Annotated in this window: 770 protein-coding genes, 5 tRNA genes and 50 pseudogenes (2 of these 825 only partly in view); 406 read left to right on the top strand and 419 right to left on the bottom strand. The window is 65.0% G+C overall.

Going from position 1 to position 922746, the window contains the following annotated elements; all coding sequences use genetic code 11:
• From HYG77_RS25660 to HYG77_RS25635, 6 genes and pseudogenes are all read left to right on the top strand, one after another.
• Positions 1-913: the 3' portion of an ABC transporter ATP-binding protein gene (locus HYG77_RS25660; protein WP_208961042.1), read on the top strand. It extends 128 nt beyond the left edge of the window; the window shows 913 of its 1041 coding nt (coding positions 129-1041); its start codon lies off the left edge, out of view; the stop codon is at positions 911-913.
• A complete protein-coding gene (locus tag HYG77_RS25655; RefSeq protein ID WP_208961041.1) occupies positions 910-1758 on the top strand; it encodes a crotonase/enoyl-CoA hydratase family protein in 849 nt (282 codons plus the stop codon). The genes HYG77_RS25660 and HYG77_RS25655 overlap by 4 nt, the downstream gene beginning before the upstream one ends.
• Positions 1759-2466: 708 nt before the next feature.
• Positions 2467-3741 (top strand): annotated as a pseudogene (locus HYG77_RS25650) (aldehyde dehydrogenase family protein); the annotation flags it as partial.
• A gap of 75 nt (positions 3742-3816) precedes the next feature.
• Positions 3817-4170: a hypothetical protein gene (locus tag HYG77_RS25645; protein ID WP_208961040.1), complete on the top strand. Its 354-nt coding sequence runs from the start codon at positions 3817-3819 to the stop codon at positions 4168-4170.
• Positions 4171-4607: 437 nt separating this feature from the next.
• Complete coding sequence (locus tag HYG77_RS25640) at positions 4608-7922, top strand: protein kinase (RefSeq protein WP_208961039.1); 3315 nt, start codon at positions 4608-4610, stop codon at positions 7920-7922.
• Positions 7923-8367: 445 nt separating this feature from the next.
• Positions 8368-9192: a DUF2889 domain-containing protein gene (locus HYG77_RS25635; RefSeq protein ID WP_208961038.1), complete on the top strand. Its 825-nt coding sequence runs from the start codon at positions 8368-8370 to the stop codon at positions 9190-9192.
• Positions 9193-9520: 328 nt separating this feature from the next.
• Here the strand turns inward: HYG77_RS25635 and HYG77_RS25630 are convergent, their stop codons facing one another.
• A complete protein-coding gene (locus HYG77_RS25630; protein WP_208961037.1) occupies positions 9521-10288 on the bottom strand; it encodes an SDR family NAD(P)-dependent oxidoreductase in 768 nt (255 codons plus the stop codon).
• Between the two features lie 583 nt (positions 10289-10871).
• Between HYG77_RS25630 and HYG77_RS25625 the strand changes: the two genes are divergently transcribed.
• From HYG77_RS25625 to HYG77_RS25610, 4 genes are all read left to right on the top strand, one after another.
• The gene (locus HYG77_RS25625) at positions 10872-12140 is read left to right on the top strand and encodes a 3,4-dihydroxy-2-butanone-4-phosphate synthase (protein ID WP_208961036.1); all 1269 of its coding nucleotides are present in this window, start codon (positions 10872-10874) and stop codon (positions 12138-12140) included.
• A 44-nt stretch (positions 12141-12184) separates the two neighbouring features.
• A complete protein-coding gene (locus HYG77_RS40745) occupies positions 12185-12475 on the top strand; it encodes a riboflavin kinase (RefSeq protein ID WP_348273569.1) in 291 nt (96 codons plus the stop codon).
• Positions 12465-12692 (top strand): DUF3263 domain-containing protein, encoded by a 228-nt coding sequence (locus tag HYG77_RS25615; protein ID WP_208961034.1) that lies wholly within the window; start codon positions 12465-12467, stop codon positions 12690-12692. Before HYG77_RS40745 ends, HYG77_RS25615 begins: the two co-directional genes overlap by 11 nt.
• Before the next feature lie 156 nt (positions 12693-12848).
• Positions 12849-13574 carry an enoyl-CoA hydratase-related protein gene (locus HYG77_RS25610; protein ID WP_244373165.1) on the top strand — a complete coding sequence of 242 codons (726 nt, stop codon included), beginning with the start codon at positions 12849-12851 and terminating at the stop codon, positions 13572-13574.
• Positions 13575-14183: 609 nt separating this feature from the next.
• On the opposite strand, the gene HYG77_RS25605 is transcribed toward HYG77_RS25610, so the two are convergent.
• The gene (locus HYG77_RS25605) at positions 14184-15467 is read right to left on the bottom strand and encodes a fatty acid--CoA ligase family protein (RefSeq protein ID WP_244373162.1); all 1284 of its coding nucleotides are present in this window, start codon (positions 15465-15467) and stop codon (positions 14184-14186) included.
• Complete coding sequence (locus tag HYG77_RS39945; RefSeq protein ID WP_244373158.1) at positions 15364-15867, bottom strand: class I adenylate-forming enzyme family protein; 504 nt, start codon at positions 15865-15867, stop codon at positions 15364-15366. Before HYG77_RS39945 ends, HYG77_RS25605 begins: the two co-directional genes overlap by 104 nt.
• Positions 15868-16020: 153 nt before the next feature.
• On the opposite strand from HYG77_RS39945, the gene HYG77_RS25600 reads away from it, so the two are divergent.
• From HYG77_RS25600 to HYG77_RS25555, 10 genes are all read left to right on the top strand, one after another.
• Positions 16021-16689 (top strand): TetR/AcrR family transcriptional regulator, encoded by a 669-nt coding sequence (locus HYG77_RS25600; RefSeq protein ID WP_244373154.1) that lies wholly within the window; start codon positions 16021-16023, stop codon positions 16687-16689.
• A 481-nt stretch (positions 16690-17170) separates the two neighbouring features.
• Positions 17171-17671, top strand: a complete 501-nt coding sequence (locus HYG77_RS25595; protein WP_208961032.1) for a hypothetical protein — start codon at positions 17171-17173, stop codon at positions 17669-17671.
• 486 nt (positions 17672-18157) lie between these two features.
• Entirely contained in the window at positions 18158-19453 is a 1296-nt protein-coding gene (locus tag HYG77_RS25590) for a helix-turn-helix domain-containing protein (protein WP_208961031.1), read from the top strand.
• A 553-nt stretch (positions 19454-20006) separates the two neighbouring features.
• Entirely contained in the window at positions 20007-21215 is a 1209-nt protein-coding gene (locus tag HYG77_RS25585) for an FAD-dependent oxidoreductase (protein ID WP_208961030.1), read from the top strand.
• 37 nt (positions 21216-21252) lie between these two features.
• Positions 21253-21573, top strand: a complete 321-nt coding sequence (locus HYG77_RS25580) for a 2Fe-2S iron-sulfur cluster-binding protein (protein WP_208961029.1) — start codon at positions 21253-21255, stop codon at positions 21571-21573.
• Between the two features lie 37 nt (positions 21574-21610).
• Entirely contained in the window at positions 21611-22816 is a 1206-nt protein-coding gene (locus HYG77_RS25575) for a cytochrome P450 (protein WP_208961028.1), read from the top strand.
• 40 nt (positions 22817-22856) lie between these two features.
• The gene (locus tag HYG77_RS25570; RefSeq protein ID WP_208961027.1) at positions 22857-23792 is read left to right on the top strand and encodes a zinc-binding dehydrogenase; all 936 of its coding nucleotides are present in this window, start codon (positions 22857-22859) and stop codon (positions 23790-23792) included.
• 136 nt (positions 23793-23928) lie between these two features.
• Positions 23929-25107 carry an acetyl-CoA C-acetyltransferase gene (locus HYG77_RS25565; RefSeq protein WP_244373150.1) on the top strand — a complete coding sequence of 393 codons (1179 nt, stop codon included), beginning with the start codon at positions 23929-23931 and terminating at the stop codon, positions 25105-25107.
• A 520-nt stretch (positions 25108-25627) separates the two neighbouring features.
• Positions 25628-27091 (top strand): 3,4-dihydroxy-2-butanone-4-phosphate synthase, encoded by a 1464-nt coding sequence (locus HYG77_RS25560; protein WP_208961025.1) that lies wholly within the window; start codon positions 25628-25630, stop codon positions 27089-27091.
• Positions 27092-27459: 368 nt separating this feature from the next.
• Positions 27460-28641: an LLM class flavin-dependent oxidoreductase gene (locus tag HYG77_RS25555; protein WP_244373145.1), complete on the top strand. Its 1182-nt coding sequence runs from the start codon at positions 27460-27462 to the stop codon at positions 28639-28641.
• A 240-nt stretch (positions 28642-28881) separates the two neighbouring features.
• Here the strand turns inward: HYG77_RS25555 and HYG77_RS25550 are convergent, their stop codons facing one another.
• Complete coding sequence (locus HYG77_RS25550; RefSeq protein ID WP_043781524.1) at positions 28882-29997, bottom strand: LLM class flavin-dependent oxidoreductase; 1116 nt, start codon at positions 29995-29997, stop codon at positions 28882-28884.
• A 60-nt stretch (positions 29998-30057) separates the two neighbouring features.
• Positions 30058-30459, bottom strand: coding sequence for a nuclear transport factor 2 family protein (locus HYG77_RS25545; protein WP_208961024.1), 402 nt, complete (start codon positions 30457-30459; stop codon positions 30058-30060).
• 214 nt (positions 30460-30673) lie between these two features.
• Here HYG77_RS25545 and HYG77_RS25540 point away from each other — a divergent pair, with 214 nt between their 5' ends.
• Positions 30674-33367, top strand: a complete 2694-nt coding sequence (locus HYG77_RS25540) for a LuxR C-terminal-related transcriptional regulator (RefSeq protein WP_244461386.1) — start codon at positions 30674-30676, stop codon at positions 33365-33367.
• 25 nt (positions 33368-33392) lie between these two features.
• Here the strand turns inward: HYG77_RS25540 and HYG77_RS25535 are convergent, their stop codons facing one another.
• Together HYG77_RS25535 and HYG77_RS25530 are read right to left on the bottom strand one after the other, a co-directional pair.
• Positions 33393-34061, bottom strand: coding sequence for a carboxymuconolactone decarboxylase family protein (locus HYG77_RS25535; protein WP_208961023.1), 669 nt, complete (start codon positions 34059-34061; stop codon positions 33393-33395).
• Complete coding sequence (locus HYG77_RS25530) at positions 34058-35716, bottom strand: AMP-binding protein (protein WP_208961022.1); 1659 nt, start codon at positions 35714-35716, stop codon at positions 34058-34060. Before HYG77_RS25530 ends, HYG77_RS25535 begins: the two co-directional genes overlap by 4 nt.
• 439 nt (positions 35717-36155) lie before the next feature.
• Here HYG77_RS25530 and HYG77_RS25525 point away from each other — a divergent pair, with 439 nt between their 5' ends.
• Positions 36156-36833: a TetR/AcrR family transcriptional regulator gene (locus HYG77_RS25525; protein WP_244373143.1), complete on the top strand. Its 678-nt coding sequence runs from the start codon at positions 36156-36158 to the stop codon at positions 36831-36833.
• Between the two features lie 56 nt (positions 36834-36889).
• On the opposite strand, the gene HYG77_RS25520 is transcribed toward HYG77_RS25525, so the two are convergent.
• The 4 genes from HYG77_RS25520 to HYG77_RS25505 form a co-directional block, all read right to left on the bottom strand.
• Positions 36890-37666: an enoyl-CoA hydratase-related protein gene (locus HYG77_RS25520; RefSeq protein ID WP_208961021.1), complete on the bottom strand. Its 777-nt coding sequence runs from the start codon at positions 37664-37666 to the stop codon at positions 36890-36892.
• A gap of 16 nt (positions 37667-37682) precedes the next feature.
• Entirely contained in the window at positions 37683-38543 is an 861-nt protein-coding gene (locus tag HYG77_RS25515) for an enoyl-CoA hydratase-related protein (protein WP_009478665.1), read from the bottom strand.
• Entirely contained in the window at positions 38540-39022 is a 483-nt protein-coding gene (locus HYG77_RS25510; RefSeq protein ID WP_009478664.1) for a nuclear transport factor 2 family protein, read from the bottom strand. The genes HYG77_RS25515 and HYG77_RS25510 overlap by 4 nt, the downstream gene beginning before the upstream one ends.
• 165 nt (positions 39023-39187) lie before the next feature.
• Positions 39188-39697 (bottom strand): nuclear transport factor 2 family protein, encoded by a 510-nt coding sequence (locus tag HYG77_RS25505; protein WP_208961020.1) that lies wholly within the window; start codon positions 39695-39697, stop codon positions 39188-39190.
• A gap of 377 nt (positions 39698-40074) precedes the next feature.
• Between HYG77_RS25505 and HYG77_RS25500 the strand changes: the two genes are divergently transcribed.
• The 3 genes from HYG77_RS25500 to HYG77_RS25490 are packed head-to-tail and all read left to right on the top strand — an operon-like array spanning position 40075 to position 44629.
• A complete protein-coding gene (locus HYG77_RS25500) occupies positions 40075-40899 on the top strand; it encodes a mycofactocin-coupled SDR family oxidoreductase (RefSeq protein WP_208961019.1) in 825 nt (274 codons plus the stop codon).
• The gene (locus HYG77_RS25495; protein WP_208961018.1) at positions 40896-41447 is read left to right on the top strand and encodes a flavin reductase family protein; all 552 of its coding nucleotides are present in this window, start codon (positions 40896-40898) and stop codon (positions 41445-41447) included. The genes HYG77_RS25500 and HYG77_RS25495 overlap by 4 nt, the downstream gene beginning before the upstream one ends.
• Positions 41444-44629, top strand: coding sequence for a carboxyl transferase domain-containing protein (locus HYG77_RS25490; protein ID WP_208961017.1), 3186 nt, complete (start codon positions 41444-41446; stop codon positions 44627-44629). Before HYG77_RS25495 ends, HYG77_RS25490 begins: the two co-directional genes overlap by 4 nt.
• Before the next feature lie 981 nt (positions 44630-45610).
• On the opposite strand, the gene HYG77_RS25485 is transcribed toward HYG77_RS25490, so the two are convergent.
• The gene (locus HYG77_RS25485; protein ID WP_244373141.1) at positions 45611-47572 is read right to left on the bottom strand and encodes an NAD(P)/FAD-dependent oxidoreductase; all 1962 of its coding nucleotides are present in this window, start codon (positions 47570-47572) and stop codon (positions 45611-45613) included.
• A gap of 292 nt (positions 47573-47864) precedes the next feature.
• Here HYG77_RS25485 and HYG77_RS25480 point away from each other — a divergent pair, with 292 nt between their 5' ends.
• The 8 genes and pseudogenes from HYG77_RS25480 to HYG77_RS25440 all read left to right on the top strand — a co-directional run bounded on the left by HYG77_RS25480 (position 47865) and on the right by HYG77_RS25440 (position 56654).
• A complete protein-coding gene (locus HYG77_RS25480) occupies positions 47865-49190 on the top strand; it encodes an MFS transporter (RefSeq protein WP_244373139.1) in 1326 nt (441 codons plus the stop codon).
• 48 nt (positions 49191-49238) lie between these two features.
• Positions 49239-49769, top strand: a complete 531-nt coding sequence (locus HYG77_RS25475; RefSeq protein WP_208961015.1) for a nuclear transport factor 2 family protein — start codon at positions 49239-49241, stop codon at positions 49767-49769.
• Positions 49769-50752, top strand: coding sequence for an NADPH:quinone oxidoreductase family protein (locus tag HYG77_RS25470; protein ID WP_208961014.1), 984 nt, complete (start codon positions 49769-49771; stop codon positions 50750-50752). Before HYG77_RS25475 ends, HYG77_RS25470 begins: the two co-directional genes overlap by 1 nt.
• A gap of 66 nt (positions 50753-50818) precedes the next feature.
• The gene (locus HYG77_RS25465; RefSeq protein WP_208961013.1) at positions 50819-51595 is read left to right on the top strand and encodes an SDR family NAD(P)-dependent oxidoreductase; all 777 of its coding nucleotides are present in this window, start codon (positions 50819-50821) and stop codon (positions 51593-51595) included.
• A gap of 455 nt (positions 51596-52050) precedes the next feature.
• On the top strand, positions 52051-52743 hold the full coding sequence (locus HYG77_RS25460; RefSeq protein ID WP_208961012.1) for an alpha/beta hydrolase: 693 nt from the start codon (positions 52051-52053) through the stop codon (positions 52741-52743).
• Between the two features lie 425 nt (positions 52744-53168).
• On the top strand, positions 53169-54362 hold the full coding sequence (locus HYG77_RS25455; protein ID WP_208961011.1) for a flavin reductase: 1194 nt from the start codon (positions 53169-53171) through the stop codon (positions 54360-54362).
• Positions 54363-54794: 432 nt separating this feature from the next.
• Positions 54795-55400, top strand: a pseudogene (locus tag HYG77_RS41005) (TetR/AcrR family transcriptional regulator); the annotation flags it as partial.
• Between the two features lie 456 nt (positions 55401-55856).
• On the top strand, positions 55857-56654 hold the full coding sequence (locus tag HYG77_RS25440; RefSeq protein ID WP_208961010.1) for a class I SAM-dependent methyltransferase: 798 nt from the start codon (positions 55857-55859) through the stop codon (positions 56652-56654).
• Positions 56655-57189: 535 nt separating this feature from the next.
• Here the strand turns inward: HYG77_RS25440 and HYG77_RS39935 are convergent.
• On the bottom strand, positions 57190-57390 hold the full coding sequence (locus HYG77_RS39935) for a hypothetical protein (protein WP_244461413.1): 201 nt from the start codon (positions 57388-57390) through the stop codon (positions 57190-57192).
• Between HYG77_RS39935 and HYG77_RS25435 the strand changes: the two are divergent.
• The 4 genes and pseudogenes from HYG77_RS25435 to HYG77_RS25420 all read left to right on the top strand — a co-directional run bounded on the left by HYG77_RS25435 (position 57298) and on the right by HYG77_RS25420 (position 60454).
• Positions 57298-58319, top strand: a pseudogene (locus HYG77_RS25435) (site-specific integrase). The gene HYG77_RS39935 and the pseudogene HYG77_RS25435 overlap by 93 nt on opposite strands.
• Positions 58316-58645, top strand: coding sequence for a helix-turn-helix transcriptional regulator (locus HYG77_RS25430; RefSeq protein ID WP_208961009.1), 330 nt, complete (start codon positions 58316-58318; stop codon positions 58643-58645). The pseudogene HYG77_RS25435 and the gene HYG77_RS25430 overlap by 4 nt, the downstream one beginning before the upstream one ends.
• Before the next feature lie 76 nt (positions 58646-58721).
• Entirely contained in the window at positions 58722-60203 is a 1482-nt protein-coding gene (locus tag HYG77_RS25425; protein WP_348273568.1) for a recombinase XerD, read from the top strand.
• Positions 60200-60454: a hypothetical protein gene (locus tag HYG77_RS25420; RefSeq protein WP_208961008.1), complete on the top strand. Its 255-nt coding sequence runs from the start codon at positions 60200-60202 to the stop codon at positions 60452-60454. Before HYG77_RS25425 ends, HYG77_RS25420 begins: the two co-directional genes overlap by 4 nt.
• Before the next feature lie 154 nt (positions 60455-60608).
• Here the strand turns inward: HYG77_RS25420 and HYG77_RS25415 are convergent.
• A pseudogene (locus HYG77_RS25415) lies at positions 60609-60847 on the bottom strand (integrase core domain-containing protein); the annotation flags it as partial.
• Between the two features lie 227 nt (positions 60848-61074).
• Between HYG77_RS25415 and HYG77_RS25410 the strand changes: the two are divergent.
• Positions 61075-61764: pseudogene (locus tag HYG77_RS25410) on the top strand (IS6 family transposase); the annotation flags it as partial.
• A gap of 32 nt (positions 61765-61796) precedes the next feature.
• Here HYG77_RS25410 and HYG77_RS25405 read toward each other — a convergent pair.
• The 3 genes and pseudogenes from HYG77_RS25405 to HYG77_RS25395 form a co-directional block, all read right to left on the bottom strand.
• The gene (locus tag HYG77_RS25405) at positions 61797-62300 is read right to left on the bottom strand and encodes a MaoC family dehydratase (RefSeq protein ID WP_208961007.1); all 504 of its coding nucleotides are present in this window, start codon (positions 62298-62300) and stop codon (positions 61797-61799) included.
• On the bottom strand, positions 62297-64297 hold the full coding sequence (locus HYG77_RS25400; protein WP_208963507.1) for an acetyl/propionyl/methylcrotonyl-CoA carboxylase subunit alpha: 2001 nt from the start codon (positions 64295-64297) through the stop codon (positions 62297-62299). Before HYG77_RS25400 ends, HYG77_RS25405 begins: the two co-directional genes overlap by 4 nt.
• 15 nt (positions 64298-64312) lie before the next feature.
• Positions 64313-65867 (bottom strand): annotated as a pseudogene (locus HYG77_RS25395) (carboxyl transferase domain-containing protein).
• A gap of 194 nt (positions 65868-66061) precedes the next feature.
• On the opposite strand from HYG77_RS25395, the gene HYG77_RS25390 reads away from it, so the two are divergent.
• Positions 66062-66352 (top strand): BMC domain-containing protein, encoded by a 291-nt coding sequence (locus tag HYG77_RS25390; RefSeq protein WP_109335712.1) that lies wholly within the window; start codon positions 66062-66064, stop codon positions 66350-66352.
• Positions 66353-66431: 79 nt separating this feature from the next.
• Here HYG77_RS25390 and HYG77_RS25385 read toward each other — a convergent pair whose 3' ends face one another.
• From HYG77_RS25385 to HYG77_RS25375, 3 genes are read right to left on the bottom strand one after another with little or no spacing between them, the layout of a single operon-like run.
• On the bottom strand, positions 66432-67241 hold the full coding sequence (locus tag HYG77_RS25385) for a 5'/3'-nucleotidase SurE (RefSeq protein WP_208961006.1): 810 nt from the start codon (positions 67239-67241) through the stop codon (positions 66432-66434).
• The gene (locus HYG77_RS25380) at positions 67238-68197 is read right to left on the bottom strand and encodes an HAD family hydrolase (protein ID WP_162603347.1); all 960 of its coding nucleotides are present in this window, start codon (positions 68195-68197) and stop codon (positions 67238-67240) included. Before HYG77_RS25380 ends, HYG77_RS25385 begins: the two co-directional genes overlap by 4 nt.
• Positions 68198-68199: 2 nt before the next feature.
• Positions 68200-69195, bottom strand: a complete 996-nt coding sequence (locus HYG77_RS25375) for a hypothetical protein (RefSeq protein WP_208961005.1) — start codon at positions 69193-69195, stop codon at positions 68200-68202.
• Positions 69196-69462: 267 nt separating this feature from the next.
• Between HYG77_RS25375 and HYG77_RS25370 the strand changes: the two genes are divergently transcribed.
• The 8 genes from HYG77_RS25370 to HYG77_RS25335 all read left to right on the top strand — a co-directional run bounded on the left by HYG77_RS25370 (position 69463) and on the right by HYG77_RS25335 (position 77700).
• Positions 69463-69750: a EutN/CcmL family microcompartment protein gene (locus tag HYG77_RS25370; protein WP_109336106.1), complete on the top strand. Its 288-nt coding sequence runs from the start codon at positions 69463-69465 to the stop codon at positions 69748-69750.
• Positions 69751-69821: 71 nt separating this feature from the next.
• Positions 69822-70145, top strand: a complete 324-nt coding sequence (locus tag HYG77_RS25365) for a BMC domain-containing protein (RefSeq protein WP_109335709.1) — start codon at positions 69822-69824, stop codon at positions 70143-70145.
• 70 nt (positions 70146-70215) lie between these two features.
• Entirely contained in the window at positions 70216-71592 is a 1377-nt protein-coding gene (locus tag HYG77_RS25360; RefSeq protein ID WP_109335708.1) for an aldehyde dehydrogenase family protein, read from the top strand.
• Positions 71592-72401 carry an ethanolamine utilization protein EutJ gene (gene eutJ / locus HYG77_RS25355; RefSeq protein WP_208961004.1) on the top strand — a complete coding sequence of 270 codons (810 nt, stop codon included), beginning with the start codon at positions 71592-71594 and terminating at the stop codon, positions 72399-72401. The genes HYG77_RS25360 and eutJ overlap by 1 nt, the downstream gene beginning before the upstream one ends.
• Entirely contained in the window at positions 72398-73033 is a 636-nt protein-coding gene (locus HYG77_RS25350; protein WP_208961003.1) for a hypothetical protein, read from the top strand. The genes eutJ and HYG77_RS25350 overlap by 4 nt, the downstream gene beginning before the upstream one ends.
• Positions 73030-74373 carry a malate dehydrogenase gene (locus HYG77_RS25345; protein ID WP_208961002.1) on the top strand — a complete coding sequence of 448 codons (1344 nt, stop codon included), beginning with the start codon at positions 73030-73032 and terminating at the stop codon, positions 74371-74373. Before HYG77_RS25350 ends, HYG77_RS25345 begins: the two co-directional genes overlap by 4 nt.
• Positions 74370-75407 carry an alcohol dehydrogenase catalytic domain-containing protein gene (locus tag HYG77_RS25340; protein ID WP_109335704.1) on the top strand — a complete coding sequence of 346 codons (1038 nt, stop codon included), beginning with the start codon at positions 74370-74372 and terminating at the stop codon, positions 75405-75407. The genes HYG77_RS25345 and HYG77_RS25340 overlap by 4 nt, the downstream gene beginning before the upstream one ends.
• A 22-nt stretch (positions 75408-75429) precedes the next feature.
• Complete coding sequence (locus HYG77_RS25335; protein WP_208961001.1) at positions 75430-77700, top strand: helix-turn-helix domain-containing protein; 2271 nt, start codon at positions 75430-75432, stop codon at positions 77698-77700.
• A 229-nt stretch (positions 77701-77929) separates the two neighbouring features.
• On the opposite strand, the gene HYG77_RS25330 is transcribed toward HYG77_RS25335, so the two are convergent.
• From HYG77_RS25330 to HYG77_RS40735, 13 genes and pseudogenes are all read right to left on the bottom strand, one after another.
• Positions 77930-80437, bottom strand: coding sequence for a pyruvate, phosphate dikinase (locus HYG77_RS25330; RefSeq protein ID WP_109336103.1), 2508 nt, complete (start codon positions 80435-80437; stop codon positions 77930-77932).
• A gap of 14 nt (positions 80438-80451) precedes the next feature.
• The gene (locus HYG77_RS25325) at positions 80452-81072 is read right to left on the bottom strand and encodes a hypothetical protein (protein ID WP_109335703.1); all 621 of its coding nucleotides are present in this window, start codon (positions 81070-81072) and stop codon (positions 80452-80454) included.
• 81 nt (positions 81073-81153) lie between these two features.
• Positions 81154-82590 (bottom strand): hypothetical protein, encoded by a 1437-nt coding sequence (locus tag HYG77_RS25320; RefSeq protein ID WP_208961000.1) that lies wholly within the window; start codon positions 82588-82590, stop codon positions 81154-81156.
• A gap of 41 nt (positions 82591-82631) precedes the next feature.
• Positions 82632-83048, bottom strand: coding sequence for a PEP-utilizing enzyme (locus HYG77_RS25315; RefSeq protein WP_109336102.1), 417 nt, complete (start codon positions 83046-83048; stop codon positions 82632-82634).
• 128 nt (positions 83049-83176) lie between these two features.
• Entirely contained in the window at positions 83177-84769 is a 1593-nt protein-coding gene (locus HYG77_RS25310) for an AMP-binding protein (protein ID WP_244373129.1), read from the bottom strand.
• Positions 84762-85892 carry an NAD(P)-dependent alcohol dehydrogenase gene (locus HYG77_RS25305; RefSeq protein WP_208960999.1) on the bottom strand — a complete coding sequence of 377 codons (1131 nt, stop codon included), beginning with the start codon at positions 85890-85892 and terminating at the stop codon, positions 84762-84764. The genes HYG77_RS25310 and HYG77_RS25305 overlap by 8 nt, the downstream gene beginning before the upstream one ends.
• A 44-nt stretch (positions 85893-85936) precedes the next feature.
• Entirely contained in the window at positions 85937-87397 is a 1461-nt protein-coding gene (locus HYG77_RS25300) for an aldehyde dehydrogenase family protein (protein WP_204165049.1), read from the bottom strand.
• A 479-nt stretch (positions 87398-87876) separates the two neighbouring features.
• Positions 87877-88368 carry a VOC family protein gene (locus tag HYG77_RS25295; RefSeq protein WP_208960998.1) on the bottom strand — a complete coding sequence of 164 codons (492 nt, stop codon included), beginning with the start codon at positions 88366-88368 and terminating at the stop codon, positions 87877-87879.
• Between the two features lie 317 nt (positions 88369-88685).
• The gene (locus HYG77_RS25285; protein WP_109335699.1) at positions 88686-89627 is read right to left on the bottom strand and encodes an alpha/beta hydrolase; all 942 of its coding nucleotides are present in this window, start codon (positions 89625-89627) and stop codon (positions 88686-88688) included.
• Positions 89628-89828: 201 nt separating this feature from the next.
• The gene (locus HYG77_RS25280; protein WP_244373126.1) at positions 89829-91526 is read right to left on the bottom strand and encodes an NAD(P)/FAD-dependent oxidoreductase; all 1698 of its coding nucleotides are present in this window, start codon (positions 91524-91526) and stop codon (positions 89829-89831) included.
• A gap of 188 nt (positions 91527-91714) precedes the next feature.
• The gene (locus HYG77_RS39930; RefSeq protein WP_244461412.1) at positions 91715-92362 is read right to left on the bottom strand and encodes a hypothetical protein; all 648 of its coding nucleotides are present in this window, start codon (positions 92360-92362) and stop codon (positions 91715-91717) included.
• A gap of 67 nt (positions 92363-92429) precedes the next feature.
• Positions 92430-92531 (bottom strand): annotated as a pseudogene (locus HYG77_RS40740) (hypothetical protein); the annotation flags it as partial.
• A 125-nt stretch (positions 92532-92656) separates the two neighbouring features.
• Positions 92657-92986, bottom strand: coding sequence for a beta-ketoacyl synthase N-terminal-like domain-containing protein (locus HYG77_RS40735; protein ID WP_348273567.1), 330 nt, complete (start codon positions 92984-92986; stop codon positions 92657-92659).
• Positions 92987-93364: 378 nt separating this feature from the next.
• On the opposite strand from HYG77_RS40735, the gene HYG77_RS25270 reads away from it, so the two are divergent.
• The gene (locus HYG77_RS25270) at positions 93365-94291 is read left to right on the top strand and encodes a LysR family transcriptional regulator (RefSeq protein WP_109335697.1); all 927 of its coding nucleotides are present in this window, start codon (positions 93365-93367) and stop codon (positions 94289-94291) included.
• Between the two features lie 164 nt (positions 94292-94455).
• On the opposite strand, the pseudogene HYG77_RS25265 reads toward HYG77_RS25270, so the two are convergent.
• Both HYG77_RS25265 and HYG77_RS25260 read right to left on the bottom strand, forming a co-directional pair.
• Positions 94456-95890 (bottom strand): annotated as a pseudogene (locus tag HYG77_RS25265) (IS1380 family transposase).
• A 673-nt stretch (positions 95891-96563) separates the two neighbouring features.
• Positions 96564-99827 carry a protein kinase gene (locus HYG77_RS25260; RefSeq protein WP_208960997.1) on the bottom strand — a complete coding sequence of 1088 codons (3264 nt, stop codon included), beginning with the start codon at positions 99825-99827 and terminating at the stop codon, positions 96564-96566.
• Between the two features lie 713 nt (positions 99828-100540).
• Between HYG77_RS25260 and HYG77_RS25255 the strand changes: the two genes are divergently transcribed.
• Entirely contained in the window at positions 100541-100768 is a 228-nt protein-coding gene (locus HYG77_RS25255; protein WP_208960996.1) for a hypothetical protein, read from the top strand.
• Between the two features lie 266 nt (positions 100769-101034).
• On the opposite strand, the gene HYG77_RS25250 is transcribed toward HYG77_RS25255, so the two are convergent.
• The 4 genes and pseudogenes from HYG77_RS25250 to HYG77_RS39920 form a co-directional block, all read right to left on the bottom strand.
• Positions 101035-101139: a methionine/alanine import family NSS transporter small subunit gene (locus HYG77_RS25250; RefSeq protein ID WP_109332018.1), complete on the bottom strand. Its 105-nt coding sequence runs from the start codon at positions 101137-101139 to the stop codon at positions 101035-101037.
• Positions 101136-102668: a sodium-dependent transporter gene (locus HYG77_RS25245; RefSeq protein ID WP_208960995.1), complete on the bottom strand. Its 1533-nt coding sequence runs from the start codon at positions 102666-102668 to the stop codon at positions 101136-101138. Before HYG77_RS25245 ends, HYG77_RS25250 begins: the two co-directional genes overlap by 4 nt.
• A gap of 185 nt (positions 102669-102853) precedes the next feature.
• Positions 102854-103204 (bottom strand): hypothetical protein, encoded by a 351-nt coding sequence (locus HYG77_RS39925; protein ID WP_244461411.1) that lies wholly within the window; start codon positions 103202-103204, stop codon positions 102854-102856.
• Positions 103205-103544: 340 nt separating this feature from the next.
• A pseudogene (locus tag HYG77_RS39920) lies at positions 103545-103898 on the bottom strand (BCCT family transporter); the annotation flags it as partial.
• A gap of 41 nt (positions 103899-103939) precedes the next feature.
• Between HYG77_RS39920 and HYG77_RS25235 the strand changes: the two are divergent.
• Both HYG77_RS25235 and HYG77_RS39915 read left to right on the top strand, forming a co-directional pair.
• Positions 103940-104737, top strand: a pseudogene (locus HYG77_RS25235) (diaminobutyrate--2-oxoglutarate transaminase); the annotation flags it as partial.
• Between the two features lie 15 nt (positions 104738-104752).
• Positions 104753-105004 (top strand): zinc-binding dehydrogenase, encoded by a 252-nt coding sequence (locus tag HYG77_RS39915; protein ID WP_280123319.1) that lies wholly within the window; start codon positions 104753-104755, stop codon positions 105002-105004.
• 130 nt (positions 105005-105134) lie between these two features.
• Here the strand turns inward: HYG77_RS39915 and HYG77_RS25230 are convergent, their stop codons facing one another.
• On the bottom strand, positions 105135-105533 hold the full coding sequence (locus HYG77_RS25230; RefSeq protein ID WP_109335259.1) for a RidA family protein: 399 nt from the start codon (positions 105531-105533) through the stop codon (positions 105135-105137).
• Positions 105534-106027: 494 nt separating this feature from the next.
• Between HYG77_RS25230 and HYG77_RS25225 the strand changes: the two genes are divergently transcribed.
• Entirely contained in the window at positions 106028-106477 is a 450-nt protein-coding gene (locus tag HYG77_RS25225; protein ID WP_208960994.1) for a hypothetical protein, read from the top strand.
• A 23-nt stretch (positions 106478-106500) separates the two neighbouring features.
• Here HYG77_RS25225 and HYG77_RS39910 read toward each other — a convergent pair whose 3' ends face one another.
• Complete coding sequence (locus tag HYG77_RS39910; protein ID WP_244373123.1) at positions 106501-106800, bottom strand: hypothetical protein; 300 nt, start codon at positions 106798-106800, stop codon at positions 106501-106503.
• A gap of 379 nt (positions 106801-107179) precedes the next feature.
• Between HYG77_RS39910 and HYG77_RS39905 the strand changes: the two genes are divergently transcribed.
• Together HYG77_RS39905 and HYG77_RS25215 are read left to right on the top strand one after the other, a co-directional pair.
• The gene (locus tag HYG77_RS39905; protein ID WP_244373121.1) at positions 107180-107368 is read left to right on the top strand and encodes a hypothetical protein; all 189 of its coding nucleotides are present in this window, start codon (positions 107180-107182) and stop codon (positions 107366-107368) included.
• Between the two features lie 345 nt (positions 107369-107713).
• The gene (locus tag HYG77_RS25215) at positions 107714-108607 is read left to right on the top strand and encodes a beta-propeller fold lactonase family protein (RefSeq protein WP_208960993.1); all 894 of its coding nucleotides are present in this window, start codon (positions 107714-107716) and stop codon (positions 108605-108607) included.
• A 178-nt stretch (positions 108608-108785) separates the two neighbouring features.
• On the opposite strand, the pseudogene HYG77_RS25210 reads toward HYG77_RS25215, so the two are convergent.
• The 5 genes and pseudogenes from HYG77_RS25210 to HYG77_RS25190 form a co-directional block, all read right to left on the bottom strand.
• Positions 108786-109012 (bottom strand): annotated as a pseudogene (locus HYG77_RS25210) (VWA domain-containing protein).
• Between the two features lie 445 nt (positions 109013-109457).
• Positions 109458-109634, bottom strand: coding sequence for a hypothetical protein (locus tag HYG77_RS25205; protein WP_208960992.1), 177 nt, complete (start codon positions 109632-109634; stop codon positions 109458-109460).
• Positions 109635-109658: 24 nt separating this feature from the next.
• On the bottom strand, positions 109659-110870 hold the full coding sequence (locus tag HYG77_RS25200) for a histone-like nucleoid-structuring protein Lsr2 (RefSeq protein ID WP_208960991.1): 1212 nt from the start codon (positions 110868-110870) through the stop codon (positions 109659-109661).
• A gap of 501 nt (positions 110871-111371) precedes the next feature.
• Positions 111372-111944: an RES domain-containing protein gene (locus HYG77_RS25195; protein WP_244373118.1), complete on the bottom strand. Its 573-nt coding sequence runs from the start codon at positions 111942-111944 to the stop codon at positions 111372-111374.
• Positions 111917-112744, bottom strand: a complete 828-nt coding sequence (locus HYG77_RS25190; protein ID WP_208960990.1) for a hypothetical protein — start codon at positions 112742-112744, stop codon at positions 111917-111919. The genes HYG77_RS25195 and HYG77_RS25190 overlap by 28 nt, the downstream gene beginning before the upstream one ends.
• On the opposite strand from HYG77_RS25190, the gene HYG77_RS25185 reads away from it, so the two are divergent.
• The 12 genes and pseudogenes from HYG77_RS25185 to HYG77_RS25130 form a co-directional block, all read left to right on the top strand.
• Positions 112629-114494 (top strand): aldehyde dehydrogenase family protein, encoded by a 1866-nt coding sequence (locus HYG77_RS25185; RefSeq protein ID WP_280123281.1) that lies wholly within the window; start codon positions 112629-112631, stop codon positions 114492-114494. The genes HYG77_RS25190 and HYG77_RS25185 overlap by 116 nt on opposite strands.
• On the top strand, positions 114491-114901 hold the full coding sequence (gene gvpJ, locus HYG77_RS25180) for a gas vesicle protein GvpJ (protein WP_208960989.1): 411 nt from the start codon (positions 114491-114493) through the stop codon (positions 114899-114901). The genes HYG77_RS25185 and gvpJ overlap by 4 nt, the downstream gene beginning before the upstream one ends.
• Positions 114901-115233 (top strand): annotated as a pseudogene (locus tag HYG77_RS25175) (GvpL/GvpF family gas vesicle protein); the annotation flags it as partial. The gene gvpJ and the pseudogene HYG77_RS25175, both read left to right, overlap by 1 nt.
• Positions 115233-115391: pseudogene (gene gvpO / locus HYG77_RS25170) on the top strand (gas vesicle protein GvpO); the annotation flags it as partial. The pseudogenes HYG77_RS25175 and gvpO, both read left to right, overlap by 1 nt.
• A complete protein-coding gene (locus HYG77_RS25165; RefSeq protein ID WP_208960987.1) occupies positions 115388-115777 on the top strand; it encodes a gas vesicle protein in 390 nt (129 codons plus the stop codon). The pseudogene gvpO and the gene HYG77_RS25165, both read left to right, overlap by 4 nt.
• A gap of 285 nt (positions 115778-116062) precedes the next feature.
• Positions 116063-116905: a hypothetical protein gene (locus HYG77_RS25160; protein WP_244373115.1), complete on the top strand. Its 843-nt coding sequence runs from the start codon at positions 116063-116065 to the stop codon at positions 116903-116905.
• 831 nt (positions 116906-117736) lie between these two features.
• Positions 117737-118222 carry a hypothetical protein gene (locus tag HYG77_RS25155; RefSeq protein ID WP_208960985.1) on the top strand — a complete coding sequence of 162 codons (486 nt, stop codon included), beginning with the start codon at positions 117737-117739 and terminating at the stop codon, positions 118220-118222.
• 145 nt (positions 118223-118367) lie between these two features.
• Positions 118368-119100: pseudogene (locus tag HYG77_RS25150) on the top strand (transposase); the annotation flags it as partial.
• 146 nt (positions 119101-119246) lie between these two features.
• Positions 119247-120299: a site-specific integrase gene (locus tag HYG77_RS25145; RefSeq protein ID WP_208960984.1), complete on the top strand. Its 1053-nt coding sequence runs from the start codon at positions 119247-119249 to the stop codon at positions 120297-120299.
• 2 nt (positions 120300-120301) lie between these two features.
• On the top strand, positions 120302-120619 hold the full coding sequence (locus HYG77_RS25140; RefSeq protein WP_007296740.1) for a helix-turn-helix transcriptional regulator: 318 nt from the start codon (positions 120302-120304) through the stop codon (positions 120617-120619).
• Between the two features lie 2 nt (positions 120620-120621).
• Positions 120622-122232 carry a hypothetical protein gene (locus HYG77_RS25135; protein WP_208960983.1) on the top strand — a complete coding sequence of 537 codons (1611 nt, stop codon included), beginning with the start codon at positions 120622-120624 and terminating at the stop codon, positions 122230-122232.
• A 48-nt stretch (positions 122233-122280) separates the two neighbouring features.
• Positions 122281-122883: pseudogene (locus HYG77_RS25130) on the top strand (transposase); the annotation flags it as partial.
• A gap of 112 nt (positions 122884-122995) precedes the next feature.
• Here HYG77_RS25130 and HYG77_RS39895 read toward each other — a convergent pair.
• Complete coding sequence (locus HYG77_RS39895; RefSeq protein WP_280123280.1) at positions 122996-123457, bottom strand: WhiB family transcriptional regulator; 462 nt, start codon at positions 123455-123457, stop codon at positions 122996-122998.
• 563 nt (positions 123458-124020) lie between these two features.
• Between HYG77_RS39895 and HYG77_RS39890 the strand changes: the two are divergent.
• Positions 124021-124125, top strand: a pseudogene (locus tag HYG77_RS39890) (hypothetical protein); the annotation flags it as partial.
• Between the two features lie 44 nt (positions 124126-124169).
• Here HYG77_RS39890 and HYG77_RS41000 read toward each other — a convergent pair.
• Complete coding sequence (locus HYG77_RS41000) at positions 124170-124265, bottom strand: hypothetical protein (protein ID WP_348273590.1); 96 nt, start codon at positions 124263-124265, stop codon at positions 124170-124172.
• Between the two features lie 50 nt (positions 124266-124315).
• On the opposite strand from HYG77_RS41000, the gene HYG77_RS25110 reads away from it, so the two are divergent.
• The gene (locus HYG77_RS25110) at positions 124316-124594 is read left to right on the top strand and encodes a DUF4352 domain-containing protein (protein ID WP_280123318.1); all 279 of its coding nucleotides are present in this window, start codon (positions 124316-124318) and stop codon (positions 124592-124594) included.
• Between the two features lie 116 nt (positions 124595-124710).
• Positions 124711-125289 (top strand): helix-turn-helix domain-containing protein, encoded by a 579-nt coding sequence (locus tag HYG77_RS25105; RefSeq protein ID WP_208960981.1) that lies wholly within the window; start codon positions 124711-124713, stop codon positions 125287-125289.
• Between the two features lie 268 nt (positions 125290-125557).
• On the opposite strand, the gene HYG77_RS25100 is transcribed toward HYG77_RS25105, so the two are convergent.
• The 5 genes from HYG77_RS25100 to HYG77_RS25080 all read right to left on the bottom strand — a co-directional run bounded on the left by HYG77_RS25100 (position 125558) and on the right by HYG77_RS25080 (position 130996).
• A complete protein-coding gene (locus tag HYG77_RS25100; protein WP_208960980.1) occupies positions 125558-125794 on the bottom strand; it encodes a helix-turn-helix domain-containing protein in 237 nt (78 codons plus the stop codon).
• Between the two features lie 676 nt (positions 125795-126470).
• Complete coding sequence (locus HYG77_RS25095) at positions 126471-128402, bottom strand: FAD-dependent oxidoreductase (protein WP_208960979.1); 1932 nt, start codon at positions 128400-128402, stop codon at positions 126471-126473.
• 61 nt (positions 128403-128463) lie between these two features.
• Complete coding sequence (locus tag HYG77_RS25090) at positions 128464-130035, bottom strand: MFS transporter (protein WP_208960978.1); 1572 nt, start codon at positions 130033-130035, stop codon at positions 128464-128466.
• A 205-nt stretch (positions 130036-130240) separates the two neighbouring features.
• Positions 130241-130618, bottom strand: a complete 378-nt coding sequence (locus HYG77_RS25085; RefSeq protein WP_109332040.1) for a hypothetical protein — start codon at positions 130616-130618, stop codon at positions 130241-130243.
• Between the two features lie 3 nt (positions 130619-130621).
• Positions 130622-130996 (bottom strand): nuclear transport factor 2 family protein, encoded by a 375-nt coding sequence (locus HYG77_RS25080; protein ID WP_109332041.1) that lies wholly within the window; start codon positions 130994-130996, stop codon positions 130622-130624.
• Positions 130997-131090: 94 nt separating this feature from the next.
• Here HYG77_RS25080 and HYG77_RS25075 point away from each other — a divergent pair, with 94 nt between their 5' ends.
• The 14 genes from HYG77_RS25075 (at position 131091) to HYG77_RS25010 (ending at position 144398) form a co-directional block, all read left to right on the top strand.
• Entirely contained in the window at positions 131091-132230 is a 1140-nt protein-coding gene (locus tag HYG77_RS25075; RefSeq protein ID WP_208960977.1) for an acyl-CoA dehydrogenase family protein, read from the top strand.
• 95 nt (positions 132231-132325) lie between these two features.
• Positions 132326-133114, top strand: a complete 789-nt coding sequence (locus HYG77_RS25070; protein ID WP_109335260.1) for an enoyl-CoA hydratase/isomerase family protein — start codon at positions 132326-132328, stop codon at positions 133112-133114.
• Between the two features lie 37 nt (positions 133115-133151).
• Positions 133152-133529, top strand: coding sequence for an OB-fold domain-containing protein (locus tag HYG77_RS25065; RefSeq protein ID WP_109332043.1), 378 nt, complete (start codon positions 133152-133154; stop codon positions 133527-133529).
• Positions 133526-134677 carry a thiolase family protein gene (locus HYG77_RS25060; protein ID WP_109332044.1) on the top strand — a complete coding sequence of 384 codons (1152 nt, stop codon included), beginning with the start codon at positions 133526-133528 and terminating at the stop codon, positions 134675-134677. Before HYG77_RS25065 ends, HYG77_RS25060 begins: the two co-directional genes overlap by 4 nt.
• A 57-nt stretch (positions 134678-134734) precedes the next feature.
• Positions 134735-135943 (top strand): acyl-CoA dehydrogenase family protein, encoded by a 1209-nt coding sequence (locus HYG77_RS25055; protein WP_208960976.1) that lies wholly within the window; start codon positions 134735-134737, stop codon positions 135941-135943.
• Positions 135940-136917 (top strand): phosphotransferase family protein, encoded by a 978-nt coding sequence (locus HYG77_RS25050; protein ID WP_109332047.1) that lies wholly within the window; start codon positions 135940-135942, stop codon positions 136915-136917. The genes HYG77_RS25055 and HYG77_RS25050 overlap by 4 nt, the downstream gene beginning before the upstream one ends.
• A gap of 29 nt (positions 136918-136946) precedes the next feature.
• Entirely contained in the window at positions 136947-138149 is a 1203-nt protein-coding gene (locus HYG77_RS25045) for an acyl-CoA dehydrogenase family protein (RefSeq protein WP_208960975.1), read from the top strand.
• Complete coding sequence (locus HYG77_RS25040) at positions 138146-138904, top strand: glucose 1-dehydrogenase (RefSeq protein ID WP_208960974.1); 759 nt, start codon at positions 138146-138148, stop codon at positions 138902-138904. Before HYG77_RS25045 ends, HYG77_RS25040 begins: the two co-directional genes overlap by 4 nt.
• A 17-nt stretch (positions 138905-138921) precedes the next feature.
• Positions 138922-139710 (top strand): SDR family oxidoreductase, encoded by a 789-nt coding sequence (locus HYG77_RS25035; RefSeq protein WP_208960973.1) that lies wholly within the window; start codon positions 138922-138924, stop codon positions 139708-139710.
• Entirely contained in the window at positions 139710-140759 is a 1050-nt protein-coding gene (locus HYG77_RS25030; protein ID WP_208960972.1) for an alcohol dehydrogenase catalytic domain-containing protein, read from the top strand. The genes HYG77_RS25035 and HYG77_RS25030 overlap by 1 nt, the downstream gene beginning before the upstream one ends.
• Positions 140760-140800: 41 nt before the next feature.
• On the top strand, positions 140801-142318 hold the full coding sequence (locus tag HYG77_RS25025) for a class I adenylate-forming enzyme family protein (protein WP_208960971.1): 1518 nt from the start codon (positions 140801-140803) through the stop codon (positions 142316-142318).
• 40 nt (positions 142319-142358) lie between these two features.
• The gene (locus tag HYG77_RS25020; protein WP_109332053.1) at positions 142359-142982 is read left to right on the top strand and encodes a TetR/AcrR family transcriptional regulator; all 624 of its coding nucleotides are present in this window, start codon (positions 142359-142361) and stop codon (positions 142980-142982) included.
• A gap of 67 nt (positions 142983-143049) precedes the next feature.
• Positions 143050-143385 (top strand): EthD domain-containing protein, encoded by a 336-nt coding sequence (locus HYG77_RS25015; protein ID WP_208960970.1) that lies wholly within the window; start codon positions 143050-143052, stop codon positions 143383-143385.
• A complete protein-coding gene (locus tag HYG77_RS25010) occupies positions 143382-144398 on the top strand; it encodes an MBL fold metallo-hydrolase (RefSeq protein ID WP_109332056.1) in 1017 nt (338 codons plus the stop codon). Before HYG77_RS25015 ends, HYG77_RS25010 begins: the two co-directional genes overlap by 4 nt.
• Before the next feature lie 95 nt (positions 144399-144493).
• Here the strand turns inward: HYG77_RS25010 and HYG77_RS25005 are convergent, their stop codons facing one another.
• The 7 genes from HYG77_RS25005 to HYG77_RS24980 all read right to left on the bottom strand — a co-directional run bounded on the left by HYG77_RS25005 (position 144494) and on the right by HYG77_RS24980 (position 150929).
• Positions 144494-145249, bottom strand: a complete 756-nt coding sequence (locus HYG77_RS25005; RefSeq protein ID WP_208960969.1) for an SDR family oxidoreductase — start codon at positions 145247-145249, stop codon at positions 144494-144496.
• Positions 145250-145277: 28 nt separating this feature from the next.
• Complete coding sequence (locus HYG77_RS25000; protein WP_109332058.1) at positions 145278-146978, bottom strand: iron ABC transporter permease; 1701 nt, start codon at positions 146976-146978, stop codon at positions 145278-145280.
• A complete protein-coding gene (locus tag HYG77_RS24995; protein ID WP_208960968.1) occupies positions 146975-148141 on the bottom strand; it encodes an ABC transporter ATP-binding protein in 1167 nt (388 codons plus the stop codon). Before HYG77_RS24995 ends, HYG77_RS25000 begins: the two co-directional genes overlap by 4 nt.
• On the bottom strand, positions 148138-148926 hold the full coding sequence (locus tag HYG77_RS24990) for an SDR family oxidoreductase (protein ID WP_109332062.1): 789 nt from the start codon (positions 148924-148926) through the stop codon (positions 148138-148140). Before HYG77_RS24990 ends, HYG77_RS24995 begins: the two co-directional genes overlap by 4 nt.
• 32 nt (positions 148927-148958) lie before the next feature.
• Positions 148959-149171, bottom strand: a complete 213-nt coding sequence (locus HYG77_RS24985) for a hypothetical protein (RefSeq protein WP_109332063.1) — start codon at positions 149169-149171, stop codon at positions 148959-148961.
• An 84-nt stretch (positions 149172-149255) separates the two neighbouring features.
• On the bottom strand, positions 149256-149378 hold the full coding sequence (locus tag HYG77_RS40730) for a hypothetical protein (protein ID WP_280123279.1): 123 nt from the start codon (positions 149376-149378) through the stop codon (positions 149256-149258).
• A 228-nt stretch (positions 149379-149606) separates the two neighbouring features.
• Positions 149607-150929: an FAD-dependent oxidoreductase gene (locus HYG77_RS24980; RefSeq protein ID WP_208960967.1), complete on the bottom strand. Its 1323-nt coding sequence runs from the start codon at positions 150927-150929 to the stop codon at positions 149607-149609.
• 362 nt (positions 150930-151291) lie between these two features.
• Between HYG77_RS24980 and HYG77_RS24975 the strand changes: the two genes are divergently transcribed.
• The 8 genes and pseudogenes from HYG77_RS24975 to couM all read left to right on the top strand — a co-directional run.
• Positions 151292-152209 (top strand): extracellular solute-binding protein, encoded by a 918-nt coding sequence (locus HYG77_RS24975; protein ID WP_244373110.1) that lies wholly within the window; start codon positions 151292-151294, stop codon positions 152207-152209.
• Positions 152210-152314: 105 nt separating this feature from the next.
• Complete coding sequence (locus HYG77_RS24970; protein ID WP_208960965.1) at positions 152315-153103, top strand: SDR family NAD(P)-dependent oxidoreductase; 789 nt, start codon at positions 152315-152317, stop codon at positions 153101-153103.
• A gap of 343 nt (positions 153104-153446) precedes the next feature.
• Positions 153447-153845 (top strand): recombinase family protein, encoded by a 399-nt coding sequence (locus HYG77_RS40725; protein ID WP_280123278.1) that lies wholly within the window; start codon positions 153447-153449, stop codon positions 153843-153845.
• A 141-nt stretch (positions 153846-153986) separates the two neighbouring features.
• The gene (locus HYG77_RS24960) at positions 153987-155045 is read left to right on the top strand and encodes an ABC transporter substrate-binding protein (RefSeq protein WP_208960964.1); all 1059 of its coding nucleotides are present in this window, start codon (positions 153987-153989) and stop codon (positions 155043-155045) included.
• A gap of 77 nt (positions 155046-155122) precedes the next feature.
• Complete coding sequence (locus HYG77_RS24955) at positions 155123-156112, top strand: iron chelate uptake ABC transporter family permease subunit (RefSeq protein ID WP_244373107.1); 990 nt, start codon at positions 155123-155125, stop codon at positions 156110-156112.
• Positions 156109-156894 carry an ABC transporter ATP-binding protein gene (locus HYG77_RS24950; protein WP_208960963.1) on the top strand — a complete coding sequence of 262 codons (786 nt, stop codon included), beginning with the start codon at positions 156109-156111 and terminating at the stop codon, positions 156892-156894. The genes HYG77_RS24955 and HYG77_RS24950 overlap by 4 nt, the downstream gene beginning before the upstream one ends.
• A gap of 17 nt (positions 156895-156911) precedes the next feature.
• Complete coding sequence (locus HYG77_RS24945) at positions 156912-158201, top strand: MFS transporter (RefSeq protein ID WP_208960962.1); 1290 nt, start codon at positions 156912-156914, stop codon at positions 158199-158201.
• Between the two features lie 998 nt (positions 158202-159199).
• Positions 159200-159454, top strand: a pseudogene (gene couM / locus HYG77_RS24940) (p-hydroxycinnamoyl-CoA hydratase); the annotation flags it as partial.
• Between the two features lie 592 nt (positions 159455-160046).
• On the opposite strand, the gene HYG77_RS24935 reads toward couM, so the two are convergent.
• A complete protein-coding gene (locus HYG77_RS24935; protein WP_208960961.1) occupies positions 160047-161222 on the bottom strand; it encodes an MFS transporter in 1176 nt (391 codons plus the stop codon).
• 142 nt (positions 161223-161364) lie between these two features.
• Here HYG77_RS24935 and HYG77_RS24930 point away from each other — a divergent pair, with 142 nt between their 5' ends.
• On the top strand, positions 161365-162726 hold the full coding sequence (locus tag HYG77_RS24930) for an amidase (protein ID WP_208960960.1): 1362 nt from the start codon (positions 161365-161367) through the stop codon (positions 162724-162726).
• A gap of 23 nt (positions 162727-162749) precedes the next feature.
• On the opposite strand, the gene HYG77_RS24925 is transcribed toward HYG77_RS24930, so the two are convergent.
• Positions 162750-163937 carry a CoA transferase gene (locus HYG77_RS24925; RefSeq protein WP_208960959.1) on the bottom strand — a complete coding sequence of 396 codons (1188 nt, stop codon included), beginning with the start codon at positions 163935-163937 and terminating at the stop codon, positions 162750-162752.
• A 184-nt stretch (positions 163938-164121) separates the two neighbouring features.
• Here HYG77_RS24925 and HYG77_RS24920 point away from each other — a divergent pair, with 184 nt between their 5' ends.
• Positions 164122-165240: an XdhC family protein gene (locus tag HYG77_RS24920; RefSeq protein WP_208960958.1), complete on the top strand. Its 1119-nt coding sequence runs from the start codon at positions 164122-164124 to the stop codon at positions 165238-165240.
• A gap of 134 nt (positions 165241-165374) precedes the next feature.
• The gene (locus HYG77_RS24915) at positions 165375-165980 is read left to right on the top strand and encodes a hypothetical protein (RefSeq protein ID WP_109332095.1); all 606 of its coding nucleotides are present in this window, start codon (positions 165375-165377) and stop codon (positions 165978-165980) included.
• 18 nt (positions 165981-165998) lie between these two features.
• On the opposite strand, the gene HYG77_RS24910 is transcribed toward HYG77_RS24915, so the two are convergent.
• Positions 165999-166832 carry an NmrA/HSCARG family protein gene (locus tag HYG77_RS24910; protein ID WP_208960957.1) on the bottom strand — a complete coding sequence of 278 codons (834 nt, stop codon included), beginning with the start codon at positions 166830-166832 and terminating at the stop codon, positions 165999-166001.
• 365 nt (positions 166833-167197) lie between these two features.
• On the opposite strand from HYG77_RS24910, the gene HYG77_RS24905 reads away from it, so the two are divergent.
• From HYG77_RS24905 to HYG77_RS24865, 9 genes and pseudogenes are all read left to right on the top strand, one after another.
• On the top strand, positions 167198-168901 hold the full coding sequence (locus tag HYG77_RS24905; RefSeq protein ID WP_208960956.1) for a PucR family transcriptional regulator: 1704 nt from the start codon (positions 167198-167200) through the stop codon (positions 168899-168901).
• Positions 168902-169066: 165 nt separating this feature from the next.
• Complete coding sequence (locus tag HYG77_RS24900) at positions 169067-170494, top strand: solute carrier family 23 protein (RefSeq protein ID WP_208960955.1); 1428 nt, start codon at positions 169067-169069, stop codon at positions 170492-170494.
• A 76-nt stretch (positions 170495-170570) separates the two neighbouring features.
• A pseudogene (locus tag HYG77_RS24895) lies at positions 170571-171481 on the top strand (FAD binding domain-containing protein).
• A 2-nt stretch (positions 171482-171483) separates the two neighbouring features.
• Complete coding sequence (locus HYG77_RS24890) at positions 171484-172128, top strand: (2Fe-2S)-binding protein (RefSeq protein WP_208960954.1); 645 nt, start codon at positions 171484-171486, stop codon at positions 172126-172128.
• Positions 172125-174626, top strand: coding sequence for an aerobic carbon-monoxide dehydrogenase large subunit (cutA, locus tag HYG77_RS24885; RefSeq protein ID WP_208960953.1), 2502 nt, complete (start codon positions 172125-172127; stop codon positions 174624-174626). The genes HYG77_RS24890 and cutA overlap by 4 nt, the downstream gene beginning before the upstream one ends.
• Positions 174623-175278 (top strand): annotated as a pseudogene (locus HYG77_RS24880) (carbon monoxide dehydrogenase subunit G). Before cutA ends, HYG77_RS24880 begins: the two are co-directional and overlap by 4 nt.
• A 180-nt stretch (positions 175279-175458) precedes the next feature.
• Positions 175459-177561, top strand: a complete 2103-nt coding sequence (locus tag HYG77_RS24875; protein WP_208960952.1) for a hydantoinase/oxoprolinase family protein — start codon at positions 175459-175461, stop codon at positions 177559-177561.
• Positions 177558-179507, top strand: coding sequence for a hydantoinase B/oxoprolinase family protein (locus HYG77_RS24870; RefSeq protein ID WP_208960951.1), 1950 nt, complete (start codon positions 177558-177560; stop codon positions 179505-179507). The genes HYG77_RS24875 and HYG77_RS24870 overlap by 4 nt, the downstream gene beginning before the upstream one ends.
• A gap of 4 nt (positions 179508-179511) precedes the next feature.
• A complete protein-coding gene (locus tag HYG77_RS24865; protein WP_208960950.1) occupies positions 179512-180378 on the top strand; it encodes an NmrA family NAD(P)-binding protein in 867 nt (288 codons plus the stop codon).
• 147 nt (positions 180379-180525) lie between these two features.
• Here the strand turns inward: HYG77_RS24865 and HYG77_RS24860 are convergent, their stop codons facing one another.
• Positions 180526-180732, bottom strand: a complete 207-nt coding sequence (locus HYG77_RS24860; protein ID WP_054247269.1) for a hypothetical protein — start codon at positions 180730-180732, stop codon at positions 180526-180528.
• Between the two features lie 636 nt (positions 180733-181368).
• The gene (locus tag HYG77_RS24855; protein ID WP_244373101.1) at positions 181369-182040 is read right to left on the bottom strand and encodes an alpha/beta hydrolase; all 672 of its coding nucleotides are present in this window, start codon (positions 182038-182040) and stop codon (positions 181369-181371) included.
• A 77-nt stretch (positions 182041-182117) separates the two neighbouring features.
• On the opposite strand from HYG77_RS24855, the gene HYG77_RS24850 reads away from it, so the two are divergent.
• Entirely contained in the window at positions 182118-182501 is a 384-nt protein-coding gene (locus HYG77_RS24850) for a MerR family transcriptional regulator (RefSeq protein ID WP_230989917.1), read from the top strand.
• Between the two features lie 121 nt (positions 182502-182622).
• Here the strand turns inward: HYG77_RS24850 and HYG77_RS24845 are convergent, their stop codons facing one another.
• Complete coding sequence (locus HYG77_RS24845; protein ID WP_208960949.1) at positions 182623-183177, bottom strand: TetR/AcrR family transcriptional regulator; 555 nt, start codon at positions 183175-183177, stop codon at positions 182623-182625.
• 131 nt (positions 183178-183308) lie between these two features.
• Between HYG77_RS24845 and HYG77_RS24840 the strand changes: the two genes are divergently transcribed.
• The 3 genes from HYG77_RS24840 (at position 183309) to HYG77_RS24830 (ending at position 186424) form a co-directional block, all read left to right on the top strand.
• Positions 183309-184238 carry an alpha/beta hydrolase gene (locus tag HYG77_RS24840; protein WP_208960948.1) on the top strand — a complete coding sequence of 310 codons (930 nt, stop codon included), beginning with the start codon at positions 183309-183311 and terminating at the stop codon, positions 184236-184238.
• Between the two features lie 903 nt (positions 184239-185141).
• The gene (locus HYG77_RS24835; RefSeq protein ID WP_208960947.1) at positions 185142-185462 is read left to right on the top strand and encodes a hypothetical protein; all 321 of its coding nucleotides are present in this window, start codon (positions 185142-185144) and stop codon (positions 185460-185462) included.
• A gap of 575 nt (positions 185463-186037) precedes the next feature.
• Entirely contained in the window at positions 186038-186424 is a 387-nt protein-coding gene (locus HYG77_RS24830) for a hypothetical protein (protein WP_208960946.1), read from the top strand.
• A 222-nt stretch (positions 186425-186646) separates the two neighbouring features.
• Here HYG77_RS24830 and HYG77_RS24825 read toward each other — a convergent pair whose 3' ends face one another.
• Positions 186647-187387, bottom strand: coding sequence for an SDR family oxidoreductase (locus HYG77_RS24825; protein ID WP_109335264.1), 741 nt, complete (start codon positions 187385-187387; stop codon positions 186647-186649).
• A 115-nt stretch (positions 187388-187502) separates the two neighbouring features.
• On the opposite strand from HYG77_RS24825, the gene HYG77_RS24820 reads away from it, so the two are divergent.
• Together HYG77_RS24820 and HYG77_RS24815 are read left to right on the top strand one after the other, a co-directional pair.
• Positions 187503-188435, top strand: coding sequence for an AraC family transcriptional regulator (locus HYG77_RS24820; RefSeq protein ID WP_208960945.1), 933 nt, complete (start codon positions 187503-187505; stop codon positions 188433-188435).
• Positions 188436-188504: 69 nt separating this feature from the next.
• A pseudogene (locus tag HYG77_RS24815) lies at positions 188505-189510 on the top strand (bile acid:sodium symporter family protein).
• Positions 189511-189517: 7 nt separating this feature from the next.
• Here the strand turns inward: HYG77_RS24815 and HYG77_RS24810 are convergent.
• Together HYG77_RS24810 and HYG77_RS39880 are read right to left on the bottom strand one after the other, a co-directional pair.
• A pseudogene (locus HYG77_RS24810) lies at positions 189518-189697 on the bottom strand (L-cystine ABC transporter ATP-binding protein YecC); the annotation flags it as partial.
• Positions 189698-190033: 336 nt separating this feature from the next.
• Complete coding sequence (locus tag HYG77_RS39880; RefSeq protein ID WP_244373099.1) at positions 190034-190339, bottom strand: hypothetical protein; 306 nt, start codon at positions 190337-190339, stop codon at positions 190034-190036.
• Here HYG77_RS39880 and HYG77_RS40995 point away from each other — a divergent pair.
• Together HYG77_RS40995 and HYG77_RS39870 are read left to right on the top strand one after the other, a co-directional pair.
• Positions 190267-190560 (top strand): DUF6226 family protein, encoded by a 294-nt coding sequence (locus HYG77_RS40995; RefSeq protein ID WP_348273589.1) that lies wholly within the window; start codon positions 190267-190269, stop codon positions 190558-190560. The genes HYG77_RS39880 and HYG77_RS40995 overlap by 73 nt on opposite strands.
• Positions 190560-190877 carry a DUF6226 family protein gene (locus HYG77_RS39870; protein WP_244373097.1) on the top strand — a complete coding sequence of 106 codons (318 nt, stop codon included), beginning with the start codon at positions 190560-190562 and terminating at the stop codon, positions 190875-190877. The genes HYG77_RS40995 and HYG77_RS39870 overlap by 1 nt, the downstream gene beginning before the upstream one ends.
• A gap of 971 nt (positions 190878-191848) precedes the next feature.
• Here HYG77_RS39870 and HYG77_RS24800 read toward each other — a convergent pair.
• From HYG77_RS24800 to HYG77_RS24785, 4 genes are all read right to left on the bottom strand, one after another.
• Positions 191849-192418, bottom strand: coding sequence for a dihydrofolate reductase family protein (locus tag HYG77_RS24800; protein ID WP_109335265.1), 570 nt, complete (start codon positions 192416-192418; stop codon positions 191849-191851).
• A 163-nt stretch (positions 192419-192581) separates the two neighbouring features.
• Entirely contained in the window at positions 192582-193763 is a 1182-nt protein-coding gene (locus tag HYG77_RS24795; RefSeq protein ID WP_208960944.1) for a hemerythrin domain-containing protein, read from the bottom strand.
• Between the two features lie 31 nt (positions 193764-193794).
• A complete protein-coding gene (locus HYG77_RS24790; RefSeq protein ID WP_109332146.1) occupies positions 193795-194454 on the bottom strand; it encodes a helix-turn-helix domain-containing protein in 660 nt (219 codons plus the stop codon).
• Positions 194455-194551: 97 nt separating this feature from the next.
• Positions 194552-195478, bottom strand: a complete 927-nt coding sequence (locus HYG77_RS24785) for a LysR family transcriptional regulator (RefSeq protein WP_208960943.1) — start codon at positions 195476-195478, stop codon at positions 194552-194554.
• A 140-nt stretch (positions 195479-195618) separates the two neighbouring features.
• Between HYG77_RS24785 and HYG77_RS24780 the strand changes: the two genes are divergently transcribed.
• The gene (locus HYG77_RS24780) at positions 195619-197010 is read left to right on the top strand and encodes an SLC13 family permease (protein ID WP_208960942.1); all 1392 of its coding nucleotides are present in this window, start codon (positions 195619-195621) and stop codon (positions 197008-197010) included.
• Between the two features lie 99 nt (positions 197011-197109).
• Positions 197110-198246, top strand: a complete 1137-nt coding sequence (locus HYG77_RS24775) for a PrpF domain-containing protein (RefSeq protein WP_109332150.1) — start codon at positions 197110-197112, stop codon at positions 198244-198246.
• A gap of 88 nt (positions 198247-198334) precedes the next feature.
• Here HYG77_RS24775 and HYG77_RS39865 read toward each other — a convergent pair whose 3' ends face one another.
• The 5 genes from HYG77_RS39865 to HYG77_RS24750 form a co-directional block, all read right to left on the bottom strand.
• The gene (locus HYG77_RS39865; RefSeq protein ID WP_244373095.1) at positions 198335-198499 is read right to left on the bottom strand and encodes a hypothetical protein; all 165 of its coding nucleotides are present in this window, start codon (positions 198497-198499) and stop codon (positions 198335-198337) included.
• Positions 198500-198515: 16 nt separating this feature from the next.
• Entirely contained in the window at positions 198516-199406 is an 891-nt protein-coding gene (locus HYG77_RS24765; RefSeq protein ID WP_208960941.1) for an alpha/beta hydrolase, read from the bottom strand.
• 72 nt (positions 199407-199478) lie between these two features.
• On the bottom strand, positions 199479-200219 hold the full coding sequence (locus HYG77_RS24760; protein WP_208960940.1) for an NAD(P)H-binding protein: 741 nt from the start codon (positions 200217-200219) through the stop codon (positions 199479-199481).
• A gap of 92 nt (positions 200220-200311) precedes the next feature.
• Positions 200312-201337: a MerR family transcriptional regulator gene (locus HYG77_RS24755; protein WP_208960939.1), complete on the bottom strand. Its 1026-nt coding sequence runs from the start codon at positions 201335-201337 to the stop codon at positions 200312-200314.
• Positions 201338-201351: 14 nt separating this feature from the next.
• On the bottom strand, positions 201352-202017 hold the full coding sequence (locus HYG77_RS24750; RefSeq protein ID WP_208960938.1) for a HEAT repeat domain-containing protein: 666 nt from the start codon (positions 202015-202017) through the stop codon (positions 201352-201354).
• Positions 202018-202219: 202 nt separating this feature from the next.
• Here HYG77_RS24750 and HYG77_RS24745 point away from each other — a divergent pair, with 202 nt between their 5' ends.
• Positions 202220-202864, top strand: coding sequence for a dihydrofolate reductase family protein (locus HYG77_RS24745; protein WP_208960937.1), 645 nt, complete (start codon positions 202220-202222; stop codon positions 202862-202864).
• A gap of 14 nt (positions 202865-202878) precedes the next feature.
• On the opposite strand, the gene HYG77_RS24740 is transcribed toward HYG77_RS24745, so the two are convergent.
• On the bottom strand, positions 202879-203949 hold the full coding sequence (locus HYG77_RS24740) for a helix-turn-helix transcriptional regulator (RefSeq protein WP_208960936.1): 1071 nt from the start codon (positions 203947-203949) through the stop codon (positions 202879-202881).
• Between the two features lie 87 nt (positions 203950-204036).
• On the opposite strand from HYG77_RS24740, the gene HYG77_RS24735 reads away from it, so the two are divergent.
• From HYG77_RS24735 to HYG77_RS24725, 3 genes are all read left to right on the top strand, one after another.
• Positions 204037-204501 carry a hypothetical protein gene (locus HYG77_RS24735; protein ID WP_208960935.1) on the top strand — a complete coding sequence of 155 codons (465 nt, stop codon included), beginning with the start codon at positions 204037-204039 and terminating at the stop codon, positions 204499-204501.
• Positions 204498-204902 (top strand): DUF1304 domain-containing protein, encoded by a 405-nt coding sequence (locus HYG77_RS24730; RefSeq protein ID WP_109332199.1) that lies wholly within the window; start codon positions 204498-204500, stop codon positions 204900-204902. Before HYG77_RS24735 ends, HYG77_RS24730 begins: the two co-directional genes overlap by 4 nt.
• Before the next feature lie 80 nt (positions 204903-204982).
• Positions 204983-205849: a PE-PPE domain-containing protein gene (locus HYG77_RS24725; RefSeq protein WP_208960934.1), complete on the top strand. Its 867-nt coding sequence runs from the start codon at positions 204983-204985 to the stop codon at positions 205847-205849.
• Here the strand turns inward: HYG77_RS24725 and HYG77_RS24720 are convergent.
• Positions 205774-205998: a hypothetical protein gene (locus tag HYG77_RS24720; protein WP_208960933.1), complete on the bottom strand. Its 225-nt coding sequence runs from the start codon at positions 205996-205998 to the stop codon at positions 205774-205776. The genes HYG77_RS24725 and HYG77_RS24720 overlap by 76 nt on opposite strands.
• Before the next feature lie 181 nt (positions 205999-206179).
• Between HYG77_RS24720 and HYG77_RS24715 the strand changes: the two genes are divergently transcribed.
• On the top strand, positions 206180-207019 hold the full coding sequence (locus HYG77_RS24715; RefSeq protein WP_109332201.1) for a GAF and ANTAR domain-containing protein: 840 nt from the start codon (positions 206180-206182) through the stop codon (positions 207017-207019).
• Between the two features lie 177 nt (positions 207020-207196).
• Positions 207197-207367 carry a hypothetical protein gene (locus tag HYG77_RS24710; RefSeq protein WP_204164790.1) on the top strand — a complete coding sequence of 57 codons (171 nt, stop codon included), beginning with the start codon at positions 207197-207199 and terminating at the stop codon, positions 207365-207367.
• A 30-nt stretch (positions 207368-207397) separates the two neighbouring features.
• On the opposite strand, the gene HYG77_RS24705 is transcribed toward HYG77_RS24710, so the two are convergent.
• The 4 genes from HYG77_RS24705 to ychF all read right to left on the bottom strand — a co-directional run bounded on the left by HYG77_RS24705 (position 207398) and on the right by ychF (position 210497).
• Positions 207398-208312 carry an exodeoxyribonuclease III gene (locus tag HYG77_RS24705; protein ID WP_208960932.1) on the bottom strand — a complete coding sequence of 305 codons (915 nt, stop codon included), beginning with the start codon at positions 208310-208312 and terminating at the stop codon, positions 207398-207400.
• Between the two features lie 82 nt (positions 208313-208394).
• On the bottom strand, positions 208395-208712 hold the full coding sequence (locus tag HYG77_RS24700) for an XRE family transcriptional regulator (RefSeq protein ID WP_230989920.1): 318 nt from the start codon (positions 208710-208712) through the stop codon (positions 208395-208397).
• A 14-nt stretch (positions 208713-208726) separates the two neighbouring features.
• Positions 208727-209080 carry a type II toxin-antitoxin system RelE/ParE family toxin gene (locus HYG77_RS24695; RefSeq protein WP_208960930.1) on the bottom strand — a complete coding sequence of 118 codons (354 nt, stop codon included), beginning with the start codon at positions 209078-209080 and terminating at the stop codon, positions 208727-208729.
• Positions 209081-209417: 337 nt separating this feature from the next.
• Positions 209418-210497: a redox-regulated ATPase YchF gene (ychF, locus tag HYG77_RS24690; RefSeq protein WP_109332205.1), complete on the bottom strand. Its 1080-nt coding sequence runs from the start codon at positions 210495-210497 to the stop codon at positions 209418-209420.
• 392 nt (positions 210498-210889) lie between these two features.
• On the opposite strand from ychF, the pseudogene HYG77_RS39860 reads away from it, so the two are divergent.
• The 9 genes and pseudogenes from HYG77_RS39860 to HYG77_RS39835 form a co-directional block, all read left to right on the top strand.
• Positions 210890-222556 (top strand): annotated as a pseudogene (locus tag HYG77_RS39860) (amino acid adenylation domain-containing protein); the annotation flags it as partial.
• A gap of 154 nt (positions 222557-222710) precedes the next feature.
• Positions 222711-223019, top strand: a pseudogene (locus HYG77_RS40720) (condensation domain-containing protein); the annotation flags it as partial.
• 124 nt (positions 223020-223143) lie between these two features.
• Positions 223144-225897 (top strand): annotated as a pseudogene (locus tag HYG77_RS39855) (amino acid adenylation domain-containing protein); the annotation flags it as partial.
• A gap of 91 nt (positions 225898-225988) precedes the next feature.
• Positions 225989-226204, top strand: a pseudogene (locus HYG77_RS40715) (condensation domain-containing protein); the annotation flags it as partial.
• Positions 226205-226277: 73 nt separating this feature from the next.
• Positions 226278-230435, top strand: a pseudogene (locus HYG77_RS39850) (amino acid adenylation domain-containing protein); the annotation flags it as partial.
• A 154-nt stretch (positions 230436-230589) separates the two neighbouring features.
• Positions 230590-230898 (top strand): annotated as a pseudogene (locus tag HYG77_RS40710) (condensation domain-containing protein); the annotation flags it as partial.
• Between the two features lie 118 nt (positions 230899-231016).
• Positions 231017-233533: pseudogene (locus tag HYG77_RS39845) on the top strand (amino acid adenylation domain-containing protein); the annotation flags it as partial.
• 145 nt (positions 233534-233678) lie between these two features.
• A pseudogene (locus HYG77_RS39840) lies at positions 233679-234068 on the top strand (condensation domain-containing protein); the annotation flags it as partial.
• Positions 234069-234135: 67 nt separating this feature from the next.
• On the top strand, positions 234136-237630 hold the full coding sequence (locus tag HYG77_RS39835; RefSeq protein WP_244461380.1) for an amino acid adenylation domain-containing protein: 3495 nt from the start codon (positions 234136-234138) through the stop codon (positions 237628-237630).
• Here HYG77_RS39835 and HYG77_RS24680 read toward each other — a convergent pair.
• The 3 genes from HYG77_RS24680 to HYG77_RS24670 form a co-directional block, all read right to left on the bottom strand.
• Complete coding sequence (locus HYG77_RS24680; protein ID WP_208960929.1) at positions 237573-240554, bottom strand: non-ribosomal peptide synthetase; 2982 nt, start codon at positions 240552-240554, stop codon at positions 237573-237575. The two genes, HYG77_RS39835 and HYG77_RS24680, sit on opposite strands and share 58 nt — an antisense overlap.
• Before the next feature lie 84 nt (positions 240555-240638).
• Positions 240639-241469, bottom strand: a complete 831-nt coding sequence (locus HYG77_RS24675; protein WP_208960928.1) for an SDR family oxidoreductase — start codon at positions 241467-241469, stop codon at positions 240639-240641.
• Complete coding sequence (locus tag HYG77_RS24670) at positions 241466-242179, bottom strand: alpha/beta fold hydrolase (RefSeq protein WP_208960927.1); 714 nt, start codon at positions 242177-242179, stop codon at positions 241466-241468. Before HYG77_RS24670 ends, HYG77_RS24675 begins: the two co-directional genes overlap by 4 nt.
• Before the next feature lie 261 nt (positions 242180-242440).
• Between HYG77_RS24670 and HYG77_RS24665 the strand changes: the two genes are divergently transcribed.
• From HYG77_RS24665 to HYG77_RS24655, 3 genes are all read left to right on the top strand, one after another.
• Entirely contained in the window at positions 242441-244744 is a 2304-nt protein-coding gene (locus HYG77_RS24665; protein ID WP_208960926.1) for a carbon starvation CstA family protein, read from the top strand.
• On the top strand, positions 244734-244928 hold the full coding sequence (locus HYG77_RS24660) for a YbdD/YjiX family protein (protein ID WP_109332210.1): 195 nt from the start codon (positions 244734-244736) through the stop codon (positions 244926-244928). Before HYG77_RS24665 ends, HYG77_RS24660 begins: the two co-directional genes overlap by 11 nt.
• Before the next feature lie 131 nt (positions 244929-245059).
• Complete coding sequence (locus HYG77_RS24655) at positions 245060-246301, top strand: AI-2E family transporter (protein WP_208960925.1); 1242 nt, start codon at positions 245060-245062, stop codon at positions 246299-246301.
• A gap of 7 nt (positions 246302-246308) precedes the next feature.
• Here HYG77_RS24655 and HYG77_RS24650 read toward each other — a convergent pair whose 3' ends face one another.
• Entirely contained in the window at positions 246309-249290 is a 2982-nt protein-coding gene (locus HYG77_RS24650; RefSeq protein WP_208960924.1) for an SMC family ATPase, read from the bottom strand.
• Positions 249287-250471, bottom strand: a complete 1185-nt coding sequence (locus tag HYG77_RS24645) for an exonuclease SbcCD subunit D (RefSeq protein WP_208960923.1) — start codon at positions 250469-250471, stop codon at positions 249287-249289. The genes HYG77_RS24650 and HYG77_RS24645 overlap by 4 nt, the downstream gene beginning before the upstream one ends.
• Before the next feature lie 196 nt (positions 250472-250667).
• Here HYG77_RS24645 and HYG77_RS24640 point away from each other — a divergent pair, with 196 nt between their 5' ends.
• Positions 250668-251543 (top strand): DUF6542 domain-containing protein, encoded by an 876-nt coding sequence (locus HYG77_RS24640; RefSeq protein WP_204164791.1) that lies wholly within the window; start codon positions 250668-250670, stop codon positions 251541-251543.
• 21 nt (positions 251544-251564) lie between these two features.
• Here HYG77_RS24640 and HYG77_RS24635 read toward each other — a convergent pair whose 3' ends face one another.
• Positions 251565-252572, bottom strand: a complete 1008-nt coding sequence (locus HYG77_RS24635) for a 4-hydroxy-3-methylbut-2-enyl diphosphate reductase (RefSeq protein ID WP_109332216.1) — start codon at positions 252570-252572, stop codon at positions 251565-251567.
• Positions 252573-252714: 142 nt separating this feature from the next.
• Between HYG77_RS24635 and HYG77_RS24630 the strand changes: the two genes are divergently transcribed.
• The 3 genes from HYG77_RS24630 to HYG77_RS24620 are packed head-to-tail and all read left to right on the top strand — an operon-like array spanning position 252715 to position 254819.
• Positions 252715-253335 (top strand): lipid droplet-associated protein, encoded by a 621-nt coding sequence (locus tag HYG77_RS24630; RefSeq protein ID WP_109335266.1) that lies wholly within the window; start codon positions 252715-252717, stop codon positions 253333-253335.
• The gene (gene xseA, locus HYG77_RS24625; RefSeq protein WP_109332217.1) at positions 253332-254588 is read left to right on the top strand and encodes an exodeoxyribonuclease VII large subunit; all 1257 of its coding nucleotides are present in this window, start codon (positions 253332-253334) and stop codon (positions 254586-254588) included. The genes HYG77_RS24630 and xseA overlap by 4 nt, the downstream gene beginning before the upstream one ends.
• Before the next feature lie 3 nt (positions 254589-254591).
• Positions 254592-254819, top strand: coding sequence for an exodeoxyribonuclease VII small subunit (locus HYG77_RS24620; RefSeq protein WP_109332218.1), 228 nt, complete (start codon positions 254592-254594; stop codon positions 254817-254819).
• A gap of 14 nt (positions 254820-254833) precedes the next feature.
• On the opposite strand, the gene HYG77_RS24615 is transcribed toward HYG77_RS24620, so the two are convergent.
• Positions 254834-255403: a DUF4245 domain-containing protein gene (locus tag HYG77_RS24615; RefSeq protein WP_208960922.1), complete on the bottom strand. Its 570-nt coding sequence runs from the start codon at positions 255401-255403 to the stop codon at positions 254834-254836.
• A gap of 191 nt (positions 255404-255594) precedes the next feature.
• Between HYG77_RS24615 and glpX the strand changes: the two genes are divergently transcribed.
• Together glpX and HYG77_RS24605 are read left to right on the top strand one after the other, a co-directional pair.
• Positions 255595-256635, top strand: coding sequence for a class II fructose-bisphosphatase (glpX, locus tag HYG77_RS24610; RefSeq protein WP_109332220.1), 1041 nt, complete (start codon positions 255595-255597; stop codon positions 256633-256635).
• Between the two features lie 91 nt (positions 256636-256726).
• Positions 256727-258130: a class II fumarate hydratase gene (locus HYG77_RS24605; protein WP_208960921.1), complete on the top strand. Its 1404-nt coding sequence runs from the start codon at positions 256727-256729 to the stop codon at positions 258128-258130.
• Positions 258131-258194: 64 nt separating this feature from the next.
• On the opposite strand, the gene HYG77_RS24600 is transcribed toward HYG77_RS24605, so the two are convergent.
• Complete coding sequence (locus HYG77_RS24600; RefSeq protein ID WP_208960920.1) at positions 258195-259052, bottom strand: acyl-ACP desaturase; 858 nt, start codon at positions 259050-259052, stop codon at positions 258195-258197.
• 166 nt (positions 259053-259218) lie between these two features.
• On the opposite strand from HYG77_RS24600, the gene HYG77_RS24595 reads away from it, so the two are divergent.
• A complete protein-coding gene (locus tag HYG77_RS24595) occupies positions 259219-260823 on the top strand; it encodes a serine hydrolase (RefSeq protein WP_208960919.1) in 1605 nt (534 codons plus the stop codon).
• Between the two features lie 23 nt (positions 260824-260846).
• Positions 260847-261278: a limonene-1,2-epoxide hydrolase family protein gene (locus tag HYG77_RS24590; protein WP_109332224.1), complete on the top strand. Its 432-nt coding sequence runs from the start codon at positions 260847-260849 to the stop codon at positions 261276-261278.
• A gap of 89 nt (positions 261279-261367) precedes the next feature.
• On the opposite strand, the gene HYG77_RS24585 is transcribed toward HYG77_RS24590, so the two are convergent.
• The 3 genes from HYG77_RS24585 to HYG77_RS24575 all read right to left on the bottom strand — a co-directional run bounded on the left by HYG77_RS24585 (position 261368) and on the right by HYG77_RS24575 (position 265631).
• Positions 261368-262735, bottom strand: a complete 1368-nt coding sequence (locus HYG77_RS24585) for a PhoH family protein (RefSeq protein ID WP_109332225.1) — start codon at positions 262733-262735, stop codon at positions 261368-261370.
• A 314-nt stretch (positions 262736-263049) separates the two neighbouring features.
• On the bottom strand, positions 263050-264345 hold the full coding sequence (gene glyA, locus HYG77_RS24580; RefSeq protein WP_109332226.1) for a serine hydroxymethyltransferase: 1296 nt from the start codon (positions 264343-264345) through the stop codon (positions 263050-263052).
• Between the two features lie 80 nt (positions 264346-264425).
• Positions 264426-265631 carry a DUF885 domain-containing protein gene (locus HYG77_RS24575; RefSeq protein ID WP_208960918.1) on the bottom strand — a complete coding sequence of 402 codons (1206 nt, stop codon included), beginning with the start codon at positions 265629-265631 and terminating at the stop codon, positions 264426-264428.
• Positions 265632-265800: 169 nt separating this feature from the next.
• On the opposite strand from HYG77_RS24575, the gene coaA reads away from it, so the two are divergent.
• Positions 265801-266733 (top strand): type I pantothenate kinase, encoded by a 933-nt coding sequence (gene coaA, locus HYG77_RS24570; RefSeq protein WP_109332232.1) that lies wholly within the window; start codon positions 265801-265803, stop codon positions 266731-266733.
• A gap of 12 nt (positions 266734-266745) precedes the next feature.
• On the opposite strand, the gene HYG77_RS24565 is transcribed toward coaA, so the two are convergent.
• A complete protein-coding gene (locus HYG77_RS24565; protein ID WP_208960917.1) occupies positions 266746-267513 on the bottom strand; it encodes an isoprenyl transferase in 768 nt (255 codons plus the stop codon).
• Between the two features lie 161 nt (positions 267514-267674).
• Here HYG77_RS24565 and HYG77_RS24560 point away from each other — a divergent pair, with 161 nt between their 5' ends.
• The gene (locus tag HYG77_RS24560; protein ID WP_109332234.1) at positions 267675-268346 is read left to right on the top strand and encodes a hemolysin III family protein; all 672 of its coding nucleotides are present in this window, start codon (positions 267675-267677) and stop codon (positions 268344-268346) included.
• Here HYG77_RS24560 and HYG77_RS24555 read toward each other — a convergent pair whose 3' ends face one another.
• Genes HYG77_RS24555 through mca form a run of 3 tightly spaced genes read right to left on the bottom strand, consistent with a single transcriptional unit; the run spans position 268347 to position 271575 of the window.
• Entirely contained in the window at positions 268347-270362 is a 2016-nt protein-coding gene (locus HYG77_RS24555; RefSeq protein ID WP_208960916.1) for a thioredoxin domain-containing protein, read from the bottom strand. It abuts the gene before it with no gap.
• Between the two features lie 17 nt (positions 270363-270379).
• Positions 270380-270700 carry a hypothetical protein gene (locus HYG77_RS24550; protein WP_109332236.1) on the bottom strand — a complete coding sequence of 107 codons (321 nt, stop codon included), beginning with the start codon at positions 270698-270700 and terminating at the stop codon, positions 270380-270382.
• Positions 270697-271575 (bottom strand): mycothiol conjugate amidase Mca, encoded by an 879-nt coding sequence (gene mca / locus HYG77_RS24545; RefSeq protein WP_109335268.1) that lies wholly within the window; start codon positions 271573-271575, stop codon positions 270697-270699. The genes HYG77_RS24550 and mca overlap by 4 nt, the downstream gene beginning before the upstream one ends.
• A gap of 193 nt (positions 271576-271768) precedes the next feature.
• Here mca and HYG77_RS24540 point away from each other — a divergent pair, with 193 nt between their 5' ends.
• Both HYG77_RS24540 and greA read left to right on the top strand, forming a co-directional pair.
• A complete protein-coding gene (locus tag HYG77_RS24540) occupies positions 271769-272194 on the top strand; it encodes a DUF4307 domain-containing protein (protein WP_109332242.1) in 426 nt (141 codons plus the stop codon).
• A gap of 227 nt (positions 272195-272421) precedes the next feature.
• On the top strand, positions 272422-272916 hold the full coding sequence (gene greA, locus HYG77_RS24535) for a transcription elongation factor GreA (RefSeq protein WP_005238978.1): 495 nt from the start codon (positions 272422-272424) through the stop codon (positions 272914-272916).
• 73 nt (positions 272917-272989) lie between these two features.
• Here greA and HYG77_RS24530 read toward each other — a convergent pair whose 3' ends face one another.
• The gene (locus HYG77_RS24530) at positions 272990-274354 is read right to left on the bottom strand and encodes a bifunctional lytic transglycosylase/C40 family peptidase (protein ID WP_109332243.1); all 1365 of its coding nucleotides are present in this window, start codon (positions 274352-274354) and stop codon (positions 272990-272992) included.
• 254 nt (positions 274355-274608) lie between these two features.
• Between HYG77_RS24530 and HYG77_RS24525 the strand changes: the two genes are divergently transcribed.
• On the top strand, positions 274609-274800 hold the full coding sequence (locus tag HYG77_RS24525) for a hypothetical protein (protein ID WP_109332244.1): 192 nt from the start codon (positions 274609-274611) through the stop codon (positions 274798-274800).
• Between the two features lie 22 nt (positions 274801-274822).
• On the top strand, positions 274823-275590 hold the full coding sequence (locus HYG77_RS24520) for an FAD:protein FMN transferase (protein ID WP_208960915.1): 768 nt from the start codon (positions 274823-274825) through the stop codon (positions 275588-275590).
• 8 nt (positions 275591-275598) lie between these two features.
• On the opposite strand, the gene ilvA is transcribed toward HYG77_RS24520, so the two are convergent.
• From ilvA to HYG77_RS24500, 4 genes are all read right to left on the bottom strand, one after another.
• Positions 275599-276831, bottom strand: a complete 1233-nt coding sequence (gene ilvA / locus HYG77_RS24515; protein ID WP_208960914.1) for a threonine ammonia-lyase — start codon at positions 276829-276831, stop codon at positions 275599-275601.
• Positions 276832-276903: 72 nt separating this feature from the next.
• A complete protein-coding gene (locus HYG77_RS24510; protein WP_109332247.1) occupies positions 276904-278076 on the bottom strand; it encodes a cystathionine gamma-synthase in 1173 nt (390 codons plus the stop codon).
• A 21-nt stretch (positions 278077-278097) separates the two neighbouring features.
• Complete coding sequence (locus HYG77_RS24505; RefSeq protein WP_204164792.1) at positions 278098-278619, bottom strand: hypothetical protein; 522 nt, start codon at positions 278617-278619, stop codon at positions 278098-278100.
• A 59-nt stretch (positions 278620-278678) separates the two neighbouring features.
• Positions 278679-280064 (bottom strand): cystathionine beta-synthase, encoded by a 1386-nt coding sequence (locus HYG77_RS24500; protein WP_109332248.1) that lies wholly within the window; start codon positions 280062-280064, stop codon positions 278679-278681.
• A gap of 135 nt (positions 280065-280199) precedes the next feature.
• On the opposite strand from HYG77_RS24500, the gene HYG77_RS24495 reads away from it, so the two are divergent.
• Positions 280200-281222 (top strand): SGNH/GDSL hydrolase family protein, encoded by a 1023-nt coding sequence (locus HYG77_RS24495; protein ID WP_208960913.1) that lies wholly within the window; start codon positions 280200-280202, stop codon positions 281220-281222.
• Positions 281223-281330: 108 nt separating this feature from the next.
• Positions 281331-282548, top strand: a complete 1218-nt coding sequence (locus tag HYG77_RS24490; RefSeq protein WP_109332250.1) for an acetyl-CoA C-acetyltransferase — start codon at positions 281331-281333, stop codon at positions 282546-282548.
• A 69-nt stretch (positions 282549-282617) separates the two neighbouring features.
• Here HYG77_RS24490 and HYG77_RS24485 read toward each other — a convergent pair whose 3' ends face one another.
• The 3 genes from HYG77_RS24485 to HYG77_RS24475 form a co-directional block, all read right to left on the bottom strand.
• The gene (locus HYG77_RS24485; protein WP_208960912.1) at positions 282618-283472 is read right to left on the bottom strand and encodes a Bax inhibitor-1/YccA family protein; all 855 of its coding nucleotides are present in this window, start codon (positions 283470-283472) and stop codon (positions 282618-282620) included.
• A gap of 166 nt (positions 283473-283638) precedes the next feature.
• A complete protein-coding gene (locus HYG77_RS24480) occupies positions 283639-284766 on the bottom strand; it encodes a methyltransferase (RefSeq protein ID WP_208960911.1) in 1128 nt (375 codons plus the stop codon).
• A 1-nt stretch (position 284767) separates the two neighbouring features.
• Complete coding sequence (locus HYG77_RS24475) at positions 284768-285475, bottom strand: nitroreductase (RefSeq protein WP_208960910.1); 708 nt, start codon at positions 285473-285475, stop codon at positions 284768-284770.
• A 100-nt stretch (positions 285476-285575) separates the two neighbouring features.
• Here HYG77_RS24475 and HYG77_RS24470 point away from each other — a divergent pair, with 100 nt between their 5' ends.
• The 3 genes from HYG77_RS24470 to HYG77_RS24460 all read left to right on the top strand — a co-directional run bounded on the left by HYG77_RS24470 (position 285576) and on the right by HYG77_RS24460 (position 290546).
• Positions 285576-289073 (top strand): serine/threonine-protein kinase, encoded by a 3498-nt coding sequence (locus tag HYG77_RS24470; protein WP_280123317.1) that lies wholly within the window; start codon positions 285576-285578, stop codon positions 289071-289073.
• 46 nt (positions 289074-289119) lie between these two features.
• Positions 289120-289560: a Fur family transcriptional regulator gene (locus HYG77_RS24465; RefSeq protein WP_208960908.1), complete on the top strand. Its 441-nt coding sequence runs from the start codon at positions 289120-289122 to the stop codon at positions 289558-289560.
• 116 nt (positions 289561-289676) lie between these two features.
• Positions 289677-290546 carry a class II glutamine amidotransferase gene (locus tag HYG77_RS24460; RefSeq protein ID WP_208960907.1) on the top strand — a complete coding sequence of 290 codons (870 nt, stop codon included), beginning with the start codon at positions 289677-289679 and terminating at the stop codon, positions 290544-290546.
• A gap of 11 nt (positions 290547-290557) precedes the next feature.
• Here the strand turns inward: HYG77_RS24460 and HYG77_RS24455 are convergent, their stop codons facing one another.
• Both HYG77_RS24455 and HYG77_RS24450 read right to left on the bottom strand, forming a co-directional pair.
• The gene (locus HYG77_RS24455) at positions 290558-290863 is read right to left on the bottom strand and encodes a hypothetical protein (protein ID WP_109332254.1); all 306 of its coding nucleotides are present in this window, start codon (positions 290861-290863) and stop codon (positions 290558-290560) included.
• A gap of 134 nt (positions 290864-290997) precedes the next feature.
• Positions 290998-291759, bottom strand: a complete 762-nt coding sequence (locus tag HYG77_RS24450; protein ID WP_208960906.1) for a hypothetical protein — start codon at positions 291757-291759, stop codon at positions 290998-291000.
• Between the two features lie 188 nt (positions 291760-291947).
• On the opposite strand from HYG77_RS24450, the gene HYG77_RS24445 reads away from it, so the two are divergent.
• From HYG77_RS24445 to HYG77_RS24435, 3 genes are all read left to right on the top strand, one after another.
• Positions 291948-292385, top strand: coding sequence for a hypothetical protein (locus HYG77_RS24445; protein ID WP_109332257.1), 438 nt, complete (start codon positions 291948-291950; stop codon positions 292383-292385).
• 123 nt (positions 292386-292508) lie between these two features.
• Positions 292509-292880: a hypothetical protein gene (locus HYG77_RS24440; RefSeq protein WP_109335273.1), complete on the top strand. Its 372-nt coding sequence runs from the start codon at positions 292509-292511 to the stop codon at positions 292878-292880.
• Between the two features lie 244 nt (positions 292881-293124).
• Complete coding sequence (locus HYG77_RS24435; protein WP_208960905.1) at positions 293125-294411, top strand: competence/damage-inducible protein A; 1287 nt, start codon at positions 293125-293127, stop codon at positions 294409-294411.
• A 157-nt stretch (positions 294412-294568) separates the two neighbouring features.
• Here HYG77_RS24435 and HYG77_RS24430 read toward each other — a convergent pair.
• The 6 genes from HYG77_RS24430 to HYG77_RS24405 form a co-directional block, all read right to left on the bottom strand.
• Positions 294569-294645 (bottom strand) — tRNA-Leu (locus HYG77_RS24430).
• 50 nt (positions 294646-294695) lie between these two features.
• Positions 294696-295640 carry a Ppx/GppA phosphatase family protein gene (locus tag HYG77_RS24425; RefSeq protein WP_208960904.1) on the bottom strand — a complete coding sequence of 315 codons (945 nt, stop codon included), beginning with the start codon at positions 295638-295640 and terminating at the stop codon, positions 294696-294698.
• Positions 295637-296191: a DUF501 domain-containing protein gene (locus tag HYG77_RS24420; protein WP_109332261.1), complete on the bottom strand. Its 555-nt coding sequence runs from the start codon at positions 296189-296191 to the stop codon at positions 295637-295639. Before HYG77_RS24420 ends, HYG77_RS24425 begins: the two co-directional genes overlap by 4 nt.
• Positions 296188-296913 carry a septum formation initiator family protein gene (locus HYG77_RS24415; protein WP_208960903.1) on the bottom strand — a complete coding sequence of 242 codons (726 nt, stop codon included), beginning with the start codon at positions 296911-296913 and terminating at the stop codon, positions 296188-296190. Before HYG77_RS24415 ends, HYG77_RS24420 begins: the two co-directional genes overlap by 4 nt.
• Before the next feature lie 33 nt (positions 296914-296946).
• Complete coding sequence (gene eno / locus HYG77_RS24410; RefSeq protein ID WP_109332263.1) at positions 296947-298233, bottom strand: phosphopyruvate hydratase; 1287 nt, start codon at positions 298231-298233, stop codon at positions 296947-296949.
• A gap of 185 nt (positions 298234-298418) precedes the next feature.
• A complete protein-coding gene (locus HYG77_RS24405) occupies positions 298419-299192 on the bottom strand; it encodes a lytic transglycosylase domain-containing protein (protein ID WP_204164796.1) in 774 nt (257 codons plus the stop codon).
• A gap of 309 nt (positions 299193-299501) precedes the next feature.
• Between HYG77_RS24405 and HYG77_RS24400 the strand changes: the two genes are divergently transcribed.
• Positions 299502-299693, top strand: a complete 192-nt coding sequence (locus HYG77_RS24400) for a hypothetical protein (protein ID WP_208960902.1) — start codon at positions 299502-299504, stop codon at positions 299691-299693.
• Positions 299694-299710: 17 nt separating this feature from the next.
• On the opposite strand, the gene HYG77_RS24395 is transcribed toward HYG77_RS24400, so the two are convergent.
• From HYG77_RS24395 to HYG77_RS24355, 9 genes are all read right to left on the bottom strand, one after another.
• Positions 299711-300577, bottom strand: a complete 867-nt coding sequence (locus HYG77_RS24395) for a MazG family protein (RefSeq protein ID WP_208960901.1) — start codon at positions 300575-300577, stop codon at positions 299711-299713.
• A gap of 4 nt (positions 300578-300581) precedes the next feature.
• Positions 300582-304232 carry a transcription-repair coupling factor gene (gene mfd, locus HYG77_RS24390; protein WP_208960900.1) on the bottom strand — a complete coding sequence of 1217 codons (3651 nt, stop codon included), beginning with the start codon at positions 304230-304232 and terminating at the stop codon, positions 300582-300584.
• Between the two features lie 144 nt (positions 304233-304376).
• Positions 304377-306221, bottom strand: coding sequence for an EAL domain-containing protein (locus HYG77_RS24385; RefSeq protein WP_109332279.1), 1845 nt, complete (start codon positions 306219-306221; stop codon positions 304377-304379).
• A gap of 11 nt (positions 306222-306232) precedes the next feature.
• Positions 306233-308386 carry an Rv1355c family protein gene (locus HYG77_RS24380; protein WP_208960899.1) on the bottom strand — a complete coding sequence of 718 codons (2154 nt, stop codon included), beginning with the start codon at positions 308384-308386 and terminating at the stop codon, positions 306233-306235.
• The gene (locus HYG77_RS24375) at positions 308383-309153 is read right to left on the bottom strand and encodes a hypothetical protein (RefSeq protein WP_109332283.1); all 771 of its coding nucleotides are present in this window, start codon (positions 309151-309153) and stop codon (positions 308383-308385) included. The genes HYG77_RS24380 and HYG77_RS24375 overlap by 4 nt, the downstream gene beginning before the upstream one ends.
• A 206-nt stretch (positions 309154-309359) precedes the next feature.
• The gene (locus HYG77_RS24370; RefSeq protein WP_109332284.1) at positions 309360-309785 is read right to left on the bottom strand and encodes a hypothetical protein; all 426 of its coding nucleotides are present in this window, start codon (positions 309783-309785) and stop codon (positions 309360-309362) included.
• Positions 309786-309792: 7 nt separating this feature from the next.
• Entirely contained in the window at positions 309793-310245 is a 453-nt protein-coding gene (locus HYG77_RS24365; RefSeq protein WP_109332285.1) for a GyrI-like domain-containing protein, read from the bottom strand.
• Between the two features lie 276 nt (positions 310246-310521).
• Entirely contained in the window at positions 310522-311163 is a 642-nt protein-coding gene (locus HYG77_RS24360) for a ScbR family autoregulator-binding transcription factor (RefSeq protein WP_208960898.1), read from the bottom strand.
• A 114-nt stretch (positions 311164-311277) separates the two neighbouring features.
• Positions 311278-311892, bottom strand: coding sequence for a TetR/AcrR family transcriptional regulator (locus tag HYG77_RS24355; protein WP_230990262.1), 615 nt, complete (start codon positions 311890-311892; stop codon positions 311278-311280).
• A 238-nt stretch (positions 311893-312130) separates the two neighbouring features.
• On the opposite strand from HYG77_RS24355, the gene HYG77_RS24350 reads away from it, so the two are divergent.
• The 6 genes from HYG77_RS24350 (at position 312131) to HYG77_RS24325 (ending at position 317133) form a co-directional block, all read left to right on the top strand.
• Positions 312131-312201 (top strand) — tRNA-Gln (locus HYG77_RS24350).
• 78 nt (positions 312202-312279) lie between these two features.
• Positions 312280-313779, top strand: a complete 1500-nt coding sequence (gene glmU / locus HYG77_RS24345) for a bifunctional UDP-N-acetylglucosamine diphosphorylase/glucosamine-1-phosphate N-acetyltransferase GlmU (RefSeq protein ID WP_208960897.1) — start codon at positions 312280-312282, stop codon at positions 313777-313779.
• Positions 313776-314756 carry a ribose-phosphate diphosphokinase gene (locus HYG77_RS24340; RefSeq protein WP_109332289.1) on the top strand — a complete coding sequence of 327 codons (981 nt, stop codon included), beginning with the start codon at positions 313776-313778 and terminating at the stop codon, positions 314754-314756. Before glmU ends, HYG77_RS24340 begins: the two co-directional genes overlap by 4 nt.
• A gap of 70 nt (positions 314757-314826) precedes the next feature.
• Positions 314827-315462 carry a DUF2461 domain-containing protein gene (locus HYG77_RS24335; protein WP_109332300.1) on the top strand — a complete coding sequence of 212 codons (636 nt, stop codon included), beginning with the start codon at positions 314827-314829 and terminating at the stop codon, positions 315460-315462.
• Positions 315463-315615: 153 nt separating this feature from the next.
• A complete protein-coding gene (locus tag HYG77_RS24330; protein ID WP_204164797.1) occupies positions 315616-316290 on the top strand; it encodes a hypothetical protein in 675 nt (224 codons plus the stop codon).
• A 237-nt stretch (positions 316291-316527) separates the two neighbouring features.
• Complete coding sequence (locus HYG77_RS24325; RefSeq protein WP_208960896.1) at positions 316528-317133, top strand: TetR/AcrR family transcriptional regulator; 606 nt, start codon at positions 316528-316530, stop codon at positions 317131-317133.
• A gap of 344 nt (positions 317134-317477) precedes the next feature.
• On the opposite strand, the gene HYG77_RS39830 is transcribed toward HYG77_RS24325, so the two are convergent.
• The 4 genes from HYG77_RS39830 to HYG77_RS24310 all read right to left on the bottom strand — a co-directional run bounded on the left by HYG77_RS39830 (position 317478) and on the right by HYG77_RS24310 (position 319294).
• Positions 317478-317765: a hypothetical protein gene (locus HYG77_RS39830; protein WP_244373093.1), complete on the bottom strand. Its 288-nt coding sequence runs from the start codon at positions 317763-317765 to the stop codon at positions 317478-317480.
• 11 nt (positions 317766-317776) lie between these two features.
• A complete protein-coding gene (locus HYG77_RS24320) occupies positions 317777-318376 on the bottom strand; it encodes an MBL fold metallo-hydrolase (protein WP_244373092.1) in 600 nt (199 codons plus the stop codon).
• Between the two features lie 76 nt (positions 318377-318452).
• Complete coding sequence (locus HYG77_RS24315; protein ID WP_208960895.1) at positions 318453-318716, bottom strand: acyl-CoA dehydrogenase C-terminal domain-containing protein; 264 nt, start codon at positions 318714-318716, stop codon at positions 318453-318455.
• Positions 318635-319294, bottom strand: a complete 660-nt coding sequence (locus HYG77_RS24310) for an acyl-CoA dehydrogenase family protein (RefSeq protein WP_208960894.1) — start codon at positions 319292-319294, stop codon at positions 318635-318637. Before HYG77_RS24310 ends, HYG77_RS24315 begins: the two co-directional genes overlap by 82 nt.
• 142 nt (positions 319295-319436) lie before the next feature.
• Here HYG77_RS24310 and HYG77_RS24305 point away from each other — a divergent pair, with 142 nt between their 5' ends.
• Entirely contained in the window at positions 319437-319748 is a 312-nt protein-coding gene (locus tag HYG77_RS24305; RefSeq protein ID WP_208960893.1) for a pyrimidine/purine nucleoside phosphorylase, read from the top strand.
• 91 nt (positions 319749-319839) lie between these two features.
• Here the strand turns inward: HYG77_RS24305 and HYG77_RS24300 are convergent, their stop codons facing one another.
• The gene (locus HYG77_RS24300; protein WP_208960892.1) at positions 319840-320361 is read right to left on the bottom strand and encodes a hypothetical protein; all 522 of its coding nucleotides are present in this window, start codon (positions 320359-320361) and stop codon (positions 319840-319842) included.
• A gap of 600 nt (positions 320362-320961) precedes the next feature.
• Here HYG77_RS24300 and HYG77_RS24295 point away from each other — a divergent pair.
• The 3 genes from HYG77_RS24295 to HYG77_RS24285 all read left to right on the top strand — a co-directional run bounded on the left by HYG77_RS24295 (position 320962) and on the right by HYG77_RS24285 (position 323818).
• Positions 320962-322185 carry a cytochrome P450 gene (locus HYG77_RS24295; protein ID WP_208960891.1) on the top strand — a complete coding sequence of 408 codons (1224 nt, stop codon included), beginning with the start codon at positions 320962-320964 and terminating at the stop codon, positions 322183-322185.
• A complete protein-coding gene (locus tag HYG77_RS24290) occupies positions 322182-322769 on the top strand; it encodes a TetR/AcrR family transcriptional regulator (RefSeq protein WP_208960890.1) in 588 nt (195 codons plus the stop codon). The genes HYG77_RS24295 and HYG77_RS24290 overlap by 4 nt, the downstream gene beginning before the upstream one ends.
• A 161-nt stretch (positions 322770-322930) precedes the next feature.
• Entirely contained in the window at positions 322931-323818 is an 888-nt protein-coding gene (locus HYG77_RS24285) for a cyclase family protein (RefSeq protein WP_208960889.1), read from the top strand.
• Positions 323819-323827: 9 nt separating this feature from the next.
• Here the strand turns inward: HYG77_RS24285 and HYG77_RS24280 are convergent, their stop codons facing one another.
• The 5 genes from HYG77_RS24280 to egtA all read right to left on the bottom strand — a co-directional run bounded on the left by HYG77_RS24280 (position 323828) and on the right by egtA (position 329333).
• On the bottom strand, positions 323828-325021 hold the full coding sequence (locus tag HYG77_RS24280; protein ID WP_208960888.1) for a PQQ-dependent sugar dehydrogenase: 1194 nt from the start codon (positions 325019-325021) through the stop codon (positions 323828-323830).
• Between the two features lie 71 nt (positions 325022-325092).
• Positions 325093-326067 carry an L-histidine N(alpha)-methyltransferase gene (gene egtD, locus HYG77_RS24275; RefSeq protein ID WP_109332418.1) on the bottom strand — a complete coding sequence of 325 codons (975 nt, stop codon included), beginning with the start codon at positions 326065-326067 and terminating at the stop codon, positions 325093-325095.
• A complete protein-coding gene (egtC, locus tag HYG77_RS24270; protein ID WP_208960887.1) occupies positions 326067-326810 on the bottom strand; it encodes an ergothioneine biosynthesis protein EgtC in 744 nt (247 codons plus the stop codon). The genes egtD and egtC overlap by 1 nt, the downstream gene beginning before the upstream one ends.
• Before the next feature lies 1 nt (position 326811).
• Entirely contained in the window at positions 326812-328116 is a 1305-nt protein-coding gene (gene egtB, locus HYG77_RS24265) for an ergothioneine biosynthesis protein EgtB (RefSeq protein WP_208960886.1), read from the bottom strand.
• Positions 328116-329333, bottom strand: a complete 1218-nt coding sequence (gene egtA / locus HYG77_RS24260; protein ID WP_208960885.1) for an ergothioneine biosynthesis glutamate--cysteine ligase EgtA — start codon at positions 329331-329333, stop codon at positions 328116-328118. The genes egtB and egtA overlap by 1 nt, the downstream gene beginning before the upstream one ends.
• 145 nt (positions 329334-329478) lie before the next feature.
• Between egtA and HYG77_RS24255 the strand changes: the two genes are divergently transcribed.
• The 3 genes from HYG77_RS24255 (at position 329479) to HYG77_RS24245 (ending at position 332714) form a co-directional block, all read left to right on the top strand.
• Entirely contained in the window at positions 329479-330654 is a 1176-nt protein-coding gene (locus HYG77_RS24255; RefSeq protein WP_208960884.1) for an aminotransferase class V-fold PLP-dependent enzyme, read from the top strand.
• A 66-nt stretch (positions 330655-330720) separates the two neighbouring features.
• Positions 330721-331125, top strand: a complete 405-nt coding sequence (locus tag HYG77_RS24250) for a PPOX class F420-dependent oxidoreductase (protein WP_109332424.1) — start codon at positions 330721-330723, stop codon at positions 331123-331125.
• Between the two features lie 116 nt (positions 331126-331241).
• Positions 331242-332714 (top strand): FAD-dependent oxidoreductase, encoded by a 1473-nt coding sequence (locus tag HYG77_RS24245; RefSeq protein WP_109332425.1) that lies wholly within the window; start codon positions 331242-331244, stop codon positions 332712-332714.
• Here the strand turns inward: HYG77_RS24245 and HYG77_RS24240 are convergent.
• Positions 332711-333937: a GAF domain-containing protein gene (locus tag HYG77_RS24240; protein WP_208960883.1), complete on the bottom strand. Its 1227-nt coding sequence runs from the start codon at positions 333935-333937 to the stop codon at positions 332711-332713. The genes HYG77_RS24245 and HYG77_RS24240 overlap by 4 nt on opposite strands.
• Positions 333938-334226: 289 nt before the next feature.
• Between HYG77_RS24240 and HYG77_RS24235 the strand changes: the two genes are divergently transcribed.
• Positions 334227-334841 (top strand): 50S ribosomal protein L25/general stress protein Ctc, encoded by a 615-nt coding sequence (locus HYG77_RS24235; protein WP_109332428.1) that lies wholly within the window; start codon positions 334227-334229, stop codon positions 334839-334841.
• Between the two features lie 105 nt (positions 334842-334946).
• Positions 334947-335519, top strand: coding sequence for an aminoacyl-tRNA hydrolase (pth, locus tag HYG77_RS24230; protein WP_109332429.1), 573 nt, complete (start codon positions 334947-334949; stop codon positions 335517-335519).
• 250 nt (positions 335520-335769) lie between these two features.
• Here the strand turns inward: pth and HYG77_RS24225 are convergent, their stop codons facing one another.
• From HYG77_RS24225 to HYG77_RS24145, 16 genes are all read right to left on the bottom strand, one after another.
• On the bottom strand, positions 335770-337134 hold the full coding sequence (locus HYG77_RS24225; RefSeq protein WP_244373090.1) for an NtaA/DmoA family FMN-dependent monooxygenase: 1365 nt from the start codon (positions 337132-337134) through the stop codon (positions 335770-335772).
• 86 nt (positions 337135-337220) lie between these two features.
• Positions 337221-338216, bottom strand: coding sequence for an NADP-dependent oxidoreductase (locus tag HYG77_RS24220; protein WP_244461379.1), 996 nt, complete (start codon positions 338214-338216; stop codon positions 337221-337223).
• Positions 338217-338221: 5 nt separating this feature from the next.
• Entirely contained in the window at positions 338222-339856 is a 1635-nt protein-coding gene (locus HYG77_RS24215; protein ID WP_208960880.1) for a long-chain fatty acid--CoA ligase, read from the bottom strand.
• A complete protein-coding gene (locus tag HYG77_RS24210) occupies positions 339853-341052 on the bottom strand; it encodes a flavin reductase (protein ID WP_244373088.1) in 1200 nt (399 codons plus the stop codon). Before HYG77_RS24210 ends, HYG77_RS24215 begins: the two co-directional genes overlap by 4 nt.
• Before the next feature lie 62 nt (positions 341053-341114).
• Complete coding sequence (fabG, locus tag HYG77_RS24205; RefSeq protein WP_208960878.1) at positions 341115-341870, bottom strand: 3-oxoacyl-ACP reductase FabG; 756 nt, start codon at positions 341868-341870, stop codon at positions 341115-341117.
• The gene (locus HYG77_RS24200; protein ID WP_208960877.1) at positions 341867-343603 is read right to left on the bottom strand and encodes a class I adenylate-forming enzyme family protein; all 1737 of its coding nucleotides are present in this window, start codon (positions 343601-343603) and stop codon (positions 341867-341869) included. The genes fabG (HYG77_RS24205) and HYG77_RS24200 overlap by 4 nt, the downstream gene beginning before the upstream one ends.
• Positions 343604-343750: 147 nt before the next feature.
• On the bottom strand, positions 343751-344443 hold the full coding sequence (locus HYG77_RS24195; RefSeq protein WP_208960876.1) for an acetoacetate decarboxylase family protein: 693 nt from the start codon (positions 344441-344443) through the stop codon (positions 343751-343753).
• Positions 344444-344512: 69 nt separating this feature from the next.
• Complete coding sequence (locus HYG77_RS24190) at positions 344513-345694, bottom strand: CaiB/BaiF CoA-transferase family protein (RefSeq protein WP_208960875.1); 1182 nt, start codon at positions 345692-345694, stop codon at positions 344513-344515.
• Positions 345691-346956, bottom strand: a complete 1266-nt coding sequence (locus HYG77_RS24185; protein ID WP_208960874.1) for a CoA transferase — start codon at positions 346954-346956, stop codon at positions 345691-345693. The genes HYG77_RS24190 and HYG77_RS24185 overlap by 4 nt, the downstream gene beginning before the upstream one ends.
• A 1-nt stretch (position 346957) precedes the next feature.
• Positions 346958-347812, bottom strand: a complete 855-nt coding sequence (locus HYG77_RS24180; RefSeq protein ID WP_208960873.1) for an alpha/beta hydrolase — start codon at positions 347810-347812, stop codon at positions 346958-346960.
• Between the two features lie 947 nt (positions 347813-348759).
• Positions 348760-349398, bottom strand: coding sequence for a TetR/AcrR family transcriptional regulator (locus HYG77_RS24175; RefSeq protein ID WP_208960872.1), 639 nt, complete (start codon positions 349396-349398; stop codon positions 348760-348762).
• A gap of 1722 nt (positions 349399-351120) precedes the next feature.
• Positions 351121-351939, bottom strand: coding sequence for a mycofactocin-coupled SDR family oxidoreductase (locus tag HYG77_RS24165; protein WP_208960870.1), 819 nt, complete (start codon positions 351937-351939; stop codon positions 351121-351123).
• An 86-nt stretch (positions 351940-352025) separates the two neighbouring features.
• The gene (locus HYG77_RS24160; protein WP_208960869.1) at positions 352026-352769 is read right to left on the bottom strand and encodes an SDR family oxidoreductase; all 744 of its coding nucleotides are present in this window, start codon (positions 352767-352769) and stop codon (positions 352026-352028) included.
• Positions 352766-353104 carry an NIPSNAP family protein gene (locus HYG77_RS24155; protein WP_208960868.1) on the bottom strand — a complete coding sequence of 113 codons (339 nt, stop codon included), beginning with the start codon at positions 353102-353104 and terminating at the stop codon, positions 352766-352768. Before HYG77_RS24155 ends, HYG77_RS24160 begins: the two co-directional genes overlap by 4 nt.
• A gap of 63 nt (positions 353105-353167) precedes the next feature.
• A complete protein-coding gene (locus HYG77_RS24150; protein WP_208960867.1) occupies positions 353168-353911 on the bottom strand; it encodes an SDR family NAD(P)-dependent oxidoreductase in 744 nt (247 codons plus the stop codon).
• Positions 353912-353951: 40 nt separating this feature from the next.
• On the bottom strand, positions 353952-355580 hold the full coding sequence (locus HYG77_RS24145; protein ID WP_208960866.1) for an NAD(P)/FAD-dependent oxidoreductase: 1629 nt from the start codon (positions 355578-355580) through the stop codon (positions 353952-353954).
• Between the two features lie 336 nt (positions 355581-355916).
• On the opposite strand from HYG77_RS24145, the gene HYG77_RS24140 reads away from it, so the two are divergent.
• From HYG77_RS24140 to HYG77_RS24105, 7 genes and pseudogenes are all read left to right on the top strand, one after another.
• Entirely contained in the window at positions 355917-357101 is a 1185-nt protein-coding gene (locus HYG77_RS24140; protein ID WP_208960865.1) for an acetyl-CoA acetyltransferase, read from the top strand.
• A gap of 412 nt (positions 357102-357513) precedes the next feature.
• Positions 357514-358293 carry an enoyl-CoA hydratase-related protein gene (locus HYG77_RS24130; RefSeq protein ID WP_208960863.1) on the top strand — a complete coding sequence of 260 codons (780 nt, stop codon included), beginning with the start codon at positions 357514-357516 and terminating at the stop codon, positions 358291-358293.
• Between the two features lie 73 nt (positions 358294-358366).
• Positions 358367-358816, top strand: coding sequence for a MaoC family dehydratase (locus HYG77_RS24125; protein ID WP_208960862.1), 450 nt, complete (start codon positions 358367-358369; stop codon positions 358814-358816).
• 63 nt (positions 358817-358879) lie between these two features.
• On the top strand, positions 358880-359995 hold the full coding sequence (locus tag HYG77_RS24120; RefSeq protein WP_208960861.1) for a 3,4-dihydroxy-2-butanone-4-phosphate synthase: 1116 nt from the start codon (positions 358880-358882) through the stop codon (positions 359993-359995).
• 179 nt (positions 359996-360174) lie between these two features.
• Positions 360175-361320: an acyl-CoA dehydrogenase family protein gene (locus HYG77_RS24115; RefSeq protein ID WP_208960860.1), complete on the top strand. Its 1146-nt coding sequence runs from the start codon at positions 360175-360177 to the stop codon at positions 361318-361320.
• 62 nt (positions 361321-361382) lie between these two features.
• A pseudogene (locus HYG77_RS24110) lies at positions 361383-362227 on the top strand (LLM class F420-dependent oxidoreductase).
• Between the two features lie 102 nt (positions 362228-362329).
• A complete protein-coding gene (locus HYG77_RS24105) occupies positions 362330-362497 on the top strand; it encodes a hypothetical protein (RefSeq protein ID WP_244373086.1) in 168 nt (55 codons plus the stop codon).
• A 23-nt stretch (positions 362498-362520) separates the two neighbouring features.
• Here the strand turns inward: HYG77_RS24105 and HYG77_RS24100 are convergent, their stop codons facing one another.
• Positions 362521-364155: a fatty acyl-AMP ligase gene (locus HYG77_RS24100; RefSeq protein WP_208960859.1), complete on the bottom strand. Its 1635-nt coding sequence runs from the start codon at positions 364153-364155 to the stop codon at positions 362521-362523.
• Between the two features lie 219 nt (positions 364156-364374).
• Between HYG77_RS24100 and HYG77_RS24095 the strand changes: the two genes are divergently transcribed.
• Entirely contained in the window at positions 364375-366078 is a 1704-nt protein-coding gene (locus tag HYG77_RS24095) for a peptide chain release factor 3 (protein WP_109332431.1), read from the top strand.
• Positions 366079-366197: 119 nt separating this feature from the next.
• A complete protein-coding gene (locus tag HYG77_RS24090; RefSeq protein ID WP_208960858.1) occupies positions 366198-366695 on the top strand; it encodes a hypothetical protein in 498 nt (165 codons plus the stop codon).
• Between the two features lie 22 nt (positions 366696-366717).
• Here HYG77_RS24090 and HYG77_RS24085 read toward each other — a convergent pair whose 3' ends face one another.
• From HYG77_RS24085 to HYG77_RS24075, 3 genes are read right to left on the bottom strand one after another with little or no spacing between them, the layout of a single operon-like run.
• Complete coding sequence (locus HYG77_RS24085) at positions 366718-367416, bottom strand: pyridoxal 5'-phosphate synthase (protein WP_208960857.1); 699 nt, start codon at positions 367414-367416, stop codon at positions 366718-366720.
• Positions 367417-367443: 27 nt separating this feature from the next.
• A complete protein-coding gene (locus HYG77_RS24080) occupies positions 367444-367836 on the bottom strand; it encodes a VOC family protein (protein ID WP_109335282.1) in 393 nt (130 codons plus the stop codon).
• Between the two features lie 40 nt (positions 367837-367876).
• A complete protein-coding gene (locus tag HYG77_RS24075) occupies positions 367877-368353 on the bottom strand; it encodes a nuclear transport factor 2 family protein (protein ID WP_109332434.1) in 477 nt (158 codons plus the stop codon).
• 303 nt (positions 368354-368656) lie between these two features.
• Between HYG77_RS24075 and HYG77_RS24070 the strand changes: the two genes are divergently transcribed.
• The gene (locus HYG77_RS24070) at positions 368657-369751 is read left to right on the top strand and encodes an IS630 family transposase (RefSeq protein WP_208960856.1); all 1095 of its coding nucleotides are present in this window, start codon (positions 368657-368659) and stop codon (positions 369749-369751) included.
• A 48-nt stretch (positions 369752-369799) separates the two neighbouring features.
• On the top strand, positions 369800-371311 hold the full coding sequence (locus tag HYG77_RS24065; protein WP_208960855.1) for an acetyl-CoA acetyltransferase: 1512 nt from the start codon (positions 369800-369802) through the stop codon (positions 371309-371311).
• Here HYG77_RS24065 and HYG77_RS24060 read toward each other — a convergent pair.
• From HYG77_RS24060 to HYG77_RS24025, 8 genes are all read right to left on the bottom strand, one after another.
• Positions 371308-373092, bottom strand: coding sequence for an ABC-F family ATP-binding cassette domain-containing protein (locus tag HYG77_RS24060; protein WP_208960854.1), 1785 nt, complete (start codon positions 373090-373092; stop codon positions 371308-371310). The genes HYG77_RS24065 and HYG77_RS24060 overlap by 4 nt on opposite strands.
• Positions 373092-374027 (bottom strand): 4-(cytidine 5'-diphospho)-2-C-methyl-D-erythritol kinase, encoded by a 936-nt coding sequence (locus HYG77_RS24055; protein WP_109332437.1) that lies wholly within the window; start codon positions 374025-374027, stop codon positions 373092-373094. The genes HYG77_RS24060 and HYG77_RS24055 overlap by 1 nt, the downstream gene beginning before the upstream one ends.
• Positions 374028-374090: 63 nt before the next feature.
• A complete protein-coding gene (locus HYG77_RS24050; RefSeq protein ID WP_208960853.1) occupies positions 374091-374744 on the bottom strand; it encodes an urease accessory protein UreD in 654 nt (217 codons plus the stop codon).
• Positions 374744-375433 (bottom strand): urease accessory protein UreG, encoded by a 690-nt coding sequence (ureG, locus tag HYG77_RS24045; protein WP_208960852.1) that lies wholly within the window; start codon positions 375431-375433, stop codon positions 374744-374746. Before ureG ends, HYG77_RS24050 begins: the two co-directional genes overlap by 1 nt.
• Positions 375434-375486: 53 nt before the next feature.
• Positions 375487-376119, bottom strand: a complete 633-nt coding sequence (locus HYG77_RS24040; RefSeq protein ID WP_208960851.1) for an urease accessory UreF family protein — start codon at positions 376117-376119, stop codon at positions 375487-375489.
• The gene (locus HYG77_RS24035; RefSeq protein ID WP_208960850.1) at positions 376119-377840 is read right to left on the bottom strand and encodes an urease subunit alpha; all 1722 of its coding nucleotides are present in this window, start codon (positions 377838-377840) and stop codon (positions 376119-376121) included. The genes HYG77_RS24040 and HYG77_RS24035 overlap by 1 nt, the downstream gene beginning before the upstream one ends.
• Entirely contained in the window at positions 377837-378151 is a 315-nt protein-coding gene (locus HYG77_RS24030; protein WP_208960849.1) for an urease subunit beta, read from the bottom strand. The genes HYG77_RS24035 and HYG77_RS24030 overlap by 4 nt, the downstream gene beginning before the upstream one ends.
• 8 nt (positions 378152-378159) lie before the next feature.
• Complete coding sequence (locus HYG77_RS24025; protein WP_109332443.1) at positions 378160-378462, bottom strand: urease subunit gamma; 303 nt, start codon at positions 378460-378462, stop codon at positions 378160-378162.
• Positions 378463-378664: 202 nt separating this feature from the next.
• Between HYG77_RS24025 and HYG77_RS39825 the strand changes: the two are divergent.
• Positions 378665-378814, top strand: a pseudogene (locus HYG77_RS39825) (IclR family transcriptional regulator); the annotation flags it as partial.
• Positions 378815-379047: 233 nt separating this feature from the next.
• Here the strand turns inward: HYG77_RS39825 and HYG77_RS40705 are convergent.
• From HYG77_RS40705 to HYG77_RS23990, 7 genes are all read right to left on the bottom strand, one after another.
• The gene (locus HYG77_RS40705) at positions 379048-379176 is read right to left on the bottom strand and encodes a hypothetical protein (RefSeq protein ID WP_280123277.1); all 129 of its coding nucleotides are present in this window, start codon (positions 379174-379176) and stop codon (positions 379048-379050) included.
• Between the two features lie 235 nt (positions 379177-379411).
• Positions 379412-379900 (bottom strand): ATP-binding protein, encoded by a 489-nt coding sequence (locus HYG77_RS24015; protein ID WP_244373084.1) that lies wholly within the window; start codon positions 379898-379900, stop codon positions 379412-379414.
• A gap of 99 nt (positions 379901-379999) precedes the next feature.
• Positions 380000-381109, bottom strand: a complete 1110-nt coding sequence (locus HYG77_RS24010) for an alcohol dehydrogenase catalytic domain-containing protein (protein WP_208960847.1) — start codon at positions 381107-381109, stop codon at positions 380000-380002.
• A 220-nt stretch (positions 381110-381329) separates the two neighbouring features.
• Complete coding sequence (locus HYG77_RS24005) at positions 381330-382826, bottom strand: 3-oxoacid CoA-transferase (protein WP_208960846.1); 1497 nt, start codon at positions 382824-382826, stop codon at positions 381330-381332.
• Positions 382827-382944: 118 nt separating this feature from the next.
• Positions 382945-384069, bottom strand: a complete 1125-nt coding sequence (locus HYG77_RS24000; RefSeq protein ID WP_244373082.1) for an alpha/beta hydrolase — start codon at positions 384067-384069, stop codon at positions 382945-382947.
• Positions 384062-385255: a cupin domain-containing protein gene (locus HYG77_RS23995; RefSeq protein WP_109332450.1), complete on the bottom strand. Its 1194-nt coding sequence runs from the start codon at positions 385253-385255 to the stop codon at positions 384062-384064. Before HYG77_RS23995 ends, HYG77_RS24000 begins: the two co-directional genes overlap by 8 nt.
• Before the next feature lie 4 nt (positions 385256-385259).
• Entirely contained in the window at positions 385260-385679 is a 420-nt protein-coding gene (locus HYG77_RS23990) for a cupin domain-containing protein (RefSeq protein ID WP_208960844.1), read from the bottom strand.
• A gap of 315 nt (positions 385680-385994) precedes the next feature.
• Here HYG77_RS23990 and HYG77_RS23985 point away from each other — a divergent pair, with 315 nt between their 5' ends.
• Positions 385995-386888 (top strand): LysR family transcriptional regulator, encoded by an 894-nt coding sequence (locus tag HYG77_RS23985; RefSeq protein WP_109332452.1) that lies wholly within the window; start codon positions 385995-385997, stop codon positions 386886-386888.
• Between the two features lie 559 nt (positions 386889-387447).
• Here HYG77_RS23985 and HYG77_RS23980 read toward each other — a convergent pair.
• The 4 genes from HYG77_RS23980 to HYG77_RS23965 are packed head-to-tail and all read right to left on the bottom strand — an operon-like array spanning position 387448 to position 391223.
• Positions 387448-388476: an LLM class flavin-dependent oxidoreductase gene (locus tag HYG77_RS23980; RefSeq protein WP_109332454.1), complete on the bottom strand. Its 1029-nt coding sequence runs from the start codon at positions 388474-388476 to the stop codon at positions 387448-387450.
• Positions 388477-388498: 22 nt separating this feature from the next.
• Positions 388499-389734, bottom strand: coding sequence for an FAD-dependent oxidoreductase (locus HYG77_RS23975; protein ID WP_208960843.1), 1236 nt, complete (start codon positions 389732-389734; stop codon positions 388499-388501).
• Positions 389731-390051 (bottom strand): 2Fe-2S iron-sulfur cluster-binding protein, encoded by a 321-nt coding sequence (locus HYG77_RS23970; protein ID WP_109335284.1) that lies wholly within the window; start codon positions 390049-390051, stop codon positions 389731-389733. Before HYG77_RS23970 ends, HYG77_RS23975 begins: the two co-directional genes overlap by 4 nt.
• 5 nt (positions 390052-390056) lie before the next feature.
• Positions 390057-391223: a cytochrome P450 gene (locus HYG77_RS23965; protein WP_208960842.1), complete on the bottom strand. Its 1167-nt coding sequence runs from the start codon at positions 391221-391223 to the stop codon at positions 390057-390059.
• A 637-nt stretch (positions 391224-391860) separates the two neighbouring features.
• On the opposite strand from HYG77_RS23965, the pseudogene HYG77_RS40990 reads away from it, so the two are divergent.
• From HYG77_RS40990 to HYG77_RS23955, 3 genes and pseudogenes are all read left to right on the top strand, one after another.
• Positions 391861-392238, top strand: a pseudogene (locus HYG77_RS40990) (alpha/beta hydrolase); the annotation flags it as partial.
• A 160-nt stretch (positions 392239-392398) separates the two neighbouring features.
• Positions 392399-393388, top strand: a complete 990-nt coding sequence (locus HYG77_RS23960) for a hypothetical protein (RefSeq protein ID WP_208960841.1) — start codon at positions 392399-392401, stop codon at positions 393386-393388.
• A 150-nt stretch (positions 393389-393538) separates the two neighbouring features.
• Positions 393539-394345 carry an IclR family transcriptional regulator gene (locus HYG77_RS23955; protein WP_109332458.1) on the top strand — a complete coding sequence of 269 codons (807 nt, stop codon included), beginning with the start codon at positions 393539-393541 and terminating at the stop codon, positions 394343-394345.
• A 6-nt stretch (positions 394346-394351) separates the two neighbouring features.
• Here the strand turns inward: HYG77_RS23955 and HYG77_RS23950 are convergent, their stop codons facing one another.
• Positions 394352-395146, bottom strand: a complete 795-nt coding sequence (locus HYG77_RS23950; RefSeq protein WP_109332459.1) for an IclR family transcriptional regulator — start codon at positions 395144-395146, stop codon at positions 394352-394354.
• A 103-nt stretch (positions 395147-395249) separates the two neighbouring features.
• Here HYG77_RS23950 and HYG77_RS23945 point away from each other — a divergent pair, with 103 nt between their 5' ends.
• The 10 genes and pseudogenes from HYG77_RS23945 to HYG77_RS23900 form a co-directional block, all read left to right on the top strand.
• Positions 395250-396047, top strand: coding sequence for a 2-keto-4-pentenoate hydratase (locus HYG77_RS23945; RefSeq protein ID WP_208960840.1), 798 nt, complete (start codon positions 395250-395252; stop codon positions 396045-396047).
• Positions 396044-396850: a fumarylacetoacetate hydrolase family protein gene (locus tag HYG77_RS23940; RefSeq protein WP_208960839.1), complete on the top strand. Its 807-nt coding sequence runs from the start codon at positions 396044-396046 to the stop codon at positions 396848-396850. The genes HYG77_RS23945 and HYG77_RS23940 overlap by 4 nt, the downstream gene beginning before the upstream one ends.
• A 4-nt stretch (positions 396851-396854) precedes the next feature.
• Positions 396855-397052, top strand: a complete 198-nt coding sequence (locus HYG77_RS23935; RefSeq protein ID WP_109332463.1) for a 2-hydroxymuconate tautomerase family protein — start codon at positions 396855-396857, stop codon at positions 397050-397052.
• 126 nt (positions 397053-397178) lie between these two features.
• Positions 397179-398441: an acyl-CoA dehydrogenase family protein gene (locus HYG77_RS23930; protein ID WP_208960838.1), complete on the top strand. Its 1263-nt coding sequence runs from the start codon at positions 397179-397181 to the stop codon at positions 398439-398441.
• Positions 398442-399070: 629 nt separating this feature from the next.
• Entirely contained in the window at positions 399071-399949 is an 879-nt protein-coding gene (locus HYG77_RS23925) for an acetaldehyde dehydrogenase (acetylating) (protein WP_208963501.1), read from the top strand.
• Positions 399946-400986, top strand: a complete 1041-nt coding sequence (gene dmpG, locus HYG77_RS23920; RefSeq protein WP_208960837.1) for a 4-hydroxy-2-oxovalerate aldolase — start codon at positions 399946-399948, stop codon at positions 400984-400986. The genes HYG77_RS23925 and dmpG overlap by 4 nt, the downstream gene beginning before the upstream one ends.
• A 129-nt stretch (positions 400987-401115) precedes the next feature.
• Entirely contained in the window at positions 401116-402585 is a 1470-nt protein-coding gene (locus tag HYG77_RS23915; RefSeq protein WP_109332470.1) for an aldehyde dehydrogenase, read from the top strand.
• An 81-nt stretch (positions 402586-402666) separates the two neighbouring features.
• Positions 402667-403419: an SDR family oxidoreductase gene (locus HYG77_RS23910; RefSeq protein WP_208960836.1), complete on the top strand. Its 753-nt coding sequence runs from the start codon at positions 402667-402669 to the stop codon at positions 403417-403419.
• Between the two features lie 29 nt (positions 403420-403448).
• Entirely contained in the window at positions 403449-403868 is a 420-nt protein-coding gene (locus HYG77_RS23905) for a tautomerase family protein (protein WP_208960835.1), read from the top strand.
• A 123-nt stretch (positions 403869-403991) separates the two neighbouring features.
• Positions 403992-404419 (top strand): annotated as a pseudogene (locus tag HYG77_RS23900) (helix-turn-helix transcriptional regulator); the annotation flags it as partial.
• Positions 404420-404440: 21 nt separating this feature from the next.
• Here the strand turns inward: HYG77_RS23900 and HYG77_RS23895 are convergent.
• From HYG77_RS23895 to HYG77_RS23885, 3 genes are read right to left on the bottom strand one after another with little or no spacing between them, the layout of a single operon-like run.
• Complete coding sequence (locus tag HYG77_RS23895) at positions 404441-404578, bottom strand: hypothetical protein (protein ID WP_208960834.1); 138 nt, start codon at positions 404576-404578, stop codon at positions 404441-404443.
• Between the two features lie 42 nt (positions 404579-404620).
• Complete coding sequence (locus HYG77_RS23890) at positions 404621-405649, bottom strand: 2Fe-2S iron-sulfur cluster-binding protein (RefSeq protein ID WP_208960833.1); 1029 nt, start codon at positions 405647-405649, stop codon at positions 404621-404623.
• A gap of 3 nt (positions 405650-405652) precedes the next feature.
• Positions 405653-406867 carry a cytochrome P450 gene (locus HYG77_RS23885; protein ID WP_208960832.1) on the bottom strand — a complete coding sequence of 405 codons (1215 nt, stop codon included), beginning with the start codon at positions 406865-406867 and terminating at the stop codon, positions 405653-405655.
• 123 nt (positions 406868-406990) lie between these two features.
• Here HYG77_RS23885 and HYG77_RS23880 point away from each other — a divergent pair, with 123 nt between their 5' ends.
• Positions 406991-408010 (top strand): AraC family transcriptional regulator, encoded by a 1020-nt coding sequence (locus HYG77_RS23880; protein ID WP_109332475.1) that lies wholly within the window; start codon positions 406991-406993, stop codon positions 408008-408010.
• A gap of 112 nt (positions 408011-408122) precedes the next feature.
• On the opposite strand, the pseudogene HYG77_RS39820 reads toward HYG77_RS23880, so the two are convergent.
• From HYG77_RS39820 to HYG77_RS39815, 4 genes and pseudogenes are all read right to left on the bottom strand, one after another.
• Positions 408123-408595, bottom strand: a pseudogene (locus HYG77_RS39820) (acyl-CoA dehydrogenase family protein).
• Positions 408596-409238: 643 nt separating this feature from the next.
• Positions 409239-409636 (bottom strand): annotated as a pseudogene (locus tag HYG77_RS23870) (4-oxalocrotonate decarboxylase); the annotation flags it as partial.
• 238 nt (positions 409637-409874) lie between these two features.
• Positions 409875-410690 (bottom strand): IclR family transcriptional regulator, encoded by an 816-nt coding sequence (locus tag HYG77_RS23865; RefSeq protein ID WP_208960831.1) that lies wholly within the window; start codon positions 410688-410690, stop codon positions 409875-409877.
• Between the two features lie 323 nt (positions 410691-411013).
• A complete protein-coding gene (locus HYG77_RS39815; protein ID WP_230989929.1) occupies positions 411014-411148 on the bottom strand; it encodes a DUF3068 domain-containing protein in 135 nt (44 codons plus the stop codon).
• Between the two features lie 825 nt (positions 411149-411973).
• Between HYG77_RS39815 and HYG77_RS23860 the strand changes: the two genes are divergently transcribed.
• The 3 genes from HYG77_RS23860 to HYG77_RS23850 all read left to right on the top strand — a co-directional run bounded on the left by HYG77_RS23860 (position 411974) and on the right by HYG77_RS23850 (position 415662).
• Entirely contained in the window at positions 411974-413059 is a 1086-nt protein-coding gene (locus HYG77_RS23860; RefSeq protein ID WP_109332477.1) for a VOC family protein, read from the top strand.
• A gap of 254 nt (positions 413060-413313) precedes the next feature.
• The gene (locus HYG77_RS23855) at positions 413314-414528 is read left to right on the top strand and encodes a cytochrome P450 (RefSeq protein WP_208960830.1); all 1215 of its coding nucleotides are present in this window, start codon (positions 413314-413316) and stop codon (positions 414526-414528) included.
• Positions 414529-414624: 96 nt separating this feature from the next.
• Complete coding sequence (locus tag HYG77_RS23850) at positions 414625-415662, top strand: 2Fe-2S iron-sulfur cluster-binding protein (protein WP_208960829.1); 1038 nt, start codon at positions 414625-414627, stop codon at positions 415660-415662.
• Positions 415663-415773: 111 nt separating this feature from the next.
• On the opposite strand, the gene HYG77_RS23845 is transcribed toward HYG77_RS23850, so the two are convergent.
• Entirely contained in the window at positions 415774-416772 is a 999-nt protein-coding gene (locus tag HYG77_RS23845) for an AraC family transcriptional regulator (RefSeq protein WP_208960828.1), read from the bottom strand.
• Between the two features lie 162 nt (positions 416773-416934).
• On the opposite strand from HYG77_RS23845, the gene HYG77_RS23840 reads away from it, so the two are divergent.
• From HYG77_RS23840 to HYG77_RS23810, 7 genes are all read left to right on the top strand, one after another.
• Positions 416935-418248: a cytochrome P450 gene (locus tag HYG77_RS23840; protein WP_208960827.1), complete on the top strand. Its 1314-nt coding sequence runs from the start codon at positions 416935-416937 to the stop codon at positions 418246-418248.
• Positions 418249-418282: 34 nt separating this feature from the next.
• Positions 418283-418594, top strand: a complete 312-nt coding sequence (locus HYG77_RS23835; RefSeq protein ID WP_208960826.1) for an EthD family reductase — start codon at positions 418283-418285, stop codon at positions 418592-418594.
• 82 nt (positions 418595-418676) lie between these two features.
• A complete protein-coding gene (locus HYG77_RS23830; RefSeq protein WP_109332483.1) occupies positions 418677-419000 on the top strand; it encodes a 2Fe-2S iron-sulfur cluster-binding protein in 324 nt (107 codons plus the stop codon).
• Complete coding sequence (locus HYG77_RS23825) at positions 418997-420289, top strand: FAD-dependent oxidoreductase (RefSeq protein WP_208960825.1); 1293 nt, start codon at positions 418997-418999, stop codon at positions 420287-420289. The genes HYG77_RS23830 and HYG77_RS23825 overlap by 4 nt, the downstream gene beginning before the upstream one ends.
• On the top strand, positions 420286-420918 hold the full coding sequence (locus HYG77_RS23820; protein WP_208960824.1) for an MBL fold metallo-hydrolase: 633 nt from the start codon (positions 420286-420288) through the stop codon (positions 420916-420918). The genes HYG77_RS23825 and HYG77_RS23820 overlap by 4 nt, the downstream gene beginning before the upstream one ends.
• Positions 420919-420990: 72 nt before the next feature.
• The gene (locus tag HYG77_RS23815) at positions 420991-421224 is read left to right on the top strand and encodes a DUF3263 domain-containing protein (RefSeq protein ID WP_208960823.1); all 234 of its coding nucleotides are present in this window, start codon (positions 420991-420993) and stop codon (positions 421222-421224) included.
• Between the two features lie 214 nt (positions 421225-421438).
• Positions 421439-421696, top strand: coding sequence for a MarR family transcriptional regulator (locus tag HYG77_RS23810; protein WP_208960822.1), 258 nt, complete (start codon positions 421439-421441; stop codon positions 421694-421696).
• 524 nt (positions 421697-422220) lie between these two features.
• Here HYG77_RS23810 and HYG77_RS23805 read toward each other — a convergent pair.
• Entirely contained in the window at positions 422221-423114 is an 894-nt protein-coding gene (locus tag HYG77_RS23805) for a YdcF family protein (protein ID WP_208960821.1), read from the bottom strand.
• 173 nt (positions 423115-423287) lie between these two features.
• Between HYG77_RS23805 and HYG77_RS23800 the strand changes: the two genes are divergently transcribed.
• Both HYG77_RS23800 and HYG77_RS39810 read left to right on the top strand, forming a co-directional pair.
• Positions 423288-424256, top strand: a complete 969-nt coding sequence (locus HYG77_RS23800) for a YafY family protein (protein ID WP_208960820.1) — start codon at positions 423288-423290, stop codon at positions 424254-424256.
• Between the two features lie 304 nt (positions 424257-424560).
• Positions 424561-424788: a hypothetical protein gene (locus HYG77_RS39810; RefSeq protein WP_244373081.1), complete on the top strand. Its 228-nt coding sequence runs from the start codon at positions 424561-424563 to the stop codon at positions 424786-424788.
• 87 nt (positions 424789-424875) lie between these two features.
• On the opposite strand, the gene HYG77_RS23790 is transcribed toward HYG77_RS39810, so the two are convergent.
• The 4 genes from HYG77_RS23790 to HYG77_RS23775 all read right to left on the bottom strand — a co-directional run bounded on the left by HYG77_RS23790 (position 424876) and on the right by HYG77_RS23775 (position 428584).
• Positions 424876-425079, bottom strand: a complete 204-nt coding sequence (locus HYG77_RS23790; RefSeq protein ID WP_109332503.1) for a cold-shock protein — start codon at positions 425077-425079, stop codon at positions 424876-424878.
• Positions 425080-425397: 318 nt separating this feature from the next.
• Positions 425398-426303, bottom strand: a complete 906-nt coding sequence (gene rsmA / locus HYG77_RS23785; RefSeq protein ID WP_208960819.1) for a 16S rRNA (adenine(1518)-N(6)/adenine(1519)-N(6))-dimethyltransferase RsmA — start codon at positions 426301-426303, stop codon at positions 425398-425400.
• 10 nt (positions 426304-426313) lie between these two features.
• Positions 426314-427441 carry a resuscitation-promoting factor gene (locus tag HYG77_RS23780; protein WP_208960818.1) on the bottom strand — a complete coding sequence of 376 codons (1128 nt, stop codon included), beginning with the start codon at positions 427439-427441 and terminating at the stop codon, positions 426314-426316.
• A 27-nt stretch (positions 427442-427468) separates the two neighbouring features.
• On the bottom strand, positions 427469-428584 hold the full coding sequence (locus HYG77_RS23775) for a resuscitation-promoting factor (RefSeq protein ID WP_109332506.1): 1116 nt from the start codon (positions 428582-428584) through the stop codon (positions 427469-427471).
• Between the two features lie 286 nt (positions 428585-428870).
• Between HYG77_RS23775 and HYG77_RS23770 the strand changes: the two genes are divergently transcribed.
• Together HYG77_RS23770 and HYG77_RS23765 are read left to right on the top strand one after the other, a co-directional pair.
• Positions 428871-430316 (top strand): amino acid ABC transporter substrate-binding protein/permease, encoded by a 1446-nt coding sequence (locus tag HYG77_RS23770; RefSeq protein ID WP_208960817.1) that lies wholly within the window; start codon positions 428871-428873, stop codon positions 430314-430316.
• Positions 430313-431077: an amino acid ABC transporter ATP-binding protein gene (locus HYG77_RS23765; protein ID WP_109332513.1), complete on the top strand. Its 765-nt coding sequence runs from the start codon at positions 430313-430315 to the stop codon at positions 431075-431077. The genes HYG77_RS23770 and HYG77_RS23765 overlap by 4 nt, the downstream gene beginning before the upstream one ends.
• Positions 431078-431128: 51 nt before the next feature.
• Here the strand turns inward: HYG77_RS23765 and HYG77_RS23760 are convergent, their stop codons facing one another.
• Both HYG77_RS23760 and HYG77_RS23755 read right to left on the bottom strand, forming a co-directional pair.
• Entirely contained in the window at positions 431129-431569 is a 441-nt protein-coding gene (locus HYG77_RS23760) for a DoxX family protein (RefSeq protein ID WP_109335287.1), read from the bottom strand.
• Between the two features lie 135 nt (positions 431570-431704).
• A complete protein-coding gene (locus HYG77_RS23755) occupies positions 431705-432547 on the bottom strand; it encodes a TatD family hydrolase (RefSeq protein WP_109332514.1) in 843 nt (280 codons plus the stop codon).
• A gap of 123 nt (positions 432548-432670) precedes the next feature.
• Here HYG77_RS23755 and metG point away from each other — a divergent pair, with 123 nt between their 5' ends.
• Both metG and HYG77_RS23745 read left to right on the top strand, forming a co-directional pair.
• Positions 432671-434230: a methionine--tRNA ligase gene (gene metG / locus HYG77_RS23750; protein ID WP_159925044.1), complete on the top strand. Its 1560-nt coding sequence runs from the start codon at positions 432671-432673 to the stop codon at positions 434228-434230.
• A gap of 121 nt (positions 434231-434351) precedes the next feature.
• Positions 434352-435557 carry a DUF2786 domain-containing protein gene (locus HYG77_RS23745; RefSeq protein WP_208960816.1) on the top strand — a complete coding sequence of 402 codons (1206 nt, stop codon included), beginning with the start codon at positions 434352-434354 and terminating at the stop codon, positions 435555-435557.
• 19 nt (positions 435558-435576) lie between these two features.
• Here the strand turns inward: HYG77_RS23745 and rsmI are convergent, their stop codons facing one another.
• Positions 435577-436407, bottom strand: a complete 831-nt coding sequence (rsmI, locus tag HYG77_RS23740; RefSeq protein WP_109332517.1) for a 16S rRNA (cytidine(1402)-2'-O)-methyltransferase — start codon at positions 436405-436407, stop codon at positions 435577-435579.
• A gap of 29 nt (positions 436408-436436) precedes the next feature.
• On the opposite strand from rsmI, the gene HYG77_RS23735 reads away from it, so the two are divergent.
• Positions 436437-437990, top strand: a complete 1554-nt coding sequence (locus tag HYG77_RS23735) for a phospholipid carrier-dependent glycosyltransferase (RefSeq protein WP_208963500.1) — start codon at positions 436437-436439, stop codon at positions 437988-437990.
• Here HYG77_RS23735 and HYG77_RS23730 read toward each other — a convergent pair.
• The 4 genes from HYG77_RS23730 to HYG77_RS23715 all read right to left on the bottom strand — a co-directional run bounded on the left by HYG77_RS23730 (position 437973) and on the right by HYG77_RS23715 (position 441347).
• A complete protein-coding gene (locus tag HYG77_RS23730) occupies positions 437973-439646 on the bottom strand; it encodes a BCCT family transporter (protein ID WP_208960815.1) in 1674 nt (557 codons plus the stop codon). The genes HYG77_RS23735 and HYG77_RS23730 overlap by 18 nt on opposite strands.
• A gap of 85 nt (positions 439647-439731) precedes the next feature.
• On the bottom strand, positions 439732-440163 hold the full coding sequence (locus HYG77_RS23725) for a DoxX family protein (protein WP_208960814.1): 432 nt from the start codon (positions 440161-440163) through the stop codon (positions 439732-439734).
• A 48-nt stretch (positions 440164-440211) separates the two neighbouring features.
• A complete protein-coding gene (locus HYG77_RS23720) occupies positions 440212-440586 on the bottom strand; it encodes a GntR family transcriptional regulator (RefSeq protein ID WP_109332527.1) in 375 nt (124 codons plus the stop codon).
• 77 nt (positions 440587-440663) lie between these two features.
• Positions 440664-441347 (bottom strand): NAD(P)H-binding protein, encoded by a 684-nt coding sequence (locus HYG77_RS23715; RefSeq protein ID WP_208960813.1) that lies wholly within the window; start codon positions 441345-441347, stop codon positions 440664-440666.
• 116 nt (positions 441348-441463) lie between these two features.
• Here HYG77_RS23715 and arsC point away from each other — a divergent pair, with 116 nt between their 5' ends.
• Positions 441464-441820, top strand: a complete 357-nt coding sequence (gene arsC, locus HYG77_RS23710) for an arsenate reductase (glutaredoxin) (protein WP_109332529.1) — start codon at positions 441464-441466, stop codon at positions 441818-441820.
• A 66-nt stretch (positions 441821-441886) separates the two neighbouring features.
• Here the strand turns inward: arsC and arcA are convergent, their stop codons facing one another.
• Entirely contained in the window at positions 441887-443104 is a 1218-nt protein-coding gene (gene arcA / locus HYG77_RS23705; protein WP_208960812.1) for an arginine deiminase, read from the bottom strand.
• Positions 443105-443281: 177 nt separating this feature from the next.
• Between arcA and HYG77_RS23700 the strand changes: the two genes are divergently transcribed.
• Together HYG77_RS23700 and soxR are read left to right on the top strand one after the other, a co-directional pair.
• The gene (locus HYG77_RS23700; protein ID WP_244373079.1) at positions 443282-443731 is read left to right on the top strand and encodes an FABP family protein; all 450 of its coding nucleotides are present in this window, start codon (positions 443282-443284) and stop codon (positions 443729-443731) included.
• A 42-nt stretch (positions 443732-443773) separates the two neighbouring features.
• Positions 443774-444244 carry a redox-sensitive transcriptional activator SoxR gene (soxR, locus tag HYG77_RS23695; protein ID WP_109332532.1) on the top strand — a complete coding sequence of 157 codons (471 nt, stop codon included), beginning with the start codon at positions 443774-443776 and terminating at the stop codon, positions 444242-444244.
• An 8-nt stretch (positions 444245-444252) separates the two neighbouring features.
• On the opposite strand, the gene HYG77_RS23690 is transcribed toward soxR, so the two are convergent.
• Positions 444253-444747: a DUF2505 domain-containing protein gene (locus HYG77_RS23690; protein ID WP_208960811.1), complete on the bottom strand. Its 495-nt coding sequence runs from the start codon at positions 444745-444747 to the stop codon at positions 444253-444255.
• Between the two features lie 174 nt (positions 444748-444921).
• Between HYG77_RS23690 and HYG77_RS23685 the strand changes: the two genes are divergently transcribed.
• The 6 genes from HYG77_RS23685 (at position 444922) to HYG77_RS23660 (ending at position 453195) form a co-directional block, all read left to right on the top strand.
• A complete protein-coding gene (locus HYG77_RS23685; protein WP_208960810.1) occupies positions 444922-446376 on the top strand; it encodes a wax ester/triacylglycerol synthase domain-containing protein in 1455 nt (484 codons plus the stop codon).
• 17 nt (positions 446377-446393) lie between these two features.
• Positions 446394-448649, top strand: coding sequence for a glycerol-3-phosphate 1-O-acyltransferase (locus HYG77_RS23680; protein ID WP_208960809.1), 2256 nt, complete (start codon positions 446394-446396; stop codon positions 448647-448649).
• Complete coding sequence (locus tag HYG77_RS23675; protein WP_208960808.1) at positions 448650-450083, top strand: HAD-IB family hydrolase; 1434 nt, start codon at positions 448650-448652, stop codon at positions 450081-450083. It abuts the gene before it with no gap.
• A gap of 105 nt (positions 450084-450188) precedes the next feature.
• Positions 450189-450593 (top strand): YciI family protein, encoded by a 405-nt coding sequence (locus HYG77_RS23670; protein ID WP_208960807.1) that lies wholly within the window; start codon positions 450189-450191, stop codon positions 450591-450593.
• A 29-nt stretch (positions 450594-450622) separates the two neighbouring features.
• Positions 450623-451081, top strand: coding sequence for a DUF6596 domain-containing protein (locus HYG77_RS23665; protein WP_348273588.1), 459 nt, complete (start codon positions 450623-450625; stop codon positions 451079-451081).
• 80 nt (positions 451082-451161) lie between these two features.
• Positions 451162-453195, top strand: a complete 2034-nt coding sequence (locus HYG77_RS23660; protein ID WP_208960805.1) for an ABC transporter ATP-binding protein — start codon at positions 451162-451164, stop codon at positions 453193-453195.
• Positions 453196-453198: 3 nt separating this feature from the next.
• Here HYG77_RS23660 and HYG77_RS23655 read toward each other — a convergent pair whose 3' ends face one another.
• Positions 453199-454038 (bottom strand): SDR family oxidoreductase, encoded by an 840-nt coding sequence (locus tag HYG77_RS23655; RefSeq protein ID WP_109332569.1) that lies wholly within the window; start codon positions 454036-454038, stop codon positions 453199-453201.
• Between the two features lie 149 nt (positions 454039-454187).
• A complete protein-coding gene (locus HYG77_RS23650) occupies positions 454188-454331 on the bottom strand; it encodes a hypothetical protein (protein WP_201453670.1) in 144 nt (47 codons plus the stop codon).
• Positions 454332-454977: 646 nt separating this feature from the next.
• Between HYG77_RS23650 and HYG77_RS23645 the strand changes: the two genes are divergently transcribed.
• The 3 genes from HYG77_RS23645 (at position 454978) to HYG77_RS23635 (ending at position 457280) form a co-directional block, all read left to right on the top strand.
• The gene (locus HYG77_RS23645) at positions 454978-455394 is read left to right on the top strand and encodes a helix-turn-helix transcriptional regulator (RefSeq protein ID WP_109332570.1); all 417 of its coding nucleotides are present in this window, start codon (positions 454978-454980) and stop codon (positions 455392-455394) included.
• 177 nt (positions 455395-455571) lie between these two features.
• Positions 455572-456990: a glucose-6-phosphate dehydrogenase (NADP(+)) gene (locus HYG77_RS23640; protein ID WP_208960804.1), complete on the top strand. Its 1419-nt coding sequence runs from the start codon at positions 455572-455574 to the stop codon at positions 456988-456990.
• 44 nt (positions 456991-457034) lie between these two features.
• On the top strand, positions 457035-457280 hold the full coding sequence (locus HYG77_RS23635; protein WP_109332579.1) for a DUF2630 family protein: 246 nt from the start codon (positions 457035-457037) through the stop codon (positions 457278-457280).
• A 7-nt stretch (positions 457281-457287) separates the two neighbouring features.
• On the opposite strand, the gene HYG77_RS23630 is transcribed toward HYG77_RS23635, so the two are convergent.
• The 9 genes from HYG77_RS23630 to HYG77_RS23590 all read right to left on the bottom strand — a co-directional run bounded on the left by HYG77_RS23630 (position 457288) and on the right by HYG77_RS23590 (position 464441).
• Positions 457288-458304 carry a hypothetical protein gene (locus tag HYG77_RS23630; protein ID WP_208960803.1) on the bottom strand — a complete coding sequence of 339 codons (1017 nt, stop codon included), beginning with the start codon at positions 458302-458304 and terminating at the stop codon, positions 457288-457290.
• On the bottom strand, positions 458304-458804 hold the full coding sequence (locus tag HYG77_RS23625; RefSeq protein ID WP_109332581.1) for an ImmA/IrrE family metallo-endopeptidase: 501 nt from the start codon (positions 458802-458804) through the stop codon (positions 458304-458306). The genes HYG77_RS23630 and HYG77_RS23625 overlap by 1 nt, the downstream gene beginning before the upstream one ends.
• Before the next feature lie 2 nt (positions 458805-458806).
• Complete coding sequence (locus tag HYG77_RS23620; RefSeq protein WP_244373077.1) at positions 458807-459613, bottom strand: cell surface protein; 807 nt, start codon at positions 459611-459613, stop codon at positions 458807-458809.
• A gap of 232 nt (positions 459614-459845) precedes the next feature.
• Positions 459846-460046, bottom strand: coding sequence for a hypothetical protein (locus HYG77_RS23615; protein ID WP_208960802.1), 201 nt, complete (start codon positions 460044-460046; stop codon positions 459846-459848).
• Between the two features lie 369 nt (positions 460047-460415).
• Positions 460416-460491, bottom strand: a tRNA-Ala gene (locus HYG77_RS23610).
• Between the two features lie 99 nt (positions 460492-460590).
• Positions 460591-461331, bottom strand: a complete 741-nt coding sequence (gene glpR / locus HYG77_RS23605; protein WP_208960801.1) for a gephyrin-like molybdotransferase receptor GlpR — start codon at positions 461329-461331, stop codon at positions 460591-460593.
• A 275-nt stretch (positions 461332-461606) separates the two neighbouring features.
• Positions 461607-462242, bottom strand: coding sequence for a GNAT family protein (locus HYG77_RS23600; RefSeq protein WP_109332585.1), 636 nt, complete (start codon positions 462240-462242; stop codon positions 461607-461609).
• Positions 462239-463498, bottom strand: a complete 1260-nt coding sequence (gene glp / locus HYG77_RS23595; protein WP_109332586.1) for a gephyrin-like molybdotransferase Glp — start codon at positions 463496-463498, stop codon at positions 462239-462241. The genes HYG77_RS23600 and glp overlap by 4 nt, the downstream gene beginning before the upstream one ends.
• Positions 463499-463520: 22 nt before the next feature.
• Entirely contained in the window at positions 463521-464441 is a 921-nt protein-coding gene (locus HYG77_RS23590; protein WP_109332588.1) for a UTP--glucose-1-phosphate uridylyltransferase, read from the bottom strand.
• A gap of 107 nt (positions 464442-464548) precedes the next feature.
• Between HYG77_RS23590 and HYG77_RS23585 the strand changes: the two genes are divergently transcribed.
• The 4 genes from HYG77_RS23585 (at position 464549) to mscL (ending at position 466903) form a co-directional block, all read left to right on the top strand.
• The gene (locus HYG77_RS23585; protein ID WP_208960800.1) at positions 464549-465160 is read left to right on the top strand and encodes a 5-formyltetrahydrofolate cyclo-ligase; all 612 of its coding nucleotides are present in this window, start codon (positions 464549-464551) and stop codon (positions 465158-465160) included.
• Between the two features lie 81 nt (positions 465161-465241).
• Positions 465242-465550, top strand: coding sequence for an FmdB family zinc ribbon protein (locus HYG77_RS23580; protein WP_109332591.1), 309 nt, complete (start codon positions 465242-465244; stop codon positions 465548-465550).
• Between the two features lie 98 nt (positions 465551-465648).
• Positions 465649-466353: an SAF domain-containing protein gene (locus HYG77_RS23575; RefSeq protein WP_109332592.1), complete on the top strand. Its 705-nt coding sequence runs from the start codon at positions 465649-465651 to the stop codon at positions 466351-466353.
• A gap of 82 nt (positions 466354-466435) precedes the next feature.
• Entirely contained in the window at positions 466436-466903 is a 468-nt protein-coding gene (gene mscL / locus HYG77_RS23570; protein ID WP_109332595.1) for a large conductance mechanosensitive channel protein MscL, read from the top strand.
• 75 nt (positions 466904-466978) lie between these two features.
• Here mscL and HYG77_RS23565 read toward each other — a convergent pair whose 3' ends face one another.
• The 12 genes from HYG77_RS23565 to HYG77_RS23510 form a co-directional block, all read right to left on the bottom strand.
• Complete coding sequence (locus HYG77_RS23565) at positions 466979-467680, bottom strand: MspA family porin (protein ID WP_208960799.1); 702 nt, start codon at positions 467678-467680, stop codon at positions 466979-466981.
• A gap of 66 nt (positions 467681-467746) precedes the next feature.
• Positions 467747-468367 carry an MspA family porin gene (locus tag HYG77_RS23560; protein WP_208960798.1) on the bottom strand — a complete coding sequence of 207 codons (621 nt, stop codon included), beginning with the start codon at positions 468365-468367 and terminating at the stop codon, positions 467747-467749.
• Positions 468368-468618: 251 nt separating this feature from the next.
• Positions 468619-469320, bottom strand: a complete 702-nt coding sequence (locus HYG77_RS23555) for an MspA family porin (protein ID WP_208960799.1) — start codon at positions 469318-469320, stop codon at positions 468619-468621.
• Between the two features lie 65 nt (positions 469321-469385).
• Positions 469386-470006, bottom strand: coding sequence for an MspA family porin (locus tag HYG77_RS23550; RefSeq protein ID WP_208960798.1), 621 nt, complete (start codon positions 470004-470006; stop codon positions 469386-469388).
• 804 nt (positions 470007-470810) lie between these two features.
• Positions 470811-471371 carry a MogA/MoaB family molybdenum cofactor biosynthesis protein gene (locus tag HYG77_RS23545; RefSeq protein WP_109335291.1) on the bottom strand — a complete coding sequence of 187 codons (561 nt, stop codon included), beginning with the start codon at positions 471369-471371 and terminating at the stop codon, positions 470811-470813.
• Positions 471371-472801: a trypsin-like peptidase domain-containing protein gene (locus HYG77_RS23540; RefSeq protein ID WP_208960797.1), complete on the bottom strand. Its 1431-nt coding sequence runs from the start codon at positions 472799-472801 to the stop codon at positions 471371-471373. The genes HYG77_RS23545 and HYG77_RS23540 overlap by 1 nt, the downstream gene beginning before the upstream one ends.
• Before the next feature lie 125 nt (positions 472802-472926).
• On the bottom strand, positions 472927-474405 hold the full coding sequence (locus HYG77_RS23535; protein WP_109332602.1) for a HAMP domain-containing sensor histidine kinase: 1479 nt from the start codon (positions 474403-474405) through the stop codon (positions 472927-472929).
• Positions 474405-475091: a response regulator transcription factor gene (locus tag HYG77_RS23530; RefSeq protein ID WP_109335292.1), complete on the bottom strand. Its 687-nt coding sequence runs from the start codon at positions 475089-475091 to the stop codon at positions 474405-474407. The genes HYG77_RS23535 and HYG77_RS23530 overlap by 1 nt, the downstream gene beginning before the upstream one ends.
• 65 nt (positions 475092-475156) lie before the next feature.
• Positions 475157-475765, bottom strand: coding sequence for a trimeric intracellular cation channel family protein (locus HYG77_RS23525; RefSeq protein WP_208960796.1), 609 nt, complete (start codon positions 475763-475765; stop codon positions 475157-475159).
• A gap of 48 nt (positions 475766-475813) precedes the next feature.
• Positions 475814-475987, bottom strand: coding sequence for a 50S ribosomal protein L32 (gene rpmF / locus HYG77_RS23520; RefSeq protein WP_109332604.1), 174 nt, complete (start codon positions 475985-475987; stop codon positions 475814-475816).
• Positions 475988-476048: 61 nt separating this feature from the next.
• Complete coding sequence (locus HYG77_RS23515) at positions 476049-476303, bottom strand: type B 50S ribosomal protein L31 (RefSeq protein WP_208960795.1); 255 nt, start codon at positions 476301-476303, stop codon at positions 476049-476051.
• A complete protein-coding gene (locus HYG77_RS23510) occupies positions 476300-477562 on the bottom strand; it encodes a GTP-binding protein (protein WP_208960794.1) in 1263 nt (420 codons plus the stop codon). The genes HYG77_RS23515 and HYG77_RS23510 overlap by 4 nt, the downstream gene beginning before the upstream one ends.
• Before the next feature lie 109 nt (positions 477563-477671).
• Between HYG77_RS23510 and rpmB the strand changes: the two genes are divergently transcribed.
• From rpmB to rpsR, 4 genes are read left to right on the top strand one after another with little or no spacing between them, the layout of a single operon-like run.
• Entirely contained in the window at positions 477672-477908 is a 237-nt protein-coding gene (gene rpmB / locus HYG77_RS23505; protein ID WP_109332618.1) for a 50S ribosomal protein L28, read from the top strand.
• Positions 477908-478072 carry a 50S ribosomal protein L33 gene (gene rpmG / locus HYG77_RS23500; RefSeq protein WP_109332619.1) on the top strand — a complete coding sequence of 55 codons (165 nt, stop codon included), beginning with the start codon at positions 477908-477910 and terminating at the stop codon, positions 478070-478072. The genes rpmB and rpmG overlap by 1 nt, the downstream gene beginning before the upstream one ends.
• A gap of 12 nt (positions 478073-478084) precedes the next feature.
• Positions 478085-478390, top strand: a complete 306-nt coding sequence (gene rpsN / locus HYG77_RS23495; RefSeq protein WP_109332620.1) for a 30S ribosomal protein S14 — start codon at positions 478085-478087, stop codon at positions 478388-478390.
• Between the two features lie 9 nt (positions 478391-478399).
• Entirely contained in the window at positions 478400-478654 is a 255-nt protein-coding gene (rpsR, locus tag HYG77_RS23490; RefSeq protein ID WP_005238639.1) for a 30S ribosomal protein S18, read from the top strand.
• A 72-nt stretch (positions 478655-478726) separates the two neighbouring features.
• Here rpsR and HYG77_RS23485 read toward each other — a convergent pair whose 3' ends face one another.
• From HYG77_RS23485 to HYG77_RS23475, 3 genes are all read right to left on the bottom strand, one after another.
• Complete coding sequence (locus tag HYG77_RS23485; protein ID WP_208960793.1) at positions 478727-479347, bottom strand: DUF305 domain-containing protein; 621 nt, start codon at positions 479345-479347, stop codon at positions 478727-478729.
• 75 nt (positions 479348-479422) lie between these two features.
• Entirely contained in the window at positions 479423-479821 is a 399-nt protein-coding gene (locus tag HYG77_RS23480; RefSeq protein ID WP_208960792.1) for a DUF6153 family protein, read from the bottom strand.
• Between the two features lie 75 nt (positions 479822-479896).
• A complete protein-coding gene (locus HYG77_RS23475) occupies positions 479897-480943 on the bottom strand; it encodes a serine hydrolase domain-containing protein (protein ID WP_208960791.1) in 1047 nt (348 codons plus the stop codon).
• Positions 480944-481084: 141 nt separating this feature from the next.
• Between HYG77_RS23475 and HYG77_RS23470 the strand changes: the two genes are divergently transcribed.
• The 5 genes from HYG77_RS23470 (at position 481085) to HYG77_RS23450 (ending at position 488399) form a co-directional block, all read left to right on the top strand.
• Positions 481085-482011, top strand: coding sequence for an AEC family transporter (locus HYG77_RS23470; protein ID WP_109332630.1), 927 nt, complete (start codon positions 481085-481087; stop codon positions 482009-482011).
• Between the two features lie 17 nt (positions 482012-482028).
• The gene (locus HYG77_RS23465) at positions 482029-482493 is read left to right on the top strand and encodes a hypothetical protein (RefSeq protein ID WP_109332631.1); all 465 of its coding nucleotides are present in this window, start codon (positions 482029-482031) and stop codon (positions 482491-482493) included.
• Between the two features lie 4 nt (positions 482494-482497).
• Complete coding sequence (locus HYG77_RS23460) at positions 482498-483658, top strand: MFS transporter (RefSeq protein WP_109332632.1); 1161 nt, start codon at positions 482498-482500, stop codon at positions 483656-483658.
• A 149-nt stretch (positions 483659-483807) separates the two neighbouring features.
• Positions 483808-486987, top strand: a complete 3180-nt coding sequence (locus tag HYG77_RS23455; protein ID WP_208960790.1) for an NAD-glutamate dehydrogenase domain-containing protein — start codon at positions 483808-483810, stop codon at positions 486985-486987.
• A gap of 50 nt (positions 486988-487037) precedes the next feature.
• A complete protein-coding gene (locus tag HYG77_RS23450; RefSeq protein ID WP_208960789.1) occupies positions 487038-488399 on the top strand; it encodes an NAD(P)/FAD-dependent oxidoreductase in 1362 nt (453 codons plus the stop codon).
• Positions 488400-488423: 24 nt separating this feature from the next.
• Here the strand turns inward: HYG77_RS23450 and HYG77_RS23445 are convergent, their stop codons facing one another.
• Positions 488424-489950, bottom strand: a complete 1527-nt coding sequence (locus HYG77_RS23445) for a PucR family transcriptional regulator (protein WP_208960788.1) — start codon at positions 489948-489950, stop codon at positions 488424-488426.
• A 325-nt stretch (positions 489951-490275) separates the two neighbouring features.
• On the opposite strand from HYG77_RS23445, the gene HYG77_RS23440 reads away from it, so the two are divergent.
• The 7 genes from HYG77_RS23440 (at position 490276) to HYG77_RS23410 (ending at position 500238) form a co-directional block, all read left to right on the top strand.
• Positions 490276-491502, top strand: a complete 1227-nt coding sequence (locus HYG77_RS23440) for an MFS transporter (RefSeq protein ID WP_348273587.1) — start codon at positions 490276-490278, stop codon at positions 491500-491502.
• 26 nt (positions 491503-491528) lie between these two features.
• The gene (locus HYG77_RS23435; protein ID WP_208960787.1) at positions 491529-493166 is read left to right on the top strand and encodes an amidohydrolase; all 1638 of its coding nucleotides are present in this window, start codon (positions 491529-491531) and stop codon (positions 493164-493166) included.
• Between the two features lie 156 nt (positions 493167-493322).
• A complete protein-coding gene (locus HYG77_RS23430; protein WP_109332638.1) occupies positions 493323-494753 on the top strand; it encodes a gamma-aminobutyraldehyde dehydrogenase in 1431 nt (476 codons plus the stop codon).
• A gap of 52 nt (positions 494754-494805) precedes the next feature.
• Positions 494806-496146 carry a 4-aminobutyrate--2-oxoglutarate transaminase gene (gabT, locus tag HYG77_RS23425; RefSeq protein ID WP_208960786.1) on the top strand — a complete coding sequence of 447 codons (1341 nt, stop codon included), beginning with the start codon at positions 494806-494808 and terminating at the stop codon, positions 496144-496146.
• A gap of 81 nt (positions 496147-496227) precedes the next feature.
• Positions 496228-497682, top strand: coding sequence for an NAD-dependent succinate-semialdehyde dehydrogenase (locus tag HYG77_RS23420; RefSeq protein ID WP_208960785.1), 1455 nt, complete (start codon positions 496228-496230; stop codon positions 497680-497682).
• A 32-nt stretch (positions 497683-497714) separates the two neighbouring features.
• Positions 497715-498608 carry a universal stress protein gene (locus tag HYG77_RS23415; protein WP_208960784.1) on the top strand — a complete coding sequence of 298 codons (894 nt, stop codon included), beginning with the start codon at positions 497715-497717 and terminating at the stop codon, positions 498606-498608.
• A gap of 55 nt (positions 498609-498663) precedes the next feature.
• Positions 498664-500238: an APC family permease gene (locus HYG77_RS23410; RefSeq protein ID WP_109332642.1), complete on the top strand. Its 1575-nt coding sequence runs from the start codon at positions 498664-498666 to the stop codon at positions 500236-500238.
• Here HYG77_RS23410 and HYG77_RS23405 read toward each other — a convergent pair.
• Positions 500165-500809 carry a TetR/AcrR family transcriptional regulator C-terminal domain-containing protein gene (locus HYG77_RS23405; RefSeq protein ID WP_109335296.1) on the bottom strand — a complete coding sequence of 215 codons (645 nt, stop codon included), beginning with the start codon at positions 500807-500809 and terminating at the stop codon, positions 500165-500167. The genes HYG77_RS23410 and HYG77_RS23405 overlap by 74 nt on opposite strands.
• A gap of 164 nt (positions 500810-500973) precedes the next feature.
• Here HYG77_RS23405 and HYG77_RS23400 point away from each other — a divergent pair, with 164 nt between their 5' ends.
• Both HYG77_RS23400 and HYG77_RS23395 read left to right on the top strand, forming a co-directional pair.
• Entirely contained in the window at positions 500974-501963 is a 990-nt protein-coding gene (locus HYG77_RS23400) for a nitrilase-related carbon-nitrogen hydrolase (RefSeq protein WP_208960783.1), read from the top strand.
• Positions 501963-502985, top strand: coding sequence for an agmatine deiminase family protein (locus HYG77_RS23395; RefSeq protein ID WP_208960782.1), 1023 nt, complete (start codon positions 501963-501965; stop codon positions 502983-502985). Before HYG77_RS23400 ends, HYG77_RS23395 begins: the two co-directional genes overlap by 1 nt.
• A 66-nt stretch (positions 502986-503051) precedes the next feature.
• Here the strand turns inward: HYG77_RS23395 and katG are convergent, their stop codons facing one another.
• The 5 genes from katG to HYG77_RS23370 form a co-directional block, all read right to left on the bottom strand.
• The gene (gene katG / locus HYG77_RS23390; RefSeq protein WP_208960781.1) at positions 503052-505310 is read right to left on the bottom strand and encodes a catalase/peroxidase HPI; all 2259 of its coding nucleotides are present in this window, start codon (positions 505308-505310) and stop codon (positions 503052-503054) included.
• 47 nt (positions 505311-505357) lie between these two features.
• A complete protein-coding gene (locus HYG77_RS23385; RefSeq protein WP_109332652.1) occupies positions 505358-505777 on the bottom strand; it encodes a Fur family transcriptional regulator in 420 nt (139 codons plus the stop codon).
• A 252-nt stretch (positions 505778-506029) separates the two neighbouring features.
• Positions 506030-507151, bottom strand: a complete 1122-nt coding sequence (locus HYG77_RS23380; RefSeq protein WP_208960780.1) for an aromatic ring-hydroxylating dioxygenase subunit alpha — start codon at positions 507149-507151, stop codon at positions 506030-506032.
• Between the two features lie 63 nt (positions 507152-507214).
• Positions 507215-508378, bottom strand: coding sequence for an FAD-dependent oxidoreductase (locus HYG77_RS23375; protein WP_208960779.1), 1164 nt, complete (start codon positions 508376-508378; stop codon positions 507215-507217).
• Positions 508375-508737, bottom strand: a complete 363-nt coding sequence (locus HYG77_RS23370) for a bifunctional 3-phenylpropionate/cinnamic acid dioxygenase ferredoxin subunit (protein ID WP_109332655.1) — start codon at positions 508735-508737, stop codon at positions 508375-508377. The genes HYG77_RS23375 and HYG77_RS23370 overlap by 4 nt, the downstream gene beginning before the upstream one ends.
• Before the next feature lie 559 nt (positions 508738-509296).
• Between HYG77_RS23370 and HYG77_RS23365 the strand changes: the two genes are divergently transcribed.
• Positions 509297-510154 carry a bifunctional methylenetetrahydrofolate dehydrogenase/methenyltetrahydrofolate cyclohydrolase gene (locus HYG77_RS23365; RefSeq protein ID WP_109335297.1) on the top strand — a complete coding sequence of 286 codons (858 nt, stop codon included), beginning with the start codon at positions 509297-509299 and terminating at the stop codon, positions 510152-510154.
• A gap of 45 nt (positions 510155-510199) precedes the next feature.
• Here the strand turns inward: HYG77_RS23365 and HYG77_RS23360 are convergent, their stop codons facing one another.
• Positions 510200-511003 carry an IclR family transcriptional regulator gene (locus tag HYG77_RS23360; RefSeq protein WP_208960777.1) on the bottom strand — a complete coding sequence of 268 codons (804 nt, stop codon included), beginning with the start codon at positions 511001-511003 and terminating at the stop codon, positions 510200-510202.
• Positions 511004-511783: 780 nt separating this feature from the next.
• On the opposite strand from HYG77_RS23360, the gene HYG77_RS23355 reads away from it, so the two are divergent.
• Both HYG77_RS23355 and HYG77_RS39805 read left to right on the top strand, forming a co-directional pair.
• Complete coding sequence (locus HYG77_RS23355) at positions 511784-513292, top strand: BCCT family transporter (RefSeq protein WP_109335298.1); 1509 nt, start codon at positions 511784-511786, stop codon at positions 513290-513292.
• 168 nt (positions 513293-513460) lie between these two features.
• Positions 513461-513706, top strand: a pseudogene (locus tag HYG77_RS39805) (WhiB family transcriptional regulator); the annotation flags it as partial.
• Between the two features lie 119 nt (positions 513707-513825).
• Here HYG77_RS39805 and HYG77_RS39800 read toward each other — a convergent pair.
• Positions 513826-513915: pseudogene (locus HYG77_RS39800) on the bottom strand (RidA family protein); the annotation flags it as partial.
• A gap of 245 nt (positions 513916-514160) precedes the next feature.
• Here HYG77_RS39800 and HYG77_RS23345 point away from each other — a divergent pair.
• Complete coding sequence (locus HYG77_RS23345; RefSeq protein ID WP_208960775.1) at positions 514161-516623, top strand: FAD-dependent oxidoreductase; 2463 nt, start codon at positions 514161-514163, stop codon at positions 516621-516623.
• Between the two features lie 110 nt (positions 516624-516733).
• The gene (locus tag HYG77_RS23340) at positions 516734-517375 is read left to right on the top strand and encodes a cyclodeaminase/cyclohydrolase family protein (protein WP_208960774.1); all 642 of its coding nucleotides are present in this window, start codon (positions 516734-516736) and stop codon (positions 517373-517375) included.
• Between the two features lie 60 nt (positions 517376-517435).
• Here HYG77_RS23340 and HYG77_RS23335 read toward each other — a convergent pair whose 3' ends face one another.
• Positions 517436-518110 (bottom strand): GntR family transcriptional regulator, encoded by a 675-nt coding sequence (locus HYG77_RS23335; RefSeq protein ID WP_208960773.1) that lies wholly within the window; start codon positions 518108-518110, stop codon positions 517436-517438.
• 204 nt (positions 518111-518314) lie between these two features.
• Here HYG77_RS23335 and purU point away from each other — a divergent pair, with 204 nt between their 5' ends.
• Positions 518315-519163 (top strand): formyltetrahydrofolate deformylase, encoded by an 849-nt coding sequence (gene purU, locus HYG77_RS23330; RefSeq protein WP_109332680.1) that lies wholly within the window; start codon positions 518315-518317, stop codon positions 519161-519163.
• A gap of 103 nt (positions 519164-519266) precedes the next feature.
• Complete coding sequence (locus tag HYG77_RS23325) at positions 519267-519440, top strand: hypothetical protein (RefSeq protein WP_208960772.1); 174 nt, start codon at positions 519267-519269, stop codon at positions 519438-519440.
• Positions 519441-519631: 191 nt separating this feature from the next.
• Here HYG77_RS23325 and HYG77_RS23320 read toward each other — a convergent pair whose 3' ends face one another.
• On the bottom strand, positions 519632-520303 hold the full coding sequence (locus tag HYG77_RS23320; protein ID WP_109335299.1) for a GntR family transcriptional regulator: 672 nt from the start codon (positions 520301-520303) through the stop codon (positions 519632-519634).
• A 170-nt stretch (positions 520304-520473) separates the two neighbouring features.
• On the opposite strand from HYG77_RS23320, the gene glyA (HYG77_RS23315) reads away from it, so the two are divergent.
• From glyA (HYG77_RS23315) to folP, 6 genes are all read left to right on the top strand, one after another.
• Complete coding sequence (gene glyA, locus HYG77_RS23315; protein WP_208963497.1) at positions 520474-521748, top strand: serine hydroxymethyltransferase; 1275 nt, start codon at positions 520474-520476, stop codon at positions 521746-521748.
• Entirely contained in the window at positions 521748-522983 is a 1236-nt protein-coding gene (locus tag HYG77_RS23310; RefSeq protein WP_208960771.1) for a sarcosine oxidase subunit beta family protein, read from the top strand. Before glyA (HYG77_RS23315) ends, HYG77_RS23310 begins: the two co-directional genes overlap by 1 nt.
• 32 nt (positions 522984-523015) lie before the next feature.
• Entirely contained in the window at positions 523016-523294 is a 279-nt protein-coding gene (locus HYG77_RS23305; protein WP_109332682.1) for a sarcosine oxidase subunit delta, read from the top strand.
• Positions 523291-526155, top strand: a complete 2865-nt coding sequence (locus HYG77_RS23300) for a 2Fe-2S iron-sulfur cluster-binding protein (protein WP_208960770.1) — start codon at positions 523291-523293, stop codon at positions 526153-526155. The genes HYG77_RS23305 and HYG77_RS23300 overlap by 4 nt, the downstream gene beginning before the upstream one ends.
• Positions 526148-526741, top strand: a complete 594-nt coding sequence (locus HYG77_RS23295) for a sarcosine oxidase subunit gamma family protein (RefSeq protein ID WP_109332684.1) — start codon at positions 526148-526150, stop codon at positions 526739-526741. The genes HYG77_RS23300 and HYG77_RS23295 overlap by 8 nt, the downstream gene beginning before the upstream one ends.
• Before the next feature lie 73 nt (positions 526742-526814).
• The gene (folP, locus tag HYG77_RS23290; RefSeq protein WP_208960769.1) at positions 526815-527681 is read left to right on the top strand and encodes a dihydropteroate synthase; all 867 of its coding nucleotides are present in this window, start codon (positions 526815-526817) and stop codon (positions 527679-527681) included.
• Positions 527682-527775: 94 nt separating this feature from the next.
• On the opposite strand, the gene pabB is transcribed toward folP, so the two are convergent.
• Together pabB and HYG77_RS23280 are read right to left on the bottom strand one after the other, a co-directional pair.
• Entirely contained in the window at positions 527776-529866 is a 2091-nt protein-coding gene (gene pabB / locus HYG77_RS23285; protein ID WP_208960768.1) for an aminodeoxychorismate synthase component I, read from the bottom strand.
• Between the two features lie 167 nt (positions 529867-530033).
• Positions 530034-530189 carry a hypothetical protein gene (locus tag HYG77_RS23280; protein ID WP_208960767.1) on the bottom strand — a complete coding sequence of 52 codons (156 nt, stop codon included), beginning with the start codon at positions 530187-530189 and terminating at the stop codon, positions 530034-530036.
• Between the two features lie 183 nt (positions 530190-530372).
• On the opposite strand from HYG77_RS23280, the gene HYG77_RS23275 reads away from it, so the two are divergent.
• From HYG77_RS23275 to HYG77_RS23260, 4 genes are all read left to right on the top strand, one after another.
• Positions 530373-530786 (top strand): glycine cleavage system protein H, encoded by a 414-nt coding sequence (locus HYG77_RS23275; protein ID WP_159924932.1) that lies wholly within the window; start codon positions 530373-530375, stop codon positions 530784-530786.
• A gap of 72 nt (positions 530787-530858) precedes the next feature.
• The gene (locus HYG77_RS23270) at positions 530859-532241 is read left to right on the top strand and encodes an L-serine ammonia-lyase (RefSeq protein WP_109332688.1); all 1383 of its coding nucleotides are present in this window, start codon (positions 530859-530861) and stop codon (positions 532239-532241) included.
• A gap of 96 nt (positions 532242-532337) precedes the next feature.
• Positions 532338-533123: a hypothetical protein gene (locus HYG77_RS23265; RefSeq protein ID WP_208960766.1), complete on the top strand. Its 786-nt coding sequence runs from the start codon at positions 532338-532340 to the stop codon at positions 533121-533123.
• 130 nt (positions 533124-533253) lie between these two features.
• Positions 533254-536733: a serine/threonine-protein kinase gene (locus HYG77_RS23260; protein ID WP_208960765.1), complete on the top strand. Its 3480-nt coding sequence runs from the start codon at positions 533254-533256 to the stop codon at positions 536731-536733.
• Between the two features lie 53 nt (positions 536734-536786).
• Here HYG77_RS23260 and HYG77_RS23255 read toward each other — a convergent pair whose 3' ends face one another.
• From HYG77_RS23255 to HYG77_RS23245, 3 genes are all read right to left on the bottom strand, one after another.
• Entirely contained in the window at positions 536787-538760 is a 1974-nt protein-coding gene (locus HYG77_RS23255) for a VWA domain-containing protein (protein WP_109332690.1), read from the bottom strand.
• Complete coding sequence (locus HYG77_RS23250; RefSeq protein ID WP_109335301.1) at positions 538760-540145, bottom strand: ATP-binding protein; 1386 nt, start codon at positions 540143-540145, stop codon at positions 538760-538762. Before HYG77_RS23250 ends, HYG77_RS23255 begins: the two co-directional genes overlap by 1 nt.
• Before the next feature lie 77 nt (positions 540146-540222).
• Entirely contained in the window at positions 540223-540540 is a 318-nt protein-coding gene (locus HYG77_RS23245; RefSeq protein ID WP_208960764.1) for a hypothetical protein, read from the bottom strand.
• A 239-nt stretch (positions 540541-540779) separates the two neighbouring features.
• Here HYG77_RS23245 and HYG77_RS23240 point away from each other — a divergent pair, with 239 nt between their 5' ends.
• Positions 540780-541748, top strand: coding sequence for an alpha/beta fold hydrolase (locus HYG77_RS23240; RefSeq protein ID WP_109332693.1), 969 nt, complete (start codon positions 540780-540782; stop codon positions 541746-541748).
• Here HYG77_RS23240 and HYG77_RS23235 read toward each other — a convergent pair whose 3' ends face one another.
• Positions 541749-542984 carry an N-acetylmuramoyl-L-alanine amidase gene (locus HYG77_RS23235; protein ID WP_208960763.1) on the bottom strand — a complete coding sequence of 412 codons (1236 nt, stop codon included), beginning with the start codon at positions 542982-542984 and terminating at the stop codon, positions 541749-541751.
• Between the two features lie 483 nt (positions 542985-543467).
• Here HYG77_RS23235 and HYG77_RS23230 point away from each other — a divergent pair, with 483 nt between their 5' ends.
• Positions 543468-543701 (top strand): hypothetical protein, encoded by a 234-nt coding sequence (locus tag HYG77_RS23230; protein ID WP_109332695.1) that lies wholly within the window; start codon positions 543468-543470, stop codon positions 543699-543701.
• A 56-nt stretch (positions 543702-543757) separates the two neighbouring features.
• Here the strand turns inward: HYG77_RS23230 and purH are convergent, their stop codons facing one another.
• From purH to HYG77_RS23210, 4 genes are all read right to left on the bottom strand, one after another.
• Complete coding sequence (purH, locus tag HYG77_RS23225; protein WP_208960762.1) at positions 543758-545314, bottom strand: bifunctional phosphoribosylaminoimidazolecarboxamide formyltransferase/IMP cyclohydrolase; 1557 nt, start codon at positions 545312-545314, stop codon at positions 543758-543760.
• Positions 545307-545990 (bottom strand): phosphoribosylglycinamide formyltransferase, encoded by a 684-nt coding sequence (gene purN / locus HYG77_RS23220; RefSeq protein ID WP_208960761.1) that lies wholly within the window; start codon positions 545988-545990, stop codon positions 545307-545309. Before purN ends, purH begins: the two co-directional genes overlap by 8 nt.
• Positions 545991-546043: 53 nt before the next feature.
• A complete protein-coding gene (locus HYG77_RS23215) occupies positions 546044-547564 on the bottom strand; it encodes a DUF6350 family protein (protein ID WP_208963496.1) in 1521 nt (506 codons plus the stop codon).
• Positions 547565-547678: 114 nt separating this feature from the next.
• Positions 547679-548755: a DUF5336 domain-containing protein gene (locus tag HYG77_RS23210; RefSeq protein WP_208960760.1), complete on the bottom strand. Its 1077-nt coding sequence runs from the start codon at positions 548753-548755 to the stop codon at positions 547679-547681.
• 126 nt (positions 548756-548881) lie between these two features.
• On the opposite strand from HYG77_RS23210, the gene HYG77_RS23205 reads away from it, so the two are divergent.
• Positions 548882-549508, top strand: a complete 627-nt coding sequence (locus tag HYG77_RS23205; protein ID WP_109332699.1) for a YigZ family protein — start codon at positions 548882-548884, stop codon at positions 549506-549508.
• Positions 549509-549567: 59 nt separating this feature from the next.
• On the opposite strand, the gene sucD is transcribed toward HYG77_RS23205, so the two are convergent.
• The 3 genes from sucD to HYG77_RS23190 form a co-directional block, all read right to left on the bottom strand.
• The gene (gene sucD / locus HYG77_RS23200) at positions 549568-550470 is read right to left on the bottom strand and encodes a succinate--CoA ligase subunit alpha (RefSeq protein ID WP_015889388.1); all 903 of its coding nucleotides are present in this window, start codon (positions 550468-550470) and stop codon (positions 549568-549570) included.
• 16 nt (positions 550471-550486) lie between these two features.
• Positions 550487-551656, bottom strand: coding sequence for an ADP-forming succinate--CoA ligase subunit beta (gene sucC, locus HYG77_RS23195; RefSeq protein ID WP_109332700.1), 1170 nt, complete (start codon positions 551654-551656; stop codon positions 550487-550489).
• Between the two features lie 168 nt (positions 551657-551824).
• Positions 551825-553780: a hypothetical protein gene (locus tag HYG77_RS23190; RefSeq protein ID WP_208960759.1), complete on the bottom strand. Its 1956-nt coding sequence runs from the start codon at positions 553778-553780 to the stop codon at positions 551825-551827.
• 232 nt (positions 553781-554012) lie between these two features.
• Here HYG77_RS23190 and HYG77_RS23185 point away from each other — a divergent pair, with 232 nt between their 5' ends.
• The gene (locus HYG77_RS23185; protein ID WP_208960758.1) at positions 554013-555107 is read left to right on the top strand and encodes a M23 family metallopeptidase; all 1095 of its coding nucleotides are present in this window, start codon (positions 554013-554015) and stop codon (positions 555105-555107) included.
• An 80-nt stretch (positions 555108-555187) separates the two neighbouring features.
• Here the strand turns inward: HYG77_RS23185 and pcrA are convergent, their stop codons facing one another.
• On the bottom strand, positions 555188-557671 hold the full coding sequence (pcrA, locus tag HYG77_RS23180) for a DNA helicase PcrA (RefSeq protein ID WP_208960757.1): 2484 nt from the start codon (positions 557669-557671) through the stop codon (positions 555188-555190).
• Between the two features lie 273 nt (positions 557672-557944).
• Between pcrA and HYG77_RS23175 the strand changes: the two genes are divergently transcribed.
• Positions 557945-558241 (top strand): chorismate mutase, encoded by a 297-nt coding sequence (locus HYG77_RS23175; RefSeq protein ID WP_109332711.1) that lies wholly within the window; start codon positions 557945-557947, stop codon positions 558239-558241.
• A 129-nt stretch (positions 558242-558370) separates the two neighbouring features.
• Here the strand turns inward: HYG77_RS23175 and HYG77_RS23170 are convergent, their stop codons facing one another.
• Positions 558371-559825 (bottom strand): NAD-dependent succinate-semialdehyde dehydrogenase, encoded by a 1455-nt coding sequence (locus tag HYG77_RS23170; RefSeq protein ID WP_208960756.1) that lies wholly within the window; start codon positions 559823-559825, stop codon positions 558371-558373.
• Positions 559826-559894: 69 nt separating this feature from the next.
• On the opposite strand from HYG77_RS23170, the gene pgi reads away from it, so the two are divergent.
• Complete coding sequence (pgi, locus tag HYG77_RS23165) at positions 559895-561547, top strand: glucose-6-phosphate isomerase (RefSeq protein ID WP_208960755.1); 1653 nt, start codon at positions 559895-559897, stop codon at positions 561545-561547.
• 20 nt (positions 561548-561567) lie between these two features.
• Here pgi and HYG77_RS23160 read toward each other — a convergent pair whose 3' ends face one another.
• Positions 561568-562347 (bottom strand): FAD:protein FMN transferase, encoded by a 780-nt coding sequence (locus tag HYG77_RS23160; protein WP_208960754.1) that lies wholly within the window; start codon positions 562345-562347, stop codon positions 561568-561570.
• Between the two features lie 104 nt (positions 562348-562451).
• On the opposite strand from HYG77_RS23160, the gene HYG77_RS23155 reads away from it, so the two are divergent.
• Positions 562452-563711, top strand: coding sequence for a hypothetical protein (locus tag HYG77_RS23155; RefSeq protein WP_208960753.1), 1260 nt, complete (start codon positions 562452-562454; stop codon positions 563709-563711).
• An 18-nt stretch (positions 563712-563729) separates the two neighbouring features.
• Here HYG77_RS23155 and HYG77_RS23150 read toward each other — a convergent pair whose 3' ends face one another.
• Both HYG77_RS23150 and HYG77_RS23145 read right to left on the bottom strand, forming a co-directional pair.
• On the bottom strand, positions 563730-565076 hold the full coding sequence (locus HYG77_RS23150) for an NAD(P)/FAD-dependent oxidoreductase (RefSeq protein WP_208960752.1): 1347 nt from the start codon (positions 565074-565076) through the stop codon (positions 563730-563732).
• Between the two features lie 45 nt (positions 565077-565121).
• On the bottom strand, positions 565122-565874 hold the full coding sequence (locus HYG77_RS23145) for an SDR family oxidoreductase (RefSeq protein WP_109335307.1): 753 nt from the start codon (positions 565872-565874) through the stop codon (positions 565122-565124).
• An 85-nt stretch (positions 565875-565959) separates the two neighbouring features.
• Between HYG77_RS23145 and HYG77_RS23140 the strand changes: the two genes are divergently transcribed.
• From HYG77_RS23140 to HYG77_RS23125, 4 genes are all read left to right on the top strand, one after another.
• Entirely contained in the window at positions 565960-567393 is a 1434-nt protein-coding gene (locus HYG77_RS23140) for an NAD(P)/FAD-dependent oxidoreductase (protein WP_208960751.1), read from the top strand.
• Positions 567394-567457: 64 nt separating this feature from the next.
• A complete protein-coding gene (locus HYG77_RS23135; protein ID WP_208960750.1) occupies positions 567458-569020 on the top strand; it encodes a carboxylesterase/lipase family protein in 1563 nt (520 codons plus the stop codon).
• A complete protein-coding gene (locus tag HYG77_RS23130) occupies positions 569017-570486 on the top strand; it encodes a carboxylesterase/lipase family protein (protein WP_109332717.1) in 1470 nt (489 codons plus the stop codon). Before HYG77_RS23135 ends, HYG77_RS23130 begins: the two co-directional genes overlap by 4 nt.
• Positions 570487-570614: 128 nt before the next feature.
• Positions 570615-571526, top strand: coding sequence for an SDR family oxidoreductase (locus tag HYG77_RS23125; RefSeq protein WP_208960749.1), 912 nt, complete (start codon positions 570615-570617; stop codon positions 571524-571526).
• A gap of 11 nt (positions 571527-571537) precedes the next feature.
• Here the strand turns inward: HYG77_RS23125 and HYG77_RS23120 are convergent, their stop codons facing one another.
• Positions 571538-571918 carry a VOC family protein gene (locus HYG77_RS23120; protein ID WP_109332719.1) on the bottom strand — a complete coding sequence of 127 codons (381 nt, stop codon included), beginning with the start codon at positions 571916-571918 and terminating at the stop codon, positions 571538-571540.
• Positions 571919-572062: 144 nt separating this feature from the next.
• Between HYG77_RS23120 and HYG77_RS23115 the strand changes: the two genes are divergently transcribed.
• Positions 572063-573160 carry a CaiB/BaiF CoA-transferase family protein gene (locus HYG77_RS23115; RefSeq protein WP_109332720.1) on the top strand — a complete coding sequence of 366 codons (1098 nt, stop codon included), beginning with the start codon at positions 572063-572065 and terminating at the stop codon, positions 573158-573160.
• Between the two features lie 43 nt (positions 573161-573203).
• Here HYG77_RS23115 and HYG77_RS23110 read toward each other — a convergent pair whose 3' ends face one another.
• On the bottom strand, positions 573204-574688 hold the full coding sequence (locus HYG77_RS23110; RefSeq protein ID WP_208960748.1) for a PLP-dependent aminotransferase family protein: 1485 nt from the start codon (positions 574686-574688) through the stop codon (positions 573204-573206).
• Between the two features lie 62 nt (positions 574689-574750).
• Here HYG77_RS23110 and HYG77_RS23105 point away from each other — a divergent pair, with 62 nt between their 5' ends.
• On the top strand, positions 574751-575011 hold the full coding sequence (locus tag HYG77_RS23105) for a hypothetical protein (RefSeq protein WP_208963590.1): 261 nt from the start codon (positions 574751-574753) through the stop codon (positions 575009-575011).
• Here HYG77_RS23105 and HYG77_RS23100 read toward each other — a convergent pair.
• Entirely contained in the window at positions 574980-576518 is a 1539-nt protein-coding gene (locus HYG77_RS23100) for an alkaline phosphatase D family protein (RefSeq protein WP_244373074.1), read from the bottom strand. The genes HYG77_RS23105 and HYG77_RS23100 overlap by 32 nt on opposite strands.
• 31 nt (positions 576519-576549) lie before the next feature.
• Between HYG77_RS23100 and HYG77_RS23095 the strand changes: the two genes are divergently transcribed.
• Positions 576550-577143, top strand: coding sequence for a methylated-DNA--[protein]-cysteine S-methyltransferase (locus tag HYG77_RS23095; RefSeq protein ID WP_204164811.1), 594 nt, complete (start codon positions 576550-576552; stop codon positions 577141-577143).
• A 77-nt stretch (positions 577144-577220) separates the two neighbouring features.
• On the opposite strand, the gene HYG77_RS23090 is transcribed toward HYG77_RS23095, so the two are convergent.
• Positions 577221-578510, bottom strand: coding sequence for an adenylosuccinate synthase (locus HYG77_RS23090; RefSeq protein WP_109332728.1), 1290 nt, complete (start codon positions 578508-578510; stop codon positions 577221-577223).
• Positions 578511-578738: 228 nt separating this feature from the next.
• Here HYG77_RS23090 and HYG77_RS23085 point away from each other — a divergent pair, with 228 nt between their 5' ends.
• Together HYG77_RS23085 and HYG77_RS23080 are read left to right on the top strand one after the other, a co-directional pair.
• Positions 578739-579392, top strand: a complete 654-nt coding sequence (locus HYG77_RS23085; protein ID WP_109332729.1) for a hypothetical protein — start codon at positions 578739-578741, stop codon at positions 579390-579392.
• On the top strand, positions 579389-580165 hold the full coding sequence (locus HYG77_RS23080) for a site-2 protease family protein (RefSeq protein WP_109332730.1): 777 nt from the start codon (positions 579389-579391) through the stop codon (positions 580163-580165). Before HYG77_RS23085 ends, HYG77_RS23080 begins: the two co-directional genes overlap by 4 nt.
• Positions 580166-580210: 45 nt before the next feature.
• Here the strand turns inward: HYG77_RS23080 and HYG77_RS23075 are convergent, their stop codons facing one another.
• Entirely contained in the window at positions 580211-580714 is a 504-nt protein-coding gene (locus tag HYG77_RS23075) for a helix-turn-helix domain-containing protein (RefSeq protein ID WP_208960746.1), read from the bottom strand.
• A gap of 53 nt (positions 580715-580767) precedes the next feature.
• On the opposite strand from HYG77_RS23075, the gene HYG77_RS23070 reads away from it, so the two are divergent.
• From HYG77_RS23070 to HYG77_RS23060, 3 genes are read left to right on the top strand one after another with little or no spacing between them, the layout of a single operon-like run.
• A complete protein-coding gene (locus HYG77_RS23070) occupies positions 580768-582174 on the top strand; it encodes a DHA2 family efflux MFS transporter permease subunit (protein WP_208960745.1) in 1407 nt (468 codons plus the stop codon).
• Positions 582171-582938 (top strand): thioesterase family protein, encoded by a 768-nt coding sequence (locus tag HYG77_RS23065; RefSeq protein WP_208960744.1) that lies wholly within the window; start codon positions 582171-582173, stop codon positions 582936-582938. Before HYG77_RS23070 ends, HYG77_RS23065 begins: the two co-directional genes overlap by 4 nt.
• A gap of 41 nt (positions 582939-582979) precedes the next feature.
• On the top strand, positions 582980-584149 hold the full coding sequence (locus HYG77_RS23060; protein ID WP_208960743.1) for a thiolase family protein: 1170 nt from the start codon (positions 582980-582982) through the stop codon (positions 584147-584149).
• A gap of 15 nt (positions 584150-584164) precedes the next feature.
• On the opposite strand, the gene HYG77_RS23055 is transcribed toward HYG77_RS23060, so the two are convergent.
• On the bottom strand, positions 584165-585121 hold the full coding sequence (locus HYG77_RS23055; protein WP_208960742.1) for a YafY family protein: 957 nt from the start codon (positions 585119-585121) through the stop codon (positions 584165-584167).
• 63 nt (positions 585122-585184) lie between these two features.
• Here HYG77_RS23055 and HYG77_RS23050 point away from each other — a divergent pair, with 63 nt between their 5' ends.
• Complete coding sequence (locus HYG77_RS23050) at positions 585185-585646, top strand: pyridoxamine 5'-phosphate oxidase family protein (protein ID WP_109332738.1); 462 nt, start codon at positions 585185-585187, stop codon at positions 585644-585646.
• Between the two features lie 4 nt (positions 585647-585650).
• Here HYG77_RS23050 and HYG77_RS23045 read toward each other — a convergent pair whose 3' ends face one another.
• The 4 genes from HYG77_RS23045 to HYG77_RS23030 all read right to left on the bottom strand — a co-directional run bounded on the left by HYG77_RS23045 (position 585651) and on the right by HYG77_RS23030 (position 588895).
• On the bottom strand, positions 585651-586064 hold the full coding sequence (locus HYG77_RS23045; protein WP_208960741.1) for a hypothetical protein: 414 nt from the start codon (positions 586062-586064) through the stop codon (positions 585651-585653).
• 103 nt (positions 586065-586167) lie between these two features.
• Positions 586168-587094, bottom strand: a complete 927-nt coding sequence (locus HYG77_RS23040; protein ID WP_208960740.1) for a cation diffusion facilitator family transporter — start codon at positions 587092-587094, stop codon at positions 586168-586170.
• A gap of 252 nt (positions 587095-587346) precedes the next feature.
• Positions 587347-588414: an FUSC family protein gene (locus HYG77_RS23035; protein ID WP_109335308.1), complete on the bottom strand. Its 1068-nt coding sequence runs from the start codon at positions 588412-588414 to the stop codon at positions 587347-587349.
• Positions 588415-588478: 64 nt separating this feature from the next.
• A complete protein-coding gene (locus tag HYG77_RS23030; RefSeq protein WP_109332741.1) occupies positions 588479-588895 on the bottom strand; it encodes a DUF3151 domain-containing protein in 417 nt (138 codons plus the stop codon).
• A 137-nt stretch (positions 588896-589032) separates the two neighbouring features.
• Between HYG77_RS23030 and HYG77_RS23025 the strand changes: the two genes are divergently transcribed.
• The gene (locus HYG77_RS23025; RefSeq protein ID WP_208960739.1) at positions 589033-590145 is read left to right on the top strand and encodes a transcriptional regulator; all 1113 of its coding nucleotides are present in this window, start codon (positions 589033-589035) and stop codon (positions 590143-590145) included.
• Positions 590146-590203: 58 nt separating this feature from the next.
• On the opposite strand, the gene fbaA is transcribed toward HYG77_RS23025, so the two are convergent.
• Positions 590204-591238: a class II fructose-bisphosphate aldolase gene (gene fbaA / locus HYG77_RS23020; RefSeq protein ID WP_109332743.1), complete on the bottom strand. Its 1035-nt coding sequence runs from the start codon at positions 591236-591238 to the stop codon at positions 590204-590206.
• Between the two features lie 251 nt (positions 591239-591489).
• On the opposite strand from fbaA, the gene HYG77_RS23015 reads away from it, so the two are divergent.
• A complete protein-coding gene (locus HYG77_RS23015) occupies positions 591490-592173 on the top strand; it encodes a VTT domain-containing protein (protein ID WP_230990265.1) in 684 nt (227 codons plus the stop codon).
• A gap of 25 nt (positions 592174-592198) precedes the next feature.
• Complete coding sequence (locus HYG77_RS23010) at positions 592199-592864, top strand: DedA family protein (RefSeq protein ID WP_109332745.1); 666 nt, start codon at positions 592199-592201, stop codon at positions 592862-592864.
• On the opposite strand, the gene HYG77_RS23005 is transcribed toward HYG77_RS23010, so the two are convergent.
• The 5 genes from HYG77_RS23005 to HYG77_RS22985 all read right to left on the bottom strand — a co-directional run bounded on the left by HYG77_RS23005 (position 592861) and on the right by HYG77_RS22985 (position 597965).
• On the bottom strand, positions 592861-593991 hold the full coding sequence (locus HYG77_RS23005; RefSeq protein WP_208960738.1) for a GTP-binding protein: 1131 nt from the start codon (positions 593989-593991) through the stop codon (positions 592861-592863). The genes HYG77_RS23010 and HYG77_RS23005 overlap by 4 nt on opposite strands.
• A gap of 107 nt (positions 593992-594098) precedes the next feature.
• Positions 594099-595454 carry an LLM class flavin-dependent oxidoreductase gene (locus tag HYG77_RS23000; protein ID WP_208960737.1) on the bottom strand — a complete coding sequence of 452 codons (1356 nt, stop codon included), beginning with the start codon at positions 595452-595454 and terminating at the stop codon, positions 594099-594101.
• Positions 595455-595518: 64 nt separating this feature from the next.
• Positions 595519-596634: a glycoside hydrolase family 76 protein gene (locus HYG77_RS22995; RefSeq protein WP_208960736.1), complete on the bottom strand. Its 1116-nt coding sequence runs from the start codon at positions 596632-596634 to the stop codon at positions 595519-595521.
• 34 nt (positions 596635-596668) lie between these two features.
• Complete coding sequence (locus tag HYG77_RS22990) at positions 596669-597367, bottom strand: RNA methyltransferase (RefSeq protein ID WP_208960735.1); 699 nt, start codon at positions 597365-597367, stop codon at positions 596669-596671.
• Between the two features lie 4 nt (positions 597368-597371).
• On the bottom strand, positions 597372-597965 hold the full coding sequence (locus HYG77_RS22985) for a DUF6636 domain-containing protein (protein WP_208960734.1): 594 nt from the start codon (positions 597963-597965) through the stop codon (positions 597372-597374).
• Between the two features lie 101 nt (positions 597966-598066).
• On the opposite strand from HYG77_RS22985, the gene HYG77_RS22980 reads away from it, so the two are divergent.
• Positions 598067-598513 carry a hypothetical protein gene (locus tag HYG77_RS22980; RefSeq protein WP_208960733.1) on the top strand — a complete coding sequence of 149 codons (447 nt, stop codon included), beginning with the start codon at positions 598067-598069 and terminating at the stop codon, positions 598511-598513.
• Here HYG77_RS22980 and HYG77_RS22975 read toward each other — a convergent pair.
• On the bottom strand, positions 598497-599237 hold the full coding sequence (locus HYG77_RS22975; protein ID WP_208960732.1) for a lysoplasmalogenase: 741 nt from the start codon (positions 599235-599237) through the stop codon (positions 598497-598499). The genes HYG77_RS22980 and HYG77_RS22975 overlap by 17 nt on opposite strands.
• 104 nt (positions 599238-599341) lie before the next feature.
• On the opposite strand from HYG77_RS22975, the gene HYG77_RS22970 reads away from it, so the two are divergent.
• The gene (locus tag HYG77_RS22970; protein ID WP_109335310.1) at positions 599342-599983 is read left to right on the top strand and encodes a ScbR family autoregulator-binding transcription factor; all 642 of its coding nucleotides are present in this window, start codon (positions 599342-599344) and stop codon (positions 599981-599983) included.
• A gap of 159 nt (positions 599984-600142) precedes the next feature.
• On the opposite strand, the gene HYG77_RS22965 is transcribed toward HYG77_RS22970, so the two are convergent.
• The 4 genes and pseudogenes from HYG77_RS22965 to HYG77_RS22950 form a co-directional block, all read right to left on the bottom strand.
• A complete protein-coding gene (locus HYG77_RS22965) occupies positions 600143-600610 on the bottom strand; it encodes a hypothetical protein (protein ID WP_244373073.1) in 468 nt (155 codons plus the stop codon).
• A gap of 194 nt (positions 600611-600804) precedes the next feature.
• Positions 600805-601005, bottom strand: a complete 201-nt coding sequence (locus HYG77_RS22960) for a DUF6186 family protein (RefSeq protein WP_109332763.1) — start codon at positions 601003-601005, stop codon at positions 600805-600807.
• Position 601006: 1 nt separating this feature from the next.
• Positions 601007-601468 carry a hypothetical protein gene (locus HYG77_RS22955; protein ID WP_208960731.1) on the bottom strand — a complete coding sequence of 154 codons (462 nt, stop codon included), beginning with the start codon at positions 601466-601468 and terminating at the stop codon, positions 601007-601009.
• Between the two features lie 91 nt (positions 601469-601559).
• A pseudogene (locus tag HYG77_RS22950) lies at positions 601560-602073 on the bottom strand (DUF1992 domain-containing protein).
• Positions 602074-602403: 330 nt separating this feature from the next.
• Here HYG77_RS22950 and HYG77_RS22945 point away from each other — a divergent pair.
• The 3 genes from HYG77_RS22945 to HYG77_RS22935 all read left to right on the top strand — a co-directional run bounded on the left by HYG77_RS22945 (position 602404) and on the right by HYG77_RS22935 (position 605025).
• Positions 602404-602850 carry a DUF4190 domain-containing protein gene (locus HYG77_RS22945; RefSeq protein ID WP_208960730.1) on the top strand — a complete coding sequence of 149 codons (447 nt, stop codon included), beginning with the start codon at positions 602404-602406 and terminating at the stop codon, positions 602848-602850.
• 178 nt (positions 602851-603028) lie between these two features.
• Positions 603029-604573, top strand: coding sequence for an NAD(P)/FAD-dependent oxidoreductase (locus tag HYG77_RS22940; protein WP_208960729.1), 1545 nt, complete (start codon positions 603029-603031; stop codon positions 604571-604573).
• Positions 604570-605025 carry an SRPBCC family protein gene (locus HYG77_RS22935; RefSeq protein ID WP_159924828.1) on the top strand — a complete coding sequence of 152 codons (456 nt, stop codon included), beginning with the start codon at positions 604570-604572 and terminating at the stop codon, positions 605023-605025. Before HYG77_RS22940 ends, HYG77_RS22935 begins: the two co-directional genes overlap by 4 nt.
• 74 nt (positions 605026-605099) lie before the next feature.
• On the opposite strand, the gene HYG77_RS22930 is transcribed toward HYG77_RS22935, so the two are convergent.
• Positions 605100-609011 carry a WD40 repeat domain-containing protein gene (locus HYG77_RS22930; RefSeq protein WP_244373071.1) on the bottom strand — a complete coding sequence of 1304 codons (3912 nt, stop codon included), beginning with the start codon at positions 609009-609011 and terminating at the stop codon, positions 605100-605102.
• Between the two features lie 327 nt (positions 609012-609338).
• Between HYG77_RS22930 and HYG77_RS22925 the strand changes: the two genes are divergently transcribed.
• Both HYG77_RS22925 and HYG77_RS22920 read left to right on the top strand, forming a co-directional pair.
• Positions 609339-609755 carry a hypothetical protein gene (locus HYG77_RS22925; RefSeq protein ID WP_162603275.1) on the top strand — a complete coding sequence of 139 codons (417 nt, stop codon included), beginning with the start codon at positions 609339-609341 and terminating at the stop codon, positions 609753-609755.
• Between the two features lie 5 nt (positions 609756-609760).
• Positions 609761-611161: a condensation domain-containing protein gene (locus HYG77_RS22920; RefSeq protein ID WP_208960728.1), complete on the top strand. Its 1401-nt coding sequence runs from the start codon at positions 609761-609763 to the stop codon at positions 611159-611161.
• Between the two features lie 69 nt (positions 611162-611230).
• Here the strand turns inward: HYG77_RS22920 and pyrE are convergent, their stop codons facing one another.
• The 6 genes from pyrE to HYG77_RS22890 form a co-directional block, all read right to left on the bottom strand.
• Positions 611231-611764 (bottom strand): orotate phosphoribosyltransferase, encoded by a 534-nt coding sequence (gene pyrE, locus HYG77_RS22915; protein ID WP_109332769.1) that lies wholly within the window; start codon positions 611762-611764, stop codon positions 611231-611233.
• A 20-nt stretch (positions 611765-611784) separates the two neighbouring features.
• Positions 611785-612612 (bottom strand): SDR family oxidoreductase, encoded by an 828-nt coding sequence (locus HYG77_RS22910; protein WP_208960727.1) that lies wholly within the window; start codon positions 612610-612612, stop codon positions 611785-611787.
• 67 nt (positions 612613-612679) lie between these two features.
• Positions 612680-613447, bottom strand: coding sequence for a hypothetical protein (locus HYG77_RS22905; protein ID WP_208963493.1), 768 nt, complete (start codon positions 613445-613447; stop codon positions 612680-612682).
• A gap of 95 nt (positions 613448-613542) precedes the next feature.
• Positions 613543-614424, bottom strand: a complete 882-nt coding sequence (locus HYG77_RS22900) for a hypothetical protein (RefSeq protein ID WP_208960726.1) — start codon at positions 614422-614424, stop codon at positions 613543-613545.
• A gap of 172 nt (positions 614425-614596) precedes the next feature.
• Positions 614597-617149, bottom strand: a complete 2553-nt coding sequence (clpB, locus tag HYG77_RS22895; RefSeq protein WP_208960725.1) for an ATP-dependent chaperone ClpB — start codon at positions 617147-617149, stop codon at positions 614597-614599.
• A 148-nt stretch (positions 617150-617297) separates the two neighbouring features.
• Entirely contained in the window at positions 617298-618266 is a 969-nt protein-coding gene (locus tag HYG77_RS22890; RefSeq protein WP_208963492.1) for an alpha/beta hydrolase family protein, read from the bottom strand.
• Between the two features lie 325 nt (positions 618267-618591).
• Between HYG77_RS22890 and HYG77_RS22885 the strand changes: the two genes are divergently transcribed.
• Entirely contained in the window at positions 618592-619743 is a 1152-nt protein-coding gene (locus HYG77_RS22885) for a globin domain-containing protein (protein WP_208963491.1), read from the top strand.
• A 66-nt stretch (positions 619744-619809) separates the two neighbouring features.
• Positions 619810-620562, top strand: coding sequence for an FAD-binding oxidoreductase (locus tag HYG77_RS22880; protein WP_109332778.1), 753 nt, complete (start codon positions 619810-619812; stop codon positions 620560-620562).
• A gap of 10 nt (positions 620563-620572) precedes the next feature.
• Here HYG77_RS22880 and HYG77_RS22875 read toward each other — a convergent pair whose 3' ends face one another.
• Both HYG77_RS22875 and HYG77_RS22870 read right to left on the bottom strand, forming a co-directional pair.
• On the bottom strand, positions 620573-621736 hold the full coding sequence (locus HYG77_RS22875) for a globin domain-containing protein (RefSeq protein ID WP_109332781.1): 1164 nt from the start codon (positions 621734-621736) through the stop codon (positions 620573-620575).
• Positions 621737-621847: 111 nt separating this feature from the next.
• Complete coding sequence (locus HYG77_RS22870; protein ID WP_208960724.1) at positions 621848-623425, bottom strand: AMP-binding protein; 1578 nt, start codon at positions 623423-623425, stop codon at positions 621848-621850.
• Between the two features lie 194 nt (positions 623426-623619).
• Between HYG77_RS22870 and HYG77_RS22865 the strand changes: the two genes are divergently transcribed.
• The 5 genes from HYG77_RS22865 to HYG77_RS22845 all read left to right on the top strand — a co-directional run bounded on the left by HYG77_RS22865 (position 623620) and on the right by HYG77_RS22845 (position 627942).
• Complete coding sequence (locus HYG77_RS22865; protein ID WP_208960723.1) at positions 623620-624093, top strand: CinA family protein; 474 nt, start codon at positions 623620-623622, stop codon at positions 624091-624093.
• An 84-nt stretch (positions 624094-624177) separates the two neighbouring features.
• On the top strand, positions 624178-624585 hold the full coding sequence (locus HYG77_RS22860) for a ChaB family protein (protein WP_208960722.1): 408 nt from the start codon (positions 624178-624180) through the stop codon (positions 624583-624585).
• Positions 624582-625763 carry a zinc-dependent alcohol dehydrogenase gene (locus tag HYG77_RS22855; protein WP_208960721.1) on the top strand — a complete coding sequence of 394 codons (1182 nt, stop codon included), beginning with the start codon at positions 624582-624584 and terminating at the stop codon, positions 625761-625763. The genes HYG77_RS22860 and HYG77_RS22855 overlap by 4 nt, the downstream gene beginning before the upstream one ends.
• A 99-nt stretch (positions 625764-625862) precedes the next feature.
• Positions 625863-627356, top strand: a complete 1494-nt coding sequence (locus tag HYG77_RS22850; RefSeq protein ID WP_208960720.1) for an FAD-dependent oxidoreductase — start codon at positions 625863-625865, stop codon at positions 627354-627356.
• A 22-nt stretch (positions 627357-627378) separates the two neighbouring features.
• Positions 627379-627942, top strand: a complete 564-nt coding sequence (locus tag HYG77_RS22845) for a type 1 glutamine amidotransferase domain-containing protein (RefSeq protein WP_109332788.1) — start codon at positions 627379-627381, stop codon at positions 627940-627942.
• On the opposite strand, the gene HYG77_RS22840 is transcribed toward HYG77_RS22845, so the two are convergent.
• The 3 genes from HYG77_RS22840 to HYG77_RS22830 all read right to left on the bottom strand — a co-directional run bounded on the left by HYG77_RS22840 (position 627943) and on the right by HYG77_RS22830 (position 630322).
• Positions 627943-628419: a DUF4383 domain-containing protein gene (locus HYG77_RS22840; protein ID WP_109332789.1), complete on the bottom strand. Its 477-nt coding sequence runs from the start codon at positions 628417-628419 to the stop codon at positions 627943-627945.
• Positions 628420-628506: 87 nt separating this feature from the next.
• A complete protein-coding gene (locus HYG77_RS22835; RefSeq protein WP_109332791.1) occupies positions 628507-629694 on the bottom strand; it encodes a sensor histidine kinase in 1188 nt (395 codons plus the stop codon).
• 1 nt (position 629695) lies between these two features.
• Positions 629696-630322: a response regulator transcription factor gene (locus HYG77_RS22830; RefSeq protein ID WP_208963490.1), complete on the bottom strand. Its 627-nt coding sequence runs from the start codon at positions 630320-630322 to the stop codon at positions 629696-629698.
• A gap of 263 nt (positions 630323-630585) precedes the next feature.
• Here HYG77_RS22830 and HYG77_RS22825 point away from each other — a divergent pair, with 263 nt between their 5' ends.
• Positions 630586-631062 (top strand): hypothetical protein, encoded by a 477-nt coding sequence (locus HYG77_RS22825; protein WP_109332793.1) that lies wholly within the window; start codon positions 630586-630588, stop codon positions 631060-631062.
• A 58-nt stretch (positions 631063-631120) separates the two neighbouring features.
• A complete protein-coding gene (locus tag HYG77_RS22820; protein ID WP_208960719.1) occupies positions 631121-631267 on the top strand; it encodes a hypothetical protein in 147 nt (48 codons plus the stop codon).
• A 54-nt stretch (positions 631268-631321) separates the two neighbouring features.
• On the opposite strand, the gene HYG77_RS22815 is transcribed toward HYG77_RS22820, so the two are convergent.
• The 4 genes from HYG77_RS22815 to dnaK are packed head-to-tail and all read right to left on the bottom strand — an operon-like array spanning position 631322 to position 635415.
• Positions 631322-631729, bottom strand: coding sequence for a helix-turn-helix domain-containing protein (locus HYG77_RS22815; protein ID WP_109332794.1), 408 nt, complete (start codon positions 631727-631729; stop codon positions 631322-631324).
• Positions 631729-632901, bottom strand: a complete 1173-nt coding sequence (gene dnaJ, locus HYG77_RS22810; protein WP_109332797.1) for a molecular chaperone DnaJ — start codon at positions 632899-632901, stop codon at positions 631729-631731. Before dnaJ (HYG77_RS22810) ends, HYG77_RS22815 begins: the two co-directional genes overlap by 1 nt.
• Before the next feature lie 22 nt (positions 632902-632923).
• Positions 632924-633574: a nucleotide exchange factor GrpE gene (gene grpE / locus HYG77_RS22805; protein WP_109332798.1), complete on the bottom strand. Its 651-nt coding sequence runs from the start codon at positions 633572-633574 to the stop codon at positions 632924-632926.
• Positions 633571-635415, bottom strand: coding sequence for a molecular chaperone DnaK (gene dnaK / locus HYG77_RS22800; protein ID WP_109332799.1), 1845 nt, complete (start codon positions 635413-635415; stop codon positions 633571-633573). The genes grpE and dnaK overlap by 4 nt, the downstream gene beginning before the upstream one ends.
• A 463-nt stretch (positions 635416-635878) precedes the next feature.
• Here dnaK and HYG77_RS22795 point away from each other — a divergent pair, with 463 nt between their 5' ends.
• A complete protein-coding gene (locus HYG77_RS22795) occupies positions 635879-636445 on the top strand; it encodes a hypothetical protein (RefSeq protein ID WP_208960718.1) in 567 nt (188 codons plus the stop codon).
• A 6-nt stretch (positions 636446-636451) separates the two neighbouring features.
• On the opposite strand, the gene HYG77_RS22790 is transcribed toward HYG77_RS22795, so the two are convergent.
• Both HYG77_RS22790 and HYG77_RS22785 read right to left on the bottom strand, forming a co-directional pair.
• Positions 636452-636712, bottom strand: a complete 261-nt coding sequence (locus tag HYG77_RS22790) for a hypothetical protein (RefSeq protein WP_109332813.1) — start codon at positions 636710-636712, stop codon at positions 636452-636454.
• 397 nt (positions 636713-637109) lie between these two features.
• Entirely contained in the window at positions 637110-637373 is a 264-nt protein-coding gene (locus HYG77_RS22785) for a hypothetical protein (RefSeq protein WP_208960717.1), read from the bottom strand.
• Between the two features lie 99 nt (positions 637374-637472).
• On the opposite strand from HYG77_RS22785, the gene HYG77_RS22780 reads away from it, so the two are divergent.
• The 4 genes from HYG77_RS22780 to HYG77_RS22765 all read left to right on the top strand — a co-directional run bounded on the left by HYG77_RS22780 (position 637473) and on the right by HYG77_RS22765 (position 641913).
• On the top strand, positions 637473-638015 hold the full coding sequence (locus tag HYG77_RS22780; RefSeq protein ID WP_208960716.1) for a DinB family protein: 543 nt from the start codon (positions 637473-637475) through the stop codon (positions 638013-638015).
• 111 nt (positions 638016-638126) lie between these two features.
• Entirely contained in the window at positions 638127-639293 is a 1167-nt protein-coding gene (galT, locus tag HYG77_RS22775; protein ID WP_208960715.1) for a galactose-1-phosphate uridylyltransferase, read from the top strand.
• The gene (gene galK / locus HYG77_RS22770) at positions 639290-640483 is read left to right on the top strand and encodes a galactokinase (protein ID WP_208960714.1); all 1194 of its coding nucleotides are present in this window, start codon (positions 639290-639292) and stop codon (positions 640481-640483) included. Before galT ends, galK begins: the two co-directional genes overlap by 4 nt.
• 110 nt (positions 640484-640593) lie before the next feature.
• A complete protein-coding gene (locus tag HYG77_RS22765) occupies positions 640594-641913 on the top strand; it encodes a DUF2252 domain-containing protein (protein ID WP_208960713.1) in 1320 nt (439 codons plus the stop codon).
• Between the two features lie 4 nt (positions 641914-641917).
• On the opposite strand, the gene HYG77_RS22760 is transcribed toward HYG77_RS22765, so the two are convergent.
• From HYG77_RS22760 to HYG77_RS22745, 4 genes are all read right to left on the bottom strand, one after another.
• Positions 641918-643414, bottom strand: coding sequence for a dynamin family protein (locus tag HYG77_RS22760; RefSeq protein ID WP_208960712.1), 1497 nt, complete (start codon positions 643412-643414; stop codon positions 641918-641920).
• Positions 643411-645210, bottom strand: a complete 1800-nt coding sequence (locus HYG77_RS22755; protein WP_109335317.1) for a dynamin family protein — start codon at positions 645208-645210, stop codon at positions 643411-643413. The genes HYG77_RS22760 and HYG77_RS22755 overlap by 4 nt, the downstream gene beginning before the upstream one ends.
• A 297-nt stretch (positions 645211-645507) precedes the next feature.
• Complete coding sequence (locus tag HYG77_RS22750; RefSeq protein ID WP_244373069.1) at positions 645508-649359, bottom strand: hypothetical protein; 3852 nt, start codon at positions 649357-649359, stop codon at positions 645508-645510.
• Entirely contained in the window at positions 649356-649475 is a 120-nt protein-coding gene (locus HYG77_RS22745; RefSeq protein WP_208960711.1) for an IniB N-terminal domain-containing protein, read from the bottom strand. The genes HYG77_RS22750 and HYG77_RS22745 overlap by 4 nt, the downstream gene beginning before the upstream one ends.
• Positions 649476-649837: 362 nt before the next feature.
• On the opposite strand from HYG77_RS22745, the gene HYG77_RS22740 reads away from it, so the two are divergent.
• The 5 genes from HYG77_RS22740 to HYG77_RS22720 all read left to right on the top strand — a co-directional run bounded on the left by HYG77_RS22740 (position 649838) and on the right by HYG77_RS22720 (position 657888).
• Entirely contained in the window at positions 649838-651634 is a 1797-nt protein-coding gene (locus HYG77_RS22740; RefSeq protein ID WP_208960710.1) for an Hsp70 family protein, read from the top strand.
• Positions 651635-651643: 9 nt separating this feature from the next.
• A complete protein-coding gene (locus tag HYG77_RS22735) occupies positions 651644-653605 on the top strand; it encodes a LuxR C-terminal-related transcriptional regulator (RefSeq protein WP_208960709.1) in 1962 nt (653 codons plus the stop codon).
• A 145-nt stretch (positions 653606-653750) separates the two neighbouring features.
• Positions 653751-654893, top strand: coding sequence for a hypothetical protein (locus tag HYG77_RS22730; protein ID WP_208960708.1), 1143 nt, complete (start codon positions 653751-653753; stop codon positions 654891-654893).
• A gap of 112 nt (positions 654894-655005) precedes the next feature.
• Entirely contained in the window at positions 655006-656328 is a 1323-nt protein-coding gene (locus HYG77_RS22725) for a S1 family peptidase (RefSeq protein WP_208960707.1), read from the top strand.
• Positions 656329-656577: 249 nt separating this feature from the next.
• Positions 656578-657888, top strand: coding sequence for a S1 family peptidase (locus tag HYG77_RS22720; RefSeq protein ID WP_208960706.1), 1311 nt, complete (start codon positions 656578-656580; stop codon positions 657886-657888).
• Positions 657889-658022: 134 nt separating this feature from the next.
• Here the strand turns inward: HYG77_RS22720 and HYG77_RS22715 are convergent, their stop codons facing one another.
• From HYG77_RS22715 to HYG77_RS22700, 4 genes are all read right to left on the bottom strand, one after another.
• Positions 658023-658718 (bottom strand): hypothetical protein, encoded by a 696-nt coding sequence (locus HYG77_RS22715; protein ID WP_208960705.1) that lies wholly within the window; start codon positions 658716-658718, stop codon positions 658023-658025.
• Complete coding sequence (locus tag HYG77_RS22710; RefSeq protein WP_208960704.1) at positions 658715-659464, bottom strand: hypothetical protein; 750 nt, start codon at positions 659462-659464, stop codon at positions 658715-658717. Before HYG77_RS22710 ends, HYG77_RS22715 begins: the two co-directional genes overlap by 4 nt.
• Before the next feature lie 170 nt (positions 659465-659634).
• Positions 659635-660318, bottom strand: coding sequence for an ammonium transporter (locus HYG77_RS22705; RefSeq protein WP_208960703.1), 684 nt, complete (start codon positions 660316-660318; stop codon positions 659635-659637).
• A gap of 302 nt (positions 660319-660620) precedes the next feature.
• A complete protein-coding gene (locus tag HYG77_RS22700; protein ID WP_109332856.1) occupies positions 660621-661055 on the bottom strand; it encodes a hypothetical protein in 435 nt (144 codons plus the stop codon).
• Between the two features lie 634 nt (positions 661056-661689).
• Here HYG77_RS22700 and HYG77_RS22695 point away from each other — a divergent pair.
• The 3 genes from HYG77_RS22695 (at position 661690) to HYG77_RS22690 (ending at position 665647) form a co-directional block, all read left to right on the top strand.
• Complete coding sequence (locus HYG77_RS22695) at positions 661690-664929, top strand: (Fe-S)-binding protein (protein WP_208960702.1); 3240 nt, start codon at positions 661690-661692, stop codon at positions 664927-664929.
• A gap of 128 nt (positions 664930-665057) precedes the next feature.
• Complete coding sequence (locus tag HYG77_RS39795) at positions 665058-665297, top strand: hypothetical protein (RefSeq protein WP_109332862.1); 240 nt, start codon at positions 665058-665060, stop codon at positions 665295-665297.
• On the top strand, positions 665294-665647 hold the full coding sequence (locus HYG77_RS22690; protein ID WP_208960701.1) for a hypothetical protein: 354 nt from the start codon (positions 665294-665296) through the stop codon (positions 665645-665647). Before HYG77_RS39795 ends, HYG77_RS22690 begins: the two co-directional genes overlap by 4 nt.
• Before the next feature lie 12 nt (positions 665648-665659).
• Here HYG77_RS22690 and HYG77_RS22685 read toward each other — a convergent pair whose 3' ends face one another.
• Together HYG77_RS22685 and HYG77_RS22680 are read right to left on the bottom strand one after the other, a co-directional pair.
• Positions 665660-667612: a prolyl oligopeptidase family serine peptidase gene (locus HYG77_RS22685; RefSeq protein ID WP_208960700.1), complete on the bottom strand. Its 1953-nt coding sequence runs from the start codon at positions 667610-667612 to the stop codon at positions 665660-665662.
• Between the two features lie 24 nt (positions 667613-667636).
• Complete coding sequence (locus HYG77_RS22680) at positions 667637-669037, bottom strand: carotenoid oxygenase family protein (protein WP_208960699.1); 1401 nt, start codon at positions 669035-669037, stop codon at positions 667637-667639.
• A gap of 163 nt (positions 669038-669200) precedes the next feature.
• Between HYG77_RS22680 and HYG77_RS22675 the strand changes: the two genes are divergently transcribed.
• The 3 genes from HYG77_RS22675 to HYG77_RS22665 are packed head-to-tail and all read left to right on the top strand — an operon-like array spanning position 669201 to position 671648.
• Entirely contained in the window at positions 669201-670463 is a 1263-nt protein-coding gene (locus HYG77_RS22675; RefSeq protein WP_109332866.1) for a pyridoxal phosphate-dependent aminotransferase, read from the top strand.
• Positions 670464-670518: 55 nt separating this feature from the next.
• Positions 670519-671238 carry a helix-turn-helix domain-containing protein gene (locus HYG77_RS22670; RefSeq protein WP_109332867.1) on the top strand — a complete coding sequence of 240 codons (720 nt, stop codon included), beginning with the start codon at positions 670519-670521 and terminating at the stop codon, positions 671236-671238.
• Positions 671235-671648: a hypothetical protein gene (locus HYG77_RS22665; protein ID WP_109332869.1), complete on the top strand. Its 414-nt coding sequence runs from the start codon at positions 671235-671237 to the stop codon at positions 671646-671648. Before HYG77_RS22670 ends, HYG77_RS22665 begins: the two co-directional genes overlap by 4 nt.
• Positions 671649-671664: 16 nt before the next feature.
• Here the strand turns inward: HYG77_RS22665 and HYG77_RS22660 are convergent, their stop codons facing one another.
• Together HYG77_RS22660 and HYG77_RS22655 are read right to left on the bottom strand one after the other, a co-directional pair.
• Positions 671665-672840 carry an MAB_1171c family putative transporter gene (locus HYG77_RS22660; protein WP_109335318.1) on the bottom strand — a complete coding sequence of 392 codons (1176 nt, stop codon included), beginning with the start codon at positions 672838-672840 and terminating at the stop codon, positions 671665-671667.
• Positions 672841-672844: 4 nt separating this feature from the next.
• Entirely contained in the window at positions 672845-673360 is a 516-nt protein-coding gene (locus HYG77_RS22655; RefSeq protein ID WP_208960698.1) for a hypothetical protein, read from the bottom strand.
• A gap of 514 nt (positions 673361-673874) precedes the next feature.
• Here HYG77_RS22655 and HYG77_RS22650 point away from each other — a divergent pair.
• Positions 673875-675209 (top strand): YibE/F family protein, encoded by a 1335-nt coding sequence (locus HYG77_RS22650; RefSeq protein ID WP_208960697.1) that lies wholly within the window; start codon positions 673875-673877, stop codon positions 675207-675209.
• 8 nt (positions 675210-675217) lie between these two features.
• Here the strand turns inward: HYG77_RS22650 and HYG77_RS22645 are convergent, their stop codons facing one another.
• From HYG77_RS22645 to HYG77_RS22630, 4 genes are all read right to left on the bottom strand, one after another.
• A complete protein-coding gene (locus HYG77_RS22645) occupies positions 675218-675442 on the bottom strand; it encodes a hypothetical protein (protein ID WP_208960696.1) in 225 nt (74 codons plus the stop codon).
• Between the two features lie 125 nt (positions 675443-675567).
• Positions 675568-677052, bottom strand: a complete 1485-nt coding sequence (locus HYG77_RS22640; protein ID WP_208960695.1) for an Hsp70 family protein — start codon at positions 677050-677052, stop codon at positions 675568-675570.
• Between the two features lie 125 nt (positions 677053-677177).
• Complete coding sequence (locus HYG77_RS22635) at positions 677178-678137, bottom strand: alpha/beta fold hydrolase (protein ID WP_109332876.1); 960 nt, start codon at positions 678135-678137, stop codon at positions 677178-677180.
• A 31-nt stretch (positions 678138-678168) separates the two neighbouring features.
• The gene (locus tag HYG77_RS22630; RefSeq protein ID WP_208960694.1) at positions 678169-679491 is read right to left on the bottom strand and encodes a UDP-glucose/GDP-mannose dehydrogenase family protein; all 1323 of its coding nucleotides are present in this window, start codon (positions 679489-679491) and stop codon (positions 678169-678171) included.
• 105 nt (positions 679492-679596) lie between these two features.
• On the opposite strand from HYG77_RS22630, the gene HYG77_RS22625 reads away from it, so the two are divergent.
• Positions 679597-680118 carry a protein tyrosine phosphatase gene (locus HYG77_RS22625; RefSeq protein ID WP_208960693.1) on the top strand — a complete coding sequence of 174 codons (522 nt, stop codon included), beginning with the start codon at positions 679597-679599 and terminating at the stop codon, positions 680116-680118.
• 16 nt (positions 680119-680134) lie between these two features.
• Here HYG77_RS22625 and HYG77_RS22620 read toward each other — a convergent pair whose 3' ends face one another.
• Positions 680135-681790, bottom strand: coding sequence for a polysaccharide biosynthesis tyrosine autokinase (locus HYG77_RS22620; RefSeq protein ID WP_208960692.1), 1656 nt, complete (start codon positions 681788-681790; stop codon positions 680135-680137).
• A gap of 109 nt (positions 681791-681899) precedes the next feature.
• Positions 681900-704111: a non-ribosomal peptide synthase/polyketide synthase gene (locus tag HYG77_RS22615; protein ID WP_244373067.1), complete on the bottom strand. Its 22212-nt coding sequence runs from the start codon at positions 704109-704111 to the stop codon at positions 681900-681902.
• Between the two features lie 231 nt (positions 704112-704342).
• Here HYG77_RS22615 and HYG77_RS22610 point away from each other — a divergent pair, with 231 nt between their 5' ends.
• Genes HYG77_RS22610 through HYG77_RS22600 form a run of 3 tightly spaced genes read left to right on the top strand, consistent with a single transcriptional unit; the run spans position 704343 to position 707038 of the window.
• Positions 704343-706208 carry a DUF4012 domain-containing protein gene (locus HYG77_RS22610; protein WP_208960690.1) on the top strand — a complete coding sequence of 622 codons (1866 nt, stop codon included), beginning with the start codon at positions 704343-704345 and terminating at the stop codon, positions 706206-706208.
• A gap of 42 nt (positions 706209-706250) precedes the next feature.
• Positions 706251-706631, top strand: a complete 381-nt coding sequence (locus tag HYG77_RS22605) for a CrcB family protein (RefSeq protein WP_208960689.1) — start codon at positions 706251-706253, stop codon at positions 706629-706631.
• Entirely contained in the window at positions 706628-707038 is a 411-nt protein-coding gene (locus HYG77_RS22600) for a hypothetical protein (protein ID WP_208960688.1), read from the top strand. The genes HYG77_RS22605 and HYG77_RS22600 overlap by 4 nt, the downstream gene beginning before the upstream one ends.
• Here the strand turns inward: HYG77_RS22600 and HYG77_RS22595 are convergent.
• The 5 genes from HYG77_RS22595 to rfbB all read right to left on the bottom strand — a co-directional run bounded on the left by HYG77_RS22595 (position 707035) and on the right by rfbB (position 711596).
• Positions 707035-707592, bottom strand: coding sequence for a YdcF family protein (locus HYG77_RS22595; protein ID WP_244373063.1), 558 nt, complete (start codon positions 707590-707592; stop codon positions 707035-707037). The two genes, HYG77_RS22600 and HYG77_RS22595, sit on opposite strands and share 4 nt — an antisense overlap.
• A gap of 75 nt (positions 707593-707667) precedes the next feature.
• Positions 707668-708993, bottom strand: a complete 1326-nt coding sequence (locus HYG77_RS22590) for a UDP-glucose/GDP-mannose dehydrogenase family protein (RefSeq protein WP_208963488.1) — start codon at positions 708991-708993, stop codon at positions 707668-707670.
• A gap of 79 nt (positions 708994-709072) precedes the next feature.
• Positions 709073-709939, bottom strand: coding sequence for a glucose-1-phosphate thymidylyltransferase RfbA (gene rfbA, locus HYG77_RS22585; protein WP_208960687.1), 867 nt, complete (start codon positions 709937-709939; stop codon positions 709073-709075).
• Positions 709936-710598, bottom strand: a complete 663-nt coding sequence (rfbC, locus tag HYG77_RS22580; RefSeq protein WP_208963487.1) for a dTDP-4-dehydrorhamnose 3,5-epimerase — start codon at positions 710596-710598, stop codon at positions 709936-709938. The genes rfbA and rfbC overlap by 4 nt, the downstream gene beginning before the upstream one ends.
• Before the next feature lie 2 nt (positions 710599-710600).
• Positions 710601-711596: a dTDP-glucose 4,6-dehydratase gene (gene rfbB, locus HYG77_RS22575; RefSeq protein ID WP_208960686.1), complete on the bottom strand. Its 996-nt coding sequence runs from the start codon at positions 711594-711596 to the stop codon at positions 710601-710603.
• A gap of 248 nt (positions 711597-711844) precedes the next feature.
• Between rfbB and HYG77_RS22570 the strand changes: the two genes are divergently transcribed.
• Positions 711845-712945: a glycosyltransferase gene (locus HYG77_RS22570; RefSeq protein ID WP_244373061.1), complete on the top strand. Its 1101-nt coding sequence runs from the start codon at positions 711845-711847 to the stop codon at positions 712943-712945.
• Positions 712946-713041: 96 nt separating this feature from the next.
• Here HYG77_RS22570 and HYG77_RS22565 read toward each other — a convergent pair whose 3' ends face one another.
• From HYG77_RS22565 to HYG77_RS39790, 7 genes are all read right to left on the bottom strand, one after another.
• Positions 713042-713854 carry a glycosyltransferase gene (locus HYG77_RS22565; protein WP_208960684.1) on the bottom strand — a complete coding sequence of 271 codons (813 nt, stop codon included), beginning with the start codon at positions 713852-713854 and terminating at the stop codon, positions 713042-713044.
• Between the two features lie 4 nt (positions 713855-713858).
• Complete coding sequence (locus HYG77_RS22560; RefSeq protein WP_244373059.1) at positions 713859-714587, bottom strand: glycosyltransferase; 729 nt, start codon at positions 714585-714587, stop codon at positions 713859-713861.
• A 388-nt stretch (positions 714588-714975) separates the two neighbouring features.
• Positions 714976-716217: a hypothetical protein gene (locus HYG77_RS22555; protein WP_208960683.1), complete on the bottom strand. Its 1242-nt coding sequence runs from the start codon at positions 716215-716217 to the stop codon at positions 714976-714978.
• Positions 716214-717308 (bottom strand): acyltransferase, encoded by a 1095-nt coding sequence (locus HYG77_RS22550; protein ID WP_208960682.1) that lies wholly within the window; start codon positions 717306-717308, stop codon positions 716214-716216. Before HYG77_RS22550 ends, HYG77_RS22555 begins: the two co-directional genes overlap by 4 nt.
• Positions 717295-718671: an O-antigen ligase family protein gene (locus HYG77_RS22545; protein ID WP_208960681.1), complete on the bottom strand. Its 1377-nt coding sequence runs from the start codon at positions 718669-718671 to the stop codon at positions 717295-717297. The genes HYG77_RS22550 and HYG77_RS22545 overlap by 14 nt, the downstream gene beginning before the upstream one ends.
• Complete coding sequence (locus HYG77_RS22540; protein WP_208960680.1) at positions 718658-720178, bottom strand: sugar transferase; 1521 nt, start codon at positions 720176-720178, stop codon at positions 718658-718660. The genes HYG77_RS22545 and HYG77_RS22540 overlap by 14 nt, the downstream gene beginning before the upstream one ends.
• A gap of 1065 nt (positions 720179-721243) precedes the next feature.
• On the bottom strand, positions 721244-721390 hold the full coding sequence (locus HYG77_RS39790; protein WP_244373057.1) for a hypothetical protein: 147 nt from the start codon (positions 721388-721390) through the stop codon (positions 721244-721246).
• A 666-nt stretch (positions 721391-722056) separates the two neighbouring features.
• Between HYG77_RS39790 and HYG77_RS22530 the strand changes: the two genes are divergently transcribed.
• A complete protein-coding gene (locus HYG77_RS22530; protein ID WP_244373055.1) occupies positions 722057-722560 on the top strand; it encodes a hypothetical protein in 504 nt (167 codons plus the stop codon).
• A gap of 600 nt (positions 722561-723160) precedes the next feature.
• Positions 723161-724348: a TerC family protein gene (locus tag HYG77_RS22525; protein ID WP_208960679.1), complete on the top strand. Its 1188-nt coding sequence runs from the start codon at positions 723161-723163 to the stop codon at positions 724346-724348.
• A 129-nt stretch (positions 724349-724477) separates the two neighbouring features.
• Here the strand turns inward: HYG77_RS22525 and HYG77_RS22520 are convergent, their stop codons facing one another.
• The gene (locus tag HYG77_RS22520; RefSeq protein ID WP_204164815.1) at positions 724478-724921 is read right to left on the bottom strand and encodes an SPW repeat protein; all 444 of its coding nucleotides are present in this window, start codon (positions 724919-724921) and stop codon (positions 724478-724480) included.
• 96 nt (positions 724922-725017) lie between these two features.
• Positions 725018-725374: a hypothetical protein gene (locus tag HYG77_RS22515; protein WP_208960678.1), complete on the bottom strand. Its 357-nt coding sequence runs from the start codon at positions 725372-725374 to the stop codon at positions 725018-725020.
• Positions 725375-725683: 309 nt separating this feature from the next.
• Here HYG77_RS22515 and HYG77_RS22510 point away from each other — a divergent pair, with 309 nt between their 5' ends.
• Positions 725684-726289, top strand: coding sequence for a hypothetical protein (locus HYG77_RS22510; protein ID WP_244373054.1), 606 nt, complete (start codon positions 725684-725686; stop codon positions 726287-726289).
• Between the two features lie 388 nt (positions 726290-726677).
• Here HYG77_RS22510 and HYG77_RS22505 read toward each other — a convergent pair whose 3' ends face one another.
• The gene (locus HYG77_RS22505; RefSeq protein ID WP_244373052.1) at positions 726678-727178 is read right to left on the bottom strand and encodes a chromosome condensation regulator RCC1; all 501 of its coding nucleotides are present in this window, start codon (positions 727176-727178) and stop codon (positions 726678-726680) included.
• Positions 727179-727349: 171 nt separating this feature from the next.
• Between HYG77_RS22505 and HYG77_RS22500 the strand changes: the two genes are divergently transcribed.
• The 6 genes from HYG77_RS22500 (at position 727350) to HYG77_RS22475 (ending at position 737180) form a co-directional block, all read left to right on the top strand.
• The gene (locus HYG77_RS22500; protein ID WP_109332910.1) at positions 727350-728075 is read left to right on the top strand and encodes a beta-phosphoglucomutase family hydrolase; all 726 of its coding nucleotides are present in this window, start codon (positions 727350-727352) and stop codon (positions 728073-728075) included.
• Positions 728076-728077: 2 nt separating this feature from the next.
• The gene (locus HYG77_RS22495) at positions 728078-730420 is read left to right on the top strand and encodes a glycoside hydrolase family 65 protein (RefSeq protein ID WP_208960677.1); all 2343 of its coding nucleotides are present in this window, start codon (positions 728078-728080) and stop codon (positions 730418-730420) included.
• A gap of 167 nt (positions 730421-730587) precedes the next feature.
• Positions 730588-732573, top strand: coding sequence for a hypothetical protein (locus HYG77_RS22490; RefSeq protein ID WP_109332914.1), 1986 nt, complete (start codon positions 730588-730590; stop codon positions 732571-732573).
• Between the two features lie 10 nt (positions 732574-732583).
• Positions 732584-734044, top strand: a complete 1461-nt coding sequence (locus tag HYG77_RS22485; RefSeq protein ID WP_208960676.1) for a hypothetical protein — start codon at positions 732584-732586, stop codon at positions 734042-734044.
• Positions 734038-735546 carry a glycosyltransferase gene (locus HYG77_RS22480; RefSeq protein WP_208960675.1) on the top strand — a complete coding sequence of 503 codons (1509 nt, stop codon included), beginning with the start codon at positions 734038-734040 and terminating at the stop codon, positions 735544-735546. Before HYG77_RS22485 ends, HYG77_RS22480 begins: the two co-directional genes overlap by 7 nt.
• Positions 735543-737180: a glycosyltransferase family 39 protein gene (locus HYG77_RS22475; protein WP_208960674.1), complete on the top strand. Its 1638-nt coding sequence runs from the start codon at positions 735543-735545 to the stop codon at positions 737178-737180. Before HYG77_RS22480 ends, HYG77_RS22475 begins: the two co-directional genes overlap by 4 nt.
• Positions 737181-737185: 5 nt before the next feature.
• On the opposite strand, the gene HYG77_RS22470 is transcribed toward HYG77_RS22475, so the two are convergent.
• Positions 737186-738268, bottom strand: coding sequence for a beta-mannosidase (locus HYG77_RS22470; RefSeq protein WP_208960673.1), 1083 nt, complete (start codon positions 738266-738268; stop codon positions 737186-737188).
• 106 nt (positions 738269-738374) lie between these two features.
• Here HYG77_RS22470 and HYG77_RS22465 point away from each other — a divergent pair, with 106 nt between their 5' ends.
• Positions 738375-739205: a sulfurtransferase gene (locus HYG77_RS22465; RefSeq protein WP_208963482.1), complete on the top strand. Its 831-nt coding sequence runs from the start codon at positions 738375-738377 to the stop codon at positions 739203-739205.
• Positions 739206-739269: 64 nt separating this feature from the next.
• On the opposite strand, the gene HYG77_RS22460 is transcribed toward HYG77_RS22465, so the two are convergent.
• Positions 739270-739491 (bottom strand): hypothetical protein, encoded by a 222-nt coding sequence (locus tag HYG77_RS22460; protein ID WP_208960672.1) that lies wholly within the window; start codon positions 739489-739491, stop codon positions 739270-739272.
• A 1096-nt stretch (positions 739492-740587) separates the two neighbouring features.
• On the opposite strand from HYG77_RS22460, the gene HYG77_RS22455 reads away from it, so the two are divergent.
• From HYG77_RS22455 to HYG77_RS22440, 4 genes are all read left to right on the top strand, one after another.
• Positions 740588-741259, top strand: a complete 672-nt coding sequence (locus HYG77_RS22455; RefSeq protein ID WP_208960671.1) for a M23 family metallopeptidase — start codon at positions 740588-740590, stop codon at positions 741257-741259.
• A gap of 177 nt (positions 741260-741436) precedes the next feature.
• Complete coding sequence (locus tag HYG77_RS22450; RefSeq protein WP_208963589.1) at positions 741437-741613, top strand: hypothetical protein; 177 nt, start codon at positions 741437-741439, stop codon at positions 741611-741613.
• Between the two features lie 203 nt (positions 741614-741816).
• The gene (locus HYG77_RS22445) at positions 741817-742452 is read left to right on the top strand and encodes a DUF1326 domain-containing protein (protein WP_208960670.1); all 636 of its coding nucleotides are present in this window, start codon (positions 741817-741819) and stop codon (positions 742450-742452) included.
• An 86-nt stretch (positions 742453-742538) separates the two neighbouring features.
• Positions 742539-743375, top strand: coding sequence for a DUF2182 domain-containing protein (locus HYG77_RS22440; RefSeq protein WP_208960669.1), 837 nt, complete (start codon positions 742539-742541; stop codon positions 743373-743375).
• Positions 743376-743503: 128 nt separating this feature from the next.
• Here the strand turns inward: HYG77_RS22440 and HYG77_RS22435 are convergent, their stop codons facing one another.
• The gene (locus tag HYG77_RS22435; RefSeq protein WP_208960668.1) at positions 743504-744931 is read right to left on the bottom strand and encodes an MFS transporter; all 1428 of its coding nucleotides are present in this window, start codon (positions 744929-744931) and stop codon (positions 743504-743506) included.
• Between the two features lie 452 nt (positions 744932-745383).
• Between HYG77_RS22435 and HYG77_RS22430 the strand changes: the two genes are divergently transcribed.
• The 5 genes from HYG77_RS22430 to HYG77_RS22410 all read left to right on the top strand — a co-directional run bounded on the left by HYG77_RS22430 (position 745384) and on the right by HYG77_RS22410 (position 749493).
• Entirely contained in the window at positions 745384-745590 is a 207-nt protein-coding gene (locus tag HYG77_RS22430; RefSeq protein ID WP_208960667.1) for a heavy metal-associated domain-containing protein, read from the top strand.
• A gap of 37 nt (positions 745591-745627) precedes the next feature.
• Positions 745628-746575, top strand: a complete 948-nt coding sequence (locus HYG77_RS22425; RefSeq protein WP_208960666.1) for a hypothetical protein — start codon at positions 745628-745630, stop codon at positions 746573-746575.
• Positions 746576-746605: 30 nt separating this feature from the next.
• On the top strand, positions 746606-748864 hold the full coding sequence (locus HYG77_RS22420) for a heavy metal translocating P-type ATPase (RefSeq protein WP_208960665.1): 2259 nt from the start codon (positions 746606-746608) through the stop codon (positions 748862-748864).
• Positions 748865-748960: 96 nt separating this feature from the next.
• Complete coding sequence (locus HYG77_RS22415) at positions 748961-749128, top strand: hypothetical protein (protein ID WP_162603282.1); 168 nt, start codon at positions 748961-748963, stop codon at positions 749126-749128.
• 23 nt (positions 749129-749151) lie between these two features.
• Entirely contained in the window at positions 749152-749493 is a 342-nt protein-coding gene (locus tag HYG77_RS22410; RefSeq protein WP_109335326.1) for a metal-sensitive transcriptional regulator, read from the top strand.
• Positions 749494-749523: 30 nt separating this feature from the next.
• Here HYG77_RS22410 and HYG77_RS22405 read toward each other — a convergent pair whose 3' ends face one another.
• Entirely contained in the window at positions 749524-749847 is a 324-nt protein-coding gene (locus HYG77_RS22405; protein WP_208960664.1) for a metalloregulator ArsR/SmtB family transcription factor, read from the bottom strand.
• A 154-nt stretch (positions 749848-750001) separates the two neighbouring features.
• Here HYG77_RS22405 and HYG77_RS39785 point away from each other — a divergent pair.
• Positions 750002-750113, top strand: a pseudogene (locus tag HYG77_RS39785) (four-helix bundle copper-binding protein); the annotation flags it as partial.
• A 54-nt stretch (positions 750114-750167) separates the two neighbouring features.
• Positions 750168-750884: a DUF305 domain-containing protein gene (locus tag HYG77_RS22400; RefSeq protein ID WP_208960663.1), complete on the top strand. Its 717-nt coding sequence runs from the start codon at positions 750168-750170 to the stop codon at positions 750882-750884.
• A gap of 239 nt (positions 750885-751123) precedes the next feature.
• On the opposite strand, the gene HYG77_RS22395 is transcribed toward HYG77_RS22400, so the two are convergent.
• Complete coding sequence (locus tag HYG77_RS22395) at positions 751124-751300, bottom strand: hypothetical protein (protein WP_162603154.1); 177 nt, start codon at positions 751298-751300, stop codon at positions 751124-751126.
• 111 nt (positions 751301-751411) lie between these two features.
• Between HYG77_RS22395 and HYG77_RS22390 the strand changes: the two genes are divergently transcribed.
• Together HYG77_RS22390 and HYG77_RS22385 are read left to right on the top strand one after the other, a co-directional pair.
• Positions 751412-751921: a MarR family transcriptional regulator gene (locus HYG77_RS22390; protein WP_109332948.1), complete on the top strand. Its 510-nt coding sequence runs from the start codon at positions 751412-751414 to the stop codon at positions 751919-751921.
• A gap of 41 nt (positions 751922-751962) precedes the next feature.
• Positions 751963-753858 (top strand): MDR family MFS transporter, encoded by a 1896-nt coding sequence (locus tag HYG77_RS22385; protein WP_109335327.1) that lies wholly within the window; start codon positions 751963-751965, stop codon positions 753856-753858.
• Positions 753859-753904: 46 nt separating this feature from the next.
• Here HYG77_RS22385 and HYG77_RS22380 read toward each other — a convergent pair whose 3' ends face one another.
• A complete protein-coding gene (locus HYG77_RS22380) occupies positions 753905-755320 on the bottom strand; it encodes an alkaline phosphatase PhoX (RefSeq protein WP_208960662.1) in 1416 nt (471 codons plus the stop codon).
• A 143-nt stretch (positions 755321-755463) separates the two neighbouring features.
• Here HYG77_RS22380 and HYG77_RS22375 point away from each other — a divergent pair, with 143 nt between their 5' ends.
• The 3 genes from HYG77_RS22375 (at position 755464) to HYG77_RS22365 (ending at position 757314) form a co-directional block, all read left to right on the top strand.
• Positions 755464-755781, top strand: coding sequence for a metalloregulator ArsR/SmtB family transcription factor (locus HYG77_RS22375; protein WP_159924660.1), 318 nt, complete (start codon positions 755464-755466; stop codon positions 755779-755781).
• Positions 755778-756272 carry an SRPBCC family protein gene (locus HYG77_RS22370; RefSeq protein WP_109332952.1) on the top strand — a complete coding sequence of 165 codons (495 nt, stop codon included), beginning with the start codon at positions 755778-755780 and terminating at the stop codon, positions 756270-756272. The genes HYG77_RS22375 and HYG77_RS22370 overlap by 4 nt, the downstream gene beginning before the upstream one ends.
• Positions 756273-756333: 61 nt before the next feature.
• Positions 756334-757314 carry a sigma-70 family RNA polymerase sigma factor gene (locus tag HYG77_RS22365; protein ID WP_208960661.1) on the top strand — a complete coding sequence of 327 codons (981 nt, stop codon included), beginning with the start codon at positions 756334-756336 and terminating at the stop codon, positions 757312-757314.
• Between the two features lie 3 nt (positions 757315-757317).
• Here HYG77_RS22365 and HYG77_RS22360 read toward each other — a convergent pair whose 3' ends face one another.
• Together HYG77_RS22360 and HYG77_RS22355 are read right to left on the bottom strand one after the other, a co-directional pair.
• Positions 757318-757722: a VOC family protein gene (locus HYG77_RS22360; protein ID WP_208960660.1), complete on the bottom strand. Its 405-nt coding sequence runs from the start codon at positions 757720-757722 to the stop codon at positions 757318-757320.
• 96 nt (positions 757723-757818) lie between these two features.
• Entirely contained in the window at positions 757819-758490 is a 672-nt protein-coding gene (locus HYG77_RS22355; RefSeq protein WP_208960659.1) for a type 1 glutamine amidotransferase, read from the bottom strand.
• A gap of 324 nt (positions 758491-758814) precedes the next feature.
• On the opposite strand from HYG77_RS22355, the gene HYG77_RS22350 reads away from it, so the two are divergent.
• A complete protein-coding gene (locus tag HYG77_RS22350) occupies positions 758815-760209 on the top strand; it encodes a wax ester/triacylglycerol synthase family O-acyltransferase (RefSeq protein WP_208960658.1) in 1395 nt (464 codons plus the stop codon).
• 358 nt (positions 760210-760567) lie between these two features.
• Here HYG77_RS22350 and HYG77_RS22345 read toward each other — a convergent pair whose 3' ends face one another.
• From HYG77_RS22345 to HYG77_RS22335, 3 genes and pseudogenes are all read right to left on the bottom strand, one after another.
• Positions 760568-761536, bottom strand: a complete 969-nt coding sequence (locus tag HYG77_RS22345; RefSeq protein WP_208960657.1) for a ferritin-like domain-containing protein — start codon at positions 761534-761536, stop codon at positions 760568-760570.
• Positions 761537-761956: 420 nt separating this feature from the next.
• Positions 761957-762344 (bottom strand): annotated as a pseudogene (locus HYG77_RS22340) (phosphoglycerate mutase family protein).
• Positions 762345-762572: 228 nt separating this feature from the next.
• Positions 762573-762785 (bottom strand): hypothetical protein, encoded by a 213-nt coding sequence (locus HYG77_RS22335; protein WP_230989944.1) that lies wholly within the window; start codon positions 762783-762785, stop codon positions 762573-762575.
• A 233-nt stretch (positions 762786-763018) separates the two neighbouring features.
• Between HYG77_RS22335 and HYG77_RS22330 the strand changes: the two genes are divergently transcribed.
• Together HYG77_RS22330 and HYG77_RS22325 are read left to right on the top strand one after the other, a co-directional pair.
• Positions 763019-763447: a hypothetical protein gene (locus HYG77_RS22330; RefSeq protein WP_208960656.1), complete on the top strand. Its 429-nt coding sequence runs from the start codon at positions 763019-763021 to the stop codon at positions 763445-763447.
• A gap of 47 nt (positions 763448-763494) precedes the next feature.
• The gene (locus HYG77_RS22325; protein ID WP_244373050.1) at positions 763495-767979 is read left to right on the top strand and encodes a cation-translocating P-type ATPase; all 4485 of its coding nucleotides are present in this window, start codon (positions 763495-763497) and stop codon (positions 767977-767979) included.
• A gap of 3 nt (positions 767980-767982) precedes the next feature.
• Here HYG77_RS22325 and HYG77_RS39780 read toward each other — a convergent pair whose 3' ends face one another.
• The gene (locus tag HYG77_RS39780) at positions 767983-768111 is read right to left on the bottom strand and encodes an Rv1535 domain-containing protein (protein WP_237184404.1); all 129 of its coding nucleotides are present in this window, start codon (positions 768109-768111) and stop codon (positions 767983-767985) included.
• A gap of 62 nt (positions 768112-768173) precedes the next feature.
• Here HYG77_RS39780 and HYG77_RS22320 point away from each other — a divergent pair, with 62 nt between their 5' ends.
• The 5 genes from HYG77_RS22320 to dnaJ (HYG77_RS22300) all read left to right on the top strand — a co-directional run bounded on the left by HYG77_RS22320 (position 768174) and on the right by dnaJ (HYG77_RS22300) (position 773216).
• Positions 768174-768449 carry a hypothetical protein gene (locus HYG77_RS22320; RefSeq protein ID WP_208960654.1) on the top strand — a complete coding sequence of 92 codons (276 nt, stop codon included), beginning with the start codon at positions 768174-768176 and terminating at the stop codon, positions 768447-768449.
• A gap of 466 nt (positions 768450-768915) precedes the next feature.
• A complete protein-coding gene (locus tag HYG77_RS22315) occupies positions 768916-769590 on the top strand; it encodes a response regulator transcription factor (protein ID WP_208960653.1) in 675 nt (224 codons plus the stop codon).
• 87 nt (positions 769591-769677) lie between these two features.
• Complete coding sequence (locus HYG77_RS39775; RefSeq protein ID WP_244373048.1) at positions 769678-770007, top strand: hypothetical protein; 330 nt, start codon at positions 769678-769680, stop codon at positions 770005-770007.
• A 206-nt stretch (positions 770008-770213) separates the two neighbouring features.
• Entirely contained in the window at positions 770214-771974 is a 1761-nt protein-coding gene (locus HYG77_RS22305) for a metal transporter (RefSeq protein ID WP_244373047.1), read from the top strand.
• A 96-nt stretch (positions 771975-772070) separates the two neighbouring features.
• Complete coding sequence (dnaJ, locus tag HYG77_RS22300; protein WP_208960652.1) at positions 772071-773216, top strand: molecular chaperone DnaJ; 1146 nt, start codon at positions 772071-772073, stop codon at positions 773214-773216.
• A gap of 80 nt (positions 773217-773296) precedes the next feature.
• On the opposite strand, the gene HYG77_RS22295 is transcribed toward dnaJ (HYG77_RS22300), so the two are convergent.
• A complete protein-coding gene (locus tag HYG77_RS22295; RefSeq protein ID WP_109335331.1) occupies positions 773297-773593 on the bottom strand; it encodes a SelT/SelW/SelH family protein in 297 nt (98 codons plus the stop codon).
• Between the two features lie 373 nt (positions 773594-773966).
• On the opposite strand from HYG77_RS22295, the gene HYG77_RS22290 reads away from it, so the two are divergent.
• On the top strand, positions 773967-774143 hold the full coding sequence (locus tag HYG77_RS22290; protein ID WP_162603283.1) for a hypothetical protein: 177 nt from the start codon (positions 773967-773969) through the stop codon (positions 774141-774143).
• 113 nt (positions 774144-774256) lie between these two features.
• On the opposite strand, the gene HYG77_RS22285 is transcribed toward HYG77_RS22290, so the two are convergent.
• The 4 genes from HYG77_RS22285 to HYG77_RS22270 form a co-directional block, all read right to left on the bottom strand.
• Positions 774257-774883, bottom strand: coding sequence for a sigma-70 family RNA polymerase sigma factor (locus tag HYG77_RS22285; RefSeq protein ID WP_109332973.1), 627 nt, complete (start codon positions 774881-774883; stop codon positions 774257-774259).
• Between the two features lie 479 nt (positions 774884-775362).
• Entirely contained in the window at positions 775363-776175 is an 813-nt protein-coding gene (locus HYG77_RS22280) for an ABC transporter permease (RefSeq protein WP_109332975.1), read from the bottom strand.
• A complete protein-coding gene (locus HYG77_RS22275) occupies positions 776172-777101 on the bottom strand; it encodes an ATP-binding cassette domain-containing protein (protein WP_109332977.1) in 930 nt (309 codons plus the stop codon). The genes HYG77_RS22280 and HYG77_RS22275 overlap by 4 nt, the downstream gene beginning before the upstream one ends.
• Before the next feature lie 189 nt (positions 777102-777290).
• On the bottom strand, positions 777291-778622 hold the full coding sequence (locus tag HYG77_RS22270; protein WP_109332979.1) for an NAD(P)-binding domain-containing protein: 1332 nt from the start codon (positions 778620-778622) through the stop codon (positions 777291-777293).
• A gap of 101 nt (positions 778623-778723) precedes the next feature.
• On the opposite strand from HYG77_RS22270, the gene HYG77_RS22265 reads away from it, so the two are divergent.
• Both HYG77_RS22265 and HYG77_RS22260 read left to right on the top strand, forming a co-directional pair.
• Positions 778724-779587, top strand: a complete 864-nt coding sequence (locus HYG77_RS22265; protein ID WP_109332981.1) for a GNAT family N-acetyltransferase — start codon at positions 778724-778726, stop codon at positions 779585-779587.
• A 305-nt stretch (positions 779588-779892) separates the two neighbouring features.
• Positions 779893-780888: a bile acid:sodium symporter gene (locus HYG77_RS22260; protein ID WP_244373045.1), complete on the top strand. Its 996-nt coding sequence runs from the start codon at positions 779893-779895 to the stop codon at positions 780886-780888.
• Positions 780889-780925: 37 nt separating this feature from the next.
• On the opposite strand, the gene HYG77_RS22255 is transcribed toward HYG77_RS22260, so the two are convergent.
• Positions 780926-781627 (bottom strand): cation transporter, encoded by a 702-nt coding sequence (locus HYG77_RS22255; RefSeq protein WP_208960651.1) that lies wholly within the window; start codon positions 781625-781627, stop codon positions 780926-780928.
• Entirely contained in the window at positions 781627-781956 is a 330-nt protein-coding gene (locus HYG77_RS22250) for a metalloregulator ArsR/SmtB family transcription factor (protein WP_204164996.1), read from the bottom strand. The genes HYG77_RS22255 and HYG77_RS22250 overlap by 1 nt, the downstream gene beginning before the upstream one ends.
• Positions 781957-782059: 103 nt before the next feature.
• On the opposite strand from HYG77_RS22250, the gene HYG77_RS22245 reads away from it, so the two are divergent.
• The 6 genes from HYG77_RS22245 to arsA are packed head-to-tail and all read left to right on the top strand — an operon-like array spanning position 782060 to position 786631.
• Positions 782060-782449, top strand: a complete 390-nt coding sequence (locus tag HYG77_RS22245; protein WP_109332985.1) for a metalloregulator ArsR/SmtB family transcription factor — start codon at positions 782060-782062, stop codon at positions 782447-782449.
• Entirely contained in the window at positions 782446-783558 is a 1113-nt protein-coding gene (gene arsB, locus HYG77_RS22240; RefSeq protein ID WP_109335334.1) for an ACR3 family arsenite efflux transporter, read from the top strand. The genes HYG77_RS22245 and arsB overlap by 4 nt, the downstream gene beginning before the upstream one ends.
• Positions 783559-783587: 29 nt before the next feature.
• The gene (locus HYG77_RS22235) at positions 783588-783998 is read left to right on the top strand and encodes an arsenate reductase ArsC (protein WP_109332987.1); all 411 of its coding nucleotides are present in this window, start codon (positions 783588-783590) and stop codon (positions 783996-783998) included.
• 15 nt (positions 783999-784013) lie between these two features.
• Positions 784014-784430 carry a low molecular weight phosphatase family protein gene (locus HYG77_RS22230; protein ID WP_109332989.1) on the top strand — a complete coding sequence of 139 codons (417 nt, stop codon included), beginning with the start codon at positions 784014-784016 and terminating at the stop codon, positions 784428-784430.
• Positions 784431-784450: 20 nt separating this feature from the next.
• Positions 784451-784852, top strand: a complete 402-nt coding sequence (arsD, locus tag HYG77_RS22225; RefSeq protein WP_208960650.1) for an arsenite efflux transporter metallochaperone ArsD — start codon at positions 784451-784453, stop codon at positions 784850-784852.
• Between the two features lie 15 nt (positions 784853-784867).
• A complete protein-coding gene (gene arsA / locus HYG77_RS22220) occupies positions 784868-786631 on the top strand; it encodes an arsenical pump-driving ATPase (RefSeq protein ID WP_208960649.1) in 1764 nt (587 codons plus the stop codon).
• A gap of 40 nt (positions 786632-786671) precedes the next feature.
• On the opposite strand, the gene HYG77_RS22215 is transcribed toward arsA, so the two are convergent.
• Entirely contained in the window at positions 786672-787445 is a 774-nt protein-coding gene (locus HYG77_RS22215; RefSeq protein ID WP_208960648.1) for an alpha/beta hydrolase, read from the bottom strand.
• A 148-nt stretch (positions 787446-787593) separates the two neighbouring features.
• Between HYG77_RS22215 and HYG77_RS22210 the strand changes: the two genes are divergently transcribed.
• The 4 genes from HYG77_RS22210 (at position 787594) to HYG77_RS22195 (ending at position 795120) form a co-directional block, all read left to right on the top strand.
• Entirely contained in the window at positions 787594-788790 is a 1197-nt protein-coding gene (locus HYG77_RS22210) for a Fic family protein (protein ID WP_208960647.1), read from the top strand.
• A 215-nt stretch (positions 788791-789005) separates the two neighbouring features.
• Positions 789006-791876, top strand: coding sequence for a TIR domain-containing protein (locus HYG77_RS22205; RefSeq protein ID WP_208960646.1), 2871 nt, complete (start codon positions 789006-789008; stop codon positions 791874-791876).
• A gap of 39 nt (positions 791877-791915) precedes the next feature.
• On the top strand, positions 791916-792443 hold the full coding sequence (locus HYG77_RS22200; protein WP_208960645.1) for a hypothetical protein: 528 nt from the start codon (positions 791916-791918) through the stop codon (positions 792441-792443).
• Between the two features lie 79 nt (positions 792444-792522).
• Positions 792523-795120 carry a LuxR C-terminal-related transcriptional regulator gene (locus HYG77_RS22195; RefSeq protein ID WP_208960644.1) on the top strand — a complete coding sequence of 866 codons (2598 nt, stop codon included), beginning with the start codon at positions 792523-792525 and terminating at the stop codon, positions 795118-795120.
• On the opposite strand, the gene HYG77_RS22190 is transcribed toward HYG77_RS22195, so the two are convergent.
• The 6 genes from HYG77_RS22190 to HYG77_RS22165 form a co-directional block, all read right to left on the bottom strand.
• The gene (locus HYG77_RS22190; RefSeq protein ID WP_208960643.1) at positions 795117-797684 is read right to left on the bottom strand and encodes a LuxR C-terminal-related transcriptional regulator; all 2568 of its coding nucleotides are present in this window, start codon (positions 797682-797684) and stop codon (positions 795117-795119) included. The genes HYG77_RS22195 and HYG77_RS22190 overlap by 4 nt on opposite strands.
• 78 nt (positions 797685-797762) lie before the next feature.
• Complete coding sequence (locus HYG77_RS22185) at positions 797763-800882, bottom strand: DUF4185 domain-containing protein (RefSeq protein ID WP_208960642.1); 3120 nt, start codon at positions 800880-800882, stop codon at positions 797763-797765.
• 163 nt (positions 800883-801045) lie between these two features.
• A complete protein-coding gene (locus tag HYG77_RS22180) occupies positions 801046-802707 on the bottom strand; it encodes a DNA/RNA non-specific endonuclease (RefSeq protein ID WP_244373043.1) in 1662 nt (553 codons plus the stop codon).
• 447 nt (positions 802708-803154) lie between these two features.
• Complete coding sequence (locus HYG77_RS22175) at positions 803155-806124, bottom strand: CHAT domain-containing protein (RefSeq protein ID WP_208960641.1); 2970 nt, start codon at positions 806122-806124, stop codon at positions 803155-803157.
• A 12-nt stretch (positions 806125-806136) separates the two neighbouring features.
• Entirely contained in the window at positions 806137-807540 is a 1404-nt protein-coding gene (locus HYG77_RS22170; RefSeq protein WP_208960640.1) for a hypothetical protein, read from the bottom strand.
• Positions 807541-807623: 83 nt separating this feature from the next.
• The gene (locus HYG77_RS22165; RefSeq protein ID WP_208960639.1) at positions 807624-810254 is read right to left on the bottom strand and encodes a LuxR C-terminal-related transcriptional regulator; all 2631 of its coding nucleotides are present in this window, start codon (positions 810252-810254) and stop codon (positions 807624-807626) included.
• 108 nt (positions 810255-810362) lie between these two features.
• On the opposite strand from HYG77_RS22165, the pseudogene HYG77_RS22160 reads away from it, so the two are divergent.
• Together HYG77_RS22160 and HYG77_RS39770 are read left to right on the top strand one after the other, a co-directional pair.
• Positions 810363-810551 (top strand): annotated as a pseudogene (locus HYG77_RS22160) (transposase); the annotation flags it as partial.
• A gap of 31 nt (positions 810552-810582) precedes the next feature.
• Positions 810583-810791 (top strand): annotated as a pseudogene (locus HYG77_RS39770) (iron-containing alcohol dehydrogenase); the annotation flags it as partial.
• Positions 810792-811377: 586 nt separating this feature from the next.
• On the opposite strand, the gene HYG77_RS22155 reads toward HYG77_RS39770, so the two are convergent.
• The 10 genes and pseudogenes from HYG77_RS22155 to HYG77_RS22110 form a co-directional block, all read right to left on the bottom strand.
• Complete coding sequence (locus HYG77_RS22155; RefSeq protein WP_208960638.1) at positions 811378-812028, bottom strand: TetR/AcrR family transcriptional regulator; 651 nt, start codon at positions 812026-812028, stop codon at positions 811378-811380.
• A gap of 374 nt (positions 812029-812402) precedes the next feature.
• Positions 812403-812626: pseudogene (locus HYG77_RS22150) on the bottom strand (IS1380 family transposase); the annotation flags it as partial.
• Between the two features lie 497 nt (positions 812627-813123).
• On the bottom strand, positions 813124-813315 hold the full coding sequence (locus HYG77_RS22145) for a ferredoxin (RefSeq protein ID WP_208960637.1): 192 nt from the start codon (positions 813313-813315) through the stop codon (positions 813124-813126).
• Between the two features lie 91 nt (positions 813316-813406).
• Positions 813407-814264 (bottom strand): mycofactocin-coupled SDR family oxidoreductase, encoded by an 858-nt coding sequence (locus tag HYG77_RS22140; protein ID WP_280123276.1) that lies wholly within the window; start codon positions 814262-814264, stop codon positions 813407-813409.
• Between the two features lie 836 nt (positions 814265-815100).
• Entirely contained in the window at positions 815101-815694 is a 594-nt protein-coding gene (locus tag HYG77_RS22135) for a hypothetical protein (protein WP_208960636.1), read from the bottom strand.
• Between the two features lie 669 nt (positions 815695-816363).
• A complete protein-coding gene (locus HYG77_RS22130) occupies positions 816364-816774 on the bottom strand; it encodes a hypothetical protein (protein WP_208960635.1) in 411 nt (136 codons plus the stop codon).
• Positions 816775-816831: 57 nt separating this feature from the next.
• Entirely contained in the window at positions 816832-818250 is a 1419-nt protein-coding gene (locus tag HYG77_RS22125) for an aldehyde dehydrogenase family protein (protein WP_208960634.1), read from the bottom strand.
• A gap of 72 nt (positions 818251-818322) precedes the next feature.
• Positions 818323-819996 carry an AMP-binding protein gene (locus HYG77_RS22120; protein WP_208960633.1) on the bottom strand — a complete coding sequence of 558 codons (1674 nt, stop codon included), beginning with the start codon at positions 819994-819996 and terminating at the stop codon, positions 818323-818325.
• Entirely contained in the window at positions 819993-821216 is a 1224-nt protein-coding gene (locus tag HYG77_RS22115) for a cytochrome P450 (protein WP_244373041.1), read from the bottom strand. Before HYG77_RS22115 ends, HYG77_RS22120 begins: the two co-directional genes overlap by 4 nt.
• Before the next feature lie 85 nt (positions 821217-821301).
• Positions 821302-822990: an FAD-dependent oxidoreductase gene (locus HYG77_RS22110; RefSeq protein ID WP_208960632.1), complete on the bottom strand. Its 1689-nt coding sequence runs from the start codon at positions 822988-822990 to the stop codon at positions 821302-821304.
• An 822-nt stretch (positions 822991-823812) separates the two neighbouring features.
• Here HYG77_RS22110 and HYG77_RS22105 point away from each other — a divergent pair.
• Positions 823813-826452 carry a PEP/pyruvate-binding domain-containing protein gene (locus HYG77_RS22105; protein ID WP_208960631.1) on the top strand — a complete coding sequence of 880 codons (2640 nt, stop codon included), beginning with the start codon at positions 823813-823815 and terminating at the stop codon, positions 826450-826452.
• Between the two features lie 1920 nt (positions 826453-828372).
• On the opposite strand, the gene HYG77_RS39765 is transcribed toward HYG77_RS22105, so the two are convergent.
• Complete coding sequence (locus HYG77_RS39765) at positions 828373-828645, bottom strand: hypothetical protein (RefSeq protein WP_244373039.1); 273 nt, start codon at positions 828643-828645, stop codon at positions 828373-828375.
• 300 nt (positions 828646-828945) lie between these two features.
• Here HYG77_RS39765 and HYG77_RS22095 point away from each other — a divergent pair.
• Positions 828946-829350 (top strand): annotated as a pseudogene (locus tag HYG77_RS22095) (IS3 family transposase); the annotation flags it as partial.
• A gap of 87 nt (positions 829351-829437) precedes the next feature.
• Here HYG77_RS22095 and HYG77_RS22090 read toward each other — a convergent pair.
• The 4 genes from HYG77_RS22090 to HYG77_RS22075 form a co-directional block, all read right to left on the bottom strand.
• Positions 829438-830082, bottom strand: coding sequence for a PaaI family thioesterase (locus HYG77_RS22090; RefSeq protein WP_208960629.1), 645 nt, complete (start codon positions 830080-830082; stop codon positions 829438-829440).
• Between the two features lie 121 nt (positions 830083-830203).
• Positions 830204-830428 carry a hypothetical protein gene (locus HYG77_RS22085; protein WP_208960628.1) on the bottom strand — a complete coding sequence of 75 codons (225 nt, stop codon included), beginning with the start codon at positions 830426-830428 and terminating at the stop codon, positions 830204-830206.
• Between the two features lie 42 nt (positions 830429-830470).
• Positions 830471-831337, bottom strand: a complete 867-nt coding sequence (locus HYG77_RS22080; RefSeq protein ID WP_208960595.1) for an enoyl-CoA hydratase/isomerase family protein — start codon at positions 831335-831337, stop codon at positions 830471-830473.
• Between the two features lie 290 nt (positions 831338-831627).
• Positions 831628-832377 (bottom strand): SDR family oxidoreductase, encoded by a 750-nt coding sequence (locus HYG77_RS22075; protein WP_244373029.1) that lies wholly within the window; start codon positions 832375-832377, stop codon positions 831628-831630.
• Between the two features lie 226 nt (positions 832378-832603).
• On the opposite strand from HYG77_RS22075, the gene HYG77_RS22070 reads away from it, so the two are divergent.
• Positions 832604-833251 carry a TetR family transcriptional regulator gene (locus tag HYG77_RS22070; RefSeq protein WP_208960593.1) on the top strand — a complete coding sequence of 216 codons (648 nt, stop codon included), beginning with the start codon at positions 832604-832606 and terminating at the stop codon, positions 833249-833251.
• Positions 833252-833521: 270 nt separating this feature from the next.
• Here the strand turns inward: HYG77_RS22070 and HYG77_RS22065 are convergent, their stop codons facing one another.
• A complete protein-coding gene (locus tag HYG77_RS22065) occupies positions 833522-834472 on the bottom strand; it encodes an IS110 family transposase (protein WP_244373037.1) in 951 nt (316 codons plus the stop codon).
• Positions 834473-834850: 378 nt separating this feature from the next.
• On the opposite strand from HYG77_RS22065, the gene HYG77_RS22060 reads away from it, so the two are divergent.
• From HYG77_RS22060 to HYG77_RS22035, 6 genes and pseudogenes are all read left to right on the top strand, one after another.
• Entirely contained in the window at positions 834851-835444 is a 594-nt protein-coding gene (locus HYG77_RS22060; protein WP_208960627.1) for a cytochrome c oxidase subunit 3, read from the top strand.
• A gap of 2 nt (positions 835445-835446) precedes the next feature.
• The gene (locus HYG77_RS22055) at positions 835447-835737 is read left to right on the top strand and encodes a cytochrome C oxidase subunit IV family protein (protein ID WP_105417953.1); all 291 of its coding nucleotides are present in this window, start codon (positions 835447-835449) and stop codon (positions 835735-835737) included.
• Positions 835738-835778: 41 nt separating this feature from the next.
• Positions 835779-836546, top strand: a complete 768-nt coding sequence (locus HYG77_RS22050; protein ID WP_105417952.1) for a hypothetical protein — start codon at positions 835779-835781, stop codon at positions 836544-836546.
• A gap of 128 nt (positions 836547-836674) precedes the next feature.
• Positions 836675-837547, top strand: a pseudogene (locus tag HYG77_RS22045) (IS5 family transposase).
• A gap of 56 nt (positions 837548-837603) precedes the next feature.
• Positions 837604-838200, top strand: a complete 597-nt coding sequence (locus HYG77_RS22040; protein WP_105417951.1) for a TetR/AcrR family transcriptional regulator — start codon at positions 837604-837606, stop codon at positions 838198-838200.
• A 419-nt stretch (positions 838201-838619) separates the two neighbouring features.
• Positions 838620-839072: a hypothetical protein gene (locus HYG77_RS22035; RefSeq protein ID WP_208960626.1), complete on the top strand. Its 453-nt coding sequence runs from the start codon at positions 838620-838622 to the stop codon at positions 839070-839072.
• A 430-nt stretch (positions 839073-839502) separates the two neighbouring features.
• Here HYG77_RS22035 and HYG77_RS22030 read toward each other — a convergent pair whose 3' ends face one another.
• The 13 genes and pseudogenes from HYG77_RS22030 to HYG77_RS39760 all read right to left on the bottom strand — a co-directional run.
• Entirely contained in the window at positions 839503-840999 is a 1497-nt protein-coding gene (locus tag HYG77_RS22030; RefSeq protein WP_244373033.1) for a carotenoid oxygenase family protein, read from the bottom strand.
• Between the two features lie 1006 nt (positions 841000-842005).
• On the bottom strand, positions 842006-843175 hold the full coding sequence (locus HYG77_RS22025) for an acyl-CoA dehydrogenase family protein (RefSeq protein ID WP_164065122.1): 1170 nt from the start codon (positions 843173-843175) through the stop codon (positions 842006-842008).
• Positions 843172-844371, bottom strand: coding sequence for an acyl-CoA dehydrogenase family protein (locus HYG77_RS22020; protein ID WP_105417946.1), 1200 nt, complete (start codon positions 844369-844371; stop codon positions 843172-843174). The genes HYG77_RS22025 and HYG77_RS22020 overlap by 4 nt, the downstream gene beginning before the upstream one ends.
• Positions 844372-844901: 530 nt before the next feature.
• Positions 844902-845177 (bottom strand): hypothetical protein, encoded by a 276-nt coding sequence (locus HYG77_RS40985; RefSeq protein WP_348273566.1) that lies wholly within the window; start codon positions 845175-845177, stop codon positions 844902-844904.
• On the bottom strand, positions 845174-846343 hold the full coding sequence (locus HYG77_RS22015) for an AMP-binding protein (protein WP_348273565.1): 1170 nt from the start codon (positions 846341-846343) through the stop codon (positions 845174-845176). Before HYG77_RS22015 ends, HYG77_RS40985 begins: the two co-directional genes overlap by 4 nt.
• A 62-nt stretch (positions 846344-846405) precedes the next feature.
• A complete protein-coding gene (locus HYG77_RS22010) occupies positions 846406-848085 on the bottom strand; it encodes a class I adenylate-forming enzyme family protein (protein WP_208960624.1) in 1680 nt (559 codons plus the stop codon).
• Positions 848086-848301: 216 nt separating this feature from the next.
• A complete protein-coding gene (gene fabG, locus HYG77_RS22005; RefSeq protein ID WP_141471500.1) occupies positions 848302-849081 on the bottom strand; it encodes a 3-oxoacyl-ACP reductase FabG in 780 nt (259 codons plus the stop codon).
• 361 nt (positions 849082-849442) lie between these two features.
• On the bottom strand, positions 849443-850324 hold the full coding sequence (locus HYG77_RS22000; protein ID WP_208960623.1) for an enoyl-CoA hydratase-related protein: 882 nt from the start codon (positions 850322-850324) through the stop codon (positions 849443-849445).
• A gap of 25 nt (positions 850325-850349) precedes the next feature.
• Complete coding sequence (locus HYG77_RS21995; protein ID WP_208960622.1) at positions 850350-851519, bottom strand: thiolase family protein; 1170 nt, start codon at positions 851517-851519, stop codon at positions 850350-850352.
• 81 nt (positions 851520-851600) lie between these two features.
• Entirely contained in the window at positions 851601-852389 is a 789-nt protein-coding gene (locus HYG77_RS21990; RefSeq protein WP_208960621.1) for a crotonase/enoyl-CoA hydratase family protein, read from the bottom strand.
• A 25-nt stretch (positions 852390-852414) separates the two neighbouring features.
• Positions 852415-853566, bottom strand: a complete 1152-nt coding sequence (locus HYG77_RS21985) for an acyl-CoA dehydrogenase family protein (RefSeq protein WP_208960620.1) — start codon at positions 853564-853566, stop codon at positions 852415-852417.
• A gap of 55 nt (positions 853567-853621) precedes the next feature.
• Positions 853622-854386: an SDR family NAD(P)-dependent oxidoreductase gene (locus tag HYG77_RS21980; RefSeq protein WP_208960619.1), complete on the bottom strand. Its 765-nt coding sequence runs from the start codon at positions 854384-854386 to the stop codon at positions 853622-853624.
• Positions 854387-854792: 406 nt separating this feature from the next.
• A pseudogene (locus tag HYG77_RS39760) lies at positions 854793-855100 on the bottom strand (hypothetical protein); the annotation flags it as partial.
• A gap of 256 nt (positions 855101-855356) precedes the next feature.
• Between HYG77_RS39760 and HYG77_RS21975 the strand changes: the two are divergent.
• Positions 855357-855530, top strand: coding sequence for a hypothetical protein (locus HYG77_RS21975; protein WP_208960618.1), 174 nt, complete (start codon positions 855357-855359; stop codon positions 855528-855530).
• Positions 855531-855697: 167 nt separating this feature from the next.
• On the opposite strand, the gene HYG77_RS21970 is transcribed toward HYG77_RS21975, so the two are convergent.
• The gene (locus HYG77_RS21970; RefSeq protein ID WP_208960617.1) at positions 855698-856510 is read right to left on the bottom strand and encodes a hypothetical protein; all 813 of its coding nucleotides are present in this window, start codon (positions 856508-856510) and stop codon (positions 855698-855700) included.
• A gap of 602 nt (positions 856511-857112) precedes the next feature.
• Positions 857113-857634, bottom strand: a pseudogene (locus HYG77_RS21965) (IS701 family transposase); the annotation flags it as partial.
• 203 nt (positions 857635-857837) lie between these two features.
• On the opposite strand from HYG77_RS21965, the pseudogene HYG77_RS21960 reads away from it, so the two are divergent.
• Positions 857838-858913: pseudogene (locus HYG77_RS21960) on the top strand (IS110 family transposase); the annotation flags it as partial.
• On the opposite strand, the pseudogene HYG77_RS21955 reads toward HYG77_RS21960, so the two are convergent.
• The 13 genes and pseudogenes from HYG77_RS21955 to HYG77_RS21895 form a co-directional block, all read right to left on the bottom strand.
• Positions 858888-859107, bottom strand: a pseudogene (locus tag HYG77_RS21955) (transposase); the annotation flags it as partial. The pseudogenes HYG77_RS21960 and HYG77_RS21955 overlap by 26 nt on opposite strands.
• Positions 859108-859528: 421 nt before the next feature.
• Positions 859529-860386 (bottom strand): SDR family oxidoreductase, encoded by an 858-nt coding sequence (locus HYG77_RS21950; protein WP_208960616.1) that lies wholly within the window; start codon positions 860384-860386, stop codon positions 859529-859531.
• 734 nt (positions 860387-861120) lie between these two features.
• Positions 861121-861849, bottom strand: coding sequence for a hypothetical protein (locus HYG77_RS21945; protein ID WP_208960615.1), 729 nt, complete (start codon positions 861847-861849; stop codon positions 861121-861123).
• Positions 861850-861917: 68 nt separating this feature from the next.
• Positions 861918-862883: an MlaD family protein gene (locus HYG77_RS21940; protein ID WP_208960614.1), complete on the bottom strand. Its 966-nt coding sequence runs from the start codon at positions 862881-862883 to the stop codon at positions 861918-861920.
• Entirely contained in the window at positions 862880-863899 is a 1020-nt protein-coding gene (locus tag HYG77_RS21935; RefSeq protein WP_208960613.1) for an MlaD family protein, read from the bottom strand. The genes HYG77_RS21940 and HYG77_RS21935 overlap by 4 nt, the downstream gene beginning before the upstream one ends.
• Entirely contained in the window at positions 863896-864927 is a 1032-nt protein-coding gene (locus HYG77_RS21930) for an MlaD family protein (RefSeq protein ID WP_208960612.1), read from the bottom strand. The genes HYG77_RS21935 and HYG77_RS21930 overlap by 4 nt, the downstream gene beginning before the upstream one ends.
• Before the next feature lies 1 nt (position 864928).
• On the bottom strand, positions 864929-865930 hold the full coding sequence (locus HYG77_RS21925) for an MlaD family protein (protein ID WP_244373031.1): 1002 nt from the start codon (positions 865928-865930) through the stop codon (positions 864929-864931).
• Complete coding sequence (locus HYG77_RS21920) at positions 865927-866940, bottom strand: MCE family protein (protein WP_208960610.1); 1014 nt, start codon at positions 866938-866940, stop codon at positions 865927-865929. The genes HYG77_RS21925 and HYG77_RS21920 overlap by 4 nt, the downstream gene beginning before the upstream one ends.
• Positions 866937-868028 (bottom strand): MlaD family protein, encoded by a 1092-nt coding sequence (locus HYG77_RS21915; protein WP_208960609.1) that lies wholly within the window; start codon positions 868026-868028, stop codon positions 866937-866939. The genes HYG77_RS21920 and HYG77_RS21915 overlap by 4 nt, the downstream gene beginning before the upstream one ends.
• Positions 868029-868032: 4 nt before the next feature.
• Positions 868033-868863: an ABC transporter permease gene (locus HYG77_RS21910; RefSeq protein WP_244461375.1), complete on the bottom strand. Its 831-nt coding sequence runs from the start codon at positions 868861-868863 to the stop codon at positions 868033-868035.
• 43 nt (positions 868864-868906) lie between these two features.
• Positions 868907-869824, bottom strand: a complete 918-nt coding sequence (locus tag HYG77_RS21905) for an ABC transporter permease (RefSeq protein WP_208960607.1) — start codon at positions 869822-869824, stop codon at positions 868907-868909.
• A 362-nt stretch (positions 869825-870186) separates the two neighbouring features.
• The gene (locus tag HYG77_RS21900) at positions 870187-871224 is read right to left on the bottom strand and encodes an ABC transporter ATP-binding protein (protein WP_280123275.1); all 1038 of its coding nucleotides are present in this window, start codon (positions 871222-871224) and stop codon (positions 870187-870189) included.
• A 1983-nt stretch (positions 871225-873207) separates the two neighbouring features.
• Entirely contained in the window at positions 873208-873660 is a 453-nt protein-coding gene (locus HYG77_RS21895; RefSeq protein ID WP_208960605.1) for a MaoC family dehydratase, read from the bottom strand.
• A gap of 1023 nt (positions 873661-874683) precedes the next feature.
• On the opposite strand from HYG77_RS21895, the gene HYG77_RS21890 reads away from it, so the two are divergent.
• On the top strand, positions 874684-875871 hold the full coding sequence (locus HYG77_RS21890) for an FAD-dependent oxidoreductase (protein WP_208960604.1): 1188 nt from the start codon (positions 874684-874686) through the stop codon (positions 875869-875871).
• 62 nt (positions 875872-875933) lie between these two features.
• Here HYG77_RS21890 and HYG77_RS21885 read toward each other — a convergent pair whose 3' ends face one another.
• From HYG77_RS21885 to HYG77_RS21870, 3 genes are all read right to left on the bottom strand, one after another.
• Positions 875934-876332, bottom strand: coding sequence for a transposase (locus tag HYG77_RS21885; protein ID WP_348273586.1), 399 nt, complete (start codon positions 876330-876332; stop codon positions 875934-875936).
• A 669-nt stretch (positions 876333-877001) separates the two neighbouring features.
• A complete protein-coding gene (locus HYG77_RS21875) occupies positions 877002-878198 on the bottom strand; it encodes an acetyl-CoA C-acetyltransferase (RefSeq protein ID WP_208960601.1) in 1197 nt (398 codons plus the stop codon).
• A gap of 55 nt (positions 878199-878253) precedes the next feature.
• On the bottom strand, positions 878254-879423 hold the full coding sequence (locus tag HYG77_RS21870; protein WP_208960600.1) for an acyl-CoA dehydrogenase family protein: 1170 nt from the start codon (positions 879421-879423) through the stop codon (positions 878254-878256).
• 352 nt (positions 879424-879775) lie between these two features.
• Between HYG77_RS21870 and fabG (HYG77_RS21865) the strand changes: the two genes are divergently transcribed.
• Positions 879776-880519, top strand: coding sequence for a 3-oxoacyl-ACP reductase FabG (gene fabG, locus HYG77_RS21865; RefSeq protein ID WP_208960599.1), 744 nt, complete (start codon positions 879776-879778; stop codon positions 880517-880519).
• Positions 880520-880560: 41 nt separating this feature from the next.
• Positions 880561-881430, top strand: a complete 870-nt coding sequence (locus HYG77_RS21860) for a LysR family transcriptional regulator (RefSeq protein ID WP_208960598.1) — start codon at positions 880561-880563, stop codon at positions 881428-881430.
• Here HYG77_RS21860 and HYG77_RS21855 read toward each other — a convergent pair.
• Entirely contained in the window at positions 881370-882263 is an 894-nt protein-coding gene (locus tag HYG77_RS21855; RefSeq protein ID WP_208960597.1) for a LysR family transcriptional regulator, read from the bottom strand. The two genes, HYG77_RS21860 and HYG77_RS21855, sit on opposite strands and share 61 nt — an antisense overlap.
• Positions 882264-882397: 134 nt before the next feature.
• Between HYG77_RS21855 and HYG77_RS21850 the strand changes: the two are divergent.
• A pseudogene (locus HYG77_RS21850) lies at positions 882398-882769 on the top strand (transposase); the annotation flags it as partial.
• A gap of 58 nt (positions 882770-882827) precedes the next feature.
• Here HYG77_RS21850 and HYG77_RS21845 read toward each other — a convergent pair.
• Both HYG77_RS21845 and HYG77_RS21840 read right to left on the bottom strand, forming a co-directional pair.
• The gene (locus tag HYG77_RS21845) at positions 882828-883694 is read right to left on the bottom strand and encodes an enoyl-CoA hydratase/isomerase family protein (protein WP_208960595.1); all 867 of its coding nucleotides are present in this window, start codon (positions 883692-883694) and stop codon (positions 882828-882830) included.
• A gap of 364 nt (positions 883695-884058) precedes the next feature.
• Positions 884059-884808 (bottom strand): SDR family oxidoreductase, encoded by a 750-nt coding sequence (locus HYG77_RS21840; RefSeq protein WP_244373029.1) that lies wholly within the window; start codon positions 884806-884808, stop codon positions 884059-884061.
• Between the two features lie 226 nt (positions 884809-885034).
• Here HYG77_RS21840 and HYG77_RS21835 point away from each other — a divergent pair, with 226 nt between their 5' ends.
• Positions 885035-885682 (top strand): TetR family transcriptional regulator, encoded by a 648-nt coding sequence (locus tag HYG77_RS21835; RefSeq protein WP_208960593.1) that lies wholly within the window; start codon positions 885035-885037, stop codon positions 885680-885682.
• A gap of 579 nt (positions 885683-886261) precedes the next feature.
• The gene (locus tag HYG77_RS21830; RefSeq protein ID WP_162603284.1) at positions 886262-886684 is read left to right on the top strand and encodes a hypothetical protein; all 423 of its coding nucleotides are present in this window, start codon (positions 886262-886264) and stop codon (positions 886682-886684) included.
• Between the two features lie 11 nt (positions 886685-886695).
• Here HYG77_RS21830 and dcd read toward each other — a convergent pair whose 3' ends face one another.
• On the bottom strand, positions 886696-887265 hold the full coding sequence (dcd, locus tag HYG77_RS21825) for a dCTP deaminase (RefSeq protein WP_109333019.1): 570 nt from the start codon (positions 887263-887265) through the stop codon (positions 886696-886698).
• Between the two features lie 17 nt (positions 887266-887282).
• Positions 887283-887930 (bottom strand): TetR/AcrR family transcriptional regulator, encoded by a 648-nt coding sequence (locus HYG77_RS21820; RefSeq protein WP_208960592.1) that lies wholly within the window; start codon positions 887928-887930, stop codon positions 887283-887285.
• 86 nt (positions 887931-888016) lie between these two features.
• On the opposite strand from HYG77_RS21820, the gene HYG77_RS21815 reads away from it, so the two are divergent.
• From HYG77_RS21815 to HYG77_RS21805, 3 genes are all read left to right on the top strand, one after another.
• On the top strand, positions 888017-888841 hold the full coding sequence (locus HYG77_RS21815) for an oxygenase MpaB family protein (RefSeq protein WP_109333023.1): 825 nt from the start codon (positions 888017-888019) through the stop codon (positions 888839-888841).
• Positions 888842-888937: 96 nt separating this feature from the next.
• Positions 888938-889011 (top strand) — tRNA-Gly (locus HYG77_RS21810).
• A 153-nt stretch (positions 889012-889164) separates the two neighbouring features.
• On the top strand, positions 889165-890163 hold the full coding sequence (locus HYG77_RS21805) for a toll/interleukin-1 receptor domain-containing protein (RefSeq protein ID WP_208960591.1): 999 nt from the start codon (positions 889165-889167) through the stop codon (positions 890161-890163).
• 59 nt (positions 890164-890222) lie between these two features.
• Here the strand turns inward: HYG77_RS21805 and HYG77_RS21800 are convergent, their stop codons facing one another.
• A complete protein-coding gene (locus HYG77_RS21800; protein ID WP_208960590.1) occupies positions 890223-890468 on the bottom strand; it encodes a helix-turn-helix transcriptional regulator in 246 nt (81 codons plus the stop codon).
• Between the two features lie 123 nt (positions 890469-890591).
• Between HYG77_RS21800 and HYG77_RS21795 the strand changes: the two genes are divergently transcribed.
• Positions 890592-890900 carry a hypothetical protein gene (locus HYG77_RS21795; protein WP_208960589.1) on the top strand — a complete coding sequence of 103 codons (309 nt, stop codon included), beginning with the start codon at positions 890592-890594 and terminating at the stop codon, positions 890898-890900.
• An 89-nt stretch (positions 890901-890989) separates the two neighbouring features.
• Positions 890990-891490: a hypothetical protein gene (locus HYG77_RS21790; protein ID WP_208960588.1), complete on the top strand. Its 501-nt coding sequence runs from the start codon at positions 890990-890992 to the stop codon at positions 891488-891490.
• Here the strand turns inward: HYG77_RS21790 and HYG77_RS21785 are convergent.
• The 7 genes from HYG77_RS21785 to HYG77_RS21755 form a co-directional block, all read right to left on the bottom strand.
• Entirely contained in the window at positions 891487-892848 is a 1362-nt protein-coding gene (locus HYG77_RS21785) for a site-specific integrase (protein ID WP_208960587.1), read from the bottom strand. The two genes, HYG77_RS21790 and HYG77_RS21785, sit on opposite strands and share 4 nt — an antisense overlap.
• Position 892849: 1 nt before the next feature.
• Positions 892850-893515 carry a recombinase family protein gene (locus tag HYG77_RS21780; protein WP_208960586.1) on the bottom strand — a complete coding sequence of 222 codons (666 nt, stop codon included), beginning with the start codon at positions 893513-893515 and terminating at the stop codon, positions 892850-892852.
• A gap of 1038 nt (positions 893516-894553) precedes the next feature.
• A complete protein-coding gene (locus HYG77_RS21775) occupies positions 894554-896803 on the bottom strand; it encodes an AAA family ATPase (RefSeq protein WP_208960585.1) in 2250 nt (749 codons plus the stop codon).
• 107 nt (positions 896804-896910) lie between these two features.
• A complete protein-coding gene (locus HYG77_RS21770) occupies positions 896911-897615 on the bottom strand; it encodes a hypothetical protein (protein WP_208960584.1) in 705 nt (234 codons plus the stop codon).
• Positions 897612-897920 (bottom strand): hypothetical protein, encoded by a 309-nt coding sequence (locus HYG77_RS21765; RefSeq protein WP_208960583.1) that lies wholly within the window; start codon positions 897918-897920, stop codon positions 897612-897614. Before HYG77_RS21765 ends, HYG77_RS21770 begins: the two co-directional genes overlap by 4 nt.
• Positions 897921-898565: 645 nt before the next feature.
• On the bottom strand, positions 898566-899000 hold the full coding sequence (locus tag HYG77_RS21760) for a hypothetical protein (RefSeq protein ID WP_208960582.1): 435 nt from the start codon (positions 898998-899000) through the stop codon (positions 898566-898568).
• Between the two features lie 453 nt (positions 899001-899453).
• Positions 899454-900590: a hypothetical protein gene (locus HYG77_RS21755; protein ID WP_208960581.1), complete on the bottom strand. Its 1137-nt coding sequence runs from the start codon at positions 900588-900590 to the stop codon at positions 899454-899456.
• Positions 900591-900908: 318 nt separating this feature from the next.
• Here HYG77_RS21755 and HYG77_RS21750 point away from each other — a divergent pair.
• The 4 genes from HYG77_RS21750 (at position 900909) to HYG77_RS21735 (ending at position 904153) form a co-directional block, all read left to right on the top strand.
• Positions 900909-900992: transfer RNA gene (locus HYG77_RS21750), tRNA-Ser, on the top strand.
• A gap of 490 nt (positions 900993-901482) precedes the next feature.
• Positions 901483-902316 carry a phytanoyl-CoA dioxygenase family protein gene (locus tag HYG77_RS21745; RefSeq protein ID WP_208960580.1) on the top strand — a complete coding sequence of 278 codons (834 nt, stop codon included), beginning with the start codon at positions 901483-901485 and terminating at the stop codon, positions 902314-902316.
• A 34-nt stretch (positions 902317-902350) separates the two neighbouring features.
• Positions 902351-902746, top strand: a complete 396-nt coding sequence (locus tag HYG77_RS21740; protein ID WP_109333066.1) for a RidA family protein — start codon at positions 902351-902353, stop codon at positions 902744-902746.
• A 102-nt stretch (positions 902747-902848) separates the two neighbouring features.
• Complete coding sequence (locus HYG77_RS21735) at positions 902849-904153, top strand: FAD-binding oxidoreductase (protein WP_244373027.1); 1305 nt, start codon at positions 902849-902851, stop codon at positions 904151-904153.
• A gap of 74 nt (positions 904154-904227) precedes the next feature.
• Here the strand turns inward: HYG77_RS21735 and HYG77_RS21730 are convergent, their stop codons facing one another.
• Entirely contained in the window at positions 904228-904884 is a 657-nt protein-coding gene (locus HYG77_RS21730; RefSeq protein WP_208960579.1) for a TetR/AcrR family transcriptional regulator, read from the bottom strand.
• A gap of 119 nt (positions 904885-905003) precedes the next feature.
• Between HYG77_RS21730 and HYG77_RS21725 the strand changes: the two genes are divergently transcribed.
• The 4 genes from HYG77_RS21725 to HYG77_RS21710 all read left to right on the top strand — a co-directional run bounded on the left by HYG77_RS21725 (position 905004) and on the right by HYG77_RS21710 (position 910322).
• Positions 905004-905276 carry a hypothetical protein gene (locus tag HYG77_RS21725; RefSeq protein WP_208960578.1) on the top strand — a complete coding sequence of 91 codons (273 nt, stop codon included), beginning with the start codon at positions 905004-905006 and terminating at the stop codon, positions 905274-905276.
• Positions 905277-905308: 32 nt separating this feature from the next.
• Positions 905309-906805 carry an AMP-binding protein gene (locus tag HYG77_RS21720; protein WP_208960577.1) on the top strand — a complete coding sequence of 499 codons (1497 nt, stop codon included), beginning with the start codon at positions 905309-905311 and terminating at the stop codon, positions 906803-906805.
• A gap of 250 nt (positions 906806-907055) precedes the next feature.
• On the top strand, positions 907056-908354 hold the full coding sequence (locus HYG77_RS21715; RefSeq protein WP_244461374.1) for an NAD(P)/FAD-dependent oxidoreductase: 1299 nt from the start codon (positions 907056-907058) through the stop codon (positions 908352-908354).
• 564 nt (positions 908355-908918) lie between these two features.
• A complete protein-coding gene (locus tag HYG77_RS21710) occupies positions 908919-910322 on the top strand; it encodes an MFS transporter (protein WP_208960575.1) in 1404 nt (467 codons plus the stop codon).
• 223 nt (positions 910323-910545) lie between these two features.
• Here the strand turns inward: HYG77_RS21710 and HYG77_RS21705 are convergent, their stop codons facing one another.
• The 3 genes from HYG77_RS21705 to HYG77_RS21695 form a co-directional block, all read right to left on the bottom strand.
• Positions 910546-910962 (bottom strand): acyl-CoA thioesterase, encoded by a 417-nt coding sequence (locus HYG77_RS21705; protein ID WP_208960574.1) that lies wholly within the window; start codon positions 910960-910962, stop codon positions 910546-910548.
• A gap of 770 nt (positions 910963-911732) precedes the next feature.
• On the bottom strand, positions 911733-913109 hold the full coding sequence (locus HYG77_RS21700) for an NAD(P)/FAD-dependent oxidoreductase (protein WP_280123274.1): 1377 nt from the start codon (positions 913107-913109) through the stop codon (positions 911733-911735).
• Between the two features lie 51 nt (positions 913110-913160).
• Positions 913161-914987, bottom strand: a complete 1827-nt coding sequence (locus HYG77_RS21695; protein ID WP_208960573.1) for an acyl-CoA dehydrogenase — start codon at positions 914985-914987, stop codon at positions 913161-913163.
• 232 nt (positions 914988-915219) lie between these two features.
• Between HYG77_RS21695 and HYG77_RS21690 the strand changes: the two genes are divergently transcribed.
• Entirely contained in the window at positions 915220-915843 is a 624-nt protein-coding gene (locus HYG77_RS21690; protein WP_244373025.1) for a TetR/AcrR family transcriptional regulator, read from the top strand.
• Between the two features lie 154 nt (positions 915844-915997).
• Entirely contained in the window at positions 915998-917218 is a 1221-nt protein-coding gene (locus HYG77_RS21685) for a helix-turn-helix domain-containing protein (protein WP_244373023.1), read from the top strand.
• A gap of 65 nt (positions 917219-917283) precedes the next feature.
• Here the strand turns inward: HYG77_RS21685 and HYG77_RS40700 are convergent, their stop codons facing one another.
• The 5 genes from HYG77_RS40700 to HYG77_RS21665 all read right to left on the bottom strand — a co-directional run.
• On the bottom strand, positions 917284-917409 hold the full coding sequence (locus HYG77_RS40700; protein ID WP_280123273.1) for a hypothetical protein: 126 nt from the start codon (positions 917407-917409) through the stop codon (positions 917284-917286).
• Positions 917410-917492: 83 nt separating this feature from the next.
• Positions 917493-918143 carry an NAD(P)-binding domain-containing protein gene (locus HYG77_RS21680; RefSeq protein ID WP_208960572.1) on the bottom strand — a complete coding sequence of 217 codons (651 nt, stop codon included), beginning with the start codon at positions 918141-918143 and terminating at the stop codon, positions 917493-917495.
• 101 nt (positions 918144-918244) lie between these two features.
• Positions 918245-919714 carry an aldehyde dehydrogenase gene (locus HYG77_RS21675; protein ID WP_208960571.1) on the bottom strand — a complete coding sequence of 490 codons (1470 nt, stop codon included), beginning with the start codon at positions 919712-919714 and terminating at the stop codon, positions 918245-918247.
• On the bottom strand, positions 919711-920841 hold the full coding sequence (locus tag HYG77_RS21670; RefSeq protein ID WP_208960570.1) for a Zn-dependent alcohol dehydrogenase: 1131 nt from the start codon (positions 920839-920841) through the stop codon (positions 919711-919713). Before HYG77_RS21670 ends, HYG77_RS21675 begins: the two co-directional genes overlap by 4 nt.
• Positions 920838-922746 carry the 3' portion of an AMP-binding protein gene (locus tag HYG77_RS21665; RefSeq protein ID WP_244373021.1) on the bottom strand. 524 nt of this gene lie beyond the right edge of the window, so 1909 of the gene's 2433 nt are visible here — the last part of the coding sequence; the start codon falls outside the window, past its right edge; the stop codon is at positions 920838-920840. The genes HYG77_RS21670 and HYG77_RS21665 overlap by 4 nt, the downstream gene beginning before the upstream one ends.

The raw sequence follows: 922746 nt of genomic DNA, 5'->3' as shown, positions 1-922746 counted from the left end.
GTCGGTCTTCCTCAAATCGCTGATCGGACTGCTTCGCCCCGAGCAGGGCTCGATCATCATCGATGGCACCGACATCATGGGATGCTCGAGCAAGGAGCTCTACGAGATCCGCAAACTTTTCGGGGTTCTCTTCCAAGACGGCGCATTGTTCGGCTCGATGAACCTCTATGACAACGTGGCATTCGTCCTTCGCGAACACACCCGACTGGGTGAGTCCGAGATCCGACGTAAGGTCATGGAGAAGATCGAGCTCGTCGGGTTGCTCGGCGCGGAGGAGAAACTTCCCGGGGAGATCTCCGGCGGTATGCGCAAGCGCGCCGGACTGGCCAGGGCACTGGTGATGGATCCGCAGATCATTTTGTGCGACGAGCCCGACTCCGGCCTCGACCCCGTCCGAACCTCGTATCTGAGTCAGTTGCTTATCGATATCAACGCCGAGATCGACGCGACGATTCTGATCGTGACACACAACATCTCGGTCGCGCGCACGGTTCCCGACAACATCGGCATGTTGTTTCGCCGGAAGCTTGTGATGTTCGGTCCGCGAGAAGTGCTCCTCACATCCGACGAGCCGGTGGTCGAGCAGTTCCTCAACGGACGGCGAATCGGACCGATCGGGATGAGCGAAGAAAAGGACGACTCCCAGATGCGGGAAGAACAGGCCCTTGTCGACGCCGGCCACCATCACGGCGGCACCGACGAGGTCACCGGCATCGTCCCGCAGCTGCAACCCACACCGGGTCTGCCGTTCCGCAAGGCCGCAGCCCGCCGACAGACCAGGGTGCGGCAGATCCTGCACACCCTGCCGCCCAACGCGCAGGCCGCCATTCTCGACAGCTTCGAGGCGGATGCCGATCCCAACCTCGTCACCCAAGAGATACCCGCCTACGAGTTCGTGCCAGCCCAATCATGAAGTATCTGTGTTTCACCGTCGAAGTCGATCGGGCTGTTGCGCACATCCAACTGAGCAGGCCCGAAGCGCTCAACACCATGATTCCCGAGTTCTGGAGCGAGCTTCCGGCGATCATTGGTGACCTCAGCAACGACGGGAGCATCCGCGCGGCGGTGCTCTCGTCCACGGGGCGGCATTTCACCGCGGGGATGGATTTGTCCGCGTTTGCCGACCACAACGCGACCGTGGCCGACGCCGGGCGCGCCAATCTCGCTCGGCGGCACCGAGTGCGGGCATTCCAGGATGCATTCAGTGCCGTCGAGAAGGCCAGGATGCCGGTGCTCGCTGCGATCCAGGGCGGCTGCATCGGTGGAGGGGTGGATCTCGTAACCGCGTGCGATATGCGCTACGCCTCAGCCGATGCCTTCTTGGTCGTTCAGGAGACGAACATCGGACTGGCTGCCGATGCCGGTGTCCTGCAGCGGTTGCCGAAGCTCATCCCTGACGGAATCGCCCGCGAACTCGTCTACACGGGAACCCGAATGCCCGCATCCCGCGCCTATGAGGTGGGCCTCGTGAACCAGGTGTTCGCGGACCGCGAGACAATGATCGAGGAGGTCACCGCGATCGCACGCGAGATAGCACAAAAGAGCCCACTCGCTGTGTGGGGGTCGAAGTCTGCCCTCGTCTACGCCCGCGACCACAGCACCTTGGACGGGCTCGACCGTATCGCAGATTGGAGTGCGGCGACACTCGCGGGCAACGATATCGCTGAATCGGTGACCGCTCGGGCAGAGCAGCGGCAACCGGCATACCGAGATCTTCCGCGGGTCGATTCATCATCGGGAGGATTCACCGAAGACTGAAAACGTCGACACCTCGAACTTCACCACATCCGTGCGGTCAGAGGCAAGAAGACACCCTCAAGTTGAACAGAATTGAAAGTACGCACATGAAGCAGCAAGTCCGGACGCGGGGCCGGAGACCATCGCGGAGAATATCCGCGCAATCGCCGACGGCCCAGACACGGGAACACAAGCGCACCTACGAAGAGGAACTGGTGGACTTCGCGTGGCGATGGCGACACTGGGATATCCCTCCGGAAGCCGACATCTTCGTCCAGTTCGGGCTCACGCCCACCGAGTTCTATCGGCGACTGATGACGGTACTGACCGGGCCACAACGCGGTTGCGTACCCCTCGCAGTCAGAGAACACCTGCAGAACTTATCGAGATCCCAACTGCACCCGCCCACCACGGATGGTCGTCGCCACGCCGAATAACGGTCATCAGCCGACTGCTCTCCGAGGAATCACCGCACGTAGGTGAGCCCACGTAACGTATGCCAGGACGGCGCCTCAGTGACGAATCCGCTGAGCGCGGTCGCGGAGGTCACGGTTCTGGGCAGGCGCCGGACCAACGAGACAACCCACGATCGCAACAACTGGCCACACCGGTGGACTTGCTCACAGCAACAATCACGCAGCTGTTGGCGAAAATCTATGGAGAACGCATGCCAGAAGAATGGGCGTTTGGGACGACCACCGCCGAACATCGTAGACGGCCGCGGCGCGCGAAGCCTTCCGCGCATGGCGCAAGTGGGATCCGGTCGAGCGTCGTCGAGCCCTGACCAAGTTGGCCGACCTCATGCGGTCGCATGCTGACGAGCTGCACACCGTCCAGGCGCTCGAGAGCGGAATCCCGATCTCGATGGCGGGCGTTCTGGTCGAGAACTCACTGAACTGGACCGACTACGCGGCTAGCGCAGCGGACAAGCTATCCGGTGAGGTCGTCCCCAGCACTCCGGGCGAAATCTTCGATTACACGCTCGTCGAACCGGTCGGAGTGGTGGGCGTCATCATTCCGTGGAACGGTCCAGTGGGTTCACTCGGCATGTGCGCGCTGCCTCCACTCGCCGCTGGCTGCTGCGTCATCATCAAACCCTCGGAACTCGCGCCCTTCAGCGCCAGCCTCTTCGGCAAGCTATGTCAGGAAGCCGGACTTCCGCCCGGCGTCGTGTCGGTGCTGCCTGGGGGCGCCGAGGCGGGACAGGCCCTCGTGGGACATCCCGGGGTGGACATGATCAGTTTCACCGGCGGCACAGCGACCTCCCGCACCATCGCCACCAAGTGCGCCGAAATGGGCAAACGTTGCGTCCTCGAACTCGGTGGAAAGTCCGCCGACCTGGTGTTCTCCGACGCGGATGTCACCAAGGCAGCCCAGGAGGCGCTGGGATGGCTACTGGTCACCAATGGACAGGCCTGCACCTTGGCATCACGGTTCATCGTGCACACCGACATCTACGACCAGTATGTGGAAACCCTGACCGGTTTGATGCAGGGGCTGAAGGTCGGGGACGCAATCGACCCGAACACCGGCATGGGTCCAGTTATCAACGCCCGGGCCGTCGAGCGGATCCTCGGCATGGTCGACCGCGCGCAACAGCAGGGGGCGACGCTCCTGACCGGCGGTACGCGCCTGGATCTTCCCGGTTACATGATCGCTCCCACATTGTTCGGCGATGTCGACAACTCCAGTGAGCTCGCTCAGGACGAAGTCTTCGGCCCAGTGCTGTCCGCGCTTCGATTCGAGGACGAGGACCAGGCCGTCGAGATGGCGAACGCCTCACAGTACGGCTTGGCCGGCTACATACACACCAGCGATCTCAGCAGAGCCCTGCGCGTTGCCGCTGCGCTCGAAACCGGCAACGTGGGAATCAACGGCGGCGTTGCACCTGCCGCCGCCAACGCACCATTCGGCGGTGTCAAGCAAAGCGGACTCGGCCGCCTCGGTGGCATCGCCGGAATCCTCGAATACACCACGGTCAAGAACGTCCAGATTCGGCTGTGATCTATCGTCGCCCGCCCCGCGCCGATCTCGCGGGGCAGGCGACGTCTCGGACAGCCTCCACATCGGCGAGGACAAATGAACGAGAAGCCAGAGAGCCGCAAGTTCTTCAGTGGCATCCTGCTCGTCCAGTTCGGTGAGCACATCTACACGCCGACCAGACCTGTTGGCATCGTGGAGCATCCGGTAGCAAAAAACGCACACCAGACCGGTCAGAACACTGAAGTTTCGCTGGAGTGCTCGGACGGCAGCCGAGTACCGCTGCGGACTTGGCCCGGTGAATCCTTCTACACCTTGAGATCGAGCTCTCAATTCGGACCCGACGACTGTCGAGTGACGCTGCGTGTATTCGCAGAAGCGGATCAGCCGCACGGCAACTACTGGACGTTGCTCGCCCGCGGAGAACTTGCTCACAGCCCATGGGCGTTCTAGTCCCCATACACCCGCTAACCCTCCCACTTTGAGGACCCGCGATTCCCCCGGCGACGAGCTCCTCGGCCAACGAATTCGCCGCTACGGGATCCGGGAGTCGTTGGACGGAGTCGCCGAACTCGACGGTTCTTGCCACCACCCTGCCGGCGTGTCGCAGAGGGGCGATTCTGGATACTGTGACGTCCGTGCGCACTAGAACTGGTTGCGCCGCTCACCATCGCGCCATCGCCCACGCCAATGCATCTCGACGCTGGTTGACGCGCCCAGACGGGGCGGGTATCCGCGTCCTTCCGCGCGAGAAGTCCGTCGCCGCCGACAAGAATCGATATTCTGAAGAGCACAATCTTCTGAGGTGATCGGCATGTTTGCGTCCTCGGCGGCGATACCGCTCGGGTTCTGTTCTCGACGCTGTCGGGAGACGGTGAGAGGACTCTCTTATGGCCGCTGAGGATCCCTTTGAGACTCAGAAAGCAGTGACTCTCGCGGTCGCGGAGGAGCTGAGTGCGGCCGGGTTCGAGGATGCTCACGAAATCGGACGCGGCGGCTTCGGTGTGGTCTACCGCTGCTTGCAGCCATCACTGGACCGCACCGTGGCAGTCAAGATCCTCGAGGGCGATCTGGACGGCGAGAACCAGGCCCGATTCTTCCGAGAACAGCGGGCGATGGGCCGCCTGACCGGTCACCCGAACATTGTTACGGCCCTGCATGTCGGTGTCACCGGCACCGGCCGTCCCTACATCGTGATGCCATATCACCCACAGGACTCCCTCGATGCACGGATTCGCCGTGGTGGCCCGCTGCCGCTGGAGGACGCACTCCGGGTGGGGGTGAAGATCGCGGCGGCGGTGGAGTCCGCGCACCGGGTGGGCATCCTGCACCGGGACGTAAAACCAGCAAACATCTTGCTTACGGACTACGACGAGCCGGCGCTGACCGATTTCGGTATTGCCCACGTTTCCGGCGGCTTCCGGACCGCCACCGGAACGGTAACCGGCTCGCCGGCCTTCACCGCGCCCGAGGTTCTCAGCGGCGAACCCCCCAGCCCCTCCTCGGACGTCTACAGTCTCGGCGCCACAGTGTTCTGTGCCATCACAGGGCATGCGGCGTTCGAGCGCCGCAGCGGTGAGCAGGTAGTAGCCCAGTTCCTGCGTATTACCACCCAGCCGGTCCCGGACCTACGCGAGCAGGGCATCCCGGACGAGGTCAGCGAGGTCATCGAACGTGCAATGTCCGCAGACCCGCAGGCCCGGCCCGCCTCCGCCGCGGGATTCGGTGACCAACTGCGCCGGATCCAACGCGACCATGGGTTTCCGGTCGACGAGATGGCCCTGCCCGGCGACGCCGGCACCACACGCCGCGATGGGGACCCGGTGAGTGCCCGTCCGCATCCTGCGGACACCACGCCGGCTCGGCGCATATCTTCGATGACCGCGGTCCGAGCCTCGGTGGGAGACCCGCCCCTCGGGCTTACCAGTTTCGTTGGTCGCCGAAAGGAGCTGACCGAGGCGAAGAGCATGCTGTCGGCGTCTCGCCTGGTGACGTTGACCGGCATAGGTGGTGTCGGCAAGACACGTCTTGCCTTGAGGGTGGCCGCCGATGTCCGGAAAGGTTTTGCTGACGGGGTGCGGTGGGTCGAGCTCGGCGAGTTGCAGGATGGGTCGCTGGTTGTGGGGATGGTGGCGACCGCGCTCGGCGTGCGGGATCGGTCCGCGCGCCGACTCGACGACGTCGTGGCGGACTTCCTCGCTCCGCAGCACCTGCTGCTCGTACTGGACAACTGCGAGCACGTAGTGGATGCAGTCGCCGCGCTGACCGAGCAGCTGCTGCACACCTGCCCAGAGCTGCGGGTCCTGACCACCAGCCGCGAAGCCCTCGCCGTTGGCGGCGAGGCGGTGCTGCGCGTGCCACCGCTGACGGTCCCCGACCCCGAGCGGACGCCGACCCTGCGCGGGCTTCCTACGTACGACGCGGTGACGTTGTTCGTGGATCGGGCTTGCGCCGCGGTACCGGGATTCGAACTCACCGAGGCCAACCGCGGCGCTGTATCCCTGATCTGCCGACAACTCGACGGTCTGCCCCTGTCGATCGAGTTGGCGGCGGCGCGATTGCGGGCGATGGCGCCCGAGCAGATCCTCGAGCGGCTCACCGACCGGTACACGCTACTCACACGCGGCAATCGCGGAGCACCAACGCGGCAGCAGACGCTGCGACTGTCCATCGACTGGAGTCACGACCTGTGCACGCCGCAGGAACAGCAGCTGTGGGCCCGCCTATCTGTGTTCGCAGGCAGCTTCGAACTGGACGCGGCCGAGGAAATCTGCGCCACGGACCTGGCGGAAGGAGATCTGCTCGATGTGGTGACCTCGCTCGTCGACAAGTCGATCCTGATCCGAGAGGACGCGGGGGCGGTGGTGCGGTTCCGGATGCTCGAGACGCTACGAGACTACGGCCGGGAGAAGTCCGAGCAGTCCGGGGAGCACCCCGTATTGCGCCGGAGCCACCGAGATTGGTACCAGCACTTGGTGTTCCAGGCGGAGGCCGAGTGGATCAGCCCCCGTCAACGGCAGTGGATCGCACGCCTCGAGCGGGAACTACCGAACCTGCGCGAGGCGATGAGATTGTGTCTGTCCTCCGGGCCCGGTGGCGACACCACCGCAGGGCTGCGGATTGCCGCCGCCCTGTTCCAGTTCTGGCTCTCCCGCGGCCTGCTCAGCGAGGGGCGGCATTGGCTCGACCGAGCCCTCGCCCACGGGGCCGGGCCGTCGACCACGGCACGAATCGAAGCGCTGTACGCCGACAGCGTGCTGGCGGACGTACAGGGCGACCTTACGGCGGGCGGCCTCCTAGTTGAGGAGGCGCAGGCCCTGGACGAGCAGCTGGCCGACCCCGTGGTCCACGCGCGCATCGCCCACGCCGACGGACTCCTGGCCCTCTACAGCGGCGATATACCCCGCGCCTGCGCCCGGTTGGAGGAAGCACTCGAGGTGTTCGGCGCACGCAGGAACCTGTCAGACCAGGTCTGGATTCTTTTGATGCTCGGGCTGGCCTACGAGTTGCAGGGGGACGCTCCCCGTGCCATCGCCTGCCATGAGCGAGTGCTGGACACCACCGAAGCTCACGGCGAATCAGTGTTTCGGTCGTACTCACTATGGGCCATGGGGGTGGCGATCTTCCAGCAAGGCGATCGCGGTCGAGCGGGTCAGTTACTGAAGCAATGCCTACGACTGACCCGGCTGCTGGACGAGCCTCTCACTGCGGCCGTGGCCCTAGAGACGCAAGCATGGATCGCTGCCGACGAAGGCAACACGCAACGTGCGGCCGTACTCTTGGCCGCGGCTGAGACACTGGGCCGGTCCGTCGGGAGTTCCTCGGTGCACTTCGATACCCTGCTCCCCCACCATGAGCACAGCGAACGGCAGATCCACCAGGCGCTCGGCGCACAAGCGATTACAGCGGCACAACGGGAGGGTGCGGCCCTGAGCTTCGAGGAAGCCGTTGCCTACGCCTTGGGCGAGCACACACCGCCTATGACGCAGCACGCTGATCACACACCGAACCTGACGAAGCGTGAGCGGCAGGTCGCTGACCTGGTCGCCCAGGGTCTGACCAACAAGGCCATCGCCACCCAACTCGTAATATCCCAACGCACCGCGCAGGGCCACGTGGAACACATCCTCACCAAACTCGGGTTCACCTCACGAGCCCAGATCGCGGCCTGGGTAGCCGAGCACGCTCAGCCGAAGCAGGACTGAGACCATCTGGACATTTCCAACAGTCGACTCTGGCGGACCCACGTTCGTCCCCGTAGGCGTGGGCGGCCAGGTATCCCTCCGACCGACTTCATCTACGCCACTGTTGACTCCGGTGCACTGGATGTGGTCCTCTTGACTGCAGGGGAATCCGCAGGGCGGGATCGCTCTTCGGAGCGGCAGCAAAACATCGCATCGTCACGTCTCGTCGGCTGCCACTCGAACGACCACTTCCGTGTATATGCCTATCCGATGATCGAGCTGCACCCCAGGCATGGTGACAGCGAGAGGAGCGATCGTGTTACCCACAGGGCTTGCGTCCGGCGGTGTCCCGCGCTCACAGAGCCCGAACCGTCCGCCCAACTCGATACGGCGTACGACGAGCATCGACGTCCTCCACCTTCACGACTCGCGCAATCGGTTACAGATCACCTGCCGGGGCCAAGATATGGTCAGCGGCCAAGCTGATGCTGCGACCACGGACGAGATCAACTTTGTGTTGACCGCCGGAAAACACGGCGGTGTCATCGATTCGGTGCACACACCGGTTTCGCCGGCGCTACGCGGCCTGACAGGGACATCGCTCAGACGCGGTTTCCGGAAAGCGGTCGCCGCCGGTCACTACGCCGAATCCGGCTCGCTCGTCGCACAACTTCTCGATGATCTTCCGGTTGTTGTGATGGTTGCCGGCTATTCCACCGCGGTTGAGGGCGCCCCCGTTCGGGAACAGCCGAACCCGGATCGTATAGGCGTATGCATGGGATGGCGACCAGGGGGCACAGTCGATCTTGCATTGATGAAATCGGGCACAATACCGATACGGACGGGGCCGCCGGCACCAGCGCTCGACGCGTTCGATCCATCCGGTTGGCACAGTCTTCCAGAACTGGAGCGCCATGCCGTACGCCGGCTACGTCAACTCGACCTGACTCGCACCAACGGTGCGTTTCTCGCCGAGGCGATGTTCCGAGACAGCCACGTAGACAGCGACGGACACGAGACCGTCATTCACGAATACGACCTGGCTGCACAGATCGAAATGTCCACTCAGGAAATTTCCGCGATCGAGAGTACCCCGAGAGTCCTCCCCTATCGCGAATGCCCGAAAGCAGCGGACTCGACGCGAAGGGTGGTTGGTATGTCGGTATCCAAGGTGCGCCGTGCCGTGCCGACAACCCTTTCCGGCGTGTCCTCCTGCACCCACCTCAATGACTTGATTCGCACGCTAGGCGATGTTCCACACCTCGGACGGCATCTTCCAGATGCTCTCTGACGTGTTCTCATCACACCCACCTTCCAGCAATAGCCCCATCGCGCGCTACCTAGTTTCTTTCGCGTAACGCGGGAAGTCCTCCGCCGAGGGCATGCTTCCACCGGTTGAACCTGGTGCCTCTTTGTCCGTGTCCGCCACGGACATGGCACTGAAGACAGGAACGTGGACGGGTCGGGTGTATGGCCTGAGCCGAAGGCCGCGGGGAGTAGGTCTTTCACTGCGACTTGTCAATCGTTGCCGACGGAGGACGAACCTTCGTCACCGACCGGCCCTCCTCACCGCAGCACGGAACGGAAGCGAATTCAGCAGCAAGGCAACATCATTCACTCTATCGCGGGGCCATGCGAAGCGCACCATCCATACGAATGGTCTCACCATTGAGGTAGTCGTGTTCGACAATCACCTGAGCGAGCTGCGCGTATTCGGCGGGCTGGCCCAGGCGGGAGGGGAACGGGACCCCGGCCTCGAGTCCCTTGCGGTACTCGTCGGTGACGCCGGCGAGCATCGAAGTGTCGATGATGCCGGGGGCGATGGTGTTGACGCGGATGCCGAACTGGGCGAGGTCGCGGGCGGCGGGGACGGTCATGCCGTGCACGCCACCCTTGGACGCGGAGTACGCGATCTGGCCGATCTGGCCCTCGAACGCGGCGACGGACGCGGTGTTGACGATGACGCCGCGCTGCCCGGACTCGTCGACGGTGTCGGTCTTGGAGATGGCGTCGGCGGCCAGTCGCATGACGTTGAACGTGCCGAGCAGGTTGACGGTGATGACCGTGCGGAACAGTTCGAGGTCGTGGGGGCCGTTCTTCGACAGGATGCGGCCCGCCCAGCCGACACCGGCACAGTTGACGACGATGCGCAGCGGCAGGCCCGATTCGACGATCTTCTCGACTGCGGCCTGGACCTCGTCACCGCTGGTGACGTCGGTGGCGAGGAGGGTCACGCCGTCCGGGACGGTGTCGCCGGCGCGCTCGATGGACTGCTGCAGGTCGAGGCCGAAGACGGTGGCTCCGGCGTCGACGAGACGCTTGGCGGTGGCGGCACCGAGGCCCGACGCCGCTCCGGTGACCAGTGCGGCGGTTCCCTGAATATCCACAGTCCGAATTCCTTACGTCGCGGCGACCGCGACGGGCCGCCTCCTGCTGGCGCGCGCTGCCGGTGCGGAAGCACGCGTATAGCCTTCATGCGGTAGATCTGGTGAGCGATATCCGCAAGGGAGATAGCTGATTCGAGCGATGAGCGGGCATCGAACCATCCCCACATGATGCTGAATTCCTCGGCAACCGTTCGAGCGGGTGTCGGCCCCGACCCCGCATGCAGTGGTTCGACGGCGGCGCGAAGCGCGACTCCATCGAGGCACGTGTAGCCGACGTCCTGAGGCTTCGCTGACCTCATGCCCCAAACGGGCGCACACCGACAGTTGCAGCCGCACCACCTCTATCAACGTCGATATTGACTACGCTAACTTAGCGATGCCGAATTCCCTTGTCAACGGCGCCCCATTCCTTCCGATGCCACCAGGTCGCCCAACGGGATCTACGTTGATGTTGACTACGGGCTGGAAACTTGCAATCCTGGCCACAGGAGGACACAGCTGCACTGCTTCGGCAGTGGCACATGCTCCGATTCCACTACCGCTGGCAGCGACAGAATGGACATCCACCGCTATGGCTAGTTCGATGACGCGGGTACAACACAGCCTTTCCGACCTCGCTGCCGGCAGGCCAGTCGTGCTGGTACCCGGCTCGACTGGTGATCCCGATGGCTATCTCCTTCTTGCCGCGGAGACAGCGTCGTCGGCTTCCGTCGCGTTCCTCGTCCAGCACAGCTCCGGTTTCATCTGTGCTGCCGTCACGGGGCGTGACTGCACCCGCCTCGACCTCCCGCCCATGGCGGGGACGGACCGGAAACAATCCGGTAGCTGGTACACGGTGGCGGTCGACGCAATCGAGAACGTCGGTACCGGAATCTCGGCGTCGGATCGAGCGCGGACTCTTCGATTGCTGGCCAGCCCGGCGAGTACGGCCCGCCAGTTCACCCGTCCCGGCCATGTAGTTCCGCAGTGTGCCCGCGAAGATGGTGTACTCGCCCATCCGGGCCCTGCCGAAGTGGTCACCGATCTCAATCGGGCGGCAGGACTTCGGCGGGTGGGTGCATTCGCGGCGTTGGTCTCGCAGAAGGATCCCACCCAGAATGCGTGCGCACACGAGTGTCGACAGTTCGCTGAGGACCACGAACTGAACTGGGTGACCGCTGACGATCTCATTCTCTATCGTCGAGCCGTTGAACTGCATGTGCGTACCACCTTCACGGTCACCCGCGGCGGACCTTTCGGCGATCTCCGCACGTCCGGCTTCCGGAGTGATGTGACCGGGTCCGATTATGTCGCCTACCGAATCGGACGACCGCACACCATCGACGCCCCGCTGGTGCATGTGCACCGAGAGATCAACTTCGCGCCCCACGCAACCCCCGTCGACCAAGGCCTGCAGGATATGTTCACGTTCATTGCCGGCCACGGCGGCGGCGTGGTTATCGTTGAGCGGAACATCAACAATGCCGACTTCTTCACCCTCACCTCAGATGAACGTGCCCGCAAGCGAGTCGGCAGAAATTCCGATATCGCGCAGATCCTCCGCGAAGTGGGTATCACGGCTCCCCGCCTTCTCGCCTCACCGGCGGACCTCCATGTCGCTTTCGGCGATCTCGGGATCGCGGCAGAGGTGGTTCCGGCCCGCGAACCTGCGGCGTCGCTCACGTCGGAATCGACAACTGGAACGGCCTCGACGTCGCTCCGTTCCGTGCGCGGGGTGGTCACGCATGGTGATCAGCGAGGCCGCGAGCTGGGTTTTCCGACTGCCAACCTGTTGGTCGAGGATGGCACCAACTCGGGACTCGTTGACGGAGTGTGGGCTGGCGTTGTGAACTCCCCAACGGAGTGTCTGTGATATCGGCCGTGTCCATCGGGCGACGATCGACGTTCTATGGGCGTGTGGGACCACGCCTAGTCGAGGCGCACCTCCTCGACTTCCAGGAAGATATGTACGGTCTCGAGATCACCGTGCACCTGGACCACTGGATCCGCGGCCAGGCCACTTTCTCGTCGAAAGAAGACTTGATCGCGGCGCTCGACGACGACGTTCGACGAGTCCGCGTACTGGCTCAACCCGGTCGCTCACCGGGACATCGATTCTCCGCGGCGCCCGAAGAAGGCGATGCGACCGACGAGATGCACCCGAACAGAACCTGTCGCGAAGAATCGGAGATCTCTCGTGCTTGCTGACACCACTGACCGCTTCGAACGACAGATGTTGGAATTCGCGCTGCGCTGGCATCGCTTCGGTGGCGGCTCCAGCAGACTCCTCTTCGAGGAGTTCGGTATGGAAGCGCCGGCCTATTTCAGCAGGCTGGCACGCATACTCGAGTCGGACCGGTCTATTACGTGTGTCCAAACCCGCGCAGCGATCCGCAATGTGTGCGCGCTGCGGCTGCAGAAGTGAGAGAACCACCTCCCCGCCCTGAGCACCACGGTGCCCGTCTCGCGGTCCGACGGCGAGTACCCGACCCGGCGGATTGCACAGCAACTCACGAACCCGAAAGGCCATGCTCACATGCCCTCCCACACGAAGTTCGAGCCGCGAGTGCGTGATGGCGTCATGCACGTAGAGATTTCAACGACGAGGAAGGGGGCGTCGCTCGACCTCGATCGCACTTCTGCGGCCGCGCGGGCACTGCGGCGATCAGCGGAGTCGGGCTGGTGCGAGATCGGGGCCGTTCTCATAACCGGATCGGGACCGAACTTCTGTTCGGGTGGCGACGTACATGCCTTCGCCGCGGCGTCCGATCCACGCGCGCTTGTCAAGAGCATGGCCATGGAATTCCACCACTTCATCGAAGTGCTCACGAACGCCCATGTCCCGACCATCGCCGCAGTCCAAGGCTGGGCGGTCGGAGCGGGGATGAGCGTCGCGTGCGCGACTGACATCGTTGTGGGAGGACCGTCGACCAAGTTCAAGCCGGGATACCCGGGTCTCGCGTTCACACCCGATGGTGGACTCACGTGGACGCTCCCACGGATCGTTGGTGAAAGACGCGCACAATCAATTCTCCTGGCCGACAGAACAATCAGGGACGAAGAGGCGCTGCGACTTGGACTGCTCACGGAGTCGGTTGCCGAGAATGACATCAAAGATCACGCCGAGCGCATCGCTGTGATGCTCGCGGCGGGGCCACGCCGTGCCCTGCGAAGATCGAAGGAGCTACTCCGCCGTTCTGGTACGAGCTCGTTGAGTGCCCACCTCGATGCCGAAGCCACGTCCATCGCCGACTGTGCGGATTCTTCAGATGGACGTGCGGCTGTCGCCGCGTTCGTCGACCGTTGATCGACGATCGCCGCCTGTTCGACTGTCCTCTACGGGTCTATCGTCGGTGCCCCGTCACGCAAGCCAGAGTCGTCTCGATGGCTGACAGTATGGGTCGGCGCGGGCGGCCTTCGCGGCCGAGAGGAGCTGGGAAAAATCCGTACCCATCGCCGCAAACGCCTCCGTGACACCGGCCCATGCGCGGTTCGCCACCGACGTGCCGCACGATCAATAGTGACCCATTGTCCCGGTGACGAATAGGGCGGCGCCCGGAGCCATTGTCGCCCATTCAATCACGAACGGAATCCAATGCAGCGCCGGCGAGGCCTTGACGTTCGAAGAGAATTCGGTGCAGCTGCCTACTGGCCTCGAAGGGTAGGGCCTCAGCCCAGATACCATTACCAGAGCCTCGCGGACTCCAGTCTCGCACCGATATCGAGCGCTGTTTTCCGCAACGCCTCGATCCTCAACATCCATCGTCGTACCACGACCGCACGGCAACCGCTTCGGCCTTGCCGACGAGGGAAATGCCTCTGCCACGAGAGCGAAGGCGAGGATGTCGTCGGTGGTGAGCTGGTAGTCGGCAGCGGCGACAGACGTGCTACCGGCCGCGGATTGCGTTGGCAGGTGTCACTGGGGTACATCCACGTCGGTTGTCAGTTCCGCGAGCCGGACCTGCAGTTGGCGCTTGTTGATCTTGGTCGCGGACATCGGCCATTCGTGGGAGTGGAGAAAGTACACCGCGCGCGGGATCCTATAACGGCCGATCCGTCCCTGGCAGAACTCGATCAGCTCCTCCCCTCGGAGGGTGTGACCGGCTCGAGTCTCGACGAATGCCACTGGAACCTCGTCGAGCCGCTCATCGGGACGTCCGATGACAGCGGCGGCCTTTACGGCGGGATGCTCGCAGAGAAAGGCTTCGATCTCGATGGCGGCGACGTTCTCTCCACCTACCTTGAGCATGTCCTTGAGCCTTCCATGGAAGACCAGACAGCCAGCCTCATTTCGGCTGTAGAGGTCGCCGGTGTGGAGCCACCGGCCGTCGTCGATCGCCTCGGCGGTCTTGACCGGATCCTTGTAGTAGCCCTCGGTCACACAGTAGCCGCGCACCAGGATCTCTCCTGGCACATCGAGGGGCTGCTCGGCCCTGGTTTCCGGGTCGATGATGCGTATTTCGATCCCCGGCGCCGGCTTGCCCTGTGATCCTGACCGATCGGCGTCGGTTTCCGACCGCTCACTCAGCGCGTAGATGCCCGCGGTTTCCGTCATCCCGCAGGCAGCGACCAACTCGGCGGCGGGAAACGTTCGCTGGACCTGCTCGATGAGTACGCGTGGGCCGATCAGAAACATGTATCGCAAGGAGTCGAAGTGCCCGGCATCGAACGACGGATGATCCATCAACGCCTGGATCGCGGCAGGGAACCAGGGCCAGGCTGTCGTGGGGCGTTCGCGTGCAATCAGCTCGAGTGCCCGCCCGGGCTCGAAGTAGGTGTCGGTCAGGTACGTGCCACCTGCACCAATGGCCCCCAGCAATGGTGCGAGCGCGGCGATATGGAAGAGCGGCCCAGCACTCCAGCTGATATGACGACCATCGGTCGTCAGCCGCTTCGTGGCACGGTCGACGGGGCCGCGGGTCATCGCCTCATGCGAGAGCATGCAGCCTTTGGGATGTGCCGTCGTGCCGGATGTGTAGAGGATCGCCGCGGTGTCCCGAACGCGGACACACAGCCGCTGGCGATCCACCTCGTCGCAGGTCTGCCCTACGGCCAGGCGGTCTAAGTCCGATCGCCCGATGAAGCCCGCTTCGCCCTCACCCCGGATGAGCACGACGCCTCGCAGCCTCGGGCCTCGGGGCCTCGGGCAGAGCGAGCCGTGACGGAGACGTCGATCCTGCCAGCGATCGGAGAGCGTCATGGATGAGGTCCACGAAGTCGACATACTCATCGGTTCCCGCGAGCGTGAGAAGCACTTTGAGATCCGCATTCGCGACGATGTATGCGAGCTCGGTGGCGTTGTGGCGGGCATTGAGCGGAACCACGATGCTGCCGATCAGAGCGGCACCGAAGAAGCCCTCCACGAATTCGATGCCGTTCGGTGCGAGCAGTCCGACGTGGTCGGCGCGCCGCACGCCGAGTGCGAGCAGGCCCCTGGCAATCCAGATGGCACGGTCGAGGACCTCGACGTAGGTGTGACGGCTTCCCGGAAAGACGATCAGGTCCTGATGAGGATGACGGTGGGCACCGCGGAGCAGAAGGTCTCCGACGGGCGTCACCTCACACCAGTCACCCTTGTACGTCATGGGCCCCACACTCATGCAATCAGTGTGGAACGATAGCAGCGAAACGCGGTTGGTTGCACCGACGCTATGCGACCGAGAACACACTGTCAACGTTGAAGTTGATTACATCAACGTTGATGGAAGTTCGGACGGGGAACGCGTACCATTCCGTAGGTGCCCAGAACCTCAGTGACCACCAGCAGCGGGATGAGTCGGCGTCGGCGTAGCGCACAGAACGAAAGTAGCCCCAATTACCAGGCAAAACGCCGCGAATTGCTGCAGGATGCCGCCATCGTGTTCCAGGAGAAGGGCTATGAAGCCGCGACGTTGAACGACATCGCGGAACGGTTCGGCACCGATCGCGCGTCGATCTACTATTACTTCGCGAGCAAGAAAGAGCTTTTTCAGGCGCTCTTCCACGATGTGGTCAGCGGCGTCCTCGACGAGAACATCAAAGCTGCGGAGGCTGTGCTCGCGCTCGACCTACCCCCCGCCGAGAAACTTCGTCGACTGGTGGAACTCCAGCTACTGTCGTACGAGAACAACTATCCATATGTCTACCTGTACATCCAGGAAGACATGGCAAAGCTCGAGTTCCAGTCGACGCCCTGGGCTAAAGACATGCTCCGGATGACCAGGCGGTTCGAGAAGATCGTCTCCGAATTGCTCGACGAGCTTGTCGCCGAGGGAACCTTCCGCGATGACATCCCCACGCCGCTGATGGCCAAGGCATTGTTTGGGATGATCAACTGGACCCATCGGTGGCTCAAGCCGGGACCGCGCAAGGTCAATGCCAAACAAACCATCGATGCCTTCTGCAGTCTCTTCTTCGAGGGTGCGTTGAAACCCGAGTCGTAGGCCAAACGGCGCACGGGAAGCACCACCTGGACGCGAATCCGACTGCGCTCCAACCCCGCAATGGTCGAGCAGATGCCCCGCCCTGCATCTGAGTGCGCTCCGCGGGCGGGGAGCCCACAACATCCCGTCGGTCCTGGTCCGCTGCGGCGAGAGCATGCAACTCGCCCGTTCGGTGCAGACAAGGGCACGCTGCTGTGCATATTCGCCGACATTGAGCGGCCGAGCCGTGGCGACCTCTCCTCGTCTAAGACGGGCGCGGTCCGGCCTCCCCCACCTGGGCGGCGTCTTCCAGAACGCCGTCGCTACCCCAACCGCACCGGCCGATCTACCGCAGCCTCACGGGTACCGTTGAACCGCGGTTGCGGGACCGCATGGGCAAAGCCGCAGCGCTCGCCGTCTCCGCCGGGGCTCGAACGGCAGGACTCGGAGCATCGACCCAACACGACATCCCAGGCCCACTATCGGCGGCCAGGCGCATCTGATGGCGATCACCTCCTCCGGGTTCCTCGCCACCTCGCGGATGAAGGCCCTCCCACGGTTGCCTCGCCGGCGGAGCGCGCATTGCACCACCTCGCCGGCCCTACTCACGATGAGCCGGCCAACAAACACCGAACTACGCAGTGACGGCACCGGCGAACCCAAAGCGGCGGACCGCGACCAGGGATGGCTCCGCCCACCGCACGGCAACCTCGGTGGTGTGCGGACTACGAGATCGCCGCTGGCGTGTGTAGCGAGAGTGTCGGCGGCACTGTTCTCCTCGACCGGGTGCGGCCCAGTGGCGGAAGGCACGCGGGAGCCGAGGCACGCGCATCCGATGCGGCCGGCGCCGACCAGCGCAGTGGCGGCATTGGAGGCCGCCGGACAACACCCGTCGCACGTGTTCGGCATCCATCCCCGGCCCAGGCAAGCCGATGCGGCGGATGCCATTGGCCACGCAGAAGCGGGTGTATGCCGAGGTCACCGTGTCGCCAACGACGGGTAAATCGTCCTCACTCTGAGGACACCCCATTCGCTCGAACTGTTCCAGCCCGAGCAACGCCCCACTGCATCGGCGTCAGGAGCACCCTTTCGAGGACCTCGGAGGGATGCCGGCCACACCGAAATCAACCCTGACGTTGACGGCGGTGGCCGGAAAAGTCTACAGTGATCCACTGTGGTGCCCGTCACGCCTGGAGAAAGGGAGGTTGGCGATTCCAAAATCGGAGGCAAGGCCACATGCCGGTCTTCGCCATATGCGACTGCAGCAGGTTCACGCCCGACGGTATCGCGCGGCACTGGGCCGAGGCCGGCAGCTTCTTGCAGCATCGACGCAGAACCGCACACCGTTGGCACCGCCGCATCCAGGCTCGATCGACGGTGCGCTTGCCGCACCGCGCTCATCTACACCCGGCGATGAATGACGGCTGACAATGGCCTCACAAGCGACCGACGCCGCACACGCACACCGATTCGGAACGACAGACTAAGGGTGGCGGAATTGCCTGACCGTGCCGAATCCAGCCGACAGGATCATGCTGATTCTCTAGTGAGAGAGGTCGTTTCGTCGATCACGGCCGCTGCTGACGCCCGCCTCACCGAGATTGCTGACACGATCGTCGCGCGTCTGATCAGTGAGATTGAATACTTCGCAATTGATCAAGCGATCCTCGATCAGTTGAATGCCGGCGCAGCCCACAACTTCGCCATCACCATGCAGATCTTGCGGCACGATATTGAAATCGAGCAGGTCGAACCGTCGGCGCCCGCGACCGCGCTAGCTCAACTGCTCGCACAGCGCGACATTCCGATTACAGCTCTCGAGCATGCATACCGGTTGTACCAAGACAGCGTTGTTCGATGGTGTTTGCAGGAGCTCGCTGTTCGTAGCGAAAGCGCAACGGTCACCGCTGGTGCTGCCCTCGAGATTACCAACCTGGTATCCGCCCACGTCAACCTGATCGCCCAACAGTTGTTGTCCACGTACGAATTCGAGCGCGACGCTTGGCGTTCGCGTCGAAGCGCCTCGAGGTCGGCACGGATCAACGACATTCTTGCGAATCGCCCGGTGGAAGTCGAACCGACCGAGAGGATACTGGGATACCACTTCGGCCAACACCACCTCGGCATCATCCTGTGGACCGAGCGCACCAAGAGCCCCGAAGTGGGGTTAGCACATCTCGAATCGGCCGCCACTGCTCTTGCACGCCAGCTGGGCATCAGTGCGCCTCCGCTCTTCGAAGCTCGAGATGCGCACATGGCCCGCGCGTGGGTGCCGCTGGCGGGCGCTGAGACCGTCGACCGCGAGCGTCTGAGCGCGCTCGAGCGCCGTTGGGACAGTCCTGTTTTCGTCAGCATCGGGCAACCTCGCGAAGGTGTCGAGGGGTTCGTGCGTACTCACAACGAAGCCGATCTGGCCAGAGTCGTCGTGCAGGCGTCGGAATCGCCTGGCCAGCGGATCGTGTGCGCTAGCGACCTGGGAGCGGTGACGTTGATGTGCAACGACCTGAGCGCAACCCGGGCATGGGTGGCGGACATCCTGGGTCCGCTCGGCGTCGACGACACCTCCGCCACTCAGCTACGTGCGACACTACGAGAGTTTCTACGGACGGGCGGCAGTTACGCTGCCACCGCTGACGCACTGCACATGCACAAGAACTCTGTCGTCTACCGGCTCAAAAAGATCGAAGACCAGCTCGGGTGCTCCGTACGGGATCACAGGTTGGACCTCGAGAACGCACTGGAACTCGCTTTTTGGCTTGGATCAGCAGTATTGACGCAAGCCTGAACCCGCGCATCAATCGACGGGGTTCTCCGCTGTCCAGATGCGGACTCGGGCGTGCACAGCCGACAGTATGACTACAACCACTTTCGATGCCGACTGTGATTGGGCGCACAGACCAAATCGAGGCCTCATCTGTGTGTCGCGCGACCGGTGCAATCGACAACCTGCACGCCTAGATTGTTAATAGCCCAATAGTTCGACATCGATTCGAGAACTCACCTCGACCGAATCCGCTCCCGAACAGCGAACCACCGAGTACACCAGGATCCTGATTCCACCGTTGAGGGCTCATCGCCGGGCTGCATGAGGTATCCGGTACAGCCCAGATCACTGATGCGAACAACGCACCACTGCGACACCACGAACGCTGAACAGCAATCAACGCACCTGACAAGCGACCAACTGGCGCCCGCGAAAAAAGGAGAGCGTTTCCATTGCCGGAACAACTTCTAACACGCGGTAGCTGCGGCGGAACACCAGCTCCATTCGCCTTCGACGCGCTGGGCGGCGGAGCCGAGGACCTTCGAGGAACCGCTACCGAGATGGAGTGTGACTAGTGACCGACGAAAATCAGACCGCCTTGACGGGGCGACTTGTCGTCGTGGGCGGGGGAACCGCCGGCGCCGAAGTAGCCTTCGCGTCCCGAAGCGGGGGCTGGAGAGGTGAGATCATAGTCCTGAGCGACGAGGCGTACCCGCCGTACCACCGGCCGCCGCTGTCGAAGGACCTGTTGAAGATGGACGCCGTCCTCGCTGATCCGGATCCGCTGAAAGGCGCACCACTATATGCCAAGAAGGATGTCGACCTTCGCTTGGGAACTCGGGTCGACGGCATCGACGCGGATGCCCGAACGCTGAGCCTGAAGGCGAATCAGGCCCTCTCCTACGATCGTCTGGTCCTGGCGGTCGGAGGGCGCGCCCGCGAGCTCCCGCTAATTGCTCAACTCGAAACACAACCCACCAACGTCCACCAGCTTCGCACCCTCGACGACTGCGCACGACTGCGTGCCTGCTTTCACACCGGCCGCGTTTTGATGATCGTGGGGGCAGGCTACATCGGACTGGAAGTGGCCGCAGCCGCAGTGAAGGCCGGCCAGAGAGTAATCCTCCTCGAAGCCGCGCCGCGCGTTCTCGCGAGGGTGACGGCGCCGGTGGTCTCACAGTTCTTCGAACGCGAACACGCCAAACGAGGCGTGGAGATCTTGACCTCCACGACGATCGAGCGCCTGTCGTTCGGCCCCGACGGGCGAGTAAATAGTGTCGCGACGTCCGACGGGTCCGAATACCGTGTCGACAATCTGGTAGTGGGCGTCGGCTTGGAGCCCAATATCGAACTCGCCAGCGATGCCGGTCTGGAGATCGGCAACGGAATCATCGTCGACGATTCGCTGACAACCAGCGACCCGAACATCCTCGCCATAGGGGACTGCGTGGACTTCCACAGTGAATTCTACGACCGCCGCGTGCGAATCGAATCGGTCGCCAACGCTGTGGAACACGCCCGCCGCGCGGCGAACACGTTGACCGGCAGAGGGCCGAAACCCTGGCAGGTTCCCTGGTTTTGGTCCAATCAGTACGAGCACAGCCTCAAGATCGTCGGGCTCTCCACCGGATACGACGAGACGCGGGTCATCGACGACTCCCAGGGCACCTCCTTCGCAGTCGAGTATCTGAGAGAAGGTCGACTCATCGCAGTCGATGCCATCAACCATGCTGCGGCGTTCCAGTCGGGCAAACGGCGAATCGCGGAGACGATTGACGCCTGAGCAATCAAGCATCCGAACCGCCTACGAAAGGACAATCATGCCAACCGTCACCTATATCTGCCCCGACGGGGAATTGGAAGCGGTCGACGTACCGGTAGGAACCTCGATCATGAAAGCCGCTGTATCCCACGGCATCGAATCGATCGTGGGTGACTGCGGGGGGAGCGCATCGTGCGCCACCTGCCATGTGTACGTGGAGAGCCACCACGAAAAGCTGCCCCCCAAGACCGCCAACGAGGACGAAATGCTCGGTGACGCAGCCTCCGAAGTCCTACCCAATAGCCGTCTCGGTTGCCAACTGGTCATGCGCGACGACCTGGCCTCACTCGTCGTTCGTGTCGCCCCCGAACAGTGGTGACCATTAACAACGTTCCCTCCAACCAGAAGGACAAGACATGACCACAAGCATCGAGACCCAAAACCTTCCCAGCAACGTACCGCCAGAACGAGTGGTCGATTTCGACATGTTCGCGCCCGGGGACATCAGTAACGGTCTACAGGCTGCGTGGGCGGGTTTGCAGGACACCGGACACGGCCTCGTATGGACGCCACGCAACGGTGGGCACTGGATCGCGGTGCGCGGCCAGCTCCTCAAAGCGATATTCGAGAACCACGAGACCTTTTCGAGTAAGTGCCCGTTCTTGCCGAAAGAAGCCGGTGAGCAGTACAGCTTCATACCGACCTCCCTCGACCCACCCGAGCACCGTCCGTACCGGAAAGTGCTCAACTCGGCTGTAGGCCCGGCGTCGATCCGCCGCATCGAAGGTGAAATCGAAGGCATCGCGGCCGACTTGATCGACTCGATCGCCGCCGACGGCAAGTGCGACTTCACGAAAGCGTTCGCCGAAATCTTCCCTGTCGAGGTCTTCTTGCGTCTGGTCGACCTACCGAGCTCGGATTCGGCTCGCCTGAAGTTCATCGCAGACCAGATGACGCGACCCGACGGTACGATGACGATGACCGAGGCAACGAACCTATTCTTCGACTACCTCGGGCCCGTCATCAACGAACGACGCGAGAACCCCGGACCGGACGCCATCAGCGCGGTAGTCAAAAGCACCGTCGAGGGGCGGCCACTCACACAGGACGAATGCCTGCGAATCTGTGGGCTGCTTCTGCTTGCAGGACTGGACACTGTCGTCAACTTCCTCAGCTTCATGATGCAACACCTTGCCGAGAACCCCGCCGATCGACAGACGCTCATCGACAATCCGGAACTCATCGACAACGCCGCCGAAGAGTTGCTGCGTCGATACGGCCTGGTCGCCGACGCTCGAATCATCAATGGCGACAGCGAGATGGACGGAGTCAGGTTACTCGACGGCGACATGATCGCCGTGCCGACGATGCTCTTCGGACTCGATCCACAGGTGACAGGGTGCCCCATGGACGTCGACCTGAAGCGAAAGGATCCCGAGCACTTCACTTTCGGCCACGGAGTGCACCACTGTGCGGGCTCCTACCTGGCCCGTAAGGAGATCACAACGACGTTGAAGGAATGGCTCGCTCGTATCCCCGATTTCGAGATCGTTCCCGGAGAGCAGATCGAGCACCGTTCCGGAATCGTCGGTGCCGTTGTCAGCTTGCCGCTGCAGTGGTGAAGTCCCCTACACACATCAACCTCGAAAGGCCTCCCAGAAGATGAAGGCATGGCAATTCACGGCGATAGACGAACCGCTGCACATGGTCGACTTGGCTGACCCGGAGCCCGGACCCACCGACATCATCGTCGACACCAGGGCGGTCGGACTGTGCCACTCGGATATCGGCTTCATGAACGGAACCATCACAGCGCTACTCGGGCACGTACCCATCGTCCTCGGGCACGAGATCGTCGGTACCGTGTCCGCAGTCGGGACTGACGTTACCGAGTTCGTCAAAGGCGACCGCGTCGGGATACCCGCCACTACCGATGGGCCGGGCACCGCACTTAACGGTGGGTACGCTCAAAAAGTCAAGGTCCCTGCCCATCTGCCGGTCAAACTGCCCGAGAGCCTCTCGTTCCGCGATGCCGCGCCAGCTACCTGCTCCGGCCGAACGGCATACAGGGCAGTGCATACCGCTGGGCAGGTCGAATCCGGAATGAAAGTGGGCATCATCGGTTTCGGCGGTCTCGGTTATTTCGGCGTCCAGATCGCACTGGCGGCAGGGGCGACCGTGTTCGTCTCCGAGCTCAACGAGTCTCGATGGCCACTTGCGCGCGAATTGGGTGCGAAGGGGTGTTCGAAGGATATCCGCGATTTCGAGTCCGAGCAATTGGACTTGATCATCGACTTCGCGGGCGCAGACGGAACTCTGGATTCCGCCGTCGATGCCATCCGCCACAGTGGCCGCATCGTCGAGGTCGGCCTGGGGGCGGAGACGTCGTCGGTGTCCATTCCGAACATCACGATGAAGGAAGTCCACATCGTAGGCTCGTCCAACGGAACGAAGGACGAAGCGCGCGCGATACTCGAGCTCGTCGCGGACGGATCGGTTCGTCCCCACACCGAAGAGATCGCGTTCGACGACATTCCCGCAGGCCTGCACCGCTTGGAGCAGGGGAAAACGGACGCGCGACTGATCGCGGTTCTGTAACAGGGACCCGTGGGCCACCCACCGGCCCTCGAACGAATGTGCCGGTGGGTGGCCCGAAGCCGCGATATCGGGCTAATCTACGCTAATGTTGACCACACGGCCGGTTGTAGGTCGAAGGACCTTAGAGGAGACGCACGTGACAGCGACGGTATTGGTAGCGGGGGCTCGTACTCCCATCGGAAAGCTGGGCGGAGCGCTCGCCTCGCTGACTGCCGTCGACCTCGGAGGGCACGCCATCCGCGGCGCCCTGGCGAGGGCCCGCGTCGACGGGGGCGCGGTGGACGCGGTCATCATGGGTAACGTCGTCCAGGCAGGCGTCGGGCCCAACCCGGCACGGCAGGCAGCGACCTCGGCGTCCATTCCACTCACTACCCCCGCGATCACGATCAACAACCTGTGCCTTTCCGGACTACAGGCGATCATCGACGCAGACCGGCTCATCAAGTCCGGTGATGCCGACATCGTTGTCGCAGGGGGCATGGAGTCGATGACGGGCGCCCCCTATCTCGCGCGCGGAGCGCGTCTCGGATATCGTTACGGTGCAGTATCATTCGACGATGCACTGGACCGAGACGCGTTGATCTGCGCGTTCGACGACATCTCGATGGGCGAGGCGACCGACCGCTACGTCCAGGCCACCAACCTCGATCGCGCAGGCCAGGACGCCTTCGCGGCGCGATCGCACGAGCGCGCTGCTGCCGCGACCGAGGACGGCACGTTCGCCGACGAGATCGTTCCCGTGGAGATCGTGTCACGCCGCGGTTCGACGACAGTCACCGCCGACGAGGGCATCCGCGGCAGCACGACTGTGGAGACCCTCGGCAAGCTCCGGCCTGCATTCCTCGAGGACGGCACCATCACTGCCGGTTCGGCATCACAACTGTCCGACGGCGCGGCCGCGGTCGTTCTGATGAGCAAGGCGAAGGCAGAGGAACTCGGTCTCGAATGGCTGGCCGAGCTCGGGACGTCCGCGTTCGTCGCCGGTCCGGACACGTCACTGCTCCCCCAGCCGGCCAACGCAATCACGCGGGCTCTCGAGAAGGACGGCAATCTGAAGGTGGATGATCTCGATCTCGTGGAGATCAACGAGGCTTTCGCCGGCGTCGCACTCGAGTCGGTTCGTCAACTGGGCGTCGACGCCGACAAGGTCAACATCCACGGCGGAGCAATCGCACTCGGGCACCCCGTCGGTATGTCCGGCGCACGGCTCGCGCTGTCACTGGCGTACTCGTTGAAGCGCCGCGGCGGTGGCGTCGGCGCAGCAGCACTGTGCGGCGGCGGCGGCCAGGGGAATGCACTGATCGTCAGACGGTAGAGAAGTCCGAGTGCTCCCACACTCCGATGCATGTCGTGGTGTGCATGGACATCACCGTAGCGCTTCGGTGCGATCCCCGGGTTGTGGTTGCGCTCACCCGGAGATCGCACCGAAGCAGATACACGGACGGTCTTCACTGGTGCACATTTCGTTGCACGAACTTTCAGTCAACGCATGGTGACCGCCATCGGCAACCATGCCCCGGCAACCTCACCGATCACCTCAGCGCCGTGTCCTATTCCCGACACCGGCCAGGCCAGATGTGCACGGACAGAGCCTGGCCCGTCTTCGGGTGAAGTCTCCAACACCGGGGATACGCACCTCCGCTCGCCCACTTTCGGATTATCTGCACCACCGGTCTGCCACTCGTCGGCCATGCACCAGCGGCACATTCTCCTGCACGTTCGCCGTCGGGGTCCCCCAAACTCTCAATGTCCACGTTGATGTTGACAGAAGCGGCTATCTTTGCGACGCTCGTCACAGAGGATTGGCAAACACCCTGGAAGAATCGAGGCCGACGATGGACTGTCCGACCACCCGGGTACAACGTGCCTTGTCTGATCTCAGCGCCGGACGACCAGTCGTGCTGACAGGCACGAATCCGGCCGACGATGCACACCTCGTACTCGCGGCTGAGAAGGCAATGGTCGAGTCGATCGCCTTCATGGTGAGGTTCGGCTCCGGACTGATCTGTGCCGCACTTCCCGGTACCGAATGCGACCGCCTGCAGCTGACCAGAATGGTCGGCGAGGACCGTGACCATTCCGGCATCGAGTACACCGTGAGCGTCGACGCCGTTGGGCCGGGGACCGGCATATCGGCCACGGACCGGGCCCGGACACTACGCATGCTGTCGGACGGCTCCAGCGCCGCCGATGCATTCACCAGGCCAGGACATGTGTTGCCGGTGCGAACGGATCCCGCCGGCGTCCTGTCCCGCCGGGCTGCCGCTGAAGCCGCTGTCGACCTGGCAAGCGTGGCGGGCCTACGACGAGCCGGTACCTTCACCGCATTGGTCTCCGACGATGATCCCACCCGTATCTCCAGCTCCGGGGAGGCACAGCGGTTCGCCGCCGACCACGGTCTGGGCGTTGTCTCCATCGAAGACGTAGTCACCTATCGGCGCATGGCCGAATCGCATCTCCACACACAGTTCATGCTGGTCCGTGAGTCGACACTGGGGCATGTGCATTGCGTCGGATATCGCAGCGATGTCACCGATATCGACTATGTCGCCTATTCTCTCGATTCGTCTCCGGGTGTCGCCACGCCCATCGTCTGCTTGGAAAGCGAGAGCGATCCAGCACCGCATCTGACGCCGGACATCGCCACAACGGCTCTGGCCATGGTCGCTGAACATGGTTATGGCACAGTGATAGTGGCGCGGCGCAGCAACGGCGAGGTGCTGTCGGCCGACGTCAATGCAGACCTGGTCGAGGTCGTGCGCGAGTGCGGATATCGCTCGCCGATTCTACTCAACTTCTCGCCCGAAGCTCGTACCACGATGTGGCATTTCGGAATGAGTATCAGCAGTCAGTCGTTCGGCTCCGCCACGACCGACCCCGACCTTCCCTCACACTACTCGGCGGACGTCGACCGCCAATCCACCCACGTTGTCGGGACGGTGGTGCGTGGAGATCAGCGTGGCCGTGAACTGGGCTTCCGCACTGCAAACCTCGAACTCGAGGATTCGAACTCGATAGCAGACGGAGTGTGGGCCGGTCGCTGCACGTTGCCGGACGGCTCGATCTTTACCGCCGCCATTTCGATCGGCAGGCGACCCACCTTCTACGGGCGGTCGGGCGCCCGACTACTCGAGGCTCACTTACTCGACTTCTCCGGTGACCTCTATGGCCTGACTGTCAATGTGCAGCTGGAGCATTGGGTGCGGGGGCAGGCTGCCTTCGCGTCGAAAGAAGAGCTCATCGCAGCACTCTCTGCCGACGTGGTACGGACCCGATCACTGATGCACCCCTTCGGATGAATCGGCACCATGCCGTCCGTTCCAGCGGAATCGCGAGGCGCGTTGTACAGCACTTTTGCGACCATCGGGCAAAAATCAACGTCAACGTAACAGTTGACAGTGATCGCGATCACCATTACCCTGGAGGATGCGGTGATCGGTCTGTACTTACCGGCAACACGCCGAGGCACGTCGCCGGATGATGGACAGAGCCCGTGTTCGATGCCTTCGCGTTTATCGCCCATCGGGCCGGCGCGAAGCGGCGGATTCGCATGAACGATGCAATCCGCAACGAGTGACTGAACGACTCGGAGCATTTTCTCGCGTCCCGACCGGAAAGCGCTGCACTGTCGACACGACCGAAATCGATACCTCGATGATGACAAAGATTGGGAGATCCAGAAATGGAATGCGGAATTTTTCACACCCCGTACATGCGCCCCGGGCGTAAGGACAAGGAGACGTTCGAGTACTCGTTGCTGCTCGCTGCGGCCGCCGACAAGTTCGGTTATCGCGACTTCATGGTCGGCGAGCACGGCATGCAGGCGTGGGAGAATATTCCCAACCCCGAGTTGCTGATCGTCGCAGCCGCTCAGATCACCGAGCGCATGCGTTTTGCGCCGATGGCGCACATCGTGCCTCTGCACAATCCGTCGACGCTCGCCATCCAGGTCGGGTACACCTCGCAGTTGCTCGAGGACCGCTATTTCCTCGGTGTCGGCGCGGGATCCTGGGAGAACGAGGCGGTACTGCGTGGCCAGCCCGGTGACCTGTCCGAAGCCCACCCTCGATTGATGGAGGGACTCGAGGTGATGGACAAGGTCTGGCGTCAGGAACCCTTCAACTTCGAAGGCAAGTACTACAAGGCCGCACGCCTCGACGGACAGATCGATCCGGGTAGCGTCGCATCGCATGGTGAATTCAAGGTCAAGGACGGCGAGGAGTACCACCTGACCGCAGATCATTCGCCGCACGGCGGCGCAGACGGTCTCGAGATCGCTGTCACTGGTCTGAGCAAGAACTCTCCGTCCCACCGACTCGCCGGTGAACGCGGTTGGACCCCCATCTCCTTCTACGGAGGTTCTGCGCTACTGAGGTCGCAGTGGGATACGTACTCCGAGGCCGTCCGGTCCATCGGTGGAACGCCGCAGGGTGCGAACTTCAAGATCGCCCGCGACGTGTACGTTGCAAAGACCGACGAGGAAGCCAAGGAGCAGGCCAAGAACGGCGCCCTGGGCCATGCGTGGAAGAAGTACCTGATGCCGGTCTACCAGAAGTACCGGATTCTTCAGGGCTTCATCGACGATGCAGACAAGAAGGTCGACATCGACGATGTCGACCTGGACTACCTGGCCGACCACGTCTGGCTGTGCGGCAGCCCCGAAACGGTCATCGCCAAGATCGAGAAGACCTTCGAGCTGGCAGGCTTCCGGTACGGCCAGCTGGCGGTCAACACCCATGACGCTCTCGACGATCCGGCACCGTGGGTGGAGTCACTGCGCCTGTTCGCGACGGAGGTCGTGCCGAACGTGCATGTGGAAGGCACCCACGAGACGGTCGCAGTGAACTGACGTCCTGCCCGGTTCACGTCCCGAGAGGGTCATCGGTGTCCTGGGCACCGGGGTCGGATGGATGCCCGATCGAACTCCTTCGTTTCGCGACGGAGCGTCAATAGGACGTTGCCGCCCGGAATACCCACCGGGGCTAGCTCGTCCGATGTGATGGGCCGTTTCCTGAGACGTAGCGGTGATGAGGGCTGGTGTGCCCTCATCACCGCTACGTTCATTGCGGTCCTTCGTTCGATCCGAGCACTACACCGTCACCGCTGTCGGAAGTGAGATCTTGGGAGCCACTTCCTTCTGGATCATTGCCAGCGAATTGAACCAGGGCGCCGGGTCGTCGGAGTAGTCGTGCGATTCGATCTGCAGCGTGCCCCATCCGCCGCTGGCCTCGAACAACGTATTGATCTTGTCTACCACGGTGTCCGGTGAGCCCACACAGAACACGTTGTCGACAACCCATTCCAGATCGACGTCGGCCCTGTCCGCTCCGGCGTCCTTGATGAACCCGTCCATCATGCCGAAGCGCCACCAGATCGGAATGAGGTAGCGCTCGAAGCAGTATCCGATAGGCCCTTCCATCACAAGCCGCTTCGCCTCCTTGTCCGTGTCGGCGACGAACACCGTCTGGGACACGTGATAGCGCGAACGATCAGCGACGTGCCCATTGGCCTCCGCGGCGGTGGAGTAGATGTCCCAGTGCATCTTCAAGGCGTCCAGCCCGGAGAAGATCGACATCGGTCGGAATCCGCGCTCGCCCGCGAACTTCATCGAGGGCGACTTGGCGCTGAATCCGGTCACGGCGATTTCCGGTGCACCACCCCACGGACTGAGGTCGGCCAGCTTGTGCTGATCGTCGCCCTCGTCGCCGTGCTTCTCTTCCGGGTAGCCGGCGTTCCAGAAACGTCCCTCATAGAAGAAGGGTTCGCGCTTCCAGATCTTCTCCATGATGTCGAGTGACTCACGGACCATCTCGTTGGTGAACTGAGTGTCTTCACCGTTCTTGATGCCATGAATGTACGAAGCGTCCGGATAGGCGCCGGCACCGACGCCGAGGAAGTACCGGCCCTCGAGGATCTGCGACAGCCAGCCCACCATGATCGCGAGCTTCGCCGGATTGTGGTGGGGAAGGATGTGAGCCATCGGCGCAAACTTGATCCGCTCGGTCTGGCGTGCGGCTGCTGCGATGATCAACTCTGGGTTGGGAATATTCTCCCAACGCTGTGAGGCATGCTCGGAGAACATGATCGAGTCGAAGCCGATCTTGTCGGTCTCGATGGCCTGCTGTACGCACCAGTCGAACGTCTGGCGCGCGGTCCGCTCGGGGCGCATGTACGGGTGGACGATGAGTCCTGTTTCCATTGCCATCGTGAACTGCCTTTCTACGAATTTGTGGTCGACTATCCAGTGCTGGTACGAGACCTTTGGTCAGGCATAAAAAATGTCGTATGCGTGCTTGGTGTCCATGTACTCCTTGACCGACAGGATCTTCCCGTCGCGAAACTCGAATAGGAAGTGGTACTGGTTCTGATAGACCTTGCCGTTCTTCAACTTCGCGTACGAGGTGGCCTCGACGGCGACCTTGTCTCCTTGCGCGATCGCCGCAGTCGGAGTGATCTCGAGAGCGCCGTTCTCGTATATGGAAGTGACCCCGCTGAGTAACGCACCGAGACCGTCCTTGTCATAGCTTCCCGACATTCCGTCGATACCCCCGGACACCCAATAGGTCGCCTCAGGGTGGAGCGTGTCGAGGATCTGTTCCACGTCGCCCGTGGAGAAGACCTTTGCGAAGTTATTGGCTGAGGCGATGTTTTGTTCCGGCGTGCTCATGGATGCTCCGTCTGTGCAGCGATCTATTCATCTATGACCTGTATCACTGTGTACTGTCGGCGCCGTGCACGAAACCGTAGTTGCACTCGGTTCACCACTTATCCCGGCGCGGCGTGATTGATGCAGGTCAGGGCGTGCTGCTGTCGGTCATGAAGTGCTCACTAGTTGTCAATGTGCATGTTGTCAGATCTTGACCACGCGCCCCGGCACGGGCATGATCGAACAGTGTCACCCATCACAGATCCCCGTACGCGGACGAAAGAGCACAGTGAACGCTGACGAGTGGCGCGAGATAGTCGAGCTTCGACAATCTGGTGAATCGATCTCGGGCATCGCGACGCGCCTGCAGGTCTCGCGCAACACAGTGCGGCGCGCCCTGAACTTCGAGGCACCCCCGCGGGACCACCGACCACGGTCTGGGTCGTCAGCCGACGCCCTCCGACCCCGCATCGCCGCGGCGCTCGACGTGGATCCGAATATGACAGTGGCACAACTGCATCGGGAACTCGAATGGAGCGGATCGCGAAATACGCTGGCGAGCGCGGTCCGGCGCGTCAAGGAGGAGCGTTCACGAACGACCGGCAGCCGCACATCGAGCATCCGCACGTCCACTGGGACCGATATTCCACTCTTCTCGACAAGTTTCGTCGGTCGCAGCGAAGACCTGGACAAAATCCGGGTACTACTCGGCGACAACCGGTTCGTCACTGTCGCCGGCCCCGGTGGTATCGGCAAGACCAGGCTCGCGGCAGAGGCGGCAGCTACGTACCGTCGGGCATTTTCCGATGGAGTCCGCTTCGTGGAGCTGGCGTCCCTGCGAAGCGAGACTCTGCTCCCCCAGACGATTCTGGACGCCCTGGGGTTCGACGAGCGAGATGCACCGGAACGAAGTGCAACCGAATCGCTCCTCGAATCGATCCGCTACAAGCACCTGTTGCTGGTGCTGGACAATTGCGAGCATCTCGTCAGCGCGTGCGCCGAGTTGATCTCGCTTCTGTTGCGGAACACCGAACATGTGAAGATTTTGGCCACCAGTCGTGAAGTGCTGGCGATTCCCGAAGAGCACGTGCTCGTCCTCGATCCACTGTCCATGACGGACCACCGTGACCCGGACAGGCCGGGTCCGGCCATCGAGTTGTTCGAGAGCCGCGCCTCGGCGGCACTGTCCGGATTCTTCATCACGGATTCGAGCCGGGACGCTGCCCGCCGGGTGTGCACACAACTGGACGGTATGCCGCTGGCCATCGAACTGGCTTGTGCTCGCTTGACCGCGCTGTCCGTAGAAGATCTGGCGGAACGTCTCGACGACCGGCTGGCGTTGTTGACAACGGGTAACCGCGGCGGGCCGAGTAGACATCGAAGTCTGCATGCGACGGTCGAGTGGAGTTACGATCTCTGCACTCCGCAGGAGCAGGTGCTCTGGGCCCGATTGTCCGTATTCTCCGAAGGATTCGACCTCGCCGCGGCCGAAAGTGTCTGTGCCGGAGATCCTGTCGACGCCGCGAGCATCTTGGATACGATCACCGGTCTGATCGGCAAGTCGGTGCTACAGCGCACCACCGGCGAGGGACGGGTCCGGTTCAAGATGCTGGAAACGATTCGGCACTTCGGTGCCGGCAAACTGTCCGATCGCGAGAAGGCCGAGCTACGGGTGGCACACCTGCGTTGGTGCGCTGAACTGGTGCGCACCGCGCGCCGATCATGGACAGGGGCCGAGCAAGAGCGTGTGAGCGCCCGGCTTCGCGAGAACCGCGCCAACTTGCGGTCGGCATTACAGGCTGCGCTGAGCGACCGGAATCACGAGACGCTGCACCTCGCGTCGAGCCTCGTCGCGACCTGGTTCCTGTGGTCGTCGGCATTTTCGGTACGAGAACACCGGACGTGGGTGACTGAGTTCCTCGGTCGCGGCGACATTGCCGAAGATGTCGTAGCAAAGCTCAACGCGACGCTGGGATTGCTGCAGACGATGCAGGGCGAGAGAGTCCAAGCGGCCCGAGCGCTCGCTGCTGCCGCGCAACGCGCACGCGAACTCGGTGACAATGCGACACTGGCATTCGCCCTGCAGACGCAAGGCCTCAACACCTACCTCGGCGGTAATTTCGAGGCCGGCGAACGCCACCTGTCGGACGCGTTGACACTATACGAGCGCCTTCCCGGTATTACCGATCTGATGTGGACGGCCCATATCGAGATGGGAATGCTCTGCAGCTCCCGCGGAGAGACCGAACGCGCTGCCGAGAACTTCGGGTTCGTTTACGCGCAGGCATCGGCTACCGGAGAGAAATGGATGTTGTCGTACGCGGTGTATGGATTGGGATTGGTCGAGCTGGTTCGCGGCCGGCACGACGAGGCCATCACCCACGCAATGAACGCCCTCGCGCTCAACCGTGCCTTCGATGACACAGTCGGAGCAACATTGGTCACCGACCTTCTCGCATGGGCAGAAGCCGCGGCAGGTTCCGGGGAACGCGCCGCCGTACTTCTCGGTGCAGCATCGTCCATGTGGGAATCGTTTGGCATGCAGCTCTACGGATCCCGGCACTGGGTCGAACGGAGGGAGGTGTACGAATCGCGTGCGCGGACCTCGCTCGGAGACGAGCTCTACACGACATCGCGTCGTTGGGGGTCGACACTGTCGATAGCCGAACTCATCGCTTACGCCCTGGATGAGGAGCCCGACGACAACCCGGCGGCATCGCCACATCCGGTGGTCGGACTCTCACCCCGGGAGATGGACATTGCACAATACGTGGCACACGGACTCACCAACAGGGAGATCGCGGACCGGCTCGTCCTGTCCATCAGGACCGTCGAGGGACACGTCGCGCACCTGCTCCGAAAGTTGGGAATCTCTCGCCGCTCCCAAGTGGCAGCCTCACTCGCGGAGAGGAGTGCCCGACTGGAGTGAAACTCTTGGCGCCGCAGCCGTGGTGTCAGCCCACGCCGTGGTGCTCGGGAGCGGCTGCCGAGATGTCAAGAACCTCGCGAATGCTGCGCGCACCAGCACCGAGGTCGAGGGCGTTCTTCAGGTGCAGCAAGAACCCAGGCTTGTATCGGTGGGTTGGAGTGGAATCGGCCGCGAGAGAGATCAATTCCTTGGTCACTGCCCGCAGTGCCCGGCTCTTCCACGGCACCGCACAGTAGTCGAAGAACGCTACGAACGTTTCCGGTGACATCCTCAACAGCGCATCGAAGAAGCCTGGAAGCTCGTCCTCCATGCGCTGCCAGTACGGATCGGTACCGATGTAGCGATCCCACAGGTTCTGCTGTGTCTGATCAAGCGGTGCGGCACCACCACCGCCTCTGCGGCGAAGGGCACTCGACAACTGCCTCGACGACTCGAACAGAGTATGCACACCGAGTCCCGATACCACCGTCAATGCTTCCTGAATCTGTGCAGCGTCGAGGCCCAGATCCAGTGCATCCTCGATGTAACGGGCGGTACCCGCGACATCCATGGTCGTTACTGCCGAGCGCACTGCAATCTGTGTGAGCACACGTGTTTGCTCATCGAGACCGGCTCCGTCCTCCACTCCGTCCAGAATCTCTTCCGCCAAGACACGAAGGTCTCGGATGTCGCATTCGACTGTCGTGGCTCTCATCCGGCTGCGCTCATTGAGTTGGTCGGCGTCGCTAGTTGCGCTTTGAGCCCACGCTTGTTGATCTTCGTCGCCGACATCGGCCACCCTCCGGACTCGACGAAGTGCACTGCGCGCGGGATCTTGTACCGGCCGATTTTGCCTTCACAGTATGTGATCAGCTCTTCCGCTGTGAGCTGGTGACCCTCGCGGACCTCGACGAACGCCACAGGTACTTCGTCGAGCCGCTCGTCTGGCCGGCCGACGACAGCGGCAGTCAGAACGGCCGGATGCGAGCACAGGAAGGACTCGACCTCGATGGCGGCGACGTTTTCGCCACCGACCTTCAGCATGTCCTTGAGCCGTCCGTGGAACACCAGGCACCCCGACTCGTTCCGGCTGTAGAGGTCCCCGGTCCGCAACCAGCCATCCGAATCGATCGTCTCGGCTGTCTTCTCGGGGTCCTTGTAGTAGCCCTCGGTCACGCAATACCCTCGAATCAAGATTTCACCGGGGACTCCCACCGGCTGCTCCGCACCGTCGAATGGATCGACGATACGAATCTCAACGCCCGGAACGGGCTTTCCTTGTGCACTGCTTCGATCCTCGAACGACTCGTCCGGCTCACTGAGTGCATAGATTCCGGTTGTTTCCGTCATTCCGCATGCGGCCATCAGTTCGGCCGCAGGAAAGAGATTCTGAACCTGTTCGATGAGGACACGGGGGCCGATCAGGAACAGGTACCGGATCGAGTCGAACTCGGCCGCGTCGAAGTTCGGGTGCGACATCATCATCTGCATCGGTGCCGGGAACCAGGGCCAGACGCAGGTCGGCCGCTCGGCTTTGATCAGCGCAATGGCGCGTCCAGGTTCGAAGAACGTGTCGGTCAGGAACGTTCCTCCGGCACCGATTGCGCCGATGAGGGGCGCCAGTGCAGCGATATGGAACAGTGGTCCGCCGGCCCAACTGATGTGGCGCTCTCCTGCCGACAAGCGGCCGGTCGCGCGCTCTACCGGGCCACGCGTCATCGATTCGTGGGTGAGCAAGCATCCACGGGGATTGGCAGTCGTCCCCGACGTGTAGAGAATCGCGGCGATGTCTCTCGTCCTCACTCGGCGGCGATGACGATGCACGAGAGTCGCGTCGACGGTCTCTGCTGCCGCATCCAACGCGGCCTTGGACGTGAAACCGGGTCGGTCGGTCCCTTTCAGCAAAACGGCTCGACGCAGGCGCGGTGCTTCGGGAAGATGGAGATCACCTGGCCGCGCAGTGGCCAAGGAGGGAAGTGCTTCGTGCAGCACCTGCACGAAGTCCACGTAGTCGTCGGGACCGGACACCGTCAGCAACGCGGTGATGTCCGCGTTCTCGATGATGTAGCCGAGCTCTTTCGCCTTGTGCCGCGCATTGAGCGGTACGACGACTGCCCCGATCAAGGCCGATCCGAAGAATCCCTCGACGAATTCGATACCGTTCGGCGCGAGGAGCGCGACGTGGTCGCCGGACTGGACTCCCATGGCCAACAGCCCGCGTGCAATCGCGATGGCACGCTCGAGTACCTCGGCGTAGGTGAACCGCTCGCCGGGAAACACAATCAAGTCGCGGTCGGGATGTGCGTGTGCTCCACGCACCAACAGGTCGCCGAGCGGAGTGACGGTGCACCAGTCGCCGAAGTCAGTCATGTCATCCTCAATTGTCGGTCGTCGGCTGAGATTTCGTTTGCCGAATCTGTCTGAATCCGTGGCACAGACTTCGCGTGCTGCGCGCAGAAGGTCATGTTGACGTCAACGCTAAGCGACTCACTTCACCCTGTCAACGTTGGAGTTGATTTAGTCGACGCGAGTTTCGAGGAACTCCCCACTCTTGTTGCGGATGACCCGATGCAAGCGGAAGGCTCTGCGTCGACCGCTACTCCGCAGTGAGATCTCGCCTGCAGTCCGGTCCCGAAAGGTTCGAGACCGACGTGCGGCATTGCCCCGTGGGTCGACCGCCGATCGCAAAAAGTACCGTCTTCGAACGGCTGCCAGTACTCGGAGCTTTTCTCCGCCTGAAGAATTGGACCCGATCGGGAGTCTACGTATATGTTGATCACCCACCTCGATCTGGGCGTATGATCCGACAATGCCTACTTCGACCGCAGCCACCAGTGGCATGAGCCGACGCCGTCGCAGGGCTCAGAACGACAGCGGCCCCAACTATCAGGCCAAACGCCGGGACCTTCTGCGGACCGCAGCCGAAGTTTTCAGGGAAAAGGGCTTCGAAGGGGCAACGCTCCACGACATTGCCGAGCGGTTCGGGACCGACAGAGCGTCGATCTACTACTACTTCGCGAGTAAGAGAGAGCTGTTCCAGGCCCTGTTCCACGACATTCTGGTCGATGTTCTCGATGAGAACATCGCGGTTGCCGAACACATCATTGCCAGCGACGACGATGCGACCGGAAAGCTTCGCCGGCTCGTCGAGCAACAGCTGAACTCTTACGAAGAAAACTATCCCTTCGTCTACCTGTACATCCAGGAGGACATGACGCAGTTGCAGCTGGACGCAACGTCCTGGGGCAAAGAGATGGCCCGTAAGACCAAGCGCTTCGAAACTCTTGTCCTCGACACGCTCCAACAGGGCGTCGAGGAGGGCACACTGCGTACCGAGGTACCGGTGCAGCTGATGGCGAAGTCACTGTTCGGGATGATCAACTGGACACATCGGTGGCTCAAACCCGGCATGCGCAAAGTGGATGCCAAGCAGACCGCCGAGGCCTTCTGCGCGTTGTTCTTCAAGGGTGCGAGAACGAAGAACTGACTGTGCGCTGGGTCAGGAAACGATCACCCGACCCAGCGCACATCACCAAGGTGCTGTCAGCGACCGGTCCATTGGGCTGCACGCTTCTCGGCGAACGCTGCCCTGCCTTCGAGCCGGTCCGCACTGCTCGCGTAGGCCTCGATCGGCTCGTACCGGGTGGCCAGCGCGACCTCGAGCGGCCAACCCGCGCGCGACAGAACGGCGTCCTTCGCGGCCTGAACGGCGAGGGGCGACGCCGAGGCTATTCGGTCCGCCCACGATGTAGCAGTTTCGAGCAGCTTCTCGTACGGTACGACCTCGTTGACGAGTCCGTAACGCTCGGCTTGCTGTGCATCGATGCGCTCGCCGGTGAGAATCAAGGCCATCGCGATGTGATGCGGCAGCTGCCGAATCGCACGGTGCATGATGCCTGCCTCGCCGATGATGCCCACCTTGGTTTCGGGAATACCGAACTGGGCGTTGTCCGCCGCGACGATGATGTCGGCGCACATGGCGAGTTCGAAACCTCCGCCGATCGCGTAGCCCTGAACGGCCGCAATCAGAGGTTTACGAAGAGTGAGCATGGGTCCACCGACGCCGGTGAGTCCACCGCCGAGCGCCATCCTGCGGCCATCGCCTTCCGTCCCTCCACTGACGTTGGCGCCGGCGCAGAAGGCCTTCTCCCCCGTCGCACCGAGCACGGCGACCCAGATGTCGGGATTCGAGTTGATTTCGGTCCATGCCTCGAACAACGCCGAATCCATCTCGGGATCGATGGAGTTCAGTGCTTTGGGGCGATCGAGCGTCACACGTGCGACGTGATTGTCCAGCTCGAACAAGATTCCGCTGCTCACGGTAAGTCCTTCCTCATTACTTCTCTGCCACAGGTTGATTGGTCAGCTCGACGGGTTCGCGATAGGCAGCGATAGCGGCCTTCAGGCCCACCTCGGCCACGAACTTGCGGACCTCGGCCACTGACGGTGACAAATGGAGCAGTGCATCCATTTCCGCACCGCCTTGGGCCGCGGTGCGCACGCCCATTGCTTCCATCGTCTTGTTGATGGACAGCTTCTTGATCCGCAGAATGTCCGACGGCGTGCGAGCCATCCGAGCGGCGAGCGCCTCTACTTCGTCGATCAGGTGTTGCTCGTCGACGGCGTGATTGGCCCAGCCCCACTCGACCGCGGTAGTGCCGTCGATCGAATTACCAGGCACGAACGCCAGTTCCTTGGCCCGCTTGGGGCCGACGAGGGGGGCCCACAGTGGGGCGATGTACCCACCACCGAGCGGTATCGCCGGCTCACCAATCTTCGCGTTGCGTGCCACGAAGGTGAGATCGGTGAACACGCACATCTGGGTGGCTCCCGCGATGCAGTAGCCGTGTACGGCAGCGATCACCGGCTTCGGATGGTCCCAGATCGCGAGGAACCGGTTGACGTTGCGAGCCAAACGCTCCCGGTCGGCCACTGGATCCGGATCCGCTACCACTTTGCCGACCTGACCGATGTCGTAGCCGGCCGAGAAGCCCTTGCCGGCTCCGCGGATTCCGATGACCGGACCTCCGGAGGTGGCCAGCGCGGCCAACGCCGCACTGAACTCATCGAGCAGCTCGTTCGACAGCGAATTGGCCTTGTCCGGTCGGTTCAGGACGATCCAACTGATCGGGCCCCGATGCTCGATCCGAATGTTCTCGAACTGAGCGTCCGGTTTGGTCTCGGCGACCGTTGTCATGCCCGTCCGATCGGAATCTGCTTCTTGACGTGGAAGTCGACGACACCGGACGCCCGCAGCTCCCGCCGAGCGAAGCGCCAGCCGTGCTCGTCGTCGTACACGAAGTCATCGTGGTACTGGCCGAAGAAATAGCCGTCAGCCTTGCCTTCCTTGGTGTACTGATGCCATGCATAGAGGACCGAACGGACCTTGGCCGAGTTCAGATCCTCGGAGAAGTCGACGACGACGTTGGAGACATGATGGCTGGTGGCCGTGAAGAATGTGCCGATGCCGTCGAGCGTCTCGCGGTAGGCGGCGCGTCCTTCGGCGCCGAAGTCCGGTCCGTAGGCGACGTAGCAATCCTCCGTGAAGAGCTCGGCGAGCTGGTCAGGAAGGTTCATGTCCAGGTTGTAGGCGTAGTCGAACAGAACCCGTTCGATCTTTCCCTTCTCGACGAGCTCGGTGAGCTCGCGGGTGGACACCTCGCGGGTGGCAGTCATAAGAATCTCCTTCAATGCGACTTGTATGTATGGTTCGGTTCGATCCAGTGAACTGGATACTCGAGTACGATTTTGTCAACGTTTCCGTAGACTCGCGGAGCCGCCGGACGATGACGGGTAGCTCCCACAGTCGACTGCGTCTCGGGTGCGGAACGCGCCGCGAGGTCAGGCGGTGACGGGATAGTCGGAGGGTGCGGGGTCGGCGCCTGGCCAACGGACCGGCAGCTCCGTGGTCAACGACGATGCGACGTCGTCCCAGGGGCCTACATGGACGGTGCGCATGTTGCGGGAAGCGAATCGCCAGCGGCCATCCACTCGGACGTACTCGTCTTCGTAGCGCACGGCACCGAACACGGTCGTGCCGCCCGTCGCGATTTCGAGGTGCGCACCGACGAGGCCCGTTGCGTGATTGTCGTCGATGAAGTCGACCAGTACGTAGTGAGGCGTGTGGATCGTGGTGCCGAACGCCGTTCGCGCTTGCCGAATCATGTCGGCGATCCCGCTTCCGCCGGTCGCACCGGGGAAACCTCCCGCAGAAAAGGTCCCCTCGGGCGCGAAGGCGTCGGCGATGGCGTCGAAGTCGTCGAAGTCGGACGCCAAAAAGTATCGAACCGCGAGGTCCTGAAGCTCGGCGCGATCTTCGAGCCGTCGCACCCTGGTCTCGATGTCGGTCATCTGCACTCCTTCGGGACGAGCTGGTCGTGCGCATCCGTTGTCGCCCGCACGCGCCGCGATCAACGTCGGTGTAGATCGCTGGTCCGATCATTATGCGCCGTGCCACAGATGTCAACCTCCAATGTCCGTGCACACAGTGTTGCAATCTACGTGGTTGTGGATCAGATCAACGACGCAGTTGACAGAATTGCCGTGTGAAGGCAGGCTTCGAGAGAGCGATGCGCGTCACAGTCGGGTGTGGTAGCCGCCATAGCGAGCTGTGGCACTCGTCGACGGCTATCCGTCGCGGGCGGAGTCGTGAGACGCATTGAATTTCGGGCTGGGTGCCATGTCTCGTCACTGCCCGGACCGGGTCCATTTCGAAAGGGAGATTCCGTATGAGCGGCACGCTAGAAGGCAAGGTTGCATTCATCACCGGCGCGGCCCGTGGGCAGGGCCGCAGCCACGCGGTACGGCTCGCCGAGGAGGGCGCTGACATCATTGCCGTCGATATCTGCCGCTCGATCGACTCGGTGCCGTATTCACTGGCAACGGAGGACGATCTTGCCGAGACGGTCGCGCTCGTGGAAAAACTTGATCGCCGCATCGTTGCCCGAACAGCTGACGTACGCGACAAGAAGGCATTGGCGGCCGCACTCGATGAAGGTGCCACGGAGCTCGGCGGAGTCGACATCGTGGTGGCCAACGCAGGCATCGCCCCGCAGCAGTCGCACGAACCGGATCGCGATGCAGTCTTCGCCGACGTGATCGGCGTCAATCTGGTCGGAGTGTTCAATACCGTCGAGGTCGCGCGGGAACGCATGATTGCGCAAGGGCGTGGTGGGTCGATCGTGATGACGAGTTCGACCGCCGGAATCAAGGCTGTCGGGGGAAGCTCGGGCGCAGGCATCGGTTACACCGCAAGCAAGCACGGGGTGGTGGGCCTGATGCGGCAGTACGCCGTGCTGCTGGCCGAGCACAACATTCGAGTCAACTCGGTACACCCGACCGGGGTGAACACACCGATGGTGGTGGGAAACACCGCGTTGGCAGAGGCATTGGCAGATCCGGCCAACATGGGTAACTCGATCAGCAACTTGCTGCCGATCGAGATCCTCGAACCCGAAGAGATCAGCAATGCCGTCGCCTGGCTGGTATCCGATCAATCCAGATACGTCACCGGTGTGATGCTGCCCGTCGACGCAGGGTTGACGATCAAATGATCGGCACCCAGACCCCGGGAGTGGCCGAGGGATCGTTGGTAGTCGACGACGATCGCGTGATCGACCCAGGACTGTTCCGCAACATCTTGGGTCATTTCCCCACGGGAGTGGTAGCGGTAACAGCAATCGCCGCCGACGGTCAGCCGGTCGGCATGGCCGTAGGATCATTTACCTCCGTCTCGCTGGAACCACCCCTCGTCGCCTTCCTGCCCGACAAGTCGTCGACAACCTTCCCCAAGATCCTTGCGGCGCAGAGATTCTGCGCGAACGTCCTCGGAAACGATCAACGGCACGTGTGCCGAAGTTTGTCCCGCAAAGGCGAAGACAAGTTCGCAGATGTCGACTGGATACCCACCCCGTCGGGAATGCCTCGTATTCTGGGTTCCCTGGCGTGGATCGACTGCGAGATCGACGCCGTGCACCACGCCGGCGACCACTACATCGTCGTGGGACGGGTCCATCATCTCGAACTCGATACACCCGAGTCTCCCTTGATTTTCTTCCAAGGCGGTTACGGCGGCTTCGCCGCCACCGAAACCTCCACATGACGGGGGGGTTGCTCGTCGCCAATCGCGGCGAGGTCGCACTACGCATCATGCGAACTGCGGCCGCACGAGGTCTGCGCACCGTAGCGGTGTACAGCGAGGACGAACCTGATGCGCCGCACGTGATGCGCGCGGACGAATCAATTCCGATTCCCGGAGTCGGACCGGCCGCATATCTGGGCGTGGCGAACATCTGCGGCGCGGCGTTGTCGACGCGGGCAACGATCGTGCACCCCGGCTACGGGTTCCTCAGCGAAAGTGCCGAGCTGGCCGAAGCATGCGCCGCGGCCGGGCTGACTTTCGTGGGCCCGGACGGTCCGACCCTGCGCCTTCTCGGGGACAAGTCCACCACCCGGGCACTGGCCACCCGATGCTCGGTCCCCGTGCTGCCCGCCACATCTGGACCGACTACCAAGGCAGCGGCCCGCGACTTCGCCGAGTCCCTGGGCGCGACCGCGGTCATAGTCAAGGCCGCCGCTGGTGGCGGCGGGCGCGGCATGCGCATAGTCGACGATCTCCGGGAACTCGATCAAGCCATCGACAGGTGCCGTTCCGAAGCCGAACGTAGCTTCGGGATTCCCGATGTCTACGTCGAGGCGTATCTCCCGCGCGCCCGCCATATCGAAGTTCAGGTGGCCGGCGACGGTAGCAATTTCCCCATGCACCTGTTCGACCGGGATTGCACTGGACAGCGTCGCCACCAGAAGATGGTCGAGATCGCGCCGGCGCAGTTCTTACCCGACACCACGCGCGAGGCTCTGTTCACCGCCGCTGTGTCACTCGCCTCCGCAGTATCACTGCGAGGCTTGGCGACGTTCGAGTTCCTGGTCGACGCCGATGACCTCGATCAGTGGTATTTCATCGAGGCCAATCCCCGGTTGCAAGTCGAGCACGGCATCACCGAACAAATCACCGGACTGGACCTGGTGGGTCTGCAGCTCGACCTTGCGCACCACCGGACTCTCCCCGATCTGAACCTCTCCCCCGGCGCCCTCGGTCACCCCCGTGGCATCGCAATCGAGGCCCGGATCACCGGAGGACCCAGACCGGACGGTTCGGACCGACTGAAGGAAGTGCGCTTTCCCACCGGACCGCACCTTCGAGTCGAATCACACATGCAGCCCGGAATGCGGGTCGGCACCGGTTACGATCCATTGCTCGCAAAGGTGATAGTTCATCAGGATGACGGTGACTTCGCCACCGCCGCTACGGAGTTGCATTCGTCCCTCGACGATGTTCGTCTCGATGACCTCGATACCGACATCGCTACACTCCAGTGGTTCGTCGGCAGCGACGCGTTTCGATGCGGTCGAACGACGACACGAACGATCGACGACCACTTGGCGAAGACGGCACCGGCGAGCGAGGCGGCACCGGACGAGGAAACCGTCGACGTTCGGACTCCCGTGACCGGAACCGTCGTCGCGCTGTCGGTGAAATCCGGTTCCACCGTCGACCGCGGCGACGTCCTGGTCACGGTCGAAGCGATGAAGATGGAAACCGACGTACGCTCGCCAGTCTCCGGGTCCGTCACCGCCGTGCATGTGGAGGTCGGGCAGTCGGTATCGGCCCGAACCCTGCTTGCGGCCATTGAGCCGAACGGCCATCAAAACGAGCAAGCGGCAATCATCGACCGCATCGACCTCACAGCCACACGATCCGACCTCGACGACATTATGACTCGACACCGACGAACGCTCGACGAGGCCCGCGTAGCCGCCGTCGAACGTCGGCACGAGCACGGCAAGCGCACCGCGAGGGAGAACCTGCGGGACCTGTTCGATCCCGAACCGTTCCATGAATACGGATCTCTCGTGGTCGCAGCACAACGCCGTCGCAAGCCCCTCGCCGAACTCGAAGACTCCACACCGGCGGACGGTCTCGTCGCGGGCTTTGGGACTGTCGACGGTTATCAAACCGCAGCATTGGCCTACGACTACACCGTGCTGGCTGGGACACAGGGGCTCCAGAGCCACAAGAAGGCTGAGCGGATGTTCGACCTTGCCGGCAGGCGAGGGACCCCCGTCGTCGTGTTCGCCGAAGGCGGCGGCGGCAGGCCAGGCGACACGGACGACATGTCCCGCGCAACACGGATGGATCTGGGAACGTTCGTTGCACTCGGCCGCCTCAACGGAGTAGTGCCGACAGTCGGGATCGCCTCAGGACGATGCTTCGCAGGCAACGCTGCCCTGGTGGGAGCATGCGATGTCGTCATCGCCACCCAAGACTCGACTATCGGTCTCGGCGGTCCGGCGATGATCGAGGGGGGTGGTCTCGGATCCTTCGCTGCGGAGGAGATCGGGCCTGTGTCGGTTCAGGGTCCCAACGGTGTCATCGACGTGCTCGTCGAGGACGAGGCCGAAGCAGTCGCAGTCGCACGACGCTACCTGGGCTATTTCCGCGGGTCTACGACAACGTGGAGGGAACCCGATCAGCGGCAGCTGCGGCACATCGTGCCCGAGCGACGCAGCCGACCCTTCGACATACGCACCATCGTCGACACCATCGCAGATGAAGACTCTGTACTCGAGCTTCGCCGCGACTTCGCACCGGGCATCGTCACTGCGTTGGTTCGGATCGAGGGACGGCCTACCGGTGTCGTCGCCAACGACGGCAGCCGTGCCGGCGGGACTATCGGAAGCGCCGAGGCAGACAAGATGGCGCGCTTCTTGCAACTCTGCGAAGCCTATGCGATACCGATCGTGTCGCTCTGCGACACAGCAGGATTCCTCGTCGGACCCGACGCCGAACGGACGGCATCCGTTCGGCACGTCAGCCGCCTGTTCGTCATTGCACCATCGCTCACGGTGCCGTTCTGCACAGTGATCGTGCGTAAGGCATACGGGCTCGGCGGCCAGGCGATGGCCGGGGGCAGCTTTCGTGTTCCCGACGCAATCGTGGCCTGGCCGACCGGTGAACTCGGTGCGATGGGCCCGGAAGGCGCAGTGAAACTCGGCTTTCGCCGTGAGCTCGATGCCATCGTCGACGACGCCGAACGGGACCAGGCCTATCGAGCTCACCTCGAGCAGTACGAAAAGCAGGGCAAAGCGATCAACGCTGCGTCGGTCTTCGAAATCGACGACGTCATCGATCCGTCCTCGACGAGATCGTGGATCCTCTCGGTGATCAGCACACCACGACCGGACCGCCCGTCCAGCGTGCGCCGTCGGATCGACACCTGGTAGCGCCTCAGTACCGCAACGGCGCTGATCGGAAGTGACCGCGGTTCGATCTCTCAGCCAGTATGACCGGTACCACACGTGCTCGCCGGGGGCATGCCGGAAATTCAGCTGCACGACGGATCGCTGTACCGTCTACGCGATCATGACCTGATCATCGAACGCGACACCCGCTCCACAGCCTCGGTTTCGTGTCGCCAACCCGGGCGGGGGCGAGCCTCGACACGGTCGTGGTGGTGCAGGCGCGTAGGTGCGCACCTGATACTGGTCGAGGCGGTCTTGTTTCTTGGCCTACTGGAAGTCTCGCCACCGCCACCATGACCCGGCGCCAATGGCGGGTGGTTCGAGCGTGATACGCGAAGGTCCGGCCCGAACGCAATATCCGACGTTCCGGTCGGATTCGCCAGCGATCGGCAGGCAAGGAGCTGCCCCGCGGCGGAGGCCAGGCGGTCTGGAACGGGAACTCCCGATCGGTCACGGCGCGCCGGACCCGCCCTGACGTAGGTCGCGAACACCGCCATCTGATGTTCTTCACCTTCCAGGCGCCGCCCGACCATTCGCGCTGGCGCCCCCGACCGAGCCGGTGAGCGGCTCCGGTAATCCGATGTGTCATCATCGATCAACACCCGGTGTGGTCACCGAGGCGTTCTCGACCTAGTCACAGACGCCGTTGACGTCCCAGTTCACTCCGGGGCAGCAACGTTGCATCCCGTCCGTGCTCGCCTCCCGGTCCGCTCGGCCAGCATCCACTCGCCCTGACATTCCAGGGACTGCGGTTACGACCGGACGAATCGACCGGAGAGTCGCTACGAGAATGAATTCAGACCGGCAGCTGCCAAATCAACGACCATCTAATCGGTATCGGCCACCGGTCAAGGAACGCCGCTACCGTATGTGGTCCTTATCCGCGAACAGTGCCCGGGAGTCGTATGCGGCTCCGGGGCACTGTTCGGTCAATCACTCAAGGTCGTGACGGTCTTGCCACGATCACCGTGCTGTGTAGTTCTCCAGGTCGGGGCGTTGCGTCATTTGCCAGTACTCCACGTTCAAGAACGGCATCACGAATACCACCCGCCCGTGTGAGTTTCGGTAGTAGGTCGACATTCCGCGGTGCGTCCAGACCGTACGCGCATGCGTCGAGTCGACGAGTTCGTTGTACTCACGGTTCGCCTCTGGTGTCGCATCGAGGGCTCTGATTCCGTTGCGGAACATTTCGGTGAGAAGGCCTCGGATGTACCGCATCTGCACCTCCATGAAGAACATGAAGCTGCCGCTGCCGGGGAACGAGTTCGGCCCGCCCAGCATGAAGAAGTTTGGGAAATCGGGTACGGACACACCCAAATAGGCCTTGGGGTCGTCGTCGTTCCAGGCCTCGCGGAGCGACAGTCCACCGATTCCGCGCACATCCATCGAGCTGACGAACCGTGCCGCCTCGAATCCGGTAGCCCACACGATCACGTCGACGTCGGTCTGCGTACCCTGATCGTCGACCAATCCCTCTGCCCGTACACCGGCGACCGACCTGTCGATCAGGTTGACGTTGTCCCTGCGCAACGTCGAGTACCACCCGTTGTCGAGCAAAATGCGCTTTCCGAACGGAGGGTAGTCCGGCAGGACCTTGTCGAGCAGGTCTTCCCGGTCACCGACCTGTGCAGTGATGTACCGGGTGAAGTACTCCCGGTGCGCGTCGTTGCGTGCGTTCACCGAACGCTCGGGGTGATCCCATTCCGGATCGACTCGCAACGATTCGATGACCTTGTCACCGAACTGCCAGAACAGTCGAATCCAGTACCAGCTGTGATAGATCGGGCACGTCTGCATGAGCCGTCGCAGCTCCATCGGGATAGGCATCCTGAACTTCTCGAACGGAGCCACCCACTGGGGAGAACGCTGGAAGATCGTCAACTGCGCTACCTGATCGGCAATAGCCGGGGCGATCTGCATCGAACTCGCACCCGTTCCGACGATAGCGACGCGCTTGCCGTCGAGTTCGAGGTTCTCCGGCCAGTCGGCGGAATGGAAGCTGATCCCCTCGAACTTGTCCATACCAGGAACGTTGGGGGTTTTCGGTCGATTCAACACGCCCACGGCGCTGATCACCACATCTGACCGCAACGTCGAGGAAGAACCGTCTGGGTTTCGCACCTCGACAGTCCATTGAGCTGCGTTTTCGTCATAGGTTGCCGATCGCACCTCGGTTCCGTACCGAACACGCTCGCCCGCGCCGAGGTCCTTCAGGACCCGAGCGAAGTAGCCCTGCAGCTCGTTGCGGAGCTCGAAATGTGTAGTCCAGTCATTCTTGGCGAACGAGAACGAGTACAGATGGCTGGGGGTGTCGACACCGGCACCGGGATACGTGTTCTGCCACCAGTTCCCGCCGGCCTCGGGCTGCTTCTCCAGGATGACGTAGTTCACCCCCATGTCTTCGAGCTGCTGAGCGGCGGCGATGCCGGCGACGCCCGTGCCGATGACGATGACCGAGAAGCCCTCGGGGGCCTCGATCGGATCGAGGGCAAGATGCGGTGACTCCGGCGCCGCCCGACGTGCCAACTCGAGCGAGAGCATCGGCCCGTACTCCGCACCGACGGGCTCACCCATGCACACGCTCATCATGCGTACGGTCAGGTCGGGGGACGGTGCCTCGATGGCCGGGCGGACGCCGTTCTGTAGATCGAGGATCGCCGAGACAGCAGCTTCGCGGATCTCGTCTTGCACTGCCTCGTCGAGACCACCGGAGTCGTGATCGCCGAGTCCCTTTCCTCGGGTGGGTCGATAGGGTGCCTCCAGCCACTTCTCGTCCCCGGTGGTTTGGAACACGACCATCAACAGGGAGGGCACGTTTGCGCGCCCGACTGCCGTTCGGACCTCGGCTTCGGTCAATCGGTCTGGATTGAAACCCACCCCGGTTGCACTATCCGGGGCCGGGGACTCACCTTGCACTGTCTTCATTCGATTACCTCTCGCATCGACGTGGCTACCGGAGACCAGCGCTCCTCGCCCAGATCACTCCCACCCTTCAACGCGCGCGTTGATGAGCCGCCCCCTCATCGTGGCAGCAGGCACGCAATATTGTCAACGTCGAAGTTGATTTTTATCGCTCCATCCACGTATGCGTTGACATTCCTCTCCGACGCGGGCAACATTCACGTTGACGTTGATGTGGCTCGAGTCACAACAACCGGTCTTCCCTGCTCATCCACTCGCCGGATGGGTGAAGCACATCCTGAAACGGACGAACCCCATGTCGAACATCACGAGTTCAACCCCAGGTACCGAACTGGTGCTGGATGTCAGCAAGTCACGAAAAGCGCTGGTAGCAGGTTCTCTCGGAAATCTCGTCGAATGGTACGAGTTTGCCATCTACGCCTATATGGCACCGATCATCGCACCGCTGTTCTTTCCCTCCGAGAATCCGACCGCCTCCATCCTCTCGACATTTCTGCTCTTCGCCCTGGCGTTCTTCCTTCGCCCCATCGGCGCACTCATCTTCGGGCGGATGACCGACCGAATCGGACGCAAGCCAGTTCTGGCGCTCATCATCGGACTGATGTCCGTCGCGACAACCTGCATCGGTCTCCTGCCGACGCACGAAGCGATCGGGCTGCTCGCCCCATTGCTTCTGACGCTGTGCCGAATCGCCCAAGGCATCTCCGCGGGCGGCGAGATGGGTGGCGCGGTATCTCTGATGGTGGAGTCCGCACCTGCGAACAAGCGCGGCGTGTACGGGTCCTGGTCCTTCGTGGGAACGACACTGGGATTCGTGCTCGGTGGCGGAGTTGCCACGCTGTTGGCAGTCCTCCTCTCGGACGACGCGATGGCTTCGTGGGGGTGGCGTATCGGATTTCTGCTGGCCGCTCCCATGGGTATCGTCGTGTTGTACCTGAGATTGAAGGTCGATGAGACACCGCACTTCAAACAGGTCAAGGTGGAAACCGAAGCCGGCGACCTCCCCTCCCCGGCAGAAACAGCACGCCGTCCACTGACTTACCTGCTGACCACCCTCGGCGTAGTGGTGGTCTACAACGCAGTCGGAAACACATTCATGGTCGGCATGCCCACCTTCCTGTCCACGAGCTACAACATGTCGTTCGAGCGCTCCTACTTTTTGGCGCTCGTGACTGGACTGATTGCCGGACTGACGATGCCCCTGTTCGGTGCCTTGTCCGACCGAATCGGTCGGCGACCGGTCCTACTTTTCGGATCCGTCGCCGTGGTGGTGCTGTCCTACCCGCTGTACTCCATGCTGAAGTGGGGATTCGGTGGAGGCCTGGTGGCGCTCATCATCGCAGGAATCCTGATCGGCGTCGTGGGAGGACCCATGCCGGCGTTCCTGTCCGAGCGTTTCCGCACCCGCAATCGTGCAACCGGTGTCTCGGTGACTTACGCACTGTCCGTGGCGATCTTCGGCGGCACCGCACCGTACATCATCACATGGTTGGCCTCGGCGACCGGCGACCCCCTCTCCGCCGCCTACTACACCCTCGGTTGCGCGATCATCAGTGTCGTGGCCTTGCTGACAATTCGGGGATCGCAACGCAACCAACACCGCGAAGAACTCGAACTGTGACGCCGTTTCGTCGATCCAACCCGCCCCACGAGTGCAGACAGGTCGGACATGAACGAGGAACTGAAGAACCTGCTGGACAAGCAGGCCATAGCAGAGGTTATCCACCGGTACTGCCGCGGAGTCGACCGGTGTGACGTCGAGCTCCTCGAGTCCGTGTATCACCCGGACTCCTACGACGATCACGGCTACTGGAAAGGAAACGGTCGGGAGTTCGCCGCCTTCGTGGCCGGACGACTGACCGAGGCGAACTCGGCCACGACCCACTCCGTCACCAACACACTCATCGACATACTCGACCACGAGACTGCGCATGCAGAGAGCCAGGTTATGGTCACATTGATCCGGAGAGGGGACGGCCCACCGATCGTCGACCTGATGGGCGCACGTTACCTGGACGTGTTCACCCGCAGACACGGCGTGTGGCGAATTGCCGAGAGGACGGTAGTGCTGGACTGGCACAAGTGTGAACAGTGGCGATCCACCTCCAACCCGCCCATGTCACTCGATGGATTCAAACAGGGAGCCCGCAGCAACGACCCCCTCTACAGCTTCCTCGGCTCGAGAGAATCGAGCCGATAATGCGAGCGGTACTCTGCGAAACACACGGCTCTCCAGAAAACCTCAGAATCGAAGACGTGCCCAGACCCACCCTCGGGAACACGGACGTACGCATCTCCGTCCGCGCTGCAAGCGTCAACTTCCCCGACACCTTGATCATCGAGGGCAAATACCAGGTACAGCCGGAACTTCCCTTCACCCCCGGCTTCGAGGTCGCCGGAGTCATCACCGAAGTCGGCTCAAGCGTCACCGAATACACGGTCGGACAGAAAGTAATGGCCTTGATCGGCGGGGGCTACGGCGGATTCGCCGAGGAGGCCGTCACCGACCAACACACCGCAGAGTTGATCCCCGACGGAATGGACTACACAACCGCAACAGCGTTCTACTCCTGCTACGGAACAAGCTTCCACGCTCTCGTTCAGAGAGGCCGGTTAGGTGCAGGCGAAACCCTGCTCGTACTCGGTGCCGCAGGCGGGATCGGCCTCGCGGCAATCGAGATCGGCAAGGCACTCGGAGCTCGCGTCATAGCGGCAGCCGGCAGCCCAGAAAAGCTCGCAATGGCGAAAGCACACGGCGCCGACGAACTGATCAACTACCGCCAACACGAGCTACGAGGCGCAATCCGTAACGCGACACGAGGGAAAGGCGTCGATGTCTGCATCGACGCCGTCGGCGGGGACGCCTTTCACGCAGCTTCTCGTGAGATGGCGCAAGGGGGACGGCTGCTGGTTGTGGGATTTGCCAGTGGATCGATCCCGAGTGTCGCGGTCAACCTCCTACTGCTGAAGGGCTACTCGGTAGTCGGTGTCTACTGGAACACATTCGTGCAATCGAATCCCGCCGAAAAGGCCCGCAACTCGAAAGAACTCGCGACGCTCTTCGCCGCAGGAAAACTGCAGCCGCTGGTTTCTAACACCTACCCGATGAAGGCTGTCGCCGAAGCGCTGAAGGCTGTCACTACCCGAAAGACGATCGGCAAACTCGTCCTCACCGTTCCCTAACCACACCCGCACGTCCAGATGAGCGATGTTCAGGCTCACACCACACATAGTCGAAGGAAGCAACGGATGCTACTCGAAGGTAAGCGAATTCTGGTGACCGGCGGTGCCCAAGGCATCGGTGCTGCAATAGTCAAGTCCTACGTATCCGAAGGAGCCCAAGTCTACTCCTTCGACCTGAACGAAGAGGACGGATCCACAACCGCGAGAGAAGCCACCGAGACCGGCCCTGGATCCGCCACCTTCAATAAGTTGGACATCACGGACGGACCTGCAACAGACTCACTCTTCCGCAGCGCCGCGCAAGATCTAGGAGGTGTCGACGTCCTCGTAAACATCGCAGGTCTCCAGAGATCCGCCATGGCCGAGGACATCACCGACGAGCTTTTCGACAGTATCTACCGAGTCAACGTGCTCGGCACAATCCATACGAACCAATCAGCCTTCCGGATCATGAAGGATGCAGGCACCGGCGCCATCATCAACTTCGGATCCATGTCCGGTTTCACCGGCGAACTCTCCAATTCGACGTACGGCTCGTCGAAAGGTGCCGTACACACGTGGACCCGGACTGTTGCACGAGAATGGGGGCCGTCGGGAATTCGCGTCAATGCCGTTCTACCCTATGTAAATACGCCAATGTTCGATAAGTACACCAGCTCTCTGGGAGCGGATGAGCTCGCGGCTTACCAAGAACAGCTACGCAAAGATATTCCTCTCGGAGGAACCTTCGGCAACGCAGAGAGAGACCTTGCACCGGTATTGGTTTTCCTGGCAAGCGACGCCTCGCACTTCATCACAGGCCAGCTTCTACCCGTGGACGGCGGATTCGCTTCCGTTCGCTGACTGAATGGTGCGGTCGTGTTGAGGCAATCTCCCTGTAGGATGGAAGATTTCGTGGTCCATCCCACTCAAGAGCGGTCCTCCGGCCGAGCTTGCCACCAGCTGCCGCTCTTGGCGCTGCCTGAGCCAATTCGCACCGCCGCACTTTAATTCGGCGCCGCAAGATCCGCCGGGCGCTGTCGCTTGCCCACTCATCCAGAGGTATTCTCCGGCAAGCTAACGCGAAGGATTGACGGATACGCCGGACACGGCTTAGATCGTCTTCGAGACGTCAAAGCGAAATTCGATTTGCGGAAGTAGCCCTTCACGTCGGCGTGCCCTTGGGTGCTGCAGCGCGAGGCTCGATAGGTTGACCTGCGGGTTGACGTGCCGGGGCACAGCGAACGCCTCGAATACGAGAAAACATCTGCCGGGCGTTGACGCGACTATCCGACGAAGAGCGAACTGAGGTGGGATATATGACCAAGCCCGTACTTCTCGTGCACGGTGCCTTCACCGGATCATGGGTGTGGGACAAAGTGGTTACCGAACTGAAACTACGCGGCATACAGGCAACTACCGTGGATCTTCCGAGCCAGGGTGCGGACGGAACGCTCGAGCGAGATGCCCAGACAGTCCGTGACGCGCTCGAGGTAGTTCATGAGCCGACCGTTTTGGTCGGCCATTCGTATGGCGGTGCCGTGATCACCCGTGCCTCTGCGAACAACGACGGCGTGGCGCATCTCGTCTACGTCTGTGCGGCTCTGCCCCAGGCCGGCGAAGCTGTGAGCGATCTCCTGGGCCGCGACCCGGAGCCACACGATGACCTCGCGGGAGCGCTCGAGCAGCGGGCGGACGGGACCGCCACCTTCAAGCGCGAGGTAGCACGGGAGACCATGTTCAACGACGCCACAGAAGAGCAGCTCGCCCCGGTACTGGACAAGATGGGCCCACACGCCGTCGGCACGCTCGGTGAACCAGCCACTGGACTCGGCTGGCAACAACACCCCGCCACCTACGTGATCACGCTGCAGGACAAGCAGTTCTCGGTCGCCTTGCAGCAGGAGTTCGCGCGCCACGTCGATACTGTCGTCAAGGTGGACGCCGGCCACGGACCGATGTTCACCAAGCCTGCCGAGATCGCCGACGCGATCGCCGCAGCGGCGAACTGAGCCCTACAAGGGACCGGATCGAACCCGGGCCGGCCATCGAGAAGTTACAGCCACGAACTCAACAATTATGTAGACGCACAGCTCACTAGATCCCCGCTCTCCCCGTCCCCCGATTCCGACATCGCGGCACGTCACAGGCGATCCACCAACTGGACGAAGCCACCTCGGGCGTCAACATGTTCGTAGACAATGTTCAACGTTAGAGTTGACAGCGTGTCGCGATAGGTGCAACCATCATGGACAGAGCGACGCACGTCACATGCGCGACCGCGATGTGCTCATGCAGTTCCACCAGAGGCGGACCGAAGTGATCGGGCTGCGCTCTGAGTTCGACGGGAGGCAGGCAGAGCAACGGCCCGAGCCGTACCACCACACACCGACGACGAGCAGGAAACTGCGGCCCCTACGCCGAGAAGGATGACCCGATGACACTCACCGAGACCAACACAGTGATCGACCCGGGGCATTTCCGCACCGTGCTCGGCCACTTCCCGACCGGCGTCGTGGCGATCACCTCGACCGATTCGGCTGGACTACCGATCGGCATGGCCGTCGGCTCCTTCACGTCGGTCTCGCTCGATCCGGCGTTGGTCGCGTTCCTGCCGGACAAAAGCTCTAGTACCTTCCCGAAGATTCGCGAAAGCGGCCGTTTCTGCGTGAACGTGCTCGGTGCCGGCCAGCAGGACATCTGCCGAAGTCTGGCACTGAAGGGTTCTGACAAGTTCGCGTCGATCGACTGGACACCGACACAGCATGGCAATCCGCGTATCCACGACTCCATCGCGTGGATCGACTGCGTGATCGATACAGTCCACGAGGCCGGTGACCATTATCTGGTGATAGGTCGGGTCGCAACACTCGAGGTCGAGGATGCGACCTCACCGCTCATCTTCTTCCAGGGCGGCTACGGCTGTTTCTCCTCGACATCCCTCACCGCCCCCGGCGAGGCTGATCTGCTGCACCCCCTGAGCATCGTCGATCAGGCCCGCCCGGAGATGGACGCGGTCGCCCGCGAGCTGGGTGTCGAATGTTGCGCCTCCGTCGCGATCAGAGACCAACTGGTCCTGGTAGGAAGCAGCATGGCAAGCACTCTCCCCACGTCTCCACACATCCGCCTCGGCCAACGGATGCCCTTCGTACCGCCGCTCGCGCTGCCACTGATGGCGTGGACCGAAGGACGCGAACTCGACAAGTGGATCGGCCGCGGCGGAGAGGCACTCGATCGAGACCTACTCCTGCAAGCAACCACACGCGTTCGTGACCGTGGCTGGTCGCTCGTGCTGCGTAGCGATGCCCAGGTGCGATTCGAAGGCGCTGTTGCGCGGCTTCCACTGACCGGCGCAACGGGGGATCTCGCTGGTGACGTCACCGCAGCCGCCCGCGCACTCAGCCTCGAAGGATATGAACCGGTCGAGATCGACCCTGCTGCCACTTACGATGTCAGGATCATCAGTGCACCGGTATTCGGTAAAGACACGCAACCGGAGCTCCTGCTGAGTCTCTACCAGCTCCCCCATCAATTATCCGGCGCGGCGGTCGAACGGTACCGAGATCGTTTGCTGACCGCCGCCGAGGCTGTCACCGCGAAGCTAGGCGGAAATACACCCCCCACGGCGTAATTCGAATCCGCTAAGGGACCGGTTCCGGCCGAACCTAACCTTAACGAAGAAAGCGATACAGGCCTACTCCTCGCCAACCGTGGCCAGCACTTCAGAACTGGGACTTCGCACCGTCGCGGTCCGCAGTGTCGGACAGGTTCGAAGCAATCCACGTCCGCGCGGCCGGCGAGGCACCCACCACGCGTGCGGCACGAATATCCGCACGATTACGGCGCGCTGGGTGCTGCATTCATGACCACCGTCGTCGCCGGGAAGCCGTGTACACCAGCGGATTCCTCATGCTGGGCGCAACAGTTGGTCTCGGCGCCGTTGCCTCTTTATTATCCCGGCAATGGAGCGAGACAAGACCACGCATCTCGAAGAGACGGCCGAACTGCGACATCCGCAGCTCGCAATAGTCGCCGGAGGCACGCTGATGGGCGACGAATCCGAATGAAACGCGACACCAGCAATCAAGCGAGCGCCAAGGCACTGCGCCGCAACGCCGCCGAGAATCGGCACCGGCTACTCGGCGCGGGAGCGACCGTGTTCACTGCCCGCGGCCCGACGTGGGGGTCGAGGAAGTCACCAGGGTCGCCGGCGTCGGCACTCTCTACCGCCGATTTCCCACCAGAGTCGCCCTGATCAGTGAGCTCGTTCAACAGGTGCTCGACGACTTCGTGGCCCTTGCCCAGGATGCCCTGTGCGCGCCGGAGGGCGAGGGACTGGAGCAGGTCCTCTACGGCAGCGGTGCCATCCTGGCATCGAACCGTGGAAGCTTGTCTCGCATGTGGAACGACGACGAGACCACGATCTTGAGGGACGAGTATCGAAAGATCCTGTTCGAACTCTTGGCGCGTGCCAAGCAGCACGGCCGCATCCGCGAGGATGCCACCGAAGCCGACCTGGATCTCATCTTCTGATCCCTGCGCGGCGTCATCGGAGCGACACGCGGCGTGACCGACAGGCTGGCATCGAATCATGGCAGTCATGATCGCGGGATTGCGGCCCGGCGCGGAGAGACTTGATGCGACACCGATGAGCGCCCAAAATGTCGCACATCATGGACCAAGTGCAGTCTCAATAGGTGCGACGGTTCGAGGCTTGAGCGTCAAATCTTCTCAGCGCACACCAACGCAACGCCATCTGCCAGTCTGACTATCGCGTGACATGCACAAACTGCGTCGCAAAACGGGAGGGCATTTTCACAGAGGGCCCAAAACCCTCGCCGGCCTCGATGAGGCTGCCGTCGAGGTCGTCGTCCAGCTCCACGACCATTTTCCGCGCCACCTGCGAACTCCTTCCGCTCCGGATACAGCCAGGCAGACACTACTGCCCCGGCGACCGAAAGCCACCGGCCTCGTTGTCGCGCAGGAAGACAATCACCATGGATAAGGGCTCGTCGGGGCGGCCAATCAGTGGATGGGCGATGCCGACCGGAGGCTGATTGCCCCGATGTTGGCAACCCTGGCGGAAAAGGGAAGAGGTTTCCTGACACGGCGCTACCGTTATCAGGTGACAGGAATCAATGCCGACCGGCGATGGTCAGAATCCATGCCGGAAGCCTACGAGCAGTACCTCGTGCCGGTCGTCTTCCGGCCCTTCGCCCAGGACCTGACCGCCCGGGCGGCCGCACTCCACCCTCGGCGAATCCTCGAACTCGCGGCGGGCACGGGCGTGTTGACAGCGGACCTGCTCGCAGCAGCACCCTCGGCCGAGGTGACGGCCACCGACCTGAACGAGGCCATGGTCGCGTTCGGGTCGACCCGTGCCCCGGGCGCGGTGTGGCGGCAGGCCGACGCGCAACGGCTGCCGTTCCGAGACGGAAGCTTCGACCTGGTGGTCTGCCAGTTCGGCGTGATGTTTTTTCCCGACCGCATCGAGGCCTTCACCGAGGTCCACCGGGTGCTGGCCCCGAACGGCCGGTTCCTGTTCAACACCTGGGGCCCACTCAGGACGCACGCCTTCGAAGTCGCGCTGCAGGCCGGGCTGGAGCGGGCCTTTCCGGCCGATCCGCCACGGTTCTTCCAGACGGCTCCCCACGGCTACGCCGACCCCGCTGTCGTGGCCGCTGATCTGGCAGCCGCCGGGTTCGCCGTCGAGGACGAGCAGGAGCTGACGCTTCAGGGCCGGGCCCCGTCGACCACCGACCTCGCTACCGGATACCTCAGCGGGACACCGGTGCGCGCGGCCGTTGAAGAGCGCGGCGACGGCCCGGCCATCCGGGCCACCGTCATCGAGGAGATGACGGCCCGGCTGGGCCCGGGGCCGGTCACCGCCCCGATGACGGCGTACGTCTTCCTCGCGGCCTGAACGCAGCACGCGCCCGCCCTGAGGGATGGGCGAGTCGACCTCGACGGGGCGCGTCGGACGGACCCCTGATGCTCATCAACAAACGTTCGCCCTATGACGACCTTGCATAGCCGTTCGTCGGCGGGATGCTTGTTCCGCCAGATGATGTAGCGACGGATCACGCTGCCCTGCTCTTTGTGGCTGGTGTGATGTGCGGCGGCATCCCGTGCGCGCCTCCGACCTCGCACGCACACGCGTGACAGTAGTCGCAGGCATTAAATGCGTTGTCAGGCAATTGCTTTCGTACGCCGGCAACGGATATTATGTCGACTAAAACCCTCCATATTTCATCGGATGCATCATCGGCTTCGCCGGGCAACCGCGGGAACCGTCCGGGTCTGCAGGCCGTCGAGGCTGCGACCTGCGACTTCGCGCTCGAGGATAGGTCGGTCGGTCGGCATGGGTCTCACGATGCCGGTGGCCGGATCCGCGCTCGAGCTTGCCGTGCGGAGCAGGGACGATACCGCTACGATTCATTCGATGAATCATTCGATCATCAGATGAGACGGCATCGGGGGGTTCGGTGGGAGTCGACGACAGTGGCCGGGTGCATCTTGTGGATGCCGTTCCGATGCTGCATCCGGAGGAGCAGACTGTCGCCGAGATGCTGCGGGGATGGCGCAATCAGCAGCTGTGCCGCAATCTCCAGCACGCCACGATCGAGCAACGCGAGCGTTGCGTGCGCCGTTTCCTTCACTCCACCAACGAATACCCCTGGCAGTGGACTCCGGCGATGGCCGACGAGTTCTTCGGGGACTTGCGCTCGATCGGGCACGCGAAGCAGTCCACCGTCCGCAATTACCAGGTGGCGCTGCGCCTGTTCTGTTCGTATGTATCGGATCCACCTACGGGTGGGACCGGGTATGCGAGCAGCGATTCGGCACGCATCCGAGTCAGGTCTTCTTCGACTGGAACACCGCGCACCACGTGCAAGACAACGAGTCGAGGCCGTCCAAGCGTGCCTTCACCAAACCGGAGTTGCAGGCGTTGTTCGACCGCGCGGACGACGAGGTCGCGCGGATAGCGGCGTCCGGACGTAAGGGGTGGCTCCCGGCCTACCGAGACGCCACGATGTTCAAGCTCGCCTACGCCTTCGGGTTGCGGTTCAACGAGATCCGCCACTTGCAGACCGTCGATTTCGCCCGAAACCCGCACGCCCGAGAGTTCGGTCGATATGGCCTGGTTCACATCCGGTATGGCAAGGCCAAGCCCGGTTCGGCACCGAAACGGCGCAGCGTCCTGACTATCTTCGACTGGACCTCCGAGGTCGCCGCGGATTGGCTCGCCAATGGGCAGCGGCACCTCGACGACGGTATCGACATGTTTCCCAGCGAACGCGGGACGCTCGTCGCCGAGAACACTGTGCTGCGACGGTTTCGGCGGTACTGCACTGAACTGAACCTCGAGCCCGGACTCGACCTGCACTCGCTGCGTCGTTCCTACGCCACCCACCTCATCGAGGACGGCTGGGACGCTCTGTTCGTGCAACAGCAGATGGGTCATGACCACGCCGGCAGCACCGCCATCTACACCTGCGTGTCCAGTGACTTCCGTATCCGCATGTTGCGTCGTGCCCTCGACGCGTCGATGGATGCCGCACTCTCCGACGAAGGACGATTTTCATGAAGCGCACCGTTGACTACACCTGGCGGCTGGCCGAACTGATGGCCGCTCGCGGGTTGCACAACAGCACCGATCTGATGCCCTTGCTGCACGAGCGTGGCATCGAACTGTCCCGGCCGCAGGTCTACCGGTTGGTCGCCCAGCGTCCGGAACGTGTTTCGCTGCAGATGGTCGCGGCGCTCTGCGACATCTTCGGCTGCGGAGTTGACGACCTGGTCACCGTGACCGCGACCGACACCCGGCGCAAGCGCGCCGCCTCCACCGCGGACGTGGTCGAGATGAACAAGGCGGCCCGCCCGAGACGGGCCCGCGTGATCACAGATGATTGAGGTGACGCCGCGGTCGACCCGCCGAGGCCGCCCCCGCACCACCGGTGATGCCAGTTGTGATCGATGCGGTCGACAGGTGGGCCGGATCCGCGCCCGCTGGCCCGACGGTGCAATCTGCGGCACCTGCTTCTACGCTGCGATGCGCACCCACGGCTCCTGCACGATCTGCGGGTTGGAGCGGCTGCTACCCGGCCGCCTCGATTCCCACGACGGCCCGATCTGCGGACTGTGCGCCGGCATCACCGACGACCTCGCCTGCTCCCGATGTGGTGTCGAGGCCGAGCACTACCGCCGGAGCCTCTGCGCTCGCTGTGCTCTTCGGGACGACGTCACAGAACTGCTGATCATCGATGCGGCGGATCCCGGCACCATGACCGCTCTTGTGGAGGGGCTGTGCCGTGACGAGCGACCCGAGAGCCTTATCACCTGGATGCGGCCGGCGCAGATGCGAGAGATTCTGCGCAGGTTAGCGGTTGGCGATATCGCGATGAGTCATGAAGGGATCGACGAGCTCGGGCACGGCCTTAGAGTTACCCATCTCCGGGGATTGCTCGAGCATCATGGTCTCCTACCCGAACGCGACGCCTATCTCGCCCGCTTCGAACACTGGCTGCGGGTCAAGTTCGATGCCATCGGCGAGGCCGCCGTGCGGCAACCCGTCGAGCAGTTCGCGACGTGGCACCACCTTCGGCGGATCCGCGCAATCTCGGCCACCGGATCGTCGACGCGCGGTCCGGTCCACGCGGCCAAGCAGGAGATTACCGAGACAATCAAGTTCTTGGACTGGCTCCTCCAAGCACACGGCCGCGTCGCCTCGACATGCAACCAACGCGACGTCGATGAATGGCTGATCGGTGGACCAACCACCCGCCATAACATCCGGACGTTCTTCGTCTGGGCTCTTCGGGCGCGGGTCAACACCACCATCCTGATCAACCACCGCAGCGCCCGCTCCTCCCCCACCATCACCCAGGACCAACGGATCGCCTGGCTGCGCGAACTGCTGACCGGTAACAGCGAATCCCTGCCGTACCGGATCGCCGGCACGTTGCTACTCCTCTACGCTCAACCCATCGCGAGGATCGCATCCCATCGCACCACCGACATCCTCCTGGCGCCAGACGGTCCATATCTTGCCCTCGGCACCCATCCTGCCCCCATTCCGACGCCGTTCGCGGACATGCTCACCGAGCACCTCGCACAACGACCCAACCTGCATGCCGTCCGAGATGGTGACTCGGAGTGGCTCTTTCCCGGCCGCACACCCGGCAGTCACCTACACCCCAACACGATCATGAACCGACTTCGCACCCTCGGTATCGATCTCCTCGGCGCTCGCACCACAGCGATCCGCACATTGGTGTCGGAGGTGCCCGCTCCGATCGTTGCGGACATGCTCGGCTACAGCCAGCAGATCACCCATCTTCACGCCGCCGAGACATCGCAGCCATGGCCACGATATGTGCGCCCGGCGCAGCGCCGTCAAGGCCGTGCCTCACCCAGATCATCAAAATCCACGACCACACCCACGTCACGCGAGCGAAGGAAGAAGCAATGAGCGAACCGACCGGCCGGACCGGCAACCGCACGTACTGGACTCTCCACGACGGTGCCATCGATGTCTCGTGCTACGCCTCCAGGCTGCAGGAGAACCAGTCGAGGGCACAGCTTATGCCTGCTCACGTCGGTATATTCGCCAACGAAGGCGCGCTCGGAAGCCTCACGCCGGCCACCGCGCAACAGTTGGCGGACGCGCTGCACGCGGCGGCCGATGCCGCCGAAGCACCGATCAAGATCCGCGCGGAATAGCTCACCGAGCCGCAACGTTTGCGGATGCGATCCGCTTCGATACGGCTACGACCACTACACCAGCACGAACCCGCTCGACTACCACGAGAGCGCGCACGCCGCGCCGTTGAATCGGCGCAACCTTGAACCGCCCTGAATCGAGTGGAGACTTCGTTCAGGCCACCTCGAGGATCGAGGCGACGGTGGGGCGCTGTCCACGGTAGCGCGTTTCGTAGTCGATCGGCGGGGAGTAGCCGATCGACGAATGGAGTCGGTCCGCGTTGAACCAGCGGACCATTCGGCGGTCTCCCGCTCGACCTCGGCTCGGCCGGACCATGACAAAGTCCGGTTGATCAACTCGGTTTTGTAGAGCCCTATGGTCGATTCCATCAGCGCGTTATCGAGGGCTTGACCGGCTAATCGCGGCCCAGTTTGTGCCGATGGCGGTCGGAATGGTTCATCGTCGGGACGATGGGTTGCGGCGAAGTCTTCGCAGTTGTTCTTCGTGTTTGGCGACGGTGGCGGCCAGGGCTTCGATCACGGTGCGCAGGTGGGCGACCTCGGTCGCGAGGGCATTGTCACGTTAACGAGCTGTCGAGAGTGGCTGGCAGGATGGTGGTCGTAGCCCCGCCGCGCCGTCGTACAAGCGACACCGCTACCTGAGCGAGATCATCGACCACTGCGTTTGGCTGTACTTCCGGTTCACCTTGAGCTTTCGCGACGTCGAGGAAGTGATGCTGCAACGCGGCGTGGTCGTGTCCTACGAGACGATCCGCCGCTGGTGCGCCAAGTTCGGCCAGGACTACGCCAACCGGCTACGTCGCTGCCGTGCCCGCCCCGGCGACAAGTGGTACCTCGACGAGGTGTTCGTGAAGATCAACGGCAAGCAGCACTACTTGTGGCGCGCGGTCGATCAGGACGGCACCGTCCTGGGCGTGCTGGTCCAGTCGCGCCGAAACGCCGAGGCGGCCAAGCGGTTCTTCCGCAAACTGCTCAAGGGACTCGGGTATGTGCCGCGGGTGCTGGTCACCGACAAGCTCGGCAGCTACCAGGTCGCGCACCGCGAGATGATGCCGTCCGTGGAGCATCGCCGATCGAGGTATTTGAACAACCGGGCCGAGCTTTCCCATCAGCCGACCCGGCAGCGGGAGCGGGCGATGCGCGGGTTCAAGTCACCGGCCCACGCCCAACTGTTCCTGTCCGCCTTCGGGGTGATCTGCTCACACTTTCGACCGAGACGGCACCGGCTTCCCGCCGGCGAGGACCGACAGGTGATGGCCGACCGGTTCGCGGTCTGGCGCGAATCCACCGGCAGCGCCACAGCTGCCTGAAACGTCAACCGCGAGGCCGCCGCTGCCTCAATTTACACCGGAACACATTGTGCCACCGAACATTCAAGTTGATGTGACAATGCCATCGCCACCACGTCGCCGTTCTGGTTGCGCCCGGTGTGCTCGAGGGTGACGATGCCCTCGCCGGGCCTGCTCTTCGACTCCCGCTTGTCGGCGATGCGTGTCTCCGCGTACAGCGTGTCGCCGTGGAACAGCGGCTTCGGGAAACTGATCTCCGAGAATCCCAGGTTCGCGACGATGGTCCCCTGCGTGAGTTGCGCCACCGACAAACCGACCAGCGTCGAGAGGGTGAACATCGAGTTTACGAGGCGCTCACCGAACTGGGTGCCCTCGCTGTAGGCGGCATCCAGGTGCAGGGCATGGGTGTTCATCGTCTGGGTGGTGAAGAGGACGTTGTCGGCCTCGGTGACGGTGCGGCCGGGGCGATGCTCGTAGACCGCTCCGAGTTCGAACTCCTCGAACCACAGTCCCCGCTGCACGATTCGCGTGACGTCACTGGCAAGCAGGTCGGTCATGACTCGTTCTCTTTCGTGTCGGTGTGCGGGGTGACTCGTGCGAGCAGCTGGTCGACCATCACCTGGTCACCGGGTGCGACGAGGATGTCGACGACGCCGTCGATGGGTGCGGTGAGCGAGTGCTCCATCTTCATCGCCTCGACGACGACGAGGCTCTGGCCCGCGGTGACGTGGGAGCCCGCTTCGGCGCCGACGGCGATGACGGATCCGGGCATGGGGCTGGTGATCTCGGCCTCGCCGGCATGGACGTCACCTGTGCGGACGCTGAGCTCCTCGACTTCCCGGAGCATCGTCGTGCCCTCGGATCCGGCGAGCCAGATATGCCCGTCGGTCTGGGCGACCCGGTAGGTTTCACGTCTGCCGTCGATCACGACGGACAGGGTGGTTCCGTCGAGGGCCGCCGTCAGGGACAGGGTGTCGCCGTCCTCGACCTGCGCGGTGGCCTCGGACGGACTGCCCGTGATGCGCACGTGGTCGGTACGCGTCGGCGATGCCAGCCGAATACTGGTGGGCGCGGGAACCCCGACCCGCCAACCGCTGGGCACGTCCCACGGATCGGCCTGTGCACGCTCGGGCCAGCGCTGCAACCAGCGGAAAGCGGCCGCGGCGATGAGGGCGGCATCGGTGGCCTCCGCAGCGACGAAGTCCTCGAGCCGGCGGTCGAGCAGACCGGTGTCGAGGTTGCCCGCCACCACGTCGGGATCGGCGAGCAGGAAGCGCGCGAACTCGATGTTGGTCACCACACCGAGCACACCGGTGCCGGCCAGCGCCCGGTCCAGCTTCCGCAGCGCACCGGCGCGGTCGTCGGCGTGCGCGATGACCTTCGCCAGCATCGGGTCGTAGTCGCTGCCCACCACCGTGCCGGGCTGCAGCCCGGAGTCGACGCGGACTCCGGGGCCGGCGGGTTTGATCACGTCGGCGACGAGACCACCGGTCGGCAAGAAGCCTCGGCTCGGGTCCTCGGCGTAGACGCGGGCTTCGATGGCATGTCCGGTGAGGGTGATGTCGTCCTGGGTGAAGCCGAGCGGCTCACCCGCGGCCACCCGCACCTGCCACTCGACCAGGTCCAGGCCGGTGACGAGTTCGGTCACGGGGTGTTCGACCTGAAGCCGGGTGTTCATCTCCATGAAGAAGAACTCGTCCGGCTTGTCGGCGGAGACGATGAATTCGACCGTTCCGGCACCGGAGTAGTCGACACTGCGCGCCGTGTTGCACGCCGCCTCGCCGATCCGGGCCCGGGTCTGCTCGTCCAGCAGGGGCGAGGGCGCCTCCTCGATGACCTTCTGGTGGCGACGCTGCAAACTGCACTCGCGCTCACCGAGATGCACCACGTTGCCATGCCCGTCCGCGAGGATCTGCACCTCGATGTGCCGGGGCCGCAACACGAATCGCTCGAGGAACAGGGTGTCGTCACCGAACGCGGACGCGGCCTCACGCCGTGCACTGCGCAGGGCGTCGGCCAACGCCCCCGGCTCCTCGACCAGACGCATCCCCTTGCCGCCGCCGCCCGCCGACGGCTTGACGAGGACCGGGTAGCCGATCTCGCCCGCGGCGGCGATCAGTTCGTCGTCGGAGAGGCCGGGCCGGGCGATACCCGGTACGACGGGCACGTCGAACTTCGCGACGGCGTTCTTGGCGGTGATCTTGTCGCCCATCACCTCGATCGCGTGAGCGGACGGGCCGAGGAAGGCGATGCCGGCGTCTGCGCAGGCCCCCGCGAACTTGGAGTTCTCCGACAGGAACCCGTAACCGGGATGGATCGCCTGAGCTCCGGTGGTCTGGGCGGCCGCGATCACCTTCTCGATCACCAGGTAGCTCTCCCGGGCGGCGGCCGGGCCGAGCAGGACTGCGGTGTCGGCCTCGCGGACGTGCCGCGCGTCCCGATCCGCCTCGCTGTATACCGCGACCGAGCGGATTCCCATGGCCCGCAGGGTGCGGATTACCCGCACCGCGATCTCACCGCGGTTGGCGACGAGGACGGTATCTATCCGTGTCATGTCAGTCATGTCCGTTCACATCCGGAAAACGCCGTAGGAGACCGGTTCGAGCGGTGCGTTCGCGCACACCGAAAGAGCCAGCCCGAGAACAGTTCTGGTATCGGCGGGATCGATGATGCCGTCGTCCCACAGGCGGGCGGTCGAGTAGTAGGGGTTGCCCTGCGCCTCGTATTGCTCGCGGATCGGCGCCTTGAACGCCTCCTCGTCCTCCGCCGACCACGGGTTGCCCGCACTGTCGAGCTGCTCGCTGCGCACCGTCGAGAGCACCGACGCCGCCTGCTCACCGCCCATCACCGAAATTCGCGCGTTCGGCCACATCCACAGGAAACGCGGGGAGTACGCCCGCCCGCACATCGAGTAGTTGCCCGCCCCGTAGGAGCCGCCGATCACGACGGTGAGCTTGGGAACCCGGGCACAGGCCACCGCGGTCACCATCTTCGCGCCGTGCTTCGCGATACCCCCCGCCTCGTAATCGCGGCCGACCATGAAGCCCGCAATGTTCTGCAGGAACAGCAGCGGAATCCGCCGTTTGTCGCACAGCTCGATGAAGTGAGCACCCTTCATCGCCGACTCGGCGAACAACACCCCGTTGTTCGCGACGATGCCGACGGGATGACCCTCGATGTGCGCGAAGCCGGTGACCAGCGTCTTGCCGTACTCCGCCTTGAACTCCTGGAAGGTCCCGCCGTCGACGATGCGGTCGATGACCTCGTGAACGTCGTACGGGGTGCGCGGGTCGGTCGGGACCACGTCGTACAACTCGGCCTGCGGCGCCGACGCGGGGACGGCACTGATCACATCCCACGCACGTGCGGCGCGCGGGCCGAGCGTGGCGACGATGTTGCGCACGATCCGCAGCGCGTCCTGATCGTCCTCGGCGAGGTCATCGGTCACTCCCGACACCTTCGAGTGCAGGTCTCCGCCGCCGAGCTCTTCCGCGGTGACGACCTCACCGGTCGCGGCCTTCACCAGCGGCGGACCGCCCAGGAAGATCGTGCCCTGGTTCCGGACGATGACCGCCTCGTCGCTCATCGCCGGCACATAAGCGCCGCCCGCCGTGCAGGAGCCCAGGATGCGCGCTCATCGTCGCCTGGTTGTAGAAGATCCGGCCGAAATGCTCCCGATCGGGAAACACCTCGTCCTGCCGGGGCAGGAACGCGCCACCCGAGTCGACGAGATAGATGCACGGCAGCTGGTTCTGCAGTGCGATCTCCTGCGCCCGCAGGTGCTTCTTCACCGTCATCGGGTAATACGTGCCGCCCTTGACCGTGGCGTCGTTGGCCACGATCACGCACTCCCGGCCGGACACCCGACCGATCCCCGCGATCACACCCGCACCGGGGCATTCGTCGTCGTACAACCCATTGGCCGCGAGCGGGGCGATCTCGAGAAAAGGACTCCCCGGGTCGAGCAACGTGTCCACTCGATCACGCGGGAGCAACTTGCCCCGGCTCACATGCCGCTCCCGCGACTTCTCACTACCGCCCAGAGCCGCAACGGCCAGCCTCGACCGCAGCTCGTCCACCAATTTGGTGTGCTCAATCCTGTTGCTCGGGTCATTGCCTAGCATCACGCCTCATCACTTCGCAGATTCAGTTAATGCCTCTTAACCTAATGGTGTTGCTAGTGCATGACCCCTTCTCCCGTAGCGATAATTTGACGCAGGTTATATCCCTGCGGGATAGCGACCACTGCGGTAGCCACCACTAACGTCGGCTCTGGATGTGATGGACATCGCATAACGAACGCGAAGGAGGCCGGCCAATGAGTTTCGGCGCTGTTGGTCTGATTGAAACGGTGGGGCTGGTCGGAGCGATCCAAGCAGCCGACTCGATGGTGAAGGCTGCCAACGTGGAGTTGGTGGGTTACCGCACTCTGCGAAATGGCCAGGTCACGGTCATGGTGCGCGGTGATGTCGGAGCGGTGAAGGCCGCGGTCGACGCGGGCGTCGTTGCCGCCCGCGAAACCGGGGAACTGGCTACCTCGCATGTCATCGCTCGCCCGCACGGTGATACCGAGGACGTGCTGTCGGCCGCGATTCCCCCGGTCAACTGACGCCATACGGGACCACATCGTCGAGGTCCCGTGGCTGTGACAGCCACGGGGATCTCGACGATTACGGTGAATGATGGAACTAGGTGAGCACGCTGTCGACCCACTCGATCGCCGTGTCGCCGTTCCATCGGAGCAGTGACAGCGTGGGGTGACCGCCGCGCACATGCGCGATGTCGGAGCCCTCGACGATGGTGATATCTGGGGACGGCAGGTCCTGTACCGGCAACGCATCGGCGTGCCGATCGAAGGCGGCGATGAACGGCAGCAGGGTTGGTGCCGTGCCGGCGAGCGTCCACGGCGCCGCGACCAGAGGTCGCACTTGCTCACCGGGCAGATTGGGCACGTTGAGGTTGAACACCGATCCGGCATCCGCGCTCATGATGTTCGGCAAGATCGCGTCGACCACGGCCGCGGCGGTGTCCCAGTGACGTGCGGCGCCGACCGCCGCGGGCTGTTCGATCTCGAAGTCCAGGTGCAGCGATGCCGCCAGCGCGGTCACGCCGTGGGCTCCTGCGACCATTGCCGCGCTGGCCGTGCCCGAATGCAGCACCGCTGCACCAAGGTTCGAACCCTCGTTGATACCGGACAGCACGAGGTCGGGCACCGGGCCGAAACGGCCGAGCACGGCAGCGAGTGCGATCATGCCCGGATGCGCCGCCACAGCATAGGCCTCCACTCCAGGTAGACCCGGCAGCCGACGATGGCTTACCTCGATGCGCTCGTCGACCAGGAACATCGTCAGACCGCCGGCGCAACCGCTGGCTTGACGGTGAGGAGCGGCGACCGTGACGTCATACCCCTGCTCGCATGCGGTATGAGCGAGAGCGAGCAACCCTGGCGCGTCGATCCCGTCATCGTTGGTGACCAGTACATGTGGTCGGCGCCTCATGGCATCGCCAACCGCACGGCGAGCAGCAGTTCGTTGTCCGCGGCGGATTCGGTGCCGTTGACCAACGGCTCTGCCCTGGGCGCCGAGACAGAGGTCGCGTGCGGCTGCGAATTTTGTGTCGCCGGCGGCCGGTGCGCAGTGATTCGTGCTTGTAAGGCCTTCGCTCCGGAAGTTCTGCGCTGCACCCGCGCCGGCACCTCCTGCGGCGGCAACGCTACGACCGGTGAAGCCGGGCACGCGCATGTCGACGTCTCGGGAGCATAGGCGAATAGATGCGCCAAAATTTCCTGCGGCCAAATCGCGACGAACTCCGCGCCCGCGGCGAGTAGTTGCTCTTCGGTATGCATGCCCCAGGCGACTCCGACCGCACGGATCCCGGCCCTCACTGCCGCTTCGACATCACCGACCGTGTCGGTGATGATGGCGGTCGCCCCAGCAGGGACCGCACCGCCGGTCGCCGATTCGTCGTAGAACGCCTGGCAGCGCCGACCAGAGCCCTGAGCGGCGTCGTCGAGGAACCGCTCGATGCCCTTGGCCTTGTCGGGTTCGACGTCGCCACCGAACACGTGCCCGAAGCAGTACTCGAGCTTGTTCTTGCGCAGGATTCTGCGGATGACTTCCGTCGAGTTCGACGACAGAACAGCCAGTGTCGCATGTGGCACCAGCGATTTCACGACGTCGACCATGCCGGGGATCATCAGCGGGGCGTAGTCGGCGCCGAGGCTGCGCATGAAGTCCTCCTCGACCACCTGCGCGTGCTCGGCATCTCGGCAGAGACCGCGCAGGGAGACGAAGAAGTTGTTGGCGAACATCTCGTAGAACTGCTCGGGTGTTGTGACACCGAGATGGTGTGCGGCACTGATCTTTTCGAAAACGCGCCAGGATGCCTCTCGGGTCTGGACGAGAGTGCCGTCGAGGTCGAAGATCACAGCCTGGGGCGGCTCTGGTCGGCACACGGTCAGCTGCCGGTCGCGTCTGACGCGCTGTAGATCTTGCACAGCTGCTGGGGGCCGATGAAGTCCTGGATCTCGCCCCACCCGCGTTGTGCTCCCGAACGCCATTCGGCGAGCACGTTGTATCCCACCGTGCCCGGGCCGGCCTGCCAGGGGAAACTCGTCCGCCCGAAGCCTTGGAGCTCGTACACTCGGCCCTCGCTGTCGGTGAGTTCGAGTTCGACGGATTTCGCGAAGAATCCTTCGCGGATCGTGCGGCCGCGGCCTGCGGCCAACCCGTACAGCTCACCCTTGTCGACGACGTAACCGTGTTGGAGGGTCAGTTCGGTGGCGGCGTCGGGGCCACCGGTGGGATCGAAGTCGAAGATTCCGTGGATGGCGAAGTCCTTGGAGAAGTGCGCGTGCAGCCAGCTCATGGTGTGCCCCTGGTGCTCCGAGCGCAGACCCCAGCTGTGGTCCATCGTCGAGATGCAGTCGACGGCGTACTTCTTGCCGCGCAGGTTCACCTCACCCTCGAAGTGGCCCGACTGGTCGAAGTGCCCGGCGTACGCCTCGCCCCACGCAAACACGCCTTCGTCGGCTTGCTTGGCGACGATCGGATCCTGTTTGGGGTCGTGAATGTCGAAGGCGTCGGCGATCGCGGTGTAGCGGAAGGCCAACGAGACGTCGTCACCGTTGTCGAACTCGACGTCCCACACCCGGTTCGGCTCGCGGCAGACCACGTGCAGGCCGTTGTTCAAACGGTAGTCGCGCAGGTTGCGGGGTTCCGGAATCGGAAGGTGGTGCTGGGCGTCCCAGTACTCGGCTTGCCAGGGCGCCTCCACGAACTTCGAGTTCATGGCGATCGTGGAGATCGCGACGCCCGCGTTCGGTCGGAACAGCGCATAGACGCCGACGTTCAGGGTGGCTTCCGGGATGTAGAAGCCGAAGAAGTTCGTCTCCGTCCATGTGGGATCGTCGCTGGTGGGGGTGTGGAAATCGGCGTCGATGTCTTCGATCATCTGACTCTCCTAGGCTCTGGCGGTTGCCGCACGGTGTGATTACCCGACGCGGTCCTCGTCACCGCACACCTTGCCGAAGCCGAGATGCCCCCGCCACATCCTCGTGGGATAACTGCCCGGGCGAGAGCTGTCCCGCAGAGATAACGACCTTGTGGGGTGCGTCACCGTAGCGTCCTCATCGATGCACTCCCGGGTCACAAGGGGGTGAGCGGGAGTGCATCGAACCCCGTTCGTTTTCGGCGACCAGTAGAGAAGGCGGTCCTCACGGTGAGACTTGCACGTGTTGTCGGCCAGGTGGTGTCCACCGCCAAGGTTCCCGAACTGTCGGGAACGACGATTCTGGTCGTCGAGGATATCGCCCCCGAATCAGATGGCGAGAGCGGGCGGTATGCCGCTGTCGACCTCGTCGGTGCAGGGCAGGACGAGGTCGTCCTGGTTGTGTCCGGAAGCGCGGCACGAGTGGACCAGGCCACCACCGGTGTCCCGGTCGACCAGGCGATCGTCGCCATCGCGGACACGATCGTCACTCACGGTGAGGTCACGTATTCGAAATGACCACAGAAACTGACGCAGTGTCCACACCACCCGTCGATTCACCCAGCAAGACCACAAATGGAGGAAAGACCATGGCAACCACTCAGACCACCCTGCCCGCCCGCGGCGCCGGCGCCCTCGGCCTGATCGAGACCAAGGGTCTCGTCGGGGCGATCGAGGCAGCCGACGCCATGGTCAAGGCGGCCAACGTCCAACTGCTCGGGCACCGCGAGATCGGTGGAGGCTTGGTCACCGTGATGGTCCGCGGTGACGTCGGCGCAGTCAAGGCCGCCACCGATGCCGGCGCAGTTGCCGCAGGTAAGGCCGGCGAGGTCGTCTCGGTGCACGTCATCCCGCGCCCGCACGACGAAACCGAGAGTGTGCTGTCGAACCTGACTCAGCCCAAGGGTGCTTGAGAATCGATCTCGCTCGGAGCGCAGCGACCTCTGTCTGCGCTCCGGACCGAGCCATGGAAGGTAGAAGACCGTGACAGCAACGCTTGACGCGGACCTGGCGGCGCTGGTTGATGTTCGCGCGCAGGTTTCCGCCACGAAGAAGGCATTCGACGCGATCGAAGGCGCCGACCAGCAGTGGCTCGACAACATCGTCCGGGCCATGGCGAAGGCGGGTTACGCCGCTTCCGAAGAGCTCGCCCGGATGGCGGTCGACGAGACCGGCTACGGCGTGTACGAGAACAAGATCATCAAGAACCGGTTCAACACCGGTTTCGTGGCGGAGTGGATGCTCGAGCGCCGCGCGGTCGGCGTGCTCTGGGCCGACGAGGAGAACAAGGTCACCGCGGTCGGGTCGCCGATGGGCGTGATCGCTGCGATCATTCCGGTCACCAACCCCACTGCGACCGTGTTGTTCAAGAGCCTGGCCGCGGTCAAGGCGGGAAACGCCGTGGTGCATGCGCCGCACCCGCGGGCGGCGCGATGCTCTGCCCGGGCGGCGGAGATCATGGCGGAGGCGGCGGTGCGTGCCGGTGCCCCGGAGAGTCTGGTTTCCTGCCTGCAGCAGCCCACCCTGGAGGCGACCCGGGAGCTGATGCGGCACGGAGATGTCCGTCTGGTTCTTGCCACGGGCGGTCCCGCCATGGTCGCCGCCGCCTACTCGAGCGGCAAACCGACCATTGCGGTCGGCGCGGGGAACGTCCCGGCGTACGTCGATTCGTCGGTGACCGATCTCGCCGAGACCGCGACGATGATCGTGACCTCGAAGTCCTTCGACAATGGCACCGCCTGTGTCGCCGAGCAATCCGTCGTGGTCGCCACCGCTGTCGCTGACCGGTTCGTCGGGGAACTCTCCCGCGCCGGTGCCGCCTGGTTGACCCCGGACCAGCAGACCGCGTTGACGAAGACTTTGTTCGACGAGCGCGGCGGACTGCGCGCGAACGCGGTGGGTCAGTCCGCGGTCCGGCTGGCCGAGATGTCGGGGTTCACCGTCCCGGCGACGACGAAGGTACTGGCCGCGGAGATGACCGAGGTCGGCGACCACGCACTGCTCTCGCGGGAGATCCTCGGTCCGGTGCTGACCATCTACCGGGAGGCGGATTACCAGGCCGGGTGGCGGCGCTGCCGGGAGATCCTGGCGCTCGGTGGTGAGGGCCATACCGTGGCCGTGCACAGCTCCGATCCGACGGTGGTGGCCAAGTTCGGGGAACTGCCGGCCGGCCGCATCGTCGTCAACACCCCCGCCCTCTTCGGCGGGATGGGGTATTCGACGAACGTCGATCCCTCCTTCCAGATCGGTACCGGAACCTGGAGCGGGTCGATCTGCTCGGACAACGTCACCCCGCTGCACCTGGTGAACATCAAGCGCATCGCTCACGAGGCCCGGCCGTGGCGTGGAGTGTTCGACTGATGTCTTCCGAGAAGATCGCGCAGACACTCGAGGAGGCGCACCAGCGCATCCGTTCTGCCAGAACGGATCACGACGGTGATCTGCGCACCGGAATCGACCTGGGGACCGCTACCTGTGTGATCACCGTGGTCGATGCCGCGGGCCGACCGGTGTGGATCGATTTCGATCGCACCGCCGCCATCCGTGACGGTGTCGTGGTGGACTTCGCCGCAGCGGCTGCCGCGGTACGCAAACTCAAGGCCACCGCCGAGGCCGAACTGGAGATCGAGCTGGTCAATGCGGCCACCGCTTTTCCCCCGTGCATCGGGGAGGCCGACAGCCGGGCCTGCCGGTTCGTCCTCGAGAGTGCAGGCTTCGACGAGGTCACTTTGGTCGACGAGGTCAGCGCGGCCAACAAGACCCTCGAGGTCAACGACGGGGTGGTCATCGACGTCGGTGGCGGCTCAACCGGGGTGGGGGTCTTCGAATCCGGGCAATTGACTGCCCTCGATGACCGGCCCGGCGGGGGACACCACCTGGACCTCATTCTCGCCGGCGCCTTGGGGGTCACCGTCGCCGAAGCCGAGGAATGCAAGCGCGCCGGTTCCGGCGACTACCTCGCCATCCTACGGCCGGGAATCGAGAGGATCGGCTCCTCGATACGGGATCTGACCCGAGGTGCCGAACACCTCGACCTTCATCTCGCCGGGGGCGCTCTGATGCTTCCGGGCGCCGATACGACCATCAGCAAATACCTGGGGCGGCGCGTGCGGGCTTATCCGCACGCGCTGCTCATCACTCCATTGGGAATCGCGAGGTACGCGTCATGACAGGCACAGCCACACTCCGGACATACGCATTCATCGATCGAATGCAGCCGCAGTGTGCGGCGCACGTCGCTGCCACCAGTCCCGGCGACCCGCCGTTGGCTGGCATGTCAGAGTTGTTCGTCGAGATGGCCCCGGGTAATGAGGTATTCCGGGCGGCGGACATCGCATTGAAGTCATCCAGTGTGCGGCCCGCCCTGCAGATCATCGAGCGAGAATTCGGCCTGCTCGAGATCCACTCCGAGCATCAGGCGGATGTCCTGGCGGCCGGCGAGGCTGTGCTCGACGCGCTCGGCATGAAGGAAACCGACCGGATCAAGCCGGTCGTTGCCTCGACCCAGTTCATCACCAACGTGCACGGATACCAGGCGCAGCTGCTCAACAAGTGGCGCAAGGGCACGCTCCTGATGCCGGGGTCGAGCCTGTTCGTCATGGAAGTTTCCCCCGCAGCGTATGTGGCGCTGGCCGCGAACGAAGCGGAAAAGGCCGCCGACATCGATGTCATCGAGATCCGCGCCGTGGGCCGGTTCGGTCGTCTGTTCCTGGCCGGCAGTGAAAGCGAAGTGGCGACCGCCCGCGATGCCGCGGTCGCCGCCCTCGAATCTCTCGAGGGGACTGAGGAGGCCCGGCGATGACCGTCTTCGGCGTCGACGCGGTCGAGTCCGCCGGGACCGGCGAGCTGGTTGTCGGCGCGAAGGACATCATCACCCCGCTGGCACGGGAATTGGCCCGTGAACGCGGCGTGCGAATCGTCGTCGCTACCGCCCGCCCGGCCGCCCCGCTCGCCTCGGCGAACCAAGCCACCCCGGTCGGCTCGGCCACCTCGAACGGGTCGACCCACCCGTCGCCCGCCCCGGTGACACCGGTGTTCACTCGATCCTCGTCGAACGACGCGCACACTCCCCCGGCTCCGCTTCGGCCGCCTGCCCCGGCTCTGTACCGGCGCGGGGCGCCGTTGCATCCCTCCGTAGCACCTGCCGCGCTGCATCAGCCCCGCCCCCGACGCCCCGAGGGCGCAGGCACCGGGAAGTCGGTCAAGCGCGTGGTGGTCGTCGGCGCCGGGCATGTCGGAATGATCACCGCGATGAAGCTCGCCGAGGCGAACATCATCGAGGAGGTCGTCCTCGTCGATATCGCCGAAGGCCTGGCGGCGGGGATCGCGCTGGATCTGACCCATTCGACGGCGCTGCTCGGCTTCGATACCAAGGTCCGTGGGGTGACCAGCCTCGCGGAGGCCGGGTCCGCCGACTATGTGGTCATCACCGCAGGCCGTGCCCGCCAACCCGGGATGAGCCGAACCGATCTGGTGGAGGTGAACGCCGCCATCGTCGGCGGCATCGCCCGCGAGGCGGCCGCGATCTCACCCCAGACGGTGCTGCTGGTGGTCACCAATCCGCTCGACGAGATGACCCACCATGCCTGGCGCGCCTCCGGGCTGCCCGCCGAGCGGGTCATCGGGATGGCCGGGGTGCTCGACAGCTCCCGCTTCCAGGCGTTGACCGGGTTGGCCGCCGACTCCTCCCCTTCGGCAGTGAGCGCGTTGGCATTGGGCAGTCACGGCGACGAGATGGTCATCCCGCTCTCCCAAGCCCGGGTGGGCGGCACCACGATCACCGCCGCGCTGCCGGAGGCGAAGGTCACCGCACTGGTCGACCGGGCCCGCAACTCCGGCGCCGAGATCGTCGGACTACTCAAATCCGGTAGCGCGTTCTTCGCTCCCGGTGCCTCCGCCGCGCGGATGGTCTTGGCCATGGCCACCAATTCCGACGAGATCATCGCCGCAACCGTGCGTGCGCACGGGCAGTACGGCATCGCCGACGGCTACGTCGGCCTGCCCGCCCGGTTGGGGCGCACCGGATTGCGGGAGATCGTCGAGCTGCCGCTGGCGGCGGACGAGCTAGCGGCAGTGCGCACGGCCGCCGCCCGGATCGCGGAACGGGTGGCCGACCTCGAGCGAACATCGGCACCGTCATGAGAGCGGTGGTGTTCGCCGGCGTCGGCGCCGTCGAGGTCTCCAGTGTGTCCGATCCCGTTCTCGTCGATCCGACAGACGCTCTGGTCAAGGTGCATCGGGCGGCGATCTGCGGAACCGATCTGCACACGATCAGCCATCCCGACGGCATGCACCGTGGAGCCGTTCTCGGGCACGAGTTCACCGGCACCGTCGTCGCGGTCGGGTCCGCGGTGCGGACCTTCGCGTCCGGGGATCGCGTCAGCGGCGCCGACTTCACCGCGTGCGGGCACTGCTGGTGGTGCCGTCACGGCAACCACTGGGAGTGTAGTCAGCGCCAATTCTTCGGCACCGGAGAGGCTTTCGGTCCCGCACTAGCGGGCGCGCAAGCAGAGATCGTCCGCGTACCGCACGCCGACGTCGTCCTGCATCCGATCGCGGACGGGGTCTCGGACGAGGCCACCCTGTTCTTCGGGGACGTGCTGGCAACCGGGTACGCGGCGGTACAGCGGTGTGACCTCTCCCCCGGCGACACCGTCGCGGTCATCGGCGGTGGTCCGGTCGGACAGCTGACCAGCCTCGCCGCGCAGGCCTGCGGGGCCGGGCCGGTCGTGTTGGTCGAACCGGTCACCGAGCGGCGAGCGATCGCCCAGGCGCATGGCGCCCTGGTTGCGACCCCGCAGGAGGCTCGCCCTCTCATCGATGCCCTCACCGACGGGCGCGGCGCCGATGCCGTCATCGAGGCCGTCGGCGGCCCCCGCGGACTCGACACCGCGTTCGGGTTGGTCCGCCGCCGCGGAACCGTCGTCTCGGTCGGAGTGCATCAACAATCGACCTGGCCGTTACCGGTGGGACGGGCGTTCGCCGACGAGCTGACGCTGCGCTTCGCGATCGGGAACGCGATCCGCGATCGTGACCAGCTCTCTGGTCTGGTGGCATCCGGGGCGATAGACCCGACCGTCATCATCGACCTGCGAGTCGGCCTCGAGGACTCGCCCGCTGCGTACGAAGCGATGACCGAGCGCCGTACGCTGAAGGCAGTCATCGAGGTGTCCTAGGCACACTACCGACGAGGCGGCAATGGACGACCCGAGCAGATCCCGGCACGGCGGTGGCCCGCAGACTGCGCAGCGCTCTCCGCGGTCACACGAGGCGACCCCGTTCGGCACGATGCCGAACGGAGCATTTCCCGTCGAGCGGCTGTGGGACCTGCTGGCGACCTTGCCGGACACTGCTGCCGCTGCCGCTGAAGCCGTTGTGACCGCGTTCGGCAGCAGCCTTCCGGTCACCGTCTTCCACCGTCATGACCTCGACTGGTCCGTCCTCGCCGGCAGCAAAGCCCGCGCCGACCAGACCGAATTGACCGCCCTCGAATGCGCCGCCGGGCCGCTCATGCCGCGCGCGGCCACGGTGGGCAACGTCGCCGTCGTCGTCGACGCGGCGGTACCGGACGAGATGGTCGCGGCGCACCGCACTCTGCTGGCCCAGCTGTGTGTCTGGATCGACCTGACCGCCCAGGCACATGCCTCCACCGAGGAGTTTGCAGCGCTCGACGACGAGGCCGAGGTCATGCGCACCGTGGCGCACCAGATCCTCAGCGCCCATGACCTCGACCAGGTGCTTCTCAACATCACCACCCAGACCCTGCGCATGTCCGACTCCGACATCTGTGGCGTCTTCCTCCGGGAGGGTGAGGAGCTGCGCATGCGCAGCTGCGCCGGGCACCGAGTGATCGACACCGCGCGGCTGCGCATGAAAAAGGGGCAGGGCGTGGCCGGACAGGTCTTCGAGACCGGCAAGGTCGCCAAGATCGACAGTTACCTTCAGGACGCCACCATCAGCAAGGATTTCATGTCCCTCGCCGAACAGGAAGCGACTCGTTCGGCGCTGGCAGTGCCACTGGTGGTACACGGAGACATGATCGGTGTCCTCGAGGTGTGGCGGCGCCGCTACTCGTCGTTCACCGACCGCGACGTCCGCAGGCTGGTGGCGTTGGCCGACCTCGCGACCATCGCCATCGAGAACGGTCGGCTCTACGACGCCCAACGAGCCACCGTCGACGAACTCGACAACACCCGCATTTCCCTGGAACGTCAACTACGCCTACTCAACCGTTCCTCCACCCTGCAGCATTCGTTGATCGAGATCGTGCTCGCCAACTCCGCCGTCACCAGCTCCGTCGCCCGCACCGTCGGAACCGAGCTGGGCTGCGACGTCGCCATTATCTCCGACACCGGCGAAATCGAAGCCACCTTTCCTCGCACCTTCGATACCGCCGATCTGCTCGACGACGTGGCCGGCCGGAACGGTGCTCTTCCGAAACGTGCGACCAAGCTCGTGGCACGTGACGGCCGCACCATTTGGGCCCACCCGGTCGTGGCCGCCGAAAACCAGTATGGTGCAGTCTGTTTGATCGGCGGCAACGAGGACGCCGAGATCATGGAGGTCGCGTGCGGGCAGGCCGCCATGGTCTGTTCGCTCACCCAACTCCAGCAGCGCGCGGCGAGCGCCGCGCGCGCCGAAGCACTCGACCAGCTGCTGTGGGACCTGGTGGAAGGAACACCGGAACAACGGTCCGCCGCCCGCAGCCGCACCCATCAGATGGGGATCCGGCTCAAGGGTTTTCACCGGGTCTTCTACGGGGTGCTCGAGAACACCGACACCATTGCCGCCCAGGAGGGGTGGACCACCTCCGCCGCGGACGCCCTGCGGCGCAACGTTCTCAACGGTGTTCGCGGCTGCACCACTCCGGCGCCGATGACGTTGACCAGTGTGCGGGGAAACTGGATCGTGGCCCTCGCCCCGATCAAGGACCGCGAGCGTGCCCGTGCCCTACTGGACGAATTGAACAAGGTCACTGCGCGGTGCCACCCGGACCTGCACATCACCTGGGGGGTCAGTTCAGCACGCAGCGACCCGGGGGACTATCCGGCGGCCTTCGGTGAAGCGAAGACGGCGCACGCCGCCTCCCGTCGGCTGGGAACGGTGTCGATGTACGACGAACTCGGGATTGTCCGGCTTCTACTGGGGAGCAGCGACAATCCCGACCTGCAGGGGTTCATCAAAGAGGTGACCGAGCCGCTGCTCCAGTACGACCAGCAGTCCGACGGGTCCCTCCTCAAGACCCTCCGCACCTTCTTCGACGCCAACTGCTCACAGAAGGATGCCGCCGAGCGGCTCTTCGTCCATCCCAAGACCCTCGCCTACCGGCTCGAGCTGATCCGCAAACTCACCAACCTGGATCTATCACAACACTCGGATCGGATGCGCGCCGACCTGGCGCTGCGCTTGTTGCAGGTGACCGAGGCGGTCAGCGACTTGGACGGCCAATCGCACCCGCCATTCGGCTGAGAGTGGTGTGTGGTCCCCCGGTCCGGGTATTCACCACACACCACCCGTCGCCAATTCGATCTGTGGCCCGGTTCTTGTTCTGAACGGCAGGAGCACGACGGGCAGCGCACCGAGACGCTCCACAACTCCCCACCGTCCCGGTCCCGGGTGGTCCTGCGCGCGCAATTGCTCGAGGGTCGCACACGATGACCTGCAACGGGTCACCGTGTACCACCCTCGGACGCCGAGGCTAGTTCCGGCGGTCTCGCTGCCCCAGAGCCAGGATCGACGGCCGCACCTCGTCACCGTCGACGCCGAAGCGGGTGAACCCGCGCTCCTGCAGGGACTGCACCAGTTCCGCCGAGACCGGTCCGCTCAACCGGATCCCCACCCGCAGTGTGGGATCCTGAGCAAGGACCGCCGCTACGGTGTCCACCAGCGCTCCGACCTGATCGTCGATCTCGATGCGAGGATCAACCGTGATCAGACCCCGCCGCAGATACGAATCGAGCGGCTCACTGGTCAGCAGATGCCGCGGCGAGATGCCGGCCACTGCCGCTTGGAGCACCCGCAGTTCGATCCACACGATGTCACTGCGCTCGGCGATGACGTCGATGGAGGCGATACCGCGCGGGCTGGTGAGATAGCCGCCGATCTCCACCCGGCCGGAATCGGCCAGACTGTCCCGCAGCGCGACCAGCGCGGCGATCTCAGCGCCGTCGGCGATCTTGCGGACCGTGAAGTGCACGCGCAGCTCGGAGTCCGCACTGCGCAACGCCGTGGCGATACCCCGCAACTGTGCGGACAAGATCTCCTCGGATCCGAGCGGCAACGCCAGTTCCGGATGCGCGATGAACAACTCGGCAGTGCGTAGCAGCTCGCTGGATTCGTCGGCGTGGAAGTCGATCGCCCGCACCCCGAACTCGGACACGCTCGCACCGGCGAACAGCTTCGAGAACTCGGTGGCCACGGCCGCCTCGAGGGCGGCGCTGGCATCGCTGATCTCGCCCTCGCGCAGCGTGGTGATGATCGAGTCGAGGTGTCCGGTGGTGGCCAGGACATCGTCGATTCCCGCCACCAGTCCCGTCGCCCCGCGTGTGAGCGCCTGACGCGCCTGATCGGGGGTCGTCGCCCGGGCGAACACTTGTGCGCCGGCACGTTTGCGCGCGAGTTCGAGCAGCCCGGAGAGGCGGTCGTCTTCCGCCGCCGGCTCACTGAGCGCGATCTCCCCGGCGATCACCTCACCCGACGATCCATCGAGGGAGACGACGTCGCCGATGGTCAGGGTCTGGCCCGCCACCCGCATGGTGCCCGCTGTGGGATCGATATCCAACGCCCCGCATCCGACGACGCACGTGGTCCCCAGCGCACGGGCCACCACGGCGGCGTGACTGGTCGAACCACCAGTGGCGGTGAGGATGCCGGCTGCGGCGATCATGCCGTGCAGATCCGTCGGGCTGGTCACCGGACGCGCCAGGATGACCGTCTTGCCTTCCTTGACCGCCTGCTGCGCGGCGTCGGAGTCGAAGTAGAGCTCGCCGACCACGTGCCCGGGAGCAGCTCCGACGCCGGTGGCCAGGAGCCGTCCGTCCTCGCGGGCGCGGGCGTAGGCATCGGGGTCGAAGCCGGGGCGCTGAACCTGGCGGATCTGATCGAGGGTCAGGGCCGACAGCGCACCGGAGGTGGTGACGACCTGCTCGGCGAGCAGGTCCGCCGCTATCCGGATCGCGGCCTGGGCGGTACGTTTGGCGCTGCGGACCTGGAGCATGTACAAAATGCCGCGCTCGACGGTGAATTCGATGTCGAGGACGTCACCGCGGCGGCGTTCGAGTTCGGCGCAGGTGGTTTCCAGTTCGGTGTACACGTGCGGAAGCCGGTCGCGCAGCGCGGTCACCGGGTCCGGGGTGCGGATGCCGGCGACAACGTCCTCTCCCTGGCTGGCAGCCAGGAACTCACCGAACAGTCCCGGCTCGCCCGTGACGGGGTTGCGGGTGAACACCACACCGGAGCCGGAGTCCTGGTCGAGGTTGCCGAAGACCATGGACTGCACGACGACCGCGGTTCCGAGGTCGTTCGGGATCTTGTGCACTTCCCGGTATTTCACGGCGCGGCGAGTGTTCCAGGACCGGAATACGGCCTCCACCGCGCCGACGAGCTGGGCTCGGGGGTCGCTGGGAACTTCCTCGTCGAGTTCGTCGCGAACCAGGTTCTGGCAGTGCTCCCACACCCGGTCGTAGACCGGTCCGGGCTGACTGTCGGCATCGACGTCGTCGATCAGCGCGGCGAGATCGTCGCGGTCGGGCGTCTCGAGCGCCCCCATCACGGTTTCGGCGTACATCCCGTGGAACCGGAACAGCACGTCCGCCATGAATCGAGTGTCGCCGGTGACATCGGCCAGCGCGATCGCCGCATCGCGGCCGAGCCCCAGGTTGAGGACGGTATCCATCATCCCCGGCATGGACACCGGTGCACCCGAGCGCACGGACAGCAGCAGCGGGACGGGGCCGCCGCCGAAGGTCTTGCCTGTCGCCTGTTCGAGCTCGCTCAGGCGGCCGTGTATTTCCTCGATCAGGTTCGCCGTCATGGAACCGTGCTCGAGGTAGTCGTGACAGGCCGACGTGGAGATGACGTACCCGCCGGGCACGTTCAACCCTTCCTGGGTCATTTCGACCAGGCCGTATCCCTTGCCGCCGAGAATATTCCGGTCAATTTCACCTGGTTCACTGAACGCGCGGGTCAGTCCAGTCGTAACAGTCACAGAGCTCACCTTGTTCACTCCTTACGTGCGCGACCGAGGGTGCGCAGCAAATCCTCGTGGAATTCGAACCACACGTTATGCACCGAGTCCTTGGTGGGGTCGGAGACAAACGCGATGTCTCCGGCGTCGACCTTGCCCAGGGAACGCTCGAAGCGACCGACATACGTGCGGAAGCGCGCATCCTTTTCGGCGAGGGCCTCGAGCAACCCCTCGAGCCGGGACACCAGGCGCTCGATGGTGGTAATTACTTTCGCGTCGTACGCCGAATCGGTGTGATCGTTGGCGAGTTTGCGCCCGCCCACCTCGATCTGCTGCCAGGAGGACATGGTCCGCAGGAAGCGGGAATTGACCTCCTCGAACTTGTCGGCCACTTGCAGCACCGAGGGATCCTCGCGCAGGGGTCCGTAAATCGCGGCCGCAGAATCGACCAGCACCGGGCCGGACGCGTCGGTGGGCAGGGCCGTCTCACCCATGAGCGCGACCAGATCACCGTCTTCGAGCTCGGTGAAGATCCCTCGCACCTCATCGAGGCTGAGGTCGACGATCTCCGCAACAGCGGCCGCGGACGCCATTTTCTTGAGCGCCACGGCATTGAGAACGTCGTAGAGACGTTTGTCGAGCAGGGTTTGAGTCATGTTGTGTCCCAACGATCGAACGGGGGCGGCCGGTGGCAGGTCCCTACCGGTCCCGCCGCCCCCGGGTCTGGTGAACGGGTTCTACAGCCAGCGATACTTCGACCGGCGCAGATCCGCGCCCTCTCCGAAGGGCAGGTAGCCCTGACCGGAGAAAATCTTCTGCGGAACGACTTCCTGCGCAAATCCGCGCTTGCTGATGTCGTAGTAATAGTTCGACACACGCTGGTCGACTTCCCACAGCTGGTATTCGTCGCACGCCTTCTCGTACGTTCCGGCCTTCCGCAGGTACGGCAGGATCATGTCGACGTAGTAGACGTACTGACCGGCCCAGATCAGGTCCCGGCGGCACATCCGAGAGACCTTCCCGTACATCTTGAGCGTGGCGTCCTGGATCTTGGGCAGCTCCCCGCCCAGGTCGTCGATCGCGATGGACCGCACATCCTTCATCGGCGTGTCCCACTGCTCGCGGGCGAAGACGGCGCCACCGACAATGGCGGGGATGTAGTTCTTCGGCCGGGTGAAGGTGGTGGAAATGTCGTTGACGCGAATTTCCTGCAGCCCCAGAATCTCCGGGTCGATCTCGATCGCGATGGTGTAAGCGTGCGGCAGGCCGGCGTCGTCACACACATCGGACCAGTGGAAGATCGGCTCGTTGACGAACAGATCCCGGAGAATGAGGATGTTGCCGTTGTCCAGTTCGTACGGTCCGGTATCGCCCAGACCGAGCCGGCAGTCCATGTGGTCGAGGAACGCCAGCAGTTCGGCGGCCGCGTTGAAGCGGGTGAAGGAGTCGTGCTTGGGGCTTCCCGGCTCGAGCGTTTCGAGCTGGTTGATGATGCCCGCGAGGAAGTCCGGCTCGTGGATCTGGCAGCGGTAGCGGTCCTGCGAGTTGAGGATGTACCCGTCCTGGCGCTTGCCGTACTCGATCCGCTGCATGAACTTGAGGAGCTCGTTGCTCTCCTCGATGTAGTCATTGGGTCCGATCGCCTCGAGTGCAAGGAGACCGCAGCGGCCCATGCCGAAGCCGACGGCGCCGATCGACCAGTCGTGCACCGCGTTGACCTTGGTGCCGATTTCCCGCCGCGCCGAGGCCCCGATGTCCAGGATGCCCTGGGCGCCGACCTCGTCGGTGGTCATGCGCAGAATTTCCGGCCACCGGTAGAACTGGTGCATGAACGCGAGGATCTCGTATTCCTGGCGCGGGATCATGCCCGAGACGCCCTCGGTGGCACGCATGACCAGCACGTCCCAGATGTTCCAGGCCAGGTAGTTGTTGAGGTCGTTGAGCTCGTCCAGGGTGAATTGGTCGACCAGGACGTCTTCCTTGCTGACCTTCTCGAGAACCTTGCTCTTGGCGCGCTGCTTCTGCACCTTGTCGCCGAGGATGCCGTCGCGCAGCGGCTCCTGGCCGACGAAGTTGCCCTCGAAGACCAGATCCTGAAAGCGCAGACCGTCGTCGTTCGGCTCGTAGCGCTGCTTGTACGTCGAGCGGAGACCGGGTGTCATTTCGAGACTCATGGTGGGTTGTTCCTCTCTGCCCATGGTGTGGTCGGAAACGATCAGCTGACGATGCTGACGCGACCGACCTCGGCGTCATCGCAGTGCAACTGGACGGTCTTGCCGACCAGCGTGTCGGCGATCTCCTCGAAGTGCGCGTCGTCGGTGTTGCCCACGGCGTAGCGGGACTCGCTCGAGGTCAGGTACGCGGTCATCACACAGGGGATCTGGAACTCACGCGAAAGGATGCCGAGGTGGGACTCGGGCGCACCCGACATCGTGATGACGCCGGAAGCACCCATGCTCAATGCCGGGGTCAGGAAGGTCGTCGTGCCACCGCGAACGAGCAGGATGTAGTCCTGCAACTTCCCGGACCGCACGACCTCGATCACGTCCTTGGGCGAGCCCAGGAACTTAACCTCACCCTTCGGGCTCTTCTGCGTCTCGAAGGCATTGAACCCTTCGGCTACAACCTGCATTGGTACTCCTTTGATCAAATCGAGTTTCGTGGCCTCGATCACGTCGAACTTGCTGTGTTGCGTTAATCACAATGCCCGTCATGATGGGACCGCCGTATGGGGGCTGTGGATAGCTTTGTGTGTGCCCGTTATCTCGCGCGGACAATGCCTCGGTCACCGTCGAGTTCCCCAAGCTTGCGGCGCATGAGCTTGCCCGACGAGGTTGTCGGCAGGGCATCGACGAAGACGACCTCGCGTGGTCGTTTGTAGGCGGCCAGCTGACCGCGGCAATGCTCGATGATGTCTTCCGGCTGGAGCTGCGCCTGCGGTGCAGGGACGACATACGCGACGGCGACCTCGCCCTTGACCGGGTCGGGCCGGCCTCCGACAGCGACCAGCGCGACGTCCGGGTGGGCGCCGATGACGCGTTCGATCTCCGCCGGGTACACGTTGTATCCGGCGGTGACGATCATGTCCTTGAGCCGGTCCACGATGAAGAAATGCCCGGTGTGGTCGACGTAGGCGACGTCGCCGGTGTGCAGCCACCCGTCGTCGGTGATCGCCTCCGCAGTGGCGTCCGGGCGACCGTAGTAGCCGAGCGTCACCAGCGGGCCGCGAACGAGTAGCTCACCATGCTCACCGATGGGAACCTCGCCGCTCGTGCCGTCGATCGGGCCGATCCTGACCTCGAGGCCGGGGAGCGCCACTCCGATCGAACCGGGCACCGGGGGTGCGTGGACCGCGTGGGTCGTGCCGAGTCCGGACAGCTCGGTCATCCCCCACAGCTCGAGGACTGGGACGGGTGCCCGCTTCTGCCACCGCGCGAGCAGTTCCGGAGCGAACGTCTGGCCGCCGATGGTGGCGGCTCGCAAGGTGGACAGATCTGCGGTGTCGAAGCCTGGGTCCGCAAGCATCATCGAGTACATCGCGGGCACCCCCTCGAACAGAGTCGCGTGTTCGCCTTCGATCAGGCGCAGCGCCTCACCCGGGGTGAACCGTTCCATCAGGATCACCGTGCCTCCGGCCAGGAACGTGCTGTTGATGGCGACGTTGCCGTAGACGTGTGCGCCCGGCAGGGCGGTGACCACAATGTCGTCGGTGGTGCGGCCGTGCATGGTGGCGGTCAGGGCGCAGTTGAGGAGCACGGATTGTTGGGACTGCATGGCCCCCTTCGGGTGCCCCGTCGTGCCCGAGGTGTAGCCGATGCTGCACAGGTCCTCGGGCTGTGGTCGCGGGCGGGAGTCCAGCGGCTCGCTCACCGCGGCGGCGAGCAAATCGGCGAAGGAAATCGCGCCGGTCACGGAAGCCGAGTCATCCAGGTCACCGAATTGGCACACCGTCTCCAGCGAGGGAACCTCGGCAAGGATGCTCTCGACGGTGGCGGCCTGGGCGCCGCCGGTGAACAGGGCGCCGGACCCGCAGTCGGTGAGGACGAAGGCCAGCTCGGGGCCGGTGAGCATGACATTGACCGGGTTGACGACAGCTCCTGCTTTCAGGATGCCGTGGTAGGCGACAATCCACTCCCAGCTGTTCTGCCCATACAGGGAGCACACCCCGCCGGCGCCGATCGCCCGGGTACGAAGGGCTACGGCGACGGCATCCGACATTCTGTCGAGGTCGCGGTAGGTCAGTCTGGTGTGTCCGACGACGAGGGCGATCTTGTCCGGATGCCGTGCGGCGGCGTAGGGCAGGATCTCGCCCGGCCCCACCGAGGGCTGGGACGCTGCGCTGCGCCTACTCACCGGAATCTCCGTGGACGCCGCGGTCGCCGAAAGTCAGGACCGCTTTGGTGACCTTCCCGTGGTGGACGGCGTCGATCGCCTCGTTGATCTGATCGAACTCGAAGGTGTCGATCAGCTCGGTGAAGGGGAACTTGCCGGCCTGATAGAGGTCGATCATGCGGGTGACGAACTCCTGCGGGATGGCATCGCCCTCGATGACGCCGATCAGACTGCGCCCGAACAGCAGGTGCCCCTGGTCGAAGGAAATCTCGTTCGGGATGCCCTGGAATCCGACGGTGGCACAGACCCCCGGCGACTGCAGACATTCCAGTGCGCTGCGAACGACGTTCGCCAGGCCGATGCAGTCGACCGAATACTGCGCTCCGACACCGCCGGTGATCTCGCGGATCCGGTCGACCACGTCCTCCTCGGCGGAGTTGATGGTGTGGGTGGCACCGAGCTCGGTGGCCTTCGCCAGGCGGGTGGGCTGGATGTCGACGGCGATGATGGTGCCGCAGCCGGCGACCACCGCGCCCAGCAGGGCGGCGAGCCCCACCGATCCGGTCCCGAAGATCGCGATCGACGACCCCTCCTCCGGGTGAAGAGTATTGAGCACCGCCCCGGCGCCCGTCTGGATGCCGCACCCGAGGGGGGCGAGCAACTCGAGCGGCAGATTGCGGGCGACGCGGACGCAGTTCTGCTCGTTGGCCACGGCGTAGGTCGCCCACGCGGACTGTCCGAAGAAGTGTCCGCGTACCTGCTCACCTCCGGAACTGAGGACACTCGAGCCGTCCAGGCGTGCACCGACCAGGTTCAGTGGGACGAAGTCCCGGCAGTGCATCGGAAGTGAACGTGCGCAGTTGCCGCACTCGGCGCAGAAGTTGTACGAGAGCACCACGTGGTCGCCGGGCTCGACGCTGTCGACCGCTGAACCGACCGCGGTGACGACTCCGGATCCCTCGTGACCGAGCACAATCGGGGCCGCGTCGGCCTCCGCGGTCGCGATCACCCCGAGGTCGGTGTGGCAGATACCGGAGCCGACGATCCGCACCAAGACCTCGCGTGGGCGCAACTCGCCGATATCGAGCTCCTCGAGCGACAACGGCTCCTGCGCCGAGCGCAGGACGGCTGCTGTGGTCTTCATAGTTGCACTTTCCTGTTCGAAAGACGGTCAGGGCGCGGATGGTCTTACGAGACCGCGCCGGGGACCTTGTTCAGAGTGATGGTCTGGTGGTTGGTGTATTCGGCGAGTCCGTGCAGGGAGTTCTCGGCGCCGATGCCGGACTGCTTGTGTCCGCCGAAGACCTGATGCGGGGAGTACTGGTGGACTTCGTTGAGCCACACGGTGCCGGCCTCGAGCTGGCGGCCGATCCGATCGATCGCCTCGAGATCCTCACCCCAGACGGTGGCACCCAGGCCCCAGACGGTGTTGTTGGCCCGGGCGATGACATCGCTTTCTTCCCTCCAGCGCAGCAGCGGAAGGATCGGACCGAAGGGTTCCTCGACGACCAGGCGGGAGTCCTCCGGCGGGTTGTCGACGAGGGTGACCGGGACGAACCAGCCGTCGGCGTCCGAGTCGATCTGTCCGCCGAGGGCGAAGGTGTAACCGTTGGCGGTGCAGTCGTCGAAGTACTCCTGCACCTTCTGCAGCTGGGGCAGGTTCTGAATCGGACCCAACTGGGTCTCTGCGTCGGCGCCGTCGCCCACGACCACGGTTCGCGCGTACGCGACCAGCTCATCACGCACGGCCTCGTAGACATCGTCATGGATGTAGATGCGCTTGGCAGCGTTGCAGAACTGGGCATTGTTCTGGAACGCCGCCCAGAAAATTTGGGGGGCGACCTTCGCCGGGTCGACGTCCGGGAGGACGATCGCCGGATCGTTACCGCCGAGCTCGAGAGTGACTCGTTTGAGAGTGCCGGCAGCGGAACGCATTACATGCTTGCCCGTTTCGGTGCTGCCGGTGAACGCGATCTTCGCGATGCCCGGGTGCGCCGTGATCCACTTGCCGAGTTCGTCGTCACCGCTGACCGCACTCAGCACACCTGCGGGAAGCAGATCCTGCACCAGCTCGACGAGCTTGAGGTCACACAGGGGGGTGAAGGGGGACGGCTTGACGATGATGGTGTTCCCGGCCACCAGGGCGGGGGCGATCTTCCAAACCGCCAGCAGGATCGGGAAGTTCCACGGCACGATGGCACCAACTACCCCGAGCGGCGTGTGCCGGCTGATCACCAGACGGTCCGCGGTGTCCTCGAGGACCTCCTCGGGCAAGGACTGCTTCGCGATTTCGCGGAACCATGCGATCGAACCGTAGACCTCCCATTCGGCCATCGGACGCGGCTTGCCCTGCTCGGCAGTCAGCAGTGCCAAGAACTCTTCGGCGTGTGCTTCGAGCCGATCACCGATCGCCGAGACGACGGCCTGGCGTTCGGCGAGCGGTGTGGCCGACCATTCGGGGAACGCGGCCTGAGCGGCTGCGACGGCCTCGTCGAGTTGGTCAGAGCTCGCAACGGGCACGTGGGCAATCACCTCGGTGGTCGCCGGGTTGTACACCGGCGCCGTGTCCTGCACGGTCACCGACCGGCCGCCGATCGTCATCGGGAATTCTGTCGGGAGGGCGAGGACAGGTGCTTCGGTAGACAACATTCATCTCCTTCGGGTGCGCAGCTTCACCGGGTGTGAGGCTGCATCGGACGAGGTGGGCGTACATCCCAAGACCGGTCTCCGAGCGGAACTAGGGATCGGTGTCTTCGTCAGCGAGTGGGGGTGATCACAGTTCTACTGCCCGGACGTGATGAGAGCGTCATCCCCTGGGGAGCAAAACCTGGCATGCTTCTATCTCCCGGGGAACAGCCGCTCGCCGGCAACGGGAGCATCGTGGCTGGTAAATCGCTCAATTCTTTCGGGGTCTGAACCGAATCTGCCCCGAAAGATACTGTCCCCCATGACCTTTCTCGCCCGGTCGTCGACACGACGACCGGGCCAGAGTGGGACGTGCATGGCGACAGGGGCAGGACCACTGAGCCCGGCATGGGGCGAGTCGTACGCCGCATACGTGGGAAGAAGGGGTCGGATGTGTCGCATCCTCAGTCAAGTCCACACCGGTGTGCGCCACGGAATGTCCTTTAGGCGAGGGCTTCCTTCAGGTCGACTAGGTTCTCGCAGATCTGCACCATGTTGCCGTCAGGGTCATAGAAAAGGAACGAGCGTACGATACCTCCTGCCTCCCACACATAGTCAGTCTGCGTCTCGTAGCCTGCGTTCTTGATCTTCTTGAACCAGTCGTCGATGTCGGTGACTTCGAAGCCCAGCTCGGAGATTCCGGTGTGGCCGTACCTGAGCGTCTCCCTCGGCTTGCGCTCGACCGGCGGATTGATCGGCTGCTGAAACTCGAGGAAGGTACCGTCCGCCTCGGGCGGTGTCAGTAGCACCATGCGCGACTTCGCGTCCTTAACCTTGAAGATATCGTCCAAGGTTTGCTGGTCGAAGAACGGGCCCTCCGGGTGGTCCGGAAGAGTCGTATCGACGACAACCTTGAACCCGAGTACATCCCGGTAGAGCTTGAGCGACTCGTCCGCGTCACTGACAAAGACCGCGATGTGGTGGTATTTCATCATGCTTCCTTACCTTTTATGGGTGAGTAGGTCGTTCAACCGCAATGGCGGTTTAGGTGGCTCGAGCCAGTCTGCGGTGGTCTCGATAGTCGCGTCCGCCTGTGCGTCACGACCTGCAGCGACATGTAGATGCGCCGTTGGTCGGGTGCGATCTCGAGCTCGACCTCACCTCCAGCCACACCTGCCCGTGGCCGATCAGACCTCGGCCGCGAGGCGCTCCGCGCATCCCGCGCCGATACCCCGTGCGCTGCCGGTGACGACCGCGACTTTTCCTTCGAGTCTACGCATTTGAATATGTCTTCTTTCGATTAGCTTGTGGTTCAGTTGTCTGCGAAGCGTTTACGGAGCCAGTCGATTGCCTCAGCTAGCATTTCTTTACTTTGGTCCAGAGCTGTCGGGAAACAGAGCATCCCGTGAAATGCACCGTCGTAACGTGTAAGGACGACGTCATTGCCAGCATCCTTCAAGGCTCTGGCGTAGTCCTCACCGTCGTCGAGCAGGGGGTCGAACTCAGCGGTTTGTACGAGCGCGGGCGCCAGATCCGCGAATGAATCTGCCAACAACGGCGAGCAGTAGGGATGCCGTGCTTCGACTCCCTTTCCGACGTAATGGTTGACGAAGTATTCGATGTCCGTGCGCGAGAGCAGCGGCCCCTCAGCATTGGCCAACATGGAGGCAGTCGGTCCGCCCGCGAGCCTGACCATCGGGTAGAAGAGGAGTTGACCGCACAGCCGGGGCCCCCCCTCGTCCCGCGTCCGCTGCGCCGTTACCGCCGAAAGATTGGCGCCTGCACTGTCTCCGCCCACGGCGATGCGTGCGGGGTCGATATTGAGCTGCTGTGCGTTGCCTGCGATCCAGCGAAGAGCCTCCATGCAGTCGTCACTTCCGGCGGGAAACTTTGCCTCAGGCGCTTTGCGGTAATCGACAGCGATCACCACTGCCTCTGCCCGGGCGCTGAGCTCGGTGCAGAGGTTGTTGTTGGCGTCCAGACTTCCGATCACCCAGCCCCCACCATGCAGGTAAAGCAGCGCAGGGAACGGGCCAGGACCGTCAGGGGTGTAGACGCGAACCGCAAGGTCTCCGCCCGGCCCCGGAATTGTGGAGTCGGAGATATCTGCGACGGTAGCGGTCGTGGCCGGCATACTCAGGAGCAGTGCGTCGAAGGCCTGCCGACACTGAACCGGCTCCATCGTGTGGAACGGCTGGGCTCCAGCGTCGGCAAGCGACTGCAGAAACTCGGCGTTCTGAGCTGTAAGGGGCATGATTCCTCCGTGTCTTGCGGACCGGCACCGTTGTGGGCCGGTTTGGGTGTCGTGCTTAGGTCAGCTTCTCGGCACGGTCCTCGTCTCCGCCCGGTTCAGCCTGAGCCCTGCGGGGCGAGTTCCTGTGGCGACCCGGCAGCGATGCTGCTCGCCGACGCGATCCTCGTCGAGCCGTGCCGTCGAATCTGCTACTTGCCTTCGTCAGGCCATCTGCGCTTGTTCGTTCGCGGAGCCGACGCTTGGAGTCGTGCTGAAATCGATGCCCTTGAAGTCGTTGTCGGCGACCTCCTGGCATTGCTGAAAGTATCCGGGAGCGCCACCGAAGAAGAATATGGAGGCGCGCGGTTTGCCCGGAACATTCGCGCCGAAGAAGTAGGATCCCACGTCCTCGTTGGCCAGGACCGTGGCATCCAGCACCGCGTTGCACATCTCTTGCCACTGAGCGCAGGCCTCGGCTGTCGACTCCATCCGGTCGTATCCGTTGTCGCGCATATGCGTGATGAGCCGACCGATCCAGCCGACGGTGTTGTCGACGATCACCGGGATGTTCGCGATCGGCGACTGCGGACCGGAGATCATGAACATGTTCGGGAACCCGTCCACACCGATACCCAAGTAGGTTCTCGGGCCGTCCGCCCATTTCTCGGTGAGCGTCTGCCCGCCGGTGCCGCGCACATCGATACTCGCCAGCGCGCCGGTGCCGGCATCGAAACCGAGCGCGAAGATGATGACGTCGAACTCGTACTCATCGGTGCCCGTACGCATTCCGTGTGGCGTTACCTCCTGGATGGGGTTGTCGCTGACGTCGACGAGGTTGACGTTCTCCCGGTTCATGGTTTCGTAGAAGAAGTGCCCCAGCGGCGGCCGTTTGGAGAACAGCGGGTAGGACGGGCACAGCAGCTCAGCGGTCTCAGGGTCCTGAACGATGGTGCGAATCTTGTTGCGGATGAATTCCGCGGCGGTCTCGTTGGATTCCTCGCTGATGAAAAGGTCATCGAATGTTTCGAAGACGAATCGGAATCCGCCGATCTCCCAGCCGGCCTCGAGAATCTTCTGCGCCTGTTCGGGAGTGACGTCGTCCATGGTGCGCCCAGCAGCGTTCATCGGAAACGCGAACACCTGCTCACGGCACTTCCGGCCGATCTCGCTGTGGTCACGTTGGGCCTCAGCTTGCTGCCCCTCGGAGATCGCGTGATTGCGGCCCGGGATGACGTAGTTCGGGGTGCGCTGAAACACCGTGAGTTGGGCTGCGGTGCTCGCCACCTCCGGGATCACCTGGACTGCGGTCGCCCCGGTCCCGACCACCGCGACTCGTTTGCCGGTGAAGTCCACCGGCTCCTTCGGCCAACGCGATGTCTGGTACCACTGACCAGTGAAAGAGTCCAGTCCAGGGAACGGCGGGTCCAGGGGGGCACTGAGCACACCACTGGCGCTGACGAAGTAGGTGCAGGTGAACGACTGGCCCGCTTCGGTGATGATCGTCCACAGATTCGCTGCCTCGTCGTATACCGCGGAAGTGACCCGAGTGTGGAACTGAATGTCGCGGCGCATGTCGAAACGTTCGGTCACGTACTTCAGGTACCGTTCCACCTCAGCTTGTGCGGGGTAGCGTTCCGACCACACCCAGTCGGTCTTGAGTTCCTCGGAGAAGCTCATGATGTAGGCCCAGGCCTCGGTATCGGTACGTGCGCCGGGGTAGCGGTTCCAGTACCAGGTCCCGCCGACGTCGGAGCCGGCCTCGAGCACCTTGACCGACAGGCCTAACTTGCGCGCCTCGTGCAGCATCCGTAGGCCGCCGAATCCCGCCCCGATCACCACCGTGTCGTAGTGGGTAGGGGCCGTACCGTCGTCGGACGAGGATGTCTCGACAACCGACAGGGAAGTGGTAGACGTGTTCATGAAGTGCGAGCCTTTCTACTGTTAGTGGCATACCAACGTTTGCGCGATGCGAGGTGAGGCGCCTCGAGGAGGATGTGATGGGGTGCGATCTCGTGAAAGCGGCTGTGCAGGAATTTTTTTGGGTTCCGGCAGTTCGTTTCCCTCGTCGCCTCCGGACGTTCCGGATGCCGATTGGTGTGTGTTGAGTCTCACATCGTGAGGGGAGCCGTGGGTAATATTGTTTTGTTATCTCCCGTAGTTGCACCGCCCCTGCGCCGGAATTTGCAATGTGATTGAGTCCAGCGGGTGTTACGCGGCGGCCTGATCCGTCGCAGGTCCAAGGTTGGTCGCCGGCAGGTTTGTTGATCAGACAGTGGTGGGTAGGTCAAAGGATTTCGGCCCGTCGTCCCGATGCCCCGAATAGTGCGTGCGTGTGCTTTTCCCATGATCTGAGGTCGACCTCGGCGGTCGTGAGACGCTTGTTGGTGCGGTCGGGTTAGGGGCGCAGGGCGGGCGATGTCGGCTTGCTCGGTGGTCAGCTTCCGGAGCTCCGAGTCGGCCGGTTTGCCGTCGAGGAGACCGGCGTCGCGTTGCTCGCGCCACTCGCTGATCAGCGACGAGTGCAGGCCCTCACCGCGTAGGTAAGCGCCGCCCTGGATCGTCTCGCAGATCTGCTCGTAGGCGGCCAGGTGCGCGAGTTCGAGGTCCTTCGGGTCGATTCCCTCGCGCTCGCAGGCCTGCGCGATGGTGCGAGCCGGCTGGGTCTGCAGAGTGGAATTGGGGCCCGCGACGACGCCGTGGCGACCGATCTCCGCGATCCAGCTCAGACCAAGCCCCTCGGCCTTCACCTTGCTCATCACCACACCCAGCGGCACCGTCGGAGATCTGTGAGGCGGAGCCGGCGGTGACGATGCCGTCCTTCGAGAACGACGGTCGCAGCGAACCCAGCGACTCGACGGTGGTTCCGGGCGGATGCCCTCGTCGGCAACGAAGACGATCGGATCGCCCGTGCTGCGGAATCGACACCGGCACGCCCTCGTCGACGACGAGGCCGTTCTTCCAGGCCTACGCGGCCCTCTGGTGCGATGCCGTGGTGAAGGTGTCTGCTCCCTCACGGGAGACGAAACGGTCGCCGGAGTTGGCCGACTCGGTCAGGTTGCCCATCGCCTGGTCGGTGAAGATGCCGTGCAGCCGTCGAACGCCATGTGATCGCGCAACGTGACGTCGCCGTACTTGAAGCCGGCGCGGCGTTTCTCGAGCATGTGCTGGGCCTGGCTGATCGACTCCTGGCCACCGGCGACGACGACGTCGAACTCCCCCGCCCGGATGGGCTGGTCTGCCATCGCGATGGCACTGATGCCGGGCAGACACACCTTGTTGATGGTCAGGGCGGGCACGTTCATCGGGATACCCGCGGCCACAGCTGCCTTGCGTGCGGGGATCTGGCCGGCAGCGGCGGTGAGAACCTGGCCCATGATCACGTATTCGACCTAGCTGCGCCGGCCACGGGCGTCGTCGCCACACAGTGGTCGACACCCGGGTGATGCAGGCGCATGCACTGCCGTCCGCTCAATGAACGTGATTCCGGTGCGCGACCCCAGTAAGCAGCACAGAACACACATGACAACTACGAGAACTATTTACTCGCAGGAAGGTCACTTGAAGAACAACCGGCCCGCTGTGTCTATTGCATGGACGCTCTCGATTCTGTGACAGCCCACCACTCCGTATCGAGGACACACTGAAACTGTGCGCCAAAACCGCGACTCGTTGCATGCTCACCAGCTCTGGTGCGCGATCAGCAGATATGAGTACCCTGAGGTCTGAATCGTTCTCATCAGTTGACAGGTAGGTGCGCTATGGACCTGCGCGCGCTTCGGTACTTCATTTTCATTGCTGAAGAAGGTAGCGTTCACGCCGGTGCGAGGCGCGCGATGGTGGCGCAACCGGCTCTCACTGTCGCGCTCAAGAAACTCGAGCGCGAGATCGGCACAGCGTTGTTCGAACGTTCTCACCGCGGCGTCACGCTGACCGCGGCCGGGTCCAATCTCCTGCCTCATGCTCGTTACCTCCTCAAGTACGCCGAGGATGCAAGAACCGAAGTTCAGCTGAGCAGCGGGGAAGCGGTGCTGACCTTCACCGTGGGATGTCTCCTGGGGAGGGTATCTGCTGCCGAGCTGACCGGTCCGATTCTGGATACATTCCAAAGGTTGAACCCCGGTGTGCATGTCCGCGTCCGCGAGTTGAACTTCGCGGATCAGTTCGATTCCGTGCTCGAGGGCATCGTGGACGTTGCGCTTGTTCGTTCGCCTTTCGAGCATCCCGACCTGGCGTTCAAGTCCCTGTTCAGCGATCCCACGGTGCTGGTGACCAGTCCTGACCATCCGCTGGCACGGGAGCCGGAAGTACCGATACAGGTGGTGATGGATGAGCCGGTACTCGAGGTTGTTCGAGCTCCGCGGGTGTGGCGGAACTTTTGGAATCTCAGCGAGCTTGGCAACGGCGAGAACCGATTGGTTCCGACCAACGCGGTGTGTTTGGTCGACTACACCCTGGACGTCCTGCGTCATTCCACTGTAAATCTGATGGGAGAAAGCGGTTGGCGTCTGGGTGGGCTCGGCGAGCCGACCGCATGCGCGATTCGGGTCGTCGACGCACCTCGCAATGTGGCGGGCATCGGTTATCTGCGTGGCAATGACGATCCGTTGGTCGAATCGTTCATCGCTACCGCTACTGCGGTTGCCGAGCAGCTCATTTCGCTTGTTCCCAACGCAACTTTGTCTTGAGTGAGGACATTCCGCTTAACCCGGATGCACCGATTCGCTGGCCTGATCGCTGCGAGTTTCGTTGGGTGGCATGACGGTGTGTGGGCATGGTTGAGTCGCCGATCTCTCGTGTCGGGTTGTTCCACTGAGGCTTTCGCGTCGAGGGCGGGCAGGTGTCGCGGGCGTTAGACGAGGATCGGCTGTGTGCGACCGAAGGTGTTGTCGAACAGGTTGCGCCACGCTGTTTCCCACGGCCAGTTCTGCGGGAGGTGCAGCGTCAACCGTCTCGCCGAGGAGGCGACGCGTGCGGGGACCGAGACAATGGTGCGGCGGAGGGTGCCGGTCGTCGCCCTCGTCAGCTTCGGATCGCCGGTGAGGGTACCGGCGGCGCGGGTGAGGTTGAAGGCCATCACCGCGCAGACCAGCCAAGCGGCGTTCGCGGTAAACCGGCCCGACGGGAGGTGCGCGAGTGCGGAGTTCTTCAGGTCCGCGTGCACCTGCTCGATGACGGCGGGCTGACGGTGGGTTTTGTCGGCGGCGACGGTATCGAGGTCGTCGGGGTCGGTGGTGGTGAAGAACGCGTGGAACCGCCACACGTCGAACAAGGTGCCCTGGCCCTGGTCCTTGGGTGGTCGCAGGTCGGGGATGCGGCGCACCACCAGCCGCCCGGGGATCTGGTGGGCTTCTTCTGCGAGGCGAACGCCGTGAACGGTATCTCGGCGACCTCGGCACGCGAGATCCAGGTATCGGTGTCCTCGTCGTAGACGGCGTCGGTGTACTCGATCGGCGTCCACGCGGACTCGTCGTCGCCGATCGATGCGATCGCCCGTTTGACGGTGGCGGTCAGACGCACGGTCACCGACACACCGGCGCCGACGCGAATCGCGGCCCCGACGGTGGGATGGCCATAGAACGCCGAATCGCCTCGAACCAGCAGCACCGTCGGCGCACCGCCACCGCTCGCCCCGCCGACCTGGGAACACAGCCGGTCGACGGTCACCAGCGCATTGGCGACCATCCGGACGGCCCCACGCGCGGAGCCGCATGCCCCGCGCCGCAATCGCTGGCCGATGATCACCGGCGCAGCGGTCTCCGTGGTGACGGTGGTGATCAGGGCGTTCAACCCGCGGACCCCGGAGTACCCGTAGCCGGAGCCCTGCTTGCCGTGCCCATGCACCTCGATGATCGAATCGTCGATATCGACCAGCACCCGCCCGGTGTCGATACCACCGACCAGGGACGTTCCTTCGGCGAGAGCGCACAGGAACCGTGAGGACACGGCATCGAGCTGGCGAACGTGCCCGAAGCTGAACTGGCGAAGAAACGATCCCAGCGTCGACGGTGCATAGGGGCGGTCGAAGACGGTCCCCATCGCCCCGTGCCGCAGGATCGCTAGGTCGGCGATGCTGTCGGCGCCGGCGACCATCCACCGATCAGGGACCCGATCTTGTAGCCAGCGTTGGCACCTTTGTCGGTCGGCACGCTCAGGTACTGATCGGCGAGGGTGAGCAGGCCGCTCGCCTGGGCCAATGCCATCACCGGGACCAGCCCCGCGGTCGACATCAGATTCGGGTCGTCGAACCTCGCCGCGGCGACGGGCCGGGTGTGAGATAGTTGCATCTGCGAGATGCCCTCCGGTGTGGCGTGAACTGATCCCTAAACAAGACCGATTCTCCCACTACGGCAGGGCATTTCGTCGCTACGACCCGCTCGCCACCCCAACCGAATCGGTGTATCCGGGCTTAAGGGTCGGCGTCAGAAGTTCGCCGGAGGTTGTTACCAGTCGCTGGGGACGACGAGGTAGAGCCGAGCCCACCACAGGCAAAGTCGAGGGCTTCTTGCGAGCTGACGGTTGGCCAGGAAAGGGTCCTGGTACTTGGCAGCGCTGCTGCACGGTAGATGGCGAATCCCCAGGTGCAGGCCCTAACCCACAGCGCAACCGCATCAGCGGCACCACGACCCCGTCGGTGAACACGCTGGTCATGGGCTCGACAGGGTAGGTGATCTACCTGCCGGGTAATGCCCTAACTCGGGCGGACCGTATGCGGGGTTCGGGTCGTCGACGCACCTTGCAATGTGACGGGCATCGGTTACCGGCATGCAATCACGGTCCTTGGTTGAATCCTTTGCTCCTCCCCTACTACTATTGCAGCGCAGCATGTTTCAACTATCTCTAGCGGGCGGGGTTATGCTCTCGCACGCAGGCGGCTGATGTGGGCAGGTTCGAAGCAGGGTCTCGGGGAGCTTGGCGACCGCGGACACCAGTTGATGATCCGGATTTTTAGTCGCGCGCTCAGGGATTCTCCCTGCGTGTTTCGACGACCCATGCCGCGATCTGTGTGCGTGAGGTGAACTCCAACTTGGTCAGAATATGTTCAACGTGGCCTTGCGCGGTGCGTGGGGAGATCACCAACCGTGTGGCGATCTCTTTATTCGTCAGTCCCTCGGCGATCAGGTCTGCGACCTCCCGCTCGCGCTTCGTCAGGCGTGCTGCCGGGGCGGCAAGTGATGATGTCGCAGGAGGCTGCTCACCCAAGGCGTAGGCGATCGCGGCACCGAAACTCAGACCCGCCCCGTACCGCTGGGCGGCGGCGAAAACCTCCTTGTTCAGGGCGTCTCGTGTCGCGTGTTCGCACGCTTGTTGGTACCCGCTCATATTGGGCACTACGACGGTCGGACTGCCTACGGACCGGCTGAGCTTTTCCGAGGCTGCCAGCAGTACGACCGCGCGCCGCGCGTTCTGGTCTTCGGCGGCGATCCATGCCAGCGCCTGCAGGCACATGCTGGCGTTGAGCCGGTCGTTCACCTCGAGGTCCGCTTGCAGTGCCTGTTCGAGTAGTTGGACCGCTCGTTCACGCTCACCGCGCCGCCATACCGCGACCGCCAGCCCCCACAAGCAATACGACCGAAACACCGATTCACCCCGTGCATCGGTGATTGCCAGAACGCGCTCATAGCATTCGATGGCGTGTTCGGTGTCGCCGAGGAATTCGTCGGCGACACCGAGGCCGATGAGCGCTGCGACCTCGACGACATCGTTGCTCCCGGTGTAGGTCTGGACAGCTTTCTCGAGGTGAGCGCGTGCGTCGAGGGGCTGTCCACCGAACAGGGCGGCGTAGCCGACTGCGCTGTCGGTGTGTGCGCGTGTCAACGGGTCGCGTGTCGAAGAGGCAAGCGCCTGTGCATCTTTCATCAGGGCGGCCGCCGCCTGTAGGTCGCCCTGGATTCCAGTCATCATGCTGCCGACGTAGAGTGCCTTGGCGTGATCGACGGTCGGCTGGGCTGGTTGACGGGCGAGGAGCCGGTCGAGCCACCGCCTGCCTTCAGAAAGCAGACCCCGGGAAAGCCAGAACGGGTACAGGGCGGCCACGATCCGGAGCCCGGAGGCTGGGCTCTCGGAGACACAGGATTCCAAGGCGTCCCGAAGATTCGGGTGCTCGCGCACGAGTGTGGTGATCAACGCGAGCTCGCGGGAGCTGATCCATTGCGATTCCGTGTCGAGTACCAGGCGTTCACACCAGTCTCGGTGTCGCTGACGCAGTTCGGCATATTCACCGCTCTCATGCGCTTTTTCTCGGCCGTAATCGCGCACGGTCTCGAGCATGCGGAACCGCATCTCGGCACCGGCCGGCTCCCTCATCAGGATCGACTTGTCGACGAGGTAGGTCACCGTGTCGAGGAGTTCCTGCGCGGGCAGATCTGGGCCGCAGATTTGTTCGGCGGCGTCGAGGTCGAAACTACCGGCGAAGACCGACAGCTGCGACCACAGCCGCTGCTCCGCCGGTGTGCACAGGTCGTAGCTCCAGTCGATGCACATCCGGAGCGTTTGTTGTCTCGACGGCGCATCCCGGCTGCCCTGGGTCAACAGTACGTACCGGTCGGTCAAGCGTTGCAGTATTTGTTCCGGCGTCATTGCCCGCAACCGTGCGGCGGCAAGCTCGATCGGTAACGGGAGCCCGTCCAATCGCTGGCAGATCCGAGCGATCGTGGTCTTGTTCTCCTCGGTGACCTCGAATCCCGGGGCGGCCGCGGTAGCTCCGCGTTCGGCGAACAGGGTGACCGCGTCGTTGCCCGCCATCCCTCGCGGTAGGTCGTCGGGATCCGGGACGCCGAGCGGTGGCACCAGCAGCACTGCTTCCCCGCCGATGCCGAGTGGTTCGCGACTGGTGGCGAGAATCTGCAGCCGTGGGCAGGTGCGAAGCAGGGTCTCGGTGAGCTTGGCGACCGCGGGCACCAGGTGCTCGCAATTGTCCAGTATCAGCAGCTGTTCGCGCCCGGCGAGGAACTCGACGAGCACCTCGGGTATGGGTCGCGCCGATTGGTCACGTAGTCCCAGCGCGTTCGCTACCACACCCGCCAACAGGAACTCGTCACGCAACTCCCCGAGCTCCACCAGGGTGGTGCCATCGGCGAAGTCCCGGCGCACCTTGCCGGCGATACGGAGCGCCAGACGGGTCTTTCCGACCCCACCGGTGCCGGTCAGGGTCAGCAGCCGCGCGTTCGACAACGCGTTCCTCGCCTCGGTCAACTCCGTGTGGCGGTCGACGAAGCTGGTCAACTCCAGCGGGAGTTGACCCCCTCGCCCCGAATCGGCCGACCACGACGGTGTAGGCGACGCACCTTTCCCGGGAGGTGCGTCGGTCGCGGCTCCTGGCTCGGTGGTGTGCAGAGCGATCTCGTCGACCGCGAATCCATGCCGTAATTGGGCTTCGCGCAGATGGTGGCTCAGCTCCGCGGCAGCCGGGCGCGTCTCGGGATCACTGGCCATGGCCTGTTCGATGATTGCGCTGACGTCCTCGGGAACGCCGTGCTCGCGTGGGTTCGGTACCGGCTCGGATGTGATCCGCAGGAACTGTGCCATCAATTGCTCGCCGCTGCGGCGTTCGAACGCGGCATGGCCGGTGAGCGCCGCGAACAGGGTGGCGCCGAGCCCGTACACGTCCGCGGACGTGCTCGGAGGGCGTCCGGCTACGACTTCGGGGGCGATGAACGCCGGTGACCCGGTGACGACCCCGGTGGTCGTCTCGAACCCGCCGGTGATGTGTGCGATGCCGAAATCCGTCAATGCCGGCTCGCCGTAATCGGTGAGCAGTATGTTCGCGGGCTTGATGTCGCGATGGAGGATGCCGACCTTGTGCGCGGCTTCCAGGGCGCCGGCCATCTTCACCCCGAGCCGGAGCACATCGGCCAGCGGAAGCGGGCCGTGGCGCCTGATTCGGGCATCGACGGAGCCCCGGGCACAGTAAGGCATCACGATGAACGGGCGACCGTTGTCGGTCACATCGGCATGGAGAATGTTGACGATGTTGGGATGACCGGTCAACCGGCCCGCCGCCCGCTGCTCTCGCATGAACCGTTCCCGGTTTTCCTGGTCGAGATCCGCGGTCAGGACCTTGACAGCCACCGAACGTTCGAGCGACGCCTGCGTGCACCGGTACACGATCCCGAACCCGCCACGACCGATCTCGACAGCATCCTCGAACCCCGCCGCCGCGAGCTCCGCCGTGACCGCACCGGACACGTCGCGTTGGGTCGCGAATGGATCCACGTTATTCATCGACACATCTCTTCACGGTGCACGTCGAACTGCCCGAAAAACCTCTCGAGCAACACCTAAGAATATCGCCAGGCGATCCCACCCGCGGGTCGGATCCGATACCGGAGCAGGAATCCGGTCGATCATCACCCACCGGTGATGTCGACGGGGCACCCCCTGAGTGAGGACATCGTGAACACTGGGTCCCAGAGTGCGATTTCCCGCCAGCGGCCTCTCAAAAAATTGTAGGTCCCGACGTCGGTCGTCCATGTCGGCGACCTAGGCTTTCCAGCCAGTTGTCGGACCGGGCCTCCCAGCATTCTGTCGGATTCCTCAAGCGTCTGGGCAATAGCAGGTCGGGCATCCGGTCTTGTGACCTGCTGAAACGCGTCTTGTTAGGGCTTCCTACCGACACGGAACTTGGACAACCGACACGGCACCGACACGAAATCTGGAAGACCGACACGGAGACGTGGAACCCACAAAAATCGTGGAACCTACGCGTCTCCATTGGCATCGCTCCGTGTCACTCATGATTTGTGAGCACTAGGGCACGATAATTTCAGTTATCAATTTCAGTTATCGAACCGTCGGGCCCGAAACACACGTCACCGCGTTTTTGCTGTGCAACGTGTCGGTGCACCCCGGTAGCCTGCGTCGGTGACGATCGAACCGGTGAACGAGCCCCTGCGCGGCCGGTAACAGCATCCGCGGGGCCCGCGCTGCGGGAGGAGGTGGCAGCGCGGATCGCCGGCACCATGCAGCGTTCGCGCGCGAAGAACACCCGCCGCTCCCACACCTCGGACTGGGAGCTTTTCGCTCGTGGTGTTTCTCCCACGGGCACGCTGCCCTCCCGGCGCGCCCCGCTGGTGGTGGCGTGGTATCTGCTGCGGTGGCGTCTGATTCTTCTCGGTTGGTATCAGCCACGGGACACCTACACCAAGGCCAGCGATCGAGCCTAAGCGTGAGCGACGCTCTCGCGCCGTGTTCCCGGCTGGCATCCGCCCACAGGGAAGCCTTCGAGCTCCTTGACACGCCCCCACCACTGCGATCTCTGGCTGCCTGATGTACGACAGAGACCTGCAATTGGCATCAACGAAGTCGAATCGCCGTTGCCGAACACGTCGACTGTCAAGTCCCACCTCGTGCGCGTCTTCGGAGAAGCTCGGCGTCAAGTCCCGCACTCGCGACGTCGGCCGGGCGCGCGAGTTGGGCTCGATCTAAGGATCTACTCCTCCTCGGGATTGCGATTGAGGTGTATCAGGCTGAGCACCAGCCCACCCCACACCAGCACGAGGGCAAGCACCATCATCGCGATTGCGGACCCGGTCATAGGTTTTCTCCAGCCTCGGTCGATTCGGTGTGTTCGAGTTCTTCATCGGAACGGCGCCACGGAGTGAACGACAGCAACACGGCGACGACGATGACGAGTGTTTGCGCCAGCCAGCCGAAGATCGTGACCAAGCCGTCGGGAAGGCCGCCGTAACCTTCGCGTACTCTGTCGATGATCTCGCTGATCAGCATGTAGGCCAGCACGACCGGGGTAATGACCCCGATGAACAGGCGCCAGATCACTCCGACCTTGAACGAGGACACCGAGTTGAGGTGGTCCTGCATCTCGGGCAGCCGGCGCAGGGCCCACGTCACCGCGACGATGGCGACCAGTGCCACGCCGACGATGCCGATGTTGTTCGCGAAGTTGTCCACGATGTCGAGGAGGTTCAAACCGGTTGCAGTGGGGAAGAGCAGCAGCGATACCACGGTCGCGGCGCCTCCGACACCGAGAACGGCGGGAACTCGGCCGATCCCGAGCTTGTCCTGCACCGCGGCAACACATACCTGGATGATGCTGATCAGCGAAGTGAAACCCGCGAAGACGAGCGACGCGAAGAACAGGACGCCGAACAACGGTCCACCGGGCATCGAGGAGATGATCGCCGGGAAGGCGATGAAGGCGAGACCTATGCCGCTCTCGACCACCTCGTCCACCGCGACACCCGAAATGTTCGCCATGTAGCCGAGCGTGGCGAATACGCCGATGCCGGCGAGGATCTCGAAGCTGCTGTTCGTGAAGCCGACCACAAGTCCGGAGCCGGTGAGATTCGTCTTGTGCTTGAGGTACGACGAGTAGGTGATCATGATGCCGAACGCCACCGACAGGGAGAAGAAGATCTGACCGTACGCCGCGATCCAAACGCCCGTGTCCATCAGGGCTGACCAGTTCGGCCGGAAGAAGGCATCCAAGCCCGCACCCGCGCCCTCGAGGAACAGTGCGCGCACCACGAGAATGGCGAAGAGAACGATTAGCAGCGGGACGAAGAACCGGGCAGACGCGCCGATCCCCTTCTGCACGCCGAGCGCAAGGATCACGAGCGTGATGATCCAAATCAGGAGAAGCGGAAGGGCGACGCCGGGAACGAAGTCCAGGCCGAACGTCGATTCGCTGTCCTGCTTCAAGAAGTCGGTGGTGAAGAAGGTCGCCGGGTCCTCACCCCATGCTTCGTTGAACGAGAAGAAGAAGTACCGGATCGCCCACGCGATGATCACCGCGTAGTACACGCCGATGACGAAGCAAATGCCCACCTGCCACCAGCCGATGAACTCCGCACGCTTGTGAATCCGCCGGAACGCCAGGGGCGGCGAGCCCCGAAACTTGTGCCCGATGGCGTAGTCGAGGAAGAGCAACGGGATTCCTGCGGTCAGCAGGGCCACCAGGTAGGGAATGATGAAGGCGCCGCCGCCGTTCGTGTAGGCCACGTACGGGAACCGCCAGATGTTGCCGAGGCCGACGGCCGAGCCTATCGCGGCCAGAATGAAGACGGTGCGTCCCGACCAAGCCTCGCGGTTCTGTTCCAGTACCATGCTGCCGTTGCCCTCCGCGGTCGATCGTTGTCGATTGTTCGACCGTATCGGCTGGCGGACTCGAGCAGTGCCGTTCCGGGTTTTGGGACGTCGGTCTCGACATCCCCGGCATCGACTTCGTTTCCCTCGCGCAGGGGTACGGCTACGCCGGCGGCCGTACATTCACCGGAACAGGGTCCGTGCGCTCACGTGGGTTCCTTGTCGGTGGTGTGGTCGGTGACAGTCGGGATCGGGTCTTGACCGTCGCCGGCGTCGATGACCTCGAAGTCGTGGGACCAGTCGGTGACCGGTTCGACGCCGACGGCCGTCGAATCGGCGCCCTTGCTGCCGTGCAGGAACTCGAGTTGACTCTCGTAGTGGTCGAGAACGTTGCCGATGAGCTGTTCCCGCGAGAACCCGGAGACATCGAAGCCGCTGCTGCCATCCGCCGAGAAGACCTCCAGCCGGAAGTACTTCCCCAGTTTCTGTGCGCCGCGGCCGTAGCTGGGGGTGTGGTGTTCGGTGGGATACACCTGATAGTGGAAGGTCCGCTCCAACCTCGAACGGGACGTCGGGGTGGTAGCTGAGGATGCCGCAACTCTCGACGAGCCGTTCCCCGACCGTCGCGCCCACGCCCTGGGCACGCAGTTCGTCGGCGACCTCCCGAAGCGCGGGCCCGACCACTGCCGTCGCGTATCGATCGGTGGCGTGGGCTCCTGGGAAGCGCATGGACCGCTCGATGCGCTGGAGCCCGTACAACTGGGTGCCGCCCGAACTGCGGCTCGACAGCGCCTTCGGCAGCGACAGTCGCGCCGACTCCGCCCAATTCTGTTCCACCTGGAATGCTTTGAACAACCCGAGCATGAGAAACACGACGACGACAGCGAGCGGGAGGCCCATGATGATCGTCGCGTTCTGCAGCGTCGCGATGCCCCCGATCATGAGCATCGCCAAGGTCAACAGTCCGGTGGCGCCTGCCCAGAAGATCCGGACCCAGGCCGGCCCGTCGGATTCGTTGTCCGTGATCCGCGAACTGAAGTGCGACATCACCAGCGCCCCGGAATCGGCGCTGGTGACATAGAACAGCATGCCGGTGAAGGTGGCGATCACCGCGAGGATCGGTGCACCCGGATATTGCTCGAGCAACGTGTAGAAAGCCTGTTCGGGAGCCGACACCGCGGTCTCCCCGAACTCGGCGTTGCCGTCCCGGACGATGTCGATGGCGCTGTTCCCGAAGATCGAGATCCACACGAGGATGAACAGGAAGGGCACCGTCAGCACGCCGACCACGAAACAACCCGATACTCAAATCCGCCCTCGTCGACTATGTCGCACGCGACGGAATCACCCACTCACTCGACACGTACACCGTCGCCAAGCGGGAATTCCTCGAAACGCTCCATCGGGTGGTCCTCGCGCCCCGCAATCTCGACTACAAGGTGCAGTTCCCCGGGCCGACCGGAACGAACGCCGTCGAGGCCGCACTCAAACTGGCACGAAAATGCACCGGCCGCGAAACCATCATCAGCTTCACCAACGCCTTCCACGGAATGACACTGGGTGCGCTGGCGGTGACCGGCAACTCGATGAAACGTGCCGGCGCCGGCGTACCCCTCGTCCATACGACCCCGATGCCGTTCGACCACTACCTGGGTGGGACCGTCGACGACTTCCACTGGCTCGAGCACGCCCTCGAGAATTCCGGAAGTGGGCTGGAGAAGCCCGCAGCGGTGATCGTCGAAACGGTGCAGGGCGAAGGCGGCGTCAATGTCGCACGGCCGCAATGGCTGCGGGCGCTCGCCCAACTTTGCCGCGACCGCGACATCCTGTTGATCGTCGACGATGTGCAGATGGGATGCGGACGAACCGGCCCGTTCTTTTCGTTCGAGGACGCCGGAATCGAACCCGACATAGTCACGCTGTCCAAGTCGATCAGCGGATACGGCCTGCCCATGGCACTGACACTCCTCAAACCGCACCTCGACATCTGGGAACCGGGCGAACACAACGGAACGTTCCGCGGCAACAACCTCGCCTTCGTCACGGCGCGTGCCGCCCTCGAACACTACTGGAACAACGACGGCGTACAGGATGCCACCACTGGCCTGATCAACTGGCCGCTCGGGGCGTGGACGGCCCTGCGCGGCGGAAGGAAAACACGCCCCGGGATGTCAGCCAAGAAGCAGGCAGCACTCGCGTTCGTGAAGGAACTGCTGGAATCCGACGGGCTCCGCATTGTCGTCGACCGCAACTACCCGATGGATCGGATCATCGAAGCGCACCGATATGTCGACCGAGGCCGCAAGGTCGGGAACGTCGCCATCAAGGTCCCCGGCTCGACGCCGCTGGTTGAGTAGTACCGGCACATCATGGCACGGGGTTCGGCTTCCGATTCAGGGATCGACGACCCGCGGCTCGTCGACAACCCGGTTACGGGATTGAGCTGGAGCGGCGCGGATTCGGAAAAATGCCCCAATCAGCGTTCCGCTATTGAAGCGCGGCGATCGCCTCGACTTCGACAAGCTGGTCCGGGTAGCCGAGTACAGCAACGCCGAGCAGTGTGCTGGGCACGTCGTGATCGCCAAAGTGGCGGCTGACGACATCCCACGCCGTCACCAGGTCCGCTCGTGCGTTGCTGGCGACGTAGACGGTCGTCTTGACCACGTCGGGCAGATTGGCACCTGCGGCGTGTAGCGCGGCGCGCAGATTGCGCATCACTTGTTCGGCCTGACCTGCGATGTCCCCAACCGCTACCGTGGCGCCGGCCTCATCGAGTGGGCAGGCACCAGCGGTGAATACAAGCCTGGATGGCTGCTGGGTCCTCGCCGCGTACGCGTAGGGCACGTTGGCCGTCAACGTCGACGATCGAATCAGCTCGACGTGCATGTCGTTGGTCACGGTCACAGTCTCGCAGAGCGAGGGCACCGGCCTCACTTGCCGATCGATGACCGGTCACCGATCCACTTACGGAACGAGGGCACGACTGCCGCCCACATGCGCTGGGACACCACTTCGTCCCGGTGCAGGTTCCACAAATCGACACCATCGCCCAACCTTGCGAACAGTGTCGAGTCCTGTCCGCCGCCACGGCATCCGGATTCTTCATCGCCTGCGTATCGATGGCCGGCTAAGAACATCGGTCGGCCATGACTCAAGGGCGTTGACAATGCCATCTTCAACGCCGGTGAGTAGGTGAGAAGCGTGGACGCAACCGATCCCCCACCGCTGGTCGTCGTGCCACCGGGGAGTGCCGGACGAGAACCAGCCGAGCTCCGAGGCTAGTGAGACGACACAGGACATGCGGTGTCAACAGTTCGAGTCGTTCTCCGGGCAACTGATTGTCGGTAACCCGCGGCCGAGGCGTACTGGGCTGGTGCCAAATGAAACCTGATGAAAATCTACCCGTGCCGGTTCTACCATCGCTGGATTCGTTCGAGCTTGAAGGAACTCCGGACGGCGAGATTATCACTTTCAAGCTCGCTGGCGACGGATCGGTGGGCTGGTCAGCCCGCTTCGTTCAGATGCCGTTCCTTCGAGGAACGGACGGCGCCGTGCACATTTCAGGTTCGTGCATACTGCAGATCGATTTGACCTCAGTGGACTCGAATCAACTCAGCGAGATCCCAGGACAGCCGATACGGATAACGCCAGACGGCAACGCATCGACAGTGGCCGAGGTTCTGAGTTACCCGAGTAGCGACAGTGTCGCGCAGTCCTTCGTGGGAACCCGAAGCCGCACACCCGAGGTCACGGTCGACACATCAATCGACATCCGCATGATCACGGTCGCAATCACTGACGAATTACACCCGCCCGCGGCCGCCCGCTGAGAATCCTCATACTCGATCGATCCTCAGTGGTGTGGTTCTTCGGCCCAGGAAGGATTGCTCCCACTGGTGTCGCACACCCACGTCCAGGAATCGTCGTTGTCGAGGTTGACGGTGTCGGTGAGCCAGTAGGTGTCGTCGGGCGCCCATCCCGCGATGACACTCGCGGGATGGGCGTCGACGGCGATCGCGGTACCCGCCGCGGTGAGGTATCCCGCCACGGTGAGGTGCACGCCCTCGTACTGTTCGGAGAGCCTCGGCCAGTCGGGGATGACCCATTCTGCGCGGTGACCGCGACGGGGAACTGTCTGCACAGCTCTGCGCACGCCTGCGCACCGTCGACCTCGTACACGCGGGCGCTGGCGCTGGCGCTGGCGCTGGCGCTGGCGCTGGCGGGGATGTTCACTCGTCGTGTGATGGCGCGCTGCCATCCCATGCTGTCCTCGACGAACCACAAGCCGGCCGGGGTCCCGTCGAACTGCAACCGGGTCGAACACCGTGTAGGTGGAGTCGACCACCACCAGCCGGACCAGTTCGCCGACGGATCCGCCGGACGATCGCGTTCTGCTCGCACGTCCTCCGCGGCAGTCCGATCACGGTAGTCACGCAGCAGTTCCGCGGTGGTTGAGCAACGGAATCAGTACCGTCCTCGCTCCAACTCACCGACCACTGGTCGGTCGCAGCGGGCGTCGTCCACCACTGCGCATGCGGGGATCGTGCGATGCGCTCGGCGACCCGTCGAAGCTCACCCCGCACAGGCTCGGCGTCGACGAGGAGGTCTTCACCGTCCGGGTCCTGCCAGTAGCGTGCCGCGTCGACCGCGTCGGCGAGGGCCGAACGGAGCGCAACCGCCGTCACCTCGGAAGCGGCACCCGGGACAGGACACCGATCTAGACGCGCCTCTGGTCGAGTGAAGGCACATGTCTGGCGGCTGATCTTAGATCACGACACCAAGCTCGAAAATCGTTGTCGCCCAACGTTCATTCACGCGAATGAATGCCTCGGAACCGACCGACGGAGCCTACCAACCGCCCCGGGGGTTACTACTCACGTCCCGATCACAGACGGACGCTGCCCCGCAGACAGTCTGCAGGGACGCCTACTGAGAACGGAGGTGGTCGACGTCGTCGTACTCACCGGCCCTTCCTGGAGCTTCCGTGAATAGCGCCCGAACCGTACCTTCAGGTCGGTTATGGTCCGTTTGTTCGCGCCAGTAACCGCCGATCCAAAGAGGTACCCATGCCGACCGCTCTGCCGAGAATTCTCCGCAGCACCTCCACCATCCTGACCATGACCGCCGCGACACTCGCCCTCGTGGCCACCACCGCCGGCGCTGCCCCGGTCTACTCCTTCGCGGTCGCTGCGACAACGCCGGTCGGCGCAGCGCCATCGCAGGTAGCCGTCTCCCCCGACGGGGCCGCCGCATACGTCGCCAACGCCCAGAGCAACGACGTCTCCGTCATCGACACTGCCACCAACACCGTCACCGGCACCGTTCCGGTCGGCGAAGGACCTGGCGGGATCACCGTCACCCCCGAGGGGTCATCCGTCTACGTCGTCAACGCGACCAGCAAGACCGTCTCCGTCATCGATACCACCACCAAGACGGTGACCGGCAGTGTCCCCATTACCGGCAGCGCGTCCTTCGGAACCGCCGCCTCCGCCGACGGTGCACACGTCTATGTGCCGACCGGTGATGCGATCTCGGTGATCGACACCGCCACCCACACGATCTCAGCGACGATCCCGGTGGGATCGTTCCCCCTCCTCGCGGCCACCAACTCGACACACCTCTACGTCACCAACGCCGGCGACTACACCGTCTCCGTCATCGACACCGCCACGAACACCGTCGTCGCGACCATCCCGGTCACAGCAGCAGGCCGTCCCGCCGCGGTCACCGCCACCGACCAGGCCGTATACGTCCGCAGCGGCGCCGAGATGTTCGTGATCGATGCCGCCAGCAACACGGTCAGCACAACCTTCCCCGTGAAGGGCACCCTCGGCGGCGCGGCCGTCACCGGCGACGGAAACAAGGCCTACGTCACCAGCTCCAACAACACCGTCACCACGATCACCCGAAGCGGTGACACTCGAGCGTGCACCGGATCGCTCTGCCTGCCGATACCCTGATGCTAACCCGAACAACAATGAGTGAGGGCGGGACTCGATCGAGTTCCGCCCTCACTCATTCCTGGCAGTCGAACCCAGTCGTCGGAAAGCGCCGAGACCCGTAGCCATCGTGAATCATGAGCAGAGCCCGTGGTGGCCGAGGCAGGGTGACGAAGGGACTCTCCAGGCGAGTCTTGGGTCAGCGGAGAACGCAGGCCGTCCGTGCCGCGCGCGGCCAATCCGGACACTCGCTGAGAAGCAACTCGTACAGCGGCCCGTCGCTGAGCGTGTCGACGTTCTCGACCGCAATGAACCCGGCATTGTCGACGAGTCGACCGGTCAGGTGTCGAGCTTCTCGAGTACACCGAAGCTGGACTTGCCGATCCCGCACTGCCAGAACGCCGGCAACGCCGACGCCGTCCGCATCAGGGTCGTGATCTGCGTGCTTTGCATGGAACCCGACGAGGCGGCATCGTTGCGGGCTCTACTAGGCACCGCGGGGAATTACCCTCTCCGCGATCACCTGTTCCCATGCCGACGCATCTTTGAACGAGACGCGAGCAACGCATTTGCGGTCATCATCCGACCTGACCCGCACCGCCCACCACCGTCCCCGCCCACAGGTGGCTCCATCACGATTACCACACCTCCGGGGTGCCGGACGTCCGTCAATCACGTCGGATCGCACGAGATCGTTCGACACTGCTCAGCTCATCGAGACCTCATCGAGCACGGTCATCGGGATGCCGAAGTCCTTACCCTCCGACACACAAAGTCGTCCGCGTATATCGGCGAACATGGCGAGTCCACACTCGAGGTCTGCTGCGGTTCGAATCGCCCACGGCCTCATCCTGCCCTGAGCGGGCGGTCATCAGCGCGCGCCGCTCGACACACACGAGAGGCACCGTAAGTGCGGCGCAGCATCCTGGTCACGGGGAAGGACTTGGCGTTCGAGCAACTCAGCAAGCTCCTCGATGGTGACCTCCACGGTGCCGAACATGGGATCACCCGAGACGGCATACCTCGGCAACAGGAGTCGGTCGGTCACGCTCTCAGCGGACCCCCACCCGTTTCAACCGAGCGGGAGCGGCAACTTTGCCGCAGCGTCATGGAATGCTCGCACAATCGCGGCCGAAATCCGACCGCGGAAGGACACTTTACGGCCCTCCCCGATTGCCCACTCGCGAATCTCCTTGGTCGACGCCTTCGCCGGAGCGGTGTCCGCTCCCGTCACCGGAGCCTTCTTCACGGCCGTCGCTTCCGCAGCCGACTCCACAGCCGCCGACTTCGCGACCGACGTCTTCCTCGCGACCTTCTTCTTCACGGCCGTCGTCTCCGCGGCCGCCGCTTCCGCAGCCGCCGTCTTCGCCCCTGCCGCCTTCGCGCCCGACGTCTTCGCCTGAGCTTTCCTCGCGACCTCCTTCTTCGCGACCGGCGTCTCTGCCGGAGCCTTCCCCGCGACTACCTTCTTCACAGGCGTCTTCTTCGCCGGCACCGCCTCTACCTGGACCTCCTTTGCCTGAGCGTCATGGAAAGCTTGCTCGATCTCGGCCGAAATCCGACCCCGGGGCGACACGTCACGGCCCTCCCCGGTCGCCCACTCACGAATCTCCTTGGTCGTCGCCTTCGCCGGAGCCTTGCTGACCGCCGCCGCGCTCTTCGCCGGAGCCTTCGTCGCGGCTATCTTCTCCGAGGCCGTCGTCTTCGGCGCTGTTGTCTTCGGCGCTGTTGTCTTCGGCGCTGTTGTCTTCGCCGGAGCCTTCTTCGCAGCCACCTTCTTCGCCGCCGGCGCCTTCTTCGCGACTGCCTTCTTCCCGTCCGCCTTCTTCGCGACCGACGATTTCGCGGTTATCTTCCTTGCTGGCGCCGGTTTTGCCTGAGCGTCATGGAAAGCTCGCTCGATCTCGGCCGAAATCCGACCCCGGGGCGACACGTCACGGCCCTCCCCGATCGCCCACTCACGAATCTCCTTGGTCGTCCTCTTCGCCGGAGCCTTCTTCGCAGCCACCTTCTTCGCCGCCGGTGCCTTCTTGGCGACTGCCTTGTCTGCGACCGTCTTCTTCGCGGCCGTCTTCTTCGCGGTCGTCTTCTTCGCGGCCGTCTTCTTCGCGGCCGTCTTCTTTGCTGGCGCCGGTTTTGCCTGAGCGTCATGGAAAGCTCGCTCGATCTCGGCCGAAATCCGACCCCGGGGCGACACGTCACGGCCCTCCCCGATCGCCCACTCACGAATCTCCTTGGTCGTCCTCCTCGCCGAACCTTCGGAACCCCTCGGTGATACCGCCATAGTTTTCTCCTTCTCGCCAGGCAAATCGTCGAACGCACACAGTATCGGCATTTCGGCACTCTCACCGCCAGCGGATCCAAACGGCAACCAATCACACTCGGGCCGCACTGATTTTCGAGGACCCGCGCCCCTCACGCTTTTCGCCCACCAGGACTACACAGAAGACCATCTGTCGACGGTGACGACACCTGCCGAACCATTGTGGCCAACCCGGCCGCGTTTTCTTTCCGTCACGGGAAGGATGAATTCGAATATCTATGCGCCGCAACTATATACGCCGAGCAACAGTCGAGGCGACGGAACCTTCGGGCATGCACCGAATGCCTCGGGACTGCCATGACGCGAAACGCGGACCAGCACAGAATAACGGTTGAAGAGTGTTCGAGCCCTCGACCACGGCCGGGAGACAGCAACACCTAATACCTGACTCTCGCAATGGATATCCGATCCCATCACCAGCATGAACACTGCGTCATGGCGCTGGATGCGAGCACAACCGTGCTATCCGTTTTCGAGACCCGGGCTACGGAAGCCGGGCGCTGCACCCACGTATTTCAGGTGATGGACCTCATCGAGGAACTTGACGACCTCGTCGAAGGTACTCGGGTCGGTCAGCACATCGTGGGATTCGGCGATGGTGAGTGCGGCCGAGTCGAGGGCCCCGCGGTCGATCAGCATCAGGGCGAGTTCGGCGGGGTTGTTGCGGCAGCGGTAGATCACCCCGTCGGTGTGCGGGTCGCCGTCGAGGATCTGATGGCAGGTGGTCCGGGACCAGGTGTAGGCGCCACGGTCACAGCCCACCAGGGTCCCGGACAGGTTCAGCGATCGCAGGTCGCCGTCGAGGAGGGACGCGACGGTGACATCGCGGCCCAGGACCATCCGGGTGTGCGTCTTGCCCGCGAGCCGTTTGTGGCGCACGATCCCCGACCGCGGAATGGGGATATCGCGCAGGATGCCTTCCGCAACGACCCCGGCGAGCGAGAAAGCGACGTACAGGTAGCCGCCGTGGGAGTCGTCGATCGGCTCGAACCGCCCCCTGCAGCGGGTTACCGAGCGTACGGATGCCTTTGACATGAACGAGTTCGGCGGGTACGGGGACCCGGTACCGGAAATCCGGTGCAGTGTGGTGCCCGCGGGGCCCTTCCGGGTCTGCGGGGCCGGCCGTTGTAGCGCTCAGTCACCGGTGTCAGTCCATGCCCATTCTGCTCGGCCACCACCATCAGCTCCACCTCGGTCCCCGTCATCGTGTGCGCGAGCATGCGGTCCACCGGCCGCTGGTCCCCGATCAGCGGGTTCTCGGTGAACCACCAGTCCAGGGTCCCCCACGGGTCCAGGTCGCATTCCATCAGCCGTTTCGCGTGCTCGGCGACCGAGCGGATCTGTTTGCGCACGCGGTCGAATTGGAACAGCGGATACCGGTACTGGTTGCCGACCTTGAGCCCGAGAAGTTGATGAGTCTTCCGTTTGGCGTTGGCCAGGGCCCGATTCACATTCCCGGACGGGGAAAGGATCTCGGACACTTCCGTCGAGGAGATCGTGTCGGCCGACAATGAGAGTGGGGACGCGTAGGCGAGGTTGCCGGTCGCGGTCTCCAGTTCGACCGTGCCACGTCCATACGGATCGGTGCCCGCTGTGAGGGTTGGCACCGGATCGGTGAGACCCCGTTCGGACCGCGATGCCCGGTCACCACCGCCACCCTCGGTGAGGGCGGCGCGGGTGGCACGGGGCAGCCGCCGCAGTTGGATGGTGACCACGTCGGTGTCGCTGGTGTCGAACAGCGCCCGCATCACCACACCACCGGAGTCGGAGAGATCTGCGGCGTCCAATGCGGTGCGGAACGCGTCGGTGAGCCAATCCAGCGCCAGCCCCGTCATCGAGCCGGAGCTCGAAGTCGACCTCGATGCCGCCGCCAACGAACCGGTGGGGGTCGTCTCGATCATTACCCCTTGGAACTTCCCGATCGCGATCCCCGCGTGGAAGATCGCGCCGGTCCTCGCATACGGCAACACCATCGTCTTCAAACCGGCCGAGGCAGTACCGGCCAGCGCCTGGGCCCTGGTCGAGATTCTGCACCGGGCCGGATTGCCGCCCGGCGTGCTGAACCTGGTGATGGGCCGGGGCCGCGATATCGGCGACGTCCTGACCGGATCACCGGACGTGGCCGCGGTATCATTCACCGGCTCGGTGCCCACCGGCGAACGGGTACTCCTGGCCGGTGCCAGCCGCCGGGCACGCGTGCAACTGGAAATGGGCGGCAAGAACCCCCTGGTAGTCGCGGACGACGCCGACCTAGATCTGGCCGTCGATGTCGCGTTGCAGGGCAGCTACGGCTCGACCGGGCAGCGCTGTACGGCCTCATCCCGACTGGTGGTCGTCGACGGCGTACACGACGAGTTCGTCGACAGAGAAACCGCACCGGGCGGCACCGGAGCGTCGGGACCGCTGCAGGATGCGGTGCAGAAGCTGGTCGGCACAGTGGCGGACAAGGCACTCTCGTCGGTCTCCGGCAAGGTGGCGAACGCCTCCGGCAGGCTCACCGACTACGCCGAGGGCGGCGGTGGAAGTCTGCTCGGCGCTGTGACCGGTTCCCAGAAACTGGCGGAGGGAAAGACACCTGGTAAATCCGCGGTGAGCGCGGGCTGGGAGGGCGCCAAGCAGATGGTCAAGGACAAGGCCTCCGACGTCAAGGAGGCCGTCACCGGTGGTGGCGGTAAGGGCGGCGGCAAGGGCAAGAAGCTGAAGTTGACCAATATCGTCGAGACACTCGATGTCGGTGTGCCGGTCCAGCTGGCCTATAACCAATGGACGCAGTTCGCCGACTTCCCGTCCTTCATGAAGAAGGTCGAGCGGGTCGAGCAGGAATCGGACGAGAAGCTCGAGTGGAAGGCGCAGGTTTTCTTGTCGCACCGAACCTGGGAATCGTCGATCATCGAGCAGGTTCCCGATGAGCGGATCGTGTGGCGCTCGAAAGGCGCGAAGGGTTTTGTCGACGGCGCGGTGACGTTCCATGAGGTGACTCCGGACCTGACCCGCATAATTCTGGTTCTCGAGTATCACCCGAAGGGATTCTTCGAAAAGACGGGAAACCTGTGGCGGGCACCGGGACGCCGGGCTCGGCTGGAGTTGAAGCACTTCGGGCGTCATGTCATGACGCAGTCCGTTCTCCATCCCGACGAGGTGCAGGGCTGGCGGGGAGAGATCCGGGACGGGGAGGTGGTTGAGCCCGAGGACGAACAAGCACCTCCGCAGGAGGATGACGAATTCGACGACACCGCTGAGGGTGAGGACGAGAGCGACGAGTCCGAGGACGACGAGGCCGGCGAACTCGACGAGGCCGGTGAGGAGGAGGACGACGAGCTGGAGGACGCAGTCGAGGACGAGCCGGAGGACGTAGCCGAGGACGACGAGGGAACCTCGGAGACCGAGGAACAGGTACCGCCCCCGCCGAGACGACGGGGACGCCCCCGCAAAACCGCGGCCGTCGACGAGGAGCCGGCACCGCCGAGACGACGGGGACGCCCCCGCAAAACCGCGGCCGCCGATGAGGAGCCGGCACCGCCGAGACGACGGGGACGCCCCCGCAAAACCGCGGCCACCAGCTCGAGGGAAGGCAGCGGGCGATGACCTCGGTGCAGCCGGCGGGGAGCGGCGGCGGAGTGAGCGGCGGTCCAAGCTCGAGTAGCCTCGCCGACGTCGTCGACACCATTTTGGACAAGGGCCTCGTCATCGACGCCTACGTGCGGGTCTCGCTGGTCGGGATCGAACTGGTCACGATCGACGCGCGTGTCGTCGTCGCCAGTGTCGACACCTACCTGCGGTTCGCGGAGGCAGTGAACCGGCTCGAGATCGGCAGTGGTGAGCCGGAAGGCCTGACGGATCTGGTGGGGGACGTCACCGAGAGCGGCGCCAAAGCCAAGACCAAGGGTGCGCTCGAATCCGCGGGCGAAAGACTCGGCGACATCCTCGGCGGCGGACAGGAAGAATCTGAGCGCGAACGTGTTACCCGAAAGTCCATCCGCGGGGGCACGTGATGTCCACGAATCCGAACACCGATGCGGCCGAGGAGCCGCGCACCAGCGGTGTCTACGTATACGGCATCGTGCCAGCCGATGTGGAAGCCGAAAAGGACGCGGTCGGCGTCGGTGACGGACCGGTCAGCATCATCAGGCACGGCGAAATCGCCGCGCTCGTGAGCGAGATATCGGTGGACAGGCCGCTCGATAAGCCCGAAGACCTGCAAGCCCATGCGCACCTGCTGGACGGCACGTCTCGGGTGGCACCGGTCCTCCCGCTTCGTTTCGGGGCGGTCATGACCGACGTCGACGCCGTCGAGGAGGAGTTGCTCGCAACACATGCCGACGAGTGAAAGTGGAGGTAGTCGAGGATCGGCGCATCCCGTCGTCGACGGACATACTCGCCATGTATGAGGTCGTGTTGGATCTGGACGGAGAACTATTGTCCTACCGCAGAACCCGCCGCTACATCCGCGGTATCGGCAACAGCGAGCGTGCGCGGTCATGACCATCGCCGGCGCCGGTGCAAGCAACCTTCCGCAGACCTCGGGCAGCGGGCACCAGTCGACGAATCTAGGCGAGATCCTCGAACGGGCCCTCGACAAGGGGCTCGTGATCGCCGGAGACATCCAGGTCAACCTGCGCGACATCGAACTACTGACCATCAAGGTGCGATTGGTCATCGCCTCACTCGAGACCGCGAAAGAGGTAGGCATCAATTGGTGGGAGAACGACCCCTGGCTGACCGGCACGAACAGTACCGTCGAACTCGAGAACCGGAAACTGCGGGAGCGGATCGCCGAACTCGATCCCGACAGGTCGGTTCGCCCGGCCGTCCAATCCTCCGACAAGATCGAGGTGGAGACGAAACGTCAGCCCGATGACCTCGGCTGACAGTGCTGATGTCGAGCAACCTCAGCGGCATCGTGCGCGGAGCACGTCCTGACCCGTTCGAGTCGACTCGGCCTGCGGACTCACCGATAGCGTGCCACCGAGTCTCTGGCGGCGGTGATACCTCCGCAACGGGCTTCCGATGGAGTTTTGCGATTGGGACCGGGGACACGGGGTAGTCACGGTATACGCCTCGCGCGCACCGACGCGCCATAGTTCCACATGCTCTCGACGCCCGACGCAGTGCGTGGCGACAACACACAGCAAGTGGGTACGATCATGAAACTCATGAAAACCAAAACAAAAGTTGAGGTTGCCGCAGCGGTCGGCGCCGGATACCTACTGGGGCGCACACACCAGTTGAAGATGGCAATGAAGATCGCTGGAGCGGGCGGACAGTCCCCCAAGGGACCTGAGAATCTGCTCGCACAGGGATCCGAGTTCCTCGCCTCGTCTCCGGTGATCGCAGAACTCGGCGACTCGGTTCGCGGCGACCTACTCGACACGACGGCCGCCACGGCCGAGGCCACCAGCGAGCACGCAGACTCGTTCCGTGACCGCCTCCGGTCGCGCGGCTCGCACGTCGTGGCCGGCGGCGGGCACCTGGTCACCGGGGTGAAGAGAATCGGCCGTCGCGGGCACGCCAACCCGCGGGACGCCGAGGACTCCACCGTCGACGAGGAACCGGACCACGGAAAAGACGAGGACGGACAATTCGACGCCCCGACGAACGCCGAACCCGTCACGCCTGCGCGGCGGGCGACCCGGGGACGCTCGAGCACGGGAACAACTTCGTCTCACGCGGTCCAAGAAGAACAGCAGCCGAAGCCACGCAAACGGCGCAAACCACGGATCGCGACACCCAGCGACTCGGCGGAGGAGTCCCGGGACGAATCCGCACCGAAAGCACGACCGGACACAACCGCACACAGGAAGGGAAGGGGCAAGGCGCACAAGCCTCCGACGGACGTACGAGACGAGGAGAAACCGCACAACGCGACCACGGGCGAGGACGAAACCCGACCACAGCCGTCCAGTGGCTGGGCACATCTGCGGCGGATGACGCACATCCGCTCGACGATTCGTGAGCAGTCGCCGTCGACCGCAACCACACCGAAAGGTGATCGGTAGCGGAAACGGGATCGGCGTAGCTGCGGAAATCAACCTCATGGGGCGGCAGGCATAGTCGCGCACCCGGGCGCGGGCATGCTCAATCGCCTCACGCGGTCGCATCCGCACGAGAAAGCTGCCCCCGACCATGGTTGGTCACGAGGTTCGAGCGCTTTGCCGGGGCCCGCACCGGCGCGGACGCAGCCAGCGACGAACTCGCCACCAAAAGCCGGATCTCGCTACCGCCCAAGCGCAGGCAACGGCGGCCCGGGAACGAGCCGACTCGCCGCGGCACGCAGCGCCAGCTCGACCGTCTCAGACAACGGACGGAAGTGAGCGTTGACGGGCGTCTACCAATTTCTAGGGCGAGCAGTAACTGACGGTCGCGAACATCCGCTTCGTTAGCTGTTACCGGGTCCAAGCGACAAGGCGAAACGGGCTGAGCGCCGTTCTGCGGTCGCAGGGCCTTTTTGGCCTTGGTCAAAAGCGGCGGGGTCCGCGCTTCTCTGAGTGTCAGGCCAGCCGACCTGGACCGATATCGTGAGTCGGTGGATCCATCACAGACGCGGGCGAAGCGCCAGACGGCGCGCACGACGCGGAGGCGCCGAACCAGTCATTAGGCTCCAGACACGGGAATGTGCCAAATAGTCTGGAAGACAGTCGATCCCACAATGCCGATAAATAGGTTACGTCAACGAGTAAGTTGGTTATTCGCAGGGCTCGGTACCACCGTATACACGCCGCCGTCGGACACCGCCAGGGGGAAAGATTCACCCCTGTGGGGCCTAGCTGTCTCCGGTGACCCGCGGAACACTCATCGGTGACCCGCATATTTCGTCGCAGGAGTAATTCGTGGACCAGCTCTGGCACATCATCCTCGCCTGGATCGCCGCCATGGCGACCTGGATTATCACCACAGTCGCCCTGCTCCTCGTCCTGCCGGACCCCGCGTTCACCCACCCGGCGGCGAGCATCGGCACCATGGTGTGGGCCGTGGCGGTCGGGATCGGTGTCTACCTGCGGCTACACCGGAGCATCCGTGCCGACGACGGCACCGGCACCCACACCCATCCCGAAGCCCGAACCCCCACACCCGGGCACACCCGCCTGGCGCGACGCCGCCGACACCTCCTCCAGTCGATCGGGCTCGGCGCCGCACTCCTGGCCGCCGTCGTCATCGGCTACGGCATCGCCCTCACACAGGGGCACACCCCCGGACTCGGCGATGCCGCCCTCCCCTTGCTGCTTATCTGGTACCTGTGCTGGGCCGCCCACCAAGTCCGCACCATCGACCACTTCCCCACGACCGTGCACCCACCACAACACCGCACCCCTTAAAATCAATCCCTACCGCCCGCAGGGACGGATCTCCGCCGCCGACAACCCCCGCCGCCGCGACGCCGGTGCAACGGGGACTGTCCGGTAATCGGTTGATCTGAGTCTGGCCGACACGCCGAGCTTTGCTTGGCGGAAAGGCGGAATCATGACCGAGACACTCGATCCTATGGATCAGACGAAGATCGATCACCAGAAGTTGGCGCAGCAACTGCTGGCGCAGGCCAAGGCTGACGGCGTGGAACTGGTCGGACCGAACGGACTACTCAACCAACTCACCGCGAACGTGCTCGAGACCGCTCTCGAGGCAGAGATGGAAGAGCACCTCGGCTACGAAAACACCAGGCCGAAGGGAGGAATGGAGGGAATTCCCGCAACGGCAGACGAGCGAAAACGGTGCTGACGGAGATCGGACCGGTCGAAATCCAAGTACCCCGTGATACCGATGCCTCGTTCGATCCCCAGATCGTCAAGAAACGACAGAGACGGCTCACCGGTGTCGACGAAATCATCTTGTCCCTCTCATCGAAAGGCCTCACCACAGGTGAGACCGTCGCCCATTCGATGACGTCTTCCCCCGCAAGCGGGAGGTGCCCCCAGGCGCCTCGGTGTCGAGGGAGACGATCAGCAAGATTCCCCCAAGCACTTCGTGCAGGGAGGTACCCCCACCGACAAAGTCCTCGCGGAGATGGCCGAATGGTCCATCCGGCCCCTGGATCCGGTGTACCCGGTGATCTTCATCGACGAAGGTCCGGGACGGTCAGGTCACCAACCGGCCGATCTTCCCCCGCCGCACGCGGGAGGTACCCCCAGCCGCGATCGGCGTCACCGTGAACGGGGAACGCGACATCCTGGGACTATGGGCCGGTGACGGTGGTGAGGAATATGGAACGCGCACAGGTTCGTTTCCGTAGTTTTGTGCTGCTGCCTGAGGGTTTCCCACTGATTGGCGTGTCGTTGATCTTCGAGGTGGAAGCCCGCGAGTTAAGGTGTTACCGCGAAATGCTAGGTGCGAGGAAGGCGTGCGGTGGGCGACGAGCGATTGCGGGTGATCTCGGGCGACGTCGCACCGATCGTGGCGACGCGAGATCCGCAGTGGTTCCAGGCCGAATGCGTGGAGGCGTTCGTCGCGTCGTGGACCGCGCGTGGATTCGCGGCATCGACGATCGCCAACGACATCGGTGTCCTGGAGCGGATGCTCGCGGGGCTGGGTCGGCCGGTGTGGGAGGTGACCGCCGCCGACGTCGACCGGGTGGTGGGCGAGCTGGCCAACTCGGGTCGAGCGGTATCGACGCGGCGTAACTACCTGCAGGTGTTCAAGGGGTTTCACCGGTTCCTCGAGGTCCGCAAGGCCGCGGAGATCGAGGCAGCATTCGGGGTGCGGCTGGCCTGTCCGCTGGACGAGTTCAACGCCACCCGCCACGTCAGCGACGACTCGCCGGCTGCGGAGGCACCGCCGACACCGGAGCGGGTGGCGGCGTTCTTCGAGGTCCTCAAGCAACGGATCGCGACCGCCCGCAAGTACGGCCCGGCCGCGCGGGACTACGCGTTGTTCCGCACGCTGTACCACGCCGGCCTACGATCCGAGGAGGTCGTGATGCTCGACCGCGGCGACGTCCACTTCGGGCGAGGCACGTTCGGCAAACTGCATGTGCGCTTCGGAAAGGGCGCCAAAGGATCCGGGCCGCGGCCGCGCTGGGTGCCGATGCTGGACGGGCTGGATCTGGTGTTGCGCTGGTATCTCGACGACGTGCGCGGCCGGTTCCCGGACAGCGCGGCGCTGCTGTGCGACGAGTCCGGCGGACGGATGGCCGCGGCCACGATCCGCAACCGGCTGCGGCACCTGATGAGCGTGGAAGGACGGCCCGAAGCGGAGTGGTTCAGCCCGCACGCGATGCGTCGCGCCTGCGCCACCCACAACTACGAGCGCGGCGTGGATCTGGTTGCCATCCAACAACTTCTAGGCCACTGGACGGTCGCGTCGACCATGCGGTACGTGCGCCCGTCGGAAACGTTCATCGAAGACGCCTACCAACGCGCGATCTCGGCGACGCTGACCGAGTTGGCCGGACAGGAGTGAGCATGCAGATCAGGTGGAAACTCCGGATGGCCGCCGCCCACCGCGAGGTCTGGACCGGCACCCAGCTGCAACGGCTGCTCGCCGAGAAGGCCGGATTGGAACTGTCCTCGGCGTCGGTGTCGGCGTTGTTCACCAAACAGCCCAGCCAGCTCAAGCTGTCCACCCTGATCGCGCTGTGCACCGCCTTGGACTGCACACCGAACGACCTGTTCGACATCGATACCACCCCAGTCGCACAACCGATCTCGTCGAACCCGACCAAGGTCGCGGCGAACGACACACAGGCGTCGCGGCGGGGCCGGTCGATGCCGCCGATCTGAGCATGACCCGCCGGATCCGGGACTGCCGCCGCTGCGGCCGCGCGGTCGGCAATCCCGACCGTGACCTGTGTGCACGCTGCCACTGGGCGGCCTCCCACGCCCCGGTCACCCACCCCTGCCCGCGCTGCGGCGTCGACCGGGTCCTGCAGCCGGACACCGGCCGCTGCGTGCGCTGCTCGCGCACCTGCCGACAGTGCCAGGCCCCGGTGTTGTTCGTCGACCGAGACCTGTGCAAGGAATGTCTCCGACGGCAACGGCGAGACGCCGATCGAGCCGACTGCCCGCGCTGCAGCAAACGCCGGATACTGCGACCGGCCACCGGCCTGTGCGGTTCGTGTTCGCATCCGGGCCGGCCACCGAATCCGGACACGGCCTGCGTCGACTGCGGCCGGGTCACCCGACTGACCGGTGCCGGGCGGTGTCGATCCTGTTGGGAACGCTCGCCGCACAGGATCACCGTCCGCGCCGCCAATCTCGCCGAGGCACTGGCTGATCCGCCAAACTGGCTGGGCACCTTCGCCGCCTACCTGGTCGGCCGCCATCACCCCAGCCGCGCGTGCGCCATGCTCACCCGACTCGGCAAGCACCTGACCGACGAGCACCCGACGCATCCGCAGGCACTGCTGGGAGCTGTCGCCGACGACGTGCCGCTCGCGCGGGCCCTGGAAGACTTCCTCACCGCGAGCAAGCTGGCACTGCCGCCCGACCGCGACGAACGCCGCGCCGCCGCCCGCCGCCAGTCCCGCATCGACGCCGTGCCCGCCCCCTTGCGACCGGCGGTGACCGGGTTCGCCGAACACCTTGTCGCCGGCCGCGATCGCGCCCGCCGCGCCGGCACCCGCCCGCGCGGGCACACCACGCTCGAGGCTCGCCTCACCGCGGTGCGTGACTTCGCGCAATTCCTGACCGCGCGCCGCTGCAAGACCGACTGGGCGACCGCCGATGTCGGCGACATCGAAGCGTTCCTGCACGCACATCCCGGCCGACGGGCCTCCTACCTGACCGGACTGCGCCAATTCTGCCGCTACGCGCTGCGCCGACGGTTGCTGCTCATCGACCCCACCGCAGGGGTGCAAGCGCCGCAGACCATGGCATTCAGGGGACCGACGCTTCCCGTCGACCGGCAGCGCGAGTTGTTCCGGCGATGGAGCACCGACCCCGAGGTGCACCCGCACGAGGCGTTCGTCGGGCTGGCCGCCCTACTGCACGGCGCTACCACCCAGGAACTGCAACACCTCACCGACGACGATATCGACCATGAACAGCACCGCATCAGGCTGGGGCGTCGACCGCAGCCTACTCCGTTGGACCCGTGGACCTGGACCGCGCTGCAACGCTGCCTGCAGCACCGTAAGAACTTGGGCAGCAACAACGCCCATGTGCTGATCACTATGCAGACCAAGGCCACCCGCGCGGCCGCCTCCGACTCCTACGTCAAGCAGACCCTGCGCGAGGTCGGTATCCAACCCAGAATCCTGCGCTCCACCCGGCTGGTCGACCTCGTCGGCACGGTCGACGCGAAACTCGTCGCCGCCGCTTACGGCATGACCAGCGAGGCCGTCATCGCCTACCTCTCCGACCACGTCGACTTCGCCCGGCTGCCGAACCCGTGACAGTTCAGGCGCCACCTCGCACACGTTCGCGCGAACGTGTGCGCTTTTGCGAAGTTCTGGCTCGCCGTCCTCACCGAGCTCAAGCATCGAGGTGTCGCCGATGTGTGCATTGTGGTGTGTGACGGACTGCAACGGCCTGCCGGACGCGATCACCGCGGTGTGGGATCGAACGATTGTCCAGACCTGTGTCATTCATCTGCTCCGCAACACGTTTCGGTACGCGTCCCGCAGATACTGGGAGGAGATGTCACGAGATCTACGACCGATCTATACCGCTGCAAACGAGGCTGCAGCGCGGGAGCGGTTCGACGAGTTCACCGGCAAGTGGGGCTCGCGGTATCCGGCGATCATCCGGCTCTGGCAGAACGCCTGGACGGAGTTCATTCCCTTCCTCGACTACCGACGTCGAGATCAGGCGTGTCATCTGCTCGACGGATGTAGTCGAGAGCCTCAATGCCCGGTATTGGCGGGCGATCCGGGCACGCGGGCACTTCCCCGACGGACCAATCGGCTCTCAAGTGTCTGTATCTCGCGACCCGGGCGCTGGACCCGACCGGGAAGGCCAGAGCACGATGGGCAATGAGGTGGAAGCCGGCACTGAACGCATTCGCGATCACGTTCGAGGGCCGGCTCACCCCGAGTGAGAACTAAACCGATGTGCCAGATCCAGATCCACCGAATAACTGATAGTCCCGTGCAACGGGTTGAGTGCCTTCCTGCGGTCACCAGCGTCCGTTTTGGCCTACGTCATATCGGTAATCAACTAGTTTGATGGGCAGCCGTCAACGCGCGTCGGTGGTGGTTGGTGATCCTCGGGCCCGGCGGCAGAAAAGCTCAAGGCATCAAGCTGGCGCGGCGATCCAATGCCATGCCCCTCTCGTTGCCGGCGCCGGATGTGCCGTCTGCGGTCGTTCTCGGACATCCCGCCCCACGTTCCGTACGGTTCGGCAACGGTCAGGGCGTACTCGCGGCATTCGGTGAGCACCGGGCAGTCCTGGCAGACGCGTTTGGCGTGCGCTTCGCGCCGCGCCCGGTCCCGACCACGCTCCCCCTCTGGAGAGAAGAACAACGACGACTCGACGTTCCGGCACGACCCCAGGATGCGCCAATCTCGACGATCACGGTCGACGGGCAGTCCGGTCCGTGGCGTATCTTCACGGCGGGAAGCCGGCACAGTGCTCGGCGCACGAGGGGATATACAAGTCATCGGATCGGTGTCACTCATCTCACTCACGGGTATTTGTGCGGCGGACCTGTCACCGCGGTAATCCTTTCGCAAACAACCTCCTTCACAATCAGTCCGGACGGTCTCTTCAAGTTCAGGTGCCCAGCCACAACCTTCGACGAGCGACGGTGATCATTTGCTCGACCAAGCGGCCGCAGCGGTCCCGGCGCGGTGACGTCGAGATACGCGACCAGTGCCCGACAGAACGCTGCGGCGTCCATCCCGAAATCGGTTCTGATCACCTCGGGAGGGCCGCCGCCGTGGGCGCACCGACGTGGGGCTCGGGCCGAGGTAGAAGTATCGCTCCGGCTGCGCGAGCTCGCGACCTCCTCTAGCGGGGGAGATGGGACATGAAACGGCTCCGAATATGCACATGGAGTGCGCACCTGAGAAGTTTAGAAGTACGGATGAGATGACTTGTGTCCTACTTCGCAACACTGGTTGCTCCATGAAGATGGTGTAGGAAACGGAGTCGGATCTGACCATCGTGTCGTAACCCAATAAAGGCGGCATCGCGTGACTCCTCGTGAGACCTACCAAATTCGCTCGAGGAAGACCACGCGATGGCCTCTGCCCACGTTATCGACCTGCACCAAATCCTGACCGATCGCCTCACCGACGCCAGCCCTGATCTGATGCGGAGTTTGTTGTCCACGTTCATCGACGCGGGCGAGGTCACCACCGAACACGGCCGGGTCGGTGAGCGGGTCGATCACCTTCGACCAGTGCCAGAACTCCACCGCCAGCCGTGGGTGAGAATTAACGGGCTCGGGTAACGTCCGAGGCCGGGCTTGCGCATGAAGTGCACCGGAACACCGACGACGCTCACCTGGCAGTGCTCGTAGGCGTTCCGCCTATCTGTGCACCACCGTGACCATCCGCAACGGCGGGGATACTCAGGCAAATTTCAATGTCTGGGACTGGAAAATGCAGGACCCGAACAGTGCGATTCGGAACTCATCGTTCACCGGAACAGAGAATCAGCTGCACTCGGGCGAAGTGGCGCCGGGGGGATCTGTCACCGGGGATGTCTGCTTCGACAATCCTCAGGGCTCGCCTCCCGGCCAGTTCGTCGTACTCAACGATCCTTCGTTCGTCTTCTCCGCCGATCGAACTGGGTGGATCAATCGACGATGACGCTCCCCTTCTATTCCTATTCCCGTGATTTCTCGAGGGCGACGTCCTGGTGATCACCCGGCTCGACCGGCTCGGACGATCGGTCGGTCCTCGCCGAGTTCCAGCGCGAGCTGATCGTGGCCGAAACCCGCGACGGGCTGGCCGCGGCCCGCGCCCGCAGCAACACGGGCGGCCGGCCCTCGAAGCTCAGCCCGGACCAGATAGAACTCGCTCAACGCCTCAACGCCGCAGGCGAGCACACCGTCGCCCAGATCGCAGACATGCTGAAAGTGCCGCGCACCACGGTCTATGGGCATCTGAACACCCGCCGGACACCGGTCACGCAGGAGAGCGCCGTGGTCGCCGATCCACCCGTCCGCCAGCCTCGGACGTGCCCATCCTGCGGATACGAGCCAACCACTCGCGCCGAGGCAGCGCACCAACGTGCCGACCTCTCGGTGACCTGGCTCCACGCCGACCCCCACCACCGAGGGACGGTCATCAGCCGACACCACTGTCGGCATTGCGAACCCGGGCAACCCGCATTCGACATCGCCTGCAGCGTCTGCGGCGACGGACCCATCCTCGCCGGCGCACTCGCCGAACAAGCGAAGAACGGCACCCTGACCGAGCCCGTTCGACGATGGCTCACAGCAGCGGAATGGACAGTCACCCCGGACCTCTTATGCCCGGGCCACACATACGCCGCGGACTGACCCGGGGCGACCACGAAGACCTACCTGCGCCGGGAAGATTCCCGGCGCGATAATCACCACGCGGATGAGGTGGCGCGCTACTCGGCTACACCCCCAACACCATGAACATCCACGCCACCCGCGCGGCAATCCCGATGGGCAGCTACCCCGCGATCAAGCATCCCAAATGGTAAAGCGTCTCCCCGCCCACGAGATCGACAGAACTGGATAAGTCCCTTATCCAGTCAACTGCTCTGCACCTTTGCCTGACTGCACCTTTCGTTGGACATCAACGCACGCATCGATGTCGGGCTGTCCCCGTCCATCGACGAAAGGCCCGTCGGAACGCTCGCGTATCCGAAAATCCTAGTTCGTTGGACAACACCTCGAGGGGTCGACCATTCCGTAGTGCCTCGAGAGCTAATCCAGTCCTGTGCTCGTCGCGAATGCGGCGAAACGAGTTTCCCTCCGCCGCCAGAAGTCGGCGAAGGTGGGCTTCGCTAACGAACAGTGCCTGCGCGACCATCGCGCAGGAGACAGCCGACGTCCGTGAAGCGCGAATAATGTCCCGAACACGCGAACTGACAGTGCTGGAGCCGATGCCGTCCTCGGCCTCATTTAGACATACCGGCCCCCGGGCCGTGGTGAGATCGCATGCTGGGAAGGCCGCACTGTTCGCCCTGACCCCTACGTGGCGGCTGCGTTCGTCGCACAGCCCTGCATCGATCATCGGTCCTGGTAGCCAGGTCCGGGCCCCAACGACGCGGTGGGGACAAGTGGCATCGACGTCGAGCATGGAGGTGTCGATTCAGTGCATAGCGACTGTGGCATCGGACGCCTTTCCGTGGTGGCAGTACCGCTGTGTTCCGCCAGCGCCGTTGTTCGGCGGGACACCTCGACTACTGGATCTTCCGACGAGGCATCACTCGTGGTCGTGTTCCAACGCATCCTGGCTGGCTGAGGCCATGGCATCCCTCGAGCACCTGCTGATCCGAGCAGTAGCGACGTGGTCCCCTTACCGGGTGAGCAGTGTTGTAGAGCGAAGGTGGGTACTTCCGATGAGCGCCGTCACGACGCCCTTCTGCCTAGAAACGTTGTCCCACCCAGCATGCTTTCGCAGCACTGGCGCATAGTGTCGAACTGCAACTGGCTGACGAGAAATGGGATGGTTGGGCACCAAGGCCCCGATAACCGCGCAGCGCTCAAAGTTCGGCGCCGATCCGGTAACCCTCCGCAATGGCGTGACCGATCCGCCGCGGCGTGATGCAGTCGCCGATGACGCTAACCGTTTCATCAGGCTCGAGCCCAAGGGGCACCGGAACACGCGGTTGGTGCCAGACCACTAGTACCTCATCACACGCGACGTCGCCGGTACCGAAAACAGGACGCAAGAGGAACGGCGTTGCGGAATCGTTTGGGATCACCAGCGAGTGCGCCACCTTGAACTCCACCCCGGCGTCCCCGAGTCGACCGAGCAGCGGTCCCACGCTCTCAGCCGGCACGCGGGAGGCCAGCGCGGTCAGCGGGGTGACAAAGGTGACGTGCCAGCCCTGCTGCGCCAAGGCCTCGGCAGCGCTGTAAGCCGGCCAGAACCCGTCCCCCTCATCGAAGACAACTGCCCGTCTACTTCGTACCTCAGGCAAGCGGCCGAGCAGGACGTCGTCGACGGTCGCTGCGGGCCGTCCGTGCAACCCGCTTGGAAGCTGCGCCGGCCGAGAACCGGTAGCTACGACAATATGGTCCGCTACCGCACGAATTTCGTCGAGGTCGTCCGCGCCGATCCCCGCCGAAAGGTTGACATCGACCTTCAGCCGTCTGAGTTCGCGTTCCAGATAATCGACGATGTCTATCAACGTGGCACGGTGGGGTGAGGCCGCAGCCACTCGAACACTGCCTCCGAGGACGGTGTTCTCCTCGAACAGGGTGACGCGATGTCCACGGCCGGAGGCGACCCGTGCTGCTTCGAGGCCGGCGGGACCGCCCCCGACCACAAATACCTCCTTGGACCGCAGCGGCACGGTACCGACGTTCGGATGCCGGCCACGCCCGACTTCCGCGTTCACGGCGCAGTGCAGATGGGGGTCGAACGCCCGGCAGTCCTGATTGATACCCAGGCAGCCCCTGATCTCGTCCAGCCTGCCGGTCTCCGACTTGACCGGTAGATCAGGATCGGCGATCAGTGCCCGCGCCATTCCGACCATGTCGACATGACCTGATTTGATGGCATGGTCGGCGGTGGCCGCATCCCGAATACGTTGGCCGACAAGAGTCGGCACACCTGTCGCAGCCCGAATCTTCGAGGCCGATGGGATGGCAACCGCATCCTCATTCGTCGAGTCCTTCACATATTTGCCGCGAGTGCCGTGGGTGATACTGAAGTAGTCGATGCCCAGTTCGGTCAGATTCTCCGCTACTCGGACGCACTCGTCGATCCCCATCCCACCGACAATCTCTTCTTCGCCGCTGAGCCGCACTCCCAGGACGAACCCAACCGGCATGACCGACCGCATTGCCTCGATGACCAGCCGTGTGAACCGCATCCGGTTCTCGAATGAGCCACCGAAGTCATCGGTTCGCTGGTTGGTCAACGGCGACATGAACTGAGCGGGAAGATAGCCGTGTGCCGCATGGACTTCGACCCCGTCGGCGCCCGCCTTGACCAGATTCTGCGTCGAGACCCGCCACCCTTCGATGATGTCCTCGATTTCCGCGACGGACAGTTCGTGTGGCGGGTAGGCATCCCGCACAGTTTTGATCGGAGACGGCGCGGAAGGCGGCGCGTCCGACTCTCCACCGATGAATTCTCGTCCGAGGTGACACAATTGCCCCACAAAACGGGCGCCGTGGCGGTGGATCACCGCCACCTTCGCCGACGTCGCAGGCACGAACTCGTCACCGTAGGCCTCGACGAGTTTTCGCGAACGCAGAGTCGTCGTTCGGTGTACAACGGTGGCACCACCGATGATCAGCCCTACGCCGCCTGCGGCAAGACGCTCGAAATGCTCCGTATCCCCGTGAGTGGGAACACCGCGCTCAGCCATACTCGTCCCGGCAGGCAGTGCCACCAGGCGATTCTTGAGGCTGATTCCGCCGACCTCAAAAGGCGAGAATAGATGCGGGAACTCACTTACCATGATTCCTTCTTCCGTTGTGCACTGCCGCGCTGACGACCCCTGATGCACGATGATGGGGAGGTCAGTCGGTCACCAACAAGACCCGCGATGACGGTCTGGACTCGAGCGTGGTCGCCACCCGCTCACGTAGTTGTTTCTCCGGCTGCGTGAGTCGCTCGGTCTCCTGTGAGATGTAGTCGGCCCAATCGCTGAACATGCAGTACTCGACGAAGATGTCCGGGAGTTCGGCAGACTGCGTCACCACGCATCGGAGTGCCCCGAGCCGAAGCCGTGAGTGCTGTACCGTCCGGATGCCGGCCAGGAAATTGGACCGGTTCGCGGGAGCGACCACGTAGGTCGTCTCGATGACCACGCGTCGCTCACCATAGTCACCGAAAGGCGCAGCCGGATTCTCGACCTCTGCAGGATCCGGCACAATGCCCTCGCTGGAAAAGATGCCACGCCGCAATACCCCGCCGGCAGCCACGAACATGAGCACGGCCGCGGTCGCGACGGCAGGAACCAGGCCGACGACATCGGCCAGCACACCCCACAAGATCGCCCCGACCGCCTGACTCCCCTGGAACATCAACATGATGAACGCAATGACACGCGCCTTGATCCACGTCGGCACGACTTTGTGCGCCGCGATCATCCAGGTGCTCTGGACCCCCACCCAGGCTGCGCCGGCGACGACCATCAGTACCAGCATCAAATCGAATCGGGTGATGACTGTCATTCCGCCAAGTGCCAATGCATAGGCGGCCGAACCCAATGCGACATATCGATTCCACGTCATCCGGGCACGCAGTGGCATCAGCGCAATCGTGCCGACGACCGCTCCCACCCCGATGGCGCCCGACATCACACCGAACTCGAAGGTACTGGTGTGCAGACGGTCGTGGGCGACCAGCGGCAGGAGGGCCCAAAGACAGCTCGCGGGTATCCCGAAGATGGTCAACCGGACGAGCAACCGTCGCGTCCATCTGGAGTACCGGATGAAGCGCAAACCGCTCGACACCGCCCGGCCGAGAGGGCGACGTATCGAAGCGCTGCCCGCGGTAGCGGGGACCTGCCGGGCCGCGATCAGCGCGCACCCAGCAAACATCGCACCGGCGGATGAAAACGCCCAGGTGGAGCCCAAGCCGGCAAGGATCGCACCGCCGATCAACGGTCCGATAGCGCGCGCACCGTTGAACACGGCGCCATCGATGGCCGGGACGACGGCCATCATGTCCCTGCTGACGATGTGGGGCAACAGCGCTTGCCAGACGATGGCGACGACCGCAAGTCCCACTCCGGCGACGAAGACGCTGCCCATCAGTACAGCGACACCTACATGACCCAGAAAGTCCAGAACGGCCAGGCCGATCGATGCGGCGAGTAGCACCACCGACGTGACAACCAGGAGCCGACGATGACTGGTGTACTCGACGATTGCGCCGATCGGCACGGCAAAAAGGAAGAACGGCACACTGATTGCGAACTGGACCGCCGATACGGTGGTGGCGGATTCGCCCGCCTCGGTCAGGATCCATTGGGCCGCGAGAACCAGTATCCATATGCCTACGCTGGCACCGAGTTCCAGGAGCAAGAGCAGGCGTAGGCGCCGGATCCGCAAGGGAGCAAAGGACCCCATCTGCGACTCGCCCACGATACCCGCCTCCTCGCTCAATGCAATCCGCCTCGCTTTTGATATCTGGGGCACGTCATCTCGTCGTATTGAGACGAGATGACCTGCACCGCAATCGGACCGGCATCGATTCGTGCGGGGTCGGGTGAAAACGAATATCTTGCCGCAACAACGGTCTCGACGACCGCTACACAATGGACTCCTTCACGGCGCCGACGATGGGCATTCAAGCGAACGCGAGCTCAGGGGTGCGGGCGATGAGGAGCCGGCGCACATTGCCGTTGTCGTCGATTTGAGCAGTCGCGTTGAATGATGCCTCGAATTCACCATCGCGGGTGGTGCGCCCGAGTACCAGTTCAACATCTCCGACCAGCGCGCCTTTGTCGATGTGGTGAACCAAGGTGCTCTTCTCCCGCTGGGCGAGGTACACGATCAGACCGGCACGGTCGCCCACGAATTCTGCTGCCTGGCCACGGCCCTTCGAGAACTGGACCGACATCTCGAAGTCGTCGGAAATCATGGTGAGTACCCGGTCCGGATCGTCGGAATCCATGTACTCGAACCATTGGGCGAGAATCGGGGTCGACAGCGCGGTATCGGTCATGGGTCAGTCTCTTTCGGAGGTCAGGGCGGTTGGCAGTAGCGAGAATTCGGAATCGAAAGACACCTGATAGCGGTCGATCAGACCATCAGGGCCGATGTGCATCACGCCGACGAAGAACCCCGTTGTGACGCCGTCATCGGTGACCGAACCGTGGGCGAACTGCAGATCATCCGCAATCGCAACCCGCTGGATGTGGTGCTTGCGCTCCACCGGGGGACGCCCCTGGAGGTAACCGAGCATGACCTCGCGCCCCTTGCCGTGCTTGATGCCGGTGGGTAGCACCATGGCGAACTCGACGTCCGGTGCCAGCATCGCGACGGCGTTTTCGATGTGCCCGCTGTCGACGGCGGCATAGTATTTCTCGATGTCACAGCTCATGAAATGAACTTAGTTCGGGAAACCCCTTCTTGTCGAGAGTTCGCCAGGTTAGTGTGGCTTCAAACCAAACTGAAGTCACGTCAATTGGAGCGTCATGCCCATCACCACCGCCATTGAGGCGCCCTGGCCTCGCTCGGAACCGTCCACACTGACCCCAGGCGTCGAGCAGACACAGCTTCGCGATGCGATTCGCGGCCTGCTCAACAGATGGAGCGGCATCGAGCAGGTCCGCGCCGCAGCCGAGACCGTGGTCGGTTACTCACCCGACCTCTGGCGACGACTGGTCGAGGACATGTCGATCACCGCGCTCGCCGTACCCGAAGACCGCGGCGGCCTGGGGTACGGCATGGTGGAGTTCGGGATCATCCTCGAGGAATGCGGTCGCAACCTGGTCTGCGAGCCCGTCTACACCTCGGCAGTCGTGGGCATGTCCGCTCTGCTCTCGGCAACCGCCGATGACATCTCCGACCTGCTCTACAACGTCCTCGAGGGCACAACAATTGCCACCGCGACCTCACTGACGCCGGAGACCGACGACGTCCACGCCAGCGAGGCCGGCAACGCGTGGACTCTCACCGGTATGGCGACCCACGTACTCGGTGGCGCCGGCGCCGATGTGGTCATCGTCTCCGCGAACACCACCTCCGGGCGTCGCTTGTTCGCCACGACTGCAGGCGATCACCTTGTGCCGTCCGAACGCGAGGTCATCGACCCGACCAGACGACAAGCGGATTTGACGTTGCGGCAGGCACCCGCGCTCGCACTGACCACCGCGGCCGACCACGAAGAGATCTGCACACAGCTGCGGGATCTCGCGACGCTCGCGCTGGCTTGCGAGAACACCGGCATCGTCGACGCGCTGCTCGAGATGACCGTGCAGTACGTCCAGACCCGGCACCAGTTCGGCCGACCGATCGGATCATTTCAGGCAGTCAAGCATCGCCTCGCCGATGTCCTGATCGAGCTCGAGCGAGCGCGCTCGGCCTGTCGTTACGCCGCAGCCGTCTACGACGAGGACCCAGCCGCCGCCCGCCTGGCCATTGCTGTGGCCGGATCAGTCTGTACAGACGCCGCCATCCACGCGGCCGCCGAAACCGTCCAACTCCATGGTGGTGTCGGCTTCACGTGGGAGCACCCCGCCCACTCCTATTTCCGTCGCGCAATGGGAAACGAAGCTCTACAGGGTGATTCACGGGTGCACCGCGCCCGGATCGCATCCCTTCTCGGAATCTGAACTCAGTTCAGGTCAAGTATTGACGCGGATCACGCTGATGGTCAATACTGAAGTGAATCCAGTTCAATTTCGAAGATCGACAGAAAGGCTCAATGATGATCGACACCGACCACATCCTGTTGGAGAAAGACGGCGACGTCGCCCGCGTCTGGCTGAACCGGCCGCACAAGAAGAACGCCGTCACCCCCGAACTGCTGCACCGTCTCGACGAGATCATCGTCGAGGTCGACAACGACCCGAACCTCAAGGTCCTGGTTCTGCGCGGCGTCAACAACACCTTCTGCTCCGGCTTCGACCTCGACATCCTGCTCTCGGATTACGTCGGCAGCACCAACGCGATGGACGTCGCCGTGCTCTCGGCCAAGGTCTGTGACCGTTTGTACTCGATGAACACCCCGTCGGTGGCAGTCCTCGAAGGTTACGTGACCGCCGGTGGCTTCGAGCTGATGATCTCGTGCGACTTTGCAGTCGCCGCGGACGATGCCAAGATCGGCGACTTCCACATCCGTCGCGCACTGTTCGGTGGAGCCGGCCCCATCTATCGCCTGCCCCGCATGATCGGCATCCGCAAGACCAAGGAGCTGATGCTGACCGGCAAGCTGCTCTCGGGCAAAGAGGCCGACGCCTTCGACCTGATCAACGCCTCGGCTCCCGCCGAAGAGCTCGATCAGCTGGTCGAGGATTTCATCGCACCGCTGGTGGACAAGAGCCCGTTCATGATGAAGCTCACCAAGATGACCATCGACCGCGGCCTCGACGCCGACATCCAGTCGCTCATGGTGATGGAGCACCTCGCAGTGGGCAACGCCCTGCAGTCCGAAGACGGCCGCGAGGGCGTCACTGCATTCCTCGAAAAGCGCGAGCCGAAGTGGGTCGGTCGCTGATCTGTCGGCACTAGATCTTCAACTTGAAGGGACAGACATGGAAGAGTCGTCGGCCGTGGTCCTCCGCGGCAGCAGGTGCTCGCAATGTGGCACCGTTGCATTCCCGGAATCCACGATGTGCAGCAAGTGCGTCACCCCGACCGCGGATCCGCTGACTCTCAGCACGGAGGGTGTTGTGTGGGCCTACACGATCCAACGCTTTGCTCCCAAGTCGCCGCCGTATGTCCCTCCCGCAGAGAGCTTCTCTCCCTATGCAGTGGGCTACGTCGAACTCCCTGAAGGCATCAAGGTCGAGGCAATCCTCGACTGCGATCATTTCGATGAACTGGACCGGGCACCGGTGAGCTTGGTTGCCATCTCACCGGTGCCCCGGTTCGCGGTCGGACGTTTCACCACGCAAGGGGCCTCCCAATGACACAGCCCGTTTCCATCGTCGGCGCCGGACTCTCGAAGTTCGGAAGGCAACCCGGCGTCACCGGACGCGAGATGGCGGTCACCGCAATAAACAATGCGCTCGCCGATGCCGGACTGTCGTGGCCCGATGTGCAAGTCGCATTCGGCGGCAGCGACGGATCCGGTCTGGCCGACACGCTGGTCGCCGAATTAGGATTCACCGGAATACCTTTCACCAATGTCAAGAACGGTTGCGCCACCGGCGGTAGTGCACTGTTCTCCGCGGTCAATGCCGTCCGGGCAGGTGCCGCCGACATCGCACTCGCCGTCGGATTCGACAAACACCCCCGCGGCGCCTTCAACGCCCGTCCGGAAGAGTGGGGCCTGCCCGAAGGTTACGGCGATGCCGGCCTGATGGTCACCACCCAGTTCTTCGGCGCCAAGATCTCGCGTTATATGCGCCTGTACGACATCTCTGCCGATACCTTGGCCCGGGTCGCCGAAAAGGCGTACCGCAACGGCTCTCTCAATCCCAATGCATGGCGGCAGGAACCGATGTCGGCCGAGGCCATCGCCACCGCCGACATGGTCAACGATCCGCTGACGCGTTACATGTTCTGCTCGCCGGGTGAAGGTGCCGCCGCGATCGTGGTTGCCAGCCCCGAGGCGCTCGAGCGCATCGATCGCACACCCATCCATCTGCGAGCGATCAGCCATCGCACCAGGCGCTTCGGTTCATTCGAGGTCTTCAGTCCCGCCATCCAGGGCAGTGGAGAACCGACCAGCGTCAGCGCCGACGCAGCCCGCGCCGCGTTCGAACAGGCCGGTCTGGCACCGTCTGACGTCGACGTGGCCCAGCTACAGGACACCGAGAGCGGCGCCGAGATCATGCACATGGCCGAATGCGGCTTCTGCGAGCCCGGCGAGCAAGAAGAGATGATCGCCCGTGGTGACACCGAGATCGGTGGCTGGATCCCGATCAACACCGACGGCGGATGCATCGCCAACGGTGAACCGATCGGTGCGTCGGGTTTGCGGCAGGTCCACGAGATCGTCACCCAACTGCGTGGTGAGGCTGGCGACCGTCAGGTGCGAGGCACTCCCCAAGTCGGTTTCACACACGTGTACGGCGCACCGGGCATCAGTGCCTGCACCGTTCTGACAGTTTGATTCGGCCGGATCCGACATGACCGCGCCAGCTACGACTAGGGCACAGAGAGTAATTCAGTGACAGCACACACCCTCCCCGATCTCGCCACCTTCACCGATGAGGCAGTCGCATGGCTCCAGAGTGTGGCTCCGCCCCGCACCGAATCGGTCTGGGGCAGTGGTTCCGACTCGGTGGCGGTCTTCGAGAACTGGACCGCTGAGCAGGAGCGGGAGCACACCGATGAGATCTCGCGCTACGAGAAGCTCAAGTTCGACGCCGGATGGGGTGCACTGAATTGGCCGACTGAATACGGGGGCCGCGATTTACCGTTGTCGTACGTGCTCGCCTTCCGGCGGGCCGAAGAAGCCTTCGACATTCCCCGTCGCACCGAGATGTTCTCGGTGACACAGCAATTGGTAGCACCGACTATCGCGCAGTGGGGCACCGAGGACCAGAAGGCCCGTTACGTGCGTGCTCTACTGCGCACCGATCTCATCGCCTGCCAGCTGTTCTCCGAAACCGAGGCCGGCTCCGATCTCGCGGCCGTTCGCACCAAGGCAGTTCAGAAACCCAACGACAGATGGCAAATCGACGGCCACAAGGTCTGGACATCGGGCGCCTCGGTGTCCGATTTCGGTGTCGCGGTCTGCCGCACCGACCCGGCCGCCGCCAAACACGCCGGACTAACCGTCTTCCTGGTCCCGATGGACGCCAGCGGTGTCGCCATCCGACCCATCCGGCAGATGACCGGAGGCAGCTCGTTCAACGAGGTCTACCTCGACACCGTCACGCTCGATGACACCTACCGCCTCGGTCCGGTCGGCAAAGGCTGGCAAGTCGCGCTCACCGTACTTGCGGCCGAACGCCTCGACGGCGGCAATCTGGGCCTGGCCAACGCCGATCAGGCTGTGGCGCTGGCCCAGAACCTCGGTCGTGAACTGAGCGAGATCGAGCGCGACAAGGTCGCCGACCTCGTCACCCGCAGCTACCTGCAGCGTGTCAGCAACATGCGGGTTGCGGGCGCCGTGGTGGCCGGTAACAATCCAGGCCCCGAGGCCTCACTCGGAAAGCTCCTGGCCACCGACACTATGGCCCGCACATCCGAGGTCGCCCGGCTGCTGCTCGGCCGCGACCTCACCGCCGATCCCGGGCGGTGGGGATCCTTCGCCTGGAGTGAGCATGTTCTAGGCGCCCCCGGTTACAAAATCGCCGGCGGCACCGACGAGATCCAGCACAATATCATCGCCGAGCGGGTGCTCGGACTACCGAGGGAGCCGCGACCATGACCGGCCCGAATGTCACAATCAGCTCAGATCTGAAATCCAGGGTTGCACAGCGCCTACAGTCCGAGTGCGGGCTCACCATGACCGATTTCCAGGTGCTGCCCGGCGGACACTCCGGTCTCACCTATCGCGTCAGTACCAGCGGGCCCGACGTGGTTATCAAGGCAGTTCCCGAAGGCCAACGCTCGATCGGCCGGCATGACATGCTGCGGCAGGCCACAATTTTGCAGGCACTCGAGCACACCGACGTTCCCGTACCCCACATCCTCACCGTCGACGAGCAGGAACCCGCGTGGTTCGCGATGGAGTTCGTCGCCGGTGAATCACTGGAACCGGTACTCGACGATCCCCCCGTCGAGCCGACGCTTGCTGCCGCGCGTATGCGTCGTGCTGCCGAAGTGCTCCCGCTCTTGCATGCGGTCGACCTCGCATCGATACCGGGGATCTCCGAACCTCTCTCCCCCGAAAAAGAACTGTCGCGATGGGCGAAGACGCTGGGCGCGGTGCCTCCCGAGCTCGTGGTCGGCGGTGACACACTGCTCGCCCTCCTCGAAGCCGATATACCCGAGCCCATCACCCCCACCCTGGTGCACGGTGACTATCGTCTCGGCAACATCCTGTCCCAGGGCCTCGAATCGGTCGCCCTGATCGACTGGGAGATCTGGAGTACCGGTGATCCACGCGTCGAACTCGGCTGGTTTCTCGTCTTCGCGGACGGCAGCAACTTTCCCGGCGTGGGACGAGAGGTGCCTGGGCTGCCCACCGAAGACGAACTCGTCGCGCTCTACACCGGGGGATCCTCGAATCTGCCCGACCAGAAGTGGTTCAACGCACTGGGTCGGCTGAAGATGGCCGCCATCATGGGCCACAACCTGCGTCGCCATCGCGAGGGTCGCCATCACGACCCAGATCAAGAAAAACTCCCGGCCACGATCAATCGTTTGATCGAGACGGGCACCGCCCTGCTACGTCCGTAGACGAGCACCTTCAAACCGCAGGAGTCATCGTGGATTTCGCCTATTCCCCTCGTACCGAGGAATTGAAGGACAAGCTCGAAACTTTCATGGCCGAGCATGTATACCCCGCCGAGGCGGTGTATGACGCACAGATCGCGGCCAACGAGAATCCGCACGAGCAGCCGCAGATCATGCGCGATCTACAGAACATCGCTCGTGAGCGGGGTCTGTGGAATCTGTTCATGTGTCACGACAACCTGGGTGCTGGACTCACCAACCTCGAGTACGCACCACTGGCCGAGGTCGTCGGCCGGTCGATCATTGGCAACGAGGCCATCAACTGCTCGGCCCCCGACACCGGCAACATGGAGATCTTGGCCATGTTCGGCACCGAAGAGCAGAAGCAGCAGTGGCTCAAACCATTGCTGGACTGCAGCATTCGTTCTGCCTTTGCAATGACCGAGCCCTTCGTCGCCAGCTCGGACGCCACCAACATAACCTCGACCATCATCCGTGACGGCGACGAGTACGTGCTCAACGGCCGGAAGTGGTACACCTCCGGGGTCCTGGACCCGGATTGCAAACTCATCATCTTCATGGGCAAGTCCGATCCGGACGGCCCGACCTACCGTCAGCAGAGCATGATCCTGGTTCCAGCTGACGCACCCGGCATCGAGGTCCTACGCGATCTGCCGATGTTCGGATTCAAAGACCGCCTCGGACACGGCGAGGTTCAGTTCACCGACGTACGGGTGCCGGCTAGCAACATGCTGGGTGCCGAGGGTGACGGCTTCGCCATCGCCCAGGGCCGTCTCGGTCCCGGCCGGATGCACTACGCGATGCGTGCGATCGGGATGGCCGAGCGCGCACTCGACATGATGTGCAAACGCTCGTTGGAGCGCATTGCCTTCGGTGGACCGCTGTCCGACCAGGGTGTCGTCCGTGAATGGATTGCTCGCAGCCGCATCGAGATCGACCAAATTCGTCTCCTCGTCCTCAAGTCGGCCTGGCTGATGGACACCAAGGGCAATGCCGCCGCCCGATCAGAAGTGGCCGCGATCAAAGTCTCCGCGATGGAAGTCGCGCACAACGTGGTCAACCGCGCCGTCCAGACGTACGGCGCAGCAGGGGTCAGCGACGACACCATCCTCGCCCGCCTGCACGCCATCACCCGTGCCCTACAGATCGCCGACGGCCCGAACGAAGTGCACCTGCGGACCATCGCACGCCTGGAAGTGAAGAAGCACAAATGAACACAACAGATTTGACCGGCAAGGTCGCTCTTGTCACCGGCGCCAGCCGGGGCCTCGGTCTGGCCATCTCCCGCGGTCTCCTCGAAGTCGGCGCCACTGTGATCGTCTCGAGTCGCAAGATTGAAGCCTGTGAAAGTGCCGTTGCGGAATTGAATGAATCCGGCCCCGGCACCGCACACTCGTTTGCACTGCACGTCGGCAAGTGGGACAGCATCGAACCTGCCGTCGATTCGATCATCGAGCAGTTCGGAAGCATCGACATCGTCGTCAACAACGCAGGTATCGCACCGTTGGCGGAGAATCTGGCTTCGGTCTCCGAAGAACTGTGGGACAAGACCATCGAAGTCAACCTCAAGGGTCCGTTCCGCTTGATGGCCGTTGCCGGTGACCGCATGGCCGCCGCCGGCGGTGGATCGATCATCAACATCTCGAGCATCGGTGCCGAGCGCCCCAGCCCACCCGAGGCGATGTACGCCGCGGCCAAGAACGGACTCAACGCCCTCACCCGCGCATTCGCACAGGAGTACGGCCCCACCGTCCGTGTGAACTGCGTGATGCCCGGCGGTTTCGCCACCGACATGGCAGAGAACTGGGACGATGAGTTCATCGGCAAGATCGTCGACCGCCTGCCGGCAGGCCGCCTCGGGCTGCCCGCCGAAATTGCCGGAATGGTAACCTACCTGGCCTCTGACGCTGCCGGTTACACCACCGGTGCCATCATCCCTGTTGATGGTGGACGAACCGCGGTCTACTGATGCCGACTGGAGAATTGATGACCAACAACAGCTCCGCACGCGAATCAATGCTCACCGCGATGTTCGGGCTATCCGGCCGTGCCGCGATCGTCACCGGGGCGTCGTCGGGACTCGGGCTCGGCTTTGCCCGCACACTCGCCGGCGCCGGCGCCACGGTCTACGCCGCCGCGCGGAGACTCGACCGGCTCCACGCGCTTGGCGATGAGGTCCCCGGCATCGTTCCCGTGCAGTGCGACATCACCGACGACAGTGATCGCAAGGCCCTGGTCGACGAGTGCTACAACCGCTCCGGCCGCCTCGACATCCTGGTCAACAACGCCGGCAAGCCCGGTCCCCCACAAGCCGAACAGGAGACCGCCGAGGGCTTCAACTCGATCCTCGAGGTCAACCTGGTGGCGGGGTTCCACCTGGCCACATACGCGGCCGGCCGCCTCGCCGAGGGCGAGCAGGCGTCATACATCAACATCTCCTCGGTGATCGGTTTGGTGTCCACCGCCCCGATCGGCGGTGCGAGTTATGCCGCATCAAAGGCAGGCACGCTAGGACTCACCCGCGAACTGGCCGGTCAATGGGGCCGCCGGGGTATCCGTGTGAACGCGGTTGTCCCCGGGTGGTTCGATACCGAGATGACCGACGGCCTCTTCAGCAACGACAAGTCCGCGGGCTGGGTACGCCGGAACACCATGCTCGGCCGTGGCGGCACTGACGGTGAGATCAACGGGGCCGTGCTCTTCCTCGCCTCCGACGCGTCGATCTACGTGACTGGTCAGACACTGGTCGTCGACGGTGGTTGGACCGCGCGCTGATGTTGGCCGTCCAGCTCACAGCATGGGGCGAATCACCTGTTGTTCGCGAGGTCCCCGAACCTGCATTCACCGGCAAACAGCTCCTGATCAAGGTCGGCGCGGCCGGGTTGTGCCGTTCCGATCTCGGTGTCATGGACTCCCCGGTCGGGCGGTTCGATTATCCGCTACCCCTGACCCTCGGCCATGAGGTCGCCGGCATCGTCGTCGACGCCGGACCAGAGGGGAAACGCAGCCTGATCGGTGAATCGGTGGTGGTGCACGGCATCTGGTCCTGCCAGGCTTGCCGGAACTGTCGACGCGGTCGACAGAACTACTGCCTCGAGCTCGTCCCCCGGCAGGGCGGTCGCCTCTCACCGATCGGCAACGGTCTCGGTCATCACGGCGGTCTCGCCGAACTCATGGTGGTCCCGTCTGCCGATGTACTCGTTCCCACCGGCGCCCTGCCTGCCGAACAGGCTGCACCGCTGGCTGACGCCGGACTCACCGCCTATCACGCGATTCGTCTGCACAAAGACCTGATCGACAGTGACACTGTTGCCGTGGTCGTCGGAATAGGCGGACTCGGCCACCTGGCCGTCCAGATCCTGCGGGCGCTCGGTGTCCGCCGGATCGTCGCCGTGGACACCCGCGAGCAGGCTCACGAGCTTGCCATCGGTTCGGGCGCGAAGGCATGCCATCTCACACTTGAGGGGGCTGCACGCGACATCGCGACCCTCGGCGGAGCCGATCTGATCTTCGACTTCGTCGGTGCACCACCGACCATCGGACCCGCACCGGGGCTGCTTGCGCCCGGCGGGCGAATCGTCGTCGTCGGCAGCGCCGGCGGACGACTCACCGTCGGCAAAGACCTCGGTTTCGTCAGCGGCTGGCAGGTCGGTGCCCCGTTCTGGGGCACGACCGACGACCTCCGGGACGTGGTTGCGTTGGCACAAGCCGGCACCTTGCATGCAGAGGTTACGAGATTCGGTTTCTCCGAGGTTCGGGATGCCTACCGACAATTACGTTCGGGCTCGTTCGCCGGGCGCGGAGTCCTTGTTCCCGGCCTCTGAGTTCATCCTTTTACGACCGCGACGATGAAAGAGACAGCGCAGTGAAGCAACTTGCACAGGAGATGGTCGCCCGGGCCGAGTCCGACCCCGATGCGGTTGCCGTCATCGACGAGCTGGGGAGCCACACAATCGGGTCGATTGTCGATGCCGCCCGGACACTCGCCGACCGGATCGCAGGCATCGATGAGGCACCGCCCACCGCGCTCATCCAGGCCGACAACACCTGGCATACCTTGGCCACCGCCGTGGCCGTCGGGTTACGGGGCGGCTTGGTCGCCGTCTTCAGCCCCCACGCCACCCAAGCCGAGTTCGAGTTGGCGCTCGAGGACATCACACCTGACATCGTTGTGGCCGATCCGACCTCACTTTCGCACTGGAGCATCGACTCCGCGCGTTTTCCCGACTCGGAACAGGCGTTCGATACGCTCTTGCTGCGTTCGGCCCCCGGAGGGTTCGGCGACATTGCACGCTGGCAGGGTGGCACTGCGATTGCGATGACATCCGGTTCGACTGGACGCCCCAAGTGCGTTGTACAGTCCGAAGAGGCAATCCGGTACGCATGCCAGAGCACGATCGAGACCGTCGGACTGCAACCGGGTGAAGCGATCGGCGCGTTTGTCCCATTGTCTTCGGTGGCTGCATTCTGTTTCGGCATGTACCTGCCGGCCTACCTCGGTGGAACCCTCGTGGCGATCGGTAAGTGGTCGCCCGCCGGGGCAGTCGACGCGATGGCGAAGAACGGTGTTGCGTGGACGATGCTGGTGCCCACCATGGCACTACAGCTCTCGGTGACCGAGGGCTCCGAAGGCAGGCTCTCGACCGTCCGGGCATTGACGGTGGGCGGTGGCCCGATGAACGAGAGTGCGCTCGAGAAGGCCGAGACAACGCTGGGAACCACATTCCTGCGGGTGTTCGGGATGTCCGAGTGCCTGGGCCACACCACACCAGCACTCGAAGACCCCCCGGCCATCCGCCTCGGCCGCGACGGGCGCCCGTTTCCCGGCACCATCGTGCGGGCCGTGGATTCCGACGGTATCCCGGTACCCACTGGTGAGGTCGGCGACGCCCAGGTGAAGGGTCCGTCGATGTTTGTCGGCTACGCACGTGGCGGCGTCCCGGTCCCGCCGATGCTGACCCAGGACGGGTTCCTGCCCACCGGCGATCTGGTGGAGGTCGGCGACGACGGCACCATCCAGGTGATAGGTCGTAAGAAACAGATCATCATCCGCGGTGGCCGCAACATCGACGTCAACGAGATGGAGTCGGCGATCGCCGGCCTTCCCGGTGTCGTCCAAGTATGTGTGGTCCCTGTTCCCGATGAACTCCTCGGCGAGCGAGCTGCAGCGCTGGTGGTCACCGATTGTGAAGATCTGACCCTCACGCGGGTGACGGAACAGCTTGCTGCGGCCGACTTCCCCAAGTTCAAATGGCCCGAGTACGTATTCACCGTTGACGACCTACCTCAGAACCGGGTGGGTAAGCTGTCACGACCCGATGCGGTGAGCATCGCGTCTGCCCTTGCAACCAAGATTGACCCTAATTCACCTCAGGGCAGGTAGAGTCGGGTACGCGTGTACTTGTCTTATCACAGGGGGAGCCATGAGCACTGAGACCGAGGTTCGCCGGGAAAGCCCGCGGTCCAAGCGCAGTCTCATTCTGTCGGTCGCGATCGATCAATTCGGCAAGGTGGGTTACGAACACACCAAGTGGGCGTCGATCGCCGACGAAGTGGGCATCGGCCAGACCGCGCTCTATCACTACTTCGAGTCCAAGGCACACTGTCTGCTGACCATCATGCGGCTCGAGTTGGCCGAATCGGCCGAACGGTTCACCGCCGCCACAGCCGAGACGTCCGACCCGGTCGAAGCATTACGTGCAGCCGTTGCCGCGTCTCTCGAGGCATCGCCGACCGACGCCTCTCAGCGTCGCATCCTGCAGAACCATATGGATTTGCTGGCCACCAAACGTCAGTCGGTCAAAGAGGAGGCCGAGCGCCTCCGGTCTCGCGAACTCGTCGCCAAGATCGAACAAGATTGGACCGACCTCATCACCCGCGGGATCAAATCCGGCGACTTCGTCGATTCCGACGCGCATCTGCTGGGCCGCCTGGTGCTCGCGCTGATCATCAGTGTCTGGCGCTGGTACCGCCCGGGCGGCAAGATCACGCTCGACGAAATTACCACGCTGATTACCGACGCGGCCTTGCGCGTCGTTCGCGCGTAGGTACCTTGCCGTCTGCGCGCTCTCCTGGCGACCCACTGAAATGAACCGAATTCACTTAGGAGACTCGATGTACAATCTCATTCTCATCGCCGCCCGTCCCACCGACTGGACCCACGAGCAGTTTATGACGTGGTGGCGCGGAGGGCATGCCGAAGTCACCTACCCGCTGCCAGGATTGCTGCGTTGGCAGCACACCGAACTTCTCGAATCCTTCGGCAGTCGATCAGAAGGCTGGGACGGCCTCTCGGTCCTGAGCTTTGCATCACGTGAATGCCTCGACGTCGCGTTGGCGAGCCCGGAATGGCAAGCCGCGGTCGACCATGTCGGAACAATGGGTGGTCGGCGAATGATGTGGTATGGCGACGAGAAAACCATGGTTCCCCTCGTCACCACCGCCGAATGACCTCCGAGTGGGCCGAGGCCGGTGCCCACCGAGTCGCCGAAGGCGTCCACCGAATCCCGCTAGAGATGCCGCAAGATGGCTTGCGCGCGATCAACGTGTATGCATTGGAGACCGACAACGGACTGGCGCTGATCGATGGTGGGTGGCATCGCCCGTCGACCCATCACGAACTTTCCGCGGCGCTCACTCAGATCGGCTATTCACCTGCGGACATCCACGACATCTACGTCACCCACGTACATCGCGACCACTACACGTTTGCGGTGGAATTGCGACGCCGCCACGGATCCCGGATCCACCTCGGACGCGCCGAGGCCCCGGGTATTGCCGCCATTGCGAGGCTGGAGAGCAACGTCCCCGAGAGTTCGATCCGCGAACTCCATCGTGCGGGCGACACCGTCATCGCCGAGCAGGCGCGCCGTAGGGCAATCGCCGAGCCTTTCGCTCCCGACGACTGGGAACAGCCCGACATCTGGCTGTCCCCTGGCCCTGTCGACATCGCCGGTCACTCGTTGATTGCCACCCACACGCCCGGGCACACCAAGGGCCACATGATCTTTCACGATCTCGATCGAGGTGTCTGTTACACCGGCGATCACGTGCTACCGACGATCACACCGTCCATCGGGTTCGAACTCGGCAACTGGGAACTACCCCTGGGGCAGTACCTACGGTCTCTGACACTGATGCTCGATGAGCCCGAACGAGTCATGCTGCCCGCCCACGGTCCGGCCGGCACCCACGTCCACGCGCGCTGCCTGGAACTGCTCGAACACCACGACCACCGCTTGAACCAAACTCGTAATGCTGTTGCACGATTGGGGCCGAGCACCGGTCTGCGAGTCGCTCAGGCCCTTACGTGGACGCGCCGAGAGCGCGTATTCGACGCACTCGATTCTTTCAATCAAATGGTCGCTACCTGCGAGACACTGGCACACCTCGACGTCCTCGTCGACCGCGACCTCCTGTCGGTAGCCACCAAAGACGGCGTGGACGTCTTCAGCATGAGCTGAGGAAGTCGAACACACCACAAACGTCCCCATAGAGGTATCCCTCTCCGGATACCTCTATGGGGACAAATTTTTGCTCTCTCGGGGATGAAGCTCGTTCAATCGGCAGTCCAACCACCATCGACGTAGAGTTCGCATCCGGTCACGAACGTCGAATCGTCGCCCGCGAGGAACGCCACCATCGCGGCTACCTCCGACGCTCGGCCCAGCCGTCCCATCGGGGTGTGCGCAACCATCGCTCGATGACGTTCGGTCCCCTCGAAACGTTCGAGCAGCTGTTTGGTCTCGATGAAGCCTGGATGTACCGAATTTACTCGCACACCCTTGGTGGCCCAGTGCAACGCAGCGTTCTTGGTCATCGTCCGCACCGCACCCTTGGCGGCCGCGTAGGCGAAGCTGTTGCCCAGACCGCCCACCGTACCCAGGATCGAACAGATGTTGACAACGGAGCCACCGCCTGTTCGTTCGATAAGACTGCCGGCGTGCTTCATGCCGAGCCAGGTTCCGGTCTGACTCACCGCAATGACCCGGTTGTAGCGGTCGAGGTCCTCGTCGACGACGGTCTCCAGGCTACCGATCGCTCCGTTGTTCACCACAGCGTCGAGCCGCCCGTAACGCCCCGATACAGCGTCGACCACGCTCTGCCACTGCGACTCCTGTGTGATGTCCAGAGCCAGACCCTGGTGCCGGTCGGGCTGTTCCTGCGCCGACACCAGATTCTCGCACGACTGCGCGTCGACGTCGGTGGCCACCACATGGGCGCCCTCATCGGCCAGGCGTGCGACGATCTCGATCCCGATCCCTCCGGTGGCGCCCGTCACGAGCACCACTTTGTCGCGGAGTCTGGTTTTCATCGAAGTCACTGTCCTGAATCCTTTTCCATCACAACTTACTCAGAACGTTGCGGCCACCAAAGATCATTGCGATCACTACACCTACCGTGGTCACCGCCGTCATCAACAAGGCCATCGCGGCCACCATCGGATACGAGCCGTTCTGCCACATGTCGTAGAGCAGGGTACCCATGACCTGCGTGGTGGATGCGCGGACGAGGAGTGACGCCGCGAACTCGTGGGTGAGCAGGATGAAGATCAGTGCCACAGCACTGAAGATCGTGGGCCGCATGAGCGGCAACATAATTCGAAGAGTCGTCACGAACGGGGAGGCTCCACTGGTCGCGGACGCTTCGGTGTAGGTGTTGCCCAGTGACAACATCGAGGTCATCTGCATCCTAACTGCAAAAGGCAGCATCAGGACCACGTACACCAGGATGATCACCGCTCGGGTGCCATAGAGGATGAACGGCGGCTCGGTGTACACCATCAGGAATCCGACACCGAAGATCACGGCCGGAATACCCATCGGCAGTGCCGTTATCACATCTCCGATCAACCCGAGGATCTTGTATCGACGTCCACGGATCAGCAGGTTCGCGATCACGTAGCCGATGGGGATACAGATCACCACGGCGCCGATGGAGGTCACAATGCTCGTGATGACCGATTCCACTATGGAGTTGGTGCGGAACAGCTCTTTGTAGTTTGCGAGCGTGAACAGGTCCCAGCCCAGCGATCCCGACCAGTACGGCGTCAGTGAGACAATGATCAAACCGATCAATGGCAGTACCAGCGCGAACAGGGAGAAAACCGCGATGGTGACAGCTGCCCAGGTTCCTCGGCCGGTGGGGTTCACGAACGATTTTCCCCCATGGGTGACAAACCGGGACTGATCGCCGAGCAAGCCCTTCTGGATGAGGACGACCGCGAGGCCGAAGATGACCAGTGGTGAACCTGCCGCGGCCGCGGCGGCGAAATCCGACGGCGATTGTGAGACCCGTTCGTACATCTCAGTGGTGAGAACTTTGACTCCACTGTTCTGCCCAAGGATCAGTGGACCGGTGAACTGCCCGAGCCCGAGCAACAGCGCGATACCGCCGCCGTAGATCAGCGACGGGCGGAGGAGCGGGAGAACCACTTTGAAAAAGATACCGATGGTTGACGACCCGCTTATCTGCGCGGCCTCGAGGTGTTCGGAACTGATGTTCTGCATCCCGGAGCTGACGAACAAGTACACGAAGGACGTGAGCCCGAAACCGGTGAGAATAATGATCCACGGCACTGAGTAGACGTCCACGGGCCCGGATTCGAGACTGCTCCACCACGGGAGTTTGCGCAGCAAGACGTTGAGATAACCGGGTCCGGGTGACAGCAGGAACGCCCACCCGACGATGCTTGCGACCGCGGGCATGACGATCGGCAGGATCGGGATCATCTTGAGCCAGCCGAGTCTCGAGGGAAGACGACTTGCAGCATAGGCAAGAAGCGTGCCTAAAACCATGGCGATCACCAGTGACCCGACCGCCAGGGCGGCGGTGGTCCCGAGGGTCTTGGCAATGTCGTATCGGCCGTACTGCGATTTGTAGCCGGCAGCACCGTCCTCGAATGCCAGTATCTGCAGACGGACCATGGGCAGGACAACGAGGTACGCGAGCACCGCGAGCAGGACGATGTAGCCGCTCCGAGCGCGCCAATGTGTCGGGATCGAGAACGATCGTGCGGGTGCCACTGCAGTCATAGTCGTCATGACGCGGTTCCTCCACTGCCTGCCGCGACCAGATCGGGCTCGGCAACTGCCGAACCATTGGGTTCGCCGTAGACCCGCAGGCTGTCGGGCGAGAAGCTGATCACCAACGGCGCACCGGGCGTCATCTGACGCAGCCGCGCTCCGTGTTCGGATGCCTTGGCCCGCAACGCCAACGGCTCGGAACCGGTCTTGACCGAGACGTCGAAGTATCGGCCGGCGTATTCGTAGTCGACAAGTTCGGCGTGAAGGGGAACGTTGCCCACCGGGACATCCTGTAATGACTCATGGAGGAACACATCGTCCGGACGGAAGCGGGCGACTGCGCTGGTGCCCTCGTCGGCCCGGTCGCGCACTACGGCTCCACTGAGATCGATGCCGTCACCTGCGTTGGTCTTCCAGCCTTCGTGGCCACGCTTGAGTTCGAGTCGATTGCCCATCCCGATGAAGGCGGCGACGTATTCGGACGCCGGCATCTCGAAGACATGCTCGGGAGCGTCGTACTGTTCGATCCTGCCAGACTTCATGATTGCCAGACGATCGCCCAGCGCGAAGGCCTCAGCCTGATCATGCGTGACAAAAACGGCTGTGAATCCGATCCTCTGGTGCAGCTGGTGGATCTGCGACCGTACTTGATCGCGGAGACGGGCATCGAGGTTGCTCAACGGTTCGTCGAACAACATCAGGTCCGGTTGGGCGACCAGTCCGCGAGCCACCGCGACGCGCTGCTGCTGACCACCACTGAGCTGGGACGGGTACCGGTCGAGTAGCGCGCCGCAATCGACCATGTCCGCGGCCACTTCCACCGATCCGTCGGAGATCGCTTTCTTGAGTTTGCGGACCTTGAGCGGGTACGTGATGTTGTCGCGGACAGTCATGTGCGGCCACAACGCATAGGACTGGAACACCATCCCGATATTGCGCTTGTGCGCGGGGATATCGATCTTGGTGCTCGCATCGAAGACCGTCTTGTTCCCGAATTCGATCGAACCACCTTGCGGGGTCTCGAGGCCGGCCAGGCAACGTAGGGTCGTGGTCTTGCCGCAACCGCTGGGTCCGAGCAGGACCAGGAACTCGCCTTCCTCGATATCCAGGTCGAGTTCATCGACGACCACATTCGATCCGTAACTCTTGTTCAGACCGGAAACTTTGAATTGGGAGGTCATTTCGAGACGCTTTCTGTGAAGATCTTTGGTGTACGTACACCGGCGGCCTGACCACCGTCGATGATGAGGTCGGTTCCGGTGATGTAGGCACTGTCATCGGTGGCGAGGAAGCGGATCGTCTTGGCCACCTCCTCCGAAGAACCTCGTCGCTGCATCGGGATACTGCGCACGTAGGCGGTGGTGTCGTCCGCCGCGAAGTCCGGCACGGAAGTGATCTCGGTTTCGATGCTCCCTGGACACACCGCGTTGACACGGATCCCGCGGTCGGCCAATTCAAGGGCGGCAACCCTGGTCAGCACCCGAACGCCGGACTTCGCGGCACCGTACGCCCCGAGTTCGGCGGTGGCCAAAACACCCCGCAGGGAGGCCAGGTTGACGATGGATCCGCCGTCGACCATGGCCTCGGCTGCGGCTTTGATCCCGAGGAATGTACCGATCAGGTTGAGGTCGAGCATCTTCCGAAAACCGTCCGGAGATGTCTGTTGGAGTGGAGCCTTGATGGCCGCACCCGCACTGTTGACCAGAACCCCGAGCGCGTGCCCGTTGGCGGCTATCGCCGATGTCGCGGCAGCCCAGTTTTCTTCACTCGTCACGTCGAGATGGAGATAGTGGGCGGCCGGACCCAAGGCATGTGCCCGCGCCTGTCCCGCAGCATCATCGACATCGCCGAGATACACTGTTGCACCCTGTGCGGCAAAGAGTTCGGCGCTTGCGCCACCGATACCACCGGATGCACCGGTCACCAATACGGTGAGTCCACGCAGCGACGTCGCCATGTCATCCATCGTCGTATTACCTTTCGAGTGTTGACCGGTGCTCAGCTCTGGAAGAGATTCGTCCACCTTTGGGGCGTACTGATCAACCTGGTCAAAGCCAGATCGTCGGCCTCGGGCGACGCGATGTCCTTCGCCCCGACACCTGAACCCGGGATCTCGGGGAGGGCTGCGGCGTAGCCGCCGTTCAGTGCGCTCCGGCCTCCGCGGGTCCCCAGGAAGTCCGCGAGCACCTGTGCCGTATTCAGGTGCGGCACGCCCTCGATAGCCTCTGTGAACCGAGGGACCCCAATTGTTGGGGGGCAATGCCCAGTCAACCGGAGCCCCGGCGTTGACCTCGGTCACAAGCGGACAATCCCCTCGACCGCGCTGTTCGACAGGCCCGACGAACCACCACAGACGACGACGCCGGGCGTCGCCATGGTCCTGGCCGCAGCTCCGGCAACCTTGGAAAAGGCCTTCATGTCTGTTTCCCTTCAAACTGAACGTGAGCTCTCGGCCAAGGCAGGAAGCAATCGGCGTGAACCAAACTGAACTGATGTCAGTTTGAAGCTATCGGCCGCAACCTGTGATGTCAATCACGACCAGAAAATTGAAGTGAATTTGTTTCGATTTTTCTGAGTGGTTCACGCGGAGGGCGTGACTGAACCCGCCGCTCATTCCGGGTCTGACAAGGGGGCGGAGACGCCCGGTCAGCGCGCCGTGACAGCTGCGGTCAGCCCGAAAACCAAGGCGGACGCGATCCCGCCGGCATAAGCCCGATGCCAGAGGCCGCCGGCGTCGGAGCCGGCCGCCAGCAATCCGGCGATCGGAGCGCCGTCCGCGCCCAGCACCCGCGCGTGATCATCGATCCGGATGCCATGGAACGGAAAGGTGATGGCCGGAGCAGCCTCGATGAAGTAATACGGCCCCTCCGCCAGCGACGCACGATCACGAGTACGGCCAGGCGAAAGATGATCACCGGCATCGGCGGCGCGATTGAATTCCGCAACTGCCGCAGCGATAGCCTTGCCGTCGTATCCCCATTCCTCAGGTAGGTATTCGAACTCGTCGAGATCTTCGGCCATACCGACCCTTCCACCTCGCCTGTTGGCGAGATCGAACTTGTCGAGAGCGATGGCGCCTTCGACATAGGACGCCAACATCCAGTCGCGATGGACGCGTGCGTCCGCGATCAAGAGTCCACGACTCTCGGGCTGGCCGAGGAGAGCCATAGTGGTCAGATGGTCACCGAGCGTCTCGTCGACGAAGCGTTCGTTGTTCAGGTTGAACAGCAGAGCATGTTCGCTGTAGTAGAGCGACATGTCCACGAAGTCGGAGGGGTCGGCCAGCTCGACACCACTGGGGATCAGGTGCCCGTAGAAGCCCGCATCCTCAGACCCGGTCGAAGCACCCACCGCCGAGGCCAGCCGGTACCCGACACCACAGCTGTTCGGATTCGACCGGAGCTGCATCTTCCCGGCGTCGGGGTGCACGTGCTCGGCAAGAAGTTCTTTGTCGCCCTGGAATCCACCGGTCGCGAGCAACGTGTTGAGCGAGCGGATCTCGCGGACCACACCATCGACGCGCACCGTCGCACCGACGACACCACCGTTCTCCACAAGCAGATCCTCGGTGTCCGCGCGGAGCACAAGTTCTCCCCCGGCGTCGACGACAATCCGCCGGCAGGTGTCGAGATAATGGTTGGTGTCGAACTTGTGACCCTGACCACCGAAATCCAGGATGCGCTGGGCATCGTCGACGTCGATACCCACAGATCGGATCCACTCGATCCCGTGGGCGAAGCGATCGACCAGAGCTCGTTTGAGTGACTCGTCTCCACTTGGGTTCTCGGCGTTCATGATCTCGTACGTCGGCGCGGTCCAGGCATAGCCGGCAAACCGAGCGGATCCGCCGACGTCGCCGCTGACCTCGACCAGGCATACTTTCTTGCCGTTGCGCGCAGAGTTGGCTGCGGCGGTCAGCCCGGCCATACCCGCACCGATAACCAGGAGGTCAAAAGCTCCGCTGGACATGATCTTCCTCACTTCCGGCGGCCGGGTCGGCCGGGTCTGGCGACCCGACCAGCCACCACGATAGGGCCGTGACATGCAGCTTACGGCACTAGAACTGATTTCGGTTCAATTAGATTTTCACGAACCTGGAGACGTGTCAACGAACACCCCGCCAAAAGGAGAGCGTCAGTACACACACCACTTGCGTTGTGTGCTGCATCACTCTATGTTGAACTGAATTGACTTCAGTCCAGGAAGGACCAGACATGAAACACAAGTGCATCCGCGCGGCGGTGACAGCGGCCCTTGCCGCCCTCACGCTGACCGCGTGCGGTAGCAGCTCGTCGGGTACATCCGAGCCGGTTTCGGGTTCCTGGGACGACGTGATCGCCGCGGCGAACGAGGAAGGCAAGGTGACGATCTACTCGACGCAGGCCGCACCGCGCCTGGCGGCACTCGAGGGGGCATTCGAAGCCGCCTATCCGGCGATCGATCTCGAAGTGGTTCGTGGTGTGGACGCCGACCTCCTGTCCAAGATCGACGCCGAAAGCAGGTCCGGCAAAGGCATTGGAGACGTCGCCGTCATCACTGACGTCTCCTGGATGGACGCCAACAACGACACCGACGCTGCGGGCAAGCTGATCGGCCCGAACTTCGACAACCCAGAATACGAGCGCGATACCAGCATCATCGCCGACCGCTTCTTCCTCGAGGGAGCAGTCCTCCTCGGATTCGGCTGGAACACGTCCTTGTTACCGAGCGGCATCTCGACGCCTCAGGATTTCCTGGAGCCGGCACTGAAAGGCAAGATTGGCATCGTGAACCCGGCCACGTCGCCCACCTACCTCGACTACTACTCACACATCGAAAAGTACTACGGCGGACGTGAAGTGCTGGAACAGATTGCAGACCAGAATCCGCGCATCTACCCCAGCAATCAGCCGCTTGCCCAGGCGATCGCCTCCGGCGAGATTTCCGCAGGGCTGATGGCAGACCCGATGCTGCCCAACAAAGAAGCCGGCGCGCCGGTCGAATGGGCTGCCGGCGAGCATATCTGGGGCGCCAAGTGGTACGGGCTCGTACTGGGCACGTCACCCCACCCGAATGCCGCACAAGTCCTCGCCAATTTCATGGTGAGTCAGCCGGGCCAGGCTGCCACCTCTGTTGGGTACAGCTCCGCGCTACCCGACGTCGAAGGATCGTTGGCTCGCGCACAGGAGGTCCCCGACCAGAACGTCGAGGTGACCACTGGCGATGGTGCAGAACGTTACCGCGACGAACTCGAAAAGACCTTCAACTGAAGCCGCGCCCGCTCACCCTCGTGCTGTCACCACCGGCAGCAGCACGCGGGTTCGTGCGTCCTGGACCCGAGCTACCGGGATCTGGATCCAACTGAAAGGCAACAGATGACCGACAATCAGTTCGCAGGAAAGATCGCCGTCGTGACCGGCGCCGGATCCGGCATCGGTGCAGCAACCGCACGAGCGCTCGCCGATCGCGGTGCCCTTGCCGTCTATTTATGCGACGTGGACAAGGACGCAGCCGAGGCTGTAGCCGCCACCATCGACGTGGGACAGGCCATCGGCCTCGACGTCAGCGATTCGGCCGCGGTCGCCACCGCCTTCGAACTCGTCGTAGCGGCCCAGGGCCGGATCGACGTGGTGGTTCATGCCGCGGGCGTCGATGATCCGACGAGCAAGCAACGCATGTACGACGCCGCAGAGAAGGGCGAACCGATCGATATCCTCGCGCACCTCGAGGATGACAACTGGCGGCGAATCATGTCCATCAACCTCGACGGAACATTCTTCGTTCTGCGTGAGGCCGTACGCGCAATGAAACCTGTTGGAAGCGGAGCGATTGTGACGATCGGCTCGTCGTCGGCCTTCGACACACTCATCGGCTACCCGCACTATTCAGCATCCAAAGCCGGGGTCCACGCGCTTAGTCAGTCTGTGGCCAAAGAAGTTGCACCATTCGGGATCCGCGTGAACACCGTCGCTCCCGGTCCGGTTGACACCGGGATGGCCAGCCGCACCCCGGCACATCTACGGGAGGCGATGGCCAAGAGCGGCGCCCGCGGTTACGCAACACCAGAAGAACTCGCCGACAACATCCTGTATCTGGCATCGGACGCTGCAAGCAACGTGGTCGGCGCGGTGCTGTTGAGCAACGGTGGTCGCTTCACGGTCTGAAAACCTACGCGACAGCAACCCACAGCCATATCAGAGACCGTCCGGCTCGCCATTCTCCCATCGAAAGTTTCGCCCATCACGACCGCAACTCGGGTCATCTGTCCGACATAACCGCCCACCGAGACCATTCATGATCGCCGAGGTCGCGTCGCCCGGGCCGGATCTCTGCGGGTCCTGAAAAGAAATGACTCGATGATGAGCCTATTGACCCATGTCAGACCCGTGGCTGGATCGGTGTCTGTGCGCTCGCGCCAGAGAAGGAGCCATGAGCACATTCGCACCGATATCGGTGAAGTTGCCCTCCTTCCGGGGACCGGCTGGGTCTTTCGCGTCAAGATGCGCGTTGAGTCCGCTTCACGACCAGGTGCGAGAGGCAACGGCGCCGCCAGATGTTCCCCTTCGGCACCAGGTCGATGCGCTAGTTCGCGCCGGGGTGGCCGCCGAGAACATCCACGTCGACCATGCGGGCGGAGCGAAAGCGTCATGCCCCCAGCTCGATCTGGCGCTGGCACGGCTACGCGAGGGCGACGTCCTGGTGATCACCCGGCTCGACCGGCTCGGACGATCGGTACTGCACCTGATCACCCTCGGCGCCGAACTCCGTGAGCGCGGCATCGGCCTGAAGGTGCTCGCTCAGCGCCTCTACGACGCAGGTGAGCACACCGTCGCCCAGATCGCGGGCATGCTGAAGGTACGAGACCATGAGAATCTGATAGGACACGTTCGACCGTGGATGCTGTGACTTTCCCTCCAGGTGAACCTTGATGGTACTTAGGTTAGGGTTACATGATATCTTTCACGTTCTTCCTCGTGCGCACCTGCTGATCGCTGTCGCTTCGATCGACGCTCGGGCGGAGTATTGATCCTGGACGAGCAGAGAGTTATGACGATCGTGAAGATTTCCGTGGGCCGAATCGGTCTCGTGGCCGTCACCGCAGTACTGGCCAGTGCGCTGGTCGCGTGTGGACAATCCGAGGCGGTCGACGACACCGGCGCCGCTGCGACCGGGGACGGTAGTACGAATTATCCGCTCGTCCTCGATAACTGCGGCAAGACAGTCACCGTCGACGCGCCGCCGCAGCGGGTGGTGTCGCTGGACCAGGGCTCGACCGAGATCATGCTGTCGCTCGGCCTCGCCGACCGGATGGTGGGTACCGCGTCGTGGACGGATCCGGTACGTGACAACCTCGCCGAAGCCAACGCATCGGTCCCCAGGCTGGCGGACAACGCACCGACGTACGAGGTCGTTCTCGACGCCGACCCCGACTTCGTCACCGCCTCGTTCGGCCGTCACTTCAAGCAGGGCGGTGTCGCGGAGCGCGCCCGGTTCGACGAGACCGGAGTTGAGTCGTACCTCTCGCCCACCGACTGTGAGAACGGGGTGAGTATCAACGGCGGCGGGAAGCGCACCACACCGCTGACCATGGACGCGCTCTACCAGGAAATTCGTGAGCTCGCAGCCGTATTCGATATGAACGAGCGGGGCGCGCGTCTGGTCGACGAACTGCAGGGCCGGGAGGCCGCGGCCATCGCCGGTATCGAGAAGTCGAACGTGTCGATGGCGTTCTGGTTCGCCGACACCAAGAGCCCCTACGCCGCGGGGGGTCTGGGCTCGGCGAACCTGCTCGCCACCACCGTCGGCGCCACGAACGTGTTCTCTGACCTCACCGACGATTGGGCGGCGGTCGGTTGGGAAACCGTTGTGGAACGAAACCCGGAGGTCCTCGTTCTCGGTGACCTGTTGCGCAACCGTTTCCCTGGAGACCTGCTGGCGGACAAGATCGCTTTCCTCGAATCCGATCCGGTAACCCGGAACCTCGACGCGGTGCGCAACCATCGGTACATCGCCCTGCACGGCGCGGAGATGAACCCGTCCATTCGTGCCGTGGACGGCCTCGAGAAGGTCGCCGCCGGCCTCCGCGACGTGAAGGCGCCCTCCTGACCACCACTCTCGGCCGCGCCGACGCCGCAGCCATCGGACCGGTTCGGCGGCACCGGTGGGTCGTCGGGTCGCTGATCGTGGGCGGCGGGATCCTCGCGCTCGCGCTGTCGATCCTGGTCGCCGTCACCTTGGGCCCGGCGGATGTTTCACTGGTCAACGTCCGCGACGTCCTGCTCAACCACCTCGGTCTCGCGGACATCCCGGTGCGGTTGTCGAAGAACGCGATCGTGTGGGAGGAACGTCTACCCCGCGCGTTAGTGGCCGCCGCCTGTGGCGCCGGTCTCGGTCTGTGCGGTGTGATCATGCAGTCGCTGCTCCGGAACCCGCTCGCGGACCCGTTCGTGCTGGGAATCTCGTCGGGTGCGTCGACCGGTGCCGTGATCGTGGGTGTGCTCGGGGTTGGTGGGGCCGCGCTCGGTTTGTCCGGCGGCGCATTCATCGGTTCGCTGGTCGCGTTCGGGTTGGTGCTGCTCCTTGCCCGCCTGTCCGGTGGCAACAATGACCGCATCATCCTGGCAGGAGTCGCGAGTACCCAACTGTTCTCCGCGCTCACGTCCTTCGTCATCTTCGCGTTCGCGGATTCCGACGAAACCCGAGGCGTGATGTTCTGGCTGCTCGGATCCCTCGAGGGCGTCCGCTGGGACGACGTCACGCTGTGCGCGGTGGTCGTCTTCCTCGGCACTGCCGTGTGCCTGCACTTCGCGTACGTCCTCGACGCCTTCTCGTTCGGTGACGATGTGGCGGCCTCCCTCGGCATCTCCGTCGCGAAGGTCCGTCTCCTACTGTTGGTGGTCACGGCGATCATCACCGCTACCCTGGTCAGCGTCGCCGGCGCGATTGGGTTCGTGGGGCTGGTACTCCCGCATGCGGCGCGGTTCCTGGTGGGACCGCGGCACAGCAGGCTGATCCCCGCGACGGCGTTGATGGGCGCCGTCTTCATGGTGTGGGTGGACGCCGTCTCCCGCGTCGCGTTCGCGCCCACCCCGTTGCCGGTGGGTGTCGGCACCGCCCTGGTCGGTGTTCCCGCGTTCATCGTGATCCTGTCCCGTCGGAGGAGAGCACAGTGACCCTGCACGCCGACACCGTCACCTGGAACCGCGGCGGCGCCCTGGTCGTCGACGGGGTCACGGTGACACCCGAACAGGGCGAGACCGTGGGACTGCTTGGTCCCAACGGGTCCGGAAAGTCTTCACTCCTGCGGCTGCTGAACGGTGTCGTCCGACCGACAGCAGGTGTCGTGACCCTCGACGGCAACGACCTCACGACCGTGCGGCGCAAGGACATTGCGCGCGCCGTGGCGGTCGTGAGCCAGCACGCCGACACCGACGTCGACATCACGGTCCGCGACGTCGTGCGCCTCGGACGCATCCCGCACCGCGGAACCTTCGGCGGCGACCCGGCCGCCGACGACGCCGCAGTCGCGGCCGCGCTGGAGCACACCGGCCTCACGTCGAAGGCGGACCGGCTCTGGCACAGACTGTCCGGCGGGGAGAAGCAGCGGGTGCAGATCGCCCGCGCCCTGGCCCAGGAGCCGCGCGAGCTACTGCTGGACGAGCCGACCAATCACCTCGACATCCATCACCAGCTGGAGTTGCTGGCACTCGTCACACGGCTGCCCGTTACCAGTGTGATCGCCCTGCACGACCTCAACCTCGCCGCCATGTTCTGTGACACGGTGATCGTGTTGAAGGAGGGGCGGGTCGTCGCCGGCGGAACGCCCACCGCGGTCTTGACGTCCGAGTTGATCGCCCAGGTGTACAACGTCCGGGCCGAGGTTCTCGTCGACGAGGCGAAGGGACGACTGTCCATTCTGTTCGATCCGGGGGCGATTCCCGTTCCCACGCACTGAGGACCTGGGGTGTTGTCATGCGGGTCGACGATCGGGGTGACGTGACCGCGGGTGCTGATGGACGGCGGACGCGCTGGCGGTGGTCGTTCTTCAACGACCTCCGTCGAGCGACGCCTACCGTCAGGCTGCTCGTCCTCACCCAGTTGACGTTCAACGTCGGCTTCTTCATGGTCTTGCCCTACCTGTCGGTGCACCTGACCAGCAACCTGGGTCTCGGTGCGGCACTGGTCGGCGTCGTACTCGGTGTTCGCACATTCTCACAGCAGGGACTGTTCTTCGTCGGCGGCACCCTCGCCGACAGGTTCGGTATCAAGCCCGTCGTCCTCGTCGGCTGTGTACTGCGCGTCCTGGGATTTTTCGGCTTGGCGGTTGTTGATTCTCTGACCGGAGTGCTGGTGGCGACGGTCCTGGTCGGCTTTGCGGCCGCATTGTTTTCTCCCGCAGTCGAGACCGCGGTCGCCATCGAGGCCGGCAAGAGCGAGCGTCGCGGTGGTCCGCGCCGGGTAGAGACATTCGCCCTTCTCTCGGTATGTAATCAAATTGGCTCTTTCACCGGTCCACTCGTCGGATCGGTGTTGCTGCTGGCCGATTTCCGTATCGCCTGTCTCGTCGCAGCGGTCATCTTCGTCGTCATCATCGCCGCGCACCTGAAATGGCTTCCGAACGAACGGGGTGAGCACCAAGACGAGCCATGGCACGGGGGATGGACAGACGTGGTGCACAACAAACTGTTTGTGCTGTTCGCGATCGCCATGAGCACCCAACTGGTCGCCTACAACCAGCTGTACCTCCTGCTCCCTCTCGAAGTCGAACGGGTATGGGGATCGCAAACGGTACTGGGCTGGTTCTTCGCACTTTCGGCGGTCTTCGTCGTGACGGCGCAGTTGCCGATCACCCGCAGGGTTCAGAAGCGTTCCCCTCGCGTCGTCTTGCCGATCGGGTTCGCAGTGATGGCGGTGTCGTTCCTCGTCCTCGCGGCAACGGCTCCGCTTCGACTGAGCGGTGTCATCGGTCTGATCCCCGTGGCGGTCTTCGTGCTGCTGCTGGCGCTCGGGCAGATGATCGCGATGCCGCAGGCACGCGATTTGGTGCCCCGCTTGGCTGCCGAGCGGAGACTGGGTGCCTATTTCGGATTCATGGCGTCACTCGGTGGCATCGGTGTACTCATCGGCTCGGCCGCGCTCGGGTCGTTGATCGACGCTGTCCCCGAGACCGGCTGGGGTGCAGGAATTCCGTGGCTGGCAGCGGCTGCGTTTCCCATTGCCAGCGGATTGTGTCTGCGGACCGTGCTGGCCAGATTGCAGTGAGCTCGATCCCGTCGTGTTCCCTCGACGGACAAAGCTGCTGGCGAGCTGTCAACGTCGCCTTCGAAGGCCGCCGGCGAGCCGTCGAGCTGGCGTGGTGATCGGCGACGAGTTCTACACCGCAGCACGCACGCACAAGCAGAACTTCGATGCCTCGAACGATTCGTTGATCCGGATGCTGCGGGAGATCGGCTCCGGGATCCGGGGCGCGGCACCGTGGTCGGTAATGGCGTGGGGAGGTGGCCACCGACATCAAAGTTCGGCGGCGCGGCAGGTGTTGCGGGAGAAGAGTCTCCGATACTTCGAGGGGGAACCCACGGCGCCGGTGTACATGTGGCACAGCACGCTCGATGGGCGCTGGTCTAGGTCGCTGCACACTGACCAAAGACCGTGGATCGTTCATGGTCGCTCGACAAGACTCAGCGGCGCGCGGTCGTGCAGTCGTTGGCGAGTGGGTGGCACGTGGGCTGGACCGAACCGTGGGGACGTCGAGAGCCTGACCGAGGTCGATCGACCGGGCCGAGTATCGGCGGCGAGCTCATGCCGCCGACCGGCGTCAGACCGCCGCAACTGCTTGACGTGCCGGCCGCCTGGTCCTGGGAATCGCATTTCTCCGATCACCGCAAGCTGCGCAACCTGCTCGACGAACGCTCAGATCGAGGACAGCCGAGTGGAAGAACCGAAAATACCCCTCCCCCAGTATTTTCACCCTCACCGATAACAGAGATTGTGTCAACTGAACTGCTCCGTATTGCATCAGATGCATCATCCCCGGGCCGTGTGGTCCGGCACCTGAGCAGCGGCACGCACGGGCGCTTCGCAGCACCGCTGCCGGGTCAATGCCGATTTCGCAACCACCCGGTGATCACACCTTGCCTGGGCCGAGAGCGCCTCGGCGGGGCGGCACGGGAATGTGGACGGATCCTCCACATATCGGTTGGGATCGTAGTGAGGTCGTCCATTACTCCTTTTCGCGTGGCGACGTAGCGTTTCCCTCGTCGTCGCTGATCATCCCCATGTGGGACGAGATCCTCACCGTCGACAGCGTCACCATGGCCGTCAACTACGGCCTCAACAAGGTCCGATTCACCAACCCCGTCCCCGCCGAGGGACGCGTCCGCCTGAACGCGACGCTGCAGTCCGTCGAGGAACTACCCAAGGGCGGTGTCCAGGTCACCATCGACGGGAAGATCGAACTCGAAGGCAGCGAGCGCCCCGCGGTAGTCGTCGAGGCCGTGTACCGCTTCTTCGAATGAGCCAAGTCACGAGTCCTTCGCGCTATGCAGGCGCGGGGGTTCGTGACGCCGGTGAAGTCGGGCGGGCCGGGGATCGTGTGGTGGCAGTCGTCCATACTGTTTCCGGTCTTGTGCCGTTGCTTCCCGACAGTCTCTACCGGTGCATCCGAACGAACCCGCGATGTGTCGAGGGGTTATGTCGCACAATCCTTCCCAGGAGACACGGCGGGGTGTGCGGCCCGACTCCGTTCCTTCCGAGGATGCCCTCCCCACCGACACCCGCACATCGATCTACCTTTCACGATCCGTCGGCGACCGTCCAGTCCCGCCAGCCGCACCATTTGTGGGTCCCGCTTCTGCCGCCGGATCGTGTCACGTTCGACTCCGAAAGCGATGCATCCCGAATGCCTGATCACTACATTGGTGGCCTCGGCTTCCTGCGTGCGCGGGGCCGTCTCGGCCAGCACTGGCCGTGGCCGCCGCTGCTCCCGGTGCGGTCGCGGGTCGGTGCGCCACGGCCGCACAATGAGCCGCTGGTGCCCGCGTGCGGCGCGACCGAACGGTAACGCCCTCCTATGTGAGTGGCGAAGCGTGCCCCGGCACGCTTCGCCGCTCACGTGTGGGTGAGGTGCCGGTCCTTCACCTTCCGGCCCACTGCCACGGACAGCAGCATCAGCAGTGCCGCCCCCACGAAGCAGGTGGCGTAGCCGAGGTGCGGGGCGAGGAGTGAGATGACGAACGGGACGGCGAAGCCGATGTAGATCAGGCAGTAGAACACCGCGACGGTCTGCGCGAGTTCGTCTGGCGGTGCCAGTTTTTCGACGGACGCGAGACCGGAACCGAGCAGGATGCCGTAGCAAGATCCGAGGAGGAACGCCGCGACGACGATCGCGGCGACGGACAGCGCACCGCCGGTGTATGCGACCACGGTCGCGGCGCCGAAGCCCAGCACACCGAGGGCGATGCCGACCCGGATCCCTGCGGCGGCGTCGTCCAACTGCGACCACCGTTTGGCCCACGGCTGGATCACCGCCCCGGTGATCAGGGTCAGCGCCGCGACGAGCCCGGTGAACGCCACCGACGTGGAGCGCAGCGACTCGGACACGAGCGGTGGAAGGGTCGCGAACGACACGGTCGCTACACCGAACACCCACGGCGCCCAGGGGGCGATGCCCCACCGGAACTGGGGTGTCGCCAGCACCGACAGAGGTTTGGCGGTGAGGTCGGTCGCCCGGACCCGCACGTCGGGCACCGCCCACACCAACGCCAGGGCACCGAGCATCAACGCGATGTGCACCAGGTACGGGAGCAGCTCGGGGGCGGGGAGCCACTGCGCGATCACTCCGGCGAACAGGGCCCCGCAGCCGAATCCCGCCGACAACGACACGGCGGCGCGGCGTGCACCCGCCCCGGCCGGGGCGGTGGAGCTGAGTTCCTTCATCCAGGCGGTGCCGGCGCCGAACGCCATGCCGGAAGCGAGTCCGGCCAGCACCCGGCCCAGATAGAGCAGGTCGGGGACGGCGGCGCCCGCGATGAGGACGAGGGAGGAGACGATGCCGACGGGAATCATCGGGCGGATCACCGCGCGCCGGCCGAGCCGGTCGGATACGCGCCCGAAGTACAGCAGGGCGGGTACCAGCCCGACGACGTACGACGCGAGCATCGCGGTGAACGAGCCGTTGCCGAGACCGAGATGTTCGCGGTAGACGAGCTGCATCGGGGCGAACTGGTTGGCACCCCAGCTGACCGCGAACAGCGCGGCGGCGAGGCGGACCCAGGGCGGAAACATCACCTGATCCTCCCAGAGCCCGTAGCGCGGCGAAGTATCAACTCTTCACAGCTCGGGCCGCGGATTCCTGTGCACACTGGCCGTGTGCGGCGGGTTCGGCGATGTCTAGCGTCGACCCCTGAGCACGAGCCGAGGAGGACATGTGTGGGGTAACGACGGCAGCTGGGTCGGCTCGGACGCGCAGACGATCGCACGCGCGGTGACGAACCGGGAGGTGTCCGCGAGTCAGGTGCTCGACGAGCACCTGGCGCACATCAAGGCCCGGAACCCGGAACTGAACGCCGTCGTCACCGTCGCCGAGGATCAGTCGATCCGGGCCGCCGACGACCTCGACATCCGGATCGGCCGAGGGGAGGACGTCGGTCCGCTGGCCGGGGTCCCGTTCACCGTGAAGGACCTGATCGCGACCGCGGGTGTCCGGACGACGGCGGGATCGCGCGCGCTCGAGCACAACGTGCCTTCTGTCGACGCGCCCGCGGTGGCCGCGATGAGGGCGGCCGGCGCGATTCTCGTCGGGAAGACGAACACCCCGGAGTTCGGGGCGAGCGGCCTGACGCACAACGATCTCTTCGGGTACACGGTGAATCCCCTCCGACCCGACGGTGTTCCCCGCTCACCCGGTGGGTCGAGCGGCGGCGAGGCGGCGGCGATCGCGTCCGGGATGAGTGTCGTCGGTCTCGGCACCGACTTCGGCGGCTCGGTCCGCTGGCCCGCCCACTGCACGGGTCTGCGGTCCGTGCGCCCGACGATCGGCCGGGTGGACTCCGACGGACAGTATCCAGGCGTCCCGTCGGGCGATCACCTGCTGACCAATCCGGCGACCATGCACGGCACGCTGCAGACGATCGGCCCGATGGCGCGGACACTGGACGACGCGGCGCTCGTGCTGCGGGTGCTCTCGTCGGCGCAGTACCGCTGGACGGACCCGGCTTCGGTGGACCTTCCGCGTCTCGACATCACGTGGGCGCCCGGCGACGGGACCGTCCCGGTGGACACGGAGATTGTCGCGGCCGTGGCCGGCGCCGCCGGACGGCTCGGCGCCCGCCCGTACGAGGGCGGGGCGCTGTCGGAGGGCAACGATCTGTTCGGCAGGTTGCGTGCGGTCGAAACCCACACCGACATCACCGAACTCGGTACCGACTTCGGAACGAACATCGCCACGATGTTGGCCGACGGGCGGGACGTGGACCGGCGCCTGGTCGAGCGACTGTGGGCGCAGCGAGCGGAACTCATCCACCGATTGCTCGGCGAGATGGGCGACGTGCTCGTCCTTCCCGTCGCCTCGATCCCGGCGCCGCCGCTCGGCGAAGAACTGTTCGCCGTCGCTGGGCAGTCGCTCACGTGGGCTCAGGCCCTGGCGAGCTGCCGCGCGATCAGTGTGACGGGTCTGCCGTCCGTCGTCGTTCCGGTGGGAAGCACCCGGTCCGGGTTACCGATCGGCGTGCAGGTCGTCGGTCGCCCGTGGTGCGAGCACGTGGCATTGGCCGTGGCCGCCCGGTTGTGAGGCGACCACGGCCGACGCGCGCGTCAGATCACCCGGTCTCGCCGCAGGCCCTCGATGTCTTCGTCGCTCAGCCCGAATTCACCGAGCACCTCGGCCGTGTCCTGGCCCAGCACCATCGGCGGCGCATTCCGGATGGGCAGGGTCTCGTCGTCCACCCAGAACGGACCCCGGACCAGCGGCACTTCCCCGCCGTCCGGTGTGCCCACCGGCTGCACCATTTTCAGCGCCTGCACCTGCCGGTCGGCGAAGGCCTGATCGATCGTGTGGACGGGACCGCACGGGATGCCCGCCGCGCGAATCGATGTGACCCATTCGGCGGCCGGCCGCACCGACAGCAGTTCGAGAAGTTCCTTGGTGAGCCGATCGCGGTGCGCGAGTCGTGACTGGCCGGTGCGGTATTCGGGCCGGTCGGCGAGGCCGGGGTCCCCGAGAACCTGGCACAGCGACACCCAGTGCCGGTCCGAGCCGGTCGCGATGATGATGGGGAAATCGGCCGTGTCGAACGTGCCGTACGGCGTGATGGTCGGGTGCGTGTTTCCGTTCGGCTCCGCGACGCGTCCGGTGCTCAGGTAGTTCTGCGCCTGGAACGACATGATGGACAGGGCCGATTCGAGCAGCGACGTCTGCACGTGATGACCGGCGCCGTCATTGCCCCGGGACACGAGCGCCGCCGTGATGCCCAGCGCCGCATAGATGCCGGACACAGTGTCGATGATCGGGACGCCGACGCGCATCGGCGTGTGGTCGCCGGCCCCGGTCACCGACATCAGACCCGACATGCCCTGCGCCACCTGATCGAGTCCGGGTGAGAACTGCTCGGGTCCGGTCGGGCCGAAACCGCTGACACTCATGACAATCACCCCGGGGTTGTCCTCGGCGAGCGACTCCTGGTCGAGTCCCATGTCGGCAAGGACGCCGGGACGGAAATTCTCCACGATGACGTCCACGTCGACGGCCATGCGGCGCAGCAGTTTCCGGCCCTGCTCGCTGCGCATGTCGAGCGTGACGGACCGTTTGCCGCGGTTGACGGAGGCGAAGTACAGGCTGTCGCTGCCGTCGAACGGCGGCCACTGCCGGGAACTGTCGCCACCGGAACGGGTCTCGACCTTGATGATGTCGGCGCCGAAATCCGACAGCAGTGCCGTGCACAGCGGACCGGCGAGGGCCCGCGTGAGGTCGAGGACCCGGATCCCGCTGAGCAACTGATTCATGGTGGATCCTCGGTTCTCTGTGTAAGGAAGGGTGACCGTCCGAGAATTGCGGACCCGCCGATCGATAGCGATGGCGAGAATGCACAAGCGGCCGCTGGGGATTTCGGCGCATTGTGTGCCGCGACGGCCGGTCGCCGCCGGTTAGCGTGAGGGTCCCGACGAAGCACCCGAGGAGTACGAGACGATGCGCGACATCCTGACGGGCCTGCAAGCGTGGTTCGATCGTGGCGAGAGCTTCGTCCTCGCCACGGTGGTACGCACCTGGAAGTCGTCTCCACGGGCACCGGGCGCAGCGATGGCCGTGTCGGAATCCGGTGAGGTGCTCGGAAGTGTGTCCGGTGGGTGCGTCGAGAGCGCCCTGTACGAGACGGCGCGGGACGTGCTGTCCGACGGACGGAGCCGGACCGAAGTGTTCTGTGTGGCGGACGACGACGCGATCGGTGTCGGTCTGACGTGCGGCGGCACCATCGAGGTGTTCGTTCAGCGTATCGGGCACAACGACTTCCCGGACTTCGCGAACGTGGCGCGCAGGATCCGCGGCGGTGAGTCGATCGCCGACGTGACGGAGACCGGCGACGGATCACGGACCCGGCGCTGTGTGATCACCGGGGACGGGGTCGCGGGCGACCTCGACCTGCCCGAGACCGATGTCGAGAATGTCCGCCGCCGTCTCGACGCCGGCGAGTCGCTGGTGTATCAGCTGCAGTCCGAGACGGCGTGCATGGTCGAGATCTTCGCGCCCCCACCGCGGATGTACATCTTCGGGGCCATCGACTTCGCGGCGGCCATGTGCACGCTGGGCGCGTTCGCCGGCTACCACGTCACGGTGATCGACGCCCGCGCAGTGTTCGCGACCCGCGCCCGATTCCCGGACGCCGACGACGTCGTCGTGATGTGGCCGCACCGGTTCCTCGAGACCGCGCCGGTCGACCACCGGACGGTCCTCGCGGTGCTCACCCACGACGAGAAATTCGACATCCCACTGCTGGAGCTGGCCCTGCGATCGGACGCCGCGTACATCGGCGCGATGGGCAGCCGGGCCACGCACGAGCGCCGGGTCGCGCTGCTGCGGGAACGGGGGACGACCGCGGCGGAGCTGGCGCGGCTGCATTCCCCGATCGGCCTCGACCTGGGCGCCCGCACTCCCGAGGAGACCGCGGTGTCAATCCTCGCCGAGATGATGAAGACGACCCGGGGCACCACCGGGCTCGAGCTCCAACAGCTGAGCGGTCCGATTCACCGTGATGTCGAAGTCCAGGAGTGCGTAGCCGGCGGGCCACCAGTCGCATCAGGGCGTGGGTAATCGGACGCAGTTTCGGGTAACCGGATGTGGAGCGACGACGCGGGACGTCAAGGCGGTGGAAGGGGCGTCTCCGGCGCCGGTGTGGAACCCCTCAGCGGCGGCACCCCATTCCTTTCACCCGACATAGAGGCCTCATGAACATCATCACCGCACTTCCCCTGGCCATACTGCGCGCGCAGTACACGATCGTGCGCTACCCCCTTCACCTGATCGACGACCAGGTCATCGCACACCTGGCACCCGGAGCACCGGCCCGACGGCTGTACCGGGGCGGCCTCGGCCTGCTCGATTGCGCCGTCGGCACCGTTCTGGGTCACCAGGACCGTGCCCATCGTGGTGCCGACGCCCCACCCAGCATCACCCTGGTCACCGGCACCGCGTCCGACACGGATGACGATCCCAGCGCCTCGGATATCGCTGCCGCCGAGGTCGAGACCGCCTCTCGATCCGCGGCCGTCGAGAACGCCGAGCTGAACGAGAAGGCGGCCCACCAACTCGACACCGATTCGCTCGCCGAGCACTTCGACGACATCGAGGTCCCGCGCCGGCACGAGCACTCCCCGACTACCGACACCGCCGACGCGGCGACCACCACCGTCATAACCCAGCTTGCGGACGCCGCGAGCACCGAACCCGACACGACACTGACCGGTGAGCTGGCCGACCGCGTAGCCGAACTCGCCCGCGCCGACACCCCACCACCGGGCACCCGGACAACCCCGACCGGCAAACGCCACTAATCTGCGGAGATCACGCGGTCACGCCAACTCGGCTGCCCAATCGGCGAAGCTCTGCCACCCCACCTCGGGGTAGAGCCGGCGCAGTTCGCCGATGTTCGCGTCGTACCCGGTGTCGGTAAGGAAGCGGAACATCGCGCGCATGTCCGGCGATGCGATGGCGTCCGCGTCGGACGCATGGGCATGAACCGGCGTGCCCAGTACCTCGCTGAGCACCTCGGCCATCCGACGTGGCGTCGGATCGTCCGACGCCAGGTCGATTCGTGTCCGGGCAAAGCGGTCCGGATCGTCGAACACGAGGGCGACGAACCGACCGAGGTCCCGGCGCGACAACTGCTGCAGCGGGGTGTCGACCGGCAGAGGCAGATCGAGCCGGCCTCGGCGGATGCCGTCGAGGCCACCGAGCAGGTTGTCATAGAAATAGGTCGGCCCGACGATCGTGTACGAGACCGAGGAGTCTCGCAGCAACGACTCGGTCGCAGCCTTCGTGTCGAAATGTGGGACCTCGGTGCTCTTGTCCGCGTCGGCCACCGAAGAAAACACCACGTGGGGAACACCGGAGTCAGTGAACGCGCCGACAAGCGCTGCACCCTGAGCGATCTCCGCCTCCGGGCCGTCCTCGAAAGGCGTTGTCATGGCGAACACGCCCGCGCACCCCTCGACGGCAGACGCGATCGCCGCCTGATCGGTGATATCAGCCACGGCAATGTCGACGCCTCGCAGGCGCAACGCGTCTGAGCGCGAAGAGCTTCGACGGACAAGCGCTCGCACCTCGCGTCCTCGTTCGAGGAGCGCGTCGACGACGGCGCCTCCTTGACCACCCGTTGCTCCGACGACTGCGTACGGCTCATTCATGGGCACAAGACCTCTCCTTCTCGACCGCGCCAGCCTACTCGCAGGCTCCGGCCGGTCACCGCGACGATGGTTGTGATCCGGTCCAGCGGGAAAGCACGCGACCTGCCTGGCTGTGCGGTAGGCGCGCGCCAAATGCCGATCCACGAGTTGCCCTCCGTGTACATAGGTTTCGTGCGCATCTGCGAGGGGTGTACTTGTCGAAATTGCGCACACGGGCCACGTTCTTGCCGGCAGCGATCAGGGTCGAAGTCGACGGCGACGAGTGTGCCGTGTGACCGTCGTTTGACGGGTATTCGGTTTCGACTTAAGGTCACACTTTCGCGCCATCCGGGGCGAGTGTCGTATCAGGTGGGCAGGGTGTTGCAGTGACGACGAGGGATGTCGGTGGTTCTGCTCCCGGGTTCCGCGCAGCCGCCGACACCGGCGACGGGCCTGGTCCTGGCGTTGCGCCGCAACCGTTCGCCGAGGTGCTGATGTCGGATCTCCTCGTCTCCCCGACCCTGGTCGCCGGCGCGACCGGCACCTCGCGTGAGGTGTCGAACGTCGCCGTGATGGCGGTGCCGGACATCGGACCGTGGCTCCGGACCGGACAGTTGCTGCTCACCACGTCGGCGGTTCTCGGCCGGCTGGTCGAGCCGATCGACGCGTTTCTTGCCCGGCTCGACAGGCGGGGCGTCTCCGGGCTCGCCGTCCGTCTCGACGACCCCGCCGCGGCGCTGCCGGCCGAGATGTCCTATGCTGCCGACGAACTCGGGCTTCCCGTCGTCGTGGTCGCGGACCTGTACTCGCAGGCACACCCGCTGGCGGGTGCGCTCGCGGAGTTGTCGGCCCGGCAGGTCGACGCCGTGTTCGAGGCCGACCGGTTGCGGAGAGTACTCGTGGACGTCGTGATGGCAGGCGGTGGATTCACCGAACTCGCCGTCTCCGTCCACGGTGAACTGGGCGGGGCCGTGCTGATCACGACACCCGACGGACGTCAGTTGTGCCGGGCCGGCGACGAGTCCGAGCTGAACCGGCTGGCGTCGAGTGCCGCGCTCGACTCCACCGGCCGGGTCCGCACCGATTCGACCGAGGGCGGGCTCGGCCTGCACCGGCTGGGCGACGAGTTCCTCGCCGTCTCAGCGATTTCGGCCAACGGCATCGACCACGGGCGGCTGGTGCACTTCAGCACCGGGCACCCGCTGCGCAGCGAAGACATGTATCTCGTCGAGCAGGCGGCGGCGGTGTGCGCTCTGGTCGTCGCCCGCGAACTCGTCGTGTCCTCGGTGGAGGAGAAGCACCGCGCGAACTTCGTGCGGGACCTGCTGCTCGGCCGCGGCGGCGAACACGAGCACGTCGCCGCGCATGCCAAGACGTTCGGCTGGGACCTGGACCGTCCCGTGGTCGTCGTGGTGATCGAACCCGATCCGGTCGGCGAGGACGAGCCGTCGATGCCCACCCGGATGCCGCTCGTCGAGCGGCAGGCGCGGGCATTCACGAGTGCCGTCGCGGGCCGGGACACGGGCGCCGCCGTCACCGCACTGGCGACGGAGACGGTGATCCTGATGGGTGTCGGCACCGACACGCTGAATCTGGTCAACGAACTGGTCGCGTACGTGCGCGGCGACGGCGGCGGCGGGCGCATGCCCTTCGGGGTGGGGGTGTCCCGGCCGACGGACTCGGTGGACGGCATCCCGGCCCTCTACGGTCAGGCCCGGACCGCACTGAAGGTGGGACGGCAGATCACCGGCGCCTGGGCCGTGACGCATTTCGACGACCTCGGCGTCTACCGGCTGCTGAGCCTCGTCGAGGACGACCGGGAGCTCGAGTCGTTCGCCTCCGAAACCCTCCGCGAACTGACCGCCGACACACCCGAGGCGCAGGACATGCGCCGCACCCTCGAGGTGTTGCTCGCCACCAACATCAACATCGCCGAAACCGCACGTCAACTCCACTTTCACTACAACACCCTGCGGTACCGGGTGGTGAAGCTGGAGAAGATGCTGGGGTCGTTCACCGATCACCCCGAATTGCGCCTCGACCTGTCGCTCGCCCTCAAGATCATGGCGATGCGCGGCATCAATTCCTAAAGTTGCCAATTTCGCCGGACACGCACTGGCAGATTCTTCTCACGCCGGGTGGCTGACGCTGTAATAACGTTTCCCTCCTATCGAGGTGCAACTGTGACATGCGGCACATCATCGAAGCTGGCCGCCCGGCACCCCTGCACCGCCACCTGTCTGAAAGGTCCCCCTATGCCTATCTGGACACTGCACGGAGATGGCAAGACCATCGCGCCCGGGGAGGTCGTCGCCCCGAGCGAACGGCTCAGCTGGGGTCGCACGATCGGGCTCGGCGGGCAGCACGTGGTCTCGATGTTCGGGGCCACGTTCGTCTTCCCGATCATCATGGGTCTCAATCCGCAACTGGCCGTGATGTTGTCGGGTTTCTGCACCCTCTTCTTCCTGCTGGTCGTCAAGGGCCGGATTCCCAGCTACCTGGGGACGTCGGCCGCGTTCGTCGGCGGCATCGCCGCCATCCGCGCCCAGGGCGGCACCTCCGCGCAGGTGACCGGGGCGATCCTGGTGTCGGGTCTCGTGCTCGCCGGGATCGGCGTGCTGATCCACTTCCTCGGCGGCGGGGTGGTGTTCAAGATCCTGCCGCCCGTGGTCACCGGTGCCGTCGTCATGCTGATCGGGTTCAACCTGGCCCCGGTCGTGGCCGGAACGTACTGGCCGCAGGACCAGTGGGTCGCGCTGACGGTGATGGTCGTGCTGGTGGTGGCGAGCGTCGCGCTCCGCGGATTCCTCGGGCGGGTCGCCATCTTCCTGACGCTGCTCTTCGGATACGTGCTGTCGTGGGTGCTGGACCTGACGACCGGCATGATCACGTCGTACGACCCGGTGGCCGGCGGGGTCACCGAGCACTTCCGCGTCAACTGGGACGGCGTCTCCTCGGCGTCGTGGATCGGGCTGCCGCCGTTCTCCGACGAGGCCAACGGCATCGTGGGTATCCACGCGCCGTCGTTCAGTCTCACGTTCATCGTCCTCGTGCTGCCCGGTGTGATCGCCCTGATCGCCGAGAACGCCGGACACGTCAAGGCGGTCGCCGAGATCACCAAGACCGACCTCGACCCGATGATGGGACGCGCCCTGATCGGCGACGGCCTGGCCACCACGATCGCGACCAGCGTCGGCGGATCGCCCACGACGACGTACGCCGAGAACATCGGCGTCATGGCCGCGACGAAGGTGTATTCGACCGCCGCGTACGCCGCGGCAGGCGTCATCGCGATGCTGCTGGGCTTCTCCCCCAAGTTCGGTGCCGTCATCTCCGCGACCCCCGGCGGGGTGCTCGGCGGAATCACGGTGGTGCTCTACGGGATCATCGGCCTGCTCGGTGCGAAGATCTGGAAGGAGAACGGCGTCGACTTCGGCAACCCGCTCAACCTGATGCCCATCGCCGCCGGCCTGATCATCGCGATCGGTGACACCGAGCTGACGTTCACGGACAGTTTCTCCCTCAGCGGCATCGCGCTCGGCACGATCGTGGTGATCGGCATGTACCACCTGTGCCGCGCCATCGCCCCGAAGGACGCCGGCGACGCGGGGGCCGGCGACCGCACCCCGAAGCCGACCGCGGACGACGGAACCGTGCCTGGCCGGGTAGGCCAACTCACGTGATCTGCCAGCGACAGCACGTGAGTTTTGTCACTAGTTCACGAAACGTCGAGCGCACGATACGGGCAGGATCTGAGGAATGAAACCGTCGCCACTGACTTATCACCGACCTCGGTCGATCGACGAGGCCTGTCGGATTCTCGCGGACGTGGCTCACGAGGGAAAGGTGCTCGCGGGCGGGCAGTCGCTGATCCCGCTGCTGTCGATGCGACTCGCCGCACCGGCTCACCTTGTCGACATCGGCTCGATCCCCCGGCTCGACGCGGTGTCGTCGTCCCGCGAGCTCGGTGTCACGTTCGACGCTCTGACCACCCATTCTGTGCTCGAAGCCGACCGCGGCGCCGCACAGGTGCAGCCGCTGCTCGGCCGCGGACTGCGTCTCGTCGCGCACCCGACCATCCGCAACCGGGGCACGACGGTCGGATCGATCGTGCACGCAGACCCGTCCGCGGAGATGCCGGCCGTTCTTGCGCTGCTCGGCGGCTCGGTCACCGTGCGTTCGGTGCGCGGGGTCCGGGAGATCCGGTCGACCGACCTGTTCGCCGGGCCGCTCGAAAGCACGCTCGAGGCGGACGAGATCGCGACCAGTGTCACGGTCCCGGCTGCCGAGTCCGGGGTCGGGACGGCGATCGACGAGATCGCCCGCAGGCACGGCGACTACGCCCTCGTCGGGGTCGTGGCGCAGGTCCGCGTCGAGGGCGGCGCGGTGGCGGAGGCCCGGATGACGTACGTGTCGGCCGGCGAGCTCGGTGAGGTCGTCGACTACACGGATGTCCTCCAGGGTGCGTCCGCGACGGACGACCGGGACCCGTTGTGGCGGAATTTGTCCGAGTTCGCGAGGAGCGGATCGACACCGAACCCGACATCCACGCCACGGCGCGGTACCGGTCGCAGCTGGTCGCTGCCCTGACCGCCCGGGTCGGGTTCGCGGCCGCGCAGGATGCAGTACTCGACGCTGCCGCCGTGCACGCGTCGGCGGGAGGAAGGTGAAAATGGCAAAGGCAACACGCAGCATCGACGAGCAACTCGCCGAACTGCAGGAGGAGACGGGCGAACAGCACGTCGCGGTGACGTTCACGCTCAACGCGGTGACGCACACGGTGGTGCTGCCGTCCCGGACCCTGGCGTCCGACGCGATCCGGCACCATCTGCGCCAGACCGGAACACACGTCGGCTGCGAGCACGGGGTCTGCGGCGCGTGCACCGTGCTGCTCGACGGCAAACCCGTGCGGTCGTGCCTGGTGCTCGCGGCGAGCCTCGAGGGCCGGAAGGTCACCACCGTCGAGGGTCTCGTCGAACCCGACGGCACCCTGCATCCGGTGCAGCAGGCGTTCATCGACTGTCACGGCCTGCAGTGCGGATTCTGCACACCCGGTTTCGTCACCACCATCGCCGCGTTCCTCGAGGAGAACGATTCGCCCACCCGCGAGGAGGCCACCGACGCGATCGCCGGCAACCTCTGCCGGTGCACCGGGTACCAGAACATCCGGGCGGCCGTGCTACGCGCCGCGGAGATCAAGCGCGAGCGTTCGGGCGAATTCCCGCTCGGCAAGGACGACGAGACGGCACGCGCCTCACTCGATCCGAAGGTCCGCGGCACCACCAACCCCGTCGGCGGAAGGGCAGGGCGAGCATGAGCGTCACGACACCCCGCACGGATCCGGCGCGCACGAAGGAAAGCGGTTCGGAGACCGTCGAATCCGAGAAGCTGTTCGGTAAGCCGATTCCCCGCACGGAGGATGCGCGGCTCCTTTCCGGTAACGGCCGCTACCTCGACGACCTCGGGCACAACGCGCTCATCGCCGCGTTCGTCCGGTCGCCGCACGCGCACGCCCGCATCACCGGGATCGACGTCGACGCGGCGCTGGATCTGCCCGGTGTGCACGCGATCTACACGTACGACGACCTCGCGGACGACTCCCCGGAGATGGCCGAGAATCTGCCCCTGCTCATCCCGCACCCGGCGATCACCGCCCCGCGCAACGGGTATCCGCTCGCCAAGGACGAAGTGAATCACGTCGGCGAGGCGATCGCGATGGTGGTTGCCGACAACCGGTACATCGCCGAGGACGCGTGTGCCAAGATCGACGTCACGTACGAGATGCTCCCGCCGGTCGTGGGAATCGACGTGGCGCGGCAGGCAGACAACGCCGTGCACCCCGACGTCCCCGACAACGTGGCGGCGCACCTGCAGCACGGCTTCGGCGACGTGGACGCCGAACTGGCGAACGCACCGCACCGGCTCACCCTGAACCTCGAGATCGAGCGGTCGGCGTCGATGCCGATGGAAGGCAAGGGCGTCTACGCGCGCTGGGACACCGACGAGCAGGCGCTCACGTTCTGGACCTCCACGCAGACGTCGACGTCGGCGCGTGCGGCCATCGCCGCGCGACTGAAAATGGCGCACAACAAGGTCCACTGCATCGCCCCCGACGTCGGTGGCGGTTTCGGTGTCAAGATCGTCCACCCCTGGCCGGAAGAGGTCATGGTCACCTGGGCGGCGCGGCAACTCGGGACGGCGGGCATCTCGAGCGAGGTCAAGTGGGTCGAGGACCGGCGCGAGCACTTCGTGTCCAGCGCGCACGAGCGCGGCCAGATCCAGGAAGTGACGGTCGGATTCGACGACGACGGCACACTCCTCGCCTTCGACTTCACGTTCTGGCACGACAACGGCGCCTACCTGCCGTACGGCATCATCGTCATGCTCAACACGTCGACGCAGGTGCTCGGGCCGTACAAGCCGAAATCGTTCCGGGTGGACGCGTACTCGCTGTACACGAACACCGTCATCGTGACGCCCTACCGCGGCGCCGGCCGACCGCAAGCCGTGTTCGCAATGGAACGCGCGATGGACGCGATCGCGAAGTACCTAGGCAAGGACGTCATCGAGGTCCGCGAACACAACTTCATCCGACCCGAGGAAATGCCGTACGACTTCCACCTCACGTTCCAGGACGGCCGCCCGCTGATCTACGACACCGGCAACTACCAGGCCGGGATCGACAAACTGAAAAAGCTCATCGACTGGGACGGATTCGCCGAGTACAAGAAGCAGGCGAAGGCCGAGGGCCGGGCCGTGGGCATCGGGATCGGCGCCTACGTGGAGGGCACCGGACCCGGACCGTACGAGGGCGCCCACGTTCTCGTCGAGACGTCCGGGAAGGTCAAGGCCGCAACGGGTCTGACCACCCAGGGGCAGGGCCACCAGACGGCGTTCGCGCAGATCGTCGCCGATGACCTCGGCGTGCCGGTCACCGACGTCGAGATCGTCACCGGCGACACCCGCCGATTCGGTTACGCGGTGGGCACGTTCGCGTCCCGCGGCGCCGTGATGTCCGGTTCGGCGTTCCACGTGGCCGCGCAGATGGTGGCGGAGAAGGCCCGGACGATCGCCGGTGAGGCGCTGAACCTCGATCCCACCGAACTGGAACTGCGCGGTGGGCACGTGTGCAAGATCGGCACGCTGCCCGGCGCCGAGGGCACGTCCATCTCGCTGGGTGTGGTCGCCGTGCTGTCGAATCCGCTGCGCTACGCGTTCGACGACGCGTCGCGGCAGGCCACCGGGTTCGCGAAGGCCGACACGGACATGACGATTCCGCCGGTCCGGGAGGGCGAACAGCCCGGGCTCGAGGCCACCGGCTACTACTCGCCACCGACGTCGACGTTCGCGTCCGGTGTGCACGCGGCGATCGTCGAAACCGATCCGGTGACGGCGGAGATCCATGTGCGGCGGTACGCCGTGATCCACGACTGCGGCAACGTCATCAACCCGCGGATCGTCGAGGGCCAGGTCATGGGTGCCGTCGCGCAGGGTGTCGGTGGCGCGCTGTACGAGAGGATCGTTTACGACGAGCACGGCCAGATGCTCAACGCGTCGTACATGGATTTCCTGATGCCGTTCGTCACCGAGATGCCCGACTCGCTCGAGATGGACCACACCGTCACCCCGTCCGGTCTCAATCCCCTCGGGATGAAGGGCGCGGGCGAGGCGGGCGTCATTCCGACGTCCGCCGTCATCGCGGCAGCGATCGAGGACGCGGAAGGCATCCCTATCACCTCCATGCCGATATCCCCTTCCGAGTTGTTCGAGCTTCGCCTCGCGCACGCGTCGTCACAGAGCAAGGAGAACGAATGAGAATCGCCGGCACCGCCCTACTGACGGCCCCACCGGAGGCCGTGTACGACAACCTGCAGGACGGACGGGTCCTCGCCGCGACCATCCCGGGGTGCAATCCCTCGAGCAGCTCAGCGACAACCATTACAAGCTGTCCATCACCGCGGGCGTCGCGTCCATCAAGGGCACCTATGACGGCGAAGTGATTCTGTCGCAGCAGAATCGGCCCGAGTCGTTCGTGATGACGGCATCGGGTGCCGGTGCTCCCGGCACCGTCAAGGCCGACGTGACGGTGCGGCTCGAGGAACGCGACGGCGGCACCCTGCTCAGTTACGACGCGGACGCCGTCGTCGGCGGCATGGTCGGCGGTGTCGGGCAGCGGATGATCACCGGTGTCGCGAAGAAGATGGCCGGAGTGTTCTTCAAAGGCATCGACGGTGTGATCGCCAACGGCATCCCGGCTGCCGAGGTCGCCGCGGTGGCGGCCGAGGTTCCGGCGGTCGCCGGCGTCGCGGAGGGGGTCCCGGTTCCCGCGGCAGCCGCCGCAGGGGTGCGGGTGTCCGAGGGCACCTCCACGACAACCGTTCTCGCGTCGGCCGCACTCGGTGCGGGCATCGCCCTCGCCGGTGTTCTCGTCGGCGGCATCCTCGTGCGGGGCGCCTGCTCGAAGTAACGCCGCCACAACTCGTCGCACAGCACCCCGAACCGTCCGGTTCGGGGTGCTGTCGTCTGTCCGGGGGTCTCCGGTCGCGGCAACGCCGAACGAGGACCGGTGAGTTCGGCGATATGTGACAAAGAAACCGGGCGTCCGAAGCGGTGCAATTGCCTTACAGAGACGAGCCCAGGAGGAATCGTGGAATCCAGAAAGATTCGGGTCGGTATCGACACCGGCGGAACATTCACCGACGTCGTGGCTGTGGACGAGGAGTCCGGAGCCGTCGTCACCACCAAGACACCCTCGACGCCTGCCGACCCGGCGCAGGGATTCCTCACCGGAATCGAGAAGGTGCTCGCCAAGCTCGGTGAGACCGGCGACGCGATCGGCGCCGTCAGCCACGGCACCACCGTCGCCACCAACAAGCTCCTCGAGGGGAAGGTCGAGAACCTCGGGTTCATCACCACCGAGGGGTACGAGCACGTTCTCGAGATCGCCCGCCAGTCCGTTCCCGACGGCTACGGCAACTCCTACTTCTGGGTCAAGCCCGACCGCATCGTCCCCGCCGACCGCGTCCGCACCATCGGCGGCCGGCTCGCGTTCGACGGCAGCGAAATCCGCCCCCTCGTCGAGGACGACGTCCGCGAAGCGGCCCGCTTCTTCGCCGAGCGCGGCATCCGCACCATCGGTGTGTGCCTCATGCATTCCTACGCCGACCCGAGCCACGAGAACCGTGTGCGCGACATCCTCCTCGAGGAATATCCCGAGGCGACGGTGAGCATCTCCAGCCAGGTGCTGCGCGAGTACCGCGAATACGAGCGGTCTATCACCACGCTCGTCGACGCGGCCGTGAAGCCGAACATCCGCAATTACGTGAACAACATCGCGCACCGGCTGCGCGAGTTCTCCTCCGACGAGGGTGAGGCTCGTGACATCCCGTTCTACGTGATGAAGTCGAACGGCGGTGTGCTCTCCGCCAAGGAGGTCGTGCACCAGCCGATCACGACGGTGCTGTCCGGCCCGGCGGCGGGCGCACTCGGTGCGGCGCTCATCGCGAGTGTCGCGGGTGTCGAACAGGTCCTCACGTGCGACGGCGGCGGAACGTCGACCGACGTCACCGTCGTGGTCCGCGGTGAGCCCGCGCTCACCACCGAGGGTCGGGTAGGGGCGTACCCGTCGAAGATCCCGATGATCGACGTCGTCACCGTCGGCGCCGGAGGCGGCTCCATCGCCTGGCAGACCCCCGAGGGCACGCTCCGTGTCGGACCGCAGTCGGCGGGCGCCGACCCCGGCCCGCTCTGCTACGGCAAGGGCGGCAGCGAGCCGACGATCACCGACGCACACGTGCTGCTCGGCCGTATCCCACCCCACCTGCTCGGCGGCGAGATCCCCCTCGACACCGAACTGGCCCGCAAGGGCGTCGAGCAGCTCGCCCACCAGTTGAAGCTCGACTTCGAGGCGTGCGCCACCGGCATCCTCGAGGTGTCGGCGTGGAACCAGGCCAACGCGCTGCGGCAGATCACCGTCAAGCGGGGCCTCGACGTCCGCGACTTCACCCTCGTGACGTTCGGCGGATCCGGTTCGCTGCTCGCCTGCCGGCTGGTCGACATCCTCGGTCTCAAGGACGTCCTCGTCCCGCTGAACCCGGGCAACGTGTCGGCATTCGGGCTGCTCACCGTCGACGTTCGCAACGACTACGTGCAGACCCACGTCTGCAGGCACGACCGGTTGAAGATCGAGGAACTGCAGTCGGGGCTGGACGCGCTCGCCGCCGAGGCGGAACGCGCACTCGCCGACGAGGGCTTCGGCGAGGCGGAACGCAAGTACGCGCGCTCGGCGGACCTGCGCTACCTCGGCCAGGCATTCGAGGTGCGGGTGCCCGTCAGTGAAGGTCCCGTCACGCAGGAGTTGATGGACGACGCCGCGGACCGGTTCCACCAGGCACACAAGGAACTGTACGGCTACGACTTCCGCGGCGACCCGCACCAGCACGTCGAGTGGGTCAACCTCCGCGTCAGCGGCATCGGCCCGATCAAGCGCCCGACGCTCAACGAGATCGCGGCGGGGACCGGAGCCGAGTCCGCCGTGACCGGTACCCGTCCGGCGTACTTCGACGAGTGGGTCACCACCCAGGTCTACGACCGGGCCCGGCTCGGCGCGGGCGACGTCCTCGAGGGTCCGGCGGTGATCGAGGAATTCAGCTCCACCATCCCGGTGCACCCCGGTTTCCGGGCGAGGATCGACACCTTCGGAAACATCCGCATCACCAAGATCGCCGACTCGAACGGAGCGAACCGATGACCGTCACCACCGAACCCGTTGCAGTGCAGGCGGTCAAGCCCTACCGGCTGACCCCGGTCGACGGCACGACGCCCGACCCGGTGCTGGTGGAGATCGTCGCCGGCTACCTCGCCAGCGTCGAGATGGAGGTCGAGACGTCGATCTCACGGACCTCCCGCTCCCCCATGATCCGCGACGCCCACGACTTCCGGGCCGGCATCCACGACCGCAACCTCCGGAAGCTCACGGGCCGTTCGTATTCGGCGCTGGTGCACCCGGTGGCCCGGGACTTCCCGCTCGACACGATGAAGCCCGGCGACGTCTACTTCCACAACGACGTCTACCTGTCCGAAGGCGGCATCGGTCACCTCCCCGACCTCTGCGTCACCGTCCCGGTGTTCGCCACCCGACCGGGTGAGGAGGAACCGTCCGTCGTCGCGTTCGTGCAGGCGTTCGGCCACCACGACGACATCGGCGGTTGCTGCCCGGGATCGATGCCCTCCGGCGCGACCACGGTGTACGAGGAGGGCCTGATGGTCCCGCCGATCAAGCTGTGGGATCAGGGTGTGCCCAACGAGGCCGCGCTGCGCATCATGACCCGCAACTCGCGGATGCCCGACGCGCTGGCCGCCGACCTCGACGCCGAGTGCTCGGCCTGCCTCATGGGGGCCCGTCGCCTGACCGAACTGTTCGAGCGGTACGGCTGCGACACCGTCGAGGCCTGCTTCGACGCCATGATGGACGCGACCACCGAGACGTACCGCCGGGAAATCCTCAGCAAGATCCCCAAGGGCGAGTACACGTGGGAGGACTACGCCGAACACGACGGCGTCGACGAACCCATGCTGCACCGGCAGCGGATCACACTCACCAAGACCGGCCCCGAGGACGAGGGCGGCGAACGCCTCATCCTCGACTTCAACGGCACCGGACCGCAGGCCAAGGGGCCCATCAACCACTGCGGTGACTACGCCGACGGCAACTTCCTCATCAAATGGCTCGCCCCGATCCTGCGCAACCTCGCCGACAGTCCCGAGCGGATGGCGGAACTCGACGTCAACGAAGGTGTCGTGCCGTTGATCGAGATGAAGTTCCCGGAGAAGGGCACACTGATCACCCCGATCTTCCCGGCGCCCACCAACGCCCGGACGTTCGTGATCCTGCGGCTGCTCGGCGTGCTCGCCGGCGTCGTCGCGAAGGCCGTCGACGGGAACATGCCCGCCGACCAGGAGACCATCCGCTACACGGGGGTGTACGGCGAGGACTTCGACGGGCACTCGTACCTGATGCGGGAGGTGCTCGGCGGCGGGTCCGGCGGCAGGCACTACGCGGACGGGGAGGACACCATCCACGTCGTTCCCGACTCGCGGAACCTGCCGACCGAGTTCACCGAGAGCCGGTTCCCGTTCATCGTCGAGAAGCTCGGCCTGGCGAAGGACTCCGGCGGCGCCGGACGCTACCGCGGTGGCCTCGGCTACGAGAAGCACATCCGGATGCTCAAGGACGCGAACTTCATGTCCATCGCCGACCGGTCGATCCTCTCCTGCTGGGGAGTCAAGGGCGGCAAGGCCGGACGACCCTTCTCGGTGGTCCTCGACCCCGGTGGCCCGAACGAGCGCGAGTTCGACGCGCTGACCGACGCCGAACCGATCAAGGCCGGCGAAGTGGTGCGCATCCGCACCACCGGTGGCGGCGGCTGGGGCGACCCCCTCGACCGTCCGATCGAGGAGGTCGTCCGGGACGTGCTGTGGGGCAAGGTGTCCGCGGAGGGTGCACGCGTCGACTACGGTGTGGTGCTGGCCTCGTCGACCGGGGAACCGGTCGCGGACGTCGATGCCACGGACGCGCTGCGTGAGCAGATGCGCGCCGACCGAGGCCTCGACGAGCCCTTCTTCGACCGCGGTCCCGGCTACGAACGTCTCTCCGGCGGTGCGAAGTTCGCCGAGTTCGACTTCATCGATCGGTGATCCGATGACTGAGTCACTCTCCCGCGGCTCCGAGATCGCCGTCATCGGCGCCGCGGGGAAGACCGGAGCCGCCGTCGTGGCGGCGCTCGAGGGACTCGCCGGCGTACGCCGGGTGGTGCACACCGCCCGGCGTCCCGGCGACTTCGCCGTCGACCTCGAAACGGGTGCGGGACTGGACGAGGCGCTGTCGGGTTGCCGGGGCGTGTACTTCATCGCCCCCAACGTGCACCACGACGAGCCCGCGCTGCTCCGGAACACGATGCGCGCCGCAGCGTCGGTGGGCGTCGAGCACCTCGTCTACCACTCCGTGGCCTGGCCGTACACCCCGCTCATGCCCCACCACGTCGACAAGGCGCGGTGCGAGGACGAACTCCGGACGTTCGGCGGGCTTCGGTGGACCGTCCTGCAGCCGTGCGCCTACGCCGAGAATTTCGGGGCGGTGCTGGCGGGCACGGCGACGACCGTCGAACTGCCCTACAGTCCCGACGCGGCGTTCTCGTTCGTCGCACTCGCGGACGTCGCCGAGGTGGCGGCCCGCACCCTCGCCGAGGGCCCGGACATCCACCACGGCGCCACCTACGAACTCGGCGGCCCGGAGGCCCTCAGCGTGCGGGACCTGTGCGCCCGGGCGGGTGGCCCGGTGTCGGTGAAGCAGGTGTCCGTCGACGACTGGATGTCGCGGCACGGGCGGGACCTGACAGACGATGGTCGCGCGCGACTGTCGGCGATGTTCGAGTTCTACGACCGGTACGGGTTCCTCGCGGGCGGCGCGATGTTCGAGTCGCTGCTCGGGCGCCCGCCCACCACCCTCACTAGGGGGAACTGCCCAGCCGGGGCGCGCACGCCGGGGACGCCGCGGTCAAAACCCTGACCCCGGACGCAACCGGGCGCCGGGGCCGTCAGCATCCGCGGACCGGGGACCTGCACGGAAATACCCCCGCAGCCTCGAGGGGTCTGCGGGGGTATTCCTCTGCAACCAGGGTTGGGGCCCTTACCAGCCTCCGACCCGGGCGCGGGTCTATTCGGCGAGTTTCGCGACTGCCTGCGCCCAGAGGAAGAACTTGTTGGTACCCAGATCCGCGACGGTCTTGATGTTGAACGCCGCCTTCAGGTGTTCGGCGTCGGACTCGCTCACCCCCTCGAGCGCGGCGACCGGGGCCTGGGCGAGTTCCTCGATCGGACGGGTTTCGTAGGCCTTGTCGAACTTCGACGCGATACCTGCCATGTGCTGACCTCCACTACTCGTTTTGGTTCCATGGTCGAGCCGCCGCCGTTGCGCCGACCCGTAGTCCAGTTAATCCGCTCCCGCCCCCGAGCGCACGACTTCGGACACGACGAGTCCCCCGCGGCCGGACACCAATCCAAGGTGCGCCGGCCACCAAAGGAATCAGCAACCACCAGGTCGCGCGTCTTGCTGATTGTTTCCACTCAGGCATTAGCCAGTCGAAAATATCCGATGTGCGTGCTGCCGCGTGATCTCGGACGGCAATCCTCCGCGACAGCCAGACCCTCCAGCCGCCTGACCCCTTCGGCCGGACGGTCCCTCACACCGCAAACCTCACAGCAATGGGTGGTGAACGGCTGATCACTGGTTATCCGTTCTCGACACCCACCCCGAACAGATATTCGCGAGCTCGAGGGTGTGAATCGCAGAGACGATTGGCGGAGTTCTCGCAGGGCTATATGGCGGCTCGCGCTCAGTTGCGTCCGTTTGAGGATCGTCGAGCGGGACAGGATTACCGCCGTAGTGGGCGATTCACGACGTGAGGCAGCGATCCCACACGGAATGTCCACCGACTGGTGAGGGGATGACTCTCTGTACTTCGATGTCGCCCGTGCAGTGGTGGTCAGTTCGGACATGTCACGCGGTCATTGCGTCGGCGATCTGAGCGCGACCGTTGACCGTCGGCCGCGGTAGAGCGGGTTGCGCGGTGAGCTGGCCGCATGCCCTCCGGTGGTGAGGCGTTGAGGAATCGGCTGGGGTACTAGCGGTCAGCGCCTTCTCGAGGACCTCGGGCACTGCGGTAACCCCGTCCGCGGCAAGGAAGTGCCCCGCGCCTGTAACCACCTGCGGAGTTGCCATCAACTGGTGGGCCAGTCGATCGGTGTGGTCCGTCGGAACGTAGGGGTCGTCGTCGGAGCGGATCACGGTCAGTCGGCCGATATGACCCGGAATGGAACTCACATCACAGCCTTCCCCGATGTAGTCGTCCAGGTTCGGCAGCGCGGGGAGCGGGTCGAGGAATCCCGCGACCAGGATCAGCGTGCCCAGACGCCACGGTTCCTGCTGAGCCGCCAGGTAGCGAAGGACGGTCAGGCATCCGAGGCTGTGAGCGATGAGGATGGTGTCCTCGTCCGGAACGCCGATTTGCTGCGCGGCATTCAGCCAACTTCTCGGATCCGGCGCCTCCGGGACCGGAAGTGCTGGAACCAGTGTAGGAATGCCAGCGGCTTCGAGGTGCTCAGCGAGCCAGCCGAACCAGTGGTCGGACGGAGTCGCGGCGTAACCGTGGATGATGATTGCGCGGGCCATTGTTGGTCTTGTAGTCACGTTCTGCGACGCTAACGGTTCACGCCAGTGTGAAGGTCAAGGCGACGAGGAGGGAAACGGTGCTCATCGGGGAGTTCGCGCACCGGACGGGGGTAAGCGCTCGGGCCCTGCGACACTACGAGGATCAGGGACTACTCGAACCGGTCCGGGACACCAATGGCTACCGGCATTACGACGTTTCAGATGTGACCGTCGTCGAGCAGATCCAGGCCATGATCTCTGCTGGTCTGGGCACCACTATGATTCGACGCTATCTGGACTGTGCCCGTACTGGTGTCCACGGGACGTCTCTGGAATTGTGCCCCGACTTGAGGTCCGAACTTGACCGCATCGCGGCACGCCTGGCCCGGCAACAGGCTGCCGTAGCCGCTACCCGCCAACGCTTGGCCGAGTTGACGGGCACACAGCTCGTCACTGATGGACGGGCAGACACTCTCGGGTGAGTGCGTCGGGTTAGTAGCGTGCCCCGCACGGGAACCGTCACTGGGGCGAGATCGACGTCCCAGCGCATGTCGGCAGTGGTCGGCTACCGTCCCGAAATCGGATCGGCTTGCGGAACGCGTCTCACTGCGGCGTCGGTGTACCGACCGTACGGAAAAGTAGGTCAAGTATCGCGCGCTTCTCACGATGCGTTTGCGGGTGAGTCATCATGCTCTCGACGACGAAGATGGTCACGCGTGTCATCGGCTCGATATCGGCCGCAGGCGTACCCAAACGCGTCAGTTCACGTGAAACCCACCCTTCCCACGTGGAGTGAAAACGGTTGTGCCACTCGTCGATCTGAGGTGATATCGAGGTTCTGGCATGGACGGTGTCGACCAGACGGTGATACCTCTCGAGTTCGCCCACCGCCCACAGCAGCTGCTCGCCGAGCGGCACCTGATTCAGAGTGGTGAATCGAGTAAGGGTTTCGCTGTGGACTTCGTCGAGTACGCCGATGAGCAACTCGTCCTTGTCGCGGAAATACCAGTAAATGGTGTTGGTGGTCACCCCAGCGGCGGCAGCGATCCGCCCCATCGACGTGTTGTCGTAGCCATCGTCGACGAACAGCGCTGTCGCTGCTGTGACGATCTCGGACCGCTTCTCGGCTCGATCGACAGGACGGCGATTGCGTGGCATAGGGAAACCATATCTTGAATGGCATTCAAGGCGATGCTAGCCTTCCCTTGAATGCCAATCAAGAAAACGCCGTGCCCATCGCCTGCCAGGGCATCAGGGCGTGCCCCACCGACACGAGAGACAACAACAACGTGACCACCAGTGACGATGCCCAGTACTCACGCGACGACGAATGGTTCGACTCGGAGGGCCTCCGTTGCGCGGTTGCGGTATTCCGTCCGGCTGCTACCACAGCCGACACGCCTGCAGTGGTCATGGCCCACGGATTCGGCACGCCACGCGCGGTCCGCCTCTACGCGTATGCCGATGTGTTCGCCCGAGCCGGCTACACGGTGATCGTCTTCGACTACCGCCACTTCGGTGAAAGCGAGGGCGAGCCGCGCCAACTCCTCGACATCTCGAAGCAGCACCAGGACTGGCGCAACGCTGTGGCCTACGCCCGATCACTCGACGGTGTCGATTCCCGCCGCATCGTCGGTTGGGGTACCTCGTTCGCAGGCGGTCACGTGCTCGCGCTGGCAGGAACGGGCGAGGACTTCGCTGCCGTCATCGCCCAGGTCCCACATGTGGACGGGTTCGCTGCCGTCCGAGCAACCGGGCTTCGGAATGCGCTGCGTATCATGCCATCGGCCATTGCCGATCAGGCGCGAGCACTACTGAAGCGATCACCTCGCTACATCAACTCCGTAGGCCAACCAGGTGATCCGGCGGTCATGACCTCCCCCGACGCCATGGATGGGCGCACCCGAATGCTCGCTGCATCCGGCCTGAAGGACGGCGACTACCTCGAAACCGTCGCTGCCCGGATTCTGCTCCGTATCGGCCTCTACTCCCCCGGCCGCACCGCTGCGGCGATCCAGTGTCCGACACTGATTCAAATCATGGAAGACGACGCAGTTACCCCCGCTGCGGTCGCCATCAAGACAGCACGGAAGATCCCCGACGCAACCGTGCACATCCACCAGGGCGGCCACTTCGACCCCTACACCGAACCGAAATTCCCCATCATCGTCGACGAGCAACTGTCATTCCTCAGGCGAACAGTTCCGCTCGCGACATAAATCAACCGCTTGCCCTTCGTCCCCTGAAAAACCGCACTGACGCTGACGCAGATCATCTGCGCGTCCGTTAGACGAACCACCAGCGAGACGAAGATCGGGGCCTAGGGCGAGATCAGCGGCAATCAGTGCCTGTCTCGAATGCGGATCCCTGACCGGTCAGCGATGGGCCTTCAGGCGGCCGCCGGTGCCCCGACGGGCCTTCAGCCCTCAAATACTGAGCCATTCGTCGTCCCGGTTCGGGATTGCTGTCAAAGGCTGCCGATCACTCTTTGGCTACCTTTGTCGGACCAGACCGCGACGACATCGACGAGTCGAGGGTCATGAATCCACCGGTATCACCCCACGGCCACGCGACATGAGCCCGGGCCACCTGGTCTTGAACGAGGTGAGGTCGGCAATGCAGACAACGATGTGGTCGCGGGTGTAGTCGTGCCGCAGCATGCACGACTCGATCTGACCGCTGGGTTCCCCTGGTTCTGGGTGGCGTCTCCGCCACGTGCCTCGCGGTAGCCGCCGCGGTGGGTGCTTTCACCGCCTTACCCCAGGCCATGACCGGCTTGAAGAGTTTCTGGTGGGATCTGTCTGCCCCGGACACCGTTCCGACTATGCAGTTTCTGTCGAGTAAGCAGTACCACCGGGCGGTCACCGTGGGGAGGGCGAGGCAGTTGCTCCCGGTGGTAACCCCTGCGGGGATTGTCTGGTGCGTCTGGACATTGGCGTCGAGGACGCGTGTGAGGCTCTCCCAGCCATTCAGTTCGCGGCCCAGCGCGACGGCCGACGCCGCACCGCTGACGGATCCGGTTACGGTTCCCCGTCGAGAGCTCAGTGTCGGCACGAGTCACTGCGAACTGTTGGGCACCGGAAACGTCAGATCCGTTAGCGGGCGCATGTGAAGATGCGTTCATGAGTACTGGGGATCACGACGAGCCCGCAGGCGACAGTCGACCGACGGCTGATGATGGGCCGTTCACGTTGACTGTCGATGGCGAGGTTTTCACGGTGACGCTACGTCCAGAGGAACCAGGCGCCTGCGACTATGACTGGGAATCCGGACCGAACAAGGGGTACGGGTTCTCCAGCTTTCAACGCGTAGCCTATTCCAGCGTTCAGGACCGAGCGAACGCTCCATCCACGTTCCAGCCGAACACGATTGACGAGCATCGCGAGTCGATCCGCGACTTCCTGTGTCAGATCAATCCTGAGACTGGCTACCTCGGCGACTAAGACTCTCCCGCGCGGCACACGGGGTGCCGGGTTGAGACCGTTCGCTGATTCCGCTTCCGGGAACCGCGCTCGGAACCTCGAGGCATCACTGTCAGCTTCATTCACCGCGAGGTCTTACAGTCTGGTGAGTATTGAGAATGATCCTCAGCGACTCGCCGAAAGGCGCATGAGCGGCAACAACGAGGCCTCGACCCGACACACGGGGTCGACGAGAGCGTTTCGGGCGGGCCCATTGGCCGGCCATGGTTCGGTGTTGTGGCTACTCGATGTCGGGCGCCCTGTTCTCGTGCGCCGAGCAGGAGACGGTTCGACCAGCACGCACACCGTGCCGGGGCGCGATTCGCCGCTCGGGGATCGTGGGTTACACACCACGCCGGCTTCACGCCGACGGCTCCGGTTGCTGGATCGTGGGGGCCGACGGGATCGCACACTGCGACCACGCCGGTACCGTCACGATCGTCGACTCCGCCCCGTCTCGGCGTCGGCATCGGCACTGACGGATGGCGTGCTGGCCACCGCGGCACCGACACCTCGGGACGCAAGCGGTTCCCTGGTGCTGCGGACGATGAGCGGGCGTGGACGCCACCGTTGATGTGCCGGCGGACATCGTGACGGTCAGCCCGGGTGCGGGCGGCTTTCTCCTGTTCATGCGCACCGGAGCCCAGGGCACGATAGTCGCGCAGAATCAGCGTGGGCCGTGGTGCGCGCGAGTTCGCCTCGACGGTGCACTCGAACTCGGAACGGCCTGGCCACGCCCGTTCTGGAACTCCGGTGACACCGCGCTGGTGGATGTGGGGCGCCACTGGCCGTCGGCCGGTCGGAAACGCGCGGGCAGCTACTCGACGAGGAACTGCGCCCCAGCGCCTCGGTACCATTTACCTTCGGCTTTCCCGCCGTGGACGACCTACTCAGGGACCTGGCTGGTGATGCGATCGAGAGCATTGGTGGGTGTGGTCACCTGAGTAGGCCCCAGTTCGGCCACTGATCGTCATGAATTCCGGCCCCGGCGCGCAAGCTGCGCAATCTGCTCGACGAACGGCTCAGATCGAGGCCAGGTGAGCGAAAGTATCTCTACACCAACCATTTTCACACTCCGGCCAGATTGTGTCGTGCCTGCGCTGGATAAGGTGCGTGGGGCCGGTCCGGTGGTCCATCCCCGGCCCCGGCCCACTACTCGCGGTCGGTCAGCGTGCCTGGGCCAGCGCGACGGCGTCCGGACCGGCCGGGAAGCGCAGGGTGCCTGTGGTGTCGTGTACCGCACGCCAGACCGCCTCGGCCACATCGAGAGGCGTGGTGACGTTACCCTGCACGCTGAAGGCCTCCAGGATTGGAGTGGCGAATCCGGCGTACGTTGTGGGGAGAAATTCGCCGATGTCGCCGCCGTTTGCCGTGAACTGCGTCGTGGGGCAGTAGCCGGGCTGGACGAGCTTGGCTTGGACATCGAACGCCGCGAGCTCGAGTGCCAGCGACGCTGTAAAGCCCTCGACGGCCATTTTGCTCGCCTTGTACATCGCCGTGAGCGGCATGGCGCCCAGGACGACGCTGGAGCTGACGTTGACCACAACACCTGAGCGCCGTTGGCGGAACTGGGGGATAACCGCCTTAGTTGTGGCCATGACGGCGAAGGTGTTCGTCTCGAACAACTCGCGGGCCTTCTCCACCGGAGTGGCCTCGACGACACCGATCGATCCAATTCCTGCGTTGTTGACCAGGACGTCGATGGGGCCCGCCTCGGCGAACGCGGCCGCGATGCTGTCGGCGTCCGTCACGTCGAGCTGCAGGACGTTGACGCGGCCGGATGCGGGAAGGATGCCCTCGCGAGGTGTGCGCATCGTGGCGATGACATTCCACCCGTGCGAGTAAAAGTAGCGAGCGGTCTCGAGGCCGTATCCGGAAGAGGCCCCGGTGATCAGAATTGTTTTCATGTCTAGAAACTAGACCCATCGAACAGGACCATCTATAGTCATAAGTCCATATTATTTTACTGACAGTCCGGTTTTGCGTTGACGCGATGAAGCCGCACTTTCACAGGAGATCCTCATGGCTGATCCTCTCTCCGAGGTAGTGCAGATGCTCCGGCCGCACGGGGTGTTCTCCAAGCGCATCTCGGGAGCCGGCGCGTGGGGCGTCCGGTACACCGCATTCGGCCAGCCCGGGTTCTCCGTCGTACTGGAGGGCAGCTGCCGACTGGCGGTGGCCAACGAGCCGGAGATCGTCCTCGAGCAAGGCGATTTTGTGTTGCTGCCCACGACTCCGGCGTTCGACCTCAAGGGTTTTCACGACGTGGAGCCCCTCCTGATAGACCCACGCGAGATGACCGGCGACGACATCGATGTGGACTACTCGGACGGCCAGGCGCCCGAGGTCCGTATTTTGGGGGGCAGTTTCGTGTTCGACTCGCCGGACGCGGCCCTCTTGAGTTCTTTGCTCCCGTCGGTCGTGCACGTGCGTGGTGTCGAACGCTTCGAGCCGCTGGTCTCCCTGGTGGCCGACGAAGCCCTGCACGACAGACCGGGGCGCGAGCTGGTGCTGGCCCGTCTCGTCGAAGTACTCCTCGTCGAAGCACTGCGGACGTCGGTCACCCGACAGACACCGCCCGGGCTGCTCCGCGGCCTGGCGGACCGCAAGCTCGCCCCAGCCGTCCACCAGATGCACCAGCACGTCGACAAGCCATGGACGGTCGCGCAATTGAGCGTGATCGCGACGTTGTCGCGATCAGCGTTCTTCGACAGGTTCACCCGACATGTCGGGATGCCTCCCATGGAGTACTTGATGGCCTGGCGGATGGCGGTGGCCCGCGATCTCCTCCGGCATGACGACCTAGGAATAGACGAGGTAGGCCGTCGAGTCGGCTACGGCTCGGCCAGCGCTTTCAGCACCGCCTTCAGTAGGTACACGGGCGAATCCCCAAGTAGCTACGCGCGCAGAATATCTCACACCCAGTCGACACCACCCAGATTGAAGGCAGGCTGAGCGGTTCGGCATTACAGTAAACGCGACTATCGTCTTTCGAAATATCCGCGCGTTCCTTACGGTCGAACCATGCTGACGAAGATCCCGCTGCTCAGAAGACTCGATCCGTTCATTCTCGGCATCCTGCTCACCGTCGGGATCGCCAGCCTGATCCCCGCGGACGGCACGGCCCTGACCGCGTTCACGTGGGCCACGAAAGGTTGCCGTCGGAATTCTGTTCTTCCTCTACGGCGCCCGACTGTCCACGCAGGAGGCGCTGCACGGCCTGCGTCACTGGCGCCTCCACGTCACTATCCTCGCCGCGACGTTCGTGATCTTCCCGCTACTCGGAATCGCTGCGCGAGTGCTGGTCCCGACTATCCTGACCCAACCGCTGTATCTGGGCCTCCTCTACGTCTGCCTGCTGCCGTCGACCGTCCAGTCGTCGATCGCCTTCGTGTCGATCGCCCGGGGCAACGTGCCCGGCGCCATCGTCAGCGCCTCGTTCTCCAACATCCTCGGCATCTTCGTCACTCCGCTCCTCGTGGCATTGCTGATGACGAGCGAGGGGGCAGGCTTCGACACGTCCTCCGCAATCGGCATCCTCGTCATGCTCCTGCTGCCATTCATCGCCGGCCAGGCCGTGCGACGGTGGATCAGCCCCTGGGTGAAGAAGCACAGCGCGCCCCTCAAGCTGGTTGATCGGGGATCGATCCTGCTGGTCGTCTACGTCGCATTCAGTGAGGGAATGAACGAGGGCATCTGGGGCACACTGTCCGTCGGCCGGCTCCTGGCTCTGCTTGCGGTGTGCGCGGTGCTGCTCACCGTGGTCCTGTCCGTCACGTGGTTCGGGTCGAAGCGACTCGGCTTCGACCGGGCCGACCAGATCACGATCACGTTCTGCGGGTCGAAGAAGAGTCTCGCCACTGGTCTTCCGATGGCCACCATCCTGTTCGCCAGCCAGCCGATCGGCCTGATAGTGCTGCCGCTCATGTTGTTCCACCAACTGCAGTTGCTGGTGTGCGCGTGGATGGCGGGCCGACTGGCCCGACGCGCCGCCACCGAGGAGACACAACTCGCGACCAGTTCGAGCTAGCCGGGAATCATTCGGCCAGTACGGCCTTCAGGAAGGTCTTGGTGCGCTCGTTCTTCGGCGCGGTGAAGATCGTCGCCGCGTCGCCTTCTTCCACGACCCGCCCGGCGTCGAACATCATCACCCGGTTCGACACGTCACGCGCGAACTGCACCTCGTGCGTGACGATCAGCATCGTGATGTCGGTGGTGGCACGACGTCCAGGAGCAGGCGGATACCGCTGCCCACCAGGTTGAACGTCGTCTCGAAACCGGCGGCCAGGACCAACCCAGCCGCAGCACGAGCTCTTCGTCGTTCAGGCCGACGCCGTCATCGGTGGCCCTGATCAGCTCGCTCATCAGATCATCACCGGTATTGCAGCGAAGCTCGACGAGATGACCGGCGAGCCAGGCATCGAACAGTTCAAGCCCATCCTCGACGCGCGTGAACTGCTCCCACGACAAACCCGATGTCGAGAATCGGTGCGGCCACCCGCCCGAACGCGAGCACCCGCTGCCGGTCCCCGTCGGGAACGCCCAGGTGCCGATCACAGCGACAGGAAGCTGCGCGCAATACTTGCCGACGATATCGACCTCACGCCCAGCTCCACCAGCTCGTCGAGGAGGCGGTCCGCCCTCTCCTGCACCATCACCCGCATCCTCGCGACTGTGCGCGGGGTGAACACCGACGCCACGAGTTTGCGGTATCGGGTGTGCTCCGGCGACCCCGACGCCCAGATCTGCTCGAACACCTGTCGCGGATTCGCGCGTGTAGACGGGTCTGCGACCAGAATCGCCTGCAGATCACCGCGCTGCGCTGCCTTATTCGCCGCGTAGCGCACGACGCCGTGCACGGCGAGCCACCCGATCCGAGCCCGACGAGGAAGCGTACGAGCGTTCCACCAACCCCGAGAAGTTCCTGATCGTGGGGGCCAGAGCGCGAGCGTGGACAAGCGTTCTCCTCGACCGCGGCTGGGCGCGAAAAGCATCGCACGTGGACTGGCCACTTCGCCCCATGGAACCCGGCGGAACCGACACCGTTTTCGAGCCGGCCGCCGACGGCGCGGTCCACTAGTGTTGACGACGCACCCACCGGTGGATAGCGACCATGCCTTCAACGTCACGATTGCCGCCGGCAACCCGGCAGTGAGGTTGGCATCGCGTCCCGACTGTGCATGCGACGGGTGCGATATCGGGTCCGCTGACCTGCTCGAGGACATGGATATGTGGGTGCTATCTGTCGTTGACGGCTCCCTCGAAGTCGACGTCACAGCCGACCACTCCGCCGTGCGCACATCCTTCAAAGCCGGAGGTGCATGGTCCAGAATCTCGATGAACCTACGGCGTTTACGGCAGCACCGTGGCCCGCGAACTGGACGTCACGGCCACTAGTGCCCGAGATCGAGACTCAACCCCCATTTCCGCGCTCGGTGATCGCACGAACGGTGATCGGAAACGTCGCTCGTGCGTTCTTTCGTAGATTGTTGCGCAAGCCTAGACCTGTTAACAGAGCGCGGATCTACCGCTCCAAATGGGCTGAGCCTGTGCGTTCGGCCCTCACCACCTCGGCGGTGCGAACATCTTCGGGATCTTGACACCTGACCGTCAAACACCTCGCCCACGAGTCCGTTTGACGATCGCCCAACGGGTGGCGAAAGGCTTCGTACTACGGTTGCTAGCATGTCGCGAATTCGCCGTTCAATTCCGATTGGCGCCTGTGCATTCGCATTGGCGACGACTTGTACTGGGGGAACCTCTTCCGACAGCTCGACGGCTACTCCAGGGGTGGATCCATCTGCTGAGGTGACAATGGTTATCGGTCCCTCACCGGTCTCCTCGAGAAAGCACAGGCGATTTGCGATCACTGTTCGCTCCTGACGCGGAGATCAACACCTTCTTGCTTGCCGCCGGAGCGTCCTTTTGTCCAGACCAGATCCAACGGTTGATGTCGTAGTGCGATTGGGCGGCCGCCGTCACATTTCCCGGAGCGAACGTCCGCCGTTCGGCCAGATTGGCGGACGTTCCTGTGCGGGACCCCTTGATACCGGCTTCTGCTTAATAAGCGTCGGGCCGTGGCCGGCAAGCGCGTTTGATCGCCCAGTACACCGTCGACCGGCGGAAGCACAACGCTGAAGGGGTTGTGCTTGGGAATCAACGGTCGAACATCATTGACGACGGCGACTAGCCCAGTGCGGGACAGCCCAGGGCATGGGCATGGGCACGGCCGCTTCCTGTGCAGCGTCTCAAAATGCCACCGGCAGTGAGACGCTCCAGCCATGTAGGGTCTCGCGGTTGATGCCGTAATCTCACGGGCTGCGTCGTACCAGTACGACATCACCGTGAGACTAGCGCATGGGTGGTGCTCAGCGCCTCGTCTCGTACCTGGTCAGGACCACGCCGCCGGGAAATGTCCGCGTCTCCACCAGGTTCAGGTTCACCCAGCTGTCCAGCGCGGTGAAGAACGGCGTGCCGCCGCCCACCAGGACTGGGTAGGCGGCGATCGCGTACTCGTCGATCAGCCCGGCGCGCATGGCCGACCCGGCGAGCGTTGCGCCGCCGATGTTCATGGGGCCGCCGTCCTCGGCCTTGAGCCGGGTGATCTCGGCGATCGCGTCGCCGGTGACCAGGCGGGTGTTCCAGTCGACCTGTCTGTCGATCGTCGAGGAGAACACCACCTTCGGCGTGTCCCGCCAGTTCCGCGCGAACTCGATCTCCGCCGGGGTGGCGTTGGGCTGTTGGTCGCCGGTCGGCCAGTAGGAGCTCATCGTCTCCCACAGCTTGCGCCCATACAGCGACAGGCCACTCGCCTGCTCGTGGTCGAGCCACCATTGGAACAGCTCGTCGCTCGGCGGTCCGCCCCAACTTATGTCGTCGCCGGCCGCAGCGATGTAGCCGTCCAGGGTCAAATTCATGCCGTAGATCAGTTTCCGCATGGCACAGCCTTTCCGTCCGTGGGTGTCCGGCGTATAGACCAGCGCGGCGCGAGAAACTCATCGGTGCGCGATCTGGGTTCGCCGGTAGTCCTCGTGCTCGCTGCTCAGCGTGGTGGACTCGGCCGACTCTTGCAAGCCGCCTGATCTCGACCGTCCGGAGTGCCTACGCCGTTCTGGGCAGGGTCGTGCCGGCATGCGCCTGCGTCCGCAGCGCCTCGAGATTCTGTCGCATCTGGGGTCGCATGTCTCGATGCTGCGGGAGCAGACGTAAATAGAGCGCGAGCAGTGGGCGGTACGGCAGTCGGTCGATCCGGTACGAATGCGTCACCCGCGTTCTGTCGCCGTCCGCTCTGAAGGTGTAGGTCCAGGTTGTCGAGTCGTGGTACAGCGGGTTGCGACGCTCCGAGACCGTATGGAACTCGAACGTCCTACCCGGGTCGGCGACGGTCACCTCGCACAGCCGCGACCAGCGCAGGTGATGGGCGCGGTTGTGCCCCCGGAATCGGGCGCCCACGGATCCCGGTGACCGTCCCGGCAACCATGCGCAGCGCCGGCACTCGGGGCTGCGTTCGTCGATGCGCGTGACGTCGGCGACCGCGTCGTACAGCTGTCGGGCCGGGGCGTCGATCCACAGTTCCACCGAGCCCTCGGTGCGAGGTGGCCGGTGGAGACGGGGGCTGACGTCGAGATGAGCGCCCCACCGGGCGGCGCACGCCCGCCGATAGGGTCGCGCGAACGTATGGAGCAAGATGAACCGAGTGACGGGACCGACTTTACGGACGGCGACGTCGTAATCCTCGCGATCGACACCGTCGACGATCCAGTGAGCTTCGGTTCCCAACTCCCGCTTGGTTTTCGAGGCTATGAAGACGCGCTGCTCCACCTCGTCCCATTGCCGACCGGTCAGGGTCCGGGCGACGACCGGCATCATCTCGTCCTCTTCACGCTGCAGATGCGACAGGAGAACGTGCTCCAGAATGGTAAGGGAATGTAGAAGGTCCTGTCGGGCAGCGGAATCGGCACGATATTCGATTGCCGCGGCGGTGACCCGCTCGATCTCCGGGCCGATCCGAGCATGGTCGGTTTCCATCACGTCGAGGAGTGCTCCGGCGGCCGGGTTCAACTGACGGACGAGAGGCCATAGGGCATCGTCCTCGCCGCTGTGGTGCAGGTGAAGGAAATGCATCATCCACGCGAGGTGGTCGGCGAGGGCGACCCGCTGGGCCGATGTGGGCGCAGGGGCAGCGCCCAGCACCTGTATCGCGCGAGCAAGATCGCGGCGTAGCGCGTTGTGCACGATGCGCATGATCCGGGTGTCGGCGTGGGGCAGAGTGTCGGTTGTCATTGACGGACTCCAGATAAAGGCGCACGAGAATTCAGCTCGGGCGGTTGAGGATTTCTGCGATGCGGTCGATCAGCCACGACTCGTATCGGACGCGAGTCCAGCCGCATTCTTGTACGAACAGGGCATACACCTGGTCGCTGGTCTGGACGCATAGTTCGTCGACCTGACCGGGGTCGGGCTGACGGCCCATGATCATATTTGCGACGTCGGCAGCCGAGCGCCTGCGCTGCCCTTCCAGGTCGACGGACGCCGCTGCCAGCGTGGTATCAACCGTCGCACCCTGGCGGATTGCCCCCGCCAGGCGGTGGATGCGCTCGTTGATCGAGGCGATCATGCGCGCAGCGATCTCGATGCGGTCGCCACTCGTGTGCCCCGCACCGATTGCCGTGTAGACGGGCCGGTCGGCCAACGGCACCTGCGCGTCATCGCCGACAATGGCGACCTCGAGTGCCGCCTTCAACAGGTAGGCCTTGGAACCGAACGTCGTGTAGACGGTTTCGACGGACACCGTCGCGGCCTGCGCGACATCCCTCATGCCGGTGCCTGCCCAGCCGCGCTCGGCGAACAACCGCGCGGCGGCCTCGAGTACGGCAACCCGCGTTTGAGCTGCCTGCATCCGACGCAGCGGAGAACGATACCGGCGGGATTCGGACCCGCTTGGCGCCGCCGAATCACGACCGACCGTGGCCATACCTCAGCCTAGAACGGGCAAGTTTTCGATACAAGAGCGTTCCGGTGATTTCGGTGCTGCTTTCACACTCGCCCCTTCTGCACGCGCACCCCCGCCGTCAGACGGATGGAGCGGTGGCCATGCGATCGGCGGCGCCGCGTAGTGCGCGTGAGATCGCGTACATGGCTGGGGTGTACTGGCGGCGAGCGAGAGAGGCGATGTAGATGACGCGCGTCGGCACGCGGTCCTGCTTACGAAACGTCACCGTCCGGACGTCCGGCCGGTGGTAGGCCACGGCGAGCCTCGGAACCATGGCGATTCCGACCCCGGCGGCGACCATCGCTTCGATCTCCTGGTAGTCGTGGGCTTCGTAGACGACGTCGGGTTCGAATCCGGCTGCGCGGCAACTACGGAGAAGAACCTCCCCTGCCGGATGGTCGTTGCTTCGGATGATCCAGCGAGCATCGCGAAGATCCGGTAGCGCGATCTCGTCGTCGCTCCGATGATCGATGGGAAGCAACAGGACCGTCTCGTCCTCCATCAACGTTTCAAGCGACAGCGACCGCTCGGCTTCCTCAGTCCACGAGTAGGACCACAGCAACGCCAGATCCACCTCGCTCGAGTGCAGCATGTCGAGAAGTTGCGGGCGTACCGCCGAACGCACCCGCACGTCGACTTCAGGCCACCGTGAGTGGTACTCCTTCAGCGCGTCAGAGAGCAGCGACGCGCTGACAGTAGGGAAAGAACCGAGCCGCACGGACCCGCGCTGCAGGCCCCGAATCGCTTCGAGATCGCCGCTCGCCGCGCGCATCTCGCGTCGGAACAGGCGTGCGCGGCTGGTCAGGACTTCACCGGCCTCGGTGAGCTGGACCCCACGGGGCAGCCGGGTGAGCACCGGCTGCTTGATGCTGTGTTCGAGCTTTGCGATGCGCTGCGACGCCGCCGAAGGGGTCATCCGAGCGCGCTCGGCACCGGCAGTCAACGAACCCGCTTCCGCAATGTCGAGCAACAGGAACAGCGTGACGACGTCGAATGAGTGCTGCACTCGAACCTCCCGACTTCAGTTGAGCTAAAGGGATCAGTAGCGAAACGGTATTGCCCTAAAGCCGGTGCCGTCAATAGTGTGATGTGGACGACGTTCAAGCGCTGAATGTGACCTTCTGCCCACGCCTGGAAAGCTCTCTTATGACCTCCATCGAGATCCTCCCGCTCATCGCGCTCGTTGCGATGTTCGCGATCGCCACCTTCTTTCCGATCAACATCGGCATTCTCGGCTTCATCGGCGCTTTCGTCGTCGGCTACTTCGCACTCGGGTACGACGACAAGGAAATTCTCACCGCGTTTCCGAGTTCGATCGTGCTCACCATCGTCGGAGTGACCTACTTCTTCGGCATGGCCAAGCGCAACGGCACCATCGACCTGCTGGTCAACAGCTGCATTCGTGCGGTGAACGGACGGGTCACGGTCGTTCCCTGGGTGTTCTTCTTCACCGCATCCGTGCTCACCGCACTGGGAACATTCAGTCCCGCCGCCGTCGCCCTGATCATCCCTGCCGCGATGGCGTTCGCCGCCCGCACTCACATGAGCTCACTGGTCATGGGCATCATGGTCATCAATGGGGCCCACGCCGGCGCCTTCTCGCCGATCTCCGTCTCCGGTGTCCTGGTCCGAGACATCGTCGAGTCGAACGGCCTCTCGATCGCCCCGTGGACGTTGTTCTTCTCCAGTTACGGCATCAACCTGCTGCTCTCGGTACTGACAGTGGTCGGCTACGCCGCGCTCGCCCGCACCCGAGGACTGGAGTTCTCCGCGACCGGATCGACTGATGCCGCGCCCCTCGGCGGTTCACGTGACGGCGCGCCGCACCGGACCACACTGCCCACGGGCGGCGGCAGCAGCAGCAGCAGCTCCGGAGCGCCGGGCACGCGGGTACTCACGCGGCCGGTCTCGACCACCCTCATCGATGCACCCGCACCCGTTACCCGCGCCCAAAAGCTGACGCTGTTCCTCATTGGCGCCCTGCTGGTGCTGGTCCTGGTCCTGCATCTGCCGATCAGCTTCATAGCCATCGCGGCGGGAGCTGTCCTGGCGTTCACCGATCTGAAGAAGCAGAACGACGCGATCGCGGACATCAGCTGGTCGACGGTCCTCCTCGTGGCGGGCATGGTCACCTATATCTCCATCCTGCAAGAGGTGGGCACCATCGACCACCTGGCAGAGATGGCCATCACCATCGGCGCACCGCTCATCGTCGCGTTCGTGCTCTGCTACGTCATCGGCGTCACCTCCGCCTTCGCATCCTCCACCGCACTGCTAGCCGCGGTGATTCCGCTCGCCATGCCGCTGCTGGGAACGGGAGCGCTACCAGTGGTCGGTGTCGTCGCCGCTCTCGCCATCTCCGCCACCGTCGTCGACGTGTCCCCGTTCTCGACGAACGGCGCCCTCGTTCTCGCCAATGCCCAGAACATCGAGCGGCCGCGCTTCTACCGTCAGCTGCTGCTCAACGCAGGCATCGTCGTCGCCGTCGCCCCGGCGCTGTGCTGGCTGATCCTGGTCGTCGTGCCGGAACTGCTCTGACTCTTAAGCCGCACTGAACGACCACGACAGATTTCTCTATTGTGCTTGAACCTCGCGGACCACAGCCTGGAAGCACAGACACGATCGAAAGGCCACCCGATGTTCACTCTCCGAGGCACCTGGATGCGAGGCGGGACCAGCAAGTGCTGGCTCTTCAACGCCGTCGACATCGACCCCTACATCGCCGGCGCCGGCGGACTCGACAACATCCTCACGGCCGCTTTCGGGTCCGGCGATCCGAGGCAGCTCGACGGCGTCGGAGGCGGTAGCTCCACCACATCCAAGGCCGCCATCGTGCGGCGATCCACCGTGCCGGACATCGACGTCGACTACCTGTTCGCTCAGGTGGCGATCGACGACCGGACGGTCGAATGGGGCAGCGACTGCGGCAACTGCGCCACCGCGATCGGCCTCTACGCAGTCCAAGCCGGATTGGTCGCCATCGACGACACCCTCACGATCGTGCGCATGCGGAACCAGAACACCGGAGCCGTACTGCGGGCAGAGATCGCCACGCCGGGTCGCCACGTCCCCACCGAGGGAAGCGCCTCGGTCCCGGGCACGCCCGCACTCGGCGTGCCGGTGGGTCTGACGTTCACCGGGTTGGACACCGATCGCACCACCGTGCTGCCGACCGGCCAGGCCGTCAACCAAATCGAGCTCGGCAGCAACATGTACCGAGGAACACTCGTCCGGGCCGGCGCTCCCGCCGCGCTGTTCGACGCGACGGACCTCGGGCTCACCGGCGCAGAGGACAACGACACCCTCGCCGACCGGCTTCCCACGCTCATCGCCCTTCGCCGCGAGGCTGCACTCCTGATGGGACTCGCACGGCCCACCGATCCGATAACCCACGCTATCCCGAAAGTGGGAATCGTCGGACCACCCACGGACTACCGCACCGCAACGGGAACTCTGGTGCGCGCCGAGGACTACGACGTGTCGGTACGCATGATGTCGATGATGGCGCCCCATCCCGCGATCGGGCTCACCTCCGCTGTCGCAGTGGCGGCAGCCGTCACCGTGTCGGGCGGGACCGTCGCCACCAACGCCCGAATCGGCTGGCCAGGTTCGCTCCGTATCGGCACCGCTGCAGGCGTTCTCGACGTCGACTACGCCCTCGACCCTCAGGGCATCCTGCAGACGGTGACCCTGCACCGAGCCGTACGACGAATCGCGACCGCAGATCTCTTCGTGGCAATCTCGGCTTCCGCGCTCGTGGGTGCGGGGGCCTGAAGGAAACGGTTCACGCTTGTCCGGACCTCCTCCGGATGCGTGCCAACGTGGAGGGCGAATCAGACTGCGTCTCGAATCTCGCTCCGTGTTAGGTGTTGCGTGTGAGGTCGTTCAGAAGGTGCAGTACGGGGTCGTCAACGCCACACAGCGGAGTCGAGGACTGGAATGCCGGCTGCTGTTCCAGACTCTCCAACGCGCCGTTGGAACTCGTCGCCAGGATGAGGTCGGCATCGGTGTCGGCCCGAGACGTCATGACCTGACAATGAGCATTAGTTCCCTGCTGGCGCAAGATCGTTCGCTACCAGCGCGAGAATGTCGTTCGCGTGGCTGACGGCGATGAAATGACCACCACCACTGATCGGGTGCCAGACGGCGCCGGGGGTCTTGTCCGCTACCGTCTTGTTGATGATCTCCGGCACCAGGGTGTCGGCGCTTCCCTGCCAGAAGTGCACGGGGCGAGACACTGTCGTCATGTCGAACGGCCAGGCCTTGTAGAGCATCGTGGCATCGGCGACAAGTCCGTCTGCGCCATGCCGGAAGCATTCGCGCCCTGCCCTCAGAAACGCGTCGAGGACCTTTTCGTCAGCCAACACCTCCCGATCCGCGGTGCACGCCGACTGCGTGATCGCCTTCGCGTAACGATCCGCGAAATGTGTGGCACTGATACCGAGCACGTCGTACATGAGTGTGAAACCGGGATGGAAGTGAAGCGCCAGGCGGCCGCCCAGCGCGTCGACGCTACTGAGATACTTCGCGGCCCAGTTCGATCCGAACGTTCCGTAATTGCCCCCGGCGATGCACACGACATTGACCAGCCGTGCGGGATCCAGATAGGCGGCGGCCGCGAGGGCCCACGGTCCACCCTCGGACCAGCCGGTTACTGCGAATCGGTGTGCGCCGAAGGAGTCGGCCAGCAGCAGGAGGTCATCGGTCCAGCTTTCGAAGGTGCGGTCCGGCTGATGATCTGACCCGCCCATGCCCGGCCGATCCGCGCATACGAATCTCAGTCCGTTGGCCTTCGCATACGGATCGAACAGTTCGGCCTCCAGTCGGCTCGAGGGTCCCCCGTGGTTGTGCAGCACGAGTGGTCCACCCGGGTCACCGGTTTCGAGATACGTGATGGTCCGGTCGCCGACCCGGATACTTCCCTCTCGCGTCACGTGGACTCCTCACAGTGTTGGCCGGAACATGAACCCGGGTCGGCGGCGTCGAAACTGCAGTTCCCTCGCACGTCAGCGACGCTGCTGAAGCCAGTCTCGGTAGTGCGTGGGCGCCAGACGAGCGTCCGAACCCGCTGTGAGCACGTCTCCGGTAACTGCGCCGAACAAGCCGGCATTCTCGTCGAGAGTCACGGTCCGGGCATCGCCCTGCGCCGCCAACGTGATTCTGCCAAGTTCGTCGAGAGGAAAAACCTCCGGACCGGCAATGTCTCGGATACCTCCCAGCGGTGTACCAGTGGAGACTTCGACGAGCGCATCGACCACCTCCGCAGCGGCAATCGGCTGGAGTGGGGTGGAGGGCAGCCGCACTGTATCGCCGTCGGAGGTCCAAGACAAGACGGCGTCGACGAACTCGAAGAACTGGGTGGCACGAAGGATGGAGTACGGCGTCGGCCCCTGCCGGAGCAGGTTCTCCTGGAGGGTCTTTGCCCGGTAGTAATCCAACTGGGGCACTTGATCGACACCGACGATCGAGAGGACCACCTGATGCCGGACACCGGCACGTTCCCCGGCTGCCAGCAGGTTACTCATGGAGGCGCGGAAGAAGTCCAGGGAGGCCTCATCGAAGGTCGGAGAGTTCGAGGCATCGATCACCACATCTGTACCCTCGAGTGCGCTGTCCAGACCCTGACCCGAGATCAGGTCGATCCCGGTGGACTGCGACGCGGGAATCGCCTCGTGACCGGCTTCGTTCAGCTTGCGGACCACCTGCGATCCGATCAACCCGGTACCACCGATGACTGCAAGCTTCATCGTCTCACCTTTCACGGCCGTCGCCGACGGTCGGCGCCGAGATGCCGGAGGCCTCTGCCCATTGTCCTCGCTCGGCAACGCGCTGTGAACCGCTATCGCCGGGTTCGTTGCGGGCTTCGACCGCGGTCCTGCACGCTCACGATCGCTGCGGCGGTGGACGCGATCGTCCGGTCGCCGTCGTCGGTGAGCCTGCCGAGTGCCGCCCGTGCCGCCGTGCCGGGAATCTCCGCGAGGGCCTGTGTGATTCGCAGCCTGGTGGGCGCATCGTCGGCGTTGTCGAGCTCGCGCTGCAGGGCCTCGACGATATCTTCCGCCGGAGATGCAATGGTCGTCAGCAGGCCCAGGACTTCGGCCGCCTCGACATCGCGCCGCCCGTTGACGACCATCTCGAGGAGGGCCGGTATCGAGTCGATGTTTCCACGAGAGCCGAGAGCCAGGGCGGCGTATCCGCGGATGCCGGCATCCGAATCATCGAGGGCTCGTCTCAGTTGTACCGTTGCCTCCGCTGTGTGGACAGCCGCTATCGCGGCAGTCGCGCGACGCCGGACGTCGACCTCCTCCGCGTCGAGACCCTTGGCGAGATGCGCAAGTCCGCGACCGGCGACCCTCGCCAACGACCACTGCAGCGCACCGGCCACATTGGGGTCTTCCTCCGCGAGGGCGGCCTCGACCAGCGCTTCGACGGGTAGCGATGCCTTCCCGCTCTGCGACAGGATCGCTTGTTGACGACGGGCCGCAGACTCCGATTCGAGTGCGCGCAGCAGGGCAACGATGCGCAGCACATCTTCCCACTCCGCCGGGGAGGCGGCGTCTACACGTTCGAGCTTCGCGAGCAGTTCCTCGTCGGCAGCGATTCGCTGGCGGGTGTGCCGGATGAGGTCACCCACCAGATCGGCCGGAGCGAAATCGGGCCCGTCCAATGCTCGTTTGACCTCGTTCAACGACAGCCCCAACGTCCTCAGGCTCTCGACGTGGAACAGCCGTCGGATGTCGTCGGCGGAGTATTCGCGGTAGCCACCAGTGGTGCGGCCGGTGGGACTGACCAATCCCAACGTGTCGTAGTGACGCAGCATTCGCGTACTGACGCCGCACCGCCGAGAAACCTCGCCGATCAACATTGCCTCTCCTTCCGCTACGCGTCCGGGCCGGCGACCGCGACGCGCGTCGCCATCTCGAGTGCAAGGGTGAATCCGCTGTCGGGGTCGTGACAGAGCTGCTTCGTAGCATCGGCATGCGCACGAATCCGCGGATCGGGACTCGCCCCCACGTCGTCGAGGACCGGTAGGACAGCGTCCCCGAGTCCGACCAGCGCACGGCTCAGACTGAGCTGCAGGTGCTGATCGCCCCGGCCTAATTCTGTCGCCAGATCGGCCGCGAGCGCGGCCTCCTCGCCCGGCGGCACGAGCACGACGGCCGCCCGCCACGCGCTGCGCGCGACCTCGTCGTGCTCGTCGTGCACCAATCCCCACACCCCGGGCCAGGCGAGCAGATCCCCCATCTTGGACAGGGTGTGCAGCGCCTGACTGCGGGCCTGCGCGGTGTCGGACCCGAGCTCTCGGACCAGTCTCGGCACCGTGAGCTCGGGGGGCAGGCGGCACAATGCCCAGGTCAGCATGTCGCGGACGAAGAAGTCCGGTTCGACGGCGCACCGCGCGACGAGAGCGTCCGTGAGCTGGGGGTCAGGGCGCGTTCCGGCCGCGAGTGCCGCCCGCAGCCGGCTCGACGGGCCGCCCGCTGCCAGAGTGTCGACGAGGTGGGCGTTCGGCCCACCGTGGTTGGTTGTGTTCACGACAACCACCTCCTTCGCCGACCATTCGAGTCCTTGTCACTGTGTCAGGGTCAAGCGTTGCTGTCAGGGTGGGCGTCGATCAACTCGCAGATCTTGCACGAGAGAAGTCGCCGGCATCTCTACTGTGAGGGGTGCGAGTTCCACCGATGAGTTTGTCCGGCTCGCGGAGTCCAACCATCATCACCCTCTTCGACAGTGCAGGAGAAACTGAATGGATCAGCTGCTGAGAGTCCAGAACTTCACTGTGTCTGGTGACGGGTTCGGCGCGGGTGAAAACCAGAGCTTCGAGAGACCGTTCGGCCACGCCGACCCCGGCGAGATGTTCGCCTGGGCCGGCGCCACGGCGAGCTGGCCCATGCGGACCGACCCCGGTGGGAGCCGCGGACTCGACGACTACTTCACGCGGGATTTCGCCCGAAACATTGGCGCCGAGATCATGGGCCGCAACAAATTCGGACCCCAACGGGGGCCGTGGGAGGACCTCAGCTGGCGCGGCTGGTGGGGCGACGAACCCCCGTTCCATACCCCGGTATTCGTGATGACTCATCACGAGCGTCCGTCGTTCACCCTCTCCGACACCACATTCCACTTCGTCGGAGGTGACCCTGCCACAGTTCTCGAGCAAGCGCGTGACGCCGCGGGCAGCAAGGACGTCCGACTCGGCGGCGGGGCTACCACCATCCGGCAGTTCCTCGACGCCGACCTCGTGGACACGATGCATGTGGTGGTCTCTCCGGTGCAACTCGGGTCCGGCGTGCGACTGTGGGAGTCCCCCGATGAGCTGCTCGACCGGTTTCATCTCGAGGTTGTGCCGAGCCCCAGCGGTGTGGCACACCACCTGTTCTGGCGCAGGTGATCACTTCGCCCGACTCACCTGCGGGGAACCGGCGCCTGCCGGTTCCCCGCAGGGCCGAATCGGAGCCGCGCAGCGAGTTCGGCGCGACTGCGAACTCCCGTCTTCGCATAGACGGATTTCAGGTGATCCTGCACGGTGTTGGCAGTGATGGCACGGCGCTGCGCGATGTCGGATGTGGCGTATCCCGCCACGACGTCGCTACAGATTTCGCGTTCTCGTGCGGTCAACCCATAGGCGGCGAGCAGTAGACCGGTGAGGTCGCTGCCACCGGCCGATTCGAAAGTGACTACGGTCTGCGATTCGTCGCCACCGAGCATGGCGGTTGCTCGCACCAGAATCCAGCCGCCGTGTGCGTCACGGATCCGGGCCCGGAAGATCCCGGAACTGCTGGACCGTGCACCGAATGTCGCGGCCCGTAGCACCACGGTCATCCGCCCGTGGGCGACTTCCTCGACGCGATCCCGCCAGGTTCGGGCCGCGGAGGTGAAGGAAAGGGGATCGCCCGTGGCACTCGTCAACACCACTGCCGGCCCCTGATCGTCCGGTGGGTGGGTAGCCGGAGAGTGCACTGCCGCTGCCCGGGTCGCGGCCGCCAGCCCCGGCGCCACCAGCGCGAGAAACTCGATGTCGCGGTCGGAGAAATCCGGCCCCGATCGAACGAAGCCGGCTCCACCCCAGCAGGTTCCGTCCACTCGAAAGATGACCCGAACCTCGCGTGGGAGACCGAGGGGCCGCCACACGCCACTGTGCCGGAGACTGCGCGCCACCTCATCGACGGGCAGGTCGGAGGCACGTGCGACTCCACGACCGGTGCAGGCGAGATCGGCAAATGTCGCGGGATCACGTCCGCCGTATTCCGACTCGGCAAGCAGCGGCTCGTATTCCTGGGGAATGCGATTGCGCCCGCTGGTCATCGAACTGATCGCGAGCGACTCCGGGTCGATCATCGCCCAACACGTCAGGTCACTGGACACCGTCTGCTCGACCAGTTCGATGGCGCGCTCGTGCACTTGCGTGACGCCGGCACCCGATGCCGCCAACGCCACCACTTCCCGGCGGATCCTGTCCGCTCGGATCTCGAGCATGCAGCCAAGTATGCGCTGCTCACACCGTCGCGGCTATCCCAGATTTCTGGGATGGGCCACCGATCACCCCGGTCTTACGGTCGCAGTATGTCTACCCACGTTCACATCCTCCGCTCCTGTGACGGCCTACGCCTCACCATTCCCGACGCCGATATCACGGTGCTGGTACCCGGCGAGGTCACCCGCGGGGCATACGAGGTCTTCCTGGTCGAGAGTCGGCAAGGCAGACCGGGGCCACTGCATACCGAGCCGTGGCCGAAGTCCTACCACCTACTGCGCGGCCGGATTCTCGTCCAGGCGGCCGACACCGGTTACGAACTCGCCGCGGGTGAATCCATCATCTTCCCCCCGGGAACGATGAACACCTTCACCGTTCTCAGCGAGTCGGCCGAGTTCCTCCTCGTCACGGCCGGTGCGGACATGAGCGGGTTCTTCACCGAACTCGACGCCCTCGGTCGCGCTCAGCACTCGGAGGAGGACGTCGCTCCCCTTCTCCACAAGGTCGCGAACGAGTACGGGATCACGCTGGCGAGCCAAGCAGGTGCGTCATGATCGTCATTGCTCAGATTGCGACGCTGATCGCGGCGGCCGTTCATCTACTGGCGTTCGTGTGGGAGTCGGTGGTGTTCCTCCGGCCGTCGGTGCACGAGCGGCTGTTCCGGATTCCCACCTCCGACGTACCGGCCGTCCGCCTGTGGGCGTTCAACGTCGGTTTCTACAACTTGTTCCTCGGTTCCGGCGCGGTGGCCGGCGTGGTTCTCTGGTGGGCCGGGTCGGACACCGCGGGCCGCACCCTCGTGATCTACACCTGCATCTTCATGTTCCTGGCAGGAATCGCCCTGGCCGTCTCGGACCGTATGGCCTTGAGCCGCCCTCGCGGGTCGGGCGTCGCCGGAGCCCTGTCCCAGAGCACACCTCCCCTGGTGGCGTTGGTGGCCCTGGCGATCGGATGAGCACGATCGTCTCGCGATTGCCAGTAAGTTCTCAGGCTCCGAACCCACCCCAGAGGGTCGCCGGGCGGCACCATGGAGTGATGTCACAGATGACCGTGCTCGCCGTCGGTGGCACCGGCGAATCCCGTCCCGATGACCGCCGCACCGAAGTCTCGGGCCTCCTCCGCGAAGTGACCGTCCGACTCGACGACCGTTTTGCGCCCCAATGGGTCGGTTACCCGGCGTCGTACGGGCCAGTCGCGACGGGCGGCCTCAGCTACGTGCAGAGCACCGAAGCGGGAGTCTGCGCGTTACTCGACCGACTCCGGGAAGACGCCGGCCCGATCGCCCTGATCGGCTACTCGCAGGGGTGCACGGTCATCCGGGAACTTCTGGGAATGATTGCTGCGGGCATTGTCCCAGTGGGCCGCATCGTTGCCGCCGGATTCATTTCGGATCCGCAGCAACCGGCCGGGGTGGTGCCGGGCTGCGAGGGACGCGGCGTCGCCGGCGAGGGCCCGCCACTCCCCGCCGCGGTTTCGGTGATGTGGGTGGCGAACCCGCAGGACATGATCTGTAATGCCAGCGACGACAGCTACGTCCGCGACATTGCGGATCTCACCCGATCGATGTCGCTGCGCACCGCGCACACCTGGTGTGCGCACATGTGGCAGCTGCTCCGCCACAACAGTTTCCAGAATGCGGCGAAGACCCGCTTCAGCCCCCGTCAGTGGCGTACCGACCTCCGGCGTCTGCGTATCGCACTCGTCGAAATTCTTGGCTACCTCCCGCCACGGCTGGCCTGGCGTGGTATTCGTATCGCCAACCGGCGGGGTGGACGGCACATCGCGTACGCAACCGAACCCCTCGACGCGCGTGGGCTGACGGGATGTCAGGTGTTGGCACGCTGGCTGTGCGACACGGCGGATGACCACACCGTCTCCGAGTCGCTGAGCCCGGCCGCCTGAACCGAACGCGCGAGGACGGCCATCGACGCTCCCTCACCGACCGCACTGTGCACTGCCATCAGTCCGCCGAGGGAAATGAGAGCAGCGCCCGCGTCGAGCGCCAACCTCCCGACAGCGAGTGCACCGGTCACCATTTGTCGCATACTCATCAGGATCTCCTCCGGTTGCCGACCGCTCTGACACCTTCCTATAGATACGTGCCCGGATACCCGATGGCTCAACCACAGCTTCAGACCTGAGGCTCGAGAGACTCCCCGACGCTCACCGCCTCCACAGTTCGGGAACGCCCTGGTTCCACATCGAAGCGGCGCGGGGTCATAATGGGTCGTTATGGACGCATATCACGCTGATGCGGCCACCGCAGACTCCGTCCTCGCCTCACCCGAGGACGCCCCTGCGGTGGTGAAGAAGGTTGCCCGGTCTGCCGCGACGCTGAGCGTCGAGCGGTTGGCCGCGTTGGTGACCGCTATGGGTGGATCGATCTCAGACGAAGATCACCTGGTGGTTGTACTGCAGCGAGCAGTGGAGATCGCGCACGAGGCGATCGATGGCGCCGACAGCTGCGGCATCACCATCGTGTCCGGCGGCCGTACCTTCACCGCAGTGCACACCGATGCGCGAACCCTGCAGGTCGACGCCCACCAGTACGAAATCGGTGAGGGTCCGTGCCTGCATGCGGCAACCACGGGCGAGACAGTGCGCGTAGACGTCGACAGTGCCGACGCGCGGTGGCCCCAGTTCATCGCCGCCGCGAAAGAAGAAGGCGTCCGCTCGTTCCTTGCTGCCCCGCTCTACACACCTAGCGAGCGTTTCGGTTCGCTCAACATCTATGGTCGCAGGCCCAACGCCTTCACCAAGCAGGACGAAGCCGCCGTCGATGCCCTGACCGCCGCTCTGGCCCGTGCCATCGCCGACTATGCGCGCTTCCGGCATGCGCGGGATCTCGCCGACGGGCTACGCGAGGCCCTCGAAAGCCGCGCCCCGATCGAGCAGGCCAAGGGCATGCTGATGGCCATCCACCGGATCGACGCCGACGCCGCCTTCCAGATGCTCGCCGAGAATTCGCAGCGCAGCAACCGCAAGCTGCGGGTTGTCGCGAAAGAACTGCTGGCCGCCGTCTCCGGAGTCGACGCCGCAGCCGCCGACGAGACGGCGAAAGAACCTTCCTGATCCGCGCACTGCAGCACAAAGTCCTGCCCGGCATATGACTACCGAACAGGACCGTGCGCGCCTTCGGAGCTGCTTTCTCAACTCCGTGCGCTGAGCAGATGCACACGTAGGAACGAGCAGCCACTTCCGGACGAGAGTACGCGTGCTTCGGCGGCCTACGCCTGCGACAATGGGACGGTGTACGACGACGTCTCCACACTGGGCAGCGAAAAACTGACCGCCATCCTGGCGGAGCAGCGGGCCCTCCTCGGAGAATCAGTCGCCAACGACTACGGCGAGGCGTACTGCATCCACGCCCGTGAGCGCATCGAAGAACTCGAGGCTGAGGTCGCCCGCCGCGGATTGTAGTTCTCGCCGCACTGTCCCGGGTGTGGTCTGCTAGAAGGCGTAGTCCACGACCACCGGAGCGTGGTCACTCATTCGGCGGTCCGCCGCCGGATCCCGGTCGGTGCCGGCCGCGACCACCGCCCCCGCCAGCCGTGGCGTCGCAAGGTGGTAGTCGATACGCCACCCGACATCATTCACGAATGACTGCCCCAGCCACGACCACCACGAGTACGGACCGTCGACGTCCGGATGCTGTCGCCGGACGACGTCGACGAGCGTGCGCGGCGACAGGATGGAGTCGAACCACTCACGTTCCTCCGGCAGATAACCCTCCACCTGGTTGCTGCGGCGCCAGTTCCGAACGTCGTGACGGGTGTGCGCAATATTGAGGTCACCCATCACCAGCAGTTCCCTGCCCCGTGCGCGTGCCGTGCGGCGCGCGCGGGTCAGCTGTCGCGCGAATGCGGAGAGAAACCGCATCTTGCGGTCGTAGCGGGCTCCACCGTCGGGCGCCTCCCGCATGCGCCCCGGCTTCTGGAGGTGCGCCGGAAGGCCACCCTTCGGGAGGTACATCGACACCACGGTGATCGGCGCCTCGGCAAGGTCCACCTCGAGGTACCGGCCCTCGTTGGCGAACTCCCCCAGCCCACGGGCCAACGGCACCGGGTCGAGTTCCACTGTCTCGGTGTGCGTTTCCCCCGGCCGTTGCACGAGAGCCACACCACTCCACGTTCGAATCGCGAGGGGCGCACACCGAGTCAGGACCGCCACACCATTGCGGCCCGCGAGCTCCCCCTCGTCGTACGCCAGGTGGTACTCGCCGAACACACCCGGCGGGACAGCGCTGGCACGAGCCCGCATCTCCTGGATCGCGACCACATCGGGTCGACGATCGGCCAGCCACTCCTCGAATCCGCGCCGCTGCGCCGCACGAATCCCATTGACGTTGAAGGTCGCGATCCGCACGAGGCACAGTGTAGGGAACCGGGGCCGTCTCGCTGTACCGGGTCAGGCTCTCAACCGAATCGATGATCCAACGGACGACAAACTACTGAAGTGTGATCGAGTCGTCTCCGAAGTCCGCCACCACGCGTAGGCGTCCGCCGAGCGCAGCCACATACGATTCCAAGGTGCCCAACTCCGTGTGTTGCAAGTCGCCGCGTTCGAGCTTCGACACTCGGGCTTGTGAGACACCTAGCGCCTTAGCAACATCCGCCTGCCGCGGCCCTTGGGCCTTACGGATGTCTGCCAGGCGGTAGGCGCGCACCATCTCATGCATCTCCTTACGTGCGTTGTCCGCGCGCTGCGGATCGATCAATCCGTTGTCGACCGCCTCCGCGCGAACCTCACGCCAATTCCGTGCCACCTTCGACACCTCCTTCAGTCGTCGTAATCTCCGTCTAGCCGCTTCTGATACCGGTCGTCCGCCACCGGGATGTTTTCGGCATACCACGCCCGCCATTGACCAGTCTTATCGCCGCCGACTAGCAGTACCGCATCGCGGTGTGGATCAAAAATGAACAAGATTCGTATGTGAGTACCCGGCGGTCGCAACTCCTTCATGCTGTGAAAGCGAGAGGCTTTCACCTTGTCGACCACTGGGCGCCCTAAGGTTGGACCGGTAGCCTCGAGAAGGTCAATCGCACCAGCAACATGCTCGGCAGCCTCTGGGTCGGTCGAAGCAAGTTCGATGAACCATTCTTCAACCTCCTTCAAGAGTTCTACGTTGAACACAAGGAGATCATATAACTTCTATGTTGTATGGTCCAGACTTAGCATAACTCGGCCTGGGCCATCCCCATCGGTGACCTTGCACGGATCGAAAGCGCATCACGGACGAATCGCTCGGTCTCGCTGATTCGCCCAATCGATCCGAGTTAATCGACGCATCCCATGACTGACTCGGGGTAGGAACGCAGGCGCTCACGTGCGATACCTTCGGCTGCCTTCTCCGCGACGAAGCGTCGCTGAAGATCGCACGACGAGTCGACCGTCGTATTCAAAGAGGCGCTAGGAACTGCTGTGTACTCAATGTGCATCGAAGACCGTATCTAGCCGCCGACCAGGCGTTCTAGACGTTGAAGCGGAACTCCACGACGTCTCCGTCGGCCATGATGTAGTCCTTGCCTTCCATGCGCACCTTGCCGGCGGCTTTGGCGGCGGCCATGGATCCGGCGGCGACGAGGTCGTCGAAGGAGACGATCTCGGCCTTGATGAAGCCGCGTTCGAAGTCGGTGTGGATGACGCCGGCGGCTTGGGGGGCGGTGTCGCCCTTGTGGATGGTCCAGGCCCGCGCTTCCTTGGGGCCTGCGGTGAGGTAGGTCTGCAGGCCGAGGGTGTGGAAGCCGGTGCGGGCGAGAGCGTGGAGGCCGGGCTCGGACTGTCCGATGGAGTCGAGCATCTCCTGCCGGTCCTCTTCGTCGAGCTCGAGCAATTCCTGTTCGACCTTGGCGTCGAGGAACACGGCGTCCGCGGGGGCGACGGATGCGCGCAGTTCGGCGACCTTCGCCTCGTCCGTGAGCACTGCCTCGTCGGCGTTGAACACGTAGAGGAACGGCTTGGTGGTGAGCAGACTCAGCTCGCGCAGCAGTGTGAAGTCGAGCTTGTCTTTCGCGCTGAACAGCGTCTTGCCGGTGTCGAGCACTTCCTGCGCGGCCAGTGCGGCCTCGTGCAGGGGCTTGAGGTCCTTGTTCTTCTTCGCTTCCTTCTCGAGCCGCGGCAGAGCCTTCTCCAACGTCTGCATGTCGGCGATGACGAGCTCGGTCTCGATCACCTCGATGTCGGACGCCGGGTCGACGCGGCCGTCGACGTGCACCACGTCGTCGTCGTTGAACACGCGTACCACCTGGCAGATGGCGTCGGCTTCCCGAATGTTGGCCAGGAACTTGTTGCCGAGACCGGCGCCTTCGGAGGCGCCCTTCACAATGCCGGCGATATCGACGAACGACACCGTCGCAGGCAGGATCCGCTGGGAACCGAAGATCTCGGCGAGCTTGTTCAGCCGGGGATCGGGCAGTTCGACCAGGCCGACGTTGGGTTCGATGGTGGCGAACGGGTAGTTCGCGGCCAGCACGTCGTTGTTGGTCAGCGCGTTGAACAAGGTGGACTTGCCGACGTTGGGCAGTCCGACGATTCCGAGGGTAAGGCTCACGGTCGTTGGATTCTACGGCCTCGGCCGCGGTGACCGGTCACCAGTTGCGCGCGTCCCCGTTCGGGGTGTAACCCGGTGATAGCCCGGAGCTGCCGCACGGCTGCCGAAACTCCTGGCCGGGACCCGTAACGGGGGGAGGCGGGTTGACGATGTAACAAGGCTAAGCACCACACCGGAAGGACACAGTCAGCACGCGGTCCCGAACGATCACCGCACCGTAACTGAAACCCGTACCCCGGGCCCCTCTGACCTCCACGCCCCACGGGTGTGGCGGCACCCGCGACCCCCGGTCGTTGCATGGAGGGATCCTCCCCTTGGATTCTTCAACTTCATCCGACCCCCACACCGACAGGTTCGGTGCCGGCTTTCCGCTGTCGTCTGCGCAGCGCGGGATGTGGCTGGCGCAGCGGCTGACGCCCGAGGTTCCCCTCTGCATCGCGCAGTACGTCGAAGTGCACGGACCCTTCGATGTGGCCTTGCTCGACAAGGCGTCCGTGACCGCCGCGCGCGAGTTCCACTCCCCGTTCCTCCGGATTTTCGAGGTGGACGGCGAACCTTTCCAGGTGGTCGACCCGACCCTCGATTTGTCGACCGAGTACGTCGACCTCCGGGCCGCCGCCGACCCGCTGGCGGCGGCGCACACGTGGATGGAGGACGACTACACGAGACCTCTCGACCCCGAGGCGGACATGCTGGCCGCATCAGCGGTTCTGCACGTCGGGGATCAGCATTACTTGTGGTACAGCAGGATTCACCACGTCGCGCTGGACGGATACGGGGCGATGACCATGGTCAATCGCATCGCCGCCCTCTACACGGCTGCCGTGCAGGGGCACCCCCCGGAACCGAATCTTGCGGCGGATCTGCGCACCCTCTACGCCCTCGACCAGCAGTATCGGTCGTCGTCTCGATTCGAAGCCGACCGCGACTACTGGGCGCAGCGGATCGCCGGGTTCGCGGAGGGGTCGAGCCTGTCCGAAGTGGTCGCGCCGGCAGTCGCGAAGAGCATCCTCCTGACTACCTCGCTGTCGGATGCCGCGTCAGAGCGCCTGATGCACTCGGACGAGGTGTTCGGAGTTCCCGCAGCCGGCGTGGTCGTGGCTGCCTTCGGTTGCTACCTGGCGAGAATGAGCGGCCGCGAGAAAGTGTTGCTCAGCCTGCCCGTCTCCGGTCGAACCACCACCATCCTGCGACGTTCCGGTGGAATGCTCGTCAGCCTCGCCCCACTGCACATCAGCGCGCCGCCAGAGGACCGGGTGGACGAGATGCTGCGCCGGTCCCAGTTGGAGCTCATGGGCGCACTCCGCCATCAGCGCTACACCCTCGAGGACATTCGCCGTGATGCCGGCGACCGATCGTCTGGCCGCCGTCTCACCGGTCCGATGGTCAACGTCATGCTCTTCCATCCGGAAATCACACTGGGCCCGGTGACCGGGGAATTCCACGTCGTCACGTCCGGTCCAGTCGAGGACCTCCTGGTGAACGTCTACCGCAGCGGCACACCCGAGAGGACGCTGGTCGAGTTCCGGGGCAACCCGCACCGGTACACCGACGAGGACCTGCGTCGGCACCATTCCGCTTTCGTCGCCCTGTTGGAGGAGCTCCTCGAGGCCCGCCCCGAAGACGCGACAGCCGACGTTCATCCCGAATCCGCCGCCGAAGGAGCACGCCGACGGCGGAAGGTGGCTGCGCTCGACTATTGGAAGCAGACCCTCGACGGCCTGTCCGCGAACGACATTCTGCCCACCGACCACCCGCGGCCCGTCGATCGCACACTCGTGGCGGACGGACGGGTCGATGTTCGCATCCCGGCCGAACTGCACCAACGCATGCACAGTGTCGGCGCCGACTGCCGATTCGCAGCCTTCTCCGCGATTCATACCGGGCTGGTCGCACTGCTCTCGCGACTGGGGAGCACCAACGACATCGCGGTCGGCACCTCCGGTGGTCCGGGCGGTGGGCCGCTGATCCTGCGCACCCCCGTCGACAGCGCCCAGACGTTCACTGACGTGCTCGGACGGGTCCGCGACACCGAGCTGGGCGCGTACACCCACTCCGACGTCCCCTTCGACGAGGTCGCTGCGGCACTGGGCCTACAGGACGAGTCGTCCGGCCGGTGCCCATTCCAGATCGGTCTCGAATTCGCGGGTACGGCAACGGACGCGTCACCGACCGACGGCGCGGACCTGTCGGTCGTCTGCACGGCGCACCCCGACTGTGCAGGCGTCGATATCCAGCTTCTTTTCGCGACGGCCTTGTTCGAACCCGACACCGTGCGGGAGTTCGGGGACCGCTTGGTGCGCCTGCTCGATGTCGCCACGCTCGACTCCGGTGCGGCCGTCGGTGATTTCGACGTCCTCACTCCCGCCGAACGCGCGAACCTGGTACCCGCTCTGGGACCGCCTGCGCTGCCGCCCCGACTGCTGCCCGACATACTGACTTCGGCCGCGGAAATCGATCCCGACGCCATTGCCGTCTCCGAGCGGGGCACCGACATGTCGTACCGCGAACTGGACGAGGAATCGAATCAGTTGGCACGCCTGCTGATCGCGCGCGGTGCCGGACCGGACACCATCGTCGCGCTCGCACTGCCGCGATCTTCCGAGTTCGTGCTCGCGCTCTGGGCCGTCGCCAAGTCCGGTGCAGCGTTCCTCCCGGTGGACCCGAACTACCCGCAGGCCCGCATCGAGCACATGCTGACCGATTCGGGCGCAGTGCTGGGCGTGACCGATCACCGACACCGCCTGCGTTCGCCTGCCGTGTCTTGGCTCGACTTGGACGACACACGAACCGAGACGACGGTCGCCGGGTGCTCTCCTACCCGTGTGACCCAGGCGGACCGATTGCGGCCACTGCGGCGTGACCACGCGGCCTACGTGATCTACACGTCCGGTTCCACCGGCATCCCGAAGGGTGTGTCGGTCGGGCACCGGGGCATCGCCGACCTCGTCAGCGCGGAACGCGAAGGTCTGGAAATTTCGCCGAAATCGCGGGTCTCCCATTTTGCCTCGCCCAGTTTCGACGCTTCCATCTTCGAACTGCTCGGCGCATTCGGAGCGGGAGCGCGGGTGGTGATCGTGCCACCTGCCGTCGTCGGCGGCGCCGAACTGACCCGGGTACTCGCCGACGAGCACGTCAGCCACGCAATATTCACGCCGACTACTGCGGCGACACTCGATCCCGCGGCCCTCCCCGAGCTGACCGATCTGGCCCTCGCCGGCGAGGCAAGCCCGCCCGAGTTGGTCACGCGGTGGGCGTCTGCCGCCCGGCGGGTCCGCAACGCATACGGCCCCACCGAGGCCACGATCATGTCGACGCTGAGCCCACCGCTCGCGCCAGGGCAACGGGTGACCCTGGGCGGGCCGATCCGGGGGTTCTCGATACTGGTTCTCGACTCCCGACTCCATCCGGTTCCGCCGGGAGTCGCAGGCGAGGTGTATCTGGGTGGTCCCGGCCTTGCCCGCGGGTATCACCGGCGACCCGGCTTGACTGCAGCACGTTTCGTTGCCGACCCGCACGGTCCACCGGGCGAGCGCCTCTACCGCACGGGCGACGTCGCCGCGTGGCGGAAGTGTGCCGACCTTCCGGACGGAACACCCACCGGCCTGTCGCTGGAGTACCTGGGCCGCAGCGACTTCCAGGTCAAGATCCGCGGGTTCCGTATCGAACTCGGCGAGATCGATGCCGTCCTGATGCGGCATCCCACGGTGAGCTTCGCTGCGACGGTCGACCGCGCCACCAGCGCAGGCGACCCCACACTGGTCGCCTATGTGCGACCGGTGCAGGGCGCGCAGGTGGACGTCCCCGGATTGGAAACGCTCCTGCGACGCACCCTCCCCCGGTACATGCTTCCGTCGGCCATCGTGCCGCTCGACGAGGTCCCGCTCACCCCTGGTGGGAAACTCGACCGTGCGGCGTTGCCCGCACCCACCTTCCTGCCCGGCAGCACTCATCGGAAGCCGGCCACCCCGACGGAGGCCACCGTCGCCGCCGTCTGGGAGACCGTGCTGGGGGTCAGCGGCATCGGCGCCCACGACGACTACTTCGATCTGGGCGGGAATTCGCTGACGGCGACCCGGGTAGTGGCCCGGGTGAACGCGGCCCTCGGCACCACGATCGGGGTCGCTGAACTGTTCGAGGCGCCGACGGTGACGACACTGGCTGCGAGACTCGACCGGGACGAGCATCGCGGGCCTGACCGTCCCGCTCTTGCCCCGGTGGCACGCCCCGCCGTCATTCCGCTGTCCTCCGCTCAACAGCGCATGTGGTTCATCAATCAGTACGACACCACGTCACCCGCCTACAACATTCCGCTCGTCGTCCGCTTGACGGGACGACTCGACGTGCCCGCCCTGGTGGCCGCGATCGGTGACATCGTGGAACGGCACGAATCGCTGCGCACTGTGTTCCCCGCATCACCCGACGGCCCGCACCAGGTCGTGCTGCCGGCCGCCGACGCGGTACCCGTCATCGAACCGATCCCCGTGGAGAACGAAAGCGGACTGGCGCAACGCCTTTCCGAGGTGTGCTCGACGAGGTTCGACGTCGCCACCGCCGTCCCCTTGCGCTGCACCCTCCTTCAGCTCGGCGACAGCGAGTACGTCCTGGCGCTGGTTCTGCACCACATCGCGGCGGACGGGGCGTCGACCGCGCCACTGGCTCGGGATGTGACCACGGCGTACGCCGCGCGCACCGCCGGTCACGCGCCGCAGTGGCCACCGCTCGCCGTGCAGTACGTCGACTACACCCTCTGGCAGCGTGCATTGCTGGGAAGTGACACGGACCCGGACAGCCTGCTGTCGCGGCAACTCGACTACTGGACCGAAACACTGAGCGGAAGTCCCGCTCTGCTCGAGTTGCCCACCGACCGCCCGCGCCCGGACACCCGGTCGCTGCGTGGCGGCCGCGTAGAATTCTCGATCGACCCCGAGTTGCACGGCGCCGTGCTCGAGCTTGCGCGAAGCTCCACGTCGACGGTGTTCATGGTGTTGCACGCCGCACTGGCAGTTCTGCTGGCCCGGCTCAGTGGATCCGACGACGTCGCCGTCGGCACTCCGGTGGCAGGCCGCGGCGAGGCAGCGCTGGACGACGTCGTCGGCATGTTCGTCAACACCGTGGTCCTGCGTACCCAGACAGACCTGTCGACGGGTTTCGGCGACACCCTTCGGCACGTGCGGGACACCGATCTCGCCGCCTTCGGTCACACCGACATCCCGTTCGAGCAGCTGGTGGAGGTGCTGGACCCCCCACGTTCATCGGCATATTCACCGCTCTTCCAGGTATTGCTCGAGTTCGAACACATTCTGCCTTCGGGCAGGGAACTGCACGGTCTCGAGCTGCCCGGACTCCGCCTGGAGCCGGTCGACTACGACGCGGGAATGGCCAAGTTCGATCTGCAGCTCTGGCTCTCCGAACGCCTCGACACCAACGGCTCCCCCCTCGGTATGCAGGCGGGGGTCGTGTATGCCACCGATCTGTTCGACGAGCAGACGGTGCGGAAATTCGCCGAGCGTTTCGTGCGCATACTGGAGGCGGTCACCGAGAATCCGCAGACCCCGATCGGTGACATCGAGATCCTCGATGCAGCCGAGCGGGACGCCGCGCTCACGCCTTGGCGGCAGCCCGTCACAATGAGTGAAAGCCAGACTCTCGCAGACGTATTACTCCGCGCGGCGACGACGTCCCCGAATCAGGCAGCCGTCACCTACGCGGGTGACACGGTCTCGTATTCCGAGCTGGCTACCCGCGTCACTCGCCTGGCCCGTCTGCTGATGAACCGCACGCTTACCCCCGAAACCGTGGTCGCCGTGGCGGTTCCCAGGTCCGTCGACTGGGTGGTTGCCGTGCTCGCGGTGATCGCAGCGGGCGGTGCCTGTCTCCCGGTCGAGGTGACCTGGCCCCGCTCCCGCGTCGAGCATGCCCTGACGTCGGCGGATCCCGCGATGATCATCACTCACCTCGACCTCGCGGCTGAACTCCCCGACACCGGTTCTGCTGTCGTCGTGCTCGACGCTCCCGACACGGTGCACGAACTCGCTGCCACGTCGGATGCGCCGCTCACGCATGCTGCGACGCCGGACTCGGCCGCCTATGTGCTGTTCACCGCCGGTTCGACGGCGCCGCCGAAGCCGGTCTCTCTCTCGCACCGCGCCGTGCTCGCCGCCTTCGCCTCCGCATCCCAGTTCGGCTTCGACAATTCCGACGTGTGGACGACGTTTGCCACCCACACCGTCGATCTCTCCGTGTGGGAGCTGTGGGGTGCGTTGCTGCATGGTGGTCGGTTGCTGATCGTCGATGAAGACACCGCCCGGTCACCGCGCGAGACCGCAGCACTGATTGCCCACGAACACGTCACTGTCCTGAGCCGGACCCCCACAGCATTCGATCCGATTCTTCGCGCCCTGCCAACGGCGGGAAGCACTCCACTGTCAGCTCCGCGACTCGTCGTCCTCGGCGGCGAGGCCGTCTCCACCAACCTGGCCGCACGATTGTCCACGCTGCCGGCGTCGACCACCGCCATGCAGATGTATGCCTCCACCGAGACCGTCACCTGGGTGGCAGCGTCGGAGGTACTCGCGACCGCACACCAGGCACAGGCCCTCCCGCTGATATCCGCGCCCGGGCGGCCACTCGTCGTTCTGGATCGTCGGCTGCACATCGTCCCCGCGGGTGTCGTGGGCGAGCTGTATGTGGGCGGTACCGCCCTCGCACGCGGCTATCACGGCCGGGCACGTGCCACCAGCACCCGCTTCGTGGCGAGTCCGTTCGATGGTCCCGGCGAACGGATGTACCGCACCGGCGATCTGGCGCGAACCGACCGAGACGGGGGCCTTTACATCGTCGGCCGTTCCGACTTCCGGTCGTCGCTCCGCGGATACCGTATCCCCCTCGACGAGATCGACGCGGCGATGTCGGCGCACCCGTCGATCGACCGGGCGGTGACGGTCGACTACACCACCCGTTCGGGTGACCACGCCCTGGTGTCCTATGTGACGCCGGCCGCGAGTGCCGAAGTGGAGCAAGGCCGTCTGACCGAATTTGCCGCGACCCTGCTTCCGGCGCACTGCATTCCCACCGAGATAGTGGAGCTCGACACTCTTCCCGTCGACTCCACCGGTGCGGTCGACCGCACCGCCCTGCCCGTGCCCGAATCCCTCGGGTACGCCGCCGAGTTCCGCGCGCCCAGGACACCACGCGAGGAAGCGGTCGCATCGGTGTTCGCGCAGGTACTCGGTGTCGAAGGTGTGGGCGTCGACGACAACTTCTTCGAACTCGGCGGCACCTCCCTGATCGCCACGAAGGTGGTGGCCCGCCTCAACTCGGCGCTGAGCACCGGAATCGGTGTGCGCGCCCTATTCGAGGCGCCGACCGTGCAGGCCCTGGCCGCCGTGCTCGACGCCGAAGACAAAGAGGCGTCCCTCCCACCGCTCCGACCGAGGGATCCCACCCGGCCGGTCCCGGTATCGTTTGCGCAACAACGGATGTGGTTCGTCAATCAGTTCGATACCAGCTCCGCGGCCTACAACATACCGATGGTCGTGCGTATCAGCGGACCACTCGATATTGCCGCTCTCAGCGCTGCCCTGGTGGACGTCGTCACTCGACACGAATCGTTGCGGACGGTGTACCCCCTCACCGACGATGGACCGGTCCAGGTGGTGCAACCCGTCGACGAGGCACAACTCGAACTCACGCCGATACCGATCCTCGACGACAAGCACCTGCGGGAACGGATCGACGACGTCATCGCCACCACCTTCGACGTCACGGTTCGGGCACCGCTGCGTGCCGAGGTATTCCGCGTGGACCCACTCACCCACGTCTTCGTGCTCGTGGTGCATCACATCGCGGCGGATGGGTGGTCCCTGGTTCCGCTGGCGCGAGACATGACCACGGCGTATGCCGCGCGCACGCAGGGTCACGCCCCCGACTGGAAGCCACTTCCCGTGCAGTACGGGGACTTCGCACTCTGGCAACGAGAGGTCCTGGGGTCCGCCGAAGACCCGACGTCGCCACTGTCCGAGCAGCTCACCTACTGGCGGACCACGTTGGCCGATCTCCCTGAGAGGCTCGAACTGCCGGCCGACCGTCCACGACCCACGACCGCCACCTACCAGGCGGCCACCGCCCGCTTCACCATGTCACCCGAGACACACCGTCGGCTGACCGAGTTGGCGCGGGAACACGATGCCACTCCCTTCGTCACCGTCCACGCCGCTCTCGCGGTTCTGCTGTCGCGGCTCGGGAACACCGGCGACGTCACGGTGGGATCGCCGATCGCGGGACGTGGTGAACAGGCACTCGACGATCTCGTCGGCATGTTCGTCGGCACCCTCGTGCTGCGCACGCGAATCGACCCGGCACTGCCGTTCGACAAGGTCCTGGCCCGCGTACGAGAAACTGATGTCGACGCCTTCGCGCACGCGGACATCCCCTTCGAGCGTCTGGTCGAGGAACTGAACCCGGCGCGTTCCACGGCTGCACACCCCCTGTTCCAGGTGATGCTCTCCTTCCTGAACCTGGCGGAGGCGAAACCGGAATTGCCCGGACTGCGCGTGTCCACCCTCGACCTCGACTCGCACCTGTCCCAGTTCGACCTGAATGTCGTTCTGCGCGAGCACCTCACCGACGACGGCGCGCCTGGCGGAATCACCGGCGAATTCGTGTATTCCACCGATCTCTTCGACGAAGCGACAGTGCGCGGGTTCGTCGACATGTTCCTCCGCGTGATCGACACGGTCTCTTACCTGCCCACCACGGTGGTCGGTGATATCCCCTTGCTCGACAGCACCGAGCTCGAGCGAGCGCTCGACCGGAAGTTCGTCACCAGACACGACTTACCCGGTGACACGATCCTCGACCTCTTCGATGCCCAGGTCGCCAGGGCACCCGAGGACACCGCTGTCGTGTTCGAGGGGAATGCCCTGAACTACCGCGAGTTCGACACCTGGACCAATCAGCTCGCGCGCATCCTGATCGGGAGGGGCATAGGACCGGAGTGCGTGGTGGCACTGGCCCTGCCGCGATCGTTCGAACTGCTTGCCGGAATGTTCGCCGTCGTCAAAGCGGGCGCCGCCCTGCTTGCCCTCGACCTCGGACATCCCCCCGAACGCATCGCCTATCTGCTCGACTCCTCCGCGCCCGCATTGGTGCTCACGATTTCCGGCGTCGATGTTCCCGTCCCTCCCGGCACCGAGGTCCTCGCCCTGGACGTCGTCGATCTCGAGGCTGTGGATGCGCGTCCGGTCACGGACGCCGACCGCATCGCTGCCCTGCACCCGGAGAACCTCGCCTACGTGGTCTACACCTCGGGCTCCACCGGAAGACCCAAGGGCGTCGCAGTGTCCCATGCAGCGATCACCAATCAGCTGGCGTGGTCCCGATCCCAGCTGCCGCTCCTTCCCGACGACCGCACCCTCCAGAAAGCACCGATCGCGTTCGATGTCGCCATCTGGGAATCATTCTCGGCATTGTGCGCCGGCAGCGCATTGGTCATTCTCCTGCCCGACGGCCATCTCGATCTCGAGTACCTGACTACGGTGCTGTCGACCGAGAACATCACCGTCGTCGAATTCGTGCCCTCGATGCTCGAGGTGTTCGTCGGCGACCACCGGCGCGCATTCCCCTCGTCGCTCCGCCGGGTGTTCTCGGGAGGTGAAGCTCTGCCTGCCCGCACCGCCGACCGGGTGCTGTCCCGAGGTGTCGCGCTCGGGAACATGTACGGTCCGGCAGAAGCGTCGGTGACGGCCACCTATTGCGATGTCACGTCGCTGCCGCTCACACCGGTGATTCCGATCGGCACCCCGGTGTGGAATACCCGGGTGTATCTCCTCGATCACCGGTTGCACCCGGTGCCGCGCGGAGTCGCTGCCGAAATGTACATCAGCGGTGCGCAACTGGCCCGCGGATACCTGGGACGACCGGACCTGACCGCACTTCGGTTCATCCCGGATCCGAACGGTGCCCCGGGGAGCCGGATGTATCGCACCGGTGACCTCGCCCGCCACAACAGTCTCGGACAGATCGAGTATCTGGGACGCAGCGATTTCCAGATTCAGCTGCACGGCTACCGTGTCGAACCGGGAGAGATCGAATCCACACTGCTCCGCCACCCAGGGGTTGCCCAGGCCGTGGTGGCACTCCACCGGGACTCCCACGGCGCCGACCATCTGATCGGTTACGCCGTGCCCGAGCCGGATGCGGAGATCGACGGGAACATCCTGATCGACCATGCCGCCTCTGCCCTGCCGTCGCACATGGTGCCGTCGACGATCCTCATCCTGCCGTCGTTCCCGCTGACACCGAACGGCAAGGTCGATCGTGGGGCACTTCCCGCCCCCGACTTCACCGTCCGTGCAACGAGCCAGCGGCTGCCGAGCTCGGAGGCCGAGCGCGTACTCGCGGCCCTGTTCGCAGAGGTACTCGGTCTCGACGCCGTGGGTGTCGACGATTCGTTCTTCGCGCTCGGCGGCGACAGCATCATGGCCATTCAATTGGTCGCGCGGGCACGAACCGCCGGCCTTACGGTGCAACCGCGGGACGTGTTCGAACACAAGACCGTCAGCCGGCTCGCGCGGGCCGTCTCGATCCAGCCGTTCGCCACACCCACTTTGGAGGAACTGCCCGGTGGCGACACCGGAGAGTTTCCGCTGACGCCCATCGCTTCCTGGTTGCTCGAGCTCGGCGGTGACTTCAGCCAGTTCTCGCAGGCCGCACTGCTGACCACCCCGGCAGGGGTCGACCACGAGACTCTCACGCGTACCCTCGAGGCCGTCGTCGAGCATCACGCCGCCCTGCGCGCTCGGCTTCGTCTCACCCCGGGCCGCGACCCGATCATGGAGGTACCCGCGGGACCCGCCCCCGGAAGCGATCTTCTCCGACGGGTCGCGGTCGCGCGGGTCACAGGCCCGGAGTTCCATCGCCTGGCGGTCTCCGAACTGGAGGCCGCAGCCGGCCGGCTCGATCCGGCCCGGGGCGTCATGCTGCAGGCCGTGTGGTTCGACGCCTCCCCGGACCACCGCAACGGCGACCTGTCGGCGCAGGAGGGCCGACTCCTGCTGGTGATCCATCACCTGGCCGTCGACGGCGTGTCCTGGCGAATCCTGGTACCCGACCTCGCCGCCGCCTGGGAAGACATCACCGCCGGCCGGGACCCCGACCTGCCCGAGAACGGCACCTCGATACGCCGCTGGGCGCACGCCCTCGTCGACACCGCCCCCGAACGGGCCGGTGAACTCGACCTCTGGCGCCGCATCCTCGACGGACCCGACCCCCTCCTCGGATCCCGGCCACTCGACCCCGTCCGCGACACCCGCGCGACGTCCCGCGACCTCACGGTCGACATGCCGACCGGCGTCACCGAGGCACTATTGGCCGACGTGCCCAAGGCTTTTCACGCCGGCACCGACGACGCGCTGCTCACTGCGCTCGCGCTCGCGATCGCCGTCTGGCGACACCGCAGGGGCCTTCGGGTGAACGAGGTTCTGGTGACCGTCGAGGGGCACGGCCGCGGCAACAGCCTCATCCCTGGCGCAGACCTCTCTCGCACCGTCGGCTGGTTCACCACCATCCACCCCGTCCGACTCGACCTCACCGGCATCGACCTCGACGACGCCCTCCACGGCGGAGACGCCGCCGGAACCGCCATCAAAACCATCAAGGAACAACTACGCACCATCCCCGACCACGGCGCCGGATACGGACAACTGCGCTACCTCGACCCCGACACCGCCGAAGAACTCCGCACCTACCCCGACCCCCAGATCACCTTCAACTACCTCGGAAGGTTCACCACCGCCGCAGATGTCGAGGGACGGACCTCGGCCTGGTCGCCGGTCGAGGATGCCGACCTCGGGGGACGTCAGAACGCTGAGATGCCCGCACCTGCGGTGCTGAGCATCGACGCCGCCGCGGTAGGGGCCGCGGGTGCACGAGAGTTGAAGTCCACGTGGACGTATGCGGCCGGAGTGCTGACCGCTGCGGAGGTGAGCGAACTCGCCGACCTCTTCACCACCGCACTCACCGCCCTCACCACCCACACCCACCAACCCCACACCGGCGGACACACCCCCACCGACTTCGACCTCGTCCACCTCGACCAACACACCATCGACACCCTCGAACACCACTACCCCACCCTCACCGACATCTGGCCCCCTCTCCCCCTTACAAGCCGGCCTCCTCTTCCACTCCGAATACACCGACCACACCCTCGACACCTACACCGTCCAACTCACCCTCGACCTCCACGGCCCCCTCGACACCACCCGACTCCACCACGCCGCCGAAACCCTCCTCCACCGCCACCCCAACCTCCGCGCCGCCTTCACCCACACACCCGACGGCCACCCCATCCAAATCATCACCCACCACACCCCCCTCCCCTGGACCCAACACGACCTCACCCACCAACCACCCCACCAACACCCCACCACCGTCGAAGACATCCTCACCACCGACCGCCACACCCGCTTCGACATGAACACCCCACCCCTACTCCGCTACACCCTCATCACCCGCACCCCACACCACCACCACCTCGTCATCACCAACCACCACATCCTCCTCGACGGCTGGTCCACCCCCCCTCCTCCTCCACGAACTCCTCCACCTCTACACCCACCACAACGACACCACCGGACTTCCACCGGTGACCCCCTACCGGGATTACCTCGCCTGGTTGGCTCAGCGCGACTACGCCGAGTCGGTCGAGGCGTGGCGCCGGGCGCTCGAGGGAGTCGAGGAACCGACACTTCTGGTGCCCCACGGTCATCTCGCCTTGGAGCGGGGGGCGCCTGCCGACCACGTCGTGACGCTCGCCGCCGAACACACCGACACCCTGCGGGCGCTGGCGCGGGAGCGGAACCTCACCCTCAACACCATGGTCCAAACCGCCTGGGGCATCGTCCTGGCCACCCTCACCCACCGCGACGACGTCGTCTTCGGCACCACCGTCTCCGGACGCCCACCCCACATCCCCGGCATCGAAACCATGATCGGACTCTTCATCAACACCATCCCCGTCCGCATCACCCTCGACCCCCACCACACCCTCACCCAACTCCTCGACCACACCCACCACACCCACACCCAACTCCTCGACCACCACCACCTCGGCCTCCCCGACATCCACCGCGCCACCGGACCCGCCACCACCTTCGACACCCTCACCGTCTTCGAGTCCTACCCCCTCGACACCGCCGCTCTCGACCCCCACGACAGCGAACTCGACATCACGGGCGTCCATACGATGGACACCACCCACTACCCTCTGGCGATCGCCGCCACCGCCGACATTCGCCTGCACCTGCGTGCCACCTACGACAGCGCCGCTTTCGACACCGCAGCGGTCGACACCCTGCTCGAGCGGGTGATCACCGTTCTCGTCGCCATGGCCGACACACCGGCTCTTCCGCTCTCCCGCCTGAGCGTCCTCACCCCCGAAGAGTCGGCAACGCTGGTGCCCGCCCGGGGTGAGGCGGCCGAGCGGCCCCGCACCCTCGCCCACCTCATCACGGAAGCCACCGTGCGCCACGGTAATTCCACCGCGGTGGTCGACGGCGACGTCCAGGTGACCTATAACGAACTCGACGAACGCTCCACCCACCTCGCCCACTCGCTCGTCTACCAGGGGGCCGGTCCGGAAACCGTTGTCGCGGTGGCGGTGCCGCGGTCGATAGAGTCCGTGGTCGCCGTGTGGTCGGTAGTGAAGACCGGCGCCGCGTTCCTTCCCGTGGACCCCACCTACCCCCGCGCCCGCATCGGCCACATGGTGTCCGACTCCGGTGTCACCCTCGGCCTGACCGTCTCCGAGCATCTCGAAGCACTGCCCGGCACTGTCGCATGGACAAGTGTCGATGACGTACGCACGGACGGCGGCGCGCCTGCCACCGGTTCCGGCGTCGACCTGTCAGGTCCGAGCGTCGACACCCCGGCCTACGTCATCTACACCTCCGGGTCGACCGGCATCCCGAAAGGTGTCGTGCTCAGCCACCGTGGGATCTACGCGCTGGCAGACGAATTGCGCGAGCGCGCCGCCGTGACGTCGCGATCGCGCGTCATGCACTTCTCGTCCCCGAGCTTCGACGCATCGATCCTCGAGTACCTGCTCACGTGGTCGGCGGGAGCCACCATGGTTCTGGTCCCACCCACCGTGTACGGCGGCGAGGAGCTGAAGCGGCGGATGCTCGACGGCGGCGTGACCCATGCCTTCCTCACTCCCACCGCCCTGGCCTCGCTCGATCCGGCCGGATTCGACGGGCTCGAATGCATCCTTACCGGTGGCGAGGAATGCCCGACGGAGCTGGTCGCTCGCTGGGCGCCGAAACACCGCATGCTCAATGCGTACGGCCCGACCGAGGCGACGGTGGCCACCAACCTCACCCACGACTTGGTCCCGGGGGAGACGGTCCCGATCGGCGGCCCTGTTCGCGGCGTCACCGAGCTCGTGCTCGACACCCGGCTGCAGCCGGTCCCGGTAGGCGCGCCCGGCGAGCTCTATGTCGCCGGCGGCGGGCTGGCGCGTGGCTACTACGGGCGCCGCGGCCTCACCGCGACCCGGTTCGTGGCACACCCCTACGGCGGCGCGGGTGAGCGGCTGTACCGTACCGGTGACATCGTCCGGTGGCGCGACCACGGTCATACGCTGGAGTATCTGGGCCGCAGCGATTTCCAGGTGAAGGTCCGCGGCTTCCGCATCGAACTGGGTGAGATCGATGCGGTGCTGACCCGCCATCCCGCCGTCGCCTTCGCAGCCACGCTCGCTGACCAGACGGCTTCGGGTGACACAGCCCTCACCGCCTACGTACTGCCCGCCGCCGATCAGGACTTCGAGGCCCGGAGCCTCGTCGCGTACCTCGCCCAGCGAGTGCCCTCGCACATGATTCCCGCAGCGATGGTGCCGATTGCCGAGATACCGCGCACCCCGACCGGCAAGCTCGACCGCGACGCACTGCGGGCCTTGCGCGGTACTTCCGGGCGGGACGGGCGTGACGGTACCGGACGGACAGCCCCCACCACTCCGCTCGAAGACACGCTCACCCGGCTGCTCGCTGCGGTACTCGAGACGCCCAGTCTCGGGGTCGACGACAGCTTCTTCGAGTACGGCGGGAACTCCCTCAGTGCCACCCGGGCGGTAGCCCGCATCAACACGGTGCTGCACACCGACATCGGCGTCCGCGCACTGTTCGATGCCCCCACCCCTCGCGCGCTCGCCCGGGTGGTGGCCTCGGCGGAGAGCGGCACCACCGCCCGGCCTGCGCTCACTGCGGGTCCGCGGCCGCGGTGGATCCCCCTCTCCCCCGCCCAGAAACGCATGTGGTTCCTCAACCAATACGACACCACCTCACCCGCCTACAACATCCCCCTCACCCTCCACCTCACCGGACACCTCGACACCACCGCACTCGAACACGCCCTCACCGACCTCACCACCCGCCACGAAACCCTCCGCACCACCTACCCCCCTCCACCACGGCCAACCCACCCAACACATCCACCCACCCACACCACACCACCTCCCCACCACAACCACCACCGAAACCCAACTCCCCCAACACATCACCACCGACACCACCACCGGATTCGACGTCACCACCGACACCCCACTGCGCACCCACCTCTACCAACTCACCCCCCACCACCACATCCTCACCCTCGTCCTGCACCACATCAGCGCCGACGGCCACTCCCTCACCCCACTCCTCCGCGACCTCGTCACCGCCTACACCGCCTACACCGCCCACACCCACCACCACACCCCCCCACCTCACCCCCCTCACCATCCACTACGCCGACTACACCCTCTGGCAACACCAACTCCTCGGCACCACCGACGACCCCCACAGCCTCATCACCACCCAACTCCACTACTGGAAAAACACCCTCCACGCCCTCCCCGACCTCCTCCCCCTCCCCACCGACCACCCACGACCACCACAACGCACCCTCCGCGGCGAATCCGTGTACTTCGACATCGATCCGCAGGTCCATCGCCGACTGTCCGCCCTGTCCGGGGATCACGAGGCGACGATGTTCATGGCCTTCCACGCGGCGTTCACCGTGCTGCTCGCCCGGCTCGCCGACAGTTCCGACATCGTTGTCGGTGTGCCCGTCGCCGGGCGCGGTGAGCCCGCCCTCGACGACCTCGTCGGAATGTTCGTCGGAACGCTCGTGCTGCGTACTCCGGTGACGACTGCCGCATCGTTCGCCGACGTCCTCGACACCACCCGGGACGCCGACCTCGGCGCCTTCACTCACGCCGATCTGCCGTTCGAGGTGCTCGTCGAGGAGCTCGACCCCGGCCGCTCCACCGCGCATTCGCCGTTGTTCCAGGTTCTCATCGAGTTCGGCCGGGCCGAGTCGATCTCGCTCGAGTTGCCGGACCTGACGGTCGAAGCCGTAGACACCGATTTCGGTGCCGCGAAGTTCGACCTGCAACTCACCCTGCGTGAACATCTCGCCGAAGATTCCTCACCCGCCGGCGTATCCGCCGCCTTCACCTACGCCGGTGATCTTTTCGAGCGCGACACGGTCGAGGGCTTCGCGAAGCGTTTCCTCCGGATACTCGAGGCGGTTTCGACTGACCCCGCCCTCCCCGTCGGGGACATCGAGATCATTGACGACACTGAACGCGACACGATCGCACATCAGTGGAACGAGCCCGGCACCGACTCGGGCGCCGACACCCTCGCCGACCGCTTCGCCCGAGTCGCTGCGCAGTTCCCCGCTTCCGGCGCTCTCACGGTGGACGGCTCGACGACGACCTATTCGGCGTTGTCGGCCCGCGTCAACAGCCTGGCACGGTATCTGATCTCGATCGGCGCGGGTCCGGAATCCTCGGTAGCCGTCGCGCTCCCACGCTCGTTCGACTCCGTCGTCGCATGGCTCGCGGTCACGGTATCCGGAGCCGCGCACCTACCCCTCGACGTCGCCTATCCGGCCGAACGCATCGCGTTCGTACTCGGCGATGCGCGCCCCCTGTGCGTCGTGACGTCCACTGAGATCGACGAGTCACTGCCGGACACCGGCATTCCGCACGTCGTGGTCGACTCCGAAGCGGTGATCACGGCGGCGAGCGGCTTCTCACCGGCTCCTGTAACAGAGACGGACCGACGGAATGCACTGACCCCGGATTGTGCTGCGTACGTGATCTATACCTCCGGGTCGACCGGGCACCCCAAAGGCGTTGTGGTGTCGCACCGCAACGTTCTGACGTTGTTCGCCAACACACTCGACCGGTTCGGAATCGACGAATCCGATGTGTGGACGCTGTTCCATTCGTTCTCGTTCGACTTCTCCGTGTGGGAACTCTGGGGCGCTCTCCTGAGGGGCGGCAGAGCCGTGCTGGTCGACTACTACACAGCACGGTCCCCGGAGGCGTTCCTCGCACTGCTGCGCCGCGAACACGTCACGGTCCTCAGCCAGACCCCCACCGCGTTCTACCAGCTCATCGAGGCGGATGCCAGTGCGCCCGACACCGCTGCGCAACAGGGTGATACGGCGCTGCGCTACGTGATTTTCGGCGGCGAGTCCCTCGATCTCCGTCAACTCGACCGCTGGTACGCCCGTCACGACGATGCCCCCACCTTGGTGAACATGTACGGCATCACGGAGACCACCGTCCACGTGAGCGCGCTGGCACTCGACCGCACAATGGCGGCAACGGCACGGGCGTCGGTCATCGGCCGAGCCATATCCGGGCTGCGCGTCGCCGTCCTCGATCGCCGACTGCACCCTGTTCCGGTCGGAGTGCTCGGTGAAATGTATGTCTCGGGCAGTCAGCTCGCGCGAGGATATCTGAATCGGCCGGAGCTGACCGCCACCCGCTTCGTGGCGGATCCTGCCGGTCACGGCACCCGCATGTACCGCACCGGTGACCTCGCCCGGTGGAATCGAGATGGGCAGCTGGTCTACCAGGGCCGCAGCGACTTCCAGGTTCAGCTGCACGGTTACCGCATCGAACCCGGAGAGATCGAGATCACGCTGCGACGGCACCCCGCAGTAGTGCACGCGGTGGTCCAGGTCCACACGGACGACAACGCGTTGGACCGGCTCATCGGTTACGTCGTACCCGGGGTCCCCGATGAGGAACTCGACGTCGAATCGGTGCTGGAATCGGCCCGTGCCGAGTTGGCTCCGCACATGGTGCCCGCGACTCTCGTCGTCCTCGACCGGTTGCCGCTCACCGCGAATGGCAAACTCGACAGGAAAGCGCTACCGGCGCCGGACTTCACCGAGCGCGTCACGTCGAGCCGGGCTCCGTCGCTTCCCACCGAGCGAGTACTCGCCGGACTGTTCGCACAGGTCCTCGGGCTGGACACCGTCGGCATCGACGACTCGTTCTTCGCACTCGGCGGCGACAGCATCATGGCCATCCAGCTGGTGGCCCGCGCCAAGGCGGCAGGGATGTTCTTCAGCCCGCGCGACGTGTTCGAACGTAAATCGGTGGCTGCGCTCGCCGAGGTCACCACCATCGCTCAGCCGACGGGTCTCGCGGAGCTTCCCGGCGGGGGCGTCGGCGCGCTCCCGTTGACGCCCATCGCGCACTGGCTGCTGGGCCGTGGCGGCGACATCAGCCGGTTCTCTCAAGCCGCAGTCCTGACAGCACCGCCGGCCCTGTCCCTCGATACGCTCGCTCGAACAGTGCAGGCGGTACTGGACCACCACGACATGCTGCGCGCCCGGCTGTGGCGGACGGACGCCGGACCGGCCATGGAGGTGCTCCCCGTTGGAGCGATCCAGGCGTCGGACCTGCTGTCGCGCATCGACACTCCGTCGGACCGCGGCCCCGAGTTCGCGGCGATGATCAGTGACCAGCTGACCTTCGCCGAGGACCGGCTCGATCCGGCCCGGGGCGTCATGCTGCAGGCCGTGTGGTTCGACGCCTCCCCGCACCACCGCAACGGCGACCTGTCAGCGCAGGAGGGCCGACTCCTGCTGGTGATCCATCACCTGGCCGTCGACGGCGTGTCCTGGCGAATCCTGGTACCCGACCTCGCCGCCGCCTGGGAAGACATCACCGCCGGCCGGGACCCCGACCTGCCCGAGAACGGGACCTCGATGCGCCGCTGGGCGCACGCCCTCGTCGACACCGCCCCCGAACGGGCCGGTGAACTCGACCTCTGGCGCCGCATCCTCGACGGACCCGACCCCCTTCTCGGATCCCGGCCACTCGACTCCGTCCACGACACCGAGCTGACCACCGACAAGGTCACGACCGAGATCCCGCCGGACGTCACCGAAACGCTTCTGCGCGAACTTCCCCGCGCCTTCCACGCCGGTGTCGACAACGGCTTGTTCACCGCCCTGGCGCTGGCCGTCGCGCGGTGGCGGCGTCGTCACGCTCACCCGTTCGACGAGGTTCTGGTCGGGGTCGAGGGGCACGGCCGCGGCAACAGCCTCATCCCCGGCGCGGACCTCTCCCGCACCGTCGGCTGGTTCACCACCATCCACCCCGTCCGACTCGACCTCACCGGCATCGACCTCGACGACGCCCTCCACGGCGGAGACGCCGCCGGAACCGCCATCAAAACCATCAAAGAACAACTACGCACCATCCCCGACCACGGCGCCGGATACGGACAACTGCGCTACCTCGACCCCGACACCGCCGAAGAACTCCGCACCTACCCCGACCCCCAGATCACCTTCAACTACCTCGGTCGATTCAGCGGTAGCCTTCCGGATCGCTCCGGTGGCGGTGGATGGTTGCCGGTGTCGGGCACCGGACTACATCGCCGGTTCCGTGCGGACATCGGTGCTGCAGCAACGCTCGACGTCAACGCCATGGTCATCGAAACGGACGACGGACCGGTCCTGGAAGTGGGATGGCTCTATCCGACAGGAGTTCTCACCCCCGGGGAGGTGAGCGAACTCGCCGACCTCTTCACCACCGCACTCACCGCCCTCACCACCCACACCCACCAACCCCACACCGGCGGACACACCCCCACCGACTTCGACCTCGTCCACCTCGACCAACACACCATCGACACCCTCGAACACCACTACCCCACCCTCACCGACATCTGGCCCCCTCTCCCCCTTACAAGCCGGCCTCCTCTTCCACTCCGAATACACCGACCACACCCTCGACACCTACACCGTCCAACTCACCCTCGACCTCCACGGCCCCCTCGACACCACCCGACTCCACCACGCCGCCGAAACCCTCCTCCACCGCCACCCCAACCTCCGCGCCGCCTTCACCCACACACCCGACGGCCACCCCATCCAAATCATCACCCACCACACCCCCCTCCCCTGGACCCAACACGACCTCACCCACCAACCACCCCACCAACACCCCACCACCGTCGAAGACATCCTCACCACCGACCGCCACACCCGCTTCGACATGAACACCCCACCCCTACTCCGCTACACCCTCATCACCCGCACCCCACACCACCACCACCTCGTCATCACCAACCACCACATCCTCCTCGACGGCTGGTCCACCCCCCCTCCTCCTCCACGAACTCCTCCACCTCTACACCCACCACAACGACACCACCGGACTGCCGCACCCTCGGTCGTATCGCGACTACCTGGCGTGGCTCGGGCGGCAACCGATCGAGGACAGCGTCGCCGCGTGGAAGGAAGCACTCGACGGTGTGGAGGAGCCGACTCTTCTCATCGCGTACTCGGACCGGGCAACGGTGGCGAACTTCCCGGAGGAGCTCGGCCTGTCGATCGATCAGGAAGGGACGCAAGCACTGCGGGCGCTGGCGCGCGAGCGGAACCTCACCCTCAACACCATGGTCCAAACCGCCTGGGGCATCGTCCTGGCCACCCTCACCCACCGCGACGACGTCGTCTTCGGCACCACCGTCTCCGGACGCCCACCCCACATCCCCGGCATCGAAACCATGATCGGACTCTTCATCAACACCATCCCCGTCCGCATCACCCTCGACCCCCACCACACCCTCACCCAACTCCTCGACCACACCCACCACACCCACACCCAACTCCTCGACCACCACCACCTCGGCCTCCCCGACATCCACCGCGCCACCGGACCCGCCACCACCTTCGACACCCTCACCGTCTTCGAGTCCTACCCCCTCGACACGACGCTCGACGCCCAGAAGTCCGAGCTCGAGATCACGGCCACCCGCGGGTCCGATGCCACGCACTACCCCCTGGCCATCGCGGCCTCCGCGAACGACCGGCTCCACCTGAAGTTCGAGTACCTGCCCGACCTGCTCGAGCGGGAGGATGTGGAATCCATTGCTGCCCGAGTCCGCAAGGTTCTCACCGTCATGGCGACCGAACCCGATACGACGCTGGCCGCGCTGAATGTGCTCGACGACGCGGAACTGCGGGACCTCGTGCCCGCCCGGGGAGCACCGGCCGTCGAGTACCGCACCCTCGCGCAGATCTTCAGCGCCGCCGCCGCAGTGAATCCCGAGGCGCCTGCGCTGTCGTTCGAGGGGCGCACGGTGACATATCGCGAGCTGGACGAGACGTCGAACCGGATGGCGCGCTTGCTGATCGACTTCGGTGCCACACCGGAATCGTTCGTGGCGTTCGCCCTCTCTCGGTCGATCTACTCGGTCCTTGCCGTCTGGGCAATCAGCAAGACGGGTGCGGCGTTCCTGCCTGTGGACCCGGGGTACCCGCGCACTCGCATCGAACAGATGCTGACCGACTCCGGCACCCTGCTGGGTCTCAGCTGTTCCGAGCACCGCGACCAGCTGCCGGACACCACGTCCTGGCTGTTCGTCGACCGACCCGACTTCCGCACCCGGACGGAAAGCTACTCGGCCGCTCCGGTCGACGACCGGGATCGCCGACTGCCGTCGCGGATCGACCACCCGGCCTATCTGATCTACACCTCCGGGTCGACGGGCGTGCCCAAGGGTGTGGTGGTCACGCACCGCGGTCTCGGTTCGTTCGCCGCAGCGCAAGCCGAGCTACTCACACCGCACACCGATTCCCGCGTGCTGCATTTCTCGTCGCCCACCTTCGACGGTTCGCTGTTCGACTACCTCCTCGCGTTCGGTTCTGCCGCAACGATGGTGATCACGCCACCCGGAGTGTTCGGTGGCATCGAACTGACCCGGCTGATCGAAGCCGAGCGGATCACACACGCGTTCGTGCCCACCGCCGCACTCGCCACAACCGACCCCGCGGACCTCGACACCTTCCGCGACGTGGTGGTGGGTGGCGAGGAGTGCCCACCCGGTCTGGTCGACAGATGGGCACCGGGCAGGAGGCTTCGGAACGGGTACGGGCCCACCGAAACGACTGTGATGTGCAATATCAGTGATCCGATGAGCGTCGGAGCCGACATCACGATCGGACAACCGATCCGCGGTGTCGCCGAGCTCGTACTCGATGCGCGTCTGCAGCCGGTGCCGGCGGGAGTACCCGGCGAGCTGTATGTCGCGGGTCCCGGATGCGCCCGGGGATACCACCGGCGGCCGGGGCTGACAGCACAGCGATTCGTGGCTGATCCGTTCGGCGGCGGTGAGCGCCTGTACCGCACGGGCGACATCGTCCGATGGCGACGTGAGGACCACTCACTCGAGTACTTGGGCCGCAGCGATTTCCAGGTGAAAGTCCGCGGTTTCCGGATCGAGCTGGGCGAAATCGATGCCGCGCTGACCCGCCACCCCGCTGTCGCGTACGCGGCCACGATCGGAACGACGGGACCCTCCGGCGATACCCTGCTCGTCTCCTACGTCTTGCCTACCGAAGGCATGGAGGCCGTTCCGGCGCAGCTCACTGCATACCTCGCCGAGTCGCTTCCGGCCTACATGGTTCCGGCGGCAATCGTGACGATCGAGGAAATCCCGTTGACGCGGGTGGGCAAGCTCGATCGCGCCGCGCTACCGGAGCCCCAATTCGACCGCGGCGCGGATACCGCGCGCCACACCGCGACTCCGATCGAGGAGACGGTCGCCGACGCCTTCGCTGCCGCACTCGGACTCGACCACGTGGGCATCGACGACAATTTCTTCGAAGCGGGCGGCAATTCGCTGACTGCCACCCGGGCGGTAGCCCGCATCAACAGTGCGCTGCACACCGACATCGGCGTGCGCACGCTGTTCGAGGACCTGACCCCGCGCACCGTGTCGAGCCACCTCGTTCATCGAACGAACAACGTTCCGCATCCGTTGGTCGCGGGTCCCCGGCCGCAGTGGATCCCCCTCTCCCCCCGCCCAGAAACGCATGTGGTTCCTCAACCAATACGACACCACCTCACCCGCCTACAACATCCCCCTCACCCTCCACCTCACCGGACACCTCGACACCACCGCACTCGAACACGCCCTCACCGACCTCACCACCCGCCACGAAACCCTCCGCACCACCTACCCCCTCCACCACGGCCAACCCACCCAACACATCCACCCAGCCACACCCCACCACCTCCCCACCACAACCACCACCGAAACCCAACTCCCCCACCACATCACCACCGACACCACCACCGGATTCGACGTCACCACCGACACCCCACTGCGCACCCACCTCTACCAACTCACCCCCCACCACCACATCCTCACCCTCGTCCTGCACCACATCAGCGCCGACGGCCACTCCCTCACCCCACTCCTCCGCGACCTCGTCACCGCCTACACCGCCCACACCCACCACCACACCCCCCCACCACACCCCCCTCACCATCCACTACGCCGACTACACCCTCTGGCAACACCAACTCCTCGGCACCACCGACGACCCCCACAGCCTCATCACCACCCAACTCCACTACTGGAAAAACACCCTCCACGCCCTCCCCGACCTACTCCCCCTCCCCACCGACCACCCACGACCACCACAACGCACCCTCCGCGGCGATCGCCTCGGGTTCCGCATCGATCCCGAACTGCATCGTCAACTGCGTTCGACGGCGCGCGCGAGCAATACGACGCTCTTCATCACGTTGCACGCCGCGTTCGCCGCCCTGCTTGCCCGATCGACCGGCACCGAGGACATCGTCATCGGTACACCTATCGCGGGCCGCACCGAACCAGCCCTCGACGACCTTGTCGGAATGTTCGTCAATACGCTGGTGCTGCGTACTCGGGTGACGGCAGCCGCATCGTTCGCCGAACTCCTCGCCGACACCCGGGAAGTCGACCTCGGCGCCTTCATCCACGCCGACCTGCCGTTCGAGCAACTGGTCGAGGCACTGGCTCCCGTCCGCTCCACCGCGCATTCCCCGCTGTTCCAGGTGTCCCTCGAATTCGACAGCAGCGCACCGCACGACCTCGAGATTCCCGGTGTCACTGTCCATCCCGCAGAGAGCACACCGGCGACGGCCAAGGTGGATCTCGAGTTGGTGGTCACCGAGGAACTCGACAGCGAGGGAGAGCCGTCGGGGATCACCGCCGGATTCACCTACGCCACGGACCTGTTCGAGCCGGTGACGATCCGGAATCTCGCGAACAGGTTCCTCCGTGTCCTCGAACAGATCGTCGCCGAACCTACGGTCGTGGTCGGCGACATCCGACTCGGTGACGAGCAAGCACCCACCGCAGGACCGCGCGGGTGCACTCCTCAACTGTGGCCCGCGATCCTCTCCTCCGCCGCGCGGGCCCGTGGAGACGACGTGGCCGTGTCCTGCGCAGGCCGCCACCTCACCTATCGGGAACTCGACGAACAGTCCAACCGACTGGCGCGGTGGCTGATGCATCGCGGAGCCGGGCCGGAAAGCGCTGTGATATCAGCCCTTCCGCGCTCGATCGAATCCGTGGTCGCTCTGTGGTCGGTGGCGAAGTCCGGGGCCGCCCTGGTGCCCGTCGACCCCACCTATCCTCCTGCGCGCATCTCCCACATGCTCGACGACTGCGGGGCGCGGCTCGGCATCACCGTCTCGGAGTTCCGGGCAAAGCTCCCCGATGAACTGTCGTGGCTGGTTCTCGACGAACCCGAATTCGACGACCGTCTGCGAGGTTTCCCGGCTGCCGCCGTGACCGACGCCGACCGCGCGGCGACGCTCCGCCTCGACCACCCCGCGTATCTCATCTACACCTCCGGATCGACGGGGACCCCGAAGGGCGTCGTGCTCACACACCGCGGTCTGGCCGATCTCGCCGAACAGGAACGGGCGCGGCTGAGGGTGACCGCCGAAGCGCGGGTGTCGCACCTCGCGTCCCCCAGCTTCGATGCGTCGATCTTCGAGATGATGATGGCGTTCTGCGCCGGTGCCCGCGTCATCATCGCGCCCCCGATGACCTACGGCGGGCCGGCGCTGGCGGAGTTCTTCGTTCGGGAAGGGGTCACCCACGCCTTCATCACACCCACCGCGCTGGCCACCCTCGAACCCGGCGGACTCGGCACGGTGCGGGTCCTTACCGTCGCGGGCGAGTCGTGCCCTTCGGCCCTCGTCTCCCGCTGGGCGTCCGGTCGTCGGATGGTCAACGCGTACGGTCCCACCGAAACGACCATCATGTCGCACATGAGTGAGCCGTTGACTCCGGGCGACCCCGTCACCATCGGCCGGCCGACGCGCGGATTTGTTGCCGCCGTGCTGGACGACCGACTCCACCCCGTCCCGGCGGGCACACCCGGCGAACTGTACCTCGCCGGTCCAGGACTCGCCCGTGGATACAACGCCCGGCCCGCGACGACGGCGCACCACTTCGTGGCCTGTCCCTTCACGGAGACCGGTGGCCGAATGTACCGCACCGGCGACCTGGTGCGTGCACACTCCGACGGCACGCTGGAGCATCTGGGACGCACCGACTTCCAGATCAAGGTCCGAGGCTTCCGGATCGAGCCGGGCGAGATCGACACCGCGCTCACCACTCACCCCGACGTCTCCTTCGCTGCAACCGTCAGCAGACCGGGTCCGGGCGGCACCCCCGTCGTCGTCACCTACATACAGTCCGATACCGGATCGGCCGATCCGGAGGCATTGACCGCATACCTGTCCACACTGCTGCCCGCGCACATGATTCCCGCCGCCATCGTTTCGCTCGACCACATCCCGCTCACACCCGCCGGGAAACTGGATCGAAGCGCGCTGCCGGAGCCGGCGTTCCGTCCGGAATCCACACCGTCCCGCAGTCCTCGAACCGCCACCGAACGCGTCGTTCTCGACGCTTTCGTGGAGGCACTCGCACCGGACAGCGGTGACACCGACGCCGGACGAATCGGCGTGGATGACAACTTCTTTGCTCTGGGCGGCACCTCGTTGACCGCGATCGGCGTGGTCACGGCCCTGGAGAAGCGGCTAGGACGCACGGTGCCTCTGCAGGCGTTGTTCCTCGATCCGACGACGGCAGGGCTGGCCGCGCGGCTCGATGCAGAATCGGAGGCTATCGGCGAGGCCGTCACCGTCGATGCGGCACTGCGTGTGCTCGTTCCGCTTCGACCGAGCGGAGCTCTCCCACCTCTGTTCTGTGTGCATGCCGGGATCGGACTGGCCTGGGCATACACCTCTCTCGTGCGCCATCTCTCGCCGGACCGTCCCGTATACGGGTTGCAATTGCCCGCCATCAGCGGCGGCTCCGAATACGAGTCGATCGACGAATTGGCCCGGCGCTACATCGACGAGATCAAGGCAGTTCAACCGGACGGCCCCTACCATCTCCTCGGCTGGTCGCTCGGTGGGACAATCGCTCACGCCATGGCCACCGCACTGCACACCGGCGGTGACCGAGTTGGGGCGCTGGTTCTGCTGGACAGCTATCCGGGCAATCCGGACGAGGAACACGCCGCGGCACTGCCGATCCCGGAGTTGCTCGCGGGACTCGGCGTCGACGCCGGCACACGATCACAGGAAGAGGAACTGACGTACGACGAGGCCGCACTCCTGATACAGCGCGCATACGGATCGGCGGTGGCGGGGCTCACCGCCGAGCATCTTCGGCGAATCAATGAGGGATACGCCAACTCCACCCGCATACTGGGCCGGTTCACGCCCGCATCATTCTCCGGGGATCTGCTGTTCTTCACCGCGAGCGGCACCACACCGAACGGCGGTGCCGTACGCGCCGTCGATGCCTGGCGAACCGCGGTTGACGGCACCATTCACGAGCATGCGGTCGCGTGTAGTCACAACGACATGATGCAGCCGGAACCTGCCCGAGCGATCGGGGCCGTCGTCGAACGCTACTTGTCCGCCGAGTCCACTGGGTCCGCCGGGTCCGCCGGGTCCGCCGAAGGATAGAGTCTGTCCAGCGTCTGGCAGATTCCCCGGATACTCGGCCGAAGATACAGTTCACGCATCGGCAGTACCGGTAGGCCGAGTCGGCGCATCATGCTGTCGGCCTTGATGGCGCACAACGAGTTTCCACCGAGCTCGAACAGGTTGTCGTCGGCGCCGACGGGAACACCCAGGACGGACTCCCAGATGTCGGTGAGAGTGGAAGCCAGATCGTTCGTCGATGTCACCTCCGGTGCCCGCGTGGGCGGCGGCAGGAAAAGCCTATCGGGCACCGGAAGTCGGGCAGTGTCCAATTTGCCGTTGATCGTGAGAGGAAGCGCGTCGACGATGGTGATCGTGCGCGGCAGCATGTACTCGGGCAGGAACGTGGCAGCGCGTTGACGTATCGACGCCGGTGTCCCGCCGCGCGAGACCACGTACGCATCGATGCCCGGTCCTGCCGGATCATCGTCGGCGTCCGTGGCCACCACTGCCGCAGCCGTGACCTGAGGGTCGTCGAGCAGCACACCCCGCACCTCACCGAGTTCCACCCGAAATCCACGAATCTGCACCTGAGTATCCAGCCGGCCCAGGTGCTCGAGAGTGCCGTCGCCGTGAAGGCGTCCCCGGTCGCCCGTGCGGTAGTGCTTTTCGCCGTTTCGCCAGCACACGAACCGTTGCTCGGTCAGCTCGGGCCGGTTGAGGTACCCGAGCGCGACGCCCGCTCCACCGACATATATTTCACCGGTCACACCTGTGGGCACGGGACGGCCACGATTGTCGAGCAGGCGCACGGACCACCCCTGCAACGGCCTGCCCACCACCTTCGAATTCGACAACGCGTCCCGCCGCGTCACGGTGTGGGCGGTGACGTGCACGGTGGTCTCGGTGGTCCCGTACATGTTGACCAATCGGCATGTCGACTCCGGGTAGCGGTCCATCCACGACACGAGCATGCGCGTGTCGAGCGACTCCCCACCGAAGACGACCAACCGGAGGTGGTCCAAGCTCGGCAGTTCACGGTCGGCCACCATGAGTTGCCCGAAGGCGGAGGGGGTTTGGCTCAGCACACTCACGCCTTCCTCCTGGAGGAGGGTGTGGAATTCGACGGGCGAGCGGGATATCCAGTACGGCACGATGACCAACCGGGCGCCTGTGAGCAACGCACCCCAGATCTCCCATACCGAGAAGTCGAACGCCGAAGAATGGAACATCGACCAGGTGTCATCGGGCGCGAGAGCGAATTCTGTGTCGGTGGCGGCGAGGAGAGCGAGCACATTGCGGTGGGGAATGAGCACACCCTTGGGACGGCCCGTCGACCCGGATGTATAGATCACGTACGCCACAGCGGCGGCGTCGCCCACATCGGCCCCGGGTGAGCGGGCCCCGTCTGGGTAAGCAGCACTTGCCGCGGCCTCGAGATCCTGCGGAGACACCGCGCGTATTCCGTCACCCCAGCTGATGTCCGGCCGGTCGGTGACGACCAGGCGAATCCCGGCGTCACCGGCGGTGTACTCGAGGCGGTCCGGTGGGTGCCGGAAGTCCATGGGCACGAACGCCGCACCCACCTGGAGAATCGCCAGCATCGTGACGATGAGCTCGATGGATCGGTCCAGGCACACTCCGACACGATCACCGGGCGAGGCACCACATTCCCGGAGTCCGGCTGCGGCCCAGCGCGATTGCTCGTCCAATTCGCCGTAGGTGAGTGTACGGCGGCCCTGCACCAGCGCGACCGAGTACGGCCTCTCACGGGCCCGCTGCCGGAACACGGTATCGATCCGCTGCGACCGGTCCGGCACGCCGTTCGGTCCCGTTTCGGCCTCTGCGAGGCGATCATCTTCGGACACGAACACGTCGTCATGCTCGGGGCCCGAACCTTCGACGCCGAGCCGGCGGAACATCTCGACCACGTGATGTGCGAATTGCCGTGCCGCCTGTTCGTCCACCACATACGGTTGCGCATGCACCTGCAGCGATGCGTCCCCCGACTTTCCGACGACCACGGCGAGAGTGAGCGGAAACGGTGGGGTCTGGCAGGGCAGCCATCGTCGCTCCGAGCCAGGGTATCCGCAGGCGCCGCCCAGGACGCCGACCGGAACACTGCCGGCGCTCTCCCGGGCAGGGTCCGAAGAGTCGGCACTGGGTTCGGTGTCGTCATCCGCCGCCATCGGTGGTTGCGAAACATGTTCAGGTGCAGAACCTTCGGCACAGTCGACCGACAACACACCGAATTCGTGCTGTCCTCCCAACACATCCACGGGTCTTTCGGGAACCGGCGACCACAGACCGACTCGCACCGTGTCGAGGTCTTCGTAGCGCCCCAGGACCCTCCCTGCCGCGAGTGCGACACGGGCTGCGACCTCACACTGTTGCCGACCCAGCGATACCTCGACCAGCGCGGGGTGTGGACTCGGTTCCCGACCTGCCATCCAGGCGAACCGGGTGCGTCCCCCCGGGATCGTTGTCGGCGGTGGCAGCAGGGCACGCCCGTCGGGGCGCCGCCGCACAGGTTCCGCGGTGAGGGAGTCGGGATCGCGGTTGCCCAGAAGGACATCCACCGCCGTGCTCAGAGACGGTGGATCCAGATCCCGGCGATCCGCAGTGACGACGAGATCGGCCGCGCCGTCCGAGTATCGCAGCAGCACAGCCCGCATCACCGGCCCGTCGATACTCATCGGCCTGCGTAGTTCGGCATCGAGTTGTCGTCGTGCCAACGAGTCGGTGGAAGCAGCGTCGACGCGTTCGATCCACAGCCGCGGATGCGGCACTTCGTTGCCCCACCACCGGTTACTCGCGGCCGCGAGAGTGCGTGCGAGAGTATCGCCGTTCCACGGCTCTCGATCCGGGCCTTCGTCGGCCGAGGAGCCCAGGGGAATACGCACCGACAGTGCATGGCCGTACGCCGTGCGCGCCAGCCCAGCCCGACCCCAATGGGATTGGTGCATGGGTCGATTCTACCGAAGAAACGTTCCGAGGCGCCTGCCGAGAAGCGCCCGGGCGCACCGCGGACCTGCCCCTGGATGGTCGTGTCACCGCGCCGAGAAGCCGCCGTCGACCGTGACGACCGATCCGGTGACCCGCCGTGATTCGTCGGACGCGAGCCACCGGGCAGCCGCAGCAACATCCTCCGGATCGATGAGTGCATTGTTCGGCTGGGACTGCACGAACACGGACTCGTGCTCCTCCACTCGAATGCCGAGTGATCGAGCGATCTCGGCCAGCATCCGGCCTTCGAAGGCGGGACTGTCGCGGACCGATCCGGGGCACAGCGCATTCACGCGGACACCACTGGGCGCATAGTCCAAGGCGGCGGCCTTGGTCAGGCCGACCAATCCGTGTTTGGCGGCAACGTAACCGGCGAAGCGTCTGTACCCGACGATGCCCGCGGTGGAACTGATGTTGATGATGCTGCCGCTGCGTTGCGCCACCATGATCCGGCCCGTGGCGGCTATCGCCCGCCACGCCCCCGAGAGGTCGACGTCGATCATCAATTGCCATTCGTCCTCGTCGATCTCGTGGACGAGCGTTCCCGACGGTGCCGCGATTCCCGCGTTGTTGACCAATATGTCGACGTGGCCGAAACGTTCTTGTGCCGCGTCGACGGCAGCGTCGATCTCGCTGCGCACCCGCACGTCCACCGCGCGCGTGAGCACCGCAACTCCGTGTCCGCGGCACAGGTCGGCGGTGTACTCGAGCTGGCTCGTCGAGCCCAGTGGGTAGGGAACACCCGGAATGTCCCCGCACACGTCGAGCAGCATTACGTCTGCCCCGCCCGCAGCGAAGTCGATCGCACAGGCACGTCCGATGCCCCGCGCGGCACCGGTGACGACGGCGGTCTTGCCTTCCAGAGAGGGGCTCATCGCGGTTCGGTGACCGAGAGGCGGGACGCGACGAGTCGTAGGAGGGCATGCGGATGGTCGGTGAGGTACATGTGACCACCGTCGAGTTCCACGACCGTGCTCTCGCCGGTGGTGACCTCTTTCCACTGCGCTGCCTGTTCGGCGCTGACGAGATGATCCTCGCGTCCACGAAGCGCGGTGACCGGGATGTCCAGCAGCGGATGCGGCGGCGGCCGGTAGTTCTCGTGCATCTCGACGTCGGCGCGGAGGACCGGAAGGAGAAGTTCCCGCAGTTCGGGATTCTCCAACGCCGGGTGCGAGTAACCGGCGAGTTCGTGCACCTGTTCGAGGAAACCCTCGTCATCCAGCAGTGACGCACGTATTTCCCGGACCGTCGCCGGACCGGGCGCCCCGCTCACGAACAGATGGGTGAGCGGCACACCGCCTTGACCGGCGAGTCGATGGGCGAGCTCATAGGCAAGGACCGCGCCCAGGCTGTGGCCGAAGATCGCGACCCGGTCCGCACCTTGCCCGATCGGCAGCACCCGAGGCAGCAGGTCGTCGACGGCCTCCGCGACCTCGGTGAGAGGAGGGTCCACGAACCGCTCCTCGCGCCCGGGCAATTGCAGCGGCGCGACTTCCAGTCCTCGCGGAGCGAAACTCCGCCACCCTCGGAAGAACGATGCACCGGAACCGGCATACGGCAGGCATACGAGCACGGTCTCACTCATCGCGCGTCTCCGTTCCACGAAGCTCTTTGGGTCCGGCAGTTCCGTCGCTCCGCCGCGCGGATGCGGGCGAGCCGTCGAAGTGCCGGGCTCTTCCTTCAGCCTGCCCGGGTTCGCGCCCAGATAAACGGGCGACATTTCCCGGGTCGGCTCACACTGGCAATGTGGGGGCAATAGGGTGACGGAGGCCATAACACCGGAAGCCGTGCCCACACCGTTCCCCTGCCACACAATGACGGCGGGAACGCTGGAAAGGAGATCGAGATGGCTCTGAAAGCCGCCCCCGAACCCGAGGTCGAATATCTGAGGACGGACCCTGATCTGCCACCGGTGGGGGTCGTGGACCGCACCCCGATTTCCCCGACGGCACGGATCGTCTTCATCGTCCTGGGCATTCTCGGCGGCATCGCGTGGGCGATGATTGCGTTCGTCCGCGGCGAGAACATCAGTGCCGTGTGGTTCGTGGTCGCTGCCGTCTGCACCTACCTCATCGCCTACCGTTTCTATGCGCGGCTGATCGAGAGCAGGATCGTCAAACCCCGTGACGATCTGGCGACACCGGCCGAGATTCTGGAGAACGGCAAGGATTACATGCCGACGGATCGGCGGGTGCTCTTCGGGCACCACTTCGCCGCCATCGCCGGTGCGGGACCACTCGTCGGCCCAGTACTTGCCGCGCAGATGGGCTACCTACCCGGCACCCTCTGGATCATCATCGGTGTCGTCTTCGCCGGTGCCGTGCAGGACTTCCTGGTCCTGTGGATTTCGACGAAACGGCGCGGGCGCAGCCTCGGGCAGATGGCACGGGACGAACTCGGACTGGTCGGTGGTGTCGCCGCCATGATCGGCGTGTTCGTCATCATGATCATTCTCATCGCCGTCCTGGCCCTGGTGGTCGTCAACGCGCTCGCCGAAAGCCCCTGGGGTGTCTTCTCCATCGCGATGACGATCCCGATCGCCCTCTTCATGGGCGTCTACCTGCGATACCTTCGACCCGGCAAGGTGGCGGAGGTATCTCTCATCGGCGTGGTCCTCCTACTCGCCGCCATCGTCGCCGGCGGCTGGGTCGCCGACACCTCCTGGGGCGCCGACTGGTTCACACTGTCCAAGGTCACCATCGCGTGGCTGATGATCGCCTACGGATTCGCGGCGTCGGTCCTGCCCGTGTGGCTTCTACTCGCACCGCGCGACTACCTGTCGACGTTCATGAAGATCGGGACGATCGTTCTTCTGGCAGTCGGAATCCTCGTCGCCCGGCCCACCATCAAGATGCCGGACGTCACCACGTTCGCGATCCAGGGAAACGGCCCCGCGTTCGCCGGATCGCTCTTCCCGTTCCTGTTCATCACGATCGCGTGCGGCGCGCTGTCCGGCTTCCATGCGCTCATCGCGTCCGGCACCACCCCGAAGTTGCTGGAGAAGGAGAAGCAGACCCGCCTGATCGGCTACGGCGGCATGCTCACCGAGTCGTTCGTGGCGATCATGGCGCTCGTCACTGCCTGCATCATCGATCAGCACCTGTACTTCGCCCTCAACGCCCCGTCCACCCTGACCGGTGGAACTCCGGAGACCGCAGCCGATTACGTGAACGGGCTCGGACTGACCAGTCCCGGCATCTCCCCCGGCACCCTGTCGGAAGCCGCCGAGAACGTCGGTGAGGAATCGATCATCTCGCGCACCGGCGGTGCACCCACACTCGCCTTCGGCATGTCGGAGGTGCTCAGCCAATTCCTCGGGGGTACTGCGCTCAAATCGTTCTGGTACCACTTCGCGATCATGTTCGAAGCGTTGTTCATTCTCACCACGGTGGACGCCGGTACTCGTGTCGCCCGCTTCATGCTCTCCGATTCCCTCGGCAACTTCGGTGGACCGGCCCGCAAGTTCAAGGATCCGTCGTGGCGCGTCGGCGCCTGGGTGTGCTCGCTGGCCGTCGTCGGACTCTGGGGTGCCATCCTGCTCATGGGAGTCACCGACCCGCTCGGCGGCATCAACACACTCTTCCCGCTGTTCGGAATCGCCAACCAGCTCCTGGCTGCCATCGCCCTGACCGTCGTCCTCGCCGTCGTCATGAAGAAGGGCCTCTTCAAGTGGGCGTGGATTCCCGGGGTGCCGCTCGTCTGGGACCTGATCGTCACGATGACGGCGTCGTGGCAGAAGATCTTCTCGGGCAACACCTCCATCGGCTACTGGTCCCAGCACGCCGCTTTCAAGGACGCCAAGGAAGCCGGGAAGACGAGCTTCGGTTCGGCGAAGACACCGGACGCCATCGACGCGGTCATCCGCAACACCTTCATCCAGGGAACACTGTCCATCGTCTTCGCCGGACTGGTCCTGGTCGTGGTGGCTGCCGGACTGCTCGTGTGCATCAAGGCGTTCCGGGCGGGCGGTCTGCCCACCACGGAGTCGCCCGAGCAGCAGTCCAAGATCTTCGCACCCGCCGGTTTCGTGCCCACCACCGCGGAGAAGGGGCTCGAGAAGGAATGGAACGACCTGATCGCCGAGGGCGTCGTGCGCGCGCCCGGTGCGGCCCACGCGGTCACCGGAAAGGTGCATCACCATGGCGAATAGGGTTGTCGGAGCTCTCCGGACGGCCTGGTGGTGGACGGGCTCGTTGATGGGTGATCACGACTATTCCCGGTATGTCGACCACCTCCGCCGATGTCATCCCGGTGCAGCCGTTCCGAGCGAACGCGAGTACTGGCGCGCCCGGTACGCCGACGCCGACGCGAATCCGGGTGCCCGCTGCTGCTGACCGCACACGGCGACGCTGTCAGTACGATCGGCTGGACGGACAGTCGGCACACGCGGTCAGTGCCGTCACCGGTCCGCCCTCGCGGCCCGGGGCGATACGGCGGATGTCTGTGAGACGAGGGAGGACCAACTGTGGCGGACCAAGAAGCCCCGGCAGCGCCCGGGCAGGAGATCACCAAACCCGATCGCGGGCATCTCATCGGGCTCGGCGGAATGTGGTTGGCCAAGTGGTCGCTCGTTCTCGTTGCGATTGCGCTGGGAGCGTTGCTGTTCGGGTGGATCATCGAGAAGCTCTGGGTGATCGTCCTCCCCGTGCTCCTCGCGATCGTCGTGTGCACCGTGCTGTGGCCGCCGACGCGGGCAATGACCAAACGAGGCATTCCCCCGGCGGCCGCCGCCGCGACCACACTCGTCCTGTTCATCGCGGTGCTCGCGGGCATCATCGCCGGCATCGTGCCCTCGGTGGTCAGTCAGGCTCCTGAGCTGGCCAACAAGGCCACCGAGGGCATCAACCAGGTGCAGGACTGGTTGCAGGGTCCGCCGATCAACCTCAAGGACGACCAAATCGAGGAGGGAATCCACACCATCATCGCGAAGGTCCAGGAAAGTGGAACGGTAATCGCGTCCGGCGTCTTCACCGGCGTCAGCACCGCTAGCTCACTGCTCCTCACCCTCGGCCTCGTACTGGTTCTGTCGTTCTTCTTCATCAAGGACGGACCGCGCTTCATCCCCTGGCTCCACTCGGTGAGCGGCGGCCGCGCCGGCCGACACCTCGAAGTCGTGCTCGGCCGGATGTGGGACACGCTCGGCGGATTCATCCGAACGCAGGCGCTGGTGAGCCTCATCGACGCAGTGTTCATCGGCGCCGGACTGCTCATCCTCGGGGTGCCCCTCGCGCCGGTCCTCGCGATCCTGACCTTCATCGGTGGCTTCATCCCGATCGTCGGCGCCTTCGTCGCCGGGGCCCTCGCCGTCCTCGTCGCCTTGGTGGCCAACGGGCTCACCACCGCGGTGATCGTGCTGATCATCATCCTGGTGGTCCAGCAGATCGAGGGCAACGTGCTCCAACCGGTCCTGCAGAGCAAGAGCATGAAGCTGCACGCGGTCGTGGTGCTGCTCGCCGTGACCGCGGGCGCGTCGGTATTCGGCATCGTCGGCGCCTTCCTCGCGGTGCCTACCGCCGCCGTGGCCGCCGTCGTGGTGCGCTACATCGGCGAACAGATCGACGAGAAGAGTGCCGAGGCCAACATCCCCGACGACGTCGCCGCCGACGAGGACATCGACGATGCCGAGCGGGAGGGCGTGACGATCGACCAGGCTGCCGTGGCTCCGAAAGGTATCGCTCCCAAAGCGATCACACCGCAGGCCGAGTGATCGCCGCTCAGCCCGCGATCACCTCGAGCGTCGAGCCGGTGCGTCCACGAATCACGTGGAGGCGACTGGGAATTCGCTGACGCATCTCGTCGACGTGGCTGACGATACCGACCACGCGACCACCGTCCCGTAGTTCGTCGAGCACGCCCATCACCGAGTCGAGCGTGTCGGCGTCGAGGGTGCCGAACCCTTCGTCGATGAACATGGTGTCGAGGACGACACCGCCGGACTCCGCCGCGACCACGTCGGCGAGTCCCAGGGCCAGCGACAGCGAGGCAAGAAACGACTCTCCGCCGGACAGCGTCTTCGCCGACCGCACCACGCCGGTGTAGTCGTCGCGGATATCGAGTCCGAGGCCACCACGACGCCCACGCGGGCCGGCCTCGTCGGTGTGGACGAACGAGTAGCGGCCAGCGGACATCCGGCTCAACCGGGCGGACGCCGAGACCGCGACTTCCTCGAGCCGCGCAGCGAGCACATACGAGCGCAGCGACATCTTGCGTGAGTTCTGACCACGACCGGCGATCACCTCGGCGAGGGCGGCCAGTTCCTCGTGTTCCGCCTGCATCGGGGCGATGGCCGCGGCCGCTCTCTCGAGCTGGCCGACGAAACGCTCGAGGTCGAGTAGTCGTCGTTCGGCTTCCGACGCCACCGCCACCGCGACGTCGACCGCCTCCGTTGCGGCGTCGTGTGCCTGCTGGACGGACACCAGGTCGACCGGCGCAGCATCCGCGACGGCGGCGATCTCCGGTTCGTCGAGTATTCGGCGGGCACCCACCTCAGCGTCACGGGCAGCGGTGAGTCGGGCGTCGATTTCGTCCTGTCGGGCAACGGGACGCACCGCCGCCACCGCGTCGCTCGTTCGGTCGAATCCTGCCTCGCGAGCGAGCAGTTCGGCCTTCGCGGCCAGTTCCTGGGCTGAGGACTCGGCGGCTGCTCCCTCGTCCCGGGCGTCGAGCAGTTCGGACGCGGCGTCCGCCAGCACCGCGATGCGGGCGCGGCGGGCCGCGGGACTCTCGTCCTCGCCTGCGGCCTCACGCACCCGCGCCCGGATCTCCTCGAGCTGCGCAGCACCCGAGGTGATTTTCTCGGCGACGGTGGCAGCCTCGACCGCAAGGTCGTGCGAACGAGTGTGCAGTTGCGTCTCACGATCGCGGAGCTCACCGAGATGGCGGGCCCGCGACGCGGCCTGCTCGCCGAGTTCACTCGCATGGCGCAGTGCCGCCTCCGCGGAGGCGAGTTCGGCCCCGAGGTGGTCGGCGTCGCCGTCCCCGCAACGTTGAACCAGCACGTCGATTGTGCGGTCTGCCGTTGCCAGAGCCTCCGCCGCGGTGTTCACCTTCGCGGCGGCCTTCTGTTCCGCTGCGAGGGCCACATCCTCATCTGCCTTGGTGACCGACAGTTCGGACTCCGCCGCGGGGTCGGGGTGCTCCACCGAACCGCACACCTGACACGGTTGACCGTCCTCGAGCGTGCCCGCGAGTTCGGCGGCCATCCCCAGAATCCGGCGCTGCAGGAGAGTGAGCCAGTGTTCGCGCGCATCCTGGTGTGTTCGCCGGGCGTCGAGTACGGCGCGCTCGAGTTCGTCGCGCCGGTCACGGCACTGCCGAAGCTCGACGGCGGCCGCGGCGGCGTCGGCCGCGCGAGCACGAACATCCTCGAGCCCCGGCAACGACACACGCGCCTTCTCGGCCTCGTCGAGCGCTCGCTCCGCGACCCGAATAGCGCCGGGCAGCTCCTCGCGTTCGCGGGCAAGCTCCGCGCGGGTGTCGGCCAGCCCGACTTCCCGGGCGCGCAGCCGGCCGAGTTCGACTTCGAGCCGGTCCCCCACTTTCGCCTCTGCGAGCACACCGTCGAGGCGGACGACATCGTCGCGCCACGACCGGATGCAGGTTCGAAGATGTTCACGCTCTTCACTGTTCGGCGGCCACGACAATTGCTCGACCACCTCGGCGCCACCTGCCGTCGAACACAGCCGGTCTGCGATGGCGGCAACCCGTCGCGTCGCGGTCGCCGCCTTGTCGCGGGCAGCGTTCGCTTCGCGGACGACGACGGCAACCGGCTCCGCCCGCCGCGCTGCGGCGACCTCGGCGGCGAGAACCGCCCGTTCCGAAGCTCCGGCCTCGTAGGCGGCGAGTTCGGCTTCTGCCCGGGCACGCCGTTTCTGGAGTTCGAGGATTCGGCGCGCCTGCGCCAGAGCATCTCGCGTCAGGGCCGCGTCCGACTTGACCTTCTCGAGGTCCTCGACGGCAACATCGCGGGTGGCGCGCGCCTCTTCCTCCAGTTTGTGCGCCCACGTGACAGGGTCGGCGTCCGCACCGCCCTCGATACCGGCTGCCGTGGCGACCTTGGCGATCAGCACGTCGATGGAACGCTGATGCTCGTCCAGGTCATGAGCGCTCGCTCGCCGCCGATTCAGGAACCACTCCTCCACCGTCCCGAACCGCGTGGTGTCGAACAACCGCTCGAGGAGCTGTCCGCGTTCTTCGTTGTCGGCACGCAGGAAGCGGGCGAACTCGCCCTGTGGGAGGAGAACCACCTGAAAGAACTGGTCGGCGCTCATCCCCATCAACCGGCCGATCTCTTCGGCGATGTCGGGGATTCGGGACAGGTGTTCTCCTCGCCCGTCCAGCCACGTGAGGGTCGCTTTGGCGTTCTCCTTGATCGTTCCCGAACCGCGACGTTTCGGGCGTTCGAATTCGGGACTGCGGACCAGCCGGAGGCGGCGACCGGAAATGGTCACTTCGAGTGTCACTGTCGGCACGGAGCCCGCCTGCGCATGGTCGGAGAGGAGCCTTTTCCCGTCTTTGCGTGCGCCGGGAACGGTGCCGTACAGCGCGAAGGCCACCGCATCGAGCACCGTGGTCTTGCCCGCACCGGTTTGCCCGTGCAACAGAAAGAGGCCGTCGGCGCCGAGTCGGTCGAAATCGACCTCGACCGAATTCGCGAACGGTCCGAACGCCTCGACTTCGAGTCGATGCAGTCTCATGCCGACTGTTCCAGCACCACGACCCCGGCCGTGTCTTCCCCGGCACGGTCGGCATGGCCGAGCGCGGCCTCCACGAGGCGGACCTCGCGCGGGGACGGCTCGCTGCGCACATCGGTCAGGAAGCTGCGGGTGATCTGCACGTCGCTGCGCCCGTGCACCTTCTCGCGATACCGCAAATCCTCGGTGCCTGCCGGTCGCTGCCATTCCAGGTGGACGGCGAACGGAAATCGGGTCTGCAGAGAGCGCATGGCGTCGACGGGGCGCTGCGGATCGGTGAGGACCGCCGATACGTAGCACTCCTCCGCATCCTCGAAATGCTCGCCTTCGAGTAATTCTTCCAGGGTGCCGGTGAGCTGTCGTAGCCCGCGGACCACGGGCAGATCCACCCGCTCGACACGCCGGAGCCCATCCGCGGCAAGGTCGACCAGGAAGACGGCCTTGCGGTGGGTGCGTTCACCGAAGGAGTACGGCAGCGGCGACCCCGAGTACCGAATGTGCTCGGCCAGCGTCTGCGGTGAGTGCAGGTGGCCCAGCGCGACGTAGTCGACCCCACCGAACGCCGACGCCGACACGGTCTCGACCCCACCGACCGAGATGGACCGCTCCGACCCTGTGGCCTCTGCCCCCACCACGAAGGCATGCGCCAGCACCACCGACCTCGTACCCGGTGCATCGGCGGCCCTGACGTCGAGGTCGGCGCGCACTCGATCCATGGCCGCATCGAGAATGTCCGCGTGCGATCGGGCAGCGGGGACGCCGAGCTGAGTGCGGGTGATCTCCGGTTCCAGGTAGGGAATCCCGTAGAACGCGACGGGACCGTGCTCGTCGTCCAGCACGACGGGGGAAGTGATGCCGGCCACCGTGGTCATCAAGTGCAGACCGCCCGCCCGGGAGAAGGCGGCGCCCGCGCCCAGCCTCGCGGCGGAGTCGTGGTTGCCGGATGTGGCGATGATGACGGCACCGGCGTCGCGGATCTCTTCGAAACCGCGGTTGCACACAGTGACGGCGTCCGCACTGGGAATCGAGCGGTCGTACACGTCCCCGGGAACGACCACGACGTCCACCGAGTACTCGCGGACCAGCGCGGCGATCGAGTCGAGAACCCGGGACTGATCGGCGAGCAGATCCACTCCGTGGAACGTGCGTCCGATGTGCCAGTCCGACGTGTGCAGGATCCTCATGTCTCGGACGGTAGAGCACGGTGCCGACAAATCCCGAACACCCCCGCCGCGTGGCGGGAAACCGATCGGCGGCGCCCGGACAGAGGGCGACCTCGTACCGCCGATTCGTGAGGAACGGCACAATTACCGTGCGAGTCCGGTCTCCGACCGGTCACGCCAACGGCGATAGTCGACATGTTGCCGCTACTGTCGTTGTGTGTCTGCAACCCAACGTGCTCGCTCCGGGGTGCCGCTCGATCGGCAGTCGATTGTCGGGTCGGTTCCCGGTCTCCCCTGGTGGGGTGTCATTCTTCTGGCCGTCGGAGTCACCTGTCTCGGGTTCGTGGCCGATGCGGCCGGCGGGAGCGAACTCACCGCGGCGTTCTCGACGTTCTATTTCCTCGGCTGCGTCCTCGCCGTGGTGGCTGCCGGCAACAGCGCCCTCTTCACCGCCATCGTGCAACCGCCGCTGATCCTGTTCGTCGGCGTACCGCTGGGCCAGAGCCTGATCGCGGAGGAGAACAGCACAGCCCTGCGGGACCTCGCCATCAATGTCGCGTACCCGCTGGTCAACCGGTTTCCGATCATGCTGGCCGCCACAGTCGTCGTCCTGGTGATCGGCGGGCTGCGGCTCTTCCTCCTCCAGCAGCGTCGAACTGGGCCCGCCCGTACGTCGGAACGGCGCCGCACGCCTCGTTCGGTACGCGAGGGCACGCGCACCCGTCGAACCGCACCGGACGCCGACGAGTCGGCCACGAGGTTGCGGCAGAGGCGTTCCGCCCGGGAGCACCCTCGCTCCTCGGCGCGGCGGGCCGACAGCCCGCCTCCGCGTCGGTCGGCGTCTTCGGGCCGCCCCACTCCCCCGCCACCGGTATCCGACAGAATCTCGCAGGCACCCCGCTCTACCCAGGTACCGCGCAGCGCACAGCCGCCCCGGTCCACTGAAGCCCCGCGATCGGCACAGACACCGCGATCGACCCCGCAGCGGCCGACGGCCCGCTACCGTTCCACCGACGTGCCTGCTCACCCGATTCCTCAGGTGCGCTATCGGGACCGCTACGAACCACCGTTCGAGACGGAGCAGCCCCGCTGACCCCGGGCGCCCGGCACGGTGTCAGTGCCGGGCGGCGCGAAGCTCCCGGGGGAGCGCGAAGACAAGTGTCTCGTTGGCAGTCGTGACCGGCTGGACGTCGTGGAACCCGTGCTCGGCCAGTAGGTCGATCACACCGCGCACGAGAATTTCCGGTACCGAGGCGCCGGAAGTGATGCCGACCGTGCGAACACCGTCGAGCCACGCCGGATCCACCTCACGGGCGAAGTCGACGAGGTACGACGCTTTCGCGCCGGCTCCGAGAGCCACCTCGACGAGGCGCACCGAGTTGGACGAGTTGCGGGAGCCCACCACGATCACCAGATCGCACTCGGGGGCCATCGCCTTGACCGCCACCTGACGGTTCTGGGTGGCGTAGCAGATGTCGTCGCTGGGCGGATCCTGCAGGTGGGGGAACTTCTCCCGGAGCCGCGCCACGGTCTGCATGGTCTCGTCGACGCTCAGCGTGGTCTGCGACAGCCAGATGACCTTCGACTCGTCGCGGACCGAGACGGCATCCACCGACTCGGGTCCGTCGACCAGTTGCACATGGTCGGGGGCTTCGCCGGCAGTGCCTTCCACTTCCTCGTGGCCCTCGTGGCCGATGAGGAGAATGTCGTAGTCGTCGCGGGCGAACCGTTTCGCTTCCTGGTGCACCTTGGTGACCAGTGGACACGTCGCATCGATGGTGCGGAGATTGCGGGCTGCGGCCGACTCGTGCACGGCCGGTGACACACCGTGCGCAGAGAATACGAGCAACGCACCCTCGGGCACCTCGTCGGTTTCGTCGACGAAGATCACGCCGCGCTCGGTGAGCGTTTCCACCACGTGGCGGTTGTGCACGATTTCTTTGCGGACGTAGATCGGGGCGCCGTGCTTCTCCAGCGCCTTCTCGACCGTTTCGACAGCGCGGTCGACGCCGGCGCAGTACCCGCGGGGTTCGGCGAGCAGCACTCGCTTCTCACCGCTCGCATGCACTCCCGAATCTGCCGAACGTGTGATACCCACATTGAGTGGAACAGCCGAAGACATGGTTCCAGCGTACGGGTCACCCCCCGGCTAAGACACTTTCGCCGGGCCTCCGGAGGGGTACTGTGCGCGTCATCGAGTCGAGTCGTCCACGCTGTGGGCACGTCGGCTACCCAAACGTGCCGATGTCAGGCAGGCTGTGAGCATGATTCGTCCCCCGTTCGTGGCGCGCGTCGCCGCTGGAATCGCCGTGACGGCCGTCGAAGAAGCCAGGAGGCTGCCCACGACGGCGGTCACTCTGCCGATGACTGCGGTCAGCCAGGTGCTGCAGACCACGATGCGTGTCCAGCAGACCATGACGGCGCTGGCCATCAAGGGTGACCAGGCTTTTGCCCTCATCCACTGGTCGCACGACGAAGAGCAGCCGTCCTGGGCGGTGTTCGACGAGGACACCGACGGAGAACCCGACATCGAGGATGCGCCGGACGATCGTCCCGCCGGGCCCGGCCGCTTCGCGCTGTACTCCCTCAGCCCTCAGGGTGACGACCTCGCAGAGAAGTCCACCGCCCCCACCGGCCCGAAGGCTCCGAGTACCAACGGTGTGGCGAAGACCACGACCCCGAAGCCCGCCTCCGCAGTCGCCGAACCCGAGATCGCCGCCTACCTCGACTATTCGTCGCTGACCCTTGCCCAGTTGCGGGCCCGCCTGCGCTCGCTGTCCGTCGAGGACCTGACAGCGCTGCTGGACTACGAGACGGCGACCCTTGCCAGGGCACCCTTCCTGACCATGCTGACCAATCGCATCACCACCGCCAAGGCCAAGTGACTTCCGCCCAGTCCCGCGCAGCCAGTACAGCACCGAGTACCGCCGACAAACCGTGGCCGGTTCGCACCGTCTCGGCCAAGGTCGCACAGTGGATCGACCGGCTCGGGAGTGTGTGGGTCGAGGGTCAGATCACCCAGATCAATGCCCGTCCCGGTACCCGGACGGCGTTTCTCGTGCTGCGCGATCCGTCCGTCGACATGTCCCTCTCCGTGACGTGCTCACCTCAGCTGCTGCAGAACTCCCCTGTCCCCCTCACCGAGGGCAGTCGGGTGGTGATGTTCGGGAAGTTGTCGTTCTACACCGGCCGCGGATCGGTGTCGCTGCGAGTGACCGAGATCCGCGCGGTCGGAATCGGCGAACTCCTCGCGCGGATAGAGAGGCTGCGCGCGCTTCTGGCCGCGGAGGGCCTGTTCGACCCCCGGCTCAAGCGCCCGCTGCCCTTCCTTCCCGGGACCGTCGGCCTGATCACCGGCCGAGCAAGTGCCGCCGAGCACGATGTCCTCAGCGTGGCGCAGCGCCGCTGGCCGGCCGTCCGGTTCGAGATTCGTAACACCCCGGTGCAGGGCGTCACCGCAGTGCCGCAGATTCTCGACGCGTTGAAGGAACTCGACGCCGATCCGCACGTGGATGTGATCATTCTGGCCCGCGGCGGCGGAAGCGTGGAGGACCTGCTGCCGTTCTCCGACGAGACCCTCTGCCGGGCGATCGTCGCGTGCACCACCCCGATAGTCAGTGCCATCGGACACGAGCCCGACAGCCCGCTCAGCGATCACGTCGCCGATCTGCGCGCCGCTACCCCCACGGACGCCGCCAAACGGGTGGTCCCGGACGCTGTCGCCGAGCAGGCGCTGGTCAGCGAGCTGCGCTCACGCAGTGCGGCGGCGCTGCGGAATTGGGTACAGCGCGAATCCCACCTGATCTCCCAGCTGCGGAGCCGGCCGGTGCTCGCCGATCCGGTGCGCGCTCTCGACGAGCGGGGCGACGAGGTCGAGCGACTGCGCGAGGCGGGCCGCCGCGACATCACCAGGGCAATCGCCGCGGAGAGCACCACGATCGAGCACCTGCGGGCACGGTTGACCACCCTCGGACCCGCGGCCACGCTCGCCCGCGGCTATTCCGTCGTTCAGCGGATCGTGCCCGACGGCGATCCCGAGGTACTGCGTTCGGTCGACGACGCCCCGCCGGGCACCCAGATTCGCGTTCGAGTCGCCGACGGCGCAATCCGTGCCGCGGTGATGGGAAAGGACAAGTAGGACATGAGCAACAACGGGAACGACACCGACATCGCGGAGCTCGGTTACGAGGCGGCGCGTGACGAACTCGTCGACGTGGTCAAGGTGCTCGAACAAGGTGGCCTCGACCTCGACGCGTCACTCGCCCTGTGGGAGCGCGGGGAGGCTCTCGCGAAGCGGTGCGAGGAGCACCTCGCGGGAGCCCGCAAGCGCGTCGAGACTGCGCTCGCGCACGCCGACGACGAGAGCTGACGAATCGGCTGCGATCAAGCCGGGAGGATCGGGGCTTCGGCCGCGGCCGTGGTGAGCTGCTCGAATGCCTCCGGTGAGGCGCTGCCCGTCACGACGAGCCGGACGTCGCCGAAGTCGGAGACCCAGATCGGTTCGACTCCCTCACCGCCGTACACGATCCACGTATGACCTGCGATCTCTTCTGTACCGGTGGTCGTCCGCGGACCACCGGCCACGAAGGGCACCAGCACGGTTTCGAGCGCGTTGCTCTGCGTCAGCTGGATGTACCGACCGGCCGGCGTGATGAAGCCGACGGTGCTGGAGTCGCCGCCGCCGTCACCACTGACGATGCTGCGGCTCCCCGAGTTGGGTGTCCAGCCCTCGGGCGTCTCCGGCTGCCGAACCGGGAACGGAAGATCGTTCGCGTCGTACTTCAGCGCAGCGTCGATGTCGAAGCTGGGAATCGGCCCGGTCGTGGGACCGCCGGGGCTGAACGTGCACTGGCTGGCGATACCGGCGATCAGCACGCAGAACAGGACAAGGGGTACGAGCGACCACACCATGTCGCGGTTGTTGTGCAGGATGCGCGGTTTATCGGATGCCACGCACACCAGTATCCAGGGTCGGCCCCCGAACGACGATTCTCGGTCCCCGATATGTCGCCCCAGCAACGCACGTCACACAACTTTCTGGGAGAATCAGCCCTGAGATTCACTCGACAGTCGGCGGCCGACAGGCCGACCGGCACAGCGTCGACGTACAACGTCGACCGGAACTGCATCAGGAGGCACTGCCCATGACGGCCAGCACCACATCGAGACGCCGCGAGGCCCCGGACCGAAACCTTGCTCTCGAATTGGTCCGAGTCACCGAGGCTGGTGCAATGGCTGCCGGTCGCTGGGTCGGCCGTGGCGACAAGGAAGGTGGCGACGGCGCCGCCGTCGACGCCATGCGCCAGCTCGTGAGCTCGGTCTCGATGCGCGGTGTCGTGGTCATCGGCGAGGGCGAGAAGGACGAAGCCCCGATGCTGTTCAACGGCGAAGAGGTCGGCAACGGCGACGGCCCCGACTGCGACTTCGCGGTCGACCCGGTCGACGGAACCACCCTGATGGCCAAGGGAATGCCCAATGCGATCGCTGTCCTCGCAGTCGCCGAGCGCGGCGCGATGTTCGACCCGTCCGCCGTGTTCTACATGGAGAAGATCGCCGTCGGTCCCGACGCCGCCGATGTCATCGACATCACCGCGCCCGTCGCCGAGAACATCAAGCGTGTCGCGAAGGTCCGCAAGGCGTCTACCTCCGACGTGACGGTCTGTATCCTCGACCGTCCGCGGCACGCCGGGCTCATCCAGGAAGTCCGGGACACCGGCGCCCGGATCCGTCTCATCTCCGACGGCGACGTCGCGGGTGCGATCGCCGCCGCGCGTCCGGAGTCGGGCACCGACATCTTGATCGGCACCGGTGGCACGCCCGAGGGCATCATCGCCGCCGCCGCCATGCGCTGTATGGGTGGTTCGCTGCAGGGCCGGCTGGCCCCGACCGACGACGCCGAGCGTCAGAAGGCCATCGACGCCGGTCACGACCTCGACCGTGTGCTGACCACCGAAGACCTGGTGTCCGGCGAGAACGTCTTCTTCTGCGCCACCGGTGTCACCGACGGCGACCTGCTGCGTGGTGTCCGCTACTACGGTGGCGGCGCGTCCACCCAGTCCATCGTGATGCGATCCAAGTCGGGAACGGTCCGCATGATCGATGCGTACCACCGCCTCGAGAAGCTTCGTGAGTACTCGTCCGTCGACTTCGACGGTGAGGACGGGGCGGTTCCGCCGTCCTTCTGAGCGCCTTCGCCGCCCGTGCGCCTTTCTGGTAGCTCCTGCAACCACAACGGCGCACGGGCGCGCAGCGTCCGGAAGTGGCAATGTTTGACCCATGACGGAGAGCAACGAGCAGCAGTACCGGATCGAACACGACACCATGGGTGAGGTGCGGGTCCCCGTGGACGCGCTGTGGCGCGCACAGACGCAGCGCGCCGTCGAAAATTTCCCGATCAGTGGTCGAGGTCTCGAACGCACCCAGATTCGCGCCATGGGCCTCCTGAAGGCGGCGTGCGCGCAGGTTAACAAAGACCTCGGGCTCCTCGATCCCGAGAAGGCCGACGCGATCATCGCAGCGGCAGGTGAGATCGCCGAAGGCAAGCACGACGACCAGTTCCCCATCGACGTCTTTCAGACGGGCTCCGGAACCAGCTCCAACATGAACGCCAACGAGGTGATCGCCTCGATCGCCGCCGCAGCGGGTGTCGTCGTCCACCCCAATGACGACGTCAACATGTCGCAGTCGTCGAACGACACCTTCCCCACCGCCACTCATGTTGCCGCGACCGAGGCGGCTGTGAAGAACCTGATCCCGGCCCTCGACCACCTCCGGCTGGCCCTTCTCGACAAGTCCACCGAGTGGAAGACGGTCGTGAAGTCGGGGCGCACCCATCTCATGGATGCGGTCCCGGTGACGCTGGGTCAGGAGTTCGGGGGCTACGCCCGGCAGATGGAAGCCGGCATGGAACGCATCGTGGCGTGTCTCCCACGGCTCGGCGAACTGCCCATCGGCGGCACCGCGGTCGGCACCGGCCTGAACGCCCCGGACGGTTTCGGCCCCAAAGTGGTGGCCGAACTGGTCAAGGCGACGGGCATCGACGCGCTCACGCCGGCGAAGAACAGTTTCGAGGCGCAGGCGGCGCGAGACGGTCTCGTCGAGGCGTCCGGGGCGATGCGCACCATCGCGGTATCCCTCACCAAGATCGCCAACGACATCCGGTGGATGGGTTCGGGTCCGCTCACCGGATTGGGCGAGATTCGGCTTCCCGACCTGCAGCCCGGCAGTTCGATCATGCCGGGCAAGGTCAATCCGGTACTCCCCGAGGCCGCCACCCAGGTGGCTGCGCAGGTAGTCGGCAACGATGCCGCCGTCGCCTGGGGTGGGGCTGCGGGCGCATTCGAGTTGAACGTCTACATTCCGATGATGGCCCGGAACGTTCTCGAATCGTTCACCCTTCTCGCCAACGTCACGCGGCTGTTCGCCGACCGGTGTGTCGCGGGCCTGGTAGCCAATACCGATCACCTCAGGACCCTCGCCGAGTCTTCGCCGTCCATCGTCACGCCCCTGAACTCGGCGATCGGATACGAGGAGGCGGCCGCCGTTGCCAAGCAGGCCTTGAAGGAGAAGAAGACGATCAGGGAGACCGTCGTCGACCGCGGTTTGATCGGTGACAAACTCAGCGAGGAGGAGCTGGACAAGCGTCTCGACGTGCTCGCCATGGCGAAGGTCCAGGACTGACCTCCAGCCAGACATGACGGCGGCCCGCACTCCTCGGAGTGCGGGCCACCTTCGTTACCGTTCCCTACAGCAGTGCGGACAGTTCCTCGCGGGCCTTCTCGCCCTCGGTCCCGAGGTCGGAGCGGCCGGCGATGTTCCACGCCGCGAGAAGCGGTGCGAACACCTTCTCGCGCTGGTGTGCGGGATCGTAGATGCCGGCTTCGGCGAGCACCGCAGTGCTATTCTTCCCGCCGGGCAATTCCACGCTCGGCACGTCGAATGCGTCGATCCGCGAGGCAATAGCGCGCACCATCTGTTCGGGCGCCACTGCGAACGCGGCTTCGACGACGTTGCGGTAGAACACCGACTGCAGTTCGTCGTCGGCGGCCAGCCGCGTTTCGATCGACGCCACCAACGGGTCCTCGGCGAGGGCGGCGGTGTTCTGGTGCCGGACGGCCGCGGCCTTCTCTTCGAATGCCGAGTTGGCGAGCATCTCGAGCAGGTGCATCGGCGGCATGGCGTATCCACGCACCATCTCGTCCATCCGAGCACGCTCGAGTGCGACAGGATCGACCGCGCGGGTCACCATCAGATAGTTCCGGAGCACGATGGAGTGCCGGTTCTCCTCGGCGGTCCAGCGGCCGACCCAACGCCACCACGGGCCCACCATGGCCAGGTGCTTGGCGATCTCCCGGTGGTACGCGGGCACGTTGTCGGCGACGAGAACGCCCACGGTGAGTGCAAGTGCCTCCACCTCGCTCAGGGTGGACTGATCGGCCGACCAGTCCGTGCCACCCATGAATGCGAAGTTCTTACCCTGGTCCCACGGGACCAGGTCGTGCGGCAGCCAGCCGTCGGCCTCGGCGATGTGACGAGCGAGATTCTCCTCGACCACAGGAGCCAGTTCGGTGAGAAGGTGCTTGTCCGTGAATTCAGTCGGCATTCGCATACCGTAGCGTCCGCGTGCTCGCGCAGGAATCTCGAGCACGCGGTCACCGGCTCGCCCAGCCCGGACCCGAGCCCGGATCGGCGGAAAAGCCCCAGGTCACCGAGCTTCGTGGTTACGCTGAAAGTTCCCGATTTTCGCCGGCCCGAGCAGAGGACCTCCAATGCGCAAGCGTGGGAACTCGATGACGTTGTTCTTCGCTGTCCTGTTGGCCGGGTCGCTCGTCACGGGGTGCACCGACAATGAGCCGTCCACCGACACCGCCAGTTCTCCCGCGTCGACAACCGCCCCAGACAAGCCGGCCAATCCCGCGACCGTCTCCGGCGTCGAAATACCCGACGGCCGAGTCGACGACGCGGTCGGACGCCTGGACGACCTGGTGAAGAACCTCATGGACAGCACACACGTGCCCGGAATGGCGGTCGCGGTGGTGCACGGCGGGCGAACCGTCTATGCGAAGGGATTCGGCGTACGCGAAGAGGGCACCGACGAGATGGTGGACGCAGACACCGTCTTCCAACTGGCATCGCTGTCGAAGTCGGTGGGCTCCACGGTGGTCGCGCACGAGGTGGGAACCGGCGTGGTCGGCTGGGACACGACCGTGGTCTCGAAGCTTCCGGGTTTTGCGCTCGCAGACCCTTGGGTCACCGAGCACGTCACGGTCGGCGATCTGTACTCGCACCGCTCTGGGTTGCCGGATCACGCCGGCGACGGACTCGAGGATCTCGGCAACAACCAGCAGCAGGTACTCGACAAGCTGCGGCTCGAGCCGCTCAATCCGTTCCGTATCACCTACGAATACACCAACTTCGGTGTCACCGCGGCCGCCGAAGCGGTGGCCGCGGCATCCGGAACGGATTGGGCGACGCTGTCCGAACGGGCGATCTACCAACCACTCGGAATGGACTCGACCAGTTCCCGGTTCGCCGACTACCAGGCGCGCAGTAACCGTGCCATCGGCCATCAGCTCGTCGACGGCAAGTACGTCGCCGACGCCGTCCGCGACCCCGACGCTCAGTCACCGGCCGGCGGCGTCAGCTCGTCCGTCAACGACATGAGCAAGTGGCTCACCATGCTCCTGGGCGACGGGATGTTCGAGGGCAAGGAAATCGTCGATTCGAAAGCCCTGCTCCCCGCGGTCAGTCCGCAGATCGTGTCGAGTCCCCCTAGCTCCCTCGACGCGCGTCCAGGGTTCTACGGATACGGGTTCAATGTGTCGACCACTTCTGCCGGCCGGGTCTCCCTCAGCCACTCGGGTGCCTTCCAACTCGGGGCTGCCACCAACTTCGTGGCGATCCCCTCGGCCGACGTCGCGATCGTCGCCCTGACCAACGGCTCCCCCACCGGAATCCCCGAAACCCTGACCGCAGAATTCGCCGATCTCGTCCAGTACGGCGAGATCCGCGAAGAGTGGAGGGATCTGTATTACCAGGCTATCTCCCCGATGCTGGACCCCGAGGGCAGCCTTGTCGGCAAGGACGCGCCCACGAACCCTGCTCCCGCGCAGCCACTTCCCACTTATACGGGAACCTACAACAACGCCTACTGGGGTCCGGCCGTCGTCAGCGAGAAAGACGGTCAACTCATCTTGCAACTCGGACCCTCGGGGCAGACCTTCCCACTCGAGCATTGGGACGGAAGCACATTCACGTTCAGACCCAGCGGCGAGAACGCCCCGCCCGGCACGGTGTCGGAGGCGACGTTCGCGGGTAACAGTCTGATTCTGGAGTACTACAACACAGATGGTCAGGGAACGTTCGTTCGCTGAACTCACTTCGAGCAGGAAGTACCATGGAACCCACTTCACAGTCTATCGATACGGTTTCACCGTCCGACACCGCCAATATTCGCGTGGTTCGCGGATTCCTCGACGCCCTCGTTGCCGGCGACCCGGATACCGCCCGCCAGTATCTGCACCCGGACATCGTGTGGCACAACGTGTCTCTGCCCAAGATTCGCGGGATCGAGTCGGTGATGCGGATACTCCGGGGGATGAGCAGGCCCGGTGTCGGGTTCGATGTCCGGTTGCATCACATCGCCGACGAAGGAACAGCAGTGCTCACCGAACGCACCGACATTCTCATCTGGAATCGGCTGCGCAGCGAATTCTGGGTGTGCGGCACCTTCGAGATCGAGGACGGCAAGATCCTCGTCTGGCGCGACTACTTCAGCAACCGGGCATTCCTGTGGGGCACGCTGAAGGGACTGGTTCGAATGTTCTGATCCGGCCCGAACGCGGCCGCCCAATGTCCCATCGGTCGAGTTCTCCTGTTCCGATGCGACATTGGGCGGACCACGCTCCCAGCCAGGAACTACGGCGTGGGCCCGAATTCCTCCAGCATCTCCGTCACGAGTGCGGCGATCGGCGAACGCTCACTGCGAGTCAGCGTGATGTGGGCGAACAACGGGTGGCCCTTCAGCTTCTCGATCACCGCCGCGACACCGTCATGGCGCCCGACCCGCAGGTTGTCGCGTTGAGCCACATCGTGCGTCAGCACCACGCGCGATCCTGTTCCCAGCCGGGACAGCACCGTGAGCAGAACGTTGCGCTCGAGGGACTGCGCCTCGTCGACGATCACGAACGAATCGTGCAGTGACCGCCCCCGAATATGGGTGAGGGGAAGAACTTCCAGCATCCCGCGACTGATAACTTCTTCCATCACCTCGGGGCTCGCCAGGCCGTCCAGGGTGTCGAACACGGCCTGGGCCCAGGGGCCCATCTTCTCACTCTCACTGCCCGGCAGGTACCCGAGTTCCTGACCGCCCACCGCGTACAACGGCCGGAAGACCACGACCTTCCGCTGAGTTCGACGCTCGAGCACCGCTTCGAGTCCCGCGGTCAACGCCAGCGCCGACTTGCCGGTGCCGGCCTTGCCGCCCAGCGACACGATGCCCACGCTGTCGTCCATGAGAAGGTCGAGGGCAATGCGCTGCTCGGCCGAGCGTCCGTGCAGGCCGAACGCTTCCCGTTCGCCTCGCACCAACTGCACCCGCTTGTCGGCGTTCACCCTGCCGAGGGCGCTCGACGAACCACCCAGAAGCCGAATACCCGTGTGACACGGCAGCTCCCGTGCCTCCTCCAGGTCGACGACACCCTCGGAGAAGAGTTCGTCGATCGACGACGACGCCACGTCGAGCTCCGCCATACCCGTCCAGCCGGAGGGAACGACGTCGTGAGCGTGGTACTCGTCGGCGGGTAAACCCACCGCGCCTGCCTTGACGCGGAGCGGGATGTCCTTGCTGACCAGGACGACGTCGCTACCCTCCGCTTCGAAATTCAGGGCGCAGGCGAGGATGCGGGAATCGTTACTGTCCGTGCGGAATCCGACCGGCAGAACTGACGGGTCGGTGTGGTTGAGCTCGACCTGCAGGGTGCCACCTTCCGTGCCGATCGGCACAGGCTGGTCGAGACGGCCGTATTCCAGGCGAAGGTCGTCGAGCATGCGCAGCGATTCGCGTGCGAACCATCCCAGCTCATGATGGTGCCGTTTCCCCTCGAGTTCACTGATGACGACGAGAGGAAGCACGACACGGTGCTCGCCGAACCTGGCGACGGCCCAGGGGTCGGACAGCAATACGGAGGTGTCCAATACGAACGTACGAACTCCCGAAGCCGAGTTCTTGCCGGAGGCTGCGGACGTACGTCCTGATCGGGCTGAGACGGAGCGTGATGCAGTCACGTGAGGCTCCTAGGTCTGCGCGGCACCCACGCAAACTCGGTTCGCTGGACCGGTCCGTCCCTGGTGTGTCAAACCACACGAGGGCCGGGCGCCGGCCCCCTCGTACTGAATGTTCCAGTCACGATCAGGACCTCCCGTACAAGCAACTTCCCCGCTGCCTGTTACTTCCGACGGTACTGCCAAACACGCCGGACGGCCGTGCGAGCGGCGGGCGTGTCGGTGAACATCGGGTTACGCGGAGAAGGCGCCTGCGGCGCCCGTGAGTGGTTGACGAGTCCCTGCACTCGCAGACCACTCACGGGCGGCGGAGCCGTCTAGATGAGGCGCCAGTCCTCGAGGCCCTCGTACAGCGGGAAGTCGGCGGCCAGCTTGGTCACGCGGTCGCGCAGTGACTCGACGTCGGACGAACCGGCCAGAGCCGTACCGATGATGTCGGCGACCTCGGTGAACTGCTCGTCACCGAACCCACGGGACGCGAGCGCGGCGGTGCCGATGCGCAGCCCGGAGGTGACCATCGGCGGGCGGGGATCGAACGGCACTGCGTTGCGGTTGACGGTGATGCCCACCTCGTGGAGAAGGTCCTCACCCTGCTGGCCGTCGAGCTGCGAATTGCGGAGGTCGACCAGCACGAGATGCACGTCGGTGCCGCCGGTGAGGACGCTGACACCCTTGCCGGACACGTCGGAGGCCGTCAGGCGCTCGGCGAGGATCTTCGCGCCGGTCAGTGTGCGCTGCTGACGGTCCTTGAACTCGTCGGTGCCGGCGATCTTCAGCGACACGGCCTTGGCGGCGATGGCGTGCATGAGCGGTCCACCCTGTTGTCCGGGGAAGACGGCCGAGTTGATCTTCTTCGCCCATTCCTGCTTGGCGAGAATCAGGCCGGAGCGGGGACCACCGAGGGTCTTGTGGACGGTGCTCGACACGACGTCGGCGTAGGGGACGGGCGACGGGTGCAATCCGGCCGCCACCAGGCCGGCGAAGTGCGCCATGTCGACCCACAGGTATGCACCGACCTCGTCGGCGATGGACCGGAATGCCGCGAAGTCCTGGTGTCGCGGGTAGGCGGACCAGCCGGCGACGATCACCTTCGGCTGCGCGGCGACAGCGACCTTGCGGACCTCGTCCATGTCGATACGGTGGTCTTCCTTGCTGACCCCGTACGACTCGACCTCGTAGAGCTTGCCGGAAAAGTTCAGCTTCATGCCGTGCGTGAGGTGGCCGCCGTGTGCCAGGTCGAGGCCGAGGAGCTTCTCACCCGGGCTCATCAGCGCCATCAGAACGGCGGCGTTGGCCTGCGCGCCCGAGTGCGGCTGGACGTTCGCGAAGTCGGCGCCGAACAGTTCTTTGGCACGAGTGCGCGCGAGGTCCTCGATGACGTCGACGTGCTCGCAGCCGCCGTAGTAACGGCGACCCGGGTATCCCTCGGCATACTTGTTGGTCAGCACGCTGCCCTGAGCCTGCAGCACCGCGCGGGGAACGAAGTTCTCCGAGGCGATCATTTCCAGGGTGTCGCGCTGACGGGCGAGCTCACCAGCCATGGCCTGGGCGACTTCGGGGTCGAGTTCGGCGAGGGGGGCCGTGTTGACGTCGGTACCGGGCACAGCGGTCATCGAGGAATCTCCAAGCTGGATGCGGAAACGAATGCCCCCAGTCTACGAAGAACCCGTGCGTACTTGATAACCGCCCAGTGTTAAGAAGTACTCACGGGGCGGAGGGCACTGGGAACGAGGGGTTCGTCGAGGAGCCGACGAAAGCGTTCCGACCGATCCGCGCCCACCGGGACCTCCGCCAGCCAGCCGCCGAGCAGGCGGTATCCCTCGACGTAGGTGCTGGTGTAGGCCCGCCACAGGGGCGAGGACAGGAAGCGCAGCGACTGCCGCGCCCGCTCGGGGGTCGACAGGCTCCACCGTTGCAGGAACAGGGCGACGTCGTCCGCGCTGCGGCGCTCGTCGTGCAGCATCAGCGCAGCGTCCTGGCGGACACCGAGCAGCTGACCGGACGCCGCCGACAGTCGCTGTGCCTGTTCACCGTCGAATCTCAGTCCGAGGTCGGCGTAGATTTCCTGCGCCCACAGGCCCCAGTTCTCACCGACGATGGATTCGAGCGCGAGGTCGGCAAGACCCTCGGCCATGAGGCACTGCGGGGTGTTGACGAGAAACAGCGTCTGTTCCAGCTGCCCCGCGCCGACGAGCCCCGCTTCCTTACGGCAGTGCTCGGTGTGATGGCCCGGGTACGACTCGTGCGCGATGAGCCGAGGCAGATTTGCCATGTGCTGTTTCAGGTCGGAGTTGATGGCGACCGTGGAGCGGTAGTTTCCGAGGTAGTAGTTGAACCCCGACCACGGCTTGTCCCCGACCACCTCGTACTCGACGACCTCGGCTTCGGGCAGGGCGTAGTGCTCGCGCACCAGGTCGCGCAGGGCGCTCGAGAAGGCGTCGACGCAGTCCTTCAAACGGTCAGCCGGTATCTCGTCGGCGGCGCGGTGGGCATGGACCCGCTCGGTGAGTGTGCCGGATCCGGGCAGCACGGCGTCCATCTTGCGGTGCGCCTCGCGGTACTGCTCCTCGTCGCCGCGTGCAATGCGAACGTCGAAATAGGCCTCCACCTCGTCGACGAACCCGACGTCGTCCCCGGCGAACTTCCGTCCCGAGCATTCGAGTGCCCGCAAATGGACGTCGAGGAACCGCGTCCGCTCGTCCGACAGCCCCGCGGACGGCAATTCCGCACGCAGCGTTGCCGCTGTGCGTGCCAGTTCCCGCGGGTCCGGCCGCGGCGCGTTCTCGACCTTCCGGCGCAGCGCCGGGTCGCCGGTGTACGCATCGACGAATCCCTCTTCGAGCCGATCGAATCCCAGCCCGAGCAGCAGATATTCGCGAACCAACGAATCCGATTCCATGTCGATCGACCTTAGTCGGACAACCGAGTGCGTGACCCGCCGACAGCTCAGCCTGTGGCACCAAGCACAATCCGACTATGCAACCGCTACTCGCCAGCGCGACGACGACGGCCGAGATTCCGGGCGTGGACGGCTCACTCCCCCAGCCGCTCGAGTGTGAGCGGAACTGATGGCCCGGGCAAGCGAATCCAGCCCGTACGTCGAATTCGACCGGAAGCAGTGGCGCACGCTGCGTAAGTCGACTCCGCTGGTGTTGACCGAGGAGGAGCTGTACGGGCTCCGAGGCCTCGGCGAGCAGATCGACCTCGAGGAGGTCGCGGAGGTGTATCTTCCGCTTTCGCGTCTGATCCACCTGCAGGTGGCTGCACGACAGCGGTTGTTCGCCGCGACCGCGACGTTCCTCGGTGAGAAGCATCCGGATCAGCAGGTGCCGTTCGTCATCGGCGTCGCGGGAAGTGTCGCGGTCGGCAAGTCGACCACGGCGCGTGTCCTGCAAGCCCTGCTCGCCCGCTGGGAACATCACCCCCGCGTCGACCTGGTGACGACGGACGGCTTCCTGTACTCCACCGACGAGCTGAACCGGCGCGGGATCATGCACCGCAAGGGTTTTCCGGAGAGTTACGACCGGCGCAAGCTGCTGCGGTTCGTCACCGAGGTGAAGTCGGGCGCCGAGGAAGTAGCCGCACCGGTCTATTCGCACATCTCTTACGACATCATCCCCGGCCAGTACCACCTGGTGCGCCAGCCGGACATTCTCATCATCGAAGGTTTGAACGTCCTGCAGACCGGTCCGCGTCTCATGGTCTCGGATCTGTTCGACTTTTCCATCTACGTCGATGCCCGCATCGAGGACATCGAGGCGTGGTACATCCAGCGCTTCCTGGCCCTGCGCCAGACGTCGTTCGCCAATCCGAACGCCCACTTCCACCACTACGCGAACCTGTCGGACCGCGACGCCACCGCTGCCGCTCAGGAGATCTGGCACAACATCAACCGACCGAACCTGGTGGAGAACATTCTGCCGACGCGCCCCCGCGCCACCCTCGTGCTGCGCAAGGACGCCAATCACTCGATCAACCGGCTGCGCCTGCGCAAGCTGTAACCGGGTGGCCGCTCAGACGCCGAATCTGCGATGCCGGGCCGCGTAGTCGCGCAGCGCGCGCAGGAAGTCGACCCGACGGAACTCGGGCCAGTACGCCTCGGTGAACCAGATCTCGGAGTAGGCGCTCTGCCACAACAGGAACCCCGACAGCCGCTGTTCTCCTGACGTACGAATCACGAGGTCGGGGTCCGGTTGACCCGACGTATAGAGATGCCCGCCGATGCCATCGACTGTGATCGACTTCACCAACTCGTCGCCCGACAACCCGGCGAGGAGTTTCTCGCAGAGCAGCGACCGCACGGCGTCGGCGATTTCCTGCCGGCCGCCGTAGCCGACGGCGACGTTCACATGGGTGCCGGTACGGCCTTCGGTCCGCTCCGCCGCCTCCCGCAAGCGGCGCGACTGCTCGGCGGGCAGCAGATCCAGCGCACCGACGATCTTCACACTCCAGTTCTTGTCCGGTCCGGAGATCTCTTCGACAACATCGGTGATGATCTCGAGAAGAGTGTCCAGTTCCTCCGCGTCCCGGCGCAGATTCTCGGTCGAGAGGAGATAGATGGTGGCCATCTCGATCCCGGCGGCATCACACCAGCCCAGCATCTCCGAGATCTTGAGGGCACCCATCCGGTGTCCGTGGCTGACGTCGGTGAAGCCGTTCTCCCGGGCCCACCTCCGGTTGCCGTCGCACATCACCGCTATGTGCCGAGGGTGCTGCAGACCTTCGAGCCGCGCGAGCAACCGTCGCTCGTAGATGCTGTACAGCAGTCCTCGCACACTCACCGGGAGATCACCATGACAGCCAAGAGTACGCCGCTGCCGATCGCGATTCGCGATGGCGGTCACACGTAGTGCACCGTGGTCCTACCGACGGGTACGCTCTCCCCACAAGCGAACCTACGGTTCCGTAGGTTCGAGTCGCGAACAGCGAGAAGGGGTGTCCTGTGACAGCTTTCGGACTCGACGAGCTCCCGGTCAAGCCGCGTCTGCGGGGGTGGATTCACCTGTGGGCGTTCGGTATCTCGGTCATCGCCGGGCTGGTCCTCGTCCTCGTGTCCGGACTCCGAGTGTCAGCGGAAGCAGCCGTCGCCACAGCGGTCTACAGCGTCACCGTGTGCGGCGTATTCGGGGTCAGCGCCACGTATCACCGCGTGCACTGGAAGACCACGTCTGCCCGCACGTGGATGAAACGGGCGGATCACTCGATGATCTTCCTGTTCATCGCCGGCAGTTATACACCGTTCGGGCTGCTGGGCCTGCCCTCGAGCACCGGGCGCACACTGCTGATCGTCGTCTGGGCCGGTGCCTTCGCCGGCGTCGCCCTGAAGATGCTGTGGCCGACGGCGCCGCGGTGGGTCGGTGTTCCGCTCTACCTGCTCCTCGGCTGGGCGATCGTTCCGGTGGCGCCGGAGCTGACTTCCGAGGTCGGAGTCCTGCCCATGGTGTTGCTGCTCATCGGCGGCATCTTCTATTCGGTGGGCGCGGTGTTGTATGCCACGAAGTGGCCCAATCCCTGGCCGGCCACCTTCGGGCATCACGAGTTCTTCCACGCCGCCACGGTGATCGCGGCGTTGTGCCACTACATCGCCGTCTGGCTGGTCGTGTTCGGACAGTAATTACCGGCTCAACGCCTCGGCCAGGTCGTCGATGGTCGACACCGGACGATCACAGACGAACCCGCGGCACACATAGGCCGCCGCATCGCCCCCCACCAGCGGCCGGTCCGCGAGCAGCGGCGACGAATCCGGTTCGCCTCCGACCACCACCGCACCACCCGGAGCGAGTCGGCGTGCAGCGTCGAGCAGCCCGGACTCGCCGTTCGTTGCCACCGCCACCTGGATCGGCCCACGCACCGACGCCTCGGCCACGGCGAGCCAGTGTCCCGCCGACCTCGGTGCTCGTTCGAGGAGCAGCGCCACCCGGTCGAGTGACGCGGCGGCCGCGGCGGCATACCGGGCCGAGGTGCCCGCCTCCGCCACTGCCGCTGCGGTGAGCAGGGCTTCGGCCAGGCAGGAGGCACCGGACGGGGTGGCGCCGTCGACCGGGTCGCGCGGACGGGTCACCAGCGTTTCCGCGTCATCCGCCGTGTCGAACCAGCTGCCGGGCTGCTCGGCGTCCGCGAAGTGTCGCAAGGCGCGCTCCAGCAGGGCCTCGGCAGGTTCGAGCCATTCGGCGTCGCCGGTCGCCTGGAACAACGTGAGGAGTCCGGTGGCGAGGCACGCATAGTCCTCCAGAATTCCCACGGGTTCGCCCACCACCGACCCCAGCGAGGCGCGGCGCAGGCGACCGTCGACACCGTGCAGGTCCAGCACCGTCCGGGCACACTCGGCGGCAGCCGAGATCCACTCCGGCCTGCCGAGTCCGGCACCGGCCTCGGCCAGCGCCGTGATGGTCATCCCATTCCAGGCGGTGACCACTTTGTCGTCCCGGCCGGGCTGCGGCCGGGTAGCACGGTGAGCGAAGAGCGCGTTCCGCACGCGACCCCACCGCTCCCAGTCGTCCGGATCCTCGAGGAGTTGCAGCACCGACGCGCCTTCTTCGAAGGTTCCCTCCGGCATCACGGTCAGCAGTTGCGACGCCCACTCGCCGTCCTCGGCGCCCAGCACGTCGACGAGCTGTGCGGGTGTCCACACATAGGTCAGGCCCTCGACGCCTTCCGTGTCGGCGTCGAGCGCAGACGCGAACGAGCCGTTCTCCGTACGCAAGTCGCGAAGCAGGAACTGCGCAGTCTCCTCGGTGACGCGGACCGCCAGCTCCGAACCCGTTCGCCGACCGAGATGGGCATACACGCGCAGAAGCTGGGCGTTGTCGTAGAGCATCTTCTCGAAGTGCGGCACGACCCACTCGGCGTCGACCGAGTAGCGGGCAAAACCGCCGCCCAACTGGTCGTAGATCCCGCCCCGCGCCATCGCGGACGCCGTGCGCTCCACCGTCTCGAGCACCTTTGCGTTCCCGGACCGCTCGTAGGTGCGCAGCAAACCCTCCAGCAACGCAGACGGCGGAAACTTGGGTGCACCTCCGAACCCGCCCCGCGGAATGTCCTCGTCCTTCACGACGGCAGCAGCAGCCGCGTCGAGAAGCGCGGCATCCACCGCGACATCCGAAGTAGGTATGCCGCCGGCTCCGCGGCGCAGTTCCGTGGCCACCGACTCCGCGGCATTGTCGACGTCGCTGCGCCGGTCCCGCCACGTGTCGGCGATGGCGCCGAGCAGCTGGGTGAAGGACGGCATTCCGCCGCGTGGCGCGGGCGGGTAATAGGTCCCGCAGTAGAACGGTGCACCGTCGGGAGTGAGGAAGCACGTCATCGGCCAACCGCCCTGGCCCGTCATCGCCACAGTGGCGTTCATGTACACCGCGTCGAGGTCGGGACGCTCTTCCCGGTCGACCTTGATGCACACGAAGTGCTCGTTCATCAGCGACGCGACGGCGTCGTCCTCGAACGACTCGTGCGCCATCACATGACACCAGTGGCACGCGGAGTACCCGATCGACAGCAGAATCGGCACATCACGTTCACGCGCCCACTCGATGGCCTCCGGCCCCCATTGCTGCCAATGGACCGGGTTGTCGGCGTGCTGCCGCAGATAGGGGCTGGTGGACCCGCCGAGTGTGTTGCGTGCGCGTGGGTCCATGTCCAGCTCCTCTTCGACTACTGCTGCAGCTTCGGTGGATTGTCGGTGGGACCGGAGGGTCCGCTCGTGGTCCCGTTGTCCCCGTGCAGTGCGCCGCGGTCGGTGCCCTCGTCGGCTTCCTGGTCGGGTTCGGGATGATCCGGTTCGAAGGTCTCGGGCAGATTCTTCAGCTGCTTGTTCATCGAGCGCACCAGTAGCACCACGCCCGCGAGCAGAGCGAGAATGACCACCAGCCCGATCGGCGAGGCCTTACCGAACTCGGGGCCGGAGGGCGTACTGGGCGTCTGCGCCAGCAGTTCCACCGTCCCGGCGACGACACCGAGCGTCAACGACATCACTGCGACTCGTCCGGGTGAACGCCGGCGAACAGGTCGTTCTCCGGAATGGAGGTGGTGACCCGGGTCTTGGCGAGTTCGAATTCCTCGGTGGGCCAGATCTTCTGCTGGATCTCGAGCGGAACAGCGAAGAACGAACCGTTGGGGTCGATCTGGGTGGCGTGGGCGCGCAGGGCGTCGTCGCGCTGCGGGAAGTAGTCGCCGCAGGTGATCTGCGTGGTGACCCTCGCCATCAGATCACCCTGCTCGGTCTTCCACTTCTTGAGCCACTCCGCCATCGGGAATTCTTCACCGCGGCGTTCGTACTCCTCCTGGAACTGCAGGAGACGTTTACGGATGAACCCGTGCGAGTAGTAGACCTTCTGCACTTTCCACGGCTCGCCCGCGTCGGGGAACTGCTGCGGATCCGCGGCCGCCTCGTAGGCGGCCATCGACACCTCGTGGCAGCGGATGTGATCGGGATGTGGATAACCGCCGTTCTCGTCGTACGTCGTCATGACGTGGGGACGGAATTCGCGGATGGCCCGGACCAGAGCTTCGGTGGCCACCTCGAGCGGCACCAGCGCAAAGCATCCCTCCGGCAGCGGCGGCAGCGGGTCACCCTCGGGCAGTCCCGAGTCGACGAATCCCAGCCACTGATGCTGGACACCGAGGATGCGGGCGGCCTCGGCCATCTCCTCGATGCGGACCTCGTGGATGCGGTCGCGCACGCCGGGCACGTCCATCGCCGGATTGAGGATGTCGCCGCGTTCACCCCCGGTCAACGTCACGACCCGCACTTCGTTGCCCTCGGCGGCGTAACGGGCTGTCGTCGCCGCACCCTTGCTCGACTCGTCGTCGGGATGGGCATGGACGGCCATGAGACGGAATCCGCTCACGTATTCGTTCACCTCAACTTCGCCAGTAGCCGTTGCCGGCTTGTTCGTGTCGTACGCTCTTCGTCCTCCGCCATCGCTTGACGGCGCACCGACGCACATCCTCTATAGTTCCACCCGATAGTTCCGCTTGCAGCCGTGACCCCGCTCGAGTGCTGGAAGCAGTGAGGAACTGGAGCGGTGTGAGAGCAGAGTGATGACGAGAACGCTTCCCCCCGGCCGATACACAGGTGCAGCGAAGCCTGCACGGCCGAGGCGCTGGATCGCGTGGGCGCTCGGCGCGGTCGTCGTGGTGCTCGGAGTGATCGTGGCGTTCTCGGCCTACGACAGGTTCACTATTTCCGACATCGACAGCGAAGCCACATCATTCGATCTTGTCGACGACTCGCGGCTCGACATCACCTTCACCGTCACCCGTGACGACCCTTCGCGGCCGGGGGTGTGCATCGTGCGTGCGCGCTCCAAGGACGGATCCGAGACGGGACGACGCGAGGTCTACATCGCGGGAGGGCCGCATCAGACGGTGAAGATCACGGCCCCTGTCTACACGTCCGAGCCGCCGGCCATGGGAGATGTGTACGGGTGCAGCCTGGACGTTCCGGCATATCTCACGGGTGGCTGACCAGCCGCTCCCCGAGCGACCGTTCGGGTTCTCCGCCGGTTCCGACCTCCGATCGTGCTAGAATCGGCTGATACACGGTTCCGGTTTGGAACCGTGTATTGCTGCATTGGCGGCAAGGTGGATCTGTGTTCGGCCCCGGCCGGCTGATCCGCCGAGCCGTTGATCACTGCTGTTGCAGTGGTCTGTCGAGGGAGCCCGGGGGCTCCAACTACGAGGGAGTGATCGAGATGACCGAGACCCAGGTGACCTGGCTGACCCAGGAGTCACATGACAGGCTCAAGAGCGAACTCGACCAACTCATTGCCAATCGACCCGTCATCGCCGCCGAGATCAACGAGCGACGCGAAGAGGGCGATCTCAAGGAGAACGGTGGCTACCACGCGGCCCGCGAAGAGCAGGGCCAGCAGGAAGCTCGTATCCGCCAGCTCCAGGAGTTGTTGAACAGCGCGAAGGTCGGCGAGGCACCCACCCAGTCCGGCGTGGCGTTGCCCGGCTCGGTGGTGAAGGTCTACTACGACGGCGACGAGAAGGACACCGAGACGTTCCTCATCGCCACCCGCGAAGAGGGCGCACGCGACAACAAGCTCGAGGTCTACTCCCCCAACTCACCGTTGGGTGGGGCACTGCTCGAGGCGAAGGTCGGCGAGACGCGCGAGTACACACTGCCCAACGGCAGCAGCATGAAGGTGACGCTCGTCAGCGCTGAGCCTTACCACAGCTGATACCGGCTCTGCTTCACAAAACTCCGGTCCGGGCGATGCGCCCGGACCGGAGTTTTTTTGGTTCAGTTCGCACTCAGATGATCCTGCGAGCCTTCATGCCGGAGAACACCGCACCGATGCGCACTACGTCACCCGTGGTGGGTGCGTGGAGCATCTGGCCGTTTCCGACATAGATCGCCACGTGCCCGGGACCACCCGACTGCCAGTTTCCGAAGAGCAGGTCGCCCGGTTTCGCCTCCGAGAGCGGGATCTCGACGCCGACGCGCCACTGAGTCTCCGAGGTCCGGGGCAGTTTGATGCCGGTGGCGGCGTAGACGGCGAACGAGGTGAGGCCGGAGCAGTCGAACCCCCCGCCGGACGGTCCGTTGATGTTGCCGCCGCCCCACACATACGGCAACCCGATGAACCGCATCGCCATCTCGACCACCCGGCTCGGCTCCCCGGCGCCGACGCCGTAGAAGAACGGTGACAACATCCGGGCGAACGATTCTTCGAGCGACCGGATCCGTGCCACATACGGCTGGGTTTCGTGGACGTAGTCCGGTTTTCCGGCGGGCATCCCGCCCGACGTGCGCACCGCACCGGCACCGGCGTTGTAGGCCGCAAGGGTGAGGTCGAGGGTGTCCCCTTTGACCACGCCTTGTTTCTTCCAGGCGTCGATCTGCGCGTGGAGGTCGCACAGCATCTGGCCGGACGCCATCATCGGGTCGGCGACGCCGTTGATGTCCACCTTGCCGTCGCCGTCGGCGTCCTTGCCGTATTTGGCCCAGGTGCCGGGCAGAAATTGACCGGGTCCGCGGGCACCCGCCCTCGACACCGGCGAGGCCGCCCCATGTCTGAAGCCGTTCTCGACCGAGTACAGAGCGGCCAGGGTCGGCGGCTTGATTCCTTCACACAACGAGCCGGCCTTGCGGATCCAGGGGGCGAACACGGCGATGGCTCCGATCGGGGCCAGGGAGACCCCCGGAAATCCGGCAGGCACCGAGGGGATCAAGGATCCGAGGCCGCTGATGATGGCGGGGACGCCGGGGACGGCGGCCAGCCCACCGATTACGGTTTGTGCACCCGAGGCCATCGGCGCCGGGGGCTGGTCGAGCGGACTGTCGGGGAGGACGAGTGCCTGCTCGGGTCCTGGGACCGGCGGGGGCGGCGCCGGCGGTGCGTCTGCAGCAGGCGGCGCCGGAATATAGGGATCGGTAGCCTGCTTCACCACCTCGGATGCGTCGGTGACCATTTGCTCGGCTTGCAGTCGTGCTGGTTCCGGGAGAGCCGAAATGGCGTCGTTCACCTGTTTCTGAACGTCGGGAGAAGCTTGCTCTACAACTTGGATAGCGTCCGCCGCTTGGTCTTTCACTGGCTGCGGTATGTCTGCTCCTTGAACCATTGCCCCCGCTGCTGTGGTGATCGCCACGATGATCGCCGCTGCATCAACTGACATACGTGCGCTCCTCCTCCTCGGTGTGCCGAACCGAGTAGGTTCACGTTACGACGGGGTACAGCGGGCGCGGGCCGAATTCGGCAGCTTGGGCAGCAGCCATTTCGTGCGGTGAGCAGGCTTCGGGCCGTCGCACACGACCGTGCGTGCGTGTTTCCACCCGGCCCGACTGCACTCCACCCCTCTGAGCCGGCCTCGCATCGCTCTCCGAACTGATTCCCAGGTTGCTCACAGGTTCGTCGTGGAAGGTGGTGGACATGAGTGAAGATCGACGGAATGCCCGCCTGCTTCCCGTTCGACGTGCGCTCGCCGCAGCCGGGATCGCCGGGTTGGTCGCCGGTGGCGGCATCGCGGCTGCCGCGGACGCCTCTTCGCCCGACGCGGCCGTCGCCGCTCCCCTCGTCTCGGCAGGCTCCGGAACACCGGATGCGGTGTCGAGCGGATTCTGAAGACGCGGGGAGTAACCACAGCATGACCGGTGCGCGTAGCGCGACCGAATGGTCGACATGGGGTGGGCACGTGCGTGTCGTCGTCACTGACCCGGCCGCTCTCGATTCGGCCGCCAACCTGGTGCGCGGCTATCTCGCGGCAGCAGACGCCGCGGTCAATCGCGAGCGATCCGATGCCGAGATCCACTCTCTCCGGCACGGGAAGAACACCGTGACCCCACTGTTCGCCCGATTCCTCACCGATGCACTGTCGGCGGCACGGATCACGGACGGAAAGCTCGGCCCCACGTCGGCATCCACCACCCACTCCTGGCGCACCGTCGGGGTCGACGGAACTGAGGTGACGCTGCCCGAGGGAGTGCAGCTCGATCTCACGGCCACCGCTCGCGCGAGCTCGGCAGACCATTGCGCCTCGACCACCGCCGAACTCCTCAGCTGCGGCGTGTTGGTGGCCCTGGGCGGCGACATCGCCACCGCCGGACCCACGCCGCCGGGTGGGTGGCAGATACAGGTTCAAGACCTGCCGGGCGACCCCACCTGCCAGGTGTCGATTCCGTCGGGCGCGGGCGTGGCGACCGCCAGCACCGTGAAACCCCTGCGTCCCGACCCGATGGCGTTGTGGCGCACGGTGTCCGTGGTGGCCGACTGCTGCACCACCGCCCACGCAACCAGTACGGCGGCGGTCGCGATGGGCGGCGGCGCCGTCAGCTGGCTGGCCGAACTGAAGCTACCCGCGCGACTGGTGGATCAGGAGTTCCGGGTGAGCACTGTCAATGGATGGCCGCACTAGCGGCGCGCTCAGTGCTGCAGCCGAACGGCGTATCCGGCGGCGTCGAGCGCGTCGAGCAGATCCTGCCGATGCCCCGGGCCACGGGTCTCCACGGTAAGGAAGACCTCCACCTCGTCCAGTGCGAGTGAGCCACCGGTCCGGGAGTGAACAACGTCGACCACGCTGGCCCCGTTCCCGCTGACCACTTCGAGGAGGCCGACCAAACCACCCGGTCGGTCCGGAATGGTCACGTGCACACCGAGATAGCGTCCCGACGCGCGCAACCCGTGGTTGACGACATGGGTCAGCAGTAGCGGGTCGACGTTGCCACCCGACAGCACGGCGCAGACCTTTCCGGTGAGGCCGAGCTCGGCCTCGGCGCAACTGATCAGTGCCGCAACCGCCGCCGCACCGGCGGGTTCGACGATGAGTTTCGCTCGCTCTAGGCACAACAGCAGGGCGCGGGACAACGCGTCCTCGCTCACCGTGACAATGGCGTCTACCTGAGTGCCGACGTGCGCGAACGGGACGTCGCCCGGTCGGCCGACCGCAATGCCGTCGGCCATGGTGGACATGTTCGCCAACGGCACGGGACGGCCTTCGGCGAGCGAAGCGGGCCACGCGGCTGCTTGCTCGGCCTGGACGCCGATGATGCGCACGTCGGGACGCAACTCCGACACCGCGGCGGCGATCCCCGCGATGAGGCCACCACCGCCCGTCGGAACGACAATGGTGCCGACGTTCGGCTCCTGCTCCAGAATTTCGAGGCCCACAGTCCCTTGACCTGCCACGATATCGACGTGGTCGAACGGGTGAATCAGCACCGCCCCGGTCTCCGCAGCGAATTCCTTCGCCGCCACCAGGGCATCGTCCACGGTGTCACCGGTCAGATGCACGGTCGCGCCGTACGCCTTGGTTGCGACGAGTTTCGGTAGGGGTGCGCCCGTCGGCATGAAGACGGTCGACGCGATGCCCAGGTCGGTGGCCGCCCAGGCCACACCCTGGGCGTGATTACCGGCACTCGCGGCGACGACACCAGACGCGCGTTCCTCCTCGGCGAGGTTCGCGATCCGGTAATACGCACCACGCGGCTTGAAAGACCCCGTGCGCTGGAGGTTTTCGCACTTGAGCGACACCTCGTGCCCGCATCGCTCGGACAACGCCCTCGATGCGATCACCGGCGTGCGGCGCATCACGGGGGCCAGCAGCCTACGGGCTGCCCTGATCTGCTCGAGCGTGACGGATTCCACGCGGGCCAGCATAGGGCGCTCCGCGCCCTGTGAGTGGTTAAGGAGTCCAGAGACTCGTCAACCACTCACGGGCGGCGAAGCCGCCTACTTCAGCGCCTGCTCGATGTCGCCCACGAGGTCGGCCGCGTCTTCGACGCCGACGGACAGCCGCACGAGGTCGTCCGGGACCTCGAGCAGCGAACCGGCGGTGGAGGCGTGCGTCATCGCACCGGGATGTTCGATGAGCGATTCGACACCACCGAGCGACTCGGCGAGGGTGAAGATCTCGGTTCGCGAGCAGAAGTCCAGCGCCGCCTGCTTGCCGCCGGCGAGCCGGACGGAGATCATGCCGCCGAAACGACGCATCTGCTTCTCGGCGATCTTGTGGCCGCTGTGCGATTCGAGGCCAGGGTAGATGACCTTGGAGACCGCCGGGTGCCCGGTGAGCAACTCCACGACCTTTTCGGCGTTGTCACTGTGCCGCTCCATGCGCAGGGCGAGAGTCTTGATGCCGCGCAGCGTGAGGAAGGCATCGAAGGGACCGGGTACGGCGCCGGCGCCGTTCTGGAGGAACGCGAATGCCGCGTCGAGTTCTTCGTCGTTGGTGACCAGTGCGCCGCCGACGACGTCGGAGTGCCCGCCGATGTACTTGGTGGTCGAGTGCAGGGCGATGTCGGCGCCCAGCTGCAGCGGCTGCTGCAGGTAAGGCGACGCGAACGTGTTGTCGACGACGATCTTCGCGTCGGCCGCGTGCGCCACCTCGGTGAGCGCTTCGATGTCACCGATGGTGAGCAACGGGTTGGTGGGGGTCTCGACCCACACCAGTTTGGTGTTCGGCCGGATCGCCTCACGCACGGCATCCACATCGGACACCGGCACGGGGGTGTATTCGATACCCCACTGGGAGAAGACCTTGTCGATCAGGCGGAACGTGCCACCGTAGGCGTCGTTGGGGATGACGAGGTGGTCGCCCGGACGGAGAACGGCACGCAGGACGCAGTCGGTGGCGGCCATGCCCGAGCCGAAGGCCCGGCCGTACGTGCCCGACTCCAGGGCTGCGAGGTTGGCCTCGAGCGGCCGGCGGGTGGGGTTGCCCGTGCGGGCGTACTCGAATCCGTTACGCATGCCGCCGACGCCGTCCTGTGCGAACGTCGAGCTCGCGTAGATCGGGACGTTGACGGCGCCGGTCTGCGGGTCGGGGTCGAATCCGGCGTGCACGGCCTTCGTGGAGAAACCCTGCCAGCTGATGTTGTCCGCTTTGCTGCGCTGCTCACTCATGTAGGCCAGCGTAGTGGGGACCTAATCTTGCAGATACTTCGCAATCGCGAATGCGACGTCGAGCTTGGTCTCGTCGCTCACGGAGGGGTCGATCGCGTTGACGATGATGCTGTGTGTCGGCGTGAGGAGTGCCATGGCGACGACGTCGAGGACCACCCCGTTCACCGCCGTGGCCCGCGGATCGGGGATCACATTCGTCCCGTTCCTCATCTCCACGATGACCACCGGGTCCGTCACCTGCGGCTTGACGGACGCCGTGAGGGTGCTCAGCACGTTGGCCTGCCCCTTCGACCACGAGCAGGTGGGATCGGCGGAGCCCGGCAGGACTCCCTCGGTGAGATACGGCCGGTCCGATACCAACGACCCCAGCACCTCCGTCAGGTGGTCGCAGTCGGTCGACTCGGCCACCACCGCCGAGCTGGGTTTCGCTGTCGCCACCGATGCCGGCTGTGCGACGCCGTCGACCGCTTGCCCGCACCCGGCAACCGTCAGTCCGAGAGCGATGATCGGAATTCCCACGACACGACGCAGACGAGCACCCACTGATTTGCCCCCTCGGATGTGGAACGGGCCGCCGGAGCGGCCCGTCCCGATGTCTCGCCCTAGGACCCGGCGCTGAGGAATCCGAGCAGGTCGTGGCGAGTGATGACACCGGCCGGCTTACCGTCGTCCACCACCATCAGCGCGTCGGTATCCCCCAGCGCCTTCGTCGCGGCCGACACCGGCTCACCCGAACCGATGAGCGGAAAAGGCTTGCTCATGTGCTTCTCGACCGGGTCGGCGAGGTGGGCACGGCCCTCGAAGACGGCGCTGAGAAGGTCGCGCTCCGTCACACTTCCCGCGACCTCACCGGCCATGACGGGCGGCTCGGCACCGACGACGGGCATCTGGGACACCCCGTACTCGCGGAGGATCTCGATGGCGTCGCGCAGCGTCTCGGACGGGTGCGTGTGGACGAGGTCCGGGAGCTCGCCGGACTTGCCGCGCAGCACGTCACCGACCGTCTTCTCGTCCGGCTTGCCGTCGAGCGGGGTGCGGAGGAAGCCGTAGGAGGCCATCCACTTGTCGTTGAAGATCTTGGACAGGTAGCCGCGTCCACCGTCGGGAAGGAGAACGACGATGACCGCGTCGGGACCCTCACGCTTGGCGACCTCGAGTGCGGCGACGACGGCCATGCCGCACGATCCGCCGACCAGCAGGCCTTCTTCACGCGCGAGTCGGCGTGTCATCTCGAAGGAGTCGGCATCGGAGACGGCGATGATTTCGTCGGGGATGGACGGGTCGTAGGCGCTCGGCCAGAAGTCCTCGCCGACTCCTTCGACGAGGTAGGGACGGCCGGTGCCGCCGGAGTACACGGAGCCCTCGGGGTCGGCGCCGATGATCTTGACCTTCCCGCCCGACACCTCCTTGAGGTAGCGGCCGGTGCCGGTGATGGTGCCGCCGGTGCCGACGCCCGCGACGAAGTGGGTGATCTTTCCGTCGGTGTCGGCCCAGATTTCCGGTCCGGTGGTCTCGTAATGGCTCTGCGGACCGCCCGGGTTGGCGTACTGGTTCGGCTTCCACGCGCCGGGGATGTCGCGGGCGAGGCGGTCGGACACGCTGTAGTAGCTGTCGGGGTGTTCCGGCGCGACCGCGGTCGGGCACACCACTACCTCGGCACCGTAGGCTTTGAGGACGTTGCGCTTGTCTTCGCCGACCTTGTCGGGGCACACGAACACGCACTTGTACCCACGTTTCTGTGCAACCAGGGCCAGCCCGACGCCGGTGTTGCCGGACGTGGGTTCGACGATGGTTCCGCCCGGCTTCAGCTCGCCGGACGCCTCGGCGGCGTCGATCATCTTGACCGCGATGCGGTCCTTCGAGCTTCCGCCGGGGTTCAGGTACTCGAGCTTGGCTGCAACGGTCCCGTGTTCGCCGCCGATAACCGAAGTGAGCTTGACGAGAGGGGTGTTGCCGATCAGGTCGACGACGTGTTCCGCGATGCGCATGACTCCATGGTCCCAGATGCGCAAATCGGATGCTCACAGACGTCCGGCACGGGGCATCGGACGCGGCTAGATTGGTACGGACGCAGTCCGCCGGAACCCGTGAGAAACACACCAGGTAGCGGAAAGGTGAGTGCAGTGCCGAAGAGCACCTGGCAGGCCGGAGTGAAGGCCGGCGCCACGGCGGTAGTAGCGGGATCGAGCGCAGGAACACTGTCATGGGTGGCGTACTCGTACCTCATGTCGCAGGCGACGGCGGCGAGAGGCGTCATCGGACGCAACGTCGCGAAACCGCCGGAGGCCGACGGCGTGTACGCCCCTGGCAGCGCGGCCGTGGGACGATGGCGTCGCGGCACACCGTTCGACCTGCACCTGATGATTTTCGGCGACTCGACCGCTGCAGGCGTGGGCTGCCTGACGGCGGAGGAAGTGCCCGGCGTGCAGATCGCCCGCCGCCTCGCCGACGAGACGGGTAAGCGGGTTCGGCTGAGCACCAAAGCAATCGGCGGTGCCACCTCGCGGGGACTCAGTGGCCAGGTTGACGCGATGTTCGTGGCGGGGCCGCCTCCTGACGCCGCCGTCATTCTCGTCGGAGCCAACGATGTCACAGCGAAGAACTCGATTCGCGCCTCGGCCCGCAGGCTGGGCGAGGCCGTCGCCCGATTGAGGGAGCACGACTGCGCCGTTGTCGTCGGGACGTGCCCCGACCTGGGAGTCGTCACAGCCATACCGCAGCCCCTGCGCACCGTCGTCCGCACGTGGGGCCTGCGTCTGGCGAGGGCGCAGGCGGTCGCGGTCACCGCGGCGGGGGGACATCCGGTTGCGCTGGCCGATTTGCTGGCGCGCGAATTCCTGGCTGCCCCCGACCGAATGTTCTCGGCCGACCACTTCCATCCTTCTGCTGCGGGATACGAACTGGCGGCAATGCAGATCGTGCCCGTCCTCGCCACAGCACTGGGCATGTGGCACGGCGGCCCTCTCCCGGACCTGCCCGAGGTCTCGGAAGCAGCCGAGGCACGCAAGTTCTCGACGCGAACACTCGCCTCGCTCAATCGCTTTCTGTGGCGACGTGCCGCGCGACGCCGTGCGACGGGTCGCCTCGACGACCTTCTCGGAATCGAGGAGGCGTCGGCGTCGCGCGCCCGGAAGGCCGCCCAGTGAGACGGAGATATCCGCGCACGGACGCGACGACGTAGGTTGTCTGAACAGCCATGAAATCGGTGGCCTGCAACACAGTGCAGACCTCCGCAGCCGACAAAGGAGTTATCGATGCCCGAGGCAGTAATCGTCTCTGCAGTACGTTCACCGATCGGTCGGGCCATGAAGGGCTCACTGAAGTCGATCCGCCCGGATGATCTGACGACGCAGATGGTTGCCGCGGCGCTGGCGAAGGTCCCCGAACTCGATCCCACCGAGATCGACGACCTGCTCCTGGGCTGCGGCCAGCCGGCCGGGCAGTCCGGGTTCAACATCGCGCGCGTCGTCGCCGTGCAGCTGGGCTACGACTTCCTGCCCGGTGTAACCGTCAACCGGTACTGTTCGTCCTCGCTGCAGACCACCCGCATGGCGCTGCACGCGATCAAGGCCGGCGAGGGCGATGTCTTCATCTCGGGCGGTGTCGAGTCGGTGTCGAGCTTCGTCACCGGCAACGCCGACGGTCTGCCCAACACGAAGAACCCCAAGTTCGCCGACGCCGAGGCCCGGACCGGCAAGCTCGCCGAGGGTGGCGTCGCCTGGACCGATCCGCGTGAGGACGACCTGCTGCCCGACGTCTACATCGCGATGGGTCAGACCGCCGAGAACGTGGCATCCGCCACCGGCATCAGCCGTGAGGAGCAGGACCGCTGGGGTGTCCGGTCGCAGAATCGTGCGGAGGAGGCCATCAAGAACGGATTCTTCGAGCGGGAGATCACCCCGGTCACCCTTCCCGACGGCACCGTCGTCAGCACCGACGACGGCCCGCGCGCCGGCACCACCTACGAGGCCGTCAGTCAGCTCAAGCCCGTGTTCCGGCCGGACGGCACCGTCACCGCCGGCAACGCGTGCCCGCTCAACGACGGCGCCGCCGCGCTCGTGATCATGTCGGACACGAAGGCGAAGGCCCTTGGATTGACTCCGCTGGCCCGCATCGTGTCGACCGGTGTGTCTGGTCTGTCGCCCGAGATCATGGGTCTCGGCCCGATCGAGGCCGTCAAGAAGGCGCTCGCACTGGCCGGGAAGAGTGTTTCGGACATCGACCTGTTCGAGATCAACGAGGCCTTCGCGGTCCAGGTACTCGGTTCGGCCCGTGAGCTGAAGATCGACGAGGACAAGCTGAACATCTCCGGTGGCGCCATCGCCCTGGGTCACCCGTTCGGCATGACCGGTGCCCGCATCACCAACACCCTGCTCAACAACCTGCGTGAGCAGGACAAGACGTTCGGCGTCGAGACCATGTGCGTCGGCGGAGGGCAGGGCATGGCCATGGTCCTCGAACGCCTGAGCTGAGGCGGCTCCGCCGCCCGTGAGTGGTTGACGAGTGCAGAGACTCGTTAACCACTCACGGGCGCGAAGCGCCTAGTCGTTGTTGAAGTAACTCAGCAGGCGGAGGATCTCGACGTACAGCCACACCAGGGTGACCGTGAGTCCGAAGGCGACTCCCCAGGCGGCCTTCTCCGGCGCCTGAGCGCGGATCAGCTGGTCAGCGGCGTCGAAGTCCAGCAGGAAGCTGAAGGCGGCGATACCGATGCAGACGAGGCTGAAGATGATGGCCATCGTGCCGCCGTCGCGCAGTCCGAGCCCGCCTTCGACGAAGAAGCTGGCGATCACGTTGCCCAAGGCGAGGACGACGACACCGATGAGAGCGCCGATGATCATCCGCGTCAGGCGGGGCGTGACTCGGATCGCGCCCGTCTTGTAGACGACGAGCATGCCGAAGAACACACCGAACGTGCCGAGGACTGCCTGGCCGATCAACGCCGAACCGCCGACTCCACCGAACGTGATGTCGGTGAACATGAACGACAGCGCACCGAGGAACAGACCCTCCGCGACGGCGTAGGCGAGCACGATCGCCGGGTTGTCCATCTTGCGGCCGAAGGTGGCGATCAGCACGAGGACGAGACCGACCAGGCCGCCACCGATGACGAACGGAACAGCCAGGTCCGCATCGTTGCTGACCAGGAAGTAGGAGACGATCGCCGTCACCGAGAGCACACCGAGTGTGATCCCGGTCTTCGTGACGACATCGTCGATGGTCATCGAACGGTAGTCGGGGCCCGTGCGGTAGGGCTCGGCCTGCGTGTACTGAGGCTGACCGAACTGCTGCGTGACCTGCGCGGCGCCGGCCGTCGTAGATCCGAACGAGGCGTATCCGCCGTTGCCCTCTTGTTTGGGCAGGTTACGGAACACCGGGTTACTGGTGGTGCGCACCGTGCACATCCCTTCTCGTGGCTCGCCGGGTAGATCCGGGTTCTCTCATATCGATGAACGTCCGGCACCCCGCCGCGAGTTCCCGTTCTTCGCTTCGGGTCGGACAATTCGGACTCTACCGGTGCCGCAGTGGCGGCCGCCAGACGAGTGCCCGACGACGCGGCGATCAGGCGATCGACCGGGTCACGGTGAATTTGGCGTTGCGGCCGACCACGTCGGTGCACCCGACCAGCCGTTGCAGCCGGCCTCGATAACCGAGATGAGAGTTGTACACGGTCCACATTTCGCCACCGGAACGGAGTACCCGTCCCGCTTCGGCGAACATCTTCAGCGCAACACCGGTGTGTACGGCCGCGCCGACGTGGAACGGCGGATTACAGAGGACGACGTCGCAACTTCCGGTGGGCAGTGTCGACATCACGTCGTCGCGCAGTGTGCTCACCCGGTCGGCGACTCCGTTGGCACGGGCCGTGGCCGAGGCGGATGCGACCGCGGCCGCCGACTGGTCGGTGGCGATGACCGAGATGCCGGGCCGCAGCCGAGCGAGGCTGACAGCCAGGATGCCGGTGCCGCAGCCGAGGTCGACGGCGGTCTCGGCGGCGGGGTCCACGCGCGGGAGGAAGTCGAGGAGGTACCGGGTCCCGATGTCCAGTGTGGAACCGGCGAACGCGGCTCCGTAGGAGACGACGTCGAGGCCGAGCTCGTCGATATGTTCGGTGACCGGGAAACTCGACCGAGCAGACGCCACCGGACCGCTCGCGATCAGCACCCGCGACTTCTGCCGCCCGAGCGTTGCCCGCACGGACGCGAACGAGCGGTGGAGCACCTCGTTCATCCCGGTGGAAATGTGCTTGTTCCGGCCGCCGGCGAAAACCACCACGCCGGGGTCGGCGTGACGCGCAATCGCCTCGGCGATCTCGGCGAGCTCGCTCAGGCTCCGCGGCAATTGCAGCAGGACGACGCGCACACCCTCGAGTAGGTCCTGTCCGAGGGCGCACTGCCGATAGCACAACGTCAGACCTGCCGCCTCGGCATTGCGGGCCAGTGCCTGCTCCCCCGTCAGCGGATCCTGGAACACCCGGATGCCGGTGGAGTCGTGCGTCACCGCGGCGCCCAGTGTGAGCGCACCGTAGTGGTCCCCGATCACGGCGACGCTTCCCGCAGGTGCGTCCGAAAGAGCGGTCGCGGCCTCGTCGAGGATCAGGCGGTCTGCGGCGTCGACGGCCACCAAATTCGGTGCCTCGACGTCGGGGCGGCGCCGCAACAGAGCGAACAGTGAATCACGGTCGAGCACCTTACTGCGACACCCACTCGACCACGTTGTCGACGCTTTCGCGCTGGGTACGGAATTGGTTGACCGGGTTCTCGGTGTCGGCGTAGCCGAATGAGACACCGCAGACGACTTTGCGCTCCTCCGACAGCGAGAAGAAGTCGCGGATATAGGGCGAACTTCCTGCGAGCGCCGCCTGGGGAATGGTGGCGACCCCGAGGCTCTGCGCCGCGAGGAGAAAGCTGTCGACGTACAGGCCGCAGTCGACGGCGCCGTACGTTCCGAGAGCTTCATGGGTGGTGACGATCGCGACGTGCGGTGCCCCGAAGAGGTCGAAATTCTTCATGGTCTGTTCGGCCGAGGCCGCCCTGTCCCCGGGCGCTATGCCCACACTCGAATACAGCTGCATCGCACATTCCCGGCGACGCAGCTTGTGCTCGCCCCGGTACTCGCGGGGAAAGTCGAAGTCCGATTCTTGCGGATGGCTGCGCACGTACTCTGCGAGTCCCGTACGAAACCGTTCGGTCCCTTCTCCTTCCGTGATCGCTACCTGCCACGGCTGCGTGTTGCACCACGACGGCGTCTGCTGCGCCAACTCGAGGATCCGCGCGATCACCTGACGCGGCACCTGACGGGGCAGAAAGGCCCGGCAACTGATCCGCTCGTCGAGAAGCGTCGCGAAAATACGTGCGGCCGGGTTCGTGTCGGGTGCCGCAATTCCGGTGTCGGTCACGTAGAAATCTCCTCAGGTTCGCTCGCTCTCGAACACGCTCTCGGGAATGTGCGACCGCGATATGCTGGCGTCAGTGCACCGAGAAGGTGATGTCATGAGTGTGCCACGAGGCCCGGAAGGAGAAGCCGGGCCGACCGACTCGGATCCGCGAACAACTGCGCGGATCGCCGTCACCGACATCGTCGCAGAACTGTCGGCAGAAGGGTTCGACGATGCACGGGAGATCGGCCGGGGTGGGTTCGGGGTCGTCTACCGCTGCCTCCAGAGCGCCCTCGATCGCACAGTGGCCATCAAGGTTCTCTCGTCCGACCTGAGAGACGAGGATCGCGCGCGGTTCCTGCGCGAGCAGCGCGCGATGGGCAAGCTGTCCGGGCATCCCCACGTCGTCGACATCCTTCAATCGGGGGTGACCCCGAGCGGCAGGCCGTACATCGTGATGCCGTATCACCCGCGCGATTCACTCGAGGCCTGGGTTCGCCACGAAGGACCCCTGCCCTGGGCGGAGGTGCTTCGGGTCGGGGTGAAGTTGGCGGGTGCGCTCGAGACGGCGCATCGCGCGGGGACGCTGCACCGGGACGTCAAGCCGGCCAACATCCTGCTCACCGGCTACGGCGAACCCCAGCTCACCGACTTCGGCATCGCCCGCGTGTCGGGCGGATTCGAAACCACGTCGAGCATGATCACCGGTTCACCCGCGTACACCGCGCCCGAGGTACTCCGGGGTGAGCCCCCTTCCGTGGCGTCGGACGTGTACAGCCTCGGCGCCGCACTGTTCTGTCTCCTCACGGGACATGCTGCGTTCGAGCGCCGCAGCGGCGAGAGGCTCGTCGCGCAGTTCCTGCGGATCGCTACCCAACCTGTTCCGGATCTTCGGGGGGAAGACGTTCCGGACGACGTGTGCTCCGCGATCGAACATGCCATGGCCGACGATCCGGCCGATCGTCCCGCGGGCGCAGCGGATTTCGGCCGAGAATTGCAGGAGGCGCAACGCAGGCACAATCTCGGCGTCGACGAGATGGCACTGCCCTCGACGGTCGGCGAATTCCCGCGTGTGGAACAGTCGGCAACCCCGACCACTCAGTCGGCCGTGTCCGGACGCGGCCGCAGTTATCGCCGGCGCTCGGGCGCCACACCCCCCAGCGCCGCGGCTCGCTTCCGTCCGCCGACGCCGATGCGGTTGCTGGTGCCGCGGACCCGGCCGCTCGAGATGCTTCGACGAGGGCACCGCCGACGTCTGGCGTTGATCCACGCACCCGCCGGGTTCGGGAAGAGCACGGTCGCCGCGCAGTGGCGTGACGAACTCGTCCGCGAGGGCGCCGTCGTCGCCTGGCTGACTGTGGACAACGACGACAACAACGTCGTGTGGTTCCTGTCCCACCTCGTCGAGGCGATCCGCCGGGCCGATCCGTCGCTCGCCGACGAACTGGGGCAGGCACTCGAGGAGAACGGCGAGGATGCCGAGCGGTATGTGCTCACTTCGCTCGTCGACCAGATCCACGAAGTCCGGCGACACGTGGTGGTGATCATCGACGACTGGCACCGGGTGTCCGACCCGAAAACGATCGCGGCCATGGATTTCGTCCTCGAGAATGGTTGCCACCACCTTCAGATCGTGGTGACGAGCCGCACCCAGGTGGGACTTCCGCTGGCGAAGCTCCGCGTCCGGGACGAACTCGTGGAAATCGACAGCAGAGCGTTACGTTTCAATCTCGGTGAGTCACAGCGATTCCTCGTCGACATCGGCGGACTCGAACTCGCCGACGCCGACGTCGAGGCGCTCGAGGAGACGACGGACGGATGGGTCGCGGCACTGCAACTGGCCTCCCTGTCGCTGCGCGACCGATCCGATCCCGGCGACCTCATCCGGCACATGTCGGGGCGGCATCACGCCATCGGTGAGTACCTGGCCGAAAACGTCCTGAGCACCCTCGAACCCGCCCTACTCGACTTCATGCTCGCGACCTCGATCACCGAGCGCGTCTGTGGCGACCTCGCGTCGGTGCTGGCGAATGTGCCGCGGGGGCAGGCTCTGCTCGAACAGGTCGAGTCACGGGACCTGTTCCTGAGGAGCCTCGACGACGACCGGGAGTGGTTCGAATACCATCACCTGTTTGCCGAATATCTTCGCCGGCGCCTCGAACGTGATCAGCCCGAACGAGTTCCGGCATTGCACCGCGCCGCCGCGCAATGGTTCGCCGACCACCACTACGTGAGCGATGCCGTCAATCACGCCCTGGCGACGGACGACCTCGACATGGCGGTGACCGTCGTCGAAACGCAGGGAATGCGCCTGGTCGAACACTCTCGGATGGTGGCCCTGCTGGGTTTGGTGGAGAAGCTGCCACCCACTGTCGCGGAGTCCAGCCCTCGCATTCAGATCGCCGTGGCGTGGGCGAGCATCCTGCTCCAGCGGGCGCCGGAAACCCTGCGCGCGCTCTCCCGCGTTGCTGCCGCCCTCGAACATTCCCCGCTGAGCGAATCCGAGCGCGCGGACATCCGGTTGGAGGGCGACGTCATCAGGGCCGTTATCGAGGTGTCGGCGGATCGCGTCGCCAAGGTCCCCGAGCTCATCGCCGAGGTGTTCGCACGGCCGGAGACCCTTCGCTCGTGGATCGTATCCGCCGCCGCCAATCTGGCGTCCGCCGTCGCCATCGCCAGATTCGAGTACGGGGAGGCCCGTCGCCTACAGCAGTGGGCAATCCCCTACCACCGGCAAACCGTCGGCGCGTTCAACCAGATGTACGGCTACAGCTTCGCGGGCCTCGCCGCCATGGAGCAACTGGACATCGCTGGAGCCGAAGAAGATTTCCGGCTGGCCGTGCAGGTGGCGACGAAAGCGAGCGGTGAGCACTCGCACGCCGCACGACTTGCCGGAACGTTGCTCGGCGAATTGCTGTACGAGCAGGGTCATCTCGACGAGGCCGAGCGGCTGCTGGACGAAAGCTACGAGCTCGGCCGGGAGGGTGGGCTGGTCGACTTCATGATCGCCCGCTTCGTGACATCAGCCCGGTTGAAGGCCGGGCGCGGGGATTTCGCTTCGGCGGCCCGGCACCTGGACGAAGGAGCCACGGTGGCCACTACGCTGGGTCTTCCTCGACTCCTGGCCAGGGTTCAGAACGAGCGGGCTCGTCTCGGACTTCCACCGTATCCGCCAGAGTCGCAACCGCCTGCGACGCCCATGCGCCCACCCGATTTCGGTTATGCCGAGATAGTCGCGCAGCTCGACGATGCGACCGCGATCCGCGGGCAAATGACAGATCAGCCCGGTATCGCATGCGAACGCGCCGAAGCATGGGTGCGCCGAGTCGAAGCGCAGAACAGGCCGAGGGCGACACTGCAGGCCAAGCGCCTTCTGGTCGCGTGCCTGGTTGCGGCAGACCGCGTCGACGAAGCCAAGCCGGTTCTGACCGAGGTGGTCTCGACCTGCGCTCGAATCGGGTTCGTGCGCTATGTCGTCGATGGGGGTCCCCGAATGTTTCCTCCGCTTGCCGCCCTGCTGGCGGACAAGCAGGGCGGACGCTGGCCAGCCGACTGGCCGGAGGTTTCGGCCGAATTCCTCGCCGCCGCGTTGGCAGGCCACACACCTCTGGAAAATTAGCGTTCGCCTTGTTGACTACGTCAAGAAACGGTGATGCAGTGTGATCGTGGACACACACTCTCGGCTGGCCGGCCTGCTCCGCGGTGCTTCGCTGCGAGTCACGGCGCCCCGGGTAGCGGTCCTCACCGAGGTCCATCGGCAACCGCACTCGGACGCCGACACCATCGCGACTGGTGTGCGCAACCAGCTCGGCTCGGTGTCGACCCAGGCTGTATACGACGTTTTACGAGCCCTTACCGAAGCCGGGCTGATTCGTCGTATCGAACCGCCCGGATCCCCGGCTCGCTACGAGACCAGAGTCGGTGACAACCACCACCACGTCGTGTGCCGAAAGTGCGGTTCGATACGCGACATCGACTGTTCCGTAGGCGAAGCACCCTGCCTTACACCCGATTCCACCCACGGCTTCGTCATCGACGAAGCCGAGGTTCTCTATTGGGGCACCTGCCCCGACTGCCACGCGCTCGCGTCGGCCACCGGCGCGTGACGAATTCGAGGAAACAAGCAGATCCGATCCAGCGCGGTACCGGCCTTTCGTCACGACGGCACCGCCGGACGACCTATCGTGGAACGGTTGACGCCGCCTGCCGAAAGGTTGCTCTCATGTGCCGGTTGTTCGGTTTGTCCGCTGCTCCACATCGTGTCCGTGCGTCGTTCTGGTTGCTCGATGCGCCGGACAGCCTGACGCAGCAGAGTCACCGGGAACCGGACGGCACCGGGCTGGGGACGTTCGCCGAAGACGGCACTCCGGTGGTGGAGAAACAGCCGCTGGCCGCCTATGAGGACACCGAGTTCGCGCAGGAAGTGAAGCACCGGTATTCGAGTACGTTCGTCGCGCACATACGATTCGCCACCACGGGCGAACTGTTACCGGCGAACACACACCCGTTCACACTGCGCGGCCGGATCTTTGCGCACAACGGCGTGATCGGGAACTTGGCGGCTCTCGACACCGAATTGGGCTCCGACCTGGACCTCGTCGAAGGTGACACCGATTCGGAGCGCTTCTTCGCCCTCGTGACCCGGCACATCGACCGGAACGGTGGCGACGTCACGGCCGGGATCAGCACAGCGGCGCAATGGGTGGCGGACAATCTGCCCGTCTACGCCCTCAACCTGGTGCTCACCACCCCGGAGGAACTCTGGGCGCTGCGCTATCCGGACACCCACGACCTCCTCGTTCTCGAGCGACGACCCGGCGGCCCGAGCGGAAGCAGGCATCTGCAACACACCAGTAGCTCAGGCCGAGTCCGGGCCCGGTCCGAGCACCTCGCTCAGCATTCCGCGGTGATCGTCGCGAGCGAACAGATGGATGAGGACGCGGGGTGGACCCCGCTACGGCCGGGCGAGCTGCTGCACGTCGATCGGAACCTCACAGTCAGTCGCGAGGTGGTCCTCGACCGACCACCCCGCGACCTCATTCATCTCGACGACCTCGACAGCCGGGCAGCCGCCGCACAGCTCGAAAAGTAGCCAGCAAGCACCTACTGCGCGGAGAGACCCGGCTGGGTGTCGATCCGGCTGGGTCCGCCGTTGAAGGTGCCCGCCTTCCCGAAGGACCATTCGCCGTCCTTGCCACAGACCAACACCCCGTTGCGGTCACCCGGGTTCGCGTAACCGATAACGGTGGTGTTGCCGTTGGCGTCGTCCTGCACGATGGGGCACCCCTTTCCGGGGCCGTTGTTGGGGTCGACGGGGACGGCATTGGCCGTGGTTGCCGCACCCAGAGCGCCGAGGATCGGCAGGGCTGCGAAGGCGAGAGCGGCAATGGTTCGGCGGGTGTTGATCATTCGGTCTCCAGAAGATGTCGGGTAGGTGTCTTGCTGACAGGTACAACTGTGCCGATTGCCGCGCACTGTTTTAAGCAACCCCAGGGGTGGGATCCGCTCACCTATCGCACTTGCCACACACGCCTTCAGCGCACCTACTCGGCCCAGTACTCCAGCATCGGTTCGCTTGCGAGTTGGTTCGACCCCTCGGTGATGACGAGAGCCGCCGGAGACAGCGAATACTGCACACCCGCATTGGTGACCGCGAAACCGGTGGCGGTGCGCACGGGATCGTCGATCTCGACGGATGCCCCGTCACTCAGTCGCACACCCCTGTAGTACAGCCGGCCCACGCCGGTCTCACAAATGACGACAAGCGACTGGATGGTGCGGCCGAGCGCCACCGCCGGGTTCGACGAGTTGCAGCGCGCACCTGGCACCCCCACGAATCCCTGACCGTCTGTCCCCGACGACTGTGGCGGCGGCGCACCGGTTCTGGCCGGATTCGCGCTCGGAGTGAGGCGCACATTCTGAACGGTCACCGCCACGTCACCGGGAAGAATCGTCAGGTAGCCGTCGCCCTGCGCGATGCCATTCGCGATGATGCACTCGAAGTCGCCCGTCAGGCAGGACAACCGTTCCCAGTACCCGTGCGAAGCAGTCGGACTGACGACGTACTCGCCGGGCTGAATGTCGGCGCCGACCTTGAAGGTCCCATTGTCGGGTAGCGATGTCGGCGTCGGCGGGAGGGCCGCAGCCGGGGGCTGCACCGGGGCGGGCTGTATCGGGGCGGCGACGGAGGAGCTCGGAGGTGGCACCGCGGTTGTGGCCGCGGGAATCGCGCGGGGATCGTTCTGACCACTGCAGCCGACGAGACAGAGCAACACGACAGGCACCACGATCGACAGCGTCTTCACCAGGTCACCCTCAGCAGTATCGGGTCCCACGCACGAACGGCGCAGCTACTCGATTGGTCGGTCAACCTCCGCGGAACGTTACGTGCCGTCGTTCGTACATCCAGCGAAGCCGAATTCGAGATGACATACTCCCGGTGGTTCTCGTCTCGTCTCGTCCCGGTCACCGAGTTCTCCGGAAGGACACACCGATGAACGTTCCTCTTGCCGCCCGATCCGTAGGAATCGCCGCCGCCGTCACCGCCCTCGGCCTGTTGGCAGCACCGACCGCGTCCGCGGAACCCGACGACGTCACCGTCGACATCGTCGGAGAAGACAATGCGGTGGTGATGGGAGTGCGGTACGACGCCCCCGGGGCCGTCGTCTGCATCATGGCCGTCGTACCCGAAGACGGCACCGTTGCTGTGGCGACCGTCGGCCCCACCATCGTGATGGACGGAGACGACGTCGACCTTGAGGCCGCCGTCGAGCCCGGCGACTACACGGTGCAGTGGAGTTGCTCGAGCGTGCCGGCGTTCGAGCAGTGGGGTACCACTCCCCCGATGACCGCCGGCACCGCGACGCCCGTCGCCGTCACCGTGACCGGAACGCCGGGGTCCGGCGGCTCCGGGAACCCGTTCGGAAGTTGACATGCGATCAACAAACCGCTGGTGAGCGGGCTGAGCCAGATATTTCCCGGGTGGGGCGTAACGAAATAGGTGTGAACGCGGATTCTCTCTATGGAATCCCGCAACGGACAGGAACCCACCGCCATGTCGACCGTCACTCATATCGATACCGCCCGCGCCCGCCGCTCCCGCAAGGTTCTCTTCATCGGGAACCCCACCGGATACAACGAGGTGTCGCAGTGGGCGATGGTCAAGCAGTCGCTGGTGGCGGACGGATTCGAGCCGGTCCGGACCATCGACGGCCCCATCCTCTGCGCGATCGTTACCGACGACGTACTCGACGCCGCCGGCTCACCGCACGACGCACGGACCATCGAGCACGCCCGCGAGCAGGGTGTGCAGTGCATCAGCGTGACCGACACCACCCGAATCTGGCAGGCCACCGCCCGCGTCCGCGCCCGCATCGCCCAGAACGCACCCGCCGCACGGGTCAGCCCGCACCACCAAGGGGCCTGACGGTCTACGCAGAGACCTGGCGGTTTACTGTGCTCCCAGTCGGACTCGAACCGACTCTGTGCGGATCAAGTCCCCGGAAGTGGATCCCGTGAACTCCACTGGACTCGATATCTATTTATTCGCAACTAATTTTGTACATGGTCGTCCCTGCCGATCCATCTCCGTTCGTACCGACTTCTGACACCTCGCGCAACAAACTGTGCGGCTGTCCGCGGCGATTGTCGGTCGCAAGTATGGTCGAGAAATGACTGTGCGAGCGGGTGTGGTGGTCACGGGTACAGAAGTCCTGGCCGGTCGAGTCACCGACAAGAACGGCCCGTGGGTGGCCCAGCGGCTACTCGAAATGGGAGTGGACGTCGCACACATCACGGTCTGCGGTGACCGGCCCGATGACCTGACCGCACAACTACAATTTCTCGCGGATCAGCACGTCGACTTGATCGTCACGACCGGGGGCTTGGGTCCGACCGCCGACGATCTCACCGTGGCGACCGTTGCCGCTCTGTACGGCCGCGAATTACACCTCGACGAGGAACTCGAGCAACGCATCCACGCAATCGTGCAGCGATGGCGAAGCCGACTGAGTGCTGCAACCGACTCCGAGCCACTACGGGCAGGTATCCGCAAGCAGGCAATGGTTCCGCAGGGCGCGCATTCCATTCCTCCGACCGGAACCGCCCCCGGTGTCGCGATACCTGCCAACGACTCCGAGACACTGCCCGCTGTCCTGATACTGCCCGGCCCGCCTCGTGAACTGCAGACGATGTGGCCGAAGGCACTCGACAGCGCGCCGATCGTCGGGGTCTTGACCCGGCGCGCGCAGATCCGTCAAAACACCATCCGCGCGTACGGTCTCTCCGAACCCGACCTCGCCGCGACACTGCGGACCGCAGAGCGCCAGATCACGGGATTCGACGAACTCGAGATCACCACCTGCCTGCGGCTCGGAGAGCTCGAAATGGTGACGCGCTACGCGGAGTCGGCGGCAACCGCATACACGGAACTCGCAGGTCTTATCGACGAACATCACGGTTCACAGGTCTTCTCGATTGACGGGTCCACCATCGACGACATCGTGGCGAACCGGTTGGCCGGCCATCAAATCGCCACGGCAGAATCGTGCACGGGTGGCATGATCGCCGCGCGTCTCACCGATCGCGCAGGCTCGTCGGCCTACGTCATCGGCGCGGTGGTGTCCTACGCGAACGAGGTCAAGTCGAATCTTCTGGACGTTTCCGCCGAGACCATCGAAGAACACGGCGCCGTGAGCGAGCGGGTGGCGGCCATGATGGCAGAAGGCGTGCTGAGCAGACTGGGCGTCGACATCGCGGTATCTACCAGTGGCATCGCAGGACCAGGGGGTGGCACCGACCTCAAACCGGTCGGCACTGTCTGCTTCGCGATCGCCTCCACGGAGCGACCGACCGTCACCCGTACACTCCGGCTTCCCGGCGACCGCGCAAGCGTACGTGCGCTTTCCACCACCGCGGCCATGCACATGCTCGCCGACGCATTGGGGCCGGCCGAATAATCGAAATCGCTCACGCGAGGTGATCGAGAACCATCTTCACCGCAGGCTCACGATGCCCAGGCGGGTAACCGACGTGCGCGGTCCTTCCACACACAATTCCGCCTTCTCGTACCACCGCGGCTCGATGCACAACGTACACCTCTGACCAGCACTTACATGGTGCCCCCAGTCGGACTCGAACCGACACTGTGCGGATTTTAAGTCCGCTGCCTCTGCCAATTGGGCTATAGGGGCTGCTGGCCGCCGAGGTGGTGCCTCGGCGACGTTGCGCAGATCAGATTAGCTCAGCCGATGGAGATCGCGATTCCGTCGAGGATGTCGTGCTCGCTGACCACGAGTTCGTCGATGCCGGCTTTGCGTTCCAGCGCCTCGGCGAGTGCGAGGGTGACGATCGCGCCGCCGCCGATGACGTCGACCCGGCCTGGGTGCATCGGCCCGAGTGCGGCCCGCTCGTCGTGCGTCATGGCGATCAGTGACTCGCACACTTCACGCAGCCGGGGTAGCGGGACGCGGGAGAGGTGGACCTGCTCGGCGTCGTACTCGGGCAGCTTCTTCGCCAGCGCGGCGATGGTGGTCATCGTGCCTGCGACGCCCACCCAGGTCCGGGCCTGCTCGACGGGCACACGGGCGAATGCTTCGTCGAGGCGCTCCTTCGCGAAGCTACGTGCCGCGTCGACCTGCTCGGCGGTGGGCGGGTCGTCGTGCAGACACCTCTCGGTGATCCGCACACAGCCGATGTCGGTGGAGAACGCCGCGTGGACGCCGGACTCGTCACCGAGCACCACCTCGGTGGAACCGCCACCTAGGTCGACCACCACGAACGGACCCTGCGCCGCGTCGAGTTCGCCCACAGCACCGTTGAACGACAACCGCGCTTCCTCGTCCCCGGTGATCACCTCGGCTCCGGCGCCCGCGATCACCGACCCCAGCACGTCCCTGGTCATCGAGAAGAAGTCTTCTCGATTGGTTGCGTCCCGGGTGGCGGAGGTGGCGATCATCCGGACGGCTGTCGCGCCTGCGTCGCTGATCAGGCTTGCATATTCGCTGAGTGCGATTCGCGTGCGCTCGATGGCCTCGGGTGCGAGTCGACCGGTGGCGTCGACACCCTGCCCGAGCCGGACGACGCGCATCTCTCGGCACACGTCGTGCAGTGCGCCGTCGGTGTCGATGTCGGCGATGAGTAGACGAATCGAATTGGTTCCGCAGTCGACGGCCGCTACCCGCGTCACTGTTCGGCACTTTCGAGGTCGTCGATACCCGGCCAGTCCGCGGGAATGGCCGTGCCCCTCAGCTTTCCACCGGCAGCCGACGCGGCGAGGGCGACCGATTCGTCGCCGAGCGGATTGACCCCCGGACCCTTTGCGAGCGAATGGGCCATCAGCACGTGCAGGCACTTGACGCGGTCGGGCATACCGCCGCCGGTGAAGTCGGTTCCCAGCGATTCGATCGCGTCACGCTCCGCCAGATATGACTCGTGCGCCCGTCGGTAGGCGGCCGCCAGCTCGGGATCGGAGGCGAGGCGCTCGGTCATCTCACGCATGACGCCAGCCGATTCCTGTCGGCTCGCCTCTGCGGTCAGCCGCGGGTCGGTGAGGTAGTACAGCGTCGGGAACGGGGTGCCGTCGGGAAGCTTCGGCGCCGTCTTCACGACACCGGGGCGACCGTCGGGGCTGCGGTATGCGATGTCGAGCACTCCACGCGGTTCGCGCCCGAGCTGGGCGGCAACGGCGTCGAGGTCTTCCTGCGACACGGGATGGGACGGGTCGGACGAAGTGGTCACCCGGTGGGTTCTCCTGGTTCTAGCGGTGCGGGCGGCGGGGGCACGGGAGCGGGGGCCGGCGTGGGCTGCACCTCGGGTGCTACCGGAGGTTCTGACACTGTTTTCCACAGGTCGGAGTACCAGGGGCCCGCCATCTCGGCGTCCTTCTCTTCCCGTTTCTCCGGTTCCTTGTAGTCGCCGGGCAGCTGCACCTGGTACGGCGTGTCGCCGGGCCGGACCCAGCGGAGCCGGCCGCGTGCCTGCGCCTCGATGTAGGCGGGGTCTGAATAGCGTTCCTCGAGGACACGCAGTTCGGCGAGCTCCTCCTCGAGCTGCACCTGTTCTGCGGCAAGCCGGTCGGCCTCACCTCGCTGGGTGAGGTATGTCCGCAGCGGAACCGCGAGGGTAAGCGCGAGGAGGAGCACTACGACGACGAGGATCAGGGCGCGGCCGGTCGACAATCCGAAAATTGTGTGCTCGGAGCGGGGAATTCGGGCCGCCACGCCGGTCGCGCCGACCCGGCGGGGACGTGCACGACCGGGCAGCACTTTTCCGGTGTCGGCACCGTCGGGAGCTGCAGGCTTGCCTTCTGCGGAACCCGGCGGAGTGGACTTGGTGGTGCGGGGTCGCCGTGCACCACCGGGGACTCCGTCGGTCCGAGTTGGCCGCGACCGTTCACCACGCCCGGCGGCCCGGCCGCCCGGACTTGCTCCGGACGACCGCGGCCTACCGCGTTGTGCCACTACCCAGATACCCCTTTACTCGACAGCCGAGAATCAGCCCTCGTAGGCGAACCGCGGGAAAGCGACCTCGCCGGCGTAACGCGCGGCGTCGCCGAGGTTCTCCTCGATGCGCAGGAGCTGGTTGTACTTGGCGACGCGCTCGCTGCGGGCGGGGGCGCCGGTCTTGATCTGACCGCTGCCGACGGCGACGGCGAGATCGGCAATGGTGGTGTCCTCGGTCTCGCCGGACCGGTGGCTCATCATCGTCTTGTAGCCGTTGCGGTGCGCGAGGTCGACGGCGTCGAGCGTTTCGGTGAGCGTGCCGATCTGGTTCACCTTCACCAGCAGCGCGTTGGCGGCACCCTTGACGATGCCCTCTTCGAGCCGCTCGGGGTTGGTGACGAACAGGTCGTCGCCGACGAGCTGAACCTTGTTGCCGATCTGATCGGTCAGGGCAACCCAGCCGTCCCAGTCGTCCTCGCTCAGCGGATCCTCGATCGAGACGAGCGGGTACGCGTCGATCAGCTCCGCGTAGAAGTCCGCCATCTCCGCCGCGGTGCGGTTACTGCCCTCGAACTTGTAGCCGGTGCCCTCGGTGTAGAACTCGGTGGCGGCGACGTCGAGCGCGAGTGCCACATCCGTTCCCAGGACCAGGCCGGTCTTGCCGATCGCGACGCTGATCAGATCGAGCGCCTCCTTGGTACCTGCGACGTCGGGGGCGAAGCCACCTTCGTCACCGAGCCCGGTGGCAAGACCCTTCTCCTTCAGCACCGCCTTGAGCGCGTGGTAGACCTCGGCGCCCCAGCGCAGCGACTCCTTGAAGGTGGCGGCACCGATCGGCGCGACCATGAATTCCTGGACATCGACGCCCGTGTCGGCGTGTGCACCGCCGTTGAGAATATTCATCATCGGGACGGGCAGCACGTGGGCGTTGGGGCCGCCGACATAGCGGAAGAGGTCGAGACCGGACGAGTCGGCAGCCGCGCGGGCCACGGCCAGCGAGGCACCGAGGAGCGCGTTGGCGCCGAGGCGGGACTTGTCCGGGGTGCCGTCGGCGTCGAGCAGGGCCTGATCGACGGTGCGCTGCTCAGTGGCATCGATCCCGATGATGGCTGGGGCGATCTCGCTGAGGACCGCCTCGACTGCCTTCTCGACGCCCTTGCCGTTGTAGCGGTCGCCGCCGTCGCGCAGCTCGACGGCCTCGTGCTCACCGGTGGATGCACCCGACGGGACCGCGGCGCGAGCGAAACTTCCGTCGTCGAGCAGCACCTCGACCTCCACCGTGGGATTGCCACGGGAATCGAGGATTTCACGGGCTCCGACCTGCTCAATGATGGACACTTACAGACTCTCCTTCTATGGGCTTCGCACTGTGCACCGACGGTCCGATGGTGCCAGGACACCAGATCGTGCCAGCACACAGCGTAACGGCACAGCGTAGGGGGCGCGGGATGGCGCGCCTCGGTCACCGTGATCCGCCGGTGTGCTGCTCGAATCCCCACCTGATGGACCGGCCGGAAACGAGGTTACGGACGGACTCCCACCGAGTACGCCGACGCCCGGTCACGCACGAGGGTGAGGTACTCGCCGGACAGGTTGTACGCCATCAGCGCCGACTGCCACCCTTCCGGTTCGGTGAGGTCACCGCCGCGGGCGCACAGGTAGCGGGCTGCCGTCAGGGCCGCGTCGTCGATGTTGTCGGCATCGGCCACACCGTCACCGTTGGCGTCGACGCCCCATCTCTTCCACGTTTCCGGAATGAACTGGAGCGGACCCATAGCCCGGTCGTGCACGGGGTCGCCATCCCATTCGCCACGGTCGGTGTCGGGAATCTCCGCCACACCTGGGCCTCCGTCGAGGGGAATGCCGCGGATTTCCGGGGTCACCTGCCCGGTCGGAGCGACGGAGGAACCCCGATGGGTGCCGTGCCTGCTCTCCACGCTCGCGATTCCGGCGAGAGTGGTCCACCCGATCCCGCATTCGGGAGCGGTGGCGGCGAGAACGGCCGCGGCGTAGCCGTACGCCTCGAGTGCGGTTGTGCCGATACCCACGGCGTCCGTCAACTCTGCCGACCAACCGCGCAGTTGGTCGGCACTACGCCCCGGCGCCTCGATGTCGATCGGCGGAGTGGGCGCACCCGGACCAGGCGGGATGCCCTCCGGTATCGCGACACGCGGCTCCTGCTCACGCGAGCAGGCACCGTAGGCAACCGTCACGACCACCAGCGCCGCGAGAAAGGCGATCAGGGTTCGGGGCCATCGAGAACGACGCTTCGGCGCAGCGGGATAACGGGTCACCATTCCATCATCCATATGACGGAGCGGTAGTCCGAGAATCCCGCGCGTGCTGGAAGCACAATCCGCGCCACTTGTGTACGAGTCGCAACGCTCCGCGCGGGCGCGACGCGCACACTGGGTCCGCGGATGTCGGGAGTTATCCACAACCCGCGACCCGCACCTTCCGCCCTCCCCTGAGTACCGGCACTCTGACTGCATGGATTCGGAACCGGCGGGACTCGTCCGACGCTGCACGGCACTCGATCACGGCTATACCGACGGTGAGCTCCACCGAAGTACTCGCTGCACCCGACACGCTCGGAGTCGGAGTCGGTGCGGCTGGAGAAGCTTCGCGAGGACGACCTCCGGGCGACCGGGGTCGCTGTCGCCCGCTGGACGTGGAAACACCTGGACGACCCTGCGACCGTGGTGGCCCGGGTCCGCCGGGCGTGCGAACTCGGCTGCCGATCCGCGCCGCTGTCGTTCGCGTCACAGACCCTCTCGCCGCTGCGGCGCAGGCACTAGGTCCGCGGACACGGGAATCAGGCCGGCCAGTGGACGGACCAGTCCCCCGGCTGGAGTACCTGGGTGCCTTCGGCGCGGGCAGCTTTTTCGGCGGCACGGATGCGCGCGATGAACTCGTCCGTCACCGCGCGCAGCGTTGTCTCCGCGTCCGCCTGGGCGTGGAGTGCGGCCTCGAGTTCGGCGGGTATCAACTCCGTCGGCAACCCCGCCTTCGCTGCTTTGGCCATCACTTTTGCCGCAAGGGACGCGGCGGGCTGGCTGAGCGCGATGCCGTCGAGGCACGATTCGCGGGCTTTTTCGGCCGCCTTCCGGAGCTCCCATGCACGTTCCTGCTCCGCGATGTCGACGGGGCCGACGACGTCTTCGCTGAGATGGGGACTGCGGTGGACGAGTTTGGCTACGAGAGTGGCGGCCACGTCATCGACGTCGAAGTTCCCCGACGCCGACGCGATCCGCGCATGGAACAGCACCTGCAGCAGTAGGTCGCCCAGTTCTTCTCGCAGCTCACCGGTATCGGAAGACTCGATTGCGTCGAGCACCTCGTAAGTCTCCTCCACGAGATAGTGCGCGAGGCTGCGATGGGTTTGCGTCACTTCCCAGCCTCCGTAACCCCAGAGCCGGTCCATCACCTCGGCGGCCTCGACCAGGTTGTCTCCCAATAGTTTCGGTGCCGAGATGACGCTGTCTCCCCCTGCCACGCGGGCGCGAACGGCGGGGTGCTCGCGATCGGTGGTGACCAAGACATCCGACTTCGGCACGACAGTGAGGAACTGCCGGACGCCGTCGGGGACCTCGTCGGTGACCTGCACGCCGTCGCCGATCACCCCGAGGGCTTCCATCGGGATCATTGTCGGCCGAAGGGGGTCGAGCAGGATCACCGTCATAGGGTCAGGCCTCCATCACCACGGAACCGGCAGCCTTACCGTCGAGCGCGACGATGAAGTCGGCGATGTACTGCAACAGCTCCACGTCGCGTACGCGGTCGGCGCCGATACCTCCCGAGCCGGCCCGCGGCAGAGGCAGCTGGACCATTCCGGTGGTGGCCCGGTACTGGGCGCTCGGATAAATCCGCTTGAGGCGCAACTGCTTCGAGTCTGGCAGTGGCATCGGTGCGATCTTCAGCTGAGTGCCGGCCACCGCGACCTCCTCGAGACCGTACTCCCGGCACAGCAGGCGCAGCTTGGCCACGGAGACCAGCCGGCGTACCTCTTCGGGCATCGGACCGTACCGGTCGACGAGCTCGTCCACGACAGCGGCAATGCCGGCATGATCCGTCGCCGCGGCGAGTTTGCGATACCCCTCGAGCCGCAGCCGGTCGCTGGTGACGTAGTCGGGAGGGATGTGCGCGTCGACGGGGAGGTCGATCCGGACCTCCTTGGGCGCGTCCTCCGTAGTGACGGGCCTTCCGTCCGCTGCTGCACGGAAGGCCTCGACGGCTTCACCGACCAGGCGCACGTACAGGTCGAAACCGACACCCGCGACGTGACCCGATTGTTCTGCCCCCAGCACATTTCCGGCGCCACGGATCTCGAGGTCCTTCATCGCCACTGCCATGCCGGCGCCGAGGTCCGAGTTCTGCGAAATGGTGGCGAGCCGGTCGTACGCCGTTTCGGTGAGCGGCTTCTCGGGCGGATACAGGAAGTACGCGTACCCGCGTTCGCGGCTACGCCCCACCCGCCCGCGTAGCTGGTGCAGCTGGGAGAGACCCAGGGAGTCGGCGCGTTCCACGATGAGCGTGTTGGCATTGGAGATGTCGAGGCCCGTCTCGATGATCGTGGTACACACCAGGACGTCGAAGTCACGTTCCCAGAAGCCCTGCACCGTCCGCTCGAGCGTGTCCTCGTTCATCTGACCGTGGGCCACCGCAACCCGTGCTTCCGGCACCAGCTCGCGGATGCGTTGCGCTGCCTTGTCGATGGAGCTCACCCGGTTGTGGACGTAGAAGACCTGACCGTCGCGGAGCAGTTCCCGTCGGATTGCCGCGGCGACCTGCTTGTCGGCGTACGCACCGACGTAGGTGAGGATCGGGTGCCGTTCCTCCGGTGGCGTCAGAATCGTCGACATCTCGCGGATGCCGGCCATACTCATTTCGAGGGTTCGCGGAATCGGTGTGGCAGACATGGTGAGCACGTCGACGTGCGTACGCAGCGCCTTGATGTGCTCCTTGTGCTCGACACCGAAGCGCTGCTCCTCGTCGACGATCACGAGGCCGAGGTCCTTCCACCGGACCCCGGTCTGCAGCAGCCGGTGTGTTCCGACCACCACGTCGATTTCGCCGTCCGCCATCCCAGCGATGATCTCCTTGGAGTCGCCGGGGTCGGTGAATCGGGACAGTCCGCGCACCTTCACCGGGAATGCTGCCATCCGCTCGGTGAACGTCTGCAAATGTTGTTGCGCGAGAAGCGTGGTGGGCACCAGCACTGCCACCTGCTTGCCGTCCTGCACCGCCTTGAAGGCCGCACGTACCGCGATCTCGGTCTTGCCGTATCCGACGTCACCGATGACGACGCGGTCCATCGGGACCGCCTTCTCCATGTCGGCCTTGACCTCGCTGATCACCGTCAGCTGATCGACCGTCTCGGTGAACGCGAACGCGTCCTCCATCTCCTTCTGCCACGGTGTGTCCGGCCCGAATGCGTGGCCGGGCGCCGCCTGACGCGCCGCATAGAGCTGGACGAGTTCGCCGGCGATCTCGCGAACTGCCTTGCGCGCCTTGCGTTTGGTGTTTGCCCAGTCGGAGCCGCCGAGCTTGCTCAGGGCGGGAAGCTCACCGCCGACATAACGGGACAGCTGATCGAGGGATTCCATGGGGACGAACAGGCGGTCACCGGGATGACCACGCTTGCTCGCGGCGTACTCGATCACGAGGTACTCACGTCGCGCGCCGCCGATGGTGCGCTCGACCATCTCGACGAATCGTCCGATGCCGTGCTGGTCGTGCACGACCATGTCGCCCGCTGTCAGTGCGAGCGGATCCACCTGATTGCGGCGCTTGGCGGGCAGTCTCTTGCCGTCGCCGACGGCGGCAACCCGGTTACCGGTGAGATCGGACTCGGTGACGATGACCAGTCCGGGTGTCGAGTCGTCACCCGGCAGCACGAGCCCCTCGTGCAGCGCCCCACGGAGCACCGCCACCTGCCCGCGCGGCGGCTCCCCGCCCGCCGTGAGTTCGGCAGCGGGGACTTCCGCCTCATGCAGCCGCTCGAGAACCCTGTGTGCGGTGCCTGCACCGGGTACGACGACGACAGCGCGACCACCAGTGCTCACGTGGGCACGCAGGGACACGAACAACTCGGCCAGCAGATCGTCGGATCCGCGCACCTGGGGCGCCGCGGTGACCGCCAGTTCGAGTTCTTCACCGTTTCCCGACGCGAGGGGGCTCAGAGTCCACCAGGGGCGGCCACTGGCCTCCGCCGAGTCCCGGACCTGGCGCAGCGAACGATAGGCGGAGGCACCGAGGTCGATACCGCCCCCTTTCAACGCCGACGCGTCGAGCGGTGCGTCAGCGCCGATCGAGGCGGCCGTCCACGAGGCCTCCAGGAACTCCTGACCGGTGCGCACGAGATCGGTGGCACGGGTCCTGACCTTCTCGGGATCGCACAGCAGGATGTGGGCGTCGTCCGGCAGCACATCGGTGAGGAGCTGCAGTTGGCCCGGCCGCAGCACCGGCAGCAGAGCTTCCATGCCTTCCACCGGAATGCCCGCCGACATCTTGTCGAGCATCTCCACGAGAGCGGCGTCGGCTTGATTGTCGGCCGCGAGTTGCGCCGCACGATCACGCACGTCCTGGGTGAGGATGAGCTCCCGACACGGCGGCGCTATCACCGCGTCGAGTTCGACTTCGGGAAGTGACCGCTGGTCCGCCACCGAGAAGGCGCGGAGCTCGGTGACCTCGTCGCCCCAGAACTCGATGCGGACGGGGTGGTCCGCGGTGGGCGAGAACAGGTCGAGGATGCCACCGCGGACGGCGAACTCCCCGCGCTTGCCGACCATGTCGACGCGGGTGTACGCCATTTCGACCAGCCGCTGGACGAGTCCGTCGAAATCGTGCTCGACGCCCACCCGCAGGGTGATCGGTTCGATCTCGCCGAGGCCGGGTGCCATGGGCTGCACGAGGGAGCGCACCGTGGTGACGATCACCCGCAACGGCGCACCGTACGAGACGTCGTCCGGGCGGGCCAGCCGGCGGAGAACCTCGATGCGCTTGCCGACGGTGTCGGCCGTCGGTGACAGCCGCTCGTGCGGCAGGGTCTCCCACGACGGGAACTGGGCGACGGCGTCGCCGATCATCTCCTGAAGCTCGGCGGTGAGGTCGTCGGCCTCGCGGCCGGTGGCGGTGACCAGCAACAAGTGGGTGCGCTCGGCGAGCGCCGCGGCCACGAACGGGCGGACGGGCCCGGGAGCGACGATGTCGAGATGACTGCGTCCGAGTACCTCGGCCACTTGCGCGATGACGCCGTCGGCCAGAGCGATCCGTGCCAGGCCGGCGAGCGGAGTTCTAGCGGACGAGGGCTCGGCGGCGATGAGCGGGGAAGACAACGACAACTCCTGAGCAGTGATGACGAACTGCCGGCGAACAGCTCGGGCCGAGGTGCTCGGCCAGTTGCGGACTGAGCCAGCCTAGTCGATCCCGGCGACATGCGGATTCTGTCTGCCCTCTGGCCGGGCAAACAGGAACGGCCGTCAGATCGCGACGTCGATACTGCCCTTGACCAGCAGTGCACCGATCGCCGCCCCGGACACCGGGCGGCTGAACAAGAACCCCTGACCTCGGTGGCAGCCCAGGTCGATGAGCGCTCGGGCCGCCTCGGCGTTCTCGACCCCCTCCGCCACCAGCTCGAGACCGAACGACTCGGCCAGCCCGACGATCGACTTCACGATTGCCCTGTCCTCCGGGTTCTTGTCCAGATTCATGACGAAACCCCGGTCGATTTTGAGCGTCCCGACGGGGAGCGCCTTGAGGTGACTCAGCGAACTGAAGCCCGTACCGAAGTCGTCGATCGCCACCTCGACGTGCAGCTCGTGCAGACCGTCGAGGGCCTCCCGAGTTCGGGTGAGGTCACTCAGCACCGCATTCTCGGTAATCTCCAGACACAAGGCACCCTGTCGCAGATCGAACTCCTTCAGCGCACTCGCGACCACGTCGAGAAAGTCCAGCCCGGCCAGCTGTCCGGGTGAGACATTGACGCGAAGGGTGAGATCCAGGCCTGGTGCCTGGCTACTCCACCGTGACCACTGCGCACATGCGGTTCTGATGACCCAGCGACCGAGTTCCCCGGCCAGGTTGGTCGCCTCGGCGACATCGATGAACGACACCGGCTGCAGCAAGCCCAGGAACGGATGATGCCAGCGCACCAACGCCTCGACCCCGATGATGCGACCGGTGCTCAGGTCGACCTCCGGCTGATACTCGAGGAACAGCGACCCGTCGGCGATGGCGCCGCGCAAGCTCAACTCGATCAGGTTGCGCTTTTCGCTTTCCGCCTGCATCTCCTCGGTGAACACGCTGATAGCGTTGCCGCCCTTGGTTTTCGCGGCCATGACCGCCTGGTCGCCCCGGCTGAGCAGTGCGCCCGTCGTCACCTTGCCCGGATGCCCTACCGCGACCCCGATACTGACGCTGCGACTGACCACCTCGCGCCCGAGCCGCACCCGCTCGGTCACCACGTCGCGGATGTGCTGTGCCCGCAGTTCCGCTTCCGCGAGGTCGACGGACCCGCCGAGGACGAGGACGAATTCATCACCACCGAGGCGTGCGACGAGGTCGTCGGGTGCGCAGCTCGCCCGAAGCCGATCCGCGATCGTGGAGATGAATCCGTCACCGGCCCCGTGGCCGAAGAAGTCGTTGAGCGGCTTCAACCGGTCGAGGTCGAGGAACAGGATGGCCACCGGGCCCGGATCCGCAGAACTCAACCGCGCGTCGAGATGGCTGTAGAGGGCGCGCCTGTTACTGAGCCCGGTGAGGGAGTCGTGATCGGCCGAGTACCGCAACTGTTCCTCGACGGCGACACGCGCCTGCACCTGTGCGAGCAGAGCGGCGATAGCCTTGAGGACATCGACCTCGGCAGGCGTCCAGTCGCGATCGCCGAACTTGATGAACCCGAGGGTGCCCGTCGTCGTCTCCCCCGACAGCAACGGAACGGCCGCGAGCGACACCTCGGGTACTCCGGACGCCTCCCGAACACGGTCGTTGTAGTCGGGCCCGGACACCTCCGGACGGGTGATGACCACTTCCTTCTGATGCTCGGTCAGCGCGAACATCGGATCCGCATCCTTGAAGTACACCACCCCGATCGGGTCCGGTTCGGGGATGTGCGGGCGCGGGGGGTATTCGGCCACCAGTACGGTTGCCCCGAGTTCGTGGTCGTTGAAGCGAAGGAAACAGGTATCCACCTCGAAGTGCTCGACCAGGTCTTGGAGGACCAGCTTGGCGACGGGCACGAAGGACACCGCATCCACGGGCGTGAGCCGTGACGCGACGGTCGTCACGAGGGTGTCGAGCTTCTCGGCGTGCTTCTCGGTAGGCACTGCGCCTCCTGTCACGACGTCGTCCGCCGTCCTGTCCGGTCCCGTCGACGCCCACTGCGCACCGAAGGCGCTGGGGCATGACTCAATCTCAGCACCATGATCAGCGACTCCTCCTCTCCCACTCCGACCAGGTCGACGAGTTCGCGTCGAAGACCCTCCAGCGACCTGGCATAGCGCGGCGACAATTGCTCGAACTCCGCCCGCTCCACACCATAGAGAAACGCCGGTGAGATGGGTTGCACCGCGAGCCCGTGCTGCTGCGCCGTGATCCACACACTCTCGGTGGCCTGTCCCCCCCGCACGTAGTCCGCCGCGTCTCGGCCGCACACCGAGAGCACCGCGATCGCCGAACTGGACGACACCCGGTCGCGAGTGGAATTGCCGAGCGCCCGGCCCCCGTCCTGCCCGCCCACGTGTTCCATCACGTCGGGTCGACGGAGCAACTCCAGCGTCGACAATTCCGCGGAGTCGAGCTCGAGAGCGCGGACATCAATTCCCACGTCGACCGGATCAGCGGGTGGCCAGCGCAATTCGTCGATCATTTCCCGGTGCAAGGTCGGAGTCAGGAACCGAATGCGGTCGGACTCCGCCAAAATCTCACCGATCGACGTCACGGTTGCTCGCTCGGTGACCAGGCGCAGCCGTCCCGCTTCCTTCTCGGCGTCCTCCACCAGGCAAGCCGCGAGTGCACTGTCGAGGCCGGCGGGCACGCCCATATTCCGGTTGGTCGTGCGCTCGCGCATGTGCATGTACCGGCGGGCAAGGTCGGGGTCGTGGCCGTCGGCGAACGTCATCGTGGCAACCGGTCGCCCCGGGTCGGTACCGCCGTGGAGCCGCACGTCGCCGAGGATCCCGGACGCTGCCGCGGCGATTCGGGCGTTGTGCAGTGCCGCTCCGATAGCCACCAGACTCCCGCGGTAGCCGACGTCCATCTCGGTAGTGTGCTCTCGAGCCAGGAAGAAGCTGAGCGCTTCGTCGTCCGCGACGATCTTCCACGGTTGAACGTTGCCACCGGACGGCGCGAGGGCCGCGGACTCGAGCACTGCGTCCACTGCGTCCACCGGGGCCACTGCGTCGAGGGGCGCAGTGCCTCCTGCGTCCGCAGATTCCGCCGCCGCGAACACCGGCTCGGAGGTCGCCGGCTCGGACAGGGTGTCGAGGTGCTCGTCGAGGTCCATGCGGCACCGCCCCGACGCGAGGGGCTGTCCGAGCCCGATCCGCCGTACCGCCGCGGCCACCTGGGCGCCACCGAGCAGCACGTCACCGCCCAGCTGAGGCCAGGTGGAGATGGTTTCGTCCACCTCTACCAGCGAGGCCGCCATCGCCGTCGACAGCTGACCGGCATCGAGGATGCGCAATACCAGGGGGATCTTCTCCCGGGCCCCCAGACCGGACAGCGAATCGACGTCGACGTCCCCGAGCACCCCGTGGAAGAGCGGACGCTCCGGTTCGAGGTCGAAACGTTCGACATCGACCAGCCCTCTGTCGCTGGTGGCCATCAGAACGGGGAGCCGCCTGCGACGCGCCTCCTGCCGCAGCGACAACTTGACGTCGAGGGAATCGCACTCGTCGATCACGACGTCGGTGCCGTCCAGGAACGCCGCCACCGTGTCGGTGCTCACGCCGTCTTCCCACAGAGACACATCCACGTACGGGTCGATCTCGGCGAGCCGACGGGCGGCCACCACCGCCTTGTTCACGCCGAGGTCGAGCACCGTTCCGGGCACCCTGTTCAGGTTCGACAGTTCCATGGTGTCGAAGTCCGCGAGCCGCAGAGCACCACATGCGCCTTCCAGGGTGAGAGCGAGCGCCACCGCGTGCCCGACACTGAGGCCGACGATCCCCACGGTCACGCCCCGTAACAGGTCCTGCTGCTCGGCCGTGATCTTGTTCCGGTTCCTGTCCAGTCGCAGCAACCGAAACGACACCGGACCGAGGAGACGTACCACCGTTCTGCGCCACGAATAGTAGGCCCAGACGGGACGCTCCTCGATCACCTCCGGCCCGGGGGCCGGTACGAGGCTGCGGAGATTCGTCCGCTGCAGTTCCAGCCGATCGACGAACAGCACGGCCGGATCCTGCCGGAGAAGCTCCAGCAGTTCCGCATCGTCGGGAACCGCCTCGTCGAGGACGAGTGCGGCATAGTCACCGCGAAAATCGTTCACGACACGCTCCGCATCGGCCGGACGACGCTTCCGATGGTCTCCGGCGCCATCGAAGGCGCCGGTCGGGACGTCGTGAGCAGTAGTTGGGCCAACTGCAAGGATTCGGCGTGGCCCCGGCGCCTCCTCCGATCCCACCACATCAGCCGCGTCTCGTAGCGGTCATCCGGATACGGCACCGGCGCAATATGGTCGGCCACCACGCCGCCGGAGGAAGCCCACGTCGCCAGCACGTGGGTGCCAGCCGTGGCGAGCATGAACTGCGCGTCGAGAAGGTCCATCGAATACGCCGCGAAACGGCCGAGCGCCACACCCAGTTCTCCCCGGTGAGACGCATTCACCGACACCCAGGCGCCCTTCGCCTCCACGACCCCGAACGGTAACCGATCCTCGATCATCCGACGAACCTCCGGGGCACCGGGATGGCCCGCCCATTCCGTTATTGCGTGTGCCTCACCTGCGACGACGTAGGGTCCTTGTGCCCGCACCCCCGCGGCCACCGAACCGTCCGCATCCAGCGCGACGAAGAACACCGCCGTGGTGTCACCGTGTCGAATCCGGCTGTACTCGAGTGCCTTTTCGGCACCGTACCTCCGATAGCCATCCTTCGCTCCCTCGAGATATGCTTCCCAGAGTTGCGGCTCGGCCGACGGCCTGGCTGCAACGAAACGGCACTGAGATCGTGCATCCCAGACGCTCAGAGTTCGGTCCAGCGGTGTGTCGGTCGAGCGAAGTTCGTAGGGCGATTTCGACAATTGCTTCACAGGCATTGGTGTGTCCCATCGTGAGTCGGTGCAGCAGTTCCGAGGGACTCACGGGTTACGAGAGACCCCAAGAACTGGACACACGATCACCGGTCACAGTCCCGCAGTGAGCTATTTTCCGCGCTCACCAGCCATTTGTCACCTGCGATGCCACAAAGCGGACCTGAAACAAACTGCAGGTCCGTCTTTTCCGGCAATAACCGACTCTGGGATTACGCCAGCGAAATGAACAACTCCACGCTGCTCGGGGAACGGAGAGACTCAACCTCTTCCGTGAAGGCGCGTTCGATGCGCCCTTCCTTCTCGGCTATTTCAGCCTGAAGCCACACATCCTCGATCGGATCGGACGACCGGCCGTCCGGCAGGAACTTGGCAAAGTATCCGGCAGGCACACGGACCAGCACGTCGCCGATCGCGAGGTCATCCAGTCCGGCACACCGGTATCCGACGACCGCGCTCCACCCGAGGTCGGGAACGGCCACATAGACGGTGGTCAGATCGTCGATTCCGCGCTGATGGATGCGCTCCCGGGTGAACTTCATCAGGTCGGTGGCATGCACCGTCGAGCCCAATTCCCTACGCGGAAGCACCAATCCACCGAAGTCGGCTGCCTCACGCTTGACGATCTCGAAAGTCATTGCGGCCCTACCTCGTAGCGGGTGGCACTATGGCCACATACAGATCGATTCCGAAGGCGTGCGGGTAGAACTCGAAATCGCCCGTGAAGGACCGTTCGATCTGTTTCAACTCTTCCGCTTCACGAATCTGCCCCCACAGCGCGTCGAACAAGTCGGGAAAGGTTCCCACCGACGAGAACTTGGCATACGTGCCCGCGGGCAGCCGGGACACGATGTGTCCCCGCTTCACCTCGTCGAGCGAGGAGCATTGGTACCCGACGATCTGGGTGTAATACGAATTGATGTCGGCTGCGTGGTCGACGTAGGCGGAGGCAAGCGGGCGGTCCACGTTCTGCGCGAGCAGCGTGGACCACGTCTTCTCGAGAGCTGGATCACGCGCCTCACCGAGTGCACGTTTCGGACTACGCACGGCCAATCCGGCAACTAGCGTTTCTTCACGTTCGACGATGACGAACGGCATCGGGCACCCTCCGGCATCATCGGCGCACTGGGCTTACAACGACACTATCGCTTTTCGCTCCACCTGCATTCAGGCGAACGGACTTCAACCATACATTGCCGGGCCGGGAGCGGTGATTCATTGGTTCCGAAATCACCCGAGCCCCCGACCGCGGGTCCACTGCACTGTAGTGGCGTCTTTTCCTACCAGAGGAGGATGTGACACACATAACACTCTTGGGATACTTCGGCATTGGCGGAACCACTCCCCTGTCCCGGTCAACTCCCCCTGCCCCTGTCAACGAAGTAGTCGACGCGACGCGAACTGGCGGAAGTACACGAGCTTGGACGGATCCACGAGCCCGGGAAGAATGAAGTACCAGACGCGCTCCATGCGACGCGGAAGTTCGTCGAACGCGTTGGTCGCAGTGGCAACGACATGGGTGCCCAACAGCGAGCCGAGCAAAAACGTCGCGAGCGTCTCGGGGGCGACGTCCTCTTCCGTGCGAATGTCGCCCTCGTCGACGGCCCTGCCGACGAGTCGCTCGAAAGCCTGCTGCCACGCGGTCACCACATTGCCGTCGGTGCCCTGGTAATCGCCTATTTCGTGCTGAAGTCGCAGCATCGCCGCCACGATCGGATCAGCACTGGCCGCCTCTATCGCGACGTAGGAGAGTGCGACGAGCGCCTCCAGCGCGGGCGTGGGCCCGTCGCTCACGGAAGTGACTCCTGCAGTGAGCCGGACCTGACCTTCGTCGATCACGCCGCGGGCGAGGTCCTCCTTGGAACTGAAGTGAAAGTACAGGGCACCTTTGGTGACACCGGACTGTTCGATGATCTCGTTGAGGCCCGCATTCGCATACCCGAGGCGCACGAACACGTCGGCCGCGGCCATCAGGACTGATGCCCGAGTGACCTCTGCACGAACCTGTCTCGCCATCGATTGCCTCCCCGACCAACCCCTCCGAGGGGGCACACAACTGCTGCGAACCCTAACACCCGCCACGCTCGAGGCTGACGGTGTTGGACCGCGCGTCGGGAAATGAGAACCCGTTCACCCGACAGGAGGCTGTGGCCTGTCCGATCCGAGCTGCGGGTCTGCTTCCAGGTTGGTCAAACCGTTCCAGCAGAGGTTGACCAGATGTGCGGCCACCACCTCCTTGGACGGCGTGCGCTCGTCGAGCCACCAGGTCGCAGTGGTCGACACCATGCCGACCAACGCCTGCGCGTAGAGCAGGGCGAGGTCCGGATCGAATCCCCGCCGCGAGAAGTCACCGGCGAGAATGTGCCCCACCTGACCGATGGCCTCGTTCAGAAGACTCGAATATGTGCCGTCCGGCGCAGCCATCGGCGAATCCCGCACCAGAATCCGGAAGCCGTCGGTGTGCTCCTCGACGTAGGTGAGCAGGGCGAGCGCCACCCGCTCGACCCGCACGCGGGAACGGTTCTGCTTCAGCGAGGACGTGATCATGTCGAGCAACCGCGACATCTCCCGGTCCACGACCACCGCGTAGAGGCCTTCCTTGCCACCGAAATGTTCGTACACGACCGGCTTGGAGACGTGCGCGCGCTGCGCGATCTCCTCGATCGAGGTGGCCTCGTAACCCCGCTCGGCAAAGAGGGCGCGTGCGATCTCGATCAGTTGCTCGCGGCGTTGAGTGCCGGTCATCCGGGTGCGCGCCACCCGCGCCGGGGTCGCATCCACTTCGGTGGGTCGGGGCACCGAGGCACCATCCTTTCCTCACACGCGCGACGGAACAAGTGCCGCGGGCAGCGCAGAACGCTGCAGGTAGCACCCACTCTATCGGGACGCCCGAAACAAATTTCCGGAGCGGTTCGACCTACGGCGGGTCGGCATGCGAGGATTCTCTCGCGCAAACGGGCGTGACACCCCGCGAGTGCGGCAATCCGCCGTAGTGTAATGGCAGCACCTCTGATTTTGGTTCAGATAGTTCAGGTTCGAGTCCTGGCGGCGGAGCGAAGCCTGAAGCGCAGCGCGCTGTCCGGGCCGGGCTGCCCAGAGAGCAGCAAGAGTGGAACGACCAGAGGGAGCTTCATGCCAGTGCAGACCGCCGTGGTCGTCCTCGCCGCCGGTGCAGGAACCCGGATGCGGTCGAAGATCCCCAAGGTACTGCACACCCTGGGGGGACGCACGATGCTGGCTCACTGCCTCCACGCGGCCGCCGAAGTCGACCCCACGCATCTCGTCACCGTGGTCGGTCACGATCGGGAGCGTGTCGCCGCCGCGGTCACCACCCTGGAAGCCTCGCTCGGCCGCGCGATCGCCGTCGCCGTCCAGGAAGAGCAGAACGGGACCGGGCACGCCGTCGACTGCGGCCTGTCTGCGCTACCCGCTGACTTCCAGGGGACCGTGCTGGTCACCGCCGCCGACGTACCCCTGCTGGACGGCGACACCTTGCGGGCGCTTCTCGAGCGCCATCGCGGCGGGACGGCCCCCACGGCCGTCACCGTGCTGACCTTCACCGCTCCCGAACCCACCGGATACGGGCGAATCGTCCGGCGGTCCGACGGCGAGATCACCCACATCGTCGAGCAGGCGGACGCTACCGCGGAGCAGGCAGCGATCACGGAGGTCAACTCCGGCGTGTACGCCTTCGACGCCGAATTCCTGCGCACAGCCCTCGGTCGGCTGAACGCGGACAACGCGCAGGGCGAGCTGTACCTGACCGATGTCGTGAAGATTGCCCGCGAGGCCGGTAAGCCCGTGGTCGCCGCCCACCTGACGGATGCCGCGAAAGTAGGCGGCGCCAACGACCGCGTGCAACTGTCGCAGCTCGCCGCCGAACTGAATCGGCGCACCGTGGAGAGGTGGATGCGCGACGGAGTCACCGTCGTCGATCCGGCCAGCACCTGGATCGACGTAGGCGTCACACTCGGGCGTGATGTCACCCTTCACCCCGGAGTCCAGCTGCACGGCACCACCACGGTGGGCGAAGATGCGGTGATCGGCCCCGACACCACGCTCACCGACGTGTCCGTCGGCGAGGGAGCGAGCGTCATACGCACCCATGGCACCGAGGCACACATCGGTGCCCGCGCCACCGTCGGCCCCTTCTCCTACCTGCGCCCGGGCACCGTACTCGGCGAGTCCGGCAAACTCGGCGCCTTCGTCGAGACGAAGAACGCCGAGATCGGAGCGCATTCCAAAGTTCCTCACCTGACGTACGTCGGGGATGCCACGATCGGCGAGCACAGCAACATCGGAGCGTCCAGTGTGTTCGTCAATTACGACGGCGTCGCCAAGAGCCGTACCGTGGTGGGGTCGCATGTCCGGACGGGATCGGACACCATGTTCGTCGCTCCGGTACAGGTCGGCGACGGTGCCTACACCGGAGCCGGCACCGTGCTGCGGTACGACGTACCCCCGGGGGCGCTCGCCGTCTCCGGTGGGAAGCAGCGCAATATTGACGGCTGGGTGCAACGCAACCGGCCAGGTACCGCCGCCGCCGAGGCGGCGTCTGCCGCGGAACATCCTCACAGTTCCGACCTGCACGAAACCGACAAGCAAGATTTAAAGGATGGCATAGAGCAGTGACCGCGAATTGGATCGACAACCAGAAGAACCTCATGCTTTTTTCTGGTCGCGCGCATCCGGAGCTGGCCGAGCAGGTGGCGAAGGAGCTCGATGTGCGGGTCACTCCGCAGACTGCTCGTGACTTCGCAAACGGTGAGATCTTCGTCCGCTTCGAAGAGTCGGTGCGCGGCTCCGACGCCTTCGTGCTGCAGAGCCACCCGGCCCCGCTGAACACCTGGGTGATGGAACAGCTGATCATGATCGATGCGCTCAAGCGTGGATCGGCCAAGCGCATCACCGCGGTGCTGCCCTTCTACCCGTACGCGCGCCAGGACAAGAAGCACCGCGGACGTGAGCCCATCTCCGCTCGCCTCGTCGCAGACCTGCTCAAGACGGCCGGCGCCGACCGCATCATCACAGTCGACCTGCACACCGATCAGATCCAGGGCTTCTTCGACGGACCCGTCGATCACATGCACGCCCAGGGACAGCTGGCCGAGTACATCCGCGGCAACTACGGCACCGAGAACATCGCCGTCGTCTCCCCCGACTCCGGTCGCGTCCGTGTCGCCGAGAAGTGGGCCGACACCCTCGGCGGCGCCCCGCTGGCGTTCATCCACAAGACCCGCGACCCGCTGGTGCCCAACCAGGTGAAGTCGAACCGTGTGGTCGGTGAGGTCGAAGGCCACACCTGCATCCTCATCGACGACATGATCGACACCGGTGGAACCATCGCCGGCGCCGTGAAGATCCTGAAGGAGGCCGGTGCCGGGGATGTGATCATCGCCGCCACCCACGGTGTGCTCTCCGATCCCGCCGCCGAGCGTCTCGCAGCGTGTGGCGCCAAGGAAGTCATCGTCACCAACACCCTCCCGATCGACGAGTCGAAGAAGTTCGCGCAGCTGACGGTGCTGTCGATCGCTCCGCTCCTCGCGCGCACCATCAAGGAAGTATTCGAGAACGGCTCGGTGACCTCCCTGTTCAACGGCAACGCCTAGGCGCTCCGCGCCCGTGAGTGGTTGACGAGTCCCTGGACTCGTCAACCACTCACAGGCGTAGCCTTCTGTCGTGTTCACCGGGATACCTATCGCTGCACTCGACTTCTACGAGGATCTCGAGGCAGACAACAGCAAGAGCTTCTGGACCGCGCACAAAGCGGTGTACGACGACGTAGTGCGGGCACCCATGACGGCGTTGCTGGCCGAACTCGAGGACGAGTTCGGCGCGGGCAAGGTGTTCCGCCCCTACCGCGACGTCCGCTTCTCGAAGGACAAGACCCCGTACAAGACCCATCAGGGCGGCTTCGTCGAAACGCGCCCGGGAGTCGGCTTCTACGTGCAGATCGATGCATCGGGCTTGTTCGTCGCGGGAGGCTTCTACTCGCACACGCCCGTTCAAGTCACCCGGTTCCGCGACGCCGTCGACGACGACCGCCGGGGACGCCAGTTGGTGCGGCTCGTGAAGAAGCTGCAGTCGTCGGGATACGAGATCGGCGGCGACACACTGAAAACGCGGCCTCGTGGCGTTGCCGAGGATCACCCGCGTCTCGAACTGATGCGCCACAAATCGCTGACCGCGAGCAAGAAATACCTCTCCCCCGACTGGATCGACAGTCCGCGCACCGCGCAGGAAGTGCGCGCAGCGTGGCGCGAGATGCGGCCACTTGTCGAGTGGCTGACCACGGTGATCGGCGCGGGCGAATGAAACTTACTGGTCGGGAAAAGTAGTGCAGCACACAGCGATTGCACCCCCTCACCCGAGGGCGAACATGATCTTCGTCACGCCCGCTCGCAGAAGCGCAGGTCGCCCGAGGGGCAATGTGACGCCCGGGCTCGCAGTGCCCTACTGTGGCTCGTCGTGATCGACGCGCAAACTCTCTCGGGCCCTATCGATATCGGTGCAATTCGAAACGTCCGGCGTTGGTCGCCGGGGGCTTGCGTCTGGTGCGGAGACGACCATGCAGTCGAGATGTTCCGCAACGAACCTCGCTGTGGCGCTTGCCGCGAGAAGGAGACCGTGATCGACGAAGCCCGGCGCTTCCTCGGCATGTACGGTCTGCGCCCCCTCGGTGGCACGCTGCAGTCGGACGACGACGAAGAGCGCGAACACCGTGTCAAGGCCCGCGATGCACGTCGTGAACTGAACGAGGTGAAGCTGTCCGAGCTTCCCGACCCCGCGGCCGTGCGCAAGGCGCTGCGCCCCCGGGCCGCCAGCGTCGTCTCGGAGACTCGCACTTCGGCCCACTCCGGAACGTCCTCGCCGTCCACGTCGAGTCGCCCGAGCTCGCCCCGCAGCTCGACCACCCCGCCCGTGGCACCCGTGCGCACCGACTCCGTGGACGTCGCCGCACTCGAAACCCGGGTGACCGGACTCCTCGAGCAGCTCACGTCGATCGACGCCCAGATGAGCCAGATCGGCGAACCCGTCGGGTTGGCGGCACGCGCCCGCCTCAGCGACCTCGAGAAGCAGCGCGCCACCGTGCTCCGCACTCTCGCCGCGCTCGAGAAGGCCCGGATCGCCGCCGGACGGTAGAACTCACGCCAAGACGGTAAGCCCATTGCGGACGCCGGGCGCGTGGCCATGAGACTCGCGAGGCCAAGCGTCGTGTCCCCACCGCCGTGAAGGCCGATCATTGCCCAGGCACGGGACTTTGTCCGATCAGACCGATCGCGGAAGTGAGGTCGTCCGGGCAGATCAGCCAGCCGGCCGCCTCCATACGGAGGAAACAGACCGGTTTCCAAGGCGCAAGTCGAGGAGTAGCCTTCGACTATGCCCCCGACTACATCCCCGTCTGCGTCGGGCGCCGTTACCGCCTCCTCGCGCGACCGGTTACTCGACGCCGCAGCGAAGCTGTTTTACGAGCAGGGCGTCCATATCGGCGTCGACGCTGTGTGCCGAGCGGCCGGTGTGTCCAAGCGGTCGATGTACCAGCTGTTCGACAGCAAGGATGACCTGGTCGCCGCCAGCCTGCTCGAGCGCACGGCACCGGACTATCAGGGCTCGCTGTTGCCTGCCGACGACGACGGTTCGCCGCGGGCACGGATACTGCAGGTTTTCGAACGATTCGAGGACCTGGAGCGGACACACGAGTTTCGTGGATGCCCGTTCGTTGCGGCGGCCATCCAAGTCAAGGCGCCCGAGCATCCGGCGAGTGTGGTCGCCCGACGGCAGAAGGACAAGCTGACCTCGTTCTTCGAGCAGGAGGCCGAGCGCGGCGGTGCGAACGACCCCGCCCGGCTGGCCCGACAGCTCACTCTCGTTTTGGACGGAGCCAGCGCCCGCTCCGTCGTTCAGGCAGAGCGCCTCGACTGCCTCGCTGTCGAGACGGCCGGCACCCTGCTCGACGCCGCCGGCATCGTCGATTCCTCGGCCTGATCAACGCTTTCCGCAGAACTTTCGGGCGCTCCTCTCGGTTGCCGCGACGGGGGTACCCGACAGAGGGTTATCGTGAGCCTGGGACGCCCGGTCCGCGGCGCGCGGTGTAGTTGCGCACCTACCGCGGCTTCAGACTGGGCAATCAGCGGAATGGCTGGCGCGAACCGATGCACACCGTTCACGAACATACATACTTGGGAAATTGCGTAGTGGAGCGCGCCAGCCACCTCGGTCGGCTTGTCGCTAGTCGTCACGGTTTCGCTTGGTCGCGGGCCATCGGATCCTCACGTAGCGCAGCAGCATTCGGCGGACGCGGGGGTGATTACGCGTCCACCGAGGCGATCTCAGCGCGCGAGGCGTAAGAGGCACCGAGTCGGCCGAGTCGTCAACTGGCATGCACAGGCGATGCCGGCGTCACGTGTTTTCTTCTTCTGTTCGAATGCCGTCACCGCCGACACGACCAGCGTCGAGGGGTTGGCATGGTCCGGGAAACGCGATTGCATGTGCGCGACCAGTTCGCGTGCGTTCTCCAGATCATCGACGTCGGCGACGAATTCCTGCAGGTATTCACGCGTTTCGTCGATGCACGCGGCCGGGTCGTCGAGTTCGGGGCGCTTGTGTCCGGCGAACACCGTGGTGGGGTTCAGCGAGGCGAGGTAATCGACGCTGGCGACGCCGGCCAGTCGTTCCGGTTGGTCATTGCCAGCATGAGATTGACACCGTTGTAGACGACGACATCTCCGGCGATCACCGTGTGCAGGGTAGGGATATGGATGATCGCGGTGGGCGAGGTGTCGGCTTGCTCGATCTCGATGGCCGGCATTTCCGTGCCATCGACGGGGAGGACAAAGTTGTCGAGCGGTTCGGGTACCGCGGCGTTGTCGAGGGCCTGACCGCCGAAGAAATCGCGGACGTAGGCGCGATCACTCTCGAGGTTGGTGGCGATGGATTTCGCCCCGGCCGGTACTGCGACCGCGCGGGCTTCGGGAAATCGGTTCAGCAGCCGCTCGAGACCGAAGTAGTGGTCGAAGTGGCCGTGGGTGATGAAGACCGTGGTAAGCCGCGTGCCCGAGTCCTCGATCTGCACGATCATCTCGTCGCCGTCGGTGGCCAGGAACTGGATGTCGACGAGTATCGCTTCGGTCGGCCCGGTGATCAGGGTGGAGGTGGTGGGCGAGAACGAACCACCACCGGGCAGTTCGAACATTTGGCTGGTATAGACATCGATCGCGAGGTCGCTCACGGATATTCGTGCTTTCTGTGAGTTCTTCATTCTGGGGCTTTTCGGTGCTGCCGGGGATCTGTTCAAGTGCGGCCGATCATCCGATTTCACCTGCGCGTATCGCCTCGGCCAGCGAATGAACGCGGCTGAGATGATGGGCGCCGTAGAAGTCGGCCTCGGTCAGGCGCTGCTGGTCGGCGATGGACTTTTCGGGGTGGGCGAGCGCAGCCGCGACGATGCGGCCGTGCATCCACGCCCCGACGAGAAGGCTCAGCATTGTCAGATAATCAACCGAGGCGGCGTAGGCGTCACGAGGATTCTTCGCCGCGTGAGACAGAAGTGTCTCGGTGGCGTCACGCACGGTCTGCAGGGCGCGATCGAGCCGTTCGCCGTACGCGCCGCCACCGGCTGCTCGATCACCCGAAGCGATCCGATGTTGGAGTCGATCTGATCGAACAAGCGTCGCGCAGTCACTCCCCCATCGCGAATCAGTTTGCGGCAGAGCAGATCATTGGACTGGATAGCGGTAGTGCCCTCGTAGATCGGCATGATCCGAGCATCGCGATAGTGTTGCGCCGCACCCGCTTCTTCGATGAAACCCAATCCGCCGTATACCTGGACCCCGTCGGAGGCGATGCGGACGGCTTCCTCGGTGAACCAGGCCTTGAGGATCGGCACACAGAACTCGGCGAGCTCCGCGGCGTCGGACGAGTCGGTGCGCTGCCAGCGGTCCAACCACTCGGCGACCTGCATCGAGAAAGCGCGCATCGCCGAAATAGAACTCGACATCGATGTCAGCAGGCGAGCAACGTCGGGATGCTCGGCGATAGGGGTACCCGACGGTCGTCCGACCACCGTGCCCTGCACTCGCTGCTGCGCATAGTCGAGCCCGATGTCGTGAAAGACGACTGGTCCATGCGATCCGCGCGTAGTCGCCACAGACCTTCCACTTTCCATCGTTGAGGACGGGCGCCACCGGCTTGTCGGGTCGCGAAGATCGCACTCGTGCCCGCCGTCCGAGCGGTCGACCAGCGTCACGTACGCTGACGACTCCACCTTTCATCACCTCAGGAAAGAGATCATGGCGCGGTTCGAGAACGTCAGCGTGGCCAAGAAGGCCAATGTGTACTTCGACGGCAAGTGCGTGAGCTACAACATTGAGCTCGCCGACGGCACTTCCAAGTCGGTCGGTGTTATCCAGCCCTCGACCCTGACGTTCAACACTGCCGCGCCGGAAATCATGGAACTGATAGACGGCGAATGCAAGGTCACGCTCGCCGGCCAGACCGACACTCTCACCTACCGCGGCGGCGAATCGTTCAACGTCCCCGGCAACAGCTCATTCGAGATCGAGGTCCTGACAACGCTGCACTACGTCTGCCACTTCGGCTGAACTGGCCGCGGTAGCGGCGCCCTGGCGCCTCGGGACCGCCTCATGGCCGCGGCGCAGCTGTTGTACACCGAAGGCATCCGCGCTGTCGGGGTCAATCGGTTGCTCGAAGAAGCGCATACCCCGACCATAGACTCTCTATCGGCATTTTCGGTTCGAAGAGGGCCTGGTCGAGGCGATCCTGGTCGACAAGGACTGCCGTGTACGTGCCGAATTCGAACGCGAAGTGGAACAGGTCGGGGATACCGGCTGGGAGCGCGCGCTTGAGGCGTTCGACTCCCTCGGACGATTGGTCGAGGACCAGGAATACCGAGGGTGCACATTCATCAACGTCGCGGTGGAAATGACCGACCAGGAACACAACTTCGCGGTTATCGCGGTGGCTCACAAGAACTTCGTTCGCGAGACCTTCGCGCGGTACCTCACCGGAGCCGGCATCGAACAGACCGAGCCGCTGGCCACCCAACTTCTGATCTTGATGAACGGTCTTTTCGTCAGCACACAAGTGCATTCGAACTTCCGAGAAGCGGCTTCTCAGGCCCGCCTGGCTGCTGAGGTGCTTCTCGATGTCGCGCTTGCCGCGGACCTGCGATCTGTGTTCGTGAGGTGAATCCAAGCTTGGTCAGAATGTGTTCCACGTGGCCCTGCGCGGTGCGCGGCGATATCACCACCTGGTGCCCGCCGAGCAACTTGCCGGGAAGGTGGTACGGGACACGATCAACTACTACCCGTCTCGCGATGGCCGGATCGCCGAGCTGGACTCTGAGCAGACCACGACCAGCGAATTGGTTCAAGCCCATCTTGTCGACGCCCAAGTGGTGAAATCTTTCAATAACATTCTGGCGCACCACATTCCCGTTCTCGCCCGACCGGCTGGTGCCGACGACCGCAGCGCATTGCCGATTGCCGGTGACGACGCTCGCGCCAAGGAGATTGCGGCGTTCCTGATCGACCGGTTGGGCTTCGACGCAGTCGATGCCGGCACGCTGGCGCAGGGTTTGGCGATTCGAGCCCGAGACTCCTGCCTATACCCCAGCCTACGCAGCAGACCCGGCATCGCTCGCAGAGAACTTCCAGACCGACCCCGGCATTGCACCCTCCGCCGATTCTGTCCGCGCCCTACTGGCCGATGCTCACCGTCCACCGGTGGCGGACCGGGAGTTCTGATCCCAGGGGCCTGGTTGACACATTGTAGGATGTGTCTCACTATCGATACATGACCGCAAATGTGTCGAGCAGCGTGTCCTTTGTGCCGAGGTCGGGTGACTCGTGGCGCGACCCGTGGCAGATGTACGCGCAGTTGCGCGACCACGACCCTGTGCACCACGTCGTTCCTGAGGACCACCCGGAGCACGACTACTGGGTGCTGTCCCGGTACGCGGATGTCTACGCTGCCGCGAGGGACGCGGGCACGTTCTCCTCCGCTTCCGGACTCACCACCACCTACGGCGAGCTGGAGAAAATCGGGCTGCAGGACAACCCTCCCCTGGTGATGCTCGACCCGCCCGATCACACCGCGTTCCGGCGGCTCGTGTCGAAAGGTTTCACACCACGCCAGGTCACCGCCGTGGAGCCCGCCGTCCGGGAATTCGTGGTGCAGCGGATCGAGCGGCTCCGCGAGATCGGCGAGGGCGACGTGGTGAAGGAGCTGTTCAAACCCTTGCCCAGCATGGTCGTCGCCCACTATCTCGGGGTTCCCGAAGAAGACCGGGACCGGTTCGACGGCTGGACCGAGGCGATCGTGGCGGCCAACGCCCAGGGCGACACCCTGAACGCGACCGTGGCGATCACCGAGTTGATGACGTACTTCTCCACGCTGATCGAGCGTCGTCGCACCGAACCCGTAGACGATGCGATCTCCCACCTCGTCGCCGGTGGGATGGGCGCCGACGGCGACGTGGAAGGTTTGCTCTCGATCCTCGGATTCGCCTTCACGATGGTGACGGGCGGCAACGACACCACCACCGGAATGCTGGGCGGGGCAGTGCAATTGCTGACCGAGCGCCGCGACCAACGGCAACTGCTCATCGACCGCCCCGAACTCGTCGGCGATGCCGTCGAAGAACTCCTGCGTCTGACGTCGCCGGTGCAAGGCCTCGCCCGCACCACCACGAGGGACATCGAGATCGAGGGCACCGTCATCCCGAAGGGGCGAAAGACGTTGCTGCTGTACGGTGCAGCGAACCGCGACCCGCGTCAGTTCGGGTCCGACGCCGAAGAGGTCGACGTGCAACGACGGCCGAAGCAGATTCTGACGTTCAGTCACGGGGCCCACCACTGCCTCGGGGCGGCCGCTGCCCGGATGCAGGCACGCATCGCCCTGGAGGAGCTGCTCGCCCGCTGCCCCGACTTCACCGTCGACATCGATGCCGTCGTCTACGCGGAAGGCAACTACGTGCGCCGCCCGACGGGTATCCCGTTCACGGTGCGCGGATCGTGACCGGGGACTGGATGCGCGACGAACGTCCCCGCGTCGCCGCCGAACGCATCCTCGATGTTGCGGCCCAGTTATACGTCGAGAACGGTATCAACGCCGTCGGGATGGCCGAGGTTGCCCGGGCCGCAGGGTGTTCGCGCGCCACCCTCTACCGTTATTTCGACAGCCGACAGGCTTTGCAACTCGCCTTCGTCCATCGCGAGGCCCGCCGCATCGGTGCGCTGATCGCACACGACGTCTCGGGAACCGCCGACCCGCAGAACGTGATTGTCGAGGCGATGCTCACGGCGATCCGGCTCGTCCGCCGCGACCCCACCTTGGCCGCCTGGTTCCAGTTGGGCGACTCGGGACTTGCCGCACAGATTGCGCACTCGTCGGAGGTCATCGAGTCGCTGGGCGCCGCCTTCCTCGGGCAAGCGGGAGTCGGTGGCGAGGAGACGTCACGCCGGGCGCGATGGCTCGTCCGCGTCATCGTCTCGCTGCTCACCGTTCCCGGAGTCGACGACGACGATGAGCGCGCCATGATCGAGCAGTTCGTCGCGCCGGTCATCACCGGCCCGCGCGAACGGGACGCTCGTTCGATCTGACGCAACGGACGTCCGGTTCGTGCGGTGGGATGGACGGACAGGGCAGGGCAGGCACAGGGCAGGCACAGGGCGTTCCGGGTGGACTGGTACGGAATCCGAGGGGATGTGCGCACCAACGCTTATGATGCGTCGGAAGCGCGTCCCCCACCGAAGGAGTCGTGATGTGCTCGCCACGGATCATGAACCACGTGTACGGAGCGATCGAGGGCCGCGGCCCGCAGATGACTCGTCGTGCCATGTTCGGGGCGTTGGGTGCGGCGGCGCTCGCAGCGTCCACGTCAGGTTCGGTGTCCGCTGCGCCCGTGCCGCAGGTGGCGCCGCCTGCGGGACCGATCGTCGATCTCACGCACGTACTCCGGGCCGGCTTCCCGGTCTGGCCTGGCGCGCAGGGCTTCGAGATGCGAAATCTGGCGCAGATCGGCGGTGGCACGGGATCACTGGGGTCGCTCGCCCCCGGCGCCGCAAGTGTGTTCTACAAGAACGAATTACGCCTCGACGAGCACACCGGCACCCACATCGACGCTCCGGCCCATGCGAGCGCGGGCGGCATCACGGTCGAACAGATTTCGCCCCGCGACCTGGTGGCACCGATCGCTGTCATCGACATCGCTGCGCGTGCACACACCGACAACGACGCCCTGTTGACCCGGCAGGACATTGTGGACTGGGAGTCCGACCACGGCACGCTGCCCGACCGCTGCCTCGTGGCGATGCACTCGGGGTGGGCGGATCGCGTGGGACAACCAGGAGCATTCGTCAATGTGGACGCCGCAGGCGTCCAGCGGACACCCGGATTCGACCCGGACGCCGTCGACTTCCTCCTCCGCGAACGCGACATCGTCGGGCTCGGCTCCGACACCCTGAGCATCGACGCCGGGCGCAGCACCACGTTCGGCGCTCACCTCGGCGCGCTGGGCGCCGGCAAGTACGCGGTGGAAGTGCTCGCAAATCTGTCACAGATACCGCCGGCGGGCGCCACCGTCATGGTTGGCGCACCTACTCATGCCGGTGGGTCGGGTGGACCGTGCCGAGTCCTCGCCTGGATCTGAACCCCGCCGTCACCCTTGCGGTGTCACCCGGAGTACCTGGTCGGTGTCACCGTTGTCGGTGGTGACGAGCAGCGAGCCGTCGGGAGTGGGGGTGACGGAGCGGAGCCGACCGTACTGATCCTGCAGTCCGAACGTCTGAGCCGTCACCGACTGGCCGTCGGCGGCCAGGCGAAGGAAAATCAGCTGTTTCGTCTTGAGCCCGCCCATGACGAATGCGCCGTTCCACGGCCCCCAACCCGAACCGGAGACGAATGCGCCACTCCCCGTAGCCAGCGTCGTGCTGCCCGAACTCCACACCGCGGCAATCGCATTCGGTACCCGGACCGGGTCGGTCATCGGTACGGATTCGTCATAGATGCCGGGGATACGATCTGGCTTGTATCCGTAATTGCCACCGGCGACGAGCAAGTTGACCTCGTCGTCCCGAGTGGTGCCCTGGTCGACGGCGTAGACGCGGCCCGTGCCGGGTTGCTGCGCGAGACCTTGAGCATTGCGATGACCAAGTGTGTAGACGGGGCTGTCGGCATTCGGATTTCCCGCGGCCGGTGTCCCGTCCGGGTTGATGTGAAGAGTTTTACCGCCTAACGAGTCCGGGTCCTGAGGCACGCCCGGTGCTGCGGTATCTCCCGTGCCCACGAAAAGGGTGCCGTCGGCGGCAGTCAGAATTCGGCATCCCCCATGGCGCCCGTCCTGGACGGGTATACCGGTGAGCACCGCGGCGCCGCGGGTCAACTCCGTCCAGGTCGAGTCGACGGTCCACGATTGGATCCGGATGTCGGTGACGCCGCCACCCTGAAATCCCTGGCAGGTGTACAGCCTTCGGGACTGCGCGAAATCCGCAGCCAGCGCGATCCCCATCAATCCCGTCTCACTCTGCACGTACAGGTCGGCGAGGTCCGCGGCGACCGGACCGGTCGATCCGTCGGCGCGACGGACGAAGAAACCACCCGACCGCTGGCCCGTGAGCACGGCACCGTCCGGCGCCTGCACGGCATCCCAGGGATGATCGAGTCCCTCGAGGAGCGGGGTGACCGTCAGGTCCGGGAGGGTGTCTTCCGTCGGAATTTCAGGGTCGCCGCTGCCGGACCCGAGGCTGCCCGTGTCGAACGGGAACGGCGACGGTTGGGCCGTAGCCTGCGCTGTCGGAAGACCGAGAACGGCTGTGGTAGCGAGAGCGAGGGCGGCGAGCTTGGACTGACGCACGGATACTCCTCGGGTCGACTGCGGTATGCCGGTCACTATAGGCGGGCAGAGACCCGAAGTGATCTTGTCGGTCAGGACCGTGTTGCGCACACAAGGGCGAAGCGGTCGTCCGGGTCGCTCCACGTGCGTTCGACCTCGAAACCGGCCGCGGCCAGCTCCCCCGCGATTCCGGGGAGCGTGAACTTCGCGGAAATCTCCGTGCGCATCTGCTCGCCGCGAGCGAACTCGACGTCCAGGTCGAGTGCCGCAACCCGGACGGACAGGGTGCGCTGAGCTTCGAGCCTCATCTCGATCCACTCGTTATCGGCGTCCCACAGCGCGATGTGCCGAAACGCGTCCAAGGGGAAGTCTGCGTCGAGCTGACCGTTCAGTACCCGCAGCACATTCAGGTTGAACTGCGCCGTCACGCCGGCGGCGTCGTCGTACGCCGGGACCAGGACGGCGGGGTCGGTGACAAGTCCGACTCCGAGGAGCAGATGTTCCCCTGGCTCGAGCACGTCGGCGATTCCGGCGAGAAACTCGGCCCGCTCGCCCGGGACCATGTTGCCGAGTGTGCCCCCGAGAAAGGCGATCATGCGGCGACCGCCCCGCGGAAGGTGATGCAGCGACTCGGTGAAGTCGCTGACCACGCCGTGGACGGTAAGGCGGGGGAACTCGGCCCCGATCTGCTCGGCGGCGCCCTGCAGCGCCGACACCGACACATCCTGCGGCACATACGTATGGAGGGTTCCGTGTCGGGTTCCCGCTTCGAGCAGCAACCGCGTCTTCTCGGAGGAGCCGGAACCGAGCTCCACCAGAATTTCCGGTGCCGCCACCTCGGCGATCTCCCCCGACCGTTGCCGGAGCAGTTCCCGCTCGGTGCGCGTCGGGAAGTACTCCGGCAACGCGGTGATCTGTTCGAACAGCTCGCTCCCACGCGCGTCGTAGAACCACTTGGGCGGCAGCCACTTCGGATTCGACGTCAGCCCCACGGTCGCATCCTTGCGGAGTGCGTCCTTCAGCTGGTCCGGTTCCAGATACACCTCGAGGGTCGGTGCGGTGGTCATCAGGCTCCCATCTCGAGCGGCGTGATTATCAGATGTCCTGGGCGGGCGTACACGATGTGCCGGTCCGGTACCGACTGCCACCCGGGATCGTCGTCGAAGGGTTCGGACATGACGATTGCCCTGTCGTCGTCGACGAGCACGGACAGTGAGTGATCCCAGGTGGTGGCCCACAACTCGCGGCCGTCACCGAGCAGAAAATTCAGGCGCGACTTCGGTGCGGCTGCGTCGACGGCTCGAATCAGCGTGGTGAGCGCCTTCTCCGGCCCCTGTTCCGCGAGCGCTCGTTGCAGCAGTAACCACAGCGCAGCCGAATCGGTCGGCGCCTCGAGTTGCAGGAGGTCTGTCACCGGAAGCTGCGCGGCGAGCGGTCCGAGTGTCTCGGGCCACCCCTTCACCAGACCGTTGTGGCTGAACGCCCACGTCCGATCGGTGAACGGCGCGCAGGCCGTGGCCTGCACGGGCATACCCACCGTTGCCGACCTGGTCGCGGCCACCACTGCGCCGGACCGTATCTGGGGCAGCGTCTCCCGCAGTACCGGATCAGACCACAGCGGCTGCTGGCTGCGGTAGCGGGAGAAGGCGTCCTGTCCCCACCACCCGACACCGAATCCGTCCGCGTTGATCGTTCCGCCGTGGCGCATGTCCCGCGGCGCCCACGACTGTCGCAGCAGCGAGTTCTCACCCCAGCCGATGAGCTCGCCGACGGACACATCCGGTCCCAGATATCCCAGGTGCCGGCACATATCAGCGTTCGTCTCCCGAAATATCGCGTGCACACCGGAAACCCGAGAAGATCTGCCGTCGGATCGGGTGGTCCCAGTTCCGGAACGTGCCGCGGCATGCCACAGGATCGGTACCGAAGGAACCACCTCGCAATACCCGGTAATCCCCGCCGTAGAACACCTCCGAGTATTCGCGGTACGGGAACGCCGTGAATCCGGGATACGGCTCGAAGGGTGAGGACGTCCATTCCCAGACGTCACCGACGAGTTGGTGGACGCCGAGGGGCGATGCCCCCGACGGGTACGCTCCCACCACAGCCGGTCCGAGGAACCGCTGTCCGAGATTGGCCGACGAGTCGTCCGGATCGCTGTCACCCCACGGAAACCGGCGGGAGCGTCCCGTGGCGGGATCCCATCGAGCAGCTTTTTCCCACTCGGCCTCGGTGGGCAGTCGTTTGCCGTCCCACCGCGCGAATGCCTCGGCTTCGAAGAAGCAGACGTGCACCACCGGTTCCTGCGGGTGAAGTGGTTCGGGCACCCCGAACACCCGGCGCCACCAAGCGCCCCGGCCGTCGCTCTCCCAGAACTGCGGCGCTTCGAGTGCCGCCTCACAGCGGTGCGCCCACCCTCGCTCACTCCATAGTTCGGGTCGACGATATCCGCCGTCGTCCATGAACTCGAGGTAACGACCGTTGGTGACGGGAACGGCGTCGATTTCGAAGGACGGCACGTACACCGAGTGTGCCGGGCGCTCGTTGTCCAACGCCCAGGGGTCGTCCGACGCGCCCATCGTGAATGTTCCAGCTGGGATGATGATTTCCTTCTCGGTCACCGGCACCCCGACACGCGGCGCGGGCTCCGCAGTGAGAACCGGCGCTCCGGAACGCAGTTGATGGGTGGCGAGCATCGTCTCGGCGTGTTGCTGCTCGTGTTGGGCGATCATGCCGAAGGCGAATCCGTGTTCCTCGAGCGGCCTGCCGCGAAAGGTGCTGCTGTCGAGGACGTCCCACGCCTTGTCGCGGACTGTACGGACGTAGTGCCGCGCTTCGGCCGGATTCAGCAGTGGCAACGACGGACGGGAACGCCGAGAATGCTTGAACGCGTCGTACAACTCGTCGATGTCACTACGGACCGGTTCACGGCCTCCGACATCGCGCACGAGCCATAATTCCTCTTGATTACCGATGTGGGCGAGGTCCCAGACCAGTGGGCTCATCAGCGGCGAATGCTGCGCGACGAGGTCGGAGTCGTCCAGGCAGTCCGTCAGTCCGGCGGTTCGCCGGCGTGCACGGGTGAGCACGGCCTCGACCTTCTCGCGGGTTCCCATCAGCTCTCCTCGCCCGGAGCGTGGCCCCGGCAACATCGTTCGGCGGCGGCATCGAGAAGTCGGACGAACTCCGGGTCCGGCGAATACGACGCCGCCAGCGACAACAGAGCCGTTGCCGCTGCGCGCAATTCGAGGTCGGCCAGGCCGAACTCGGCGGCATCACGCCAGCGCTCCGACGTCGGAAGAGCGGCGGCAAGCGCCTCGGCCATGACACCCGGACCCGAGAGCAACGCGTCGATTGCCGCCACCGGCACCCGCCACAGATTTCCTGGCTGCGCGTCGAGGTAGCGCACCTCGAGGTAACCGGCGGCACGGACAGGAGGGAACAAGGTGGTGAGGTGGTAGTCGAGATCCGCGGAAGTCGGGGAGCGTCCGATCACGTCGTCCAGGGCCCCGTCCACCCAGTCGCCGAATGTCGCCTCCGGCGGCGCAGTCCAGTCGGCGCCGTCGCCCCGGACACACAGCAGCGGTACATCCAGCACCCAGCGGGCGTAGTCGCCGCTGTTCCGCGTTCCGGCGGTTCGAGGCGAATCGAGTTCGAGCCACGTTCGCATCCGCTGCGACGCCCACTGCCCGTCCGGCACCCCGTACAACCGAGGGGAGCACGCGAAGGCCGCGATCAGAGCAGGCCCGATTGCGTGCAGCAGCTGCCAACGCTGCTCCACGGCCGCTGGGTCCGCGCCTGCGTCGACGCTGACCTGCGTGGCAGCGGTATTGCACATCATGAGTTTCCCGTAGGGGCCGATCTCCCGAAAGCGCGACTCCATCGCGCAGTAGCGCGGCGATTGAAGGAGGCGGTGGGCAGGACGGCGCGTGTCCGCTGCCTCGGACGACATGAGAATTGCCCGGGTAGAGAGCAGATCGGTGAGAACGGCGTAGTCCGCGGAGAGGTAGTCACACAGTTCGCGAGCGGAGCGGCAGGGAGCGCTGGACAGTTCGATCTGTCCGCCCGGTTCGACAGTGACGGCGCTGCCGCCGGGGAGTGGCTCGGCTGGTGACGAAGGGTCGATGGTTCGTGGAGTGTGCGGCCCGAGGGCGTCCGCAAGAGCTGCCAGATCGGGACGCACGAATTCGGGCACCTGCGCGGTGAGCCACTCCAACTCCGCGCCGATCAGCTGCGGGGGACCCAATTTGAAGCAGACGCCGCCTATGTAGGCCTCCGCAGCAGGTCGCGACGTGACACCGACTCCCTCGACGGACTGGATCGCAGTACCCATTCCACCCTCCCTTTCGGGCGCCGCCTGAACGTCGTTATCGACGATAGAGCGCCGGGCCCACCTATGCACGTGCGAACGGCAATACTTTTCGTCAGTCCGCCGCGGTACGTTCGACACCATTCGCATTGAACAGGAGGTATCCGACATGCTCGACCGCGAGCGCGCGCGAAGGGACACCCCCGGCTGCCTCGACAAGGTGTTTCTGGACAGCGCCGGGTCTTCGCTTCCGCCCACCCCGGTACTCGACGCGGTCTTTGCTCATCTGCGCCGCGAGGCCGACGTCGGCGGATACGTCGCGGCCGCGGAACGCGCTGGTGACCTCGCCTCGGTGAAGACCTCCATCGGCCGGTTGATCGGCGCGGGCGCCGACACCATCGCACTCGTCGACAGCGCCACCACCGCATGGAACGACTTCTTCCAGGCCGTCCCGTTGAAGCCGGGTGACCGGGTCCTTCTCTCCGAAGTCGAGTACGCCAGCAACGCGATCGCCGTTCTTCAACGGGCACGGTCCACGGGCGCCACCGTCGACGTGATTCCGAGTGACCCGTCCGGCCAGATCGACCTCGTCGCTCTCGAAAAGCTTCTCGACGACCGCGTCCGTCTCGTGTCCTTGGTGCACGTGCCCACCAACGGCGGGTTGGTCAACCCGGTCCGCGAGGTGGTCGACCTGGCACACGCCCGGGGAGCTCTCGTGCTTCTCGATGCGTGCCAGTCCGTCGGACAGATCGCACTGGACGTGGCCGAGCTCGGCGTCGACGCGTTGTCCGCGACCGGCCGCAAGTGGTTGCGCGGACCTCGAGGCACCGGGTTCCTGTACATCGCCGATGAACTGACCACGACCCTCGAGCCGGCGGCACTCGACCTGCACAGTGCCGAATGGACCGGGGCCGAGGACTACCGGATGGCCTCAGACGCGAGTCGGTTCGAGTTCTGGGAATGCGACGTCGCGGCCCGGCTGGGCCTGGGCGCGGCAGTGGACTATCTCCTCGACCTCGGTATCGACCAGGTCGAGGCGGCTGTGGTCGACGGCGCCGAGTACCTGCGTTCGGGGCTGTCCGACATCGACGGCGTCACGGTGCGCGACCTCGGGACCCGCCGCTGCGGAATCGTGTCGTTCACCGTCGACGGTCTCGATCCGCGGGATGTGCGTGCGCAATTGGCGACTCGCCGGGTGACCGTCACCGCCAGCCTGCGCGGATCGACCTTGCTCGACATGAGCGCTCGCGATCTGGACGCCGTCGTGCGCGCCTCCCCACACTATTTCTGTTCCCCGGACGATCTCGATCGGACACTCGCGGAAGTGGCAGCGCTGGCGAAGTAGAAGTAGTGGTTCCGGCTGGGGCTGCGACGTAATCTGGGAGCACCGACAAGCCAGGACGCGAGAAAAATGACGAATCCGGCATCGACGGCGTTGCCCCGCTTCGCCGCAGAGAAGGTCGTGCAGCTGCAGACCCGCAAGCGGGATGGGACCTGGGTGGACACTCCGGTCAATCTGGTGGTGGACGGCGAACGTGCCGTCTTCCGCACTCCGGGCAAGGCGTCGAAGAACAAACGGCTCCGCAACTTCCCCGAAGTCCGGATCCGCCCCTGTACCTGGGCAGGCAAACCGACCGGGCCACCGGCCCGGGCAACGGCTCGTCTGCTCAGCGGCGAGGAGTCCCGCGCCGCCGGCGTGCTCATCGACAAGCGGTACCCGGTTCTGCAACGAGTTTTCGTCCACCTCGCCCACCGGCTGATGCGGACGGAGACGCTTCATTACGAGCTGACCGATGTGCGTGATCTGGAGTTATAGGCACAGCGTGAAAATCGCCTCCCACTCAGCGAGACGACAGGTCGACTCCCGGCTATAACAGGTTACAGTTCGGATAGCCGTGCATCGTCACATCCGAGCGCCCGAGAGGACCACCCATGGCCGAACCGACTCCGATCCGCCCGCGACCCGTTTCCGAGATCGCCGCGTGGGACTACGAGGCCGACGTCGTCGTCGCGGGGTACGGGATCGCCGGTGTGTCCGCGTCGATCGAGGCGGCACGGGCCGGCGCCGAGGTACTGGTCCTCGAGCGCACCAGCGGCTGGGGTGGCGCAGCCTCACTGGCGGGGGGCTTCATCTACCTCGGTGGCGGTACACCCCTTCAGAAAGCCTGTGGCTTCGAGGACTCGCCCGAGAACATGAAGAAATTCATGATGGCAGCCCTCGGCCCCGGCGCCGACGAGGAGAAGATCGCCGACTACTGCGACGGCAGCGTCGAGCACTACAACTGGCTCGTCGAGTGCGGCGTGCCGTTCAAGGCGAGCTTCTGGGGAGAGCCGGGCTGGGAACCGCCGTTCGACGACGGCCTCATGTACTCGGGTGGTGAGAACGCGGCACCGTTCAACGAAATCGCCACACCTGCACCCCGCGGACACGTTCCGCAGATGGACGGCAAGCGCACCGGCGAGAAGGGTGGTGGCTACATGCTGATGAAGCCACTCGTGGAGGCCGCCGAAAAGCTGGGTGTGCGAGCCGAATACGACATGCGCGTGCAGACTCTGATCACGGACGACACCGGTCGGGTCGTCGGGATCATCGCCAAGCAGTACGGCAAAGAGGTCGCCGTCCGGGCCCGACGCGGCGTGGTCCTCGCCACCGGGAGCTTCGCCTACAACGACAAGATGATTCAGGCCTACGCTCCCCGCCTCATCGGCCGGCCCGGGGCCGCCATCGAGGAACACGACGGCCGGTCGATCCTGATGGCCCAGGCTCTCGGCGCCGACCTGGCCCACATGGACGCCACCGAAGTGGCGTTCGTGTGCGATCCCCAGTTGATAGTGCGAGGCATTCTGGTGAACGGTCGCGGACAGCGGTACGTCCCGGAAGACACCTATTCGGGGCGCATCGGTCAGATGACGTTGTTCCACCAGGACAATCAGGCGTTCCTCGTCATCGACGAAGCGGCCTACGACGAAGGTGTTGCCGCCACCACCGCCACCCCCTTTCTGCGCGTACAACCCAAGTGGGTCGCCGAGACCGTCGAGGAACTCGAGTCGGACATGGGGCTGGCGGAGGGTGCGCTCCGATCGACCGTCGAGGTCTACAACAAGCACGCCGCCGACGGCGTCGATCCCTTGCTGCACAAGAAGTCCGAGTGGGTGAAGCCGATCGGCTCCCCCGTCGCCGCACTCGACCTGCGCGGGTTCACGCTGGGCTTCACTCTGGGCGGGCTGCGGACCACCCTCGACTCCGAGGTACTACACGTCTCCGGGGAGCCTATTCCCGGACTCTTCGCAGCGGGCCGCTGCACGTCGGGTGTGTGCGCGGGCGGATACGCCAGCGGGACCTCGCTCGGCGACGGCAGCTTCTACGGTCGCCGGGCGGGCGTGGCCGCCGCGAAGCAGAGCTAGTCGAGCACCCGCACGCTCACGCCGTCCGCGAAACGGTAGGGCTGCGTGCTCAGCACCGCGCCGAGAGTCTTGCGCAGACGCGAGACCTCGGCGCGGACGGCCACCACGTGCTCTCGGTCGCCGAACAGCGCCTCGCTGAGGGAAGCAGCATCGACACCGCCCGTTCCCGCCACCGCCAACACCCGGAGTATCTGCGCATGCCGCGGCGAGAGGGCTTGCGTCCAGTTCGCATCTCCGCACACCGTCACCCGCGGTGACGCGCCGAGGTCGAGTTCCACCTGCAGTCCCGCGCCGTCGACCCGGCGACGCACCAGCCACCCGTCGCCCAGCGGTTCGGGCACGCAGATCCCGAGCCCGGGGACGAGGAGCGGTTTGCCCTGACTCGGCGTAGCCAGCCGCTCGGGTGCAGCGATCCCGGTCGCGCCCGCCACCCAGCCGTGCTGATCGACTACCAGAGCCGGACCACCTGCCGAAGCCAGCAACGGGGCAGCCCGTCCGCGCAACTTCTCGAGTTGCGCGGTGTGCTCACGCCACAGGGTGGCCTCGGCGAGGCGAACCGCGGTGCGCACGAGTGCGACCGTGGTCGGATGAACCGACATCGCCGATCCGCTGATGTCCACCACGCCGAGAATGTCCCCCGTGCGCGGATCGTGGACCGGCGACCCGGTGCACGACCACCCGTGATGCGACGGCGCATAGTGCTCCGCCGAAAAGAGTTGTACCGCCGCATCTTCGACGAGAGCCGTACCGATGGCGTTGGTGCCCACCGCCTGCTCCGCCCAGCGCGCGCCCTCCGTGAACCCGAGCGCATCAGCGGCTTTGCGCACTCCGCGTGATCCCTCGCGCCACAGCAGCACGCCGTCGGCATCGGCGATGACCACGATGAAGTTGGCGTCGTCGGCCACTTGCGTCAGCGTGTTACGCAGCTCGGGGAGAACCGACCTCAGCGCGGTGCGCGTCCGGCGCTCCTCGATCTCCGCGAAGTCGGCCGGTTCCACGTCGGCACAATGATCGGGGGTCACCCCACCTGCCTGCAGTCGCGACCACGAACGTGCCACCACGTCCCGCGGCATCACCGGCGGCTGTTGCCCGGACAGCACCGCGTCGTGCACCCTGCTCAGCAATCGGGCATGCCGTGACAGATCCACGCCGCTGGCCACCGCGGTCAACCGGTCGGCGCTCCGGGGTTCTGTGCTCACAACGCCGAGGCTACCCCCGGCCATGTGAGCCACACCACTAGTCCATCATCGGGCCGGCGGCAGGACTGTGCCCGACATCGTGAGGGCGTCATCGAAACGACGACCCGATTAGCAGGCCCGGCAGCCATCCGGTAGAGTTCCGTAAGTTGTCTCGGCGAGGGTGAACCGGCATGTTCGATACGCTGGATTACCGTGATCGACGCGGCTACGGCTCAGCTCGAGCGTTTCGCTCCTGGCCCGTGCGCCCGTTCGTCCCTCACCGACGACAAGACGCCAGCCAGTAACCACCGTGAGTTGTAGGAGCCGTTTCACCATGTCTGACGAAAACACCCTCGTAGCCGCCGTACGCACCGAGTTCGGCAAGGGCGCCGCCCGCCGCGCCCGCCGCGATGGTCAGGTTCCCGCTGTTCTGTACGGCCACGGTGAGGATCCCCGCCACCTGAACCTGCCGTCGCGCGACTTCGCCGCGATCCTGCGTGCGCACGGAACCAACGCCATCCTGAACCTCGACATCGACGGCACCCCCCAGGTCGCCCTCACCAAGTCGGTCGTGATCCACCCGATCCGCAACTACATCGAGCACGCCGACCTCCTCGTCATCAAGAAGGGCGAGAAGGTCACGGTCGAGGTCCCCGTCGTCGTCACCGGTGAGGCAGCGTCCGGCACCCTGGTCGCCCAGGACGCCGCCACCATCGCTCTGGAGGCCGACGCGCTGCACATCCCCGAGCAGATCGAGGTTTCGGTCGAGGGCCTCGAGGCCGGCACCCAGATCCTGGCCAACCAGCTCGAGCTGCCCAAGGGTTCGACCCTGCAGGCCGACCCCGAGCTGCTCATCGTCAACGTCGTCCCTGCCCCCACCGCAGCCGACCTCGAGGAAGAGACCGGCGAAGCAGCCGGCACCCCTGCCGAAGAGGGCGCCGAGAGCTGATCCTCTCGCAACCGCACTGAACTCGGCGGCGCGTCGTCCCGGACACTTCCGGGGTGACGCGCCGCTCTCGTGTGACGAGAACCTGCCATAGGGAAGGACCTGCCGGTGAGTGAAGACACGGCTCTGGTGGTCGGCCTGGGAAATCCGGGACCGCAGTACGAGAAGACCCGGCACAACATCGGGTTCATGGTGGCCGGTGTGCTGGCCGGTCGCATGGGAGCGAAGTTCAGCGCACACAAGAAGAGTGGCGCCGACATCATTCAAGGGCGGCTCGAAGGGCGCCCGACGATCCTGGCGAAACCGCGCTCGTACATGAACCTGTCGGGAGGCGCCGTAGCCGGGTTGGCGCGGTTCTTCTCCGTCGACCCCGACAACATCGTGGTGATCCACGACGAGCTCGACCTCGACTTCGGAACCGTCCGTTTCAAGCAGGGCGGCGGCGAGGGCGGTCACAACGGTTTGCGGTCCATCTCCAGTTCACTGGGCACCAAGGACTACCTCCGCACTCGCATCGGGATCGGACGACCGCCCGGACGGATGGACCCCGCGTCGTACGTGCTCAAGCCCTTCTCCTCGGTGGAACGCAAGGAACTCGACATCCTCTGCGAGGAAGCGGCGGACGCCGTCGAACTCCTGCTGAAGGTCGGCCTCGAGGCCGCGCAGAATCGCCTGCACTAGGCGCTCCGCGCTCGTGGGCCTTTCTGGTTGTTCCAGCGACCTGTCTGCGCTCAGGACATCGCGGACACTTGATGTCTCAGGACATTGTGAACCTTGTTCCGCTCATCCCCTGAGATCCTCGGGGATGAGCGGAACAGGGCTTTCGATGGATCCAGGGGTTGTGTCCCGACCAAAACCTCGGCGGTGCTGTGCGAAGCAGTGCTCCGGGGACGGAAGGGGTCATCGAGCTTCGGTCACAGCTCGAAAATCGCTAGACCACGACCTTTCTAGTCGTACGGTACTGCGCCGCCGGGTGCCATTCGGGGAGCCGGGGTCCGCCACCGAAGAGTTTCTCCCGCAAAGTTCCAGGCGCGTATTCGCGCTTTATCAGTCCACGGTCCTGCAGGACAGGTACTACGTGATCGATGAAATCGCGGTAGGTGCCGGGTGTGATGATGGAGATCATGTTGATCCCGTCAATTCCGGCAGATGCCCATTCATCCAATTCATCTGCGATTGACTCTGGTGTACCCACGACCCGGTACTTCGCGCCGAAGAATGCCGACAGGTCACGGACGGTCGGGTTTGCCCCGGCCGGCTGCTTGTCGATGAACAGTTTCAACGGGCCCTGAATTCCGTCCGCTGCCTTGATCAGTTCTTTGAGCGGGGTATCGGGATCGACGGTGGCGAAGTCGATGCCCATGAATCCGCCCCGATAGGCCATTGCGGCGACTGGATCGAGGTACTCGTCGAGGGCGGCAGCTTTTTCTTCGGCTTCCTTCATCGTGGACCCGACCACGAACGTCAGGCCTTGGAAGAACTGCAGCGTCTCAGGCGCCCTGCCGACAGCGCTGGCCCGGGCACGCATGTCTTGAACGACCCGCGCTGCATCTGCCGGCGTATCGGACATGACGAAAATTCCCTCGGCGTGGCGGACGCCGAAGTTCCGTCCGACGTCGGAGCCACCAGCTTGGAAGAGCATCGGGGTCCGTTGTGGAGAAGGAGCGACCTGAAGCGGGCCTTCGCACCGGAAGAATTCGCCCACGTGGTCGATTTTGTGGACCATTGATGGGTTCGCGTACACGCCGTTGGCCACATCTCGGACGATCGCGTCGTCGTCCCAGGAGCCCTCCCACAGTTTGTAGACGACTTCGAGGTACTCTTCGGCGATCGTGTAACGCTTGTCATGCTCGATCAGGCCGTTCAGGCCCACGTTGCGGTGGGCATTCGCAGAAGCGTTTGTGACGATATTCCACCCAATTCGCCCGCGTGACAGGTGGTCCAACGTCGCGGCCGATCGCGCGAATGAGTACGGAGGGTGCTGGATCGGGGCGCTTGTGTAGATGAACCCCAGGTGCTCGGTGGCCTGCACCATTGCAGGAACAAGCATCAGGGGGTCACCGATGGGGAACATTAACCCTCGCTCGGGGTAGATGTCCCATGAGCCCCCGAAGTCGCCGCCAAGGCCTGCGCCATCTGCAAGGAAGATCGCGTCGAAGCGACCCCTTTCGGCGAGTTGGGCCAACTCGATCCAGGTCTCCAGCTCATTGTGGAGGACGGTCTTGTTCTCCGGGTGACGCCAGATTCCCTGATTTACATGGGATACCGTGTTCATAGTGAACACGTTGAACTTCAATTCACGTGACATTTTGATTTCTCTCACTCGTCATTTTTCCGGAACCGGAGCACTCACGTCCGTTTTTACTCGATTTCCATTTCACGTTAGACGGATACAAACACCTTGCCCATGAAGTCGCCTTGCAAGAGTCCGATGAACGCCTCCGGGGCATTTTCCACTCCCACCCGTTCGGTCTCGTGAACGACCAATCCTCCTTCGCGCAACCACCTGCCGACGTCATTTCTGAAAGTCTCAGCGAGAGCGGTGTGGTCGTTTACCAGAAGTCCGGAAATGGTCAACCGTTTGCGCACGATCTCGAAGAGATTTCCCGGGATCGACCGCCCGACACCCTCGTAGCTCGAGATCGTGCCGCACACCACGATGCGCCCGTGGTCCCGGAGTTGGGTCAGGGCAGCGCTGAAGTGGTCGCCTCCTACATTGTCGAAATAGACATCGATTCCCTCGGGAGCCGCGGCGGCCAAAAGATCAATAATGGGTCCGACTCGGTAATTGACGGCAGAGTCGAATCCCAGGGTGCCGGTGACAAAATCCGCCTTGGTGTCGCTGCCGACGCTTCCGACAACTCTTCCTGCCCCCATCTTGCGCGCCAGTTGTCCCGCCAAACTCCCGACTGCGCCCGCAGCCGAGGACACGAACAGCGACTCCCCCGGTTCGAGCTTGGCGAGTTTCAGGCCTGCGTACGCTGTGAGGCCGGGCATTCCCAGAACCCCCAGGAAGTACGACGGTGGGAATCCACCGGTGTCGAGAGGGCGCACAGCGTTGGCTGGCAGGATGGAGAGCTCTCTCCAGCCATGCATATGAAGCACTGTCGTACCCTCGGGAATCGTTGGCACCCGTGACTCGATCACGACGCCTACGGCGCCGCCTTCCAGCGGCTGGCCGATGGCGAACGGCTCGATGTACGAGCGTTCGTCGTCCATCCGGGGCCGCATGTACGGGTCGACGGAGAAGACAGTATTTTTCACCAGCACCTGTCCGGCGAGAAGTTCTCCAACGCAGACACTTTCGACTCCGAACACCGAGCGATCGAGCCGCCCTTCGGGGCGTCGCGCCAAGGTGATCTGCACCGATTCACGCATGGTGGTCACTGCTCATCTGCATAGGCGGCGCGGTGTAGTTCTCGCATCTCACGCTTCGCGAACTTGCCTACACTCGTTCTCGGGATGGATTCGACGAACACGATTCGATCCGGGAGTTGCCATCGGGCAAACTCGGTTGACAGATGACTCAGTAGTTCGGCTTCGCCGACATTCTGGCCTGGCACTCGCACGACGCACGCGAGCGGCCGTTCCGACCATCGGGGATGTGGTACGCCAACGACTGCAGCCTCCGCAACCGCCGGATGATTCATCAGCTCGTTCTCGAGATCCGCCGGGGAGATCCACTCGCCGCCCGACTTGATCAAGTCCTTGGTTCGATCAACCAGCCGGACCCAGCCGCGTTCGTCCATGGTCGCGACATCGCCGGTCCTCAACCATCCGTCGTCGGTGAGAGGGGATTCTTCCTGTTCCACACCGTAATAAGCGCTTGCGATCCACGGCCCGCGGACCTGCAGCTCGCCTGTGGCGACGCCGTCATGGGCTACCGCATCGAGTGTTCCCGGCCGGACGAGGCGGGCCTCCACCCCTAGAACCGGTCGTCCGACTCCGGTGCGCAGCTTCGCGCGCTCACCATCTGAGAGTTCCGCGTGATCAGCGTCGAGTTTTCCCACCGCCGCAAGGGGGCTGGTCTCCGTCATACCCCAGGCCTGCTGAATTGGAAGCCCGATGCGTGTCCGGTAGTCCTCGGACAGTGCAGCCGGAACAGCGGCACCACCGCACGCAATGAGTCTCAGAGATGTGACGTCGCGACCTTCGAGATGGGGCAACGCGGAGATCCAGATAGTGGGCACGCCAGCCGTCATAGTTATTCGATGCCGAACGATCAGATCGGCGACGGTGGGGCCGGAGAGGTCAGACCCCGGGAGCACGAGTTCCGCTCCCGCGGCAATGGCCGCGTGCGGAATTCCCCACGCGTTGGCGTGAAACATCGGGACCAACGGTAGGATTCGGTCTGCTTCACCAATGCCGAGTGTGTCCACCGCGCTTGCCGCCATGGAATGAAGGAAGACGCTGCGGTGACTGTAGACGACGCCCTTGGGATCGCCGGTCGTGCCACTGGTATAGCACATCATCGCGGCCGACCACTCGTCCACCGGCTCGAACTCCACCGGGTTGGAAGTGCGGACGAGGTCATCGAAATCGTGAACAGCAATCCCTCTCATGTCGGAATCGTTGTCGGCTGCGCCGCCGGAGTCCCTCATTACGACGACCTGCTTCACGGTCGGGCAGGAGGGCAGCACGGGAATGAGCGTCGGCAGAAGCGACTCGTCGACGAAGATGACTTCGTCACCCGCGTGGTTGATGACGAACGAGATCTGCTCGGGAAACAGGCGAATGTTGATGCAGTGCAGGACGCGGCCGGATGCCGGTACCGCGAAGTACAAATTAAGGTGCCGGATCGAATTCCAGGAAAAAGATCCCACCCGCGCCGAGCGCGGAATACCCAGCCTGTCCAATGCGCCCGCCAGCCGACGCACATCATCTGCCCAATCCGCATAGGTAGTCACAGCTTCGTGACCCGCACTCACAGAGGTGATGCGTTTGTGTCCGAAGTTGCTTTCACCGCGGCGGAACAAGGTGTGCACCGTCAGCGGATAATCCTGCATCAGGCCATTCATCGAGGAACCTCCAGATCGTCATACTGTGGAGCAGCAGGGGCGACGCCGCCCAGCAATTCGGTGCATCGCTGGCTTGCCATCCGAAGCCGTCGGACGTTCGTCAGGAGATCGCGGTGCGACATCGTCGCGCTGAGGCCGTAGAGCCCGATCTGAAGCGTGTGATTGCCCGGGAGAAACACCGGAACGCTGAGTGATCTGACGTCGCACTCTGCGTGTTCGTCCGTCAACTGAGGTTGGGTAAGCATCGTCTCTCGCACCTCGGAAAGGGCCTCGAGCACGATGTCGCTGTACACCGCACCGTCTCGGTCCTCGATCGCCCGTTCGAGCGCCGCGTACGGCATGTCTCCCCGTCCGATGACGTATCCACGATCACGGACCATCGCCAGCAACTCACACCACTGCTCCAGCTCCGTGTGTCCCGTAGCTACATCGCGGGCGATCCACCGTGGTACGTCGTCCGGTGGGCCCCATGCCGCCAGGGCCACACCCAGAGGCGCGATGTAGGGGAGGCGACGCCCAACACGGGTCGGTCGTGCGTCACTGCCGGTCGGCGAGTTTCCGGCGCTCGCCAGCACCACGAACTCGTCGTGAAGTCGAGCAGCAAGAAGACATTCGGCCTTGCATTCGGTCGCCGTGCTTTCGAGAACCGTCCGGATGACTTCGACAGCGGGCAGGAACTCGATCAGGCGGGTGTCTGCGGCGACCAACGACGAGTGGATGAATCGGCCATAGCCGCCGCGGAAGAAGAGCAGGGGCAGATCGCTCGCCTGCGAGTCGAGTGCCAGCACTCGACCGACCACGAGGTGGTGGTCACCCAGTTCTCGGACTTCGGTCACTTCACACTCCATCCATGCGACTGCTCCTTCCAGGATCGGGGATCCGTTCGGTGAGGGACGCCAGTCGATGCCGCTGAACTTGTCGCTCGACTTCTGCGAAAACTGTCGGCACAGATGCTCCTGTTCGGCGCTGAGGACGTTTACACAGAATTTGCCCTGCTGCTGAATACGGGGCCATGACGATGAGTTTTTGTCTGGATAGAACGCCACCAGCGGGGGCTCTAGTGACACCGAGGTGAAAGAGCCGATGGTGAGAGCCGCAGGGGGCTCTCCGGGCACTACCGCCGTGATCACGACGACGCCAGTCGGATACTGCCCCAATACCTGCCGGAACTGTTGATGGGTGAAGGTCGTGCTCATTGGCATTTCCTGTCAATATCGAATGCTGCAGTCTTTGTTTGACATCCACACCGTGACGGATGTCAGCACACCGGCCCGCCGGCAACATAGATGGCCTGCCCGGAAACAAATCCGGCACCTTCGCTGCAAAGGAATGAGGCCACGTGCGCGACGTCCTCGGGTTGGCCCACCCTGGCGACGGGGATCTGCGCAGCGCCCGAGGCGATGAGTGCTTCGAACTCCATTCCCATCCGAGCCGCTGTTGCTGCAGTCATATCGGTCTTGATGAAGCCTGGGGCAATACTGTTCGCGGTGATACCGAACTTCCCGAGCTCGATCGCGAGGGTCTTCGTCAGACCCTGCAGACCTGCCTTTGCGGACGAGTAGTTCGCCTGACCTCGATTGCCCAACGCCGCGGTGCTGGACATGCTGACGATGCGGCCGTACTTCGCGGACACCATGTGGCCTTGCACGGCCCTGGTCATCAAGAATGCGCCCGCGAGGTGCACCTCCATGACCTGACGCCAATCACTCAGCGACATCTTGAACATCAGATTGTCCCGGAGAATCCCTGCATTGTTCACCAGAACCGTCGGGGCCCCCAGCTCCTCGTTGATTCGATCGACCGCACTGGCGACCTGATCCTCATCACTGACGTCGGCGCCTACCGCGATCGCCCGTCCGCCAGCTGTTGTAATTGTCGAGACTGTCTGTTCGCAGGCGCTCTCGTCGAGATCGAGCACCGCGACATTCATGCCGTCGGCTGCAAGTCGTTGTGCCACTGCGGCACCGATTCCCCGTGCCGCCCCAGTGACGATGGCGGTGCGATTGTCGGTCATTGGATTCTTCCTGTCGTCGGTGCGGCATCGCCGGACTCCGATGAGAGGCCGGCTGCCGTGTCAATGTTCGTCAGTAGTGATTTTCGAAGCTGACTCTTGAGCGACTTACCCGTCGCAGTGCGGGGAATAGGTACGTCCCGGATGTAGCGCGACGGAATCTTGAACTTGGCCAGCCGTTTTCGGCAGTGATCATCGACGTTCCGGTCATCGATCTGCGCATTGGGATACGTCGTGATTACCGCCACGACCTCCTCGCCGTATTCCGGGTGCGGCATTCCCACGACGGCGACCTCCATGACCTCCGGGAGCTCTGCAATCACTTGCTCGACCTCCGCCGCCTGAATGTTTTCGCCGCCCCGGATGATCACATCCTTGATTCGCCCTACGATGAACAGATAGCCATCGGAGTCGACCATTCCCAGGTCCCCGGTCCGGAATCCACCATCGATAAACGCACTACTGGTTGCCTCGGGGTTTCGCCAGTAGCCCTTGGCGACGGTGGGCCCGCTCACCCAGATCTCGCCAGCCTGCCCGGGCGGCGCCTCCGTATCTTCTGCAGTCAGCAGTTTGATCGTGTTGACCGGGTACGGCACACCGACCGACTCCGGCTTGCGGAACAGGTCGTCGCCGACACTCAACGCGATACTCGCCGTCGTCTCGGTGAGGCCGTACCCGGTCACCAGCATCGCCTGTCGGCCGACGTGATCCTTCACGGAATGAAGCAGCGAGCTCGGAACAGCCGCAGCTCCCGAGGAGACAGCCTTGAGCGAGGTGAGATCTCTTCCGGTGCTGCGGCTTTCTTCCATCACGAGCTGTCCCAGCATGGTTGGCACTGCACCGAGTGAGTTGATGCGCTGGTCTTCGATGATCCGGAGTGCCTCCGGTGCGTCCCAGCGGCGCATGATCACATTCTTCGAGCCGGCTAGAAGCGAGGTGTAGATGGCGCCGAGGCCGGCGACATGGAACCAAGGAAGCGCGTGAAGTACAGCTGGCTGCCCAGACTGGTCCGGGATAGTGTCACCCGCGACATGCTGCATCACCCGCGCGGTGATCAGCGCGTTGCTTACGGATGCACAATGGTTGCCGTGTGTGTGTACCACCCCCCGCGGCCGTCCGGTTGTCCCCGACGTGTAAACGATTGTCGCCAAGTGATCTGGGCCGATGACGACATCGGGGAGGCTTCGATGATCACGATCGGCCACAACCTCTGCCCACTGACGGCCCGCACGGGCACCGTCACCATTCGTGGACGCAGCGCCCAACCACACTGCCCGTGTCCGGAGGCGCTCTGGTAGCCGATCAGCGAGTGCCTCGTCGATGACCACACGGGATGGATCGGCATCCGAGAGCGCATAGGCCACTTCATCGGTGGTCCAGGACGGATTGAGTGGCACGAATACCGCGCCGATGGCCTGCGCCGCCCAGAACACGACCGGAAGTTCCGGGCCGTTTCTGGCAAGTGTTGCGATTCTGTCCCCCGCCCCGATGCCGTGAGATCGGAGCCAGTGAGAAGCGGCAACAATGTTGCTCCAGAGCTCGCTGTAGGTGGTCGACTCGTCGTCCATCTGCAGTGCAACTGCCTCGCCGTGGCCGGCAAGAATCACCATCAGGTCGCGAAGCGAGCTGGCTTCATTCCTATAACGCGTGCGCTGTCGTCCGACGCGACTATCGTGAATCAACTCGAAGTCGGGCTCGGAATCCACCAGCTGTCGCAGGGCCTCGACAGTGACCACAGCAACTCCTTGATCTGTTTCGGGGTAGCGTCCACGCGGCATCGGATCAAGCTCCGATCGACCATGCGTAGCGCGGACTAACTTCCGCTGTTACGTACGATAATCGTACGTTAAATGGGTAAGCGAGTCCACACCTTGATGCACAATTCACCACTCGGTCAGCACCTGAGCCATGCCGAGGCTGCTCTTTCCTCCGGTTCGATACTCGGCGTGTAGGACGTCGACAACCGGGATGAGGGACCAGTCGTTCAGTGCGGTCCCCTGATGAAGCGCGAGTGTGGCCACGGCGTCCCACGTGTCCGCCTCTCCCAGGCTGTAGGCATTCTGAGCCTTGAGTAATTGGGTCTCGAGGACATTCCCCGTGTGATCTCGCAAATCGGCGGTGTAACACGCGGCATACGCTTTGTGCTCTGCGGTACGGCGAGAGGTCGTCTGCAGCTTCACAGATGCCAAGGCCTCATTCGTGTAACCGAAGATGTCGCAACGGAACAGGCTTCCCGCCCAGCCGGCCTCGACCCGACCGAGCCCGTACGGCAATCCCCAGATCTCCCGCGCGGCGATCGTGCCCATGAAATCCGTTTTCAATCCACTGACTGTGTATCGAACGGGCGTGCCCTGGTACTCGGCGTACAGTCCGATGTACGCGCCAATGTACGGTCCGAACGACGACGTCTTGTGACACGAGACGCGCAGCCAGGCTCGGGAGTTCTCCTCGGGAGTCAGTGCCGGGGGTAGGGCGGACCGATAGGCATCGGTATCCGTTGAGAAGTCGACGAGAAAGTCCCAGTCCCGCGTGTACTCATACGGACCCGGGGGGTACCACTGTGCAACTTCGCTCATCAGCGATCATTCCTAACTTTGAGTAATGTGTGAAAAGGTCAGCTGTCGGGAACGAGCCGACATGTATATCTACTGTCCCGCTGCCGGGTGCTCGGCTATCGCCACGGCGCCGGTAGAAATCAAATTGTTCACGCGATCCGTGCCGATACCCAGTTCACCGAGCACCTCACGAGTGTGCAAGCCGGCCACGGGAGGGGGGCCGCCAATGGCTCCGGGTGTGCGACTGAGCCTGGGCGCGGGCGCAGGCTGAATGACATCGCCAACGGATACGAAGGTCTCGCGTGCCACATTGTGTGGATGACGAGGGGCATCTGCAAGGCTGAGAACCGGAGCGAAGCACACATCGGTTCCCTCGAGAATGCTGCACCATTCATCGCGTGTGCGAGTACGGAAAATGTCGGCGAGTCGTTGCTCCTGCACCGCCCACTGTTCTTCGTCATGCTGCGCGTCCCACAGCGGTTCCGTCAGACCCAAGCGGCTGCGTAGCAGCGCGTAGAACTGCGGTTCCGCTGAAGCGATCGTGACAAACTGCCCATCTTGGCATTCGTAGACGTGATAGTAGGGTGCACCGCCATCAATCACGTTGCGCCCCCTACCCAACTTCCACTTTCCATCGGCGAGCAGACCGTGGTACGGAGCGCTGAGAGCCGCAACGCCGTCGACCATGGCGGCATCGACGACCTGCCCGACGCCGGTACGCTCAGCGACTCGCACTGCGCACAGGATTCCGAACAGTAGGAACATGGTGCCGCCGGCGAAGTCACCGACATAGCTGACCGCGGGTACCGGGGGGCCCGATGGATCCGCACCCATGCCTTCGAGGGCTCCGCTCAAAGCGATGTAGTTGATGTCGTGCCCGGCGGCCGAGGCCAGCGGTCCATCCTGGCCCCATCCCGTCATGCGCCCGTACACGAGCCGAGGATTTCGACGATGACAGTCGACTGGTCCCAAGCCAAGTCGTTCCATGACGCCGGGACGGTTACCTTCAATCAGTACGTCCGCGTGCTCTACCATCTCGAGCAGCAGTTCTCGACCGTCGTCGGTCTTGAGGTCGATCGACACGGAGCGTTTGCCTCGGTGTGTCGGTGCGATGTGATCGGATGCGCCGCGAGTCGGAACTCCCGGGCGATCGATTCGAATTACATTTGCTCCCATGTCGGCAAGGAGCATTCCGGCCAGCGGTCCTGGACCTATGCTGCGAACCTCGAGCACGGTGATGCCGGACAGCGCTCGTGGGCTGGTATCGGTCACCGGTGCTCCCCCGCGTTGTTGACAGCGCCCGCCTCGATCAACGCTTCGATTTCGGCATCGCTGTAGCCGACCGATGCCAGGATTTCTCGGCTGTGCTCTCCCAACCACGGAGCCGGGCCGGTGGGGCCTGCGTTGAAAGCGCCGAACCGAATCGGGTAGGACGGCTGACGGACAGTGCCCAGGTGCCGATGGTCGACGTCGTCGACGTACCCGTTGGCCAGCGCCTGTTCATCGTTGAGCACATCGGTGAAGCTGTGAACCGGCGCGAAGAACAGTCCCGCCGACCGAAGTTCGTCAAGCCAGGTTTCGCGGGGTTTCGTTTGAAAGGCCTCGTCGAGAATCTGATACAGCAACTTCAGGTTGGCATTACGGGAGTCGACGTCGTGGAAGCGCGGATCATTGACGAGTTCCGCGCAACCCAGAACCTGGCAGAAGTTCGACCAGTGTTCCTGTTCGGGATGATTGGTTCCCATCACCCACTTGCCGTCCGAACACTTGTAGAGGTTGCGCAGTGGCGACCGACTGAGCCGATCACCGTTCATCGAGACCTCGTGGCCCCGTGCACCGGTGAATCCGAGGTTGCCGTACATCAGCCATGTTCCAGCGCCATAGAGGGAGGTGTGCACCTCTTGCCCAATACCGTGCAGTTCCCTTGCGGCCAACGCTGTGATGGCAGCATGACTACCGACGATGGCGGTGAGATGGTCCATGACCATGACGTTGAGCGGCTGCGGGTTGTCGCCGCCCGCGGTGAACATCATGCCCGACATTGCTTGTCCCACATTGTCGAACGCGCCCGCATCGGCGAGTGGTCCATCTCCTCCGAACCCGGTGACGTTGACATGGATGATCGTCGGATTGATCGCCGACAACGCCTCGTAGTCGATTCCGAGCGCTCTGCGTGTAGGGCCACGGAGGTTGGTGACGAAGATGTCGGCCCCCTCGACGAGGCGTTCCAGAACCCCGTGCGCGGCGGCTGACTCGAGGTCCAGGCTGACTCCACGCTTGCCGCGGTTGGAGAGCTCGAACATGACAGTCCAACCGTCGGCATCGATGTTGCGCGTGTCGGTCATCGGCGCGAAGGCAGCGAAGTGTCGTTCGGGATCCCCCTGTAGGCTCTCGACCTTGATCACGTCAGCACCCAGGTCGGCGAGGATCGCGCCTACCGCAGGTCCGGCGTGCCACACTCCGACCTCGACAACACGAACACCATCCAGTGGGCCGCTCAGCTTTGATTCTGCATGCGCAGCGTTGACGACCACGTCAGTTCTTCGACAACGCGGCTCGGAGGTAGGCTCCGAGCTTCTCGATAGCCAGATCAGCCTCTGGAACGTGACCAGCTCCCATCTGGAACACATGCTGCATCTCCGGGAATACCTCGAACTCGACTGCCACCCCACATTCGAGGGCCTTGTCCCGCAGCCGGATCGAGTCATCGAGAAGTGTCTCGTGGCCTCCGACCTGGATGAACAGCGGGCACAGATTCGTGAGATCAGCACGGACCGGCGACGCGACAGGATCGTCAATCGCGCCAGAGGCGTAGAGCGATCCGAGTGCGCGCATGCCGTCTGCGCTCGCCATCAGGTCGAGATCGGCGTTGGTCGTCATGGACTCGCCTGTCGCCTCGAGGTCAGTCCACGGTGACATCAACGCTGCAGCTGCAGGCAACGGCAGTCCTTGATCCCTGAGCCTGAGCAGAGTGGACAGGACCAGGCCACCTCCGGCCGAATCACCCACCAATACAACGTGCTCCGCGGACACTCCACTCTTGAGGACGGTTTCGTACGCGGTCACTGCATCATCGAGTCCCGCAGGAAACGGATTCTCGGGCGCACGCCTGTACTTCGGGACCAGGGTCTTCGCTCCCGCTGCCCGAGCCACATGGCCGGCCAGGTTGCGGTAGCCAACAGGTGTACCGAACGCGTAACCCCCGCCGTGCAGGTAGATGATGACTGCGTCCGCGAAGCCATCAGACGCGGATGGCTGCACCCACAATCCCGGAACGGCATCGACCGAGGCATCGCTGAAAGTCACTCCATCCGGTACTCCGGTCATCGCTTGCAGGCCTTCGGCGACGACACGCTGATCGTCGAGGGGCAGGTGAGCCACTGCTGCCATGCGCGCGCCATGCCGCTTCAAGTCTTCGACAAACTTGGCAGCTTCTCTACTCGCCATTGCTGACCGCCTTTCAGGTGTTCAACCGCGGCTACCAGGTGTGGAGCCGCGGGAGATGTGACCGGGACCATTACGTACCGTACTCGTACGTTAGGTGAGGGCGATGGCCGACGTCAAGCCTTTGAACTCGCCACCTACGAGCCAGTGAGCGTCTTCGCCTGGACTGCGCCTACCCCTGCGACGATCCAGCCCTCGGAGGAGAGACGTTGACCGCCCGGCTGGACCAGGCGTTCAAGGGATCGGCGTTGCTCTGGCGAAAGCTCACTTGAAGCCGGCATGCCCAGCATCCGCTCGAGGGATGCATAAAACCGCGCGGGACTCATTCCGAACGTGACCCATATTTCGCTGATGGACACCTTGCCGTAGTGCGTAGTCCCGTCGGCACCTATGCTCCAAAGACGGATTCGCCTGACGCTTCGGTGCGGCGTCGAAGCAGCTCGAGTGCAGGGTCAAGCAGCTGTGTGCTCCACTTTTCCGGATTCCGTCAAGGACTCGACTCGGCAGACCTCCTTCGCGGACGCTGCCAGCAGGCTGCCTATTTTCGGCGATCGCGCCGCCGGCCTCCGGGGAGTGTCGCCGCCGAGTTGGAATACTGCTGCATTCGCACCTGCCCCTTCGGTTACTCGCTCGGTGAAGACTCGGGCGGGTGAAGAGGAGCAGGAGGCGACAAGGATTCTCGAGGGCTGCAACCTGACCGGCTGCTTTCGCGTCCGCCCGAAGTCGCCGTGTCGATCACGGCACTGTGACGCTACGTGAAGATACGCAGGGCCTAGCACACTCGACGACTGGACGCAACCAGGCCCAACCGCAGCACCCCCCGAGAGCGATGAGCGATCGACCATCGTCGATGGATCGAGACAGCTGTGGCCGCATCCTCGAGACGACTTTACCTAGCCTGAGGTCCGTCCGAATTCTGCCAGTGCGCGGAGAGTCCAGTTGGAGAGTTCCTCCACGTAGGCTTCCTCTTGCAAGGTCAACTTCGCGCGCTCCGACGGTGGGGTGTGGATAGTACGCATCACGACCGGCCCGCCGATCGCCTCCAGCATGTGCTTCACTGGCGGAGAGCAGGCCAGCTCCCCCCGCTCGATCGCGCGAGAAGTGATCCCCTCGAACTCGAGCTGGGCGGGATGTAGCAGGTCCGAGCGCGAGATAACCTGCAGCTCGGTATGAAACGGTAGCTCCACCTGAAGTCGTAACCACGCGCGACCAGAGTCAGTCATCATGAAGTTGAAGAACCGCCGAATATAGTCTTCGATATCTGCGCGCAGAGACCCGTGGTCGACGGCGGTCTGATCCACGAGTTGAGTGGTCGCAGCTCGGAGCAACTCAATACGCGAACTCCACCGTCGGTACAACGCAGGCTTTCCGACCCCGGCCTCCGACGCCACCGCGTCGAAGGTGAAGCGTTCCCAGCCGCGGCAGGCGAATACGCGGACAGCCGCCTCGAGAATGCGCCTGTCGTAGCCGGCTTGCCGCGGCCTGCCGACTGGCACCTGCATCACTGTGGTATCTTCAGCGCCGCTTTCCACATTCCCCTCCTGGCTTCGACCGAAGTGGGACACACATCAAGTTCACACTTCATAACGTACTTCTACTGTACGTTATTACTGAGCGGACCGGGCGTGGGTATTCCATACGGTGTGCCCCGGTTCAGTCCCCGGCCCGCACCTTGCCCGTCGCACATCTCAGCTTGCCCCAACGATAGGACTACCGGGAACCATGGAACACCCTTCGGCTTGTAGCCCGCCGCAGCACCAGCCACTGCCGGCAAGCGGGTCGAGAACAGATTGGATTACGTGGGCGAATTCCCTGGAAAGCATGAGGGCAATCGGGCTCGTGTGCCTGTCGGTCGAACCCGAACAATCCGAGTTCATGCTGGAAGTCAGCAATTTCCCCCTGAACGCAAACTCTGCCATCAACGGCGGGATAGTTGCCGCTGTCGCGGACCAGGCAATGGCAGTCGTTGCCGCTCGCGCGTCTGCGCCAGACTTCGTGCCAGTCACCGGCTCCCTGCACATCCAGTTCCACTCGCCCGCCCATTTCCCTCTGACCATTCGCGGCACACTGTTGCCGAGTGGGTTTCGGATCAAGTATGTCGAAGTGGTAGTCGAGGACGACGCAGGTCGACGATGCGCGACCGCACATGGAACTATGATCAGTGGACGAACCGCTCGACGAATTGCACCGCGACGCAACAACGAGCCTTGATCAGCACTCGCAGACCCGCGTCAGCAAGTGAATGCAAAGCTTGTACCCCAGTGGTGGAACTTGTCCCACATCGCCGTAGGTTGTCGATGCCCGGTGCGGACCCGTGGTCAGCTTGGCTCCAGGTGCGGCCGCTCGAGCTTCCCACTGATTGCAGATGCCTTGATTCGGATGGTCGTTTGGAACTTCAGCGCAACCTTGCTTCACCGGGACACCGACCTGTCTCCCAACCTGGGTTCCTCCCACTGCCACAAATCGGTTCGATGCGCATCGTTATAACTGGTGCCACGCTCGAGACGTTCGTTCTTCCACGGTCATCGATCGCAGCCTGGATGTTGCGCCGGGGGTGGCGGAGGGCCCCGTCATAGGAGGGAGACCATTCAGCGGAGCACCGAGGGAGCAGCATGGAGGGGCTGATCTCGTAGCTCGCGATCGGAGCCCGGCGCCATTCAGGATCACCAATATGGCGACCGGAGGATCGCTGACGGACACGGCGCACATTACAGCAGGACTTGGGTCATCCGGACCGACAGGCGTTGTACGACAGCCAAACTCACGAGAGTCGGCGAGCCGAGCCGCCAACGCGTCTATACGGATCCTGCATTGGACAACTGACGATGGTCGCGCGGAGCCGCGACGATGAAGGTCAGGCCTGTCCCGATTGGGCCATCGTCCCAACCCGGTGGTCAAGATAGCAGCGGGCAGGCGCAGCGACTCCGACGGCTATGCCCTCGCCGCGGCATTCACTACCCTGATAGAGCCGCGGTCTCCCGCGACCAGGCACGGTGATCGACGACCTCGAAATCGCTGAGGTCGAGTACAGCGTCTGGTTCAGTCACCGCGGGTTCCACGTCGAGACTTGACTGATAGAACCCGCGGTAGCCGAACAGGTTTTCACCATTCACGACTCAGCGGAAACAGCCGAGGTTGGGTCATAAGCGTCTACACGAAACGCGGGCGGCACCGTTGGGACCTTCTCAGCTGGTCCGCGCACCGACAAATGATCGTGCCAGGCAACAGAACAATCGCTCAGCAGCGCTGGCAGGTCAGTGGAGTGTGATTCCGGCATCGATCGTCATAGCGTGACCGGTGATGAAACGCGCTTCCTCGGATACCAGGTAGGCGACGGTATTGGCGACGTCGCTGGGTTCGACCAGGTTGACGTCGAGCATGTTTGTGAAGAGGCTTGCCGGCCGAGGATTCCGTTCGGTTGCCACGGCGAAAATCTCCTGCACGCTCGGATCTGTCGCCATCTCCGTATTTACACCCGTTGGGTGGATACTGTTGACCCGGATGTTGTCCTTGGCCAGCTCGGCCGCGAATGCTTTGGCCATCCCGGTCACGGCGTACTTGCTTGCAACGTAGTCGATCATGAATGGCTGAACACGAACGCCTGCCGCCGAACTGGCCAGTACTATGGACCCGCCGGATCGGTTCTGCAGGTGTGGCGCGCCAACCATGACCGTGTTCCACACCCCGATGAGGTTGATGTCGATGGTGTCCCTGAAGGCCGCCGGAGTTATCTGGTCCCATTCTGTGATTACTGCAATTCCCGCATTCGCGACGACGATATCGAGCCCGCCAAACTTCTCGACTGCGTCGTCGACGGACGATTTCATCGCGTCGAATTCGCGCACATCGGCGACGATGGGTATCACTCGCCCGCCGAGTTCCTCGACCAGCGCCACCGTCTTGTCGAGGTCGTCGGTCGTAGAAGAGCGATACTTGACGCTCTTCGGCAGCGCGTCACACAAGTCGAGTGCAATGATCGCCGCCCCCTCTGACGCCAGCCGCTGAGCGTGCGCACGGCCCTGGCCACGTGCTGCGCCGGTGATCAATGCAACTTTGCCTGTCAAATCTGACATGGGTTCTCCTCATCTTGTCTTGGATGCCGAAAGGTTGATCCAGCTGTGAGCGAGGATGTCCCCGCGGTGAAGCTGTTCTGCGACGACTACTGTGCCGTCAATCCGCCGTCGATGTAGAGTTCGGCCCCTGTGATGAAGCTGGATTCCGGGCTGGTAAGGAATGCGACGGCGTCGGCTACTTCTGCCGGCGTGCCCAGTCTGTTCATGGGTGTCCTCGCGACGGTGGCCTCTCCGAAACTTGCGTCTCCGAGGCGATCTAGCATTCGCGGTGTTCCGATGTAGCCCGGGTGCAGGGAGTTCACGCGCACACCAGCACGCGCCCAGTAGACGGCTGCGCTCTTGGTCATTCCACGAACCGCGCCCTTTGCGGCGTGATACGCGAAACTATGTGGCACGCCGATTGTCCCCAGGACGGAGCAGACGTTGACGATCACCCCGCCTCCGCTTCGTTCGATAAGCGCGCCTGCGTGTTTCATCCCGAGCCACGTGCCGGTCTGACCGACCGCTATGACCGAGTCCCACGCTGTAACCGACTCATCGACGACCGATCCCAGCGTTGCCACCGCAGCGTTGTTCACGAGACCATAGAGCCTGCACTCTCGTGACTCGAGCTCCTCGACCACGGCGGCCCACGCCGATTCTGCCGATACGTCGAGCTGACGTGCGAGGTGTTCGCCATCCAGTCGCGCAACAAGTTTCTCGCACGCATCCCGGTCGATGTCGGTGACTATCAGCTGGGCACCTTCGTCGGCGAGTCGTTGCACAACCGCCTCGCCGATCCCTCCGGTCGCGCCGCTGACAAGGACGCTCTTACCCTCGAAACGCCTCATGCTCCGTTGCCCTTCGGGCTCAGTGCGGACAGGCCCGAGAATGGGATCAGTCGGGTGGTCCGGCTACTGCCTTTCACGACCAGTCTTCGGACTTCTGGAAGCATATTCTGCTTCCAGAACTCGCTGTCGTACACCGCTGAGTAGAGACGGTCGCGCTGCTCGTCGCTGTCGAACTGACGCATCCACACAAATCTGGTGTGATCGTTGTCTGCCCAGAAGAGCCCGAGGACCGTCATCCCGCAACTCTGTTGATATGGGACGGCACGGTCCATGAAGCCTTCCCACTGCTCCCACATCCCTTCGTTCACCTGGTATTCGTACTGTTCGATGAACACTTTGCACTCCTCACCATCGAGCCGAGCCAATTTGAACCACCTGTGCCGACTCGGTGGTTTGCGCTACCCCGCAAGGCGTCCGCCGTCGACCGATATCGAGGTACCCGTGACGTGGCTGGCCGCCGAACTCATCAGGAACGCGACCGAGTCCGCAACGTCCGATGGGTGCGCGAGCCGACCCATCGGCACCTGGGCTGCGCGTGCCTCTGGATCAAGACCGAGGCCGGCGAAGATCGTACTCATCATCTGCCCGGCAACTGGACCCGGACAGATCGCATTGACGCGTACACCGCGAGCGGCCCATTCCAAGGCGGCCGTTCTGGTCAAACCCATAACCGCATGCTTCGACGCGATATAGGCCGCCATGTTTGCCTGGCCGGCCGACCCGCCGATACTCGAAGTATTCACCACAGCGGCGCCGCTCCCCATTAGTGGCCCGATGTGCTTGAGTCCGAGAAAGACACCACGCACGTTCACCGCCAGGACCCGATCGAAGGTCTCGGTGGGGTATTCGATGAGCGGCACACAGGCCCCGGTGATCCCGGCGTTGTTGAAGAACCGGTCAACCGATCCACCACCGAACTCGCTGGCGAAGCGGCTATATCGCACCGCGTCGTGCTCCGATGAAACGTCGCACTGCAGGATCGCCACCTCGCTGTACGCATCCCGTACGGCGCTCTCCACCGCGCGCAGGTTCGGCAGGTCGACGTCCACGAGCAGTACCCGGGTATCCGAGGAGGCCATGCGGGACGCAACCGCGGACCCGATGTCGCCCCCGGCACCCGTGATCACCAATGTCTCCGTCATCGAACCGCTCTGACGACTTCCGCAGGCGTGAAGTTCCCTCTCACTGGAACTCCATGCCTTTGTATCCGCTATCCGCCACCTGCGAGGCCCATTCCCGCCACGTCCCCAGGCCGCCGTAGTAGGTCAAGATCTTGCCGTCGGATCCGGGGATATTGCCACGCTGGTACCACGAACCCTTCGCGAGCAGAACCGGCTTCACGGTTTCATAGACGTGCTCGGTCCATTCGCGCGCGGCTTCCTTTGTCACTTCGACGCGAGAGTAGCCATGGCGCTTGACGTACGTGATCAAGTCGGAAGCCCAATCCGCATGGACCTCGCTGAACGCCGGGAGGTTGCCGCCCACGCTGTGCACGCCGGCCACAAAAGTCAGATTGGGGAATCCGGGCACACCCATACCCAACAGGGTGCGCGGGCCGTCGGACCAGGCCTCCATCAGCGCTTCATCGTCCATGCCGCGGATGTCGATCTTCTTCAGCGCACCGAGCCACGCTTCGAAACCGGTGGCAAAAATGATGACATCGAACTCGAACTCATCTTCGGTGGTGACCACACCAGTTTTTGTGAACCGTACGACCGGAGACTCTTTGAGGCTCGCCAACTGGACGTGGTCGCTGTTGTAGGTCTCGTAGTAGGACGTTCCCTTCGGCGGGCGGTGCATGCCGAATCCGTGATCGTTCGGAATCAGCCGCTCCGCCAGATCCGGGTCTTCGATACTCGCACTGATCTTCTCGGCCACATACTTCGAGAACTCCTGGTTCGCGGCGGGGTCGGCCAGGGTGTCGGCAAAATTCGACGACAGGATGCGCAGCCCCCCAGAGTTGTAAACCTCGTCGTACTTTCTCAGACGCTCCTCCTCCGAGACCTCGAACGTAAGGCGCGGCTCAGGTTCATGAATGAAGCCGCCGATGTGGCCGAGTCGTTTCTGGTGTACTTCCCGGAAATTCTTTCGGTACTCCTCCTGCTCCTCCGGTGTGAACGGCCGGTTGTTCAGGGGTGTGACCCAGTGGCCGCTGCGCTGGAACACCGTCAATGACGCGGCGTCTCGTGCCACCTCCGGCACCAGCTGAACGCCGGACGAGCCGGTGCCGAAAATCGCGACACGCTTGCCGGCGAAGTCGATCCCCTCAGCCGGCCACTCGCCCGAATGGACCATGACTCCTTGAAAGTCGTCCATCCCGTCGAACGCAGGAATGTAGGGCTCGGACAGCATGCCGGTCGCCAGGACGAGGAATCTGGTCACTACCTCCTGGCCGTCGGCATACCCCACAACCCATACGTTGTTGTTCGAATCGAACCGGGCGCTTACGACAGTTGTGTCGAGCTGGACCTTGTCGCGTAGTTCGAACCGGTCGACAACGAAATTGAAGTAGCGTTCGATCTCCGGCTGTCCGGCATAATGCTCGCTCCACTGCCATTCCTCGGCCAGGATCTCAGAGAAGAAGTACCCGTACGAGTAGGAATCGGAATCGAATCGAGCGCCGGGGTAGCGGTTCCAGAACCAGGTTCCGCCCAACCCGGAACCTCGCTCGACCAAACGCACGGAGTGACCTTGCTCGTTGAGTCTGTAGAGGGCATAGATTCCCGAAACCCCGCCACCGACTACTAGGGCGTCGAGTACCTCACCTTTCGCCGACTCCGGATCTGCACCGTGCGCCTGTTGGTTGTTCATTCGGACCTCACATGTCGTTGATTCGGGATGTGCATCCGGCCCTCGCCGCGCGTCTGTATATGACTGCGCCAGATGGGAACTGAGCTCGAGTGAGCGACCGGTGTGCTGAGACTCTCACTCGAAATCGGATGCGTCAAGGGTCACATTCAAACCCATCGGTCACCACTCACACCTCACCACCCTTACGCTTGCACTAAACGTACTGAAACAGTACGATACTACGAGAGGGCCTGGTCAGCCAAGGTCTATGCAGAGTCAACCGGCGCGGAACGTTGCCCCCGGCACACCGACTTCTGCGATCCGAACGCGAGCCACGAGAGAGAGGATGGCGTTCACGTGTCCCGTCGCGCTTTCATTGCAGGTATTCACGAGTTCCCCGCGCGAGTTGCACCGTCTTACTCGCCTCATCAGATCAAAGCCGAGAGCGCGTCCAAGGCACTCGCCGATGCCGGACTCACGTGGTCCGCTGTCGACGGCCTCTACGATGCAGGTGAGTCCGAGACGTCACTTCCCGGGCTAGGGGTGGCGGAGTACCTGGGAATCAAACCCAAGGTCATCGACACGACGAATGTCGGCGGGTCGTCGTACGAACTTCACATCGGTCACGCGAAAAATGCCATTGAGGCCGGCCTGATCGATGTTGCACTGATCACCTATGGTTCAACTTTGCGGAGCGAGTCGAGTTCGGGTGGTATCCCGACGAGCATCGGAATACACGAAACTCCCGCGGAGCGGATCGAGCGCCCGCACGGTCTGTCGCTGGTCGGCAGCTACGCCCTGGTTGCCTCGCGCCACATGCACGAGTACGGCACCACTTCTGAGCAGTTGGCGTCCGTCGCGGTGTCCGCACGCCGGCACGCACTTCGCAACCCTCTGGCAGTCGATGGCCTCGAGGCCCTGGCAATCAGATCTCGCGGTGAGCTGACCGTAGACGACGTGGTTTCGTCTCGCCCCATCGCCGATCCGTTGCGTCTTCTCGATTGCTGTCTGATGACGGACGGAGGCGGAGCAGTCGTCCTCGTGTCAGATGCTGTACTCACGGACTGCCGACATGCCGGGGTCGAGGTGCTCGGCACGGGTGAGGCAGTGTCGTTCGTCGATGCCGACAGTAACTTGACCACCTCGGCTGCGGTCGAGTCCGGCCGCCGTGCCTTCGCCGAAGCTGGTGTCAGGCCCGACGATATCCACGTCGCAATGCTTTACGACTCGTTCAGCATCACCGTCGTAACCCAATTGGAGGATCTCGGCTTCTGCCCCAAGGGTTCGGGTGGCGAATACGTTGCCAGTGGCGTACTGGACTTCGACTCGGACGGCGGTCCGGCAGTCAATACCGACGGTGGAGGACTCTCGTCGACCCACCCTGGGATGCGAGGACTCTTCTTGCTCATCGAGGCCACCCGACAGATGCGCGGTTCATCGACATCGCAAGTACCCGGCGCCGAACTCGCGGTCTGCAACGGGATCGGGGGATTCCTCGGATCCCGGCATGCGTCCGGAACTGTAGTCCTTGGGAGAGCATGATGACACACCAATATTTCACTGCTGCGGCGGTAGGTTCAGAGCTGTCACGCTGCTCGAATTGCCGCCACCTCTTCACATATCCACGCGGTCACTGCTCGCAGTGCGGGTCGCTGTCGATCACCAGTGAGCCGATCCGAGACCGCGGCACCGTGTACGCGGTGACGGTCGTACGCGCACACCCGAACCCCGAGTTCAACGCGATGGCACCGTATGCCGTCGCATATGTAGATCTTGATCTTGGCGGTCGAGTGCTGACCCGACTCACCACCCCTCACGCAGCGTCGGTCCGAATCGGCGACCGCGTCGAAGTGGGCCCTCCCGCCGCCATACCTGCGACGCATGACAGGTCGCCGAACGCGACCCCGCCGGTCGCGCCGTTCGGTACCGCAGCTCAGGAAGAGCAGGTAGGCCGATGACCTCCACCGAGTCGAGCCTTGGGGTTCATCGTCAGGATGACATTGTCACCGTGAGATTCGATCGTCCTGAGAGCAAGAATGGGCTCCGCACGCAGGAGTGGACCGATCTGAAGGAAGCCCTGGACGAGGTCAGCAAAAACAACAGCGATCGGGTGGTCATTCTGACCGGCGCCGGCGGGAACTTCTCGTCCGGAGCCGAACTGGGTGCATCGTCGGATGATCTGTTTCCCCTCGCCCCCATGCAGATCGTCAACGAGGCTTGCCTGGCGATTCGACGACTGAACAAACCTGTGATCGCTGCCGTGTCGGGGTATGCGGTGGGTGCAGGCTTCAACCTCGCCCTCTCCTGCGATCTCGTTGTTGCCGATTCGACCGCCCAATTCTCACAGATTTTCGTCAAGAGGGGGATGTCACCCGACCTGGGAGGTTCGTGGTACCTGCCACAGGCACTCAGTCTTCATCGGGCCAAGGAGATCGCCTTCTTCGGTGAAATGCTGACCGCGACGCAGGCCCGCGAGCTGGGCCTAGTCAATCATGTCGTGGCACCGGAGGATCTCGATTCATTTTGCGATGATTGGGCGTCGAAACTGAAGGCGCTTCCACCGATCGCATTGGCGCGGACCAAACATCTGCTGAATAGTTCGTTCGATGGAAGCTTCGGGGCTGCACTCGATCGGGAAGCTGTCTTCCAAGAGCACAACTTCACAACGCTGGACACCCACGAAGCCATCTCGGCGTTCCTCGAGAAGCGGAATCCCCGCTATCTCGGGCGTTGAGAACTGGTCGGGCACGATAAGTCAGGCCGATCGGCGCCGTATGTCGCGGAGTCGACGCACGATAGGGAGTGACATGAAAGTCTTCGACGGAATCGACGAATTCCAGAGCGCTGTGGGATCCCATCTGGGCTTCAGCGAATGGATCCCGGTCTCGCAGAACGATATTAATACTTTCGCGGAGGTGACTGGTGACCGCCAATGGATACACGTCGACCCGGAGAGCGCTGCAGGCGGCCCCTTCGGCACAACGATCGCACACGGGTATCTCACGGTGTCGCTGATTCCGCGGCTGACGGCAGAAATCTTCTCGATCGACGGCCTGTCGATGGGTATCAACTACGGATTGAACAAGGTTCGATTCCCGGCCATCGTCCCAGCCGACAGCAAGGTGCGCGCCGGCGCCGAGATCGCGTCCGTAGAACCGACCCACCACGGGCTTCTGGCCACAATCAGGGTGACGATCGAATGTGCCGGGTCGGACAAACCAGCATGTGTTGCTGACACCGTCACGCTATTCGCGTGAGAACACAGCGCGGTGAGCAATTCGTCTTCAAATAACATCTTCCGGGAGAATGGAGAACCCGCTGTGAGTGGTTCAATCCAGCGAGTCGCGCGTGCCGTTGCCGACCTCGTCGACGGCAACGCCATCGTCCTCGTCGGTTGCGGGAGTACGGACCCGGACGGATACCTCGTTGTCGCGGCAGAGAACGCCAGCACTTCCGCTCTCGACTTCATGGTTCGTCACACATCAGGATTCATCTGCGCCGCAGTGACCGACGACGCATGTGCGCGGATCGACCTGCCACCTATGGCCGGAACCCGCCCGACCCCCGGAGACGACTACACAGTCGCGGTCGATGCCGCAGGCGTGGGCACGGGCATCTCCGCAAAGGACCGAGCCTGGACTCTCCGCCAGATCGCGGACCCGTTCAGCACTCCGTCCGGGTTCACCCGCCCGGGACACGTCATTCCTATTCGGACCCATAGCGACGGGGTGCTCGGTCGTCGCAGGTCGGCAGAGGCGGTCATCGATCTGATGCGTGCGGCCGGACTTCGGGAGGTGGGCGCACTCGCGGCACTTGTCTCGGTCGCCGACCCCACTGGTATCGCGGATTCGACCGAGTCGCTCGCGTTTGCGGACGCGCACCAACTGAATTCGATCTCAGTACAGGATATCGTGAACTATCGAAGAACTACCGAGATTCACGTCCGTCAGACCTTCCGTACCCTGCGTAACACACCCTGCGGCACCGTCGAGGCATTGGGATATCACAGTGACGTCACTAATGCCGACTACATCGCCTACTCCTCAGGCGATCCGTCAACACTGAGCCGCGCACGAGTGCACGCACGCTTCGAGACGGACTTCGCCCCGCATGCACCTTCGGTAGACCAGGCCGAGCCCGATATCACCAACGCACTCGTTGACCGCGACGGCCTGATCGTGATCGCCCGACGCGCGAATGATTCGGATGACATGGAGCAGTCCGACCGCCCGGACTGCTCCTTCCACAATCGATACGGCGAGCGAATTGCTGATATCGCGCAAATACTACGTGCCCGCGAGGTCCTCGAGCCCCGCCTAGTCAACCCACCGCCGGGACTGTTCGAGGTATGGAGCATCTTGAGCAACTTGGCATCGACCGCAGTCGGTAAGGCTGCACCGCAGTGCATATCGTCCTCTTCACCGACACGAGGGTAACGACCCCGCCGAGGCATGTGCAGAAATCGCCCCTTCCTGGACGACTACGGCGATCGATGCGTCGACTCGGACCGACTACTCGCTCTCCCCAAATGCGCAAGTGACGCAGGTGCATCGCGAGATGCCGCCCGGCCAGAACCAATCCCCTGAACCATTCGAACGGCACATAGAGAGTCGACATGAAGAGATCAGCCTTCACTGCAGAACACGACCAGTTTCGAGAATCGGTGCGTGACTTCCTGAACCGGAAGGTGGTGCCAAACGTTGACTCCTACGCGGAAAAGCGACTGATCGAACGCGAAGTATGGCGCGAAGCCGGAAAGCAGGGCATCCTCGGCCTCGAAGTTCCGGAGACATATGGTGGCGGTCAAGCCAACGACTACAGATTCAACGCCGTCGCCACTGAGGAGCTTGCGGCCGTCAGCATGGCATTGGTATCAAGCTTCAGTATCCATTTCGATATCGTGACACCCTACGTCGTCGACCTCGCAACGGAGGAAACCAAGCGAGAGTGGTTGCCTCGGATGGCCGAGGGAGAGGTCGTCGCCGCTATCGGCATGACTGAGCCCGCCGGCGGGTCCGACTTGGCAAGTCTCAAGACTTCAGCAGTCCGCGACGGTTCGGACTGGATACTCAACGGCTCCAAAACCTTCATAACCAACGGCTATTCCGCCGACTTGGTGGTCGTGGCCGCACGAACCGATCCTCAGCAACGTTCGAGAGGAATCAGCCTGTTCCTTGTCGATTCGTCCCTACCCGGCTTCGAGCGTGGACGCAAGTTGGACAAGGTTGGCCAACCGGAGTCGGATACAGCTGAGCTGTTCTTCGACGGACTGCGTCTACCTGCTGCCGCAATGCTTGGCGAACCCGAAACAGGATTCGCGGCAATGATGGAGCGACTGCCTCAGGAGCGTCTCGGCACAGCCGTGGCGAACATTGCACATGCCAAGCAGATCCTCTCCGAGACAATTGATTACGTTAGGAATCGTAAGGCCTTCGGGCGATCAATCGGCTCCTTTCAGTACAATAAGTTTCTGCTTGCCGAGTTGGTGACGAAGATTGAGGTCGCCCAGGCATTCGTCGATGCGGCAGTAACTGAGCACGCGGAGTCCGGCCTGAGCCCGGTGGACGCGGCCAAGGCAAAATGGTGGTCTGCTCACGTGCAGAACGAGGTGTTGGATCACTGTGTCCAACTCTACGGCGGCTACGGATACATGCGCGAATACAGGGTTGCGCGAGCGTGGATGGATGCTCGTGTGACAAAGATCTGGGCCGGCTCCAATGAAATCATGAAGGAGATCATCGGCCGAGACCTCGCTGTGTGACTCCGCTGTTCATCCGGACGAACGAACCCCATCACTCTCTCGAAAGAGCGGTTGCCAGAGATATGACTTCCGACAAATCTGCACACATTGCACGCTTCGGAACGCACGGGGTCTGGGGAGGATGGGACAAGTTCTCCCCCGAGCAGGCCCGGGCCATCGAGGAGCTCGGCTACGGAACCATCTGGCTCGGGGGTTCACCCAAGCATCTGCGACCAATTCGCAAAATCCTGGACGCCACCGAGGCCATCACCGTCGCCACGGGCATCGTGAACATCTGGAATACCGTTGCCGCGGTGATTGCCGACGCGTATCTCGAACTCGAGGACGACTTCCCGGGACGCTTCTACCTGGGTATCGGCGCCGGCCACCGAGAGGCAATTGCCGAGTACGCGAAGCCCTACATCGCATCAACCGCTACCTCGACATTCTCGATGCCAAGAAGGTCCCGACCCAACGTCGCATCCTCGCGGCACTCGGACCGCGGATGCTGACACTGTCGGCAGACCGGGCCCTCGGCGCGCATCCGTACCTCACCCAGCCGACTCACACCGCACTCGCCCGGGCCGAGCTGGGTGATGGGGTCCTGCTCGCGCCGGAGCACAAGGTCGTCGTCGACATCGACCCGCAGAAAGCCCGTGAAATCGGTCGACCCCCGGTCGACCAGCCATACCTACATCTGACCAACTACGTGTCCAACCTCGAGCGGCTCGGTTGGGCGGATGTCGACATCGCCAATGGTGGTAGCGACGCACTGATCGACACGCTCGTAGCCCATGGCGACGCGGCCACTGTACGCGCGCAGGTCGATGAGCACCTCACCGCCGGCGCCGACCACGTTGCCATTCAAGTCCTCGGCGAGGGTGACCCGGTCGGCCCGTTGGCCGAAATCGTCAAGTCCGCAATATAGCGTCAGCTCAGGCTATCGAGTCATGATTGCAGTGTTCTACACCGGACTCCTCCCAACTCGTTCCTCCCGGCTGGGCCCACCGCCCCCACACTGGCTGCGCTGGTGCTCGTCCGTGGGCTTCTCGGCATCGTGTGGCTCGGTGCCGAAAGTCTTCTGCTGACCCGGGCTCGCGCCACCCTGGGGAAGCCGTCGATACGGCGAATCCTCGACCGCATCACGGGCACCGTCCTTATCGGTTTCGGGGCGGCTATGGTCGCCGAGGCGAGGTAGTGGACGCGTGTCAGCATGGCGCCTCAGTCGCGGACCAGCGACGCCGAGGTGGTCCGGCGCAACTTGCCGGACGATGTCTTGGGAATGCTGCCGGGTCCGAGGACCGCGACGGTACGCGGACGTACCCCCACCTCGGAGACCACCGCGTGCACGACCTCGTGTTCGATCCGCTTGACCTCGTCCGGGTCCTGATAGTTGTTGGTTTCGACCGCGACCGCGAAGCTTTCCCGCTTCTGGCCGGCGTCGAGTCGCACCGCGACCGCGTTGCCCGGGCGGACCCCGGACACGGTGCCGGCTGCCCGCTCGATGTCGGTGGGATAAATGTTGCGGCCACCCATGATGATCACGTCCTTGATGCGACCGCACACCACGACGAGACCCTCCTCGGTGAAGTAGCCGATATCACCGGTGTTGAGCCAGCCGTCCGGATCCTGAGCCGGCTTGTGGCCCTCGAGTGTGACGTATCCGGGGGTCACGGCCTTGCCGCGGACCTCGATGATCCCGACTCCACGGGTGGGGAGCAGTTCCCCGTCCCCGTCGACGACCCGGCCCTCGAGGTTCGGAACCATTTTCCCGAGGGTGGCGAGGGGACGCGCATTCGGCTTGCTCGACGGGACAGCCCGGGACATCGCCTCGAGAATGTCCGGGTCGACGAAGTCGAGTACTTGACCTTGATCTGGGTCGGGAATCGACACTGCGAGGGTGGTCTCCGCCATCCCGTATACGGGGGCGAGTGCGGACGGATTCAGTCCGAACCGGGCGCCGGCCTCCGCGAGCGCCGTCATGGTGTCGGGGTCGACCGGTTCGGCCCCGTTCCACATGTACCGCACACTGGACAGATCGACCGCACCGTCCTCGGCTTGCCGCAGCCGACGGGCCAGCAGCGAGTACGCGAAGTTGGGCGCCGCCGTGACCGTGCCCTTGTACTTGCCCATCAGCTGCGCCCACAACAGCGGGGTGCGGAGGAAGTCCATCGGGGTAATGCTGACGACCTCGGCACCGACCTGCATGGGCACACTGAGGAAGCCCACCATCCCCATGTCGTGAAAGAGCGGCAGCCAGCTGACCATCACGTCGTCGTCGAGGGAGAACTTGATGCGATCGATCATCGCGTAGGCGTTGGTGTAGAAGTTCTCGTGGGTGATCTGCACGGCTTTCGGCGACCCGGTGGAGCCGGAGGTGAGCTGCTGCAAAGCAATGTCGTCCTCGAAGGTCTCGACCGGTTCGACCTCCGGACCTTCGTTCAGTTCGGCCACCGTCACCACTGTGATGCCGCGTTCCTCGAGTAGCGGCTTGGCCGCGTCGAATGGCGCACCGAGGATCACTGCCTTCGCATCGATCATCCTGATCACGGTTTCGGTGTCTTTGGCCCATACCGCCAGATCGGTCCGCGGGGTGGGCTGATGCAGCATCGTGACGGAGGCACCACGCATCCAGATTCCCTGGCAGGACGGCGCGATGTCGACGGGCTGACCGGCCAGGATGCCGATGGCGTCGCCGTGGCCGATACCCGCCGCCGCGAGCGCACCCGCCATCTGCCGCGCTACCCGATGAATTTCGCCCCATGGCTGTCGCAACGGCGCATCCGGCTCACCGGTGACCAACCCGCGGTTGCTGGTGACAGCGGTGGCATACATCTCGTCGGTGAACTTGCTCAAGATTTCTCCTCGTGCAGATACGGGTGTCCGAACGCAGTAGACGTAACTCCGGAGCGCCCCGACGGCTCACGCTGATTAAATATCCGAACCCGAGCTGAGTGTTACGTCAGGTCAGTGTTACCTCCCGCCGGATGTGCTGTAAATCCCTCCTCGGCCCCCGGGTAACCTGGTATGCGGCCACCTGGCCTTTCCGCATCCAGTCCCCCGAGAGGTTCTTCGTTGACTACCCCGTCCGACTCGGCCGACATCATCCCAGCCGAGGCGGAGTCTGTCGCCACCACTGCCTCGTCGCAGGACAAGCTCGACAAGGGCGTCCGCGCGGAGGCTCAGCGTCGCCGGACCTTCGCTGTGATCTCCCACCCCGATGCCGGTAAGTCGACGTTGACCGAAGCTCTCGCCTTGCATGCGAAGGTGATCTCCGAGGCGGGCGCCGTGCACGGGAAGGCAGGGCGCAAGTCGACGGTGTCCGACTGGATGGAGATGGAGAAGGCCCGCGGTATCTCGGTCAGCTCCACGGCTCTCCAGTTCAACTACCGTTCCACCGAGGCGTCGCCGGACGACCTCACCGACAACGTCATCAACCTGGTCGACACTCCCGGTCACTCGGACTTCTCGGAGGACACTTACCGAGTCCTGACCGCTGTCGACGCCGCCGTCATGCTCATCGACGCCGCGAAGGGTCTCGAACCGCAGACGCTCAAGCTGTTCCAGGTATGTCGTCACCGTGGGATCCCCGTGATCACGGTCATCAACAAGTGGGACCGCCCGGGTCAGACGCCGCTGGAACTGCTCGACGAGATCCATGAGCGGATCGGCCTCACCCCGACTCCCCTGTACTGGCCTGTGGGCATCGCGGGCGACTTCCGAGGACTGTTGCGCCGCGGCGAGGACGGCGCCCCCCGCGAGTACATCCGGTTCACCCGCACCGCGGGCGGCGCCAAGATCGCCCCGGAAGAGGTGATGGACGCGGACGCCGCCCTCGCGAAGGAGGGCAGCGAGTGGGTCACCGCCGCGGAGGAGAGCGAGCTGCTCTCGGCCACCGGCCAGGACCACGATCAGGAATTGTTCCTCGGCGGTCAGACCTCGCCGGTGATCTTCGCGTCGGCGATGCTCAACTTCGGCGTGCGGCAAATCCTGGACACTCTGGTGGAGCTGGCGCCGCCGCCCCGCGCCCGTGAGGACGTCACCGGCACTCCCCGCGAGGTCACGGACCCGTTCAGTGCCGTCGTGTTCAAAGTGCAGGCCGGGATGGATACAGCCCACCGCGACCGCCTCGCGTTCATGCGCATCGTCTCCGGCGTCTTCGAGCGCGGCATGGTGGTCACCCACGCCCAGACGGGTAAGCCCTTCACCACCAAGTACGCGCAGACGGTGTTCGGTCGTGAACGGTCCACCGTCGAATCCGCCTACCCGGGTGACGTGGTGGGACTGGTCAACGCCACGGCCCTCGCCCCCGGGCACACTCTCTATTTCGAGAAGAAGGTGGAGTTCCCGCCGATCCCGTCGTTCGCTCCCGAGCACTTCTCCATCCTGCGGGCCGAGAGCGCCGGCAAGTACAAGCAGTTCCGCCGCGCGGTGGATCAGCTCGACTCCGAAGGTGTCGTGCAGATTCTGCGCAACGACCTTCGCGGCGACGCGTCCCCCGTGATGGCGGCGGTCGGTCCCATGCAGTTCGAGGTGGTTGCGGCCCGGATGAAAGCCGAGTTCAACGTCGAGGCCCGGATGGAACCGCTTGCTTACGCGTTGGCCCGACGGACCGATCCGCAGTCCGTCGACGAACTGAACCGTCAACGCGGCGTCGAGGTGTTCACCCGATCCGACGGGGTTCTTCTTGCGCTCGTGAGCGACAAATGGCGACTGCAGTACATCCAGAAGGAGTTGCCCGACCTCACGCTCGAGCCGCTGGTGGCCGCCGCCGACTGAAGTCGGCCGCCCGCCGGATCTGCGGCGGAACCTCGGGTGCTGGTAGCTTTCACGTTCGTATCGAGCAAACTGGCGGGCTGGTGCGAGAACCCGTTTGTCTACGAGCAGGAAGCGACACGATGGAGAACGGCATTTCTACCAATGGATCGGGCAGCAACGGCTCCAGGGGCAACGGCTCGACCGCCGAATCAGCCTTCGCGGAACCGAGCAGCGGAGCACTGACCGGCAACGGCGCGTCGACGCCCAGCTCCGCCGAAACGTTCACCTTTCCGTTGCCGACGCGCAGCTCCGGCTCCCACAGCACCGAGGAGGCAGCCGAGTCGGTTGACACCACCTCGTCCCTCGAGTCCCGTGGTCGGACCGTGAAGCGACGCAACGCGATGGGAGTGGCAGCCGTGCGGGTCGCGGGTCGTCTTGCACACACCGAACTCCTCGAGGACCACCTCGCGTCCGCGAGCAGCCACTCCGCCGACCCCACCGTGGACGCCGACGAACTGCTCGAGCTGCTCGGTGAGTACCTCGTGGCGGCCGGATTCGAACGGCCGGAGATTCACGCCCAGCTGAACGGCCAGTCGATCGTCGTGGACCTGCGCTCTCCCTCCACGACCCTTCGCTGACCGTCCCGCGTCCGGCAGGCCCTTACGGCCACAGAATCGCGCGCGTCCACCCCTCGCCCGAGGGCTCCCTTCGGTAGCTCCAGCGCTGATGCCGGCGCCCGGGATCGGCCTGCCAGAATTCGACGCTGTCGGGCACTAGGCACCAGGCTCGCCACGTGCTCGACACGAAGTCGGGCTCGGCCTCGATGCTCGCGGCCGCCGCCCTGACCACCCGTTCGTATTCCGCGGGATCGGTGAGCACCTCGCTCTGGCGACTCGCAGTCGCGACGGCGCGGGCGGTCACCGACCGCTCCCGGAAGTCGCGGGCTGACACGTCCGGACCGCCGTCGACCACGGTTCCGCGCACCCGGATCTGACGCCCCCGTTCCCGCCAGTACAACGTCAGCGCAGCAACAGCGTTCGACGTCAGCTCACGCCCCTTCGGCGAACGCGTGTCGCCGGAAAACCAGAAACCTCGCTCCGTGACGTCCTTGAGTAGAAGGAACCGAGCGTCGGGCCGACCCCCCGGGTCCACCGTCGACAACGCGGCGGCGTGCGGTTCTGGAACTCCGGCGGCCGCCGCCTCGGCGAGCCAGTCGAGAAAGAGGATGTGCGGCGCGTCCGGCAGCGATTCGACGGGCGGTGGTTCGGGAAGCGCTGGGTCGACGACGGTGAGCGCGGGCAAAGCCCGTATCCACGCCCGGGTGTCCGGGAACGACGAAGGGTCCGGTGCGATCGGCATGTGCCGACAGTAGCGGGCCGGTGTGGCCTACGGCCCGACGAGCATCCAGCGGTGCCCGAACGGATCGATGAGGGTGGCGTTGCGATGCCCGTGCCCCTCGGAGATCCACCGCTCCACGGTCCCCCCGGCATCGCGGGCACTCAACAGGACGGCGTCGGGATCGTCGACTGCGAGCATCAAGCTGACCGATGTCGAACCTGCCTCCGGCGCAGTCAAACCCATTTCCGGGAACTCCTCGGCGAGGTAGATCATCCCGGTGGGGAGCTGTAACTCCACGTGGCCGATCCTGCCGTCGTCCAAGACGATCGGCTCCCCGACTACCTCCGCGCCGAACACCGCCGAATACCATTCGACAGCTTCGGTGCCTCTTCTCACCGTGAGGTACGGCACCGCACCGGGAACGGGCACTGCAGACGACATCGTCACCTCCCGCCTCGTCGTGGCAACCTCCGGTGCTCGGTCAGGCCGAGGCGGGGGGTTGCAACATCGCCCATTTGTTGGAAGTCAGCCGGAAACTCGGGAAGTCCGACAGGGCAGCCACGGATTCCCACGTGCGCTCGTACCCCGTGGACGTGATCCGCCACGCCCCGTCCGGGCACCGGATGTAACTGTCGTGATAGTAGGCCGACCCCCGCAGCAACATGCCGTCCTCCGGGATGAGCGTGGTGTCTGCAAGAAACCACACGCCGACAGCCGTGTCACCGGTGACGGTGATCTCGGGCTGCCCGCACTGGTGCTCGGTGATCACATGAGTGCCCAACGTGTTCTCCAGAAAGGACACGAAGGAGTCACGGGAATCGAACGTCAGGTATTCGCTGTACGTGGCCTTGACTTCGGGAACCATGGTGTCGGCGAATTCTTCCCACGACTTGGTATCGAGTGCACGAGAGTAACGGTGCTTGAGCTGCTCGATCTGTTTGATTGCTTCGAGATCCATGACCCCCGCCTCCTGTGCAGCGACATGCATGCCCTGGACTGCAGATTAGTCCGAACATCTGCGGGCTCGCCTTGGATTCCCCCCTTTTGCCCGGATCATGCATATTTACGCCGTGATTCGGGACACGAAAAGGTCACGAATCGACTTCCCGCCCGCACCCGTCGAAACAGCGCCGATCGAACTCCCGGCCACACTCGTTCTCCGATCCCGCCCAGTGTGAATGTGACCCGACATCTACATATAACGCGTTCCACACTAGTGTCGTACGCCATAAATTCGTGCTTTAACTTGATATCCTGAGGCATGCCTCGAACCGGACGCCCGAAGGCTGAGTTGATGTTGACCGATAACGAACGCGAACAACTCGTTCGATGGTCGCGGCGAGCGAAAACCCCACAATCGTTAGCGCTGAGGTCGCGGATCGTGTTGGCCTGCGCGGAGCCGGGGATGACAAACAAGCAAGTTGCGGCAGACCTAGGGATATCCGCCAACACGGTCAACAAATGGCGCGGGCGCTTCGTCGACCGACGCCTCGACGGCTTGGTCGACGAACCTCGACCGGGTCGTCCGCCCTCGATCTTGCTGGACCGGGTCGAAGACGTGGTTACCGCGACACTGGAAACCTCCCCGGCCAATGCGACGCACTGGTCACGTACCTCGATGGCCAAGCGCACCGGCCTGTCACCGTCGACGATCGGCCGGATCTGGCGCAAGTTCGAACTCAAACCGCATCTGACCGATGGTTTCAAGCTTTCCACGGATCCGCAGTTCGTGGACAAGGTCGTCGATATTGTTGGCCTCTACCATAATCCGCCCGAGCGTGCCGTCGTCCTGTGCGTGGACGAGAAGAGCCAGATGCAGGCATTGAACCGTTCCCAGCCGGTGCTGCCGATGATGCCCGGCATGCCGGAACGGCGCAGTCATGACTACGCCCGCAGCGGCGTCACCAGCCTGTTCGCGGCGTTCAACATCGCCGACGGCACGGTGATCTCCGAGCTTCATCGACGTCACCGGGCCGTGGAGTTCAAGAAGTTCCTCACCGCGATCGACAAGGCCGTCCCCGACGAGTTGGACGTGCATCTCGTCTGCGACAACCTGGCCACCCACAAGACGCCGGCAGTGGGCGACTGGTTGGCCAAGCACCCACGTTTTCACGTCCACTTCACCCCGACCGGGTCCTCGTGGATCAATCAGGTCGAGCGATGGTTCGCATTCCTGACCGATCAGCTGCTCCGCCGTGGTGTACACAAAAGCGTTGCAGCACTCGAGAAAGACGTTCGCAACTGGGTCAAGACCTGGAACGACGACCCGAAGCCGTTCGTCTGGCACAAGACCGCCGAGGAGATCCTCGATTCCCTCGCTAAATATATCTCACGAATTTCTGACGCGGGACACTAGGGTGTCGCTGACGAGGTTCTCGACCGTCCGGACGCCGAAGGGGTTTCCATGCTCGATCCAGCGCGCGTACCTGTCATCGTCGGTGTCGGCGACGTACGGTCCGGACGAAGTGGGGTTCCGGCGGGCCCGCGGGAGCCACTCGATCTCATCTCGGAGGCTGCGCAGTCAGCGATCGCCGACTGCGGTGTCGCAGCGCTGCGGTCCCGGATCGACGCGATACACGCGGTCAAGACCGTCAGCTGGTCCTACGACGATCTTCCGGGATTGCTCGCGGCCCGGCTGAACCTGCAGGCGCCCATCACCGCGAGCACCTCGCCGATCGGCGGCCATTGGCCTGCTGCTCTTCTCGACCGCATCGGTGACGACATCGCCGGCGGTCGATCGTCGGTGGCACTGCTGGTGGGCGGTGAGGCGCAGGCGACCATGACGGCGCTGCAGAAGTCGGGCACCGATCCGGTGTCGCTCGGCTGGGTAACGGCACCGGGTGGGCCACCGGCCTTCGACGCCTCCGATCTCGGGAGCCCCGGCATGCAGCGGGCCGGGCTCATCGTGCCGACCCGCGTCTATCCCTTGTTCGAGAATCGCTTCACCTACGACTCGGGCGGCACACCCGAGCAATCCTCGGCGTGGTCGGCCCGCATGTACTCGGCCTTCTCGGAGCTGGCGGCGAAGAATCCGGCGTCGTGGACGTCGACGGTGTATTCCCCCGAAGACATCGCGACCACCGGACCGGGCAATCGCATGGTCTGTGAACCGTATCCTTTGACGCTCAACGCCATGCCGTTCGTGGATCAGGCGGCCGCGGTCGTGGTGTGCTCCCTGGCGCGCGCCCGCGAACACGGCATCACCGACGACCGAGTGGTCTATCTGTGGGGTGGCGCCGGAGCGACCGACCCGGTGGATGTGCTTGCCCGCAACAGCTTCGGGGCCTCCGCGGCGATGAACCGGGCCGTCGGCCGCGCACTGGCCCAGGCCTCCCTCGAGGCGTCCGCCCTCGACGTCGTCGACGCCTACAGTTGCTTCCCGGTGGTCCCGAAGTTGTTGATTCGCGCACTCGGCCTACCCGAGGACACCGTCCCCAGCGTGACCGGTGGGCACTCGTTCTTCGGCGGCCCACTCAACAGCTACACCCTGCACGCCATCGCCGAAGTGACCCGCCGCGTTCGTGAGGGCGCCGGCCCGGCCCTCGTCCACGGCAACGGCGGATATCTGACGTACCAGCACGTCGTCCTGCTCTCGGGCACGCCGCACCGGAACGGCTACATCGGCATCCCCGAGCCGGAACAGCTCGGTTCGGACGCTGCCGAACTCGTCACCGGATACGACGGCGAAGCCGAGATTCTCACGACCACCGTGGAGTACGGCCGCGACGGTGTCCCCGCCACCGGATTCGTCGTCGCACACACGTCCGACGGACGGCGTCTCGCCGGACGCACCGGACCCGAGGACGCAGCCGCCCTGTCGGCGTACACCCGCACTCCCCCGCGGTCGGTGATCGGCCGGACGGTCCACGTCACCGACCGGGACGGTGTGCTGACCGTTCGGTTTCCGACCGGCTAGTCCAGATCGGCGGCCAGTTCCATCCACTGCTCCTCAGCCGCTTCCTTCTCGGCCACCACTTGCTTGAGCTCGACGTCGAGCTTCTGCAGCTTGTCCGGATCCGTCGCTGCCTCGGCCAACTTCTCGTGCAGCTTCCGCTCGCGCTCGTCCAGCTTGGCGACCGCACGCTCGAGGCGAGAAAGTTCTTTCCGCGCAGCACGTTCCGCCGCACCGTCGCGCGCCTGCTTGGGCGCCGACGCACCCGTCGCCGTCGACGCGACGGACGGTGCGCCGACGTCACCCATCAGCGCACGGCGTCGCAGGTAGTCCTCGATGCCGCCGGGGAGGTTGGTCAGCTTCCCGTCACCGAACAGTGCCCAGGTCGTGTCACAGATGCGCTCGATCAGGTAGCGGTCGTGGCTGATGACGACCATCGTGCCCGCCCAGCCGTCGAGGATGTCCTCGAGCTGCTGCAGGGTGTCGATGTCGAGGTCGTTGGTCGGCTCGTCGAGAAGAAGGACGTTGGGCTCGGCCATCAGCACTCGCGTGAGCTGGAGGCGGCGCCGCTCACCGCCCGACAGGTCACCGACCGGTGTTCGCTGACGAGCCGGCGTGAAGCCCAGCCGCTCGGCCAGCTGTCCGGCCGAGACTTCCTTGTCGCCCAAAGTGATCCGCTCCGCGACGTCCTTGACGGCCTCGAGGACCCGCATGCCGATGGGGAGGTCGTCGAGTTCCTGGCGCAACCATCCGATGTGGACCGTCTGTCCCTGGATCCGTTTGCCCGACGCAGGTTCGATTTCCCCGGCGAGCGTGCGGAGCAACGTCGTCTTGCCGGAACCGTTGACCCCGACCAGGCCGACACGTTCACCGGGCGCGAGCCGCCACGTGAGGTCGTCGACGAGCACCCGGCCGTCGGGCGTCTCGAGACGGGCATCCTCGAGTTCGATGACCACCTTGCCGAGCCGGCGCTGTGCGAACGACGCCAAGGCCACGTTGTCGCGGGGCGGCGGCACGTCGGCAATCAACGCCTCCGCGGCCTCGATCCGGTACTTGGGCTTCGACGTGCGGGCCGGGGCACCGCGCCGCAGCCACGCCAACTCCTTGCGAGCCAGGTTACGCCGGCGCTCCTCGGACGCGTCCGCCTGCCGGGACCGCTCCGCCCGTGCGAAAACCCAGTCGTTGTAACCACCCTCGTAGCTTTCGACCCTGCCGCCCACCACTTCCCACGTGCGGTTGGCGACGGTGTCGAGGAACCAGCGGTCGTGGGTGACGACAACGAGTGCGCTACGGCGGGACACCAGGTGCTCGGCCAGCCACTGCACCCCCTCGACGTCGAGGTGGTTGGTGGGTTCGTCGAGTACCAGGAGGTCGAGGTCCTGCACCAGCGCCGCCGCCAGCGCGACACGCCGTCGCTCGCCACCGGACAGTCCGTCGACGGTGACTTCCAAGCCGAGGTTGTCGATTCCGATGCCCGCGAGGACGGAGCGGATGCGGGCGTCACCGGCCCATTCGTGCGCGGCGACGCCGAGCGGTCCGAGAACCACGTCGCCGACACTGGAGCCGGGCGGCAGGACGCCGCGTTGCGTCACCACCGCCATCCGCAGGCCGCCGACCCGGCTGACGCGTCCGGAGTCGGGCGCTTCCACACCGGCGAGCACCTCGAGCATCGTGGTCTTGCCGCCACCGTTGAGCCCGACGACGCCGATGCGTTCGCCTTCCTGTACGCCGAGCGACACCGAATCGAGCAACGGCTTGATGCCGAACGACTTCGATACCTGTTCGAGATTGATCAGATTCGCCATCAGTGCGATCCCTCCGCCGCGTCATTGATTATTCGGGCGCCCGGCACCGGTCCGCTCGCGACCCGCACGGTGCGACACACTCCCGCACCTGCGAGTTCTGCGCTGACACGGACCGCGGCATCCGCGTCAGCGCACAGAAAGGCACAGGTCGGCCCCGACCCGGAGACAATGCCGGCGAGTGCGCCCGCGGCAACTCCGGCGCGTAACGTCCGCCGCAGTCGTGGCTCGAGGGACAGGGCAGCGGCCTGCAGATCGTTGCCCAGCAGCGGCGCGAGCGTTGCAGCGTCGCCCGTCGTGAGCGCATGCATGAGGTCGTCCGCACCGCCGAGCTTCGGTGGTGTGCCGCCGGCACGCAGGCGGTCGAGTTCCCGAAACACCGTCGGGGTGCTCAACCCGCCTTTCGCGAGCGCGAGTACCCAATGGAAGGTGCTGCGCGAGAGAACTGGCAGGAGTCTCTCGCCACGTCCGGTTCCGAATGCGGTACCACCGTGCAACGCAAACGGCACGTCACTACCCAGTTTCGCTGCGAAAGAATGGAGGTCCTCACGAGAGAGGTCGAGATGCCACAGCGCGTTGAGGGCCACCAGCGTCGCGGCCGCGTCGGCGCTGCCGCCCGCCATGCCACCGGCAACCGGGATGCCCTTGTCGATCGAGATCTCGACGTCGGGACGCCGGTCGGCCTCGACCGCAAGCATCTCGGCGGCTTTCCAGACGAGGTTGCGGCTGTCGGTGGGAACCACGCGGGCATCCTCACCGCGGACCTTCACGGTCAGCGCATCCGCAGGCGCGACCGACACGGTGTCGCCGAGCGAGAGCGCCTGGAAGACCGTGTTCAGCTCGTGGTAGCCGTCGGCACGTTGGTCCCCGACGGCCAGGTGGAGATTGACCTTGGACGGGGCCCGGACGACGACGGGGCGAGGAACGACGGAAAGCACAAGGATAGAGCTTAGGCGCTCGCAGTACGGGGGTGGAAATGCGTGGCACCCCCCGCCCTCAGCTCACAGTCGTGGGCCGAGCTGCGTCGTGAGGCTGCCTCCTCGTGCGAGCGGAAGACGTGTTCGGGCTGTGCGGGCGTCGCCCGACACCTCCGCGGGACGATCGTCGGGATAGCGGAGCTCGCTGGTGAGGGCGGCGGGCGCGTCGAGAAGGTCGTGGGAGACGGTGCCGGCGCCCAACTCCAGCCGGTGCCGGAGCAGCGGAACATTCCCCAGATCGGCGTCGGTCGTCCCGATCCAGATTCCGGCGCGTTCCCCGGTGCGGCCGATCTGTACCCGCTCTCGCAAGACCAGCGTCGACGTCGGTGCGAGGAGCACCGTCGATTCGACCCGGTGCTCGGCGGCGCCGGCCACGACGGTCGGCTCCAGGGCGCAGTCGAGGGTGGCGTCGTCTTCCACATCGACCGACCAGTGTGCCGTCGACACCGTGCATTCCCGGCCGGGCAGCGCCAGGGACGCAGCGACGCTGCGGAGCGACAGCCGCGCCCCCGACAGCACCCGGACGGTGATGTCCCAGTGGTCACCGCCGAGCGGGGTGGCGGCCGTGCCGATCACGTGGACCGTGTCGCGCCCGGTGATCCGGGCGGCGAGCCCGCCGACGGCGGAGATCCGGGGGCTCCGGCCAGGAGTCGCCACGATGGTCAGCGCGGTGCGCACTACCCGTGCACGTCGGCGAGCGTGCGTACCTGCTCGCGCACCCACCGCAGAGCCGGCCCGGACGACGGGTCCTCGGTCAGCGAGATCAGTACGGTGGGCCTGCCCTCACGAACCTGCTCGGCGTCCCGCTGCATCACCGACAGATCGGCACCGACCATCGGCGCCAGATCGGTCTTGTTGATCACCAGCAGGTCCGAGAACGTCACCCCGGGACCGCCCTTGCGCGGAGCCTTGTCGCCACCGGCGACATCGACGACGAAAATCTGCACGTCGATGAGGCCGGACGAGAACGTGGCCGTCAGGTTGTCGCCGCCCGACTCGACGAGAATCAAGTCGAGCGGTGGGTTGGTGTCGATCAAGTCGTCGATGGCGTCGAGATTGGCGGTGATGTCGTCGCGGATGGCTGTGTGCGGGCAGCCACCGGTCTGCACTGCGGCAATCCGCTCGTCCGGAAGCACGGCGTGGCGACGCAGGAAATCCGCGTCCTCGGTGGTGTAGATGTCGTTGGTCAGAACGGCGAGGGACAGCTCGTCGCGCAGTTGCCTGCACAGTGCTGCCACCAGAGCCGTTTTGCCCGACCCCACCGGCCCGCCGATGCCGATCCGGACCGGCTCACCCGCTACTCGTGTCCGCTTCGGCCGATCGTGCAGATGATCGTGCGGCTCACCGTCGATGACATGCGGTGGCATGGTTACTCTCCTTACTCAGGGCTGATTCAGTCTTACTCGTCAGGGTTCAGTCGTCAGGACACGAACAGTGGTCGGTCTCGTTCCACGTGGCGCTGGGCGACGACGTCGAGAAGCGGATCGGACACGCTCGCGAGCCCGGTCGCGCAGTCATCGGCGACGTCATCGCACAGATCCGCCAAGGTGAAGGTGCAGGCGGCGACCTGCGCGGGATCGAGCGCGAGCAGCCGTTGCGCGGCGATCGCGGAACCGGTCATGGTGGTGTAGACGACGACCAGCGCCGCCTCACGGGCCGAGACACCGGTGAGACGCCCGACCACTCCGGTCACCACCGGGAGGTGCGGACGCGTTCCCAGCAGCGACCAGTTCTGTTCGGGCCAGGTGGTGCGGGACAACCGCAGCAGGCCCCTTCCCTGTGCGCGGGACGAGGCACGCGCCGCCGGCGACGGGGTGCGTGCATCCATCTCGAGGTCGCCCTGGTCGGTGGAGAGCCGGCCGTCGCACACAGCCGCGGCGATCGACCCGGCGACCAGCCCGGACGCCCGGATTCGCCTGCGGAGGAACGCGTCCATCGTGGGGATGTCGCGGACCAGACCACTGGTGACGGCCTCTTCCATCCCGCCCGAGTGCACATGCCCGCCGGTCGGCAACCTGGAGTCGGCAAGTGTGAACAGATGAGCGAGGCGCATCAGAACAGAAAATAACGTTGTGCCATCGGCAATTCCGATGCCGGCTGTTCCTCCCACACCTCACCGTCGATGCGGACGGTGAACGTATCCGGATCTACCTCGATGCGGGGTTGCGCGTCGTTACGCGGCATGTCGGCCTTACCTCTGGACCGCACGTTCGCGACCGGAACCAGCCGCCGGCCGAGTGCGAGCCGATCGGCCAGACCGTCCTCGAGTGCATGGGGGGCGACGAAGTGCACCGAGGTCGCCGCGGCGGCCCTGGGCGCCGCCCCGAACATGGGCCTCGGCAGCACCGGTTGCGGCGTCGGAATAGAGGCGTTGGCATCACCCATCGCCGCCCAGGCGATCATGCCGCCCTTGATCACCGCGTGCGGCCGCACTCCGAAGAACGCCGGCTCCCACAGCACCAGATCGGCCAGTTTGCCCACCTCGACGGAGCCGATCTCCCCTTCCAGCCCGTGCGCGACCGCCGGACAGATGGTGTACTTCGCGACGTAACGCTGGACGCGTTGGTTGTCTGCCCCGTTGTCGCCGGGAAGAAAACCCCGGCGCCGTTTCATCACGTGGGCGGTCTGCCAGGTTCGCATCACTACCTCACCGATGCGCCCCATCGCCTGCGAGTCGCTGCCGATCATCGAGATCGCGCCCAGATCGTGGAGCAGATCCTCCGCTGCAATGGTCGACGGCCGGATGCGGCTCTCCGCGAATGCCAGGTCTTCGGGGATCTTGGGATTGAGGTGGTGGCACACCATCAGCATGTCGAGGTGCTCGTCGAGTGTGTTGACGGTATGTGGCCGAGTCGGATTGGTGGAACTCGGCAGGACGTTCGGGTGTGCGGCCACCGTGATGATGTCCGGCGCGTGCCCGCCACCCGCACCCTCGGTGTGATAAGCGTGGATCGCTCGGCCCGCGATAGCGGCGAGGGTGTCCTCCACGAAACCCGCTTCGTTGAGCGTGTCCGAATGCAGGGCCACCTGCACGCCGGCGGCGTCGGCCACCGTGAGACACGCATCGATCGCGGCGGGGGTCGAACCCCAGTCCTCGTGCAGCTTGAAACCGGACACTCCGCCGCGCAACTGTTCCCACATCGACTCGGAGCTGACGGTGTTTCCCTTACCCAGCAGGGCAATGTTCATCGGCCAGCCGTCGAGCGCCTCGAGCATCCGTGCGGTATGCCACGACCCCGGTGTCACGGTGGTGGCCTTGCTGCCCTCAGCCGGTCCGGTGCCGCCGCCGACGAGCGTGGTGATGCCGCCGCCGAGCGCCTCTTCCATGATCTGCGGTGCGATGAAGTGCACGTGGCAGTCGATCCCGCCGGCAGTGAGGATCTTGCCGTTCCCGGCAATGATCTCGGTGGAGGGACCCACCACCAGGTCGGGGTGCACCCCGGACATCGTGTCGGGGTTGCCGGCCTTCCCGAGTGCCACGATGCGGCCGTCACGAATACCGATGTCTGCTTTGATGATTCCCCAGTGATCGACGATCACCACTCCGGTGATCACGGTGTCGGGGGCGCCGTCGGCCCGCGTCGCACGGCCCTGCCCCATCGACTCCCGCAACACTTTTCCGCCACCGAACACAGCTTCCTCACCGGCAAGGCCTGGTCCCCCGCTGCGGTCCTCGGTGATCTCGATCAGCAGGTCGGTATCGGCGAGCCGGATACGATCGCCGGTGGTGGGGCCGAACAGCTCGGCGTACCGCGCACGGGTGAGTTCGGTCAAGACGGGTCCAGCTTTCCGGGAGGCGTCAGGCTGAGCCCGTGCACTTCGCGCCTGCCACCGAGGGGAACCAACGAAACAGTCTGCGCGATGCCCGGTTCGAACCGCACTGCCGTGCCTGCGGGGATGTCGAGCCGCAAGCCGTGCGCGGCCACGCGGTCGAAGTGCAGAGCGGAGTTTGCTTGCGGGAAATGGACATGGCTCCCGACCTGTACGGGTCGGTCGCCGGCGTTCACGACCTCGAGCCGCGTGCGGGGCGCGCCCTCGTTGAGCGCTATCACGCCGTCGGCGCAGAACACCTCACCTGGAATCACGGTGTCTCCTATGCAATCGGATCGTGGACGGTGACGAGCTTGGTGCCGTCCGGAAAGGTCGCCTCGACCTGCACGTCGGGCAGCATCTCGGGGACGCCTTCCATCACGTCCGACCGGGTGAGCACTTCACGCCCGGATACCATCAGCTCTGCCACCGAACGTCCGTCCCGCGCCCCTTCGAGGATGTGGTCGGTGATGATCGCGACGGCCTCCGGATGATTGAGCGTCAGGCCCCGCTGCTGCCGCCGGCGCGCGAGTTCGGCGGCGTAGCTCAGAAGCAGACGCTCCTGCTCATGGGGCGACAAGCGCATGTGTCCTCCTGCGGTCGGTGCGTCGCAATACTGCCACGATCTGCAGTGTGGCACCTCCCACGCCTGCGCCGACTATCGTTCTCGTGGCCGAAACACCGATGACACGAAATCGTCACAGCACTGCCCTATCGCGCCGCATGTCAGTTTCAAAAGTCGCGTTCGCGACATCCTGGGGTTTCCCCGCCAGTGCAGCTGCCTTCTGGAATGTGTAGCCGGTGCACTGCACCGCCACACCCCTCGCACCGTCGTCCTAGCTGGCCCGTTGCGCACTCACTTCGCCCGGATCGCCATCGAGGGCGTCGGTTACGAGTACGAGGAATCGGCCACCGGTATCGTATGCGTGGCCACACCAGAATTGCGTGACGCGTCAGGAGATCTCAGATGAGGTGTGGGCTGTTCTGGTTCCGTTGATGCCGGTGCCGGCGGGGCGTTCGCGACCGCGGACGGATCATCGTCTCGCGGTCGAGGGCATGGCCTGGAAGTACCGCACGGGTGCGTCGCGCGCGTACATCAGCACGGGCGACCCTCGGCCGCGACACAGGGGGCTCGGTCGAATCACAAGATTCTGCGAGAAGAGCCGCTTGATCACGGGATCGGCCGCTCGCGGGGCGGGTTGACGAGCAAGGTCCATCTCGTCTGCGACGGCCGCGGGCGTCCGTTGGGTTGGGTGATCACCGGCGGGAACATCAACGACACGACGATGATGGTCGCCACGACGATCCCCGAAGGCGATGACCAGATCGGGCACCGCCGGAAGAAGCCGGGCAGACCGATCGAGTTCGGCGACGAGCAGAAGGAGCGCTTAAAGGGCCGCAACGTCGTCGAGCGGTGCTTCAACAAGCTCGAGCAATGGCGAGGCATTGCGATGCGCTCAGACAAAACCGCCCGGCACCTACCGTGCCGCGATCACCCTCGCCGCCACGCTGATATGAATCAACACCGACTTGATTCACGCGGCCCAGCGGACCACTTCGAGCGGCCCCTCCTCGGGCGTCGGCGGCTCGAACCGCTCGAAGTACTCCGTCGCCGTCTGCTCAGTGAGCGGCCAATCGTCCGCCCGCCTGCCGTGTCGGTCACCGACCCGACTTAGAATCGTCTCGAGACTCGTCGCGATGTAAACAGTCTCCGGCAGGATGCCCTGCGGTGCGAGCAATGCGCGAAACTCATCGCGTTGTCGCCGGAACCAGAATCCGAAGTCGAGCACGACATCGTTCCCCGCCGCGACATGGCGCAGCAAGCGCGCCTTCAGGTCTGCTGCCACCTCGGCGACCACTTCGGCGGAGGGCATCGTCGTGATTCCGCGATCCCAGAACTCCACCTCGAACGACAGACGCGTCCAACCCTCGCGCTCCAGGCCCTTGGCGTAGGTGGTCTTGCCGGCACCACCTGGCCCGCACATCATCACGACCCGGGGTCGTCGTGTCTTGTTCACTGCCACCGGGCCGAGGTTACGCTCCGCCACTGACGTTGAGACTTGCAACGCTCCGCTCATCGATAATCTGGATCAGATCGGACTTGATCCCACACGCCCTAATCGTCAGGGAACGCAAATGAAGTTGGTGAAACCCCCATGTCGGGCGGGCAGGTCGTTGAGTGCTTCGTTGATCTTTTCCAGTGGGAATGTGTGATGCTCGAGGATGGAAAGGTCGAGTTGGCCGGTGCCGACGAGGTCGGCCATGTCTTGAGCTTCGGCGGTGGAAAACCACGCACTCCCGAGGATCGTGAGCTGATTCGTCATCACCGAAATCATGTCCAGCTGAAGGGGTTCCATCATACCGCCGATGTTGACCGCGATGCCGCCCCGCCGTAAGGTCTCGAGGGCGTTGAGGTACGCATCGGCCGGAGCCTCGGGGCCGAGGGCGTCGATCACGACGTCGACGCCCTCTCCGTTGTTGTGCTCGCGGGTCCAGCCGCGAAGGTCAGCTGATGTAGCGGGTACGACATGGATGCGGCTGGGGGCGATTCTCCTGACCTCTCCAAGGAGTTCTGTGTTGCGGCCGGTGCCGAACACGCGGGTTGCGCCCATCGCGAGTGCGCTGAGACATGTACCGAGACCGAGGGTTCCGGAGATTCCGTTGATGAAGACGGTCGATCCCGGTCCGACCCCGGCTCGCCTCAGGGCCGAATAGCCGGTTCCGAGATACCCGAACCGGGCACCCCCTTCGAAACTGACCGTGTCAGGAAGCTTGACCAGGTTGCGCTGCGGCGCCGTGAGATACTCGCCGAGCCCGCCGTATGGGTAGGCGTCAAAAAGGCGCTGTCCGTTCACGCCGAACGAAAAGTAGCCCATGAACGTGTAGGAGTCGCAGTTCTGGTCCTGGTTGCGGCGACATGCCCGGCAGGACCCGCAGGACAGACCGGGGTTGACGTATACCCGGTCTCCGACTGCCACGTCCGTTACGTGGCTGCCGACCGCTGCAACGACCCCGGTTGAGTCGAGCCCGAAGGTGGCGGGCAACTTCGGGAGGGGAAGTTGCGGGAACCACTCACTGTAAGAAGCGAGCACATTTGGCAGGTTCGGGACGATGTTGCACGCCTTGACCTCGACGAGGACGTCGGTCGGACGCGGTTCCGGAACGGGGAGTTCCTCGATTTTCATGGGCTGATTGATCGCGTGTAGGCGAGCGACGCGCATGGTCGAGTTCATTGTGTATCTCCTGAGTAGCTGATTGTGGGCCGGATGTGTGCGAGGTAGGGCGGTGCGCCCGCAGCAGCGTGGGTGCGCACGTACCGGGGTTGAAGTCGGTGCCAGACCGCGGTTGGTGGGGGCGGATGTGAGCGGAACCGCCCCCGGAAGCCCGGCGATGTGTGCTGGTGCGCGTCGATGACGCAGGCTACTGCGGCCCCGGCAGGTATCGAATCTGGTATCAGGCTGGGGAAGAGAAAAGTTCGACGACGAAGTCAGGTTCGGTGGCAGCCCGAACGGCTTCTACGGTCACTCCCGGCGCGAGCTCTCTCAAGACGAGACCGTGGGCTGTGATGTCGAAGACGCACAGATTTGTGATGATGCGTTCGACTACCGCGAGCCCGGTGATGGGCAGGGTGCACGATGGCACGATTTTGAATGATCCGTCCTTGGCCACGTGCTCCATGAGAACGATGACTTTCTTGGCGCCGCCGACGAGGTCCATGCCACCGCCCATGCCCTTGACCATCTTCCCGGGGATCATCCAGTTGGCGATGTCACCGGTGGCGGATACCTGCATCGCGCCGAGGATCGCGACGTCGATCTTGCCGCCGCGGATCATTCCGAAGCTGGTTGCGGAGTCGAAGATCGACGCCCCCTCGCGCAGGGTGACGGTGGCCTTACCGGCGTTGACCAGGTCGGCATCCTCGTCGCCCTCGTAGGGGTATTGCCCGGTTCCCAGCACACCGTTTTCCGATTGCAGCACCAACTCGACATCGTCGGGAACGTAGTTCGGAACCAGAGTGGGCAGACCGATACCGAGATTGACGTAGTCCCCGTCCGACAACTCGGCGGCTGCACGGGCGGCCATCTGTTCCCGTGAGAGACCACGCAGGGTCGCGCCGCTCACCGCCGCTACGTCCGTGGTCACGATGGTATCACCTGCCGTGGTCAAGGGTGTCGACTTCGGCCGGGAGAGCGTGGTGCGCTTCTCGATTCGTTTGTCGGCGGCTTGGTCGGCAGTGAGGGGCAGCACTCGGTGCACGTAGATGCCGGGGACATGGATTTCGTCGGGGTCGAGTTCTCCGGCGTCGACGAGGATCTCGACCTCCGCGATGGTGGTCCGTCCGGCCATCGCAGCGAGGGGGTTGAAGTTGCGGGCGGACCTGCGGAAGACGAGGTTGCCGTGCCGGTCGCCCTTCCATGCTCGTACGAGCCCGAAGTCGCAGGTGATGGCTTCCTCGAGTACGTACGGGCGGGTCCGGCCGGCGAAGGTAATCTCCTGGACCGTTTTCGGCGGGCTCTTCTGCACGACTTGGCCCTGCGCATTGAACCGCCGGGGCAGCCCGCCTTCAGCGACTTGGCTGCCGACCCCGGTTGCGGTGAAGAAGGCGGGAATGCCGGATCCGCCGGCCCGGAGTTTCTCGGCGAGGGTGCCCTGGGGAACAAGTTCGACTTCGAGTTCGCCTTGCAAGTATTGCCGTTCGAACTCCTTGTTCTCGCCGACGTAGGAGGCCACCATCTTCCGGATGCGTCCTTCGTTGAGCAGTAGCCCCAATCCCCAGTCGTCGACACCGCAGTTGTTCGAGACCACTTCGAGGTTGTCGACGCCCGTCGTCAGGAGCGCGCCGATCAAGACGCTGGGAATGCCGCACAGACCGAATCCTCCGACCGACAGAGAATCGCCACTGGCGATTCCCTCGATCGCTTCCCGTGCGGTGCGGACGACCTTGTCCATGACAAAAGACCTCTTCTGTTCGGGTTGGCATCCGATACTTGGGCGCGGTCTGTCGACCACGCCGAGCGTCGGACGCGTAGGTAGGTCATACCTGTGTACTGGCCGGCGTTCGACGAGATCAGTCGAGCCACTTGATGATCGAAGTGAGCGTGTCGGATACCAGGTCGGGTCGGCCGTCGAAGTAGTGTCCGGCCCCGGTGACAGCGAGTAGTTCCTTGCGGGGATGCGGTGCACCCTCATAGAGAGCGGACGCCATAGACGGGAAACATCCGCGGTCGGCGGTTCCATAGGCGACGAAAACGGGCACACTCACCCGCTCGAGGCAGGTGGGGCCGTATCCGTTCGTGTCAGCGACACTCCATTGGGACAGCCAGGATCGCAGGGTGCTGAAACTTCCCAGGGTGACCGGTCGAAGATTCGCCGACATCGGGTCCCCCCACAGCGTCCCGGGTTCACGATCGGAGGCATCGAGGGTGACATCGACGAATCGTGGGTCCGCGCAGGTTCCGTGAACGCGGAACGGCAGGTCCGGCACGTCGGCGCCGTAGCGTTCGGTCAGCTCGGTCAGTTGCGCTTTGACCCAGTCGGTGATGCGGGTCATCCGGCGGGCCTGGGCGTCCCGGTAGGTGGCCACCCACTCCGGATCGAGGGGGACACGGCGACCGGAGAACAGATCCAGCTCGGGATCTCGCCGGAAGGGGTCGTCTTCGCTGATGATCGCCGGGTCGAGCCAGCCCTGGATCAGGTCGGCGCGGCCCGCGTGTGCATTGAGCATCACCAGGGCATCGACCGGCGGGAGTTCGGCGCGGGTGAGGTCCGTGCCTCCGCCGCCGGGAGCGTCGCGGATGCTCGGGTTCTCGGCTTCTGCCTGGTACAGGGCGGCCAAACCGCCACCACCGGAGTTACCGACGAGCACGATGCGCTCGTACCCCTCCCCCTCGCGGAGGTGCTTGATGATCGAACCCAGATCGGCCACACAGTTTTCGAGGATGACCTGGGTATCGTTGCCGGCATAGCGGGTGACGACCCCGACCGCATCCAACCCGAGCTCCGCACACGGTGTCAGGGCGTAGTGGCCGACGAAGTTGGAGCTCGGATGGCAGAAGACCAGCACGGTGTCCGAACGCCGGCCCTCGTTCGCGCGTTCGCGGCCACACCAAAGTGTGCCGGAGGCGCGGGCGATGCCGGAGTAGACGTCACCGCCCATCGCGGCCTGCATCGGAACGGGAAGCAACTCACGCATCACTGGGCACCTTCCGTGCGCCTTCTTCCAGATTCGCCCAGGTGAACGGGTATTCCGGATCGACACAGTCCTTGAGAGCTGCGGACAGCTGCAGGGGCCGGTGGGTGTCGATCATCACCTGGTATTCGTCGGCGCGGGCGGCGCCGAGCGCACGTTCGACGTTGCCCGGGTGCGGGCCGTGGATGAACCCGGCCGGGTGGACCGTGATCGATCCGAGCCCGACGCCGGTGCCCTGCCGGGTCTTGGCCTGTCCCTTCGCGTAGAAGAGGACCTCGTCGCTGTCGACATTGGAGTGGAACGGTGGGATCGGTACCGCGTTCGGGTTGTAGTCGAGCAACCGCGGGACGAAGTTGCACATGACGAACCCGGGGGCTTCGAGGATCTGATGCATCGGCGGCGGCTGGTGCAGGCTGCCGGTGATCGGCTCGAAGTCGTGGATGCTGAAGCTCCACGGGTACATGCCGCCGTGCCATCCGACCACGTCGAAGGGATGGTGCTTGTGAACGTTGCGGGTCAACCCGGTACGGGTCCGGACGATGACGGGCACATCCGAGCCGGACACGTCGAGCAGCTCGGTGGGGCGACGGATGTCGAGTTCGCAATAGGGGGTGCCCTCGATGAACTGCCCGCGCTCTGACAGGTAGCGCTTCGGCGGATCGATGTGCCCGCGCGCTTCGACGAACAGCAGCCGAAGTTCCTCGTCGCCGCGGACGGTCCACCGATGGATGGTGGAAGTCGGGACGATGACGTAATCGCCTTCGACGATGTCGATCCGCCCGAAAGTGCTCTCGAGGGCGCCGCTGCCGCTTTCGACGTAGGCAAGTTCGTCACCGGTGCTGTTCTTGTACAGGCTGCTGTCTTCGGTGGCGACGGCATAGGAGATGCGGACATCGTCGTTGGACAGCAACAACACTCGGTCCAAGACCGCGTCGCCCTTGATGGGCAGGCTGTGCGGGGTCAGGTGGATCGGCGAGAGCGGCTGGTTCGCGTGCAGGCCCTCGTCTGCGGTTTCGACGGTCTCGATCGCCGTCAGCGCACTCGGCGGATTGCGGTGGTAGAGCAGCGAGGTGTCGCCGACGAAGCCGTCCTCCCCGATCAGCTCCTCCCAATACAGTGAGCCGTCCGGTTGGCGGAATGCGACATGGCGCTTACGCGGAACGTGACCGACTTGGGTGAAGTAAGGCATGGTCTCAGTTCTCCTGCTTGGTGCCGATGAGGATCGCGGCCAGTGTCACGGTGCGGCCGCTGCGATTGCGCCACGCGTGTCGGGTGGCGTTCTGCACGACGAGGTCGCCGGGGTGCAGGTCGGTGGTGACCTCGTTGTCTAGTTCGAGGGTGACGTCACCGTCGAGGACGAGGGTGTAGTCGATGGTGGGGGTGCGGTGCATTCCATTGGGCTCGAACGTTTCGGCAAGCCCTGGTGAATGCGCGAGCTGCTCGGCGACGTATCCGGGGCCGTCGAAGGTGGGCTCGGCCATAGTGGAATCGGGTGGCAGGGTCAGGATGATCAGCCGGGTTTCGCCGACCGCAGGAAGTAGGGACTGCACACCGGGTGCGGGATCGTCGCCGGTGACACTGACCGGCTGCGCCGGGTCGGTTGACCACGCCACCGTCGAGGAGAATCCAGGAAACGATGAAAAGTGGTGTGCGCGTGCAGGTTGACCGTCGGATACGATGATGGAATTGCCGACGCTGTCGTGTCCGGTGACGACTCTACGCATTTTGGGTCTCCGTGGTGTTGGTGCCGGCCATGGTTCCGCGGCGGACCATATCTGCACCAGTCGAGGCTGTGACCTGGACTTCTGTCGCGAAAGATACCGACATTTGATGCCCTTCGTGTTGTGCGTCATTTACTGCTACTAATATGACAGCGGACACAATCTGTGTAAAACTAGTCTTTCCGACTTGAAAGATTGGTTTTGCTTATGTCGTCTGATTTCACGCTTCGTCAGATCGAGTACTTCGAGGCGGCCGCGCGTCTGGGATCGATCACCGCCGCGGCTCAGGCCTGCCATGCGTCGCAAGCGGCCGTGTCTCTGGCGGTCGCGGATCTCGAGAAGAACCTCGCCGTGCAGCTCCTGGTTCGGCGCAAGGCCAAAGGAGTGGTGCTGACCGACGCTGGTGCACGGGTGCTGTCTGATGCGCGTCGGGTACTCGAAGCCGCAGGCGAGTTGCGGCGCGACGCACACTCATTGAGCAGCACGCTGCACGGCACGCTCACCGTCGGTTGCTACGTGACACTGGCACCGTTCGTCATTCCGCCCGTCCTCGACGAGTTCGCCGCCCGTCATCCATCCCTGACCGTCACCGTCATCGAGGGTGCAGGTGAGGAGATGCGAGATGCGCTCGTCGAAGGGCGATGTGAAGTCGCGTTCCTCTACGCCGACGACAGCAATGCCCCGCTCACCACAACCACCGTCAAAACGACAACCCCCTACGTGATCCTGTCGGCCGAACATCCACTCGCCCATCAGGAAGCGATTTCGTTGTCCGATGTCGCGGATCTTCCGTTGATCATGTTCGATGCCCCGAGCGCCCGCAATGCTGCGCAGATGCTGCGCAGCGAGGGACTGAGTCCCAACATTCGGCACGTAACACCCAACATCGAATTGGTGCGGTGCCTGGTCGCGCGGGGACTGGGATACTCGATCCTCGTTCAGAAGTGGCCGGTCGATGTGAGTTACGAAGGAAAACCTCTCGTCGCCCTGCCGATTCGCGATTCCACCGATGTGCGTCGCGTCGTCCTCGCCTGGCCGGAAGCGGTCAAACTGACGCGACGCGCGGCAACGCTGATCGAGGCGGCGAAGGACCTCTTCTAATGGTCGTACCCGCCTCGAAGTCTCCTGCGATTAATCGGCCTGCCACGTAATTTCAGTCCGGCGTACTGGACACCGATGCGAAGCGTACGGGGGCTATCGCGCAGCCCGAACACGCAGATGAGCATGAGTACGTTGGCTGCAACCATATAGAGACCAATCGCCGTCGAGGTGCCGGTCGCTGCCAAAAGTGCCGTTGCGATGATCGGCGCTATTCCGCCGCCGGCGATGTCGCCGAGCTGGTAAGCAAGGAAGATGCCGGTGTACCGGATCTTGATCGGGAATTGCTCGCTGAGTATGGCAGGAGGACGGCGTAGGTGAGCGCGGTCGGAAGGACACCGAAGATGCTTCCGAGGGCGGCCAAGGCAAGGTTGCCGGTGTTGATCAGCGGGAACAGTATCACTGCTCCGGCAGCGTGGAAGATCCAAGGTGTCCGTCGGGTCGGGTTGACCACGCCACCGTCGAGGAAAATCCGGTGAGCGACGAGAAGTGTTGTGCGCGTGCAGCTCAACCGGTGGATACGGCAATGGAATTAACGAGGCTGTCGTGTCCGGTGACGACTCTACACATGTGGAGTCTCCGTGGTGTGGGTGCTGGTCGAGGCTGCGGTGAGGGAGTGTCGAAGATCCGCGGCCTCGCGGAAGGCCCGCAACTCGCGGGGAATATCGTGGCCGGCTGGTTGATAGAGCACGGCACTGGCGCCGGCGTCCTCCAGTTTGCGGAGCGTGGCGGCGATTTCCGCGCGGGTGCCGGTCATGGTTCCGCGGCGGACCACATCGGCGGTGATGTACTGCCGGTCGATGGCGTTCGGCTCGATGAGGTGACCGCGGTAGATCTCCAGGTGCCGGCGGTGTTCGGGTACTCGGGCGACGGCGGCCGCGTAGCCGGCTGCCTCGGGCATTCCGGCCAGCGGACCGTGTTCACCCATGTGAAGAGCGAGTGAGGCACCCGGTCCTGCGGCGTCGATGGCGCGGGGTGAGTCGATGGGTTCGTCGTCGTCGAGCACGGTGCCGTAGTAGGTCAGGTTGCAGGCACCTTGGTACGGAACTGGGTTGTCACCGTGGGTGGGGTTGGTGACCACACCCGCGCCGAGGCGTTGCGCAACGCCGAAGCCCTTCGGTCCGTGCGCGGCGATCCAGTATGTGACGTCGACCGGATAGCTGATACCTGATGCGGGGCTGTGCATGAGGCTCAGTGTGGTGTCCTCCCATTCGACGTCACGGCCGGCGAGTAGTTCCTTCAATGCCAGGACGTATTCCTCGATGTAGGCCCATCTCGACGGTTTGCGGCCCAGATACGTTGAGCTGGTGAAGCCGGCGCCGATACCGGCATCGAAGCGGCCGGGGGCGAGTGTTGCCAGATAGGCGATCAGTGCAGCGTTTGCGGTGAGATGGCGTAGGTGGGGGGTGAATACGGACACGCCCAGGCGAATTGACGAGGTGCGTTTGGCCGCGAAGGCCAGGGTGGCCCCGGTGTCGGCGTATGACACGGGAACGTCGTACACCCACGCGCGTTCGTAGCCGAGTTCTTCGGCTAGCACGATGTGGTCGGGTGTGTTGATGGCCGGCGGGAAAACGCAGTTGATCTCCATGGTGGGATACTCCTCGTCGAGTTCAGACCCTCGTCGCGACCGGAAGAAGCGAACGTAGATCGGCGGCGCTGGCGATGTCGTCGGGTGTGAGCGACACTTCTGCTGCCAGCAGGCGGCGTGCATTGACGTGATCAGCGGGACGGTTGATCGATTCGACAGCGCGAAGCTGACCTTGGTCATACCGGAAGATGGAGAATCGTCCCGATTCGAGATCACCGCGGATGATGTCTTTGTCCGAGCAGGAGGTGTACCCGGCGATTTGTAACTTGGTGGTGGACTGGTGGCTCCAGAACCATGGCACGCTGCGGTACCGTCCGGGGTCATCGCCGGTGATCTGTGCGGCGACGAGTCGGGCGTGATCGGTGGCGGCCTGCACCGATTCCAGGCGGATTCGCAGTCCGGAGAAGCCGTCGGGGAAGTTGGCGCAGTCGCCGATCGCGAAGATCGCGGGATCGGGGGTGCGGAGGTGTTCGTCGACGACGATGCCGTTGGCGACCTCGAGTCCCGCTTCCTGTGCGAGGCGGGTATTCGGTCGAACACCTACGGCGATCACCACCAGGTCGGTACGAATACTCTCACCGTTGGTAGTGACGACCGCTCGGACGCGGTCATCACCGACTATTTCTGCGAGGCCGGTGCTCAGTTGCACGCGGGTCCCGCGTTGGCGGTGCGTGGCAGTGAGGTAGTCGCTCGTCGTAGTCGACACCGCACGTTGCAGTACCCGGTCGGCGATGTCGAGGACACATGACTCGAGTCCGAGCCTGCTCGCTGCCGAGGCTAATTCCAGGCCGATGAATCCACCGCCGATGCTGGTGAGATGCTGCGCGCCGCGTAATTCCTGGCGTAACGCTCGCGCGTCGGCGAGGGAACGCAACACGTGCACACCGCCGAGATCCGCCCCCGGAATGGGCGGCACGATCGGGCTGGTCCCGGTGGCCAGGATCAAGTCCGTATAGGGCATTGCCGACCCGTCGTCGAGCGAGAGCTGGCGACCGGCCCGGTCGATCGCGGTGACCGTACAGCCGAGTCGCAACGTGATGCCCCGGTCGATGTAATACTGCTCCGGCCGAAAGGCGAGGTCGAGCGAGGCAGTGGGGTCGGCATACAGGTAGTTCTTCGACAGCGGCGGGCGTTCGTAGGGGAGCTCGTCTTCGGCGCCGAGGACGGTGATGAGCCCTCCGTATCCACGATCGCGTAGCGTGAACGCGGCCGTGATTCCTGCTTGGCCGGCCCCTACGATCACCACACCGGAACTCACAGTTCCTCCTCCGGCACGTAAACGATCATTCCGTCGAACTCCTCGGTCACCGGTAGTTGGCAGCTCAGCCGACTGCTGGAAACGCGGGGTGAGGTTGCGCAGTCGAGCATTTCGTCCTCGTCCTCGGTGACCGGTGGCAAAGCGTCGGCATCCGAGCGCACGTGAACGTGGCAGGTCGCGCACATGGCTTGCCCGCCACATTCGGCGAGTATGCCGGGTACGCCGGCTGCGACCGCAGCTTTCATCAGACTCGCACCGATGGATGCGTCGACGTTGTCGGTGCGCCCGTCGTGCTGGACGAATTGGATGGTCGGCATTGTCATCACTCCCAAGTTGTAGGCAGCGTAGTGGGTCCGCGGAAAACCCAGCCCGCCATTTGCACGTCGTCGGGCCGCGGCAGTGCCAAGTTCGGCAGCCGGCGGAAGATCGTCGGCAATGCAATGTCGGCGATCGAGATACGCGCGACCCAGGTTCCGAGGCAGAAATGAGGACCCCCACCGAATGCCACATGAGAGGCCACGTCTCGATGGACATCGAAGGCGTCTGGTTTGGCGAAGACGGTCTCGTCGCGATTGGCAGAGGCGATGATGACACCGAGCTTGTCACCACGGTGCAATTTCTTCCCACCGAGTTCGACGGTGCCGGTCACCTCGCGCGGGTACATACCGATCGGTGAGATCCATCGAACTGCCTCGTCGAAGACCTTGCGCCAGCTGATCTCCCCGCCGAGCACCGCATCTCGCTGTGCAGGATGACGCAGTAGGCCGAAGATGGCCACCGCCGTCGCATCGCGGGGCTCGTTCACCCCACCCCCGATGAAGATCTTGATGTTGGTCCGGATCTCGTCGTCGGACAGACCAGAAGTGGCCATCGACGAGATCACCGTGGGAGCGTGGTCGCGTTTGGCGGCCGGGATTACTTCGGTCACGGCGTCGTCGAGTTCCTCGCAGGCGGTCGCGCACCGTCGCCAAACCTCGGGATCGTCGGTGTAATTGCCGCAACCGTCGATGAAAGCCTGCGACCACCGCTGGATGTCGCCGGCAGTGGCGTTGTGTAGGCCGAGGATGGTACCCAGGTTGCGTGCTGCCAGCGGCGCAGCGAACTCACTTACGAGGTCGGCGTCGCCACGCTCGATGAATGCGTCGATCAACTCGTCCGCATTGTTCCGAAATGCTGGTGCCCAAAGCTCCTTGATTACTTTCGGCCGAAGCGGTCCCTCGGCGGCCTTGCGGATCCGGCGGTGATCATCGCCGTCCTTGCGTAACAGGGTGGCCCCGATGGCGCGAGTCATCAGCGAAGGCTCCTCGACGGAGCTGAACAGCTCAGGGTTGCGCTCGACCTGCATCACATCATCGAACCGCGTCACAAAATAGCGATTGACCGACGGGACCCACGCCACGGGATCCTCCGCTCGCAGGCGGGCATACACCCCGTACGGGTCGGCTTCCAAGGCTGCTACCTGGACTTCTGCCGCGTAAGATACCGACATCTGGTCGCCCCTATGTGTTGTGCGTCATGTACAGCTACGAATATGTCAGTCGACACAATTTATGTAAAACTAGTCTTTCCGACCTGGAAGATTGGCTTTGCTTATGTAACGTCGGATTTGGTATTCACTGGAGCCGTCGTTTCTTCGCGGGTATCGGCAGGTAGAACCACCTACAGGAGGACTTCAGCGAAGACTTTCTTCTCGACGCAGTGATGTGCGGGGAGTGAATGCGTCGACGTGCAGGACATAGCCGAGGTCGCCGCGACTGCCCTGACCGCGGACGGGCACCAGCGCAAGGCGTATTCGTTAACGGGCCCGCGCCTCCTAAGTTTCTCGGACATCGCGGGGGAATCGTCCGCCGCCACCGGGCGAGACATCCGTCCAGACGGTGGCGCTGTTGCGCCGCAACGGCCGTACAACCCTGCGCCCCAAACGCGACGGCTAAGGCAACTGCCCCTCCCCCGCTCACCCTGGCGGCTACGCCACCGGTACGCGGCCACCGCTGTGCCCACGGCGGTCCCAGCAGCAGGGCAGGAGTCGGTCGAGAACCCTCAGGTCAACCCCGGCAGAACATGCCGTTAGTTCAGAAAAATATGAACCAGCAAGCCCCGCCCAGAATTGCAACACGTCTCCGACCCTGAGCGTCGACGTCGACGGAAAGCGGTTCGCCTATCGCGAGTTCGGGCCGAGCACCGGCGTGCCCGTTGTCTTCCTGCACCACTTCACGCGGTCCTCGACGACTGGGACCCGCGTGTCATCGACGGAATCGCATCGGAACGTCGCGTGATTACCTTCGACAACCGCGGTATCGGCGCATGTGAAGGTCACACGCCCACCACCGTCGCGACCATGGCTGACGACGCGCCATCATCCGAGCACTCAGCCTCGAGCAAGCCGACCTGATGGGATTCTCCCTCGGGGATTCCTCTCGCAGGTGATCGTGAATCAGCAGCCTGCGCTGGTTCGCCGGATCATCCTTGCCGGCACAGGCGCAGCCGGCGGTAACGGCGTAGGTCGTAGGTCGTAGGTCGTAGGTCTGGTCATGCTACGAAGGCGGTCCGGTGATCGGCACGCCGGTGTGGTTTTGCCGGCTCTTTCGGCGCAATTAGGCGCAGTTGTCTCGAATAGCCGAATCTGTGCCCGGGATGGAGGTGCGAGGGCGCAGGGTGTGTGGCATGGAACACTCTTCGGTAGTTCTGATGAGCGGCAGCGGTTCGCAGCGGCGGGCGCCCTCGGAGTACCGCCGCGTGGCGCTGATCGGTGGCCATGGTGGCCGAAATTTCGTCGAAAGCCTCGCCGATCGTTGCGGGGGCGGGTTGATCGTGGACGTGTTGGTCTCGAATCCGACCGATTCCGACCTGCGACGCCACACCGTGCCCCGCGCGGATATTCGCACCCTGGTCGTTCCGGATGTGAGGTCGATCAGCCGGGGTGACCTGATCGCCCGGTACGACGCCGTGGTGTATGCGTTCGAGTCGTTCCGCGAGCGCGTGTTGCCGGTGTCCGGCGCCGAGTTGCCCGGGAGCGTGTGGGCCGACGATATCGCCGATGAGACTACGGCTCTGGGGGTGTGGAATCAGGCGGTGGTTGTGGGCTCCGGTGAGCGGGCGTGTGCCGCGGTCCGAAACCTCGGCCGGAGAGCGGAGCGTGGCGGCACCCGCGAGATTCTTGTGCTGGGCGGCGCACCGCGTAAAGAGCAAACCCTGGTCCACGACCTGCCTACCGGTGTCGATGGAGTCTCCGTCACCGTGTGTGGATACGACCAGTTGGTGGGAATCCGGGGACGCTCCCGCGTGGAGGCGGTCGTTGCCGGCGCACTCGACGGATCCACTCGACGTCGGTCGGCGCAACTGGTGGTGAACGCGACCGGCGCGCTTCCAGCGGTGCTGGCGGGGCTGCGCGTGAACTCGTCCGGACTCATCGCCAATGAACGGGGGCGTGTGTCGGCGACGTCGCACGAGTTCGTTCTCGGCCCGTTGCAGCACCTGGGGGCGACAGCCGGCCCGAACGCGGTGTCACCTGAGATGCTGGCTTGTAGGGTCGCCGAGCGACTCGGCGACTGCCGCAGCCCCTGGTCCGCAGTAGACCCAGTCCAGTGGCTCGAGTTCCGGCACTGCGCCGGAGGGCTCAGTGCACCCGTCCGAGAATCCGCACTCGCGAGCTGAAGCGGGCCCCATTACGGCGCCCACAGTCCAATTTGCGCAGATTCAACGAGATGTGCCGGTCACCGGCACACTGGGGTGGACCCCTGTGTGATCCACCCCACACACTCGGGAGGCGGCTGCACGGTCGTCGCGTGAGTGAAAGGGAATGTTGTGGCGCCTCTTCAAACGGTTCAAAGGATCGGTCCCGTATTGGATCTGTTCACCGTGCCCCGTCCGGAATGGGGTGCGTCCGAAGTCGCGGCTGCCATTGGCGTACCGCGTTCGAGTGCCTATGCCCTGCTCACCTCGCTCGTCGAGACCGGATTGCTGCAGTGCCGGAACCGCGGCCGCTACCGCATCGGCTGGCGGGTGGTGGAATTGAATCAGACACTCAAGGGCACCGTCGACGTCCGGTCGTGCGCCGCCCCGATAATTCAAGACCTTGCGCACAAGTACGGCGAGACCACCCACCTGGCCGTCATGGAGCGGTATCGGGTGCTCTACGTCGACAAGGTGCTCGGCAACCACATCATCAACGTCGCCGGAGCACGGATCGGCGCCCACCTAGAACCGCATTGCAGCGCAGTCGGCAAAGTCCTTCTGGCTCAGTGCGACCCCGGCGAGATCGAACGCAACATCACCGACAAGCCGCTGCGGCGACTGACTCCGTCGACGATCATCAACCCGGCCTCCCTGGCGCAGGAACTGCGGTCGGTGCTGCGGTCCGGGTGTGCCTTCGACGCCGGTGAGGCGGTCCCGGAGGTGCACTGTGTCGCAGCACCCATTCGGGACGAGATGGGCGTCGTCGTCGCGGCAGTGAGCATGAGTGTGCCGGCCAGCCGGTTCGTGCCTGCCCAAGCCGAGTTCAAAAGTGCTGTGATCGCGGCCGGCGCCGAGATCTCCCGGGCGATCGCGAACTCCGCGGACCCCGTGGTGCAGACCGAACGCGACGATCCGACGGTCGCGGCCGCAAGCTGACCTACTTCAGCCCGAACGCATCGACAGGAACCGCGACAGACTCAACGCGGCGGTCCGCACGGCGGCCGCCGAATGGTCGAGGTTGATACGAGTGTGCCACCCGGACACCGAAATTCCGGCGACAACCTGACCACCGAGCCCGAAGACGGGACTCGCCACACAGGCGACGCCGGCCCGCGACTCCTCCAGGTCGTAGGCCACGCCGCGCTCACGGATCCGGGCCAGCTCGGCGGTGAACCGGCCCGGCTCCACGATGGTCCGTTCGCTCAGGCGTGGGAGGCCGGTGGCGAGGATGTGCTCGACAACGGTCTGGTCGGAGAAGGCGAGGATGGCCTTGCCGATGCCGGTGCCGTGTGCGGGCCAACGACCGCCCATCCGAGTCGGCAGCGGCGGGGAGTTCGGGCTGTGCAACACCTCCAGATACACCACACAGTCACCGTCGAGGACCGCGAAGTGGGCCGAATGGCCCGTCGCCTCCTGCAGGTCAGCCATGTACGGGCGTGCGGCCTCCCGCAGGTCACGTTGGCGGGGCACGTGCTGACCGAGTTCGAACAGTTTGAGCCCGAGCCGGTAGCCAGTGCCCTCGCGCTCGAGCAGTCTCGCCGAAAGCAGCGCCTTGAGCATGCGCTGCACGCTGGACTTGGGTAGACCGCAACGGCGCGCGATCTCCGAGACTCCGAGGGCGGTATCGGCGGCGCCGAGAGTATCGAGCACGGCCACCGCACGGGCGATGGAGCCTGCGTCGCCGGCGGCCGTCGCCCCGGAGGTGCTGTGCCGATCACCGGCACAATCGTCTTGCATAACGGCCCATAGTGCCCGATGGTGGGAGTTCAGTGCAACACGTCACATCCCCGGCGGAGCTGCGACAGCGACGCGGGGCGTCCGAGGAAAGCCCGAGGTCTTCATGTCTTCCGACCAGGTACAAGGCGCCGCGCAGCGGCTGCTGGAGGCGTACCGGACCGGTACGCCGATCGATCCGTTGACTCCCGAGTTCACGCAAGCCGAATTGTCGACTGCCTACCGCATCGCCCAAGCTCAGGTTGAGCAGTGGGAAAAGGACGGTGACACCGTCAAGGGGCACAAGGTCGGGCTCGCGTCCGCTGCGATCCAACGTCAAATGGGGGTGGAACAGCCCGACTTCGGTCACCTGACGGCAAGCATGTTCCACCTCGAGCATCAGCCGATTCCGGCCGCGACGTACATCCAGCCGCGGATCGAGCCGGAGACCGCGTTCGTCCTGGGCCGCCCGCTCACCGGGCCGGGGGTCACGATCGCCGACGCCGTCCGTGCCGTGGAGTTCGTGCTTCCGGCGCTCGAGATCGTCGATTCGCGGATTCGGGACTGGAAGATCGGCATCTTCGACACCATCGCTGACAACGCCTCCTCCGGGGGTGTCGTCCTCGGTAGCCGTCCGGTGCTGCTGCGGGACGTAGATCTGCGCCTGACTGGTTGCACGCTGCACATCAACGGTGAGCTGGTGGCCACCGGCGCCGGCGGTGCCGTGCTCGGCTCCCCGCTGAATTCGTTGGTGTGGCTGGCCAACACGGTCGGCCCGCTCGGTGTGACCCTCGAGCCCGGCCACGTGGTGCTGCCGGGGTCGATGACCAAGGCGTTTCCCATCTCGCCGGGCGATTCCGTCGTGGCCAACATGAGCGGACTCGGCACTGTGTCCGCCGTCCTCGGAGAGCGAGCAGAACAGTGAACCGCGAACAGCAGACGAGCGAGCAGCGCTGGAGTGCCGGCCGCATCGCCGACATCCTCCTCGACGCCGAAGGCACTACCACCTCACGTACTTCCCTGTCGGCGGAGTGGTCCGGACTGACCCTGCCCGTCGCGTACGAGGCGCAGGACATCGCCCTGGCCACCCGCAAGGCCCGCGGTGAGGTCGTCACCGGCATCAAGTTGGGACTGACCTCCCGGGCGAAGCAGCGGCAGATGGGTGTCGACGCCCCCTCGGTGGCCTGGCTGACCGATGTCATGGCGTTGCCCGCCGGTGACCCGGTCCCCCGGAACCGGCTGATCCACCCACGTGCAGAGCCGGAGATTGCGTTCGTGATGAGCCGTCGGTTGGCCGGCCCTGGAGTCACTGCGGCCCAGGCATTGGCGGCGGTCGACCATGTTTTCGGTGCCGTCGAGATCATCGACAGTCGCTACGCCGGATTCAAGTTTACCCTCGAAGATGCTGTCGCAGATAATAATTCGTCCGGTGTGTACGTCACCGGTCCGGTACTGCGGCGTCCCGAGGATCTCGACCTCGCGCTCGAGGCGTGCTTACTCGAGATCGACGGCCAGATCGTCGACACCGCGACCGGCGCCGCCGTGCATGGCCATCCGGCCGAAGCGCTCGCGTTTGCCGCAAACACCCTGGCGGAGAGGGGTCACGCCATCGAAGCCGGATGGGTGGTACTGACCGGGGGGATGACGGACGCCGTCGCGGTCGAACCGGGCGCCCGAGTCGCCGCCCACTTCACCTCGCTCGGTTCCATCACTATTTCGGGAGGATAACCGCATGCCGTTCATCGACGTGACCATAGGTCTGGGCCGTTCCCCGGAGCAGATCCGATCACTGATCCACGAATTGACCGAAGCCGCGCACCGGTCGATCGATGCTCCGAAGGAGAACATCCGGGTCGTGATCCGCGAAGTCCCGGAGACGCATTGGGCCGCCGGCGACGTCACCATCGCCGAACGGCGCGCAGCACGCTGATCGGCGTGGCCGAACGATGCTGACCGGCTGGTGGGGTGCCGGTCGGCATTGCCGACTCTGCGTTGTCCCCGGTTGCTGCGGCCCGTAGACCTTAAGGACACCACCGTCTTTCTTCTGGGAGCCTCCGTGACCACAATTCATGCTGTCGACGCCGACACCGAACTCGACATCTTCGATCCGCCGCGCATCGCCGACCGGCTGTACCACGACCTGCTCTCCCCGCCCGAGATTCAGCAGGTGCGCCGCCGGGTACGGCGGGTCGCTGCGGACACCATCGCGCCGATAGCGAGCCGCATCGCTCGCAGCGACGAACGCATCGACGGCTTCCCCCGCGACGCCTTCGACTCGCTCGCCTCGGCCGGAGTGTTCCGCATCCCGTTCGCCGGGGACGTCGGCGGTGACGACCTGACCCATCGCGCGACCGCGACCGCCGTCGCGGTAGAGGAACTCGCGTACTACTCCAACAGCGTCGCCGCGATCTTCGACGTGCACTGCATCCTCGCTGGCAACGCCGTCAATCAGGGCACCGACGCGCAGCGACGACGATGGCTCGCCCCCGTGGTGGCCGGCGAGATCGTCGGATCGTTCGCCACCAGCGAGCCCGGCGCGTCGAGCGACCTGTCCCCGACCGCCGTCACCACCGAAGCCACCCCGACACCCACCGGGTGGGTGCTCAACGGCCGCAAGCGCTGGATCACCAACTCCGCTGTCGCCTCGTTCGTGGTGGTGCTCGCCCGCACCGGCGACCGGCTGAGCACCTTCATCGTGCCCACCGGCACCCCAGGCGTCACCATCGGCACCCCGGATCGCAAGCTCGGCAACAAGGGACAGATCACCGCCGATGTCATCCTCGAGCAGGTTCACCTCGACTCCGACGCGCTGCTCGGCGAGGAGGGCGGTGGCCTGAAAATCGCGTTGCAGACACTGACCTACGGACGAATCGGTATCGCCGCGGCCGGGGTGGGAATGGCCCAGGCGGCATTCGACCACACCGCCGCTCACCTTGCTCGACGACATGCCTTTGGCGGACCGCTTGCCGGCAAGCAGCATTGGCAGTTTCTGATGGCGGACCGGGCAACGACGATCGAATCGGCTCGCGATTTGTACCTCAAGGCGGCGCTGCGGCTCGACTCCGGGATCGCCTTCCCCGAACCGGAGGCCGCGATGGCCAAATTGCGCGGCACCGAAATCTCTGTGGACATGGCCCGCGATGCCGTACAGGCCTTCGGTGGACTCGGATTCACCCAATCCCTCGGCGCCGACGACACCGATGGACCGGTAGAGGCGTTCTACCGTGACAGCAAGATCGGCGAAATCTACGAGGGCGCGAACGAAGTCCAGAAGTGGGTACTCGCGCGGCAAATCTTCGGACGCGAAATCACCGGCTGAAGACGACCGGCGGTGCCGGTGCCGACTCTCGTGTCGGCACCGGCCGAGCCGTAACCGAAGTCACATCATGGCCCAAGCCGATAGTTCGCGGAGACGACGGCGATACCGTGAGAAGCCAGCCGGGACAATCGCTCGTCGGCATCGTCCTTTTGCCACCGACCTGCCACCCTCCGCCGTGCAGGTAGATCACCGCCGGCGGATCGCCGATATCGGGCCGGTACACATCGACGGTGATCGTGAAACCGTCCACTTCGGCGACGTGCAGACCGGATCGCACTCGAACGTCGTTCGAGAACGGCCTTCCCCAGGTCAGGTTTGTGAATCATGAGCATCGCAACCCTCCCTCGCACCGCGAGCGAATCGAACACTCGGTGATGTCTGCAATGCTGGGTCCATTTCACTCCCGACGCCGGTCGCTCTCGCCGGGGCTCTCGTTTAGCCGATTCGACCGACGCCCGAGAAGGGGTGCTGTTCGGCTATCCCGATCATGCACGCACACCCCGGGTTTTCAGTGGTTTCCTCGAGGAGGACTTCGGTGGAGTACCCGCGAAGAACGCAGCAAGTACGCCACCGCATCGACAGTGCACCCGTTCTGTCCGTACAGGGCAGAGATGAGCGAGAGGCAAACAATGAGTCGCAAGAGCGCCGCGATTATCGGCTCCGGCAACATCGGTACAGACTTGATGTACAAGCTGCTGCGGTCACAGATGATCGAACCGCGGTACATGGTGGGTATCGACCCCGACAGCGAGGGCCTTGCCCGCGCCCGGCAGGAGGGGCTCGAGGCCTCCGCCGGCGGCCTCGACTGGCTCCTCGCCCAGCCCGAACTCCCCGACATCGTGTTCGAGGCGACATCCGCGAAGATCCACACGGCCGCCGCGCCCCGCTACGCCGAGGCCGGCATCACCGCGATCGACCTGACGCCGGCGTCCGTGGGACCGTATGTCGTTCCCGCGGTGAATCTTCAAGAGCACCTCACCGCTCCGAACGTGAACATGGTCAGCTGCGCGGGCCAGGCCACCATCCCGATCCTCTACGCCATCAACGAGGTCGCCGACGCCTCCTACGGTGAGATCGTCGCTGCCATCGCCTCGCACAGCGCCGGGCCGGGCACCCGGCAGAACCTCAGCGAGTTCAGCGAGAAGACCGGCAGGGCCCTGGCCCAGGTGGCCGGCGCCGACCGCGCCAAAGCGATCTCCGTGATCAACCCGGCCGAACCGCCGATGAACATGCGCGACACCGTTTACGCCAAAGTCCGCAACCCCGACCCGGCCGCGATCGAACGCGCTGTGATCGACATGGTCGCAAAGGTGCAGCAGTACGTCCCCGGCTACTCGCTACGCCTGGTCGACGTCGACGGCGACCTGGTCACCGTCATGCTCGAGGTCGTCGGGGCGGGTGATTTCCTGCCCACCTACGCGGGCAACCTCGACATCATCACCGCCGCCGCCGTCCAGGTCGCCGACGTCATGGCCCAGCAGAACCTCGTCCAGGGAGCATCCCAGTGAATACCGCGAACAAGAAGATCACGATCGTCGACACCACCCTGCGGGACGGCATGTCGTCGGTGTCACACCAGTTCACCCCGCAGAACGTCGCCGACATCGCCCGCGGCCTGGACAAGGCCGGCGTGCCGACCATCGAGGTCGCGCACGGCATCGGTCTCGGCGCCTCGTCCATCCAGTACGGGTTCGCCGCCGCCACCGATCCCGACTACGTGCGCGCCGCCGTCGACGCCGTCGAGAACGCCGACATCGCGGCCCTGTATGTGCCCGGCATCGCGACCCTCGCCGAACTGCAGAAGGCCATCGACGCCGGCATCAAGACCGTCCGCATCGCGGTGCACTGCACCGAGGCCGACTGCGGGCAGCAACCCGTCGAGTGGGCCAAGGAACAGGGCCTGAACGTGATGACGTTCCTGATGATGAGCCACAAACTCGAAGCCGAGCCGCTGGCCGAGCAGGCTGCCAAACTCGATTCCTACGGCGCCGACGTCGTCTATGTCGTCGACTCCGCCGGCGCTATGGTGCCCCGGCACGCCGGAGACCGGGTCGCGGCGCTGCGGCAGGCGATCACCGCGGACATTGGGTTCCACGCCCATAACAACCTCGGCGTCGGCATCGCGAATGCTCTCACCGCCGCGGAGAACGGGGCCACCTTCATCGACGGGTCCCTGCGCGGGCTCGGCGCGAGTGCCGGCAACGCGCAGACCGAGGTCCTCGCCGCCGCCTTCGAACGGGCGGGCTGGGACACCGGTGTCGATCTGTTCCCGCTGATCGACACCGCCGAGCACGTCGTCGCACCGTTGATGAAAGAACCGCAGATCGTCGACGAGACCGCTCTGGTCCTCGGCTACGCCGGTGTGTACTCCACGTTTTTCCACCCCACCAAGCGGGCCGCCAAGAAGTTCGGCGTCCCCGCCCGCGACATCCTGATGGAACTCGGACGCCGCGGGGTCATCGGCGGTCAGGAAGACATGATCATCGATGTCGCCTCCGAACTCGCCGGTCGCACCTACGAGACACCGGCAATGGCTGGTTCGTGACATGGCCTATGGCAACCACGGATCGTAGGCTCGTAGGTCACGGACGCCGGAATATGACACCGCGCATTGCTGCGCCCACGGCAGGTTGCGACATCAACGCCGTCGCGACCTGATCCCACAGGAGAAGACATGACTGCAGTACCTGAAACAAGCGACGTCAAGCACCTCATCGGTGGTGACTGGCGTCCCGCGTCGGACGGTGCGACGTTCGAGACCCGCGACCCGCACGACGACTCGCTTCTGGGCAATGTTGCCCGAGGTACCGCCGCCGATGGCGCTGACGCCATCACCGCGGCACGTGAGGCGTTCGACGAAGGCCCCTGGCCGCGGATGTCGCCGAAAGAAAGAGCGAAGATCCTGCACGCTGTCGCCGACAAGGTCGACGAACATCGTGAGGAACTGTCCCTGCTCGAAACCCGGGACGGCGGCAAGGGAATCAACCAGGCACAGCACGCCGAGATCCCACGGGTCGCGCACAATCTGCGGTTCTTCGCAGACTACGTGGCGATGGCAGCCAACGAGGCGTACCCGGACGGCGACCTGCTGTCCTACACCCTGTATCCACCGGCCGGTGTGGTCTCCGCGATCAGCCCCTGGAATGCACCGTTGATGCTGGCGACGTGGAAGATCGCACCCGCGTTGGCCTTCGGTAACACCACGGTCCTCAAACCCGCACCCCAGACACCGCTGACCGCCAACCGGTTCGCGCAACTCGCCCTCGAAGCCGGTCTGCCCGAGGGCGTGCTCAATGTCGTGCACGGCTTCGGCGGCGAGGCCGTCGCGGGCCCGCTCACCTCGGATCCGCGGGTCGATCGAATCACCTTCACCGGTTCGAGCGCCACCGGGGTGAGGATTCTGCAGGCAGCCGCACCCAACCACACCCCCGTGTCCGCGGAAATGGGCGGTAAGTCCGCGAACATCGTCTTCGCGGACGCCGACCTCGACGTGGCTGTGCCGATGTCGATTCGGGCGATCTTCGGCGGAAACGGGCAGGTGTGCCTGTCCGGGTCGCGTCTGCTGGTACAGAATTCGATTATGGGCGAGTTCCTCGACCGGTTCACCGACGAGGCGAAGAAACTCACCGTGGGCGACCCGAAGGACCCGGCGAACTTCGTCGGCCCCCTCATCGAGCAGAAGCACCTCGAAAAGGTCCACAGCTACGTCGAGCTGGCCGAGTCCGAAGGCGGAAAGATCCTCACCGGCGGTTCGCGTCTCACCGACGACGCTCGCGCCAAGGGGTTCTACTACCCCCCGACGGTGATCGCAGGCCTGACCAACGACTCGCGCACCGCGCGCGAGGAGATCTTCGGTCCGGTCGAGACTGTGCTCGGCTTCGACACCGAGGACGAGGCACTGCGCATCGCCAACGACTCGCCGTACGGTCTGGCGGGAATTCTGTTCACCGACAACCTCAACCGTGCCCACCGCATGGCGGCACGGTGGAAGGCCGGCACGGTGTGGATCAACACGTTCTTCGAACGTGACCTTCGCTTGCCGTTCGGTGGTGAAGGCAGCAGCGGTCTCGGCCGTGAGGGCGGCCAGTACTCCCGCGAATTCTTCACCGAGCCACGGGCCGTCACCATCCGCCTGCGAAGCTGAACACCTGTCGACCACGTGCGGCGCCGGAGCGGAATCCCACCGCCCCCGGCGCCGCACGTCCTACCCGGGGAAAACACTCTCGTGACCACACCCGACCTTTGCGTCGTCGTCGGTGCAACTGGTGCGATGGGCACCGAAATCAGCCTGCGCCTGGCCCGCCGCGGGCTGCGCGTCCTCGCGGTCGCCCGCAGCGGCGACGACCTCGAGGAACTTGCCGCAGCCGACCAGCGCATCATCCCCTGCATTGCTGACATCGCCGACGACAACGCGATCGAATCGATCTCCGCGCTGGTAGATTCGCCTGTGCGCATGGCGCTGTTCGCCGCCGGCCTGCCGGTGCGAGGATCCGCTGACACCATCCCACCCGGCGACCTGGCCATGGCGACGAACATCAAGGTGGGCGGTCTCGTTCGTCTGTTGCACGCGGTCCGCGGCCATCTCGTGGGCGGTTCCCGCTTCGTCACCATCGCCGGCTCCCTGGGTCTCGAACCCGGTCCGCTCGATGCCGCGCCCGGCACGGCGAACGCGGCTGTGTTCAACCTGATGCGCCAACTCAGTGCCCTGTACGGTCCGAGGGGTGTCACCACCCACACGATCGCGCCCGGGCCGGTGGACACTCCGAGGCTGCGCGCCTTCGTCGAGAACGAATCCGCCGAAACCGGACAGGATCCGGAGGACATCTGGAAGCGTTACCACGCCAAGACCACCCTCGGACGGTTGCCCACACTCGACGAGATCGGCTGGGTCGTCGAAACGCTGCTCGCTCCCGAGGCCGCGGTCCTGCACGGCTCGGTGATCAACGTCGACGCCGGAACCCGCCACGGAATCGCCTGACCACCACCCACCGAAAGGACCCGCAACCCATGCCTGTCGCGCACTTCCACCTCGTCGACGGCGCCTACACCGCCGAGCAGCACCGAGAGCTACTCACCGCGGCAAGTCGCTGCTACTCCGAGGTCCTCGGCTCGCCGATCGAACGGGTCCGCGTCTTCATCATCCGATATCATCCCGACGATGTCGCCGTCGCAGGAAACACCGTTACAGACGGTGCTCCTGCAGCTCCGTACTTCACGGCGATCGTGCTCGCCGACCGACCCGCCCGTCAGCGACAGGAACTTGCCGCGCGGTTCACCGACCTAATCGTCGAGGTCCTCGGTGCGCAGCGATCACTCGTCCGAGGACAGATCGTCGAAATCGCCCCGGAAAACTGGACGATTGCCGGGACCGCGGCAGCCACGACCCGGGCCGATGAAATTGCCGACCGGGCGCAGTCGCTACCCTGATCCCCACTTGCGTATGGGCGGCGACGACATTCGTTGCGGCCGCCCATCGTTCGCCCCGCCCGGTTCCGGCAGGTCGCCGTGCGCGGCCCCGGGAACTGCTCATCTCGCGTCTACGCGGTCGCGTCGAGGGTTGCCGCGGTCTCGTTCGCGTCGTCCACCGTCGACATGTTGGCCCCGGCCCCCACCGAGGGGATGCTTGCGACCAATCCCGCGCAACTCCATCGCACCGAAGGTCTCGCGCGGGTTCAGCGCGTGATCGAACAGATCTCCACCACGCCGACATCACGCTGTCGGACATCGCAACGGGTGCGGAATGTCACTGCGGACGGTACACAAGCTATTCAGTGCGGCGGGCACCGCGACGCGTGCATGGCTGTACCAACCCCGCCTCGAGCGCGCACGAAAGTATCTGCTCACCAAGGATCTTTACGTAGCGGACATCAGCGACCGCGCCGGCTTCCGCGACGTGTCCCATTTCGGCGGTTGTTCCGCAATACCTTCGGCCGAGCCCGGGCCTGTACCGGAAGAAGCACGCGCGCAGAGGCTCGTGATGTTCTGTGCTGGAAGCATGTTCAAGGAAGAACGGTGTCCTCGTTGCTGAAGAGCATCGTGACACCACCGGTGGCGAAGTTCGCGAGATCTCCGGCGGCGAAATGGGCGACCCCGGGCACCTGCCGGACCAGCGGCAGGTGTTTTGCGGCGTAGTACAATTCTTGTTCTCGGCGTCCTAGGTCGAGTTGGGGACTGCGGGATCACACGGCCTCGGCTGCCGGCCGCGGGGCGTTCACCGTGAACTCCTCCTTGAAGATCAACCGCGGCGACATGCGGCGGCGTTTCAAGGCCTTGACGGCGGCGACGACCATCGCGGGCGGTCCGCACAGGTATGCGCTGTGGCCACGGCAACTGGCGAAGTCACCCAGCACGGCGTCGGTGACCATTCCCGTTGCCCCGTCCCAGTTCTCCTCACTGAGCACCGGGTGATAGTGGAATCGGGAATCGGTCGCCTCCATCGCGCGGAAGCACTCGACGTCGTAGAGGTCGGCTTCCCGGCGACCACCGTGGTAGAGGTGAATCGCCGGTAGCAGATCGTGGTCCAGTGCATGCCGAACAATCGATTTGAGCGGTGCGAGCCCGGTGCCTCCGCCGATCAGGATGGCCGACTCCTCCCGGGATCCGACGACACCGAACTGGCCGAGCGGTCCACGCAGATCGATGCGGTCACCCACCGCGAGTGAGTCGAAGATCCAGCCCTCGGTGGCGAGGCCACCCGCCGTATTCCGGACGTGGAACTCGAGCAGCCGTTGCTCGGACGGCGGGTTCGCCATCGAATACTGGCGCGCGACGCCGGAGCCCGGCACGATCAGTTCGGCGTACTGACCGGCGTCGAACTCCATCGGCTCGTCGAGTTCGACGACGAGCCTGCGGGTCTGCCGAGCGATGTCGGACAGTTCCCGTACCGTGCCTGTGTAGTCGCGGAGGGGGTGCATCGGCCGGCCGGGGTCGGCGTCGTTCACGGGAGCGACGGTCAGGTCTCCGTGCGGTTTCGACTGGCAGGCCAGCGCGAGTCCCGACGAGCGTTCGTCGGTGGAGAGGATGGTCTCGTCGGCGGCGCCGTGGTCGACCTCCCCGCAGAGAACCCGGATCTTGCACGTGCCACAGGTCCCCTGTGAACAGGCGTGCGGAAGCCAGCGATTCGCCCGCAATGCGGCTTCCAGGACCGACGTGCCGGGTGCGACCGGGAACGCCCCGTCCTGCCCCGACACCGTCACCATGCGGTCCATCGGTCAGACCTCCCAGGTGACGTGCAGGCCCTGCGGCCCGCGGAATGTCCATCCCCAGAACTGCGGGGAGCGGTCGGGATCGGGCTCGATGTTCGGGATCGTCTCGAACAGTTCCTCGAGTGCGATCCGCACGATCGCGGTACCGAGATACGTTCCGGCGCAGGCATGATTTCCCGCACCGAACGCCAGATGCGGCATGATCGGTCGGTCGATCTCGTAAGCCTCCGCGTTTCCCCAGACGGACTCGTCGCGATTGGCCGAACCGTACGCCAGCATGACCGGTGTTCCCGCCGGCAGGTCGATGCCGCCGACGGTGACATCGCGGCCCGCGACCTTCACCGCCGCACTCCAGATCGGCGCCACCCAGCGTGCGCCCTCGTTGACGGCGCGCGGAATGAGTGTGGGGTCGTCGACGACGCGTTCGAGCTGGTCGGGATGCTGAAATAGCCCTGCGAGGGTGGTCGTCATGACGTGTCCGGGCTCCTGAAGGGCGCCGAGCAGGAACACGTAGATGTTCGGATAGATCTCGGACCGGTCGCGGACCTGACCGTCGGGCATCCCGTCGTGCAGCCAGTGCGAGATCAGGGTGTGGTCGGGATGTTCGGTCCAGTGATCGAGCATCGGGTCGACAGCGGTGACGATCTCGGCCTTGACCCGGTCACCGGCCTCGAACGGCCCTGGGCTGGCGAAGTCTCCGTTCTCGTCGACTTCCGCGTTCCCGTACGACTGCGCCAGCGTCTGGAACCAGTGCACCAAGGTCTCCGAAGGGATTTCGGTGAGACCCATCAGGTCGCCGACCGAACGCACACTGATCGGCGCGAAGTAGGCCTCCTGGATGTCTGCGGCACCCAGATCCTCGATACCCTCGAGGAGGCTACGCGCCTGCGGCCGGACCAGCGCTTCGACATAGGAGTCCACGGCGCTGGGCCGTAGTTGGGGATTGATCCATTCGCGAAGCTTCTTGTGCTGCTCACCATTGGAGGCGAGTACGGTACCCTCTCCGAAGGTTCGTCCTCCCGACGGGGCGATCACCGTGGACCAGGTGTCCGAATCCTGCGCGATCTGCAGGCAGAGGTCGCGCGATGCCACGACGTACATTCCCACCGCCGAAACGAACGCCACGGGGGCCTCCCGCCGGAGCCGGTCGTAGATCGGATTCGGATCACGATCGAGTTCCTCCATGGTGATCGATTCGATCCACGTGGTGTTGGTGGTCATCGCGTTGTCTCCTCTGAAGTCGTTCGCAACATTCGAAGTGGGCGCGGCCCGAACTCTTCGGGGGTCGTACGCGCGGGAAATCCCTGTGATCTGGAACACTAGAAGGCGGAGGTGTGATCGAACATGACCGACAGTGCGCAGAAGGATGACTCCGCCTGCACCGACAACAACGCCGAGATGGTGCTGAGTACGCGCGAGCTGGAGTCGACCGAAGGACGCATGCGCTGGGCGGACACCCTCGACTCCACCTACTGCGAGATGGACGTCGACTGGCCCGACAAACACGCCCGGTTTGCTGCAGAACTGTCGGTGCGCCCGTTCGGGGACCTGACCGTGAGTGTGGTGCACGCCGATCCGCACACGGTGGTGCGCACGCCGGAGATGATTCGGTCCGACCCCAACGATGACTATCTTTTATGTCTGATCACCCGGGGAACGGCCACTCTTCAGCAGCACTCACGGACCGCGGTTCTCGAGCAGGGGGCATTCGGCATCCTCGACTCGGCGGCACCGTTCGTCGTGGACGGGAAGACCGAATTCAAGCAGGTCGTGCTGCGCGCGCCCCGCCAACTTCTGATCTCCCGGCTGCCCGCGGAGGCCATGGACCAGGTCACCGGCCTGGGGATGTCCGGACAGAACGGGCTGAGCGGTCTCGTCTCGCGTTTTCTCGTCGACATCGCGACCACCGATGACCGGTTGTCGGTGGGGTCGTCAGCATCGGTCGCCGTGTCCGCCGTCGAGATGCTCTCATCCGTCCTCACCGAGCAGGCACGTCCGCTGACCGCGACGATGCGGGTCCACCACGATGATCTCCGGACGGTGCAGCAGACCATGGCGCGGTACCTGCACGACCCCGACCATTCGACGGCGGAGATCGGTGCCGAACTGGGAATGTCGTTGCGTTACATCCACAAACTGTTCAGCATCGCAGGCACCACCCCGCGCACGTGGCTGTACCAGTTGCGCCTGGACCGCGCCCGGGGGCAGCTTCTCGGCACCGAGTCGACGGTCGCCGAGATCAGCGACCGGGTCGGTTTCCGCGACGTCTCACACTTCAGCCGCGCTTTCCGTAAGCGGTTCGGCGCCAGCCCAGCGCATTTTCGTGAGCAGCACGGCAGGAACGGCGGCGCGGCCGGAGCGTGACTCGCGGCCGCCGATTGACGTAGAACCATAAGTTGCCTTCCGTCCCTACCCGGTGTGTGCGCCCGAAGATCTGACGCGCCAACACCCACCGCTGGATTTCGTTGGCGCCTTCCTAAATCTCGCCGATCTTGCTGTCACGGTGGATGGCCTCCACCGGGCCCCCTGTGCCGTCGGCGCCGAGCGACCGCACAAAGCCGAGTCCACCGAAGGCCTGCACGGCATCCCGGACGATCCGCGCGGCCAGATCCGTGCCCCGCAGTTTCGCCATCGCCGCCTCGGGTTCGGGGAACCGCTCGCCGACGTCGAGCCGCAGTGCCGCTTTGAGATACACGGTGCGCACTCCAAATCCGCAGCGTAGTCCGCCATCACGAACTGCCAGTGCTGCCTCGAGGCCAGCGACGCACCGAACGCGTGCCGGGACTTCAGATGGTAGACGGTCCGATCGAATGCGGCCTGCGCCATGCCGACGCGCGCAGCACCGATCCCGATGCGCCCGTAAATCAGGATCTGCAACGCGATTCGGAGTCCACCCCGACCCGTCCGAGCACCGAATCCGGGCGCGGCGGACGTCGTCGAGATGAACATCGGCGGTGATCTGCCCACGATTCCCCAGCATGCGGTCGGGGATCCGATCGCGACACCCGGTGCATTGGTGGCACGATGAAGGTCGTCGGCCGAGCCCAGTGCGTGCGAGCACCACCACCACACCGGCGACGACGGAGTTGGTGATCCACCGTTTCCGGCCGCGCAGAATCCAGCCGTCACCGTCCGGGACCGCTTCGGTGGACACGGCGTCGGGGGACAAGTCGCTGGACACGCCGGTTCGCTGGTCGCGAAGGCACCCACGATCTCCCCCTCGACGAGGGGCCGCAGCCAGCGGCGTCGCTGCTCGTCCGCGCCCTGGTCGAGCACGGTACCCGCGAGGATGCAGTGCTCGTCGAAGATGGCGGCACGCTATTGGAGTAATAACCCAGTTCTCCACCGCGACCGCGGTCGCGGTGGCGCGGTGTGTCAGGCCGGCGCCGCCGACATCGGAGGGAACGGGATCCGGAACAGTCCCTCCGCGGCCATGGCTACGAACGCATCACGCGGGAAGCCGTCGGGCCGCTCGTCGCCGCCGGCGATGTGATGCGCAACGGGCTCAATCGCTTGGTCGCGAAGTCGCGCACCCGCACACGAAGGCCGCGAACCTCGTTCGGGACAACAGGTCGTGATACAACTCGTCGGCGCCCAGATTCGTGAAGTGCGCGGCAAACCGCGCACCCGACTCACCCGCACCGCGTAGGTCATCCCGCCCGTGAGCACCTCCCAGCCGGCCTCGATGGCGTCGCACCGTTCGGCGAGCGTGTTGGCCGCGAACGTCAACGCTTCGGCCGGATGCCCGTGCACCGCAGCACCGGTCGCGGAATCGACGATCTCCCCGTCGACCTCGAGCAGGCATGCCTCGAGCGCAAGGTCGAGGTCTTCCGGCCGCCGGCTGATCGGCCCGGTGACGTAGCGTCCGGACGGATTGTTGTCGGCCGCGGCGTCCATCATCGAAAACATCTAGCCAGAGAACCGGCTGTCGGTGTTCTCGATCGCGCCCACGACACGGTCGACGGCAGCCAGCGCCGTTGCCGCACTCACCCGACGCGACCCACCTTGTGTCCCTTGACGAGGTCGCCGCCGAGCGCCCACTCCTCGACCTACAACTGCTGAATGCGGTAGGCGAATTCGATCGACGCGTCGGGATGCTCCGGGGTAAGCGGGTCGATAGGTTCGCCCGTCCGGACACCTCCATCAACCGGTCGGCGGCCTTACGTGCGACGGCATCCAAGGCACCTCTGCGCTGTGTCTGTCGTTTCGGTCTTCGGATGACGGGAGGTCAGGAGGCCAGGGCCGGCGGGTGCGGTTCGGGAACCTCCCTGGTCGTGGCGGGTGTGGCGTGGGTCGTGTTGCCGACCGCGTGGGACACCTCGCGAGCCGCTGCCATGACAGCGCGGGTGAACTCGACGCGACGGGTTACGAAACGGCTGACCGGGACGCTCATGCTCACCGCGGCCACCACCGAACCCATGTCGTCGCGCACCGGCGCGGCCACGCAGTGAACCTCCGAGACGGCTTCACCGAGGTCGTAGGCGTGGCCGGCAGACCGCGCCACCGACAACGCGTCGAGCAGTGCCCTGGCATTGGTGATCGTCGACGGCGTGTGCCTGCGCAACTGGCGACCGGCCAGGTAACGGCGCAGTTCGTTCTCCCCCAGACTGGCCAGGAGTACCTTCCCCACCGCTGTGCAATGTGCTTCGAGACGGGTACCGACCCGTGCACCCTGCACGGTGATGTTGTGCGTACCGACCACCTTGTCGACGTACAACACGTGCCACCGCTCCATCACCGCGAGGTGGCTGGTTTCGCCGTACCGATCGACGAGGTCCTCGATGACCGGCGACGCGCAGGATCGCACGTCGACAGTGCCCCGCAGAGTTTCGCCGAGTTCGATCACCCGCCACCCGATCCGGTAGCGACCTCGGGTGCGGCACTGGAGCAGTCCGGTGTCGACCAGACTCGACAGCAAGGCGTGCGCACTCGATCGGGGGACGTCGATGGCAGCGGCGACCTCGGAGACTCCCCATTCCGGCTGCGCCGCGGTGAAGAGATCCAACACCGGCCCGATCTTTTGGACTGTCTGCAGTGCCGCCAAAGTGTCCGTCCTTCCATCCACGGATCGGCGTGGTTGCGCGGGTGCACAACCACCGACCGCCTGTGACTCGGAACACTAGGAGATGAGCGTCGGTGGAACCATGACCACCAGCGCACGGATGGATGACTGCGCGCGCACCACCCTTTCGCCGGGCTTGCCCGGCCGCCTCGAGGGTGATGTCATCGTGGGCCACTGCGGTGTCACCGTCGGTGCTGGATACGTAGGTGTGACTATTAACGGTCACGGGAAAACCCCGAGGCGATGACGTTGGGGATGTCACCGGCTTGTAGAGCCTGAGCATTGAGCAATGTTCCGGTGCCCTCCTACACCGGATCGACGTCGAGGTCACCGGGCAGTTTCGACAGTGAGGGCACGAGCACCAACCGTAGCAGGGCAGCGAAAGCAATGAACGCTACTCCCAGTGCGACAGGAATTTTCGAAGATCGTCTGACAAGCATCGATCGTTCCTTCGTGTACTCGTTGGGTAGATGAGGGACATGCGCACTGCCAGGGCGAACAACCGGGAACCCTGCTGATCCCCTTGTCCCGATGTCCCGACGCAGGCGCCTTCCGGCCCGGTTCGCAAAGCACACTGGGCGACCGGTAGCCGACGTAATGCCTAACGGCGATAGTGAAGGGAGTCCGAGTCGTAGACAGATTCGATGCAGCGATCGTCGAGTTCGCGTGCCAATGGTTGCCCTACGGCACCCCGCCACCCGAGAAGCTCCTCACACGGTTCGCGATGTCGAGTAGTGGGTACGAACAGCAGCTCGCGCGAATCCTCGATGACTATCCATCCCAGTTGCCGGTTGAAGACAGACGAAGGCTCTGGCTGCAGCTGGTCGACAAACCGGCACTACCAGTAGCGGCGGGGTCGCCGATCAAGGCGCACCGCCCCTGCCGCTCCCCCATGATCGAACCGACCGCGCGAGGGGCCGCGTCGGAGACGGGACGAGTGGGGAGACCTGTTCTAACGGTCCCGACAGGCCAGAAAACGCAATCTAGCGCCGAAGAGATCCGCGTTGCGCAGAGATGCCCAGTTTCCGAACTATGTCGGGGTGATTTCCGTCGCTTGTTCGGCAATTCTGGATTGTGTAGCGGAGAGCATGTGATTCGGATCAAGATCGTGACATCGGACACGAGCTGATACCCAGTCGGCAAGGACCGAAGCGCCAGACAACGCCACTCCGCACTGGTCCCGGTCGCCGGGGGGCACACACCCTCACGACGCGATCGGACAGCGGACACTGCCGATCTCAGGCAGGCAACAAAGGAGACGACCTATGAGCGACCCTCGGTTCGAGATTTCCCATCTCGCCCGCGCCGAACTGCTGAGCCCCAAGCCGCAGGAGACGGTGGACTTCTTCACCAAGTTCCTCGGCATGTACATCACCCACACCGAGGGGCAGTCGGTCTACCTGCGCGGGTATGAAGACCCGTACCAGTGGAGCCTAAAGGTCACCGAATCAACCCAGTCCGGACTCGGCCACGCGGCGATGCGCACCAGTTCCCCGGAGGCGCTCGAACGCCGGGCGGCATCGCTCAAAGATGCCAACGTCGACGGAGCATGGCGCGAGAGCGACTTCGGATACGGAAAAACCTTTACCTACCAGTCCCCGGACGGGCACAACCTCGAACTGCTGTGGGAGGTAGAGAAGTACCAGGCTCCGCCGGAGTTGCAGTCCAAGATCCTCACCCGCCCCTCGAAGAAGCCACTGCAGGGCATCCCGGTCAAGCGCATCGATCACCTGAACCTGCTCGCCAGCGATGTCACCGCGGTGAAGAACTCGTTCGAGCGGCACCTCGGTTTCCGCACCACCGAACGCGTCGTCGACGGCAATACCGAGATCGGTGCGTGGATGAGTTCCAACATCCTCGGCCACGAGGTCGCGTGCCTGCGCGACGCGCAGGGTGAGCGGGGCAAGATGCATCACCTCGCGTTCTACTACGGCACCGGCCAGCACAACATCGATGCCGTGGAAATGTTCCGCGACTACGACATTCGGATCGAAGCCGGCCCCGACAAGCACGGCATCACCCAGGCCCAGTTCCTCTACGTGTTCGAACCCGGGGGCAACCGCATCGAGCTCTTCGGCGAGGTCGGGTATCTGCACCTCGATCCCGATGGTGACACCAAGACTTGGCAGATGTCGGACATCGACACCGGCCTGGCGATCGGCGGGGCGAAGCTGCCGTGGGAAACCTACTTCACCTACGGCACTCCGAGCCCGCTCTCACTCGACCAGCACATCGAGAAGTACGCGCACTTCGGTCCCGGCGACCCCGACCCCGATGCGGCGGCAGCTGAGCAGGCGGTCCCGGACGAGATCGACCAGTCCCGCGCCGTCGCCGGCGCTCCGGCGTCCTGATACGCACGTGGGTGTGACCGGAGTTCGGGTCACACCCACGTGATCCACCTCGGTGTGCCGATAAGCGGCACAACTCCTTTGGAGTCGCGAGGGCTGGATCACACACTGTTCGGCGGGGCTGTGCAGGTCGGGATCGTCGATCGACGCCACCGCACCTCACACCTGAACCCATCCACTTTCGCTCGGTCGTCGGTTCACACGAGTGAATCAGCGCGAGTCCCCACTGCACGCGGGCCCGAAGCAGAAGGAGCACCATGACTTCCACCCAGAGTTTTATCGACGAGATCACGATCGAAGAGCTCGAGGCCGACCCCTATCCGTTCTACGAGCGTCTGAGGAAAGAGGCTCCAGTAGCCTTCGTCCCGGCGCTGGGCATGTACATCGTGTCGACGAAGGAACTGTGCGCCGACATCGCCAAGGACGCCGAGAACTGGCCGGCCGTCATCTCTGCGGCCGGAGGCCGCACCTTCGGGCCCGGCGCACTGCTCAACACGAACGGCGACGAACACCGCAAGCTGCGGGACATGGTCGAACCGCACCTGCAGCCCTCAGCGGTCGACAAGTACATCGACAATCTGGTGCGCCCCTTCGCACGTCAGCGACTCGCCGAGATCGAGAACGATGGAAACGCCGACATCGTGGCTGCGTACTGTGAGCCGGTCAGCGTTCGTGCTCTCGGCGATCTGCTCGGACTCGATGACGTCAGCACCGACAAGCTTCGCGAATGGTTCCACAAGCTGAGCGTGTCCTTCACCAACGCCGCGGTCGACGAGAACGGCGAATTCGCCAACCCGGACGGGTTCATCCCCGGCGACGAGGCCAAGGCCGAGATCATCGCCCACGTCGATCCCAAGATCGACAAGTGGATCAAGAACCCCGATCACACCGCGATCTCCCACTGGCTACACGACGGTATGCCCGAAGGTGAGACCCGCAGCCGCGATGTCATCTACCCCAACCTGTACGTCTTCCTCCTCGGAGCGATGCAGGAGCCGGGGCACGCGATGGCCACCACGCTGGCAGGACTGTTCACCAAGCCCGAACAGCTCGAACGGGTCGTCGACGACCCGGCGTTGATCCCCCGGGCGGTCTCGGAGGGCATGCGCTGGGTGGCGCCGATCTGGTCTGCCGTGGTCAAGCGTGCCGCGCACGAGGTCGAGGTCGGTGGCGTGACGCTGCCGGAGGGGTCGATCGTGATGCTCTCCTATGGCTCGGCCAACCAGGACGAGAACGCTTATAACGCCCCGACTGAATTCGATATCGATCGGGCCCTGCTTCCGAACATGACATTCGGTGGCGGAAAGCACGCCTGCGCGGGTACCTATTTCGCTAACTCGGTTATCCGGATCGGCCTGGAGGAACTGCTCGAGGCCATTCCGAACCTGGAACGCGACGAGGCTCACGAGGTCGATTTCTGGGGTTGGGGTTTCCGTGGCCCGAAGCAGTTGTTCGTCAAATGGGAAGTGTAACGGAATCACATTTCTGGAGGTCCGAAGTGTCCGGTCCGGAGATTAATGGATCGGGCACTTCGGGAGCATTTTTATTGGATTGGAGCACTGTCGGAAATGGCAAATAAATACACGGTCCGTATCCAGGGTAAGAATTCGGACATCACCGTTGCCGAAGACCAATCCATCCTCGATGCGGCGCTGCGGGCGAACGAATGGCTTCCGCACTCGTGCACCCAGGGCACCTGCGGCACCTGCAAACTCAAGGTGCGGTGTGGGGAGGTGCGCCACAACGAATCCCCCGAGTACACCCTGACCACGGACGAGCGCGCCGAAGGTTTAGCTCTCGGCTGTATGGCGACCCCCTGCTCCGATCTGACGGTCGAACCGATCGGCGAAGCCGGGGACGACGGAGTTCCGCACTTCCCACTGCGTGATTACGAGGGCACGGTGACGGTACTCGAGGACATCGCTGCGAATACCCGTCGGCTCGTGGTCGAGGTGGATACGCCGATGCTGTTCAATGCCGGTCAGTACGTCGAGTTGATCGTCCCCGGGCACAACGTCGGCCGGCAGTACTCGCTGGCCAATCCGCCGACGGAGACGCGGAACCTGGAATTCCACGTCAAACTCACGACCGGGGGTCTGGCCACGGACGGGTGGATTTTCGGACCGATGCAGGTCGGTGACCGCATCTCTCTGCGTGGGCCGTTGGGCCAGTTCAACTTGGTCAAGCAGCAGGACGAGGCCGCGATCTTGATCGGCGGTGGCACCGGATTGGCGCCGTTGAAGTCGATCGTCCAGCATGCGTTGGCCGAGCGCCTGGTTCCGGAGTTGTATCTCTACCACGGTGGACGTCGCCAGGAGGATCTGTACGACGTCGACTTCTTCCGTGACCTCGCACAGGAGCATGAGCACTTTCACTACCGCCCCGCGCTGAGCGAGGAACAGTGGGACGGGGCCATGGGGATGGTGACCGATGTTGTGCTCGAAGACTTCTCGTCGTGCAAGGGCATGAGCGCCTACCTGTGCGGACCGCCGGCAATGGTCGAGGCGGCGGTCAAGGCCCTCAAGCGACGTCGGATGGCGCCCCGACTGATCTTCCGTGAAGAGTTCACGATCGCCGCACCGAACCTGGCCGCCGTGGTGCAGTAGCCACGACGCCCCCTTTCCTCCGGATCAAGACGTTGGCGCTGACGGATCCGGACGGCACCGATCCCGCGGAAATGAATGGACACGATCACTTCCGCGGGATCGTCATATCTGCTACCGGAACGGCACCGTGCGCAGGTCCTCCGACGGACTCACTCCGAAGGTCTCCTTGTACTCCCCGGCGAACCGGCCGACATGCAGGAACCCCCACCGCTGTGCGATCTCGGTGACACCTTCATTCGCCGGGTCCGCCTCGAGCAGGTCTTTGCGCGCCTTCTGCATGCGGATGATCTTCAGCTGCCGCATCGGCGTCGTACCCAACGAATTCTGGAACCCCACCTGCAGGGACCGCACACTCACCCCGACGTTCTTGGCGACCCGCGCCACCGTCAGGGGCTGCTGCGCGTGCGCCTCGAGGTAGTCGACGGCGAGCCGGACAATTCCCGGCAGGGCGGGCTTGGGCTCATACAACCTTGCCCTGTAGTCGTGCTCAGCCGCGACGAGAAGCCCGCTCATCAAGCACTCCGCCATCGGCGTCGAGACGATGGGATGCAGCGCCAACGCCTCGGGACTATCGAGTTGATGAGACAGACCCTCGACCAGTGAGAGCCATTGACGGCCGACGACGGTGTCCAGATCGAGGTCCATGCCGAAGACGATCGGGTCGACGATCTCGGTTCCCAACCGTGCCGCGAGTTGATCCTCGAGCGCCCGGCGATCGATCTTCAGGGCCAGCACCGGGGTCGGATAGGGCGAGGCCCACCCACGCAGCAGGGTCCGCTGGTCGCACCGGTAGACCGCGGCGCAGTGGGGGGTCGCCACGGTCCGGGCGCGACCCGACCCGGTGACCAGCTCCCCCCGCATCGGGATGTTCACCTGATAGGAGTCGCGCAACTCGTTCGTGAAGATTTCCACCTCGGTCGAATAGTCCAGCCGGCCGAGCGTGACGGGACCGAACGAGGCGGCAGTCATTCGCATCTGAAAAATATGCTCGTCCCCGAGGACGCGAACCTCATGGGGATAGTAGAGATCGCTGCCGATGGCCCGCGCCTCGTCGATATCGTCGGAAAGAAACGTCTTTGTGCCGTTTCCGCGATCCGGGTCTTCGCTCATCTACTTTGTCGGTCTCTCTGGTCCCACTAAATCGAGAACGATTCAGTTATTGCGCCAATTGGCTATATTGCTGCGCTCACAGGATAGCGCGTCATGTGACCTGAATCATACGCTCATCAGGAATCACTCAACAGCTCCTATATCCAAATTTGGAGGAGACGAATGACCGTCGATCACGCGCCGGAAGGCGTGAAAAGCCCGACCGGATGCCCCGTTTCAGGTATGGCGGCAGGCTTCGATCCGTTCCAGGGCGCCTACCAGGTCGATCCATCCTCGTCGCTGCGGGAAGCCCGCAAAGAAGAGCCGGTGTTCTACAGTCCACTGCTCGACTACTGGGTGGTCACGCGCTATGAGGACATCAAGCGGATCTTCAAGACACCATCGGTGTTCTCCCCGTCGATCACTCTCGACCAGATCACCCCGATCAGTGACGAGGCGCTGCAGATCCTCGGCAGCTATCAGTTCGCTCCCGGCCCGACCATCGTGAACGAGGACGAGCCGATCCACACCGAACGTCGCCGACTGCTGCTGCAGCCGTTCGAAGCCGAAAACGTCGCCACCCTCGAACCGAAGATCCGCGAGGTCGTCAACACCTACCTGGACCGGGTCATCAAGGATGGCCGGGCCGACCTGATCGGCGATCTCCTCTACGAAGTTCCCTGCATCGTCGCGCTCATCTTCCTCGGCGTGCCCGACGAGGACATCGAGACCTGCCGCCACTTCGGGATGCAGCAGACCCTGTTCACCTGGGGACACCCCACCGGAGACGAACAGACCCGGGTCGCAACCGGGATGGGGAAGTTCTGGGAATTCGCAGGCGAACTGGTCGACAAACTCGAGGCCGACCCGAACGCGAAGGGGTGGATCCCCCACGCAATCGAGATGCAAAGGCAGCACCCCGACCTCTTCGACGACAACTACCTGCAGAACATCATGATGAGTGGTGTGGTGGCCGCGCACGAAACCACCACCAACGCCACCGGTAACGCGTTCCGCACCCTGCTCGAGAACCGCAGCTCCTGGGAAGAGATCTGCGCCGACCCCACGCTGATCCCCAAGGCCATCGAAGAATGCCTCCGCTACAGCGGATCCGTCGTCGCCTGGCGCCGCAAGGCCGTGGTTGACACCACTGTCGGCGGAGTCGATATCCCGGCCGGCGGTCGACTGCTGATCGTCATGGCGTCGGCGAACCGCGACGACTCGATGTTCCCCGAGCCCGACGACTTCGACATCCATCGAGGAAACGCCCGACGCCACTTGACATTCGGCATCGGCAGCCACACGTGCCTGGGCGCGACGCTGGCGCGGTTGGAGATGAAGGTCTTCCTCGAAGAGGTCTCGCGGCGCCTGCCGCACATGTCACTCGTTGCTGGACAGGAATTCTCCTACCTTCCCAACACCTCGTTCCGGGGACCCGAGCACGTGTTGGTCGAGTGGGATCCCCAGCAGAATCCTGTGCCCGCCGACCGACCCTGACCGACCCTGACCGACCCAACGAAACGAGGACACCATGTACCGCGTCACCATCGTCTACAACCAGCCCGCCGACCCGGCCGCCTTCGACGAGCACTACAGCTCCAAACATTTGCCTCTGGTGCAGCAGATCCCGAGCGTCAAGCGGTTCGCCGCAGGAAAGTGTGAATCTCTCGACGGCAATCCCCCCTCGGCGTACGCGCTCGCGCAGCTGTACTTCGAGAGCAAGGAAGAAGCCGGGCAGGCATTCGCCTCCACAGCGGGTCAGAACGCCGCCGCCGACGTCGCGAACTTCGCCTCCGGCGGAGTGACGATGCTGTTCAGCGACGAAGAGACCGTTCTGCCGTGAGTCGGCGGTGGGGTGCCGGCTCGACTGCCGGCACCCCACCTGAGTTCGCCATTACTGCACTACCGTGAAAAGAGAGATAGACGTGCCTACCGTCACCTACGTTCACCCCGATGGAACCAAGCATGAGGTCGAGGTTCCTACCGGCAAAAGGGTCATGCAGGCCGCCATCGGCGCCGGAATCGACGGCATCGTCGCCGAATGCGGTGGCCAGGCCATGTGCGCGACATGTCACGTCTACATAGAAAGCCCCTGGGCGGACAAGTTTCCCTCGATCTCCGAGGAAGAAGACGAGATGCTCGACGACACCGTCAGCCCCCGCACCGAAGCCAGTCGCCTGTCCTGCCAGCTCGTGGTCAGCGACGACGTCGACGGTCTGATCGTCCGGCTTCCGGAGGAGCAGGTATGAGTATCGACCGCATCGTCATCATCGGTTCCGGACAGGCCGGATTCGAGGCCGCCGTCAGTCTGCGCAGTCACGGATTTGCCGGATCGATCACCCTGGTCGGTGACGAGCCGGGTGTGCCCTACCAGCGGCCACCGTTGTCGAAGGCGTACCTGCACTGTGATCCGGACCGGGAATCCCTTGCGCTGCGTCCGGCCCAGTACTTCGACGACCACCGGATCACGCTCGCGTGCGGCAAGCCCGTCGTCCGCATCGATCGCGATGCACAACTGGTGGAGCTGATCGATGCCACCGTCATCGAGTACGACCACCTGATCCTGGCGACCGGCGCCCGCAACCGGCTCTTGCCCGTCCCCGGCGCCGACCTTCCCGGTGTGCACTACCTGCGAACCGCCGGTGAAGCAGAGTCCCTCACTTCGAGCATGGCCTCGTGCTCGTCCCTGGTCGTGATCGGGGCCGGCTTCATCGGTCTCGAGGTCGCCGCAGCGGCCCGCAAGAAGGGCCTCGACGTGACCGTCGTCGAAGCGATGGATCGGCCGATGGCCCGCGCCCTGTCGCCGGTGATGTCGGACTACTTCTCCACCGCACACACCGAACACGGTGTGCACATGCGGCTGTCGACCGGCGTGAAGACGGTCGTCGCAGTCGACGGCCGAGCAGCGGGGGTCACCACCGCGTCCGGCGACGTCATACGCGCCGACGCCGTCGTCGTGGGTATCGGTGTCGTACCCAACATCGAACTCGCCGCCCTGGCGGGCCTGCCGGTTGACAACGGCATCGTCGTCGACGAGTACCTTCGCACACCCGACGAGAACATCTCGGCGATCGGTGACTGCGCCGCTTACCCGATCCCGGGAACAGCCAGTTTGGTGCGACTCGAATCCGTACAGAATGCGGTCGATCAGGCCCGCTGCCTCGCCGCTCAGCTCACCGGCACCAGCACCAATTACCTGAGTGTGCCGTGGTTCTGGTCCGAGCAGTACGAATCGAAACTGCAAATGGCTGGGCTGACGGCCGGCGCGGACATCCACGTGGTTCGCGGTTCCGTCGACAGCGGGGCGTTCTCCAACTTCTGCTTCCTCGGCACCCGGTTGCTGGGAGTCGAGTCGGTCAACAAGCCCCGCGACCATATGGCGGCACGAAAGATCCTTGCCTGCGGTATGCCGCTTACTCCGGAGCAGGCAGCGGACACGGACTTCGATCTCAAACTGGCGATCACCCGGCACAAGGGCACGCACAAGGCCGAGGTTGCTTCAGCCGAAGTCGGCGAGCGTCAGGTGGTGGCGTCATGAGCGGAAGGTTTCGGATCGAGCGGGTCGTCACCGAGGGAAAATTTGCCCTCGACGGCGGAGAGTGGAACGTCGACAACAACATCTGGCTGATCGGTGACGATACCGACGTCGTGATCGTCGACGCCGCTCACACCGCGCAGGCGATCATCGACGAGGTCGGAGGCCGGCACGTGAATGCCGTGATCTGCACGCACGGTCACAACGACCACGTCACCGTCGCCCCCGAACTCGCCGAGCGTCTGTACGCCCCTGTGCTGCTGCACCCCGGTGACGACGTGCTGTGGAAGATGAGCCACCCCGACGCCAAGTACTGGCATCTCGAGGACGAACAGCGAATCGCCATCGCGGGCACCGAGATCCAGGTGATCCACTCACCCGGTCACTCGCCGGGATCGGTGTGCCTGTACCTGCGCGAGGCCGGGGTACTGTTCTCCGGGGACACCCTGTTCTCGGGCGGTCCCGGCGCCACCGGCCGGTCCTACTCGGACTTCCCGACCATCATTGGGTCGATCCGCGACCGGCTGTTCGCACTTCCCGAAGAAACGCTTGTCCACACCGGACACGGTGAAGAAACCACGATCGGCACCGAGGCACCTCATCTTTCCGAATGGATCGCGCAAGGGCAGTAAGCAAGCCAGGGCTCCCCCATGGTGCGCCGCATCACGGCGCACTCATCATCCACCTCCCAAGCAGGAGACGTTATGAATGCGGAAGAGCAAGCCATGCTCGAACTGGCCCGAATCTGGGCACCCTACGGAGGTGCGCGGCCCGGTGACATCCTCGTCGAGTTCGGCATGAGCCCAGCAACGTTCTATGCGAGAGTAACCCGAATCCTGCGCACCATCGCGATACGGAACAGGCCACTCGCCGAGCGCCATCTGATCCTGGAGAACGCGGCACGCTACTCCATTCAACCTGCCCCCGTGTACGAGTAGGGAATTGGAGACACGTCACCATCCGTCGCGGTTGGACCGCCGCAACAATCCCGGGTTCGCACGCGGCGCGCACGAAAGGCGTTCACGAACGCGGAAGAGACACCACCGGTGAAGCACCAGTCAGATTCGGAAATCCGGCAGCGGTGACGGACAGGACCTCGGTCCGAGTCTCCTTTACGCGATCGAACAGTTGGAGCTGGCCATACGGTCACGGATGGACACAATCCTGCGCCCGGCCGGCATCACGACTCTCCAACACACCGCCCTGGCGGTCTTACGTCGCTGCGATGGACTCTCTTCCGCCGAGCCGGCCCGCAATTCCTTCGTCACAGTGCAAACTATGGACGAGATGATCATCGCGCTCGAGAGTCGAGGTCTGGTCAGTCGGCGGGTCGACCCCAGCAACCGCCGGCAAATGCTGACGACAGTCACGGCGACCGGAGTGGAGCTACTCGATTGCTATCGCCGGTAAGTCTCCGCACTCGAGGAACAGATGGTCAGTCAGCTCACCCCCCGCCAGCGTGGGAACCTCCGTGAGTATCTCAATTCTTGCCGTGCCGGCTTGACCGGCTCCCAAGCACATTGACCGACACATTCCGTCCGTTCGGTTCTCCTTTACTCTGGGGAGCAGCACCGTGCGCCGATGCACCCGTGCTTCCGGGCATGCCAGGAGCAGCTCGATTTTCTGGATCGCCAACTTCACAGTTGCTCGTGAGAGAGCCAACGCGGGGGTGGTGAACCTGCCAGCGTGAAAGTAGGAGGAGGCTGCCCGCCCATGCCACCATGCAGCGCAGAGGAATGGAAGCCTCTCGAAGATCGCGGCAGGGTGGACAGAGCTGGCGGCAGGCCCGAGAGGACACTCGGGGGCGGCTCTATCGTCCTGCGCGGCCGGCTGACACCCCGCACACGGCACTTCGGACCAGTCACTTCCCGGACCCACCAAATTCCACCCTACAACCGGGGCCACCGGTTCGTCTTGACACAGAGAGGCGCCGTTTAGTAACCGGCGGGGATGCCGAACACCCGGATCGCATCGCGGTACATGCCGAGTTGCTGATCCTTGGTCAAGGGCGCGACTTCGGCGATCAGCTGTCCCGCACTGGTAACGGCGCTCATCGCGCCGACCACCGGAAGCCCGGCAACGTTGAAATCGACCGTTGCCCTACGGATGTGGTTGGCCGACGTCACGATGATCGCGCCACCCGCACCGAGCGAGCGCGCCAGCGGAACCGAGTTCAGTGCGTTGGCTACCGTCGATCCGGCACGGTGCTCTGCGTGGATCCGCTGGTGTGCAACACCGTTGGCTTGCAGCCACCCCTGCATGGCGGCTGCCTCGGTGATGCCGTTATTTGGGTTACCGCCGGTGACGATGATGGGCGAGAACGGCGACACGAACGACTGGATCACTGTGGCCTGTAGCCGGTTGATCAACTCCGGGCGCATGCTGCCGTCGGGCAGCAGTCCGTAACCGAGAACGATGATGGCGGTGGACGGGCCTTGGATTGCCGGAAGCGGGTTCGGTGGCGTGAACGACGCAGTCCTGACTGCGTCGAGCAGGCCGTGCACGCCGGCCCGCATGCCTGCGTCCATCGCCCCCAGTCGTGCGAGCGCGGCCTCGCGGGTGATCAGGTCGGAGGCGGCATCGGCATAGATCGCTTGCAAAGCCACCGCATTCGGGTCGCCCGGGTCCTGGGCGACGGCTCCGCCGATGTCGGCGAGCGCACCTCGGGTGTCCCCGTCAGCGAATTTTCCCTGGGCACTGTTGAAGAGATCCGCCGCCGAGGCCGAGGCGATCGCAGTGGGTGAGACGAGGAGGACGAACGTGAAGAGGGTGGACAGGAGAGCGGCCAACACCGCTCTGGCCGGATACGGCCGGACACGCGTGTGCATTCTCAACGAGGACCTTTCCGTCGGATTTTCACTACAAGACTCGTGCGATGGTCCGTGGAGCGTCGGCGGCCAGTGTAGTGGCCCGACCGGTCGCACTGCGCGGTTTCGTACCCGGCGGTTTCCTTCGCCAATCAGGACAGGACCCGTCCGCAATCGGTGGCATTCTTGTCGTCATGCGAGAAACTTCGGCGCGACTCCTCCGGATGCTCTCACTCCTGCAGACCCGCAAGGAGTGGTCGGGAGCCGAACTGGCCGATCGACTCGGGATCACACCGCGCACCGTTCGCCGGGACGTCGACAAGCTTCGCGATCTCGGTTATCCGGTCGACGCGACCGTCGGCGTCGGCGGCGGATATCAGCTCGGTGCCGGTGCCGAGATGCCGCCTCTGCTACTCGACGACGAGGAGGTTCTGGCGGTGGCACTGGGACTCCAATCCGGCTCCACCGGTTCGGTGGTGGGCATCGGCGAGGCGTCGATGCGCGCTCTCGCCAAGCTCCGGCAGGTGATGCCGTCGCGGCTTCGGCACCGCCTCGAGACGTTGCAGGTCGACGTGGTGCACCGAGAACCCGCACGGAGCGCCGTCGACGCCCAGGTGCTTTCCAGCGTCGCATCTGTGTGCCACAACCACGAGCGGCTCCGCTTCGACTACAGCACCCACGACGGCACCGCGAGTCGCCGCGAGGTGGAGCCCTATCGACTCGTTCGGTCCGGGGTCCGCTGGTATCTGGTGGCATGGGATCTCACGCGCGCCGACTGGCGTTCGTTCCGGGTGGATCGGATGACGCCGAAGATTCCGACAGGACCCCGCTTCACGCCGCGTGAGCTCCCACCGGGCGGCGCCGCCGATTTCGTCGCCCGCGGAATCACCCGCGCCGTCACCCGGGTACGCGCGCGAGTGCTGTTGCACGCTCCGATCGGTGAGATCGCACCCATGGTGCACGAAGACTGGGGCACTCTCGAGGAACTGCCGGACGGCCGCTGCGCGGTGGCGCTCGGCGGCGACTCCCTGGCGTCGATCGCTCAGTGGCTCAGCGCTTTCGGTACCGATTTCACCGTCCTCGATCCCCCTGAGCTGCGGGAAGAGTGCCGACGGGTGGGCGAGCGCCATCGCCTCTTCGCCGACCGCTACGGTAACGCCTGACCAAGACGCCGTGCGGTGGTCACCGTGTCCGGGATAACGACGGAGCGACACGGTCGTTGTTCGGCGTCCGAGCATTGACGAGACGAAAGGTCGGGGTTGTCGGGGATGCAGCACACGATTGTCGAGGAGGGGCGCGCTCGCGCGCCGTCATGGCCCGAAAACAGCGCGAAAGTGCTTGTGGGGGCCCATGTGGCGCTCGGCGCCGCAACCGTCGTCACCATGGTGTTCTCGCTGGCGTTCCTCTGCACACTCGACAACGGAAACGATCCGTGGACCTGGCCGGCACGGTACTCGTCGGCATGGTATGTGCGCGGCGATTCTCGCCTCGACGGTGTGGGCACTTCTCGTCACCGGCGTGCTGATCTTCCGGCCGGCACGCCGACGCGGACTGGGCACCGCAACCTTCCTCGTCGCCGTGACCCTCGGTATCTGCGCCGTCGTCGGTCTCTTCGGCCCAAATTCTGCGCTTCAGCTCTGGCTGGTGTGCGCAATCAATCTCGCGTATCAGGCTGCGCATCTACGTTCGGTGTGAGATGAAAACGAGGCAAGGCCCCACTCCTGCGGAGTGGGGCCTTGCTCGAACGTCATGTCCCGGCGAACCGGGAAGTCATAGCCGTTCTCAGACCAGGGTGACGCCGGTGGCCTGCGGGCCCTTGTTGCCCTGGCCGATCTCGAACGAAACACGCTGGTTCTCCTCGAGCGTGCGGAAGCCGCCGCTCTGGATCTCCGAGTAATGGACGAACACGTCAGCGCTGCCATCCTCGGGGGCGATGAAGCCGAACCCCTTCTCGGAGTTGAACCACTTCACGATGCCCTCTGCCATGTAAATCTCCTCTAACACAGTTTCTTCTTCAGGTAACCGGCTCGGTTACCAGGGTCATCTGACACGACCGCTTATGACAATTCCTGTGGAGGACGTCCAAACGCTCGCAACCATCGATTTGCGAGCGTGGGAAACACAAACACAAAACTTACGACCTCCAATAGTGAACCACATCCGCGCCCGCTTGTCTCCCCCAACCCCGGAATCTGGGTCGATCGGCGCCCACCTGATGGGATTCGACACCTCGTGCCGGCGCTCGCCTCGGCCCGATCCACTCACTTCGCTGCCGGCATCCTCCGCAGGATGGGGGAACCGCGGCTACGGACGGGTGGCAGCAAGACGCACGAATGCCGCAGCGTCGAGCCTCTCCCCGCGCGTGGACGGCTCGATTCCTGCCTCGACGAGCCTGCGCTCCGCTTCCGCCGGCGATCCGGCCCAGCCACTGAGCGCCGCTCGTAAAGTCTTGCGGCGCTGCGCAAATGCCGCGTCGATCACGGCAAACACTCGTCGCCGGTGCTCGTCGTCGATCGGCCACGGAGGTTCTGCGTAACGATCGATCCGCACCAATCCCGACTCCACCTTGGGAACAGGCCAGAAGACCGCTTTGCCCACGGACCCCGCACGGCGGACCGAACCGAAGAAGTTGGCCTTCACGCTCGGCACTCCGTAGGTCTTGCTGCCGGGCTGTGCCGCCAGGCGGTCCGCCACCTCGGCCTGCACCATCACCAGAGCCGTTCGCAGACTGGGCAATTCCGCAAACAGGTGCAGCAGCACCGGCACGGCCACGTTGTACGGCAGGTTGGCGACGAGCGCGGTGGGTTCACCGGGGATCTCGGACGGCTGGACGCGCATCGCATCGGCCCCGACCACGGTCAACCGGTCCGCGAGCCCCGGAGCGCGGGCGGCGACCGTGACCGGCAGCCGGGCGGCGAGGTTGGGATCGATCTCGACCGCAATCACCTTGTCCACCACGTCGAGTAGCGCCAGGGTGAGCGACCCTAGACCGGGCCCGACCTCGAGAACGATGTCGCTGCTCCCCACGCCGGCGGTGGCCACGATACGACGAACGGTGTTGGCGTCGTGAACGAAGTTCTGCCCCAGCTGCTTCGTGGGGCGCACACCGAATTCCTCGGCTAGCGAACGCACTTCGGCGGGGCCGAGCAGAGCAGCCTGCCCTCGGGGAGACTGGCCTCGTTCGACATGGGGTGATTCGGCGTCGGACACCAGGGGAACTTTAACGGACTCCGAGCCTGCCCGAACACGTCGGCCATGCTCCCCAGCCCTGGGTCTGCTGCGTTCGGGACGCGATGGCGATCTGCTCCTCGCGGGTGGCGAGATCGGCCCGCGGCGCGTACCTGAGACCGCCCTGACGCTCCCAGGTGTTCTGGTCGAACTGAACGCCGCCGAAAAAGCCGTTGCCCGTGTTGATGGCCCAGTTCCCGGTGGCTTCACACTGCGCGAGCGCATCCCAGACGGCGCCGTTCTCGACGGGAGGCACCTCCGTGCCCGGTTTCGCGCCGACTCTGATCACCTTGGGCTGCGCGGGCGTGGTGACCGTGGCCGCCACCTGGTTGCGGCCCACTTCCCTGCCGTTGACCGTGTTGACCGCAAAGGTGACGTCCTGCACACCCGGCATGCCAGGGTTCTCCACGACGGTGCGGCTCATGTTCATCGTGGGGTCGTCGATCCGCTGCTCCGGCGGCGCCAACGGCAGGGTTTCGACCTTCGTCTCGACTCGGTCGCGGGTGACCGTGACGCCCATACCCTCCGCCAGCGGCGTGTCCGCGGGGGGCACGACCGTGTCGGCCTGTTCGAGAGGCGCACCGTGCGCGGTGAGGAAGTCCCCGACCGTCGGTGCCGCCAGCCGCACATCCGTCACCGGCGAAGCGCCGTCGGTCAGCCTGACCACCATCGGGTTGAGCACCTCCAGCGCGGCGCCGTCGAGGGGCAGGCGCTGCGAACGCGACGCGGATACGTGCACGTCCTCGGCGAGTTCCAACTGCTTCAACGCGTCCTCGACGGTGAGCGCCGTGGTCCACACGGTCTTGGGCTGACCGTCCACGGTCAGGGACACCTCGCGTGCGCGGCGCAGAACCACCGTGTCACCGTCGGACAGGGATGCGTCCCGTTCCGGTGCCACCACGTCGCGCTCGTCGAGCGAGTACCCGGCGTCGGACAGCGCGGCGTCGACACTGGTACTCATGGTGCTCAGCGAGACCTTCTCACCGTCCACGTCGAGTGTGACGGTCTTGTGCCGGACCACGGCCATCACTCCGCCCGCGATCAGTGTGGCGAGAAGCAGCGCGACCACGGTGTACAGCAGCGGCGAGCGGGCCGAGTTGATCTTGGCGAAGGGCGACATCGTGTTCCTTTACTCGAGCCGAGCGGGTCAGCGGAGTCCGAGCTTGCTGGTGCAGGCGGGCCATGCACCCCAGCCCTGCGTCGCCTGAACCTTCTCGGCGACGGAGATCTGCTGCTCGCGCGACGCGAGGTCTGCGCGAGGGGCGTAGGCGGTGCCACCGAACGCTTCCCAGGTGCTCTGCGTGAACTGGAGTCCGCCGTAGAAGCCGTTCCCGGTGTTGATGGCCCAGTTGCCGGTGGCCTCGCAGTGCGCAATGGAGTCCCAGGTCGACGCGTTGGAGATGGCGATCTCCTTCACGCCGACACGGACGACGGCGGGCGCCGGTTCGCGCAGGATCTCCGACTTCAGTTCCTGGCGGCCTGCCTCGACCCCGTTGACGGTCTTCACTGCGGCCGTCACGGTGCGCTCACCGGGAACGCCCGGGTTCTCGACGACGGTCTTGCCCTTGTCGAGCGCGGGATCGTCCACGCGGTTCTCGGGGGGCGCGATCGGCAGGGTCTCGGTGCGGGTCTCGGTGCGGTCGCGGGTGACGCGGATCTCGGCGCCGTCGACGACGGGGCTGTCGGCGGGAGGTACGACGGTGTCGGCCTGCTCGAGCGGGGCACCCTTGGCCGCCAGCAAATCGCCCACGGTGGGGGCGGCGAGGCGGACCTCGGCGATCGGCGCCCCGCCGTCGGCAACCTTGACGAGCTTGGGCTCGACGACGTCCAGCTCGGCACCTTCGAGCGGAAGGCGCTGCGAACGCGACGCCGAGACGTGCACGTCGTCGGCCAGTTCGAACTGCTTCAGAGCGTCGTCGACGGTGAGCGCCGTGGTCCACACCTTCTTCGGCTCTCCGTCGACGGTGAGCGTGACCTCACGGGCGCGCCGCAACACGACGGTGTCACCTTCGGAGATCGAGGCGCCGGCAGCGGGCGCGACAGCGTCACGCTCGTTGAGGGTGTACCCGGCGTCGTCGAGGGCCCCGCTCACATCGGTAGCCATGGTGCCGAGCGACATGCTCTCGCCGTCGACGTCGATCGTGACGGTCTTGTGCCGGGCTACGGCCAGGGCGCCACCGACGACGAGGGTCGCAAGCAGTGCGGCGACCACCACGTAGAGAAAGGGCGATTTGGCGTTGTTAAGTCTGGCGAGTACTGACACATCAAGTCCCAAAGGCTGGCGAAAGTTTGATCACGGTACGGTAACGAATCGGCTTTGCTATGGCAACTTTGCAGCCAGCACCTGCTACCTAGATCACAAAAAGATTGAGATCGGACATGGTTTTCGACTGGGACGCGAAAACGCGTCGAATTCGGGCCACCCGCGGTGACGCAGTATCTTGCGTCTGCACCAAGAGCCCGGAAGCGACCGGGCACCTGTCATAGAAAGCTGGGGTTCCGTGCACAGCAGATCCGATCGACTTCTGAGACACGCCAGACGTCCGAGAGTGCCCGCGGTGATCGCCGCGCTGACGCTGCTCGTCACACTCGTCGCGCCAGGCCTCGCGAGCGCGCAACAGCCCGATCCGAACGGCGCGCAACAGCCCGCCCCGGGCAACAACTACATCATCGCCACCGATATCACGTTCGCGCCGTTCGAGTTCCAGGACGAGTCCGGCAAGCTCGTCGGCATCGACATGGATCTGCTCGCGGCCATCGCCGAAGACCAGGGATTCGACTACACCGTCAACGCGGTCGGATTCGACGCCGCACTACAGGCGGTCACGGGCGGGCAGGCCAACGGAATGATCGCCGGGATGTCGATCACCGACGCCCGCAAGGCCACATTCGACTTCTCCGACCCGTACTTCGAGTCGGGCGTCCAGATGGGCGTGCTCGAGGACGACGACTCGATCGCCTCGTACGAGGATCTGCGCGGCAAGTCGGTCGCAGTCAAGAACGGCACCGAGGGTGCCACCTACGCGGAGTCCATCAAGAATCAGTACGGCTTCACCACCAAGTACTTCGCCGACTCGTCGAGCATGTTCGACGAGGTGCGCACCGGTAACTCGGCCGCCGTGTTCGAGGACTACCCCGTACTGGCCTACGGCATCAAGCAGGGCAATGGTTTCAAGACCGTCACCGACAAGGTTCCGGGCGCAAGTTACGGCTTCGCCGTGGCCAAGGGCCAGAACGCGCAGTTGCTGCAGCAGTTCAACGCCGGGCTCGCCAACCTGAAGGCCAGCGGCCAGTATGACGAGATCCTCGCCCGGTACCTCGACACCGACGCGAGCACAGACGACAATTCCATTCTCGGATTGATCAAGAGCACCTACCCGCTGTTGCTCGAGGGACTGTGGCTCACGATCGTCCTCACCGTGGTCTCGATCGCGATCGCTCTCGTGCTGGGCGCAATCTTCGGCCTGTTCCGGGTATCGACCAACATCGTGCTGCGCGGAATCGGCACCACCTACGTCGACGTCTTCCGCGGAACGCCGTTGCTGGTGCAGGCCTTCTTCATCTACTTCGGCATCCCGGCGGCACTCGACTTCCAGATGTCGGCGTTCACCGCCGGCATCATCACGCTGAGCCTCAACGCAGGCGCGTACATGGCCGAGATCGTGCGCGGCGGCATCCTGTCCGTCGACAAGGGCCAGATGGAAGCGTCGCGAAGCCTCGGAATCAGTTATCTGAAGTCGATGCAGAAGGTGGTGATGCCGCAGGCCGTGCGCACCATGATCCCGTCGTACATCAATCAGTTCGTGATCACCCTGAAAGATACGTCGATCCTGTCCGTGATCGGGCTGGCCGAGCTCACGCAGACCGGGCGCATCATCATCGCCCGCAACTACCAGTCCTTCAACATGTGGCTGATCATCGGCGTCATGTACTTCATCATCATCATGGCGTTGACCAAGCTGTCGAACCGCCTCGAGAAGAGGATCAATCGATGACCGAATCGAACCCGACCCCGACGGCCACCACTGAGCCGAAGATTCGCGTGCGCGGTCTGAAGAAGTCGTTCGGTGACAACGAGGTACTCAAAGGCATCGACGTCGAGATCCAGAGCGGCGAAGTGGTCTGCGTGATCGGCCCGTCCGGCTCCGGCAAGAGCACCTTCCTGCGCTGCCTCAATCGGCTCGAGGACATCACCGGCGGCAGCGTCGTCGTCGACAACTTCGACGTGAGCGACAAGAAGATCGACATCGACCGGGTGCGTCAGCACATCGGCATGGTGTTCCAGCACTTCAATCTGTTTCCGCACATGACGGCAATCGAGAACGTGATGCTGGGACCCGTCCAGACAAAGCGGGCCACCAAGGAGGAAGCACGGGCAACGGCGGTCCGCCTGCTCGATCAGGTCGGGCTCGCCGAGAAGGCGGACGCCAAGCCCGCGAGCCTGTCCGGCGGGCAGAAACAGCGGGTCGCGATTGCGCGCGCTCTCGCCATGAACCCGGACATCATGCTGTTCGACGAGGCCACCAGCGCCCTCGACCCGGAGATGGTCGGGGAGGTGCTGCAGGTGCTGCGCGACCTGGCGAAGGGTGGCATGACCATGGTGGTGGTGACGCACGAGATGGGCTTCGCCCGGGAGGTCGCGGATCGGGTGATCTTCATGGCGGACGGTTACGTGGTGGAGGAGGGCACACCCGAGCAGATCTTCGGGAGTCCCCGTGAGGCCCGTACCCAGGACTTCTTGAACAAGGTCCTCTGACACGAAAGTGGCAGAGGACGCCCGAGGCGTCCTCTGCCACTTTCAGCGAGGTCAGACGCGCGCGGTGTCCTTCGCCGCCCAGGGCAGCTTGGCACCGAGGAGTCCGTCGACGCCGTACGCGCCGGACCCGATTACTGCAAGAAGCAGAGAGCTGACGCCGAGGGCGAGGACCAGTTCGTATCCGCCCTCACTGGCGAAAATGCCCTTGTCGATGTGCGCGATGAAGAACGCGCCCACCATGTCGAGGAACAGCAGGATGCCGAAGATCGGCACCGCCGCGCCGACGATCAGTGCGAGACCGCCGATGATCTCGAGCCAGGTGACCACGAACGCCGAGATACCGGGGAGTGGGACACCCATGCTCTCGAATCCGGCCGTCTGCTTGTCCAGCCCGTTGGTGAAGGCCTTCTGCCAGCCGTGAGCGAGGAAGATGATTCCGATGCCCACCCGGGCGATGAGAATTCCGAGATTGCGAACTGCGGGGTTGTTCATGACCGTGCCTTTCATCGAGGCGTCCCCGCGGATCGGGACGACCGTTACGTGACGGCCATCAGCCTAGAATGTCCTAGTTGAAACTTCAACATAGGGCCTTCGGCCCTGTGAGTGGTTAACGAGTCCAGGGACTCGTCAACCACTCACGGGCCGGAGGCCGTAGACCCGCTCCGCGGTGACCGTCGACGCCCGTGCCAGCGCTTCCGGTTCCTCACCGCGAACCTCTGCCAAAGCACGCACCGTGTAGGGCAGGCAATACGGCTCGTTGGGCGCGCCCCGGAACGGGTGCGGTGTGAGGAACGGGGCGTCCGTCTCCACGATGAGCTGGTCGGCGGGTACGAGGGGAGCCGCCTCTCGCAACGCCTTCGCGTTCTTGAAGCTGACGGTGCCCGAGAAACTGAGTACGTATCCCGCGTCGATGCACTTCCGCGCCATGGCCGCATCCGACGAGAAGCAATGGAAGACCACCGTATCGGGCGCCCCCTCCTCGCGCAGCACGTCCAGCAGCGCCTGATCTGCGTCCCTGTTGTGGATCATCAGCGTTTTTCCGAGCCGTTTCGCCAGGTCGATGTGCCATCGGAAACCTTCTTCCTGCTCCGGCACGGTGGCGCAGCCGTCGAGCTTCCCGGGCCAGTAGAAGTCGAAGCCCGTCTCCCCGACCGCCACCACCCGCGGATCGCCGGCCAATCGCTCGATCTCGGCCTTCGTGCCATCGTCGAGGACGTTTGCCCTCGTCGGATGAATGGCGACGGCCGCATACACCCGCGCATCCCAGTTGGCCGCATCGACGGCGAACCGTGCGGCATCGAGGTCGTCGGCCACGGTGACCACTCGCTCCACACCGACAGCGGCGGCCCGGTCCACGATCTTCCGGACACTCGCCGCGTCCGAGGCTCCGCACGCGTCGAGATGAGTGTGAGCGTCGACGAGCGGAAACAGTGGCTGGGGCGCTTCGGGTGCGGGACGGTCTTTGCTCATGCGCACATTGTCGACGGCGACACCGCGTGAACGCCAACACCCCGGTCTCGCGGCCGGTCGAAGCGGCGTTTACACCAATCTGCGCGTCGCGGAACCGCGGGGCGCAGATAGAGTGGTCGCACCATGAATGCTGCTGACTCCACCGCTTCGCGGCCACCTTTCTATCTGACGACGGCGATCGCGTACCCCAACGGCGTCCCGCACATCGGTCACGCGTACGAGTACATCTCCTCGGACGCGCTGGCACGGTTCAAGCGCCTCGACGGGTTCGACGTCTTCTTCCTGACCGGAACCGACGAGCACGGCCTGAAGATGCAGCAGACGGCGATCAAGGAAGGTATCGACGTCCGTGAGCTCGCCGCCAGGAACTCCGACGTGTTCGAGGCTCTCGACAAGACCTTGAACATCTCGTACGACCGGTTCATCCGGACCACGGACACCGATCACGAAGAAGCCAGCAAGGCGATCTGGCAGAAGATGCTCGAGCGAGGTGACATCTACCTCGACACCTACTCGGGCTGGTACTCGGTGCGCGACGAGGCCTTCTACACCGAGGCCGAGACGACACTTCAGGAGGACGGCTCGCGGTTGTCCACCGAGACCGGGACGCCGGTCGAATGGACGGAGGAGTCGACCTACTTCTTCAAGCTGTCCGAGTACCAGGACAAGCTGCTGCGGTTGTACGAGGAGAACCCGGACTTCATCGCGCCGGCGACACGTCGCAACGAGATCGTCAGCTTCGTCAAGGGCGGCCTGAAGGACCTGTCGATCTCACGCACCACCTTCGACTGGGGTGTCCCGGTTCCCGGCCACCCCGAGCACGTCATGTACGTGTGGGTGGACGCCCTCACCAACTACCTCACCGGTGCGGGCTATCCCGACACGGAGTCGGAGCAGTTCGGCAAGTTCTGGCCCGCGAATCTCCACATCATCGGCAAGGACATCACCCGGTTCCACACCGTGTACTGGCCGGCATTCCTCATGTCGGCGGGAATCGAGTTGCCGAAGCGGGTCTTCGTGCACGGGTTCCTCTACAACAAGGGCGAGAAGATGTCGAAGTCGGTCGGCAACGTCGTCGACCCGGTCGCCATGGTCGAGCAGTACGGACTCGACGCCGTCCGCTTCTTCCTACTGCGGGAGATCTCGTACGGACAGGACGGCAGCTACAGCCACGAGGCCATCGTCACGCGCATCAACGCCGACCTGGCCAACGAGCTGGGCAACCTGGCGCAGCGCTCGCTGTCGATGGTGGCGAAGAACTGTGACGCCCAGGTTCCGGTGCCGGGTGAGCTGACCGACGAGGATTCCGCGATGCTCGCCTCGGCGGACGCCCTGCTGGCCAAGTGCCGTGCCGAATACGACGTCCAGGCGTTGCATCTCGCACTGGAGGCGATCTGGTCGGTTCTCGGTGAGACCAACCGGTACTTCTCGAAGCAGGAACCGTGGGTCCTGCGCAAGACCGACCCCGAGCGGATGGCCACCGTGCTGTACGTGACGCTCGAGGTGGTCCGCATCGTCGGAATTCTGGTGCAACCGGTGATGCCGAATGCGGCGGAGAAGATTTTGGACCTCCTGGGCCAGAAAGCGGAGGCCCGCCAGTTCACCGACCTCGCCACCCGCATCGTTGCGGGCACGCCACTGCCCGCACCGTCGGGCGTTTTCCCTCGTTACGTGGACGAGTGAGCCGTGCAGGGCCGAGTTGTCGGACCCTGCATGCACACTCTCCCCCATGACGGCGAATAGAACATACATTCGATCTCTACACGGCGGATTCGGCAGTAGTGGATCCGGAAGGGGAGCGCGCGTGTTCGACGACGAAGTGAGCCCGCCGGCGGCGGCCGCCGTCCATACCCTTCTGGGAGAGTTGTCGGCCGCGTACGAGCGCGGCTGGCAACCTGCCGACGTCCTCCATCTGGCGCGGAGATCGAAGGAGCCGGCCGACGCGCCGCTCGCGGCAGCACTCGTCCTGCACGAGGCGGAGCGGACCCGCGCCCAGGATCGGGCGCCCCACGACTGGCTCGATCAACTCCGTTCCATCGCCGAGCAGTACCCCGCGGCTTCGGATCTGGCGCAGCGCATTTCGGATCGAGTCGGTGATGCGAGGGACGACATGTCCGACGACGCGGGCGTGCGCGCCCTGGCTGCGGGATTGCTCTTCGAGGACCCTTACCACTCGGTCTACCAGTTGACCGACCTCTCCTTGGCTTGGACCGATCTGCCCGGGTGGACCGTCCTCACTCCCCCGCCGTCCACCTGGCCCCGCGTTCGGGTCGAGGTCACCGGGTCGGTCGCGAGCGGGAACACCGAGGCCGACGCCAAGGTACTCAACAGGATTCGGGGACTTCTCGCCAAGGCAGAGGCCACCGACTTCGCCGAGGAAGCCGAAATTTTCACTGCGAAGGCCCAGGAGTTGATGACGCGCTACGCCATCAATGCCGCCCTCCTCCACACCCAGAACGGCTTGGGAAACACCGCTGTCCACAGTCGCCGGATCCATCTCGAAAATCCGTACGTCAAGGAGAAGGTGCACCTGCTCACCGAGATCGGTGACTCCAACCGGGTGCGGACGGTGTGGTTCAGTTCGCTGGCCATCGCCACGGTGGTGGGAACACCACTCGACCTGCAGCAGGTCGACATGCTCTTCACTTCCCTGCTGGTGCAGGCTACGCGGGCAATGCAATTCGCTGATGCGCAGAGTCGAAGCGGGTCCCGCACCACGTCGTTTCGTAAAGGTTTCCTCGCGGGGTTCGCGAGTCGGATCGGTCAGCGGTTACGCGACGCCGACAGCAGAGCGACAGTCGAGGCCGCGGACGAGGCGTCGATCGCGGTCGACGACCTCCTGCCGATTCTCGCCACGAAATCCGAAGCTGTCGACGCGGAGTTCGACCGCCTGTTTCCGCGTACTCGCAAAGCCCGCGGAAGGGCGGTGGACGCGCACGGTTGGTACGCCGGGCAGGCGGCCGCCGACGATGCCACCCTCGCACCCGGCGAGCGGGCACTTCGGCGGTAGCGCCACCGTCTCGGTGGCCCTACTCCTTGCGCGAAGCCAGGACGGTTTCGTACAACTCGCGTTTCGACACACCCGGGGTCGCAACCAACGCGCAGGCGTCCTTCAGCCGGGTGCCGTCGGCAACCAGTCGTTCCACCTCGTCGACGAGGTCGGCGGGATCCGATGCCACGATGGTGGCCCCTTCCACCACTACGGTGATCTCGCCGCGCACTCCCTCGGCCGCCCATTCGGCGAGTTCCGAGAGGGTGCCGCGGCGTACCTCCTCGTAAGTCTTGGTCAGTTCGCGGCAGACGGCAGCTCGCCGGGTGCCGCCGAGAACCTCGACGGCGTCGGCGAGACAGTCGGCAAGCCGGTGGGGTGCCTCGAAGAACACGCACGCCCGTGGCTCGTTCACCAACTCCCGCAACCACGTCTTGCGCTGGCCCTGTTTGCGGGGCGGGAAGCCGTCGAAACAGAAGCGCTCGACCGGGAGCCCGGAGAGGGCCAGTGCCGTCGTCACCGCCGACGGTCCCGGCAGGCAGGTCACGGCCAGGTCCTCGGCGACACACGCCGACACCAGCCGGTACCCGGGGTCACTCACCGAGGGCATCCCCGCGTCGGTCACGAGGAGCACCGTCTTACCTTCTGCAACATCGGCGACGAGCGCAGGCAGTCGTGCCATCTCCACCTGGTCGTAGAAACTGACCACTTTTCCCGTGATGGTCACGTCGAGCGCCGAAGCCAGAGCCTTGGTGCGACGGGTGTCCTCGGCGGCGACGACGTCGGCGGTTTCCAGCGCCGTACGCAGCCGGGGCGAGGCGTCACCCACGTCCCCCATCGGCGTTGCGGCGAGCACGAGGCGACCAGTCATGACCCACAGCCTACGATTGCCGCGTGACGATGTTGACGGACGAGCGACCGACGCCCTCCGCACGACGCTCGTCGGTGGTCAGCCCGGCACCCCTCACCCCTCCCCCCAGCTTCGGTCCCGTGGACCGTGCCCGCGGCTGGGTGGTGACCCTGTTCGTCACAGCGATCGCGGCGATCACCCGGTTCACCATGCTGGGATACCCGACGGACGCGGGCACACCCGTGTTCGACGAGAAGCATTACGCGCCACAGGGCTGGCAGGTTCTCACCGGCGGCTGGATAGAAGACAACCCCGGGTACGGCCTGGTGGTGCATCCCCCGATCGGGAAACAACTGATCGCGATGGGCGAGGCGATCTTCGGCTACAACGGCTGGGGGTGGCGGTTCGCGTCAGCGGTGGCGGGCACGATCCTGGTTCTGCTCGTCATTCGCATCGTCAGGCGGTTGAGCCGGTCCACACTCCTCGGCGGTCTCGCGGGCATCCTGCTCGTCGCGGACGGTGTCACCTTCGTGTCCTCTCGCCTCGGCATGCTCGACATCTTCCTGGCCCTGTTCGCCGTCGCCGCCCTCGGTTGTCTGGTCGTGGACCGCGACCAGGTTCGCGAGCGAATGGCCCGCGTGTACGACGAAGGGCGGATCGGCGACAGCGAGTGGGGGCCGCGTCTGGGTGTCCGGTGGTGGCGTTTCGGTGCCGGAATCATGTTGGGCCTGGCGTGCGGAACGAAGTGGTCGGGCATCTACTTCATCGTCTTCTTCGGGTTGCTCAGCGTGTTGTTCGATGTGGCGGCCCGACGGACCTACGGAGTGCAGCGGCCATGGTTCGGCGCCGCCCTCCGCGACGTCGGCCCCGCACTGTATGCGCTCGTCGTCGTCCCGCTGTTCGTTTATCTCGGCAGCTACTGGGCGTGGTTCGCGAGCGAGACCGGGGTCGATCGGCACGCCGTGGGCAACGAGATCGGCACCGGTGGAACCTGGTCGTTCCTCCCGTCCGCGCTGCGGTCGCTGTGGTACTACAGCGGCAACGTCCTCCAATTCCACGAAGGTCTCACCAACTCCGCGGGCAACCATCACCCGTGGGAGTCGAAACCATGGACGTGGCCGATGGGTCTTCGCCCGATGCTCTACTACTTCGCCGAGGGCGACCACGTGTCCGGATGCAGCGCGTCCAGTTGCGTCAAGGCGGTCATGCTCGTCGGCACGCCCGCGATGTGGTGGCTGGCGGTGCCGATGCTCGCCTGGGCGCTGTGGCAAGCAGTGGTCCGCAAGGACTGGCGATATGCCACCGTGCTCACCGGCTACGGCGCCGCCTTCCTCCCGTGGCTCACCACCCTCGACCGCCAGATGTACTACTTCTACGCAGTCGCCCTTGCGCCATTCATGGTGATGGGTATCGCCCTCGTCCTCGGCGACATCCTCGGCAGGGCCACGTCGTCCTACGAACGTCGCGGCACCGGTCTCCTCGCCGTCAGCCTCTATGTGGGACTGGTGGTGGCCAACTTCATCTGGTTGTGGCCCATCCTCACCGGTTTGCCGATCACACCCGAGATGTGGCAAAACCAGCTCTGGCTACCCAGCTGGCGCTGAACCGGAACCCCGGCGCGGGTTCTTCATAGAACTGGGCGAGCGGCGTCGCTTCGCCACCTCTTTCCGAAGTTCCCGCCGCATCTCCCTGGCGTCGACCACGATCGGGTCGCGCGAGAGATCCTTGTACAGCGACACGCACAGACCGATCATCACGATCACGAACGGTGCGGCCGCGATGATCGTCATCGTCTGCAGGCCGTCGAGGGCGGTATCACCACCGGTCCACAGGATCAGGGCAGCCACACCACCGGTCAACGAACCCCAGAAAACGACCACCCAGCGCTGCGGATCGAGCGAGCCGCGCTGCGAGAGGGTACCCATCACCATCGATGCGGCATCCGCGCCGGACACGAAGAAGATGGCGACGAGCACCATCACCAGAACGGTGGTGATGCCGGTGAGCGGCAGGTGGTCGAGCATCCCGAACAGCTGCCCTTCCTGGGTGTCCTGCCCGGCGAGGTCGATACCGTCGCGCTGCTCACCGATACCCGCGCCGCCGAAGATGGCGAACCAGACGAGGCTGACCGCACTCGGAACCAGAATGACTCCGAAAACGAACTGGCGAATGGTCCGGCCGCGGCTGATGCGTGCCAGGAACATCCCGACGAACGGGGTCCACGAAATCCACCACGCCCAGTAGAAGATGGTCCACGACGACAACCACTCACCGGTCGCGGGATCGGAGGACGCCCCGGTTCGCGCCGACATCTGCGCCAGTTCGGCAGCGTAGGCACCGATCGTCGTCGGCAGCAGGTTCAGGATCAGGACCGTCGGACCCACCACGAAGACGAACAGCGCCAGCACGACGGCGAGCACCATGTTGGTGTTGGACAGCCACTGGATGCCCTTCGCGACACCCGACACCGCGGAGGCGACGAACGCCAATGTCAGCAGTGCGACGATCGCGACGAGCAGGAAGGTGCTGACCTCCGACATCCACCCGACGACCTGAAAACCAGAGCCGATCTGGAGTGCCCCCAGACCCAGCGAGGCAGCGGTACCGAACAGTGTCGCGAAGATGGCGAGCACATCGATGAACTTGCCGATCGGACCTTCCGCGCGCCGACCGAGCAGAGGTATGAACGCCGAGCTGAACAGCTGCTTGCGACCCTTCCGGTACGAACCGTACGCGATCGACAGGCCGACCACGGCGTACATCGCCCAGGGGTGCAGGCTCCAATGAAACATGGTGGTAGCCATCGCGGTTCCGATTCCACCGTCGCTGCCGGGGGGCGGCGTGACATAGTGCGCGAGCGGCTCGGCGACACCGAAGAACATCAGCCCGATACCCATGCCCGCGCTGAACATCATCGCGATCCAGCTGACCGTCCGAAACTCCGACTTCTCGCCGTCCTTGCCGAGCGGAATGTGGCCGAACCGGCTGAATGCGAGCCATAACGAGAAGAGCACGAAGCCGGACGCCGACAGAACGAACAGCCATCCGAGATCGGTGACCAACCACGAAAGGGCCTTGCCGGTGCTCGAATCGAGATTGTCGGGGGCCGCCAGGCCCCACACGACGATCAGCGCCACCGCCGCGGCAGCGACGGAAAACACGACGTAGTCGGTGCGAACACCGATCCGCTTCAGCCCACCGGACGCAAGCACATTCGGAGACTCGGATGGGTGATCCGGCAGATCAGTATTCATCGCCATGAACAACTACGTTGGTCACTGGCGGAAGTAAATGCAAGCTGGGATGCGCGCCGACCCCTGAACGAGAGCCGGCGTGCGCGTGCAGTCACACCGCGGCTTTGCCCCATCCCGAACCCCGTCCGATCAGGCCGTCGATACCGAGGCGCCCGGCGCCGATGACGGCGAGAAGCAGCGAGCCCACACCTAATGCCACCACGAGTTCGTAACCGCCCTCCGAAACGAAGACACCCTTGTCGGCGTGCACGAGGATCAGCGCACCGAGCATGTCGAGGAACAGAAGAAATCCGGCCACCGGTGTGGCCAATCCCACGATGAGCGCGAATCCGCCCGCAAGTTCGATCGTCGCTGCCGCTATCGCCGAGATGTCGGGAAGTGGAACTCCCATGTCGGCGAACGACTCCTGCGTCGCGTTCACCCCGAATTCGAAGAACTTCTGCCAGCCGTGCGCGACGAAAACGACGCCCAGACCGATGCGTGCGATCAGGATCGCGAGGTCACGGAACAGTGCGGAGGCCATACCGAATGTTCCCCTTTCTGGAATCGCTTCTTCTGGATGAAGCGCAGCTCAACCGGCGCCGCGGAGGGCCGACTGCACGAAGTCGAGAATTTCGTCGTCGGAGACGCCCAGCTTGCGCAGTTCCTGCACATATCGGGTGGCCGCCTTCTCGGCACCGACACGGATGGGGTCGCCACCGCCTGCGATGAAGGTGCCCTGCTTGCCCCGGCTTTCGATCACACCCTGCTCACCGAGTTCGCGGTACGCCTTCGCGACGGTATTGGGGGCCAGCCCTACCTCGACGGCCAGGGCGCGGACCGTCGGGATCTTCGTGCCGGCGATCAGCCGACCGGTGCGCACCTGCTCGATGATCTGTAGCCGCAACTGGTCGAACGGGGCGGTCGACGAATCCGGATCGATGTCGATGTGCACGGTCGCCGCCACCTCCGTTGTTCCAGGCGTTGTATCAGACCGTAGTGGGAGGGCACGGCGCCGCAATGGCTGGCGGCGAACGCCACCGGTCACAGCGCCGCGACAGCGTCCTCGACCGGGGTCGGCCCGGACGTCAGCATGAGGGTCTTCCTCGCCGTACTCGGATCGTCGAGAAGCGCCACGACCACGGCCGCGACATCGGCACGCGGCACGGTGCCACGTTCGAGCGGTGGGGCGGCGAGGGTGACGTGCCCCGTCGGTTCGTCGTCGGTCAACCCACCGGGCCGCAGAATCGTCCAGTCCAGGTAGGTGCGCGCCCGTAGATCTTCTTCGGCCGAGGTCTTGGCGGCGAGGTAGGCGGCGAACACGTCGTCGGTGCCCTCCGGAATCGGCTCACCGGCACCGAACGAGCTGACCTGAACGAACCGACGCACCCCGGCCTTCTCGGCGGCTTCGGCGAGCAGCACCGCGGCGCCGCGGTCGACGGTGTCCTTCCGCTCCACTCCGCTGCCCGGGCCGGCGCCGGCCGCGAACACTGCGGCGTCCGCGCCGAGCAGCACCTTCGCGACGTCGTCGACGGTCGAGTTCTCGAGGTCGATGACCACCGGCTCGGCGCCCAGTGCTGCCACGGCGTGTTCGTGATCCGGATTGCGGATCAGGGCCACCGCACGGTCTCCTCGCGCGGTCAGCAGCTTGGTCAGGTGGCGGGCGATCTTCCCGTGCCCACCCGCGATGACGATGCGGCGGGGTGTGCTGTTCGAGTGCTCGGCCATGGTCGATCTCCCTCTGTCGTCGACTGATCCACGTATGCGACTGTTCCACTGACGCACAGTGTTTATTGACGCACAGTGCAGCGCACGGTACCGGCTCATTTGTTCCCGGGTGCAGAATGTTCTGCATGGCGAACACCGCGACGATCTACCACAACCAACGCTGCAACACCTCCCGCACCGTCCTGGGACTGATCCGGGACGCCGGCATCGAACCCACCGTGGTGAAGTACCTCGAGACGCCGCCCACACGGGACGGTTTGCGCAAGCTGCTCGACGACGCCGGGCTGAAGCCGAGCGAGGCGATCCGGAAGAAGGAAGCGATCTACAAGGAGTTGTCGCTGGCTCAGGCGTCGGAGGACGAACTGCTCGATGCCATGATCGAGCACCCCATCCTCATCGAGCGTCCGATCGTCGTGACGGACAAGGGCACTGTCCTGGCTCGCCCGGCCACGAAGGTCACCGAGATCCTGTAGGCGCTGCGCGCCCGTGAGTGGTTAGCGAGTGCGGAGACTCGTTAATCACTCACGGGCCCGGAGGGCCTACAGCGGGTCGCGGGACACGGGACAGGACATACAGCGCGGCCCGCCGCGGCCCGACCCCAGTTCGGAGCCGGCGATCCGCAGCACCTCGATGCCCGATGCTTCGAGGCGGGCGTTGGTCTCGGCGTTGCGCTCGTAGGCGACGACGACGCCGGGGGCGAGCGCGAGGGTGTTGTTTCCGTCGTCCCACTGTTCGCGTTCTGCGGTGACGTTGTCGAGTCCGGTATCGATGACCCGCAACTTCCCGATGCCCATGGCGTCGGCGGCAGCGAACAGGAAGGGGTCGGCCCCCCGGATGGACACACCCTTGTCCTCGCGGTGAATGGTGAACGCCGACAACGTGTCCTGGATGACGGGGTACATCACGACCGCGTCGTGGTCCACCATGGTGCAGACGGTGTCGAGATGCATCGACGCCCTCGACTGCGCAATCGGCACCACCAGTACCGTATGGGCGAGCTCGTCCTCGAATACGCTGCGCGCCAGTGCCTCCGCACCGGCCGGGGTGGTGCGCTCCCCGACCCCCACGGCGACGACACCGGGCGCGAGCAGCAGGACGTCGCCGCCTTCGACGGGGGCGGTGTGTGATTCGTAGGCGCGCCGGGCGCCACGGAACCGCGGGTGGTGCGCGTAGATGATGTCGGTGAGCGACGTTTCCCGCACACGCGCCGGTAAGGCCAGCGAGGTGATGGCCACCCGCGGGCCGATCCAGACCGACGAATCCCGGGTGAACAGCAGATTGGGCAGCGGGTCGATGACGAAGTCGCCGCCGTGATGCATGCGCCGGACCAGCGACGCACTGCTCGCCGCGACCGGTAGTTCGTCGAAGGTCATGCCCGCGGTGAGAATGGTGGACAGGTCCTGGGCCGGCACACCGCGCAGGTGGGTGGCCAGTTCCTGGGCGAGCGTATGCCCGAGTTTGCGGGGATCCACCGCAGCACCGATCCCTTGCATGCGCGCCGCACCACTGGCGGCGAGGGTCTCCGTGAGCAGTTCGGACAACAGCAGTACCTCGACACCCCGGCTGCGCAGCACGTCGGCGAACGCATCGTGTTCCTCCTGCGCGCGGTCGACCCAGGGCAGCCCGTCGAAGAGCAGTTGGTCGTTGTTGCGGGGCGTGAGCCGCTTCAGTTCGTCGCCGGGCCGGTGTAGAAGGACGGCACGAAGCTGCCCCACTTCGGAGTTGGCTCCCAACGGCGCAGAACCGGACGCGTTCATGCCTAGACGGTAATGCGGCAGGGCCCCGTAGGCACGTCAAACACTCCGCCGCCGAACACGTCACAGCGTGCCGGAGCGAGTAGCGTGAGACGGCGGAGGTAACTCATGGAGGAAGAGTCGAGGCGATCGACTGCGACGGCCGGTCCACCGGTTTCGGCGACCGCTGCCGGACCGGCTGTGCCACCTGCCTTGGCCCCGTTCGCGGGACGGTGGGTGGGAGCCGGCGAAGGTGCCTATCCCACGATCGACGACTTCGGCTACACCGAGGAGATCGAGTTCACGGCGAGCGGTAAGCCGTTCCTCGCGTATCGGTCCCGGACGTGGGCAGCCGACGACGGGCGTCCGTTGCACTCCGAGTCCGGTTTCCTGCGGCTCGTCGCCGAGGACGAGGCAGAACTTCTCCTTGCCCAGCCCACCGGTTTCGTCGAGATTCATCGGGGCCAGATTCGGGAGGGCACCATCGAGTTGTCGATGTTGTCGCTGTGCGCGTCTCCGGATGCGAAGCCGGTGCACAGTGTGCGGAGGAAACTGTCGGTGCGCGGTGGCGACCTCACGTACGACCTGTGGATGGCGCACGGTCCCACTCCGCTCACCCACCACCTGCACGGTCACCTCCGCCTCGACTGACCTCGAGTATTGTTCGGGTATTCCTGGTGAAAGGTGCCCGATGTGGAGATGCCCGAATGGAAAGCCAAGGAGCTCACACCCGGCCAGCTGTCGGAGCGCAGCGGTGTGGCGGTGTCCGCTCTGCACTTCTACGAGCGTGAAGGCCTCATCAGTAGTCGCCGCACCAGCGGCAACCAGCGGCGGTACCGTCGGGACACGCTCCGGCGGGTCGCGTTCATTCGCATCGCCCAGCGGGTGGGAATACCCCTCGCCGAGATCCGGGACGCCCTTGCCACTCTGCCGGAGGGCCGGACGCCGACCCGCAAGGATTGGGAGAGGTTGTCGACGCGGTGGCATGCGGACCTGGATCAGCGAATCGAGCAACTGGTCCGCCTACGCGACAACCTGACGGGGTGCATCGGGTGCGGATGCCTCTCGCTGGGCAGTTGCGCGATCGTCAACAGTCACGATCGACTCGGTACTGCAGGGCCCGGGGCGCGGACGCTCGACGTCGAGCTGAACACCTGCCCCTAGGGACGTGGTCAGCTGTCGCCGAGCCACTTCTCGATGGCATCGCGGTCTTGACCCACCATGTCGCGGACGAGCTTTTTGATGAGTGATTCGATCTGACCACCGACCAGGGGGATCTTCACCTCGACCGACCCGATGAGCTCCAACACCGAGCCTTCTCCCGACGCACGGAGCACCGAGGCACACTCGATGCGGACCGGAATGCCGGTGGAACTGCCGCGAATCCGTCCGTCGGCCCGGTTCCCGTCGAGAGGTCCCCATTCGTCGGCGCGTTCGACCCTCAGCTCGCCCGAGACCACTTTGCGGACCAGCCCGGGAAGCGAAGAGGCACTGATGCTGTCGCGCATCGTCGCCGTCAGGGTTCCGGGCCCGCCACTCTCGTCCAGGGTCAGCTTCTCTGGTGCCTCTTCGAACCGGTGCCGCCAGAACACCGAGTCGGTCAGCGTCGCGTGGACGCGGTCCACGGGGTACCCGATGTCTTCCGAATATTCGAAGCGTTTCGCCATGACGGCAGCCTACGACAAGCGCACTCGTCGAGCAGGGGTGTGAAGGCGTCGCCCGCGCCCCATCACCGAGCCGAGTCCGGGCCAATCCGTCGAATCAGGGGTGTGAACTACGCGTCGGGTCCACACTGGAAAAGCACCAGTTGAGGCAACTCGATCAACCGAATGAGGGTGGGCATGGCCGATGGCGAACCGCTGATACCACCGAGTGCCGTCGACGTCGATTTCTCCGACATCGCCTGGGGAGCGGACCGTACAATGTCCGACTTCGAGACCGGGATGTGGCGGATGGAGGAGGTACAACCGAAGCTGCGTTCGCCGATCGTCGCGGTCGATGTACTCGACGGACCGCCGGACTGGGACCGGTTGGTGCGCGCGCACGAGTGGGCCTCACACATGGTGCCCCGGATCCGGATGCGCGTGGTCGAGCCCACGCTGCGGCTGGGTAACCCGATGTGGTCGGTCGACCCGGAATTCGACCTCGACTATCACCTCACCCGGGTGCGACTACCCGAACCCGCGACGTTCGACCACGCCCTGCGGATCTGCCGGCGGATGGCCACCGAACCCTTCGATCGAGCCCGGCCGCCGTGGAGCGCCATGCTGATCGAGGGCCTCGACGACGGTCGCGCCATCTACGTGGTGAAGACGCATCACAGCATCACGGACGGTCTCGGCGGTATCCAGTTGATGACGCTGCTGCACAGCAGACGTCCCGAGCCGTCACCGGACAAGCCGGACCGCCCGCCACCTCTGCCGGAGCGGATGTCGGGCGGCGGTGCGTTCTTCGAGCAGACGCTCGGGAACGTTCGCCGGGCGCCCGGTCGACTCGGTGGCCTGGTACGCGGCGCCACTCGCACGGCGATCACCGCCGTCACGAACCCGGTCGGGGCGGTCACCGACGTCGTCGGTTACGCCAATTCGATCCGCCGGGTGGTCACTCCTCCCCCGGCCACCGGCTCACCGTTGTTGCGTGACCGGGGCCTCGGCCGCTGGTTCGGCGTGCTCGAGGTAGGCGTCGACGAGCTGAGGTCGGCTGCGCACCGAGCGGAAGGATCACTCAACGACGCCTATATCGCTGCCCTGCTGGGTGGATTCCGGCGCTACCACGAGTCCTTCGGCCACGACATCGACACGATCCCGGTCGGCATGCCGGTCAGCCTGCGGGCGGCGTCGGATCCGACCGGGGGGAATCGATTCGCCGCAGCACGCTTTGCGGGACCCGTCGGTGAGGTCGACCCGATCGAGCGGATCAAGAAGGTACGCGCGATCGTCCTCGGTTTACGGCAGGAGCCGGCGCTCGGCCTCCTCGACTCTGCGGCGCCGATTCTGGTTCGGATGCCGACGGTGGTGCTCGCGAATTGGTATCTCTCCCAGTCGAGCGGTCTCGACCTGCAGGCCAGCAACGTCGCCGGTGTACCGGTGCCGGTCTACCTCGCAGGAGCCCGGATCGAGAGGATGTTCCCCTTCGGTCCCGCACCGGGTTGTGCCGTCATGGCCACACTGGTCTCGCACGTCGGCACGTGCTGCATCGGCGTCAATCTCGACACCGCCGCGGTGACCGAACCGGCCCGTTTCATGATGTGCCTACAGGAGAGCCTCGACGACATCGTCGAACTCGGCCGTGGATGAACGAAAGGACCACACGAATGGACGAGCAGACGACACGGCCACGCGTCTACCTCATCGAGTCGATGAGCGACATCGAGGAGACGACCCTGCGCGCGTGGCTGGACCGACAGGACGGAAGCGACGGGCGTCCGCCGCAGGCCGTCCGCGTCTCGGGTGACGAACTCGCCGACGTGTGCCGACGCGAGGACGATCCCCTTCTGGTCCCGCTCCGGGTGGTGTGGCGGCCCAGGACCGACCAGCCCGAGGGCCTGCAGCGGGTGCGGGAGTCGCTTCTGCGTGATCCCCTTCATCCCGGCCCGAGCATGCAGCGCAAGATCCTGCGCCGGGAACCCGGCCGCTGCGAGGTGATCGAAGGCGCCCCGGCCCCCTTGAGCGATCTCCGCCGCCGGCTCGCCGAGAAGGGTGGCGGATCGCTGCCCGATTTCGTACGCCGCCAGGCCGCACTGACCCTCGAGCGTGCCGAACGATCCTTGCTGGGAACGCAATACAAGGTGTCGCGGTTCGTGGTCGACGAGATGACCGACACCAGCCGGTTCCACACCGTCATCCACGAGCTGGCTGCGCGCCTGGACCTCCCCGCCTCGGAAGTCGAGCGTCGCGCTCGGGGCGCCCTCGACGAGATGGTTGCCGCCCAGAGCCGACGCGCGATCGCGTTGTGGGATCAACTGGGCCGCTACTTCTCGCGTGCATACCGCCTCGACGTCGACACCTCGCGTCTCGACGAACTCCGCGAGCTGAACAAGGAATACTCTCTGGTATTCCTGCCCAGCCATCGCTCCTATCTCGATCCTCTGGTGCTGCGTCCCGCTCTCCTCGCGAACGACCTCCCCCTCAATCACGTGATGGGGGGATTGAACGTCAGCTTCTGGCCGATCGGGCCGATCAGCAAGCGCAGTGGCACCGTCTTCATTCGACGCAAGTTCGACGACGACGAAATTTACAAGTGGTCGCTGCGCGAATACATGCGCTACCTGCTCACCAAGCGGTTCAACCTCGAGTGGTACATCGAGGGCGGGCGCAGCCGTACCGGAAAGTTGCGGCCGCCCCGGTTCGGGCTCCTCACCTACTTGGCGAAGGCATTCCAGTCCAGTGGGATGTCCGATGTCTACCTCATTCCGGTCTCCCTCACCTATGACCAGCTGTACGAGGTCGGTGCGATGGCGGCCGAGGCCCACGGTGAGGCCAAGACGAAGGAAGGACTCCGCTGGCTCGTCGGATATGTGCGCGCCCAGGGGCAGCGGCACGGGGTGGCCCATGTCAATTTCGGCAGACCGATGTCGCTGGCGGAGTATCTCGGCCAGGAGGACGACCTGCGGCTGGCCGTGCAGAAGACGGCGTTCGAGGTGTCGCACCGCATCAACGAAGTGACACCGGTGACGGCCACGTCGCTGGTGATGCTCGCATTCCTGGGCATCGAGGACCGTGCGCTCACCGTTCCTGAACTACGCGCCATCCTCGGACCGCTCGTCGACTACATCACCGTCCGGCGACTACCGACGGCAGGCGATGTCGACCTCACCAACCCCGAGGTCATTCGCACGGCGCTGCGCACCCACCTCGACTCCGGTGTGCTGCGCAGTTTCGACCGGGGCAGCGAGCGTGTGTTCTACCTCGGGCGGGACCAGCACCTCGTCGCAGCGTTCTACCGCAACAACACCATTCACTTCCTGGTGATGAGAGCCATCGCGGAAATGGTTCTGCGCGCCGCGGCGGACCAGCCGTTCGGAAACCCGCTCGAGGACGGGTGGGAGGAGGCGCTGCGCATCCGTGACCTGCTGAAGTTCGAGTTCTTCTTCAGCGACAAGGACGCCTTCCGCGACCAACTCCGGACCGAACTCGAGATCATCGACCCCCTCTGGCGGGAGAACATGCGTGACCCCGCGCATGCCGAGAAGCTGCTGTCGACAGCGCAGATCCACTTGGCCCACCGCGTCCTGCAGCCCTTCCTCGAGGCCTACGCGGTGGTGTCCGATCAGCTGTTACGCACGCCTACCGACGAAAAGTTCGACGAGAAAGCATTCATCACCGAGTGCCTTTCGCTGGCCGAGCAGCGCCGGTTACGCCAGCAGATCGGAAGCCGGGAGTCGATCTCTGCCGAACTCTTCACGACTGCACTGAAATTGGCGCGCAACCGGGGCCTCGTCGAACCAGGTGCGGAGAATCTCGAGGCTCGGCGAATCGAGTTCGACGCCGAGATCCGCACCCAGGTCGACCGGGTCCTGCGCATCCGGACCCTTGCTCACGACACCCTCGACCAGGTGGTGGGTGAGTAGATGACTGATCTGCGCAGCCTCCACGATGCCATCGCCGCCGCCCCGCCAGGACCCGGAACGCTTGCCGCCTTCGACCTGGACGGGACTCTCATCAGCGGGTATTCGGCCAGTGTGGTCTACCGGGATCGTCTGCGGCGCTTCGACATCAGTGTCGCAGAACTGTTGCGCACCACCGGGGCCGCCATGGAGACCCGATTTCGGGGCGCCGATGTGAGCGGCCTGATGCGTATCGGCGTGCAGAGTCTGGCCGGGCGCATGGAGGACGAAATGCAGGAATGGGGGCAGCGCCTCTTCCGGCAGGAGATTGCCCGGATGATCTACTCGGAGGTCCGCGGGCTACTCGCCGCGCACCGGCACGCGGGACACCAGGTGGTGATGGCCACATCGGCTACTCCCTACCAGGCGCAGTCGGTGGCCGAGGACCTCGCCATCGAGGACGTCCTGTGTACTCGCCCCGAAGTCCTCGACGGCATGCTCACCGGTCAGCTGGCGTCCCCTCCGCTGTGGGGTCCGGCGAAAGCTGAGGCCGTGCGCACGTACGCGGAACAGCACGGCGCAGACCTGAAGAGCAGCTTCGCGTATTCCAACGGTGCCGAGGACCTTCCGATGCTGACGTCGGTGGGTCATCCGGTGGCCCTGAATCCGGATCGGAAGCTGGCGGCCACCGCCCGGCAGAACGGGTGGCCTTCGGTGAATCTGCGGCCACCGCAGAGCGGCAACGACCCGGTGTCGATTGCGCGCACCACCACGGCAATCGGCGCGCTGATGGGCGCCGCCGCGTTCGGTGTCTCGGCCGGTCTGGTAACGAGGAACCGCCAGACCGCCGCCAACCTGGTCGGTAGCTTCGGCCCCGATATCGCCCTGGCAATCTGTGGTATCGGGCTGCGGGTGAGTGGCAAGGAGAACGCCGAAGCCGCACGACCGGCGGTGTTCATGTTCAATCACCAGAGTTCACTCGACATGCTGGTGGTCGGCAGCGTCATCCGTCACGACGTGACCGGTGTCGCCAAGAAGGAAGCCGCACGCGACCCCCGTTTCCTTCCCGTCGGTGCACTGCTCGACGTCGCGTACATCGATCGGTCGGACAGCGCCAAGGCCAGGGCCGCGCTGCAACCGGCGGTGGAGAAGCTGCACTCGGGCATCTCCATCGCCATCGCCCCCGAAGGCACGCGCACCCCCACTCCTCGTCTCGGCAAGTTCAAGAAGGGTGGGTTCCATCTCGCGATCTCGGCCGGGGTGCCGATCGTGCCGATCGTCATCCACAACGCCGGAGAGCTGATGTGGCGCAACTCGCTGGTCGCACACTCCGGGACCGTCTACGTCGACGTGCTCGAACCCGTCCCCACAGACGGGTGGGATACCTCCGATCTGGACAAACACGTCGAGGAAGTCCGCTCCCTGTTCGACGAGTGCCTGCACGGCGGGCACCGCTGACAAGATTCTTCAGAAATACTTCGGCTGGATGTAGAGAACCCGGAATGTGCTCCGTCCTCTTCGCGAAAGGCGTCAGAATGGGCGCCACGAGATGAGGAGAAAACAATGCCGAAGTTCATGCTGCTGCAGAACTACGAGGGCGGGCCCGGATGCACGGTGCCGATGAGCGACTGGGATCCGGCCGACATCAAAGCCCATATCCGATTCCAGCACGACCTCAATGCCGAACTCGCCGCCAACGGTGAATTGGTCGACGCGCAGGGCCTCGCCGGGCCCGACGCCGCGAAGCGTGTCACATTCGACGGCAGAAGCGTTCCTGTGGTGACGGACGGCCCGTTCCCCGAAACCAAGGAACTGCTTGCGGGATATCGCTTGATCGATGTGGAGTCCGAAACCCGCGCACTCGAGATCGCCGCGAAGGCCTCGGCCTCACCCGGACCGAACGGCGTGCCCATCCAGCAGCCGATCGAGGTTCGTCAGGTGATGGGCGCGCCGGACACCGACTTCTAGGCGATCCGGCTCACCCGCGCCTTTACGCGATACTGCCCGACGACGGAGAGGTGGGTGGTCTGCTGGCGCTGATGCTTCTCACCGATGCCCGCCGCCCGGCACGCACCGGTCCGGAAGGTGAGCTGATCCCGCTCACCGAACAGGATCGCACCCTCTGGAACAGCGACTTGATCGCCGAAGGCCAGCGGGTGGTGATGGACGCCGTGGCCGGAGGGGCGGTGGGCCAGTACGTGCGATTGAACCGCGCCGTCGCTGCGGCCATGGTGCACGGTCCGGCCACCGGACTGGCGATGCTCGAAGAGCTCGACGGCCCACTCCGTGGGCACTACCGGCTCGATGCCGTCGGCGCGCATCTCCTCGACATGGTCGGGGACACTCGATCGGCGGCGGCGCACTACCGTGCGGCGGCGCGGCGCACCACCAACGTCCCCGAGTACCAGTACCTTGCCGCGCAGGTGGCCCGGCTCGGTGTCGCTGAATCGGGCTGAGAGAGCACTGCATACAGCCCTCGCGCACAGCCCACCCGAATCGCCTCGCCAGAATCGCGACAGGTGGGCACGATGGACGAATGCGCTCCGCCCCGCCGATGTCCTCCCCTGAGATCTCCGACTCCGAGTCTTCGCTGCTGCCCCGGATCTGGGCGCTGCTGCGGCCCTATCGGGGTTGGCTGGTCCTGGTCGGCGCGGCGATCGTCGTGTCGTCACTCCTCGGCGTCGTTCCACCGTTCCTCACCAGGGCAGTCTTCGACCGCGCACTGTTTCCCACCGACGGCAGCGGCGTCCATCTCACGCTGCTGATGTGGCTTGTTCTCGCGATGATCGGGGTGACATTGGTGAGCTCGCTCATCAGCGTCGGCCAGAGCTACCTCACCACCAAGGTCGGCAACCTGTCGATGGCCGATCTGCGCGAGCGGCTCTTCGCGCACCTCGAAAAGATGGAACTGGCCTTCTTCACCTCCACCAAGACCGGGTCGATCCAATCGCGACTGGCCAACGACGTCGGCGGGGTCCGCTCCGTGCTCACCTCCACGGCATCGAGCATCCTGTCCAACGCGGTCACCGTCGCAGCGTCCCTCATCGCGATGGTGTTGTTGTCCTGGCAGTTGACGCTTCTCGCCGTGGCACTGCTACCCGGATTCGTCTACCTCCAGCGCCGCGTCGGCGCCCGGCGGCGGGCGCTGGCCCGAAAAACCCAGGAGTCGCTGTCGGACATGACCGCCATCACCGAAGAAGCACTGAGCGTCTCCGGTGTTCTCCTGACCAAGGTCTTCAACCAGTCGCAGGCCGAACTCGCGCGCTACCGCGCGGAGAACGCCCGGCAGACCGAGCTCCAAGTACGTCAGGCCATGGCAGGCCAGGGATTCTTCGCTGTAGTGGGTGCCTTCATGGCCATCACCCCGGCCCTCGTGTATCTGCTCGCCGGCTATCTGATCAGCGGTGGGTACGGCCCGGCCATTTCGGCAGGGACCCTCGTCGCGTTCTCGACCCTGCAGGCCAGACTGCTGCAGCCGCTTGTGTCACTGATGCGGGTCACGCTCGACGTCCAGACGTCGATGGCGTTGTTCCGCCGCATCTTCGAGTATCTCGATCTGCAGCCGGCGATCGTCGATCGTCCCGACGCCGTCGCGCTACCCGCCGACTCCCCGGGCAAGGTGGAACTCGACGACGTCTACTTCGCCTACCCCACTCCGGTGCGCCTGGCCACCGCCGACCCGGACCCCGTGGCTCTGCGAAGCCTCGGACGCGGCGGAGTCGGCGGCGGGATGCGCGGCTTCTCGGCCCCGACCACCCGCACCCCCGTAGTGGCCGACGAGGAGGTGATCGAGCCACGCCGCCCTCGACGCTGGGCGGTGGCGGGCACCTCTTTCGAGATCGAGCCGGGTCAACTCGCCGCCTTCGTCGGACCATCGGGCGCGGGTAAAACGACCCTCTGCTACCTGGTACCGCGGCTGTACGAAGTGGACCGCGGCGCCGTCCTCGTCGACGGATACGACGTACGCGACCTGACCATGAGTTCACTTGCCGACGCGGTCGGGATGGTCACCCAGGACCCGTATCTGTTCCACGCCTCCATCGCAGACAACCTGCGATATGCCATGCCCGACGCCACCGACGCCGAACTGCACGATGCGGCCACCGCCGCCAACATCCACCACCGCATTCTCGCTTTCGACAACGGTTACGACACGCTCGTCGGCGAACGTGGCTTCCGGCTCTCCGGCGGCGAGAAGCAGCGTCTTGCCATCGCACGAGTGCTGCTGAAGAACCCGCGCGTTCTCATTCTCGACGAAGCCACCTCGGCACTCGACACCGTGTCCGAGCGGCTCGTCCAGCGAGCACTCGCCGAGGTGATGCGCGGGCGGACCACACTGGCGATCGCGCACCGGCTCTCCACGATTCAGCATGCCGACGTCATTTTCGTGATCGACGAGGGTCGCCTGGTGGAACGCGGCACCCACGCCGAACTCCTTGCCCGTCAAGGCCTCTACGCGAGACTGCATGCCGAACAGTTCGGCGGCGGCCAGGTGGAGTGTCGCTGCACCGACGGCATTCGATTCACGGACGGCACAGTGCTGGCACCGAGCCGCAGTCGCGAGAACTAGTCGCTACAGGAACTTGCTGAACTGGTCGTTGGCCTTTTGCATCACGAAGTCGTACGGCGGCGAGAACTTACGGGCCCACCAGTATCCGAACCGGATGTCGGGCGAGGTGTACACCAGATAGCGGTTCTTCTTGATTCCTGTGAGGATGCAGGACGCTACCTTCTCCGGGCTGACCGCTCGCTTCTCGAATCGGTGGATCGCCTTCTCGATCCGCGGGTCGTTCCGATCCACTCCAGCGATCTCGACAGTGCCCACCAGCGGAGTCTTCACGGCACCCGGAACCACGAGACTGACGCCGATACCGTGCCGCTTCAGGTCGAATCGCAGAACCTCGGACACCCCGCGGAGCCCGAATTTGCTTGCGCTGTAAGCGGCATGCCAGGGCAGCGCCAGCAGTCCCGCAGCAGACGACACGTTGACAAGGTGTCCACCGCGCCCCGCCCGCACCATCGGAGGGACGAAGCTTTCGATGATGTGGATCGGCCCCATCAGGTTGACGTCGATCATCGACTTCCAGTGGCGGTGCTCGAGGTTTTCGACCGTGCCCCACGCGGAGATACCGGCGACGTTCATCACGACGTCGAGGCTGCCGAATTGATCGTGAATATCTGCTGCGAACGCCGTCACCGCGTCGTAATCGGACACGTCGAGCGCTCGTGAGAAGCTCACGGTTCCGCCCTGATTGCCAACCTGCTCCACCGTGTGAGCCAAGCCGACTTCATTGATGTCGGTGAGAAAGAGTTCGGCGCCTTCCGCGGCGGCCGCCAACGCCGTAGCGTGCCCGATCCCGCTACCTGCACCTGTGATCAGGCACTTCTTGCCGTCCAGCGTCGTGATCGCCATTGTCGTGCGAGCCCCCGTCCTCACCGATCCGTGTCGGCTGGAAGTCTACGCACGCACAACGTTTGCGCGCACGCCCCCGAGGCGGGAGCACCCGGGTCCTCGGCAGCGTGGCGACAGAGCTGAGCCGGCTCTCCCCGAGCCGGCCCACTTCACAACCGCTGCGCCATTTCTTCCTGATATGTCCGGATCGTCCGTTCGATTCCGTTGGCGTCTTCTTCCCGTCCTCTGTGCCGGGCATCGTCGGCGCGCTCGCGCAGAACTCGAATCGCCTTCCGAAGCTCGGCGTCACTCATTCTGTGTTCCATATCACAATCATTCCCGACGACTCCCGGTTTGGCCAGGCATCGCGGGCGGTCACCGAAGACACCGAGGTAGAGCCGTTGCCGACGAGCGCACCAGTCAGACCGCATGATCGGCCGTCCTGCGGAGGTCACGCCGGAAGGCTTCTGGCGCGGCTGCGCGGCGATCGGGCGGTGCAGATACTCCCCGTTCGCAGTAGTGTTCACGGCGCCGTCGCGGCCGAGCGACCTGCCGTAGTTGCAATGCACAACGCAACACAATGGCCCTGAACTGCAAGTACAGGCCCCCCACACTGCCGCGTGCCAGCAACTCGAGGCCGTCAGCAAACTCCCAGTGATTGAATGAGCAATCAGCATTTGCGGCCGGGCGGCCGATCCGCCACATCTGCAGGAACGTCCACTGGACGCTCGGCCATTGAACCGTCAAGAGACGCGCCGGTATGACTTGCATAGAGTCCGAACGGCTGAGCAGCGAGAAGTGCGCGATGCGCCGACCGTCGTCGAAACATGCATGACGCCGTCAGCGAGCGAAAGCGCACCGTTTCGCACCTCTGGCTGTGAGTTATCAATCGGTTATCATCATGGTACTGTGTCGTTCACACGACTGACGCGCGCACGAGAGAGGACCCGGCGGCTCACAATGGCAGATTTTGCTGCGCGGTTGAACAAGCTCTTCGACACGGTCCACCCTCCGGGACGTAAACCGCACACCAACGCAGAGGTGGCTTCGGCGCTCATTGCCGACGGGCATCAAATCTCGAAGCCCTACATTTCGCAGCTTCGCTCCGGGCAGCGCACAAATCCTTCGGACGAGACCGTCGCGGCATTCGCCCGCTTCTTCAAGGTTAAGCCCGAATATTTCTTCAACGACATCTACGCAGCCAAGATCGACCACGACCTCGAACTCTTGTCGCAGCTCCAGGGCTACGGACTACGCAAACTGTCGAGCCGCGCGTTCGACTTGTCCGAGGAGTCACAGAATCTGCTTACCACGATGGCCGAGAAGCTTCGCGCCAGCGAGGGTCTGCCCGAGGTACCGCCGGACGCGTCCCGGTAGCACCGATTTTTCGCGCCGGATACGGAACCTCTTCCGGCACTGCGCTATACATGACCACGCCGCTCGTATGCCGAGCGTACCGGACTAGCCGAGCCCGGGTACCGACCTTCCTGTCTGAGCGCTGAGCCCACCCGGGAATCGCACGCGCGGCGACTCCCGTTGGCGCATGATGGAGCAATGCCTGACAGACCGCAGCTCGGTCCCACGATTTTCGTGCTCTTCGGCGCCACCGGGGACCTGTCCAAACGGATGGTGCTCCCGGCCTTCTTCCAGCTCGCACGATCAGGTCTTCTCGGTTCTCGGTGGATGTTGATCGGCACCGGGCGGGGCACGGTCACCGATGATCACTTCCGGGCCCACGTGCGGGACTCCCTCACCCAGTTCGGCGGCGGGCACACCGACGACGGCTGGGACGACTTCGCGCAGCGCCTGCGATTCGCCGGTGGCGGTTTCACGCCCGAAGACCCCGGGACGCTACCGAGCACCGTGCAGGACGCGCGGGATTCGCTCGGCGTTCCCGACGCTCAACTCGTCCACTATCTGGCACTTCCCCCGAGCACCTTCGCCGACACCACACGAGCTCTCGGCGCGCACGACCTGGCGCGCGGTTCCCGGGTCGTCTACGAAAAGCCGTTCGGTACCTCACAATCCGCTTTCCGTGAACTCGACGCCGCAGTACACGAGGTTCTCGACGAGAAGCAGATCTATCGCATCGACCATTTCCTCGGCAAGGAAAGCACCCAGAATCTGCACATCCTGCGATTTGCCAACGGGTTGATCGAGGGAGTCTGGAACCGCGAACACGTCGAACAGGTCCAGATCGACGTCCCCGAAACCTTGGACATCGACGACCGCGCCCGCTTCTACGACGCCACCGGTGCGGTCCTCGACATGCTCGTGACTCACCTGTTCCAGGTCGCTGCGGAGATCGCGATGGAGCCGCCCCTGAGCCTGGGCGCCGACGACCTCCAGTCTGCACGCGAATCGGTGATCGGAGCGTTCCGCCCGCTCGACCCCGCCGAAGTGGTCCTCGGCCAGTACGAGGGATACCGAGACGTCGACGGTGTCGCCGACGATTCGGAGACGGAAACCTTCGTCGCCGCACGGTTGTGGGTCGACACCGACCGCTGGCGGGGTGTGCCGTTCCTGCTTCGGACGGGCAAGATGCTGGGCGTCGCGAAGCAACGCGTGAGCCTGGTGTTCCGGACCCCGGAAGGCCCTCTTTCCGACATCCCACCGGACGGCGCCGTGCTGACCTTCGATCTGTCCGGGGACGGCGAGATCGACATGTCGATGGTGGTCAAGGAGCCCGGTCCCGACGACGAACTGTCGGTGGGCCACCTGAGTCTTCCTCTCGACACGATGCCACTCGGCCATGCTCTCGCACCGTATTCGCGCCTGATCCTGGACGTACTGCACGGCGACCGGTCACTCTTCACCCGTCCGGACGGGCTTGCCCACGTCTGGGACGTCGCAGACCCGTTGCTGAACAGGCCGCCCGCCGTCAAGCTGTATCCGGGGGGATCCATGGGACCGCCGGAGGCCGACAAGCTCGCCTCGCCGTGTGGATGGCTGGTCACGCAGTCGACCGGATGAGCCGCCCTCCGCGACAAGTGGACTCGGACCGAAGAGGAGACGACGTGGACAACGAAGAGATCGAAAAGCGTATTCAGGCTCTCGTCGAGCAGGAGCACGAACTGCGGGCGCAGTTGCAGGACAGCGAGCTGGCCCCCGAGGAGGAACGCGCACAGCTGGCCGCGTTGGAAACCTCACTCGATCAGTGCTGGGATCTTCTGCGCCGACGCCGGGCTCGTCTCGACGCAGGACAGAACCCGGACGAGGCCTCGGTCCGTCCGGCGTCGGAGGTCGAGGACTACCTCCAGTAGAAGGCGGTCAGGGCACCGACTCTTCCGATGCCGGCTCCGTAGCCGCGACCGGCACGGGCGAGTGACGGATTTCGGCGTACGCCTCCGCGAGTTGCAGCACCCATCGGCGCGGTGACATCCCCTGCGGTGGAGCTATCCACTCGGTGTCGAGCACCTCGGAACCGGCTGGGTCGTCGATCCAGCGGGCCAAAATCCTGCTGCGCTCGGTGGTCGACTCGGGCAGATTCTGCGCCCGCGTCTCGAACATGCCCGCGCCGGCCTGCAGATACAGCGCGTCCATGACGTGAGCGATCGAATCAGACGCCCGCAGAACGGTGGTGCTGCCCTTGCCGTCGCCCTCCACGACTTCGGGGAATCGGGAGACGAGCACAGAATGCAACGCGCTCATCCGGCGAAGATCGCGGCGTGCGCGCAGCCAGGTCTCCATCAGCACCCACACTGTGCCGGCCGAAACCACCACAGCGGCGGTCGTGTACGCACCGGAGGATCCGATGATCCACGTCTCCCCCGCCGCATCCCGGACGAGTCCCACGACCGCGGCGACGAGAACCATCGCCGATCCCACCACGACGAGGGCGATGCCGCGGCCGAGAGGGGTCCATGCGACGTGCCAGATACCGGTGATCACCACCGATGCCAGCGCGAGCACGATGAACACCAGGGCCGGGACGGGGTAACCACCGGCAAGCGCCGTTCCGACCAGGACCGCGGCCGCATAGATCACGGTGGCGACAGCGCGTAGGGCGCGGCGCGGCAAAATCGGCCAGACCGACACCGCACCTACGGCGCTCGCGGCAGCGAAGAGGGTCCACGCCAACTCGAGGAGGATCTCCGACAGCCCGGCCGTCGGCGCCAGCGCGTCGAGACGCAAGGCGACATCCGGGACGGCCAACGTAGACGCGCACGCGGCGCTGGACACCGCGATCACCATCGCGATCCGCAGTGGTGTCGGCTGGCGTGCCGCGACCCTGCCTGTGCGGGCGCCGGCTGCGATCCAGACGACGAGCGCGACAATCCAGCCCATCAGCCGATCGCCTCGTCGTAGCGGAGCACCGACACCGGCGTTCCCCTGCCCTTCATCGTCCTGAGCTGCAGGAGCAACATCGATGCGAACGTCTCTGCCTCCCACTCCGCCACGTCACCGGAAGTCTGCTCGCCGCCACGCATTCGCGAGCGCTGACTGAGCATGTACGCGATCAAGTCGTCGCCGGCCTCGAGCGTTGCCGCGACGATCTCGGCACCCTCATGCCGAAACACGATGTGCCCCAGTTCATGTGCAAGAGTGCGGTCGACGTCGGGAAGTCCCGGGGCGAGCACGATGACGTCCCTGTCGGGGTATGCACGTCGCTGACCACAGACGCCCGGCGCCATCGGCGTCGTGAAGTCGAGTTCGATGGGACGCTGCCGTTCGCGGGCAACCGCGTCGACGACATCCCCGAGTGAGACCGCTTCTGCCCGGGCGGCGGCGTCACAGACCGCATCCACGGCTGCTGCCACCCGTCGATGAGAACGACTTCCTGCCACGACTACATTCCTCCCGTAGGTGCCGGCGGGAAGAACTCCGCCCGGGCGGCCGCGATGCGCGCCTCCTGTGCACGCGCGCCCTTGAAGGTCAGCACACCGGCCCCACCCGCGCAGCCGAGAAGAAGTCCCACACCGCCGAGCACTGCAAACGCAGGTAGTGGCTCACTATGAACGACCGGCGCGACTGCCGGCGGTGCGGAGTCCGGAACTGCGGCGGGTGCCGGTCGCACGTCGGGCCGCACTGGGTCCTGCGCTGGTGCGTTCCCCTCCGCCGCATCGCCGGGAAGGCTCGTTCCATTGGAGTGTGGTGGCGCGTCCGCCGCCGGCGGGCCCTGGGGACCTCCCGGCGAGGTGCCAGGCCCGGGACCTTCCGGTCCACTTCCCGACGCAGGGGGTACACCTACTGCCACACCTCCGTCGCCGGATTCGGGATCGCTCGACGTGTCGGGACGGGTGATGTTCGGTACCGGGTCCGACGGCAGGTGCCCGTACGGGGGAACGACCACCTGTGGAGCGGGAGGAGTCGACGGCTCGCTGGTCTCGGACGGCTCCGTCGTCTCCGGAGGATCGGTGGTTTCGAATGGCTCGGTAGTTTCGGATGGCTCGGTGGTGTGGGGGTTATGGCCGCAGTCGTGATATCCCTCGCACGGGTGTGACCCCACACCTGGATGCGTCGAGCCGCCGCCGACGTCGGGATCTGCAGATGCGGTCGACGGGAACACTGAGAAAGTGCCCCATCCGAGAACGGAGAGAAAGGCCAGCGCGAGCCCCAGCATGATCAGGTTCCGGATCACACGACGTGCTGCCACTGCGCACCCCCCTCTGGTATCGATCCAACACCTCAGGCGGCGTCGACGCTGCCATGGTAACGAGCGGACGGTCCGGAGGTGCTGGTGGTGCCGGAGTCGGGGGCCGGCACCACCAGCGATGCCCGAGCCACGTGGGACTCGGGCGGCTTTGTCGGTGAACCACCGAAGGCACGCGTGCGTCGGATGGTTCGTCGCAGGGACAGCGTCGGTCGGCCGCCCCGGAACGTCGACGTCAGAACGTCCCGGCGACCGTCACCTCGGACGGCTGCACGGCAGTGTTCGGTGCCGGCTGGACATCGGTCGCGAACGAAGTGGCGTGGCCCATCATCGCCGCCCCCACACCCATTGCGACGGCCGCCGCCGCCGTGCCTATTACGACGGCTTTCGCCGCTGCAGTGAGCGCAGCGCGGGCGGCACCGGATGAGCGCCTCACGTTCACAGAACGTTCACCAGCAACATCGTCGCAGCAATCGTCGCCACCACGGTCGCTGACGCGAGCGCATCCGAGATTCTCTGCCTTGCCTGCATGTTGTTTACCCCGATCGATTGACCCCTCGATGACCTGTGATCAGTAGACCTTGCCCAGTTACCGTTTAGCAACTTCTCTATCCCAAACGTGACGCGGCACACTGCCGCACGGCGCTACGGCGCACACCGGCTCCCCCCCGAACGGAAGAGCACGGCGACACGAAGAAGCACCGCGATACACAGAGAGCACTGAACACACGGAAAAGCGCGAACACACAAAAGAGCACTGAAACACGAAGAGCACCTCCTCCGAAGGGAGGAAGTGCTCTTGTGATGGTGGAGCTGAGGGGAATCGAACCCCTGACCTCTTCGATGCGAACGAAGCGCGCTACCAACTGCGCCACAGCCCCTGATGCAGACCCTGCGATCTGCTCGGCAAACTCTAGCAGGCTACCCACACAGGGGGCGAATCGCCTATCCGATTGCGGCTTTCGGCCCCCGGCGACGGACTATTCACCGGCGGCACGACGCATCGTGGCGTGCTGCATACGCTCGTCGTCGAAGCGCTCGAGATGATCGAACTCGGGGTCCTCGTCGTCTACTTCGAGCACAACGGCGCCCGGACGCCGCAGCCGGGCGGGGATGAGACGCAGTTCCTCGTCGCTACGGGATTCGACCCCCAGCCGGGAGCGATTGAGCCGCGCGGTTCTGCGCCTCCGGATCTCCTGCTCGATCTGGACCTGACGGCGGAGGTAGGCGAGATAACCGACGAGGCCGACGAGGCCGGCCACGAAAATCCACCACATCACCGGGGCAATGATCAGCGCGAGCGCCGCGGACATAATCGTGCCGAACACGAGGCCGAGCACCGAGCGCTGGCGGAAGGCGTATCGGGCCTCCCGCGCGATCGCATCGGCCTCCGGGTCGAAGCCACCACGCCCACGTCGCACCGGCACGTAGTCACCGACCGGGGCCCGGCCGGTGTCGAGATCGTCTTCGTCTGCGTGAGTATCCACAAGGTCCTCCGCGTCGTAGCCGTAGTGGTCCGGTTCCGGTTGCCAGTACGGGTCGCTGCGGTGTCCTGCCGCGGGACCGCGCTGCACGGGGCGCTCGTCACCGCGGTGCAGCACGCGCGTTGCGAGGGCAGCGTCACTGGTTTGCCGGATCCGGGGGCGGTTGTTGACCAGCATCGGGACCAGGACGAAGAGCCACACGACGACGAGCCCGATCCAGAGAAACGAGTTCGGCATACGGCAGCCTCCTCCCAATCGTCTACCAGCACGGATACCGCTGTTGACACTCCCAGGCTAACCGCATGGACACGCACATCTTCGCAGACGCGCCGATCTCACCATACTCAGGTGTCACATGCGTAACGCGAAAATGTGGCGCTCGACATGCTCGAAAAGGACGTGAATTCTTCTTCCGCCGGGAGTGCCCGAAACGGCGACCTCGACTGGCAACGTTTGATACCGTCAGATAACTGCTGTGTAGCTGGACGATTGTCCAGAAGCTTTTGCGGCTGTTACGCCCATGTCGCTTTGCCGCTGCGGACGAGGGAATCGGCGACAGTTCCCATCACGTCCTCGACCGTCATGCCGACCAAGATGTGGTCACGCCACTGGCCGTCGACATCGAGGTACCTCTTCAAGAGACCCTCTTCACGAAATCCGACGTTGCGGAGCACCGCCTGACTCGCCAGATTTTCCGGGCGCACGGTGGCCTCGATGCGATGCAGTCCCACCGGACCGAACGCGTGATCCAGCCCCAGCGCGAGGGCTCCCGTGGCCACGCCGAGTCCGTTGACGTCGCTGGCCACCCAGTACCCGATCCACGCCGAGCGCAACGCACCGCGAACCACATTGCCGATCGTGATCTGCCCGCAGAAGTTTCCGTCGAGCTCGATCGCCATCGGCAACATGCGACCCTTACGCGCCTCGGAGCGCAGGCTGCTGCACAGTCCCGGCCACCCCGAAATATGGTGCCGCGCATCCCATGGCGCTTCGCCGGTCGGTTCCCACGGCTCGAGATGGGCACGGTCACGGATGCGCAGCCGACTCCACGCCGCGGCGTCGCGCAGTCTGATGGCACGCACGGTTACCACCCCGCCGTTGACGCGGAGTGGGCCGAGGTGCGGCGGCCAGCCCGGATGCTGGGTCATCCCCGTTGCGCCAGGAACGCCACGTCCACCTGGTCACCGGTACGCACCTCGGTGACTTCCGGGTCGATCAGCACGAGACAGTTGGCTTCGGCGAGCGTGGCGAGAAGATGCGAGGACGCTCCGGGCGCACCGCCGAGCGCCTGAACCAGGTACTCACCGGTGGCCTCGTCGCGCATGAGCTGGCCCCGCAAGAATCCCTTGCGGTCCTCGATCGACGTGATGGGTGCGACAGTGCGTGCGGTGACGACGCGGCGCATCGGCTGCCGGCGTCCCAGCGCGATCCGGATGAGGGGACGGACCATCACCTCGAAGACCACCAGCGCACTCACCGGGTTCGACGGGAGAAGAAAGGTCGGGACCTCGTCCCGGCCGAGCTGGCCGAATCCCTGCACCGACCCGGGATGCATCGCGACCCGGTCGACCTCGAGATTGCCGAGGTCGGCGAGTGCGTCGCGGACATCCTCGGAGGCCCCACCCCCGACCGCACCCGCGATCACCACGATCTCGGAGCGAATCAGTTGCCCCTCGACCACCTCGCGTAGGCGCCGCGCGTCGGCGCTCGCGATGCCGACGCGATTGACGTCGGCGCCCGCATCACGTGCGGCGGCGGCAAGCGCGTAAGAGTTGACGTCGTATACCTGACCGGGCCCAGGGGTCCGGTCGACGTCGACGAGTTCGCCGCCCACGGAAATGACGGACAACCGCGGCCGTGGGTGCACCAAGACCTTGTCGCGACCCACGGCCGCAAGCAGTCCGACCTGAGCCGCTCCGATGATCGTGCCGGCCCGCACGGCGACATCTCCGGGCTGGACGTCGTCGCCCGCACGGCGCACGTAGTCGCCGGAGCGGACCGGTTTGTAGATCTTGACGCGTGCGCGGCCGCTGTCGGTGCGGTCGAGCGGCAGCACTGCGTCGGCGAGCGTCGGGAGCGGGGCCCCCGTGTCTACCTTGACCGCCTGTCGCGGCTGGAGACGGATGGGCTGCCGGGAGCCGGCCGACACTTCCCCCACGACGGGAAGAGTCAGCTCGACGGGAGCGCCGTCGTCGTCACGAAGGTCGGTCCCGGCGGCCTGGACATCGACGCTGCGAACGGCGTACCCGTCGATGGCTGCCTGGTCGAAACCGGGAAGCGGCCGTTCGGTGACCACTTCCTCGGCACATAGCAGTCCCTGCGCTTCGGAGATCGCGACCCGGACCGGCCGCGGCGCCACCGCAGCCGCGGTCACAATGGTCTGTTGCTCCTCGACCGACCGCATGTAGTTCGTGCCTCCCGAGCTTCTAGGAATCCGCCCGCTTCAATCGGTCGGTCAGCCATTCACGCAGCGACGGGCCGTACTCGTCGCTGTTCAAGGCAAAGTCAACAGCAGCGCGGATGTACCCGCCGGGATTTCCGAGGTCGTGTCTCGTTCCGCGGTGCACGACCACGTGCACGGGATGGCCGTCCTTGATGAGGAGGGCGATGGCGTCGGTGAGTTGCAGTTCACCACCCGCTCCCGGTTCGATACGGCGCAAGGCGTCGAAGATGTCCCGGTCGAGGATGTAGCGGCCGGCTGCCGCGAAGGTCGAGGGCGCGTCCTCGATGGCAGGCTTCTCCACCATTCCGGTGACCTTGAGGACGTCCGGGTTGACGGCATCAGGCACCGTTTCGACCTCGAAGACGCCGTAGGAGCTGACCTGATCCTTGGGTACATCGATCGCGCACAGGACGGTGCCGCCGCGTTTGTGGCGCACCCGGGCCATGGTCTCCAGTACGCCCCGGGGCATCACCAGGTCGTCGGGCAGGAGTACGGCGATGGCGTCCTCGTCGTCGTCGAGAACCGATTCTGCGCAGCTGACGGCGTGACCGAGCCCGAGAGGCTGATCCTGGACGACGGATTCGACTTCGAGGAGGCCTGGAGCCTTCCGAACCTTCTCGAGAAGGTGATACTTGCCGCTCTCCTTCAGCTTGCTCTCGAGGACGAGATCCTCGACGAAGTGGGCAACCACACCGTCCTTGCCCGGCGACGTCACGATTACGAGGCGTCCGGCCCCGGAATCAGCAGCTTCACCGGCGACGAGCTCGATACCCGGGGTATCGACCACCGGGAGCAGCTCTTTCGGCACGGTCTTGGTCGCCGGCAGGAATCGGGTACCCATTCCTGCTGCGGGCACGACCGCCGTGCGAAAGGCGCTGTTGGTGTGCGGAACGGCATCTGTCATGCCCCACACCATAACTGTGTAGAGCTACTCAGCAGTCACCAAGCGGCCGTGAACGGCCACGGAGAACCCACCGAGAATGCCTGCTCGGGTACTCCTACAGTGGTCGCATGCAGGCGCGAAGCAAGACCGAGTGGCGGGAACAGGTACTTTCCGGCCGACGTGCACTGGACTCGGGCGTGCGAGCGGCCGAAGATCGGGCACTCGCCGAACTGGTCACAGTCGGTGTCGCGGCCGATTCGGTGGTCTGTGCTTACGTTCCCACGGCACTCGAGCCGGGGTCGGTGGATCTGCTCGACGCCCTCGCCAGCAGCGTTCGACGCGTCCTCGTTCCTGTCACCCGCGGTCCCGGGCCACTGTTCTGGTCCGAATACACCGGTGCCCGGCAGCTGGTCGATGCACCGTACGGCCTGCTCGAGCCGACGGGAGCCGTCCTCGCTCCCGAAGAAATCCGGACGGCCGAGATCGTGTTCGTGCCCGCTCTGGCAGTCGATCGGCGCGGCGTCCGCCTCGGGCGCGGAGCCGGCTTCTACGACCGCACGCTCGGACTCGCGACACCGCAGACGCGTCTGATCACGGTGGTCCGCGACGAAGAACTGGTGGCCGAACTCCCTGAAGATCCTCATGACGTGCGGATGGGCTGGGCACTGACACCAGTTTCCGGACTCGTCCGCCTGGGCGAGGACATCGAGTCCGGCCCGGGAAGAACTGCCGCGGAATAAGGTGCTGATTAGCATTGTTGGCACTGTCGACTGTAGAGTGCTAACACCTGCGGTTTGACTACACAGTGCGGAGGAGCCCCAGTGCCCACTTATTCATACGCGTGCACGGAATGCGATAACCGCTTCGACATCGTTCAGTCGTTCAGCGACAATTCGCTGACCGTCTGCCCTGCATGCTCGGGCAAGCTTCGCAAGCTGTTCAACTCCGTCGGAATCGTCTTCAAGGGAAGCGGTTTCTACCGCACCGACAGCCGCGGATCCTCGGGAGCCGCCAGCGAGCCCGCCAAGACCGAGTCCGCGCCCGCTGCGAAGGCGGAAAGTTCGTCAACGGCGTCTTCGAGCTCGACGAGCACCGCGACCGCTGCGCCGGCCAAGGCTGCAGCCAGCTAACTTCACTCGCGGAACCTCTTTATCCACAACTTCTTGCCTATCCACAGGCAGGCCGTTCGCTGCCCCTCGAGGGCCGGGTGGGGTCCTAGCGTCGAATCATGTCACGCAACCCCGCCCGGAATCGGGTCACCCGGGCGCACCGAAGCCTCGGTCCTTCCTGGTTCGATCGCCTGTCCGACCTCACCCACCCGAGCTGGGCACGCACCCTCGTCGCACGACGCGTAGCAGCAGCCGGTCTGGCGTGCCTCGCCGTCGCGCTCGGACTTCGCGGCGACCCCGACTCTGCTCACTCTCCCGTCGTGGTCGCTGTGCGCGATCTTCAACCGGGACGAATCCTCGTCGACACCGATCTCGAGGTACGGCAACTCGAAGTGCGGAGCCTTCCCGACGGAGCCGTCACCGCGCTGTCGGATGTCAGTGGTCGCACACTCGCCAGCCCAGCTCGCGCAGGCGAAACGCTCACGGACGTGCGAGTGCTGGGACCACGCCTGGCAGCGACGGCCGCGGGTATCGAGGATGCGCGCATAGTCCCGGTTCGCCTCGCTGATCCGGCGGTGGCGGAACTTCTCAGGGAAGGTGATCGCGTCGATGTCCTGACCGTCGACTCGGACACACCAGCACACTCGGGTCGGCCGCAGAATGCCACCGTGTTGGCCTCCGACGCCGTCGTCGTACTGGTCACTCCGTCGGGGAACGGCCGTGACCAGCGTGATCGCGTGGTGATGCTGGCCCTGCCGGCAACCGAAGCCACCACGGTGGCCGCTGCATCGCTCACCAATGCGATCACCGTGACATTCCAGTGATCCGCCACCTGCGCCGCCTCTGATCTAGGCTTTGCCCGAAAGAGTGCCGACTGACGTGCCACCCACTGGAGGAGACATCGACATGCTCAAGGGATTCAAGGACTTCCTGCTTCGGGGGAACGTCCTCGACCTCGCCGTCGCAGTAGTCGTCGGGGCCGCGTTCACCGCCATCGTGACCTCGTTCACCAACAACGTGATCAACCCGCTCATCGCAGTCGCGGGTGGAGCCAACGATCTCGGGTGGGGCTACCAGGTCCTCTCGGACAACCCCGCAACCTTCATCAATGTCGGGGCCGTGATCACTGCCGTCATCAACTTCGTGATCATCGCGGCGGTGGTCTACTTCATCCTCATCGTTCCTGCCAACGCCGCGAAGAAACGGTTCATCACCGAACCCGCCGACAAGAAGGCAAGCGAGGCCGACCTGTTGATTCAGATTCGCGACATCCTCGAGGCGAGCCTCGAAACCGACTCCTCGGGAACCACTGCCGGCGGCGCGCATTCCATGCCCGCGGACAAGGCGGCGAACCTGGAGGAGACACGCCGATAAGCTCCGCCCTCACACGGACTCGGGCCCGTGCACAGTCCAGTGCACGGGCCCGACGTCTCAGCGCTACAGAAGAAGTCAGCCGAGGCTGAAGGGCTGTCCCCACAGGGTGACGGTGCCGTCGACCGACTCGGTCGAGACACTCACCTTGGCGTAGGAACGAGCCTGGGCGTAACCGGCGCAACCGGACACACCGAACGTCTCGTCCGAGTAGGAGAAGCCGCCGCTGTTGCCCTTGAAGCTGAAGCTGCTCTTGTGAGCCTCGGCGCCATAGTCATCGGTGTACTCGATGTCGAGGATCGGCACGTTGGTGGCCTTACCGGGACCGATCGAGACGCCGCTACCGGCACCACCCTCGACCGGGATGCTGGCGGGATCGCCACCGGCAGCCGCACCGACGACCTCGGACGGAACGAGCGACGCACCGGCCTCACCGCCGACCTCGCCACCGAAGTTCAACTGGCACGCCACGATGTAACCGGCATCGATGCTGCCGCCCTTGGCGGTGCCACCGTTGATCGACACATCGATCGTGCCCGACGTCCACACGTTGCGGTGCAACGGAGTCGAACCCATCGACGGGCTGATGTTCGCCGTGTTACCGGTCTGACGCACGGTCACCACGGTGCCGTCGAGCAGCGTCTGCGTGATCTCGCCGTCCTGCAACGGAACGAAGGTATCGGCATTGGCCGCACCGGTGGAAAGGAGGCCGATCGCGACGGTGGCCGCGGCGACCACGCCGGCAGCCTTGGCGCCGTGGCGCAGGGTCTTGCTGTTCATGGTTCCCCTCTAGGGTTACTGATCGCTTACGCGAGAGTCGTGAATGGAATCGATTGGGAGCGGCAATCAGCCGATGCTGAACGGCTGCCCGTAGAGGGTGGCCTTGACGTAGTGGTTACCCGGAACCTCCACCACCGTGTACGCCCGAGCCTGCGCGTAACCACCGCAACCCTGCACCTCGATCTGCTGATCGCGGTACTGAATCGCCGACACACCCGGCTTCAGATCTTCCTTGGTCTTGATCTTCGCGAACTTGACCTCGCCGGCCTCGATCGGCACCGACAACGAGCCACCCATACCCAGCGCATCGAAACCGAGATCCGCGCTGAGCTTGCCCTTCAGACCGGTGATGTCGACCTGGCAACCCACGATGTACCCGGTGGTCAGCGTCGCACCCTCCTCGGGGATCTCCCCACCGAGCTCGGCGAACACATCGCCCGACACCCACGCCGTGCGGCCCGCACCATTAGCGGCCAGCGACGGAGAAACCAGAGCACTCTCAGCATTACGGGCGATCTTCGCGCTCACACCACCGGCGTTCACGACCTTCTCACCACCCGGCAGCGGCACAAAAGTATCTGCATTCGCAGCACCCGTCGACATCAGGCCGAGCACAACAGCCGCAGCGGCACCCAGGCCGGCAACGCGGACTCCACGGCGCAGACCGGTCTTTCGGTTCTCGCTCATTCGTTCCCCTCATCAGGTACCGCCCAACCGGCTTTCGGTTAGGCAGTCATTACCTCGTGACGGAATAAAGTTAGCGGAAACAACATAAAAATGTGATGTCTACGTGTCCTGTTCTATGTCCACGCTGGCCGTCGTGACCGAACTGTGACATGCAACAGGGCGCATAGAGCGAGGTTGGGGGCGTGCGAAAGTGACCGCACGCCCCCAACTCCGAGGTTCTACACCGTGTGAAGTTTTTTGGACTTCACACGTCAGCCGAGGCTGAAGGGCTGTCCCCACAGGGTGACGGTGCCGTCGACCGACTCGGTCGAGACACTCACCTTGGCGTAGGAACGAGCCTGGGCGTAACCGGCGCAACCGGACACACCGAACGTCTCGTCCGAGTAGGAGAAGCCGCCGCTGTTGCCCTTGAAGCTGAAGCTGCTCTTGTGAGCCTCGGCGCCATAGTCATCGGTGTACTCGATGTCGAGGATCGGCACGTTGGTGGCCTTACCGGGACCGATCGAGACGCCGCTACCGGCACCACCCTCGACCGGGATGCTGGCGGGATCGCCACCGGCAGCCGCACCGACGACCTCGGACGGAACGAGCGACGCACCGGCCTCACCGCCGACCTCGCCACCGAAGTTCAACTGGCACGCCACGATGTAACCGGCATCGATGCTGCCGCCCTTGGCGGTGCCACCGTTGATCGACACATCGATCGTGCCCGACGTCCACACGTTGCGGTGCAACGGAGTCGAACCCATCGACGGGCTGATGTTCGCCGTGTTACCGGTCTGACGCACGGTCACCACGGTGCCGTCGAGCAGCGTCTGCGTGATCTCGCCGTCCTGCAACGGAACGAAGGTATCGGCATTGGCCGCACCGGTGGAAAGGAGGCCGATCGCGACGGTGGCCGCGGCGACCACGCCGGCAGCCTTGGCGCCGTGGCGCAGGGTCTTGCTGTTCATGGTTCCCTCTAGGGTTACTGATCGCTTACGCGAGAGTCGTGAATGGAATCGATTGGGAGCGGCAATCAGCCGATGCTGAACGGCTGCCCGTAGAGGGTGGCCTTGACGTAGTGGTTACCCGGAACCTCCACCACCGTGTACGCCCGAGCCTGCGCGTAACCACCGCAACCCTGCACCTCGATCTGCTGATCGCGGTACTGAATCGCCGACACACCCGGCTTCAGATCTTCCTTGGTCTTGATCTTCGCGAACTTGACCTCGCCGGCCTCGATCGGCACCGACAACGAGCCACCCATACCCAGCGCATCGAAACCGAGATCCGCGCTGAGCTTGCCCTTCAGACCGGTGATGTCGACCTGGCAACCCACGATGTACCCGGTGGTCAGCGTCGCACCCTCCTCGGGGATCTCCCCACCGAGCTCGGCGAACACATCGCCCGACACCCACGCCGTGCGGCCCGCACCATTAGCGGCCAGCGACGGAGAAACCAGAGCACTCTCAGCATTACGGGCGATCTTCGCGCTCACACCACCGGCGTTCACGACCTTCTCACCACCCGGCAGCGGCACAAAAGTATCTGCATTCGCAGCACCCGTCGACATCAGGCCGAGCACAACAGCCGCAGCGGCACCCAGGCCGGCAACGCGGACTCCACGGCGCAGACCGGTCTTTCGGTTCTCGCTCATTCGTTCCCCTCATCAGGATTCTTGCTGGTTCCCAGTCACGACCTTCGAGACTGAGGAGTGGTCCATGTCGGGCCCAGAGCAGCATTCACGGCCGTCATGACCGCGGAGTGAATTCCGGGTTATCACAACCTGATTACCGCACTGAAGTCGAAATCACTGACAAAGCATCAGAGTTTCGACTGGGCAACGGCACACGACCCTGCCCTCCATCTCCAGTACTGACTCGCCGAGGACAGTAACCGGGAGTTGGTTGCTTAAGCAATTAATTCCCGAGGAAACGGAATCGTGATGTATGCCACACCGCAAAACGTGTCCACCGTGTGGGATTCCGGCAAGAATTCGGACCTTGCGCCGCTTCGCTGACCAGCACATTCATGCGGCGTTCACGTGAAGTTCGGTAACGTTAACACCTGGTTCACGAGCTGGAACGATGTCTGTTCTGGGCGAAAAAAACCGTCGATGTCGCAGTAAAGTGTGGCCTGGGCCACGAGTGCCCCGGTCCGCCGCCGGATACAAAAACTTCGGCTGATTCCAGAGGCAGACCGCAGATCACGATTGCCTTACGGTAGTTCTTTCCGACGATAACTATCCGTGATGGGGAGGTTTCTGGCGGCGCAGCCACTCGTCGGATTCACTGCCCCGTTCATCCCGACTCGAGGTGTCGTCGGGCCCGCGTTCGTCGGCGGTGGTGTCGGGGAAGACGTCCCCGAAGATGCGCGCGAGCCGGGCCCTGTCGATCGGGGCCCGGCTCGGTGCTGCGTTCTCGGTCGGCTCGCCGTCCGACGGAGGGGAGGTGGAAATGGCTCAGCCTTCCAGACCGGACAGCTCGGTGATGACGTGCGACGCGAGAGGCGTCAGCGTCGCCATGCCGTCTCGCACGGCAGCGCGCGAAGACGCCAGGTTGACCACCAGCGTGCTTCCCGACACACCCGCGAGACCGCGCGACAAACCGGCGTCGAGGGAACCTGCTGCGAGGCCGGACGTGCGCAGCGCTTCGGAGATTCCGGGGATCTCCCGGTCGAGTACCTCCGCGGTGACGTCGGGCGTGACGTCACGCGGCGAGACACCCGTACCGCCGACGGAGACGACGAGGTCGACCCCGCCGATGACGGCGGTGTTGAGGGCGTTGCGAATCTCGACCTCGTCGGCTGCCACCGCGACGATGGCGTCGACGATGAAGCCGGCCTCGTTGAGCAACTCAGTGACCAGCGGACCGATGGAGTCCTTGCCGTCACCGTGGGCGGTGCGGTCGTCGACGATAACTACCAGCGCGCGGCCGGCCAGCGAGGCTTCGATATCCATGGTCCCTACCGTAGTGGCCCCGTTCAACACGGACTCGACCTGCCCGAGGATCCCTGCGTTCATCATCGGCCGCCCTGTTCTGCGGTTCCCAGCGTGACATCGACGGTCTTGGTGTTCGACCCGTTTCCGTCCGAGTACGTAATGGACACTGTGTCTCCTGGTGCGTGGGAACGGATGGCAGCGATGAGGGCGTCACCGCTGGTGATGACACGGTCGTCAACCTTGGTGATCACCGACCCCTTCGGAATTCCGGCCTTCTCGGCCGGGCCGCCCGGCGTCACCTCGACGACGGTGGCACCGTTGGCGGCATCCTGCGACGGGACCTGGATGCCGATGATGGCCTGCGTGGCCTTGCCGGTGTCGACCAACTCGTCGGCGATGCGGCGGGCCTGATCGACCGGGATCGCAAATCCGAGGCCGATGGAGCCGCTCTGCTCCCCCGCTCCGGTTCCGCCGATACTCGCGATCGCCGTGTTGATCCCGATCAGTTGCCCGTCCATGTTCACGAGAGCGCCACCCGAGTTGCCCGGGTTGATCGCCGCGTCGGTTTGCAGGGCGTCGATGACGGTGTTCTGGTTGCCCGACTCACCGGAGGTCGACACCGGACGGTTGAGGGCGGAGATGATTCCCTCGGTGACCGTGCCTGCCAGCCCGAGCGGCGAACCGATCGCCACCACCTGCTGGCCCACCTGGACGTTGGCGGACGTTCCCAGTTCGATGGGTGTCAGATCCGTTTTGCCCGACGCCTTGATGACAGCCAGGTCGGAGACCGGGTCGGCGCCGACCAGGGTTGCGTCCGCGGTGCTGCCGTCCGAGAAGGCCACCGTCAGCTTGCCCCCTCTCGCCGCCGCGCCGGCGACGTGATTGTTGGTGAGGATGAGACCGTCGGAGGACAACACGACCCCCGACCCTTCCCCACCGGATCCGCCGGCGGTTGCGACCTCGATCTGGACGACACTCGGGACCACCTTGTTCGCGACGGCCTGCACGGAGCCCGCGGGGGCGTTGGCCGCGGGAGTTGCGGTGTTGTTCTTCGGAGCGTCGAGTGAATTGGTGACCGCCGCGCCGTTGCCGTCCCGTTGGGTAGCGAGTGAACCGACGGCACCGCCGATGCCGCCGCTCACCAACGCCAGTGCGACAGCCCCGACGACGATGGCCGTCCGCGCGGGACGCTTGGCCGTCGCTGCCGACGCCGGCTGTCCCGGCCCGTAGTGACCGGAGAACGACCCCGTGGGCGCTCCCTGCTGCGGGGCGGCCTGCTGGGGTCCCGAGCCGTGCTGCGGCTGCCCGAACTGATGTGTGGACTGATGTGGAACGCCGTACGGGGCGCTCTGCTGGTAGCCCGCCGATCCGTAGGCCTGCGGGCCCGGTCCGGTAGGGCGGTGCGGCGTGGTCGGGAACTGCTCAGTCGGCTGGTAGCCCGGAATGGGCCGGGCAGCCTGGTCACCGGTGTCGCGACTGTTGCTGTCGGAACTGTTTCGATCTTCGGTCATCGCATCACTTCCATCTCCCGCGGCCACCCGCAGGGGCAGCCGCACCGTCTCTGTGTACGAGAGTGCCCGGTGGGACTGAGAAGGTCCTGAGACCGGCCTTTGAGTTTGCCCAACCCTTCCCCAGGTTATTCCGACTCCGGTTCCCCGGGAAGAACGATGCGGATGAGTGCACCGCCCCGCTCGGAGACGTCCACGGCAATGGTGCCTCCGTGCTTGACGACTACCTGCCGCACGATGGCGAGCCCCAATCCCGAGCCGGGCATCGAGCGCGACGCCATGGACCGGTAGAAGCGGTCGAACACCAGCTCGCGGTCTTCCTCGGGGATGCCGGGGCCGGCGTCGTCCACCGTCAGCTCGAGCAGTCCCTCACCGGCAGGCTTCATCATCACACGCACCTGCTCACCGGTGGGACTCCACTTGGCCGCGTTGTCGAGCACGTTCAATACCGCCCGGGACAACCCGGCGTGATCGCCGTAGACGAACCACGGAACGGTGACGGCGGTGAAGTCGATTTCGTTGCGGCGGCGGCGCGCCCGCTCGAGGCAGCGTTCCACCACCTCACTGAGGTCGACGCGCTCGAACACCGTCTCGGGCGCATCCTCGCGGGCGAGATCGACGAGATCGCCCACCAGGGTGGACAGCTCCTCGATCTGCGCTACCACGTCGGTGCGCAGTTCGGCCATGTCCTCGTCCGGAATGTGCGGGGCGCCAGGGCGGCTCGACGCGATCAGCAATTCCATGTTGGTCCGCAACGAGGTGAGCGGTGTCCGCAGTTCGTGACCGGCGTCCGCCACCAACCGGCTCTGGCGCTCACGTGATTCGGCCAGCGCCCGGAGCATCGTGTTGAAACTCTCGGTCAGCCGCGCGAGTTCGTCGTTACCCGTCACCGGCATGGGGGTCAGGTCATCGGTGCGCGCCACCCTCTCGGTGGCCGCGGTGAGCCGCGCGATCGGCCGGAGCCCGGTGCGTCCCACCGTCGTTCCGGCGACCGCCGCGAGAACGACACCGCACCCACCGACCACGAACAGCACCCACGCCAGTCGGTCCAGCACCGCACCGGTCGGTGCGAGGCGCTGGGCAATCACCAGGGTGCTGCCGTCCTGGGTGCGCTCGGCCAGCACCCGCTGGTTCTCGGCAGTACGCAGCGACGTGCCCTCCTCACCACGGGCGACCGCCAACTCGGGCTCGCCGATGGGAACACTCGAACCGGGCGGCGTGTACGTGTCGAGGTCCGGGAAGATCAGCGCCACACTGATGTCCGTCGTGTACAGCGTCGCACCCGCGATGTAGCGCGGGTCGAACGTCACCAGATTGCTGTCGATCAACGCCGATGCGCGCGTACGCAGCTGATTGTCGACGTCCGCGTAGAGCGCCCGGGACACCACCGCGTAGGCGGCGATCGCCATCACGGCCACCGCTATTGCCACTACCGACGCCGCGAGGAGCGTGACACGCCAGCGCAGCGACACCGACCGCGTCAACGGCATCGGTGGACGCATCTCCGGCGGCAGCTGAATCGGTCCGGTGTGGTAGCGGCCGGTGGCATGCGGTTCGTGCCCCGGCAACCCCGGCTTGTCGGCGGTTCGGTGGAACGGCACAGCCATCACGGCGGAGTCTCCCGCAGCACGTAGCCGACGCCCCGAACGGTATGCAGCAGGCGCGGCTCCCCATCAGCCTCCGTCTTGCGACGCAGATACCCCACATAGACTTCGAGGGCGTTGCCCGACGTCGGGAAGTCGTAACCCCACACTTCTTCGAGGATGCGGCCACGGGTGAGCACCCGGCGCGGGTTGGCCATCAACATTTCCAACAGCGAGAACTCGGTACGGGTGAGGCTGATGGACCGTTCGCCGCGCGTCACCTCCCTGGTGACCGGGTCGAGGGTCAGGTCCTCGAAGGTCATCTTCTCCGAGTCGATTCCCGGTTCGGGCGCCGCCCGGCGTAGCAGAGCGCGCAGCCGGGCGAGCAGTTCCTCGAGAGCAAACGGTTTGGGAAGATAGTCGTCGGCTCCCGCATCGAGTCCCGAAACCCGCTCCGACACGGAGTCGCGCGCGGTGAGAACCAGGATCGGCAGGTCGTCACCGGTGCTCCGCAGCCGCCGGCACACTTCGAGGCCGTCCAGGCGCGGCATCATCACGTCGAGCACCAGCGCGTCGGGTCGTGCGGCCGCCACCTTCTCGAGCGCATCGATACCGTCGACGGCCAGTTCCACCGAGTACCCGTTGAAGCTCAGGGACCGCCGCAAGGACTCCCTCACGGCCCGATCGTCGTCGACCACCAGAATGCGCATACCCGACAGTTTGACCCGGCCGACTGAGTAATGGCTGAGAAGGGTCGGTACGGAGCCGGATGTGATCACTCCACGATGCGCGGTCCCGGCAGGCTCCACTTTCGCCAGAGCGCGAGCAGACGGAGAACCGAGGCCAGCGCCGTGCCCGCGATCAGAGCGGCGTTCGGACCGGACCCGAGTTCACTCGACACGACCACCAGCGCCGACCCCAGGAGCGCGGGGATTGCGTAGAGATCCCTGTGTAGCAGCAGCGGAACTTCGTTCACCAACACGTCGCGCAATATTCCCCCACCGATGGCCGCCGTGCCCCCTATCAGGCACGAGGCCAGCGGGCTCGCGCCGTGCTCGAGTGCAATCACCGCACCCGTACTCGCGAACAGGCCCATACCCACCGCGTCGAGCACGAGAATCTCGCGGCGCAGTCGGCCGAGCGCCGAGTGCAGGAAGAACACCAGCAACGACGTGCCGAGGGCAGTGCCGAAGTTGGGCCAGCTCCCCAGCGACGTGGGCGGATGGATGTCCAGCAGGAGGTCGCGGACGATGCCGCCACCGATACCGGTGAAGACACCGACCACGCACACCCCGAAGATGTCGAGCCGCTTCGTCACGCCCACCAGAGCACCCGACGCCGCAAACGCCGCGATGCCCACCAGTTCGAGGATGTAGAGCAGCACCCGCCAAGGTTCGCACGCGGGCCTGCCCTCGTTTCGTCCCGGCCGGGCCTACCTGTCAGCCGGGTCCAGCAAGCCCAGCTTCACGGCCTTCACCAGCCGGCGGGGTACCCGGTGGGTGGTTCCCCCGACAGTCACCTCCACCAGCTCGGGAACCTGAGCCTTCCACTGCGACCTGCGACTACGCGTGTTGGACCGCGACATTTTGCGCTTGGGTACTGCCATCTTTCTCTCTCCTCCTTCGTCGCCTGTGAGTACTTCTTAACCACGGAGTGTTAAGAAGTACTCACAGGCGCTTGCGCACTCCATACCGGCGTTCGAACTTCTCGACGCGGCCCGCGGTGTCCATGACGCGTTGCGCGCCGGTCCAGAACGGGTGCGACTCACTGGTCACGTCGACCACCACCAGCGGATAAATGTTGCCGTCCGTCCACTCCACGGTGCGGTCGCTGGTCACCGTCGACCGCGTGAGGAACGTGGTTCCGGTGCTGGCGTCCTGGAAGACCACGGGGTGGTAGTCGGGGTGGATGTTCGGTTTCATTCGTGTCCCTCTCTCGAGCTGTCGGGTTCTGCGTACGGTGATTCGCTGCTGTCGCAGGGGTCTTCGTGGAACTGGCCGAACGGGTCGGGCCACGACTCCCACGCGGCCTCGTCGGCGAGTTCTTCGTCGGTGACCAGCGCCCACTGGAGCGTCCGGTCGATGTCGCTGGGGTCGGCAGCATGCACCAGAACCACCATCGAGCTGTGCCGGTCGCCGAACCGTTCGTCCCAGCACAGGGCCGCCATCGCTCGCCGCGCCGTGGGGAGTTGGTCCTGTTCGGCCGGGGTCATCGCGGCCAGCCATCGATCCGCACTCGCCACCCGCAGTCCCCCACCGGCGGATTCGAGCCACAGCGCCTCATCGGGCTGCGTGGCGACCCACACCCGGCCGCGCGCCGTGACCACACCGTCCAGAAGAACGTCGATGGCCTCGTGCAGTCGCTCGGGGTGGAAGGGCCGGTTCGCCGAGAACTCGACGATCATGACCCCGCAGTCGTGCGACAGCGGAGGCTGCCCCCGCAGCAGAGGTGAGTGGGCGTTCGTCAGCTCGCCGCGCCGGGCACCCGAGGGGATTTCCATGAGCAACCGCTCGACGTCGAGTCCGTCGACGTCCCAGGCGATCGGTGCGCCGGGAGCGAGCCGCGCGAGGACGGCGTGGAGCCTGGCCTGCTGCCACCCGTCGCCGGCGCTGCCCGACACCACCAGGGCGTCGGCGAAGTCGACCTGCCCGACGGCGACCTGCGCGACGGTCCGGTCGTCGTCAAGAGCCTCGTCGCCGGTCGCGTCGTCGAGCCACGACTGGGCGTCGATGCACGTGATCACGGCCTCGACACGGACATCGCGTGAGGCGGTCCCGTCCAGCTGGCCGACCACCCCGGACACCACCACGTGCTCGATTGCCCAGCACACGGCCTCGGGTTCGAGCCGGCGGTCGAGGTGCAACACGATGCGCTGCACGGAGCTGCGCGCATGAAGGCGGCGGAGCAACGGGAGCAGGTCTTCCCGGAGTGTGCAGGAGATACAGCCGTGCGCGAGCTCGAGGATTCCGACGCGGGTGCGCTCTCGCCCCGACTCCATCGTGGTGACGGTGCGCCGCACGACGCCTTCGTGCACGAGGTCGAGGTCGTGATGCACGACCACGGTGTCGTCACGGAGCAGCGACCGCGCGACGGTGTCGGTGGGGCCGCTCCATCCGGATACCAGGACGAGCGGCGTCCGGTGAATCTCACTCACGAGCACCCTTTCGATAACGATTGTCATTGCTTACTGAGAAACGCTACATTGGATTTTCGTCGTTGTCGAAAATGATTGTCATCACCTTGCTGACCGGTAGTCGCCTGGATGCGGGAGGAGACAGAAAGGAATGCCCATGTCGGCACATTGCCAAGTGACCGGACGCCGGCCAGGATTCGGCAAATCCGTATCGCACTCCCACAAGCGCACCAATCGGCGCTGGGATCCGAACATCCAGAAGAAGACATATCTTCTGCCCAGCGAGGGGCGGCGGATCACTCTCACCGTCTCCGCCAAGGGGATCAAAACCATCGACCGGGACGGAATCGAGGCCGTGGTTGCCAAGATCCGGGCCCGCGGAGAGAAGGTCTGATGGCCCGGAACGAAATCCGTCCGATCGTGAAGCTGAAGTCGACGGCGGGTACGGGATACACCTACGTCACCAGGAAGAACCGCCGCAACGACCCCGACCGACTGGTGATGAAGAAGTATGACCCCGTCGTCCGGCGCCACGTCGATTTCCGAGAAGAAAAGTAGAAGACACCCCCGATGGCGAAGAAGTCGAAGATCGCAAAGAACGAACAGCGCAAAATCATCGTTGCGCGCTACGCGGAGCGGCGGGCCGAACTGAAAGAGGTCATCCGCCGCCCGTCGAGCAGCGATGACGAGCGCGCGCAGGCGCAGACGGCACTGCAGCGTCTACCCCGGGACTCGAGTCCGGTACGATTGCGCAATCGAGACGCTGCGGATGGACGTCCGCGCGGCCACCTGAGGAAGTTCGGGCTCTCTCGCGTGCGTGTTCGCGAGATGGCACACCGCGGGGAGCTGCCAGGCGTCCACAAGTCGAGCTGGTAAAGGAAGAAGATGGCAGTCAAGAGAGCACCGTCGAAGAAGCCGCGTCCCGTCGAGGGACGCAAGCCGAAGAAGAACCCGTTGTTCGCGGCGAAGATCGAGTACGTCGATTACAAGGACATCAACCTTCTCCGCACGTTCATCTCCGATCGCGGCAAGATCCGTAGCCGCCGCGTGACGGGCCTGACCCCGCAGCAGCAGCGCCAGGTTGCCGTCGCCGTCAAGAACGCTCGCGAGATGGCCCTGCTGCCTTTCACCAGCCGGTAGCAGCTTCTTCGCAGACAACCGAAGGCCGCGTAGTCCACGGACTACGCGGCCTTCGGCGTATTCCGAGCGGAACTAGCCGAGCATCGCCTGCATCTCGGCAATCTCCCGCTGCTGAGCGCTCACGATGCCGGTGGCGAGTTGCTTGGCATCGGGATTCTCGCCCTCCGCCAGTTCGGTGTCGGCCATCTCGACGGCGCCCTCATGGTGCTCGATCATCATCGTCAGCCACATCCGGTCGAACTCGGGCCCCGACATGCCCATCAAGGTGGACATGTCGCCTTCGGACATCATTCCGTCGCCCGACCCGTGGTCCATCCCTTCGTGACCGGTGGACGTCGGAGCGGGGTTACCCGACTGAGCGAGCAACCGTGTGATCTGATCCATCTCCGGTGCCTGAGCGGCCGCGATCCGCTGGGCGAGCGCCAGCAGTTCGGCGTTGTCGGTGCGGCCGTCGACAATCTCGGCCATCTGCACCGCCTGCGCATGATGCGGATACATGCCGCGCAGGAACGTGACGTCGGCGTCGTTGAACTGTGCTTCGGCCCCGCTGCCGGCCTCGGCCGAGATCGACAGGGAGCGGGACGTCGACGAGGCGCCCGAACTGCTCGGGTCGGACGAGTCGGTGCCGCAGCCGGCGAGGACGAGCGCGGCGCCGGCCGCCGCGGCAATGAAAGCTGCATAGGTGGTACGCATGGAAAATCTCCTCATGGACATGCTTCGGGAAAGTGGCAGCAAGATCCGCCGGAGCCCTGAGCTCCGGACTCCCCGTCACACCCGCAGTATCGACAGCTGCGCCAATGACAACACGGTCCACGCCGGTGGTCCACGTCCGGACTGCACTCGGTCGACGCTCACCCGCGACGTCGGCGACGGCGCCTCGGCACCGGCCACGCAGGGCACCGTCGCACGCGTGAGCGCCGGTGCCACGACGACCACGCCGGCGCAGTGGTGTCCGTTGGGGTGCGACTGTTCGCACTCGTTTCCCGTGCAGTCGTGGCCGTGGTTCGTGCCGGGGTCGTGCGAGGCGGCCACGGCATGCAACGAACCGTCATGAGCCGGAGCGGAAGCTGCGGTGAAACTGTGCATCACGAGGACCGCAGCCGCCACCGTGACCAGCAACGCAATGCGTGCGGTGGGCGCACGCCTTCGTCTCGCCGCCGGGGTCATGACTTCCACTGTAGCGGCACATACCCGCCAGGGGTATGACGGTGACACCGAGCCTTTGGTCGCACTCGCATGAGCTCAGAGCGACGACAGGATATCGAGCCCCTGCTGCTCGAGGCCACCGATGGTGTTGGTGAGGATGACCAATCCGCGCTCGCCGCGCCGATCGAGAACCACGGTGCACTGAAAGCCGCCCGTCGCCCCGCCGTGGAGCGTGTACTCGCGCCCCTCGAACGGCACCACCGACCACGTCAATGCCCGGTAGGTGTTGCCGATCCACCGCTGGTCCATCGCGGCGCTGCCCGGCACCGTGCCGTCGATAAGCTGCCGTACGTAGCCCGCCATATCCGCCGCCGTGGACCGCAGCCCGCCGGCGGGAGCGTAGGCGTCGAGCGGCCACGGTTCCTGCGATCGATGCAGTACGTCGAATCCGCGGGTGGCGTCGGCGGGCAGGTCTGCCGCAGTCAGCGGTAACCAGGTATCCGACAACCCGAGCGGTACCAGCATCCGTTCGCGTAGGAGCGACGGATAGTCGGTGCCGGCTGCCGCGGCCAACGCCTGACCGAGCAACGCGAAACCGACCGTCGAATACGCGTAGGTTCCGCGACTGCCGAGCTGCGCCGACTGCACCTGCTGCAGCAGCGCCTCCCGGTCGTATGTGAAGGGATTGGTCGCGGACACCCAGTGGCCCACCGCCACAACGGCATCGGTGGTCATCGGAAACTGCGCCAGTCCCGACGTGTGCGAGGCCAATTCGAACAGGGTCACGTCGGCGACCGGCGCATCCCGCAACGGCAGCAATTCACCGACGACGGTGTCCTCCCGCACCTCACCGCGCGCCACCGCATCGACGAACAGCTGCGCGGTGAACGTCTTGGTGAGAGAACCTATCTCGTACTCGGTGTCGTCGGCCGCACCGAAGTGGGCGAACCGGGTTCCGGACGCGTCCACGTATGCGACACTGGCGTTTTCGCGATAGGTGCGGCTCAGAACGTGTCCGGCGAGCGACACCAATTGCGGGTCACCGCTCGACGGGGGCGCCAGCGCAGACGTAGCGGGAGCCGTGACCGCCGTGAGAACGCAGGCGCAGAACAGCGCGCACAAAATGGTCGTCCGACGCAGCATCGCAACTCCTCGCGCACGTCCGAACGCACGTGCCTCTCCCGGTTCCCGCTCGAGCCTATTGTCACCCACCGGAAAGGCCCCCACTAGACTTCGGACGGTTTGCCGACAAGAGGCTCACCGGTCGAGGAGGTGCCCCGCAGCGTGTCGGGAATAGTTGCGGGATTCACCGTCATCTTCGTGATCATCGCGATCGGCTATATTCTCGGCCGGCGTGGAACGCTCGGAGCGGAGGGCGAATCCGTCCTGGGCAGGCTGGTGTTCTTCGTCGCGACACCGGCGCTGCTGTTCGATTCGCTTGCATCGTCCGACCTTTCCGTGATCTTTTCGCCGACGCTGGCCGTCGCTGCTGCGACCGCTTTGACAGTCGGCGCACTGTACATGGTGGTGGCACGGGTATGGCTGCGCAGGTCGCTACCGGAGCTGACGATCGGGGCGTTGTCGGCGTCGTACGTCAATTCCGCGAACCTGGGCATTCCCATTGCGGTGTTCGTGCTCGGTGATGCGTCGTTCGTGGCCCCACTGCTCCTGTTCCAGATAATCGTGTACTCGCCGATCGCGTTGACCATCTTGGACATCACCACGTTGCGCAGGAGCGCATCGCGACTCGAGACCGTAACCGCACCGTTCAAGAATCCGATCGTCGTGGCCGGCGCCGCTGGACTGGTGCTCGCCCTCGTCGACTGGACCCCGCCCGAAGCGGTGATGCAACCGTTCCGGCTCATCGGCGGCGCCTCCGTACCGGGTGCCCTGCTCGCCTTCGGTATCTCGCTGTACGGGGTGCGCGTCCTCGAAAAGGGAACGAGTCCACGCCGGGACGTCGCACTGGCGTCGGTGCTCAAGATCGGCGTGCAACCCGTCCTCGCGTACCTGATGGCGCGATACCTACTCGGCCTCGAGGGACACGAATTGTTCGCGATCGTGGTGGTGTCGACCCTGCCGACGGCGCAGAACGTCTTCGTCTACGCCAGCCGGTACCGGTGCGGAACGGTGCTGGCGCGCGACACGGCCTTCGTCACCACTTTGGCGGCGATTCCGGCAATTGCGCTGGTCTCGGGACTGCTCGCGTGACGGGGTTACCGTGGCTTATGCGCGTAATCGCCCTCGCAGTGCTGGCCTGCCTCGCCGTCGCCGGATGCGGGTCCACCTCGAGCACCGACGAACCGACGATTCCCCCCGAGATCGCATCCGCCGTCGACCCGAGCCCGACCCATCCGTCGTCGGGGATGCCCGTGCCCAGCGAGGTACCCGGCGAGGAATTCGGTACGGTGTTCACCGCCCGGCCCGACATCGTCCGCGCCCATCCGACCCCGTTCGAGTCGTGGTCCCGCGCCGACGGCAACAAGGTCGCGATCCATTTCGTCACCGGAACGCCAGAGTGTTACGGCGCCGATGCGACCGTCACCGAGACGGACACTACCGTCACCATCTCCCTACGCACCGGAAGCCTGCCGGAGTCGGCCGACAAGATGTGCATCCTGGTCGCAGTGTTCGGCACGCTCGAGGTGCCTTTGCAGGCGCCGCTCGGCGATCGTCGGGTGATCAACGGGTGAGCCGTTGAAGCACTGGTTCCTCAACGTCTGCATCGCCACCGCACTACTCCAGGCCGTCTATCACGCCGTCCGCGTTCTCGTCTCGTACCGTGTCCTCGCACTCGGCGGTGACGCGGTCACTATCGGAATCGTGACGGCCCTGTTCTCGCTGGCACCCCTGCTCGTCGCGGTCCGCATCGGGCGGGCGGTCGACCAGCGGCACGCGGCCGCAGTCCTGCGTACCGGCGTGGCGCTCACGACACTCGGTGTCGTGGTGATCGCGCTCAGCAACGACCTGATCGTGCTCGGCGTGGGCAACGTGGTCCTCGGGTTCGGCCAGATCCTCGTCACCGTGGCCGGGCAGGGATTCATCACCTTGCTGTCGAAACCGGGCGAGCTGGACAAGGGGTTCGCGGGCCTGACCCTCGGCGTGTCGGTCGGTCAGGCCGTCGGCGTGCCGGTCGTGGGGCTGATCGCGGCCCGCAGCTCGGACGGCGGTCCGGTGCAGACCACTCTCGCGCTGGCGGTCATGGCCGCGGTGTCGCTGGCGTCGATTCCGTTCGCGTGGCCGATCCGCGAGCGTCCGCAGTCCAGGAAGCCGGCCGCGAAAGACCAGCAGCAATCCGTCGCGAGCATGATCTCGACGTCCGGTATGCGACCCGCGGTGTTCAGCAGCCTCATCGTCCTCGCCTCCGTCGACGTCGTCGTGGCCTATCTGCCCGTGCTGGGCCACGAATTCGGTTTCAGCGTTCTCCTGGTGTCGTTGCTGCTCACCGCGCGCACCGCGGCATCGATCGTGTCCCGGGCGTTTCTGCCGTGGCTGCTCACCCGGGCACCGCGACAGCGACTGCTCGTCTCCGCGACATTGTGTTCGGCGCTGCCCACCGCGCTCCTGCCGTTCGTCCGCGATCCGTGGTGGATGGCCTTGCTCCTGGTGGTGGCCGGCTTCTTCTGGGGCATCGGGCAACCGCTGACGATGACCTGGGTGACCGGCCTCGTCACCGGCCCCAACCGGGCCGCCGCGTTGTCTCTGCGCCTGACCGGTAACCGCCTGGGCCAGGTGCTGATCCCCTTGGCCGCCGGCGCTATGGCCGGTGTCGCGGGCACGGCGTCGATCTTCGTGATCACCGGAGGTCTTCTGGGCACGGCGGCGGTGTCCACCTGGCGAGCCGTGCGTACTTCATAACCACCCGCGGTTAACAAGTACTCACGGGTGCCTAAATGTCGCACCGGCCGGTGTTCGACGCTCCACTTCGTCGGCTGTGGCGTGCGTCTCTCCTCGGCAGACTTGTCCCCAGTCACGCGTTTGCCAGATCAGGGGTCAGGAGCCACACGATGAGCTTTACCGGTGTCATTCCGAGCACGACCGACACTCCTCGTCCACATCAGGACGAGCGCGCCGAATCGAGCGCGGTACAGGCATCGGGCGACATCACTCCGCAGCTACGTTTCCTCGACCCCGCCGACACCGGGTCCGGGCGGGCGGCCGTGATGGTCTGGCCGCAGGCTCCCCTGCTCGCGGAACTCGTCGCGCTCTTCGCCGACCTCGGTTTGCGGGTTGCCTCCCATGAGCAGCTTCCCGCCGCCGAATCCAGCGAGACGGTAGTGCACCGCTTCGATTTCAGCACCGACGGCTCCACCTGGGACAGCACGACTCCCGGCCTCGTCTCCGCCGCGTTCGGGGCCGCGGCCGCGGGACATTTGGAGGTGGACGGATTTACCCGTCTCATTCCGGCCGCCAACGTGTCGTGGTCCGACGCCGTCCTGATTCGTGCGGCCTGCCGTTATCTCCGCCAGGTGGGACTCGGACTGTCGGAGCCGAACATCGTGGCAATCCTGTTGCGCAACAGTAGTTTTGTGCGCGGGTTCGGCGCACTGTTCGCGGCTCGCTTCGATCCTGCGCGGACCGATCGGGGCACGGCCGTCGCGGATGCGGAGAAGATCCTCCTCACCGCCATCGAGAAGACAACGACGTTGGACGAGGACCGCTTGCTGCGCGGCATGTTGTCGTTCATCTCGGCCGTACTGCGCACCAACTGGTTTCAGCACGACCGCACGGCGGGAGCCGGCACCGCGGCGGCGTTCAAGATCGATCCTGCGCTGCTGTCGCTGTCCGCTCCCGTCACCCCGTACCGGGAGATCTTCGTGCACTCTCGGATAGTGGAGGGCAGTCACGTGCGCAGCGGCACGGTGTCCCGCGGCGGTCTGCGCTGGTCGGACCGCAAGGACGACTTCCGCACCGAGGTACTGGGACTGATGAAGACGCAGCACGTGAAGAACTCGCCGATCGTTCCGATGGGTGCGAAGGGCGCGTTCGTCGTGCGCACCGATCCGGCTCCCGATGCTGTGCGGCAGGCGTACACGACCTTCATCGAGGGACTGCTCGACGTCACCGACAACATCGTCGACGGCGAGGTGGTGCACCCCCGCGACACCGTGATCTACGACGGCGACGATCCGTATCTGGTGGTGGCCGCCGACAAGGGCACGGCGCGGTTCTCCGACCTCGCCAACAGTATTGCGGTGCGCCGCGGTTTCTGGCTCGGCGACGCCTTCGCCTCCGGAGGTTCGGCGGGTTACGACCACAAGGCGATGGGTATCACCGCACGCGGTGGATGGGTTTCGGTACGGAGACATTTCGCCGAGATGGGCAAGAACGTCGATACCGACGCGTTCACCGTGGTGGGGATCGGCGACATGTCCGGGGACGTCTTCGGCAACGGCATGCTGCTCAGTCGCGCGATCCGCCTCGTCGGCGCCTTCGACCACCGGCACATCTTCCTCGACCCCGACCCGGATTCCGAAGCGTCCTACCGCGAGCGCGAACGACTGGCCGCACTGCCGGGAAGCAGCTGGGGTGACTACGACCGCGATGTGGTGTCCGCCGGTGGCGGGGTGTGGCCCCGGACCACCAAGACGATTCCGCTGTCTCCTCGGGTGCGCGAACGGCTCGGCGTCGAGGAAGCCGAACTGCCCCCGCACGAGGTGGTGAAGGCCCTGCTCACGGCCGAGGTCGATCTGTTGTGGAACGGCGGAATCGGAACCTACGTCAAGGCGTCCGCGGAAAGCCATGCCGATGCTGCCGACCCGGCCAACGACTCCGTCCGCGTCGACGCCGACATGCTGCGCGCCGCAGTGGTCGGCGAGGGCGGGAACCTCGGGTTCACCCAGCGGGCCCGCATCGAGTATGCGCTGAGGGGCGGCCGGATCAACGCGGACTTCATCGACAACGCCACCGGTGTCGCCACCTCCGATCGCGAAGTGAACCTGAAGATCGCGGTGGACGCGGCGGTAGCGGCCGGAGAACTGCCTGCCGCGGAGCGGAACTCACTCCTCGCTCGCGTCCAGGACGAGATTGCCGAGTCGGTGCTGGCCGACGCGTCGGCCCAGACCCTCGCGATCAGCCTCGCCGAGGTGCACGCCCCCTTCCTCCTCGGACGTCATGAACGGCTGATCGAAAACCTCGAACGGGACGCAGGACTCAGTCGATCCGCCGAGGTCCTCCCGACCGCAACGGAACTGACTGCACGACACCGCGCCGGGCAGGGACTGGTCCGTCCCGAGATCGCCGTCCTGTTGGCACAGTCCAAGAATCTCGTCGTCACGGAACTTCTCGCCTCCCCGATCCTCGATGACGCGGTGTTCGACGGTGTCCTGGCGGACTACTTTCCCGCACCGATCCGGGAGCGGGTACCGCAGCAGATCAGCGGACACCGACTGGCCCGCGAGATCGTCGCCGTGCTCGTCGCAGGCGACATGATCGACCGGGTGGGACCCGGACTGATCCATCGCCTGGAGGAGCGCCTCGGTGTCGGCACCCCCGACATCACGAGCGCCTACGCGGTGGTGCGGCAGGTGTTCGACATCGATCGCCTGTGGGACCAGGTACTCGCCTTGCCGGGTGCCTCCCACCGCACGAGGTTGAATCTGCATTTCGGCATCCAGGACCTGATCGAGCGCACCACGTCGTGGCTCCTGCGGCACCGCACCGCGGACACGGACGCTCGCGCGTCGATCGAGCGATTCACCGACCCCGTCCGCGAACTGGCTACCGCCCTGCCCCGGCTGACCGGTTCACTCGCGCAGGACTTGAGCACGCTGCGCATCCTCGCGCAGGCGTTCGCACTCGAGGACACCGCACGCACGCTCGGCTTGCCGATCACCCAGGTTGCGGAAACCTATCGAGAATTCGGCAGGGTCATCGGCCTCGACTGGCTGTCGGAACGGTTCTCCGTCGGCGAGACCGGGACCGCCTACTGGGAGACGATGGCGGCGGCCGTCCTCGTCGACAACCTGCAGGAGCACTGGCACGCGCTGATCGGCTCGGTTCTGCGGGACGCCTCCCCCGACACCTCCGCGGCGGTCGCCGTCGCCGCCTGGCTCGACCGGCACCCGACGGCCGCGGAACGGCTGTCACACATGCTCGGCGAGCTCCGCAGTCGCGATCGGGTGGACAATTCGAATATCTGCGTGATCGATGCCGAGCTCACTCTCGCACTGACCCGCTGCCGATGACCCCTATCGCCGTAACCCCATACCTCACCACCGATCGAAGGAGTTCGAAAGTGCCCACTCTCCAGCGAGATGTCGCCATTGTCGGTGCCGGCCCGTCCGGGCTGGCCGCCGCGACCGCACTGCGCAAGGCAGGCCTGTCCGTCGCAGTCCTCGAGGCGCGCGACCGCGTCGGAGGACGCACCTGGACCGACACGATCGACGGGGCCACACTCGAAATCGGCGGCCAATGGGTCTCACCCGATCAGACGGCGCTGATCTCCTTGCTGGACGAACTCGGCCTCGAGACGTTCGACCGCTACCGCGAGGGCGAATCCGTCTACATTTCGGCCGCCGGGAAGCGCACCCGCTACACCGGTGAATCGTTTCCCGTCGACGAGACGACGCGGAAGGAGATGGACCGCCTGATCTCCATTCTCGACGACCTCGCCGCGCAGGTCGGCGCAGAGGAGCCCTGGGCGCATCCCCGTGCCCGCGAGCTCGACACCATCTCGTTCAAGCACTGGTTGATCGAGCAGTCCGACGACGCCGAGGCCCGCGACAACATCGGCCTGTTCATCGCCGGCGGCATGCTCACCAAGCCCGCGCACGCATTCTCCGCGCTGCAAGCCGTCCTGATGGCCGCGTCCGCCGGATCGTTCTCGCACCTCGTGGACGAGGACTTCATCCTCGACAAGCGTGTCATCGGCGGCATGCAGCAGGTGTCGATCCGGCTGGCCGCCGCGCTCGGGGACGACGTGTTCCTGAACGCACCCGTGCGCACCGTGCAGTGGAGCGAGCAGGGTGCCGTCGTTTCGGCCGACGGCGACGTCCGTGTGGAGGCGTCGCGGGTCGTGCTCGCGGTGCCGCCCAACCTGTACTCCCGGATCTCCTACGATCCGCCGCTGCCGCGCCGCCAGCACCAGATGCATCAGCATCAGTCACTCGGACTCGTCATCAAGGTGCACGCCGTGTACGAGACGCCGTTCTGGCGCGAAGACGGTCTGTCCGGCACCGGCTTCGGGGCCTCGGAGATCGTGCAGGAGGTGTACGACAACACCAATTACGAGGACACCCGGGGCACCCTCGTCGCGTTCGTGTCGGACGAGAAAGCCGACGCGATGTTCGAATTGAGCGAAGAGGAGCGTCGCGCCACCATTCTCGGCTCGCTCGCCCGCTACCTCGGACCGAAGGCGGCCGAGCCGGTGGTGTACTACGAGTCCGACTGGGGCTCCGAGGAATGGACGCGGGGCGCGTACGCCGCCAGCTTCGACCTCGGTGGCCTGCACCGGTACGGAAAGGACACACGTACCCCGGTCGGGCCGTTCCATTTCTCCTGCTCGGACATCGCCGCCGAGGGCTACCAGCACGTGGACGGCGCCGTCCGGATGGGTCAGCGCACCGCCGCGGATATCATCGCGCGCCTCGGACAGTAGGCCCCGGCGATCATCGCCCGGCAGTCACGACTGCCGGGCGATGATCGCGAGCAGTAGTTCGGCGCGCACCCGCGCCACGTCCAGCCTGCAGTCGATCAGGGCTTCGATCCGCGCCATCCGGCTGCGCAGTGTGTGCCGGTGCACGCCCATCGCGGCGGCCGCCGACTCCCAATGCCCGTTCGCCTCGAGAAACGCCCGTAACGACCCCAGAAGCTCTGTGCCGTTGACGCGGTCGTAGTCGTCGATGGGCGCAATCATTATGTCCGCCAGCGAATTGAGTACTTCACGGGTCGCGCTGAACGCGAGTAGGGCACTGCCGGTGAGCGCCGCGAATTCCAGTGGTTCGGCCCCGGCTTCGGCCGCCGACGCCGCGAGTTGCGACTGCTCGATCGCCGCCACGACACCGGCCAGCTCCCGTCGCCCGCTCAACCCGGCTCGGACCGCCTTTCGCGTGCCCGGGGGCAGCGCGCTCAGCATCGACCGTGCGAAGTCCACGTCGTCGGTTCCACGGAGAAGAACTGTGATCCGGGTGTCGTGGCGACGCGAGAAGAGCTGGCGCCCAACCGTGTCCATCGCCGCGGCGACCGCCGACTCCACCCGCTGCGCGAGTTCCAGAGTCTCGGCGACCACCGTCAGACCTCGTACCATCCCGTCGGTATCGGCCGCGCCCCGAATCTGCTCCCACGCAGGCGCCAGGTCGCGATCGTCGGTGAGCAGCAGACCGAGCGCGTGCGAATTGAGCTGATTCTGCGCGACGCGCAAGCGAGCGGGCTTCTCGAAGTCCAGCGCCAGCAGCGAATTGGCGTGACCCAGCAGGATCTGATCGACGTGGCTGAGCGCCGTCGGACTGATCACCGCCAAATGCCCGTGCGGGGTGCTTCCGACACTGATCTGCTGGACGGTGATGGAGGCCCCCGACCGCGCCAGCGACACGCTGCTCGACGCTCCACCCGTTCCTGCCGCCAGCACATCGCGCACTTCGTCGAGGACCTCGTCGTCCGGTCGCGCGGGATGGTGTTCGAGTACCCTGCCGGACAGATCGAGAAGTAGCACCGTGGCCGAGGTGGCCATCGCGAGTTCACGGACGGTGGCGCCGGTTCCGCCCGAGATGACGGCCCGCGTCATTCGTGGCTGTGCCCGGGACGCCCGCAGGACCGACTCGTATTCTTGTTCGGCCAGACGGTTCATCACGCGTTTGACGACGGCGGCGAACGGGGTCGGCAACGGCACTTCCAGCAGCGGAAGACCGAGGTTGTCGGCCACGGCGACGAGGTCCTCCGGCACTTCCGGGTGCGACAGCCCCGTGCCGAATCCGACGGCGGCCACTCCCACGCGGTCGAGTCCGCGTAGATACCGGGCCCGGTCGGCCGCTGTCAGGGGCAGTCGCAGCCCGGTGGTGAGCAGCAGTTCCCCACCGGAGAGCCACCGGAACGGATCGGACAATTCGGTGGTGATGGCGAAGGTGATTTCGTTACCGAGGCCTGCGGCTCCGCCCCGGAGTTCGAGAGCCAGATCCGGCTGGGACAACATCCAGCGGACGGGAACGGTCATGTCGGGCTCCTGCGCGTTGCGGTCTGGTGTGTGCCACCTTGACCCGTCATCCCGGGAACATGGCTGGACAGATAGGCCATCGGAACCCGAGCATCGACTCCATTCTGTCAGAGGATTCGGTACCGGTGACCTCTACGGACACCGAAATACCACATTAACGAATTTCGTTCGTTTGAGGTCTTGCGCCTGGACCCGAGGCTCCGCATACTTAACGAATACGATTCGCTAAGTGATCCGCATCTCACCGGGAGAACGTCCCGCGAGCGGTCCGGCACACTACTCGAGACACGGAGTTCTCCTCGTGCAACCACCGGAAACCCCAAAAATTCGCGCCCTCCGCGTCCCCCTGACTGCCAGGAGCGGGATCGCCACGTTCAGTGTCTTCGTGGTCGGATACATGACCGCCAACCTTGTCCCGCTCATGATCATCGCGATGGTCGACGATCTCGGCGTGTCCCAGACCGTCGCCGGTGCCGTTCTGACGGGATCGTTGCTGGCATGCGCGCTGGTATGCCTCGCCACCACCCGATGGGCGGCCGGACAGTTCCGGCGGCGGCTCGGCCGGGCTGGCCTCGTCGTCATGGCAGCCGGGTTCGCGGCGGCAGCCGTCGTTCCGTCCGCACCGATCGCTTGCATCGCGATCGTCGTCGGAGGCCTCGGGGCCGGCGGTGCCGTCGCCGTCGGCGGCGCGGCGATGGCGGCGTTCACCAACCCGAACCGTGTCTCCGGGCTGAGCGGTCTCGTCAATCGCGTCGCCGTTACCGGTGTCCTCGCGCTGATCCCGATTCTCGGCACACGGATGACCAACGCCTTCGGCATCGTGGCCGTACTCGCACTGGCCACTGCACTCACCATGACCTGGTTGCCGACGGCCCCCGACCTCGGGGCAGGCACGACGAGAACCCGCGCCGAACTGCCCGAAGGGGTCACCCGGAAACGCGTCACGGTCGCCGGAGCGTCGCTGCTCGTGCTGTTCGCCGTCTGGGCGATCGGTGAGGACTCGTTGTGGGCGGTGTCCGGCATCATGGGATTCGAGCACGCGGGGCTGACCGAACAGCAGATGGGCTTGGCCCTGTCCGCATCGACTGCAGGTGGTATCGGTATCGCACTGATCCTCACCGCTCTGGGCTCCCGTCTCGGGCGCACGGTTCCCGTGGCCGTTCTGCTGGTACTCGGCGCCGCCCTCAAACTGGGCGCGTGCCTGACCACCGAGCCCACCACCTACCTGGTGCTCATCATTACGTGGAACACGGTCTACGCGGCGGCCTTCATCTACGTGGTGGCCATCGCGGCCGCACTGGATTCGTCCGGCCGCTGGTCCGCCCCACTACTCGGGACCTACCTGGTCGGCTCCGCGTTCGCCCCGCTCTTCGGCACTCTCGTCACCGAGGCCGTCGGTTATCCGTCGTTCGGTGTCATCGTGGCCGGGATCAGTCTCGTTCTGCTGCTGCCCATTACGGCGATCGCGTCTCTCTCTGCACGTACCGAAGCCACATCCCTCGCCGTAGGCCAGGATCCCACCGTGCGTTACACCACGTCGGTGATCGTCTGATGAATCCGATGGACAGGAAGAACACCATGACAGCGAAGGCCACCCACTACCGAGGCGGTCGAATCTTCACCGCCGCCGAGCCCGCGTGGGCGGAGTCGATGATCGTCGAGGACGGCCAACTGACGTACGTCGGGGATACGGTCACCGCAGACGCGCTGACCCGCGACGCCGACATCGTCGAACTCGACGGCGCTTTCGTGCTGCCCGGGTTCATCGACGCTCACACCCACCTGCTCATGATGGGGCAGTCGCTGCAGAAGGTGGATCTCCAGAGCGCCGTCGATCTGGCCGACATCCAGGATCGCATCGGGCGTTTCGCAGCCGACAATCCGACGGCACCCCGAATTCTGGGGCGCAGCTGGCTGTTTCCGGCCCTCGGCGGCCGGCCGCCCACCCGGCGGATGATCGACGCGGTCGAAGCGGACCGCCCCGTGTACCTCGATTCCAACGACGTCCATTCCGTGTGGGTGAACACCGCAGCACTCCGCGAACTGGGGATCGACGACCACACCCCCGACCCCCTCGGCGGCCGGATCGAACGCGATCCCGCGACGGGCCACGCCACCGGGATGTTGTACGAAACGGCGGTGACCCAGATCGTGTGGCCCGCCCTCGCGAAGGTGGTCACCGACCACGAACGTGACGTCGCGATCGAGGCGGCGTTCGAGCGGTACCTGGCCGACGGCGTCACCGGAGCCGTCGACATGGCACTCGGTGCGGAGGAGGTGGCGGCGCTCGAGCGAGCCCTGGCAGCCGGGGACGGCACGTTGCCGCTTCGGGTAGCCGGGCACTGGCTCGTCACGCGAACCGATTCAACGGAGGAGAACGTCCGTCAGGTCCGCGAGGCCGCGACGTACGCCCAGCGTCTGCAGGGGCCGTGGCTGCGAATGGCCGGGATCAAGATCATCATCGACGGTGTCATCGACAGCTGCACCGCCACCATGAAGGAACCGTACTCCGACGGCACAAATGCCGAACCGATCTGGGATCTCGAGTCGCTGGCACCCGTGGTCACCGCGGCAGATGCCGCGGGACTCCAGGTGGCCATGCACGCCATCGGTGACGAGGCCTCGGAGATCGGGCTCACCGCGCTGGAAAAGGCAATCGCCGTTAACGGAAGCCGGCCGCGTCGACACCGCATGGAACACCTCGAGACCATCACGAAAGACAACGTGCAGCGTCTGGCACAACTCGGTGTCGTCGCCTCGATGCAGCCGGTGCACGCCGACCCGGCGATCCAGGAGAACTGGCGCGCCGTTCTGGGTGACCACCGGGTCGAGCGGGCGTACCCCTGGCCCGAGATGACCTCGGCGGGCGCGGTCCTGGCGCTGGGTTCCGACGCCCCCACCGCACCGCATCCTCCGCTGCCCAACATGTACGTCGCGACGACGCGCAAGTCCGCGATCGATCCGACTCTGCCACCCAACCTTCCCGAGTACGCGCTCCCGATGGCGGACGCACTGGCGCACGCGACCCGTGACGCTGCCTACTCGTGCTGCTGGGACGACCTCACCGGGCAACTCGTCGCCGGCAAGGCGGCCGATTTCGTCGTCCTCGACGGAAACCCGTTCACCGAGGGCACCGGCTCGTTGCTCACCTCCCGCGTCGGGCTGACCGTCGTGGCGGGCCGGATCTGCCATCGAACCACTCCCCGGCCGCGCTGAAGGCTGGACAACTCGGCGCGCCAAGCGCTCTTGCTTTCACCATTTCGTCAGCTGCCACCACCTTGTGAGGCAGCGCACACTGACTACCAGATGCACTACGGACCCCGGCGAATGCTTGTCGGCGGGCCGTTCGCCCCCACGAGAGGAACGGTACGGATGTCGATCGACGTACTCCAGAACTACATCAATGGCGAGTTCGTCGCCTCGTCGACGACGGAGACCCTCGACTTGATCAATCCGGTGGACGAGAGTGTCGTCGGCCGTGCGCCGGTGTCCACCAAGTCCGATGTGGACGCTGCCGTCGAGGCGGCGGAGCGAGCCTTCATGTCTTGGGGCAAGACCACGCCGAGCGTGCGCCAGACGGCACTGCTGAAGCTGGCCGACGCGATCGAGGCGCACAGCGACGAACTCGTCGAGGCGGAGTGCCGCAACACAGGGCAGCCCAAACAGGTCATTGCCGACGAGGAGATCAAGGTCGGGGCAGATCAGCTCCGGTTCTTCGCCGGGGCGGCCCGCATGCTCGAGGGCAAGGCCGCTGGGGAGTACATGGAGGGATTTACGTCTTATGTGCGCCGCGAACCGATCGGCGTCGTCGGACAGGTGACCCCGTGGAATTACCCGTTCATGATGGCGCTGTGGAAAATCGGCCCCGCCCTGGCCGCCGGCAACACCATCGTCCTCAAGCCCAGCGACACCACCCCGAACAGCACCCTCGTTCTCGCCCGGTTGACCAAGGGCATCCTGCCGGATGGCGTGTTCAACGTGGTGCTGGGCAACGGGGAGACCGGTGCGACGCTAGTGGAACACCCCGCGCTCGGGCTCGTGTCGATCACCGGGTCGGTGCGCGCCGGCATCGCGGTGGCCGTTTCCGCCGCTCGGCAGCTCAAGCGCGCGCACCTCGAATTGGGCGGCAAGGCGCCTGCCATCGTGTTCGGTGACGTCGACATCGAGAAGACCGCCGACGGAATCGCCGAAGCGGCGTTCTTCAACGCCGGCCAGGACTGCACCGCGGCCACCCGCGTCCTCGTCCACGAGTCGATCCACGACCAGCTCGTCGATGCACTGGTCCGTAAGGCCGAGACGTTGAAGCCGGGACTCCCGGACGACCCGGACACGTTCTACGGTCCACTCAACAACATCAACCACTTCAACACCGTCAGCGCGAAGATTGCGGATCTGCCCGCCTCCGCCAAGATCGCCACCGGCGGCAGACGTTCCGGCGAGCAGGGCTTCTTCTTCGAGCCCACCGTGATCACCGGAGTCGACCAGCGCGACGACATCGTCCAGGAAGAGACGTTCGGGCCCATCCTCACCGTGCAAAGCTTCTCGGACGAGAAGGAGGCCGTGACCCTCGCCAACGACGTCCGGTACGGTCTGGCGTCGAGCGTGTGGACGCAGGATCACGGTGTCACGCAACGGCTCTCCGCTGCACTTGATTTCGGCGCCGTATGGATCAACTGCCACATCCCGCTCGTCGCCGAAATGCCGCACGGCGGATTCAAGTACTCCGGCTACGGCAAAGACCTTTCCGGCTACGGCGTCGAGGACTACACCCGCATCAAGCACGTCATGAGCTCACACGACTGACCTCGACTCCCGTTTTCCCATCTCCCGTCACGACCCTGAGGACTGCACCCTGATGAACGACATCCAGTACCGGCTGCCGCAGAAGCGAGCACTGGTCACCGAGCTTCCCGGCCCGAGGTCGGCGGCCCTCACCGCTCGCCGCCGCGCCACCGTGGCCGCGGGCGTCGGCTCGAGCGTGCCCGTGTACGCCGCGGACGCGGACGGTGGCGTCATTGTGGACGTCGACGGCAACTCGCTCATCGACCTCGGCTCCGGCATCGCCGTCACCAGCGTGGGAGCTTCGGATCCCGCTGTGGCCGAGGCAGTTCGGGAGCAGGTCGGACATTTCACCCACACCTGCTTCATGGTCACCCCGTATGAGGGTTACGTCCGGGTCGCGGAGGAACTCGCCGCCCTCACCCCCGGCGATCACGAGAAGCGGACCGTCCTGTTCAACTCGGGCGCCGAAGCGGTGGAGAACGCGATCAAGGTCGCCCGCCTCGCCACCGGACGCGACGCCGTCGTCGCATTCGACCACGCCTACCACGGCCGCACCAACCTGACGATGGCCCTGACCGCCAAGTCGATGCCCTACAAGGCCCACTTCGGCCCCTTCGCTCCCGAGGTCTACCGCCTCCCGATGTCGTACCCGTACCGCGATCAGGACGGGCTGACCGGCGAGCAGGCCGCCCAGCGGGCAATCACCCAGATGGAGAAGCAAATCGGCGCCGATTCACTCGCGGCGATCATCATCGAGCCGATCCAGGGCGAGGGCGGATTCATCGTGCCCGCCGAGGGCTTCCTCCCCACACTGGTCGCCTGGGCGCGCGCCAACGGCGTCGTCTTCATCGCCGACGAGGTGCAAACCGGGTTCTCCCGCACCGGCGCCTGGTTCGCGTGCGAGCACGAGGACGTGGTCCCGGACATCATCACCATGGCCAAAGGCATGGCCGGCGGCATGCCCCTCTCCGCAATCACGGGACGGGCCGAACTTCTCGACAAGGTCCACCCCAGCGGACTCGGCGGCACCTACGGCGGCAATCCCGTCGCCTGTGCCGCCGCGCTCGCCGCCCTCGACACCATGCGGGCGTTCGACCTGCCGGGCCGGGCTCGGCACATCGCCGACCTCGTCCTGCCGCGGTTGCACGCCCTCGCCGCCGAGGTCGGTGTGATCGGTGACGTCCGCGGTCGCGGCGCCATGCTCGCGATGGAATTCGTCAAGCCCGGAACCACCGAACCGGACGCGGAGTTGACCAAGGCCATCGCCGCCCAGGCTCTCGAGCAGGGCGTCATCCTGCTGACATGCGGGACCTACGGCAACGTGATCCGCCTGCTCCCCCCGTTGGTGATCGGCGACGACCTGCTCGAGGACGCGTTGACGGTCATCGAGCAGATAGTTCGTTCCCTCGTCTGACCCGTGCGCCTTTCTGGTTGCCACCGCTACCAGAAAGGCGCACGGGCGCGAAGCGCCCGCACCCCGACCAGAAGGACTCCCATGACAGATTTCGAACGGCTCCGCACCACCCTGCCCACCGGCCTGTGGATCGACGGCGCCCAGACCGACCCGATCGACGGCGGCACATTCCCGGTTTACGACCCCGCCACCGGCGCCCACCTCGCCGACGTCGCCGACGCCGGCGGCAAGGACGCACTCCGCGCCCTGGACTCCGCCGCCGCAGTCCAGGACGAGTGGGCCGCCACCGCACCTCGGCAGCGGTCGATCATCCTACGTTCGGCGTGGGAGAAGGTGATCGAACGCACCGACGAACTCGCCCTGCTGATGACGATGGAAATGGGCAAGGCACTGCCGGAGAGCCGCGGCGAGGTGAACTACGGCGCCGAGTTCCTGCGCTGGTTCAGCGAGGAAGCCGTCCGCATCCAGGGCCGCTACACCACCTCCCCCTCCGGCAACGGACGGATCATGGTCACCAAGGTCCCCGTCGGCCCCACCCTGGCCGTCACCCCCTGGAACTTCCCCCTCGCCATGGGCACCCGCAAGATCGGTCCCGCCCTCGCCGCCGGCTGCACCATCATCGTCAAACCCGCCGAGGACACCCCGCTGACCATGCTGCTGCTCGCCGAGATCTTCGCCGAAGCCGGCCTGCCCGCCGGTGTGCTCTCGGTGCTCCCCACGCTCGACGCCGCCGCCGTCACCGCACCCCTCCTCGCCGACCCGCGACTGCGGAAGGTGACATTCACCGGCTCCACCCGCGTCGGCAAGATCCTCATCGAGCAGTCCGCCCAGCAGGTACTGCGCACCTCGATGGAACTCGGTGGCAACGCCCCGTTCGTCGTGTTCGACGACGCCGACATCGATGCCGCAGTCGACGGTGCAATGGCCGCGAAGATGCGCAACGGCGGCGAGGCTTGCACCGCCGCGAACCGCCTGATCGTCGCCAACTCGGTGCGCGAGGAATTCACCACCAAGCTCACCGAGCGGATCGCCGCACTCACCGTCGGGCCGGGCAGCCAAGACGGCACCGACGTCGGTCCCCTCGTCAACGACAAGCAACGTCGCAACGTGGCGTCCCTCGTCGACGACGCCGTCGCCGCGGGGGCCCGGGTCCGCACCGGCGGCAAGTCCGTCGACGGGCCCGGCTACTTCTTCGAGCCGACCGTCATCGACGAGGTACCCGCCGGCGCCCGCATCATCCGGGAGGAAATCTTCGGACCCGTCGCCGCCATCACCGGTTTCGACACCGAGGCCGAAGCTGTCGCCGCCGCGAACGACACCGAATACGGACTCGCCGCGTACATCTACACGCGAGACGTCGATCGCGCGTTCCGCGTCGCCGACAAGCTCGAGAGCGGCATGGTCGGCGTCAACCGCGGGGTGATCTCCGACGTCGCAGCACCCTTCGGCGGCGTCAAACAATCCGGGCTCGGCAGCGAAGGCGGCACCGAGGGCATCGAGGAATACCTCGAGACCAAATACATCGGCTTCGCGTAAACTCCCCGCCCCGAGCCAGATCGGAACCGTCAATGAAGCGATTGGTCGTTGGATATCTCGCCACCCCCAGCGGGGAGGACGGTCTCGCCCTCGGGGCGCAGCTCGCCCGCAGTCTCGGTGCCCAGCTCGACATCTGCATGGTGCTCCCGCCGGACCGGACGGTCCCGGCGCGAGTCCCGGCCGAGACCGGCTACGACGACATCCTCGCCTCCCGTGCCCAGCGCTGGCTGGAGGAGGCGAAGTCGTCGGTGCCGAGCGACATCGACGTGGACGTCCACCTCAGCTTCCACGAGTCATTCGCGCAGGGTCTCCTCGACGAGGTGACCCGGCTCGGCGCACAGGCCATCGTCGTCGGTGCCGCCGGCGACGGACTCCTGGGGCGGCTCTCCGTCGGTTCGGTGTCGACGGAGCTGCTGCACTCGGCACACGTTCCGCTGGCCCTGGCTCCGCGCGGTGCCCGGCATTCCACGGCCAAGCAGATCCGGGAGATCACCTGCGCACTCGGTACCCGCGCCGGCGCCGACGTGCTGCTGCGAACCGCGGTGAGAACCAGTGAACTCATGCAGGCACCCCTACGCCTGGTATCGCTGGTGGCGCTGGACCCGCGGAACGACCTCCGCGACCACCGCGACACACCCGAGGACATCCGCGAACGCGCCGTCGCCCACGCACAGAGCACTCTCGACACGGCACGTTCCGCTCTGCCCGAGGAGTTTCCGATCTCCGTGCTGATAGCCGACGGCTCCACCGTGGAAGCGGCGGTCCGCACACTCGACTGGCAGGACGGCGACCTCGTCATGGTCGGCTCCAGCCGCCTCGCCCAACCTCATCGACTGTTCCTGGGGTCCACCGCCGCCAAGATGCTCCGTGTCCTGCCGGTACCCATGGTCGTCGTACCGAAGCAGGAGTTCCCGCACAGTGAGTAGACCTTCCACCACACCCGCCCCGGATCCACGCTTGTTCCCCACCGGAGGTTCGACCATGACGAACGACGAAGTCGCACAGGGGCCCACCGCAGGCGGGGTGAGCGCCAAGGGCCTGGCCACCGGCACGGTCGGGACATTGTCCGGCGCGATTCTCGGAATTTCCTCCGTCGCACCTGGTTACACCCTCACGGCCAGCATCGGACTGATCGTCGCCGCGGTCGGACTGAAGATGCCCGCCATCTTCATCGCCGGATTCATTCCCATGTTCCTCACCGCCTATGCGTACCGTGAGCTGAACTCCGAATCACCGGACTGCGGTGCGTCTTTCACCTGGTCGACCAAGGCGTTCGGTCCGTACGTCGGATGGATGTGCGGCTGGGGAATGGTAATTGCCACCATCATCGTGCTGTCGAATCTGGCGGCGATCGCCGTCCAGTTCTTCTACCTTTTCATCGCCCGACTGTTCGACAGTCCGGGCATCGCCGATCTAGCCGGCAACAAAGTGGTCAACGTCGGCACCACACTCGTCTTCATCGGCATCGCAACGTGGATCGCGAGTCGCGGTATCACCACCAGTGAGCGCCTGCAGGTCGCACTCGTCGGCTTCCAGATGGTGCTCCTCATCGCCTTCGCCGTGGTCGCCCTCGTCCACGTCGGGGCAGGCGACTCGCCCGCGAACCTGTCGTTCGACCTCAGCTGGTTCGATCCATTCTCCGGACTTGCCATCGGCGCCTTCGTCATCGGTGTCACCGGCTCGATCTTCGCCTTCTGGGGATGGGACACCTGTTTGACCCTCGGCGAGGAATCGAAGAACCCCAAGAAGACTCCCGGTCGCGCGGGACTGCTGTGCGTCGCGACGATCCTGCTGACCTACCTGCTGGTGTCGGTCGCGGCGATGATGTATGCGGGAGTCGGCGAAGAGGGCCTCGGCCTCGGTAACCCGGACAACTCGGAGAACGTGTTCGGCGCTCTCGCAGATCCCGTACTCGGCAACTGGGGTGGCATGCTGCTGTTCCTCGCCGTGTTCGTCTCCTCGATCGCGAGCCTGCAGACCACCTTCCTCCCGGCAGCGCGCACGATGCTCGCCATGGGCGCGTACGGTGCGTTTCCGAAGAAGCTTGCCGAGGTGTCTCCCCGGTTCCTCGTGCCGTCCTACGCCACCGTCGTCGCCGGTGTGGTGACGGCCGTGTTCTACACGGTGGTCACCTTCCTGTCCGAGAGCGCCCTGCTCGACACCATTGCCGCGCTGGGAATCATGATCTGCTGGTACTACGGCATCACCGCGTTCGCCTGCGTGTGGTACTTCCGGGGACGGCTGTTCACCAGCGTCCGCAACGCTGTCTTCCGCTTCGTGTTCCCGCTGCTCGGCGGACTCATGCTGCTTGCGGTCTTCGTCATCTCGGTCGACGAGAGCATGAACCCCGAGAACGGGAGTGGCGCACAGATAGGCGGTATCGGACTCGTCTTCTACCTCGGGTTCGGCATTCTTCTTCTCGGTGCCGTCCTGATGGTGATCATGCGTTTCCGCAACCCTGCGTTCTTCCAGGGCCGAACCCTCACCCGCGAGACATCGGCGCTGCGGGACGAGAGCGATCTTGCCTCGGAGCCTGCGCCACCAAGCCTGCGATAAGGGTGCGCAGTCCGAACTCGAATGCTGCGTCGGCCCGTCCGGGGTTCGGTCCGGACGTTGCCAACGCTGCCCGCATCGGCTCGTTCGCCTCCGGGGCGGTCGCCCAGACCACCTCGGGGGCAGCGAGGTCGAGCGCGGAGCCCAGAACGAAGCTGTCGACCGTCGTGATGGCATGGAGGACCTCCGCCGGTGAGAATCCGCCGTCCGAAAAGGCTTGCGCCAGCGCGTTGTACATTCCGAACGCCACACCGGATTGCACCGTGTGCGCGGTGAACAGTGGAATCAGCCGAGGATGCTCGGCGTAGTTGCGCCGATACTCGCGCGCCAGGGAGGCCACCGTCTCGCTCCACTTGCCGTCGGGGTCCGCCACCACGATGCCCGCCATCACGCGGGCGCGCATCAATTCGATGATCTCCGCCCGCCCCGACACGTGGTTGTACAGCGAGGAGGGCCGCACCTTCAGCCGCTCGGCGAGACCCGGCATCGTGAAGTCACCGGTGAGGTCCACCAGGCGAATGGCCGCTTCCGTGATGATCTCCGGTGACAGCAGCCGCTGTGATGGCCGTGGCATGAGTGCGCCCCCTCTGGTCGATGTTTCGCTGCCGATGGCGGGGTCGAGCGAGAAAAAGTCGAATTCGACACGTTCCACCCCTTGATCGTCGAGCACTCACCCACCATACTTAACGAATCCAATTCGTTTTAGGCAGTCGCCGAACCGGACATCCGAGGACCACAATGTTGACGATCACCGCACCGACCCCTCCCGCGCCCCTCACGAGGACGCCGAACACGGGGGCGCGGACGACCGAACGCCCCCTACTCCGCGTCGGGCTGGTGCAGCACCGGTGGCAAGAGGACGAGCAGGACCTCCGCGCCGAACTCGACGAAGGAATCGCCGCGGCGGCTCGACTCGGAGCTCAGGTCGTCTTCCTGCCCGAGCTGACGCTGAGCCGCTATCCCGCATTCGTGGAAGGCGGTGACAACCCCGGCCGCCAGGCGGAAGACCTCCTCACCGGCCCCACATTCACCTTCGCGGCCAAGGCGGCGGCCGAACACGGTATCCCCGTCCACGCCTCGCTCTACGAGCGCGACGACCGCGCGAGCGGCGACCAGTACGACGACGGCCTCGGGTTCAACACGGCCATCCTCGTGTCCCCGTCCGGCCGACTGCTGGCACGCACCCGCAAACTGCACATTCCGGTGACCGCCGGCTACTACGAGGACACCTACTTCCGCGGCGGACCGGCCACCGATCCATACCCGGTGCACACTGCCCTCGACGGCGTGAAACTCGGCATGCCGACCTGCTGGGACGAGTGGTTCCCCGAGGTTGCTCGCGCGTATTCGCTCGGTGGCGCCGAAGTCCTGGTGTACCCCACCGCAATCGGCTCCGAACCCGACTTCCCCCAGTTCGACACCCAGCCGCTGTGGCAACAGGTGATCGTCGGGAACGGGATCGCCAACGGCACGTTCATGGTGGTGCCCAACCGCCACGGCAACGAAGGCCTCATCACCTTCTACGGGTCGTCGTTCATCTCCGATCCCTACGGCCGCATTCTCGTTCAGGCACCGCGTGACGAATCAGCCGTCCTGGTCGCCGATCTCGACCTTCAGCAGCGAGAAGACTGGCTTGCACTGTTCCCGTTTCTCACGACGAGGCGACCCGACACCTACGGCGCCCTCACCGAGCCAGTCGATCACGCCTCCCCCTTCGGGAAAGCCTGATGAGCTGGCGCATGCCCGCGGAGGGCGAACCTCACGAGCGGACTTGGATGGCCTTTCCCAGCGAGGGATACTCGCTCGGGGACACTCCCGCAGCCCACCACGAGGCCCGCAGCACCTGGGCCGCGGTGGCACACGCGATCGCCCGGTTCGAACCCGTCACCGTCGTGGTCGACCCGGACGAGATGGCCGTCGCGAGGGAATACCTCTCCCCTCACATCGACGTCGTCGAGGCCCCGCTGAACGACGCCTGGATGCGCGACATCGGTCCCACCTTCGTGGTGTCCGAGGACGGCAGGCTCGGGGGCGTCGACTGGGTGTTCAACGGGTGGGGCGGCCAGGACTGGGCGCGGTGGGACCGCGATTCCAAGATCGGCAGGATGGTGGTCGAGCGGTCCGGCGCCGAACTCGTCGAGTCGACGCTCGTCAACGAGGGCGGCGGAATACAAGTGGACGGCCTCGGCACCGTGTTGGTCACCGAGACCGTGCAACTCGACCCCGGCCGCAACCCGGGACTGTCCAAGGCTGATGTCGAGGCCGAACTCGCGCGCACTCTCGGCGCCACGAACGTCATCTGGTTGCCCCGCGGACTCACCCGCGACTCCGACACGTTCGGCACGCGCGGACACGTCGACATCGTCGCCGCCATCCCGTCTCCGGGCGTCATCCTGGTGCACGAGCAGCGCGACCCGGAACACCCCGACTTCGAGGTCAGCAGGACCGTCATCGACCTGCTGAAGCAGACCACGGACGCCCGCGGCCAATCCTGGCAGATCATTCCGGTGCCGGCGCCGACGGTGCTCCGCGACGACGAGGGATTCGTCGACTACAGCTACATCAACCATCTCGTCGTCAACGGCGGAGTGATCGCCTGCAGTTTCGACGATCCCGCCGACGAGGAGGCCGTCGCGATCCTGTCGGCCGCCTACCCCGGACGTGACGCGATAACCGTCGATGCACGACCCCTCTTCGCCCGCGGCGGCGGAATCCACTGCATCACGCAGCACCAGCCCGTCGTGCGCTGACGCGCCCGTGAGTACTTGTTAACCGCGGGCGGTTAACAAGTACTCACGGGTGGCGGAGCCGCCGGGTTAGGCGAGGTCGAACCGGTCGAGGTTCATCACCTTGTCCCACGCGGACACGAAGTCCCGCACGAACTTCTGCTTTGCGTCATCGGAGGCGTACACCTCCGCGAGAGCACGCAGTTCGGAGTTCGACCCGAACACGAGGTCGACGCGGGTTCCGGTCCACTTCACCTCCCCGGTGACGCGGTCGCGGCCCTCGTAGATCTCCGAGTCCGTGGACCTGGGCGCCCATGTCGTGCCGAGGTCGATCAGGTTCGCGAAGAAATCGTTGGTCAGCGTCCCCGGCTTCGACGTGAAGACGCCCGCTTCCGACCTGGTGTTGTAGTTCGCGCCGAGCACGCGCAGGCCCCCGACGAGAACGGTCATCTCGGGAGCGGTCAACGTCAGCAAGTTCGCCTTGTCGACCAACAGGAATTCCGCCGGTAGACGGTTGCCCTCGCCGAGGTAGTTGCGGAAACCATCCGCAGTCGGCTCGAGCGCAGCGAAAGACTCCACATCGGTCTGTTCCTGTGTGGCATCGGTGCGACCGGGAGTGAATGGCACCTCGACATCGTGTCCGGCATCCTTCGCGGCCCGCTCGACGGCAGCAACGCCACCGAGCACGACGAGGTCGGCAAACGAGACCCGCTTGTTTCCGGTCTGGGCGGTATTGAAGGACTCCTGAATTCCCTCGAGGGTCTTCACCACCTGGGCGAGCTCGGCCGGGTTGTTGACCTCCCAGCTCGCCTGCGGCTCGAGACGGATACGACCGCCGTTGGCGCCGCCCCGCTTGTCGCTGCCCCGGAACGAGGAGGCCGACGCCCACGCGGTCGAGACCAGCTCGGCAACAGTCAGTCCGGACCCGAGGATCTGACTCTTCAGCGACGCGATGTCGTCGGCATCGATGAGCTCGTGAGTGACCACGGGGATGGGGTCCTGCCACAGCAGGGTCTCGTCCGGGACCAGCGGTCCGAGGTAACGGGCGACCGGGCCCATGTCGCGGTGGGTCAGCTTGTACCAGGCCTTGGCGAATTCGTCCGCGAGCTCCTCGGGGTGGTCGAGCCAGCGACGGGTGATCTTCTCGTAGGCAGGGTCGATCCGCAGGGAGAGGTCGGTGGTCAGCATGGTGGGGGCGTGCCGCACCGAGGGGTCGAAGGCGTCGGGAACGGTGCCGGTACCAGCGCCGTCCTTCGCGATCCACTGGTTGGCGCCGGCGGGGCTCTTACTCAGCTCCCATTCGTAGCCGTACAGGGTTTCCAGGAAGCTGTTGTCCCACGTGGTCGGGGTAGGTGTCCACGTCACCTCGAGGCCACTGGTGATGGCGTCCTTGCCCTTACCTGTGCCGAAGGAGCTCTTCCAGCCCAGACCCTGCTCCTCGAGCGGTGCAGCCTCGGGCTCCGGGCCGACGTGGTCGGCGGGGCCGGCGCCGTGGGTCTTGCCGAAGGTGTGGCCACCGACGATCAGTGCGGCCGTTTCGACATCGTTCATCGCCATCCTGGCGAACGTCTCACGGATGTCCGTGGCGGCGGCGAGCGGGTCCGGGTTGCCGTTCGGGCCTTCGGGATTGACGTAAATCAGACCCATCTGCACCGCACCGAGCGGCTTCTCGAGGTCTCGCTCACCGGTATAACGCTCGTCGCCGAGCCAGGTGAGTTCCGGGCCCCAGTAGACGTCTTCCTCGGGCTCCCACTGATCCACCCGGCCCGCGCCGAATCCGAAAGTCTCGAAGCCCATCGACTCGAGGGCGCAGTTGCCGGCGAAGACGATCAAGTCGGCCCACGAGATGGTCTTGCCGTACTTCTTCTTCACCGGCCACAGCAGGTGCCGTGCCTTGTCGAGGTTCGCGTTGTCGGGCCAGCTGTTCAACGGCGCGAAGCGCTGCATCCCGGCGCCGGCGCCGCCGCGACCGTCGGTCACGCGGTAGGTGCCCGCGGCGTGCCACGCCATGCGGACGAAGAGGGGGCCGTAGTGGCCGTAGTCGGCGGGCCACCAGTCCTGCGAGGTGGTCATGACCTCCTCGATGTCACGCTTCAGAGCCTCGAAGTCCAGGTTCGCGAGTTCCCGGGTGTAGTCGAAGTCCTCGTCCATGGGGTTACGCACGGCGGGGTTCTTCTGCAGGATCTTCAGGTTGAGCTGGTTCGGCCACCAGTCACGGTTACCGCCGCCCCGAGTCGGATGCTCGAGCCGACCGTGCGCGACGGGGCAGCCGCCGCTCTCCGCAGGTTCCGTTTGGGCCTCGGCGATGGGCGGGTGCTCTTCTGCGAGAGTCCGGGTGGTGTCAGACACGACATTCCTTCCAAAAGGGGATAATTCGGGCTGTTGATGGATGAGCGCTACGAGGTGAGCGATGTCGAGCAGTTGGCGCACAGGCCCCAGAAGATGAGCTCCGCCTCGTCGACACGGAATCCGTTGTCGTGGACAGCGGGTAGGCACGGCGACTCACCGACAGCGCAATCGACGTCCGCGATGGCTGCGCAGGACCGGCAGACCACGTGATGATGGTTGTCACCGACCCGCGTCTCGTAGCGAGCCACCAAACCCGCCGGCTGGATCTTGCGCACCAAACCGGCAGCAGTCGCCGTGCGCAAAATGCCGTACACCGCCTGCTGAGACACACCGGGAAGCACTGCACGCACTTCTCCGAGGATCGTCTCCGTGTCGGCGTGCGGATTCTTTTGCACTGCCTCCAGCACTGCCACTCGAGGACGCGTCACACGCAGCTCGGCCGCACGCAATTGCTCTGCGTACACTATGACCTACCAATCTGGAACGAGTCAAGACTTTGCGAAAATATCTGGCAATTCATGCAACTCGGATGCCAGGCAGGACAACGACGTGGTGCCGCATCCGTTCGAATCACGAAGAACGTTCAGCTGCATCGAATGGCATAGTGCCGTGTCGCGGATGAGCAACGGCGGGCTGCGGTACCCGAAGGTGCAGTATCGCAGCCGCGTGCCCGCTCCACGGATCTCTCGATCCGTGGAGCGGTCAGCGTTGCGGCGCGATCAGTGAGCGATCTTTTCCTTCAGCCAGTCATGGAACTCGCCGATGTGGTGCTCGCTGGGCACGAGCACGCCACCGTCGCGGTAGCGGCGCGAGGCCATCGCGGGCTGGCACCGCTCGCACGCGTCGAAGTCCTGCTGATTGACCCGATGGAACAGTTCGACGGAGCGGTCGAGATCCTTTCCGCTCGCGATCACGTCGGGCAGGTACAGCCAGTCGCATTCGACGATGGTGTGGTCGGCCGCCAGTGGGAACATCCGGTGGACGATGACGTGATCGGGGACGAGATTGACGAACACCGTCGGTCGCACGGTGATCGCGTAGTAGCGCCGGTCCTGCTCCGGGGCGATACCGGGGATGACGTCGTGACCGGCCGAGCCGTCGACGGTGAACCCTTCGACATCCTCACCGAACTCGGCACCGTGCCCGACGTAGTACTGCGCCGCATAGCCGTCGGCAAATTCCGGCAGAACCTCGGTCAATTCCGGGTGGATCGTCGCGCAGTGGTAGCACTCCATGAAGTTCTCGATGATGAGCTTCCAATTGGCCTTCACGTCGTAAACGATGCGACGGCCGAGATCCAAGTCAGCGATGTTGTATCGATCGATCGATTCCACGTCGCCAAGTCGGTCGCGAATGTCCTGAATGACTGTCTCGTCGAAGGACTCGGGCTCGTCGGCGAGATTGAGCCAGACGTAGCCGAGCCATTCCTGCACTGCCACCTTCTTCAGTCCGTATTCGACACGGTCGATGTCGGGCATCTTGGTCAGGTTGGGCGCCGCGACAAGCTTGCCTTCGAGGTCGTACGTCCATGCGTGGTACGGGCACTGGAAAGACCTCTTGACCTCTCCGCTCTCTTCCATGCACAGCCGGGCGCCGCGGTGGGCGCAGATGTTGAGGAAGGCACGGATCTCGCCGGTCCTGGATCGTGTCACGATGACGCTTTCCCGACCGACCTGAACGGTCTTGAAAGCCCCAGGCTTGTCGAGATCACCCGACCGTACAGCGCAGAACCACATCTGCTCGAAGACCTTCTCTTGTTCGAGCGTGAAGATGTCGCTGTCGGTGTAATAGGCTCCCGGGAGCGTGGAGATGAGACTCTCGGGCAGGTGCGTGGTTGTCACTGTGGGGTCTCCCTTAGTGGTTGATCTCGTGGATCTGCGGGCTGGAAGAAGGTCTACAAAGGATCAGAGCGGTGCCGGCAGCGCGCAGAGTTGGCGGCGCCAGCGGGTGAACAGGCGGACCTGGTCGACGCCGAGGACTGCAACGGGTTGCCCGTCTCGGCGGTAGACGGCGAGGAAGCTTCCCGCTTCCAGACTTCCCTCTTCGATGGTGAATTCGGTATCGGGCCCGGCGATTCCAGCGAATTGGATACGCGAACCGTACTGATCGGACCAGAAGTACGGTGGCTTGACCTGCTGACCCTGATACTCACCCGAGAGCAGGGACGACACTGCGATCGCCGGGCGTTCCGAGGCGCCGGTCCAGTGCTCGACGCGGCGGTGGACGCCCGCGGTGTCCATCCAGGCCGCACAGTCGCCGACTGCAACAACGCCTGGGATCGAGGTGGTGCCGCCGCGGTCGCACAGCACACCGTTGCCGAGTTCGATACCGCTCCCTGCGAGCCATTCGGTGTTCGGGATGCCGCCGATGCCCACGACGACGACGTCAGCGGGCAGGTGGCGCCCGTCAGCGAGGTCAACGCCGGTCACACGGTCGTCCCCGGTCAACCCGGCGACACCCACACCACAGTGCAGAGTGGTGCCGTTGCCCCCGTGGAGTCTGGCGACCGCGGTTCCCAGTTGCGGGCCGAGCGGGCCGATCAGCGGCGACGGTGCTGCCTCGACCACCGTGACGTCCAGGCCCAGCTTGCGCGCTGTGGACGCAACCTCGGCGCCGATGAAACCGGCACCGATGACTACCAGTCGGGCGCCGGGTTTGAGGTCCGCGCGCAGCCGGTCTGCGTCGTCGATCGTGCGTAGGACATGGACGCCGGCTAGATGCTCGGTGTCCGGCCACGCCCTCGCACGTGAACCGGTCGCGAGGACGAAGCCGTCGGCGGTCAGCTGCGAACCGTCACTGAGCGTGACGCTGCGGGTGCCGGCATCGAGGTTTGTTGCAGATAGTCCGAGCATCCAATTCGCCTGGAGGTCTTCCCCTTCCGGCTCCAAGGTGAGGGAGGTTTCGTCGACGTCTCCGGCCAGATACTCCTTCGACAGCGGCGGCCGGTCGTAAGGCCGGTTGCGCTCCGCTCCGACAATGTTCAGCTCACCTTCGAATCCCTGTGCGCGCAGGGCACGCGCGGCACTGAGACCGGAGAGGGACGCCCCGATGACGGCGATACTTTTCATGCGTTCCCCTCCGCGTTGAGGCGGCTACGAATATCGGGCGGCAGGTTCGGCGCTTCGGTGCTGACCTCCACGTAGATCACCTCGTCCTTGATCAGGACCTCATGAGTTCGCACGGGCAGCTTCGCGGGTGGCGCATCGACCGCCCCGCTTCGAAGGTTGAACTTCGACGCATGCAGTGGGCACTCGACCTCACATCCCTCGAGCCAGCCGTCTGCCAACGAGGCGTCCTGGTGCGAGCAAGTGTCGTCTATTGCGAACACCTCGCCGTCGTCGGTGTGAAACACGGCGATCGGCGGGGAGGTGTCGACGCGGCGTGCGTCACCGCGAGGTAAGGAGGCTAGCGGACAGACCTCGAGCATAAGATGCCTCTCTGTAGCGCGATGCGAAACAAGTCCTGCGTTACGCAACAGTGTGACAATGGTCATAGCGCAGTGTCAAGAGGAGCTGCGCGCCCCGCCGAACCAATGGACGCTCGCAACTGCTCAGCAACCGCAAGGGAACACGGACACGGGAATTTTCACTGAAACTCCTAGTCACACCATAAATAGCGGAGACCCCACGTTGTCAGCAGCCCGCAACATCGGCACGCCTTTGGGTCCGCCGGGAGGCGATCCCCGACCGATGCAAGCTGAGCGACTCATGAGCCCCACGAACTCCCCCACAGGGGCGTTGACCCGCCGGTTCAGCCGGTCTAAGCTATTCTGCGTCTGATATATCAATTGTCGTCACGGCAATCCATCCGTTATGGCGACAACCCCTCCCGGTCCGACGACGTATCTCTTGGTCTTCGCGCCCCTCGAGACCGACCACCGCACCCCCGCGACTTCAGTCGCCAATCGGGTCAGGCGTTTCGTGCACGACCGACGACTCGCCGCACTGGTCCATTTCACCTATTCGTCACCCAGAAAGGCATATTCCGTGGCAACTGCGACACTGCTCGACGGCAAGGCCGTCAGCGCGCAGATCAAGGACAACCTGGCCGACCGGATCGCAGTGCTGCAATTGCAGGGAATCCGGCCTGGCTTGGGAACCATCCTCGTCGGCGACGACCCCGGCAGCCATGCCTACGTCGCCGCGAAGCACCGCGACTGCCGAAGCATCGGATTGAATTCCCTCGAGGTTCGCCTGCCGGCGACCGCTGCACAGGAGGATATCGAGGCGGCAGTCCTGCGGCTGAACGCGGACAATTCGTGCACCGGCTTCATCGTTCAACTGCCGTTGCCGAAGCACATCGACACCCACCGGATCCTTGCGTTGATCGATCCCGCAAAGGATGCAGACGGGTTGCACCCGACGAATCTCGGGCGTCTGGTGCTCGGGATGCCGGGACCGTTGCCGTGCACCCCCCGCGGCATCATCGAATTACTTCGTCATCACGATGTCCCGATCACCGGCGCTCGGTTCTGCGTCATCGGGTGTGGTGTAACCGTTGGTAGGCCACTCGGGCTGATGCTGACCCGCCGCAGCGAACATGCCACGGTGACCCTGTGCCATGAAGCGACGGTCGACACGGCTACTCACACGCGCGATGCCGACGTCGTGATTGCTGCGGCGGGAGTTGCCAACCTGGTGCAACCGGACTGGATCCGCGCAGGTGCCACTGTGTTGTCGGTGGGCATCACCCGCACGGTGGAGGGAATTCTGGGCGATGTACATCCCTCGGTCGACCGTGTCGCAGGAAAGCTCAGCGGGGCTACAGGCGGTGTCGGTCCGATGACGCGGGCGATGCTGCTCACGAACGTCGTCGAGATGGCAGAGGGCATCGGACCGGGCTGACGCGTGGTGGCTCTCCGCTCCGAGGCAGTGTCAGATCGAGTGAGTTCAGGCGCTGGGCGTGATGGATTGCCGGAAGCCCATCCGTTCGCTGATCTCGGCAGCCGCCGCGATGACATCGGGCACCACGAGGCGCATCCGGGCCTCGGTGAAGCGGTACACAGGTCCGGAGACGCTCAGCGCGGCCGCGATTCTGCCGTCGTAGTCCCGGACCGGCGCCGCGATGGCATTCAGCCCTTTCTCGTACTCTTCGACGACTACGGCGTAGCCGAGGCTCCTGGCCGCGTCCAGTTCCTCGTCGAGCGCCTCGACCGACGTGATGGTGTCCTCGGTAAACCTCTCGAGCACCGTTGCGCCTAGGACTTCATGCCGTTGGTGCACGTCCAAGTGGGCAAGGAGTATTTTTCCGCTTGCCGTCGCGTGCACCGGTGTCGGCTCGCCGATCCAATTCTGTGTGCCCACGGAGGCGGGTCCTCGTACCTGGTCGAGGTGGATGGCATATCGGGAGCGCAGAACGGCGACGTTCACGGTTTCGCCTAGTTTCGCGGCCAGTCGCTCGCATACGGCGTGGCCCTGCTCCGTTATCTCGAGCCGTTCGGGAACAGACGCGGCGAGGCGCAGGATGCCTAAGCTCAGGCGGTATTTTCCCCGGTCGTAGGTTTGCACAACCATCTCGTGCTCTTCCAGCGAAGCCAGCAGACGGGACACCGTGGACTTGTGCACCCCGATTTCCGCGGCAATCGCACTGACCCCGACCTCACCATTGCGGGCGAGAACCTCCAGCACTTGAAATGCCCGGTCTACCGACTGGACACCGCCGTCAGTAGCCCGCGCTCCGTTGCTGTTGGTCATGGAGCAACTATACGAAAGTTCTCTTGGTGCTGACGGCCGCCCTGGTGCCGGGCATAGACCCCACGCATAGGTTCACCAATCAGCACGGTGACCCACCCGATCAGCGTGTCGACCAAGTCGACGCTTCCCACGGATGCCCGCCGCCTCCTGGCCGACCCGGACACCTGTCGTACCAACCTGACAAACACTAATATATTAATCGTCGTCGAGACATGCGAGGCTCGGCATGCACATGGCTTACCCATGGCTCGTTCGCGGTCCTACGAACCAGCGAACGAGGCCGCGCAAACGTCCTTCAGAGAGCGCAGCGTGTGAGGAACCGGCCTCGTCCACGCTCTGGCCAGCTGGTGTCGATTCCACGCGGGGAGCGCAAATTCGCAATTTAGTGATCTATGTCATTTTGGCCGTAGGACTTGACATAGATCACAGTTGGCCGCAGTGTTGTTCCCCATAGAAAACGTCGTTGCGCCATAAGCAACACAATTCGGGACCGGGACGCCTCGCACCGGGCAGTCCGGACTCCGTTCACAAACCTACTCAGCGATGTGCTGCAGGGAGACCGATGTGACAACAAATGGCAACTCACTCGAGGCGGATACGGAAGCGACCCCCCACCAATCACGCCGCTGCGAGGTAGTCGACCCCCGCCTCGTCGACGGGGCCACCACCCCCCGCGCGGACGACTTGGCCACCGATCCTCGCGCCGTCGACGGGGCCACCGATCCTCGCGCCGTCGACGAGGCGGAAGGCGTCGCACCCGAGAAGAAGACCGATCGCGTGGTGTTCGGGATTACAACCGCCATCGTGGTGGCGATCCTGGGGTGGGGACTGCTATGGCCGGCCACCTTGACGAACACGATGTCGTCGATTCTGGACTGGGTGGTGACCAACCTGGGCTGGCTATTCGTCGTCTCCGCCACAGGGTTCGTCTTGTTCGCGCTGTGGCTGGCGCTGAGCCGGTACGGGCGAATCACCCTCGGCAAGGACGGGGAGAAGCCAGAGTTCAGGACCGTCAGCTGGATTGCGATGATGTTCAGCGCCGGCATGGGGATCGGTCTGATCTTCTGGGGCGTGACGGAACCGCTGACTCATTTCGTCCAGCCGCCACCTGGAATCACCGATTCCACGGTGGGAACCGCGATGGCGACCGCGCTTTTCCATTGGGGACTACACCCGTGGTCGATGTATGCAGTGGTTGGTCTGTCGATCGCCTACGGCACCTACCGGATGGGGCGCAAACAGCTCATCAGCTCGTCCTTCATTCCGTTGATCGGCCGCCGCGCCGAGGGGCCGATCGGCAAGGTCATCGACATCTTGGCTATCTTCGCCACAATGTTCGGCACTGCCGCTTCACTTGGCCTCGGAGCACTCCAAATCGGCTCTGGCGTAAAGGTTCTCGGATGGATTGGCGAGGCCGGGACTCTCCTGGTCATCGCGATCGTGGCTATACTCACCCTTGCCTTCGTGGCCTCGGCCGTTTCCGGAATTTCTCGCGGTATTCAGTGGCTTTCGAACATCAACATGGTGCTTGCACTTCTTCTGGCCGTCTTCGTATTCGTCGCCGGCCCCACCGTGTTCATCTTGAATTTGTTGCCCACCACGTTGGGTGACTACGCCTCCCAAATTGCCAGCATGTCGGCGCGCTCGGCTGCATCCGGCGATGCGGCGACCGAAACGTGGCTCTCCTCCTGGACCATCTTCTACTGGGCATGGTGGATCTCGTGGACCCCCTTCGTCGGTATGTTCCTGGCTCGCATAAGCCGAGGCCGGACCATTCGCCAGTTCGTAGTCGGAGTAATCCTGATCCCGAGTTCCGTGAGCCTTGTATGGTTCGCAGTGTTCGGTGGGGCTGCTATCGGCGAACAGCGTGACGGAACCGACCTGTTCTCTCGCGGCACTCCGGAATCGCAGCTGTTCGGCATGCTGGACAACCTGCCACTTGCAGGCGCATCGTCACTTCTCGTGATGGCGCTGGTCGCAATCTTCTTCGTCTCGGGCGCGGACGCTGCTTCGGTAGTCATGGGAACACTGTCCCAACGTGGAACGCTGGAACCGACCCGCTCCACCGTAGCGTTCTGGGGTGTCGCCACTGGAGGCGTTGCCATGCTGATGTTGTGGACCGGCGGAACGGACGCACTGAACGGCCTGCAGACGATGACGATCATCGTCGCCGCTCCGTTCGCCGTTGTGATGATCGGCATGTGTGTGTCGCTGTATCGCGACATCACCCGAGATCCACTGATCACAGACCTTCGGAAGCCGCGGCGGGTGAGCACCCCGCACAGGTAGACCAGCACAACGTCAAGGCCCGCCCTGAATCCACCGGATAAAGGCCGGGCCTTGACGATTGGCTCGGCGCTCAGTTTCATATCTCGCATCCAGGTCGCCTGAGCGCCACGACATCGACGTCGAAGGGATGCTTACCCGCGCTTCTGCCGCACACTACAACGGAGCCGAATGTCCTTGCACAACGTCACCACAGTCGCCGCACCCCCGCAAAAAACGGATTGGCACCTACAGGCACGGTGCCGGTCCGAAGGCATGGAGGCGTTCTTCTCGCCCTGCGGGGAAAGTAAGCCCCGGCGCGCCGAACGAGAACGAGCGGCAAAGGCAATCTGCGCCGCATGCCCGGTCATTGATCGGTGTCGGGATTATGCACTCAGCACGAGGGAACCGTATGGGGTGTGGGGCGGGATGTCGGAATCCGATCGCCGTAAGAGCGCCGAGATCGGTACGGAAATTAGGGTTCGAAGCCTGCATTTTCTGCAATGCGATCGGCAGGAGCAACCGACGAAATCAACAGCTCCGCTCATTCGATCGCTTCACTCGACTTCCATGATGAGCTCCACTTCTACCGGTGCATCGGTCGGTAGCGCAGCCTCCCCGACCGCGGAACGCGCATGAACCCCGGCGTGCCTCCGCGCCGGCCGCGGTTCATGCGCGCAAGCTTCGAGTCGGGTGATACCACCCAAAGGCAGGGGTTGACCGCCCCTGTGACACACACTACTGTGATTGATATATCAGTTGTCGACTTGCCCCGCGGCTGCTGGTCATCCGTTCTCACTGAGCACGTCGACTGTCGGCCCACAGCGACAGCGCATGCCGAGGCGATCCGCGGGGAGCAGGCGATCGCACAACCACTCCAGGAAGGACCATCATGGGTTCACCGCGCGTAGTGATCATCGGAGCCGGCATCGTCGGCACGAACCTGGCCGACGAGCTCACAGCTCGGGGCTGGGACAAGATCACCGTCCTCGACCAGGGGCCGCTGCCACTGACCGGCGGCTCGACGTCGCACGCACCGGGCCTCGTGTTCCAGACCAACGCGTCCAAGACGATGACTGAATTGGCTCGGTACACCGTCGAGAAGTTCATGAGCTTGGACGTCGACGGCGAATGGTGTTTCAGCCAGCTCGGTGGACTCGAGGTCGCCACCACGGAAGAGCGACTCGCGGACCTGCACCGTAAACAGGGCTGGGCCACCTCCTGGGGTATCGACGGCAGCATCATCGACCCTGCCGAGTGTGCGAAGCTCCACCCGCTTCTCGACGAGAAGCGGGTCCTCGGCGGCTTGTACGTCGAGACCGACGGACTCGCCAAGGCCTCCCGGGTCGTCGTTGCGCTCGCCCGGCGGGCAGGAGCCCGCGGCGCGGTGTTCCAGGGGTCGACAAAAGTAATCGGTATCGAGCACTCCGGCGGCAAGGTCACCGGAGTCACCACCGATCACGGCGTAGTACCGGCCGACATCGTCGTGTCCTGCGCCGGCTTCTGGGGCCCTGACGTCGGTGAGCTGATCGGCATGGACGTGCCATTGCTCCCCCTGGCGCACCAGTACGCGAAAACCGGTCAGATTCCCGAATTGGTCGGTCGCAACACCGAACTCGCCGAGGCGGGCTTCCCGATCCTGCGGCACCAGGATCAGGACCTCTACTTTCGCGAGCACGTCGACCGCCTCGGCATCGGCACCTACGCGCACCGTCCGATGCCGGTAGACACCCGCGGGCTGACCGATAGCGACGAGATTTCCGACTCCGACATGCCGTCGATGCTGGCGTTCACGGAAGAGGACTTCGCACCGTCGTGGGAGCAGTCCAAACTGCTGCTTCCCTGCCTCGAGACCGCGAAGATCGAGCACGGATTCAACGGGGTCTTCTCCTTTACCCCTGACGGCGGACCGCTCATCGGCGAGTCCCCCGACATCGCCGGATTCTGGATCGCCGAAGCAGTCTGGGTGACGCATTCCGCCGGTGTCGGCCGAGCCGTCGCGCAGCTGCTCGTCGACGGCCGCTCCGAGGTCGAGCTGCACGGCTGCGACGTGCACCGCTTCGAGGAGTTTCAGCTCGACCCCGACTACGTCAGCGAGACGTCCCAACAGAACTTTGTCGAAATCTACGATGTCCTGCATCCCCTGCAGCCCAAAATTTCACCCCGTGACGTACGGGTCAGCCCGTTCCACGCTCGGCAGAAGGAGCTCGGCGCAGTCTTTCTGGAGGGCGCCGGCTGGGAGCGCCCGCACTGGTACGAAGCAAACGCCCACCTGGTCCAGCAGCTTCCCACCGAGTGGCAGCCGCCGGCCCGCGAGCCCTGGGCAGCGAAGTTCCACTCCCCCATCGCCGCGGCTGAGGCGTGGAAGACCCGCACCTCGGTGGCGATGTACGACATGACACCGCTCAAGCGTCTCGAGATTTCCGGCCCCGGCGCCCTTGCCCTGCTCGAACGCCTGACCACAGGCAAGATGGACAAGTCGATCGGGTCCGTCACCTACACCCTCGCCCTCGACGCCGTTGGTGGGGTGCGCAGCGATCTCACCGTTGCACGGTTGTCCGAAAACATTTTTCAAGTCGGCGCAAACGGCAACCTCGACCTCGACTACTTCCGCCGCCAGGCACCCGACGACGGTACCGTCCAGGTCCGCGACATCACCGGCGGCACCTGCTGCATCGGCCTGTGGGGACCTCGTGCCCGGGATCTGGTGCAGGCGATCAGCCGGGACGACTTCGCGAACGAGAACTTCAAATACTTTCGTTCCAAGCAGGTCCGGATCGGCGGAATCCCGGTCACCGCGATGCGGCTGTCCTATGTCGGCGAACTCGGCTGGGAGCTGTACACCTCGGCCGACTACGGGCAACGCTTGTGGGACGTGCTCTGGGCGGAGGGGCAGAAGTACGAGGTCATCGCCGCCGGCCGTGCAGCGTTCAACAGTCTGCGGATGGAGAAGGGTTACCGCTCGTGGGGCTCCGACATGACCACCGAGCACAATCCCTATGAGGCCGGTCTCGGTTTCGCGGTCCGCCCGCAGAAGGGTGACTTCGTGGGCCGCGACGCACTCGAGGGTGTCTCCGATGACACCGTGACCCGGCGGCTGGCGTGCTTGATGATCGATGACCGCACGTCGGTCGTGCTGGGCCACGAACCCGTTTTCGTCGACGGCAAGCCAGCAGGCTATGTCACCAGCGCTTCGTTCGCCCACACCGTCGGGGCGCCGATCGCCTACGCGTGGCTGCCCGCCGGCGCGGCGGTCGACACCGCGGTCGAGATCGAGTATTTCGGTCGGCGTATCCCCGCCACCGTCGTCGCCGAACCGCTCGTCGACCCCGAGATGAAGAAGATCCGGTCGTAGTTCTCTGTCGGGGTGCCGGCTCGCTGCTCAGGGGCCGGCACCCTCGCTCGGTCACGTGATGGCCCTTTGCTTCATCTGAGCCCTTCCCCACCGACAGGACGACCCCACTCATGCGACATGACACGATCAGCGCATTTCTCGCGTCGCTCGCCGACCGCGTACCCGCACCCGGCGGCGGTGCCACCGCTGCGCTACACCTCGGTCAATCCGCTGCGCTCGTAGCGATGGTGGCTCGATACACGACCGGTGATCGGTACGCCGAACACAGCGCTCTGATCGAGCGGGTGTGCACCGGAGCGGATACGGTCCGCGAGCGGGCACTGGAGCTTGCCGAGGACGATATGGCGGCATTCAGTTCCGTAATCGACACCTACACGCTTCCCAAGAGCACTGATGCGGAGATCGCCGCACGATCGGCAGCAATCGAGAACGCTCTCGTGAGCGCGGCGCGAGTTCCGGCCGAGGTCATCAATGCAGCAGGGGTTGTGGTCGCGCTTGCCGAGGAGCTCGTATCGGTTGCGAACCGCAATGTCGTCAGTGACGTCGCGGCTGCCGCAGAGGCGGCCCGAGCGGCAGCCACAACGGCTCGGGTCAATGTCGAGATCAATCTGCCCGGCATCACCGATGCGAACATCCGACAGTCCCTCATCGACACTGCCGCCACTGTCGATGCCCTCACCGACCGCGCCGATGCCGTCACCGCCCGAGTGAGAAAGCAATTGAACCTCGTCGGAACGCCCAGTAGCGAGTGAGGTCTTCGTGGGTGAACTGCTGTCTCCCGAGGGTGAAGCCGATCGCCCGTCCTCCGAACGCTAAACGACTGCCCGGACGGCTTTTTCGAACCCCGTGACATGTTGACGCGCGATTTCTCCGGCGAGGTCACCGTCACCGTTGGCAATAGCCCGCAATAGCTCCCCGTGTTCACCGACGTGCTGGGGCACCGACGGTAGCCGCTCGAGGTAGAGACAGAAGATTCGGGTCGCGAGATTGTCGTATCGGACGAGAACGTCCTCGAGATGCGGATTGCGCGCGACCCGATAGATCGTCCGATGCACCGTAAGGTCCCATCGCATCAATTCGTGCCGTTCCATACCGGAAACATCGAGTCCATCTGTCTTGTCCGCCATGTCGAGAAGCAGCTGGCGGAGAGTAGGGGAAGCCGCCTCCGCCGCTCGTCGCGCGGCTACGGGCTCGAGATGAGCCCGGATCTCGGAGATATGACCGAGGTCGGAGACGTCGACACCTGTGGCGAACGTTCCCTGCCTAGGGAACGAAATGACCAGACGCTCCCCCTCGAGCCTCTTGAGCGCTTCTCGGACCGGTGTTCGCCCCACACCGAGCTCCTCGGCGAGAGCACTCTCGACAATTGCCTCGTTGGGGCGGATATCGAGCATGATCAACTTGTCTTGAATCGCGGAATAGACACGATCAGCGCGAGAGATCACGCCGGCATCGACCTCTATCGCCTGCAGCCCCATGGGCGTCATCTTAGCGTTCCGCTCCGCCTCTTGACCCTTTCGCCGCAGCCTGAAATACTAATACTCATCTGATATATCACTTCTCTACTACTGACACTCTAGCCCTCGAAGCCATCGAGACACGGATGGTCTCGTTCGCCGCCACAACAAGCCCGATATCCACTCGAGACGCCGCCGTTGCCAGGGAGAGCGTCCAGCACCGAGGAGACGCACATGACCGAAACCTTCACCTTGACGCTCAGCTGCGCTCAGCGGCCCGGAATCGTCCACGCAGTCAGTTCTTTCTTGTTCGAACAGAACTGCGACATCGCCGAACACCAGCAGTTCGATGACACACAAAACGGTGCATTCTTTCTTCGCACATCGTTTGTCGCCGCGGGCGCCCTCGACGTGGAAAGGCTCACCGCCGAGTTTCGCAGTGTCGCTGACAAATTCGGTATGTCATTCAACTTCAACGGGTGCAGCGAGCCGCGCGTCGTCGTGATGGTCTCGAAGATGGGTCACTGCCTCAACGACCTCATTTTTCGTTGGCGTGCCGGCAATCTCGGTGGAGAGCTCGTCGCCGTGGTTTCCAACCACGAAACCCTTCGCCCAATGGCCGAAGCCGCCGGTCTGCCCTTCATCCACATCCCCGTGACGGCGGCGACCAAACCGCAAGCCGAGGCACAGCTCCTCGAACTCGTGGATCAGTACAACGCCGACCTGGTCGTGCTCGCGCGGTACATGCAGGTGCTGTCCGATGACGCATGCCGGAAGTTACACGGCCGTGCGATCAACATCCACCACTCGTTCCTGCCCGGATTCAAGGGCGCCAAGCCCTACCACCAGGCATTCGATCGCGGCGTCAAGCAGGTCGGGGCTACCGCCCACTACGTCACACCGGATCTGGACGAGGGGCCCATCATCGAGCAGCAAGTGATCCGCATCGATCACAGCTACGATCCCGCCCGACTCGCCACCGTCGGCCAGGACGCAGAAGCGCTGGCATTGTCTCGGGCTGTTCGTTGGCACTGCGAGAATCGCATTCTTCTGCACGGGCACAGGACCGTCATTTTCAGCTGACGGCCTTCGGCTGCCGCAGAGTCCCTCAGCCATGACGTTCTCTGCGGCAGCACATTTCCGAGTCCGATCGCCTGGGCGAAGCGTCGAGCTGAAAGGTGCTGCGATGAGACGACTGTCCGTGCAGTGTGGCACGAGAACTGACGAATACTCAGCGGGTTTCACCTGTCATGTGCTCGATGGTGGGACGCTTCGCATCCTCGCTCCCGACAAGCAGATCGCCGCGTCCTATCCAGCCGCCAGCTGGACCATCCTCGCCACCCAACCGCACGAGGAGTGAGAGCGTCCAGGCTTGGACCATCAGCTCATCGTTGCGAATCACCCACGACAGTGGTCTGTCCGCAGCGGTAAATCGAGGCAGCACCTGAGTCCCGATTGTTCAGCCGATTCAACATCGAACCCGGGTCGCTGTCCACGAATTCATCGAAAAAGATGCCAGTTTCGTCGCTTCATGCGCGCCCTGAGATGGCGCTACAGCAGGTCGCGGATGGCTTTCTCGAAGCCGGTGACGTGGGCGCGGGTGAGGGACGAGGCGGTGTCCTCGTCCCCGTCGACGATGGCGTGGAGCAGCGCTACGTGCTCGCGCACGTGGCCGGCGACGTCCGGCAACCGGTCGAGGAAGAGGCACCAGATGCGGGTGGCGTGTGCGTCGAGGCTGACGAGGATGTCCTCGAGGTGGGGGTTGTTGGACGCTCGATAGATCTCGCGATGGACGCGCACGTCCTTGCGCAGGACTTCGCGTGGGTCCTCACTGTCATCGATCTCGGCGATCTCGTCGGCGAGCACGGACAGCCGCGCCCGCGCATCCTGGGACGCGCTCCGTGCCGCGCGGGCGGCCGCGGTGGGTTCGAGTTGCTTACGGATTTCGGAAATGTCGGCGAGGTCGGTCATGTCGACGGCGGTGGCGAACGTGCCGCGACGCGGGTACGCGACGACGAGACGCTCCCGCTCGAGCCGCTTGAGCGCTTCCCGCACCGGTGTTCGTCCGAATCCGAGTTCCTCGGCGAGCCGGTCGTCATTGATCGGCTCGCCAGGGCGGATGTCCAGCATGACCAGGCGTTCCCGCACGATCTCGTACGCACGGTCGGCATTGGTGCCGCTTACGGATTGAACTTCCATAACCGGCGGCTGCGCCACGCTCATGTTCATCTCCCAAACAATTCCGGTAGAGCCTTGACTGCGATCCATCGCTGACCCTACTCTACCTTCAAGTTGATATATCAGTCTACAAGTCACTGATCTCTCAGAAGGGCGAACTCTTGACTCTCGACATCGACGGCCGCACGACAGCCGCACCGGCAGGCAATCCGACGCTGACCGATCAGCTCGCCGACCTCGACCCCGCCGTCCACCAGGCGATCGCAGCCGAACTCGAGCGCCAGCAGGGCACCCTGGAGATGATCGCCAGTGAGAACTTCGCCCCGCTCGCAGTGATGCAGGCGCAGGGCTCGGTGCTCACCAACAAGTACGCCGAGGGATACCCCGGACGCCGCTACTACGGCGGTTGCGAGCACGTCGACGTCATCGAGCAGCTCGCCATCGACCGCCTCACCGACCTTTTCGGCGCGAAATACGCCAACGTGCAGCCGCATTCGGGGGCGCAGGCAAACGCCGCCGCGATGGCGGCACTGCTGAAGCCCGGTGACGGAATCCTCGGACTGGACCTCGCGCACGGTGGTCACCTCACACACGGGATGAGGCTGAACTTCTCCGGCAAGCTCTACGACGTCGCCGCCTACCACGTCCGCGAGGACGATCACCTGGTCGATATGGACGAGGTGGAGCGTCTGGCCCGTGAGCACCGCCCGAAGCTGATCCTGGCCGGCTGGTCCGCCTACACACGCCAGCTCGACTTCGCCGCATTCCGGCGCATCGCCGACGAGGTCGGCGCGTACCTCATGGTCGACATGGCCCACTTCGCCGGACTCGTCGCCGCCGGGCTGCACCCTTCTCCCGTCCCGCACGCCCACGTGGTCACGTCGACGACGCACAAGACCCTCGGCGGTCCCCGCGGCGGCGTCATCCTCACCAACGACGAGGCCCTGGCGAAGAAGTTCAACTCCTCGGTGTTCCCGGGACAGCAGGGTGGCCCGCTCGAACACGTGATCGCCGGCAAGGCCGTCTCGTTCAAGCTCGCCGCCGAGCCGGAGTTCCGCGAGCGCCAGGAACGCACCCTCGCCGGGGCGAAGATCCTTGCCGACCGATTGCTGCAGCCCGACTCCCGCGAGGCCGGTATCAACGTCGTCTCCGGCGGCACCGACGTGCACCTGGTGCTGGTGGATCTGCGCGAGTCCGAGCTCGACGGAAAGCAGGCCGAGGACCGGCTTCACCGCGTCGGAATCACGGTGAACCGCAACGCCGTTCCGTTCGACCCGCGGCCGCCGATGGTCAGCTCCGGTGTGCGCATCGGGACCCCCGCCCTCGCGACCCGCGGTTTCGACCTGGACGCGTTCACCGAGGTTGCCGACATCATCAGCTACGCGCTGCGGCCGGCCACCGACGAGGACGATCTCGACGAACTCCGCGGCCGCGTCGACTCCCTCGCCCTGCGTTTCCCGCTCTACCCCGACCTGACGGAGGCGAACTGATGAGTGCCACCCAGCCGCCCGGCGCCCACCTGCCCGATCACCCCGACTTCCTGTGGCGTAACCCGGAACCGAAGAAGTCGTACGATGTCGTGATCGTCGGCGGCGGCGGACACGGCCTGGCCACCGCCCACTACCTCGCCAAGAATCACGGCATCACCAACGTCGCGGTCCTGGAGAAGGGCTGGCTCGCGGGCGGAAACATGGCCCGCAACACCACGCTGATCCGCTCGAACTATCTGTGGGACGAGAGTGCGAAGATTTACGAGCACGCGCTCAAGCTGTGGGAGGGCCTCGAGGACGACCTCGACTACCCGATCCTGTTCAGCCAGCGCGGCGTCCTCAATCTCGCGCACAGCCTGCAGGACGTCCGCGACAGCGTCCGCCGGGTGGAGGCGAACAAGCTCAACGGCATCGACGCCGAGTGGGTCGGACCCGACGAGGTCAAGAAGCTGTGCCCGCTGGTGAACATCTCGAGCGACATCCGCTACCCCGTCCTCGGCGCGACGTATCAGCCGCGGGCCGGCATCGCCAAACATGACTACGTGGCCTGGGGATTCGCGCGCCGCGCCGACGAGGCGGGTATCGACATCATCCAAAACTGTGAGGTCACCGGATTCGTCACGGACGGCAACAAGGTGACCGGGGTGCGCACCACCCGCGGCGACATCGTGGCCGGGCAGGTAGCGCTGTGCGCTGCCGGGCACACCTCGACGCTCACCGACATGCTCGGCATCCGCACCCCGGTGCAGAGTCACCCGTTGCAGGCACTGGTTTCCGAACTGCTCGAGCCCGTACACCCGACCATCGTGATGTCCAACGCGATCCACGTCTACGTCTCGCAGGCGCACAAGGGTGAATTGGTGATGGGCGCCGGTGTCGACTCCTACAACGGCTACGGCCAGCGCGGCGCGTTCCACATCATCGAACGGCAGATGGCGGCCGCGGTCGAGTTGTTCCCCGTCTTCGCCCGCGCGCACCTGCTGCGCACCTGGGGCGGCATCGTCGACGTGTGCCCCGACGCCTCCCCGATTGTCGGACGCACCCCGTACGACAACGTGTACCTCAACTGTGGTTGGGGCACTGGTGGATTCAAGGCCACCCCGGGATTGGGCTGGTGCCTGGCGGACACGATCGCCAACGACGAACCGCAAGAGTTCATCGCGCCGTTCAGCCTCGACCGGTTCGTCACCGGTGCCCTCGTCGACGAGCACGGCGCTGCGGCCGTCGCGCACTGATCCCCCGTCGCGCACTGAAATCAGGAGTCACCATGCAACTCATCGAATGCCCGTGGTGCGGACCCCGTGAGGAAACCGAGTTCCACTACGGCGGCGAAGCCCACGTCGTGTACCCGGAAGACCCCGAATCGTTGACCGACGAACAATGGGCACACTTCGTGTTCTTCCGTGCGAACCCGAAAGGTCTTTTCGCGGAACGGTGGAACCACAGCGCCGGCTGCCGGCGCTGGTTCAACGCCGTACGTGACACCGCCACCTACCGATTCCACAGCGTCTACCGCTTGGACGAGCAGAAGCCGACGATATCGTGAACGCACCCTTCCGCACCCGCCAGGGCGGTCGCCTCGACCGCGACACCTCCTACACCTTCACGTTCGACGGCCGGGAACTGACCGGTCACCCCGGTGACACGCTCGGTTCGGCCCTGCTCGCGAACGGCGTCCACCAGATCACCACGAGCATCAAACTCGGCCGGCCCCGCGGCATCACCGCGGCGTGGGCGGAGGACACCGGCGGCCTCGTGCAGATCGAGGAGCCGTTCCCCGAGCCGATGCTGCTCGCGACCACCATCGAGTTGTTCGACGGCCTCGTCGCCCGCGGCATCCCCGGTCAGGGACGTCTTGCCACGATCGCCGATTCGGCGAAATACGACGCCACGCACGTCCACACCGACCTCCTGGTCGCCGGCGCCGGCCCGGCGGGTCTCGCCGCGGCGCTCACCGCCGCCCGGGCGGGCGCGCGGGTGGTGCTCGTCGACGAGCAGAACGAAGCCGGCGGAGACCTGCTCGGGTCCACCGACCTCATCGACGGCGCTCCCGCCCTCGACTGGGTGGCCGCCGCGGTCGCCGAGCTCGCCACCTTCCCGGATGTGCTGCACCTGCAGCGCACCACCGCATTCGGCAACTACGACGACGGTTTCGTCCTCGCGCTCGAGCGTCGCACCGACCATCTCGGTGCCGAAGCCCCCACCGCGCTGAGCCGGCAACGCGTGTGGCGGATCCGGGCCCGGCACATCGTCGTCGCGGCCGGCGCCCACGAGCGTCCCGTCGTCTTCACCGACAACGATCGCCCCGGCATCATGCTCGCGCACGGTGCCCGCACCTTCCTGCACCGCTACGGCGTCAAGGTCGGCGAGCAGGCCGTCGTGTTCACCACCAACGACAGCGCCTACGAAGCGGCGATCGACCTGCACGACGCCGGTGTTCGCATCAACGCGATCGTCGAGGCCCGCGAACAGGCACCCGCCCGCTGGCAGGCCGAATGCAACAAGCGGGGCATCACCATTCGCACTGCGTCGGTGGTGTCCGGCACCCGCGGCAACGGCCGGATCAGTCACGCCGTCGTGTCACAACGCGCGGACAACGGCACCCCAGTTCCCCTCGCCTGCGACGTCCTACTAGTCAGCGGCGGCTGGAACCCGGCCGTGCACCTGTTCTCCCAGGCCCGCGGCAAACTCCGCTACGACGACAACCTGGGCGCCTTCGTCCCCGGCGAGACCCTTGACGGAGTCTCCGTCACCGGATCCGCGAACGGTGTGTTCGATCTGGAGGGGTGCCTGCGCGACGGCCAGCACGTGGGCGCCGCTGCCGTGCGCAATCTCGGGTTCACGGCCTCCGTCACCGATGTCGATACTGTCGACCGTCATGCGGCGAACGACAGTGGCTTGGCGCCGCTGGTGTTGTGGCGGGTGCCCGACACCGCCGGCGAGGACACCCAGTTCGTCGACGTGCAGCGTGACGCGACGGTCGCCGACCTCGCCCGCGCGGTCGGTGCCGGGATGACGTCGATGGAGCACATCAAGCGCTACACGACCATCGGCACCGCACACGATCAGGGCAAGACCTCCGGGGTGATCTCCTCCGGCATCACGGCCGAACTGCTCGGTAGGCCGATCGAGACATTGGGCACCACCACATTCCGACCGCCGTACACCCCGGTCGCGTTCGCCGCCCTCGCCGGCCGCAGCCGCGGCGCCCTCTTCGACCCCGAACGGGTGACGGCACTGCACGATTGGCACGTCGGACGGGGCGCGGTGTTCGAGGACGTCGGCCAGTGGAAGCGTCCCCGCTACTATCCGCTGCCCGGGGAGGACATGGATGCCGCCGTGCTGCGCGAATGCGCCGCCGTGCGCCGCAGCATCGGCATCCTCGACGGCTCGACCCTCGGCAAGATCGACGTTCAGGGTCCCGACGCCGGGGTGCTGCTCGACATGGTCTACACGAACATGATGAGCACACTGAAGGTCGGCATGGTCCGTTACGGCGTCATGTGCGGCGTCGACGGCATGGTCATCGACGACGGCACCGTGATGCGCCTGGACGACGACCGGTTCCAGGTCTTCACCACCACCGGCGGCGCCGCGAAGATCCTCGACTGGATGGAGGAATGGCTGCAGACGGAATGGCCCCACCTGAAGGTGCGGCTCACCTCGGTCACCGAACAGTGGGCCACGTTCCCCGTCGTCGGACCGCGCTCCCGCGACGTGATCGGTGAGGTCTTCCCCGACCTCGACGTCACCAACGACGCGTTCCCGTTCATGGCGTGGCGCGACACCTCCCTCGGCGACGTCCACGTGCGGGTCGCGCGGATCAGCTTCTCCGGCGAACTCGCCTTCGAAGTCAACGTCAACGGCTGGCACGCACCCGCCGTCTGGGCACGGCTGATCGCCGCGGGCGAAAAGTTCGACATCACCCCGTACGGCACCGAAACCATGCACGTGCTGCGCGCCGAGAAGGGGTACCCGATCATCGGTCAGGACACCGACGGCACGGTCACTCCGCAGGACCTCGGGATGAGCTGGGCTGTGTCGAAGAAGAAGCGCGACTTCATCGGGAAGCGCTCCTTCTCCCGTGAGGAGAACCAGAACCCGCTGCGCAAGCAGTTCGTCGGGCTGCTACCCCTCGACAAGCAGACCGTGCTGCCCGAGGGCGCGCAGATCATCGAAGAGATCCCCGACGGCGTCCTGCCGCCCCCGCCGGTGCCGATGCTCGGCCACGTCACGTCGAGCTACCTCAGCGCCGAACTCGGCCGCCCGTTCGGACTCGCCCTCGTCAAGGGTGGGCGGGCCCGGCTCGGCGACACCCTGCACGTCCCGGTGAACGGAAACCTGGTCGCCGTCGAGGTCACCAGCTCCGTCCTCGTTGATCCAGAAGGAGCACGTCGCGATGGCTGACACCCTCGTCCCCCTCAGCCCCCTGCACGGCTGGGACCAGAAATTCTCCGAGCTCCCCGAATCGGTGAGCCTCACCGAGGAACCGTTCGTCACAATGGTCGACCTGTGGGTGGACCTGGCCGGGCCGGGCGGCTCTGCGGCATCGAACATACTGGGCGTGGACCTGCCCACCGCGCCCTCCACCTGCATCGAGGGCGATGCAGCGACCGCGATCTGGCTCGGCCCCGACGAGTTCCTGATCACCACCCGATCCCAGGCACCCGAAGAGGTCGAGGTTCAACTCCGCAGCGCGGTGACCCCACACGGTGGCGCCGCGATCGACGTCTCCGCACAGCGCACCACCCTGCGCCTACGCGGAACCCACGCCCGAGATGTCCTCGCGAAAGGCTGCTCGATCGACCTGCACCCCAAGGTCCTCGGGCCTGGCGCCGCGGTCCAGACGATGCTCGCTCTTGCCGGCGTCGTCCTCATCCCGCTCGACAGCACCGGCACCGACTACCGGATCCTCGTGCGGTCGTCGTTCGCCCGGTACCTCGCGGAATGGCTGATCGACGCCGCCGAAGAATTCGGCATCGTTCCCGTGTAACTGACAGCATCGGTCCGGTGGACGCATGACCCCGTCCACCGGACCGGTGTTCCCTTCGTGAAGGAGTGCCCGGATGGCTACGTCCCCGACGCTCACCGCCACCCGCACCGACCGACTGCTCGATGCTCTCGCACGCGATGTTCCTCTGGTCTGCGGCATCGTCAACGTGACCCCGGATTCGTTCTCCGACGGCGGCCTGTACCTCGACACCGCTGCCGCGGTCGAACACGCCTTGACTCTGGTCGCCGAAGGCGCCGAACTCCTCGACGTCGGGGGCGAATCGACACGCCCCGGATCCCGCCCGCCGTCCGTTGCCGACGAGATCACGCGCGTCATCCCCGTCGTCGCGGAACTCGCCAGACGCACAACGGTTCCGATCTCCGTCGACACGTCGAGACCCGACGTGATGCGCGAGGCAGTCACGGCGGGCGCGTCGATGATCAACGATGTTCGCGCCCTGCGACTTCCGGGCGCCCTGCGCGCCGCCGCCGAGCTGGACGTGCCCGTGTGCCTGATGCACATGCGCGGCGATCCCGACACGATGCAGAATTCGCCGGAGTACGGCGACGTCGTGACCGAGGTGCGCGGGTTCCTCCTCGACCGTGTCGCCGCCTGCCTCGACGCGGGAATTCCCCTCGAGCACATCATGGTCGACCCGGGCTTCGGATTCGGCAAAACCCTCGCCCACAATCTCGCACTATTGTCCGAGCTCCGACAGATCACCGACCTCGGTGTTCCCGTGATGGCCGGACTGTCTCGCAAAGGCATGCTGGGCACCATCACCGGCCGCGGCGTCGACGACCGTCAGGCCGCCTCGGTTGCCGCAGCCATGATTGCCGCGCAGAACGGAGCCGCCGTCCTGCGTGTCCACGACGTCGCAGCGACCGTCGATGCCGTTGCTGTACTCACCTGTGTGCGCGGCGCCATGGTGCGACGTTGACATTCAACTGGGCCCCGCCCGAGTTCGCGGGAGAAGTGGGTTGATCCGAGGCTTCTGTGGCCTGGTCCGCAAGCCGCGGCCATGGCCACACAGATCACCTTCCCGTGCTGATAGTCGTACGATCGTCGACTTCGAGTACTTTGCACGATGAGGCCGCCTTGACCAGGGTCTCCTCGTACTCCTCCATCTGATCGGACAGTGCGGTAATTGCGCCGCCGACGCCGAATCGAACGTGCGCATCGGTAACCACCATCGTTCGGATCGCTACCGACAGATCTGTGGTTCCTGACAACGATATGTAGCCGATTGCACCGGAGTACACCCCGCGCGCACCGCCTTCGAGTTCGTCGATGATCCCCATCGTCCTTATCTTGGGAGCTCCGGTCATCGATCCGGCAGGAAACAAGGCACGTATCGCGTCGATGACATGGACATCAGTGCGAAGCACACCCCGAACGGTGGAAACCATCTGATGAACCGACGCATAGGTCTCGATTCCGAACAGGATTGGTACGTGCACTGTTCCCGGCGCACACACCCTCGACAGATCGTTCCGTACCAAGTCGACGATCATCAGGTTCTCAGCCTGGTCTTTCTCGCTCAGGGCGAGGGAATGCATCAGGGCCGTGTCCTCGTCGACGGTGGCACCGCGCGGACGGGTTCCCTTGATCGGTTTCGACTCCGCCGACCGGTCTGCCCTGACGCGCAGGAACCGCTCCGGGGACGCACTGACGACCGAGAGATCGCGCAAACAGAGAAGCGCGGCGTGCGGCACCGGATTGAAGCGCAGGATGTTAGAGAAGATTCGGCGCGGCCCGACGTCAGCATCGACGGTTGCCGTGTTGGTCAGGCACACTTCGTACGTCTCACCGGCCCGGATCAGTTCTAGGCACTCGTCGATCAGAGCACGGTATGCCCTCTCGCCGTGACGTAGTTCGAATTCCGCGCCCGTCGGACGTGCGAAGACAATCGGCGGGTCATCCCGGTCGTCGACCTCCTCCTGATCCTCCAGTGCGTCACCGACCGTGGCGAACCAAGCTTCGCTGCGCCGATCATTCGGTGTCGGCTTCAATGCGAGCGCGTAGGTACATCGTTGTTCGTGATCGATCACCACAGCTCGGTCGGCAAAGACCAACGCCGCATCGGGGTGCGGGGAGGTATGGGCCCGCACGCCGCCCGTTTCTCCTTTCAGCTCGTACCCGAGGTAGCCGACATAGCCAAGATGGAAATCGAAGGGAAGCGCGGGGTCCGGTTCCACGGCCCGAAGGCGAAGCTGCGCTTCGAGGTAGTCGAAGATGGATGCGGAAATCTGCTCGTCGCGAAGATTACTGCGGCTGACGTTGACAGTCGATGTGTTCAGGTCGTAGGTGATGTACTCGCCGTACGGTCCTGAGCAGTCGCCCATGATGGTAAATCGGGAAGCGAGATCCGATTTGACACTGCCATCGAGCCAGAAGGTGCCCGATCGACCGCCGAAGAGACTGTCGAAAAGCTGCGCAGCGTCCGGATATCGGTCCAACCGACGATGGTCGACGACGAGGCAAGGATGCCGACTACCAGGCGATGGCCGTCGTTCGAGAGCTGGGCCGGGCCTGTGAACGTGCACCGCGGCAGGGACAGTGAGGTCCCGGAAGTTGGCCAATAGCTCCCGTCCGTATTCACTCGAGATCGATTCCGGATGGAATTGGACACCCCATAGTGGCCTGCTTCGGTGCCGCACGGCCATGACCAGTCCGTCAGAAGTCGTTGCCAGCACCTCGAGCTCTTCCGACAGTTCCACTGCGACGAGCGAGTGATAGCGAACCACATTCATCGGCGAAGGAAGCCCGCGGAAAAGGTCTTCGCCGGTATGCACGATGGAGGAGAGCCTGCCGTGCATGGGCTCGGGCGCCCGAGTAATGCGAGCCTCGAACAACGCGCACAATCCTTGATGCCCCAGGCAAACCCCGAGCACCGGTAGTCCTGATTCAGCGATGACACGAGCACTGATACCGAAGTCGGCAATGCTGGTCGGCGTGCCCGGACCGGGAGAGATCACCGCGTTGTCGAAGGCCGTGAAATCGATCGACTCCCACGTTGCATCATTCGTCACTACCGTCGGACACATACCGTTGACCGCGGTGAGCAATTCGAAGAGGTTGTAGGTGAACGAATCGTGGTTATCTATCAACAGGGTTCTGACCATCTACAGATCTCCTCGGTGCGCCTGCTGTCTCAGCTACCCGCCCATAATGCCTAGTATACTATTGTGCCTGCGACTGATATATCAATTACGACTTGCGTAAGATCGGCCCGGCCTCTCTTTACCGGACCGCGTCATCCCTTACCGCAGCAACCGATTACCTCTTTGAGCTAGTCGCCCGGATCGCCGAAGTCAGCCCCGGCATCCGACTTCCAGCCGCCCAGGGAAGTCGGCAGACGATACTTGACCACCACCGAGTTCTGATCTACCGTAATGACCATCACTGATATATCAATCGTCTGTTTTTGTCCGGTCAGCGTGATCAACAGGTACCTACGGGAGGTGCGGTGAGCGACGTCCACGTTCGGGTCAACGCTGCAGATTGTACGAACTGGGGAAGCCAGCGCGTCGGCACCTCGATCTCGATGGCCCCACCGCCAAAGCTTCCACCTGCGGCGAATTGCGCCGGCCAAGCATCGCCCTCCACGCCGACATGCGAAGGAAAAACCATGGGAGATATGCAGTTGCCCACAGGTCGGATGTACACCTCATCGCACAGCTGGTTGGCGCTCACACCGGGAGAAGCCTTGTCGGACTACCCATTGAGAGCGGGCATCACTGCAACCGCTCTCGATGGTCTCGATGTCGTGGGACTCGACCTTCCCGCAGTGCGGAGCACAGTGAACGCCGGCGCTCCGTGTGCACTGATCTGGTCGTCCTCGCGGACGGTGGTCACGATGTACGCTCCCCTCAGTGGCCTGGTCACGCTGACCAATATCGCTGCGATCGACGATCCTCAACTCGTAGCTCGCGACCCCCACTACTCGGGATGGTTGTTCGCCATCCTGCCCTTCCACACATCGTCCACGAAGGACTTGCTCGCTCCCGCTCAATACACCGATGAGCTCAGCGAAGCGATATGAGCGCGCATTCCTGCTGCCGTCCCTGCCTCCACCGCGTGCCCTCGAAGTGCACAGACACAGGATTGTGATTCCATGACCATTAGCGTGTTCGACCTGTTCTCCGTCGGTGTCGGTCCGTCGAGTTCGCACACCGTCGGTCCCATGCGAGCCGCCGCACGATTCATCTCCGACCTGCACACCCTCGGAGCATTCGAGGACGTCGTCGACGTGAAGGTAGACCTGTACGGTTCACTCGCGGCAACCGGTGCCGGACACGGCACGATGTCCGCGGTCCTACTCGGACTCGAGGGATACCGTCCCGAAGATATCGAGACCGACGAGATGGAACGCCGGCTCGAGATCATGCGCAGCACCCGCCACATTTCACTCGGCGGATCCCGTGACATCGCGCTCGCCGAGGATGAGATCATCCTGCGTCCATTGACCGTCCTGCCCTTCCACCCCAACGGAATGACCCTCACCGCCTACGCCGACGAGAACGTCGAACTACACAAGGAGACCTACTTCTCGGTGGGCGGTGGCTTCGTCGTCACCGAGGCCGAAAGCATCGAAACCACCCCCGCGTCGGCGGGCGGCTTGAATTACGGATCTGCGAAAGAACTTCTCGAACTCTGCGACCGCTACGAGTGCAGCATCAGCGACCTCATGCTCTCGATCGAGCACGAATCACGGTCCACCCTCGAAATACACGAACAGTTGCTACACATCCGAGATGTGATGGTCGAGTGCGAGCAGCGTGGTATCTCGCGCGACGGGTATTTGCCGGGTGCACTGAGGGTTCGCCGGCGCGCCCGCGACTGGTTTCTGCGACTGGACCGGGAGGATCCATATCGGGCACCAGAATTCGCCGAAGACTGGGTCAACCTTGTCGCCCTTGCGATCAACGAGGAGAACGCCTCCGGTGGCCGCATCGTCACAGCTCCCACGAATGGGGCGGCCGGAATCATCCCCGCTGTATTGCACTACGCCGTGCACTACACCCCAGCCGGCAGGGCCGACCCCGACAAGACCGCGATTCAGTTCCTGCTCACTGCCGGGGCCATCGGCTCCCTGTACAAGGAACGGGCCTCTATTTCCGGCGCCGAGGTCGGTTGTCAGGGAGAGGTGGGCTCCGCCGCATCCATGGCGGCGGCCGGTCTGGCCGAAATCCTCGGCGGCACCCCGGAGCAAGTCGAGAATGCGGCCGAGATCGCAATGGAACATAGCCTTGGGTTGACCTGTGATCCCATCGAGGGCTTGGTCCAGATCCCGTGCATTGAACGTAACGCCATTTCTGCGGGTAAGGCCATCAACGCTGCGCGGATGGCGCTGCGCGGCGACGGCACTCACCGAGTCAGCCTCGACCAGGTGATCGAGACGATGCGCTCGACCGGCGCTGACATGCTCTCGAAGTACAAAGAAACCTCTACCGGTGGGCTCGCGGTCAACGTTCCAGTCAACTACGTCGAGTGCTGACACCGATTTCGACGCTGCACGGTGCCGCACTAGTCCACCACTGGGAGCCGAATGTGTCCCCGCGGCTCGACTTCCCTGGAAAGAAGGATGCTTGTGATGCGGGAGAATGTGGTCACCGACGAGCTCCGGCTCCTGCCAGCGCGAGCCGCGCAGTTCATCCGCCGGTATCCGGTCCCCCCTCGGGGAACTTACGCACCCGAGCCGCGAATCTCGATCCTCGATGTCTTCATCCATTGCGCCGCCGTTCGTGGCGAAGCATTCGTCGCGTTCCAGCTGCTGCGCCGGTGCGGGCTGCCCGGTGATCACTACCTGCATGTCGACGTTGTCGACGAGGCGCTGATGATTCTCGATCAGTTCGAGGTCACCGAAGATGCGTGCAACCACGCGTTCGGACCGAACTGGCGACAGGTCATCCGGCACGCCATTGACGTCGCCGAAATTTTGCACAGCGACTTTCACTCACTGACCCGCACCGAGAGTCTGGTCGGCAGTCACCGGCGACTCAGTGCATGGATCGCTGCCCGTGATGTGGCCTGGGAAGCCGGACGAATCAAGAGTTGGTACCGCGCACAGGATGCGGCATGGGAACGCGAGTACATGGACGACGCCACCGTCCGTCTCGATGACCGCCTCTGCGCTGATGCCGCTGCCGCGGTGCGCGACGCGGCAGCGGCAGTCGCACTGGCCGACCTGGTCGGCACGGCCGACTTCACTGCGGTCCATTACGAGACTCTTATCGCCCCCTGGTGTCGGGCCCGTAATGACATGGAAACCACCCCGGTAGACCTCTCGGAGCGTGCGACTACGAAAACAACAGCGACGAGCCACCCCGATCGCCTCTGCGCCATCACCGCCGGTGTCGCCGCGCCGACCATCCTCTGAATTCGTTGGTCACCGACCACGGTGCGCACGCCCCGCAGCGTTCATTTTCCATCCGCTCCATCCCACAACTTCGGGTCGCGGTGAAGATGCGCGGACTATTCTGGGGACAGCGTAGAGGTGGTGTATGCCAATGGCGGACGACCGGTGGGCCACTCAGCGCGAGCCGGATATCGCGGCCGAACTGTCTGCCGCTGGTTTCGACGACGCTGTGGAGATCGGACGGGGTGGGTTCGGGGTCGTTTACCGCTGCCTACACGACGCGGTAGACCGCACGGTCGCCGTCAAAGTTCTGACAACAGACCTCGACCACGAGAACCTCGCCCGCTTCGTGCGCGAACAACGAGCAATGGGTCGGATGTCCGGACATCCCAACATCGTCGACCTGTATCAGGTAGGGGTTACACGGAGCAACCGTCCCTTTCTGGTCATGCCCTACCATGAGCACGGCTCCTTGGACGCGCAGATCCGCAGTACCGGCCCTATCGGATGGGAACCGACCGTTCGGCTCGGGATAAAGATCGCCGGCGCTCTCGAGACCGCCCACCGCGCCGGTACCTTGCACCGGGATGTCAAACCAGCGAATATCCTGCTGACCGAGTACGACGAGCCGCAGCTTACAGACTTCGGTATCGCACGAGTGTCCGGAGGCTTCGAAACCGCCTCTGGGTCGATCACCGGTTCCCCCGCCTTCACCGCGCCCGAGGTCCTCGAAGGCCGACCGCCGACCGCCGCGTCAGACGTATACAGTCTCGGATCGACTCTGTTTTGCGCGCTCACCGGGCACGCCGCGTTCGAGCGACTCAGTGGTGAACAAGTCGTTGCACAATTCCTCCGTATCTCCTCGCAGCCGATCCCGGATCTGCGAGAGTCCGGAATACCAGAGGACGTGTGCGCGACGTTGGAACGGGCGATGGCCCGTGCCGTGGAGAATCGGTTCGACAGCGCCGCCGCTTTCGGCAACGAACTTCGCGCCGTGGAGCGCAGGCATGACATGGCTGTCGATCGAATGCAGGTACCACAACAACGTTCCCCTCTCCCGGACAGAGGCGCGGAGTCCACCGGAACGGCACAATGGCGACCTCCAGAAGCCGCACCACGGTCTCGTCCGCGCCCCTACAGGGTGCAAGCTCCACGAACGCCCCCTTCCCCGCTGACCAAGTTTCGTCCACCCACGACGTCCCGAAAACTGGTGTGGCGCCACCGCTTGCTCGACACACTGCGCGCCGGCCAGGGCCGCAGACTCACCCTCGTCCACGGACCGGCAGGATTCGGCAAGAGCAGCCTGGTTGCACAGTGGCGGGAGGAACTCGTTTCCCAGGGAGTGTCAGTGGCATGGCTGACCGTCGACCGTGACGATGACAATGTGGTCTGGTTTCTGTCGCATCTAGTCGAAGCGATCCAGAGGGTTCGCGCCGAGTTGGTCGGCGATCTCGGTCAATCACTCGAAGAACAGGGGCAAGCAACTGAACGTTTCGTGCTCACTTCCCTGATCAACCGACTACACGAGAGCGGGGAACCGCTCGTCGCCGTGATCGACGACTGGCATCGGGTCTCCGCGCCCGAATCTATCGCGGTGATGGAGTTTCTTCTCGACAACGCCTGCCACCACCTTCAGATCATCGTGGCCAGCCGTACCCGGTCGGGGTTACCGCTCAGCCGAATGCGGGTTCGCGACGAACTACTGGAAATCGACTCCGCAGCACTGGGTTTCGATTCTTCCGAGTCAAGGCAGTTTTTCGCCGACCGAATGCAGATACCTCCGGCCGATTCCGAAGTCGAGGAGTTGCGAGCCACGACGGATGGATGGATCGCGGCGCTACAACTGGCATCGCTGTCGCTGCGGGAATCCGAGGGCCCGGAGACCTTGTTGGGCCAGTTGCGCGCCGGGACCGACGCACTCGGCGAGTATCTCGCCGAGAACGTACTCGACGCCCTCGAACCCGACTTCCTCGACTTCGTCCTCGCGACCGCAGTACCGGACCGGGTCTGCGGAGAACTCGCTTCAGCTCTCACAGGCGTCCCCGATGGGACGGCGAAGCTCGATCAGGTCGTCGCCCGCGACCTCTTTCTCACCCGAACAGTGGAGGACCGCAGATGGTACCGCTACCACCACCTGTTTGCGCAGATTCTGCGACAGCGCCTCGAGCGTGACCATCCAGATCGGATCGCGGCACTGCATCGCAGGGCGGCCGCGTGGTTCCGTGAGCGGCACCTACTCGGCGAGGCGCTCGATCACACCCTTTCTGCCGGTGACCGAACTGCAGCAGTCCGACTGCTCGAGAACGACAGCTTGTACCTACTCGATCGGTCCCAGATGTCCACGCTCCTCGGCCTGATTGCCAAGCTGCCGCCCGATCTGGTGTTGTCCAGTCCGCGCCTGCAGCTGACGATCGGCTGGGCGAACACTGAACTACAGCAACTCGACGTTGCAACGAAGGCCCGACACCGGACGCTCGAGCTCCTGAACACACTCGACCTTCCCGACGACCAACGCGCCCGGCTGAAGGTGGAAGCCGATGTGCTGCAGGCTGATACCATCATCACCGCTGACCGCGCAGCCGGTGTCAAAGATCTCGTCGCTCACTGCCTGGCCCATGCCCACGAGCACCACCCCTTCGTCGTGTCGATGGCGGCACTCATCGACACCATCGTCGATACCTACGAGTTTCGATTCAGTGATGCCTACGACAGGCAAGTGTGGGCGACTCCATACCACCAGAAGGCCACCGGACCCTACGCCGTTGCCTACGGATACTGTTTCGCCGGTATGGCCCGGGCCGAACAACTCGACATCGCCGGGGCGAGCGAGTTGTATCACCGAGCATTCAATCTCGTACGGGACGCCGGCAACACCCAATCCCAGCACGCGCGACTCACCCGCGTGCTGCTCGCCGAGGATCTCTACCAGCAAGACCGAATCGACGAGGCTGCAGAACTATTGGACGAAACCAGCGACGCAGCGGCACTGGGTGGCGCATCGGACTTCATGATCCGGCACTACTGCTCGAGTGCCCGAATCAGGTCCATACGCGGCGACCATGACGGCGCGGCCGCCCAGCTCGATCAAGGCATCCGGACCGCCAACAAATACTCACTCCCCCGGCTGCGGGCTGCGGTGGACTGTGAACGTGCCCGACTGGGGTATCCACCTCGCTCCGGTGTCGTGCCCCTCACCCGCCGATCGCGTCAGGAGCCTGCAGACGGAATCGAACGGGTCACCGCCGAGATGGAGAACGAGGCCACTATCTTGCTGTTGCTTCGCAGCGGTGATCCTGAGCAGCTCAGCTTCGCATGCGATTTGGCTGAGAATTGGGTACATGCACTCGCCGGAACCGGACGTGAGCTTGCGCGACTCGGAGCCACTCGACTGCTGGCAGCCTGCCTCTGGGCAGCCGGCCGGAAGGAGGAGGCCAAGCAGACGCTGATTCCTGTTGTGGCCCAATGTGAGCGGCACGGGTTGATACGCTTCCTCCTCGACAGCGGACCCCATGTCGTTTCGGTTCTCAGAGAATTGCGTGAGCAGTTGAACGAGGGCGGGGCTGCCATGCATCCGGACGTGTTGCTGCCCTTCATAGACACCGTGCTCCACAGTGCGCTGACGCGCCCGTGAGTACTTGTTAACCGCCCGCGGTTAACAAGTACTCACGGGCGGCGGAGCCGCACTCAGCGCCTGCGCCGCATGAAGTCGCTCACGACAGCCGCGCCGAGACCGTCCAAGCCTGGTGCGACCACCCGTCCCCCGACGCGTTCGGCCATCCGATCCACCACTCGCGCCAGGCCGGGGTCGTCGCCGAGCCGGAAGAACGTCACACGGGCGCCGAGCCGAGCGAGGGTGTCGAGTTCGCGCACCGTGAGGCCCAGCGTGCGCGCGCTCGGCGGGTAGTCGAAGTACGCGAACCCGTCCGGCTCGAGGTGCGCCGTCGGCTCGCCGTCGGTGACGATCAGGACAACCGGCTGCGCATTCGGGTGCCGACGCAGATGCCGCGCCGCGAGCAACAGCGCATGGTGCAGGTTCGTGCCCTGATCCCAGGCGCCGTCCAAGCCCGCCAGTTCCGACGGCGTCAGCACCTGCGCGTGACGGCCGAACGAGATCAGCTGCAGCTCGTCGCTGCGGAAACGCGTGCTGATCAGATGGTTCAGTGCCAGCGCGGTGCGCTTCATGGGCACCCAGCGGCCTTCCATCACCATCGAGAAAGAGGTGTCCACGAGCAGCGCGACCGCCGCCTGCGACCGCTGCTCGGTTTCCATCACCTCCACGTCGGAGACGGACAACCGGACCGGGACACGGGGTCGGTCCGACACCTCGGCCGCCGCCCTCAGCACGGCATTGGTCATCGTGCGGGTCACGTTCCACGGCTCGGTGTCCCCGAACGCCCATTCCCGGGACGCTCCCGTCGGCTCACCCATCGCACCCGCCCGCCGGGTTTCCCGCTGTCCCCCACGTGAGGACAGCTGCTGTGCCACATCCCGTAGCGCCGTCTGCCCGAGTTGCCGCATCGCCTTCGGGGACAGCCTCCATTGACCATCGGCACCGCGGTCGAAGAAACCCTGATCACGCAACGCCTTCTCGAGATCTGCCAGGGTCCGCGCGTCCGCGGCCGCCTCGTCACCGAGTTGCCGGGCCAGTGCCTCCGCATCGATGTCGTCCAGTGCCGCTCCGGCGTACTGCTGCGACAGCTGTTCGGCGAGCGATTCGAGTTCCGCGATGTCCTGCAGGGCACCGGTCCCCTCACCCAGTCCCATGCCCTGGTCGCCGCGGAACCGTTGCGAGCCCTGCCAGTCCTCACCCGGCCGGGCGGCCTGCAAGTGCTGATCGAGCCGATCCAATTGTCCGATCAGGGACGGGTCGCCGAATGCCTGCTGGGCCAGCGCGTCCAGTTCGTCGCGTTGTTCCTGCGACAGCGAGTTCCGGAGACGCTGCGCGGCCGCTGCGCGCTGTGCCAGCGAATCGAGCAACTCCTCTACGTTGCGCGGGTTCTCGGGGAAGTACTCGCCGTGCTTGTTCATGAAGTCGTCGAACTGTTCCTGCGTGTCCTCACCGCGGGCATGCTTGTCGAGTAGGTCGTTTAGATCGGTGAGCATGTCGCGAATGCGTTCGCGGTCTTCCTCCGTCGCCCCTTCGAGGGCCTGCTTCATGCCCGCAAATCGCTGATCGAGCACCTCCCGACCGAGGAGATCCCGGATCTTCTCGTAGTCTGCGCGCGCCTCGGAGCTACGCCAGTCGTAGTCGGCCAACTCCTGCACGGCCTGCGCCGTCGACGGCGGTAGTTCCGCCAACCGCATTTCCGCGAAACGAGCGTCGTCGTCGAGTGCGCGGGCCAGCGCCTTGCGTTCCTCGAGAACGGCGTGGTCGAGGAGCTCCCGCACTTCTTCGAGGGTGCCGCTCAGATTGTTTCGTTTCAGCAGTTCCCGTCTGCGCCGATTGGCCTCGGCTGCAAGGTCGTCGAGTCCCCGCATATCGCGATTGCCACGCCGGAGCATTTCCCGCAAGGCCTGACGCGGCGAACTGCCCGACAGCACGTCGTCACCGATCGCGGCCAGGGCTTCCCTCAGGTCGATGGGCGGCGCAAGCGGATCACCGCCTTCGTACGGCCCGTACCGCGCATTGTGCGACCCGCGCTCCGCCTTGCGGGTCATTACGAATACACCGTCTGGCCGTTGATGTCGGGGTTCTTGGAGATCCGGCGCGCCAGGTACAGCCCCTCGAGCGCGAACTCCGCCGCCGCGGCGCGTTCCCCATCCGATTCGGCGCCCAGCCGCTCGGCCAATTCATCCAGGACGTCGAGTTCAGGCAGCTCGTTCAGAAGCACCTTGGCGGTAATTCGCTCACCGGTAACGACGGGCTCACCCTGTTCGACGGCGGCAACCAACGGAGCCAGATCGATGCCGCCGAGCCTCGCCCGCACGGTGTCGGCCGTTGCCCGGCGCAACAGGTGTTCGAGAACCTCGATCTCCCGCCCTTCCTCACCGGACTCGAATTCGACCTTGCCCCTGAGCACGTCGACGACGGTCTCGAGGTCCACCGGCCGCGCAACCGGGTCCGCCTCGCCGAGAACAGCTCCCCGATGGACCGCCGCGGCACTCACCGTCTCCGCCCCGGCCACCGCGAATCGCGCGGACACACCCGATCGCTGGTCGACCGACGTCGACTCACGCAGCAGGCGGGTGAAGCGCGCCAGAATTTCGAGCAGATACTCGGGCACCTCGGCGAGGAGATGCGCTTCCTGAAGGATCACCTCGACCTCGTCGTCGAGATGGTTCGGATAGTGGGTGCGGATTTCGGCGCCGAACCGGTCCTTGAGCGGAGTGATGATGCGACCACGGTTGGTGTAGTCCTCCGGGTTCGCACTCGCCACCAACAGAACATCCAAGGGAAGCCGCAGGGTGTACCCGCGAACCTGGATGTCGCGCTCCTCCATCACGTTGAGCAGCGACACCTGGATGCGCTCGGCGAGGTCGGGGAGTTCGTTGATGGCGACGATGCCGCGGTGAGCACGGGGCACCAATCCGAAATGAATGGTCTCGGGGTCGCCGAGGCTGCGGCCTTCCGCCACCTTGACGGGGTCGACGTCACCGACGAGGTCCGCCACCGAGGTGTCGGGCGTGGCGAGTTTCTCCGAATACCGTTCGCTGCGATGCCGCCACAGAACGGGCAGTGCATCACCCAGTTCGCGTGCCCGACGGATAGAGGCCGGCGTGATGGGCTCATAGGGATGCTCCCCGAGTTCGGAACCGGCAATAACCGGAGTCCATTCGTCGAGGAGCAGGTTGAGTGTGCGGAGCAGTCGTGTCTTGCCCTGTCCACGTTCGCCGAGGAGCACCACGTCGTGCCCGGCGATCAGGGCACGCTCGAGTTGCGGTGACACCGTCTCCTCGAACCCGACGATGCCGGGCCACGGATCACGTCCGTCACGCAGGGCCGCGAGCAGATTCTCGCGGATTTCTTCCTTGACGGTGCGTTGAACATGGCCCGACTCGCGGAGCTCGCCGAGTGTGGAAGGTCTCTGTTGCGATGACGTCACCACTCCAAGCTACGAGTGTTCGAGACAATCGGCACGCCTTGACGTGGAGAAGCAGCGAGATTCCGTCACACCCCGCGTCACGCGTACGCGGCCGAACTGGCCGTCGCCACCCTGTCCAGCGCCTGCCAGGCGACGTCGTAACGCTTGCGTAGCACCTCGTCCGCGTCGGTGAGAAGGGCATCGAGCAGCGATCGCGGATCGTCTCGCCACGACTGGACCGCTTCGGCCACGGCACGGTTCCCGAACAACCCGGTACGGGCCAGGGCGAAGGCCCATTCGTCGACCTCCCCGCGATGAATGCACTCGACGGCATCGCCGCGGAAGGCACCATCGACGAAATCGAGCGACAACAGGGCGGCGACGTACCCACCCGTGTTCAGCTGTACGACGTTCATGGCGTGGCACCTTCCTGGAGTCGGATCTCGGTCCGGCGCAGCGCCGGCGGGGATGTGCTGACCTGAACGCTATTCGCCGTTCTTGTGAGGACTGTGTTGCTTCTCTGAGAACTAGGATCGGCTCCGCCTCACGGAACTAGGGTCGGCTCCGCCTCACGGAACTGGGGTCGGCTCCGCCTCACGGAACTCGGTGCGCTTCCGCCTCGCGACCGTTCGTCCGGAACTGGTAGACAGTCCCCATGCCTGACGCCGAGATCACCTTCGAGAGCGGTGCCGTCACCTACTACGGCAGCCTGCGCACCCCCGAGCACACGACCGGGGCAGCCGCACCCGGGGCGCTCCTGCTTGCCGGTAGCGGACCCACCGATCGAAACGGTGACAGCGGCCTCCTCCCCGGCGACATCGGAACCCTCCGATTTCTCGCCGATCTACTCGAGCAGCACGGCATCGTGAGCCTGCGCTACGACAAGATCGGCAGCGGGAGAACCGCTCTCGGCCCCTATGAGGTGGACGAGATCGGCGACCTCGGATTCACCACGTTCGTCGACGCCGCATCGGCGGGGCTGGACTTCCTCGCGGCGCAACCCGGTGTGGACCCGTCGAGGCTCATCGTTATCGGTCACAGCGACGGCGGACTCGTCGCCTTGGCGCTCGCCACCGCAGTCGGCGAGAACCGGGTCCGTGCCGTGGGACTTCTGGAACCGCTCAGTGTCCGCCTCCTCGACCTGCTGACGACCCAGATTTCCGCCCAATTGGACACCGTTGTGGGCGCCGGGCAGTTGCCGGTGGAACTGGCGGACGAACTCCGGCTTGCTCTGGCCGACACCGTCGAGTCGCTCCGCACCGACGGAACGATCCCCGACAACCTGCCCGAGCCACTGCAGAACGCGGGTCTGGTCCACGCCAACGCGAAAGCCCTCGCCGAGGAGGATGCGCTCGACCCTCGCACGCTCGCCGGCCGCCTCCCTGCCGGCTTCCCTGTTCTGACGAGCTGCTCGGCGAAGGACATCCAGGTGCGGGTGGCCGATGTCGATGGACTCGATGCCGCACTGGCGCACACTGCTCTCACGTCGGTGCGCATGGTGAACGCCAGCCATGTCCTCAAGGACGTCGGGAACCGCCCGTCCACAGGCCCCGATTACGTCGAGCCCCTCCCCTATTCGTCGGAGTTCGCCGAGCCGTTCAGCGCCTGGGTGGCCACCCTGTAGTCAGTTCGGCCGGGCGTCGTTCAGCATCGCCATCAGTGTCCGGGCCAAGTCGGAGACGAGCCCCAGGTTCTCGTTGTTCACCAGATCCTCGAGACCGTCCACTCCGTCGACCTCGAGAAGCGGTCGCAGCGTCTCGAGGAGCCGCGACAGTTCCGTCGATTCCCCGGCCGGCGCCGGTGCGGACGGCGTCGTGGGCGTCGGTGTCGCAGCCTCGAGTGCGCTGGTGGTCGTGGTCGGTGCCGTCGTCGTGGTCGTGGTCGTGGCAGATGCCGAGGTTGTGACGGCCGTCGTGGTCGTGTCTTGCGCTGCCGCGGCCGACGGCGCCTTCGGTGTCGTGGTGATGGTCGGCGACCCTGACGACGAGGGCGCAGTGGTGGTGGTCGCGTCCGCTTCGGTGGTCGCGGCGGCCGACTGTACGGCGTCGAGTTCGGATCCTACGGACGATCCGGTGAGCAGATAGGTGACGATGCCCGTGGTGATGGCGATCGCGTGCTTCAGCTGACCGTCGGCACTTTCGAGTTGAGCTGCGTCCTCGGGATGGGAACCGTTACCCATCTCGACGAACACCAGTGGAACCTTCGTGAGCGCCGGTCCCGCCACGTCGGCGCGGGTCTGGATGCCATCGACCACCCCCGCGTAATTGGCAGGGACGAACCCGTCGGCAACATAGGCGTCGCGCATCATTTTCGACGCTTCGAGGCCGCCCCCGGATTGGGCCGCATTCGCCGCCTCGTCCGGTATCGGCAGGGTAGGGACGATCATGTGGAAGCCGTGTTTCCCGGCGTCCTCACCCGACGCCGTCGAGTCGGCATGAATACTCACGGCCACGTCGGCGTTCGACTCGCTCGCCGCGCGCGCGCGTTCGTCGACGCATCCGCCCCAGCCGGTGTCGTTCTGCCTGCTCTGCACCACCGACGCGCCCAAGGTTTCGAGACTGCTCTTCACCAGCTGTGCCACATTCCAGTTGATCGTGTGCTCCGGTACCCCGCCCAGTGAAGTCATCCCACTCGTCTGGCAGTCCTTGGTCCCACCTCGGCCGTCGTCGACCTGCCGAGTGAGGTCGTTCCCCTCGGCCGAACGCTGATGACCGGGGTCGAGGAAAACCGTGAGGTCGGCGAGCTCGGTGCCGGTCGCTGTCGGCGCCGGATCCGGCTGCGCCGAGACATGGGCGGGAATGAGTACGGAGGCGCCGAGGACGCAGGCACCGAGGCCGGCCTTGATCGCAGTTCTGTTCATACCGGGGATGGGCGCACGTCGCAGTGCGGGCGCCACTCTCCTTCCACAGGTGCCACACGAGTCACATCAGCCCCGAGTGAAGCAGCTGCAACGAACGAATGTGACGCTCGAAACCGAATCGAGAGCAACCTGTGACCGAAGCGGCGAATCGCGCGAAGGTGAACAGCACGGCAACTCTGCACGAAAGATCGCTGCTCAGCTCGGTCGTGTGCGCGGCGGACCCGATAATGGAAGTGCACAACCCTCGATCGGTGCTGTACGGTCATCTACCAACCAGCAACGTCACGCAGAAAGGTACGGACATGATGCAGCTTCACGCGCTCTTCGCATCCGTACCCGCATGGCGTCACTGCACCGCCGACAAGCACATCTCCAAGTACGGCGCACCCCGAGAATGACGAGAATCCATCCAGTTCTTCTCGGGCACCCAGGGCAAACCCCTCGGGTGCCTTTTCTTTTACCCTTCACCTGCAGGAGCACTCCATGAAACTTCGGATCAACCAACTGTCCACCGAGCCCCCGTATCCAGGCCTGCCCGACGACCTCACCGGATACGCGGTCACGCTCGACCTGTCGCACTGCGACGCCGCACACGAAGCGACCCTCGGCGAGCTGATCAGCGAGGTCCGCAGCCGAGGCGCCGCACGCGTGGTCATCACCGGTTCGCCGCGCACACTCGAAGGCACCGGCCGGGGACACGCAGCCGCAGCGGCCTGACAACCACGAACGGGCCACGGCAGGAAGCCGAGGCCCGTTCGCGAAGTTGCCGAACCCTAGTGCGCGAAGTGCCGCGCGCCCGTGAGATACATGGTGATACCGGCTTCCTTGGCGGCGTCGATCACCTCGTTGTCGCGGACCGAACCGCCCGGCTGCACCACAGCCTTGACGCCCGCGTTGGCGAGAACCTGCAAGCCGTCCGGGAACGGGAAGAACGCGTCGGACGCACCCACCGACCCGACGACCCGGTCGCCCGCACGCTGCACGGCCAGATGCGCGGAGTCGACACGGTTGACCTGACCCATTCCGACGCCGACCGACGCACCGTCGCTGGCCAGCAGAATGGCATTGGACTTGACGGAACGGCAAGCCCGCCAAGCGAACTCGAGATCTTTCAAGGTCTGCTCGTCGGCAGCGTCCCCGACCGCGAGAGTCCAGTTGGCGGGGTTGTCACCTTCGGCGTCAAGAACGTCCCGTTCCTGGAGCAGCGCTCCCCCGGACACCGGACGCAGCTCGATCCCGGTGGGATTCGGCGCCTTCGCAAGAAGCACGCGAACGTTCTTCTTCCGCTGCAGCACACCGAGTGCGCCGTCTGCGTACGACGGCGCGATGATCACCTCGGTGAAGATTTCGGCAACCTGCTCCGCCATCTCGACGGTGACCTCACGGTTGGCGGCAATCACGCCGCCGTATGCGCTCACCGGATCACACGCGTGCGCCTTGCGGTGCGCCTCGGCGATGCCGCTGCCGACCGCGATGCCGCACGGATTCGCGTGCTTGATGATCGCGACCGCGGGATCACTGAAGTCGTAGGCGGCACGCCAGGCGGCGTCTCCGTCGGTGTAGTTGTTGTACGACATTTCCTTGCCGTGCAGTTGCTCCGCCTGAGCGAGGCCTGCGGAAGCGGCGGGGTTCACGTACAGCGCGGCGGCCTGGTGCGGGTTCTCGCCGTAACGGAGCACCGCCGAGCGGTCCCACGTGGCACCGGCCCACTCGGGGAACTGCGAGTCACCACTCTCGACCAGCGTGGACGTCATCCAGCTCGCCACTGCGACGTCGTACGACGCGGTGTGCTGGAATGCCTGAGCGGCGAGAGCGGTCCGCTCACCGAGCGTGAAACCGCCGCCGTCAACCGCCGCGAGCACGTCCTCGTAACGGGCGGGATCGACTACGACCGCAACCGACGGGTGGTTCTTCGCGGCAGCGCGGACCATCGACGGACCGCCGATGTCGATTTGCTCGACGCACTCGTCAGGAGTTGCACCCGAGGCGACTGTCTGGGTGAAGGGGTAGAGGTTCACCACCACCAACTGGAACGCCTCGATGCCGAGTTCGTCGAGCTGGGCGAGATGCTCCGGCTTGCGGGTGTCGGCGAGTACACCGGCGTGCACCCGCGGATGCAGGGTCTTGACCCGTCCTTCGAGGCACTCGGGGAACCCCGTGAGCGCCTCGACCGGCGTCACCGGAATACCGGCGTCGGCAATCTTCGCGGCCGTCGACCCGGTCGACACCAATTCGACACCCGCCTTGTGCAGGCCGGTAGCCAGCTCGACCAGACCGGTCTTGTCGTAGACGCTGACGAGCGCTCGGCGCACAGCCTTGCGTTCACTCACTGGGGATCACGGCCTTTCGTCCATCGGATACAACTCCACGGGTGGCGACAGCGGCGATGACATCCGCCAACAACCGTCGCTCCACACTCTTGATTCGCTCGTGCAGGGTCGACTCGTCGTCGCCGTCGAGCACGGGCACGGGTTCCTGCGCGAGAATCGGGCCGGTGTCGACACCGGCGTCCACGAGGTGCACCGTCGACCCCGACACCTTGACGCCGTACGCCAGCGCATCGGGCACGGCGTGCGCACCGGGGAAGGCGGGCAGCAGCGCGGGGTGGGTATTGATGATGCGGCCACCGAACCGATCGAGGAACGCCGGGCCGAGAATCTTCATGAAGCCCGCCGACACCACCAGCGACGGCTCGTGTGCCGCGACAGCCTCAGTGAGCGCCTTGTCCCACGACGCACGGTCCGGGTGGTCGCGCAGGCTCACGCGGAAGTGGGGAATTCCGGCAGCCTCCGCGTGGCGGATCGCGTCACAGTTCCGGTCGACACCGACCGCCACGACGTCGGCGGGATATCCGCCGGTCCGGGAGGAGTCGATCAGCGACCTCAGCAGGGTGCCGGCACCGGATGCGAGTACGACGACCCGCGCCGGTGCCGTCGATGACGTCCCGGTCGCCGCCGTCGGCCTCAGGTGGTCACGCGAGGAAGTCAGCGCTCTACTCCTGAACAATCGAAAGGCTGGTGAAATCGAACGGGCGGTCGCATCGTCGACCGAGCAAGAGCCTAGTCGCTGGGGGTTGCGGACCCTCGGGGCAGGTCGCCTTCAGCTCCGTGATCCGCTTCGCCGGACGCATCCGATCCCGTAGTCACCGGGTCTTCCTCCACCTCGGCGTCCACCACGACCTCCGCCTGGGCCTCGTCGTCCTCGGGTGCCGCGGCGCCTGCCGGTGTCTCCGGGTCCTCGACGAGCTCCGCGTCGATGACCCTGCCCGGAGCTTTACCCGCCGGAATGGGAGATGCATCGGGAACGGGAGCGGCGATGGCGGGCACCTCTTCCTCGCCCGGGAGATGGGGTTCCTCCTCGTCGGTCGAGGCCTCGTCCGCGTCGTCGTCAGCGCCCCGCCCGCGGAACCACGCGATGACGACCGCGGTGATCACTCCGACGAATCCCAGCCAGGCGAATGTCAGTCCGCCGAACACCCACCACGTGATCCGGACAGTGCCGAAGGCACCCAGCTCACCGCCGGCGACCAGACCGAGAATCGCGGCCACCACACCCACGCCCGCGGCCGCGGCCAACACCGTGAACAGGGCTTCCTGTCCGGCCACGCGCCGCCCGGAGTCGCGGCCGAGCATGACACCGATCAGCAGGGGAATCGTCAGCAGAGCGGGCCAGGCACCGCCCGCGGCGCCGTCCGGAACGGCGCCGAGTACCGGCAACGGAGGCAGCGAGCCGCCCACATTCCCGAACACACTCACCGACACGTTCCCGATGTCCGCCGTGCCGCCCATCGCGGCGGCGGCCGCACCGATCACGACGTTGGGCAGGTACAGCACCGAGAGCACGGTCAGCCCGAGGAGGCCCACCACACCGTCGCCCCGCTCGAGCAGCCCACCGACCGTCGACCACTCCACCAGCAACGACACGGTGACCAGAGCGGCACCTGCACCGATAATCGCCGTGAACGCGCGCAGTCCCGGCCGCACCGCGTTCCGCGCCCATGCCGGAAGATCCGCAGACCACGTCGGCCACATCGTGACCGCAACCCCGAGCCCGGCGGCCAGCAGGTGCACGAATAACACCCAGCCGAACGCGGCGAGAGTATTCGGTGGCCACAAGGCGATGACCGCCGATGCGTCCGCGATCACCGCCAGGCTGATCGCGGTGATGACCAAGGGGCCGCCCACCGCGGCTCCCACGACTCGGAGAACCCGGCGGCGCGACGACGCCACGTCGACGGCCCCGGCGCACCCGCGGGCGACAGCCCACACCATGCCCGCGGTCGGGATCAACGGAAGGACACCGAGCACGGTGCCGTCGACGGTGACCGGAACCTGGTGAATCGCCAGCCACGACGCAGCGATCGCGCCGAACGTCCCGGTCAGGTCGCTGTTCGCGGCGACCAGCGTAACCACGATCAACGCCGACAGCAGAACGATCGTCACTGCCGCCGGCCGGAACGCCACCGCCAGCAACGCCCACGCCTCGTCGGGGTCCGGCACCCGGGCCTGCGGACCCCGCCCAGTTTCAGCGGATCGCCGCTCATCACCTCGTGCAGCCCTGCGCTGAACACGATCAACCAAAGAACTCATCCCCTCGAGAGTGGCACCTCGGCGCCGCGACCGCGGTCAGGCGCGCCGCACAGAAGTGGCCTCCGACCATGGGCGGTCGAAGGCCATCTGCTTGGTTCTGTCCCGTTACTTGTCGTCCCGGTCGGAACGGGTGTCGAAGGCCTGGGTCGGTGCACCGTGACCCTCGGACTCGGACGACTCACCTGTGTCGGCATGCTGCGACTCGGAACGCGACTGCTCGCCGTACTCCAGGGTGCGCTCCACCGGCGACGATCCGGACTGCGCGCCGTAGGCAGGAGCGGCGTGCTGGGCCGAACCGTAACTGGTGCCCGCCGGTCCCGTCGGGTACTGCGAGGAGGGGGTTGCGCCCGGCTGCGAATACCCCTGGTACTGCGGCTGCTGATATGCGGTCGTCGGAGCGTCGTACGGCGCCGACCCTGCCCCATAGCCCTGCTGCTGCCCGTAGCCCTGACCGTAACCGGACTGGCCTGGCGAAGACTGCGTCTGGCCGGGCTGCTGCTGACCGGGCTGGCCCTGCTGGCCGAAGCCCTGCTGGCCGTACGGAGACTGACCCGACTGCCCGTATCCCGGCTGCGGCTGACCGCCCTGCGGACCGAAGCCCTGCGGACCGCTGTACCCCTGTGAAGGCTGCTGACCGTAGCCCTGCGACGGCTGCCCGTAGGACTGTTGCCCGCTCTGGCCGTAGCCGCCCTGCCCGGACTGGCCGAAAGCACCAGCGGCCGAAGGACTGCGGACCGGCTGCTTCACGATGCCGATGTCGAACAGCAGCGCAGCGACCGCCACTGCCGACTGGATGAATCCCAGCACGAGGATCAAGATGGCGCCCCAACCCGAATCGGCGTCGAAGTTGAGGAAGATGAGCAGGGCGAGAACCCAGCCGGAGATGGACGCCGCCGCCGCGGCACCCGCATAGTTCTGTTTGGGGAGAAGAGATACCGCAGCCAGCAGACCGCCGAGGAACAGCAACCCGAGGCCGTGCGACCCCGCCTCGAAGGAATTGAGCGGTTCACTGACGACGGTGACGTACGGGGCGAACCCGAACAGCAGATTCAGCAACCCGAGAACCGCGACACCGATCAGGAGGAAGAAGCCCAGGCCTTTGGAATCTCCCCCTGCATTCTCCTGCGCTGCATTCTGTTGCGCGGGCGGACCGTAGCTCGGTCCGCCGGGCGGGAACGTCATGACTTCTCCTCGTCGACAAGTGGTCGTCTGCGTGCGCTCTTCCGACGCTAGCCTACGTATACCCGTCGGTCACTGCCCTCGGTAGCGGCCCACACCGCCGGGAACGGCGCGGGAGACAATGGGTCGATGCCGTACACGCTCGCTCCCCGCGCTACCGATCTCACCGTCGAAACGGAGATCAAGCATTCGCGCTTCATCGCGGCCCTGCGGCGAGTGGAGGATGCAGAATCGGCACAGGATTTCGTGCAGTCGCAGCGCCGCGCGTATCCCGATGCGCGGCATCATTGTTCCGCCTACATTGTCGGGAACGGACCCAGTGAACGGCTCGAGCGTTCGAGTGACGACGGAGAGCCCGGCGGAACGGCGGGGATACCCATGCTGCAGGTCCTGCGGACACGGGACCTCGTCGACGTCGCAGTGGTGGTCACACGATATTTCGGCGGAATCAAACTGGGGGCGGGCGGACTGGTCCGCGCGTATTCGGGCGCGGTGGCCGCGGCGATCGACGCCTCACGCCTCGTGGCACGGGAGCGTCGACAACTTCACACGCTGGCAACTCGTCACGCCGATGCGGGTCGGGTGGAGTCGGAACTGCGGATGCGCGGCGTGGTGGTCGTGGAGACGACGTACGGCGAAGAGGCGGTACTCACGCTCGCGGCCCGCGATTCGGAGGACTTGGCGAATCTGGTCGCGGAAGTCACGGCAGGCGCGGGAACACTTCATCCGGCCGGGGAGATCTGGATAGACGCCTAACCGCCCGTGCACCTTTTTGGTAGTTGGAGCTACCAAAAAGGCGCACGGGCGCGGAGCGCCTAGGCCTGGACGGTCAGGCTCTGCAGGATCTCGCGAGCGAGCGCAGCGGTCTCGGAGGGCGTCTTGCCGACCTTGACGCCAGCCGCCTCGAGGGCGTCCTTCTTGGCCTGCGCGGTTCCCGAGGAGCCGGAGACGATGGCGCCGGCGTGGCCCATGGTCTTGCCCTCGGGAGCGGTGAAGCCGGCGACGTAGCCGACGACCGGCTTGGTCACGTTCGCCTTGATGTAGTCGGCGGCACGCTCTTCGGCGTCGCCACCGATCTCACCGATCATGACGATGACCTTGGTCTCGGGGTCCTTCTCGAACGCCTCGATGGCGTCGATGTGGGTGGTTCCGATGACCGGGTCGCCGCCGATGCCGATGGCGGTGGAGAAACCGAAGTCACGCAGCTCGAACATCATCTGGTAGGTCAGCGTGCCCGACTTGGAAACGAGACCGATGGGACCGCTGCCCGCGATGTTGGCGGGGGTGATGCCGACCAGCGACTCGCCCGGGGTGATGATGCCGGGGCAGTTCGGGCCGATGATGCGGGTCTTGTTGCCCTTGGAGACGTTGTACGCCCAGGCGTACGCCGAATCCTGCACGGGGATGCCCTCGGTGATGACCACGAGCAGCGGGATCTCCGCGTCGATGGCCTCGACGATGGCGTCCTTGGCGAAGGCCGGCGGAACGAACGCGATCGAGACGTCCGCACCGGTCTTCTCGATGGCCTCGGCGACGGTGCCGAAGACGGGGAGCTCGACGCCGCCGTCATGGGTGACGGTGGTGCCGGCCTTGCGGGCGTTGACGCCGCCGACGACCTGAGTACCGGCCTTGAGCATCAGCGCGGTGTGCTTGGTGCCCTCGCCGCCGGTGATGCCCTGGACGATGACCTTGGAGTCCTTGGTCAGGAAGATAGCCATGTTGTTTTAAGTCCCTTTACTTTGCGGCGAAGGCCAGCTCGGCAGCCTTGTCGGCGGCCTCGTCCATGGTTCCGACGACCGTGACCAGCGGGTGAGCGGCCTCGGCGAGGATACGGCGACCCTCTTCGACATTGTTGCCGTCCAAGCGGACGACCAGAGGCTTGTTGGCCTCGTCACCGAGCGTCTTCAGGGCGCCGACGATGCCGTTGGCGACGGCGTCACACGCGGTGATGCCACCGAACACGTTCACGAACACACTCTTGACCTGCTCGTCGTTCAGGATGACGTCGAGCCCGTTGGCCATGACCTCGGCGGACGCACCGCCGCCGATGTCGAGGAAGTTGGCGGGCTTCACGCCGCCGTGCTTCTCACCGGCGTAGGCGACGACGTCCAGGGTCGACATGACCAGGCCGGCGCCGTTGCCGATGATGCCGACCTGTCCGTCGAGCTTGACGTAGTTGAGGTCGTTTTCCTTGGCCTTGAGCTCGAGCGGGTCGGTGGCGTCCTTGTCCTCGAACGCCTCGTGGCCGGGCTGACGGAAGGCAGCGTTCTCGTCCAGCGTGACCTTGCCGTCGAGCGCGAGGATCTGGTCGTCCGGGGTACGGACGAGCGGGTTGACCTCGACGAGGAGAGCGTCTTCCTTGATGAAGACGTCCCACAGCTTCTGGATTGTGACGGCCGCTGCGTCGAGCACCTCGGCGGGCAGCTTTCCTGCCTCGGCGATGCTGCGCGCGAACGCGAGGTCGACACCCTTCACGGCGTCGACGGGGATCTTGGCGAGGGCGTCGGGGTTCTCCTCGGCGGTGACCTCGATCTCGACTCCACCTTCCACCGAACACATGGCCAGGTAGGTGCGGTTGGTGCGGTCGAGCAGGAATGAGATGTAGTACTCCTCGGCGATGTCACTCGCCTCTGCGACCAGGAGCTTCTTGACGACATGGCCCTTGATGTCGAGGCCGAGAATCGCCTCGGCGTTCGCCTGGGCGGCGTCGACGTCTGCGGAGTACTTGACGCCACCCGCCTTGCCGCGGCCGCCGACCTTGACCTGTGCCTTGATCATCACGGGCTTGCCGATTTCTTCGGCAATCTCGCGCGCGCCGGCGACCGTGTCGGTAACACGCCCAGCCGAAGTCGGCACCTCGTGCTTGGCGAAGAGTTCCTTCGCCTGGTATTCGAAGAGATCCATCTGCTCACCGTCTCGTCTGCGTTGACACCCGCTCGAGGGGTAGGAGCGGGTCTGTTTTGGACTTTAACCAGTTGCCGGGCCAGGTCTGCGCCCGCGTGCATGGTATGTGGTCCACATCACGCGATACGCCCCCCTGAGGTGCGCCTCACCGATTTTCCGGCGGGGTGCTCACCGTTTTCCGGTGCGTGCTGTGAGGGCCGCGGCAGCCGCAACCAACACTATGCCCACCGCGGACGGGATGACACCGGCCCCCATTTCCGGGGCCTCCAGCCGCGCTCGGGCGAGTGGCCAGGACAGCAAATACACCCCCATGGCGACGCCTGCTCCCAGGAGAAGTGCGCATGCCCGGGCAGGCCTCGCACGCGCCGCCACGATCACCGCGAGGACGACCGTCGCACCCAGCAACGCCCGTCCCCACACGTCGAGTCCCCAGGGAAGTTCCCCGAAGGTGGCGGCAGCGGAGTGGTCGCCCACAGCATCGATGCCGGAGAAGAGCGGAAGTGCCAGGCCGACGAACGCAAACAGGGCGCCGAGCCCCCCGACGACGAGGACCGCGAGATCGGTCGAGCGCTCCTCGGAGGTATCGATCTCCTCCCGTTCCGCGGAACCGGCGAACCACGTGAGCACCCCGGTCACGGCGGCGGCGACCGCGGCGCACCACAGCAGAACCGAGCCGGCGCCGGCGCTGATACCCGGTACATCGGTGGCGAGCACCACGGATTGGGTCACCGCCGCGACGGAGAAGGGAATCGTCACCCACAGAATTCCGACCGCGGGTCGCACCGCCGAAGCGAACTCGGAGAAGAACAACCAGATCGTTCCGACGGCGAGAACGATGGCGGCGACGAGGACGACCCGGGTGGCGAGAACGTCGGGACGCACCAACGAGGCGGGCGTGTCCAGTACCGGAAGCAATGCCCCGGTGGCGGCGAGGACGGCAGTGAGGGCTCCGGCGGTTCCGGCGGTGAGGTGCCATCGGGCGAGCCGTGCGCGAGCTGCCTCGGCTTCCGCTCGGGCGGCGGCCTTGGCAACGCCTTTCCCGGACGGCGTGACGGCCCCCGCCTTCCCCGTGGCTGGTGTCACCGTCCGATCCGTCGCGGCGCCGGCCAGCGCCTGCAGGATGCGACCGTCGCGGGCGCGGTCGATCGCGGGGACACACAGCCCCGCGAACACCAATGCGGCGGCTCCGACGGTTCCCCACGCCGAGCCCGGCCCGACCCCGATGCGTTCGCCTGCGGCGAGTCCTGCCACGAGGCGCGTCCCGACTACACCCAGAGCAGCGAGCCCGAACCCGATCAGGACTCCCGCCGACACGGGCGGGGAGATCGACGCCAACGCGGAGGCGACGGCGATCAGGACGGCGACGGCCATCGCCGCGGCCCCGATCGAGGTCGCGAGATCGGATTCGACCACGGCCGGCACCAAAATGACGGGATCCGAGGACACGAGGGCGGGCGCGAACAGTGCTCCGACCAGCACCACGGCCGCTGCCACCGTCACCGCGGACAAGAGGAAACCGACTCGCGCTCCGGTCGAGCGTCCCACCTGTTCGGAACTGCGTGCATCGCCGTAGCCGTCGAGGAGGGAGCAGCGGTGGACCGCCACCATCCCGAGAAGGCCGGCGAGCACGATCAGGATGTGACCGGCCACGAGGGTGTAGGCGCCGGTGCCCGCGGTGAGTTCCGCTGCCGTCTGCGGACGGAACAGCTCCAGTCGGTTGGCATCGATTGCGTCCGTCCACAGCTGAACGTCCAGGATGGCAGCGCCGATCGAGACCGCACCCGCGCCCGCGAGGAGGCCGCCGGCGAATGCCGTCCTGCGCGCGGCGAGGGCGGCGATCGCCACGATCGGCGCTGCGAGGGCAAATACTGCCGCGCACACGGCCGCGGCGCCGACGCCCGGCAACACCGTGGCGCCTGCCGCCGGCCGTGCCGCTTGTAGGACGGGTGCGGCAGCGACACCCAGTCCTCCGACGAAAGCCAGGATGGCAGCGGTCGTGCACCCTCGACGCGCCTTGTCGGGATCCGGCTCCTCGACCGCGGCGGATCGAGCGCCGCCTCCTGGGGAAGGAATACGTTCGGGCTGCGCCCGGGGGCCTTCTCCGGAACGAGTTGATGACGCCACGGACCGACGCTAACGCCTCGCACCCGGCCCACGGCCGGTGTGACACGCGCTTCTCCGCTGGAGATCGAATCGAGACCGATTACCCGCGCCCGCATTCCCCCAGCTCGCGTTGTGATGCCCGTCACAAGTAGCTGTTCATTCGCGTTACAGGTTGCGCGCATCGCAACCGTTTCGTTACCGTCGCCAAGGTCTAAGTCACAGGCAGGTCACGAGCAGGAGGTTGGACGGGCGTATGCACCACCGCAGCCAGTTCACGGCCAGCCGTTTTGTGAATCACCACGCTGACGAGGAACGTGAGCCTTCGTTCTCGGTTGGTCACAACGACGAGGTCACGCCCACGTATCCCCCACGATCGGTCGAGCGTTACACCGAGACCGATAGTTCTGAGATTTCCACAATGTTCTCCCGTGATTCGCATTCTCCCCGCTCCAGCAGGCACAACGCTTCGCGTTCCGGCCATCACCGCGTAGACGCTGTGAGCAGTTACGACTCCGAGTTCGACATCCCCGGCTTCATTCCCCGCAGCGGTATCGAGTCCCCCGAGGGCACGCCCTCCCACTCCCGCCGCGGAGCGCACCGACTTCCCACTCCCCCCTCAGCCCTCAAGGGCCGCGCAGCCGTTCTCGCAGTCGCAGCGGGCGCCGTCGTAGCAGCGGGTCAGGCCGGAGTCAGCGGCTCTTCGTCCAACTCCACCGATCACTCCGAGGTCGCCCTCGCCAGTGACGAGTCGAGCGTCATCGGCACCACCGCCGAGCCGCAGGCGGCCCAGTTCTCCACCGTCGCGGACACCGTCGCATCCGAGTCGAACGCCCCCCAGGTCCTGAACGTCGCGAATCCCACCGACCTGTCCCAGTTCAGCAACCTCCTCGCCAAAGGACAGCGCTTCAGCGAAGAGCGCGCCGCCCGCGAGGCTGCGGCCCGTCGGCCGTTGTTCGTTCTCCCCACGATCGGCACCTTCACCTCGAACTTCGGATCGCGCTGGGGCACGCTCCACGCGGGCGTCGACATCGCGGCCCCCATCGGCACCCCCATCGTGGCCGTGGCCGACGGTGAGGTCATCGACTCCGGGCCGGCTTCCGGGTTCGGCATGTGGGTCCGCCTCAAGCACGCCGATGGCACCGTCACCGTCTACGGGCACATCAACACCTCGAACGTCACCGTGGGCCAGAAGGTTATGGCGGGTGACCAGATCGCCACCGTCGGCAACCGCGGATTCTCCACCGGCCCGCACCTGCACTTCGAGGTTCACCTCGGCGGCGAGAACAAGGTCGATCCCCTGCCGTGGCTGGCCTCGCGCGGCATCAGCCTCGGCCCCGAGATGGACTGAGCGGAAAACACTCCGGAACGTAACCACAGACGACTGCGGCGCATGCACTGTGCATGCGCCGCAGTCGTCTGTGTGCAGCCCTACAGCTTGGTCATGGGGACTCCACCGATCAGCATGAGCCGGACCTTGCCGGCGCTTCCGAAGTCGATCGTGACGGTGGCAGTCGGTCCGGCACCCTTGGTCTCCAGCACCGTGCCGAGACCGTACTTGTCGTGGGTGACACGGTCGCCGACGGCGAGGACCAGGTTGTTGTTGCGCGAGCGGGCCGCACCGAAACTCGGCGTCCCGGATGAACTGCCGCCGTAACTGTGGCCACCGTAACCCTGGCCGCCATAGCCGGAACTTCGGGCGCGGCCGCCACCGATCGCGCCGCCGGAACCGATGCCGGTTCCCGGGTCCTCACGACGCCAATGCACCAGATCGGTCGGAATCTCCTGTAGGAACCGTGACTCCGGGTTCTGGATGGGTTGCCCCCACGCCGACCGGATGACTGCGCGGGTGAGATACAGCCGCTTCCGGGCACGGGTGATGCCGACGTAGGCCAGCCTGCGTTCCTCCGACAGTTCAGTGGGGTCGCCGAGCGCCCGCATGTGCGGGAACTGGCCGTCTTCCCATCCGGTGACGAACACGATGGGGAATTCGAGCCCCTTCGCCGTGTGCAGAGTCATCATGGTGACGACGCCCTCGTCGGAGTCGGGCAGCTGGTCCGAATCGGCCACCAGCGACACTCGCTCGAGGAAGGCGGCCAGGGAGCCGGGGTCGGGTTCACCGTCACGCGCGTCGACGTCACCGTCCTCGGGGCTGTCGATCAGCCCGGCAGCATTGCGGGCGTCGGAGCTGAACTCCCGTGCAACACTCACCAATTCGTTGAGGTTGTCGAGCCGGGCACCGTCCTGTGGGTCGCTGCTGGCGGCAAGCTCGGCGCGATACCCCGTCCGCTCGAGCACCGCCTCGACGACGTCGCCGATGTCGCCCAGCTGATCGGGGACCACTTCGTCCGAACTGAACTCGGGCGGCAGCATCATCCGCAACCCGTCCATCAACTCGAGGAAGGACGCGATGGCCTTCTGTGAGCGGGTGTTCAGCAACGGCACCCGGCCCTCGCCGCCATCGCGCAGCGCCTCCGCGAAACTGATTCCCCGTTGCTCGGAATGCACCGCCACGCACGCCTCGGCCCGGTCCCCGATGCCACGGCGCGGGGTATTGAGGATGCGACGCAGACTGACAGTGTCGTCCTCGTTGGCGAGCACCCGCAGATACGCGACGATGTCGCGAACCTCCTTGCGCTCGTAGAACCGCACGCCGCCGACCACCTTGTACGGAACACCGAGGCGGATGAAGATCTCCTCGAGCGCACGCGAGGAGTTGTTGGTGCGGTAGAACACCGCGACATCAGCGAACTTCGCTTCTCCGGAATCAACCAGCTTGTCGATCTCCGACGCGACGAAGGACGCCTCGTCGTGCTCGTTGTCGGCGACATAACCGGTGATGAGCTCGCCCTCGCCCGAGTCGGTCCACAGCCTCTTCTCACGACGGCCCGTGTTCTTGGAGATCACGGAGTTCGCCGCGGAGAGAATGTTCTGCGTGGACCGGTAGTTCTGCTCGAGCAGGATGGTGCGGGCATCGGGATAGTCGCGCTCGAACTCTTCGATATTGCGGATGGTGGCACCACGGAACGCGTAGATCGACTGATCAGCATCGCCCACCACACACAGTTCGGCAGGAGCGATGCTGTGCTCGGCATTCGGGTCCGCCGTTGTGCTGCCCACCAGTTCGCGGACCAGCATGTACTGCGCGTGGTTGGTGTCCTGGTACTCGTCGACCAGCACATGCCGGAACCGGCGCCGATAGTACTCAGCGACCTGCGGGAACGCCTGGAGCATCGCGACGGTCTCACCGATCAGGTCGTCGAAGTCGAGGGCGTTGGCCGAGCGCAACCGCTGCTGGTAATGGCCGTACACCTTCGCGACGAGACGCGGCAGCTCCGCCGGATCCTTGTCGGCATCGGCAGCGGCCTGCTCCGGGTCGACCAGCTCGTTCTTCAGATTCGAGATGTGAGTGGCGAGAAGCCGCGCGGTGTATCGCTTGGTGTCGAGGTTCAGATCTTTGGAGATCATCGTCAACAGGCGCCGCGAGTCGTCCGCGTCGTAGATGGAGAAGTTGGAGTTGAGTCCCGGAAGCAGCGCGGCCTGGGCGCGCAGGATACGAACGCAACTCGAGTGGAACGTGGACACCCACATGTTGTTGGCACGCGGACCGACCAGGTGCGCGACCCGCTCGCGCATCTCCGCCGCTGCCTTGTTCGTGAAGGTGATGGCCAGAACCTGGCCCGGCATCACACCACGTTCCGCGAGCAGGTACGCGATGCGGCGGGTGAGCACTGCCGTCTTCCCCGACCCGGCCCCTGCGACGATGAGAAGCGGAGAACCGGCGTGCACGACAGCCTCGCGTTGCTGCGGATTGAGGCCCTCGAGAAGGGTGTCCGAGCCGGCGTGTGCGGGCGTGGATGCGCGCGGCGTGGCCACGGCACCGGTGTGCGAAGCAGTACGCGAAATAGTGTTCATCGTCCACTAAACCTACCGGCGTCTACCGACAGCGTCACAGCCGCTTGGCCTGCGTGGTACCCCCGTGGCAAACTGGTACACGTGTTCAGTCAGCCATCGCGCCCCCTGTGGCGATTTTTTTATGGGTACCGGCCTCCGGTGCCCGTGAACTGAACAGCTCACGAGCCCCGAGGTCCGCACCGGATCCGGGGCTTTTTTCGTCAAACGAGCCTGGATCGGTAACGACTCGAGCCGAAACAACGATCCACGTTCTGACAAGAGGGAGACGAACCAATGAGCACTCAGACCGTCGCATCAGCCGCCAAGGACACCGCTGTTCCCACCAGCGAGGCCGAGATCGAGGTTCTCCGTCAGGAGATCGACAAGCTCGACGCCGAGATTCTCGCCGCGATCAAGCGCAGGTCCGAGGTCTCGCAGATCATCGGTGCCACCCGCATGGCATCCGGCGGCCCGCGCCTGGTCCACAGCCGCGAGATGAAGGTGCTCGAGCGGTTCAACGAACTCGGCCAGGAAGGCCACACTCTCGCGATGCTCCTGCTGCGCCTCGGGCGCGGCCGCCTCGGTCACTGAGCCCTTTCGGTCTCTGAGCCCGACTCGCTCACCGAGCCTCTTCGGTCACCGAGTCACCCCGACCGAGTCGCTGGGCGCGGCCGCCGTCGGTTCACGACAGCGGCCGCCTCACCCGGTGCCCCTCGATCTCTACGACTCGAGTGCCACGTACTTGGTCTCCAGGTACTCCTCGATACCTTCACTGCCCCCTTCGCGCCCGAAGCCTGATGCTTTGACGCCGCCGAAGGGGGCAGCGGTGTCTGAGATGACGCCCCGGTTGACGCCCACCATGCCCGTTTCGAGGAGATCGGCGACGCGAAGCGCACGGTCGAGGTCCCGGGTGAAGATGTAGGCAGCGAGACCGTATTCAGTATCGTTCGCCGCGGCGATGCCCTCGTCTTCGGTGTCGAATCCGCTGATCGCGGCAACCGGGCCGAACACTTCCTCTTTCAGGATTCGGGCCTGTGGTGGGACGTCGTCGAGGACGGTGGCCGGATAGAAGTAGCCCGCCCCTTCCGGCGCCGCACCGCCCAGCCGGACGCGGGCCCCCGCACCGACGGCGTCCTGCACGAGTTCACTGACGGTCTCGAGCTGATCCGCGTTGATCAGCGGGCCGAGTGTGGTGTCGGGGTCCTGCCCCGGTCCGAGTGTGTACGACGACATCTTGTCGACGAGCTTGGCGGTGAATTCCTCGCGGACACTGTTCGCGACGTGGAAACGGTTGGCGGCCGTGCAAGCTTCGCCCCCGTTGCGCATCTTCGCGAGAACGGCGCCCTCCACCGCTGCGTCGACGTCGGCGTCGTCGAAGACCACGAAGGGCGCGTTGCCACCAAGTTCCATCGACGTGCGCAGCAGACCCCTGGCCGACTTCTCGATCAGCATGCGCCCGACCCCGGTGGAACCGGTGAACGTGAGCTTGCGCAGGCGCCGATCGTCCAGCAACGGACCGGCCACTTCCCCGGACTTCGACGTCGGCAGTACGGACAGGACACCCTTCGGCAGTCCCGCGTCAGCCATGACCTCGGCCAGCAACAGCATGGTCAGCGGCGTCTCGGAGGCAGGCTTGACGATCATGGTGCAGCCCGCGGCCAGCGCCGGACCGATCTTTCGAGTGCCCATCGCGAGAGGGAAGTTCCACGGGGTGATCGCAAGACACGGACCGACCGGCTGTTTGGTCACGAGCACCCGTCCGTTGCCGGCGGGCGCGGGTGTGTAGCGGCCGGAGATCCGCACCGCCTCTTCACTGAACCAGCGAAAGAACTCGGCGCCGTACTTCACCTCCGCCTTGCTCTCCGGTAGGGCCTTGCCCATTTCCAGGGTCATCAACAGGGCGAAGTCGTCGGCACGCTCGATGATCCTGTCGAACACGGCTCGCAGCAGTTCACCGCGGGCGCGGGCCGGCGTGGCCGCCCACTCGCTCTGAACCGCCACTGCGGCGTCCAGAGCTTTCATCGCGTCGGCGGGACTGGCGTCCGCCACCTCGGTGAGGGCCTCACCGGTGGACGGGTCGAAGACGGTGAAGGTGGCACCGTTTTCGGCGTCGCGCTGCTCACCACCGAGGAAGAGGGTCGTCGGAACTTGTCCAATGAGTTCGCGGGAATCCATGGGGTCCATCATGCGCCGCACCAGACTTCACACGGAAGTTTCGACGCGCGGGCACTAAGCTCGAACCTCGTGAGCTCAGACATCACCGGAACCGCTGCCTGGCAGAAATTGCGCGATCATCACGCCCGAATCCAGTCCGTTCATCTGCGGGAGCTCTTCGACCAGGATCCGGCGCGGGGCCACGAACTCACCGTGTCTGCGGGCGATCTGTACATCGACTACAGCAAGCACCGCGTCGATCGCGCGACCCTCGAGTCGCTGCTCGATCTGGCGCGCAGCGCAGACCTGGAAGCGCGCCGGGACGCGATGTTCGCGGGCGAGCACATCAACACGTCGGAGGATCGCGCCGTCCTCCACACCGCTCTCAGGTTGCCTGCCGACGCGTCGCTCACCGTGGACGGCCAGGACGTAGTGGCGGACGTGCACGAGGTTCTCGATAGCATGGGCGACTTCACCGATCGGTTGCGGTCCGGTGAATGGCGAGGCGCCACGGGCGAGCGGATTACGACCGTCGTCAACATCGGCATCGGCGGGTCCGATCTCGGGCCGGTGATGGTGTACCGGGCTCTGCGGCACTATGTCGACGCCGGGATCAGCGTGCGGTTCATCTCCAACATCGACCCGTCGGATCTGGTGCGCACGTTGCACGGTCTCGATCCGGCCACGACGCTCTTCATCGTGGCGTCCAAGACATTCTCCACACTCGAAACCCTCACCAATGCCACTGCCGCCAAGCGGTGGCTTCTCGACGGTCTGGGTCTCGGGACCGATGCTGTGGCAAAGCATTTCGTTGCGGTCTCGACCAATGCCGACCGCGTGGCCGACTTCGGTATCGACACTGCCAACATGTTCGGATTCTGGGACTGGGTCGGGGGACGGTACTCGGTCGATTCGGCGATCGGACTGTCGGTGATGGCCGCGGTCGGCAAGGAGCGTTTCGCGGAGTTCCTCGCCGGGTTCCACGCGGTGGACGAGCATTTCCGGACGGCTCCGTTGGAGGAGAACGCGCCGGTTCTCCTGGGGCTCCTCGGGCTCTGGTACTCCAACTTCTTCGGCGCCGAGTCGCGTGCGGTGCTGCCGTATTCCAACGATCTCGTGCGCTTTGCGGCTTACCTGCAGCAGCTGACGATGGAATCGAACGGCAAGTCGGTGCGGGCCGACGGGTCCCCCGTTCCCGCCTCCACCGGTGAGATCTTCTGGGGCGAGCCGGGCACCAACGGCCAGCACGCCTTTTACCAGCTTCTGCACCAGGGGACACGGCTCGTTCCCGCCGACTTCATCGGCTTCGGCGAGCCCACCGACGACCTGCCCACCGCGGACGGCACGGGCAGCATGCACGACCTGCTGATGAGCAACTTCTTCGCCCAGACCAAGGTCCTGGCGTTCGGCAAGACCGCGGAGGAGATCGCGGCAGAGGGAACCCCGGAGCACCTGGTGCCGCACAAGGTGATGCCCGGAAACCGGCCGTCCACCACCATCCTCGCGCCCAAGCTCACCCCGTCCGTCATCGGGCAGCTCATCGCGCTGTACGAGCACCAGGTGTTCGTCGAGGGAGTCATCTGGGGCATCGACTCGTTCGATCAGTGGGGCGTCGAACTCGGGAAGACGCAGGCCGTCGAATTGCAGCCGGTGCTCACCGCCGCGGAGTCACCTGCCGCGCAGAGTGATACGTCGACGGACAGCCTGGTGCGCTGGTACCGCCGTCAGCGCGGCCGGGCCTGACTGACCAGTTCTCGCCTGACTTACCAGTTCTCGGTGGTGTATACGCGGCCCGAGCGATCCGCCAGCCGGGCGCGTAGTTCCTGCTGTTCGATCCAGCGGATGGCGCCGATGCCCCGTGCGAGAGCGGCGACACTGGCGGCGTAGGCCCACAGCGCGTCGTCGGCGATCACCGTCACCGATTCCCATTCGGTTTTCGACGGCGGTTCGCTGACGGGCGGCGCGAATGCTGTCGCCATCGCCGTTCCGTTCACCAGTTCGACGTCTCCGTTGCCGGGCACCGAAATCTGCCAGCCGCCGGCCGGGCAGTGACCCGCCGTGGCGATCACGTACCCGATACGCACCGCTGCACCGCACTCGAGTTCGCGCGCGACGAGCGCCGCCGCACGATCGGCCGTATCGGCCTTCGCGGTGTCGGTGATGTCCAAGGATGCGCCCCACGGTGCGAACACCACGTCGTCGTCGATCTGGATGTCACGGAAACTCGGTGCCGGATGCACGGTCGGAATGAGGGTGTCGTCCGCCATCTCGGAGGCGAGCGGGTCGACCACACCGTCGGTCATCCGCGCCGCCCACAACGCGGAACGAAGCAGCGCCGACATTCGCCGGCTCACCTTCACCGGTGCGCCCTGCGACAGGTTCACGGCGTGAATCTCGGCATCCCCGCGCTGAAGGTCGCACACCGCCTCGGTTTCCTCGATGACACCTGCGATCAGCGCGGTCGCCTCGGGCAGTGCAGCACCCTCGGTGACGTCGACTTCCACGACGGAACCCCAGACCTTCCACTTCTCGACACTCACCATGGCGTGCTCCGTGTGCAGTTCCTTCACTGTGCTGCAAATCCAGTATGCGCCGGTTGTCCAGGAGGTCGTACGCCTGTGTTGCCACCGGTCGTAGACTCCGGCAGGTGAGCGCCCGGTTGAGCGTTGTCGACGAGATGTTTCTCCGCACCCATCGGGGGTGGGGAACGCCGATCGTGATGCAGGGTCTGTGGCGTACCGACGGCCGGATCGACGAACAAATCCTGGAGTCTCTCCGCGTCCTGCTGTCACGCGGTCCGCTGGGCAGGCGGGTAATCCGCTCGCGGGTCCCTGGTGCCCGGCCACGGTTCGCGCCCAGCTCGGAAGCATTCCACGTCGAGTACGCCACCGTCCCTGCCGCGGCGTTGCTCGAATGGGCCGACGAGCAGGCCGCCTTGCCTGTCGACCCCGAACGGGGCCCCGGGTGGCGGCTGGCCTGCGGGCGTCTCGACGGCGGCGGCACAGTGCTGTCGCTGGTGTGTTCACACGTGCTCGCGGATGCGAGGGGCCTGACCGCCGCCATCGCGGACGCGTTGCAGGGCACGCCGCCCTCCGCTGCGCCGCGTCACCGTGGACCGATCGATGACGTCTGGGACGCCGCCCTTCTGACCCGACGGGTCACCGAAGGAACCGTGCGCGCGGTTGCCGGCCTGCTGATCGATTCCGACCGCCGCAGCGAGCTGCGCGACTTCGTACGCGCCGACGGCACGGCGCCCCCCGAGGTGTTCCACAGTAGGGCCGCTTCAGCGGTGGTAGACGTGGACGCGGGCGCCTGGGATGTCGCCGCCGAGGAGTCCGGCGGGACGCCGAACAGCCTGTTCCTGTCGGTGGTCGCCGAGATCGCCCGCCGCGACGACGAGTCGGCGCCTCTGACGATCAGCGTGCCGATGGATGTGCGCGGCCGCGGCGACTCCTCCGAGGCCGCGAACTCGGTCGCAATGGTCGAGGTCGCGGTGGCACCGGGTGACACCGTCGCCGACGTCCGTGCGTCGAGTCGTGCGGCGTTCACCTCGACACCGATGACGAGCCCGGCGGGATTCCCTGAAGAAATGCTGCAACTGATCCCCGACCGGCTGGCTCACGCGCTGACAGGCAACCCCGGTGAGCGGGACGTTCTGTGCTCGAACATCGGGCCGCTTCCCGACGCACTCGGTGTCCTGGGTGGACATCACACAACGGGCATCGCCACGCGGGCCGTGCACCCCGGCATCGTCTCCAGCCGCACGAGGATGTCGGCCTACCTGAGCAGGTTCGACGGGCGCTACACCCTGGCCCTGGAATCACTCGATGTCCCGAGCCACACCGCTCTCCGTGAACGTGCCGAGGACGTGCTGAGCCGGCACGAACTCCGGGCCCACGGCTGGTGACGTCCCGGAAAGTCGACGTCAGGCGTCGTAGGGCTGACGCGCCGACTGCGGATCGCCGTAGGTGATGGCCCGCTCCCGCCGCGCTCCCGACGCGAGCGTGACCGCCCAGTTCAGCAACGTGCCGGACCTGTTGCGGTAGCCCGCGAGGAAGGCGATGTGGATGACGCCCCACGACACCCACCCGACGGCACCGGACATCTGGATAGGCCCCGCCTGAACGAGCGCGTGCCTGCGGGCAATGTACGCCGCGCTGCCGAGATCGCGGTACTTGAACGGTTTCCGGTCGGGTGCGCCCCGCTCGGCGCGGGCAATGCACCCCGCGGCGTGCCTGCCACCCTGCATCGCCACCTCGGCCACACCGGGAAGATCTTTCAGCGCCATCATGTCGCCCACGACCCAGACGTTGGGATGACCCGGCACGCTGAGGTCGGGATTCACCTCGATGCGACCACCCGCGGCCTGCTTCACGCCGAGCGCCTGTGCGAGTACGGAGGCGAACGGGACCGCCTCGACGCCGGCGGTCCACAGGATGGTCCGCGCGTCGAACCGGTTCTTGGCCTTCGCCCCGTCCTTGGACGTCGTCTCGACGCTCGTCTCCGACACATCCGTGACATGCACGCCCAGATGTGTTTCGACACCGATCTTGTCGAGTGTGGCCTGCGCCGCCGCCGACAGCTTGCGGTTGAACGACGGCAACACCCGGTCACCGCCGTGCAGCAGCAGTACCCGCGCCTCACCGGGATCGATGGACTGGAATTCGTGAGCGAGGGCCCGCAGTGCGAGTTCCCTGATCTGCCCGGCCAGTTCGACCCCGGTGGGCCCACCGCCGGCGACGGCGAAGGTCAGCCACGGCTTCCGCTCTTCGGGGGTGGGAAGCGACTCGGCCATTTCGAAGGCCGAGATGAGCTTTCGCCGAATCGCGAGGGCGTCGTCGAGAGTTTTCATACCGGGCGCCCACTGGATGTACTCGTCGTGACCGTGATACGCCTGACGCATCCCGGCAGCAACGATCAAGTAGTCGTAGGGAACGTCGAAGGTGGAGCCGTCGAATCGGCTTGCGGTCAAGACCTTTTGGTCGGCGTCGATCGACTGCGCTTCCCCGAGGGCGACGTGAATGTTGCTGTAGCCACGGAGCAGGTGCCGCAACGGTGTGGTGATCTCCCCTTCGGACAGGAGTCCCGTGGCGCACTGATACAGCAGCGGCTGGAAGACGTGGCTGGTTCCCCGATCGAGCAGCGTGACGTCGACGTCCACACCCCGGAACCGCTTGGCGGCGTACACGCCACCGAATCCGCCGCCCACAATCACCACGCGCGGCCGCGAGCGCTGCAAGCCGAGAGACGAAGATTCCTGGGTTGTCGTCACTGTGGACACCTCACGCTCGTCGTCACTGGCCGGCACAGCTCAGTCCTACACGAACCGTGATGTCCATGCATGCGGAAGGAACCTCAGCGCCAAGTCGATTGCTTTCCACTTGGTGCCGGGCAACGCCACCCGGCGGGATTCCTTGTCGATCGCGTCGACCATCGCGGTGACGCCCTCGTCCAGACTTGCGGTCATCGAGTCGCTGTCACCGGCCTTGCCCGACATCTCGGTAGCGATGTATCCGGGCAACAGTGTGGTCACCGCGATGGGACTCTTCACCAGTTCTGCCGTCAACGCCTCCCCGAGTGCGGAGACGCCGGCCTTGCTGGCCGAATAGGCCGCCTTCGGACCGGGCAGACCGCGATCGGCACTGATCGACGACACGAGCACGAGATGACCGAAATTCTGTTCCCGAAATATCTGGAGGGCGGCCTCGCACTGCGACAGCGCGCCGACGAAGTTGGTGCGGGCGGTGGCGAGATTGGCGTCGGCACGGCCCGTCCCGATCCTGGCCCCCTTGCCGAGTCCGGCGTTGACGATCACCCGGTCGAGACCACCCAGCTCGTCACGTAACTCCCCGAAGACGCGTACCACCGCTTCGTGATCGGTGACGTCGAGTTCGCGGATCGCAACGGTCACTCCGGGATGGGCGGACCTCAGTTCGTCGCGTAAGGCTTCGAGGCGGGCACCGCGCCGCGCGCAGAGCGCGAGGTCTCGCCCTTGGGCGGCGAATCGGCGGGCCATTTCCTCGCCCAGGCCCGAGCTGGCTCCGGTGATCAAGATCTTGTTGCGCATCATCCGGTCACGATACTTGCGGCCACACACACCGCAGGCGTGCTCGAAGTTCTGACAGCCGACCCTCGACCGGCCTACCGTGACAGGCATGACTGACTCGGTGGACGACGCGGAAGAGTACGACGTCATCGTGATCGGAGGCGGCCCCGCGGGTGAGAACGCGGCGAGCTATGCCATCGCGGGCAGCGAGCGCACCGCCGCACTGATCGAGCACGAGCTCGTCGGCGGCGAGTGTTCGTATTGGGCCTGTATGCCCAGCAAGGCGTTGCTGCGTCCCGGGGAGGTCCTGGGCGCCGCACGCAACATGGCCGGTGTATCTGCCGGAGCCCTCGATCCGCAGGCCGTACTCGCCCGGCGGGACTCGTTCACCAACAACCACGACGACTCGTCGCAGGTGATGTGGGCCGATGCGCAGGGAATCGAGGTGATCCGCGGCGCGGCGTGCCTGACCGGCGAGCGGACGGTGACGGTGGGCGGCTCCCGCCGTATCCGCGCCCGGCACGCCGTCGTCGTGGCGACGGGAACCACGGCAGCGATTCCGGACACACCCGGGCTCCGCGCAGCCTTGCCGTGGGCCTCGCGGGATGCCACCAATCTGCGGGAGGTCCCGCGCCGGGTCGCGGTGATCGGCGGCGGCGTCGTAGCCTGCGAGAGCGCGTCGTGGCTGCTCGACCTCGGTGTCGAGGAACTCACCATGGTGGTGCGAGGCCGAGGGCTACTCGCAAAGAACGAGCCGTTCGCTGGGAAGCTGGTGGCCGAGGGACTCGAAAAGAAGGGCGCCCGACTCCTCTTCGGCGCCGACCTCCGCGGTGTGGAGCGTCCCGATCCGCAGGACACCGGTGTCGGCCGGATCCACGGCGGCCCCGCCACGCTCGACGTGGCCGGGCAGGACCCGTTCGAGGTCGACGAGATCGTGGTCGCGACCGGCCGCACCCCTGCGACTTCGGGGCTGGGAGTCGACCCGCGACTGCTCGACGCGCGCGGCTATCTTCCCACCGACGACCACATGACCACACCGGACGGATGGTTGTACGCCGTCGGCGACGTCAACGGGCGGGCATTGCTCACTCACATGGGCAAATATCAGGCGCGGGTCTGTGGTGACGTGATCGCGGCGCGCGCGGAGGGAAGACCGCTCGACGGTTCCCGCTACAGTGCGTCCGCCGATCACGGGCAGGTTCCCCAGGTGGTGTTCTCGGACCCCGAGGTCGCTGCTGTGGGAATCACCGAGAAGGAGGCCCGCGACTCAGGCGTGGACGTCGAGACGGTCGAAGTCGACATCGCCGTCGCGGGCTCGTCCCTCTCTCGCGACGATTTCGGCGGCCACGCGAAACTTGTCGTCGATCGAGGTTCCGACACCCTGCTAGGTGCGACGTTTGCCGGCACGGACGTCGCCGAACTGGTGCATGCCGCGACGGTCGCCGTCGTGGGAAGGGTGCCGCTGGACGCCCTGTGGCATGCAGTGCCGTCCTACCCGACGGTGAGCGAGGTGTGGCTGCGGTTGCTCGAGGCACGGCGATGAGCGGTCCCGGCGCGAGAACGCCGTTCAAATCGGTTTCTCAGGAGGTCTACGTATAGTCGCCGACATGGCGTCCGACATTCGCACGACAGGCACAGTCGCGACCGACAGGGCAGCGACCGACACAGTGGTGAAGACCACCGACGGGATGGTGCGCGGCCGACGGCTCGACGACCTCGTGGCCTGGCGCGGGATTCCCTATGCTGCCCCGCCGGTAGGTCCGCTGCGACTGCGGGCGCCCCAGCCGGTCACCCCGTGGAGCGGGGAACTCGATGCCACCGAATTCGGGGACGCGGCCGTGCAGCACAAGAAGTTCACGGTGCTGCGGCCGGGCAAGTACCAGCCGAGCAGTGAGAACTGTCTGACCCTCAACGTTCTGGCCAGGCCCGGCACCTCCGGTAAGCCCCGCCCGGTGATGGTGTTCGTCCACGGCGGCGCATACACACTGGGCATGTCTGCGACCGCACTGTACGGCGGTCAGTCACTGGTACGCCGCGGCGACATCGTCTACGTGTCGATCAACTACCGGCTCGGTTCGCTCGGCTACCTCGATTTCACCCAGTTCTCCACCCCCGAGCGGCCATTCGATTCCAACCTCGGGCTCCGCGACCAGGTGGCGGCACTCGAGTGGGTGCAACGCAACATCGCCGGATTCGGCGGCGACCCCGACAATGTCACCCTGTTCGGTGAGTCCGCGGGCGGAAACGCCGTCACCACCTTGATGACCACACCTTCCGCTCGCGGCCTGTTCGCTCGTGCGATCGCCGAGAGCTCGGCGCCCGGTCTCGTCACGACGGCCGAGCGGGCCGCCGGGTGGGCCGCCGACTACGTGAAACTCCTGGGCGCCGAACCGGAGAACGCGGCCGAGGCCTTGAGTACCTCACCCGTCGGAGCGCTCGGTCGAGCGGGAAACCGGCTGGGTGCCAAGGTTCTGGTGGAAACTCCCGGGCTTCACCCGTTCGGTCCCGTGATCGACGGGGACTTTCTTCCGAAGCCACCGCTCGACGCGTTCTCCGACGGCTCCGCGCACCGTGTCCCGCTGATCATCGGCACCAACAGCCGTGAGGGCACACTGTTCCCGAAGGTCTTGGACGCCCTGCCCACCGATCCTGCGCGGATCGGCCGGATGTTCGAGCTCACCGACCCAGCGGCACAAGCCCGCGTCACCGCAGCCTATCCGGGCTATCCAGCCCCCGACGCCGCGGTGGACCTCGGTGGTGACCTGACGTTCTGGAAACCGTCGGTGGAACTGGCCCAGGCGCATTGCGCCTACGCACCGACGTACAGTTATCGGTTCGACTTCGCTCCGCGGATCATGACATGGCTCGGACTCCACGCCACCCACGGATTCGAATTACTCGCCGTCTTCGGTGTCGCCGACACTCGTTTCGGTCGCGCGCTCACGTTGGCGGGGGGCCGACGCGGCCTGAAAGACGTGACCGATACGGTGCAGAGGAACTGGTTACAGTTCGCCACGCACGGAACACCTTCGGCTGCGTGGCCGAGATACGACACCGATCGGAGAGCAACGCTCGTGTTCGACACCGTCACCACAGTCCAGGACGATCCGCGCAGGGAACGTCGACTGGCGTGGGAAGGGTACGAGGGCTACTACGGGCAGGGCCTGTGAGTCCACTCGAAGTCCACACCGAGAGCGGCGCCGTCGGAGGGCGTCGACTCGACGACCTGATCACCTGGCGCGGAATCCCGTATGCGGCTCCCCCGGTGGGCCCGTTACGGTTACGTGCCCCGCAACCGGCCGAGCCGTGGTCGGATGTCCGGCGAGCCTTCCACTATGGGGCAAGCGCGCCCCAAGGTAGCGGGCCGTGCGACGAAGACTGCCTGACTCTCAACGTGGTGGCTCCCGCGGAGCCGTCCGCGACGCCGCGCCCGGTGATGGTGTTCATCCACGGAGGCGCGTACTCGGGGGGAAGCTCTTCGTCCTCGCTGTACGGTGGCCACTCGCTGGTACGGCGCGGCGACATCGTCTATGTGTCCATCAACTACCGGCTCGGCGCCCTGGGATACGTCGATTTCAGCCAATTCTCCACGCGGGAGCGGCCTTTCGACTCGAATCTCGGCCTGCGCGATCAAATGGCGGCGCTCGAGTGGGTGCAACGCAACATCGCCGAGTTCGGCGGCGACCCCGACAATGTCACGATCTTCGGTGAGTCGGCCGGCGCCAACGCCGTCACCACCCTGATGGGCACACCCGCCGCGAAAGGACTGTTCAGCAAGGCCATCGCACAGAGTCCGCCGGCGGCGTCGGCATACCATCCAGAGCGGGCGGCACGGTGGGCACGCGAATTCGTCGAGATCGCGGGAGTGCCCCTTTCCGAGGCCGCGACCTGGCTGCAGGCCGCGAAGGCCTCCGACTTCGTCGAGGTGGGAACCACTTTGGCGGATCGGGGCGCCGACGAGGAGCCCGGAACACGAGTGTTCGCGCCGGTAGTAGACGGCTTCCTGCTTCCCGCTCACCCGCTCGATACCTTCGCCTCCGGTTCCGGTCACCCGGTTCCCTTGATCATCGGCACCAACCAGTACGAGGGCAGGGTGTTCCCGCGGTTCCTCGATATCCTGCCCACCGACGCCACCCGCATCGAGAAAATGTTCTCGCATGTGGACGAGTCCGTGAAGAAGCGGGCGATCTCCGCGTACCCCGGCTATCCCGGTCGGCGTGCTGCCGCGGACCTCGGCGGTGACGTCACGTTCTGGGAACCATCCCTACTCTGCGCCGAGGGTCATGCCGCCGTAGCCCCCACCTACAGTTACCGATACGACTTCGCTCCCCGCCTCCTCCGCCTCGCCGGACTCGGTGCCACCCACGCCACGGAGATGTACGCCGTTTTCGGGCTGACCGGGCCCTGGGCGCGGGCGCTCACCGCACTCGGTGGGTGGAAAGCGCTGCGCACCGTCACCGACACGGTGCAGTCGCACTGGCTGCATTTCGCACGGCACGGCACGCCGGCGCCCGGCTGGCCCACCTACTCGCGGGAGAACAGGGAAACCCTCATCATCGACGAGAGCAGTCGGGTCGAGAACGATCCGCTCGGCGAGCGTCGTCGCGCCTGGCTCGGCTACGAACACCGGCGCTAGTCCACTTCCGGAAGGTTGTCGCGAGTCGCGCAGGGCCTGCGGTTTCACCCGCGCAGGCCCTGCGGTGTGTCCTACTCTGAGACACCCGCACACTCGCACGCCTGTTCTCCGCGGTACCGGAGGTGAACATGATCGAACACGACGATCTCGCAGGACTCACCACGGTGGTCACCGGCGCCACGTCCGGACTGGGCGCGGAGACGTGCCGTCAGTTGGCGGCCCGCGGTGCGACGGTCGTGCTGGTCGGCCGCGACCGGGCGAAGGTCGACGAGACGATCGCCGAGTTGTCGTCGGCATACGACCCTGGCCGGTTGAGTTCGGCAACGGCCGACCTGTCCTCCCTGGTACAGGTGCGGAATCTGGCCGAGGAACTCCGGCATCGATTCCTCCGCATCGACGTGTTGATCAACAATGCGGGGATCGACGTGGGAGAGCGTCGCCTCACCTCGGACGGCATCGAGTCGACCTTCGCGGTGAACTACCTCGCACCGTTCGTACTCGGCACCGCCCTGGCCGACGCCATGGCGCGGGCCGCCACCACGGATGCCGCCGGCTTCCGCCACCCCGCGCGCATCGTCAACGTCAGCTCGTCGGGGCATCGCGGTGGGCACCTCGACTTCGACGACCTGCAGGCCTCGAACGGCAAGTTCCGCGGCCAACGCGTATATAACAATTCCAAGCTCGCACTCACCCTGTTCAGTAGGGAATTGGCGCGGCGCTTCGACCCGGCACGGCTGGTGGTGAACTGCGCGGATCCAGGCTTCGTCAAGGGCACCAGCCTCGGCCGCGACCTTCCGTTCGGCTACCAGGTGATCGGAACCCTGCTCACTCCGTTCATGGCCGATGTCGAGAAGGGCGCGAAGACGATCGTGTGGACCGCCACGGCTGCCGAGCCGGGCAAGTTCACAGGCGCATACGTCAAGGCCTGCAAGGTGGTTCAGCCGAGCAAGGATGCACGGAACCCCGAACTCGCGGCCAGGTTGTGGGATGCCACCGAGGCGCTGGTGGCCAGACGTGGCGGCGCCGGCCTCGACGCCTGAGGTCCGGGCACCTATCGGTTCGGGTACTCGAACAACGACAGCACGTTCCCATGCGGGTCCCGGAACCATGCCACGCGGATGCCGTCCGGCGCGGTCCAGGCGGCGTGCTCGTCCTGGTCCATGCCGGGATACTCGGTGAACGAGATTCCTTTGGTCCGGAGTGAGTCGACCACACCGTCGAGATCGGGGACCTTCCATCCCAGCACCGTGTATCCGGTGTCGGCACGCGACTGGACCAGCGTGACCCGCAGCAGGGATCCGTTGCAGTTCAGGGCGAGCGCGAATTCGTCGCGGGAGTCGAGCTCGAGCCCGAGGGTGTCCACGTAGAACATCTGGGAGACGTCGAGGTCGGTGCTGGGAACGAAACTGACGAGCTCACCCGGAAAACTCATGCATCAACTTTGCGCCGCCCACCCACCGCGGGGCAAGGGAGCGGCGTGACACGACGGCTGTGTCGTGACCCGCGGCACAGCTCCCGCACCCGACAAGTTAACGTCGATTCGACAGGTTGTCCCGCATCGGAATGAGGAACTCGAGTGTCTGCTCCCGTTACAGAGAAGAAGGGCCCGCTCGCGGGCATTCGCATCGTCGAATTCGCAGGTCTGGGACCCGGCCCCCACGCGGCCACCCTGCTCGCCGATCTCGGTGCGGACGTCGTCTGCGTGCAGCGCCCCGGCGTGATCCCGCAGGACGGACCCTACGACCAGATTCAGCGCGGACGTCGCGTCGTCGAAGCCAACCTCAAAGATCCCGCGCAGGTCGAGAAGGTGCTGGAGCTGATCGAGCGCGCCGACGTCGTCATCGAGGGCTTCCGCCCCGGCGTCACCGAACGCATGGGCCTGGGCCCGGACGTCTGCCTCGAGCGCAACCCGCGGTTGGTCTACGGCCGGATGACCGGCTGGGGACAGGAAGGCCCGCTGGCCAATGCCGCCGGCCACGACATCAACTACATTTCCCTCACGGGTGTGCTGCACGCCATCGGGCGTAAGGGTGAGCGCCCGGTTCCCCCGCTGAACATGGTCGGCGACTTCGGCGGCGGTTCCATGTTCCTCATCTTCGGCATCCTGTCCGCGCTGGTGGAACGCCAGACCTCCGGCAAGGGTCAGGTGGTCGATACCGCGATGGTGGACGGCGCCCTGGCGCTGTCGCACATGATGTGGGCTTTCCGTGGCCGCGGTGTCTGGTCGGACGAGCGGGGCGTCAACCTCCTCGACACCGGCGCGCCGTTCTACGACACCTACGAGACGGCCGACGGCAAGTACATGGCCGTGGGATCGATCGAGCCGCAGTTCTACGCCCTGTTGCTGCAGGGACTCGAACTCGACGCCGCCGACCTGCCGCACCAGATGGACGTGTCCGCGTGGCCGCAGATGAAGAAGGTCTTCGCCGAGAAGTTCCTGTCGAAGACCCGCGACGAGTGGGCCTCGATCTTCCTCGGCACCGACGCGTGCGTGTCCCCGGTCCTCACCTTCTCGGAGGCGCCGTCCAATGAACACATCGCCGCCCGCGGCTCACTGATCGAACTCGACGGCGTCACCCAGCACGCCCCGGCCCCCCGCTTCTCCCGCACCCCCGCCGGCGCACCCACCCCGCCGGCACGCGAAGGCGTCGACATCGACACCGTCTGGACCTGAGCGCAGTGGCAGAGTACGTTTCCACGTCCTCTGCCACTCCCTCTCAGACGACCACGGACGGTTCGGCCAGCTCCGGTCCCACGGCCAGGGTGGCGTACGCGGCGGCGATGCCGTCGACACCGCGTCGCAATTGATCGGGTGTCCGGGCGTACGGCAATCGGATGAATCGCTCGAAGGCGCCCTCGACGCCGAACCGTGGTCCAGCGGCGAGCAGCACGCCGAAGTGGGGTGCCGTCGCGGCCAGCGCGGTCGACACCGGAGCCGGAAGCCGCAGCCACAGCGACATGCCGCCGGAGCCTATGGTCGGGACCCAGTCGGGAAGGCGATCGGCCAGGGCGTCGAGCATGGCACCGCGCTGCTCGCGCAGCTCGGTACGCCTGCGGGTGAGCACCGCGTCGTCGTCGGTGAGCAGGTGTGCGGCCGCGAGCTGGTCCATCACCGGTGTGCCGAGATCGACCGCCGCACGGGCGCCGACGAGCCGTGAGATCAACGACGGATCGGCGCGTATCCACCCGACCCGCAGCCCGCCCCAGAACGACTTGGCCGTCGACCCGATGGTCACCACTTCCGTTTTCGCCGTTCCCCGGCCGTACGCGGCGACCGGCCCCGGCGACGGCTCGTCGAGCCACAGGTCGACCATTGTCTCGTCGACGATCAGCGTCATCCGGGTCTCACGGGCGATCTTCGCAAGTTCCGCTCTACCGGGTGCGTCGAGGCACAGACCGGTGGGGTTGTGGAAGTCGGGAATCAGATACGCCATTCGCGCCGCGGTCTGCCGTGCGGCGCTCCGGATTCCGTCGAGGTCCCAGGCCGCGGAACCGCCTCCCTCGGGACGGACTGGAACGGGCACCGGCCGCGCCCCCACTCTCCGGATCGCCTCCAGCGCATTGGGATAGGTGGGATGGTCCACCAGCACCCGCTCCCCCGGCGCGGTCAGCACGTTCAGCAGCAGTCGCAGGGCGTGCTGCGCGCCCGAGGTGACCATGATCTGTTCGGGTGTCGTGTCCAGTCCGCGGGCCCGATAGCGGGCGGCGATCACGTCGCGCAAGGCGCCAATGCCCACCGGTTCCATGCCGTGCGTCGGAAGGAACTGTGGAAGAGACTGCAAGGCAGACGAGTACGCATTCTCGACCGCCTCTCCCGGCGCTGCCATCGCCGCATAACTGAGATCGATCATCGCACCCTCCGGCCCCGGCTGATGCGCGCGGAACATGAGGCCGTTCTGGCGCGATCCGGGCGGCAACGCCACCGTGCTCCGCGATCCCTGTCGGCTGATCAGGTACCCCTCGTCGCGCAGCACCGAATACGACGACGTGATCGTCGTGCGGCTCAGTTCCAGCACCGACGCCAGTTCGCGTTCGCTGGGAAGTGCCACACCCAGGGGGACGCGGCCGTCGTGCACGAGCAGCCGGATGCTGTCGGCGAGCGCCCGGTATGCGGGCCGGACCGCCGAACGACGGGTGCTGTCGTCCTGCCAGTTGCCGAGGTCCCTCGCCAGCGAACGCGCACCGAGTACACGGGTCATCATGCAGTCCAGTATCGGCCTTGTGGCTATTCGATCCCAAGCCAGTCGGGCGCAGAGTTGACTCCATGACGACACTCCTCACCCTCGCCTGCATCATCATCCTGGCCGCGGCCGTCGCCCGATACGGCCCCAAAGAAGGAGGTGAAGGCCTGTTTCGCGTGGAGCAGTTTCGCCTGGGCGCACCTCTCGGTGGCATTTTCGCCGATCCACCGAGCAGTCCAGAGTCTGCCGACTGGACTGCTCGCCCGATGAGCGCCGAAGGTAGTTCAGGGCGCCTTGCGGATTCTCCCGATGTCACCGGGCAGGAGGCGCCAGCGACTGACTGAACAGCACCGTCCCGGCCGCGTCGAGCAGGTCGACTCGCAACTCGGACGTCTCCCCGTCGATGAAGACCTCCCCGAAATGCTGGTATCCGTCGAGGGGTGAGGAATTCGGGGCAGGCGGTGCGTGGACGAACACGGCCTCGGGACCGAACGTCGGATCGAGGTCGTTGGGGCCGAAACCACCGGCGTTGAGCGGGCCCGACACGAACTCCCAGAACTCGTCGAAGTCCTTGTACGCGGCACGGTCCGGCGAGTACCGGTGCGCGGCGGTGTAGTGCACGTCCGCGGTGAGCCAGACCGTTCCCGTGACGCCGCCCGCCTTGATCGCGGACAGTACCTGCGCGATCTCGGATTCACGGCCCGACGGTGGTCCCGGATCCCGGTTGGCGATGCCCTCGAACGCGGTGTCGCCGTCCGGCACCACCACCCCGAGGGGAAGGTCGTTGGCGATGATTTTCCAGGTCGCCGTCGACGCACCGAGTTCGCGAATGAGCCAGTCCTTCTGTGCTGCGCCGAGGATCTGTCCGGCCGGGCCGGTATTGACACCGTTCGCGTCCTTGTAGGTGCGCATGTCGAGCACGAAGACGTCGAGAAGAGGTCCGTAGCCGATCTTGCGGTACACACGCCCGTCCACCGCCTCGGTGGGCTCGATCGGAAGCCACTCGTGGAACGCCTGGAAAGCTCGCTGCGCCAGAACGTCGACGCTCTTCTCCGAGTAGGCCTCGGCGCTGAGGAGTTCGCCGGGATACCAATTGTTGACCGTTTCGTGGTCGTCCCACTGAACGATCTGCGCAACAGAGGAATTGAAGGTTCTGTAGTGCTGGTCGCTGAGGTTGTAGGCGTACTGACCGCGGTACTGGTCCAATGTCTGCGCAAGCGCACTCTTGGCCTCGCTCACCGTGTTCCGCCAGATTCGGCCGTCCGGCAGCGCAACCGACTCCTTCAGGGGTCCGTCGGCGTAGACGACGTCACCGGAGTGGAGGAACAGATGCGGGTCGCGTGCGGCCATCGTTTCGAATATCCGCATACCGCCGAGGTCGGGGTTGATTCCGTAACCCTGACCCACCGTGTCTCCGGACCACTGCAGCCGGATGTCGCCCGCGGCGCTCGGTGCGGTGCGGAAGACACCCGTCACAGCCTCCGAGGTGGCGCCGTCGTCACCTTCGAGGGTCACCCGGTAGTGCACCTGCTGTCCGGCGGGTAGTCCGGTCACACGCAACCGTCCGGTGCCGTCCGTGTCCGGGGTGAGCAGTCCACCCTCGAATCGCACCGGGTCGGCGAACGACTCGGTGGCCGCCGTCTCGACGATCATCGTCGCCGGCCGGTCGGACCTCGCCCAGATCACTGCGCCGTCGGCGCGCACGTCGCCGGCGGCAACTCCATGGGTCAGCGCGGGCCGGGGGCGTAGGAGGGTGGGACTCGAACCGGCCGAGCCGGAACACGCGGCGGCGGGAACAGCGAGTACGCCGAGAGCGGTGGCGCGGAGCAGGGTACGGCGCGACAGGTGCACGGGACATCTCCTCGGTGGTGGATCCTCGAGGATGTCCAACCGTGGCCAACAGACGGTAAACGTCGGATGTGGGGCGCATACTGGGTTGGTGACCACAGGATTCTGCCTGTTCGACACAGCACTCGGCACGTGCGCCATTGCCTGGAGGGCCGCCGGGATCGTCGGTGTGCAACTGTCGGAGGGTTCACCCGAGGCGACACGTGCCCGCGTCGAACGCTGCTTCCCGGGTGCGGTGGAGCACTCACCGCCCACACCGGTCCAGCAGGCGTTGGACGCCATTCGGGAACACCTCGGCGGCGCACTCGACGACCTGCGCTGGATCGACCTCGACTTCGAGGGAGTCCCCGAGTTCGATTGCAACGTATACGAGATCGCCCGGGCCATCGACCCGGGCGACACCCTCACCTACGGAGAGGTGGCTGCAGCACTCGGCAAACCCGGCGCCGCGCAGGCCGTCGGCCAGGCACTCGGACGCAACCCCTTGCCGATCGTCGTCCCCTGCCACCGCGTCCTCGCCGCCGGAAACAAGGTCGGCGGATTCTCCGCGGGCAGCGGCACCCTCACCAAACGCGAACTACTCGCCCTCGAACACGCACCCGGATTCGACGACCCCGTACTGTTCTGAAGCAACCGCACGGGCCGGACCGACGTCACAGCCGTTCGACGTCACAGCCGTTCAGCGTCACCGTTCAGTCCGACTGGTCAGCGCACCACGTCGCGGCGCACGATGGTCTCGTCACGGCCGGGGCCGACACCGATGCACGAAATGTAGGCGCCGGACAGCTCTTCGAGGCGCAGCACATAGTTCTGCGCATTCTTCGGCAGTTCCTCGAAGGTGCGTGCGTGCGAGATGTCTTCCCACCATCCGGGCATCTCTTCGTAGATCGGGGTGGCGTGGTGAACATCGGTCTGCGACATCGGCATTTCCTCGTGCCGTACACCGTCGATGTCGTAGGCGACGCAGATGGGGATGGTGTCGAGGCTGCTGAGCACGTCGAGCTTGGTGAGGAAGTAGTCGGTGATGCCGTTGACGCGAGTTGCGTAGCGGGCGATCACGGCGTCGAACCAGCCGGTGCGGCGGGCGCGACCGGTGGTGACACCCACCTCGCCACCCGTCTTGGCCAGGTATTCACCGTGCTCGTCGAACAGCTCCGTCGGGAACGGACCGGAGCCGACTCGCGTGGTGTACGCCTTGAGGATGCCCAGCACCGTCGTGATCTTGGTGGGTCCGATGCCCGAACCGACAGCCGCGCCACCGGATGTCGGGTTGGACGAAGTCACGTACGGGTACGTCCCGTGGTCCACGTCGAGGAGAGTTCCCTGCGACCCCTCCAGCAGAACAGTTTCGCCACGCTCGAGGGCCTCGTTGAGCTGCAACCGGGTGTCGGCGATGCGGTGCTTGAATCCGTTGGCCTGTTCGAGCACCTCGTCGACCACCTGCTGCGGGTCGAGCGCCTTGCGGTTGTAGATCTTGGCGAGCACCTGGTTCTTGAATTCCAGTGCCGCCTCCACCTTCTGGGTGAGGATCTTCTCGTCGAGCACGTCCTGCACCCGGACGCCGACACGGGCGATCTTGTCCTGGTAGCAGGGCCCGATGCCGCGGCCCGTGGTGCCGATCTTCTTGGCGCCCAGGAAGCGTTCGGTGACCTTGTCGATGGCCACGTGGTACGGCATGATCAGGTGCGCGTCAGCCGAGAGCAGCAATTTGCTGGTGTCGACGCCCCGCTCGTCGAGTCCGGCGAGTTCGGTGAGCAGCACTCCCGGATCCACCACCACACCGTTGCCGATGACGTTGGTGACGCCCGGCGTGAGGATGCCCGACGGGATCAGATGCAGCGCGAACTTGTCGCCGTTCGGAAGAACGACAGTGTGTCCGGCGTTGTTTCCGCCCTGGTAGCGCACCACCCACTGCAGGCGTCCGCCCAATAGATCGGTCGCTTTGCCCTTGCCCTCATCGCCCCACTGGGCGCCGATCAGGACGATTGCCGGCATGACGTTGTCTCCTACGGTCGACGTACAGTCGTATCCGACTGCGTGGTTCTGCCGTTCGTAGGCAGTGGCCGGGGGAACAGTCTAGCCGAGCGCACAGAGAACAGACCCCACAGTACGACCGGAGTGGCTTCGGGGCCGGTGGCGGGCATACAACTAGGATGGCCGGATGGAAAGCTGCGGCAGCCGTAGCGGGACATATCCGGGCGAGGAGTGGCGTTGACCCCCGTTGTGCTCATATGCGGTGACGTGCCGCTCCCCCTGCCCTTGGGGTCGATCTCGGCGTCGAGCGCCCCCACCGTGCCGGACAAGGACGACTTCGACGAGGTCTTCTCCAAACTCCAGGTCGTCACGCATCCGCGGCTCATCGTGGTCGGTAGCGATGCCGCACTGGCCGCGACCCTGACCCGGCTGATGCGGACCGACCGGTTGCATATCGAGCTCGCCTACGTCGCCGAACACAGCTCACCGGCAACCGACGCCTACCACCTGTCCGCGGGCGCACGGGCCGCCCGCACGGCACTGAAAGGAACGGCCAAGCCGGTACCTCTCATCCGCGACGACGCGGGCATCGCGCTGGTCGGGCTCGCCACCGTGACGGCGCCCGGCGGTGAACCGTTGGTCGGCGAGGCGTACGTCGACGACACCCGCCTGTTCTCCGGTACCGCCACCAACATGCACGTCACCCCCACTCCACGGATGCCCGGGCTGCGGGCCTCGATCGAACCCCGGCGGCGCTGGTTGCCGCGTCGATGGATCGAGGGGCGCGCGGTCCAACTCGGGTCGCCGGCCGCCGCGCTGACCCGTGACGACGTGCCCAATCCGCGCGCGGTGAAACGGTCTACGTTCTACCGTCACGACCGCGAGTGGTTGCTCGTTCGATGAACCTGCCCAGAACGCGGTCCACCGCCGTCCGGCCGAGCCCGGTCTTCCTCGTCGTCGTCGCCACCGCCGTCGCCGGTGGAGTACTCGCGTGGGGCGCCCGGGCCGAGTCCGTCGTCGGCCACGTCGGGGTCTTCCTCCTCGTGGTGGCCGGCTGGGTGGTGACGCTGTGCCTCCACGAGTTCGCGCACGCGTACACGGCGTGGCGGAACGGCGACACCGATGTGGCGGTGCGCGGATACCTCACCCTGAACCCGCTGAAGTACAGCCACCCCTTGCTGTCGATAGGCCTTCCCGTGCTGTTCATCGCCCTCGGCGGAATCGGGCTACCGGGCGGTGCCGTCTACCTGCGGACGGGGTTGTTCCCGCCGAAGGTCCAGGCGAAGGTGTCGCTCGCGGGGCCGGCCGTGAACCTCGTGTCGGCAGTGGTCCTGCTGACCGTGATTCGCGGGTGGGGCCTGGACGGCGATCATCGGGTGTTCTGGACGGGCCTGAGCTTCCTGGCTTTCCTGCAGGTGATGGCGACGGTACTCAACCTGCTCCCCGTTCCGGGCCTCGACGGCTACGGCGCACTCGAGCCCTCCCTTCCGCCGCGGACCCGCCGGTCCGTCGATCAGTACAAGCCCTACGGACTGCTCGTCCTCGTGGCCCTGCTCTTCGTGCCGTCGATCAATACCGTGTTCTTCGACGGAATCTACTGGCTGTTCGAGCTGTCCGGTGTGCCGGCGATCTACGCGCAGTACGGCAACTACCTGATGCGTTTCTGGCTTTCGTGAGTACCCCCCGTGGGTACTTCTTAACAGTGGGCTGTTAACAAGCACTCACGGCAGGGAGCGGCGAGCCTGCTCCTCGGTGAAGTTGGGCGTCAACCGCAATTCGGTCAACGGCACCTCGCGGTCGGGACTGCGCACCTCCACGCGGACGGGTTGACCCGTCGCGTCGTCCCGCAGTCCGATCGGCGCGCCGCGTGATCCCTGCAGGTACTTGTCACCCCACTGCATGAGTGCCAGCACGGCAGGCAGGAGGTCGCGACCCTTCTCGGTCAGCACGTATTCGAAGCGGGTTCGTTGTCCGGGTTCCTTGTAGGGCCGCCGCTCGAACAAGCCTTCTGCGGTGAGTTCCCGCAGGCGCGCCGCCGCCACCGCCTCGGTGACCCCCACACGCTGGACGAAGTCGTCGAACCGCGTGGTCCCGTAATAGGCCTCGCGGAGGATGAGAATGGCCGAACGCGTGCCCACTACATCCATCGCCTTCCCGATCGAGCAGTGCGTGGCCCGCCAGGTGTCGCGATCGCCGAGGAAGCCGTCCAGTCGTGCCGCAGTCATGCCACCATGATAGCTGACTTGCAAAAAGCAAAGCCAGGTGTACATTGCTGGCTATGGTATTCAGCAGTCAGGTGCGAGGGGATATCCGTCTGCGTCCACTCCTTCTCGTCCTGTGTGGCGCCCCGTTCGTCGCGAGCCTCGATCTCTTCGTCGTGAACATCGCCCTCGGCGACATCGCCGCCAGCTACCCCGGTTACTCCCTCGGCGACCTGAGCTGGGTACTCAACGGCTATGCGATCGTCTATGCGGCACTACTGGTTCCACTCGGCCGGTGGGCGGATCGCATCGGTCACCGGCGCGGATTCATGCTGGGACTGGCGCTGTTCACGGCTGCGAGCGCCGCCTGCGCGCTCAGCCCCTCCCTGTGGTTTCTCGTCCTCTTCCGCCTGCTGCAGGCTGTCGGCGCCGCGGCCCTGACCCCCGCAAGCCTCGGATTGCTGGTCGGAACCGCCCCCGCGGAACGACGCGCCGGCGCAGTCCGCATGTGGGCGGCCTCTGGTGCGGCAGCCGCCGCATTCGGCCCCGTCGTCGGCGGAATCCTCGTCGAGGCCTCCTGGCGCTGGGCGTTCCTCATCAACATTCCGATCGGAATCGCACTCCTGATCGCCGCGACCCGTGTCGTGCCCGACGTCCGCCCCACCGCCACCGACACCGAACTCGACTTGATGGGGGCGGCCCTGCTGATTCTCGGGATCGGCGCACTGTCGCTCGGGATGGTCCAGGGGCCGGAATGGGGATGGGGGGACCCCCGGATCACGCTCGCTTTCACCCTCGCCGCCGCCTGCCTTGCCCTGTTCTGGTGGAGCAACAGCCGTCACCGGGCACCCCTCATCGAACCGGCCCTGCTGAAGGTGCGCACGTTCGCGTGGTCCAACGCGACCGCCCTGGTGTTCAGCGCAGCGTTCGCGGCGGGACTGCTGTCGAACATCCTCTGGCTGCAGAACGTGTGGGAATACTCGGCGATCAGGACGGGACTCGCCATCGCTCCCGGACCGATCCTTGTGCCGGTCTTTGCGATCGCCGGTCAGCTCCTCGCCCGCCGGTTCTCCCCCGGCACCATTGCCGCTGCGGGAAGTCTGCTGTGGGCGGTGGGCACGCTACTGATCCTGGCGTCGGTAGGGGCGGAGCCCCACTACGTCACCGAATTCCTTCCGGGATTGCTGGTCGGCGGAGTAGGCGTCGGCCTCGCACTCCCCACCATTCTCTCGTCCGCCACTGCCGGACTTCCGCAGTCCCGGTCGGCGACCGGCAGTGCGATCGTCAACATGAATCGGCAAATCGGCACCGTGATCGGGGTCAGCGTGCTCGTGGCGGTCCTCGGCACCACCGTGGGCTACGACGACACCCACTCTGCCTTCATCGTCGCCTGGTGGGTGATCGCCGCAGTCGGCGTCGGTGCGGCGGCCACATCCATCGGCATGAATTCCCAGAACCCACTCACCGTAAAGGTACCGGCATGACCCCGTTGACCGCACTTGCTTTCCCCACCGAATTCGACTCCACCTGGCGTGGTTTCGGCGGTATGCACGGCGGGCTCGTCGTCGCATCGATGCTGCACGCGGCCGAGGCCGAGACGGCCGCGACACCGGTCACCGTCTCGGCCCACTTCACCCGGCCCGTGGTACCGGGCCCGGTGGATCATCAGGTCGAGGTCGTGCACGGCGGGCGGACACCGAGTGTCCGCGTATCGATGCCAGGTTCCGCAGGTGCCCTGATCCGCCTCACCCGAACGCCCAGCGCCATCACGTGGCCTCACGATGCGCCCGACCTCGGCGACGAAGATCCGGAAGTCCTCACACCCCTGGTGATTCCGGCCGACTACATGCCCTTCGCCCAGTACCTCGACATCCGCCCTATCAACTCGGCACGTCCCTTCGCCGGCGGCGCCGACCCTGAGTTCGAGGTGTGGATTCGTCTGCTCTCATCGATCGATTTCAGCCCTTCCGAACGCGCGGCGGTACTACTCGACGCGTTACCGCCGGGGTTGTTCGCCGTACTCGACGCGCCGGTAGCCATCCCCACCGTCGAGTTCAGTGCCCACTTCCCCGTGAGTACTTATCAACAGCCCACTGTTAACAAGTACTCACGGGAGGGGTGGTACCACCTGCGCCACCGCACGGTCTGGGCCACCGAAGACTCGTGCGTCGACGAGACCGAACTGCGCACCGCCACAGGACACCTCGCAGGTCAGGCGCGTCAGCTCCGCAGAATCCTCACCCCCTGATCGCCACCCACGGCTCAGCAGCACAGAGAAAGGGAACTCCCATGAGAGACGCCGTCATCGTCGAGGCCGTCCGCACACCGATCGGCAAGGGCAAACCCTCAGGGGCCCTCCACAATGTGCACCCCGTCGATCTCCTCGCACACAGTCTGTCGACCCTCGTCGAGCGCACGGGTATCGATCCCGCACTCATCGACGACGTCATCGGCGGCACCGTGACGCAAGTGGGCGATCAGGGCCAGAACCTTACCCGCACCGCACTTCTCGCCGCCGGTTATCCCGAGTCCGTGCCGGGCACCACGGTCGACCGGCAGTGTGGCAGTAGTCAGCAGGCAGTTCACTTCGCCGCGCAGGGTGTGCTGTCCGGGGCCTACGACATCGTGGTCGCGGCCGGTGTCGAGTCGATGGGCCGGGTCCCGATGGGCTCGAACGTGGTCGGCCGGGAGTCGCTGGGCCTGGGATTCGAGCGCCGCTACCCCGACGGCCTCGTTCCCCAGGGCATCAGCGCCGAACTCATCGCCGCCCGTTGGGAACTGTCCCGACAGCAATTGGACGAGTTCGCGTTACGCAGTCATCAGAAGGCCGCGACGGCAGCGAGCGCGGGGAACTTCGCGAAGGAACTCGCCGTCCTGCCGGAACTCGGTGTCGACGAAGGGATCCGTCCGGATACGACACTCGATGTCCTGGCCGGTCTGCGTCCCGCCTTCCACAGCGAGCACTATGCGAATCGGTTTCCGGAGATCGACTGGTCGATCACCGCGGGCAACAGCAGTCCCCTTTCGGACGGGAGCGCCGCCCTGATGATCACGACATCGGAGATCGCGGGCCGGCTCGGATTGACACCCCTGGCTCGACTGCACAGTTTCGCCGTCGCCGGTGACGATCCGCTGATGATGCTCACCGCGGTCATCCCGGCCACTCGTAAGGTGCTGGCGCGCAGCGGGCTCGACATCGCCGACGTCGACCTGTTCGAGGTCAACGAGGCGTTCTCATCGGTGGTCCTTGCATGGGCGGCCGAGACCGGCGCCGACCTCGAGCGGGTAAACGTTCACGGCGGCGCGATCGCACTCGGTCATCCGCTCGGTGCCAGCGGGGCGCGCATCATGACCACGCTGGTGAACGCCATGGAGCAGCGCGGCGCGCGATACGGTCTGCAGACCATGTGCGAGGCCGGCGGTCTCGCCAACGCGACGCTGATCGAGCGCCTCGGGTAGAGGTGTGGCTGCGCGTCACCGGTGGCGGTTCATCATCGCCTCACCGGTGTCGCGCAACGCCGCCCGCAGCGACGCAGGTTCGAGTACCTCGACCCCTGCCCCCAGCGCGGTCAACTGTTCGAGAGCCACGTCCTCGGCCTCGAGCACCAGGTCGATGGCCACCCAACCGTCCTCGTCGGGAGGTCCCGCCTCGACACGCGCAGCCTCCACACCCACGATCCGGGGCAACTGACGCCACGACCGCGGTGACAGGCGCACCCGGCACCGGAACCGGAGCATCGCGCGATCGAATTCCGCGACGGAGGCCGACCACCACGCGCCGAGATCGAACTGTTCCGGCCGCAGTGCCTGCTCCGTGAGGACCGTGGCGTCACTGATCCGCGACACCCGGTACGACAGAATTCTGCTGCGATGCTGCGCAACCAGGTACCAGACACCCGCCTTGGCTACCAGACCGAGTGGATCGAGCGTCCGCGCCACCACGTCGGCACCTTTTCTGTAGTCGATACGCAGGCGCCGTCCCTCGAGCACCGCGGTGGCGACGTCGGGCAGGTGCTCGTTGTCGCGCGGTGGCGTGAACCATCCCGGCACGTCGACGTACAGACGATCACGCCACAACTGTGCACCTGCCCGCAGCGGAACAGGCAACGCGTGCAGCAACTTCGACTGCGCCGCCGCGGTCACCTCACGCAGACCGAGGTCGTCGGCGAGCGAAGGCACACCCAGCAGCATCAACGCCGACGTCTCCGCCCCCGTCATCCCACCGAGTTTCGACTGCCATCCGTCGAGCAACCGAATACCGCCACCGGGACCACTTTCGGTCCAGAGCGGCACGCCCGCCGCCGACAGCGCCGTGACATCCCGGTACACCGTGCGCACCGAGACACCCAGCTCCTCGGCCAGCTGCCCAGCCGTGACACCGCGGCTGCCCTCCAGCCGCAGCATCAGTTCGACGAGCCGACTCGAACGCATCGCCCGAGTCTAGAGAAAATGACTGACAGAAGGTGTCAGGGATAGGCGCGCACACTGACGTACATGACGCACTGGACACAGTTCGAGACCGAAGCGCCCGACCTCGCCAAAGCCGTGATCGCCCGCTTCGAGGCACACAAACACCACGTTCTCGCGACCGTCCGCAAAGACGGCTCACCCAGAGTCAGCGGCACCGAAGTCGAGTTCTACGAGGGCACGCTGCTGCTCGGTTCGATGGTGGGAGCACGGAAGGTGCTCGACCTGCGGCGCGACCCGCGATTCGCCCTCCACAGCAACCCCGGGCACCACACCATGGAGGGCGGCGACGCGAAGATCAGCGGCCGCGCCGAGGAGATAGTCGGCGAGCGGAAACAGCAGATTGTCGACCACTATCCCGACGAGATCGGCGAGGCAGACGTCTTCGAACTCGCCGTCGACGAGGTGGTACTCACCACCGTCGACGGCGAACACCTCTACGTCGACCTGTGGAAGCCGGGTCGGGGCGTCACCCGCTTCACCAAATAGCGGTTCACTGCGTGACGGCGAAACCGAAACCGAGGGCGCAGGTTGCGGCCTGCCCCTTGGTGCCGTCCGGGTCATAGGTTCCGCCGGGAATCAGGTGTGCGGTAAAGCCCGGCAGATCCCGCTCCACATCCTTGTCATTCACCAGCGGGCCCGACGATCCGATGGTGGGGCCGGCCTGACCGATATTCAGGTAAGTCACCTGAGCGTCGGTGGTGGCATTCTCTGGCCCTTCGAATTCCCACTCGACCTTCTGTGTATCGGTGTCTCGCTCCACATCGAATGATGCTTCGGCGTTGCAATTCGCCAACGGATCGGGCATGAACGGCGCGGCCGACGCCACGGCGGGCGCGGCGAGGAGGGCGGCCGCACCGATGGCTACGGCTGCTGCGGATTTCGTGAGCGCTCCGAGAGTGGACATGAATCTGGCTCCCTTGTGAGGCGGCACCTGTTCCGGTAAGTCTGACCCGCCGACTGCGCGGACGCCACGATTGTTAGCGGAAAGAAACCAACCATCCTCTCGCTTACCAGGTCACGTTCTTTTCACAGTGGCGTCCGTTCGCCGTGGATTCCACCTGCACTGTGGCGTGTGAGAGCTGGTGGGTTTCGAGGACCGTGCGGGCCGATTCCAGGACGAGCGCCGAGTCGGATTCCGTGGTGAGGTGCACCGTCGCCACATCCATGCCGGTGGTGAGAGTCCACACGTGGAGGTCGTGCACGCCGATGACGCCGGGGACTGCCGCCAGGTCGGCTTCCACTGCTTCGACGTCGACGTCCGCGGGGCTCGCCTGGGTGAGGATCCGCAGCGATGCGGCGGCGAGTTTCAGTGCGCGGGGCACCACCCACAGGGAGATGAGGACACCGACGACGATGTCGGCGTAGGTCCAGTTGAACGCGATCACGACGGCACCGGCAATGAGGACACCCATACTGCCGACCGCATCCGCGAGAACTTCGAGGTACGCCCCGCGCACGGCCAGGCTGTCCTTGGAATCGGCCCGCAGCATGAGCATGACGACGAGGTTCGCGGCCAGACCGGCGGTAGCCGTGAGGACGAGTGCGAGACCGGGGAGGTCGGGTGCGTCGCCGATGCGGGAGATGGCCTCGTAGAACACCCATACCGCGACGGCGAGAAGCATTGCGGCGTTGGCCATTGCGGTCAGCACCTCGGCGCGGTGCCAGCCGAAGGTGCGTGCGGCGGCGGCGCTGCCCTTGCGCGCGAGCACGAGCGCGACGAGACCCATCGCCATGCCGACGACGTCGGTGAGCATGTGCCCGGCATCGGCAAGCAGCGACAGCGAATTGACCGTAAAGCCGACTCCCGCCTCGAGGACGAGGAACGCGAGGAGGATGACGAGCGCTATCGCCATACGACGGACCCGCCCCTTGGATGGCCCTACCTCACCCCCGCCTTGCGTGTGGCCGTGCGAATGACCGTGGCCGACTCCCATGTGTAGAGCTCCTCCCGAAGTTCTGCCGATCATATGCGTACTTGTGCATGTGTATCAACAGCGTCATCTCGGCGACCCCGTCGACTCAGCCGTTGCCTGCGTCCCGGGCGGCGCGATCGAGCCGGCTCCGATAGATCTCCCACCAGGCCTGATCGACCGCTCTTCCGGCCATCCCGGCACAGTTCCGGTCGCGTCCAGCGGCGTACGTCGTACTCGTTGGCTTCCACGCTCTCATCCGTGACCGCTGAGATCTCAGAGTTCCGGACGGTACGCCGGCTTCTGCACTGTCGGTGGCAGATGCGCGATGGCAGAAATGCGTTTCAGCCCTGCCACCTGCATCAGATCGACGGTGAGCGAACGGATCTGGGCGAAGACAACGGTGGCCGACAGACCTGCATTCTCCACCAGTTCCGGTTTGAGTCCGGACGCCACCGACCGGAGCACGCGGGCAGCCTCGGCTTGGTCGGGTTGCTGACCGGGGTCTGCGAGTACCATCAGGCGCAGCGTTTCGATGGCCTGGGCCAATTTCTCGACCTGGTCGACCAGTCGCGGGTTGAGGATCTCGTCGTCACGTACCAAAGTGAGCGAACGCCGGGCCAGGACACGAATATTGCGCAGAGCGTTGTCGAGCGGGTCGGCAACAGCGCTCAAGCGTTCGAGTCTGCCGCGGGTGTTCCAATACAGCGGCGAGATACGGCTGACCTCCCGGCCGCCCGCAAGGTGCGTCCGCAGGTTGTCGATGGACGACTGGGTGGCCCGCGCCTTCCGCAGTGCCTCCTCGATGGGCTTGTCGTCGTTGGCGACCAAGCCGTCCGCCACCAGTTGCATCACTTCGGCGGCAGTTCCCAGGACCCCGGCGGCGTGGCGCCTCGCCCGGCCCACGGGATGAGTGGGAATCAACGCCACCACCGCGATGCCCACCAGACCACCGGTCAGTGCGTCCACCATGCGATTGACACCCGCATTGCCACCGGGTGGTAGCAGAGTTGCGACGAGAACAGCGGAACTACCCGCCTGCATCGACAGGACCGGGCCGCTGTTCAGGAGCACCGCCGCGGTCATGGCCAAGGCCACCACGAGGGCGATCTGCCAGGTGCCGCTGCCGATGAACGCGATCAGGAGGTCTCCGACCCCGATCCCGATGGTCACACCGGCCACGAGCTCGACCGATCGACGCAGCCGCGCGCCGAGCGACAGTCCCAGCGACACCACCGCGGCGATCGGCGCGAAGAACGGGGACGTGTGACCTATCACCACCGTGGCAACCCACCACGAGGCACCCGCCGCGACGGCGCACTGCAGGATCGGCAGCGCCGACACTCGCAGCCGCTGAGCCGAAGTCTTCAGTCCGTTCCGAACTCGGACCGGCGCTGCGGTGACCGCGCTACCCGAGGCCAAGCGCTTCGGCGGCTCGGGGGTCGCTGTCCTCGAGCAAGTCGAGGCAACGGGCGTATTCGTCGGTTTCGCCGATCGTCTTCGCGGCCTTCGCGAGGACGGCGACGCAGCGCAGGAAACCACGATTCGGTTCGTGGCTGTAGGGCACGGGGCCGAAACCCTTCCAGCCGTTGCGGCGCAGCTGGTCGAGGCCACGGTGGTATCCGGTGCGTGCGTAGGCGTACGCGGCGATCGTCTCGCCGGCGTCGAGAGCTGCCTCGGCGAGATACGCCCACGCGATGGAGGCGGTGGGGTGTGCGGCCGCCACGGAAGCCGGTTCCTCGTGGTTCAACAGGGCCGACTCGGCCTCGTCGTCACCGGGAAGCAGCGTGGGCTGGGGTCCGAGAAGGTCACCGAAAGAGGTCATGCGCCTATTGTGCCCCCGGCGGGACTGCTCCTCTGCCCCGCCCCGTAGGCGAAGCGCCCTGTGGTGGTCTGCATTGCCGCACGTTGTCGTTAGGCTTCGGTCCAACGTTCATTTCTCTGCAGACCGAGGGGCAACGCGTGCAGGACCCGAAGAAAGACGAACCGACCGAGAAGCCGACTACGGATACACCGGCGACCGAGACCGCCCGGCCGGTCACCGCCGACACCGACAAGGCACGGCCGGTCACCGCCGGTACCGACAAGGCCGCCGCCGGGACCCCGGCACCCGACGCGAAGAAGCCGGCCGACAACACGCCGTCCGCCACACCCTCTGCGAAGACTCCCGAGTCGGCACAGTCCTCCCCCGACAGCGCCGCGTCCGAGGCGGTGACGAAGGCGATCCCGACGCAGAAGCGTCCACAGGAGCAGCGTTCGCCGGAAAAACCTGATGCGGCCACGGTGAAGATGCACCCGAAATCCCCGCCACAGGCTGTGAAGGGTGCGAACGGGCAGGGGAAGAAGGAACCCGGCAAGGCGGATCCCGCCGACACCGAGACCGTCGCCATCCCGGTCACGAAGTCCCCCGTACCGCAGACGCCGCCGCCGCCCCGCCCCGCACAGGCCCAGCAGCCCGGTCGTCCCCAGCCGGCGGCCCCGCCCCGACCAGCGGCATCCGCCCAGCAGCCACCGGCGACGCGTCCGACTCCGCCGCCCGCTTCTCCGCCACCCACGCCCAAAGCGGCGCCCCAGCGAGTGCTCCCGACCCAGCCGAGCGCCCCGCAGCGGGTCGGGCCCGCAGCGCCCGCGGCCAGGAAGCATGGCAAGGCCTGGCTCATGGCGGCGATCGCCGCAGGCGTCCTCGTGATCGCCGCCATTGCCGTTGCCGGTGTGGTGGTCTACAACAACAATCGGGCCGAGAACTCACCCGAGGCGCAGGTACAGGGCACCATCGATACATTCGTGGCGGCGCTCACCCAGGGCGATCTCGCGACCCTGCGCACCAGCACCTGTGGCGGTCTCGCCGAGTACTACCAGGGCATCTCGGATCAGGACTTCGCCGAGGTCCATCAGGTCGCGATCACTCAACAGAACATTCCGGTGGTCGGCGAGGTCGACGCCGTCCAGATCACCGGCGACACCGCCATCGCCCAGGTGAAGGCGCATACCGCCGCCAACCCGAACGAGCAATCGTGGCGCACGTTCGACCTGGAAAAGGTCGACGGCACCTGGAAGGTCTGCGACCCCCGATAACGACTGTGCGCCTTTCTGGTAGTGGTAACTACCAGAAAGGCGCACGAGCCCGAAGGGCCTATCCCGAGACCGAGCGTCCCGCGGACTTGAGGTCGTTGCAGGCCTCGATGACACGGGCGGTCATCCCGGCCTCGGCCTTCTTCAGGTAGCTGCGCGGGTCGTAGACCTTCTTGTTGCCCACCTCGCCGTCGACCTTCAGCACACCGTCGTAGTTGCTGAACATGTGGCCGACGATCGGACGGGTGAAGGCGTACTGGGTGTCGGTGTCGACATTCATCTTGACGACGCCGTAGCTCAGCGCCTCCTCGATTTCCGACTTCAGGGAACCCGACCCGCCGTGGAAGACGAAGTCGAACGGCTTGGCGCCGTCCCGCAGGCCGAGCTTCGCGACGGCGACCTTCTGGCCGGTCTCGAGCACCTCGGGACGCAGCTTCACGTTGCCCGGCTTGTAGACGCCGTGCACGTTGCCGAAGGTCGCTGCCAGCAGGTACTTGCCGTTCTCGCCGGTGCCCAGAGCGTCGATGGTCTTCTCGAAGTCCTCGGGGCTGGTGTACAGCTTGTCGTTGATCTCGGCTTCCACACCGTCCTCTTCACCACCGACGACGCCGATTTCGACCTCGAGGATGATATTCGCGGCCTTGGAGATAGCGAGGAGTTCCTTGGCGATCTCGAGGTTCTCGTCGATCGGAACGGCCGAGCCGTCCCACATGTGGGACTGGAAGAGCGGGTTGCGGCCGGCGCTGACGCGCTGCTGAGAAATTTCGAGCAGCGGCCGGACGAAACCGTCCAGCTTGTCCTTGGGGCAGTGGTCCGTGTGGAGGGCGATCGTGACGTCGTACTTCGCGGCGATCACGTGTGCGAACTCGGCGAGCGCGACAGCACCGGTCACCATGTCCTTGACGCCCAGACCTGAACCGAACTCCGCGCCACCGGTCGAGAACTGGATGATGCCGTCACTGCCCGCATCCGCGAATCCCTTGATTGCGGCGTTGATGGTTTCGGACGAAGTGCAGTTGATGGCTGGGAAGGCAAAGGAGTGCTCCTTGGCTCGACCAAGCATCTCGGCGTAGACCTCGGGAGTCGCGATTGGCACGGCGGCAGTCCTCCATAAACGTGTCGATTTCGGCGCACGCAATCAGCGCAGCGCGCGATGTGGTCCTAGCAGTATGGCAATACCGGTAGCCTACGTCGCCCGGTGGCTGTCGTGGCACCTCGATTCCGGGCCGTCCGAGACCCGGTCAGGAATCGTTGACCTGCAGTATTCCGATACTCCGCGCATACGCCGGTACGCTGAGGGCCGTGATTGTGCAGGCAGCATCGGATTCCGTGACCAACCTCGCGTTGATGCCGGGGTTCCTCGACCCGGTGAACCTCCTCAACTCCTTCGGCACCTGGGTGCTCGTCGGACTTCTCCTGGTCGTCTTCATCGAGTCGGGATTGCTGTTCCCGCTCCTTCCCGGCGACTCCCTCCTCTTCACCGCGGGCCTCATCGCGGCGTCGAAGTCGGCCGAGATCGAGCCGTTCGCTCCCATCGGCGTCCTGCTGATCCTGATCCCGATTGCCGCGATTCTCGGCGACCAGGTGGGCTTCTTCATCGGTAGCAAGGGCGGAACGGCGCTCTTCAAGAGCAACGACGCCCGGTTCTTCAAGAAGAAGTACATCGACGAGTCGCACGCGTTCTTCGAGAAGCACGGCCCGATCACGATCATCCTGGCCCGCTTCGTGCCAATCGTTCGCACGTTCGCACCGGTGGTCGCGGGCGCATCGCGCATGAAGTATTCGCTGTTCCTGACGTACAACGTGGTGGGCGGCATCCTCTGGGGCGCCGGCGTCACGCTGCTCGGATACCTGCTCGGTCAGATCGAGTTCATCCGTGACAACGTCGACATCATCTTCTTGTTGATCGTGTTCGTGTCGGTGCTCCCGATCATCATCGAGGTCGGCAAGCGTGTTCTCAAGGCCCGCCGGGGAGAGACGCCTGCTCCCGAGGCCGCGCGGCCCGTCTCCACCCCCACCGATCCCTCCTGATCGAGATCGAGGCAATGCGCTGACCATGGTCGTATCGGCATCTGGCACCTTCGGGCCCCTCGTCTCCGCCGGCCCCGCGCTGGTGTGGGTCATCGTGCTGGCGTTCGTCTTCATCGAATGTGCCGTCATCCTCGGGCTCTTCCTGCCGGGTGACTCGATGCTGATCACCGCGGGCATCGTGCTCGCCGGCCACGAGTCGGGGGCAGGTCACGTGTGGGCCCTGTCGGTCGGCGCGATGGTCGCCGCGATCTGCGGAAATCAGGTGGGGTACGTCATCGGGCACCGCACCGGCAACCGCATCTTGGCGCGCAAGGGCGGCAAGTACCTCAACTACGCCAACCTCCACCGAGTGAACATCCTGTTGGAACGGCACGGGTTCTGGGCTGTGCTCATCGCCCGGTGGATCCCGTGGGTGCGTACCCTCTGCCCACTCGTTGCGGGGGCAGCGAAGATGAACCACACCAAGTACACCGTCGCCAGCAGCATCGGCGCCGTGTTCTGGGCGCCGGTGCTGCTGCTCATCGGGTTCTACTGCGGTTCCTTCCTCGACCGAGTGTCGTGGCTGATGCCGGTGGTGTTGGGCGGCATGGTCGCGCTGCTGGTGATCGGAACTGCGGTCGGCATCTGGCACTACCGCCAGGAGATGGCCCGTCCACCCGAAGAGGTGGAAGTCGAGGAAGTTCTCGACTAGTGCTGATGCACCGCTTCCCACTCGGGCAGCGGGTCGTCGAAATGCACCCACTCGGCCGGACCGGACGCCCATTCGTCGTCGGTGAGGAGTGCCGGATCGAGGATGCGGGCAGGCGCCTCCGGGTCGAGCCGGACACCGATGAAGACGATCTCCTGACCGGGCGTCTCGTCTGCGGCCGACCACAACTGCGCCGGTTCGATCACCAGATTGGGTCCCGCCTGCGACCAGATCGCCGCAAGGTCCGGGCGGCTCGCTATCCAGCAGAACCCCTTGCTTCGTAGCAGTCCGGTGAACTGGCCCAGCGCCTGGTCGAGCCGTGCGGGATGGAACGGCCGCGTCGCCCGGTAGGTGACACTTCGGATCCCGTACTCCTCCGTTTCGGGTGTGTGGCCGCCCGCAAGCTCCTCCGCCCACCCAGGCGCCAGGGCAGCCGACTCCGGGTCGTACAAACCGGTGTCGAGAACCTCGGCCAGGTCGACCACACCACGCGTGGTGCGCTGGAGTCTCGCCGTCGGATTGAGTCTGCGCAGGAGGGCCTCGACCGTGCCGGTTGTGCGCTCGCTGACCAGATCGGTCTTGTTCAGCAGAATCACGTCGGCGAACTCGACCTGGTCGACGAGTAGGTCGGAGATGCTGCGCTCGTCGCCCTCTCCCGCCTCGAGGGCCCGCTCGTCGAGGCGCTCACCCCTCGCGAGCTCACCGACGAATGTCGACGCGTCCACCACTGTCACCATGGTGTCGAGCGCCGCGACCGTGCCGAGGCTGAAGCCGTCCTCGAATTCCCAGTCGAACGTGGCGGCGACGGGCATGGGTTCCGAAATGCCCGTCGACTCGATGACGAGGTGGTCGAACCGTCCCTCCTCGGCCAGGCGGGCGACCGCCTCGATCAGGTCCTCGCGGAGCGTGCAGCAGATGCAGCCGTTGGTGAGCTCGACCAGCTTCTCCTGCGTCCGATCGAGATGTCCCTGCCCTGCGACGAGGGCGGCGTCGATGTTGACCTCGCTCATGTCGTTGACGATCACGGCGACACGCCGGCCGTCCCTGTTGGCGAGGATGTGGTTGAGAAGGGTGGTCTTGCCCGCGCCGAGGAAGCCGGACAGGACGGTGACAGGAAGTGGACGAGTCATTCGGAAATGATAACTGTTTTCATCAACGAGCGATTCGGGCAGCCACTCCACCCGATGCCACTGTCGTCTACAGGACAGAACGCGGTGGCATCGGACGAAGGACGGGACTAGAGGGCCACCCTGCCCGACGTCTGCGCGTACTGGCTGGCCGGACGTTCCAGCCCAAAGTGGTCCCGCAGCGTCGTACCCGAGTATTCGGTGCGGAACAGACCCCGCTCCTGCAGGATCGGCACCACCTTCTCGGCGAACACATCGAGACCTCCCGGGTAGTACGGGGGCATTACGTTGAAGCCGTCGGCTGCGCCCTGGGTGAACCATTCTTCGATGGTGTCGGCCACCTGCACCGGCGTCCCCACGAACACTCGGTGTCCTCGCGCGCCCGCGAGGCGATGCAGCAGTCCTCGCAGCGTCGGACGCTCCCGCTGCACGATGCCTGCGACCACCTGCAACCGGCTCTGCTGGTTGTCCGTCACGTCGCCGGCGTCGCCGAACAACTCGGCGGGCACGGGGGCATCGAGGTCGAGGTGGCGCACCTGAGTTCCGGTGATGCTCTCGAGCTGGGCGAGGCCGTACTCAGGGGAGGTCAGCTCGTTGAATTCGCGTTCGAGATCCCTTGCCTGCGCCTCGGTGTCGCCGATGAACGGGCTGATTCCGGGAAGGATCTTCACGTGGTCGGGGTTGCGCCCGAACTGCGACGCACGTCGCTTGATGTCTGCGTAGAACGCCTGCCCGTCCGACAGTCGCTGATGCGCAGTGAAGATGGCCTCGGCGTACTGCCCTGCGAAGCTGCGGCCCTCGTTCGACGCACCCGCCTGTACCAGCACGGGGTAACCCTGCGGCGAGCGCGGCGCGTTGAACGGTCCGCGGACCCGCAGATGGCGTCCGACGTAGTTGATCTCATGAATTTTCGACGTGTCGGCGTAGACGCCCCTGTCCGTGTCGAGAACGATGGCGTCGTCTTCCCAGCTGTCCCACAGCTTGACCGTCGCATCGACGAACTCGCGTGCCCGCGCGTATCTATCGGCGTGGTCGGGATGACTGGAAAGGCCGAAGTTCGCCGCCGCCAGATCCGTTCCGGTGGTGACGATGTTCCAGCCGGCCCGGCCCTTCGAGATGTGGTCCAAGGAGGCGAACAGACGCGCGAGGTTGTAGGGCTCGAAGTACGTCGTGGACGCGGTGGCGATCAGCCCGATCCGCTCCGTGACTGCGGCGATCGCCGTCAGCAAGGTGATCGGCTCCAGCGCTCCGGCCGCGCCGTGCCCGGCATCGCTACGCAGCGCGGGACCGTCTGCGAAGAAGAGTGCATCCAGTTTCGCCGCCTCCGCGGTGCGGGCGATCTCCTGGAAGTAGTCGACGTCGAACAACCGCTCCGGTGACGTCAGCGGGTGACGCCAGGCCGATTCGTGGTGCCCGGCCGGATAGATGAACGCATTGAGACTCAGCTGCCGCTGTTGATCTGACATACCGAGATGTCTAGCAGCGCGGAAACCGCCTGCCCACGGTTAAGTTTCGTGTGATCGAAACGCACTACCGCCGGGGATACCCGGCGGCCGACACCGCGTGCGCCGCCTCCATCAGCATCCAGCCACCCAACTGGACGGAGAGGTCGCGTTCGGGGATGTCGGACGAACGCACCGTCCCCCCGGTGAACGCCGCGATATTCCTGCCGAGACCGGGAAGCCGGGCCTGCTTGCCCCAGTCGGCGCCGAACAAGGGCTGACCCTCGATCTGCAAGCGGTTCTCCCATGCAGCTTCTGCAGAGGTGAGCACGATCTGCGCTGCGATCTCCCGCGCGCGGATGTCGTCATGGTCCTCCCAGGGCAACATCACCGCAGTCAGCGCGAGATAGCGGGCGAGGATACCGTTGAACAGACCCCCGTCTCCCCCGCCACCGCCGCGAATGACCCCACCTGGAGCCAGGTGCTCGTCGACGGCGTCGATCAGCCGGTGAATGCGGCCTCGGTGCCGCGGCGCACCGAGACGCACCGCCAGCTCGGTTTCGAGCCCGAGGACGACCCCCTGGCAGTACGAATAGATGACCCTTTCGGCCTCACCGCCGCGATGGATCCCATCGATGACGAGGCCGGTGTTCTCGTCCAGCAGCGTGTCGTCGATCCAATCCGCGGTGGCCTGCGCCCGCCACAGTTTGCCTGTGCGGGCCAGCATGATTCCGGCCGGGCCGTTGGCCGGAGCGTTGTAGAAATCCGAGCCCTTGCGCCAGGGCAGCCCGCCACCGTCGGGATCCCAGGCATCGAACAGCTGGGATTCGAGTGTCTGCACAGCATTCCGGTTGTCGATCAAGTGCGTGCGCTGCGCGCGTTCGAGCGCGATGCCCAGCCACGCCATGTCGTCGTAATAATTGTTGGTCCAGCCCGTAATGTTCCGAAGGCGGTGACTGCGAGCGAGTTTCACGATCCGACGGCGGCGACGCGGAGTGGGGTCGCGTTCGAGTGCGTCGACGGCGCAGTCGATGAGGTGCGCCTGCCACCAGTAATGCCAACTGACGAACAACCGTTCACGTTTGACCGCCGGCCAGGCCACCACGCCCAGCGTGGTGCCCGGAAGGCCCCACAGCCGGCGAAGATGCCTGCTCACCACCGCTTCTTCAGCGGCGTCGGCGCGTGCCGACCACTCGTCCTGCATGAGGGTTGATCTTGCCTAGTCTCCGGGCGATCCGCTACCACGACCGACCGAGGTCGGCGTGCTCGCGCACCCACGCATGCATGGCAATGCCTGCCGCGACACCCGCATTGATGCTCCTCGTGGAACCGAACTGCGCAATCGATACGGTCATGGCTGCAACCTCTTTCGCCTCGTCGGTGACTCCGGGACCCTCCTGACCGAACAGCAGCATGCAGTCCCGCGGCAGGCTCGCGGTTTCGAGCGGAATGGAGCCCGGCGTGTTGTCCACGGCCACGATCGTGAGACCCTCCTCCCGCGCGAACTCGACCAATTCGTCGATGCTCGAGTGATGTCTGACGTGCTGGTACCGATCGGTGACCATCGCCCCGCGCCGGTTCCAGCGCCGCCGTCCCACGATATGAACCTCCGCGGCGGCGAAGGCGTTGGCCGTCCGCACCACGGTGCCGATGTTGGCGTCGTGCGCGAAGTTCTCGATCGCCACATGCAGCGGGTGGCGCCGGCTGTCGATGTCGGCGACGATGGCTTCACGTGTCCAATAGCGGTAGGCGTCGACCACGTTCCGTCGGTCACCGCCGGCCAGCAGTTCGGGATCGTAGCGGGGATCCGTCGGGACCGGTACGTCGTGTTCTTCCGTCCACGGACCGACACCGTGAGTATTCTCGCCCCACTCGGTAGGGCCCGGCTCGCCCGACTCGGCCAGGACCGGAAGTGAACCCACCTCTGCGCCAATCATGAAATCAGAACGTCTCGTTGGAGTCGGGTGAGACCGTGAATCCGTGGGACGTCTCGTCGTTGACACACGTGACAGCGGTCGCTGTGGTGTTGCAGGAGTATCCGAGTTCGGTGAGCTTGGATCCGGCAGGCAACACCGGGTCAGGTTCGGCATCGCCCGAGGTGTACACGAGGCCGCCGGCACACATGAACGCTCCCTCACCCTCGTTCTCGACGCGAATGCCGTGGCCCCAGTCGACCATGCAGTCTGCCGGCCGCGGCGGGACCGGACTGGTCGATCCCTGGCATCCCGCCTCCGTGCGACTCGGCAGCTTGATGATGCCGCACTGAAATGCGCCGTCCGGGGAGGTGAAGAAGTACGACTCGTTGTGCTCGTACGGAACGTCCACGAGGGTGGTGGTCGGTGCTTCCGTCGTCGTGGTCGGCGCGATCGTGGTCGTGGTGGTCGTGACTGGCGGAACCGTGGTGGTAGTAGTCACCGGCGCTGCGGTGGTGGTGGTCGTCGGCGGAGCCACCGCCTCGGACGAACCCCCACATGCTGCGAGCGTCAGAGCAGCACCAATGCTCAGACCTACCAACGACACCCGACGCCACGCCATACGGCCACCTCCACATGCTTGCCTGCTGCCGACACTGCACTCTAACGGCACCACTGCCCGGCGTCCCCGCGGCGGTCTACCCTGGACACGGAGGCACAACGATGAATCATCAGCGAATCGTGCGGACGGTCTGCTTCATCACAGCCGGTTACGTCATCGTCCTCGCAGTCTGGCTGGGATGGTTGATCGAGCACACTCCCGAGGCCACGATTCCGTACCAGATCATGGGACTGGTCGCCGCCTTCGGCTCAGCCCTGGGGTTCGGCATGATGGCTGCCGAACGACCCTCCCGGGCAGACCGCCAACTCGCGCGGCGCGGGCTCGAAGGATGGGCCAGCATCGAGCGCGTGACACCACTTCGTCGCACCCCCGACAACGGTGAATTGACCGAACTGGATCTGCGGTTGACCGTGCCGGGGTCCGAGAGCTACTCCGGACGCGTCGTGTACGAGGTGCGGCGCGAGGAGGCCACCCGCTTCGTGCCCGGCGAAACCATCACCATCCTGGTGGACCCGAACAATCGGGACCGCATCATGCTGTGTCCGTGACCCGGCGACCTGTGTTCCGACGGCGCAGCGCGAGCATCCCCTCGACCAGCCCCAGTTGCGCGGCGGCGTAACTGGCGAGGATCAGTCCTTCGGTCACAGCCCTGCCACGCTCACTTCGCACGAACAATCTCCGCACCACGATCAGCCCGTCCGACGCCGTGAACAGCACTCCGCCCAGACCGAGCCAGCTTCGCCGGTCGCCGCTCGGTACCGCCACGCTCGCAACGACGCCTGCGCCGGGGGCGAGGGACGGATCGGCAGCGAGTGTGGACGTCGTAGCCAAGGCTGATCCATAAGCAGTGAGGGGCGCAGCGACACCGGCGGATCGAGCCCGCAGCAACAGGGCCGCCCCGAGCCAGCCGGCCAGTCGCGGACCCCACGCCGCCGGAGTGGGACGCGCACCTTTGCGCAGCAACAAAGCCGAGTAGCACGCCTGCATGACCGCGAAGGCCGAGGCACCTCGCACCAGGCGGGCATCGTCATCCGGGTCGATCATGAAGACGTCACCGACCGTCGCGCCCGTGAGCCCGGCCAGCAATAGTCCCGCGTCCACGGAGTCGGTCGCGCCTCGCCGGCGTACGACCCGGGCCGCCAGTGCCGGAGCGATCAGGGGCTTCGCGATCTTCTGCAGTCGCTCGCGTCCGGTCACGGCGCCGACCACGGTGGCCACAGTCGCCCCCGCGAACACGATGTGCTCCAGACCCCAGTCATCCTTCGACGTCACATCTTCCTCCCACACTTGCGGTCGCGCCGAGGGTACCGCGCGCTCGAGTGGTTGACTGGAGGTTGGAATGCGACGGCGACGAGGGCGATCGTGAGGCACAGGTGATGGCAGTACAAGCACGCGCGGCAGCCACCCGCCATCAGGTCCTGGAAGGCGCCGCGCTCAGCTTCGAAAAGCTCGGCTACGGCGGCGCCAGCCTGAGCCGGATACTTGCGTACTCCAATGTCACGAAGGGTGCCTTGTACTTCCATTTCGAGTCCAAGGAAGCCCTCGCCTGGGCGGTGATCAAGGAGCAGCACGCCATGTCGATGCTGGCGGCGCAGCGAGTGCTCGCCACGGCACAGTCCCCGATGGAGGCTATCGTCCTGTGCGCCAAGGAAATGGCGCGGCAGCTACTGACCGAACCGATCGTCCGGGCGGGGGTCCGTCTCACCCTCGAGCTCGGCAATTCTCGCGGACCGGCCACCGATCCCTACATCGATTGGACCGACACGCTCGTGGCACTGGCCGCCAAGGCGACGGCAGCAGGTGAACTTCGGGCGACCGTCGATTCCGCGGCTCTTGCCCGCTTCCTGGTGAGTTCCTTCACCGGGATGCAACTCGTGTCCGAGGCACTGAGTGGTCGAGCCGACCTGTACGAACGCCTCGCCGACATGTGGGCGCTGCTGCTCCCCTCGATCGCCGCCCCCGACATGTTGCCCCGCTTACTCGAGCTTGCCGCCGCACGTGACGACCTCGCCTCCTGATTGCCGAGGCACAAAGCGAGCGCACGACGGCTCGCCACCCCGAACTCCGATGACGTCGATTCGGCCCATTCAGTTCTTAGGCAACATCATTCGGTTCTGCTTGGGATGCCCTCGTACCGCGACTGTCCCATCCCGCGACCCGCTCACCCCGCTTCGGGCTCACAGCTCCGGCACCGGCACGGCCCCGAAGTCGCCCTTGGACGGCGTCGACAGAATCCGGGCCAGCTCCGGATCGGAATGCACCTCCGCCGTATGGCGCCACGTCTCGTTCGTGCGGGCCGGCGGAGCCGGATTATCCAGCGACGAGCCCACCCGCAGCGACGCAATCAGCTCGTCGATTAAGTCGGCGACCTCCTCACCCGACAAGTAGCTCACCCACGGAAACGCCGCCGCGACGACCTTGCGGACCAGAACACCGTCATCCGAGTCCAGTAGGGCGTCGACCATCGCCGTCGCCGCCGCGAGCACCTCCCGCTCCTGCTCCGCCCGTACCGCCGTCATCAGGACCAGATCCTCGTCGTCTCGCCGAGTCACTCGCAGCGGCCGCGCCCCCGACCGCTGCCACTCCGATAGTGTCGCCTTTCCCTTGTTTGGGATATCCGAGAACGGCACCTCACTCAGAGACATGCTTTCGATGTACTTTCAAAGTGTGGTCGGCAAGGGCAAGGTGCTGCGAGCGAGGCACGGACGAGACCCCACCTCTACCTCGAGACCGACGAGCGCGGGCTGCACCACGGGGGTCGAGGGCGGCGAGCATTGAGGACCCGGCCCACCAGCACTTCCGGCACTACGGGCGGAACGGACGGCGGTTGACCGGGCGATCAGGGCAGGGTGTACCGGGCGAACACGTGCCACCCAGCGAAGGCCCAGAGGCCGACGAGAAGCAGTCGCCCGGGCAGCCGGGTCCACAGCGCGGAGACGACGCCCGCAAGGCTCGACCACCGTCCGCCGGTCCGGCGGCTGTACAACTCGATGCCGATGCCGGTGCCGATCAACATCAGCCAGATGATCGTGACTGTCATCTCACCCTCCCGCGGGAGAACGGGGTCGCACGCACCTGTGGTACATCCGGACGACTGCGCCCGCGCCGACGGCAAGCCATCCGCAGAACAGGACGAATCGAACCGGATGCCACGCCAGCGCATGATCGATCACCGTGCTGAGTGTGGGAACGGTGGTGGACCGGCCACCCAGGGCAAGACCGAGTCCTTCGAGGCCGGCGGCAACAAGGAGCAACACCAGCCACGGCAGCACCGAGCGTAGCGTGATCTCCCCTGCCCGTGGCGTGCCGTCCTCCCGAGAATCGGGGGCGCCGCCGATGACGGCCACACCCGCCAGGAGAACAACGGGTACCCCGACGGCGATGTAGGCGAGGCCGGTGAACGGCTCGAGTCCGGTTGCCCAGTATGCGTACAGCGCCGTGATCACCACACCGGCTGCACCAACAGCACTGGGCACGTCAACTTTTCGGAGAAGCGATTTCATCGCACCATCCACCCCTAGCCTGGTCCGTCGCGTGCTGCTCCGGCCGCCAGGGTCGTACCCGCGCAACCGTCGCCGCACGGGGCCTGACCGGTCACCGTCCCCGACGCCACCACCGCCGCGGTCGCGGCGTCGGCGGCTGCTTCTCTGCGGACGGCTGGTCCTCTACGGACCGCGGCAGCGATGGGGGCGGCGTGCGCACCGCTCGGCGCCCCATTCGCCACTGCGACACCACCTCGTCCGCGTCGACGGGGCTGACCGGCACTCGCGGCCCGGACGGCGCGCGCAACCAGGCCACGATCTCGAGGTTGAGCTAATGCACGATCTCGCGCACCGCGTCCTCCGACGGTATTCCGCGGACCGTCTCGGGGAGCCGCTCGATCTGCTTGCGCAGCTGCAGTGGCGTGGGCAGCAAATGCGTCGAGGGGCAGGTTCTCGCGCCGCAGATAACTTTTGACCCACCACAACTCGTCATCGACGTCGCCGGACAGTGGTATCGGTTTACCTGCTCCGGGAAGGTTGTCGAAGTCGCCGCGCTCCTGCGCCAGCCGGATCTGCTTGTCGATCCAGCTCTCGAAGCTCACCTCGGGAGGTTTGCGCTCGGTCATACACCGATTCTCCCAGGATGCGCGGCACTGCGGCAGCAAGTCGTGCGGTGCGGGATCTCCCCGAATTCGGCGCGGACCACGTCACCGACCCGCGGCGGACGCTCTGCATCCGCGCACCGATTCGCGGGACTCGCCGGCCAATCCCTCAGCATCCGGCCAAAGGGTTTGCGGATATGCGGCGCTACCGTCCCATATTCGCGAATCCGGCGTCGCCCTGCTCGCCGACCACGCCGCGACCGAGTAGGCACTCGGCCCCTCACCGATACGGTTTGAAGGCCACCGAACCGGGCATGCGTTGTACACCCCAGATCGACTACGCCGGAGGTAATGATGAGCAGACCACTGACAGGCCGCGGCGACGAAAACGACCCGCATCGAGTGACCGATATCGACGGTCGTTCCGTCGATGTCGAGCAACGAGTAGTCACCAAACCCGCACGTACCAGCACTGCTGCCGCCTTCGCCCTCGCTTTCGGCGTTGCCGCCCTCGTTTGCGTGCTGATCGTGATCCTGTCTCCGGTCGGACTGGTGCTGGGCATCATCGGGCTGATTCTCGGCATCCTCGGACTGAGGGCGTCCCGCAAGGTGGGTATCACCGGCAAAGGCGTGGCGATTGCCGGTACTGTACTGAGCGCACTGGCGATCGTCATCTCGATAGCTTTCGCGGCCGGAATGGTCACTGTGCTCAACAACGACAGTGCCGTCGAACGAATCGAGCAGGAACTCGACAAGATGCGGGACAAGCTGCCCGACAGCGTCGAGGTCCCCCAGCCGTAACTCTCCGGGTCACCCCTCGAGCTTTCCAGTCGCTCCGTGCGCCTTTCTGGTTGCCACCACTACCAGAAAGGCGCACGGGCGCGGGGCACCACTTGCCATTGCGCCTTCTTCCTTTTACTGTGACATCGAGTCCCAGTTAATTGCCGGTGACCGCTTCACCTCGGCCCAGGAAGAAGACATGACAGTGAGTGCCCCGCAGCAGGCCGGCATCGCCTCCCAGGCCTCCGAGGACGAACGGCATCTGTCGGTCGTCGTAGTCGGCGCCGGTCTGTCCGGCGTCGCCGCAGCGGTCAAGCTGGAAAAGGCCGGAATCACGGACTACCTCGTGCTCGAAAAGTCAGCACGCGTCGGCGGCGTGTGGCGGGAGAACACCTACCCCGGCTGCGGTGTCGACATACCCGCACCGGTGTACTCGTTCTCCTTCAATCCCAACCCGCAATGGCGGAGCAACTTTGCACTACAGCCGGAACTGCTGTCGTATATCGACGAAACGGTCGACAAGTTCGGCGTCCGATCCAAGATCTCGATGCACACCGAGCTGATCGAGGCAGCGTGGTCCGAAGACCGCCGACGCTGGGTCCTCGACACCACCCAGGGCACGATGGTCGCCCAGCACGTCATTTTCGCGGCAGGACCGATCACCGAACCGAAAACACCCGAGCTCCCCGGAATCGACAGCTTCGCCGGCGAGATCTTTCACTCGGCGCGCTGGAATCACGATGTCGATCTCACCGGCAAGAGAGTGGCAGTGGTAGGAACGGGCGCGTCCGCCGTGCAGTTCATTCCGGAGATCCAACCGGACGTGGCCCACCTGTACGTCTTCCAGCGCACTCCCGCGTGGGTCGTCCCACGTCTCGACTTTCCGTTCCCGCGCATGGCGCAATGGGTGTTCGGTCGAGTTCCGGCCGTACAGCAGGCATTTCGGCACGTTCTGGACGTGGTGCTGCGGACCCTCACCCTGGCGATGCGGCGCGAACGGACCGCACGCCTACTCAACCCCATCGGCACCCGCTGGCTCGCGACCCAGGTGCCCGACCCCGAGCTCCGAGCGTCGCTCACCCCGGACTTCACCTTGGGCTGCAAGCGACTCCTGCTGTCCAACACCTATCTGCCTGCACTGACGAAGCCGGGCGTCGAGCTGATTCCCCACGCGCTCGTCGCGGTCGACGGGCAGTCGGTGGTGGCCGCCGACGGCACCCGACGCGAGGTGGACGTCATCATCTTCGGTACCGGATTCGATGTGAGCCACCCACCCATCGCGAGCCGCATTCGCGGACGCGACGGGCGCCTTCTGTCGGAGAAGTGGGCGAAGAGTCCCGAGGCCTATCTGGCCACCACCACTCCGGGTGCGCCGAACGCCTACATCATGCTCGGCCCGAACATCCTGGTGTACAACTCGTTTCTCGGACTGGCCGAGACCCAGCTCGACTATGTCATCGACGGCTTGACCAAGGCCGAACAGCAGGGCATCGAAGTACTCGAGGTCCGCGAGGAGCCGTTCCGCGCTTTCAACGACGCCGTCCAGAAGGGCCTGGCCCCCACGGTCTTCAACAACGGCGGATGCAGTAGCTACTACCTCGACGCCGACGGCAAGAACTTCGCGGCCTGGCCGTGGTCCACCGGATCACTGCGACGCCGCCTCGCCCGATTCGACCTCGAGAACTACGCCGTCCGGCCTTACCGGCACTCGTCGTCCGCCCATTCCACAGGAAAGTCCTCATGATCGAAATTCATCACACCGCCGTAGCCCAAGCGCCGCTCGCCGCCTGTTTCGCGTATCTCGACGACTACACGCACGTGCCGTCCTGGCTTTTCGGGATCACCCAATTCGATCCGGTCGGCGAACCCGTCCGCGGACTCGGTGCCGTCTACAACGCGGCGATGCGGGTCGGCCCCAAGACGCTGGGCTCGGTCGTCGAGATCACGGCGTGGGAAGAGAACGCACTGATCCAGCTCGATTCGATCGACGGCCTCACAACCCACTCGCAGTGGCGATTCGAGGCCGTCAGCGAAGAAGCGACCCGACTGACCGTCGACTTCCACTACGAGCTTCCCGGCGGACTTGCCGGGAAGGCGCTGGCGCGAATCGTCGAACCGTTTGTGGCGCAGGCAATTCGTCACACCGACGCCACCCTGCGGCGTCAGGTGGAACAGGCGGCGCAGCGCTCGTCCTGACCCGGGTGGCGGGCATCCTGACCCGAGAACGAAGGCCGTCCGGCCGCGGACGCCGACTGATCTGTGCCCTGGTGTCAGCCACAGGGTGCTGCCACTGGCCCGTGAGCAAGCTGCTGCCACGATTCGACTGTCGAGGGATCGGGCGTGTTCGCGCACACCCTGGCCTCGGCAGTGTGCGGGTCGAGGTCGAGTACTCGAACGGCTCCGGCTTCCCCCGTCGCCATCAGCACGTCAGACCGGGCACCGAACGCAACTCTCCACCGGACCGTTCCATCCGGTACCAGTGAACCGCCCAGCGCGCGCAGGTGTAACACGTCCCAGATGCGCACGGACTGGTCGTCGCTCCCCGAGGCCAGAATCCGGCCGTCGGGACTGAACGCGACCGAGCGGACGGTGCTCGTGTGACCGGACAGCACCGCGGCTTCGCCTGGTTTGTCGCCGGTCTCCGCGGTGAGGGGCCACACGCGAATCGTCTGATCGTCGCTCCCGCTGGCCAGGGTGCGCCCGTCAGGACTGAAGGCGATGGCGTTGACCGCACCGTGGTGACCGCTCAAAGTCCGGACAGCACCAGGTTTTTCAGGGCGGGATACGTCCCACAATCGCACCGTCTTGTCACTACTGCCCGCCGCGAGGACACGTCCGTCGGGGCTGAAGGCAACGGCGTTGATCCATCCGGCGGCGCCGGAAAGCGCACTTCCCACCTGGACGGGACGCGCCCTGTCCGCGAGGCTCCAGAGGGTGAGTGACTGGTCGTCGGCAGCGGTGGCAAGCAACGCCCCGTCCGGACTGAAAGCCAACTCGTGGGTGTAGCGCGCGGCGATCTCGAGGGGTGGCCCGGCCGGAACGGCCATGCCGCCGGCGACGTTCCACAACTGCACCTCCCCGGTGCCCACGCCCGCGGTCGCGAGCACCGAACCATCCGCCGACAAAGCGACGTTCTCGACTCCCACACCGCCCCCCGACAGAAACCGTGCAGTGAGCACAGGCGGATGACCGTTTCCCATCCGCCACAAGGCAATAGTCCCGTCCCGGGACGCCGTGACGGCGACGGTTCCGGACTCGTCGAACACGGGTGTCGTGACCCGCAAGGTGTGTCCGGCGACGACTGCGGTCGGTAGCGCCCACTTTCGCACAGTCCCGTCCTGACCTCCGGTAACGACCGCCTTGCCGTCTCGGGTGAACACCGCAGTCGTGAGTCCGCCGCTGCTTCCAGCAAGGGGTTTTCCGAGCAACGTCGGCCGGTCCGGGTCGATCAGCGACCAAACCCGGGCGGTTCCGTCCCAGCTCGCGGAGACAAGCGACGAACCGTCGGGACCGAAGGACACCGACCAGACCGCGGCGTTGTGCCCGATCAGGGGTTCTCGGGTGGCGACCGGCGAACCCGGACGGTCGAGGCGCCACAGCCGAACGCTGTGATCGTCGCTGCCCGTCACGAGAAGTCGCCCGTCCGGGCTGAAAGCAACCGAATGCACTGTGTCGGCATGCCCGACCACCCGGCCGGACGCCGCGGGGTGCGCCGGATCGCTCAGATCCCAGAGCATCGCCGTGTGATCGTCGCTTCCCGTGGCGAGCGTTCGCCCGTCGGCGCTGAAAGCCACTGTGCGGACAGCGGCCGTGTGACCGCTGAGCGGTGCTGCACGATCCCCGACTGCGCTCGGATTTTCGATGTTCCACAGCCGGGTCGTTCCATCGTCACCGGCGCTCGCAAGGGTGCGCCCGTCGGGGCTGAACGCCACCATGTACACGGCTCCGGAGTGCCCGACGAGCGGCTGCCCCAGTTCGGTGGGACGGGCAGGATCGCGGATGTCCCACAGCCGGACTGTGCTGTCACCACTGCCGCTGGCGAGCATTCGCCCGTCGGGACTGAAGGCCACGCTGGTGACCCAGCTCGTGTGCCCGGTGAGGGATGCCGCGAACGAGCCGCGGGTCCCGGTGGCCGCCGGGTTCCACAATCGGATCGTTCGGTCGTAACTGGCGGACGCGACTACTCCGCCGGGCCCGACAGCCACGGAATAGACTGCACCGTCGTGGCTTCCGAGCCGGTCGGCGAGCGGGGCATTCTGTGACGCGAGCAGCATCGACCTTGCGGTCTCGTCCTGAGGCCGCAGCTGGGTCGCGAGCAACGAAAGCCGGGCCGACATGGACGGATCGGGGTTCTGCGTGCGCGCGGCCTGCGCGAGAATTTCCGCGAACTGTGCCGTCGTGCGCTCCTCGTCGGCAGCCACTCGCTGCGCGTGCGCCGTAAGTGCCGCGATCGTGGTGAGGACGGTCAGCAGCGCCAGCGCGGTGACAGCTCCTCGGCGTCGCAACCGGGCGAGACGGTCGTGTCGCCTTCCCGCCGCCAGGAAAGAACGCGTCGACGCACCTATACGGCCTGCGCGACTGTCCGCTTCCCACCGCAGCGCCGCATCCAACCGCACGCCCCGGTAGAGCAGCGAACCGTCACGGTCATGCCTCTCCCACTCCAGGGCGTCCTTGTCGATTCGCTGATGCAGGACGGCGACCGCCCGATCCTCGCTCAGCCACATGGCAAGCCGTGGCCACGCCTCGAACACCGCGTCGTGCGCGAGTTCGACCCCCGACGCGTCACGGGTCACCAGCCGCGCAGCGGTCAAGGCATTCATCGCGCTGGTTCCGGCACTGGTATTCGAACATCCCTCGAGGACCTGCGGGGGGCTCAGGGTGCGCCGAGTATCCGGACCGTCATCGCCGACAGCGACGAGCCGCATCAGTATCTGCCTCGCCGCCACCTGTTCCGCCGGGGTCAGCGCTTCCCAGACCGCCTCCGCGGTACGCGCGACAGCACCGCGTACCCCGCCCACGGACTCGTAGGCCCTCACGGTGAGGGAATCACCCGCCCGTGCCTCCCACGTTGCCAAGAGGGCGTGCCCCAGCAGCGGCAGCGCACCCGAGCTGTATACCGCGCCGTTTCCGTCGCCGAGGTCGCGCACGATGATGTCGACGAGGCCGGGCTCGAGCGGAACACCCACCAGGGCGGCAGGACCGCTGACGGCCGTCCGAACCTCGTCACGCGTCATGGGTCCGAGAACCATCTGGCCCTCTTGGAGACGGGCCGCCAGATCGGGGTAGTCCACACACCGCTCGTAGAAATCGGCGCGCACGGCCACCACCACCGCGTCGACCGGCGTTTCGGAATACGCGCGGCTTCGCGCGGTCTGCACGAGCACACCGACGAAGCGTCGCCGAACATCCTCGTCCCGGCACTGTGTGAAGAGTTCCTCGAACTGGTCGACGATCAGAACGCACGGCGTCTCCCGCTCCTCGCCGAAGGAGCGCTCGAGTGTGCCGACGGGGTCGCGGCCCGGAGAGAGGGTCACGACGGAACGGCCCCGTTCCAGCGCCGGGACGAGCCCGGCGTGGAGCAACGACGTCTTCCCCGAACCGGACGCCCCCACCAGAACTGTCAGCGCGACGTCGACATCGTCGTCGAGCACCGCGGTGAGGAGAGCCAAGGTCGCCCGTTGCCTTCCGAAGAAGTACCGGCTGTCCTCGACACCGAAGGCTGCCAGCCCGCGGTACGGGCATTCGGCGGTTTCGGGCCCCTCGTCGGTGGCCCCCGCGGAGCAGCCGCGAGCCGCGTCACCGCGCGCCGGTTCGCTGCGCTGCGCCCGTTCCCAGAGCACCTGCCACTGCCGGATCGAGTAGAGCCCGTCCGCACGCGGGCCGGGATGTCGGGTCCGGGCCGCACCGATCAGGACCCGCAGGGTCGGGACCAGGCCATCGAACCGGGCCGGCACAGTGCGACCGGTGCGCCAGTCGGAGAGGCGTTGCGCGGACACGAACACGGCCCGTCTCGACTCGGTGACGGGAATCGTGGAGTTCGCGCGATCGGCGAGCCGTTTCAGAACGGGGCGACCGGCCAATTCGTAGAGCAGCGCAAATCGTTCAGCGAAATATACTCGGGGGTGATCGTGGTCACCGGGATATTCCATCAGCACTCCGAGTTCGAATTCCCGCACACCCATGGACACAAGGGTGCGCAGTTGTTATCGCAGATCCGGGACCGGCGATCCAAGTGTTTGAGACCGAGATCATAGAACTACCGCTCCGCCACGAATGTCCGCTTCACCGGGCCGGATCCGGTCCGGATGGAATTTTATGCCGCGCTACCAGGACCGATGACATCGGTGTCCGTTTCGGGTGAGCCAAGACGGGCTTTTCGGACAATGCTTGTCCCGTCCACCGATCAATGGCCCGCAATCAATGGCCGCATCGGACTCCTCGATCCACACTCGGCATTCTCCGAATAATGCCCAAAACTCCATTCTCCGCACGAAAGGGCATATCCAGATATGAGGCAATTCTTCGTCATCCTCGCCGCCGCACTGATCGCAATGGCCGCAAGTATTGGCTCGGCCGGTGCGGCTCCCGCGGCTCCCGCGACGTCCTCGACCACCGCGACCGTCACACCGGATACCGCCGATTCTGCCGGCCTGATCGGACCCGCGAGTGCTGCCGACGCCGCAACGGCCGCACCGTCGGCGGCCGGGTCGATCATCGTGAGAACGATCCGCGAATGCGGTATCGGAGCGCTGGTGGGCAAGACCACCGACGAACTGACGTTGCAGAACGTCGTCGTGTTCGTCAACGCCGTCGGGCAGAGGCTGGCCGCGGTCGCCGCGGGCCCGCTGGCCATCATCACCGTCGCCGCCTACGGATGCATCGACCGCGCCCTCACGAGCCTGCGCCCGGACAGCGGAGAACGCTGATGCACGTGACCTCGATCGATCGCTACGACATCGAACCCGGCACGCTCACAGAATGGACCCTGCGACCAACTGCGGCTTCACTGAAGTCGGATATTCCGCCCAGCTACAACCAGCGTTTCCACCTCGACACCGCCCGGGCACACGGATTCGGTCGCAGCGTGTGGATGGCAGGCAGCCTGGATCTGCCGGGCACACTCGACCGCAGCGCTGTACGGCGCACATTCGAGATATTCATCCGTAGGCACGACGCCCTGTGGACGGGCTTCGACGTCCATCCCACACGCATCGAGCGCCTCATGGTGCCACCGGATGCCGTTGCGCTGAAAGAATCGGATCCCGTCCGGTTCGACGACCCCGTGTCGCTCCGCGCACACCTGCGCACCCGCTTCACCGCGGAGTGCGACCCCCTGACGTTTCCCGCCTATCTTTTCGCCATCGTGCAAAGGCCCACATCGAGCACCGTCATCGCGGCGTTCGACCACACCATCGTGGACGGGCTGTCCCTCGTGATCGCGTTGCGCGAACTACGGCAGATCTACGACCTGATCACGTCGGCACCGGTGATGGACGACACGCAGATCGGAAGGGTGCTCGGCGACCCGGGAAGTTTCATTTCGTACTGCGAAACGGAAGCCGTGGATACGGCCGTCGACGACAGCGATCCGAGAATCCGGGTGTGGTCGCGGTTCTATGAGCGCTGCGGTGGGACAGCTCCCACATTCCCCCTGGACCTCGGCGTCGAGGAGGGAAGACCGGCGCGGCAGGCGTCCGATGTCCGGTTGCTCCTCGACGGTCCCGACACCGCACGGTTGGAAGAGAACTGCCTACGAGCAGGAGGCAGCATGTTCACTGGTGTGCTGAGCGCAATCGGTACCGCGTTGCAGCGGGAAGGCGGCCCGCTCCACCTGCCACTGCAGTTTCCCCTCCACACCCGCCACAATCACCGGTGGAAGGACTCCATCGGGTGGCTCACTGCCACTGCCCCCATCGTGGTTCCGGTGTCAGCGTACGGGTCGTTCGAGTCGACGCTGACCGGCACTCACGCGTCGTTCCGCACCGCACTCTCGCTGAAGGGGCTGTCCATGGAACAGGTGCGTCGTGGAGTGGGTGACGGATACCGGCGAACCCGAACCGACCTGTTCATGGTCTCGTACATCGACTACCGCAAAGTCGCCTGCCCCGAACAGCTTCGGGCGATGAACGCACACCACATCAGCAATGTGACGGTGTGCGATGACGCCCAATTCTGGGTGTCGCGTACCGGAGAGGGGCTGTCGCTACGTTCGCGATATCCCGATACGGCGACGGCGCATTCCACGATCTCCCGGTTCCTCGATCAACTGGAATCGGTGTTCACCGAGGTCGTCCGCAACGACATCACGACACCGGTCCCCGCGTATTCGTAATACGCACCGACCCGCTCCCCGAAGTGGCAGCGACGGGGTGATCACCCATCTTCCCGTCGCTGCCCTGAGTCAGTTCAGTCCGAGATCTGCGAGGCCGAGCAGCGACCGGTACTCCAGCCCCTCGGCCGCGATCACGTCGTCGGCTCCGGTGGCACGGTCGACGACGGTGGCAACACCGACCACGGTGGCGCCCACGTCACGGAGCGCCTTCACCGCGGTCAGGGGGGAATTGCCGGTGGTGGTCGTGTCCTCGACAACGAGAACCCGCTTGCCGACCACGTCCGGTCCCTCGATCTGGCGCTGCATCCCGTGCGCCTTGGCTGCCTTACGGACGACGAACGCGTCGATCGGCCTGCCCGCCGCGTGCATGACGGCCATCGCCACCGGGTCGGCTCCCATCGTGAGTCCACCCACCGCGTCGAAGTCCCAATCCGACACCAGCTCACGAAGCAATTTCCCGATCAGCGGGCCGGCCTCGTGATGCAGCGTCGCGCGGCGCAGGTCCACGTAGTAGTCGGCTTCCTTGCCCGAGGACAACGTCACCTTGCCGTGCACTACAGCCAGCTTCCGCACCAGCGCGGCCAAATCCTCGCGATCACTCATGACAGAAACCCTACCCACCGCTACGTGCGGCCACGGCCCCGGCCGACCACGTTGGTGAGGCGACGCACAACGCTCTTCGGGACCAGCCGTCCGACCGAAGTAAGCACCTTGTACTGGGCGCCCGGGACGCTGACGACCTTTCCCTTCTCGAGATCCGCCAGGGAGGCCGCCACCACTTGCTCGACGCTGAGCCACATGACCTTCGGGATGGAAGTCATTTCGATTCCGGCGCGTTCGTGGAACTCGGTGCGAATGAAGCCCGGGCACAACGCCTGCACGCGAACACCTGTCCCCGCCAGACCTCCCGACAACCCCTCGGAGAACGAGATGACATACGCCTTGCTTGCCGAGTAGGTGGAGCCGCGGCCGGAGAGAAGCCCGGCCACACTGGCCACGTTGATGACCGTGCCGTTGGCCGACGCGATCATCGCCGGCAGCGCCGCCCGGGTGAGCTGCATGACGGCAGTGACATTGACGTCGAGCTGAGCCTGCAGCAGCCCGGGGTCTGCGGTCCAGAACTCACCGGAGGTGCCGAAGCCCGCGTTGTTGACCAGTACATCGACGCCCTGGTTCAGACGCCCGGCCACTTCCAATCGACCCGCGGTCGTCGCCAGATCGGCGGCGAGGATCTCGCACTCTGTGTCGAACCTCGCCTTGGTCTCGGCGGCGAGCTCGCGCATCCGCCCTTCGTCACGGGCGACGAGCACCAGGTCGTAACCCAGCGAGGCGAACTTGCGAGCGAACCCCGCGCCCAGCCCGGAGGTGGGGCCGGTGACGAGGGCGACCGGTCGCGTAGGGGCTTCGTCGGAAGCGGACGGGAGGTCGGCGGAGCTCGAAGGCGTCGACATACCGGTGACGGTAGCAAGGCGCGGCACGCATGTGCGCGGTTAACGAGTCCCTGGACTCGTCAACCACTCACGAGCGGGGGCGCCCCTGGGGAGGACGACCACCGGCCGGCGGGTGCGGCGCCGCGGCACGCCCCTCGGCTGGGCGCCCCTCGGCTGGGCGTCCCTCGGCTGGGCGCCCTTCGCGCAGTCGTGGCCGGCTCGGGTCGTGAGGTTGACGGTCGAGTTCGCGTGGCTCGATGACCGGCGGGAGGACGTGCAGCAGACCGGACAGCCGGGCCACCGCCTCGATCGCCGAATCCCATTCGCGCCCGGTGCTGTTGATGGGCAGCGAACCAAGGGTCCACTCCCCCTCGCTCCACAGCATGTTCACGTGCGGAGGAACCGACTCGGTGAAGGCGACCATCCGCTGATCGCAGACGCGGCGCGCGATCTCGAGGTCGGTGGCGAAAACCACCCGCGGCCCGATGGCCCCCAGCAACTCGAGGTCTGCATCCTTGGGCGGCGGCGTCGACTTGAGCCGGAGGTCGATGTCGACATCGGAGCCCACTTTGCGATGCACCGCGACGATGGTCGCGGTTTCCTCCAAGTCGAACAGGATGAACGACTCACCCCGGCGTTCGCCCCGCACGACATCGAGGGCGCTGAGGTATTCCTGCTTGGCCATAGCGGCGCGGTGGAATTTGGCCGGCAACCGTTCTTCGACGCTCTCGTAGGTGTAGCCCTGAGCCTTCGCCCAGATCTGCCGCACACGGCCGGTCTGATCGCGCCGCGAGCGATCGAAATAGAGCAACGCACACGCGCCTGCGAGTGCGATCAACGCCAGTACGAACCACATTCCCGTCATCGGTGATCAGCCTAGCGAGTCGACGGCACAATCGGACCATGCGGTACCGGGACACCCCGTGTAGGACGGCGCCGAGGACACGTTGGTCAGTTGCCGCCGAGGCGGGGCAGCTCCGTGCTGATGATCGTCTCCGCCATCATCGAGCCGTTCTCGATCTTGGTGCCCTGAACCATGACGGTGAATCCGGGCTTCAGATCGGCGACGGTGGCCCCGTCCAGGGCGATCACGTTGGTCTGGGGGTTGGTCTGCACCATCACCTGTGATCCGCCGATGGCGTCGAGGGTCAGCGTCGTGCCGTCGTTGGCGCTGATCGTTCCGAACGCAGCACCCGCCTCGCCGATGGCCTCGCCGATCCCGCCGGGGAGCTGGTCGAGCGGCGACTCGGAGGTCGTGGAGGGGGGCGCGCTGGTCCTCGGCGGTGCGGTGGTCGCAGGCGGGCGTGACGTGGTCGGCGCCGCCACCGTCGACGACGAGGAGTTGTTCGGCGCCGACGTGAAGAGCGCGATACCGAAACCGATGACGGCGATCAGCAGCAAGGCAGCCGCAGCACCGGCTATCCACGTGGCGACGCGGCGCGGCTTCTTGTCGTCAGGATCCTCACCCGGCGGCTGAGGCGGGTACTGGGGGTTCGGGTACTGGGCATGAGGATATTGCCCGGTGGGATACCCGCCGTAGTACTGCTGCGCGTCGTACGGCGGATAGGCCTGCGTGGCGTTGGGAGGCGGCGCCCCCGAGTCGAATCTGGGGTCGTACGGCGGGAGCGCCTGCGTGGGGTTCGGCTGGTTCTGCCCGTACGCCGCGGTGGGGTCGGATGTGTAGAACTGTTGCGTGGGCTGTTCGGGGGTGCTGCCCAGGTACTCCGTCCGCTGCTCGTCTCGCGACCACGACTGCGTGCCGTCGGGTCCCGATGTCGCCGAGTCGTCGTATGCGCGTTCCTGAGGAGTACGCGGATCGTCGGGGTTCGTCATGGTCGGGGCCCCTCCCTCGGGGTGTGGTTGCCGGTCGAACATGCTCGTGCGGCCTTCGCGCGCAGCGCGGCGCGTTCGGGGGTTCAGGGTAGTAGCGCAACTTAAGACGGCCCTGTGAAAACAGGCGTGAGTGGCAAGGCACGCCGGACGCACCTTGCCACTCACGGGCGGGTCAGCCGAGGACCAGCGAATCACCGTTCTCGGACACTTTCACCGGCACGGTGTCGCCGTCTTTGACCTCACCGGCGAGGAGCTTCTTCGCCAACTGGTCGCCGATGGCCTGCTGGATGAGGCGCCGCAGCGGCCGGGCCCCGTACATGGGGTCGTACCCGCGCACCGCCAACCAGAATTTCGCGGAGTCGGAGACGTCCAGAGACAGCCGCCGCGCCTCGAGGCGGTGGGACAGCTGGTCGAGCTGGATGTCGACGATCGCTTCGAGCTGTTCCTCCGACAGGGCGTCGAAGATCACGACGTCGTCGAGACGGTTGATGAACTCCGGCTTGAACGCGTGCCGCACCGCATCCATCACCTGTTCCTTGGTTCCGCCCGACCCCAGGTTGGAGGTGAGGATCAGGATGGTGTTGCGGAAGTCGACGGTGCGCCCCTGCCCATCGGTGAGCCGGCCGTCGTCGAGGACCTGAAGCAGGATGTCGAAGACGTCGGGATGGGCCTTCTCCACCTCGTCGAACAGCACGACCGTGTACGGGCGTCGGCGCACGGCCTCGGTGAGCTGGCCGCCCGACTCGTACCCCACATATCCGGGCGGGGCACCGACGAGGCGGGCCACCGAGTGCTTCTCGCTGTACTCCGACATGTCGATGCGCACCATGGCGCGCTCGTCGTCGAACAGGAAGTCGGCAAGCGACTTCGCGAGCTCGGTCTTACCGACACCGGTGGGGCCGAGGAACAGGAATGAACCGGTGGGCCGGTTGGGGTCGGCCACCCCGGCGCGGGCCCGCCGGACGGCGTCGGACACCGCTTGCACAGCCTCCTTCTGCCCGACCACACGCTTGCCCAGTTCGGTCTCCATGCGCAGCAGCTTGGCGGTTTCGCCTTCCATCATGCGGCCGGCGGGAATGCCGGTCCACGCTGCCACCACGTCGGCCACGTCGTCGGGACCCACCTCTTCCTTGAGCATGACGTCGCCGTCGCCGGCGGCGCCGGACTCACGGGACGCCTGCTCGAGTTCCTTCTCGAGCTGCGGAATCTTGCCGTACCGCAGTTCGGCTGCGCGGCCCAGGTCGCCGTCGCGTTCGGCGCGCTCTTCTTCGCCGCGCAGGTTCTCGAGCTGCTCCTTGACTTCGCGGACGGAGTCGATGGCCTGCTTCTCGTTCTGCCACCGGGTGGTGAGCTGGTTGAGCTTCTCCTGCTCGTCCGCAAGTTCCTGGCGCAGCTTGTCGAGCCGTTCCTTCGACGCCTCGTCGGACTCCTTCTGCAGCGCCATCTCTTCGATCTCGAGGCGGCGAACGATCCGTTCGACGGTGTCGATCTCCTCGGGACGGGAGTCGATTTCCATCCGCAGCCGCGAAGCCGCCTCGTCGACGAGGTCGATGGCCTTGTCGGGGAGGAACCGGGAGGTGATGTAGCGGTCGCTGAGGGCGGCGGCGGCGACCAGCGCGGAGTCGGTGATGCGCACACCGTGGTGCACTTCGTACCGCTCCTTGAGTCCGCGCAGGATGCCGACGGTGTCCTCGACGGAGGGTTCGCCGACGAGGACCTGCTGGAAACGCCGTTCGAGCGCCGCGTCCTTCTCGATGTGCTTGCGGTACTCGTCGAGCGTGGTAGCGCCGACGAGCCGAAGTTCACCGCGGGCCAGCATCGGCTTGATCATGTTTCCGGCGTCCATCGCCGATTCACCGGTGGCACCGGCGCCGACGATGGTGTGCAACTCGTCGATGAACGTGATGACCTGGCCGGCCGAGTTCTTGATGTCGTCGAGAACCGCCTTGAGCCGTTCTTCGAACTCGCCGCGGTACTTGGCACCCGCCACCATCGAACCGAGGTCGAGGGAGATGACGGACTTGCCGCGCAGCGATTCGGGAACGTCGCCCGCGACGATGCGCTGAGCGAGCCCTTCGACGATGGCGGTCTTACCGACACCCGGCTCGCCGATCAGCACCGGGTTGTTCTTGGTTCGGCGGCTCAATACCTGGACCACTCGGCGGATTTCATTGTCGCGCCCGATCACGGGGTCGAGCTTGCCTGCCCGTGCCGCGGCGGTGAGGTCGGTCGAGTACTTCTCGAGCGCCTGGTAGGTCCCCTCGGGGTCGGGGCTGGTGACGCGAGCACTGCCACGGACGGTGGTGAACGCGTCGCGCAGGGCTTCCGGGGTAGCACCGTGCCGTCCGAGGAGGTGCGACACGTCCGAGTCGCCGGATGCGAGCCCCACCATGAGGTGCTCCGTGGACACGTACTCGTCGTCGAGTTCGGTGGCGAGATGTTGCGCAGCGGTGATGGCGCCTAGGGCCTCGCGCCCCAGTTGCGGTGTGGTGGTGGCCCCGGATGTCTTGGGCAGCCGGTCGACCAAGGTCTGCGCTTCGCGATGGACCGCGGTGGGATCGACCCCGACCGCTTTGAGCAGCGGTGCGGCGATGCCGTCGGTCTGATCGAGCAGGGCCACGAGTAGATGCGCGGGCCTGATATCGGGGTTACCGGCCGACGACGCCGACTGGAGCGCAGCGGTCATCGCGGCCTGGGTCTTGGTGGTCGGATTGAACGAGTCCACTGGTCACCTCTTCTGGCGAAGTAGAGCGGTCCGTCGCCGGAGCCGGGAGGGACCTGGCGACGCTGTCACTCTTCTTAACGCACGAAAGGTTGAGTCTGTTCCGCTCAACTTTGGATTTTTTGGAGTTCCTCCACCATCGTGCCCACTTTCAGGCGCCGATCGCAGCGGCCATCATCGGCCACGAGGTGTAGAGGTCCTCTTTCCAATACTCCCAGGAATGCGTGCCGGCCGGCCGGAGGTCGACCGTGACGGGTATGCCGAGCGTGTTCAGCTTCTCGGCCAGCCGAACAGTGCAGTCGTTCGTGACGGCCTCGATCACTCCCCCGACCACCACCTGGGTGGCGAGGGTGCCGCGGTCACCGCCGACCGTGCGGGACTCCAACGTGTCGTGCTTTCCGGGGAATCCGGTCCCGTTGGAGAGATAGAGGGTGGTGCCCCGGAGTCGTTCTGCGTTGACGAAGGGATCATTGGCGATCCACAGCGGGTCGTCGGCCGGGCCCCACATGTTCTCGGGGTTGCCGCCGAAATCCGCGACAGTGATCTCGACGTATCGGCGGGCCACGGGATTGCTGGTCATCGCGCAGCCGCTGTAGGCGCCGACGCTTCGATACAGTCCCGGCCGCGCAATCGCGAGATTGAGCACGCTGGTGGCGGACATCGACAGCCCCGCGATCGCATTGCTTCCGCTGGCATCGAGGGCGGAATCGACGATGGGCGGCAGTTCCTCGGTGAGGAAGGTCTGCCACTTGTTCCTGCCCAGCTTCGGGTCGTCCCGCTTCCAGTCGGCGTAGTAGCTGGACTCGCCGCCGAACGGAATGACCACATTGACATCCTCGTCAGCGAAGAACCGTCCGACATCCGCCCTGGGTTCCCACCCGTTCTTCTCAGAGTTGCCCTCCACGCCCCCGAGCAGGTAGACGGTGGGACGCCGCGCCGACGCGGCCGGAAACACGCGAACGGTGATGTTCTTGTCCATCGCGGCCGAGTGGACGATGAAGTCGGCCTGTGCATCCCCCACCGACCTGACCTCGACCAGCCGCGATCCGTCCGCGGCCTGCTCGGCCGTGATCGTCTCGGTAGCTCCGCGAGGCTCCGCCGCTGCTGTCGGCAGTCCCATCAGGGCCGCGAGCACCACGGCCAGCACTCCCGCGGCCACCGTCGACAGCCGCCTGGCGCCACCGCCGCGCCGCCGTGGACCGCCCAGTCTTGCACCGTCAGCCCGCATGGCCCCCCCTGATTTCCTCCCCGACCGGTACCGGATGCATATCGTGCCTTGTCCGTCACGAACGCCGACGCGCGACCCGCCGAATCGGCCTGCGATTCGCCGGAAGTGACGTTTGCCGTAACCCGGAGTCCCGGCGACCGACGGCTAGAATGCAGGAGTTCGTATCGACACGCACGACACAGGGGACGGCTTGACACGAGATTGCCTCGATCCGCTCGTGATTTCGCGTCTGCGCGCAAGCTTTTCGTCGATCCTCTCCACCGAGCAGGGGCGCACTCGCCTCGCCACCACCTTCTACTCCACGCTCTTCGCCGAGCAGCCTGAGTTCCGGTCACTCTTCCCGGCCGCGCTCGATCAGCAGAAGCACCGACTGTTCCAGGCGCTCGAATTCGTCATCGACAATCTCGAGGACCAGGACCGCGTCCTCGGATTCCTCGCCCAGCTGGGCCGCGATCACCGCAAGTACGGCGTCGAAGGCCGGCACTACTCGGCGTCGGCGAGAGCCTTACTCGTCGCTGTCCAGGATTCGTTCACCCGGGCGATCTGGACCCCGTCGCTCACTACCGCCTGGTCGGAACTGATCGAGTTACTGCTCCACACGATGGCCGACGCCGCCGACAACGACGACCTCCCCGCAGCGTGGGGAGCTACCGTCGTCGGCCACGAACGCCTCCTCGACGACCTTGCGGTGGTCCGGCTCGAGGCCGACTCCCCGATCCCCTACGCGGCCGGTCAGTACCTCAGTGTCCAGATCCCGCAACGCCCTCGCCTGTGGCGGTACCTGTCCGCGGCCATTCCCACCAACCCGTACGGGCAGATCGAGTTCCATGTGCGGCGGGTGTCGGGCGGCTGGGTCAGCCCGGCCATCGTGAACGAGACGCAGGTGGGTGACCGTTGGCTGCTGAGCTCGCCGCTCGGCGGGCTCGAGGTCGATCGCGCCGACGGCCGCGACGTACTCATGATCGGTTCGGGAACCGGTATCGCTCCCCTGCGCGCGCAGGTGATGGACATGGCCATGAAGGCCGAGAATCCGCGCGTGCACCTGTTCGTCGGCGGCAAGTACCCCTGCGACCTCTACGACATCGAGACGCTCTGGCAGCTGTCGCTCAGCAACCCGTGGCTCACCGTGGTGCCCGTCTCCGAGGAAAACGAGAACCCGTGGTGGCATGCCGTACCCGTCCCAGACGAGCCACCGGGCCTGCATCGACGACTTCAGGGGCGGCTCGGTCAGGTGGTCGCCCGGTTCGGGTCGTGGGCCGACCGGCAGATCCAGATCTCCGGTTCGCCCGCAATGATCAAGACCACCGTGTATGCGTTGCAGAGCGGCGGTACACCACCGGAACTGATCCGGCACGATCCCCTCGTCTAGCGTCGTCGGCCCGCCGATTCGCCAGCCATCCGAAGTCCGGTTCCACGTCGGGAGAACAGCACACACATGCACGCCACGCAGACCACCTGGATCAGCACCGTCGTCGAACATCACCGCCTGCGACAAGATCTTGCGGTGATCCGCCTCGTCGGCGAGTACGTCCCGTTCCGGCCGGGTCAGTACGTCGACGTCAGCGTGCCCCAGAACCCGCGGTTGCTGCGCAGGCTGTCGCCGGCGCTGCCCCCGTCACTGGACGGCAAGCTGGAGTTCCATGTGCGGACCGTGCCCGGCGGCTGGGTGAGCGGCGACATCGTGTCGGATACCGAACCCGGTGACCAGTGGCAGATCCTCGAACCTCGCGGAACGATGTCGGTCGACGAGGACGGGCCGGACGTGATCATGATCGCCGGAGGCACGGGGTTGGCCCCGTTCCGATCCATCTTGCTGGACCTCGCGCGGAAGCCGAATCCGCCGCGGGTCTTCCTGTTCGTCGGCGACCGGACGCCACGGGACCTCTACGCGTCCGACATGCTCTACCTGCTGTTGCAGAATCTGCCCTGGCTCACCGTGGTCCCGGTGGTGGAGAGCATCACGAATCCCGACTGGGCCGACGAATGGCACGAGCGGACCAGGGTGGACGTCGGGTTCTCCGACGACGACCTCATCGAGGGCACCCTGCCCGACGTCGTGACGTCCTACGGGGCCTTCACCGACCACCAAGTACTGGTGTGCGGGTCGGCAGCCATGGTGCGCGCCACCCTGGACCGCCTGCGAGATACCGGAACACCGGCCGAGAACATCCAGTACGACCCGTACTGACCGGGCGGGATCAGTACGACGGATCGTGCCGGATGTTCTCCGGCGGAGTTCCCGCCGCCTGCAGCCGGAACTTGGTGGTATTGATCATCGCCTCGGATCCGACCAGCTGGATGTCGCGCTCGGACCACGTCCCGAAGTCGGCGACGACCTGGCCGACCTTGCCGGTGAGCCTGCGGTGCATGCCGGGCAGCGCCGCGCTGCTGGGGCCGGTGTACCACCAGGGGTCCTCGTCTTCTTCGGTGACGGGCACGACGGTGAGCCACGGATTCTGTTCGGCGAGAGCCCACAGCGTGCCCAGGTCGTACAGGTCGCAGGGATAGCGGCCTGCGAAGAACAGATGTACCCGAAGATTCTGCGGGCGCCGGGCCATGTCGAGTATCTGGGCGCGCAGCGGGGCGATGCCGGTACCCGAACCGATCATCAGGGCGTCGCGGCCGTTCTCGAACCGGACCCCGAGGTCGCCGAGCGGTGATCCGACCACCCACCGCTCACCCACCTGTGTCTGGGTGACGATGGCCGGACTGACCCAGCCGCCGGACACCCGGCGTATGTGGAACTCGATGATGCCCTCGTCGTTGGGCGGGTTTGCCGGCGAGAGATAGCGCCACATCCTGGGCCGCGAGGGCACCTGCACGCTCACGTACTGGCCGGGGTTGTAGCTCATCGGCTCGTCGAGTCGGAGCCGGACCACCGAGATGTCCTTGCGAACCGGTAGATGCTCGATGACAGTGGCACCCCACGCCGGTGGCCCCGACTCGGCGTTCGCGGCGTCCATCATGGTGGCGGCGATGACGGAGAGCACGTCACGCCACGCCTGCTCGAGTTCGTCGGTCCACGGCTCAGTGGACGGGAATTGTTCCACCGCGGCGATCAGGGAATTGCCCACCGCGACGTAGTGCGCGTCCTGCACGCCGTACTTGCGGTGGTCGCGGCCGAGCTGCGCCAGGTAGGTGAGGATCTGCCCGGACTGCTCGAGGCGGTCGATTACGTACTGGACAGCGGAGATCAATCGGTCGCGCTGCACATCCATCGCCGCAGGGAAGAAGTCACGTGTTTCCGGATACCGTGCAAACAACAGGGCATAGAACGACCCCGACAGCGTCTGCGGCCCGTCCGGTACTGCTGCAATTGCCTTGAAACTCGACCGGACCAGGGATATTGCCTGTGAATCCACCGCGCATCCTCGTCACCGACTGAACGCGGCCACGCCGCGAAGTACTTGGGCAGACTATAGGTGCGACGGCTGTGCCGCCGACCAGGTCCCTCGATAGATGCCCAGGTCCCGCTAACCGACCGACCGGTCCGACGTCTCCCAGTAGCGCGCCCGCAGCGCCTTCTTGTCCAGCTTGCCCAGAGCCGTCACCGGAAGCGTCTCGACGAAATCGACCGATTTGGGCGCATGAACCGACCCTTTCGCCGCCCGCACCTTTTCGACGAGCTCCGCCGCATCGACACTCTGCCCGGCGCGCAGAACCACACAGGCCTTGACTGCTTCGCCCCACTTCTCGTCAGGAACGCCCACGACGGCGACCGAGCCGACGGCGGGATGCGCCGAGATCACGTCTTCGACCTCTCGGGGAAACACGTTGAAGCCGCCGGTGACGATCATGTCCTTCTTGCGGTCGACGATGGTCATGAAACCGTCTTTGTCCTTGCGCGCGATGTCGCCCGTGTGTAGCCATCCACCGCGGAACGCCTCGGCAGTCTCTTCGGGCTTGTTCCAGTACCCCTTCATGACGAGTGGACCACGGACACAGATCTCCCCGAGTTCACCTTGCGGAACTTCGTTGAGATCGTCGTCGAGCAGCGCCACCTTCAGCCACGGCACCGGCCGGCCACAGGTGGCGAGCCTGCTGGGGTCGTTGGGCAGATGCTCCTCTTTACGCAGAACCGCAATGGTCATCCCGCATTCGGTCTGGCCGTAGAACTGAAAGAAGATCGGCCCGAACTTCTCGATACCTTCCTTCAGCCTGGCCGGCGACATCGCCGAGGCGCCGTAGAACAGCGTCTCCAGGCTCGACACGTCGCGCCGGGCGAGGTCGGGATGATCCATCAGGAGGTAGATCATCGTGGGCACGAGCATGGTGGCCGAGATCTTGTGTTTCTCGATTGCCTCCAGCACGGCACCCGGCTCGAACGCGGGCAGCACGATCAGCGCGCCACCGCGCAGCAGGGTGGGAATGAAGAAGGCGGCGCCGGCATGCGACAGCGGCGTGCAGATGAGGAAGCGCGGCTCTTCCGGCCACTGCCACTCCGCCATCTGAATTTGATTGAGGGTGGCCCCGGACTGGTAGGACCCGACGACGCCCTTGGGCTGGCCCGTCGTGCCGCCGGTGTAGACCATGCTGCTGTTGTCGTCGGCGTCCACCTCTGCCGCGCGCAGGCGTTGCGGAGTAAATGTGGCGGCGAGCGCGAGGATGTCGATACCGACCTCGGACGGCCCCAGCGACAACACGTTCTCGATGGAGGAACACTGCTCCTTCAGCTGTGCCGCGCGGTCCTCGAAAGCGTTCGGGTCGAAGATCAGAGTTTCGATCTCGGCGTCGCCGACGATGTAGAGATGGTCGTCGAGCGAACCCATCGGGTTGAGGGCACTCGCCCGGCAACCGGAGATCATGGTGGCGCCCATGCTGATGAGAACCTCGGGCCGGTTCTTGGACAGCATCGCCGTGCTGGTGCCCTTGCCGATTCCGAGCGAGGCCAGTGCCTGCGCGAAGCAGCTGATCTGATCGCGCATCTCACCGCCGGTGAGCACGACATCGCCGAGGTACAGGGCCGGCTTGTCGGTGTTGCGTTCCAGCGCGGTGATCAGGAGATCGGCCGCGAAGGCGGGGCGATGCAGTTGTGCGAGCTCGTCGGTCATCAGTCGTCCTTTTCGTTCCCGCGACGCCGAGCCGCTTGGTCCGGCGACCTAGTGTCCGTTGTCCTCCGGTCCTCGACACCATAACCGGATTTCGGCAAAACTGGAACCTGTTCCACTAATGCGATGGGGTCGACGTCGGCCATCGCTTCCCCTTTACCCGAGAGCCTGCGGCGCGGTTCCGTTAACGTGAAGACATGGGTTCGAACGAGACGACCGCCGAACGTATCGCCGACGCGGCAGGGCGCGCACAGGTGTCCGTCGCGACTGCCGAATCACTGACCGGCGGCCAGATTTCCTGCGTCCTCGGAGCCGCGCCGTCGTCGTCGGATTGGTATCGGGGGAGCATCGTCGCTTACTCCAGCGAAGTGAAGCATCGAGTACTGAAGGTGCCGGAGGGCCCCGTCGTGAGCGAGGCCAGTGCCCGCGCCATGGTGGCAGCGGTCGCCGAGATACTCGACGCCGACGTCGCTGTTGCGGTGACAGGTGCCGGTGGACCGGACCCGCAGGACGGTCAGCCGCCCGGCACCGTGTGGTTCGGCGTCATCGCAGGCGACGAGGTCAGCGCCGAGTTGCAGCACTTCGACGGCGACCCGAAGGACGTGGTCGACGCCACCACCGAGCATGCGCTCTCGCTCCTCGCGAAAACCCTCGACGGACTATCCGACTGACGCCTGCGGGCGCACGCCCCGATTGAGCCCGTCCTCCCCGGGTACCCGTGCTCGAAAGGGCACCACCCACATGAGGAGGATCCCGTGCCGAAGACCACCCAGAGTGGAAAGCCGAAGAAGAGCGAACTTCCCTCGACGCTGCAGAAGTCACCGGACAAGGCCCAGCGCACGTTCACGAAGGCCTACGACTCGGCGATGGACGAGTACCACGACGAAGAGCGCGCCCACCGCGTCGCCTACGCGGCACTCGAGCACAGCTTCGAGAAGGTGGGAGACCACTGGGAAGCGAAGGATGAGAAAGGCCCCTCGGACAAGCGGGCCGAGAGCGGCGGCCCGAACGCGTCGGGAGAGACCGCCGAGGGAGTCGACGCCAACGCCAGCAAGGAACACCTCATGGACATTGCCCGCAGGCTCGATGTTTCCGGTCGATCGACGATGAAGAAGGACGAACTGGTAGAGGCCATCAAAAAGGCGAATCGGAGAGCGCGATGAAGGCCGTGACCTGGCAGGGTAAGCGGAAGGTCAGCGTGGACACCGTCCCTGATCCGGTGATCGAACAGCCCACCGACGCCATCATCGAAGTCACGACCACGAACATCTGTGGGTCCGACCTCCATCTCTACGAGGTGCTGGGCGCCTTCATGAAAGAGGGCGACATCCTCGGTCACGAGCCCATGGGCATCGTCCGCGAGGTGGGGTCTGCAGTCACCGATGTTCGGGTCGGGGACCGCGTCGTCATCCCGTTCCAAATTTCCTGCGGCGCTTGTTACATGTGCAATCAGAAGTTGTACACCCAGTGCGAGGTCACACAGATTCGTGAGCACGGGTCCGGTGCGGCCCTGTTCGGGTATTCGAAGCTGTACGGCAGCGTGCCCGGCGGCCAGGCGCAGTACCTTCGGGTCCCGCACGTGGCGAACACGCACATCACCGTGCCCGAAGGACCTCCGGACTCACGGTTCGTCTACCTGTCCGACGTGTTGCCGACCGCCTGGCAGGCGGTGGAATACGCTGCCGTACCCGACGGCGGTTCCGTCGTCGTTCTGGGGCTCGGCCCGATCGGGGACATGGCGGCACGCATCGCCGCGCACAAGGGTTTTCGGGTCATCGGGGTCGATCTCGTCCCCGAGCGCCTCGCCCGTGCGCAGGCACGGCAGATCGAGACAGTGGACCTGAACGACGCCAAGGACGATCTGGGTGACGTGATCCGCGAGATGACCGATGGGCGTGGCCCCGACTCCGTCATCGACGCGGTAGGCATGGAAGCACACGGGTCGCCGGGTGCGAAACTCCTCCATCAGATGACCTCCTTCTTGCCGGACGCCATCGCGGGACCTCTGATGACGACGGCCGGAGTGGACCGGTTGCATGCGCTGTATTCGGCCATCGACATCGTCCGCCGGGGTGGCACGATCTCCCTGAGCGGTGTGTACGGCGGGATGGCGGACCCCATGCCGATGCTCCGATTGTTCGACAAGCAGATTCAGCTCCGCATGGGGCAGGCGAACGTCTTGCGGTGGGTCCCGGACATCCTTCCGTTGCTCACCGACGACGACCCGCTGGGCGTCGACACCTTCGCCACTCACGAGCTTCCGCTGGATCAGGCGCCGCACGCCTACGACATCTTCCAGAAGAAGCAGGACGGCGCAGTGAAGATCCTGCTGCGGCCGTAGTCGTCCAAGCTTTCTCAACGAAAACCCTTCGGGCGCTGTGCCGCCCGGCACCCGAAGGCGCGTCGTTTCAACGACAGATCAGAAGGGAAAGCGCACACCATGACCTCTCTGTGGCTCGACCGAACCGAACCGTTCAGCCTTTCCGTCGACGCCGAGCAGTCCTGGAACGAGCGCGGAAGATACGACACAGTGGTGGTGGGCGGCGGCCTGACCGGCCTCGTCACAGGGTTGCTGCTCGCGCGTTCCGGCCAGCGGGTGGCCGTCGTGGAAGCCCGGACTCTCGGGGCTGTCACCACCGGAAACACCACGGGCAAGGTCAGTATCCTGCAAGGCACACGGCTTGCCGAGATCGCGCGCCGGCATGCCACGCACACACTCCGCTCGTACGTCGAAGGCAATCTCGAGGGCCAGCAGTGGTTGATCCGGTACTGCCACGAACGCGACATCCCGGTCGGCATCGCACCGGATTTCACCTACGCGCAGACGTCCTCGGGCACCGAATCCGTTCAGGCACAGTACGCCGCGTGCCGCGCCGCCGGACTGTCCGCGCGACTCGTCAGCGACCTCGACATCCCGGTGCCGAATGCCGGAGCGGTCACTCTGGACGATCAGGCGTACATCGATCCGATGCCCGTGTTGCAGGCACTCGCGCGAGACATCCTCTCGCACGGCGGGACCGTCTTCGAACGTCGGCGGGTGACCGGCGCACGCTCGGTACCGAAGTCGCAGGTTCTCACCACCGACCATGGCGACATTCGAGCCGACCGGGTGGTTCTGGCAACGGGTATTCCGATACTCGACCGTGGCGGGTTCTTCGCGCGGCTGTCGCCGGAGCGGTCGTATGCCGCGGCATTCGACATCCCCGGCGGCGCACCCGACGCCATGTATCTGAGCGCCGATCAGCCCACCCGCTCGCTACGCCCTGCTGCGGACGGAACGAAGCTGCTCGTCGGCGGTAACGGTCACGAAGTCGGGCGCACCGACTCGGCTCAGGGTGCCGTCGACGATCTGATCAGTTGGACGACCCAACACTTCCCCGGCACCACCCTCACCCACCGCTGGTCGGCCCAGGACTACTCGTCACTCGACAAGCTGCCCTATGTCGGGCCGCTCGTACCAGGACAGGAGGGCATTCTCGTCGCGACCGGATTCGCCAAGTGGGGCATGACCAACGCCGTCTCCGCCGCTCTCGTACTGTCCGCACGCATCCTCGGCGGGCACATCCGCTGGGCCGACGCGTTCCACAGTTGGTCGCCCCACCAGGTGTTCGACGTGACGGCCGCCGCCAAACTCAACGGCTCCGTCGCCGTCCACCTCGCCTCGGGGTGGGGCGGTGCGCTCCTCGGTCGCCGCACTGCAGACAATCCCGCACCGTCCGCCCGTGTAATCCGGGAAGGACTGGTCCCCGTCGGTGAGCACACGAAGGACGGCCACACCGAGCGCGTCTGCGTGGTGTGTCCCCACCTGGGCGGGGTGCTGAAGTGGAACGACGCCGAAGAAACCTGGGACTGCCCCCTCCACGGTTCCCGGTTCGCCTCCGACGGCAAGGTTCTGGAGGGGCCGTCGACCCACGACCTACGTCGCGTTACCTGAAAATCGAACGAAGGGAGTAGCCATGACATCGGCTGAAACACTGCGCGGCCGGAAAGTTGCCATCCTCGCCACCGACGGCGTCGAAGAAGTCGAGCTCGTCGAACCACGCAGGGCAGTCGAGGACGCCGGCGCGGAGGTGCGTCTGATTTCGTTGTCCCCCGGCCGTATTCAGGCCATGAAGTCGGACGTCAACGAGGCCGGAACCTATGAGGTCGACGCCGTTGTCGGTGATGTGTCGGTGGAAGACTTCGACGCGTTGATCCTTCCCGGCGGCACCACCAACCCCGACCACCTGCGCCAGGACGAGTCGGCAGTCGGCTTCGTCCGCGACTTCGTGAACTCCGGCAGACCTGTCGGCGTCATCTGCCACGGACCCTGGACCCTGGTCGAAGCCGACGTGGTCCGCGGCCGCACACTCACGTCCTATCCGAGCGTGCGCACGGATATTCGCAATGCGGGCGGCAACGTCGTCGACGAAGAGGTCGTGGTCGACAACGGATTGGTGTCGAGCCGCAACCCCGACGACCTCCCCGCCTTCTGTTCGAAGATCGTCGAGGAGTTCGCCGAGGGTCGCCACGACCGGTGATCAGTCCATGGGCGAGTGCGGACGGGTCGCGTCGGTTGCCGGCGTGGCCCCCATCCGTGCCGTCAGCACACCCAGTCCGATCATCCCGACACCGAGCACGAAGTGCAGCCAGTTGTCGGCCGTGTTGACCGGCACGAAGTTGGCGGAACTTTCCTGATCGATGAGGAGCCCGTAGATCCACAGCACGAGATAGATCACGCCACCGCCGATGAGGAACAGGCGTGCGGTGTGTGCCGCCCGCGCCAGGACGATGCCGGCCACACCGAACAGCAGGTGCACGACGTTGTGCAGGATCGACACCTGGAAGATCCCCAGCAGCTTCGCTTCCGAGTGGTGGCCCGCACCGCTGAGGGCGTCGTAGTCCGTGGTGATTCCCGGAATGAACCCGAGTATCCCGACGAGCAAGAACACCGCACCCACGGCGAGGGCAGCGATCTGCACCGGCGAACGGGTGACAGACGCATCACGTGTACTCATAGCACTCCTTTTCTAGGCGACATCTTTGAGGCGACATCGGATGCTCACCGTTTACCCAGCGTGGAATGCCATCAACCGATTGGGCGTTCAGTCTGCGTCGGGCACGGTGACCACCACCCGCGTTCCCCTCCCGGGCGCCGAGGTCAGATCGAACGAGCCGCCGAAACTTTCTACCCGGACGATGTGTGACGCCAGCCCGATGTGGCCCTGCGCCACCCGCTTCGGAACGACGGCGGGGTCGAATCCGGCGCCGTCGTCCTCGACAGTCATGACCAACCGCCCGCGCTCGCGGGTGAGCCGCAACTCGACGGTCGTGGCCTGAGCATGCCTGCCCACGTTCGCCAGGAGTTCACTGGCCACCCGGTAGAGCAGTTCCTTCGCGGCCGGATGCCCCACCTCGTCGAGGGCCGTCCGCACCTCGAGGCCACCGCGGTGTGCATGTGTGTCGGCCAGTTCGCGCAACGCCGCGGTGAGTCCGAGCTGGGCGAGCACCTGGGGATGCAGCGTCGTCACCGTGGAGCGCAGTTGGCCTGCGGCCTCTCGTAATGCGGACTCGGCAGCGGTGAGCCTGTCGTCCGGATGCCTCTCCAGGGCCTCCTCGACGTCGAGGCGGGCGGCGAGAACGTTCTGCAACGGGCCGTCGTGCACATTCTCGGCCAGCTGCCTGCGTTCACGTTGTTCGGCATCCATCGATTCAGCGACCAACTGTTTACGGACGTCGAGCAGTGAGATGACTGTGGCCGATCGCCGGACGAGGACATAGGACAGCGCAGTGGTCGCGGCCGCGAGCCACAACAGGAAGCCGACATACAGGTACACCTCGTCCGGGAAGCCGACGGCATCGTCGCGCTTGGAGTACACGATCCAGACGGCCTGATATCCCACGGCCGTACAGAGTCCGACTATCGCCGTCAGACGGGGCCGGTACTGGAAGGCCACCGAGATCGGCAGCAGGAAGAACACCGGCAGCAACACCGACGTCGCACCGCCCGAGGCGATACACAAGGCCAGCACTGCGGTGACGTCGACGGCGGTGGACGCCCACCCCGCCCACGGGCCCACCTCCCGCATGAGCACGACGGCGAGCCAGATCACGGCGACGAGTGCGTAGACGATGAGCAGACCGGTGAAAACGTCCGGCTGCCAATGCGATACGTGGATCACCGGGCCCAGTAATGCCATGAGCCCGATGAGCGGCAACCGGAGCACGGCCGTGACCCGAACCGCTTCGGTGGTGTAGCGCCGGACTACGCGCCGCTGGAAGGGAGCCGGCACGTCACTCCAGCAGCCCGCGTCGCATCGCCTCGGCGACGGCGGCGGCCCGATCGCTCACACCCAGCTTGTCGTACAGGCGTTGTACGTGCGTCTTCACCGTCGACGGAGCGAGATACAGCTCGCGGGCGATCGTGGGGATGCTCTGCCCCCGGGCGATCAACACCAGCACCTCCCGCTCGCGGCCACTGAGTGTGGGCCCGGCCGGTTCACTGCGGCGACGAACTTCGCCTGCCAGTCCCACGGCCAGGGACGCCGGCAGCACGTCGCGGCCCTGCGCGCACTCGCGGACGGCCAGGACGATCTCGGCGCGGGTCGACTCCTTCGGCAGGAATCCCGCGGCCCCCTCCTGCAGCGCGTGATACACGATCGCCGACTCGTCATGGGCCGACAGCAGAAGCACTCGCGTGGTCAGTTCGGCCTTGCGCACCGCCGCCGCCACCTGCGCACCGTCGAGTTCGGGCATGCGGTAATCGAGCAGCGCGACATCCGGCACCAGGGAACGGATGAGTGCGAGGGCCGCGGCACCGTCGTCGGCCTCCCCGACCACCTCGATGTCCTCGCTGGCGACGAGCGCCCGGACCACTCCGTCCCGGAAGATCGGATGGTCGTCGCCCACCACGACACGCACGATGCTCACGGCGCGGCTCGATGCGATGTGACTCCGGCGAAGCCCATTGCTCACTTTCTCACGAGACGAGGCCCGCGCGGAGCACTTCGCGGCGAAGGTGTCCCCCGATCGGTGGACCTCGAGTTCATCCCGCTCTCCGTCCTGTCGGTGGACAGACGTCGGCCCTGATCCGCGACATAGTTGATGCACACCGGAAACGGGACACGGACACCGAGTTCCACTCCCCCACAGACTCTTTCCTACCGAGCACAGGAGAATCCACCATGCGTACCCCCACCCGCCGCCGCGTAGCCCTGTTTTTCGCCCTGCCCGCCACGGTACTGACCGTCGCCGGTCTCGCCGTGGCCGCAAGCGGTGTCGCCACCGCCGGAACGATGCCGACGTCGGGCCCCACGATCGCGATGACGATCAGCAACGACACCGACCTGCCGATGGTCCTCGCGGGTTCGTCGAACCCCTACGGGCAGTGGATTCAAGCGCCGTCGGACTACCTCGCCCCGCACAGCAGCCAGATCGTGAAGGCATTCTCCAACGACCCGAACGGCGTCGAGGTGGACGCCACCTACTCGCTACCCGGTGGTGCTCAGGCCGTGTTCCGCGCCGACAACTACAGCAACACCACCGACGTGGACGGCACTCGCGTGGACGCCGACTTCGGCCACACCTACGGCATCAGCAGCTGGATCGACTCCGGCTACCCGAACATGAACGTCGGCTACCACCTGTACGGACATCCCTGACGATCCGACCGACTACCGATCCTTATCGACCACCGAACTTTCGACGAAAGCAGAGACCATGATCATGCACGTCAACGACACCCCCACCCCGACAGTCTCCCGAACGATGTGGACCACCGAGGAGATCAAGGCACGTCTCGAGGAGATGGACATTCCGCGCACACGCACTCGCCGCGGGTCCCGCTGGGGCAACCGCGACCGATAACCACCGCTGGGTCAGCGTTTGTGTCACCGCTAAGCCAGCGCTTGTGTTACTCGATCAGCGTTTGTGTCTGGGCTTCCAGACGACGAGTGCGTTGCTGCGGGGGATGGGAACGAGGTCACGCCGGTAGCCGGCGTGTACCTGAGCGAGTTCCTCGGCCAGCTCCCGCACCCGGTGTTGTAGCGCTTCCACCTGATTGGTGAGTTCGATGATGCGCTTGATACCGGCGAGGTTGACACCCTCGTCCTGGGAGAGGCGCTGGACCTCGCGGAGCAGTGCGACGTCGCGCGGGGAATAGCGTCGGCCGCCACCCTGGGTGCGGTGCGGGGTGACGAGGCCCAGACGGTCGTAGTTACGCAACGTCTGGGCGTGCATCCCCGCAAGCTCCGCCGCTACCGAGATCACGAAGATCTGGGCATCGGGGTCAACGGACGCGTCGTGTGGTTCCTGAGTTGTATCGGTCATCACGCACCTGCCCACCCGGCCCTGGGGTCGAACCCACTGGCCTTTTCGGCTTCCAGATAGGTTTTCAATGCGTCGACTGCGGGGTCGTCCAGTTTCTGCGGTACCGCAATCTTGACGGTGACCAGCAAGTCACCTGCCCCGCCGCCACGCTTGGGGACGCCTCTGCCGCGGACGCGGAGGATGCGTCCGTCCGCTGTTCCCGCCGGAATCTTCACGCCGACACGCCCCTCCAAGGTGGGGACGGAGACGGTCGTACCGAGCACGAGTTCACCGTAGCTGACCGGCACCACGACGGTGAGGTCGTCGCCGTTGCGGCCGAACACCTTGTCGGGTCGCACCCGCACGGTGACGAACAGATCACCCGACGGCGCACCGCGCAGGCCCGCCTCCCCCTGCCCGGCCAGCCGGATCTTCTGGCCGTCACTGACACCGGCCGGAACGCGGACCGTGATGGTGCGGGTGCGGTTGGTCACCCCGTTGCCGTGGCACACCTCGCACGGAGAATCGATGATGGAGCCGGTACCGCGGCAGTCGTCACACGGTTCGCTGAAACCGAAGGCGCCCTGGTTGCGGCTGACGATCCCGGTTCCGTTGCAGCGGGGGCATACCCGCGGGCTGGTTCCCGGCTTGGCTCCGCTGCCGTGGCACGTGGTGCACGGCGATGGGCTGGTGAGGCGCAGCGGAACCGTGACACCAAGAGTGGCCTCACGGAATTCGAGCGTCGTCTCGGTCTCCACGTCGCTTCCACGACGCGGACGACTGGACGTGCGGGTGGCGCCGCCGCCGGCACCGCGGTTGAACAGTCCTCCGAAGAGGTCACCGAGTCCGTCGGCCGCGGCGCCGCCACCGCCGAACAGGTCGTTGATGTCGAAACCGCCCTGGCTGAAGCCACCACCGGCTCCGGGGCTGAATCCACCCCGGCCGAAACCGCCGCTGGCGAACAGGCGCCGGGCTTCGTCGTACTCCTTGCGTTTTGCGGGATCCGACAGCACGGCGTGCGCCTCACTGACGGACTTGAACCGCTCCTCCGCCTTGGTGTCGCCGGGGTTCGCATCCGGGTGGAGGTCGCGGGCGAGCTTGCGATACGCCTTCTTGATCTCGTCCGCGGACGCGTCGGACGAGACGCCCAGCTCCTTGTAGAAGTCCTTCTCGATCCACTCCCGTTGGCTCACTGGGCGTCTCCTCCTCTCGCTCTTATTCTTGTTCCGACTCGGCGGGCTGTGCAGCCTCGTCGGAGGTATTCTCTCCGCCTTCGACGCGATCGATCACAGCTACCATCGCATGCCGCAGGACGCGGTCACCGAATTTGTAGCCCTTTCGCATCACGGTGCCCAGCACGGGATCGTGACCGTCTCCCTCGTGCTGCACTGCCTCGTGCAGCGACGGGTCGAACGGATCGCCCTCCGCGCCGAACTCGCTCAGACCCAGAGAGGTGAGCGCGCCGGTGAGCTTGTCTGCCACAGCCTTGAGCGGCCCCGAGTCGAGGTCGCCGTGGCTGCGTGCCCGATCGAGATCGTCGAGCACACCGATGAGTTCACCGACCACCGACGCCTTGGCCGACTCGATGTCGACCTGCTTGTCACGCTGGACGCGGCGACGGTAGTTCGCGTACTCGGCCTGCAGTCGCTGCAGGTCGGCGGTGCGCTCGGCCAGCTCGTCCCTCTCGGGCGCAGCAGCCTGCTCCTGCACTTCCCCTTCGTCCACCGAGCCGGGCTGCGGAGCGGCGGCGGCGCCCGCGAGGGACTCCGTCACCGGTTCCGCTTCCCGCACCTGACCGGTCTCGGGGTCGATCTTCCGCTTGTCCACGAAAGTGACCGGTTCCTGCTCGGTGTTGTCGGACGTCACTTCTTCTCCGCGTCGGAAGGCTCGTCCACGACCTCGGCGTCGACCACGTCATCGGAGCCGTTGCTGCCGGCGCCGTCGGTGTTCGCCGCCTCTTCAGCAGCGCTCGCCTCGTAGATCGCCTGGCCCAGGGCCTGCGACTCCGTGGCCAGCTTCTCCACCGCGGACTTGACCGCTGCGATGTCCGTGCCGGCCAGGGCGTCGTTGGCTTCCTTGATGGCAGCCTCGACCTTCTCCTTGACGTCTCCGGACACCTTGTCCTCGTTGTCCTTGATGAACTTCTCGGTCTGGTGCACCAGCGACTCGGCCTGGTTGCGAACCTCGGCCTCCTCGCGACGCGCCTTGTCCTCCTCGGCGTGCGCTTCCGCGTCCTTGATCATGCGGTCGATCTCTTCCTTGGACAGACCGGAGCCGTCCTGGATCTTGATCGTGTTTTCCTTACCGGTGCCCTTGTCCTTCGCGGTCACGTGCACGATGCCGTTGGCATCGATGTCGAAGGTGACCTCGATCTGCGGCACGCCCCGCGGAGCGGGCGGCAGTTCGGTGAGCTCGAAGGAACCGAGGAGCTTGTTGTGCGAGGCGATCTCGCGCTCACCCTGGAACACCTGGATCTGCACCGACGGCTGGTTGTCGTCGGCCGTGGTGAAGGTCTCGGACCGCTTGGTCGGGATGGTGGTGTTGCGCTCGATGAGCTTGGTCATCACCCCACCCTTGGTCTCGATACCGAGCGAGAGCGGCGTGACGTCGAGGAGCAGCACGTCCTTGACCTCACCCTTGAGGACACCGGCCTGCAGGGCAGCGCCCACGGCGACGACCTCGTCCGGGTTCACGCCCTTGTTGGGCTCACGGCCGCCGGTGAGCTCCCGAACCAGGTCGGAGACGGCGGGCATGCGGGTGGAACCACCGACGAGCACTACGTGGTCGATGTCCTTGACCGCGATACCGCTGTCCTTGATGACTGCCTGGAACGGGGCACGGGTGCGGTCGAGCAGATCGGAGGTGATCTTCTGGAATTCGCTGCGCGAGAGCTGTTCGTCGAGGAACAGCGGGTTCTTGTCCGCGTCGACGGTGATGTAGGGCAGGTTGATCGAGGTGCTCTGCGAGGAGCTCAGCTCGATCTTCGCCTTCTCCGCCGCCTCACGCAGGCGCTGCAGCGCCATCTTGTCCTTGGTCAGGTCGATGCCGTTCTGACTCTTGAACTTCTCCACGAGCCAGTCGACGATGCGCTGGTCCCAGTCGTCACCACCGAGGTGGTTGTCACCGGAGGTGGCGCGGACCTCGACGACGCCGTCACCGATCTCGAGCAGTGAGACGTCGAAGGTGCCGCCACCGAGGTCGAACACCAGGATGGTCTGTTCCTTGTCGCCCTTGTCCAGGCCGTAGGCGAGTGCCGCGGCGGTGGGCTCGTTGACGATGCGCAGCACATTCAGGCCGGCGATCTGGCCGGCTTCCTTCGTCGCCTGACGCTGGGCGTCCTCGAAGTAGGCGGGGACGGTGATCACGGCGTCCGTGATGTCTTCACCCAGGTATGCCTCGGCGTCACGCTTGAGCTTCATGAGCGTGCGCGCGCTGATTTCCTGAGGGGTGTACTTCTTGCCGTCGATTTCCACGTTCCAGTCGGTGCCGATGTGGCGCTTGACGGAGCGGATGGTGCGGTCGACGTTGGTGACCGCCTGGTTCTTGGCGGGCTGGCCGACCAGCACCTCGCCGTTCTTGGCGAAGGCGACGATCGACGGGGTGGTGCGAGAGCCTTCGGCGTTGGCGACCACTACGGGCTCGCCGCCTTCCAGCACAGACACGACCGAGTTCGTTGTACCGAGGTCGATACCGACCGCACGAGCCATAGTGTTCCTCACTTTCGTTTTGCAGTTCCGGAGGCAGAGTTTTTTCGTACCGAACTGCGATGTTGGCGCTTGGTGAGCGCCCTCGGCTCAAGTTTGCACCCGAACCGCGTCGGGAGTCAATTCGAACTTGAGTCCAGGGCACTCAAGGTTGTCAGAAGGCTCAACGGGCCGTACTCCCGATTTGTTCCCAGCCGCTGCGGACATCTTCCCGGCCGTCGACAGCACCCTGCTGTCCCACCCCGCGGCCAGGTCGTCGAGACGGTGAATGTACCTTTCGGCGCATCTGAGGCGTCGAAAGGTACATTCACCCGGTGGAGGGTGTGTCCGGCTGAACCGGTGGCAGCCAAGTGGAGGAGATCACCCTGTGACTGCGCTGCGGAACGCAGCTCTCCGGGAATCGGTCGCAGCGCACCACTGAGCGAGTCGGCACGGTCGCTCGCGACATCTCGATAGGATTCCCACCGTGACGACACCCGAACAGCCGCCACGGCGCCCGGCCCCGCCGCGGCCCGTCCCGCCCCGTCCGGAGTTCGCGGTTACGCCCCTGCGCACCACGCCGACCGACTCCACCCCGAAGGCAGTGACGGTCTCACTGACCGCGTGGATAGGTTCGTTCGTCGTTCTCGCCGGCATTGCGGGTGCGGTGACTCTGGACCTTCGCGCCGTGCGTGATGCACTCGAGGCCTCGGTGGCCGCGGAGAATCCCGCTGACTCCGCACAGGACATCACCGACACGGTGAATTTCACGCTGATTGCCAGCGGCGCCATCGCGGTCGTGCTTATTCTCCTGGCACTCCTCGGCATACAGCTCCTCCGGGCCCGAAAAATGGCGGGCCTCGTCACGCTGGTGGTGATCGGCCTCCTCAGCGCGGCCGGTGGCGTCGGATTCTGGACCCTTCTGTCGGACGCCGGCGACGCCACGGCAGGGGTGTTGCAGTGGGCGCCGCTGGCCTACAGCGCACTGGTCGCCGTCGGCGTCCTCGCCCTGTTCGCGCCCGGAGTGTCCGCCTGGTTGCACCGACGCCGCTGATCCGGCTCAGGCCTGGCACGAATCCGTGCTGCCCGCGAACTCGGGATCGGGGTCGTATTCCTTGTTCGACGTGCCGGAGTACTCGGGATCGGGGTCGTACTCGTCGTTGGTCGTCCCGGTGAAGTCCGGATCCGGGTCGTACTCGTCGTTGCTCGTTCCCTCATAGGAAGAGTTGCACGCCGGAGTGGCTGCCGCCACCTGTGTGACCGATGCGGCGCCGAAGAAGAGTGCCGCGGCCGCCAGGGCAGTAAGCGTGGTACGGAACATGATTGGGACCTTTCAGAGATGACCGAGTGAGGTAACCGAGCGGGGTGAACCGGGCAGCGCGGGCAGATCGAAGAAGACGCGGCATCACAGCAGGACGAGACAGGCAGGGGGCGACGTACACCGGATCTGTGGGGGCGGCCTGTGCGCGGGCTCCTCGGTGCCCCACCCCGGATACTGCACACCGGAAGCGTGAAAGCCGTGTACGTGACCGTTCATATGGCGCACTTCCCACACCTCGGTGGAGACCGGCTCCACAACTTTGTCGACTCGTCCCAAGTCCATCGACCGTTCGTTGGCCCGACTCGAGTTGGTGATGTCGAAGCGGCGCGTCACCGAGGGGATACCCAATTTCGGACGGAAAAACAGTTGTCGGCGAACTCCTTTTCCGCGACGGGCACTATGCGCCGCCGTTGACCTCGACGCCCGGCTTCGCCTCACTGCCGAACGGGTCGACGTCACCGAGGAATCGGCCGCCTTCCGTGGGGCGAATATCACCGGACAGGCTGTCCCCCAGCAGATGTCGTCGGTACCGAGGTGTTGCCGCGACACGGTCGACCGCCTCACGCCCAACGCACCGGCCCCACGACCACCCAGTGGCCGCGGCTCCGATGTCGGCAGAAGTTTCATGGTTGAAATCCTGCGCTGCAGCCGGTGTCGGCACATCCAGGAAGGCACCCAACTTCGACCCCGAGAAACACCCCGAGACTGCCCTGCCTAACAAGGACCGTTTCTGACCGCAATACCGCCTATCGTTCTGTTCATGACCACTTCTGAGAAGCCCTCGATCACCGGCGAATGCGCGGACATTCTGCAGATCCTGCAGGAGCAGCGAGCCACCTTGCTCATCACCGTCCGCGGCATCGACGACGCGCAGGCACGTCAGCGCTCCACCGTCAGCGACCTGACACTCGGCGGCCTGATCAAGCACGTGTCCCACACCGAAAAGCACTGGGTCGAAACCATTCTCGAACCGGACGAGAACGCGGAGTTCGACATGGAATCGGCGATGGAGCAGTACTACATGCGAGAGGACGAAACCCTCGAGGGGCTTCTGGCCGATTATGCCGAGGTGGCCCGCGCGACGGAGACCGCGCTGGCGGGCCTGAGCGACCTGGACGTACTCATCCCGCTCCCCACCGCGCCGTGGGCACCTGAGCGGCAGTGGTGGACAATCCGCCGGACCCTGCTCCACATCATTCGGGAGACCGGCCACCACTCCGGTCACGCCGACATCATTCGCGAATCCCTCGACGGTGCCAACACGACGAAGACGATGGGCACCGACGCCGGTATGGAGTTCTGAGAGGTCGACGCATCACCCATCGTCCCTCGACGCCGGGATACCGTGAGGAGATGCCCTCGAAGCAGCGCGTTCGGGGCACTCGGTCGTTCGGCAAGAGGGAAGGATTGCTCGATGGCGGTGCGTGACGAGGAAAGCGCGCTGCGAGCGCCTGCCGGGAGCAGGGTGCGTAAAACCCGGACGAGGCTGGCAGACGGGCGCGAGCTCATCTACTTCGACGACTCGGAGCCGTACGTCTCCGGTGCGGCCACCCGTGAACTGGTCGATTCCAGGCCTCTGCCACCCGCCGTCTCGCAGTCGCAGATGCGTTTCGACGTCCTCACGGGTGAGTGGGTTGTCATCGCGGCGCAGCGAATGGATCGCACGTTCCTCCCCCCTGCCGACGCGTCACCACTCGCCCCGAGCCGGCCCGGTAAGCCGCCCACCGAAATACCCGCCGACGACTACGACGTCGTCGTCTTCGAGAACCGCTTTCCCGCGTTGGCGACCGTTGCAGAGGAACAGCACCTTCCCGGGCGCGTCGATGACGAACCACTGTGGCCGCTGGCCCAGGCGTCGGGCCGATGCGAGGTGGTCTGCTTCAGCAGCGACCCCGACGCGCGGTTCTCGTCCTTGGACCCCGGCCGGGTCCGCACCGTGATCGACGTCTGGGCCGACCGCACCGCCGAACTGTCTGCGCTGACCGGGATCCGCCAGGTGTTCTGCTTCGAGAACCGCGGTAGGGAGATCGGGGTGACGCTGACCCACCCTCATGGGCAGATCTACGCCTACCCATTCCTGCCGGCGCGCACCGCCACGCTGATCCAGCGGTCGCGCGCACACGTCGCGCGGACGGGCAGGCTGTTGCTGTCGGACGTGCTCGACGCGGAAAAACGCGCGGGCCGGCGGATCGTCCTTGCCGCCGAGCATTGGACTGCCTATGTGCCCGCTGCCTCCCGGTGGCCGCTCGAAATGCACCTCGCGCCGCACCGCGACGTCCGAGACCTCGCCGAACTCGACGACGCCCAACGTGACGAACTCGCGCTCGTCTACCTCGAACTGCTGCGGCGGGTCGACCGCTTCTTCGACGGCCTCGACGCCGTCCCCTACATCGCCGCATGGCATCAGGCGCCGGTGGGCGACGATCGCCCCTTCGGGCGCCTGTACCTCCAGCTGTACTCGATGATGCGGTCGCCCGGCCGGATGAAGTACCTGGCGGGTTCCGAGTCGAGCATGGGCGCCTGGATCAATGACACCACCCCGGAACGCATCGCCGACCGCCTGCGCGAGGTGGCCTCGTGACGGCACCATCTCGGGTGGAACCCGCCGACGCCTACACCGTCGCTGCGGGCGCGGAAGCCCTGTTCCGCAGCACCTTCGGTGGAGCCGCTGACGGCGTGTGGGCCGCACCCGGGCGAGTCAACCTCATCGGCGAGCACGTCGACTACGCGGGCGGGCTCGTTCTCCCGTTCGCACTCCCCTACGTCACCGTGGTGGCCGCCCGCATCCGGAACGACGACCTGATGCGCTGCGTCTCCACCCACACCACCGACAGGTGGCAGGGTGCAGTGTCCGAGGTGGCGCCGGGACGTCCGTCCGGGTGGGCCGCCTACCTGGCGGGTGTGCTGTGGGCGTTACGCGAATCGGGCATCGCGCCGGCAGGAACAGGCTTCGACGTCGCGGTGCACTCCACGGTTCCCGTCGGTTCGGGGCTGTCGAGTTCGGCGGCGCTGGAATGCGCGTTCGCGCTCGCCGTCGCCGACTCGCTCGGGCTGCCCACGAACACGGACGGACGCCGGACGCTGATCGACGCGTGCATCCGGGCGGAGAACGAGATCGTCGGGGCGGCGACCGGGGGAATGGATCAGTCGGTCGCGATGCTCGCCCGGCCCGGGCACGCCCTGCTGCTGGATTGCCGCAGCGGCGACAGCCGCCTCGTTCCCCTCGACTTCGCGTCGGCGGGCGCCCAACTCCTGGTGATGGATACCAACGCTCCGCACAGACTGGCCGACGGGCAGTACGGCGCGCGGCGGGCGACGATCGAGCGGGCGTGCACGGACCTGGGTGTGGACACGCTGCGGGAGATTCGCGACGTGGACGGCGCACTCGCCGCGCTGACGGTGCCGCAGTCGGTGCCGCGGGTGCGGCACGTTCTCGCCGAAATTCGGCGCGTCGTCGAGGTGACCGAGCTGCTGGCGCAGAACCGCATCGCCGACATCGGGGACGTCCTGACCCGTTCCCATCTCTCGTTGCGAGACGACTACGAGGTCAGCTCCGTCGAACTGGACTGCGCCGTCGAGGCCGCCCTCGACGCCGGAGCGTGGGGAGCGCGAATGACCGGGGGCGGTTTCGGCGGCTCGGCCATCGCCCTCGTTCCGGTCGACCGGGTCGAAGACGTGGTCGCACACGTACTCCACAGGGCCGCATCCGCTTCGTTGCCCACCCCGCAGTTCCTGTCCGCCACGCCGTCGTCCGCGGCGCGCCGACTCTGAGACGGGATCGTGCGAGTCCTTTCGCCAGCGGTGGTACGAGCAGTGTCGCTAACGTGGGTAGTCCGGTGACGCCCACGTGCGGGTATCGGACTCGCGACAAGGAGGGCATTGTGAACGATGCCGATTCGACCAGGCAGAAGCAGATTGTCGGCGCCCTCGTCGAGGCGTTTGCCGATCTCATGGAGGCAGACCCGAGCGCTTTCCGTACCAAGTTCCGGAAGATGGCGGCCAACCCGTTCGCCTTCTACCGGGGCAGTGCCTGCCTGTTCTACAACGACATCCGGGACTTCGACGACCCCTGGGCAGATGACCGCACCAGCAGGGTGTGGATCCACGGCGACCTGCACCTGGAGAACTTCGGAACCTACATGAACTCGGAGGGCACCCTGGTCTTCGACGTCAACGACTTCGACGAGGCCTACGTCGGGCACTTCAGCTGGGACCTTCGGCGCTTCGTGGCCAGCCTCGCGCTGATGGGCTGGCAGAAGGCTCTGCCCGAGAGTGATGTTCGGGCACTGGCAGAGACCTATCTGCGTACGTACGTCGAACAGGTCATGCACTACGTACAGCAGGAGGCGGACGACGCGTACGCGCTGCGACTGGACAACTCCCGCGGCAGTATCCACGACCTTCTCCTGCAGGCCCGCCTCGCCACCCGTGTCAGCCTCCTCGACTCCGTCACGGTGCTCGACGATTACGACCGGCACTTCCGCCGCGGTCGCGGGGTCCGGGAACTGGACGAGAACGAACGCGACACCGTGTGCGAGTCGCTGGACGCCTACATCGAACGAGTGCCCCCCAACAAGAGGTCGGAGCGCCCGGTTTTCTATCGCATCAAAGATGTGGTGGGGCGCAAGGGCTTCGGGATCGGCAGCGCCGGACTGCCGGCGTACAACGTGCTCATCGAGGGCGCAACCCAGGCACTGGAGAACGACATCGTGCTGTCCATCAAGCAGGGCAATGTCGCGGCCCCGAGCCGCATCGTCGACGAGCCGGCCGTCCGCAACTACTTCGAGCACGAGGGTCACCGCACCGTGGTGAGCCAGCGCGCCCTGCAGGTCCACACCGATCCCCTGCTCGGCTACACCGAGATCGGGGACACCGGATTCGTGGTCGCCGAACTGTCACCGTACGAACTGGACCTCGACTGGTCCGACCTCACCGAACCGGAGGAGATCGCCCCCGTGCTCGAAGACCTCGGCCGGGCGACCGCGAAGGTTCACTGCGTCTCCGACGAGGACAGTGATCAGACCCTGGTCACATTCCAGACCGAGGACGCCATCCATGGTGTGATCGAGGGTCGGCTCGACCAGTTCGTCGAGGAGATCATCGACTTCGGGCTCGCGTATGCGGAGGTGAGCCGCAAGGATCACCAGCTGTTCGTGGAGGCATTCCGGGAAGGCGAAATCGCGGGCGTCTCGGCAACCTGACGCGCTACAGGAGTACCGAGTTCAGCTCTTCCAGGACGCCTTCCGCGCTTCGTGCGGCAACGGTGCACGCCCGGGCGGTGAACTGGTCCAGCAACGGGTGACGCGCGCGTTCCCGCCATTTCCGGACGGCGGCGAGTGCCCTCATCCGCTGCAATTCCACCGCGTCGTCATTGTCGGTCCCGAGCCGCTCGGAGATCGAGATCCCGAATCCGCCGATCAGTCGCTGCAACTCGGCCAGGTCGTCGGGGGGTAGCCCCACCTCGGTGGACCGCAGCCGCCCGAGGAGCCGCAGTTCCTGGAAACCGTGCACATCGGACAGCAGACGCTCGGCAGCCAGCAGGATTCCGCCTGCGCCCTGCACCGGATGGGCGGTGAGCACCCGCTTCAACGCAACCAGCGCGGAGTGTGTCTTCAACTGGTCGGCACGCTGCCCGAATTGGATGTCGATGACCTGACGCAACTCGTCGAGCCCACTACGCTCCACCAGTTCGGCGGCCAGCGTCGGCGAGTCCCGGGTGCCCAGCCGAATCAACGTGACGGCCATTCGAATGCCGAACAGCCCGAACCGGTCGGCCAGCTGCGCCCGCATTCGAGCATCGACGGGCAGCGGGCTGTCTTCCCGGGCGAAACGGTCGGCCGACAGCATGGCCATGTTCAGGTCGTCCACCGACACCTCGGCCAGATGCTGGAATGCGGCGAACTCGGCCTGCCGCATCGTACGGGCACCCAAGGCGAGCAACCCCGCGACGGGAACCACCGCCTGACACAGCCCGGTGCGTTCGAGCTCGCCCGCGAACCGGGACGCCACTTCCTTCGCCGACATCATGGCGTCGAGGCGTCCCGCCCCCACCTCGTCGGCCCGGGACACGACACCGACCACACCGAGTGGACCCGACTCGTCTCCCACGTGATCCCCGATCTGGCCGAGGAACTGCACATCCGTCGCATTCAGGGTGCGCAGAAGGTAGACGACGGCGTCGGCACCGGAAGCCTCGTTGTCGGGGGTGAGCATCTCGAGGGTGCGCGCCGACACGTCCCGCGACAGCGAGGAGGTGCCGGGGGTGTCGATGATGGTGGTGTGGGCCAGCGCCGACGAGGGCCACTCCACATCGAGCCGGTCGACCTGCGCGGCGGTCAGGTGCCCGAGGTCGAAAGTCAGATGTCCGTCCCGGCGCAACACCGGAACGTTCGCCGAGGCCAACGCGCCGTCGGGGCCGTCGGCCTGGTACCAGGCGGTGACGGCGGGCGTCGACCCGCTGCGGTACCACGTGACGACACGGGTGCACTCCGTCGCATCCGTCGGGGCGATGTCTTGGCCCACCAGCGAATTGAGCAACGTGGACTTACCGGCTTTCAGAGAACCCGCCAGCGCTACCCGCAGTGGTTGTTCGAGGCGGCGAGCGCATTCGGTGAGCTGATCGCGAATCTCGGGCCGGCCGGCGTAGAGCTGCCTGGCCGACGCGATCAGCCTGCGGGCCTCCGGAAGTGGCGCTGCGGTCATGCCGTGATCGCTCCGGCGTCGCCGGCGACGAGCTGGGCTGCCCGCCCCTTCAGTTCGGAGGCGATGTGCAGATCCTTCTCGAGTTGCGCGATCCGGCGCGTGCGCTCGGTGGACTCGAGGTTGGCCGCCTCCTGCGCGGCACGCAGCGAATCGTTGATCGAGCGCAATGCCTGCTCGGCGATGCCTGTGAAGTGATCGCGCAGCAACCGCTGGATCGAGCGGAGCCGGTCTTTCGACTCCTTGCCCACCTGGAAGCTGGCGTCGTCCGCGAACCGGCGGATGGCCGCCTTCGCCTCGCCCCGCCGCTTGAGGACCCGGCTCTCCTTGTCCTCTCGATACGCTTTGGTACCGAGAAGGACACCGGCCCCGATCGAGATGGGGTTGACCAGCGCCATGCCCATCATGGTGGTGATGAGCCCGAACATCAGCACACCACCGTACGAGCCGCGCATACCGACGAGCACTTTCTGGGTGATGCCGATCCGCCCCGACTCGAGATCTGCGAGCGAAGCGACGGGCTCGAGGACCCCGTCGACGTTCGCGATGTCGAGGTGCGGAAGCTCCACGGCACCGGTTTCGGCGAAGTGTTGAGCCACCACCTCGGCGAGCCACAGCGCGCGGTCGTGCGCCCACACGAAGTTGTCACCGATAGCGGTGGCGAACTCCTGCTCGAGCCACTGCCCCAACGCGTCCCAGTCCTTGCCCGGGTCGCCCTGGTCGACGGTTTCTTCGGCTTCGCGCGTCACGCGGCGCAGCCGGTCGCGGAGATCGTGATCGATATCCGCGGCCAGGTCGGCGATACCGTCTCCGAGGGTCTGCTGCCACAGCGACGTCCGCTTGTGCAGATCTTCCGCCGCGGCCTTCGCCTTCTGCAGCTCGGCGACCGCAGCGACGCCCTTGGCCGGATCACGAAGGGCAGCAAGCTCACTACCGATTCCAAGGGTCAGATGCTCGGCCACCGAGGACACGTCGAGCGACACCGCGCGACGCGTGTTCGACTCCGCGCGGGCCACCACCCGATCGCGGAGGAAGGCGTAGAGCTCGACGAAGCCCGATTCGGTGTTGAGCTCCTCGTCCTGCAGCCGCAGTGCATGGGAACGGAGGAGGGAGGAAATGGGAATCAGCGGTACGTCGAGGCCGGCGCGCGCGAGGTGCCCTCGATCGGCCTCGACGATGTCCCGCCAATGGGGATACAGGTCTGTCTTGCTGATCAGGCAGGCCACCGACGGGCACAGGCTCGTGACCTGCCTGATGAACCCGAGCTCCGGTTCGGTGAACTCCTGGCTCGCGTCGGAGAGAACGAAGACGGCGTCGGAGGCGGGAATCAGCCCGAGCGTGCTCGCGGCGTGTGGATTGCCTGCGCCGCCCACGCCGGGAGTATCGACCAGGACCAAGCCGTCCGCCAGCAGTGGACTCGGCACGTTGACCTCGACCCGCAGTACCTCCCGACCCCCGGCCCGGGGTGAGGCAGGCGTAATGCCGGTCAGCTCCTCGAGAGGCAGCGGGACCCGGATCGGATCTGCGCCGGGATCGGCGAGGACGAGTTCCGCCGACGCAGTCTCCGCATTCTGTACAAGGGTGGGAATGGCGGTGGTCTCGTCGTCACCGACCGAGCACACGGTCAGGTTGAGCAGTGAATTCACGAACTGGCTCTTGCCCTGCTTGAGCGGGCCGACCACCACGATGCGCATCCGCGGATCGAGGACGCGGGTCCGGGCCTGGTCCAGCCGCTGCGCCAGATCTCCGCGTCCGAACCGCCGCGCGACATCCAGAGTCTGCTCCAGCAGGGCGGTCATGGATTGCGCAGTGGTGGCGCCGTGCTCGGCGGTTGCACTGTGCTCGGTGGCACTGTGTTCGACGGCACTGTGCTTGCCGGTGGCACTGTGCTTGGCGGCACTGCTTCTAGCGGCTGCACTGTCCATGAGTTCCGTTGACCCGCAATTCTTCCGACCTCGTGCGCACACCGCGTTCCGATGCACCCACACCCGACTGTGGAATCAGCCCCGTCCGCATAGCGCGTCCGGGGCTGATTTCGTTACATCGTACGGCGGTTCCGGCCGCCCCGTCTGGGGGATGCCGGAACCGCCGTCTCATCACGGTTCGAAGTGATCGACAACGTCCGTGACGTGCTGCGTGGGTGCCACCGAGGAATCGGTGTCGGCGAACAGGGAGCCTTCCGAATCACCGGTCAGGCTCGACTCCGCACCGAAGGCGTCCTGGGCGTCGATCGAGGACCAGGCGTTGGAACCCGCATCGACAGTGCCGCCCAGCGTCGACTCGAGGCCGCCGCCGATCTCACCGGTGGTGTCGGCCACAGCCCCGCCGACCGCTCCGATGTCAGCCGAACCGCCCGTGGTCGCGTCCGCTTCGGCCGATCCACCGGCCGAAGCGCCACCGTCGATCGCACCGCCCACTCCGGCGGCACCATCGACAGCTCCGTCGAGGGCTCCACCGACCGAGGTGCCGAGCGAACCGAGGCCACCCACGCCACCCGACAGTCCGGCACCGAGGTCGGTCACTGCATCGGTGGTGGCGTCGAGGCCACCGGTGAGACCTGCGGTGGCGTCGACCGCGCTGTCCACGCTGCCTTCGATTCCACCGGCGACGTCGCCACCGATTCCGGTCGCGGCGTTCACCGTGCCACCGAGGTTTCCACCGACGTTCGCCGCCGTGTCCAGCGCGCCTTCGACGGTTCCGCCGAGGTTCGCCGCGGTGTCGAGCGCACCGCCGAGGTTGGCGTCGACGTTCGCGCCTGCGTCGGCCACGGCACCGACCGTGGCTCCTGCTTCGCCGACCGCGTCGACGGCACCGTCGACACTTCCGGTCACCGCGGTGCCCAGGCCTGCGCCGGCATCGAAGATTCCGCCGAGACCGCCGGTGAGGCCGCTCGTCAGACCGGCGCCGAGGCCACCGGCCGTCTCCAGGCCGCCGACCAGGTTGGTTCCGAGGTTGCCGCCGAGGTCGGCGCCCGCGTCGGCGACCGCACCGACACCCGCCGCGACTCCGGCACCGATGCCCGCGGCGGTCTCCGCCCCACCGGCGACACCGCCACCGACAGCTCCACCGACGTTGCCCGTCAGCTCACTACCTGCGTCGACCAGTCCACCGAGGGCACCGTCGATGCCGCCGGTCAGGCCGCCCGCGAGGTCGGTACCCGCGTCGAGGGCACCGTCCAGGGCCCCGCCCACACCGGCAGCAGCGCCGAGTCCGAGGTCGGCATCCAGCGCCGAGTCGAGGTCGAGTCCACCGCCGGCCTCGAGTGCGGTCTCCAATGCGGAGCCGAGCGTGGCGCTGAGGTCACCGTCGGCCCCGAGGACACCACCGAGAGCGGTACCGAGAGTGCTACCGATGCTTCCCTCGCCACCGAGGACGGTGTCGAGGTCCAGAGCGCCGCCGGTTTCGAGTGCGCCACCGAGGACGCCGCCGAGAGCTGCACCCAGATCGGCTCCTGCGCCGCCACCGACACCGAAGGCGCCGCCGAGCAGACCACCGAGATCGGTCACCGCATCGAGGTCGACCCCGCCACCGGCTCCGAGCGCCGCATCGAGTGCTGCGCCGAGGCCGGCGGTGGCGTCACCGTCGACTCCGAGGGCCCCACCGAGTGCACTGCTGATCGTGGTTCCGAGATCCGCACCGCCTTCGAGGATGCCGCCGAGTCCGAGACCGCTCTCCAGGGCACCGCCCAGAACGGCTCCGAGATCCGCACCGGCCTCGCCGCCCAATCCGAGGGCGCCGCTGAGCGCCGTCGTCAGCTCGGAAGTCAGTTCGCCACCGAGTCCGAGGTCACCACCGAGTCCGAGACCCAGGTCGCCGCCCAGCAGGCCGCCGAGGTCGATGTCCGTCACACCACCGGCACCCAGTACCGCTTCGAGGGTGCTGCCCAACTCGGTGGCCAGGCCACCGTCGAGCCCGAGCGCACCACCGAGGACCGTGCCGAGCGCGGCATCGAGTCCCAGACCGCTCTCCAGCGCAGCCGACAGGGCGCCACCGAGACCACCCTCGAGATCCAAGGCGCCACCGAGCAGACCACCCAGCGCACCACCGAGGTCGGCACTGACGTCGCCACCGGCACCCAGCACACCACCGAGCAGACCGCTCAACGCACCACCGAGGTCACCATCCGCACCGAGAACCGCACCGAGGTCCAACCCGCCACCGGCACCGAGAACCGCCTCCAAGGCGGTACCCAGGCCAGCGGTCAGATCGCCACCGACACCGAGCTCGCCGCCCAGCAGACCACCGAGAACGGCACCGAGACCACCCTCCGCACCCAGAACCGCGTCCAGGTCCAGGCCACCACCGAGATCGGCGATCGAACCGAGAGTCGCACCGAGCGCACCACCGAGATCCGCACCGAGGTCACCACCGGCACCGAGAACCCCACCCAGCGCGGTGCTGAGCACACCACCGAGATCCGCACCGAGCACACCGTCGAGCGAACCCGCCACATCACCGAGCAGATCGCCACCCAACAGGCCGCCGAGGTCGATGTCCGTCACACCACCGGCGCCGAGTACCGCTTCGAGGGTGCTGCCCAACTCGGTGGCCAGGCCACCGTCGAGCCCGAGCGCACCACCGAGGACCGTGCCGAGCGCGGCATCGAGTCCCAGACCGCTCTCCAGCGCAGCCGACAGGGCGCCACCGAGACCACCCTCGAGATCCAAGGCGCCACCGAGCAGACCACCCAGCGCACCACCGAGGTCGGCACTGACATCGCCACCGGCACCCAGCACACCACCGAGCAGACCGCTCAACGCACCACCGAGGTCACCATCCGCACCGAGAACCGCACCGAGGTCCAACCCGCCACCGGCACCGAGAACCGCCTCCAAGGCGGTACCCAGGCCAGCGGTCAGATCGCCACCGACACCGAGCTCGCCGCCCAGCAGACCACCGAGAACGGCACCGAGACCACCCTCCGCACCCAGAACCGCGTCCAGGTCCAGGCCACCACCGAGATCGGCGATCGAACCGAGAGTCGCACCGAGCGCACCACCGAGATCCGCACCGAGCACACCACCGGCACCGAGAACCCCACCCAGCGCGGTGCTGAGCACACCACCGAGATCCGCACCGAGCACACCGTCGAGCGAACCCGCCACATCACCGAGCAGATCGCCACCCAGCAGGCCCTCGAGCGTCGCGCCGAGGCCGCCGCCCGCACCGATCGCCGCATCGAGGGCACCGCCGAGAGCGCCGCCGAGACCGGCGTCCACTCCGAGCACACCACCGAGCGTCGAGCCGAGTGCGCCACCGATGTCCAGTCCGCCGCCGATGCCGGCCAGGATGTCACCGCCGAGGTCGCCGCTCACGTCACCGACCACACCGAGGACCGCGCCGAGGGCAGCACCCACCTCGGCACCCAGGTCGCCGCCGATGGCCAGCGCCGGAGCGAGGATCGCGGTCAGTCCACCGGTCAGATCGATCGCCGGGACCGCGGAGACAGCTGCGGTCAGAGCAGCGGCGAGCTGGGCGGTGATCTCGCCGCCGAGGCCGAGGAAGCCGTCGAGTGCACCGCTGATGACGCCGCCGATGTCGAGGGCGCTGTCGAGGTCGAGGCCACCGGTGAGAGACAGCGCAGCGTCGAGCGCCGCACCGAGTGCAGCACCGAGCTGCGCACCGATCGCGCCGCCGATCTCGAGCGCCGCACCGAGTGCCGCGCTCAAGGCTGCGGTCAGTTCTGCCGCGAAGTCGAAGTCGCCGCCGAGACCGGCGCCGAGGCCGAGGCCGGCACCCGCTCCGACGCCTACTGCACCGCCGAGGCCGCCACCGAGTCCGAGGCCACCGCCCAGGCCACCGCCGATTCCGGCACCGATCCCACCGGCGACGTCACCGACGACGCCGGTGCCGGCGTTGACGATGGCGGCCAGGTCGGCTCCGCCGCCCGCGAACAGTCCGGATTCGGCCACCATCGGGGCGACGGACACGATGTCGGCGTGGGTCACACCCTCCAGGCCTGCGGCGCGCACAGTGCGTCCGTCGGGTTGGCGCAGTAAGCGGCAGCAGCCTGCTCGTCGCGAAGAAGGCCGAGGATGAACTCGAGGACGGCGTTGGTAGCCATGGCAATCTCTCCTGTGGTCGAGGATCGGGGAGTTCGGGTGGCCACCACAACAGCTGTGACGGCGAGTGAAACCCACGTTATGGATCGGCGGCCCCCTTCCCAACGGGGAGCGGCCCCCCACTCCCGCACCCCTCGATCGGGGATGCCCCCTCGGGGGGAACCGGCACCTCGTTAGGGGGTAGGGGGCCGTTAGGGGGATCCTCCCCGTCATATGCGGCAACCTGCACTGTCGACGTAACGAAACAGCCATTGCACGCGACAAGCCGGGTAACGACACGACGACGGTGCCGTCTGAGAACACGACGGCGGTGCCGTCTAAGAGACACGGCGGCGCCCGCCCGCCCGGACCACAGGAGTGGAACATGGCTGCAGCGCTCGGCATCGGTGTCGGATCGGTCAATACGGTGGCCGCAGTCGACGCGGACGGGACGGGTGTTGCGGAGGCCTCGGACCTCACCGTCCTGTCACGGGCCAGCATTCTCCACCTCTCCCCCGATCGGGCACCGATCCTCGGCACCGACCCTGAGGAGCCGGGCGCCATCGCGGTCTCCGATTTCGCGAACCGTGTCGGGGATCCGGTGGGGATACTCGCCGACGACGGCTCGACCTACTCGGGCGAGGACCTCGTCGCTACCGCGGTCAGCTGTATCGTGCACGAAGCCGCATCGGGCAGACACGGGATGCCGACCACGGTGGTCACCCACCCCACTGCCTGGTCGCCGTACACGGTCGGTGTGCTGGCGTCGGCGCTGGAACAAGCCGGTGTCGCAGACGCCACCCTGGTATCCGAAGCGCAAGCCGTGACGGCGTGGCTCGAGCGAACCCGTGGCGCGCTCCGCGACGCGGTGACAGTGATCTACGACCTCGGTGGCACCTCCCTCGACATCACCTTGTTCCGTTCCACCGAGAACGGTGAGGGTGCCGGTGTGCTCGGTAAGCCGGTCCGCTCCGAAGACTTCGGTGGCGCACATTTCGACCACGCCACCATGCAGTACGTGCTGGGTAACGTGGCCGAGCAGTTCGGGGACATCGATCCGTTCGCTCCGGACACCGTGGCCGCACTGACCCTGCTGCGCGCCCGCTGCACCGCCGCGAAGGAGGCTCTTTCCTCCGACACGGAGGCCATTATCAGTATCGAGCTTCCCGGAGTCTCCACGGACGTGCGGCTGGTGCGTTCCGAACTCGAGGACCTCATTCGCGAACCCCTTCAGGAATCGGTGACGCTCGTCCGCGAGAGCATCCACGCTGCCGGCCTCGAGTCCAGCGACATCACCCAGGTGGTACTCACCGGGGGAAGTGCCGCCATTCCGCTGGTCGCCGAGCTGTTGTCCGCGGAACTGCGCGTCCCGGTGATCGCCGCGGAACGTCCGGCGCACACCGCCGCGCTCGGTGCGGCCCTACTCGCGGGCGAGCGCAATGCCGGACGCGCCGCCGCCCCGACCGTCGCGCGGATGCCTGCAGTCGTGCCCGTCGCCGCGCCCGCCGCTGCGGCCGTTCCGGTCGCTCACGTCGACTCCGACGCCGAGACCGTCGCCTTCACACGAACACCGGCACCGGTCCTCGCCGATCCCCCACCCACTGGAATGTCCAGGAAGAAGAAGGCCGGCATCATCGCGGCGTCCGCGGCGGCGATCGTGCTACTCGGCGCCGGCGGACTCTCGCTCGGCACCGCGTTGACCGCCCCGACGGCCGAGTCGGACTCGGCCACCTCCCAGTTGTCGAGCACCTCGGGCGGCTCGGCGACGACCTCCGGCACCCCCGCCGAGGCGGCCGCCCCCGGCACGTCGGCAGCGGCAGATCCCGGTGCAGCAGCCGGTGTCGCGGCGACGGGCGTGCCCGGAACCGCCGCTGGTGTCGCCACTCCGGTAGCAGCACCCGGAGCCCCGGCTGCGCCGCCGGCACCGGTCGGACCGGCCCCCGTCCCGGCCGCCCCCGGCGCTCAACCCGCCGCGCCGGCACCGGCTCCCGCACCTGCCCCCGCGCCGGCACCAGCACCGGCTCCCGCCCCGGCGCCCGCGCCGGCACCTGTCCCTGTCCAGCCGGACGGCGGCGAAATCGCGAATTCCTTCATAGAGGGAGCGCAGATCGTCGGAGGGTACATACCGACGGCGCCTCAGCAATTACCTGTGCCCAACTTTCCATCCGGCAACGGCGGATAGGGACCGCCGGTGTCCACACGGCCTCCGTCGCCTGCACCCGCCACCCACCGCGACCTCGCGTCGCTCGATGCTTCCCAGCTGTCGGTACTCGGATTGCTGCTGCTCGGGAACGACCCCGACGAGATCGTGGTCGCCGCCGTCCTCGACATCGAACCCGACTCCGCACGCAGTGCGATCGAGGTGTTGCGCGCGGACGGTTTCGTCGACGAACGTGACACCCTCGTCGAGCCGCATCGCCGCCGCCTCGCTGGTGTCCTCGGCGAGAAGCGCGTACACGCGTTGGCTCGCCGCCTGCTCACCCATCATGTCGCCGCGGGTACGCTCACCCTCCCCGTCGCCCGGGCAGTGGCCAAGACGGGTGTCCGCAGTAGCGAATTGTCCGAATTCCTCTGCAGCCGAGCACAACTGGCCGACCCGTCCGAGGCGGTGTCGCTGTACGGCGACGCCGAACGCGTCGGCCGGCTCGACGACGCCGCCGTTCTCGGTTACGCGGAGGCCTGTGCACTCAGTGGCGACCTCGACACGGCCGTGGGTCTCGCCGATTCGGTACTCGAGCGGTCGGCCTCCGTCAGTGATGCGGATCTGGCTGCTGCCGTGCGCGTGTCGGCCGCCGGAGCCGCCTACTGCGGGATGATCGACCGCAGTGCCGAGTTGTACGCCTGGCTGGGCCCGAACCGGGTGGGTTCGGACGCCTCCGTCGCCGCCTCCGTTCTGGTCGTGGCCGGCCGGCTCGACGAGGCGCAATCCGTCCTCGCCGCGAGCGCCGGTGCGCCACCGACCGCCACTACTGCCGGTGCCGCCCTCGTCGCAACCGGGCTCGTGCACTCGGTGACCGGTTCCGCGAATGCGGCACTGAACTCCCTCACCCGAGCGCTGTCGTTGCCGGGCCGCGCCGCGCGGCCCCGCGTGCTGCCCGACTCCCCAGCCGCGATCACGGCTCTGGCCGCCCTCCATTGCGGTGAACTCGCCCACGCGGAAGCCGTGCTCGCTCGTGCCCGGGAGAGAGACCGGCCCGGAAGTGTCACCGCGAATCGACACCACCTCCTGACGGCGTGGACGTCCATGGTGCGCGGTGACCTCCCGTCGGCGCAGGCCCGGCTCGATTCGCTCGACGTCGACACCATGCACCAGCGTGATCTTCTGTTCGTCCACGGCTTGCGGGTCGGTTTGGCACGGCGGACCGGCGACAACGCCGCACTGTTGCAGGCGTGGGCCGGAGCGCAGGGGGTTCTCGCCGAGTATTCGGTGGACCTTTTGAGCTTGCTACCCCTCGGTGAGCTGTGGCTGACGTCGATCCGGGTGGGCGAGGCGGCCCGCATCACCCATCTGGTCGAGGATGCGCAGTCGCTGGTACGCACTCTCGGCGAACCCGCCATGTGGGCGTCGGCCCTGCACTGGTACGGCGTCCAGGCCTCGATCCTGGCCGAATGCCCCGCCGATCTGATCCCGCACGCGCGTGCCCTCGGTGAAGCTTCGAAGGTCAGCGCCTACGCCGCCGGCCTCGCCGGTGCCGGGCGGGCCTGGTTGCGGGTGCTGCAGGGCGATATCGATGTCGCAGCCGTCGAGGACGCTGCCCGGACCCTCGACCGGATCGGACTTCCCTGGGATGGTGCGCGCCTGGCCGGAGAGGCCGCGCTGCGCGCCTCCGACACCAGGGTGGCCACCGCGTTGCTCCAGGTGGCGCGGACCCTCCGCCAGCCGGCAGCGACAGCGACGGGTGCGGAGCCCGCGACAGTTGCCGGTCCGAGTGCGCCGGGCACCCTCACCGACCGCGAAGCCGAGGTGGCCGAGCTGCTCGTCCAGGGATTGACGTACAGGGAGATCGGAAGCCGGTTGTACATCTCCGCCAAGACGATCGAACATCACGTGGCACGGATTCGGCGGCGCCTCGGCGCCGAGTCGCGGTCGGAGCTACTGTCGATGCTGCGGGCCATGGGACATGGGACCACGTCGGACACCGCACGCTCCTGACGCCGGGACCGGTGTAACCATTCGACCTCGTCGGGCGACACACTGTGCAATGGTGCGGTGACGCACCTCATGTAATAGTGCGGTGACGCACCCATGCAACGGTGCGGTGACGCACCCACGACCGTGCGCCCAGTAAGGATCTGCGATGACCACCGGAGTCGGACTCACCGTCGGCCATTCGGTCTCCACTGCGGTGGTGACCGCCTCGGGCACCGATGTGAGAACGATCGAGCATCCGTCCGTCCTGTTCACCGCTCCGGACGGCACGGTGCAGCTCGGTGACCCCGGTACGGAGTCGACGGGGTCGGTGCAGGATTTCCTCTCCCGAGTCGGTGAGCCTGCCGGGATCGAGTACGCGGGCACGCTCACCCGGGCAGAAGATCTCGTCGCCACCGCCATGTTCTGTCTCTTCCGCGAGGCCGCCGAGGGGCTGACGGGGACGGTGAAGGTAACCGCCACCCACCCGTCGGACTGGGCTGCGGACACGGTGACGAAGCTCCGCGAATCTCTCGACTACATGGGGCTGCAGGAGGCGACCCTCGTCGCAGAGTCGGTGGCGCTGGCCGCCTCGGACGAGTCCCCCGCCCACGGCGCGGCCCTGCTTGCCGCCGGCTTGGCATTGACTCCCGACGACACCCAGGCCGACACCGAGTCGATCCCGGTGATCGCACCTCCCGTGCACACCGCGTACTCCGCCGTCGCAGACGTGCCCGCTGTCGTCGCAGCGCCGGTCGTCGCAGGTTCGGCCGCGGACCCGTCGGTCGCCACCGGGCCGGCCGCTGTGCCGACCGGCTTCACCCCGCCGGTACCTGCCGCGAAGCGCACCACCCGCAGACCGTTGATCTTCGCCGGCGCCGCCGCAGCCGCACTGATCGCCATCGGTGGTGCGGTGGCCTTCGCCCTCACCGACACCGGCAGCACGGCCGTTCCCGCCATCCAGGACGCCCAGACCGCGTCGCTGCTGCCGTCGTCGACAACGACGGTTGTGAAGGCGCCGGTCGTGTTTCCCACTGCCGTTTCCGAGGAGGTGCCGGCGACCACCGACGTCGCCCCGCCCCCGTTTACGGCGGTCGAGCCGACACCGGTGGCGACGACGTCACAGTTCGTGCCACCGCCCCCGCCGCCGCCGGTCATCACGCTTCCGCCCATCACCATCGTGACGACGACGGCACCGACGACGACGGTGACCACGGAGCCGACGACGACCACACCGACTACGACGGAGACGTCTACGGAGTCGGTCACGACGACGACCACGACCACGACGGTGGCGGGAGCGGCCGAGTAGAGGCTTCGGTCACACCTCACCGACATGTTTATGCGTTCGTAGCCTAAGGTGGGGCGCTGATACCCACCCAGAAGGAATCCCTCGACATCGGGTTCCGTGCAGAAGGGATTTCATGCGTAACGTGCTGGCGCACCGCGCCGCTGTAGTAGGCGCCTCGGCGATGCTTCTCCTCTTTCCGTTCTCGACCGCCGCCCAGGCAGACCCCGTTACGCAGCCCGACAGCACAACTCAGCTGAGTGCGGACGCGTTGCCCGCCGAACTCGTCGAAGCGATCACCCGCGATCTGAAGATCAGCCCGCAGGAGTACCTCGACCGCGCCGCGAAGGCTCAGGAGCTGGGTAGCTACGCCGAGGATTTCCGAGCCGAGCACCCGGACGGTTTCGCCGGTGCCTGGATCGGTCTCGACGGACAGCCCGTCGTTGCGGTCACCACCACGGAGGCTGCCGCGAAGGCGGCTGAGGCCGGGTATACGACGCGCATCGCGCCGGTCTCCGCGAACGGCCTCGAGAAGACTCTTTCCGACGTGAACGGCTGGATCGCGGGCCTCCCCAAGGATGTCGCCTCGCAGATCAACTCCGCGTCGATCGACGTACTCGAGAACCGCGTCGTCATCGACGTCGTCAATTCACCCATCGGTCAGGCGCTCAACCTGCCGACCCTGCTCGCCAACGTCAAGGTCATGCTGAGCCCCGGCGGTGGCGGTCCGGTCGAGAGGGGCCCCCTCGGCGGCGACACCTACATCACGACGGTGGGTGAACTTCCGAAGACGCCGATCGGCGAGATTTCTGTCTGCTCCCTCGGTTTCAACGGAGTGGACGACAGCGGTCAGTCGTACAACATCAGCGCAGGCCACTGCAATCCTGCGGAAGGCCAGCCGTCCCCCGTATTCCTCCCGAATCACCAGAACGTCGACGACAGCCAGCAAATCGGAGCGTTCTCCCACTCCTCAGTGGGTAACCCCGCAGACAAGCTGGACTACTCGCTCATCAAGCTCAACGACGCCGGCGTTCAGGCCGGCCTCGACCGTCCCGCGATCCGCGGCGCGAACGGCACCGCACTGCAGATCACGGGCACTGCCCGGCCCGTCGTGGGTGCCCCGATCTGCAAGTCGGGACAGACGTCGTCCTTCACGTGTGGTGTGGTGGCCGCCGACCACGTCGAGACGCAGCTGTTCATGGCCGATGGCAGCAATCGCGTGATCAACGGGTTCGCCGGCACCGCCTGCACGCTCGCCGGCGACAGCGGCGGTGCCATTGTCACCGGAACGCTCGCGCTGGGAATCACCAGTGGATCCAACGCCAGTGGGGCGCCGAACTGCACCGAGGCCAACCTGGTCCTGGCCCCCGAGGGCGGCACGGCCAACCTCGGGATACCGGTGGCGGACATCGTCGCGGCAGCGGGCTCCGGCCTGCAGGTCCGCACCATCGCCGACTAGTTCCGCTGTTCTTCCACCTCGCCCGGTATCCGTCACGCGGATGCCGGGCGAGGTCGTTTTCGCGGTCCGGGGCTCGAGTCGATTGTGTGTGTGCCCGTCGGCCGATCGGCCGCAGCCGACAGTGTTACAGGTGGGATTAGTCGGCCGGAACCCATATAGTCGACTCCGACTGTGTACGGCCCCACCCGCGGGGGCCGTATTCGTATGCGCCGCGAGCGCCTGCGAACAAACGAACTGAGAAAGGCCCCTATGCGTAGCTCCATCGCACGTCGTGCCGCCGTGTTCGGCTCGGCAGCGCTGCTGCTCCTCGGTCCCGTGACCGCCTCCGCCCAGGCTGATCCGGTCGAACCCGAAGTCTCCGATCAAGCTGCGGCGCTTCCGATCGAACTGATCGATGCGATCCAGCGTGACCTCGCGTTGAGCCCGGACCAGTACCTGGAGCATGCGGAGCTGGGCCAGAAACTCGCCGAGTTCGCCAAGATCGCCCGCATCCAGTTCCCGGACGCATTCGCCGGTACCTGGCTCGATGACGCAGGCAACGCCATCGTCGGTGTGGCCGACGGCGCAGACAAGGATGCCGCGGTGGCCGCCGCCCACGAGGCCGGCTTCCAGGTCAAGGACGTGGCCCAGAGTGAGAGCAGCCTGCAGGCGCAGCTGAAGACCCTCGACGGCTGGCTCGATACGCAACCGCCCGCGGTCGCAGACCTCGTTCGCGGTGTCACCATCGACATCGTCAACAACGGCTTGGTTCTCCGCGCCGACAACGCAGGTGGCTTGCAACTTCCCGACTTCCTGCAGGGGGCCCGGGTGGTGCAGTCACCGGCCACCGCAGCCCCGCAGCCGTCTGCCGACCTCACACCGATCGCAGAGGTCATGCCCGCCGACGCCCTGCTGGGCGGCGACGCCTACGGGTCGCTGGGTGGTGGCATCGGTCTGCGCTGCTCGCTCGGTTTCAACGGCACCGACAACTCGGGTGGACCGGTGAACATCACGGCCGGACACTGCGACCCCAACCTCGCCGCCGCCGGTACCGCCGACGCGTCCGAGGCGTTCGCGCTCGCCACGGGCGGGACGGGTCCGCGCGTGGGCACCTTCGCCAAGACGAGTCTCGACATCCACGATTACGCGATCATCCGTGCCGACGCGGGCGCTGCGCACCGGTTCGAGAACAACGGTGTCCGGGTACCCGGCGCCGCTCCTCTGGCGATCACAGGAACAGCTGACCCCGTCGTCGGTGCTCCCGTCTGCAAGTCCGGTCTCACCACCGGCTACACCTGCGGTGTGGTGAAGGCCGTCGGCCAGACCGTCACGGTGGGTGAACGCACCCTGGCAGACAGCTTCTCGACGAGCATGTGTGCGTTGCAGGGCGACAGCGGTGGCACCATCGTCACCGGCACTCAGGCCCTGGGCATCTCCAGCGCGTCTAACGTGGGCCAGTACCCCATGTGCCAGGTCGCGGACGTCGTCACCTTCGTCCTCGGCGAAAGTCCGGAGTTGTTCGCCACCCCGATCAATGCGATTCTCGCGGAGAACCCGGGTCTGCGCGTGCGCACGTCGTAATATTAGGCACAAGACATACGACTACGGCCCGTCTCCTCGAGGAGACGGGCCGTAGTCGTATGTCGAGAATCGTCCGGACTGGCTGTCCAGCGGACGCTCGCGTCGTATCTTTTCTGGCGGTCGGTCGCGGTGATTCAGGCGGTCGGCGCAGGCGGCACGAAGGGCGTGTTGACGGTCACGAGGTACTGGATGCCGAGGATCGCGAGAGCGGCGCCACCCACGACGATGGTTCCGACGAGGCCACCAGCGGCGAAACCTGCCATCAAGCCGCCGAGGCAGCCGACCGGTGCGCCGACGAGTGTCACCGCGAAGAGCCCGCACCCCACGACCAGACCCACGACCCCGAAGACGACGCCGAAGATCAGGCCACCGATCAGGGTGGCGTATCCGAGGTAACTGTTGAAGTCGGCCAGTGCCTTGTCATCGCGTTCGTCCTGCGTGTCGAAACCCTCGTCGGCCACGGACTTCAGCGACTGCGCGACATCGGCAGGCACGCGGGGCGTGAGACGCAGGGTCCGCTCCGCGAGGTCGACGTCGATCGGATAGACCGCCTCTCCCACACGAATGGTGAGCGGAAGCGCGGCCACTACGGTGCCACCCTCGTCCACCACCTCCACCGCGTCCTCGGAGTCGGTGATGCGGAACGTTCCCGCGTCGATGGAGGTGACGACGGATGTGCCCTCGGCGTGGGCCGCGTACCCGATGTCCGGTGAGTCGACGGTCGGAACCGGCGCCGCGTGTGTGGTCCCTGCCGAGATCGCGAGCGCTGCCACGACCATGATCGCGCCGCTGGTGACGGTGCGCAGAGAACCGGCGAAACGGCCGCTCATGCGGCCGGAGCCGGAGCGGCGGGGGGAACGAAGGGGCTGTTGATGGTGTTGAAGTACTGAATCCCGAGCACGACGAGGGCGCCACCGCCCACCACGATGGTCCCGGCGAGTGCGACCACGGGCGCGACGATCAGGGCACCGCCGATGCATCCGGCAACCGGACCGGCCAGTCCGAGGAAGGGAATCACCAGGGCGGCTGTGCCTGGGATGACGCCGATCGCGCAGCCGATGCCACCACCGATGATCGCCGCGACGATGGCCGTGATGGCCGTCGTGATTCCCAATTGCTGCTGGAAGTCGTCGAGCGCCCGCTTGTCGCGCTCAGCTTTGTCCTGCGGCGCGGCGACATCGTTCAGAGTCAGTCGTTCCGCGACAGGAACGGGGGTCGCGGCCGCGGGATCCATGTTGGGGACCAGCCGAAGGACCTTGGCGGAGTGGTCGACGGCAACCTCGAACGGGTGCTGCAGGTCGTCGACCCGGAAGAAGGTAGGAATGGAGGCCACCACGGCGCGCCCGTCATCGATCACGTCGACCGTGTCGTTCGCGGCGTTGATCGAGAAGGATCCCGCGTCGATGGTCGCCACAGCCGCGTCTCCGTCACGCGCGGTCTGGTAGTTGATGTTCGGGACGCCCTGCTGCGCGGCCGGCGCCGGTCCCGGCGCGGGCTCGGCGGCCGACGGCGCAGCTGCCAGGGCCATCGCCGCGACGACGAGCATGGAAGTGGCGGTAAACCTTCGAAGAATCATCGAGATCCGTTTCAATGAGCGCAGCGATGGGACGCACGAAGGGTAGCCTAAGCATTCCCCAGATCCGCCAGTCGGCTCATCAGGTGTGATAGAGCTCACTCATCGAAACGGGAACCGCCCGCCCTCCAGGTGACGGAGGGCGGGCGGCGAGAAGAGAGGACGGACGCCTCCTACTTCACCCACTTCGTGGTGCCGGGAGGCGCGTTCAGCGTGTTGATCAGATCGATGCCCGCGACTACCAGCGTGGGACCACCGACGACAATCGTGCCGATAATGGCGCCGATTCCGGCTCCGGTCACACCGAACGGCAGGCATCCGAACACCGCGACGGGAGTGCCGATAGCGCATCCGACGGCGAATCCGAGGATTCCGCCGACGATCGTGCCGCCGAGACTCCCGACCGTGGTGGCAATTCCCAATTGCTGCTGAAAGGCCGATTGAGCTCGGGTGTTCTCGTCGATCGAAGCGACGTCGTGCAGCGCGACGGCCTCGATCCGGTCGTCGGGAGCGACGGGCGTGGCTTCGGCCTTGTCGACGCTCGGTGTCAGTCGGAGCGTCTTACCGTCTTCGGTAATCTCCTCCTCGAACGGAAACTCGAGCCCATCGAAGCGGTACGCAAGAGGAAGCGACACTACGGTTGCCCCGCCTGCATCCTTGATCGCCACCGACTTCCCGTCCGAGGAGAGCTCGAACACGCCGGCATCGAGTGTGGTCACGACGGCGCGGTCCTCGACGTGCGCCTCGTACCCGATATCGTCGCGAGATTCTGCCGGGTCCGCGACCGCTACCCCTGAGCCCGTCGCCAGGACACCAACCAATAGAGCCGATGTCGTAACGAAACGACGCAACTTCATTCCATCCCCTTAGAGTTTCAACCCCATCCATAAAGGACAGTAACGTGCGCCTGTGACAGATCCCAATTCAGGCACTGTTCGATAAAATCGTGCAATCCGGCAATGCCGATACCGAGTAAGGAATCGACGACCATTCACAAGAATGGAAACCCGGCCAGTCGCCTTTTACCGAGCACGCATTCAGATAATCTCCAGCAAACAGACCAGGGGACGGTTTCGTTGTGGGGCAGCTCTCCGAGCCCGGGCAGCGAACAGCCCCGCCGTGAACGAGCCACGACGGGGCTGAAGCAGGGAGACCGGGACTACTTGTCGCGGTCCGCGTAGATGGAGGTGCCGGGAGCGGCGTTATACGTCTCCCACAGTTGGTACGCGCTCACGCCCAGCGTGGGGCCGCCGGCGACGATCGTCCCGACCACCCCGCCAATCCCAGCACCGGTCACTAGACCAGGAAGGCACGCGGGCAACGTTGCTACACAGCCGATTCCAGCGCCGGCCATGGTTCCGACCAAGCTCCCGACGGTGACCGCGATACCGACCTGTGTACCGAACTGGGCGAAGGCCCGGTCGTTCTCCTCGCGGGAGGCGACGTCGTGGAACGGTAGCGACGACACTGCCGGTGCGCTCGACACCGGCGCGGAAGCGGGCCCCGCAACGGGTTCCGCTTGGGAAACTCCAGCAGCTGAGACGATGGCCAGTGCCGCCATTCCCGCTGTGGCTGCAGCTTTTCTCACGATCATGGATGCCTCTTTCAGGAACGTCCCGACGGAAGTACTGGAAAATCGTGTTCTGGAAAACCGTGTTCTGGATCGGATTGCGCGCTGAGCCCTCCCCGCACGACGCTGGGCAGAGCCGGAAAACACGCTCAGAGTAACAGCGCAGTCACGACCGGAACGTTCAAAAATGGAAACCCGTTACCGGTTCCATGTTACCGACGGGTAATGAACGGTGTTTCGTAATTCAGTCGAATGACAAAAGCTCGCCTGTCGCTCAAACTCCGCCCGAAAAACCAAACAAAAATGCAGCAATTGTTATTCGATTGCAACGCCATCGCATCACCTCCGCGACAGCGGCCGCCGACGAGGTCCCGCAGGAGGACCACCGAGTCCGCATTTCTGCACGCCCGGAAAGTGAAGTTAGGACGACCTTGGGAGCGGGGTCACTTTTCGACCACCTAACGTGACTTTCAGTTACGTCCGGTCGGTGCTTCCTCTCACACCGATTGGACACCCCGAAGGTGCTGGTAAACCGCCGAAAAACACTGGTTACCGGTCAGTAGGATGCTAGAGTTACTGACGGGTAACTTACGACGGGTTACGATCTTGAGCATTCCCGTGGTGGCCCCCGCGCCGCCCTGAAACGAAAGGCCGCGACATGAATGCCCTGACGATCACGTTGGGCACCATCGGCGTGCTGTTGAGCCTCGTGTGTTGGTTCGCCTTCATCGGTGGCGTGCTGAAGACGGTGAGCATCGTCCGCCTGGGCCAACCGGCACCCGACCGCTGGCGACCCTTCCTTCCCCGCTTCAAGCAGATGTGCGTCGAGTTCATCGCCCACACCCGCATGGCCAAGTTCCGCACGGTCGGCTGGGCCCACTGGCTGGTCATGGTCGGTTTCATGCTGGGTGCGGTCGTCTGGTTCGAGGCTTACGGCCAGACCTTCGACCCGGCTTTCCACTGGCCGCTCGTCGGTAACACCGCCGTCTACCACTTCATCGACGAGGTCCTTGGCCTCGGCACGGTCATCGGTATCACCACCCTGATCGTGATCCGGCAGCTCAACCACCCGCGCAGGCCGGAGCGGCTGTCCCGATTCGCGGGCTCGAACTTCCGCGCGGCGTACTTCGTCGAGGCGGTCGTCCTCATCGAGGGTCTCGGCATGATCTTCGTCAAGGCCGGAAAGATCGCCACCTACGGGCATGCCAACGCGTGGACCGACTTCTTCACGATGAACCTGGCAAAGCTGCTGCCCGCCAGCCCCAATCTGGTGGCGGTCTTCGCGTTCGTCAAGTTGATGTCGGGCATGATCTGGCTGTACATCGTCGGCCGCAACATCACCTGGGGTGTCGCCTGGCACCGGTTCGCGGCCTTCTTCAACATTTACTTCAAGCGTGAGGACGACGGCGGCGTCGCCCTCGGTGCGGCCAAGCCCATGATGTCCGGCGGCAAGCCGATCAACATGGAGGATGCCGATCCCGACAACGACACGTTCGGCGCCGGCAGCATCGAGGACTTCTCGTGGAAGGGCTGGCTCGACTTCAGCACCTGCACCGAGTGCGGCCGCTGCCAGTCGCAGTGCCCCGCCTGGAACACCGGCAAGCCGCTGTCGCCGAAGCTCCTCATCACGTCGCTGCGCGACCACGGATCGGCGAAGGCCCCGTACCTGCTGGCCGGTGGCCGTAAGGACATGGGCGGCGACGAGATCGGGCTGGTCGACGGCGAAGGCGGCGTGGACGAGGCGAAGCTCTCCGCCATCCCGGAGAGTGCCCGCCGTGAGGCGGAGCGCAAGCTTGTCGGCGAAACCGTCGAGGGCGAGTTGGCGCCGGTCATCGACTCCGAGGTTTTGTGGTCGTGCACCAACTGCGGTGCGTGTGTCGAGCAGTGCCCGGTGGACATCGAGCACGTCGATCACATCATCGACATGCGCCGTTACCAGGTGCTGATCGAGTCGGAGTTCCCCTCCGAGCTCGCCGGACTCTTCAAGAACCTCGAGAACAAGGGCAATCCCTGGGGTCAGAACGCCAAGGACCGTCTCAACTGGATCAGCGAGATGGACTTCGACATCCCGGTCTACGGCCAGGATGCGGACAGCTTCGAGGACTACGAGTACCTGTTCTGGGTCGGCTGCGCCGGCGCCTACGAGGACCGTGCGAAGAAGACCACGAAGGCTGTTGCCGAATTGCTCGCCACAGCGGGCGTCAAGTTCATGGTCCTCGGCGCCGAGGAAACCTGCACCGGCGACTCCGCTCGGCGTGCCGGCAACGAGTTCCTGTTCCAGCAGCTGGCCATGCAGAACATCGAAACGCTGAATTCGGTGTTCGACGGCGTCGAGCAAAACAAGCGCAAGATCGTCGTCACCTGTGCCCACTGCTTCAACGCCCTGGGCAACGAGTACCCGCAGGTCGGTGGTCAGTACGAGGTGGTTCACCACACTCAGTTGCTCAACCGCTTGGTCCGCCAGAAGAAGCTGATCCCCGTCGCCTCGGTCGGCGAGGACGTGACCTACCACGACCCCTGCTTCCTCGGCCGTCACAACAAGGTGTACGACGCCCCACGTGAACTCATGGAGGCGTCCGGCGCGAAGCTGAAGGAGATGCCGCGGCACGGCGAGCGTTCGATGTGCTGTGGTGCCGGTGGTGCCCGCATGTGGATGGAAGAGAACATCGGCAAGCGCATCAACGTCGACCGGGTGGATGAGGCGCTGAGCACCGCAACCACCAAGATCGCGACCGGTTGCCCGTTCTGCCGGGTCATGCTCAACGACGGTGTCACCGCGCGCCAGGAGTCCGGTCAGGGTGAAGGCGTCGAGGTCGTGGACGTCGCCCAGCTGATGTTGTCGTCCATCACGCGTCTCGACGCGGACAAGCTGGCCGACAACATCAAGGTGATCCCTCGTGAGAAGCCGGCCGAGCCGCAGAAGCCGGTGGAGCCGGTGAAAGACGAGGCGAAGGCGGAGGTCGTCGAGAAGGAGCGGGTCCGGGAGATCGAGGAGGCGGCCGACTCTCCGGCCGCCAAGCAGGCTCCCGCCGGTAAGGGCTTGGCAATGAAGGGCCTGGCCAAGGCGCCCGGCGCCACAGCACCTGGGGCGAAGGCTCCCGGCAAGGGGCTTGGCATGGCAGGCGGCGCCAAGGCGCCCGGCGCGAAGAAGACCGCAGCGCCGGCGGCCGAGAGCGCCGAGGCACCTGCCGCAGAGGCTCCCAAGCCCAAGGGCCTGGGACTCGCCGGCGGGGCCAAGGCTCCCGGTGGCAAGGGTCTGCAGATGAAGGGGGCCGGAAAGGCGCCCGGTGCCAAGGCCGCTGCTCCTGCTGCCGGCACTTCGGCGCCGTCCGACGCTCCCGCCGAGGCAGCCCCGACCTCCGCGGCACCCAAGCCGAAGGGATTGGGACTCGCCTCCGGAGCCAAGGCACCGGGCGGCAAGGGTCTGCAGATGAAGGGCAAGGCGAAGGCGCCCGGCGCCAAGGCCGACGTCGCTCCGACGGCCGATTCTGCACCGGCACCGGCTGCCGAACCCGAGGCACCTTCGACCGCCGAAGCACCTGCCACCGCCGAGGCACCTGTCAGCGAGGCGCCGAAGGCTCCCCCGGCTCCGAAGGCCGGCGGGCTCGGTTTCAAGGGCGGCGCCAAAGCACCGGGTGCCCGTCGCGCAGCCGCTCCCAAGGCCGCCGCTCCCGATGCCGCTGCTCCCAAGGCACCGGCAGGCGAGACGGACACCGCCCCCGCGTCCGAGGCTGAAGCCGTGAAGACGGCAGCGACGAAGGTCGATGCCGTCGATTCAGCCGAGGATTCGGCGTCGAACGGTGACGGATCGAACGGCCAGACGCCGGCGCCGCCGAAGGCGAAGCCGGGTGGGCTCGGCTTCAAGTCCGGAGCCAAGGCACCGGGTCGCAAGAGCTAGCTCCACTCGGCACGACAACCAGCGCCCCCACCGGACACGGTGGGGGCGCTGTTTTCGCGGTGTGACCGCCTGATTCGCGTCAGCGACCGGGGGTAACCGACTCTCGTGTCCGCGAGGAAGGAGTCGACATGGCCACGTGTGAGACCTGCGGAAACGAATATGACAAAACATTTACGGTGACCCGGGGTGATCGATCCGCCACCTTCGACAGCTTCGAGTGTGCGATCTCTGCGATGGCACCCGAATGCTCGCATTGCGGGTGCCGGATCATCGGTCACGGCGTCGAGGTAGAGGAAGTGATGTTCTGTTGCGCCCATTGCGCGGGCGCCGCAGGACACAGCGAGCCGGTCGATCGGGTCGCTCGATGACGACGGACGAAAGTCGAGACACCGATCGCATCTTTCGAAGTGCCGCCACGTTCACGTTGTCGGTACTCGGTGCCGCTCTGCTGACAATGTTGGTGGCACTCGGGTGGATGTCGACGCAATCCGGGGACTGCACGGACTCGATGATGGAGTGTGCCGGAGACGAAAAGTACCTTCTCGTCTTCGGCCCTCCTCTCGTGCTGCTGCTCGGCGGTGTCACGGCCTTCGTCCGCACATATCAGGTGTGGCGTGCCGGGGGCAGATGGTTCGTCTGGCAGGGCGCCGGCTGGATGTTGTTCGTGCTCATGCTGATCTATGCCGCCGCGTCGTCGCGCGCCCTGCTCGACGTCTGACCGACCGCAGTCCTACTGCTCCGCGTCCGGACGCCAGAGTTCGAGCCGCGGAATGTCGGGCGGTTCGAATCCGAGCACCTGACCGTAGAACGAGAGCTCGGCGTTGCGCGAACTGATCAACGTGGCGAGCCTGCGGAACCCGTGCGACTCGCCCTCGTACGCGAGGTAGGCGTGGGGTATGCCCTTGGCGACGAGCGCATCCCGGAATCGCTCCGCCTGCGACGGCGGGACGATCGGGTCGTCGAGTCCCTGGAGCAGCAGGACCGGGCAGTTCAGTCCGTCGACGTTGTTCAAGGGCGCACGCTCGGCGTAGAGGTCGGCCGATTCGGGGAGCGGTCCGATCAACCCGTCGATGTACCGGGACTCGAAGTCGTGTGTCTCCTTGACGAAACCGTCGAGCTCGGCCACACCGTAATAGGATGCCCCGCAGGCGAACACGTCGGAAGTTGTCAGCGCCGCCAGAACGGTCCAGCCACCGGCCGAACCACCCTCGATGGCGAGCCTGCGCGGATCCGCCAGTCCGGCGTCGGCCAGACCGGTCACCGCCGTGACCACGTCTTCGACGTCGACCACACCCCACTGGCCTCGGAGCCGGTTCCGGTACTCACGCCCGTATCCGGTGGACCCGCCGTAGTTCACATCGACGACACCGATTCCGCGACTGGTGAAGAACGCGAACACCGGATTGAGGGTCGGTGTCACGCGGGAGGTGGGCCCACCGTGAACGAACGCCACGTACGGCGGCAGCTCGCCGTCCATGCCGCTGTACAGCGGGTGACGTGGCGGGTAGGCGATCACGTGCACCTCCCTCTCGGGACCCCGGAAGGTCAACTGCTGCGCCTCGGGGAGGTACGCGGCCTCGGGGAGCTCGGTGACGGACAGGCGGACGGTGCGGAGTGCGCCGGTGTCGAGGTCGAGCTCGCGTAAGCCCGACGGAGCTTTCGCGCCCCCCGTGAGCAGCAACAGGCGATTCCCCTTGCGGTCGGACAAGCCGACCGTGGTGAGACCGTCGAGGGGGATATCCGTCAGGGAGCCCGTGTCCGGATCGAGCACCGCCAGGGTGTCGGTCCCGAAGGTACGGACGGTGAGCAGGGTGCCGTCTTCGCGTCGGGTGTGCCAGCGCGCGCCCAGCATCCACAGTGGGCCACCGATATCTGCGTCCATCGGGCACAGCGCCACGGGGTCCGCACCGTCGCTGCCGATGCGGTACATGTTCCACCAACCACTGCGGTCGCTCACGACGTGGAGCTCGTCCACTCCCACCCATTCGGGCTGCAGCACCGATTCCTCGGGTCCACCGAGAAGTGTCCTCACCTCGCCGACCGCGCGGCCACCGGCAAGGTCCACAATCCTGAGCTCGGTACCGTCCCAAGGCATTTGAGGGTGGTTCCACGCGATCCACGCGAGGTGGCGTCGGTCGGGGGACAGTCGCGGATACGCGAGGAAGTCGGACCCGGCCACGACGGACCGGACACGATCGGGGTCGTCCGCGCCCGACCCGTCCAGAGGAACCACGCAGATGTCGCGGGTGACGCCGCCCTCGGTGTCGTGCATTTCCCGCACCGCCCATACCGCTCCGTCGACGACCGACAGGTCGCCGTAACGCAAGGAGCACGGCTGCGGCGGAACAGGGGTCAGGGGTACGGGCGTCGCACCTTCGAGGAGGTAGAGCCGTTGATCACCGAACTCGGCGAACACGAGATGGCCGGAGTCGGTCACCGTCCAGGCGCCACCGCCGTATTCGTGTACCCGTGTCCGCGCGTTCCACGGAGCAGGCAGCACGTCTTCCGGCTCGTCGTCCAGCCCGAGACGGCGCACGGCGACACGCCCACCTTCGCTGGGGCGCAGCTCCGACCACCACACGTCGTCACCGACGTACCGGCCGCCCTCAACGGGGTGGCCGCTGGACGCGAGGTCCGCCGCCGCGATCGGAGAGGGCCAGGAGCCGTAGGGCGCAGAAGTCATTGGCCGAGGATATTCCGCCTCACCTCACTGTGCCGGCAGCCACGCCCCGTGAAGTCCTGCAGGCACCCGGATAGGCAACCGCACCTTGGCGATCGGCCCCGCTCCGGGGTCTTCGGCGGGAAGCACGAAGAACCACGACGACATGTCGTTCCGGTCGGTGCCGATCATTCCCCAGTATTCGTGCTCGGCGCCCGGCATGAAGATCGGTTCGCCCACCGACACACTGCCCGGGTCCCAGTGACATTGCGTGCCGCGGACGGTGTCGAAGAACCACAACGAATCCTGCCTGCCCCGGCTGACGTCGAGCTTGCCGACGGTGGCGATCGCGCGATGCGGTGCGGCGAGTTCGCGGTCGTCGACTCGGGGGAACTCGACGTCGCGGTCGGACATGACATCCTTCGTCAGGTGTCCGGTCTCGGGATCGATGACGACGCGGACCAGTGACCCGGTCGAGGGAGCCGGCGCCTTGGCGAACCCACCGGGGTACGTCCACTCCACATAGTCGACGGACACCTTTCCGTCGGGCAGATCGAAGGCATTGGCGAAGTGCCACACCCAGTACGCATCACACGTCAGCCAGCGCACGCGGCCGCCGTCGCGCGGAATCAGCGCGATACGCGTTCCCTCCTCGGGCCGCCAGTCGAGCACCGAACCACCGGTCAGCACCGCAGCCATGTCGAAGACGAGGGGGCACAGCATCAACACGATGTACCGACGCGTCAGGGCCATGTCGTGGATCATCAACGGCGTGTCCACGCCGTCGACCGCCGTCGGCGGGCGGGCAGCCGACCCGTCAGCGGCCACCACCGACCAGGTGAGATACGGGGCTTCGAGCATGTAGTTGAACAGCACCATCTCGCCGGTCACCGGGTCGATCTTGGGGTGGGCGGTGCTCCCCACGGACATCGCGCCGTCGCAGTTGTCCGGTCCGAGCGTGCTCAGGTCCTCGGGATTCAACCGGTACGGCAGGCTGGTCTCGGCCATTGCCAGCAGTCGCCCGCTGTGCCGCACCACGTTGATGTCCGGTAGTTCGCGCGGTCTGCCGGCGAGATCGGGCCCCACCTCCTCCACGCCGGGTGTGTACAGATCGGTGACGCCCGGCCAGATGACGTGCCCCGCCTTCTCCTCCGCCTCCACCATCGGCGTGCGGACGAATCGATTGGTGTATCGGGCAGTGCCGTCGGTCACTTCGACGCGATGCACCATGCCGTCGCCGTCGAGGGGATAGATATAGCTGCCGATCGGGTCGAAGCGCGGATTCGGTCCGTTGCGGAGGTAGGCGCCCTGAAGATCGCCGGGCAGTTCGCCGATCACGTCGAGGGCGCCCACGTCCACCTCCTCGCGTTGGGGCTCGAATACGCCCGTGAGGTGGCTGTGGTGCACGACGTCGACGGGTGCGGGACGGGTGAATTCCGGTGCGGACATCTTTCTCGTGCCTCCGGGTGACTGTGGGGCGTAGGCCGAATCGGACCTCTTGTCGAGGGTACGGTGACCTTCCTCACATGTGTCTGCTTTTTCGCGGGTCGACCACCTCCGACCAGGGCGCTCGTACCGACCAGTAGAAATCGAGTTGCCCAGGGGTGGGAGAATGGCGGTCGTGAGCAACCCAGACCACGGCCATCACCGCACACCGCCACGCACACTGGAGCAGTCGACCAAGCTCCAGAACGTGCTGTACGAGATTCGTGGACCGGTACACGCCCACGCCGCCCGGCTCGAGGCGGAGGGGCATCGGATCCTCAAGCTCAACATCGGCAACCCCGCGCCGTTCGGTTTCGACGCGCCCGACGTGATCATGCGCGACATGATTGCGGCGCTCCCCTATGCGCAGGGTTACTCCGAGTCGAAGGGCATCCTCTCGGCCCGTCGGGCGATCGTCACCCGCTACGAACTGGTCCCCGGCTTCCCCGAGCTCGATGTCGACGACATCTACCTGGGTAACGGTGTCTCCGAGCTCATCACCATGACGATGCAGGCCCTGCTCGACAACGGTGACGAGGTGCTGATTCCCGCACCGGACTACCCGCTGTGGACGGCGATGACCAGCCTGGCCGGCGGCACTCCCGTCCACTATCTCTGCGACGAGGGCAACGACTGGAATCCCGACATCGCGGACATCGAGTCGAAGATCACCGAGAAGACCAAGGCGCTGCTGGTCATCAACCCGAACAACCCCACGGGTGCGGTGTACTCGATGGAGGTGCTGCAGCAACTGGTCGACCTGGCGCGCAAGCATCACCTGCTGCTGCTGGCGGACGAGATCTACGACAAGATCCTCTACGACGACGCCAAGCACATCTCCCTGGCCACGCTCGCGCCCGACCTGCTGTGCCTGACCTTCAACGGCCTGTCGAAGGCGTACCGGGTGGCGGGGTACCGCTCCGGTTGGGTCGCCGTCACCGGGCCCAAGGCGCATGCTGCGGGCTTCCTCGAGGGGCTGGACCTGCTGGCGTCCACCCGGCTGTGCCCGAACGTTCCGGGTCAGCACGCCATCCAGGTGGCGCTCGGCGGTCACCAGAGCATCGAAGATCTGATTCTGCCCGGCGGGCGACTGCTCGAGCAGCGGGACGTGGCGTGGGAGCGGCTCAACATGATCCCCGGGGTCTCCTGCGTCAAGCCTCGAGGTGCGCTGTACGCGTTCCCCCGTCTGGACCCCAACGTGTACGAAATCTACGACGACGAGAAGCTGGTCCAGGACCTACTCCTGCAGGAGAAGATCCTGATGGTGCAGGGCACGGGGTTCAACTGGCCGGACCACGACCATCTGCGGATCGTGACACTGCCGTGGGCTCGCGATCTCGCTGTGGCCATCGAGCGGTTCGGTAATTTCCTCACCAGCTACAAGCAGTAGGATCGAGGCACAGCAAGCGACACGCGCGTCGCTTGCGTGTCTTCCGGGGGAACACATGGTCACCAGCACCCGCGCGCGTTTCGGACAGTTCGTCTACAAGCGACGGCGTTTGCTGAACCTCACGCAAGACCAGGTCACGGCTGCCGGTGGCCCGTCCGACGCGGCGCAGACCCGCGCCGAGAACGGGACCGGGCCGGACCCGAGTATCGAGACTCTCCGCAAACTGGACGTCGCGCTGCGCTGGGCCCCCGGGAGCGCGGCCCGGACGCTCGAGGGCGGCAGCCCCACTCCCCTCGAGGCCCTGGACGCGGATGAGCGGTCGGCGCCGTCTCGCCCGCTCACGCTGGGGCCGTCCGAAATTCCGCTGAGCCTGGACACGATCATCGAGATCCTCGGCCCACACACCCGGATCACCACGCTGAGTGCGGCTCATCCGGAGGTGCCGGGATTGGCCGACGCCGCTGCCGACCTCAGCCGGGTGGTGTCGAAGATCACCGGCGCTTACGTCACCCGTTTGCTCGAGGTCAACGGAGGTCCGGCCGGCCCCCGCCAGCCACTGATCGAGTTCGCCTTCGGCCATCTGCTCGAGGAACCCTCCACCGCGGACGACCCGCACGAGCGGGAGGAAGCCCTCTACCGCCGCTTCCTCTACGGGCGGGAAGAGGGCCTGGATGCCGCCACGCGCGAGCGCTTCTGGCGCCGATGGGAAGACGCGGTGAGACTGAAAGACACCGACCACCCGGAACGTAGCGGCGACACGGAGGTGACAGCATGAACGGCGTGCCACTGTCGGTGCGGGTCAACCGCCTCTTTGCGCTGGCCCACGAACTCGACGACCCGGAGCCCGGGACAGAGGTCGTCGCCGCGAGCGTCTCCCGCATACTCGGGAGGACCGTGGAGCCCTCGGTGATCGATTCGTTGCGGCGCGGCGAGGAGCACGCAGCCCAGGCCGAGGTGCTCCGGGCGGTCGCCCAGCACTTCTCCGCACCCGAGCAGTACCTTGCCGCCGACGGGTACGGCGATTACGACACCCTCGTGCGCTTCAAGATCGCCGTCCGGGACGCCGGCGTGCAGCATCTGTCCATGCGCTCGCTCGATGCCGCCGCGCTCCCGACTGCAGACGAGATGGAATCCTTGATCCCGGTTCTGGAGAACTTGCGGCGAACCCCCGGCCGCCCGGCGTAGCCCTATCCGGCGGTCGTCAGACGGTCATCCGGGACGGTAGCTGCTTGCGCCCACCGAACTGCGGTAGCCGCCGCTCCCACAGTGTTGCGGCCACCTGTTCGGCGTCGTGCCAGTGATCGGCCAGCTTCGCCAGCTCCCATGGTTCGCCGCCGATGTCGGATGACCACGAGTGTGCGAGCACGCCGGTGCCGTGCGCCGAGTGGCCGGCGATGCGGGCTCTGCACGCCAGGTGTAATCGGGTGGCCACGACCACGGGCGCTGCACTGCCCGCCTGGTGGCCCAGTTCGAACACCACGTGCCGGTCCAGGATGAGGATTGCGTCTCGGATCTCGACGCCCATTCGGTCCAGACGATCGTCGGCCGACAAGGTGCGGCGGTCTTTGGGGCGTAGTTCGAGCACCACTTCCGGGACGGCTTCCGTCAACGTTCGCCACATCGGCAGTAGCCGCCTGGACACTCGCCACGAACGGTAACGGCGACCGGCCGCCCGCAGCGCGGGTCCCAACGCGATCAGGGCTCCGGCCGACACTGCGAACAGCCGGATGAAGGCTCCCGAGTCGTAGTGTGTTTCGGTGAAGGTGGTGCCGTCGCTGACAGCCTTGCTCATGCCCGTCACCATGACGGTTGCCATGTCGGCCATCTCGAACAGGGACAATCCGATGACAGCCAGGAAGATGCGGCGCTCGCGCCCGGCCACCGCGCTGCGCACCGCTTTCAGCGAGATCCACAGATTGAGGCTTGCGGCCCCGAAGATCGGCGACGCATAGGTGAGGCAATATGCCGCGAAACGCCAGCCGCCTTCGTCCGCGAGAGAAACTCCGCGCGAACGCGCAGGCGCGCTCAGAACGATCATGATGGCCCCCGCGACGAGCGCCGCCGACAACGCGAACACATGAATTCGGGGAAGTCTCTCGGAACCCAGTGCCCACACGGAGAACAGGCTGATCAGCGATGCGGCGGTCAGCATGATGCAGACATTGCCGAGGACTCGAGTGAGTCCGTGACCGAAATGGCCGTCGACGAGGTCGCGGATCGCCGGACGCCCGAGGACGAGCGACAGCGACGCGAAGACGAGCGCCGCATTCAACCTGCGCTCGGCGACCGTCGACCGGACGAGGAGCAGCCGGAGAAGGGTTGTCGCCCAGGCAATCGACAACAGAGGCAACGTCACGTAGGCGGGAGGCACGTACACGAGGTCAGAACGTTCCGAGTATCCGCGAGGCCCGCGGGTCACCGCCGGTGTCGCACATCGTCGATCGCCGTCCGCTCATGATGAGCGTGGCGAGAAGCTCCGCGTCGTATTCCTGGTCGTTCGAATAGTTGGAGCGACCGAACACCTTGACCACGTCCGTCGTGTCCACGGACGGCGCCGCCTCGGCGAGGACTCTCGAGTCGACGGAGGTATCACCGATCGCAGTGCGATCGTGCCCGAGTTCCATGTGCGCCAGCTCGTGGCAGATGATGTGCGTGGCGTGTACGTCCGACGTCCCGGCAGCGTAGAGGATGACGTCGTCGGTGGCCCGTGCCAGCCAGAGGCCGAAATGACCGCCGCGGACGAGCGCGTGCGCAACCGGAACGACGAGGATGGGGCGTCCGCGGCGCCGCGCGACGCTGTTCACCAGTTCGTCCCTGCTCCAGGGCACGGGAAGGTCCATCTGCGCCACGATCCGGCGAAGATGGTTCCTGGACCGCGGCAGCCGCGAAATACGCATGGGGACACCTCCGAACGGCTGTAATCCTAGGCCGTCGGGTCGGCAGATTACGACACGGTGCGCTAATTGACGTACCCGGTTGACGAATACCCCCACCGTGTCGGTAGATTGGCAGACGGCACCTCGAGTGCCGCGAGCACCTGTCGCCCCTCCCCCCCTGTGGGCGTCAGGTCGGTGGCGGGGTCAACCCCCCCTGTACCCCGCCACCCAGCTCGGCACTTCTCCCGGCAGGACACGAGGCTCTCGTCAGGGCCAGCCGGAACCCACCCCTCGTTTCGGGATTCCAACCCTTCCTTCGCAGATCTCAGCGTTCGCTGCGTAATAGCTGCCGCGCGCCACGCATCGATATCTAACCACACTGGCGACATCTAGGCGACACGGGAGCAATACCAACCAGATATTGCGGCAACACATGCATCTCTGGTCACTCCAGCCACAAAAGAGGGCGATTGATCTCCGGCTACCCTGTGTGCGTGCGGAGACTATCCAGCCGGCAGCCGACGCGGTACCGCCGATGAGCGACTTTCACGGCCACGGCCACGGCCACGGCCACAGCGGCGGCCCGGTGCCGGTGGGGCCCGTCGCCGCGAAGGTGGTGATCGGGCTCCTGGTCGTCATCGGCATCGCCGTGCTGATCGGTGCGATCGCGCTGTGGCCGAGCAAGCAGGACGTCGCCGTGGATCTGCCTTTCCAAAGCGCACAGGGCGGCGTCGCGGTCACCGAGGCAGGCACGGTGACCATGCAGAACATCGGCCCCTGCGGCAGTTCCTCCGCGGGACGCGCGTTCACCGGTTCTCCCGTGCCCCCTCCGACGGACGCGTACGAGTGCCAGCGAAGCATCGTCGACATCGAGTCCGGTCCCAACGCCGGCACCCAGACGTTGCTCGAAATCATCCCCGGCCCCGGGCAACCCGACCTCAGGGTCGGGGAGAGTATTCGCCTCTCCCGGCAGACCGATGTGAACGGGACGACGGAGTATTCGTTCGAGGATTACGCCCGCGGCTGGCCCGTCACACTCATCGCGCTGACCTTCGCCGTCGTCGTCATCGTCGTGGCTCGCTGGCGGGGACTCCGGGCGCTGGTCGGCATCGTCGTGTCGTTCGGGGTGCTCGTCCTCTTCATGCTTCCCGCCCTGCTGGACGGCAAGCCGGCGATACCGGTGGCTCTCGTGTCCGGAGCGATCATCCTGTATACCGTGTTGTATCTGGCGCACGGCGTATCGCTACGTACGAGCTCCGCGCTGCTGGGCACACTCGCATCGATGATCCTCGCGGCGGTCCTCTCCTACGTCACGATCGTGATGACCCAGCTGACAGGACTTTCCGAGGAGCAGAACACCAACGTCCAGGCCTATATCCAGCACGTCAGCATCACGGGTCTTCTTCTGGCGGGCTTCATCATCGGCTCGCTCGGTGTGCTCAACGACGTCACGATCACCCAGGCCGCGTCGGCCTTCGAACTCGCCTCGCTCGACCCCGGCGCGTCACGACGCCAGATCTTCGGTTCGGCGATGCGCGTGGGCCGCGACCACATTGCCAGCACGGTGTACACGCTGGTACTCGCCTACGCCGGTGGTGCGCTTCCCCTTCTACTGGTGTTCAGTGTCGCGGGGCGGTCGATCCAGGACGTGTTGCTCAGCGACGCGGTGTCCATCGAGATCGTGCGCTCGGCGGTCGGCGGTATCGCGCTCGCACTGTCCGTGCCGTTGACGACCGCCATCGCGGTGGTACTGGCACGCCCGCTCGGATCTCGGAGCGGCGGAAACAGTGACAGCGGCAGGGGCAGGGGCAGGGGCAGCACGCAGTTTCGCACCGCGGCACCTTCGCGAGGCGGCCGCCACTCGAAGTGAGGCCGGCTTCAGTTGAGGATGCCGGCCACCTGCAGCGCGATGATCAGGAGGGCCGCGACCATCAGCCCGTAGACGGTGAGCATCGCCACCTTCTCCGCGGTCTCGCTGGTGGGCGGAAACATCCTGAGGATCGGCTTGTAGTACGCGACGGGAAGACTGCCGTTGCGCGTGCTACCGGACGAGAAGTTTCGTGTATTCGGGGTGTGGTACGACCCCGCTGGGGTGACAGTCACTGCACACTTCCTTCCTGCGCGACCTGGGTTCGACGCCGTCCGGACTCGGACAGTGCGAGAACCACATCCCATGGTAGGCGCGCAGAGTGCCTCGCCACCACGGGGAAAGTCGCGGAGTGCGGAGGTTATGTGCCGGGGATTCTCGGCAGCGGGGGCAGCTGCAGGGGTGGCAACTGGAACTGCGGAAGCCCCGGGAACACCGGTGCGGGCGGGGGCGGCGGGGGTTCGGGCTCCGGCTCCGGGATCTGGATCCGGGACGCGGTTGCCGCGGGCTCCTCGACGACTTCGGTCGGAGGTGGCGGCGGCGCTGTCGGTGACGGGGTCGCCATCTCGCTCACCGCGGGGGGCTGCGCTTTCGGCTGAGTGGTGACGGGCTGGGACGTGCCCTCCGTGCTGTTGAGCAGGGTGCTGCCGTAATTGAGTCCGAGGCCGATCAGTGCGATGACGGCCAATGCCCCACCGGCCAGTGCTGCGCCCCGGATCTGGACCTTCGCTACGCGCTGACTCGGTGGTGGTGCCGTCGCACTCAACCACGATGGCGTACTCGAGAGCCCGCTGCTGCGTCCGCCCGACGGACCCGGCGCTTGGCGCGCGAAGGAGGCGTCGTCGTACTCGAGGGGCGGCACGGCAGGGCCGGCGGGAACAGCAGCACAGGGACTCACCGTGGACCCGACGAAGGGACCGAACGTCTCCGCCGGCGGCGGGAGGACAGTGACGCCACCGGGCGCCTGCTGTCGCTGCGCCTGTTGCGCCAGGAGCGCTGCGCCCTGTGCTGCGACGAGTTCGGGGTGGTCGGGCACGATGACGGGCAATGCCAGCCAGGATTCGAGGACGGCGCGCACCAGCGGGATCCGCGCCCCACCGCCGGTGAGAACCACGGCGTCGGGGATTCGCCCCGACCGGGCGATCACATCCCGAGCCAGGCGGGCAGAGGACTCGACGGTGACGCCGATGAGGGAATCGAACACATCGCGCGACAGCAGCAGCAAGCCTCCGTCCCCGGGCACCGCGACAGCGCCACCGATGGACAGCCGTTCCTTGGCCTCCCGGCAACGGAGGTCCAGGGCGTGGCTCGCGGCCGCGTCGTGCGGCGTGGAGATGCGCTTGTTCACCAACTGGTTGTCGCGGATCAGCCGGTCGAAGAGGTCACCGCTCACAGTGTCGGTGCGGGTGCTTTCCACCACGGCGCCGGTTTCCCGGTCGACGACGCTGACGGTGAGGCCGGAACTGCCGAGGTCGTAGAACACCAGCGTCGCGTGGTCACCCAACGCGCCCGCAGCGTCGAGCACTGTCAGCGCCGCGGAAGCCTCGGGAACGAGCTGGTAGTTCGCGAGCTGTTGGCGTGCCATCGCTGCCTGCACGGCACCTGCCTGCGCCTCGTCGCGATACGCGACCCCGGTGGCATGCACCTCGCGGTTATCGAATCCCCCGGCCAGTACGACGCCGATCGATTCGGCGGCGAGGTCCTCGGGCAGTTCCCGCCCCGCGGCAACCACCTGGGCACGGAAGTCGGGTAACACGCGGTGTTCCGAGTCCTCGCGGGTCACGGAGTCGGGTCGTGCCAACCGCACAGCGCTTGCGCCAACCGAAACTCCGAGAACCGAACTCATGGGCCGCCTTACTCGACTGTGCACGGGTCCATGTGATGGAATCCCCCACTCCATTGCCCCGCAGTCTAGCGAAAGGCATCCTCGGGGCAACCGGCCAGCCTGGGAGGGGGCGGGTCGCCGGCTGCTCAGGAGTTGCTCGCGATGATCACCCCGGCGATACCCGTGCCGAGGGGAACGACGGTGCACGGGGGCACTGCCGCGTGAGCCGGATCGAGGGTGTTGAGGACGAGCTGTTGGGTGAAGGAGTCGTACGGCAGGTTGAAGTGCCCGGTCTGGTCGAGCGGGCACAAGTCCTGGACGATGATGTTCGTTGCGCCGGGGTCGCGTAACTCCACATTGGTGTACGGCTGGATCACCTCGTCGTACCGCGTCCCGATGGTCGTGTACTCGACGCCGGGCACAGTGTCACCACCGCTGTTGAGCCGGGTGAGGAACTCGGAGCCCTCCACCTGTTCGGCCAGCGCTTCCGAGCCGAACCCTTCGATCAATTGGGTGCCGCCCGGCAGTGACACCACAGCGGTTGCGATGCCGAAGAAGGTTCCGCCGTAGGAGGGCGAGGCCAGACCGATCCACCGATCCACCTCGGCCGCGCCGCCGAGCTCTTTGATGTAGTACCTCGCTACGGTCGCGCCCTGGGAGTGTCCGACGATGTCGACCTCGTCGGCGCCGGTCGTGGACAGCACGTCGTCGACGAACTCCGCGAGCTCGTGTGCCCCGACCGTCATGGGCTGCATCCCGAAGTGGTCGGTTCCGGCCTTGCGGCCGTAGTTCAGCGCGAAGAGGCAGAACCCGGCGGCCTTCAGTTTCGGGCTCAGACCCGCCCAGTTGGAGTATGCGCTGCCGTCACTCCCGTGCACGAGGACCACCGGGGCGGGATGTTCGGGACCGGGACGGCAGGAGAAGTCGTTGACGCCGGGGGGTGCGGAACCGGGGTTGTCTTTCGAGTACCGGATGGCCGCGCCGGCGTCGGACTGTGCCGGACCCGGCCGAGTCGGGATTTCGGCCGCGTGGACGGGGACCGCACCGAGCAGGCAGACGAGCGCACCGAGCAGTGCTGTTGCGAATCCGACCCGGAACTTCGCCATCGCCTCGCCCTCCGTAGCGGCAAGATCAACGTTATCCCCTGCCCAGCCCCCGGTACACCCATCCCGCGTTCCGCCACTGCTGGGCGTCGAGACAGTTGCGGCCGTCGACCATCACGCGGGCTCGGACCACTCCGGCGAGATCGTCCGGAATCAGGTCCGCGAATTCGGCCCATTCCGTGAGAACCAGTACCGCATCGGCGTTTTCACAGGCTTCGGCCACCGAGGTGGCGTAGTTGAGAGTCGGGAAGAGGCGCCTCGAGTTGTCGAGTGCCTTGGGGTCGTACACGCTCACGACTGCGCCGTGCAGTTGCATCATCCCCGCGACATTGAGGGCGGGAGAGTCACGGACGTCGTCGGACTCGGGCTTGAACGCAGCGCCCAGCACCGCGACGTTGGCGCCCAGCAACGAGCCGCCGCACACCTGCGCTGCCAGTTCCACCATCCGCGTACGCCTGCGCATGTTGATGCTGTCGACCTCGCGAAGAAAATGGAGTGCCTGGTTGGCGCCGAGTTCACCGGCCCTGGCCATGAACGCGCGAATGTCCTTCGGCAGGCAACCGCCGCCGAATCCCAGTCCGGCGTTGAGGAAGCGCCGGCCGATGCGCGCGTCGTAGCCGAGCGCATCGGCGAGCTGGGTGACGTCTGCGCCGGTGGCCTCGCACACTTCGGAGATGGCGTTGATGAAGGAGATCTTGGTGGCGAGAAACGCGTTCGCCGAGACCTTGACCAGCTCGGCGGTTGCCAGGTCGGTGACCAAGAAGGGAATGTCCTCGGCGAGCAGTGGGGCGTACAGCTGACGCAATTGCGTCTCCACACTGCCAGGTCGGTCCCGGTCGACTCCCAGCACCATTCGGTCGGGATGCAGGGTGTCTTGGACGGCGAACCCTTCCCGCAGGAACTCGGGGTTCCACGCCACCTCGACGGCATCCCCTGCAGGTGCCAGCGCCCGCGCCCTCGCGCCCAGTTCTGCCGCGGTTCCGACGGGCACCGTCGACTTGCCGACGATCACCGCGGGCCGGTCGAGGAGGGGCGCCAGGGTGTCGATCACCGAGTGCACGTGCCGCAGATCGGCGGCGTACTCCCCCTTCTTCTGCGGGGTGCCGACTCCCAGGAAGTGGAGGTCGGCGAACGCGGCGGCCTCGGTGTAGGAGGTGGTGAACTGCAGTCGCCCCGCCTCGATGTTGCGGCGGAGAACCTCGGCCAGGCCCGGCTCGTAGAACGGCACCTCACCGGCGGAGAGTTTCGCCACTTTTCCGGGATCGATGTCGACTCCCAGCACGTCGTGCCCCAGTTCCGCCATGCAGGCGGCATGGGTCGCTCCCAGGTATCCGGTTCCAAAGACGGTGCAGCGCATGCACCGTTGATATCCGGCGCGGGTGAGCAGGGCATTTACCCGACTGATGTTCCAAGCCAACAGTGCGTGTACGCGCGGTGCGGACCGAGACCCTATGCTTCGCCCATGCATGTTCTCTTCGTCTGCACCGGAAACGTCTGTCGTTCTCCTACGGCCGAGCGCCTCACACTGGCATTCGCCGAGGAGCTCGGACTGACCGATCTCACTGCCGAAAGTGCAGGTACCCGCGCCATGGTGGGTCATCCGATGGAGCCGACCGCGGCCCAGGTACTCGAAGGCCTCGGCGGCGACCCCAGCGGGTTCACGGCTCGGCGACTCACCGAGGACCTGGCGGTCGACGCCGACCTGGTACTCACCATGACCGAGCGTCAGCGGGAGAAGGTGCTGGCGATGGCTCCCGAGCAGTTGAAGAAGACCTTCACGTTGAGGGAGGCCGCACGACTCGCCGTGGCCGCAGATGCAAAGACCGTTGCCGATCTGGCAGCAGCACGGCCGAAGCACAGATCCGAAGACGGACCTGAAGACATCTCGGACCCGATCGGTCAGGACGAGGAAATATTCCTGGCCGTCGGGTCCGAGATAGCCGACCTACTCGGTGTCTTGACGCGCAGCGTCCGGAACTATTGACGCAGAGCGTTCGGGGCTATTGACGCGGAGCGTCCGGCCCGGACGCATCCTCCCCGTCTTCGCGGTATCGCCGAGCGCGCCGCGGAGCGGGGGGCTGCGCGGTGTAGGCGTGCGAATTCACTCGCTCCACCCAATCAGTGTCGTGCTCTTGTTCGAGCACCTGGTGGGCCTGCGTTTCCACATACTCGGAGCCCGAGTGGTGTCCGTTCCCGGCCTGCGTGGAGTTGCGGGCCGGCGGCGCCGCCGGAGCCGGGGCGGCGTGGACCGGCTGCGATGGAGTCTGCACCGCGGCCTCGGCCCGCTGCATCTGCGGCAGCGACTTGTCCGTCTCGTAGTAGTACTTGTATTCGTAGACTCCCTTGCCCCGGCTCGGCGTCATCGTGATGATCGTGCCGAGGATGGTGGCGCCCACGCTGTGCAGGTTTCCGACGGCGCGGGTCAACTGCTCGCGCTTGGTTTCGCCGTGCCGGGCGATTACGAGCGCACCGTCCGACATGGCGGTGAGAACGGTGGCGTCGGTCACCGGGAGCAGCGGAGACGCGTCGACGATGACGTAATCGAAACGTTCGCGTAGGTCGGCGAGAACCTGTCGCGCCGTGGCCGTTCCGAGCAACTCGCTCGGGTTCGGGGGGATCGGCCCGGACGCGAGAACGGTCAATCCCTGGTACGACGTCGGCTGGAGCACCCCGTCCAGAGTGGCCTGCCCCGCCAGCACGCTACTGAGACCAACCGATCCGACAACGCCCATGTACTTGGACACGCGGGGCTTCCGGAGATCGCCTTCGACAAGGCATACAGACTTGCCGCCCTCGGCGAGGACCAACGCAATGTTGATGGCTGTGGTCGTCTTACCCTCTGTGGGTAGCGAACTGGTGACCACGATGACCCGGGGCGGGTTGTCGACCTCGAGGAACTGCAGGTTGGTACGAAGTTCTCGGTATGCCTCCGCGCTCGACGAGTGGCCCTCCGCGAAATTGATGGCCTGCTGAGTCTGCCGATCCTTGTCGAACGGGATGGTGCCGATCATCGCGGAGCCGGCCAGCTCTTCCACCGTACGACGGTCTTTCACCGTGTTGTCGAGGCGATCACGCAGTACGGCAAGGGCGATGCCGAGCAGGAGGCCGACTGCGGCACCGAGCGCGAGATTGCGCAGCGTCTTCGGGGAGACGGGCGTCGACGGCGTCTGCGCCTGCTGTTCGACCACAACGCGTGCGGCCGGTGCGCCGCCCCGTTCGGGTGTTTCGAGTTCACGGACCATGACCACGAATTCGTCGGACATCGCGTTTGCGATGTCGCGGGCACGCTCGGGTGAGGGGTCCTGCACCCTCAGGTCGACGAGGACGGTGTCGGGCGCGGAGGTGGCCTTGACTTGATTGGCGAGCTCGGCCGGTGTCTCGGTGAGACCCAGCTTGTCGATGGTGCGCTGCGCGAGAGTCTGACCGGTCAGCAATTTGGTGTAAGACGCCACGCGTTGCTGCGAGTACAGGTTTCCCTGGTAGAGCTCATTGACCGACGAGCCCGCCGAGGTGGAAACGAACAACCGGGTGGAGGCTTCATACAGGGGTGTGGTGAGCAGTGAGGCACCGAGCGCCCCGAGGATCGCTACCACCGTGGTGATGGCGATGATTTTCCATCGTGCCTGCAAAATACGCAGGTAGTCCTGGATTTCCATGTTCGAGTCTCCCATCGAGTTCACGCGCCGAGCGCCGTGATCGCGTTGTCATTCGTGTGTCCTGACCCGATCGACCTCCTCGTCTCGAAGGATGCGGGCCTCGGCTTGCTCAGGTTCCAGGGGCCACTGTGTTCCCCCGATCCCGTAACACTCGGCCGATCTCGGCGAGCGGTTCCTTGTCCGCCAGGGCGGCGTGGGTGGCGTCGACGTCGAACTCGATGACGTTCTCGCCGAGCCGGCCCCGCCACATCTGTGGGGGACGCGCATGAAGTTCGAGGTCTGCTGCCGCGGTGAAGAACTGGATCTCTCCGTCGTAGCGGCGCGGTTGATGCCGGGCATTGAGGAGGCCGAGTCGGTCGATCACGTTCCCGAGTCGGCGGAGGGCGTCGGCGGTGAGGAAGCTCAGACCCGGATGCTCGTCGCCCAGTACTCGCGCCGCATCCTCGTAGTCGATCCCGCCGTCCGGCAACCGGTCTGCCGGGACACCGAGTTCGGCCAGCGCGTCACGGATCGACGGCTGCTCGCCGCGGATGTCGTCCCGTTCGTGGAATTCCGGCGGCAAGGTGTCGAGCATCGCGAGTGTCGCGACACTCTCGTTGTTTTCACTGAACTGGACGGCCATCTCGTGAGCGATGATGCCGCCCAGCGACCAGCCCAGCAGGTGGTAGGGACCGCGGGGTTGCACGGCCCGGACTGCCTCGACATAGGAGGTGGCAAGCTCCGCGACGCTGTCGGGGACGGCGGCGGCCCCCGTGGCCTGGAGACCGTAGAGGGGGCGGCCGCCGAGGTAGTCCGTGAGTCCCGCGTAGCACCAGGACATTCCGCTCGCCGGATGGACGCAGAAGAGGGGTGGGCCCTCCCCCGTTCCGCCCAGCCGCACCACGGTGTCGAGCACACTTTCGGACAGTTCGGGGCCGGCCTCGATCCGGGCTGCGAGTTGCTGCACGGTGGGGTCGGTGAAGACCCACTGGATCGGCACCTCCCGGCCGAGGCGGCGGCGTAGTTCGCCGGCCACCGTTGCCGCACCCATCGACGTTCCGCCCAGGGTGAAGAAGTCCTCGTCGGCGGGCACGGTGTCGACACCGAGCGCAGCGGCCATCGCGTCGGCCACAGCCTGCTCGACTCGTCCGGCCGGGAGGACGGCCGCTTCGGTGTCGAATGCCGATGTCGGGAGCCCGTTCCGGTCCACCTTGCCCGACGGCATCACCGGCAACCGGTCCAGGACGGTGACGGCGGAGGGGACGAGGTGCCGGGGCAGCAGGCGACGCGCGTGGGCGCGCACCGCAGCCGAGGTGAGGTCGGGGTGGCCGCTGACGTAGGAGACCAGGACCGTGGCCCCGTCACCCGTGGCTTGGGGCACGGTGACGGCGGACTGGACATCGGGGTGACGGAGCAACGCCGAATCCACTTCGGCGGGTTCCACCCGGATCCCGGCGATCTGCACCTGCGCGTCTTCGCGGCCCAGGTATTCGAGTTCGCCGTCTGCGGTGCGCCGCACCAGGTCACCGGTGCGGTACATCCGTTCGCCGGGTTTGCCATAGGGATGGGCCACGAATCGGGTTGCGGTGAGGTCGGTACGGCCAACGTAACCCCGTGCAACGCTGGTGCCGGCCAGGTACAGCTCCCCCACCACACCGTTCGGGACCGGATGCAGGCGCGCGTCCAGCACGAGGGCGGCACCGCCGTCGATCACGGTGCCGATGTTCACGCGGCCCGGGCCCAGTGGTCCGGCGAGCGACCCGAGGATGGTGAATTCGGTGGGCCCGTAGGCGTTGAACAGTCGGTGCCGACGGGACCACCGTGCAGCCAGTTCGGTGGGCAGTGCTTCGCCGACGGCCACGACGGTACGCGGCGACAGCGTCTCGGCATCGAGGGTGGCCAGCACACTGGGTGTCGCAATGAGGTGGGTGATCTGTGCGTCGACGACCGTCTTTGCCAGTTCGTCTCCGGCGTAACCGAATTCCGAGGACATCACCAGGGTTCCGCCGGAGGTCAGTGCGTAGAGCATCTCGAACAGCGAGGCGTCGAAAGTGGGTGAGGCGAGTTGCAGCACGCGGATGTCCGATTCGATGCCGAGAACCGGAGGCTGTGCGGCCACCACGTTCACCAAACCCCGATGCGGCACCACGACACCTTTCGGTTGTCCGGTGGATCCGGAGGTGTAGATGAGGTAGGCCGCGTGATCGGGTTCCGTCACCTGCGCGTATCCGCGTCGACGGATCCTGCGATCCCCTCGGGCCGGTGTCTGCTCGTTCCACTGCGCATCGGACAGGTCGAGCCAGTCCACGGCGCCGGTCAGCGTAGAAGCGAGGTCGCCGACCGTCACCCCGAGCACCGCCGCCGAATCGGTGATCATCCAGGCGACGCGCTCCGCGGGATGCGCCGGGTCGACCGACAGCCACGCCGCACCGGACTTCGTCACGGCCCACACGGCCAGCACCCAGTACCGGCCGCGGGGTGTCGCGATCGCCACGACGTCTTCGGGTCCGACGCCCCGGTCGATCAGTCGTCCTGCCCAGCGTTCCGCTTCCGCGTCGAGTTCCGCGTAGGTCCACTGCCGGTCGCCGTCCACCACCGCGACCGCGTCCGGGGTCGCCCGCACCTGGGCCTCGAACACGTCGGCGAGCGTGCGGGGCGACGGTGTGCGCAACGGCCCGCGGACGAGCTCGTCGTACTCGTGTTCGGTGAGGACCGGGAGGTCGCCGACCGGAATCGACGGGTTGTCGGCGACGGCGTCGAGGAGGCGGCTGTAACGTCCGGCGAGTCCGCGGGCGCTCACCTCGTCGAACAGGTCCGTGGCGTACACCAGACGGAGGGTGAGGGCCTCCTCGGTGTCGACGACGTCCCACACGAGATCGAATTCGATTCGCGGTTCGTCGACATCGACCGGTGCGGCGCCGGGCAGGCTTACGGGCTGCGACGGCACCCGCCGATAGTTGAGGACCACCTGGAACAGCGGGTTGTGGGCAGGTGAACGCTGCGGCGCCACCCGCGCGACGACGTCGTCGAACGGGACGTCCGCGTGCGCGAAGGCCTCCAGATCCACCGTGCGTACCCGGTCGAGGAGTTCCTCGAACGACAGGGCGGCCGGCACCTCGGTGCGCAGCGCGACGGTGCCGACGAACATGCCCACCAGCCGGTCCAGCAGGGGGTCGGGTCGACCACCGACGGCGGTGCCCACCACGACATCGGAGTTGCCGCTTTCCCGTGCTAGCACTACGGCGAGTGCGGCATGCAACACCATGAAGACGGTGACGCCGTGGACACGAGCCAGGGCATGCAGCCGAGCGCGGAGTTCCTCGTCGACGACCCAGTCCACGCGGGAACCGTTGCGGCTGGGGTGGCTCGGCCGCGGACGGTCCGTCGGCAGCGACAGCGGTGCGTCGACGCCGCCGAGAACACGTCCCCAGTAGTCGAGTTGGGTGTACGCGACACTGCCGGGATCGGCGGCGTTTCCGAGGAACTCACGCAGCCACAGGGTGTAATCACCGTAGTCGACGGGAAGCGGATCCCACTGCGGCGCTGCAGCTTCCACGCGCGCACGGTAAGCCTCCGCGAGGTCGGCGAGCAACGGGTCCATCGAGCCGCCGTCGAGTGCGATGTGGTGCACTGTCGCGGCGACGATGTGTCCACCGGCAGGTTCGGCCCACATCCGCACGCGCAGGGGTGGTTCATGTTCGAGGTCGAATCGTTGTCTGCCGAAATTCTGGAGGTCTGCGTCACCCTCCTGCACGAGGCTGTCGACGACGTGTGCGGTGGGAACGATCACCTGGTGCGGGCCGTCCGCGTCGGCCGGGAAGACGGTGCGCAGCACCGTATGCCGCTCCACCACATCGGCGATCGCCGCCTGGAGAGCGGCCAGGTCCACGCCGGCGTCCAGCCGTGTACCGAACATCATGTGATGGACGGAAGCGTCGGGATCCACCTTGTTGAGGAGCCACATGCGTTGCTGTTGCGGCGAGAGGGGAACCCGGGCGATCGGGTCCCGGCGCACGAGTGCCGGGCGCCGAGCCGCTCCGGTCGATCGCGCGTGGTCCAGCCAGCGCGCGAGGCCGGCCGCGGTCGGGTTCTCGAACAACGCCCGCCACGCCACGCTCACCCCGAACGCCGCGGAGAGCCGGCCGGCCACCGCGGTGGCGGAGAGCGAATCACCACCGAGGTCGAAGAAACTGTGGTTCGCGCCGGGCAGGTCGACACCGAGGACGTCGGCGAAGACACCTGCCACCAACTCTTCGGTGATCGTTCGCGGCGGCAGCACATCCACCGGCTGCGTGGCAGGCAGCTGCAGCGCGCGCACGTCCAGTTTGCCGTTGGCGGTCAGCGGTAGGGATTCGAGCACCACCATTCTCGATGGCACGAGGTACCCGGGCAGTTGTTCGGCCAGGCGCTCCGCCAACGACGCCGGGTTCAGGTCGGTGCCGGTGACGAAGGCGGTCAGTTCGCCGTCACGCAGAAGCACCGCGGCCTGCTCGACTCCGGTGAGCCGGAGCAGCCCGGCCTCGACCTCGGCGGGTTCGATCCGCATGCCCCGCACCTTCACCTGCCGGTCCACGCGGCCGACGAAGGACAACGTACCGTCTGCGCGGCGATGCACCAGGTCGCCGGTGCGGTATCTGCGCGAACCACCGTCGGCGGCGACGAAGCTCGCCGCCGTGAGGCCGGGCTCGTCCAGGTATCCCCGGGCCAGACCGGGACCCGACAGATACAGCTCGCCGATGCCGCCCACCGGTACCGGCTGCAGGCGGGAATCCAGCACGGTCGCCGTGGTGCCGGCAATGGGTGCGCCGATCGTCACGTTCCCGTCCACCTCGGCGAGCGTGGCCACCACGGTGGATTCGGTCGGCCCGTAGGCGTTGAGCATCAGTCGCCCGGCACTCCACATTTCGGCCGATTCGGTGCGCAACGCCTCACCACCCACCGCTACCACGCGAAGCGAGTCGAGCCCGTCGGGATCGAGGGTCGCGAGCACTGCGGGCGTGGAGAGGTAGTGGGTCACGTACTGGTCCGACAGGAAGCGCTGCAACTCGGGGCCCGCGTACACGTCGGGCGGGGCGCACACCAGGCAGGCGCCCGACCCGAACGCCAGCAGCATCTCGAGGAGCGCCGCATCGAACGCGGGATTGTATCCATGCAGTACGCGAGAGTCGGGCGTCACCCGGTAGCGCTGCACGACTTCGGCGGCCAGTGATGCGAGCCCGCTGTGAGTGACGGCCACGCCTTTCGGGGCTCCCGTGGACCCGGAGGTGTAGATGACGTACGCCAGTCCCCGTGCGGAGTCCCGATAGGTCGCGGTGGCGGCGATTGCCCGGTTCGGGCTGGGCACGTAGGCGGCGCCCGTCTTGGTGACGGCCCATAACTCGATGATGAAGTCGACGGATCGCGGCAGGTCGATCGGCAGCATCCACCCGGGACCGAAGCCATCGGCAACCAGTTCGCGAGCGCGCGCGTCCGACTGCCGGTCGAGTTCGCGATACGTCAACGTCCGGGTGCCGTCGGTGACCGCGGGGCTGCCGGGGTACGCGGCAGCGGTCGAGGTCAAAATTTCGGAAAGCGTGCGTTCCTCCGCGGCGGGCCCTCCTCCGAGCGGTTCCGCCCCGGTGAGCGCGATGTCGCCGGTGGCCACCTCGGGGTGGTCGGCGACAGCTTCGAGCACCCGGACGAGTTCTTCGGCCAGCGACTGAACGGTGGCGTGGTCGAACAGATCCTGCGCGTACGCCACGGCGCCCGTCATACCGGCGGGGTCGGCGTCGTCCCACTGCTCGGTGAGGGTGACGTGGAGATCGAATTTGACTGTCCCGGTGTCGACTTCCTCCGCTTGCACGTCGAGGCCGGACATCCGCACGGTGGGGGGCCGCAGGTTTTCCAGCGCCAGCGCGACCTGCGGAACACGGCCACCGAGAAGGTCGGCGATCACCTCGAACGGGACCTCGGCGGTGTCGAAGGCCTCTACGTCGAAGTCCCGCACCTGGGCCAGGAGACCGGTGAACGGCATGTCCGGCTCCACCTGCGCGCGCAGGGCGAGGGTATTCACGAACATCCCCACCGCCGCATCCAGCGCCGGGTCCCCGCGGCCGGCGACGGCGGTGGCGATGGTGATGTCACGCTGGTCGCCGAATCGCGCGAGCAGCACGGCCAGCGCGGCGTGCAGCACCATGAACGGAGTGGCCCGGTGTTCGTGTGCCAGCCGGTGGACCGCCTGCTGCACCGGAGCCGGGACGGAGAACCGCACCATCCCGGCCGTGTCCGTGGACGCACTCGTGCGGGGCCGGTCCACCGGGAACGGGGCGACCGATTCGGCATCTGCCAACGCGACCCGCCAGTGCTCGACGCCGCGGGTCGCGTACGCACTGCTCAGCAGCTCTTCCTCCCAGAGCGCATAGTCGGCGTACTGCACGGACGGCGGTTCCCACTCCGGTGCGGTACCCGCGCGGCGAGCCGCATAGGCGGCGAGCACGTCGGCCACCAGCGGCGCGAGGGACCAGCCGTCGGCGGCGATGTGGTGAAGGACGATCACCAGCACGTGGACGTCAGGTGCTACTTGCAGCAGTTGCACCCGTAGTGGCGGCTGGGCGGTGAGGTCGAATGGTGCGCGTGCGAGTCGCGTGACCGTGTCGGCCACATCCGAGGCGTCCACGTCGCGCGGCGTGAGGTCCAGTGCCACGCCCGGCGTGATGTCCTGCCAGGGCGACTCCCCCGGCGCCGACGGATACCGGGTTCGCAGCACCTCGTGGCGGGCGGTCACGTCACCGAGTGCGATGGCCAGCGCCGTCACGTGCAGGTCACCTTCGAGCCGCACCGTGGCAGGGAGATTGTAGGTGGCAGACTCCGGGTTGCGGCGATTCCACACCCACATGCGGTATTGGCTCCGGGACAGCGGGATCCGGTCCGGTCGCGGCCGGGCTCGCAGTGCAGGGCGCAGGCCCGGCGCGGGCACCGACGTGTCGAGGGCTCCGGCGAGCTCCGCGACGGTGGGATGGGCGAAGAGGGTGCGCAGCGGAACCGGGACGCCGACGGCGTCGGTGAGCCGCGCCGTCAGTTGTGTTGCAAGCAGGGAGTTTCCGCCGGTATCAAAGAAGTGCGTTGACCTGCCCGCCTCCTCGATCCCGAGAACGTCCGCGAACACGTCGGCGACCGTCCGCTCGGTGTCGGTGTTCGGCGGCTCGAGCTCACCGGTACCGAGGTCTGGGACGGGGAGCGCACGGACGTTCAGCTTCCCGTTGCTCAGCGGAGGCGGCGAGTCGAGCACCACGACAGAGGCCGGAACCAGATACGACGGCAACACTTCGGCGAGGCGGCGGCGCAGCACCACGGTATCCAGCTCGGCGCGCGGCAGGACGTACGACGTCAGCACGTCGTGGCCGGTGGGCGTGGTGCGCACGACGGTGGCGGCGAAGTCCACGTCGACGAGCCCGGCGATGGCAGTGTCGACCTCGCCGGGTTCGATGCGTACGCCGCGCACCTTGACCTGAGCGTCGTTCCGGCCGAGGAATTCGAGTACATGGCGGTCACCGGCCGCCTTCCACCGCACGAGGTCACCGGTGCGGTACCGGCGCCGGCCGTCGGCGGAGGCCACGAACCTCTCGGCCGTGAGTCCCGGTTGCCCGGCATAGCCACGGGCGAGGCCCGGGCCCTCGAGGTAGAGCTCTCCGGGCATCCCCACCGGAACCGGACGCATCCGCTCGTCGAGCACGACGACCTCGAAGCCCGGCACGGGTTCACCGATCGGCACGGACTCGCCCCGGCGGAGGGGGCCGGTGGCGATCGCGTACATGGTCGCTTCGGCCGGTCCGTAACCGTTGATCATTCGGCGGCCGGGCGCCCACCGATCCACCAGGGCGGTACCCAGACGTTCCCCGCCCAGCATGATCATCCGCAGGTGCGGCAATTCGCGCGAACCGATCGTGGCCAGCGCCGTCGGGGTGATGCAGGCGTGTGTGATTCGCTCCCGTTCCAGCAGATCGCCCAGTGCGGGCCCTGCGAACTCCGCATCCGAGGCGACGACCAGGGTGGCCGCCGACGCACCCGCGACGAGGATCTCGAGCAACGCCATGTCGAAGCCGGCAGCCGCACGGTGCAGCATCCGGGACCCAGGGCCGGCGGCATAGCGCTGGGCCACGTCCATGTCGAGTGCGGCAAGGCCGCCGTGCGTCACCACCACTGCCTTGGGAGCGCCCGTGGTTCCGGAGGTGAACACCACGTAGGCGGGCTGGTCCGGGTGGACGCGGGGTCGGACCATCGCACCCGCCGACGTGTCCGCGTGCGTGTGGGGTTCCACCCAGGTGATCTCCCCGCCGAGGGTCGCCGAGCCCACGCCGAGAGTGGTACCCGCCGCGGCGAGCATTGCGTGTATTCGCGCGCTCGGCAGATCAGGATCGACAAGTACGGGTGCCGCACCGGTTTTCGCGATCGCCCACAACCCCACCACGGACTCCGTCGATCGCGGTACCGACCATGCCACCGTCGTGCCGGGACGGGCGCCCAGTTTCTGCAGCTCCCGCGCCAAACCCTCCGACTGCAGGTCGAGCTGCCGGTAGGTGACGGACCTCTCGCCGTCCTGCACCGCGACTGCGCCGGGAGCCAGCACGGCCCCGCGGGTGAGGATGTGGTGCAGCGGGACCGGTGCGGGTGCGGCGGGGCCACGGGCTGGGGCGAGGGCTCCGCGTTCGGCGGGACTCGACAGGTCCACGTCGCCGACCCGCTGATCGGGGTCTGCGGTGACCGACCCGAGTAGCCGGACGAGCTGGTCGGCGAAACCGAGAATCGTCGAGCGGTCGAACAGCGCTGCGTCATATCCGAATTCGAGGTGCATGCGCGTACCCGGCGCTGCCTCGGTGGCGGTGAGCTGGAGGTCGAAGTTCGCGGGATGCGCCGTGGGCGTCATCGGTGTGACCTCGAGGCCGGGCAACGTGAAGTGTCCCGGGCGATGCCTCTGCATCGACAGCGCAACTTGGAACAGCGGATGATGCGACGTCGAGCGGGCGGGATTGAGCAGTTCCACCAGGGTCTCGAACGGCATGTCGGCGTGCGTGTATGCGGCGACGTCCTGGGTGTGAACGTGGGCCAAGACCTCGGCGAAGCTGGCGGAGGGATCGATCTGCGTGCGCAGCACCAGCGTTCCGGCGAACATGCCGACGACGTCGTCGAGTTGGGGGTCGGTGCGCCCTGCGACGGCGGTGCCGATCGGGACGTCCCGGCTGCCGCTGTACCTCGAGAGCAGCACGGCCAGCGCGGCATGCAACACCATGAACGTGGTGGCCCGTCCGGTACGCGCCAGGGCGACGATGCCGTCGTGCAAGGCCTCGTCCAGCTCCACGGCGTGGACGGCTCCGCGGCCGGAGGGTGCCGCGGGACGCGGGTGGTCGAGGGGCAGCGTCACCTGTTCCGGCAGATCGGCCAGCGTCTCGAGCCAGTACTCCCGGCCGGGGTCGTTCAGCATGGTGCGCTGCCACACGCTGTAGTCGCTGTACTGCACCGGCAGCGGCGACCATTCCGGGCTGTGCCCCTCGAGCCGCGCACGGTAGGCGACGGCGGTGTCGCGGATCAGTGTGCCGAGCGACCAGGCGTCGGCGGCGATGTGGTGGACAACCAGCGCCAGCACGTGTGCGTCGGCACCGACGCGATACACACGCCCCCGAACGGGCGGTGCGGCGGCAACGTCGAATCCGGTGTCGACGAGTGCCCGCACGTGGGCGTCGAGTGCGTCGGCGGGAATGGCGACCGGAGCCAGGTCGAGGGGTACCGAGTCGGCCGCGAGCAGCACCTGATGCACCCCCTCGGCGTCGGACGGGTACACCGTGCGCAGGGTCCGGTGCCGCTCGAGCAGGTCCCGGGCCGCGGCCGCAAAGGCTGTGGTGTCCAGTTCGCCGTCGAGGCGGAGGAGGATCGGTATGTTGTATCCTGCTGCGCCGGTGTCGAATTGGTTGAGCACCCACATCCGCTGCTGTGCGGGCGAGAGCGGCACCCGGCCGTGTAACGGATCCGGTAGCAGGGCGGGTCGCCGACGCCCGGTGTGCGCGCGGTCCTCCACGCGGGCTGCCAGCTCGGCCACGGAGGGTGCTTCGAAGAGGTCGCGCACCGTGATGTCCGTGTCGAAGACGGCACTCACCCGAGTCGCGACCCGGGTGGCGATCAGCGAATTGCCGCCCAGTTCGAACAGGCTTCGGCGGATGTCGACCTCGGGCGAGCCGAGCAGTTCGGCGAAGATGCCGGCGACCACTTCCTCGATCGGGCCGTGCGGCACCTGCCACTCGTCGGCGGTCACGTCCGGTTCGGGCAGTGCGCGCCGGTCGACTTTGCCGTTGTGCGTCAGGGGGATCGACGGCACCGCAATGATCGCTCCGGGCACCATGTACTCGGGCAGGAGTGCGCGTAGGTGCCGCGTGAGTGCGGCCGGATCCACCCCGGCCACCACGTACGCCACCAATTGTTCGCCGATGCTCGTGGAGCGCAACACAACTACCGCACCGTCGACGTCGGCGTGACGCAGTAGCGCCGCCTCGACCTCGCCGGGTTCGATGCGGTAGCCGTGGAACTCCACCTGCGCGTCGACCCGGCCGAGGTAGTCGAGTTCTCCGTCGGCACGCCGGCGGGCGAGGTCTCCCGTGCGGTACATGCCGCCACTGGGCGTGAAGGGGTCGGCCACGAACCGCTGGGCGGTCAGGCCCGGCCGGCCGAGATAGCCGCGGGACACCTGCGGGCCCGCGACGTACAGTTCGCCGACGGTTCCCGGTGGCACGGGCCGCAACGAGGTGTCCAATACGTACGTTCGCATTCCCGGGATGGCCCGGCCGAGCGAAGCCCTACCGTCACCGACACCGAGATCGGTGTGGGTGACGTGCACGGTGGTTTCGGTGATCCCGAACATGTTGACGGCGCGAACCGACGGGTGCCGCGCGAGCCACGGTGACACCAGCGCGAGGTCGAGCGCCTCCCCACCGAAGATCAGCAGTCGCAGACTGTTGGTCACGTCGTAGTCGGCCAGCTGGCCGAACGCGGACGGCGTCTGATTGAGCACCGTCACTCCCTCGCGGCTCAGCAGTTCTGCGAAGTCACGCGGCGAACGGGCCACCTCGTGATCCACCAGCACCAGCCGCCCACCGGTGGTGAGCGCTCCCCACATCTCCCACACCGAGAAGTCGAAAGCGTGGGAATGGAACATGGTCCACACGTCGCCGGCGCCGAAGTCGAATTCTCGGCACGTATTGGCCAGCAGCCAGAGCACATTGGCGTGGGACACCAGCACACCTTTGGGCTCTCCAGTGGAGCCGGAGGTGTAGATCAGGTAGGCGCCCTGCGCCTGTGAGTGGTTAAGGAGTCCCTGGACTCGTGAACCACTCACAGGCGCAGCCTCGACTAGCAGAACCGGGCAGGACACCTCGGGCAGGTTCGCCGCGTCTGCGGCGGAGGTCAGCAGCACGGTGGGTGATGCGTCCGAGAGGAGGTAGCGCACGCGTTCGGCCGGGTAGTCGACGTCGACGGGGAGGTACACCCCGCCTGCGCGGACAACCGCGAGCAGCGCCGCGATGAGATCCGCCGACCGCGACAGCGCCACGGCGACGACGTCTTCGGGCCCCACCCCGGCCTCCGACAGCGCTGCGGTCAGTTCGGCGGACCGCCGGTCCAGGTCCGCGTAGGTCAGGGTGGTGTCGCCGTCGGTGACAGCGACGGCGTTCGGGTTCTCGGCGACGCGCTGTGCGAAGAGTTCCGCCAGCGACTCCACCGACGGTGCGACACCTTCTGCGCCTCCGACGAGGGCCCTCTGCTCGTCCGCGGTCAGCACGTCGATGGCACCGACGTCGGCATGGGGTCGGTCGGTGACTGCACGCAGGATCCGCAGCAGTCGCTGCACCCACTGCTCGACGGTGTGCTGATCGAACAGTTCGGTGGGGAAGGTGAACACGCCGTCGAGACCGGCGGGACTTCCGTCGGGTGTGCGCCGGTCGCGCAGCGACACCTCGAGGTCGAAGCGGCTGATCCCGGTGCCTGCCTCGCGGCCCCGGACGACGAGGCCGGGTAGTTCTGGCAGCCGGTCTGCGCCGCCGTCTCCAAAGTTCTCGAACGCCAGCATCACCTGGAAGAACGGATGGTGACCCGCTGACCGGGCCGGGGCGAGGGCGTCGACCACGAGGTCGAACGGCACCTCGGAGTGCGCGAACGCCGCGATGTCGGTCTCCCGCACGGACGCCAGCAGTTGCGCGAACGTCGAACGCGCATCCACCCGGCTACGCAAGGCAACGGTGCCGACGAACATTCCGACCACGTCGTCCAGCGCGGGGTCGGTGCGACCCGACGTGGGGGTTCCCACCGCGAAGTCGTCCGCCCCGGTCAGCTTGGACAGCAACACGGCCAGCGCCGCGTGCATCACCATGAAGAGGGTGGAGTTCTGTTGCTGCGCCAGCTCTTCGAGTGCGCGGTGTAGTTCGGCAGGCACAGCGAACGGGGTGATCCCGGCGGTCCCCTGCAGGGTGCCGGGACGTGTCCGGTCGGTGGGCAGCGGCAGAAGTGTGGGCATGTCCTGCAATGCCCCGGCCCAGTACTCGAGCTCGCGGTGCGCGAGGCTGTCGGGATCGGCGGGGTCGCCGAGCACCTCACGTTGCCAACGCGCGTAGTCGGTGTACTGCACGGGCAACGCCGGCCACGAAGGCGCCTGCCGGTCGAGCCGGGCCGCGTACGCGGTGGTGAGGTCTCGGACCAGTGGGCCGAACGACAACCCGTCGACGGCTACGTGGTGCAGCACGACGGCAAGGGTGTAGCGCTCCGGAGCCCTTTCGAACAGGGCCAGGTGCACGGGCCGCTCGACCGCGAGGTCGAAGCCCTCGGCGGCGAGGGAGGCGATGGCGTCGTCCACGGCTTCTTCCGCGATGCGGATCGGTGTCAGCTCCACCCCGGGCGGGCCGACCGTCTGGACGACGCCGGTGTCGGTGACCGTGAACACGGTGCGCAGCGTGGCGTGCCGCTCGACGACATCGATGAGCGCCCAACGCAGTGCATCGACATCGAGTGCACCGTCGAGGTCGACAGCGAATGGCACGTTGTACGCGGCAGACCCCGGAGTGAGTTGGCCCAGCAGCCACAACCGTTGTTGCGCGAAGGCGGCCGGCGCCGGACCGTCGGTGTCGCGGGCCACGAGCGGCGGCCGCGCGTCCCCGCCCTCGGCGATCAGCGCGGCGAGGCCGGCGACGGTCGGCTGGTCGAACAGGTGACGCACCCCGACGCGCACTCCCGTCACCGACGACAGCCGCGACACCACCCGGGTAGCGGACAACGAGTTGCCGCCCAGCGCGAAGAAGTCGGTGTCGGCTCCCACCTCGGGCACACCGAGTACCTCGGCGACCGCATCGGCCACCACCTGTTCGAGCGGGGTCTGCGGTGGACGGGTCGACGACGTCGGCAGTTCCGGGTCGGGAAGCGCGGACCGGTCGACCTTTCCGCTCACCGTCAACGGCAACCGGTCGAGCACGGTGATCGATGCGGGCACCAGGTAGCGCGGCAGTCGCTCGGCGACGTAGGCGCGCAGTGCCGCCGACTCCAGGGCGCTGCCGCTGACGTACGACGCCAGTTCGCCGCGGCGCGTCACCGTCACCGCCGAATGAACTCCTGGCGCTGAAGCCAGCACCGCATCGACTTCACCGGGTTCTACGCGGAACCCACGAATCTTCACCTGACTGTCGGCGCGCCCGACGAACTCGAGCTCGCCGAATCGGTTCCACCGCACCAGGTCCCCGGTCCGGTACATGCGCCCGCCGCGGTACGGGTCGGCCACGAAGGTGCCCGCGGTTGTACCCGGCCTGCCGACATATCCCTGAGCCAGACCGGGGCCCGAGAGGTACAGCTCCCCCACTACCCCGACGGGAACCGGTCGAAGTCGCGGATCCAAGACCACGGCCGACATGCCGTCGACGGGGCCACCGATCGTGATACGGGAGCTCGACAGTTCCGCCGCCGTCGCCCAGATCGTCGTTTCCGTGGGGCCGTACAGATTCAGCACCCTGCGCCCGGTTGCCCACCGGGACACCAGTTCGGGCGGGCACACGTCCCCTGCCACCGCGAGAACCTCGAGGGCGTCGAGTCCGCTCGGGTCGATGGTCGCGGGCACTGCCGGGGTCGACGTCCAATGACTGATCCGCTCGCGCCGCAGAAGCTCACGCAGTTCGTCTCCGCCGAAGACGCCGGGTGGGGCGATCACCAGCACGGCGCCGGTGGTGAACGCCAGGAGCATCTCGTGGATCGACGCATCGAACATCGGGGACGCTGCGTGCAGCACCCGCGACTGCGGGGTGGCCCCGTAGAAGCGGCGCAGGGCGGCGGCATGACCGGACAGGCCGCGGTGGGTGACGACGACGCCCTTGGGTGTGCCGGTCGAGCCGGAGGTGTAGATCACGTAGGCGGGATGATCCACGGACAGCGGCCGAACCCGCTCGTCGTCGGACACCGGAATCGGATCCGCGCCGGTGCCTGACAGGACCAGCGGAGTGATACCGCCGGGCACCAGCGAGGCGTCGAGTGTCAGCGCCGTGGTGACGCCCGCGTCGGCAAGAATCCGTGCGGTGCGTTCGGCCGGCTGGTCGACGTCGAGGGGCACGAATGCGGCACCGCTGCGCGCGATCGCCCACACCGCGATCACCGAGTCGAGCGAGCGCGGCATCATGATTGCGACCCGGTCACCGGGCCCGACACCGGCGGCGATCAGGCGGCGGGCCCACCCGTTGGACCGGGCATCCAGCTCGCGGTAGGTCAGTTCTTCGCTTCCGCACCGGGCAGCGACCCCGGTCCGGTCAGCCGCCAACAGCTCCGGAAGCGTCTGTGGTGCCGGGGCTTTCGGGCCACGGGACGGAACCAGGGCGGCCGCCTCGGCGGGTGTCACCCACTCGAGGTCGCCCAGTGTCCGGGAAGGATCCGCCACCACCGTGGACAGAATGTGGTGCAGCAGCTCCGACCACCGGGCGATGGTGGCCGAGTCGAACAGTTCCGCCGGGTACACGAGGTCACCGTCGAGTCCGGCAGCTGCCCCGTCGTCGGCCCGCATTTCGCGCAGGGACAGTTCGAGGTCGTACCGGCTGACGGCGCTCTCGATGTTGCGGCGACGGACGGCGACGTCGTCGAGCAGCAACTCTGTTCCACCGAAGTTCTGGTACGCCAGCATCACCTGGAACAGCGGGTGGTGGGTTGCCGATCGCACGGGAGCGACGGCGTCCACCACCTGATCGAACGGCAGGTCGGCGTGGGCGAACGCCTCGAGGTCCGTGGTCCGGACGGCCGCCAGGAATTCGGCGAACGTCTGTCGGTGATCGACGCGAGTGCGCAGCACTACTGTTCCGGCGAACATCCCCACCAGGTCGTCGAGCGCCGGGTCCGGTCGTCCGGAGGTCGGGGTGCCCACGGTGATGTCTTCGCTTCCGCTGAGCACGGCGAGCGTCAGCGCCAACGCGCTCTGCACCACCATGAAGGGGGTGACCCCGCAGCTACGGGCCACTGCGTCCACGGCGCCGTGCAATTCGGCGTCGACCGTGAACGCCACCCGTCCCGCAGTCCGGGGGGCCGCCGGCTTCCGCGGGCGGTCGGTCGGCAGCTCGAGCAGCTCGGGAGTTCCCCGTAGTCGCTCGGACCAGTACGCGACGTCCGCCGGCGCCGTGGTGGCAGACACCGATCGCTGCCACTGAGCGAACCGCCCGTAGCCCACCGGCAGTTCAGGCCACCCCGGTTCGCGTCCGGCACGCCGCGCCGCATACGCCGTCATCAAGTCTCGGGTCAGCGGGCCGAACGACAGTCCGTCCACCGCGATGTGGTGCGCCGTGACGGCGACGGTGTAGCGCTCGGGTGCGCGTTCGAAGATCCGTATCCGTACGGGCACTTCGCGGGTGAGGTCGAATCCGCCGCTGCCCAGGGCCGCGAGTGCGTCGTCGAGCGTGCCGGGGGCGACGACGATCGGCGACAGGTCCAGCTCGACCGGCCGCGCCACCTGCACCACACCGGATGCCGTGTCCTCGAACACCGAATGCAGCGGCTCGTGCCGCCCGACCACGTCGCGTACGGCTGCGGCGAGAGCACCCACATCGACCGGTCCGTCGAGGTCGATCGCGAAGGGAACCACATAGTCGGGTGAGCCGGGGTTCATTTGCTCGTGCAACCACAGCCTCTCCTGCGCGGGCGCGAGGGGTGAGGCACCTCGGTGTCCGGTGGGAGGTCCGTCGACGAGGGGCGGCAGAGCAGCGGTGGTGCGCGCGTCCTCCAGCCGGACCGCAAGTTGGGCGACGGTCGGTGCGTCGAACACATCGCGGACGCTGATCCGGCGGTTCAACGCCGCCCTCAGTCGCGACACCAATCGTGTTGCGGTGAGCGAGCTTCCGCCGAGGGCGAAGAAATCGGCGTCCGCATCGATCGAGGGCACACCCAGCACGTCGGCGACCACCCCGGCGACGAGCTCTTCCAGTTGCCCGCGCGGGGCCCGTGCGGGCACCGGCGCGAGTGTGGGCGCGGGCAACCCCTTCCGGTCGAGCTTCCCGCTGCTGGTCAGTGGCACCTCGTCGAGCACGGTCACCGACGCGGGCACCATGTAACCCGGCAAGCGTTCGCGCAGGAACTCCACCAGGGCTTGCGCATCGAGTTCCGCGCCGTGAACGTAGGACGCGAGCACCGGTTCACCCGCGGCGGAGGTCCGCACCACCGTTGCCGCGGTGTCGACTCCGGGTGCGGACGCCAGCGCGGCGTCGACTTCGCCGAGTTCCACCCGGAATCCGCGGATCTTCACCTGGTCGTCGGTGCGGCCTGCGAATTCGAGCCGATGGTCGCTGGTCCACCGGACCATGTCACCGGTTCGGTACATCCGGGAGCCCGGACTTCCGTATGCGCTTGCGACGAATCGGCTTGCGGTCAAGGCGTATTTGCCGTGATAGCCGCGGGCGAGGCAGTCACCCGAGAGGTACAGCTCACCGACTGCGCCCACGGGTACCGGCCTCAGTCGCTCGTCGAGCACCACGGCCGAGGTTCCCGCGTAGGGCGTGCCGATGGTGATGCGATCGCCGACGTGAAGCGGTTCTGCGCTGGTGCAGACGACGGTGGTTTCGGTGGGACCGTAGCTGTTGAGGAGTACCCGGCCCGGTGCCCATCTGGTCACCAGTTCGGGAGGGCACGGCTCGCCGCAGACCTCGAGGACGCGGAGGTCGGCGAGGCTCTCCGGGTTCATCAGGCGCGGCACCGTGGGGGTGGTGAGGAAGTGGGTGACCCGCTCGCGGCGGAACAGTTCGGTGAGGTCGTCACCGTAGGTGTCGGGAGGCGCGATCACCACGGTGGCGCCGGAGGTGAAGGCCAGGAGTAGTTCTCCGACGGAGACGTCGAAGGACGGTGAGGCGACATGCGCCACCCGGGAGTCGTGGCCGAGGTTGCGGTACTCGGCGTTTGCCGCCACGAGGGCGGCGAGTCCGCGGTGGGTTACCGTGACGCCCTTCGGTATTCCGGTGGAGCCGGAGGTGTAGACGACGTAGGCGGGATGGTCGAGGTGCAACACGCGGGTGCGGTGCCGGTCGTCGATCGCGGTGCTCTCGCCCGTGAGATCTGCCGTGCCGATCCAGTCGATACCGTCCGGAACCACCGATGCATCCCGGGCGAGCGCCACGTCGACTCCGGAGTCGCGGAGCATGTGCGCGATGCGCTGGGCTGGGTAGCCGGGGTCTATCGGCACGAACGCGGCACCGGATTTCGCGACGGCCCACATGGCCACGACGGACTCCGCGGACCGGGGCACCATCACCGCCACCAGATCTTCCGGCCCAATGCCGCGCGCAATCAGTCTGTGGGCCAAACGGTTTGAACGCTGTTCGAGCTCCGGGTAGGACATGTCGTTGCCGTTGAACCGCAGCGCGACGCCGTCGGGGTTGAGCCCGTCGTGCAGGAGTTGCGGCAAGGTTCGCGGGGGAACCGCGGCACCGTCGGACGCCGGCACGAGTGCCGCCCGGTCGGCCGGACCGAGGAGGTCGATGTCACCGATCGGACGGGTCGGGTCGCTCGCGACGGCCGTCAGGATCTTCTCCAGTTGTCCCGCCCACCGGTTCACGGTCCCGTCGTCGAACAGTTCCCGTGGGTACGTGATGACGCCGCGCAGACCGCCCGGATCGCCGTCGCCGGCCGGGAGTTCGTCCACGGTGATGTCGAGATCGAAGGCGCGAACGTGCGGTTCCTGCTCCCGCACACGGGCCGTGACCCCGTCGAGCTGGATCTCCGGGCCGATCGAATTCTGGTAGGCCAGCATCACCTGGAACAGCGGGTGTGCGTCCGCGGTCCGGGTGGAGAGCACCTCCTGCACCACCGAGTCGAACGACACGTCGGCATTGGTGAAGGCTTCGAGGTCGGCGCGGCGGACGGTGCGCAGTAGGTCGGTGAACGTCGCACCTGCCGCTACCGGGGTGCGCAGCACCACCGTGCCCACGAACATGCCGACGATGCCGTCCAGCGCGGGGTCGGGGCGTCCGCCGGTGGCGGTGCCGACCGCGATGTCCTCGGTGCCGGTCAGTCCGCGCAGCAGTACGGCGAGCGCGGCGTGCAGCACCATGAACGCCGTGACGTCGTGCTCGCGCGCGAGGGCGAGCAGGCACCGGTGCAGCTCGGGGTCGACCCGGAACTCGGCGCTTCCGGCGGTGAGAATTTGTGCGGACGGTGGCCGGGGACGATCCAGGGGCAGCGGAAGCACCTCGGGCAGGCCACGCAAAGTGTCTGCCCAGTAGTCGAGTTGGCGGCGGACCAGGCTCGCGGGGTCGTCCGGATCACCGAGAACTTCTTGCTGCCACCACGCGTAGTCGGTGTACTGCAGCGGCAACGGCTCCCAGACCGGCGCTTGCCCTCGACGACGGTCGGCGTACGCGGCCGAGACATCCCGGACGAAGAGGGGAAGGGACAGACCGTCGATTGCGATGTGGTGCACCACCACCGACATCGTGTACTGGCCGGGGGCTACTCGGCGCAGCCGCATCCGGATCGGTATCTCGCGCGTGAGGTCGAACACGGCGGCAGTTTCGGCATCCGCCAGCTCGACGTCCTTGCTGCGCACTACCTGTCGTGGACCGGCTCCGTCATCGGGAAGTACGGTTCGCAGCGCCGGATGCCGCTGCACCACATCGTCGATCGCGGTACGAAAGGCAGCGACATCCAGATCGCCGGAGAGGTCGACCGAGAACGTCACCACGTACGGGTCGCGCTCGGGGTTCCGCTGATTCACCAGCCACAGCCGTCGCTGTTCCGCGGACAGCGGCGCCGCTGTGTCCACGGTCCGCGGCACCAGCGGTGGTCGCGACTCGGTGTCGGGCGCGCCGAGGTGAGCGGCCAGGGCTTCTGCAGTCGGGTGGTCGAAGATGTCGCGCACCGTGACGCGGCGGCCCAGCACCGCGCTGGACCGTGAAGCGAGACGTGCTGCGCCCAGCGAGTTTCCACCCAGTGCGAAGAAATCGGCATCGATTCCGACGGTGGCCAGTCCCGTTTCCGAGGCGAATGCTCCGACGAGAAGTTCCTCGATCGGTGACCGCGGTGCGCGATCACCGGTGCCGCGCGGTGACGGGGTGGGCAGTGCTGCCTTGTCCACCTTGCCTGCCGGTGTCAGAGGCACCGAATCGAGCACGGTGATCGACGGCGGTACGAGGTGGTCCGGCAACCGTTGCGCGAGATGGTCGCGCATCCGCGCGGGCTCGAGGTTCCGCCCGTGCACATAGGTCGCCAACTGCGGGCCGCTCACACCCACGGCGGCAACAGTCACAGACAGGTCCACACCGGGATACGTCCGCAGCACGGCGTCGATCTCGCCGGGCTCTACTCGGTGACCTCGGATTTTCACCTGGTCGTCGGCGCGACCGATGAACTCGAGCGTCAGGTCGGGAGTCCAGCGCACCAGGTCGCCAGTGCAATACAGGCGCCCGTCTCCGTAGGGATTGGCGACGAATCGGGTGGCGCTGCGCCCCGGTTGTCCCAGGTATCCGCGCGCGATCCCGGGCCCGAACAGGTACAACTCCCCTACTGCGCCCACCGGTAACGGCCGCAACCTGGTATCGAGCACCAACGCGGAAACACCGTCGATCGGGGCGCCGATCGTGATGACGTCGGTGGGTGCGAGCGGCGCCGTCGACGTGGACCACACTGTGGCCTCGGTGGGCCCGTAGAGATTGAGCATTGTTCGGCCCGGCGCCCACCGCGTGAGCACTTCGGGCGGGCATACATCGCCGGCTACGGCAATGACCTGTAAGTCGTCGAGCCCGTCGGGGTCTGTCACGGCCGGTACGGCGGGGGTCACCGTCCAGTGCGTGATTCGCTCCCGGCGCAGCAATGCGGTCAGCTCGTCGCCGCCGTACACGTCTGCCGGGGCGATCACCAAGGTGGCGCCGGCGGTGAAGGCCGACAGCATTTCGTGAATGGACGCGTCGAAACTCGGCGACGCGAATGCGAGTACCCGCGATTCCGGAGTTACCCGATAGTGCCTGCGCAGTGCTGCCGCGTGGCTCGACAGTCCGCGATGAGTGACCACCACACCCTTGGGCGTTCCGGTCGACCCGGAGGTATAGATCACGTACGCCGGGTGATCGACGTGCAGCGGACGTATGCGGTCTGTGTTCGTGATCGGCGCGGCGGAGCCGTCACCGTCAAGCAGCGACATCCACTCGACGCCGTCCGGTACGACGCCGGAATCTGCGGCGAGCGCGAGGGTGACCTTGCTGTCGGCCAGCATGTGCGTGACCCGCTCGGCCGGATAGCCGGGGTCGATGGGGACGAAAGCCGCACCCGCTTTCGCGACGGCCCACAACCCGACGATCGATTCGACGGAACGGGACGCGATCACCGCGACTCGATCTTCGGGCCCGACTCCTCGTTCGATCAGCCTGCGCCCCAGCCGGTTCGACCACTCATCGAGTGTGAGATATGTCACATCCATTTCCCCGCAGCGGATTGCGGGGCGGGTCGCGTGCTCCGGCACGGTCAGCAGGGCGGCGAGGGTCGCCGGTTCGGCGGCGCTGGGCCCCGAGGCCGGCACGAGGACTCCGCGCTCGGCTTCGTCGAGAACCTCGAGATCGGCGACTGGGCGATCGACCCCGGCTCCGACGAAGTCGGTGAGGTAGGCCACGAATCGCTCGAGAAGCCGTTCTACCTCGGCCTGTTCGTACAGGGCGGGGTTGGCCTCGAAGCAGACGCGCGGCGGGCCGCCGCCGACTCCGGGGTAGATGTCGACGGCGAGATCGTCGACCGGTCCAGCGGAAAGGAGGTACATTTCGCCTGCCTCGTCACCGAGGGTGACGTCGTGCAGGAATGCCATGATGTTGACCACCGGCCCGAACGCAGCACGCGACTGGAACTCGAGCCCCAGGTCGCGCAGCATGTCTTCGTATCGATACCGCTGGTGACGCAATGCTCCGGTGAGTTCGAGCTGCACCCGGCGCACCACATTCTCGGTGTCATCTTCTGCGCCGATTGCCACGCGAACCGGGACGAGGTTCGACACCATGCCCGCCGATCGGCGCATTGCTGCGGTGGTGCGCCCGGACACCGGAAGGCTCAGCACGATGTCGGTGTTGCCGGTCATCCGAGCCAGAAATACCGCGAATGCGGCCACCACGATCGGCACTTCCGACGAGTTGGATCGACGCGCGAGTTCGTCCATCAGTTCGGTCGTTTCACGCGTGAGAGTACGGCTGGCGATCCGGGAGACGGCGGCGGGCGGAGCCTCACGACGAGTCAGCCGCGACGGCGCAGGCAGCTCGATCAGCCGCTTTGCCCAGTGTTCGCGGTCGACGGCCGCCCTGCTAGAACCTTCGTACGCAATTTCGGCGTCGAAGATGTCGCGCACACCCAGCGCCCGCGGTTCCGGTGGTTCCGTCCCGCGCACTGCGTGGGTGTACAGCTCCGCAATGCGCTCGACCACAGTCATCGCGCCGTAGCCGTCCACGATCAGGTGATGCGCGAACGTGTTCCAGTAAAAGTGGTTTTCGTCGAGGTGCAGGAGTGTCGACGCGATCATCAAATCCGCGGTCGGGTCGAGCCGACGGCTGTATCGCTCGGTCATCCACCACCTGGCCTCAGCCTCGGGATCCGCGGATCCCCGCAGGTCGAGGTAGCTGAGGGCGTTTGGGATCGAAGGGTCGAACGATTGCGAGGGCACCCCGTCACGCTCGACTATGTGGACGAACGGAGACTGCAGTTCGCGCGCCGCACGGGTGGTCGCCTCGGTCAATGCATCGACGTCCAGTGCCCCACGAACCTCGACATACAGCGCCACGTTCAATGGGACGTCCGGGTCGAGTTGCTGGGCGAACCAGAGCCCCTGCTGGGCACGCGAAAGAGGGAAGGCACTCACAAGCGCCACCCCCTTATCAGCGATGCACCGCATCGAGCCGTCACCCCGTCACCGAACCCCATCTATTTCTTTCGCCACCGGCTCCCGTGGCACGCCTTCCCGCTATCGGAAGAAGTGCGGGTTCTATTAGGGGCACAATACTTTGCCGAAGAGCTGTCCTCTACCTGAGGTCGGACGAGCATCGCACTTCACGCTACGCTCACCCCACCGACTAGACAGGAGCCGATCTGCATGGATGACAACGTCACGGGCACATCGGGAGACGAGATTCCTGACCCCCAGGACGCGACTCGCCCAGCAGACGCCCCCAGGCGTGTACGTAAGCGCACCACGGTGCGCAGCAAAGCCTACAAACGACGGCGCCGAATTATCGCTGGCGGCTCGGTTGCGGCCCTGGTCGTGGTGGCTTTCGGGGCCTGGCTCGGCTACACCGCCCGCGAGGCACAGGCAAATCTGACCGAGGCTCGGCAGCACGCGCAGCTCGCGAAAGACGCCCTACTGGACGGTAATCCAGTTGACGCGGAGCGTTCGTCGGCGGATGCGGACAAGTACGCGTCGCGTGCCTTCGACAACACCCACTCGATCCCGTGGAGCGTCGCGGCGGCCGTACCGTGGCTGGGAAGCCCGTTCGAAACGTCGCAGCAAATCTCGGCCGTCGTAAAGGGTCTCACGTCAAAGGTGCTCACACCGGCGGTAACCGCAGGAACCTCATTGGCTCCTAATGAGTTGATCGCCGCCGGCGGGAAGGTAAACCTGCAGCCACTCCGGGATGCCGTCCCCGTACTCGGCGAGACAGCTGCTGCCGCTGAGCAATTGGATATCGAGGCACAGAATATCTCGAAGCCTGCGTACCTCGACGCTGTTATCGATGCCAGAACCCAACTTCAGGTACAAACCGAAGAATTAGCGAAACTTCTCGGTAACACCGCAATTGCCGCTGAAATCGCACCGGGCATGCTCGGTGCCGACGGCCCCCGCAGCTATTTCATGGCATTCCAGACCAACGCTGAGGCTCGCGGTACCGGTGGCCTGCTGGGTGGATACGGCGTCGTTCGCGCGAACGACGGGGTGGCGCGGGTAGACAGCCTGGGCCGCAACTCCGACCTGCCGATGAATAGTCAACCGCTCGATCTCGGTCCGGAGTTCGCCGCCCAGTACGGACGTAGCCGCCCCACCACGGATTCGCGCAACAGCAATCTCAGCTCGCACTTCCCGTACGCCGCGCAGATCTGGAAATCGCTGTGGGCGCAGGATTCGGGTGAGCAGGTAGACGGTGCCATCGCCACCGACCCGGTAGCCCTGAGCTATGTTCTCGGCGCCATCGGACCTGTCACCATGCCGGACGGCGAGGTGATTAACGCCGACAACGTCGTCGAACTCACCGAATCCACCTCCTACGTGCGTTTCGCAAACGACAACAACGCCCGTAAGCAGTATCTGCAGACCGTCGCCGCGCGTGTAATCGACAAGATGACCGGCCAGATCACTTCACCGCAGAAGTTGCTCGACGCATTGGGCCGCGGTGTGGGTGAGCGACGCATCGCAGTGTGGAGCGCCCACGCGGACGAGCAGGCTGTTCTGGCGGACACCCCGCTCGGACACACTGTTCCCGAAGACCCCGCCCCTTTCGCCGGCGTGGTGATCAACAACCAGGCGGGCGGCAAGCTCGACTACTACCTGACGCGCGAGATCGACTACACGGCGGAGAGCTGTGAGGGTGACACGCGACGATCCACGGTGACGGTGCGATTGACCAACACCGTGCCTTCTGCGGACTTCCCCGACTATGTGGCGGGCACTTTCATCAACACCCTCAACGTGCCCAAGGGCACCAATGTGTCTGCGTTGTCGCTTCTCGCCACCCAGGGCGCTCAGCTCCGGAACGTGACCATCGACGGGAAGCCGACGATGTTCCTCACCGGTAAGGAGCTGGGGCATCCGGTGTTCGACACCCTCGTCCCTATCCGGCTGGGCGCCACGACCGAAGTGAAGTACGAGCTGACGGAACCGACCGTGCCCGGTGAGGCTCGGGTACCTGTCCAGCCGTTGGTGGATGATCCGACGGTGACCGTCAACGTTCCCGTCTGCGGAGGTTGAGCGATCGATACGAAGCTGCGGCCCGCCACGCTGCTCGCCGTCATGGTGGGTGGCGCGGTGGGCGCCGCTGCGCGTTATCAGTTGTGGCGCTGGTGGCCTGATGATATCGACGAGTTTCCGTTCACCACCTTCGCGATCAACGTGATGGGTTGCTTCGCCTTCGGACTGTTGTTCGGTGCCGTTCCGGCCAGCGCGCACGGCCCCATTGCGCTGGTTCGACCCTTCCTGCTTTTCGGTGTCATGAGCGGCTTCACCACGTTCAGCTTCTTCGCGGTGCAAGGCGTCACGCTCACGTCTCCCCGTGTGGGCGTGGTGTATCTGCTGGTGACGCCTATTCTAGCTGTCTTCGCGGCCTGGGTGGGCAGGACGTTCGCGGTCGCTCTCTCCGGCAGCGCCAGTCGCGCGCGGAAGCATGTGCAATGAACGCCTCGACCTCGATCGACTATGTGTGGTGGGCGGCGGCAGGAGGCGCCGCTGGAGCGTTGCTGCATTACTCCGCCGTGGCAGTGCTGGGTCCGCGAGTCGGCGTTGACCGAGTTGTGCTGGCGCTGACATCATGCGCGTGCCTTTTCCTCGGTATCGTAGTGGCGACGGGCCGTAGTGGCGACGGCTATGCATTTCTCGGCGTCGGATTCCTCGGTTCCGTGGCCCCATTTTCGGTGTTGGCCGCTGGGGCGCTTGAACGTGGCGGCGTGCGACGATCGCGACGTCGAACCCTGTTATTGGCCGGCTGGACCGCACTAACCGGGGTATCGATGGCAATTGTTGGATACATTCTGGCCGATGTGGGGAGCATTGCCTTCGAGAAGCTCCCGGGTCAGACCCGCTAGCACGAACCTTGTACGAATGCCTTGGCGAATCCGACTGTCTGATAGAGATACATATATTCCCATTCGGCCAGGCTAAAATTGTACGCGCGCGGGACGGGACGCATAATGATCTCCCCATCGAAACACTGAGAGAAGATGTATCGCGCTCGCGGTAGGTGGTATTGCCAACTGACTACTAGGACGCTGTTCCACCCATGCTGTTCGGCGAGTTGGCGGGTGAATTGCGCTTCCCCTCGTGTGGTTTCGGGAACCGGTGGGATACAACTAACGGTGAATCGGGTGTCCTTAGTAGCGCAGAATACTGCCATCCTCTGGTTCCTGGTCCCGTAGGCATTCGACAGCACCACGGTTCTTGACACACCACTTCTTGCGAGTTCCATCGCGTATTCCTCGCGCCCATCGTGCTCGCCACCGAGCACGATAATCGCATCGACCGGTTTCACGGGGTCGATGCGAGACTTGGAGTAGACGAAATAGCCCATCCCACCGAGACCAGCAACGGCGAGCCCGAACATATGAACCGCGGCGACCAGTACAAAAATGAACCGCTGCACCAACTTTACCTACTCCACACCATCGGGCGGATCGGCCACACAAGTCACTCTGCCGACATACCGCTGCGCTCCACGCTACGGACGTCCTAATCCGCGGTACGACCATCCCTCGTCCCGCCATTGCTGTGGATCAAGGCAGTTTCGTCCGTCGATGAGTACGCGCTTGCGCACCACCGCGTCGAGGTCCCCCGGCTGCAATTTTTTGAACTCAGGCCACTCCGTCAGAACAAGAATCACATCCGCACCCTCGCAGGCGTCCAACGCGGTCTTCGCGTAACTGAGTGTCGGAAACAATGCTTGTGAATTTTCCATCGCTCGGGGGTCGTACACAGTGACTGCAGCGCCTTGTAGTTGAATCTGTCCAGCGACGTTAAGGGCTGGCGAGTCGCGCACGTCATCTGAGTCGGGTTTGAACGCAGCTCCGAGCACTGCGACACGTGCTCCAAGCAATGACCCGCAGGCTTCGCGGGCCAGTTCGACCATACGGGTGCGACGCCTCATATTGATGTTGTCGACTTCGCGTAGGAACGTGAGGGCCTGATCTGCACCGAGTTCTCCCGCACGTGCCATAAAGGCCCGGATGTCTTTGGGCAGGCAGCCTCCTCCGAATCCGACCCCGGCATTCAGAAATCGGCGACCGATCCGCGCATCATGGCCGATCGCGTCCGCCAACACCGTGACGTCTGCGCCCGCCGCCTCACAGACCTCGGAAATTGCGTTGATGAAGGAAATCTTCGTCGCCAAGAAAGCATTCGCTGACGTCTTGACGAGTTCAGCCGTCGCCAGGTCCGTGACGATAAAGGGAATATCTTCCTCAAGAAGTGTTGAGTAGACCTCGCGCGCAACATCCTCGGCGCGTCCCGGACGATCGCGGTCGACTCCCAGGACTAGGCGGTCAGGATGCAGAGTGTCCTGGACCGCGAATCCCTCTCGGAGAAACTCCGGATTCCAGGCCACCTCTAGGTCGTTCCCCGCTGGCGACAGCTTCCGCGCCAATTCACCCAACCGATTGGCGGTACCCACAGGAACGGTCGACTTGCCGAAGATCACTGCGGGGGAGGTGATTAATGGCGCCAAACCGGCGATAACGGCGTCGACGTATTTCAGGTCGGCGGCGAACTCGCCTTTTTTCTGCGGGGTTCCGACACCAAGAAAGTGGATGTCTGCAAAATTTGCTGCCTCGTCATACGAAGAAGTGAAACGCAGCCGACCTGCAGCAATATTGCGTTGCAACACTTCCTCGAGACCCGGCTCATAGAACGGCAGTTCTCCGACTTCTAGCTTGGCTAGTTTTGCAGAATCGACGTCCACACCAAGGACGTCGTGCCCGAGTTCCGCCATGCAAGCAGCATGCGTCGCCCCTAGGTAGCCGGTCCCAAAGACAGCGATACGAGTGGTCATTGTGCTCTTCCAGTTGTGATCGTCGATCGTCGTCATCGACTTAGCGGCTCCGAACTCTCGTCAGGCGGTAAGTCATGCTCTACCTCTGCTCGAGCAACTCCAACAGGTAGCGCCCGTAACCGGATTTGGCCAGCGGCTCTGCTCGCGATCGCAACTCGTCGTCGGAAATGAAACCCTGTCGCCAGGCAACTTCTTCAGGCGCGCCGATCTTGAGACCCTGCCGTTGCTCGATGGTGCGGACATAGTTCGACGCCTCAAGCAGCGAGTCGAACGTCCCGGTGTCGAGCCAGGCGGTTCCCCTCGGGAGAACCTCTACCCGGAGGCGTTCTTGCTCAAGGTATGCGCGGTTCACGTCAGTGATCTCGTACTCACCGCGGTCCGAGGGACGGAGGTGCTTTGCGATCTCCACAACATCATTATCGTAGAAATACAAACCGGGCACCGCGAAGTTGGACTTTGGTGTTGAGGGCTTCTCCTCGAGCGAGAGTGCTCGGCCACGGTCGTCAAACTCCACCACTCCGTAGGCGGATGGATCCGCAACCCAATAGGCGAAAATTGCCCCACCGTCCAGGTGATCGAACCTTCCGAGCTGATGCCCGAGGCCGGCACCGTAGAAGATGTTGTCGCCGAGAACCAGCGCCACGGAGTCGTTGCCGATGTGGTCAGCGCCGAGCACGAATGCCTGCGCGAGTCCGTTCGGCTCCTGCTGTGCGATGTATGTGAGGTCGACTCCATACTTTGAACCGTCACCGAGTAGGCGCTTGAATTGTTCGGCGTCGTGCGGAGTGGTGATCACCAGGATGTCACGGATCCCCGCGAGCATTAGCGTGGAGAGCGGGTAGTAGATCATCGGCTTGTCGTAGACGGGTACGAGCTGCTTGCTGATGCCGATTGTAATCGGGTGCAACCGAGTACCGGAACCGCCGGCGAGGATAATTCCCCTCATACCCCGAACTCCTTCACATCAGACATAGAGACGGATTTTTGCCGACGGGTGGCTCCGTCGATCCACTCCCTCACTTCGCCGTACCTGGGCAACTGCCCGCTATCCCTTGCCTCGGACAGAGACGGCGCCGATGAATCCTTCTCTGAAAGAGTGAACTCGAGGGCCGATCCCGCCCGCGAGGTCGTCGGCCACTCAATTCCGATTTCCGGATCGAGGGGATTGATTCCATGCTCACGTTCGGGCGCATAGCCGGATGAGCAGAGGTACACGACCGTCGAATCGTCTTCTAATGAGAGAAATGCGTGGCCGAGACCCTCAGGCAAGTAGATAGCGCGGCGATCCTTGTCGTCTAGTAACACTGAGTCCCACGCTCCGAATGTTGGCGAGCCGACGCGGATATCGACGACTACATCCAGAACCGCCCCCTTTACGCATGTGACGTACTTGGCTTGACCGGGGGGAACGTCCGCGAAGTGGATGCCCCGCAATACGCCCGCGGCAGAGACGGAGCAGTTGGCCTGTGCGAGGTTCAACGTGTGCCCAGCTGCCCTCACGAATGCAGGTTCTTTGAACCACTCAAGGAAAAGCCCACGGTCATCGCCGATCTTTTTTGGTGTGCCTTCCCAAGCCCCAGCTACCTTCAGGTCACGTGTTTCCATCGTCATGCCCCCTGTGCTTGGTAGCGCGCCTCAACAGCGTCCTTTTCGTTCTCCCACCATCCACGGTTGTTGTGGTACCAGTCGATGGTCGCTTGAAGCCCCTCGCGGAAGTTCGTATAGCGCGGGTACCAGCCAAGTTCGCCACTAAGGGAGGACGAGTCGATGGCGTATCGCAGGTCGTGACCGACTCGGTCAGCCACATAATCGAAGTCTTCTGGGTCTCTGCCCATCAATTCTAGGATTATGCGAATGACAGACAGGTTGTCGAGCTCACCGTTGGCACCGATAAGATAGGTCCGCCCGATCTGACCCGATTCGATGATCCGCCAAACTGCCGCGTTGTGGTCGTCGACGTGTATCCAGTCGCGGACGTTCGTTCCACCGCCATACAGCTTCGGGCGCACGCCAGTGAGAATGTTGGTGATCTGCCGGGGAATGAACTTCTCAATGTGTTGACGCGGTCCATAGTTGTTAGAGCAGTTCGACAATGTCGCTTGAACACCGAACGATCGGATCCACGCACGCACGAGCATGTCCGAGGCGGCTTTCGTGGACGAGTACGGGCTCGAAGGGTTGTACGGCGTCTGTTCAGTGAACTTTTTAGGATCGTCCAACTCGAGGTCTCCGTATACCTCGTCCGTCGATACGTGATGGTAACGAACACCGTGTCGACGCACTGACTGGAGGAGTGTGTACGTACCGACAATGTTCGTTTGGACGAACGGCCAAGGGTCAACAAGCGAATTGTCGTTGTGGGATTCGGCAGCGAAGTTCACGACCATATCCGAGTTAGCGACGAGCTGGTCTGCAAGAGCTGCGTTGGCAATGTCTCCCTGGACGAAGCGGATACGATCCTCCACGGCGGAGAGCGACTTTCGCGACCCTGCGTAGGTGAGCGCGTCAAGGACAGTGACCTCCACATCCGGGCGATCGCGAACGGTTGCAGTGACAAAATTCGATCCGATGAAACCGGCACCACCGGTAACGACAATCCGCATGGGTCCCCTCGATAGTCAGTTCGGCTGGCGCTGTCCGAGCCAAACGCTGCGAAACCGGTAGAGACAAATCCGGTGGCAACAAGAATCTTACGTCATAAACTCACGGTCCGCGCATCGGCCTCCGGGCAGAGCTGGTCGCGCACATGGCGCCTCACGTCATAGAATCCCAATCGGTCCGCCGACGCCTTGAGACGCGGAGTGCGTGTGAAAGCGACGTACATTGCCCAATCGACCAAAGGACAAGCCCCGTGCGCAAATCAGTTGCGATTATTGGAACTCGTGGCTATCCCAGCTACTACGGCGGCTTCGAAACGCTACTTCGACAGTTGGCTCCGTACCTGACGAACAGAGGATGGGATGTCACCGTCTACGGTCGCCATGGATCAACGACGCCAGAAGACCCAAACCTTGATCCGAGGGTACGAACGATCGTAACGAAGGGCATTGAGAGTAAGTCGCTGAGCACTCTGTCGTACGGTCTAACATCAACAGCTCATGCCTTCCGCCACGCTCCAGATGTCGCTCTAGTCATGAACGTTGCGAATGGATACTGGTTGCCCGCGCTAAAAGCGAAGGGGATTCCCACAGTCATCAACGTTGACGGGATCGAGTGGGAGCGCGCCAAGTGGGGCAGGCCGGCAAAGGCCGTCTTCCGTGGGGGTGCAAACATGACCGCCAGATTCGGTGACCACCTGGTATACGACTCTTCCGAGATCGGCCGGAGATGGGCAAACGACTTCGGGCGCGATGGCATCTACATTCCCTATGGTGGTACCGATCCTGGCAACTTGAATCCCGTCGACAAACTAAGCCATCGTTCCTATGCCCTGATGGTCGCCCGCTTCGTACCAGAAAACACGGTGGCCGAATTCCTCGACGCCGCCGAAACACTGAGCGACCGATGGGACGTCGCGATCGTTGGTTCCTCTGGATACGGGGGCGAACTCGACGACAGAGTCGAAGCTCTCGCCACAGCGAACTCACGAGTCCACTGGTTCGGGCACGTAAACGACGACAGCCTCCTTTTCTCGCTCTGGCAGCATGCTGGTGCCTACTTCCATGGCCACAGCGTAGGAGGCACGAACCCCGCCCTCGTCCAGGCGATGGCGTGCGGAGCACCAGTCATTGCAAGAGATACCGTGTTCAATCGTGAAGTTCTCGGTCCAAAGGGACAGTATGTTGCGCCCGATCCAACTGCAATCGCCGCAGCGCTAGAGACAGTCCTTGCCAATTCCGTTATGCAGCAACAGTTGAGTACGAATTCTCGAACACGGCAGGCTGAGCACTTTACCTGGGACGTCGTGTGCGGCAGATACGAACAGACTTTATTGCACGCAAGCATGCAATAAAGCAAACCAAACCCATCGGCGCCGTAACCGAAACCGCTTGCGATTCCCAACATGACGAACGGTCGACGCGGCCCTGAAGGAGCACCGAGTTGCCCTTCAGGGGCGCAGGCCCAACAATACGGAATACACTCGAGCCTGCCAGACGCCTCGCGCGCGACGCAACTGTTCGACCCGCGCGCTTCTTCTCAGCTGGCGAATGACTACGTCATCCTCACGGGCCGCTGAGTATCCGTCCAAGTGATCAACGCGGCCGTCAGCAAGATAGACAACTTTCCAACCGGAACGACGAAGCCGCCGACACATGTCGATCTCTTCGCCAAACAGAAAGATCGACTTGTCGAACCACCCGATCTGTTCGAGTGCGGACGTACGAGCAATTATGAACGCCCCATTAACTGCATCCGTCTCGTGCGTTCGATAGTGATGCCGCGTTGGGCGCTCAACACCGAAGATACGACCTAACCCGACCGGGTGCGATAGATATCGCGGCAAAGAAGCGTCGTGCTCTGAGGTACGAAACAGAGATCCGTCGACATAGACACGCGGCGACAGAAGACCGACGCCATGATTCTCATCTAAAAAGTTGACACACTTACCAAACACCCCTTTCTGCACGACTAAATCAGGGTTCACCACTGCTACGTATTCGGTCGAAACCAGCGGCGCAGCCGCGTTTACGCCGTTTCCAAATCCGAGGTTCTCCCCAGGTTCGACAATCGTTACGCCTTCACTCGGCAAAACTCCAAGCGGATGTCCAGGCGAATTATCCACAATGTAGACGTGCCCAACACTTGGGTCGGCACGAATCGACTCGAGACATCTAGGCAAAACATCACCGGTGCGGTACGCAACTACGATTACATCAATCAAATTCAATCCCTCCTGCAGGACGCGGTCTTCTCCTAACATGTGGTCAGCACGCTTCGACTTTCAGAGCCTCCAATAGCTCTTCAGCCTTTCCCTTCCAGGTGTGTTCCAACGGGAAATTCTCGGGCAGACGAGTGACTCTTTCTTGACCCGCCGTAAATTTTGATATCCACGCTGCTTGACTACTGGCTTCAATTACATGAACGAACGAGAGTCCTCTGGTACCGGCTCCAGCGATGGGCGTCGTCAACACAGGGAGCCCACTTGCGCGGTATTCGTAGGTTTTAATAACGTCGCCACCAACCTCGAATTCACCTACCCTGTGCGGAACCCAGCCGATATCGAACGATTGCAAGAGAACTGGAACATCGGTGTAATGTATATCGCCGAGAAGTTTGATGTTCGGAACTCGCTGCAATGGACGGCGGTACTGCTCGTCCAAGATAGGACCCGCGAAAACGAAGTCAACCTCGGGCAAAGCAGCCGCTACGGCTAACACGAGATCAAGGTCCACTCGATTCCCAATCTTGCCTACGTAGCCCACGGTAATCGGACCCGATGCCAATGATTGATCGGAGAACCGATCCGGATCGCACCCATTCGTAATCAACTTGACATCATTACGTCCAAACCGCCTGGCCAGCGATGCCGTTCCCTCTGAATTCGCCGTGACTACATCTGCAACACCGAATAATCGGGCGTACGCCACTTCAAGCTGATCCTTGATGGACGAGAAGGCATAATGGATTGACCAATCATCCAACAGGTCAACCACAATCCTCCTATCACCATTGAAAAGTCTGTCCGCAGCATTAGACATCGCAACTAACGGATTCCAGATTATCGCTGGTGTCGACTCCGGAGTTTCAACCACGTTATACGACCGCCGGGATTGTATCCACCATTTTCGCCTATCCCAGGGTCTCGGAATACGCCACGAATAGGAGTCGTATGAAGTAGTGTTGAAAGCAGGACTGAACTTTTCACTTCGCGCAGTGAGTGGCCGGAGGTAATGAGGCTCGGGCCGCGAACAAACCGCAACCGATCCATGCTCTGACGTGAGACGCCCAAACCACTCGATAAGATGGCCATCGCGCGTACGGTAGCCTTCCGAAAGGAGTTTCTGCTGGCCGTGCATCGGGAATGCGAGCACGCTGATATCGTTACTCAACGAAAACCCTCTCGGATGGAACGGAGTTTATCCGTTTAGACGAATGAACAAAAAACCATGCGAACAGAAAAACGAGCCATGCCATGTATGACGCAAAAGTGAGGATTGCGGACGCCATCGTCCCGAAGTTCGGCGTCAGGATTACGTTTCCTACCACATTGACCGCGGCAATAGTATAGATCACGACTGTTGGAACCGAGTAGCTTTTCAGCGCGAGCATCGACAGATAGTATGGGGCGCTGATAAACATAATCGCGAGTGACAAAGATACGATTGTGGACATTATTATGCTCGGCTCGTAGCGCCCGCCGGAGATAATGCGGCAGAGGAAGACCGATATCGGTGCCAGCACCAGCGCCAGGACCAAACTGGCGGCGCCTAAACCGATGCTGCTTTTCTTTACACTGCCAGAAAACGCCTCACCGACATGTTTGGCCGTGTACGCATTTTGGAGCGCGCGGAAGACGCGGTCAAGTAGGCCATATACCAAAGCGTAGCTACCCAACAGTACGAGATCAGAGGTTCTCTCCAGAATGATCTTGTCGGCGCTCGCAAGAAGCCAGACCCCGAGCGAAATGGCGCTAACCGGTCCCGAGGACACCGAGCTTCCTACCGCCTGCTTCCAGCGGAATTTCGTTGCAACTACGCACATGCCTGCCATGTTCCCGACAAGGATCGAGACCACCGCCGCGTCAAAAGTGGGTTCATGGAAACACGCGAACAGCCCAATCAATAGAACCGGCAGAATCGAGCGAAGGGAAAAAATAATGAAGAATGACCCAAATCGTCTCCCTCCAACTTCATGCGAGATCGCCGCCTCGCACGCAACGAAAGAAAGCAATGTTGCGGCGACGCACATGCTACGAATCGGGTCACCACTGACGTCGAGAAAGAGTACGCCACATATGAGCATGCCAATAGTCAGCCGCACGAGTTCGCGACTAGTAAAAGAGAATGTGCCAGCGCCATTCGCAGCGTCATGAGATATGCGTAGACCGACTCCCACACCTAAGGCTGCGTTTGCAATTGCCCAAATGGCCGTGGCAACAATATACTGCGCATAGTCGCCTACGGGAAGAAGGCGCGTCAGAAGGACTAAAAGCGAAATCGCGCTCAGGCCACCGACTATCTGACACAGTACCGTCTTGTGCGTCGCTAACCTTAGCAGTCGTATGACCGTGGATTGCAGGCCCGATCTCGGATCAACTGTCTTTGTTGTTACCACGACAATCATTTCCCAACGGCTATTTTTCGGGTGCTTCCGCGCACAAAGCCACTAGGCGGTTCATATAGGAAACGAAACCATCCGCATCGCCGCAGGCGATAGACACACAAAGAGATAGACACGGCGGCAGCTGCAATCGCGAACGGAACTACTTGATTCCAGCTATTCGCCGTCGGCGACGTTTGCACAGTGATCGAAATAGTGCAACAAATTGCAACAATGATTGCCGTGTGCGCGAGATAGATCGGTAATGTTACGCGTCCCCAGTAACTCAGCAAACCCGATCGTACCAATATTTTTGCCCACGCGATTCCCGTAATAAGCCCGAGAACTCTACTCAGAGTCGGGAGGGCAACATATTGATCGAGATCTAGTACGTGCGCAGCCGTGATGATAGCAATACCTGTGAGTGCAACGATGAACCAACCGATTGCCGGGATCTTCTCGCTAATTGAAAGCAGCTCCTCCTTAAAGAGGATCCCGATCAGGAAGAACATGTATAGTGTGAATACACCGTCCCATCCATCTCCGATAATCCTCATGCGATTTGATCCCAGGATTGGTGTTAATAGACCGAACCAAACAACTGAGCATGAAAATGCGGCGGCAATTTGTACCGATTTCCGGACGCGCATCGTAGCCTTTGCGATCACTACAAATAGAACCAATGCCCACAAGAACCAGAGCTCGCCATTTGGCCGGAGTGGAGAAGCAAGCATTCTTACCAGGTGGGACTGCAGTTGCGGGTACGACTGATTGGGAAGTACGTCTGCGGCTACGAGCTTGTAGAGGAAAACTATTGGCTGCCAAATCAAGAAGGTCCATATCAGCAAAGCCAACTTGCCGGAATATGCTGCACGCCAGGTCCTCTGTAGCCACTTCGTCGCAAGCATGCCGGATATGCAGAAGAATAGCGGCATGCGTACCGACGCCAAGCAAGCGTTTATTTCTTCAATCCAATGCGGAACGTCTATGACATACCCGGACCACTCTGTGGCATGAAGAAGGACTACCAAGACTATCGAAATGCCCTTGGCCACATCGATCCATTTAACATGCTCGGTCGCGCTAGTACTCGGCGCTCCTTCACCTTGCTCCATCTGCCACCCCCTCCCGAACTTCCTTCGAAACGTGATCCCGTTGCGTTGCTGGCGCAGACAGCTCGTCGCGGTTCGCCGGATTGGCGCAAATGCCAAGGATCACCGCAAGCGCAAAACTAACCGGCAGTGCGTCTACAGTTGATCCAATTGATCCAAAAACGACAATCGGGACGAAAGCTGCAATTGCGATTCCTGTCGGATCACCAGCTCGCACGATTCCGATGGCGAGTGCCACGAGGAGCGCGACGATCATTATCCCGCCGGGTATACCTCCCTCGACTCCGTACTTCAATACGAGATTGTGACTCGTAATATGTCCACCCGGTGGGAAAGATGATTGAAGCGTGGCACCAGCGGAACCCGGACCCCAGCCAATGAATGGAGACTCGGCGATCATTTTTATCGCAGCCCGCCACGTACCCTCGCGATTCAACAACCGTGAGTCGCCAGTCGCAGAAAACAACGAATCAACCGATGGAAGCCGACTGATCATTGACATTAAAGCCGATGAGAAGATGGTGCCGAGTATCGCCATACATCCGGCACCGTAAATAGCGCGTATACGTACCGCTGTCGGCGCAGCCACGATAAGGATTAGGACGGCACCGACGACGACCGAAACCAGACCACTACGGACCTGCGACATGAGCAAGCAACCGATCCCTATCGCGAACCCACAGATGCGCACGGAACGGTGCGGAACTATGGAAGAGACTCGCAGTGACGAAAGCGTTAAGAATGCGCCGGCTAACGATGCGTGGAAGGGCCCGGCGAACAGTCCTTGTAGTCTCCGGCGTCCGCGAAACGTAAAGGTGTACACATCGGCCGCACGAGAAAATGATGCTTCGATACCAGGGAAGTAGAGGTATAGGACGATTGAAGCGGCGCACGCAATCAATAGGCTCCACCAAATCAATACCAATGCAGCTCTAGGGCGTCTTTTCCACAGAACGCCCAGCAGAACGCCCAATACAAATACCACAGACGCGCGATAGCCGAGTATGCCCGTGTCTAGGTTGATAACATTGGGGTGAAGCAAGAGAATCATCCACCACGCGGGTATCACCAATGCAAGCGGCACAATTGCATTCGTCAAGAAGTTTGTCGTGGTTGAAGCTGCAGCAACAATTGCGACCACCAAGAGCAATAGTGCCGCTTGGTTCATTCTTGGTCCGAATGGCATGGCAAGGAAGCTGGCGACGACCGCGGCCGTGCCAAGGTGCCATGGCGCTAACTTTTTTGCCACGTCGGGCGGTAGACCAATCACCGCCGTGTTGATGTCGGCACCAATCGGGAACTGCTTTCTCTTACGAGGTAAGGAGCCCATCGCTCCGCGTGTGAGGTCAGAGTCAGTATGCGCCATCACCGGCAACCACCGCCTTGAGTGTCTTGCCGATGATCAACACGTCCCCGGTCATCGACCAGTTCTCGACATACGAAAGGTCCAGCCGCACGGTCTCTTCCCAGGACAGGTCCGACCGACCACTCACCTGCCACAGCCCGGTGATTCCAGGTTTAACCAGTAGCCGGCGCCGAACCGTTCCGTCGTATGCCTTCACCTCCCGGCGGAGAGGTGGACGGGGGCCTACCACACTCATTTCACGGCGTAGAACGTTGATGAACTGCGGCAGTTCATCAATGCTGAACTTCCGCATGATCCGGCCGACCTTAGTGACCCTCGGATCCTCGCGCATCTTGAAGAGAACGCCGGCGCCCTCGTTCGACTTCATCAGTGAAGCGACCTGTTTGTCGGCGTCCACTACCATGCTTCGGAACTTGAACATTGGGAACGGTCTGCCGTCCAAGCCCATTCGCTCAGACTTGTAGAACACAGGGCCCTTGCTCGTCAGTTTGATTGCGACTGCGACAGCGAGCATCAGCGGGCTGATGGCGATCAGCGCCAAGCTCGCGAAGACGAGGTCAAATCCGGTCTTCATGAACTTCTGTGCACCGTGGTACTGAGGCTTCTCCACATGTATCAGGGGAAGGCCGGCCACCGGCCGCATCGACAGACGCGGACCGGCAACATCCATCATCCCAGGGGCTACCACCAAATCGACGTGATGAGGCTCCAGCGCCCAGGCCAGCGCGCGCATCCCATCATGACCGAGATGCTCGGTGGCCGTCACTGCCACGGTGTCGGCGCCGCAGAACTTCAGTGCGCTCAACACGTGCCGTTCGTCCCCGAGCACCGGAATTTCCCGTCCACCGACGACAATGCTCTGCCCGCACTCAACGCCACGGCCGGGTGTGCAGACACCTACAACACGATATCCATCGGCGGTACCGCGCGAAAAGGACTCCGCGAGGCTTCGGACCGCTCGCTCGCCGCCAACCACCAGCACGGAGGTTTGGAACTCGCCCTGCGCCCGCTTGCGCGCGATTACACGACGCCAGCACCACCGGCTGATGACAAGCGCCGCCAATCCGACTGGAAAGGCGATGCCGAGGTACAGACGCGCCAAGTCGACTCTGAACAGGAGAGATACGATCGCGATCAAGCCGAAGAGACGAATCGTCGAGGAGAAAATTCGTCGGTACTCTTCCGGGCCACTCCCGATCACCCGAATTGTGCGGGTTCGGAAGATCACCAAGGTGGCGAGCCACATGATGATCAGTGCCGCGGAGATGAACGAGTAGCTGAGATCCGGGATCGAGCTCGACGACGCCAGAACCTCACGGTCTCCGAACCGAACCCACTGCGCGATCGCGACAGCCGCGATCACGATTAGGGTGTCCGAAATCCTGAGTCGTCGAATGTAGGCTGCCTGCCAGTCCCTGCGACTGCCGACCCTTCCGGCCCCTGGCGCAGTCGCCGAACCCTCCACACCCACTGCGGGGCTGAGGGGCACATTGAATGCCGTAACCATCGCACACCTTCCGCCTGAAGCCGTTACGCGCGTCGGCAGCCCGTATGACTTGTGGTGTGTGACGGAAAAGAGAAACCGTCCCCCCGGATTGCTGCCGTCTAAATGATCGCACCCATGGGGCGTCCGTTACCTATCGAACACGGGTTGCTTCCAGATCGGACCGGCAATGCCATCCGGCAGAAAAGTGCTGGTCAAATCGATTTGGCTATCGCGAGCCGCGCCAGAACCGCGCTTTTTCGCTGTGGATTGTGAGGCGAATCACAAGCGGTAAGGGAACTTTCGCATCGGCTGCGTCTCACCTACTCGCGAGTAAGGGTCTAAATACCCTTGACTCCAGGCTTATTGGGGCATTCCTGGACCATCGTCCAAGATCGCAAAAGCAATACCTACCGAAGGAGCGCGGCGCGTGTAGCCGGGATCGAGCTTAGTTCGCCCTTCCTTTGTACACGCTGACAGTGGATCGCAGCAGCGATTGCGGGCGATGAACGGGATGCGGCTGCCAATCCGGCGTCTGTGTTTGTGTTTTCGCGTCTCAGATAGTTCACGGCCGTGTTGAGCGGCCGAAACCGTATCCCTCTCCACGTTCTTCGACGGTGAACAGGTTCTTATTCTGTTTGTGATCTACGAGAAACAGCAGCGGCAGATCGGACCGAGCGGATTGGCGCGCCTACCCGTGGGTTATGGCCAGCCTGCTCGAGGCCAGCGGAGTCGTAAGAACGACCGGGGGTCGAGGTTCACAGACGGGTAAACGCTCCGCCCGTCCGTCGAGTCAGAGTTTCCACAGGATATGCACAGGCGGAGGTCTTTAACGAGCGTCCAACCGCGGGCATACTCGAAGGGTGTGGTGGTGGATTTTAGGGGCTGCGGTGCTGCTGTGGGTGGTTTTGTCGGTACCGCTCGCGATAGTGCTCGGCCGAGCGGCCCGGCTAAAGGATGTGCGGGAGCAACCGGCCCCGCTGAGCGATGACCACCGACACGATCCGCCAGACCAGACGGTGGCATGACACACCACCTGCTTCTCACGAGCCAGGCCAGTCAAGCTGGAAACAACCCGTCGTTGGGCTCCTATGCCCCTTCGTGATGGGTACGGGCAAGCGGGCCCTCGACGGCCTGGTCGCTGAACGCTCGCGCGCGAGCGGTGAGCCCCCAGATGCGACTGGTCTCATGGACGCCGACACAAGGAACGCCGGCCTCCTGCGCACGTTGCAGCATCGCGGAATCCTTCGCAGACCCGACCCCATCCATGACGTCGACCGTCGCGATTACACAGAGGACGTCCCGCCTAAGTTCCCGTATCGGTTTCAAACCGTGGGCCGTAACCCACTGCCGTAGCTTCGCCCACTGGGTAACTTCGAGATCTTGTCGGGTTACCGACGAACAGAACCAAACGGGATCGTCGGGCCCGTGCCACCTCTATCCGGGAAACAGTAGTCATGGTGAGGTTCCTTTCGACGAGCAAGCTCCACGGCGCAGCAGAGGAATGGGTATGCCGCCAACACATACGTCGTCGTTGATGGCGTGCGTTAACCGGAATCAAGCCCCATGCTGGAGTGCTCGGCTTGTCGTCGAATCAACCGACGACCACCAGGCCACTCGATCGTCTCGGGGTAGCTCACGCTCATCCTTCAGCCGCGCCGCCGAACCGAACAGAACGGCAAGCGGTATCGCCCCGAGTCCCCATATCACGACTATTCCTATGACCCACCACATGCCGTCCAGTATGCCGATAAACATACGTACGGTCTGTTTTTTTGCCAAAACGAGACTTACTACCTAGTTAGGTCTCGTTTTGTTACAAACGGCGGATTGTGGCCGTCATAAGAATTGATGGAACCGAACGGAGGATGATCTCCGCGGGCCGGTGGCACGATCGATGTCGTGACCGAAAATCGTCCTGACAGAACTGCTCCGAAGCGGACCCGACTACAGCGGGTACAGGCCGCGTGGCGGAAGAACCTCGACTCCAGCGAGCAGTCCGCAGTCGTAGCTTGGACCGCGTTCACCCTGACCTTCGGTGGGGTACGTGCGTTGACCCATTGGATCAAGGATGGGCACGGGCCCAGCAGCGGCGGGATGACACTCGGCGGCCGCCATTTTCACCACTACAATCTCGGGATCTGCGCACTGGCGGGTGTGGGGGCCGTCGCGGTACGCGGCTCCGAGAAGCAGCGGCGGCATCCGACCGTCCCCCTGTCGTATGGCGCCGGACTCGCGCTCATTGTCGACGAACTGGCGTTGCTACTCGACCTGGAAGACGTGTACTGGGCCAAGGAGGGACGTACCAGTGTCGACGCGGCAGTGATCATCATCGGGCTCGGCGGGCTGATGACGGCAGGACTGGAGTTCTGGCCCGCCGCCCAGCGCGCGATGACAACGCCGTAACCCGTGGGTCATGGGTCACCACAAAACCTGAACTGGGGCCCACTCTGTGAGCCCCAGTTCAGAAAGATGCCGACTTATGCGCCGCTGGATCCAGCTTCTGACCCGAAGGTGAGGAACTGTGCGAGGAAGGTGACCAGTTCCGTGAGGCTGCCGAAAGCTGAAGACATGTTTGCTCCTGTCGAGGCGTCTAGGGGGAGAACTCTGGATCTGCACCCTGTCGGGCACTCGTTCTTTCTACACGACCAGCCGGACTTCGCAACCGCAACGGCCAAGTGCCGCAGTAGAACACGTGGCATTCGGCTCAGCACTCAATGCCCTCCCGCCCCAAAATTTGGATCGACTCACGAGTCGATGAGTGGAGAAACTGCCGTAAAGAAAACCGGATCCGCTTGCTGCGGGCCGCAATCCTGTTCAGGCGTCGGACACTGGGCCGTTAATCGATCCTTCGGTATGTTCTTGCGCTTCACCAAATATTCTTCCGGTGGGCAAGGCTTGTTCGACCAGTCGCTCTGTGTGAGTTCCGCCGGGCGGGGGACTATCTCGTCCCGCCGCGGTTAGGCTGACGACAGCAACCGCGTTCCCGGCTGGAAGGCAGAGACGATGCATGTAACTCCGCTCGCCTGGGGCCTGACGATCGTCGTGATCGTCGCTCTGCTCGCGTTCGACTACTTCTTCCACGTCCGCCATGCCCACGTTCCGACCCTCCGGGAAGCGGCGATCTGGTCGTCGATCTACGTGGGCCTGGCACTTCTGTTCGGTGTGGTCGTCCTGATCTTCGGTGGCGTCACCATGGGGGCGGAGTACTTCGCCGGCTACGTGACGGAGAAGGCGCTATCCGTGGACAACCTCTTCGTCTTCCTCATCATCATGTCCAGCTTCCGGGTGCCACGTGAAGACCAGCAAAAGGTTCTGCTGTTCGGCATCGTGTTCTCGATCTTCGCCCGCACCGCATTCATCTTCCTCGGCGCCGCGCTGATCAACTCGTTCGCGTGGGTGTTCTACATCTTCGGCCTCATCTTGCTCATCACGGCCGGCAACATGCTCCGCCCCGAGACCGAGGAGTCGCACTCGGCCGACAATTTCATCATCCGGATCGCGAAGAAGTTCATGCACACCACCGAGCACTACGACGGCGACAAGCTCTTCACCATCGAGAACGGCAAGCGGGCCATGACGCCGATGCTGCTGGTGATGGTCGCGATCGGTGGCACCGACATCCTGTTCGCCCTCGACTCCATCCCGGCGATCTTCGGCCTCACCCAAAATGTCTTCATCGTCTTCACGGCCACCGTGTTCTCCCTCATGGGACTTCGGCAGCTGTACTTCCTCCTCGACGGGTTGCTGGACCGCCTCATCTATCTCTCGTTCGGCCTGGCTGCCATCCTCGGCTTCATCGGCGTCAAGCTGATCCTGCACGCGCTGCACGAGAACAACCTGCCGTTCGTCAACGATGGCGAACCCGTCGACGTGGTGGAAGTGAGCACCGCGTTGTCCCTCAGCGTGATCATCGGAGTTTTGATCGTCACCGTCATCGCCTCCCTGACAAGCCAGAAGGGCCGGGCCCAAGCGGCGATCGCCGGCGCCCGACACCATGCTGCGAACTACGTTGACCTCGACTACACGGCAGATGCCGACGAGCGCGAACGGATCTACAGCAAGCTGGTCAAGGAGGAGCAGCAGCTCAAGAGCCTCGACCCCAAGTTCAAGAAGATGGTGCGCGAGGAGACCGCGCTACTCGATCTGATCAAGCGCGCCCACGCGGACCACGACGCGTTCCTCAACCGCTGAGAATCACCCCCCTGCCGCCGCGAAACATCCTCCGTCGGCGGCTCTGAGAAATGCTGCCCACATGCGGCAGCGCCCGCCGTTGATGGGCAGGCGCTGTCTCCGGATCTCCTCTCGTACGTAGTCGACCGGTTACTTCATGCGGTCTCCGCGGTCTTCGCGCATCCCCATCGCTGTGACACCGAGGCCGAGCAGGCACACGATGGCGCCGCCGAGCACGTTCGACCAGATCATGCCTGTGGTTGTGCTGACGTCGGCCACCAGCCACGGGCTGACGATCATCCACAGACCCAGCAACGGCGCGACGAAGGTCATCCCATGGGTGCGGCCGTACGCCGATGTGAATCCGACCGCGAGCAGGGCAACAGCGATGCCCGCGATCAGGTTGCACATCGCCAGCCCCATCTGATCGCCGAAGCCCACGATCCACGGCGACGCCGCCACATACAGCGCCGCGATGAACATCAGACCCTCGGCCACCTGCGTGACGGGCCTCTCCGCGACTCTGTCGTAGCGATCGCGCAATGCAGCAATGTCGGGGTGTCTTTCGATCGACATTCCGGATGTCGTCGACATGACTCATTCACCTCCAAGAACGAAACGGTTCCCCACCGTGGGAGTGCCCGCGCCGAAACCTTCCAAAACCGCTGTGAACAGGAAATACACCCGGTTTCACGCACCTTCCCGCGGCGTCCCATTCGACAGCGACATACGGGCTCGCACCCGGGCCGTCGTGTGCCAGATCGTGGTGGTGTCGTGGACGCTGATGCAGGGCACAGCGTTGTCCCGGGCCTGCCGCACGACGAGCGACTCCGCCGACGAGCACCGGCCGTCGAGCACATCCTCGGTCACGATCACGCAGAGCACGTCGTCGCCGAAAGACCGGATCGGTTCGAGTCCTTGAAGGACGACCCACTGCCGGACCATCGCCCACTGCGACACGTCCGAGTGTCGAGTGGGATTACCGACGAACAGCACGCGCCGCGATCGACGGCACCGCGCCGTCCGGATATCGGAAACGGGTGACATGACGGGTGTTCCTGTCCACGAGGATGGGTGATCCGATGCGCGATAACGCATGGCACAACTCTCCCGCCGTTCCCGGCCGGCGTCTGTCCACCGATCGGGCGCCATTCGGGTTGAATTCGTCGTCCCCCGATCGGCCGACCCAAGGTGGGCGCGAAAGTACGCTCGAGCGCCTCATTTCACCGGGTTGACGAGAATCAACGACCACAGCGACAGCGGCCTGCCGCGCCTTCCGGCCCCTACATCGACCGTGAAACGACCGCGGTGCGGTCAGCGATAGTCCAGGCATACTGCTGATCGGAGATCGACCTCATGTCCACAATCCGTGCCCTGGTGTCGGTGCTGTTCCTATGCATTTTCGCGGTTAGCGGCTGCGCCGGCAGCGACATCAGCGTCCCGAATGTCACCTCCACTGGGACGCCACCCACCACCACGGCACTCCCCACTACGACCAGCGCGCCTCCACCGCCCGTGGTCGAAGAGCCGGCCCCGGCCCTCGCTCCGGAACCAGAGGTCACACCGGAGCCGATCACCTTCGAATGCGGCGACCCAGCGCTGTACCAGTACGGCACGGCCCTGTACTCGGACGGCACCACCGGATACGAACCGAGCTGCGATACCTCGCCTCCCGGTCGGGAGCTGCGGTACTGCGACTACGGCGGGACTGCTGTCTACACGGACGGCAGCTACTCCACCACTGACCCGGCGTGTCTACAGCCGGTGCCTGCACCATCAGGCGGCGAGTCAGGTTACCCCTATGACCCCAGCCAAGACCGCGACGGCGACGGTGTAGTCAGTGGCTACGAACGATGTGGCACCGCTTGCGACGACGCGCCGACCAGCGGCGAGATCCAAATGCAGTACGGTTGCGAAGAAGGCTGGATCGACCCGGAAACGTGTGCGCTGGCCGGTTACTGAACTGAGACACCGACGAGTATCGATTGCGAAAAACTGTTTTTCACAACGGAGCAGCCATGGCGAGCAAGACCGTCGGTGGAGAACGAACGTAGGCCTTCATCCGAGTGAGCCGCCAACACACCAGTTGAAGTCGGGCGGGGTAAAAAGCCCGAAGGTTCAAGAAGCCGTAGGCGGTCGACCCGCGAGTGAACATCCAGAAAGGCAGCGGCGGCAAGGACCAAGGCTTATCCGGTCGGCCGGGGTGCGCACCGCGCCGGGACTTGCGCGCGCGTACTGCGAACTACTCGCCGATCGCGTCGGCGATCTGTGACGACTCTGACGCACCCTTCCCAGGACACGGCATGATTCATGCGTATCCGCGGGGAGGGGTGCGTCGTAAAGAGGCGCCTCAGTTACCGCCCTCGGCGGGCGGGTCTTCACCCTCGACCGGCGGATCCTCGCCCTCCACCGGCGGGTCTTCACCCTCGACCGGCGGGTCCTCGCCCTCCGCGGGCGGGTCCTCACCCTCGGCCGGAGGCGGATCCTCACCTTCCGCGGGCGGCGGCACCACTGGCGGTGGCACGACGGGCGGTGGCGGGATCACCGGCGCCGGCGGCGGCGCGACGCCTGCGGGTGGTGGATTCACGGGCGCCGGCTGACCTGCGGCGGGGGCTTGCCCGCCACCACCGCCCGACCCTGCGCCTGGCGCACTGCCGCCCCCGTCGTTCGACCCGGGCGGCACGGCGGGCGGTACCGACTCCGAGGTCTTCGTCGTCGAGGTGGCCGAGGTCGTCGTGGCCTTGGTAGTGGAGCTGGAGGTTTCGGAGGTCGGTGTCGGTTCGGTGTCGGATCCGCACGCCGACAGGGTGAGGAGTGCGCAACTTGCCGCGGTTATCACCAAGCGTTTCAAAGACAGCTCCTTCGTTTGCACATCTATTTACCAGTCACGGCGGAACCTACAGTCCGATCGGTATGGTTTGTCCGGTTTCGACCGAAATCGAGACCGACCCGATTCCGATCCGCCGACACCCGCGCGCGCCTCGGCGAAACCACCGGCGACGGCGGTACCGTCGAGAAGGTGATGGGACTGCCTGATGCGATCTCGGCCTGTTTGTTCGATCTCGACGGTGTGCTCACCGGCACGGCGGTGCTGCACCGCAAAGCCTGGAAACGCACGTTCGACGAGTTTCTGAAGCATCGCGAGGGCCCGAATTTCCGGCCGTTCACCGACCAGGACTACTACGACTACGTCGACGGCCGGCCCCGCGCCGACGGGGTGCGCACCTTCCTCACCTCCCGCGCTATCACGCTGCCGGAGGGACTCCCCGACGATCCGCCGGGCGCCGAGACGGTGAATGGTGTCGGAAACACCAAGAACGTCCGCCTTCTGCGGGTGATCGACGAGGAGGGGGTGAGCCCCTACCCCGGTTCGGTGCGATACATCAAGTCCGCGTACGACGCCGGCTTGAAGATCGCTGTGGTCACGTCGTCGGCGAACGGGAAGCAAGTCCTCGACGCCGCCGATCTCAGCCGATATGTGCACGTGCGCATCGACGGCGTGGTGATCCGCGATCAGGAACTCCGTGGCAAGCCTGCACCGGATTCCTTCCTCGCCGCAGCGCGCGCACTCAACGTGCATCCCGATCAGGCGGCCGTGTTCGAGGACGCCCTGTCCGGAGTGGAAGCGGGACGCGCCGGTGAGTTCGGATTCGTTGTCGGCGTGAACCGCAACGATCAAGCCGAGGCCCTCCGCGCGCACGGCGCCGACGTGGTGGTCAACGACCTGGCCGAACTGCTGGAAAGGTGAGCATGGCAGACGACAAGGGCTACGAGATATCGCCGTGGCAGCTGCGCTGGCGCGGACTGGACCTGCAGGCACTCCACGCCACCGAGTCGACCTTCGCGCTCTCCAACGGACACATCGGCATTCGGGGCACCTTCGAGGAGGGTGAACCACGGGGCCTGCCCGGCACCTACCTGAACGGCTTCTACGAGCAACGCCCGCTGCCCTACGCCGAGGCGGGCTACGGCTATCCTGAGGACGGCCAGACGGTAGTCAACGTCACCGACGGCAGCATCATCCGGTTGCTGGTGCAGGACGAGCCACTGGACATGCGGTACGGCAGTGCCACACACCACGAGCGAGTGCTCGACTTCCGGTCCGGCACACTGCGCCGCACCACCGAATGGACCTCCCCGACCGGCCGACGGGTGCGCATCCATTCGGAGCGGCTGGTGTCGTTCACCTCCCGTGCGGTCGCCGCCATCCACTATGAGGTGGAACCACTCGACGGGGACATCGAACTCGTCCTGCAATCGGACCTCCTGGCGAACGAGCCGATCCCGGCGCGGACGGACGACCCGAGAGTCGCAGCAGCCCTGGACAACCCGCTGGTCTCCGATTTCGCCGCCGCCCACGACTTCCGAGCGGTACTCGCCCACCACACGCGGAGCTCGGGTCTGCGCATGGCCGCAGGCATGGACCACGAGATCGACCTCCCGGCAAATGCCCGCTGCGGCATCGAGACCGAAGAAGACCTTGCCCGCCTCACCGTCGCCGCCGATGTGCCGAGCGGACAGCGACTACGGGTCACCAAGTATCTGGCCTACGGATGGTCGGCCCGACGGTCCACACCAGCATTGCGCGGGCAGGTCGAGGGCGCCTTGGCCGGAGCGCTCGAAACCGGCTGGGACGAGCTGCTGCGCCGCCAACGCGAATACCTCGACGACTTCTGGGAAACCGCGGACGTGGAGATCGACGGTGACGCGGAACTCCAGCAGGCGGTGCGTTTCGCCTTGTTCCACGTGCTGCAGGCCGGTGCGCGCGGTGAGTCGCGCGCCATTCCCGCGAAGGGCCTGACCGGCCCCGGCTATGACGGGCACGCGTTCTGGGACACCGAGACCTTCGTGCTGCCGCTGCTCACCTACACCGTGCCCGACTCGGCCCGCGACGCCCTGCGCTGGCGACATTCCACCCTGGACAAGGCGAAGCGGCGGGCCCTGCAACTCGGCCAGGGCGGTGCCGTCTTTCCGTGGCGGTCGATCACCGGTGACGAGTGTTCCGGATACTGGCCCGCCGGAACCGCCGCGTTCCATGTGGGTGCCGATGTGGCGGTGGCGACGTCGCGGTACCTGGCCGCCACCCACGACGCCGAGTTCGAGGACGAATGCGGGCTCGAGCTGCTGGTCGAGACCGCACGGTTGTGGGCCACCCTAGGCCACCACAATTCGCGCGGCGAATTCCGCATCGACGGTGTTACAGGACCCGACGAATACACGGCCATCGCCGACAACAACGTGTTCACCAACCTCATGGCGCAAAAGAATCTGCGCGACGCGGCCACCGCATGCGAGCGGCGACCCGCAAAGGCGCGCGAGCTGGGCGTCGACGATGAGGAAGCGGCACGGTGGCGGGACTCGGCCGAGCACATGCGCATTCCGTACGACGCCGCACTGGGCGTGCATCAGCAGTCCGAAGGCTTCACCCATCACGACGAATGGGACTTCGAGGGCACCCCGCCCGAGCACTACCCCCTGCTCCTGCACTACCCGTACTTCGACCTCTACCGCAAACAGGTGGTCAAACAGGCAGACCTGGTGCTGGCGATGTATTTGCGTGGTGATGCCTTCACCCCCGCGCAGAAGATCGCCAATTTCGCCTACTACGAGGCGCTCACGGTCCGCGACTCGTCCCTGTCGGCGTGCGTCCAGGCGGTCATGGCCGCGGAGGTCGGGCACCTGCAACTCGCTTACGACTACCTGGCCGAGGCCGCACTCACCGATCTCCACGACCTCCACGCCAACGTGGAGAACGGACTTCACATCGCCTCACTGGCGGGTACCTGGACGGCCTGCGTCGCCGGATTCGGCGGCATGCGGGACCACGACGGCGACGTGACGTTCGCACCCCGGATCCCGCCGCAGTTGACGCGACTATCGTTCCGCATGACCGTGCGCGGCAGCGCAATACACGTCGATGTCCGTCCGCTGGTGGCGACGTATCGGCTGATCTCCGGCGAGCCCCTCCAGTTGGCGCACCACGGAAGCACATTCACGTTGGACGCCTCCCCGGTCACCAAACCGATTCCCACCGCACCGGACAGCCCAGCGGTCCGGCAGCCGTACGGTCGTGCTCCCGTTCGTCGCGGGTAACGCTCATCGGAAGCTCGCACTCCGCCCCGGTGGAACGACGTTCGGCGAGGTGGTGGTTCAGGTTCGGTAGGTCGGGGTACGAGGTCACAGAGTAGCGTCCTGGACGGACGTCCCATTTGTACCGAATGCCCCACCCACTGATTAGTCCTGCACCGAAAGAGTCGCCGATGCCCGTCGCAGTGCCCGCACGACCGCGTGTTGCCCGACTCGTTGCCGTACTGGCCGCGTGTGGACTCGTCCTCCTGCCGATGCCGGTTGCGTACGCGCAAGACCCGGTGGACCAGCCCGCACCCGCCGAGTCGGTCACTCTCGGTTCCCGCGCACTCGGTTTCGGTGCCGCTGTTCCGTTCCAGGGAAATCAGGACGAGGTCACCGTCACGGTGCCCGTCCCACAGGGCCTCACCCCCACGTCGCTCGAGGCGGTGGCCGATCTTCCGGGCAACGTGGGACGTGCCTGGATCGACGTCGAATCGGCAGACCGGTCTCTGGCCCGAGTGGATCTTCCCGGTGCTCCCGCTGCCAATGCGCCGATATCGATTCCGCTCACCGGCGCCGAGATCACGGATCAGGCGGTGGCAGTCACCCTGCGCAGCACGCTCATCCCGATCGACAACTTCTGCCCCGAGGCGTGGGCGAGCCGCGGCCTCACCCTGCGGGACGTCACGGTCCGCTACAGCGGCGCACCCACGGATCCGGCTGTAGTGGCCGACTTCCTGCCGCCGGTTCTGCAGCAGCTCGTCCTCTACATCCCCGGCGACCCCACCGAGACCGAGAGTGCCGCCGCCCTCGATCTCGCCGGGGCGGTCGTCGCGTACTACGGCGCCCAGCCCGTACGCGTCGACGTCCGAAAACTACCGGAGGGCCTGCCATTGCTGCCTCCCTCCGGCGGCCCGTTCGAACGGTCGGTGATCATCCGGGAGAGCGGCGAGCCCGCAACAGAACTAGTTCCCCTGCCCGGTGGAGGTTCGGCCCTACGCCTCAACGGAGACGACGCCACCCTGCAGGATCAGGTTCGACTGGTCACCAGCAAGGTCGCTGCGGTGGCCGTCGACGCCCGGGCCATCGCCGGGTCGATGGATCGCCCGCCGATACTTGCTCCCACCTCCACCACCTTGCGGAATCTCGGCCAAACGAATCTCGTCGCCACGTCCAGTGGGCGGGCCGAGGTGGCCGTGGGCTTGGATCAGAGCCGACTCGGCCGGGCGTCGGGGTCGTTGCGGGTCAACTTGCAGGGCTCGTACACCCCGCTGCCCGATGACCGAAGCGGTCTCCTGTCGGTGACCGCGGGCGAGTACACGCTCGACAGCTGGGCGGCCGAACCCAGCGGAGTCATCGATCGCTGGATCGACGTCCCCGACGACGCCCTGCGCCGGGTCACCACCCTCACCGTCGCCCTGAACACCACGGGTGCCACCAACCACTGTGGCACAGAGCAACCCGTCACCCTCACCATCGACCCCGACAGCGAGGTCACCAGCGAACCGTCGAAAGAGCCGAACCCTACGGGCTTCCAGGCTCTGCCGCAGTCAATGCTGCCGGGGGTCGACGTGGCAGGCACGGTCGGTGGGTTCGACGACACAGCCCGGGCGGTAGCCGTCGTCACCGGACTGCAGTCGTTGACCACCATCCCACTCGACCCCCGCTGGGTGTCCCTGGACGAGGCGATCGAGTCCGCGAAGCCCGCCATTCTCATTGCAGCCGACGGCGCTCTGCCCGACAGTGTGCCGCTACCACTCGAACGCACCGAGAACACCACGCTCGAGCTCACGGACCCGTCGACCGACGAATCGGCGGCGGTCACCTTGGGCGCACCGATCGACTTCGCGTCGCTGCAAACGACGTTCGACGGAAAACGGCAGCTGGTTGTCGCCGGCTCCACGGGTGTGCCGGGGGAACTCGACCGCACGCTCGAATGGCTGCATAGCTCGCCCGACCGGTGGGCCGGCCTCGACGGCGACGTCCTGTTCACGACCGCCGACCGGGACCCCGTCGAACTGTCCGTGCCGGACAGCGGCAGCAGTTCCACCTCTTCGGGGATATCCGCGGCCCTGGTGTGGGTACTTGCGGTAGGCGGGGCCCTCTTCCTGGCCGGCATCGTGGTGGCCGTGGTGGTGCTCCTGCGGTCACGTCGCTCGCGCACGGCTCCGCGGTGACGACTCCCCCATGGTTACTCGACATCCCGCGTTCGACGCATCCTGGCGCCTGGGCGTCCGCTGGATCCTGATCGGGGCGGCCACCGTCTTCGGCTTCTGGAAGACCTGGCAAGACGTCTGGTTCAGCGCAGTCGAGGGCACGGCCATCGGTTATGTCTTCGTCGTGCCATTTCTCTGCATCACCGCGGCCATCGGAATTTCGCTACGACGGAACAACGAGCTACCGATCCACGACCGTCAGACCGACAAGATCGTGGGCGGCATCGGTCTGCTCGTGTCGCTGGGCATTCGCATGCTGCTGATGCCCCGGTACGCGGAGAACTACCAATTGATGCATCTCGACGTGGTCGCGGCATGGGTGTTCCTGTTCAGCGCCGCGGTCCTGGTGTTCGGACTGCGGTCGGTCAGCCGCTTCTGGCCTGTGTGGTTACTCGGGATCGGGCTGTTCCCCCTTCCCTACCGCACTCTCGGGGTCCTGCTCGGCGGCAACCGATTCGCGTTCGGGCTCATCATGGTGGTTCTCGCATCCGGGGCCGCGGCCATCGCAGTCAACCGCAGCAACCGGCGGGCGGTCGCCGGCTTCGCCGCCTCCGTCCTGCTCGGCACGATCGCCCTGCACTTCACGGTGCAGCACTTCCCGACCGCCCCGCTGTTCGTCGTCCAACTGGGTCCGGCCTTGGGCAGCGCCATTCTCGTCGGGATCGCGTTCTATGTGTACACGCGGCGCGGTGGCCCGATGACACCGCTGGACCGGCCGGTGCGGCGTCCCACGACACCGACGAGCGGGTTGACGACGGTCGCCGTCTTCGCGGTGGCGCTCGTGATGTTCATCCCCCCGCTCCCGGACCAGAACCTCACCCCAGTCTCCCCCGGCCCACCGCCGTCCGCCGCCGCGGGAATTCTCGTCCCCAGCCGATGGGAGCAACATGCGGTGACCGAATATTCGTGGCCGCGTCGATACTTCGGTGTCACTTCGGAACTCACCCGCCAGACCATCCGCACGACCGAGCCGAATCCCGCGTGGGATACCCAGAACCGCAACCGCACCGTTCAGGTCGACGTGCTCTCGGTCCGCAGGCCCAGCACGCTGGAGGTGTATCCCAGCCAGACCATGTACGAACTCGAAAACGCGCGGGTCAGCCCCAAGGTCGCGATCGACATCGGGCGGGGTGTCGTGGCGGAGATGTACACCATCGTCGACGACGATCTCCTGCTCACCTGGAGCAACCTCAATTTCGTGTGGGTGCGGAGCCCGGAGCTGACCCAGCGCATCACGCTCGTCAGCGTCGACAATCACGAGCCCGACGCCCAGTTCCCCGAACCGGCGCCGTCCATGGCCACCAACGGCGCCAATACGCTGGCCGTGCTGCTCCGCGGACAAAACGCGGTGTCCGACACCGAGCCGGAATACAAGGACCGCGACATGCTGGTGACCTTGGCGGGGGAAATCGTGAAGGAGCAGCAATGGTGACCCGGGAAAATGCGTACGCCCTGGACGACGACGTTCACTCCGACGCCGAATTCCGTGCGGCGGCATTGCACGACGCCGTGAACGGGCTCCGGGAGAAGCATCCACTCTCCTCGGCATCGGTGGCGTTCTACCCGTGGCAGCGCAACACGCTGCTGGCGCTTGCGACCCTGACGGTCCTGTCTGCCGTGTTCTTTCTGACGCCCACGCTGATCGTTCTCACCCTGCTGTGCACCCTCGGCTATGTGGGGACGATGCTCGATCGCCTGCTGCTGTTCAGCCGTGGGCTCGACGGCAGCACCATCGTCACCGTCAGCGACGACGAAGCGCTCGCCGTCCCGGACGAGCAACTGCCGCCCTACACAATTCTGGTGCCGGCGTACGACGAACCGGAAGTGGTGGCCGACCTCATCGGAGCGATGGCCGCGCTGAAGTATCCCGCGGATAAACTCCAGGTTCTGCTGCTGCTCGAAGAGGACGACGACGTCACCATCGAAGCGGCCCGAGCAGCGGGCGTCGGTGATGTGGTCACGATCCTCCTCGTGCCGCCGGCCGACCCGCGAACCAAACCGAAAGCGTGCAACTACGGGCTGCACTTCTCCACCGGCGAGATCATCACAATCTTCGACGCCGAGGACCACCCCGATCCTCTGCAACTGCGGAGAGTGGTCGTCGCCTTCGACCGACTGCCCGACGACACCGCCTGCGTGCAGGCCAAACTCGCGTTCCACAACGGCACGCAGAACCTGCTCACCGCCTGGTTCACCGCGGACTACGCCCTGTGGTTCGGGTTCATCCTCCCCGGACTGATGCGCAGCAACGCACCCATTCCGCTCGGGGGGACGTCGAATCATCTGCGTCGCAGCGTGCTCGACGAGATCGGCTCCTGGGACCCGTTCAACGTCACCGAGGACGCCGACCTCGGTGTGCGCATCGCCGAATCGGGCTATCGGACCGCCGTATTGGATTCCACGACTCTCGAAGAGGCCAACAGCGACGCCATCAACTGGGTGCGGCAGCGGTCCCGCTGGTACAAGGGGTATCTGCAGACCTGGCTGGTTCACATGCGCCGTCCGATCGGGTTGTGGCGCGGACTCGGCCCGGTCGGGTTCTTCCGGTTCACCACCCTGATGGCGGGCACTCCGCTCATCGCCTGCCTCAACATGCTGTTCTGGTTGACCAGCCTCGCGTGGATCCTGGGGCAGCCGTCCGTGATTCAGCAGATCTTCCCCGCCTACGTGTATTTTCCGGCACTGATCTCGCTCGTCTTCGGCAATGCGGCGGTGCTGTACATGAATCTGATCGCCTGCCGAGAAACGCACAACTCGGCGTTACTCGTGGCCGCACTCACCACACCGCTGTACTGGGTAATGATGAGCGTCGCCGCCCTCAAGGGCACCTACCAGTTGGTGCGCAACCCGTCGTACTGGGAAAAGACGTTCCACGGTCTCAGTGCGCCGAACCCATCCGGTTCGACGAGTTCCGGGGCGGGGGACGCTTCTTGAGGCCGACGCGCTGGTTGTTCTGGGGGTGTACCGCTCTCTATCTCGGTGTCGGCCTGTATCTCACCGTGGGGCAGGGTTTCGTACTCGGTGATGCTCTCAGCCGGGTGTCGGCCGCGCGCAGTGTGTGGTTCAGCCGCGACCCGCATCTGGCGGCCATCGGGTTCGTGTTCACTCCGCTCACCGCACTCGTGCAGTTACCCACCGTCCTGCTGAACCACTGGTGGCCGGGTCTCACCTCGTGGGCGGTGACGGGGGTGCTGATGTCGGCGCCGTTCATGGCCGGCGCGGTGGTGCAGATCTACAAGATCGGTGCGGACCGCGGCTGCCCGGTCTGGCTGATCTGGACAGTCACCGCCGTATTCGCGCTCAACCCGATGATCATCTTCTACGGCGGCAACGGGATGAGCGAGGCACCGTTCCTGGCCATGATGTGCTGGGCCACCCGGCGGCTCATTCGCTGGTGCACCACCGACGACATCCATGATCTTCTTGCCGCGGGATTTGCGCTGGGCCTCGCTTACCTCGCACGATACGACGCCTTGGCCGCCGGGCTGGCCGTCACCGTCTTCGTCTTCGCCGTCACAGTGCTGCGCCGCGGGTGGCGTAACCGCCGTGCACAGATGCGGCCCGCCCTTCTCGACGCCGTTCTCGTCGGGTTGCCCACCGCCATGGCCTTCTTCGTCTGGGCCACCATCAGCTGGTTGATCACCGGCCAGGCTTTGCAACAGTTCTCGTCCACATACGGCAACGCGAGCATTCTTGCTCAGAGCGGCGGCGGTTCGACCGATACCGTCTACGCGGTGCTGTTCTCGGCCGCCGAGAGTCTCGTACTCGGGCCCGCCCTTCCCCTGCTTGTCCCGATCGCGGCCGCCCTGGCGTGGCGTCGTCGTGATCTCGAAGTGCTGGCGGCGGTGGTGGTGCTGGCGTCCGTCCTCGGCTTCGCCACCTACAGTTACGCGCGCGGTATGACCTTCCCCTTTCTCCGCTTCTACCTGTGCGCGTTGCCGTTGATGGCCGTGCTCGCGCTGCAGCTGGTCCCTGCCGGGGACCCGCTGGTCGAACGGCGCCGCGGCCCATCCGGTTTCGTCCGCGCCCGGTTCGCCGGCGCCCCAACCGTTCCGGCCGCCCTCGCCGCAGCTCTCGTCGTCCTCACACCCGCAGTCACCGGGGCGTCGATGCTCTCACCCACGCTGTCGAGTCAGCAATACGCGCTGCGGTCCGTCGTGTTCCCGTCGAGCACCGACACCTCGGACCACCGGGCGACGGAACGGCGGATCCTGGCCTCCTTCACCACGGAGCGTGAACTGGCCCGGTACCTCGATGCTCTGGCGCTGCCCGAGGGCTCGGTCCTGATGGATACGGTCTACGGCTTCGCGGTGTACACCGCCACCGAACGTCCCCGCACCTTCGTGATCCCATCCGATCAGGACTTCACCTCGGTGCTGAACCGCCCCGCCGAGCATGGCGTGCAGTTCCTCCTGGCGGTACCCAACAGTGGTCGCGGCGAATCGGATGCCGTCAACCGCCGCTACCCGACGCTGTACGAGACCGGCGCAGACATCGCTACCCTCGAACTCGAGGTGCCCAACGACGGGCAAGACCAGCCGACGTGGCGGCTGTACCGGGTGCTGTAGTCCGGTCAGCGGGTGCCGTTGCGCTCGCGGAGCACCTGCCGGAGGGGGTCGTCGGGACCGATGTCGTAGGTGCATTCGGCGGGGCGGGGGTCGGGGACGAACGCCCACAACAGTGCTCCGGCAGTACCGGCCTCGCGCTGCCCGTCCAGCTTGTTCGCGACATCGCGCGCTCGATCCCCCACGGAACCGCAACCGGCCCCCGCGCTCTGCCCGATCTCCGCAACGAGAAGTGGCTTACCGAGACCGCGTGCCTGCAGAAGATGCACCGCCAGGCCGTTGTAGCGGTCCCCTGGCAGCGGCACTCCGTCGGCCCCGTAGTCGTGGTATTGCAGGACATCGAGTGCGGGCGAGGCGCCGACGTACACGTAATCTTCTCCCGCCGTGCCACATTGGCCACCACCGATCGTCCCGAGGGTGATCGGGTGCTCGCCGTCGAGCGCGCGGACACTGCCGCCGACCTCGTCGACGAACGCGCGCAACAAGCTCGCCGCCTGCGGGGTGCACGTGCGGTCCGGCAGTAGTGGTTCCGGCTCACCGATCAGTTCCCACATCGCCAGCGACGGTGAGTCCCGCCATCGGCGGACAGCCGTCGTCACCCAGTCCTGGTAGCTCAGCACCGAGCCCGGCGCGACGGTCTTCCAGTCGCCGGCATACCAGTTGCTGGTCTTGAAGATCTCGTCACCGCACGCGCCGTCATGGGCGGCGAGGACCGGAATAAGTAGTTGTCGGTGTGCCTCGGCGGCCCGGAACACGGCGTCGATTCCGGTGAAGTCGAGTGCCCCCGTCTTCTTGTCGATCGCGAGCCAGTGGAAGGCGTTGAACCGGGTGAGCGAGGCGTCGGGCAAGCTCGCGAAGAACGAGTCGAGGTCGACCTCGGCGCCGCACCCATGATTGACCGACCAATCTGTAGCCATTTGATACGCGTTGAGACCGGCCGGCCACCACGGGGAACCGTCGAGCGTCAGCCCGTCCGCGGTGGCCTGCACCCGGGCCGTCGGCGTGACGGTTCGTTCGGACGTCCCCGTGTCGCAGGCGACCACCCCGAAGAGAACGACCAGGATGAGGGCCGCCCACCGCCATCTCGTCATTCGTCTGAGGATGCCAGCCGCGTCTGCTCTCGTACACCGATCGGTGACGTGTCACAGTGGTCCGGACATCGGTGTACCGACCGGAAGGGCACAAGTGATGCGACCTGTGGTGACCGTGGACGAACTGAAGAAGGCGCTGACCGGTGACGCGCCGCCCGTGCTCCTCGACGTTCGATGGGCACTCGGTGACACCGAAGGCCGTCGGCACTACCTCGAAGCGCACGTTCCCGGTGCCGTGTTCGTCGACCTCGACAGTGAACTCGCCGGCCCCGCGACACCGGCAGACGGTCGCCACCCACTCCCCTCGGTCGGCGCGCTCCAGGACGCGGCGCGCCGATGGGGTGTCTGCGCCGGGAGTGCCGTCGTGGCGTACGACGACACGGGCAACCTCGCGGCCGCCCGCGTGTGGTGGCTGCTTCGATGGGCCGGTCTCACCGAGGTCGCGTTACTCGACGGCGGTCTCCGCGCATGGACGGAGTCCGGCAATCCCACCCGCTCCGGCGACGAACATCCCGACGCACCCGGTGATGTGGTGCTCGAGGCCGGACATCTCCCGACATTGACCGCCGACGACGCCGCCGCACTCGCCGACGACGGAGTGCTCCTCGATGCCCGGGCCGCCGAACGCTACACCGGCGAGACCGAACCCGTCGACCCGCGAGCCGGTCATATCCCCGGCGCGATCAGCGCTCCCACCAGCCAGAATCTGACCGCCGACGGCCGGTTCGCACCGGTCGACGTGCTGCGAGATCGATTCGCCGCAGTGGGAGCGGAACAAGGCGCTCCTGTGGGCGTGTACTGCGGTTCCGGGGTGAACGCCGCCCATCAGATCGCGGCGCTGGCCCTCGCCGGTGTGGACGCGGCGCTGTACCCGGGGTCGTGGTCGCAGTGGTCGAACGACCCCGACCGTCCCGTGGCCACCGGGCCCGGCCGCTAGCCAACCGACTCCGCGTCGTGCGCCGTCGGCGACGTGCCCGGCTCCGAGTTGAGTCGTTCGGTGATCATTGCTCGGTGAGTTCGATGTCCGGTAGTTGCCACGTCTTGTCGAGAAAGGCCTTCGTCGGACCGTAGAAGCGCATCAAGATCTCGAGGCTGGCCGCCACCGCGACCCCACATGTCGCGATGACTGTGGCCGACGCGGTGTTGTCGGTGTGGCGGTTTATGGTGGCTTCCGCGACGAGCAACAGGTCGCTGCACACTGACAAAGACCATGGATCGTTCATGGTCCTGATCTGTGGAGTCTCCTCAGATCGGTTGGGGTGTGGCGACCTGTTTTTCAGTGTCGCTGGGCAGGTTCGTGTGGTTGCCCGGCCGCGGCGTGGTGTTCGATCAGTAGTCGGTCCCAGACCTCGCGGGGAAGGTTGGCCGGGCGGAGTATCGGCAGCGGCTCATGCTGCCGCCCGGCGTCAGACGACCGCAACTGCCTGAACGTGACGGCCGCCAGGTCCTGGGACTTGTATTTCTCTCCGCCTCCCGATCACCGCACGCGCGCACCTGTTCAACCCAGGCGATCCGCGGTTCTCTTTGTGGCGCAGTGCCGAGCTCACACGCTCAAATCTCCGGGACGCTCGGCGAAAGGACCGCTCCCCCAGACAGTTTCACGCGCACGTAACACCGCCACCAACCGCAACTCCCGCCAGCTGTTCTCCGGGAGACGAGCAGGCCAGCTGATGCACCCAGAACGCTCGGCGCCCAGGAGAAGGACCTCGGCGGCGCCCCCACCGGTTCGGCCCGCGTCGGCGCAATTCGTAGCACGTCGCCCACCCCCATCGTCGCCGACGCCACTCTCGACCACCACCTCACGACCACCAAGATCGCCACACAGGTCACAGCCCGCCTGGAATAGCTGCGTCGCAGGTGGGCCACCTCGGTGAACACCACGAAACCGCGACAGTTGATCTACGCGCCCCACCCTTCGACCGGACATTACTGTGGTGTTCGTCACATTTGTGAGTCCTGGCGGCGTGTCCGCTTGCGCTGAGCCATTACGCGGCCAGGCACCGCGTCACGGGATGTCGTCGCGCCGATCCCCCACACCTCTCGCCGACTCGCAAATATCGAGGTCAGTGCTGGTTTCCTTCGCCTTGCGCGGCACTGCTCAACGAGGCATGCGGGACGGCAATCCCGTGGGTCGTTATCTGGCGGTGCTGGTCGCTCCAGGCCGCTGACGTGGACGTATTCGAGCAAGATCATATTTGAGTATCGATTGGGTCACGATGGCGCAGTCGATACCGTTTTGTTACTTTCCTTCTCGACGGGGGTCCGAGGCCGCGAATCTCAGGAGCGCGCGCCTAGCCAACACAGACGAGGTAAGACACCGTGGCGAAGCACCGCAGGACGGCACATCGTTCTCATTCCATCACCGGCCGCCTGAAGATCGCGACTGTCGCCGCTGCGACCGGTGCCATTCTGATCGGCGGCGCGCAGTTCGGCGCCGCGTCCGCGGCCGCCCGCCCGCTCGAGATCCCGCCGGGCCTGCTGCCCGCCGGTGTTCAGCTACCCGCGATCGAGCTGCCCGATATCCCGGCCGCCCCGCCCTCGCCCGGCGTGCTCGGGCCGGTCAACCCGGGCACCCCCGCTCCGCTCAAAGCCCGCACCGTGCAGCCGGTATCCGGCACGCTGTCCTCCGGCTACGGCCCCCGCTGGGGCGCGCACCACGGCGGCATCGACATCGCGGCCCCGATCGGCACCCCGATCCAGTCCGCGGCCGACGGTGAAGTCATCTCCGCGGGCCCGGCCTCCGGGTTCGGGTTGTGGGTGCGGGTGCGCCACGACGACGGCGCCGTCACCGTCTACGGCCACATCAATGAGTTCATCGTCAACGTCGGACAGCGGGTCGCGGCGGGTCAGCAGATCGCCACCGTCGGCAACCGTGGTCAGTCGACCGGTCCGCACCTGCACTTCGAGGTGTTGGACGCAGGCGGCAACCGGCTCAACCCGAGCCAATGGCTGCGCGACCGCGGCGTCTCGGCGACCTGGGGAGCCGACTAGAACCCGCCCCGGCGGTAGTCAGTTCCCAACGATGCCGCCGCGCCGTTACCACGCTGCGCCCAATAGGAATTGCAGGACAACCGTTTTCGTTCGATGCGGTCGCCGGGAACGCCCGGGTTCCACGTTCCTGGCTCTAGGACCCTCCTGTTCGCCGCCCAGTGCGGGAACGGTCCGGTCGTGCAGCTCATCGTCCCCGGCGCCGATGAGCGCCATCCGGCCGCACTCGCCGAACGCATGAGCGCGACCATCCCGTATGCGGCCCTCGCGCGGACCGTGTCGTTCGACGCGTTGCGGACGGCGGACGATCTCGCCTCTGCCGTCGTCCCGGAAGTCCGCCGCTTCCTCGACCTGTGAGGCCCGTCCCTGTCCGCGTACGTGGACGTTATCCGCGCCCGCTTCCCGGATCGTTGTTCGCGTGGTAGCGAAGTGGGAGCATGGGTAGATACCGGCTCGATCCGGGGCTGTCGGCTGTGCGCTGAACGGATGAATTGCGGGGGCACCCACGGGGCTGCGCATGATGACCTAGCGGAACGATTCAGCGACGAGGAGTGAGAGACATGGCCTGGCGAATCTCGGCAAACTACTACGAGGCCTGCAACTGCGACCTGGGGTGCCCGTGCAACATGAGCGGCTTTCCCACCCACGGAAACTGTGACGGTGTCGTCGGATTCGAGGTCACCGGAGGTGAACGCGACGGCGTCGACCTGGCCGGGGCGAAGGTCGCGAGCGCGGTGAAATGGCCCGGCGCCATCCACGAAGGCAACGGAACGATGGCCCTGTTCATCGACGCGACCCCCGAGCAGCGGCAGGCCCTGCTGCCGATTCTCACCGCCGAGGATCCCGGTCTGCCCTGGGAGATCCTCGCCGCGACCGTCAGCGAGATCCACGGTCCGTTTTTCGAGACGATCGAGATCGACGACCGGGACACCGATTCCCGAGTCCAGGTCGGCGACAAATTGGTAGTTCAGATGCAGAGCTTCACAAACCCGGTGACCGGGGAGAAGCACGAACCGCACATGGTGCTCGAGGACGGGTTCATCTTCCAGGACGGTCAGATCGGCACTACCTCGGTGCTGCGACTCGACGCCGACGGAGTGACATTCGAGCACCCGGGCAACAACGCGTACTACTCGCGCGTCGAGTGGTCCAGCGAGAACCGGATGACGCCCGCCGGAGCAGCCGGCAAGTTCTGACTCGCAGAATTGCTGCCGCGACAAACGCGGCGGTGGTGCGGCCCAGCTCGCCCGGGCGAGGCGGTGGGTGTGATGGAGGAGTGCCGATGAGCCAGCCCCCGAGGATGGACACTCCCCGGATGGCCTACAGCGCCCTCGAACGCCGGGCGACGCTCGCCACAGTGGGGATTCTGCTCGCCCTTGCCGGGGTGGCGTGGTGGCGCACCATCCGTACTGCGGGCGGCATGGAATCGATGGTTCAGGGTTTCGCGTGGGTCGGCACGGCCATGCCCTTCGACATGGGGGCCGCCGTCTTTCTCGCCATGTGGACAACGATGATGGTGGCGATGATGTTTCCGACGATCGCCCCGATCGTCTTGCTGCACCGCCTGGTCATGCGCCGGCAGGCCCGCGGAATCGCCCCGACGGTCACCTTCGCTGCGGGCTACCTGGCGGTGTGGTCGGCTGTCGGGGTCGTTCCGCTGGCGGTGCTGCTCGGCTTCCGCCGGATCTCGCACGGCTCGACGTGGGTCGAGGTCGCGGCGGGTGGTGTGCTGGTCATCGCCGGCGGGTACCAGTTCACCCGGTGGAAGCAGGCGTGCCTGCGGGCCTGCCGCACCCCGCTGACCTTCCTCGCCACCCACGACTTCGGAACCGGTCTGCGGGGCACTTTCCGCGCAGGTGCCTCGCATGGGCTCTATTGCCTGGGCTGCTGCTGGGCGTTGATGGCGGTCCTTCTCGTCGTCGGGTTGATGAACCTGACCTGGATGGCGGCGATCGCCGTAATCTTCCTGGCCGAAAAGAACTCCCGCCATTCGGTCGCGCTCACCCGGGTGGTCGGGACCGCGGTCGTCCTGCTCGGGGTCGCCGTCCTCGTCCACCCGGCGCTGCTGCAGTCGCTGTCCCCGATGCCGGATATGTCCTCGCCGATGTCGGGCATGTGACCGATGCACCGATCCCCGGCAGGATCGGTGCACCCGATGACTACGCCAGATCGACCGCAGACCGACCCACGAGACGTCGCCGGTGGGATTCGGACGGTGTCCGAATCCCACCAGAGCGGTTGCGGCCGTCAGTTCAGCGCCGCCTCCGGGGTGAGGTCCGAGTGTGTCGTCGGTGTGCGCATCGACACCGCGGTGACGCCCGCCCCGGCCAGGGCGATAACGGCGGCGCCGAGGAAGGCGGCGGAGAATCCGTTCGTCAACTCCGGGAGGTTACCGATCTGGTTGGCGCCGAACGAGGCAGCGACCGCGGTCATGGTTGCCAGGCCAAGTGCCGAGCCGACCTGGTAGCTGACGTTGACAATGCCCGACGCCAATCCGCCCTCTTCGGGCCGTGCGGCGGAGATCGCCGTGCCGAGGGAGGGAATGAAGGCGAGCGACATACCCGCTGCGGCAACGAGGGAAGCCGGTAGCACGTCGACCCAGAAATTACCGGTGGGCCGGACCAGTGCCATCCACCCCAGCCCGGTCGCAAGAACGATCAAGCCGGTCACGATCATCGGTTTCGCCCCGAACCGCTGCATCGCCCGCGGCGCGATGACGATCATGCCGAGCATGATCAGTGTCGTCATCGGAAGGAGTGCTGCGCCGGCGGGGAAGGCGCTGTACCCCAACACCTGCTGCAGGTACAGGTTCAGGAAGAACCACATCGGGATCCACGCCGCACCGAGCAGCAGCTGGGCGATGTTCGCGGCAGCGAGGTTGGGGGCGGCGAAGATTCCCAAGCGCATGAGGGGGTCACGGCGCCGGGACTGAATCAGCACGAACGCGGCCAGCAGCACCGCGGACGCGGTGAGGTATCCCCAGGTTTGACCGGAGCCCCAGCCGACCTCGGGAGCCCGGACGATGGAGTAGACGGCGAGCGCCAGACCGGCGGTGACGGTCAGTGCGCCGACAATGTCGATCGAACCGGATCGGGCGGGGGCGTTGGGCATCAGCAGCGGTGTCGCGGCGAGGGCGATCAGGGCGATGGGAATGTTGATGAAGAACACCCATGGCCAGCTGAGATATTCGGTGATCATGCCGCCGAGGAACACACCGGCGGTACCGCCGGCGGGTGCGGCGGCACCGTAGACGGCGAGGGCCTTGGTCAATTCCTGTTGGTTGGAACCGAACAGCATCATCAGCAGCGTCAGTGCCGAGGGTGCGATCAGTGCGGCCCCGGCGCCCTGGATGGCGCGTCCGGCCAGTTCGGTGCCGACGTTCCCGGCGGCGCCGGCGATGACCGATCCGGCGAGCAGAACCACCCAGCCGGTGGCGAAGATGCGTTTGGCGCCCCACAGGTCGGACAGGCGTCCGCCGAGCAGGAGTAGTCCACCGAAGGCGATGACGTAGGCGTTGAACACCCAGGTCAGGTTTTCCTGGGAGAAACCGAGGTCGGTCTGCATTTTCGGTAGCGCGATGCCGATGATGGAAGTGTCCATGATGACCATGAATTGGGCTGCGGCGATGAGTGCCAGCGCCCACCACTTGCGTGTGGGTGAAGCCTGAGTAGACATGACAATCATTCCTTACCGGTACGGGGTATAAAATATGGGATGAACATGACGAGCGCGGGGGGTCGACCTACCCGCAACATCGAATCCCCATCCCCCGGTCGACCACGAATAACTCTGAATAGCTCAATCTTTCGGTTCGGTTGCCATCTTCTGTACTCATCGCTGCCCTCCTGGATTCCGCGCTACTCCTCTACGACTACAGATACCTTAGGGGGGTATGGTGTGGAACGCAAGGAGTGATCCATGCCAAGTCGCCGAAAGTGAATGTCTCCCAAGATCCCCACGGCCTCACGACCGACATCTCGAGAACACTCCCAGGGGGTATATATCCGATGAACACAGGTCTTGACCCTTACCGCTGTTGAATACCATAGGGGGGTATGGTAAATCTGTAGATGGGTCGCGGCACCCCGATCGCACCTGGCGAACGAATCGACGAAAGAAGGACATCGATGAGCACCACCACCGTCACCGTCACCGGAATGACCTGCGGGCACTGCGTTTCCTCGGTCCGCGAAGAGATCGGCAACCTCCCCGGCGTGACCGCCGTAGACGTCGACCTCGCCAGCGGCCGGGTCGCTATCGACTCCGACTCCCCGATCGAGAAGGCAGCGCTCGCCCGGGCAGTCGACGAGGCCGGCTACCAGCTCGCCGGCTGACCTGACGACACCCAGACCCGGACAGGAGATTCCCACGATGAACGCATCGTCGAAGTTCGCCGGATTCACCGTCGGCCTGGCCGCGGTCTTCGCACTCGCCCTCGGGGCCGGGGCCGCCTTCGGCCCCGAGGTACCCGCACCGGCCGACACACACGACACCTCAACCCACGACGCCGGACCCGGTTCGATTACGGGCGCACCGGTCGCCGAACAGACACCTGGAGGACTGATGGTCACCGACAGCGGATACACCCTGGCACTGGACACGGCGCAGGTTCCCGCCGGCGCTAACGTGCCACTACGGTTCCGCATCCTGGGCGCCGACGGAGCACCCGTCACCCGCTACGTGGAGAGCCACGACAAGCAACTACATCTGATCGCGGTGCGCCGCGACCTGACCGGATACCAGCACGTGCACCCGGTACTCGACGCCGCCGGAACCTGGTCCGTTCCGCTCGATCTGACCCGCGCCGGGGCGTACCGGGTGTTCGCCGACTTCACCCCCGACGGCGGAGACGGCGTGACCCTCGGCGCCGACCTGCAGGTCGCCGGTGCCTACGATCCGCAGACCCTGCCCCCGGTGGCCGCAGCCACCGTGGTCGACGGGTACACCGTCACCCTCGACGGCACCCTCACCCCGGGTCAGGCCTCGAAGGTCACCCTGTCGGTCGCCCGCGGCGGGCAGCCGGTGACGGATCTGCAGCCCTACCTCGGCGCGTACGGTCACCTGGTTGCCCTGCGGGCCGCCGACCTCGGCTACCTGCACGTGCACCCGGACGGCCATCCCGGTGACGGGGTCACCGCACCCGGTCCGGGCATCGACTTCTATGTCACCACCCCGAGCGCGGGCGACTACCGCCTGTTCCTCGACTTCCAGCACGATGGAGTGGTGCGGACCGCCGAATTCACCCTGACCGCCGGGCAGAGTTCCGGCGCCGCGGCGCCCCCCGCCCCGGAACCGATGCCCGCCGGACACGGACACTGACGAACACCACCACACCCGGAAGGAGGAACGATGAATTCCGTCACGCAGCACCCGACCGCCGACGGCCAGGTCGAGCTCGAAATTGGTGGTATGACCTGCGCCTCGTGCGCGAACCGGATCGAGAAGAAGCTCAACAAACTCGACGGCGTCACCGCCACGGTGAACTACGCCACCGAGAAGGCCCGCGTCAACTACGTCGGTGCTGTGTCGACCGAGGATCTCGTGGCCACCGTCGAGCAGGCCGGCTACACCGCCAAGATCCCGGCGCCGCCCGCCGCCGATACCGCGGCCGGCCCCGCCGCGGAGCCGGACCCCACGGCCGCACTGCGTCAACGGCTGCTCGTCTCCTTGGCGCTCAGTGTGCCGGTGATCGCGATGGCCATGGTTCCGGCGCTGCAGTTCACCCACTGGCAGTGGCTTTCGCTCACCCTCGCCGCCCCGGTGGTGGTGTGGGGGGCGTGGCCGTTCCACAAGGCCGCCTTCACCAACCTGCGGCACGGCACCTCCACAATGGACACCCTCATCTCGATGGGCACCCTCGCCGCCCTGGGCTGGTCGCTGTACGCGCTGTTCTGGGGCACCGCCGGTATGCCGGGCATGACCCACCCGTTCGAGCTGACCATCTCCCGCTCCGACGGGGCCGGCAACATCTACCTCGAGGCCGCCGCCGGGGTCACCACATTCATCCTCGCCGGCCGTTACTTCGAGGCCCGCTCCAAGCGGCGCGCCGGTGCCGCCCTGCGGGCCCTGCTCGAACTCGGCGCCAAAGAGGTCTCGGTGCTGCGCGGCGGTGTCGAGCAGCGCATCCCGGTCGATCAACTGGCCGTCGGTGACGAGTTCGTCGCCCGCCCCGGGGAGAAGATCGCCACTGACGGTGTCGTCACCGACGGCTCTTCCGCGGTGGATGCGTCGATGCTGACCGGCGAATCCGTGCCCGTCGAGGTCGGACCCGACGACCAGGTCGTGGGCGCCACCGTCAACGTCGGCGGCCGGATCACCGTGCGTGCCACCCGCATCGGGTCCGACACCCAGCTCGCGCAGATGGCGAAACTCGTCGAAGACGCCCAGACCGGTAAGGCGCAGGCGCAACGGTTGGCCGACAAGATCTCCGGGATCTTCGTCCCGATCGTCATCGCCCTGTCCGTCGCCACGCTGGGTTTCTGGATCGGCACCGGCGGCGGCCTCGCGGCCGCGTTCACCGCCGCCGTCGCCGTGCTGATCATCGCCTGCCCCTGCGCCCTCGGCCTGGCCACCCCGACCGCACTGATGGTCGGCACCGGCCGCGGCGCCCAGCTCGGCATCCTGATCAAGGGGCCCGAGGTCCTCGAATCGACCCGCCGTGTCGACACCGTGGTGCTCGACAAGACCGGCACCGTCACCACCGGCAAGATGACCCTGCTCGATGTGATCACCGCCGACGGCGAAGACACCATGCAGGTGCTCCGCCTGGCCGGTGCCCTCGAGGATTCCTCCGAGCACCCCATCGCCGCGGCCATCGCCAAGGGCGCCCGCGACAAGGTCGGCGCCCTGCCGAAGGTGGAGCAGTTCATCAACATCGAAGGCCTCGGAGTGCAGGGCATGATCGACGAGCACGCGGTGGTCGTCGGCCGGGCCCGGCTCCTCGCGGACTGGGCACAGCACCTACCCGCCGATCTCGAAGCGGCCATGACCGCAGCCGAATCCGAGGGCAAGACCGCCGTCGCAGTCGGCTGGGACGGTAAAGCCCGAGCCGTGCTCGTCGTCGCCGACGCCGTCAAGGCCACCTCTGCCGAGGCGATCGGACAGCTGCGCAGGCTGGGCCTGACGCCGATCATGCTCACCGGCGACAACACCGCCGCCGCCCGCGCGATCGCCGACCAGGTCGGTATCGACGAGGTGATCGCCGAAGTGCTGCCCGCCGACAAGGTGGACGTCGTCAAACGGCTGCAGGATCAGGGCAAGGTCGTCGCGATGGTCGGCGACGGTGTCAACGACGCAGCCGCCCTGGCGCAGGCCGACCTCGGTCTGGCGATGGGCACCGGCACCGACGTCGCGATCGAAGCCAGCGACCTGACGCTGGTGCGCGGGGACCTCCGCGCCGCCGCGGACGCGATCCGGTTGGCCCGCAAGACGTTAGGCACCATCAAGGGCAACCTGTTCTGGGCCTTCGCCTACAACGTCGCCGCCCTCCCCCTGGCCGCGGCCGGGCTACTCAACCCGATGCTCGCCGGTGCGGCGATGGCGTTCTCGTCGGTGTTCGTGGTCAGCAACAGCCTGCGGCTGCGCCGATTCCGGTCCCTCACCGGATAACCGCAGGCAACGCATCCAGGAGGCGCGGGGTGGGCGGGTACCCGCCCGCCCAACCCGCGCCGGTTAACCCGAATCCGGTCCCGAAAGGAGAAGATCATGGCAACGGTGACAACGACCTTGGTGCGCATAGCCCGGCATCCCGGGACCCGGGCGGCGGCCCGGTGCGCGGTGATGTGCGCCGCATCGGCGATCGGCCGCCGGGTCGAGGGCCCACACCCCGCCCCGCATACCCCGGGCGGGCATAATCGGGGGTGCTCGGCATGACACTCGGATTCCAGGAGGACACCATGGCCACCACTCCCGCGGCCACCCAGGCACCTGCCGAGACCGACGGCCATGACCATGCCGCGCACGGCTACATCACCGAAAAAGACGCCTACCTCAAGCGCCTCAAGCGCATCGAAGGCCAGGCCCGCGGACTGCAGCGGATGGTCGAGGAAGACAAGTACTGCATCGACATCCTCACTCAGGTCTCCGCGATGACCAAGGCCTTGCAGGCCGTGGCCATGGGACTGCTCGAAGACCACATCAGTCATTGCGTCGTCGACGCCGCCGTTGCCGGCGGTCCCGAAGCCGACGCGAAGATCAAAGAGGCCACCGACGCGATCGCCCGGCTCGTCCGCTCCTGAAAAACCCGGTACACAAGCCCGGCTCGAGGATCAGTAGTCGTCGTCCACCCCGGCGTTCTCGTCGGAAATCTCGACGAGGCGGCGCAGGCAATGCATCCGCAACGGTTCCGGAAACCCTTCCGCGAGAAGGTAATAGACGGTGCGTCCCGCCTTGCGGCGGGTGACCATACCGGCGGTGCGCAGGATCCGCAGGGCGTACCCTACGGCGTGTCCGCCGAGGTCGAGGGTCAGGGCGATATCGCCCACACACAGTTCTTCGGCCAGGTCGAGGGCGTTGATCACCCGGGTCCGGGTGGGGTCGGCGAGCAGGCTCGAGATGCTGCTCAACCGGGCGGCGTCGTCGCGGCTGAGCAACCGCTCACGGGCATGCGCGACCCGCTCGGGGTCGACCGACTGTTTACCCGTACGGGTTTACGGGTATAGGGGTGACGGGCCGACGTTGTTTCAGCGGCGTCCGCCACCGAATGCCCCTTGTGGAAAGGGAGTCATCGTGAGCACAGCCGAGCAGATGCTCGAGAGCTATCCGAAGGATCTGCGGGCACATCGACCAGGCGACACTTCTGGCCTGCATCGGGGCGCGCGCCGAGTGCGCGCAGACATGCACGGCCTGCGCGGATGCGTGACCCCCGTCTTTGTCAGCGCATCCGCCGAAAGAAGAGAGAAGGTAGTTGTCGATGAACAAGTCCGTCGCCCTCGGCGCCGCATCGGCGGCGCTGCTGCTGGCCCTGACAGCGTGCGGTGACTCCGGCACCGAGGAGAGCGCCGCGACCACCAACTCGGCCGCCACCACCTCGGTGAGTGCCGAAAACGGTGCCGCCGAGCACAACGACGCCGATATCGCCTTCGCGCAGGGGATGGTTCCCCACCACAGCCAGGCGATCGAGATGAGTGACATGCTGCTCACCAAACAGGGGATCGACCCCCGGGTGGTCGACCTCGCGCAGCAGATCAAGGCCGCGCAGGGCCCGGAAATCGAGCAACTCAACGCCTGGCTGACCGCGTGGGGCCAAGGCGCCGCAGCGACCACCACGACCGGCATGAACATGACCGAGTCCATGCCCATGGGCACCGGGATGCAGATGCCCGAGGCACCGGTGGTGATCCCACCGGTGGGCACCAGTGGAATGGACATGCCCGGCATGGAGGGCGGCGAGGACATGGAGGGGATGATGTCGGCCGAAGACATGGCTGCCCTGCGCGACGCCCAGGGCGTCGATGCCGCCAAACTCTTTCTCACCCAGATGATCGAGCACCACAAGGGTGCGATCACCCCGGCCCAGACCGAGGTGGAGGACGGCCAGAACGCGCAGGCGAAAGCGATGGCGCAAAACATCATCACCACCCAGCAGCAGGAAATCACCACCATGGAACAGATCCTGTCGACCCTCTAGGGCGCGACACGCGGCGGTGTTGATGTCGGTCTCCACCATCGTCATACCGCTCAACGCGCAACTTCTGCGCCGACTCGACCTCGGCCCGGCCCGGCTCGTACGGCGCTGAGCGTCCGACCGAAGCGCCCTGCTGCGGTGTTCACCCGCAGAAGCAGGGCGCCGATGCCCGCGCGGGCGGCCGTCGCTTACAACCCGTTCCGGCCACCTGCAGACCAGGCCACCCGGCGGGTCGGGCTCGGTCAGCGCGCCGGGCGCCACCCATCCATGGTGACCTGCACCAGCCGCTGGACCGCTTCCCGGGTCGACAGGCCGGTGGCGGCGGTCAGGGCGTGCAGGCAGCATCTCGCCAGCTCGTCGGCGGCGAACCGCAGCGCCTCCACTACCGTCTCACCCCCACCTAGGGCCGACGCGGTCACAACCTCGTCCAACGCTCTGTGACGAGGAAGACAGCCAAAAGAGTTACTTGCTTGGGGTAACGATGTATATAGTTGCATGCAGAAAGTAAGTCGTCCTCAGGGGTTGTTGCCATGTCCACGCCAGCCGCGTCTTCCGTGTCGTCCGTTTCGCTCGGCACGACCGAAGCTCTGATCGACGAGGTATTCCTCTTCGGTCGGGTGCTTCGCGATGCCCTGGCGTCGGAAGCCGACGACCACCTCCCCCGCGCCCTGACAGGAGTTCTCCTCGTCCTGGCCGGGAGGGGTGAATGCCGGCAGAACGAACTGGCCACGGAAATGTGCGTCAGTCAGTCCTCCCTCAGTCGCCAGATCACCGATCTGGTCGACGCCGGGTACGTCACCCGGCACCCGGACCCTGCGGACGGGCGTGCATTCCGAATACGCGTGTCGGACGACGGCTTGGCGTACGTGAAACACGTACGGGCACGACGTGCCGCACGCATGCAAAAAATGCTGACCGGATGGAACGAAACCGAGGCAGCCACGGCCCTCGACTCGATCCGGCATCTGAAGGAAACACTCTTCGATGCCGAGCACCGGATCGTATCGAGCTCGAACCCGATTGGAACACAAAGCGTATGACCGAAACAGATATCCGCACGCCGGTCGGCGAACCGCAGGCCATGAGTCACCGTCAGATTCTCGAAGCCCTCACCGGCCTGCTCGCAGCCCTCTTCACGGCCTTGCTGAGCACCACCATCGTCTCCACCGCCCTGCCGACGATCATCGGCGACCTCAAAGGGACACAGACCGCGTACGCCTGGGTCATCACCAGCGCGTTGCTGGCCAACGCCGCCTCGACGCCCATTTGGGGCAAGCTCTCCGACCTGTTCAACAAGAAGGTCCTGGTCCAGAGCGCGATCGTCATCTTCGTCATCGGTTCGGTGATCGCCGGATTCGCACACAACGTGCCGCTTCTGCTGACCGCGCGGGTCATCCAAGGCGTCGGCATGGGCGGTCTGACCGCGCTCGTCGTCGCCATCATCGGCACCATCGTCTCGCCCCGCGAGCGTGGCCGGTACTCCGGCTACATGGGCGCCGTCATGGCGGTCTCGATGTCGGGCGGCCCGATCCTCGGCGGAGTCATAGTCGACAGCCCCCTCGGCTGGCGCTGGACGTTCTTCGTCTGCGTCCCGCTCGCCGTCGTCGCGCTGTTCCTGCTGCAGCGCACATTGCACCTCCCGACCGAGAAGAAGGACAACGTCTCCATCGACTGGCTCGGAGCGCTGCTGCTCACCGCGGGCGTGTCCATCCTGCTCATCTGGGTGTCGTTCGCAGGTAAGGCCGGCTACTACGAGTGGTTCTCCCGCGAGACGGCGCTGTACGTCGGCACCGGCGTGCTCCTCCTCGTGGCAACCGTCCTGGTCGAAGCCAAGGCGAAGGCTCCCATCATCCCGCTGAAGATCGTCACCGAGCGGACCACCGGCCTCGCGATCATCGCATCCGTCGCCGTCGGTGTCGGAATGTTCGGTTCCACCACCTTCCTCGGCCAGTACTTCCAGACCTCGCGGGGCTACACCCCCACGATGGCCGGCGTCCTCACCATTCCGATGGTCGCCGGGATGCTCATCGGCACGGTCGGCTCGGGACAGCTCATCACCCGGTTCGGCAAGTGGAAGTCGTTCGTTGTCGGCGGCGCAGTATTGATGATCATCGGTTTCGGGCTGCTGAGCACCCTCGATCACGAGACGAGCCTGACCCTCGTCAGCCTCTACATTGCCATCATCGGTCTGGGCATGGGCATGCTGATGCAGAACCTGGTGCTCGCCGTGCAGAACACTGTCAGCGTCCAGAACATCGGTGCGGCCTCGAGTTCGGTCGCCTTCTTCCGAACCTTCGGTGGTGCCATCGGCGTCTCGGTTCTCGGGTCGGTCCTGGCGACACGGGTCTCCGACCTCTCTGCCGACGGATTCGCCACGCTCGGCATCCCGGCAGGGTCGAGCAGCGGTGGCGGCAGCCTGGACCTCACGTCCATGCCCGCACCCGTGCAGAGCGTCATTCGTGCCGCATACGGAGACGCGACCGGCCGGATCTTCCTCATCGCCGCGCTCGTCGCCCTCGTCACCCTGCTCGCCGTCATCCTGCTGCCCAACCGCCCGCTGCGTCGCACCATCGACCTGTCGAGCGACCAGGATCCGGTGCAGGAACCGGACTACGCCATGGCGGCCGAACGGGCATCGGAGTCGGATACCACGCCGATCCCGTCCGCCGATTCCCGCGGAGGCAGGCACGAGGCGCCCGCCGACCAACAGCCGTTCGCAGGCCTGAGCGCGGACGCTCGTGACCGGCTCCTGTCCCTGCTCCTGCCTCAGCCCGAGCAGACCCTGGAAGCGATCGACGAGGCCGAGAAGATTCGTGACGAGGTGAACCGCCTCCGAAACGATCTCAACGCCAAGCTCATCGAATTCGATGCGGTCTGGGATCGCCTACGCGACCTCGGGCTGAGCGAAGACCAGGTGGCCGGCGTGCTCGGAGGCACCCCGGTCACGGACACCGGCAACGGCGTCCTCCTCCGCTGAAATACCCCCTGTGAGTACTTGTTAACACCCCGCTGTTAACAAGTACTCACAGCACGGGGCGGCGCCACGGCCCCCGGATCGCCAGAAGCAGCCCCGGCGATTGAATGCTGGCGAACAGCGTCTTCCCGTCCGCGCTGAACGCTGGACCGCAGAACTCGCTGTCGTTCAGCTCATTACGGGCCAGCGCAAACGGCTCTCCCTCCGCCGTGACCCCCACCAGATGACTGATGCCGTCGCCGTCCTCGGCGAGGATGACACCGCCGTGCGGAGACACGGTGATGTTGTCGGGGCGGTCGTAGTTTCCGGTGTCCACGGCCGGGTCCGGGTTGACGCCGAACAACGTCTTCAGTGTGACCGTCTCCGTCGCGGGGTCGTAGAACCAGACCTGGCCGTCGTGCTCGGCGGCACTGCCGTCGCCGGTACGCGCGAAGCTGGCGACGAAGTAGACTCCACCGTCACCCCACCACTGCCCCTCCAACTTTCGGCTTCGCGTCACCTGGTCGTCGGTGAACTGTTTGCGCACCGGGGTGCTCTTGGCGTCGCGGTCGGGCACGTCCACCCACTGCACCGTGTACCGGACACCGGGTTCCGTCGCCTGCGACAGGTCGCGTACGTGGACACCGTCCTGGAAGCACGCCATGGCCTGTAGGGCGCCTGCGGTATCCCCGCCCGACGACTGCGCCAGTCCGCGGAGCGCGCCGGGTCCCCCGCGGAAACCCTGCGGCGGCGTCCAGCGGTAGTACAGGCCGTTCGGATCGGACGCATCCTCGGTCAGGTAGATGGCATTGGTCGCCGGATCGACGGCGACTGCCTCGTGTTCGTACCGGCCCAGGAATTTGTAGGGCACCGGGCTCTTGCCCCGGTTGGCGTCCTGTCCGGCCGGATCGACCTCGAAGACGTATCCGTGGTCGAGGAGAAAGCCGCCCGTTCCCGCGCGGGCCTCGGTTTCCTCGCAGGTCAGCCACGTTCCCCACGGCGTGATCCCGCCGGCGCAGTTGTTCACCGTCCCCGCCACACTCACGTACTGACCGAGCCACTTGCCTTCCGCGTCCACCGTCGTGGTGGTGGTGCCGCCGCGCGCACCCGCGTCGTAGGTGAGCCCCTCGACTGCGGGCACGCCGAACGGCTCGTCCTTGCCGATCTCGTGGTTGCTGACCACAGTGGATCCCCCACCTTGCCGGGCGAACACGCCGTTGGCGTCGAAGTCGCTGGGCACGGACTCACCGCCGTCCATCTTGGTGTCGCCGGACCGGGACACCACCGTGTACGAGAATCCGGCCGGGAGCGCGAGAATCCTGTTCGGGTCGGGAATCAGCGGCCCGTAGCCGATCGCCCGACCGGGCACCGCGGACGCCACAGCAGGTCGGACGAAGGCCTCGACACTACCGGCGAGCGCCACGCCCAAGCCGGTCAGCGCGGTCCTGCCGAGGAAGCCGCGGCGATTGAGTGGTGCTGTGGTCACTGTCTGTTACCTCCATGCATGCCAACGGGACATCCGGACGCTAGGGAGCGAACATGTCCGACTTCGGCGTCGCACCGTGTCACCGAGGTGAACTGGACGCGAATTCGTTGACATGTGACCAAATGGTCACCTATCGTGGAGTCATGGACGACGATCACGTCTTCAAGGCGCTGGCCGACCCCACGCGCCGCCTGATCCTCGATCGATTGTTCGCCCATGACGGTCAGACGCTGACCGAACTCGAGTCGCAGGTCGAGATGACCCGATTCGGGGTCATGAAGCATCTGCGCGTACTCGAAGACGCGGGCCTGGTGGTCACGCGTCGTGCCGGCCGGGAAAAGCTGCATTATCTCAACCCCGTGCCGATCCAGCTGATCCACCAGAGGTGGATCGACAAGTACACCGAGCGTCACGCCGCGGCGCTCGCTCAGCTGAAAGCCGAACTGGAGGAAGAGAAATGACTGAAATCGTGCAGGTTTATGCCGTGTACATCAAGGCAACGCCCGAGGCGATCTGGGAGGCCGTCACCAAGCCGGAGTGGTCGGAGAGGTACGGGTACGGCGGACACGTGCATTACGACCTCCGACCCGGAGGCAAGTACGAGTCGCGCGCCAGCGATGAGATGAAGGCCCACCCCGGGGTGCCCGACGTCGTCGTCGACGGCGAGGTGCTCGAGTGCGATCCGCCGAAGAAGCTCGTCCAGACGTGGCGCATGCTGATGGACCCCGACAACATCGAAGGATTCACCACGCTCACCTACGACATTGCGCCGTCGAGTCGACCCGGAGTCACGAAATTGACTGTGACACATGACCTCACCAACGCCCCGCAGATGGCACGGATGGTCGCGGGCGAGCACGAAGCGGAAGGCGCCGGTGGTGGCTGGAACGAGGTCCTGAGCGGACTGAAGACACTCCTCGAGACGGGAGAGCCGATGGTGAACTGGGGCTGAACTTCGGGCCGGTGCGCGCGAGTGCCGACACTCGTCGGTGGGCAGCAGTAAGCTGCCCACTATGACGGCCGCGCAGTCGCTCGACGAGGATTTCCTCGCCCTCGCCGACCCTTACCGACGTGAGTTACTGGCCCATTGCTACCGCATGATGGGTTCGCTCCACGATGCCGAAGACCAGATGCAGGAGACGTTCATCCGCGCGTGGCGCGGGTACGGGGGCTACAAGCAGCAGTCGTCGCTGCGCACCTGGCTCTACCGGATCGCCACCAACACCTGCTTGACGGCCTTGCAGAGCCGGTCCATGCGACCCCTGCCCAGCGGGCTGGGTGCGCCCGATTCGGATCCCACCGCCGAGCTGGTCCAACGGCACGAGGTGCCCTGGCTCGAGCCGATTCCCGACAGCGTGTACGACGACGCCAGCGACCCCGCGAACATCGTCACCTCCCGCGAATCGGTGCGGCTGGCGTTCATCGCCGCCCTGCAGCACCTGCCTCCCCGCCAGCGCGCCGTCCTGGTTCTGCGCGACGTGCTGCAGTGGAAGGCGTCCGAGGTCGCCGCGGCTCTCGACAGCACGACTCCCGCGGTCAACAGCCTGCTGCAGCGGGCCCGCGCGCAGCTCGAACTGGCCATGCCCACCACCGACACCCTCGTCGAACCGGAATCCCCAGAGGAAAGGGCCCTCCTCGAGCGGTACGTCACGGCCTTCGAGAACTACGACGTCGAGGCGATCGTGGAGATCTTCACCAAGGAAGCCGTGTGGGAGATGCCGCCCTTCGACGGCTGGTACCTCGGTGGTGAGAACATCGGCCGGCTCATCAGCAACAACTGTCCGGCACAACGTGCCGGCGACATGCGCCTGCTCCCCTCATGGGCGAACGGCCAGCCCGCCTTCGGCCTCTACATGCGAGGCGAGGACGGCGTGCACCGGCCGTTCCAGCTCCACGTCCTCGACGTCACGGCCGGTGGAGTCGCGCACGTCGTCTGCTTCTTCGATCTCGACCTGTTCGAGAAGTTCGGGCTGCCGCAGACTCCACCGACCTGATCCTTACGCGGGTACGGCCGTCGGATCCATCCACATGACCTCCCAGACGTGACCGTCGAGGTCGCGGAACGCCCGGCCGTACATGAAGCCCTCGTCCTGCAACTTGCCCCATGCACTTCCGCCTGCGGCGAGGGCCTTGTCCACCAGGGCGTCGACCTCCTCGCGGCTCTCGGCCGAGATGCACAAGAGGGCCTCGACCGCCTTCGAGGTGTCGCAGATGTCAACCTCGATGAAGTCCCGGAACTTCGGCTCGACGAGCAACATCACCGACGTGGATTCGTTGATCACCATCGCGACGCACGAATCGTCGCTGAAAGTGGCATTGAACTCGAACCCGAGATCACCGAAGAACTTCTTGGTGGCGTCGAGATTCTTGATCGGCAGGTTGACGAAGAGCATCCGGGACATCGCAATCTCCTTCTCGAAGTCCTTCCCCAGCGGAAGGTCATCGATACAGACTGCCGTCGTCCGCGAAACTCATCGGTGCGCCGGAAAGTTCTTCTTCTAGCTTTCGGCGAGGTCGAGGAACGCGCCGATCACCACTCGCCCGACGGCAGCCACCTCGTCCATCTGCTCTCCGGACGGTGCCGTGCCCGCGGGCATGTGGTTCTGCATCACCGACAGGTGCTCGCGCGTCAGCTCCACATGGAACTGCAACCCGTATGCGCGGCGACCGAGCCTGAAGGCCTGGTTCTCGTAGGCCTCACTACTCGCGAGCCGTGTCGCCCCCTCCGGAAGATCGAAGGTGTCGTTGTGCCAGTGAACGACGGCAAACTGACTTCCGGCCGAACCGAACACGGGATCGTGGGCGCCCTCGTCGGTCACTGTCACCAGTCCGGCACCGTGCTCCGGAACCGGACCGGTCCGAACATCACCGCCGAAAGCAGCGGCGAGAAGTTGAGCGCCGAGGCAAATTCCGAGAACCGGCAGCCCGGCGTCGACTGAATCCCTGATGAATTTTCGCTCTCGCGGAAGTTGCGGGTGGGTAACATCGTCCAACGCACCCATCGGACCGCCCATCACCACGAGACCGCCGATGTCGGCGGCGGCGGGAAGTTCGAAGGCGTGATACATCGGGTACTCGACGAAAGAAATCCCGCGGTTCTTCAAAAGGGCCCCAACCAATCCCGGCCCCTCGAACGACACGTGTTTCACTACCGCCCACGGCTTGTCCATGCCGTGATTGTCGCTGATATGGGACTTTCGACTCTAGCCAGGGCACACTCACTCGAATTCCGCACTGAGTGCACAATTTTCGCGTGTTCACGTGTGTGTCACATACCCCGCGCTGCCACCAGGAGTTGGACGCTTGTCTAGTGGCATGGCTCACGGAAAACCTGGTACAAATACCAGCGTCACTGATTCGTGACCCGTCCCATACCGATTAGTTATTTAGTGGTGGCGCCCGACAAGGGGGCCACCGTCCCCCGCCGTCACCTCAAACCAGAGACGAAACCTCCCGCGATCCGGGAAACGTCCCCGGGATGGAAAGGGCAATAGATGCCGCTCCCCATGTCACCTCTCGACTCGATGTTCCTCCTCGGCGAGTCGCGCGAGCATCCGATGCATGTCGGCGGTGTCGAAATCTTCCAGCCGCCGGAGGGTGCCGACACGCACGACATCCGCGCCATGCTCGACCGCGCGCTCGCCGAAAGCACCGGGACAATTGCCCCGAAACTGGCCAAGCGTGCCCGCCGGTCCCTGTCCTCGTTCGGTCAGTGGAGCTGGGAGACGGTCGACGAACTCGACCTCGAGCACCACATCCGCCACGACGCCCTGCCCGCTCCGGGCACCGAGGCCGAGTTGATGGCGCTGTGCTCGCGGTTGCACGAATCGCTCCTCGACCGGAGCCGGCCGTTGTGGGAGATGCACCTCATCGAGGGCTTGAGCGACGGACGCTTCGCTGTCTACACCAAGATCCATCACGCAGTTGCCGACGGCGTCACCGCGATGAAGATGCTGCGCAACGCGCTCAGTGAAAACTCCGAGGAGCGCGATATGCCCGCTCCGTGGGAGCAGGCACATGCACGACCGCCTCGCGCGCAGTCTTCGGGCGGATTCAGCCTCTCCAACCTTGCCGGCGCCACGCTGCGCACCGCGCGCGATACCGCCGGAGACGTTGCCGGACTCGTTCCCGCGCTCGCCGCAACGATCACTCGGGCGTTCCGGGACAAGGGCGGTCCCCTCGCCCTCTCCGCTCCGAAGACTCCCTTCAACGTTCCGATCACCGGTGCACGCCAGTTCGCTGCCCAGTCGTGGCCGCTCGAACGCCTGCGCCTGGTGGCGAAACTGTCCGACTCCACCATCAACGACGTCGTCCTCGCGATGTCATCGGGTGCGCTGCGCAGCTACCTCGAGGATCACGATGCGCTCCCGGCGGAGCCCCTGGTCGCGATGGTGCCGGTGTCGCTGCAGAACCAACGCCAGGCGGCGACGGGGAACAACATCGGTGTCCTCATGTGCAACCTCGGCACGCACCAGCCGGATGCCGCGGATCGGCTGGACACGATTCGCACCAGCATGTGCGAAGGCAAAGAGGCGCTGGAGTCGATGAGCGCCACCCAGATCCTGGCGATGAGCGCTGTCGGTGCGGCGCCGGTCGGTGCGAGCATGCTCTTCGGGCACAACTCGCGGCTGCGTCCGCCGTTCAACCTCATCATCTCGAACGTTCCCGGGCCCAGCTCCCCGCTGTACTGGAACGGTGCACGGCTCGACGCCATTTACCCGCTGTCCATACCGGTGGATGGCCAGGCGCTGAACATCACCTGCACGAGCAACGACGACATCATCTCCTTCGGAGTCACCGGTTGCCGCAGCGCGGTGCCCGACCTGAAGTCGATCCCGGCCCGGCTCGGCCACGAGTTGCGCGTCCTCGAGGAGTCGCTGGGGATCTGACGGGTTCAGGTTTCGGCGTCGTCGCTGTGCCCGAGGTGGCGGTCGGGAGACGGTAACGGATTTCTTCGCCGGACTCCGTTTTTTCGCGGAATTCTACGTTCGCTGAATCTTTAGAAAATGGTTGGGGCACAATAGGTCCGAAACCACTCAGACCTGGGCACCAACAAGTTCTTCCTCTGGGCGCAGGCAGACGTGAAACTCGCCGAATAGACCCCGCGCCCGGGCCGGGCCGGCAACGGCCCAGACCCCAGTTGCAGAGAAATACCCCCGCAGACCCCTCGAGGCTGCGGGGGCACTTCCGTGAACCGGGCCCCCGGGTTCGCGCATCTCGAGACGGACGGCACCCGGGCGTCCGGGATCAGCTGATCCCGGCAACTTCCTTGGCGATCGCGGCCAGCCGGGTCTGCGCGGCCGAGACGACCCCGTGCCGGTTCTTGTTCGCTTCCTCGTAGGCGACGATCGCCCGCACGTCGGCGGGATCGGTGAGTTCCTTCACCGCCGCCACAGCTTGGGAGACGTTGAGCTCGTCGAAGTCCTCGATCGGCAACTCGTCCGACTCAGGGACACCGGTCGAGGTTCCGGTGCGGACCGAACGCAAGGCGTCGGCGACACCTTCCGCACCTTGCTGGCGACTGACCCTTTCGGCGGTCTCGAGGGCCGCGTCGCGGCTCGCGGTCAGGGTTTTGACCGCGACGTCCCCGGCGTGCGCGCCCCGGCTCAACAGCTCCTCCAACGAGGGTGGGGTGGTGCGGACGGTGTCGAGGGCCCGGTCCAGGCCGCGCGCGGACCAGGACACCGGCACGTTGATCAGCCGTACCGCGGTGCCGGTGGCCGCCTGCAACGGGGTGCGGCGCAACGCGGCTGGGCCCCCGAGCGCGTCTTCGGCCAGGACGGTGGTCAGCCAGTCCACCGTGGCCTGGTGGGCGGTGATCAGCCGGAACGCGAGATTCTCGATGTCTTTGCGGCCCGCGGTGGTGGCGAGGGCTTTGATGTAGCGGGCGCGGTCGAGGAGTTGGTGTTCGAGGGCGAGGTCACCGAGTAGGGCTTCGTCGAACGGTTGGGCCTGCTCGACCACCGTTTTCACCGCGGCGGCGGCACGTCCCAGGAACGGTCCGATCAGCTCGGGGATTCCGCCGAGGTCGCGGATCGCGGCGTCGATGGCCTCGGCCCGGCCGCGGGCGTTCTCGGCGTTCTCGAGGAGTTCGCGGCGTACGGCTTCGGTTCTGGCCTGGGCTACTCGGGTCTCGGCGATCTGGATTTCGGTGTTGGTCAGGTCCAGGATCGTGCGCAGCTGCGTCAGCAGCGTGGCGGTGTCAGATGTGCTCATACGTGATTGCCCCTTCGATGTGGACGGTGTCGGTCGGCGCAGGATGCACCGCCACCTGACTACCCCGCCCTACGCTGCGGTAACCGTCGCGCGTCCGGAAACCGAAAGTTCTACGAAAGGCGTTCGCGAGCAGCGCTTCCCGGAACTGAATAGCTGCGCCGGGCTGATCGGCATCTGGTCGGCGCCCTTTGTCTCCTGCCAGTCCCAGTCCGTCACGCTGCCATGGCCACAGGCGGCCGGAAGCGATGCGTCGAGCCGCGCCCGACACTCTCGACGTCAGGCACCCAACATGCAGCACGGCTGACTGCAAATGAGGATTTGGTCCCCGACGTACCCACCTCCGGCGGCGACCGCGCCGCCCGCCGTGCCCCCTGACCGATCGCGTATGCAGCGGCGTTGTCTGCAGACCGGCGCCCCAGCTCAGGACGTGGGGTCGGGAGCGATGTAGCGGAAGGTGAACGGTGGGAGTGAACGGTGGGGGTGCGGCGGGGTCGATGATCCACGCACCGCCCTTGGCGGTCTTCGTGGTCGGGGGCACCCGGGCCGATCGGTGTGTGGGTGCGGTCGCCGCAAGGTCGTCGAGAACCTCACCATGGGTGCACCACAGCGTTCCATCGATGTCCGGGGCGCACAGCGCGGCGAACAGTCGATCGACCGGGGCGCCTGGGGCGAGCAGGCAGTGATCCTCGACAGTGAGTCCCCGGGCCGCGGCCTGCCTGCGTCCGACGATGCTGAGCGGGCGGTCGGCGTCGGGGCCGTGCCACAGCGCCTTGTTGCCCGCGTGCGCGTGGCGTACGAGTACGAACATCGCCCCTCCGCGGAACCATTGGTGGACACGAACCGACAACCCCTAGGGGCAGCAAGGACGCGACCCGCCGATTGCTGATCTTCGCGACACTCTAGTGAGCGCACGCACAGCGGTGTCGAATTCGTGAAGGATGATTCTCTCCAGCAGGCGGTGAGACAGGGGGATCGCTGGTGGCCGAATCTCATTCGCGCGTACGGGTGGAGTGGGCACCATGAATGTGTCGATTGCTCAGAACGCAGGTTCGGTCATCGAGGTGAGCTGTTCGTGGGCGTAGCGTTCGACGAGCAGGGGCACGAAGTCGCGGATCTTGCGGCCGCGGAAGTGGTTGTGCGCCGACATCACGACGACGCTCACGTCGCGGCGCGGAATGTGCGGGTATTGCCGGGTCAGTCTCTCGATGACCTGTTCGATGAGCTGACCTTCCTCATCCGCGCTTATCACTCCTCTATCGTCCTCGGCCGGGCCCGCGGTGGTCAATGGTCAACGAAACGTAAAAGGAAGGCTCGACTTTCGCAAAGAAACACCGACGACCGGCAGAAGGTCGTACATCTGTTGGACTTTACCTGTTCATTTTCCGTTCACCGAAGAATAGGGTTGCGGGTGGGGTAATTCGAGCCCACTTCGCATCGGAACTTTCGCGGTGGGCGTGCGTAGGCGGATTGGGTGGAGTGCAGATGAACATTCTCGCGGGAACCGCACGGGTCGTCACCGGGGCCGGAGAGGCCGCGGTCGCCACGGTTGGCGCGGTGGGTGGCGCCACCGTGGGGAGCCTCGTCGGCAGTCTTCGAGGTACGGCCGAAGGTGCTATCGGCGGAGCACGCTACGGGAGCCATTCGACGCCGGCGGCGCTGCTGACCCTAGGCGCGGTCGGCACCGTCGGCCTGGTCGAGTGGCCGCTGGTCCTCGCGGCCGGTGGCACCGCGCTGGTGCTGCGTCAACTCACACCCGCGCGGCCGAAGGATGCTGCCGCCACGCCGACGGCCGTATCGACCCCGACCAAGCCCACCGCTGTACCCACTACGAGAAGTCGTGCCAAGCAGACCACGTCCGGAAAGGCGTCCGGATCAACGCTGTCGACCGTCTCGGCGCAACCGGAGCCGTGAGTCCCGGAGCACTGGTGAGGGGACTCGCCTCCCTTCCCAGTCGGTGTGTGCATACCGGGACGCGGGCGGCGACGTTCGGCGCAGCGGCCGCACTCGACGCCACCCTGGTGGGTACGGCCACCGCCCTCGGAGTCGGATCGGTGTTGCTCAAAGGACCGGCCGCGGTGTCGGCGGGGGCACCGTCGCCTCGTGCGGTCGCCAGATCGGTTGTTGGTGTTGCCCAGGAGGCCGCCGGGGGCACACCGGTGCGGCGGTGCGGCTCGGGGTCCGGGCGCATCTGGGTCGAGGTGCGCGGTCTCGACGGTCCGTACGGATCTGTGCTGGCCGAACGGGCACTGTCCGCGGTACGGGCAGCGCCGGGTGTCGAGGATGCACAAGTGCATCGCCCGTGGTCGCGGATCGTGGTGACTGCCGGCACTGCTGCTCCGAGCCCGGAAGCGCTGTGCCGAGTTGTCGCCGCGGCCGAAACCGCAGCAATCACAAAGGCTTCGGGTCAGCGTCCGATCGACCTGCCCGGCGACGACGTGGTGCTTCTCGCCCGGGCGATCGGTGCCGCCGCTGTCTCCGTGGGCTTGGGTGTTGCGCTGGCCGGGCGAGTACTGCGGTTGCCCCGGCTTCCTGCCGTCCTGGCTTCGGGGGTGATCTCCGTCGACTACCAACCGCGGCTGCGCGGATTGGTGGAGAAGGCGGTGGGCCCGGGCGCCACCGATCTTCTGTTCGCGACCGCGACCGCGACCGTATACACACTGACCCTGTCGCCGGATTCACTTGCCGTCGAGGCCGCGCTGCGGGGCGCGCTCGTCGCGGAGGCCTGGTCCGGCCGGCGGGCGTGGCAACGGGTGGAGCCGGCTCTTCCCGCCGCCGTCGGCGGTCCGCCCCCTCCCCTGCCCCGGCAGGTCCGTCCCACCGGCCCGGTCGAGCGGTACGCCGAACGCGCCGGCGTGGCGGGGCTGGCGGGTGACGTGGCACTCGGCGCCCTGACCCGCAACCCCGTCAACATAGGGACGGCGACGATGGTGGTCGCCCCCAAGGCGACACGCTCCGCGCGAGAGCTGTTCGCCAGCACCCTGGGCCGAGGAGTGGCCGACCGGCACGACGTGCTGCCCCTCCACCCCGAGGCTCTGCGCCGCCTCGACCGGGTCGAGGCGGTGGTGATCGACCCCCGCGCCCTTTACACCCCGGCGCTGACCGTCAGCCGTATTCTCGGGGTTCGCGACCGGGATCGGACCCGGGCGTGGGAATCGGCCCGGACCGCGGTCCAGCGCGGCGTTATCGGTCCCGGCTGGCATCCGGTCAACGCCGTGCCCGGCGCCGCGGTCAACGAACCCGACGACGATGCCCGGGTGCTGGTCAGCTCGGTCCACGACCCGTACGCGTCCGCGGTCGTCGCCGAGGCCCGGCGAGCGCAGGTCGAGGTCGTCTCGGTCGACGACGACGCCCTTCGTTCGCTGCGTAACGGTTTCGACCGGCTGGTCCCGCTGGTCGGATCGATCGATGACACCCTGTGCCACACCGTGACTGAGCTCCAACGAGAAGGTCGAGCAGTCGCGGTCGTCGCGGCGGAGGCGCCGCAGGCCCTCGGGCGTGCGGACGTCGGAATAGGTGTCACCCGCGACGGTGCTCCGCCGCCGTGCGGTGCACACCTGTGGGGAGCCGACCTGACCGGGGTCTGGCGCATCCTGCACGCGATCCCGGCGGCGCGGACGACCAGCCGTCGGGGTATCGAAATCTCTGCGCAGGCGTCCGCCCTCGGCACCCTGCTGATGCTGCCCGGTGTGCCCGGCAGCGGACCGGAGTCGGTCACCGCCGGGGCGGCCCTGGGGCTATGGATGGGACGATCGAAGGCGCGCAGTGTGCTCGCCGCGCCGTTGCCCGCACCCCGGCCGGCGCATGAATGGCATGCGATTCCCGCCGCCGAGGTGCGCGAGTTGTTACCCCCGCCGCGGAGGGACGACCACACTGCCCAGCTTCCGAAAAGCCGATACTCGGGGCTCGCCACCGGACCCGCACGGGCACTCGGTCGCATCGGCGTCCGGCCCGTCCTGTCCGCTTGGGGGTTGCTCCGCGCCGTACGTGACGAATTGGACGATCCGCTGACACCGATCCTCGCGACGTGTTCCGCGGCGAGCGCGGTCCTGGGCTCACCCATCGACGCGGTACTCGTCGGGTCCGTACTCGTGCTCAACGCCGGCATCTCGGCAACCCAGCGACTGCGCGCCGAAGAGGTCTTGAATCGCCTTCTCGCTGTCCAGGATGCGCCGGCACGGAAGCTCACCGAGCTCGGAACACCCTATGACACAGGGGACGTCGCCGACGTCGAGGCCGACCGCCGCTACGTCGACATCGCCACGGACCGGCTCCGGCCGGGCGAGGTGATCGAGGTCCGCCCCGGCGAGGTGGTTCCCGCGGACGGGCGGCTACTCGCCGCCGAGGGGGTAGAGGTCGACGAGTCGGCGCTGACCGGGGAATCGCTTCCCGTCGTCAAGCAGACACTTCCCACACCGGGTGCGCCGCTGGCCGAACGCACCTGCATGCTCTACGCCGGCACCACGGTGCTCACCGGAACCGCGGTGTCCCTGGTGACCGCGACCGGCCGCGGCACCGAAACCCGACGCGCCACCGCCCTCGCACCGGCGAAGGTGCGGGAAGTCGGCCTCAATGCCCAGCTGAGCCGGCTGACCCGGCGAGCGATGCCGATCAGTTTCGGCGGTGGCGCCATCGTCACCGGAATCGGTCTGCTCCGCGGCGCCGGTGTGCGATCCGCCGTCACCAGCGGAGTCGCGGTCATCGTGGCGGCGATCCCCGAAGGGCTTCCGCTGGTGGCCACGCTCGCGCAGATGTCCGCCGCCCGTCGACTCACCACGTCCTCGGCGCTGGTCCGCGTACCCCGCTCGGTCGAAGCACTGGGTCGGGTCGACGTGGTCTGTTTCGACAAGACCGGGACCCTCAGCGAGAACCGCCTACGGGTGACCGCCGTCGAACCGGTACCCGGATGCTCGCGGAAACAGGTGCTGGCCTACGCCGCCCGCACCGGGTGGTCGTCGAACGGCGGACCGCCCGATCACGCCACCGATGTCGCCATCGTGGATGCCGCCGACACCGAATCCGCGCCCGACGGCGACCGGACCCGGCAGGCCTACCTGCCGTTCCATTCCGGCCGCTCCTACGCCGCCGCGGTGTCCGGCACCCATCTCGCGGTCAAGGGTGCACCCGAGGTGATGCTCGAGTCCTTCGGCGCATCCGATGGTCCGCTTGCGGAGCGGGTGCAGTCGATGGCCACCGACGGTCTCCGGGTTATCGCCGTCGGGCAGCGCAACCTCACCGCGGCCGAAGCGGCGGCGGCTGCCGAGGACCCCGACGCCTTGGCACGACTCTGCGAGCACGATCTCGAGCCCGTCGGGTTACTCGGCCTTGCCGACACTCCCCGCGCCGATGCCGCCGGCCTGCTGCCCGCGCTACGCGACCAGGGTGTCGGCATCCGGCTGATCACCGGAGACCACCCGGTCACCGCCATCGCCATCGCCATCGAATTGGGCATGCCCGTCACTCCGGACCAGGTGATCAGCGGCATCGACTGGGACGACCTCTCGCATCGCGAGCAGGAACGCGCCGTCGAGAGCTGCCTGGTCTTCGCCCGGATGTCCCCCGAACACAAGGTGCAGATCGTGCAGACCCTCGAGCGGATCGGGCGAGTGTGTGCCATGGTCGGCGACGGCGCCAACGACGCCGCCGCCATCCGGGCTGCCAGTGTCGGTATCGGAGTCGCGTCACACGGCAGCGCTCCCGCCCGCGGCGCGGCCGACGTCGTCCTCCTCGATGGCCAGGTCGGGGCATTGCTGGAGGCACTGGACGAGGGCCGCCAGTTGTGGCGGCGGGTGCAGGCCGCCGTAGCGGTGTTGGTGGGCGGCAACGCCGGGGAAGTGGCGTTCGCCCTCATCGGCAGCATCGCCACCGGCCGCTCCCCGTTGAACGCGCGCCAGTTGTTGTTGGTGAACATGCTCACCGACGCGCTCCCCGCGGCGGCCCTGGCGGTCAGCGCGACCAACCACAATGGAAACGGCATCGCCCACGGTCCGGACGAGGCAGCGCTGCTGCGCACCGTCGCCTTCCGTGGCACGACCACCGCGGCCGGAGCCACAGCAGCCTGGGCCATGGCCAGCCTGACCGGCGGTCCGCAGCGTGCCTCCACCGTCGCCCTGGTCGCACTGATCGGAACCCAGCTCGGACAGATTCTGCTCGACTCCCGCAGCCCGCTCGTCGTGACTACCTCCGTCGGGTCACTCGCAGTCATGGCCGCGTTGATCAGCACCCCGGGAGTGAGCCAATTCCTCGGTTGCGTGCCCCTCGGGCCGCTGGGGTGGACGCAGGGTCTCGGTTCGGCCGCAGCGGCAACGGCCGCGGCCGCGATCGCCCCCGACCTACTCGCTCGCACACCCGGAATCAGCCGCACGATCGGCAAAGTACTCCGCACCGACCGCACCCTGTCTTTCACGACGGTTCCCGGCGATCTCGTGGACAGGCGGAAGGATTGAGGTTCAGTCGATGATCTCGACCACACCCGCCCGTACCAGCAGCGCGTACAACTCGCGCAACGGCGGAGTAAACGCCTGCGCCACCACGGACACGATCGGATCCGCACCGACGTCAATTCCTGTTTTCGCCACGCCGCCACGATGCCGACCCGAAACCAACTCCCGGTAAACGCCACACAGTGCGGAGGCAACCAATGTCCGACACCCCAAAAACCGGCCCGTCCCACCGGGACACCGTCGAACGCGTCCGCCACGCCGAGCGCTTCGCCGTGAACCTCCCGATCATCGGACGGGTGGGCATCCCGCCGCCCGAGCATCTCGCCTTCTACGCCGCCCTCGGCACCCTCGCGGCACTCGAGATCATCGAATGGCCCGTCGCCGTGATCATCGCCGCAGGCCATGTTCTGGCCGCCGAGGAACACCACCGCACCGGGCAAGAGATCGGCGCCGCCCTCGAGCGGACATCATGACTCCCGGGCGGATTGGGCCGACACAGAACGATAGTGGGGTGCGATGCTCGATCGAGCCCCACTGAGACCGCGGGCTCGCAGGCAGCAGCGGCGTATCCAGACACGGACGAGAGTGGGAACGGCCGAACCGCGTCAGCGCTTGCACCGTTAACCAAATATCCACCAACGCAGCCACATCCGTACACACGCAGTTCTCGAACTCTCACCCTCGCCGCGCGAAGCCTGATCGGCAGCGTCCCAGGGCGACGACTTCACTGAAATAGGCGAATCTCCTCGAGGAAACGGGCCGGGTCGGTCTCAGCCATCAACCTTCACCCCGACACCACCGGCACCGGTCGGAGAGCGAAAAGTCCGCATCCATGCAATCGTATCGGCGAAGCGAAGTGGCCTGCTCCGACACATCCGCGACGACTGCTGCACATGGTGTGCCGAAGCAGGCGACCTCGAAGCGATCCAAGGAAAGCGCGTGAACTCATTCAGCGTCCCGACCGCAATCCCTGCGTGCGTGGTGCTCGTCCACACCGATGTCCCACGACCCGTCATCGACCGCATTCGAATGGCCGACCTCGACGCGCCCGACCTGGCGGTCCTCGACCTACGGCCAAAACGACGTCGCGCACATGACGCCGTACGGACGCTGAGGGCAACCCGATTCAACGGGGCACTCGTCGTGATCGGCCAGCGTGATGCCAGTCACGAGCGAATCACTGCTCTCGAGGCAGGCGCGGATGATGTTCTGGACGTGCAGATGGGCGAGGAGGAATTTGTTGCGCGGATTCGCGCGGTACTTCGCCGTGCCAAATCCGTGCAGCATCCGCCGATGACACCGATGGTGCCGGGTCTGTCCTTGCATTGGGGGTGCAGAACTGTCGAATGCAACGGCTTGCGTAGGGCCCTCACCCAGACCGAATTCAATCTCATACTGGTGATGACCATGAATGCCGGCCGGATTGTTCTGCGCCGGCACCTCCTCCTGATCGTGTGGGGAGCCGCGAGTGAATCGAGGGCGAGGAAGGTCCTCAACACCTACATCTGCGCGTTACGGCGCAAGTTGGCGTCAATCGGTGCCCAACACACAGTTCAGACGATCCGCGGAGTCGGTTTCTCCCTGCAACAACACAATGCCGGACTGCCTGAATAATTGAACTCCGCGTTCTCCTTTGGCGCGTAACGTGAAGGGCGGTCGCCGCCGCGCGACCGACACCCGTAACCCCGTCGGGAGGTTGTCATGAACATCGTCGATCGCGCCGCCCGTACCGTCGGTCGAACTGCGGACATCGCGATTGCGGCGACGGGAGCGGTGGGCGGCAGCGTGGTCGGAGGAACGCTGGGAGCCGTCAAGGGCGTGTTTCAGGGCGCCGGAGCCGGGCTGCGCGGCGGAGCCGGCCTGGGGATCAGGTCGGTGGACAAGATCCGCGGCCGCACCCCAGACTCCGACACACGCCCCGCACACACACGCACGAAGTCCACCGAAGGCGACACCTCCACGTCGACGTCAAAGGCCAAGCCGAAGTCGACGTCGAAGTCCGCGACGGGGCCGAAGCCCCGCACCCAGTAAGTCCTTCGTCGCCTCGACCTCCGTCGACATGAGCCTGAGCGCGTACCTCACAGGATCGGTTCTGCTGCCGGTCCGAGTAGCCCGGCGGGGCCTGCAGGCCGGCACCTCGATCGGCATCAGTCTCGTCGACACCACCGTTACCGGCGCCGCCGCGGTGGCCGGCGTCGGGATGAGCCTGGCCACCGCCCCCCCTGCGGGGAGGCGCGGTGTCGGCGCGGGATATGGCACGGGAATTCCTCGGGGGCGCACCGTCCCGCCGATACTGGTGCGGATTCGACCGAATCTGGATGGAGGTCCGCGGGCTCGACGCCCCCGAGGGGCCCCAGGTCGGCACCGCCGTCCTCGCCGCCGTGCGTGCCCTGCCCGGCGTGACTGCGGCAGACCTCAACTACGCACTCTCCCGGATCGTCGTCGCCGTCGACGATGAGGCACCGTCTCTGACACAGCTCTGCGACACGGTATGCAGCGCCGAAAACTCGGTTCGCGCACCGGAACACGAACGGCCGCTCGATCTACCCGGCGACGACGTCGTCCTCGCCGGGCGGATAGCCGCACTGGCAACCACCGGAGTCGGTTTCGGTGTGTCGCTGGCCGCGGCGGCGTTGCGGTTGCCACAACTGCCACCGGCGGTGGCCGCGGCCGTCATCTCCGCCGATTACCAGCCCCGGATCCGGCGTCTCGTCGAGCGCCAGCTCGGGCCCGAGGCCACCGATGTGGTGCTGGCGACCGCTGGGGCGGCGATATTGACACTGACCCAGAACCCGGTCTCACTCGCAGTGAGCGTGCTGATCCGGGCCACGCTGACGACCGAGACGTGGTCGGCCCGGCAGGCCTGGCATCGACACGAACCCGCCCTGGCGCAGCACGCCGGCGACGACCATCCACCCGAGCACCCCCACCGTCCGCGCTCGCTTCCGGTCGGACCGGTCGAACGTCACGCCGACCGTTCCGCGCTCGCTGCCCCGGCAGCCGCCGCGGTCGCCGGGGCGGCCACCGGTGAGGCCGGCCTCGCCGGTACCGCGTTGATCGTCGCCGCCCCGGCCGCAGCCCGCACCGCACGCGAGTCGTTCGCCGCCACCCTCGGCCGGGGACTGGCCGACCGACACGCCGTGCTGCCGCTGCGGCCACCGGCGTTGCGCCGCCTCGATCGGGTCGACGCCGTCGTGATCGATCCGCAAGTCCTCACCCCGGTCGTACCCGATGCACACGTGCTGGACTACATCCGGCGCGCCGGCATCCGCACGATCTCGCTCCGGAGCCCAGCCCTCGGCGACGGACAGAACAACGTCGACGAACTCCACGAGCCCGCCGACGCCCCCGACACCGCCCTGCACGACGCGGTCGAGCAGCTACAGAGCCGAGGTGCCATCGTCGCGGTGATCGCCGCGCACGCCCCGCATGCCCTGGCAGCGGCGGACGTGGGTATCGGCGTGGTCGACGACCAGGAACCGCCCTGGTATGCCGATCTGTTGGTCGACGACCCGTCGACCGCCTGGAGGATTCTGTGCGCCGTACCGGCGGCGCGAGCCGCCAGCCGCCGGGGCGTCGAACTCGCCACCGGCAGTTCACTACTCGGTGCAGTGCTGCTGTTGACAAGCATTCCGTTCCAGGGCACCGAACCCGTGACCGGCGGGGCCGCAGCCGGACTGTGGATCGGTCACCGCCTGGCACGCCGGACCCTCGACGACCCCCTGGCCGAACACGACCGCAACCGCCCGCACCCGGACGACGCCCACCGAACACTTCGCGACCAGGTCCACCGAGCCGAGCGCTTCGCCCTCGCGCTGCCCCGCGGTGGGCAGCTTCCAATCCCCACCCCCGAACAGACCGCGTATCTGGCCGCCCTGACGCTTCTCGTCGCACTGCAGATCATCGATTGGCCCGTCGCCCTCGTGATCGCCGCCGGGTACGTCGTCACCACGGATCGTCGGCGCCCCGAGCGTGCGCTCGCCCAATCCGCGGCCTGAACGGAGCACCGCACTCGACGAAGGCCACCCCGCCTTCCCTGGCGCTTCTCACGCCGGGAATCGACCAGGATCCCAAACGGGAGAAGGTGATAACCAGTGACGCAGCGAGAGTGGGTGGAACGCGACTTCTATGCCGACCTGGGCGTGCCATCGGACGCATCGACCGAGCACATCAAGAAGGCTTACCGCAAGCTCGCCCGGGAGCTGCACCCGGACGCCAACCCGCACGACTCCCGAGCCGAGGATCGCTTCAAAACGGTCAGCGAGGCGCACGCCGTGCTCTCGGATCCGGTCAAACGCAAGGACTACGACGAGACACGCAGGCTGTTCACCCCCGGAGCCTTCGGTCGCAGCGGATTCCACGCCGGCGCCAGGTCGGGCGCCGGCGGCAGCGGCGGAGATTTCGGCCTCGGCGACCTGTTCGGGCGGAGCTCACCCTTCACCAGCACTGGGGACCTGTTCGATCGGACCACCGGCACGCGCCCACGGCGCGGCAGTGACGTCGAGACCGACACACAGCTGACGTTCCGAGCGGCCATCCGCGGCACCGTGGTGCCACTACAAGTGAGCGGCGTCTCCACATGCACCGCATGTCACGGCAGCGGCACGACTCCCGGAACCACCGCGAGAGCCTGCCCGCGCTGTTATGGAATGGGATTGGTCACCCGCAATCTGGGAGCATTCGGGTTCAGCGAACCCTGCGACGACTGCCGCGGCACCGGGTTCGTCATCGACGCACCCTGCCCAGATTGTCAAGGCACCGGCAGCGGGAATCGCACCCGCACCGTCAACGTCCGGGTGCCAGCCGGCGTGTGTGATGGCCAACGCCTCCGGCTCCCGGGTCAAGGCGAACAAGGCCTGCGGGGCGCCCCTTCGGGCGATCTGTACGTTCGCGTACACGTCACCGCGGACCCGGTGTTCGGCCGCGACGGCGATGATCTCACCGTCACGATTCCGGTCACCTTCAGCGAGCTGGCCTTGGGTGCAACGATGTCCGTTCCCACCCTCGAGGGAACCGTCGGAATGAAGATTCCGGCGGGCACGGCAGCCGGACGAACCTTTCGGATTCGCGGTCGTGGAGCGCCCAGACGTGACGGCACGGCGGGCGATCTGCTGATCCGGACCGAGGTCACGGTGCCACCGAAGCTGGACGCCACCGCCGCCGAAGCTCTGCGGGCATACGCGCACGCCGAGCGAGCATCCGGATTCGATCCCCGCGCCAAGTGGGCGGGCAGGAGATGACTCCGAGAGACCCGACGGTCCGATCGCCCGGCTCGGCCACGAGTTGCGCGACCTCGAGGAGTCGCTGGAGATCTGACGGGTCAGGTTTCGGCGCGGTCGCTGTGCCCGAGGTGGCGGTCGGGAGCCACCCGGTCACGGACCAGTTGCTTCAGAACGGTGATCTCGGGGAATCCACTTTTCTCCTTGCGGTCCCAGATGAGTTCGCCGTCGACGGTGATACGGAAGATTCCGCCCGTGCCGGGTACGAGCGCGACTTCACCGAGGTCTTGCCCGAAGGTGCCGAGAAGTTCCTGCGCCATCCATGCTGCGCGTAACAACCACTGGCACTGCGTGCAGTAAGTGATCTCGACCCGGCTACCTGGGCTGCTCGTCGTCATCGGGCCAATGTAGCCGACCAGGCGCCCCGAACTCACTCGGACGCTTGCCGATTGGTGAGCCGACGAATCTACACCGATGCCATCGTCTCGTCATCTCGATGTCACCGACGAACTGCACAATGTCGATCGTCAGATCGTGCCCGTCTTGTGAAAGGAAGTTCCCATGTCTACCGCACTCGAAGAATCACGTCGCCACGCCATCGAATTGACCAACGAGAAGATTCAGGCCATCAAGGACTTCTTCACCAACATCTTCCGCCTGGACACCGCGAAGTAGCGCGCCCGTCTGCCACCACCGTCGTGGCCGCGTTGCGTCCTTTCTCGTCCTTCTCCGTCTGAACTGGTACCCATCCCTACGGATCAAGGAGTCACCATGACGGGCACCAACGAGTTCGAGACCCCGACGACGGATCGGACGGACGCACCATCCCAGGCTGCCGCACCGACGTGCTGCAGCACCGAACGGCAGACCACCTGCTGCGATCAGAGCGAGAAGTCGACGTGCTGTGGTCCGGCGGCGACGGCCGGCGGCGGATGCGGCTGCCAATAGCTCTCGACCAGTCCACACGGCGGTGCGGTGCGAGCGAAAGTGGGCTCGCACCGCACCGCCGTCTGTGCGTGGTGATGCGCGGATGACCGGCGTCACCCCACTGGGTTGCCGGCCTACTGATCGTCCGGTGGCGTGGTTCCGCAGGCACAAGCTCCGCCGCCGCGCGGCTGATAGTCGTGCACGTGACCGGTGCGATCCTGGCTGATCTGACAGCAAGCGTGCAGCCGAGCCTGAAGAGTGGCACGGCCGCGCTGCACCCGGGACTTCATCCCGGACACCGAAATTCCCGCTTCGCTGGCCGCGGCGGCGTGGGTTCGGGCGTCGAGGTCGACCATCTTCACCGCCGCGGCCTGCTCTGCGGGCAGCCCGGAGAGCATCGGCACCAAGCACGACGCGAGTTCTTTCGCCGCCGCCTCGTCGGGATCGGCTTCGCCGCCGAGTGGGTTGTCCGGGACGGCGTCGACGGCGAGTTCCCGCCGATGAGGCGCCGACCGGTAGTAGTCGGTAATCGCGTTACGGGTGATGGCATACATCCATCCGAGGAGGCGGTCCTGCTCGCGTAGATTGTCAAGACTCTTGGCCATCCGCAGGAACACGATCGACAGAATGTCGTCGGCGTCCTCGGGACGCGAGACCCGGCGGGCGATGAAGGCCCGCAAGTCGCTCGAGAAGCGGCGCCAGAGCTGGTCCAGATCAGCCGGCGCCTGGGATGTCGTCGTGGTGGAAGTGTCCTCGCTCATGATGTTCCGGTTCCTCTCCGTCTCCAGCATCCTCGCCTGACGGCGCGGTGACGACCCCCTGAGTCATCTTTCAGGTACGGACGACGGTCATCACCTTCGGACGCATCGTGCGTCCGAAAGCCAAGTTCCTCGTCTGTATGGGTGTCGATGTCGATGACGGGTTCTCCGCTTCGACGTACCAGTTGAAGCCTGTGAGGAGGTGAGAGCGATGCTGACCACACATTTATTTTCGGGTCTGACCAGCGAAGAGGTCGATCTGATCGTGGCGGAGGAACTGCATCTGCTCGGTGCCGCCGCATGAGCGCTGTCGTCGCCCCGCTCCGGCGTATCCACTGATTCCAGCACCCCCGGACATGCCCCTCCCCTCTCGCAGGGTGGGGGCCAGAAGAGTGCCCGGCTCCGGATCAGCAGTGCACACGACAAAACCCGCCCCGCCCTTTCCCTGCGGAAGGGAAAGGGCGGGGCGGGTAAGTCTTCGTTCAGCGGGCGTTCGCCGACCGAACCAGGCGGGTGAGAATGGGGACGGCCGTCACCACCGCCCACAACCCGATCGCCGCGACCAGGGCTGCGGCGGTGTCACCGATGGTCGCGGTGCCGAGCACGTGCCCTCGCAGCGCGTCGGTGGCGTGCGCGACCGGATTGACCGTCGCCATGGCCTGCATCCAGCCGGGCATGGTCTCGATCGGCGCGAAGGCACTCGAGATGAACATCAGCGGCATCATCACCATCATTCCGGCGAACTGCACCACATCCGGGCGGCGGAGCCGGTCCCCGATGAGCCCGAACAAGGCGCTCATCGCCCCGGCCAGCACCACCAGCACGACGACCGCGGCGGCGGCATCGAGCGCGGTGCCGTAGAACTCGAAACCCAATGCGACCGCGGCAATCCCGAGCAGCGCGGCCCGGGCGAGAGTGAAGACCGCCTCGTTAATGGTGCGGGCCACCCCCGGCAACGCCGCGCGCATCGGCAGGGCCGCGAAGCGATCGTGCAGGCCGTTTGTGTGATCGATCGCCGCAGACACTCCGGCATTCGTGCCGGCCATGACGGTGGACACGGCGAGCATGGCCGGGGTGAGGAAAACTATGTAACTGACCCCGGGCGGAAAGCCCGGTCCGGCGGCGACGCTGCGGAAGACCTGGCTGAACAGGACGAGCATCGCCATCGGCATGGTCAACGAGAACATCAGGAGCTGCGGAACGCGGGCGCTGGTGCGCAGGTTGCGAACGGTGAGTGCGGCGAGCTGGTCCCCGATCGGGAACCGCCCCGTCGTGGTGGTGCGAATGGTGGTCATCGGTGGGCTCCAGTGTGGGCGAGGTGGGTGAAGACGTCGTCGAGGCTCGGTGAGGTCACGTCCAGGTCGGTGACCTCGATACCGCCTCGGTGCAGGTGTGCGACCAGTTCGGTCGCGGCGGGCGCATCGTCGACGGTGACCGACACCCGAACCCGGCCGTCGTCGAGATGGTGATCGGTGTCCGGGATGAACGGCAGGCCGCCGAGCTGGTGGGCGGGGACGGTCGCGGTCAGGACCTTGCCGCCGACGATCCGTTTCAGCTCGGCCGGGGTGCCGCAGGCGGCGACGCGACCCCGGCTCAGGACCACGATGTGGTCGGCGAGCCGGTCGGCTTCCTCGAGATACTGGGTGGTGAGCACGACGGTGGTGCCGCTGGTGGTCAGCTCGTCGACGACGTCCCACAGGCCGGCGCGGGCAATCGGGTCGAGACCGGTGGTCGGTTCGTCGAGGAACAGCACCGACGGGGACCCGACGAGGCTCGCGGCCAGATCGACCCGGCGGCGGGAGCCACCGGAAAGTTCCCCGATCCGCCGGGTCGCATACTCGTGCAACCCGAGTCGGTCGATCAGCGCGTCGGCCCGTGCGCGGGCGGCGGTGCGACGCAACCCGGTCAGGCGGCCGATCAGCTCCAAATTCTCTCTGGCGGTGAGAAACTCGTCGAGGCCGGCGTATTGGCCGGTCACCCCGATCCGGCGGCGCACCTCGGTGGCGTCGGCCACCACGTCCAGACCCTCGACCTCCACCCGGCCGATGGTGGGGCGCACCAGGGTGGTCAGGGTACGGATCAAGGTGGTCTTACCGGCGCCGTTGTGGCCGAGTACCCCGAGGGTGGACCCGGCCGCGGCGGCGACGTCGACTCCGTCGAGGGCCCAGGTTTTGCCGTAGGCGACGTGCAGGTCCTCGACGAGGACGGCGGGGGCGGTCATCGCACACCCCCGGCGTGGTCGGCGTCGGGATGGGCGGACAAGTGGGTGGTCATCGGAACGGTTCCTCTCGCGGAGAATGCGCTCCCACCCGGTGGTGGGTGGAAGTCCGCTTACTCAGACGAAGCGACCGCGATTCGGACGCAACCGCCGCCGAGCGGCCGTCGGCGGCAGCGCGACCTCTGTCAGGAGCTATCCGTTCGGACGGGCAGACAGAGTGACCATCTGCGGAGTCGGTGCGGCGCCGCGGCCACCCACGGTGGCGGATTCGGATTCGTCGAACACCCCGGCGCCGCCGCACACCCCCGTCTCGGGCAGGGTCAGCTCGACTCGGGCCGCGGCGTCGTGATCCCCGCTCAGGGCGGCGGCGATGCTGCGAACCTGCTCGTACCCCGTCATTGCCAGGAAGGTCGGGGCGCGGCCATAGCTCTTCATTCCAGCCAGGAACACATTCGGCTCCGGATGCGACAATTCGGCCACCCCGTGCGGGTAGACGGTGCCGCAGGAGTGTACGTTCGGGTCGATCAACGGCGCCAACTGGGTCGGGGCCTGCAGCACGGGGTCGAGGCCGAGGCGGATCTCCGACAGCCAGGACAGGTCTGGGCGGAACCCGGTGAGCACCACCACCCGGTCGACGTTCTCGATGCGGGCCCCGGTGTCGGAGACCAACGCCATCTGCCCACCGTCGGATTCGATTGTCGCGGTGCGGAACCCGGGAACCACCTGCAACAGTCCGGCATCGACGGCCGCCTTGGCGCGCAGGCCGAGGGCGCCGCGGGCAGGTAGCTGGTCGTCCTCGCCGCCGCCGAACGTGGAGCCGACGTCACCGCGGCGCAACACCCACGTGATGCGGGTGCCCGGGGCCTGCTTCTCCAGATTGGCCAACGCGACGATCGCGGTCAGCGCCGAGTGGCCACTGCCGGCGATGACGGTGTGCTTTCCTCCGTAGCGGGCCCACGCGTCCTCGTCCGCGAGGTTCGGGACCCGGTACTCGATCCGGTCCGCAGCAGCCTTCTCGCCGAGTGCCGGCAGGCCTTCGCCGCCGAGCGGGTTCGGCGTGCCCCAGGTGCCGGAGGCGTCGATGACCGCCTGAGCGATGATGCGGTCCTCGGTGCCGCCTGAGCGGCGCAGGTGCACCGACAGTGGTTCGGTGTCGCGGCCGGCGTCGACCACCCGGTCCCGACCGCGGCGGGCCACCCCGATCACCTCGGTGCCCAGCTGCACCACGTCGCCGAGCGCTGATGCCAACGGCTGCAGATAGTTCTCGGCCCAGTCCTGGCCGGTCGGATATGCGTCATCGTCGGGGGCTGCCCAGCCGGCCGCCTCGAGCAGGCGGCGAGCTGCGGGGTCGATCAGCTCCTCCCAACGAGAGAACAACCGCACATGGTTCCACTCGGCGACGGCAGCACCGGCGACCGGACCGCGCTCGAAGACGAGCGGAGTCAGGCCGCGCTCACGCAATTCGGCGGCGGCGGCGAGGCCGATCGGCCCTGCACCCACTACGACTACAGGCAAAGCACTCATCTCGAGATCCTTCCATCGACGTTCATCGATCTACTGATTTCGGAGAGTATCGATGCTCGTCGATGAATGCAACCATCGATGTATATCGATATAGTGAAGTCATGAGCTCCGTGGAGATGTCGGCCGTCCGGACTACCCGCCCGAACGATGCGCTGGCCACCGAAGATGCGGTCACCTACGCCGGTTGGTTCGCCTGCCTGGCCGACCCCACCCGGGTTCGGCTGCTGCACCAGGTCGCATCCCGGCCTGCCGGGATCACGGTCGGTGAGCTCGCTGACGCCCTCGAAATAGGACAGCCCACCGTCTCGCATCACGTCCGCAAGCTCGCGGACGTCGGCTTCGTCACCCTGAACAAAAGCCGCACCAGCACCGTCGTCACGGTCAACCCCTCCTGCTGCACCGGACTGCCACACGCCGCGGACGCGGTCATGGGTGTGCTGACCTCGCGCCCGTGCTGCCCGGACGACCTACCCGGCGACGTGACCATCCGTCCCATGACAGACGAGGACTGGGAGGACGTGCGCCGGATCTACGGCGAGGGCATCGCCACCCGCACCGCCACCTTCACCACCGAAGTGCCCACCCGGAAATCCCTGGACGCACAGTGGCTCCCCGATCATCGGTGGGTCGCCGAGATCGACGGTACGGTGGCCGGCTGGGCCACGCTGAGCCCGACGTCCGGACGGGACTGCTACCGAGGCGTCGCCGAAAACTCGATCTACGTCGCCGACGGCATGCGCGGGCGCGGCGTCGGCAAGACCCTGCTGCGCACCCAGGTCATCGCCGCCGACGACGCGGGTATCTGGACGCTGCAGACGTCGATCTTCCCGGAAAACAGGGCCAGCATCGCCCTGCACCACTCCGCCGGATTCCGCACCGTCGGCGTCCGCGAACGCATCGCCCAACTCGACGGTGTGTGGCGCGACACCGTCTTCCTCGAACGCCGCAGCGCAGCGACGACCTGAACGGTGTTCCCAACCTTCGACTTGACCTTCGAGTCGAGTTGAAGGTTTACCGTCGATGACATGAGCACGTACAGGATTTCTTAGCTCGCGGCGCTCGCCGCGGTGCCGGCCACGACTCTGCTGTTGACCCCCGGCACCCTGGTGTTGAGTGTGTGCGCCCCCGAGGCGGCCGAACCGCTGGTGACCGAGCTGTTCGGAGTGAGGGCATGACGGCGACCGGCCGACGATGACCGGTCGCCGACCCACGTGCGCGACAATGACCGCGCCTTGGAGTAGGCAGAAACGAACCGCGAGGGAGACGAGCAGTGGCACAGCCGCAGGGCGTGGTCGCGCGAATGGAACAGCACCAGGTGGCGATCTACCTCGCGGCGATGGTCGCCGGCGCCGGAATCGGCTGGACCGCACCGGCAGCGGGCCCTGGCCTCGAGCACGCGATCAACCCGGTCCTTGGCGCGCTGCTGTTCGTGACGTTCCTGCAGGTGCCGGCCGCCGAACTGCTGCGGTCCCTGCGTGAGGGCCGGTTCCTGGCGGCCGTCCTGGCGGTCAACTTCCTGCTCGCCCCGCTCGTCGTCGCCGCGATGTTCACCTTTCTGCCCGCCGACCAGGCGGTGCGGATCGGTCTGCTGCTGGTATTGCTGTGCCCGTGCGTGGACTATGTGATCGTCTTCTCCGGGCTAGCCGGCGGCAGCAGCAGCCGTCTCCTCGCTGCGACCCCGTTGCTGTTGCTCACCCAGATGCTGCTGCTCCCGGTGTTTCTCGTGCTGTTTCTCGGTTCGGACCTGTCCGATATCGTCGACGTCGGACCGTTCGTCACCGCGTTCATCGTCTTGATCGTCATCCCCCTCGCGTTGGCGTGGGCCACCCAGTTCTGGTCGGCGCGTGCGGAATCGGGGCGGAGCGCATCGGCGGCGGCGACCGCAACGATGGTGCCGCTGATGGCGGCCACCCTGCTGGTGGTGGTCGCCTCCCAGGTGCCGAAGCTCGAGGGCCAGGTTGCCGATGTGGCCGCGGTGGTGCCCTTCTACGTGGCGTTCCTGGTGGTAATGGCGTTCGCGGGACTGCTGGTCGCCCGGTTGTGTCGGTTGGACCCGCCGTCCGGGCGGGCCGTGCTGTTCAGCGGAGCGACCCGCAACTCCCTGGTCGTGCTGCCCCTCGCGCTGGCCCTGCCCGACCATCTCGCGGTCGCCGCGGTGGTCGTGGTCACCCAGACCCTCGTCGAGGTCGTCGGCATGGTGATCTACGTCCGGTTGGTGCCGCGTCTGCTGCCCGCGGCCACCGATACCTCACCCGCACCGGCCTGAGCCGGGATCCGCGGCGGCGGATTTCGAGCGCCTTACTTCAGTCGCCGCAACACTCGGAGCTATGCGCTGCAGTATCGGGGCGGGGATTGACCGGCGCGACACAGCAGCTCTCGCCCTTCCAGGCGTTGAGCCCTTCCTTGACGGCGATCACCGCGATCACCAGCGCGGCGATCGGATCCGCCCAGGACCAGCCGAACAGGCTGTTGACCAGCAGGCCGACCAGGAGGACGGCGGACAGGTAGGTGCACAGCAGGGTTTGCTTGGAGTCGGCGACCGCCGAGAGGGAGCCGAGTTCACGCCCGGCTCGCCGTTGCGCCCAGGACAGCACCGGCATGACCGCCAAACTCACAGCAGCCAAACCGATTCCGATACTCGAATGTTGCGCTTCGTCCAACCCCACCAGTGACCGGAGAGCGTCGACGCTCACATACAGCGCGAGTCCGAAGAAAGAGAAAGCGATGATCCGCAGCGCGATCTTCTCGCGCGCTTCGGGATCCTTGCCCGCGAACTGCCAGGCCACGGCGAACGCCGAGGACACCTCGATCACGGAGTCCAGCCCGAATCCGATCAGCGCGGCAGACGACACCCTAGCGCCCTCGGTCAACGCGATGACCGCCTCGAGCACGTTGTAACTGATCGTCGCGGCCACCAACCACCGAATCCGGCGCGAGAGCAACTGGCGACGATCCGCCGAGAGACCGGGTGGCCGCATCCCCGGGGTGCCGAGATCTGACGCCATCAGCAGCACCCGTCGGAATCCGCCGTCGGGCAATGGGACGGATCGACGGCCAGGACCAGACCGATCAAGTCGTCGAGCGCACGCCCGATACGAGGATCCGCCAGTTCGTAGCGAGCCCGTCGCCCCTCGGGAACGGCGACCACAAGTCCACAGCCCCGCAGGCACGCCAAATGATTCGACAGGATCTGCCGCGACACCCCGATCTGCTCGGCCAACTCGGACGGATAGCCCGGCGCTGTCCGCAGACGCAGCAGGATCTGTGTGCGCGTCGAATCCGAGAGCGCATACCCGAAACGGGCAAGCGCATCACCGTGCACGAGAGTATCCACACCCAAACGATACATCTGCTTCTGTATCCAGAAAAGCATGTACTCAAGCCCATTCATCGACTGTTCATTTGTGCACTGATTCGATGTCTGTCAATATCGACTTATGTCGAATCAGGAACTGTCGGAGAGTGGTGCGTGTTGCTCACCGCTGGTACGCGAACCGTTGACCGAGGACTGGGCCGGCGATCTGGCCCGGATGTTCAAGGCCCTCGGTGACCCGGTCCGCCTGCGCCTGCTCAGCCTCGTGGCCTCTCACGCAGGTGGGGAGGCGTGCGTGTGCGACATCTCCGAAACGTTCGACCTGTCCCAGCCGACGATTTCCCATCACCTGAAGGTGCTCCGGTCGGCGGGACTGCTGGACTGCGAACGCCGCGGCACCTGGGTCTACTACTGGGTGGTCCCCTCCGCGTTGCAGCAGCTGTCCGCGGTGCTACTCACCGAAGGTGGACCCGTCGTACCGTCCGAGACATGCGCGGCGGAGGTGCCGGCATGAGCGAGGCAACCACCACCGAACACCACCCGGCCGTCGTCGGCAAACTGTCTACCCTCGACCGATATCTGCCGGTGTGGATCGGCGTCGCCATGGTGGCCGGGCTGCTGCTGGGCAGGATGATCCCCGGTCTGGGTGATGCCCTGTCCGCGGTGGAGGTCGACGGAATTTCCCTGCCGATCGCCCTCGGTCTGCTGATCATGATGTACCCGGTGCTGGCGAAGGTCCGCTACGACCGTCTCGACACGGTCACCGGCGACCGCAAACTCCTCATCGGGTCCCTCGTGCTGAACTGGGTCCTCGGCCCGGCGCTGATGTTCGCCCTGGCCTGGCTATTGCTGCCGGATCTGCCCGAGTACCGCACCGGCTTGATCATCGTCGGGCTGGCCCGCTGCATCGCCATGGTGATCATCTGGAACGACCTCGCCTGCGGTGACCGCGAGGCCGCCGCCGTGCTGGTGGCGATCAACTCGGTGTTCCAGGTGATCATGTTCGCCGTCCTCGGCTGGTTCTACCTCTCGGTCCTGCCTGGTTGGCTCGGCCTCGAGCAAACCACCATCGACACCTCTCCGTGGCAGATCGCGAAGTCGGTGCTCATCTTCCTCGGCATCCCGCTGCTCGCCGGCTACCTCACCCGCCGCTACGGCGAAAAGGCAAAGGGCCGTATCTGGTACGAGAGCAAGTTCATCCCCCGCATCGGGCCGTGGGCGCTCTACGGGCTGCTGTTCACCATCGTCATCCTCTTCGCCCTGCAGGGCGAGCAGATCACCTCCCAGCCGCTCGACGTCGTCCGCATCGCGATCCCGCTACTCGCCTACTTCGCCATCATGTGGGGTGGCGGCTACGCCCTCGGCGCCGCAATGGGTCTCGGGTACGAGCGCACCACCACCCTGGCGTTCACCGCCGCGGGCAACAACTTCGAACTCGCCATCGCCGTCGCCATCGCCACCTACGGCGCCACCTCCGGCCAAGCACTCGCCGGTGTCGTCGGCCCACTGATCGAGGTGCCCGTCCTCGTCGGACTCGTGTACGTCTCGCTCGCTCTGCGTAGGAGATTCGCCGAGCAGCGCACGCCCACGCCAGCCGTGACGCTCGACAATCACGACTCCTGATCGACACCTACCTCCGAAAGGCATTTCGCATGGCTTCCCGACCCAGCGTGCTGTTCGTCTGCATCCACAACGCCGGCCGCTCCCAGATGGCCGCCGGATTCCTCACCCACCTCGCGGGTGATCAGATCGAGGTCCGCTCCGCCGGATCCGCCCCGGCCGAGACCATCAACTCCGCCGCTGTGGAGGCCATGGCCGAAATCGGCATCGACATCTCCGGCCAGTCGCCGAAGATCCTCACCCCCGACGCCGTCCACACCTCCGACGTGGTCATCACCATGGGTTGCGGCGACGCCTGCCCCGTCTTTCCTGGGGTCAGCTACCGCGACTGGGCACTCGAGGACCCGGCCGGTAAGGGCGTCGAGGCGGTCCGTCCGATCCGCGACGACATTCGCTCCCGGGTCGAGGCGCTGATCGCCGAACTCGTTCCCGCCACCGCCTGAGACGGAGACCGACCGATGACGAAACCGTCCGTGTTGTTCGTGTGCGTGAAGAACGGCGGCAAATCCCAGATGGCTGCCGGGCTGATGCGAAAAGCAGCCGGCAACGACGTCGACGTGTACTCCGCCGGAACCAAGCCCGGCACCGCCGTCAACGCCCTGTCAGCGCAGTCCCTGCTCGAGGTCGGTGTCGACATCGCCGGTGAAACTCCGACACCCATTGACCCGCAGCTGGTTCGAGATGTCGACGTGGTGGTCACCCTCGGCCGCGAAGCCCACGTCGCCCCCGTGGACGGGACCCGGTTCGAGAACTGGGACACCGATGAGCCGTCCGACCGCGGCATCGACGGGATCGAGCGGATGCGCCTGGTCCGCGACGACATCGCCGCCCGCGTCGATCAGCTCGCCGCCCAACTCCGCACCACCCAGCCCTGATATCCGAGGAGAACCTGCTCGTGAGCACCATCGAAATATTCGAACCCGCCCTGTGCTGCAATACCGGCGTCTGCGGCGACGACGTCGACCAGGCGTTGGTCACCTTCTCCGCCGACATGGACTGGGTCCGCTCCCAGGGCGGAGACATCGCCCGGTTCAACCTCGCCAGCGAACCCCTCGCATTCGCCGAGCGGGAACCGGTCAAAGCGTTCCTGCAGGTTTCCGGATCCGAGGGTCTACCGCTGGTGCTCGTCGACGGGGTCATCGCGCAGACCGGCCGCTATCCCGACCGCGCCCAGCTCGCCAAGTGGGCCGGACTTACCGAGGCTCCGTCCGCGGCTCCGGCCGGGGTCGCCATGCTCGGGCTCACCGACGCCGGATCTTGCTGCGCCCCAGACGACAACGGTTCCAGCTGCTGCTGAAAGGCTCTGCCTGTTATGAAGTTTCTCGACTCCCCGCCCCGCTTCCTGTTCTTCACCGGTAAGGGCGGGGTCGGGAAGACTTCCATCGCTTGCGCCGCAGCTATTCACCTCGCCCGCGCCGGCCGCAAGGTCCTGCTGGTCAGTACCGACCCGGCGTCGAATGTCGGGCAAGTGTTCGGGCTGACGATCGGCAACACCATTACCGACGTTCTCGCCGTGCCCGGATTGTCGGCGCTCGAGATCGACCCTGGGCAGGCCGCCGACGCCTACCGCGAACGCATCATCGGACCCGTGCGGGGGTTGTTGCCGGAGAAGGAATTGGCGTCGATCACCGAGCAGCTGTCGGGTTCATGCACCACCGAGATCGCTTCGTTCAACGAGTTCACCGCCCTGCTCACCGACCACGACACCGTCGCCGACTTCGACCACGTGCTCTTCGACACTGCCCCCACCGGGCACACCATCCGGCTGCTGCAACTGCCCGGATCGTGGACCGACTTCCTGAACGACGGAAAAGGCGATGCCTCCTGCCTGGGCCCGATGTCCGGGCTCGAAAAGCAACGCGGCATCTACGCGGACGCGGTCGCCGCCCTCGCCGACCCGCAGCGCACCCGGCTGGTTCTGGTCGCCCGGGCGCAGCGATCCCCGCTCGCCGAAATCGCCCGCACCCATATCGAACTCGCCGACATCGGGCTAATCCACCAGTACGTCGTGATCAACGGTGTCCTCCCCGCTCCCGAGGACGGGGACGAGCTCTCTGCCGCGATCTACCGGCGCGAACAGGCCGCCCTCGATGATCTTCCCCGTGAGCTGTGCGCTCTGCCCTCCGACCGGGTCGAGCTCAAGGCCACCAACATGGTCGGCATCAGCGCACTCGAGAGCCTGTTCACGGCGAATCCTGCCGCCACGCCGCAGGCCATCGCAGCAGAAGCAACACCGGTGCCGCAGGCGCCGCTGTCCGCCCTCATCGACGAACTCGCCGAAGCCGATCACGGGCTGATCATGTGCATGGGCAAGGGCGGGGTCGGCAAGACCACCCTCGCCGCCGCGATCGCTGTCGCCCTGGCGCAGCGAGGACATGAGGTGCACCTGACCACCACCGATCCGGCTGCCCATCTGACCGACACGCTCGACGGACACCTCGCGTGCCTCGAGGTGTCTCGGATCGATCCGGCCGAGGCCACCGCGCAGTATCGGGATCGAGTGCTGGCCACCAAAGGCGCCGCCCTCGACGAACAGGGCCGCGCCACCCTCGCCGAGGACCTAGCCTCCCCGTGCACCGAGGAAGTCGCCGTCTTCCAAGCCTTCTCGCGGGTCATCCACGAATCTCGGCGCAAGTTCGTCGTCGTCGACACCGCCCCCACCGGACACACCCTGCTACTCCTCGACGCCACCGGGTCATACCACCGGGAGATCGCCCGCCAGATGGGTGACAGCACGAATTTCACGACTCCCTTGATGCGGTTGCAGAACCCGGAGGAGACGAAGATCCTGTTGGTTACCCTCGCCGAAACCGTTCCGCGGCTCGAGGCCGAAGGCTTACAAGCCGACCTGCAACGCGCAGGAATCACGCCGTGGGCGTGGATAATCAACAACTCGCTTGCCGCCGCACAGCCGATGTCCGACCTGCTCCGGCGGCGGGCTGCGGCGGAGCAATCGGAAATCGATGTCGTCGCGCACCCGCGGGTCGCGGTCGTGCCGATGCAGCCCACAGAGCCGGTCGGCGAAGCGGCGTTGACCGCGTTGGTCGAAGCTGAGGTGTTCGGACTGGCGACCTAGCCGCCTGGGACCGGCCAACGGTCATAGCGCTATCGCATGCTCACGACTGGTTCGTGAAGAAGGCCACGATGTCGTCGACGCGGAAGTGGTCGGACGACACGTGTTCGCCGCTCACGACGACCAACTCTGCGGTCATCGACGCGGCGCGCAGCCGTTGCACCCACGGCCCGGTCACTTCGTCGATGTTCGCCACCGCATCCTCCGGCGACGCGTACACGCGGATCCGCACGCCCGCATAGGCGTCCGGCTCGTGGCGAACGGCATCCCATGCTTCAGTCTTCGACTCCAGGTCGTGCTCGTCGGCCGACAGCCCGTACGCCGCCGCGAGGGTGTCGCGGCCATGCTCTCCCCGCTCCCAGACCGCTCGCATCGACAATGACGGAGCGACCAATATCGCTCCCGCCCATTGCATTTCCCGCAGGCGGATCGCGTTGGCGGCGGTGGTCGCCCCCATCGACTCGCCGATCAGGAACCGGCGCGACACCGGCCACCGGCACGACACCCAGTCGTGGAGGGCACCCAACGCGTCCTGGGCATCTCGGTTTCCCCACAGATCGCCGTGCAGGTACGGGCTGACAACGACAAACCCGGCGTCGAGCAGACCGTCGCGTACGCCGGCCCGTTCATCGATCGACGTTTCATCGGCCGTGCGTCCGTGAAGGTAGTAGACGGCTGCGGCTGGTGCCACTCCCTGCGGCACCAGGACGAGCGCGCGGTCACCGGATGCCGGAACGGTTATCGCGTACTCGTCGTACCGCGTGAGGCCGGCCGTGCACCGCTCGAGCGGCACAGCGGATTCCTCACGAGCTTTCACGCTGTCACGCTAACAAGGAGGCTCTGATCCCGCTGGGTCACAACCTGCGAACACCCAGCGGTTTACGTCAGTTCATCACGATCCGTTCCTCACCGAGTACACCACTCATACCATTGGATAAATTACTAACCAATAGTATGGTCCGGGTATGACATCGGTTGGCGATGGACAGCGATGGCCGCCCGTCGCCTACGAGGACCATCTCTGGGTCAGCACCACCGACTACGGATCTCGACGCGAACGTCGCCTCACCGCCGGCCCCTACCGCGCGGCGGTACCGCCATTCATCGCGAACCGGACCATCTCACTGAACGGCGAACTGCAGGCGCTGACGGAGGAAGCGGCGACCGAACTCACCCGCTTCGACGCCGAGGTCGGCCACATCACCGCCCCGTTCGCATCCATTCTGCTGCGCACCGAGAGTGCATCGAGTTCGGAGATCGAGAACCTCACCAGCGGGGCACGCCAGATCGCGCTGGCCGAACTCGGCGAGCACGCCTCCCGCAACGCCCGCCTGATCGTCGGAAACGTCCGGGCCATGCAGGCCGCATTGGAGTTGTCCGACCGCATCGACGCCGACGCGATCCTGCAGATGCACCGGGCACTGCTCGAACACGGCGATTCGAACACCGGCGGCCGATGGCGGCAACAGCAGGTCTGGATTGGCGGCGGAAGCCTCGGATCACACACCGCACAATTCGTCCCCCCACATCACGACCGCGTTCCCGAACTGATCGACGACCTGGTCGCCTTCGCCAACCGGGTTGACGTAGCCGTGGTCGCCCAAATAGCGGTCGCACACGCACAGTTCGAAACCATCCACCCGTTCCCTGACGGCAACGGGCGCGTCGGTCGCGCCCTGATCCAGGCGCTGCTGCGCGGCGGGCAGCTCACCCGCAGCGTCGCCGTACCGGTGTCCGCGGGCCTGCTGCACGACACCGCCACCTATTTCGAAGCCCTCGGCGAGTACCGTTCGGGCAACCTCGAGCTGATCGTGCAGTCGATCGCGGAGGCATCATTCGCCGCCGTCGCCAACGGCCGCACCCTCGTCCGGGACCTGGAAACGGTTCGAGCCGACTGGCGCACCCGGGTGACGGCGCGACGAGACGCGGCGGTACACCGCCTCGCCGAACTCCTCCTTCGCCAACCGGTCGTCCACAGCAAGCTCGTCACTTCCACGCTGGGGGTCACCGGCGCCAACGCGCAAATCGCGATCGACCGCCTGGTCGACGCCGGAATACTCACCCAAATCACCGACGGACGACGCAACCGAATCTGGCAAGCCAAGGACGTCGTCAGCGTCCTCGACGAATTCGCCGCCCGCGCCAAACGCCGCCGAGGATGAATGGGGTGGGTTCTCACTCACCACTGTGGATTCAGGGCACCGCAACTGCGCCGATCCAGATCCCGCTGGTCACGACCTGGCGAAACTCACCATCGACAAGCTCGCCGCGAAAAGCCGAGTAGTCGACTACTCGCGATATCCGGGCTCGTTTACGTCAGGCTCGAATAGTCCCGTCCACGTGACTCGGCACAGGCTCGAGAGCGGAGGAATCACCGATGTGTGCTCAGGCTGCGCAGGTTCCGCGGCAGCAGCAAACTCGCGGAGAAGAAGAGCGGTTCGAGTACGACGCCTTCATCTCCTACGCCCACGATGATCGGCCGGTCGCCGCCGGCATCCAGAAGGGTCTGCACCGCATCGGCCGTCGAATGGGCCAGCTGCATGCGTTGCGGGTATTCCGCGATGCCACCGATTTGATCGCCAGTCCCGACCTGTGGGGCAGGGTGACCGAGGCGATGGGCCGCGCCCGGTACCTGATCGTGGTGCTGTCGCCTCATTCCGTCGCGTCGGGCTGGGTGAACAAGGAGGTCACCCACTGGCTCGAACGGCATGGACCGGACCGGCTGTTGTTCGTCGTTACCGGCGGTCATCTGACCTGGGACGAGGCGTCTGGACGGTTCGACCCGGACCGGTCCGATGTGGCCCTGCCGGTCCTGACGCAGCCGGGGATTCTCGCCGCCGAGCCCTTCTATGTCGACGTCACCGAGGACGCGCCGTGGGATCCCGCGTCACCGATGTTCCGGGAGAAGATTACCGATCTGGCCGCTCCCATCCACGGCAAGCCGAAATACGCCCTGGCCAGTGAGGATTTACGCGAACAACGACGCTTCCGGCGCCTACGGCGAGCCGCCATCACCGGCCTGGTCTTGTTGACTGTCCTCGCGGTCGCCGCGGCGACGCTCGCATTCGTGCAACGGCAGGAGTCGATACGCCAGCGGAACCAGGCGATTGCCGTGCGGCTGGTATCGGAGGCCCAGTCCATGCTCGCCGGCGCCCGACCCGGCGGTGACGCACGCGCGTTGAAACAGATATTGGCCGCGCAGTCGATCGGCTCCGAATCAGAGGATGCCGCCCTGCTCGACGCGATGCTCGCACGGAAGGAACTGCTCGACATCGCCGAGACCACAGCAACGGACGTGAAGGACATTGCGCTCTCGCCGGACGAGCGGCGCATCGTCACCGGCGGGGCCGACGGCACCGTACGGCTGTGGGAAGCCGATACCGGCAAGCCGATAGACCCGCCCATGACCGGAAACCGGGGCGAGGTGGTCATTGTGAGGTTCAGTCCGGACGGGCGGCGCATCGCGTCCGGCGGCGCCACCACGGTTCGGGTGTGGAACGCGGACACCGGAGCACCACTCGGCACACCGATGACCGTCGCCCTCGGCGAGGTGACGAGCCTGGAGTTCAGTCCGGACGGCAGGCGGATCGTCACTGGCTCGAGTGAAATGACTTCGAGCGGCTTGGTCAATCATGGCTCAGTTCAGGTATGGAACGCGGACACCGGAGCACCTCTTGGTGCACCGATGACCGAGCATGCCGGCATGATTTTGAGCGTGGCATTCGCCCCGGACGGTCGCCGCCTTGTTGTCGGTTCCGGCGGACCCGTCCATGGCGCCGTACGAGTGTGGGATGCAGACACCGGTGCACCGCTCGGCTTACCTATGACCGAGCATGACGGCATGGTTTTGAGCGTGGCATTCGCCCCGGACGGCCAGCGCATCGTCTCAGGTGGTGCCGACGGCGCCGTACGGCTGTGGAATGCCGACACCGGAGTACCCATTGGGGAGCCCATGACCGGACACGCGGGTGCAGTGGCGAGTGTGGCATTCGCTCCCGACGGGACACGGATCGTCTCAGGGGGCGCCGACGGCACCGTACGGCTGTGGGACGCCGATACCGGAGCACCCATCGGGGAACCTCTGACGGGACACGAAAGTTGGGTCTTGTCTGTGACATTCAACCCCGACGGCCAACGGGTCATCTCTGGCGGCGGCGGCGAAGGCACGGTACGGGTGTGGGATATCGAAATCGGTTCGGCCGGCCAAGGCAGTGTTCTAAGCGTGGCGTTCGCCCCGGACGGGCGGCGTTTCGTTTCCGGGGGCTCTGACGGCACCCTGCAGCTGTGGGACCCGGATATCAGTGCGCCGATCGGCGAACCGATATCCGGACAAGGCGTGGTGACGAGCGTGGCGTTCGCCCCGGACGGACGGCGCATCGTCTCGGGCAGTTCCGCCCCAGCGGCCAACGGCACGGCTGCACAGTCAGGCACCGTGCAACTGTGGGACGCGGACACCCGCCAACCCATCGGCGAGCCGATGATCGGACACCAGAACTTTGTTTCCAGTGTGGCGTTCGCCCCGGATGGGCGGCGCATAGCCTCCGGCGGTATCGACGGCACCATCCGACTGTGGGACGCCGACACCCGCCAACCCATCGGCGAACCGATGACCGGACACCAGGATGCAGTGGTGAGCGTGGCGTTCGCCCCAGACGGGCGGCAAATCGCCTCCAGCGGCAGCGACGGCACCATCCGACTGTGGGACGCCGACACCCGCCAACCCATCGGCGAACCGATGACAGGACACCATGGTGAGGTCACGAGCGTGGCATTCGCCCCGGACGGGGAGCGGATCGCCTCCAGCGGTATCGACAGCACCATCCGGCTGTGGGATCCCGAAACTCGTCAACCGGTCGGCGAACCTCTGAACGGACAGGCGGGTCCGCTTGCGAGCGTGGCCTTTGCTCCGGACAGCCGCCGCATCGCCTACGCCGGTTACGACCGCTCGGTACGGCTATGGGATACGGACACGGGCATGCCGATCGGCCCGCCGATGAGCGGACATACGGACGTGGTGCGCAGTGTGGCATTCAGCCCGGACGGCGGGTCGGTCGTCTCCGGCGGCATCGACGGCCAGATCTGGCAATGGGCAATTACACCGGCAGAGTGGGCAGCCACTTTATGCGGCAAGCTCACGATGAATATGAGCCACCGGCAGTGGCGCGAATGGGTTTCCCCCGACATCGACTATGTCGAACTCTGCCCCGGACTTCCGATTCCCGCCGACGACACCCCCACCGGGAAGTGAAGGCGCACACAACCGGCCGATGCCAGTAGGAGGTAGACGATGCAAGCCGACGATCGCCGATCCGAGCTGTGTCACCGACTCTGGAACGACCCGCAAGACAAACCGGGATCTCATGGCCGCGCCATCCCCTATGAGAGCGCGGTGCTCGATCAATACCGGATCTACGTAGAGATGGCCGACCGGGTCAGCGCCCGACGAGGCTTGACCAACTCGTTCTTCCTCAGCCTCAACACCGGCATCTTCGCCCTCGTGGCTGCCTTCGGAAAGATCCCACTTCTGGACCGGACGTGGTGGCTGGTGATCCCGCTGATCGCGGTGCTCGGTCAGTGTTTCGCCTGGTTCTATCTGGTTCGAAGTTACCGCCTCCTGAACAGCGCGAAATATCAGGTCGTCGGCGCCCTGGAGGAACGCCTACCGGCCTCGCCGTTCTGGCGTGCCGAATGGTGGGCCTTGGGTGAGGGGAACGACCGGTCCCGGTACTGGCCCCTGTCCCATATCGAGCAGTGGATCCCGATCCTGTTCGGGCTTGCCTACATCTCCGCATTTCTCGCCGTTACGTTCACGTGAGTGTGCTGCGTCGGATCCGGGGCGTCCACCGAGGTCGGCACGGTTTCGCGCTGGAAACAAACCGACTAGGCTCGTTGGTATGCACCAGCCGTGGCCGGTGATCGAGAGGCGCGCGGAGGTACAAGCGCTCGCCGAGGCCGTAGGCTGCGCCACTGGCCCCCGCGGAGTGATCGTCGATGGTGCCTCGGGCGCGGGAAAGACGACACTGATGGCGGGATTCCTGAAGTTTTGTGGTGGCCCGACCACCTGGCTCGCCGGCAACGCGACTACGAGTAGCACTCCGTTCGGGGCCTTCTCTCGTGTGATCGACAGCCCGGACCCCTGGAATGCGGCAGTGACCTTGTCGAGGATTTGCCGGACGGTCACAGAGGAAAATAGGGACGGGACCGTCGTGGTGGATGATGCACACTTGCTCGACCCGCTCTCGGCCGACATTCTGAACCAGATCGCCATTACTCCTACCCTCTCACTGGTAGTCGCGCTTCAGACGGGAGTGCCGGTCCCCGAGGCAATTTCGGCACTCTGGAAGGACCGCGGATTCTCCCGAGTCACCCTCGGCTGCTTCGGCCGTGACGAAATCGATACCGTCCTGATCGCCGCACTCGGGGGCCCGGTGGACAGCAAGACATCGGCACGGATCGCGGCGGCATCGCAGGGAAATCCCCGCTTTCTCCGTCACCTGGTGGAGGGTTCGTTGGCCGACGGCCGGCTGATCTGCTGCAACGGCATCTGGCAGCTGCGCGGCGAGCCGACCATCACCGAGGAATGCGCACTGCAGCTGCGTCACCGGTGTGCAGCAGTACCGGCGGCCGCCAAGCGGGCTCTCGAAGTAGTAGCCTTCGGCGAACCTATCAACGTGGCAGTTCTCGAGGCGCTGACCAGCACAGAGTCGATGCTGGCGGTCGAATGCACCGGATTGGTCCGTTTCGGCGCAGAAGGCGGGACTGTTGTGGCGCGGCTGGCTCACCCCTTCCTCGGGGAGGTTGTGCGACAGCAGGTGGATAGTGCGGAGGCACGCCGCATTCGTGGGGACCTCGCGACGCTACTCGGCGCGGACGCAAGGGAACCGCTCGCACGCATTCGGGCTGCTGCACTCTCCATCGGTACCGACCATCGTCGAAGTCCGCAGTCGCTCACCGCGGCTGCCGCGGATGCGACTGCGCTCTGCTCCTTCGCCAACGCTGAAGAACTCGCGCGTGCGGCCTCTGCCGAGGGCGCCGGGTTCCGGGCTCAACTCCTTCGTGCAGGCGCACTGGCGTGGACGGACCGAGGTGGCGAGGCGGAACGAGTCCTGGCCTCACTCGATCCGGTGAACAGGCCGGAATCCGACTACACCCGGTGGGCAGTGCTGAGGGCGGGAAACCTGTTCTGGAACCTCGACGCGCTCCCCAGCGCATACAGGATCCTGAAAACTGCCTACGCACAGGTCGCCAGTCCAGCAGGACGCCACTGTGTGGAGGCGGCGCGCGCGGCCATCGACGTCTCGGCCGGACGGGTAGTCGCAGCAACGGAGGCCGCAGCTCAGGTTCGCCACTCGCCGAACGCTCCCTCAGCCGCGAGAATGTGGGCGGCGAGCGCGAGCTGCATGGGTCTCGCGATGATGGGACACGGAGATGAGGCAGCCTTCCTGGCCGATGAATCGCTCCACCTCACTCAACCCGACACAGCTGTGCTGCGGTTCTCCATCGGCCACGGTCATATCACGGCGCTCATCTACACAGGTCGATTCGCTGAGGCGGAACTGGCTGCCGACCGCTACCTCGAGCTGGCGCGACACCACGATGCCGCATGGTTCGGCATCAGCTCGCTGGTCGGGAAACTCGACTTGGCCAGGGGACGAATCGGTGACGCACACAAGAGATTGACGGAAGCCGCAGCGGTCCTCGACACATCCAGTCCCGAACGGCGCGTTGTCGCCAACCTTCTCCTGGCCAGGGTCCTCACTGTCTCTGGACAGAACCAGGAGGCGGTTAATGCGCTCGCGCAGGCAGAGGCATCCTTGGGCGAACACCGACATCTCTACCGATCTGACGTTGCGATTTCGCGCGCCTGGATCTCCGCCGCTTCCGGTAACCTCGGCCGCGCGATCGGGTTGGCACGTCGCGCTGCCGCCGACGCCGAGGAGGCGGGTCTCCTAGCCGTTGCCGCGGAGGCAGCGCATACGGCCGTCCGGTTCGGAGACAGCGCTTCGGCCGTTCAGCTGCACGCCCTCTCGACTGCCGTCGACGGGCTGCTGATCGGCCCGATGGTGGACCACGCGTCCGCACTCGCCGACTCCGACGGTAATGGATTGGTCGCTGCTGCCCACAAATTCGACTTCCTGGGTGCCTCTCTTCTGGCTGCGGACACGTACGCCCACGCTGCGGGGGCATACCGTCATGCCGGTAATCGCCGCGAGGAACTCCGCTCCTCCACGCGGGCGTACGCACTGGCGCAGAAGTGTGACGACGCCTGGACCCCCGCGATATTCGCATCGGCGGCCCCGCTACCGCTGACACCCCGCGAAAGGGCCGTCGCTGCACTTGCAGCCGGCGAGCTCACGAACAAGGAAATCGCTCAACGACTGGGTGTATCGGCACGCACAGTCGAAGGACACGTCTACCACGTGATGATGAAACTCGATGTGCGCGATCGCGAAGAGATGGCCGAGACTGTCGCGATGGGGACCTGCCGCTAGGCGTCGGGTCCGATCATGAGTCTGCTCACCAGCGATTTCCGATTGTCGACGCCGAGTTTTGTGGACATCCGATACACGTGACCTTCGACGGTGCGTACCGACAACGTCAATCGTTGAGCGATCTCCCGGTTGGTCATACCGATCACGACGAGCGAGGCGATGCCGACTTCACGAGGTGTCAGCCGCGAAGGACTATCGAGAGCACGTATCGCGGGTGTCTTCGCACCGGGGCACAGGCCGGCGAGCCTACGGGCTGCTGCCGTCGACAACTGCCGACTGGCATCGTCACCATGCCGCCGATGCACGATTGCAGCCTGCGCGGCCGCATCAGCTGCGAGTAGGTAGGCGTGCATCCTTTCCAATTCCGCTGCGACACGGTCTAATCCGTGACCGTCTCGCACACCGAAGCTGTGCGCCTGAGCGGCAGCCACACACACCAAGGGACCGTCCACCGAATGGGTCAATGCCCGCAGTCGGCCCGTGGCGGATCGGTCTCCAAATCGGACCGAGGTGTGCAACGCCACCGTCTCGACACCGAACATCGACCCGGCGTGAGCCAGCCTCGCAGCCTTGCGTGCGGCCGCGATTGCCTCACGATGCTCGCCCCGCGCCGCCAGCATCCAGGCGCGTGCGAGCAACAGATCGGGTTCGAACGACGCCATGTGGGCACCGAACGACGACTCCGCAGCAGCAAGTGCTTCGGTGGCATCATCGGTCCGCTCCTGCATGCCCAGAGCTTGACACAGTCCGATTACACTCAACGTCAGCCAGATCGGGGTTCCCCCGTCCATCGCCGCGGCCCGACCGCGCCGGAACTGATCCTCTGCGTCGGCCGCACGACCCACTGCGAGATGAGCAAGCCCGCGAATGTACATGTCGACCACCCAGTTTGCTCTGCCTCGGTGGGTGGGCACGTAGCGTTCGAGTACCGAATCGAGGCTGTCGAGCTGTCCCGATACGGTGGCGGCGAAGACCTCGGCAACACCGATCTGCATGTGCCCGAGCATGAATCCCACCTCCTTTGCCGCCTCCGCACCACGCGTGGTGACACCTCGGACCTGATCTGTGCGACCCGCTCGCGCAAGCGCTGCGCCACCGATGGACGCTGCAAGCGCCAAAGCCGGCGGCGTCCCTTCTCCAGGCCCGAAGAGGCCTCGAGTCAACTCGAGCGATCGCGGCACGTCATTGGCGAAGAAGTCGAAGGTCAACTCCACGGATGCGACAACATCCCGTCCGTGGCGGCCCGTCACGCGAGCACGCATGTCGGCTAGCTTCTCCCGCGCGGCGGCCTCACGGTCGGCGAAAAACAAGGCCGTCGCACGCCACATCCCCCACGTGAGTGATTCGGCTTCGGACATCTCCACAGGATCAACGGCCGCGAGCAGCGTGTCGGCATCGTTCACCCGTCCTTGCCACGTCATCGCCCGTGCCGCGACCATGGCCGCTCTGATTCCGCCTCCTCGGGACAGGGCCGCCTGGGCGAGGCGTTCGGCGAGCGCATAGTCACACAGTTCGAGCGCGGATTCGGCCGCCTCGACCGTTCGAGCGACATCGATCTCGGCGTCACTGTCGAGCGCGAGCGTCGCCAGCCGCAACGTGTCGCTCGGCGAATCACCTGCAAGGTGGGCGCGAACAATCCGTCCTCGCAGTACGCGGGCGGCCAGCGCGCCCAGCTGCTCACGTAGCACCTCCCCCAGGATCGGATGGCTGAGTGTCGCGACGCAGCCCAGGCCCTCGGAGCGAAACCGCAGAAGTCCGGTGCAGTGTGCGGCAGCGACGGCGTCAGGTGACGTGGCGCGCTGGAGGACGTCGACGTCGATGCCCTCTTCCAGAGCCACCAGCCGGAGCGCGTCGAGCACGTCGGGAGGCACGTTCCGCAACCGCGACCCGAGCAGCGATGCCAACTCCGTGCTGACAACGGGCCGCGATCGCAATCTCCACACGCCGTCGGACCGCTCGAACAGGCCGGACTTCCATGATCCTTCGACGAGATGCCGGAGGTAGAGCGGGTTTCCCTCCGACATATTCCACAACCATTGCGCGCCGACGTCGTCCATCGGTCCGCCGAGAGCAGTTTCGATCGCCCGCACCGCTTCGGCACGAGTGAACGCGTCGAGTTCGACTCGATGCAGGACGCTGTCGGGGAGAATCGCGGTACTCGGGCGTGATCCACGGCCGCCGAGCGTCACGACGAGTCGAACACTCCCATCGTCGATCAGACATCGGAGCAGAGTGGTGGACAGCGGATCGAGCCGGTCCGCATCGTCGACGACAAGGGTTGTCGTGATTCCTCGGAGTGCGATCACAGCGCTCGTGAGTGCGGTGTCGGGATCCGGTGCCGCACCAATATTCACGGCCGAAGCGAATGCACCCAGCGGGACGCCGCGCAACGAGTCCGTCCCGACGACCCAGACTGCCTCGCAGTCACGTTCGCACACGATCTGCTGCGCCAAGGTGGTCTTTCCCACCCCAACCGCGCCGACGATGACGATACCGCGCGTCGAATCCCGCGCGAGGGCGCCGATCTCGGGCCCCCGCGGGATGGATGGCCACGTCAGGACCATGGAACCAGTCTAGGTGTGACAGCAGCGTGGGGGAAGGAGGTGAGTTGCCTCCCGATCCGCAGATCGGGAGGCGATCCGCTACCGGCCGTCGTGGGGGTTGACGCCCCCGTCGTCACGGAACCCGGGGCTCGACACGGGGATCTTGAACTGCAGCACCCTGTACGGCCATCCCTTGTCGGGGCCCTCCGTCTTCCACTGACTCACGAAGATATGGAACCCGCCGTCCAACTTCGATCCGGGGACGATCGACGGACCGTAGAGTTGGGCCACCGCGTCGTCTCCCTCCTGTCCCCAGCCGACCCCGCGCAAGGGTGTGCTCTTGTGTGCCTCGTAAAGGTTGTCGGTGATCTTGGAGAACACGCGCACGTCGATGTCGTAACCGCCCACGTCGGAGCTGTCGAACGTGACCAGTACCCACTTACCCTGGATTGCCCGCAGACACATTTCACCGAACTTGGCGGCTGAGTGCGCTCTTTCCAGCACCGGGGTCGGCTCGTTGCCCCAGCGCCAAGCGCCGTCCTTCCAACCCCACCCCTCGTACGCATTCCGGTCGGTGATCCTGTCCTCGCGTACACGCCTGAGGATCAGGGGTTTGTCGCGCTGGAAGCCGGTAGAGAACACGTAGACCCATCCGTCCCCGGGAGCATCCCACGTCCAGAGCTGGGCAAGTCCGCGGTGAAGCCCCGCATCGAATTTCGCCCCGGTGTGCTGCCACGTGTGTCCGTCGTCGGTCGACTTCCAGATTTCGGTCCAGACGACGTTGCCGAGGCCCTTGTTGACCATGGCATGCAGGTACATCGTGTCGCCGATGGTGACGACGTCGGACGGGAGAACTGTCGAGAAGAACGGATTGTCGTGTTGGTAGTCCCAGAGCTGTCGCGCATAGCGGGGATCGCCGCCGGCGGCCTCACTCCACACGATTCCCTCGTCGAGCTTCTTGGTGTCGGAGAACAGCGCTACCGGCGAACGCCAGTCACCGTCTCCCACTCGGGGTCCACGGAAAGTGTCGCCGAATATTGCCAGTATTCGTCCCGACGGCGTACGTGCCATCACGCCGAGATCGGTTGCGGCCATACCGAACCTGTCGGTCAGCCCGGGACCCGTCACCTCCTTGATCTTCTTGGAGTGGTGCACCTTGGGCCCGGCCTCGATCGGGACCGCCGGCCGGGGTGGCTCCGGCGCCGGCAGCCGCCACCCGTTATGGATGACTTCGTTCCATTCACCCTCATAGACGTTTCCGGTGACCGGCCATCCCCACAGCTGCTGCATTCGCGTCGCTACATCCTTGGTGGCCTTGTCGAAAATACTCGTCCCGGGAATACCGATGGTCTGCTGCCAGCGCTTCAGGCCGTCTTTCGAGGACTGCGGTTCGTTGCCGAAGGTGTTCGACCACGATTCGGTGGGCCCGTCCAGCGGCCCCCAGTAGTGACCGGGAGGTAGCGGAAAGCGATCGGGATCTTCGGGGAGTCCCGCGTACCGCTTCGCCGCGGCCAGCACGACGTCATAGGGAAAGGTGTCGGGGACATCCCAGTGCGTCCCATCCTTGAAACCTCTGAGAACGCGCGAACCGTAGGTGTAGTTGTTGTGGCTGCTCACTCCCTTGCGGTTGTGGCCCACCCCGCCGATGTCGACGCGCTCGATCGGAATGTCGTACTCCGTGGCGACCTTGGCGATGACGAATGCCACCATGTCGAGCATCTTCGTGTGAGCGAGCCACTGCTCACGCGACTTCGGCCGTTCCTCGCGGTTCGGATTGGCGCCACTCCAGGTTTCAGTGCTTCCCGAAGTGCCCACCATTGCGATCTGGACGCTGACGCGGTTGTCGCTGAGCACGCCCCACGCGGTGTTCTTGGTGCTGACGGTGTTGATGATGTGGTGGTCGTCGATCAGGTAGTGGTAGCTGCCGTTCTGCGCTCCGGCCTGATAATTGGCAACATTCTCGGCGCGGGCCACCCAGTCCTGGTTCTCGGTGGTGTGCAGGTAGATACGCAAGTATGCGCCGTGACCGGTGTCATACCCCGGGCCTCCGTACCACGTGATCGGGTATCCGCTGGGCGACGTCACCGGCTGCGGTTGCGCTGGTTCGACGACCGGCGTCGGAACGTCCGCGGCGACACCGTCCCACTGGCCGAACTGCTCTTTGAGGATACGGTTCCGGTCGATGCCGACGCCTCCCACCTTCTGCTTGTCGATCTCGAATTGGTGCAGGTGCGCCGCGGGGTGTACACGGCCGTTGCTGCCCCAATTGTGCATCCAGAAATAGGTGCCGATGCCGTCGCGGAGCGCCCACTCGATGGTCGGATAGTTGCAGTAGACACCCATCCTCGTCTTGCCGAGCCGTTCCTGCCACGCGAGCAGGTACGGGCGAACCAGCGTATTCCACTGTTCCTCGCTGGGCGACGCGTCCACCGACACATAGATTGCCGCCGTCTCGGGGCCACCGGCCTCACGGTGAATCTGTATTCCCCGCTCTGCATCCCGTCGACCCTGCTCCGCTCCACCGAGCCAGTCGGACTTACCGAATTGGAAGTTGGAGACGACGACCATACCTCGTGCGCGCAGGGCGTCGGCCTCCTCCCTCCGCAGCGGTTTGCCGAGCATCCATCCCGCCCTCGGGTCGGAGATGTAACGAATGGCACCGGCGAATCCGCCCGACTGGATCTGAGCAGCTGTGGGAACACCAGCGGAGAAGTCGACCAGAAGCTTGCCCACCAATGAGGTGTGTCCGTTGTCCTTCGGCGCCTGACGCGGATCTTTGGCTTCCTTCAGCCATGTCGAGTCGGGATCCAGATCGGGTCCGCCGAAGCGGCCCGGCGCACCGAATGTCTCGAAATGTAGATGAGGGCCGCTCGAACCACCCTCCGAGCCGACCACGGCTATCTGCTCACCCGCGTGCACTGGATCGCCGAACTTCCACTGTTCCCCAGTGTGTGGGTTGATGAACGACGATGGCGGCGTGTGGCCGAACGTGAAATCCAAACCCCATTGATTCTGGGAGTCGATCACCAGCCAGGAGCCGTAGCCCTGAGGGTCGTCGTCGATTCCCACATAGGCGATGGTGCCGTCTGTCGGTGCATAGATGGGCGTGCCGTTGTTCGCGGCGATATCCACGCCGCGATGATCCGGCCGGTCCGGGGTTCGGTAGCCGCTGCTCACGCCGGTGTAGGTTCCGGGGGCCAACGGATGATAGCGATTCATGATTTCCTCACCGGTGAGATGGAACTGCGGTCCGCGACAACGCCGGGGTGCTCCATGTCGGACCAATCACCCGACTGCGCTGAATAGTTCGATCCTCTCCCCTGCCGCGTGGGTTCGTCGTGAGTAGTCCGGTACTCGATTCTCGAGCCAGTTGTCGTCGACGTCAGAGGATGAGGTCCTGGGGGCGGATCAATTCACGGGGCAGAGTGGTGCCCTCGACCTGTTCGAGTGGATCAGCCGCGACGTAGGCGTCGAGGTCGAGCCCGGTCAACTGGGCGATCCTCCGTACCGGAACCTGAAACGTGCGATACGCGCCGTAGGAGAACGACTCCTCCCCTTCCGTGAACTCGTCGAGCAGTGCCGCCTGCGTGAGCAGGTAGCCGGTAACCGAGAGGCCGCCGTCTCGCTTGGCCATCGCCACGGTCTTCCAGAACTGACGCGGCAGCGCCACACCACGGTAGCGGGGATCGTCGGCGGCGAGCACCGGGCCCGTCAGGACACTCACGGCAAGATCGGCGTTGTCGGCGTTCTTCAGCACGTAATCTTCGAGTCCGAGCCACAGCGTCTTCCCCGCGTTGAAGTCGTGGTGCTGCGGAGTGCAGTTCGTGAAGTGGAACGTGTCGTCATTTGCCGCCTTCGCATTCGGCCCCCAGGCGGGGTCCAGTCGGCGCACGAGGTGCCCTCGGTCGAGCGGGTTGTTCTCGTACACACGCTCGCCGGTTTGTTGGCGTGCCGGGAGTCGAGGGTCGAGGATCCAGCGGTCACGGTCCCGCTTCGGATTCTGTGACTGCTTGCCGTCGATGTTGACAGCTGTGAACAGCGCAAGAGCCCGCTCGGTGTGCATGACTACGCTGAAGTGGTGATAGCGGAGCTTTTCGGACGCAACCGAAGCCACCTGCGGGCCGGCCACCGGCAAGGGTAGATGAACTCGCAGGAAGCCCGGGTCGTAACCACGGCGGTTGCTGTAGTCGGGGTCGATCGAAATTGCTTCGGAGTCACTAGGCTCACCGCCGGCGGCCCTGCGAGGTTCGGCGGAACCGAGGCGGACAGTAATTTCCAACGGAACGCGCACGGTGATTTCCTCCCTGGGCACCACGTCCTGCCGGAGCGATGAAGAGGGTGTCGCTAATTCCTGCTCCGCGCTGACGATCTCGTCGACGAGAGCGCGCCACTTCCGCGGCATGTCCTGGTCGGCGACAAACTTCAGGATGCGGCTGATCCGCACCCCCTCGTTGAGGATCCCACCGAACTCGGTGTGCTGCGGTGCTCGTACGCTCGCGTGGTGGAGTGCAACCACTTCCCACTGGTCGTTGAACACCGGGGAGCCCGAGGAGCCTGGCTCGGTGTCCGCCGAATAGTGCAGAAATCGTTCGGGAATATCGACGATGCGGTTCTCCCGCAGGGCAATTTGCTTCTTGTCTCCGCGCGGATGCTGCACGATGGTCACGAACTCTCCGATGACGGCCTTGCCCTCCGCGGCGAACAGCCGGTTGAATCCGAACTGGGCGAGAACCGGCGCAGGTGCCCGAACCGCCACCAAGGCGAAGTCGCGCTCCCGATCGGCGAGGAAGAACCTGCCCGGATCCAGCGGGAAGACTTGCACCGGAAGCGGGTTGCCGTCGATACCGTCCTGGTAATCGAACTCGATTACGCTGCTGCGTGCTGTTTCGGCGCTCGGCAGCACATGGTGATTCGTCAGAAGCAAGGTCGGCGAAACGAGAAAGCCTGTGCCGTAGCCCTGCAGGTTTCCCCGGGAATCGCGGATGTTCACCCTTCCGATCGACCGTGCAGCCGCCACCCCGGCATCGAGATAGCGTACTCCCACGAAATCGGAGGTGTTGATGATTTTTTTCCAGCACCTGATCGGCCGACGCGTCACTGTCCACCCACTCACTCACCCGGTCGAGCGCCTCCTCCACGAGGACACCCGACGCTGCGGTGGGGGTCGCCTGCGGTACGTCCTCGCCTGTGTAATAGCGGGTGAGCCGATCCAGGCGTTTGGCGATTCGTTCGGGAGTCTCGACGGCCGCGATTCCACCGGGACCGGCGAGCGCGTCCACATGCTCGCGTCTCTGCGCGGCCCTCTCCCGTGCGCGGCGCTCAGCCGCTTCGGCCTGCCGCTGTTTCTCACTCGCGAATGTCGCTGCGGGCGTATCGAGTCGAACTCTACGGCTTCCCATGCTGTTGACGGTGGTCATTATTTTTCCTCGGATAGTACTGGCCGGTTGCTACCAGCCTTGTCCCGTCCGACATGGCAGTCATGAGTAGTCCGCTACTCGTATTTCGGCGTCACCGCGGAATCGCTACGCTCGAACTGCTCGACACCGTTGCGGACCACCTTGCGGACGGCACCGCCCTCGGCCACGAGGGCGTCGAGGATCGGTACCGCCAATTCTGGGCGGATCGGCGTTTCGGCGAGTAGTTGCCCGAGTTCGAGCGCCTCCGACCCCAGCGCGCCGACGATGAGCCTGCGGCGGGCTCGATCCAGTGCAGCTTCCATGTCCAGCCGCTTCGCGGACTCACCACGCCCCGCCGGTATCGGGACTGCCGTGTCCAGCAGCAGCGCACGGACCTCGGAGGCCGTCAGATTCCGGTCGGTGGCCCACACCAGCATGGCAGCGGCAGCCACGTACAGCGCGGCGAAGGTCGTCCCCTCCATTTCCGGTTCTTCGACAATTTGTTCGCAGGTGGTCCCGGAGATGGTTCTCGGCGCGTAGATGTCCGGCTTGCCCTCTCGGGAGAAGTACGGCGTCTCGTGGGTGAGGGAGCCGTCGTCCTCGACCGCACCGACCGCAAGTACGTCGGTGCTCCACGCAGGGAAGCTGGGTTCGTCCGAGTGATCACCTGACGCGATCACCAGTCGACCCTCTCTGACCAGATCGGCGATGATCGTGTTCTGGGTGTCGGTCGGCTCCGCGTTCCCGTAGTCGAGAACGATGATGTCGGCTCCCGCTCGCCCCGCTTCTTCCAACCACAGACAGACTTCGCGCTCCGACGGCGCGCCGTCGGTAAACGCCAACTCGTGTGACAGCAGTTCGGCAAGTGCAGATTCATCGACTCCTGTTTCGCCGGCGACGACCCGTCCTGGTACTCCATGGTTGATGGCGCACTGGGTAAGCGCGACGGTGACCTCCTGACGGCGCCGGGCAGTGAACGGCCCGGCGACCGCCAACTGCAATGGGCGTTTTACCGGAGTCGTGGGACACACTCGCTCCATGACGGATTCGAGTTCGGCCGACGTCCCGAAGAAGTCGCTGCCGATCGCCGCTACCGCAGGAACCTTTCCGGGTGGAACCGCGACCTGCTTGACCAGGGCGGGCAGATCGTCCGAATCGAATGAATTGCTTTGGCCAACCAGATCGGCTAGTTGTTCCCACAGTTCGAGGTGGCGCAGTTCGCCGTACAGTTTGGACAGTTCCGTCTCGGAGAAGCGAGTGAGTGTCGGCAGATTGCGGCGGATCCATTGCCACACCTCGGGCCAGGAGAGTGCCTCGAGGCGGATCGTGCGCACTTCGGACGGTCGCAGCGACTGCGTCAGTTGATCGAGATCGCTCGTGGTGGCCACCGCCAACCGTGCGCGGCCGCGTCGTCCGGTGAGGGTGACGAGCGCGTTCACGAGGTCAGATGCTCCGGCGGAATCAGCTGCGAGCAAGTCCGCATCGTCGATCACAATCGCGGCGGGCACGGCCCCGAGATCCCCGATCAACCGTTCCCACCAGTCGTCGGCGCTGAACCTACCCGCCGGCACCGCCCGAAGACCCTTGCCGTCGATCAGTTCCTTGACGAGGCAGGCCAGTTCGCGGACCGGTTCGGGTTCCGCGAGCAGACGTTTGGCGCTGATGAAAAGTTGCGCGATGTCCGGGTCGAGTTCCTCGAGCACCCGGTCGAGAAGTGAGGTCTTCCCGGTGGCCGGCATGCCGACCACCTGGAGAAGCCGCGCCGAAGTGTTCCCGGACAATACGTCCACGGCCTCACGCAACTCGGTGAGCCGGGAGATGAAGCGCAGTTCACCCTGCCGTACGCCCAGGTGGCGACTGACCTTGCGCGGCGCGGGCCTCGGCCGCGCCTTCGCGTCCGGGTCGATGACCGCACCGGGATCGCTTCCGCCGACGAACAGACAGGGCACGGCCCAGTTCAGCAGAGGATCACCGCTGTTCTCGTCGCCGTTGATCGCGAGACGCGCCAACCGCAGCGCCTCGGCGACGGATTGCCCGGCGGTGAGTCCCTGGTAGAAGAAGCGGGTGAACAGTCGCTCCGTTCCGAAGGGCAACACGGCTTGCATCCCGATTACCATCGGACACGCATCCCGCACGCAGTAGTCCGCCGAGGACAGCTGGCCCGGCCACGTTTCGTCCGCCGCCGAGACACCCGGCGCGCGCGCCGTCTCACATCCCGCGAAAACGGCGAGTCGAAGATCCGGAAGCTGTTGTAGCAAGAGAGCGAATTCTTGGCTCCGCAGAAGTGTCCCACGACCGTTGCGGCGTTCCAGCTTGAGTCCGTGGGGATTGGCATGCCCGAGGTAGTGGAACAGATGAAAGCCGCGGCGTTGCATCCCCATACGAGTCCGCAGACGCTCGACCGAGGGGCGATCCTCCACCACCACACGCAACAGGCCTCGATCGACCATCGGCTGCAACTCCGTCAGCAGACTGCGTTTTTCGGCATAGAGGTCGAACGGTGCCTCGGACTCGTCCGGGCCAGAGCGAAGGGGACTCGACATGACCAGCAACAGATTGAGTGGTGGATCGATCGGCGCTTGCCGGATCGGGTAGGTGCGGCTTCGTCCCGACCGCACCACGTGGACGTCCCGCGCCATGGACAGGAACCTGTCCGGGCGCTGGGGATCCAGTAACAACTCCCACGGCCATGCGGCGATGCGGTTCGGCGCCGCGAGTATCCGAATGAGCAACTGGTTCCCCGCGGTCCCTGCCGTGCCACGTGTCTGCTGCAGAAGCGTGACGATCTCCGGCACACCGAACACCAGGTCTGTCAGCACCTTCCCCACCTCGAGTGCTTCGGGTCCGGCGTCCGGGCGAGCGTGCCGGACGGCATCGGTGAGCCATTCACCCGGTTCATCGACCGGCCTGCCGGTGACATCGCGGGGTAGCTTCCACTCGGGCAGAGGCCGTTTCACCGCGAAAACCGAACCCTGCGGGGATCTCGCCGAGAGCCACATGTGGTCCCCGGCCTCGAGGACACTGATTTCCAGCTCTTCGAAACTGCGCCTCGATAGCGGAATCATGCTTTCCAGCTCCTACATATCCACTGTCCGTGCTACCTCGTCCAAGTCGACGACGCTCACCAGGTCCGTGACGGGGTGCACTCCCGGGGCACCGACCGTGATGCGGTAGTCCTGAGCTGCGAGGTCCTCGACAGTCGCCTGCTGCCAACCGTCGACCGAAGTCGAGAGCCGATGCTGCCGGACCGGACCGCCGACGGCCGGCTCGACATGTGCGACGAGTTCGGCGCCAGGGTCGTCGGTCCGCGCACGGATCACCAGTGGTTCGGCGGTCGTCACGTCGTCGACTTCGAGCGACACCGATTCGCTCACCGCAGGAAATACGTTCGGCGGGGTGATCACCGCAATGTTCAATACCCCGCCGACGTGGTCGAGCACCGGGTCGTCGTTCTGCAGCGACGCATGTTTCTGGCTGAAGAAGGCCGCGTTCTTCCACCCCTTCATGAGTTCGGGTGGGGTCGCCGACAACTTCGGCACTGTGCCGTCGCCGCCGCTTTCGCCCGGTCCGCGCACGGGCAGCGATACGATCTTTCCGTCTACCAACCGGGCAGCCCAGTGCGTGCGCTGGAAATCGCCGATGATGGGACGGATGTCGTAGCCCTCGTCCCTGTCTGCTTCGAGTCGTTCCTGAACCTGTGTGCGCAGCTGCCGGTGCAGCGTCACCGCGTCCTTCATGCGGGCGGCGTCCAGCCCGGTCCCCGTCCAGTCGTCCATCTTGTCGTCCAGGTTCGACCACGACGCATTCGGACTTTCGAGACACCGATAAGACGGCAGCAGCTGATAGGCGGATGTGAAGGAACCAATGAGGTTGCCGAGATCGACGGTGAACGGGCCCCATCCTTTGCGGAATCCGTTGACCAGGAACTCGAGCGCGTTGATCGACCCGGAGTACGGCGTCCCGAACGTGATGAGTGTCCGGGTGTCCTTCCACCCCTCGAGCAATTCGAGGTAGAGGCGGGCAACGATGCCACCCATGGAGTGACCCACGAGGATCAACTGTGCATCGGAATTGCCCGACTTCTCCCGCCAGCGTGTCAACCATCCGTGAGCGTGCCGCGCCAGCTTGCGGGCTGCCACCCGATTGTCACGCCGCCAGTCATACGGAAGCTCGAAGTAATTCTCGCCCGGTACCACCCCGAACCGGCGCACCAGGTCAACGCGGAACTTGGTGTAGCCGTCGATTTTCCAATCCAAGCCCGGAAGCACATGGAAGTCCGACATCACCCGGGTGGCTACCACGCCGTCGCCGAGATCGTCGACTTCTGGATCGTCGCCGTCGAGCTGCAACCGCTTGATGTTGTTGCCGAGCGAGAGCACTCCCCGCAGCGCAGCCCCCGGAGTCGACGCCCACACGTCCTTGCCGTCCCGTGCCAGAACTGATCCCGTGATCCCTGGTATCAACACAACGACGTCTTTCATGGCGGCCTCCACACCGAACACCGGCAACGGTCTGTTCCGACCCCAGTGTTCTCAGGTCTGCGAGGCAGCACACGAGTAGCCGACTACTCGTTTTTAGTTGGTCGTGTCGTGAGGTTCATCAACTGGGCGAGCTCGTTACGGTCCGCGACCCCAAGCTTGATGCACGCGCGGTAAATGTGTCCCTCGACGGTTCGGATCGACAGGAAGAGACGGTCGGCGATGTGCCGGTTCGACAATCCTGCCGCGACCATTGATGCGATCTCACGTTCGCGAATCGTGAGCGGCAGTGGATGTGCGGCCTCCGCGAGGGCAGGAGACAACATCCGGTCGCATTCGTCCGCCAGTGCTGCCGCCGTGGCGGCGCACTCGACCGAGAGTCGTTTGATGTCCGCGCGCAGGAAGGCGATCGCGGCCTGCGCATAGGCATCGGCAGCATCGGGAAGTGCACCGACCGTTCGAAATCTGTCCGCTGCCGCAACCAGCCCTGGTCCGTCGGCGGAGGCTGACGCGGATGCTTGGGCTGCCGCGATTCGGACGAGTTCGCCGTCACACTGTTCAGCGAGCGCCGCCAGTCGCGGAGCAGTGGAATGGTCACCGAATCGAGTGGCAAGGTGCAGTGCGGCCGCCTCGACACCGAACTGTCCCGCAGTTGCTGCTGATTCGGCGGCGGACCGTGCGAGCGCGATGGCCTGCGAAGTCTCACCCTGTGCCGCGGCGAGCCACGCGGCAGACAGTTCGAGTTGGGGGCCGAACACCGCCACGTGCCGGCCACTGCGGGCTCGCGCCTCCGAGATGACGCGCTGCCCCTCGTGGATGCGGCCGAGCACGGCGTATGTCTGCCCCAGCGCAATGTACGCGGGGACACTCCAGGACACCGCGTCGGCGGTGTCGCCCACGTCGAGTGCTGCGATCGCCTGTTCGAGGCGCTGGGCCGCGGCGGTGAACCGCCCCCGGACGAGTTCGACCGTCCCGACCAGGATATTTGCCAGTCCCCACGCCAGATAGCGGCCACTCGACGCGAAGGCGAGATACTGTTCGGCTCGGCGCTGCGCCCTGTCGAACTGCCCGGTCATGGTCAAGGCCAGAATCTCGCCGTGCCCGGCGGGAAAGCGCAGTAATCCGTCGATCTGTTCGGCAACGGCCGCGCTCCGCGCCGCCAACGCGGGAACCTCGTCGCCGCGTCCCATCAACGCCAGCGCCAGTCCCCCGCCGAAGAACGCCCATTCGACCGCCCACGGCCGCTCCGAGGCGAGAACAGCGCACGCGGCGTCCACCGCCTCCTGCGGTCGATTCTCGAAGACCGCGCACACAGATCCGATTCCCTCGACCACCGGAAGGAGACTCGGTTTGGTAACACGCTCGCGTAGCACTGCGAGGACGTCGTCCGCCTTCTCCGAATCGCCGAGTGCCCAGAAGAGGTTCGCGATACGTGATGTCCCCCAGCGCACCAACTGCGCCTGGGTCAACGAGTCGGGGGAAAATGCGAGCAACAGTGCCTCGGCTTCGGCCGCGTGCCCCTGCCACAGCAATGCCCGGGCAAGGAGGTCGGCCGCTCCGAAATCACCGGTTTCTTCGAACGCTGCACGTGCCAGTCGTTCACCGAGCGGGACGTTGGCCAGCCCGATGGCATCCGCAGCCGCCGACGCGAGCAGCGCCGGGTCCACGGAGCGGTCGCTGTCGAGTGCAAGCTCGGCGAGACGTATCCGATGCGCCGCACCCGTCACTGCGCCATTACTGAGCTCTTGCACCAACTTCCCGCGTAACCGGCGTCCTGCCGCACGACCGACCCGTCGGCGAATCACCTCGGCGAAGAGCGGATGGGTGTAGCGCACATCGAGATGGTGTCGTTCTTCGACGATCCTGACCAAGCCGCGTCGTTCCGCCTCTTCCACTGCGTTTTCACCGGCGAGAGCACACAGAACATCGAGATCGAGCGGTTCGCAGAAGGTCAGCAGTTGAAGCGCGTGCAGCACGTCGGACGGGATCTTTTCGATCCTGGTTTCCAGCAGCGACGCGAGCTCGGAGGTGATCGCGGCGCGACCCCGCAGCTGCCAGACACCGCCGGACCGGCGGAGTGTCCCCGCTTCCAGCGCGCCCTCGACGAGATGCCGGACAAACAGGGCGTTGCCCCCCGACGCCTCCCAGATCATGTCGGCACTCAGCCCCTCGAGCGGGCCGTCCAACACGGACTCGACCAGTTCGATGCTCTGCTCCCGCGTGAACGGCATCAATTCCAGCCGAAGAAGGTGCCCGTCCTTCCACAGGGACGTGATCGCGTCGGGCACGGTCTCACCGCTCCGGACGGTCGCGACGATATTGACCACCCGATCGAGGGCCAGTTGGTGCAGGAATGTCGCCGAGAGCTGATCGAGCAGGTGGGCGTCGTCGACACCGATCACCATGTCCTGGTGGGTGTCGCCGTCGTGAATGAGGGCCTGCCGTGCCGTGGACAGTAGCGTGACCGGATCCCGGGAGGTCGACGCGCCGACCAGATGAGCAAAAACGCCGAGCGGGATGCTTCGGGCTGATTCCGTCCCGGCAACCCAGCGCACCTCGCCGGGCAGTGATTCGGTCGCGAACCTGGCGAGGGTGGTTTTCCCCACGCCGGGATCGCCGGTAAGGACCACCCCGCAACACTCGGACCGGGCCTTCAGCGACGCGGTGATGGCGTCGAACTCGGCTTGTCTTCGAATCAGGGGCCACCTCTGACTCATTCTCGAAGTCTAGTTTGTCGACGCCCTCGTTCTCAGCCCCTCCGCTGCAATTCATAACGAATGTCCGGTCTCATCTGGCAGGGTTGATCCGGTCCCGAGGGCCGGATAATTGAGCGGTTGAACAAAGAAATCAAGCGTCGAGCCGATGTAGTGGAGATCTTCCCGAATCCGGCTGCGTTCCTGCGCCTGGCGACCGTGGTGGTTATCGAGCAGCACGACGAGTGGCAGGTCACCCGCCGGTATGTCTCGGATGTGAGTATGGACGAGCTCCGGGCGGTGATCGCGGCGAAGGAACAGCCGATCCGAAACTCCACCACTCCACGGGGCACTATCCGCGGCACCCACCACCTACGCCGGCTCCGAAGCCACCAACGCATGGGAATTGAAACGAAGCGGCACGCAAGACCACCGGCGTCGACGATGCGGTCCTGCCCATCGCCGTCATCTCCGACGGCCAGCTGACATTCTCAACCGGCGGACCTGTCGGTCGCGTCCGGGCTCAACGCCATGGCACACTGCATCGACGCGATGTGGGGCGCTGCGCGCCGACCCCATCAATTGTCAGATGTGGGCGCTCGCCGACTGAAGACAGCGTTGGAGAGATCGAGGGCGGGATGTCCGCCGATGAAGTGCTCACGCGTTCACGCAACGATGATTATTCGGTTGCGGCGTCCCGTGGTGTCCATCGCCGAGGGCAGGCCGCGTTCGCGCACCCAGGCGTGGTGTGGCTCGCCCAGTTCGGTGATGGGCTCGGCGACCTCCGTCGCGGACGTCCACGATGGCGCGTGTGTGCGACAGCGAACTTTCGATCCGATTCGAACCGCGACGCGCGGACCGATCAGCGATGCAACCCTGAGCGATTCAGCGACCGGCAGCACCCGGGCCCCTGGACCCGACTGGGAGGGGCAGAGCACGATGGGCAATGAGGTGGAAGCCGGCACTGAACGCATTCACGATCACGTTCGAAGGCCGGATCACCGCAAGTGAGAACTAAACCGATGTGCCAGAGTCAGATCCACCGAGTATCTGATAGTCCCGCGCTGACCATGCGTCAGACTCCGAAGTGCCACCTGTACGACAGTCAGCGATGCGCGGACGTTTTCTGCGAGAGCCGGTCTGCCGGTTAGTTTCGAGACACGGGGCGACCGTTGCGAACAGAGACGCCATCGGTCGGCGCTACGAGGGCTGGAAGGACGAACGTTCTCAACATCCGCGCATGCGCAGGGTCGCTGGGTTCCATGGATTGCATGCTGTTGAACAGTGCAAACTGCACAAGGGCGAGCCAAGTGTAGACTTCCGACGAGTTAAGGTCACTTCTCATCTCGCCCCGGGTCCTCGCTTCCTTCAGAAAAGGCTCCCAAAGGTCGGCCGTCAACTCGGCAGCCAACTCGAGAGCTTCCGACCACGACTCTCCTCGCTGATTTGCTGGGGCTAGAACCATAGCCACGATCGGATCTTCGCGCGCTACAGCAACGGTATGAATCAGACCCGCAATGAAATTATCCTCAAAGGATCCCTCCCTTTGAAGAAGTTTCCTGCTAACCTCCAGCACTTCTCGAGCGCGCCAATCGATCAGCGCTGAGGTCAATTCAGTACGATCCTGGAAGTACCGGTATATCGTCGGACGTGAAACTCCAGCCTCCGTCGCTATATCCTCCATCGTCGTCTTCGCCAAACCGAAGCGCAAGATCACCGTCTGCGCAGCATTGAGAATCTGCGAGCGGGCCTCCTCGCCATCTCTGCTGAGGACATTCCCTGCTTTCCTGCGCGCCATGTCACCTTGAGCTTCCACTCGGTTATCAATCTATTCAGCGTGGCCTATCAATCATTAGCGGCTCGCGACGGCTGGGCGTACCCCTATTGCGCGATCGCCATGATTCAAGTATACAACGTTCGTTTGTCGTCTCGTGCCGTCCCGGGTTTGGTTGACATGACTTCTCGAGGGCGGGATGCACCCGCGGGCCGGGACGGTGAGTGAGATTGAACGCCAGCACCAACCACGCGCCGTTCGCGGCGAACCGCCCCGACCGCAGGTGCGCGTCCGCGGAGCGGTGTGCTCGCGCAGGTCGGGGATGCGACGCACCACCAATCGTCCGGCGTCCGCTCGGGCGCGAGTCGGGAGCCGAACGCGGTGAAATCGATCTCGGCGTCGTCGATGCTGTCGGCGCCGGCGACCATTCCCGCGACCAGTGCGGTCACCTTCCGCCCCGCATTGGCGCCCTTGTCGGTCGGCACCGACACGTGCTCGTCCGTCAGGTCAGCGAGCCGGTTTTCCCGGGCCAACCCCAGCACCGGGTCAGGCCGTCCGAGGCGAGGAGGTGGCGATCATCGAACACCGCCGCCCGCACCAGGCGGGTATGGGATAGTTGCACCCTAGGGATGCCTATCGTTCAGGGGGAGGATCGGATCTTGGACAAGCACAATCTTCCCGAACGTACAGACATTTCGCCGTTACGACCCACCCACCACCTCAAACCATCGGTGGATTCAGGCTTAGTAGCATCACCTCGCCCACGGAGCACCGGACCGCCGCGGTTTAGAGCGCTACCTCGATGCGGGGGCTTGCCCTCCAACAGGATCGTCGGATGCTCGACTGCGGTCACATGATCGCGGAATTCACCTCTCCACGTGGTAAACGCCGTCGCACTACCCGGTCGGCACCATTGCCACACATGTTGGCGAATCTCGATCGCCCGTGGCATCTGTCGAGGCTCACATCGTCGACGGAGCGATCAAAGTTCCATTGCTCGTCGCATGGTGCCTGCCCCAGGGCAACCCGCCACCGCCGTTATGCGAGCACGCCCATTTGTAGGCTGTCCCGTATGCGAGCCGCCAAGCGACGGGAGGGGGTTACCTTTCATCCAAATATTTATTCCCTCATCGAAATTGCGGTTTCGGGACAATTTTCGACTGCGCTCCGCGCGCTATCAAGGTACTGGACGGCTGGCTGCGGGTCAGTCACAATTCCCATGCCTTCTTCATCCATATCGAATACTTCGGGAGCCAATAGATAACATCGGCCATGCCCCTGACATTTGGTCGTGTCAATCTCAACTCGCATTTCTCACTCATTTCCCAATCCGCAGAACCAGGCGCGAATTCCGTTTACAAGGAAGACGCACCTGACTTCCATCCTCACGAACAATGCCCAGTCAGGGCTTTACTGTGTTTCCAGCGTCAACTGCGAGTGCAACACCAGTGACATAGCGGGCTTCATCGCTTGCGAGCCACAGAACCGCATTACTAATCTCAATCGGCAGCAACAGCGGCACAGGTGCGTATTCTGCATCGGGATCCGCATCGAGGTCTGGCAGGATGTTGGTTGCCCCTGCTAGCCCAGTCGCACTGCTACCGATAATCGCCATCGTTCGATCACTGAACGTTCCCATACCTTCGGTGAGGACCCCGGTTGGGTGAACGGTATTCACACGGATCTTGTACCGGGAGAGTTCGTTAGCGAAGGCCTTCATCAAGCCCACGACGCCATGCTTGCTTGCCGCATAATGCGCATACGGCGTATGCCCGCGAAGGCCGGCCGTTGAAGACGTAAGAATGATCGATCCTCCGCGCTTGGACTCGACCATGTGTGGAGCTGTTGCAACGACCGTGTTCCAGACACCCTTCAAATTGGTATCTATTACCGCATCGACAGCGTCCTCCGGGATATCCCAACTGTGCTCGTGCACCGTCATAATGCCAGCGTTGGCACATACGATGTCGATGCGGCCGAACGCTTCGATGCCGACCTCGACGGCACCCGTCAGCGCAGCACGGTCACGTACGTCAGCGACGGCGGTGACACACTTCTGGCCAGTCTTTTCAACAAGCGCCCTGGTCTCCTCCAGATCTTCACGTGTCGCGGCCTTGTAGTCCACCAAGGGATGGATAGGGGCACACGCATCGGTTACAACGATATCGGCACCTTCCTCTGCCAATCGCAGTGCATGTGACCGGCCCTGGCCATGTGCTGCACCCGTGATGAAAGCTACCTTTTCCGAAACTCTTCCCATCAGCCTGACTCCGTTTCCTTCCGATACTCGAGTTGCAGCATTGTGTACGACTGAATGAACCACTTTGGAGAGCTACCAGCCCTCGCGGGGCAACGCTTCGGCACTCCGCATGTGGCGTTGAATGTCTACGGTCGTCATTTGCCGACGGCGACCCGATCTCGCAATATGCACCAGTTGTCCGCGCAGAGCGGGTTGCTAGCTGCCTCGAACCGGTACGCGTTCTTGCAGACTACGATCAAACATCGAGACAAAGTACGTAGTATGTAACGCTGTTAACGTTAGCTACCTCACTGCAGAGTGTCAATCGCTCTAACGGCGCGCGACCCTTGTCACATGCGATGCCCTGGGAAGATGGTAGGAGCGAGCAAAAACACTTACATAAACTCGCCGCGCGCCTACAATCGACTATTCACACTCAACCGAAAGTCACACCAGTGGAGCCGCGGCACAACCGTCTTCGCCCACGCTCGGGGAATCGCCACGCCGCCCGACCCCGGGCCAAGAACAACCCGCATCTAACGCTCATCGAGTGGACTGCCACCGTACTTTGTTGAAGCGGTGCCCAGATCCAGCTCGTACCCGCTTCTGCCCTCACCGGCCGCCGGCTACGTCTGCGCACCGCCCGTCAGCTATTCGCCAAGCGGCGGCATATCAGCTCACGGTACGGGTACGCCCACGTCGCACTCAGCTCGCCGACGTGACGCCGAGGGGCCAGCGGGATGGACTCGTCGACCGTCGCCCCGCATGGCTGACACACGCCGGTCACATCGACGGGATTGTGTCGCCATCACGAATTCGACTGCCGTCACTGCACATGGCACCGGCACCCGGAACGATTAGACGCCCCGCCGGACATACCCCTGCTCGACGATTCCGCCACCGGCCTCCCCCGACGCGGTCCTGAACGTGTGGAATTCGTCGTACGCGCTCATCACTGCGCCCGTCCGCGGAGGCCCCATCGGAACCCACTGTCCGGCTGGCCGGCCTACCGAGGCCACGGTGAGCCGATCGCCGGAATCCAGCTCGATCTCTGCCTCGACGAACAGCCCGCTGCCGTCGCGTGTGAACGAAGTGACACCGGCCACCGGCGTCGCAGTATCACCGAGCAGGAATCCCGTTGCGTGATCAGAGCCGTCACTGCCGTACAACCTCATCACACTCAAAGCAAAGGTCTCGAATTTCCACATGAACCCGAAGTACTCGGACATCCCGATCGTCTCGTCACGAAATCCCCAGGTTCGATCGCGGAATCCGGATCCGTCAACCGCGGATTCCTGTCCTCGGAGGTTGACCGAGCCAACGACCGAGGCCGCCTGCTGGTAGTGCTTGAGAGCTCCCGTCTCGGCGTAGCCGCCGAACGCCTTTGGCGAGGCGTCGCCGACGAAGTCGGCCCGCGCAAACTGAGGCCTGAACCGAAGTTCTGCGGTCACCTCCGGATTAGAGATGGTGAAACCGGTGTCAAGACCCACGCGGATGGATTTACTCTCAAAGGTCCCCGAGTCCAGAGGTTCAATGAGCTCGATCGTTCCGTTCGGTGTTTGCAGACTGAACCGCGCCTGGCGCGCGCCGGCGTTCGGCGAGGTCGAGACGTGGACGGTGCCGTATATCCCGTTCTCGTCGTCCCAAAAAGGAAGCCACGCATTGTCGCGCCACGGGGGAGATCCTTCGGGGAGGTCAGCGGGAGCTGTGATGGGCTGCGCCAGCGGACCCCACACGGTGTCCGCGCCAGCACTTAGTTGAGAGGACATGGATACTCCTTGCAATCATCGGACACTCATACATTTGTAACGCATCTTCATACTTGCTTCGATCATCCAGAGCCGGAACGACGCTGGCGATCTCATCGACGTCCACAAGCCGGCATCAAGACCCGAACTTTTTTCCGGCCCGATCCCAGCCCTCGTCAAAGGGTTCCAACAGTGGGTGGTGTCGATAGGTCACCCTGCGTAAAGATGAGCTAACTCGAGTCCCGCAATGCTCAGGTCTCGGTACTGAACCCACCTGTGCCGAACGACGCCTACACTCGCTTCACGGCGCTGGTGACCGATAGCGCTGTTCGTGCCACCAGCAATGTGAGTCCTATCCCGCCCGCCTGACGACTACTTTCGGTCAAATCCCTGTGCAGCAAGGTACTCGTTGTACTTGATGAAGGCAGGCTGCATGGCCGGCAACAACTGGAGGAGCTTGCCCACCGGCCCCTTCACTTTGATCTTCCTCCGTGCGAGTGCCATCGGAACATTCAGATCTCCAAGCCAGAACTTATGGCCGGTGTCAGTGTCCATGAACAGCTCGATCTCGACGTCAGATGCCTTTGCAGCGTCGCCTTGCCGCACGACCGGCGGATCCTGGGATGCGTCAAGGACGATGACCAACTCGGGGTCCGTGTAGTTCATGCGGAACGCTACATTCGATGAAACCCATTTAGCTTGCAGTTCGGGGTCGACGGCGACATTCTCGATGAACTTGCCGAGAGTAGCCGCGGCTTCCTCAGTAGATGAGAACAATGGCATTGCATTTTCCTTTCACATAGATGTCGTTGCTGAACGTGTTCGCCCCAGGTAGGTGATTCAGAGCGCACCCGGTGCGGTCTTGCCTTTGTTGCAATGGAGCACCTGGATGCTCGACAAGTCGTTGAGCCCCCAGGGACCGTGTTCGACGCCGATACCGCTCCATTTGACGCCGCCGAAGGGCGCGTTCGTCGCAAGCACCGCATGCGAGTTAACCCACGCAGTTCCGACGTCGAGTTGGCTTGCCAGGGCCGTGGCACGGTCGATATCCGGAGACCAGATGGACCCGCCGAGCCCGAACTGCCCTGCGTTCACCCTTGCGATCACATCGTTCACATCGTCGTACGGTATGACGGGCAAGGCGGGTCCAAATTGCTCTTCGTCGACGATTCGCATGCCGTCGACCGCACCGGCCAAGATGGTCGGCTCATAGAAGACTCCAGGTCCGTCCACCGGCCTTCCCCCTGCGGTCGCCTTTGCACCGCTCTCGAGAGCGTCTTTTACCAACCCACTGACTCGCTCGAACTGAGGCCGATTCGCCAATGCCCCAAGCTGCGTTTCTTCACCGAGCGGATCACCAACGACAACCTGTTTAGCTATCTCGGAGAGCGCCTCGACCACACCGTCATAGATTGAACGTGGCACGTACAGCCTCTTAATGAGGATGCACCCCTGGCCGTTGTTCCAGAACGCGCCCCAGAAGAGAGCCTCTGCGATCTCCGCCGGATCAGCGTCGTCCAACACGATCGCTGCATCGTTTCCGCCGAGTTCTAGAGTGACCCGCTTGAGATCAGCCGCAGCGGAGCGATAAACGTGCTTTCCCGTCGCCACCGATCCTGTAAACGAGATCTTCCGCGGTACGGGATGCTCAGTCATCCATGCCCCGAGTTCGTCCCCGCCGGTAACGACGTTGAAGACGCCGGGTGGCAAAATCTCACTTGCGATCTCGCCGATGCGCAATGTCGAGATGGGAGTGAAGGGTGATGGCTTCAGCACCATCGTGTTACCGGCCCGCAGCGCCGGCGCGAGCTTGAAGAAGGTCATCGCGACGGGAACGTTCCACGGAGTGATTCCCGCGACCACCCCGAGGGGGCGCCGCACAATCTCCGTATGGGCACCGTCATCATCACGGATCACTTCTCGTGGCCGCTCTACATTGGCGTAATAGTCGAGCCAGGCAGCACCCGACATCGCTTCCACGCCGCCCAGATCGAGAGTCTTTCCATTTTCGTGCGCGAGGATCTCGGCCAGTTCCGGCGCGGCATCCATGACCGCAGCAGACAACTCCTGCAGCCTTTCCCGGCGGAAGTCCTCGTCTTTGCGCCATTCGAGTTGAGCCTTCGACGCAGCGTCCATCGCCTGGTCCAACTGAGCTGCGGTACAGACTGGCGCCTGCGCGTACACGTCGCCGGTTGCGGGATTGACTACATCGAAATAGTCACCTCCTGAGACACCTTGACCGCCGATTGTCATTTCCATGAGAACTCCCAGAGTCGTTATTCTAAAGAGACAAAACAAGATTGCTGGTGGGGCGATCTACAGCACTTCCACCTAGCGACGCTTCTCCCTGGACAGGGAATACTTTTCACCGGTCAGGTCGATCGTGCCGGCTCCCAATGCCCTCTCGCGAAGTTGATGTTTGAGAACACGTCCAACACCGTTAACGGGCAGCTCATCAAAGAACTCGATGAACCTGGGGATGCAGAAGTACGGTAGATGCGTTTCGAAGTACTTCAACAGTTCGCCGGGCTCGGGGCGCTCCCCCCGTGCGACGATGCACGCCTTGATGTCGTCTTCCGTCATCGGCGAGGCCACGGCGTGTACAGCGACTTCATCAACCAGAGGGTGCTGCCGGATGGCAACTTCCAGCTCGATTGACGACACATTCTCGCCACGTCGCCTCATCGCATCCTTCTTCCGATCTACGAATGCGAATGCTCCCTCCGGAGTTTTACGGCCGTAGTCGCCTGTGTGATACCACAGGTTGGTGATCGTCGAAACGGTTGCGCTGTCGTTCTCCCAATACCCGGAGAAGATGGCACCCGGCGCCAGGGGTCGCACCGCGAATTCCCCTGTTTCGCCATCGGGCACCTCATTGTCGAGATCATCGACGATGCGAACTTCGATAAGGCTGGCTGCACGTCCCACGGTTCCTGGGAGCCGTTCCTCACTCACCGGGTTCAGGCAGATCGCGGTGGCTTCGGTTTGTCCGTACCCGTCAGACACGACACGTGTACCGAAGCGTCTCTCGAATTCTTCTTGGCGCGGGATGTCCAGCGGAATCCATACCGCCAGACGTAATTGGCCGCGCATGGGAGGATCCGACGATTCGGGTTGGGCCAGAACGGCTGCCGCCATCGCCGCCACACCCCACGATGCGGTCGCCCCTTCCTCGTGGACCTGACGCATGAAGGTGCTGGCGTGGAATTGGGCGAGAAAGCTGACCGACGACCGAGAAAATAGCGCCGACATCAGGACCGCGATCTGACCGCCGGCGTGATACAGCGGCAGGGCCGTGACGATCTTGTCCCCCGCTGCCACCCATTCCGCGGCGATGTACATGCGTGCGACCTGGAAGTAGTAGGCGTGCGAGAGCTTGCAGGCCTTCGACAGTCCGGTCGTCCCGGAGGTGAACATCAGACTCATCAAGTCGTCAGGTCGAACACTGACTTCCGGAAGTTCGGAACCGTGCTCGACGAGCGACGCGTATGAGACATACATGGGCGACGAAGTATCAACGTCCGGGGCATCCCCGTCTACTCCTACCAGGAATTGCACCGAGGTCGTCGCAAAGTCTTGGCCAGCCAGTAGAGACATTGCTGCTGCATCGCCGACAACCGCCCTGGCGCCGCTCGTCGACAACTGGTGCCTCAGGAACTCGCCCTTCAGGAAGACGTTGATCGGCACGAAGACGATACCGAGCTTTGCGCACGCGAAAATGAGCTCGACGTACTCGACCGCTGTGGGGAGCATGATGGCGAGCCGGTCCCCCTTTACAAGCCCGAGGTTCAGCAAACCTGCAGCAACTCGGTCGGTCTTCCCATCGAGTTCGCCGACCGTGATCCACTCCCCACCGAATTTGACGAAGGGCACCGATGGATCGGCGGCCGCCCACCCACGGAGTTGCTCGACAGGACCGACAACAGAACCTCGGTCCACGTCAAACGGTAGTTTGTCGCCGCACTGCACTGGTGCGGTAACCGTTGAATTGGCCTGAATCGTCACACCGTCTCCTGAATACCGTCGTTCACAACATTTCGCGTAGAGCAGGTAATCGGCACGCTTTCGACCGAGTTGTAACTGATACCAACCTGACGTGGCGTTTCTTCTTTCGGAATCGTCAGCCGGAAGTTTTCAAATTTGCTCAGCAGCTCCTCATAGGCGATCGCCAGCTGTAATCTCGCAAAATGTGAGCCCAGGCAACGATGAACCCCCACACCGAATGCCACATGCGGAGTGCCCATACGCTCGAAGTCCAATTCATCTGGACTGTCGAAATGTTCGACGTCGCGATTGGCCGACATGTAGTTCACCGCAATGCGGTCGCCCTTTTTGAACTCGCAATCCCCGATCGTGGTGTCCTCGGTGACGGTGCGAGCCATGAAGGACACCGTGGGTTCGAATCGCAGGAATTCGTCGAGATCGACCTTCCACCAGTCAGGGTTACGCAATCTGCCTTCGACCTCAGGGTTTGTTGCGAGGTGGTAGGCGATATTCGACATCGCACTCCGAGTGGTGTCGAGTCCGCCGGCCAACAGGGCTGTTACCACGCCCAGGCGTTCGTCGTCTGTCAACAAGCGACCATCTTCCACCGTGGCAGTGACCAGCGCACCGAGTACGTCATCGCGCGATTCGGGATTCTTCTCGACCTCTTCAAGAAGCTCACCTGCGATCAGAGCGATTTCAAAGAACGCTTCGGGTGTGCCTTCGGTCGCGGCACGCTCAACGGCGCTGACCGCGCGCTTGGTGAGGTCCGCGTCCTCGGTTGCAAAGACCACGCGACCAAGCGCGCCGGCGGTGAACGGGATAGCGAAGTCGTGCACGAACTCGAACTCGCCGTGCTCCTCGAGCTTGCGCGCAACTTTAGCGACGAGGTCTTGGCCGACCTGACGGATCTGGTCCTCGTACTTCAGAAGGTAGTTGCGGGAGAAATACCTGTTGAGGAATTTCCGAAAGTCCCGGTGGATCGGAGGGTCCAGATCCAGTGGTGCCAAACTCACCGGAAGACCCCTGAGTGCAGGTTCGCAACTGCTGAACTTGTCGGGTCGCTCAGCAATCGCCTTGACGTCTTCATATCGCGTTGCAACGTAATATTCGCCGTCGCCCGCGGCGCGCGGGAAGGGGCACCCACCTTCACGCGCCGCACGGAGTGCGTCCAACATATGCGGACGCTGTTCCGGATCGTACAAGTCGATCGATTCGACGATTTCGTTCACACTCTTCACTGCTTCGCCCTCCTTATAGTTTTCGGGAACTGACAGACTCTGCTGAATCCGTCACGAACACCGGGCTTCTGTGCATCACGTTGATTCACACATTTGGCCTTTCCGCAACGCTCAGCATCTCATTCAAATCGATGAGCTTGATTCGCGGAGCTCCTCGTTCCCTCCCCAGACTTCGCTCGTGCGCGTCAATAGATTTCGCGCCCGCGAAGTTCAGGTAGTCCGGTTGTCGCTCAGATATCAGTTGTCGCAAGTTTTCCTGCGCACGAACAGGTGCGTTGAGGCGCCCCGCGCGGTGATCCTCGATGATCTTCTCGACGGTGTCCTTTGCGCACTTCTTGTTGGTGCCGATCACGCCCGTTGGACCGCGCTTTATCCATCCCGCGACGTAGACCCCTGTCAGACAGTCTCCGCTTTCCGAGATGACACGGCCGCCACGGTTCGCAATAGTGCCACTCACCGGTTCAATGGGAAGCGGTCCCGTTGGAACTCCTCGGTACCCAATCGAGCGCAGAACGAGCCCGCACTCGATGTCCTCCTCGACCCCCGTAGGCCGAACCTGCGAACGTCCATCCTGTGTGGACACCAATTCGTTGTGCGCGATTCTCAAGCCCTCTACGTGGTCATCTCCCAATACCTCCAAGGGGGACGCGAGATAGCGTAGGACGATTCGCTTCTTGCCGGGACTGGGAGCGGAGGCCGCGAGCTTCCTCAGAATCCCCAACTTGACCGTCGCGATGGGGTCATTCCCCTCGGTAGCGGCGCGCGAGTATGCATCCAGCTCGGACTCGTCCATGTCTACGTGGACATCAAAGCTCGACGATTGGCTCAGCGCCAAAAGTTCCGGAGTCGTGTAGGCCGCCTGCGCCGGTCCTCGCCGTCCCATGACGACTACTTCCTTGATATTGCTCCCAGCGAGCCTCTCGACGGCATGTGTAGCCATATCCGTCTTAGCGAGATCTTGCGGTTCGCTGACAAGAAGACGGGCGACATCCAGAGCGACATTGCCGTTCCCGATCACAACAGCGCGTTCGGCGGAAAGGTCAAACACACTGTCGGCGAAATTGGGATGTCCGTTGTACCACGCGACGAACTCAGTCGCGCTGTGGCTACCGGGTAACTGTTCGCCGGGAATATCAAGCTGGCGGCTCCCGGAAGCACCGATCGCATAAACCACAGCGTCGTGAGATTCCAGCAGTTCCTCATGCGTAACATGTTTCCCGACAGTGACATTGAGGAACATCTCCATGCCTCTGCGACCTGCGGTCCGCTGAAACAGCCCAGCAACCGCCTTCGTCCCTTGATGATCGGGAGCGACGCCGTAACGGACCAGGCCCCACGGAGTGGGCAACTGTTCAAACATGTTCACCTCGACCGCGAGATCGCGGCGCAAGAGAAGCTCTTCTGCGGTATAGCATGCCGCCGGGCCGGAACCTACGATAGCCACCTTCAGCGGGGGGAGCTTTTCGTCCGAATCTACTCTCTTTGTCTGTGCCAGAACAACATTCGCGTCCTCGAAATTCCTGTTCGAATAGAATGCAGCGTTGATCTCCTCGTACGGAGCCGTCTCATCCGTCAGATCGATGTCGGCCACGATCGCACTCACAGGGCATACCTCGACACATGCGCCGCAATCGATGCAGGAGACCGGATCGATATACAGCATCTCCGCGGTGCCATAACCCGGCTCATGCGGCGCCGGATGGATGCAGTTGACGGGACAGACCGACACACATGCTGCGTCATTGCAGCAGGGTTGGGTGACAACGTGCGCCAAAACACTACTCCTCTCTTACATCCCCCTGGGCCGGCGCCTACGTGACTCCAGCCGATACGCCGAGACAAACTACGTTGTCTGTAATGTCGTCCATGTTAACTGCCTCACATTCGAGTGTCAATACTGAGGTTCCTCGCAGACGTCACAGGCGTACGGGGCCGGCCCAGGCCTGGTGAACGAGGGCAAAAGCCCTCCAAAGTGCACGTCCACGGAGATGTCGGCCAAACCGAATGCCGTCGCACTGGCTCCGGGCTCACCAAGGCGGGGCTTCTCGAAACGGATGCACGCCGAATGACACATAGGTAGGCGCAGACGCGCGACCCGACCGTCGACAATCTCTCCCAGACCGGCCCAACTAAACCGCCTCGCCGGGCGTTCTGCGTTCGTGGGCCGGGGTAGCCCGGCACCTCATTGTCCGCGACACCCAACTTCATAGAGGCTCCTGCGGGTCGCAAATGCAACCGTGCTTGACCGAGCCTGAGGCATCGAAACATATTGAAGCACAGCGGAATCGATCGGGCGCGAAGAGTCGGTGACGCCTACAGTACAACCATTCATCAGGCCATTCCACGATAACTTAAAGTGAGATAGAAAATCCCTGGATTGACCGCATCCTCTGGGTTATGCTTTGGCTAAGCAGTAGAGCAGATCCAACCTTTCGCGGAATCGCGAGGAGTTGGCGGACCCCAGGGTAATTAGCGCACCAAGACACGCGGTGAGATGCCGATCCGGTAGCGCCCGACACCCGACTGCGGCGAAGGTGAGATTACGTCACCCCGCGACGACATTTCAATCGTAAACTCAGACAGAAGGCAGAGGTTCATGGACGTCATCGCAGTGATGCCGCTCGAGAAGTGCGGAGAGGATGTCGCACCGGAGGTCGGAGGCAAGGCGCTGGGACTCGGAGCGCTTATGCGTTCGGGCATGACCGTACCTCCCGGTTTCGTCGTTACAACCGACGCATACCGTGCGGCGGTGAAGGCAGCAGGCATCAACGAGCACATCGAGGCCGCTCTTCGCGGAGCCGACCCGGAGGGCGATCTCACAGCCGTGTCTGAGGCGATTTCCGCGCTCTTCACGGAAGCGCTCATCAGCGATGAGCTTCGCACGACTATCGAAGATGCATACTGCGGGCTGGGCTTGTCCCCGACTCCCGTCGCCGTGCGGTCCAGCGCGATCGCCGAGGATCGTGCAGACGCCTCTTTCGCTGGACAGCAGGACACCTATCTCTGGGTGCAGGGGGCAGACCAGGTTATTACCCATATCGTACGGTGCTGGGCAAGCCTCTTCAGCCCGCGTGTCATCGCCTATCGGGCCCGCTTGGGAGTTCCGCCTGAGGATGTAGCCATGGCGGTCGTCGTTCAGGAGATGGTACAAGCTCGTGCGGCAGGAGTCATGATGACCCTCGATCCGGCCAACGGTGACCGCGACGCGCTGTACATCGAATCGAACTACGGGCTCGGCGAAGCCGTCGTAGCCGGGGAGGTCACGCCGGACTCCTTCTGGGTCGACAAGAAGACTCTTGGGTTACGCAAGCGCGTCATCGGGGATAAGCAGATTGCGTACCGCTTCGATGAGGCGAGTCAGCAGGTTCGCAAGGAAGAAGTCTCGCCCGGCGAGCGTGCGGACTGGTCCCTCAGCAACGAGGAAGTGTGCAGGATCGCCGAACTCGGACGAGAGATCGAGGCGGCCTTCGGCGCCCCGATGGACGTCGAGTGGGCAATTGCCGGGTCCGGACCGTCCTCACAGGTGCAGCTCCTGCAGGCGAGGCCGGAAACCGTCTGGGCATCGCAACCCGTTCCCCCGGTTAAGCAGTCCCAATCCGGTAACGACTCGGACCTCACCACTCCCCAACGATGGGATCCGCTGCACTCGTCGAGCACTCCGAACCTTCATTGGACCACGTCTAACCTCGGCGAGGCGATGCCCGGGGTTCTAACTCCCCTGAACTGGACGCTGTGGCACCGGACGCTCGAGAAGTCCGCATTGAAGGCCGCATTCCGTATCGGTGTTCTGTCTCGGGCAGAGTCGGAATTCACTGATGACGCCGACCGCCACAACTTCCGTGTGTTCTATGGCCGCCCCACCATCCAGGTCGAATACATGGGCACAATGGGCGACCGTATGCCTGGCACGTCAAGCGAGGACATCGTCATATCCATCCTTGGTCGTGTTCCCGACGGTTGGCAGGCGAATCCCACACGTCGTCGATGGCCCATTATCGCCGGTAGATTCCCCTGGACATTCATGACCGTTACCAAGGAGATCCGGGAGACCGTCAAAGCGGTCGACGCCTGGTACGCACCGCATCTTCAGCGCGTGTCCAAAGCGTCGACGGTCGCCGAGGCGACCGAAAACTTCCGCGTCGCCACACGGCACTTCGACCGAGCCCTGGACACCCAGGTCGTCGGCTCCCTTGCAGGCATCGTTCCGGTGTACGACATTCTTGAACGACTGACCAAGCGTGCTGGAGTGGACATCTCGGCATTGAGCGGCTCCGGTGGGGCTGAGGTCTCGGGACTCGTCACCGACGTCTGGAAGGCGTCACGCAACGAGCTCAACTTTGACGAGGTCGTGGCGCGGCATGGAATGCACGGTCCGTCGGAGGGCGAAATATCGAGTGTTGTGTGGCGTGAGAATCCTGAGCCGCTGCGGACACTGATCGAGACCTATGCCCGCCAAGACGACGATGAGGATCCTCGCCTTCGCGAGGCGGATCACCACATCGCGGCCGGTAGGGCGGCGCGACAGCTGCTTGCTGCGACGCCGAGATGGCAAAGACCCGCCGTTCGGCTCCTGCTAAAACTCGCAGCCACACGGATTCCGCTGCGCGGTGCGGCAAAGCGGTCGCTGGTGCAAGGACTCGACGGGACCCGAGCAGCGGCGCGGCGGCTCGGTGCACTGCTTGTTGAAGTTGGCACTTTGGAGCACCCCGACGACATCTTCTACTTGACTACGACAGAGGTCGAACACATTCCCAGTGACGTGAGGTCGCTCGTACGCCAACGGCGCGAGCGCCGGGATGCGTACGCAGCGCTGTCCATCCCGAGTGACTGGAAGGGCATGCCCGAGCCGACCTGCGCTGATGACGAGCTAACCGCCGAGGGCGGGATGACCATTGACGGCATAGGTGTGAGTGCCGGTATTGTCGAGGGACTCGCGCGCGTACTTTACGAGCCTGATTTCGCCGTGGTTCAACCCGGCGAGATTCTCGTGACTCCGACAACCGACCCAAGTTGGTCCTCGGTGATGTTCATCTCGTCCGCCCTTGTCGTGGACATCGGCGGAGCGCTTAGCCACGCTGCGGTCGTGGCCCGCGAGCTTCGGGTGCCGTGCGTCGTCAACACCCGAAGCGGCAGCCGCACCATCAAGACGGGTGACCGTATTCGCGTCAACGGCAGTTCTGGAACCGTCGAAATTCTCGAACGCGCCGCCTCGCCTGCGGAGTTCGAGGACGCGTGACGCGCACGTTACTCCTCAAACAGGGAAGGAGTGACTGGTCCGACGTGCCGATGGGCGGGATGTCAGCTGGCCGGGCAGGGCAATAGACTTAAAGTCGCCCCAGAGGGTCCTCCCGGCCCGCCGCCGCAAACGTCGAATCTCCAAGCAGCGCAAAGCGTCGTTCTGACTTGTGCCCGCAGCGCGGTTGCGTTGCATCCCCGGCCGGTCATGTATCGACCGTTCGAGGTGATGGCTATGGTGCGCATGGCTCGGTACAAGTTGCCGGACCGGCGTCGCCGGCGACGCATCCTCTCCGGCCCGGGTGTAGGAGGTTCTGGCTCCTTCTCCGTGATGTTTCCTGAGTGCGTCAGTGCTGACGAGTATTCGCATGCCCGGGAGGCCAATGACGGCGCGTCCATACTTCTGTCGCTCGAGCATTTGATTCGATGTCACGTTGCCCTCGACAGCGCCGGTTGTAGGGCAGGTCAGCCCGTTGAGGACCGCTGCTCGGTCGCGTCCGATTCCCCGGACGAATCGATGCATGGTTCGGCAGATCGTTCGAGGAGACGGCCGCCCTCCAAGATCGAGACGGTCGCAGTGACGGCCGGTCAGCATCTCGACACACGAGGTAACGAGCGCGTCGGTGGTCTCGAGGTGCTGGCAGCTGGCGAGGACTTGTCTGAGTCCGAGCTGCTCGTCGTCGGTGATGTCCTCCCCGTGCAGGATTTACCAGGCGACGCACCGAACCTCCGGAACTCTGGGCGTGGCTGGCGGGGGGCACCAATCTTGCGGAACCGGCGGAGGTAGTCGCGGACGGTAGCGTAGCTGCCGCGATAGCCCAAGGCCCGAATCTCGTCCAACAAGGCTCAGGGCGGTCGTTCATACGTCGTTCCATCGGCCGTGCCGACGAACGGTGGACTCGTCCAACCCGGTGCGCCGACCTACCCGGCCAGCCGTTGGCGACGCTGCCGACGGCAGTGCGGACGCACGGTTTTCTTAGCGAGCCCGGGGTCACGCTATCGGTTTGATCCACTTGCCCTTGGGCCTGAGCGCGGCGACCGCTTCGTAGCCTGCTGGGTGCAGGCGATGAGGACGGTTTACTCGCGACGCATGGTCTACGCCTGTTCGGCGGTCCGCCGGGAGTCCTCCGCGGCGTTGAGTTCGGTGCCGTTCGGGAACGTTTGCAACCTTGACGCGGCGATAACCGTGATGGGTGGCAATGGTTTTCCCCACGGCTTCGGCCAGGTTGTGCCACAGCTGTCAGCGGTCGCCGACCTCGATTGCGTCGGGCGCCCGTGCGCGCCCCTTCGAAGTACGTGCCGTCGCGAACGCGGCACCACGGTCGTGCCCTGGTACGCGGTCAGCCAGTCGGCGAAGGTATCGGCGTTCCCGTCGGTGAGGACGTCACCGGGACGGCAGGTGGCCATGTCGATCAGGACGGTCCCATGCCGGTGCCGTCGTCGAGGGGCGAAGTTTTCGACTCCGAGGACCTTCAACCGCCCGACACCGGGTCCGGAAGCGCACGGACAAGTCGTAGCAGGGTGCTGCGTCCGACAGTGCTGTCGCTAGGCTCCGGCGCGACCGGCAAGCGCCAGCCAAATTATGTCGAGGCTCCCCTGCAGCAACTGGGTGTGTCGTGGATTTCACACCGTCGACCTGCTCGCGAGGGTACGCCCGGGTCACAGTCGGTGGTCTGACACAGGAAGCGCCACATCTGAGGTTGCCCCTCGGTAGTGGCCACCCGATTTTATGCGGCAATTGACAGCATAGGCGACGCGATCAGGCGTTGTTCGAACTCGACCGGGGTGAGGTTGTTGCTTGTCCCGGTAGAGCGTCGCCCGGCCGACCTGGGCCTGTTCGGCGACGGCGGTGAAGGTGATCGGCTGTCCCGTGGTGGCGAGTTCGGCGCGATCCGTTCGATTCTGACCAGGGCGTTCTCGCTCATGCGGTCTCCGATTGCGCGATGAGCGCGTCGAGTCGGGACACGAGGGTGCGGTGCCGCTTCGCCTCGTCGATCCGTCCGGGCTTTTCCGCATCTTCGGCGAGATCGTGAGCGTCCACGCGTTGTGCAGCGAGTGCTCCGGGGTGAATAGAGTCGGTATGGAAGCTCGGCAGTGCTCGCAGATGTTTGCGTAAGGGCAAGAGCCTTGCGCGGGTGCCCGCAGGCAGTAGCCGCCGGCCACGCGCGAATTGATCGCCGGTGCGTCCTTCCATCCGCCGTCGGTGATCGGAAGCTGGGTTCGGCCGGTGGGCATCGGCCCGATGTGGCTTTTCGCCAGGTTCAGGCCGCATTCGTATTCGGTGCGCACGGTGCTGTCGAAGAGGTGGGCGTAACGCAGACTCATTCGGCTCGAGACGTGTCCGAGAAGTGCTTGCAGGGATACCCCGGCGCCAATGAGTGCGGTGGCGTAGGTGTGCCTTGTATCCCCAGTGGCCGTGTGAGGTCGGGTTCGTGTTGCGTTTGAACCGTCCTGGACGACGTGGAGGCCCCTGCTCTAACAAGGAGAATGCTGTATGCCTGCACCGAAGAAGTACGACGCCGAGACCCAGGAGCGCGCCGTCCGGATGTATCGGGACCGGATCGACGAGCGCGGAGGCTCGAAGGTCGCAGCCCGTCGCCATGTCGGCGAGCTGCTCGACATCGCGCCGGCGCCGCTGCGGAACTGGACCGAGCGGGAGGAGAGCCGCCAGGCCCCCGACGCATCGTCTTCGGCACCAGACGTATCGGCCGAGGTTACCCGGCTTCGCCGAGAAGTCGCCGAATTACGCAGAGCCAACGAGATATTGAAGCCGCGAGCGCGTTAACGCGGCGGCGGAGGTCGTCCCCCACAAGCGGGAGGTACCCCCACGCCGACTGCAGTGATCGTCGACTACATCGACGCTCACCTTTCCCGTTTCGGGGTCGACCCGATCTGCGCCGCGGACGCATCTCGGATACCGGGCTGGCCGACGCCTACGCCGCGAACGGCGCCCTGATCGCAAGAAGTAGAAGCCAGTCGATTCGAGTCAGGCGAACTGCTTCATAAGCTTCGCCGCCTGCTCGGGCCGCAGCAGGCGGAAGTTCCCATCCGCCGTCACCAGTCGCGTCCCCGGCTCAGCAGCGGTGGCTATCCACGCCTGAGCGAAGACATCGCCGTCCCCGCTGGCGACCACTCGCCCGCGCACGAGCAGCTCCATCCCGGAGGGGACGGGGCGCAAGTATTGGACGACGAGCTTCCGGGTCAGGCCCGGTTTGCCTGAGTCTGCCACGACATGCCCCAGCGCGTGATCCATTAGCATTGCCGAGATCCCGCCATGTACGTGGTGCGGCGGGCCTTCGAATGCCTCACCGAACTTACAGGTGGCGCTGGCCACGCCGTCGACAGTCTCGAACGATAACGGAGCAACGAATGGACTCCCCTCCCCGGTCATTGGTGAAAACATTCTTACGCCGTTGTACGGGTCGTCGACCGAGGAGGGCACACCGGCCTGCCGGCTCGTCGCGCCTAGGATCGAGCTGGCCTCGGCGACCAGAAGCCTTGCCTGGCAAAGGATCTTGGTGGGCACCTCCGACATGACCGAGGCGGTCCCGAGGGCGCGGAGCGCCCGACCGAGATCGCGGACCGCGCGTCGTCTATCGACAAGATCGCCCGGGACGTCCTGCTCTGCCACGGTTATCGCTTGACCGAGCAAGGGCCCCCAGGCGATCGTTGGTACCGGGCCGATTCCCTCCAGGTCCTCGCCGTCCCCTGCCCCTCGGCCGACCCTTTCAGATGGCGACTTTACGAATCCCTCACTCACGCGAGGACTCCTGGAATCTACCCGGTTGAGGCCTCGACGGGTCAAACAAATACCGGAGAGTTCCGCATCCCGCATCCCGTATGCCGGCGCCTGCAACAGCGCCGAACTTGGGGATGCGCATGCTCGGCGCCGTCGGCACATCGTCGCGGGACGGCTCGGCGCGCCGCTCGAGGATCGATCGTACGACGATGGCGTCCTTGTCTTCACTGCCCTGCATGGTGTTCCTTCGAATCGTGGATGAAGACCGGATTACCTCCGGTCAACGGCCGACGTACGTCCCCTTCGTGCGTGTTGTGAATGCCTCGAAGGCCGCGGCAGCGTCCTCGGTGGCAAAGGTAATGCGCTGGTTGTCCCACTCCAGGCCAAGCTGCTCGGCCAGGGTATTCGTCTCCGCACCTCGCAAGGCACGAACCGTCGCCCGCAACCCGAGCGGCGGCAGCTGCGCCAGATCCCTGGCAACCTTCAGCGAGTGCTCGAGCACCTGACCATCAGGAACCACCTGGTTGACGAAGCCTGCACGGTGCGCATCTTCCGCCGACATCGGCTGGTCCCGCAGCAAGAAGTCCGTCGCCGCCGATTGTCCCATCAGCTTGGTGACGAAATAGCTCGCTCCCATGTCGGGGCCGAATCCCAGTGTGCCGAACGCAGCTTTGAACTTCACCGACTCACCCGCAATGCGGTAGGTGTGCAGGCCAGCCCATCCGATACCTCCGCCAGCCACGGCCCCATTGATGGCCGCGATGGTCGGCTTCCGAAAGTTGTCAAGCATCTGAAGGATCCATCGGCCCGGCCCCAACGGGTCGAAACGTCGAGCCTGAGCCGAGACACCGAGCGAGGCGTGATCACCCTGCATCACTCCGCCGTAAAACATGACATCCGCATCCGCGCCAGGACCGAGCTTGCCCTCCAGCTGGGCAAAGTCGACGCCGGGGCTCCACGCCGTCGCGCCGTCCGAGACGTTCGCGGTCGTGACGATGACACGAACGCTGTCGTCACGTTCGAGCTCGGCTGAGACGTCCAAGAGTTCCCTCAACAGAGACCCTCCGAGTGAGTTATTGGCGAGCGGACGATCGACCGTAAGCACGGCGACGTGCTCATCCACCGACACGTGCAGTTCCTCCGACATAGCCAGCCTTTCCTCGCGCGGGGGGCTCCGGCGAACCGGGGAAGCTCCCGAGACATTTTACTGTACATTAAACTTTGGGCGAACAGAAGCATTCGTTCGAACCCCCCACGCGATCACCACCGCATGGTCGATGATCCGAACCACATCTTCGACACGCCCGATCAGGACCAGCGATGCCCGCACGGTCGCCGTCGGAGGACCTGGGCCGCTCACTTCGGGTCGGCGCGGTGCTGCCCGAACAGAGGGCCAGGTCTTCGCACCCCCGACAACGAGCCACCCGAGTCCGGCGATCAGACTCCGTACCCTCCATCGACGTTGAGAGTCTGGCCGGTAATCCAGCCGGCACGATCCGACATGAGGAATCGGACTGCCTCGGCGACGTCAGTCACGTCCCCGAACCGACCCAGGGTCGTCTCCGACTTCGCCAAGGCCAGGCCCTGTTCCGTGAAGACCCCCGATTTCACCAACTTGTCGAACATGCCCTCCCCCTCGATGACGCCGGCGCCGACAGCATTCGCGCGAACGCCGAATCGCCCCTCTTCGCCGGCGATGCCCCTGATCAATGCCTGAACCCCCGCCTTGGGAGCCGACGACATCAGGTCCATCTTGCTGTACCGCTCGATCACCGGTGTGACGATGGCGGTCACCGCACCCGACGAAGCACGGAGCATCGGCAGGAAAGGCTGCACCAAGTTGAAGCAGCTCTTGAGGTCGTTGTCGATCACGCGTGAGAAGGTCTCGAGCTCAGTCTTGGCGATGAACGACATCGGAATCACCGGGCCCGCCGCGTAGACGACACCTCGCACGGCGCCCGCATCCGCGACTCGGCTCGCAAAGGCCCGAGCCTCGTCGGGAATCGCGAGATCAACCTGCTCGATCATCACCCCTCGACCACTCGAACGGACGAGCTCCGCCGTCTCGTCGGCGCCCGCACGATTGCCTCGATACGCCACGACGACGTCATGACCGTCCTCCGCCAGGCTACGAGCGATGGCCCGACCCAAACCGCCCGACGCCCCCCCGACAACCGTCCAGCTCATCGATTCCACCATCTTCTCTTCTCACTCCAAACTCGAGGATCGTCCGGCACAGGAAACACACCGCGCGTCATCACGACTTCACAGCACGCAACGGGCTGACTGAACAGGGACCAACATTCCCGGAAATATCTAATTCAGATAAAATAATAGGTGCATGTGACCGGGATCGTCAACAAAACCAGGGTGTCGCAGTCACGACCGTAGAAGGGCAGTTAGAATCGGGTTTGTGCCACGCCTCGCGACGAACAATGCCAGCAGCGCTCCCGTAGCGACGACCAAGTCCGCCAAGACCCGAGCCCGGATCTTGGATGCCACGGCGCACATTTTGTGCCGCAAAGGTTTCTCCGGAACTCGCCTGAGCGATATCGCCGACCGCGCCGAGTGTCAAGCACCAGCAATTTACTACTACTTCGAATCGCGCGAGGACCTGATCGAAGAGGTCATCTGGCAGGGAATGGCACACCTGCACGACCATGTGCGCAAGGCCCTCAAAGCTGCGAGCAGCGTGTCACCCGCGGAACGCCTGAACATCGCACTGGAGCAGCACCTACGCTTCATTCTGACCGAGTCCGACTACACAATGGCCGCGATTCGCAATGCCGCCCAAATGCCCATCGAGCTGCGCGATCGGCAACTCGCCGAGCAGCAGAAATACGCGGTGCTGTGGAGGAAGCTGTTCAGGGACGTGCGAACGGCCGGGCAACTTCGGCCCGGCGTCGACGAGCGGCTCGCACGCATGCTCATCCTCGGTTCGCTCAATTGGTCCACCGAATGGTGGCAGCCACGCGGAGAGTCTGTCGACACCTTGGTCCAGAACGCCAAGCGCATGCTCAACGGAGGATTCCTCAAAGAGGTCGATAACGAGGTCGACTGAGCCCCCGATGACAAGCCGGGGATCCCACGGGCCGATGACAGCCCACGAGATCCCCGGTTTCCAGCTACCCGCCTCCACGGACCACCACGTGTTCCGTTAGCAGGGCGCTGGGTGGCTCGCGCCCTCCGCTCCCTCGGGCGTCGGCTCGCAGGTCTTCGATGTTGCCCTCCGCCTCGTCGCCAGCGATGCCGGGAGTTCAGCTCTCCAGCTCGACGGAAAGCATGTGCGGTGACGGAACGCTGCGAAAGTCCATCCAGTGCCCGTGAGGAGTCAATCCCATGTGGAACGGGAGCTCGATGCGACAGATCGGCCCAGTGCCATATACGGCGGGTGGCCAGCGAAGTTATCGGCGGTGCTGTGGTTGCTGCTGAAGCTGGTGACCTTGCCGAACTGCATCCGGGAACCGACGGTGACGGCAGAGTCGATGTACTCCTCAGAGTGCATCCGAAAGCAGGTCAGACCGGCCCAGGAGCACAGGTGCGCGGGATCGGCGAACCGGTGCACGTCCCCGATCTCGGCGACGAACACCGCGGCGAGGGTGGGACCGACGCCGGGCAGCGTCTGGATCGCCGCATACCCGCGGGCGCCACGCAGCTCGGCGGCGATCCGGGCGGTGAACCGCGCCGCGTGGGCGTCGAGGTCGTCGATCAGCTCGAGCAGCGAGATCACCCGCTGCGCGTACGCGTCCCCGAGCGGCACCCGGGCCAGCCTCTGACGGCCGGTGACACCGAACAGGTCCGACACGGGGATCAGGACGCCGGCCTTAGCGAGCACGGCGTGCACCTGCGCCTTCAGGCCGGAGCGCAGCGCGACGAGCTTCGCCCGGTACCGGACCAGTTCCCGCAACTCGCGTGTGGCAGGCGGGGCGATCCAGGCTTCGGGTAGCCGGTTCATCCGCAGCAGATCCGCCAGGTCACCGGCGTCGCGGACGTCGTTCTTGACCATCCGGTATCGGAATCCCTTGACACCCAATGGGTGTGCCAGATGCACCGTCGCACCGGCGGCCTGCAGGGCGTCGACGGCCCAGTACCAGCCGTAGGTGGCCGCGAGCACCACTTCCGGGTTCGGGCCGGCCTTCTCGATCTGTAGACCCAACGCCACCGGATCGTTGACGATCCGCACCGCCGACAGTTGCTCACCCTCCGCTGCCTGGCGGACGATTACCGACCGCTGCCGGTGCAGATCGATCCCGACGAGCTGATTTGCGTCATACTCGTTCATAGGGGCCTCCTTCGTCGTGATGAACCTTGAGACCCAGCATTCGCCTGGAACCACGAGAGCGGGGAGGCCCCGCTCGTGTGCAGGTGGGCCAACAGCCGCACGGGTTACCTCAACGGCCTAGCGCCGCACACGACGCCCGGCAGCTTTCCGCGGAGACGCACCTGACGCACCGCGGTAGACAGAGGTGTGACCTCGGAGGCGACAATGACAAAAAGTGACGCTTGACACCTACTCGGTCGACTGCCAAGATACTTAATAGTGATTCAATTCATATCTAGGACCGTGCTGCTGTACCGACGCGCCCAGCACGCCGACTCCGAGACGGCTGCGGACACAGTAGACACCGGTAGAAACCCCTGACCCTCGAGCGGAAGCATCATGTCGACAGTAACGAGAAATTCTCGGCAACATCCTCGTGCCGTTCCCCAAGTACCAGGTGAGGTGGGCATCTGGGTTTTCATATTCGGTGATATGACTATTTTCGCCGTCCTCTTCGCCACCTTCTTCTATTACCGAGCGAAGAAGCCCGAGATTTTCGATCAGTCGCAAGTCGCGCTGAATCAGAACTACGGTGCGGCCAACACGGTGGTGCTGCTGGTGAGCTCATTGCTGGTTGTGCTCGCTGTCCGGGCGGTGCGGAAACGGAAGCCGCTGGCGCCTCACCTGATCGCCGGTGCCATCTTTTGCGGAATACTCTTCTCGGCGTTGAAGGTCTTGGAGTACGCCGAAAAAGTGAGTCACGGGATCACCCCGGCCACCAATGACTTCTTCATGTTCTATTTCGTGCTGACCGGGTTGCACTGGTTCCACCTCATCGTGGGATTGGTAGTACTCGTGACGCTGTACGTGTTCGCACGTAAACCCGAGATCACCGAGCATCGATTCGCCTTCTTCGAAGGTGGCGCCTGCTTCTGGCACATGGTCGATCTGCTGTGGATCGTTCTGTTCCCAATGCTGTATCTGGTGAGGTAGCGATGATTCCGACATTGACTGCGCTGGCACGAACCAAGGCAACGGCCGTGTGGTTGGTACTGGTGTCCGCGACCGTGCTGTCGTGGTGGCTGGGTTTCGAGAGCGCGCACGGTGCCGACGCCTACCGAGAACTGATCGGCGTCGTGATTCTTCTCGTCGCCTTTATCAAGGTCCGATTCATCGGCATGTATTTCATGGAACTGCGGGATGCCCCGCTGCCGTTGCGCGGTCTGTTCGACGGCTACTGCCTAATTGTCTGCGCGGCGGTCGTCGGCATGTATCTGTGGGCTTGATCCCCCGCTGTGTACCAAGTCTTTTCGTCGAGTTAGGAGAAATGATGTTCAAACCCAATGACGCCGATGTGATAGTAGCGACGAACCACACTGCTATCCAGAAGGTATGCGCCTGGAGTGGCGTGGCCTGCATCCTGTTTATGTTCACCGGCCTTGTCATCGCGGGATTTCTGCCGCCGATGCCGACGTCGTGGTCGCAGGCCGAAGTGGCCGCCCATTACCGGGAGAACGCGAACGCTATCCGTGCGGGCGCCGCTCTGGTCGCGGTGGCCTCGATGTTCTATGTGGCATTCACGGCCGTCTTTTCCGGGCAGATGCGTCGGATCCCCGGCATGCATCCCACCGTCGTGTACACGCAGCTGGCCGGTGGCACGCTCGGGTGCCTGACCTTTCTGGTGCCCGGACTGCTGTTCGTCGTCACGGCGTTCCGGCCGGAACGTTCGCCCGAGTTGACCATGATGCTCAACGACATGAGCTGGATCTTGATAATCATGCCGTTCCCCCCGTTCATGGTGCAGAACTTCGCGTTCGCTTACGCCATCTTCAGCGACAAGCGGCAACAGCCCCTGTTCCCTCGTTGGCTGGGGTACGTGAATATCTGGGTACCGATAATGTTCATCCCGGTTGTGATTGTGCCGTTCTTCCGGTCAGGACCGTTCGCTTGGAGTGGGATCTTCGGCTTCTGGGTTCCGGCCATTTCCTTCGGCCTTCAGTTCATAACGAATATGATCTTCATACTGCGGGCCATCAACCGACCGGAATCGGAGGACGCCCCGCAGTCGTCGCCCGGATCCACCCTTGTGGTATGAGATTGTGGCATAACATGTTGTCGGGACATGACAGCGACTAGGTAGCTAGAAGCGGCGTAGCCGGGTTTTAGCTACCTAGGGCGTGTCTACTAAACGTTCGAGGACCGGTGCGGGGTGCTGCGTGAGTGTTGCGAACCGATGAGATCTCCGATGACCTGTGGGCTGTGGTCGAGCCCGTTCTTCCTGCACCATCCGGCCGCAAGGGACGTCCGTGGAACGACCATCGATTGACCCTGGACGGGATCACCTGGCGATTCCGGACCGGGTCACCGTGGCGGGACGTGCCTGAATACTTCGGTGCATGGCAGTCGATTTGGGACGCCACCGTCGCTGGTCGGCCGACGGCACCTACGTGCGTATGTTCGCCGCCGTGCGCGCGGCGGCGCCGGACTACGACGCGCAGCTCGAACGCCTGCTCTCGATCGACTCGACCATTGTCCGCGCCCACCAGCACTCCGCCGGCGCACTGACCGATGCGCACACAGGGGGCTCGGTCGAATGACAGGAATCTGGCCCACGAACCCGCCGACCACGCGCTCGGTCGCTCCCGAGGCGGCCTGAGCACCAAGATCCATGCCCTCGCCGACACCTTCTGCTGCCCGCTGACGCTGTTGCTTTCGCCGGGACAGGCAGGCGACAACCCCTACCTTGCACCCTTGCTCGAGGCTCACCGCGCCCATGACCCCGAAGCGTTCCGACTGTTGGCGGACAAGGCGTACTAGCATCCGAGTACCCGTAAGCACCTGAGGGAACGCAGGATCTCGCACACCATCCCCGAACGCAGCGACCAGATCAGTCGACGCAAGGCCAAGGGATCCGCCGGGGGTCGGCCACCCGTATTCGACAAAGACCGCTATCGCGAACGCAACGTCGTCGAGCGTGGCTTCGGGCGTCTCAAACAATCGCGTGCGATCGCCACTCGCTACGACAAGTACGCCACCACCCACCTCGGTGGCGTACTCCTGGCGGCACTCGTTATCCATCACCGTGTCCGCAAATAGCAGACACGCTCTAGTCGCCCCGGACCACCCGCCCCGCACGGGTAGTATCAAGCACTGTGACCATCGACGACGATGCCGCGGTGCGGAAGCTGCCCATGCGGGCGCGGATTCTAGCGGCCGCGCCAGATGTGCTGTTACGCTTCACATTGACGAAATTCACGATGGACGAGGTTGCCCGCGCCGCGGGCATCGCACGCCAGACCATCTACAAGCATTTCTCGAGCCGCGACGAACTGCTCATCGCGATGTTGATAGAGGATATGCAGGTCCGCCAAGCGCCGGAGCTCCTCGATGTCGTCGGGCGTCACCCCTCGGTCGAGAATCTCGTCGAGATCTTCCTGACCGAACTCGAGGTGGCCGCGAAATATCCACTGTTCCACGAACTGCTCGATCCCCGCACCGCGCCACGTGCGGCCGAACTCCTTTTTCAGTCGGCGAGCATCATGGCGGTCCGGGAGGCGTCCTGGAAGCCGATCCTGCACCGGTATGCCGAACAGGGTGTTGTTCGTTCGGACCTCGACCTCGCGGCCACGGTGCGCTGGATCACCTATCAGATGTTCTGGCTGGTCACCCATCCGGCCGTACTGACCGACGACAAGGCTGAACTGCGCGAGTATGTACGCCGGTACATACTCGGGGGGATCGTGGCCTAGGCCGTATCCCGTTGGAGCGAAGCCGATGAGCGCGCGCCGCGTCGACCGAGCGACTGATTAGAATCTGTAAGGAAGGAGAGCGCGACGCCTACGGGCTGCCCGTCCCGGTAAACCCGTCGAGCTCTGACGGCCGGAAGAAGACCCGCAATCGGCAGAAGTCGTTCGCGACTCGTGACGAAGCGCAGGCCCGAGCCGACGAACTGAACGCCGCAAGGCACACCGGCGGCACTAACGCACTGGCCGAGCAGCAGAAGGCCGGTGATCTGCCGTTCGGTTACTACGCCCGAATGTGGCTGGACAGCTTGCGGGTGAAGGTAGCGCAGGGGCGGCTGAAGCAACGCACCCTCGACGACTACGAGAGAGGTCTCACCCGTTGGGGGGATGCACACGCCTCAGAGAAGGCGAAAGGTTGAAGGGCTGTGGCCCGGTCCACGACCAATACCGTGCTCTTCGGCGTGCGCCTGTTGGATCGCGACCGGGAGCGTGCGATACGCGAACTGATTCCACAGATGCGCACCTATGACTGGAGCGAGCGCGAGAATCCGCCCAGCGAGCAGGCGGACCCAGCCGGCAGCGCCAAGTGGAGCCAGACCCCGCCGCGCGGCATGGCCTATTGGGAGAGTCTGGTGGAAATGCTCGCCAATGAGCCGGTCCACGAGCGTGACCGCTTCTTCCTGGCGACGCTCAAGCCCCTCGGCATCGAGAAGGGCAAGCCATTCGAGCCCACACCACGCCAGCAGAAGATCCTCGATGACGCTACCCAGATGGGCGAGTTGATGGCCAAGGCGAATACCTACACCAAGCGGTTCGAAGAGCCCTACTGGCCGGAACGCATTGGAAGGACACCGGGTAGGAGATTACGAGCAGCTTGATGAGCGTGCCTCTTACTTCTACGAGGGCGTCTCCATCTCCGAAGCGATGCGGTCCACGACTCCCGGGCAACTTCGGCCGGGCGTCGACGAGCGGCTCGCACGCATGCTCATCCTCGGTTCGCTCAATTGGTCCACCGAATGGTGGCAGCCACGCGGATGTCGACACCTTGGTCCAGAACGCCGAGCGCATGCTCAACGGAGGATTCCTCAAAGAGGTTGATAACGAGGTCGACTGAGCCCCGATGACAAGCCGGGGATCTCACGGGCCGATGACAGCCCACGAGATCCCCGGTTTCCACCTACCCGCCTCCACCGACCGCCACGTGTTCCGTTAGCAGGGCGCTGGGTGGCCGCACCCTCCGCTCCCTCGGGCGTCGGCTCGCAGGTCTTCGATGTGGCCGTCCGCCTCGTCGCCAGCGTAGCTGGGAGTTCAGCTCTCCAGCTCGACGGAGAGCATGTGCGGTGACGGAACGCTGCGAAAGTCCATCCAGTGCCCGTGAGGAGTCCATCCCATGTGGAACGGGAGCTCGATGCGACAGATCGGCCCAGTGCTGATGTCATCCGTATCGAAGATCTGGAACTCGCCGAGGTGCTCCTTGAACTTGGACACAGGAACGATGAGGTAACCATCGCCTTCGGGGGCGTCTACAGTCCGAGGGACAAACGCCGGCTCGAACGGGGACTCGTGGCGATTTGCGGTCAACTTCACTCGCTTGTCCGACCCACTGCGCATGTTGCGTCGAATCAGCGTGTCCATCCGCATCGCGCCTGGCCTGCTATCGCTGGGCGAGCCTCCCACGAGAACACCCCAGTCGTAGGGTCGGCCGAAGTGCCGTTCATCGATCTTCGGGAGCTCGCACATGACATCGTCGAGCACCTCACTCGTGACTGTTCGTGTCTCGAGGTTGATCGTCCATCTGCCAAGCACACTCGGCGCAACCTGGAAGAATGGAATGAAAGGGTCACCTGGTGCTGACATCTCGTCGGTTTGGAACGGCGGACGCCCGAACAACGGTGCGTCGAGCTGGATCGTGTCACCGATCTCGTTAGCCGACAGCATGTGCATCATGTACTGCGGCGGCAAGTCGGCAGTGATCCAGATGATCTCCGAGTTGATGTCGAAGCGGTTGATCAGCGCCAGCATGATCGGCTTGGCGACTTCCCATCCGTACCCACCAAGGCCCTTATTCGCCTTTTCGCTCGAGAGCGTGAACGGTTGGAACGGCAGAATGAAGTAGTTCTCGGACAACCACGCGTCGTGGGCGACGGTGTTGTACGGGGCATCGAGGATAGGACGCGACTGGACATCGCCGTTGGGCTTGATCCAGTGAAGGGTGACGAACGGGCGCACGTCGCTGTAACCCCACGCATACAGCATCCCCGTGTCCGCATCCCACTTCGGGTGCGGCGCCATATTGCCGTCATTCTCGTCGATAGGCTCACGGATACCCCGTGAGAGGTCCTTGCCCCAGGAGGGGAAACCCTTGGTCTCGAGAGTTATTGGATCGATGCGAAGCGGAGCCCCGGCCTGCTCACCAACCGCGAAGATGTCGCCAGCGAAGGGAAAAGCATTTACCAATGCCGTGTTGTGAGAAAGCAGACGCGTCTGCTCATTGCGGATGATGTCACCGAGACCCATCGCACGCCAGTCTTGGCTGATCGCGCAGTCCTCCCACTCGAAGAGGGCTTCTCCGGCCTTCTCCTCGGCCAGAAACTTGGGCGTCCTTACCCACCGGTTACGGAAGGACGCCTTGCCGTTCTCGAGAACCAAGCCCTGAACCATGCCATCAGTGGTAAAGACACTCTCGACACCCTGACGCGCAGGGCGTCGAACGGTCGGACCGTTATGGTACAGCCCACCGTAGATGTCCTTGGGGATCTGACCCTCAATGACTCGACATTCCGGAACAGTGGCCTCGAAGGCCATGGGCCAGAACACTCCCCGTTGCTGCATGCTCATCGCTCCTCAGTCTTGAATCTATTTTTTGAATCTAGATTTAATTATGCTCCTGGCTAGGATCACGTGTCAACACGACGAGTTCAGAATGAGCGGAGCAAGACCTTCGACATATCGGCCGCTCGGGGCAGTTCGCGCTTTGAGGTGGCCTCCGCGAGCTAGGTCGTCAGCGAGCAATTCAGCGCTATCATCGATCACGCCTCGCTGAACGGCTCTGTCGGCGGCGAGGGGCGAGGACTTCAGCCACTGGATGCTGCCAAGACGGTCCAAGCCACCGGAGTCGGCGGGGTATGGTCGGCACAGACCGCCAAATCTGATCGTCAGGTGGCTGCAGAAGCACCATGCCGGCGGATTCCTCTCAGCGATGGGCCGCTGGAGAAGAGGTTTTGAGGTCCGTCATCGGCTTTGCCATTAAATTCGAGCCTCCGGCCCCCGTGCAATCGGATCAACGAGGAGTAGGAGGGGCCCTTTCTTCTTGAACGGCGAGGCATCGGCCCCGAGCTGGCTGCTTTCACATCTCACATGCGCCGTTGAGACAACCTCATGCCAGACGGAGGATAGTCAGACCAAGCATCGGGTACCGCTCGAATGCACGTATTGCACTCCGAAGACCTGCCGGGACAGCACCCGTCGGGGCGGCGCCTCAAATCGCAGCCCGCCTGTCCGCGAAGTCCTCGCGGAACGGCTCATGCTTACAGAGACGGGCAAGGTTCGCGGCCGGCTTCGAATCAGGAGCGAACGACTAGCGCCCCTTGACCGCTGATCCGCCCACCGCGAGTCCTGCCATCCCCTCCCCGAGAACCCCGCCGCGACTCGCTCGTCCGCGCCCAGCGACTCGAGCATCTCGGGATTCTGCGCGTTGAGGATATCCGCGGCGGTTGAAGGTGATACGACAGATGCCGTCCGTCCGGTCAACCAGCAGTGGGCCGGATGTCAACGTCGTCATAAGGCACCTCTTTGGTCAGGACGGTGGCATCTAGGGATTGTGCACGCTGAATGACGAGGCGATGTCACGCCCGATAATCTCTTTCATGATCTCGGTCGTGCCGCCGTAAATCGTCTGCACGCGCGAGTCGATGAAGGCACGGGCAACGGGATACTCGATCATGTACCCATAGCCGCCATGCAGCTGGACGCATCGGTCAACGATCCGTTTCTGGAGCTCAGTGGTCCACCACTTACCCTTCGCCGCATCCGTGGCCGTCAGGGTCCCAGCGTTCTGGCGGACGGCGAGGCTGTCGACATAGGTTTCCGCGATGTCCAGTTCGGTCGCCATTTCGGCCAGCGCGAACCGTGTGTTCTGGAACTCACCGATCGGCTGACCGAATGCCTTTCGCTCGAAACAGTACGCAGCGGTCAGGTCGAAGATGGCGCGAGCATCCGCAACCGCGCCAAGTGTCGTGCTCAGCCTCTCGCGTGGGAGGTGCCTCTTGAGCTGTGACAACCCGGTCCCGTACGTGCCGAGCAGGTTCTCCAGTGGTAGACGCACATCGTTGAAAAAGAGCTCGCCGGTGTCCTGCGAGTGCAGACCCACCTTCTGCAATGGCCGCCCGCGCTCGAATCCAGGCATGCCGTCCTCGACCACGAACAAACTGAAGCCCAGAGAACCATCGTCTTTCACCGTGCGCGCCGCAACGATAACGATTCCGGCAATCGTGCCGTTCGTAATAAAGGTTTTGCGACCTGATAAGACCCACTCGTCACCGTCTCGGCGCGCCATCGTTGACATCCCCCGCAAATCGCTGCCCGCTTCCGGTTCGGTCATAGCGACGGCTCCGACAATCTCGCCCGCCGCAAGACCAGGCATCCAGCGATCGAGCTGCTCGTCCGTACCGAGGTCCAGCAGGTAGACCAGAACCATGTCGTCCTGGTTCGCCAGGCCGATCGAGAAGGTGGTCGCTCTCGCCAGCGCCATCTCCTCGCTGACCACCATCCGGAAGCGCACATCGGTCTCGCCCGGTCCCCCGAACTTCTCCGGGATCCCAAGTCCGTAGATTCCAGCGTTGATCGCGGCGGTGAACGCTGACAGGTCGATTCCACCCTCCTCCTCCCAACGGGCGTAGTGAGGCGTGACCTCCCGTTTGATGAAAGTCCTTACCGTGTCGCGGTACTGCTCGTGCACGTCCTCGTAGATCGCGCTGCTCATGAGACCGGAGCCATCTGGGGGGCACCCGCAGAACGCTGTGACACGCTGACGCCAGGAAGAATCAACGCGGCGATCGCGTTCCTCAACACTGGCGGGCTGCCGCCGGCCACAATTGTTGCCACGACGTCCCGATGGATGCGCTCGATGGCGTAATTCGTGGTCGCCCCGTAGCCGCCATGGAGCTCCAGCGCCTTCAGCGTGATCTGCGAGGCCACTCGCGCGCCGTAGAGCTTGGCGGCCGTTGTCTCCAACGCCCGCGGGTAGTTACCGTCGATTGCCGAGGCCGCGGCATTTCGCGCCATCAGCCGCAGCGCCTCGAGGTCCGTCCACATGTCGACCAGGGCGTGGTAGACGGCCTGGAACTCGGCCAATGGCCGTCCAAAGGCGACTCGTTCGCGGACGAACCTCTCCGCTTCGTCGTATGCGGCGCCAGCCATGCCGAGGTTGAACGCACAGTTGTGCAATCGCTCCATGTTGAAGGCAGTCATCAGGTCACCGAAGCTGCCCGGCCCCCGAATGATGTTCTCGACAGGAATCACGACGTTCTCCAGCGTCAGGTCCCCGTGAGGGATACCTCGGCACCCAAGGAATTCGGGGCCAGCCTCGATCGTCACACCAGGCATGCCTTCTTCGACGATGACCGCGCCGATTCCTCGGTGCCCCGGAATGTCATCGAACCGAACGAACACGGCATAGAGCTGGTTTACCGTTGCTCCGGTCACAAAGTTCTTCTTGCCGTTGAGGACCCAATCGTCGCCTCTTCGCTCTGCAGTGGTGACGAGGGACGTCAAGTCCGACCCAAAATCCGGCTCGGTGAGCGCAATGGCGCACTGCCTTGCTCCGGTGACGAGGTCCGGAAGAAACTTGTCCCGGGTCGTCTGCGACTCGGCCATCATCACCATGCACGGTCCCGGTCCGGCTGTGGCGAACAGCGGCTCCCCGATCGCCCAGAACTGCGAGTTCCTGAACATCGCCTCGACGGTGATCAGATAGTCCATCGCGGTCAGTCCCTGGCCGCCGTACTCGGTAGGCATCGTCAGGCCAAGGAGCCCGTGCGCCCTGACATGCTCCACGACCTCGGAGTACGGCACCTTGTTCGACCGATCCCACTCCGCCGACCTACCACGAAGGGCGGCTCCAGCCGCCTTCGCGCGCTCCTGCAGTTCCAGCTGTTGCGCACTGAGGGTGAAATCCACAGCATTCTCCCGTCCTCATACACTCGACACGAGCGCATGCTTTTGAAACTTGATTCAAAACTGTATACTACATGAAGAACGAAGGCGCGTCACGGCCTCGAACCCCTCAACGATTCCGAAACGTGTCGAAGAATGACGGTGCGTCGCATAGTTTTCGAGAAGAAGCCGTGAAGACTCCCGCGCGATGGTGATGCCATTCCTGAGTCTTTCGCGTCCTGAGTCCTTCGCGATCGTGGTTGCGAACGCGGCAGACGCCCTCGCGTCGACCTTCTGCGGGGTGCCCCGGATGCGGATTGACCACCACGGGTCGCTGCGTGCAGGTCGACGTGCCGATTCAAAGTTCGGCAAGTCCCACCGACCGCTGCTGTATCGGTCGCCCGTCTCGGCGTTGCCGACGCTCGCGTGAAATCGAAAATATCGAAGTGGTGGGCACGTCCCGTCCGCCGCGGCCAGCGGTCCAGATCCCGATCACCACTTCGGCGAGCTGTTTCCGATCAGCGCATGCAACCGCGCGATCCCGTCCACTCCTATCAAATTTTCCGGCCAGTGCGTGGCATGTCGTTGACGAAGTCAACCCTGTGAGGCGCCTTCTCAGGCGCAACTCGGTCGCGGGCGTAGTCGATGATATCGGCAGCTAGGTGGGAACATTCGCGGACTTCCGGCTTGACCCTCACGACTGCTTTGAACTGCTGTCCCCGCTTCAGATCGTCGACGCTGATCACAACAACGTCGTAGATTGCCGGGTGCATCATCAAGACGTCTTCGACCTCCTCCGGGCAGCGGTCGACTTTGCTGAAGGTGGTCATGTTGCTGTGCGATTGGCCAGGAACAAATAGTCATCCGCATCAAGAAATCCGTGGTCACCCACTGCGGTCCAGGTGGGATGGTCGGGATGTCGAGCAGCAGCAGTTTTCTCCGGGTCCTTGTGATACTCGAACGGCTGGTCTTCACGTTCGAAATAGACGGTGCCAACCTCGCCGGCGGGTAGCTCTGCCCCTTCGTCGTCACAGATATGCAGTGTTCCGAGCACACTGCGACCTACCGAACAGGGTTTCGTGAGCCATTCGTCCGACGAGATGGTGGTAAATCCGTTTCCCTCGGTGGGCGAGTAGTACTCGTTCAAAATCATTCCTACCCAGTCGATCATGGACTTCTTGACGGAGGGAGGACATGGTGCTGCAGCGTGCACGACACTGCGCAGACTCGATAGGTCGTATTTCGCGCGAACGGCTTCGGGCAGCTGCAGCATACGCACGAACATGGTCGGCACCATCTGGGCGACGGTAACGAAATGCTGCTCGATGACCCGCAAAGCCTCCTCCGCGTCGAATTTCTCCATCACTACCACGGTGCCCCCGTACGCGTGAACAGCACCGCACCAACGAAGAGGTGCAGCGTGATAGATCGGGGCCGGCGAGAGATACACATCCGAAAAGGTCAATTCATATGCAGAGCCGATGGCGCTCGTGGTGGGATCACCCGGCTGATCGACCTCGATCTGCAGCAGCGGCGATTTCATCCCCATTGGGCGGCCCGTAGTTCCAGAGGAGTAGAGCAGGTCGGAGCCGCGGGGACACTGGACAAGCGGCACACCTGCATTCGCACGCATGTCCTCGTAGGACCGATACCCCTCGATCTGACCGCCGAAACAGAAGCGGTCCGTGATCTGCAGGGTGAGCGGAACCAACGCCTCGGCAAGTGCCCGAACACCCGCCGAAACGACGAGAACCTTCGAATCACTGTCGTGAATGATGAAGGCAGCGTCGACGGGTGAGAGATTGCGATCGACCGGTGTCACGTACAGACCAGAGCGCAGGGCCGCCCAATATAATTCGAAGCACTCCGGCGCGTTGTCCGACAAAAACGCGAACGCGTCACCCTTACGAAGGCCCAGGTCGTGGAGGACCCGCGCGAACCTCGCCGAGTTCTCGTTAAGTTCTCGATAGGTCAGAGTGCGCCCCGACTCGCTCATGACAACAGCTGGCCGGTCAGGTGATGTCACAGCATGCACACCAGGAAACATGTCGCTACCTCTCAAGTCGAAATCGACGGTGGGTGACGATCAGCCAGAGAGACGTCTGCGGCCGTTTCGCAACGCAGGGCGCCGTCGGTGATCATCTGGCGAACTTCGAGGGCGCGAACCTTGCCCGAAGCAGTGGTGGGGAGCATGTCGGTGAAGTACCACCGCTGTGGCACCTTGTACTCCGCCAGATGCGCCACACAGTGCCGTTCCAGATCCTCTCGAAGTGCGTGATGGACGGTCGCCGTGTTGCACACCACCACCGCTGCGACGATCTCACCGAGTCGCTGATCAGGTATTCCGACGACTGCCACCTGAGCGACAGCGGGGTGACCGCTCAGGCAGTCGGACACTTCGTTCGGAGAGATGTTCTCCCCTCCCCGGATGATCAACTCTTTGAGCCGGCCGGTGATCGTGATCATCCCACGCTCATCCATCGATCCAAGGTCGCCGGTGTGGATCCATCCGTCGAGGTCTACGGTGCGGGCAGTGGCCTCGGGATCTCGAAAGTACCCCAGCATCTGCTGGTAACCACGCGCGCATATTTCTCCGGGGACGTCGACCTCTTTTGTGTGCCCCGTGACCGGATCGGCGATGCGGCATTCGACCTGTGGAAGCGGCCGGCCGACTGTTGTGGTGATGTCCCTCGCGCTGTCGTCGCGTCGCGTCGCGGTCAATGGGGCCGATAGCTCCGTTTGACCATAGACGTTGAGCACCGTGCCGCCGAACAAGTCCCGAGCCTTCTCGATCATCGAGGGGGGTACGCTTGCGGCGCCGACCAAGATGGTGGGAATGGTTTGGGGTGCACTATGACCCGCCTCCGCTGTCTGCACGAGGCCATGCAACATCGCGGGTACCAAGAGAATCGCCGGGACCCTCTCACGTTCGACGACAGCCAGTATCTCCGTCGGATTCCAGCGATCCACGATGACGAGAGTGCCGCCGACCGCGAGCGCCCCGAGGGTCGAGGTAACGCATCCGGCGGTGTGAAACTGCGGGAAGGGCGAGAGGATGACCGAGCCAGGCTCGACACCAGCGGTCAGCAGCGTGATGCGTGCAACGTTGACCATGGATCGGTGTGCGAGGAGAACACCCTTTTGCTCCCCTGTGGTGCCCGAGGTGTATTGCAGCATGGCGGCAGTGTGGGGATCAACGGACGGCCACTCGAACGCGGGATCGACTGATTCCGTTGCCCAACGGGCGACGGAATCCAGGGAGTAAGTTGTTCGCACAAGTGGGCAATCGGGCAATATCGCCTCGATGATGGCGCCTAGGTCACGGTCACGGTAGGACGTCGCGAAAAGAAGCATCGTCGCTTCGGAGTTTGCAAGTGTGTATCGCAGCTCGTCGATTCCCGCTTGCGGGTTGAGGGCGACCAGGACCCGGCCGGTCATCGCGGCCGCGTACTCGATGAGCGGCCATTCGACGACATTGGGCACGAGCAGCGCGACATGTTCCCCAGGACGGGAGTGTTCGAGGAGAGCCGCGGCGATCGCCCGCGCCTTTTCCAGGACATGGTGATATGTCAAGCGCTGATTCTCTCCGCGATGATCGTTACCGATCAGAGCCAGACGGTCCCCGAACTGGCCTGCCTGTGCTGTCAGCAGGGTGGCCGAGGTGTGGTCGAGCAAATCGATGCTCTCGTCTCGAGTCCAGTGAGCCTGCCGAAGCGGGGTGCCGATCCCTGCCGACATTATGTCTTCCATTCTCCCAAAGACACCAGCTGCCCGGTCGGTCGTGAGCGGATGATGCGAGACTCGTTCGACCAGGTGCCGATTATCGTGATTCTTCAGTTGACGAATTACGCCGTCGGATTTCTTAATGTCGTTCAGGACGTCGGTTCGCGGTCATCCCGCTCCCCAGATGTCCGAGGTCGACCGCCGGATGACAGATTTGGAGCTCCGACCTTCCTACATCAGCCGTCCGCCGCCGACCTCGAGGACTGCGCCCGTCATGAAGCTTGACAGATCCGAGGCGAGGAACAGTGCCGTACCCGCGACCTCATGCGGTTCCCCCGCGCGCTTCATCGGAATCGTCGATTCCAGGTTCGCGAACGCTTCGGCAGACATCGCTGCGGTCATGGGTGTGCGGATGAGTCCGGGCGCGATCGCATTGACACGAACAGCCCTGCTCGCGAGTTCCTTCGCGGATGCTTTCGTCATACCCACGATGCCGGCCTTTGCCGCGCTGTAGTTGGTCTGGCCGAAGTTACCGCCCTTACCCGACAGGGAAGACATATTGATGATCGAGCCGCGCCCCTGCTCCCGCATGATCGCACCGGCGGTCTTCACACCGAGCCAGGTGCCGGTCATGTGGACGTTGACGACCAGTTCGAAGTCGCTGAGCGACATCTTCGCCATCCGATTGTCGCGGGTGATACCGGCATTGTTGACCCAGATGTCGAGTGATCCGAACTGTGACACAGCGCTGTCGGCTACCCGTGAAACCGCGTCTTCGTCGGTCACATTGCATGCAAGAGCCACCACATCCCCGCCACCAAGCGATTCCGCGGCGATCTCGGCCTTGGCCTGGTCGAGATCGGCAATGATGACCTTCGCCCCGTGCTTGGACAATGCCGCGGCGATCTCGTAGCCAATTCCCTGAGCAGCTCCGGTGACGACGGCCACCTTTCCTGCTACCAAGCCCGGCTCTGTGACAAGCAATTCCGGAGCCAATGCAATTTCAGACATTCGTCAAACCCTCTTCTCGTAGCATGCTCTGCCTGTGATCACTCTCTGCACTTCATGGTTGCTTCGTAGATGCGTTACATATGGAGATCGCGATAGAACCGCTCGGTCGGGGGCGTCCGCATCTACCCGAGGACCTTCGTGCCTCCGGTCCGCGATACCGCGGTTCGTCCGGAACAAGGACGGGAAGGCTAAGGTGTCGCCTGCACTCCTCGAGAGGGGCACACCCGAACAGAGACACGCAATGGATCTACTCGGGAGAGCGTCACATCCCCTGCTGCTCGGCGAAGCCAATCTACTTGCGTGTCAATGCGCTTACCCTTGCGATCTGGGCGAATCCGTCTTGGTCGATGACTCGAGTTTCTTATCTGTATCGAGTCGTGCTGGGAGGTATACGCTCAAAGCCTTCGTAGGCGGGTTCGGGACGCCAGGGGAACCATTCCGGAAGGTCGGAGCCCGGGTTGAGTGTCCACACCGGGGGACGCTTGTCCAGGAACGCCTTGACTCCCTCTGCGGCGTCCGGGCCCGATCCGGTGTACGCGATCGCCGCGGACTCGATCTCATGCGCAACCATCGGGTGGTCGGCGCCCATCATTTGCCACAGCAGTTGGCGCGTCAACGCGACGGATACCGGGGCGGCGCTTCGTGCGATTTCCTGCGCAATCTCGGTGGCGACGGCGAGGACTTCTTCGGCGGGATGGAGGCTGCGCACCAGCCCGGCTTCGAGAGCTTCCTGGGCCCGGAACACTCGCCCGGTCATCGCCCAGTCCAGGGCACGGTTCGGTCCGACGACGCGCGGGAGGAACCAGCTTGCCGCGCCGTCAGGAACGATGCCACGAGCTGTGAACGGGAACCCAATCTTCGCCGAGTCCGCGGCGACCCGGATGTCCATTGGAAGAGTCAGTGACGCACCGAATCCCACGGCCGGCCCGTTGATCGCAGCGATGACGGGCTTGAGGGAGCGGAAGATGCGCAGGGTTACTCGCCCACCGGTATCACGGGGCGGACCTGATTCGCCGTTTGTCCGGTTGAACGAGTCCCCCCCGGAGGAGAGGTCCGCCCCAGCGCAGAACGCGCGCCCGGATCCTGTCACCACGACGGCGCGCACCGAGTCGTCGGCGTCGGCAGCGTCGAAGGCGTCGATGAGTGCGTCGCACATGGCGGTGGTCACTGCGTTGAGGTTCTCGGGGCGATTGAGTGTCACGAATGCGACGTTGTCGGAGACCTCGTAGAGGATGTCGGGCACGGTCTGTGGTCCTTTTCCGGCTTGTTCAGTGGTTGAGGAGTTCGAGGATCGTGGCGTTGGCCATGCCGCCGCCCTCGCACATCGTTTGGAGCCCGTATCGGATTCCGTTCGCCTTCATGTGGTGGACGAGCGTGGTCATCAAGCGGCCACCAGAGGCGCCGAGCGGATGGCCCAGGGCGATGGCGCCACCATTCGGGTTCAGACGGGTCGGGTCGGCACCGGTCTCGGCCAGCCAGGCCATCGATACGCTCGCGAACGCCTCGTTGACCTCGAATGCACCGATGTCGGCGATGCCCAGCCCGGCCTTACCGAGGACCTTCTCCGTCGCCGGAATCGGACCGGTCAGCATGAGCACTGGGTCGACACCGGCCAGCGCGAAGCTGTGCAGTCGTGCGAGCGGCTTCCATCCCAGCTGACGTGCACGTTCGCTGGTCGTGATGAGCAGTGCGGAAGCGCCGTCGGAGATCTGCGAGGAGTTCGCGGCCGTGATGACTCCGTCCTCGGAGAATGCCGGCTTGAGCTTGGCCAACGACTCGAGCGAGCCGCCGCGCCGCACACCCTCATCGGTGTCGACGACCGATGACATTCCGTCCTCACCCGTCACCTCGATGGGAGCGATTTCGTGCTTGAAACGGCCTGCATCGATCGCCTCGGCGGTCTTGGCGTGCGACTCGAGTGCATGCTGGTCGAGATCGGTGCGGCTGAAACCCCAGCGGCGGGCGATGGTCTCCGCGCTCACTCCCTGGTTGAACTCGATTCCGTCGTAGCGAGCAAGAGCTTTGGGTCCGTACGGTTCCCCGAACCCTGCCCGCCGCGGTGAACCCATCGGCACGCGACTCATCAGCTCGACACCGCCGGCGACCGCGATGTCGTACTGACCCGACATGACACCTGCGGCGGCGAAGTGGACTGCCTGCTGCGACGAACCACACTGACGGTCGATGGTCACCGCGGGGATGTCCTCCGGCCAGCCGGCTCCGAGCACGGCGAAGCGGCCCAGGTTTCCACTCTGTTCACCCACCTGCGACACGCAGCCCCAGATCACGTCCTCGACCAGGGTGGGATCGAGGTCGTTGCGGGCCGCGAGTGCCTCGAGCACCATGGCGGACAGGTCAACCGGGTGGACGCCGGCCAAGGCGCCGTTGCGCTTCCCTACGGGGCTTCGTACTGCATCGACAATGACGGCGTCTCTCATTGGACTACCTTTCTCGGCTTCTGACTACGGTCGCGACGGCACCCTCTGGCCGTCGTGGGGGGTCGATCGATGTGTGGGTCTTCAGGATCCGGTCCACTTCGGCGTCCGCTTCTCCGCGAACGCCCGGGCACCTTCTTGTGCGTCGGAGGACGCGAAGACAGGACCGGTGATGTCTCGTTGGCGATCGAACTGCTCGGTGGTGGACCAGTCACGCGCCTGCGCGAACACTTGCTTGGTGGCGCGCACGGCGAGCGGACCGTTGGCCACGATCCGTCCGGCCAACTCGAATGCCCCGGCCAGCGCCTCGCCCGGTTCGGTTACCCGATTGATCAGTCCGAGTTCGAGAGCGCGGTCGGCGGTGAGGTGCTCACCGGTCAAGGCGTACTCGAGTGCGACTCGTTGGGGGATCAGCCTGGGCAACCGGAGCAGTCCCCCGGCTGCGGCAACCAGACCCCGTTTGGTTTCTGGCAGGCCGAAGACAGCGGCCGATGAGGCCACGACCAGATCGCAGGCAAGTGTGATTTCGAAGCCGCCTGCCAGGGCATAGCCCTCGACTGCGGCGATCAAGGGCTTCTGTGGTGGGTTCTCGACGAAACCTGCGAAGCCGCCCTGGGGTGTGGCCGGGCGGATTCCTTGTACGAACGCCTTGAGGTCCATTCCTGCGCTGAAAGTGCCGCCGGCTCCGGTAATGATGCCGACGACCAGATCGTCCCGCCGGTCCAGTTCCGCGAGCGCCGACTCGATTCGCTCTGCGACTTCCAGATCTACCGCGTTCCGTGCGCTGGGCCGATTGATGGTAATCACCAGTGCGCCGTCTGTGACTTCGGTGAGCACGACTGGGGCATGCGTCTTTGGCTCAACTGCTGTCATCGCGGTCCTCCTGTGGCAGTGCGATTCATAAGCCCAGCGACTTGCTGATGATCGTTTTCATGATTTCGCTTGTTCCGCCGTAGATTCGGGTCACCCGTGCGTCGGCGTAGAGACGGGCGATGGGATATTCGAGCATGTATCCGTATCCGCCGAACAGTTGCAGGCACTTGTCGACCACTCTGCCCTGTAACTCTGTGCAGAAGAGTTTGACCTTGGCCGCGTCGACGGCGCTCAGTTCGCCTTGGTCGTGGTCGTCGAGCGCCCTGTCGACGAGCATCTGCCCCGCCTCTATCTCCGTCGCGCATTCGGCGAGAATGAATTTCGTGTTCTGCATGCTCGACAGAGGCCTGCCGAAGACGTTGCGGTCCTTGACGTAGGTGGTGGTTTCGTTTAAGGCGGCGACTGCGGCAGCCTGTGATCCCACTGCGATCGACAGCCGTTCCTGGGCGAGATTGTGGCCGAGGTAGTCGAACGCACGACCTTCTTCGCCCAACAGGTTCGCAGCCGGCACCCGCACGTTGTCGAAGTACAGTTCGACGGTGTCCTGCGCCTTCATCCCCAGCTTGGACAGGGTGCGGACCACACCGAATCCGGGGCTCGAGGTTTCTACGACGAGGATGCTCAGGCCCGCGCGCCGGTTGTCCGGGTCGACCGGTGCCGTCCGTGCGACGACGAGCATCAAATCTGCGTTGACGCCACCGGTGATGAAGGTTTTCGACCCGTTCAGCACGTAGGTGTCACCATCGCGGGTGGCGGTACTGCTGATGCCTGCGAGGTCCGATCCGGTCCCCGGTTCGGTCATTGCGATTGCGGTGATCAGGTCGCCGCTGGCGGCGCCGGGAAGCCATCGTTGCTTTTGTTCCGCAGTGGCGTACTTCAGCAGGTACGGCAGCACGATGTCCATGTGAACTCGCAGCGACCCCAGGCCGAGCTTCGCGCGCAGGGTCTCCTCGGTGAGGACGGCGCTGTACTTGTAGGTCTGCTCGCCGCTTCCTCCGTATTCTTGCGGGATCTGGATTCCGAGAATGCCGAGCTCGCCAACCTCGTTGTAGAATTCGCGCGGCGGAGCGCCCTGCTCTTCCCACTTCTCGAAGTTGGGTACGACATTCTTTTCGAGGAACCCTCGTACCATCTGCCGGAATGCGTCGTGTTCGTCCGTGAAAACCTTGCGTTTCATCTCGACTTTCCTGATCAGTGAAGGGGTAGTCGTGGCCGTGGTGGTCCAGCCTCAGTTATCGCGGTGCCATGCGGTTGGCGCCGTCGAGCCGGAGGGTCTCACCGTTCAGGTAGCCGTTGTCGATGATCGAGCACGCCAGCTTGGCGTACTCGTCCGGTTCACCGAGTCGCGCCGGGTGGGGAACCCCACTTTTGAGGGACTGGCGCACGTCGTCACACAATCCTGCAAGCATCGGGGTATCCATTAGACCCGGCGCGATCGTGCACACTCTGATGTCCTTTGTAGCGAGGTCGCGTGCGGCGCAGATCGTCAGGCCTGCGACACCTGCCTTGGATGCGGCGTATCCGGCTTGTCCGATCTGCCCCTCGAAGGCAGCGATGGACGCGGTCCACACCATCACGCCACGCTCGCCGGCGATCAGCTCGTTTCCGGCCATGCTTGCGGCGGCAACACTTGACACGTTGAAAGTCCCGAGGAGGTTGGTGCGCACGATAGTGGCAAACAAGTCACCGTCACCCCGTGAGCCGTCCTTGTTCACAAGCCGGACCGAGCCTCCACGGCCGGCTGTGTGCACGAGCACTCGGAGCGGTGATCCGAGCGATGCCTCCGCAACGGCGTTCTCGACTTCGCCGATGTCAGTCACATCGGCAGGAACGAATCGTGCGCGTTCACCGAGCGATGCCGCGACTTCCTTTCCCTGCGAGGACGGAAGATCAGCGATGACGACCGACGCACCCAGGTCGATCAGTCGGCGAGCTGTTGCGAGCCCCAGTCCGGAGGCTCCGCCCGTCACCAGAGTGGACTTGCCGTTGATATCCATAACTCCCTCACCAAACATGTAGGTGCGACCACTGGCGGCAGCAGTTCAGCCACCCCGTGCCGCGTCGCGGTCGGCGAGAGCGATCGTCGTGCACCGATCCGCTCACATAGATTTTATACTAGATTAAATCTAGCAGGGTCAAGGGGGATTGCCGTGCGGTCGCCAGGACCAACGTGTGCATGGACACAGAGCGGTGACACCCAAGCACTGTTACGCCGTCATTCGCACTACCCGGGCCCAGTATTGGTCCGCAGGACATTTCTACCCACGGTATGCCGTACACCCCAGACCCATGCTGAGTCACTTTCCGGTCCGTTGGCTGCCAAGTGGATACGGAAGTTTTACGCCGACACCAGTTTTTTAATGTAGATTCATACTATGATGTGATAGTCACTGGTAGTTTGGTCTACTGCGAGGATTTCGGACATTGAAGGGGATTGATCCAGGCCGCGATCGTCGGCTGCTGGTAACTGCAGTGGACGTCGTCCGGGTACCGGTAGCCGAGCGCAGAATCCCGGCGCCGCGAGTTGTGAACCCTTCGATGCACCTGACGATGTCCTGTCGCGCCCGCTGTTTCGTTGCATAGAACGTGCGGTATACACATTCGTTCTTTGGCGCTGCGAAGAAACTTTCGGCCAAGTCAGTGCGCACGTGATCGGCGATCGACCACCCGACCACCTTGCGGGAGAAACAGTCGATGACCGTCACTAAGTAGCTGCAACGACAGTTTGTGATGTCGACGTTTGTAGTGGCTGTCGCGCGCTCCGGCACTGGCTGGCGCGCGCTCCGGCCTGGCTGGCGCGGCGCCAGTTCGACCAGTGCCAGACATGCACGAGAGCGTGTTCGACCGGACAGGCGACGCGGCCCAAACAATCGCCGTATCTCGTTGATCGTCAGAGGGTCATTCATTGCTCCTGATCCGCCCCACTGGGTAGTAGCCGCCGCACTCGCTGCCCAAGCTTCTTCGTTCATGTCATCGGCCAGGCGTGGTGTCCCCAGAGTTGCGGCACTCGAGCAGCCGGCGCTGCGTAGCCGTTGGGCGCGCTGGCTTCTGGGTCTCGACCACTCCGACGCCTCGACGGCCGCCCAGTTCGAACTCATCGATGCCGGTGGCCATCAACCTGAACCATCCGGTCGGTGGTGAACACGCGCTCCACGCCCTGGCGCGGGGCCGCTGGGCATGTCTGTTTCCGGTAGAAGCCACCCGAACAGGTCCTTGGGGCCTCCCCGATCACCTGGTATTCGGGGACCGTCGCCTCGAACGCCATCGGCCAGAACACACCACGCTGTGGGGGACTCCTCCGCGCGGGGTCAGCTCCAGGGTTGGACTAGGTCAAGCACGAAGGCCATCACGCCGATGCTGATGTAGAAGGCGGTAGGGCAGATTGCGAAGCCGATTGCGAACAACGTCCAGGGCTCGGCTGAGGACCGGCCGGGCAGGCCAGGGCTGTCCTCGGTCACGGCGGCGGACGGGCGCGCCCCGGCACCAACCGGAGTGATGACCCGCTGGTCCGCATCGACGACCGCCGGAGGACCGTTCACCGCCATCGTCCCGCGCTCGTGCTGCATCCGCACGATCCCTCGTCCGGTCCACGCCATCAGCATCAGAATGATGTTGACCCACACCAGGTTGGTGTAAGGGACGCCGAGAACCGTCCACTCCTCCCGGTAGCCATAGCGGTAGATGTCCAACGCGTAAATCGTCAGACCCTCGACACCCACATCGAGCACCGCGAAGAAGACCGGCAGCACGACGTACTGCCAGCGACCCAGTTTTCGGTCGAGCCAGTCACGGTAACGCAGGATCAGCAGGGTGGTGATCCCGAAGAACGTCGCATACGAGCACGGTGACCACAGCGGCTCGGGCCGGCCAGCGAGCGTGAAAAGATTGATCGACCGAGCATCGTAGGTGAGATTGAGGAACCAGTGATCAGTGAAGATCCAGTCCCAGAAGAAAATCGATATACATCCAACGTAGAGGCCGGCGAGAAAACGGGTTCGACCAAACCGGAACACCAGGTATCCACCGAACACCGTGCCCAGGACTTGGGCGAACTCGTAAAGCCGAAGGACCACCAGCGGCGTCTCAGCCAACATGCGCCCGGACCCCGCTTTCGTGATCAAGCGGCTCGATCATGACCCCTCGACCACTCGAACGGACGAGCTCCGCCGTCTCGTCGGCGCCCGCACGATTGCCTCGATACGCCACGACGACGTCATGACCGTCCTCCGCCAGGCTACAAGCGATGGCCCGACCCAAACCGCCCGACGCGCCTCCGACAACCGTCCAGCTCATCGATTCCACCATCTTCTCTTCTCACTCCAAACTCGAGGATCGTCCGGCACAGGAAACACACCGCGCGTCATCACGACTTCACAGCGCGCAACGGGCTGACTGAATGGGGACCAACATTCCCGGAAGTATCTAATTCAGATAAAATAATAGGTTCATATGACCGGGATCGTCAACAAAAACCAGGGTGTCGCAGTCACGACCGTAGAAGGGCAGTAAGAATCGGGTTGTGCCACACCTCGCGACGAACACTCCCAGCAGCCCTCCCTTAGCGACTACCAAGCCCGAATGCACCGAGTCGTTGATGTTGTCGTTGTGCAATCCGTTGTGTGGAGCGGGTTGTGTGGGCGTGGGTGATCGTCCGACCTGGTGTGTCGGGTTGTTCCACTGAGCCTTTGCATCCAGCGTGGCATGTGTGATCGGTGTTAGGTAAGCACTCCTCGACCCGCCACCGCGATCCGGCGACGGCTGCGAGTTCGGTGAGCGTGCTCCGGGGTCCGACGCAGATGTAGTCGGCGATCTCGGCCGGATCGGAGAGGGACCGGCGGGCGAGCAGCCAGTGCCCCCGCCCGGGCGCCCAGGCGATCCGGGTCGGCACCCGAACCGAGGAGTCTCCCGCGGGCCGTGTGCGCCGTCGCCGGCCGAGATCCGGCGCCACTGCTTCGACGGGCCCGCGGCGATCATCTCGTCCGCCCGCCCAGTGCGCCCGTCCGGGGTGAACACGTCGTCGTTGCGCCGGGTGGCCAGCACATAGGACACATCGCGTTCCTCGAGCCAGACCCGCAGGGACTTCACCTGCCCGTACGACGGGTTTGGGTCGCGAACTCGACCTCGTTCCCCGATACCGACGGCGCGGCACCGGACCCGATCGGCGGTCCACGATTCGGGCAGGTGCAGCTCACGGTCGATGAGCGTGTGCCCGGGCCGCACTCGCGTAGGCGAGGAACACCCCGATCCCAGTGTCACCATTGAAGGTGTCGACCGGTTCGCTCGACCGCGCGATCTGCCTTCGTGGCTTCTGCCACTTCTGCGGCCGGCCGACACCGACAAGGACCGGCCGACCTGGCTCGAGAGGAGCGTGGCGTCGCCCCGACTGGGAAATGCCGATCGACCGGCCCATGCCATCCCACCCACTAGCAGGGCAGGAGACATACCACCATGATCGTCATCGGGATCGATGCGCACAAGCGCACCCACACCGCCGTTGCCGCCGATCAGAACGGGAGCCAGCTGTCGACGAGAACCATTCGGACCACCAGCAAGGACCATCTGGCGCTGCTGCGATGGGGCGCAGAACAATGCGACGATCGCATGTGGGCGATCGAGGACTGCCGGCACCTGAGCCGCCGTCAGGAGCGGGACCTGTTGGCCGCCGGTGAACGGGTCGTGCGGGTGCCGCCGAAGCTGATGGCGAACGCCGCGTGACGGTGCTCGTACCTACGGAAAGTCCGATCCGATCGACGCGCTCGCGGTGGCCCGGGCCGCCCTGCGGGAACCGAACCTACCGGAAGCCCACCTCGAGGGTATGGAGCGAGAAATTCGACTCCTGGTCGATCACAGGGACGATCTCGTCGCCGAACGCACCCGCATCATCGGGCGATTGCGCTGGCATCTGCATGAACTCGATCCTGGATGGACACCGCCGAAGAGATTGGAACGAGCCAGCGCTTACGACAAGATCGAGGTGTTCTTGTCCGAGTTGTCGGGGCTCGTGTCGGACTTGGCCGGCCGCCTCGTCGAGCACCTCCGGCGCCTCACGGTCGAGATCGAGGAACTCACCACCGAGATCACCGTCCGAACCACGGTGCTGGCACCGTCATTGCTGGCCATCCCCGGATGTGGGCCACTGACGGCGGCCAAGCTGATCGGTGAGACCGCCGGCGTTGATCGCTTCCGGTCCAAGGATGCCTTCGCGCGCCACAACGGAACCGCACCCCTGCCGGTATGGTCGTCGAACCATGCCCGACATCGTCTCTCGCGCATCGGAAACCGGCGGATCAACGCAGCGATCCATATCATCGCACTCACCCAGGCTCATTGCCATCCCGACGCCCGAGCCCTCTTGGTCCGGCGCAAAGCGGGCGGTGATGGTGGCATGGAAGCCCTTCGCATCCTCAAGCGCAGGCTTTCCGATGTCGTCTATCGCGCCATGCTCGCGGACCGACCACTGATGGGCACCGCGACGGCTGCTTGACAGAGGAGCAAGTGGCTGTTCTCGATCCGCCCGGCCGTGCCGGAATACTGCCGGGCCACCCCGGCCGAGCGGGTGCCCTTTTCACAACCCTGTCTCGTCGACGATCAATGCGCCCTTGTCGGCGTCACCGATCGTCTCGACCACGACCTCACGCACGTCGTCGCGGAGCCCCTCACACCCCCAGGAGTGGAAGTTCAGCAGCCGCTGCATGCCCTCCGGGCCCGCATCACCGGCCATCGAGCCACGTCGGAAGCTTCTGATGCCAACTGCGGCACCTCCGGGGCCGGACGGCAAGACGCAGTTTGCGGCGCCACTTCGCGACTACCACTCCCCAGGGATAACCCTCGACATCACGAGCGATACCACCAGCGCCGATCGATTTCCGAATTCAATACAGTACCGGGAGATCTCGGTACCGGCTACCCCGTCGCCCGCCCGCAGCAATACCCGCCTGGACTACCTGTCGGTGCGGCGGCGCGTCGATCCAGCAATCCGCCCGCGCTCTGCCCGTTGTTCGCCACTGACCGTCAACGTCACGGCAACCATGAACGCAGCAGAAATCGCTTGCTACTTCACAGACGACCCATTGGCTCGAGCAATCGTTTCGATGGACAGGCCGAATCCTGCGGCGCGAAAACCCTCAGACACCCGGTTGTTAAGATCCGGCGTCTGTCACGGGGGAGATGCTGGCCACGACGCGCGCCTCGTAATCTTTCCGGGTCCCTTGATCGATCTGGGGGCCTAGACGGTCGATCTTCGTAACCCGAAACAGCAACGAACGGAGTGTGTACGGCAACGCTCCGTAGACGTGGGCGGCTATTCCGACTACACCAGGCGAGAAGATAGCGTGGTGCTTTCGCTTCATGCCTTCGATGATTGCATCGGCAACTTCTTCTGGTGTGACGCTGCGCATCCCGCGCATCCCCTGCAGTCCCGCCGCCAGTTCCGTCTTGACGATGCCGGGGCCCACCGACGACAGATTAATACCACTGCCCGTGAGCTCGAGGCGCACGCTATCGGTGAGACCAACGATCGCGTGCTTTGTGCCGACGTATGTGGCGACGCCTGGAGCGGGCAACCACCCACCGGTCGACGCCAGGTTGACGATATGACCGGTGCCACGCGGCTTCATGCGTCTTATTGCTTCCTTCATCCCAATGAGGGTGCCGCGGTAGTTGACGTCGACCAAGCGGTCTGTCATTTCGTCGGTTTCGTCGATGAAGTAACCCACCGGCATGATGCCGGCGTTGTTGACGAGAATGTCGAGCGGACCGAACTGCTGTTCGGCGGCATCGAGAACAGAGCGGAATTGCTCGCGGTTGGAAACATCGAGCGACCGGCTGATGGCGTTCTTGCCGATCGAGGTAGCGACGGCCTCGGCAGCCGCTCCGTCGAGGTCTGCGACGACGACTCGTACACCCTCGCGTGCGAGGGCCTCGCACGTCGCCCTTCCAATTCCTCGGCCTCCGCCGGTGACGACGGCGACTTTGCCGCTCAGTGCAACTTGGTTCATGACTGTCTCCTAATAGTTCTGCTCCGTTGTTGACTGCGGATCTGCGTTATGTGGCCCGCAACCCGCGCAACGATACACCTGACGTACCGTGTATCAGAGTATCGTTTTTGTCTGCCCCAGGCCAGGTCTGTGCAGAGCACGTGCCGTTGTGCGGTCAGCCGCGCCGCTCGACGCGTGACGATGGCGTCCGTTCGGTTCACTATTTCCAGCGGCTTCGGTGAAATGCCCATACCCGAATCAGCATCGTGCGCCTTCCTTGACGCGAAACTGCTGCTCGTGGCGACCTTCTTGTTCCCAAATGATGTAGCGGCAGGTCACGCGCTGGACTTCTCGCGATGAGAGGAATTGGCGGCGTCGAACGCGAGAATCGGCGCAGTGAATCTCGCGGGGCAAGATCCGACGTGGTTCGACTATCGGGGACCTGCCAACCCCATCGCCGGCCCAAGAATCGGCAAGTTTTTGGTCAGGATCCAGGCCGAAAGTGTCCAGATCGTGTTCGCTCGGGATGAGCGACCTTCTCAGGATCTCCGCGGTCGGCTACGCCGGACGATTTCCGGCTCCACCTCATAGTGCATCGAATCCATCAGAACCGAAGACGTTGTATCCCAGTCTCGACGCACCACACCGCTGGCGTGGACACGACTGCAGAATGCGCCTGCTTGCCGGTTGACTGTCGAGATGAACAACTGATCAATGACTAGCCGGCCGGTCCGCCGCGCAGTACTGGAACGAGATTACCGCGGAGGCAATGCCGGCGGCGCCGGCGGCGACTCCACGGATGGCGGGGCAGTCGACGAGGAAGAGGGCGGCGGATTGCCAGCACCGCCGAGCGACGCATCATCTCCCCCAATGTCCGAAATCTTCCAATTGTCGCGGCCGTCGACCGTCAACTGATAAGAGGCAGTCGAATCGATTCCGTCGGGCGCCTGACTGTTCGTTGTCAATACCTTCACGAAGGCAGTCACGGTATAAGAGCCGTTATTCTCGGAAACTACTTTTGCTGCAACCGGTTTCGCTGTAGCCACCCATTGCAGCGGCGTGATGATCTGCTCCATCGACGATGCTGCGCGTGTCAGCCGATCCGCCAATTCATCGCTTGTGCCACTGGTTAAGCGCGAACGCCAGGACGCGAGATCGCGAAAATCCATCTGCGCGGCGCCGGTCGAGTAGTCGAGAGCCACCTGCTCTGCATGCGAACGGGCGTCCGCATTGTCACGCATGCTGTTCAGGTCGTCCGTTTTTGCATGGAGTTGCCACCCGAGGACTCCGATCGATCCGATCATTGCAAGGAGTACGAGGGCGACGATGAACGAGCGGACCCGGATGACTCGGTCGCCGTTTCGCACGCGGCCTGCAACGGCCCCGGGCTTGTACTGGCGGACATCACCCTCGCGGCTCTGGACGACCGCCGGGTCTTCACTTGCCTGCTGTTCAGTTGTTCTAGCTTCAGTTCTACTGATCATGTTCCCAATGCCTTTGAATGTATCGGTCTTCTTGATGGCGCTCCAAGTAGTAACTCGGTGGACGAAACTCAGCCTCCTCCCAACCCATGGAGGTGCAGCGTGAGCGCATCGCCCGCATCGGCCGCAGCGAGCGCATTCGTAAGCAGATCTGACACCGGGATCGTCCGAAGCGACGCTGCTGCAGCAGTCATGCTCGGAAGCAGATCGCCACCGATCACGTGCAGATCCATCGCGTTCTTGTCGAGAAACGCCTGCGATTCAGCGAGAAAGGGCTCCACTCCGTAGGTAATGGAATCCGGGAGGTTCGCCAGGCCGACAACGTCGAAATACCGGTTTATGACGTTCGCGAACCCTTGGCCGAACTCTACGATGTTGGGCGTTACTCCATTGAGCGCGTATGGCACCGGCGCACTTTGTTGGAGTAGCGGTTGCATTACCTGCAACAGCTTGTTGAGATCAACCCTCCGAGTGATGATCTCGTTTGCCAGAAGTTCACCGACTCTATTCAAATTGTTGAGCACCCTGGCATCTTCGGGCAACGCGACATCAACACTGGCGAAGATCTCCCGTATCCGGTCGGGGTCGACCTGCTCCAACATCAAGGTGAGTCGCTTCGAGAAATCCTGGAGCGAAGTTGGCTGACTTACCCGCGAAGAATCCACTACCGAACGATTCTCGAGGAAGGGGCCTCCCGAAGAACTGCTCTGGATAGCCACGTACCCCTCGCCGAGCGCCGACATGTTGTCAACGCGAAATGTGCTTTCGATCGGAATCTTGTAGTTCCGGTCATAGTTCCACTCAAGTTCAACACCGTTTGCAGACGCGTTCAATGCGGTCACATGTCCGATTTGCACTCCGCGTAGCAGCACTCTGGAACCGACGACTAACCCATTCGTGTCGGTCACCGTCATGCTGGCCTCGTTAACCTTCTGCAAAGGCGAGACGTTCAGCCCGAGATTCCCCAGGTAGGCAAACGATGCCACGGCCATCGCAAGCATCCCCACGACGGAGATGCGCGTCTTTGTGAAGATCATTTCACTGCTCCGAGCATACGCAGAATGTTCTCGACATCAACCAGAACTTGATCTCCGTTCGCTGTCTGGATCGACTTGATATTAACCTGAGGATCCTTTGCGAATGGAAGAAGTGTTGTGCGAATAAAATTGTCCAATTTCTCGCCCGAAGTCAGCCCCTCGTCCCACATATAGCGAACAGACTGCCCCGCATCGGCAACAGAATTCAGCATCGGAACCAGCCACATTCCGCCCTCGAAGACACTGCCAACGTTGGGCAGTACGACACTCAGATGACCGATGAATTTCTGGTTCAAGCTCCGCCAGTAGTACGTGCCTGTGTGATTCTCGTCGCCTTCGAACATGATGGAGAGCGCATCGGACTGGCCATCCACCGCGACGGCTGTCGAATTCATGCCGTCCAGCATCCGATCGATCTCGCTGAGGTGGTCCGAAAGGTCGCGCAAATCGACTGCGACTGTCGATGCGATCGCCCTCACATCCTGGACCTGCGGCATCACGTTGTTGAGGCGTTTCATTGTGTCTTGAACCTTCTGGATGCTGCCGCCGTTAACGAAGTAGGCGAGCACCGCCATCGTATCCTCCAATTGCGGCGGCGATGTGGTCTGTGCGGCAGTAATCAGCATGCCCGGCTTCAAATACTCCGCCTGCGCCGAATTCTGATTTGTTTCGAGTGCGATATACGTATCGCCGAGCAGCGTGTCTTGGCGGATGACCCCGCGTATGTCGGTGGGGATGCGGGCATCACCTGCCACGTTAACGGTCACCGCAACCACTGCCCCCTGCACATCCACGGCCGTGACCTGTCCGACTTTCAGCCCGTTGAGCGTTACATGCGCGCCGTCGGGAAGGTTGAGCGCACTCGCGAACTGAATCGTAATGGCGTAGCCGTCTCGGACACTGCCTTGCACCGATGGCAGGTCTTTCGGCCCCAGTGAACACGATGCGGTCAGCCCGACCACGAAACACATCGAAATGGCGCCTAGACCGAGCTTCCATCGTTTGGCGCGGATCATCGAACGCCCTCAACTAAGAGTCTGTCGAGATTTCCAGTCAGGACAACCGGTTCACCGGACCCATTGTCGACAGTCATCGGCTGATAGTTCATCGTCGGTCCACCCGGACGGCCGAACTGTTGCTGTAGCACGGTCGTCACCGAAGGGAGGGAATCAAGCAGACTTGCAAGATCTTTGGACCGGGTCGCGGCAAGGTGGATCGCGTCGCTGACCGGCCCATGCACCGTCGGCCATAGCAGATCACCGTAATTGACTTGAATGCTGTGCAACACCGCGATTAAGTATCCGGTGCCATCGACCAGCTTCGTGACGCCTGGCCACAGGTCAATTCCCTCGGCAACCACATCCGGCAATTCATTCAGGAGCGAGCTGACAGTCGACCAGTTGTGGAGTGCTTCCTCTGTCAAGGGCGCCATGTTGAGAACGCTCGATCCTATATCGGAGACCAGTTGGTCTGGACTCTCTGCGGCAGCCGATGCGTGCTCCAACATCGCGCGTGCGTTCTCACCCTGCCCCTGTAACTCCGTATCGAGACTTCCGATCGCGTGAGCCAGGCTCTTTTCGCCCTCTGCCGGAGTCATTGCATCTACGAAGTCTGCTGCAGACCCGACGATTTCGGAGATGCTCTTCGGCGTGAAACTGCGATTCATTGGGATACACGCCCCTGGTTCGAGATGCGGGCCGGAATCGTAGTTGCCGACTAGTTCGAGGCTACGGTCAGCCAGTAAGGATTTCGACCGTGTCACAACCTGCACGTCTGCACGATATTCGCGCCCTGGGTCTAGTGAGAAGCTCACGATCACGCGATCACCTGCAGGTTCGACTTTGTCAACTCTTCCCACGCGATAGCCCATCTGGGTCACCGGATTGCCTGGGTACAACCCGAGGGAGTCTGGCATTTCTGCGCAGAATGCCGACGTGCTGTCCTGCGAGTCACCGCGTACCACGTACAGGCTTCCAGCTACTACAAGCGCAATCGCTACAGCGCCGGTCACGGCTGCGGCGAGCTTCCGATTGATGTGTGACATATCAGCACGTCCCTCCTGGAACAGGAACACAGACCGTCGAGGCCAATATGGTCCCTCCGCTGATCTGGGCGATTCCCGCCGGCGTCAGCCATGCAGCCAGCCGATCGCGGAGCTGTTGGAGTTGATCGATGGCGGGACCCATGTCCTGCTGGAAGGCACCGATCGAATCGCGCAGTTGCTCGATCTTCGGCCGCATTTCAGGTTCGTGGGCAAGATAGAACTTTTCGAGCGGAATGACCCGGTATAGGACCTCACCGAGGAGCGTATAGGCCTCGTTGAAGCCGACGTGCGTATTGTGATAGGTGGACAGCACCACCTCGATTCGGCGGATCAAATCGAATACGAAGTCACGCCGTTGATTAAATTGCTGTAGATATTGTGCCGCCATATTCACAATGTCACGAATCTGCTCACGCTGGTGGTCCATCACAGTGCCGATGCTGTCCATTCCCGAGATGATCGTGGCGATCGAACCCGGATTCCGTTGCAGAGCATCTGCTGTCTGACCGATGTTTGCGTCGATCGTGCCGCCATTCACGCTGTCGGTGACGGTCGGCGCCGCCTGAAGCACATCAGCGATAGAGTACGGGACGTTCACGCGGTCGACTGGTATAACAGCCGAACCAAGATCGTTGTTGCCCAACGGAAGCACCGAGATTGCATACCCGCCGACCGGAGTCAACATTCGCACGTCGATTCGGGAGTCGGAGCCGATGAAGACCTCTCTCTTGATCTCGGCGGTCACCCGGACGAACGAATCCCCGATGGACAGGGCAGTGACCTTGCCGACGCTGATGCCGGCAACACGGACGTCGTCACCGATTTCAATCGCTGCAGCGTCTGTCGTTTCGAACGAAATTTGTTTGCGGCCTGGCGGTTGTACGTACACCAGCACTGTGATCGTCAGCGCGATGACAACCACGACCACGACCGCGACGCCGAGTGTCAGCTGACTGCGGTACCCCCGGGTGATCCGCCTCAATCCCCTGACCGCAATGGTCATCGTGCGTTGCATACAACTACCTCGCTGCCATTGAGAAGCACCTGGACTGTCGTCGGCAATGTGGCGACTCCGTTGGTGCAAGATACGTTGGCCGAGGTCGCCGACACCTGCGGCAACTGCAGGCCCGCGATCGACGCGGGGAGCAAGCGCAGTGCATCGGCCGCAGCCGGCAGAGATTCGAACGCGTTTGTTAGCATCTGGTCAATATCCATGTCATGCGTCAGACCGAGTTGCTCGATCAATCGGAATAGCGGCCTCATAAACTGAGGCCCAAACACGGCTGTCTTCTGGAACTTGTCGAGCACTGTCATCGCATCTTCAATCGAATAGTTGAGCGAATCCAGGAAATCCATCACCTGCGGCGAACGGCTGCCCATCGTGTCGGCGATCCGCGCCATGTTCGCGGTCAGCGTCGAGAGGACTTGTTGACGGTCGCGTGCCATCGCGGCAAGTTTGTCCGCGCTTTCGAGCATCGGAGCGAGCCCCCCGCCGTCACCCTGCAATAGCGCAATCGCATTCTCAGTGAAGTGGTTGATCTCGTCGGTGCTCATCGTGGTCAAAACGGGTTGCAAGCCGTTGAACAGCTGCGTGATGTCGAAGGACGGCTTCGTATTGGCTGTGGTGAGATGATCGACCGGCGTTCCTGGATTCTCAGGCACCGTCAGCTCGATGTACCTGGCACCGGTGAGATTCTGATACTTGACCGCGAGCTCCGTTGTGTTCGTGAGTTCGTACGGTTCTTTGAGTGTGAATGCTACCTGGGCGAGGGTGTGACCGTCCTGGCTTGTGAGCTCAACCGAAGTCACCTTGCCGATCTGCACGCCTCTGGTTCTAACATCGCCATTCTCGTGAAGTCCGGATACGTCGGTGAATTGCGCTGTGTAAGCACGGGTATCACCCTCGACAGGGCTCTTCATCGCGTTGACCACAATGACGAACAACAGTGCAGCGACCACCGCCACCACACCTAATTTGAGCGCCGTAAGCCCAAGTTTCATATGCGGCTTCATCGCGGCCCCTCTCCCTGCTGCGCCGCCGTCGCCCCGGCCATCGCACTGAGTGGCGCTGCCAAGGACGGAAGGTCGTCGAGCGCGACGCGAAGGTTGAGGATTCTTTTGTCGCCGTTCGTCGAGAAAATATTGTTGTACCGATCGATCAAGCTCGCGAGTTTGCCCAGCGCCGTGCCATTGTCGAGAAGGTTCGGCAGTGCGGTGGCGAACGCCCGTGCGATCTCCGTTAGCGGTGTCAACTCTGTCGCGTGTGAAGCCAGTAGAATGCCAGCCGAACCAAACAGCTTTTTCGACGCCAGCTCAAGTCCTGCCTTACCCCGATCCATCATGGGATCATTGACACCAAACGAGCCATCGGGCATCTTGTTGAACTTGGTGTCGAACAGGATGTACAACGCCTGGATGGCCTGGTCGCTGAAGGCCGGCATCACGTCCAGGATGTCGTTTACCCGAGACAGCAACGCGCTCGGTATCTCCCGCTGCGTTTTCGCCACTTCGTCAGCCAGGACAATACCGGTCTGGATAAGCGGCGTCACTCCGTCGCTGTACCGGATGACCTTGTTCAACGTAGTGATCATGCTCGTTGTAAGGGTTCCATCGATAGTGTGTGACCCCTGTTCGAGCAGTGTCGACATCGTGTAATCACCGACCGTTGTGCGCTGAAGTTCCGCCCCGGAGACCAGGTTGTTACCCCCCTCCTTGGCCACCAGATTGACGGCCGCGACCCCAAAATAGTTGAGCGGACGGAAGTCCAAGTCCATCGAGTCTGTCAACCCCTCGACCTCATCAGGCTTCAGAGACAATTGGATGCGTACCATGTCTTGATCTGTCTTCTCGACGGACGTCACCTCACCAACTTCGGCACCTCGCAAAATCACCCTGGTGCCTTCGGCCACGCCAGGCCCGACCTGAAGAGTTTCGACCGTGAGGCGCAATCCGTCGGGTTTTGTCAGAAGCGGACGAATCCAGATAGCCGTTACAAGCACGATCGCCACCAGCACGATGGTGAGACCGGCAGCAGTGTTGACCATTCGGATTTGGTGCTCGTCGGACCCACGGATGAAGTCCTGATTTCTCGGTTTGCTCATTATCTTATCCTTTGAAGGTCAACACCGGGCTCAGACCCCAGAGCGCCACCGTCATGCAGAAGTTCAGTACCACGATTAATACGAGGCTGGCCCGAATCGCCCTGCCTGATGCCAATCCGACCCCGGCCGGCCCGCCGCTGGCAAAGTATCCGTAGTAGCAATGGATGATTGTAACGACGACGCAGAACGTAATTGTCTTGAGTACCGATGCTCCCAGGTCCGGCCAATTTAGGAATTGCGCGAAGTAGTGGTCGTACGTTCCGTGTGGTTGTCCTTCGAAAGTCTTCACGATTACACCGCCGACGAAGAAGCTCACCACCAGCGCCATCAGGTATCCGGGCAAGACCACCAACAGACCCCCAATGAGTCGGGTGCCTACGACGAATGGAATTGATTGCAGGCCCATAGCTTCCGTGGCGTCGATCTCCTCCGAAATTCTCATGGCGCCAATTTCTGCTGTCATGCGGCAACCGGCCTGTGCGGCAAACCCGATTCCGGTGATAATCGGCGCGATAACGCGAATATTGCCGAACGATCCGATGATGCCGGTGAGGGGACCGAAACCGAGCAGGTCGAGCGCTAGGAACGCCTCGATGGCGACCACAGCTCCGACCGCGACACCGAGAAAGAACATTAGGCTGATTACGCCGCCGTCGACGACCAATGATCCACTGCCCCAAGCCATGTCGTTCATGGTCTTCCAAGTGGCCTGACGGTAGTGTTTGACGGTTCGGGGAAGGGAGATGACGACTTTCCACACGAACACCGCCAGCTGGCCGATCTCACCGACCATGCCTGATATGCCGCGCCCCACCACCCTGAAGGGCCGAAACATGACCGGCGGAACCGGACTGTATTTTGAGGAAGCATTCATTTCATCAGGCCAATCGGGTCGGATAGAACATCAGCTGCAGCTGGCTGACCAACAGATTTGTGATAAAGATGCTGAAGACACTGAGCACCACTGACGCGTTGACGGCGTTCGCAACCCCCTTGGGCCCGCCTTTCGCCTCGAGTCCTCGCAGACTCGCAATGGAGACGACGATTGCGGCGAACAGAAACGCTTTCAACACCGAGAACGCTAGGTCGGTGGGAGAAGTAAATGCGCCGAACGACTGCCAGAAACTGCCCGGTACGACGTCGGCGACATTCACAGAGATGATGAGGCCGGCAGCGACACCGGTCGAGATGATGATGATGCAAAGGATGGGAGAGATTAGGAGCATCGCCAAAAATCGCGGCATCACCAGACGTTCTACCGGGTCCACGCCCATCACACGCATCGCGTCGATTTCCTCGCGGATTGACCGTGCACCCAAGTCGGATGAGATTGCCGAGGCAGCCGCGCCACTCATGAGCAGACCCGCCGCCATCGGTGCACCCTGGCCGACGACACCAAGTCCGCTTGCCGCGCCCGCGAGTGAACTGGCACCGACCTGATTCATGATGCCACCGACCTGGACCGACACCTCGGCGCCGATCGGGATAGCCATCAGCAACGCGGGCAGCGCCGTCACCTTGAACAGCGCCCACATCTGATCCGCGATCTCATGCACGGGCAGACGCAGCTTGATCGTGTCAACAACCGTGTACCGCAGTACTTCGGTAACCAGATGTACCAGCCTGCCCAACGTCTCCAGGCTCCGGACTGGCGCACTTTTGTTGAGGTACCCGGCCGCCCGCTGCGTCCGGGCAGGCCGAGCGTTCGCGCCTCTGTGACCGCCCTTGAATGTCCCGTTTGCCGAACCTCGCTGATCATGCTTCAGCGGAACCTCGGTGGTTGCCAGCGTCCCCATCGATCCTCTCCTCGCGTATAAGCGCACGACAATTCTGCCGCGGTCGAATTGGCGTGTGCCGCCTCCGGCAGACTCAAAGACTTCCTTCACCACGTCCGGCCCGAGTGTCGACCGTCGCCCTTGGTGTTTACTGTGATACACGTAACGTTCTGCGTATCATGCTACGCAGGTCTGCCCACTACTGGCAAGTGAAAGCGAACTATAGATTGATCTACTTTCAGTCTCCGCAACGACGCAATTCGTTAGGGGAGAGAAGATTTGCGAACTGTGACCAACGTCTTCCGCCCACGCTCCTGCGTGCAGTCACACGCCGGAGAGGATTGGACTGGTCGGGTCGCGGCTGCAGCACCCGTCGCGATTACTCAACGCCCATACGGAAGGGGAATGACCTCAGTATTGAAATCATCTGCAGGAAAATATGTTTCGTCGAAGCTTTGCTGAATCGCGACCTGCGCGCTCGGCGGCAGGGTGTGCATGATGTACCGGACGCGTTCCTGCCGGCGGGCCACGGCCTGCCGGAACGGCATCCCCGGCGTCGCCTTCATCTGCGGAACGATCCCCTCGACGTCGTCGACCCCACCGGCATGGTGACCGGCGTCGACCATCGCCTGCTCCTGCGCCATCTGCGCCTCGTCCTTCTCCTCCGACATCCCGATCGGACCGATCATCGTGCCGTTCAGAAACTGCTTGACCACCGGCTCCTCACTGGTGAGCAGCACCTCCCGCGGCCCGAACATCACCAAATGCCGACGGAACAGCATGCCAATGTTGTCCGGCACCGTCCGCGCGAGATTGATGTTGTGCGAGACGATCAGAATGGTCGCGTCGATCTCGGCGTTGATGTCGATCAACGTCTGCGAGATGTAGGTGGTGCGCACCGGGTCCAGACCCGAGTCCGGCTCGTCCACGAGGATGATCTGCGGGTCGAGCACCAGGGCGCGGGCCAGGCCGGCGCGTTTGCGCATACCACCGGAGATCTCACCCGGCAGCTTCTCCTCGGCCCCGAGGAGACCGACGAGTTCCATCTTCTCCATCACGATCTTGCGGATGTCGGACTCGGACTTCTTGGTGTGCTCCCGCAGCGGGAACGCCACGTTGTCGTAGAGGTTCATCGACCCGAACAGGGCGCCGTCCTGGAACAGCACACCGAACAGCTTCCGGATCTCGTAGAGCTCCTTGGACGAGCACTCGAGAATGTTGGTGCCGTCGATCACGATCGAGCCCTGCTCTGGGCGGAGCAGACCGATCAACGACTTGAGAAACACCGACTTACCCGTACCCGACGGCCCGAGCAACGCACTGACCTCACCAGAGGGAAGGGTCAACGTGACGTCCTGCCAGATCCTCTGCGAGCCGAACGACTTGGTCAGTCCCTCGACGGCTACCTCGACACCCACCATTACCTCCGCGTCTTTTCAGACATCCCCGAGCACCCACGCGGACACGTCGACCGGATGGACGCGGCCACAGCACTGTCGCATGTCCTTACAGGGCTACTTACTGAACCAGCAATGACGGCGTCTCTCATCGGACTACCTTCCTCGGCTTCTGACTACGGTCGCACCGGCGCCCTTAGGTCACCGTGTAAAACACCCGGGCCTTCGGATCCGGTCCACTTTGCGGGCACACTCGGGCGCCTACATATGCGTCGGAGGTCGGCGATATGCCACGATCAGAGTGGATCTCCCTCGTGAAATAGTCGCCGCCCCATGATCGAATCGAAATCGCATATGAGCCACGGACCGAACGAACATAATTTAGAATAGATTCGACTATGTGTCAACGCTCACACCAGATGGGGGAAGGTGGCCGCGAACCCGGGGCCATCGAACCGCGCGAACACGGCAGGAGGATCGTTCTCACCTCGGCCCGCCATGTAGCCCTCGGAAAGCTGCATGAAGTGGACAGAAGGGAGCGGCTAGGGCCGCCGCAGACAGTGCTTCCTTGTTCGCGATCTCGCATGGTTCTCCTCTGCCGCATCCTCGTTCCGCCAGATGATGTAGCGGCGAATCATGCTGCTCTGCTCCTTGTGACCGATGCCGATCGAGGCGCAGTTCCCGGTACTGCGGACCTTCACCCTCGACGGGCACCTCAAGCCGCCGAGAAACCGCTCGAAGTCTCTCGTTCTTCCGGTACCTGCGCAGCCTGTATCCGACGGACGTTCGGCTGTCGATCGAGCAAAACTACACTTGTCCTCGCCCAAGCCGTTACGCGGCGAACAGCTGCCGCACCTCATGTAGTCGGGTGTAGGTAGCGCGCGACTCCCGCCCGAGTGCAGCGTGCTTGCCGCCGCGTTCGGCCCGCTGCCGGACCGGATGCAGCTGCAGATTGCAGATTCAGCAGCTCGAACTCGTCGAGACAGACCACCTCGGCGACCAAGAACTCGGCGAGCTTGGTCAGGCTGCAGGTCGACACGGCAGATCGTGCTCGGTGGAAGTGGACTTGGCGATCTTCGGAACCGGCCTGCCCTGCATGGGCAGTAGGGCATCTGGCTGCGCTGCCAGGTCATACCGACCGGGGGCCGCGACAGATTGTCTGCGCCAGTCGATTGCCCCTCGTTATCGTCGAGCGAGTGCACTCGTACTCTGTCACCCGACCAAATTGACGGGTGCCGTGCCCGCTATACCGCAACCGGGCGGCATGCCGACCCGAACAGGCAAAGGTTTCCGGGTAGGGCACTAGCGGAGTTGCGGGGGGTGTCGTTCGCGCGGCCCGAATCGCTCGGGAGCAGAAGCGTCGACTGCCTGCTGCAGCCGCTCTGCGGTGCAGAGGCATCGAGTGCGATCGACTCGTCCACATCGCGTGCTCGCGATGGCGGATCGTGATCGCGTTTGGTCGTCTAGATCTGGCCACACAGGCGGCAGGCTTCTCCGCCAGCTTGGTCTCGGTCACCGGGCCGCGGATTCCGATGCAGTTCATCTCGGATCTGTCTCGTGTTCGTTGTCCGAGACCGTCGACCAGAATCTCAACGCTAGGCCTCTACCTCTTGCGGCCTTCCCTACCCCAGGGACAATAAGGCGCGGTTTCGGGTTCGCTCGCGTCCGCACTATTCTCCTTCCGCGGCGATACCCGATAGGGGCCTGCCTGAAGGCTCCGCCTCGGGAGGAAGGGGACGTGATGCCCTTTCCAGTAACACGGATATGCATGACCCGGTGACGACGGCAGAGGTAACCTCTCGGCGCGCTCATACACAACCGCTCGGGTTGCGATGGAATCGGAAGATCGACGCCGAGGCCGCTGACCCGTGGCATACATCAACTCGGCGGTTCTCTTCTGATCACCGCGGCTGCCAGGGACTCGGCTGGCACGTCTCGTCATCCGCCGCCAAAGCGGCCGATCGGGGTGCCTGGCTGACCAGTGCTCCCTTGCGGATGCTCTGCCCCTCAGGGCACTAGGACGCGAACAGACTCTGCAACACACGCAGGCTTGTCCTCATCCTTGATCTCGATGGTGTACTTCACGACCACCCGCGAGCCCTGCCTGGTGTGCTCGAACGACGCGATCTCGCCGCCTACCCGGATCGATGCCCCCACCCTCACTGGCTGCGGGAAGCGCAACTTGTTCAGCCCGTAGTTGATGACAAGTTTCACGCCATCGACGCGCATCAGGTCGGCACTGAGCCTCGGTAACAGCGAAAGCGTGAGGTAGCCGTGCGCGATCGGGCCACCGAACGGACCCTGCGCCGCCCGCTCGGGGTCGACATGGATCCACTGGTGATCATCGGTGGCGTCGGCGAACGCATTCACGCGGTCCTGCGTGATCTCAAGCCAGTCGCTGTGGCCGAGGTGATCGCCGACGGCGGCCTCGACCTCGTCTATTTTCCGGAATACGCGCATTGACTCTCCTTGTGTCTGCCTGGTTATGGAGCGGTTATGGCAGCTAGTTCAACTGTGGTCGGGCAGCGACGAGCCGGGATGGCCCGCAGTTGACCGCCCGAACACTACTGTCCGCCTCATGGAAAGACCGTCAGACGCTACCGCGAGCACAAAGCGAATACCCGACGCTGATCAACTGAAAAGCATCTCATTATTTAATGATGAATAAAAAGATAGGCCGTCTCCGACTCGACGTCAAGGACGAGTACCTAAGCTGCAGATCGCCCATCGGTGGTCCGGCCCGGCAGGCAGCGTGCGCGTCTCACCCTCGGTCGGCACGCTTTTGTGGCGGCCTGAACTGCCCGGCGCTCGCTCGGCTACCCGGGTCAACCACGCCACGACCTGCATCGATCTGGATCGACGGGTTGCGGCCAGGGGCGTCGAATCGCCTTAGACCGCGGGCTTCACCAGCCCACCGTTTGGAGGCGTAGCTTGCGAGACGCGATTTGAGACGATGCATCAACGTCGCGTCGTGCGAGTGACACCAGCCCGATGTGGCGATTGTGTCTTGCCGGAACCGTAGGGGATCTGTTCGTCGACAATTGGACTACACTCGGGTGGCATTGGAACTGTCCGCTGATGATATGTACGTCGCGGTGAAACAAGGAACGTCAAGGCCGCCGACGCATACTATGGCGGCCTGACGCCCTCTCGGGCAACGGAATCGCGGTGTCCTCACTGATGGTCCGCGCTGTGGGGAGACTTCAACAATATGGTTACCCTTGAAGGTGGACACCGGATTTCTTGCGGGAATTGACAACGTAGACGACACGATCGGCGAGCAGCAGTCCACCTCCTGGCCGCCGACAGCTTGGCAGCAATAGTAATATCTATCGTGATGGGCGCAACCCCGGAATTTCAGTACCGCTGATACGTATTCACCGCGACCGCATGGACCTCGCAGCACCCCGTTGGATATGACTTGTGTACACACGCGATGGTGATCATGCCCGTCGCACGGGCAGATTGGGCTGGTACGGGACAGTGCAGAGAATTGTGATTGTCGGGGCGGGCCTGGCCGGTCTGCGCTCCGCGGAGGAGCTCCGGCGAGCCGGATACGAGGGTGACCTGGTTCTTCTCGGAGGTGAACTGCACCTTCCCTACGACCGCCCGCCGTTGTCGAAGGAAGTGATGCGCGGGGAGAAGAGCGACACCACTCTCAAGCCGCGTGAGTTCTTCGACGAGAAGAACATCGAATTACGCCTGGGGGTCGAGGCGGTCTCGTTGGACACCGGATACCGCATCCTGAGACTCGCCGACGGCACCGAACTCGGCTACGACGAACTGGTGATCGCCACTGGCCTCGTGCCGCGGCGGATCCCGGGCCTGCCGGACCTCGCGGGCGTCCACGTCCTCCGTTCCATCGACGAGAGTCTGGCGTTGCGCGCGGACCTCGCCGAGGGCAAGCGAGCGCTGATCGTCGGGGCGGGCTTCATCGGCTGCGAGCTGGCCGCGAGCATGCGCGCCGGTGGCCTCGACGTCGTGCTGGTGGAGCCGCAGCCGACGCCGCTTGCGTCCGTGCTCGGCGAGAAGATCGGCGGACTCGTCGCCCGGCTGCACACCGGCGAGGGGGTCGACCTGCGTGCCGGTGTCGGGCTCACCTCGCTGGTGGGCACCGACCGCGTCACCGGAGCGGTCCTCGGCGACGGAAGCGAGGTGGACGTCGACGTCGTGGCGATCGGTGTCGGCTCGATGCCCGTCACCGCGTGGCTCGACGGCTCGGGCGTCGAACTGGACAACGGTGTGGTGTGCGATGGCGTGGGACGTACGGCGGTCCCGCACGTGTGGGCGGTCGGCGACGTGGCCGCGTGGCAACTGAAGGTGGGCGAGCGCAAACGCGTCGAACACTGGAGCAACGCCGGTGAGCAGGCCAAGATCCTCGCCGGGGCGTTGACCGGGACCGGCGACGAGAACGCGGCCGCACAGGTGCCCTACTTCTGGAGCGACCAATACGACATCAAGATCCAGGCACTGGGCACGGTGGCAGCCACCGACGAGGTGCACGTGATCAAGGACGACGGCCGCAAGTTCCTCGCCTACTACGAGCGGGACGGCATCTTCGCCGGTGTCGTCGGCGCCGGCATGGCAGGAGGCGTCATGAAGATGCGGGCCAAGATCGCGGCGGGAACTCCGATCGGCGAGGTGCTCGAGGCCGCGTCAGGTACCTGCTGATCGGGGTTCTCCCCACCTTCGAGGGCGGCGGCGCAGGGGTATAAGTGAGTGTTTGGAGATGGTCACGATTCGGGGGTCGATTGCCATGGTCGGAGTCCCGGTGCCGGTGCGAGTCGTCGTGTCATGAGCCCGATCATGGCCCACTTGATGAACGCCTCCGAGTGTGCAAGCAGGCGCTCATAGTCGTGGTCGAGGCGGCGACAGCGCACCAGCCACGACAGCGTCCGTTCGATCACCCAGCGGTGCGGTAGGACGGCAAACCCACTCTGCCCTTTGGGTTTCCAAACGATATCCAGTGCGATGCGGCAGTGCGTGTCGACCCAGGCGACCAGCTTCCCGGCGTAGCCGCCGTCGGCCCACTCCACGACCAACGACGGCATCGCCGTCTTCGCCTGCGCCAGTACCCGGCGTCCGCCGTCACGGTCCTGCACACTCCCCACTGCCACCAACACCACCAGCAGGCCCGAGCGTGTCGGTCACCGAGTGCCCTTTTGCGCCCGATTGACTCGTTTCGCGCCGTCCCAACCGCGCGTGTCCGTTTCGACGGTGTCGGCACCCTTGACCGCCTGAGCGTTTCGGTCACCCCAGACTCGTTCCATACCTTGAAGTATCAGTACACCGTCTCCCACTTCGGAAAATCATGCGGCAACTGGCGCCAGGAACAGCCGGTGCGGTTGACATACAAGATCGCATCCACGATCCGGCGGCGCGAGTGAATGGGCGGGCGACCAGCCGAAGGTACCGGAACCATCGGTGCGATCAACTCCCACTGCGCATCGGTCAGATCGGACGGATACGGCTTCGGCTTGCGATGCTCCTTACGAGAACCCATGCCCCATCATGAGTCACCGATCCGCTTCGGGGCTGAAATCGCACAGCTTTCCACACACATACTCAGAGACCTGGGTATCGCAACCATTCCGCAAGCGGCTAGCAGGACAATCGCAGTTCCTGCGTGAATAATTCACGATTCCGGACGATCGGCTGCTCGGGATCTCGTTCGGTTACGCCAACGACGACCACCCCGCGAACAGCTATCGCACCTGAGGTGCGCAACTAACGAACGTCGTAACGTGGGTTGATCGCTGAGCCAAAGCACCGGAGTTGTTCGGTTGAGTTCGTGCAGCGGTCTAGGCGCCTTCGATGATGGCGGCCATTCCTTGCCCGCCTCCGATGCACATCGTGAGAAGCGCCTTGCCGCCGCCGCGTCGCCGCAGTTCATGCAGGGCGGTGGTCGTCATTCGCGCACCGGTGGCACCGATCGGGTGTCCGAGCGAGATCCCGGACCCGTTGACGTTGAGGCGGTCGCGGTCCTCGAATCCCCATTCCTTCAGAACGCCGAGCACCTGGCACGCGAATGCCTCGTTCAGCTCGATCAGCGTGAAGTCGTCGAAGCTCGCGCCGGTCCTGCGGAACAGCTTCGACGTGGCCGCGACCGGACCGAGGCCCATCAGTCCCGGTTCGCACCCGGCGGCAGACCACCCGGTGAGGAAACCCATCGGCTCGAGCCCGAGTTCGTCGAGTTGATCCTCGGCCACAACGAGCATCGACGACGCCGCATCGTTCTGCTGGCTCGCGTTGCCCGCGGTAACAACACCGTCCGGGAGCGCACTGCGCAACCGCGCCAGGGTCTCGGGCGTGGTCTCCGGACGGATACCCTCGTCCCTGGAGACGACGGAGACATTGCCCTTCCGGTCGGTGATCTTCACCTCGATCACCTCGTCGTCGAACTTTCCTGCCTCCCAAGCAGTGTGGGCCTTGGCGTGGCTTTCGGCGGCGAACGCGTCCGACTCCTCACGGCCGATCCCACACCGTGTCGCGACGTTCTCGGCGGTCTCGATCATCCCGCTGATCTTCCCGAACCGCCATTCCGGCTGGGAGCGTTCCCGGCCGCGGTCGAGGCGGTCGTACAGGTTCAGCGATCCGGTGCGGGTCCCCCAGCGGGCACCGGTGGTGTAGTGCTCGATATTGCTCATCGACTCGACGCCACCGGCGAGCACCACGTCGGCGGCGCCGGTCTGCACCATCATCGACGCGGTCACCAGGGCCTGCAGGCCCGTGCCGCACCGGCGGTCGGTCTGCAATCCGGCGACGGAGATCGGCAGTCCCGCCTCGAGGGCGGCCCACCGGCCGATGCACGGGGCCTCGGAGTTGGCGTACGACTGCCCCATCACGACGTCCTCGATGAGGATCGGGTCGATCCCGGACCGCGCCACGGTCTCCTTGATCACGGTGGCGGCCAACGTCTCTGCCGGGACGCCGCGCAGTGCGCCGCCGAAACGGCCGACCGCGGTGCGGACCGGGGCGACCAGTGCTGCTCTTCGCATGTGACTTTTCCTTGTCTCAGGGAACCAGGGCCCCACCGATCACTTGTGTACGGGTTCAGAGTGCTTTCTTGGCTTCGCGGACGAGGCCGCCGCCGATGATCAGACGCTGGATCTCGCTCGTGCCCTCGTAGAGGCGAAGCAAGCGGATGTCGCGATAGATGCGTTCGACCGCAACACCTCTCATGTATCCGCTACCACCATGGACCTGCACCGCGAGGTCGGCGACCTTGCCGGCCATTTCCGTGCAGTACAACTTCGCCACGGACGGGGCGATGCGACGGTCCTCACCGCTGACGTACTTCTGTGCCGCCTCCCGCACCAGCGCGCGGCCCGCGGACACACCCACCTGCTGGTCAGCGAGCATGGCCTGCACCAGCTGGAAGTCGCCGATCGGAGTGCCACCCTGCTTCGTGACCGCCGCGAACGACACGGACTCATCGAGCGCGCGCTGTGCACTGCCGACGGCGAGGGCCGCGATGTGCACCCGACCCCGGGCAAGGGAGGTCATAGCGGCCCGGTAGCCGGCCTCTTCACTGCCGCCGACCAGGGCAGATTCGGGGACGGTGACGTCGTCGAACGCAACCTCTGCGGTCCAGGCACCCTCCTGGCCCATCTTCTTGTCTTTCGGACCGACCACGACACCGGCCGTGTCGGCCGGAACGAGGAACACCGCGATCCCGGTGCCGGTCTCGTCGGCGGGACGGGTGCGGGCAAACACGACGAACAGATCGGCCAACGGTGCGTTGGTGATGAACCGCTTGGTGCCGTTGATCGTCCACGTGCCGTCTTTCAGGGTCGCGCGGGTGGTCAGGCCCGCCGGGTTCGACCCTGCCTCCGCTTCGGTCAGCGCGAACGACGCGACCACCTCACCCGACGCGATCCGCTCGAGCCATTCCGACTTCTGCTCGTCGGTACCGAAGTTCACCAGCACCTGACCGGCGATCCCATTGTTGGTACCGAACATCGACCGCAATGCCAGGCTCGTGTACCCGAACTCCATCGCCAGTTCCACGTCCTGCGTGAGGTCGAGCCCGAGGCCGCCCCACTGCTGCGGAATGGCGTACCCGAACAGACCCATCTCCGCCGCCTTACGGCGAACGTCGTCCGGGATCACATCCTTTTCCGCGATTTCACTTTCCCTCGGAATTACTTCCTTCTGAATGAATGTTCTCGTCTGCGCGAGAATGTCCTTGAAGTCTTCATCACTCACTTCGCGTTCAGCCATGACGGTGAATATCCAGCAAGCCCGGCCCTGGTGTCAAGTACGGGCCGTGCGCGGAAACGTGCTGCACAGAGGGCCTTCCGACACATAGGAAGGGGTTAACTCTCGGTTTCCTCGAGGGTCTTTGACCGCAGCGGATAAGAGCGCTTGAATAAGTAGCAAGCTCCGGGCGAAATACTCGTCTCAGACGATTCGCGAACGAAACTTTTCATCTAGAGAGACGAGATATTCCCGGACAGCTTCCGGATCCACGGTGGTGCGGCTACTCCGAGTTGGGTCGCCTCATACGAGAGGCACAGTTATTTCTCACCGGTGAGGGCACCCACCCCGTACACCTACGAACTTGGGGAAACACATGACACTCCTCGAGGGGCGGGTCGCCGTCGTCACCGGCGCGGCTCAGGGCATCGGTTTCGAGATGGCCCGCAAGTTCGCGAGCGAGGGCGCCTCGGTCGTTCTCGGCGACATGCACGCCGACAACGTCAAGGCTGCCGCCGGAAAGCTGGAGGCCGACGGCTTCCAGGCTGTCGCCGTCGCCTGCGACGTGACCGATCCGGATCAGATGCAGAACCTCGGGAAGACGGCGCTCGACGCGTTCGGCGGAATGGACGTGTGGGTCAACAATGCAGGCATCACCCGAGACGCGACGCTGCGAAAGATGTCGCTGGCCGATTTCCGCGCGGTCATCGACGTGCACCTGCAGGGCGCGTGGCTGGGCACCCAGATCGCGTCGATCGCGATGCGGGAGGCCGGCAAGGGGTCGATCGTCAACATCTCGTCGATCTCGGGCAAGGTCGGCCTGGTCGGGCAGACCAACTACAGCGCCGCGAAGGCCGGGATGGTCGGCCTGACCAAGGCGGCCGCGAAAGAACTCGCCCACCTCGGAGTCCGGGTCAACGCGATCCAGCCCGGCGTGGTGAACACCGACATGATCCGCGCCCTGCGCGCCGACATCCTCGAGGCGAAGCTGAAGGAGGTTCCGATGGGACGCGGCGCCGAACCAGAAGAGATCGCCAACGTCGCCTTGTTCCTGGCCTCCGATCTGTCCAGCTACATGACCGGCACCGTCCTCGAAGTCACCGGCGGACGCCACATCTGACAACCAGCCGATCAGTCGCATTGAGGCAGTACTCTGCACGGGTGGAGTCGCGACACGTCGAATACTTCCTCGCCACCGTCGACAACGACGGCTTTGCGCTCGCGGCCGAGGCCCTGGGCGTCACCAAGCCGTCGTTGTCGAAGGGACTGCGCAACCTCGAACGTGACCTCGGTGCCGAATTGTTCCACCGCGTGGGCCGCGGTCTCGTGCTCAGCGCGGCGGGGAAGGCGTTCGTCGGTCCGGCCCGGCAGATTGTGCGAGACCTGGTGGCCGCCGAGAGCTCGTTCGTCGACGTCTCGGGACTGCCGCGTGGGCGACTCGACATCTGCGCGTCGGCGCACGTTGCCGAAGGCCCTGTCACGGAATTGATCGGATCCTTCCGCAAGCAGTATCCCGGCGTGGTCGTCCGGCTCGCCGACCTGAGGCCTTCCGAGGTCATCGGGTCGCTGATCCGGGACGGACATTGCGAAATAGCCTTCAGTCATTTCCCTTGTGCCGCAGCAGGGTTGACAACGCGGGCACTCGGATTCCACGAATACTGGCTGGTGCTTCCCCCGAACGCCGAAATAGACTGGCGGGAACCGTTCCCCCTCGACGATCTCCCCAATCTCCCGGTGGTGGGGCTGCCCAAGGAATCGTCTTCGCGCACCGTCATCGAGAAGGCGTTGCAGGCGGCGGGGAGCCGGACGGTGATGTCGGCCGTCGTCGAGCAGCGAGAAGCCGTCGGCGCATTCGTCGTCCAAGGAATAGGAATGTCGTTCATCGAACGCACCAATGCGAAACGGGCCGCAGTCGGCGGCGCCCGAGTCTGCCCCCTCGACCCGCCGATCACCGCCCCCTACGGGGTGATCTACGACGAGGCCCGGCTGTCTCCGGCAGGACGCGCATTCCTCGACACGCTCGCGCCCTGAAACTCGTCGAGCGCGGCGATGAACGCCGCCGCGGCGGGAGGAAGCGGATCCGGTCGATGGACGAGACCGATGGTCCGCACCTCCCGCGGCGCGAGCGAGCGAACCACGACCCCCGGCAGTTCCTGCTCGGCGACGCGCCGCGGCAGCAGCGTCGCCCCCGCACCCTGGACAACCAACTCCCACATCGACTGACGATGCGCACACTCGACTGCGACGTTGTGCACCGGCAGTCGTGGACGCGACCCGATCTCCACGATCATCGGAATATCGGCGAGCAGGTCCACCGGCACCGGATCGGGTAGTTCGATCGCCAGATCCGCGTGTAGCGCGAGCACGATCTCCTGCTCCCCCACCACTCGGAACCCGAGCCCCTGGTCGTCGACGAGCAGTTCGGTCAGCCCGAGATCACACTCACCCGACCGGACCGCGCGGCCCACGCCATCGGGCACGTCCGCCGACACCGTAGACAGGAGCACCCTTGGGAACAGTCGATGAAACCGACCGACGAGACGCGGGAGTGGATCGGCAGCAAGAGAATTGAGAACAGCAATAGTCAACATGCCGGACTGCACGTCGGCGACGTCCTGCACGACCGCCCGCGCCCGCTCGACATCGGCAAGGACCCGCCGCGCCGCATCCGCGAACGACGTGCCCGCCGGAGTGATCCGCAGCTTCCGTCCTCCACGATCGAACAACTCGACGCCCAGATCACGTTCGAGAATACGGATCGCCTGCGACAGCGACGGCTGCGCGATGAACAGCGCCCGCGCGGCCTCGGTGATGCTGCCGTGATCGGCCACGGCGACGAGGTACTCGGCGTCCCGGATATCCACCACGCGAGTCTAGCCTCGGGCTTTCACGCCGGGGATGCCCGGACCGCGTGTTGATCACGAAGAAAGGGCTCTGAACTGCGAGAATATGGCTTGCGGAGGGCCGATATTCACTGCGTTCAAGGAGCACTTTTCTGGTGGGCAATGTCTACTTCGTGTATCCGCCGCTGTCCGTTGACTCCGCCGGAACTGGTGTCGTGTCGCATGCCGGGGCGGTGTTGTTGCTACGCACGGCCGAGGAATCCTGTCTGACTACCGCGTTGTCGAGTGCGCTCGAGCCGTGGCATGAACCGACGACCTCCCACAATCCAGGGAAGATCATCACCGATCTGACGGCGGCACTCGCCCTGGGCGGCGACTGCCTGGCCGAGATCGCGCTGCTGCGGGAAGAACCCGCAGTCTTCGGCCGGGTAACGTCCGATCCGACCGTCTCGAGACTGATTGCCACATTGGCCGCTGACGCTCCGAAAGCGTTGGCGGCATTCAACTCCGCCCGTTCGGCAGCCCGACGGATCGCCTGGATCACCACCGGTGAACAGGCTCCCGCCCGACCGAGATCACCTCCGGTCAACGGCCGACGTACGTCCCCTTCGTGCGTGTTGTGAATGCCTCGAAGGCCGCGGCAGCGTCCTCGGTGGCAAAGGTAATGCGCTGGTTGTCCCACTCCAGGCCAAGCTGCTCGGCCAGGGTATTCGTCTCCGCACCTCGCAAGGCACGGACCGTCGCCCGCAACCCGAGTGGCGGCAGCTGCGCCAGATCCCTGGCAACCTTCAGCGAGTGCTCGAGCACCTGACCATCAGGAACCACCTGGTTGACGAAGCCTGCACGGTGCGCATCTTCCGCCGACATCGGCTGGTCCCGCAGCAAGAAGTCCGTCGCCGCCGATTGTCCCATCAGCTTGGTGACGAAATAGCTCGCTCCCATGTCGGGGCCGAATCCCAGTGTGCCGAACGCAGCTTTGAACTTCACCGACTCACCCGCAATGCGGTAGGTGTGCAGGCCAGCCCATCCGATACCTCCGCCAGCCACGGCCCCATTGATGGCCGCGATGGTCGGCTTCCGAAAGTTGTCAAGCATCTGAAGGATCCATCGGCCCGGCCCCAACGGGTCGAAACGTCGAGCCTGAGCCGAGACACCGAGCGAGGCGTGATCACCCTGCATCACTCCGCCGTAAAACATGACATCCGCATCCGCGCCAGGACCGAGCTTGCCCTCCAGCTGGGCAAAGTCGACGCCGGGGCTCCACGCCGTCGCGCCGTCCGAGACGTTCGCGGTCGTGACGATGACACGAACGCTGTCGTCACGTTCGAGCTCGGCTGAGACGTCCAAGAGTTCCCTCAACAGAGACCCTCCGAGTGAGTTATTGGCGAGCGGACGATCGACCGTAAGCACGGCGACGTGCTCATCCACCGACACGTGCAGTTCCTCCGACATAGCCAGCCTTTCCTCGCGCGGGGGGCTCCGGCGAACCGGGGAAGCTCCCGAGACATTTTACTGTACATTAAACTTTGGGCGAACAGAAGCATTCGTTCGAACCCCCCACGCGATCACCACCGCATGGTCGATGATCCGAACCACATCTTCGACACGCCCGATCAGGACCAGCGATGCCCGCACGGTCGCCGTCGGAGGACCTGGGCCGCTCACTTCGGGTCGGCGCGGTGCTGCCCGAACAGAGGGCCAGGTCTTCGCACCCCCGACAACGAGCCAGCCGAGTCCGGCGTGACGCGGCCGGGGGATTTACCGTTGACACTCGAACGCATCACGAACCAGAGGATGCTCACGAGGCGAATCGCGATCAGACTCCGTACCCTCCATCGACGTTGAGAGTCTGGCCGGTAATCCAGCCGGCACGATCCGACATGAGGAATCGGACGGCCTCGGCGACGTCAGTCACGTCCCCGAACCGACCCAGGGTCGTCTCCGACTTCGCCAAGGCCAGGCCCTGTTCCGTGAAGACCCCCGATTTCACCAACTTGTCGAACATGCCCTCCCCCTCGATGACGCCGGCGCCGACAGCATTCGCGCGAACGCCGAATCGCCCCTCTTCGCCGGCGATGCCCCTGATCAATGCCTGAACCCCCGCCTTGGGAGCCGACGACATCAGGTCCATCTTGCTGTACCGCTCGATCACCGGTGTGACGATGGCGGTCACCGCACCCGACGAAGCACGGAGCATCGGCAGGAAAGGCTGCACCAAGTTGAAGCAGCTCTTGAGGTCGTTGTCGATCACGCGTGAGAAGGTCTCGAGCTCAGTCTTGGCGATGAACGACATCGGAATCACCGGGCCCGCCGCGTAGACGACACCTCGCACGGCGCCCGCATCCGCGACTCGGCTCGCAAAGGCCCGAGCCTCGTCGGGAATCGCGAGATCAACCTGCTCGATCATGACCCCTCGACCACTCGAACGGACGAGCTCCGCCGTCTCGTCGGCGCCCGCACGATTGCCTCGATACGCCACGACGACGTCATGACCGTCCTCCGCCAGGCTACGAGCGATGGCCCGACCCAAACCGCCCGACGCCCCCCCGACAACCGTCCAGCTCATCGATTCCACCATCTTCTCTTCTCACTCCAAACTCGAGGATCGTCCGGCACAGGAAACACACCGCGCGTCATCACGACTTCACAGCACGCAACGGGCTGACTGAACAGGGACCAACATTCCCGGAAATATCTAATTCAGATAAAATAATAGGTGCATGTGACCGGGATCGTCAACAAAACCAGGGTGTCGCAGTCACGACCGTAGAAGGGCAGTTAGAATCGGGTTTGTGCCACGCCTCGCGACGAACAATGCCAGCAGCGCTCCCGTAGCGACGACCAAGTCCGCCAAGACCCGAGCCCGGATCTTGGATGCCACGGCGCACATTTTGTGCCGCAAAGGTTTCTCCGGAACTCGCCTGAGCGATATCGCCGACCGCGCCGAGTGTCAAGCACCAGCAATTTACTACTACTTCGAATCGCGCGAGGACCTGATCGAAGAGGTCATCTGGCAGGGAATGGCACACCTGCACGACCATGTGCGCAAGGCCCTCAAAGCTGCGAGCAGCGTGTCACCCGCGGAACGCCTGAACATCGCACTGGAGCAGCACCTACGCTTCATTCTGACCGAGTCCGACTACACAATGGCCGCGATTCGCAATGCCGCCCAAATGCCCATCGAGCTGCGCGATCGGCAACTCGCCGAGCAGCAGAAATACGCGGTGCTGTGGAGGAAGCTGTTCAGGGACGTGCGAACGGCCGGGCAACTTCGGCCCGGCGTCGACGAGCGGCTCGCACGCATGCTCATCCTCGGTTCGCTCAATTGGTCCACCGAATGGTGGCAGCCACGCGGAGAGTCTGTCGACACCTTGGTCCAGAACGCCAAGCGCATGCTCAACGGAGGATTCCTCAAAGAGGTCGATAACGAGGTCGACTGAGCCCCCGATGACAAGCCGGGGATCCCACGGGCCGATGACAGCCCACGAGATCCCCGGTTTCCAGCTACCCGCCTCCACGGACCACCACGTGTTCCGTTAGCAGGGCGCTGGGTGGCTCGCGCCCTCCGCTCCCTCGGGCGTCGGCTCGCAGGTCTTCGATGTTGCCCTCCGCCTCGTCGCCAGCGATGCCGGGAGTTCAGCTCTCCAGCTCGACGGAAAGCATGTGCGGTGACGGAACGCTGCGAAAGTCCATCCAGTGCCCGTGAGGAGTCAATCCCATGGGGAACGGGAGCTCGATGCGACAGATCGGCCCAGTGCTGCGGATGAGAAGTTCGAGATGGATTTGACGGACAGGCCGTCGCGGGTGCGGACGACCATCATGTACGGCTTCAAGTTTGTCGACGCCCTCGTTCTCAGCCCCTCCGCTGCAATTCATAACGAATGTACGGTCTCATTACGACCTCGTCTGGCACCTATACACAGAGAACAGGTAGTCCACTACCCATGATCCGAGTGGGTACATTCGGCAGACTGGACTCAGGACCCCGCAGAGGGACTTCTGAGGTGCAGGAGATGGTCATGAACACTCTGCCTGAGCGAATCTCCAGTAACACGGAGCGGCCGGCCGGCCGCGCCGCTTACCGTGAAACATGCTCGGCTCCATGGATACTCGACCAGTCGATACGACTGGGCGACAACGACGCACGATTGATCGTCGTCCGGGACGAGTACACCGATACGAGTTACCTCGCGCTGCTCGTCGGCAACGTGACCGGCAGCGCGCCCGTCACCGTGCGAGCAGTCGACGAGGAGGCCCTACTCATCGAGGGCAGCCGCACCATGTTTCCGGAAATTTTGATCGGCGTTGCCGAGTCACCGAGCGCCTCCGACATCGGCCGTCGGTATCTCGAATGCCGGACAGCCGTCGAGGGGTCACTCCGATCGACGATCGACTCGATCGGAGTGCACTCGGTGATCGCCGAATGGAACGCGCGGGCGTGAGGGCCGCGCGCTCAGTCCTGCGCGAAGTTCAGGTACGCCTTGGACGGGGTCGGGCCCCGCTGCCCCTGATACTTGGAGCCCGCGGCCGAGCTGCCGTACGGGTGCTCCGCCGCGCTCGACAACCGCAGAAGGCACAGCTGCCCGATCTTCATTCCCGGCCAGAGCGTGATGGGCAGGTTCGCCACATTGGACAGCTCCAAGGTGATGTGGCCGTTGAACCCGGGATCGATGAACCCGGCGGTCGAATGCGTGAGCAGACCCAGGCGACCGAGCGACGACTTGCCCTCGAGTCGCCCGGCAAGGTCGTCGGGCAGCGAACACACCTCGAGCGTGGAGCCGAGAACGAACTCGCCGGGATGCAGAACGAAGGGCTCTCCCTCGGCCGGTTCGACAAGCGTTGTCAGCTCGTCCTGCCGCTGAGCTGGGTCGATATGGGTGTAGCGGGTGTTGTTGAACACCCGGAACAAGCTGTCGAGGCGCACATCCACGCTCGAAGGCTGAACCATGGAGGGATCGAACGGGTCGATGCCCAGACGTCCAGCGGAAACTTCGGCACGGAGATCGCGGTCGGAGAGAAGCACAGGTAGAGGTTAACGGGTCAGCGGGTGTGGATTGCCATCGAGAGCAGCAGATCGGTGCAGGTGTTCACGAGGTCTTCCTCGGGCAGTGTCACGGTGCCGTTCAACCAGGCCGTCAGCGTCTGCGCCAAGCCGCCGACCATGAAATGCGCGGCAAGGTCGAGGCGGGGACTCTCCGCCACCTCGTAGAACCCGACGGTCTGCTTGGTCACGAGGCCGGCGAACAGTCGTGAACTGTCGAGCCGTCGCTGCGCCAGGACCTCACTCGACTGCGCCACCGAGAACATGAGGCGGCCGTGCCGGGGATCTTCGGCGACCGCACGGACGATGTTGCTTACGCCTGCTTCGACGATCTCGCGTTCGCCCGGCCCCGCCGTCGACACAGCTTCCAACGTGCTGGTGGCGATGCGTTGCACGACATGGTCGTAGACGGCGACGATCAGCGCGTCCCGGTCGGTGAAGCTTTCGTAGAAGTAGCGAGTGGCCAGTCCGGCCCGCTTACAGACTCCGCGCACCGACAGCGTGTGGTCGCCGTCGTCGCTGCCCAGTAGGTCGAGTCCGGCCTCGATCAGCTGCGCGCGACGCTCAGCGCGGCGCGCATCGCCCTCCTGACCGCCATACATGCGACCACCTGTCGAACCTGACGGTGCCGTAACCATGGCGACCATCTTTCCACCGAACTCTGGACGACGAACATATATGTGAGTACGGTCGTATTCAGATCACTTCCCGTGGATGGATAACAGGAGCAACTATGTCGACGTCACTCGAGGCACCCGACCGTCTCGACCAGGTCATGGACGGTGCCGGCTTACTGGCGGGCGCTGCCAACATCATCATGCAGTTGGCGCATCCCGGGGTCGGGTACGGCGTGTACGAGAGTCGGGTCGAGAGCGGGCAGCTCTTCCGGCATCCGTTCAAACGATCACGCACCACGCTGACCTACCTCGTGGTCGCCGCAAAGGGCACCGACGAGGAGAAAGCCGTCTTCCGTCGAGGCGTCGACCGTGCCCACGCGAAAGTGCGGTCCACCGCAGACAGCCCGGTCCAGTACAACGCTTTCGATCCCGAACTGCAGCTGTGGGTAGCCGCCTGCATCTACCGCGGATTCGAGGACGTCACCCGGGCCCTGCACGGCGACCTCTCCCCCGAGGCATCCGCTTTCTTCTACAAGCAAGGCGCCACTTTCGGCACCACCCTGCAAGTCCCACCGGAGATGTGGCCGGCCGACCGCGCCGCCTTCGAGGAGTACTGGAACCGTTCGCTGGCCAACGTGTCGATCGACGACACCATCCGCGAACACGTCCTCTCCATCGCACGGCTCGAATTTCTACCCACAATCATCTCGCGCCTCTTCGGCCCGATGAACCTGTTCTTCACCAGAGGCTTCCTCCCCCAGCACTTCCGCGACGAAATGCAGCTGACGTGGAGCGAGAAGGACCAGCGACGATTCGACCGCATTCTCCGGACCATCGGCGCCGTCAGCCGTCGCCTGCCCAACGCCCTGCGCGAACTCCCCTACAACCTGCTCATGCGCGACCTGCGGTGGCGAATCAAGTCCGGCCGGCCACTCGTCTGAGCATCGGCGTGTGCGCCTCCAGCAAGACTGTCACCATCTGCTAATGTTTGCCCCGCAGGGTGTTGGGCCTGCCTACGGGCGCCCAATATCATGCGCGCCGATGTAGTTCAATGGCAGAACATCAGCTTCCCAAGCTGAATACGCGGGTTCGATTCCCGTCATCGGCTCCATCATTACCGCAGGTAGAGGGCGTTTCCGATCACGGAAGCGCCCTTCTTCATTCTTGGAGACGCCGCGAACACGCCGCGTGCGAAGTTCATTCGTGATGTCAGTACATGATGAGACAGTTCTTGCGACGACAAACAGAAGCCGGGGTGACTAACGTGATCGACAAGAAGAGCCGTGTGGAACTGGTACTCGAACTCGCCAACAAGTTGGATGCGCAAGACCTGCGTTGGGATCACGCCAACATCATCCTGCAGACATACGGCGTCCAACCCCTGGACAGCGATCAATACGGTCCGACGACAGCAGAGACGGTCAATACCGCGACCGATGAGCAGCTAATCGAATTAGCGCAACATTTCGGGCTGGAAACCCCCAATGACGCGCCAGCCGCCGCCGTCACGACGACCGTAAAGAGCGCCCGGCCGCTGTTTGTTTTCGCATCCCATCTCGCAAAGCACAAGGCCGTCGTGCACGAAGTCAGCGCGGCACTCACCGAGTACGGAATCACACTTTTCGTCGCCCACGACTCGATTACGGTCGACGCTCAGTGGCACGACGAGATCGAGAAGGCGCTCGATCGAGCGGACGCTGGGCTGGTATTCCTTCACGACGGATTCAAGGAGAGCGCCTGGTGCGATCAGGAGGTGGGGTGGCTTCTCGGACGACACGTCCCCGTGATGGCGCTCAAATTCGACACTGACCCATATGGCCCGCTCGGTAAGCACCAAGCTCAGGTGATACGGACACAGACGCCGACAACAATCGCAGAACAGACGGTCGACCGGATTCGTGCGAAGACGGAACTTGCCTCCGGACTCGGCGCCTCCTTGGTTGCCGCGATGGCCGTGTCGCCCAAATTCGCGACCACCGACGCGATATGGAAACACTTGCGGGAACTGCGGTCGCTCGACGCGAACCAGTGCGCCCAACTACTTGAGGCGACAAAGGACAACAACCAGATCCATTGGGCGTCTTCTCCGTGGGACTCAGGTCGGCCTTACCCTCGTGTAATCGTCGACTACCTTCGCACGCAACCTGGCGGATCAGTCATCTCCTCCGACGTTGATACTTATGAGAGCTACCTAGACAGGAAGGACGCAGAGAAGGCCGCAGCACAAGCGTCGGTACAGGCCAAGGCACCGCAACGGCCATAACGCACCCCTTCCCCAACGGCGCGTCGGCGCTCGCCTGCGGAGTGATGCCCGGGCCATCACTAGGGCTGCGGCAATCCGTCCAACAGCCGCCCCGGTGTGGTCTGCAAACCCGCTGACAACTTGAGCAGGTTCTCCACGCGAGCACTGCGTTGCCCGCGCTCCACCTGCCCCAGATAGGTCCAGTGCACGCCGCACTTGTGTGCGGCGTGTTCTTGGCTCCAGCCGAGCTCAGCGCGTCGCGCACGGATGCGCTCACCCAGCTCGCGCAGGGTGGCGCTCGGCGGCGGCTTGGGAACGTCGGACACGGCTACCTACTCCATACGTCCCAACTGCAATGGTCCAGAGCAGAAACATCCCATGCATAAACGTCTAGTGCAGGAACGTCCTAGTATTTGTAGGACCTGAACAGCGACAACAAGGAGCAACACGTGAGCACCGACATTTCCGCAGCCCTTTTCATTGCCGGGTGCATCTGGTTCCTGTGCGGAGTGGTCGCAGCGATCATCGCCAGTCGGCGCGACCGCAGCGAAGGCGGCTTCTTCTTGTTGGGGTTCTTCTTCGGACCGCTCGGAGTTTTGGCTGCAGTGCTCGCCTCACCAGGCACGCCTCGCGCACCGAAGGGAACGCGCGCTGTGATGTGTCCGCGATGCAATGCCCGGCAGAACGTCCCAACCACTCAGGACCAGTACGAATGCTGGCAATGCAAGCTGGTGATCAGTCGTTCCGCTGCCGCTTAGACGGCTCGGAGCGGCAACACATTGGCTCCCTTGCGGGATCGCACAAGTTGTAAAGAAACCTGTCGGTGTGTTCTGACACAATGCCCGATATGACCGAGATTGCAGACGCCACAGACAACCCGACGATCACCGACGCGGCAGACTACCCGAAGCTGATGGCCACGGACGACTGGTCGGCACACCCCGACACCACCCTCCAGCACATGGCCGACTTTGCCAACCGCGCGCGGACGGGGCTGCCTGTCATCTTGTTCCTGAACGGCACGATCATCTCGGGCATCGTCTCCGCGGCTGAAGAATTCTACGAGTGGGCGAACGAGAGCCAGCATCAGGCAGTCGCCAACTCCACCAACGCGGACAACAAGGAAGCAACCGAGAGGTACAGCAACTACTTCTTCGGCACTCCTGCTGCGGAGCACAAGGAGCGCCGCGAGTCTGAGGCTGATACTCACTACGAAATTGCCCGGCACATCCACCTCAAGGATGCAAAGGTAGTCACCCCAGGCATCGCGCCCATGCCCGTCGGCTTCGTTCGAGTGCTGCTGGCGCACGTCGGCGCATGGACGCTTGGGTCCTTCAACAGCAACTAACCGGTACTGCCGCGACGGATCGGCACCACATTGCCGGTCTGCCGGGGCGCCGCCCCCATTGCTCCGAGCGCGGCCATCGCGTCGGCGTGGTCGTCCTCGAAGAGGTGCGCGTACACGGTGAGGGTCGTAGTGACCTTCGCGTGGCCCATGAACCGCGCAATCTCCAAGGGCGAGATGCCCGCTGCGACGCAAAGACTCGCGTACGTGTGGCGGAGGGCGTGGAACTTGAGCGCGGGCGGAAGCGTCACCCCCAGGTCGAGCCGATTCGCCCGAAGCACCGCAGGCCGGTAGACCGCTTTGTAGAAGGACGGGTGCCGCAATGGAACCGTCCAGTCCAGCGTCAACCGTTCCTCGGCTTCCGCGACCGACAGCGCGGCCAAGACCTCCTCAGCCTTCGGCACGATCCGCTTGCCGTTCGCGTCGGTCGCGCGCTTTCCGGTCGGCTTCGCCGCGACGAGGACCGACGCGGGGAAGAGCGGTGCCCCCGGTTCATCGCCACGAGGATGGGCTGCGAGGTAGTCGCGCAGTATTCCTACGGTCGCGGGCGGCATCGGGACGCGACGGCGCGAACCTTTTGTCTTCGGGGTGTCGTACGAGAGCACGCCGTCGATCACCATCACCGTTCGCTCGACCCGCAGCAACCCCGGCTTCGGTGCGGCGTTCGGGTTGATCGCCGCCGCCGGCAACTCGACGTCGCCGACCTGGAGTCCCGCGAGCTCAGCCGCCCGTAGCCCGGACCACGCCGCGAGATGGACCATGACGTTGTACGGCCACGGCGTCGCCTCCACGAGCGCCGAAACCTGAGCGGCAGTGAGAAACTGGTCCGGTTCGTCAACCACCCCCGGCGTCCCTCCGTTGGCGCTTCGCTCGCTCGGCAACCGCACATGGTCGCACGGATTCTCCGCCAGCCGTCCATCCGCGACCGCCTGCGCCAAGACCATCCGCACGACGAAGAACGCATGGCGAACGGTCGACGGCTTCTTGCCCGTCTTCGACAACCCTTCCACCCACTCCGACACGAACGTTCTCTTTATGGCGTTGACCGGATAGCCGCCGAACGTCCGGTCAATCTCGCTACCGTCTGCGATCTGGTACTCGTACCCCGCGCGGGTGCGGGGCTTGAGGTCGTGGCGGGAATCCAGCCAACGACACGCCGCCTCCCGAAAGACCAGCTGCCCGGACTTCGGGTCGAACGTCGCTCCCCGACGCTGATTGTGGTCGACGTCGTTGGTGTAGTCCTCGGCTGCCCTCTTGGTCCGGAAACCGCCCTTCGTGCGGTGCTTCCCGTCCGGCGTGCGCCAACGAACCTGATAGAACCGCGTGCCGTCGGGCCGCGTGAGCTTCCGTACGTTCGCCATCTCAGGCCACTCCCTCTCGCGCGAAGACGCTCCGGACGGTCGAATGCGCCCACGACGCGCCGCCTCCTGGCGTCGGTATGCCTTCCGCAGTCAGCCGCTTCGCGATGGACTGGGCGCTGAGCCCTTCCGTCGTCCGCATCGCCACGATTCGCTGAGCAACCTCGGGCCTGAGCTTCGCGGGCCGACCCAACCGCACGCCCTTACTCCGCGCAGCGGCCAGGCCCTCCTTGGTGCGCTCGCTGATCTTGCGCTTCTCTTCTGCCGCGACGGCGAGACGGATGTCGGCCAGCAGGCGCTGGCTGGGGTCGCCGGAGTCGGCTTTGTCGGTGTCCATCAACCGCCACCCGAACCGCTCGGCGCGCTTGAAGAGCTGGGCGGCGTCCTCTTGGTCTCGGGTCACCCGATCGAGCGCCCGAACCAACAGCGCGTCAGCAACCCCGTTCTCGATTGCTGCGATGGCGACGGCGCGGCCATACATCTTGTCGGCGCGACCTCCACCCACCACGTCCGTCGTCACCGTCATCAGCTCATACCCGCGCTCCGCGCAGTACGCCTCCAGAGCCGCCCGTTGCGCATCGAGGCCGTGGCCTTTCTCACCTTGGTTCGCAGTGGACACCCGAACGTATCCAATTACCCTGAGTCGCTGAGCGGTTGATGTGACAGTCATGGTCGACCTCCTTGGTCGTTTTCGCTGGATTCGCTTGGGCTAGTTGGGGAGTTCGCCGTCGATGCCGATCGGCGCGCACGGCATACAGAACGCCGCTCGCTTCGTTCCGGTTGCGGTTCCGCGCTCGTTGGTCGAGAGTTCGAGAACCACGCCGCTCGAGTCTTCGTGGTCGGGACCGCGCAACGTCGCCCCGCACGTCGAGCAAACTTCACCTTCACGAGCATTTCGTATCGCCTTGTACATCTGAACTCTCCCTGCATATTTCGAGCGTCGTTTACGTCGGAATCGGACGTTTACGACGTTTATAGCGCGAATCGATCGCGAACGCTACAAAGCGTGGTACAAACCAAGGGCTGCCATCGTGGCCCTAACGCTGCGGATCGCCCTACCGTCCGATTCCCCTACCTACGCCCGCAACTCGTTGTCCGTTGGAGCGAAGTGGGAATGCGTGGCGGTTCCGGGGCTATCCGCGACGACGACCGGAGCCGCGCCCGGTCAGAAACGACCTGGCCCAGGGTCCACGCCATCCCACTCGATTGGAGCGCCGAAGTCCTGGGGGTGCTGCGTGGCGGCGCGCGCTTGTGCCGCGCGGTCGGTGAGGGCGTTAACCTCAGCCCACTTCTCCGCGTCCCGTTGGTCGTGAACCTTGCGCATGCCGTCCAAACTTGTCGGCTGATGAATGGGCACGGTTGAATTCCGCTCTGCTCATCAAAGATTGGTGTTCACTAGGGGTGACTGCGATGATGCCTCGCGTACGCGCGAGGCCGACCGGGAGGATTTCCTAGCTGATCGATAGGAAACAGACTATTAGTAGGCCGTCCAGGCCCTTCCTGGGGTTTTGCAATGTCGGTACCGAGAGACGGGCAGGGCCGGTACTTAGTAGTCGTATCCGGCTAGCGGATACCGCCGGTCGCCGAGTAGTAGTCCCTCCTACGGAGGGGACTAACACTACTCAGCGTTATCGGATAACACCGGATAACACGGATAAGACTGAGTGTTATCCGGTAGTAGTCGGGTGTTATCCGATAACACTGACTATTACTCGGGCACATTGACTTTCAACTCGGCTGCCTTGATCTTCGTCCAAGCAGAACCCTCCGAGTGAGGGTCGACGGGACCGACCGAGTACAGCTTCGAGTTGCCCGGTCCAGGCTGCTCAACGAGCCAGTTCCGAGCGACACAAATGCTCCTCCCCGCCTTCAACAACTTGCCCTTCCCTCCCGGTTTACTGTCCGTCGGTGATATGCCGAGAGCGTCGTTGAAGTCGCCCGCCTTGAAGTGCCCCGGCGCTTCGCCTCTTTGCTTGGCCGACTCCTCGTGGTCGAGCACTACCTTGTATGCCTCCAGCGCCCACCGCTCGGTTTCATTCTCGGACTTATTGCCCTTCTCGGAGGTCACGAACAGCCGCCGGGTAGGAACCTCGTAGTCGAGCGTGAACAGCGGAACCGCCACATCGCGCCCACGCGCGGCGAGGTAGCGGAGGTTGTCGGGTGGTGTTTGGTTGATGACGCCGCCGTGGGTGTAGGACCACTTCACGCTCATCCAGTCCTCCAACCTGTACGCGCCACGAACCCGGATATCGCCACCATTCGCCGAGGAGCTGCCGCTATGCGCCGCGAGCACGACGAGGGACAGGCCCGCGCGTCGAGCAATCCGATCGATCGCGTTCGTCCAGGCTCGGGTGTCGTCGTTGCTGTTCTCGTCGTGGTTGATCGCAGCGCCATAGGGATCGATCACCCACACCGACGACTGCCGACTCACCAGCAGATCCACGATGTGGTCCTCGACATGGTCGGCAGGCAACGGCACCTTGTATCCCTTCCAGGGATCCAAGAACAATCGGTGATGGTGTCTCGCCGCGCCTTCCATCCCCATATCGCGAATCCAGTTCTCGGACATGGACTTCTCGAGCTCGAAGTTGGAGTAGGTGATTGAGCTGCCTTCGGGAAGACTCCCAATCTCATACTTGCCGAGAAACTTTGAACCCGTCACCATCGATACGACAAGGTTCATCACCAACGTCGTCTTACCCGCCTTGGCTTCGGCGACAAGCAACACGTTCGACCCGACAGGCGCCAAGTCTTGGACCGCGAACTGCACCGGCATTGGGTCCTTCGCCAGCTCAACCAGAATCTCCTCGGACTGCGGTGGCATTTCCCAACCCTCGACCGCGAGGTCATGCTTGGCGAGCTGCTGCCCCTTCATACGCCTGCGTGACTTGATGCGCTCCTGGGCGATTGCTTCCGCATCATCGCCCAGGCCGCCATTGTGGATCTGCTCATACCAGTAGCCCCCAGGCGCAAGGGACACGGACGCAATCTGTAGGCCCTCTAGCTGCACCTTCGTGGTCGGGTCACCGGCGATTAGCCTTGCGCCCGACTGGACCAAACGATCGAACTCAGCACCGGCCTTTCTGTCGGGGTTGTTGATCGCCTCGACGAACGCCGCCCTCAGGATGCCTAGGGCCTGGTTGACACCCGTCTCGCCCTGCTCGCCGAGTCGAAGCAACGCATCCACGTTGGTTCTTGTGTTTTCGTGGCGCGACCCGGCCAGGTCCCGCACTGCGTTGCCGAGGAGAACAGCGACGGGTTTCGACATCGGCCCGCCGGGTAGCCCGTCGAGAAGGCGCGTTGCGGCCCTTCTGCTAGCCTTCTCGGTAGGCTGCGCGGCGTTCGCGGTAAGAGCCTCGACTAACGCCGTCGGCAACTCCGAGAGGCTCCCTGGACTCGGCGGCACCAACGAGACGTTCCCCTCAGGATCGCGCCAGCGGTACTGTTCTCCAGTGTCAGGATGGACGCTCGGATACACCACCGAGTACCGATGCCCCGAGTGAATGACCTCAACGTCATTGCCGGGCAGCTTGCTCGGCCACGTCAGCTCTGCGGGCACACGATAGAACCGCTGCTCACTGCCGTCTGAACGCGACGTTGAGGTCCACGTGGACGGAAACTCGACCCCCACCACCGCCTCAAAATCAGCAAGGGTTATCGCGCCGACCTTGCCCTCGTGCGCATTGTCCACATCAACAGCAATAACGCCGTCGTGCAGCCGAAGTCCGAGGTTCCCCGCCGCACACTCATTCTCCCACTTCTCGATCTGAGCCCGACCGGGGTACGGCGCGGTTCTGCCTGTCCACCCCGTCGGCGGAGGAAACTTCTGGCCCTGTGGCAGGGGAATCGGGGACAGCCAGCCAGCATCGAGGTACTGCGACGCGAACGCACCGTACATGTTGGACGTATGGCTCGTTCTCGGTAGCGCGGTCGCGGTCGGGCCGGTAAGGTCGTTCACGTCGGTTCCTCTGTCTACGTGTGGGATCGGTGAGGCTGGCACCTCAATCGTTTTCGCAAGCACCCTCGTTGCATGATCCTGCGTCGGGGGTGTTGTGCGTTCCGGCGTCACTCGTCATCGTCCAGTTCGTCAGGAACCGCTGTGACATAGTCGATCTGACCAATTTCACCCGTCGCGGCAAGATCTCCCGCAAACCTACGACGGCACTCGTCGCATGTTCCGAGAAGCACGGTCGTGCTACCGCATGAGACGAGCATCCCATGAGACGCAGCGGAGCCAGGAACCATTCGCTTTAGTTCTGCGTCGAAAGTCCAGTTGGCCCAGAAGCACCAGAAGCAGTACGAAATGGCTTCGTTCTGCAGGATTGAGCGGCACATCGTCTCCACCTGCCACGGCACAGCGACGAGATACTCGACACTTGCAGTACGTGCCCACTGCCCGGGCCTGTAGCTGCGTATACGCTGAATTCCGTGCGGCCCCTTCGCCTGGTTCCAGAGCGCCCTGCGGTAGTCCTGACCGTCGAACTTGGGGTCGTCAGATATGTCGAGGTCGTACACGCCCCAGGTCACGTAGTCGTCAGGCCCTGTCGCACCACCTTCATCCTCGGTGAAGGGCTCGATGGTCTTAGTTGGCGTCGTCATAACTAGCTCAGCTGCAGAGCGGATTTGCTCATGGAAGGACTGAGCAGGCGTGAAGACTCGGCGCGCACTCTCGATTGCCGCGTCGATCTGATCCGGGTCAGACGACCATCTGTCGAGCGGGCTCCGTGATCCTTCGATGCCGTACTTCGCGATCAGCTCTTCGCGGTTCATGCCGCACCGCCCGACGTCGCAGTGCTCGCGGGTCGGCGCATGCCCTTGATCCAGTCGCGGAGGTCTGCCTCCGACCAGCGCCAGCGCCCAAGGATCTTATGCACGGCTAGATTTCTTTCCATTACTGCGAATTTCAGCGATCGTTCGGTCACGGTTTCAACTCCCCACAGGCGGCACAGGGCCACGGCGTGAGCGTTGTCGAAGGCAGGCATCTCCGAGTCATATTCAGGCGCTGCCAGGATGTTCTTGACGCGATTGGCGGTCGCAGCAGCTACGTCGGGGACGGCGGGGGCTGTTCTGCCCATTGGGCTTCTCCTGGGTCTCACTTGCCAGGAGGTGGAACGCAAAATCGCGAACACCTCCGACAATGTCGGTTGATGGTGTTCGCGTGAGATTCAGAAGCTCCTCGCGCCTGCCGTACCAAGCGCTCGTGCGGTGCTTCTCAGGTTCGTCGCACGACCCACTAGTTCGAAGCTGGAGCCGCTCGCCCTTGCCGAAGCGTGGGCGACTTGTCCCTGATCTGTCAGGCGAATGCCTGCCGGTCTTGACTTCTGTTTCGTATGTTGTCAGTTGCGTTCGTCATGATTCGTTTCGTATCGAGGTCGATTCCGGCGTACCGGAGGCGATACGAGAGAGACGATAGACGACGTACCGCCGTTCGTCTACTCCGTACGTTTGTCGTACTAGACAGGGCCGCAACAATTCTGCCCTACCCACAGTAGCCAGGAGACGACAACACCCCCGACCACATCGAACCGGAGAGTTCAGAAAGTCGGGGGTGTTGCGTGAGCGGACGGAAAGATCCCAAGTCCAATCCGCCGCTCATCCACGCGGCGAGAAGCGGCACCGTGCGGAGTCTCTGTGGAGTTGTGACCGGCTTGGGCCGGCATCGAGCGCAGGTGTGGACAGGACCCACGCGACGCTGACCCTCGCCGGTCGGTCGAACGGCCCTACCGGCGCACTTTGCCCCCAGCCGAGCTGGCCGGAGACGGAGTTGCGCGGGTCGCGCTACCCCGAGTAGCCCGGACGCCCGACGAACGCGCAGAAAGTCGAGCGGGGTTTGGCCTCGCCGACACCTTCAGCGTCTTCGTCGACTTGTCTAAGCTCGGCGTCACATCCACCCGGCGATCGGGCTTGCCATGTACCCCGACTATCGCCTTGACGAGGACGCCGCGACCAGCCGGAGTACGGAACTCCGCGCCAACCTTCGCACCCTTGTAATCGCCGCCTCGGCCGACCTCGAGGTTCTTGGTGAAGCTGCCCTTTACGTAGGACTGCCGCGCTTTGCGTGCGGCACCCTTGGCTGCGCTCTTCGTGGCGACCTTGGTCGTCGACCCCACGCGGGCGAACCGCCCAAACGCGTCGCGTCGGTAGTTGCGGGCCATCAGTCTCTCCCCCGTCGCGCTCGTGCGGCACTCCGCACGCTCTCAGCGGTCATGTCGACCGGAGGAGCCACGCCCTTGTACATACCGCCTTGGGACGGCGAGGCGTCCTCCAGACCTGGAGGAACCAGCCCCGCACCCCACGACAGCTCGCTTTCGCCGGACTCGAAGTCGACGTTGTTCCAACGTGCGCGCTGCTGCGGAGTCAGATTTGCACCAGGCCTATCAGGCATCAGTGGCCTCCAGCGATGTGCGGCGGGCTGACGACTTGGCTGACTTCGCGGCCTGACGCCGACCCGCGCGGTTAGTCGGCACGCCAGTTCCGTTCAAGGCGCCTGGTTTCTGGATGAACCGTCCACGCGATGTTTCGGGCTGACCCTTCGACTTCGCCGACCTCGCAAGGCCCTGGATCGTGGACCTGATCTTGCTCCGATTGCTCCTTCGCGACATGCACTATCACCGCCACTTCAGGATCGACGGCGCGGTGTAGGTGCTTCCGGGCGTGACCTGGACACAGACGGCCGCTCCGCGATGGCGGACGCCGACGCCAAAGCCTTGGGAGAAGATGCTCTCTTGCAGTGGGTACGCCGGTACAGGACCCGGGATCAGGCGAAGACCCTGGTACGCCGCACTCGGATGCTGGCGGAAGGCGACTGGATTGAGATCGCTGTTTGGGCCACCTGTCGCAACAACCGCGAAGAAGCCAGCGGGAACAAATTCGCTCTGGATCACGAACAGTTCGCCGTACGAACCCAGTACCGGAAGCCCGTTGAACTGACCAGGAGCGACTGCGCCGACGATATTGTCCGGCAACAGGTAGGCCGGGGCCGCTTCGCTCGGAATGAAGTCCCACTTCGCAATCGGACCGGCAGTCTCCATGCCTTCCATCGGACGGCTTTCCTCTCCGGCACGCCACGACCGAACGCGCTCGGCCTCCTGAGGATTAACCAGCAGCAGCAGCTTCGACCCCGGAGTGCGCCCGTAACCCTTCGCCGTCACCAACCGCGCTGCGTCCTCGACATCCGAGGCGTCGATCACCGACGCGCCCGACGCTACGTAGTGATTGGCTGTGCCGTCGAAGGTATGTCCCATGTACGACGGCGGAATCATCCCATCCCCGTTGTAGAGGCCGTAAACCGGGTTCTGAAACTCGTTTTCCTGCTGCACCGGGTCGAAGAGCCGACCCAGGATCGTCTTCTGGGTCTTGCGGTTGAACCCGTCGATGATCTGCGCAAACAAGCCCTCGACCTGGCGGGCATCCGCGTCGCGCAGATACTTCCACGTCGCGCGGGTGGCCAGGTCGTAGTCGCGGAATTTATACCCGACCTTGAGACCCTCGACGTCCACACGTGCGGACTTCGGCTCGCCGAACTCGCTGGCTTCCTCAGGCTCCAGTTCACCCTGGGCCTGCGGAACCGCATCGGCGACACGGGTCGTCGGGTAGCTGAGCAAACTAACGAGCTTCGAGCGCTCTTCGTTGTAGATCGAGAGCGCGTCGTTGACCTCTTTCCAGATGCTGTTGAGGTCCACGCCATCGCTCGTGACTTTGACAATGGCCGACTCTTCAGAGAAGCCGTATTTTCCTGTTGCCATGATTGCTCCAAGTGGGTGGCCGGTCGGGGTAGACCGGGCGGATTGCGTGCAGTTTTCTCGGTCGCGCTCCGCGCGGTCTGTCGGGCCACCTAGCCCATGAAGCTCATCTCAAGTCGGGGCGCTGTCCCAGCGCGGCTACCGGCTTAGAACGCCGACCCTACGCCACCGATTTCGCCACCCGAGCGGCCCGCTATACGCCGCCAATACGCCGCGAACGGAGCCGAACCTTCGGCGTACCGATACCGTACCGACGGCGTACCGATACCGGCCCAATACCGTCCTTGACCTGCGACTACCCTACCCACGGGCTCAACGTTCGCCGAGGTCGCTCGAACCCACGTACGAGGCCTGAATCAGCTTCCCAAGCTGAATACGCGGGTTCGATTCCCGTCATCGGCTCCACGATTTACAGCCTCTCACCTGTATTTACGCAGAATCCCCCGTCGCCGAGTCGGCCACTGTAGCCCCAGCTGTAGCCCAGCACTTTCGGCTGCGCCTATCACCGATAGTTTTGACGCCCGTTTCGAGCGGATCTTCGGTCAGTCTGCACGACGTTCGACGCTGTGGGCGGGGCGGAGCAGTCATCCGCCCGGTCCCGTGGCAGCCAACGATGCTGCGTGGCGCGTGGCGGATGGGGGTGCCGCGAACAGACTCTCGACACGAACCCTGCGGTAATTGGACGCCTCCCAGCCCAGGGTCCGAGCTGGAACGGCATCCGCAGGTCCGGGTAGACCGTGGCGGCTCGACTCCGCGAGGGCAAACGCGTCTCCCCGAACTTTTAGACAACGGTCGTCATGAAATTTCAAGCAATTCGCATAACAGGTGTTGTGCATATCGTATCGATCGCTTACCGTGACCCTCGTCACCACATCCATCAAGGATCGGAGAGATCATGATCGACGAGGCAACCAAACAGCAGTTCCGCGCAGACGGGGCGGCGCTGATCAAGAACTGGCTGAATCCGCAGCAGATGGACGAGATCCACGAGGCATTTCTCTGGAGCGTCGCCAACCCTGGTCCGCACGTGTTCAACCGGCTTGACGGTACCGAGCTGCAGACGCACATCGACAACGCGAACCCGCGCGCCAAGGACAAGTTCGACGACCTCGTCGCCCGGATGCCCTTCGCGGATCTTTACGCCGAACTCTGGGGTTCGGAACACGTTTGGTACTACGCAGAAGAGGTGTTCGTCAAGGACGGCGGGGCCAGCGGCCGCGGTCCATGGCACCAGGACACCTCGGTGATGCCGCTGGCCGGAGAACATTGGGGCAACGCCTGGATCAGCTTCCAAAGCCTTCCCAAGAAAAACTCCCTGGAGATCATTCGCGCCAGCCACCACGGAGTCAGGTACGACGGCGCCAGCTTCTCGAACGCCGACGACCCGACCGACCCGGTCTTCGGCGACGGCACGCTGCCCCGCCTGCCGCACATCGACCGCGACCTCGCCCAGGATCCCAATTCTTGGGATGTCATGTCGTGGGCGGTCGAGCCCGGCGACATCGTCGCATTGCACCCCTCGTCGCTGCACGGTGGTGCGGGGGTAGATCAGGAGACCCCGACGCGACACACCCTGGTGCTCCGATTCTTCGGTGACGACGCGACTTTCCGTGTTCTGCCCGAATCGAACCCGCGCTACGCCCGCAACGGGTTCTTGTTCACGGAGGAGATGGCCAAGCTCAATGACGGTGACCCGTTCCGCTCGCCGATCTTCCGCCAGCTCCGATGACCCACCCACGAGCACACACGACAACGAGAAGGCCATGAAGCGCAAAACCATCAACCTCGACACCACCCGGGCCACCTACGAGCGACTGCATTTTTCACAAGCGACCCAGGCCGAGAACCTCATCTGGGTGTCCGGGCAAGTGGGCATCGACCGTGCCACAGGAGAGATTCCCGAAGATCCGCAGGCTCAGGCGCGACTGGCGTTCGAAGGCGTCAAAGAGGTTCTTGAAGAAGCGGGTTCGTCTTTGGAGAACGTCGTCGAGTTGACGACGTTTCACACCGATTTGCAAGGTGACGGTCCGGGTTTTGCCGCAGTGAAAGATCAGTACATCGGCGAGCCGTACCCGTCGTGGACCGGAGTCGGCGTCACTCAGCTCGCGCGGCCGGAGTTCGTCGTCGAGATTCGCGTCGTCGCACTCGCGGGAGACTGAACCGCCGACCGCATTCCACTCGACCAGCGCAACTATGTCATCGCTATTCGTGCTGTCGCCGCTCCAGGCCTCAGCACGAATCAGCAGAAACGCAAGGAACCCATGAAGACTCTCACATCGCCGATGAAGTACTACCCGAGCACGGGCTGGGTCGACCGTCCCACTCATCTCGAGGCGCCCGTTGAGGGCGAGCACCACTGTGACATCGCCGTGGTCGGCGGCGGCGTGGGCGGCATGCTCACGGCGCTGCGCCTGGCCGAGCACGGCCGCGACGTCACCCTGCTCGAATCCGACCTCTGCGGTTGGGGTGCGAGCGCACGCAATGCGGGCTACCTATCGAGCACCGTGGGAAGCGACCCGCGCATCCTCGCGAAATACTACGCGGGTCGTTTCCATGGCCTGGTGCGCTTCGCCGACTCGGCGGTTCACTTCACCGAAGACCTGATGGACCACCATTCGATCGACTGCGACTACGAGCAAACCGGCATTCTCGCTTCTGCCGTGACACCGGCCCAGCTCGAGGCGGTGAAAGCCGGCGCCCGGATACTCATCGACGCCGGCATCGACTCGGAGATCGTCGACGGTCGTGACATGGGCATTCCGGATGCCTTCCTGGGCGGCATCTACGCACGCATCGGTGGGATCATGAATCCGGGCAAATTCGCTCTCGGTCTGCGCGATGCCGTCCTGGCCTCGGCTATCACAACATTCGAGCAGAGTCGGGTCCTCGACGTCAAAGACACGGGTGACTCGGTCACACTCGATACGTCCAGTGGTCGCGTCCACGCCAACCAGGTGGTGCTGACGAACAACGCTCATGCGAAAGAACTATCGATCACACCCCGATGGCTCTCCACCCCCGTGCAGGTGACCGCCATCGAGACCGAGCAGGTGGCACCAAGCCTTCTCGATGCGGCCGGCTGGACGAGCCGCACCCCGATGGTGACCAGGCACATGGTGATGGAAAGCTACCGAACGACACCGCGCGGCACGATTGTCGTCACCACCCGCAAACTAAAGATGTCGCGCGGAAAGATCACCGATCGCCAGCCCGACCAGGCGATCGTCGCCGATCTGATACGAGCATTTCGTACGCGCTTTCCCACATTGCACGATGTTCAACCGGCGAAGGCGTGGGCCGGATGGATCGGCATCACTCCGTCGGTCTTGCCGGTGGCCGGATATGCGTCTCCTCGCGTCATCTACAACAGCGCGTGCAACGGCCACGGTCTGGCTCAAGCACCATATCTCGGAAGTCTCGTCGCCGATTACATCTGCGGCAAAGGCATGCACGACCACCTGAAGGCCGTGTGGCGGGCAAAACCGAAGTTCGCGCCCGGACTCGTCAATTCGCAGACACTCGAGCTGGCATGGCTAGCGGACCGGCTCACCGACCGTCGCGGCTGAGCCCGCTCCTCCAGAACCGATCCCGCTTGACACCGGCCCCGCGTGCGTGGACCACCCGCCGGCCTGCCAGCCGACTAGCGCCGCGCGCCCGGGACCGGGGCAATCAAGGCGACGGCGGCATCGACAAGTTCCCGAACCCGGCCCGGGGTGAACCTCTCCGGTTCGAGGGGGAACAGCAACGCCCAGCCGTCGGCCATGGCGCTCAGCTGATCGGCGAGCAGGTCCGCGGAAATGTCGTCCCGAACGGTGCCCCTCACCTGCCCGGCCGCGATGATCGAGGTGTACACCTCACGGAACCGCCCGTAGCGCTGCTTATAGACCGCGGCGAGAGCCGGGTCGTGCCGCGCGTGGGCGAGTAGTTCGGACATTACGGGCCAGAACTCGGGGTCGCTGGTGGTCAGCCGCAGCCAGCGTTCGAACAGCGCCTCGATAGCGGCTTCCGCTTGAATGCCCTCGAGCATCGCGTCGTAGCGGTCGAACCGGCTCTCGACCAACGCGAGGACCAGTTCCTCCTTGTTGGCGAAGTAGTACGTCACTGCCCCGGTGGTGTATCCCGCCCTTTGGGCCACCTTGCGCAACGACGCGTTGGCGTAGCCCTCCTCCGCGATCGTCGATGTCGCCGCCTTCAACAACTCCACACGCTTCACCTCGGGGTCACCCGGCGGGCGACCCCGACGCACCGCCATCTCGGCACCGCCGCCGCTTGCTTGTCGGGTCTGCTTCTTCAGCACTCTCTGATTGTGTCACAGATTTTACAGAACGACCGTTGTGCAAAATACCGTTGCTCGTTACAGTGACCTGTGCCACCTCCGGCAGAAGCGACCTCTCCCGAAGAAGAAAGGGACCACAGATGGATGAGTCAGTGCGCCAGGCATTTCGGAACGACGGAGCCGTCCACATCGAGGACTGCCTCGACGAAACGCAGTTGGCGCAGTGCCATGAAGCGTTCATGTGGGCCGTCGACAATCCCGGCCCCCACGTCTTCCGTCCCCTCGACGGGACCGAACTGCGCACCCACATCGACAATGCCAACCCCCTCGCCAAGGATCGACTGGACGAGCTGGTGTCGTCGCTACCGTTCGGGAAACTGTTCGCCGACCTATGGGGCTCGGAACACGTCTGACGTCCTGCGCACTCCTCTGAAAGGTCTCTTCGATGCCCAACCTGCTCGACCCCATTGCCCGTCACGCGGCCGTATCACCCACCGGCATCGCACTGCGCACCGCGACCGCACCCTGGACATATGCGGGCCTGCGCGACGCCAGCCTGCGGTACGCGGGGGCCCTGCGCGACGCCGGTGTCGGTGCCGGTGATCGGATCCTCCTCGCTGCGCCGTCCGTTCCCGAGTTCGTCGTGGCCTACATGGGGATCCAAGCGCTCGGCGCAGTCGCGGTCACCGTCAACACTATGTGCACTACCGAGGAGATCGCGTATTACCTCACGGATTCGGGTGCGCGACTGGCCATCGGTTGGCACGGTCTCGGCCCGGCGGTCGCCGAGGCCGCCGCTGAAGTCGGAGTTCCGGTCTGGCACCTGGAATCGGGTGCCCCCACCGATGCCGCCCCCATCCATGGCGCCGTCGCCCGCACGAGCGACGACACGGCCGCGATCCTCTACACCTCCGGCACCACCGGAAGGCCGAAGGGCGCCCAGCTCACCGTGGGGAACCTATTGTCCGCGGGTGAAATCGCCGCCACTATCTGCCGGAGCACCAGGGCCGATCGCACCGGTACCGGACTGCCGCTGTTCCACGTGTTCGGTCAGGCATCGGTGATGATGGCCAGCTTCACCGGCGGCGGCTCCCTGTCCCTGCTCAGCCCGTTCACCCCGGACGGCATGCTCGACATGCTTCGGCGTGACAACCTCACCATCCTGGTCGGGGTGCCGACGATGTGGAACGCGATGTTGCACGTCGCCGGCGACGCCGAGACGGACTTCTCACACCTGCGGGTCGCGGTGTCCGGGGGCGCGTCACTGCCCGGCGAGATCGCCCGGGTCTTCGAATCCCGTTTCGATTGCAGCATCCTCGAGGGATACGGCCTGACCGAGACCACCGCGCTCGGTGCGTTCAACGATGTGGACCGCGGCAGCAAGATTGGTTCCGTTGGCGCCGCGGTGCCACGCCTCGATGTCGAGGTCCGCGATTCAATCGGACATCCCTGCCCGGACGGGGTGGTGGGCGAAGTGTTCATCAGGGGCGACACGGTGATGAAGGGATACTGGAACCGTCCTGACGCCACCGCCGCGGTCCTCGACCCTGGTGGCTGGTTCCGCACCGGCGACCTCGGTGAGTTCGACGCCGACCACGACCTGCGCATCGTGGACCGGCTCAAGGACCTGATCATCCGGGGCGGTTACAACGTCTACCCCGGTGAGGTCGAGGAGGTCCTCTACCAGCACCCCGACATCGTCGAGGCCGCGGTCATCGGAGTGCCCGACGACCACTACGGCGAGGAGGTCGCCGCAGTGGTCGTCCGTCAGCCCGACTCGGACCTCACCGAAGAACAGGTCACCTCCTGGTGCCGGAACAGTCTGTCCGCGTACAAGATTCCTCGAATCGTCCGTTTCGTGGACCAGCTTCCGAAAGGTTCGACCGGAAAGATCCTCAAGCGCGACATCGACTGCACCGGCCTGCAGAAGACGTCCACCTAGCCCCGGCGCTTGGCCCGGGCCGACCCGCCCATGGGATGAACGGTGGCGCCTACCTGGCACGTGGAAAGAGCAGACACTCCGGCCGGGTTGAGGCGACAGGACCAGCCATGTTCATGGCCTGACTCACGAAACGCCTTGCCATGCAAATTATTCCGTTCTCTTCCTTTGGCACACTTGTGATGCAAGTGGTGGAGTGTGCCACCACAGTCCCTTCATTCATACAACTGACACCCGTGAGGGGCTTCTCGTGATGGAAACGTTCGACGTTGCAGTAATCGGTGCCGGTTTTGCCGGTGTGACCGCGGCCCGCGATCTCAGCCTCGCGGGCCACTCGGTGGTACTACTCGAGGCGCGCGACAGGATCGGTGGCCGAACCTTCCTCGGTGACGCATTCGGCCGGTCGGTGGAGTTCGGTGGCACGTATGTGCACTGGACTCAGGCGCATGTCTGGCACGAGCTCGAGCGCTACGGCCTCGGCCTGGCCACACCCTTGGAGCTCGAGAAGATCTACTGGCTCGCCGGCGGAGTTGTGCACTTGGGAACCCCAGCCGAATACACCGCCATCGCCGGTCCGCTGACTGCCCGGTGCCTGGCAGATTCGCGGGAGTGGTTTCCGCAGCCGAGTGACATCGCCGCCGCTGATACCAGCGTGATCGAGAAGCAGACGCTGGCGGACCGGATCGACTCGTTGAACCTGCCCACCCACGACCGAGACGTGCTCTGCGGCGCAATGGCGTCACTGGTCCACTCCGAGAGCGAGCAGGGCATTGCGCAGTTCCTGTTGTGGGCCTCGATCAATTGCGGCCACTGGGACGCCTTCAAGGAAGGGGCCGGCCACTGGCCGATCGTCGGCGGGACCAAGCGGCTGCTCGACGCGATCAACGGTGAGTCGACGGCCGAGCTGCGCCTGTCCACTCCGGTGACGGCGATCGAAGACGACGGGCGCGGGACCGTGCTGACCACCCGTGGGGGCGAGACCCTTCGCGCCCGGTACGTCGTCGCCGCGGTTCCGCTCAACACACTCGGCGATGTGATCATCACCCCCGCACTCGCCGAGCCGGTCCGCACGATGGTCGAAGAGAAACACCCGATGAAGACCGTGAAGATCTGGGCTCGGGTCCGGGGTGAGATCGAAGCCTTCGCCGCGATGGCCCCCGCCGGAAGGCATCCGATCAACACGGCCAGGGTGGAATACCGCCACGACGGTGACACGCTGGTTGTGTGCTTCTGCTCCGACGCCTCGGCGATCGACAGCGAGAATCGCGAGGCAGTGCAACGCGCGCTCCGGCTGTTCGTTCCCGACATCGAGGTGGTCGATACCGCCTGCCACAACTGGGTGACCGACGAGTTCTCGCAGGGCGCGTGGGTTCATCACCGGCCGGGCAACCTCACGCAGTCGGTGCCGCGAATGCGGGAACCCCACGGCCGCATCCACTTCGCCGGCGGTGACATCGCCGAGATCGGTATCGGTGGTATCGACGGTGCCATCGAGACCGGCACCAGGGCGGCTCGCGAAATCGCCCGAGCGCTGGCCGACGCACGCCGCTGATCAGGACCCATCCCTGTCGACACCGGGATCGGGGCCCGGCGTTCCAGCCGGCGGTGTCGACCGATCACCGCAACACCCAGGCATCATCGGCGGAGTCGACGAGTGCCTTGACCCGGCTTGGGGTGAAACTTCCGGGTTGATGGAGGAATAACAGCGGCACACCCGTCACCCGAATTAAATTTGCCGGCGAGCAGATCTGCGGGAACCTCGCCCCGGAGGGTCCCCGCTGCATCGTCAACGCTATCCGTGACGCCCGTCCATCGGCGACCCGCGACTGCGAATTGTTCCATCCCGCTTCACTCATCGGTTGTCTGCCAACGTTTCCCGCTTCCCTCAGCCCCTGGTTTTGCCATTGCTCAATCCTCCCCGAGGGAACCCAAAAATTGACACAACAAGTGTTGTGCAAAGACTGGTTCGCGGTTACAGTGATCCACGTCACCTCGACCTGGGTGCTTCGATCGAGTCGATCGGTACGACGCATTCCCAGCTTCGAGGCGCACATGTGCTACTCCCCCTTCCTCCTCGCCCGCAAGGACGAAATGCTGTCGCATGAAAGGCAGAACAATGGATCTGTTGGATACCGCGGACACCACTGTCCGAAAGAGGAAGTCGGCGGACATCCCTGCCCGGCTCGACCGCCTCCCGGTCATGGCGCCGCACATCGTCTGGATTTCGATCCTGGCCCTCAATCTGGCGCTGGAGTACTACGACAACGCACTGTTCGCCTACACGATGCCGGCAATCGCGGACAGCACCGGCCTGAGCCTGGGACAGCTCGGAACGGTCAGCAGCGCCTTCTTCGTCGGGATGGTTGCGGGCGCATTCGCCGGCGGGTGGCTGTCCGATCGGTTCGGTCGGCGGCAGGTCCTCGTGTGGTCGACGCTCCTCTACTCACTGGGGGCGCTCGCCACCGCATTCGCACCGAACTTCGAGGCAATGATTCTCGCCCGCTTCGTCACCGGCGTCGGCGTGCAGGCAGCGACATCGGTCCTGCTGGTGTACGTCGCCGAAATGTTCCCGAGCAAGACCCGCGGCCGGTTCGTATCGATTCTCACCATGGGATTCGTGGTCGTCGCCCCGCTCGTCGCGTTGCTGGCACTGGTCACGATCCCGGGCGGCGGGCCCGACACGTGGCGGCACCTGTTCATCATCGGCAGTGTCGGATTGCTGATCGCACCACTGGTGCGACTGGTCCTGCCGGAATCGGTCCGCTGGCACATCTCCCGCGGCCAGTTCGACAAAGCTGAACAGATCGTCGAAAAGCTCGAGGCCCGTGCGCTGCGCCGCGGACCCCTCAGCGACCTGCCGGTGGTCACCGGCACCGACACCGAGCAGCAGTCGCTCCGCCAGGTCCTCGGGAACCGGAGGGTGCTGCGCGTCATCACCGTCGTATCCCTGGGCTATTTCGGTGCCACCCTGGGCTACTACCTGTTCGGCAACTGGGCTCTGTACGCAATCGTCAACGGCCTCGGCTACTCCGAAACCCACGCATACGAGGTCCAGCTGATCTGGAACGTCGTCTACTGCGTCACCCCCCTCATTGCCCTAGTGGTCATGGACAAAGTGGAACGCAAGACCCTCATCCTCATCACGTCCCTCGTCAGTGCGCTTCCCTTCGTGTTGCTGGGCGTCTCGACCAGCAGCCCGGTCGTGATGTCGGCGGGCGGCGCCGTCGCCATCACGACTGGGCTCGTGCTCACGGTGTTCTACGCCTACATCCCGGAAGCGATCCCCACCGGGGCCCGCGGCCTGGGCAGCGGGATCATCATTGGCGTCGGACGGTTCGGTGGCGCCGTCTCGGGCGTTCTGGGTGCAGCACTCTACGGCGGGTGGGGCCTCGGCGGTGTGATGATCACCGCCGCGGCCTGCTACATCGCATTCTCCCTCATCGTCGTCATGTTCGGACCTCGGACCACCAACCGTTCACTCGAAGGTGTTGCAGCGGAGGAGCTCAGCACGAACACGTAGCGCCGCAGGACCGCGGCGGAGCACAGTGGCTCCGCCGCGATGGCGTTCCGACATCGCCGCGACATCCTGTTCATGCCACCGCCGGGAGTCCAAACGCTCCGGGTACTGGCGGTCCGGGAGCTGGTCATCCCGAGCGGGTGCCCTACGGTGCACCTGGCCGTTTATGTTCGGTTTCGCCACGTCGTTACCGAGATCAATGCGCCGGATCTTCTGCCACGACCGTTCATCCGCGCCAGTGATCGGGGATTGAGCTGAGGAGCGATTTCTCCTCCTCGGTCAGCGCCCGGCTCCGAGAGAGATCCGTGTTCCACGCGACGATCACGCTCACCGCCTCCAGCACCACGGTTCCGGTGGGAGTGGTGACCTGTTCATGAAGCCGAATGCTGGACGTTCCGACGTGGTCGACCGCGAACGAGCAGAGCAACTTTCGGTCATCGAGGACGGCAGGCGAGCGGAAGTCCAACTCCAGGCGGGCGACGACGTAGGACCAGTCATCCGGCAATTCCCCCAAGCTGTCGAGCCAGCGACCACGGCCCTGGTCGACGATCGTGACGAGCGCCATGTGCGAGACATGTCGATACGCGTCGATGTCCGTCCACCGAAGCTCGACCTCCACCGCACCTTCCGGCTTGTATCTCATTTGTTGTTCTCCTCGTATGAACCGTGGCCCACCTGGGTCGATCGGCGAACCGTGACGGCCGCGATGACCGCCGCAGGCATCGACAACTCCTCCAGAGTTTGATTACTACGCGCTCGCCTGTTCGCTCGAGGTGAATCTTTTGTCGTTCTCGCCGAACTCGCAGACGAGGATCACTGTAAACACAAGCCGGGATTTAACACAACATTTGTGATTCAAATTGGTGGCGGGCGGTTGACAGAGAATCGGTTCACGGCCCGGTCTGACAATTTCCAGTGGTTAGCATCGCGCCACGCCACGCAGGTCGCCGAGAGCGCCAATCTGGGCGGCAGATTTCTGCGACTGCGCCTCGATTGGCCCGATCTGTTGCCGGTCTTTTCAGTAGCGGAAAGACCCTAGGCAATTCCTCCACGCCCACCTGCAGTCTGGAAGACCGCAGGTGGGGGCGGGTCGATCGAGTCGGGTCCAGGGTGCGGGTGAGGAACTCGAGCTGGTCCTTGTCGAGGAGGCGAGCTCGGCCTCGGTGACGAGCGGCGCTGCCTCGGAATAGGCGAGCACGTAGGAGATCTCGTTCGGCGCTCACGACGATGTCGATCAGGTTCGAGCGCTGCGCTTCCGTCCGCCGAGAAGCGACTGCCCAGCAGGATGCGTTCTTTGGCCTTCGCCGCGCCGACTGCCTGAGGCAGCAGATACGAGATGCCACCGGTCACCGACAATGACACATCGACCTCAGGAAATTCTTGTCACAGCTACCTCCTCCTTGGAAGATTTGTTCACCACTGTCGGCCAAGGCTTGCCAGGACTGCCTTGGCCGCGTGCTCGCCTGAGGTGGCGGCGTCGGCAAGCGTCGGCAAATCGCCTTGGTAGTCACCGGCGAAATAGACCGTGTCGAGCGGATTATGCAGCGTTGGAAGCGAGTTCCGGCGCCCGGGTGCCCAGAAGGGCACGACACGGCGGTGGCGGCGGATGATGCTGGTGCCCAGTTTTCCTGCGAGCTCAGGGAACACCGTGAGCAAGTCCTCGGAAAAGCGCGCGACGATCTCTTCGTCGGACAGGTCGAACAGTTTGTCGGCCTGTGCGCCGCCGGCGAAGCAGGCGACGGCGCCGCCTGGTTTGCGGTCATCACCGCGACGCTGTGCTGCGGCATGGTTGAACATCGCCTGGAACGACAGCTGCGGGGTCGACACTGCGATGAAGTCGTCCCAGCGCTGCTCTCCGGTTTCTTCGGTGAAGAATCCGACGATCACGTACCGGCCGTAGGTTATGTCGTTCAACGCGTTCCAGTGCTGCTGAGGCAGATCCGGGAGGATCCTCTTGGCGATGTCGGCGGGGGCGGTCACGACCGCGCGCTTGGCGCGCAGGCGTGCCGGACGGTCACCGTCGAGGTAGTCGACGACCACGCCGTCACCGTCGCGCCGCACCGATTGCACTGGCGAGTTCAGCCGAACCCGGCTACCGAGATCCTCGGCCAACACGTCGGTCAAGGTTTGATTGCCTCCCACCGGCAGGGAGAAGTTCGGGACCTTGGCCGGGTCGGACAGTGCCAGGCCCACCGAGGTGACGAATTGGGTGGCGGCGGTTTCCTCGACCTCGCATCCCATCCACTGGGCCGACCACGCGCGCACGATCGCGGTGGCCAGTTCCGATCGCACTCCCTCGAGCAGGTAGGACGCGAGCTTGGTGTCGAGCTTGGCGCGAACCCGTCGCGCGGTCCGGCTCTGCGACTGCAGGAACGGGGTGACAGCGAGGATGCGTGCACCGACGATGGCCATGCCGATCCGGTCCATGATTGTCATCCGCGAACCGAACATCAGCTCCACGGGGTTGGAGGTGTCGACCAATCCGCCGTTCAGATACAGCCCGACACCCTTGCCCGCGAGCGAACCCATCTCGATGTTGTGCCGCTGGAGTGCATCGAAGAGCGGGCCGGTGCCCTCGGTGAATTGCGTGCCTACGTTGATCCAGTAGTCGCCCTGGCGAACGCTGTCGACGCGTCCACCTGTGCGATCGGTGGACTCGAGCACCACAACGTCGGCGTCGGGTAGCAGCGTTGTCGCTGCCATCAACCCCGACATTCCGGCGCCGATGACGACCACCTCGGTGGTCTCCTCACCTGGTACGTAGGTTTCCTGTGCCTCCGGTTTTGTCACTGCTGTTCCTCACTTTCTTTCAGGAATCATGGAAACGGGCGAATCGCTGCGTCAGAATCCGGCCTCGTCGAGGGTCATGACGGTCAGATCAGTGGCGGAGACCACTGCCAGTTCAGCGGTGACATGAGGCAGCACGGAGTTGGCGAAGAACGAGGCCACTGCGAGCTTGCCGGTGTAGAACGCGGTCTCGCTTCCGGCATCGATTGCGGTGAGCGCAGTTTCGGCGGCGACGATGAGTCGCCATGCCACCAGCAGGTCGCCCATGAGGAGCAGGAACCGAACGGCGTTCAGGCCGATGTAGTACAGCTCCCGCGGCTCTTTCACAGCGTTCAGAAGATGGGTGGTGAGCCTGCCGATAGTCTCCTGCACATCCTCGAGTGCCTGGGAGAGCAATATCTTCTCGTTCTTCAGCCGCCCCCCGTCGGCATCGGACTGGGCGGTGACGCGGACTTGCCCGAGCAGGTGCGTCAGGGCCACGCCGTTGTCGCGGGCGATCTTGCGGAAGAAGAAGTCCTGCGCCTGGATCGCGGTGGTGCCCTCGTAGAGTGAGTCGATCTTGGCGTCGCGGATGTACTGCTCGACGGGATAGTCCTGCAGGAAGCCGGAACCACCGAAGGTTTGCAGGGATTCGGTGAGGTACTGGTAGGCGCGTTCGGAGCCGACGCCTTTGACGATGGGCAACAGCAGGTCGTTGACGCGGGCGGCGACATCGGCGTCGGCGCCGGAAATGTGCCGGGCGACGACGGGATCCTGGTGACCGGCGGTGTAGAGGTAGATCGATCGCAACCCTTCGGCGTATGCCTTTTGCATCATCAGCGAACGGCGCACATCGGCGTGGTGGATGATGCTCACCTTCGGTGCCGTCTTGTCCGAGGCTCGGGCCGCATCGCTGCCCTGGACTCTGGTCTTCGCGTAGTCGAGCGCGTTGAGATAGCCGGTGGACAGTGTCGCGATGGCCTTGGTGCCGACCATCATCCGGGCCTCTTCGATGATCTTGAACATCTGGGCGATGCCGCTGTGGACGTCACCGACCAGGTACCCGACGGCGGGGATGCCGTGCCCGCCGAAGGTCAGTTCGCAGGTGGCCGAGGCCTTCAGCCCCATTTTGTGCTCGACGTTGGTGACGAAGACGCCGTTGCGTTCGCCGGGTTCACAGGTGTCGTGGTCGAAGTGGAATTTGGGGACGATGAACAGGCTCAGCCCCTTGGTGCCGGAGACGGCACCGCGAGGGCGGGCCAGCACCAGATGCATGATGTTCTCGAAAAGGTCGTCGGAGTCGGCGGAGGTGATGAAGCGCTTGACGCCTTCGAGATGCCAGGAGCCGTCGGCCTGTTCGATCGCCGTGGTGCGGCCGGCCCCGACGTCGGAACCGGCGTCCGGCTCGGTCAGGACCATGGTCGCGCCCCAGTTGCGCTCGACCGCCTGCGCAGCCCATCGTCGCTGCTGTTCGGTGCCGATGTCGACGAGGACATTCGCCATCAACGGGCCGCTCAGATACATGTAGGCGGCCGGTTGTGCACCGAGAACCTGTTCGCTGATCGCCCAGTTCAGCATCGACGGTGCGGGCACCCCGCCGACCACCTCGCTCTTGGCGATCCGCCACCACTGCGCGTCCTGCCACGCCCGCACCGCTCGCTTGAAAGACTCCGGGATTCGTACCGAGTGCGATTCCGTGTCGAAGATCGGCGGGTTGCGATCGGTGTCGGCATAAGGCTCCGCTACCGGACCCTCGGCCAGCCGCGCGGCTTCGGCCAGTATCGTCCGCACGGTGTCGCCGTCCAGGTCGCCGAACGCCCCGGAATCGAGCACGGCGTCCAGGCCGTAGACCTCGAACAGGTTGAACTCGAGATCGCGGACGTTGCTCTTGTAATGGCCCATCGGACCCTCACCTCTCGATCGGGCCCGCCGCGGTCGGGCGGGCGGAATGGTTCCGATGTAGTCCCGTGCCCGGCGATATCGCCGAGCAGCATGGGCCGCGGGGGTTTGCTATGTGCCACGCAGTCATCGGTGACGTATCGGACGGCCGTCGGCACCGGGAGCCCGACGGCTCCTGGGTGACGCCTTGTGGAAAATCTGCACGCGAACAGTTGTGCGTGATAAATTAACTATCATGACAGTAAATCAAGTTGGGCGTCCCAGCAAGGCCAAAGAGCGGATTCCCGAAATACTCGAAGCCACGTTCGCTGTCGTCGTGCGCGAGGGCCTGGCCGGTGTCACCTTTTCGAAGGTCGCCGAAGCGGCAGGGCTGCAGCGCACGTTGGTCCTGCACTACTTCGGGTCTCGCGACGAGTTGATCGGCGCATTCATCGACCACGTCGTCGGTGCGATGGGCACCGCGATCGTGCATCGCAATGACGATCTGCCGCTGCCGCAGCGCGTGGCGGCGGCCTACGCTCCCGGCGCGTACCGCACCCGCGACGACATGGTGGTATGGGCCGAGCTGGTGGCGCTGAGCGCTCGTGACCAGGCGGTGCGCGAGCGGCTGCACAAGCTGTGGACCGGGCGATGGCTGCCCGATCTGGAGGCTGTCCTGGCCGACCGCCATCCCGCCGCGTCCGCCGACGATGTCTCGGCCACGGCCTACGCGCTGGCGTGCCTGTTCGAAGCGCACTGGGCGCTGGACATCCAGGGTGTCGTCGACGAGCGCAGACAGCAGCACATCGAACGCGCGGCCGAAATCATCCTCGGCAGTCTCGAGGTGCGCGGCGGATCCGATTCCGACCCTCAGCGGTGATCAGAAGTCACGAACGCACCGGAATCCTCGCTGTGACAGCGGGGTTCGGTATCGCTGATGTCGATGGAGAAATGTATGCGGCCTGGCGCTTGCCTTCTCGATCGTCCTGACCGAGCTGGATAAGTGGTGCGTCATGTGGCGCTACAGTGCGACAGTGGACTCACTGTGGCCGCGACCGAGCCGACGCGTCGCCGAGCTGATGCGCGACATCGCCGAGCGCCTGCTGGCCTCGACGAGCGCGGCAGTCGACGCGGTGCTGGCCGCTGCCCACGAGGGCGCCGAGTACCGCGCGCTGGTGGAGGACCCGCAGCTCGCGGCGGCCGACCGTCATATGAGCAAGGCTCACTTCAGGCACTGGCTGTCGGCCACCCTGCAGAATCCCGGGGCGCGAGTCGCGCCGTGCGTCGACCCGGAGGTCCTGCAGTTCGCGCGCGACCTGGTGCGACGCGGCCTGGACATGCACGACCTCGGTTCGTGGCGGGGTGCCCAGCACGTCGTGTGGGACCTGTGGGTCGACGCCTGCTTCGCGGCGACCGCCGATGTCGAGGAGCTCCGCGACCTGATGAAGGTGTCCGAGCGGTCGATGGTGACCTTCATCGACGATTCGATCGCGGCGCTCGACGAGTACGTCGAACAGGAACGCGCGGACCTCGCGCGGGGCGCCAACGCCGAGCGGCACTCCACCGTCCAACTCTTGCTCGAAGGTGCCCCGATCGGCCGGGCGCTGGCCGAATCGCGTCTCGGGTATGCGCTGACGGGCAGCCACGTGGCCGCGATCATCTGGAGCGGCTCCACCGACGAGGCCGCGGGTCTCGACGCGGTCGCCGAGGCGGTGATGAGGATATGCGCGGCCCCGCGCCGGTTCACCCTGAACGCGAGCGCGACCGCGCTGTGGGTGTGGGTGCCGGCGGACACGGTCCCGCCTGCCGAGACGGCGGAGGACACCCTGGCGGCCTACCCGGGGATCCATGTCGCGTTCGGACGTTGCGGCCGGGATCTCGACGGATTTCGCCGTAGCCACCTGGACGCCGCCGCCGCTCAGCGATTACTGACGCGGATAGGCTCGGCGCGCCCTGTCGTCCGGTACGAGGACGTGGCGTTGGTGTCGGTGCTCACGGCCGACATGGCGCAAGCCGATCAGTTCGTCACCGACACCCTGGGAGACCTCGCGACCGCCGACCCAGTGCTGCGGCAGACGGTGCTGACCTACGTCCGGGAACGGTTCAACGGCTCCGCCGCCGCGGAGCGAATGTTCACCCACCGCAACACGATCGAGCGACGGCTTGCCCGCGCCGACCAGCTGCTGCCCGTGCCGCTCGCCGACAACGCCGCCAGCGTGGTCGCCGCGCTCATGCTCGTGCAGTTGCGCGACTGACGGGCGGTGCCCGCTGCGGCTTTGTGAGCGCCGCTGCCCGAGTTCGCTCGATCGGGCGAGACCGCTCACCCGGTGGCGATGATTCTCGTCTGGGCTGCGAAGCCGAGGTCACCTAGTCCGGCATCGACAGCCGCGGTCAGATTCTCGATCGTGGCGGCGAACACCCGGGGGTTCAGCCCGGTTTCCTTCATGACGTCGATGGCCCCGTCCAGGCCCTGGGCGTAGGTGGCGATGGTTGCTTGATCTGTGGTGAAATCGCCGCTGGCAATGGCAGTTACGACCCTCGCCGTCTCACTCTGGAGGACGCGAAGGCGGCAGGCGTCAAGGCGTCGAGGAGGGGCTGATCAACTCCCTGCCCGAGCATGTAGGTCGATGCCTCCACATAGGCGCTGACCGCCGGGACCAGGAACATACCGACAAGTCCTACGTTCAGAACGCTTGCGATCTTGACGTCTCGGGACACCCAGACGGACACCGGGGTCAGCAAGGTCAGGCTCTCGCCGTGCTCGGCCCAGGCCGTTTCGGATCCGGAATAGAGGATCGCCGCCCCCTCGGTGCCGATCTCTGCGGGATACCCGAGGAGACCCGTCCAAGTACTCGGCACCGCGTTCGCCGGCCCAGAGCCCGAGGGAGCGCCGGTGCCCACATTGACGAGCGTGGTGCCGGTCAAATCCGGCACGGGCTCGAGGACCGCGAGGGCGGCGTCGTAGGTGGCGAAGCACGCCAGGACAAGCGGCGCGGCAGCGATGGCGTCGCCGATTTCCCGCATGGGCGCAATCGCGTTGTCGGTCAGTGCGGCTGCCCGGTGGTGCGTGCGGTTCCAGACGGCGACGGTCTTGCCACCGCCGGCGAGTGCCCGTGCGAGCGCCGACCCCATCAGGCCACAGCCGAGCACTGTGACGTCATGCGAGGTGGTCTTGTCCATCTCTTCTCCGTCTCTTCGATGGCGGATGCTCTTCTCCCCCTCTTCGATGGGGGATGCCTCGACAGCACGTTGTCCGCCTGACGCATCCCCCGTTCCCCCGACTACATCGGCAGATCAGGCGAGTCGACTCCGACGACCCGATCTCCGCAGAACACCCGCACCGATTCCGCCGGACCGTGCCCGCCGATGCCGGACGGGCCCCAGAAACTCTGGGCGGAGTCGTCGCCGAGATCGGCGAGCTTCGCGCCGTTGACCCGCACCTCGCCGGACGTGACCCGAGCACCGATCGTTATCGCGCGGTCGGTGTCAACGCCGAACACGTAGGCGTCCAGGCCCGATGGGTGCGCGTTGGCGGCGCGCAGCGCGTCCTCGTCGGAATCCACGCCGTGCACGGAGACGACCGGCCCGAACAACTCGGCCGTCGTACGGTCCGGGTCGGACCCGGTGGCTACCGTCGGCGACAGGAAGAAGCCCGCCAGGCCCGGCAGCTCCCCAGGCTGATCGATTTCGGCGCCGAGCCTGCGCAAGCCCTCGATCCGCTCGATCAGGTTCCGGAAGTGCGGCTCGTTGGAGATCGGGCCGATGTCGGATTCCACGTCGAGCGAGTGCCCGATCCGTAGCCGCGCGATGCGCTCACCGAGAGCCTCGCGCAGCGGTCGCACCAGCCGGTGCGGTGCCAGGACCTTACCCGGCCCCTCGCACCACTGGCCGTTGAGGGTCGTCAGGCCTGCGAGGATCCCGTCGGCGGTCACGTCGAGGTCGGCGTCATCGAGCACGAGCACGGGGTTGTTGCCGCCGAGTTCGAGCTGCAGAACCTTGAAGTCCTCGGCCGCGGCGCGAGCGATGGCCCGACCGGCGCCCGGGCCGCCGGTGAAGGACACTACCTTGACTCGGCGGTCACCCGTGAGCGCGGCGCCGATGCCGCCCGTGCCGTGGACGAGCTGCAACGCGCCCTCGGGCAGTCCGGCGTCGACGAAGCACTCGACGATCACCTGCGCGCTGGCGGGAGCGTGCTCGGACGGCTTGAGCAGCACCGGGCACCCCGACGCCACCGCGCTGGCAATCTTCGCCGCCGGGATGAAGCTCGGGCCGTTCCACGGCGTCAGGATCGCCGCGGGCCCCCAGGGCACCCGGTACAGCCGGACGTCTCGCCCGCCCGCGGCGAGCGCGGTGACACGAGCGATCCCGCGCGCCTCGGCGGCGGCCCCGCGGATTCGGGCCGGGAGGAACGCGGCGAGTTTGCGGGTGGCGGTGATCGTCGTGCCGCTGGTGATCGCGTCGGTGCGGGCGATTTCCTCCAGCCGCTCCTCGACGTTGGCCGCGGCCCGTTCGAGCACCTCGGCCCGCTCGAGCCGGAACTCGTCATCGGCCCAGTTGAGCGCTTCGTAGGCGCGCTGGGCGTGCTGCAGCGCGCGCTCCAGGTCGGCGGGCGATGTGGTCACCATGCGGTGGACCGGCTCGCCCGTGTTCGGGTCGACGTTCCATCCGTCGAGCGTCTGGCAGGACACCCACTCACCGGCGATGTAGCTCACCGGCTGCGCGAGTGACGTTGTCGGCGTCGTGGTGTTCATCGGGCCTCCTCCGCGGTGGGGTTGTCGGAACGGATCGGCATGGCGACGACGATGCGGGTCACCTCGCCGGACTTCATCGCCTCGAAGCCCTCGTTGATCCGGCCGAAGTCGATGACCTCGGTGACCATTTCGTCGAGCAGCAACCGGCCGTGCTGGTACAGCCGGGCGAACTGGGCGATGTCCTCGCGCGCTTGCCCCGAGCCCATGTACGAGCCGATCAGGCGCTTCTCGCTGAAGAAGAAGTCGGACGCGGGCAGGGTCAGCTCAGTGCCCGCGGCAGCGATGCCGACGAGGCAGGCCGTGCCGGTGGGACGCACCACGTCGAGGGCCGCTGCCGCGGTGCGGACGGATCCGACGGCCTCGAAGGAGTAGTCGACGCCGTCGCCCAGCAGGGCGACCACCGCGGCGGCGAGGTCGTCGGTGGCACCGTTCAGGGTGTGGGTCGCGCCGTAGCCGCGGGCGGCACGAAGCCGCTGCTCGTCGAGGTCGATCGCGACGATCGCGGACGCGCCCGCGAGCCGCGCCCCCTGGATGATGGCCGAGCCGACGCCACCGCAACCGATCACGGCCACCGTGGAGCCCGGCCGCACCCGCGCCCCGCGGAACACCGCGCCGACACCGGTGACGACGCAGCACGACAGCAGGCAGCCGACCCGGGTGGACACGCCGTCGGGCAGCTTCACGGCCGCGTTCGCGCGCAGCAGCATGTGCTCGGAGAACGCGCCCAGGTCACCGAGCCGGGCGACCGGTGTCCCGTCGGGCAGGGAGTACGCCGGCCGCGGGCGGCGCCGGATCTCGTCGAGCCGCTGGCACTGGGTCGAACGGGCCGCGTTGCAGTTCGCGCACTCGCCGCACGCCGGGGTCAGCGCACCGGTGACGTGATCGCCCGGACGCAGGTCCGTGACGGCCGAGCCGACGGATTCGACGATGCCCGCAACCTCGTGCCCGACTACCACCGGCAGCTCGGTGGCGACGGTGCCGGTGATGTAGTGCAGGTCGCTGTGACACAGCCCGACGTGGGTGACGGCGATCCGCACCTCGTGCGGCTCGGGATCGTCGACGTGGATGTCGGTCAGGTGCAGGGGTCCGCCCACCTTCGTGAGCACGGCCGCGCGGGTGGTGATCATCGGTTCTCTCCGGTCGAGGTGGCGGGCTTCTTGGCGCTCCAGAAACCCTCGATACCCGCGGTGAACGCGCCGCTGTTCCACGACACGTCGGCCGCGGCGTCCTCCAGGACGAAGGCGCGTTCGATCTCCTCGGACGAGGGCCGCAGCAGCGCCAGGTGCAGGGCGGTGTTGCCGCCCTCCGGCGTCCAGGCGTGGACGAGGTCGATCGCGCGGTCCAGCAGGTCGCCCGGCTCGACGATCTGATCGAGCAGACCTATCCGCAGCGCTTCCTCTGCGCCGATGCGCTCGGAGCCCAGTACCATCCGCATCGCGTGATTGCGCACGATCCGGGTGAGGAGCACGCTCGACGCGTTGGAGATCGTGAGGCCGCGAGCGTTCTCCGGCTGGAAGTACTCGGTCCGCGGGGTGCCGAGGCGCGCGTCGCAGCACAGCGTGATCTCCGAGGCGCCGCCCACCGCGATCCCGTTGATCGCCGCGACCACGGGCACCTTGGTCTCGATCACCGCGCGGGTGACGTCGTGGAAGGTCTCGAAGGTCTCGCGCATCTCGGCGAACGTGGTCGGCGGCGCGCCGAGGTCCTCGCCCGCGCTGAACGCGCGGCCCGTGCCCGTGATCACGATTCCCCGTGCGCGCTCGCCGGTGCCGTATTCGCGGATGAGCGCGGCGAGGCGTAGGCGCATCTCGACGGTCAGAGCGTTGAGCTTCGCCGGGCGCCGCAGCGTGATCACGGCGGTATCGCGGATCACCTCGACGAGCACGTGTTCGGCCGCCAGGTCCGACGGCGCCGCAGCGGAGCCTGCCGGGGGCCGGTCGCGGAGGTCGAAGGTGGTGCCGGGGGCTTCGGCCGCCCTGGCTTTGAGCGCGGGCTTCGACACCCGCTCCGACGGAGTTCGGGGGAAGGCTGCGACGAATTCGACATAACGCGGCACTTTGAACCGCGCGAGCCGCTCCGCGACCCGGCCGATGATCGCTTCGGCCGTCGCCCGGTCCCAGGTGCCGCCCGCCGCGAGCTGGACGAATGCCTTGACCTCCTCGCCGAGCACCTCGTCGGGCTCGGCCACGACCGCGGCCGCGACGACGCGGTCATCGGTTTCGAGCGCTGCCTCCACCTCGGCGCTTGCCACGTTCTCGCCGCCGCGCCGCACCATGTCCTTGATGCGGCCGACCAGGCGGATCTCGCCCCGCTCGTCGGCGACGGCGAGGTCTCCGGTGTGCAACCATCCGTCCCGCAGTGTCCGCGCGGTCTCCTCGGGCCGGTGCCAGTAGCCGAGCATCATCGGCGCGCCGGACACGGTCAGCTCGCCCGGGGTACCCGCGGGGACCTCGGCGCCGTCGGTGTCCACTAGCCTGACGCGCTTGGTCGGCATGGGCCGTCCGATGCTGCCGCTGCCGACGGCCCCGGCATCGTCGAGCGGGCTGATCAGGTCGATCCCGCTCTCGGTCATGCCGAAGAGCTCTCGCCAAGGCGCACCCCAGCGGTCCTCGAGCTGGGCATGCAGCGCCGCGGGGATCGCGGAGCAGAACACCGCGCGCAGATGGTTGTCCCGATCGTCGACGGCGGGCGGCTGCTTGAACAGCAGCGTGGGCATCGATCCGAGGACATAGCAGAAGGTCACCCGGTGGCGCCGCACGTCGGCCATGAACCCCGACGCGGAGAACCGCGGCAGCACCACCAGCGGCGCGCCCGCGGTCAGGGCGAGCACCGTGTTCCACTGCGGATCCATGTACGAGAAGGGCTGCGCCGTGAGCAGCACGTCGTCGCCGCCGAGGCCGGCCGCCCCGGCGCAGCCCCACGCGATGCGGGTCCAGTAGTCGTGGGTCAGCATGCACGCCTTCGGGAATCCGGTGGTGCCCGAGGTGTATTGCAGGTTGGCCAGCGTGTCCGGGGTGATCGCGACATCGGGG

Origin of the sequence: Rhodococcus sp. ZPP, assembly GCF_017656075.1 — a bacterium.
Taxonomy (GTDB): Bacteria; Actinomycetota; Actinomycetes; order Mycobacteriales; family Mycobacteriaceae; genus Rhodococcus_F; species Rhodococcus_F oxybenzonivorans.
Note: the sequence above shows the minus strand (reverse complement) of the source record. Positions and strands in the feature narration are given on the sequence as shown.

Bases quoted from the DNA above. Each gene is read 5' to 3' on its own strand.
- rpsN (WP_109332620.1), top strand. From the start codon at position 478,085: ATGGCGAAGAAGTCGAAGATCGCAAAGAACGAACAGCGCAAAATCATC.
- HYG77_RS21790 (WP_208960588.1), top strand. From the start codon at position 890,990: ATGACCGAGATTGCAGACGCCACAGACAACCCGACGATCACCGACGCG.
- HYG77_RS25195 (WP_244373118.1), bottom strand. From the start codon at position 111,944: ATGTCAAAGGCATCCGTACGCTCGGTAACCCGCTGCAGGGGGCGGTTC.
- HYG77_RS23685 (WP_208960810.1), top strand. From the start codon at position 444,922: ATGGCCGATGGCGAACCGCTGATACCACCGAGTGCCGTCGACGTCGAT.
- HYG77_RS22825 (WP_109332793.1), top strand. From the start codon at position 630,586: ATGCGTACCCCCACCCGCCGCCGCGTAGCCCTGTTTTTCGCCCTGCCC.
- galT (WP_208960715.1), top strand. From the start codon at position 638,127: ATGGCGGTGCGTGACGAGGAAAGCGCGCTGCGAGCGCCTGCCGGGAGC.
- HYG77_RS24435 (WP_208960905.1), top strand. From the start codon at position 293,125: ATGACTGTGCGAGCGGGTGTGGTGGTCACGGGTACAGAAGTCCTGGCC.
- HYG77_RS24860 (WP_054247269.1), bottom strand. From the start codon at position 180,732: ATGGCAGGTATCGCGTCGAAGTTCGACAAGGCCTACGAAACCCGTCCG.
- HYG77_RS25215 (WP_208960993.1), top strand. From the start codon at position 107,714: ATGCCGACCGCTCTGCCGAGAATTCTCCGCAGCACCTCCACCATCCTG.
- HYG77_RS25300 (WP_204165049.1), bottom strand. From the start codon at position 87,397: ATGTTGTCTACCGAAGCACCTGTCCTCGCCCTCCCGACAGAATTCCCG.
- HYG77_RS22610 (WP_208960690.1), top strand. From the start codon at position 704,343: ATGGATGACAACGTCACGGGCACATCGGGAGACGAGATTCCTGACCCC.
- HYG77_RS22360 (WP_208960660.1), bottom strand. From the start codon at position 757,722: ATGTCCCGGATGCTCTTCGTCAACCTGCCGATCAAGAATCTCGACGCC.
- HYG77_RS24220 (WP_244461379.1), bottom strand. From the start codon at position 338,216: ATGCGTGAATCGGTGCAGATCACCTTGGCGCGACGCCCCGAAGGGCGG.
- HYG77_RS23950 (WP_109332459.1), bottom strand. From the start codon at position 395,146: ATGCAAGACGATTGTGCCGGTGATCGGCACAGCACCTCCGGGGCGACG.
- HYG77_RS23415 (WP_208960784.1), top strand. From the start codon at position 497,715: ATGAAGCGATTGGTCGTTGGATATCTCGCCACCCCCAGCGGGGAGGAC.
- HYG77_RS21755 (WP_208960581.1), bottom strand. From the start codon at position 900,590: ATGGCAACAGGAAAATACGGCTTCTCTGAAGAGTCGGCCATTGTCAAA.
- HYG77_RS22050 (WP_105417952.1), top strand. From the start codon at position 835,779: ATGATGTTCAAACCCAATGACGCCGATGTGATAGTAGCGACGAACCAC.
- HYG77_RS25535 (WP_208961023.1), bottom strand. From the start codon at position 34,061: ATGAGAGCCACGACAGTCGAATGCGACATCCGAGACCTTCGTGTCTTG.
- HYG77_RS22705 (WP_208960703.1), bottom strand. From the start codon at position 660,318: ATGAAGTTGCGTCGTTTCGTTACGACATCGGCTCTATTGGTTGGTGTC.
- HYG77_RS23335 (WP_208960773.1), bottom strand. From the start codon at position 518,110: ATGACGCCCATGGGGCTGCAGGCGATAGAGGTCGATGCCGGCGTGATC.
- HYG77_RS24540 (WP_109332242.1), top strand. From the start codon at position 271,769: ATGACGAGAACGCTTCCCCCCGGCCGATACACAGGTGCAGCGAAGCCT.
- HYG77_RS22605 (WP_208960689.1), top strand. From the start codon at position 706,251: ATGGTGGGTGGCGCGGTGGGCGCCGCTGCGCGTTATCAGTTGTGGCGC.
- HYG77_RS24915 (WP_109332095.1), top strand. From the start codon at position 165,375: ATGAACATCATCACCGCACTTCCCCTGGCCATACTGCGCGCGCAGTAC.
- HYG77_RS39795 (WP_109332862.1), top strand. From the start codon at position 665,058: ATGGCCACGTGTGAGACCTGCGGAAACGAATATGACAAAACATTTACG.
- HYG77_RS22185 (WP_208960642.1), bottom strand. From the start codon at position 800,882: ATGAATCGCTATCATCCGTTGGCCCCCGGAACCTACACCGGCGTGAGC.
- HYG77_RS22025 (WP_164065122.1), bottom strand. From the start codon at position 843,175: ATGAGCAGCGCGATCTACGAGGACGTGCACGAGCAGTACCGCGACACG.
- HYG77_RS24735 (WP_208960935.1), top strand. From the start codon at position 204,037: ATGTCTACCCACGTTCACATCCTCCGCTCCTGTGACGGCCTACGCCTC.
- HYG77_RS24000 (WP_244373082.1), bottom strand. From the start codon at position 384,069: ATGCGTGAGTTGCTTCCCGTTCCGATGCAGGCCGCGATGGGCGGTGAC.
- HYG77_RS24780 (WP_208960942.1), top strand. From the start codon at position 195,619: ATGACCTCCATCGAGATCCTCCCGCTCATCGCGCTCGTTGCGATGTTC.
- HYG77_RS22850 (WP_208960720.1), top strand. From the start codon at position 625,863: ATGACCTCTCTGTGGCTCGACCGAACCGAACCGTTCAGCCTTTCCGTC.
- HYG77_RS21875 (WP_208960601.1), bottom strand. From the start codon at position 878,198: ATGCGAAGAGCAGCACTGGTCGCCCCGGTCCGCACCGCGGTCGGCCGT.
- HYG77_RS22745 (WP_208960711.1), bottom strand. From the start codon at position 649,475: ATGGCTACCAACGCCGTCCTCGAGTTCATCCTCGGCCTTCTTCGCGAC.
- HYG77_RS23855 (WP_208960830.1), top strand. From the start codon at position 413,314: ATGACTTCCACCCAGAGTTTTATCGACGAGATCACGATCGAAGAGCTC.
- HYG77_RS21845 (WP_208960595.1), bottom strand. From the start codon at position 883,694: ATGTCGGAGGAACTGCACGTGTCGGTGGATGAGCACGTCGCCGTGCTT.
- HYG77_RS22815 (WP_109332794.1), bottom strand. From the start codon at position 631,729: ATGACCGATACAACTCAGGAACCACACGACGCGTCCGTTGACCCCGAT.
- HYG77_RS22965 (WP_244373073.1), bottom strand. From the start codon at position 600,610: ATGTCTCTGAGTGAGGTGCCGTTCTCGGATATCCCAAACAAGGGAAAG.
- HYG77_RS25420 (WP_208961008.1), top strand. From the start codon at position 60,200: ATGAGCGAACCGACCGGCCGGACCGGCAACCGCACGTACTGGACTCTC.
- HYG77_RS22080 (WP_208960595.1), bottom strand. From the start codon at position 831,337: ATGTCGGAGGAACTGCACGTGTCGGTGGATGAGCACGTCGCCGTGCTT.
- HYG77_RS21760 (WP_208960582.1), bottom strand. From the start codon at position 899,000: ATGGCCCGCAACTACCGACGCGACGCGTTTGGGCGGTTCGCCCGCGTG.
- HYG77_RS22630 (WP_208960694.1), bottom strand. From the start codon at position 679,491: ATGCGCTGCACCGTCTTTGGAACCGGATACCTGGGAGCGACCCATGCC.
- greA (WP_005238978.1), top strand. From the start codon at position 272,422: ATGACCGAGACCCAGGTGACCTGGCTGACCCAGGAGTCACATGACAGG.
- HYG77_RS24600 (WP_208960920.1), bottom strand. From the start codon at position 259,052: ATGCCGACTGAATTCACGGACAAGCACCTTCTCACCGAACTGGCTCCT.
- HYG77_RS23325 (WP_208960772.1), top strand. From the start codon at position 519,267: ATGAGACGACTGTCCGTGCAGTGTGGCACGAGAACTGACGAATACTCA.
- HYG77_RS21820 (WP_208960592.1), bottom strand. From the start codon at position 887,930: ATGGTCGCCATGGTTACGGCACCGTCAGGTTCGACAGGTGGTCGCATG.
- HYG77_RS25325 (WP_109335703.1), bottom strand. From the start codon at position 81,072: ATGACTCAAACCCTGCTCGACAAACGTCTCTACGACGTTCTCAATGCC.
- HYG77_RS22105 (WP_208960631.1), top strand. From the start codon at position 823,813: ATGGACGTCATCGCAGTGATGCCGCTCGAGAAGTGCGGAGAGGATGTC.
- HYG77_RS23015 (WP_230990265.1), top strand. From the start codon at position 591,490: ATGCCGGGGTTCCTCGACCCGGTGAACCTCCTCAACTCCTTCGGCACC.
- HYG77_RS23090 (WP_109332728.1), bottom strand. From the start codon at position 578,510: ATGCCGGCAATCGTCCTGATCGGCGCCCAGTGGGGCGATGAGGGCAAG.
- HYG77_RS25495 (WP_208961018.1), top strand. From the start codon at position 40,896: ATGATCGGCACCCAGACCCCGGGAGTGGCCGAGGGATCGTTGGTAGTC.
- HYG77_RS22200 (WP_208960645.1), top strand. From the start codon at position 791,916: ATGCAAGCCGACGATCGCCGATCCGAGCTGTGTCACCGACTCTGGAAC.
- HYG77_RS25320 (WP_208961000.1), bottom strand. From the start codon at position 82,590: ATGAGTCTCGAAATGACACCCGGTCTCCGCTCGACGTACAAGCAGCGC.
- HYG77_RS24720 (WP_208960933.1), bottom strand. From the start codon at position 205,998: ATGAGTATGCGACAAATGGTGACCGGTGCACTCGCTGTCGGGAGGTTG.
- HYG77_RS25365 (WP_109335709.1), top strand. From the start codon at position 69,822: ATGGCAACCACTCAGACCACCCTGCCCGCCCGCGGCGCCGGCGCCCTC.
- HYG77_RS23945 (WP_208960840.1), top strand. From the start codon at position 395,250: ATGTCTTCCGACCAGGTACAAGGCGCCGCGCAGCGGCTGCTGGAGGCG.
- HYG77_RS22710 (WP_208960704.1), bottom strand. From the start codon at position 659,464: ATGATTCTTCGAAGGTTTACCGCCACTTCCATGCTCGTCGTCGCGGCG.
- HYG77_RS23245 (WP_208960764.1), bottom strand. From the start codon at position 540,540: ATGAACGTCGTACAGCTGAACACGGGTGGGTACGTCGCCGCCCTGTTG.
- HYG77_RS22970 (WP_109335310.1), top strand. From the start codon at position 599,342: ATGGCAGTACAAGCACGCGCGGCAGCCACCCGCCATCAGGTCCTGGAA.
- HYG77_RS22085 (WP_208960628.1), bottom strand. From the start codon at position 830,428: ATGCAGGGCAGTGAAGACAAGGACGCCATCGTCGTACGATCGATCCTC.
- HYG77_RS22675 (WP_109332866.1), top strand. From the start codon at position 669,201: ATGGCGGTCGTGAGCAACCCAGACCACGGCCATCACCGCACACCGCCA.
- HYG77_RS24760 (WP_208960940.1), bottom strand. From the start codon at position 200,219: ATGAAGCTTGCAGTCATCGGTGGTACCGGGTTGATCGGATCGCAGGTG.
- HYG77_RS23815 (WP_208960823.1), top strand. From the start codon at position 420,991: ATGAATGCGGAAGAGCAAGCCATGCTCGAACTGGCCCGAATCTGGGCA.
- HYG77_RS25005 (WP_208960969.1), bottom strand. From the start codon at position 145,249: ATGAAAACCAGACTCCGCGACAAAGTGGTGCTCGTGACGGGCGCCACC.
- HYG77_RS23680 (WP_208960809.1), top strand. From the start codon at position 446,394: ATGGACGAGCAGACGACACGGCCACGCGTCTACCTCATCGAGTCGATG.
- HYG77_RS24510 (WP_109332247.1), bottom strand. From the start codon at position 278,076: ATGAGTGAGCAGCGCAGCAAAGCGGACAACATCAGCTGGCAGGGTTTC.
- HYG77_RS23105 (WP_208963590.1), top strand. From the start codon at position 574,751: ATGACGACACTCCTCACCCTCGCCTGCATCATCATCCTGGCCGCGGCC.
- HYG77_RS23255 (WP_109332690.1), bottom strand. From the start codon at position 538,760: ATGACCCGCAAGGCGGAGCGCGGGTCGCACAATGCGCGGTACGGGCCG.
- HYG77_RS24590 (WP_109332224.1), top strand. From the start codon at position 260,847: ATGGAACCCACTTCACAGTCTATCGATACGGTTTCACCGTCCGACACC.
- HYG77_RS22635 (WP_109332876.1), bottom strand. From the start codon at position 678,137: ATGGCGAAGTTCCGGGTCGGATTCGCAACAGCACTGCTCGGTGCGCTC.
- rsmI (WP_109332517.1), bottom strand. From the start codon at position 436,407: ATGACTGGTCGCCTCGTGCTCGCCGCAACGCCGATGGGGGACGTGGGT.
- ureG (WP_208960852.1), bottom strand. From the start codon at position 375,433: ATGCCACCGCATGTCATCGACGGTGAGCCGCACGATCATCTGCACGAT.
- HYG77_RS21895 (WP_208960605.1), bottom strand. From the start codon at position 873,660: ATGCGCGTATTCCGGAAAATAGACGAGGTCGAGGCCGCCGTCGGCGAT.
- gabT (WP_208960786.1), top strand. From the start codon at position 494,806: ATGAACGACATCCAGTACCGGCTGCCGCAGAAGCGAGCACTGGTCACC.
- HYG77_RS22145 (WP_208960637.1), bottom strand. From the start codon at position 813,315: ATGCGAGTTGAGATTGACACGACCAAATGTCAGGGGCATGGCCGATGT.
- HYG77_RS23465 (WP_109332631.1), top strand. From the start codon at position 482,029: ATGCGCGTAATCGCCCTCGCAGTGCTGGCCTGCCTCGCCGTCGCCGGA.
- HYG77_RS22525 (WP_208960679.1), top strand. From the start codon at position 723,161: ATGCATGTAACTCCGCTCGCCTGGGGCCTGACGATCGTCGTGATCGTC.
- HYG77_RS22015 (WP_348273565.1), bottom strand. From the start codon at position 846,343: ATGAGCGAGTCGGGGCGCACTCTGACCTATCGAGAACTTAACGAGAAC.
- HYG77_RS23575 (WP_109332592.1), top strand. From the start codon at position 465,649: ATGTCACGCAACCCCGCCCGGAATCGGGTCACCCGGGCGCACCGAAGC.
- HYG77_RS22210 (WP_208960647.1), top strand. From the start codon at position 787,594: ATGACATCGGTTGGCGATGGACAGCGATGGCCGCCCGTCGCCTACGAG.
- HYG77_RS22230 (WP_109332989.1), top strand. From the start codon at position 784,014: ATGACGAAACCGTCCGTGTTGTTCGTGTGCGTGAAGAACGGCGGCAAA.
- HYG77_RS21925 (WP_244373031.1), bottom strand. From the start codon at position 865,930: ATGACCATTGCGGTCAGGGGATTGAGGCGGATCACCCGGGGGTACCGC.
- HYG77_RS23510 (WP_208960794.1), bottom strand. From the start codon at position 477,562: ATGACAATCGTTATCGAAAGGGTGCTCGTGAGTGAGATTCACCGGACG.
- HYG77_RS24060 (WP_208960854.1), bottom strand. From the start codon at position 373,092: ATGGCGAATCTGATCAATCTCGAACAGGTATCGAAGTCGTTCGGCATC.
- HYG77_RS22370 (WP_109332952.1), top strand. From the start codon at position 755,778: ATGACTGAAATCGTGCAGGTTTATGCCGTGTACATCAAGGCAACGCCC.
- HYG77_RS22350 (WP_208960658.1), top strand. From the start codon at position 758,815: ATGCCGCTCCCCATGTCACCTCTCGACTCGATGTTCCTCCTCGGCGAG.
- HYG77_RS22270 (WP_109332979.1), bottom strand. From the start codon at position 778,622: ATGAGTGCTTTGCCTGTAGTCGTAGTGGGTGCAGGGCCGATCGGCCTC.
- HYG77_RS24635 (WP_109332216.1), bottom strand. From the start codon at position 252,572: ATGTCTTCGGCTGTTCCACTCAATGTGGGTATCACACGTTCGGCAGAT.
- HYG77_RS24255 (WP_208960884.1), top strand. From the start codon at position 329,479: ATGCTCGACCGCGAGCGCGCGCGAAGGGACACCCCCGGCTGCCTCGAC.
- HYG77_RS24870 (WP_208960951.1), top strand. From the start codon at position 177,558: ATGACCGTCACCACCGAACCCGTTGCAGTGCAGGCGGTCAAGCCCTAC.
- HYG77_RS24405 (WP_204164796.1), bottom strand. From the start codon at position 299,192: ATGGTGACCCGTTATCCCGCTGCGCCGAAGCGTCGTTCTCGATGGCCC.
- HYG77_RS21985 (WP_208960620.1), bottom strand. From the start codon at position 853,566: ATGAAACGCAAGGTTTTCACGGACGAACACGACGCATTCCGGCAGATG.
- HYG77_RS25550 (WP_043781524.1), bottom strand. From the start codon at position 29,997: ATGGCAATGGAAACAGGACTCATCGTCCACCCGTACATGCGCCCCGAG.
- HYG77_RS23760 (WP_109335287.1), bottom strand. From the start codon at position 431,569: ATGAACAACCCCGCAGTTCGCAATCTCGGAATTCTCATCGCCCGGGTG.
- HYG77_RS22555 (WP_208960683.1), bottom strand. From the start codon at position 716,217: ATGATTGTCGTGGTAACAACAAAGACAGTTGATCCGAGATCGGGCCTG.
- HYG77_RS25100 (WP_208960980.1), bottom strand. From the start codon at position 125,794: ATGGTCGCGCAGGCACTGTTCGTTAGCGAAGCCCACCTTCGCCGACTT.
- HYG77_RS24395 (WP_208960901.1), bottom strand. From the start codon at position 300,577: ATGACGGTGATCCTGCTCGACCCCCTTCGGCCGACAATGATCCCGATG.
- HYG77_RS24010 (WP_208960847.1), bottom strand. From the start codon at position 381,109: ATGAACTCGACCATGCGCGTCGCTCGCCTACACGCGATCAATCAGCCC.
- HYG77_RS23055 (WP_208960742.1), bottom strand. From the start codon at position 585,121: ATGCGTTCGAGTCGGCTCGTCGAACTGATGCTGCGGCTGGAGGGCAGC.
- HYG77_RS23480 (WP_208960792.1), bottom strand. From the start codon at position 479,821: ATGACCCCGGCGGCGAGACGAAGGCGTGCGCCCACCGCACGCATTGCG.
- arsC (WP_109332529.1), top strand. From the start codon at position 441,464: ATGTTCTGCATGGCGAACACCGCGACGATCTACCACAACCAACGCTGC.
- HYG77_RS23070 (WP_208960745.1), top strand. From the start codon at position 580,768: ATGGTATTCAGCAGTCAGGTGCGAGGGGATATCCGTCTGCGTCCACTC.
- HYG77_RS24680 (WP_208960929.1), bottom strand. From the start codon at position 240,554: ATGCACCAATCCCATTGGGGTCGGGCTGGGCTGGCGCGCACGGCGTAC.
- HYG77_RS22880 (WP_109332778.1), top strand. From the start codon at position 619,810: ATGCACGCCACGCAGACCACCTGGATCAGCACCGTCGTCGAACATCAC.
- HYG77_RS22125 (WP_208960634.1), bottom strand. From the start codon at position 818,250: ATGGAAATGACAATCGGCGGTCAAGGTGTCTCAGGAGGTGACTATTTC.
- HYG77_RS25570 (WP_208961027.1), top strand. From the start codon at position 22,857: ATGAAGGCATGGCAATTCACGGCGATAGACGAACCGCTGCACATGGTC.
- HYG77_RS25000 (WP_109332058.1), bottom strand. From the start codon at position 146,978: ATGACGACTATGACTGCAGTGGCACCCGCACGATCGTTCTCGATCCCG.
- HYG77_RS24325 (WP_208960896.1), top strand. From the start codon at position 316,528: ATGCCCCCGACTACATCCCCGTCTGCGTCGGGCGCCGTTACCGCCTCC.
- HYG77_RS24790 (WP_109332146.1), bottom strand. From the start codon at position 194,454: ATGGCCACGGTCGGTCGTGATTCGGCGGCGCCAAGCGGGTCCGAATCC.
- HYG77_RS24745 (WP_208960937.1), top strand. From the start codon at position 202,220: ATGGATCAGCTGCTGAGAGTCCAGAACTTCACTGTGTCTGGTGACGGG.
- HYG77_RS23310 (WP_208960771.1), top strand. From the start codon at position 521,748: ATGAGTGCCACCCAGCCGCCCGGCGCCCACCTGCCCGATCACCCCGAC.
- HYG77_RS22055 (WP_105417953.1), top strand. From the start codon at position 835,447: ATGATTCCGACATTGACTGCGCTGGCACGAACCAAGGCAACGGCCGTG.
- HYG77_RS25475 (WP_208961015.1), top strand. From the start codon at position 49,239: ATGAACGAGGAACTGAAGAACCTGCTGGACAAGCAGGCCATAGCAGAG.
- HYG77_RS21740 (WP_109333066.1), top strand. From the start codon at position 902,351: ATGAAGCGCAAAACCATCAACCTCGACACCACCCGGGCCACCTACGAG.
- rpsR (WP_005238639.1), top strand. From the start codon at position 478,400: ATGGCAGTCAAGAGAGCACCGTCGAAGAAGCCGCGTCCCGTCGAGGGA.
- HYG77_RS25465 (WP_208961013.1), top strand. From the start codon at position 50,819: ATGCTACTCGAAGGTAAGCGAATTCTGGTGACCGGCGGTGCCCAAGGC.
- HYG77_RS24650 (WP_208960924.1), bottom strand. From the start codon at position 249,290: ATGAGACTGCATCGACTCGAAGTCGAGGCGTTCGGACCGTTCGCGAAT.
- HYG77_RS21990 (WP_208960621.1), bottom strand. From the start codon at position 852,389: ATGACAGCAGTTGAGCCAAAGACGCATGCCCCAGTCGTGCTCACCGAA.
- HYG77_RS23560 (WP_208960798.1), bottom strand. From the start codon at position 468,367: ATGAGCGAGAACCGAAAGACCGGTCTGCGCCGTGGAGTCCGCGTTGCC.
- HYG77_RS22550 (WP_208960682.1), bottom strand. From the start codon at position 717,308: ATGGAGCAAGGTGAAGGAGCGCCGAGTACTAGCGCGACCGAGCATGTT.
- HYG77_RS23135 (WP_208960750.1), top strand. From the start codon at position 567,458: ATGGCGTCCGACATTCGCACGACAGGCACAGTCGCGACCGACAGGGCA.
- HYG77_RS23965 (WP_208960842.1), bottom strand. From the start codon at position 391,223: ATGTCGGTATCTTACGCGGCAGAAGTCCAGGTAGCAGCCTTGGAAGCC.
- rpmF (WP_109332604.1), bottom strand. From the start codon at position 475,987: ATGGCAGTACCCAAGCGCAAAATGTCGCGGTCCAACACGCGTAGTCGC.
- HYG77_RS22665 (WP_109332869.1), top strand. From the start codon at position 671,235: ATGAACGGCGTGCCACTGTCGGTGCGGGTCAACCGCCTCTTTGCGCTG.
- HYG77_RS22480 (WP_208960675.1), top strand. From the start codon at position 734,038: ATGGTGACCCGGGAAAATGCGTACGCCCTGGACGACGACGTTCACTCC.
- HYG77_RS22935 (WP_159924828.1), top strand. From the start codon at position 604,570: ATGATCGAAATTCATCACACCGCCGTAGCCCAAGCGCCGCTCGCCGCC.
- HYG77_RS25350 (WP_208961003.1), top strand. From the start codon at position 72,398: ATGACAGGCACAGCCACACTCCGGACATACGCATTCATCGATCGAATG.
- HYG77_RS25250 (WP_109332018.1), bottom strand. From the start codon at position 101,139: ATGACCGGGTCCGCAATCGCGATGATGGTGCTTGCCCTCGTGCTGGTG.
- HYG77_RS23545 (WP_109335291.1), bottom strand. From the start codon at position 471,371: ATGAACGCAGGGATCCTCGGGCAGGTCGAGTCCGTGTTGAACGGGGCC.
- HYG77_RS23010 (WP_109332745.1), top strand. From the start codon at position 592,199: ATGGTCGTATCGGCATCTGGCACCTTCGGGCCCCTCGTCTCCGCCGGC.
- HYG77_RS25390 (WP_109335712.1), top strand. From the start codon at position 66,062: ATGAGTTTCGGCGCTGTTGGTCTGATTGAAACGGTGGGGCTGGTCGGA.
- HYG77_RS25530 (WP_208961022.1), bottom strand. From the start codon at position 35,716: ATGACTGACTTCGGCGACTGGTGCACCGTCACTCCGCTCGGCGACCTG.
- HYG77_RS24125 (WP_208960862.1), top strand. From the start codon at position 358,367: ATGAAAGTCTTCGACGGAATCGACGAATTCCAGAGCGCTGTGGGATCC.
- HYG77_RS39895 (WP_280123280.1), bottom strand. From the start codon at position 123,457: ATGAGTGACACCGATCCGATGACTTGTATATCCCCTCGTGCGCCGAGC.
- HYG77_RS22640 (WP_208960695.1), bottom strand. From the start codon at position 677,052: ATGAGTTCGGTTCTCGGAGTTTCGGTTGGCGCAAGCGCTGTGCGGTTG.
- HYG77_RS23435 (WP_208960787.1), top strand. From the start codon at position 491,529: ATGACAGCGAAGGCCACCCACTACCGAGGCGGTCGAATCTTCACCGCC.
- HYG77_RS22995 (WP_208960736.1), bottom strand. From the start codon at position 596,634: ATGCAGGACGAGTGGTCGGCACGCGCCGACGCCGCTGAAGAAGCGGTG.
- fabG (WP_141471500.1), bottom strand. From the start codon at position 849,081: ATGTCTGAAATTGCATTGGCTCCGGAATTGCTTGTCACAGAGCCGGGC.
- HYG77_RS24215 (WP_208960880.1), bottom strand. From the start codon at position 339,856: ATGAATGGCCTGATGCAGGATTATCCGCTGACGGTGCACACCTTGTTC.
- HYG77_RS22925 (WP_162603275.1), top strand. From the start codon at position 609,339: ATGAGGCAATTCTTCGTCATCCTCGCCGCCGCACTGATCGCAATGGCC.
- HYG77_RS22430 (WP_208960667.1), top strand. From the start codon at position 745,384: ATGAGCACCACCACCGTCACCGTCACCGGAATGACCTGCGGGCACTGC.
- HYG77_RS23805 (WP_208960821.1), bottom strand. From the start codon at position 423,114: ATGCACACGCGTGTCCGGCCGTATCCGGCCAGAGCGGTGTTGGCCGCT.
- HYG77_RS25315 (WP_109336102.1), bottom strand. From the start codon at position 83,048: ATGCAGGTTGTAGCCGAAGGGTTCAATGCCTTCGAGACGCAGAAGAGC.
- HYG77_RS25060 (WP_109332044.1), top strand. From the start codon at position 133,526: ATGACACAGCCCGTTTCCATCGTCGGCGCCGGACTCTCGAAGTTCGGA.
- HYG77_RS25655 (WP_208961041.1), top strand. From the start codon at position 910: ATGAAGTATCTGTGTTTCACCGTCGAAGTCGATCGGGCTGTTGCGCAC.
- HYG77_RS22910 (WP_208960727.1), bottom strand. From the start codon at position 612,612: ATGTCGACGCCTTCGAGCTCCGCCGACCTCCCGTCCGCTTCCGACGAA.
- HYG77_RS22245 (WP_109332985.1), top strand. From the start codon at position 782,060: ATGTCGAATCAGGAACTGTCGGAGAGTGGTGCGTGTTGCTCACCGCTG.
- HYG77_RS24295 (WP_208960891.1), top strand. From the start codon at position 320,962: ATGACCGCAAATGTGTCGAGCAGCGTGTCCTTTGTGCCGAGGTCGGGT.
- HYG77_RS22625 (WP_208960693.1), top strand. From the start codon at position 679,597: ATGCATGTTCTCTTCGTCTGCACCGGAAACGTCTGTCGTTCTCCTACG.
- HYG77_RS23995 (WP_109332450.1), bottom strand. From the start codon at position 385,255: ATGCCTTACTTCACCCAAGTCGGTCACGTTCCGCGTAAGCGCCATGTC.
- HYG77_RS21840 (WP_244373029.1), bottom strand. From the start codon at position 884,808: ATGAGCTGGACGGTTGTCGGGGGGGCGTCGGGCGGTTTGGGTCGGGCC.
- HYG77_RS24910 (WP_208960957.1), bottom strand. From the start codon at position 166,832: ATGAATGAGCCGTACGCAGTCGTCGGAGCAACGGGTGGTCAAGGAGGC.
- HYG77_RS22840 (WP_109332789.1), bottom strand. From the start codon at position 628,419: ATGAGTACACGTGATGCGTCTGTCACCCGTTCGCCGGTGCAGATCGCT.
- HYG77_RS21770 (WP_208960584.1), bottom strand. From the start codon at position 897,615: ATGAACCGCGAAGAGCTGATCGCGAAGTACGGCATCGAAGGATCACGG.
- HYG77_RS22490 (WP_109332914.1), top strand. From the start codon at position 730,588: ATGCCCGTCGCAGTGCCCGCACGACCGCGTGTTGCCCGACTCGTTGCC.
- HYG77_RS25500 (WP_208961019.1), top strand. From the start codon at position 40,075: ATGAGCGGCACGCTAGAAGGCAAGGTTGCATTCATCACCGGCGCGGCC.
- HYG77_RS22690 (WP_208960701.1), top strand. From the start codon at position 665,294: ATGACGACGGACGAAAGTCGAGACACCGATCGCATCTTTCGAAGTGCC.
- HYG77_RS24360 (WP_208960898.1), bottom strand. From the start codon at position 311,163: ATGGCGAGACAGGTTCGTGCAGAGGTCACTCGGGCATCAGTCCTGATG.
- HYG77_RS22720 (WP_208960706.1), top strand. From the start codon at position 656,578: ATGCGTAGCTCCATCGCACGTCGTGCCGCCGTGTTCGGCTCGGCAGCG.
- HYG77_RS22930 (WP_244373071.1), bottom strand. From the start codon at position 609,011: ATGGGTGTGCGGGAATTCGAACTCGGAGTGCTGATGGAATATCCCGGT.
- HYG77_RS21900 (WP_280123275.1), bottom strand. From the start codon at position 871,224: ATGGTGGGTGTCGAGGTAGCCGTCGAGGGACTGACCAAGTCGTTCGGC.
- HYG77_RS22820 (WP_208960719.1), top strand. From the start codon at position 631,121: ATGATCATGCACGTCAACGACACCCCCACCCCGACAGTCTCCCGAACG.
- HYG77_RS21950 (WP_208960616.1), bottom strand. From the start codon at position 860,386: ATGAACCAAGTTGCACTGAGCGGCAAAGTCGCCGTCGTCACCGGCGGA.
- HYG77_RS24235 (WP_109332428.1), top strand. From the start codon at position 334,227: ATGTCTGACGAAAACACCCTCGTAGCCGCCGTACGCACCGAGTTCGGC.
- HYG77_RS25525 (WP_244373143.1), top strand. From the start codon at position 36,156: ATGCCTACTTCGACCGCAGCCACCAGTGGCATGAGCCGACGCCGTCGC.
- HYG77_RS24085 (WP_208960857.1), bottom strand. From the start codon at position 367,416: ATGCCGATCGCACCGGACCCTTCGTCGTTCCCGGACACCCGGGCGTGG.
- HYG77_RS25640 (WP_208961039.1), top strand. From the start codon at position 4,608: ATGGCCGCTGAGGATCCCTTTGAGACTCAGAAAGCAGTGACTCTCGCG.
- HYG77_RS24520 (WP_208960915.1), top strand. From the start codon at position 274,823: ATGACCGGTGCGCGTAGCGCGACCGAATGGTCGACATGGGGTGGGCAC.
- HYG77_RS25505 (WP_208961020.1), bottom strand. From the start codon at position 39,697: ATGACCGACATCGAGACCAGGGTGCGACGGCTCGAAGATCGCGCCGAG.
- HYG77_RS22365 (WP_208960661.1), top strand. From the start codon at position 756,334: ATGACGGCCGCGCAGTCGCTCGACGAGGATTTCCTCGCCCTCGCCGAC.
- HYG77_RS23670 (WP_208960807.1), top strand. From the start codon at position 450,189: ATGCCGAAGTTCATGCTGCTGCAGAACTACGAGGGCGGGCCCGGATGC.
- HYG77_RS22780 (WP_208960716.1), top strand. From the start codon at position 637,473: ATGACCACTTCTGAGAAGCCCTCGATCACCGGCGAATGCGCGGACATT.
- HYG77_RS23915 (WP_109332470.1), top strand. From the start codon at position 401,116: ATGACTGCAGTACCTGAAACAAGCGACGTCAAGCACCTCATCGGTGGT.
- HYG77_RS24660 (WP_109332210.1), top strand. From the start codon at position 244,734: ATGGCGAATAGGGTTGTCGGAGCTCTCCGGACGGCCTGGTGGTGGACG.
- HYG77_RS22330 (WP_208960656.1), top strand. From the start codon at position 763,019: ATGAACATTCTCGCGGGAACCGCACGGGTCGTCACCGGGGCCGGAGAG.
- HYG77_RS23205 (WP_109332699.1), top strand. From the start codon at position 548,882: ATGCCGTACACGCTCGCTCCCCGCGCTACCGATCTCACCGTCGAAACG.
- HYG77_RS25050 (WP_109332047.1), top strand. From the start codon at position 135,940: ATGACCGGCCCGAATGTCACAATCAGCTCAGATCTGAAATCCAGGGTT.
- HYG77_RS24715 (WP_109332201.1), top strand. From the start codon at position 206,180: ATGGACGCATATCACGCTGATGCGGCCACCGCAGACTCCGTCCTCGCC.
- HYG77_RS24160 (WP_208960869.1), bottom strand. From the start codon at position 352,769: ATGAGGCGTTTCGAGGGTAAGAGCGTCCTTGTCAGCGGCGCGACCGGA.
- HYG77_RS24490 (WP_109332250.1), top strand. From the start codon at position 281,331: ATGCCCGAGGCAGTAATCGTCTCTGCAGTACGTTCACCGATCGGTCGG.
- HYG77_RS23045 (WP_208960741.1), bottom strand. From the start codon at position 586,064: ATGTCCACTCTCGGAGCGCTCACGAAATCCGCAGCAGCCGTAGCCATC.
- HYG77_RS24665 (WP_208960926.1), top strand. From the start codon at position 242,441: ATGGCTCTGAAAGCCGCCCCCGAACCCGAGGTCGAATATCTGAGGACG.
- HYG77_RS39945 (WP_244373158.1), bottom strand. From the start codon at position 15,867: ATGAGTGTGGGGCCCATGACGTACAAGGGTGACTGGTGTGAGGTGACG.
- HYG77_RS23000 (WP_208960737.1), bottom strand. From the start codon at position 595,454: ATGTCAGATCAACAGCGGCAGCTGAGTCTCAATGCGTTCATCTATCCG.
- HYG77_RS22755 (WP_109335317.1), bottom strand. From the start codon at position 645,210: ATGACCGCCCTGCTGGAGCAGACTCTGGATGTCGCGCGGCGGTTCGGA.
- dnaK (WP_109332799.1), bottom strand. From the start codon at position 635,415: ATGGCTCGTGCGGTCGGTATCGACCTCGGTACAACGAACTCGGTCGTG.
- HYG77_RS22730 (WP_208960708.1), top strand. From the start codon at position 653,751: ATGACCACCGGAGTCGGACTCACCGTCGGCCATTCGGTCTCCACTGCG.
- HYG77_RS25490 (WP_208961017.1), top strand. From the start codon at position 41,444: ATGACGGGGGGGTTGCTCGTCGCCAATCGCGGCGAGGTCGCACTACGC.
- HYG77_RS23120 (WP_109332719.1), bottom strand. From the start codon at position 571,918: ATGAGTTTTCCGGGTGAGCTCGTCAGTTTCGTTCCCAGCACCGACCTC.
- HYG77_RS23845 (WP_208960828.1), bottom strand. From the start codon at position 416,772: ATGAGCGAAGACCCGGATCGCGGAAACGGCACAAAGACGTTTCTTTCC.
- HYG77_RS23160 (WP_208960754.1), bottom strand. From the start codon at position 562,347: ATGGTGAGTGTCGAGAAGTGGAAGGTCTGGGGTTCCGTCGTGGAAGTC.
- HYG77_RS23985 (WP_109332452.1), top strand. From the start codon at position 385,995: ATGTCGTCTGATTTCACGCTTCGTCAGATCGAGTACTTCGAGGCGGCC.
- HYG77_RS22205 (WP_208960646.1), top strand. From the start codon at position 789,006: ATGTGTGCTCAGGCTGCGCAGGTTCCGCGGCAGCAGCAAACTCGCGGA.
- HYG77_RS24730 (WP_109332199.1), top strand. From the start codon at position 204,498: ATGATCGTCATTGCTCAGATTGCGACGCTGATCGCGGCGGCCGTTCAT.
- HYG77_RS23535 (WP_109332602.1), bottom strand. From the start codon at position 474,405: ATGGCTGTGCCGTTCCACCGAACCGCCGACAAGCCGGGGTTGCCGGGG.
- HYG77_RS25295 (WP_208960998.1), bottom strand. From the start codon at position 88,368: ATGATGAAATACCACCACATCGCGGTCTTTGTCAGTGACGCGGACGAG.
- HYG77_RS24670 (WP_208960927.1), bottom strand. From the start codon at position 242,179: ATGAGTGAGACCGTGCTCGTATGCCTGCCGTATGCCGGTTCCGGTGCA.
- HYG77_RS23640 (WP_208960804.1), top strand. From the start codon at position 455,572: ATGCCTGACAGACCGCAGCTCGGTCCCACGATTTTCGTGCTCTTCGGC.
- HYG77_RS25285 (WP_109335699.1), bottom strand. From the start codon at position 89,627: ATGCCCCTTACAGCTCAGAACGCCGAGTTTCTGCAGTCGCTTGCCGAC.
- HYG77_RS21975 (WP_208960618.1), top strand. From the start codon at position 855,357: ATGTCATCGGCCAGGCGTGGTGTCCCCAGAGTTGCGGCACTCGAGCAG.
- HYG77_RS39930 (WP_244461412.1), bottom strand. From the start codon at position 92,362: ATGAGCAAGGTGAAGGCCGAGGGGCTTGGTCTGAGCTGGATCGCGGAG.
- HYG77_RS22500 (WP_109332910.1), top strand. From the start codon at position 727,350: ATGGGACTGCCTGATGCGATCTCGGCCTGTTTGTTCGATCTCGACGGT.
- HYG77_RS25340 (WP_109335704.1), top strand. From the start codon at position 74,370: ATGAGAGCGGTGGTGTTCGCCGGCGTCGGCGCCGTCGAGGTCTCCAGT.
- HYG77_RS23690 (WP_208960811.1), bottom strand. From the start codon at position 444,747: ATGGCGAAACGCTTCGAATATTCGGAAGACATCGGGTACCCCGTGGAC.
- HYG77_RS23860 (WP_109332477.1), top strand. From the start codon at position 411,974: ATGAGCGACCCTCGGTTCGAGATTTCCCATCTCGCCCGCGCCGAACTG.
- HYG77_RS22870 (WP_208960724.1), bottom strand. From the start codon at position 623,425: ATGACCGACGAGCTCGCACAACTGCATCGCCCCGCCTTCGCGGCCGAT.
- HYG77_RS23170 (WP_208960756.1), bottom strand. From the start codon at position 559,825: ATGGATTCCCGCGAACTCATTGGACAAGTTCCGACGACCCTCTTCCTC.
- HYG77_RS22980 (WP_208960733.1), top strand. From the start codon at position 598,067: ATGAATCATCAGCGAATCGTGCGGACGGTCTGCTTCATCACAGCCGGT.
- HYG77_RS22510 (WP_244373054.1), top strand. From the start codon at position 725,684: ATGTCCACAATCCGTGCCCTGGTGTCGGTGCTGTTCCTATGCATTTTC.
- HYG77_RS22375 (WP_159924660.1), top strand. From the start codon at position 755,464: ATGGACGACGATCACGTCTTCAAGGCGCTGGCCGACCCCACGCGCCGC.
- HYG77_RS39775 (WP_244373048.1), top strand. From the start codon at position 769,678: ATGAACATCGTCGATCGCGCCGCCCGTACCGTCGGTCGAACTGCGGAC.
- sucC (WP_109332700.1), bottom strand. From the start codon at position 551,656: ATGGATCTCTTCGAATACCAGGCGAAGGAACTCTTCGCCAAGCACGAG.
- HYG77_RS22140 (WP_280123276.1), bottom strand. From the start codon at position 814,264: ATGGGAAGAGTTTCGGAAAAGGTAGCTTTCATCACGGGTGCAGCACAT.
- HYG77_RS23550 (WP_208960798.1), bottom strand. From the start codon at position 470,006: ATGAGCGAGAACCGAAAGACCGGTCTGCGCCGTGGAGTCCGCGTTGCC.
- cutA (WP_208960953.1), top strand. From the start codon at position 172,125: ATGAGCGTCACGACACCCCGCACGGATCCGGCGCGCACGAAGGAAAGC.
- HYG77_RS23400 (WP_208960783.1), top strand. From the start codon at position 500,974: ATGTTGACGATCACCGCACCGACCCCTCCCGCGCCCCTCACGAGGACG.
- HYG77_RS22285 (WP_109332973.1), bottom strand. From the start codon at position 774,883: ATGAGCGAGGACACTTCCACCACGACGACATCCCAGGCGCCGGCTGAT.
- HYG77_RS25260 (WP_208960997.1), bottom strand. From the start codon at position 99,827: ATGAATAACGTGGATCCATTCGCGACCCAACGCGACGTGTCCGGTGCG.
- HYG77_RS23590 (WP_109332588.1), bottom strand. From the start codon at position 464,441: ATGACAGATGCCGTTCCGCACACCAACAGCGCCTTTCGCACGGCGGTC.
- HYG77_RS24900 (WP_208960955.1), top strand. From the start codon at position 169,067: ATGCCTATCTGGACACTGCACGGAGATGGCAAGACCATCGCGCCCGGG.
- HYG77_RS24980 (WP_208960967.1), bottom strand. From the start codon at position 150,929: ATGTCCAGCGGAGCTTTTGACCTCCTGGTTATCGGTGCGGGTATGGCC.
- HYG77_RS22355 (WP_208960659.1), bottom strand. From the start codon at position 758,490: ATGGACAAGCCGTGGGCGGTAGTGAAACACGTGTCGTTCGAGGGGCCG.
- HYG77_RS23540 (WP_208960797.1), bottom strand. From the start codon at position 472,801: ATGACCGAAGATCGAAACAGTTCCGACAGCAACAGTCGCGACACCGGT.
- HYG77_RS23430 (WP_109332638.1), top strand. From the start codon at position 493,323: ATGTCGATCGACGTACTCCAGAACTACATCAATGGCGAGTTCGTCGCC.
- HYG77_RS22865 (WP_208960723.1), top strand. From the start codon at position 623,620: ATGGGTTCGAACGAGACGACCGCCGAACGTATCGCCGACGCGGCAGGG.
- HYG77_RS24150 (WP_208960867.1), bottom strand. From the start codon at position 353,911: ATGACGGAGACATTGGTGATCACGGGTGCCGGGGGCGACATCGGGTCC.
- HYG77_RS22685 (WP_208960700.1), bottom strand. From the start codon at position 667,612: ATGACTTCTGCGCCCTACGGCTCCTGGCCCTCTCCGATCGCGGCGGCG.
- HYG77_RS23655 (WP_109332569.1), bottom strand. From the start codon at position 454,038: ATGGCGATCACGACGCTGGACGGCAAGAAGTGCCTGATCACAGGTGCA.
- HYG77_RS22190 (WP_208960643.1), bottom strand. From the start codon at position 797,684: ATGGTCCTGACGTGGCCATCCATCCCGCGGGGGCCCGAGATCGGCGCC.
- HYG77_RS24370 (WP_109332284.1), bottom strand. From the start codon at position 309,785: ATGACTTTCGAGATCGTCAAGCGTGAGGCAGCCGACTTCGGTGGATTG.
- HYG77_RS23810 (WP_208960822.1), top strand. From the start codon at position 421,439: ATGGACACAATCCTGCGCCCGGCCGGCATCACGACTCTCCAACACACC.
- HYG77_RS21680 (WP_208960572.1), bottom strand. From the start codon at position 918,143: ATGGACAAGACCACCTCGCATGACGTCACAGTGCTCGGCTGTGGCCTG.
- HYG77_RS22900 (WP_208960726.1), bottom strand. From the start codon at position 614,424: ATGACGAACCCCGACGATCCGCGTACTCCTCAGGAACGCGCATACGAC.
- HYG77_RS23050 (WP_109332738.1), top strand. From the start codon at position 585,185: ATGACGCACTGGACACAGTTCGAGACCGAAGCGCCCGACCTCGCCAAA.
- HYG77_RS25605 (WP_244373162.1), bottom strand. From the start codon at position 15,467: ATGACGCTCTCCGATCGCTGGCAGGATCGACGTCTCCGTCACGGCTCG.
- HYG77_RS39765 (WP_244373039.1), bottom strand. From the start codon at position 828,645: ATGGAAGGACGCACCGGCGATCAATTCGCGCGTGGCCGGCGGCTACTG.
- HYG77_RS25610 (WP_244373165.1), top strand. From the start codon at position 12,849: ATGCACGTAGAGATTTCAACGACGAGGAAGGGGGCGTCGCTCGACCTC.
- HYG77_RS23515 (WP_208960795.1), bottom strand. From the start codon at position 476,303: ATGAAACCGAACATCCACCCCGACTACCACCCCGTGGTCTTCCAGGAC.
- HYG77_RS23565 (WP_208960799.1), bottom strand. From the start codon at position 467,680: ATGAACAGCAAGACCCTGCGCCACGGCGCCAAGGCTGCCGGCGTGGTC.
- HYG77_RS22265 (WP_109332981.1), top strand. From the start codon at position 778,724: ATGAGCTCCGTGGAGATGTCGGCCGTCCGGACTACCCGCCCGAACGAT.
- HYG77_RS22410 (WP_109335326.1), top strand. From the start codon at position 749,152: ATGGCCACCACTCCCGCGGCCACCCAGGCACCTGCCGAGACCGACGGC.
- HYG77_RS23905 (WP_208960835.1), top strand. From the start codon at position 403,449: ATGCCTGTCGCGCACTTCCACCTCGTCGACGGCGCCTACACCGCCGAG.
- HYG77_RS24960 (WP_208960964.1), top strand. From the start codon at position 153,987: ATGACGATCGTGAAGATTTCCGTGGGCCGAATCGGTCTCGTGGCCGTC.
- HYG77_RS22985 (WP_208960734.1), bottom strand. From the start codon at position 597,965: ATGGCGTGGCGTCGGGTGTCGTTGGTAGGTCTGAGCATTGGTGCTGCT.
- HYG77_RS21830 (WP_162603284.1), top strand. From the start codon at position 886,262: ATGAACACTCTGCCTGAGCGAATCTCCAGTAACACGGAGCGGCCGGCC.
- HYG77_RS21735 (WP_244373027.1), top strand. From the start codon at position 902,849: ATGAAGACTCTCACATCGCCGATGAAGTACTACCCGAGCACGGGCTGG.
- glpR (WP_208960801.1), bottom strand. From the start codon at position 461,331: ATGCCGAACTCGTTTCTCTGGATCGGGCTCGTCGTCGTGTGGCTCTTC.
- metG (WP_159925044.1), top strand. From the start codon at position 432,671: ATGAATGCTGCTGACTCCACCGCTTCGCGGCCACCTTTCTATCTGACG.
- glpX (WP_109332220.1), top strand. From the start codon at position 255,595: ATGACGGCCAGCACCACATCGAGACGCCGCGAGGCCCCGGACCGAAAC.
- HYG77_RS24925 (WP_208960959.1), bottom strand. From the start codon at position 163,937: ATGAATCAGTTGCTCAGCGGGATCCGGGTCCTCGACCTCACGCGGGCC.
- HYG77_RS39905 (WP_244373121.1), top strand. From the start codon at position 107,180: ATGCGGGGATCGTGCGATGCGCTCGGCGACCCGTCGAAGCTCACCCCG.
- HYG77_RS25040 (WP_208960974.1), top strand. From the start codon at position 138,146: ATGAACACAACAGATTTGACCGGCAAGGTCGCTCTTGTCACCGGCGCC.
- HYG77_RS24675 (WP_208960928.1), bottom strand. From the start codon at position 241,469: ATGAGCCCCTCTCTGGAAGGCAAGACCGCCGTCGTCACCGGTGCCGCG.
- HYG77_RS21995 (WP_208960622.1), bottom strand. From the start codon at position 851,519: ATGAGAGACGCCGTCATTGTCGATGCAGTACGAAGCCCCGTAGGGAAG.
- HYG77_RS24065 (WP_208960855.1), top strand. From the start codon at position 369,800: ATGCTCGATCCAGCGCGCGTACCTGTCATCGTCGGTGTCGGCGACGTA.
- HYG77_RS23645 (WP_109332570.1), top strand. From the start codon at position 454,978: ATGGCAGATTTTGCTGCGCGGTTGAACAAGCTCTTCGACACGGTCCAC.
- egtC (WP_208960887.1), bottom strand. From the start codon at position 326,810: ATGTGCCGGCACCTGGGATATCTGGGACCGGATGTGTCCGTCGGCGAG.
- HYG77_RS24445 (WP_109332257.1), top strand. From the start codon at position 291,948: ATGAACGTTCCTCTTGCCGCCCGATCCGTAGGAATCGCCGCCGCCGTC.
- HYG77_RS22445 (WP_208960670.1), top strand. From the start codon at position 741,817: ATGGCCTGGCGAATCTCGGCAAACTACTACGAGGCCTGCAACTGCGAC.
- HYG77_RS23080 (WP_109332730.1), top strand. From the start codon at position 579,389: ATGAACCTGCCCAGAACGCGGTCCACCGCCGTCCGGCCGAGCCCGGTC.
- sucD (WP_015889388.1), bottom strand. From the start codon at position 550,470: ATGGCTATCTTCCTGACCAAGGACTCCAAGGTCATCGTCCAGGGCATC.
- HYG77_RS22715 (WP_208960705.1), bottom strand. From the start codon at position 658,718: ATGAGCGGCCGTTTCGCCGGTTCTCTGCGCACCGTCACCAGCGGCGCG.
- rpmG (WP_109332619.1), top strand. From the start codon at position 477,908: ATGGCCCGGAACGAAATCCGTCCGATCGTGAAGCTGAAGTCGACGGCG.
- HYG77_RS23210 (WP_208960760.1), bottom strand. From the start codon at position 548,755: ATGACGTTCCCGCCCGGCGGACCGAGCTACGGTCCGCCCGCGCAACAG.
- HYG77_RS24145 (WP_208960866.1), bottom strand. From the start codon at position 355,580: ATGAACAACCAACAGGCGCACGGTGCAGATCCGGAGTCGGCGAAAGGT.
- HYG77_RS23600 (WP_109332585.1), bottom strand. From the start codon at position 462,242: ATGACCCAGCATCCGGGCTGGCCGCCGCACCTCGGCCCACTCCGCGTC.
- HYG77_RS22390 (WP_109332948.1), top strand. From the start codon at position 751,412: ATGTCCACGCCAGCCGCGTCTTCCGTGTCGTCCGTTTCGCTCGGCACG.
- HYG77_RS23980 (WP_109332454.1), bottom strand. From the start codon at position 388,476: ATGGAGATCAACTGCGTTTTCCCGCCGGCCATCAACACACCCGACCAC.
- HYG77_RS24835 (WP_208960947.1), top strand. From the start codon at position 185,142: ATGAGTACTGGGGATCACGACGAGCCCGCAGGCGACAGTCGACCGACG.
- HYG77_RS25080 (WP_109332041.1), bottom strand. From the start codon at position 130,996: ATGAGCTGTGACATCGAGAAATACTATGCCGCCGTCGACAGCGGGCAC.
- HYG77_RS22960 (WP_109332763.1), bottom strand. From the start codon at position 601,005: ATGACAGTCACGATCATCTGGCTGATGTTGATCGGCACCGGCATCGGC.
- HYG77_RS24775 (WP_109332150.1), top strand. From the start codon at position 197,110: ATGTTCACTCTCCGAGGCACCTGGATGCGAGGCGGGACCAGCAAGTGC.
- HYG77_RS25625 (WP_208961036.1), top strand. From the start codon at position 10,872: ATGACGCGGGTACAACACAGCCTTTCCGACCTCGCTGCCGGCAGGCCA.
- HYG77_RS25030 (WP_208960972.1), top strand. From the start codon at position 139,710: ATGTTGGCCGTCCAGCTCACAGCATGGGGCGAATCACCTGTTGTTCGC.
- HYG77_RS21695 (WP_208960573.1), bottom strand. From the start codon at position 914,987: ATGGGCCATTACAAGAGCAACGTCCGCGATCTCGAGTTCAACCTGTTC.
- HYG77_RS25560 (WP_208961025.1), top strand. From the start codon at position 25,628: ATGGACTGTCCGACCACCCGGGTACAACGTGCCTTGTCTGATCTCAGC.
- HYG77_RS21765 (WP_208960583.1), bottom strand. From the start codon at position 897,920: ATGGGCAGAACAGCCCCCGCCGTCCCCGACGTAGCTGCTGCGACCGCC.
- HYG77_RS22485 (WP_208960676.1), top strand. From the start codon at position 732,584: ATGGTTACTCGACATCCCGCGTTCGACGCATCCTGGCGCCTGGGCGTC.
- HYG77_RS22460 (WP_208960672.1), bottom strand. From the start codon at position 739,491: ATGAACGATCCATGGTCTTTGTCAGTGTGCAGCGACCTGTTGCTCGTC.
- HYG77_RS24080 (WP_109335282.1), bottom strand. From the start codon at position 367,836: ATGTCGTCTGCAGTGCCCGTTCCCGGTGCGGTGCCGTACCTCACGGTG.
- HYG77_RS22030 (WP_244373033.1), bottom strand. From the start codon at position 840,999: ATGGCCTTCGAGGCCACTGTTCCGGAATGTCGAGTCATTGAGGGTCAG.
- HYG77_RS39815 (WP_230989929.1), bottom strand. From the start codon at position 411,148: ATGCTTGTCAGACGATCTTCGAAAATTCCTGTCGCACTGGGAGTAGCG.
- HYG77_RS25015 (WP_208960970.1), top strand. From the start codon at position 143,050: ATGTACAATCTCATTCTCATCGCCGCCCGTCCCACCGACTGGACCCAC.
- HYG77_RS25470 (WP_208961014.1), top strand. From the start codon at position 49,769: ATGCGAGCGGTACTCTGCGAAACACACGGCTCTCCAGAAAACCTCAGA.
- HYG77_RS23065 (WP_208960744.1), top strand. From the start codon at position 582,171: ATGACCCCGTTGACCGCACTTGCTTTCCCCACCGAATTCGACTCCACC.
- HYG77_RS24075 (WP_109332434.1), bottom strand. From the start codon at position 368,353: ATGGATCTCGAAGCAATCAAACAGATCGAGCAGCTCAAGCACCGTTAC.
- HYG77_RS25010 (WP_109332056.1), top strand. From the start codon at position 143,382: ATGACCTCCGAGTGGGCCGAGGCCGGTGCCCACCGAGTCGCCGAAGGC.
- HYG77_RS21705 (WP_208960574.1), bottom strand. From the start codon at position 910,962: ATGAGATACAAGCCGGAAGGTGCGGTGGAGGTCGAGCTTCGGTGGACG.
- HYG77_RS24250 (WP_109332424.1), top strand. From the start codon at position 330,721: ATGACGAATCCGGCATCGACGGCGTTGCCCCGCTTCGCCGCAGAGAAG.
- HYG77_RS24115 (WP_208960860.1), top strand. From the start codon at position 360,175: ATGAAGAGATCAGCCTTCACTGCAGAACACGACCAGTTTCGAGAATCG.
- HYG77_RS25070 (WP_109335260.1), top strand. From the start codon at position 132,326: ATGATCGACACCGACCACATCCTGTTGGAGAAAGACGGCGACGTCGCC.
- HYG77_RS21870 (WP_208960600.1), bottom strand. From the start codon at position 879,423: ATGGCTGAACGCGAAGTGAGTGATGAAGACTTCAAGGACATTCTCGCG.
- HYG77_RS24920 (WP_208960958.1), top strand. From the start codon at position 164,122: ATGCGCGACATCCTGACGGGCCTGCAAGCGTGGTTCGATCGTGGCGAG.
- HYG77_RS25575 (WP_208961028.1), top strand. From the start codon at position 21,611: ATGACCACAAGCATCGAGACCCAAAACCTTCCCAGCAACGTACCGCCA.
- HYG77_RS23360 (WP_208960777.1), bottom strand. From the start codon at position 511,003: ATGACCAACAGCAACGGAGCGCGGGCTACTGACGGCGGTGTCCAGTCG.
- coaA (WP_109332232.1), top strand. From the start codon at position 265,801: ATGGCCCGGGCAAGCGAATCCAGCCCGTACGTCGAATTCGACCGGAAG.
- HYG77_RS23960 (WP_208960841.1), top strand. From the start codon at position 392,399: ATGGAACACTCTTCGGTAGTTCTGATGAGCGGCAGCGGTTCGCAGCGG.
- HYG77_RS21940 (WP_208960614.1), bottom strand. From the start codon at position 862,883: ATGATCTTCACAAAGACGCGCATCTCCGTCGTGGGGATGCTTGCGATG.
- HYG77_RS39790 (WP_244373057.1), bottom strand. From the start codon at position 721,390: ATGCTGCAACGTGCGCAGGAGGCCGGCGTTCCTTGTGTCGGCGTCCAT.
- HYG77_RS24755 (WP_208960939.1), bottom strand. From the start codon at position 201,337: ATGTTGATCGGCGAGGTTTCTCGGCGGTGCGGCGTCAGTACGCGAATG.
- HYG77_RS23235 (WP_208960763.1), bottom strand. From the start codon at position 542,984: ATGAACAGAACTGCGATCAAGGCCGGCCTCGGTGCCTGCGTCCTCGGC.
- HYG77_RS22440 (WP_208960669.1), top strand. From the start codon at position 742,539: ATGAGCCAGCCCCCGAGGATGGACACTCCCCGGATGGCCTACAGCGCC.
- HYG77_RS23485 (WP_208960793.1), bottom strand. From the start codon at position 479,347: ATGCGTACCACCTATGCAGCTTTCATTGCCGCGGCGGCCGGCGCCGCG.
- HYG77_RS22540 (WP_208960680.1), bottom strand. From the start codon at position 720,178: ATGGTTACGGCATTCAATGTGCCCCTCAGCCCCGCAGTGGGTGTGGAG.
- HYG77_RS23675 (WP_208960808.1), top strand. From the start codon at position 448,650: ATGACTGATCTGCGCAGCCTCCACGATGCCATCGCCGCCGCCCCGCCA.
- HYG77_RS21915 (WP_208960609.1), bottom strand. From the start codon at position 868,028: ATGAGCAAACCGAGAAATCAGGACTTCATCCGTGGGTCCGACGAGCAC.
- HYG77_RS24245 (WP_109332425.1), top strand. From the start codon at position 331,242: ATGGCCGAACCGACTCCGATCCGCCCGCGACCCGTTTCCGAGATCGCC.
- fabG (WP_208960878.1), bottom strand. From the start codon at position 341,870: ATGACCGACAATCGCACCGCCATCGTCACTGGGGCGGCACGGGGAATC.
- HYG77_RS22650 (WP_208960697.1), top strand. From the start codon at position 673,875: ATGAGCGACTTTCACGGCCACGGCCACGGCCACGGCCACAGCGGCGGC.
- HYG77_RS23230 (WP_109332695.1), top strand. From the start codon at position 543,468: ATGAAACTTCGGATCAACCAACTGTCCACCGAGCCCCCGTATCCAGGC.
- HYG77_RS24605 (WP_208960921.1), top strand. From the start codon at position 256,727: ATGACGGAGAGCAACGAGCAGCAGTACCGGATCGAACACGACACCATG.
- HYG77_RS24025 (WP_109332443.1), bottom strand. From the start codon at position 378,462: ATGCGCTTGTCGCCCCATGAGCAGGAGCGTCTGCTTCTGAGCTACGCC.
- HYG77_RS22400 (WP_208960663.1), top strand. From the start codon at position 750,168: ATGAACAAGTCCGTCGCCCTCGGCGCCGCATCGGCGGCGCTGCTGCTG.
- HYG77_RS23925 (WP_208963501.1), top strand. From the start codon at position 399,071: ATGAGTCGCAAGAGCGCCGCGATTATCGGCTCCGGCAACATCGGTACA.
- HYG77_RS23125 (WP_208960749.1), top strand. From the start codon at position 570,615: ATGATCGAACACGACGATCTCGCAGGACTCACCACGGTGGTCACCGGC.
- HYG77_RS24845 (WP_208960949.1), bottom strand. From the start codon at position 183,177: ATGCCACGCAATCGCCGTCCTGTCGATCGAGCCGAGAAGCGGTCCGAG.
- HYG77_RS25430 (WP_208961009.1), top strand. From the start codon at position 58,316: ATGAAGCGCACCGTTGACTACACCTGGCGGCTGGCCGAACTGATGGCC.
- HYG77_RS24725 (WP_208960934.1), top strand. From the start codon at position 204,983: ATGTCACAGATGACCGTGCTCGCCGTCGGTGGCACCGGCGAATCCCGT.
- HYG77_RS22290 (WP_162603283.1), top strand. From the start codon at position 773,967: ATGACGGGCACCAACGAGTTCGAGACCCCGACGACGGATCGGACGGAC.
- HYG77_RS23885 (WP_208960832.1), bottom strand. From the start codon at position 406,867: ATGACCACCAACACCACGTGGATCGAATCGATCACCATGGAGGAACTC.
- HYG77_RS24855 (WP_244373101.1), bottom strand. From the start codon at position 182,040: ATGGCCCGCGCAATCATCATCCACGGTTACGCCGCGACTCCGTCCGAC.
- HYG77_RS24040 (WP_208960851.1), bottom strand. From the start codon at position 376,119: ATGCGCCTCGCTCATCTGTTCACACTTGCCGACTCCAGGTTGCCGACC.
- HYG77_RS40730 (WP_280123279.1), bottom strand. From the start codon at position 149,378: ATGAAGGCCTTTTCCAAGGTTGCCGGAGCTGCGGCCAGGACCATGGCG.
- HYG77_RS22255 (WP_208960651.1), bottom strand. From the start codon at position 781,627: ATGGCGTCAGATCTCGGCACCCCGGGGATGCGGCCACCCGGTCTCTCG.
- HYG77_RS22955 (WP_208960731.1), bottom strand. From the start codon at position 601,468: ATGAAATCGCTTCTCCGAAAAGTTGACGTGCCCAGTGCTGTTGGTGCA.
- HYG77_RS24825 (WP_109335264.1), bottom strand. From the start codon at position 187,387: ATGAAAACAATTCTGATCACCGGGGCCTCTTCCGGATACGGCCTCGAG.
- HYG77_RS25095 (WP_208960979.1), bottom strand. From the start codon at position 128,402: ATGGTAAGTGAGTTCCCGCATCTATTCTCGCCTTTTGAGGTCGGCGGA.
- HYG77_RS23275 (WP_159924932.1), top strand. From the start codon at position 530,373: ATGGGAGATATGCAGTTGCCCACAGGTCGGATGTACACCTCATCGCAC.
- HYG77_RS22855 (WP_208960721.1), top strand. From the start codon at position 624,582: ATGAAGGCCGTGACCTGGCAGGGTAAGCGGAAGGTCAGCGTGGACACC.
- HYG77_RS25635 (WP_208961038.1), top strand. From the start codon at position 8,368: ATGGTCAGCGGCCAAGCTGATGCTGCGACCACGGACGAGATCAACTTT.
- HYG77_RS25405 (WP_208961007.1), bottom strand. From the start codon at position 62,300: ATGACCGACCTGCTTGCCAGTGACGTCACGCGAATCGTGCAGCGGGGA.
- HYG77_RS22280 (WP_109332975.1), bottom strand. From the start codon at position 776,175: ATGACCACCATTCGCACCACCACGACGGGGCGGTTCCCGATCGGGGAC.
- HYG77_RS24945 (WP_208960962.1), top strand. From the start codon at position 156,912: ATGCGGGTCGACGATCGGGGTGACGTGACCGCGGGTGCTGATGGACGG.
- HYG77_RS25305 (WP_208960999.1), bottom strand. From the start codon at position 85,892: ATGAAGACCACAGCAGCCGTCCTGCGCTCGGCGCAGGAGCCGTTGTCG.
- HYG77_RS23585 (WP_208960800.1), top strand. From the start codon at position 464,549: ATGCAGGCGCGAAGCAAGACCGAGTGGCGGGAACAGGTACTTTCCGGC.
- HYG77_RS22060 (WP_208960627.1), top strand. From the start codon at position 834,851: ATGTCGACAGTAACGAGAAATTCTCGGCAACATCCTCGTGCCGTTCCC.
- HYG77_RS23095 (WP_204164811.1), top strand. From the start codon at position 576,550: ATGTCCAACCGTGGCCAACAGACGGTAAACGTCGGATGTGGGGCGCAT.
- HYG77_RS21725 (WP_208960578.1), top strand. From the start codon at position 905,004: ATGGATGAGTCAGTGCGCCAGGCATTTCGGAACGACGGAGCCGTCCAC.
- HYG77_RS21910 (WP_244461375.1), bottom strand. From the start codon at position 868,863: ATGTTTCGGCCCTTCAGGGTGGTGGGGCGCGGCATATCAGGCATGGTC.
- HYG77_RS25375 (WP_208961005.1), bottom strand. From the start codon at position 69,195: ATGATCGAAGACATCGACGCCGATTTCCACACCCCCACCAGCGACGAT.
- HYG77_RS23005 (WP_208960738.1), bottom strand. From the start codon at position 593,991: ATGACTCGTCCACTTCCTGTCACCGTCCTGTCCGGCTTCCTCGGCGCG.
- HYG77_RS21930 (WP_208960612.1), bottom strand. From the start codon at position 864,927: ATGTCACACATCAATCGGAAGCTCGCCGCAGCCGTGACCGGCGCTGTA.
- HYG77_RS23755 (WP_109332514.1), bottom strand. From the start codon at position 432,547: ATGAGCAAAGACCGTCCCGCACCCGAAGCGCCCCAGCCACTGTTTCCG.
- pyrE (WP_109332769.1), bottom strand. From the start codon at position 611,764: ATGAGTGATCGCGAGGATTTGGCCGCGCTGGTGCGGAAGCTGGCTGTA.
- egtA (WP_208960885.1), bottom strand. From the start codon at position 329,333: ATGGGTACTGCGATCCAGTCCGTCGAGGGAGTCGGTGTCACGTCGCGA.
- HYG77_RS24285 (WP_208960889.1), top strand. From the start codon at position 322,931: ATGTGCTCGCCACGGATCATGAACCACGTGTACGGAGCGATCGAGGGC.
- HYG77_RS22175 (WP_208960641.1), bottom strand. From the start codon at position 806,124: ATGATTCCGCTATCGAGGCGCAGTTTCGAAGAGCTGGAAATCAGTGTC.
- HYG77_RS40700 (WP_280123273.1), bottom strand. From the start codon at position 917,409: ATGAAGGAAACCGGGCTGAACCCCCGGGTGTTCGCCGCCACGATCGAG.
- mscL (WP_109332595.1), top strand. From the start codon at position 466,436: ATGCTCAAGGGATTCAAGGACTTCCTGCTTCGGGGGAACGTCCTCGAC.
- HYG77_RS23340 (WP_208960774.1), top strand. From the start codon at position 516,734: ATGCGACATGACACGATCAGCGCATTTCTCGCGTCGCTCGCCGACCGC.
- HYG77_RS22235 (WP_109332987.1), top strand. From the start codon at position 783,588: ATGGCTTCCCGACCCAGCGTGCTGTTCGTCTGCATCCACAACGCCGGC.
- HYG77_RS24180 (WP_208960873.1), bottom strand. From the start codon at position 347,812: ATGGCAGCAGTGGCTCACCTGCCCCTCGACGATCAGCGTGTCGTCGCC.
- HYG77_RS23040 (WP_208960740.1), bottom strand. From the start codon at position 587,094: ATGGGAGTCGGCCACGGTCATTCGCACGGCCACACGCAAGGCGGGGGT.
- HYG77_RS22725 (WP_208960707.1), top strand. From the start codon at position 655,006: ATGCGTAACGTGCTGGCGCACCGCGCCGCTGTAGTAGGCGCCTCGGCG.
- HYG77_RS25545 (WP_208961024.1), bottom strand. From the start codon at position 30,459: ATGAGCACGCCGGAACAAAACATCGCCTCAGCCAATAACTTCGCAAAG.
- HYG77_RS23395 (WP_208960782.1), top strand. From the start codon at position 501,963: ATGAGCTGGCGCATGCCCGCGGAGGGCGAACCTCACGAGCGGACTTGG.
- HYG77_RS25190 (WP_208960990.1), bottom strand. From the start codon at position 112,744: ATGACGGGGCTGGCGCTGGATTGGCTCACCGACGCGTTCCGCACCGCA.
- HYG77_RS25200 (WP_208960991.1), bottom strand. From the start codon at position 110,870: ATGGCGGTATCACCGAGGGGTTCCGAAGGTTCGGCGAGGAGGACGACC.
- HYG77_RS24375 (WP_109332283.1), bottom strand. From the start codon at position 309,153: ATGCCTGTGAAGCAATTGTCGAAATCGCCCTACGAACTTCGCTCGACC.
- HYG77_RS22155 (WP_208960638.1), bottom strand. From the start codon at position 812,028: ATGGCGCGCAGGAAAGCAGGGAATGTCCTCAGCAGAGATGGCGAGGAG.
- HYG77_RS22700 (WP_109332856.1), bottom strand. From the start codon at position 661,055: ATGATCGTGAGAAAAGCTGCAGCCACAGCGGGAATGGCGGCACTGGCC.
- HYG77_RS24630 (WP_109335266.1), top strand. From the start codon at position 252,715: ATGATTCGTCCCCCGTTCGTGGCGCGCGTCGCCGCTGGAATCGCCGTG.
- HYG77_RS24090 (WP_208960858.1), top strand. From the start codon at position 366,198: ATGGAGAACGGCATTTCTACCAATGGATCGGGCAGCAACGGCTCCAGG.
- HYG77_RS22425 (WP_208960666.1), top strand. From the start codon at position 745,628: ATGAACGCATCGTCGAAGTTCGCCGGATTCACCGTCGGCCTGGCCGCG.
- HYG77_RS40985 (WP_348273566.1), bottom strand. From the start codon at position 845,177: ATGACCACCTTCAGCAAAGTCGACCGCTGCCCGGAGGAGGTCGAAGAC.
- HYG77_RS25075 (WP_208960977.1), top strand. From the start codon at position 131,091: ATGCCCATCACCACCGCCATTGAGGCGCCCTGGCCTCGCTCGGAACCG.
- HYG77_RS22165 (WP_208960639.1), bottom strand. From the start codon at position 810,254: ATGAGTCAGAGGTGGCCCCTGATTCGAAGACAAGCCGAGTTCGACGCC.
- HYG77_RS22655 (WP_208960698.1), bottom strand. From the start codon at position 673,360: ATGCGTATTTCGCGGCTGCCGCGGTCCAGGAACCATCTTCGCCGGATC.
- glyA (WP_109332226.1), bottom strand. From the start codon at position 264,345: ATGACCGCTGTGCCCGGTACCGACGTCAACACGGCCCCCCTCGCCGAA.
- HYG77_RS22680 (WP_208960699.1), bottom strand. From the start codon at position 669,037: ATGTCCGCACCGGAATTCACCCGTCCCGCACCCGTCGACGTCGTGCAC.
- HYG77_RS24165 (WP_208960870.1), bottom strand. From the start codon at position 351,939: ATGTCAGATTTGACAGGCAAAGTTGCATTGATCACCGGCGCAGCACGT.
- HYG77_RS23850 (WP_208960829.1), top strand. From the start codon at position 414,625: ATGGCAAATAAATACACGGTCCGTATCCAGGGTAAGAATTCGGACATC.
- HYG77_RS25510 (WP_009478664.1), bottom strand. From the start codon at position 39,022: ATGACTGCCACCCGCGAGGTGTCCACCCGCGAGCTCACCGAGCTCGTC.
- egtD (WP_109332418.1), bottom strand. From the start codon at position 326,067: ATGACCACCGCACCGACCCTCGAGGTGTATCTGGAACCGGACCAGCTG.
- HYG77_RS25085 (WP_109332040.1), bottom strand. From the start codon at position 130,618: ATGACCGATACCGCGCTGTCGACCCCGATTCTCGCCCAATGGTTCGAG.
- rfbB (WP_208960686.1), bottom strand. From the start codon at position 711,596: ATGCGGATTGTCGTTACCGGTGGTGCCGGTTTCATCGGATCGAATTTT.
- HYG77_RS22170 (WP_208960640.1), bottom strand. From the start codon at position 807,540: ATGAAAGACGTCGTTGTGTTGATACCAGGGATCACGGGATCAGTTCTG.
- HYG77_RS22470 (WP_208960673.1), bottom strand. From the start codon at position 738,268: ATGACGAGATGGCGGTGGGCGGCCCTCATCCTGGTCGTTCTCTTCGGG.
- HYG77_RS25345 (WP_208961002.1), top strand. From the start codon at position 73,030: ATGACCGTCTTCGGCGTCGACGCGGTCGAGTCCGCCGGGACCGGCGAG.
- HYG77_RS23820 (WP_208960824.1), top strand. From the start codon at position 420,286: ATGAGCGGAAGGTTTCGGATCGAGCGGGTCGTCACCGAGGGAAAATTT.
- HYG77_RS22990 (WP_208960735.1), bottom strand. From the start codon at position 597,367: ATGATTGGCGCAGAGGTGGGTTCACTTCCGGTCCTGGCCGAGTCGGGC.
- HYG77_RS23030 (WP_109332741.1), bottom strand. From the start codon at position 588,895: ATGACCTCTTTCGGTGACCTTCTCGGACCCCAGCCCACGCTGCTTCCC.
- HYG77_RS24740 (WP_208960936.1), bottom strand. From the start codon at position 203,949: ATGCTCGAGATCCGAGCGGACAGGATCCGCCGGGAAGTGGTGGCGTTG.
- HYG77_RS25335 (WP_208961001.1), top strand. From the start codon at position 75,430: ATGGACGACCCGAGCAGATCCCGGCACGGCGGTGGCCCGCAGACTGCG.
- HYG77_RS22385 (WP_109335327.1), top strand. From the start codon at position 751,963: ATGAGTCACCGTCAGATTCTCGAAGCCCTCACCGGCCTGCTCGCAGCC.
- HYG77_RS24070 (WP_208960856.1), top strand. From the start codon at position 368,657: ATGCCTCGAACCGGACGCCCGAAGGCTGAGTTGATGTTGACCGATAAC.
- HYG77_RS23800 (WP_208960820.1), top strand. From the start codon at position 423,288: ATGCGAGAAACTTCGGCGCGACTCCTCCGGATGCTCTCACTCCTGCAG.
- eutJ (WP_208961004.1), top strand. From the start codon at position 71,592: ATGTCTTCCGAGAAGATCGCGCAGACACTCGAGGAGGCGCACCAGCGC.
- HYG77_RS24240 (WP_208960883.1), bottom strand. From the start codon at position 333,937: ATGGCCGGGGGTAGCCTCGGCGTTGTGAGCACAGAACCCCGGAGCGCC.
- HYG77_RS25455 (WP_208961011.1), top strand. From the start codon at position 53,169: ATGACACTCACCGAGACCAACACAGTGATCGACCCGGGGCATTTCCGC.
- HYG77_RS25385 (WP_208961006.1), bottom strand. From the start codon at position 67,241: ATGAGGCGCCGACCACATGTACTGGTCACCAACGATGACGGGATCGAC.
- HYG77_RS24525 (WP_109332244.1), top strand. From the start codon at position 274,609: ATGAGTGAAGATCGACGGAATGCCCGCCTGCTTCCCGTTCGACGTGCG.
- HYG77_RS22760 (WP_208960712.1), bottom strand. From the start codon at position 643,414: ATGACCGCAGCGCCACTTCCGGAGGCCCGCAGGCTGATCGCGTCGGCC.
- HYG77_RS39865 (WP_244373095.1), bottom strand. From the start codon at position 198,499: ATGACGTCTCGGGCCGACACCGATGCCGACCTCATCCTGGCGACGAGT.
- HYG77_RS24440 (WP_109335273.1), top strand. From the start codon at position 292,509: ATGTCGACCGTCACTCATATCGATACCGCCCGCGCCCGCCGCTCCCGC.
- HYG77_RS23260 (WP_208960765.1), top strand. From the start codon at position 533,254: ATGGCGGACGACCGGTGGGCCACTCAGCGCGAGCCGGATATCGCGGCC.
- HYG77_RS22565 (WP_208960684.1), bottom strand. From the start codon at position 713,854: ATGTTAGGAGAAGACCGCGTCCTGCAGGAGGGATTGAATTTGATTGAT.
- HYG77_RS21690 (WP_244373025.1), top strand. From the start codon at position 915,220: ATGACAGTAAATCAAGTTGGGCGTCCCAGCAAGGCCAAAGAGCGGATT.
- HYG77_RS23730 (WP_208960815.1), bottom strand. From the start codon at position 439,646: ATGGCGATGAATACTGATCTGCCGGATCACCCATCCGAGTCTCCGAAT.
- HYG77_RS21905 (WP_208960607.1), bottom strand. From the start codon at position 869,824: ATGGGGACGCTGGCAACCACCGAGGTTCCGCTGAAGCATGATCAGCGA.
- HYG77_RS21745 (WP_208960580.1), top strand. From the start codon at position 901,483: ATGATCGACGAGGCAACCAAACAGCAGTTCCGCGCAGACGGGGCGGCG.
- HYG77_RS23475 (WP_208960791.1), bottom strand. From the start codon at position 480,943: ATGCTGCGTCGGACGACCATTTTGTGCGCGCTGTTCTGCGCCTGCGTT.
- HYG77_RS22620 (WP_208960692.1), bottom strand. From the start codon at position 681,790: ATGGAAATCCAGGACTACCTGCGTATTTTGCAGGCACGATGGAAAATC.
- HYG77_RS22295 (WP_109335331.1), bottom strand. From the start codon at position 773,593: ATGACGACGAGCAGCCCAGGTAGCCGGGTCGAGATCACTTACTGCACG.
- rfbC (WP_208963487.1), bottom strand. From the start codon at position 710,598: ATGGAAACACGTGACCTGAAGGTAGCTGGGGCTTGGGAAGGCACACCA.
- purU (WP_109332680.1), top strand. From the start codon at position 518,315: ATGACCGAAACCTTCACCTTGACGCTCAGCTGCGCTCAGCGGCCCGGA.
- HYG77_RS24620 (WP_109332218.1), top strand. From the start codon at position 254,592: ATGAGCAACAACGGGAACGACACCGACATCGCGGAGCTCGGTTACGAG.
- HYG77_RS25020 (WP_109332053.1), top strand. From the start codon at position 142,359: ATGAGCACTGAGACCGAGGTTCGCCGGGAAAGCCCGCGGTCCAAGCGC.
- HYG77_RS23935 (WP_109332463.1), top strand. From the start codon at position 396,855: ATGCCGTTCATCGACGTGACCATAGGTCTGGGCCGTTCCCCGGAGCAG.
- HYG77_RS23455 (WP_208960790.1), top strand. From the start codon at position 483,808: ATGAGCTTTACCGGTGTCATTCCGAGCACGACCGACACTCCTCGTCCA.
- HYG77_RS24595 (WP_208960919.1), top strand. From the start codon at position 259,219: ATGCGCAAGCGTGGGAACTCGATGACGTTGTTCTTCGCTGTCCTGTTG.
- HYG77_RS23370 (WP_109332655.1), bottom strand. From the start codon at position 508,737: ATGCTCGAGGTCTGTCCGCTAGCCTCCTTACCTCGCGGTGACGCACGC.
- fabG (WP_208960599.1), top strand. From the start codon at position 879,776: ATGACACTCCTCGAGGGGCGGGTCGCCGTCGTCACCGGCGCGGCTCAG.
- HYG77_RS21675 (WP_208960571.1), bottom strand. From the start codon at position 919,714: ATGAACACCACGACGCCGACAACGTCACTCGCGCAGCCGGTGAGCTAC.
- HYG77_RS23270 (WP_109332688.1), top strand. From the start codon at position 530,859: ATGACCATTAGCGTGTTCGACCTGTTCTCCGTCGGTGTCGGTCCGTCG.
- HYG77_RS22195 (WP_208960644.1), top strand. From the start codon at position 792,523: ATGCACCAGCCGTGGCCGGTGATCGAGAGGCGCGCGGAGGTACAAGCG.
- HYG77_RS23630 (WP_208960803.1), bottom strand. From the start codon at position 458,304: ATGGGCTGGATTGTCGCGCTCGTCGTCTGGATCGCAGCCGGCGCCCGC.
- pabB (WP_208960768.1), bottom strand. From the start codon at position 529,866: ATGGTCAGAACCCTGTTGATAGATAACCACGATTCGTTCACCTACAAC.
- HYG77_RS25230 (WP_109335259.1), bottom strand. From the start codon at position 105,533: ATGCACGTCGAGCTGATTCGATCGTCGACGTTGACGGCCAACGTGCCC.
- HYG77_RS24355 (WP_230990262.1), bottom strand. From the start codon at position 311,892: ATGACCGGCACTCAACGCCGCGAGCAACTGATCGAGATCGCACGCGCC.
- HYG77_RS23345 (WP_208960775.1), top strand. From the start codon at position 514,161: ATGGGTTCACCGCGCGTAGTGATCATCGGAGCCGGCATCGTCGGCACG.
- HYG77_RS21920 (WP_208960610.1), bottom strand. From the start codon at position 866,940: ATGAAGCCGCATATGAAACTTGGGCTTACGGCGCTCAAATTAGGTGTG.
- HYG77_RS22415 (WP_162603282.1), top strand. From the start codon at position 748,961: ATGGCAACGGTGACAACGACCTTGGTGCGCATAGCCCGGCATCCCGGG.
- pcrA (WP_208960757.1), bottom strand. From the start codon at position 557,671: ATGAACACTATTTCGCGTACTGCTTCGCACACCGGTGCCGTGGCCACG.
- HYG77_RS24645 (WP_208960923.1), bottom strand. From the start codon at position 250,471: ATGAGGATCCTGCACACGTCGGACTGGCACATCGGACGCACGTTCCAC.
- HYG77_RS21670 (WP_208960570.1), bottom strand. From the start codon at position 920,841: ATGATCACCACCCGCGCGGCCGTGCTCACGAAGGTGGGCGGACCCCTG.
- HYG77_RS25540 (WP_244461386.1), top strand. From the start codon at position 30,674: ATGATCGAACAGTGTCACCCATCACAGATCCCCGTACGCGGACGAAAG.
- HYG77_RS23555 (WP_208960799.1), bottom strand. From the start codon at position 469,320: ATGAACAGCAAGACCCTGCGCCACGGCGCCAAGGCTGCCGGCGTGGTC.
- HYG77_RS25280 (WP_244373126.1), bottom strand. From the start codon at position 91,526: ATGAACACGTCTACCACTTCCCTGTCGGTTGTCGAGACATCCTCGTCC.
- HYG77_RS22065 (WP_244373037.1), bottom strand. From the start codon at position 834,472: ATGAACGAGTATGACGCAAATCAGCTCGTCGGGATCGATCTGCACCGG.
- HYG77_RS25645 (WP_208961040.1), top strand. From the start codon at position 3,817: ATGAACGAGAAGCCAGAGAGCCGCAAGTTCTTCAGTGGCATCCTGCTC.
- HYG77_RS23060 (WP_208960743.1), top strand. From the start codon at position 582,980: ATGAGAGACGCCGTCATCGTCGAGGCCGTCCGCACACCGATCGGCAAG.
- HYG77_RS22275 (WP_109332977.1), bottom strand. From the start codon at position 777,101: ATGACCGCCCCCGCCGTCCTCGTCGAGGACCTGCACGTCGCCTACGGC.
- HYG77_RS24865 (WP_208960950.1), top strand. From the start codon at position 179,512: ATGACTGAGTCACTCTCCCGCGGCTCCGAGATCGCCGTCATCGGCGCC.
- glmU (WP_208960897.1), top strand. From the start codon at position 312,280: ATGCCAGTGCAGACCGCCGTGGTCGTCCTCGCCGCCGGTGCAGGAACC.
- arsB (WP_109335334.1), top strand. From the start codon at position 782,446: ATGAGCGAGGCAACCACCACCGAACACCACCCGGCCGTCGTCGGCAAA.
- arcA (WP_208960812.1), bottom strand. From the start codon at position 443,104: ATGAACGCGTCCGGTTCTGCGCCGTTGGGAGCCAACTCCGAAGTGGGG.
- HYG77_RS23140 (WP_208960751.1), top strand. From the start codon at position 565,960: ATGACTGACTCGGTGGACGACGCGGAAGAGTACGACGTCATCGTGATC.
- HYG77_RS25515 (WP_009478665.1), bottom strand. From the start codon at position 38,543: ATGACAACGGTCGCCGAGACCAAACCGGACGCTCAGTTCGAGAACATT.
- HYG77_RS21945 (WP_208960615.1), bottom strand. From the start codon at position 861,849: ATGATCAGTAGAACTGAAGCTAGAACAACTGAACAGCAGGCAAGTGAA.
- ilvA (WP_208960914.1), bottom strand. From the start codon at position 276,831: ATGCTGGCCCGCGTGGAATCCGTCACGCTCGAGCAGATCAGGGCAGCC.
- HYG77_RS22010 (WP_208960624.1), bottom strand. From the start codon at position 848,085: ATGTCGGCAGGGATCGGCACCCCGCTTCGGCAGGCTCACTGGACTCGA.
- HYG77_RS23175 (WP_109332711.1), top strand. From the start codon at position 557,945: ATGAGCACTCAGACCGTCGCATCAGCCGCCAAGGACACCGCTGTTCCC.
- HYG77_RS22435 (WP_208960668.1), bottom strand. From the start codon at position 744,931: ATGTCTACTCAGGCTTCACCCACACGCAAGTGGTGGGCGCTGGCACTC.
- HYG77_RS21980 (WP_208960619.1), bottom strand. From the start codon at position 854,386: ATGGATATCAACGGCAAGTCCACTCTGGTGACGGGCGGAGCCTCCGGA.
- HYG77_RS24575 (WP_208960918.1), bottom strand. From the start codon at position 265,631: ATGGAATCGGATTCGTTGGTTCGCGAATATCTGCTGCTCGGGCTGGGA.
- HYG77_RS25460 (WP_208961012.1), top strand. From the start codon at position 52,051: ATGACCAAGCCCGTACTTCTCGTGCACGGTGCCTTCACCGGATCATGG.
- HYG77_RS22420 (WP_208960665.1), top strand. From the start codon at position 746,606: ATGAATTCCGTCACGCAGCACCCGACCGCCGACGGCCAGGTCGAGCTC.
- HYG77_RS23650 (WP_201453670.1), bottom strand. From the start codon at position 454,331: ATGAGTGACGCCGAGCTTCGGAAGGCGATTCGAGTTCTGCGCGAGCGC.
- HYG77_RS25245 (WP_208960995.1), bottom strand. From the start codon at position 102,668: ATGGTACTGGAACAGAACCGCGAGGCTTGGTCGGGACGCACCGTCTTC.
- HYG77_RS24820 (WP_208960945.1), top strand. From the start codon at position 187,503: ATGGCTGATCCTCTCTCCGAGGTAGTGCAGATGCTCCGGCCGCACGGG.
- HYG77_RS23825 (WP_208960825.1), top strand. From the start codon at position 418,997: ATGAGTATCGACCGCATCGTCATCATCGGTTCCGGACAGGCCGGATTC.
- HYG77_RS22075 (WP_244373029.1), bottom strand. From the start codon at position 832,377: ATGAGCTGGACGGTTGTCGGGGGGGCGTCGGGCGGTTTGGGTCGGGCC.
- HYG77_RS23725 (WP_208960814.1), bottom strand. From the start codon at position 440,163: ATGGCCTCCGCACTGTTCCGTGACCTCGCGATCCTGATCGCACGCATC.
- HYG77_RS23420 (WP_208960785.1), top strand. From the start codon at position 496,228: ATGACAGATTTCGAACGGCTCCGCACCACCCTGCCCACCGGCCTGTGG.
- HYG77_RS23185 (WP_208960758.1), top strand. From the start codon at position 554,013: ATGCACCACCGCAGCCAGTTCACGGCCAGCCGTTTTGTGAATCACCAC.
- HYG77_RS23375 (WP_208960779.1), bottom strand. From the start codon at position 508,378: ATGAAAAGTATCGCCGTCATCGGGGCGTCCCTCTCCGGTCTCAGTGCC.
- HYG77_RS23320 (WP_109335299.1), bottom strand. From the start codon at position 520,303: ATGAGCGTGGCGCAGCCGCCGGTTATGGAAGTTCAATCCGTAAGCGGC.
- HYG77_RS23530 (WP_109335292.1), bottom strand. From the start codon at position 475,091: ATGCGCATTCTGGTGGTCGACGACGATCGGGCCGTGAGGGAGTCCTTG.
- HYG77_RS23265 (WP_208960766.1), top strand. From the start codon at position 532,338: ATGCGGGAGAATGTGGTCACCGACGAGCTCCGGCTCCTGCCAGCGCGA.
- HYG77_RS23970 (WP_109335284.1), bottom strand. From the start codon at position 390,051: ATGCCGACCATCCAATTCGTCCAGCACGACGGGCGCACCGACAACGTC.
- HYG77_RS22945 (WP_208960730.1), top strand. From the start codon at position 602,404: ATGAGCAGACCACTGACAGGCCGCGGCGACGAAAACGACCCGCATCGA.
- HYG77_RS23780 (WP_208960818.1), bottom strand. From the start codon at position 427,441: ATGTCGCCCTTCGCCAAGATCAACTCGGCCCGCTCGCCGCTGCTGTAC.
- HYG77_RS21780 (WP_208960586.1), bottom strand. From the start codon at position 893,515: ATGACTGTCACATCAACCGCTCAGCGACTCAGGGTAATTGGATACGTT.
- HYG77_RS22545 (WP_208960681.1), bottom strand. From the start codon at position 718,671: ATGGCGCATACTGACTCTGACCTCACACGCGGAGCGATGGGCTCCTTA.
- HYG77_RS22320 (WP_208960654.1), top strand. From the start codon at position 768,174: ATGTCCGACACCCCAAAAACCGGCCCGTCCCACCGGGACACCGTCGAA.
- HYG77_RS39810 (WP_244373081.1), top strand. From the start codon at position 424,561: ATGTGCGCGGCGATTCTCGCCTCGACGGTGTGGGCACTTCTCGTCACC.
- HYG77_RS25400 (WP_208963507.1), bottom strand. From the start codon at position 64,297: ATGACACGGATAGATACCGTCCTCGTCGCCAACCGCGGTGAGATCGCG.
- HYG77_RS24365 (WP_109332285.1), bottom strand. From the start codon at position 310,245: ATGCCGTTCGTCATCGTCGAACGTGAAGAAACGCTAGTTGCCGGATTG.
- HYG77_RS25035 (WP_208960973.1), top strand. From the start codon at position 138,922: ATGACCAACAACAGCTCCGCACGCGAATCAATGCTCACCGCGATGTTC.
- HYG77_RS25580 (WP_208961029.1), top strand. From the start codon at position 21,253: ATGCCAACCGTCACCTATATCTGCCCCGACGGGGAATTGGAAGCGGTC.
- HYG77_RS23145 (WP_109335307.1), bottom strand. From the start codon at position 565,874: ATGATGCGCAACAAGATCTTGATCACCGGAGCCAGCTCGGGCCTGGGC.
- rfbA (WP_208960687.1), bottom strand. From the start codon at position 709,939: ATGAGGGGAATTATCCTCGCCGGCGGTTCCGGTACTCGGTTGCACCCG.
- HYG77_RS22790 (WP_109332813.1), bottom strand. From the start codon at position 636,712: ATGTTCCGTACCACGCTTACTGCCCTGGCGGCCGCGGCACTCTTCTTC.
- HYG77_RS23840 (WP_208960827.1), top strand. From the start codon at position 416,935: ATGACCGTCGATCACGCGCCGGAAGGCGTGAAAAGCCCGACCGGATGC.
- HYG77_RS23445 (WP_208960788.1), bottom strand. From the start codon at position 489,950: ATGACCGTTCCCGTCCGCTGGATGTTGTCCCAGCCGGATCTGGCTCTC.
- HYG77_RS22345 (WP_208960657.1), bottom strand. From the start codon at position 761,536: ATGAGCACATCTGACACCGCCACGCTGCTGACGCAGCTGCGCACGATC.
- HYG77_RS24990 (WP_109332062.1), bottom strand. From the start codon at position 148,926: ATGGATGACATGGCGACGTCGCTGCGTGGACTCACCGTATTGGTGACC.
- HYG77_RS24800 (WP_109335265.1), bottom strand. From the start codon at position 192,418: ATGCGGAAACTGATCTACGGCATGAATTTGACCCTGGACGGCTACATC.
- HYG77_RS24210 (WP_244373088.1), bottom strand. From the start codon at position 341,052: ATGAGCACGACCTTCACCCATCAACAGTTCCGGCAGGTATTGGGGCAG.
- HYG77_RS22495 (WP_208960677.1), top strand. From the start codon at position 728,078: ATGGCAGACGACAAGGGCTACGAGATATCGCCGTGGCAGCTGCGCTGG.
- HYG77_RS23410 (WP_109332642.1), top strand. From the start codon at position 498,664: ATGACGAACGACGAAGTCGCACAGGGGCCCACCGCAGGCGGGGTGAGC.
- HYG77_RS21935 (WP_208960613.1), bottom strand. From the start codon at position 863,899: ATGATCCGCGCCAAACGATGGAAGCTCGGTCTAGGCGCCATTTCGATG.
- HYG77_RS22600 (WP_208960688.1), top strand. From the start codon at position 706,628: ATGAACGCCTCGACCTCGATCGACTATGTGTGGTGGGCGGCGGCAGGA.
- HYG77_RS22520 (WP_204164815.1), bottom strand. From the start codon at position 724,921: ATGTCGACGACATCCGGAATGTCGATCGAAAGACACCCCGACATTGCT.
- HYG77_RS24455 (WP_109332254.1), bottom strand. From the start codon at position 290,863: ATGATCAACACCCGCCGAACCATTGCCGCTCTCGCCTTCGCAGCCCTG.
- HYG77_RS25140 (WP_007296740.1), top strand. From the start codon at position 120,302: ATGCAGATCAGGTGGAAACTCCGGATGGCCGCCGCCCACCGCGAGGTC.
- HYG77_RS21720 (WP_208960577.1), top strand. From the start codon at position 905,309: ATGCCCAACCTGCTCGACCCCATTGCCCGTCACGCGGCCGTATCACCC.
- HYG77_RS24890 (WP_208960954.1), top strand. From the start codon at position 171,484: ATGGCAAAGGCAACACGCAGCATCGACGAGCAACTCGCCGAACTGCAG.
- gvpJ (WP_208960989.1), top strand. From the start codon at position 114,491: ATGACCTCGGTGCAGCCGGCGGGGAGCGGCGGCGGAGTGAGCGGCGGT.
- HYG77_RS25065 (WP_109332043.1), top strand. From the start codon at position 133,152: ATGGAAGAGTCGTCGGCCGTGGTCCTCCGCGGCAGCAGGTGCTCGCAA.
- HYG77_RS23765 (WP_109332513.1), top strand. From the start codon at position 430,313: ATGACCGAATCGAACCCGACCCCGACGGCCACCACTGAGCCGAAGATT.
- HYG77_RS22515 (WP_208960678.1), bottom strand. From the start codon at position 725,374: ATGTCACCCGTTTCCGATATCCGGACGGCGCGGTGCCGTCGATCGCGG.
- HYG77_RS24195 (WP_208960876.1), bottom strand. From the start codon at position 344,443: ATGAGCGAAGTTGCACAGTGGTACCCCCCGGGTCCGTATGAGTACACG.
- HYG77_RS25595 (WP_208961032.1), top strand. From the start codon at position 17,171: ATGGCGATCACCTCCTCCGGGTTCCTCGCCACCTCGCGGATGAAGGCC.
- HYG77_RS23790 (WP_109332503.1), bottom strand. From the start codon at position 425,079: ATGGCAGAGGGCATCGTGAAGTGGTTCAACTCCGAGAAGGGGTTCGGC.
- HYG77_RS24995 (WP_208960968.1), bottom strand. From the start codon at position 148,141: ATGACCTCCCAATTCAAAGTTTCCGGTCTGAACAAGAGTTACGGATCG.
- rpmB (WP_109332618.1), top strand. From the start codon at position 477,672: ATGTCGGCACATTGCCAAGTGACCGGACGCCGGCCAGGATTCGGCAAA.
- HYG77_RS22890 (WP_208963492.1), bottom strand. From the start codon at position 618,266: ATGGGACTGCCGACAGCAGCGGCGGAGCCTCGCGGAGCTACCGAGACG.
- HYG77_RS24970 (WP_208960965.1), top strand. From the start codon at position 152,315: ATGACCGACAATCAGTTCGCAGGAAAGATCGCCGTCGTGACCGGCGCC.
- HYG77_RS25225 (WP_208960994.1), top strand. From the start codon at position 106,028: ATGAAACCTGATGAAAATCTACCCGTGCCGGTTCTACCATCGCTGGAT.
- glp (WP_109332586.1), bottom strand. From the start codon at position 463,498: ATGCGGTCGGTCGAGGAGCAACAGACCATTGTGACCGCGGCTGCGGTG.
- folP (WP_208960769.1), top strand. From the start codon at position 526,815: ATGGCTACGTCCCCGACGCTCACCGCCACCCGCACCGACCGACTGCTC.
- HYG77_RS23735 (WP_208963500.1), top strand. From the start codon at position 436,437: ATGTTGACGGACGAGCGACCGACGCCCTCCGCACGACGCTCGTCGGTG.
- HYG77_RS23305 (WP_109332682.1), top strand. From the start codon at position 523,016: ATGCAACTCATCGAATGCCCGTGGTGCGGACCCCGTGAGGAAACCGAG.
- HYG77_RS25165 (WP_208960987.1), top strand. From the start codon at position 115,388: ATGACCATCGCCGGCGCCGGTGCAAGCAACCTTCCGCAGACCTCGGGC.
- HYG77_RS22940 (WP_208960729.1), top strand. From the start codon at position 603,029: ATGACAGTGAGTGCCCCGCAGCAGGCCGGCATCGCCTCCCAGGCCTCC.
- HYG77_RS21815 (WP_109333023.1), top strand. From the start codon at position 888,017: ATGTCGACGTCACTCGAGGCACCCGACCGTCTCGACCAGGTCATGGAC.
- HYG77_RS21785 (WP_208960587.1), bottom strand. From the start codon at position 892,848: ATGGCGAACGTACGGAAGCTCACGCGGCCCGACGGCACGCGGTTCTAT.
- HYG77_RS24795 (WP_208960944.1), bottom strand. From the start codon at position 193,763: ATGACAACCGACACTCTGCCCCACGCCGACACCCGGATCATGCGCATC.
- HYG77_RS24130 (WP_208960863.1), top strand. From the start codon at position 357,514: ATGACCTCCACCGAGTCGAGCCTTGGGGTTCATCGTCAGGATGACATT.
- HYG77_RS23405 (WP_109335296.1), bottom strand. From the start codon at position 500,809: ATGCCACGGCCATCACAGCGGCTGCTGTCACCGGAGATCATCACGGAA.
- HYG77_RS21715 (WP_244461374.1), top strand. From the start codon at position 907,056: ATGGAAACGTTCGACGTTGCAGTAATCGGTGCCGGTTTTGCCGGTGTG.
- HYG77_RS23295 (WP_109332684.1), top strand. From the start codon at position 526,148: ATGGCTGACACCCTCGTCCCCCTCAGCCCCCTGCACGGCTGGGACCAG.
- HYG77_RS23075 (WP_208960746.1), bottom strand. From the start codon at position 580,714: ATGACTGCGGCACGACTGGACGGCTTCCTCGGCGATCGCGACACCTGG.
- HYG77_RS24305 (WP_208960893.1), top strand. From the start codon at position 319,437: ATGGCGCGGTTCGAGAACGTCAGCGTGGCCAAGAAGGCCAATGTGTAC.
- egtB (WP_208960886.1), bottom strand. From the start codon at position 328,116: ATGGGAACCCGCGAGAAGGTCGAGGCCGTGCTCACCCGTGCACGCCGG.
- HYG77_RS22905 (WP_208963493.1), bottom strand. From the start codon at position 613,447: ATGTGGTTCGTACTGGCGTTGATCGCACTCGCAGGCGCGTGTGCGTTG.
- HYG77_RS23835 (WP_208960826.1), top strand. From the start codon at position 418,283: ATGTACCGCGTCACCATCGTCTACAACCAGCCCGCCGACCCGGCCGCC.
- HYG77_RS25160 (WP_244373115.1), top strand. From the start codon at position 116,063: ATGAAAACCAAAACAAAAGTTGAGGTTGCCGCAGCGGTCGGCGCCGGA.
- HYG77_RS25270 (WP_109335697.1), top strand. From the start codon at position 93,365: ATGGACCTGCGCGCGCTTCGGTACTTCATTTTCATTGCTGAAGAAGGT.
- HYG77_RS24555 (WP_208960916.1), bottom strand. From the start codon at position 270,362: ATGGACCCACGCGCACGCAACACACTCGGCGGGTCCACCAGCCCCTAT.
- HYG77_RS22670 (WP_109332867.1), top strand. From the start codon at position 670,519: ATGGTCACCAGCACCCGCGCGCGTTTCGGACAGTTCGTCTACAAGCGA.
- HYG77_RS24460 (WP_208960907.1), top strand. From the start codon at position 289,677: ATGTGCCGGTTGTTCGGTTTGTCCGCTGCTCCACATCGTGTCCGTGCG.
- HYG77_RS22845 (WP_109332788.1), top strand. From the start codon at position 627,379: ATGACATCGGCTGAAACACTGCGCGGCCGGAAAGTTGCCATCCTCGCC.
- HYG77_RS23240 (WP_109332693.1), top strand. From the start codon at position 540,780: ATGCCTGACGCCGAGATCACCTTCGAGAGCGGTGCCGTCACCTACTAC.
- HYG77_RS25135 (WP_208960983.1), top strand. From the start codon at position 120,622: ATGACCCGCCGGATCCGGGACTGCCGCCGCTGCGGCCGCGCGGTCGGC.
- HYG77_RS25485 (WP_244373141.1), bottom strand. From the start codon at position 47,572: ATGAAGACAGTGCAAGGTGAGTCCCCGGCCCCGGATAGTGCAACCGGG.
- HYG77_RS24500 (WP_109332248.1), bottom strand. From the start codon at position 280,064: ATGCGCATCGCGGAACACGTCGTCGACCTGATCGGCAACACCCCTCTC.
- HYG77_RS23660 (WP_208960805.1), top strand. From the start codon at position 451,162: ATGCGCTCCGCCCCGCCGATGTCCTCCCCTGAGATCTCCGACTCCGAG.
- HYG77_RS23880 (WP_109332475.1), top strand. From the start codon at position 406,991: ATGACCGACAGTGCGCAGAAGGATGACTCCGCCTGCACCGACAACAAC.
- HYG77_RS23110 (WP_208960748.1), bottom strand. From the start codon at position 574,688: ATGATGACCCGTGTACTCGGTGCGCGTTCGCTGGCGAGGGACCTCGGC.
- HYG77_RS23715 (WP_208960813.1), bottom strand. From the start codon at position 441,347: ATGGCCGAGCACTCGAACAGCACACCCCGCCGCATCGTCATCGCGGGT.
- HYG77_RS25480 (WP_244373139.1), top strand. From the start codon at position 47,865: ATGTCGAACATCACGAGTTCAACCCCAGGTACCGAACTGGTGCTGGAT.
- HYG77_RS24530 (WP_109332243.1), bottom strand. From the start codon at position 274,354: ATGTCAGTTGATGCAGCGGCGATCATCGTGGCGATCACCACAGCAGCG.
- HYG77_RS22695 (WP_208960702.1), top strand. From the start codon at position 661,690: ATGAATGCCCTGACGATCACGTTGGGCACCATCGGCGTGCTGTTGAGC.
- HYG77_RS22740 (WP_208960710.1), top strand. From the start codon at position 649,838: ATGGCTGCAGCGCTCGGCATCGGTGTCGGATCGGTCAATACGGTGGCC.
- HYG77_RS22130 (WP_208960635.1), bottom strand. From the start codon at position 816,774: ATGCCATTGTTCTCATCTACTGAGGAAGCCGCGGCTACTCTCGGCAAG.
- arsA (WP_208960649.1), top strand. From the start codon at position 784,868: ATGAAGTTTCTCGACTCCCCGCCCCGCTTCCTGTTCTTCACCGGTAAG.
- HYG77_RS24935 (WP_208960961.1), bottom strand. From the start codon at position 161,222: ATGTTTCCGCCCTGGGTCCGCCTCGCCGCCGCGCTGTTCGCGGTCAGC.
- HYG77_RS23890 (WP_208960833.1), bottom strand. From the start codon at position 405,649: ATGGACCGCATGGTGACGGTGTCGGGGCAGGACGGGGCGTTCCCGGTC.
- HYG77_RS21710 (WP_208960575.1), top strand. From the start codon at position 908,919: ATGGATCTGTTGGATACCGCGGACACCACTGTCCGAAAGAGGAAGTCG.
- HYG77_RS22590 (WP_208963488.1), bottom strand. From the start codon at position 708,993: ATGACCACTCGTATCGCTGTCTTTGGGACCGGCTACCTAGGGGCGACG.
- HYG77_RS24005 (WP_208960846.1), bottom strand. From the start codon at position 382,826: ATGGACAAGGTCGTCCGCACCGCACGGGAAGCGATCGAGGGAATCGCC.